The 823893-nt window shown below is 57.7% G+C and carries 744 protein-coding genes, 7 tRNA genes, 23 pseudogenes, 1 riboswitch and 1 other annotated feature (1 of these 776 cut by a window edge); of the genes and pseudogenes, 338 read left to right on the top strand and 436 right to left on the bottom strand.

Annotation, left to right across the window (positions count from 1 at the left end; genetic code table 11):
• From EMQ_RS07280 to EMQ_RS07300, 5 genes are all read left to right on the top strand, one after another.
• Positions 1–108, top strand: partial view of a hypothetical protein gene (locus EMQ_RS07280; protein WP_018307607.1) — the 3' portion only. The gene continues 63 nt to the left of window position 1, outside the view; only the last 108 of its 171 coding nucleotides appear in the window; its start codon lies off the left edge, out of view; it ends in the stop codon at positions 106–108.
• Between the two features lie 13 nt (positions 109–121).
• Entirely contained in the window at positions 122–421 is a 300-nt protein-coding gene (locus EMQ_RS07285) for a hypothetical protein (protein ID WP_010668666.1), read from the top strand.
• Positions 422–558: 137 nt separating this feature from the next.
• Entirely contained in the window at positions 559–957 is a 399-nt protein-coding gene (locus EMQ_RS07290) for a hypothetical protein (protein ID WP_018307608.1), read from the top strand.
• Between the two features lie 63 nt (positions 958–1020).
• Positions 1021–1536 (top strand): hypothetical protein, encoded by a 516-nt coding sequence (locus EMQ_RS07295; protein ID WP_010668774.1) that lies wholly within the window; start codon positions 1021–1023, stop codon positions 1534–1536.
• A gap of 12 nt (positions 1537–1548) precedes the next feature.
• Positions 1549–2097, top strand: a complete 549-nt coding sequence (locus EMQ_RS07300) for a hypothetical protein (protein WP_010668775.1) — start codon at positions 1549–1551, stop codon at positions 2095–2097.
• Positions 2098–2153: 56 nt separating this feature from the next.
• On the opposite strand, the gene EMQ_RS07305 is transcribed toward EMQ_RS07300, so the two are convergent.
• The 3 genes from EMQ_RS07305 to EMQ_RS07315 form a co-directional block, all read right to left on the bottom strand.
• Entirely contained in the window at positions 2154–2927 is a 774-nt protein-coding gene (locus EMQ_RS07305) for a hypothetical protein (protein WP_231367978.1), read from the bottom strand.
• Between the two features lie 90 nt (positions 2928–3017).
• Complete coding sequence (locus tag EMQ_RS07310) at positions 3018–3251, bottom strand: hypothetical protein (RefSeq protein ID WP_010668777.1); 234 nt, start codon at positions 3249–3251, stop codon at positions 3018–3020.
• Between the two features lie 138 nt (positions 3252–3389).
• Complete coding sequence (locus tag EMQ_RS07315; protein ID WP_010668778.1) at positions 3390–4157, bottom strand: hypothetical protein; 768 nt, start codon at positions 4155–4157, stop codon at positions 3390–3392.
• A 612-nt stretch (positions 4158–4769) separates the two neighbouring features.
• Between EMQ_RS07315 and EMQ_RS07320 the strand changes: the two genes are divergently transcribed.
• Positions 4770–5120 carry a hypothetical protein gene (locus EMQ_RS07320; protein WP_018308235.1) on the top strand — a complete coding sequence of 117 codons (351 nt, stop codon included), beginning with the start codon at positions 4770–4772 and terminating at the stop codon, positions 5118–5120.
• 306 nt (positions 5121–5426) lie between these two features.
• Here the strand turns inward: EMQ_RS07320 and EMQ_RS07325 are convergent, their stop codons facing one another.
• A complete protein-coding gene (locus EMQ_RS07325) occupies positions 5427–6362 on the bottom strand; it encodes a hypothetical protein (protein WP_018307613.1) in 936 nt (311 codons plus the stop codon).
• A 529-nt stretch (positions 6363–6891) separates the two neighbouring features.
• A pseudogene (locus EMQ_RS07330) lies at positions 6892–7970 on the bottom strand (IS5 family transposase).
• An 84-nt stretch (positions 7971–8054) separates the two neighbouring features.
• On the opposite strand from EMQ_RS07330, the pseudogene EMQ_RS07335 reads away from it, so the two are divergent.
• Positions 8055–8324 (top strand): annotated as a pseudogene (locus EMQ_RS07335) (transposase); the annotation flags it as partial.
• Positions 8325–8441: 117 nt separating this feature from the next.
• On the opposite strand, the gene EMQ_RS17335 reads toward EMQ_RS07335, so the two are convergent.
• The 7 genes from EMQ_RS17335 to EMQ_RS07365 form a co-directional block, all read right to left on the bottom strand.
• Positions 8442–8957 (bottom strand): ABC transporter ATP-binding protein, encoded by a 516-nt coding sequence (locus EMQ_RS17335; protein ID WP_018308231.1) that lies wholly within the window; start codon positions 8955–8957, stop codon positions 8442–8444.
• Positions 8957–9235, bottom strand: coding sequence for an ATP-binding cassette domain-containing protein (locus EMQ_RS17340; RefSeq protein WP_018308230.1), 279 nt, complete (start codon positions 9233–9235; stop codon positions 8957–8959). Before EMQ_RS17340 ends, EMQ_RS17335 begins: the two co-directional genes overlap by 1 nt.
• Positions 9229–10209, bottom strand: coding sequence for an ABC transporter permease (locus tag EMQ_RS07345; RefSeq protein ID WP_010668224.1), 981 nt, complete (start codon positions 10207–10209; stop codon positions 9229–9231). Before EMQ_RS07345 ends, EMQ_RS17340 begins: the two co-directional genes overlap by 7 nt.
• On the bottom strand, positions 10206–11267 hold the full coding sequence (locus EMQ_RS07350) for an ABC transporter substrate-binding protein (RefSeq protein WP_010668223.1): 1062 nt from the start codon (positions 11265–11267) through the stop codon (positions 10206–10208). The genes EMQ_RS07345 and EMQ_RS07350 overlap by 4 nt, the downstream gene beginning before the upstream one ends.
• Positions 11267–11827 carry a flavin reductase gene (locus tag EMQ_RS07355; RefSeq protein WP_018308229.1) on the bottom strand — a complete coding sequence of 187 codons (561 nt, stop codon included), beginning with the start codon at positions 11825–11827 and terminating at the stop codon, positions 11267–11269. Before EMQ_RS07355 ends, EMQ_RS07350 begins: the two co-directional genes overlap by 1 nt.
• The gene (locus tag EMQ_RS07360) at positions 11817–12515 is read right to left on the bottom strand and encodes a peroxiredoxin-like family protein (RefSeq protein WP_018308079.1); all 699 of its coding nucleotides are present in this window, start codon (positions 12513–12515) and stop codon (positions 11817–11819) included. The genes EMQ_RS07355 and EMQ_RS07360 overlap by 11 nt, the downstream gene beginning before the upstream one ends.
• 96 nt (positions 12516–12611) lie before the next feature.
• Complete coding sequence (locus tag EMQ_RS07365) at positions 12612–13538, bottom strand: LysR substrate-binding domain-containing protein (protein ID WP_010666025.1); 927 nt, start codon at positions 13536–13538, stop codon at positions 12612–12614.
• A 153-nt stretch (positions 13539–13691) separates the two neighbouring features.
• Between EMQ_RS07365 and EMQ_RS07370 the strand changes: the two genes are divergently transcribed.
• The 5 genes from EMQ_RS07370 to EMQ_RS07390 are packed head-to-tail and all read left to right on the top strand — an operon-like array spanning position 13692 to position 18833.
• A complete protein-coding gene (locus tag EMQ_RS07370; protein WP_010666026.1) occupies positions 13692–14783 on the top strand; it encodes an LLM class flavin-dependent oxidoreductase in 1092 nt (363 codons plus the stop codon).
• A gap of 7 nt (positions 14784–14790) precedes the next feature.
• Positions 14791–15777 carry an NAD(P)-dependent oxidoreductase gene (locus EMQ_RS07375; protein ID WP_010666027.1) on the top strand — a complete coding sequence of 329 codons (987 nt, stop codon included), beginning with the start codon at positions 14791–14793 and terminating at the stop codon, positions 15775–15777.
• 26 nt (positions 15778–15803) lie between these two features.
• Entirely contained in the window at positions 15804–16598 is a 795-nt protein-coding gene (locus EMQ_RS07380) for a class II aldolase/adducin family protein (protein ID WP_010666028.1), read from the top strand.
• A 22-nt stretch (positions 16599–16620) separates the two neighbouring features.
• The gene (locus EMQ_RS07385; protein ID WP_010666029.1) at positions 16621–17220 is read left to right on the top strand and encodes a cysteine dioxygenase family protein; all 600 of its coding nucleotides are present in this window, start codon (positions 16621–16623) and stop codon (positions 17218–17220) included.
• Positions 17217–18833 carry a rhodanese-like domain-containing protein gene (locus EMQ_RS07390; protein ID WP_018308228.1) on the top strand — a complete coding sequence of 539 codons (1617 nt, stop codon included), beginning with the start codon at positions 17217–17219 and terminating at the stop codon, positions 18831–18833. Before EMQ_RS07385 ends, EMQ_RS07390 begins: the two co-directional genes overlap by 4 nt.
• A gap of 245 nt (positions 18834–19078) precedes the next feature.
• On the opposite strand, the gene EMQ_RS07395 is transcribed toward EMQ_RS07390, so the two are convergent.
• On the bottom strand, positions 19079–21247 hold the full coding sequence (locus EMQ_RS07395) for a TonB-dependent receptor (protein WP_231367977.1): 2169 nt from the start codon (positions 21245–21247) through the stop codon (positions 19079–19081).
• A 457-nt stretch (positions 21248–21704) separates the two neighbouring features.
• On the opposite strand from EMQ_RS07395, the gene EMQ_RS07400 reads away from it, so the two are divergent.
• Complete coding sequence (locus EMQ_RS07400; protein ID WP_010665822.1) at positions 21705–22697, top strand: ABC transporter substrate-binding protein; 993 nt, start codon at positions 21705–21707, stop codon at positions 22695–22697.
• 215 nt (positions 22698–22912) lie between these two features.
• Here the strand turns inward: EMQ_RS07400 and EMQ_RS07405 are convergent.
• Positions 22913–23308: pseudogene (locus EMQ_RS07405) on the bottom strand (ATP-binding cassette domain-containing protein); the annotation flags it as partial.
• A 74-nt stretch (positions 23309–23382) separates the two neighbouring features.
• Here EMQ_RS07405 and EMQ_RS07410 point away from each other — a divergent pair.
• Positions 23383–24465, top strand: a complete 1083-nt coding sequence (locus tag EMQ_RS07410) for an IS5 family transposase (RefSeq protein ID WP_185230054.1) — start codon at positions 23383–23385, stop codon at positions 24463–24465.
• Between the two features lie 143 nt (positions 24466–24608).
• Positions 24609–25487: a hypothetical protein gene (locus EMQ_RS07415; protein ID WP_132012094.1), complete on the top strand. Its 879-nt coding sequence runs from the start codon at positions 24609–24611 to the stop codon at positions 25485–25487.
• A 454-nt stretch (positions 25488–25941) separates the two neighbouring features.
• Here EMQ_RS07415 and EMQ_RS07420 read toward each other — a convergent pair whose 3' ends face one another.
• The 3 genes and pseudogenes from EMQ_RS07420 to EMQ_RS07430 all read right to left on the bottom strand — a co-directional run.
• Entirely contained in the window at positions 25942–26274 is a 333-nt protein-coding gene (locus EMQ_RS07420) for a type II toxin-antitoxin system HicB family antitoxin (RefSeq protein ID WP_010669505.1), read from the bottom strand.
• Positions 26271–26525, bottom strand: a complete 255-nt coding sequence (locus EMQ_RS07425) for a type II toxin-antitoxin system HicA family toxin (RefSeq protein WP_010669504.1) — start codon at positions 26523–26525, stop codon at positions 26271–26273. The genes EMQ_RS07420 and EMQ_RS07425 overlap by 4 nt, the downstream gene beginning before the upstream one ends.
• A gap of 135 nt (positions 26526–26660) precedes the next feature.
• Positions 26661–26803 (bottom strand): annotated as a pseudogene (locus EMQ_RS07430) (transposase); the annotation flags it as partial.
• Positions 26804–27219: 416 nt separating this feature from the next.
• On the opposite strand from EMQ_RS07430, the gene EMQ_RS07435 reads away from it, so the two are divergent.
• The 4 genes from EMQ_RS07435 to EMQ_RS07450 all read left to right on the top strand — a co-directional run bounded on the left by EMQ_RS07435 (position 27220) and on the right by EMQ_RS07450 (position 32027).
• The gene (locus tag EMQ_RS07435; protein ID WP_010666610.1) at positions 27220–28653 is read left to right on the top strand and encodes a cryptochrome/photolyase family protein; all 1434 of its coding nucleotides are present in this window, start codon (positions 27220–27222) and stop codon (positions 28651–28653) included.
• Between the two features lie 138 nt (positions 28654–28791).
• Complete coding sequence (locus EMQ_RS07440) at positions 28792–29493, top strand: pirin family protein (protein ID WP_010666611.1); 702 nt, start codon at positions 28792–28794, stop codon at positions 29491–29493.
• A 287-nt stretch (positions 29494–29780) separates the two neighbouring features.
• Positions 29781–30401: a hypothetical protein gene (locus tag EMQ_RS07445; protein ID WP_010666612.1), complete on the top strand. Its 621-nt coding sequence runs from the start codon at positions 29781–29783 to the stop codon at positions 30399–30401.
• A gap of 816 nt (positions 30402–31217) precedes the next feature.
• The gene (locus tag EMQ_RS07450) at positions 31218–32027 is read left to right on the top strand and encodes a creatininase family protein (protein ID WP_010667517.1); all 810 of its coding nucleotides are present in this window, start codon (positions 31218–31220) and stop codon (positions 32025–32027) included.
• A gap of 17 nt (positions 32028–32044) precedes the next feature.
• Here EMQ_RS07450 and EMQ_RS07455 read toward each other — a convergent pair whose 3' ends face one another.
• The 6 genes from EMQ_RS07455 to EMQ_RS07480 form a co-directional block, all read right to left on the bottom strand.
• The gene (locus tag EMQ_RS07455; protein ID WP_010667516.1) at positions 32045–32308 is read right to left on the bottom strand and encodes a hypothetical protein; all 264 of its coding nucleotides are present in this window, start codon (positions 32306–32308) and stop codon (positions 32045–32047) included.
• 91 nt (positions 32309–32399) lie between these two features.
• Positions 32400–33893 carry an efflux transporter outer membrane subunit gene (locus EMQ_RS07460; RefSeq protein WP_010667515.1) on the bottom strand — a complete coding sequence of 498 codons (1494 nt, stop codon included), beginning with the start codon at positions 33891–33893 and terminating at the stop codon, positions 32400–32402.
• Positions 33894–33993: 100 nt separating this feature from the next.
• Entirely contained in the window at positions 33994–34905 is a 912-nt protein-coding gene (locus EMQ_RS07465; protein WP_010667514.1) for a biotin/lipoyl-binding protein, read from the bottom strand.
• A gap of 47 nt (positions 34906–34952) precedes the next feature.
• The gene (locus EMQ_RS07470) at positions 34953–35147 is read right to left on the bottom strand and encodes a DUF1656 domain-containing protein (protein ID WP_010667513.1); all 195 of its coding nucleotides are present in this window, start codon (positions 35145–35147) and stop codon (positions 34953–34955) included.
• The gene (locus EMQ_RS07475) at positions 35147–37414 is read right to left on the bottom strand and encodes an FUSC family protein (protein WP_010667512.1); all 2268 of its coding nucleotides are present in this window, start codon (positions 37412–37414) and stop codon (positions 35147–35149) included. Before EMQ_RS07475 ends, EMQ_RS07470 begins: the two co-directional genes overlap by 1 nt.
• Entirely contained in the window at positions 37411–37938 is a 528-nt protein-coding gene (locus EMQ_RS07480) for a MarR family winged helix-turn-helix transcriptional regulator (RefSeq protein WP_010667511.1), read from the bottom strand. The genes EMQ_RS07475 and EMQ_RS07480 overlap by 4 nt, the downstream gene beginning before the upstream one ends.
• Positions 37939–38197: 259 nt before the next feature.
• Here EMQ_RS07480 and EMQ_RS07485 point away from each other — a divergent pair, with 259 nt between their 5' ends.
• Complete coding sequence (locus tag EMQ_RS07485) at positions 38198–38440, top strand: TetR/AcrR family transcriptional regulator (RefSeq protein ID WP_010667510.1); 243 nt, start codon at positions 38198–38200, stop codon at positions 38438–38440.
• Between the two features lie 384 nt (positions 38441–38824).
• Here the strand turns inward: EMQ_RS07485 and EMQ_RS07490 are convergent, their stop codons facing one another.
• From EMQ_RS07490 to EMQ_RS07505, 4 genes are all read right to left on the bottom strand, one after another.
• Entirely contained in the window at positions 38825–39973 is a 1149-nt protein-coding gene (locus tag EMQ_RS07490) for a GNAT family N-acetyltransferase (protein WP_010667508.1), read from the bottom strand.
• Positions 39973–40437 (bottom strand): RidA family protein, encoded by a 465-nt coding sequence (locus EMQ_RS07495; RefSeq protein WP_010667507.1) that lies wholly within the window; start codon positions 40435–40437, stop codon positions 39973–39975. Before EMQ_RS07495 ends, EMQ_RS07490 begins: the two co-directional genes overlap by 1 nt.
• Before the next feature lie 225 nt (positions 40438–40662).
• On the bottom strand, positions 40663–42021 hold the full coding sequence (locus EMQ_RS07500) for a type 1 periplasmic-binding domain-containing protein (protein ID WP_010667506.1): 1359 nt from the start codon (positions 42019–42021) through the stop codon (positions 40663–40665).
• Positions 42022–42355: 334 nt separating this feature from the next.
• Positions 42356–44323: a S9 family peptidase gene (locus EMQ_RS07505; protein WP_018308223.1), complete on the bottom strand. Its 1968-nt coding sequence runs from the start codon at positions 44321–44323 to the stop codon at positions 42356–42358.
• Positions 44324–44400: 77 nt separating this feature from the next.
• Here EMQ_RS07505 and EMQ_RS07510 point away from each other — a divergent pair, with 77 nt between their 5' ends.
• From EMQ_RS07510 to EMQ_RS07520, 3 genes are all read left to right on the top strand, one after another.
• The gene (locus EMQ_RS07510; protein WP_010667322.1) at positions 44401–45120 is read left to right on the top strand and encodes a DedA family protein; all 720 of its coding nucleotides are present in this window, start codon (positions 44401–44403) and stop codon (positions 45118–45120) included.
• Complete coding sequence (locus EMQ_RS07515; RefSeq protein WP_018308222.1) at positions 45110–46075, top strand: SDR family oxidoreductase; 966 nt, start codon at positions 45110–45112, stop codon at positions 46073–46075. Before EMQ_RS07510 ends, EMQ_RS07515 begins: the two co-directional genes overlap by 11 nt.
• A gap of 279 nt (positions 46076–46354) precedes the next feature.
• Entirely contained in the window at positions 46355–47356 is a 1002-nt protein-coding gene (locus EMQ_RS07520; RefSeq protein WP_010669144.1) for an LLM class flavin-dependent oxidoreductase, read from the top strand.
• A gap of 69 nt (positions 47357–47425) precedes the next feature.
• Here the strand turns inward: EMQ_RS07520 and EMQ_RS07525 are convergent, their stop codons facing one another.
• The 9 genes from EMQ_RS07525 to EMQ_RS07565 all read right to left on the bottom strand — a co-directional run bounded on the left by EMQ_RS07525 (position 47426) and on the right by EMQ_RS07565 (position 55291).
• Positions 47426–47803: a histidine triad nucleotide-binding protein gene (locus tag EMQ_RS07525; RefSeq protein WP_010667338.1), complete on the bottom strand. Its 378-nt coding sequence runs from the start codon at positions 47801–47803 to the stop codon at positions 47426–47428.
• Between the two features lie 34 nt (positions 47804–47837).
• A complete protein-coding gene (locus EMQ_RS07530) occupies positions 47838–48353 on the bottom strand; it encodes a phosphoribosyl-ATP diphosphatase (protein ID WP_010667339.1) in 516 nt (171 codons plus the stop codon).
• Positions 48354–48364: 11 nt separating this feature from the next.
• Positions 48365–49147, bottom strand: coding sequence for an imidazole glycerol phosphate synthase subunit HisF (gene hisF / locus EMQ_RS07535; RefSeq protein WP_010667340.1), 783 nt, complete (start codon positions 49145–49147; stop codon positions 48365–48367).
• The gene (gene hisA / locus EMQ_RS07540) at positions 49147–50487 is read right to left on the bottom strand and encodes a 1-(5-phosphoribosyl)-5-[(5-phosphoribosylamino)methylideneamino]imidazole-4-carboxamide isomerase (RefSeq protein WP_010667341.1); all 1341 of its coding nucleotides are present in this window, start codon (positions 50485–50487) and stop codon (positions 49147–49149) included. Before hisA ends, hisF begins: the two co-directional genes overlap by 1 nt.
• Complete coding sequence (gene hisH, locus EMQ_RS07545; protein WP_010667342.1) at positions 50487–51140, bottom strand: imidazole glycerol phosphate synthase subunit HisH; 654 nt, start codon at positions 51138–51140, stop codon at positions 50487–50489. Before hisH ends, hisA begins: the two co-directional genes overlap by 1 nt.
• Positions 51141–51148: 8 nt before the next feature.
• Positions 51149–51592: a hypothetical protein gene (locus EMQ_RS07550; protein WP_010667343.1), complete on the bottom strand. Its 444-nt coding sequence runs from the start codon at positions 51590–51592 to the stop codon at positions 51149–51151.
• Positions 51589–52185 (bottom strand): imidazoleglycerol-phosphate dehydratase HisB, encoded by a 597-nt coding sequence (hisB, locus tag EMQ_RS07555; protein ID WP_010667344.1) that lies wholly within the window; start codon positions 52183–52185, stop codon positions 51589–51591. Before hisB ends, EMQ_RS07550 begins: the two co-directional genes overlap by 4 nt.
• 115 nt (positions 52186–52300) lie before the next feature.
• The gene (locus tag EMQ_RS07560) at positions 52301–54688 is read right to left on the bottom strand and encodes a putative bifunctional diguanylate cyclase/phosphodiesterase (RefSeq protein WP_010667345.1); all 2388 of its coding nucleotides are present in this window, start codon (positions 54686–54688) and stop codon (positions 52301–52303) included.
• 249 nt (positions 54689–54937) lie between these two features.
• On the bottom strand, positions 54938–55291 hold the full coding sequence (locus tag EMQ_RS07565) for a hypothetical protein (RefSeq protein WP_010667346.1): 354 nt from the start codon (positions 55289–55291) through the stop codon (positions 54938–54940).
• Between the two features lie 17 nt (positions 55292–55308).
• On the opposite strand from EMQ_RS07565, the gene EMQ_RS07570 reads away from it, so the two are divergent.
• From EMQ_RS07570 to EMQ_RS07590, 5 genes are all read left to right on the top strand, one after another.
• Positions 55309–56838: a type I restriction-modification system subunit M gene (locus tag EMQ_RS07570; protein ID WP_010667347.1), complete on the top strand. Its 1530-nt coding sequence runs from the start codon at positions 55309–55311 to the stop codon at positions 56836–56838.
• Positions 56825–58078 carry a restriction endonuclease subunit S gene (locus tag EMQ_RS07575; RefSeq protein ID WP_018308221.1) on the top strand — a complete coding sequence of 418 codons (1254 nt, stop codon included), beginning with the start codon at positions 56825–56827 and terminating at the stop codon, positions 58076–58078. The genes EMQ_RS07570 and EMQ_RS07575 overlap by 14 nt, the downstream gene beginning before the upstream one ends.
• Positions 58079–58082: 4 nt before the next feature.
• Complete coding sequence (locus EMQ_RS07580; RefSeq protein ID WP_010666110.1) at positions 58083–61376, top strand: type I restriction endonuclease subunit R; 3294 nt, start codon at positions 58083–58085, stop codon at positions 61374–61376.
• Positions 61377–61378: 2 nt separating this feature from the next.
• Entirely contained in the window at positions 61379–62119 is a 741-nt protein-coding gene (locus EMQ_RS07585; protein ID WP_010666109.1) for a M48 family metallopeptidase, read from the top strand.
• Positions 62120–62622: 503 nt separating this feature from the next.
• Positions 62623–65040: a TonB-dependent siderophore receptor gene (locus EMQ_RS07590; protein ID WP_010666108.1), complete on the top strand. Its 2418-nt coding sequence runs from the start codon at positions 62623–62625 to the stop codon at positions 65038–65040.
• Between the two features lie 134 nt (positions 65041–65174).
• Here the strand turns inward: EMQ_RS07590 and EMQ_RS07595 are convergent, their stop codons facing one another.
• The 3 genes from EMQ_RS07595 to EMQ_RS07605 form a co-directional block, all read right to left on the bottom strand.
• Positions 65175–65453: a hypothetical protein gene (locus tag EMQ_RS07595; RefSeq protein ID WP_010666107.1), complete on the bottom strand. Its 279-nt coding sequence runs from the start codon at positions 65451–65453 to the stop codon at positions 65175–65177.
• A gap of 132 nt (positions 65454–65585) precedes the next feature.
• Entirely contained in the window at positions 65586–67178 is a 1593-nt protein-coding gene (locus tag EMQ_RS07600; RefSeq protein WP_018308220.1) for a bifunctional aspartate transaminase/aspartate 4-decarboxylase, read from the bottom strand.
• A gap of 91 nt (positions 67179–67269) precedes the next feature.
• A complete protein-coding gene (locus tag EMQ_RS07605) occupies positions 67270–70239 on the bottom strand; it encodes an ATP-dependent DNA helicase (RefSeq protein ID WP_010666105.1) in 2970 nt (989 codons plus the stop codon).
• A gap of 216 nt (positions 70240–70455) precedes the next feature.
• Here EMQ_RS07605 and EMQ_RS07610 point away from each other — a divergent pair, with 216 nt between their 5' ends.
• Positions 70456–71490 (top strand): hypothetical protein, encoded by a 1035-nt coding sequence (locus EMQ_RS07610; protein ID WP_231367976.1) that lies wholly within the window; start codon positions 70456–70458, stop codon positions 71488–71490.
• Between the two features lie 66 nt (positions 71491–71556).
• Positions 71557–72399 (top strand): PhzF family phenazine biosynthesis protein, encoded by an 843-nt coding sequence (locus EMQ_RS07615; RefSeq protein ID WP_010666103.1) that lies wholly within the window; start codon positions 71557–71559, stop codon positions 72397–72399.
• A gap of 209 nt (positions 72400–72608) precedes the next feature.
• Here the strand turns inward: EMQ_RS07615 and EMQ_RS07620 are convergent, their stop codons facing one another.
• Complete coding sequence (locus EMQ_RS07620) at positions 72609–73544, bottom strand: LysR family transcriptional regulator (RefSeq protein WP_010666102.1); 936 nt, start codon at positions 73542–73544, stop codon at positions 72609–72611.
• Between the two features lie 172 nt (positions 73545–73716).
• On the opposite strand from EMQ_RS07620, the gene EMQ_RS07625 reads away from it, so the two are divergent.
• The 3 genes from EMQ_RS07625 to EMQ_RS07635 are packed head-to-tail and all read left to right on the top strand — an operon-like array spanning position 73717 to position 77829.
• Complete coding sequence (locus tag EMQ_RS07625; RefSeq protein ID WP_010666100.1) at positions 73717–74877, top strand: iron-containing alcohol dehydrogenase; 1161 nt, start codon at positions 73717–73719, stop codon at positions 74875–74877.
• 30 nt (positions 74878–74907) lie between these two features.
• Complete coding sequence (locus EMQ_RS07630) at positions 74908–76296, top strand: MFS transporter (RefSeq protein WP_018308218.1); 1389 nt, start codon at positions 74908–74910, stop codon at positions 76294–76296.
• A gap of 39 nt (positions 76297–76335) precedes the next feature.
• A complete protein-coding gene (locus EMQ_RS07635) occupies positions 76336–77829 on the top strand; it encodes a CoA-acylating methylmalonate-semialdehyde dehydrogenase (RefSeq protein ID WP_010667483.1) in 1494 nt (497 codons plus the stop codon).
• 101 nt (positions 77830–77930) lie between these two features.
• On the opposite strand, the gene EMQ_RS07640 is transcribed toward EMQ_RS07635, so the two are convergent.
• Both EMQ_RS07640 and EMQ_RS07645 read right to left on the bottom strand, forming a co-directional pair.
• A complete protein-coding gene (locus EMQ_RS07640) occupies positions 77931–79091 on the bottom strand; it encodes a glycosyltransferase (protein WP_010667484.1) in 1161 nt (386 codons plus the stop codon).
• Positions 79088–80302, bottom strand: a complete 1215-nt coding sequence (locus EMQ_RS07645; protein WP_018308217.1) for a glycosyltransferase family 4 protein — start codon at positions 80300–80302, stop codon at positions 79088–79090. Before EMQ_RS07645 ends, EMQ_RS07640 begins: the two co-directional genes overlap by 4 nt.
• A 197-nt stretch (positions 80303–80499) precedes the next feature.
• On the opposite strand from EMQ_RS07645, the gene argE reads away from it, so the two are divergent.
• Positions 80500–81723, top strand: coding sequence for an acetylornithine deacetylase (gene argE, locus EMQ_RS07650; protein WP_010668018.1), 1224 nt, complete (start codon positions 80500–80502; stop codon positions 81721–81723).
• Between the two features lie 19 nt (positions 81724–81742).
• Positions 81743–82759, top strand: coding sequence for a M14 family metallopeptidase (locus EMQ_RS07655; protein WP_231367975.1), 1017 nt, complete (start codon positions 81743–81745; stop codon positions 82757–82759).
• 42 nt (positions 82760–82801) lie between these two features.
• On the opposite strand, the gene EMQ_RS07660 is transcribed toward EMQ_RS07655, so the two are convergent.
• The 4 genes from EMQ_RS07660 to EMQ_RS07675 all read right to left on the bottom strand — a co-directional run bounded on the left by EMQ_RS07660 (position 82802) and on the right by EMQ_RS07675 (position 89564).
• Positions 82802–84394 (bottom strand): efflux transporter outer membrane subunit, encoded by a 1593-nt coding sequence (locus EMQ_RS07660; RefSeq protein ID WP_010668020.1) that lies wholly within the window; start codon positions 84392–84394, stop codon positions 82802–82804.
• On the bottom strand, positions 84391–85575 hold the full coding sequence (locus EMQ_RS07665) for an efflux RND transporter periplasmic adaptor subunit (protein WP_010668021.1): 1185 nt from the start codon (positions 85573–85575) through the stop codon (positions 84391–84393). The genes EMQ_RS07660 and EMQ_RS07665 overlap by 4 nt, the downstream gene beginning before the upstream one ends.
• Positions 85575–88748 carry an efflux RND transporter permease subunit gene (locus EMQ_RS07670; protein ID WP_018308216.1) on the bottom strand — a complete coding sequence of 1058 codons (3174 nt, stop codon included), beginning with the start codon at positions 88746–88748 and terminating at the stop codon, positions 85575–85577. Before EMQ_RS07670 ends, EMQ_RS07665 begins: the two co-directional genes overlap by 1 nt.
• A gap of 228 nt (positions 88749–88976) precedes the next feature.
• Positions 88977–89564 carry a TetR/AcrR family transcriptional regulator gene (locus EMQ_RS07675; protein ID WP_010666000.1) on the bottom strand — a complete coding sequence of 196 codons (588 nt, stop codon included), beginning with the start codon at positions 89562–89564 and terminating at the stop codon, positions 88977–88979.
• A gap of 147 nt (positions 89565–89711) precedes the next feature.
• Here EMQ_RS07675 and EMQ_RS07680 point away from each other — a divergent pair, with 147 nt between their 5' ends.
• Complete coding sequence (locus EMQ_RS07680) at positions 89712–89948, top strand: YiaA/YiaB family inner membrane protein (protein WP_010666001.1); 237 nt, start codon at positions 89712–89714, stop codon at positions 89946–89948.
• A 101-nt stretch (positions 89949–90049) separates the two neighbouring features.
• Positions 90050–90475, top strand: coding sequence for a hypothetical protein (locus tag EMQ_RS07685; protein WP_231367974.1), 426 nt, complete (start codon positions 90050–90052; stop codon positions 90473–90475).
• A 121-nt stretch (positions 90476–90596) separates the two neighbouring features.
• Here the strand turns inward: EMQ_RS07685 and glyA are convergent, their stop codons facing one another.
• Complete coding sequence (gene glyA / locus EMQ_RS07690) at positions 90597–91886, bottom strand: serine hydroxymethyltransferase (RefSeq protein ID WP_018308215.1); 1290 nt, start codon at positions 91884–91886, stop codon at positions 90597–90599.
• A gap of 172 nt (positions 91887–92058) precedes the next feature.
• On the opposite strand from glyA, the gene EMQ_RS07695 reads away from it, so the two are divergent.
• A complete protein-coding gene (locus tag EMQ_RS07695) occupies positions 92059–93516 on the top strand; it encodes an amino acid permease (protein ID WP_010665854.1) in 1458 nt (485 codons plus the stop codon).
• A gap of 283 nt (positions 93517–93799) precedes the next feature.
• Positions 93800–95116 carry a hemolysin family protein gene (locus EMQ_RS07700; protein ID WP_010665855.1) on the top strand — a complete coding sequence of 439 codons (1317 nt, stop codon included), beginning with the start codon at positions 93800–93802 and terminating at the stop codon, positions 95114–95116.
• 13 nt (positions 95117–95129) lie between these two features.
• Here the strand turns inward: EMQ_RS07700 and mutL are convergent, their stop codons facing one another.
• The gene (mutL, locus tag EMQ_RS07705) at positions 95130–96995 is read right to left on the bottom strand and encodes a DNA mismatch repair endonuclease MutL (protein ID WP_010665856.1); all 1866 of its coding nucleotides are present in this window, start codon (positions 96993–96995) and stop codon (positions 95130–95132) included.
• An 80-nt stretch (positions 96996–97075) separates the two neighbouring features.
• Between mutL and EMQ_RS07710 the strand changes: the two genes are divergently transcribed.
• Positions 97076–97549 carry a YaiI/YqxD family protein gene (locus tag EMQ_RS07710; protein WP_010665857.1) on the top strand — a complete coding sequence of 158 codons (474 nt, stop codon included), beginning with the start codon at positions 97076–97078 and terminating at the stop codon, positions 97547–97549.
• Between the two features lie 86 nt (positions 97550–97635).
• Here the strand turns inward: EMQ_RS07710 and EMQ_RS07715 are convergent, their stop codons facing one another.
• Positions 97636–98649, bottom strand: coding sequence for a glycosyltransferase family 4 protein (locus EMQ_RS07715; protein WP_026200147.1), 1014 nt, complete (start codon positions 98647–98649; stop codon positions 97636–97638).
• Between the two features lie 98 nt (positions 98650–98747).
• The gene (locus EMQ_RS07720; RefSeq protein ID WP_010665859.1) at positions 98748–99638 is read right to left on the bottom strand and encodes a UDP-2,3-diacylglucosamine diphosphatase; all 891 of its coding nucleotides are present in this window, start codon (positions 99636–99638) and stop codon (positions 98748–98750) included.
• Between the two features lie 126 nt (positions 99639–99764).
• On the opposite strand from EMQ_RS07720, the gene EMQ_RS07725 reads away from it, so the two are divergent.
• Positions 99765–100670 (top strand): diacylglycerol/lipid kinase family protein, encoded by a 906-nt coding sequence (locus tag EMQ_RS07725; protein ID WP_231367973.1) that lies wholly within the window; start codon positions 99765–99767, stop codon positions 100668–100670.
• 35 nt (positions 100671–100705) lie between these two features.
• Here the strand turns inward: EMQ_RS07725 and EMQ_RS07730 are convergent, their stop codons facing one another.
• From EMQ_RS07730 to EMQ_RS07740, 3 genes are read right to left on the bottom strand one after another with little or no spacing between them, the layout of a single operon-like run.
• Positions 100706–101743, bottom strand: a complete 1038-nt coding sequence (locus EMQ_RS07730; protein ID WP_010665862.1) for an alcohol dehydrogenase catalytic domain-containing protein — start codon at positions 101741–101743, stop codon at positions 100706–100708.
• Positions 101744–101777: 34 nt separating this feature from the next.
• On the bottom strand, positions 101778–102698 hold the full coding sequence (locus EMQ_RS07735) for a polyphosphate kinase 2 family protein (RefSeq protein WP_010665863.1): 921 nt from the start codon (positions 102696–102698) through the stop codon (positions 101778–101780).
• A gap of 16 nt (positions 102699–102714) precedes the next feature.
• Positions 102715–103470: an SDR family NAD(P)-dependent oxidoreductase gene (locus EMQ_RS07740; protein ID WP_010665864.1), complete on the bottom strand. Its 756-nt coding sequence runs from the start codon at positions 103468–103470 to the stop codon at positions 102715–102717.
• 120 nt (positions 103471–103590) lie between these two features.
• Here EMQ_RS07740 and EMQ_RS07745 point away from each other — a divergent pair, with 120 nt between their 5' ends.
• A complete protein-coding gene (locus EMQ_RS07745; RefSeq protein ID WP_010665865.1) occupies positions 103591–104193 on the top strand; it encodes a YqgE/AlgH family protein in 603 nt (200 codons plus the stop codon).
• Positions 104194–104307: 114 nt separating this feature from the next.
• Here EMQ_RS07745 and EMQ_RS07750 read toward each other — a convergent pair whose 3' ends face one another.
• The 3 genes from EMQ_RS07750 to EMQ_RS07760 are packed head-to-tail and all read right to left on the bottom strand — an operon-like array spanning position 104308 to position 106643.
• Positions 104308–104541, bottom strand: a complete 234-nt coding sequence (locus EMQ_RS07750) for a DUF6587 family protein (protein WP_132012110.1) — start codon at positions 104539–104541, stop codon at positions 104308–104310.
• Positions 104538–106400, bottom strand: a complete 1863-nt coding sequence (gene feoB, locus EMQ_RS07755) for a ferrous iron transport protein B (RefSeq protein WP_010667157.1) — start codon at positions 106398–106400, stop codon at positions 104538–104540. Before feoB ends, EMQ_RS07750 begins: the two co-directional genes overlap by 4 nt.
• A 3-nt stretch (positions 106401–106403) precedes the next feature.
• Positions 106404–106643: a FeoA family protein gene (locus EMQ_RS07760; protein WP_010667156.1), complete on the bottom strand. Its 240-nt coding sequence runs from the start codon at positions 106641–106643 to the stop codon at positions 106404–106406.
• A gap of 170 nt (positions 106644–106813) precedes the next feature.
• Between EMQ_RS07760 and EMQ_RS07765 the strand changes: the two genes are divergently transcribed.
• From EMQ_RS07765 to EMQ_RS07790, 6 genes are all read left to right on the top strand, one after another.
• Entirely contained in the window at positions 106814–107737 is a 924-nt protein-coding gene (locus tag EMQ_RS07765; RefSeq protein ID WP_231367972.1) for an SMP-30/gluconolactonase/LRE family protein, read from the top strand.
• Between the two features lie 289 nt (positions 107738–108026).
• The gene (typA, locus tag EMQ_RS07770) at positions 108027–109850 is read left to right on the top strand and encodes a translational GTPase TypA (protein WP_010667084.1); all 1824 of its coding nucleotides are present in this window, start codon (positions 108027–108029) and stop codon (positions 109848–109850) included.
• 293 nt (positions 109851–110143) lie between these two features.
• A complete protein-coding gene (locus EMQ_RS07775; protein WP_010667085.1) occupies positions 110144–111319 on the top strand; it encodes a mechanosensitive ion channel family protein in 1176 nt (391 codons plus the stop codon).
• A gap of 375 nt (positions 111320–111694) precedes the next feature.
• The gene (locus tag EMQ_RS07780) at positions 111695–112024 is read left to right on the top strand and encodes a hypothetical protein (RefSeq protein WP_018308213.1); all 330 of its coding nucleotides are present in this window, start codon (positions 111695–111697) and stop codon (positions 112022–112024) included.
• Positions 112025–112105: 81 nt separating this feature from the next.
• Entirely contained in the window at positions 112106–112990 is an 885-nt protein-coding gene (locus EMQ_RS07785) for a hypothetical protein (protein ID WP_018308212.1), read from the top strand.
• Between the two features lie 246 nt (positions 112991–113236).
• The gene (locus EMQ_RS07790; protein ID WP_010668189.1) at positions 113237–113716 is read left to right on the top strand and encodes a YbaK/EbsC family protein; all 480 of its coding nucleotides are present in this window, start codon (positions 113237–113239) and stop codon (positions 113714–113716) included.
• Positions 113717–113830: 114 nt separating this feature from the next.
• On the opposite strand, the gene EMQ_RS07795 is transcribed toward EMQ_RS07790, so the two are convergent.
• Complete coding sequence (locus EMQ_RS07795) at positions 113831–114430, bottom strand: DNA-3-methyladenine glycosylase I (RefSeq protein WP_010667248.1); 600 nt, start codon at positions 114428–114430, stop codon at positions 113831–113833.
• A gap of 93 nt (positions 114431–114523) precedes the next feature.
• Here EMQ_RS07795 and leuB point away from each other — a divergent pair, with 93 nt between their 5' ends.
• Both leuB and EMQ_RS07805 read left to right on the top strand, forming a co-directional pair.
• Positions 114524–115633, top strand: coding sequence for a 3-isopropylmalate dehydrogenase (gene leuB, locus EMQ_RS07800; RefSeq protein WP_010667247.1), 1110 nt, complete (start codon positions 114524–114526; stop codon positions 115631–115633).
• Between the two features lie 195 nt (positions 115634–115828).
• Entirely contained in the window at positions 115829–116344 is a 516-nt protein-coding gene (locus tag EMQ_RS07805; RefSeq protein WP_010667246.1) for a hypothetical protein, read from the top strand.
• Positions 116345–116392: 48 nt separating this feature from the next.
• Here EMQ_RS07805 and EMQ_RS07810 read toward each other — a convergent pair whose 3' ends face one another.
• From EMQ_RS07810 to EMQ_RS07830, 5 genes are all read right to left on the bottom strand, one after another.
• Positions 116393–117025 carry a M15 family metallopeptidase gene (locus EMQ_RS07810; RefSeq protein ID WP_018308210.1) on the bottom strand — a complete coding sequence of 211 codons (633 nt, stop codon included), beginning with the start codon at positions 117023–117025 and terminating at the stop codon, positions 116393–116395.
• Positions 117026–117320: 295 nt separating this feature from the next.
• A complete protein-coding gene (locus tag EMQ_RS07815; protein WP_231367971.1) occupies positions 117321–119519 on the bottom strand; it encodes an FUSC family protein in 2199 nt (732 codons plus the stop codon).
• 327 nt (positions 119520–119846) lie between these two features.
• Positions 119847–120371 carry an adenine phosphoribosyltransferase gene (locus EMQ_RS07820; RefSeq protein ID WP_026200146.1) on the bottom strand — a complete coding sequence of 175 codons (525 nt, stop codon included), beginning with the start codon at positions 120369–120371 and terminating at the stop codon, positions 119847–119849.
• A 184-nt stretch (positions 120372–120555) separates the two neighbouring features.
• Positions 120556–122793, bottom strand: a complete 2238-nt coding sequence (locus EMQ_RS07825) for an ATP-binding protein (RefSeq protein WP_018308209.1) — start codon at positions 122791–122793, stop codon at positions 120556–120558.
• 223 nt (positions 122794–123016) lie between these two features.
• Positions 123017–124300, bottom strand: a complete 1284-nt coding sequence (locus EMQ_RS07830; protein WP_018308208.1) for a multidrug effflux MFS transporter — start codon at positions 124298–124300, stop codon at positions 123017–123019.
• 56 nt (positions 124301–124356) lie between these two features.
• Between EMQ_RS07830 and EMQ_RS07835 the strand changes: the two genes are divergently transcribed.
• Positions 124357–124509 (top strand): hypothetical protein, encoded by a 153-nt coding sequence (locus EMQ_RS07835; protein WP_010668942.1) that lies wholly within the window; start codon positions 124357–124359, stop codon positions 124507–124509.
• A gap of 96 nt (positions 124510–124605) precedes the next feature.
• Here the strand turns inward: EMQ_RS07835 and EMQ_RS07840 are convergent, their stop codons facing one another.
• Entirely contained in the window at positions 124606–125442 is an 837-nt protein-coding gene (locus EMQ_RS07840) for a TVP38/TMEM64 family protein (RefSeq protein ID WP_010668943.1), read from the bottom strand.
• On the opposite strand from EMQ_RS07840, the gene EMQ_RS07845 reads away from it, so the two are divergent.
• The 4 genes from EMQ_RS07845 (at position 125441) to EMQ_RS07860 (ending at position 130480) form a co-directional block, all read left to right on the top strand.
• Positions 125441–126556 carry a COX15/CtaA family protein gene (locus tag EMQ_RS07845; RefSeq protein ID WP_018308207.1) on the top strand — a complete coding sequence of 372 codons (1116 nt, stop codon included), beginning with the start codon at positions 125441–125443 and terminating at the stop codon, positions 126554–126556. The two genes, EMQ_RS07840 and EMQ_RS07845, sit on opposite strands and share 2 nt — an antisense overlap.
• Before the next feature lie 103 nt (positions 126557–126659).
• Positions 126660–127946: a tetratricopeptide repeat protein gene (locus EMQ_RS07850; RefSeq protein ID WP_010669222.1), complete on the top strand. Its 1287-nt coding sequence runs from the start codon at positions 126660–126662 to the stop codon at positions 127944–127946.
• A 48-nt stretch (positions 127947–127994) separates the two neighbouring features.
• A complete protein-coding gene (locus EMQ_RS07855) occupies positions 127995–129461 on the top strand; it encodes a glycosyltransferase family 2 protein (protein ID WP_018308206.1) in 1467 nt (488 codons plus the stop codon).
• 470 nt (positions 129462–129931) lie between these two features.
• Positions 129932–130480 (top strand): alpha/beta hydrolase, encoded by a 549-nt coding sequence (locus EMQ_RS07860; RefSeq protein WP_018308205.1) that lies wholly within the window; start codon positions 129932–129934, stop codon positions 130478–130480.
• On the opposite strand, the gene EMQ_RS07865 is transcribed toward EMQ_RS07860, so the two are convergent.
• A protein-coding gene (locus EMQ_RS07865) for an IS3 family transposase (RefSeq protein WP_132012128.1) occupies positions 130469–131679 on the bottom strand; the annotation gives its coding sequence in 2 pieces (ribosomal slippage) (positions 130469–131394 and positions 131394–131679; 1212 coding nt in all). The genes EMQ_RS07860 and EMQ_RS07865 overlap by 12 nt on opposite strands.
• Positions 131285–131401: a sequence feature (AL1L pseudoknot), on the bottom strand. Its footprint overlaps the gene before it by 117 nt.
• Positions 131680–131750: 71 nt before the next feature.
• On the opposite strand from EMQ_RS07865, the gene EMQ_RS07870 reads away from it, so the two are divergent.
• Positions 131751–132227: an alpha/beta hydrolase gene (locus EMQ_RS07870; RefSeq protein ID WP_231368054.1), complete on the top strand. Its 477-nt coding sequence runs from the start codon at positions 131751–131753 to the stop codon at positions 132225–132227.
• 51 nt (positions 132228–132278) lie between these two features.
• On the opposite strand, the gene EMQ_RS07875 is transcribed toward EMQ_RS07870, so the two are convergent.
• Together EMQ_RS07875 and EMQ_RS07880 are read right to left on the bottom strand one after the other, a co-directional pair.
• Positions 132279–132782, bottom strand: a complete 504-nt coding sequence (locus tag EMQ_RS07875) for a hypothetical protein (RefSeq protein ID WP_010668516.1) — start codon at positions 132780–132782, stop codon at positions 132279–132281.
• A gap of 205 nt (positions 132783–132987) precedes the next feature.
• Positions 132988–134850: an N-acyl-D-amino-acid deacylase family protein gene (locus tag EMQ_RS07880; protein ID WP_018308203.1), complete on the bottom strand. Its 1863-nt coding sequence runs from the start codon at positions 134848–134850 to the stop codon at positions 132988–132990.
• Positions 134851–135089: 239 nt separating this feature from the next.
• On the opposite strand from EMQ_RS07880, the gene EMQ_RS07885 reads away from it, so the two are divergent.
• Together EMQ_RS07885 and EMQ_RS07890 are read left to right on the top strand one after the other, a co-directional pair.
• The gene (locus EMQ_RS07885) at positions 135090–135980 is read left to right on the top strand and encodes a 4-(cytidine 5'-diphospho)-2-C-methyl-D-erythritol kinase (protein ID WP_018308202.1); all 891 of its coding nucleotides are present in this window, start codon (positions 135090–135092) and stop codon (positions 135978–135980) included.
• A gap of 102 nt (positions 135981–136082) precedes the next feature.
• Positions 136083–136520 (top strand): hypothetical protein, encoded by a 438-nt coding sequence (locus tag EMQ_RS07890; RefSeq protein WP_010668051.1) that lies wholly within the window; start codon positions 136083–136085, stop codon positions 136518–136520.
• A gap of 164 nt (positions 136521–136684) precedes the next feature.
• Here EMQ_RS07890 and EMQ_RS07895 read toward each other — a convergent pair whose 3' ends face one another.
• From EMQ_RS07895 to EMQ_RS07905, 3 genes are all read right to left on the bottom strand, one after another.
• Positions 136685–138697, bottom strand: a complete 2013-nt coding sequence (locus tag EMQ_RS07895; protein WP_132012103.1) for a glycosyltransferase — start codon at positions 138695–138697, stop codon at positions 136685–136687.
• Positions 138694–140625, bottom strand: coding sequence for a Hint domain-containing protein (locus EMQ_RS07900; protein WP_010667604.1), 1932 nt, complete (start codon positions 140623–140625; stop codon positions 138694–138696). The genes EMQ_RS07895 and EMQ_RS07900 overlap by 4 nt, the downstream gene beginning before the upstream one ends.
• 140 nt (positions 140626–140765) lie before the next feature.
• Positions 140766–141881 carry an Mrp/NBP35 family ATP-binding protein gene (locus EMQ_RS07905; protein WP_010667603.1) on the bottom strand — a complete coding sequence of 372 codons (1116 nt, stop codon included), beginning with the start codon at positions 141879–141881 and terminating at the stop codon, positions 140766–140768.
• A gap of 201 nt (positions 141882–142082) precedes the next feature.
• Here EMQ_RS07905 and EMQ_RS17310 point away from each other — a divergent pair, with 201 nt between their 5' ends.
• Genes EMQ_RS17310 through EMQ_RS07915 form a run of 3 tightly spaced genes read left to right on the top strand, consistent with a single transcriptional unit; the run spans position 142083 to position 144100 of the window.
• On the top strand, positions 142083–142214 hold the full coding sequence (locus tag EMQ_RS17310; protein WP_257916376.1) for a hypothetical protein: 132 nt from the start codon (positions 142083–142085) through the stop codon (positions 142212–142214).
• Positions 142211–143419 carry an OpgC family protein gene (locus tag EMQ_RS07910; protein ID WP_018308201.1) on the top strand — a complete coding sequence of 403 codons (1209 nt, stop codon included), beginning with the start codon at positions 142211–142213 and terminating at the stop codon, positions 143417–143419. The genes EMQ_RS17310 and EMQ_RS07910 overlap by 4 nt, the downstream gene beginning before the upstream one ends.
• Positions 143420–143476: 57 nt before the next feature.
• The gene (locus EMQ_RS07915) at positions 143477–144100 is read left to right on the top strand and encodes an SGNH/GDSL hydrolase family protein (RefSeq protein WP_010667520.1); all 624 of its coding nucleotides are present in this window, start codon (positions 143477–143479) and stop codon (positions 144098–144100) included.
• A 206-nt stretch (positions 144101–144306) separates the two neighbouring features.
• Here EMQ_RS07915 and EMQ_RS07920 read toward each other — a convergent pair whose 3' ends face one another.
• Entirely contained in the window at positions 144307–146292 is a 1986-nt protein-coding gene (locus EMQ_RS07920; protein WP_010668297.1) for a transglycosylase SLT domain-containing protein, read from the bottom strand.
• Positions 146293–146486: 194 nt separating this feature from the next.
• The gene (locus EMQ_RS07925) at positions 146487–147329 is read right to left on the bottom strand and encodes a uracil-DNA glycosylase (RefSeq protein ID WP_026200143.1); all 843 of its coding nucleotides are present in this window, start codon (positions 147327–147329) and stop codon (positions 146487–146489) included.
• A gap of 134 nt (positions 147330–147463) precedes the next feature.
• On the opposite strand from EMQ_RS07925, the gene EMQ_RS07930 reads away from it, so the two are divergent.
• The gene (locus EMQ_RS07930) at positions 147464–149479 is read left to right on the top strand and encodes a tetratricopeptide repeat protein (protein ID WP_018308200.1); all 2016 of its coding nucleotides are present in this window, start codon (positions 147464–147466) and stop codon (positions 149477–149479) included.
• Positions 149480–149660: 181 nt separating this feature from the next.
• Here the strand turns inward: EMQ_RS07930 and EMQ_RS07935 are convergent, their stop codons facing one another.
• The gene (locus tag EMQ_RS07935; RefSeq protein WP_018308199.1) at positions 149661–150479 is read right to left on the bottom strand and encodes a glycosyltransferase family 32 protein; all 819 of its coding nucleotides are present in this window, start codon (positions 150477–150479) and stop codon (positions 149661–149663) included.
• Positions 150480–150699: 220 nt separating this feature from the next.
• Here EMQ_RS07935 and EMQ_RS07940 point away from each other — a divergent pair.
• Positions 150700–151413, top strand: a pseudogene (locus EMQ_RS07940) (IS5 family transposase).
• A 206-nt stretch (positions 151414–151619) separates the two neighbouring features.
• Here EMQ_RS07940 and EMQ_RS07945 read toward each other — a convergent pair.
• The 3 genes from EMQ_RS07945 to EMQ_RS07955 form a co-directional block, all read right to left on the bottom strand.
• Entirely contained in the window at positions 151620–152612 is a 993-nt protein-coding gene (locus EMQ_RS07945; protein WP_018308198.1) for a glycosyltransferase family 2 protein, read from the bottom strand.
• A gap of 20 nt (positions 152613–152632) precedes the next feature.
• The gene (locus tag EMQ_RS07950; RefSeq protein ID WP_048874261.1) at positions 152633–154078 is read right to left on the bottom strand and encodes a flippase; all 1446 of its coding nucleotides are present in this window, start codon (positions 154076–154078) and stop codon (positions 152633–152635) included.
• A gap of 688 nt (positions 154079–154766) precedes the next feature.
• Positions 154767–155141, bottom strand: a complete 375-nt coding sequence (locus tag EMQ_RS07955) for a hypothetical protein (protein ID WP_132012102.1) — start codon at positions 155139–155141, stop codon at positions 154767–154769.
• A 339-nt stretch (positions 155142–155480) separates the two neighbouring features.
• Here EMQ_RS07955 and EMQ_RS07960 point away from each other — a divergent pair, with 339 nt between their 5' ends.
• Positions 155481–155933, top strand: coding sequence for a hypothetical protein (locus EMQ_RS07960; RefSeq protein WP_010668331.1), 453 nt, complete (start codon positions 155481–155483; stop codon positions 155931–155933).
• A 103-nt stretch (positions 155934–156036) separates the two neighbouring features.
• Positions 156037–156546, top strand: coding sequence for a hypothetical protein (locus EMQ_RS07965; RefSeq protein ID WP_148232718.1), 510 nt, complete (start codon positions 156037–156039; stop codon positions 156544–156546).
• Positions 156547–156822: 276 nt separating this feature from the next.
• Here the strand turns inward: EMQ_RS07965 and EMQ_RS07970 are convergent.
• A pseudogene (locus EMQ_RS07970) lies at positions 156823–157576 on the bottom strand (IS5 family transposase); the annotation flags it as partial.
• Between the two features lie 160 nt (positions 157577–157736).
• Between EMQ_RS07970 and EMQ_RS07975 the strand changes: the two are divergent.
• The 3 genes from EMQ_RS07975 to leuD all read left to right on the top strand — a co-directional run bounded on the left by EMQ_RS07975 (position 157737) and on the right by leuD (position 160710).
• Complete coding sequence (locus EMQ_RS07975) at positions 157737–158351, top strand: methyltransferase family protein (RefSeq protein ID WP_010666147.1); 615 nt, start codon at positions 157737–157739, stop codon at positions 158349–158351.
• Between the two features lie 306 nt (positions 158352–158657).
• Positions 158658–160064, top strand: a complete 1407-nt coding sequence (gene leuC / locus EMQ_RS07980) for a 3-isopropylmalate dehydratase large subunit (RefSeq protein WP_010666145.1) — start codon at positions 158658–158660, stop codon at positions 160062–160064.
• A 25-nt stretch (positions 160065–160089) separates the two neighbouring features.
• Positions 160090–160710 (top strand): 3-isopropylmalate dehydratase small subunit, encoded by a 621-nt coding sequence (gene leuD, locus EMQ_RS07985; protein ID WP_010666144.1) that lies wholly within the window; start codon positions 160090–160092, stop codon positions 160708–160710.
• 52 nt (positions 160711–160762) lie between these two features.
• On the opposite strand, the gene EMQ_RS07990 is transcribed toward leuD, so the two are convergent.
• The 3 genes from EMQ_RS07990 to EMQ_RS08000 form a co-directional block, all read right to left on the bottom strand.
• The gene (locus tag EMQ_RS07990) at positions 160763–161068 is read right to left on the bottom strand and encodes a hypothetical protein (RefSeq protein WP_010666143.1); all 306 of its coding nucleotides are present in this window, start codon (positions 161066–161068) and stop codon (positions 160763–160765) included.
• 150 nt (positions 161069–161218) lie between these two features.
• Positions 161219–162040 (bottom strand): nitroreductase family protein, encoded by an 822-nt coding sequence (locus EMQ_RS07995; RefSeq protein WP_010666142.1) that lies wholly within the window; start codon positions 162038–162040, stop codon positions 161219–161221.
• Positions 162037–162312 (bottom strand): putative hemolysin, encoded by a 276-nt coding sequence (locus tag EMQ_RS08000; protein ID WP_026200140.1) that lies wholly within the window; start codon positions 162310–162312, stop codon positions 162037–162039. The genes EMQ_RS07995 and EMQ_RS08000 overlap by 4 nt, the downstream gene beginning before the upstream one ends.
• Before the next feature lie 343 nt (positions 162313–162655).
• Here EMQ_RS08000 and pstC point away from each other — a divergent pair, with 343 nt between their 5' ends.
• The 8 genes from pstC to EMQ_RS08040 all read left to right on the top strand — a co-directional run bounded on the left by pstC (position 162656) and on the right by EMQ_RS08040 (position 170757).
• Positions 162656–163597 (top strand): phosphate ABC transporter permease subunit PstC, encoded by a 942-nt coding sequence (gene pstC / locus EMQ_RS08005; RefSeq protein ID WP_231368053.1) that lies wholly within the window; start codon positions 162656–162658, stop codon positions 163595–163597.
• A 1-nt stretch (position 163598) separates the two neighbouring features.
• A complete protein-coding gene (gene pstA, locus EMQ_RS08010; RefSeq protein ID WP_010666139.1) occupies positions 163599–164489 on the top strand; it encodes a phosphate ABC transporter permease PstA in 891 nt (296 codons plus the stop codon).
• A 4-nt stretch (positions 164490–164493) separates the two neighbouring features.
• Positions 164494–165285, top strand: coding sequence for a phosphate ABC transporter ATP-binding protein PstB (gene pstB / locus EMQ_RS08015; protein ID WP_010666138.1), 792 nt, complete (start codon positions 164494–164496; stop codon positions 165283–165285).
• Between the two features lie 13 nt (positions 165286–165298).
• Positions 165299–166000 (top strand): phosphate signaling complex protein PhoU, encoded by a 702-nt coding sequence (phoU, locus tag EMQ_RS08020; protein ID WP_010666137.1) that lies wholly within the window; start codon positions 165299–165301, stop codon positions 165998–166000.
• Between the two features lie 5 nt (positions 166001–166005).
• Complete coding sequence (gene phoB / locus EMQ_RS08025) at positions 166006–166719, top strand: phosphate regulon transcriptional regulator PhoB (protein ID WP_010666136.1); 714 nt, start codon at positions 166006–166008, stop codon at positions 166717–166719.
• A 30-nt stretch (positions 166720–166749) separates the two neighbouring features.
• A complete protein-coding gene (locus EMQ_RS08030) occupies positions 166750–167925 on the top strand; it encodes a sensor histidine kinase (protein WP_010666135.1) in 1176 nt (391 codons plus the stop codon).
• Positions 167926–168111: 186 nt separating this feature from the next.
• Positions 168112–169128, top strand: a complete 1017-nt coding sequence (gene pstS, locus EMQ_RS08035; RefSeq protein ID WP_010666134.1) for a phosphate ABC transporter substrate-binding protein PstS — start codon at positions 168112–168114, stop codon at positions 169126–169128.
• A 318-nt stretch (positions 169129–169446) separates the two neighbouring features.
• Positions 169447–170757 (top strand): DUF763 domain-containing protein, encoded by a 1311-nt coding sequence (locus EMQ_RS08040; protein ID WP_048874250.1) that lies wholly within the window; start codon positions 169447–169449, stop codon positions 170755–170757.
• A 352-nt stretch (positions 170758–171109) separates the two neighbouring features.
• Here the strand turns inward: EMQ_RS08040 and rplS are convergent, their stop codons facing one another.
• The 10 genes and pseudogenes from rplS to EMQ_RS08090 form a co-directional block, all read right to left on the bottom strand.
• Positions 171110–171505, bottom strand: coding sequence for a 50S ribosomal protein L19 (rplS, locus tag EMQ_RS08045; protein WP_010667942.1), 396 nt, complete (start codon positions 171503–171505; stop codon positions 171110–171112).
• Positions 171502–172233: a tRNA (guanosine(37)-N1)-methyltransferase TrmD gene (trmD, locus tag EMQ_RS08050; RefSeq protein WP_010667941.1), complete on the bottom strand. Its 732-nt coding sequence runs from the start codon at positions 172231–172233 to the stop codon at positions 171502–171504. Before trmD ends, rplS begins: the two co-directional genes overlap by 4 nt.
• Positions 172230–172769 carry a ribosome maturation factor RimM gene (gene rimM / locus EMQ_RS08055; RefSeq protein ID WP_010667940.1) on the bottom strand — a complete coding sequence of 180 codons (540 nt, stop codon included), beginning with the start codon at positions 172767–172769 and terminating at the stop codon, positions 172230–172232. Before rimM ends, trmD begins: the two co-directional genes overlap by 4 nt.
• Before the next feature lie 30 nt (positions 172770–172799).
• A complete protein-coding gene (gene rpsP / locus EMQ_RS08060; protein WP_010667939.1) occupies positions 172800–173150 on the bottom strand; it encodes a 30S ribosomal protein S16 in 351 nt (116 codons plus the stop codon).
• A gap of 44 nt (positions 173151–173194) precedes the next feature.
• Positions 173195–174607, bottom strand: coding sequence for a signal recognition particle protein (gene ffh / locus EMQ_RS08065; RefSeq protein ID WP_010667938.1), 1413 nt, complete (start codon positions 174605–174607; stop codon positions 173195–173197).
• Between the two features lie 215 nt (positions 174608–174822).
• Positions 174823–175902: a Hint domain-containing protein gene (locus tag EMQ_RS08070; protein WP_231367970.1), complete on the bottom strand. Its 1080-nt coding sequence runs from the start codon at positions 175900–175902 to the stop codon at positions 174823–174825.
• A gap of 770 nt (positions 175903–176672) precedes the next feature.
• Positions 176673–178133 (bottom strand): NAD-dependent succinate-semialdehyde dehydrogenase, encoded by a 1461-nt coding sequence (locus EMQ_RS08075; protein ID WP_010667936.1) that lies wholly within the window; start codon positions 178131–178133, stop codon positions 176673–176675.
• A gap of 109 nt (positions 178134–178242) precedes the next feature.
• The gene (locus EMQ_RS08080; protein WP_010667935.1) at positions 178243–179013 is read right to left on the bottom strand and encodes an exodeoxyribonuclease III; all 771 of its coding nucleotides are present in this window, start codon (positions 179011–179013) and stop codon (positions 178243–178245) included.
• A gap of 121 nt (positions 179014–179134) precedes the next feature.
• A complete protein-coding gene (erpA, locus tag EMQ_RS08085) occupies positions 179135–179476 on the bottom strand; it encodes an iron-sulfur cluster insertion protein ErpA (RefSeq protein ID WP_010667934.1) in 342 nt (113 codons plus the stop codon).
• 164 nt (positions 179477–179640) lie between these two features.
• Positions 179641–179871: pseudogene (locus EMQ_RS08090) on the bottom strand (P-II family nitrogen regulator); the annotation flags it as partial.
• Positions 179872–179930: 59 nt separating this feature from the next.
• Between EMQ_RS08090 and EMQ_RS08095 the strand changes: the two are divergent.
• Positions 179931–180755 (top strand): IS5-like element IS12528 family transposase, encoded by an 825-nt coding sequence (locus EMQ_RS08095; RefSeq protein WP_081617470.1) that lies wholly within the window; start codon positions 179931–179933, stop codon positions 180753–180755.
• A gap of 15 nt (positions 180756–180770) precedes the next feature.
• Here the strand turns inward: EMQ_RS08095 and EMQ_RS08100 are convergent.
• Positions 180771–180887 (bottom strand): annotated as a pseudogene (locus EMQ_RS08100) (P-II family nitrogen regulator); the annotation flags it as partial.
• A gap of 212 nt (positions 180888–181099) precedes the next feature.
• On the opposite strand from EMQ_RS08100, the gene EMQ_RS08105 reads away from it, so the two are divergent.
• The gene (locus EMQ_RS08105) at positions 181100–182344 is read left to right on the top strand and encodes a UbiH/UbiF/VisC/COQ6 family ubiquinone biosynthesis hydroxylase (protein WP_010665882.1); all 1245 of its coding nucleotides are present in this window, start codon (positions 181100–181102) and stop codon (positions 182342–182344) included.
• 275 nt (positions 182345–182619) lie between these two features.
• Here EMQ_RS08105 and EMQ_RS08110 read toward each other — a convergent pair whose 3' ends face one another.
• From EMQ_RS08110 to EMQ_RS08125, 4 genes are all read right to left on the bottom strand, one after another.
• The gene (locus EMQ_RS08110; protein WP_010665881.1) at positions 182620–182910 is read right to left on the bottom strand and encodes a hypothetical protein; all 291 of its coding nucleotides are present in this window, start codon (positions 182908–182910) and stop codon (positions 182620–182622) included.
• A 196-nt stretch (positions 182911–183106) separates the two neighbouring features.
• Positions 183107–184186, bottom strand: coding sequence for a histidinol-phosphate transaminase (gene hisC / locus EMQ_RS08115; RefSeq protein WP_010665880.1), 1080 nt, complete (start codon positions 184184–184186; stop codon positions 183107–183109).
• Positions 184183–184692 (bottom strand): ankyrin repeat domain-containing protein, encoded by a 510-nt coding sequence (locus EMQ_RS08120; protein WP_010665879.1) that lies wholly within the window; start codon positions 184690–184692, stop codon positions 184183–184185. Before EMQ_RS08120 ends, hisC begins: the two co-directional genes overlap by 4 nt.
• A gap of 90 nt (positions 184693–184782) precedes the next feature.
• The gene (locus EMQ_RS08125) at positions 184783–185652 is read right to left on the bottom strand and encodes an MBL fold metallo-hydrolase (protein WP_231367969.1); all 870 of its coding nucleotides are present in this window, start codon (positions 185650–185652) and stop codon (positions 184783–184785) included.
• 426 nt (positions 185653–186078) lie between these two features.
• On the opposite strand from EMQ_RS08125, the gene EMQ_RS08130 reads away from it, so the two are divergent.
• The gene (locus tag EMQ_RS08130) at positions 186079–187428 is read left to right on the top strand and encodes an aspartate aminotransferase family protein (protein WP_010665877.1); all 1350 of its coding nucleotides are present in this window, start codon (positions 186079–186081) and stop codon (positions 187426–187428) included.
• 34 nt (positions 187429–187462) lie between these two features.
• Entirely contained in the window at positions 187463–187864 is a 402-nt protein-coding gene (locus EMQ_RS08135) for a tautomerase family protein (RefSeq protein ID WP_010665876.1), read from the top strand.
• Between the two features lie 41 nt (positions 187865–187905).
• On the opposite strand, the gene EMQ_RS08140 is transcribed toward EMQ_RS08135, so the two are convergent.
• Positions 187906–188421, bottom strand: coding sequence for a 3'-5' exonuclease (locus tag EMQ_RS08140; protein ID WP_018308189.1), 516 nt, complete (start codon positions 188419–188421; stop codon positions 187906–187908).
• Positions 188422–188886: 465 nt separating this feature from the next.
• Between EMQ_RS08140 and EMQ_RS08145 the strand changes: the two genes are divergently transcribed.
• The 5 genes from EMQ_RS08145 to dgt all read left to right on the top strand — a co-directional run bounded on the left by EMQ_RS08145 (position 188887) and on the right by dgt (position 195310).
• The gene (locus EMQ_RS08145) at positions 188887–190269 is read left to right on the top strand and encodes an ethanolamine ammonia-lyase subunit EutB (RefSeq protein ID WP_010668391.1); all 1383 of its coding nucleotides are present in this window, start codon (positions 188887–188889) and stop codon (positions 190267–190269) included.
• A gap of 1 nt (position 190270) precedes the next feature.
• Positions 190271–191071 carry an ethanolamine ammonia-lyase subunit EutC gene (gene eutC, locus EMQ_RS08150; protein ID WP_010668392.1) on the top strand — a complete coding sequence of 267 codons (801 nt, stop codon included), beginning with the start codon at positions 190271–190273 and terminating at the stop codon, positions 191069–191071.
• The gene (gene eat / locus EMQ_RS08155) at positions 191068–192423 is read left to right on the top strand and encodes an ethanolamine permease (protein WP_018308188.1); all 1356 of its coding nucleotides are present in this window, start codon (positions 191068–191070) and stop codon (positions 192421–192423) included. Before eutC ends, eat begins: the two co-directional genes overlap by 4 nt.
• Before the next feature lie 35 nt (positions 192424–192458).
• The gene (locus EMQ_RS08160; RefSeq protein WP_010667043.1) at positions 192459–193937 is read left to right on the top strand and encodes an outer membrane beta-barrel protein; all 1479 of its coding nucleotides are present in this window, start codon (positions 192459–192461) and stop codon (positions 193935–193937) included.
• A gap of 140 nt (positions 193938–194077) precedes the next feature.
• Positions 194078–195310, top strand: coding sequence for a dGTP triphosphohydrolase (gene dgt, locus EMQ_RS08165; RefSeq protein WP_010667044.1), 1233 nt, complete (start codon positions 194078–194080; stop codon positions 195308–195310).
• A 106-nt stretch (positions 195311–195416) separates the two neighbouring features.
• Here the strand turns inward: dgt and EMQ_RS08170 are convergent, their stop codons facing one another.
• The 5 genes from EMQ_RS08170 to EMQ_RS08190 all read right to left on the bottom strand — a co-directional run bounded on the left by EMQ_RS08170 (position 195417) and on the right by EMQ_RS08190 (position 201866).
• Positions 195417–198431 (bottom strand): glycosyltransferase, encoded by a 3015-nt coding sequence (locus EMQ_RS08170; RefSeq protein ID WP_010667045.1) that lies wholly within the window; start codon positions 198429–198431, stop codon positions 195417–195419.
• A gap of 127 nt (positions 198432–198558) precedes the next feature.
• Positions 198559–199098 carry a protein-export chaperone SecB gene (locus EMQ_RS08175; RefSeq protein ID WP_010667046.1) on the bottom strand — a complete coding sequence of 180 codons (540 nt, stop codon included), beginning with the start codon at positions 199096–199098 and terminating at the stop codon, positions 198559–198561.
• Positions 199099–199194: 96 nt separating this feature from the next.
• Positions 199195–199506, bottom strand: a complete 312-nt coding sequence (locus EMQ_RS08180) for a hypothetical protein (protein WP_018308186.1) — start codon at positions 199504–199506, stop codon at positions 199195–199197.
• A 225-nt stretch (positions 199507–199731) separates the two neighbouring features.
• Positions 199732–200547, bottom strand: coding sequence for an aminotransferase class IV (locus tag EMQ_RS08185; RefSeq protein ID WP_010667048.1), 816 nt, complete (start codon positions 200545–200547; stop codon positions 199732–199734).
• Complete coding sequence (locus tag EMQ_RS08190) at positions 200544–201866, bottom strand: anthranilate synthase component I family protein (RefSeq protein ID WP_018308185.1); 1323 nt, start codon at positions 201864–201866, stop codon at positions 200544–200546. Before EMQ_RS08190 ends, EMQ_RS08185 begins: the two co-directional genes overlap by 4 nt.
• Positions 201867–202175: 309 nt before the next feature.
• Between EMQ_RS08190 and EMQ_RS08195 the strand changes: the two genes are divergently transcribed.
• Positions 202176–203102: a DMT family transporter gene (locus tag EMQ_RS08195; protein WP_010667051.1), complete on the top strand. Its 927-nt coding sequence runs from the start codon at positions 202176–202178 to the stop codon at positions 203100–203102.
• A 156-nt stretch (positions 203103–203258) separates the two neighbouring features.
• Here the strand turns inward: EMQ_RS08195 and EMQ_RS08200 are convergent, their stop codons facing one another.
• The 3 genes from EMQ_RS08200 to EMQ_RS08210 all read right to left on the bottom strand — a co-directional run bounded on the left by EMQ_RS08200 (position 203259) and on the right by EMQ_RS08210 (position 208527).
• Positions 203259–204008, bottom strand: a complete 750-nt coding sequence (locus tag EMQ_RS08200) for a DNA/RNA non-specific endonuclease (RefSeq protein ID WP_010667052.1) — start codon at positions 204006–204008, stop codon at positions 203259–203261.
• 102 nt (positions 204009–204110) lie between these two features.
• Positions 204111–207113, bottom strand: a complete 3003-nt coding sequence (locus EMQ_RS08205; protein ID WP_018308183.1) for an SGNH/GDSL hydrolase family protein — start codon at positions 207111–207113, stop codon at positions 204111–204113.
• Positions 207114–207528: 415 nt separating this feature from the next.
• Positions 207529–208527, bottom strand: a complete 999-nt coding sequence (locus tag EMQ_RS08210) for a mitochondrial fission ELM1 family protein (RefSeq protein WP_010667836.1) — start codon at positions 208525–208527, stop codon at positions 207529–207531.
• A 330-nt stretch (positions 208528–208857) separates the two neighbouring features.
• Between EMQ_RS08210 and eno the strand changes: the two genes are divergently transcribed.
• Together eno and EMQ_RS08220 are read left to right on the top strand one after the other, a co-directional pair.
• Entirely contained in the window at positions 208858–210135 is a 1278-nt protein-coding gene (eno, locus tag EMQ_RS08215; RefSeq protein ID WP_010667837.1) for a phosphopyruvate hydratase, read from the top strand.
• Between the two features lie 180 nt (positions 210136–210315).
• Positions 210316–210645: an FtsB family cell division protein gene (locus EMQ_RS08220; protein WP_018308182.1), complete on the top strand. Its 330-nt coding sequence runs from the start codon at positions 210316–210318 to the stop codon at positions 210643–210645.
• A 215-nt stretch (positions 210646–210860) separates the two neighbouring features.
• Here the strand turns inward: EMQ_RS08220 and rpmG are convergent, their stop codons facing one another.
• A complete protein-coding gene (gene rpmG, locus EMQ_RS08225; protein WP_010668957.1) occupies positions 210861–211028 on the bottom strand; it encodes a 50S ribosomal protein L33 in 168 nt (55 codons plus the stop codon).
• Positions 211029–211185: 157 nt separating this feature from the next.
• On the opposite strand from rpmG, the gene EMQ_RS08230 reads away from it, so the two are divergent.
• Positions 211186–212391: a molybdopterin molybdotransferase MoeA gene (locus EMQ_RS08230; RefSeq protein ID WP_010668956.1), complete on the top strand. Its 1206-nt coding sequence runs from the start codon at positions 211186–211188 to the stop codon at positions 212389–212391.
• A gap of 391 nt (positions 212392–212782) precedes the next feature.
• Positions 212783–214132 carry an 8-oxoguanine deaminase gene (locus tag EMQ_RS08235; RefSeq protein ID WP_010665924.1) on the top strand — a complete coding sequence of 450 codons (1350 nt, stop codon included), beginning with the start codon at positions 212783–212785 and terminating at the stop codon, positions 214130–214132.
• A gap of 97 nt (positions 214133–214229) precedes the next feature.
• On the opposite strand, the gene EMQ_RS08240 is transcribed toward EMQ_RS08235, so the two are convergent.
• Entirely contained in the window at positions 214230–216269 is a 2040-nt protein-coding gene (locus tag EMQ_RS08240) for an NAD(+) synthase (RefSeq protein ID WP_010665923.1), read from the bottom strand.
• A 269-nt stretch (positions 216270–216538) separates the two neighbouring features.
• Here EMQ_RS08240 and accD point away from each other — a divergent pair, with 269 nt between their 5' ends.
• The 4 genes from accD to EMQ_RS08260 all read left to right on the top strand — a co-directional run bounded on the left by accD (position 216539) and on the right by EMQ_RS08260 (position 222746).
• Positions 216539–217462 carry an acetyl-CoA carboxylase, carboxyltransferase subunit beta gene (accD, locus tag EMQ_RS08245; RefSeq protein ID WP_010665922.1) on the top strand — a complete coding sequence of 308 codons (924 nt, stop codon included), beginning with the start codon at positions 216539–216541 and terminating at the stop codon, positions 217460–217462.
• A gap of 107 nt (positions 217463–217569) precedes the next feature.
• On the top strand, positions 217570–218901 hold the full coding sequence (locus EMQ_RS08250) for a bifunctional folylpolyglutamate synthase/dihydrofolate synthase (protein ID WP_010665921.1): 1332 nt from the start codon (positions 217570–217572) through the stop codon (positions 218899–218901).
• Between the two features lie 78 nt (positions 218902–218979).
• Positions 218980–220092, top strand: a complete 1113-nt coding sequence (locus EMQ_RS08255) for a hypothetical protein (RefSeq protein ID WP_010665920.1) — start codon at positions 218980–218982, stop codon at positions 220090–220092.
• Between the two features lie 572 nt (positions 220093–220664).
• The gene (locus EMQ_RS08260; protein WP_018308179.1) at positions 220665–222746 is read left to right on the top strand and encodes a pilus assembly protein; all 2082 of its coding nucleotides are present in this window, start codon (positions 220665–220667) and stop codon (positions 222744–222746) included.
• A gap of 110 nt (positions 222747–222856) precedes the next feature.
• Here EMQ_RS08260 and gabT read toward each other — a convergent pair whose 3' ends face one another.
• The 7 genes from gabT to EMQ_RS08295 all read right to left on the bottom strand — a co-directional run bounded on the left by gabT (position 222857) and on the right by EMQ_RS08295 (position 230617).
• Positions 222857–224137: a 4-aminobutyrate--2-oxoglutarate transaminase gene (gene gabT, locus EMQ_RS08265; protein WP_010667295.1), complete on the bottom strand. Its 1281-nt coding sequence runs from the start codon at positions 224135–224137 to the stop codon at positions 222857–222859.
• Between the two features lie 182 nt (positions 224138–224319).
• A complete protein-coding gene (locus tag EMQ_RS08270; protein WP_010667294.1) occupies positions 224320–225228 on the bottom strand; it encodes a LysR family transcriptional regulator in 909 nt (302 codons plus the stop codon).
• 124 nt (positions 225229–225352) lie between these two features.
• Positions 225353–226141, bottom strand: coding sequence for an ABC transporter permease (locus EMQ_RS08275; RefSeq protein WP_010667293.1), 789 nt, complete (start codon positions 226139–226141; stop codon positions 225353–225355).
• Positions 226138–226989 (bottom strand): ABC transporter permease, encoded by an 852-nt coding sequence (locus EMQ_RS08280; protein ID WP_018308178.1) that lies wholly within the window; start codon positions 226987–226989, stop codon positions 226138–226140. Before EMQ_RS08280 ends, EMQ_RS08275 begins: the two co-directional genes overlap by 4 nt.
• A complete protein-coding gene (locus tag EMQ_RS08285) occupies positions 226989–228119 on the bottom strand; it encodes an ABC transporter substrate-binding protein (protein WP_026200135.1) in 1131 nt (376 codons plus the stop codon). The genes EMQ_RS08280 and EMQ_RS08285 overlap by 1 nt, the downstream gene beginning before the upstream one ends.
• A gap of 48 nt (positions 228120–228167) precedes the next feature.
• Positions 228168–229184: an ABC transporter ATP-binding protein gene (locus EMQ_RS08290; RefSeq protein WP_010668236.1), complete on the bottom strand. Its 1017-nt coding sequence runs from the start codon at positions 229182–229184 to the stop codon at positions 228168–228170.
• A 5-nt stretch (positions 229185–229189) separates the two neighbouring features.
• Positions 229190–230617: a gamma-aminobutyraldehyde dehydrogenase gene (locus tag EMQ_RS08295; RefSeq protein ID WP_026200134.1), complete on the bottom strand. Its 1428-nt coding sequence runs from the start codon at positions 230615–230617 to the stop codon at positions 229190–229192.
• 368 nt (positions 230618–230985) lie between these two features.
• On the opposite strand from EMQ_RS08295, the gene EMQ_RS08300 reads away from it, so the two are divergent.
• The 4 genes from EMQ_RS08300 to EMQ_RS08315 all read left to right on the top strand — a co-directional run bounded on the left by EMQ_RS08300 (position 230986) and on the right by EMQ_RS08315 (position 232747).
• Entirely contained in the window at positions 230986–231270 is a 285-nt protein-coding gene (locus EMQ_RS08300; RefSeq protein ID WP_165878933.1) for a hypothetical protein, read from the top strand.
• A gap of 40 nt (positions 231271–231310) precedes the next feature.
• Positions 231311–231460, top strand: coding sequence for a hypothetical protein (locus EMQ_RS08305; protein WP_010667722.1), 150 nt, complete (start codon positions 231311–231313; stop codon positions 231458–231460).
• A 110-nt stretch (positions 231461–231570) separates the two neighbouring features.
• A complete protein-coding gene (locus EMQ_RS08310; protein WP_010667723.1) occupies positions 231571–231768 on the top strand; it encodes a hypothetical protein in 198 nt (65 codons plus the stop codon).
• A gap of 106 nt (positions 231769–231874) precedes the next feature.
• On the top strand, positions 231875–232747 hold the full coding sequence (locus tag EMQ_RS08315) for an EamA family transporter (RefSeq protein ID WP_010667724.1): 873 nt from the start codon (positions 231875–231877) through the stop codon (positions 232745–232747).
• Between the two features lie 44 nt (positions 232748–232791).
• Here the strand turns inward: EMQ_RS08315 and EMQ_RS08320 are convergent, their stop codons facing one another.
• From EMQ_RS08320 to rplK, 50 genes are all read right to left on the bottom strand, one after another.
• A complete protein-coding gene (locus EMQ_RS08320) occupies positions 232792–233640 on the bottom strand; it encodes an energy transducer TonB (protein ID WP_010667725.1) in 849 nt (282 codons plus the stop codon).
• Positions 233637–234110, bottom strand: a complete 474-nt coding sequence (gene exbD, locus EMQ_RS08325) for a TonB system transport protein ExbD (protein WP_010667726.1) — start codon at positions 234108–234110, stop codon at positions 233637–233639. Before exbD ends, EMQ_RS08320 begins: the two co-directional genes overlap by 4 nt.
• Positions 234111–234116: 6 nt before the next feature.
• Positions 234117–234839 carry a tonB-system energizer ExbB gene (exbB, locus tag EMQ_RS08330; RefSeq protein WP_026200133.1) on the bottom strand — a complete coding sequence of 241 codons (723 nt, stop codon included), beginning with the start codon at positions 234837–234839 and terminating at the stop codon, positions 234117–234119.
• 34 nt (positions 234840–234873) lie between these two features.
• Positions 234874–235587 (bottom strand): tetratricopeptide repeat protein, encoded by a 714-nt coding sequence (locus EMQ_RS08335; RefSeq protein WP_018308175.1) that lies wholly within the window; start codon positions 235585–235587, stop codon positions 234874–234876.
• 13 nt (positions 235588–235600) lie between these two features.
• Positions 235601–237883, bottom strand: a complete 2283-nt coding sequence (locus EMQ_RS08340) for a TonB-dependent receptor (RefSeq protein WP_010667775.1) — start codon at positions 237881–237883, stop codon at positions 235601–235603.
• A gap of 368 nt (positions 237884–238251) precedes the next feature.
• Positions 238252–238935, bottom strand: a complete 684-nt coding sequence (locus EMQ_RS08345; protein ID WP_010665874.1) for a Fe2+-dependent dioxygenase — start codon at positions 238933–238935, stop codon at positions 238252–238254.
• Between the two features lie 225 nt (positions 238936–239160).
• Positions 239161–240051: a TIGR01459 family HAD-type hydrolase gene (locus EMQ_RS08350; protein WP_010665873.1), complete on the bottom strand. Its 891-nt coding sequence runs from the start codon at positions 240049–240051 to the stop codon at positions 239161–239163.
• Positions 240048–241121, bottom strand: a complete 1074-nt coding sequence (locus EMQ_RS08355; protein WP_010665872.1) for a quinone-dependent dihydroorotate dehydrogenase — start codon at positions 241119–241121, stop codon at positions 240048–240050. The genes EMQ_RS08350 and EMQ_RS08355 overlap by 4 nt, the downstream gene beginning before the upstream one ends.
• Before the next feature lie 151 nt (positions 241122–241272).
• The gene (locus EMQ_RS08360) at positions 241273–241449 is read right to left on the bottom strand and encodes a DUF1328 domain-containing protein (RefSeq protein WP_010665871.1); all 177 of its coding nucleotides are present in this window, start codon (positions 241447–241449) and stop codon (positions 241273–241275) included.
• A 124-nt stretch (positions 241450–241573) separates the two neighbouring features.
• A complete protein-coding gene (locus EMQ_RS08365) occupies positions 241574–241801 on the bottom strand; it encodes a hypothetical protein (RefSeq protein ID WP_010665870.1) in 228 nt (75 codons plus the stop codon).
• A gap of 69 nt (positions 241802–241870) precedes the next feature.
• A complete protein-coding gene (locus EMQ_RS08370; RefSeq protein ID WP_010665869.1) occupies positions 241871–242665 on the bottom strand; it encodes an ABC transporter ATP-binding protein in 795 nt (264 codons plus the stop codon).
• On the bottom strand, positions 242662–243429 hold the full coding sequence (locus tag EMQ_RS08375; RefSeq protein WP_010665868.1) for an ABC transporter permease: 768 nt from the start codon (positions 243427–243429) through the stop codon (positions 242662–242664). Before EMQ_RS08375 ends, EMQ_RS08370 begins: the two co-directional genes overlap by 4 nt.
• Before the next feature lie 22 nt (positions 243430–243451).
• Complete coding sequence (locus tag EMQ_RS08380; RefSeq protein WP_010665867.1) at positions 243452–244498, bottom strand: ABC transporter substrate-binding protein; 1047 nt, start codon at positions 244496–244498, stop codon at positions 243452–243454.
• Positions 244499–244824: 326 nt separating this feature from the next.
• Positions 244825–245250: a 50S ribosomal protein L17 gene (gene rplQ / locus EMQ_RS08385; protein ID WP_010669147.1), complete on the bottom strand. Its 426-nt coding sequence runs from the start codon at positions 245248–245250 to the stop codon at positions 244825–244827.
• A 24-nt stretch (positions 245251–245274) separates the two neighbouring features.
• Positions 245275–246294, bottom strand: coding sequence for a DNA-directed RNA polymerase subunit alpha (locus EMQ_RS08390; protein WP_026200130.1), 1020 nt, complete (start codon positions 246292–246294; stop codon positions 245275–245277).
• Positions 246295–246419: 125 nt separating this feature from the next.
• The gene (gene rpsK, locus EMQ_RS08395) at positions 246420–246812 is read right to left on the bottom strand and encodes a 30S ribosomal protein S11 (RefSeq protein ID WP_010666031.1); all 393 of its coding nucleotides are present in this window, start codon (positions 246810–246812) and stop codon (positions 246420–246422) included.
• A 110-nt stretch (positions 246813–246922) separates the two neighbouring features.
• Positions 246923–247300, bottom strand: a complete 378-nt coding sequence (gene rpsM, locus EMQ_RS08400) for a 30S ribosomal protein S13 (protein WP_010666032.1) — start codon at positions 247298–247300, stop codon at positions 246923–246925.
• A gap of 139 nt (positions 247301–247439) precedes the next feature.
• Positions 247440–248108, bottom strand: a complete 669-nt coding sequence (locus EMQ_RS08405) for an adenylate kinase (RefSeq protein WP_010666033.1) — start codon at positions 248106–248108, stop codon at positions 247440–247442.
• Positions 248105–249466: a preprotein translocase subunit SecY gene (gene secY / locus EMQ_RS08410; protein WP_010666034.1), complete on the bottom strand. Its 1362-nt coding sequence runs from the start codon at positions 249464–249466 to the stop codon at positions 248105–248107. The genes EMQ_RS08405 and secY overlap by 4 nt, the downstream gene beginning before the upstream one ends.
• Positions 249467–249591: 125 nt before the next feature.
• A complete protein-coding gene (gene rplO / locus EMQ_RS08415; RefSeq protein ID WP_010666036.1) occupies positions 249592–250083 on the bottom strand; it encodes a 50S ribosomal protein L15 in 492 nt (163 codons plus the stop codon).
• Position 250084: 1 nt separating this feature from the next.
• Positions 250085–250270: a 50S ribosomal protein L30 gene (rpmD, locus tag EMQ_RS08420; protein WP_010666037.1), complete on the bottom strand. Its 186-nt coding sequence runs from the start codon at positions 250268–250270 to the stop codon at positions 250085–250087.
• Positions 250263–250841 carry a 30S ribosomal protein S5 gene (gene rpsE / locus EMQ_RS08425; protein WP_010666038.1) on the bottom strand — a complete coding sequence of 193 codons (579 nt, stop codon included), beginning with the start codon at positions 250839–250841 and terminating at the stop codon, positions 250263–250265. The genes rpmD and rpsE overlap by 8 nt, the downstream gene beginning before the upstream one ends.
• A gap of 13 nt (positions 250842–250854) precedes the next feature.
• Positions 250855–251217 (bottom strand): 50S ribosomal protein L18, encoded by a 363-nt coding sequence (rplR, locus tag EMQ_RS08430; RefSeq protein ID WP_010666039.1) that lies wholly within the window; start codon positions 251215–251217, stop codon positions 250855–250857.
• Entirely contained in the window at positions 251217–251750 is a 534-nt protein-coding gene (gene rplF / locus EMQ_RS08435) for a 50S ribosomal protein L6 (protein ID WP_010666040.1), read from the bottom strand. The genes rplR and rplF overlap by 1 nt, the downstream gene beginning before the upstream one ends.
• A gap of 10 nt (positions 251751–251760) precedes the next feature.
• Complete coding sequence (gene rpsH / locus EMQ_RS08440; protein WP_010666041.1) at positions 251761–252159, bottom strand: 30S ribosomal protein S8; 399 nt, start codon at positions 252157–252159, stop codon at positions 251761–251763.
• 9 nt (positions 252160–252168) lie between these two features.
• Complete coding sequence (rpsN, locus tag EMQ_RS08445; protein WP_010666042.1) at positions 252169–252474, bottom strand: 30S ribosomal protein S14; 306 nt, start codon at positions 252472–252474, stop codon at positions 252169–252171.
• Between the two features lie 144 nt (positions 252475–252618).
• Positions 252619–253185, bottom strand: coding sequence for a 50S ribosomal protein L5 (gene rplE, locus EMQ_RS08450; protein WP_010666043.1), 567 nt, complete (start codon positions 253183–253185; stop codon positions 252619–252621).
• 10 nt (positions 253186–253195) lie between these two features.
• A complete protein-coding gene (gene rplX / locus EMQ_RS08455) occupies positions 253196–253516 on the bottom strand; it encodes a 50S ribosomal protein L24 (RefSeq protein WP_010666044.1) in 321 nt (106 codons plus the stop codon).
• Positions 253516–253884, bottom strand: a complete 369-nt coding sequence (rplN, locus tag EMQ_RS08460) for a 50S ribosomal protein L14 (protein WP_010666045.1) — start codon at positions 253882–253884, stop codon at positions 253516–253518. The genes rplX and rplN overlap by 1 nt, the downstream gene beginning before the upstream one ends.
• 16 nt (positions 253885–253900) lie before the next feature.
• Entirely contained in the window at positions 253901–254173 is a 273-nt protein-coding gene (rpsQ, locus tag EMQ_RS08465) for a 30S ribosomal protein S17 (protein WP_010666046.1), read from the bottom strand.
• 11 nt (positions 254174–254184) lie between these two features.
• Positions 254185–254418, bottom strand: a complete 234-nt coding sequence (rpmC, locus tag EMQ_RS08470; protein WP_010666047.1) for a 50S ribosomal protein L29 — start codon at positions 254416–254418, stop codon at positions 254185–254187.
• Position 254419: 1 nt separating this feature from the next.
• On the bottom strand, positions 254420–254836 hold the full coding sequence (gene rplP / locus EMQ_RS08475; protein ID WP_010666048.1) for a 50S ribosomal protein L16: 417 nt from the start codon (positions 254834–254836) through the stop codon (positions 254420–254422).
• A 13-nt stretch (positions 254837–254849) separates the two neighbouring features.
• A complete protein-coding gene (gene rpsC / locus EMQ_RS08480) occupies positions 254850–255527 on the bottom strand; it encodes a 30S ribosomal protein S3 (protein WP_010666049.1) in 678 nt (225 codons plus the stop codon).
• A 2-nt stretch (positions 255528–255529) separates the two neighbouring features.
• Positions 255530–255937: a 50S ribosomal protein L22 gene (rplV, locus tag EMQ_RS08485; protein ID WP_010666050.1), complete on the bottom strand. Its 408-nt coding sequence runs from the start codon at positions 255935–255937 to the stop codon at positions 255530–255532.
• A 1-nt stretch (position 255938) separates the two neighbouring features.
• The gene (rpsS, locus tag EMQ_RS08490; protein WP_010666051.1) at positions 255939–256217 is read right to left on the bottom strand and encodes a 30S ribosomal protein S19; all 279 of its coding nucleotides are present in this window, start codon (positions 256215–256217) and stop codon (positions 255939–255941) included.
• A gap of 13 nt (positions 256218–256230) precedes the next feature.
• On the bottom strand, positions 256231–257061 hold the full coding sequence (gene rplB, locus EMQ_RS08495; RefSeq protein WP_010666052.1) for a 50S ribosomal protein L2: 831 nt from the start codon (positions 257059–257061) through the stop codon (positions 256231–256233).
• A gap of 16 nt (positions 257062–257077) precedes the next feature.
• The gene (locus EMQ_RS08500) at positions 257078–257374 is read right to left on the bottom strand and encodes a 50S ribosomal protein L23 (RefSeq protein WP_180952759.1); all 297 of its coding nucleotides are present in this window, start codon (positions 257372–257374) and stop codon (positions 257078–257080) included.
• 35 nt (positions 257375–257409) lie between these two features.
• Positions 257410–258024: a 50S ribosomal protein L4 gene (rplD, locus tag EMQ_RS08505; protein WP_010666054.1), complete on the bottom strand. Its 615-nt coding sequence runs from the start codon at positions 258022–258024 to the stop codon at positions 257410–257412.
• 5 nt (positions 258025–258029) lie between these two features.
• Positions 258030–258713, bottom strand: a complete 684-nt coding sequence (gene rplC / locus EMQ_RS08510; protein ID WP_026200129.1) for a 50S ribosomal protein L3 — start codon at positions 258711–258713, stop codon at positions 258030–258032.
• Positions 258714–258723: 10 nt separating this feature from the next.
• Positions 258724–259032 (bottom strand): 30S ribosomal protein S10, encoded by a 309-nt coding sequence (rpsJ, locus tag EMQ_RS08515; protein WP_007282720.1) that lies wholly within the window; start codon positions 259030–259032, stop codon positions 258724–258726.
• Between the two features lie 146 nt (positions 259033–259178).
• Entirely contained in the window at positions 259179–260369 is a 1191-nt protein-coding gene (gene tuf / locus EMQ_RS08520) for an elongation factor Tu (protein ID WP_010666056.1), read from the bottom strand.
• A gap of 101 nt (positions 260370–260470) precedes the next feature.
• Positions 260471–260947: a 30S ribosomal protein S7 gene (rpsG, locus tag EMQ_RS08525; RefSeq protein ID WP_010666057.1), complete on the bottom strand. Its 477-nt coding sequence runs from the start codon at positions 260945–260947 to the stop codon at positions 260471–260473.
• Positions 260948–260961: 14 nt separating this feature from the next.
• On the bottom strand, positions 260962–261333 hold the full coding sequence (rpsL, locus tag EMQ_RS08530; RefSeq protein ID WP_010666058.1) for a 30S ribosomal protein S12: 372 nt from the start codon (positions 261331–261333) through the stop codon (positions 260962–260964).
• A gap of 516 nt (positions 261334–261849) precedes the next feature.
• Positions 261850–266031 (bottom strand): DNA-directed RNA polymerase subunit beta', encoded by a 4182-nt coding sequence (rpoC, locus tag EMQ_RS08535; protein ID WP_010666059.1) that lies wholly within the window; start codon positions 266029–266031, stop codon positions 261850–261852.
• Positions 266028–266174: a hypothetical protein gene (locus EMQ_RS08540; RefSeq protein ID WP_018308169.1), complete on the bottom strand. Its 147-nt coding sequence runs from the start codon at positions 266172–266174 to the stop codon at positions 266028–266030. Before EMQ_RS08540 ends, rpoC begins: the two co-directional genes overlap by 4 nt.
• On the bottom strand, positions 266167–270339 hold the full coding sequence (gene rpoB / locus EMQ_RS08545) for a DNA-directed RNA polymerase subunit beta (protein ID WP_010666061.1): 4173 nt from the start codon (positions 270337–270339) through the stop codon (positions 266167–266169). Before rpoB ends, EMQ_RS08540 begins: the two co-directional genes overlap by 8 nt.
• Positions 270340–270608: 269 nt before the next feature.
• The gene (gene rplL, locus EMQ_RS08550) at positions 270609–270983 is read right to left on the bottom strand and encodes a 50S ribosomal protein L7/L12 (protein ID WP_018308168.1); all 375 of its coding nucleotides are present in this window, start codon (positions 270981–270983) and stop codon (positions 270609–270611) included.
• A gap of 95 nt (positions 270984–271078) precedes the next feature.
• A complete protein-coding gene (rplJ, locus tag EMQ_RS08555; protein WP_010666617.1) occupies positions 271079–271603 on the bottom strand; it encodes a 50S ribosomal protein L10 in 525 nt (174 codons plus the stop codon).
• Positions 271604–271870: 267 nt separating this feature from the next.
• Positions 271871–272563: a 50S ribosomal protein L1 gene (gene rplA, locus EMQ_RS08560; RefSeq protein WP_010666618.1), complete on the bottom strand. Its 693-nt coding sequence runs from the start codon at positions 272561–272563 to the stop codon at positions 271871–271873.
• A 4-nt stretch (positions 272564–272567) separates the two neighbouring features.
• On the bottom strand, positions 272568–273002 hold the full coding sequence (gene rplK / locus EMQ_RS08565; protein WP_010666619.1) for a 50S ribosomal protein L11: 435 nt from the start codon (positions 273000–273002) through the stop codon (positions 272568–272570).
• Positions 273003–273208: 206 nt separating this feature from the next.
• Here rplK and EMQ_RS08570 point away from each other — a divergent pair, with 206 nt between their 5' ends.
• From EMQ_RS08570 to EMQ_RS08610, 9 genes are all read left to right on the top strand, one after another.
• The gene (locus EMQ_RS08570) at positions 273209–273859 is read left to right on the top strand and encodes a regulatory protein RecX (RefSeq protein WP_010666620.1); all 651 of its coding nucleotides are present in this window, start codon (positions 273209–273211) and stop codon (positions 273857–273859) included.
• Positions 273859–274371 carry a CHAP domain-containing protein gene (locus tag EMQ_RS08575; RefSeq protein ID WP_010666621.1) on the top strand — a complete coding sequence of 171 codons (513 nt, stop codon included), beginning with the start codon at positions 273859–273861 and terminating at the stop codon, positions 274369–274371. Before EMQ_RS08570 ends, EMQ_RS08575 begins: the two co-directional genes overlap by 1 nt.
• Positions 274372–274550: 179 nt before the next feature.
• Positions 274551–274811 (top strand): twin-arginine translocase TatA/TatE family subunit, encoded by a 261-nt coding sequence (locus EMQ_RS08580; protein ID WP_010666622.1) that lies wholly within the window; start codon positions 274551–274553, stop codon positions 274809–274811.
• A 47-nt stretch (positions 274812–274858) separates the two neighbouring features.
• Positions 274859–275533 carry a methylthioribulose 1-phosphate dehydratase gene (locus EMQ_RS08585; RefSeq protein ID WP_010666623.1) on the top strand — a complete coding sequence of 225 codons (675 nt, stop codon included), beginning with the start codon at positions 274859–274861 and terminating at the stop codon, positions 275531–275533.
• Between the two features lie 2 nt (positions 275534–275535).
• Positions 275536–276081: a 1,2-dihydroxy-3-keto-5-methylthiopentene dioxygenase gene (locus EMQ_RS08590; RefSeq protein WP_010666624.1), complete on the top strand. Its 546-nt coding sequence runs from the start codon at positions 275536–275538 to the stop codon at positions 276079–276081.
• Between the two features lie 9 nt (positions 276082–276090).
• Positions 276091–276807 (top strand): acireductone synthase, encoded by a 717-nt coding sequence (gene mtnC, locus EMQ_RS08595; protein ID WP_010666625.1) that lies wholly within the window; start codon positions 276091–276093, stop codon positions 276805–276807.
• Positions 276807–277751 (top strand): bifunctional riboflavin kinase/FAD synthetase, encoded by a 945-nt coding sequence (locus EMQ_RS08600; protein WP_010666626.1) that lies wholly within the window; start codon positions 276807–276809, stop codon positions 277749–277751. The genes mtnC and EMQ_RS08600 overlap by 1 nt, the downstream gene beginning before the upstream one ends.
• Before the next feature lie 317 nt (positions 277752–278068).
• Entirely contained in the window at positions 278069–279013 is a 945-nt protein-coding gene (locus EMQ_RS08605; protein ID WP_010668488.1) for an alpha/beta hydrolase, read from the top strand.
• A gap of 403 nt (positions 279014–279416) precedes the next feature.
• Positions 279417–281162 carry an oleate hydratase gene (locus EMQ_RS08610; protein ID WP_018308166.1) on the top strand — a complete coding sequence of 582 codons (1746 nt, stop codon included), beginning with the start codon at positions 279417–279419 and terminating at the stop codon, positions 281160–281162.
• Between the two features lie 154 nt (positions 281163–281316).
• Here EMQ_RS08610 and EMQ_RS08615 read toward each other — a convergent pair whose 3' ends face one another.
• The 6 genes from EMQ_RS08615 to EMQ_RS08640 form a co-directional block, all read right to left on the bottom strand.
• Positions 281317–282219 (bottom strand): dihydrodipicolinate synthase family protein, encoded by a 903-nt coding sequence (locus EMQ_RS08615; protein WP_010665942.1) that lies wholly within the window; start codon positions 282217–282219, stop codon positions 281317–281319.
• Positions 282220–282628: 409 nt separating this feature from the next.
• The gene (locus EMQ_RS08620; RefSeq protein ID WP_010665943.1) at positions 282629–283939 is read right to left on the bottom strand and encodes a c-type cytochrome; all 1311 of its coding nucleotides are present in this window, start codon (positions 283937–283939) and stop codon (positions 282629–282631) included.
• Complete coding sequence (locus EMQ_RS08625) at positions 283936–285714, bottom strand: GMC family oxidoreductase (protein ID WP_010665944.1); 1779 nt, start codon at positions 285712–285714, stop codon at positions 283936–283938. Before EMQ_RS08625 ends, EMQ_RS08620 begins: the two co-directional genes overlap by 4 nt.
• Positions 285715–285779: 65 nt before the next feature.
• Positions 285780–286511 (bottom strand): gluconate 2-dehydrogenase subunit 3 family protein, encoded by a 732-nt coding sequence (locus EMQ_RS08630; RefSeq protein ID WP_010665945.1) that lies wholly within the window; start codon positions 286509–286511, stop codon positions 285780–285782.
• Between the two features lie 74 nt (positions 286512–286585).
• On the bottom strand, positions 286586–288619 hold the full coding sequence (locus EMQ_RS08635) for a lysylphosphatidylglycerol synthase domain-containing protein (protein WP_132012035.1): 2034 nt from the start codon (positions 288617–288619) through the stop codon (positions 286586–286588).
• A 94-nt stretch (positions 288620–288713) separates the two neighbouring features.
• Positions 288714–290369, bottom strand: a complete 1656-nt coding sequence (locus EMQ_RS08640; protein WP_010666292.1) for a lysine--tRNA ligase — start codon at positions 290367–290369, stop codon at positions 288714–288716.
• Between the two features lie 143 nt (positions 290370–290512).
• Here EMQ_RS08640 and EMQ_RS08645 point away from each other — a divergent pair, with 143 nt between their 5' ends.
• The 6 genes and pseudogenes from EMQ_RS08645 (at position 290513) to bfr (ending at position 298493) form a co-directional block, all read left to right on the top strand.
• A complete protein-coding gene (locus EMQ_RS08645; RefSeq protein WP_010666291.1) occupies positions 290513–292066 on the top strand; it encodes a DegQ family serine endoprotease in 1554 nt (517 codons plus the stop codon).
• 152 nt (positions 292067–292218) lie between these two features.
• Complete coding sequence (locus EMQ_RS08650) at positions 292219–292581, top strand: winged helix-turn-helix domain-containing protein (protein WP_180952842.1); 363 nt, start codon at positions 292219–292221, stop codon at positions 292579–292581.
• Between the two features lie 75 nt (positions 292582–292656).
• Positions 292657–294213, top strand: a complete 1557-nt coding sequence (locus EMQ_RS08655) for a glucan biosynthesis protein (RefSeq protein WP_010666289.1) — start codon at positions 292657–292659, stop codon at positions 294211–294213.
• On the top strand, positions 294210–296354 hold the full coding sequence (gene mdoH / locus EMQ_RS08660) for a glucans biosynthesis glucosyltransferase MdoH (protein WP_018308161.1): 2145 nt from the start codon (positions 294210–294212) through the stop codon (positions 296352–296354). The genes EMQ_RS08655 and mdoH overlap by 4 nt, the downstream gene beginning before the upstream one ends.
• Positions 296355–296663: 309 nt before the next feature.
• A pseudogene (locus EMQ_RS08670) lies at positions 296664–297752 on the top strand (acyltransferase family protein).
• A gap of 255 nt (positions 297753–298007) precedes the next feature.
• Positions 298008–298493 (top strand): bacterioferritin, encoded by a 486-nt coding sequence (gene bfr, locus EMQ_RS08675; protein WP_010667055.1) that lies wholly within the window; start codon positions 298008–298010, stop codon positions 298491–298493.
• A gap of 92 nt (positions 298494–298585) precedes the next feature.
• Here the strand turns inward: bfr and EMQ_RS08680 are convergent, their stop codons facing one another.
• The 3 genes from EMQ_RS08680 to EMQ_RS08690 all read right to left on the bottom strand — a co-directional run bounded on the left by EMQ_RS08680 (position 298586) and on the right by EMQ_RS08690 (position 302198).
• Positions 298586–299221, bottom strand: coding sequence for a hypothetical protein (locus EMQ_RS08680; protein WP_010667056.1), 636 nt, complete (start codon positions 299219–299221; stop codon positions 298586–298588).
• A 241-nt stretch (positions 299222–299462) separates the two neighbouring features.
• On the bottom strand, positions 299463–301634 hold the full coding sequence (locus tag EMQ_RS08685) for a ComEC/Rec2 family competence protein (RefSeq protein WP_010667058.1): 2172 nt from the start codon (positions 301632–301634) through the stop codon (positions 299463–299465).
• Between the two features lie 123 nt (positions 301635–301757).
• On the bottom strand, positions 301758–302198 hold the full coding sequence (locus EMQ_RS08690) for a hypothetical protein (protein ID WP_231367968.1): 441 nt from the start codon (positions 302196–302198) through the stop codon (positions 301758–301760).
• A gap of 164 nt (positions 302199–302362) precedes the next feature.
• On the opposite strand from EMQ_RS08690, the gene radA reads away from it, so the two are divergent.
• Complete coding sequence (gene radA, locus EMQ_RS08695; protein ID WP_018308159.1) at positions 302363–303763, top strand: DNA repair protein RadA; 1401 nt, start codon at positions 302363–302365, stop codon at positions 303761–303763.
• A gap of 92 nt (positions 303764–303855) precedes the next feature.
• On the opposite strand, the gene EMQ_RS08700 is transcribed toward radA, so the two are convergent.
• From EMQ_RS08700 to EMQ_RS08745, 10 genes are all read right to left on the bottom strand, one after another.
• Complete coding sequence (locus EMQ_RS08700) at positions 303856–304671, bottom strand: OmpA family protein (protein ID WP_018308158.1); 816 nt, start codon at positions 304669–304671, stop codon at positions 303856–303858.
• 113 nt (positions 304672–304784) lie between these two features.
• Entirely contained in the window at positions 304785–305612 is an 828-nt protein-coding gene (locus tag EMQ_RS08705) for an inositol monophosphatase family protein (RefSeq protein WP_010666200.1), read from the bottom strand.
• A gap of 92 nt (positions 305613–305704) precedes the next feature.
• Positions 305705–306271: an elongation factor P gene (gene efp / locus EMQ_RS08710; RefSeq protein WP_010666201.1), complete on the bottom strand. Its 567-nt coding sequence runs from the start codon at positions 306269–306271 to the stop codon at positions 305705–305707.
• A gap of 396 nt (positions 306272–306667) precedes the next feature.
• A tRNA-Pro gene (locus tag EMQ_RS08715) sits at positions 306668–306741 on the bottom strand.
• Between the two features lie 90 nt (positions 306742–306831).
• Positions 306832–307389, bottom strand: a complete 558-nt coding sequence (locus EMQ_RS08720; RefSeq protein ID WP_010666203.1) for a MerR family transcriptional regulator — start codon at positions 307387–307389, stop codon at positions 306832–306834.
• Positions 307386–307679, bottom strand: a complete 294-nt coding sequence (locus tag EMQ_RS08725) for an integration host factor subunit alpha (RefSeq protein WP_010666204.1) — start codon at positions 307677–307679, stop codon at positions 307386–307388. The genes EMQ_RS08720 and EMQ_RS08725 overlap by 4 nt, the downstream gene beginning before the upstream one ends.
• Before the next feature lie 94 nt (positions 307680–307773).
• Positions 307774–308739 (bottom strand): beta-ketoacyl-ACP synthase III, encoded by a 966-nt coding sequence (locus EMQ_RS08730; protein WP_026200125.1) that lies wholly within the window; start codon positions 308737–308739, stop codon positions 307774–307776.
• Between the two features lie 113 nt (positions 308740–308852).
• On the bottom strand, positions 308853–309953 hold the full coding sequence (plsX, locus tag EMQ_RS08735; RefSeq protein WP_010666206.1) for a phosphate acyltransferase PlsX: 1101 nt from the start codon (positions 309951–309953) through the stop codon (positions 308853–308855).
• A gap of 78 nt (positions 309954–310031) precedes the next feature.
• The gene (gene rpmF, locus EMQ_RS08740; protein ID WP_010666207.1) at positions 310032–310235 is read right to left on the bottom strand and encodes a 50S ribosomal protein L32; all 204 of its coding nucleotides are present in this window, start codon (positions 310233–310235) and stop codon (positions 310032–310034) included.
• 151 nt (positions 310236–310386) lie between these two features.
• A complete protein-coding gene (locus EMQ_RS08745; protein WP_010666208.1) occupies positions 310387–310962 on the bottom strand; it encodes a YceD family protein in 576 nt (191 codons plus the stop codon).
• Positions 310963–311175: 213 nt separating this feature from the next.
• Here EMQ_RS08745 and EMQ_RS08750 point away from each other — a divergent pair, with 213 nt between their 5' ends.
• Positions 311176–311709 (top strand): outer membrane protein assembly factor BamE, encoded by a 534-nt coding sequence (locus EMQ_RS08750; protein WP_010666209.1) that lies wholly within the window; start codon positions 311176–311178, stop codon positions 311707–311709.
• A 43-nt stretch (positions 311710–311752) separates the two neighbouring features.
• On the opposite strand, the gene EMQ_RS08755 is transcribed toward EMQ_RS08750, so the two are convergent.
• From EMQ_RS08755 to def, 5 genes are read right to left on the bottom strand one after another with little or no spacing between them, the layout of a single operon-like run.
• Complete coding sequence (locus tag EMQ_RS08755) at positions 311753–313117, bottom strand: sensor histidine kinase (RefSeq protein WP_010666210.1); 1365 nt, start codon at positions 313115–313117, stop codon at positions 311753–311755.
• Between the two features lie 8 nt (positions 313118–313125).
• Positions 313126–313881: a response regulator gene (locus tag EMQ_RS08760; protein ID WP_010666211.1), complete on the bottom strand. Its 756-nt coding sequence runs from the start codon at positions 313879–313881 to the stop codon at positions 313126–313128.
• On the bottom strand, positions 313871–314428 hold the full coding sequence (locus EMQ_RS08765; RefSeq protein WP_010666212.1) for a MarR family transcriptional regulator: 558 nt from the start codon (positions 314426–314428) through the stop codon (positions 313871–313873). The genes EMQ_RS08760 and EMQ_RS08765 overlap by 11 nt, the downstream gene beginning before the upstream one ends.
• Positions 314425–315087: a ubiquinone biosynthesis protein COQ9 gene (locus EMQ_RS08770; protein ID WP_010666213.1), complete on the bottom strand. Its 663-nt coding sequence runs from the start codon at positions 315085–315087 to the stop codon at positions 314425–314427. Before EMQ_RS08770 ends, EMQ_RS08765 begins: the two co-directional genes overlap by 4 nt.
• On the bottom strand, positions 315084–315638 hold the full coding sequence (def, locus tag EMQ_RS08775) for a peptide deformylase (protein ID WP_010666214.1): 555 nt from the start codon (positions 315636–315638) through the stop codon (positions 315084–315086). The genes EMQ_RS08770 and def overlap by 4 nt, the downstream gene beginning before the upstream one ends.
• A gap of 232 nt (positions 315639–315870) precedes the next feature.
• Between def and rpsU the strand changes: the two genes are divergently transcribed.
• The 3 genes from rpsU to trxA all read left to right on the top strand — a co-directional run bounded on the left by rpsU (position 315871) and on the right by trxA (position 317250).
• Positions 315871–316074 (top strand): 30S ribosomal protein S21, encoded by a 204-nt coding sequence (gene rpsU, locus EMQ_RS08780; protein WP_010666215.1) that lies wholly within the window; start codon positions 315871–315873, stop codon positions 316072–316074.
• A 142-nt stretch (positions 316075–316216) separates the two neighbouring features.
• On the top strand, positions 316217–316411 hold the full coding sequence (locus EMQ_RS08785) for a hypothetical protein (protein ID WP_010667482.1): 195 nt from the start codon (positions 316217–316219) through the stop codon (positions 316409–316411).
• Positions 316412–316923: 512 nt separating this feature from the next.
• Positions 316924–317250, top strand: coding sequence for a thioredoxin TrxA (gene trxA / locus EMQ_RS08790; protein ID WP_010667480.1), 327 nt, complete (start codon positions 316924–316926; stop codon positions 317248–317250).
• 272 nt (positions 317251–317522) lie between these two features.
• Here trxA and EMQ_RS08795 read toward each other — a convergent pair whose 3' ends face one another.
• From EMQ_RS08795 to EMQ_RS08825, 7 genes are all read right to left on the bottom strand, one after another.
• A complete protein-coding gene (locus EMQ_RS08795; RefSeq protein WP_018308155.1) occupies positions 317523–318899 on the bottom strand; it encodes a glycosyltransferase family 4 protein in 1377 nt (458 codons plus the stop codon).
• A 165-nt stretch (positions 318900–319064) separates the two neighbouring features.
• Positions 319065–320186 (bottom strand): hypothetical protein, encoded by a 1122-nt coding sequence (locus EMQ_RS08800; protein ID WP_010668343.1) that lies wholly within the window; start codon positions 320184–320186, stop codon positions 319065–319067.
• A 110-nt stretch (positions 320187–320296) separates the two neighbouring features.
• The gene (locus EMQ_RS08805; RefSeq protein ID WP_010668342.1) at positions 320297–323440 is read right to left on the bottom strand and encodes a glycosyltransferase; all 3144 of its coding nucleotides are present in this window, start codon (positions 323438–323440) and stop codon (positions 320297–320299) included.
• A gap of 60 nt (positions 323441–323500) precedes the next feature.
• Complete coding sequence (locus tag EMQ_RS08810) at positions 323501–325333, bottom strand: tetratricopeptide repeat protein (RefSeq protein WP_010668341.1); 1833 nt, start codon at positions 325331–325333, stop codon at positions 323501–323503.
• 161 nt (positions 325334–325494) lie between these two features.
• On the bottom strand, positions 325495–326943 hold the full coding sequence (locus EMQ_RS08815; RefSeq protein ID WP_010668340.1) for an HlyD family type I secretion periplasmic adaptor subunit: 1449 nt from the start codon (positions 326941–326943) through the stop codon (positions 325495–325497).
• 3 nt (positions 326944–326946) lie between these two features.
• Positions 326947–329070: a peptidase domain-containing ABC transporter gene (locus tag EMQ_RS08820; protein WP_231368051.1), complete on the bottom strand. Its 2124-nt coding sequence runs from the start codon at positions 329068–329070 to the stop codon at positions 326947–326949.
• A 324-nt stretch (positions 329071–329394) separates the two neighbouring features.
• Positions 329395–329841 carry a hypothetical protein gene (locus tag EMQ_RS08825; protein ID WP_010668338.1) on the bottom strand — a complete coding sequence of 149 codons (447 nt, stop codon included), beginning with the start codon at positions 329839–329841 and terminating at the stop codon, positions 329395–329397.
• Positions 329842–330086: 245 nt separating this feature from the next.
• Between EMQ_RS08825 and metH the strand changes: the two genes are divergently transcribed.
• Both metH and EMQ_RS08835 read left to right on the top strand, forming a co-directional pair.
• Positions 330087–333602, top strand: coding sequence for a methionine synthase (gene metH, locus EMQ_RS08830; protein ID WP_031941590.1), 3516 nt, complete (start codon positions 330087–330089; stop codon positions 333600–333602).
• A 263-nt stretch (positions 333603–333865) separates the two neighbouring features.
• A complete protein-coding gene (locus EMQ_RS08835; protein ID WP_231367967.1) occupies positions 333866–336097 on the top strand; it encodes a multicopper oxidase family protein in 2232 nt (743 codons plus the stop codon).
• 192 nt (positions 336098–336289) lie between these two features.
• Here the strand turns inward: EMQ_RS08835 and EMQ_RS08840 are convergent, their stop codons facing one another.
• The 5 genes from EMQ_RS08840 to EMQ_RS08860 all read right to left on the bottom strand — a co-directional run bounded on the left by EMQ_RS08840 (position 336290) and on the right by EMQ_RS08860 (position 343016).
• Positions 336290–337825 (bottom strand): amino acid permease, encoded by a 1536-nt coding sequence (locus tag EMQ_RS08840; RefSeq protein ID WP_010667883.1) that lies wholly within the window; start codon positions 337823–337825, stop codon positions 336290–336292.
• Between the two features lie 99 nt (positions 337826–337924).
• Positions 337925–339364 carry an FGGY family carbohydrate kinase gene (locus tag EMQ_RS08845; RefSeq protein WP_018308154.1) on the bottom strand — a complete coding sequence of 480 codons (1440 nt, stop codon included), beginning with the start codon at positions 339362–339364 and terminating at the stop codon, positions 337925–337927.
• Positions 339361–340560 (bottom strand): NAD(P)/FAD-dependent oxidoreductase, encoded by a 1200-nt coding sequence (locus EMQ_RS08850; protein ID WP_010667075.1) that lies wholly within the window; start codon positions 340558–340560, stop codon positions 339361–339363. Before EMQ_RS08850 ends, EMQ_RS08845 begins: the two co-directional genes overlap by 4 nt.
• Entirely contained in the window at positions 340553–341965 is a 1413-nt protein-coding gene (locus EMQ_RS08855) for an NAD(P)/FAD-dependent oxidoreductase (protein WP_010667074.1), read from the bottom strand. The genes EMQ_RS08850 and EMQ_RS08855 overlap by 8 nt, the downstream gene beginning before the upstream one ends.
• Before the next feature lie 283 nt (positions 341966–342248).
• Positions 342249–343016: a DsbA family protein gene (locus tag EMQ_RS08860; protein ID WP_026200121.1), complete on the bottom strand. Its 768-nt coding sequence runs from the start codon at positions 343014–343016 to the stop codon at positions 342249–342251.
• Positions 343017–343606: 590 nt separating this feature from the next.
• Between EMQ_RS08860 and EMQ_RS08865 the strand changes: the two genes are divergently transcribed.
• Positions 343607–344947, top strand: coding sequence for an MFS transporter (locus tag EMQ_RS08865; RefSeq protein WP_010667798.1), 1341 nt, complete (start codon positions 343607–343609; stop codon positions 344945–344947).
• Positions 344948–345112: 165 nt separating this feature from the next.
• On the opposite strand, the gene EMQ_RS08870 is transcribed toward EMQ_RS08865, so the two are convergent.
• From EMQ_RS08870 to EMQ_RS08900, 7 genes are all read right to left on the bottom strand, one after another.
• On the bottom strand, positions 345113–347479 hold the full coding sequence (locus EMQ_RS08870) for a phosphocholine-specific phospholipase C (RefSeq protein WP_010667133.1): 2367 nt from the start codon (positions 347477–347479) through the stop codon (positions 345113–345115).
• A gap of 740 nt (positions 347480–348219) precedes the next feature.
• Entirely contained in the window at positions 348220–351603 is a 3384-nt protein-coding gene (locus EMQ_RS08875) for an MFS transporter (RefSeq protein ID WP_010667222.1), read from the bottom strand.
• A gap of 349 nt (positions 351604–351952) precedes the next feature.
• Entirely contained in the window at positions 351953–352366 is a 414-nt protein-coding gene (crcB, locus tag EMQ_RS08880) for a fluoride efflux transporter CrcB (protein WP_010667221.1), read from the bottom strand.
• Positions 352367–352399: 33 nt separating this feature from the next.
• Positions 352400–353065, bottom strand: a complete 666-nt coding sequence (locus EMQ_RS08885; RefSeq protein ID WP_132012033.1) for a universal stress protein — start codon at positions 353063–353065, stop codon at positions 352400–352402.
• Between the two features lie 350 nt (positions 353066–353415).
• Positions 353416–353493, bottom strand: a riboswitch (Fluoride riboswitch).
• 202 nt (positions 353494–353695) lie between these two features.
• A complete protein-coding gene (gene rho / locus EMQ_RS08890; RefSeq protein WP_010667848.1) occupies positions 353696–354991 on the bottom strand; it encodes a transcription termination factor Rho in 1296 nt (431 codons plus the stop codon).
• Between the two features lie 183 nt (positions 354992–355174).
• On the bottom strand, positions 355175–355756 hold the full coding sequence (locus EMQ_RS08895; protein ID WP_231367966.1) for a hypothetical protein: 582 nt from the start codon (positions 355754–355756) through the stop codon (positions 355175–355177).
• Entirely contained in the window at positions 355753–356730 is a 978-nt protein-coding gene (locus EMQ_RS08900; protein ID WP_010667846.1) for a magnesium transporter CorA family protein, read from the bottom strand. Before EMQ_RS08900 ends, EMQ_RS08895 begins: the two co-directional genes overlap by 4 nt.
• 12 nt (positions 356731–356742) lie before the next feature.
• On the opposite strand from EMQ_RS08900, the gene EMQ_RS08905 reads away from it, so the two are divergent.
• Positions 356743–356994: a hypothetical protein gene (locus tag EMQ_RS08905; RefSeq protein ID WP_162467795.1), complete on the top strand. Its 252-nt coding sequence runs from the start codon at positions 356743–356745 to the stop codon at positions 356992–356994.
• A gap of 283 nt (positions 356995–357277) precedes the next feature.
• Here the strand turns inward: EMQ_RS08905 and EMQ_RS08910 are convergent, their stop codons facing one another.
• The 5 genes from EMQ_RS08910 to rfbB all read right to left on the bottom strand — a co-directional run bounded on the left by EMQ_RS08910 (position 357278) and on the right by rfbB (position 361857).
• Positions 357278–358195, bottom strand: coding sequence for a glycosyltransferase family 2 protein (locus tag EMQ_RS08910; protein ID WP_010667844.1), 918 nt, complete (start codon positions 358193–358195; stop codon positions 357278–357280).
• Between the two features lie 102 nt (positions 358196–358297).
• Positions 358298–359203, bottom strand: a complete 906-nt coding sequence (rfbD, locus tag EMQ_RS08915) for a dTDP-4-dehydrorhamnose reductase (protein ID WP_010667843.1) — start codon at positions 359201–359203, stop codon at positions 358298–358300.
• Positions 359200–359760, bottom strand: coding sequence for a dTDP-4-dehydrorhamnose 3,5-epimerase (gene rfbC / locus EMQ_RS08920; RefSeq protein WP_010667842.1), 561 nt, complete (start codon positions 359758–359760; stop codon positions 359200–359202). The genes rfbD and rfbC overlap by 4 nt, the downstream gene beginning before the upstream one ends.
• 109 nt (positions 359761–359869) lie before the next feature.
• Positions 359870–360748, bottom strand: coding sequence for a glucose-1-phosphate thymidylyltransferase RfbA (gene rfbA / locus EMQ_RS08925; RefSeq protein ID WP_180952859.1), 879 nt, complete (start codon positions 360746–360748; stop codon positions 359870–359872).
• Positions 360749–360798: 50 nt separating this feature from the next.
• Entirely contained in the window at positions 360799–361857 is a 1059-nt protein-coding gene (rfbB, locus tag EMQ_RS08930) for a dTDP-glucose 4,6-dehydratase (RefSeq protein ID WP_010667840.1), read from the bottom strand.
• 177 nt (positions 361858–362034) lie between these two features.
• Between rfbB and EMQ_RS08935 the strand changes: the two genes are divergently transcribed.
• The 3 genes from EMQ_RS08935 to EMQ_RS08945 all read left to right on the top strand — a co-directional run bounded on the left by EMQ_RS08935 (position 362035) and on the right by EMQ_RS08945 (position 365107).
• Positions 362035–364215, top strand: a complete 2181-nt coding sequence (locus EMQ_RS08935; protein ID WP_010667839.1) for a hypothetical protein — start codon at positions 362035–362037, stop codon at positions 364213–364215.
• Positions 364212–364913, top strand: a complete 702-nt coding sequence (locus tag EMQ_RS08940; RefSeq protein WP_010667838.1) for a histidine phosphatase family protein — start codon at positions 364212–364214, stop codon at positions 364911–364913. Before EMQ_RS08935 ends, EMQ_RS08940 begins: the two co-directional genes overlap by 4 nt.
• A 119-nt stretch (positions 364914–365032) precedes the next feature.
• Positions 365033–365107, top strand: a tRNA-Gly gene (locus tag EMQ_RS08945).
• 211 nt (positions 365108–365318) lie between these two features.
• On the opposite strand, the gene EMQ_RS08950 is transcribed toward EMQ_RS08945, so the two are convergent.
• A complete protein-coding gene (locus tag EMQ_RS08950; protein WP_010668705.1) occupies positions 365319–365690 on the bottom strand; it encodes a hypothetical protein in 372 nt (123 codons plus the stop codon).
• Positions 365691–365807: 117 nt separating this feature from the next.
• On the opposite strand from EMQ_RS08950, the gene EMQ_RS08955 reads away from it, so the two are divergent.
• Positions 365808–366266: a MarR family winged helix-turn-helix transcriptional regulator gene (locus EMQ_RS08955; protein WP_010668704.1), complete on the top strand. Its 459-nt coding sequence runs from the start codon at positions 365808–365810 to the stop codon at positions 366264–366266.
• Between the two features lie 73 nt (positions 366267–366339).
• Here EMQ_RS08955 and EMQ_RS08960 read toward each other — a convergent pair whose 3' ends face one another.
• Genes EMQ_RS08960 through EMQ_RS08970 form a run of 3 tightly spaced genes read right to left on the bottom strand, consistent with a single transcriptional unit; the run spans position 366340 to position 371730 of the window.
• The gene (locus tag EMQ_RS08960; protein ID WP_010668703.1) at positions 366340–369525 is read right to left on the bottom strand and encodes an error-prone DNA polymerase; all 3186 of its coding nucleotides are present in this window, start codon (positions 369523–369525) and stop codon (positions 366340–366342) included.
• Positions 369498–371018 carry a DUF6504 family protein gene (locus tag EMQ_RS08965; protein WP_010668702.1) on the bottom strand — a complete coding sequence of 507 codons (1521 nt, stop codon included), beginning with the start codon at positions 371016–371018 and terminating at the stop codon, positions 369498–369500. Before EMQ_RS08965 ends, EMQ_RS08960 begins: the two co-directional genes overlap by 28 nt.
• The gene (locus EMQ_RS08970; RefSeq protein WP_018308150.1) at positions 370948–371730 is read right to left on the bottom strand and encodes an ImuA family protein; all 783 of its coding nucleotides are present in this window, start codon (positions 371728–371730) and stop codon (positions 370948–370950) included. Before EMQ_RS08970 ends, EMQ_RS08965 begins: the two co-directional genes overlap by 71 nt.
• A gap of 198 nt (positions 371731–371928) precedes the next feature.
• Here EMQ_RS08970 and EMQ_RS08975 point away from each other — a divergent pair, with 198 nt between their 5' ends.
• Both EMQ_RS08975 and EMQ_RS17345 read left to right on the top strand, forming a co-directional pair.
• A complete protein-coding gene (locus EMQ_RS08975; RefSeq protein WP_010669086.1) occupies positions 371929–372576 on the top strand; it encodes an SOS response-associated peptidase in 648 nt (215 codons plus the stop codon).
• A gap of 9 nt (positions 372577–372585) precedes the next feature.
• Positions 372586–372795 (top strand): annotated as a pseudogene (locus tag EMQ_RS17345) (pyridine nucleotide-disulfide oxidoreductase); the annotation flags it as partial.
• A 154-nt stretch (positions 372796–372949) separates the two neighbouring features.
• On the opposite strand, the gene EMQ_RS08985 reads toward EMQ_RS17345, so the two are convergent.
• Entirely contained in the window at positions 372950–375451 is a 2502-nt protein-coding gene (locus tag EMQ_RS08985; protein WP_026200118.1) for a protein-disulfide reductase DsbD family protein, read from the bottom strand.
• Positions 375452–375596: 145 nt separating this feature from the next.
• On the opposite strand from EMQ_RS08985, the pseudogene EMQ_RS08990 reads away from it, so the two are divergent.
• Positions 375597–376064 (top strand): annotated as a pseudogene (locus tag EMQ_RS08990) (IS481 family transposase); the annotation flags it as partial.
• 444 nt (positions 376065–376508) lie between these two features.
• Here EMQ_RS08990 and EMQ_RS08995 read toward each other — a convergent pair.
• Positions 376509–376703, bottom strand: a complete 195-nt coding sequence (locus EMQ_RS08995) for a hypothetical protein (protein ID WP_018308145.1) — start codon at positions 376701–376703, stop codon at positions 376509–376511.
• On the opposite strand from EMQ_RS08995, the pseudogene EMQ_RS09000 reads away from it, so the two are divergent.
• A pseudogene (locus EMQ_RS09000) lies at positions 376703–377220 on the top strand (type II restriction endonuclease); the annotation flags it as partial. The gene EMQ_RS08995 and the pseudogene EMQ_RS09000 overlap by 1 nt on opposite strands.
• A gap of 92 nt (positions 377221–377312) precedes the next feature.
• On the opposite strand, the gene EMQ_RS09005 reads toward EMQ_RS09000, so the two are convergent.
• Entirely contained in the window at positions 377313–379736 is a 2424-nt protein-coding gene (locus tag EMQ_RS09005; protein ID WP_018308144.1) for a heavy metal translocating P-type ATPase, read from the bottom strand.
• A gap of 43 nt (positions 379737–379779) precedes the next feature.
• Between EMQ_RS09005 and EMQ_RS09010 the strand changes: the two genes are divergently transcribed.
• From EMQ_RS09010 to EMQ_RS09090, 17 genes are all read left to right on the top strand, one after another.
• Complete coding sequence (locus EMQ_RS09010; RefSeq protein ID WP_018308143.1) at positions 379780–380052, top strand: metal-sensitive transcriptional regulator; 273 nt, start codon at positions 379780–379782, stop codon at positions 380050–380052.
• A gap of 35 nt (positions 380053–380087) precedes the next feature.
• Positions 380088–380462 (top strand): hypothetical protein, encoded by a 375-nt coding sequence (locus tag EMQ_RS09015; protein ID WP_026200116.1) that lies wholly within the window; start codon positions 380088–380090, stop codon positions 380460–380462.
• Positions 380463–380538: 76 nt separating this feature from the next.
• A complete protein-coding gene (locus EMQ_RS09020; RefSeq protein WP_190653911.1) occupies positions 380539–382371 on the top strand; it encodes a copper resistance system multicopper oxidase in 1833 nt (610 codons plus the stop codon).
• A complete protein-coding gene (locus tag EMQ_RS09025) occupies positions 382368–383174 on the top strand; it encodes a copper resistance protein B (RefSeq protein WP_018308140.1) in 807 nt (268 codons plus the stop codon). Before EMQ_RS09020 ends, EMQ_RS09025 begins: the two co-directional genes overlap by 4 nt.
• Before the next feature lie 203 nt (positions 383175–383377).
• The gene (locus tag EMQ_RS09030) at positions 383378–383647 is read left to right on the top strand and encodes a hypothetical protein (RefSeq protein ID WP_232092246.1); all 270 of its coding nucleotides are present in this window, start codon (positions 383378–383380) and stop codon (positions 383645–383647) included.
• A 65-nt stretch (positions 383648–383712) separates the two neighbouring features.
• On the top strand, positions 383713–384276 hold the full coding sequence (locus EMQ_RS09035) for a c-type cytochrome (RefSeq protein ID WP_018308138.1): 564 nt from the start codon (positions 383713–383715) through the stop codon (positions 384274–384276).
• Between the two features lie 170 nt (positions 384277–384446).
• Positions 384447–385883: an FAD-binding oxidoreductase gene (locus EMQ_RS09040; protein WP_018308137.1), complete on the top strand. Its 1437-nt coding sequence runs from the start codon at positions 384447–384449 to the stop codon at positions 385881–385883.
• Between the two features lie 30 nt (positions 385884–385913).
• Positions 385914–386546: a flavin reductase family protein gene (locus tag EMQ_RS09045; RefSeq protein WP_269208721.1), complete on the top strand. Its 633-nt coding sequence runs from the start codon at positions 385914–385916 to the stop codon at positions 386544–386546.
• Entirely contained in the window at positions 386546–387274 is a 729-nt protein-coding gene (locus EMQ_RS09050; RefSeq protein WP_010668179.1) for a hypothetical protein, read from the top strand. The genes EMQ_RS09045 and EMQ_RS09050 overlap by 1 nt, the downstream gene beginning before the upstream one ends.
• Positions 387271–388053, top strand: a complete 783-nt coding sequence (locus tag EMQ_RS09055) for a hypothetical protein (protein ID WP_010668178.1) — start codon at positions 387271–387273, stop codon at positions 388051–388053. Before EMQ_RS09050 ends, EMQ_RS09055 begins: the two co-directional genes overlap by 4 nt.
• Positions 388054–389050: 997 nt before the next feature.
• Positions 389051–391105, top strand: a complete 2055-nt coding sequence (locus tag EMQ_RS09060) for a ParB/RepB/Spo0J family partition protein (RefSeq protein WP_018308134.1) — start codon at positions 389051–389053, stop codon at positions 391103–391105.
• 84 nt (positions 391106–391189) lie between these two features.
• On the top strand, positions 391190–391687 hold the full coding sequence (locus EMQ_RS09065; RefSeq protein ID WP_010669160.1) for a DUF6878 family protein: 498 nt from the start codon (positions 391190–391192) through the stop codon (positions 391685–391687).
• Positions 391677–392039: a DUF6915 family protein gene (locus tag EMQ_RS09070; protein ID WP_010669161.1), complete on the top strand. Its 363-nt coding sequence runs from the start codon at positions 391677–391679 to the stop codon at positions 392037–392039. Before EMQ_RS09065 ends, EMQ_RS09070 begins: the two co-directional genes overlap by 11 nt.
• Before the next feature lie 127 nt (positions 392040–392166).
• Entirely contained in the window at positions 392167–393351 is a 1185-nt protein-coding gene (locus EMQ_RS09075) for a hypothetical protein (RefSeq protein ID WP_018308133.1), read from the top strand.
• An 83-nt stretch (positions 393352–393434) separates the two neighbouring features.
• Entirely contained in the window at positions 393435–393875 is a 441-nt protein-coding gene (locus EMQ_RS09080; RefSeq protein ID WP_018308132.1) for a hypothetical protein, read from the top strand.
• On the top strand, positions 393862–394908 hold the full coding sequence (locus tag EMQ_RS09085; RefSeq protein WP_010517764.1) for a DUF7146 domain-containing protein: 1047 nt from the start codon (positions 393862–393864) through the stop codon (positions 394906–394908). The genes EMQ_RS09080 and EMQ_RS09085 overlap by 14 nt, the downstream gene beginning before the upstream one ends.
• 320 nt (positions 394909–395228) lie before the next feature.
• Positions 395229–396158 (top strand): DUF2493 domain-containing protein, encoded by a 930-nt coding sequence (locus EMQ_RS09090; RefSeq protein ID WP_010517762.1) that lies wholly within the window; start codon positions 395229–395231, stop codon positions 396156–396158.
• Between the two features lie 30 nt (positions 396159–396188).
• Here EMQ_RS09090 and EMQ_RS09095 read toward each other — a convergent pair whose 3' ends face one another.
• Both EMQ_RS09095 and EMQ_RS09100 read right to left on the bottom strand, forming a co-directional pair.
• On the bottom strand, positions 396189–396518 hold the full coding sequence (locus EMQ_RS09095) for a helix-turn-helix domain-containing protein (protein ID WP_018308131.1): 330 nt from the start codon (positions 396516–396518) through the stop codon (positions 396189–396191).
• A complete protein-coding gene (locus tag EMQ_RS09100; protein WP_010517758.1) occupies positions 396496–396882 on the bottom strand; it encodes a type II toxin-antitoxin system RelE/ParE family toxin in 387 nt (128 codons plus the stop codon). Before EMQ_RS09100 ends, EMQ_RS09095 begins: the two co-directional genes overlap by 23 nt.
• On the opposite strand from EMQ_RS09100, the gene EMQ_RS09105 reads away from it, so the two are divergent.
• The 3 genes from EMQ_RS09105 (at position 396881) to EMQ_RS09115 (ending at position 397956) form a co-directional block, all read left to right on the top strand.
• On the top strand, positions 396881–397033 hold the full coding sequence (locus tag EMQ_RS09105; protein WP_010668868.1) for a hypothetical protein: 153 nt from the start codon (positions 396881–396883) through the stop codon (positions 397031–397033). The two genes, EMQ_RS09100 and EMQ_RS09105, sit on opposite strands and share 2 nt — an antisense overlap.
• A 116-nt stretch (positions 397034–397149) precedes the next feature.
• Positions 397150–397590, top strand: a complete 441-nt coding sequence (locus tag EMQ_RS09110; protein WP_010517753.1) for a hypothetical protein — start codon at positions 397150–397152, stop codon at positions 397588–397590.
• Positions 397591–397764: 174 nt separating this feature from the next.
• Entirely contained in the window at positions 397765–397956 is a 192-nt protein-coding gene (locus tag EMQ_RS09115) for a hypothetical protein (protein ID WP_173574328.1), read from the top strand.
• A gap of 1 nt (position 397957) precedes the next feature.
• Here EMQ_RS09115 and EMQ_RS09120 read toward each other — a convergent pair whose 3' ends face one another.
• Complete coding sequence (locus EMQ_RS09120) at positions 397958–398188, bottom strand: hypothetical protein (protein ID WP_010517748.1); 231 nt, start codon at positions 398186–398188, stop codon at positions 397958–397960.
• On the opposite strand from EMQ_RS09120, the gene EMQ_RS09125 reads away from it, so the two are divergent.
• From EMQ_RS09125 to EMQ_RS09225, 22 genes and pseudogenes are all read left to right on the top strand, one after another.
• On the top strand, positions 398187–398513 hold the full coding sequence (locus EMQ_RS09125; protein WP_018308129.1) for a DUF736 domain-containing protein: 327 nt from the start codon (positions 398187–398189) through the stop codon (positions 398511–398513). The two genes, EMQ_RS09120 and EMQ_RS09125, sit on opposite strands and share 2 nt — an antisense overlap.
• Before the next feature lie 340 nt (positions 398514–398853).
• Positions 398854–399006, top strand: a complete 153-nt coding sequence (locus EMQ_RS09130) for a hypothetical protein (protein WP_010518334.1) — start codon at positions 398854–398856, stop codon at positions 399004–399006.
• Between the two features lie 180 nt (positions 399007–399186).
• Positions 399187–399471: a helix-turn-helix domain-containing protein gene (locus EMQ_RS09135; RefSeq protein WP_018308128.1), complete on the top strand. Its 285-nt coding sequence runs from the start codon at positions 399187–399189 to the stop codon at positions 399469–399471.
• Positions 399472–399601: 130 nt separating this feature from the next.
• Positions 399602–399865 carry a DNA -binding domain-containing protein gene (locus EMQ_RS09140; protein WP_010518332.1) on the top strand — a complete coding sequence of 88 codons (264 nt, stop codon included), beginning with the start codon at positions 399602–399604 and terminating at the stop codon, positions 399863–399865.
• A gap of 138 nt (positions 399866–400003) precedes the next feature.
• Positions 400004–400222, top strand: a complete 219-nt coding sequence (locus tag EMQ_RS09145) for a transcriptional regulator domain-containing protein (protein WP_010518331.1) — start codon at positions 400004–400006, stop codon at positions 400220–400222.
• Between the two features lie 19 nt (positions 400223–400241).
• The gene (locus EMQ_RS09150) at positions 400242–400790 is read left to right on the top strand and encodes a DUF2285 domain-containing protein (protein ID WP_018308127.1); all 549 of its coding nucleotides are present in this window, start codon (positions 400242–400244) and stop codon (positions 400788–400790) included.
• Positions 400791–401012: 222 nt separating this feature from the next.
• On the top strand, positions 401013–401264 hold the full coding sequence (locus EMQ_RS09155; RefSeq protein ID WP_010668883.1) for a helix-turn-helix transcriptional regulator: 252 nt from the start codon (positions 401013–401015) through the stop codon (positions 401262–401264).
• A complete protein-coding gene (locus EMQ_RS09160; protein WP_018308126.1) occupies positions 401261–402352 on the top strand; it encodes a replication initiator protein A in 1092 nt (363 codons plus the stop codon). Before EMQ_RS09155 ends, EMQ_RS09160 begins: the two co-directional genes overlap by 4 nt.
• Entirely contained in the window at positions 402349–402987 is a 639-nt protein-coding gene (parA, locus tag EMQ_RS09165) for a ParA family partition ATPase (RefSeq protein WP_018308125.1), read from the top strand. The genes EMQ_RS09160 and parA overlap by 4 nt, the downstream gene beginning before the upstream one ends.
• A 29-nt stretch (positions 402988–403016) precedes the next feature.
• Positions 403017–403727: a site-specific DNA-methyltransferase gene (locus EMQ_RS09170; protein ID WP_231367965.1), complete on the top strand. Its 711-nt coding sequence runs from the start codon at positions 403017–403019 to the stop codon at positions 403725–403727.
• A complete protein-coding gene (locus tag EMQ_RS09175; protein ID WP_018308123.1) occupies positions 403724–403966 on the top strand; it encodes a ribbon-helix-helix protein in 243 nt (80 codons plus the stop codon). Before EMQ_RS09170 ends, EMQ_RS09175 begins: the two co-directional genes overlap by 4 nt.
• The gene (locus tag EMQ_RS09180) at positions 403963–404463 is read left to right on the top strand and encodes a DUF2840 domain-containing protein (RefSeq protein ID WP_018308122.1); all 501 of its coding nucleotides are present in this window, start codon (positions 403963–403965) and stop codon (positions 404461–404463) included. Before EMQ_RS09175 ends, EMQ_RS09180 begins: the two co-directional genes overlap by 4 nt.
• Positions 404460–405017, top strand: a complete 558-nt coding sequence (locus EMQ_RS09185; RefSeq protein WP_010666222.1) for a S26 family signal peptidase — start codon at positions 404460–404462, stop codon at positions 405015–405017. The genes EMQ_RS09180 and EMQ_RS09185 overlap by 4 nt, the downstream gene beginning before the upstream one ends.
• 1 nt (position 405018) lies before the next feature.
• The gene (locus tag EMQ_RS09190; RefSeq protein WP_010666221.1) at positions 405019–405357 is read left to right on the top strand and encodes a DUF736 domain-containing protein; all 339 of its coding nucleotides are present in this window, start codon (positions 405019–405021) and stop codon (positions 405355–405357) included.
• 4 nt (positions 405358–405361) lie between these two features.
• Complete coding sequence (locus EMQ_RS09195) at positions 405362–406033, top strand: lytic transglycosylase domain-containing protein (protein ID WP_010666220.1); 672 nt, start codon at positions 405362–405364, stop codon at positions 406031–406033.
• A 294-nt stretch (positions 406034–406327) separates the two neighbouring features.
• Positions 406328–408067 carry a relaxase/mobilization nuclease domain-containing protein gene (locus EMQ_RS09200; RefSeq protein WP_010666219.1) on the top strand — a complete coding sequence of 580 codons (1740 nt, stop codon included), beginning with the start codon at positions 406328–406330 and terminating at the stop codon, positions 408065–408067.
• Positions 408068–408309: 242 nt separating this feature from the next.
• Complete coding sequence (locus EMQ_RS09205; protein WP_018308121.1) at positions 408310–408651, top strand: ArsR/SmtB family transcription factor; 342 nt, start codon at positions 408310–408312, stop codon at positions 408649–408651.
• An 8-nt stretch (positions 408652–408659) separates the two neighbouring features.
• Positions 408660–408950 (top strand): annotated as a pseudogene (locus EMQ_RS17460) (arsenate reductase ArsC); the annotation flags it as partial.
• A 189-nt stretch (positions 408951–409139) separates the two neighbouring features.
• Positions 409140–409577 carry an arsenate reductase (glutaredoxin) gene (gene arsC / locus EMQ_RS17160; protein ID WP_029604264.1) on the top strand — a complete coding sequence of 146 codons (438 nt, stop codon included), beginning with the start codon at positions 409140–409142 and terminating at the stop codon, positions 409575–409577.
• Positions 409577–410872, top strand: coding sequence for an arsenic transporter (locus EMQ_RS09215; RefSeq protein ID WP_018308119.1), 1296 nt, complete (start codon positions 409577–409579; stop codon positions 410870–410872). Before arsC (EMQ_RS17160) ends, EMQ_RS09215 begins: the two co-directional genes overlap by 1 nt.
• Positions 410873–410893: 21 nt before the next feature.
• Positions 410894–411592, top strand: coding sequence for an arsenical resistance protein ArsH (arsH, locus tag EMQ_RS09220; protein ID WP_018308118.1), 699 nt, complete (start codon positions 410894–410896; stop codon positions 411590–411592).
• An 8-nt stretch (positions 411593–411600) separates the two neighbouring features.
• Positions 411601–412671, top strand: coding sequence for an ArsO family NAD(P)H-dependent flavin-containing monooxygenase (locus tag EMQ_RS09225; protein WP_018308117.1), 1071 nt, complete (start codon positions 411601–411603; stop codon positions 412669–412671).
• A 91-nt stretch (positions 412672–412762) separates the two neighbouring features.
• On the opposite strand, the gene EMQ_RS09230 is transcribed toward EMQ_RS09225, so the two are convergent.
• From EMQ_RS09230 to EMQ_RS09255, 6 genes are all read right to left on the bottom strand, one after another.
• Positions 412763–415882, bottom strand: a complete 3120-nt coding sequence (locus tag EMQ_RS09230) for an efflux RND transporter permease subunit (RefSeq protein ID WP_018308116.1) — start codon at positions 415880–415882, stop codon at positions 412763–412765.
• The gene (locus tag EMQ_RS09235; protein ID WP_231367964.1) at positions 415879–417249 is read right to left on the bottom strand and encodes an efflux RND transporter periplasmic adaptor subunit; all 1371 of its coding nucleotides are present in this window, start codon (positions 417247–417249) and stop codon (positions 415879–415881) included. The genes EMQ_RS09230 and EMQ_RS09235 overlap by 4 nt, the downstream gene beginning before the upstream one ends.
• A gap of 2 nt (positions 417250–417251) precedes the next feature.
• Positions 417252–418508 carry a TolC family protein gene (locus EMQ_RS09240; RefSeq protein ID WP_010667678.1) on the bottom strand — a complete coding sequence of 419 codons (1257 nt, stop codon included), beginning with the start codon at positions 418506–418508 and terminating at the stop codon, positions 417252–417254.
• Between the two features lies 1 nt (position 418509).
• The gene (locus EMQ_RS09245; RefSeq protein WP_010667677.1) at positions 418510–418920 is read right to left on the bottom strand and encodes a FixH family protein; all 411 of its coding nucleotides are present in this window, start codon (positions 418918–418920) and stop codon (positions 418510–418512) included.
• Between the two features lie 137 nt (positions 418921–419057).
• Positions 419058–419417: a hypothetical protein gene (locus tag EMQ_RS09250; protein ID WP_010667676.1), complete on the bottom strand. Its 360-nt coding sequence runs from the start codon at positions 419415–419417 to the stop codon at positions 419058–419060.
• 123 nt (positions 419418–419540) lie between these two features.
• Complete coding sequence (locus EMQ_RS09255) at positions 419541–419804, bottom strand: SHOCT domain-containing protein (protein ID WP_231367963.1); 264 nt, start codon at positions 419802–419804, stop codon at positions 419541–419543.
• 15 nt (positions 419805–419819) lie between these two features.
• Here EMQ_RS09255 and EMQ_RS09260 point away from each other — a divergent pair, with 15 nt between their 5' ends.
• Positions 419820–419999 carry a MerR family DNA-binding protein gene (locus EMQ_RS09260; protein ID WP_010667674.1) on the top strand — a complete coding sequence of 60 codons (180 nt, stop codon included), beginning with the start codon at positions 419820–419822 and terminating at the stop codon, positions 419997–419999.
• Here EMQ_RS09260 and EMQ_RS09265 read toward each other — a convergent pair.
• The 3 genes from EMQ_RS09265 to EMQ_RS09270 all read right to left on the bottom strand — a co-directional run bounded on the left by EMQ_RS09265 (position 419993) and on the right by EMQ_RS09270 (position 421900).
• Positions 419993–421042, bottom strand: a complete 1050-nt coding sequence (locus tag EMQ_RS09265; protein ID WP_010667673.1) for a DMT family transporter — start codon at positions 421040–421042, stop codon at positions 419993–419995. The two genes, EMQ_RS09260 and EMQ_RS09265, sit on opposite strands and share 7 nt — an antisense overlap.
• A 211-nt stretch (positions 421043–421253) precedes the next feature.
• Positions 421254–421478 (bottom strand): GDCCVxC domain-containing (seleno)protein, encoded by a 225-nt coding sequence (locus tag EMQ_RS17315; protein WP_035979039.1) that lies wholly within the window; start codon positions 421476–421478, stop codon positions 421254–421256.
• Positions 421475–421900: a hypothetical protein gene (locus EMQ_RS09270; RefSeq protein WP_231367962.1), complete on the bottom strand. Its 426-nt coding sequence runs from the start codon at positions 421898–421900 to the stop codon at positions 421475–421477. The genes EMQ_RS17315 and EMQ_RS09270 overlap by 4 nt, the downstream gene beginning before the upstream one ends.
• A 76-nt stretch (positions 421901–421976) precedes the next feature.
• Between EMQ_RS09270 and EMQ_RS09275 the strand changes: the two genes are divergently transcribed.
• A complete protein-coding gene (locus tag EMQ_RS09275; protein ID WP_018308113.1) occupies positions 421977–422399 on the top strand; it encodes a MerR family transcriptional regulator in 423 nt (140 codons plus the stop codon).
• A gap of 67 nt (positions 422400–422466) precedes the next feature.
• On the opposite strand, the gene EMQ_RS09280 is transcribed toward EMQ_RS09275, so the two are convergent.
• Together EMQ_RS09280 and EMQ_RS09285 are read right to left on the bottom strand one after the other, a co-directional pair.
• Complete coding sequence (locus tag EMQ_RS09280; RefSeq protein WP_010667494.1) at positions 422467–422823, bottom strand: hypothetical protein; 357 nt, start codon at positions 422821–422823, stop codon at positions 422467–422469.
• On the bottom strand, positions 422820–423197 hold the full coding sequence (locus EMQ_RS09285; RefSeq protein ID WP_010667495.1) for a hypothetical protein: 378 nt from the start codon (positions 423195–423197) through the stop codon (positions 422820–422822). Before EMQ_RS09285 ends, EMQ_RS09280 begins: the two co-directional genes overlap by 4 nt.
• Before the next feature lie 105 nt (positions 423198–423302).
• Here EMQ_RS09285 and EMQ_RS09290 point away from each other — a divergent pair, with 105 nt between their 5' ends.
• Positions 423303–423752, top strand: a complete 450-nt coding sequence (locus EMQ_RS09290) for a MerR family transcriptional regulator (protein WP_010667496.1) — start codon at positions 423303–423305, stop codon at positions 423750–423752.
• Positions 423753–423813: 61 nt separating this feature from the next.
• Complete coding sequence (locus EMQ_RS09295) at positions 423814–424419, top strand: cation transporter (RefSeq protein WP_010667497.1); 606 nt, start codon at positions 423814–423816, stop codon at positions 424417–424419.
• Between the two features lie 10 nt (positions 424420–424429).
• On the opposite strand, the gene EMQ_RS09300 is transcribed toward EMQ_RS09295, so the two are convergent.
• The 3 genes from EMQ_RS09300 to EMQ_RS09310 all read right to left on the bottom strand — a co-directional run bounded on the left by EMQ_RS09300 (position 424430) and on the right by EMQ_RS09310 (position 426537).
• Entirely contained in the window at positions 424430–424753 is a 324-nt protein-coding gene (locus EMQ_RS09300) for a YnfA family protein (RefSeq protein WP_023979793.1), read from the bottom strand.
• 363 nt (positions 424754–425116) lie between these two features.
• Positions 425117–426043: a cation diffusion facilitator family transporter gene (locus EMQ_RS09305; protein ID WP_018308112.1), complete on the bottom strand. Its 927-nt coding sequence runs from the start codon at positions 426041–426043 to the stop codon at positions 425117–425119.
• 50 nt (positions 426044–426093) lie between these two features.
• On the bottom strand, positions 426094–426537 hold the full coding sequence (locus tag EMQ_RS09310) for a MerR family transcriptional regulator (RefSeq protein WP_010666084.1): 444 nt from the start codon (positions 426535–426537) through the stop codon (positions 426094–426096).
• Positions 426538–426612: 75 nt separating this feature from the next.
• Here EMQ_RS09310 and EMQ_RS09315 point away from each other — a divergent pair, with 75 nt between their 5' ends.
• From EMQ_RS09315 to EMQ_RS09390, 16 genes are all read left to right on the top strand, one after another.
• Positions 426613–428772, top strand: coding sequence for a heavy metal translocating P-type ATPase (locus tag EMQ_RS09315; protein ID WP_010666083.1), 2160 nt, complete (start codon positions 426613–426615; stop codon positions 428770–428772).
• A gap of 78 nt (positions 428773–428850) precedes the next feature.
• A complete protein-coding gene (locus EMQ_RS09320) occupies positions 428851–430065 on the top strand; it encodes a TolC family protein (protein ID WP_010666082.1) in 1215 nt (404 codons plus the stop codon).
• Entirely contained in the window at positions 430062–431225 is a 1164-nt protein-coding gene (locus EMQ_RS09325; protein ID WP_018308111.1) for an efflux RND transporter periplasmic adaptor subunit, read from the top strand. Before EMQ_RS09320 ends, EMQ_RS09325 begins: the two co-directional genes overlap by 4 nt.
• A gap of 2 nt (positions 431226–431227) precedes the next feature.
• Complete coding sequence (locus tag EMQ_RS09330) at positions 431228–434284, top strand: efflux RND transporter permease subunit (RefSeq protein ID WP_018308110.1); 3057 nt, start codon at positions 431228–431230, stop codon at positions 434282–434284.
• A gap of 1270 nt (positions 434285–435554) precedes the next feature.
• On the top strand, positions 435555–437546 hold the full coding sequence (locus EMQ_RS09335) for a conjugal transfer protein TraG (protein WP_010666656.1): 1992 nt from the start codon (positions 435555–435557) through the stop codon (positions 437544–437546).
• A 7-nt stretch (positions 437547–437553) separates the two neighbouring features.
• The gene (locus tag EMQ_RS09340; RefSeq protein WP_026200111.1) at positions 437554–438000 is read left to right on the top strand and encodes a hypothetical protein; all 447 of its coding nucleotides are present in this window, start codon (positions 437554–437556) and stop codon (positions 437998–438000) included.
• Between the two features lie 194 nt (positions 438001–438194).
• Positions 438195–439118, top strand: coding sequence for a P-type conjugative transfer ATPase TrbB (gene trbB / locus EMQ_RS09345; RefSeq protein WP_018308109.1), 924 nt, complete (start codon positions 438195–438197; stop codon positions 439116–439118).
• A gap of 2 nt (positions 439119–439120) precedes the next feature.
• Positions 439121–439453: a TrbC/VirB2 family protein gene (locus EMQ_RS09350; protein WP_018308108.1), complete on the top strand. Its 333-nt coding sequence runs from the start codon at positions 439121–439123 to the stop codon at positions 439451–439453.
• Positions 439453–439728, top strand: coding sequence for a VirB3 family type IV secretion system protein (locus EMQ_RS09355; protein ID WP_010667264.1), 276 nt, complete (start codon positions 439453–439455; stop codon positions 439726–439728). The genes EMQ_RS09350 and EMQ_RS09355 overlap by 1 nt, the downstream gene beginning before the upstream one ends.
• A 13-nt stretch (positions 439729–439741) precedes the next feature.
• The gene (gene trbE / locus EMQ_RS09360; RefSeq protein WP_010667263.1) at positions 439742–442174 is read left to right on the top strand and encodes a conjugal transfer protein TrbE; all 2433 of its coding nucleotides are present in this window, start codon (positions 439742–439744) and stop codon (positions 442172–442174) included.
• Positions 442171–442941, top strand: coding sequence for a P-type conjugative transfer protein TrbJ (gene trbJ / locus EMQ_RS09365; RefSeq protein ID WP_010667262.1), 771 nt, complete (start codon positions 442171–442173; stop codon positions 442939–442941). Before trbE ends, trbJ begins: the two co-directional genes overlap by 4 nt.
• Positions 442942–442944: 3 nt before the next feature.
• Positions 442945–444384 (top strand): P-type conjugative transfer protein TrbL, encoded by a 1440-nt coding sequence (trbL, locus tag EMQ_RS09370; RefSeq protein WP_018308107.1) that lies wholly within the window; start codon positions 442945–442947, stop codon positions 444382–444384.
• On the top strand, positions 444384–445067 hold the full coding sequence (trbF, locus tag EMQ_RS09375) for a conjugal transfer protein TrbF (protein ID WP_018308106.1): 684 nt from the start codon (positions 444384–444386) through the stop codon (positions 445065–445067). Before trbL ends, trbF begins: the two co-directional genes overlap by 1 nt.
• Positions 445064–446065 carry a P-type conjugative transfer protein TrbG gene (gene trbG, locus EMQ_RS09380; RefSeq protein WP_018308105.1) on the top strand — a complete coding sequence of 334 codons (1002 nt, stop codon included), beginning with the start codon at positions 445064–445066 and terminating at the stop codon, positions 446063–446065. The genes trbF and trbG overlap by 4 nt, the downstream gene beginning before the upstream one ends.
• Entirely contained in the window at positions 446062–447264 is a 1203-nt protein-coding gene (locus EMQ_RS09385) for a TrbI/VirB10 family protein (protein ID WP_010667184.1), read from the top strand. Before trbG ends, EMQ_RS09385 begins: the two co-directional genes overlap by 4 nt.
• On the top strand, positions 447261–447521 hold the full coding sequence (locus EMQ_RS09390) for a DUF2274 domain-containing protein (RefSeq protein WP_010667185.1): 261 nt from the start codon (positions 447261–447263) through the stop codon (positions 447519–447521). Before EMQ_RS09385 ends, EMQ_RS09390 begins: the two co-directional genes overlap by 4 nt.
• Here the strand turns inward: EMQ_RS09390 and EMQ_RS09395 are convergent.
• Complete coding sequence (locus EMQ_RS09395; RefSeq protein WP_010667186.1) at positions 447484–448410, bottom strand: LysR family transcriptional regulator; 927 nt, start codon at positions 448408–448410, stop codon at positions 447484–447486. The genes EMQ_RS09390 and EMQ_RS09395 overlap by 38 nt on opposite strands.
• Positions 448411–448624: 214 nt before the next feature.
• Between EMQ_RS09395 and EMQ_RS09400 the strand changes: the two genes are divergently transcribed.
• Entirely contained in the window at positions 448625–449194 is a 570-nt protein-coding gene (locus tag EMQ_RS09400; protein WP_010667187.1) for a hypothetical protein, read from the top strand.
• Between the two features lie 244 nt (positions 449195–449438).
• Here the strand turns inward: EMQ_RS09400 and EMQ_RS09405 are convergent, their stop codons facing one another.
• Both EMQ_RS09405 and EMQ_RS09410 read right to left on the bottom strand, forming a co-directional pair.
• Complete coding sequence (locus EMQ_RS09405; RefSeq protein ID WP_023979804.1) at positions 449439–450857, bottom strand: site-specific integrase; 1419 nt, start codon at positions 450855–450857, stop codon at positions 449439–449441.
• Between the two features lie 398 nt (positions 450858–451255).
• On the bottom strand, positions 451256–452170 hold the full coding sequence (locus EMQ_RS09410; protein WP_010668377.1) for a LysR family transcriptional regulator: 915 nt from the start codon (positions 452168–452170) through the stop codon (positions 451256–451258).
• A gap of 117 nt (positions 452171–452287) precedes the next feature.
• On the opposite strand from EMQ_RS09410, the gene EMQ_RS09415 reads away from it, so the two are divergent.
• Both EMQ_RS09415 and EMQ_RS09420 read left to right on the top strand, forming a co-directional pair.
• A complete protein-coding gene (locus EMQ_RS09415; RefSeq protein WP_026200108.1) occupies positions 452288–453025 on the top strand; it encodes an SDR family oxidoreductase in 738 nt (245 codons plus the stop codon).
• Between the two features lie 24 nt (positions 453026–453049).
• Positions 453050–453952: an SDR family oxidoreductase gene (locus EMQ_RS09420; RefSeq protein ID WP_010667562.1), complete on the top strand. Its 903-nt coding sequence runs from the start codon at positions 453050–453052 to the stop codon at positions 453950–453952.
• A 60-nt stretch (positions 453953–454012) separates the two neighbouring features.
• Here EMQ_RS09420 and EMQ_RS09425 read toward each other — a convergent pair whose 3' ends face one another.
• The 3 genes from EMQ_RS09425 to EMQ_RS09435 form a co-directional block, all read right to left on the bottom strand.
• Entirely contained in the window at positions 454013–455065 is a 1053-nt protein-coding gene (locus EMQ_RS09425) for a WD40 repeat domain-containing protein (protein WP_018308102.1), read from the bottom strand.
• Between the two features lie 38 nt (positions 455066–455103).
• Positions 455104–456084: a CobW family GTP-binding protein gene (locus EMQ_RS09430; protein WP_026200107.1), complete on the bottom strand. Its 981-nt coding sequence runs from the start codon at positions 456082–456084 to the stop codon at positions 455104–455106.
• A 203-nt stretch (positions 456085–456287) separates the two neighbouring features.
• Positions 456288–459722, bottom strand: a complete 3435-nt coding sequence (locus EMQ_RS09435; RefSeq protein WP_158320011.1) for an AsmA-like C-terminal region-containing protein — start codon at positions 459720–459722, stop codon at positions 456288–456290.
• 170 nt (positions 459723–459892) lie between these two features.
• Here EMQ_RS09435 and EMQ_RS09440 point away from each other — a divergent pair, with 170 nt between their 5' ends.
• From EMQ_RS09440 to EMQ_RS09460, 5 genes are all read left to right on the top strand, one after another.
• Complete coding sequence (locus EMQ_RS09440; protein WP_010668247.1) at positions 459893–463015, top strand: bifunctional [glutamine synthetase] adenylyltransferase/[glutamine synthetase]-adenylyl-L-tyrosine phosphorylase; 3123 nt, start codon at positions 459893–459895, stop codon at positions 463013–463015.
• Positions 463016–463073: 58 nt separating this feature from the next.
• Positions 463074–463553, top strand: coding sequence for a thioredoxin-dependent thiol peroxidase (gene bcp / locus EMQ_RS09445; RefSeq protein WP_010668248.1), 480 nt, complete (start codon positions 463074–463076; stop codon positions 463551–463553).
• A gap of 152 nt (positions 463554–463705) precedes the next feature.
• Entirely contained in the window at positions 463706–464095 is a 390-nt protein-coding gene (locus tag EMQ_RS09450) for a hypothetical protein (RefSeq protein ID WP_010668249.1), read from the top strand.
• Positions 464096–464692: 597 nt separating this feature from the next.
• Positions 464693–466150: a sugar porter family MFS transporter gene (locus EMQ_RS09455; protein WP_456303811.1), complete on the top strand. Its 1458-nt coding sequence runs from the start codon at positions 464693–464695 to the stop codon at positions 466148–466150.
• 210 nt (positions 466151–466360) lie between these two features.
• The gene (locus EMQ_RS09460; protein WP_010666716.1) at positions 466361–468613 is read left to right on the top strand and encodes a TonB-dependent receptor; all 2253 of its coding nucleotides are present in this window, start codon (positions 466361–466363) and stop codon (positions 468611–468613) included.
• Positions 468614–468774: 161 nt separating this feature from the next.
• On the opposite strand, the gene lexA is transcribed toward EMQ_RS09460, so the two are convergent.
• From lexA to EMQ_RS09480, 4 genes are all read right to left on the bottom strand, one after another.
• A complete protein-coding gene (gene lexA / locus EMQ_RS09465; protein ID WP_010668036.1) occupies positions 468775–469473 on the bottom strand; it encodes a transcriptional repressor LexA in 699 nt (232 codons plus the stop codon).
• Positions 469474–469571: 98 nt separating this feature from the next.
• A complete protein-coding gene (metC, locus tag EMQ_RS09470; RefSeq protein WP_010668037.1) occupies positions 469572–470786 on the bottom strand; it encodes a cystathionine beta-lyase in 1215 nt (404 codons plus the stop codon).
• Between the two features lie 2 nt (positions 470787–470788).
• Positions 470789–471664, bottom strand: coding sequence for a sulfurtransferase (locus EMQ_RS09475; protein ID WP_010668038.1), 876 nt, complete (start codon positions 471662–471664; stop codon positions 470789–470791).
• On the bottom strand, positions 471594–472580 hold the full coding sequence (locus EMQ_RS09480; protein ID WP_010668039.1) for a helix-turn-helix domain-containing protein: 987 nt from the start codon (positions 472578–472580) through the stop codon (positions 471594–471596). The genes EMQ_RS09475 and EMQ_RS09480 overlap by 71 nt, the downstream gene beginning before the upstream one ends.
• 302 nt (positions 472581–472882) lie before the next feature.
• Between EMQ_RS09480 and EMQ_RS09485 the strand changes: the two genes are divergently transcribed.
• A complete protein-coding gene (locus tag EMQ_RS09485; protein ID WP_010668040.1) occupies positions 472883–473950 on the top strand; it encodes an AI-2E family transporter in 1068 nt (355 codons plus the stop codon).
• Positions 473947–474690 carry an endonuclease/exonuclease/phosphatase family protein gene (locus EMQ_RS09490; RefSeq protein ID WP_010668041.1) on the top strand — a complete coding sequence of 248 codons (744 nt, stop codon included), beginning with the start codon at positions 473947–473949 and terminating at the stop codon, positions 474688–474690. Before EMQ_RS09485 ends, EMQ_RS09490 begins: the two co-directional genes overlap by 4 nt.
• A 73-nt stretch (positions 474691–474763) precedes the next feature.
• Here EMQ_RS09490 and EMQ_RS09495 read toward each other — a convergent pair whose 3' ends face one another.
• Together EMQ_RS09495 and EMQ_RS09500 are read right to left on the bottom strand one after the other, a co-directional pair.
• Positions 474764–474988 carry a hypothetical protein gene (locus EMQ_RS09495; protein ID WP_231367961.1) on the bottom strand — a complete coding sequence of 75 codons (225 nt, stop codon included), beginning with the start codon at positions 474986–474988 and terminating at the stop codon, positions 474764–474766.
• A gap of 52 nt (positions 474989–475040) precedes the next feature.
• Entirely contained in the window at positions 475041–475841 is an 801-nt protein-coding gene (locus EMQ_RS09500) for an OmpW/AlkL family protein (RefSeq protein WP_010668043.1), read from the bottom strand.
• Positions 475842–476529: 688 nt separating this feature from the next.
• Between EMQ_RS09500 and EMQ_RS09505 the strand changes: the two genes are divergently transcribed.
• Positions 476530–477297: a Crp/Fnr family transcriptional regulator gene (locus EMQ_RS09505; protein WP_010668045.1), complete on the top strand. Its 768-nt coding sequence runs from the start codon at positions 476530–476532 to the stop codon at positions 477295–477297.
• 70 nt (positions 477298–477367) lie between these two features.
• On the opposite strand, the gene EMQ_RS09510 is transcribed toward EMQ_RS09505, so the two are convergent.
• The 11 genes and pseudogenes from EMQ_RS09510 to EMQ_RS09560 form a co-directional block, all read right to left on the bottom strand.
• Positions 477368–478120 carry a C1 family peptidase gene (locus tag EMQ_RS09510; protein WP_010668046.1) on the bottom strand — a complete coding sequence of 251 codons (753 nt, stop codon included), beginning with the start codon at positions 478118–478120 and terminating at the stop codon, positions 477368–477370.
• Positions 478121–478299: 179 nt separating this feature from the next.
• Complete coding sequence (locus tag EMQ_RS09515) at positions 478300–479205, bottom strand: S-methyl-5'-thioadenosine phosphorylase (RefSeq protein WP_010669123.1); 906 nt, start codon at positions 479203–479205, stop codon at positions 478300–478302.
• Complete coding sequence (locus EMQ_RS09520; protein WP_231367960.1) at positions 479195–479950, bottom strand: cytochrome c1; 756 nt, start codon at positions 479948–479950, stop codon at positions 479195–479197. The genes EMQ_RS09515 and EMQ_RS09520 overlap by 11 nt, the downstream gene beginning before the upstream one ends.
• Entirely contained in the window at positions 479947–481146 is a 1200-nt protein-coding gene (locus EMQ_RS09525) for a cytochrome b (protein ID WP_018308097.1), read from the bottom strand. The genes EMQ_RS09520 and EMQ_RS09525 overlap by 4 nt, the downstream gene beginning before the upstream one ends.
• 185 nt (positions 481147–481331) lie before the next feature.
• Positions 481332–482085, bottom strand: a pseudogene (locus tag EMQ_RS09530) (IS5 family transposase).
• A gap of 97 nt (positions 482086–482182) precedes the next feature.
• Entirely contained in the window at positions 482183–483226 is a 1044-nt protein-coding gene (locus EMQ_RS09535; RefSeq protein WP_010668278.1) for a heme-dependent oxidative N-demethylase family protein, read from the bottom strand.
• A gap of 11 nt (positions 483227–483237) precedes the next feature.
• On the bottom strand, positions 483238–484188 hold the full coding sequence (locus tag EMQ_RS09540; RefSeq protein WP_010668277.1) for a PDR/VanB family oxidoreductase: 951 nt from the start codon (positions 484186–484188) through the stop codon (positions 483238–483240).
• Positions 484181–484726, bottom strand: a complete 546-nt coding sequence (locus tag EMQ_RS09545) for a dimethylamine monooxygenase subunit DmmA family protein (RefSeq protein ID WP_018308095.1) — start codon at positions 484724–484726, stop codon at positions 484181–484183. Before EMQ_RS09545 ends, EMQ_RS09540 begins: the two co-directional genes overlap by 8 nt.
• 43 nt (positions 484727–484769) lie before the next feature.
• Positions 484770–485903: an aminomethyltransferase family protein gene (locus tag EMQ_RS09550; protein WP_010667170.1), complete on the bottom strand. Its 1134-nt coding sequence runs from the start codon at positions 485901–485903 to the stop codon at positions 484770–484772.
• Positions 485904–486094: 191 nt separating this feature from the next.
• Complete coding sequence (locus tag EMQ_RS09555) at positions 486095–487471, bottom strand: NAD(P)-binding domain-containing protein (protein ID WP_010667171.1); 1377 nt, start codon at positions 487469–487471, stop codon at positions 486095–486097.
• A 57-nt stretch (positions 487472–487528) separates the two neighbouring features.
• On the bottom strand, positions 487529–489763 hold the full coding sequence (locus EMQ_RS09560) for a DUF1989 domain-containing protein (RefSeq protein ID WP_010667172.1): 2235 nt from the start codon (positions 489761–489763) through the stop codon (positions 487529–487531).
• 422 nt (positions 489764–490185) lie between these two features.
• Between EMQ_RS09560 and EMQ_RS09565 the strand changes: the two genes are divergently transcribed.
• The 6 genes from EMQ_RS09565 to EMQ_RS17065 all read left to right on the top strand — a co-directional run bounded on the left by EMQ_RS09565 (position 490186) and on the right by EMQ_RS17065 (position 499148).
• A complete protein-coding gene (locus EMQ_RS09565; protein ID WP_018308093.1) occupies positions 490186–491136 on the top strand; it encodes an ABC transporter substrate-binding protein in 951 nt (316 codons plus the stop codon).
• Between the two features lie 66 nt (positions 491137–491202).
• Positions 491203–492240, top strand: coding sequence for a quaternary amine ABC transporter ATP-binding protein (locus EMQ_RS09570; RefSeq protein WP_010668831.1), 1038 nt, complete (start codon positions 491203–491205; stop codon positions 492238–492240).
• Entirely contained in the window at positions 492237–494225 is a 1989-nt protein-coding gene (locus tag EMQ_RS09575; RefSeq protein ID WP_010668830.1) for an ABC transporter permease, read from the top strand. Before EMQ_RS09570 ends, EMQ_RS09575 begins: the two co-directional genes overlap by 4 nt.
• A gap of 178 nt (positions 494226–494403) precedes the next feature.
• Positions 494404–495831 carry an ethanolamine ammonia-lyase reactivating factor EutA gene (locus tag EMQ_RS09580; protein ID WP_010668829.1) on the top strand — a complete coding sequence of 476 codons (1428 nt, stop codon included), beginning with the start codon at positions 494404–494406 and terminating at the stop codon, positions 495829–495831.
• Between the two features lie 26 nt (positions 495832–495857).
• Entirely contained in the window at positions 495858–498071 is a 2214-nt protein-coding gene (eutB, locus tag EMQ_RS09585) for an ethanolamine ammonia-lyase subunit EutB (protein ID WP_132012104.1), read from the top strand.
• A 48-nt stretch (positions 498072–498119) separates the two neighbouring features.
• Positions 498120–499148, top strand: coding sequence for a helix-turn-helix transcriptional regulator (locus tag EMQ_RS17065; RefSeq protein WP_196800547.1), 1029 nt, complete (start codon positions 498120–498122; stop codon positions 499146–499148).
• Positions 499149–499324: 176 nt separating this feature from the next.
• Here the strand turns inward: EMQ_RS17065 and folD (EMQ_RS09595) are convergent, their stop codons facing one another.
• From folD (EMQ_RS09595) to EMQ_RS09620, 6 genes are read right to left on the bottom strand one after another with little or no spacing between them, the layout of a single operon-like run.
• A complete protein-coding gene (folD, locus tag EMQ_RS09595; RefSeq protein WP_018308090.1) occupies positions 499325–500215 on the bottom strand; it encodes a bifunctional methylenetetrahydrofolate dehydrogenase/methenyltetrahydrofolate cyclohydrolase FolD in 891 nt (296 codons plus the stop codon).
• 22 nt (positions 500216–500237) lie between these two features.
• Entirely contained in the window at positions 500238–501116 is an 879-nt protein-coding gene (gene purU, locus EMQ_RS09600) for a formyltetrahydrofolate deformylase (RefSeq protein WP_018308089.1), read from the bottom strand.
• A complete protein-coding gene (locus EMQ_RS09605) occupies positions 501113–501706 on the bottom strand; it encodes a sarcosine oxidase subunit gamma (RefSeq protein ID WP_010667958.1) in 594 nt (197 codons plus the stop codon). The genes purU and EMQ_RS09605 overlap by 4 nt, the downstream gene beginning before the upstream one ends.
• Positions 501699–504704 (bottom strand): sarcosine oxidase subunit alpha family protein, encoded by a 3006-nt coding sequence (locus tag EMQ_RS09610; protein ID WP_018308088.1) that lies wholly within the window; start codon positions 504702–504704, stop codon positions 501699–501701. The genes EMQ_RS09605 and EMQ_RS09610 overlap by 8 nt, the downstream gene beginning before the upstream one ends.
• Positions 504701–505000, bottom strand: a complete 300-nt coding sequence (locus EMQ_RS09615) for a sarcosine oxidase subunit delta (protein ID WP_010667641.1) — start codon at positions 504998–505000, stop codon at positions 504701–504703. The genes EMQ_RS09610 and EMQ_RS09615 overlap by 4 nt, the downstream gene beginning before the upstream one ends.
• Before the next feature lie 7 nt (positions 505001–505007).
• On the bottom strand, positions 505008–506267 hold the full coding sequence (locus tag EMQ_RS09620; RefSeq protein WP_010667640.1) for a sarcosine oxidase subunit beta family protein: 1260 nt from the start codon (positions 506265–506267) through the stop codon (positions 505008–505010).
• An 80-nt stretch (positions 506268–506347) separates the two neighbouring features.
• On the opposite strand from EMQ_RS09620, the gene EMQ_RS09625 reads away from it, so the two are divergent.
• The 7 genes from EMQ_RS09625 (at position 506348) to EMQ_RS09655 (ending at position 513989) form a co-directional block, all read left to right on the top strand.
• Positions 506348–507316, top strand: coding sequence for a LysR family transcriptional regulator (locus tag EMQ_RS09625; RefSeq protein WP_010667639.1), 969 nt, complete (start codon positions 506348–506350; stop codon positions 507314–507316).
• A gap of 36 nt (positions 507317–507352) precedes the next feature.
• Positions 507353–508018 carry a helix-turn-helix domain-containing protein gene (locus EMQ_RS09630; RefSeq protein WP_010667638.1) on the top strand — a complete coding sequence of 222 codons (666 nt, stop codon included), beginning with the start codon at positions 507353–507355 and terminating at the stop codon, positions 508016–508018.
• Between the two features lie 107 nt (positions 508019–508125).
• Complete coding sequence (locus EMQ_RS09635) at positions 508126–509025, top strand: class II glutamine amidotransferase (RefSeq protein WP_010667637.1); 900 nt, start codon at positions 508126–508128, stop codon at positions 509023–509025.
• Positions 509022–509717: a GltB/FmdC/FwdC-like GXGXG domain-containing protein gene (locus tag EMQ_RS09640; protein WP_010667636.1), complete on the top strand. Its 696-nt coding sequence runs from the start codon at positions 509022–509024 to the stop codon at positions 509715–509717. The genes EMQ_RS09635 and EMQ_RS09640 overlap by 4 nt, the downstream gene beginning before the upstream one ends.
• A 7-nt stretch (positions 509718–509724) precedes the next feature.
• Positions 509725–511062, top strand: a complete 1338-nt coding sequence (locus EMQ_RS09645; protein ID WP_010667635.1) for an FMN-binding glutamate synthase family protein — start codon at positions 509725–509727, stop codon at positions 511060–511062.
• Positions 511063–511129: 67 nt separating this feature from the next.
• Positions 511130–512449: a type III glutamate--ammonia ligase gene (gene glnT, locus EMQ_RS09650; RefSeq protein WP_018308087.1), complete on the top strand. Its 1320-nt coding sequence runs from the start codon at positions 511130–511132 to the stop codon at positions 512447–512449.
• A 283-nt stretch (positions 512450–512732) separates the two neighbouring features.
• Entirely contained in the window at positions 512733–513989 is a 1257-nt protein-coding gene (locus tag EMQ_RS09655) for an ammonium transporter (protein WP_231368050.1), read from the top strand.
• 98 nt (positions 513990–514087) lie between these two features.
• Here the strand turns inward: EMQ_RS09655 and EMQ_RS09660 are convergent, their stop codons facing one another.
• The 9 genes and pseudogenes from EMQ_RS09660 to EMQ_RS09700 form a co-directional block, all read right to left on the bottom strand.
• Positions 514088–515422 carry an NAD(P)/FAD-dependent oxidoreductase gene (locus EMQ_RS09660; protein ID WP_010666945.1) on the bottom strand — a complete coding sequence of 445 codons (1335 nt, stop codon included), beginning with the start codon at positions 515420–515422 and terminating at the stop codon, positions 514088–514090.
• A 324-nt stretch (positions 515423–515746) separates the two neighbouring features.
• A pseudogene (locus EMQ_RS09665) lies at positions 515747–515984 on the bottom strand (DUF2840 domain-containing protein); the annotation flags it as partial.
• Positions 515985–516061: 77 nt separating this feature from the next.
• A complete protein-coding gene (locus EMQ_RS09670) occupies positions 516062–516337 on the bottom strand; it encodes an integrase arm-type DNA-binding domain-containing protein (protein WP_010666947.1) in 276 nt (91 codons plus the stop codon).
• 262 nt (positions 516338–516599) lie between these two features.
• Positions 516600–516690, bottom strand: a tRNA-Ser gene (locus EMQ_RS09675).
• A 57-nt stretch (positions 516691–516747) separates the two neighbouring features.
• Positions 516748–517383 carry a phosphoribosylanthranilate isomerase gene (locus EMQ_RS09680; RefSeq protein WP_010668768.1) on the bottom strand — a complete coding sequence of 212 codons (636 nt, stop codon included), beginning with the start codon at positions 517381–517383 and terminating at the stop codon, positions 516748–516750.
• Positions 517384–517396: 13 nt separating this feature from the next.
• On the bottom strand, positions 517397–518104 hold the full coding sequence (gene pyrF, locus EMQ_RS09685; RefSeq protein WP_010668769.1) for an orotidine-5'-phosphate decarboxylase: 708 nt from the start codon (positions 518102–518104) through the stop codon (positions 517397–517399).
• A gap of 3 nt (positions 518105–518107) precedes the next feature.
• On the bottom strand, positions 518108–518479 hold the full coding sequence (locus tag EMQ_RS09690; protein ID WP_010668770.1) for a lipopolysaccharide assembly protein LapA domain-containing protein: 372 nt from the start codon (positions 518477–518479) through the stop codon (positions 518108–518110).
• 56 nt (positions 518480–518535) lie between these two features.
• Entirely contained in the window at positions 518536–519936 is a 1401-nt protein-coding gene (locus EMQ_RS09695; RefSeq protein ID WP_010668771.1) for a glycosyltransferase, read from the bottom strand.
• A 227-nt stretch (positions 519937–520163) separates the two neighbouring features.
• The gene (locus EMQ_RS09700) at positions 520164–520703 is read right to left on the bottom strand and encodes a hypothetical protein (RefSeq protein ID WP_018308083.1); all 540 of its coding nucleotides are present in this window, start codon (positions 520701–520703) and stop codon (positions 520164–520166) included.
• A 220-nt stretch (positions 520704–520923) separates the two neighbouring features.
• Between EMQ_RS09700 and EMQ_RS09705 the strand changes: the two genes are divergently transcribed.
• The gene (locus EMQ_RS09705; protein WP_010669315.1) at positions 520924–521343 is read left to right on the top strand and encodes a hypothetical protein; all 420 of its coding nucleotides are present in this window, start codon (positions 520924–520926) and stop codon (positions 521341–521343) included.
• 128 nt (positions 521344–521471) lie between these two features.
• Here EMQ_RS09705 and EMQ_RS09710 read toward each other — a convergent pair whose 3' ends face one another.
• Genes EMQ_RS09710 through EMQ_RS09725 form a run of 4 tightly spaced genes read right to left on the bottom strand, consistent with a single transcriptional unit; the run spans position 521472 to position 523742 of the window.
• Positions 521472–521996, bottom strand: a complete 525-nt coding sequence (locus EMQ_RS09710; RefSeq protein ID WP_026200102.1) for a 6-pyruvoyl trahydropterin synthase family protein — start codon at positions 521994–521996, stop codon at positions 521472–521474.
• The gene (gene queC, locus EMQ_RS09715) at positions 521989–522738 is read right to left on the bottom strand and encodes a 7-cyano-7-deazaguanine synthase QueC (RefSeq protein ID WP_010668604.1); all 750 of its coding nucleotides are present in this window, start codon (positions 522736–522738) and stop codon (positions 521989–521991) included. The genes EMQ_RS09710 and queC overlap by 8 nt, the downstream gene beginning before the upstream one ends.
• Before the next feature lie 2 nt (positions 522739–522740).
• Entirely contained in the window at positions 522741–523376 is a 636-nt protein-coding gene (gene queE / locus EMQ_RS09720; RefSeq protein WP_010668603.1) for a 7-carboxy-7-deazaguanine synthase, read from the bottom strand.
• A 42-nt stretch (positions 523377–523418) separates the two neighbouring features.
• Positions 523419–523742: a YnfA family protein gene (locus EMQ_RS09725; protein WP_010668602.1), complete on the bottom strand. Its 324-nt coding sequence runs from the start codon at positions 523740–523742 to the stop codon at positions 523419–523421.
• A gap of 242 nt (positions 523743–523984) precedes the next feature.
• On the opposite strand from EMQ_RS09725, the gene EMQ_RS09730 reads away from it, so the two are divergent.
• On the top strand, positions 523985–524383 hold the full coding sequence (locus EMQ_RS09730; RefSeq protein WP_010668606.1) for a hypothetical protein: 399 nt from the start codon (positions 523985–523987) through the stop codon (positions 524381–524383).
• Between the two features lie 504 nt (positions 524384–524887).
• On the opposite strand, the gene EMQ_RS09735 is transcribed toward EMQ_RS09730, so the two are convergent.
• On the bottom strand, positions 524888–525169 hold the full coding sequence (locus EMQ_RS09735; protein ID WP_010668853.1) for a SelT/SelW/SelH family protein: 282 nt from the start codon (positions 525167–525169) through the stop codon (positions 524888–524890).
• Positions 525170–525293: 124 nt separating this feature from the next.
• Here EMQ_RS09735 and EMQ_RS09740 point away from each other — a divergent pair, with 124 nt between their 5' ends.
• Both EMQ_RS09740 and EMQ_RS09745 read left to right on the top strand, forming a co-directional pair.
• Positions 525294–526082 carry a deaminated glutathione amidase gene (locus EMQ_RS09740; RefSeq protein WP_018308082.1) on the top strand — a complete coding sequence of 263 codons (789 nt, stop codon included), beginning with the start codon at positions 525294–525296 and terminating at the stop codon, positions 526080–526082.
• 188 nt (positions 526083–526270) lie between these two features.
• Positions 526271–528793 carry an excinuclease ABC subunit UvrA gene (locus tag EMQ_RS09745; RefSeq protein WP_010668890.1) on the top strand — a complete coding sequence of 841 codons (2523 nt, stop codon included), beginning with the start codon at positions 526271–526273 and terminating at the stop codon, positions 528791–528793.
• A gap of 322 nt (positions 528794–529115) precedes the next feature.
• On the opposite strand, the gene EMQ_RS09750 is transcribed toward EMQ_RS09745, so the two are convergent.
• Genes EMQ_RS09750 through EMQ_RS09770 form a run of 5 tightly spaced genes read right to left on the bottom strand, consistent with a single transcriptional unit; the run spans position 529116 to position 534257 of the window.
• Positions 529116–530732 (bottom strand): rhodanese-like domain-containing protein, encoded by a 1617-nt coding sequence (locus EMQ_RS09750; RefSeq protein WP_018308080.1) that lies wholly within the window; start codon positions 530730–530732, stop codon positions 529116–529118.
• Entirely contained in the window at positions 530729–531328 is a 600-nt protein-coding gene (locus EMQ_RS09755; RefSeq protein ID WP_010666029.1) for a cysteine dioxygenase family protein, read from the bottom strand. The genes EMQ_RS09750 and EMQ_RS09755 overlap by 4 nt, the downstream gene beginning before the upstream one ends.
• Positions 531329–531350: 22 nt before the next feature.
• Positions 531351–532145, bottom strand: coding sequence for a class II aldolase/adducin family protein (locus EMQ_RS09760; protein WP_010666028.1), 795 nt, complete (start codon positions 532143–532145; stop codon positions 531351–531353).
• Positions 532146–532171: 26 nt separating this feature from the next.
• A complete protein-coding gene (locus EMQ_RS09765) occupies positions 532172–533158 on the bottom strand; it encodes an NAD(P)-dependent oxidoreductase (RefSeq protein WP_010666027.1) in 987 nt (328 codons plus the stop codon).
• 7 nt (positions 533159–533165) lie between these two features.
• A complete protein-coding gene (locus EMQ_RS09770) occupies positions 533166–534257 on the bottom strand; it encodes an LLM class flavin-dependent oxidoreductase (RefSeq protein ID WP_010666026.1) in 1092 nt (363 codons plus the stop codon).
• Between the two features lie 153 nt (positions 534258–534410).
• Between EMQ_RS09770 and EMQ_RS09775 the strand changes: the two genes are divergently transcribed.
• From EMQ_RS09775 to EMQ_RS09785, 3 genes are all read left to right on the top strand, one after another.
• Positions 534411–535337 carry a LysR substrate-binding domain-containing protein gene (locus EMQ_RS09775; protein ID WP_010666025.1) on the top strand — a complete coding sequence of 309 codons (927 nt, stop codon included), beginning with the start codon at positions 534411–534413 and terminating at the stop codon, positions 535335–535337.
• Positions 535338–535433: 96 nt separating this feature from the next.
• The gene (locus EMQ_RS09780) at positions 535434–536132 is read left to right on the top strand and encodes a peroxiredoxin-like family protein (RefSeq protein WP_018308079.1); all 699 of its coding nucleotides are present in this window, start codon (positions 535434–535436) and stop codon (positions 536130–536132) included.
• Positions 536122–536682, top strand: coding sequence for a flavin reductase (locus EMQ_RS09785; RefSeq protein WP_018308078.1), 561 nt, complete (start codon positions 536122–536124; stop codon positions 536680–536682). The genes EMQ_RS09780 and EMQ_RS09785 overlap by 11 nt, the downstream gene beginning before the upstream one ends.
• Positions 536683–536734: 52 nt before the next feature.
• Here the strand turns inward: EMQ_RS09785 and ilvD are convergent, their stop codons facing one another.
• From ilvD to EMQ_RS09845, 12 genes are all read right to left on the bottom strand, one after another.
• On the bottom strand, positions 536735–538597 hold the full coding sequence (ilvD, locus tag EMQ_RS09790) for a dihydroxy-acid dehydratase (protein ID WP_010666166.1): 1863 nt from the start codon (positions 538595–538597) through the stop codon (positions 536735–536737).
• 191 nt (positions 538598–538788) lie between these two features.
• Positions 538789–539949, bottom strand: coding sequence for a glycosyltransferase family 32 protein (locus tag EMQ_RS17170; RefSeq protein ID WP_010666167.1), 1161 nt, complete (start codon positions 539947–539949; stop codon positions 538789–538791).
• 131 nt (positions 539950–540080) lie between these two features.
• Positions 540081–541133, bottom strand: a complete 1053-nt coding sequence (locus EMQ_RS09800; RefSeq protein ID WP_010666168.1) for an NAD(P)H-dependent flavin oxidoreductase — start codon at positions 541131–541133, stop codon at positions 540081–540083.
• A 69-nt stretch (positions 541134–541202) separates the two neighbouring features.
• Positions 541203–542702 carry an amidophosphoribosyltransferase gene (gene purF / locus EMQ_RS09805; RefSeq protein ID WP_010666169.1) on the bottom strand — a complete coding sequence of 500 codons (1500 nt, stop codon included), beginning with the start codon at positions 542700–542702 and terminating at the stop codon, positions 541203–541205.
• A 52-nt stretch (positions 542703–542754) separates the two neighbouring features.
• Positions 542755–543420: a CvpA family protein gene (locus tag EMQ_RS09810; RefSeq protein ID WP_010666170.1), complete on the bottom strand. Its 666-nt coding sequence runs from the start codon at positions 543418–543420 to the stop codon at positions 542755–542757.
• Between the two features lie 213 nt (positions 543421–543633).
• A complete protein-coding gene (locus tag EMQ_RS09815) occupies positions 543634–544005 on the bottom strand; it encodes a nucleoside triphosphate pyrophosphohydrolase family protein (protein ID WP_010666171.1) in 372 nt (123 codons plus the stop codon).
• A 111-nt stretch (positions 544006–544116) separates the two neighbouring features.
• Positions 544117–544836: a glycoside hydrolase family 108 protein gene (locus tag EMQ_RS09820; protein ID WP_010666172.1), complete on the bottom strand. Its 720-nt coding sequence runs from the start codon at positions 544834–544836 to the stop codon at positions 544117–544119.
• Positions 544837–545343: 507 nt separating this feature from the next.
• On the bottom strand, positions 545344–546186 hold the full coding sequence (locus tag EMQ_RS09825; RefSeq protein ID WP_010666513.1) for a hypothetical protein: 843 nt from the start codon (positions 546184–546186) through the stop codon (positions 545344–545346).
• A 54-nt stretch (positions 546187–546240) separates the two neighbouring features.
• Positions 546241–546930, bottom strand: coding sequence for a Fe2+-dependent dioxygenase (locus tag EMQ_RS09830; protein ID WP_010666514.1), 690 nt, complete (start codon positions 546928–546930; stop codon positions 546241–546243).
• Between the two features lie 140 nt (positions 546931–547070).
• Complete coding sequence (locus tag EMQ_RS09835; protein WP_010666515.1) at positions 547071–547430, bottom strand: hypothetical protein; 360 nt, start codon at positions 547428–547430, stop codon at positions 547071–547073.
• Positions 547431–547577: 147 nt separating this feature from the next.
• Positions 547578–548453 carry a metal ABC transporter solute-binding protein, Zn/Mn family gene (locus EMQ_RS09840; protein WP_010666516.1) on the bottom strand — a complete coding sequence of 292 codons (876 nt, stop codon included), beginning with the start codon at positions 548451–548453 and terminating at the stop codon, positions 547578–547580.
• Positions 548454–548549: 96 nt separating this feature from the next.
• Entirely contained in the window at positions 548550–549005 is a 456-nt protein-coding gene (locus tag EMQ_RS09845; protein ID WP_010666517.1) for an Rrf2 family transcriptional regulator, read from the bottom strand.
• 118 nt (positions 549006–549123) lie between these two features.
• On the opposite strand from EMQ_RS09845, the gene hmpA reads away from it, so the two are divergent.
• Positions 549124–550338 carry an NO-inducible flavohemoprotein gene (gene hmpA, locus EMQ_RS09850; protein ID WP_010666518.1) on the top strand — a complete coding sequence of 405 codons (1215 nt, stop codon included), beginning with the start codon at positions 549124–549126 and terminating at the stop codon, positions 550336–550338.
• An 89-nt stretch (positions 550339–550427) separates the two neighbouring features.
• On the opposite strand, the gene EMQ_RS09855 is transcribed toward hmpA, so the two are convergent.
• From EMQ_RS09855 to EMQ_RS09915, 13 genes are all read right to left on the bottom strand, one after another.
• On the bottom strand, positions 550428–550946 hold the full coding sequence (locus tag EMQ_RS09855) for a hypothetical protein (RefSeq protein ID WP_132012064.1): 519 nt from the start codon (positions 550944–550946) through the stop codon (positions 550428–550430).
• Between the two features lie 212 nt (positions 550947–551158).
• Entirely contained in the window at positions 551159–551641 is a 483-nt protein-coding gene (gene ybaK, locus EMQ_RS09860) for a Cys-tRNA(Pro) deacylase (RefSeq protein ID WP_010667370.1), read from the bottom strand.
• Between the two features lie 367 nt (positions 551642–552008).
• Positions 552009–553307 (bottom strand): DEAD/DEAH box helicase, encoded by a 1299-nt coding sequence (locus EMQ_RS09865; RefSeq protein WP_010667369.1) that lies wholly within the window; start codon positions 553305–553307, stop codon positions 552009–552011.
• 368 nt (positions 553308–553675) lie between these two features.
• The gene (locus tag EMQ_RS09870) at positions 553676–554578 is read right to left on the bottom strand and encodes a BadF/BadG/BcrA/BcrD ATPase family protein (RefSeq protein ID WP_231367959.1); all 903 of its coding nucleotides are present in this window, start codon (positions 554576–554578) and stop codon (positions 553676–553678) included.
• Positions 554575–555177, bottom strand: a complete 603-nt coding sequence (gene metW / locus EMQ_RS09875) for a methionine biosynthesis protein MetW (protein WP_010667367.1) — start codon at positions 555175–555177, stop codon at positions 554575–554577. The genes EMQ_RS09870 and metW overlap by 4 nt, the downstream gene beginning before the upstream one ends.
• Before the next feature lies 1 nt (position 555178).
• Complete coding sequence (gene metX / locus EMQ_RS09880) at positions 555179–556390, bottom strand: homoserine O-acetyltransferase MetX (protein ID WP_010667366.1); 1212 nt, start codon at positions 556388–556390, stop codon at positions 555179–555181.
• Between the two features lie 235 nt (positions 556391–556625).
• A complete protein-coding gene (gene ccmI / locus EMQ_RS09885; protein WP_010667365.1) occupies positions 556626–557354 on the bottom strand; it encodes a c-type cytochrome biogenesis protein CcmI in 729 nt (242 codons plus the stop codon).
• Positions 557355–557387: 33 nt separating this feature from the next.
• Positions 557388–557873, bottom strand: a complete 486-nt coding sequence (locus tag EMQ_RS09890; protein WP_010667364.1) for a cytochrome c-type biogenesis protein — start codon at positions 557871–557873, stop codon at positions 557388–557390.
• Positions 557870–558463, bottom strand: a complete 594-nt coding sequence (locus EMQ_RS09895) for a redoxin domain-containing protein (RefSeq protein WP_010667363.1) — start codon at positions 558461–558463, stop codon at positions 557870–557872. Before EMQ_RS09895 ends, EMQ_RS09890 begins: the two co-directional genes overlap by 4 nt.
• The gene (locus EMQ_RS09900; RefSeq protein WP_010667362.1) at positions 558460–560439 is read right to left on the bottom strand and encodes a heme lyase CcmF/NrfE family subunit; all 1980 of its coding nucleotides are present in this window, start codon (positions 560437–560439) and stop codon (positions 558460–558462) included. Before EMQ_RS09900 ends, EMQ_RS09895 begins: the two co-directional genes overlap by 4 nt.
• A 139-nt stretch (positions 560440–560578) precedes the next feature.
• A complete protein-coding gene (gene ccmE / locus EMQ_RS09905) occupies positions 560579–561094 on the bottom strand; it encodes a cytochrome c maturation protein CcmE (RefSeq protein WP_018308075.1) in 516 nt (171 codons plus the stop codon).
• Positions 561091–561261 carry a hypothetical protein gene (locus EMQ_RS09910; protein ID WP_010668632.1) on the bottom strand — a complete coding sequence of 57 codons (171 nt, stop codon included), beginning with the start codon at positions 561259–561261 and terminating at the stop codon, positions 561091–561093. The genes ccmE and EMQ_RS09910 overlap by 4 nt, the downstream gene beginning before the upstream one ends.
• Positions 561258–562040: a heme ABC transporter permease gene (locus EMQ_RS09915; protein WP_018308074.1), complete on the bottom strand. Its 783-nt coding sequence runs from the start codon at positions 562038–562040 to the stop codon at positions 561258–561260. The genes EMQ_RS09910 and EMQ_RS09915 overlap by 4 nt, the downstream gene beginning before the upstream one ends.
• A gap of 216 nt (positions 562041–562256) precedes the next feature.
• Between EMQ_RS09915 and EMQ_RS09920 the strand changes: the two genes are divergently transcribed.
• Together EMQ_RS09920 and EMQ_RS09925 are read left to right on the top strand one after the other, a co-directional pair.
• Entirely contained in the window at positions 562257–562550 is a 294-nt protein-coding gene (locus EMQ_RS09920) for a YciI family protein (protein ID WP_010668634.1), read from the top strand.
• Complete coding sequence (locus tag EMQ_RS09925) at positions 562547–562963, top strand: EVE domain-containing protein (RefSeq protein ID WP_010668635.1); 417 nt, start codon at positions 562547–562549, stop codon at positions 562961–562963. The genes EMQ_RS09920 and EMQ_RS09925 overlap by 4 nt, the downstream gene beginning before the upstream one ends.
• A gap of 188 nt (positions 562964–563151) precedes the next feature.
• Here the strand turns inward: EMQ_RS09925 and EMQ_RS09930 are convergent, their stop codons facing one another.
• Positions 563152–563775 (bottom strand): class I SAM-dependent methyltransferase, encoded by a 624-nt coding sequence (locus tag EMQ_RS09930; protein WP_048874171.1) that lies wholly within the window; start codon positions 563773–563775, stop codon positions 563152–563154.
• 346 nt (positions 563776–564121) lie between these two features.
• On the opposite strand from EMQ_RS09930, the gene EMQ_RS09935 reads away from it, so the two are divergent.
• The gene (locus tag EMQ_RS09935) at positions 564122–565561 is read left to right on the top strand and encodes a glucoamylase family protein (RefSeq protein WP_010667110.1); all 1440 of its coding nucleotides are present in this window, start codon (positions 564122–564124) and stop codon (positions 565559–565561) included.
• Positions 565562–565672: 111 nt separating this feature from the next.
• Here the strand turns inward: EMQ_RS09935 and EMQ_RS09940 are convergent, their stop codons facing one another.
• From EMQ_RS09940 to EMQ_RS09950, 3 genes are all read right to left on the bottom strand, one after another.
• A complete protein-coding gene (locus EMQ_RS09940) occupies positions 565673–566533 on the bottom strand; it encodes a transporter (RefSeq protein ID WP_010667109.1) in 861 nt (286 codons plus the stop codon).
• Between the two features lie 179 nt (positions 566534–566712).
• A complete protein-coding gene (locus tag EMQ_RS09945; RefSeq protein ID WP_026200097.1) occupies positions 566713–569151 on the bottom strand; it encodes a membrane-bound PQQ-dependent dehydrogenase, glucose/quinate/shikimate family in 2439 nt (812 codons plus the stop codon).
• 349 nt (positions 569152–569500) lie between these two features.
• Positions 569501–570538 carry an ion channel gene (locus EMQ_RS09950; protein WP_010668155.1) on the bottom strand — a complete coding sequence of 346 codons (1038 nt, stop codon included), beginning with the start codon at positions 570536–570538 and terminating at the stop codon, positions 569501–569503.
• 203 nt (positions 570539–570741) lie between these two features.
• On the opposite strand from EMQ_RS09950, the gene guaD reads away from it, so the two are divergent.
• Positions 570742–572079 carry a guanine deaminase gene (gene guaD, locus EMQ_RS09955; RefSeq protein ID WP_010668156.1) on the top strand — a complete coding sequence of 446 codons (1338 nt, stop codon included), beginning with the start codon at positions 570742–570744 and terminating at the stop codon, positions 572077–572079.
• 120 nt (positions 572080–572199) lie between these two features.
• Positions 572200–573903, top strand: coding sequence for an OprO/OprP family phosphate-selective porin (locus EMQ_RS09960; protein ID WP_018308070.1), 1704 nt, complete (start codon positions 572200–572202; stop codon positions 573901–573903).
• Between the two features lie 187 nt (positions 573904–574090).
• On the opposite strand, the gene EMQ_RS09965 is transcribed toward EMQ_RS09960, so the two are convergent.
• Positions 574091–574330, bottom strand: coding sequence for a (2Fe-2S)-binding protein (locus tag EMQ_RS09965; protein ID WP_187326321.1), 240 nt, complete (start codon positions 574328–574330; stop codon positions 574091–574093).
• Positions 574331–574594: 264 nt separating this feature from the next.
• On the opposite strand from EMQ_RS09965, the gene EMQ_RS09970 reads away from it, so the two are divergent.
• The 3 genes from EMQ_RS09970 (at position 574595) to EMQ_RS09980 (ending at position 577263) form a co-directional block, all read left to right on the top strand.
• On the top strand, positions 574595–575647 hold the full coding sequence (locus EMQ_RS09970; RefSeq protein ID WP_010668681.1) for a glycosyltransferase: 1053 nt from the start codon (positions 574595–574597) through the stop codon (positions 575645–575647).
• Positions 575648–575806: 159 nt separating this feature from the next.
• A complete protein-coding gene (locus EMQ_RS09975; RefSeq protein WP_010668682.1) occupies positions 575807–576421 on the top strand; it encodes a PadR family transcriptional regulator in 615 nt (204 codons plus the stop codon).
• A 26-nt stretch (positions 576422–576447) separates the two neighbouring features.
• Positions 576448–577263 carry a siderophore-interacting protein gene (locus EMQ_RS09980; protein ID WP_231367957.1) on the top strand — a complete coding sequence of 272 codons (816 nt, stop codon included), beginning with the start codon at positions 576448–576450 and terminating at the stop codon, positions 577261–577263.
• Between the two features lie 8 nt (positions 577264–577271).
• Here EMQ_RS09980 and EMQ_RS09985 read toward each other — a convergent pair whose 3' ends face one another.
• From EMQ_RS09985 to queG, 4 genes are all read right to left on the bottom strand, one after another.
• Complete coding sequence (locus EMQ_RS09985; RefSeq protein WP_010668684.1) at positions 577272–578099, bottom strand: TerB family tellurite resistance protein; 828 nt, start codon at positions 578097–578099, stop codon at positions 577272–577274.
• A gap of 100 nt (positions 578100–578199) precedes the next feature.
• A complete protein-coding gene (locus EMQ_RS09990) occupies positions 578200–578376 on the bottom strand; it encodes a hypothetical protein (RefSeq protein WP_010668685.1) in 177 nt (58 codons plus the stop codon).
• A 207-nt stretch (positions 578377–578583) separates the two neighbouring features.
• Positions 578584–578853, bottom strand: coding sequence for a ribbon-helix-helix domain-containing protein (locus EMQ_RS09995; RefSeq protein ID WP_010668686.1), 270 nt, complete (start codon positions 578851–578853; stop codon positions 578584–578586).
• A complete protein-coding gene (gene queG / locus EMQ_RS10000; RefSeq protein WP_018308068.1) occupies positions 578850–579953 on the bottom strand; it encodes a tRNA epoxyqueuosine(34) reductase QueG in 1104 nt (367 codons plus the stop codon). The genes EMQ_RS09995 and queG overlap by 4 nt, the downstream gene beginning before the upstream one ends.
• A 386-nt stretch (positions 579954–580339) precedes the next feature.
• Between queG and hemF the strand changes: the two genes are divergently transcribed.
• On the top strand, positions 580340–581269 hold the full coding sequence (hemF, locus tag EMQ_RS10005) for an oxygen-dependent coproporphyrinogen oxidase (RefSeq protein ID WP_010667382.1): 930 nt from the start codon (positions 580340–580342) through the stop codon (positions 581267–581269).
• A 98-nt stretch (positions 581270–581367) separates the two neighbouring features.
• Positions 581368–582513, top strand: a complete 1146-nt coding sequence (locus tag EMQ_RS10010) for a hypothetical protein (protein WP_018308067.1) — start codon at positions 581368–581370, stop codon at positions 582511–582513.
• A 27-nt stretch (positions 582514–582540) separates the two neighbouring features.
• Here the strand turns inward: EMQ_RS10010 and ptsP are convergent, their stop codons facing one another.
• The 5 genes from ptsP to EMQ_RS10035 all read right to left on the bottom strand — a co-directional run bounded on the left by ptsP (position 582541) and on the right by EMQ_RS10035 (position 587096).
• On the bottom strand, positions 582541–584382 hold the full coding sequence (ptsP, locus tag EMQ_RS10015) for a phosphoenolpyruvate--protein phosphotransferase (protein WP_010667661.1): 1842 nt from the start codon (positions 584380–584382) through the stop codon (positions 582541–582543).
• 112 nt (positions 584383–584494) lie between these two features.
• Positions 584495–584803 carry an HPr family phosphocarrier protein gene (locus EMQ_RS10020; RefSeq protein ID WP_010667663.1) on the bottom strand — a complete coding sequence of 103 codons (309 nt, stop codon included), beginning with the start codon at positions 584801–584803 and terminating at the stop codon, positions 584495–584497.
• The gene (locus EMQ_RS10025) at positions 584803–585339 is read right to left on the bottom strand and encodes a PTS sugar transporter subunit IIA (RefSeq protein ID WP_010667664.1); all 537 of its coding nucleotides are present in this window, start codon (positions 585337–585339) and stop codon (positions 584803–584805) included. The genes EMQ_RS10020 and EMQ_RS10025 overlap by 1 nt, the downstream gene beginning before the upstream one ends.
• Positions 585336–586418 carry an RNase adapter RapZ gene (gene rapZ / locus EMQ_RS10030; RefSeq protein WP_010667665.1) on the bottom strand — a complete coding sequence of 361 codons (1083 nt, stop codon included), beginning with the start codon at positions 586416–586418 and terminating at the stop codon, positions 585336–585338. The genes EMQ_RS10025 and rapZ overlap by 4 nt, the downstream gene beginning before the upstream one ends.
• Before the next feature lie 210 nt (positions 586419–586628).
• A complete protein-coding gene (locus EMQ_RS10035; protein WP_010667667.1) occupies positions 586629–587096 on the bottom strand; it encodes an HPr kinase/phosphorylase in 468 nt (155 codons plus the stop codon).
• Positions 587097–587242: 146 nt separating this feature from the next.
• On the opposite strand from EMQ_RS10035, the gene EMQ_RS10040 reads away from it, so the two are divergent.
• From EMQ_RS10040 to EMQ_RS10055, 4 genes are all read left to right on the top strand, one after another.
• Positions 587243–587680: a Rid family hydrolase gene (locus EMQ_RS10040; RefSeq protein WP_010667668.1), complete on the top strand. Its 438-nt coding sequence runs from the start codon at positions 587243–587245 to the stop codon at positions 587678–587680.
• A gap of 173 nt (positions 587681–587853) precedes the next feature.
• Entirely contained in the window at positions 587854–590193 is a 2340-nt protein-coding gene (locus tag EMQ_RS10045) for a glycosyltransferase (protein ID WP_010667669.1), read from the top strand.
• Between the two features lie 539 nt (positions 590194–590732).
• Complete coding sequence (locus EMQ_RS10050) at positions 590733–591650, top strand: glucosamine inositolphosphorylceramide transferase family protein (RefSeq protein ID WP_018308066.1); 918 nt, start codon at positions 590733–590735, stop codon at positions 591648–591650.
• Positions 591623–592738: a glycosyltransferase gene (locus tag EMQ_RS10055; RefSeq protein WP_010667899.1), complete on the top strand. Its 1116-nt coding sequence runs from the start codon at positions 591623–591625 to the stop codon at positions 592736–592738. Before EMQ_RS10050 ends, EMQ_RS10055 begins: the two co-directional genes overlap by 28 nt.
• Here EMQ_RS10055 and EMQ_RS10060 read toward each other — a convergent pair.
• Positions 592717–593850: a hypothetical protein gene (locus EMQ_RS10060; RefSeq protein ID WP_010667898.1), complete on the bottom strand. Its 1134-nt coding sequence runs from the start codon at positions 593848–593850 to the stop codon at positions 592717–592719. The two genes, EMQ_RS10055 and EMQ_RS10060, sit on opposite strands and share 22 nt — an antisense overlap.
• 314 nt (positions 593851–594164) lie before the next feature.
• Here EMQ_RS10060 and EMQ_RS10065 point away from each other — a divergent pair, with 314 nt between their 5' ends.
• The 3 genes from EMQ_RS10065 to EMQ_RS10075 all read left to right on the top strand — a co-directional run bounded on the left by EMQ_RS10065 (position 594165) and on the right by EMQ_RS10075 (position 597224).
• Complete coding sequence (locus EMQ_RS10065; protein ID WP_081470993.1) at positions 594165–595133, top strand: metallophosphoesterase family protein; 969 nt, start codon at positions 594165–594167, stop codon at positions 595131–595133.
• 115 nt (positions 595134–595248) lie between these two features.
• Positions 595249–596241 (top strand): ELM1/GtrOC1 family putative glycosyltransferase, encoded by a 993-nt coding sequence (locus tag EMQ_RS10070; RefSeq protein ID WP_231367956.1) that lies wholly within the window; start codon positions 595249–595251, stop codon positions 596239–596241.
• A 5-nt stretch (positions 596242–596246) separates the two neighbouring features.
• On the top strand, positions 596247–597224 hold the full coding sequence (locus EMQ_RS10075; protein WP_158320008.1) for a glycosyltransferase: 978 nt from the start codon (positions 596247–596249) through the stop codon (positions 597222–597224).
• On the opposite strand, the gene EMQ_RS10080 is transcribed toward EMQ_RS10075, so the two are convergent.
• Positions 597159–598523: a lipopolysaccharide biosynthesis protein gene (locus EMQ_RS10080; protein WP_010669142.1), complete on the bottom strand. Its 1365-nt coding sequence runs from the start codon at positions 598521–598523 to the stop codon at positions 597159–597161. The two genes, EMQ_RS10075 and EMQ_RS10080, sit on opposite strands and share 66 nt — an antisense overlap.
• Positions 598524–599377: 854 nt before the next feature.
• On the opposite strand from EMQ_RS10080, the gene tatB reads away from it, so the two are divergent.
• Genes tatB through serS form a run of 3 tightly spaced genes read left to right on the top strand, consistent with a single transcriptional unit; the run spans position 599378 to position 602132 of the window.
• Complete coding sequence (tatB, locus tag EMQ_RS10085; protein ID WP_010668522.1) at positions 599378–600040, top strand: Sec-independent protein translocase protein TatB; 663 nt, start codon at positions 599378–599380, stop codon at positions 600038–600040.
• Positions 600041–600072: 32 nt separating this feature from the next.
• A complete protein-coding gene (tatC, locus tag EMQ_RS10090) occupies positions 600073–600849 on the top strand; it encodes a twin-arginine translocase subunit TatC (RefSeq protein ID WP_048874172.1) in 777 nt (258 codons plus the stop codon).
• Positions 600849–602132, top strand: coding sequence for a serine--tRNA ligase (serS, locus tag EMQ_RS10095; protein ID WP_010668524.1), 1284 nt, complete (start codon positions 600849–600851; stop codon positions 602130–602132). The genes tatC and serS overlap by 1 nt, the downstream gene beginning before the upstream one ends.
• 185 nt (positions 602133–602317) lie before the next feature.
• On the opposite strand, the gene EMQ_RS10100 is transcribed toward serS, so the two are convergent.
• Positions 602318–603238, bottom strand: coding sequence for a helix-turn-helix domain-containing protein (locus tag EMQ_RS10100; RefSeq protein ID WP_018308061.1), 921 nt, complete (start codon positions 603236–603238; stop codon positions 602318–602320).
• A 200-nt stretch (positions 603239–603438) separates the two neighbouring features.
• On the opposite strand from EMQ_RS10100, the gene EMQ_RS10105 reads away from it, so the two are divergent.
• The 5 genes from EMQ_RS10105 to EMQ_RS10125 all read left to right on the top strand — a co-directional run bounded on the left by EMQ_RS10105 (position 603439) and on the right by EMQ_RS10125 (position 609034).
• Positions 603439–604404 (top strand): thiamine pyrophosphate-dependent dehydrogenase E1 component subunit alpha, encoded by a 966-nt coding sequence (locus tag EMQ_RS10105; RefSeq protein WP_010666184.1) that lies wholly within the window; start codon positions 603439–603441, stop codon positions 604402–604404.
• A gap of 29 nt (positions 604405–604433) precedes the next feature.
• Complete coding sequence (locus EMQ_RS10110) at positions 604434–605462, top strand: alpha-ketoacid dehydrogenase subunit beta (protein ID WP_010666185.1); 1029 nt, start codon at positions 604434–604436, stop codon at positions 605460–605462.
• Between the two features lie 3 nt (positions 605463–605465).
• A complete protein-coding gene (locus EMQ_RS10115) occupies positions 605466–606590 on the top strand; it encodes an acetoin dehydrogenase dihydrolipoyllysine-residue acetyltransferase subunit (protein WP_010666186.1) in 1125 nt (374 codons plus the stop codon).
• Between the two features lie 322 nt (positions 606591–606912).
• Positions 606913–607773: a glucose 1-dehydrogenase gene (locus EMQ_RS10120; RefSeq protein ID WP_010668578.1), complete on the top strand. Its 861-nt coding sequence runs from the start codon at positions 606913–606915 to the stop codon at positions 607771–607773.
• Positions 607766–609034 (top strand): AGE family epimerase/isomerase, encoded by a 1269-nt coding sequence (locus EMQ_RS10125; protein ID WP_018308059.1) that lies wholly within the window; start codon positions 607766–607768, stop codon positions 609032–609034. The genes EMQ_RS10120 and EMQ_RS10125 overlap by 8 nt, the downstream gene beginning before the upstream one ends.
• Positions 609035–609183: 149 nt before the next feature.
• Here the strand turns inward: EMQ_RS10125 and folD (EMQ_RS10130) are convergent, their stop codons facing one another.
• A complete protein-coding gene (folD, locus tag EMQ_RS10130) occupies positions 609184–610149 on the bottom strand; it encodes a bifunctional methylenetetrahydrofolate dehydrogenase/methenyltetrahydrofolate cyclohydrolase FolD (protein WP_010669003.1) in 966 nt (321 codons plus the stop codon).
• A 60-nt stretch (positions 610150–610209) separates the two neighbouring features.
• On the opposite strand from folD (EMQ_RS10130), the gene EMQ_RS10135 reads away from it, so the two are divergent.
• Entirely contained in the window at positions 610210–611331 is a 1122-nt protein-coding gene (locus EMQ_RS10135) for a threonine aldolase family protein (protein ID WP_010669004.1), read from the top strand.
• 327 nt (positions 611332–611658) lie between these two features.
• On the opposite strand, the gene EMQ_RS10140 is transcribed toward EMQ_RS10135, so the two are convergent.
• Entirely contained in the window at positions 611659–612588 is a 930-nt protein-coding gene (locus EMQ_RS10140; RefSeq protein ID WP_010669135.1) for a nucleoside hydrolase, read from the bottom strand.
• 212 nt (positions 612589–612800) lie between these two features.
• On the opposite strand from EMQ_RS10140, the gene EMQ_RS10145 reads away from it, so the two are divergent.
• On the top strand, positions 612801–613343 hold the full coding sequence (locus EMQ_RS10145) for a Dabb family protein (protein WP_018308057.1): 543 nt from the start codon (positions 612801–612803) through the stop codon (positions 613341–613343).
• Positions 613344–613472: 129 nt separating this feature from the next.
• Here the strand turns inward: EMQ_RS10145 and tgt are convergent, their stop codons facing one another.
• From tgt to queA, 3 genes are read right to left on the bottom strand one after another with little or no spacing between them, the layout of a single operon-like run.
• The gene (gene tgt, locus EMQ_RS10150) at positions 613473–614636 is read right to left on the bottom strand and encodes a tRNA guanosine(34) transglycosylase Tgt (RefSeq protein WP_018308056.1); all 1164 of its coding nucleotides are present in this window, start codon (positions 614634–614636) and stop codon (positions 613473–613475) included.
• Entirely contained in the window at positions 614633–614839 is a 207-nt protein-coding gene (locus EMQ_RS10155; protein ID WP_018308055.1) for a hypothetical protein, read from the bottom strand. Before EMQ_RS10155 ends, tgt begins: the two co-directional genes overlap by 4 nt.
• Positions 614836–615894: a tRNA preQ1(34) S-adenosylmethionine ribosyltransferase-isomerase QueA gene (gene queA, locus EMQ_RS10160; RefSeq protein WP_026200094.1), complete on the bottom strand. Its 1059-nt coding sequence runs from the start codon at positions 615892–615894 to the stop codon at positions 614836–614838. The genes EMQ_RS10155 and queA overlap by 4 nt, the downstream gene beginning before the upstream one ends.
• A gap of 491 nt (positions 615895–616385) precedes the next feature.
• Here queA and recA point away from each other — a divergent pair, with 491 nt between their 5' ends.
• Positions 616386–617411 carry a recombinase RecA gene (gene recA / locus EMQ_RS10165; RefSeq protein ID WP_026200093.1) on the top strand — a complete coding sequence of 342 codons (1026 nt, stop codon included), beginning with the start codon at positions 616386–616388 and terminating at the stop codon, positions 617409–617411.
• 117 nt (positions 617412–617528) lie between these two features.
• On the opposite strand, the pseudogene EMQ_RS10170 reads toward recA, so the two are convergent.
• Positions 617529–617938 (bottom strand): annotated as a pseudogene (locus EMQ_RS10170) (IS5/IS1182 family transposase); the annotation flags it as partial.
• A 109-nt stretch (positions 617939–618047) separates the two neighbouring features.
• Complete coding sequence (locus EMQ_RS10175; RefSeq protein WP_232091785.1) at positions 618048–618419, bottom strand: winged helix-turn-helix transcriptional regulator; 372 nt, start codon at positions 618417–618419, stop codon at positions 618048–618050.
• A 96-nt stretch (positions 618420–618515) separates the two neighbouring features.
• Here EMQ_RS10175 and EMQ_RS10180 point away from each other — a divergent pair, with 96 nt between their 5' ends.
• Both EMQ_RS10180 and EMQ_RS10185 read left to right on the top strand, forming a co-directional pair.
• Positions 618516–619382: an SDR family oxidoreductase gene (locus EMQ_RS10180; protein WP_010667580.1), complete on the top strand. Its 867-nt coding sequence runs from the start codon at positions 618516–618518 to the stop codon at positions 619380–619382.
• An 82-nt stretch (positions 619383–619464) separates the two neighbouring features.
• Positions 619465–619863, top strand: coding sequence for a nuclear transport factor 2 family protein (locus tag EMQ_RS10185; RefSeq protein ID WP_010667579.1), 399 nt, complete (start codon positions 619465–619467; stop codon positions 619861–619863).
• Between the two features lie 626 nt (positions 619864–620489).
• Here EMQ_RS10185 and EMQ_RS10190 read toward each other — a convergent pair.
• The 7 genes and pseudogenes from EMQ_RS10190 to tldD all read right to left on the bottom strand — a co-directional run bounded on the left by EMQ_RS10190 (position 620490) and on the right by tldD (position 627858).
• Positions 620490–620909, bottom strand: coding sequence for a YeeE/YedE family protein (locus EMQ_RS10190; protein ID WP_010668851.1), 420 nt, complete (start codon positions 620907–620909; stop codon positions 620490–620492).
• Between the two features lie 3 nt (positions 620910–620912).
• The gene (locus EMQ_RS10195) at positions 620913–621329 is read right to left on the bottom strand and encodes a YeeE/YedE family protein (protein ID WP_018308052.1); all 417 of its coding nucleotides are present in this window, start codon (positions 621327–621329) and stop codon (positions 620913–620915) included.
• Between the two features lie 164 nt (positions 621330–621493).
• Positions 621494–623074, bottom strand: coding sequence for a cysteine desulfurase (locus EMQ_RS10200; protein WP_010667752.1), 1581 nt, complete (start codon positions 623072–623074; stop codon positions 621494–621496).
• Complete coding sequence (locus EMQ_RS10205; RefSeq protein WP_010667751.1) at positions 623061–624425, bottom strand: family 2B encapsulin nanocompartment shell protein; 1365 nt, start codon at positions 624423–624425, stop codon at positions 623061–623063. Before EMQ_RS10205 ends, EMQ_RS10200 begins: the two co-directional genes overlap by 14 nt.
• 268 nt (positions 624426–624693) lie before the next feature.
• A complete protein-coding gene (locus tag EMQ_RS10210; protein ID WP_010667749.1) occupies positions 624694–624879 on the bottom strand; it encodes a hypothetical protein in 186 nt (61 codons plus the stop codon).
• Positions 624880–625630: 751 nt separating this feature from the next.
• A pseudogene (locus tag EMQ_RS17175) lies at positions 625631–625936 on the bottom strand (hypothetical protein); the annotation flags it as partial.
• A gap of 407 nt (positions 625937–626343) precedes the next feature.
• A complete protein-coding gene (tldD, locus tag EMQ_RS10215) occupies positions 626344–627858 on the bottom strand; it encodes a metalloprotease TldD (RefSeq protein WP_010666097.1) in 1515 nt (504 codons plus the stop codon).
• 274 nt (positions 627859–628132) lie between these two features.
• On the opposite strand from tldD, the gene treF reads away from it, so the two are divergent.
• Positions 628133–629947: an alpha,alpha-trehalase TreF gene (treF, locus tag EMQ_RS10220; protein WP_010666098.1), complete on the top strand. Its 1815-nt coding sequence runs from the start codon at positions 628133–628135 to the stop codon at positions 629945–629947.
• Positions 629948–630023: 76 nt separating this feature from the next.
• Here the strand turns inward: treF and dnaJ are convergent, their stop codons facing one another.
• From dnaJ to EMQ_RS10235, 3 genes are all read right to left on the bottom strand, one after another.
• A complete protein-coding gene (dnaJ, locus tag EMQ_RS10225; protein WP_010669006.1) occupies positions 630024–631169 on the bottom strand; it encodes a molecular chaperone DnaJ in 1146 nt (381 codons plus the stop codon).
• 168 nt (positions 631170–631337) lie between these two features.
• Complete coding sequence (dnaK, locus tag EMQ_RS10230; protein WP_018308050.1) at positions 631338–633248, bottom strand: molecular chaperone DnaK; 1911 nt, start codon at positions 633246–633248, stop codon at positions 631338–631340.
• Positions 633249–633419: 171 nt separating this feature from the next.
• Positions 633420–634031 carry a nucleotide exchange factor GrpE gene (locus tag EMQ_RS10235; protein ID WP_010666701.1) on the bottom strand — a complete coding sequence of 204 codons (612 nt, stop codon included), beginning with the start codon at positions 634029–634031 and terminating at the stop codon, positions 633420–633422.
• A gap of 257 nt (positions 634032–634288) precedes the next feature.
• Between EMQ_RS10235 and EMQ_RS10240 the strand changes: the two genes are divergently transcribed.
• Both EMQ_RS10240 and EMQ_RS10245 read left to right on the top strand, forming a co-directional pair.
• A complete protein-coding gene (locus tag EMQ_RS10240; RefSeq protein WP_010666700.1) occupies positions 634289–635044 on the top strand; it encodes a response regulator transcription factor in 756 nt (251 codons plus the stop codon).
• A 251-nt stretch (positions 635045–635295) separates the two neighbouring features.
• On the top strand, positions 635296–637035 hold the full coding sequence (locus EMQ_RS10245) for an ATP-binding protein (protein ID WP_373278057.1): 1740 nt from the start codon (positions 635296–635298) through the stop codon (positions 637033–637035).
• Between the two features lie 182 nt (positions 637036–637217).
• On the opposite strand, the gene infC is transcribed toward EMQ_RS10245, so the two are convergent.
• The 3 genes from infC to hrpB form a co-directional block, all read right to left on the bottom strand.
• Complete coding sequence (infC, locus tag EMQ_RS10250; protein WP_026200089.1) at positions 637218–637739, bottom strand: translation initiation factor IF-3; 522 nt, start codon at positions 637737–637739, stop codon at positions 637218–637220.
• Between the two features lie 258 nt (positions 637740–637997).
• Positions 637998–639215, bottom strand: coding sequence for a S1C family serine protease (locus EMQ_RS10255; protein WP_010666697.1), 1218 nt, complete (start codon positions 639213–639215; stop codon positions 637998–638000).
• A gap of 118 nt (positions 639216–639333) precedes the next feature.
• Positions 639334–641874 carry an ATP-dependent helicase HrpB gene (gene hrpB / locus EMQ_RS10260; protein ID WP_010666696.1) on the bottom strand — a complete coding sequence of 847 codons (2541 nt, stop codon included), beginning with the start codon at positions 641872–641874 and terminating at the stop codon, positions 639334–639336.
• Here hrpB and EMQ_RS10265 point away from each other — a divergent pair.
• Together EMQ_RS10265 and EMQ_RS10270 are read left to right on the top strand one after the other, a co-directional pair.
• Entirely contained in the window at positions 641852–644113 is a 2262-nt protein-coding gene (locus EMQ_RS10265) for a protein-disulfide reductase DsbD family protein (RefSeq protein ID WP_231367955.1), read from the top strand. The genes hrpB and EMQ_RS10265 overlap by 23 nt on opposite strands.
• A gap of 277 nt (positions 644114–644390) precedes the next feature.
• Positions 644391–645353: a glycosyltransferase family 8 protein gene (locus EMQ_RS10270; RefSeq protein ID WP_010668276.1), complete on the top strand. Its 963-nt coding sequence runs from the start codon at positions 644391–644393 to the stop codon at positions 645351–645353.
• A 235-nt stretch (positions 645354–645588) separates the two neighbouring features.
• Here EMQ_RS10270 and EMQ_RS10275 read toward each other — a convergent pair whose 3' ends face one another.
• From EMQ_RS10275 to EMQ_RS10290, 4 genes are all read right to left on the bottom strand, one after another.
• Entirely contained in the window at positions 645589–648429 is a 2841-nt protein-coding gene (locus EMQ_RS10275; RefSeq protein WP_010668052.1) for a Hint domain-containing protein, read from the bottom strand.
• 347 nt (positions 648430–648776) lie between these two features.
• Positions 648777–649646, bottom strand: a complete 870-nt coding sequence (locus EMQ_RS10280; RefSeq protein WP_010669242.1) for a glycosyltransferase family 2 protein — start codon at positions 649644–649646, stop codon at positions 648777–648779.
• 36 nt (positions 649647–649682) lie between these two features.
• Positions 649683–650582, bottom strand: a complete 900-nt coding sequence (locus tag EMQ_RS10285; protein ID WP_026200087.1) for a glycosyltransferase family 2 protein — start codon at positions 650580–650582, stop codon at positions 649683–649685.
• 133 nt (positions 650583–650715) lie between these two features.
• Positions 650716–651165, bottom strand: coding sequence for a methylated-DNA--[protein]-cysteine S-methyltransferase (locus tag EMQ_RS10290; protein ID WP_010669018.1), 450 nt, complete (start codon positions 651163–651165; stop codon positions 650716–650718).
• Positions 651166–651282: 117 nt separating this feature from the next.
• Between EMQ_RS10290 and mnmE the strand changes: the two genes are divergently transcribed.
• The 10 genes from mnmE (at position 651283) to socB (ending at position 662060) form a co-directional block, all read left to right on the top strand.
• Complete coding sequence (gene mnmE, locus EMQ_RS10295) at positions 651283–652617, top strand: tRNA uridine-5-carboxymethylaminomethyl(34) synthesis GTPase MnmE (RefSeq protein ID WP_010669017.1); 1335 nt, start codon at positions 651283–651285, stop codon at positions 652615–652617.
• A 12-nt stretch (positions 652618–652629) separates the two neighbouring features.
• The gene (mnmG, locus tag EMQ_RS10300; protein WP_010669016.1) at positions 652630–654492 is read left to right on the top strand and encodes a tRNA uridine-5-carboxymethylaminomethyl(34) synthesis enzyme MnmG; all 1863 of its coding nucleotides are present in this window, start codon (positions 652630–652632) and stop codon (positions 654490–654492) included.
• Positions 654489–655088, top strand: a complete 600-nt coding sequence (gene rsmG / locus EMQ_RS10305; protein WP_010669015.1) for a 16S rRNA (guanine(527)-N(7))-methyltransferase RsmG — start codon at positions 654489–654491, stop codon at positions 655086–655088. The genes mnmG and rsmG overlap by 4 nt, the downstream gene beginning before the upstream one ends.
• 64 nt (positions 655089–655152) lie before the next feature.
• Positions 655153–655923, top strand: coding sequence for a ParA family protein (locus tag EMQ_RS10310; RefSeq protein ID WP_026200085.1), 771 nt, complete (start codon positions 655153–655155; stop codon positions 655921–655923).
• 10 nt (positions 655924–655933) lie between these two features.
• Complete coding sequence (locus EMQ_RS10315) at positions 655934–656854, top strand: ParB/RepB/Spo0J family partition protein (protein WP_018308046.1); 921 nt, start codon at positions 655934–655936, stop codon at positions 656852–656854.
• 85 nt (positions 656855–656939) lie between these two features.
• Positions 656940–657015, top strand: a tRNA-Lys gene (locus EMQ_RS10320).
• 369 nt (positions 657016–657384) lie between these two features.
• On the top strand, positions 657385–657867 hold the full coding sequence (locus EMQ_RS10325; protein WP_373278058.1) for a DUF2501 domain-containing protein: 483 nt from the start codon (positions 657385–657387) through the stop codon (positions 657865–657867).
• A 177-nt stretch (positions 657868–658044) separates the two neighbouring features.
• Positions 658045–660483: a helicase-related protein gene (locus EMQ_RS10330; protein ID WP_010666863.1), complete on the top strand. Its 2439-nt coding sequence runs from the start codon at positions 658045–658047 to the stop codon at positions 660481–660483.
• Positions 660484–660790: 307 nt separating this feature from the next.
• Positions 660791–661402: a type VI toxin-antitoxin system SocA family antitoxin gene (socA, locus tag EMQ_RS10335; protein WP_232092247.1), complete on the top strand. Its 612-nt coding sequence runs from the start codon at positions 660791–660793 to the stop codon at positions 661400–661402.
• On the top strand, positions 661332–662060 hold the full coding sequence (gene socB, locus EMQ_RS10340) for a type VI toxin-antitoxin system SocB family DNA replication inhibitor toxin (RefSeq protein ID WP_132012067.1): 729 nt from the start codon (positions 661332–661334) through the stop codon (positions 662058–662060). The genes socA and socB overlap by 71 nt, the downstream gene beginning before the upstream one ends.
• Before the next feature lie 126 nt (positions 662061–662186).
• Here the strand turns inward: socB and uvrA are convergent, their stop codons facing one another.
• Together uvrA and EMQ_RS10350 are read right to left on the bottom strand one after the other, a co-directional pair.
• The gene (gene uvrA, locus EMQ_RS10345; RefSeq protein WP_010668690.1) at positions 662187–665111 is read right to left on the bottom strand and encodes an excinuclease ABC subunit UvrA; all 2925 of its coding nucleotides are present in this window, start codon (positions 665109–665111) and stop codon (positions 662187–662189) included.
• 114 nt (positions 665112–665225) lie between these two features.
• A complete protein-coding gene (locus EMQ_RS10350; RefSeq protein ID WP_010668689.1) occupies positions 665226–665639 on the bottom strand; it encodes a pentapeptide repeat-containing protein in 414 nt (137 codons plus the stop codon).
• 676 nt (positions 665640–666315) lie between these two features.
• Here EMQ_RS10350 and EMQ_RS10355 point away from each other — a divergent pair.
• The gene (locus tag EMQ_RS10355; RefSeq protein ID WP_018308043.1) at positions 666316–667521 is read left to right on the top strand and encodes a tyrosine-type recombinase/integrase; all 1206 of its coding nucleotides are present in this window, start codon (positions 666316–666318) and stop codon (positions 667519–667521) included.
• Here EMQ_RS10355 and EMQ_RS10360 read toward each other — a convergent pair whose 3' ends face one another.
• From EMQ_RS10360 to EMQ_RS10370, 3 genes are all read right to left on the bottom strand, one after another.
• On the bottom strand, positions 667522–667863 hold the full coding sequence (locus tag EMQ_RS10360; protein ID WP_010665833.1) for an XRE family transcriptional regulator: 342 nt from the start codon (positions 667861–667863) through the stop codon (positions 667522–667524).
• Positions 667860–668219, bottom strand: coding sequence for a type II toxin-antitoxin system RelE/ParE family toxin (locus EMQ_RS10365; RefSeq protein ID WP_010665832.1), 360 nt, complete (start codon positions 668217–668219; stop codon positions 667860–667862). Before EMQ_RS10365 ends, EMQ_RS10360 begins: the two co-directional genes overlap by 4 nt.
• Before the next feature lie 214 nt (positions 668220–668433).
• Positions 668434–668748, bottom strand: a complete 315-nt coding sequence (locus tag EMQ_RS10370) for a hypothetical protein (RefSeq protein WP_081470924.1) — start codon at positions 668746–668748, stop codon at positions 668434–668436.
• Positions 668749–668915: 167 nt separating this feature from the next.
• Here EMQ_RS10370 and EMQ_RS10375 point away from each other — a divergent pair, with 167 nt between their 5' ends.
• From EMQ_RS10375 to EMQ_RS10470, 20 genes are all read left to right on the top strand, one after another.
• Entirely contained in the window at positions 668916–669086 is a 171-nt protein-coding gene (locus EMQ_RS10375) for a hypothetical protein (protein ID WP_018308042.1), read from the top strand.
• Positions 669083–669406: a hypothetical protein gene (locus EMQ_RS10380; protein ID WP_010668983.1), complete on the top strand. Its 324-nt coding sequence runs from the start codon at positions 669083–669085 to the stop codon at positions 669404–669406. Before EMQ_RS10375 ends, EMQ_RS10380 begins: the two co-directional genes overlap by 4 nt.
• The gene (locus EMQ_RS10385; RefSeq protein WP_010668982.1) at positions 669403–669639 is read left to right on the top strand and encodes a hypothetical protein; all 237 of its coding nucleotides are present in this window, start codon (positions 669403–669405) and stop codon (positions 669637–669639) included. The genes EMQ_RS10380 and EMQ_RS10385 overlap by 4 nt, the downstream gene beginning before the upstream one ends.
• A complete protein-coding gene (locus tag EMQ_RS10390) occupies positions 669636–669848 on the top strand; it encodes a hypothetical protein (RefSeq protein WP_010668981.1) in 213 nt (70 codons plus the stop codon). Before EMQ_RS10385 ends, EMQ_RS10390 begins: the two co-directional genes overlap by 4 nt.
• Entirely contained in the window at positions 669845–670108 is a 264-nt protein-coding gene (locus EMQ_RS10395) for a hypothetical protein (RefSeq protein ID WP_010668980.1), read from the top strand. Before EMQ_RS10390 ends, EMQ_RS10395 begins: the two co-directional genes overlap by 4 nt.
• Positions 670105–670413 (top strand): hypothetical protein, encoded by a 309-nt coding sequence (locus EMQ_RS10400; protein WP_018308040.1) that lies wholly within the window; start codon positions 670105–670107, stop codon positions 670411–670413. Before EMQ_RS10395 ends, EMQ_RS10400 begins: the two co-directional genes overlap by 4 nt.
• A gap of 45 nt (positions 670414–670458) precedes the next feature.
• On the top strand, positions 670459–671085 hold the full coding sequence (locus EMQ_RS10405) for a nucleotide exchange factor GrpE (protein ID WP_018308039.1): 627 nt from the start codon (positions 670459–670461) through the stop codon (positions 671083–671085).
• Positions 671086–671169: 84 nt separating this feature from the next.
• Complete coding sequence (locus EMQ_RS10410) at positions 671170–671364, top strand: helix-turn-helix transcriptional regulator (RefSeq protein WP_010668215.1); 195 nt, start codon at positions 671170–671172, stop codon at positions 671362–671364.
• Positions 671365–671503: 139 nt separating this feature from the next.
• Complete coding sequence (locus EMQ_RS10415) at positions 671504–671845, top strand: hypothetical protein (RefSeq protein ID WP_018308038.1); 342 nt, start codon at positions 671504–671506, stop codon at positions 671843–671845.
• Positions 671842–672705: a hypothetical protein gene (locus EMQ_RS10420; protein ID WP_018308037.1), complete on the top strand. Its 864-nt coding sequence runs from the start codon at positions 671842–671844 to the stop codon at positions 672703–672705. The genes EMQ_RS10415 and EMQ_RS10420 overlap by 4 nt, the downstream gene beginning before the upstream one ends.
• Positions 672702–673502 carry a bifunctional DNA primase/polymerase gene (locus tag EMQ_RS10425; RefSeq protein WP_010668193.1) on the top strand — a complete coding sequence of 267 codons (801 nt, stop codon included), beginning with the start codon at positions 672702–672704 and terminating at the stop codon, positions 673500–673502. The genes EMQ_RS10420 and EMQ_RS10425 overlap by 4 nt, the downstream gene beginning before the upstream one ends.
• Positions 673499–674899 (top strand): phage/plasmid primase, P4 family, encoded by a 1401-nt coding sequence (locus EMQ_RS10430; protein ID WP_018308036.1) that lies wholly within the window; start codon positions 673499–673501, stop codon positions 674897–674899. The genes EMQ_RS10425 and EMQ_RS10430 overlap by 4 nt, the downstream gene beginning before the upstream one ends.
• Positions 674900–675626: 727 nt before the next feature.
• On the top strand, positions 675627–675806 hold the full coding sequence (locus EMQ_RS10435) for a helix-turn-helix transcriptional regulator (protein ID WP_010668889.1): 180 nt from the start codon (positions 675627–675629) through the stop codon (positions 675804–675806).
• The gene (locus EMQ_RS10440) at positions 675803–676021 is read left to right on the top strand and encodes a hypothetical protein (protein ID WP_010668888.1); all 219 of its coding nucleotides are present in this window, start codon (positions 675803–675805) and stop codon (positions 676019–676021) included. Before EMQ_RS10435 ends, EMQ_RS10440 begins: the two co-directional genes overlap by 4 nt.
• Positions 676021–676536: a hypothetical protein gene (locus EMQ_RS10445; RefSeq protein ID WP_010668887.1), complete on the top strand. Its 516-nt coding sequence runs from the start codon at positions 676021–676023 to the stop codon at positions 676534–676536. Before EMQ_RS10440 ends, EMQ_RS10445 begins: the two co-directional genes overlap by 1 nt.
• Entirely contained in the window at positions 676500–677129 is a 630-nt protein-coding gene (locus EMQ_RS10450; RefSeq protein ID WP_231367906.1) for a hypothetical protein, read from the top strand. The genes EMQ_RS10445 and EMQ_RS10450 overlap by 37 nt, the downstream gene beginning before the upstream one ends.
• On the top strand, positions 677122–677895 hold the full coding sequence (locus EMQ_RS10455) for a terminase large subunit domain-containing protein (protein WP_018307761.1): 774 nt from the start codon (positions 677122–677124) through the stop codon (positions 677893–677895). The genes EMQ_RS10450 and EMQ_RS10455 overlap by 8 nt, the downstream gene beginning before the upstream one ends.
• A gap of 7 nt (positions 677896–677902) precedes the next feature.
• Complete coding sequence (locus tag EMQ_RS10460) at positions 677903–678223, top strand: hypothetical protein (protein ID WP_010669100.1); 321 nt, start codon at positions 677903–677905, stop codon at positions 678221–678223.
• Positions 678223–678945: a hypothetical protein gene (locus tag EMQ_RS10465; protein ID WP_010669099.1), complete on the top strand. Its 723-nt coding sequence runs from the start codon at positions 678223–678225 to the stop codon at positions 678943–678945. The genes EMQ_RS10460 and EMQ_RS10465 overlap by 1 nt, the downstream gene beginning before the upstream one ends.
• Complete coding sequence (locus tag EMQ_RS10470; protein ID WP_010669098.1) at positions 678942–679415, top strand: RuvC family protein; 474 nt, start codon at positions 678942–678944, stop codon at positions 679413–679415. The genes EMQ_RS10465 and EMQ_RS10470 overlap by 4 nt, the downstream gene beginning before the upstream one ends.
• Positions 679416–679533: 118 nt before the next feature.
• Here EMQ_RS10470 and EMQ_RS10475 read toward each other — a convergent pair.
• Positions 679534–679609, bottom strand: a tRNA-Ala gene (locus tag EMQ_RS10475).
• 156 nt (positions 679610–679765) lie between these two features.
• On the opposite strand from EMQ_RS10475, the gene EMQ_RS10480 reads away from it, so the two are divergent.
• Positions 679766–680062, top strand: coding sequence for a YggT family protein (locus EMQ_RS10480; RefSeq protein WP_010666113.1), 297 nt, complete (start codon positions 679766–679768; stop codon positions 680060–680062).
• Positions 680063–680151: 89 nt separating this feature from the next.
• Here EMQ_RS10480 and EMQ_RS10485 read toward each other — a convergent pair whose 3' ends face one another.
• Positions 680152–680859: a hypothetical protein gene (locus EMQ_RS10485; RefSeq protein WP_010666114.1), complete on the bottom strand. Its 708-nt coding sequence runs from the start codon at positions 680857–680859 to the stop codon at positions 680152–680154.
• A 307-nt stretch (positions 680860–681166) separates the two neighbouring features.
• The gene (locus tag EMQ_RS10490) at positions 681167–683350 is read right to left on the bottom strand and encodes a M1 family metallopeptidase (RefSeq protein ID WP_010666115.1); all 2184 of its coding nucleotides are present in this window, start codon (positions 683348–683350) and stop codon (positions 681167–681169) included.
• Positions 683351–683458: 108 nt separating this feature from the next.
• Between EMQ_RS10490 and EMQ_RS10495 the strand changes: the two genes are divergently transcribed.
• Positions 683459–685030, top strand: coding sequence for an adenosine deaminase family protein (locus tag EMQ_RS10495; RefSeq protein ID WP_010666116.1), 1572 nt, complete (start codon positions 683459–683461; stop codon positions 685028–685030).
• Between the two features lie 66 nt (positions 685031–685096).
• Complete coding sequence (locus EMQ_RS10500) at positions 685097–686140, top strand: purine nucleoside permease (RefSeq protein WP_231368048.1); 1044 nt, start codon at positions 685097–685099, stop codon at positions 686138–686140.
• A gap of 264 nt (positions 686141–686404) precedes the next feature.
• Here the strand turns inward: EMQ_RS10500 and EMQ_RS10505 are convergent, their stop codons facing one another.
• The 11 genes from EMQ_RS10505 to urtA form a co-directional block, all read right to left on the bottom strand.
• Positions 686405–687340: a hypothetical protein gene (locus EMQ_RS10505; RefSeq protein ID WP_051078657.1), complete on the bottom strand. Its 936-nt coding sequence runs from the start codon at positions 687338–687340 to the stop codon at positions 686405–686407.
• A gap of 102 nt (positions 687341–687442) precedes the next feature.
• Positions 687443–688408 carry a hypothetical protein gene (locus EMQ_RS10510; protein ID WP_010668004.1) on the bottom strand — a complete coding sequence of 322 codons (966 nt, stop codon included), beginning with the start codon at positions 688406–688408 and terminating at the stop codon, positions 687443–687445.
• Between the two features lie 74 nt (positions 688409–688482).
• On the bottom strand, positions 688483–689454 hold the full coding sequence (gene hslO / locus EMQ_RS10515; RefSeq protein WP_010668003.1) for an Hsp33 family molecular chaperone HslO: 972 nt from the start codon (positions 689452–689454) through the stop codon (positions 688483–688485).
• An 85-nt stretch (positions 689455–689539) separates the two neighbouring features.
• Positions 689540–689890 carry a hypothetical protein gene (locus tag EMQ_RS10520; RefSeq protein WP_010668002.1) on the bottom strand — a complete coding sequence of 117 codons (351 nt, stop codon included), beginning with the start codon at positions 689888–689890 and terminating at the stop codon, positions 689540–689542.
• The gene (argF, locus tag EMQ_RS10525) at positions 689887–690891 is read right to left on the bottom strand and encodes an ornithine carbamoyltransferase (protein WP_010668001.1); all 1005 of its coding nucleotides are present in this window, start codon (positions 690889–690891) and stop codon (positions 689887–689889) included. Before argF ends, EMQ_RS10520 begins: the two co-directional genes overlap by 4 nt.
• The gene (locus EMQ_RS10530) at positions 690888–692081 is read right to left on the bottom strand and encodes an aspartate aminotransferase family protein (protein WP_031941558.1); all 1194 of its coding nucleotides are present in this window, start codon (positions 692079–692081) and stop codon (positions 690888–690890) included. The genes argF and EMQ_RS10530 overlap by 4 nt, the downstream gene beginning before the upstream one ends.
• A 349-nt stretch (positions 692082–692430) precedes the next feature.
• On the bottom strand, positions 692431–693129 hold the full coding sequence (gene urtE / locus EMQ_RS10535) for an urea ABC transporter ATP-binding subunit UrtE (protein ID WP_081471000.1): 699 nt from the start codon (positions 693127–693129) through the stop codon (positions 692431–692433).
• A gap of 19 nt (positions 693130–693148) precedes the next feature.
• Complete coding sequence (gene urtD / locus EMQ_RS10540; RefSeq protein WP_010667997.1) at positions 693149–693895, bottom strand: urea ABC transporter ATP-binding protein UrtD; 747 nt, start codon at positions 693893–693895, stop codon at positions 693149–693151.
• Between the two features lie 12 nt (positions 693896–693907).
• The gene (gene urtC / locus EMQ_RS10545; RefSeq protein WP_010667996.1) at positions 693908–695023 is read right to left on the bottom strand and encodes an urea ABC transporter permease subunit UrtC; all 1116 of its coding nucleotides are present in this window, start codon (positions 695021–695023) and stop codon (positions 693908–693910) included.
• A 50-nt stretch (positions 695024–695073) separates the two neighbouring features.
• Positions 695074–696000, bottom strand: coding sequence for an urea ABC transporter permease subunit UrtB (urtB, locus tag EMQ_RS10550; protein WP_010667995.1), 927 nt, complete (start codon positions 695998–696000; stop codon positions 695074–695076).
• Positions 696001–696096: 96 nt separating this feature from the next.
• Positions 696097–697359: an urea ABC transporter substrate-binding protein gene (urtA, locus tag EMQ_RS10555; RefSeq protein ID WP_373278074.1), complete on the bottom strand. Its 1263-nt coding sequence runs from the start codon at positions 697357–697359 to the stop codon at positions 696097–696099.
• A 159-nt stretch (positions 697360–697518) separates the two neighbouring features.
• Here urtA and EMQ_RS10560 point away from each other — a divergent pair, with 159 nt between their 5' ends.
• Both EMQ_RS10560 and EMQ_RS10565 read left to right on the top strand, forming a co-directional pair.
• The gene (locus EMQ_RS10560) at positions 697519–700905 is read left to right on the top strand and encodes a hybrid sensor histidine kinase/response regulator (RefSeq protein ID WP_373278075.1); all 3387 of its coding nucleotides are present in this window, start codon (positions 697519–697521) and stop codon (positions 700903–700905) included.
• Entirely contained in the window at positions 700902–701804 is a 903-nt protein-coding gene (locus tag EMQ_RS10565) for a response regulator transcription factor (protein ID WP_018308032.1), read from the top strand. The genes EMQ_RS10560 and EMQ_RS10565 overlap by 4 nt, the downstream gene beginning before the upstream one ends.
• A 3-nt stretch (positions 701805–701807) precedes the next feature.
• On the opposite strand, the gene EMQ_RS10570 is transcribed toward EMQ_RS10565, so the two are convergent.
• A complete protein-coding gene (locus EMQ_RS10570) occupies positions 701808–702815 on the bottom strand; it encodes a formamidase (RefSeq protein WP_026200080.1) in 1008 nt (335 codons plus the stop codon).
• Between the two features lie 360 nt (positions 702816–703175).
• Complete coding sequence (locus tag EMQ_RS10575) at positions 703176–704489, bottom strand: Nramp family divalent metal transporter (RefSeq protein WP_010668660.1); 1314 nt, start codon at positions 704487–704489, stop codon at positions 703176–703178.
• Positions 704490–704654: 165 nt separating this feature from the next.
• Between EMQ_RS10575 and EMQ_RS10580 the strand changes: the two genes are divergently transcribed.
• Complete coding sequence (locus EMQ_RS10580) at positions 704655–705806, top strand: pyridoxal phosphate-dependent aminotransferase (RefSeq protein ID WP_010668659.1); 1152 nt, start codon at positions 704655–704657, stop codon at positions 705804–705806.
• Positions 705807–706009: 203 nt separating this feature from the next.
• Here EMQ_RS10580 and EMQ_RS10585 read toward each other — a convergent pair whose 3' ends face one another.
• The 4 genes from EMQ_RS10585 to EMQ_RS10600 all read right to left on the bottom strand — a co-directional run bounded on the left by EMQ_RS10585 (position 706010) and on the right by EMQ_RS10600 (position 711007).
• Positions 706010–707737, bottom strand: coding sequence for a Hint domain-containing protein (locus tag EMQ_RS10585; protein ID WP_010665801.1), 1728 nt, complete (start codon positions 707735–707737; stop codon positions 706010–706012).
• A 777-nt stretch (positions 707738–708514) separates the two neighbouring features.
• The gene (locus EMQ_RS10590) at positions 708515–709744 is read right to left on the bottom strand and encodes an MFS transporter (RefSeq protein WP_010665800.1); all 1230 of its coding nucleotides are present in this window, start codon (positions 709742–709744) and stop codon (positions 708515–708517) included.
• A 45-nt stretch (positions 709745–709789) separates the two neighbouring features.
• Positions 709790–710191, bottom strand: a complete 402-nt coding sequence (locus tag EMQ_RS10595; RefSeq protein ID WP_010665799.1) for a GlcG/HbpS family heme-binding protein — start codon at positions 710189–710191, stop codon at positions 709790–709792.
• Positions 710192–710278: 87 nt separating this feature from the next.
• Positions 710279–711007 (bottom strand): IclR family transcriptional regulator, encoded by a 729-nt coding sequence (locus tag EMQ_RS10600; protein WP_010665798.1) that lies wholly within the window; start codon positions 711005–711007, stop codon positions 710279–710281.
• A gap of 204 nt (positions 711008–711211) precedes the next feature.
• Between EMQ_RS10600 and EMQ_RS10605 the strand changes: the two genes are divergently transcribed.
• From EMQ_RS10605 to EMQ_RS10615, 3 genes are read left to right on the top strand one after another with little or no spacing between them, the layout of a single operon-like run.
• Complete coding sequence (locus EMQ_RS10605; RefSeq protein ID WP_010665796.1) at positions 711212–711805, top strand: phage tail fiber protein; 594 nt, start codon at positions 711212–711214, stop codon at positions 711803–711805.
• 28 nt (positions 711806–711833) lie between these two features.
• Complete coding sequence (locus EMQ_RS10610; protein WP_018308030.1) at positions 711834–712358, top strand: hypothetical protein; 525 nt, start codon at positions 711834–711836, stop codon at positions 712356–712358.
• Positions 712359–712372: 14 nt separating this feature from the next.
• Positions 712373–712678, top strand: a complete 306-nt coding sequence (locus EMQ_RS10615) for a hypothetical protein (RefSeq protein ID WP_010668346.1) — start codon at positions 712373–712375, stop codon at positions 712676–712678.
• A 126-nt stretch (positions 712679–712804) separates the two neighbouring features.
• On the opposite strand, the gene EMQ_RS10620 is transcribed toward EMQ_RS10615, so the two are convergent.
• The 4 genes from EMQ_RS10620 to hemE form a co-directional block, all read right to left on the bottom strand.
• On the bottom strand, positions 712805–713275 hold the full coding sequence (locus EMQ_RS10620) for a Spy/CpxP family protein refolding chaperone (RefSeq protein ID WP_231367953.1): 471 nt from the start codon (positions 713273–713275) through the stop codon (positions 712805–712807).
• A 144-nt stretch (positions 713276–713419) separates the two neighbouring features.
• Positions 713420–713860 carry a protoporphyrinogen oxidase HemJ gene (hemJ, locus tag EMQ_RS10625; protein ID WP_018308029.1) on the bottom strand — a complete coding sequence of 147 codons (441 nt, stop codon included), beginning with the start codon at positions 713858–713860 and terminating at the stop codon, positions 713420–713422.
• Between the two features lie 5 nt (positions 713861–713865).
• On the bottom strand, positions 713866–714567 hold the full coding sequence (locus tag EMQ_RS10630; protein WP_010669137.1) for an HAD family hydrolase: 702 nt from the start codon (positions 714565–714567) through the stop codon (positions 713866–713868).
• Between the two features lie 2 nt (positions 714568–714569).
• Positions 714570–715577, bottom strand: a complete 1008-nt coding sequence (gene hemE, locus EMQ_RS10635) for a uroporphyrinogen decarboxylase (RefSeq protein WP_018308028.1) — start codon at positions 715575–715577, stop codon at positions 714570–714572.
• 462 nt (positions 715578–716039) lie between these two features.
• On the opposite strand from hemE, the gene EMQ_RS10640 reads away from it, so the two are divergent.
• The 3 genes from EMQ_RS10640 (at position 716040) to EMQ_RS10650 (ending at position 719239) form a co-directional block, all read left to right on the top strand.
• On the top strand, positions 716040–716687 hold the full coding sequence (locus tag EMQ_RS10640) for a Maf family protein (protein ID WP_010666816.1): 648 nt from the start codon (positions 716040–716042) through the stop codon (positions 716685–716687).
• Positions 716688–716780: 93 nt separating this feature from the next.
• Positions 716781–716856: transfer RNA gene (locus EMQ_RS10645), tRNA-Ala, on the top strand.
• A gap of 193 nt (positions 716857–717049) precedes the next feature.
• Positions 717050–719239 carry a prolyl oligopeptidase family serine peptidase gene (locus EMQ_RS10650; RefSeq protein ID WP_018308026.1) on the top strand — a complete coding sequence of 730 codons (2190 nt, stop codon included), beginning with the start codon at positions 717050–717052 and terminating at the stop codon, positions 719237–719239.
• Between the two features lie 160 nt (positions 719240–719399).
• Here the strand turns inward: EMQ_RS10650 and EMQ_RS10655 are convergent, their stop codons facing one another.
• The 7 genes from EMQ_RS10655 to thiC form a co-directional block, all read right to left on the bottom strand.
• Positions 719400–720449, bottom strand: a complete 1050-nt coding sequence (locus EMQ_RS10655) for a CorA family divalent cation transporter (protein ID WP_010668116.1) — start codon at positions 720447–720449, stop codon at positions 719400–719402.
• Positions 720450–720702: 253 nt separating this feature from the next.
• Positions 720703–722061 carry an ATP-binding protein gene (locus EMQ_RS10660; RefSeq protein WP_010668114.1) on the bottom strand — a complete coding sequence of 453 codons (1359 nt, stop codon included), beginning with the start codon at positions 722059–722061 and terminating at the stop codon, positions 720703–720705.
• Between the two features lie 14 nt (positions 722062–722075).
• Positions 722076–722864: a response regulator gene (locus EMQ_RS10665; protein WP_010668113.1), complete on the bottom strand. Its 789-nt coding sequence runs from the start codon at positions 722862–722864 to the stop codon at positions 722076–722078.
• Positions 722865–722947: 83 nt separating this feature from the next.
• A complete protein-coding gene (gene mnmA / locus EMQ_RS10670; RefSeq protein ID WP_010668112.1) occupies positions 722948–724027 on the bottom strand; it encodes a tRNA 2-thiouridine(34) synthase MnmA in 1080 nt (359 codons plus the stop codon).
• Between the two features lie 72 nt (positions 724028–724099).
• Positions 724100–724414, bottom strand: coding sequence for a ferredoxin family 2Fe-2S iron-sulfur cluster binding protein (locus EMQ_RS10675; protein ID WP_026200076.1), 315 nt, complete (start codon positions 724412–724414; stop codon positions 724100–724102).
• Between the two features lie 24 nt (positions 724415–724438).
• A complete protein-coding gene (locus EMQ_RS10680; protein WP_010668110.1) occupies positions 724439–725605 on the bottom strand; it encodes a cysteine desulfurase family protein in 1167 nt (388 codons plus the stop codon).
• Between the two features lie 197 nt (positions 725606–725802).
• On the bottom strand, positions 725803–727641 hold the full coding sequence (thiC, locus tag EMQ_RS10685) for a phosphomethylpyrimidine synthase ThiC (protein WP_018308025.1): 1839 nt from the start codon (positions 727639–727641) through the stop codon (positions 725803–725805).
• A 593-nt stretch (positions 727642–728234) separates the two neighbouring features.
• Here thiC and ung point away from each other — a divergent pair.
• The gene (gene ung, locus EMQ_RS10690; protein ID WP_010668925.1) at positions 728235–728936 is read left to right on the top strand and encodes a uracil-DNA glycosylase; all 702 of its coding nucleotides are present in this window, start codon (positions 728235–728237) and stop codon (positions 728934–728936) included.
• A gap of 14 nt (positions 728937–728950) precedes the next feature.
• Here the strand turns inward: ung and rimI are convergent, their stop codons facing one another.
• From rimI to EMQ_RS10720, 6 genes are all read right to left on the bottom strand, one after another.
• On the bottom strand, positions 728951–729409 hold the full coding sequence (rimI, locus tag EMQ_RS10695; protein ID WP_010668924.1) for a ribosomal protein S18-alanine N-acetyltransferase: 459 nt from the start codon (positions 729407–729409) through the stop codon (positions 728951–728953).
• On the bottom strand, positions 729406–730110 hold the full coding sequence (gene tsaB, locus EMQ_RS10700; protein WP_231367952.1) for a tRNA (adenosine(37)-N6)-threonylcarbamoyltransferase complex dimerization subunit type 1 TsaB: 705 nt from the start codon (positions 730108–730110) through the stop codon (positions 729406–729408). The genes rimI and tsaB overlap by 4 nt, the downstream gene beginning before the upstream one ends.
• Positions 730107–730688, bottom strand: a complete 582-nt coding sequence (locus EMQ_RS10705) for a malonic semialdehyde reductase (RefSeq protein WP_010668922.1) — start codon at positions 730686–730688, stop codon at positions 730107–730109. The genes tsaB and EMQ_RS10705 overlap by 4 nt, the downstream gene beginning before the upstream one ends.
• A 217-nt stretch (positions 730689–730905) precedes the next feature.
• Positions 730906–731616 carry an ABC transporter ATP-binding protein gene (locus EMQ_RS10710; RefSeq protein ID WP_010668188.1) on the bottom strand — a complete coding sequence of 237 codons (711 nt, stop codon included), beginning with the start codon at positions 731614–731616 and terminating at the stop codon, positions 730906–730908.
• Positions 731613–732629 carry a FecCD family ABC transporter permease gene (locus EMQ_RS10715; RefSeq protein WP_010668187.1) on the bottom strand — a complete coding sequence of 339 codons (1017 nt, stop codon included), beginning with the start codon at positions 732627–732629 and terminating at the stop codon, positions 731613–731615. Before EMQ_RS10715 ends, EMQ_RS10710 begins: the two co-directional genes overlap by 4 nt.
• Positions 732626–733558 (bottom strand): ABC transporter substrate-binding protein, encoded by a 933-nt coding sequence (locus tag EMQ_RS10720; RefSeq protein WP_010668186.1) that lies wholly within the window; start codon positions 733556–733558, stop codon positions 732626–732628. The genes EMQ_RS10715 and EMQ_RS10720 overlap by 4 nt, the downstream gene beginning before the upstream one ends.
• A gap of 364 nt (positions 733559–733922) precedes the next feature.
• Here EMQ_RS10720 and EMQ_RS10725 point away from each other — a divergent pair, with 364 nt between their 5' ends.
• Positions 733923–734435 carry an Rrf2 family transcriptional regulator gene (locus tag EMQ_RS10725; RefSeq protein WP_010668185.1) on the top strand — a complete coding sequence of 171 codons (513 nt, stop codon included), beginning with the start codon at positions 733923–733925 and terminating at the stop codon, positions 734433–734435.
• Between the two features lie 93 nt (positions 734436–734528).
• Here EMQ_RS10725 and thrS read toward each other — a convergent pair whose 3' ends face one another.
• From thrS to EMQ_RS10740, 3 genes are all read right to left on the bottom strand, one after another.
• Positions 734529–736457, bottom strand: a complete 1929-nt coding sequence (thrS, locus tag EMQ_RS10730) for a threonine--tRNA ligase (RefSeq protein ID WP_010668184.1) — start codon at positions 736455–736457, stop codon at positions 734529–734531.
• A gap of 77 nt (positions 736458–736534) precedes the next feature.
• A complete protein-coding gene (locus EMQ_RS10735) occupies positions 736535–737452 on the bottom strand; it encodes a glycosyltransferase family 9 protein (protein ID WP_010668183.1) in 918 nt (305 codons plus the stop codon).
• Between the two features lie 49 nt (positions 737453–737501).
• Positions 737502–738476: a tetratricopeptide repeat protein gene (locus tag EMQ_RS10740; RefSeq protein ID WP_231367951.1), complete on the bottom strand. Its 975-nt coding sequence runs from the start codon at positions 738474–738476 to the stop codon at positions 737502–737504.
• 63 nt (positions 738477–738539) lie between these two features.
• On the opposite strand from EMQ_RS10740, the gene EMQ_RS10745 reads away from it, so the two are divergent.
• Positions 738540–739742, top strand: a complete 1203-nt coding sequence (locus EMQ_RS10745) for a glycosyltransferase family 4 protein (RefSeq protein WP_010668181.1) — start codon at positions 738540–738542, stop codon at positions 739740–739742.
• A gap of 7 nt (positions 739743–739749) precedes the next feature.
• Here EMQ_RS10745 and EMQ_RS17180 read toward each other — a convergent pair.
• The 4 genes and pseudogenes from EMQ_RS17180 to ahcY form a co-directional block, all read right to left on the bottom strand.
• Positions 739750–740057: pseudogene (locus tag EMQ_RS17180) on the bottom strand (transposase); the annotation flags it as partial.
• Between the two features lie 22 nt (positions 740058–740079).
• A pseudogene (locus tag EMQ_RS17395) lies at positions 740080–740291 on the bottom strand (transposase); the annotation flags it as partial.
• A gap of 83 nt (positions 740292–740374) precedes the next feature.
• Positions 740375–740773 (bottom strand): DUF3597 domain-containing protein, encoded by a 399-nt coding sequence (locus tag EMQ_RS10755; RefSeq protein ID WP_010668031.1) that lies wholly within the window; start codon positions 740771–740773, stop codon positions 740375–740377.
• A gap of 75 nt (positions 740774–740848) precedes the next feature.
• Positions 740849–742150, bottom strand: a complete 1302-nt coding sequence (gene ahcY / locus EMQ_RS10760; RefSeq protein ID WP_010668032.1) for an adenosylhomocysteinase — start codon at positions 742148–742150, stop codon at positions 740849–740851.
• Positions 742151–742276: 126 nt separating this feature from the next.
• Here ahcY and EMQ_RS10765 point away from each other — a divergent pair, with 126 nt between their 5' ends.
• Positions 742277–742492, top strand: a complete 216-nt coding sequence (locus EMQ_RS10765) for a hypothetical protein (protein ID WP_010668033.1) — start codon at positions 742277–742279, stop codon at positions 742490–742492.
• Positions 742489–743136 carry a helix-turn-helix transcriptional regulator gene (locus tag EMQ_RS10770; protein ID WP_010668034.1) on the top strand — a complete coding sequence of 216 codons (648 nt, stop codon included), beginning with the start codon at positions 742489–742491 and terminating at the stop codon, positions 743134–743136. Before EMQ_RS10765 ends, EMQ_RS10770 begins: the two co-directional genes overlap by 4 nt.
• Positions 743137–743333: 197 nt before the next feature.
• Here the strand turns inward: EMQ_RS10770 and EMQ_RS10775 are convergent, their stop codons facing one another.
• Positions 743334–744593 (bottom strand): 3-phosphoshikimate 1-carboxyvinyltransferase, encoded by a 1260-nt coding sequence (locus tag EMQ_RS10775; RefSeq protein WP_010668348.1) that lies wholly within the window; start codon positions 744591–744593, stop codon positions 743334–743336.
• 233 nt (positions 744594–744826) lie between these two features.
• Here EMQ_RS10775 and EMQ_RS10780 point away from each other — a divergent pair, with 233 nt between their 5' ends.
• Positions 744827–745060 (top strand): transposase, encoded by a 234-nt coding sequence (locus EMQ_RS10780; protein ID WP_132012101.1) that lies wholly within the window; start codon positions 744827–744829, stop codon positions 745058–745060.
• 284 nt (positions 745061–745344) lie between these two features.
• On the opposite strand, the pseudogene EMQ_RS10785 reads toward EMQ_RS10780, so the two are convergent.
• From EMQ_RS10785 to EMQ_RS10805, 5 genes and pseudogenes are all read right to left on the bottom strand, one after another.
• Positions 745345–745512 (bottom strand): annotated as a pseudogene (locus EMQ_RS10785) (NAD(P)-binding protein); the annotation flags it as partial.
• Between the two features lie 8 nt (positions 745513–745520).
• Complete coding sequence (gene arsH / locus EMQ_RS10790; protein WP_026200074.1) at positions 745521–746219, bottom strand: arsenical resistance protein ArsH; 699 nt, start codon at positions 746217–746219, stop codon at positions 745521–745523.
• 23 nt (positions 746220–746242) lie between these two features.
• Positions 746243–747538: an arsenic transporter gene (locus tag EMQ_RS10795; protein ID WP_018308018.1), complete on the bottom strand. Its 1296-nt coding sequence runs from the start codon at positions 747536–747538 to the stop codon at positions 746243–746245.
• Positions 747538–747960 carry an arsenate reductase (glutaredoxin) gene (gene arsC / locus EMQ_RS10800; RefSeq protein ID WP_018308017.1) on the bottom strand — a complete coding sequence of 141 codons (423 nt, stop codon included), beginning with the start codon at positions 747958–747960 and terminating at the stop codon, positions 747538–747540. Before arsC (EMQ_RS10800) ends, EMQ_RS10795 begins: the two co-directional genes overlap by 1 nt.
• A complete protein-coding gene (locus EMQ_RS10805) occupies positions 747957–748310 on the bottom strand; it encodes an ArsR/SmtB family transcription factor (protein ID WP_026200073.1) in 354 nt (117 codons plus the stop codon). Before EMQ_RS10805 ends, arsC (EMQ_RS10800) begins: the two co-directional genes overlap by 4 nt.
• Positions 748311–748803: 493 nt before the next feature.
• Between EMQ_RS10805 and EMQ_RS10810 the strand changes: the two genes are divergently transcribed.
• From EMQ_RS10810 to EMQ_RS10845, 8 genes are all read left to right on the top strand, one after another.
• Positions 748804–749118: a hypothetical protein gene (locus EMQ_RS10810; RefSeq protein WP_231367950.1), complete on the top strand. Its 315-nt coding sequence runs from the start codon at positions 748804–748806 to the stop codon at positions 749116–749118.
• A gap of 950 nt (positions 749119–750068) precedes the next feature.
• A complete protein-coding gene (locus EMQ_RS10815) occupies positions 750069–755237 on the top strand; it encodes a non-ribosomal peptide synthetase (protein ID WP_018308015.1) in 5169 nt (1722 codons plus the stop codon).
• Positions 755234–756013: a thioesterase II family protein gene (locus EMQ_RS10820; RefSeq protein WP_018308014.1), complete on the top strand. Its 780-nt coding sequence runs from the start codon at positions 755234–755236 to the stop codon at positions 756011–756013. The genes EMQ_RS10815 and EMQ_RS10820 overlap by 4 nt, the downstream gene beginning before the upstream one ends.
• Before the next feature lie 92 nt (positions 756014–756105).
• Positions 756106–757236 (top strand): HlyD family secretion protein, encoded by a 1131-nt coding sequence (locus EMQ_RS10825; protein ID WP_010668068.1) that lies wholly within the window; start codon positions 756106–756108, stop codon positions 757234–757236.
• Positions 757233–758813: a DHA2 family efflux MFS transporter permease subunit gene (locus EMQ_RS10830; protein ID WP_010668067.1), complete on the top strand. Its 1581-nt coding sequence runs from the start codon at positions 757233–757235 to the stop codon at positions 758811–758813. The genes EMQ_RS10825 and EMQ_RS10830 overlap by 4 nt, the downstream gene beginning before the upstream one ends.
• A gap of 256 nt (positions 758814–759069) precedes the next feature.
• On the top strand, positions 759070–760452 hold the full coding sequence (locus tag EMQ_RS10835) for an efflux transporter outer membrane subunit (RefSeq protein ID WP_231367949.1): 1383 nt from the start codon (positions 759070–759072) through the stop codon (positions 760450–760452).
• A 203-nt stretch (positions 760453–760655) separates the two neighbouring features.
• A complete protein-coding gene (locus tag EMQ_RS10840; protein WP_158320020.1) occupies positions 760656–761300 on the top strand; it encodes a sterol desaturase family protein in 645 nt (214 codons plus the stop codon).
• A gap of 85 nt (positions 761301–761385) precedes the next feature.
• Positions 761386–762072 carry a 4'-phosphopantetheinyl transferase family protein gene (locus EMQ_RS10845; protein WP_158320019.1) on the top strand — a complete coding sequence of 229 codons (687 nt, stop codon included), beginning with the start codon at positions 761386–761388 and terminating at the stop codon, positions 762070–762072.
• A 153-nt stretch (positions 762073–762225) separates the two neighbouring features.
• Here the strand turns inward: EMQ_RS10845 and EMQ_RS10850 are convergent, their stop codons facing one another.
• The 3 genes from EMQ_RS10850 to EMQ_RS10860 form a co-directional block, all read right to left on the bottom strand.
• Positions 762226–762753 carry a GNAT family N-acetyltransferase gene (locus EMQ_RS10850; protein ID WP_010668968.1) on the bottom strand — a complete coding sequence of 176 codons (528 nt, stop codon included), beginning with the start codon at positions 762751–762753 and terminating at the stop codon, positions 762226–762228.
• A 240-nt stretch (positions 762754–762993) separates the two neighbouring features.
• Complete coding sequence (ettA, locus tag EMQ_RS10855; protein ID WP_010666838.1) at positions 762994–764673, bottom strand: energy-dependent translational throttle protein EttA; 1680 nt, start codon at positions 764671–764673, stop codon at positions 762994–762996.
• 97 nt (positions 764674–764770) lie between these two features.
• Positions 764771–764844: transfer RNA gene (locus EMQ_RS10860), tRNA-Ile, on the bottom strand.
• Between the two features lie 131 nt (positions 764845–764975).
• Between EMQ_RS10860 and ppa the strand changes: the two genes are divergently transcribed.
• Complete coding sequence (gene ppa / locus EMQ_RS10865; RefSeq protein ID WP_010666839.1) at positions 764976–765500, top strand: inorganic diphosphatase; 525 nt, start codon at positions 764976–764978, stop codon at positions 765498–765500.
• A 177-nt stretch (positions 765501–765677) separates the two neighbouring features.
• Here ppa and EMQ_RS10870 read toward each other — a convergent pair whose 3' ends face one another.
• Positions 765678–767615 carry an acyltransferase family protein gene (locus EMQ_RS10870; protein ID WP_010666840.1) on the bottom strand — a complete coding sequence of 646 codons (1938 nt, stop codon included), beginning with the start codon at positions 767613–767615 and terminating at the stop codon, positions 765678–765680.
• A gap of 206 nt (positions 767616–767821) precedes the next feature.
• Between EMQ_RS10870 and EMQ_RS10875 the strand changes: the two genes are divergently transcribed.
• The 3 genes from EMQ_RS10875 (at position 767822) to EMQ_RS10885 (ending at position 773379) form a co-directional block, all read left to right on the top strand.
• Positions 767822–769774, top strand: a complete 1953-nt coding sequence (locus EMQ_RS10875) for an esterase/lipase family protein (protein WP_010666841.1) — start codon at positions 767822–767824, stop codon at positions 769772–769774.
• On the top strand, positions 769774–770763 hold the full coding sequence (locus EMQ_RS10880) for an Lnb N-terminal periplasmic domain-containing protein (RefSeq protein ID WP_010666842.1): 990 nt from the start codon (positions 769774–769776) through the stop codon (positions 770761–770763). Before EMQ_RS10875 ends, EMQ_RS10880 begins: the two co-directional genes overlap by 1 nt.
• Positions 770764–770943: 180 nt before the next feature.
• Positions 770944–773379, top strand: a complete 2436-nt coding sequence (locus EMQ_RS10885; protein WP_018308009.1) for a membrane-bound PQQ-dependent dehydrogenase, glucose/quinate/shikimate family — start codon at positions 770944–770946, stop codon at positions 773377–773379.
• Between the two features lie 131 nt (positions 773380–773510).
• On the opposite strand, the pseudogene EMQ_RS10890 reads toward EMQ_RS10885, so the two are convergent.
• The 7 genes and pseudogenes from EMQ_RS10890 to EMQ_RS10925 all read right to left on the bottom strand — a co-directional run bounded on the left by EMQ_RS10890 (position 773511) and on the right by EMQ_RS10925 (position 781438).
• Positions 773511–774732 (bottom strand): annotated as a pseudogene (locus tag EMQ_RS10890) (aldehyde dehydrogenase family protein).
• 227 nt (positions 774733–774959) lie between these two features.
• The gene (locus tag EMQ_RS10895; protein ID WP_018308008.1) at positions 774960–775310 is read right to left on the bottom strand and encodes an ArsC family reductase; all 351 of its coding nucleotides are present in this window, start codon (positions 775308–775310) and stop codon (positions 774960–774962) included.
• An 81-nt stretch (positions 775311–775391) separates the two neighbouring features.
• The gene (locus tag EMQ_RS10900; RefSeq protein ID WP_010666482.1) at positions 775392–776204 is read right to left on the bottom strand and encodes a sulfotransferase family 2 domain-containing protein; all 813 of its coding nucleotides are present in this window, start codon (positions 776202–776204) and stop codon (positions 775392–775394) included.
• A gap of 44 nt (positions 776205–776248) precedes the next feature.
• Positions 776249–776974, bottom strand: a complete 726-nt coding sequence (locus EMQ_RS10905; RefSeq protein WP_010666483.1) for a glycosyltransferase family 25 protein — start codon at positions 776972–776974, stop codon at positions 776249–776251.
• Between the two features lie 526 nt (positions 776975–777500).
• Positions 777501–778520, bottom strand: coding sequence for a cytochrome d ubiquinol oxidase subunit II (gene cydB / locus EMQ_RS10915; protein ID WP_010666485.1), 1020 nt, complete (start codon positions 778518–778520; stop codon positions 777501–777503).
• 1 nt (position 778521) lies between these two features.
• Entirely contained in the window at positions 778522–779955 is a 1434-nt protein-coding gene (locus EMQ_RS10920) for a cytochrome ubiquinol oxidase subunit I (protein ID WP_018308007.1), read from the bottom strand.
• A 295-nt stretch (positions 779956–780250) separates the two neighbouring features.
• The gene (locus tag EMQ_RS10925) at positions 780251–781438 is read right to left on the bottom strand and encodes an SMP-30/gluconolactonase/LRE family protein (RefSeq protein WP_010668205.1); all 1188 of its coding nucleotides are present in this window, start codon (positions 781436–781438) and stop codon (positions 780251–780253) included.
• 204 nt (positions 781439–781642) lie between these two features.
• Here EMQ_RS10925 and EMQ_RS10930 point away from each other — a divergent pair, with 204 nt between their 5' ends.
• Positions 781643–782389: an ABC transporter substrate-binding protein gene (locus EMQ_RS10930; protein ID WP_010668204.1), complete on the top strand. Its 747-nt coding sequence runs from the start codon at positions 781643–781645 to the stop codon at positions 782387–782389.
• Between the two features lie 11 nt (positions 782390–782400).
• Here the strand turns inward: EMQ_RS10930 and EMQ_RS10935 are convergent, their stop codons facing one another.
• Both EMQ_RS10935 and EMQ_RS10940 read right to left on the bottom strand, forming a co-directional pair.
• Positions 782401–783033 carry a glutathione S-transferase gene (locus EMQ_RS10935; protein WP_010668203.1) on the bottom strand — a complete coding sequence of 211 codons (633 nt, stop codon included), beginning with the start codon at positions 783031–783033 and terminating at the stop codon, positions 782401–782403.
• Positions 783034–783272: 239 nt separating this feature from the next.
• Positions 783273–783479, bottom strand: coding sequence for a cold-shock protein (locus tag EMQ_RS10940; protein WP_010667901.1), 207 nt, complete (start codon positions 783477–783479; stop codon positions 783273–783275).
• Positions 783480–783974: 495 nt separating this feature from the next.
• On the opposite strand from EMQ_RS10940, the gene EMQ_RS10945 reads away from it, so the two are divergent.
• The 6 genes from EMQ_RS10945 to EMQ_RS10970 all read left to right on the top strand — a co-directional run bounded on the left by EMQ_RS10945 (position 783975) and on the right by EMQ_RS10970 (position 789505).
• Complete coding sequence (locus tag EMQ_RS10945; protein WP_010667902.1) at positions 783975–784193, top strand: hypothetical protein; 219 nt, start codon at positions 783975–783977, stop codon at positions 784191–784193.
• A gap of 33 nt (positions 784194–784226) precedes the next feature.
• Positions 784227–784727 (top strand): kinase inhibitor, encoded by a 501-nt coding sequence (locus EMQ_RS10950; RefSeq protein ID WP_010667903.1) that lies wholly within the window; start codon positions 784227–784229, stop codon positions 784725–784727.
• 116 nt (positions 784728–784843) lie between these two features.
• Complete coding sequence (locus tag EMQ_RS10955) at positions 784844–785629, top strand: DUF2076 domain-containing protein (RefSeq protein ID WP_010667904.1); 786 nt, start codon at positions 784844–784846, stop codon at positions 785627–785629.
• 611 nt (positions 785630–786240) lie between these two features.
• The gene (locus EMQ_RS10960; RefSeq protein ID WP_231368047.1) at positions 786241–786978 is read left to right on the top strand and encodes an MlaA family lipoprotein; all 738 of its coding nucleotides are present in this window, start codon (positions 786241–786243) and stop codon (positions 786976–786978) included.
• A gap of 45 nt (positions 786979–787023) precedes the next feature.
• Positions 787024–787650 carry an MlaC/ttg2D family ABC transporter substrate-binding protein gene (locus EMQ_RS10965; protein ID WP_010667906.1) on the top strand — a complete coding sequence of 209 codons (627 nt, stop codon included), beginning with the start codon at positions 787024–787026 and terminating at the stop codon, positions 787648–787650.
• 343 nt (positions 787651–787993) lie between these two features.
• Positions 787994–789505, top strand: coding sequence for a complex I subunit 4 family protein (locus EMQ_RS10970; protein WP_010667907.1), 1512 nt, complete (start codon positions 787994–787996; stop codon positions 789503–789505).
• Positions 789506–789667: 162 nt separating this feature from the next.
• Here the strand turns inward: EMQ_RS10970 and EMQ_RS17185 are convergent.
• From EMQ_RS17185 to EMQ_RS11005, 7 genes and pseudogenes are all read right to left on the bottom strand, one after another.
• Positions 789668–790144, bottom strand: a pseudogene (locus EMQ_RS17185) (integrase core domain-containing protein); the annotation flags it as partial.
• Positions 790145–790194: 50 nt separating this feature from the next.
• Positions 790195–790394 (bottom strand): annotated as a pseudogene (locus EMQ_RS17190) (IS5/IS1182 family transposase); the annotation flags it as partial.
• Positions 790395–790443: 49 nt separating this feature from the next.
• Complete coding sequence (locus tag EMQ_RS10985) at positions 790444–791007, bottom strand: NifU family protein (RefSeq protein ID WP_010666358.1); 564 nt, start codon at positions 791005–791007, stop codon at positions 790444–790446.
• Between the two features lie 283 nt (positions 791008–791290).
• Entirely contained in the window at positions 791291–792493 is a 1203-nt protein-coding gene (locus EMQ_RS10990) for an O-antigen ligase family protein (RefSeq protein WP_018308002.1), read from the bottom strand.
• A complete protein-coding gene (locus EMQ_RS10995; RefSeq protein WP_010666360.1) occupies positions 792490–793536 on the bottom strand; it encodes a glycosyltransferase family protein in 1047 nt (348 codons plus the stop codon). Before EMQ_RS10995 ends, EMQ_RS10990 begins: the two co-directional genes overlap by 4 nt.
• Positions 793537–793706: 170 nt before the next feature.
• Positions 793707–795038 (bottom strand): hypothetical protein, encoded by a 1332-nt coding sequence (locus EMQ_RS11000; protein ID WP_010666361.1) that lies wholly within the window; start codon positions 795036–795038, stop codon positions 793707–793709.
• A 96-nt stretch (positions 795039–795134) separates the two neighbouring features.
• Entirely contained in the window at positions 795135–795473 is a 339-nt protein-coding gene (locus EMQ_RS11005) for a hypothetical protein (RefSeq protein ID WP_232092248.1), read from the bottom strand.
• A 93-nt stretch (positions 795474–795566) separates the two neighbouring features.
• Here EMQ_RS11005 and EMQ_RS11010 point away from each other — a divergent pair, with 93 nt between their 5' ends.
• From EMQ_RS11010 to EMQ_RS11020, 3 genes are all read left to right on the top strand, one after another.
• Entirely contained in the window at positions 795567–797021 is a 1455-nt protein-coding gene (locus EMQ_RS11010; protein WP_010668834.1) for a sodium:solute symporter, read from the top strand.
• 80 nt (positions 797022–797101) lie between these two features.
• On the top strand, positions 797102–797350 hold the full coding sequence (locus tag EMQ_RS11015) for a GNAT family N-acetyltransferase (protein WP_010668833.1): 249 nt from the start codon (positions 797102–797104) through the stop codon (positions 797348–797350).
• A 122-nt stretch (positions 797351–797472) separates the two neighbouring features.
• Positions 797473–798933: a mannitol dehydrogenase family protein gene (locus EMQ_RS11020; protein ID WP_018308001.1), complete on the top strand. Its 1461-nt coding sequence runs from the start codon at positions 797473–797475 to the stop codon at positions 798931–798933.
• 150 nt (positions 798934–799083) lie between these two features.
• Here the strand turns inward: EMQ_RS11020 and EMQ_RS11025 are convergent, their stop codons facing one another.
• The 5 genes from EMQ_RS11025 to EMQ_RS11045 form a co-directional block, all read right to left on the bottom strand.
• Positions 799084–799992: an NAD-dependent epimerase/dehydratase family protein gene (locus EMQ_RS11025; RefSeq protein ID WP_010667870.1), complete on the bottom strand. Its 909-nt coding sequence runs from the start codon at positions 799990–799992 to the stop codon at positions 799084–799086.
• 21 nt (positions 799993–800013) lie between these two features.
• Positions 800014–800403 carry a cupin domain-containing protein gene (locus tag EMQ_RS11030; RefSeq protein ID WP_010667869.1) on the bottom strand — a complete coding sequence of 130 codons (390 nt, stop codon included), beginning with the start codon at positions 800401–800403 and terminating at the stop codon, positions 800014–800016.
• A gap of 35 nt (positions 800404–800438) precedes the next feature.
• On the bottom strand, positions 800439–800981 hold the full coding sequence (locus tag EMQ_RS11035; protein ID WP_010667868.1) for an RrF2 family transcriptional regulator: 543 nt from the start codon (positions 800979–800981) through the stop codon (positions 800439–800441).
• Positions 800982–801131: 150 nt separating this feature from the next.
• Positions 801132–802241: an N-acetylglucosamine-6-phosphate deacetylase gene (gene nagA / locus EMQ_RS11040; RefSeq protein WP_010667867.1), complete on the bottom strand. Its 1110-nt coding sequence runs from the start codon at positions 802239–802241 to the stop codon at positions 801132–801134.
• A 162-nt stretch (positions 802242–802403) separates the two neighbouring features.
• A complete protein-coding gene (locus tag EMQ_RS11045) occupies positions 802404–802838 on the bottom strand; it encodes a hypothetical protein (protein ID WP_010666579.1) in 435 nt (144 codons plus the stop codon).
• Between the two features lie 153 nt (positions 802839–802991).
• On the opposite strand from EMQ_RS11045, the gene guaA reads away from it, so the two are divergent.
• From guaA to EMQ_RS11070, 5 genes are all read left to right on the top strand, one after another.
• Positions 802992–804593 (top strand): glutamine-hydrolyzing GMP synthase, encoded by a 1602-nt coding sequence (gene guaA / locus EMQ_RS11050; protein ID WP_010666580.1) that lies wholly within the window; start codon positions 802992–802994, stop codon positions 804591–804593.
• Between the two features lie 73 nt (positions 804594–804666).
• Positions 804667–804921: a HigA family addiction module antitoxin gene (locus EMQ_RS11055; protein WP_048874269.1), complete on the top strand. Its 255-nt coding sequence runs from the start codon at positions 804667–804669 to the stop codon at positions 804919–804921.
• A gap of 325 nt (positions 804922–805246) precedes the next feature.
• Entirely contained in the window at positions 805247–807184 is a 1938-nt protein-coding gene (locus tag EMQ_RS11060) for a site-specific DNA-methyltransferase (protein WP_018307998.1), read from the top strand.
• A gap of 109 nt (positions 807185–807293) precedes the next feature.
• Entirely contained in the window at positions 807294–807602 is a 309-nt protein-coding gene (locus EMQ_RS11065; protein ID WP_010667166.1) for a hypothetical protein, read from the top strand.
• A gap of 54 nt (positions 807603–807656) precedes the next feature.
• Positions 807657–810278, top strand: a complete 2622-nt coding sequence (locus EMQ_RS11070) for a type III restriction-modification system endonuclease (RefSeq protein ID WP_010667165.1) — start codon at positions 807657–807659, stop codon at positions 810276–810278.
• A gap of 183 nt (positions 810279–810461) precedes the next feature.
• Here EMQ_RS11070 and EMQ_RS11075 read toward each other — a convergent pair whose 3' ends face one another.
• Genes EMQ_RS11075 through EMQ_RS11095 form a run of 5 tightly spaced genes read right to left on the bottom strand, consistent with a single transcriptional unit; the run spans position 810462 to position 815362 of the window.
• Positions 810462–811223 (bottom strand): nucleotidyltransferase family protein, encoded by a 762-nt coding sequence (locus EMQ_RS11075; protein WP_010667164.1) that lies wholly within the window; start codon positions 811221–811223, stop codon positions 810462–810464.
• Complete coding sequence (locus EMQ_RS11080; RefSeq protein WP_010667163.1) at positions 811220–812014, bottom strand: sterol desaturase family protein; 795 nt, start codon at positions 812012–812014, stop codon at positions 811220–811222. The genes EMQ_RS11075 and EMQ_RS11080 overlap by 4 nt, the downstream gene beginning before the upstream one ends.
• Entirely contained in the window at positions 812011–813171 is a 1161-nt protein-coding gene (locus EMQ_RS11085; protein WP_010667162.1) for an LptF/LptG family permease, read from the bottom strand. The genes EMQ_RS11080 and EMQ_RS11085 overlap by 4 nt, the downstream gene beginning before the upstream one ends.
• The gene (locus EMQ_RS11090; RefSeq protein ID WP_010667161.1) at positions 813168–814472 is read right to left on the bottom strand and encodes an LptF/LptG family permease; all 1305 of its coding nucleotides are present in this window, start codon (positions 814470–814472) and stop codon (positions 813168–813170) included. The genes EMQ_RS11085 and EMQ_RS11090 overlap by 4 nt, the downstream gene beginning before the upstream one ends.
• Positions 814469–815362 carry a metallophosphoesterase family protein gene (locus EMQ_RS11095; protein WP_010667160.1) on the bottom strand — a complete coding sequence of 298 codons (894 nt, stop codon included), beginning with the start codon at positions 815360–815362 and terminating at the stop codon, positions 814469–814471. The genes EMQ_RS11090 and EMQ_RS11095 overlap by 4 nt, the downstream gene beginning before the upstream one ends.
• Positions 815363–815726: 364 nt before the next feature.
• Between EMQ_RS11095 and EMQ_RS11100 the strand changes: the two genes are divergently transcribed.
• The 3 genes from EMQ_RS11100 (at position 815727) to EMQ_RS11110 (ending at position 819228) form a co-directional block, all read left to right on the top strand.
• Entirely contained in the window at positions 815727–816701 is a 975-nt protein-coding gene (locus EMQ_RS11100) for a diacylglycerol/lipid kinase family protein (protein WP_010667159.1), read from the top strand.
• Positions 816695–817696, top strand: coding sequence for a hypothetical protein (locus EMQ_RS11105; RefSeq protein WP_010667158.1), 1002 nt, complete (start codon positions 816695–816697; stop codon positions 817694–817696). The genes EMQ_RS11100 and EMQ_RS11105 overlap by 7 nt, the downstream gene beginning before the upstream one ends.
• Before the next feature lie 269 nt (positions 817697–817965).
• Positions 817966–819228, top strand: a complete 1263-nt coding sequence (locus EMQ_RS11110; protein ID WP_010669068.1) for an NAD(P)/FAD-dependent oxidoreductase — start codon at positions 817966–817968, stop codon at positions 819226–819228.
• Positions 819229–819341: 113 nt separating this feature from the next.
• Here the strand turns inward: EMQ_RS11110 and spt are convergent, their stop codons facing one another.
• The 3 genes from spt to EMQ_RS11125 form a co-directional block, all read right to left on the bottom strand.
• The gene (gene spt / locus EMQ_RS11115) at positions 819342–820538 is read right to left on the bottom strand and encodes a serine palmitoyltransferase (RefSeq protein ID WP_010668874.1); all 1197 of its coding nucleotides are present in this window, start codon (positions 820536–820538) and stop codon (positions 819342–819344) included.
• Positions 820539–820544: 6 nt separating this feature from the next.
• A complete protein-coding gene (locus EMQ_RS11120; protein WP_010668875.1) occupies positions 820545–820796 on the bottom strand; it encodes an acyl carrier protein in 252 nt (83 codons plus the stop codon).
• A 188-nt stretch (positions 820797–820984) separates the two neighbouring features.
• Complete coding sequence (locus EMQ_RS11125; RefSeq protein WP_018307997.1) at positions 820985–822775, bottom strand: fatty acyl-AMP ligase; 1791 nt, start codon at positions 822773–822775, stop codon at positions 820985–820987.
• Positions 822776–823893: the final 1118 nt, after the last annotated feature.

The raw sequence follows: 823893 nt of genomic DNA on the forward strand, positions 1-823893 counted from the left end.
CTGAATAAATTCGGCGACTGGCTCGTCACGAGTGATGTCCTCTCTCCGAGCCTCATCATGATCTGCTCCTATCTGGCGTGCATGTTTCTGTTCCACCGTCATGACTGACCGAGAGAGCACGATGCCCCTCAATGACACCATTCTGCAGGCCGGTGAGAGCAGCGTCGATAAAAAGGCTGCCCGCCTTGCCGCCTATGAAGAAGAATATGGCGCGGAAGAAGCCGCAAACCGCAAGGAACTTCGTGACATGACGTTGTTCTGTGCCTGCGTCTGCGTCATCTGCGGGGTTGTCATATCGATCCCCTTTCATCCGGTCATCGTGTTCTGTTTCGGGCTTGCCGCGTGGGTCTATCCCCGCAGGCCGATGCTGGAAAAATGCAGGACCGCAGAAGAACGACGGAAGTTCTACGGGCTCGACTGAACAGGTCCGATTCAGAAACCACTTTTACTGACGAAATCAAATAAATCCGCCTGAATACAGTCGGCGAGACAGACACACATCCAACTGCCTCCAATATCCGATCTTTCCATCATCTCACAAAAAAGGAAAATGCCTCCATGTCCTCACGCTCGCTCAAAATGCTCGGCGGTGCTGTTTCTCTGACAGCCATGATCCTGCTGTCCGGCTGCGCCACGGAAGGCAACGAAAGCCTCAAGAACGAAACAGTGACCTCCATCGACCAGAAGATTCAGGATGGTGTCACGACAAAGGCCCAGATCCGGGCTCAGTTCGGTGATCCCCGTGAAAGCTCGTTTACCGACAGCGGCCATGAACAGTGGCGCTATTCCTTCACCAATGCCTCATCGGACGCGGCGAACTTCATTCCGCTGTATGGCGATCTCCATCAGGGCACACACGGCACCGAGAAAACCCTGACCGTTCTCTTTAACGGTGACGTCGTCTGGCATCACACGATGAATGCCTCGGCGGTCAAAACCGGAAGCGGCGTCTTCTGAGCCCGCATCCGGCATCCCGGATGACGGGTGACATCTGCTTCCTCCATGAAACGGACTCCCTTCATGAAACCTTTCCTGTCTTTACCCCTGTCGGCCATGTTGTCGCTGCTCACTGTTTCTGCTCACGCTCAGGCGGCCAGTCAGAGCGACAGACAGATGATTGCGCACGCCCACTGGCTCAGCGCAGAGCAGGCCCGACCGGCCACATCCTCGGATACCGCCACCCTGAAGGCCGTCCCCGACCTCACGAAAACAGCCGGACAGTATCACGATCTGTGCGGGACACGCGTGACACCCAAAATCCTGCCTCTTGATGTCGGCGGTACTCCCGGCATCCTCACGGCGGTCATCGAAGAAGATCCAGCCTGCTTCGGGGGTGATGGCGCCCGCTACACCCTTCTCGACAGAACGCATCATGTCGTGTGGCAGAACTCTGCTGCCGCCATTGCCATTCTGGAAAGCCGTCATGACGGTGTTCACGATCTGAGTTTCGGAGGACCGGGTCCAAAGACGCCTGTCTGGAGCTGGTCGGCAGCCAGACACGCCTATCAGTTACGCGCCGTCATCGACACAGAATAAAAAGAACCCGCCATGAACAGGAATGACATCGATTTTGAAGGGATCAGGGCCCGGTTGGGTGTGTTCTGGAACACGCCGGATGAACTGACTCTGGCTGCGCTGGGCAGCACCGTTCTGGCGGGGTTTCTGTCCTGTGCGTACCGCCATGTCGAACGCGGCATGAATTCGGTTCAGCACGCCGGCTTCAGCGGGTTTCATATTCTGGGCATCATACTCTGCCTGACCATCGCCTGTTTTGGTGCATCGTGGTTGAGCCGGAAGCGCGCCTCCTTCAATATCCCTCGTCTTTACTGTGATCGCGCGTCATGGAGCATGGCGCTGTTCTGTCTCGTCAGGATCTACGTTTTTCTGCAATCATCGCAGACAGAGACAAGCCGCTTTCTTTTTGCGTTCTCGAGCTTCCATCTCTATTTCACACCCGGTTCCGGCATTCTGTTTCTCCTTGCTGCTCCCGTCCTGCTGTGGCGAGCAGCCCGGATCGAGAAGGCACTGGAGGTGGACAGACAGCAGGACGGGAGAGAGCCTGAACTGCTGCCGCCACATGATGACAAAAACGACTGAACGGCAACCGGCCTTCCATGTGGAAAGCTGGCGCGGTTCATTCCGTCACGCACACATTACTCACGCACACGTCTGTATGGAGAAGAGAGAGAACGTCGCTTCCCATATCGTGCATTACGATCCGGCACCAATGTGCGACGTTCCTCCCCGTTGCAGACAAGCTGAGCGACAGCCGCTTCGATGGCTTCTGAACAGATGGCCTCCAGCCAGTCCGGGTGCGCCATCATGTCGAGCCAGATCACGCGGAGCAGCGGTCGGCCCGGCTGACTGAACCAGTCCTGCTTGTCCTCCAGACGGTCCAGAGAGGCTTCCTCGACATCCGCCCGGCAGATCCGGTCGGAGCCCAGCATGCCCATCACCTCGATGCAGACCAGCGGGGTCTCCTCATCCGGTGCGCAGAGACCGAAATCGCTGCGCAGATAACGCCCTTCTTCCAGCCAGGGATGGCAGCACACGTCCAGTTCATCGGGAACCAGCTGCACGAGGGTTTCCCAGACAATCCGCTCGGGTGCGGAGTCCAGTGTCGTACCGTCGGACGCCTGCTGTCCCGATCGTGGCAGATCCGGATAACGCCGGGCGAGCGCCTCCAGCACCCGCCGCCAGTCACCGAGGCTTTCGCCCAGCTGGTCCAGATGCCGGGCCTCGGGGCCGCAATAGCGCATCATGGTCGAGACCGGCGGTGCGCCCAGCCGTTCGGTGAGTGCTGCCATGAACTGCAGGTCCTCGTCTGTCGCATCCCACGGCGAGAGGCGACGGGTCTGGCGAAGACGGCGACTGGTGCGGGATACGCCATGTGGGCCTGTCTGATGGCGTGAGGTCTGATAACGCATGATGAAAATCCTGTGCAGAGCCATCGGACAGAAGGGTTTCTGTCCGATGGCAGAGTGATGACCAGAGTTGATGGAGAGATGATCCGGCATTCACGCCGAAGCGGGACTGTCCATGACCTCCTGAAGCGTCTCGCCAAAATCTTCGAGGAGATCACCGAGCAGCAGCACATGGCCTTCCAGCGGGCGGCCAAACGGCAGCGTGTCGTCCGGACCGTCATCGCGGGCGACACACAGGGCGGGCAGCAGCACGTCGTGCATCTGCAGCCAGACATCGATCAGCCGGTCGAGGCCAGTGCGGGGCAGAGAGAAATGTTCGGCAGACATAAAGGGGTAATCCTTGTTCCTGCCTGCCCTGCAGACGCAGATCGACACCGGCACGCTCCTGAAGCGTCCGGTGACCGAAAAGCCGTCTGGGGCAGGCCATGAAAAAAGCAGGGGTTGGGAGAGAGAGAAAAAAAGCGTTCAGTGGCCCCGGCAAGACAGATCGACCGGCAGCAGATCATCCTCTTCGGGACATTCGAGCACACCGAGATGTTCCAGGCCGGCCTGCAGGCTGTAGCCGGGCGCGCACGCCGTGCTGAACCAGCGCGGATCAACAGCCAGACCGTTGATGACAGGGGCAGCCTCCACCGCTGTAGAGGCTGACAGGCAGATCAGGTTCGACGGATTGATCTGCCGGCTCAGGGCGTCGAACAGCAACAGATCCCTTTGCGGATCTGTCAGCCCCAGCAGGTCTTCTGGTGCCAGACCCGCCAGCCGCCCGCTGGACGCGGCATGCACGATCAGACTCATCGGCGTATGGAACATCAGATGCGGCCAGAGCTCCCGGGCCGCGCGATGCAGGCACAGGCCCGGCAGGGCCAGTGCGGGGTCGTCCTCCGCGAGAAAGCGCCGCAGGAAATGGTAGTTGAAGACGGCGATGGCGTTCGGAGCCTCCATGCCCTCTTCGGCGAAGACCAGCGATTCATCGAAGCACAGCCGTCCGCTGGCGTCGTGATGCAGCTCCATCGTGCGGACGTAATCCCATACCGTCGAAACGGTGAGAGGGGTCCAGAGGATATTCTGCACCACGACCACGAAGCGGCTGCCCTCGGTAAAGCCGGTCATGGGTCTGGCCGGCCACCAGCTGATCAGACGCAACCGAAGGGACGTGAGCTGTCCCACACCGTCAGAGCGGAACGCACTGACCGGCGAGGCGGGAGAGAAAAAGGAAGACGAAATTCGTATCATGAAACATGTCCTGAAAGGCGAGGAAGGACACGGCGAGGGCACACAGGCCCAGACGCCACGTTCTTCTCTCTGGGAACGAAGGGACCAGTCCCTTCATCGACAGCCCTCAGAACCGAGGATGTCGCCCTGTCCGATCGTCTTCTCACAGACCTTGTCTTCCGGTTTCCCGGATGCAGACTTTGACGGGGTCAAAGTCGCGCCGTCAGGCGCGCATCCGGCGACGTTCGAAGGACCATGCGAAAAATGGCGGATAACCGTCGTTTTTCGGCGTTTTGCGTGCGCCCTGCGCACCAAAATGCGGTATCGTGCCTTAAATCAGGGTCGAAGCAGCCGATTGACGCTTATTTCAGCGAATGACAGGTCACCGAACCTCATTATTTTCGGAGAAAATGACGCCATTCTGAGACGGGACAGGCTGTCATGGCTCTGGTGTGACGGCATATTGGAGAGCGTCATGCTGTCCCGTGATGCCGCTCTTGATGATGTCATCGTATTTCAGCGTGCCTACGCTTGCGGAAATGATATCACGACAGATGACGTCATACGGATAAGGCCAGACGAACCCATGAATATCTGTTGGTTGATGACTGGAAAATCCGATGCAGACGAACTTTGATCACAGAGGATGTCATTCCAATCGCATTGAAATCGGGGCTATCGGGAGACAGCGACATCATCTACCAGGCAAATTCGGATAGCGCGTTCATCATGTCCGGTTTTTGCGAGATGGGTTGCAGCGCAAGGAGGCTGCATGTTTATCTCGATAAAAATGGTGAAATGCAGGCGGTCGCCTTTCAGGGCGTTCAACCGGACAGCAAGATGGACATACAGCATACGCCACCCGCCCCTTGCGTGCTTGCGTTCGTACGTGAACCCTATGCACACGAGCATCTTATCCAGTTTATCCGTGTGATATCCCAGAGAGAAATCGACGACCTGGCGGCGTCAGGAGAAAGGCGGTAATTTGGCCGCATATGGGAGGTCGACGTGGACAGCGCCAATTGTCGACCTCATATGAATGCTCCGGTCGATTACCGACCGGAGCATTCGTCCTACCGTAATTTTGTGCGGGACAGTAATGAGCCTAAGCAGACGAATACTTATCGCGTATCAGCCTGCCACTATCTCTGAAACAAAGGGAGCGGCTTGAGTAGGAATGTTCATGCGCAATGATAGCAAAGCCAATACGTTTTATGAAAAATCCATTGGATCGGTCAGAAATTCAGAAAAATAACTTTCCCACTCATGCCGGCCTCTCAACACACTTCTTTATTGCTTCGTCCACCAGCGCTCCTGTGCATTCCGACATGTTTTCCAGCCAGCCTTTTCTAATTCCATACATAATCGACGCGTTTGCGCAGTTCCAATCGGCCATGGTCGTTCAAAAAACGCTTCAACTATTCGCTTTGAAGTCAGCAATTCCTGACTTGCTGATGCCCATATTTCAAAAATACCTGGATCGAATTGGTCAAGAGCGACATCAAGGGTTGTCTGCTGTTGGTCTTCCTTGAAAAATGCGTCATCTTTACGCCCTTTACCTCCAAAAAGCAGGTCGAAAACTGCCGCTTCAGCTAACAGTGCACCAAATTTATCAACTGGATCTTTCCGAAGAAAAAACGCATTATTTTTAAATTCGATCCCTCCGAAAAATAATCCAACCGAAACCTTCTCCGGGGGTGGCCAGCCGAAGTCGTCCACGGGATTTCTCTGAGCATTGTAAGCAGCTCGAAGTTTAGCCTCTTCTTCGTTGAAGCAACGCTCGAGGCGACTGCGGAGAACGTAGCTCGTAAAGGCTTCAGGAATAAGATAGTACCACTCTTTAGACTCAACCTCGTACCACTGCCGGTTTATGGGATCTCTTCTTTCCAGTTTTCCACTTTCCTGACCTATCCGCTGGTTTTCACGTGCCCAGAGAGAAATTGCCGCTGACGAGTAATACCCTTTGACCGGGTCGAGTTCTTTTCCAGATGAAGACGCTTTCGCAGCCAGCGAGATTTCATTCCATGCCTCCTTGGCACCGACATTGCCTTTTACAAGTGCTGGGTAGTGTTCATCCAGATTTTCTGGCCACACCGCCACCCACTGCTCGCAAGCAATATTCCACATCTCTGCGGCACCTGTTTCAGCATTAAGACGCGTATGACCTTTCAGCCATTCAATGCGCTCGATCGTAGAAAAGTAATCCGGATCGCTGATTTGTATCATTTCAGTCTCCCTGTTTGTCTACGGTGACGCTAACCGCGTGACATCGAGAAAATCCAGAAAAATTAAAGCACAAAATAAAAACACATGCTTTTATGTCGACCGGATTTACAGTGCGAAATAGTCATGGAGCATTACGGATTACTATGGAGCGTTTCCGTATGTGATTTGAAGCCTTAAATCACTTTATCGTGATACTGTTTTGTGAAAGCCCAGCATCGCCGACCGCTCTCTGCCACGACTCTGGATAACGACTCTCACGCTCCAATTACCTGGTGAGCATCCGCGTACGTATGCTGCCATCGGATGACGAACGACATCTATGATAGGGCTGGTGCCCCAATGATTCACGACATCATCTGGAGGCATTGGTTCTGGATGAAAGTGGGGCCGTTGTTCAATGGAGCCAAGAGCTTCGACGTGGAGGGTTCGAAGAACCCTTGATTGATTACTCTTGCGCCTGATTTCTGGTTCCTGGTCCTGATTTTCACTCTGCGTTTTGAGCAGAGAGAGGGTTTCATGCTCTGGATTGCTACGCGGCGGCGTTAATCCGCTCCAGGAGGAGAAAGCGGCGCATATTATAGACGATATTGGCCTGCCCGATCCTCATGGTGCCCGCGTTAAGCCTACGGTTCGGACGAACAGTCCCGTCTGTGATTTCTGATCGGCAAAGACATGCTCGACGCGGGATCGGATCACTGATTTTCCTGCGTTGGATCGCTGGATATGGCGGGGCATGGGTTTGAGGTGCGGCTTTTTCCTGTGAACCTTCGAGACAAAGCCCTGCTTTTCCATGAAGTCCTCATTGGCTTTTGAGCGGTAGGCTGTGTCTGCCCAGACCGTTGAGGCTGTATTGCTTTTATCAAGCAAGCCCTCTCTCAATCGCGCGCCGTCACTGGCAGCGGCATCTGTCGTCTTCCATTTGCGGATCAGCCGAAATTTCCTATCGATGGAGATGTGCGACTTGTAACCAAAAAACGGGATGGCCAGATCCGTTGCGGGCATACTCCCGTCTTCCTGTCGCTTCGCTTTCGTGAATTTCAGGGTCCAGCGCGCATGCCTGTCCTTGTGGGACAGCTTTGCCGGTTTATCCTGCCAGTCCTGTGGGATCCGTCCTTCCCGCAGATCAGTCTTTTCATCGTTGGTATTGCGCTGCTTCGGAGCCGCTACCAGCGTGGCATCCAGGATTTGGCCTGACATCGGCAGATAACCAGCGTTACGCAGGGTCGCATCAAAGCGGTTGAACAAAATATCAATTGCTCCCGCCTGTGTCAGACGCTCCCTGAACAGCCAGATGGTTTTGGCACCAGGCACACGGTCCGACAGCCCCAGATCTAAAAAGCGCATGAAGGAGAGACGGTCATTGATCAGGTATTCCGTTCGTTCATCGGACAGATTGTTCAGCGTCTGGATCACCAGGATTTTGAACATCAGCACCGGATCAAACGGCGGACGACCGCCTTTACTGCCGTCTGCATAGGCCAGCGCTTTATCCAGATCAGGACGAAATGCTTCGAAATTCACAGTCCGGGAAAAGGCTTCGAGCTGATCACCAAGCCCGCTCAAACGAGAAAGCCGCTCTTCAACATCAAAGAAACCGGGCTGTTTCATGTCGCCACTCCTCCAATAAAAACCGGAAAAATGGAATCACAGAGAGGGCCTCAAAACCAATAGGTTTTTCGAACCCTCCAGAACGCCTCTCTTGCCGGCCTGGCGCCCCACGCGCGCGAAAGCGGCACATGGAAGGGTGCACGGCGAATCTGGGGAGGCCGCCGAAAGGTTCGCGAAGCCCTCTATATAGCAGCCCTGTCCGCCTCTCACCGCGTGCCCGCGCTCATCGCCATGCAGGACAGGATGCGCGCCAAGGGCAAGGCGCCAAAGACAATCCTCATCGCCGTCGCACGACAACTGCTCGTCATACTCAATGCCATGATCCAGAAACAACAGCCGCAGCAGATCAATTGATCAACACAGTTGCCCCCAACGGGTGGCCTTTTTGTGCTCGAAATACGCCGCAGGATGCAAATGAGATTCAAAGCAGGAGTGAAAACACATGTGCATGGCGACTGAAGCAAGCTCGTTTTAAAGAGGTGAGGCAGCAGAATATCCCAGCTGTAACAAAATCTCACGTCGCAACTTTAAAAAATAGGGATCATCCCTGTGGCGCTGGAAAGGCGCATCTACACGGATATCGGACAGTACGCGCGAACGGTTCGCGCCGCCCAGAACGATCACGCGCGTCGCCAGAAAGAGGGCTTCATCAACATCGTGAGTGACCATGATCGCGGTGAAATCACGTTCTTTCCACAGTCTGTGTAACTCCGTCTGCATCGTGAGCCGGGTCAGGGCGTCCAGCTTTCCCAGCGGTTCGTCGAGGATAAGCATGCGTGGATGGTTAACCAGCGCGCGTGCGAGCGCCGTACGCTGGGCCATTCCGCCTGAAAGCTGGTGCGGCCACGCTTTTTCAAACCCGTTCAGGCCGACGAGACGGATGGCCTCCTCGACAGCCCGCCTATCCCTCTTTCCGGAAATGTCCTGTGAAAGCGCGACATTCTGGCGTACGGTCCGCCACGGATAGAGCGTCGGGTCCTGAAACATCACGATCCGGTCCGGTCCGGTCCGGGACCGGTGACAGGCTGGCCGTCCACTTCAATCCAGCCAGCAGCCGGTTTCTCTAGCCCTGCGATCAGACGCAGCAGGGTCGATTTGCCACACCCGGACGGTCCGAGAAGGGCGACGAACTCACCCGCCTCCACGTTCAGGTTCATCTCGTGAATGACCGGGCGGTAAGCGCCGTCAATCTGATAGCCGTGTTCGACGCCGCGCACATGCAGGGCCAGTTCCTCGCCCGGCGCTTTCAGTTGAGCTGTCACCATTTGAGGCCGTCCTTCTGCCAGACAAGCAGTTTGTCTCGCACCCGGAAGAGCAGCGTGATCAGACCCGTGCACATGACCGACATCACCACGAGGGCCGCATACATGTTGGGATAGGCGGCCCATCCCTGCGCCCACTGCATGTAGAAGCCAAGGCCCGCCTTCACGCCCAGCATTTCGGCCACCACCAGCATGGCGAACGACGCGCCCAGCCCCATGAACAGACCGACGAAAATCTGCGGTAGGGCGGCAGGCAGCGCCACATGGAAGACAAGAAACCGCTCCTTCGCGCCCATGGTGCGGGCTACGTCATGAAAGGCCGGGTCCACGGCTGAGATGCCGGACCAGGTCAGAACCGCGACAGGAAAGGCGGAGGCCAGCATCATCAGGGCTTCACCGGCGACCCAGCTTGACGGGATCATCACGAAGGCCAGCGGCAGAAGTGCGACCGGGGGAAGAGGGCCGATCATACGCAGGACCGGATGCGCCCAGTAACGGAACCGCAGTGACCGTCCCAGCCCGATCCCCGTGGCAATGCCGATGAGCGAGCCCAGACCGTACCCCACCAGCAGCAGCCCGAGCGAATGCAGCAAAGAATTTCCGAGGCGCGACCAGTCCGTGAGAAAAACATCCAGCAGATCCTGCGGCGTGCCGAAGAAAGGGCGGGGCAGCAGGAGCAGTTTGGCCTGCACCACTTCCCATGCGCCCAGTCCCAGCCCGAGCGCCACCGCCCAGGCGGCCCGTTCTCGGAGCAGTTTCAGCGCGGCGCCAACCAGCAGAGCCACGCCCACCACGGCGAATCCGGCTGCCAGCGCGTCTGTGGCGGGGAAATCATCCGCGTCCGGCCAACGCCATGTCAGCAGGGCGGCCAGAAGCCAGACCGGGCCTGCAAACCATGCTATCGGTGACACCCGCGTCGCAGTCTTCTGGCTGGTAATTGCCGTATCCACCCCGAACGTCGCTTCCGCCCCGCTCATGATGCGAACAGATCCTGTGTGACACGCGCGGCGTAACGTGTGGTGTCGAGCGATGGTCGGAACACGCCGACTCCTTTCAGGGCTTCGGCATAACGCACGATCTCATCACGGAAAGAACCCGCAAGTGTCTGATGATGATGCCCCTGAATGCGGATCATCTCAGCCAGATCTTTCGCAGGAACTTTGGGGGCAAAAGGCTGGAATATTCTACCGGCTTCATCGGGGTTGCAGGCGAGCCACGCTCCCGCATCCATGATCGCACGGGTCACAGCCCGCGCCACATCCGGTTCATCGCGCACAAGACTGCCTCGCAGTCCGATGACGCAGCAGGCGGTATGCGCCCATGTGCCAGTCATGTTGCTGTCGATGTCGCACAGGTTGAACTGCTTCTTCTGCATCCAGCTGACAGGATCGGCATCCGAAATGGCCTGTACTTCGCCGCGCTGGAGAGCCAGCGGCAGCAGGTCCGGAGGAAAGGCACGCCACGAGACGTCCGTTTCCGGGTCTATTCCCACCTCTTTCAGACGAATGGAGAAGAAATTACGATCCGGTCCTCCCATGTCGGTCACACCGACCGTTTTGCCTTTCAGATCGCTCAAAGAGCGGATCGCGCTGTCATGCGCCGCCATCAGATACATGCAGCCCGCGTGAAGACCAGCTACGAGCTTGACGTCGAAGCCCTGCTGTAACGGCTTGAGCCACCGCAGCGCCATGCCGGGCGCTCCGTCAGCCTTACCCGTGGCTAGCGCTTCGAGAAGCTGGTCGGTCGCACCACCGAAATTGACGTAATCCACTTCGATATTGTGGCGGGCGAAAAAGCCTTTTTCCTTCGCCACAGGCACCGCCGCTGTGCAGATCGCCGTCTCGTTCCACGCGATCGTCAGCTTGCGTGGCGTGGCAAGAGGCGTGACTGCACCGGTGATCGCCGCTGTGCACGGCTCCGCATGTCCCATTGCGTCCTGGGCGTGAAGCGGACGGGAAGCGAGGGCGGCTGCTCCCGCACCAGACAGGAGTCCGCCCAGAAGTCGCCTGCGGGAAAAGAAAGCGCTGAATGTCATCAGACCGTATTCTCAACTTTCAGAGAAGCCGCGAGCGGCGCAAAGGGAAGATGGTGAAAAGTGCGACCGCACCAAGCAAGACCGGCGGCAACCGCGTCGCTGATGACGATGTCGCGGACCGCACAGAACAGCACATCATGTGTTCCTGACGTGCGGATATCCTCAATCACGCAGTCCAGCGTCACGGCTGCATCATCGAGAAGCGGCGCACCTGTTTTTCCAACGCGCCAGACACCGGAAGCGAATTTCTCTTCGGGCGTGCGCCGGGAACTGGCGAACACACCTGCCACATCGTCATGACCGCGGCCAAGAATGCTGATTCCAACCACGCCGTTGCGTCGGAATGCTTCGTGAGAACGATTGCTGCGATTGAGGCAGACGAGAACCGTCGGAGGCGTATCACTCACGCTTGTTATGGCGGAGACAGTCAGGCCCTGACGACCGGCCGGACCGTCGGTAGCCACGACCGTCACGGGTGCTCCGAGACGGCTCATGGCTTCCCGAAACAGTTCAGCCGGGACAAAAGTCTGCTCATCGACCACAATGTCGTCAGGCTGCATGGGAGGCTTTTCCTTTCTCCAGTCCCAGTGCCGCCAGAACACGGTCACTTTCCGTGCGGTCCATCCAGTCAGGCGAGACGTCGGCAAAGCGTACGACACGCCCGGGACCGATGACGATCACGGCAGGCTTGGGAAGTTCCCATGTATTTTCGAGACCGTTCAGTGCTTCGCTCTTTCCGCCCTTTGCGAGCGCGCTCTGCCGGGATGGTTCATCGAATGTGTAGGTAAGACCCAATGCGCGTGACAGCTTCAGCCCTGCATCGGTTGCGACCGGGAAAGGCAGGTCATGGCGCGTGGCAATCTCGGAAAGAAGCGCCGTCGGCTGGGGAGAGATCGCCAGAAGGGGAATGCCGGACGCTTTCAGTTCAGGCCACAATGTATCGCGATAATGGGGAAGAGCAATGTTACAGGCCGGACATCCAGCAAAGCGGAAGAACACCAGAACGGCCGGTCCTTTCGCCACCAGATCATCCAGTGACACCGTGCTTCCGTCCACGGCAGACAGCGCGAGCGGCGGCAGCACGTCTCCTGCCTTTACGGCAGATGCGGTCTTGCCGTGATCGCGGATCAGTGTGGCCCGCTGATTGACGTTTACGGCCAGAGCCGCGGGCTCCCACGTGCGCTCGCGCTCTTCTTCCAGTTCCCGGAACTTGGCGCGGAGAGGGGCTACAGATGCGGATGACGTCATGAGAAACCTCGTTGCAGATATCGGTATGATCCGATCCTGCCGCGAAGACTTCCCTGTCTCATAAAGAGTTCTTGTCATCCATTCCTTGAACATTATTCAAGCGCCAGCCGCTGCTGCCAGCAGATCCCCGATATCGTTTGCAGCATCCCCGAGACGGTTGCGGCGGACGAGAATGGTTTCGATCTCTGGGACAGCGGGAAGAGCGTCACTTGTGATTGTGGGCAGCCCTTCAGCCGTGGCGAACCGGCGTGTACGGCAACTCACACCAAGCCCACCACGGACCCCCGCCCGCATGGCTGGCAGATTGGGTGTTTCCAGTACCAGCCGGTAGTCACGTCGCTCCTGTGTCAGAGCACGCAAAGCAGCGTCCCGAAAACGGCAGGGTGGCTCGAGAAGAACAAGCGGCACTTCAGACAACTCGGCGATGGCCGGATCCCCGATCCACGCCATACGGTCATGCCCCACCACTTTCCATGTCGCGCCGGAACGGTCTCCATGCTGTCCAAGGCACAGAACGAGATCGAGTCGGGAGCGGTCGAACAGATCCAGGAGTTCTGCTGATCCACCAATCTGGATCACAAGGCGGGAACGCGGATGCGCCAGACGGAACTGTCCAAGCACGTCCGGAAGGAGTGTGTCGGCAAAATCCTGCACCATACCGACAGTGATCGGTTCCGGCTCCGAGTCCTGACCGAGCTTGCACATGATCCGGTCGTTGAGCGCGAGAAGCTGACGGGCATATCCGACCAGTTCCTCTCCGATGGGCGTCAGAATCAGGCGACGTCCATCACGTCGGAAAAGCTTCTGCTGGAGCACGTCTTCCAGACGTTTCATCTGCAGGCTGAGCGCGGACTGTGTCAGGAAAATCGTCTCGGTTGCCTGCGCCATGGAACCTGCTTCCACGATCGCCACGAATGATCGCAGAAGTTCGCTGGGAACATTGCGGGCCATGCGTTGAGGCAGGGGAGCGTTCAGATAGGGATCAGCGGGAGGGCCAGAAGAAGGCCGGGTAGACTGGGACATGATGGGCTCCGGTCTCGATCTCCGTTTAATGACCGGTTCGGCCATATTACGACAGATGAAGTGTGTATTGAGTATTCCTTGCTTGCTTTTTATCATTTTTCAAGTGTTAATTTTAATATAACTATATTTTATAGTGATTTTGGAGGGATAACCATGTCCGTCGAGTTCATCGGTTACGTCGGCAGCCGCAATCATTCAGAGATCATCCCGCCATCAGGTCCGGTCGTTGATCCAAAACATATCGAAACAGCGGCGAAAATTCATGAGAATGGCGGATTCGACCGCGTTCTGGTCGCCTTCCATTCCAATTCACCCGAAAGCATTCTTATCGCCCAGCACGCGGCGTCTGTCGCGCCGGATCTCGGTCTTCTGATCGCTCATCGTCCCGGTTTCAATGCGCCTACTATCGTCGCGCGTCAGCTTGCCACGCTCGACAACCTCACGCGGGGACGTGTTGCCGTGCATATCATCACGGGCGGTAGTGATTTGGAGCTGCAGGCTGACGGCGATCATACGACTAAAGCCCAGCGTTACGCCCGCACCAGTGAGTATCTCGATATTGTGCGGAAGGAGTGGAGCGAAACCTCGCCATTCGATTACAAGGGCGCGTTCTATGACGTCCGTGGCGCCAATTCGCTGGTCCATCCGTATAATGCAGATGCCATTCCTGTTTACTTCGGCGGTTCTTCGGCGGAAGCGATCGAAGTCGCCGGCAAGCATGCCGATGTCTATGCCCTGTGGGGTGAAACCTACGAGCAGGTGGCCGAAACCGTCTCACGAGTTCGCGCGGCTGCCGCGAAACATGGTCGGTCGCCGCGCTTCTCGCTCTCACTACGGCCTATTCTCGCGGAAACGGAAGAGGCGGCATGGGCGCGCGCCGATCGTATTCTTGAAAAAGCCCGCGTTCTTCAGGAAACGACTGGATTTGTTCGGAATAAAGATGTGCCCAATGAAGGATCGCGTCGCCTTCTGGCTGCGGCCTCGCAGGGAAGGCGGCTCGACAAGCGTCTCTGGACCGGGATTGCGGAACTGACCGGGGCCAAGGGAAACTCCACTTCGCTTGTCGGCACACCCCAGCAGGTTGCTGAAGCGCTCATCGATTATTACCGGCTCGGAATTTCCACATTCCTGATCCGTGGGTTTGATCCGCTGCTTGATGCATATGAATATGGCCGTGATCTGATCCCGCTGGTTCGTGAACTGGTGGCGGAAGAGGATACTCGCCGCCTGACACGCGTGGCCTGAAGCCTTCATGTCCGACACACATGAACGTCCCGTGCTCCTTGATCAGATCGGTGGTCCCATCGCCACCGTTCTGACCGATTATGCGCAGCAGGTGCGTGTGGTCGAGGGCAACCGCGACACCGCAGAGCCCTGGCAGACCGCAGGTGCCGACATTCTGCTGACCGGACCTTCTCCCGCGTGGGCGAAAGCGCCATCGTCACCTCCAGCCTCATGGCAGGATGGTCCACGCTGGGTTCAGATTGCATCTGCCGGAATAGACAGTTTTCCAAAGTGGTTGACGGAAGGCCGGATCGTGACCTGCGGGCGTGGCGACGCCGCTACACCGATTGCGGAATATGTGCTCTCCGCCCTGCTGCATCACGAGCGGCAGGTAGATGTGCTGCATCCTGTCACACCGCAGCAATGGACTGATGTCACCGCACCTTTCCGGCAGAATCCCGTGACCGGCACCCTGTATGGACGCACGCTGGGTCTTGCGGGTTACGGTGCGATAGGGCGGGCTATCGCCTCCCGGGCCCTTGCTTTCGGCATGCGTGTCCGGGTGTTTCGCCGTAGCGCGTGGACAGAAGTAGACGATGGCATCGAACCCGTCTCTTCACTCAGTGAGCTTTTCCATCAGGCCGATCATCTTGTTCTGGCCATGCCGCTTACTTCCGAGACGCGAGGTGTCATCAACGAGGATATCCTGCGTTCTGCAAAGGAAGGATTGCACCTCGTCAATGTCGCACGCGGGGCGCTTGTAGATCAGGATGCGCTTCTGCGTGCTCTGGATTCTGGCCGACCGGCTTTCGCTACACTGGATGTCACCACACCTGAACCTCTTCCCGCCGGACATCCGCTCTATACGCATCCCCGTGTCCGGCTGACGCCTCATATCAGCTGGGTCGGGCCGGACGTTCGCGCCAATCTTGTGCAGCGTATCCGGACCAATCTGTCCCGTTTCCTCAGAAATGAACCCCTTCTCGACGTGATCGATCCAGAACGTGGCTACTGATCACAGCAGATTTAAGGACTGTATCCATGAACGCCATTTCTCCCGTTGCAGCTCCCAAGGCCCGCACTTTCAGGCTTGAGCCCCGTCCACCGGCGGCATCGTATGAAGAAGAGCGGCTGCATCGCAAACAGCGATTGGCAGCCACGTTCCGTCTGTTCGGACGTTATGGTTTCGATCAGGGTCTGGCAGGCCATGTGACGGCGCGTGATCCGGAATTCCCCGATCAGTACTGGATCAATCCTTTGGGTGTGCATTTTTCGCAGATCCGTACATCCAACCTGCAACTCGTTGATCATGACGGGAATATCCTGATTGGAAATCGTCCTATCAATACGGCGGGTTTCACCATTCATTCCGCACTGCACAGGGCGCGCCCGGATGTGATTGCCGCAGCCCATACCCATTCCACTTACGGCAAGGCTTTCTCCGCTCTCGGTGTTCCTTTACTGCCGCTCACTCAGGATTCCTGCGCTTTTTACGAAGATCATGCTGTTTTCGATCCTTTTTCGGGTGTGGTGCTGGAAGACAGCGAGGGGGATCGTCTGGCCGAGACACTGGGCAACCGGAGTGCCCTCATTCTCCAGAATCATGGTCTGCTGACGGTCGGTCATTCCGTGGAAACAGCTGCGTGGCGTTTCATTTCAATGGATAATGCCGCTCATGCCCAGCTTCTCGCGCAGGCTGCGGGACCGCTGAAGCCGATCTCTCATGATATAGCCAGCAAGACTGCCGCACAGGTCGGCACGGAACAGGGTGGCTATTTCTCGTTCCAGCCTCTGTGGGACTGGATTGTCGCGCAGGAACCCGACCTTCTCGACTAATCTCTCACGACAGGAACGGCTTATGACCACAATTTCTTCCCTGCGCGATTTCATCGTTGATTTCACGAAACTTCACGATACGGACAGTGATCCGCAGAAACTTCAGGCGGAAGGAGCAAAACTCCTCCGCAGGCTGGTCTCCCGAGACGACTGGCTGCCTGACGAATTCGCGCAGCCTAGTCCGGAACGTTACAGCCAGTATCTCCTGCATTGCGATCCACTGGAGCGTTTTTCAGTCGTCAGCTTTGTCTGGGGGCCAGGTCAGAAAACTCCCCTGCACGATCATCGTGTATGGGGCCTGATTGGCATGTTGCGTGGTCGTGAGAGCGAAACACAGTATGAGCGTGACGCAACAGGTCATTTTCATGCCAGGGAAACCAGCTTTCTGGAACCGGGTGAAGTCGCAACCCTGGCTCCGGGCGTCAATGATTATCATCTTGTGGCCAATGCGCTGGAGGATGAAACGTCGATCTCCATTCATGTCTATGGCGCCAATATTGGCGGCGTTTCCCGTGCCACCTACGATCCGGAAACCGGCGCGGAGAAAACCTTTATTTCGGGCTATTCCAGCGAAGAGACACCCAATCTGTGGGATCGTTCCCGCGAAAGGCAGGCAGCATGAACGCGCTCTTCCCTTCTGACGCACCGATTGCGGAAACTGCTTCGGAAACCGTCCGTGAACGGCTGCGTGCCGGTAAGGAAATTGCTCTTCTTGATGTGCGTGAAGAAGCTTTTTTTGCAGCAGGGCACCCGCTTTTTGCGGTCAATCTCCCGTTGGGACGTATTGAAGAGCTGGTTACAGCCCTTATTCCCCGCCATACCGTGCAGGTCGTGGTGTATGACAATGGAGAGGGGCTTGTCCGCCCTGCCGTCGAGTTGCTCAGGCAATTGGGTTATGCGGATGTTTCGGCTCTGACGGGTGGCCTGGACGGTTGGCGTGCATCCGGAGGCGAACTGTTCATCGACGTGAATGTGCCGTCCAAGGCGTTCGGCGAACTGGTCGAGCATGTCCGCCATACGCCTTCCCTGCCAGCGGAAGAGGTACATGCCCGCATCGCGCGAGGCGATGATCTTGTCATTCTCGATGCACGGCGTTTCGTGGAATACAACACGATGTCCATTCCCGGCGGTCGCTCCGTGCCCGGGGCAGAACTCGCCCTACGGGTGCGCGATATAGCGCCGTCACCGGATACCACGGTGATCGTGAACTGCGCTGGCCGCACGCGTTCGATCATTGGCACGCAGTCTCTGGTCAATGCAGAAATTCCCAACCCTGTGTTTGCCCTGCGCAATGGCACGATCGGCTGGACGTTGGCCGGGTTCGAACTCGATCATGAGGCCAGTCGCAAAGCTCCGGATTTCACGGAGGCAAATCACGTCAAAGCGCGACAGAGAGCGCAGGAGCTTGCCGAAAAGACGGGTGTTGAGTTCATCACGCCTGTCCAGTTTAAAGAACTTGAAAGCAGGGCAGACCGTTCCCTATACCGGCTCGACGTGCGGTCACCGGAGGAATATGAATCCGAACATCTGGAGGCGTTCCGATCCGCCCCCGGTGGTCAGCTGGTGCAGGCAACGGATGAATGGATCGGTGTTCGTCACGGCACGATCGTTCTGACAGATACGGATGGTGTTCGTTCCCGCATGACAGGCCACTGGCTGCGTCAGCTTGGCTGGAAGCATGTGTATGTTCTGGATGACTGGACAGGGCTGAAGCGGGAAACGGGGCCACAACCTGTTCTCCTGTCGCGTTCTCTTGCTGATATTCCTTCGATCACACCAGCTGATCTTCTGACTCAGAATAAGGGATCCAACCCGCCCTTGATCCTTGACCTTGCTACCAGTCGGATATTCAGAACAGAGCATATTCCCGGAGCTTTTTTTGTCATTCCAACGGATCTGGTGTCCCCTCCCGATGTTCTGAAGAAGAGAGGGGTTGTTCTGACTTCTCCTGATGGCATTGCTGCACAGATTGCCGCTCGGCATCTTGTGGAAAATGGTGTCGCAGTACAAGTGCTGCAAGGCGGAACCGCAGCATGGAAAGCATATGGTCAGGCGCTTGAAGCGGGTCTATTCAAAGAAAATAGTCTTTCAGAACCAGTAGATATCTACAAACGACCTTATGAAGGCACTGACAATGCCCGTGAAGCCATGCAGGCTTATCTGGATTGGGAGTTTGGTCTTGTCGCCCAGCTTGAGCGAGACGGCACCCACGGTTTTTCTGTGCTGGAAACGTAACCTGGTTCTGTTCATGCGAGCAAAAAAGGGAGAAGTGGAAGCCGCTTCTCCCTTTTTTTCTTCTACTTGATGAGACATTGGTTGCGGGAGCAGTAACGAATATTATTATATAAAACCGATCATTATAATGATTGCATTTCTAATGTTTACGGAAAACGAATCAGTATTATAAAAACATTTTGTATTACTATCAGGCTCCAGGAAGGGAACATGATTTCCATGCTCCCGGCCTGTTTATCTTCATCTTACAATGTAAATCGTGCAGTTGCGTAAATCGTGCGAGGATCGGTGTAATATCCTGAATAGTAAATCGGAACACCGCGTCCCTGTGTAAAGGCTGTTCCCTGCAGATAGCGATGATCCAACAGATTGCGTCCTTGTACCTGTAGCTGCCAGCGCTTATCGGGACTGGTCCAACTCATCATGGCGTTGACATAGGTCTGGGCGGGAATCCGGTCCTGCCGGTTGGCCTGAGATGTTGTGTGCAGATTGGTCTGGAAGGAAACGTCTGCACCGATCACGAAGGTTCCCGGAAGAGACACGGGAATATGATAGGTCAGAGAGCCCGCATTCTGAAAGCGGGGCGACCAGGGGAGTGGCGCTCCTGCATAAGGCGTCGTGTTGTAAAGACTGCCGTCAGCCAGAGCTATCCGTGCGGCATTTCCTTTAAACTTGTCCAGAGAGGAATAAAGATAGGAAGCGGTATAGTGAAAATCGAGATCTTTCGTGATCTTGACGAATGTTTCGATCTCGGCACCTACAGAATGACCTTTTCCTGCGTTAAACCGACGGCTCAATCCCGAAGATGGATCAAGCGTTGTCAACTGGATATCATCAAACTGATTCCAGAACAGAGCACCGTTGAAGCGTATGCGCCCGGGTAGAGGATCGGTTTTCATGCCGACTTCGTAGGTCGTGACAATTTCGGGCTTGTAAGGGATGGACGCCTGGAGACTGCCTGTGGCTCCGGGTGATTGCGCACGGAAATCGTATCCTGCTGATTTGCCACCCTGTGAGATGGAAGCATATGTCATCAGATTTGGGCGCGCCTGCCAGCTGATCGCTCCTTTGGGTAGAAGCTGTGTCCAGCTCTTGTTGCCAGAGGCGGTCCAAGCGATGCCACCCTGCGGTGATGAAGACAGGAGTGTCGCAAGCTGGTTGGCCACTGTAGTAATGTGATTACCACCCGCGAGATAGCTCAGCGTTTCAGAGTTTGAGTGATTCTCCCAATTGAACCGTAATCCCGCTGTCAGAGTTACTGTCGGGGTGAGATGATAATGCGCCTCTCCGTAAACAGCCCAGTTGCGATTGAGCTGATCAATGACCGCATTGACCGGCATATAGCGTATATCTGCCGGATTATTCGTCATTGTACCATAAGGATTGTTAGCGTTGCGATTTGTAAACCAGTCTTCGTAAAGGAAATAGGCACCGACATTGAAATCAAGTTTGCCGTAATCACCATGGAGACGGAGCTCTTCTGAATACATTCTATCTTTGTAATAGAGTTGTTGAGATGATCGAGAATAGGCATCGCCAAAATTGTCGTACATCCCTTTATCGTCATATCCCCGGATGCCCGTGATCGAAAACAGGGTCAGATGTGGGGAAATAGTATAGCGGACATTGCCGGTAAAACCGGCCTGTGAGTAATTGTTTTTTGGAAAAGCTGGGTTATAATTACCGTATTTGTAGTAATTCAACATATTCCCGACGCCGCGGTTGGTGCTCCCATCAACGGTTCCATCGAAGGCAAGAGTGATGTCCCAGTCTTCATTCGGCGTAAAGCGGAGTTTCCCGCGTGCCTGTGTGTAGTCGATATTATTGGTGTCTTTATTGACAGCATAGTTATGATCCACGCCGTCACGGGCATGATGATCAAATGCTATACTACCATAGATCTTGTCTTTCAGGATGGCGCCACTTGCGGCCACCCCGACCTGCCATTCATTGTAGGTGCCATAACCGGTCTGGACTACCACGCGCCGTTTGTTGGTCGGCACGATGGTATTGATATGCACCGCACCCCCCTCGGACTGGTGGCCGATAGATGTGACAGGCCCGCGATCGATCTGGATATTCTCCACGTCGAGCAGTTCCTGCATGTTACCCATGTTGCGCGGCAGATAGACCCCATCGATATAGGTGCCGACAGAAGGCTCACCCTGCGGATCAATTTCACCAATGCCACGAATGAAGTAATTTATGACTGAATAGCCTGGCATATTATTGGGGATATAGAGATTGGGTGTCAGACGTGCGAGCTGTTTCGTGCTTTGCACTCCCAGACGATCAAGACGCTCCGCGGACATCAATGTCGCGGAAGATGGTGTTTTCTGAAGGATGGCTTCCTTGCGGGCCGTGCGACTTTTCCCTGTAACGTTTACGGTTTCGGCCTGCGTCGATGCACGCACAGCATGAGGTGTCTTGTTGTGACGCGGAATCTGCCCGGAACCGGAACTCCCTTTTTCTGCAGCCGGGTGCCTGATGCCCGCTGTTGCTGCAAAGACATCCTGTGCTGATCCAAAAAGAATCGTTGCGCAGCATGTTGTCTGGAGCAGGAAAGAGTAAGGGAAACGCCTGTTTCCAAAAGACTCTGCCGAATTGGCGCCACGACGAACATACATTTGTGCCTCGATCTCGTTTGCAACAGAATAAAATGTGAAGAATGACCTGCATTGTCACTTACTTGGCATATTCAACAAAACTTCTGACGCGGTCGATCAATTAATACAAAAGAGATCGTTGACCTTACCTGTTTGTTGCAGATTTAGAATGCTCATTCATATATCAATAATTTTTTATGATCATGCTATGATAATTCATGAAAAGATAGAAACCGGTTGATTCATGGATTTGAGTGGAACGCACATGACATCTTTCACGAGATACCTTTCTCGCCGTCGTTTTGGTCTTGGCGCGCTTTCCTCTCTTTGCAGTGCACCGCTTCTCACATCCGGCAGTCTTCATGCGGAAGAACTTTCATCCGTTACCCTGCGCGTTGCGAGTTTTCGAGGAATGGATTCTACAATCCTGCCTGCAGCCGGTCTTACAGATTTTCCATACAAGGTGGAATTCAGCGAGTTCAATTCCGGAAATCTTATTGCACAGGCAATCAACGCTGATGCAATTGACGTTGGGCAATGGAGCGAAATCCCTCTGGCCTTTATTGCCGCCTCAAACGCACGCGTGAAAGTGGTTGCTGCCATTGATGGAGCGACAACCAATCAGGCGGTTATTGTGCCAGCCAACTCTTCTGCCCGCTCATTCGCCGATCTGAAAAATCGCAAGATTGGGTATATCCGTTCTACAACCGCTCATTATTTCCTGATCCGTATGCTTGCGAAGGCAGGTCTCACTCTTGCTGACATCACGCCTGTGCCTTTGGGCATGAGCCAGGGGCTTACGGCGCTGAAGTCAGGCAGTCTCGACGCCTGGGCAACCTATGGGTATGTGATTCCCATGCTTGTGGGTGATGGCTCTGCACGTATTCTGGAGAGTGCTGAAAATATCCTTTCCGGACATTACTTCATCGGAGCTAATCCTGTTCGGCTTCCCGATCCAGCATTTCGATTGGCTGTTGCAGATTACATCAATCGTTTGGGAAAGGCTTATGCGCTTCTGACGCAGAATAAGGAGAAGTGGGCAAAGGTCATTTCTCCAGTCATTCAGGTTCCGGAAAACATCGTGCTGAGCGATCTCAATGCACAGAACCGCCCGTTTCGTATACGTCCCTGGAACGAAGATGATATTAGAAGCGCACAGAATGTTGTCGATACCTTTATCGAACAACGTCTGATTTCTACACGCCCGGATTTCAAATCTGTTTTTTCAAATGATCTGACACCGCTCCTCAAAGGATAGGCCCGATAATCATGAGTATGGTGGTCGTCAGAAGTCCGCCATCATACCAATGTCAGAGGGCGGTCTTGCAACTGGGTAGTGTCTGTTCAGATTGCTCTGTACGTTATCATGGACACGGTCGGCGATATTTTTCTGGATGATCTGATGAATTCAAATGACGGGATCAATGGCATCGCCAGACCATCAGAATAAAAAAGTTCCGTTTTGAATTCGCTTTATCCGTCAACTCCTAGATGTTTCAGAAGCGTAGCGCGCAACTGCACAAAGGCTGGATCGTAATGTCGTCGTGGGTGCGAAAGCGAAATGGGTAACTCTGCCCGGATGCGTCCTTCTTCAAGCACGACAGCCCGGTCTGCCAGCAGAAGAGCCTCGTCCACATCATGCGTTACGAGCAGGACGGCGCTTTTGTGACGTTGCCAGAGGGCCGATACCAGATCCTGCATGTGCAGGCGCGTCAGAGCGTCCAGTGCAGCAAATGGCTCATCCAGCATCAGAAATTTTGGTTCCCGGATGAGCGCACGCGCCAGCGCTGCACGCTGAGCTTCTCCTCCGGACAAGGTCAGTGGCCATGCGTCCGTACGATGACCAAGCCCCACTTCTTCAAGAACCTGGAGGGTTCGAAAAACCCTCTGGTTTTGGGCCTCTCTGTGTGATTCCATCACTCCTGCATTGATTGGGGGCATGGATCATGAAGCAGCCTGGTTTCTTTGATGTTGAAGAGCGGTTTGCTCGGCTGAGCGGGCTTGGTGATCAACTCGAAGCGTTTTCCCGGACTGTGGATTTTGAAGTGTTCCGCCCTGATCTTGAGAAGGCTCTGGCCTATTCAGACGGCAGCAAAGGCGGACGTCCGCCGTTTGATGCCGTGTTGATGTTCAAAATTCTGGTGATCCAGACGCTGAACAATTTGTCTGATGAGCGGACAGAGTATCTGATCAACGATCGCCTCTCCTTCATGCGTTTCCTTGGTCTGGGGCTGTCGGATCGTGTGCCTGACGCCAAAACGGTCTGGCTGTTCCGCGAACGTCTGACACAGGCGGGTGCGATTGAAAGACTGTTTGACCGCTTTGACGCGACCCTGCGCAACGCCGGGTATTTGCCGATGTCGGGCCAGATCCTGGACGCAACGCTGGTGGCTGCTCCAAAGCAGCGCAATACGAATGCCGAGAAGGCAGATCTCCGGGCAGGGCGTATTCCTGAAGACTGGCAGGACAAGCCGTCCAAACTGTCCCACAAGGATCGCCATGCGCGCTGGACGCTGAAGTTCACGAAAGCAAAGCGGCAGGATGACGGGAGTATGCCTGCAACGGATCTCGCCATCCCGTTCTTTGGCTACAAATCTCACGTCTCTATCGACCGGAAGTTCCGGTTCATCCGGAAATGGAAGACCACAGACGCCGCCGCCAGCGATGGGGCACGATTGAGAGAAGGTCTGCTTGATAAAACCAATACGGCCTCAACCGTTTGGGCAGATACAGCCTATCGCTCAAAAGCCAATGAAGACTTCATGGACAAAGAGGGTTTCGTCTCGAAGGTTCACAGGAAAAAGCCGCACCTCAAACCCATGCCCCGCCATATCCAGCGATCCAACGCAGGAAAATCAGTGATCCGATCCCGCGTTGAGCATGTCTTTGCAGATCAGAAATCACAGACCGGACTATTCATCCGAACTGTTGGCATCATACGGGCCACCATGAGGATCGGTCTGGCCAATATCGTCTACACTATGCGCCGCTTCCTCTTCCTGGAACGGATCAGCACCGCTGCGTAGCAATCCAGCAGAGGATAACTCCTGATCTGCTCAAAGCGCAGATCAGAAACCATCACAGCAACCATCAATCAGTACGACAAAACTCAGAAATCAGGACAAAACTGCATCAAATAACCGTTCTTCGATCCCTCCATGTGATGGGAGTGTATCCGATCGCGGAAGCCGAGGTGCGATTTCTATCGACAGTTCGCCTGTCATTGCTCTCTGGTCCTTATCCTGATTTTTCGGAGGACAATCTTTCCGGAAAGCCGGTCAGCGGCAATCGGAAAACAAGAGGCAGGGCTGGCACAGCTCAGGCTTTGCGGTTGGCTTCGTTTTTGTGGATCAGCTTTTATACGTTCTGGCAATACAGGTCTTATCAACAGTCTGTGTATGGTTTTGGTCTTACACAGATGTATCCAGATAATGCGAACGACAGTTTGAAACGCTATTATCGGAAAGCGGACCCATCGGAGATATTCAGTCAGCTTCTCTTCAAGATTCATGGATCTGATGACATCCGGAAAGATTCTCGAAGGTTCGATCTTTTGGTGGAGAATCTGGTTTCGTCTGTTGGTTTCGATGAGGCTCTGAATATTATGAATCAGATGCTCTCCGATGTTTATGAGATGAAGAAAATTGTCAGGAAGCGGCCGCGGTATAGGCGGTTGCCTGAGAGTGAGAAGGTCAAAGGTTCTTCTGAAGATTTTTTTGAGAAAGATGAATTGCTCTCTTGTCTCGTTCTTTCTGGTTTTGGTTGTCGTGATATTTTCAGTCTGGTCACCCGCTCGGAAGACGTGAAAGGTCTTGTCGGATCTTTAGAGATTGTTTTTGGTTCGTTGATTGTGAGGAAGGACGAAGAGGAGGCGGTACATAGGAGGGATCGGCTTCGCGCGTTTGATCGTCTGGCCGAGTTTGTGATGAAAGCGCGTAATCTGTATAATTATGAGCAGCCTGCTGGTGGTCTTATCGTTGAGAACGAACTGACAGGCGAATTTGGTCCAAGTGACGTGGCTTCGGTTGGAGCGGGTTCATCAAAATGATTCGGCAGGTCAGAACTGACTGCGGAAAACGCTGAATGCCGGGTCGCCAGAAGACGTACTTTTACACACTTGTTTCGCAGAAAACGGCTGTTTTCTGCGAATGTGTAGGGTGATGGCAGATTGGAATCTGTTCCAGCACTACAAGACCAAGTCCGAAAAAACGACTTCTGTAGACTAACAGAGTGATTCTCCGCTGGCTTAATTTTCGCTCTCCTTAATTTTCTATGACGCGCTACAAAGCATCATGAAAAATAGCTGAGATTCAACGGACTCAGCCTAGGGGTATATTATGGGGTATTCCGGAAAATATTTCTTTAGAAAATCGCATTAAAACATGATTCTATGCCTATAATTTGATTGACATCCCCTCCGCCAATTCCAATTTTTATTCAATAAAATTAAGCTCTTACGGACAGACATTCAGAGCGTCGTTCTGAGGTCTGGAGAGACGTTTTCAGCCCGCAGCCTGCTCCAGAACATCCTGAACCAGACGGTTCAGACTGACGCCACGTGCCGCTGCCATCTCGACGGCCCGGGCGTGCGCTTCAGGTGGCAGACGCACCTGGAATTTGCCGGAATAGTGCTTCACAGGCTCGACACCTTTCTCGGCGCACATCTCCAGAAAAACACGCAGGGATGTTTCCCCTTCCTGCCGAAGACCTTCCACGCTGTCGGCGTAAAAGTCGGCCCCGCCATTGAGGCCGACGAACTCGCCCCGGAACAGGCCAATCTCAGGATCAAACTGAATGACGGCCCGATGGCCGCTGATCTCCATCATGTTGTTCATGGCGTCACCTCATTCTGCTCAAGCCATTTTCGTACCGCTGCAACGGCACCCTTGTCAGTGTCCGGTTTGGGGCGCGGGCGATGGAAGACCCGGATTTCTCCAAACAGGAACACGCCAATGCGGGAGCCTTCCCGTTCCGACACCTCACCACCCAGAGCGATGAACAGGGCTTCGATGTCGGCCCATGGCACATTGCCGCAAACGGGGCGCTTGAAGATCAGCTCCAGCGTGCGGCGATGTTTGGCTTTCATGAATGAGTGATACTATTTTTCAGTATCATAAGCAACGTATTTATCGGCTCCGTCGGCAGGCGTAAGCCCCGATCAGCAGCGCAGTCGTCAGTGGACGTTCTTCCAATCACCAAAACGCACAGGCAGGTCACCCTAGGGAATGCCGGCACGATAACGATACAGCACGGCATCGACAAACAGACGGTTATCTGCGCCGTTCCGCCGACATGACCTTCACGACCCGGAAGAAGATCCCTGATACGTTCCCATTGATCGTCGCTCAGACCATAGCACCGCATTCATACTGTCCCTGAAAACAGAGAGAAAACATCGCAGGTCAGAAAGAAACTCTCGTATTCATCATAGGCAGGAAAGAGTTTTTACTGATGATGATCCAACTTTCAGAATTGCTGCACGTTTCCAGATGACCAGCAGTGATCGGTATGAACGTCCAGTCGACGTAAAACGCTTTTTCAAAGAAGACTTATTCGGTTTACAACGAGAATTCAATAAATTGACCCAGATAATGGAAATACAACTCAAAGCGCTATACGATTTACTATTAAAACATTTAAATTTTTCATTTCACTATTTACTAGAAATCAGACAAAATAATTTATCATTCGTCGAACGATTCCATAAAAACCCCTTGTAGTCCAAACAACAACTCCTGAACGCTTTCGACATATACTCTCAGCAATGCTAAACGCACACCATGAGCATCTCCCCCGCCATCCTCTGGTTCCGCGAAGACTTTCGTCTTGCTGACAACGCGGCGCTTTCCGCAGCAGCGCGAGACGGCGCACCAGTCCTCTGCATCACCATTCTCGAACCGGAACCGCAGCAGGGAGCCGCGCATGACTGGTGGCGCGATGGCGCCATCCGTGCTCTGGATGCCGCTCTACAGGAAAAAGACGGCCGGTTGCACGTCCTGCGCGGCAAGGCGGAGGACCTTGTTCCCGCTCTTGCGAAAGCCTGCAACGCCAGCGCCGTGCATTGGAACCGCCGCTACGATCCGACAGGCCGCGCCATCGACACGGCGATCAAGACCCAGCTGAAATCCACGGGAACAGAGGCATACAGTTTCCCCGGTGCGCTGCTTCATGAGCCGTGGACCATCAGGACACAGGCAGACAAACCGTTTCAGGTCTTCACTCCGTTCTGGCGAACCGCCCGCAAACTGGGGGACCCACGCCCTCCCCTATCCGCGCCAGACACATTAAAATTCGCCTCTTTTCCAAAAACAGACCAGTTTCACAGCCTGACCCCAGAAGAATTCAACCTGCTGCCCACATCGCCAGACTGGGCGGCAGGTTTTCGGGAAACATGGGAACCGGGTGAGAAAGCCGCTCACGAGCATCTCGCCCTTTTTGTCGAAGACACCCTCCGTGGCTACAGCGAAGAACGCGATTACCCAGCAGCCGAAGCCTGCTCCCGCCTTTCGCCTTACCTGCGTTTTGGTCATGTCACGCCAGCCCAACTCTGGCACGCCGTCATGCAGGCCGATGCTTCCGCTCAGAACAAGGACAAATTCCTTGCCGAACTGGGATGGCGGGAATTTGCGTGGTCGATCCTGTTCGAGCAGGCAAATGTCGCGACCCGGTCACTCCGACCGGAATTCGATGCGCTGCCCTGGCGCACCGATCCCAAAGGTCTGAAAGCCTGGCAGAGCGGCCGCACCGGGTATCCGCTCGTCGATGCCGGAATGCGTGAGCTCTGGCACACAGGCTGGATGCACAACCGTATCCGCATGGTCGTAGCATCCTTTCTGGTGAAACACCTTCTTATTGACTGGCGGGAAGGCGAACGCTGGTTTGCGGACACGCTGGTGGACCATGACCCGGCCAGCAATCCGATGAACTGGCAGTGGAACGCCGGCACCGGTGTCGATGCTGCACCGTTCTTCCGGATCATGAATCCAATCCTGCAATCCGAAAAATTCGATGCGGAGGGCGAGTATATCCGCCGTTGGGTGCCGGAACTTCAGCGCGTCCCGGCGAGTATGATCCACGCACCATGGGCTGCGGATCAGGAAGCACTGAAAGCGTGCGGTGTGGTTCTGGGCCGCACCTACCCTCACCCCATCATCGAGCACAAACTGGCGCGGGAACGTGCCCTGTCCGTATGGAAAAGCTTTCGCGGCAACTGAACAACAGACAGTCTGCTTTCGGAAACGATCCCTTTCCATCCCTTCTCTTTGAGAAAGCACCATAAAGCGCCATGTCTTGTTGCAGACAGGCGCACCAACGGGTGACGCCTCCCACTCCACGGAAAGGGAGAATTGACCATGATCGAAGTCAGACCATTCGCCGGACTGGGCGCCGCCAACCATGGGTGGCTGGATGCTCACCATCATTTCTCTTTCGCCAGCTATCATGACCCCGAGCGCGTGCACTGGGGTGCGCTACGGGTCTGGAATGATGACACCATCGCCGGGAATACAGGCTTTCCGCCCCATCCGCACCGCGACATGGAAATCATCACCTATGTCCGGACAGGGGCCATCACGCACGAGGACAGTCTCGGCAACAAGGGACGGACCGAAGCCGGCGACGTGCAGGTCATGTCCGCAGGCACCGGTATCACCCACGCGGAATATAACCGCGAGGATGAACCGACCACCCTGTTCCAGATCTGGATCATGCCGACGGCTCGCGGTCACAAGCCGCGCTGGGGCTCCCGTCCATTCCCGAAGGACGACCGGGCTGGTCAGTTCATCACTCTGGCCTCCGGCAAGGAAGGAGACGGCGAGGCGCTCTGGATCGGTGCCGATGCCCGCGTGCTGGGCGCGACTCTGAAGGTGGGTGAAAGCGTCACTTATGAGACCAATAAGGAGCGTTATCTCTATCTGGTCTCGGCAAAGGGCGCGATCACCGTCAACGGTGTGGGCGCCGCTGCCCGCGACGGTGTGGCCATCCATGACGAGGACAGCATCACTGTCCGCGCAGTAGAGGACGCCGAACTGGTTCTGGTGGACAGCGCACCCTGATGATTGACCTGATGGCCTTCTGCTCTGATGCAGAGGGCCATCAGTCTTTCAAGGTAGGGCTCTGCCCTTACCCACAAGAGATCATAGATCCCTTGCTCCTATTTTGATCCAATCTTCGTAATGAAATTTCAAATAAGGGCAAACCAGCTCTACAAAACAATGACTATCGAACAACGCCATTGGTTTAGTGTCATTACAAATAGAAACTACTAATTTTGCAATAACGATTTATTGGTCTATGTATCTCTGTCTTCTTTTCATATATTTTGTACAAAGGTTATTGGTTTATGGTGTGGATAAAGGCTGCTTCTGTTATTCCTTCAGGACATGAAGGCATTTCCGTCACTCATCCAACGCTTCGGAGCGATGATGGCACTCTCATCATGCTCCGCCGAAGCATTCCGGGTGTTTTCAATATCTTGCGCTATACGCGAGATCAATTCAGCCTTGATCTGACCATCACCAAGAAGGTTCAGTCCGTCGGTGCGATGAAAGGTGTTGTGGTCACCTTGTTTCTTCATTCTGATCTGAAAAATTACAGAAGAATTTCACAGCATGACCCGCGTCGCTACGAAATCGGCCAGAACGATATGGTAAAAATCATTACCGATATCCGATTGGCGCTTTCAGGCTGGCCTGGCTTTTTTCACCCGGATGACGGTGTGATGATTGAGCTGGCCCGATCTGACGCTCAACTCACATGGTATGAAGCCGAAGAAATGGCTGAGGATCCGTCCAAACAATATTACTGGATCGGCAGCACCGAACTGGGCATTCAGGTTGAAAAGCAGATCATTGAGCATGTTGTCGCAGGCTGCGCCTTCCGCATAGCGGAAGAAGATAAACTGTGGGCCGTTGCGTCCGCCAGATATGCCGACGAAGCAACAGGAGATGTTGTCATACTATAGAGTCTGATCCGACCCGTCTGGTTCGTATCCTGCAGCCCTGAAATAGCTGGGGCAACCGCTCAGTGTGAAAGGATACCGATAAACCCGAATCTCACTCAGATCGAATTCCGCTCTAAAACCGTCAATCTGGATAAGGAGAGTCAAACGTGAAGTGGCAGTATAAAACAGTGATCTGGTATAGGAACGAGGGCGGAAAGAAAACGGCTACTGAAGTTCCATCCGTTACCGCAGATGATGTCGTAACAGTTATTTGGACAAAAACCGTTCCTGTTCCGGGAATTATAACAATAGTATATCAAAAAAAACAACATAGAAGGACGTTTTTTTATGTCTAAAGAAGTTGTTGGCAACGATGTGTCATTCAGTATGTGTGTTTCAGCACCTAATATGTACTACAGAATACCAGGTTCTGCCGCTCCTGAAATTCCCAGAGACTATGTTAATCCCACTTCTGATGAAATTGAGGATGTAAAAAGACATTTAAGGGAAGCAATCCCTCTTATGAGGTACTCTCCATTCCAACCTCTCACGAATTACATCGCGGGCAGACCGTTTAATGTAAAAGAAATTTCCTTCTAAAATAAAGAAAGATCCATGACTGTTTAGGTTTTATCTTTTCTCATCAGCCAATTTATAGACGAGAAGACACAGCCATATCAAAAGCAGGCGACTTCTTCACCCCAGAATTGCCTGATGAAAAATGGTTTCCAAAGGCGCGCCTTTGGTGGAGCAGGCAGCGCCTCCAGTCTCCCAATAACCACTTGCCGCGCGCCTCTCTCCGCGATACCGCAGAACACCGTCACCCGAGGAGGCTCCATGTTCCGTTCCCGCTTTTGCGCTGTCACTACTGCCGCAGTCCTCCTCGCCCTGACCGGAACCGCCGAGGCTGCACCACAGGTCGAACTGCAACGCCTCACATGGACGGAAATCCGGGATGCGCTGAATACGGGCTACACCACCATCATCGTGCCGGTTGGCGGCACGGAACAGAGCGGCCCCTACATCGCTGTTGGCAAACATAACGTCCGGGCGCAGGCTCTGGCGGATCGGATCGCACATCAGCTTGGGAATACACTGGTCGCGCCAGTCATTGCGTATGTTCCGGAGGGCGGCACCTCCCCCCGCACGTCGCATATGCGCTTTCCCGGCACGATCAGCGTCACACCCGCCGTGTTTGATGGTCTTCTGAAATCAGCCGCCGAGAGTTTTCGGGTCCAGGGATTTCGTCTTGTCGCGTTTATCGGCGATCACGGTGGATACCGGGCTGAAATGTGCAAGACCGTGGAGCAGATCAACCAGAGCTGGTCCGGGACAGGAGCACATGCGGCCTGCATCAACAGCTATTACACCGTCATCGCCGGGGCCTATGACGAGGCTCTCCGTCAGAAGGGGCTGGGGGCTGCGGTTGGCACCCATGCCGATCTGAGCGACACGTCCCTCATGCTGGCTGTCGATCCGTCAATGGTCCGGACCGCAGCCCTTCGCAACGCGCCCAAACCCACGACGGCGGATGGCGTTTATGGCGGCGACCCACGTGGCGCGACAGCAGCACTGGGGGAAATCGGCGTGGACATGCAGGTCAACGCCGCTGTGACGGAGATCAGGGTGCTACAACAGCATCCCTGATACACTGCGGGTAAAGGTCAGGCTCCGTCCATATTTTCGATATCATCGTCCGGTATGCCGGGGTCATTCGCCACCGGTTTGCGGAGCAGAAAAAACCCTCCAGCCACACAAAAGATTCCAATCAGCACCGGCAGACGACGCAGCAGCCACACAGGCCATGAGTCACTATCATCAGGATTGATGATCAAAGCCCACCCATCAACGATGATCAGGGTGAAGCCACCGAGGAAGCCCGCCCCGATCAGGATGAGGCGTCGGAGATAATTAGGTTCGCCTGTCATCGGTCTTGCATGACCTCCGTGATACCAGTCCTGTCAGGACATGCGTTGAACACTGTTACTTCTGCTGCAACGCACGGCAAAAGGCTTCAGTTTACTGCTGGAACGCCCGCGCCCAGACATTCTGCGTCTCCAGAGAGACCGGCAGCGTCGAATTGGTCAGAGCGTTTCCACGCCAGCCGGCACCGATAGCCGTATAGAGATTAACGGCATCCCTCAGACGCTCAAGCCGTGAAAGCGCTTCGGCGTTCTGCGCATTGAGAGTCGTTCTCTCTTCTGTCAGCACATCCAGGAAGCCGATCAGACCTGCTCCATAGAGCTTGCGGGCACGGTCACGGGCAAGAGCGCTATCCTGAGCCGCCTTTTCCAGTTTTTCCTGATATTCAAGGTCATCATGCCAGGCTGCCATGGCGTCCTCGACTTCCTTGAAACCATTGAGCACGGTCTGACGATAATGCAGACGGGCGGCTTCCGCTGCGGCCTGTGTCGCACGGATGGTCGAAGTGTATTTGCCACCATGCATCAACGGCAGACTGGCCATCATCAGGAACTGCCAGCTCATGCCGTTGACCTGAAACGCCTGATACATCGCCGATGCATTCGGATTGAAGGTCAACGGCACAACGAAGTGCGGATAAAGGTCAGCGACAGCGACGCCAATTTCCGCCGTCGCCACCGCATATTCCTTTTCCGCCATGCGGATGTCAGGACGATTGGCAATGACAATCGACGGCAGGGTCGCCGGGAAAGACGGCACGACTGGCAGCGGCCGGACGATCTTGAGTTCTTCCTCCAGTTCGCCCGGCATCTTGCCTGTCAGCACGGAGATGGCGTGCGATACCTGTGACACGCGCGTCTTGAGCGGTTCACGGGCAGCAATTTGGGAATCCAGTTCCGCCTGCGCCTGCGCCGTCTGAAGCGTGTTGCCCACACCTTCCAGATACAGGCGATTGGTCAGATCGACACTTTCCTTGGCGACCTTGATATTGTCGGTGGCGATCTGGATCTGGAGCTGCGTCACGCGCAGCAGCATGTAATCGTTGGCCAGTTCCGACAACAGCACCATCAGGAGCGCGCGACGGCCTTCGACGGTTGCTTCAACCTGACGTTCATGCGCCTCGACACCACGACGGATGCGCCCGAACACGTCGAACTCCCATGTCGCCGAAGCACCATAGGTCAGCATCGATGCTTCCGGATGCTGCGGTGTGGAAGGACGGATCGGCCAGTTATCGATATTGATCGAATACCGAACGTCACCACCACCCATGTTGGCGTCCATCTGGGGATACCACGCAGACGCGGCCTTATCGCGCAGGGCGCGTTCCGCAAGAATCCGCTGTCCGGCTTCCTGCAGATCGTAGTTCCCCTTGACGGCGTCCTCGATCAGCTTCGTCAGGATCGGATCGTTGAACTTGGCCCACCAGTCGGTCATTTCCTTGTTGGTGCGCTCGATCTCTTCCGGCGTCGCCGGCTTTTCCTCGGCCGTTTCCGCAAAACCGGCAGGCAGCTTCATCCGGTCCGGCTGGAAATTCGGACCAACCGTGCAGCCCGCAAGGATGGTCCCGCTGACCAGCATCGTCAGCATCCGTCGCCAGACACCCCGCCTGCCACCGTCTTTCGCGCAACCGGAGGAAACCGGTACGGTTTCAGAAGCTATCATTATCCCCATGATTCCGTCGTATGCCTTACAGGTGGTCTTGCAGCCAGGTGGTCAGCTTGCCGCGACGGCTCTGTGATTCAGGCCCGACGCTGATCGTCGCCGTCATGCCTGCAGCCAGTGTGACGCCTTCAGGCACATAATCGAGATGCACGCGGACCGGGATACGCTGCGCCAGACGCACCCAGGTGAAGATCGGGTTGACGTCCTGAAGGCCGAGCTTGTCCGGGTTGCCGTTGGTGTCGTTGATACCGCGGGCGATCGACACGACATGGCCGGGGATGATCTGCTTGTAACCCATCAGCTTGACGCGGGCGACATCCCCGACATGAACGCCCCACATCTTCGTTTCCTCGAAGTAACCATAGACCCAGTAGGAATCGGAATCGATCACGGCCAGACGGGCCTGCCCCGCAGTGGCGTAGTCACCCACACGCAGGTTCAGGTTGGTGATGAAACCGTTCACCGGAGAATAGAGCACCGAACGCTGAAGATTCAGTTTCGCCACATCAAGCGCCGCACGGGCCGCATCCACCGCCGCGACCTGTGTCGCCACGTTGGAGTTGAAGACCTCCTGCTCTTCAGCCGAGACGATGCCGCCCAGTCCCATACGGCGTCTCGCATCATTCTGCTTGAGCTTCAGGTCTTCGAGAGTGCCGTCCAGACGGGCCTGAGCCTCGCGGATGGCCAGACGGAAACGCACGGGATCGAGCACGTAGAGCGGGTCGCCCTTGTGGACATACTGGTTATCCACCACAGGCACCTGCACAACCGTCCCGGAGACTTCAGGGGCCACATCGACGACATAGACACGCACGCGACCGTCACGGGTCCAGGGAGCGATCATGTAGGTGTTCCACAGGGTCACCCCAAGCACTATGGCCAGCGAGACGACTGCCAGGGTCAGGATCACTCGGATCAGTGTGCGAAGCAGTGGCATGGCTGTGACCTGAAAACCTTATGTTCGTGGAAGTTAAGCGAGTTGAGTCAGACGTAGAGGATGAGCAGACACAGTACACAGGTGTACAGGGCGACTTCGAATAACGCGAAGTGCCAGAACCAGCGCATGATTCCGCTCCACCAGAGGAGAAACCGGATAAACATTGTTACGGGCAGGGCCACCAGTGCGTAAACCACGATCGGCGCCATAAAAACACCGAACAGATTAAACTCGGTCAGCATCAGGCAGTTCTCGAAGCTGGTCGTTTTACACGAGGCATGATCAAGTGGCGTAAATCCGCGTGGGCGAACGGATGATCCGCCGCTTGTTGCATTGGGCCACCCTTATGAAAGAAACCGGGCGCGGCGTCGATAAGCTGTGCAGCCTGTACGAGACAGGCAGCCATGCGTCTGAGAGTGCCCAGCCCTCCCCCCGATGACTGCTTTTCCCGGTTTTCAGCGGAAACAGGGCTTTCACCAGTCACAGGCAGGCCCGGCAAAAGCTGCATGGCGGCGGAGCGGAGCGCTTCGGCTGTTGCCAATGGGTCACGCCTCAGCCCTTTTAACGCCCCCAGCGCATTTTCCACGATTCGCTCCTGTTCCTGCGTGACACTGCCTTCCTCCCGCAGCAGCCAGCGTAACCGCATCACTGTCCGCCCCAGCGCCACAGCTGCCAGAGCCGCATCGGTCACCTGAAACACGCGAGCGCTTCCCTCCACGAAAGACAGCCTCTGGGTCATGCGCAACACGCGCTGCATCTGCCGATATTCCCAACTGGGCCAACTGACCCTGTAGCGCAGGGGAAGCGCCGCGAATCTCTGCACGGAGCGGCAGAGTGCTGAGATCAGACGGGCGACATCCAGCCGCTGGTCCGCAGGCAGCACGACGCGGAAGACCAGCACCAGTCCCACGCACCCAAGCAGCGTGGCGAACCACGCGTTCAACATCGGAATGTCATGATACGGCACAGGGTTATCGACCTGCGTGAAGACGTTGAAAAACACCGCATAGCCGAACCCGCGCACGGCATAGCGCGGATGAAACTGAATCCAGATTCCCGGCAGCAGGCAGAGGAACAGGGAAACCCACAGCAGCGGAAACCCGTCCGTCTGCGGCAACAGAAAGGTGCGAAAGATATAACAGGCCGGAATCGCCATTGCGGTGCCTGAGGCCAGAAGCCATGAGGCTTTTGTCGCCGAAGGAGCGGTCGAGAGCAGGCAGGATGCGCAGATCAGATAGACCAGTGCGCTTGGCCCCGCCGACCAGCGCAGGATATACCAGGTCAGACACCCCATCAGCGTGACCAGCGCGCCCCTTGCGAAATTCCTGAGCGCTGCGGGCCATTCGATCAGCGGCAGCAGGCGGACTCCTTTTTCGTGCCAGGCCACATCAGAGAGATTGTCCACGGCCTGCCCAAGCTGCACGACAATATCGCGTTCCGTATCGACCGCCGCCAGACCGGCCAGATCCGGCGCTTCCCGCGCCAGAGCTTCCAGTTGGCCAATGGCGCGCCTTATCCTGTCGCGAATCAGGGCGGCGTCCCCGTGAAGCAGCGTTTCCATCGGCATATCGGCCAGTTCGCCGATCAGACGCCCGGAGATCCGACGCGCTGCCCGCACAAGCCCCACATCGTCTGGCGGAATGGCGCGCTGGGCGGCATGATGGGCGCTCAGCAGCCCCATCAATCGTCCCACTCCCTCATGCAGTGCGGCGGCCCGACGATTGACCTGATAATCAACGGAAGAAGCGTAATCGATCGCCTCGATGACAGCGCCTGCCTGCGCCAGAAGACGGGCCCGTTCGCTGTAGGCCGACGCTTCCATCTCACGGAACGCGCCGACCTGCCCCACATCGTCAGGCCGCGGCTCGTCGCTCTGCAATTCGGCCCTCGAAAGCCGCACAAACTGCCCCAGCACATCGCGCAGGAACTGCTCGATCCGGTCTGTCGCCGTATTCTGACTTTTCAGGGTGGTGATCTGAAACACGAAAGCCGTGCTGACGATACCGATGACCACAACCGACAGTCGCGACATCGCGCTTTCAAAGATACGGTCCGGATCGACGAACGCGCTCGTCGAGATGATGATGATTGTATAGCCGGTGAGAACGGCGGCGTAGGCTCTATAGAAACGTAGAAGAGTAGCCACGCAGCACGCCATGCCGACCAGCAGGGACAGGCCACCAAAGAAAAGCACCGGCTGTTGCGGAAAAGAGGCCATCAATGCGATGCCAAGCGTCGTCCCGGCCAGTGTTCCGGCGATACGCCAGATACTTTTGGAAATCAGCGCGCCCGGCGTCGGATTGGCCACGATCAGCACAGTGGTCACGGCGGAAATCGGGTTTTCCAGCATCAGGAAACCCGCCAGCCACAGGGCCAGTCCGATCGCGAAGAACACCCGCGTGGCATACAGGACAGTCGGGCTCAGACGGCTCCATTCCTGCCGCCATTCGCGCAGGAAATCACCGGGAACGCTTCTCACGCCATTGATAACAGAAGCGGAAGCGCTCACGGTTCACCCGCCACCGGGTCCGATGACTTCACGCTCTCTCCGGCTGCAGCGCGATCATGCCCCCTGCCCGACCAGACCTGATCGAAAACGGTCTCGCACTCCTTCAGGGCGTCATCCGAAACGCCTTCCAGAAAACGGGCAGCAACACCATCCGCCACGCCAAGAACCGTCTCTCCCATTGCAATACCGGCATCGGTGAGTGACACGAATTTGGAGCGGCGATCATCCGGATCGGTGTCGCGATGGATCAGCCCGCGACGCTCAAGAACGTCCAGGAGTCTGACAAGAGACTGGGCTTCAACCAGCATGGCCCGTGCCAGATCTGTCTGGCGGACAGGCGCGGGCAGAATTCGCAGATAATAAAGCGGCCGCCAGGTTGCGTCGGTCAGATCGAACTGACGGAGATCCAGATCAATCTCCCGACGCCACTGGGTCGCCAGCCGGACCAGCCGGTAACTGAAACGACGCCTCAGCAGCCGTGTGGACTGATCGGTACCCTTGCTCTTCTGCGCCTGCTCGGACACCGACAGCTATCCCTGGCCAATGATCGGAAACACACGAATAGTTCGTATGCTTATCATTTAATGGCAGAAAGAAAATCGGCTGGCAAATGCACGGGCAGCATAGGGGTGTTGCAGACGTGACCAGGGAGACTGCTGCAAGAATTTGCATCTCTCTGCCCATCCCTTTGTAGGATCTTGGCGCCTTATAAACAGACCGGCTTGATTCCGCGCCGCCAGAATTCTGACGGAGCGCGGGATTCAGGCGTTCACGCTTGACCTCATGGCCCGTGATGCTGGTGTCAGCAAAGGCGGCCTCCTCCATCATTTCGCCAACAAGAAGGCTCTTCTTGATGGATTCCACGCGGGAAATGGAAACTTTCAAGCACGACATCCTTGCCTCATGCAGAAAGATCCCGTGGAAACCGGGCGTGCCACTCGCGCCTATATCAGCATGGCCGCGTGGAAAACGGAGAAAAAGGCACGCCCGTGCTTCTGCGTCATCTGCTCGCGGTCACGTTGCTGAAACCACAACCCTGCAGTGAATGGACCCGACATTATTGGGAAACTATCAGATAGACCGGTCTTTTCGACAACATGACGCCTTCTCTGCTGCTATCCTGTCTGGCCGTCGACGGACTGGCCATCTGGGATATTCTTGGAGCGGATATCACCGACAAAAAACAGGGAACATCTTTACGTTCTCATTGAAAAAATGGTCAGTTTTTCGAATACAGCAACCTACGGCGTGTCGTCAGTTAGCACTCGGTTGAATGACGCTTCACCAGTCTTTCATCCTTCGCAATATTTTCCTGATCAGTCAGACTGCATAAAAAGATACAACACAGTCACACAGGATTTGTAACGACGACATTCTCGGATGGTCAGTCAGAAAACACCTGTTCTTTCTTCATGTTTTCTCGACGCGATAGGGTGAAAGCTCACCAAGTGTGACCATTTCGTTCAGCATGCCCGCTCGTTCGATTTCCAGAAATTCGGAGACAGCGTGCCGCAAACCGGTGTGCTGTATATGGTGAACGGAATAGGTCAGGCTGGGCACATAGCCACGCTGAATCTTGTGCTCGCCCTGCGCACCCGCCTCCACGCGAGAAAGACCATTTTCAATCGCAAACTCTATTGCCCTGTAATAACAGAGTTCAAAATGCAGAAAGGGCCACTCCCCGACACAGCCCCAGTTGCGGCCATAGAGCGTGTCAGCACCCAGCAGATTGAGCGCCCCCGCAACAGGCTGCCCCTCATGCTCGGCAATCATCAGCACGACCCGATCACCCAGACGTTCTGACAGAAGAGAGAAAAACGCCCGTGTCAGATAGGCGCTTCCCCATTTTTTATCCACTGTAGACTGATAAAAAACGAAAAAAGCATCCCACAAGGCTTCGGTAATCTCGCTGCCGCGCACTGTGCGGAACACCAGTCCGCACGCATTGGCGTCCCGTCTTTCCCGCCGGATCGCCTTGCGTTTGCGTGATGAAAGCGCTTCGAGGAACCCTTCAAAATCCTGATAACCGCGATTGTGCCAGTGATATTGCAGTCCCAAGCGCTGCAACCAGCCGTCCTGTCCCAGCCGCTCGTATTCTGCTTCCGTGCAGAAGGTGACATGCGCAGAAGAAAGATCCATCTCGCCACAGACCTGAGCCAGCGCCTGCCCCAGCACGGACAGTGTTCCCTCAAGCGCATCTGGCTTTGCGAGAAGTCGCGGTCCCGGCACCGGAGAAAAGGGAACGGCGACCTGTAGCTTGGGATAGTAACTGCCACCAGCCGCCTCGAATGCCCGTGCCCAGCCATGATCAAAGACATACTCGCCATAGGAGTGCGCCTTCAGATAGGCGGGAGCCACGGCAACCAGTCGACCGCTCTCGTCATTCAGCGCGACATGACGCGGCAGCCAGCCGGTAGAGGGCGTGGCCGAACCACTATCCTCCACGGCTGACAGAAAAGCATGACTGACGAACGGATTTCCCTCTCCGGCGCAGGCATCCCATTCCTGAGCAGGAATGTCGGCAATCCGATCATGCAGGGAAACCGTCCATCCAGACATCAGCCGACCTCGAACAGGCCTTCGACTTCAACCGGCGCATCCAGCGGCAAAGATGGCACACCGACTGTCGACCGCGCGTGACGTCCCGCATCTCCGAACACGGCGACTGCCAGATCGGACGCCCCATTCATGACACCTGCGTGCGCTGTAAATTCAGGTGCGCAGGAGATGAAGCCACCCAGACGCACCACACGCTTCACTTTCGACAGGTCGCCGATTTCCGCCTTGAGCTGTGCGAGCACATTGATCAGGCAGTATTTCGCGGCTTCCGTGCCGACTTCCAGCGAAACGGCAGCGCCAAGCTTGCCGGTAGCGAGCAGCTTGCCGTCCTTCAATGGCAACTGACCAGACACGACAACCAGCGAGCCTGTGCGGACAGTGGCCACATAGTTCGCAACCGGTGCGGCAGGTGTAGGCAGTTCGATGCCAAGCGCGGCGAGACGGGATTCCGGAGTGTCACTCATGATGATGTCCCTTGCTTCTGATGACTCATGACGAAACGCAGGGTGCCGCTCATGCGCTCAGGGAGCAAGGCGCTTTTTGTTCTGCATGGCTGCCTGAACGGTTAATGTCCGAAACCTATACCTGTAATCATTTCTGCGACCGACCCAAACAGAAATCGATCCATAGACTGCTTGAGGTGGAAATAGTTTTCTATCTCAAGCAGGAATGTTTAAAATTAAACCGCGTCAGGAGTTGACGGGCAATAACGCCAGACATTCCCACGTACAATTATTTGCGGAAGCAAGCCCGATATCACGTGACGGCAAGGTGACCAGAAAGCCGCGACTGGATGAAATGGCTACAGACAGCCCCGGACAAGACCATTTATTACCGGGACCAACCTTGCTGCCTGAAGAATCAACGACGAAAGCCTCTTCGTCAGGTGCCCCTGTCCCAAGGACGACTGTATCTTCCTTCAAAACCAGCGGCTCCAGTTTACCGTCAATTCGAACATAAACACCGAACCCGTGGCCATGACGTCTGACGATCACCGGTAACAACCCATTGTCCGGCCAGAAAGCCTGAACACCATGAAAATTTCGATGCTGCATATCCCATGCAAGCATATAACCGTGGCAAGTGACGAGTTGAAAATCACCGGTATGGAGCCGAATTGGAGGCGGCATATCTCCTCTGCCAACAGGACAGATTTCCTTGTATTTTAGAAAATTTTTTATTTTTCCAGCAAGATCGACAGCCTCATCATCATATCCATGAATAACCAGCGTGAAATACAGAACGCCATTGATCCCGTAATTGTAATAAATGTGTTCAGCCCGTCTGTTCCTACTGATCCGGGGTGAAACAATCATAAGGTAAGACAGCAATGGATGTCTGCCGACACAGGCATGAAGCCGGAAAATAATATTGACCGGGTGAGCACGTCTGATCCGTGCGATCAGAGAAGTTGTCTCGGCGGGAGTATTGCCTGCTAGTGAATCAATGATCTCTTTCATGAAATCCGCACCGGCGATCGACTCACAAACACCGTGGCGGGCATAGAACATGCGGACCGGAGAAGCGGAGGGCAATGCTGCAAGAATAAGCTGGGCGTGTTCCTCATCCGTACTGTCCATCGGATCCCACGCAACGATAATGCGTTCAGAATCATCCTCCGGCTTAATGCCCATCCCCCGCATATGCGGCTTGAAATTCTTATCCAGATACTGTTGCGGGACGTTGCATTCTTCAGGGTCCAGCGAAAATTTCGGCGACATCGCCAGAACCGCATGGGCTTTCAGTCTGCGCGCCTGCTTGATGGCCGTATGGGCACCCATCGACATCCCGACGACAATAACCTTGCCAAAACGCTCAAGGATGGGCTGGATCACTTCGAAAGCATCATCCATCTCCGGCGTCATGTACCAGTTGTCGACTTTGGCCGCAAAGCCAATTGTTTCGATGCGCTTCTTTTCAGATACGACCTTACCGAAGTAGTCATGCATCGCTGTGTGGCCATAACCGGCAGGTCCGAACACCACAAGCAGATAGGGCGTGTCCCCCGGCGTATGGTGGACGACAAGATCTGCCCCGTTAAACAGCATGATTAATCAGTCCATATACTTATAATCTCACCTTGGAGAATACACTAAACTTGTATAAAAAATACATCTTATGATAATTTTATCAATAAAAAAACATTATATTTATAAAATAAAAAATTAATATGTTATTGATCTGAAAAATTATGCGATTTATTACAATAAATGTCAAATTTACAACAAACCATATCACACCTTAAACAAGCACCTCCATCCCTATTCAAGCTCCAGACAACTGACATGCAGCCGTCAGAAAACGCAGACCGAGAAAAATGCCCAGAGACAGTCCTTTATCGCAATTCAGAAAAAAATCGGCAAAAACCGCAAATTCCTTTCGTCAGGCTCCAAATACCTCATCCAGTGCAACCTTATCCTCTTCCGGTAACTGGACATCCGCTGGTTCAAACCCAAGGACACGTCCATAAAAAGCGAGCTCAATCTGGAAAGCACGACGCAACGTATCTTCGCCGCGGAAACCATGTCCTTCGCCCACAAATTCCACCAGCGGGCAGGCAATGCCGTTTCGCTTCAGCGCAGCGACCATCGAACGGGCCTGCTCAGGCGGCACAACCGCGTCATCCAGACCTTGCAGGAAAAGCACTGGCACCTGAATGCGGTCCGCCATGAACAGCGGAGAACGCGCCCGATAGACCGCTTCAGCCTCCGGCCACGGCCCTACAAGACTGTCGAGATAACGCGCCTCGAACTTGTGCGTCTCTTCTGCCAGCGTACGCAGATCGGTCACACCGTAAAGACTGGCGGCCGCCGCAAAGATATCCGAATTGGCCAGCGCCGACAGCACGGTCAGTCCGCCTGCGCTGGAACCACGCATGACAATCCGCTTCGGGTCAATTCGACCGCTGGCCGCCATATGCGAAGCCGCTGCGATGCAGTCCTCTACGTCCCGCACGCCCCATTGACCGTCCAGCCGCTCGCGATAGGCACGTCCGAAACCCGTCGAACCGCTGTAATTCACATCCAGCACGGCGAAACCACGGCTGGTCCACCACTGCACCTTGAACGAGAAACCTTCGGACGCACGAGCGGTCGGACCACCATGCGCAGTCACAATCATCGGCGGCAGCTCTCCTTCCGGCACGCAGTACTGCGCGCTGGTGGGCGGGTAGAAGAACGCCTGTCCTTCGGCGCCATCAGCGAGCGGAAACCGCACGCTCTCCGGCAACGCGATATCATCTTTTCCGAACGGCAGGATCGTGGCGGTGCGCAGCACATGCGACGTCTGCCCCGGTGCCCCCACGACAACAGATGCGGCCCGATCCGGCGAACCATCCAGCCACGCAAACCGGTCTCCGAACGGGAGCGGACACTGCTCCGGCAGTCCCATCGTGACAGGCGTGACATCGCAACCAGAGGCTGCTCCCGGCGTCAGCATGAGCATCTGCGTCTGCCCGTCGTTCACCGCCAGTGCGAGGATGCGTCCATCCGGCAACAGGCTGTAGCTGCGTTGGCCGAAAACCCAATGAGGCTGACCGATCTCAGCTTCGACCTCACAGACCGACTCAGGCTCATCTCCGGCGAGAGCAAAGCGCCACAGTGTCCACCAGCCGTCCCGATCGGAAATGGCGAACAGGGTCTGCTCATCAGCCCATTGCGGCTCCGTCAGGGACTCCGGCTTCCCGGCTGGAGAGACACCTTCCCCAGCCAGAACCTTTCTGGAATGTGGGTCGTCCAGCCGCATGATGCACAGTCGTGAATTCGTCCAGGGCATTGCCGGATGATCCCACTCGATCCAGGCAAGATGACTGCCATCCGGAGAGGGTGTCGGCGTGGAATAAAAATCCGCTCCCTGCGCGATGATGGTTTCAGTCCCATCGTTCAGGGAAATGGCGACGAGCGCGTCTTGAGGCTCCCCCTCCCCGCGATGATCTTCCCGGACGACGTAAACGCACGTCCCATCCGGAGAGAAAGAGAAACTGGCGTACCGCATGCCCTCGGCGAACGCGAGACGACGCGGCTCCTCTGATCCATCAAGGTCCAGCGTATAGACACCACCGTCGCGGCGATTGCTGAACACGATAGCGCGACCGGCCACGGCAAACGCGCCTCCGCCATATTCATGAACGCTGGTCGCCACATCGACATCCGGTGGGGTCACGTCATGTGGTTGGGCTCCTTCCTGCCAGGCGACCAGAGCGGTGCGTCCCTTCTCCGCAGGCCGCCGCTCAAGCCACAGCACGCTTTCCCCGCTCACGGCGACACCGGACAGGGTCACGGTTTTGCCTGCGGTAAGCGACGCCGTCACAGGCGAACGCCATGTTCCGCACGGGGCCGGCTGACGGTTCATGAAACCTCCATGGAGCAAAGACGTATCGGCTGATACTGATGTGCAGGGTTGACAGGAGCCTGTCCAGACGGTTCCTGATGCGTTTCTGCAAGCTCCCGGGATATTTCGCCCTGTTACATTATCTTGACACGCTGCTATCCCATTACGGCTATGGCGTCATTGGAGTGGTCATCATGCTGGAAAGCATGGGATTGCCCCTTCCTGCTGAAAGCATGCTCATCACGGCGTCCCTGTACAGTGCTGCCACGCACAAGCTCAGTATCTGGGGAATCGTGATCGCCGGAGTGAGCGGGGCGATCATGGGCGACAATCTCGGCTATCTGATCGGCAGGGAGCTTGGCTTCCGTTTCCTGCATCGCTTTGGAAAATATATCGGACTATCCGCGGATCGGCTCCTGCTGGGACGATATATTTTTCGCCAGCATGGCGGCATGGTCGTGTTTTTCGGACGCTTCATCGCGGTGCTGCGGGTTTTCATCGCCCTACTGGCCGGAGCGAACCGGATGCACTGGCGCGCGTTTCTCCTGCATAACGCACTCGGCGGACTGTGCTGGGCGGGAGGATACTCACTCGGAGCGTACTATCTCGGGCATGAGGTCATGAAGGTTTCCGGACCTGTCGCCTGGGGCTTTGCCGGGATAGCCACGCTGGCCGGTGTGAGCGTGTTTCTTTTTCTCAAGAAAAATGAACAGCGTCTGATCGCACAGGCCATGGAAGCCGCCAAAAATGACCGGGAACTCACCTTCGGCATGGAAAAGGAACTATTACGTGACGGTGAGCAGCAGAATGACAAATGACGCGATTGAACGGCATACGGCTTTTCTCAACACACTGAACCGTCTTGACGGACGCACGGCGGTGGTGACGGGTGCGAACAGCGGTCTTGGTCTGGAGACGGCCTGCGGACTGGCGAGCCTTGGAGCGAAGGTCATTCTCGCGTCCCGTTCAGAAGAGCGGAACGCCGCTGCTCTGCGCATCCTGCAACAGCGCGTGCCGGGCGCTGCCGCCGAGACCGCACCGCTGGATCTGGCATCGCTCGCTTCCATCGAGCGGTTTGCCAATACTCTGCGTGACCGACTCACCTCTCTCGATATTCTGGTCAACAATGCCGGCGTCATGGCTCCTCCTGTCAGAAAGGAAACCGCTGACGGATTCGAGATGCAGTTCGGTGTGAACCATCTTGGCCATTTCGCCCTGACCGGTCGCCTGAAACCACTGCTGGAAGCGTCCCGGAAAGAAGGCGGCGTCGTGGTGGCCGTGGCCAGTCTGGCAGCCTGGAAATCCCGCATCCACTTTGACGATCTCCAGTCCCGCCATCGGTATTCACCGTTTGACGCCTACCGCCAGAGCAAGCTGGCGAATCTGCTGTTCGGTCAGGAACTGGCCCGTCGGTCCAGAAGCCTGGGATGGAAGCTTCATGCCCGCATCGCCCATCCCGGCTGGTCCCAGACGCAGCTTGTGGTGAACGGTCCCGGCTCGGGAAAGCAGAACCTGTCCTCGTGGGTCATGGAAACCGGCGCCAAGGTGGCTTTTCACTGGTTTGGACAATCTGCCGCCTGTGGGGCTGAACCGTTCCTGTATGCTGCTGCGTCTCCTCTGGCTCATGACGGATGCTATTACGGTCCGGACGGTGCAGGCGAACGCACAGGCAAGACAGATCTGGCCATCGTTCCGCCGTCAGCGCACGATCCCCGTGTGGCGCGCCGCTTGTGGGAAGTGTCCGAGCGTCTGACGGGTGTGACGTTCGAATAGTCACCCTGACCTCTTGTTATACAGCCTTTATTCTGAAGCGACTTTTGGGAGTCATTTCGAAACAGCATGTAGTCAGCTTGAAGGTTGAGAGATCAGCCCGAAACAATGTGTTGGTAATGATAAAAGCTCTTGGGTTGTCGCCGTTTTTAAATAAGGTGACATTTCCGTGGGCTTTTAAATAGCCTTCACCGAAAACGTCCTTTCTCTTACATAATTTCTCACTGGAAACCTGTCTGCACCAAAGAGTAAGGCGTCGCATCCAAACAGTCAGGAGACACCATGATCCCGTTCTCCGTTCTTGACCTGTCCCTCATCACGCAGGGCGCGACACCGGCCGATGCCTATCGCAACACCATGGACCTTGCGCGACTGGCGGATGCACTGGGATTCAGGCGCTACTGGCTGGCCGAACATCACTCCATGCCCGGAATCGCCTCCGCAGCGACCGCCATTCTCATCGGACAGATCGCCGGGGTGACACAACGGATCCGGGTCGGTTCCGGCGGAATCATGCTGCCCAACCATTCTCCGCTGATTGTGGCGGAACAGTTTGGCACGCTCGAAACGCTGTTTCCCGGTCGGATTGATCTCGGACTGGGGCGTGCGCCCGGTGCCGACCAACGCACAGCCATGGCGCTACGCAGAGATCCGCATGCACCGGATCGTTTTCCCGAAGATGTCGTGGAACTGCTGCATTATTTCGAACCAGCAGACAGCGCTTCCCATGCCGTGCGCGCCATCCCCGGATGCGGACTGCGCGTGCCCGTCTGGATCCTTGGCTCATCGCTGTTTTCAGCCGTTCTCGCGGCGAAATTGGGCCTGCCTTACGCCTTCGCCTCGCATTTCGCGCCCGGCCAGATGGAAGAAGCGATTGCGCTCTACCGGCATCGTTTCGAACCATCGGATCGCTGCGACACACCTCATGTCATGCTGACCGTGAACATGGTGCTGGCCGATGACCCCACTGAGGCCGGAGAGTTGGTCACATCGCTGTATCAGTATTTTCTGGCGTTGCGGCGAGGGCGTCCCTCCACTTTTCCGCCGCCAGACGCAGGGCTGGAGAGCAGGCTGCCACAGCAGGAACTGGCCATGTTACAGCACACATTGTCCTGCACTTTTGCCGGTTCACAGGAGACGGTCCTGCCGCGCTTTACCGAGTTCCTTCAGCGTCATCGTCCCGATGAACTGATGATGGCTTTTCCACTTTACGACCAGACAGCCCGTCGGCACTCTATGGAACTGGCTGCCGGGCTGTCGTCACTTGTGGATGCGGGTGTCTGAAGCTTTTTGAAAAAAGCTTCATCAAAAACTTTCTTTATCTGTCGAAGACTCACGAGGAGCAAAAGCTGATCACTCGGCCAGCATGGGCCCCAGAGGACGACCACCCAGCAGATGCACATGGAAATGCGGCACTTCCTGACCGGCATTTTCACCGACATTGCCAATCAGGCGGTAACCCGGCGCATCCAGATCGAACTTGCGCGCAATATCCCCTACAGCGCGATTGAACGCGACAATTTCCTTGTCACTGGCACGCTGACTGAAATCGGCAAATGAAATGTAAGGGCCTTTCGGAATCACCAGCACATGCACCGGCGCTTTCGGCGCGATGTCATGAAAGGCGAGAACCATATCGTCCTCGAACACCTTCTTGCAGGGAATCTCGCCGCGCAGAATCTTCGCGAAGATATTGTCGGGATCATATTTCCCGATGCCGCTTACCGCCATGTGAATCTCCTTATCCCAGACGGGTCCATGTCCATTACTGACGCGGACGGGATGCCTTTTCCGCAATGCCGCTCGTGCCTTCACGGCGCTGCAACTCCGCCCAGACCTCGGCAGGTGTCACACCCGCATCCACCCACAGGACGATCAGATGATAGAGCACATCAGCACTCTCTCCGATCAGCTCCTGCGTGCGTCCGGCGACAGCTTCGATCAGACACTCAACGGCTTCTTCACCAAACTTCTGCGCCACCTTGCTCGTGCCGCGCGACAGCAGACGGGCGGAATGGCTTGTCGAAGGGTCAGTGCCGCGACGGCTAAGGACCACCTCAAAGAGTCTGTCGAGAACAGACGCATCGATCTGTCCGCTGTCCGGCTTCGGAAACGCCGTTTCCGCCACTTTCTGTGCTCTCGACGACTTCTTCGCCGCACTACCGGTCAACGGAGCAGCTACGCCACTCTCCTTCTGAACCACATCGGACTTGCTTCCTGCCCGCTGTTTCTTTGCGGTCGACTCTTTTGTCACGTTTTTCTTGGTTGGTGTCTTTGCCATGGTCTTCCCGGTCAGTAGCCGAAATCGAGTGTTTCAAGAGGTGGACGGACAGGCAACCCGGCGTCCGCCAGAGCCTGCTTCACCTGTGGAACGGTGAACTGCCCGAAATGAAAGACGCTGGCAGCCAGCAAACCCGTTGCCCCGGCCCGCGCACCTTCCACGAAATGTTCAAGAGCGCCAACGCCTCCGGACGCCACCACCGGCAGCCTGACAGCCGCATTCACGGCCCGCAGCAGATCAAGATCAAAACCGGATCGCGTGCCGTCCCGATCCATCGAGGTCAGCAGGATCTCACCTGCCCCACGCGCCGCAACATCCCTGCACCAGTCCACCACATCAATGCCGGTCGGCGTGCGACCACCATGAGTATAGACTTCCCAACCACCCTTGCCATCCGAGCGCGCATCGACGCCGACGACCACGCACTGGCTGCCAAATTTGTTCGCAGCTTCGTTGATCAGCTCAGGACGTTTCACCGCCGCCGAATTCATCGCGCATTTGTCCGCACCCGCCAGCAGCAGCCGACGCATGTCGCCCGTCGTGCGTACGCCGCCACCCACCGTCAGCGGCAGGAAGATGCGCTCGGCCGTGCGACTGACCACATCCAGAATGGTGTCCCGGTCTTCATGGCTGGCCGTGATGTCGAGAAAGGTCAGTTCGTCCGCACCCGCCGCGTCATAAACAGCGGCCTGCTCGACAGGATCACCGGCATCGCGAAGCGAGACGAAGTTGACGCCCTTCACCACGCGACCGTTTTTCACATCCAGACAGGGGATGACGCGCAGTTTCAGCATCAGGACAGAACTCTCAGCGCATCCGCCGGAGAGATGCGTCCGTCATACAGCGCGCGTCCAACGATCACGCCCTCGATCCCCGGCGCATCAGCCGCAACACGCCGCAGCGCCGCCAGATCATCAAGCGAACCAACACCACCGCTGGCGATCACGGGAACGGAGACAGTCCGCGCCAGATTGGCTGTCTGCTCCAGATCCAGTCCCTGCAACATGCCGTCACGGGTAATCTCGGTGAAAATGATCGCCGCCACGCCCGCATCCTGCATCCGCAGGCCGAGATCGGTCGCCTGCATGTCGGACACCTCGGCCCAGCCTTCCGTCGCGACAAGCCCCATGCGGGCGTCGATGCCCGCCACGATCCGTCCGGGGAACAGACGACAGGCTTCTTTCACCAGCTCCGGGTTCTTCACGGCGACAGAACCGAGGATCACGCGGGAAATCCCGGCCTCCAGCCAGTTTTCGATCCCGGCCAGATCCCGCAGACCACCGCCAAGTTGCACTGGCACCTTCGCGTTCGCCACAATCTGCTTCACGGCTTCACTGTTGGCGGAACGGCCAGCAAAGGCGCCATTCAGATCCACGACATGCAGCCAGTGAAAACCCGCCGCACACCAGGCCCGCGCCTGTGCGCCCGGATCATCCGAATAGACCGTGGCGTCATCCATCTCGCCCCGGCGCAAACGCACGCAGGCACCGTCCTTGAGATCAATCGCAGGATAGAGGGTAAGAGGACGGGCGGTCATGTCGGCAGACTTTCCATGATCGGTTGCAGAAGACGCTCCGTTCTGCAGGAGGCGGCTGTTTTCCTGAAGGCGTTTGACGAAATAATGCCCGCGCAGCATCTGGCCATCATCCAGCGCGTAATAGGGATTTGTTCCCCATTTCTCAAACCCGAGGCTCCGGAAAAGCGCGATGGCCCGGTTCTGGGATTCCCGCACATCCAGATTGAGGAACTGATACCCCATCGCACGGGCGCCGTTGATGATTTCCTCAAGCAGAACACGGCCAAGACCAGTACCCCGGGCGTAGGGCGCAATGTGAAACTGTGTGACGCTGGCGTTCATCGCCTGCGCCTCGCTGCTGCGGGAAGGCCGGACCAGTTGCGCCGATCCCACGATGATGCCGTCCTGCCGCGCCACGAACAGCAGCCGTTCCGGCACCAGCAGAATGCCCCGGAAATAGCGCTCCAGCACGGAACGACCCTGCGGCCTGACCCAGGCGAAGCCGCCCCCCTCAAGGATGGACGCATCGACGCATTCACATAGCGCCTGCAGGTCATCCTCGTTCAGCTCCTGAACGCGTTCGGCCGTCAGTCCGGGTGTGCTGCTACCGCCGCTCATCAGAGCGCTCCATCCGGCGTCCAGTGCAGGAAATTGGCCAGGATACGCAAGCCCACCGTCTGGCTTTTCTCGACATGGAACTGGGTGCCGGCCCTGTTGCCGCGCGCCACAATCGCCGGAACTGCGCCGCCATAATCGGTCGTCGCCAGAAGTTCTTCCGGCTTCGCTCCGGTCAGCGCATAGGAGTGCACGAAATATCCGTGCGGCCGGTCGCCCAGTCCTTCGGTCAGCGGATGCGAACGGGAAAAGGCCAGTTCGTTCCAGCCCATCTGGGGCAGACGCAGACCCGGCGCTTCCATCGGCGCAATCTCGCCGCCGATCCAGCCAAGCCCGTCCGTCACACCATGTTCGAGACCACGCTGCGCCATCAGCTGCATACCCACGCAGATTCCAAGGAACGGCGTTCCCCGGCCCACAGCCATATCCAGAGCAGACCGAAGTCCGTCAACGGCAACCAGTCCTCTGGCGCAATCCGCGAACGCACCCTGCCCCGGCAGGACAATCCGATCGGCCTCCAGAACCTGTGCGGGATCGTTGGTGATCACGACAGATGCCGACACTCCCGAGAGACGGGCGGCTTCTTCAAGAGCACGCGCAGCTGAAGCCAGATTGCCCCCGTCATAATCAATGACGACAACAGACTGATGACCCATCCGCACGATCAGCCCCTCCTTGCGAAAGCGGTCGCAAACGGGTCGGGAATACGATCATCTGCTACCGGAGGCAACGCCGTCTGCCCCACGGCCCGATCCATATAGCGCAGAAGCGCCGTCGCCTGATCCGGTCCGACAACCGTACCGGCTTCCCTGTATCCCTTGAGCCGGAGCTCCCATTCCATCAGTTCCGGACTGAACGCCGCCAGCGCTAAACGGGCGGAAAGCATCAGCGCGGGCACAATCCAGAGCTTTCCCAATAGGGCAGTCAGGATAACAGACGCCGAGAGAAAAAGACTCCCCACAATCCATGCTCCGGACCACATCAGGGCGATGCCCCCCAGAAACAGCACATTCCAGCGAAAGGTCTGCTGCACCAGCACGGGCAGGCCGTCCTTTTTCCGTTTCTCAGGCGCTCCCTCGCCGGGCAGCCAGACTGAAAAAGCCTTCACAGGACCCCCTTGGTGGACGGAATGACGCCCGCCGCCCGCTCGTCAAACTCCACTGCCATGCGCAGCGCCCGCGCCGTCGCCTTGTAGGCGCTCTCAGCGATATGATGACTGTTGCGTCCGGTTTTCTGCGTCACATGCAGCGTGATCATGCTGGCCATGGCGAACGCCCGGAAAAATTCCTCGAACAGCTCCGTGTCCATGACCCCGATCTTTTCCGTCGGGAACACAACCGACCAGGCCAGAAACGGACGACCGGACAGATCCACCACGACTTCCGCCAGCGCCTCATCCAGAGGCACCAGCGCGTGACCGAACCGACGCACGCCGCGCTTGTCCCCAAGCGCCTGCCGCACGGCCTGCCCCAGCGCGATGCCGACATCTTCCACCGTATGATGGAAGTCCACTTCCAGATCACCTTTCGCGGCGATCTCAATGTCCAGCATTCCGTGCCGCGCCAGCGCCGTCAGCATGTGGTCAAAAAAACCGATGCCGGTATTGATCGAGGCTTCACCCTTGCCGTCCAGATTGACGGCGACACGGATGTCGGTTTCGGCGGTCACGCGATGCAGGGAGGCGGTACGGATTTCAGTCATGGGCGCTACTGATACAGGAGGAAGGTCAGAAACGCTATTGGTTCCCTCCGGTTTCTGTCCACTCCGCCGATGCTCCGTTAAGCTTATAGGGACATGCCCGTGGTCTGAAAGAGTTTCAGCTGGCGTCCCGGAGATCGCCAAGAGAGGCAATCAGTCTGGAGGCCTGCATTTCCGGCATGGGACGACCAAGAAGGAAGCCCTGCATTTCATCACAACCGTGCTCTGTCAGCATGGAAAGCTGTGCGCCTGTCTCAATCCCTTCCGCCGTCACCCGCAGCTTGAGCTTATGGCTCATCACGATGATGGATTCCACAATCGTCCAGGCATTGGGATCATTGGTGATCTTGTTGATGAACGACCGGTCCACCTTCACCTTGTCGAAAGGGAAATTGTGCAGATAGGCAAGGCTTGAGTAACCGGTCCCGAAATCATCCAGAGCCACACGGACGCCAAGCGCCCGCAGATCCCTGACCAGCGCCAGAGCCTTGGGCACGTCTTCCATCAGCAGCGTTTCGGTCACCTCAAGCTCAAGACGGGCTGGCTCCAACCCTGTTTCTTCAAGGGTTTTCATCACGACATTGACCAGATCGACACGCTGGAACTGGGTCGGAGAGAGATTGACCGCAATGCTGATGTCCGACTGCCACCCGGCCGCCACCGTGCAGGCCGTCTTCAGCACCCATTCGCCCAGCGGCACGATCAGCCCGGTTTCCTCAGCCAGCGGAATGAAGCGATCCGGAGGGATCATCCCACGAACCGGATGAGGCCAACGCGCCAGCGCCTCAAAACCCGTAATGCCTCCGGAAACATCGAACAGCGGCTGATAATAGATCTGCAACTCATTCCGCCCCAGCGCGGCACGCAGATCAAGCTCAAGATCGTGCCGCTCACGCGCAGCCGTCTCCATGCCCGCCTGAAATTCGTAAACCTGCCCCTTGCCCTTTATCTTCGCCTGATACATGGCGATATCAGCGTTTTTCAAAACCATCTGGGCCGTCTCACCGTCGCGCGGACACAGGGCGACGCCGATACTGACCCCGACATAGACATCGTGCCCGGCCAGCGTGAAAGGCTGCCACAGACAGGCAATCAGCCTTTTCGCCAGCTGAACGGCATCTTCCACATTCGCCACCGAACGCAGGACAATCACGAATTCATCGCCACCCAGACGGGCGAGATAGTCCGTATCCCGCAACTGCGCCTGGAAACGGACCGCGACTTCCTTGAGAAGCATATCGCCCGCATGATGCCCCAGCGAGTCGTTGACAGCCTTGAACCCGTCGAGATCCAGCCCGAGCACGGCAGCCATCAGACCGTGCTTCAGGGCGTGATCAATGACCTGACCCAGCACGTTCTCCAGACCCCGGCGATTGGGGAGAGACGTCAGCGTGTCGTGCATCGCAAGATAGCGGATGTAATCCTCCGCCGCCTTGCGTTCCGTCACGTCGCGAATGGCGACCACCGTGGCCTGCCCATCCACATAAGGCACCTCGCGGGAGAGCACCTCCACAGGAATGCGTCGCCCGGCTGGCCCCAGCAGCTCAAGCTGCTCAGGCGCCGCCACCCGATCCGCCAGCGCGGCGGCCCCATCCTTCTTCGCGCCAAAACCACCCGCAAACAGATCCGGCACCTTCAGAAGCTTGATGTCATTGAGATCCAGCCCGGTCATGTCGAGAATGCTCTGATTGGCATCCATCACCACATTGTCACGACTGATCAGAATGCCTTCGAAGGTGCCATCGGCAAGATGACGCATCCTGTCCCCTTCCCGCTGCTGGGATGTCGCAACGCGGATATCCAGCAGGGATGCGATACAGAGAAGGAACACCATCGCCAGACCACCCGACAGACACATGACGGACAAGGGAGAAAAGAGAGCGCTGTCCGGCGTCTGGATCACCGTGAGCCACTGGTCGAACGGCAGGATGGACCCCATCGAGCCCAGCGGCACCAGAGCCAGGGTGAGCGCCAGAAGGATGCTGGAGGTCAGACGCGGCCGCATCGCCAGCGGATTGCCCAACTCCCAGAACGAAAAGGCGCACAGAGTCGCGCCAACAACCAGCACACTGAGAACGGCGGAAAGATCATAGGCGAGCGTGGCGGGGCTGACTGTCGCCACCAGAATCTCAAAGGCTGAAAAGGCCATGCCAAACGCCAGCAGCGCGCCGGACATGATGGCCGTTTTGATAGACCGTTTGACGTTCAGGTAAAGATAGGCCGCGCCGATGGCGAAGAGGAAGGTCAGAAGCCCCGTGATTTCCGTCGCGGGCTGGGGGAAATTCCAGAGCAGATTGGGGTAGGTCGACCAGAACGTATCAAAAAAGATCGTCAGGTCGGCAATCGAGATCACCAGCGAGAACAGCAGCATCCGAAGCTGCGCCGGCCATGTTTTTCTGGAGAGAAGGAAAATCGCCAGCGCCGCAAAAAGAAACGCCTGCAGAATCACAGTTATATGTGAACGAACGTGCTGCTCACTGAGAAGAAATGTAAACAGCCGTTCCATGCACAATCATTCCACTCAAGGACACATCAATCTGTCCCGGACTGTCGCACGCACTCCTTAATGATCGTATAAGGTCGGGAGACGGTGAGCTTAAAAAAGAGACACTCTCCCGCCAGTTGTTTTTCTGTCCCAAAGCCATTTGTGCAGAAAAATCATTGGCGTCACCTCCACCAGAACATAAAAATCCTGCACGAACGACGTTGGTGCAGAAAAAATGACCCTCAAAAACGCCGTCCGCATTTCACTGGGTCACTCTTTCGCGGCGCCATCCAGCCGGACGGAAAGGCAGACACAGCCGTCGCGCAGATGCGCGGCATCACGCCGGACCAGACAATCGACTGGACCACCTGCACCCGCCATTTCGAGCAGAACGCCCAGAGATCCACCCAACTCCGCAATATCGCCCGCACCGTGCTGGAAACCGCGCCGCTCGTGATCCCGCCGCTGACGCAACAGAAAACCATTGTGGCGCTCGATCACGCCATGCAGCGCGAACAGCATCTCTTTGAACGGATCATCACACAGAACAGGCAGACCATGACCGCCATTGCCGACGGTCTCGCCTCCGCCCATACCAGCCGCATCCACTGATGCCACACCCATTGAACAGGAGTTTTTCAGTGACCGAACAGATTTCACAGGACAGCATCAACCGGGCCTTATGGAGCGCTTGCGACACCTTCCGCGGCACCGTCAGCCCCGACACCTACCGCGATTACCTGCTGACCATGCTGTTCCTGAAATACATCTCCGACGTGTGGCAGGACCATTATGACACCTATCGGAAAGACTACGGCGACAACCCCGAACTGATCGAAGCCATGCTACGGCAGGAGCGCTTCGTCCTGCCCAAAGGCACAGACTTCTATACGCTCTACAAGGAGCGCAACACGCCCGGAAACGGCGAACGCATCGACAAGGCCCTGCACGCCATCGAGGAAGCCAACGGCACCAAGCTGAAGGACGCAGGCAAGAGCGTCTTCCAGGACATCAGCTTCAACTCCGACAAACTGGGCGACGAAAAGCAGAAGAACACCATTCTCCGGCACCTGCTGGAAGACTTCCACAAACCCGCCCTCAACCTTCGCCCCTCCCGCGTCGGCAACAAGGACGTGATCGGCAACAGCTACGAATTCCTGATCAAGAACTTCGCCGCCAGCGGAGGACAGAAAGCCGGAGAGTTCTATACCCCGCCGGAAGTCAGCGAACTGCTGGCCCGCCTGCTCAACCCGCAACCCGGCGAGACCATCTGCGACCCAGCCTGCGGTTCGGCGTCCCTGCTTATGAAATGTGGTCGCCAGATCACCCAGCATCACAAGGGCAGCAAGGATTACGCGCTGTACGGACAGGAAGCCATCGGCTCCACATGGTCCTTCGCCAAGATGAACATGTTCCTGCACGGCGAGGACAATCATCGCATCGAATGGGGCGACACCATCCGCAACCCCAAGCTGCTGGACAGCAAGGGTCACCTGATGCGGTTTGACGTGGTGACGGCTAACCCACCCTTCAGCCTCGATAAATGGGGGCATGACGAAGCCGAACACGACCCGCATCACCGTTTCGCCCGCGGTGTGCCGCCCAAGACCAAAGGGGATTACGCCTTTATCCTGCACATGCTTGCCTCCGTGAAAGAGCGCACCGGCCGTATGGGCGTGGTGGTGCCGCACGGCGTGCTGTTCCGTGGCAGTTCGGAAGGCAAGATCCGCCAGAAGCTGATTGAAGAAAACCTGCTGGACGCCGTGATCGGCCTGCCGGAAAAACTGTTCTTCGGCACGGGGATTCCAGCCGCCATCCTGATCTTCCGCAAGGATCGCAAGACCAAGGACGTGCTGTTCATTGACGCCAGCCGCGACTTCCGGGCGGGCAAGAACCAGAATGTCCTGACCGAAGAAAACATTACCAAGATTGTGGAGACCTACCGCGCTCGCAAGGACGTGGACAAATACGCCCATCTCGCCACGCCGGAAGAGATCAAAGAGAACGACTACAATCTGAACATTCCACGTTATGTCGATACGTTTGAGGAAGAGGAGGAAATAGATCTTGTCGCTGTGCGAAAAGAACGGGTGAAGATCAGGGCGGAACTGGACAGGCTGGAAACGCAGATGGATGCTTATCTGAAGGAGCTTGGTTATGCTTCTCGATGATACCGACTACCCAGAAGACTGGCCCATCATGCATTTAGATAGAATAGCACAAAGAGGAAGTGGACACACGCCCAGTAAGTCACATCCAGAATATTGGAACGGAAATATCAAATGGGTGTCGTTGGCTGATTCTTATCGTCTCGATGCTGGATATATTTTTGATACAGACAAAAAAATTTCTCTAGAAGGCATAAAAAATTCTTCTGCTGTTGTTCATCCTGCTGAAACAGTAATTCTTTCTCGAGATGCTGGAGTAGGTAAAAGCGGCATCACCAAAGAAGCCATGGCTGTAAGCCAACATTTTATAGCTTGGAATTGCAATCAGACTGACAAAATATTACCATGGTTTCTATATTATACTCTACAATTTCATCAGAAAGAATTAGAACGTCAAGCTGTAGGATCAACAATCAAAACCATTGGCCTACCTTTTTTTAAAAATCTAGAAATTGCACTCCCCCCCCTCCCCGAACAGAAGAAGATCGCGGCGATCCTCTCGACGTGGGATCGTGCGATTGAGGGAACGGAGAAGCTTCTAGCCAACAGCCAGCAGCAGAAAAAAGCACTCATGCAGCAGCTCCTCACAGGCAAAAAACGCCTACCGGGGTTCATGGGAGAGTGGAAGATACATCGGCTTTCTGATTTTTTCGTTCGTCTTATGCAACGGAATATATCTGGCAATACAAATGTTGTAACAATTTCCGCCCAAGACGGATTAGTAAAACAGGAAGAGTATTTCAAAAAAATAGTCGCCTCAGATACTCTCGATGGATATTTTCTCTTAGAAAATGGAGATTTCGCTTACAACAAAAGCTATTCTATTGGTTACCCTATGGGAGCAATAAAACGACTCAACCGTTACGACGAAGGTGTCGTAACCCCTCTATATATCTGCTTCCGCTTAAAACCCCATTATATTACTAATGGAGATTTCTTCGAGTTTTATTTTGATTCCGGTCTGATGAATTATAAACTGACACAGATAGCGCATGAAGGAGGTCGCGCACATGGGCTTCTCAATGTAAAACCAGCTGACTTTATGGACCTACAGATTATCGTTCCATCAGTAGATGAACAGAAAGCCATCGCCGCCGTCCTCACCACAGCTGACAAAGAAATCGCCACCATTAAATCCGACCTCTCCCGCCTGCGTGACGAGAAAAAGGCCCTGATGCAGCAACTTCTCACCGGCAAGCGTCGAGTGAAGGTTGATCAAGAAATTTCAGACACAGGATTGTAAAATCATGGCGTCCAGCCCAAAATTTCAGGAAGAATACAGCGCCAAACTCCCCGCTCTGGCGCTGCTTGGCACGCTGGGCTGGCGGTTTCTGCCACCGTCCGAGGCGCTGTCCTTGCGAGGCGGCAAGAAGAGCGCCGTCGTGCTGGACACACTCCTGCGGGCGGAATTGAAAAAGCGCCGTTTCAGCTTTGAAGGATCTGAACACGTCCTGTCCGACAAAGGCATCGACACACTGGTGGCGCGTGTCACGCATCCGGATTTTGTCTCCGGTCTGCGGGACGCTAACGAGAAGATGACGACGCATCTGCTGTTCGGCATCGCCACCACCGAGTTTATCGACGGGCGCAAGGCCAATCCGACAATCGCCCTCATCGACTGGCAGAACCCGCAGAACAACAGTTTTACGTTTACGGAAGAATTCAGTGTCCTACGCACGGATCTGACGCAGACGCGCCGTCCGGATATCGTGTGTTTCGTCAACGGAATTCCGCTGGCGGTAATCGAGGCCAAGCGCCCGGATGGACAGTCGGGAAAAGGCCCGACGGTGGAGGCCGGAATTTCCCAGACCCTTCGTAACCAGCGTAAGGACGAAATTCCGCAGCTTTTCGCCTACAGCCAGCTTCTGCTGTCCATCAACGGCCATGAGGGCCGTTATGGCACCTGCTGCACACCGAAAAAATTCTGGGCCGCGTGGAAGGAGGAAGACATTCCCGAAGAGCGGATGCGCGATCTCAAAAATACGCCGCTCTCCAAAGCGCAGAAAGACCTCCTGTTTGCCGAACGCAAGGCGGAGGCCCGGGTATGGTTTGAGGACTGGGCGTCTCGTCCGCTGCATCTCACGGATCAGGACCGTCTACTGATCGGCCTGCTCTCGCCAGAACGGCTGCTGGACATGGCGCGGTTCTTCACGCTGTTTGACAGAAAGAATGGCAAGATCGTTGCGCGGTATCAGCAGGTATTCAGCATCAAGCGGCTACTGGAACGCATCAAGTCCCGCCGCAGCGATGGCGGGCGCGAGGGCGGTGTAGTGTGGCACACCACGGGATCGGGCAAGTCCTTTACCATGGTGTTCCTCAGCCGGGCGCTGGTTCTGGATGATGAGCTGAAGCAGTGCCGTATTCTTGTTGTGACAGACCGCAAGGATCTGGAACGTCAGTTGAGCGCGACCTTCGCCACCGGCGGCGAACTGGCGGACAAGAAGGACAAGGAGGAGGCGCTGGCCACGTCGGGTCGCCGTCTGGCGCAGCAGATCGGGCATGGACAGGAGCGGATCATCTTTTCGCTCATCAACAAGTTTCACACTGCCACGACCTATCCGGAATGTCACAACGACAGTGCGGACATCATCGTGCTGGTGGATGAGGGGCATCGCAGTCAGGGCGGAGAGAACCATGCCCGCATGAAACACGCGCTGCCCAATGCGGCCTTCATCGCCTTCACTGGCACGCCGCTGCTGAAAGACAGCGAGACGACGGGCCGGTTCGGGAAGATCATTCATTCCTACACCATGCAGCAGGCGGTGGCGGACGGCACGGTGACGCCGCTTCTGTATGAGGAGCGGAAACCGGATCTGGATGTGAATGACCGCGCCATTGACGCCTGGTTCGATCGCATCACGCAGGGACTGACAGAAGACCAGATCACGGATCTCAAGAAACGCTTCGCCCGCGCCAATCAGGTTTACAAGGCGGATGACCGTATCCGGCTGATCGCCATGGATCTAGCGACGCATTTCGACAACAACATCGACAAGGACCTCAAGGGGATGCTGGCCTGTGACAGCAAGCTCTCCGCCATCCGCTACAAGCAGTATCTGGATGAGGTGGGTCTGTTCGAGAGCGCCATTGTCATGAGTCCGCCCGACACCCGGGAAGGACATGAGGAAGTCGATGAACGCAGGCAGCCGGAGATTCAGGAGTGGTGGAAAAAGAATGTCGGCAGTCAGAGCGAGGAAGACTACACGCGGAACGTGATCGAGCGGTTCGGGAATGACCCGGATCTCAAGCTGATCATTGTGGTGGACAAGCTGCTGACCGGGTTTGATGAACCGAAGAACGCGGTTCTGTATATCGACAAGCCGCTGAAGCAGCACAATCTGTTGCAGGCGATTGCCCGTGTGAACCGGCTGCATGACCAGAAGAAACACGGTCTGCTGATCGACTATCGCGGGATTCTGGCGGAGCTGGACACCACTCTGGAGCGCTATGACCTGTTGGCCGCCGAGAATGTCGGCGGATATGACCCGAAGGATATTGCCGGTCTGTATAGCCAGATGAGCACGGAGTATCGGGAACTCCCAGCCCTGCACACTGCGCTCTGGGCGATCTTTGACGGTGTGAAGAACAGGAGTGACATCCAGCAGCTTCGCTCTGTGCTCATACCGCGCATGGTGGAGGAACACGGCCAGATGGTGGACGTGAACCTCAAGCGGCGGGACGATTTCTATGAGGCGCTGACAAAGTTTGCCGCGTGCCTGAAGGTGGCGCTGCAATCGGTTGCGTTCTTTGAGGACAGCAGTTTCACGGAGAAGGACCGCGCTACCTACAAGGAGACTCTGAAACAGCTGACCAACCTGCGTCGGATGGTGATGCAGGACACGGGCGAAACCGTGGACTTCGACCAGTATGCCGAGCAGGTAAAGAAGCTGCTGGATCGACATGTGGCGGGTGTGCAGGTCCATGAGTCAGAGGGACTATATGCTGTCGGCAGCATGGGGCAGCCGCAGGAAGGTGGTCCGGAGAACTGGTCAGAAGAGAAGACCCGCAACGAGACGGACCTGATCCGCACGCGTGTGACAAAGATGATCGATCACGAGATGCAGGACGATCCTTATGCGAAGGAGGCATTCTCGGCGCTGCTGCGTAAGGTGATTGAGCAGGCGGAAAGTCTGTTTGATCATCCCCTCAAGCAGTTTCTGCTGTTTCAGGAGTTTGAGGAACAGGTTGCCGAGCGAAGGCTGGATGGCATTCCCGCCGTATTTGAAGGACATCGCCACGCGCAGGCCTATTATGGCGTGTTTCTGAAAACGCTTGCCGCCATCTTCAACCACAAGCAGACAGAGGAAGAGGTGCAGCGCTGGATTGATCTGGCGTTTGAAATCGACCGGATTGTCGACAAGGCAGTGCGGGAAAATTCGCTCAGTCGTCCGGATATGGAGAAAACGGCTCGCAAGGAACTGCTGCCGTTGCTGTTCAGTGTGGGCCAGAAGGTCGGCTTTGGCGTGGACAAGGCGCAGGAGCTTATTGAGCAGATCATTCAGATCATGCGGGCCGGTCCTGCCGACACACTGCACGGCTGAGCATGCCAACCGGAAAGACACGGGTTCTAACCTATGGCGGGGAGCAGATCCGGGTGACGCTTCTGCTCCGTTCCCGCCCCGGAACGGTGCTGCGGATCAAGGTACATCCGGACCTGACGGTGCAGGCGGTTGTCCCTGACGGCACGTCAGATGCGGATCTGGAGCGGGCGTTGCAGCGGAAGACACGCTGGATCTGGCAGAAGCTGCGCGATTTCCGGGCAGTTCAGGAGCATGCCACACCACGTGAGTATGTCAGCGGGGAGAGTCATTTCTATCTGGGGCGGCGCCATCTCCTGAAGGTTCATCATCGGCCTGATGCACCCGAGACTGTGCGGATGATGCGGGGACGGCTGGAAGTTTCCGTGCAGGAGCGTCATGCCTTACGGATTCAGAAGCTGCTGGAACTCTGGTATTTCGCACGGGCGCAGGATGTTTTCCGCAGTCGACTGGACGCGCTGCTGCCGTCCGCCTTGTGGGTGGCTGAACCCCCGGCCCTGAAGCTTCAGGTGATGCGGACCCAGTGGGGCAACTGTTCACCGGGAGGCGTCGTCACTCTGAACCCGCATCTGGTGAAAGCGCCACGTGACTGCATCGATTACGTCATTCTGCATGAGCTGTGCCACCTGAAGGAGCACAATCACGGTGCGGCGTTCTGGCAACTGCTCGGGCGTGTCATGCCTGACTGGGAACGGCACAAGGCCCGGCTGGACGGGATGGCGGAGCTGGTGTTGCAGGGGGCGTGAGGTGTGTCGGTTTGCGCTGTCAGGATTTCAATACACCAAAACACTACTTAAGTTTCTTATTTATAAATAAAAATTATTATCTATTAAAATTATCTGTAAAAGTAACAGATAAATACATCAGAAATTTTACCACCACATCTCCAGAACATCGTTTTAATTCTGCCAGCCAATATCACTAAAAACCGGCGCTAACCGCTATAGCCTCACACGGGATATCGGATGTTTCGGACTACCATCTTCTCCCCACATTCAAGGCAACAACACTCAGGAAAAAGGGAGGTCATGGATGATGCTGATTTGATCAGGATATTTACAAAGGGAATTTACATCCTGATGACGAGATCATCAGAGATGATTCGAACCTGTATTATTCTGGCAACACTACTTAACAATCGACCGTCAACAGCCTGACTCACTATCTCTGTATATAGACAATACGGGCTCAGGAAGGGAATAAGGGGACGACCGTATTCCTCTGTTCATATTCCGGACGCACCTGCCCCATGTCCTGCCGACTCCCTACTGCTTTCATTGCCGGAACGTTTGCATCTGCTTTGCTGACAACGTCTGCGCTGGCCTCCCCGTCTGTTTCATCACAGACGAGCCAGACTGACGCACAGCCAGCAGCCAAAACAGCCACATCTCAGCCTGTCTCCGGCAAACCGGTGGCGATCAGAGCAGCGGATAACAGGACAAAGACCGGAACAACGCGCGCCAGAGCCACTCCCATCGCCGGCATTCTGGACGGCTCCAACGGCGAAACGGTCACCGTTCACGGCCATCACGCCGCCGACGGCACCGGCGCAAAATACATGAACAAGACTGTCTATCTTGGACCGTTAGGCAATCGGGACACGCTGGACACGCCTTACTCCGTCATGGGCGTTCCTCATGATGTCATCGTCAACCAGCAGATCCGTAACCTCAACGATCTGGCGCAGTATCTGCCGTCCGTGCAGCTGGAAGTTCGCGGCGATCCCAACACGTCCCGCCCCCAGTCACGCGGTTTCGAGGCAGATGTGGTTTCCAACTCTCGTCTGGATGGCTTGAACGTGGTCTCCACCACGCCTTATCCGGCCGAGTGGGTGGACAATCTACAGGTCCTGAACGGTCTGGCGGGCGCGATGTACGGCCCCCAGAATCCGGCTGGTGTCTTTGAATATACCCTGAAGCGCCCGACTGACCGGCGCACCGAACGGCTTTCCGTCGGCGTGGATTCCGTCGGCACACCGACCGTAAACGGCGATATCTCCGGTCGCCTGGGTCATAATGGCTGGTTCGGCTATCGGCTGAACATGCTGCATGCCGACGGCACGGCCTACACGCAGGGCAGTTCGATCCGTCGTGAAATGGTCAGCGGCGATTTTGACTTCCATCTTGACGACAAGACGGTCATTGAAGTCGACGCCAGCCACTATACTTACGATCAGCGCGGAACAGCGCCCGGTTTCGGTATTCTGGCGACCGGTGTTGGCGGCGACAAGCTGCCCGAAGCCCCTGATCTAGGCAAACGCCTTGCTCCCCAATGGAGCGGTTACAACATGGAAACCAACACATTCCTTGCCAAGATCAAGCACCAGATCAACGAGAACTGGAGCTTCACTCTCGGCGGCCTGTATCAGGATGCTGCACGTCAGGCCTTCGGTGTAGCCGATACGCTGTGCGACGGCAGCAAGACCTGCGGTGGGAAGACAGGCAGTGACGGCTGGTACAGCTCGAAGGCGACAGCCACGACCACCGCTGATGATTTCCGTGTCGGCAGTAACATGGCCTATTTCAACGGTCGCGTTTACACCGGCCCGATCCGGCATGATCTGGTCATCGGCACCAACGGCTACATGATGGGCAATTACAACCCTGTCGCCGCCGTGACGAGCGCACAGAATCTCGGTGTCATGAACATGTACGGCGCTTCCCCCAATGGCGGAACGCAGCCCTATTATCGCGGACGCTACAAATCCAGCAGCGTGACAAGCCAGTCCTTCATCATCGGTGACACGCTGAAGATCAACGAGCACTGGTCGATCATGGGAACACTGGCCTGGAGCTGGATCAATCAGGAAGGCGCGCTGAACGCGGCAAGTCCACTGAGAAAAACCTTCAATACCTCGGCGGCGTTCAGTCCGACGACAAGCGTGATGTACAAGCCGACCGAGAACCAGACGATCTACTTCACATATGGTCGATCGGTTGAAGCCGGGCCTGTCACACCGAACAGCGCCAGCTATACCAACACAAACATCGCGCTCCCGATTGCACACTCGGAAGAATACGAAGTCGGCTACAAGCTGCGTTTCCTCAAAAAGATGCAGTTCAACGTCGCCGGTTTCCGGATCACCTCGCCTTACGCGATGTATGTCGCTGCAGCGAACCCTTCACAGGGCTGTGCTGCCGAGACCAACTGCCAGACCTATCAGTATGGCGGAACACAGCGCAATTACGGTGTGGAAGCCCAGATTTCGGGTGAGGTCCTACCCAACCTGTCCGTTCTCGCGGGCATGACCTGGCTGGACGCGGAACTGGTCCATGCGGCCTCGTCCACACTCAACAAGAAGGAAATCGTCGGAGCAGCGCCTCTTCAGGCGAGCCTCCTGCTGGATTACCGCCTGCCGGCGTCACTTGGTTCCTTTGCTTCCGGTTTCGCCTTCAATGCCGGTGTGCATTACATGGGCAACCGTGCGGCCAACGTCACCAACACACTGCACACCGGATCCTATACCACGCTGGAACTCGGCACTCGCTATGCCTTCCATGTCGCCCGGTTTCCTTGGGTCGCCCGGTTTGGCGTCAGCAACGTGACGAACGAACGCTACTGGGCTTCCGTCTATACCGGCGCTCCCAGCGGCACATCAGGCGCAGCGTCGAGCCTGTATGCAGGCCTGCCGCGCGTCTATCACTTCACCCTGTCGGCAGAATTCTGACAGACAGGGTTTTGAAGGGGCATCGTTGAGCGGACGATGCCCGGGAAAGAAGAGAACTGCTCTTTGATGCAGCACTTGTTCAACACGTAAGATCTGATGACTCTCTCGTGCTTTGGCTGGAGAGAGAGTCTCTCTCAGAGAGACACACACCATTCGGCGGGCAGGCTTTGCTTCACAGCAGCCCGGGCCTGCAGGTCCAGGTCCAAGACAAATTTGAGCACCGTTGCGGACAGACGGATCATGTCCTCGGTGGTCTGGTCTTCTTCGGCAAGATTGCTGGCGCACTGCCCTGCCCAGGCAATGATGACCGGATCGGTAGACGCAAAACGGGATACACAGGCCCGGAGTTCCGCCAGTTCCTGTGTCGCGGGTTGCCGGACATCACTGTCCGGGTGGTGATTCTGAAATTCCATGGATTGGTTTAACCCCTGTGGACAACGATTTTTCGTTGCGGCAAGGGTCACAGAGAAGACTTAGCATTGGGTTAAGTCGGACTCTGTCTGCGGGAATCGGACGACTCCCGCAGAAAAAACCGGTTTCCGACCTCAGTTGTGGGTCTTCAGAAACGCCTGATAGTACTCGTCGGCCATTTTCCGCAGTGATCGACCGATAGACACGTACTGGTATTCATCAAGATTGGCCAGAGAAGCACGAGCCGCCGGACGCTGCAGACCGAACCCCTGCCCCGGCAGCAGAATGATGCCCGTTTCATCAGCAATCCGGAACAGGATCTCGCTGGAACTGGACCGTACGGCCATCCACTCAGCAAACTCATCCCCATACAGTGTGCGGCAGATGCTCTTCAGATCGAGCATGGTGTAATAGTTGACCCCGTTGGGATCATTTGGCGGCGCGACACCGAGCGCCTTGTAAAGGGTCGCCTCACGACGGCGCAGAATGTTTTTGACCGTCTGCTTGTAGTGGTCGTGCTCATCCATCAGGCAGAACAGGCAGAACATGACCATCTGCACCTGCTGCGGCGTAGACAGGCCCGCCGTGTGGTTCAGCGCCACCAGACGGCTGTCGGCCACAATGCGATCAAGGAATTTGAGATTGCTAGGGTCCGTGGTCAGGCTGGAATAACGCTCGGCCAGTTCCGCCGTGAGCTTCGGCGGCAGTTTTCGGACAAGCTCGTCAATCGCGTTGTCCTTGTGCATGCCGATGACACCAAGCCGCCAGCCCGTCGCGCCAAAATACTTGGAGAAGGAATAGACAAGAATCGTATTACGCGGGCAGACGGCGAACAGCGAACGGAAGTCGTCGGCAAAGGTCCCATACACATCATCGGTGATGATGATGAGATCAGGACGGTCATTCTGCACGATCTCGGCGATGGCCTGCATGGACGCATCGTCCATCTTCACGGCGGTCGGGTTACCCGGATTGACGCAGAAGAAGATCTTGACTGCCGGATCCTTCAGTTTTTCCAGCTCTTCCTTCGGATACTGCCAGTCGGTCTCCTGCGTGGCATGAATGCCGATTTCCTCAAGCCCGAACTCTTCGAGATGCGGGATCTCGATATAGGGCGAGAAGATCGGCATACCGAGCGCCACCTTGTCGCCCTTTTCAATCAGTCCGTTCTGCTTCAGCGAGTTGAAGATATACGCCATCGCCGACGCACCGCCTTCGACCCCGAAGAAATCCACTTCCTCGCGCGCCAGCGTGCCGCCGGTCATCTCATTCAGAACGTAATGACCCGTAATCTGCTCGCTCAACGGCAGCATGCGCGGCGGCGTGGGATAATGGCAGCCCAGAATCCCCTCCGCCATCTCGTGCAGGAAGGCCGCGGCGGACAGGCCCATCTGATCGCGTACGTAACTGATCGCACGATTGAGAAAACGGATGCCATCGTGACCGCGCTTTTCAGACAGAAAGCGGTCGAAACGGTCCTCGATCCCCTCCATCCGGGCATGTCCGCCAATTCCTGCCGTCAGATAGGAAAAGGACCGCTCGGACTCCGCCAGCGCAAACTGTCCGAAATGAAAGAAGGCGGACCGCGGTAATGTAGCCAGAAAATTCGGATTGCCGCGACCGGCATTGAGCATGATGCGGCCCGATTTTCGGGTCGCCATGCGAATGAGTTTGTCCTTAAGCTCAAAAGGGCTCAGGTTCTTGAAACGCCTGTTGTCGGAAACCATCATTCATTCCTTTCGGCGCAGACTGGCTGAACCGTTTCTGTTGAAACCTAGGGTGCCTCAACTTACGCAGAAACAGAACCTTTGCCGGTATCTAGTTTTCTTCTGTGAAAAAAGTTCTGATCTCCTCCACCGCCGCAGCAATCCCGAGCCGATGCGGAATGACGCCCGAGGGAAAGGCGCTGAGCAGACGGGACGGCGTGCGTCGGTCGAGCAGAACGAACACGCCGCGATCAGTGCGTGTCCGGATCAGGCGACCAAAAGCCTGCCTGAGCCGCAGCCTCGCCAGTCGATCATCATAAAGACGCGGATTACCCTGCGAGAGATGCATCCGCCGCTCACGATGCAGAATATCCGGACGTGGCCATGGCACCCGCTCGAACGCCACCAGACGGAGCGCGTGTCCCGGAACATCCACACCATCACGCATCGCGTCCGTGCCAAGCAGACAGGAATCCGTCTCCGTGCGGAACACGTCCACCAGCGTGGTGTTGTCCATAGCATCGACATGCTGCGCGTAGAGCGGAATACCCTCTTCCTCCAGAGGTGCTGCAATCTTGCGATGCACCGTGCGCAACCGCTCAATCGCCGTAAACAACCCGAGCCCGCCGCCTCCGGAAGCCAGAAAAAGCGCCTGAAAGGCCGCCGCCAGAGTGTCCGGATCATCATGCGCAACATCATTGACGATAAACACGCGGGTCTGACGGGAATAATCGAAGGGACTGGCGAGAGAGGCCCGCAAGGCCGGAGACGGCAGATGGCTGGCTCCGACACGCGCTTCGGCCGCTTCCCATATCTGCTCGGCTTCGGCGGATTGATCCGTGTCCGTCTCGTCACGCAAGGTCGCAGAGGTGATCAGCAGCCCATGTGCGGGCGCGGCCAGCACGGCGGCGAACGGCAGGGTCGGATCGAGCCAGTGCTGGTGCAGGCCGACATCCTGCTCGCCCCGTCGCTGCCCTTCCCGCGCCTCAAGGCGGATGAAGCGGATGAACTGCGGTGGCCCTACTTCGTCGGGCGGGGTGCAGAAGGTGGTAAGCATCGACACCCACCCGTCGAGACGCCCGATAGCGCGACGCTGCAACGACCGGATCATAGCTTCGATGCGGGCACGGGCGGCGGTGTCGAGTGTATCCGTATCCTCGCGCAGCTTGTCTTCCAGCCGGTTGACGAGCGTGCGGAGCGGTTCGGCGATACGGCTCAGCGCCCGGGCGAGCGTGTCGGCGGCCTCGCCAAGCCCGTCGATCATCGGATGCAGGTCGCACTCGCTGCCATTCCGGCGCACCGGGCCGTTGCCGACCGTGCGGGCCAGAACCTGATCGCGCAGGAGACGCAGCACTGTCTCGGTTGGATTGTCGATGACCGGCTCAACAAGCTGAACCGGCGCAGGAACAGGAAAGAGGGACGCCGTCACATCTTCCGGTTCCGGCGGCTCTTCCGGCTTCTCTGTTTGTGGTTCGATCCACAGACGCCCGGACCAGCCCGGTGCGGGCAGCGCTTTCGCGGCTAGCAGGGCAGCATCCAGTGGCGTTTCAAGACGTGGATTGCCTGCGACAAGATCATCAAGACGACGGCGCAATCCCCTCGCCCGCGAGCGGCTGCCCTCAGCACCAAGCAGCCAGCGTCGGAGTTCCGCCGCTTCCAGACCGGACAGTTCAAGCGCGAACGCCCCGTCGGCCGCGTCCGCCAGATGATGTCCCTCGTCGAACACATAGCGCGTGGGGATGCCGTCCTCGTCGGGCACGGCTTCTTCCGGCGCGGCCTCTGGCTGGTCGCCCTGTTCCAGTGCGGGCAAACCCTGCGACTGCGCCCATGCCGCCTGCGCCATGACCAGCGCATGATTGGCGATCACCAGATCCGCGTCCTGCGCCCGACGGATGGAATGTTCCACAAAGCAGCGCTGATAATGCGGACAGGCGCCGTGGATACATTCGCCGCGCCGATCGGCTGTGGCGGACAGGACGCCATGCCCAAGAATATCCCCGAACCAGCCGGGAAGATCACCGCCGAACAGATCGCCTTCCATCGTCGCCATCCCCCATCGGGCCAGCAGAGCGAGGGCAATGACCGGTCCCGGACCCCGCGTGGGGGCGATGTTCACCGCCTCTTCCATGTTGAGCAGGCAGAGATAGTTCTCTCGCCCCTTGCGCACGACCACATGGTTGCGACGCACAGCGGGATCGGGATGCAGGCGCGCCGTTTCCGCTTCGATCTGGCGCTGGAGATGGCGTGTATAGGTGCTGATCCAGACTGCGCCGCCATTGCGTTCGGCCCAGAGGCTGGCGGGAGCGATATAGCCGAGCGTCTTGCCCGTGCCGGTTCCGGCCTCCGCCAACACGACACGCGGGAAACCCATCCCCTCGCGCGGTTCGAAGGCGTGTGTGGCGACATCGGCGAAATCAGCCTGTCCCACCCGGATTTCCGCATCAGGCCCAAGGATCTGACCTAGCCGGGTCCGGGCTTCAGCGGGTGTGACGGGATTGGAGCCGGGCGGCGGACGACGGGCCGTGTCCTCCCATTTGGGGAGTTGATCCCAGATCCGCAGCGCCTCGCCGGGCTGCATCGCTTCACGCGATACTGGACCGGTAATCTCCAGCGCCTCCATGACCGCGCCACTCCAGATCCAGCCTGTCTGAGCGAGACGAGTGGCAAGGGCGGCGAGGAACGGATAAGCGGGCGTGCTCTTCAGGGCGCGCAGGTCCGTCAGCAGACGTGCCGCGAGGTCCGGCAATGTATTCGCCTCGACGCGTCGCCCGTCAAAATCACCAAGTCCGAGCGCGATGGCGAGTCCACGCGGCGTGGGCGCGACAGAGCGGGCGGGATGCACAAAAGCAAACAGTTCGAGCAGATCGAACCACGGCGCTGGTTGTCCGGGTAGCGTCATGCCCAGCATCCGGGCCGTCGCCGGGGCATGCACGACGAGCGGTGCCGGTTCCTCCTGCAGGAACTGCTTCGCCCGCGTCCGATTGAGCGTCAGCAGCTCTCCGTCAACGGTGAGGCAGGAAAAGAAGCCATGACCGGCGACAAGAGCAGGCGCTTCATACGGAGAGGGAAAGGCGGCGGACATCTGGCCCACAGTCTAACGCAGGATGGCAGGGGCGCAATCCGGAAGCTGGATCGTTCTGGTTATGCTGTCTCTTTCGACCACTAAAGAATCCGGACCGGCCTTGAAGACTATTTGCCAGTCGATCTTCATGCCCCTTTAGAGACAGTCTGTTTTGATTCCACGCAGGCAGAAAGTCTAAACTGCATGTCATATTTGTTCTGTGGGAAGCCTGCCGTCATGCCGTTCTACAATTGCCGGAAGATGTTTCTTCTCCCGGCCCTGCTCCTGTCCAGTCTGTTTGTGAACTGTCTCCCCGGCACCGCTGGCGCAACGGATATGGGAATAGAGACTGACGCGTCGGTCACAACAGTCACGAAAGGTCTTACCCGCAAGCCGCTATATCCTTTCCATATTTCGCCGGGTCAGAGTCTTGTGGGGATTGATGGCTATGTGGAGACCGTCTCCCCCTCCGAGAAATTCAGTGAAGCCCTGATCTCACTGCATATGGCGACATCTCCCGCCTGCCCTGCACCTGGCGAGGATATTGGCGACTATGCTGCCATCAACGCGCATTTTCCGAACATCACGCTGGCGGCGCCCATCGTCAAACAGAACGCGCCCGATCACCAGCGCGTCCCTGTCCATATTCGCCTTGCCAGACCTTTTCCGCTGAAGTCCTGCCTGTTTCTCATTCTCGACGGTTCCGATTTTACTGGCAAACCTTACACGATGACGGCGCATCTGCATGTGAAGACCATCCCTACGCAGCAGCCTCCGGAACAGTTTGAACTTACTGGTGTCTTGTCGGATGAGTTTCTCATGTCACCGCAGAAACATGAGACAGCCTACAAGGTTTATCATGTGCCGAAAGACAGGATGATTTTCTCAATTGACGGCAATGTCGCAGCGGTCGCTGGTGAGGGTGTCGTTTTCCGGACCCCGCTTCACTGGTGGGTCGTGTCGCATTCCGTCTTTCTCGAACATGGAGGATGCCCGCAATTTCCGCATGACGGCACCTATTCGGATAATCCCGCTCTGGACGCCTTCATGTTTGAACCGCAGACCACCACGCTGCATACGGCCTATCTCAAGGGAGAAGGCGTTTCGTATCCCAATACGCCTTTTACCCTGCAACCAAAGGACCCTATCCTTGTTCGCAAGGGAGACTGTCTGATTCACGGCGTAAGGGCGATGGGTGCTGACGAACCGGCTGGTCGTCCGGCAGACGGGATCAACACGGAAAGCCAGATTTTCATGGAAATGACACCGTAATAGAGAAAAGTCCAAGCCACAAAATCCGTTTCCTTATTTCGTCCCAATTTTAGCAGGACATCCTTGATGACGAAGTTTGAGTTCCAGCAGGTCGACGTATTTTCAGCGACACCTTTCAAAGGCAATCCGGTCGCTGTTGTTCTCGGAGCAGACGCTCTGACGACTGAACAGATGGCGGCTTTTGCCAGTTGGACCAACCTGAGTGAAACAACATTCCTGCTCAAACCGACTTCACCGGAAGCCGATTATCGGGTCCGTATCTTTACCCCCGAAACAGAATTACCATTTGCTGGCCATCCCACGCTGGGAAGTTGTCATGCATGGTTGACGGCTGGAAACCATGCCCGCGGCAAAACAATCATACAGGAATGTGGCATCGGTCTTGTGCCCATTCGTCGTACGGAAGAACGTCTTGCTTTTGTTGCGCCAGACCTCCTTCGGTCCGGTCCAGTCGATGAAGCGCTTTTAAGTCGTGTTGCGCACGGATTGAAGATTCCGCTTTCATCCATCCAGACATCCGCATGGACAGATAATGGTCCCGGCTGGCTCTCCGTTCTGCTTGGTTCCCGAGAAGAGGTTCTGGCGCTTGAACCGGATTACGGGAGTCTGGCGGATCTGAGCATCGGGGTCATTGGCCCATGGAACCCGGCCACTGACGGAATGGAGGCACAATTTGAAGTGCGTGCTTTCGCCATGAGTTCTGGTGTCAACGAAGATCCTGTTACTGGCAGTCTGAATGCCGGACTGGCTCAGTGGCTGATTGGAAGTGGACAAGCGCCCCAACATTATATCGCCAGTCAGGGCACCCGGCTCGGCCGGAATGGTCTGGTGCATGTTGATTACGAGAATGGCAAAGTCTGGGTCGGTGGTTCCACCATCACAAGAATTACAGGGACGCTTCAGGTCTGAAATCCCCCTGTACAACATAAAGGATCGGCAGTTCTCGTTCAATTCAGCAAGTTAAGCGGAGATCTTACGACAGGCTGGTTCCGATACTAATCAAGGAACACTTCGGTAATCCTGTGCGGCCAGACGCCTCAATCAACCGCTCTGTCGCGCTGGACAAAATGCGCTTCCGATCCCCTACCTCTTTGAGCGCCTGAATGGTCTTTCCCGGATCAGTTAGAGCCAGTTCCACATGCAGCGGCATTCGGGGGTGGAAGGAAAAGCGCCTGCGCAGCACGGGTCTCATTCCGCAAAACCCGACACAGATGGCCAAGCCGTGATGACCCCGCTTCATCGCCGCGTGTGATCAGCCAGTAGGTCCGGAGCAGGCTGATTTCCTCCGGCAGGACACGCACAAGTCCGGGCGTTGATTCCGCGACAAACGCAGGCAGGACGCCAAGACAGAGTCCAGCCTGCACTGCTGCTTTCTGCGCCTGAATACTGGAGTTTTGAATCCGCACCTGCCGGGAGTCGATGCCGACCTCTGCCAGATAGTCCAGAGCCGGTGAGAAAACGAGTTCATCGACATAGCCTGCGAATATATGATCCGCGAGGTCTCCCCGGCTCCTGACCGGCCCATGTCGTCGCAGATAATCGGGGCTGGCATAGATGAACAGGCGATAGTCCGTCAGTTCTTCCGTATGAAACCGGTCTCCGGAAGGACGGGTGAGGCCAATGGCGAGATCAGCCTGACGACGGGAGAGAGAAACGATCTGCTGGATCGTCACCATCTCCACGGTCAGATCCGGATTGGCTTCCAGTAACGCCCCGATCCGTGGGGCAAGGAAAAAATTCCCGAATCCTTCCAGCGCGCTGATCCGCACCGTGCCGGACAGGCCACCTCCGGCACCGAACGCCACCTCCTGTGCCTCACGCTCCATCGCCTCCACACCGGCCAGCAACTGTTCACCTTGTCGTGTAAGCCGGTAGCCGCGCGGGTGCCGCTCAAAGAGCGTGGCGTCCATTGTCTGCTCCAGAGACTGAATTCTCCGGGCAACCGTCGTGTGCTCCACGCCCAGTTCCCGAGCGGCCACGGACAGCGCTCCACCGCGGGAAACAGCCAGAAAATACTGAAGATCACGCCAGTCGAGCCCTCGTCTTCCGTGCATACTTCGCTCCTTCGCAGCCCGCATTTCGAAATATCTGTGCATTTTTGCACATGGGGTGGGCGAAAACGCCAGATTTTCTGTCCGATTGCACCGTGTCAGACATTTTCATCCGCACAAAAGAGATGGAGCAGGACCGAGGTCCGGAACTCCATCCGAAAAAAGGGGAATTCTGATGACTGCACTGGTCCTTCCACCTTTTGTCCGCCTCGGGGGCGGCGCGCTGAACGAACTTCCGGACGCCCTGCAACAGGCCGGTCTCAAAGCGCCTTTCATCATCACCGATCCGTTCATGGCTTCAGGCGGCGTGCTTGAACGGGTCAGGGGCATTCTCGAACAGGCCGGATACACCATGCGAGCCTTTACGGAGACCGTCCCGGACCCGACCGTCGCATGCGTCAACGCCGCCCTCGCCGCGCTGCGTGATGGTCAGCATGACTGCGTGATCGGACTGGGCGGTGGCAGTCCGATCGATACCGCCAAGATGGTCGCTGTGCTCGCACGACACGACACGACACCGTCCGGTCTCAAGGTTCCGCATATCCAGAACACGCCGGGCCTGCCGGTCATCGCCATTCCGACAACCGCCGGAACAGGGTCGGAAGCCACTCGTGTCACCGTCATCACCGATGAGGTGTCCGATGAGAAAATGCTCTGCATGGGACCGGCCTATCAGCCTCACATCGCCATCGTGGATTATGAACTGACGCTGACGATGCCGCGCAGGCTGACGGCTGATACCGGCACCGATGCCCTGACCCATGCGCTGGAAGCCTGGGTTTCGAAAAAGGCTTCTCCCTTCACCGATGCGCTGGCTCTGACCGCGATGCAGCGGATCTGGAAATGGTTGCCCGTTGCCTGCGAGGAACCCGGCAACCGCGAAGCCCGCGCCGCTGTGATGCAGGGCGCCTTCGAAGCCGGTATGGCGTTCTCGAACGCCTCCGTCGCGCTGGTGCATGGCATGAGCCGGCCCATCGGGGCGCATTTCCATGTCCCGCATGGTCTGTCCAACGCCATGCTGCTGCCGGAGATCACGGCGTGGTCCCTGTCCGGCGCACCGGAACGCTATGCAATGGCCGCCCGCGTGATGGGAATTGCCGAGGCTGGAGCATCCGATGCTGCCGCAGGCGAGGCTCTCGTGGAGGGGCTACGCCGCAGAAACCGGGAAATCGGCGTGCCGACGCCGAAAGAACACGGCCTCGATGTCGCCCGCTGGGACAATCTGCTGCCGTTGATGGCCGAGCAGGCGCTGGCTTCCGGATCACCCGCCAACAATCCGCGTGTGCCGACGGCACAGGACATCGTCGCACTCTATCACCGCGTCTGGGCCGCATAATTTGCGCCGCATAACCGGGAGGACCGCAGCATGAGCAGCGCTATAACCTCTTCCAAAACACGTTCGATGCATGGTCTGGTTTTTGCTTCCAGCGTCGGCACCATCATCGAATGGTATGATTTCTTTCTCTATGGCTGCCTCGCCATTTTCTTCGCACAGATGTTCTATCCGCCGGGCAATGGAACAGCCGCCACGCTGATCAGTGTGGCGACATTCGCAACCGGTTTCGCCGTTCGTCCGCTCGGCAGTCTGGTCTTCGGTCATTTCGGAGACCGCTTCGGACGCAAGATCACTTTTCTCACCACCCTGCTGATCATGGGCTGTTCAACAGCCGCCATCGGTGCGCTGCCTGATTTCAAAACAGCCGGCTATGTCGCGCCGGTTCTGCTCATCACGTTGCGCATCATTCAGGGGCTGGCTCTGGGCGGTGAATATGGCGGCGCTGCAACCTATGTGGCCGAACACGCTCCAGCCACGGAACGCGGTAAATGGGCAAGCTATATTCAGGCCATGGCGTCCGGTGGCTTCGTTCTGGCGCTGGGCATCGTCCTCGGGCTGCGTCTGGGCCTTGGCGAGGAGAGCTTCACCGCATGGGGCTGGCGTCTGCCTTTCCTGTTTTCCATCGTGCTGGTCGGCGTTTCTTTCCGCATCCGGCTCCGGCTGCATGAGTCTCCTGTGTTTCTGGAGATGAAGGAAAACCAGCAGGTCTCCTCTTCACCCATCCGGGACGCCTTCACCATTCCCGGCAATGCGCGCCGCATCCTGACCTTTCTGTTCGGTGTCGCCTGCGCTCAGGCCGTGACGTTCTACACAGCCCAGTTCTATGCCCTGTATTTTCTCGAAAGCGTCCTGAAGGTCGCCTTTCTACCTGCAACGCTCGCCGTAGCGGCCGGTGCGCTGTGTGGTCTGCCGTTCTTTGTCATCTTCGGTCGTCTGTCAGACAGTATCGGGCGCAAGCCGCTTGCTTTGACTGGTATGGCCGCTGCCGCCATTCTCTACCTGCCGCTATTCATGGTTCTGAAATCCTGTGTGCATGACGGTGGAATTGACGCACTTCCCATCGCCACCATCGTGTTTGCCCTCGTGGTCATCGCCGCACTGATTTACGGACCTTATGGCGCGTTCATCGTCGAGACCTTCCCGGCAGCGGTCCGATACACCTCGATTTCCATTCCCTACCATATCGGGAACGGCATTTTCGGTGGCTTCCTGCCGCTTATCAGCCTCAGTCTGGTTTCACGCACCGGAAACGTCTTCGCCGGGCTACTCTATCCCGCAGCAATCTGCATCATCGGTTTCTTCGTCACGCTGTTTTTCGTGCCTGAAACACTGCCTTCCGCCGTCAATGGCGAGAAACGCAGGGGCATTTCCCTGTCCCAAGAAACGCTGTCTACCGCGACGGCCCAGACCGCCGAGTAACTCCCGATTTCTCACTCTTTCCTTACAAGGACTAAGAAAATGAAAATCATTCCTCACTTCATTAATGGTCAGAAAACCGAAGGCGCAGGCCAGCGCCGGTCGGATGTCTTCAATCCCGCAACCGGCACGGTGCAAGCTCAGGTCGCACTCGGAGATACGGCGGATCTGGAAGCCGCTATCTCCGCCGCACGGGCAGTCTTTCCGAAATGGGCCGACACGCCTGCCCTGACCCGCTCCCGCATCCTGTTTCGGGTCCGCGATCTGGTGGAAAAGCATGCCGATGAACTCGCCGCTGTGATTTCCGCCGAACATGGCAAGACAATTCCGGATGCAAAGGGTGAAGTCACACGCGGCATGGAGGTCATCGAGTTCGCCACGGCAGCTCCGGAAATTCTCAAGGGTGAATATACCGAGCAGGTCAGTCGGGGCATTGACGCCTGGACGATGCGCCAGCCGCTCGGCATTGCCGCAGGTATCACGCCATTCAATTTTCCCGTCATGGTTCCGCTCTGGATGGCGCCGATGGCGATTGCGACCGGCAACTGTTTCATCATCAAACCTTCAGAGCGCGATCCTTCAGCGTCCGTGATGCTGGCGGAGATTTTCAAGGAAGCCGGCCTGCCTGACGGTGTGTTGCAGGTGGTGCATGGCGACAAGGATATGGTCAACGCCATCCTTGAACATCCCGAAATCAAGGCTGTCAGCTTTGTCGGTTCCACGCCGATCGCAAAGCATGTTTATGCAACGGGCACGGCCCACGGCAAACGCGTGCAGGCTCTGGGCGGAGCGAAGAACCACGCCATTGTCATGCCGGATTGTGATCTGGACAAGGCCGTCGATGCTCTCACCGGTGCGGCGTGGGGTTCAGCTGGCGAGCGCTGCATGGCGATCTCGGTCGCCGTCGCTGTGGGGCCTGTGGCGGACGCACTTGTGAACAAGCTGGCTGAACGGGCCAGAACGCTGAAGATCGGCCCCGGCGAGGATGGCAGCAACGATATGGGGCCTCTGATCACAGCGCAGCATCGCGAGCGTGTATGCAGACTGGTGGATTCCGGCGTCGAACAGGGAGCGACACTGGTTGTGGACGGACGCGAGCATGTCATTTCCGGTCATGAGGAAGGCTTCTTCACCGGAGCATCGCTTTTCGACAATGTCACCTGTGAGATGAAGATTTATCAGGAAGAGATTTTCGGTCCGGTTCTGTGTGTCATGCGCGCTCCGGATTTTGAAACGGCCCTCAAGCTGGTGAATGAAAGCCCGTTCGGAAACGGAACCGCCATATTCACCCGCGATGGCGACACTGCCCGCAATTTCACGCATCGCGTTCAGGCGGGAATGGTTGGCGTCAATGTGCCGATCCCTGTTCCAATGGCGTTCCACTCTTTCGGCGGCTGGAAAGACTCGCTGTTTGGGGACCACCACATGCACGGACCAGAAGGAGTGCGCTTCTTCACACGTCTGAAGGCCGTCACCAGTCGCTGGCCGGAAGGTATCCGCGGCGGTGCTGAATTCTCCATGCCTACACTGGGATAATGCCGGAGACTCTCGTCGGGAATTCCTGAAAAGAAGATTTCGTTGTCATGTCGGTTTAAAACCCGAGATGACAACGAAACGCGAGAACATTTCGTAAAACCTTACGAAAGTGGTGTTACAATAGCTTCCACCTGCGATGCTTCCTGACGGCGTCTGCTCTTCTCAACATCCACAAGCATCGTCGCCGCCATCTTCTCCCACAGAATATCGGTCTGTTTCACCTGCATCGTTGGTGCGACTGGCCCCGCAACAATGAGCGCCTCCAACGCATCCGTCAGGGCAGTCACATCGACATCGCACAGGGTCACACCCGGAAGCCCGGCGAACTGCTCTGCCAACCCGCCCACGCGTGTAGCCAGCACCTGCTTGCCCGCGGCAATGGCGACGGCTCCCACACCGCTCTGGCTGGCTTCCCGATAAGGCAGCACCATTGCGTCGGCCCAGTCCACGAGACTGGCGATTTCCTCTTCCTCCACCCAGCGGTTTTCCACCGCGACATGCGGAAGCGCCGCAAGTTTTCGCAATTCACTGGAGTCAGGACCACTGCCGACGATGCGACACTCATATTCCAGAGTTGGCGACAGACGCTTCAGCGCTTCGAGAAGCAGATCCAATCCCTTGTAGGACAGAAGTCGTCCGAACATGAGTAACCGCACAGGACCGGGTGGACGCTCGACTGGTGGCATGCCCCTGCTCTTTCCGTGCAGGACCGGATAATCGAACGGTGGCAGGCTGGCGACCATGATTTCGCGTTCCTGCATCCCCACCTGTTCCCGCAACTGATGGGCGACATGGTGCGTGAGAGCGACGATCCCCTGCGCCTGCCGGATCAGGATATTCTGCAATGTGTGCTGGAGAGGAAAACCGTCACCGGGATGGGGAAGCGCATCATGGACGACCACCACCAACGGCACGCCAGCACAGCGCAGGGCACACGCCATCAGAAGATCAATTGGCCCCGTCATGGCGCAGATGGCCAGATCAGGTTGCCAGAACCGCAGCTTTCTCAGCAGTCGTGGGATGACGACTGGCGCGCCAAGCACGCGAACCAGCAGCCCGCTCAGGCTCCCATAGGTTTCCACCTGCCACACCGTCATCGCACCATGGGGGAAACCCGGAGCCGTGAGGATTTCGGCGCGACGAGACAGGGACAGCATGACCTCCCGCCCCGGCAGGCGCGCTATCGCCTGAGCGAGATTGAGCCCGAAACGCGGACCGCCACCACGCCGCCCCCACTGCCAGACCAGAACCCGTTTCATCATGCCGACACGCGCTGCATTTGAGCTTGTACCGGCTCCCGACGTGTCAGCGCGTAATGTGCCGCCAGCAGTTCACTTCCTGAAAACCGTTCGGCAGCGACACGCGCGGCCTGTGCGCCCAGCCTCTGACGCAGCGCCGGATTATCAGCGGCACGGGACAGCATCTCGCTTGCGGCTCCGATATCCGCCTTGGCCCAGACGGCACCTTCCGCTTCAAAGACACCACGCGGATCGCGGGCAGGCACCAGACGGTACGGAACGGGCAGGCCGCATCCCTCATTCAGGAATTCCGACGTTGCCGACCAGTCGGTCGCGATTACAGTGCGTCCCAGCCGCATGGCTTCCGCCGGAACCAGTCCGAAACCTTCGCTACGATGCAGGGACAGCACGATGTCGGCGCACCGAATCAATGCCTGCGAGTCCTCTGCCGGAAACAGCCGTTCCTCAATGCGGATATTCCTCGCACCAGCAATGGCGGCTCTCAGGCGTTCCATATCCTCAGGATAATGCCCGGCATGAGAGACTTTCAGCAGCAGGAAGCGATCCGGACGCTCACCGAAAGCCCTGCGAAACGCCTCAATGGCTGCCAGCGGGTTCTTGCGCTCAAAGCTGGAGGCCAGACTGAAGGAGACCAGCACGACAACAGCATCGTCCGGCAGGCCGAAAGCGCTGCGTTCAAGATGCGAGGGGCGAAGCGGGTCAGCGGCCAGTGCATGAGGGACCACTCTCACCCGCCCGGGCATGATCGTTTCAAGCGCACGAGCGGAAAACAGCGACGGCGTCCAGACCTCGTGAACACAGCCCACAGCCGTCTTCCAGAGCGATGGGACGACCGGCAGTTCCCACGCCCAGTATCCGATGATCCGACGATTGCGCAGAAACCCGCGTCCCAGCTTCAGCAGCACAGAAGGCAGAGAGGGGGCGTTGACGTGGATGATCAACGGCGACTGGGGCGACGCGTCCAGAGGGGCTGACGCTCCATCAAGCAGGCTGGCCTGAAAGCCACTCGCCGGAATACCCAGCGCCTTGCAGGCTCGCAGCATGATGCGTGCACCTTCGCCCAGACCTGACGCTCTGTTGATCTCTCCTCCAACGAGCAGATGCGCGCCGGCGATCGGCGCCGGATGCTGCGCTTTCGGCGCCAGCCACGCAGTAAGGCCCGCTGCCCCGCGCCTGCGCGGCTCTGCGGGCAGCTTGCGCCAGAGGCTGTGCAAAGGATGATACTCTTTGTCAGAGAGGGGATTCAAATCCAGAAAATCCGCATATTCTCAAAAATTATTCAAATCTTTCAAAGACTTGAATCGATCCCTACCCGTGCCGCAAAAGCTGCGGCACGTCCAGTCGTCACAGACGGTCATCACTGCATGATACGGGATTGCAGCGGACGCCCAGACATGAATACTCTCCCCCCATGGATGACGCCCGCGCCCCCTTCCCGGCTCCACACCCCGGCTCGACCGACAGCGTCGCCATGCTGGGTCACATCGTGTCGTTCAACACGACCAGCACACACTCCAATCTTCCGCTGATCAACTGGATTGGTGAGTGGATGGATGCTCACGGCGTCTTCTGGAAACTCAGCTATAATCCCGAGGAAACCAAGGCCAATCTGCACGCCATCATCGGGCCTCGGACAGCAGGTGGCCTCGCTTTTGCCGGGCATGTCGACACGGTGCCGGTCACAGGACAGCACTGGTCATCCGATCCGTTTCAGCTCCACGAAAGTGGCACCCGACTGACAGCTCGTGGAGCGGCTGACATGAAGGGCTTCGTCGCCTGCATGCTGGCGGCCGTGCCGGATCTGGCGGCCATGGACCTGAAGCGCCCCATCCATATGCTCTTCACCCATGACGAAGAGATCACCTGCAATGGCGCACGCATCGCCATGCAGCAGGCGCAGGCAGATCATCTCCTGCCGTCATGGTGTGTTGTGGGTGAACCGACTCTCATGCTGCCGGTCATCGGTCACAAGGGGCGTCTGTCGGTACGTCTGACTGCTCGCGGCAAGGCTGGTCATTCGGCTTATCCCGAGGAGGGCGTGAACGCGCTCCATGCGCTTGGTGAGGCCATGGCGTGGGTTGCCGAGGAAGCGAGGCGCTTTGCCTTCGAAGGACGGCAGGTGGACGGATTCCATCCACCTCACTCCACCATCCAGATTGGGCTGGCCAGCGGTGGTGTCGCTCTCAACATCATCCCCGCCCATGCGGAAGCCGAGATCGAATGGCGCACCGTTCCCGGTGATGACGCGCACGCTCTTCTGGACCGCATGAAGCAGGCGCTGACCAGAACTGACCAGTGGATGAAGAAAGCCTCACCCGAATGCGGACTGACTTTCGAGGTCATCAACGACCTGCCTCCCCTCGTCCTTCCGAACAATGACCCGCTCGCCACGGTGGTCAGGCAGTCCGTTGGAACCAATGCGGAGGGATTCATTTCCTACGGAACGGAAGCCGGCATTTACCAGCAGGCCGGGATGAGGAGCATAGTGTGCGGTCCCGGCAGCATCGAGCAGGCGCATCGACCTGATGAATGGATCGAACGCAGTCAGCTGACGGCCTGCGACCGCTTTCTCCGCGACATGACCCGTCGCGTCTGCCTTGCCGGCACAGCGCCTCTCCCCGCAAACACAATGTGACACCGGATAGCCGCATATCATGGAGCCCCCCACCTCAGGTCGAGACTTTTCAGTCCGCACTACTCCTAAAAAGCGGTTATCCGAGCAGTTACCTCCCACATCGCGCACCCTTCCCTCTCTGCCTATTGAATTGCCGCAACCAGACCTCTCTTACTGGTGCGAAGGAAATGTCGGCATTCCCGGCGTGCATCGCCTGACCGCAGCCCTGCCTGGCCCGCATGTCGCCATCACCGCTCTCATGCATGGAAATGAGTATGCGGGAGCCATTGTCCTTGCCGATCTACTCAGGCGAGGCTTCGTGCCCCGGCGCGGCACATTGTCGCTGATCTTTCTGAATCTGGCTGCATTCGCCCGCTTTTCTCCGCAAAACCCGATCATGTCCCGCTTTGTCGATGAAGACATGAACCGGCTATGGGATACGCCCCCTGCCGGGTCGGCATCGCACTCCAGCGAACAGGCTCGCGTGCGCCAGCTTCTGCCCTATATCGAGACAATCGACAGACTTCTTGATCTGCATTCCATGTTATGGCCTGCCGACCCGCTCATGCTGGCGGGTCCGTCCGAAAAAGGTGTGTCTCTGGCGGCGTCCATCGGCATGCCGCCGCTCATCGTGGCGGATGGCGGACATCGCGCCGGACCGAGACTGATCGATATGACACACTTCACCAGTCCTCATTCTGCGGCGCAGGCCTGTCTGCTGGAGGCCGGTCAACACTGGACATGGGCTGCCCTGAAAACAACTCAGGACACTGTCCGTCAGTTTCTTTCTGTTTCGGAAATAGACAAAGCGAGCGAGCATTCTGAAGAACCACTTACGATTGCCGACGTCACGCATCGGATCACCGCCCACACGGGGCATTTTCGATTCATTCATCCCTTTGCAAGCGGCACTGTCATTCCAGCACGAGGCACCCTCATAGCGCAGGATGGCCCGGATGAAATCCGCACCCCTTACGATCACTGTCTGCTGGTAATGCCGAACTTTCGAACCGCCCGTAATCACACGGCTGTAAGGCTTGCCCGTATTCGATCATGACAGTGGCCTGAAAGAACTTCCTTCAGGCCATTCTCTTTTCGATTACTGCATTCTTTCCTGCGCAGACCGACCTGTTACCAGATTCTCGAACTGCTCGGGTGGCTGCGCCGTAATGCCCCCTGCCGGTTTGGGATAGTGCAGGTTGCCATACTGGAAAACATCAAACGTCATTGTCTCGTCAGGAGTTGGCAGCAGCCTGTCATTCCAGCCGCCTCCTGTTGAGCGGATCAGACCGACAACCGCCTGTTCGGCCCGCACCGCGACTTCAACTTCAGCAATACGCGCATCAAGAGCAGCTTCCTGCGCTACGATCGCCTCAAGATAGTTCGAGAGCCCGCCTTTATACAGCGTCATTGTCATGTTCTGCATGTCCATGGCCGTGCCGACGGCCCCTTTGAGACGCATGTCCTCCTGACGCAGCAGGCGAACACGGGACTGTTCGTCTTCCACTTCCCGGAATGCCGAGAGAATGGTGGAACGATAGGAATCTCGCGTCTCACGATAGACCGACCATGAATACTGGAGGGCTGCACGACGCAAACCGCCTTCAAAGATCGGCATGGAAGCCGAGGCTCCATAACTCCACATACTGTTGGCCAGTTTTGCGAGATCAAAACCGTTGGCGTTGAAACCTCCATTCGCACGCAGGGAAATGTGCGGATAGAAGGCCGCTCGTGCGACACCGATGGAGCGATTGGCCTGCGCCATCACACGTTCAGCCGCCGCGATATCCGGACGTCTTTGCAGTAGTTCCGAGGGAACACCCAGAGACACATCCACAGTCCGAAACGAGAAATTATCACGCGGTTCGATATGAAAACTTTCCGGAACCGTATTGGTGAGAACCGCGATCGCATGTTCCGTCACCTCACGCTGTGCCCGCACATCCAGTTCGGCAGCCTGCGCCACGTAAAGTCTGTTCTGTGCACGTGCAAGATCGAGACGGGGTGCCGCCTGATTGTCCAGCTGCGTGCGCGTCATATCCACTGCCTTGCTATAATAGGCAATGGACTGACGATAGATCGCATCCTGCGCGTCATATCCTCTGAGAGCGATGTAATCGGACGCCAGATCGGCAGCCAGACTCAGACGGACACCGGCAAAGTCAGCCGCCTTTTCCTGAGCTGCAAATTTCTGCATCCGCACCTGATTGCGGATTTCCGACCAGAAATCAGGTTCCCACGAAGCAAGACCGCCATAGAATTCATCGGTCGCGGTCGTAGCGCCCTTGTAGCGAAACAGCGCGTCGGCTGACTGTTTGTTGTCGGAGGCACCAAACGCCAGTCCGAAATGCGGCAACAGATCGGCCCGGGCCTTCATGACAAGCGAACGCGCCTGCACAAACCGTTCGGCCGCCGCCTGAAGATCCGCATTCTGCTCAACAGCACGTTGTTCCAGATCATCCAGCACAGGATCACCAAGAAGCGTCCACCAGTTGACCGGAATTTGAAGTTCCGCTGGCGTCGCTTTGGCAAAAGGCGACTGGCCGGTCCAACTGTCTGGCACGACGAAATGCGGAGCCTCGTAACGGGGAGCGAGATCGCATCCGGACAAGGCCACAACTGATCCCAGAGCGCATACTCCCGTCATGATCCGTTTCAGCACAGAGGGAGTTCTGATCGAAAGCTGGTTCATCCTTCGATCTCCTCATCTTCACGCTCATAGCCTTTGGCCGGAACCACAACACGAACTTCCTGATTGTCCAGAAGATCGGCAGGAGGATTACGAATAATCCGATCACCCGGCTGAAGTCCGGAAATCACGTCCGTGCGTGTGTCAGCCATTCTGCCGACCGTGATGGACCGGAAATGCGCGTGGTTGTCATTGGAAACAACGGCCACCTGCATTCCTGCCTCCTGAAACACCAGAGTCGAGGTCGGAATCTGCCAGATGCCGCCTTCTGCGGGTGATGTCAGATGCACGGAAGCAAAAGTGCCCGGCCAGAGCAGATGGTTCGGATTATCAATCGTAAATTCCGTGACTGCTGTGCGTGTATTCGGATCATAACCTTTGGCGATGGTCAGAAATTGCGCTTTGAATGTCCGGTTCGGGAACTGGGGAACGGATACCGTAGCAGTCAGGCCCGGCTTGAGCATATAGGAGAAAACTTCTGGCACAGAAAGAAACAGTCTCATCTTGTGCATATCGGAAACGACGAACATCTGGTTCGCGTCGCCATTGGCGGAATGCTCGCCTCCACCCGCGCTGACATAATCTCCCACATTGATATCACGGGATGTCACCACTCCATCAAAAGGAGCCACTACAGTCTTGAATTTTTCAAGAGCTTCAAAACGATCCAGATTATGTTGTGATGCCTGCATTTCGGCATAACCGGATTTCCGATTGGCATCGGCTACAGAAACAGACTGTCCGGAGACAGCCTGAGACTGTGCCATTGCATGCCAGCGGTTGGCACTGACCACAGTCAGATTATACTTTGCTGACTGAGCATCCAGATCCGCCTTCGCCTGTGCAAACTGAGCATCAAGACTGGGCGCATTGATGTCTGCCAGAACGTCTCCGGCCTTCACATCAGACCCAAAATCCTTATACCACATCTTCACGTAACCGGATGCCTGTGGATAGATCGGCGCCTGATACCAGGCGTCCACCGTCCCCGGCAGTGTCAAGGCTACAGTCTTTGCGCCGGGTTCCGGCGTGACAACCTCCACATCCGGAATGGCGCTGTGCTCAGTTACGCGCGCCACCTCATGATCGGCGTGCATCCGTTCAACAATAACGTACCCCGAAACCACAACGAGAACGCCAGCAACCAGAAGCAATCCGGAATATTTACGGATCGAGCGCGCCATCACACGGCCTCCTTACGAGAAGATTTTCGGCTGTAGAAAATTGCATAGACACAGGGAACAAAGAGAAGTGTCGAAATCGTCGCGACAATCAGCCCACCAATGACCGCCTTGCCCAGTGGGGCATTCTGGGAATTACTGATGGACATCGGCACCATGCCGACAATCATGGCGCTGGCCGTCATGATCACCGGACGTATCCGCCCATAACCGGCTTCCAGAGCGGCCTTCAGAGGCTCCCCATGGACCGCCAGCCTCTCCCTTGCGTAATCAACGACAAGGATGGAGTTAGCCGTCGCCGTTCCCATGCACATGATGGCTCCGGTCAGTGCCGGCACGGAGAGATGCGTGCGTGTCAGGAACAGGCTCCAGGCAATACCGGCCAGCGCCCCCGGCAGAGCCGAGATGATGATGAACGGATCAAGCCAGGACTGAAAATTGACGACAATGAGAAGATAGATCAGCACGACAGACACGATCAGTCCGCCCACCAGCTCCTTGTAAGCCGAACTCATGGTCGTCGCCTGCCCCTCGACATCCACCACGGATCCCTGTGGCACGTCCTTTTTGGTCAGCTCCACTTCACGTTTGACACCATCGAGCACGGAGCCGAGATCTGTGCCTTCTGCCGACACGTAAATATCGAAAGCCGGCATCGAGTTGTAATGAGAAACCTCTCCCGGTGTACCGATTGCCCTGATCCGGCTCATCGCCCCCAGAAGCTGCATGGATTTTCCGGATGGATCACCATCGCCCTTGTCGATGGGAATGGTCAGAAGATCATTATAATGCGTCAGCTGATCCTGAGAGACATACGTATTCAGCGTGAAGGTTACACCCATTTTCGGGTCGAACCAGTACTGCGGATCAACCTGAGAGCTGCCCGATAGGGTCATCAGTTCATTGTCGGCCAGATTTCCTTCGTCAATCCCGGTGGCCTGTTCAAATGTGCGATCGCCTTCCACAAAGAGGGTTGGTGTACGCATGGTCTGCTGAAGAGAAACATCGGCTGCGCCAGAGATCTTTCTGATCCTGTTCGCAAGAACAACAGCATAGTTATAGCTTGCACGCAGATCCGGTCCGCCAATCTTGACATCAATCGGAGACGGTGAACCGAAGTTCAGGATTTTCGCTGTCAGATCCGCAGGCTGGAAGGTGAAGACCGTTCCCGGAAAGCTCGCCGACAGACCACGACGAAGGATGGCGCGATAATCCCAGACGGGAGACGCCTCATCCGTCAACGAAATCGTCAGATCGCAATCCTGAGCACCCAGTGTCGGAGTTGGAATGAATGCCTGATTATGCGCGCCTTCCGGCAATCCGCAGTTGCTAACAACATCTTCCACCTTGTTGGGAAGAAGCTCCCCGATCCTGTCACTGACAAGTGTCGCAATGCGACCAGCCACCTCTATACGCGTACCCAGGGGTGTCCGCATGTGCATCTGCAATTGACCGGATTTGATTTCCGGGAAGAAGTCGCGCCCAGACACAGCGTAAAGACCACAGGACAGAACCGAGATTCCAAGGAAAATACCCACGAAAACCGTTCTGTTCTGAATGAGCTTTCCCAGAAAGATTCCATAGGATTCACGGAATTTGGTGAATTTCCTCTCGAACCCTTTCTGGAACCGTGTGAAGGCATTGTTTCCATGCGGGAGCGCCTCATGCTCCTCACCATGCGCACCCGGATGCACATGCCCGGCGAAAAGATATTTCGCCATCGTCGGAACCAGTGTCCGCGAGAGAATGAAAGAAGCGACCATAGCGAAGATGATGGCTTCTGCCATCGGCATGAACAGCCACCCCGCTACTCCATCCAGTTCGAAAAGAGGTAGCCAGACGATGCAGATGCAGGTTGTGGAAACGAATGTCGGGATGACGATCTGATTGGCCGCATCAATGATCGCTTCTTCCAGCTCTTTTCCCATTTCCAGATGCGTGTCGATATTTTCGATCATGACTGTTGCGTCATCAACAAGAATACCAACAGCCAGAGCCAGACCGCCTAATGTCATGACGTTGATCGTCTGTCCGACCCAGCCAAGGCCGATGATCGAGCAAAGAATAGCCAGAGGAATGGACGTGGCGATAATCACGGTTGACCGCCATGACCCAAGGAACAGCAGTACAACCAACCCCGTCAGCGCGGCGGCCGTGACCATCTCCCGCATCACGTCGTGGATGGAGTCTTTCACGAAGCCTGACGCGTCACTGAGAATGCTGATTTTGACGCTGGAAGGCAGCACCGCCTGAAGGCGCGGCATCATCTTTTTTACGTCATCAACGACATCCAGCGTGGAGGCTTCACCACTTTTCATGACCACCATGATGACGGCCTGCTTGCCCTTGACCAGAACGCTGTTGCTCTGAGGATGGCCGCCTCGATAAACCTGCCCGACGTCACGAATATAGACGACTGCGTTGCCAACACGCTTGATCGGAATATCCGCGATATCATCAAGACTTCTCGGCGTTGCATTTGTCTGCACCATCCAGTCTGTCGGACCGATCTTCTGATCGCCCGCCGGTCTGACGACGTTCTGATGGTCCAGCGCATTCTGCACGTCCATCGCCGACAGGTGATGCGCCTGAAGCTGCTGCTGGCTCAGGGAAATCATGACAAAACTGTCCATGCCGCCATAAGGCTGTGGCACGACGGCTCCCGGCACTGTCACCAGCAAGGAACGAATGCGGATAAAAGCCAGTTTCCACAAATCTGACGGTGTCATCACTTCAGATGTGAGTTTCAGCGTCACCACAGGCACCGAGGAGGCTTCCAGACGCATGATCATCGGAGCCGCAATATGTTGCGGTAACTGCTGGATGACCGTCTGTGAAATCGCGGTGACATCGGCTTCCGCCGCACCGATATCCGTTCCCGGCTGGAAATAGATTTTCACGATTCCACGGCCATAATAGGAATCGGCTTCCATATGCTCGATCCCCTCCACCGTGGAGGTCACACCCTGTTCGAAATTGTACATAATGCGCCCGGAAAACTCCTCGGGCAGCATGCCGGAATAGGACCAGACGACTGCGATGGCCGGGATTCTGATATTTGGAAAAACGTCAGTTGGTGTCTTCTTTATTGAAAGAAAACCGAACATGACGATCAGAATTGAAAGAACAATAAAGGTGTAAGGCCGCCGCAGAGCGGTGACGACGATTGCATTCATCGGACTGCCTTGCGTTAAGAGAGCAGGAGCCTGTCACCGCACCGGAAGTGGCAGCGCAGATGACTGGCTGTCCGGCCACAGGAGCGAGTGGCGTCCAGACATCTTTTGACATATCCATCTTTTCGGAATGGCTGATATAAAATTCTTTTTTAAATATGAGCCAACGCGGCCTTAAACCCTGCTTCTGCTGGCAGGGTCCGCCTTACAAGTGTCGTGTTTTTTATTGTTTTAGCCTGCGCTGCTCATTTTTTTGACCAGTAGCCGGATGCGCTGTTCGACATCCTCGTGACTGCCGCCGAGCCTGCGATCAAGTCCAAGAACGACGATGCCATGCACGGCTTCATACATCGTACGGGCGAGAACAGAGCGTTCCTTTACTGTGACAGGCATATCGCCAGCGAAAAGCGTGGCGATACGGTCCAGCAGGCTGTCGCGCAGAGCAAGATAATCAGACGGCAGTTCTTCCTGAGCGCTCCAGCGCAAGGCAAATAGCGCCTCCCAGCGGTTCAGATGATCACGGGCATAGCGGAAATATCCCAGCGCCAGCGCTTCCAGCTTCTGCGATGAGGAGCCTGACATGTTTTCCGCTTCGGCAAACATGAAGTTTCCCATTTCCAGAAGCGTGCGGGCGTTCACTTCCAGAATCACATTATCCAATCCGCCGAAAAGATAACCGAGAGACCCCAGCGCGCAGCCGGCTTTTCCGGTAACGGCGCGCGCAGAGCAGGCCCGGAACCCATCTTCAATAATGATCTGTTCCGCCGCATCCGTGATGGCGCTTCTGAGTGCTTCCGGATCCTTGCCTTTTCGCGCCATGTTTCTCTCTCCCCCTATTCGTCCGTCTTTATCCCTTATGGCATGAGATATAAAGAAAATGAACACTGTTCATTTTCTGATTGCATTAATGAACATCGTTCATTATGAACAATGTTCAGTGACAACACACCAACACGGAACCCATTCATGAGCACATCTCGCCACACCAGCAGCATCGCCGTTTCCTCAAGCTGGGTCATGTTCACCTGGATAAGCTTTGTGGTAGCCCTGCTCTCCATGGCAGTTGCCGTTATCTATATGCCGATGGAAAGCTGGCTCAGGGCCTATCTGGGGCTTTCGGGACTGTTTCTGGTGCAGTCATCCATTTCCCTCTCACGCACCCTGCGCGATCAGGCAGAATCTGAAGCCGCCAAAAATTCCTAGTGGCAATGGATGTGATCCTGAAGGCATCAGAAAATCGACTCAGGCAAGCCTCTTCGTTATACGGGCACTCTTCTTCAACATCGTTTTCAAGGAAGCAGTCTGTGCAGTGCGAGTGGCGTAGGTCTTACGACAGGCTGGTTCCAATACTGATCAAGGAACACTTCGGTAATCCCGGCGGTATGACCCGGCAGTTTCCTTACATGAAATCGACGTTTCCATGGAAAGACGAAGATTTCATCCTTACAGCCGAAGCGCTCGCCAACCCGAACAACAAATACCACGGCCTTGAACGGCAGGCTCAAAAGTATCATCGGGCTGGATCGTGGCAACTGGCGGGAGAATGTTGGCTGATTGCGGCAGGTTGGCGACGCAACATGATGGATGCTGATAACGAACAGCATGTGGAAGCGTTACAGTTTGTCCTGCGTCATGTCGAATATAACAGGGCGCTGGACGAGTGGAAAAAGAAGAAACTCAGCAGAAACGCCATGCCCTATCCCGAACTGTTCGGGCTTTCTGACAACTGACACTCTAATTTCGTCAAAACTACAGAAACACCTTAAAACACTACATCTTTCACCATCGCCATAAAAAAAGAGAGGCACAAAGGCCTCTCTTTTTCCGTAAACCCTACAGGCGGAAGTCGAATTACCGCTTATAGATCGGGAACTTTGCACACAGCGCCTTGACCCGCTCATGGACAGCGTTCTCGACGGCGGCATCACCCTCGCCACCAGCGGCGGCCAGCGCGGTCAGAACCTCGTCGATCATCTCGCCGACCTGACGGAACTCGGCCTCGCGGAAACCGCGCGCCGTCGCCGCCGGACTGCCCAGACGGATGCCGGATGTGATCGCAGGCTTTTCCGGATCAAACGGCACGGCGTTCTTGTTCGCCGTGATGCCCGCACGCTCCAGAGCCTTTTCCGCGATCTTGCCCGTCACCTTCTTCGGACGCAGATCAACCAGCAGCAGATGGCTGTCCGTGCCGCCGGTCACGAGGTCGAAACCACGCGCCACAAGTGTCTCGCCCAGAACCTTCGCGTTGGCGGCGACGGCTTTCTGATACTCCTTGAACTCCGGCTTCAGCGCCTCGCCGAACGCGACAGCCTTGGCGGCGATCACATGCATCAGCGGGCCGCCTTGCAGGCCGGGGAAGACGGCGGAATTGATCTTCTTCGCCAGCGCCTCGTTGTTTGTCAGGATCAGGCCGCCGCGAGGACCGCGCAGCGTCTTGTGCGTCGTGGTCGTGACGATGTCGGCGTGCGGGATCGGGCTCGGATAGAGACCAGCCGCCACCAGACCGGCGAAGTGCGCCATGTCCACCATCAGGAAAGCGCCGACCTCGTCAGCGATCTTGCGGAAGCGGGCGAAGTCGATGATGCGCGGATAGGCGGAGCTGCCGGCGACGATCAGCTTCGGCTTGTGCTCACGGGCCAGTGATTCCATCTCTTCGTAGTCGAGATAGCCATCTTCCTTGCGCACGCCATACTGCACGGCGTTGAACCACTTGCCGGAATAGTTCGGGGCTGCACCGTGTGTAAGGTGACCACCGGCGGCGAGGCTCATGCCCAGCACCGTATCGCCCGGCGCCACGACCGACATGAACGCCGCCTGGTTGGCGTTCGCGCCCGAATGCGGCTGCACGTTGGCGAAGCCCGCGCCGAACATCTGCTTGGCCCGCTCGATGGCGAGGACCTCGACCTTGTCGACCTCGGAGCAGCCGCCATAGTAGCGACGACCCGGATAGCCCTCGGCATATTTGTTGGTCAGAACGCTGCCCTGAGCCTGCAGGACAGCCTCCGACACCATGTTCTCCGACGCAATCAGCTCGATCCCGTCGCGCTGACGCTCGAACTCGCTCGCAATCGCTGCCGCAACCTCAGCGTCAACCTCCGCCAACGAAGACTGGAAAAAGCGATGCAGATCCGTCTCGCTCATATTGAAACTCCCTGTCCCAGAGCCACTCATCACAAAGCAGGTAGCCCCGAAACCGGACGCCCAACCCGAAACGTACCTTGCTGTTGGCGTGGTTGTAGCCTTTTCATGGACGGAAAACCACACCTCGCGCATAGATGGTCTGCATAGAGACGTTTCAAGGACAGCCTTACCCATGCCTCAGCCGCCCCGGCCCAGCTCATCATCCCTTTTCCGTCGCAAACCCATGGATGCCGCCCCGGAAGACAGTGGTCTGAAACGTGTACTGGGCCCGGCCACTCTGGTCGCACTTGGCGTGGGCGCGACCATTGGTGCCGGGCTGTTCTCGCTGACAGGCATTGCGGCAGGCGACAATGCGGGGCCGGCCGTAACGCTGTCCTATATCATTGCCGCCATCGCCTGCGGATTTGCGGGGCTCTGTTACAGTGAACTGGCGGGCATGATTCCCGTCGCCGGAAGCGCCTACTCCTATGCTTATGTCACGATGGGCGAACTGATCGCGTGGATCATCGGCTGGGATCTGGTGCTGGAATACGCCGTCGGGGCCGCAACGGTCTCAGTAAGCTGGTCGGGCTATGTGACCTCGCTCCTCGCCGGATGGGGCATTCATCTACCGGCACGCTTCACGGCCTCACCGTTCCAGACCGTTCATCTGGCGGACGGCAGCACCGCCAGCGGCATCGCCAACGTACCGGCGGCCTTCATCATCATTCTCGTCTCCCTGCTGCTGATCCGGGGAACCTCCGCCTCAGCGAAGGTGAATGCCGTCATTGTCGCTCTCAAACTGTCGGTCATTGCGGCCTTTATCGGCTTCGGCATCCCTTGGATCGACACGGCCAATTATCACCCGTTCATTCCGCCCAATGAGGGGACGTTCGGCCATTTCGGGTTTTCCGGCGTCATGCGTGCGGCGGGGACGATCTTCTTCGCCTATATCGGCTTCGATGCACTCTCGACGGCAGCTCAGGAGACCAGAAACCCCAAGCGCGACATTCCCATCGGTATTCTCGGCAGTCTGGCCATCTGCGCGCTGGCTTATGTCACCTTTTCCTTTGTGCTGACCGGAATCGTGAACTACGCCGATATGGCCGGAGACCCCGCCCCTGTCGCCACGGCCATCGACCGGACGCACATCACATGGCTTCAGATCGCCATCAAGTTCGGGATTATCGGCGGCTTCACTTCCGTGCTGTTGATGCTGCTGCTCGGACAGAGCCGCGTCTTTTTCGCTATGTCCCGTGACGGCCTGCTGCCTGCTCTGTTCAGTCGGACCCATGCCCGCTTTCACACGCCGTGGCTGTCCAATCTGTTCTTCATGGTACTGACAGGACTGCTGGCCGCCTTCCTGCCGATTGCCGAGCTGGGCCACATGACGTCCATCGGCACGCTGCTCGCCTTCATCATTGTCTGTGTCGGCGTGCTGGTGCTCCGCCGTCAGGCTCCCGACGCCGAGCGAAAATTTCGCGTAGCGGGAGGTCCGATCATTCCCCTCGCCGGGATTCTGTCCTGTCTGGTTGTCATGGTATCTCTGGACGGCCTGACCTGGCTCCGACTCTTCGTGTGGCTCGGGATCGGTCTGGGTGTTTATTTTCTTTACGGACGCCAGAAAAGCAGACTCGCCGGAGCAGACTGATCCAGTGAGACAAATCATGATCCGGTATTGAAACGCTCCTCAACCTGAGAGAACGCCCTTTTTACCGGATCAAACGCCCTGCTTAAGCAAGAAGGGTGTTTCTGCGGGTGGTGTAGTGGCAGGGCTCTTACTATTACCGACAGGTAAACAGCCGTCCGGCATTGCATGAAAACGGCATCTCTTTTGAAAGTATGCTGGAACTTTCCTGCTCTGACGCGATATACACCAGCATCAGGCCGTACTTGACCAAGGCGCGGCTCCCATAAAAACATCGGTTGATCCCGTGCTGCTTCTCCTGATGGGCGTCCTTGCCGTCGTCCTGCTGATTGCCATCAACATCCTCATTTCTCTCTCGGAAATCTCGTTCGCAGCCGCGCGCGATGTCAGACTGCGATCCCGCGCCGAAGCCGGTGACGAACGGGCGACGGCCTTCCTCGCCATGCGTCGCAACAGTGGTCAGGTGATGACCGTGCTTCAAATTCTTCTGAACGCGGTTGGAATCCTCGGCGGTATCGTCAGCTCCGATATGCTGACCCCACCGCTTTCAGACATTTTCAGAAGCTGGGGACTCAGCAACGCCTCCGCTGACAGTCTCGGCGCTACGATCAGCTTCATATTCATCACCGGCACGTTTGTCGTTTTTGCCGATCTGCTCCCCAAGCGCATCGCCATGAACGCGCCAGACCGGATCGGGCTCGCCATCGGATGGTTCCCCTCGACGGCGCTGCATCTGCTCTATCCGTTTGTCTGGGTCTTCTCCAAGATTTCCGACGCGCTGCTCCGCGCCCTGAAAATACCGGCTGCCTCCGCTGTCGAACCCGTCACACCGGAAGACCTGCGCGCCATTCTTGCTGCTGGCACCGCCTCCGGCGTGCTGCTGGAGCAGGAACATCTGATGATCCAGAACGTGCTGGGTCTTCAGGATCGCGCTGTTAGCTCCGCCATGACGCCCCGTGACGAAATCGTCTTTCTCGATGTGCAGGAAACGCCGGACACTTTGCGCAACAAGGTCCGTCACGACTCCTATTCCCGTTATCCGCTCTGCAATGGCGGCCTCGATCACGTTATCGGTTCAGTGCGCATCGAGGATATTTTCGTCGCCTCTGCCGATGAGAAAGGCGCTCTGCCGCTTGGTCGCCTGCGCCGCGATGTGCTGTCCGTCCCGGAGACACTCAATCTGTGGGATACACTCGCCCAGTTCGATGCCCACGGTGCAGGCTTTGCGCTCGTCATCAGTGAATACGGGCTAGTCGTCGGGCTGATTACCTTCAAGGATATCATGGGCGCGCTGATGGACGGGCTGGCGACGCCGTTTGAGGAGCAGCTTATCGTTCAGCGTGACGAGAACTCATGGCTGATCGACGGCGCAGCCCCGATCGGGGATGTCATCCGTGAACTCGGTGTGGCCGACCTGCCGGACAGCAGTTCCTTCGACACGATCGCGGGATTTGTCATGCATCGTCTCCGTCGCATGGCCCGCAAGGCGGATCATACGGACGCTTCCGGTTTCCGCTTTGAGGTGGTCGATGTCGAGGGCTTCCGCATCAACCAGTTGCTGGTGACCCGCCTGCCCCGCACGGAAGAATCCGAGACAGCCTGACGGTTTCTTCGCTTTAACGACGCCGGAACAGCAGTTCCAGGTCATTGCGTGTCAGCCTCACCCATGTCGGGCGTCCGTGCGAACAGGTGCCCGCACGCGGTGTCTCCTCCATGCGACGCAGCAGCGCATTCATTTCCGGAATGGTGAGGTTACGGCCCGCCCGGATGCTGCCGTGACAGGCCATGCGGGCGATCACCGCATCCAGTCGCGCATCCAGAGTGGGTGTTTCCTCAATACTGGCGAGGTCATCCGCGTCCAGTTCCTCCGCCAGATCCCGCAACAGATTCACGGCTGAGGCATTGCCGAGCAGCGCAGGCAGGGAGCGGACCAGCACGGCTCCAGCGCCAAACGGCTCCAGATCGATTCCGAGTTTCGACAGCGCATCGGCACGTGACACCAGCAGATCCGCCTGACTGCGGGACAATTCCACCACATCCGGCACCAGCAGACGTTGGGCGCGGATGGTGCCGGAGAGAAACTGCTCACGCAGAACCTCATGTGTCAGCCGCTCATGCGCGGCATGCTGATCCACCAGAACCATATTGTCATCGGCAGTTACGGCGATGATGTAGGTGCTGAGCACCTGCGCCACCGCCGCACCGAGAGGGTGATCTTTTTCCGGGCCGACTGCTGGAGAAATGGTGCCAGCCTGCGGATCGTCTGGCTGCACAGGTAAAGCAGGTGACTGATTTCCATTTTCCACACCATCCAGCATCACTGAAACAGGCGGATCCGGGGCGAAGATGCGGGCTGCGGGTTGAGCGCCCAGCGCCAGAAACGGCTCGGCAAATCCCTCCGAGCGCGGCACTTCCGGTGGATAGACGATCCGGGCTGGACGTGGTGCGGAAAAGCCCGGCCGCACACCCGCCGTTCCAGCCCCCAGTCCAAGCGCCCGCGTGATCGTGCCGATCACCAGTGATCGCACCCCGGCTTCATCGGCAAAACGGAGTTCTGTCTTGGCGGGATGGACGTTCACATCGACCTGCTCATAAGGCAACGACAGGTTGATGACAGCCACGGGATGACGACCGGACTCAATAACACGGCGATACGCGACGCGGATGGACGTACGCAGCAGCGGATCGACCACGGCGCGACCGTTGACCAGCATGAACTGTCCGGCTGTCGTCGGTCTGTGAACGGATGGGCTGCATGCAAAGCCCGACAGCTTCATGTCGCCGCGCACACCGTCCAGTTTCAGCAGACCATCCGCGTCTTCAATTCCGAGAAGCGCCGCCGCCCGTGCTTCGAGCGTTTCAGAGGGGCGATCAAGGATGGTGCGCCCATCCGCTTCCATGAAGAACGCCACATCGGGAGCCGTCAGCGCCAGACGACGGACCGCCGCTTCAGCGTGTGATCCTTCCACCCGGGCGCTCTTGAGAAACTTCCGACGGGCGGGCGTGGCGAAGAACATATCTTCGACCAGAATCGAGGTACCTTTTTCGCCTGAGCAAGGCTCTGGAGGAGAAATCTCGCCACCCGCGACGTGGATGCGCCACGCGCAGTCACTGTCCGCCTTGCGGGAGGTAATGGTCAGACGCGCCGCAGCCCCCACGGACGGCAGCGCCTCACCCCGGAAACCAAGGGTAGCGATCCGCACCAGTGTCTCATCGGACAGCTTTGACGTGCAGTGACGTTGCACGGCCAGCGCCAGTTCATCAGGCGTCATGCCAATGCCATCGTCCGTGACGACAATACGATCAGCGCCACCATTGACGATGGCGACGCGGACACGTTGCGCCTTTGCATCCAGCGCGTTTTCCACCAGTTCCTTGAGGGCCGCGGCAGGGCGCTCAATCACCTCACCGGCGGCGATACGGTTGATGACGGCATCGGAAAGCCGACGCAGAACGGGCTGGAAAGGAACAGGTTTGGACATGCTGGAGGTAGTTTAGCCCATTCGACGCGGTGACGGAATCACGCTTTACCTCGTGGCCACGATAAGGCACGACGAGGCTCATGACCCGTATCTATATTGATGCCGATGCCTGCCCGGTTAAGGACGAAACCTACCGTGTGGCGGGCCGCTACAAACTGCCCGTCGCGGTTGTCTCGAACCGCATGATCGTGATTCCTGACTCGCCGCTCATTGAGCGCGTCGTGGTGGAAGCAGGACCGGATGTCGCCGACGACTGGATCGCGGAGCATGCGCAGGAAGGCGACATCGTTGTGACTGGCGATATTCCTCTGGCGGCACGCTGTGTGGAAAAAGGCGCGAGCGTGATTGACTCGAAGGGAAAGATTCACGACGCCAACTCCATCGGAATGGCGCTCGCCATGCGCAATCTGATGACTGATCTCCGTTCTGCCGGGATGGAAACGCCCGGTGGCCCCTCGTTCAGCAAGACGGATCGCTCACGCTACCTTTCTGCGCTCGATACGCTGGTGGTGCGTCTGCGGAAACCCCGTTTTCGGATTCCTGTCGCGCCGTAAGATGTATGGGGCGCTTCCTGTCCCGATCTTACGATCTTGAAATCCTGTCTCTGACGAAACTACCGGACGACAGAGTTCAAACAGGCCTAGAATGGTATAAGCGTGTTCTCAAACATGTCTGCACAGGTCTCCCATGTAAACCGTTCCGCATGGGTGCGACAGGCGGCACGATCACCCTTCAACGCCTGCAGACAGGCAGCGCGCAGATCATCATTGACGGCACCGACGCACCCTTCCGCACCGGCCAGAATGTCCTTTGGTCCTGTCACATCATAAGCAGCGACCGGTGTGCCACAAGCCAGAGCTTCCAGAACCACCAGCCCGAACGTATCCGTGAGGCTTGGAAACACGAACACATCGCCGCCGGCATAAGCCGCCGCCAGCGCACCCTCTTCCAGTCGTCCCGTAAAGATCGCCTGCGGAAAATTCTTTTCCAACGCAGCACGATGCGGGCCATCGCCCACAACAACCTTTGTGCCCGGCAGATCAAGAGACAGAAAGGCCTCGATATTTTTCTCGACCGCCAGCCGCCCGACATGAATGAAGACCGGACCTGAAATGCCCAACTCAGCCTTCCAGTCCCTGCGCGGCTCCGGTGTGAAACGTGCGAGATCGACACCCCGTGTCCAGGGCATCACACGAGTGAAGCCACGGGCAGACAAATCTTCACGCAGGCTGGCGGTCGCGGCCAGCGTGCCCTGCGACCGGTTATGGAAGCGTCTCAGCAGCGCATAGGCTGGATCAAGCCCCCAGCCCAGACGGGCCTGAACATATTCCGGAAAACGTGTGTGGTATGAAGTGGTAAATGGAACACTATGTTTACGTGCCCAGCGCCATGCTGCCCAACCGACAGGGCCTTCGGTGACAATGTGCAGAACATTCGGTCTGAAAATCTTGACCAACTCTCTGAAACGCCGACCGGGATTGAGAGCGAGTGGTATTTCCGGATAACTCGGACACGGGATGGTGCGGAAACGATCCGGCCCGATGACCTCCACCTCATGCCCTTTCGCTCTGAGCATGTTGACGATGGTGGTCATGGTACGCACGACGCCATTGACCTGTGGCGTCCATGCGTCCGTCGCTATCAGTATTCGCAAGCCAGACCTCATTCAGACAGAGGATAACTTTGGTTTTCAGAATTCTATAGAGCCGGAATACGGCTATCAGGTCTTGAGATACGATGAAGGAGAACAGTTCAACCAGGCTCCCGGACCGACGTCATGCTCACAGTGCCTTCCTCATTCCGACGGGACATCATGTTCTCTGGCCAGCGAAATCTGCTACCTACCGTTGGCACATCCCGGGCCGGAGCAGGCGTTTTACGGCTCCAGTCAATCAGCGAGAACTGGCCGTGCCTGTCCTCAACAAGGCCGGTACAGCTTTCCACCCAGTCCCCTGTATTCATGTAGCAGACACCATCGATTATCCGGATTTCTGGACTATGGATGTGGCCGCAGATAATACCATCCGCACCCGCCTGTCGTGCCTCCTTGGCCAGCGCTTCTTCAAACCGGTCAATAGCTTTTACTGCTCCTTTGACCTGCCGCTTTGCCCACGCAGAGAAAGAGCGATACGGCAGGCCCAACCGACGCCTTACGCCATTGATCCAGCGGTTCAGCACAAGAGCTGCCGTATAGGCCTGATCACCCAGAAGCGCGAGAACCGGCGCGTAACGCACGACACTGTCAAACTCGTCACCGTGCAGGACCAGATAGCGCTTGCCATCAGCAGTGACATGGTCTGCGCGTGGCAGCAGACGAACGCCCGCCACTTCCAGATTCATCGGAAGCCAGCGACGAAACATCTCGTCATGGTTGCCGGGAATATAGATAACATCCGTCCCATGACGGGCCATGCGCAGGATGACCTGCAACAGTTCATCGTGATGATTGTCCCAGTACCATGACCGGCGCAGCCGCCATCCGTCGATGATGTCACCGACCAGATAAAGCTTTTCGCAGGAAATGGATTTCAGGAAATCGGCTGCGAGCGCCGCCTGACTTCCCCTGGTTCCGAGATGAATATCGGACAGAAACACCGCACGATAGGGTGTTTGCCCGGCGAGGGAAGTATCAACAAAGCTCATGGCGCTCCGTCCCGCAGGAGGTCTGCCTTCGTGTAGAGCATCCCCGTCAGCGGCTACATGACAGTTCCATGATTTCTGGAAAACCACGGTGTCGGATCATGGTGCTCCTGCGTTGATCAGGTGAAATTGAAAGTTCACCGCACGCCAGGAAAGACCGACCGCATGTATGTCATCCACAACCCCACCGCAGGCCGCAGGAATACCGGCCGGTTGTGGAACGTGCTCGATTGCCTCGCCAGTCACGGCATTCCACTGAAGATTCTTGAAACGCAATATGCCGGCCATGCCACGGAACTGGCCCGCACAGCGGTTCGTCAGGGCGCGGATATGGTGGTCGCGGCCGGAGGGGACGGCACGATTGCAGAAGTCGTCGCCGGCATGATGCACTCTGACACGCGTCTCGGGATCATCCCTCTTGGCACGGCGAATGTCCTTGCCCACGAATTCAATCTGCCTTTCGCCCCCAAAGCACTGGCAGCCGTGCTCGGCTCGGATGGCGGGACACCCCTCTGGCCCGGAATCCTGAAATCATCAGATCACTCAAGACTGTTTGTGCAGATGGTTGGCGCTGGTTTCGATGCGCATGTCGTGCATCATATCGACCTTGGCACAAAGCGCCTGCTGGGTCGGGGCGCTTATGTGCTCCAGACTGTTCGGGAACTGCCGCGTTACCAGTTTCCCTCACTGTGCGTTCGGGCCGATGGCAAGGAATATCATGCAGCCAGTGTGATTGTGAGCAAGGGTCGTCTTTATGGCGGCCCTTATCTGCTGTCATCGGACGCCCTGCCCGGTGAACCCGGTTTTTCCGTCACGCTTTTTGAACATGGTGGCGTTTCCTCCGCCCTGATGGCGGGGATTTCCCTGCCGCAAGGCAAGATGGGCAGTCTGCCCGGGGTGCAGACTGTACGTGCCTCGCATATAGAAATCACGACACCTGAAGGATTGCCCGTGCAGGCGGATGGAGATCCGGCAGGCATACTGCCGTTCGAAATTATGGATGCGTCAGGACCGGTGATGCTGGCAGCGGGCTGAGAAAGACTGATACGCTGCGTTGTCTGTGTGGCTTTTCAGGGAGACAGAACAATTCTCCCATCCAGCCCTCCCTGTCGTGTTTTCATCAGGGCTGTATCGAAAGATTCCAGAGGCAGAACCTCCGAGATGGGAGAACGCATGACACCACGGGCCAGAAGTTCAATCGCCTCATAAAGATCATCAAGGGTCGAACCCACCGACCCAAGCAGCGTGATTTCCCGCACAATGAAATCGATGGGATGAGACTGAAAAGCGTCGGTCGTGTAACCAAGCATCACCATTCGTCCACGACGACGCAGCATATTCAGGGCGCTGCTCATCGCCGCCTGCGTGCCGAGCAGTTCGAAAACAGCATCAGCGCCTTCACCGGTCAGTTCCCGCACACGGCTCGCTACATCAGGCGTTTCCAGCACATCAATGATGTGTTCCGCCCCCATCTCCAGTGCAATCTGCGCTCGGGCGCCGCCGCGTCCGACCGCAATGACCCGGCCTCCCGCCTGACGGGCATATTGCAAAAGAGCGAGCCCTACACCGCCAGTTCCATTGATGACTACCCAATCTCCCGGATGGATGGCCGCCATACGTCCCGCATGCACTGCCGTGGAGCCCGCGCACCCCATGGTCGCGGCCTCAGCGAGATCGACATGCTCCGGCACAGGCACGCAGTTTTTCACGGGAACAGTGATGTATTCGGCATAACCACCATCACTTGAGAAACCCGGTTGGGCCTTTGGTTGCGGACACAGATGATCGTCACCCATGCGACAGTAACGACACCTGCCGCAACCGACATAGTAATACACGACGACCTTGCGGCCTTCCCACGTCTGGTCCACGCCCGCACCGCAGGCATCGACCGTTCCGGCAATTTCATGCCCGACCGTAAAATCCCTTTTGCCGAGATCGAGCAATCCATCCTGAATATGCAGGTCCGTGCGGCACACACCACAGGCGGCAATTCTCACACGGACCTCCCCCGCTTCCGGCTCAGGGATTGAGACAGCCCGCAAGGCGAAGGGCCGGTTCGGAGAGACAAGCTGTACAGCTTTCATCGTCATGGATGAAGGAGACATGGGATCACCTGCGGGTTGGTGGACAGGGATGAATTCAGCCAGCCTCTTTGCTGAGTTCATCCTTGTAGGCGTCAAGGCTTTTCATAAGGCCCGGCTCAATCACCGGGGGCTTCTGCTTCAGATCTTCCAGAGCGCTGATAATGGTTTCTATGATCGCCAGCCGGGCATACCATTTATGATTGGCCGGGATCACAAACCATGGTGCATAATCGCGTGCGGTATGGGTGATCGCTTCCTCATAGGCGTTCTGGTACTGATCCCAGAACTGGCGCTCCCTGACATCGGACGAAGAGAATTTCCATCTCTTGTCCTTGACGTCCAGACGACTGAGAAGACGTTTCCTCTGCTCATCCTTCGAGATGTTGAGAAAGAATTTCAGAACAAGGGTACCCTGTCGCGACAGGTAGTGTTCGAAATGCCGGATATCGTCAAAACGCCCCTGCCAGAAGGCAGGCGTGCCGACCTCCCCGGGCAGATGCTCCCGCTCCAGAAGTTCTGGATGAACACGCGTCACCAATACGTCTTCATACTGGCTGCGATTGAAAATCACGATACGCCCGGAGGAAGGTGCTGAAATATGAATCCGCCAGAGGAAACCATGCAGCAGTTCCTGTGGGCCGGGCTGTTTGAAAGAGGTAACCGATACTCCCGCCGGATTCACGCCTGACATCACATGCTTGATCGTGCCATCCTTGCCTGCGGCGTCCATGCCCTGCAGCACGATCAGCAGGGACGCTTCACTGTTGGCGTAAAGCAGTTCCTGAAGATCGGAGAGACGCTTCTTTGCCTGTTTCAGAAGCGCCTTGCCCTCCGGCTTGGTCAGCCCCAGTCCGGCGTCATCGGTCGGATCGTAATCCTTCAGACGAAACGGTTTTGACGGATCGACGCGATAACGCGTGGTCAGGATGGACAGATCTTCCAGAGTAAGTTTTCTTTCAGGAGCAGTCGTCGTCATCGCGATATGTCCTTTTTCAGTCCAGATCCCGGACGACCGACAGACCACCTGACGCCTGACAAACCGGCATCATCTCGATACGGTTGATGTTCACATGCTCCGGCAACCCCAGAACCCACGCAACGGTCTCGGCAATATCCTCGGGCAGAAGAGGTTTCGTGCCGCGATAGACCTCTGCGGCCTTCGCATCGTCGCCCAGACGCACATTGCTGAACTCGCTGCCCCCACAGAGGCCGGGCTCCAGATTGGTGGCGCGCACACGGGTGCCAAGCAGATCGGTTCGCAGGTTTCTCATGAACTGCGAGACAAAGGCCTTGCTGGCGCCATAGACGTTTCCGCCCTTGTAGGGATACGTCCCTGCCGTGCTGCCGATGCACACGACGTGACCATGGTTGCGCTCGACCATGCCGGGCAGCAGCGCATGGGTGATCTCGACCATACCCGAGACATTCGTCCCGATCATGCGCTCCCAGTCATCGATGTTCGTGCTCTGCGCCGGGTCCATGCCAAGCGCCAGACCGGCGTTGTTGATGAGCACATCGACCTCACGCCAGCCCTCCGGCAGTTCGGTGGGCAGTCCCCGCAGCGAATCCTTGTCCAGCATGTCCAGCGCCAGAGGGAGGAAGGCGTCCCCGAGAGAAGCCTGCAACGCATCGAGTCTTTCGACGCGACGACCGGTGCCGATCACCCGGTAGCCATCCTTTACGAGCCGTTCGCTGATGGCCCGACCGAACCCTGCTGTCGCACCTGTCACAAGAACCGTGTCAGTCATCGTTCAGTTCCTTCTCTCTGTTCTGGCTTTCTTTCGGGTGGGGCGCATTAGCCCCCTTCTGCCGCCAGCTTGTCAAATGGCTCGGTTGTCAAATGGCTCCCGTCGCACCATATCTGGAGCATGCAGTTTTTACAGTCTGATACGGTCGCATCCAGCGGCGCCGAAGAGTCACTCGCAGGCCAGCTTCTCATCGCCATGCCGTCCCTAGCGGAATCCGAGTTCGACCGGAGCGTGATCTATCTGTGCGCGCACTCGGCGGACGGCGGCGCAATGGGCATTGTCGTCAACCGCCGTATCTCGCAGCCGGGTTTCGATGATCTGCTACTGCAACTCGACATCGCCCCGACCCCGCCGCGTCGTCGCATCGGCCTGTGCGCGGGAGGTCCCGTTGAGGCAGGCCGCGGACTGGTGCTTCATTCCACCGACTGGGACGGCGACGGCACACTGACCGTCAATAACGATATTTCCCTCAGCGCCAACCTTGAGGTGCTCAAGGACATTGCGGCCGGAGACGGTCCACGCGATGCGCTGCTGGCGCTTGGCCATGCAGGCTGGGAAGCCGGACAACTGGAAGAGGAAATCGCCCGTCACTCGGCGTGGCTGGTGGCTCCGGCTTCAAGGGAGATCGTATTCGGGGCGGATCATGCGGCGAAGTGGCGCAAGGCTCTGGCGGCGATCAATATCGACCCGCTGCGGTTGGCGTCCTTTACCGGGAGCGCGTGACCGTTCTTCAGGGCTTTGCCCCGAACCCCACAAAGGGACGAAGTCCCTTTGATCCCAATTTTTCAAAAGTCTACCGGAAAATCAGCAAAGACGGCGACATCTGACGATCTTCCGTCAGTGGCACCCACCGCCCTTGCTGTCACATCCCTTGCATCCCCCACATCCACCGCGTGGACCGGCGTTGGCCCGTCCGACCACAGCAGTTTGCAGCACGGAAGGCGCATGGACTGTGCGTAGGACTGACCCAGTGCTTTTCCACAATTTCTGCGTCACGGAAGGTGCAAGGCGTCCGAGCCAGTAAAGGGCGCAGACCAGAACCAGCAATCCAACAATCAGGCTTTCAATCATGACGGCCCCCATCCCATCGCCAGCGCAAATCTCCATGTGAGAAATGCTGCCAGATAGGCCAAACCGAACAGATAACCGGCCGTCTGAAAGACGACCTTCCAGCCGCCTGTTTCACGCCGGATGACGGCCAGAGTCGAGAAACACTGCGGCGCGTAGACATACCATGCCATCAGCGACAGCCCGGTCGCAAGACTCCATTGCTGCGACAGGATCGGGATCAACTGCGACGCCGCATCACTTTCACCGCCTCCCACGGCATAGACCGTCGCCAGCGCGCTCACCGCGACCTCGCGGGCCGCAAGTCCGGGAATCAGCGCCACACAGATCTGCCAGGTGAAGCCGAGAGGCGCAAAGACCGGCAGCATGATGTGCCCGATCCAGCCCGCCAGACTGTAATCAATGGCCGGGCCAGTTGCGCCCTCTGGCGGCGCAGGAAAGCTCGATAACGCCCAGAGCAGCACGCTGAGCGTGACGATGATACTGCCGACGCGCGAGAGAAAGATGACGGCCCGCTGCCAGAGCCCCAGCGCCACATTGCGCAGGCTCGGCCAGCGATAGGCGGGCAGTTCCATGAGCAGTGGATGTTCTTCCTGCGAGTCACTCCGTTTCATGACCCAGGCCACACCGAGCGCGCTGAGGATCGCCACCATATAGAGCGCAAACAGCACAAGCCCCTGCTGGTTGATCACGCCGCCGATGGAACGCCGGGGAATGAAGGCAGCGATCAGCAGGGCATAGACCGGCAGACGGGCCGAACAGGTCATCAGCGGCGCCAGCAGGATGGTGACAAGCCGGTCGCGTGGATTCTGGATGGTGCGCGTCGCCATGATGCCCGGAACGGCGCAGGCGAAACTGGACAGCAGCGGGATAAAGGAGCGCCCGGACAGACCGGCGGACGCCATGATCCGGTCCAGCAGGAACGCGGCGCGCGGCAGATAGCCGGACTCTTCCAGAATCAGGATCCACAGGAACAGGATCAGGATCTGCGGCAGGAACACGACCACGGTGCCGGCCCCGGCGATGATCCCATCCACCAGCAGGCTGCGGATCAGCCCGTCCGGCAGAAGCTGGCGGATCATCTCGCCAAAGCTGGAAACACCGGCGTCCACCGCATCCATGACCGGCTGCGCCCATGAAAAGACCGCCTGAAACATGACGAACATCAGGGCCAGCAGGATCACCAGCCCCCAGACGGGATGAAGAATCCAGCGATCAAGCCGGTCTTCCAGCGCCTCGGAGGCGACGGCGGGGCGGGATGTGCATTCCGTGAGAAGTCGCCGCACAGCCGCATGGATCTCGCCTTGAGCTGCGACCGCAGGAACGGGCGGATGTAGGGGAGGATGATCCAAAAGGGCCAGAAGATCATCCGCGCCATTTTTCCTGACTGCCACAACGCCCACGACAGGCGCGCCCAGCTCAGCGGACAGTCGCGGCAGGTCGATTTCCAGCCCTTCCTTCCGGGCGGCGTCGAGCATGTTGAGCACGATGATCGTCGGACGCCCCAGGCGACAGACCTCCAGGGCAAACCGCAGATGCAATCGCAGATTGGTCGCATCCAGAACGCAGATCAGCAGTTCGGGCGCAGGCTCTCCCCTGTAGCGTCCGGCACAGACATCGCGGGTGACGGCTTCGTCCGGGCTGGTGGCTGAAAGGCTGTAGGCACCCGGCAGATCAAGCAGACGGACGGGCCGACCTTCAGGAGTTGTAAATCGCCCTTCCTTGCGTTCGACCGTGACGCCTGCATAATTCGCCACTTTCTGGCGACTGCCGGTCAGCAGATTGAACAGCGAGGTCTTGCCGCAATTGGGGTTACCAACCAGCGCCGCCCGGAGCGGAAGGGTCTCGATCAGCGCATCCATGATTTATGGAGCATCCCGCAGAATGACCCGGGAGGCTTCCAAACGACGAAGGGCAAAGCGGGTGAACCCGATCTTCACAGCCAGCGGATCACCGCCGAAAGGCCCACTGGCGACAATACGCAGCGGCTCACCCGGAACGAAGCCGAGCTCCCCCAGTCGCCGCGCGACGGCGTCCGCCGCACCACGATGGTCGATATGATCGATAACGGCGTCGATTCCGGCCGGAAGCTCGTCCAGGCGCATGCGCAGGTCCTGTCAGCCAGTGCTGTTGTGATGTTGCGAATGATACCTATTTCCTATTCATGCCGCTGTCCACTTCGGTGTCAGAAGGACGGGAGACAGGTAGGCAGACAGCGCATCGCTGCGTGGCAACTTTCCCCGCTTTCGCCCGTTACCAGCCCGGAGGTATGCCGATGACCGCACACATTCCTGTAGACAGAATCTTTCAGCCTACGGAAACACACCTCAACGAAGTCGTCAGTGTCTGGGATCTGAAGGCGAAACTGGGCGAAGGACCGATCTGGAGCGAAACCGAATCCGCCTTCTACTTTGTTGATATTCTCAGTTGCGCCCTGCATCGCTACCGTCCCTCCGATGGTATGCGCTCAACCTGGCATGTGCAGCGTCGGCCGACCTTTCTTGTGCCGACACAGGACGGCGCCCTGATCTGCGGCATGGAAGACGGCCTGTATCTCTTTGATCCGGAAACCGGACGCACCCATCCGTTCATACCCGTCGAACAGCACCATTCCCGCACGCGCCTGAATGATGGCCACGTGGACAGGTCCGGACGACTCTGGTTCGGCACGATGGATGACAAGGAAGAACTCCCAATCGGCTCCCTCTACAGTATGGAGGGAGCCGATGTGGTCCTGCGTCGGCATCATAGCGGCTACACGATCAGCAATGGTCCCGTTATGTCTCCGGATGGCCAGACCCTCTATCACTGCGAGTCGGCACAAGGCGTGATCTATGCCTTTGACGTCACGGCCAGCGGAGATCTGGCTGGACAGAGGGTTTTTGCCGAAGTCAGCAATGGTGCGCCGGACGGGCTGGCAATGGACAGCAGCGGCACATTATGGGTCGGCGTCTGGGGTGGTCACAGGCTGGAACGCTTTACCCCGCACGGGACGCGTCTTGCACCGATTCCTGTTCCTGCCAGCAATGTGACCAAGGCGGCTTTCGGCGGCGATGACCTTCGGACGGTGTTCATCACCACGGCGCGCAAGGGGTTGTCCGCCGCCGAACTTGAAGCGGAGCCACTAAACGGCGCCGTGTTCTGCCTGCGCACCGAAACGCCCGGCATGCCACAGGGCCTCATGATGCTGCCCGGCTAGGACATCCGGGGCGCGGGTCTGCTGCATTGCAGAAGACTGACCGCTCGGAGGCCACCAGCGGAAAACGACCCTCTCTTCGAGTAAAAAACCGGAACGAAAACACAGTGAAACCGGCGTGACCGAGACAACCGGTCACGCCGGTTTCACGTCAAAGACGCGCTTTACCGCGAAGTTTCGCGTGCAATCCGCGCCGCCGCCCTCTATGGACAGCCGTTAACAGGTGTCCGCTGCGCGCTTGAAGCTGTCAGCGGCGGACATGTACGTAAAGAAAGATCAGGTCCGCCTTACGATGGATATTCGCAACATCGCCATTATCGCACACGTCGATCATGGCAAGACCACCCTTGTTGACGAACTGCTCAAGCAGTCCGGCTCGTTCCACGAACATCAGCAGGTTGCTGAGCGTGCGATGGACAGCAACGACCTTGAGCGCGAGCGTGGCATCACCATTCTCGCCAAGTGCACGTCCGTCGTCTGGAAAGACACCCGTATCAACATCATCGATACACCGGGCCATGCCGACTTCGGCGGCGAAGTCGAGCGTATCCTGAGCATGGTGGACGGCGCGATCGTGCTGGTTGACGCCGCAGAAGGCGCACTGCCGCAGACCAAGTTCGTGGTCGGCAAGGCGCTGGCCCGTGGCCTGAAGCCAATCGTCGTCGTGAACAAGATCGACCGTGGCGACGCCCGTCCGGACGAAGTCCACAACGAGATCTTCGATCTGTTCGCCTCTCTCGGCGCGAACGACGAGCAGCTCGACTTCCCGATGCTTTACGCATCTGGCCGTCAGGGCTGGGCGGACACGGAACTGGACGGCCCCCGCAAGGACCTATCCCCGATGTTCGACCTCGTGCTGCGTCATGTCCCGGCACCGAATCTGGACAAGGACAAGCCGTTCGCGATGGTTGCGACCATCCTCGAGTCCGACAATTTCCTTGGCCGCGTGCTGACAGGTCGCGTCGAGCAGGGCCGCGCCCGCGTCAACATGCCGGTCCGCGTGTTGCGTGAAGACGGCAGTGTTGTCGAGACAGGCCGTCTGACCAAGCTGCTCTCCTTCCGTGGCCTCGACCGTGTGCCTGTGGATGAGGTCGAAGCCGGTGACATCGTCGCCGTCGCCGGTCTGTCCGAAGCCACGATCCCGGAAACGATCGCTTCTCCGGAAGTGACCGAAGCCCTGAAGGCCATTCCGGTCGATCCGCCGACCCTGTCCATGACGTTCCGCATCAACGACGGCCCGCTGGGTGGTCGTGAAGGCAAGAAGGTCACGTCGCGTCAGATCCGTGACCGTCTGTTCAAGGAAACAGAAAGCAACATCGCCATCCGCGTGACGGAAAGCCCCGAGAGCGAAGCGTGCGAGGTTGCTGGTCGTGGCGAACTTCAGCTTGGTGTGCTCATCGAGACGATGCGTCGGGAAGGTTTCGAGCTGACCATCGGTCGTCCCCGCGTGCTGTTCCAGACCAACGAAGAGACCGGCGAGCGTGAGGAGCCTTATGAAGAGGTTCTGATCGACGTGGACGAGCCCTACTCGGGCGTCGTGGTCGAGAAGATGTCACTCCGTAAGGGCCAGATGCAGGACATGCGTCCGTCCGGTGGCGACAAGGTGCGTCTGACCTTCCTGATCCCGTCACGTGGCCTGATCGGCTATCACGGCGAGTTCCTGACCGACACGCGCGGCACGGGCATCATGAACCGTCTGTTTGCGGGTTATCAGCCTTATGCAGGCACGATCGAAGGCCGTCGCAACGGCTCGCTGATCTCGTCTGAAGACGGCGCGACCACGCAGTATTCGCTGTTCTCCCTGCAGGACCGCGGCACGCTGTTCGTCGGCGCTGGCGAGAAGGTCTATGTCGGCATGATCATCGGCGAGCATTCCCGTGAGAATGATCTCGAAGTGAACGCCGTTCGTGAAAAGAAGCTGACCAACATCCGCGCCGCCGGCAAGGACGAGGCGCTGCTTCTGGTTCCGCCGCGCAAGATGAGCCTCGAGCAGGCGATTGCCTACATCGAGGACGACGAACTGGTGGAAGTCACACCGTCCGCCGTGCGTCTGCGCAAGCGCTACCTCGACCCGCACGAGCGTAAGAAGAACGAGCGTTCCAAGAAGAACGACTGATAGAACACGACTACAGGAGGCCAGACGTCCATGTGCGTCTGGCCTCTGAAGCGTTCTAAACGCTTCCAGAAGGAGGGGATACCTCCCCTCCCCGTCTGACCTCCGGAGCCGGGCGTGATGCCCCCATTCAGAATCGGGTCGGAACTTTTCGCCTGTTTCTGCGCTCCTGATACGGGCTGCCCACAGTCCATTCGAAACATAATCGACAGATTCTTCGGGCAAAACTGTATGCTGTGCCCTGCTGATGGCGTTTGGCCATCTGTTTTCCTGCGCGAAAGGATGAGGACGAGCCTTTGAAACAGACGTTTTTTTCAACCCTCCTGGACATTCAGGGGTGGTTCGACTGGCTCCCCCCCACCATCGCCTCCCTTTTCATCCTCTTCGCCCTCGGGGCCGCCGCTGCGTGGGTCGCAGGATTTATTCTCAAGCGCGGCTTTGCCCGCGTACCGGGAAAAAAACGTCCGGGCTCCTTTATCCGCACCAGCGCCACCATCCTGCGGCATCCCGTCCAGCTGGCCGCAGCATCGGTCACCATGATTCTGGCGATTCCGGCTCTGGAAATCTCCACCCGGATCGTGGGACCGCTTGCGCATCTGCTGGCGGTCCTGATCGTGTTCGCCGTGGGGCTCAGCCTCATCCGCTCGGCTCGTCTGGCCTGCTCTCTCTACATTGAGCAGCTCGACGCCTCCGGTGAGGAGCACGAGGAAGACATTTTGGGCAGAAAGCATCTGACGCAGGTCAGGCTGCTCCAACGCATTGCGGAAATTCTCATCGGGTTGCTGACCGTCGGTGCGGCGCTCATGACGTTCGAGCCCGTCCGGCAATATGGTCTCAGCCTGCTGGCCTCTGCCGGTGCGGCCTCCATCATCGTCGGTCTTGCCGCCCGGTCCGTGCTGACCAACCTCATCGCTGGTGCGCAGATTGCCGTCACCCAGCCCATTCGCATGGGTGACATGATTTCCTTCGAGGGCGACTGGACATGGGTCGAGGAAATCAACGCGACGTTTGTGGTTCTCCGGGCATGGGACAAGCGCAGGCGGATCGTGCCGCTCTCCTACTTTCTCGATAACCCTTTCGAGAACTGGACCTATAACTCCGCCGAACTGACCGGCGCGGTCTATCTCTATCTCGATTTTCTGGCGCCCGTGGACATCATCCGCACCAGACTTGCTGAAATTGTTGAAGGATGCCGTGAATGGAACGGCAAGGATTTCAGCGTGCAGGTTGCTGATTCAACCGATCGGGTCATCATGCTGCGTATCACTGCCGGAGCTCGGACAGCCGTGCGAAGCTGGGATCTGCGCTGCGCCATCCGGGAGCAGATCATCGTCTGGATCCGCGAAAACTGCCCGGAAGCCTTCCCGCAGACCCGGTTCTCGGCTCATGACTCGTCGCCCGAAAACCAGCCTTCACCATATCGGATGCAGGCCCGCCTGCCGGATAATCCGGGGGGTATGTTTTCTCTGTAATTTGGCGTGTAGGGGTATTTGAAGCTTTTTGGAAAAAGCTTCACCAAAAACTTTTTTATGATTTACGGGCGAGTTGTTTGAGGATGGTTGCTGCCTGTCGATTGCATCGCCATTGAGCTGACAGTCGGTTCTGCGGGGAAAAGCGGAAGGTCTACTTTGCAACAGCTTAAATGACCAACCTGATATTGGTTAGATGACAAGGCGTTCACGCGGAAGCCCTCCTGAAACGCATTTTCAAACACATCAATAAAAATATGTAATTTTTGCGTTTTAAAAAAATATAAACAGGTCGTTTCCGACAGCCTAATTTTTTGGCTTGCATTAAATCCCCAAAACAGGATATACCTTAACCCTTATCAGGTTAAGGAATCTAGAATGCGTACTTACGAACACATTGCTTACTTGCTCATCTACATGCTGAAAGCGTCCGAAAAGGCTCGCTTCCGTCTTAGTCGGAAATCGTTACAGTCGATTTCTGGCCGTAGTGTCATCAAATCTGCCCTCATCAAAAATATTGGCGAATGGATGGAAGGAACCGCTGTAATCCTGCCACTCAATCGTGGTGGTTATGTCATCGTTTCTCAAGAAAGCTTGGAAGGAATTGCTCCCTTAAAAATTGCTGATGTTATTCCGAATTGGCGAAAACTCGATATTGAATTTCTAAAAGATCAGGTCGATGCGATGGAAGATGAAGGCGATGAGTGATGTTTATTTTTGACAAATCCAAATAAATGACGATTTATATTTGTACAAGAACAACCCAAAAATAGTGTGAGGATTTATTTAATGTTTATAGCTGACGCTTCTTTTATTAAAGGAACAAAGTGGAAGATTCTTGAGAATATTGCGCAAAGACAGGATATAGGTGTTTCGCCAATTACCGCAATAGAGTTGGCAAGCCATTTATGTGAATCTCCAAAAGAGCAGTCCTATAATCGCTCGAAGGTAAATTTTCTCAAGTGTAAATTATTCAAAATACTTGACGATCCGTTTTGGATATCAGCCAAGCGAGGCATTATAACAGCACATAATTCTCGGCAACATGAAGCAAGTATGGTTGGTCGCCTCTTCCCTATTGTGGAAAGCTCTGGCACCCTTGGAGATCTTCTTTCGAAGTATATAGAATTTCCAGAAGGATGCAAAGTAAAATGTAACATAATGGAATATTCTTCTACAGTTCTGGCTGAAGAAGAAAATGTGTTTCGAAAGACTGTCTCACAAATTTGGGCCAAAGCTCCATTGGATCCACTATTAAATGGTGGACATACGTTACACCCCGATAATTTTGGGCGGGTAGTAATGAATTCAATAAAAGATAACCATCTATCTAGAAAACATAGCCTAGCTTACATTTTTGGAATATCTATGTATTTTGGATATATAATGGATAGAATGATCGTATACGCCAATAAACGGCCTCGGGGAATAGGCGAGTTTAATTATAACATGATAGACCGAAATGATTGCGAAGACGCTTTTTTGTGTCTAAATCTAAATCTCAATTCAACGGATACTATAGTAACAAACGACAAGGGGACAATAAATGCCATTAACAATACAGTGGAGAGAATTTTGAGCTCATCACTGTTCTCAAGAGCGGCAAAATTCGTGATACGTGAAAAAAAATATGTCATGAACCATGATGAGTTTTTAAGTCATTGTAACGTATGATATTTATAATTTCAAAATTGTTTTGTGGAATTTATTGACTCTTGAAATATTTAGAATACTAATCAAATATTTATGGATTTTTAACATGAATAAAACTTGCTTAATTTCCCTTAATTTCCCAAAATTGGATATCCATTTTGAAGGCGAAAGCGGACAGCCGCGCAAAATCAAACTAAGGTTGGCAAACGCTCTTTAGCCTGTTTTTCTTCCTTCTGCTTGGACCCAACCTTCAGCAGGAGTCAGAACGTGACCAAAGAGACCGCCGCCACCGTATTTCTTGCGAAACAGGATGTACCTTACAGCCTGCATGAATACACCTACGCGCCAGAAGGTGGTCCCATCGGGATGCAGGCGGCGGAAGCGCTCGGGTCTAGCCCCGACAGCGTGTTGAAGGCGCTAGTGGTCGAGATCGACAAGAAACAGCCCGCCTGCGTGGTGGCGCCTGCACATCAGAAGCTCAATCTCAAGAAGGTCGCCGCGCTGTTCGGCGGTCGCAATGCCCGCATGATGAGCCCGGAAAAGGCGCATGATCTGACCGGTTACCAGTCGGGCGGCACTTCTCCGTTTGGGCAGACCACGCAGATTCCCGTTGTCATCTCGCAGGATGCGATGGGGCAGGATCACGTCTATATCAACGCTGGTGATCAGGGTTTTGTCGTCCGTATCACGCCAGCCGATGCGGTAAAGCTGTCCGACGCCAAGGTCGCAGACGTGGCAGCAGAATAAAAAGCCGCATCAATCAAACCCAAGAAAGTTTTTGGTGAAGCTTTTTCCAAAAAGCTTCAGAAGACGTCGCCTTTTTGGAAAAAAGCGACCCCCAAAAACTTCTGCTTTCATGATCTACTCCGGCACCTCGAACACCGCTCGCGCCGCATCCACCTTCTCTCGGGTCACACAGCCCGGCGCGTGATCGTTGACCAGTCCCATGGCTTGCATGAAAGCATATATCGTCGTGGGTCCGACAAACTTCCAGCCGCGCTTTTTCAGATCCTTCGACAGGGCGCGGGAGGCTGCCGTTTCCGTCACTATCTCTGGAGCCGCCAGTCGCTCAGGTTCGAAGCGCCATACATAGGCCGCCAGCGATCCTTCCTGCTCTACAAGCTCCAGCATCCGCTGGGCGTTGTTGATCGCGGCCTCGATCTTCCCGCGATGTCGCACAATTCCGGCATCGGACAGAAGCCGCTGAACATCCGCTTCATCAAACCGAGCGACACGTTCTGGATCGAAACCTGCAAAAGCGGCCCGGAACGCCTCGCGCTTGGTCAGAATGGTCCGCCAGCTCAGACCAGCCTGAAAGCCTTCCAGACAGAGTTTTTCAAACAGCCGACGGTCATCGGAGACGGGAAACCCCCATTCATGATCGTGGTAGGCTTCATACTGTTCCGTCGCCGCGCACCATGCGCAGCGTGGCTGTCCGTCCCGTCCTGCAACGGTCTGCATCCACTTCTCCTGCCCTGTTCGATCCGGCTTACATTGAAACAGGACCGTCCCGCTGATAAGCACGCCTGACATAACAGGACACCGGAGATTGTCATGAGTGCCAGGAAACTGCTGATCCTCCCGGGCGACGGCATCGGCCCCGAAGTCATGCGCGAAGTGGCGCGCGTCACCGCATGGCTCAGCCGCAAGCGCGGCATCACGTTCGACGTCTCCGAAGACCTTGTCGGCGGCGCATCGCTGGCCGAATACGGCACGCCGATCCGCGAGGAAGTCATCCAGAAGGCCCGCGAGGCTGACGCCGTGCTATTCGGCTCCGTGGGCGACCCAAAGTGGAACAATGTCGGCTTCGACAAGCGTCCCGAGCTGGCCATTCTCAAGCTGCGTCAGGAACTCGGCCTGTTCGCCAACCTGCGCCCGGCCAAGGTGTTTGACGCGCTGGTGGACGCCTCCACGCTCAAGCCTGAGGTCGTGAAGGGCCTCGACATCATGATCGTCCGTGAGAGCACGGGCGGCATCTATTTCGGTGATCCTCGTGGTATCGAGACGCTGCCGAACGGCGAGAAGCGCGGCATCAACACCGAAGTCTACACGACGCACGAGATCGAGCGCGTCGGTCGCATCGCCTTCGAGATGGCCCGCAAGCGCAAGAACAGCGTCTGCTCTGTCGAGAAGCACAATGTCATGGAGAGCGGTCTGCTGTGGAAAGAGGTCATCACCGATCTCCACGCCCGCGAATATTCCGACGTGACGCTGTCGCACATGCTGGCCGACAACTGCGCCATGCAGCTGGTTCGTAACCCGCGCCAGTTCGATGTGATCGTCACCGGCAATCTGTTCGGCGACATCCTGTCCGATCTGGCGTCGATGCTGACCGGCAGCCTTGGCATGCTGCCGTCCGCCACGCTGGGCGCGAAGCACTCTGATGGTCGTATGCCTGCGCTCTATGAGCCGATCCACGGCAGCGCGCCGGATATTGCGGGCAAAGGCATTGCCAACCCCATCGCGCAGATCCTCTCGCTGGCGATGCTGCTGCGTTACTCCTTCGATCTCGAAACCGAAGCGACGATGATCGAGAACGCGGTCTCTGCCGTGCTGGCGACAGGTCTGCGGACTGCCGACATCATGAGCGAAGGCAAGGCCCGCGTCGGCACCGACGTCATGGGCGAGGCGATTGTCCGCGAGCTGGACAAGCTGGCTGACTAAAGTCTGGAAACAGGAAAGTTTCAGCGGCACAGAGCTGAAACTTTCCTGAACCCCTGTTCTGCGGCCCACGAACAGGATGATCCGCAGCCGACCCACTGCGCTTCTGAATGGCAGTCATGCTTTAGAGGTGTTCTGCCTCACGTTGGTCCTCGCTAGAAAACATTCCCATCAGACAGACGCTGTGAGGAATGGACGATGACAACGACATGGGGTGATTTTCAGGCAATCATCCAGCTTTCAGCTGGCTTGAATGTCGCCATCCTCAGCTTTGTCGATATCAGTATTCCCGCCATCAAGGAGCGCCGTCACGTCTTCACCAAGGCGCGGCAGGAACTCGATATCTATCGCAAGAATCCTCACAAGATCACCGCCGAAGACAAGGCGGCGCATGCCGACAAGGTGGGAGAGATCGACCGACAGCTGTTCGATCTCTGGCACGAAACCTCTGACTTCGAGCAGGTTGAGGATTCAATGCTCAAGACCACAGGGGTATTCGGCCTGCTCGGAGCGATCCTGAGCATCAGTCTGCTATGGTATTCAGGCGTCCGTTACGACACCACCTTGCCTCCGTTTGGCATGGTGCTGACGCTGGCGTCCTTTCTGTCCCTGTTCGCCGCCTTCTGCGTGAATTTCTTTACGGCCTTTCGCGCCACGCATTACACGAAGCGCTGCAACACCCTGCGACAGAAGATGCGTGAGACGCTGAAGTAAGAACTTCTGACGTCACGGGATAACATCGTCCCGTGACGCAAAAAGCCTTCAGGATACAAACAGACGACCTTCTTCAAACAATTCCCTGATTTCTTTGGCGCTCTTGCCGGTTTTCAACTGATAGTGGGGAGGATCAACGAAAGAGGTCCAGTCGCCACCCCATTCAATTTCGCTGATTTCAGCCTTGGCCACAGCCGCCAGATGTTGATAAGCCCGCTCATCATCTGGCTGATCTCCATTCATATACCGGCCATTTTCATCAAAAATTCCGACATCCCAAGCTATGCCGAAGTTATGATTACTTTCCCCTCCCCGGGCATTGGTTACCTTTCTTTTGTCCCGATCAATGGTTCGGCCGATAGCATATAAGGCATCCTGTTCAGCGTATGTCCTTGTCCCGGAGATGATTTTGGTGACCAGTGGATGCAATTTCCGGGATACGACAAGCATGCGACGGGCAATAATCTGCGCTTCCGGGATCAGTGAGAGAATATTTTTCTCACTACGCGCATCGAATACCCCCTCGTTATTGCGGATATATTCGTACTGTTCTTTCAGGCTATCGCTTGCAGCACGCATGTTCTCATGAAACACGCCGTCAATGGGGCCACCATACAAACCACAAGAAGCACAAAAACGTTGGAAGAAGATGATATCGTCATATTTCTCAAGAGATTCCATGACTCCCTCCAATAAACTTGCATTTTTACTTATTATTTTTATTCTATTAAAAATGAAAACGTGAAATGAATTAAAATTTTATTTGAATGCAATTTGTCATATATGGGACACATCGACGTAATCAAGTGTCCGAACATTCATGAACACACCTCAAAATATCAAGGAGTTTCCGCATATTTTCTTTGGAGAAACGTTTACTCTGGTCATTTTCCTGAAAAAATCTGACATCCAGATTTTTTTACATTCCATCATGCACCGCAAAGGACGACAGACGGAACGGCTCCACCGTTCTTTCTTATGAAAACACCGGGTCCAGATAAGGGCTCGACGCATCGAAAAACAGGCGGTTCTCTTTCAGTTCCGCTGCAATGACACGCAGATCAGCCAGCGCGCGCAGGATCTCCACGCGCTGGGACAGGTTGGTCTCTCCCTGCTCCAGCCGCACCAGCGCCGCGACCGCCGCGTCGGTGGCGTGTTCCGTCCGACCATAATGTCCGCCATAGCGACCCGTGAACTGGGCCATCCGCGCCAGCATGTCCTGCACATTCCGCTTTGCCTGAGCTGGCAGGTTACCACGGGCGATGACTTCCCGCAGACTTAGGATCGCAAGCCCCACGGTCATGCCGGACAGGACGCCCTGCAGATAGGCGTCCACCACGGGGCCGCGCCGCCCGCCAACCGTGTTGAGCAGCCGGACCATCCGTTCAATGCTGACCCCGATCACGTCATGCGGGCGCAGCGGATAGGCGCGTCGGGCCAGCCCCCGCAGCATCTGAAGGATCTGCAGACGCATGTTCCAGCGCACGCCATCCGGATCGAGCGGCAGGAAGACGCGATACATCCACATGCAGAACGCCATGGTCAGGAAAAGCGGCATGGCGGTGTTGAAGAAGGAAATCTCGTCCAGCATCCGCTCGTCGTTGTACGGGCTGACCAGAATGGTGAGGAACAGGTTGTAGGCCACAGCGCCCAGAATGGTGGCAGGGTTCGAGAAAGCCAGACCGCCGACCATCATGACCGGAATGAAGCACATCGCCATCATCTCGTAGGTCGAAATGGCGGGCATGACGAGCATCACCATGAACGTGGCGACCGCTATGACCATCACCGTGCCGTGCAGGAAGGCGCGTGTGGCGACAGCAGGTGTTTCAAGCGTCGAGAAGAGTGAGTTGATGATGCCGACGAACATCAGAAAGAACAGCCCCTGCGGCCATGCCGTGGTGATCCAGATCACGCCCGCCACGAACATGGAGACGCTGGCCCGCAGACTGTTGCCGGTCGCCTGATGCCAGTCTCGCCAGGTCTCGATCGGATAATGGAAATGATCGTGGGCGATCGGATTGCGACTGTCCTCAAACTGTTGCAGCGAGGTCGCCAGTTCGTCCAGCATGTCGCCCAGAACGTGAACCGCCTGCCCTTCCCGCGTCACGATCGTCTCCGCCACCACATCTACGGGAGGATGCGTGACCATGTCCATCTCACGCGCCAGACAGTTGGCCGCCTCCACCCGGCTCGTGGAACGCAGGGTGTCCAGTTCGGCCATGACAGCGCTGAATTCGGCCGGATCGGTCAGACGGTCGGGCAGAGACAGCAGAAAGGAGCGGCTGTCTGAGGCCAGCTTGTCCCAGCTTGCGCCACAGGAAGCCGGATCGGCCATCAGAGCCGCAAGTTCCAGCCCACGGGAAAACAGGGCGGCGACGCCTGACAAAGCAGCACGGGCATGATCGCCTTCGCGCCCGTGCTTGCCCATCTCGATCTCGGCGAATTCGATCTGGTCGCCAAGCCCGGCCAGCGTGGCCATCATTTCGGCTGACGTGCGCAGCGCATTGCGGTCACCACCGAGCAGTGCGCCGAGCGTCTTTGTGGTTGGCCTGATCGCCGCCACATAATTGTCGACCAGCCGGTTTCGGGCGCGCTGGGTCAGTCTGAACTGGAACAGGGAGGAGATGACGGTTTCACAGACGATGCCGAGCGTGATGTAGGTCGCGCGGGCCATGGAGATTTCAAAGATGTGGTTGGGGTCCGTGATGCCGTCGAGCGAGATGATCGAGAGGGTAAAGCCGCTCGCCCTCATTCCGTGCATTCGGTAGTTGGCCATGGAGGCCGGACCGGGAAGCAGGGTGCCGATAAAGCACAGCATCCCGATGGAACCGGACAGAAGGAGGATGAAGAGCAGCGGCTGCTGGGGAGCGGTCGCCACCAGCGTGATGGCGATCAGTGTCCCGACGACCATGCCGAACATGTGCCAGCGGGCCTTGGCAAGAGACTTGCCGCGTGACCCCTGCGCGATCATCCAGACAGTGAGCGGCGCCCATTGCGGACTGCCGAGTTCCCACCACAGGGCGATGCCGAGCGCGATCAGGGAGGCGATGGTGGTGCGGAGCGCATAGCCGAAATTGAGCAGGCTGGGGGCATAGAGCCATTTCTGCCGTCCGACCCATGAGCCGAACCAGCTGGCCTCGAAACTGTTCAGAAAAGAATGAAGCCGGGCCATGAGGGGATGCTGTCCGGGAATCGTCCCATCATTCATGCCCATACCTCACGTTACCACCCGAACCGACAGTCATTGTGACCGCTTACACCAGCATCCTTACAAGCACGTATCAGCGGAATGAATAACTCAATTTCCCGCAAGCAGGCGACGCGGCGCACACATGGCCGCATGAAAACGGCGAATACTGAAGAACCATCCGGTTCCGGGAGAAAAGAAAGGCTTCTGCTGACTGTCAAAATAATCTTTTACCAGATTCGGCCAACGTAGGACTATCCCATGTGTATCTGTTAAGGCGGCGGGAGAGTTTTCTCCTGCCGCCAGAGGTCATCAGTCGTCGTATGACAGCAGGGCATGAACCGGCACGTCGATCTTTTCACGACCGCGCAGCGCCGTCAGTTCCATCATCACCGAAGCGCCGACCACATTCGCACCGGCCTTGCGCAGCAGGGCGATGGAGGCGGCGAGTGTACCGCCTGTCGCCAGCATATCATCGGTCACGACCACGCGCTGACCCGGCTTGATGGCGCCTGCCTGAATATGCAGCGTGTCCGAGCCATATTCGAGATCATAGCTGTGAGAGATGGTCTCACCCGGCAGCTTGCCTGGCTTGCGGAGCATGACGATGCCCGTACCCAGACGTGTGGCGAGTGGCGCTGCCGTCAGAAAGCCGCGGGATTCGATAGCGGCCAGTTGCTCGGGCTGCCACGGACCAACGGCATGCGCCATGCGGGCCGTCGCCAGCTGCCAGGCGTCAGCGTTCCGCATCAGGGAACCAATGTCGTAGAAGAGAATGCCCGGTTTCGGGAAATCAGGAATGCTTGCGATATACTGCTTGAGGTCGATGTCGTTCATGAACCGGGCCGATGCGAGTTGACGGGAGAACGTCTTCAGACAGGGGAACGCCAGAAGCATGACGCGTCTTCGGACAAAGCGGGGCGCACACTACTCTGTGAGGAAAAGGGTCGCAAGGTGACATGGGCTGTTTCCCTCCCCCTACGTTTTTACCGAATAACCGGGAGCCGTCTGATGAGGGGCATTACGCAGAAATGCGTTCCTGCATTGCAGCCGCCACGGTCCTGAGGAATCCCTCCCGCCGGAAAGGCTTTGGCAGAAGCTGAATGACGGGAAGTGCCGCTGCCGGACGGGGGCCATCCAGAGTGAAATCACCAGACATGCAGACAATCCCCAGCTCCGGCAGGCGCTCGCGCAGCAAGCGTGCCAGCCGGAACCCGTCGAGCGGTCCGGGAAGCTGGATGTCCGTCACCAGAAGGTCGTAAGTATTGCCTGCTTCCACCACCAGATCGAACGCGGCTTCTCCATCGGCGGCTTCCGTGACACGGTATCCGTCAAGACCAAGAATGGTCGCAACAATGTCACGAATGGCCGGATCATCCTCCACAACAAGGGCACGGAGGTTGGTTTTTGAGGGTGCTGGTGTGTAATCGGGCGCGGTCCGGGCTGTCTCGGTCAGGGCGCGCGGCAGCCAGAGAGACACGCAGGTGCCGTGACCGGGCGCCGAGGCCACGACGACCCGCCCTCCGGCCTGCCGACAGAAATCGACCACCATGGCCATGCCCAGCCCGGTGCCTTCGCCATCATCCTTCGTGGTGAAGAAGGGTTCAAACAGCTGCTGGAGCACTTCCGGTCCCATACCACAGCCATTGTCAGTGACATCCACCCGCACCCAGGCGCCCGCAGGCAGCGGCGTGGGCTCGGAAGACACACGCAGACCGCGATGGTCCTCGACAGGCAGCGTCAGCAGATCGATGGCGGTGGGATAGGACGCGTTGCTGGCGCAGATATTGATCTGACCGCCGCCCGGCATGGCGTCGCGGGCATTGATGGCGAGATTGAGCAGCGCGCTTTCAAGCTGGGCCGGATTGACCTGCACATGCCATATGTCCCTGGCGCTTCCACACCCGACGGTGATGCGGGGACCGATGACCCGGGCAAGAAGACCGTTGGTCAGGGAGAAGATGTCAGCCAGCGCGACAGTATCCGGAGCCGGTCTGTCCCGTCGGGTAAAGGACAGCAGCTGTCCCGTCAGGGCCTCCGAGCGTCGGGCCGCATGAGCCGCGGCGTCGAGACAGTGCTGCCGTCGTTCGCTGTCGGAAACTTCACTGGCTTCCGTGGCCAGTTCGATATTGCCCAGAATGACGGTCAGGAGATTCTTGAAATCATGGGCGATCCCGGCTGTCAGCTGCCCCACGGCGCGCAGTTTCTGCGATTCACCCAGAGCGCGCTCACTGCGCAAACGAAGGGTGATGTCGTTGGCGGTTAGCACGAACCCGCGGCGGTCTTCCGCATGCAGACCATCGTCCGAGGCAAAGAACAGGGTCCGGCAGAGTTCCAGATCCGCGCCGTTAATCCCCTTGCACTCGACCACCACCGGCGGTGCGGACTGTCCCCGAAGAAAGGCCTGTTCGACATGTGTAAAGGGCTCGAGAAGAGGCTGACCATCAACGACAAGGGCTGCGCTGAGATCTCCATACGGCAGTCCCTGCCGGAGAAACCCTTCGTCAAGCCCGAGGATGGAGCCGAGCCGGTCGTTCCAGTGACGCAGCTGCCCGTCAGTGCCGAAGACGGCGACGCCGATGGCCAGACTGTCCAGCACGGCCCGAAGCTGGAGGGCGAGATTGCGACTCCGCGCCTCGGCGCGTGCAGCCGCCAAGGATGTCCGATCCGGAATCCATCCGGCTGTCACCATGATCAGCACACCGATGATGATCCCGATTGCATCCAGCCGTTTCTGCCAGCTGGTGTTGCGGAGCATATCGGCAAGACGCCCTTCACGACGGGCCGTGTCAACGCTGCTCAGGCTGATGAGCGCTTCGTCGATCCCGGAGAGGGCGGTGTCGGTTGCCGGACGGTTAAGGATGGCGTCATCAGACGTCTGCCAGTTCGCTATCGTGTCCAGAGAGGCTTTCAACTGGTCGAGACTCGCGGGACGGATGCGGTTCAGACGTTCCTGCACCTGCTCCACCGAGGGGAAATCGCCTCTGATGACATTGATCTGAGCGAGCGCGTCATTAAAGCACTGCCGCTGCGTCTCATCATGTGAAGCGAGCCAGGCGAAACGGCAGATGCGGGCCTGCTCCACTTCCCTGTCCAGTGAGCGAAGAATCTGGTCGGCGCTGGCGCTCTGACGGTCCATCTGGCCATGCCGCGCCATTTCATTGCCCAGCTGCATGGCCAGGGTTCCGAACGTCACAATCAGCAGCGCGGCACCCAGAAGCGCAAGAACATGGGCCCGTTTGGCAGGATGGCGAGCCATCTTTTATCCCGTCAGATGTTGGCGCAAATAGCATGGCACCGCCACGCCGCACCGTGCGTCAAGCCTTACTGTATACAGACGATGCAGACGACAGACAGCTTTTTCACGCCATTATTCCGCCTTCAGCATGATCTGCAACCCCGAAAGGGGACCTGTCGCTTCGAAACTGAACGCTGCTTCGCTGCCACTCACAGGGACAGGGACAGAGACCCTGCCTCAGGCCTTACCGGACAGGTGGACGCATGGGGAGGCAGAACAGCATGGCGATCGCCCCCATCACCATCCCGATGGCCATCGGCAGGGGCGTGTCGGAGCCGGAAAACGGCAGTGCCGAAAGCAGTCCGACAAGCACACCAGCAATAGCGCCGAACACATACTGCATCGTGCCCGCCAGCGCGGACGCCGTACCGGCGACACGGGCCTGATCAGCCAGCGCCCCCATTGTAGCATTCGGATAGATCACACCCGTAGGGCTGAGTGTCAGCAGCATTGCCAGAATGACGAGGATCACTGTCAGCGACAGGCCGTGCTGAGGTGTGGGATGGGTATTGAGCCACAACGCAATCGCCGCCAGCAGCAGACTGCCGACAAGAGACATGCAGATGGCGACGGACAGAAGCCTGTGCGGATCGAAACGGCTGACCAGAGCGCCGTTGACCTGTGACGCGCCGATCATGAACACGGCGAACAGACCAAACAGCATCGAGAACTGGAACGGCGTGAAATGGAACCCGTTGATGAAGACGGGTGAGGCCGCCGTCAGATAGCTGAATGACAGAAAGGTCGAAAACCCTGCAATCAGCGCATGCGAAAGAAAGGCGCGATGACGCAGGAGCATGACGTAACGCGTCATGAGCGTGATGGGTGGCAGGCGCAGGCGGAGATCAGGCGCCAGCGTTTCCGGCAGCATGCGCAGAACCAGCAGCACGCACAGGAGACCATAGGCTGCGGACGCCCAGAAGATCACACGCCATGACACGAAGGTCACAACAATGCCGCCAAGCATCGGAGCCAGAATCGGCACTACGCCCATGACCATCACAAGCTTGGACATCATGCGCGCCCCTTCCCGCTGATCCGGCACCAGATCACGGACGCAGGCGGTCGGAATGACCAGACTGGCGGACGCTCCGATCGAGGCGATGAAGCGGGCGATGCTGAATGTCAGAATATCCGGCGCAGCAGCGCAGATAGCGGAGCTGATAGCAAAGATGACATTCCCGACGATCAGCGGCATCCGACGCCCGAAGCGGTCGGACAGTGGGCCGACGGTGAGCTGCCCAATGGCCAGTCCGATGAACCAGATGGACAACGTCATCTGCACCGAAGACAGGCTCGTATGCAGCGAGTGCACCATCGACGGGAAGGCGGGCAGATAGATGTCCGTCGAGATGGGGCCGACAGCCGTCAGAAAGCCGAGCAGAACCGGCAGCCACCAGGGCGTCGTCGGTCGGGCTTCATAAGTGTGTCGCGCTGAAGGCTGCTGAGGCTGGGCGTTAGCGGCCATGCCATTTCCCGGATGTTGTGATCTGGTGATGTAAGGGCGAAAAAGATGAGGATTTCATGACGGCAGCCTTCACGAAGAACATGACGGCGACCTTGATCCTACAAACCACGTCAAAATATTTTTTGGACGTTCTGGTGCTCCTAGCGTCCGGCTTTGCTTCTCCGCAAGAGGGCAATGTGAGTTTTTCTGGCGTCGCCTGCTCATTATGAATCCTGAGCACAACACTCTTGCTGCTGACTGGCTGGGAAACAGTAACGGATTGATCCGGATTTCACGTCCATCATCATCTCATGGCTGATGTGTCGTCAGGAAAGTTCAGTCTGCTGGTTTCTGGTGATGCGTTTGAGCAGCCGATATCCCATAACGCCTGACACACCGAAAAGTACGACGGCGACAAGAGTGCGTCCCCAACCTCCGAACTGTGCGCCTGACCCCAACAGCACAAAGATGATGCTCTGCGGAAGACTGCCGACCAGCGTCGCAGCCGTGAAAGGCAGCAGGGCGACAGCGGAGAGCCCGGCAAACAGGTTGAGAAGAAGGGACGATCCAACAGGCAGAAGACGCAGCGTGACAATGGTCTCGAACGGATGGCGATCAAGCATTCCGGCGACTCGTTCGCCGTAACGCATGAGAACGCCTCCTTTTCCCTGGCGCTTTCTGCGGGCCAGGGTTTCTCTCGCCCAGTGATGCGCCCCCCACCGCGCCCATGCCCAGCACAGCACTGCGCCTGCGACAGTGCTCAATGTGGCGAGGGCCGTTCCTTCAGCCAGACCGTACGCCACACCGGCCGCGAAACACAGGATCTGGCGGGGCAGGCCGAAGAGGCACCAGAGCGTTCCGGCGAGGCAGAACCAGAAACGACCGGCAGCACCCTGACGGAGATGCGCTGTATCGTTGAGAAGATCATGGAGCGCGGGGATTTCCCGCAACGCAATCGCGCCGCCCACAAGAACGATGAGCATGATAGCGGGACGCAGGAGCGAAAGTGCGGATGGGGTGGCCTGATCCCCGGAAACATGCGCCTGTCCCTGCAGGATCTGTCCCTCGTGCTGTTCTGTCGGATCTGACATGGGACTTTCGCTCATGGCGCGCGGTAACACCTCCTTGCTCACGGTTGCAAGAGCGGGGTAAACCGACGCCATGTCCAATACGCCCTCTCCCGCCTCAGCCTCCTCCTCCATCGACGCCACACAGGCCGGTGACGGCATGAGGCTGCGTGATCGCCGCCATGTTTCCAACTGGCTGTTGAGCATCTGCGTCATGCTGCTTGGCATGATCGCCCTCGGTGGCGCGACCCGTCTGACCGGCTCAGGTCTGTCGATCATGGAGTGGCGTCCCCTGACGGGTATCATCCCACCCCTCACCCATGCGCAGTGGGAGCATGAGTTCGCTCTTTATCAGGGCATCCCGCAGTACAAGATCCTGCATGACGGGTTTGGACTGGCCGGATTCCAGCAGATCTTCTGGCTCGAGTGGATCCACCGCTTCTGGGGGCGGCTCATGGGCATCAACCTGCTCGGCGGGCTGGCGTTCTTCGCTTTCCGGAAAGCTCTGACCCGCGGGCTGGTCATCCGTCTTCTGGTTTTCTTCGTGCTGGGTGGACTTCAGGGCGCGATCGGCTGGTTCATGGTGGCGTCCGGTTTCCGCCCTGACAGCACGGCGGTCGAGCCGGTAAGACTTGTTCTGCACCTTGGCATGGCGCTCCTTCTCTATGTCGCCATCCTGTGGACAGCGCTCTCTGTGCGTTTCCCGGAGCCGGAAGTCCTGCCGGATATGGCGGGCGCACGCCGCACCCGTACATTCCTGCACGCAGCCCTCGGTCTGGTTGGCCTGACGATCGTGGCCGGTGGCTTTACTGCCGGCACACATGCGGGATTTGTTTTCAACACGTTTCCACTGATGGACGGTCATCTGATCCCGGAAGGCTACGCGAAGTTGAGCCCGTTCTGGTACAACTGGATCGCCAATATTCCGGCCGTGCAGTTTGATCACCGTCTTCTGGCGACCGTCACGGCGCTGACCATCGGCCTGACGGTTCTGACGGGCATGAAAACGAAGCTGACCACCCGCGCTCATGCTGCTGTGGCGTTACTTGGATGGGCCGTGCTGATCCAGTACGCTCTGGGGGTTACAACATTGCTGCTCGTCGTCCCGGTCTGGGCGGGCACTATTCACCAGACGTTCGCCGCCATTCTTCTGGGTGTTGGCGTTTTCGCGATGCACACACTGCGTGGCGCCAGAAGAGGACGCTCCTGAGATATGAGAGAGAAAGTGTTTCTCCATAGTGTGATGCTGGTTTTGTCTGGACACTAATTTCTATAATGTCGTTTCGAAAGATTTAAACGCAAAGGCCGCAAGAATGAGTGTGAATACTGAGTTAAAAGAGGAAGAAAAACCCGCCGTTTTCAACAAGGCCATGTCGTTCATGGAGGATGGCGATTACGAAGAGGCGTGCGAGGTCTTTGCCATACTGGTCAAGAATTTCCCTGATGATGCCGGATTGTGGTGGCAATATTATTCAGCCCTGAGAAGAGCGCGTATGGATGCTGAAGCAGACCAGTGCGCTGATGATTTTATAAAGCTTTTTCCAAACGACGTCGGTTTCATCCTGCAGTGGGTACGTTGTCCCGACGTCCGCGCTGACTGGAATGAGTCTTTAAGGCGCCGCGAGTTGATGCTCAGGAAACACAATCCTTTCAGTAACATACACTTTCTTCCTCTGGTCACCGAATTTTTGTCTTTGGTGGAAACCAAAAATTTCTCTTACCTGAACAAGATTATCACCCAATATTGGGAACTGTTTTTTGTTGACGGTAAATGCGGCGCAGCTGTTTATTACGCGCTGGAAGCTTTGGGAGATTACAAGCGCCAGATAGAACTCTGTGATCGCCTGCTTTCAACGATCGAGGACGGGTCTTCCGTCATTGAAGGGGTGGATTACAGAAACCTGCGTGCGCTGGCCATGTCAGCGTTGAATTACCATACTCTTCTGAACGCCCAGAAAGAGAAAGTGAGTGTTCTCTCGCTTGGCCAGAACTGCCTGCCTTACACAATCGCCAATCGCTGGGGACTCATTGATTATGCAGGCGATGCTGACATAACGATATTTGATCTCGGCGCCTTTAGCCGCAATTCAGCTGCTGACGCCATCAAAAGCAATTTTTCCAGCTATCTGCAGCCCGAGAATTATTATCAGGGCATTGACCCATCCGGTGTTCCGCAGATGTTCCACAAACCTTCCGGGGTCTATTTCGCTCATGAGCGTGGGCGGACGATCATCGGTGATGACCAGGCTGCGTTTCACAGTCTTATAAAACGCAAGATTGATTCATTTAACAGGCGCTTCAATAAAGGACATGCACTCCTTGTCTTCGGTATGGTTGGAGAATGTGATCTTCCTAAGTTTATGGAAGACATGAATCCGGTTCTGATTGAGAAATCATCCAGACTTCTTGTCCTCAATCTCACACGAGAGCCTGTTGCTCACCCTGATTACTCAAACATAACCTATATTCATATTCCATTCCCGGTTGATTACACTTGGAACGAAATCACTGACTATACAATGGATCGTGGACTGGCATTTGACTCACGCGTTACATCCGCAATACTCCACGAAATAGAACGTATAGCCAGCGAGAAATAGTTTTCAATCCAATGTGTGTTTTATTGTTTCAAAAACAAAGGAATTAATATGAAAGTTGCCTGCGCGCTATTCGTGAAAAATGAAATACACGATATTACCGGATGGATTGCCTGGCATTTTGCTATTGGCATAGACCATTTGTATATATTTGATGATCATTCCGATGATGGCACATGGGAAGTCATCCAGGCAGCTAAACAGATATATTCCATAGATAGTTACAGAACAAATATAAAAGAAGAAAGAGATTTTTATATTCGGCAAGAACAGTCCTTCAGTAGTGCTGTTAAGCAAGCCAAGGGTATTTATGACTGGCTAGGTTTTCTGGACGGAGACGAATATCTGTACATAAATAATTTCCCCAATGTAGTGGATTATTTCTCCCAGAAAAAATTCGAAAAAGCTTATGGAATAGCTATCAGCTGGTGTGTATATGGCAGCAACGACAAAGTTATAGCTAACAATAAACTTACCGTTGATCAATTCACAAAATACAATATTAATCCACCCGATGCTGATGGCTTCGGACTGGTAAAAAGCTTTGTTCGTCCTGAAAAAGTATCCTTGGACTATTCAAACCCACACAAATTAAATGTCAACGAAAATCATTACCTTGATGAAAATGGTAATGTCGTTGAATGGAGAGGCGCCACAAAAAAAGTAAACTGGGAACATGCGAAGGTAATGCATTTTATATGCAGAAGCATGGAGCACTACGTTTCGCGCATAAAAAGACGGGTCAATTCAGATCTGTCAGATTCCATAGGCTACTGGGATCATTTCAACGTTAACGATGCAGATGATTTTGCGCCACTTTCTTTTTCCGAAAGCGCACGAAGCATCATGTATAAGATCAATAGAGCACGATTTTTCAACGCTCTTAAATATGCATGCGTATTTCCTTACAAAAACTATAAGGTGATCTCCCTTTCTGATCATATAGTTTACAGGACTGAACACGCAAAGGATGTGGATGTTTTTGAAATCAGGAATATAAATGGTGATTTCCTGAACTTAAATCAGTCCGGCAGGATTTCGAGCGAACCCGGCGAGAGAATTTATCTTTGCAAACTCAAAGGGAACAATAATTTTTATAGCTTCTTTCAAAAGTCATGTGAGAGCATAATTCTATCAAATGACACAGGCGGTCTGGCATCTTTCTGTGTCGCTGTTGAAGATACGGGTGATGGTCATGTCGCAATACGTAATCCCTACGAATACAATTATCTGACATCTCCTCCCAGTCATTGTGACAACCTGGAAGCAAGCTTCTCTGCAAAAAAAATACTGGATTGGGAGAAGTATACACTGAAGAAGATCGATTATAATGGGAAAGTTCCCTATTCATCTGTCAGCATAAACAACGAAATCAGCATTGATGATTTCATTCATATTCTGCGTAACAACATAGATACAATGTCCGTTTATGATTTTTGTGTATGTCTTGCTTCCGTCATGGATACTGACATATTCACTTTAAAAAGCTGCATGCGTAATCTTATCCCTTATACCTGAGGCAATTCATGCTTCAGGCATCTGGACAGGAAAAAGCTATCTTCTCTGAAGGTGCTCCGACCACGTTTCACTGCAGGCTATTGGCCTTATGGCATCAGTTCAAATCACTTTAACTGATGCTATTTTCTTCCAAAATCGGCAATATTGGCATTGGATGCTATGCTTTTCAGTCTTGTGTAATCGCGTTCTTTAAAGACAGATTTTTTCATATCCAGACATATTCTGGTAAAGTTATTCCAGAGAGATGTCCTTCGGCTTCACGCCATATTATCCCGCAATCCAGCACTCCATTGAAAGCCGCGGATATTGGTTCTCAACAAAACCAGAGCACTGAAATGACAAATAAAATCATTTGATGGCAGCAGTCCGGATTTTCATGTTCTTTACATAGGCGCCACACAATCAACTTATTTGACTGCCAGAAAAACTCCATGAACAACTATCTTCAGAAATGCTAAGGGTCTGAATATATGTTGTTGAAACGCAGGCTTTTCACGCTGAATGCGGCAGCCACGTTGACGGCTCCGTTGTTAAGCCGATGCGCTCCACCTTCCTATGATTTCCACACAGGCAAGACAGCATATCCAGAAGAAGCCCTGCCTGATGGTGATCTGCATATTCCCCTGTGGAACGGAACGCCTCCCGACGGCGGCGGCCCACAGGGAGAGCCCAGACTCTCATCCCACGGGGCGCTGACCAACATCGCAACACCCATACTGAGTATTCATCGTCCAGACCGTCCTAACGGAGCAGCCGTTATCGTGGCTGGAGGCGGAGGTTACCGTTATATTCAGATCGGAAAAGAAGGCATTCTGCCTGCCCGCTGGCTGACCTCTCTCGGCATTATCGCTTTTGTCCTTCTCTACAGACTTCCCGGAGAACACTGGAAAGATGGCCGGATGGCTCCTTTTCAGGACGCCCAGCGTGCAATCCGCCTTGTACGAGGTCATGCAAGGACCTTCGGAATTGAATTGCCCCGGGTTTTGTGGAGACGTTTTTTATCTGATTTAAGCGGCTAATGCATGTGATTTCTGTTGCGCATAAAAACGTGCTTCGGCTTCTGCTGGCGGGATGTTTCCAATGGAGGACAGGAGCCGCCGATTATTGAACCAGTCGACCCATTTCAGTGTTGCTAGCTCAACAGCGTCCCTGTTTTTCCATGGCCCCTGTCGATAGATGAGTTCGGTTTTATAAAGTCCGTTAATGGTCTCCGCCAAAGCGTTATCATAGGAATCCCCAACGCTTCCGACAGAAGCAACAAGGCCCGCTTCAGCCAGTCTTTGCGTGTAGCGAATGGACACATATTGACATCCGCGGTCGGAATGGTGGGTCACTTTTCCCTCAGGCCGCCTCTGGCACAGAGCCTGCTCAAGGGCATCCAGCACGAAGTCGGTATGGGCAGTGGACGAGACGCGCCAGCCCACAATAACCCGGGCAAAGACATCAATGATGAAGGCCACATACACAAAGCCCTGCCAGGTGGAAACGTAAGTAAAATCCGAAACCCAGAGTCTATTGGGGGCTGGTGCATGAAACTGTCGCTGTACCAGATCCTGTGGACAGGGCCGTGCCGGATCGGGCCGTGTGGTTCTGACCCCCTTGCCACGCATGACACCTTTCAGTCCCATCCGGTGCATCAGCCGCTCTACCGTGCAGCGAGCGACATCCAGACCTTCACGTCTGAGCTGATGCCAGACCTTGCGCACTCCGTAGACGCAGAAATTATCGTTCCAGATCCTGCGGATTTCATGACAGAGCTCTTTATCTTTCTGGCTGCGCACACAGGGATTTTTCTGTCTCGCCCGATAAGCGTAATAGGCAGATGGTGCAATCGACAGAACCCTGCAGATTGACCCGACACCATATGTCTGCCGATGCTCCTCAATGAAGCGTGTCATGGTCTGAAGATGCGGTCGAGCTCCGCCTGGGCAAAATATGCTGATGCCTTGCGCAGGATTTCATTGGCCTGCCGCAATTCGCGGTTCTCTCGCTCCAGTTGCCTGATCTTCTCTCGATCAGGCAGGTCACTCACCGCAGGCGCATTGGCCCGCTCATGCAGACGGGTCCATTTTGACAGCGTGTCAGGATGAATATCCAGCTTTGGCGCTATCATCATCACTGCGGACCAACGTGATGGATGGTTCTTCTCTTCCTCCAGAACCATGCGGGCTGCACGCTCGCGAAATTCAGGCGGAAAACGCTTCGATTTGTTGCTCATGAATTCTTCTTACCTCACGGGTCGTTCTGTCTCCACAAAACCCGGGGCAATTCAGAATCGACCAATCAAGGATTGGCGCGCTCGGTTTTTCCGCCGGCGGTCACCTGATGGGAACCTGTGCGATCCGGCCGGAATGGCAAACCTATCGTCCGATGGACCTCTACGACAGTGTGCCCACTACACTCGCTTTCAGCCTGCTGGCCTACCCTGTTGTCACTCTGGAACCACCCTATCAGCAGACGAACACACGACGGATGCTGATCGGCGATCATCCCACCGAACAGGAAAGTATCGACTGGTCAATGCAAACATATGTCAGACCCGGCGATCCACCCTTTTTTCTCGTGCAGGCGGCGGACGACCGCATCGCCAACGCCGAGAACACGGCCATTCTTGAAAAAGCGTGTCAGGACAACAATGTTGACGTGGTCAGATACCTTTTCAGGCATGGAGGACATGGCTTTGGTATGGGGCGTCCCGGCACGGACACCACCGTCTGGCCGGAACTGGCACATGAATGGATGCGGCAGAGAGGTTTTCTTTCCTGATATCAGGCAAGTTTCAGATGTCTGCCGCGTTCCGGCAGACTGAACAGACCATCAGTCCGGTAACTCGACATTCTCAAGCATCTCGTAAACGTGGCCACTCGCGTTCCAGCGCCATACAGAAAAAGTCGGAGCCGTTTCCTGAAAAGCAAGATCACTCACCTTGCCATTCGCAGAAGACAGAACAGCAACACTTGTCGCGTTATCCTGCCAGATCACCCGATCATTGCCATCAAGGATCGTCAGACTGCTCTCACCAGCCCCATAGCAGGCGCTGTCCTGAACAAAAACAGCGCGCACATCCGGCAATGTTTTTCCGAGATCCAGAGGAATACTGCGAGGTGTTACAGGATGATTGCAGTCATCGATGTACTTTCCGTCCTGCAGTTCCAGATTGGCCACACTCCGCAACCTTTCTGAACTGGAGACCGGAACCGGTTTCGCATCCTTGAAAGTCAGAACCTTCGCCTTTCTGACCAGCCGGACGTAATCCTCGGCATGCGCCGGAACAGCGATGCTCATCACAAGAGCGCCCGCCAAAACGCCAAGCCACTTCATCGAATGCCCTTTCAATCCTCTTATCATGTCACCGCAGAACACATCTTCCCGCACAGCATGGCATAAACTGCACATAGCTTACAGACCAAGAAACATCCTGTCAGTATCCACTCTGAAAACAGCCATGCCAAACACGGGAAAACGCTTAAAAAGCCCGATTACAGGCTCCGTTGCCAGAAACACTCCCGATGACACACTGTTCTTGTCAGCGGGCCCGAAGGACTGTGCCGTAAGATGTCCTGCCAAGATCGTCGGCATACTTGCCTTCCATCCAGGCCCGCCGTCCTGACACCATCACCTCTCGCACCACGCCAACCGGACGGTTGACCATAGCCCGACAGCCGAGTTCAGACCGTTCCTGCAATTCACAGGTCTGTTCCGGGTCCCACACCCGGAGAGCTTCCGGATCAACGACACAGAGATCAGCTTTGGCCCCAACACGGATAACTCCCACATCCAGTCCGAAAAACTCAGCCGGAACGGAAGTCAGACGCATGATGCTTTCGGCGACACGGGTTAACCCCTCTTCCTGCGAGATTTTCAGGGTACGCAGGTTACCATCGTAAAAGGCGATATTGGCAAGATGCGCTCCGCTGTCATTGAAACCCGGCAAGGTCATGGGATGGAACAGGAGATATCGAAGGATATCGGGGTCATTATTCGCAATGGCCGTCTCCCAGCGCAGGGCCGTATCCCATTCACGCAGCAGGAACAACAGAAACTGGGCATCGTTTTTTGCAGAGCCCGGCACTTTCCGAAACAACGCTTCCTCGGCAGCGTTCTCTGCTCCGTAGCGCCCTCCGGAAGCCCGCCATAGTTTCAGGCGACGATAGGGTTCTTTCAAGGTCTTGCCACACCAGAGTGGCAGAGGACATTCCACGACATTCATGTCGGCCAGAGAACGGCTCAGAACAATAGGATCAAGACGCAGCCACCGCTGTAGCCGGGCGAAGGAAAATCCTTTTCTGCCCTTCATCCACATCCGGCAAAAAGCCTTTTCCCACTGTGGATCATTCAGAATCCGCAACCGTCCTTCCCGGTCATCCAGCTCCAGTTCATTCAGCGCCCTGAGTTCAGGCAGTTCGTCCGCGACCGGATTGATAGCGCCGTCACTCCATATCCGGAACGGTCCTGACAGAGCCTGAAAATGAAAATGACCGCCAACAATTTTTGAATTGAGAATACGGGCCAGCATCAGACAAAGCCTGTAAGCCAACTGATTGGTGCGCAGATCAAGAGCCGCCAGAACGGATGCTTTCAGCGCACGTCCGTAAAGACGCCGGCTGGTCAGCAGGAATGTCCTGACTGCGTCAACAATATCATCTTTCGGCGGCGTGGCCTGCCATACTCTCCCAAAACGACGGACAACTGACAGCAGGCGCTTCAGTTCGGAAAATTCAGCATACTGAGTTGGGATTCTGTTTTTCTTGTGGGGGGCGTTGGCAAGAAAATGGAAGGGCAACGCATCGGTGGACAGGCCGACATATCCCTCCTGCATGGCCGTTTCCACCAGCTTTTCCATCTGCCGCAATTCTATAGCCGTTGGCTTGCGGGAAACCGAGCCTTTCAGCCCCATCACCTCAATCCGCACCATGGAATGTGGCAGCAGAGGTGCGACATTCACACCAAGCGGCATGGCCTTAAGATGGTCCAGATATGAGCTGGAGCTATCCCAGGTACAGTGTTCCGCCACCTTTTCCAGCACGGCACGGGGGATATTTTCCACCCGGGCGAAGCAGTCCACGATAGGATCCTCGCCATTGCGCCGCTGGTTGCCATAACTCACGCCGATCGAGCAGTTACCAATCACAACCGTGGTCGTACCGTGCCGAACGACCTCCGGCAGGCCCGGCGTCAGTTCCACTTCCAGATCCAGATGAGTGTGAATATCCAGCATACCCGGCAACAGCCAGAGACCGTGGCAATTGATTTCCACAGCCTCTTCCGACACGGGAAGGGTTTTTCCGATAGCAGCGATTATACCATCCCGTATGAGGACATCGGACTGGACAGGCGCACCCCCAAGCCCATCAAACAGGGTGGCGTTTCTATACACGGTCTCAGACAATCCGGCCTCCAGCTCATCGCTCCCCAAGACTGAAACCGGCTGACTCCCATACGTCAATCCCTGCATGTAGCAATACCATTCTACCGAACCAGGATGCTACATAAGGGCGATAATTCCGTTTTCTACACCGTTCCAACCCGAAACCGGTTCATGGCAGCATCAATCCGTTCATACCTCGCACCATTTGCCAAGCTGCGCTAAACCCGTACAGGCCGATCCCACAACAGCCGGATGAACCCGTGAGTCTCACAGAAACAGCCCATGCGAAGATCAATCTCTACCTGCATGTCACGGGCAAACGGCCAGATGGCTACCACCTGCTCGACAGCCTTGTTGTGTTTGCGGGAGCTGCGGACCGCCTCACCCATGAAGCCTCTGAAGCACCGCTATCACTGGAACTGACCGGACCTTTTGGCCAAAAACTCGCATCGGAAGCCTCGGACGACAATCTTGTTATACGGGCGGCCCGCCTGCTGACCCAAGGAATGGACACGCCGCTCACCGGTCGCCTCATCCTTGAGAAAAATCTGCCGGTTGCGTCCGGCATCGGCGGTGGATCAGCTGACGCGGCCGCCACACTCCGCCTTGTGGATCGTCTTCTGGCTCTCGGCACGCCGGAAGCGCGTCTTCTGGCGATCGCGGAGCAACTGGGGGCGGATGTGCCTGTCTGTCTGCTCCAGAAGCCAACCCTGATGCGCGGCATCGGCGAGCAGCTTGATCCCGCGCCCGCTCTCCCACCCTGCGGAATACTGCTTGTAAACTGTGGTGAGGCTGTTTCCACCCCTGCCATTTTCAAGGCACGCAACGCCGCCTTTTCCGAAGACGCCATTCTACCCGCTGCATGGCCGACTGCCGCCGCCATGACGGACGATCTTCAGCGCCTCAGCAATGATCTTGAACCACCAGCCTGCACGCTCTGCCCTTCCATCAGCATTGTTCTGGACGCCATCGGCGCTCTGCCGGGCTGCCTGCTCAACCGGATGAGCGGCTCCGGCGCAACCTGCTTCGGCCTGTTCGATACGGCTGAGGACGCAGAGGCAGCCGCAAGGCGGCTCAGACAGGAACAGCAGAATGACTGGTGGGTCTGGGCCGGGGCAGTTCTGCCTGCTTCCGATCAGTCGCCAGCCTGAAAGAGCATTTCTCTCAGGAAGCGAATGGCTTTATAATGCAGGAGAGACACCTGAAATATCGGTTTCAGGTTGCCTCGATCAGCAGGAAAGCCTGACGGAAGAATGAGCAAGAAACCGACTCTCCCGGACACATCGGCTCCTGCGGAACGCGTCAGGGATCCTCATGTTCATATCTCGGCGTCCGAGGACTTCAAACAGGCGACCCTGACCATCACGTCAGGACGCAAGAAGATCGTGCTGGACCTGAATGCGGCTCAGGTTGCCGATCTGATCACAGGACTGGGCGCTGTGCATCAGGCCATGATCGGCACGGATATTCCCCCCATCGAAGGCGTTTCCTTCACACCTGTCCGTCGCACCAACTGGGCGCTCCAGCTTGATCCGGAGTCACAGGGCTCCATTCTCGCCTTCCAGCACCCTGCCTACGGCCCTATCGGCCTTGCCATGACCCCCACCGATGCGGCCAAGGTTGCGAAAGGGCTATCCTTACATCAGCAGCTCAATGCCGCGACACTGAAAGCATCCGGACCGGCCAACTGACGGGTCATCTCCTCCTTTTGTTCTGAAACATAGACCTTCACAAAGGGACAGAGTCCCTTTGTGAAGGTCGGGCCAAAACCCTGCAAAACACCGCCCCCAAAAGCGCCTTTTGAGAGACGACTGATTTGAAGCTTTTTGCAAAAAGCTTCATCAAAAACGTCTGCTTACAGGCTCTCGCTCTTCATCCCTTTTTCAACAAAAGCGGCTGACAGGGCCTGCGCCATTTCGGCCTCCACCGACTTTTCCAAAAAAGATGTTCTGAGCAGTTTCCGCCCCAGAGCAGACTGCTGTTTCAGCGCCTCTTCATCGGCCCATAAGGCCGCAACACCGGCAACAAACGCCGCTGTTTCCGCGGGCACCACACAGGAACGCTGACCAGCCAGAAGCGGCAGACCTTCTGCTGCCATCGGCGTCATCAGGACCGGCACGCCATGCGACCAGCTTTCCAGAATCTTGCCCTTGATGCCTGCACCAAAACGTAAAGGCGCTACCATCAGGCGCGCCTGCGCAAAAACAGTGCCGATCTCTGGCGCATAGCCCGCAAATGTCAGACCATCACAGGCGAAAGATAGGGTTTCGGCCGTCATGCCCGAGCCGAAAACGGTGATCTCCAGCGCCGGATTCAGGCGTCGCAGGGCGGGCACAATCTCCGTCGCCAGCCAGCGTACGGCGTCCCGATTAGGAGCATGCCCGAAGTGGCCGAGAAAAACGATCCTGTCCCGCTTCGCCGGTCGATACACGGTCTTTCCGACAGGAACCGCCCAGCGCACGGTGACGGCGGCGCAAGACGGCACGCCTTCCCTGATCCGCGCCGTCTCCTCATCTGAATGGGTGATCACCACATTGGAGCGCCAGGTGACCATGCGTTCCCGCGCTTCGCTCTGAGCAGCAAGAATGGTCAACTCGGGCCGCTGTTCGACCTGCGCCTGCCGCCGCAGACGGAGACTGTCGATGTCCGCCACAGACCAGATGATCCGCGCCATCGGGCAGAGACGCCGCGCCATCGGGCAGAGACGCCGCGCCATCGGGCAGAGACGCCGCGCCAGCTCCAGATAGGCCGACGCATTGCCGAGCCGATGCAGATAGATCAGATCAAACGCCTCGCCCGCCTGCCGGAGAATGGCCTCGACTGACTCCCATAGAGGCGGTCTGAGGACTGTAATCCCCTGCTCTGCCAGCGAAGCGAGAACATCTTCACGACAGCCGGAAATAAGACTTGGCGTGAAAAACACTTTCAGACCCGCCGCCTGCAGGGCTTTCATGTGCGACAGCAGCGCGACCGATGCCGCATCGCGCCGCACATCAGGGATCTGGTCGTCAATCACCAGCACCTGACGCTGCACCGTGACGGCACGATTACCCTCCTGACGACGCAGGCGACGGATTTCACGTCGGGACGCCAGCCCCAGCGTGCCTTCCGCATCCTTTTTCCTGAGAGTCTCCAGACAGGACGCCAGAAAGTCGGCAGCCGTGCGGATCTTCTCCACATCGCGCAACCCGCCAATCTCGCGACTGGCAAGGTTCATCATGGCCTGATCGAAAAAACCCTCCGCCGCTGGCAGGACTTTTGCGCCTTCCGGAAAAGGTGCGCCTGTATCAGGGCGGATTTCGACAGTATGCGCCGTGAGCGGGTCCGGCGGAGACGTAAACAGAAACTCGAAACCGTATCGCCCGCTTCCCAGACCCAGATCACGAAGATCACGACGGAAACTGTTGGCTTTCAGAAAGGCGACTTCCTGACCGTCGAGCAGAATAGCCACCCCAACCGCACGCTCTGGCCGGTCTTCATCGCGTATCCATCCGGCGATACGCTCGTGATCGAAAATGTCGATCGCACCCCGCACCCCAAGCGCGGTCTGCTCGTCTGTCGGTGCGGGCACGAAAACAGGGGAGCCGTTGATCTGTTCCCCGTTGGGCAACCTCACTTCGAGTCGTGAAAAATCGTTTTCCGGTAGCGGCGGCAACCAGACATGGCGAAAGGCGCAGTAACCGTCGCTATGGCCGGGCTCCACAAGATCTTCGCGCCAGCTTTCAGCGGCCAGTTCCGCCACCTGCACGCCGTCACGGAAAACGGTGAGCGGGACGGGCGTAAACGGATCCGTCTCATTCCTCGCCCATCCCTCGCTCACATACCGGTCCGCGCGATCGAGGAAGGCGCGATAGAGCGGACCGGTCATGCGGGGCTGGCTCGGGCTGCTGCTTTTACGGACGACATGGCCCACAGCGAGAATGTGCCACTGGCGGTCGTGACGCCACGCGGCAGACCGAACGTGAAGCCATAGGCCGCAGCGCCGTTGCCCACCACGCCGCTCGGACCATCGGCCAGCGTCATGCCAATCACACGTCCGTCCAGCAGCACTTCCAGCGCCACAGGCTCGGACGGCGTCAGCAGATCGACAGCCCAGCCGGTCAGCTGACGCTCCCTGTCGGACGCCAGCAGGCCCATCCGCACAGTGCTGCCGGTATGGGCCGACAGGCGGTCGCGGATATGCTCCAGAACCGTGCCGTCTTCCAGACGCGGCGCGCAATAGACCGCCTCGACCGTCTCGGCCTCCGGATACAGTTCCGCAAACGTGCCTGCGTTGTGGAACATGCCGCGTGAGCCGTCATCGACGAAGCTCTCGGACGGAGCACCCTCGGCCAGCAGCAGATCGTGGCTTTCAAGCTCGATGTGGATGTAGTCCACACGCTCGCCGATGCTGTCGAAATGGATGGAGCCGCCGTTCACGAGACAGTGCGCCGGGATCAGGTAGCCCTCCACGAACATGGCGTGCAGTGGCGAGACCGTCAGCGCCCGTGTCGGCAGGCTGTTGCCCAGAGATCCTGCCTCGAAGGTCACGGGGATCAGGTCCGGATTGCCGCGGGCGAACACGCCGTCATAGGCGCGGCGGCCGATCCAGCGGATGGGACGCAGCGCGCCGGACGCCGTGCGGACCAGATCACCGATTGCCAGCGCCTCGACCGGAGTTTCACCCTGTGCCGTGGCGATCAGCGTGCCGGGGCAGTAGCACGGCGCGGGCGTGCCGTAGTCGATCAGCGTGCTGCCGTCAGTGTCGGTCGTAACCAGAAGTTTCGTGGGGTCATAGACGCCGTCGAACAGGATGGTCTCGCTGACTCCGCCCTGCGTGATGGTCAGCCTGTTGTCACCGCTGAACGTGTAGTCCGGCGTGCCGGTGCCCGTCAGGTCGGTGATGTCGATCGTGCCGCCATTGAACACGAGACGGTCCGTGAACAGCGTGTCTTTCGATACGTCCAGCCTGCCGCCGTTCTCAAGCGTGATGTCCGTCAGCGTCGCGCCGCGGCCAGCACTCAGGACACCGCCGGAGCCAATATCAGCGTCACTCACCGTTCCGCCAGAGGAAACGTTGATCCAAGCACCGTCGTTGACTTTCACATCAACAACAGCGGCTCCGTTAAAAACCTCCACCAGTGCATCACGATTGACAGTCGTATTGTAGGCAACTGCTCCCGCACCAGAGAGCTGCTGGAAAGACAGACCATCCAGCGTCGTGTCACGCGCCACACCACCCGGCTCAACGAGCTGCAAGCCACCGCTGACCGTTGCGCCAATAGCAACGCCTCCGCTGGAAATATTCTGCTCCGCCATGTAGCCCACCAGAGTGTTTCGGGCGAGGCCACCAGAGTCAATTACCTGCTCGGCGGGTGCCACCACCAGCTCGGTGGGTGCTCCAGGAAGATACTGCGTTGTAAAGCTTGCTCCGTAGGCCTCGCCTCCGGCGTAAACATCCTGCTCAACAGAGCACGTAAAGTAATTGCTGTCACCAGCCGCACTGATGTAACCGGAAAATATGCCGTCTGTGCTCAGGCCGTAAACATTCTCCTGCGAACTCTGAAAAAGTGTGGGGGAAGCCCCACCCCACCCCGTCACGTCCACAGCCGATGTAAAATAGGAGGCTCCGCCAGCTTCCACGGTCACCACATCACCCGGCCTGAGCATAGCCGATGTCAGCGTTCCACCGCTGCTGACCACTGTCTCGACAGCGGTTCCTGTGCCGCCGTCCGAATAGACGACCGGCCCACTCGTCACATCCCCGGAACTTGTGGTTGTGCCAGAAACATAACCGCCATTTGTTACGAGCGACATCAGGACATTCCTCAAATCTGTCTGATGCGCCCACAGCCGAACTGTTAACAAAAGGACATGGACGCTAATATTTAGTTACATATTAACACAAAGGCGTCCCATCAAAAATAAATAAGGAATATACCTGTTTGTGGCCGTGATTACTGCCTGTGCGGCAGTTTCCGCACAACGCCCGCCACGCCAGCCGCGAGCGAGCGATAGGCCTTCGCGGCCTCGCTCTGCGGCGCTCTCACCACAATAGGCGCTCCCTCGTCGGCACTGAGGCGGATGTCGGCCAGCAGTGGAATCTCGCCGAGGAACGGCACATCGAGCCGTCGTGCCTCGTCCCGTGCGCCGCCGTGACCGAACAGTTCCGTGCGATGATTGCAGTTCGGGCAGCAGAAATAGGACATGTTCTCCACAAGCCCGAGAACCGGCACGCGGGTCTTTTCGAACATCGCCACGCCACGCCGCGCATCCAGCAGGGCAATGTCCTGTGGTGTCGAGACGATGATCGCGCCGCTCAGGACGGCCTTCTGCGCCAGAGTGAGCTGCGCATCCCCCGTTCCGGGCGGCATGTCGATCACCAGAACGTCCAGTTCGCCCCACGCGACATCGCCGAGCAGCTGACCGATCGCGCCCATCACCATCGGGCCACGCCAGACCATCGCCTGCGTCTCATCCACCAGCATACCGATGGACATGGCTTTCAGCCCCCATGCCTCAACCGGGATCAGCTTGCCGTCACGGACTTCGGGCCTGCCGCTGATGCCAAGCATACGTGGGAGCGAAGGACCGTGGACATCGGCGTCCATTAGTCCGACCGACAATCCTTCCAGCGCCAGTCCGGCCGCCAGATTGACGGCGGTGGTCGATTTGCCGACGCCGCCCTTGCCGGACGAGACGGCGATCACGGTGCGGACCTGTGGCAGAAGCGGTTCGGACGCGTCCTTGTTCCCGACGCCACCCAGAGGCCGGTGACCGCCTCCGGCTTTCGGCTCCGGTCGCGGTGCTGTTGGGCGATGCGCCGTCAGCAGCACGCTGGCGCGCCATTCCGGGAAGGCCCTGTCCAACGCCTGTTCGGCAGCAGAGGCGCTTTTTTCGAGGCGCGCCGCCAGAGCCGGCGCTACGGCCAGTGTCAGACGGATACGTCCGGCCGCGATCTGACAGGCTTCAATCTGTCCGATATCCAGCAGCGACCGACCACTGGTCGGTTCGACGACGCCCCTGATGACTGTCTCGATTTCCTCACGCGAGGGAACGTGCTGCTCGGTCATGACATCGCCTCTTTTCTCTTCTCTGCTGTGAGGGTGTATATGGCGTTTATGAACCGGAACGGCCAGATGGAATGCGCACCAATCTTTCACTGGCCAACCTTTCTCCGGAACGCCTCGTAAAGCATTCCCTGTCATGTTGCGGCATGTGGTTGATTGCCCGGTCGACGCCATAACGACGGTCGTCCCCTGAAAGAATGTTGCATGGATACCAGTGTCTCCGAAAAATGCGCCAGACAGCCCGGTCGTGGCTCTCACCCTTCCGTGATTGATTGCTATAAGGCGCGGGTTTCCGGCGACCACTCCATTGCCGCAGCCATGCAGGACAGGCCATGACCGCCACGACCTCCTCTTTTCCGCTTTCCGGCCATTCTTCTGAAGGTCGGGCCGACAAGGCCTCGGTCGCCCTGAACACGCCACCCGCCACCAAACGGGTCCGGGATCATCGCGTGGACGCCCTGCGCGGGATCGCCCTGCTGATGATGTTCGTGGACCACATGCCACAGAACCTCCTCAACCGGCTGACCATCCGGAACCTTGGCTTTGCGGATGCCGCGGAGATTTTCGTGCTGCTGGCCGGATATGCTTCGTGGCTGGCGTACGGGCGGGGTTTCCCGAAATACGGCGTGGCGGTGACGCTTCGCAAGATCGCCGTCCGCTGTGGAAAGCTCTACATCGCCCAGACGCTGATGATGATCTCCTTTGTCGTCATCATCCGCACCTGGCGCAATTTCACGCCCGTTCCCGTCGACTTTCTTGAGCCCGAACTGGCGCACGGTCTGTCCAATTTCTGGCGTGTCTTTCTGCTGGACGCCCTGCCGTCCAACCTGAACATCCTGCCGCTTTACATGGTGCTGCTGGGGGCCTTTCCCCTGATGTTCTGCGTCATCCGGTTCAATCGCTTTCTCGCGCTGGGACTGAGTTTCGCCCTGTGGCTGCTGATCAACATCGACCCCAGTGTTAATTTCCCCAACTGGCTTGACCCGGATGGCTGGTATTTCGACCCGCTGGCATGGCAGTTCCTGTTCGTGCTTGGCGCTTGCGGGGCTATCGAGGCCGGTCGTCACAACGGAAATCTGCCTTCCTTTTCTTGGCTGAAGATCCTTTGCGCGGGCTATCTGATGTTCTCGCTGCTGGAGGCCTTTCCGTGGACGCAGTGGGGACTGCCGACCATCCGCCCGCTTGCCCTGCCCTCTCCCGACAAGAGCACGCTGGCTCCCCTGCGGCTGCTGGATGTCCTGTCGATTTTCTATCTGGTGCAGTCCTCGCAACTGGCCCGGCAATTCTCGGAAACACGGCTGGGACAGGCGCTGGCGCTATGCGGACGCCATTCGCTGGAAGTCTTTACGGTCGGCACCGTTCTCGACCTGATCGGGCGTCTGATCTTCACCACATTCGGAGAAGGCTGGCTGTTTCAGGTCGTGATCAACATTGCAGGCCTGTGGATTCTCTACTGCGTGACAGTTGTCTACGAGCGTAAACGTAACCGGGCGCGGGAGCTGATGAAGCCGTCGGAGCCAAAGCAGCCTGCCGCCTCCTGAGCCGTCTCGTCCGCCTCTGGCATGATGACGCCGCCCACAGACACAGGAACCGATAGAATGAGCCACTTTCCCCGCCTGACCCGGCTATTGCAGGCCGGTTCTTCCGTGAAGATCTGCCTGTTCGGCTCCTCCACCGTCGAAGGTGTCGGCGCCAGTTCGCCCGAGAATGGCCTGTGCCCGGTCGTGGAGCGGACATTGCAGCCTTTCATGCCGAACGGTGTGACCGTCATCAATCGCGGGATCGGCGGCAATGGAGCCGAGGAAATGCATGACCGGCTTCAGCAGGTGATTGATGATCGCGCCGATCTGGTCGTCTGGCAGGGCGGCACGAATGATGTCTGGAAAGAGAAGTCTGTCTCCAGCTTCATTGATCAGACCCGCGATGATCTCGAGCGTCTGCGCCGTGAGGACGGGTGCGATCTGGGCATGATCGGGCCGCAATGGTGCAAGATGCTGGAAGAGCTGCCGAACTTCCCTGCCTTCCGGGACGCTGTGCCCGCGCTGGCCATTGAGATGAACATCCCGTTCTTCAACCGCTACGCGCTGATGAAGTCGTGGTGCGCCGAGTATGACATGACCCGCGAGCAGCTTTCTCCCGATGGTCTGCATCTGGGTGATTTTGGTTACAAGCTGCTGGGCGAGGCCGTGGCGCGCTGGATTGTCGAGATGACGGGAATTTAGGTTCCCGCATCTGATGGGTTCGCCTTACGTTTCTCGGGGCTTTGCCCCGGACCCTACAAAGGGACACAGTCCCTTTGAACCCATTTTATTAAAACAACAGGGGTGAAGGGGCTGCGATCCCTTCCGGGTGCAGGGCAGAGCCCTGCTTCATCGCTCGTTTATAAAAAGCTGTCGGCGTCTTTTAGAGCCGACCTATCAGCGACAAATCAGTGAATGGTCGGAGAGATATTCGCCGAGGCCAGATGCAGATGAGACGGAGCTGCAAGCTTGAGTTCCGGTCCAAAGCCCGGCCACTCACCGTCCGCCAGCGCTTCCAGAGAGGGCGTCGGCAGATCGAGACGATCGGCATAGGTCCAGAGGTAGGAGAAGGCCTGTGTCACATAGGCCCGCGTCTGTGCGTTCGGCAGACGCTCCATATAGAGCAGCGGATCTTCCGACACGCCCGCGCTCGTCTCCCAATGGGAAATCGAACCCGGTCCCGCATTGTAGCTCGCCAGCAGACGGATAAGGTCACCGCCCTCCGGGGCCGCCTGCCCAGCCCAACTCAGATGCGCCAGATACTTCACATAGCGCTGACCGATTTCAAGGTTTAGGCCGGGATCGTGCAGCACCTGAGGTGAAGACGCGAACCGGTCCGTCTGCCCTGTCACAAACCCTGCCGTGCCGGGCTGGATCTGCATGAGACCATGTGCGCCCGCACCGGAGACGGCGCCCGGATCGAAATTGGATTCCAGACGGGTCAGGGCATAGACCAACGCCGGATCGACGGTGAATCCATGGCGGGGATGCAGCGCAGGCAGAGGCAGATGCTCACCATGCTTGCCGGAAGACTGTTCCATCGCCTGAATGGAATCCGCCATTTCCAGCGCCAGATCGTTCAGTCCGGCCGCAGCGGCCACAAGCTGGAAGGACTGCGCCAGAGCGGTGTCACGCACGATCTGCGGCCAGTAGCGACGCAGCGCCTGCTCCGCCCGCTCCTGCTCGCCCACCTGCAACAGGGCAAACACGCGACGACCGACTGGCGTAGCGCCCACGGCTTCCACATCAATTTCTGTCAGAAGCGGTTCGGAAGGCGCAGCGTCCGCTGACACTTCGAGAGCGGCATCCTGCACAGCGTTGTCACGCATTACATGGTGCGGCACGCGCTCCATCATACGGCGCGCCAGCAGACCATAAAAGCTGGTCGGAGCCGCCTGAGCCCGCTGGAGCCAGGGGCGGAAAGATGTCATCTCTCCAAGCTCCTGATGTCCACGAGCCGCCCAGAACGCCGCCGCCGAGATCAGTTCGGGCGTCACGAGCGGCGCACGGGAGGCTTTCTCGAACAGGGCCACGGCTTCCGCCTTATGTCCCTGCGACCAAGCCGACAGCCCGGCCATATAGGCGGGGAAACCAACCTTTTCGTTTCCACGATGGAAAGCCTCACGGGCGGTCTTTTCCGCAGCCGCAAAAGCTCCCTGACTCAGCAGAACCTGCGCCACCTCGCCACCCAGTTGGGCGGCGTAGGGAGGCGTCATACCCGGCGTGATCGCGATCAGATGCAGGGCGCTATCCGCCCCTTTTGCACCCAGCGCGGCACGTTCCATGACCGTGCGATCCAACAACGCATTGCGTGTGAACGCCCGGTCCATCGATCCGTTGACGCTTCCAGCGCGCGCCCCGCCGAGCATGGCGAGAGACGGTGCAGGTGGAAGCGGCGCGCCACGCTCGGAAAGCGACGCCAGACGGGTGTAGACCGCCGGGGCATCGGCCATGTCCGCGTGATCCCGCAGCCAGCGCCTCATTTCGGCGGGACTGGGATGATAGGACGGGTTGAGAAATCTTTCGGCCAGAATGTCGGCCAATAGGGTCGTGTCGGTCAGACGCGTCGTGCTGGCCAGCGCCTCGCTGAAGGCGCTCTGGCGCTGAAGCCGAAAAATGGCCCGCACGAGGGTCGCCATGTCGGAAGACAACGGACGGGGCAACGAGACACCGGCGTCATCAGGTCCGCCATACGGCAGGCGTGACACGGCCATGGCCACTTCGTCACTGCCATGCCCATCATGAGAAGAGCGCTCCGATGAACGGGACCCTCCCTCATCAGGGGGAACCGGCAGCGGCCGCGCACTGGCGAAGGATGCTCCCGTCAGCAAGGCAGCGCCGGCAAGCAGAAACCTGGCGGCGATCGAGTGGGAAATATGACCTATGGCTCGCATGGTGGCGGGGGTCTATAAGTTTCCATTCCAAAATGCAAGCTTGCTGACAATCACCATATGGCAACAGGCAAGCTTCACTCAGGAATACTCCTTGCAAACGCTTGAATTCCTGTGATTGTCACAAGTGGTAGAGAGATGTCTCTACCTGATTCTATTCCTGCCGGTCTGCCTTCATTATTCCACTATTACGTTACTTAATTCACCGCACCATCGAGTGTTACCGCTAGTAACAACATATCATCCCATATCTGACGGCGAGCGGTCGCGCCTGCCCGCAACTGTGAAGGGTGTCTCATTGTCATGACGGGCCTCTGTGGTCCGCCTTCCGGACCCCATGCGGTCGTGCGCCAGCTGCCTCTCGCCCGGGCGGGATTGATGTCCGGTCCGAGAATCATGCGGGTCGCCAGTCCACCGCACAGGAGCAGTCTTTCAGGTTGATAGAGGGCTATACTCCTGAGAAGCATCGGCAGGCATTGCGCAACCTCGACGGGAGACGGAGGGCGTCCGCCCGGTGGTCGCCAGGGAATCGCCGGAGCCAGAATCATCTCCTCACGGGTCCGGCCGATCGAGGCGAGCATACGCCCCAGCAGATCGCCGGATTCTCCTGAAAAAACGATCCCGCTTCTGTCCTCGTCGGCATCAGGCGCATCCCCGATCACCATCACCCGTGCGCCGACCGGACCACGCGGCAGAACGGTGTGGGTTGCCGTGCCGCGCAGACTGCAAGCCACGAATCCGTCGATGGCTTTTTCCAGCGCCGCAATGGTTGTGATCCCGGCCAATGCCGCTAGTGCGGCGTCAGAACCACCCGGCCCTCCCTCCGCAGGGTGACGCGTTTCTTCACTGATGGCGGGGCGACGTTTCGCTGTATGCCTGACCGCCCCATCAAGAGCCGGGGCCGTCGTCTGGTGCGCCACACGCGCCGCCTGTTCGGCCTCCCACTCGGCAAACCGGTCATGGGGCGCCTCATCGAGAAGGACATCAACGCCCCACTCAATCTGCAACTCCAGCAGCGCCGCAACCGCACCAGCGTCCATGGTCACCAGACTCTCCACATCTTCTGATCACCTACTATAAAGAAAGAGTGGCGGCCCGTCCTCCTCTCGACACAAGATCACTTCCATTCGACTGGACGATCAAAGGAAACAGGACACTGTTTCCAGCAAGAGACGTGGCCATAACGCTCAAGACATCTGCGGTCGAACAGGCTTCCCGCCTTCGTTCCGGTGACTGCAACATCATGAACGCCACCGCGGGAACCTTTTCCACCATCCATCTTTTTTCAAACTTCATCAGCCACATATGCTCGTGGTTGGCCGATCGCGCCTGCCGGGTTAAATCTTTCTCATGGCTGTTACAGCCACGGGATGCCACCATCCCATTCACACATCGTCAGGGGCTCATCGCCATCATGCCAATTCGTCCTGTCCTGTCCGCCCTGCTGCTGGCTTCTCTTCTGTCCAGTAGCGCGATAGCTGCGGAACAGAAGGCGCTGGCCACCCCAACAAAGGCAGAATCCTCACCATTTGCACCGATCGACACGCCAGATTTTCTGGTGGGACTCATCGCCGCACGCGCCAATGATTACGCCACCGCTGCCCAGGCTTACAGCGCGGCACTGGCGAAAGACCCGAATAACATGGACCTGCTCCGGCAGGCCTTCTCCGAAGCCGCTCTGGCCGGAGCACCCAACGCCGTGGATCTGGCCCGCCAGACTCTGGCTAAGGCAGGTGGGCGCAGCATTCTGACCGCCTTTGTCCTCGGCAACGACGCCGTGCTGCATGATCGCTGGAAGGAAGCCTCCGAAGCCTATCAAAGCATGCCCTCCGACGCTCTGACCAACATCCTCTCTCCCCTTCTGCAGGCATGGTGTCTGGCGGGTGAGAAGAAATACACGGACGCCATTGCGCTGCTCACCTCCCCGAAACACAGCACGTCGCCTGCCGCGCCTTTCTATGTCGGCCACGCCGCGCTGATTGCCCTGCTTGCCGGCGACACCGGACAGGCCAAAACGCTGTTCGACAAGGCCAACCAGCTCTTTCCAGCCAGCGACCTTCTAATCAACCGCGCACGCGCCAACCTTCTGTGGCAGACCGGCCATCAGAGTGAAGCCCGCGACCTGCTCCGTGCGGCGACGGGCAGCGACACCGTCCTGTCTCTCGCAGAGCCTGAGCTACAGGCAGCCATCGACAGCCCGCCCGTACCAACTGCGCGTGACGGCGTGGCGCATGCTTATGTACTGGTCGCCTTCATTCTCCGCCAGCAGGCCCTGCATGCACCGGAAGTGGACAGCATGCAGCAGATCAACATCGCCTCGGCCATGATGCTGCGCATGGCGCTGACCCTTGATCCGACGCTCGCCATCGCTCGCCTGATGCTGTCGGAGATCGAAGAAAGTCTGGGACACAAGGATATCGCCATCGCGGTATTGCAGGATCTGCCAGACACCAATCCCCTGATCCGTGTCGCACAGTATCGTGTGGCCATGCTGGAAGATCAGCTTGGCAACCATGCGGACGCGCGCGCCAAGCTGGAGCGTCTGGCTCATGACGCGCCAAACCTTGTGCTGCCCATCCGCTCACTCGGCACGATCCTTTCCGAAAGCAAGGACTGGCCCGCTGCGATCGACGCATTCAACAAGGCTATCACCAACGCCCGCGCCAGCCAGACCCTTGACTGGACCCTGCTGTTTGAACGGGCGGCAGCCTACGAGCGCACCAACAACTGGCCGAAAGCCGAAGCGGATCTGCAGGAAGCCCGCAAGATGGTGCCCGATGAACCACTGCTGCTGAACTTTCTCGGCTATGGCTGGGCGCAGCGTGGTCTCCATCTGACAGAGGCCACCGAACTTCTGAAACGGGCGCTCGCCCTCGACCCGGATGACGCGGCAATCCGCGACAGTCTGGGCTGGGTTCTGCTGCGTTCCGGGGATCTGCCACGCGGTGCGGAAATGATCGAAAAGGCCGCAGAGCAGACACCGCTTGATCCGGAGGTGAATTATCACCTTGGCGTGGCGTACTGGGATCTCGGTCGCAAAAGCGAGGCGATTGATCAGTGGAATGTCGCGCTCGGCCTGAAGCCTGAGCCTGACGACCTACAGCGCATCCAGTCGGCTCTGGATTTTGCCAGAACGGCGGATATCAAGACAAAATTCCCCATTCGGGACATTGCAGCCGCACCGCAATAAGGCTTAAAGTTTAAGCCTTACTAAGTCATAGAAACAACATGTCACTGAATTAATAAAGTCGTATTCAAACAGGTTCGGTTTCATTATTACATTATTCAGTATTTTTACCACAAATAAAAACATTATTTCTTTGTTTTCCGATAAAAAGTATCAACATAAAATATACAACAATATATTTATATTATATTTTAATTATTGATTTTAATTTTCTTGCTACATTCCACAATGCATACGGGATTTGTAACCAAAACGACGGTTTGACAATGGGATTTTGTAGTTTTGAATAATGTAATACAAAAGCGTTCTTGTGTTTATCTTTTCCAAATATGCTATATTCTAAACCAATATCACTTTCTCTCCTAATAAATTTATGTGGGTACAGATCTAGTATTGGATAAATCGTTTTTGTATAAATAATAGGCCCAGTCAGGTTGAGCACTCCAACTTTTCCAGTGCCGTCTTTCCAAGGTCGGTAAGAATTAACTTTTTTTATTATAGATTCAACGACCTCTCGCAGGAAAGGATGTCCTGGAGCTGCAATAATATGCCACTGCTGAAACTCCCCTCCAGGAATAAAGGACAATTCAGATTTAAGCCCAAATCCTTCATACTTTTCACCAACAGCATTACTCCATTGCGAAATAATGAACCCCTCATCTCCTTTTACAAATTGAGAAATTGGACCATAAAACCTGCTTTTTATATCAAGATAAACTCCTCCATACTTATAAAGTATCAAATACCTAAATAAATCAGCGCGCGCTGCCCCGTATGAATCGTCAATTTTTTTGTAAATTTTTAATACATTATTCCCAAATTCTGTTTCTATAAAACTTTCTATATCTTTATCTCTATACAGCCTATAATCCCACTCTGGATTTTCCTTTTTTATTTTTTCTATATTCTCCTTGATAGGCAATGGAATTTCTCCATCACCAATTGTTTGATAAATAATGCGCGGAATTTTTCTTCCCCTCAAATCAAATTCTTTTGCATTCATCAAATTTTTCCTCAAAATTATTTCTTTGTATTTCTTACAAAATACAAATCTTACCAACAAGCTCAGTCTTGAAGTCACAATAACAAATCAAACTTTCATACAAACCTCACAATCCTTAGGGCCTGTTAGGTCTTGAATAACAGAACGGACTGCATAGCTGTTTACGATGAGCATGATGTAGTCTGTCTTTTCCGATACCGCATGGTCCGTCTGGGAGCCTTTGATCAAGGAAGTCCGTCCGAAGGGCAAGAGTCCACCGAAAAACTTTCGACGAACGATTTCCGCGATTTTTGGGCGCCCTCAGAACGGCGCGAAGAGGCGCGCCCTGCCATCTGAGTTTGGTCCCTGGTGGATAGCGCACAGTTGTTCATTCGCTGGTCGAAGCACGGAGTATAGCAGCGCCTCTTTGAAAAGGTCAAAGACAGGAATCAGGCTCTCGGCATGGTCTTTCTCGAAGGCACGACGATCCGTGCCCATCACAAGGCGACCGGGGCCGCCAAAAAGAGGAGGGTACAGATGAATCGTGAGGCTTCTTAGCCGCTCATGTGGGGGCTTTGGCACTAAGGTCTGCGTAGCCACAGATGGCCATGGCAGGGCTCTTTCCTTCATGCTTTCTCCCGGACAGGCGCACGAACTGCCGTGTGCCTATGCCCTGCTTAAGATCTACCACACCTACCGATCTATGTCGTCTACGATCGCGGGTATGCCTCGCATAATTCGGTGAATATCTCTGAAACCACGGGTCCCGTCTGGTCATCCCGCCAAGGAAAAATGATCCAGAAGTCGCCGGGCTTACAGACACCGGCACTTGGTCGAAAGTCTGTGGGAAAGGCTCAAGGAATGGCGGGCTGTCATGACCCGATATGAGAAAACCACCGCATCCTTCCTCTCCGTCACCCTCATCGCTGCTACAACAGACTATATCAAGACCTAACAGGCCCTAATATCCATTAGCATCACATTATTATAAGTAAGAATTGTCATTTTCCACAAAATCTGATCTGACAAAGAGAGTAATCAGTATTTTATATGAAAAATCCATTTTACTCTCTATCCAAACTAAGATTGAGACTGATTTCATCTTCAAATCTCTTCCAGACCCTACCGAAAACGTCTCAATCACACCAAGAGGCATCTGAATTATTTAGAACAAGCTCCAAAAAAAACACCAAAAACTAAATCCTTAATCACCCCAAGCCTTAGTTTTTTTTGATTTTTATAATAATTAACATAATTACAAAATCTTTTCCTTATATCTTTTGGTGTGTACATATTTGTCTTTTGTAATATAATTCTATATTTTTCAAAGTAAATTTTTGATACCACCATACTATCAATTGAAAATTCAAATCTTTCTTTCTTACTTAATAACCGGAACAAACATGAGAGTTTTTCATAAAAATCTCTTCGCTCTTCAAGTTTTTCTATAGATAGAGAAAACCTCATATGAAGTTTATCAAAAACGGTTCTAGATTTTGTCTGAGAAACATTCCCGCCATATTGACGATACAAAATCAAAGGCTTGTTGATTTTTGAAACGCGGCCAAAAGCAGATGCCAATATATAAATCCATGTGTCATGAGATAATGGGCGTTCTTCTTCCGGTTGTTTGGGTCGAATATTAAATGAAATCTCTTTCACAAGATTGGATTTGAATAACATAGAATTACCCCATCCACCTCGATAGGGAAAATATGTCATTTTCTCTGCAATTTCGTCCTTTACTATACCTTGTGTCCAAAGTCCATTTTTATTTAAATTACAATCCACAATCTCTAAAGTATGTATAGATAATATACTATCATCAACCATCATTCTTTCATAAGCAGTCTTTAGCTTTTCTGGCATCCATACATCATCTTGGTCACAAAAAGCGATCAGGTCTTCCTGACATTGAGACGCACAGAATAGAAAATTATCCGCAAATCCAAGATTACCTTGTTTTTCTAAAATCCTTACAGGGAAAGGCGCGCTTTGCGCAAATTCGCGAAGGATCTGGAGCGTATCATCCGTTGACCCATCATCACTTACAACCAATTCAGATGGCAACAGAGTCTGTTGCGCCAAGCTATCAAGTTGCTCACGGAGATACCGACTCCCATTATATGTAGCTAGTGCAACGGAGATTTTCATATTTCTAGTTATTCCAGCTATTATAAACCAAATTTTCTACGCAATATTCCCTTGAAGACAGGATCCAGCAGCAAGGCCGCGAGAAGAAAAGTCAAGAATGCCACGAAAGAAGTTCCTATAGCTATCAGGGGTGCCATAGGCACAAACAAAGCCAACAGAAGAGATCCACTCATCATCACGATCACAGGAATCAGATGAAACATTTTACGAGTAACACAGTGACTAAGACTGAGAAGAACAAAAGCATTTATCGTGACACGTAACGTCCATGCCACAGCTGCACCCGGCAGTCCAAAAAAATGAATAAAAACCCAGAGCACAAATAAAAATGGTAGTATTTCAATCATACCCACAACAGCGGTAACATGCGGACGTCCCTGAGCCTGCAGGAAATTGTAGGGAATAAATGCCACACCGTTCGTCCATGCTCCAAACAACAGGATCTCAGCAACGGCTCCGGATTCAACGGCGAATTTTTCTCCAATCCAGAAATGGAGAAAAGTGGAGGAGAACAGGATAGCCGGTCCGCAGACAACAGCGAAGCCATAAGCCAAAGTGCCAACCGACTTCTGTGTCGTATCAACAGCTTCCTCATGAGTGGCTCGGGAAAGACGAGGAAAGAGAGTGCGGGCAAGAGCGGTCGCAGCCACTTGAGAGCGAATCGCGAGCGTCATGGGAACTGAGTATTTCGCCACAGCCGCAGCATTGAGCATTGCACCGATAACGATCTGATTAAGAGAGTCCAAGATGGGGTTTAGAAAAGCGGAAATGCTGACCCATGATCCATAGCCAAAAAGCTTTCTCAGCCACTCAGTGCTAAAATCCTGAATCCGTAAACCCTTCTCTTTCTGAGCAACCAGAACAAAGCCACTCACAATAAAAACGACCCTTGAAAGAAGAATAGCAGGAATAACTATGGTCAAAGCGGGGGTAATCAACCATGCGCAAACAAGAGGAAGTATCTGGCTGATGATATTACCGACTGTCCCCAACGCGTTAGCCGCGAGAAAGCGTTCACGCGACTCAAGCGCTCCGATTAATACACCTCCAAGCATCCCGAAAGGCAGCATTGCAGCCATCCATGGGTAAGCCTGCTGCGTTTCATGGATTAAATCAGGCTCAATTTTAACAACATGGAGAAGAATAAACCCACCAAGAAAATACATAACAAGACCACCGACAGTACCCATAATCATATTAGAGTAAAGTGTAGTCATGAACACTTTTGATCTATTTCGAGAATCATCTTCAGGCAGGCGCGCCATTGCATTTGCAGAAGCACGGGACATACCAAAATCAAGAAAACCGAAATACCCAAGGAGAACCCAGCTTAATGTCACAACACCATAGCGAGATAGACCCAATAACTTGATGTACAACGGAACCGTTGCCAATGAAATTATTATAGGAACAAGAGACCCCATTGCATTATATATGAAGTTTACTGCACTATTAGACGACTTCATCAAATGCACCCATTTTAATATTATAAAAAAATGTTGGTAAATCACTCTCTTTTTACGATTGTCTATTCAGCATAATGACAACCGCACTGACAAAGATTGGAACCGTTTCCTCTTCCCCCTCACGACCATACGGCTGAGTGATGCAAAATCAATGCATATAGCCATTTTGTTACATAAAAACAATGCATTGCTAATGCGTTGTTATGTCATATCAAGAAAATTGGCTCTTTCCTTATCCCGATACTCCTATGGGTTCGAACACTATCGAAGAACGAGTCGCAAGTCACCTTATTCAACCAACTAAATGCATGAGTAGCTCCATAGCATCCAAAGGACCAATTACGCGAGAACGAAGCAACTGATCTCTCTTGACATTTTATCTGCGCCAGTCTTCTACGACATGCCTGAGCTCAGGACTCATTCCTTGAGCCAGTGTGAGGAACATCTAGGAATGGACAAACTGGGACACCGGGATTTCGTGGGACGAGAGGGGATATAGTGGGACAGAAAACAGCAGGAACCCGCAGTTTCTCACGAAGGAAAAGTTATCCACGGCGTCTCGTCATCAGTTGCCGAACTGGGACGCGATCAGGTCGGAAATGAATGATTGAGACGCTAGGTCTGGAAAATAAAAAAATCCCGCGTCTGCTTAAGAATAGGTATCTTAGAAGCCTATTAAGAAATGTCTTTAATCCTGATCGGCTTCTGTTTCGTCTTTTCCTGATTCCGGGTTGTACTCCATCTCAGGCACCGCGACACGTTTAACGTGTGCGTCCTTTATCAGCGTTCGAATGGCATTGAGACGAGCCGCGGCAGCCTCCAGGTCCATAGGGCGCAGATCCGAGCATTTTATGACCATGGAAGACTGATCGGCCGCCGTTACATATGGCGAACCGCTGGCGGAAATCACTTTTGCCCACGCGCATGCCTGGATCGGATTTGTGACGACAGGACCGCCATATCCGTCGGTAAGAGAAAAGCTGAATGCGACGTCCTGCTGCGCACGATAATCCCCGGCAAGCGCATTCACATACTGACGAACAAACTTGTCCTGCTCAGACATGCAGGAAGACAAGCTTCGCCAGGCAGAGCATCGTCCAAGATAAGACATCGCCTGAGAAACGTATTTTTGTGAACTTCCTGCGGAAACAGATGGTCTTTTATAAATTTCAGATGCTCTACAGTCAGAGAAACCGAAGACAAAAGATAATAAAGATAGAGAAAATACAAAAAATGTTGCTCTCTTAATATCATGACATTGCCTGTATTCTGTAGGCGACACGGCCTATTACTGCGATGCTATCGTTCTCGTCGCGGTTTTCTGAAGCGCGCTGGCACTGCTGCAGCCGCTATCGGGGGTGTTGCTGTTCTGGGTGGCTGTTCGGTTCAGACGACGGGCGGTGTGACGACAATCAGTCTAAAGGTTGATGAGGCTGTCGGGGATATCAAGATCGCTGAAAGTGTGGCGCAAACCGTTCTGTCGTTCACAGCTGTTCCCACCCCTGTCACGACGGTTGTTTCGAAAGCGGTAGCGCTTATCAATGGCGGATTGGATGCTTTTCAGCAATATGCCGGATCGACGGCGACACTGACATTCGACAGCACGAGCGTGCCTGCAGCGCTGACATCGGTTGTTGCCGATATCCGCACAGCAGCGAGTGACATTTCAGGGGCAGCAACTGGCATTGAAGCAACCTTGGCAGCCAAGGTTTCGACGGTTTCTGCGGATGTGGCTGCTGTCGCATCCGTGATTGAGTCGATGTTCAGCGCCGTGACCAGCGCTCGCTTCGGCCTGTCTGAGGTTGAGTGGCGCAAGCAGCGGATTGCAGCTATCCGACTGCGACACGGCGTGTGATGAGCACGCCCCTCCTGACAGTTGTGTGGCTGTCCGGTTGAGGGCCAGGCTGCATTGTGGGGTTCGTGACGGGGGTGGCGTGTATGTCGGGGAAGTGGAGACGGTGAGATTGCGGTTAGGCAAAACTCCCGCGCGTCACGATGCTGCCGCTCCCAAAACCGCGTCGTTGCGCATGATGCGGCGTCGTGCCGCCGAACGTCTCGTTCGGTCGGTTGATCCGTCGCCATTGCTGCTCGCGAATGACCGTTTGGGAAACTGCACGGCGGCCGCGTTGGTTAATGGCGCCAGGGCACAGGCAGCCTTGGGTGGTTTTCAGATCGCAGTGACGGATGACAACGCTATTGATTTCTACTCTGCGTCGACAGGTTATATCCGTGGCGATGAACGCACGGACCTTGGTGGTAATGAGACTGATGTGCTGGCGTATGCGGCGCGTCATGGCTACCGCCTGGACACGCAATGCCTCTATCCGGTGTGGGGTGACATCGATCCGGCAGACCTCAACAGTGTGAGGCTGTCTGTCGAGACCTGCGGCACCGCTTATATAGGTGTGCAGTTCTCTGAATCGGACCTGTGGGTGAATGAGGCCGGGAATCTGGCTGATGTGTGGTAAGGATTGGGATCGCCTGTGCTCGGATAATGCGGCCTATCTGAGGAGAGAGACATGATCGTCACAGTTGGCATAACGGCAATCCTTACGACTGCGGTGAATGTCCTATTAGTGGCTATTTTTGTGCATGTCCGACGGAACAGGTCGCTGTTCAGTCAGTGATAGGTGATGCTGAGAGAGCACTCTAATCGCTCTTTCAGAGTGCTCTTCGAGCAATCTAATGATGATCGTGTGGGGTTCTAAACCAAGCGGCACAGTTGTCCAAACCAACGCGCGTAACAGCCAGAAGATGAAGCTTGCTGCGATATGGATTGCTGACATGAAGGTGTGAGCACAGCGGACATATCTGGTGGCGACGCGCCGCCAGTCTTTGAGCTTTGCGAACATGTTTTCAATCAGGTGACGCTTTTTATAGAGATGCCAGTCGTAAGGTGGCTTTGATTTCCGGTTCTTCTTCGGCGGAATACAGGCGATGATATTCCGGTCTGCGAGAGACAGCCTGATTTTATTGCTGTCGTATCCCCGATCCCCGATGACTTCTTCTGTCTTATCGGGAAGATCGCTCAGAAGAATGTCTGCGCCTTTGAAGTCACTCACCTGGTCCGCTGTCAGATGAAGACGGACCGACCGTCCCAGACCATCACATACAGCATGAGCTTTGAGTTCAGTCCGTCTTTGGTTCGTCCGATATGGCGGGGAAAAGCCCCTTTTTGAGCAAAGACGATGCCATTCTGTGCGCTTTGAGATGTGTCTCATCAATCATCAGACGCTTCGAACGGCCAGTCTGCTCTGTCAGGTCGACAAAGATCCTGTCAAAAACACCCAGGCGGCTCCAGCGGATAAACCGGTTGTATAAAGTCTTGTGCGGACCATACGCTTTCGGGGCATCTTTCCGCTGAAGACCGTTGCGGATCACATACACGATCCCGCTCAGGACACGACGGTCATCCACACGCGGTACATCATGTGCCAATGGGAAATACGGCCTGATCCTCTCCATCTGACGTTCAGACAGCAAAAATATCTCACTCACAGACCATTCTTCTCTAATACCCGTAAACCAAGGAACAATGTTCAATTCAAGAAATCAACAGGTCCTTAACCTAACCTGCCCTACTTAAAGCAATAAAATATTTACCAAATCGTTTCACAATACAAGAAACCTCTTACAGCATTGAAATATATCCTTTTTCATGACGCCTTCCACATCCCTCATTGAACGGAGCGAAAAGCTCCTGCTTCTTGGCGTTGGCTGTTACTTCCTCTTTGCAAATTTCACACCCGTCTTTGTAACGCATAGCTTTGTGGCATGCCTCTATCTGGCGGAAGCTCTGCTCGACATGACCTTTACGGTCACACGGCAACGCGGCCCTCTCAGCCACAACTGGCGTGACTGGCTTGTTGCTGTGCTGGGAACATATGCTGGCCTGTTAGTCGTTGCCACGCCGCATGTTTCGCCTCTTCTCCCCAGTCTGCTGTGCGGCAGTCTGGCCCTGCTCGGCATCCTGCTCAGTCTTTCCGCCAAACTGTCCCTGCGCAGAAGCTTCGGGATCATCGCGGCATCGCGCCAGCTGAAAACAGGCGGGCCTTACAGGGTTATCCGGCATCCCATGTATGCCGGTTACCTTCTGATGCAGGTGGCTTTTCTGCTGCAATATCCAACAGCCCATAACGCCGTGGTTCTTCTCTTCACCTGGTGGATGCAGATCATGAGGATCAACGCCGAGGAAAAGATGCTTGCACCCCGCAGTGAATGGGTCGGCTGGTCGAAAGAGGTCAGGTGGAAGCTCATCCCCTTTATTTTTTGATGACGCAGATGACTGCCCTCATTTCGGAGCTTTGCCCCGAACCCCACAAAGGAACACAGCCTCTTTGATCCCGGTTTGTTAAATTAAAGGGCACAGAGGATACAGTTCTCCTTGATCTTCCGCCCTTCGCACCTCACGTTCCGTGAAAGATCGGAATTGGGATGCCGCTGCTTGCGTGCTACAATATAAGAGAGCTTTCACTGCTTCATCGCCCTGCGCGCATCATCATTGCGCAGGACCGAACTTGACGGTTCGCATGGGCGGGAGGCAAAGGTCTGCTTCATTTCGGGATAATCAGGATTGGCCATGTCACCGCGTACTCTGTTCGACAAAATCTGGGACAACCACGTTGTCGATACCCTCGAGGACGGGACCGCCATCCTGTATATCGACCGCCACCTCGTCCATGAGGTGACCAGCCCGCAGGCGTTCGAAGGGCTGCGTCTGGCTGGACGCAAGCTGCGTCACCCGGAAAACACGATCGCCGTCGTGGACCACAACGTGCCGACCTCCGATCGCACCCAGCCGATCGAGGAACCAGAAAGCCGCAACCAGATCGAGACGCTGGAGCGCAACGTCAAGGAATTCGGCGTTCCGTATTTCCCGCTGCTGTCGGCCAATCAGGGTATCGTGCATGTGGTCGGCCCCGAGCAGGGCATCTCTCTGCCGGGCATGACCATCGTCTGCGGTGACTCCCACACCTCCACGCATGGCGCGATGGGCGCTCTGGCGTTCGGTATTGGCACGTCCGAGGTCGAGCATGTGATGGCGACGCAGACGATCCTGCAGAAGCCCGCCAAGAACATGAAAATCGCCGTCGAGGGTGAGCTTGCTCCTGGTGTGACGGCGAAGGACGTGGTGCTGGCCATCATCGGCAAGATCGGCACCGCTGGCGGCACGGGTCATGTCATCGAGTTCTGCGGTTCCGCCATTCGCGGGCTGGACATGGCGGGCCGCATGACGGTCTGCAATATGGCGATCGAAGCCGGTGCCCGCGCCGGTCTGATCGCACCGGATGAGACCACATTCGAGTATGTGAAGGGGCGTCGCTTCGCCCCGAAGGGTGAAGGCTACGATCAGGCCGTCGCCTACTGGAAGACGCTCGCCTCCGATGAAGGCGCGGTCTACGACACGGAAATCACGCTGCGGGCCGAAGAGATCGAGCCATGCCTGACATGGGGCACAAGCCCTGAGAATGTGCTGCCGATCAATGGCACAGTGCCCGATCCGGCTGATGAACCCGATGAAGCAAAGCGGGCGCAGATGGTCCGCATGCTGGACTATATGGACCTGAAGGCCGGGCAGAAGATTGCCGGAACGCCCGTCGATGTGGTGTTCATCGGTTCCTGTACCAACAGCCGTATCGAGGATCTCCGGGCTGCGGCCTCCATCGCGGCGGGCCGCAAGGTGGCCGATGGCGTCCGTGCCATGATCGTGCCGGGCTCGGGTCTGGTGAAGGCGCAGGCCGAGGAAGAAGGTCTGGACCGCGTATTCCTCGACGCCGGTTTCGAATGGCGCGAGGCTGGCTGCTCCATGTGCCTTGGCATGAACCCGGACAAGCTGACGCCGGGCCAGCGTTGCGCCTCGACCTCAAACCGCAACTTCGAGGGTCGTCAGGGACCGGGTGGTCGCACGCATCTGCTGTCTCCCGCGATGGCGGCAGCGGCGGCGGTGACCGGCGTGCTGACCGACGCTCGCGAGCTTACGAACTGATTTCGGCAGGGAAGGACGAAGACCGATGGAGAAATTCACCACTCTGACGGCCATCGCGGCACCTCTGCCCGAGGCCAATATCGACACGGACAAGATCATTCCGGCCCGCTTCCTCAAGACGACGAAGCGTACCGGCCTTGGCGTGCATGCGTTCGACGGCATGCGTTATCGTCCGGACGGTTCGGAAAATCCGGATTTCGTGTTGAACAAGGAGCCTTACCGCAAGGCGGAGATTCTTGTGACGCACGAGAATTTCGGCTGCGGCTCCTCGCGTGAGCATGCCCCTTGGGCGCTGCTCGATTTCGGCATCCGCTGCGTGATCGCACCGTCTTTTGCCGACATCTTCTTCAATAACAGCTTCAAGAACGGCATCCTGCCGATCCGTCTGCCGCGTGAAGTCTGTGATGAACTGATGAGCGACGCCTCGCAGGGCTCGAACAGCCGGATCACGGTCGATCTGGCGCGTCAGGTCGTCATTCGTCCGGACGGACAGGAAATCAGTTTCGAGATCGATCCGCTGCGCAAGCATCTGCTACTTGAAGGGCTGGATGATATTGGCCAGACGCTGAAGCGCGAAAACGCCATCGAGGCGTTCGAGACGAAGCGGAAGCAGGACGAGCCCTGGTTCCCGAAGATTGCCGTCTGACTGAATAAAAGACGTTCCCCGCTCGAAGGCGGGGAACGATCTGACGGGCGACTTAGCCCAGTTCGATATCGACTTCGCGGATTTCCGCCCGATGCTTCTCCGGCGGGTGACCAACATGGAACGGCACACCGGGTGCAAGCTCCACGTCGGACAGATCGGAGACTGCGATGCAGCTCCATTCTCCCTGTGGCGGCACGCGCTTTTCGTGCGCATCTTCACCACGATACATCAGAACCTTTTCCACATTGTCGCCCTTGCCGAGCGCATGGGGTGAACCGCTCTGTGCCTTGCCGCTCAGGGTGAAGTTGACGGCGCTTTTCTTTTCAATGGCTTCGCGCAGGGTTTTGTAGGCTGACATGTCTGACACTCCTTATGCCGGAGCGGACGTACTCTCCGCCCACGGCTTTTCGGAACAGAACGACCGGTGAGCAGGACCCGCTCACCGTGTTCACCGAAAATGCCTGCGAAGCATCCTGCTCCGGTAGAGATATGTCAAAACATGTCAGGGTTACCGCAGACGAAACCCCTGCTTTTCCAGCACATCCCGCAACTGGTCCCGTCCATGCAGTACCTTGGGTGAAGCAAGGCGGGGCAACGTCGCGTCCGCCCAGCGCTTCTCAGGCAGACCTTCCGCCTTCTGGAAAGCCGCATAGACCTCGTTGTAATGGGCGATGCCTTCCTGCTCTCCGCTTGCGTCATACTGCTCACGGTGCAGCACAACTGACGGAGCAAGGCGTGGCTTGATATGAGCCGGTTTATTTGGGTCAGGGAAACCGACGCTCAGACCGAAGGCAACGGCTGTCAGAGGCGGCAGATTCAGTTCCTTCGCCACGGCCTCGCTGTTGTTACGCATCGCGCCGAGATAAACGATGCCGAGACCGGCAGCTTCGAAAGAAGCGACAGCATTCTGCGCGGCAATGCCCGCATCCACTGCGCCGACCATGAAGGTATCGAGATACTCGAGATTCTCTGTCGGCTTACCCTCGGCCTCACCCAATCGTTTCAGGCGTCCGAAATCGATCAGCCAGACCAGCAGCAGAGGTGCCTGCCGGATATGGGCCTGATTGCCAGCGAGAGCCGCCAGCCGGTCCTTGCGGGCCTGATCCTCGATCGCCACTACGCTCCAGATCTGCATATTGCAGGAAGAAGACGCTGACTGCGCGGCGGCGATGGCCGCTTCCAGCGCTCCTTCCGGCAAGGGGGTGTCGAGATAGGCGCGCACGGTCCGGTGGGCCATCAGGCTTTCCGTGATCGCATCCGGTGTAACGGATGGCACAGACACGTCAGGTCCGTAGCGTTCCTCCCAAAGCGCGCTGAAACGGTCTGTCATCGAGGCTCGTCTCCTTTTGTGGGAGCCGCATGATCACGCCGGAACAGGGCCCATTCGTCCATGCTGGTACCGTCCGGCAGATGGCAGATGCCGCGCACACCGTCCGGTCCCTGCTGCATTTCGAGCCGGCCGCCGATTTTCTGGCAGTAGACCGAGGCTGGATTGGCCATACCGATCCGCCGTTCCCGAGGGTGATGGCTATCCGTGCAGGCAGCCAGTCCGCCGATCAGCAGAGCGGACGCGCCTGCCGTCATGATTTTTCTGGATGTCATGATCTGTCTGTTTTCTGTTGCGTTCATCATCCACCTTAAGGCGTGAGCGGGATAAGGGAAAATCACGGGACAATCTGATCCCATACGAACAGAATCCCGGCTAAAAATAACGCTCCGCAGGAAGGCAATGCATAAGAAAAATACCGGTCAGGCGGGCTTTTCACGTCAGTCGCAATAAAAATGTCATGAACCCGCATGTCATTCCACGGTTGCCCGGTTGATGACCGTTAAGTAATGGTCGGGCCGTATCAGAAAGCGGAGCGTCTGATTCATGAACGGTATAGCGCGGACGGCTGGAACAGTTCCCGGGAAGCCGCCGGAAAGCACAGAAGCGCGAGAGACGATGCTTGAAGCCGGATCCCGTCTGAATGGCGATTCCTTTTTTCGATGGTTGGTGACGGCGGCAGGTGTTGGTGTCCTGCTGCTGCTCGGCGGAATCATTCTCGTCATGATCGGCGGAGGGATGAAGGCTTTCGAGACCTTCGGCCCCTCCTTTTTCACGACCTCCGTCTGGAACCCCGTCACCCAGCATTTCGGTGCGCTGGCCCCCGTCTTCGGTACGATTGTCACAAGTCTGATCGGTCTTGTCGTCGCGGTTCCTCTGGCCTTTGGCGCGTCGTTCTGGCTGACGCAGATGGCTCCTGCGCGCATCTCGTTCGCGGTCGGCATGGCCGTGCAACTCCTTGCGGCGGTGCCTTCCATCATCTTCGGCATGTGGGGCTTCTTTGTCATCGTGCCGCTGATCGCCCGTTATGTGCAGCCCACCCTGCATCACTGGTTCGGTCATGTTCCTGTCATTGAGGCACTGGTAGCTGGCGCACCATTCGGCACGGGCCTGATGACGGGCGGCCTGATCCTCGCCGTCATGATCATGCCGTTCGTCACGGCGGTCATGTGCGACGTGTTCACCTCTATCCCCGCCGTGCTCAAGGAAAGCGGCTTCGGGCTTGGGGCCACGCGCTGGGAAGTCATGCGCAACGTCATCCTGCCCTGGTCCAGAAGCGCTGTTGTCGGCAGTGTCGTGCTCGGCATGGGCCGTGCGATGGGCGAGACGATGGCCGTCACCTTCGTGATCGGTAACGCCAACAAGATCGGCTGGTCGCTGTTCGCGCCGGGCAACACCATCGCCTCCCTGATCGCACTCGAATTTCCCGAGAGTCCGGCTGGCAGCGTCAAGCTGTCGGCGCTGATGGCGCTGGGCGCGATCCTGATGGGACTGTCCTTCATCGCGCTGGCGATTTCCCGTGTTCTGCTGGGCGTGTCCGGCAAGAAGGAGGGACGCTGACATGACGCAGTTGAACGACACGACCCAGCCTGCCGTGACCGATGGCTGGAAGGTCAACAGTTCGCTGGCGATGCGTCGCCGTCTGATGGACCGTCTGGCGACCGTGCTCAGCCTCTGCGCAACGGCTGTAGCGCTGATTGCATTGGGCTCGATCCTGTTCACGCTGATCATACGCGGCGCGGGCGGTCTCTCGCTGATCACCTTCACCCATTCGACGGCATCGCCGGGACTGAATGGCGGACTGGCGAACGCCATTGTCGGCAGTCTTATCCAGACTGCGGCTTCAATCCTGATCGGTGCACCGATCGGCATGATGTGCGGCATCTATCTGGCGGATTATGGACGCGGCTGGATGGCCAGCACCACGCGCTTTGTCTCGGACATGCTGCTGTCCGCGCCGTCGATCCTGATCGGCCTGTTCATCTATGAGTTGGTAGTCGTGCCGACAGGGCATTTCTCCGGTTTCGCCGGCTCTCTGGCGCTGGCGATTCTGGCGCTGCCCATCGTGGTCCGCACAACGGAGGACATGCTGCGTCTGGTGCCTGTGTCCCTTCGGGAGGCAGGCATCGGGCTGGGTGCCTCCAAGTGGCGCGTCATTCTCTTCATCTGCCTGCGTGCGGCCCGCACGGGGGTCCTGACCGGTGTGCTGCTGGCCATCGCCCGCGTGGCGGGTGAAACCGCGCCACTGCTGTTCACCTCTCTGGGCAATCTGGACTGGTCCGTCAGTCTGGCGCGCCCGATGGCCAGCCTTCCGGTCACCATCTACCAGTATGCTGGTTCCGCCTTTGATGACTGGGTCCAGCTTGCATGGACCGGCGCCCTGCTGGTCACGGTAGGCGTCCTGCTCATCAATATTCTTGTCCGTGTCGGCTTTGGCCGTAAGGGAGCGTAAACGAATGACCACCCAGACAGACAACGGACAGGCTGTCGCGGAAAAACCGGCGATTTCCGTGAAATCGCTCGACTTCTATTACGGCGAGCACAAGGCGCTTCGTAACATCTCCATGGATTTCGCCCGCCGCAAGGTGACCGGCATGATCGGACCCTCCGGCTGCGGCAAATCCACGCTGCTCCGCGTGCTCAACCGGATGTATGACCTCTACCCCGGCCAGCGCGCCACCGGCGAGGTGGTGTTTGACGGTCGCAACATCATCGGACCGGGCATTGACCTTAACCGGTTGCGCGCCCGGGTGGGCATGGTCTTCCAGAAACCGACGCCGTTTCCGATGTCGATCTATGACAACATCGCCTTCGGTGTGAAACTGCATGAGAAACTCTCCCGCTCCGAGATGGACGGGCGTGTCGAGGACGTGCTGCGTCGTGTCGCGCTCTGGACTGAAGTGAAGGATCGCCTGAAGGCTTCTGCGACCGCGCTGTCCGGCGGCCAGCAGCAGCGTCTCTGCATCGCCCGCACCATCGCCACCCGTCCGGAAGTCGTGCTGCTGGATGAACCGACAAGTGCTCTCGACCCCGTCTCCACGGCCCGCATCGAAGAACTGCTTGACGAACTCAAGAAAGAATTCACCATCGCCATTGTGACGCACAACATGCAGCAGGCGGCGCGCTGCGCTGACCAGGTCGCATTCTTCTATCTTGGTGAGCTGGTGGAAATGGACAGCACTGACCGCATGTTCACCGCTCCGAAAGAAACCCGGACGCAGGATTACATCACCGGTCGATTTGGCTGAGGAGAACAGGGCGATGACTGAATCCACGCATACCGTCAAAAGTTACGAACAGGAACTCGAGCATCTCGGCAGCCTCATGGCCCGGATGGGCGGACTGGTCGAGCGCCAGACTGCACAGGCCGTGAAAGCCGTGGTGGATGGTGACGAGGAAGCTGCTCTGGAGCCACCCGAGCTTGACCCGGAAGTCGACGAACTGGAGCGGGAAGCCGAGGCTCTGGCCATCCGCATCCTCGCCCTGCGCTCACCGATGGCTGTCGATCTCCGCACCATTGTCGCGGCCCTGAAGATTACCGGTGATCTGGAGCGAATCGGCGACTACGCCTCCTCCATCGCCCGCCGGGCCATGAAGCTCGAGACGGAGGGCAATATCTCCCTCGTGGGCCTGCGGAACATGGGGCATCTGGTGCAGAACAACCTGCGCCGCGCCATCGACGCCCTGACCACCAAGGACCGGGACGGCGCTGTTGCGGTCTGGCAGTCCGACACGGCGGTCGATGAACTCTACACGGCCATGTTCCGTGAACTGATGACCTACATGATGGAAGATCCCCGCAATATCGGGACGTGCATCCATCTGCTGTTCGTGGCCAAGAACCTTGAACGGATCGGCGATCACACCACCAACATCGCCGAGCGTGTCTATTATGCCGTAACGGGCGAAATGCTGCCTGCCGTTCGCCCTCGCGGTGGTCGCGGCCATCACCCTGCATCCTGAGGAATATGATGTCGGAGACATCCGGTAACAGTGGATTGCGTATTCTTGTGGTGGAGGATGATCCTGCCCTGCAGGTCATGCTGCGCTACAATCTGGAAAAGCAGGGATACCGGGTCGAGGTCGCTGGCGAAAGCGAGTCAGCGCAGGCCGCCTTTTCCAGCTTCCGCCCCGCTCTGGTCCTGCTGGACTGGATGCTGCCGGGTGGGGCGAGCGGGCTTGACCTCTGCCGTCGCTTTCGAGCCTCTCCCGGCGGCCACGAACTGCCAATCATCATGCTGACGGCCCGCGCCGAGGAAGCGGATTCGATCCGTGGTCTTGAGACAGGTGCTGATGACTATCTGACCAAGCCTGTCAGCATGGCGACGCTGGAAGCCCGGATCAAGGCGTTGCTGCGCCGGACTCAGGCGCCTGCGGAAACGCTGGCGTTCGAGGACATCGTGCTGGATCTGGTCAAACACCGCGTGGAGCGTGGCGGACGCTCGGTGCAGCTTGGCCCGACGGAATTCCGTCTGCTCGAATTCTTCATGCGTCGTCCGGGGCGGGTCTTTTCACGGGAGGAAATCCTGCGGTCGATCTGGGGCGAGAATATCCATGTCGAAATCCGCACAGTGGATGTGCATATCCGGCGGCTGCGCAAGGAGATCAACGGACCAGACGAGAAGGATCTGATCCGTACCGTGCGTTCGGCGGGCTACGCGCTGGACAGCGAGGGCGAATAACATCCCTGCGCTTCTCGGAAAGAGCGGGACATGACGGCGGCAGATATTGTGGCCTGCCTGCTGCCTGTCTGGCTGACAGGTGGACTGGCCGGATGGATCCTGCGGGGACGCAGCCTGTCCCGCGTGCTGCCGGGCAGCGTGCGAGCCAGGCGGGAAGAAGTCGGCACATCCTCGGTCTCTCTGGAAGAAGTGCTCGATCTTCTTCCGGAAGCAGCCGTCCTTCTGGATGGTCATGGCGCGCTTCGTTTCGCCAACATCGAGGCACGCGAAGCCTTTGGCGATACTCTTGGCACGATCATGCGTTATCCGGACGTGTTTTCAGCCATGCGGCATCTCAATGGCGTCACGGTTCAGGCCAGCGCCGAGTTTGTGCTGACAGTCCCTGTACGCCGGGTCGTACGGGTTGATCTCCGTCTGTTACCGGAGGTGCTGGCAACCGGACCGGCCCATATTCTGGCCATTCTGACGGACTGTTCTGAGCGGGACGCCGTTGAGAGAATGCGTTCCGACTTCGTAGCCTATGCCAGCCACGAACTGCGTACGCCACTGACGGCCCTGATCGGCTTCATCGAGACCCTTCGTGGTCCCGCCGCCGATGACCCGGCCGCCCAGCAACAGTTTCTGGCGATCATGGCGGCTCAGGCGCACCGGATGCAGCGCCTGATCGAGCAGTTGCTGGAACTGTCCCGCGCCGAAATGCTGGAACACCGCAAGCCACGGGGCAGCATGAATGCAAAACAGGTCATCGAACTTGTCCGTGATGAACTGAGCAGTCTGTGCGCGGCAAAGAATGTACAGCTGGAGGCAAAGGCGACGGATATCCCTGTTCCCGGAGATCAGGAGCAGATTATCCGGGTCCTTGTAAATCTTGTCGAAAATGCCGTGAAATATGCAGGCACGGACGGCCGTCCCGTCAGGATTTCCTTGTCTGCGGAGCAAAAGATCCTTCTGGGACGACCGGGGGTGGCGTTTGTCGTGCAGGACAACGGTGTCGGTATCGCCGAGGAGCATCTCCCCCGTCTGACGGAGCGATTCTACAGGGTGGAAGGAAGTCGCAACGCGCCCGCCTCCGGCTATGGACTTGGGCTGGCGATTGTCCGGCATATCGTGGATCGACATGACGGATGTCTGGAAATCACCAGCCGGATCGGACAGGGCACCCGCTGCGAGGTCTGGCTGCCCTGCGGGCGCGAAATCCGCGGCTAGGTCCATCCACCATTTTCCCAATGGTCAGCCTTCTCGTCCCGGTCCTCTGGCAAAGACGCAGGATCAGTGTCAGTTTTCAGGGGATTGTCATCAACTCATCATTTTCCCTCACAGGTTCTGTGAGGTAGAGCGATGCATCGGCGGCCCGGTCCCATCGGCCGCCGCGCTATTTCAATGGAGTTGGGAATGCTCAACAAAACCCGTTTTCTCACCGCTCTTCTGCTGACGGCGGCACCGGTCATGGCCCACGGAGCGCATGCTGCCGATATCACTGGTGCTGGTTCGAGCTTTGCCGCACCGATCTATCAGGCCTGGGGCGACGGTGCGAAGTCGGCGATTGGCGTTTCCCTGAACTATCAGAGCGTTGGCTCCAGTGCTGGCCAGAATCTGGTGACGGCCCGCACAGTCGACTTTGGCGCTTCCGATGCACCGATGGCTGACAGCAAGCTGGCGTCTTCCGCCCTTTATCAGTTTCCGACGGTCATCGGCGGCATCGTGCCGATCGTCAACATTCCGGGTGTTGCATCCAACCAGCTGAAGCTGAACGGCTCCGTGCTGGCCGATATCTATCTCGGCAAGATCTCCAACTGGAATGACCCGAAGATCGTAGCGCTCAACCCGGGCGTCTCTCTGCCGGACACCGCCATTGCACCTGTGCACCGCGCAGATGGCTCCGGCACAACCTTTGTGTTCACCTCCTACCTGACGAAGATGTCTGCTGACTGGAAAGACCAGGTCGGCGCAGCGACATCCGTTCAGTGGGCTGGTGGTGCAGGTGCCCGCGGCAATGACGGCGTCGGTTCCTCCGTGCGTGCGACAGAAGGTGGCATCGGCTACGTCGAGTATGCCTATGCCCGTCGCAACAGCATCCCGACGGTCCAGCTGCAGGACAAGGATGGCGAGTTCGTATCGCCTGACCTCGGCAGCTTCTCCGCCGCTGCGGCTTCGGCTGACTGGGATCATGCCTCACACTTCGCTGTCGACCTGCTGAACGGCGCTGGCAAGAACGTGTGGCCGATCGTGTCCGCGACATTCGTGCTGGTTCCGACCAATCCGAAGGATGCGGCTCGCGCCGATGCGGTTTACAAGTTCTTCGATCACTCTTTCCGCACGGGCGATGCAACGGCTCAGAAGCTCGATTATGTTGCGCTGCCAGAAAGCGTGAAGCAGAAGATCGAAGCCGGTTATCCGGGCAAGAAATAATAGTTTGCCTTATCGCTCCGGGCTGAGGCCCGGAGCACCTCTGAAAACTGTCAGACTTTCTCCGGTAGGATATCCCTGCCCTACGGAAAAATGATCCGGTCATGAAGTTCGGCAGAGAACGGCATGCACTGTATCCCCTGTAAAAATCAAAATGCTTTCTGTCAGTCCGTTCCATCAGGAATGCAGACTGAACACATCCCACCTGTCGTTTTGGAAACGCCCCATCACAGATGGCACCTCGGCTTCCGATACTGCGATACCAAGCATGGCGAATAACTGATAAAACCATTCCTCAAGGCGAAAGCAGGGTGAGTGGACATGACGCGTCGATCCGGAAGTGCCGATATGCCGCTGCACGGCGGTCGCGTGCCGCAATGGCTTGCCGACCGGATGAGCAGTCTGGGGGCCGTGATCACTCAGGCCATTGTCCATCATTACGGACGCGATGAATTTCTGCGACGTCTGGCCCATCCCTTCTGGTTCCAGTCCTTCGGTGCTGTCATGGGCATGGACTGGCATTCGTCAGGCATCACAACCAGTGTGATGGGGGCTCTCAAGCGCGGACTGGCGCCCTTATCCGATGAACTGGGCCTGCATGTCTGTGGCGGTCGCGGCCGACATTCCCGCCATACACCGGATGAACTGACCGCTGTGGCTGACATGACCGGACTGGATGGTGCGGCGCTCGCACGGGCAAGCCGGCTGGTCGCCAAGGTCGACAGTGCTGCGGTTCAGGACGGCTTCAACCTGTATCTGCACAGCTTCGTTCTGGCGGATGATGGCCGCTGGGTGGTCGTGCAGCAGGGTATGAACGGAGAAAGCCGGTATGCCCGCCGTTATCACTGGCTGTCGGAAGGGCTGACGAGCTTCGTTGCCGATCCTCACAGCGCTATCGACGGAAAACCGCAGGGGAATATTGTTAATCTTGCCGATCGCCGTGCGGACAGGAGTCGTATCGCGCAACTGGACCTGTTGCGTGATCTGGGACCGGATAAGGTGGCGCGTGAAGTATCCGCACTGAGAGCCGCAGAACAGGCTCCACCGGCACAGGGGATGTTACCGCACCTCGTCATGCCGGAACATCACGATGTGCGCTCTGATGACGTGATGATCCGACGACTGCATGGCGCTCTTGCCGCAGCGGCGGATCGGGGGCCGGAGGATTTTCAGGATCTGCTGCTAACGCCGGGAGTTGGGGCGAGAACCGTGGAAGCGCTGGCCATGGTGGCGGAAGTTGTGCATGGAACGCCATGCCGTTTCGCCGATCCGGCACGGTTCTCCATGGCGCATGGTGGAAAAGATCGTCACCCCTTCCCTGTGCCGACAGAGGTGTATGATCGCACGATCGCCATGCTGAAAGGCGCTGTCGAACAGGCGAGTCTGGGGAATGAGGAACGACTTGAGGCTATCCGCAGGCTGGACGCTCAGGCGCGACATCTGGAGCAATGGGTCTCAGGTCCGTCACTGGACGAGCATATTGCGTCTGAAAGAACGCGCTCTCATGCCTATGGTGGACGGAGTGTGTTTGGCTGGGAGCCACCATCAAAAGTAAAAGCAGAGCGACCGAAGGCTGGAACCGCTCCGACTGGGAAAAAACGTAGGCCACCCCGGTTTGCTCTTACGTCTTGAGACAGCTCCGCTTCCTGAACCAATCTCGGCAGGCGACTATATAACGCTGTTTGCACTATGACGGAGTCGCAGTTCACACAGATTTTCCATTTAAGGAAAACTGTCGCGAGCCACGGAAAGTCCGTGTCAGATTTTATGAAAATATAAGAGAGCGGCTCAGACTGACAGCGTAGAAGCCGATCTGAAGCATCGCATGATATGTGGATCAAACTGATACGGCATTTATTTCAGCTCGTTCAGTGCATCACCACCATCGCCAGTCAGGACTGACGGAACGCTGTGAAACCAGCGTTGAAAGCCTTTCTGCCCGGAAACCCATTAAGGATTTTCCGGGCAGAACACCTGAATAATATCAGGCGCTGGCTTTTGCCTTGGCAGCCGGCGTCACGTCACGGGGACGCTCGGCGATACGAGCGGACTTACCGCTACGGCCACGCAGATAGTACAGCTTCGCGCGACGCACCTTACCACGACGAACAACCTTGATCTCGGCAAGGGTCGGCGCATAGAGCGGGAATACACGCTCCACGCCTTCACCATTGGAGATCTTACGAACCGTGAAGTTGCTGTTCAGGCCCTTGTTGGAACGGGCGATGACAACGCCTTCGTAAGCCTGAACGCGCTCGCGCTCGCCTTCCTTGACGCGGACGGACACGCGGACGGTGTCGCCAGCCTGGAAAACAGGCACTTCACGGATGGCGGTGAGGCGAGCGATTTCGTCGGCCTCGTACTGCTGGATGATGTTCATAGGGACTGTCCTTCCTGAACGGATGGTCTGGAACTACTGTGCGACAGATGGGCTGCCCACAGGTCGGGCCGACGCTCGCGCGTGACCCGCTCGGATTGTTCGCGCCGCCAACGGGCAATCGCCGCGTGGTTTCCGGACAGAAGGACGTCCGGCACCGTGCGGCCCTGCCATTCGGCGGGGCGGGTATAGTGAGGATATTCAAGAAGACCGTCGGAAAAGCTTTCCTCGACACTGCTTTCCGCAGAGCCCATGACGCCGGGCAGCAGCCGCACGCAGGCATCCAGCAGCACCAGCGCCGCCGTCTCCCCACCCGAAAGCACGTAATCCCCGATCGAGATCTGCTCGATGGAGCGTGCTTCCAGAACGCGCTCGTCCACACCTTCGTAACGCCCGCAGAGCAGGGTCACGCCCGGCCCCGCCACGTAACGACGGATATCGGCCTGCGCCAGCGGACGACCACGCGGGGTCAGATAGACGCACGGAGCGCCATCCTGCCGCGAGACCGAGTCCAGCGCCGTGTCCACCACATCCGCACGCATCACCATGCCCGCACCGCCACCAAAGGGCGTGTCGTCCACGGCGTTGTGACGTCCGAGCCCGAAGGCCCGCAGGTCGCGCACATCGCAGTTCCACGTTCCGTTCTCCAGCGCCCGACCGGCCAGAGACTGGCCAAGCGGTCCCGGAAACATCTCGGGGAACAGGGTGAGGATCGTCGCTGTCCAGCTCATGCCGAAGCACCCTTTGTGACCTTCTCTTTCGGCGCGTGCTCTTCCTCACCGATCACCTCCACCGGACGCACGACGATCATGCGACGGTTGGGAAAATCGATTTCGGGCACACAGGCCTTGGAGAACGGCAGGATCAGGCCGGTATCGAGTTCGAGACTCGTGCCCGCGCCATAATCATGCACCGTGACGACCTTGCCGATCGAAGCTCCCTCTTCCACAGCGTCCAGACCGAGCAGGTCACTGTGATAGAACTCGTCCTCGTCCGGCTCGGGCAGCACGTCGCGGCTGACATAGAGCTTGCGGTTGACCAGCGCCTGCGCCGCCGTCCGGTCGGCAAGCGGCTTTCCCTGCGCATCGCGCAGTTCCGCCACACCGCCCGAACGCCAGTTCAGCGTCCAGCGATCACCACGATCGTCCGTCAGCACACCATAGGAGACCAGAGAGTCCTCATCGGTGGCGTAGCTGTGCACATGCACAAGCCCGCGCACACCGTGCGGCCTCCCTATGACTCCAATCTGGATGCGTTCGTCGGTCATGGCGAGAAAGCGTCTTCCGGTCTCTCAGCCTCAAGCCGCGGCTTCAGCAGCGGCAGCAGCGGCTTTCGCACGCTCCTGCGCCTTCTTCTTCGGCGCGGACTGCTTCGGCTGCTCGTTCCAGGTCGGCTTCGCGATCAGGCCAGCGTTACCAAGGAAACGGGCGACACGGTCGGTCGGCTGAGCGCCCTGCGACAGCCAGTGCGTGATGCGCTCGTTCGTCAGCTTCACGCGATCAGCGTGATCGGACGGCAGCATCGGGTTGTACGCGCCAACCTTCTCGATGAAGCGGCCATCGCGCGGTGAACGGCTGTCTGCGATCACGATGTGATAGTAAGGACGCTTCTTCGCACCAGCGCGTGCAAGGCGGATTTTGAGGCTCATTCAACTACTCCGGTAAAGCCAGAAAAAGATAAAAAGGGGACAGGTCAGCCGAAGGGAGGCCGGCCACCGGGACCACCGGGGAAGCCGCCGGGGCCTCCCGGCATGCCGCCCCCGGACATGAGCGCGGAGGCCTGTCGCATCAGGCCTTTCAGCCCGAGCTTGTTGACCCGCTTCATCATGGTGGACATGTCATCGAACTGCTTGAGCAGCTTGTTGACTTCCTGAACTGTGGTTCCAGACCCGGCGGCGATACGCTTCTTGCGCGACGCCTTGATGATGTCGGGCGTCTTGCGCTCCGCCTTGGTCATGGAGGAAATGATGGCCTGATGCTTCTTGAAGATCGTGGTGTCGAGTTTCTTCTCGTCCACCATGTCCTTCATCTTGCCCATGCCCGGCAGCATCCCGAGGATGCCCGAGATCGAGCCCATCTTCTGGATCTGCTTGATCTGCGACACATAGTCGTCGAGATCGAACTTGCCAGCCATCATCTTCTTGGCCAGCCGCTCTCCCTCTTCCTGATCGAGCGTATCAGCAGCTTTCTCGACCAGTCCGGCGATGTCACCAAGGCCGAGGATACGGCCAGCAACACGCTCCGGATGGAATTCCTCCAGCGCGTCCAGCTTTTCGCCCGAACCGGTCAGCTTGATCGGCGCGCCGGTGATCGCACGCATGGACAGCGCGGCGCCGCCACGGGCGTCACCATCCATACGGGTCATGACAACGCCGGAAACGCCCACGGCCTCGTTAAACAGCTTGGCCGTGTTGACGGCATCCTGACCCGTCATCGCATCGACAACGAGCAGCGTTTCAGCCGGGTGTGTGACGTCGCGGATCTGACGGACTTCATCCATCAGCGCTTCGTCGATGGACAGACGGCCTGCCGTATCGAGAATGACGACGTCATAGCCTTCGCGGCGCGCCGTATCCATCGCACGATTGGCGATCTCGACCGGTGTCTGACCAGCGATGATCGGCAGTGACGCGACTTTCGCACGCTCGGCCAACTGCTGAAGCTGGAGCTGGGCGGCAGGACGCTGCGTATCGAGCGAGGCCAGCAGCACCTTCTTGCGCTCGCGGGTCGCGAGACGCAGGGCGATCTTGCCGGATGTGGTGGTCTTGCCCGAGCCCTGCAGACCGACCATCAGGATCGGCACAGGCGGAGCTGCGTTCAGATTCAGGGGGACAGCGCCAGCACCGCCAAGGGCGTCGATCAGCGCATCATTGACGATCTTGGCGACAGCCTGACCCGGAGAGATGCTTTCCAGCACCTCCGCGCCGACCGAACGCTCCTTGACCTTGTTGACGAAGTCCTTGACGACCGGAAGCGCGACGTCGGCCTCCAGCATCGCCAGCCGAACCTCGCGCATGGCCTCCGCAACGTCGGCCTCGGTCAGCGTGCCGCGCTTGCCGAGATCGCCAATAACGCCGGAAAACTTGTCGGACAGAGATTCGAACAAGAACCGTTTCCCCAAAAGAATACGCGCCACTGCGCGAATACTCGCGGGGTGGCGTGACTTATGTGTGGATCATGCTCCTACGCCCCACGGAGGCAGGAGTCAAACGGAAAGACCCAATTCCCGGACGCCGGATCGCATAAAAAAAACACCGCTGCCCGTCAGTTGGGCAGCGGTGTTGTCGAATACCACTTTAACTCTGTTACGCAGTTCGAAGCTTACGCGCTCTGAACCTCGTCGGCTCCGGCCGCATCGGCAAGCCGATAAGGACCGCCAGCAAGAACCTGCATGGCAAGCTGGGCAAACGCGCCGGTTTCATGCTCTTCGAACGACAAAAACGCGTTGCCGTCCGTCCATCGCGCACCTTCCGCATCGCGACACTGCCAACCAGACAGTTCCGTCTCCGTCAGATGCGAGGTCAGGACATACGGCTTGCCGCTGTCAAACAGCTTGATCTCTCCGATAGCGACACCAAGCGAGCGCCGGTCATCCACAAACACTCCCATGACATCGCTGGGACGGCTGGTGCGGGACACGATCCTGACCGACTTGACGCCGGACGGAAGGCGGAAGGCGGTGTACCCATCCACCTGACGCGATTCCCTGATGATCTGCCCGTTTTCCGTCACAAGATGCAGATCCGCATCCTGCGTCAGAACCGGCTCCACAGCATGCATCGGGACATCGCCATCAATCGCCCGCGCTTCGATACGACGGTAAATGGGCTCAACAAAGGCGCGATCCGTTTTCAGCGGGGCCGCAGCATCCGTTTCCCACTGGAGACCACGGCTACCAATCCGGGCCGCTCCGGCAATCTGCCTGAATGAGTGACGGTCACCTGTATCGAGATAGCTTTCCGTCAGCACACCGTCAGCCATGATGATGGCGTGGCTCTCGGTTTCAATGTGGTAGTAATCGTAGGACAGAATGGACCGGTCATAGAAGATGGATCTGCCATTCACCAGCATCCGGACGGGCACAAATCCGCCATCCAGATACAGGCAGTGTTCGGCTGTCACCAGCATATCCTGAGCAGGCACGGCCGGGGCGATTGCATCCTTCAGCACACGCACCGGATAACCCGCCTCATCTTCATGAGGCAGCGGACGAACCACGGCATGGGATTTTCCAGCCCACACCACCTTGCGCGCGACAGGAGCACCGCTCGCATCCGACCATGTATTCAGGAGATCACCTTCCCGAATATCTTCGACACGCACGTCACCCGAAGCCGTCGAGATCAGCGTTCCTGCAAGAAAGCAGGCGGTAATTTCATAGTAACCGCCAGACTGAGGCACGACATCCGTGAGATTCTTCTGAACGTAGTGCGATCCGGACTCTATGGACGGTCCAAGATTCAGAAGATCACCCGTTATGCGGAAAGAGATACTTCTACCGTCTGTCGTGTCATAATTTATGATCGTTATATTGCTTGCTTTATTATAAACAACCGTCGAATCAGAGGAAATATTTCCTGATCCGATCTCTATATTAAATTCAGCATTGTTCGACTGGTTTATATAGACCTGCGTCCCAGATGAAGAAGCCTGGATTGAATCGAGATATATTGAAGTTCCAGACGCATTGACGTTGATATAGTTCGTTCCATTCTTGCTAAACGAACTACTACTTGTGTGCAGAGAGCTATTTTGTGAATTGAGATTATAGATGGTCATGACGAATGCCTCTCCGCGACGGAGTGAGTTTCGCCTATTTTATTAATGATAGATAAATCATGGAAGCTCATTTTTTCATTTTTAATTAAAAATTTACGGATATGTATATTTTAAAAAACGATTCTTATAATCGATATCAATTTTTCGGTATTACAATAATTTAAGCATAACAGTTACAACGCCATATCGCAGATACAGTTCCCACAGCAGGCACTCAATTCCATCATCAGAAGAAAAATTTCAATAAACCACTATATTCTGTAAATAAAATTCAACAAAAAAATGGAAAACAGGAAAAAATCCGCCCTGATGTTTCTGCTCTCAGCTAATAGAGTCAGAACAGGCTGAATAATCCAGCCAGACCTGTCGTCCGGCTGGATACATGCTTCAGATTACAGCTTCAGACCGGCCATGTGCAGCGCCTTGGTTTCAAGGAATTCCTCGATGCCTTCCGCGCCACCCTCACGACCCAACCCAGACTGCTTCACACCACCAAATGGCGCGCACTCCATCGACACCATGCCGGTATTCACGCCAACCATGCCATATTCCAGCGCCTCACCGACGCGCCATGCCCGACTCATGTCCGTCGTGAAGAAATAGCTGGCCAGTCCGAACGGCGTATCGTTGGCCTTGCGGATCACCTCCGCTTCATCGCTGAACTTGAAGATCGGCATCAGCGGCCCGAATGTTTCTTCGCTGAACACGCGCATCTCGGTCGTCACGCCTTCCAGCACGACAGGCGTGGCGAAGTTGCCGTTCGTCTCCAGCGGTGCGCTGACATAGCTGGCCCCTTTGGACAGAGCGTCCTCGACATGCTCGCGGACTTTCTTCACGGCGTTTTCGTTGATGAGCGGCCCCATCGTGACGCCTTCTTCAAGCCCGTTACCAATCTTGAATTTGGCGACCTCTTCCTTCATGCGGGCGACGAACTGGTCGTGGATGCCGTCCTGAACAAAGATGCGGTTGGCGCAGACACAGGTCTGTCCGGCATTGCGGAATTTGCTGGCCAAAGCACCAGCAACAGCCGTTTCCAGATCGGCGTCATCAAAGATGATGAACGGCGCATTACCGCCAAGCTCAAGGCTCAGGCGCTTGATGGTGTCGGCTGACTGTTTCATCAGCAGCGCGCCAACATGAGTGGAGCCGGTAAAGGACAGCTTGCGCACGACCGGGCTGGAGGTCAGCTCAGGGCCGATTTCCTTCGCATCGCCGGTCACGAGAGAGAACAGACCTTTCGGCAGGCCCGCGCGCTCGGCCAGAACGGCTAGCGTCAGCGCGGAATAAGGTGTCAGTTCGGATGGCTTGAGCACCATGCTACACCCGGCAGCAAAGGCCGGGCCGCACTTGCGGGTGATCATGGCGTTGGGGAAATTCCACGGCGTGATAGCGGCGGTCGTGCCGACCGGCTGCTTCACGGTGAGAACGCGGCGGTCCTTCTGTGGCGGCGTGATGACGGCCCCGTTGATACGGCGGGCTTCCTCCGCGAACCATTTGATGAAGGAAGCGCCGTATTTCACTTCGCCCTTCGACTCGGACAGAGGCTTGCCCTGTTCAACCGTCATGATGAGCGCCAGATCGTCCGCGTTTTTCAGGATCAGATCGTACCACGCCATCAGCAGGTCGGCGCGCTCGTCGGGATTGGTGGTTTTCCACTTGGCCTGCGCCCGGTCAGCGGCTTCGATGGCCCGCTGGGTCTCTGCGGCCGTACAGGCCGGAATCGTTCCGATCACTTCACCCGTCGCCGGATTGGTGACGGACAGCGTCTTGCCGGAAGACGACGTCATCCATTCTCCCGCGATATAGGCCTGTTCACGGAAGAGAGACGGATCGGAAAGATTGGCAATGCCCATGATGGACCTCCGGATGAGCGGCGCTCTGTTGAGATGCCGGCTTGTCAGTCACCGAAAAACAGATGACATTACGCCAGACAGATTAACCTTTCTGACGCTGGAGGGTTTTTCAGTCCAGCGTGATCATGACAGGAACGTGGTCGGACGGCTGGGGCATCGCCCGCTCGGCCTTGTCCGGTTCCGCTTTGACAAGACGCTCAGCCACGGCGGGCGAAAGCAGAAGATGGTCAATGCGGAGCCCCATATCACGGTTGAAAGCCCCGGCCTGATAGTCCCAGAACGTATAAATCGTCTCGTCCGGGTGAAGCGCCCGCACGGCGTCCGTCAGACCAAGCCAGAGCAAGCGCCTGAAAGCGGCGCGGCTTTCAGGGCGGACGAGCGCATCCGTAGCGGGCAATGAGCCGGGCGCAAGATCCCGGTCTGTCGGACAGACGTTGTAGTCGCCAGCGAGAATGAAGTCCGTGTCCGCCCGCAGCATGGTTTCCGCATGACGGGCAAGAGCATCCAGAAATTCGAGCTTGCCAAGAAAACCGGCTTCACCGCCGGAGTTGCCGTTGGGGAGATACAGGTTCCCCACTGTCAGGGAATCAAGCCTGACCTCAATATAGCGGGCCGGTGGTTCCGGATCGCTCAGACCCGGCAGTTTACGGGCCAGCACCTCAACCGGACGGCGGGAAAGAACCGCCACTCCGTTGTAGGATTTCTGTCCGACGCAATGAGAGATGTAACCGGCTTCCTCGAAGACCGAAGCGGGAAACAGATGATCCTCGCACTTGATTTCCTGCAACAGCAGCAGGTCCGGTTCATTATGCTTCAACCAGTCGAGGACAAGAGACTGACGCTGACGGATGGAATTGACATTCCAGGTCGCAATTTTCATGGCGTTGTGGCGGCCTTGTGAACCGGGTGTGCAAAATGGCCTGCATCCGCAGACCCGAGGGAAGGCCGGGCTCTCATTCTGCTACGAAGAAAATCAGGCCACAGCGAAAAGAGCAGCAGCGTCAGGCGAGTGAAAAGCTCGTGCCGCATCCACAGCCAGAGGCCGCATTCGGATTATTGACTGCAAAATGCGCGCCCATAAGCTTGTCGACAAAGTCGAGTTCACCGCCATTCATCAGGTCCAGACTGACAGGATCGACCACGACGCGGATACCTTGACTGGTGACCACGAAGTCATCCGGCGACGTTGCCGGGTCGAGTTTGAACTCGTACTGAAAGCCGTTGCACCCCCCCGCCGAAACGGAAACGCGAAGGGCGGACGTCGATTCGGCGCCCCCTTTACTCGCGATGATCTCAGCGATGCGTCTGGCGGCGGCGTCGGAAACGGTGAAGCTCTGGGTCATGGGGAGATAATGGGTTGTCGAAGCGTCAATGTGAAGAGGGACAATAGCAGAAGGGCTTCACAACAGAAGAACTGGTTAACGCCTGTCTCTGAAGGGGCCGGACAGGTGATCGACACGACCCGCCCGGCACCCTTCATAAGATTTAAGGAACAGTTTGAAGCCGATCAGAGCGCCTCGTCACCACTCTCACGCGTACGGATACGCACGACGCGACTGAGATCACTCACAAAAATCTTTCCGTCACCGATTTTTCCGGTGTGCGCGGACTGGAGAATGGCCTCGACCACCTGATCGACGAGCGCGTCAGAGGTTGCGATTTCGATCCTGATCTTGGGCAGAAAACTGACGTGATACTCCGCGCCGCGATAAATCTCGGTCTGCCCTTTCTGAGAGCCCTTTTGGAAATTCGCTATGATAGGTTTTCAAGAGGTTTTGAGCGTGATTCAAAGGCAGGATGTGGACGCCAGCACAACGAGGCCGCATGGCCGAAATTACACGCAAGACGAAACGCTATCCGTCTGATCTGACAGATGAGGAATGGGAGCGCATAGCGCCTCTGATGCCCCCTGCGAACCGGCGTGGTCGGAAACGGACAACCGATTTCCGTGAGATCATCAATGCTCTGCGCTATCTCGTGCGCTCAGGCTGCGGTTGGGAGATGCTTCCGGTTCATTTTGGCCCATGGCAAACGGTTTACTGGTGGTTCCGCAGGCTGATGCGCCGTTTCCTGTTCCAGACCATTCATGATGTCTGTCTGATGCTTGATCGTGAAGCGGCAGGACGCGAAACCAGTCCATCGGGTGGTGTCATTGATAGCCAGAGTATCAAGGCACCCCACGCAAAGACACGTGGTTATGACGCAGGCAAGAAGATCGTCGGTCGGAAACGTCACATCGCAGTTGATACGGATGGCCGCCTTCTCCTGGTCCAGCTGACAACAGCCGATATTTCGGACAGTGCAGGAGGACAGATGATCCTTGATGCCATTCGTAAACGCTGGCCTTGGGTGAAGCACCTGTTCGCCGATGGAGCCTATGACCGCCTCCAGTTGATGGATAAGGCCACTTTTCTCGACTTCACAGTCGAGATCATCCGGCGGTCAGAGACAGCAAAAGGGTTTGAAATCCTGCCGCGTCGGTGGGTTGTGGAACGGACCTTCGGTTGGATGATCCGCTGGCGTCGCCTTGTGAAGGACTACGAACAGCGGATCGACGTCGCAGAGGCCATGATCCACATCGCCATGGGAAGCCTCATGCTACGCCGAAACGCTCATCCGTGAATTTCCAAAAGGGCTCTGACGACCGAATCCTTTGACTTCAGACACGGTCAGCCCCTGGATCCCCAACGGCGAGAGCGCGTCGCGGACGTCGTCGAGCTTGAAGGGCTTGATAATTGCCGTGACGAGCTTCATCCCATTTCCTCTTTAATCACCAGAAAATTCACAACGATGCCGTAATGGCTTTGCCAAGGAAGCATATTGTTTCCTTCCTGTCACGTCATATGGATGACATCGCCTGGGATGGTTCGAACGCGCAAAGCATGCCATGAGTTTCGCCACAGAGGCCGGGCTGTTTTCTACGCACGCAGGCCCGGCGTAAATTATTGAATTCATGGAGGCTCGGTATGTCCAGCACGACGGAACAGAGCACTGGTGAACAAGGTCGTGGCGAAACAGTCACGGACGTCGCGGTCTGCATCATCGGCGCGGGTCCTGTAGGAGCCACGCTGGCATGCCGCCTTGCCCGTGACGGCGTTCCCGTGACCGTCGTGGACCGGGCAGCGCTTCCGCCGATGGAAAATCCGGAATTCGACGGACGGGCCTACGCCATTGCCGCCGGATCAAAAAACCTTCTGGAAGCCGCCGGTGTCTGGGAACATCTCCCGCAGATCCCCTGCCCCATCGAGGACATTCTTGTCACGGACGGCAGGCCGGGGCAGCCTCCTTCCCCGCTGTCCCTTGAGTTCACCCGTGAGGACTCGACACAGCCGTTCGGATGGATGGCGGAAGCCCGCGCCCTGCGCGTGGCGCTGAACGCAACGCTCCACAATTCCCCTCTGGTGACGGTGCTGGCCCCTGCTGATGTCTCGATCGTGCGGAATGAAAACGGTGTGACCGTAAAAGCTACGGATGGCCGCACGATACGGGCGCAGCTTCTTGTCGCCGCAGACGGTCGCGGAAGCCGGACACGTTCCCAGGCCGGCATTCCCATCACGAAACTCGCCTACGGTCAGAGCGGCATCGTCTGTGCAATCACCCATGAATACCCGCATGACAACGGCGCGCTTGAGCATTTCCTGCCGGGTGGCCCCTTCGCCCAGCTTCCGATGACCGGAACCGCCGAGCATCCCAATCTTTCAGCGATTGTCTGGAGTGAAAAGGATGCGATGGCCCGGCGAATCGCTGCCCTTCCGGAAGAGCAGTTCAAGCGTGAACTGAAGCGCCGCATCGGTGACCGACTGGGAGACGTCACACCTGTCGGACGTCGCTGGGTGTATCCGCTCGCTGCGCAGTATGCCCAGCGTTATACCGCCACACGTCTTGTGCTGGTAGGCGATGCGGCCCACGGCATTCACCCAATCGCCGGACAGGGTCTCAATCTCGGTTTCCGGGATGTGATCGCGCTTTCGGATATCCTGATCACCGCGCACGGCAAGGGAGAGGACCTCGGCAACCCGGCCCTGCTGGCCCGCTATCAGGCGCGGTGCCGCCCTGCAAACATGATGATGTTTGTGGCGACCGACGCGCTGGATCGTCTGTTCAGCAACGACAATCCGGTGCTGCGTCTGGCAAGAGATGTCGGGATTGCGACCGTTCAGCGCCTGCCACGACTGCGCAAGGCGTTCGTCAAACACGCTATGGGTGTCTAGGTCTTCTTTTCTGTGAGAACAGTTACAGGGGCTCTGCCCCACAACCCCGCCAAAAGCTCGCCTTTGGAAACCGTTTAACTGGGATCAAGGGGCCTGCGGTCCCTTGCGGATGCGGACAGCGCTCGCATATGGGTCATTCATTGGGATAATGGCCCCAAACGCAATTTATCGCCCTTAGAAACAGAAAAGGTCCGGGAAAACCGGACCTTTGAATGCCTGCCAGTGTACCCCCGGCAGGTAACGGCACCATCAGGTGCCGCGCTATAGACAGTCGTTCAGCCTGTGAGGTCTGAACGGATACGGCTGCGTGGACGACGGGATGCATCGCCTGCACCCGTCGCGGGACGCTGTGTCCGGTTCTCGGACGTAGACTTCAGAGCCGGAGCAGCAGCCAGTTCGGCCTCAAGCTGGGCAATACGCTTGCGCACGCTGTCCCGCAGGGCGGGAGCCGTGTGCGACTTCATGGATGCCAGCGTTTCCTTGAGGTCACGAAGCTGCTTCTGCTTCTCAGCAAGAGTACGGCGGATCGGCTGATTATCCGAAAGCTGGCCGTGAAAAGCACGCATGTTTCAAAACCCATTCAGGCAGGACAAAAGGTTACCCCCATATCTGGAGGACAGATTCTAACAAAAAGTGAAAAAACAGACTCTCTCACCTGTCCTTTACGACTGACCAGTCCTGCCGACGGGCGAGAACGACAGACGTGAGAGGGCTGTCTGTTTTTCGGAGTGCGGGAAAGTGTTCAGAAAATGGAAGTCGGCGTTAATCCGGCGACTGATCATTTCTGTGCAGGATATCCTGCAACGCCTTCACCAGTGCTGCGCATTGCGCATCGGTTCCGACCGTGATCCTGAGCCAGGATGATGTTCGCGGGCCTTTAAGATGGCGCACGATTATCGCCCTTTCTCTCAACGCGGCCGCCAGCATGGCAGCCTCACGATCCTGATGCCGAGCGTAAACAAAGTTGGCGCTGGAAGGCAAGACCTCAAAACCGAGTTCCGCGAGGGAACCCGACAGGGCCGTCCGGGTCGCCATGACCTTGTTGACGCATTCGGCAAGCCATTCTTCATCTTCATAGGCCGCCAGAGCGCCAGCCTGCGCCAGACGATCAAGCGGATAGGAATTGAAGCTGTCCTTCACGCGGACCAGCCCTTCGATCAGGGCAGGATCGCCGACAGCAAAACCGACACGCAGGCCAGCCAGTCCCCGTGATTTGGAGAATGTCTGGACCACCAGAAGATTCGGATAGCGACTGACGAGTGAAACAGCGGATTCAGCGCCGAAATCCACATAAGCTTCATCGATCAGCACAACCCGGTCCGGATGCGCAGCCAGCAGTTTCTCAATGTCCCCAAGTCCGAGAGCAATCCCTGTCGGAGCATTAGGGTTGGCCAGCACGATACCGCTGTTCGGGCGATTGAAATCCTCAATCCGCACACGCAGCCCAGCATCAAGCGGCACAGTTTCAAAAGGCAGACCGTAAAGGCCGCAATAGACCGGATAGAAACTATAGGTCACATCGGCGAACAGCACAGGCTCGCCGTGGTTGAAGAACGCCTGAAACGCGTGCGCCAGAACTTCGTCCGAACCATTGCCGGTAAAGACATGCTCCGCCGTCAGACTCGACCGCCGCGCGATAGCCTCGCGCAGGGCCAGAGAGGCCGGGTCAGGATAAAGCCGAAGTGTTTCATCGGTCGCCGCCTGCATGGCCGCAATCGCCTTGGGCGACGGACCATATGGACTCTCATTGGTGTTCAGCTTGATGAGATTGGTCAGACGCGGCTGCTCACCGGGAACATAAGGCGTGAGGCGGTGAACAAGCGGGCTCCAGAAACGACTCATGAAGAGATTCCAAAAAGAGTGAGCAGATCAGGGTGGCCCTGCGCAACAGCCATTTCACGGGCGCTCTGGCCTTCGCCGTCCTTCTGGTCCGGATCAGCCCCTGCTTCAAGCAGATAACGCACCATATCCGTGCGCCCGAACATGACGGCAAACATCAGCGGCGTACGGCCTACGCTGTTGACGGCGTCTACAGCCGCGCCATGCGCGATCAGGATTTCGGCAATCGGGCGATCGCCTTTGAACGCGACGCCAGCCAGCGCCGTCGCGCCCTTGGCGTCGGTCTTGTCAACGGACGCACCGGATTCGAGCAGTTGCTTCACCGTGTCCGCACGCCCATTATAGGCGGCCAGAATCAGCGGCGTGTATCCCTTGTCATTCGTGACATCCGGGCTCAGGCCCGCCGCGATAAATTCGCGGACAAGATCCGTCTGACCGTCACGCGCAGCTTCAAGGAACAGGGTTTCGATTTCCGCCTGATCGAATGTCTCGCCTTCATGTTCCGGCATCTGACTCTCCCTTCCCGGTTCCACCGCAGCACCCCACACAAAAGGCGCTGTATATCCTTCTACTTTATTCGGTCGTCTCTGCGAAGGACGCTACTGGCTCAACAGTCTCGTTTCACCAAAGCCGAGCGGCACAAAGGCATCCGGAGCAAGTCCGGCCCACTCCGCCGTCTCCCGAAGACAACGTTCGGGCTCCCCCAATGGCTCCTGCGACAACGGAAAAGTTCCGAAATGCATGGGAATCCCGTGACGCGCCTGCAACTGCCGGAACGCCTCCACCGCTTCCACCGGGTCCGTATGAACCTTGCGAAGCATCGGACGCGGCGCGTACGCCCCGATCGGCAGCAGAGCTATATCAGGCGCACCAAGCCGGATGCCAATCTCCTTCCAGTGAGGTCCGTGCGCAGTATCACCCGCAAAGAAGACCGAGGGAGTCTCAGGCGATTTCGGGAAACGCAGGAAGAACCCGCCCCACAGACGTTTCCCGGCATCCGTCAGCCCCCTCTGCGTAAAGTGACGGGCTGGTGTGCAGACGACCTCAAGGTCACTAATCCGCACACTCTGCCACCAGTCCAGTTCGGACACCCGCAACAGGCCAGCTTTCCGAATCAGGTCTCCCGTCTGCGCCGTTGTCACGACCACGGGATTGTCCCGTTGCGCCAGCGCTCGCAGCGAAGGCAGATCGAGATGATCGTAATGGCAATGTGAAACCAGCACGACGTCGATGGGGGGCAGATCGGCCAGCTGGTAGGCTGGTGGCCGGAAACGCTTCGGCCCGATAAACGGAATGGGAGAACAGCGTGCCGAGAAAATCGGGTCTGTCAGCACAGACAGCGTGCCGCCCTCCGGCAATGGAAATCTGAGAAGGAACGTGCTGTGACCGATAAAGGTGACAGCAGCTTCCCCCTGTTCCGGCACGTCGTGCGGATCGCCCGGCGCGTCCGGTTCCAGGTTTTGCGGCATTTTTTCCAGAATATTCGATATGACCCAGCGCAGAAACGTCAGAGGTCTTATCCCCCGTCGTTTTTTCCCTGCCTGAGCCGCCGACCGTGGGGGAACCGGTTGATCTGGCCATGCCAGGGGCCTTGGAGCCTCCTGCCAGTCTTCCGGGAGAGGTGGATTGATGAAAATCTCGCCGTTGCAATGATCAGAGAGAGGAAGCGCTGCCTTTTTCATGAAGGGAAAATAGCATCGGAAAAGGAAGACGCCATCAGAACTTCTGCTCACTGTATCCAGCAAGCTGTCAGGCGCTTTCTGCACTATGCTCCTTTCTTCTGCCCTCACAGAAAGAGACAGAGAAGTTCCATCGCAAGATGTCTATACGAAGTCGCAATGATCACGTAACACAGACGCGAATATTCCCCGACAGGGGCAAAGCGGGAGCCAAGCATGTCTGAACTGAAAAACGAGTTCGATTGCGCCAGAAGTCTCAAGGAAGGGCGCTACTGGATGCCGTTCACGGCCAATCGCCGGGTGAAGGAACAGGGCATGGCCCGTGTTCTGGAGAGCGCAAGTGGACCGTATTACACGACCGCCGACGGCGTGAAGCTGTTTGATACGCTGTCCGGCCTGTGGTGCTCCCCACTGGGACACGCCGATCCACGGATCTCGGAAACCCTGAAAAAACAGGCAGACACGCTCGACTATGCACCGGGCTTCCAGCTTGCCAACCCCGTCACAGTCCGTCTCGCCGAGCGCATCGCCAATATGGCGCCTGCCGGGCTTGAGCATGTCTTTTTCGCCAACTCCGGATCGGAAGCCGCCGACACGGCTCTGAAGGCCGCCATCGGTTACCACCGGCTGCGTGGCGAAGGTGGTCGCTTCCGTCTGATCGGACGTGAGCGTGGTTATCACGGCGTCGGACTGGGCGGCATGTCGGTCGGCGGCATTGTCCCCAACCGCAAAATGTTCGCCACAATCATGGTGCCGGGCGTGGATCACATCCGTCACCCCTACGACCACGCCAGGGTCGCCTTCTCGAAAGGCCAGCCCGAGTGGGGTGCGGAAATGGCCGAGGATCTGGAGCGCGTCATCGCCCTGCATGACGCCTCCACCATCGCCGCGGTCATGGTGGAACCGGTGCAGGGTTCCACCGGTGTGCTGGTGCCGCCGATCGGCTATCTCGAACGCCTGCGCGAGATCTGCACGAAGCACGGCATCTTGCTGATCTTCGACGAGGTCATCACCGGTTTCGGTCGTATGGGCGAAAACTTCGCCTCGCAGCGCTTTGGCGTGAAGCCGGACATGATCACCTTCGCCAAGGCCGTGACCAACGGCATCGTGCCGATGGGCGGCGTGATCGTGACTGACGAGATCTACAACACCTTCATGACCGGCCCCGAGAACGCCATCGAGTTCGCGCACGGCTATACCTATTCCGGCCATCCGCTGGCGGCCGCCGTGGCGCACACTGTTCTCGACATCATGGAAGAGGAAAGCCTGATCGCCCGCGCCCGCTCGCTTGAGCCGGTGCTGGAAGAAGCCATTCACAGCCTGCGCGACCTGCCGATTGTGCATGACATCCGCAATATCGGCCTTACGGCGGGCGTCGATCTGAAGCCACGTAAAGATGCGCCCGGGGCACGATGTCTTGAACTGTTCGAAAAAGGGCTGAAGAACGGGCTTCTTCTGCGCTGCACGGGCGAGACGATCTCTTTCGGCCCTCCCTTCATTTCGACACCAGAGCAGTTGCGTGACATGGTTGCGACCGTCCGCAAACTGATTACTGAACTGGACTGACACCATTCCGCTTCGGCGGACAACGGAGATTTTCATGCCTCTTCTGCATTTTCACGTCTATGAAGGCCGCAACGAGGCCGAGATCAAGAAGCTCCTCGACACGGCGCACGAAGCCATGCTGGAGGCGTTTCAGGTACCGCGTGGCGATCGCTACCAGATCGTGACCGAGCATAAACCGTCACACATGATTCTTGAGGATACGGGCCTCGATATTCCCCGCACAAAGGACATGGTGCTGCTGCAGGTGTTCAGCCGTCCGCGTGGTGACGGCGGCTTCGCCCTGTTCTACCGTCTGCTCACCGAGCGTCTGGAAGCAGAGTGTGGAATCAAGTCGTCCGACGTCATGATTTCCGTGGTGGAGAACAAGGATGCCCACTGGTCGTTCGGTCTGGGCCGCGCCCAGTTCCTGACAGGCGAGCTTCCGCTCCGGAAGTAATGAAACAGAGGGCAGACCGGAGAAACGTCCGATCTGCCCAGTTACAACACGCCATCCCGGAGGTCTCTCCAGATTCTCCACAATTCCATCGCGTCCGGTAAGGCCCTGTGCTTTCGCGATGTCCGTTTTTCTTCCCGCATGCGAACCTGAGCCAGCAACGTAGCGTCTTCCGCCGCCGACACTCCCCTGTGTGCTGACCGCAACGCCTCCACCCATGCTTCCAACACGGGATGGACGACAGGCCCGCTTTTTCCGACAACGCCACACAGTCTTTTCAGCCAGCCGCGATCAAAGGCCGGCGCATCCGTGACAATCCGGCAGTTTTCCGTGGCCGCCAGAAAGCGCTGAGCCACCATGGCCGCTGGACTGCCTTCGCGCATGAGCGTGTCCCGACTCACCCCATGCAGAGCCTCGGCTTCTTCCGACCAGTCTGTCCAATCCGGTTCCGGACGGATCAGGAAGCTTTCACTTTTCCCATTCTCCCAGACCCAGGCGATTTCGATGGGATAACTATCGACGTTGAGAGAAGAGGCTTCATTATCCAGAAAAATGAACACGTTAGAGCCAGCACTGCCTTTCTGTACCGGATATTCTGCCGGGCCATGAGCGCCGAACAAGACAGAAATAGACGCATTTCAGAAGAATCTTTACATCATTTTATGTCCATTCAATGGCTTAATATATAATTTTTCTTTTATTTTCAATTGATTGAAAATTTTCAGCCTTTCTGACTCTAATTTTTTTGTGTCAAAACATTTCTAATTGTCCTCCTGTTTCATGATTACGTTTTTTAATTTGCTTCATACTCAATCCGAAAAACACTCGGATTCAGAAAAAACCCTTTTTTTGACACAATCCATGGAAAGCCCCTTCACGCCCCGCAATCACGTTACGGATTGAACATCCCTGCTTTGGTGTTTTGACGCATATCCGGTATGTTTCGGGTTCGCATCGTTCTGCGCGTCCGCGACCCATCACACAAGCCGGGCTTGGCCCGAAACTGGATGTCAGGAGCTTTCGGGATGAGCTTCCATCATACACTCGGCGGAGAACGCTACGGATTTGATGACCTCAAGGCGCTGCTCGCAGCCGCATCCTCCCAGAGATCTGGCGATGAGCTGGCAGGCCTTGCCGCCACATCCGACGGTCAGCGCATGGCCGCCCGCTATGCCCTGGCGGAGCTGCCTCTCAGCACTTTCCTGAGCACCGATCTCGTTCCCTACGAAGAAGACGAGGTCACGCGGCTGATCGTGGATACTCACGACAAGGCCGCCTTCGCTCCCATCGCCCATCTGACGGTTGGTGGTTTCCGTGACTGGCTCCTGTCGCACGAGGCTGACACAGCGACCCTCGCCGCCGTAGCGCCGGGCATCACACCTGAAATGGCCGCCGCCGTCAGCAAGATCATGCGCAATCAGGATCTGATGAGCGTTGCGCGCAAGATCAGGGTGATAACCAGGTTCCGCAACACCATCGGACTTGAGGGATGCCTCGCCTCCCGTCTGCAACCCAACCATCCGACGGACGATCTCAAAGGCATCGCCGCCTCCACGCTGGACGGGCTGCTGTATGGCATGGGTGATGCAGTCATCGGGATCAATCCGGCAACGGACAGTGTCGCCAACGGACTGGCGCTGCTCGACATGCTCGACCATGCCCGACAGCATTACGATATTCCCACTCAGACCTGCGTTTTGACGCATGTGACGAACACCATCGAGATCATCAATCGCGGTGGCGCGGTCGATCTGGTGTTCCAGTCCATCGCCGGCACCCAGAAGGCCAATGAAGGGTTTGGCGTCAACCTCGCCATCCTCAAGGAAGCCCATGATGCCGCGCAGGGACTGAAGCGCGGCACGGTCGGCGACAACCTCATGTATTTCGAGACCGGACAGGGTGCAGCGCTTTCCGCTGACGCGCATCACGGCATTGACCAGCAGACCGTCGAGGCGCGGGCCTATGCTGTGGCTCGGGCCTACAGACCGCTGCTGGTCAACACGGTCGTGGGCTTCATTGGTCCGGAATATCTCTATGACGGCAAGCAGATCATCCGCGCCGGTCTTGAGGATCATTTCTGCGCCAAGCTGATGGGCGTGCCGATGGGATGTGACGCCTGTTACACCAATCACGCCGAAGCCGATCAGGACGACATGGACAACCTGATGGTGCTGCTGGGCACAGCGGGCATTTCCTTCCTGATCGGTGTGCCGGGCGCGGATGACATCATGCTCAACTATCAGAGCCTGTCCTTCCACGACATTCTGACATTGCGGACGCTGCTGAACCTGAAACCGGCACCTGAATTCGCGGCATGGCTTGAAAAAATGGGGCTGTATGACAGCGGCAATAACAGAATGCTGCCCCTGTCTCCCAGCCAGACACTTCTTGGCCAGATGATTGCCTGACATGACAGACAAGACACTCCCCACCGCATCAACCAGAGGCGGCAGCCCCGACCCGTGGCAAGGACTGCGTTCCCTCACCCGCGCCCGCATCGGGCTGGGCCGCAGCGGAAATGCCCAGCGCAGCACGGATGTTCTCGCGTTTCAGGCGGCCCACGCACAGGCGCGTGACGCCGTGCATACGCCGCTCGACATCGACACGATGCAGGCGCAGCTGAAGGACGAACCCTGCCTGATCGTTCACAGCCGCGCACCGGATCGCCCGACCTATCTGCGTCGGCCTGATCTGGGACGGCGACTTGATGCCGAAAGCCTCGCCAGTCTGAAAAAAGGCTGCTGGGATGTCGTGTTTGTTGCAGCAGATGGCCTCTCCTCCGTCGCCACAACGGAGGGCGCGGTTGCCCTGTATCACGCGATGAAAGAGCGCCTGAAAGACTGGTCGATTGCGCCTCTTGTCATTGCAAAGGAAGGTCGCGTCGCCATAGGCGATGAGATCGCCGCCGCCATGGGCGCCAGCATGGTCGTCATGATGATCGGCGAACGTCCGGGCCTCAGCGTTGCGAACAGCATGGGCGCCTATCTCACATACGCACCACGCGTGGGCTGCCCGGATTCGGCGCGCAACTGCCTTTCCAACATTCACCCTCATGGCCAGCAAACGGCTGCGGCGGCTGACAAGCTCGCCTGGCTGATGCGCGAGGCCAGACAGCGCAAGCTGACCGGCGTCGATCTGAAAGATGACGCACCGGAAAGCACACTTCTCCAACAGACACCACCCGCTCTTGATAAGGACACACGCGCATGACCACGGGTGCGACAAAACTCAACAAGACACTGAGTGCTTTCCATTTATGGGGTATCGGTGTCGGCCTTGTGATTTCAGGCGAATATTTCGGCTGGAGTTATGGATGGGGCACGGCCGGAACGCTTGGTTTCATGGTCGCCACGATCTTCGTAGCCCTGATGTACACATCCTTTATCTTCAGTTTTACGGAACTGACGACAGCCATTCCCCATGCAGGTGGTCCGTTCACTTACAGCTTCCGCGCACTGGGTCCGCTGGGAGGTCTGATCGCAGGCCTTGCGACTCTCGTTGAATTCATTTTCGCACCTCCTGCAATCGCTCTTGCGATTGGTGCTTATCTGAACGTGCAGTTTCCGGCTTTATCACCCAAAGTTGCGGCCGTGGGTGCTTACATCATCTTCATGGCGCTCAATATAGTCGGCGTTCATATTGCCGCATCCTTTGAACTGTTCGTGACCATAGCGGCCATTATCGAACTTCTTGTCTTCATGGGTGTGGTCGCACCCGCCTTCTCATGGGACAACTTCATTCATGACGGCTGGGGCGTTGCTCCTCATTTCGGTCTTGAAGCTATGGGAGGCATTTTTGCCGCCATTCCTTTTGCCATCTGGTTCTTTCTCGCCATTGAAGGCGTGGCAATGGCGGCAGAAGAAGCAAAAGACCCAAAACGTTCGATTCCTGTGGCCTATATCGCAAGTGTGCTGACGCTCGTTTCCCTTGCTTTCGGCGTCATGATCTTTGCCGGTGGTGTGGGTGACTGGAAAGCGCTGGCTAATCTGAATGATCCGCTTCCCGAGGCCATGAAACGTGTTGTCGGAACAAACAGCGGCTGGCTGCACATGCTGGTATGGCTTGGACTTTTCGGTCTTGTCGCCTCCCTGCACGGCATCATCATGGGCTACGCCCGTCAGATCTTTGCGCTTGCCCGCGCCGGATTTCTTCCTGCGGTTCTGGGAAAGATCCATCCACGCTTCCAGACCCCTTACGTCGCTACCATTGCAGGCGGAATCGTGGGAATCGCTGCTATTTTCTCTGACGATGTTGTTTCGATAGCTGGTCAGTCCCTGACAGCCACACTTGTCACGATGTCCGTTTTCGGTGCTCTGACCATGTATATTCTCAGCATGATCAGCCTGTTCGTGCTGCGTCGCAAGGAGCCGGACATGGAGCGTTCCTACCGTGCGCCACTTTATCCGATCCTTCCGGCACTCGCCTTGAGTTGCGCAATTGTCGCACTGACTGCGGTTATTTTTTACAACACAACAATTTTCTTGATTTATATCGCATTCATAATGATTTTGTCTGTGTTCTTTATGATGCGATCCACGAAGAAGCGCCTGCAGGCTTCCTGAGCCAGTCAGAGTCGATCACGAGAGAGGGAAGTTATATGATCGAGAAATACCGCAGAAAAGGCCTGCTTCTTTCATCAGCACTGATGACAGCAAGCCTGATCCTGCCGTATGCGGCCCACGCACAGACTGTGTCATCGCCAGCTCCGGCAACGGCACCTGTCGTCAACATCAATGCGCCCAAAGCCACGCCGGCTCCTGACGCCCTGGCTGACAACGACAAACTCGTCGATGACGATGTTGCGGAAACCGAAGAAAGCCTGAAAGTCGTACAGGGCAACATTTTCCACCCCAAGGCAGGAAAACCTCTCTCCTACTGGGATGGACTGGTGGGGCATCTCACCGTGGAAGCCGGTATCGCCGGCAACCCCTGGACACGCTCGGCACGCAACTTCGGACAGTTCTATGTTGACCGCGCCAACACCGTTACACTCAACCAGATCATGGGCTCCCTCTCCCATCCTGTCACGAGCATTGGTGATGGTTACGGCTTCGGCTTCAACTTTGAAGTCATGTATGGTTCGGATGCGCGTTTCGATCCGACCGCAGGTATGGGTAGTGGCTCATTAACAGGTCTGTATCAGTGGGTTCCGACACAGGCGCATGTTGACTTCCACATGCCGTGGCTCTTCAAGCGGGGTATCGATGTCCAGCTTGGTCAGATGTATGGTCTGCTCGGTTCCGAAGGCACACCGGCCCTTGCCCGTCCCTTCTATACCTTCAACTATGCCTCGGATTACATCGTACCGTTCCAGGTCATCGGCATCTATACCACGCTACACCTGAACAAGCATGTTGACTGGATTCTGGGTATTGACGCGGGCAACTCAACGTCCTTCGGCAATGCCGGAAACAACAGCCGCCCGAAGGGAACTTTCGGCTTCGCCTTCAACGATCTCATGGATGGCAAGCTGAGCTTCCATCTCCTTGGTCACTTCGGTCCGCAGGGCAACAATGGAGATTCGCGCGCCGCGGCCGGATGGTACAGTGTGGGCGTCGGCAAGATCGCCAACGAAAAGATGCAGTATAACGGCGACATCCTTGCGACCTACAAGCTCAACAAAAAGATGACCATCACTGTTGACGGGACCTATCTGCATGATGATCTGGCGCGTGATGATGTCTATGGTGTCACAAGCTATTTCGCCTACGACATCAATCCGAACCTGACCTTCAACGCCCGTGGTGAAATCCTGCGTGACAACACAGGCGGCACGATCGCTGAATATTCAAGCTTCACATCCTTTACCAAGGCTTTGACAAACCAGCCTTACCCCTACTATGTCGCGGCTCCAACGACCTTTGGTGCGCTGACGGTCGGCGTCACCTATCGTCCGGAATTCATCAACAAACATGTCAGTTTCGGACAGTTCACCTTCCGTCCAGAAGTCCGTCTCGACAAATCGCTCAACGGGACACGCCCCTTCAACCAGGCGGGCACGGTCGCCAATCCGGTCGTCAACAACGGCACCAGCAACATGCTGTGGTTCAACGCCGATGCCATCTGGGCCTTCTGATCCAGATTACGCATAAACAGACTGTCTATACAGGGGAGTGCCAGCACTCCCCTGAACGAAAAGAGATCGCCACAAGCGCCTCTCGCCATGATCCTGTGAACATGATCTTATAGGCCCACCAACCACCATGGATGGGCCTGATGGTCACAGCTCCTTTTGCGGTCAACGCACACGCCTCACGCGGCAGACTCTATGACGAGCCTGCGTCTCCCACACGCTCGCCCTGGCAGCGGGATCGTGACCGGGTCATCCATTCATCAGGCTTCCGGCGGCTTCAGTACAAAACTCAGGTTTTTATCAATCACGAAGGTGATTTCTTCCGAACCCGCCTGACACACTCCCTCGAAGTGGCCCAGATCGCACGATCCATGGCCAGGCATTTCGGAGCAGATGAAGACATCACAGAAGCCATCGCCCTCGCCCATGATCTTGGTCACACTCCTTTCGGCCATGCAGGAGAGGATGCTCTTTCCCTCGCGATGGAGCCTTGGGGCGGGTTCGATCACAATACACAGGCTCTTCGGCAGGTGACTGTACTGGAGCAACGTTATCTCCAGTTCGATGGCCTCAATCTGACATGGGAAACGCTGGAAGGACTGGTGAAACATAACGGCCCGGTCAGTCACGTTTCCGGCTGGCTGCGCGATTATACAGCAGCTCAGGATCTGGAGTTGCACACCTTCGCTTCGCTTGAGGCGCAACTGGCAGCCTTGGCCGACGATATCGCCTATCACGGGCATGATCTGGACGACGGGATCAAATCCGGTCTGCTTACGCTGGACGATCTGGTTGATGTGCCCGTGGTCAGCGACGCCTTGCGGGAAGCGCGTCGGATTGCCGCAACCCTGCCGCCCCGTCCCGTTACATCCTTCGGAGCCGGTAGCCGCACGGGGGATGCACCCACGACCGCCAGCGCATCCATCGCTACACAGGATCAACGCCTCCGCCATGAGATGGTGAGGCGTATCGTCCATGCTCTCGTCTCGGATGTTCTCAAACAAACCGAAAAAAATCTCGTCGCTCTCGAACCGAAATCCGCCAGCGACATCCGTCATGCCACCAAGCCGGTTGTAAGTTTCAGTCCGGCCATGGGCGAGGCCAATGCGCAGATCCGTTCTTTCCTGTTCGCCAACCTTTATCGGCACTGGAAAGTCAAACGGATGACGCACAAGGCGAAGCATGTGGTCGCCGAGCTGTTCGATACGCTGGGCTCATCCCCAGGTCTTCTGCCTGACGGATGGCGTGAACAGGCCGATGCCGCCGCCGATGAAGCAGGGCGCCGCCGTGTCGTCGCCGACTATCTGGCGTCCATGACCGACCGTTTCGCGATGGAAGAGCATCGGCGTCTGACCGATCTGTCCGTGCCGGGGTAATATCAGCGGCGTTACGGATTGACCCTTCTGCGGGCTTTGCTCTTACCCACAGGGAGACAAAGCCAATCCCGAACACCACAATGGTATACAGGAACACCGAAGTTTCCTACCGTCCAGCCTCAAACACATCCTGCAAAATACTGTTCAGTCGAACAGCATAGGCTTTGGCGCTGTTCTCCTGCTCAAGCATCCTCAAGGCACCGGCGCGCACTGTGTTCCACAACTCCTCGTCCGTGTAGAGCGCCACCACACGCTCGGCAAAACGTTCAGCGTCGTTGTCGCCGCCCGACACAATCTCCAGACCATCCCGCCAGCCAAGCTGACGGCAGAGGAGATCAGACGCCACCACCGGCAATCCGTAGGATGCCGCCTCATGCACCTTGAAGGGAATACCGCCCGCATAACGGGTCGGCGCGATAAAAACACGGTGCGTCGCATACAGTTCTGACGGGTCTTTGACCGGTCCAAGCAACTCGACACGCGGATCACGCCCCAGAACACTGAGATCAACTGCGGCCCCACGGAAACCGGCGACAGAGAACCGAACATCCTCAGGCAGACGATCCCGCAGCAGGGGCAGAACCTTCTCCACGAACCAAATCAAGCTGTCATGGTTAGGCGAGTTAGGCTCATGAATAGCTCCGAGAAAGAGCATGTCACGGCGTTCGCCCCAAGCCTTCGGTATCGGTCTGACAGGACACATGTGCCCGAGCTCGGCGACGTTTTCAAAGCCAGCTTCATGCAGAGTGCGCACGTCCAGCGAATTGACGGCGACAATCTTCCGGCAGAACCAGGCCGCTGCAAATTCAGCACCCAGCGCTTCGTCCAGCGTTCGCGTCTGCGGTTCATCAAACAGCTGCGCCTTCAGCAGATCACGAGGAGACGTAACCGCCTCCGTGTCGAGCACAACCGCATCGAGCGGCAGCGCAGGAGCCTGCGCCATCAGGATCGGCAGCAGTCTGCCTATGTTATGCGTCCGGCCAATCCACACACAGTCCCATACCCCGCTGCGTTCCTGCAGGAACGCGTCGAGCGTCTCATAACCGCGGTCATGCAGAACCTCCACCTCCGGTGGAAAATCCGCATAGATCCGGGACAGGGGGTCAACCGACGCATAGATCGGAAAGACCGTGACCTGATGGCCAAGCGCCGCCATGGTGCGCACAATGTCATTGGAGCGCACGAAGCCGGAGCCAAGACTGCGCAAGGGCACGCGATCCTCAATAAAGAGAATACGTTTGACCGACGCACCAGCGTTACTGCGGGCACGCGCCGCAAGCCGGGGAGAGGGCGGGAAAGCCTGCGCAAAAACGGCGGCATGTCGCTGTTTCAGACGGTGACGATCTGCCGTATCAAAGGCGGACGCTTCCTTGTCACTGACATCCTGCGAGGTCAGGAATGCTGGCTCATAGCCAACATGCTGCCCTGCCTCCGCAGCGCGCAGACAAAGGTCAGCCAGTTGCGCTGCCTCAGACTCCAGCCGCCCGTCAAATCCCTCCAGCTTTTCCAGCAAAGTACGGTCGATCAAGAGAGCCGGGACCGTTCCACACGCCACAGGTCGGCGGAAACAGGCGGCAGGGTCTGCCATCGGGGCGTTTTCAAGATAATGGATCAGCGATCCATCTCGCCCGATCAGAGCGCCCGCTTCAAGGATACGGCCGTCAGCCCGCAGGGTCCGACCCGTCACAATGCCGATACGTTCCTCTGTAGAGGCCGCCTGGGTGTCGAGCGCATCAAGTGCGGCCTGCAAGCTGCCGTGAGCCAGACGCATCCCCTGCCCCAGCCATAGCACCGCCGCTCCGCGTACGTGAGGCAGCGCTGCCTTCAGCGCCTCAGCCCGCGTTACCGAACGATCCAGTCTCAGAATCTGCATACCACGGGCAAAATGTTGCAAACGCGTCGTATCGTCGCGTGAGCCGGCATCCACGACGATAACATCCACAGGTCCGGCATAGGTCATGCGCAGGGCCGACAGGGTGGACAAGGTCAGGGACAGACGGTTGCGGACGAGGAGAATAACACTGAGGCGCGATTCCTCCTGCGCAGTAAAATCCAGAGGACGGGCGGCGAGAAGCGGCAAAAGGTTCTCGGCCTTCCGCACCGCAAGCCCTTCGAACACTTTCAGATCCGGACGTTCCAGCCCTGCATCGAGTGGCTGCTGGTGTCGACGGGACAGCCAGTGTTCGAACACATCGCGGACCAGACCGCGCTCGATATCAGCCCGGACCGTTCCGGAGAAAAAGTAGGCGTTAAGATCGACATCCGGATGGGGACGGCGGCGCTCGAACGCGCCATAACGCAGGAAATGGTCGTAGGCGGAACGAAGCTGCCCGGTCGCTATGGCGTCCGCGATATCGGGATACTGCTCCAGATAATAGGCTTCACTGAACCACTCCAGACCACAGAAATCGACCGGCGTCTTATTGGTCAGGAAATGGTGGAGCGGGTTGCGTATCTGCCCCGCCTCCACGGCTTCCGCCACTTCTGGATAGGTTTTCAGATACCATTCAGGATCGAAATACCAACTGACCCTGAGAGTGTTCTGTTCGGCTTCATCAGCCAGAAAAGCCGCAAACGGTCCGGTTTCCGGGATGGAAAGCGCACTAGTCTTTCCTGCCGCCTGTCCGGGGGAGCCGTCGCCCCTGACACGGGCATGGGTGTAATAGAGATGCGGATCAAACAGCAGATGGCCGGAGCGGAATTCACGGTCGCCATATCGAAGATAATGATCGTATCCGTTGAACGCCCCGAGCCGCTCCAGCGTGGCGCGGGTCAGGTCAGGGTAGCGTGCAAGGTAAACCGTTTCTGAGAATAGCCAGTGTGGAGACCGGTTGATGTAACCGTCCGAACAGTAATGAGTGAAGCCGGACTCAAAAGAACCGGCATGCACTGCTGCTGCAACATCAGGATTGGCCTGCAGATACCATTCTTCATCAAAAAAACGATTGGGTGAGAGGTGCAGTTCTCCGGCAGTCTCCGCATAATGTGCGGCAAGCGTTTCCGGGTCCGCATCGACCAGATCGCCCAGTACATCCCGATAACGGGCGCGATACCACTCGGCATCAAAGCGCCTCCAGAGAGGAGCATTATCAGCAGGAAGCGCAGAAACGACAGACGACACCCATGGCCCTTTCAACACCTGGCGAGGACATCTCCCCGAGCATGGCAACGGTTATGCTGCTGGAGACAATGTGTGAAGGCCTTTTCTGTCTGCGGCAACAGTCTCCTTCGGCATGATGCGGCTGGCGTCAGCCTGCAGCTTGCTTGGGACGTCGGGACTGCCAGAGGGCGAAAAAATCGATCTGCTGGATGATGACGGGAATGAAGCCCGCTTCCCGGGTCAGGTCGGCCAGATAGTTCCGGGCCGCAGGGAAGAGCATCTTCGGCGCTTCAACCAGCAGCATCGGCTCGAACGACTCTGCTGTCACGTTGCGCAGGGTGAACATCCCTGAATAGGTGATCTGGGTTTCAAACAGTGTCGGCGCTTCACTGCCATCCACAGGCGCGTCCCCACGTCCCACGCAGTTCATCACTATGTCGACTTCGAAATCAGGCTGATTTTCCGCAACCTGCCGCGCCATGACATCCAGCGTCATGGATGTATTGGGACGAACAGGCGGGCGGGTATGCAGCAGGGCTGAATCGAGCGCCCTGAATGATACGCTGCGGATATACTGTGCACCCATCAGAAGCGTCGGCGTTGCAGGTGCCTTTGATCCGGAGCCGCCCACGCTATCCGTAGGGTTTCCCGCACCTGTTACTGTTTCCATCGTATTCTGATCGGCCATACCTGAGGAGACTTTCTGTTACATATAAATCCTGTGCGCAGAAGGGCTTAGCAAACTCCCTGCAGCACTGCGAGTGTAATCCCAAAGCCATTGCCATTAAATGAAGCGACCATGTAAAATTCCAAGCGCTGGCATCGGCACCCAACCCTTCGGCAGTTCTCCCTTATAAATCAAAGTGATATGATAATCGGGCGCGGGATCACGTGCCTCGGCCAGGAATCGGGCGTACGCCGTAACCTGCTCCCTTCGCCACTGACAGTCGGCCAGAGCGGCATCACGCGATATATGAATACTTGCGACTTTCCGTTTACGTCCGATCATCGCCACCACGGCCCAGATCTTGTCCTTCCCGGACTGTCTGCTTTCCTTTTTCCCTGGGAGCTCGAACGGCAGAACGGTCACCATCATACCGGCCCTTTTTCATCTCTGCCGCTTTGCCCTGCCTGATGACCAGCGTCACAGACTGGGAAACGATAGAAGGGAAGAGAACGATCCCTCACGAAACCACGCGGCCCGGAGGATGGCAAGATGTCTGAGGGTGTCCAACCATTCCTGACACCAGCAGCGCCTTCATCCCGGAACATCCGTGCGCAGTCAGGGAAACACTACGGTCCTTTTCCCAGCCTCAGCGCATCAGGATGCCACGGTTCCAAACAGAAACGCGCGTAAAGCTCTCTCCTGTCCCGCATCTTCTCCCAGTTCATGCGTCTCGACAGACACGATGGATTGCAGGGACAGGGCTGACACCAGCCACCCCGCTCCCACTTCCCTTATACGGGTGAACGGCACGGACTGTTCGACGCAGAGCCCAGCCTCCAGCAGTCTCGCCCGCGACGTTCCCGACAGGGCACCGTCCTCGACTGGCGGTGTGACTAGCCTGCCTTCCAGCATCAGCAGGATATTCGCAGCGCTCGCCTCGGCCACGTTGCCCTGCGCATCAAGCAACAGGGCATCATCGTAACCCGCGGCGACAGCTTCCATCCGCGCCATGACCATTGGCAGGTAATTGAGAGATTTGACCTGAGACAGAGGTGAACTTCCATCCCGCACATAACGGCTGACGCCCAGACGAACGGGGCCGGGTATGGCTTCCGTTGCCGCGGCACAGGTCAGCATGAGTGTCGGTTGCACCTGCTCCGGAGGGCGAAGTCCGCGCGGCCCACAACCTCGTGTGACCGTAAGACGCATACTCCCATCCTCAAGCCCGGATGCCACCAGAAGGTCGCCCACAGCCCTCCGAAGCATGATTCGGTCGGGCGGAGGTAGAAGCAGCGTCACACATCCGGCGGTCAGCCGGTCGAGATGCCGCTCCAGCAAGGGCACGCAACTCGCCGCCACCCGCATGGTCTCGAATAGTCCGTCTCCCAGCAGGAGGCCGCGATCGGTCGGATCGATTCTGGCCTCACTCGCTGGAACAAGCTCGCCGTTCAACCAGAGCAACGAGGTCATGCTCCGAACACCTTCAGCAAAGCCTCGCCTTTCAGCCGCATCTCGTCATATTCGCGTGCGGGATCAGACAACCATGTGATCCCACCGCCAACGCCGATCCTCAGCCTGTCATCGCAACGCTCCACGCTTCGGATCACAACCGAACTGTCCATCGTCCCGTCCCTGCCAATCCGGAAGACGCTGCCACAATAAGCCCCACGCGCCGACAGCTCGACCTGATCGATGATCTCCATGGCGCGTTTCTTGGGCGCGCCTGTTACGGAGCCCGGCGGCAATGTAGCCCGCAGAAGGTCGAATGCATCGAGACCGGATTTCAAACGTCCACGCACGCAGGAAACGAGATGCTGCACATGGGCGAACGGCTCCACTTCACACAGTTGCGGCACCGACACCGAACCGATGTCACAAACACGCCCGATATCATTGCGCATCAAGTCGGTAATCATGAGATTTTCGGCATTTTCCTTTTCGTCCCGTCGCAGCTGTTCGGCCAGACGCAGGGTTTCCGTCGCATTGCCTCCCATTGGAGCGGTCCCTTTGATGGGGCGCGTCTCAACAATACCTTCGCGCGAAAGCGACAAAAACCGCTCCACCGAGGCGCTCAGGAGGGAGAACGGACGGTCTCCGTTCCGTCCGCAACGCCCTCGGAGAAAAGCCCCGAAAGGTGCGGGTGATCCCTGACGCAACAGGTCGTACACGGCCAGATCGTCAAAATTGGAGGGCACAACGGCTTGCCATCGTAGTGTCAGATTGGCCTGAAAAATGTCGCCCTCGCCAATCAGACGGACAACTTCCCTGACCGCTGAAATCCACTGCTCCCGATCCATGTCGGGCTGAAAATGCACGCGCGCAGAGTTGGGTGGCGTCAACACGCTTTTATCCGGCAGCAAAGGCAGATTGACCTTCCCTGCTCTGAAGCAGCGTCGCTCCAGTCGGTCAAAAGCAAAAACAGTCTCATAAGAGGCCGCAAGAATGTCTGGCGTCTCCGCCCGGTGACGCGACATCACCTCTTCCAGCGCCATGCCCGCAGCATAAGACGCCAGACCAACCAGCCCTCCTGCAAAAGGAAGATCTGTATGCTCTACAGGCAGCAACCGGGCGTGCATATCCTGCAGATGGTCCCATGCATTGCCTGTGACAGGGCGACCATTTCTGATCACGCCATCCTGCGACGATACAAGTGTTTCAGATGGTTCCACGCACAGAAAGGACCAGCGCGCCCGCTCGTCACCGGGGAGAGCGGCAGGCGTCCCGCCACTATCGAGGAACGCAACCCATGATGCGGCCTTCCAGGCCTGCAAAGCAGTCCATGGGTCCATCCAGGGGAGTTCAGTGACAGAAAAGAGGCGCATTTCCGCTTTTTACACACAGACAGACTTCAGAGAAACATCGTCTTTAGCCGTCACTGTTTAACTGCATTGGCGGCATGCTTCGCAAACATTCCACACCATGCGACAGGAATCATGAACTTCTCAGACAGACAGTCCATCCCCACCACAAAGAAATGCATGGGAGAGTCTTTGTCCTTCAGAATCAGAAGCATAGCGTCCACATGACACGGAAAATTTCAGTGTCCAATCCTGTCATATTGCCCTAAAAGCACACTCATTGCTGTTCAGGAACAAAAAATGAGCGCCACACCGTCTCGTCGGGAAGTAGATAAAACAGCCATATTGCTCATGATTTTTCTCTGCATGATATGGGGCCTTCAGCAGACGGCCATCAAGGCAATTTCCGCCGACATGGCCCCTGTCCTGCAAATGGGCATCCGGTCGGCGTTAGCCGCGCTGGCCGTTGGTCTGATCATCATATGGCAGAAAGACTATCCGGCTTTTCGCAAAATCCCGATATTCGCAACCCTTTCCGTCGGAATCTTTTTTGCGCTCGAATTCCTCCTGACCAGTGAAGGTCTCTGCTTTACGAGTGCTGCCCATATGTCGATCTTCCTTTATACCGCACCAATCTTTGCGGCACTTGGGCTTCATGTCGGCTTACCGGAAGAGCGTCTTTCTCCGATACAGTGGGGCGGTATCGCATTGGCGTTTCTGGGCGTCGTCGTAGCCTTTGTGGGACCGGGCAGCGGCATGAACGATCCTGCGCTCCGCTATGGCTGGGTGGGCGATATACTGGGAGTTCTGGCGGGAGCCTCGTGGGGCATGACGACCCTTATCATCCGCTTTTCCAACCTTTCGGAGGCTCCGGCCACGGTGACTCTGTTCTGCCAGCTTACTGTTGCCAGTATCATACTCATACCAACAGCATTTCTTTCACATCAGACAGTCTTTCACCCGACAACAATGGTTATCCTCGATTTTATTTTTCAGCTTGTTATTGTTTCCATCATCAGTTTCCTGATCTGGTTTTCTCTTCTCAGAGTCTATCTGGCTTCCCGTCTTGGGGCGCTATCTCTCATGACACCGCTTTTCGGTATCCTGTTTGGGGCTGTGCTTCTTCATGAAACTCTCAGACCAGAATTCCTGTTCGGATCGGCGCTGATCCTCAGCGGCATAAGTCTTGTGAGCAAACAGGCCATTTTCAAAAGAAAGGAGCATTAGACATAATCATTCTTTCCAGAAATACTGCAATAATGGCATCACTGTAGACACACCATCGACAGGAACGGATCATAACTGGAAAATGTTGTTTCCAGTAAGTCGACAACTTTGTATTTTTTCCAGACATTCAGAAACCCATGGCTCAGCACAAGCAGATCAGGGCAAAAGGGCGCGATCCAGGACAACATCCCGATTTTTTTCGGATAATGGAATAGCGGGAAACGGATTAATCCCAGTTACTCGCTCCAAAGACGCCTGACTGACAGCATTACAACGGTATGGCGTGGTATTTTTACAGACAATCACAGAAACAGATTTTTTCGATGGTACATACACCGCTTTCCAGAGCGATGAGGGCACACGAACATGATCAGGACCAATCGTTCCCAATGGGGCGCGAAAGGCGGGGCCGGTCACCACATAGACTTCCCGATACCTTTTCACACTTTTTCTGACATTGGCTTCAAGATGGTCCCATGCGCCGGAATTCAGTCGCGCCGCCTGAGGAACGATATTGGAAAGCAGAAAAGTCTCCGCACGAGCGCTTTTCGTAGCCATATCACCTGAAGGTGTCAGGTGACCACGCGACCATCCCGAGCGTTTGTAATCCATCAGTTCGGATCGATCCTCAAGTGGCAGCCTGAGGTCTTCCTGAAACTCCGCCCTGCCTTCCAGCGCTTCCGCCTGAGTGATACTGGCCGCAGTCAGATGTTCCGCGCTCCATACGGCTTCTTTAGCCTGAGCTGAATACCCTGTCGCAAAGGAAAGTGAGCAGAGCAGCAGCAGCTCCCGAGAGGAAGCTGCTGGCTGGCTTTGCGCGGCAAAATGATCGGAACATGCTGCGCTGGCAGAAATGGGTATCAGAAATGCCAGCAGAGCAAAAAGCCATAACGAGAGATGATTCATGCAGCAAAGTGTGCCGCATAGTCTGCATGCAGATCAACGTCTGGAAAAACATGGCATTTCCTGCACCGAAGATTGGCTATCCAGCACAGGAAACTTACGAAATCAGAAAAATGTGTAGGACTGGTTCCGCTTGCTTTCCAGCGACGTCACAATGGATGCCTGCACAACAGGCGCCACAAGTGCATGTCCCGGAGCCAGCGGATGCACATCATCCGTGTAAATGTACCATCCCGTATTTTTCTCAAGTGTATTTGAGAGATCGGAACCGATATCAATCGTCGCCACTTTGGAATCACCCGGATAAGCAGAACGATAACTGTTCATGGCGTTATTGAAAACCGCCAGCCATGATGAGGCATATTTCGGAGAATAATGGAAACCGAATGGAACAATCTGGAAAAGCCACGCATCCGGTGCTGCCTGACGATGAGCGGCCATCGCCTGCGTCATGGCTGCCTGCGAATCTGACGTGCTGGATTTACTCAGGGCCTCGTTGGTCAGATAATTGACCGCAATGGCGACAGGCTCTGTCCCAATGTCTCCATAGGCAGAAAGATGGTTGTTGCTGTCAAGCGCTGAGACATTTTCATCGATCTTGTTCCAGCGACTTTTACTGTCATCATAGGTTCCACCACTGCCGGAACTGGATCCGGAGACGTAGTAATAGGGCGGAACGTCCGCACCGCTATCTCCACTGATGAGATAACCGGAATAACCACAGGCGGAAACACAGACCTCATATCCCAGCGCTCTTAAACCCTGCAGAACCTGGAATGTGTAACCGTAAACAATATTATCCTTGTTGTTGTTCGCCTTGATACCTTCTGTGATACTGTCACCAATAATCTTGACCCAGCCTTTTGTGCCCGCGGTCGAAACCCCTGCACTCGAGCTGTCATCAAGCGTCATTCCTGACACAACAAGATTGTTCGCACCCTGATTCCAGCGGGCACTCTGCGGTGTATTGCTCATAATGGCAAAAAGGACATTTTCTGAAGACGCCGTAATTCCGGACAGCGTGATATCCCCTGTCACAGCGACTGTCGTGCCGACACCATTGAGATACAGGGTAACATACGCTCCTGTTCCGCTGGGCCCCAGATGAAGGGTTGCCGTCGGGTTGGCGGATGCGGTCCATGTAAAGACAAAATAGGCCCCTACGTTCCATGTACGACGCCATGCAGATCCTGCGCGCCCTTCGTCTCCATACCAGTTGCCGGGAGAGAAGAGGAAAGCAGGCGAATCAACCGTGATAGTACCGCCCGTTACGGGCGCAACCGGCGTTGCCGTCTGTTCTGCCGCCTGTGTCGTGCCAACAGAATTGGTTGCACCAACCGTCACATAGACCGGTGTACCATTTGTCAGGCCGGTAATCGTATAGGAACCGGGTGCAGCCAGCGTAGTAACCGGAGAGCTGCTTTCACCTCCAGCACTTGTGCCCACAAAAATCGGATAGCCTGTAATGGCAGCGCCACCCGTGGAGGTCGGCGCCACAACTGTCACAGTGACCTGACCGGAACCCGGAGCAAGGGTAAAGGAAGGAGCCGACGGGGCTGTCGCCTGTGAAATGACAGTCAGTGACAATGCCGATGGATTGGTAAGATTTCCGCTATTCGTCGTCGATAAGGAACCGGAACCGACCGACGAGGGCGTAAAGGTGAACGTGGCCCCACTTGTGCTCCCCGCCGCGAGCACAACAGTCGCAGGAGAAAATGTGCCCGCAAGTGTACACGTGGGCGTGACAGTAACCGCAGATAATGGAGCAGCATTCGGCGTAACCGTATAGGTTGCTGCTGTATTCACAGCCAGACTGGAAGAGCCGCTCAGCGTATAGGCCGTGGCTGCAGGCGCAACCGGTGTTGCGGTCTGTTCAGCGGCCTTTGTTGTGCCTGCTGAATTGGTTGCGCCAACCGTCACATACACCGGTGTGCCGTTTGTCAGACCGGTGATCGTGTAGGAACCGGCAGCTGTCAGCGTGGTGACAGGAGAACCGCTTTCACCTCCGGCGCTTGTGCCAACAAAAATCGGATAACCCGTAATGGCAGCGCCACCTGTAGAAGTCGACGCCACAACTGTCACAGTGACCTGTCCCGAACCCGCTGTCAGGGTAAAGGAAGGAGCCGAAGGGGCTGTCGCCGGTGCGCTGGCAGTCAGTGACAGTGCTGAAGGATTGGTCAGGCTTCCATTGTTTGTCGTGGACAAGGAGCCTGAACCGACTGCAGATGGCGTGAAAGTAAACGTAACACCACTGGAACTTCCCGCAGGAAGTGTGACAGTCGTTGGAGAAAATGAGCCTGCAAGTGTGCATACGGGTGTGACAACCACCGCCGCAGCAGGCTCTCCGTTCGGTGTGACCGTATAGGTTGTGGCGGTATTCACAGTCAGACTGGAAGAACCGGTGAGAGTATAGGCTGTGGCCGTAGTGGCGACGGCATCACCATTATAAACAGAGATTTCCTTGATGCCAGCAGCATTGCTACTACTAGCGGAATAGGCACAGAGACCGAATGATCCAGCGACATTCTGAAGTGCCGAAGCATTCAGTGTTGCGTTACCAGTAACCGTTGCGCTGCCAAGAGTAGCACCGGCAGAATTGGTCACGGTAACGACCATAGTTGACGTCGTGGATGTGTCCTGCGTCAACTGAACATCAAGAGTAACCAGATCACCACTGGACGGCTGCGTCGAAAGCGTCTGATTCAGAAACTGTGTAAGTTTTCCAGCGACTGACGCAAAGCCATGCAGGTAAAAACCGGATGTATTATGATCAATGCTGATCAGATAACCCTGAAATGCTGTTGACCCTGTAGCCCGGTTTGCCCGAAGCATAAAATAGATTGTCTGATTGGTATCAATATGAACCTGAGCCGTCATGCGACCAGACATCGCGTCTTCCGACTGCGGACGGTATAGAGGTCCACCAGTCCAGGGTGCGCTTTCCTTGATCGACGTCAGATAATCCTGCGTCGTATCGGACACGAGTGTCGTGCTCGACCAGGCATTGCCGACAAGATCAATCCATCCGTCCAGAAGCGTCTGGCCGGCAGCAACCGGGCCTGCTGCTGCCGTAACCGTAGTATCGGCAAGCTGCGTCCATGTGACCATATATAAAATTCCTTGAAATAAATTGGATAAAATCCATTGGTCGTAGAGGTCGTAACAGGAGTAACTGTCCCAGCCTCATTTGTAAGTTTCAAAAAATAGTCAGATAAAAATTCATAATTTTATATATGAAATTTTCAGTCTATCCTGCCAAGCAAGACAAATAAAACTGCCTGCAAAAACAGATGCCTTCATCAAATCCATCCAGATTATCATACTCTATTTATACAGCTCTGGTGTTTTCAGTCAGAATGACGAAAAAACACTCTTTTCCGGAAAAACCATTTTAAAAAAAACAAAACAGGATTTTCAAAAATACGAAAAACATGCAAGTCACAGCCCCAGCCAGGCAATCCGCGACCCGGCCTACTCTGATACTGTTTTATCCTGTCTCAAACAGCAATGAATAATGGACTGATCACTCACTGCCTCTGAACAGGTTTTCCAGCCCGAGACGCTGACACATCTCACCCGCAACAATGGGTGTGTCATCCAGAGGCTGGACCGGCCAGCGTTCAAGCTCGCCTTCAAACATGCGAATCCTTCCGCATGTTTCCAATGTTTCGAGAAACAGTCCAATTCTGCGCGACTTTCCCGGCAAACGCTGCACATAAACCGGAGCCGCACTCGCTACCGCTTCTGAAATCATCGACACACTGTCGGCCGTAACGACCAGCCAGTCCGCACAGGCGATCAGCCCCCGATAGGGATTGTCATCGCCTCCGCTCCATAAGGTGCCACGCACACTCTCAACAGCATCGCGCAACACCGCCGTCGCTTCAGGCGCAGTACGACGGGACGTCGTGATAAAAAGATTGGCGTCGATTCGCCTCGCAACACTCGCCAGTCGATCAGCAAAACTCTCTGCCTCCTGCCGCCCAAACCGGAAGCGCCCATTCGCGCCCCCCACCAGAACAGCGAGCAGTGGACGCCCTGATACGTTCAGCCTGTCCCGCCACCGTGCATGAGCTTCTGTCAGTTTCGCGGCAGTCAGACCATGCAATGCCGTACGGCTGAGCAGGACATTCGGCCCCTCAATCTCATCATGATAATTGGCGATCACCAGATCGAACCGGTCCGACCGGATCCGGGGATTCTGAATCTGCACAACATGTCGTCCGCTGCGATGCATTGCGGCACCAACGGCCCCTCCCTTTCCCGCTACGCTGAACACCAGATCATCGTGCAGTGGGTCCGGTTTTTTCGACAAGGCTCTCAACGGGTGAGGCCAGAGAGAAGAAGGCAGGCACCGATGCAACAATCCCGTAGCCTGAACCGAGTGAAACCGGGTAGGCAGGGCGACATATTCCGCCAGACCGAATGCCTGCGACCGCATGCCTGCGAGATCTTCGGCCACAACAGAAATTCCGGACGGGGCATAAGGCATTGCGGAAAGCATCTCATCACAGGGGAGCATGAGGTGGAGCCTCACTGACGTCGAAAGGAGCGCAGCTTCCTCTCCGCCCTTTTATGGGATTTCCTCCCGTTTACGAAACACAGGAAACGAATACCGTCCTGCTTCCCGGAATAACAAAGGAAGTTTCTTTCCCAACTCGGGGCACGGGATACGCTTCCTGATTTCAGCGCACTCGTCATCTGCTATATACCACCCAGGACGACAAAAGTTCATGTAGCAGTGACCCATTTGGCAGTTGACAACTTTGTCTGAAGCGGTCCTCTAACAGTCCGGCGCCTGCCCGGCAGAGGTGAGCGCCTGCAATAAGAACGCAAGAAGCAGAGGCTAGTCATGAGCGCCATTGTCGACATCATCGCCCGCGAAATTCTGGACAGTCGTGGCAATCCCACCGTTGAAGTTGAGGTCGAACTGGCTTCCGGCGTCACCGGCCGCGCAGCCGTCCCCTCCGGCGCGTCAACAGGGGCGCACGAAGCAGTAGAACTCCGTGACGGCGACAAGTCCCGTTATGGCGGCAAGGGCGTCCTGAAAGCCTGCGAGAATGTCGAAAGCGAGATCTTCCCGACGCTTCAGGGTGCGGAATCCCAGGACCAGATCGACATCGACAATGCGATGATCGAACTCGACGGCACGCCAAACAAGAGCCGGATGGGTGCGAACGCCATTCTCGGCGTGTCCCTCGCCGTCGCCAAGGCTTCAGCCGCCGAACTGGAAATCCCGCTTTACCGTTATGTCGGTGGTCCTTTCGCTCACGTCCTGCCGGTCCCGATGATGAACATCATCAATGGCGGCGAGCACGCGGACAACCCGATCGATATTCAGGAATTCATGATCCAGCCTGTCGGTGCGCCGACAGTGGCAGACGCCATCCGCTGGGGTTCGGAAATCTTTCATCAGTTGAAGAAATCATTGTCCGCTGACGGTTTCGCCACCAACGTGGGCGACGAAGGTGGTTTCGCGCCCAACCTGAAGTCCGCTGACGAGGCGCTGACCTACATTACCCGCGCCGTGGAAGCCGCTGGCTACCGTCCGGGCGAGGATGTGACGTTCGCACTCGATTGCGCCGCTACCGAATATTACAAGGATGGCAAGTATGTCCTCGCCGGCGAAGGCAAGACGCTGGATGCCGGTGGAATGGTCGCTTACCTCGAGGATCTGACCAAGCGCTTCCCCATTGTCTCCATTGAGGACGGTCTGGCCGAGGATGACTGGGAGGGCTGGACCCTACTGACACAGGCGCTCGGCAAGTCCGTGCAGCTGGTCGGTGACGATCTGTTCGTGACCAATCCCCTCCGTCTGGCGCGTGGCATCGAGGACGGCGTGGCGAACGCCCTGCTCGTGAAAGTGAACCAGATCGGCACGTTGACCGAAACGCTGGCCGCCATGGAAATGGCCCACCGCGCCGGTTACAAGTGCGTGATGAGCCATCGTTCCGGCGAGACGGAAGACACCACCATTTCCGATCTCGCAGTGGCCACGAACTGCGGTCAGATCAAGACCGGTTCGCTCTGCCGCTCGGACCGCACGGCGAAATACAATCAGCTGATGCGCATCGAGCAGGAGCTGGCAACGGCCGCAGCCTATGCCGGCCGCACGATCCTGAAGAAGTAAGATCGCACTCATCTGTCCCCGTTCTTCTGTGGTCGGGGGCAGGTCGGTGATCTGAAAACGACTAAAATTTCCCGAAATGTAATTATTCAGCCATTTCGCCTTTTTTAAGCCATATCTTGCAATACGGTAGGGGACAGGCTTGAAACCCTTGGTTCGATTCTCCCGGAGGTCCCGATTCGTATGCAGCTTGGCCGGATAATCCGACGCGCCGTCAACGCGGTTCTCCCTCCCTCCGTCTTTCTCGCTCTTACAGGGTATTTCTGCTGGCAGGCCACACAAGGCGCGCATGGCCTGAAGTCCTATCACGAGCAGCTTCACCTGCTTGATGAGGCGCATGAGTCTCAGGCCAATGCCGTCACGGAACAGGCGGCCTGGCGTCGTCGTGTGGCGGGCCTGAGCGAAGGCGCGCTGAATGCGGACATTCTGGATGAGCGCGCCCGGGCGATGCTCAATCTGGCCAATCCCAATGATATTGTCGTGCCTTACGACAAGCACGCTCAGCTGTTCTGAGGCTGCATCAGGGAACGTCGTCTTTTTGAAAAAGGTGACATCCTGAAGCTTTTGATTTCAATAAGTTATTAGAAAACAAACTGGGTTCAAAGGGACCGCGTCCCTTTGTGGGGCTCGGGGCAAAGCCCTGTAAATCCCTCCAACAGCCCAAAGAAAAAGCGCCGTTCCCGAAGGAATGGCGCTTTTCGTATGGACTGCGTTTTGAAGCGCAGACCTTATTTGATTTTCGCTTCACGGAAGACGACGTGCTTGCGAGCAACCGGGTCGTACTTCTTCAACTCGAGCTTGCCGGTCTGGGCGCGCGCGTTCTTCTTGGTGACGTAGAAATATCCGGTGTCTGCGGAGGAGACGAGCCGGATCTGGATGACGTTGGACTTTGCCATAAGATCCTCGGAATCGTGCCTGACCGCAGGTCCGGATTTGCACCCCTGATCGCGGCCGTGGTTCAAGTTCGGCGCAAATTGCGCATCCGAGGGCCTCAGGTCAAGCATTCATGCACCTCAAACGCTCCGGAAGCCCCAAAAAGTTTGGAAAAAGCCCATGATCGAGGTCTCAGAAGCCCTTCATCGCATCCTTTCCGCCCTCCCGCTCCTCGGCACGGAGACCATATCGCTGACCGAAGCCTGCGGCCGCATCACCGCCGCGCCGGTGACGGCACGCCTGTTCAATCCCCCCGCCGACGTCTCCTCCATGGATGGTTACGCTGTCAGAGCAGCCGACACGGCGGAAGGCGCGAAACTTCATGTCATCGGTGATATTCCCGCCGGACATCCAAGCGACAGGACGGTCACACCCGGCGCCTGTCTGCGGATTTTCACGGGCAGCCTTGTGCCCGAAGGCGCGGACGCCATCCTGATTCAGGAAAACACCACCCGCGATGGCGATCACATCACGGTGACGGAGCCTGTCACCAGCGGACGTTTCATTCGCCGAAAAGGTCTGGATTTCTCCGAAGGCCAGACGGTTGTGCCAACTGGCAAGAGATTGTCGGCCCGCGATATCGGTATCGCAGCGGCTGCAAACTGCCCGTGGATCACGGTTCGCAGGCGGCCTCGGGTCGCCATTCTCAGCACTGGCGATGAAATCGTTCTGCCCGGTGACACTGTACCGCCCGGCTCCATCGTCGGTTCAGCCGCTTTCATGCTCGCAGCTCTGCTGCGCAAGGCAGGAGCAGAGCCGATCATCCTGCCAGTCGCCCGCGACACGGTCGATTCGCTGACAGGCAGCACCCGGCAACTGGACACGGTCGATCTGCTGCTGACCATCGGAGGGGCCAGTGTCGGTGACTATGATCTCGTCAAGAAAGCCCTTGGTGAGACAGGTCTGGTCACGGATTTCTGGAAGATCGCCATGCGTCCCGGCAAACCGCTGATGTTTGGCCAGATGAACGGGACACCGGTGATCGGGCTTCCCGGCAATCCAGTCGCGGCTTTCGTATGCAGCTTCGTGTTCGTGCTCCCTGCCCTCCGCGCCATGTCCGGCGAGGTCCCGAAAGACGACGGCACCGAGCCCGCCCGTCTGGCCACGGACCTATCCGCTAATGACCAGCGCTTCGATTATCTCCGCGCCACACTGAGCCGAGACGAGAACGGCGTTCTCTGGGCGAAACCCTTTTCCCGACAGGACTCCTCCATGATGGCCCCGCTGGCCGACTGTGACGCGCTGCTGCTGCGCGAACGCTTTGCGCCGGAAGCGAAGCAGGGTGAAGTTTGCCGGATTGTACGGCTGCAAGGGTTGGTGGACTAAGGGTTCATTTCGGGGCTTTGCCCCGTCCCCCACCAAAGGCTCGCCTTTGGAAACCGTTTATGATCAATACATTGGGGTGAAGGGGCCAGTGGTCCCTTCCGGATGCGGGCAAAGCCCATATCAATCCACGCAAGAGACAGTCAGTTGTAATGACCCTATTACCTCAGAACACGCGGGTTGTGCTTCACGTTATCGAAGCCACAGAGGAAGGATTTCTGGAAACGGAAATCCTTTCCACAATTGCCTTGACAGAAACTCCGCTGCCTCTCCAGTCTCGTCCTACATGCCCGCTCAACACACGTTGATGACGATCCGGAGTTCGCGCCTCCTGGAACAGGGATCATAGCGAAACTGGCCCACGGCCGGTTCAACTGTGGAAACTGGAGAGCGCATGACAGCCGATCTTCTTGTTCATAATGCATACATCTATGTCGACCGCGACTGGGAAATTCCCTCCGGCTGGATTGCCATTAAGGATGGCTGTGTTCTGGCCGTTGGCGACAGCAGCAACGAACCCGAGGCGAAGCGCCGCATCTCGGCCAACGGCAGACTGGTCACGCCGGGGCTGATCAACTGTCACCATCACATGTACCAGAACCTGACCCGCTCTTTCGGGCCGGTGACAAACGGCACGCTGTTCGAATGGCTGACCGGGCTTTATCCTCTCTGGGCGAAACTGGACGCGGACACTGTCTATCTTTCGACCTATGTCGCCATTGCCGAGCTTTTGCTGGGCGGCTGCACCACCTCCATGGACCACATGTATGTCCATCCCAAGCCCTTCCTGATCGACGCGCAGTTCAAGGCCGCGAACGAGATCGGCTATCGCTTCTATGCCACACGCGGTTCGATGACACGTTCGGTCGAGGATGGCGGACTGCCGCCTGCCTCTGTCGTCCAGAGCGAGGACGTGATTCTGGAAGACTCGGTCCGATTGGTGGAAAAATTTCACGATGCCGCACCCGGCGCGATGAACCGTGTGGCTCTGGCGCCCTGCTCACTGTTTTCCGTCACCGAACGGATCATGATGGAATCCGCCCGGCTGGCCGAGAAACATGACCTGCGCCTGCACACCCACCTCGCCGAAGATCCTGAGGAAGATGTCTATTGTCAGGAGGTCTATGGCTGCACGCCGGTCGAGTATTTCGAACGCGTGGGATGGGCCACGCCGCGCTCCTGGGTCGCGCATTTCATCTATCCCAAGCCCGAAGAAATCAGCCGCCTCGCCCATGCTGGCGTCTGCACGGCGCAATGTCCCTGCTCGAACATGATGATCGGCGGCGGTTCGGCGGACCTGATGGGCCTGCGGGCGCAGGGGATGCCGGTGGGGCTGGGCTGCGATGGCTCGGCCTCGACAGACAGCGCCTCACTCTGGCTTGAGGCACGGACGGCGCTGCTGCTCGGTCGCTACAAGAACGGGCCACATTCCATGTCGGCGCGCGATGCGCTGGACGCTGCGACGCGTGGGGGAGCCGCCTGCCTTGGGTGGGAGGAGATCGGCCATCTGCGGCCCGGGGCCTGCGCCGATCTGGTGATCTGGCAGATGTCCGAGGTTTCTCTGGCGGGAGCGCTGAGTGACCCGGTCGAGGCGCTGCTGCGGTGCGGTCCGGCAACGGCTGGCACCACCATCGTGAACGGCGTGCCGCTGGTCGAAAATGGCCTACCCAACCTTCCCAACCTGAACGACGTGCTGAAAGAGCACATGAAACAGGCTCGGAGGATCCAGCGGTTGAATCCGTAACCTGACAATGCCTTCGAGCTGGTCAGGGAAGGAACGATCAAAGCACCGTATCGTCATCCCCGTCGCCGCCCGATCTCTTTATGGAGAGCAGCTCCCCCTACGGCACGTTCTTCTCGAGTTCCTCCAGCCACACCCGCGCATTCCCATCAGAGGGCGCACGCCAGTCGCCACGCGGAGACAGGGAGCCGCCCGCCACAACCTTGGGACCATTCGGCATGGCGGACCGCTTGAACTGACTGCTCGTAAAGAAGCGTTGGAGGAAGACGTGCAGCCAGTGCTTGATGGTCGGCAGGTCGTAGGCCTTGCGCTCATCCTCAGGAAAACCGGGCGGCCATGCGCCACTATCCACCTCATTCCACGCATGCCATGCAAGGAAGGCAATCTTGGACGGCCGAAAACCGTAGCGCAGGACGTAGAACAGCGAGAAATCGTGTAGCGCATAGGGACCGATGGTGGCCTCCGTGCTTTGCACCGCTCCATCCGCATCGGCGGGAATCAACTCCGGTGAGATTTCCGTCGCAAGGATGGATTTCAGGATCTCCACAGTATCCGGGCTGAACTGACCCGATGACATGAACCAGCGGATCAGATGCTGGATCAGCGTCTTGGGCAGGCCCGCATTGACGTTGTAATGCGCCATCTGATCGCCCACGCCATAGGTGCACCAGCCGAGCGCCAACTCAGAGAGATCCCCCGTGCCCAGCACAATGCCTCCACGCTGGTTGGCCAGACGGAACAGGAAATCGGTCCGAAGACCGGCCTGCACGTTCTCGAATGTGATGTCATAGACCGGCTCGCCGCGCCCGTAGGGATGGTCGATCTGTTTCAGCATCAGTTCCGAGGCGGGACGGATGTCGATTTCATCGGCGGTCACGCCGAGCGCCTGCATCAGGGCATGAGCATTGCTTTTGGTTGCATCACTGGTGCCGAAACCCGGCATGGTGAAGGCGAGCACCGCGTCTCTTTTCAGACCCAGTTCATCCGCGGCCCTGACGGCGATCAATAGAGCCTGCGTGGAGTCCAGCCCTCCCGACACACCGATCACCATCTTCCGTGCCCTCGTGGCGGCAAGGCGCGTCCGGAGAGCGGAGACCTGAATGGTGCAGGCTTCGTAACAGTCCTGCGCCAGTCGCGCCGGGTCCGAGGGAACAAACGGGAAGCGAGGCACATCGCGCATCAGCCCCAGATCAGACGCCGGGGGGCCAAATCTCCTGACGATCCGCCGCCACAGACCACCATCCTCCTCAACCGACGCATTGGTCGCAAAGGAGGTCATCCGCATCCGCTCCTGACGCAGCAGATCGAGGTCTATGTCAGCCAGCACATGGCGTGCCCCGTTCGGGAAGCGGTCACTCGCTTTCAGCAGGTGACCGTTCTCGAAGATGGACACCTGACCGTCCCACGCCACGTCGGTTGTGGATTCCCCTTCCCCCGCAGCGGCATAGAGATAGGCGGCGTGGCATCGATCGGACTGGGAGCGGCAGAGCATATCCCGCACCTCCGCCTTGCCGACCGTAATGTCGCTGGCCGACAGGTTGGCGATCACGCTGGCCCCAGCCAGCGCCGCACGGGTGCTGGGCGGCAGCGGCACCCACAGATCCTCGCAGATCTCCACACCGACACAGAAGCCGGGAATGTCACGCGCCTCGAACAACAGATCAGTGCCAAACGGCACCTCTCTGCCCGCAACATGAATCATGTCCCCCACAATGCCCGCGCCCGGTGTGAACTGCCGGGCTTCATAGAACTCACGATAATTCGGCAGGTAGGATTTGGGGACGATACCGAGGATTTCGCCCCGATGGATGGCTATGGCGCAGTTATAGAGCGCATCATGGTGACGCAGCGGCGCACCGATCAGGATAAGGGGAAGCAGCGTGCTTGTGGCGAGGGCGATCTCCCCGACCGCCTCCTCTACTGCGTCCAGCAGCACATCCTGCTGACGCAGATCGTCAATGGCGTATCCAGAGAGGCCGAGTTCAGGAAAAACGGTCAGCACCGCGCCCTGTTCGGAGCAGGCCGAGACACATTCAATGATGCGCGCAGCGTTCAGGCGTGGATCAGCAAGCCCCACCGGCAGGGTGCAGGCCGCAACACGAGCGAAACCGTGCCGATAAAGGGAATGGAAGTCCCGCATGGGTGCCCTCACGCAATCCGTAATGTATCAGAGGATCATTCTATAGTCGGAGCAACCGGCGCAGGCCAAACAGCTTCTTGTGTAAGCAGAACGTGGTTTCTGCCGCTTTCCTGAATTTTCCCGACAGGAGACCGGCAGCCTCTCTATTCGGAGAAAACGTCTACATACTTGGCAGAGCGCCGCAGGAAAGCTATGCAGTGCCCCCTTGCGTCCATTCCTGCTGTCATGGGATGCGACTGACCGTTTTGTTTTTTGTGCGGAGTTGAGGCATGAGCTGGCTGACCAAATATGTCCGCCCCAAGATTCGGGGACTGCTCAAGCGCGACGTTCCGGACAATCTGTGGACCAACTGCACGTCCTGCCACCAGATGGTTCTGGTGAAGGAATTACAGCGCACCCTCAATGTCTGCCCGCACTGCGGATTCCACATGAAGGTTCCGGTCGCCGAACGCCTGGAATGGACGTTCGACGCAGGCAGCTATACGCGCATCGAACTGCCTAAGGTCGCCGTCGATCCGCTCGGCTTCCGTGACCAGAAGCGTTACACCGACCGTCTGAAAGACGCCCGCGCCAAGACCGGTCTCGATGAGTCGCTGGCTGTCGCGCACGGCAAGATCACCGGCTATCCGGCGGTCGTTGCAGTCATGGCGTATGAATTCATGGCGGGCACAATGGGTTCGGCTCTGGGTGAAGCGTTTGTCGCCGCCGCCCGTCTGGCCATTCTCCAGCGGTCTCCCCTCGTTATCTTCACAGCGTCCGGTGGCGCGCGCATGCAGGAAGGCCTGATCAGCCTGATGCAGATGCCGCGCACGACGGTCGCTGTGCAGATGCTCAAGGATGCCGGACTGCCTTACATTGTCGTGCTGACCAACCCGACGACGGGTGGTGTCTCGGCCTCTTTCGCCATGCTGGGCGATGTGCAGATTGCCGAGCCGAAAGCCCTGATTGGCTTTGCCGGACCACGCGTGATTGAGGACACGGTCCGTGAGAAGCTGCCGGAAGGCTTCCAGCGTTCCGAGTATCTGCTTGAACACGGCATGCTGGACATGGTCGTCGAGCGCAAGAATCTGCGTGAGACCCTTGGCCGCGTGATCGGTCTGCTGACCGCGGCCCCGCCGGGCGACGTGTTCACGGAAACCCTGCCTGACCCGGAAGAGCCGGGCTCCGAGGACAATCCGCTCCCCGTCAACTAAGCGGCAACCGGCTTTTTTACGGGGCAAGATGCATGCGTCTTGTCCTGAGACCTGCTCTGACATGGAGGCCCACGCCCCTCCCGGCGCATGCCCCGGAGTGAAACAGCATGACCGACACTCCCTCGCCCCGCAAACCAGCTCTCGGAGCGGAATTCACGGGCCGGACCGGCACCGTTCTCGAACGGCTCAACCGGCTCTATCCGGCCCTGATCGACCTGTCGCTGGGACGGCTTGAGACCCTGCTGGCCAAACTCGGTCATCCCGAACAGCATCTCCCTTCCGTCATCCACGTTGCCGGAACCAATGGCAAAGGCAGCACCTGCGCCAATCTCCGCGCCATTGGCGAAGCTGCTGGCTGGCGTGTGCATGTCATGTCATCGCCACATCTGGTGGATGTGACGGAACGCTTCCGTGTCGCCGGCAAGCTGGTCAGCGAAGAGGAACTGGTCGCCACACTGGAAGAGATCGAACAGGTGAATGGTGGCGAACCGATCACCGTGTTCGAGGTGCTGACAGCCGCCGGATTCCTGCTGTTCTCACGGCATCCTGCCGAACTGGCCGTCATCGAGGTCGGGCTGGGTGGCCGTTTTGACGCTACAAATGTTCTGGCACGTCCCGCCGCCTGCGCCATCACGGCCATCTCGATGGACCACGAGGCCTTTCTGGGCAGCACCCTCGCCGCCATCGCTGGCGAAAAAGCGGGTATCATCAAGTCGGACGTGCCGGTTGTCACAGGGCGTCAGCCTCAGGCGGTGCAGAACGTTCTGGCAATGGAGGCTGACGTCAAAGGTGCGCCTCTCCTGCTGCGCGACCGTGACTGGGAGCTGACACGTAGCGCGGATGGACTCTCCCTGCTTTACAAGGATGCCAAGGGAGCTCTGACGCTCCCGCTCCCGGCCCTGACCGGCACCCATCAGGATGACAATGCCGGGCTTGCCGTGGCCACCCTGCGCGCCAGCGGGCTTGCCGTGCCCGAGTCGGCATGGGCAGGAATCGCTCACACACGCTGGCCCGCACGGCTTCAGAAACTCGAAGGCGTGCTCGCGGCCCAGCTCCCGACGGGATGGGAACTGTGGCTGGACGGCGGCCATAACCCCGGTGCTGGCGAGGCGCTGGTGCCTGTGCTGGAGCAATGGTCTGATCGGCCACTGCATATTCTGGTGGGTATGAAGCAGACCAAGGACGCTTCAGGTTTTCTCGCGCCTCTTCTCGAGCATGCAACTTCCGTCTATGCAGTCGCGGAACCGGACCAGCATCTGGCGCTGCCTGTGGAAGCCATCGTGGAAGCTTCTCATGGACGAGCGCAGCCCGGCCCTGACATTGCCACAGCACTGGCGAACCTGTCTGGCAAAGAGGAAAAGGCTGCGCGCGTCCTGATCTGCGGCAGTCTTTATCTGGCCGGAGTTGTATTGAAAAAAGACGGATGGCGCGCTGAGTAGGCGGGTTTTGTAAGGAGTCGTTAACCGTCTCGCCTTAGGAGAAACACAGATACTGTTTCTCTTCCGAGCGAGGCGCCCTTGCGCAAGATTCTCCTGTGTCTGGGCCTTTCCATGGTGGCGCTGTCCTCTGCCCGGCAGGCCTATGCCCAGTTCGCTCCCGAGCACAGCGCGTCCTATCTGGACGCACGACGGGATTCCGAGCTACGCCACCAGACGCTCAGCCGGATGCTGATGACCATGAACATGGACCCCGGCGACGAAGGCGTCGTGGATACGTCGCCTCTCACACAGTACCGCATGCCGACACATCGTTTCGAGCCGGAAGAAGGCCAGCAACATCCGCGGCGCCATCGCTCTCTGCCCGATGAGCCATCGTCCTACCGTCCCGGTAGCTCTTACCAGGGGTCTTCCCATATTCCGGCCGTCGTTCAGGTCAATCGGGAAATCGGGCTTTCCATGACGGGTGCGTGGAGCAACTACAAGGAAAAGCTCCCCTGGCAGGGGGCCAGCACCGGATATGACCGGGAAACCGGCTGGGTGCCAGGCTTCCAGCTTGATGTCGCCGACATGTTCGATATGTACGAAATCGATCATGTCTTTCTCGCCGCGCACTTCGCACTTGGCGACGGCAACGTATCCTACAAGGGATCAGCATCTGATGGTCTAGGCGATGTCTGGCCGCTCAACAGCACCTCACACCGGATGACCACAGACAGCCGGATTGAAATCGGCAAGGGTCTGATGGTCAATGATCGCTTCATGATTACCCCGACGATCGTCGGCGGTTACTGGTCATGGAACCGGGATATCCAGTCAGCCGGCGGTGTCCCGAAAAGTTCGGAAGCCTATGGCGGCTTCCTCGCCGGTATTCAGGTGAGGCTCGATTACGCCATTACCGATGCATTCGTCCTCAGGGGACGGCTTGCATGGACGGAACTGCTGGGCTCACGCATGGACGCAGCAAACGCAACGGGCACTTTCCATCTTCGCCCCCGCCCGGAATGGACAGCTGGTCTTGATTTCGATTACCGCATTGCCCGGTCGCTTCATGTGATTGGAGGCGTGCAATACACATATTATTCGTTTGGCCGCAGTCAGCTCATTGATCAGCACAATGGTTTCTATGCGCTCGAACCCAGCAGCTGGACCAATGGTGTCACCCTTCATTCCGGGGTTGCTTACGGCTTCTGATATAAATTCCTTACTGGGTTTCCGGGACAGGACAGACAGAATACTGCCTTGCACTTCTTCCTGTTCAAAATCCGGATCGTAGAAACTGCTGACAGTAAAACGACAAACCTGGAGTTGTCATTTTGAGAAGATAATATTCTTAGGCAACCTTTGAAAATCACCACAATTGAGCTGATGTGTCTTCCCGAATTCTTTCAGATGACGACATCAGGATCAAGACCAGTATTTTTCCATTTTTCTGTAATTTTTCTCATCGTGAGGGTGCGCCCGTTATCAGGGACGGTTAAGCAGCCATAAAAGGCATGCGTGACCAGGGAACACCGCTTCATGGATTGAAAACAGTCTGATCAGACAATTATTTCCTACTTAATAAAACTATATTTCATACATGATTGTATAAAAATATAGGATTACTGATTTCCCATTCTGCAATTTTACCCAGAACGTATCAAAAAAATAGAAAGCTATCTTACTGTTCGGCAGAAATTCATTTCCAAAAGACGCATTTTTAAAAAATAATTTTTTGCAAATACATGAATTACAATACAGACGATAATAAAGAGCACTGATATATGAGCGACACATCCACGGACATTCCCCTGATCTCCCCGGCCTATACGCTAACAGGACCCGCATCCCTGTCCGTGGGTTCCAAAGCCATCTTCAGCGTGACACCCACAGCAGGCACAACACTGTCGGCTCCCTTGATCATCACCCCCACATGCACGTTGTCCGGCACTTTTATCCCGGCAACCGTTACCCTGCCCGCCGGTTCCACCAGCACCGTGACGTTTACATTCACACCGATGGAAGCAGGTTCAGGCACGCTGAGCACAACAAACTCTGCCGGTCTGACCGACCCCATTGCTCTTTCCGTATTCTCGATCGCTCTTTCCAATAGCTTCACAACCTACACACTGACAGGCGCCACCAGCCTAATCGCTGGCGTTGCATCCACCTACACCATCACACCCGGTTCCGGAGCAGCCTCGTCACAGGCCATTGCAATCACGCCTCTCTGCACACTGACAGGCACTTTCTCACCAGCAGTCGTCTCTTTGCCAGCAGGTTCCACCAGCGCTGTCACATTCACTTTCACCCCGACGGCCAGCGGCGTGGGGACACTCAGCACGAGCAGCAATGGATCGCTGACTGATCCGGGAGATCTGTTTATAACAGTTGCTTCCACACAGACGCCTTTTACACAATACTCCCTGACGGGACCACAGGCGCTGACCGTAGGTTCAGCCGCCACCTACACAATCACTCCGGGAATCGGCACAGCCAATACAAAAGCGATTACAATCGTTCCCAATTGCACACTGGCTGGAACATTTTCTCCACAAACCAGCACCATTCCTGCAGGATCGACAGCGCCCTTAACGTTCACATTCACTCCCTCCGTTGCGGGAACAGGCAATTTCACTGTTACCAACTCAGCCGCGCTGAGTAATCCGGCCGCGTTCACCGTCACCGCCATGACGTTCAGTTCCGCCTATACGCTTACAGTCGACTCTTCAGCGTTCCTCTTCTCTCCCGGAAACTGGACCGGTGATGAAGGACGTGACGGCTCACTCTGGCGCAGCACCTGGAATCCGGGAGCATGGTTTCAGATTTCATGGCTGGCTTCAGCAACTCCTACAGCCACACTTCATCTCGGTCCGGAGAATACTGGCGCCTATATCACCTATTTTCTCAATGGAGTTGCAACCAGAGACATTGCAGCGAAAACCGACCTGACGCTTTCCAATATTCTGCCGGGACAGGTCAACAGACTGGAAGTCTTTCTGACACGAACACCAGCTTCAGACCGCTGGAACAAGGGAAACAACTGCCTCACCGTCAGCGGCCTGACGATCGATCCAGCTTCCTCGGCTGCCTATATCGTCGCAGAACGCCCATGGGGCAAGCTGGTGGGCGATGATACGACAGAGGGCACATCCGCTGATGCTGGCAGCGATAATGTGCTTTCATCCTATGCCTATTTCCTGTTGCGCGGCATGGAGACAGCAGGTTACCGGACCTGCATATCGGCCTGTGCCGGTTCAGGCTACATCACTGCTGGTGACAGCACGAAAGATGTTCCGGCATTTTACTCGGTCACAGGATCAAGCAACGGTCTTGGCGGAGCGTATAGCGACACAAAAAGTCGTTGGAATCTCGTTGATTCCGGCATTTCGGCTCTTGATAGCAATGGCCTTCTCAGTTCTTACGGGGATATCGGGACGCCTCCAAGCTGGATTGCCTTCAATCTTCTGTCCCGTGACGCGCTGGCTTATGCCAATCAGTCTGACGCGCAAGCTGCAATGACACAGTGCCTCACCGCTCACAGGGCAGCAGCGCCTGATGCATGGCTGTTCGCCATCATGCCTTTTGGTTTTCGCTATGCCACGACGTACAGCGTCACCTGGCCCCAACTTTTTACAAATGCAGTCACCAACTACAGGCTGTCCAATCCTGACGATGACAAGGTCGTCGTTGTGGACCCTGGAACCGATCTTGCCGTTCTTCTGGGATCCAACCGGGACTGGTACACGACAACCGATGGCAGCCAACTGCTGGAAACCGGGCAGGCAATTTTTGCCTCCGTTGTCTCAAGCACCATCCTCGGTAGTATGACGACTCATAATGACAGAACATACACTTATTACTAAGTAAGATATTTTCATTTATTTTCAGAAATAAGGTCAATCGACCATCATAAAAAAGGGTGTTCCACTCACATGGAACACCCTTTTGAACTTCAGAGAACTGAACGCTGACTTCAGCCAGCAAGAACTTTCTCAAGAAGATCCAGGCCTTCATTCAGCACTTCGTCACTGATGGTCAGAGGCGGCAGCAGACGAACCGTCTCGCCGAGAACGCCACAGGACAGCACGATGAGACCCGCTTCCGCCGCACGCGCGCAGATCTGGCCCGCACCACCGGCTTTCACCTCGTCAGATCCGTGGGCGCTGAGCACATCGAAACCAACCATTGCGCCGAGACCATGAGCCTTGCCAACCGGCGTCAGATCGGTGCGCTCTGCCCAGCCCGCAATGCGCTTGCTGATCGTCGCACCGATATGCTCTGCACGGGCACAGAGCTTTTCCTTTTCGATGACATCCAGAACAGCGAGACCTGCTGCACAGGCGAGCGGAGAGCCACCATAGGTGCCACCCAGACCGCCCGGACGGACAGCATCCATGATCTCTGCACGACCGACGACACCGGACAGCGGGAATCCGCCACCAAGAGCCTTGGCGACCGAGATCAGGTCAGGCTTGACGTCCGAATGCTGGATGCCAAACAGCTTGCCTGTACGGGCAAAACCGGTCTGGACTTCATCCGCAATCAGCAGAATACCGTGCTTCGTGCAACGCTCGCGCAGACCTTCCAGCAGTTCCTTCGGGCTTACCCGGAAGCCGCCCTCACCCTGAATCGGCTCAATGATGATCGCAGCCACGCGGGACGGATCAATGTCCGCAGCAAACATCAGGTCAAGCGCATTGAGGCTGTCCGCAACCGACACGCCACGAGCCGGGAACGGCGCATGGAAAACGTCACCCGGCATGGTGCCGAACTGCGTCTTGTAGGGGTTCACCTTGCCGGTCATGGCAGATGCAAGCAGCGTGCGGCCATGGAAGCCACCGGTAAAAGCGATAACGCCTGAACGGCCTGTGGCGGCGCGAGCGATCTTCACAGCGTTCTCGGTCGCTTCCGCGCCTGTCGTGAAGAAGATGCTTTTCGCCGGGCCATCGAACGGTGCTGCGGCATTCAGACGTTCTGCAAGGGCAATATAGTTTTCATACGGAGCGACCTGAAAGCCCGTATGGCTGAAATGCTCAAGCTGTTCCTGCACAGCCTGAATGACAGCCGGATGACGATGGCCAACGTTGACCACAGCGATGCCTGCTGCAAAGTCAACGTAGCGCCGTCCTTCGACATCCCACAGTTCAGCCCCCTGAGCGCGATCCGCATAAATAGCGGTCGCCGACCCCACACCAACAGGAACGGCGGCTGCACGACGAGCCGACAGATCCTTATTGCTCTTGCCTGTACTCACGTTTCTTTTCCTATCCAAAAACTGTCCGGCTGGCTCGGCCTGACATCAAAATCCAAAGCATCCGGACAAGCGCAGTGACACAACCAAAGTGCACTGCACACACCGCACTCCACATAATCCCACTTCCAATACTCTTCTACCCGTCAAAGAAGAAAAGTATTTGACTGCATACCTCCCATTTATCAGCCGGCGACACGTTCCGTCCGCTGCAACGCCATATCCATGAAATACTGCGCCGGAGCAGCCAGAGGCAGACCGCGCCGCCACATCATCAGAAGATCCGCAGTCGGAAGCTCCTCCTGCACCGGTCGGGACTCAATCTTTTCCCCTTCAAGCGACCACGGCCGATAGATCAGTTGCGGCAGCAGGGCGATACCATGCCCGGCAGCAACCAAACTTCGCACGGCTTCAATGGACGTCGACCGAAAATAGGATACCGGCTGAAAAGAAAACTTCTCACACACCGCTGTCATTCTGCTTTCAAGAATATCAGCGGCAAGTGTGATGAAAGGCTCCTGATTCAGTTGCTTCAGGCTCACCTGCTTTTCTTGCGCGAGAGGATGTCCGTGAGACAACCAGACATGATGAGGTGAAACCCCCATCACATGCGCACCACACGCACTGGGAATCGAGTTGCCCAGACGCAGCGTCACCGCAAGATCCAGCTCTCCACCGACCAGCATGTGATCGAGATAATCAGGCTGTTCCTCTATAAGTCTCACATCGACCTTTGGAAAAGCTCTCCGGAATCGTGTCAGGAGATCGGGCAGGACATACCCCGCCACCACCTGCGTCACACCAAGCGTGAGCGTGCCGACGAGCGCCTCTTCATCCTCGTGCTTCATGCTCTGCGCATCGGCAACGCTATCAAGAATACGCTGCACCCTTTGGAAAAACTGCTGCCCACGACGGGTCAGAACGACACCGCGCGCATGACGGTCAAGGAGCCGGAATCCCATTTCGGCTTCAAGATCGCGCAGCGCTTCCGTCACCGTTGACTGAGACACCAACAAAACCATGGCCGCGCCGGAAATCGAACCGACCTCGGCAACTGACGCAAAATATCGAAGCTGGCGTAATGTCAGCGCCATAACGGACAGTTTTCCTCACGCAAGAAGAACAAGACTTGTGAGGATGCAGCACAAAGACTCATCAGCCCTCCATTGCGCCGTGAGTCCATCATCTTCAACACCAGCATACACCCCCTCATACGGACTATTCTCTGGATGCTGAAGCCGCCAGCTTCTGTCCAAGGATGATCGGCAGCAATGTCACCGCCACAACTGCGAACACCACAACATTTACTTCCGGCATATGCTGCCCCAGACGGATGGCGCCGAAGATCCAAAGAGGCAAGGTTGTTTCAGAGCCTGACGTGAAGGTGGATACAATCACTTCATCGAAGGACAGCGCGAACGCCAGAAGCATCCCCGACACAATTGATCCGCTCAAAAGAGGCAGAGTGACACTGGTGAAACCCCGAAAAGGTGTCGCCCCCATATCCTGCGCCGCCTCAAGCAGCGAACGGGGAAGCCTCCGGAGTCGCGCCATGACATTGCTGTAAATCACCACTGTGCAGAACGTGGTGTGCGCAATCACCAGCGTCACCATCGTGAAGGGAATCTCCAGCGCGGTGAAAAAACTGTTCATCGCAATGCCGGTTAGCACCCCCGGCAACGCAATGGGAAGCGTGAGGAAGAATGATCCCACCTGAACAGCGCGGGAAGAAAGGCCATTCATGCCCACTGCCGCCAGCGTTCCCAGCACGGACGCAAGCAGCGTCGCCAGACCCGCCACTTCCAGTGAGACAAGCAACGCACTTCTCACTTCCTCATCCGCCCACGTGGCGTAAAACCATTTCAGCGAAAAGGAATGGATTGGCCAGACCTGCACTGACGATGCATCGAACGCAAACACCAGCACAATCAGCAACGGCAGAAGCAAAAACGCCAGCACTGCGGACGCCGCGCCCCAGAGAGCAAGATTACGCATCGAACCACTCATGCTCCGTCAAACGCTCCGAACCGGCGGGCCAGCAGCATGTAAGCACCAACCACGACAAGAAGGATCATGGAATAGGCTGCTGCAAACGGAATATTTCCCGATACACCAACATTGGAATAGACCACGTTGCCGATAAATTCGGATCCAGCCCCTCCGACCAGCATCGGCGTGACATATTCACCTAGCGTGACAGCAAATGTGAACACCGACCCTGCCGCCATGCCAGGGATGGCGAGAGGAAAGATCACGGTCCGAAATGTCTGGAACGGTGTGGCGCCCATATCCCCAGCCGCGTCAGGAAGAGAGGCCGGAATACGTTCCAGAGCGGACACAAGTGGCATCAGCATGAAAGGCAGCCACAGATAGGTAAACACGATCCATAAAGCGACGTTCGTGAAAGCGAATGACTGCTCCGGCAATCCTGCCGTTCGTAGAAACCAGTTCAGCACGCCATCATGACCAAGGATCAGCCGCCAGGAATAAATCCGTGCCAGCATGCTCGACCAGAGCGGAAGCGCCACCAGCACAAGCAGAACCAGTTTCATACGCGGACCAACCTTGCGGGCAATGACGTAAGCCAGTGGCCATGCAAGGATGATATCCGTAATCGTGACCAGCACCGCAATGCCGATCGTCCGCTCAGCAATGACACGGTAGGTGCTATCCGTGGCGAGGATACGGAAATTGTCCAGCGTCCACTCGTGAAGTATCTCGCCGGACATTGAATCGACCTGCCAGAAGGCCGAAAGCAACAGGGCAAACAGACTGCCCAGATAAAAAACTGTCAGCCACCCGAACGGGGGTAACAGCAGGGCCACATGCCCCAGAAGCTTCCGGCCGCCTGTCATTACTGTTTGACCTGCTGCCATGCACGCTGCCAGGCGGCATAATCAAGACAGTTATTCTGGCCATTACCGCACTGCCTGACAGGTGTTTTCCAGAACTTGATGGTCGAGAAATAGGCTGCCGATGCATCAGCATGATACTGCTTGCACGAACCGGGCTGCATCGCATCCATCTCCGCACAAGCCTTGGTGTTAGCGGGCGTTTCGCCAAAGGACAGCGCCTGCTGGGCCTGCACCTTCGGTGTCATCACATGATTGATCCACAGATAGGCGCAGTTCGGATGTTCCGCGTGGGTGCTGATCATCCACGTGTCGGCCCAACCGGTGGCCCCTTCAGTCGGGATGGTATCCTGCACAGGCACGTTAGCAGCCCGCAGCGTATTGGCCTGATACGGCCACGCTGCACCAACCTGCGCATCTCCACTCTTGAACAAATCAACTTCGTCTGAAGCCAGCGCCCAGTATTTCTTGACCAGAGGCCGCTGTTCTTTCAGCAGCGCCACCACCGCATCCATCTGCGGCTGCGTCAGCTCATATGGATCCGTGATACCCAGTTCCGGTTTGGTGTGAGACAGATACAACGCAGCATCCGCAATCTGGATCGGGTTGTCCGGCACCGTGATGACGCCCGTATGCGCCTTGTCATAAATGACAGACCAGCTTGTCGGAGCGGTCGTGATCGTTTTCGTGTTCCACATGAGGACATTCGGTCCCCACTCATAGGATACACCGTAATGAACGCCCTTCACCGTGTTGAAGGATGGCTCCTTGAGTTCCGGCATGAGATCGGCATAAGCCGGGATCAGACTCATGTTTACAGGCTGCACATTCTTGCCGAAGATCAACCGAAGCGCTGCATCACCCGACGCAGAAACAACGTCAAACCCCTTGCCGCCGCCCATGCGGGTCAGCGCCACCATCTCATCGGACGAACCGACATATTTACGATGGACCTTGCATCCTGACTGCTGTTCAAACGGTTTCACCCAGGCGTCGTCTGCGTAACCTTCCCACGCAACGACATTCAGATCGCCCTCACCTTTCCCTACGGAAGTCGGAAGATCCGCCGCGTACGCCTGCGCCATCATCGCGGTGCAACAGGTAGCCAGAAGCAGTGCACTGAAACCCTTCATGGTCGTCATCCTTTCTTCCTGAAAACACTAGACATTCCGAAAATCCCCTTACGATGAAAGAGGATAGGCAGACTCTTTCAACCATACAGCCCGGACGGCCATATTCTCGCTCAACCCACGCGCCTGACGTGATGGCACCATGGCGGTGACACCCGTGTCACCGTCGGCCCCTGTTACACGACAACGTGTGACCGGACCGAGATAGGAAATCTCCTGAACAAGACCCGGCAAACCATCTTCATGGGATGCCAGCGCATAATCCTGCTGCTCCAGTCGGATATCTTCCGGACGCAGCAGAATCTCCCGTCCATTTTCATGCAGAATATTGGATGACCCAATAAAGCGGGCGACAAAACCGCTCGCCGGTCGTTCGTACAGCTCTTCAGGCGTCCCAATCTGTTCAATGACACCTTCCGAAAATACGGCGATACGGTCACTCATGCTCAGCGCCTCTTCCTGATCATGCGTGACGTAAACAAAGGTTATGCCTGTCTGTTTCTGAATCTTCTTCAGCTCCACCTGCATCTCGCGACGCAGCTTCAGATCCAGAGCACCCAGCGGTTCGTCCAGCAGGATCAGGGAAGGTTCATTCACCAACGCCCGCGCCAGCGCGACACGCTGCCTCTGTCCACCCGAAAGCTGGGAAGGACGACGATCTCCGACAGCTTCCAGATGCACCATGGCGAGAGCCTTCGTGGCGCGCTCGCTCCGCTCGGCCTTCCCCACGCCCCTGATCTTCATGCCGTAGGCGACATTATCCTGAAGGCTCATATGCGGGAACAGCGCATAGTCCTGAAACATCGTGTTGACATCACGCTTGTACGGAGGAAGGCTTGTAACCTTGTTGCCACCGAGAAAAACCTCTCCGGAGTCCGGCAACTCAAATCCGCCGATCAGCCGCAGCGTGGTGGTCTTTCCGGAGCCTGACGGACCCAGCATGGTAAAGAACTCGCCACGTCGAATGGTCAGATCAATGCCTTTCAGAACAGGCTTGCCGTGACCATAGGATTTGGTCAGTGCTGTCAGGCTGACCGCTGGCGCATGCAGGGAAGACTCATCCGTCATTATTGTCAGTTCCATTTTACCATGACATGCCGGGACACCGTGTAATCCTCGAGAGACCCGAGGCTCATATCCTTGCCGTAGCCGGAATTGCGAAACCCACCATGCGGCATTTCATTGACCAGCATGAAATGTGTATTGACCCACGTGCATCCGTACCGAAGACGCGATGCCGTCTCCATGCCGCGACCGATATTTCCGGTCCAGACGGAAGAAGCCAGTCCATAGGGCGAACTGTTCACATTCTGGATGACTGCATCCATATCCCGACAGCGCGTGACCGAGACAACGGGACCGAAAACTTCCCGCTCCACAATTTCATCTCCGGGAAGCGCGCCCGCGATAACAGTGGGTTTGTAGAAAAATCCACCACCCGCCGCCATATCGCCACCAGTTGTGATTTCGACATGCGGGAGGTCCGCCGCACGCTCGACAAAGGCCGCCACACGGGAGCGCTGACGAGCGGAAATCAGAGGCGGAATCTCATTCTTTTTATCATCTTTTTTTCCAAAAGAGATTTTTTTGACTGAAGCCGTCAGATCGGCAACCAGACGGTCATAGATCTTCTCGTCCGCATAGACCCGACACGCCGCCGTGCAGTCCTGTCCCGCATTGTAATATCCGAAGGTCCGCACGCCCTGCACAACAGCCTCCAGATCAGCATCATCATAGACAATGACTGGCGCTTTCCCGCCCAGCTCCAGATGTGTCCGTTTTACGGAGCGAGCAGCCGCAGCAACGACCTTCCTTCCTGTCGCAATGTCTCCTGTGAGCGACACCATGTCGACACCCGAATGCTCCAGAAGCAGTTGCCCGACTGAGTTCCCTCTGCCCAGAACGACATTGACCACGCCAGCCGGAAATATTTCCGAAAAAATTCTTCCAAGATGCAGAATTGTGAAAGGTGTGTTCTCGGAAGGCTTGATGACACAACTGTTGCCCGCGGCCAGAGCGGGAGCCAGTTTCCACGTCGCCAACAACAGAGGATAGTTCCAGGGCGCAATACACGCCACCACACCCACTGGCGCCCGCCGCAGCATGGACGTGTGCCCCGCCAGATACTCTCCGGCGACAGGACCGCTCAGATTTCTGGCTGCTGAGGCGAAAAAACGGAAACAGTCAACGATGGCCGGAATTTCGTCACTCAATATCAGATGACGTGGCTTACCTGTATTTCTGGCTTCCAGTTCGGCAAATGTTTCTGCTTCCCGCTCAATGGCATCGGCCACCCTCAGCAGACACATGGAACGTTCGGCTGGTGTCGTCATGGACCAGGTCGGAAAAGCTTCAGCAGCCGCCAATACTGCCGCATCAACCTGTTCCGCTGAGGCGCTTGCCATCTCCATGATGACGTCACCCGTCATCGGCGAAAAGAGTGTCTCGTTCTCTCCCTCGCCTTCGACAAAAGCTGAGCCAATCAACATTCTGGTCAGCACCATGCACACCCTTCAAGACAGCAGATCACTGGCAATCCGTCTGAGATCTGAACCGTGACATACGTTACGATATCAAACCAATACATAATGCCAATAAGAAGAATCGGATATACCGATATTTCATCAACGCATTGATATATAAAAGTTATTTTTGTTATTTCTATTTTTCATCGCGGTAATTTTATGTTTTTCCGATGAATGAACCCTTCAAAAACCAAATCCATGAAAATGAGTCGCTTTCAGCACTATAGCGGCGTGCCCTTTCTTCAGGACATCTTTCCGATCCATCGATTATATCGATAATGCGGTATTGGCATTAGAGACTGGTGCATCATCAAAACAATTGTCTAAGCTCCAAGAACAATACCATGATCTTAGAATCCGGTGCTCGTGCATCCGCCTACAGCAACGACTTCACCACACACGAACACTGGGAGATGCTTGCAGATGATCCCATCGTCCTCAGCAAAAAGTCGCCCTGTTTACTTGCCCTTCAAGTTAAGCCCGGATGTGTGGTGTTCATTAATACTGGCTGCCACTCCTCGTTTCGACAGATCCCTGTTTCTGAGCGTGGAGTTGCAGAGCCATTATCCCCTGCCCAGCTTCCATATCATTCTGCTCAACATCCGGACCTGCTTGGCCAGCTTCCGTGATCTGTGCTGGGTACCGAAATAGGGAAGCCACCTCCATCGCATGCTCCGCGAAATCCCTCCGAAGCAGATTATCTACAAAAGACTGATCCGTTTCCTGCCGACAGCTGTGGCTTCCCTCGCCTCTTCCGATGACGCCTCCCGAACCTCGCCGGGTATCCAGTCACTGAATCCACTCATCTGTCCCGCCTGACACCACGCCCCACGCAGCAAAGAATTTTTCATGGACTATCCCACATCAGTTCGCCGGAAGATGACGCCCGACTTGAGGCGCTCGGCGTAAAATCCGATTTCGACCGTTCCATGTCCATGCTTGAGAATTTCGCACTCGGCTTTACCTATCTTTCGCCTGTCGTCGGCGTCTATACGCTGTTCGACAGCAGCCTGCAGACAGACGGAAGCCCGATGTTCTACTCCTTCTCCCGTGATCGCATGATCCCCGGTACAAAGGTGCTTTCCCGCATCTCCCCTCCCCTTTCCCCGAATAAGCCCAGCACCTAACCCAAGTGGCAAAAGCCTGCGATAAATTTATCGCTCTCATGGCTTTTCCTCTCTCCGACATTACTGCAATAGCTTCATGCTTCATCACCACAGCAAGCTATTGACCATGCGCTCCCCACTCTCCCGTCAGACACAGACCGAACTTCTCCCCCCCGGCGCGGTCGTGCTCGCCATGGTGTCCATCACAACCGGCGTTTCCTTTGCCCGAACCCTGTTTCCACTGATTGGGGCGTCCGCAACAACGGTTCTGCGGCTTGGTCTCGCCTCAATCATTCTTGCCATCATCATGCGGATCTGGCGCATCAGGACACCCCTCTGCACATTACCAGCCATTCTCCCTTACGGGATGTCCCTCGGGATCATGAATCTACTGTTCTATATGGCCATTTCACGCATTCCACTCGGCATCGCCCTTGCCGTGGAGTTCATGGGGCCACTGGTCCTTGCCGTTTCCTTTTCCCGTAACAAAAGCGATTTTCTGTGGACGGGTCTGGCTGTGGTCGGCCTATTTCTCTTGCTACCGTTAAGGCACGACCCGCATCCCGTCGATCCAACAGGCATGCTTTTTGCTCTCGGCGCTGGTATCTGCTGGGCGATCTATATTCTGGCAGGCAAGAAGGCCGGCGCCGCTTTTGGGACCTATGCTCCCACGCTGGGGATGATTACAGGCACTCTGACAATTCTGCCTTTTGGAATCACCCAATTTGGGAGCCAGTTGCTGCATCCTCATATTATCTGGGATGCCTTGGCGCTGGCGGCTCTCTCAAGCGCCTTTCCCTACTCGCTGGAAATGTATGCGCTCCGTCGCCTGCCAACAAAAACCTTCAGCGTGCTAACCAGTGGCGAACCGGCTGTCGGCGCCATCATGGGCGTGCTGCTGCTTGGCGAGCATCTCCCACTCCCCGACTGGCTTGGCATCGCCGCCATTGTGACGGCCTCTCTTGGCACGACGCTGATGAATCGGCGAAAAACCGTTTAACCAGTGGTTCTTTTCAGAAAATGGAAACCTACGCTCTCTTCAACTCACTCATGAACATAGAAATCCACCGGAACCGTCAGCATGAGCGGTTCGCCCGGCACGCTGTCCGGTGGTGGCGGCAGAGGTTCCGCCCGTCTGACCAGCGCCAGTGTTTCCTGATCAAGCAGCTCATATCCTGAGCTTTTCCTGAGACGGGCTGACAGGACATGACCTTTTCGATCCATGGAAAAGAACAGAAGTGGCGTTCCTTCCTGTCGTTTGGATTGTGCTTCGGCTGGATAACGCTTGAAGCGCTCCAACTGGGCAAGCAACTGCCCCTGCCATGTCACCTTTTCATGGGATGCGCGCGAGGAAGAGGCAGCGGAAGTCGGTGCAGCCGCGGCCTCTGACGGCGGCGCTGCCGAAGAAGGTGGAGCCGTATTTTCCAGCGCAGGTGGTAGTTTGACCGGTTGCAGCTTCTGGGGAACAATCGGCGTCTTGACCTTTTTCCTTACAGGGTGAGGCTTTTCCATTTTCGGTAAGGGCACCGGCGGATTGGGCGCAGGAGATGGCGGTGCAGTCAGTTCCGGCAGCGGTTCGGGCTCAGGAACAGGTTGCGCCTGTGTCTGTTGCGGGCCGGGCGGCGTATCCGTCTGTGGCGTCGGAGTAGCCGCAGGCAGTGGCGCAAGATCAATCGCGATGGCAGCGGGAGGAGGTGCATCCACAGGCATTTCCACACGCGGCATATGGGTGACGGCCCAGAGCACGCCCAATGACAGTCCCGTCACCACCAGCAGCGATGCGCCCCAGCGTATGTTTTCGCGCCGCTTCTCAAGACGCAGTCGGTATTCTTCCTGCTCTATAAAGGAAAGATCACCCGAACCAGCATGCCGTGTGACAATGAAGGCGCTCATGGCGTGACTGACGTGCTTGCTGCGGAAGACGACGTCGCATCTGGCTGCGCTCCTTCTTCCTGTCCCTGAAGATTTACAAGAGCCACCTTGAGATATCCGGAAGACCGCAGCTTATCCATCACACCCATCAGGGTGCCGTAATCAACGGTCTTGTCCGCTCTCAGGAAAATCCGCTGCTCCTTGTCTCCTTTGGTCGCGGTTTCCAGTGCCGCAGCCAGTCCCTCGGGAGAGATGTCATCCTCTCCCAGCGCCAGACCGTGATCGGCCTTCACAGTAAGAAACACCGGATTTTCCGGTCGTGGCGCAGGCTTTTCCGTCGAGGAAGGCAGGTCAACCGGCACATTCACAGTTGTCAGCGGAGCCGTCACCATGAAGATCACCAGCAGCACCAGCATCACGTCGATAAACGGCGTGACGTTGATCTCGCTGGCCTCATGCGGGGTCTCATCGGCATGGCGGATGCGGATCATGGCCCTTTACTCCGCGACAGCATTGCGGGCGCTCAGGCGTACCACCTGCCCCGTGCCCAGTAGTGACCGCATCCGCGAAAGATCGCGCGACACCAGACGCAGGACGAGAGCAGCCACGTCCGCCACCTGAGCGCGACACGTCACTGTCCGACGGGAAAGCGCGTTGTAAATCACCACGGCAGGAATAGCCGTAACCAGACCGATCGCCGTCGCCAGCAGGGCTTCAGCAATCCCCGGCGCAACCACGGCCAGACTGGTCGCCTTTGTCGCAGCAATACCGGTAAATGACGTCATGATCCCCCACACGGTGCCAAACAGACCGACGAAAGGTGAGATTGCGCCGATGGTGGCGAGAAGACCGGTCCCTTTCATCAACCGCCGGGCCTCTTCTGCTTCGAGCCGCTCAAGCGCGAGAACGACACGTTCCTTGATACCGTCAGCATCGTCCTCAATATCTGAGGATGCCTGCTCCTCTTCCCGGGCTGCACCGATCATGGTAAGCGCCACCCCGGGGCAAGCAGCCTCATCACACTGGTCCAGCGTATTTGCCTGTCGCAGGGCACGTTTTGCGATAGCAAGACGTCGCTGGACATGTGTGAACTCGATTGTCTTGGCCAAAGCGACTGTCCAGGTCAGCACACAGCCTAGCGCCAGAAGCATCATGACGCTCTGGACCACGGGGCCGGCATTGAGGAACATGTCCCACGGGGAAAAAGAGAGAGCACTCATGAAAGACCTCCGATGAGTAAATGACAGCACATTTTCAAAGTCTGATATCAGATGAGACAGCGTGATCTGCCTCTGACCTTCTCTTCCCGGAAACAGGCTGTGCCTGACAGGAAGAGGCGCGAAGAAGTCTTTCAGCTTCCAGCAGGACAGGACAAAGGTCCGGGTGAAGAGAGCCGCTTTCCAGAAGTCCCTTCACCGCCAGAAAGACATCACAGAAACCAAGGGAAAGCGCTTTCCTGAAAGCGAAAACAGCTTCCTTTATCTCATCCTGTGCAAGATGAAGGCGGCCTGTATTGACGAACCCCCAGCAGTCACCCGCCATCGCAGCGGCATGAAAGAAAGTTGCCGCTTCTTCCGGGACCAGTTGTCCCGACAGTCCATCCTCATGCAGAAGGCCCAGCATGTTCAGCGCTTTGGCAACACCTTTCCGGGCAGCTTCAACATAAAGCCAATAGGCCATGACTGGGTTTTTCTCGCCGACTTCTCCTGAGAAACAGAGATCGGCAAGATTGAACAGCGCCCAACCGTTTCCCTTTTCAGCGGCAGCCTGAAAATACGTCGCTGCCACAGCAGGATTGCGGCGAACGCCCCAGCCACGTTCATACGCCCGTCCCAGCATGTTCAGCGCATCTGCCGAACCACTGCGGGCAGCAGTTTCGAACAGGCTGAACGCTCTTTCTCCATCGCCATGATTCAGACAGATCTGTCCCAGCGCCAGAAGCGCTGAGGTGGATCGCTCATTGTCCATTCTGGACTTTTCTTCAGAATGTAAGACCGACATTGCCGATAAAACTCCGTCCGGGTGCCGGAACGACACGGCTGGACGAGAAGGCCGAAGCATAATTCAGATGATCGGTCAGGTTGTTCGCATTGAAGGAAACCCGATAGTGCTTGACCTCCCAGGAAACCATTCCGTTCAGTGAGAAAGTGTAGGGAATACGGGCCGTATTGGTGACATCCGGACCTGCCCAGTATCCCGAAGCATACTGTGCGCCTCCAGCAACTTTCAGCTGCCCCCAGCCCGGATTCAGCACGTAATCCTGTAGATCGAAGGAGCTCCAGACCGAGAAATTGTTATGCGAAACCTGAGGCGCTTCATTTCCCTTGGCCGTGGCGCTGTGTGTGATCTTGCCATCCATGTAGGAATAAGTGCCGTATATATTCCAGTTTTTCGTGATCTTTCCGGTCAGACTGACTTCCACGCCGCGCACACGGCGTCCGCTTCCCTGATCGGCAAATCCGGTGACCATGTCGCCATTCGCATCATAATAGAACGAATTGTTTTCGCTGATCTGGAAGAATGCAAGAGTTGCACCCAGTCGTTTGTGGAAGAAATCCGCCTTGCTGCCGAATTCGAACAGATCACTACGTTGCGGCTTGAAATCCTTGGAGTTGGATGGCGTTTCACCCGTATTTCCAGAAAGCGTGACCATCGAGGACACGTCCGTCCCCACCGGCTTGTAGGAGCGCGAGAAGGTAAAATAGAACGACGCCATCTTCACAGGGGAGTAAACGATACTTCCCGACGGGCTCCAGCGGTCGGCAGACTGCGACTGGCGCTGCTGACCATCACCACCGACATACGTGCTGTTGAAATGATCCCAGCGCGCCGTTCCGAACAGGGTGAGCTGCTTGGTCAGCTGGATACGATCCGAGAAGAATAGACCAACGTCCGTCGCATCGGCATTTCTGTAGCCGGACTTCGGAAAGGTCACATAACCACCACCACTGGAATGCGTCGGATTACGAATGGTCTGGTTGGCAACACGATTATACCATGTACCGTAATAACGGTCGTCATCTTCGTAATTGACGTCAACGCCAGCCTTGATCTCGTGTTTTACGCTACCTGTATGGAAGTGGAAGTTGCCCATCAGGACGTTCTGCGCACCCCAGCCCTTCTGGTTATAGGCCGCACCGCCGCCAGCACCGTAGCTGAGCGCCGGATTGCCTCCCGCCATGAACTGCGAAACACAGGCTGCCGTGGAGCACGCATTCGGTGTCGTCGCGGTGTATTCACGCTCATATTTGGTCAGACGCGTATCGTTTGTCAGCGTGAACCAGGGTGTGATTTCCGACTTCAGGGAAGACGTCAGATTGTGAATGTCGGAGTTGTCACGGTCAAAGGAACGGACATAGCTGGTATTGCGGTTCAGCCCGTGGCTGGTGATCGGACGATAAATGCCATCCCCCATCAGCAACATCGGCACACCATAGTCAGGCACGTTGTCACTGTGCATCCACTGCCAGTTCAGGTGCCATGACGTCTTGCTGCGCAACCCGACACCCAGATCGACCGCTGTGCCATAACGGTTGGATTCAATCAGTTCACGCCCCGGCACGCCCGAGCGGTTATACATCCCGTTGATCCGCAGCGCGATGTCATCATTGATCTGGTAATTGACGTCCGCATTGCCGCGATAGAGAGACGCATTTCCGAAAGCCTGATCATAGCTATAGGAATCTCCGGCATGGGCATGCTTCAGGGACTGGTTGATGATGCCACCGACATTTCCCGCCCCGAAATATTCACCGGACGGCCCCTTGATGACCTGAACGCTCTCGGTATTGAACATATCGCGCGTGTAGGTGCCAAAATCCTTCAGACCATCTGTATACATATCGCCACGCGCCTGCAGGCCGCGGATACGGAACTGGTCACCGTTCAGACCACCATTGCCCTCACCTGTGGAGAGCGTGATACCCGGCACGTTCGCCAGTGCCTGATCCAGCGTGTAGGCGCGCTGTTCCTTGATGATTTCCTGAGGGATGACGGTAATGCTTTGCGGCGTGTCCCGCACGGACGTCGGCATGCGGGAAATTCCCAGAACCGTGCTGTTCGTATTACCTGCCGCTACGCCTTCATCCTGCTGGCCTTTGACCTTGAGGGTCGGCAGCGCAATGGAGGGTTCGGACTCTGTCGTGTCTGTTGTCTGGGCCGTCTGCGCCTTTGCTTCCCCCACGCCAAACCCGGCCGACATACCGACCGCCACAGCCAGACCGACCTTGGGCGTTCGCCCGGCCACCCGCGCAGACTGATTCATTTCCGTGCTCCTGGCGCAGGCCGCAACCGGCTCGGCGCCTTCAGTAAATGTTACCTGATATTGCAATCCCAGTTACCTGCAATCGCGAATGATTCGCAATATCTAAAACAGCCTTTTTCATATCGGAACGTAATCCTTCCATTGCAAACGATTTCCACAAGGCTTCGTAATTCTTCTACATATTCTAATGCACTGTTTTTAATGAACTTTAGAAACACACCTCAAAATCACCGCTATCAAACATGTCATGACCTATTTTCCATCTGTGACAAAAATGCCTCACATCCTGAGCGGCTCTAAAACAGAGATATTTTCAGGTCATGTCATAAAAATCTTATGTTACAGACAAGATATTTATGACTTTAAGCTCATAACTCCGCCCATTCCCGAACAAGATTATGGTAGGTCGCAATCAGTCCAAGAACGGCTGGATGTTCGTCAGACAGATCCTTCCGTACATCAATGATGGATTGATCAAAGTTATAAAGTAGCGTTCGTTTTCCATCATCTTTCACCATTGACTGTGTCCAGAAGAATGACGCCCAGCGACTGCCTCGCGTGACAGGGGCCACGGAATGCAGACTGGTCGCCGGATACAGCACCAGATCCCCCGCCGGGAATTTCACCTTGTGACTGCCATATGTATCTTCGATCACAAGCTCTCCGCCGTCATAGTCTTCCGGGTCACTGAGAAACAGCGTGGAAGAAACGTCTGTCCGGATCCGAAAACCTGTTCCTGGCAAAGGACGGATTGCATTATCAACATGCGCGCGAAACTGCATGCCTTCGTCATAACGGTTGAACAGAGGGGGGAAAACACGCAGCGGCAGCGCCGCAGTCGTGAACAGCGCGCTACGTCCCAGCGCCCTGAGAATGAGCTCTCCCAGCGCAAGAGAGACTTCTGACTCCTGTGGAATCTGCAGGTTATATTTTGCTTTCGCCGACTGTTCGCCCGCAGTCACCTTGCCATCGACCCATTCCGACTCTTCTAGGGATTTACGGCAATGGACCACTTCATCCGGCGTCAAAACCCGGGGGATATGCACGAGCATCAGAACAACTTTCACAGCACAAAAAGGACATTCCCTCGCGCTATATATGAAAGTGATATTCATTCGCAATTTTATTCAGACGCCTCCGATATCCTGCTTCCCTGCAAGACGGCGCAATCTATCCATAAAAAAAGCACGGTTCAAAACGAACCGTGCCTCTACATGAAACTGTTCAAAAGGATGCCTCACAGCGCCCTTGAGGCAGACCCCTCTATTTTCAGCACCCTACAGAACAAATGCCGGCACACTCGCAACCGGAGCAAGCCCGGCTCCATCCGCTTCCTCCTGAGCCTGCGCAGGATCATCCGCCAGCCCTTCACCGTGAATACCCGCAAGCACCCACAATGCATCCACGCCGACATTCGCAGCACCCCGAATATCGGTGGCCAGCGCATCACCTGCCGCCAGAATACGGTTCTTGGGAATATCGCCCAGCAGTTCGAAGACAGGTTCATAAACCGGAGGAAAAGGCTTGCCGATCCACTGCACAACGCCGCCTTTCTGCTCATAGGCCCGGGCCAGAAGTCCGGCACAGATCAGACGGACACCATCGCGCATCACTTCCATGTCCGGATTGGCGCAGATCATCGGCAGATCACGCACGGCGCAGGCCGAAAGGATCTCCAGATACGGCTCCAGTTCCGTCTGGCCACGACGCTCATCCGGTCCTGTGTTCAGCACAAATGTCGCATCGGCAGGATTGCTGACAAGCTCCACACCCAGCCCTTCGAACATCGACAGGTCATGCTGGCCACCAATATGGAACACTCGCTTGCCGAGCGTTTTCACCCACGGCCATGCCTGAGCCACTGACGGATCCGTGCATCCGGCTAGAACGCGCCAGGTGACTTCGCCGCTGGTGATGATGCCGTCATAAAGTGAACCATCCACGCCCATTGTCGCCAGCTGATCACGAATGATCGCAGCCGGACGCGGGGCATTGGACAGCAGGACAATACGTTTGCCCCGTTCTTTCAGAATCCGAAGGCAGTCGAGCACACCCGGAAACGGCCGGACCCCATTATGCACGGTCCCCCAGAGATCGACGATAAAGCCATCATAACGGTCCAGCAGCGGAGCAATCCCCTGAAGCGCCTCAATCTTTCGCTCACTCACAGATCCGCTCCCTTCAGATCACCGATGGATTCAACGCCCTGTTCACGCATGATGCCCAGCACTTCGTGTTTGAGACGCCCCACCAACGCTGGCCCGTCATACGCAAAAGCGGAATATACCTGCACCAAATCCGCACCGGCACGAATACGGTCCACCACGTCCGCGCCGGTTTCGATCCCGCCACATCCGATCAATGCCAGACGTCCATTCACAAGCCGGGCGACTTCTCGCAGCATGGTCAGCGCACGTTCCCGCAACGGACGACCTGACAGGCCACCAGCCTCACCCGCGAAACGGCTTCGCAGCGTCGCTGGACGCGCCAGTGTCGTGTTGCTGATGATCAGACCATCCACTCCACCCGCAACAGCCGCCTCCACAATCGGCCCAATCTCTTCTTCGGCAAGATCGGGTGCCAGCTTGATCAGCAAAGGCGGCCGTTCCTCATGCACAGCAGAAATTGCGGCCAGCAGACCCGTCAGACGCTCCGCTCCCTGAAGCGAGCGCAGTCCCGGCGTGTTGGGTGAGGACAGGTTCAGCACAACGTAATCGACGTAATGCTTCACGCGTCGGATCAGGTCCGGGTAATCCTTTTCAGGGTCAGCACCGACCTTGTTGATACCGAGATTGGCGCCGACCGGCACACCGGGATGATACCCCTTGCCACGCTGCAACTTGGCCAGACGCACGGCGAACCGGTCGATTCCGTCATTGTTAAAGCCCATGCGATTGATGACCGCACGGTCTTCATCCAGCCGGAACAGACGGGGTTTCGGATTGCCTGCCTGCGGGCGCGGCGTCACAGTTCCAGCCTCAACAAAACCGAAGCCGATCCGCGCAAGTGGGCGGATGACACGACCATTCTTGTCGAAACCGGCCGCCATACCAATAGGGTTTGGAAAGCGCATACCCAGCGTCCGGACGGCCAGAGCCGGGTCATCTTTCTGGCGTTTCGCCGGGACGCCAACGCCAAGCGATAGCGCGTCAATAGCAAGCTTGTGGGCCTGCTCAGGATCGAGCTTCCTGACGAGCGGAAGCATGGGGGAAATCAGGATATCAGTCAGGTCTTTCATGAGGCGGATGCTGCCTGAACAGCGACCGTCTGAAAAGGGGAGTGAAACGGAGACAGCTTCCTTTGTGGGGTTTCAGGCAAAGCCTGACGAGCAAAAAAAAGCGGAAACACCTTTTGATGTTTCCGCTTCCTGTATGACTGCTTCCCCAGCCTTATCTGGAGGCTGCCCCCACCCCTATGAGCACCAGCGCAAAAAGCACCACGCAGATAAGCACCGCAATAAAGAACAGAATTTTCGCCATACCTGCAGCAGCGCTGGAGATGCCTCCAAACCCGAACAGGCCCGCGATGATCGAAACAATCAGAAAAAACAGAGCCAGCCTGAGCACGTCATCTTCTCCTATGATGAGAATGTATTACTACCCGTAAACAGCTACTGGAGGGACCGGTTGCATGAAAAACTGGGCCTGACAGGAAAATTCTTGCAAAAACGGACGATTATCCCGCCCCGGCTTACCGGCGCGCCAGCCACATTCCAAAGACACTCCCCAGAAGCAGAGCAATACCCACACTCAGACGGGGTGTATCCACGGTCACATCCCGCAACACATCACACCCATCTTCAAAGACATCGCTCAAGCGTGAGCCTGTAGCCTGCGTTCCACCAGAAATACCGCTCTGCAGAGACTCAATACCACTTTCCAGCGTGTAGTCGTTCTCATCTGAGTGACCGTTAGCCATTACCCTCTCCTCTTTCAGGCTTCAGGAGCCGTACTCTGCTTCCCATTCACAACCCGGGCCAGCGCCATTTCAAATCTCAGCGGCCTGCCAATACGGTGTATCACCCGGATCTTCCTCACCGGCGATCAGACTCCTCAGACGACCAGCCAAGGCTCGCAGCCCCGGAGAAGATGGATCACGTGGACGCTTCCCCACCTTGAGATCGCCTCTTACGGATGCTGGCTTGCCTGCCAATACAATGATACGGTCCGCCAGCAGCAGCGCCTCGTCAATGTCATGGGTCACAAACAACACGGTTTTTCGTGTCTTCTGCCAGATCGCCAGCAGTTCGGTCTGAAGATTTTTACGCGTGATCGCATCCAGCGCACCGAAAGGTTCATCCATGAGCAAGAGGTCCGGATTCACTGTCAACGCCCGCGCGACACCGACACGCTGCCGCTGTCCACCAGAAAGCTGCCGCGGCCAGCGGGACGCTTCGGCAGAAAGTTTTACCAACTCCAGAGAGTCCTCCGCACGCTGGTGCCGTTCACTGCGACTGAGCCCAAGCCCTTCCAGACCAAGCTCCACATTTCCCCGCACCGTCCGCCAAGGCATCAGGCGTGCATCCTGAAACACCAGCGCGGAGCGTCGGCTTCCGGTCTGCTGCTCACGGGCAGTCGATAGTGTCGTTGTGCCTTCTGTCGGCGCGATCAGTCCCATAATCACACGCAGAAGGGTGGATTTTCCCACACCGGACGGACCGAGAACAGCAACAAACTGCCCTTCCTCGATCTCCAGATCCACATGGCGAAAAATGAAATTTTTCCCGCCATCATGAGAAAGACCGGCATCCTGCACACGCACCAGAGAGGTCATATCACTCATCCCTGCCACCTCAGCACCCGATCCCTCACGAGACCGAACAGAAAATCCGTCAATGCGTAGAGGCCCGCCATCGTAATCATATAGACAACCACAATATCGGTCGCGAGAAGGCTGGACGCCTGCATCATGCGGGCTCCCACGCCCGGCACGCCGAACAGTTCAGCAGCCACCACCGACATCCAGCCCTGCCCAAGCCCCGTACGAAGGCCAGCCAGCAGACCCGGCATCGCGGCAGGCAGCGTCACATAATGCAAACGCGCCAAAAATCCGCGATGTCCGAAAGCGGCCGCCACCTCATACAGTTCCTGATCGACCGATTTGACGGCCCCATAGGCGGCGTAGAAATTAATCCAGAAAACCGAAATGGCGATGACGAAGGTCGCGCCCACATTGTTCAGGCCAAACCAGAGAATGGCGAACGGCACCCAGGCCAGTCCGGGTATTGGGCGCAGCAGACGAACAACGCCACCTGTCAGAGCATCGACGATGGGAATGGAAGCGCAGACAAGCCCCGCACCGGCACCCAGAACGGAGCCGATGAGCAACCCGGCGATATAATGGACAAGACTGTCCTTGATGGCCTGAACCCAAAAGCCGCCCGATACTTCTGAAACAAAGGCCGCCCAGAGTTCGGTTGGCGCAGGGAGCAGACCGGGCGGGACGAGATGAAACTGCACTGACGCCTGCCAGATTGCCAGCAGCAGCAGCAGACCCACGGCACCGAGACCGATCCGGCCTCCGGCGCCTATACGCAAACCATTCATCCCAAACCCTCTAATCCTGCCCTTACGGCGCAGGCTGACGCCACATCTTTAGATCGAACAGATCCTCTACCGGTACTGCCGAACGCAGAACACCCTGCTGCACCTCAAAATCCTGAAGCGCTTTTACTCCGGGAATGATTTTCTCAGGGTCAGAGACAAACTGCGCCGCTGAGTTCTTCAGAGCCTGCTCGATCACGGCGGGTTTCATCAGACCACCACCCAGAGCTTTCGCCACAAATGGAGCAGCCTCTTCCGGGTGCGCTGCAATCAGATCCGTTCCCTTGACGAACAGCGAAGTCAACTTGCCGGACCAGGGCGCATGCTCGGGGGAGTTCGGACTGACCACCGCCAGAACCGATCCGGGCTGTCCCGGCAACAGATCGTGACCTGTCGCCAGAATACGGGCTTCCGGCACCCGCATCTGAATGATGGTCAGAGCAGGCTCTCGCAAAATGGCAGCATCAACGGCCTGTGCCAGAAAGGCCTGCTGGGCCGCATCAATATCAATCCCGATAATATCAACACAGGAGAGATCCTGTCCTTCCTGCGCCTTAAGCCAGTAACGCAGCACCGTATCCGGCACCGAACCCGTTGGCTGCGCCGCGATCTTGGGCTTGCGTCCTGCAGCTTTTGTGAAATCCGCAATACGGACCGTAAGCTGCTCTTTTGTCAGGCCACCGGGTTTGCCTGCATCCAGTCCTTCGGCGAGCTTGCCACGCGAAATCACCGACAGTTCCTCGATCGCCCCGCTGGCGACAACCTTGACGTCTACACCGCGTGATCTCACCTGCAGCAACGGCAGGACACCCGCGACATAGGCATCAATACGACCGGCAACGAGCGCCTGAATGGCCTGAGGACCAGAAGTAAATCTGACCAGTTCCAGATCCAGTCCGGCTGTCTTCGCCCATCCTTCTCCGTCCACAACAAACAGTGCTGAAGATCCGAGAACCGGGATATAACCGATGCGAACAGGGGTTGCGGTTGCTGCCTGTGCAACTGCCAATGTCATGCCCGCAGCAGCGATTGCGCCTGTCACCAGCTTTCTAAGTTTATTTCGGAACGCCATAAACGACCCCTGTTCGTGAGTGCATCACCTGAAGATGAAACAAATCTATCACTGAGAACGGCGGACAACAACAATACAAACAAAATATAATCGTTATTTTTATATATTACTATTTTAGTTTGTATTTATTAGAGTGATTTTCCAATTTCAAATTGGGAGAGATGACCAAGGGAAAACCTTGCCCGCCGCTCATCCATTTCAGTCCGCAGAATCAAAGAAGCTGTGTCTCTTTTCCTGATGAGCAGGGCTCTGAAAAATTGGTCGCCTATATTGCAGGCAAAAAAAAACCGGCCCCAGGGACCGGCTTTTTTCTGAAATGAAATGGCTCAAGCAGCCAGATCAGCCTCTTCGTGAGCAACCGGGCGCGGACCGCTGTCCTGACCCTTCGCATTCACGTCACGATCGATCAGCTCGATCACAGCCATATCAGCCGCATCGCCATAACGAACGCCAGCCTTCAGAACGCGCGTGTAACCGCCCGTACGAGCCTTGTAGCGATCGGCGACAGCCGAGAACAGCTTGCTGACGATCGCATCGTCACGCAGCTGGGCATAAGCCTGACGACGGGCATGCAGATCACCGCGCTTGCCGAGCGTGATCAGCTTCTCAACAACCGGGCGAAGTTCTTTCGCCTTCGGCAGGGTCGTCGTGATCTGTTCGTGCTTGATCAGAGCGACCGCCATGTTGCGGAACATCGCTGCACGATGGGTGGAGGTAACGCCGAGCTTCCGACCGGCAACACCATGACGCATTGTTAAGTCTCCTGTTGTCGCGGATCAGAAGGGCTCGTCGAGCCGCTTCGCCAGATCCTCAATATTCTCCGGCGGCCACGCCGGAACATTCATGCCAAGTGAAAGTCCCATGGTGGTGAGGACTTCCTTGATCTCGTTCAGTGATTTACGACCGAAGTTCGGCGTACGGAGCATTTCCTGCTCGGTCTTCTGAACCAGATCGCCAATATAGATGATGTTGTCGTTCTTCAGGCAGTTCGCCGAACGCACCGACAACTCAAGCTCGTCAACCTTGCGCAGCAGGTTGCGGTTGAACGGCAGGTCATCCTGCGGCTCCGTCGTAACGACAGGACGCGGCTCATCGAAGTTGATGAACAGCTGCAGCTGATCCTGAAGAATACGCGCCGCCAGAGCGACAGCATCTTCAGGCGTCACGGCGCCATTCGTCTCAACAGTCAGCAGCAGACGGTCAAAGTCGGTCACCTGACCCACACGGGTCGGCTCAACCTTGTAAGACACGCGCTTCACCGGGGAGTAGATCGCATCGATGGGGATAAGCCCGATCGGCGCGTCTTCCGGACGGTTCGCCGCAGCCGGAACATAGCCTTTGCCGATGTTCACGGTGAATTCCATACCCAGCTTCTCACCCTCATCGAGGGTGCAGATGACCAGATCCGGATTCATGATCTCAATGCCGTGCCCCGTCTGGATCTGACCGGCCTTGACTTCGCCCGGTCCGGTCGCCGTGAGCACCATGCGTTTCGGGCCCTCGCCATGCATGCTGAGAGCGAGCTGCTTGATGTTCAGGACGATATCCGTAACATCTTCACGCACACCCGGCACAGCCGAGAATTCATGCAGAACACCGTCAATCTGGATCGCGGTGATCGCCGCGCCCTGAAGAGAAGAAAGAAGAACGCGACGCAGAGCATTCCCGAGCGTCATACCAAAGCCGCGTTCCAGCGGCTCGGCAACGATCGTCGCCACGCGAGACGGGACGGAGCCGGGTTCGACTTCCAGCTTCTCCGGCTTGATCAGTGATTGCCAGTTTTTCTGGAGCACCAAGGTCTCGGCCTTTCAATAAGGGGGCCGCAACAAGACGGCGGAAACCCCGACCGAAAGCCGGGGCAACTTCAATAAAGACCCCGCTCCGGAAAATGGTGGACCACTTTCCGGAACAGGAACCTCAATCAGACGCGACGACGCTTGCGCGGACGGCAGCCGTTGTGCGGCACAGGCGTCAGATCGCGAATCGAGGCGATCTGGAAGCCAACAGCCTGAAGAGCACGCAGAGCGCTCTCACGTCCCGAACCCGGACCCGAAACTTCGATGTCCAGCGTTTCCATGCCGTGTTCGCGAGCCTTGCGGCCTGCGTCTTCAGCAGCAACCTGTGCTGCATACGGTGTGGATTTACGCGAACCCTTGAAACCCTGCGCACCAGCGGAGGACCATGCGATGGCATTCCCCTGGGCGTCAGAAATCGTGATCATCGTGTTGTTGAACGTGGAGAGCACATGCGCCACGCCCGAGATAATGTTCTTGCGTTCTTTCTTGCGGATACGCGGTGCAGCGGCCTTCGCCATGTCTGTCGCCTTGCCTTTTCACTGTAAGGGCGGATTGAGCCCGCCCGGCAACTGCCGGCACAAAACCGGCAGATACCTGAATTTGTCTGATACGCCCGAAGGCGTATTGATTAACGCGCTACTTTCTTCTTACCAGCGATGGCAACAGCCTTACCCTTACGGGTACGCGCATTGGTATGCGTCCGCTGTCCATGCACAGGCAGGCCACGACGATGGCGAAGGCCACGGTAGCAACCCAGATCCATGAGACGCTTGATGTTCATCGCAACTTCACGACGCAGGTCGCCCTCGACGCGATAGTCGTTATCAATGGTCTCACGGATCTTCATGATCTCGTCGTCGCTCAGTTCGTTGACGCGCTTTGCGTCAGGCAAACCAAGGTTCTTGCAGATCTGCTGAGCTTTTGTCTGACCGATGCCGTAAATATACTGCAGTCCGATCACAACACGTTTGTTCGTTGGGATATTAACGCCGGCAATACGCGCCACGCTACACACTCCTAGTCCGCCCGACTGCGCGTCCGGCGTTGATTCGAATTAATTTGCCGCCCTTTTGATCGCCAGGCGACCATGCGGTCCAGAGCGCGCGCAATAGACCGGGCAGGCATGAAGAGTCAATCCAGATAGATCACTTTTGCGTGAGCTTCTCGACTTCCGTCATCGTTGAGTCGATCTGTCCGCTCACTTCATCGATGGGCGCCATGCCATCAATGAACGCAACCATCACCTTGTCCTCATAATAAGGCAGGAGAGGAAGCGTCTCGTTTCTGTAGGCTGTCAGTCGGGATGTCACCGTCTCACGGTTATCATCCGCCCGTCGCGTGAACTCATGCGAACCGCACAGATCACATGTCTCCGCCACCTGTGTTGGCTTGGACACGTCGTTATAACTCGCGCCACATTTCGCACAGGAGAAGCGACCGGCGATACGATCAGCCAGAGCGTCCTCATCCACTTCCAGCATCAGAACAACGTCAATCTGGCGGGAGAGGCGTGCGAGAACAACGTCCAGCGCCTCAGCCTGCGCCACCGTCCGCGGAAAGCCGTCAAGAATGAAGCCCTTGGCGCAGTCAGGCTGCTGAATGCGGGATTCCAGCATGCTGACGATGATGGTGTCAGGAACAAGCTTTCCCGCATCCATCAGCGATTTTGCTTCACGGCCAATATCGGACCCGGCCTTCACTTCAGCGCGCAGCATATCACCCGTTGAAATCTGGGCGATACCATAGCGCGCCTCAAGCCGCTTGGACTGGGTGCCTTTACCCGCGCCCGGCGGACCAAGAAAAATAATATTCATTTGCGGACGATCCTCCGATTGGAACCGCTCTTTCGATTACGTTGGATCAGCCCCTGATACTGGTGCGCCACCAGATGAGACTGGATCTGGGTAACCGTATCGATTGTCACCGATACGATGATGATCAGGCTTGTACCACCAAAATAGAAAGGCACATTATAGCGACTGATCAGAATCTGAGGCAGCAGACAGACAGCGACAAGGTAAAGCGCACCGATCGTCGTCAGACGGGTCAGGATTCCATCGAAATAAGCCGCTGTTGATGCACCCGGACGAATGCCAGGAATGAATCCACTCTGCTTACGCAGGTTGTCGGCTGTTTCTTCCGGATTGAACGTGACCGCCGCATAAAAATAGGAAAAGAAGACGATCATCAGCGCGTAGAACAGCATGTAGAGCGGCTGTCCCTGACCTAATGATTGTCCGAGGAATGACAACCAGCCCGGCATCCCCTTTCCGTTCATGAAGCCCGCAATGGTGACGGGAATCAGCAGCACGGAAGAAGCAAAGATCGGTGGGATCACTCCAGCCGTATTGACCTTCAACGGCATATGAGTCGATTCGCCGCCGAAAACGCGATTGCCCATCTGACGCTTGGGATACTGGATCACAACACGACGCTGCGCCTGCTCCATGAATACGATAAAGACGATCGTAAGCGCCGCCAGCACCAGAAACACCAGCACGAAGAACGGCGAGAGCGCACCGGTATATCCAAGCTGAAACAGTGTCGCCAAGGCATGCGGCAGATTTGCAACGATGCCGGCGAAGATAATCAGCGAGATACCGTTCCCGACTCCTCGTGACGTGATCTGTTCACCAAGCCACATCAGGAACATGGTTCCACCTACCAGCGTGAAAACGCAGGAGACGAGAAAGAACAGTCCCGGATTGACCACGGCGGACCCGGCCGATGAACTCATTCGCTCAAGCCCGACCGCAATGCCGTATGCCTGAAAGAAGGCGATCGCGACTGTCAGGTAACGCGTATACTGGTTGAGTTTTTTCCGTCCATGCTCGCCCTCTTTCTTGAGAGCTTCCATCGAGGGAATGGCTGTCGACATCAACTGAATGATGATCGAAGCCGAGATGTAGGGCATGATGTTCAGGGCGAACACGGTCATGCGCCCAAGTGCGCCGCCCGTGAACATGTCGAACATGCCCAGAATGCCACCCTGATGCTGGGCCAGAAGCTGCCCCATCACCTTCGCGTCAATGCCCGGGACAGGGATATAGGTGCCCAGACGATAGACGATCAGGGCTCCCAGCGTGAACCAGATCCGCTTCTTGAGTTCCGTCGCCTTGGCGAAGGAGCCCAGATTGAAATTGGCCGCGAGTTGCTCAGCCGCCGAGGCCATACGCCTGTCCTTTCACAAAAAACAGCGCCACCGCAAAGCGGGGCGCTGTCGTGGCAGACACCAACGCCTGCAAATCAAACTTACATAACCTGGAAGGCAGAATTGGTTCTGCCTTCACAGTCATGTCAGGAAGCCGCGTTGGCTTCTTTCCGAGCTGCGACGAGGGTCTTAACAGACCCGCCAGCTTTCTCGACTGCAGCAATAGCCGATGCAGATGCACCAGCAACTTCAACAGTCACTGCCCGGGAAATCTCACCGTCAGCAAGCAGACGGATACCGGCATATTTGCCCGTACCGACCAGCCCAGCCTTACGAAGAGCTTCCTCATTGATCACTGATCCGGCTTCCAGCTTACCGTCAGCAATAGCCTTCTCAAGTGTACCAAGGTTCACCGGAGCATAGACCTTACGGAAGATATTCTTGAATCCCCGCTTCGGCATACGACGATACAGCGGAAGCTGACCACCCTCGAAGCCATTCAGGGAAACACCCTCACGAGCCTTCTGACCTTTTACACCCTTACCCGAGGTCTTGCCCTTACCAGAGCCGATACCACGTCCAAGGCGCTTCTTGCGATAACGAGAACCCTCGTTATCGCGGAGTTCATGAAGTTTCATTTCAATCCTCCACCTTCACCAGGTGGGCTACCTTGTTCAGCATACCCCGAATTGACGGTGTATCCTGCAGCTCGCGCGTGCGACCAATCTTGTTCAGACCCAGACCGACGAGCGTTGCCTGCTGACCTGGCTTACGTCCGTTCCCGGACGCAATCTGTGTGACACGAACAGTTTTAGCCTCAGACATCTGCGCCCTCCGCTACCTGCTCGCGCTTGCCAAGAATGTCAGAGACCTTCTTGCCACGGCGGTTAGCAACCGCACGCGGGCTAGCACAACGCTCCAGCGCCGCGAACGTCGCCTTCACCATGTTATGCGGGTTACGCGTTCCAAGCGACTTGGCGACAACGTCGTTGATGCCAAGGCTTTCGAACACGGCGCGCATCGGGCCACCAGCGATGATCCCCGTTCCAGCTTCCGCCGAACGAAGAACCACCTTACCAGCACCGAAGTGACCGGCAACGTCATGATGCAGCGTACGACCTTCCTTCATGGGAACGCGGATCATGCCGCGCTTCGCCTTTTCAGTAGCCTTACGGATCGCCTCAGGAACTTCACGAGCCTTACCCGCTCCGTATCCAACGCGACCTTTCTGATCACCCACGACAACCAGTGCAGCAAAAGCGAAGCGACGACCGCCCTTAACCACTTTCGCAACACGATTGATCGTCACGAGCTTGTCGATCAGATCATCACCTTCACGGTCCTGACGCTGATCGCGGTCGCGACCACGACCACCTTCTCTCGGTTCACGTGCCATTACGCGCCCCTCCTCAGAACGAGAGACCGCCCTCGCGGGCAGCCTCCGCGAGCGCCTTGATGCGCCCATGATAGATATAGGAGCCGCGATCGAACACAACCTGCGTCACACCGGCGGCAACCGCACGCTGGGCAACAAGCTTGCCGATAGCCGCTGCAGCATCCCGGTTTGCTCCAGTCGCACCGCCCGTACGGAACTCTTTGTCCAGAGAGGATGCGGCGGCCACTGTAAGGCCGGCGGCATCGTCGATCACCTGGGCATAGATGTTCTTGCCTGAACGGAACACCGACAGGCGCGGACGCCCGCCGGCCTTGCGGCGGAGCTGGAAGCGAAGGCGCTTGCGCCGCCGTTCCCGCAATTCCTGCTGAGTGCTCATTACTTCTTCTTGCCTTCCTTGCGACGAATGGTCTCGGTCTCATAACGCACGCCCTTGCCCTTGTAGGGCTCCGGCTTACGGAAGTTGCGAATATCAAGCGCAACCTGACCAACACGCTGCTTGTCAATGCCTTCGACGACCACGGCTGTCGGACGCGGCGTCGTGATTTTGATTCCCTGAGGAATCGGATACACGACGTCATGAGAGTAGCCGAGGTTCATCACAAGATTGGATCCCTGCACAGCAGCACGGAAACCCGTTCCTGTAATTTCAAGCGTCTTCGAATAGCCCTCGGAAACACCCTTGACCATGGAAGCGACGAGAGCACGGGTCGTGCCCCACATCATCCGGGCCTGGGCCAGAGAACCGAGAGGCTTGACCGCAACCTTACCCTCGTCGACCGTCGTCTCAACCAGAGGAGACAATGGAAGCTTAAGCTCGCCGAGTTTACCTTTAGCCGTCAGAATGCCAGCGTTGATGCTGACAGTCACTCCGGCAGGAACCTCAACGGGATATTTGCCTACGCGTGACATCTATCCCTCCTCAGAATACGCGGCAGAGAACTTCGCCGCCAACATTGGCGGCGCGAGCCTCTGCGTCGGAGAGAACACCACGCGGCGTCGACAGGATCGACACACCGAGGCCAGCATAGACACGCGGCAATTCCTTGATCTTGGAATAGACGCGACGTCCCGGACGCGACACACGGTGGATCTCTTTGATCACCGGCTCGCCTTCCGAATATTTCAGCTCGATACGGATCTGGGAAATACCCTTACGGATTTCCTCAACCGCGAAGCCACGAATGTAGCCTTCACGCTTCAGAGCCTCAAGCACGCTGGCGCGCAGCCGTGATGCCGGCGCAACACACGCGGCATGACGAGCGCGCTGTGCGTTACGGATACGGGTGAGCATATCACCCAAGGGATCAGAAAGTGACATTGCCGCCCCTTACCAGCTCGCCTTGACCACGCCCGGGATCTGGCCATTCGAAGCCAGGTCACGCAGCGCAATACGGCACAGCTCAAACTTACGGTAGTTACCGCGCGAACGACCTGTCAGCTTGCAGCGCAGGCGCACACGAACGCGGGAACCATTCCGGGGAAGCTCGGAAAGCTTGAGGGAAGCCTCAAAGCGATCTTCCATGGGAAGGGTGCGATCCATCACGATATTTTTAAGCGCCAGCCGCTTCGCCTTATCGCGCTGAGCCATATAGGCGCGCTTGGCGTTACGGTTGACGGCGGAAATCTTGGCCATGCCTGATTTACCCTCCGGAACCTGCCGGACCATTCCAGCGGTTTTCCAAAACCTTACATACTACCTGACGTCAACAGAGTTTCCATCAGGCTAAAACACCCTGAGGCCCGCAAAGGCCACAGGGAACGATCAAGCCGTGTTGGCTCACCCCATAAAGGGAAGATCAAAAGCTTTCAAGAGCGCCTTTGCCTCGGCATCGGTCTTCGCCGTTGTGACGAAGATGATGTCCATGCCACGAACCTGGTCAACCTTGTCGTATTCGATCTCCGGGAAGATCAGCTGTTCTTTCAGCCCCAGAGCAAAGTTGCCACGTCCGTCAAAGCCCTTGTTCGCAGGCAGACCACGGAAGTCACGAATGCGCGGCATCGCAATCGTCACCAGACGATCAAGAAACTCATACATCCGCGCGCGACGCAGGGTCACCTTGCAGCCGATGGGAAGACCTTCACGGATCTTGAAACCCGCGATTGCTTTTTTCGCCACTGTCTTGACCGGACGCTGACCAGCGATCAGCATCATTTCATTCAGAGCAGCGTCAAGCTTCTTCTGATCACCAGCAGCTTCGCCCACGCCCATATTGAGAACGATCTTCTCAAGACGAGGAACCTGCATCACATTCTTGTAGCCGAACTGCTCACGCAGCTTGCCAGCCAGCTCAGCTTCATATCGTGCCTTAAGGCGAGGGACGACGTGCGTATTTTCGGTAGCCATCAGTCCCTCCTCAGCCTTCGATCACTTCGCCGGTCGCTTTGGCGACTCGAACTTTGCGACCATCATCAAGAACACGGAAACCAACCTTGGTCGGCTTGCCGCTCTTCGGATCGATCAGAGCAAGGTTGGAGAGATTCACCGGCGCTTCGCGCTCGATGATACCACCTTCCTCACCCATGCGCGTTGCGCGCTTGTGGCGCTTTGCAACCGCAACGCCACGGACAACAGCCTTGTTCTCGACCGGCAGAACCGAGAGAACTTCACCGCGAACGCCCTTGGAAGACCCGGTCGTTACGACGACGGTGTCACCCTTTTTGATACGAGCAGCCATTACAGCACCTCCGGCGCCAGCGAGATGATCTTCATGAACTTGCGCGCACGCAGCTCACGGACAACCGGGCCAAAGATACGCGTACCGATCGGCTCCTGCTGCTTGTTGATCAGCACAGCCGCGTTGCGGTCGAAGCGAATCGCACTGCCGTCTGCACGACGCACCGGGTAGGACGTCCGAACGATGACGGCCTGATGGACGTCACCTTTCTTCACCTTGCCACGGGGAATCGCTTCCTTGACGGAAACGACGATCACGTCGCCGACCGAGGCAGACTTCCGCTTGGAGCCGCCCAGCACCTTGATGCACTGCACCTGACGTGCGCCTGAATTATCGGCGACCTCGAGGTTGGTCTCGGGATGGATCATTTACCTTATACCCCTGTTACGCAGCGTTCCCGGACGCAACATCACCAACGACTTCGCCGTTGCGTGAGATGACCGTCCAGGTCTTGCGCTTGGAAATCGGTGTGCATTCTTCGATGCGAACCGCGTCTCCAATCTTGCATACGTTAAGTTCATCATGCGCCGCATACTTCTTAGAGCGACGAATGAACTTCTTATAAAGCGGGTGCATGATACGACGATCGACAAGAACGGTAATCGTCTTGTCCATCTTGTCGCTGGTCACGCGCCCGCTGAGAATGCGCTTAGGCATTAGCCGCTCCCTCAGGAATTGGCCGCAGCACCAGCCGCGGCAGTCTTCTTCGCAGCCTGAGCTACGATCGTCTTGATACGGGCAATGTCACGGCGAACAACACGCACGCGGCTTGCCCCTTCATTCTGACCGGTGGCCTGCTGGAACCGAAGATTGAACTGCTCGCGCTTCAGATCGAGAAGAAGCGCCTGCAACTCATCAACGGATTTCACACGCAGATCAGCCGGCTTGAGTGCCTTGCTCATCTTATGCCTCTCCGATTCGGGTCACGAACTTCGTCTTGATCGGAAGTTTCGCAGCACCAAGAGCGAGCGCCTCACGCGCCACTTCTGGTGGAACCCCCTCGATCTCGAACAGGATACGACCCGGTCTAACACGGGCCACCCAGTATTCCGGAGATCCCTTGCCGGAGCCCATACGCACTTCGGCAGGCTTTGTCGAGACCGGAAGATCCGGAAAGATGCGAATCCACACGCGACCAGCACGTTTCATCGCACGGGTGATCGCACGACGGGACGCCTCGATCTGGCGTGCCGTGATACGCTCCGGCTCAAGAGCCTTGAGACCGAACGCGCCGAAATTCAGCTGCGTGCCGCTCTTGGCCAAGCCATGAATGCGGCCCTTGTGGGCCTTGCGGAATTTAGTCCGCTTTGGAGAAAGCATTGTTCTCTATCCCTCAGCGCTGCGGCGCCTGCTCAGCGGCGCGACGATCCTGGGCCATCGGGTCCTGGGCAAGGATCTCACCTTTGAAGATCCAAACCTTCACACCGCAGGTGCCGTAGGTCGTTTTCGCTGTTGCAGTTCCATAATCAATGTCGGCACGAAGTGTATGCAGCGGCACACGACCTTCACGATACCACTCGATACGAGCGATTTCAGCGCCACCAAGACGACCCGAGCAGTTGATTCGGATACCCTGGGCGCCGAGACGCATGGCCGACTGAACCGCACGCTTCATGGCACGACGGAATGCCACGCGACGTTCCAGCTGCTGGGCGATGTTTTCAGCCACCAGTGTCGCATCGATTTCCGGCTTGCGGATTTCGACAATGTTCAGCGCGACTTCCGTGCCAGCCATCTTCGTCAGCTCCTTGCGGAGTGCGTCGATGTCCTGGCCCTTCTTGCCGATGACAACGCCTGGACGCGCAGCATAGATCGTCACACGCGGCTTCTTTGCCGGACGCTCGATGACCACGCGGGAAACACCCGCACCAGCCAGCTTGCGACGCAGGAAAGCGCGCAGTTTCAGATCTGCATGCAGCAGCCGGGAATAGTCAGCATCTGCATACCAGCGGCTGTCCCAGGTGCGGTTGATACCGAGCCGAAGCCCGATCGGATTGACTTTATGTCCCATCGTCAGGCCGCCTTCTCTTCCGTCTTTGCCTCAGGCTCGGGCGCACGCTCGGCCACGACAATCTTCAGATGACTGAAGAATTTCTCGACGCGAGCGGAACGACCACGACCACGTGCATGGAAGCGACGCATCACGATCGACTTGCCCACATCGGCTGTCTTCACAACCAGCTGGTCAACGTCCAGCTGATGATTGTTCTCGGCGTTCGCAATCGCGCTCTCAAGTGTCTTCTTCACGTCCTGAGCGATACGACGCTTGGAGAACGTGAGAGTCGCCACTGCCTGAGCAGCCGGCTTGTTGCGGATCAGACCAGCAACAAGACCAAGCTTGCGGGGGCTCACGCGGATATTCCGCGTGATTGCCTGTGCTTCGTTCTCAGCCAGAACGCGAGGATGCTTGGATTTGCTCATCTCAGCCTCGCTTCGACTTCTTGTCCGCACCGTGACCATGGAAGGTACGGGTCGGAGAGAATTCGCCAAACTTGTGGCCAACCATGTTTTCAGTCACCTGAACCGGGAGGAACTTGTGACCGTTATAAACACCAAACGTCAGACCAACGAACTGCGGAAGGATCGTGGAACGACGTGACCAGATCTTGATCACCTCGTTACGACCCGACGCGCGTGACGCCTCGGCCTTGTTCAGCAGATACCCGTCTACGAACGGGCCTTTCCAGACGGAACGTGCCATCTCTTATTGCCCCTTACTTGCCGGTCTTCCGGCGACGGATGATCAGACTGTCCGTACGCTTGTTGACCCGTGTCTTGTAACCCTTGGTCGGCTTGCCCCACGGCGTAACCGGATGACGGCCACCCGAGGTCCGGCCTTCACCACCACCATGCGGATGGTCGACCGGGTTCATGACGACACCACGGTTGTGCGGACGGCGACCGAGCCAGCGCATACGGCCAGCCTTGCCCATGTGCTGGTTCATGTTGTCCGGATTGGACACCGCGCCAACCGTTGCGAAGCATTCACCGCGCACAACGCGAAGCTCACCGGACTGCAGGCGGATCTGGGCATAGCCAGAGTCCTTGCCGACCAGCTGGGCGTAGGTGCCTGCCGAACGAGCCATCTTGCCGCCAGCGCCCTGCTTCAGCTCGATGTTATGCACGATCGTTCCGACGGGGATCGAAGCCAGCGGCATAGCATTGCCCGGCTTGATATCAACGCGGGTGCCCGCGATGACCTGATCACCAACCTTCAGGCGCTGCGGAGCCAGAATATAGGCCAGCTCGCCGTCTTCGTACTTGATCAGCGCGATGAACGCCGTACGGTTCGGATCATATTCCAGACGCTCAACGGTGCCCAGCACGTCCAGCTTGCGACGCTTGAAGTCGACATAGCGATAGGACTGCTTGTGACCGCCGCCACGAAAGCGTGACGTCGTGCGACCATGATTGTTACGACCACCGGACTTGTTCTTGCCCTCGGTCAGCTGCTTGACCGGCTTGCCCTTCCACAGGTCAGCTCGGTCCACCAGCACCGTGCCACGAAGGCTCGGCGTGACGGGATTAAAGTGCTTCAATGCCATGTGTAGATACCCCGCGTCACGCCAGCTTGGCGGTCAGGTCAATCGACTGACCCTCCGCCAGCTGTACGAACGCCTTCTTGATATCGGAGCGCTGTCCGGGACGACCCTTGAAACGCTTCGTCTTGCCCTTCTGAACCAGCGTGCAAACGCTGACGACCTTGACGCCGAAAAGAGTCTCAACCGCGACCTTGATCTCAGGCTTGGTGGCCGAGGAGGCGACCTTGAAGGCCACCTGGTTCTTCTCGGACATCGCCGTCGCCTTTTCGGTGATCAGCGGCGCACGAACGATGTCGTAGAGCGCTTCGCGCGACATCTTTTCCGCCTTCTTGCGGATCGCAAGCACATTTGTCATGCCAGTCGCTCCTTGAGGGCTTCAACGCCAGCACGGGTGACCGCAAGGACGTCGTGGTTGAGAATGTCATAGACGTTCGCGCCGATGGTCGGCAGGACGTCAATCTTCGGCAGATTGCGGGCAGCGCGAACGAAACCTTCGTTCACTGTGCCGTCCACGATCAGAGCGGATGTCAGACCCAGAGCCTTCAGCTTTACAGCCAGCTCAGCAGTCTTCGTCACACCATCTGCTGCATCAAGAACGATCAGCTTGCCGTCTTTCGCCTTCTGGGAAAGAGCGGAGATCAGACCGAGACGACGCACCTTCTTGGGAAGGTCATAGCCATGATCGCGAACAACCGGACCATGAACCGCACCACCGGTACGATACTGCGGAGCGCGCAGCGAGCCCTGACGAGCAGAGCCAGTACCTTTCTGGCGGTACGGCTTCTTCGTCGTACCGGAGACCTCGCCCATGCCCTTCACCTTGTGGGTGCCGGCGCGGCGCTTGGCCAGCTGCCAGTGAACCACACGCGCCATGATGTCGGCACGCGGTGCAACAGCGAAAATCTCGTCCGGAAGCGTGGCTGTGCCGGCGCTGCCGTTATCGAGGGTTTTGATATCGAGTTCCATCGTCCTCAGCCCTCCGCCGTCGCAACGGCTGCCGGATACGGCGCCTCTGCATGACGGGCCTTCTTGATCGCGTCACGGACCATGACCAGTCCGTTCTTCGCGCCCGGGATGGAACCACGAATCATGACCAGATTCTTCTCCGGATCGACCGCAGCCACTTCCAGGTTCAATGTCGTCACGCGCTCATCACCAAGGTGACCAGCCATCTTCTTGTTCTTGAAGGTCTTGCCGGGATCCTGACGGTTACCGGTAGAACCATGTGAACGGTGAGAGATGGACACACCGTGAGAAGCTTCGAGACCGGCGAAGTTCCAGCGCTTCATGGCGCCAGCAAATCCCTTACCCTTGCTCGTGCCTGTGACATCCACCTTCTGACCAACCACAAAGTGGGAGGCGAGGATACGGGTGCCTGGCTCGAGAACGGCGTCGGCAGCAACGCGGAATTCGCGCACGGCCTTCTTCGGCTCGACCTTCACGCGGGCATAATGGCCGCGGTTCGGCTTCGTGACATTCTTCACCTTGGCCTTGCCAAGACCGAGCTGCACAGCGGTGTAACCGTCGCGCTCTTCGGTACGGGCATCAACCACCTGCACATCATCGAGATGCAGAACAGTGACGGGCACATGAGTGCCATCTTCCTTAAACAGCCGGGTCATACCCAGCTTTCTTGCGATCAATCCGGTACGCATCGTCTGGACCTTAGAGTTTGATCTCGACATCAACGCCAGCGGCGAGGTCGAGCTTCATGAGGGCGTCCACGGTCTGCGGGGTCGGCTCGACAATGTCGAGCAGCCTGCGGTGAGTCCGAATTTCGAACTGTTCGCGGCTTTTCTTATCCACGTGGGGTGAGCGGTTCACAGTGAACCGTTCGATATGCGTCGGCAGCGGGATAGGACCCCGAACCCGCGCACCCGTACGCTTCGCCGTGTTGACGATCTCTTTCGTGCTGTTATCGAGCACGCGATGATCGTACGCCTTTAGGCGAATGCGGATGTTCTGGTTGTCCATCGTCTTGTTTCAGTCCAACTTTCTAATCCGGTCAGGGTCTGCCCGGGATATCCCACCGCCAAGTAAGACCCCGGCCGGATCACTCCGACCGGGGACACTCAGTTCAGGGCCCACCCAATCAAGGGCTATGGGGCACCTGCCCCGTCTTACTCAGTGATCGAAGCGACCACGCCTGCACCAACCGTGCGGCCACCTTCGCGGATAGCGAAACGGAGACCTTCATCCATGGCGATCGGAGCTATCAGCTCGACGTCCATAGCGATGTTGTCGCCCGGCATGACCATTTCCGTGCCTTCCGGCAGGTGAACAACGCCAGTGACGTCGGTCGTGCGGAAGTAGAACTGCGGACGGTAGTTCGTGAAGAACGGCGTGTGACGACCACCCTCTTCCTTGGTGAGGATGTAAGCCTCAGCCTTGAACTTCTTGTGCGGCGTGATGGAGCCCGGCTTGGCCAGAACCTGACCACGCTCAACGTCCTCACGCTTCGTGCCACGCAGCAGGGCGCCGATGTTGTCGCCAGCCTCACCACGATCAAGCAGCTTGCGGAACATTTCAACGCCGGTCACGGTTGTCTTGGTCGTCGGACGGATGCCAACGATCTCAACTTCGTCACCTGTATTGACAACGCCACGCTCGACACGACCCGTTACAACCGTGCCACGACCAGAGATCGAGAACACGTCTTCGATCGGCATCAGGAACGGACGGTCAACCGGACGCTCCGGCTGCGGGATGTAGGAGTCAACAGCGTCCATCAGATCCTTGACGCGGTTCTCGCCAATTTCCGGATCGCCATCTTCCAGGGTAACAAGAGCGGAACCCTTGATCACCGGAATTTCATCGCCCGGGAACTGATAGGAAGAAAGAAGCTCACGCACTTCCATCTCGACCAGCTCAAGCAGCTCAGGGTCATCAACCTGATCAACCTTGTTCAGGAACACGACCAGAGCCGGAACACCGACCTGACGGGCGAGCAGGATGTGCTCACGGGTCTGCGGCATTGGGCCGTCAGCAGCGGACACAACCAGAATCGCGCCGTCCATCTGGGCAGCACCGGTGATCATGTTCTTCACATAGTCAGCGTGACCCGGGCAGTCGACGTGAGCATAGTGACGCTTTGCCGTCTCATACTCAACGTGAGCCGTGGAGATGGTGATACCACGAGCGCGCTCTTCGGGAGCGGCGTCGATCATGTCGTATGCCTTGAACTCAGCGCCGCCCGTCTTGGCCAGCGTCTTCGTGATCGCAGCGGTGAGCGACGTCTTTCCATGGTCAACGTGACCAATGGTGCCGATATTACAATGCGGCTTATTACGCTCGAATTTAGCCTTTGCCATCGTTTCTCTCCGTTACCCATCTATAGACGGGATGCGGTTGTTAGCAATTTCTGCTGCGGCACCCAACCCGGAACACCGCAACACACATAAAAAAGCGCTCGTTACCAGCGGTAGTGGCTGAAAGCCTTGTTGGCTTCCGCCATACGATGCGTGTCTTCGCGCTTCTTGACCGCGGCGCCACGATTATTCACGGCATCCATCAGCTCGTTGGAAAGACGATCCTGCATCGTGCTTTCACCGCGCTTGCGCGACGCATCGATCAGCCAGCGGATCGCCAGAGCCTGACGACGGTCAGCGCGAACTTCCACAGGCACCTGATACGTTGCACCACCAACACGACGGGAACGAACCTCGACGGCCGGCTTCACGTTATCCAGCGCCGCATGGAACATGGCGACAGGATCAGCGGAAGCACCCCCACGACGATGCAGCACATCCAGAGCACCGTAGACGATGCCTTCAGCCGTGGACTTCTTGCCATCATACATCAGCGCATTCATGAAACGCGTGATGACGATGTCTCCAAATTTCGGATCCGGTAGGATCTCACGCTTTACAGCGCGGTGACGGCGACTCATGCCTCGATATTCCCTTACTTCGGACGCTTAGCGCCATAGAGCGAACGACGCTGACGGCGCTTTGCGATGCCCTGGGTATCAAGCACACCACGGAGGATGTGGTAACGGACACCCGGAAGATCCTTCACACGACCACCACGGATCAGGACGACGCTATGCTCCTGAAGGTTATGACCCTCACCCGGAATATAGCTCACCACCTCATGGCCGTTCGTCAGACGCACCTTCGCGACCTTACGGAGCGCGGAGTTCGGCTTTTTGGGAGTGGTTGTATAAACGCGAGTGCAAACGCCGCGCTTCTGCGGGCAGCCCTGAAGGGCAGGCACCTTGTTGCGCTTTGCCGCAGGCTCGCGCCCCTTGGCGATCAGCTGGTTGATGGTCGGCATGCGCCTTTCCCGATCCTTACACAGTTCGGCCGGCGAACCCTCACTTCGGTTGCCGACTGTCATTCAAAATCACCCTCCGGATACAGCATCCGGAGAGCCTATGTTTACATCCGGCCTTAACGCACCCTCCAAGGAGCACATGGAACCGCATGCTGTAATTGCTTTGACAACAACCTGCCCGGACAGTGAGCCGGAATGCATGAAGCTGAGGCGGCGGACCCTAGGCCCCGGAACCATGCGAGTCAAGAAAACTCCCACGATTCGGGCCAGTTTCCTGACCTTACTGACATTAACATTCCGTTGGGACCGGCTTTTTGGCGTCGTTACGCAACGAATTGTGCGCCTCATAACCCGGAATCGCTGGTTTGACCAGTGAAAACGGGCATCACGATAGGGAAAAGAATCCATCGTGATATGCGTTATCCGCATCCAGCCGTCTGATGCTTGTCACAGGAAAAAAGAAAGGCCGGGACAAAACCCGGCCTTTCCATAATCACAGGATTTGAAGTCTGCTGATTACTCGGCAGCCTCATTTCCATGCTCAAGGCGCTGACGATCCTGACGCGCCGCAACAGCACGCAGCTTGTTCATCACGCTACCTGTTCCCGCAGGGATCAGACGACCAACGATGACGTTTTCCTTCAGACCGTTCAGTGTATCGACCTTGCCCGCCGTAGCAGCCTCGGTGAGCACGCGTGTCGTCTCCTGGAAGGAGGCGGCCGAGATGAAGGACTGCGTCTGCAGCGAGGCCTTTGTGATGCCCTGAAGCACTGGCATGGCCACCGCCGGACGATCTCCAGCATTCATGCGCTTGGTGTTCTCGCCTTCGAACTCGATGCGATCCACCGTCTCACCCACGAGATACGTCGTGTCACCCGGCTCCAGAACCTCGACCTTCTGCAGCATCTGGCGAACGATCACCTCGATGTGCTTGTCGTTGATCTTCACGCCCTGCAGTCGATACACGTCCTGAATCTCGTTCACGAGATAATCGGACAGAGCCTCGACACCCATGACCTTCAGGATGTCATGCGGCACGCGCGGACCGTCGACCAGCGGATCGCCTTTCTGGACAAAGTCACCTTCCTGAACGGAAACGTGCTTGCCTTTCGGCACCAGATATTCGGTCTCTTCACCTGTCTCATCGTTCTTGACGATGACACGGCGCTTCGACTTGTAATCCTTGCCGAACTCAACGCGACCTTCATTCTCTGCGATGATCGCATGATCCTTCGGACGACGTGCCTCGAACAGTTCGGCAACGCGCGGCAGACCACCGGTAATGTCACGCGTCTTGGAACCTTCACGCGGAATACGCGCCAGCACGTCACCCGCATGGACCTGCGCGCCGTTCTCAACGGAAAGCAGCGAGTCAGGCGACAGGAAGTAACGGGCGTCATTGCCGTTATCCAGTTTGATGACGTTGTTGTTGCTGTCCTTCAGCTGCAGACGCGGACGCAGGTCGACACCCTTGGAGGCCTGCTTGTAATCCACGACCACTTTCGAAGTCAGACCCGTCACTTCGTCCATACGCTCGACAAGCGTGATGGAGTCGATCAGGTCGAGATATTCGACCGTGCCTGCCTTCTCGGTGATGATCGGCAGGGTGTACGGATCCCACTCGGCCATCTTCTGGTTACGGGTGACGGCCTGACCGTCTTCCACCAGAAGTCGCGCACCGTAAGGCACACGATAGCGCGCACGCTCCGTACCGTTCTCGTCAGCCAGGATGATTTCACAGTTACGGGCCATGACAATCGGCACGTTCTGCGAGTTCTGCACCACGTTACGGTTGCGGATGGTCACCTTGCCGTCACGGGATGCTTCAACCATCGACTGCTCGGCGCCACGCTGGGCGGCACCACCGATATGGAAGGTACGCATCGTAAGCTGCGTTCCGGGCTCACCGATGGACTGTGCGGCGATAACACCGACAGCTTCACCGATGTTGACCGGCGTGCCGCGGGCAAGGTCACGACCGTAGCAGTGACCGCAAACGCCGACGCGGCTGTCACAGGTCAGAACAGAGCGAATCAGAACTGTCTCGACAGCGGCCTTCTCGATGATTTCGGCGTCAGCCTCCTCAACAAGATGGTTACGCTTGAAGATGACTTCACCCGTGGTCGGGTTCACGACGTCAGCTGCCAGCGTACGACCCAGGATTCGTTCGGAAAGCGAGGAAACAACCTCACCGCCATCCATCACCGCACGAATGGTCAGACCACGCTCGGTACCGCAATCGTTCTCGACGATGATGCAATCCTGAGCCACGTCGACCAGACGACGGGTCAGGTAACCCGAGTTGGCCGTCTTCAGAGCGGTATCGGCAAGTCCCTTACGGGCGCCGTGGGTCGAGGTGAAGTAATCGAGAACCGACAGGCCTTCCTTAAAGTTGGCGATGATCGGCTGTTCGATAATCTCACCCGACGGCTTGGCCATCAGACCACGCATACCGGCAAGCTGCTTCATCTGTGCTGGCGACCCACGCGCACCGGAGTGGCTCATCATCCAGACCGAGTTGATCGGCTTGCCGATCTCGGCCCGTGACAGCTCCTTGGTCATCGCAGCCTGCACTTCGTCCGTGCAGCGCGACCAGGCATCAACTACCTTGTTGTAGCGCTCGCCAGCGGTGATCAGACCGTCCTGATACTGCTGCTCGAATTCCTTGACCTCTGCGGACGTGCGGTCGACCAGCTCTTTCTTCTCGTGCGGGATGATCATGTCATCCTTACCGAAGGAGATACCGGCTTTCGCAGCGTGACGGAAACCAAGCGACATCATGCGGTCACAGAAGATCACCGCTTCCTTCTGACCACAGTGACGGTAGACCGCGTCGATCACGTCGGACACGTTCTTCTTGGTCAGCTGCTTGTTGATCAGGGAGAACGGGACCGAGCTGCTTTTCGGCAGGATCTGGGCGATCAGAACGCGACCCGGTGTCGTGACAACATTCTCGGCGTAAGAACTGCCATCTTCGCGGGTCATCTCAAGACGCATACGAATCTTGTCGTGGAGCTTCAGAGCGCCTGTCGACAGGGCATATTCGACTTCGTTGATCGAGCCGAAAGAGGGCGCGCCCTTTTTAAGAAGCTCACCAGTCTTGTCGTCATATTCATTGCGATCAAGCGTCGCTCCGAACTCAGGTGTCTCAAGGCTGAGATAGTAGAGCCCAAGAACGATATCCTGAGACGGCACGATGATCGGCTTGCCGTTCGCGGGGCTGAGGATGTTGTTGGTCGACATCATCAGCACGCGGGCTTCAAGCTGGGCTTCAAGCGACAGCGGCACGTGAACGGCCATCTGGTCACCGTCGAAGTCCGCGTTGAAGGCGGTGCAGACCAGCGGGTGAAGCTGGATCGCCTTACCTTCGACAAGGATCGGCTCGAACGCCTGAATACCAAGACGATGCAGCGTCGGTGCGCGGTTCAGCATCACGGGATGCTCGCGGATCACCTCTTCGAGAATATCCCAGACTTCCGGACGCTCCTTTTCCACCATGCGCTTTGCAGCCTTGATGGTGGTGGCGTGACCATATTTCTCGAGCTTCGAGTAGATGAACGGCTTGAACAGTTCCAGCGCCATCTTCTTGGGAAGACCGCACTGATGCAGTTTCAGCTCAGGTCCGACCACGATGACCGAACGACCGGAGTAATCGACGCGCTTGCCGAGCAGGTTCTGACGGAAACGTCCCTGCTTGCCTTTCAGCATGTCGGACAGCGACTTCAGCGGGCGCTTGTTGGCGCCTGTGATGGCGCGTCCACGACGACCGTTGTCGAACAGGGCGTCCACGGACTCCTGCAGCATGCGCTTTTCGTTACGAACGATGATGTCCGGCGCACGCAGCTCCATGAGCCGCTTCAGACGGTTGTTACGGTTGATGACGCGACGGTACAGATCGTTCAGATCCGACGTTGCGAAACGACCACCATCCAGCGGAACCAGAGGACGCAGCTCGGGCGGGATCACCGGCACGATGTCCAGAATCATCCATTCCGGCTTGCAGCCACTCTCGGCGAACGCTTCGATCAGCTTCAGACGCTTGACCAGCTTCTTGCGCTTGGCCTCGGATGTCGTCTCCTTCAGTTCCTGACGGAGATTGACCTTCTCGGCGTCGCAGTCGATGCGCTCGAGCAGCTTCTTGATGGCTTCAGCGCCGATACCGACTTCGATGCCGTCTTCGGCATGCTCATCGAGCACGTCGAGATACTGCTCTTCCGTCAGAAGGCTGAACTGCTTCAGAGGAGATGTGCCCGGCTCCAGAACCAGATAGCTCTCGAAGTAGAGAACCTTCTCCAGATCTTTCAGCGTCATGTCGACCATCAGGCCGATACGGCTTGGAAGCGACTTCAGGAACCAGATGTGCGCGACCGGGCTTGCGAGCTGGATGTGACCCATCCGCTCACGACGGACCTTCGCCAGCGTGACTTCAACACCGCACTTCTCGCAGACAATGCCGCGGAATTTCATGCGCTTGTATTTGCCGCACAGGCACTCGTAGTCCTTGATCGGACCAAAGATACGCGCGCAGAACAGACCATCACGTTCCGGCTTGAACGTACGATAGTTGATCGTCTCCGGCTTCTTGATCTCGCCAAACGACCAGGACCGGATCTGCTCGCTGGATGCAAGCTGGATCTTGATCTGATCGAAGGTGGCTGCCTGACCAGTCTGGCCAAGGATTTTCATGAGTTCATTCATGCGCCGAAAACCTCCAGGACGGGTGTCACGCGGCCGCGCTCCGCGTCACGCCGGGCGTTCTGCCCCGCGCTCCGTTTCATTGAAAACAGGTCGGCGTCGAGAGGCCAAGGCCCCTCGACAAGATTAAAGGGAAAATCAGTCACCACTGTTTTCCAGATCCACATTCAGACCAAGCGACTTCAGTTCCTTGATGAGAACGTTGAAGCTCTCAGGGATACCGGCCTCGAAGTCGTCCTGCTCACGAACGATCGATTCGTAAACCTTGGTACGACCGGAGACGTCATCGGACTTGACCGTCAGCATTTCCTGCAGCGTGTAAGCTGCGCCATACGCCTCAAGTGCCCAGACTTCCATCTCACCGAAGCGCTGGCCACCAAACTGCGCCTTACCACCCAGCGGCTGCTGCGTGACAAGCGAGTAAGGACCGATCGAACGGGCATGGATCTTGTCATCGACAAGGTGATGCAGCTTGAGCATGTAGATGTAGCCGACCGTCGTCTTGCGCTCGAACGGCTCGCCTGTGCGACCGTCGATGAGCTGAGACTGACCGGAACGGTCGACACCCGCCTTCTCAAGCATGTTCTCGATATCGGGGATCGAGGCGCCATCGAACACCGGCGTTGCAATCGGCACGCCCTTGCGCAGATTGTTCGACAGTTCAACGAGCTGGTCGTGGGACATTTCAGCGATGTCGGCCTTGAAGACCTCATCCCCATAAACATCCTTCAGTTCATCCAGAAGCACCTGCTTCTTTTCACCGTCCCGCTGATACTCATCGACCATGTTGCCAATGCGGCGGCCGATGTTGGCGCAGGCCCAGCCAAGATGAGTCTCAAGGATCTGTCCGACGTTCATTCGTGATGGCACACCGAGCGGGTTCAGCACGATGTCAACAGACGTTCCATCCTCCAGGAACGGCATGTCTTCAACCGGCACCACACGGGAAACAACACCCTTGTTTCCGTGACGACCAGCCATCTTGTCACCCGGCTGAAGCTTACGCTTCACCGCAACGAAGACCTTGACCATCTTCATCACGCCCGGCGGCAGTTCATCACCACGCTGGAGCTTCTCGACCTTGCTGTCGAAACGAGCCTGAATCTTCTGGATAGCGGCATCGAATTCACGACGCAGGGTTTCCAGCTCAGCCGTGACGGAGTCGGACGCGACGCTTACGTTGCGCCATGCGCCACGCGGAATCTCGGCCAGCACTTCTTCCGTGATCGGTGTGCCGGACTTCAGACCCTTGAAGCCTGTTCCCGCCGTCTCACCGATGAGACGTTCACGCAGACGGTTGTAGAAGGAACGCTCCTGAATGGCGCGCTCGTCATCACGGTCCTTCGCCAGACGCTCGATCTCGGCGCGCTCGATCGCCATCGCACGCTCGTCCTTGTCGACACCGCGACGGGAGAAGACGCGGACGTCAACGATCGTGCCGGTCGTGCCGGGCGGCAGACGCAGCGACGTGTCACGAACGTCGGAAGCCTTTTCACCGAAGATGGCGCGGAGGAGCTTCTCTTCCGGCGTCATCGGGCTTTCGCCCTTCGGTGTGACCTTACCGATCAGGATGTCGCCCGGGTTCACCTCGGCGCCGACATACACGATGCCTGCCTCGTCGAGATTGCGAAGAGCTTCTTCACCGACATTCGGGATGTCGCGGGTGATTTCTTCCTGACCAAGCTTCGTGTCACGCGCCATGACTTCGAATTCCTCGATATGGATCGAGGTGAAAACGTCGTCACGCGCGATACGCTCGGAGATCAGGATGGAATCTTCGAAGTTGTAACCGTTCCAGGGCATAAACGCGACGAGCACGTTACGGCCCAGAGCCAGTTCACCCAGTTCCGTGGACGGACCATCGGCAATGATGTCACCAGCAGCAACCTGATCGCCCACGCGCACCAGCGGACGCTGGTTGATGCAGGTGGACTGGTTGGAACGGGAGTATTTCCGCAGACGATAGGTATCAACACCCTGCGTCGCACCGGTTGAGTCCGTTACGCGCACCACGATGCGGGCGCCGTCGATCTGATCGACCACACCACTGCGGCGGGCAACGATCGTCGCACCCGAGTCATGAGCAACAGCGGCTTCCATGCCCGTTCCAACCAGCGGCGCATCGGAGCGCACCAGCGGAACAGCCTGACGCTGCATGTTCGATCCCATGAGCGCACGGTTGGCGTCATCGTTCTCAAGGAACGGAATCAGCGCCGCGGCGACGGAAACAAGCTGCTTCGGAGAAACGTCACAGGCCGTCACGTCAGTCGGGAGAACCTGACGGAAGTCACCGTTCCGGCGAACCGAAACGAGGTCACCGGTCAGGGTACCGTCCTTGTCCTGCTTGGCGTCAGCCTGAGCAACGACAAGACGCTCTTCTTCCATGGCGGAAAGATACTTCCAGCCGTCCTGAAGCTTGCCATCCTTCACGAGACGATAAGGTGTCTCGATGAAGCCGTACTTGTTCACCTTGGCATAGGTCGCCAGTGAGTTGATCAGACCGATGTTCGGGCCTTCCGGCGTCTCAATCGGGCAGATACGACCGTAATGGGTCGGATGAACGTCACGGACCTCGAAGCCTGCGCGCTCACGGGTCAGACCGCCCGGGCCAAGCGCCGAAAGACGACGCTTGTGCGTGACTTCCGAAAGCGGGTTGGTCTGGTCCATGAACTGTGAAAGCTGCGAGGAACCGAAGAACTCACGCACAGCAGCAGCGGCCGGCTTCGCGTTGATCAGGTCATGCGGCATGACCGTGTCGATATCAACGGAACCCATACGCTCGCGAATGGCGCGCTCCATACGGAGCAGACCGATGCGATACTGGTTTTCCATCAGTTCGCCGACAGAGCGAACACGACGGTTACCGAGGTTATCAATGTCGTCGATCTGGCCGCGACCATCCTTCAGATCGCACATGACCTTCATGGTGCGCAGGATGTCTTCCTTGCGGAGGACACGCACCGTGTCAGGGCATTCAAGACCCAGACGCATGTTCATCTTCACACGACCGACAGACGACAGGTCATAGCGGTCAGGATCGAAGAACAGGCTGCGGAACATCGCTTCCGCCGTCTCAGCGGTCGGCGGCTCACCCGGACGCATGACGCGATAGATGTCGATCAGCGCCTCATCACGGGAGTTGTTCTTGTCCACCGTCATGGTGTTGCGGATCCACGGACCATTGGCCTGGTCAACCGCAAGGGTCGGCAGCTCAGTGATCCCGGCTTCTTCCAGCGCCAGCAAACGGGCTTCTGTCAGTTCTTCGCCGCCCTCACCATAGATCTCACCCGTGTTCGGGTTGACGATATCATGGGCGATGAAACGTCCAAGCAGGTCCGCTTCCGTGACCAGTACTTCCTTCGTGGTCTCGGCGATCTTGCGGACGGCACGAGCGGTCAGCTTTGTATCAGCTTCAGCAACGACCTCGCCGCTATCCGCGTCGATCAGGTCGGAGAGAAGCTTCTGCCCCTTGAAAGCTTCCGGGTCGAAAGCGCGCGCCCAGCCCTTGGCGGTCTTCTGGAAGATGACCTTGCCATAGAAGTAGTCAAGGATCTCATCGGAATCCATGCCACCGATGTCCATGGAAGCGACGTCGCCGCCCTCTTCCGCCTTCTTCTTGCGCGCAGCCTCGGAATTGGCGCCTTCGAGCGCATAAAGCAGCGTTGTGGCCGGCAGCTTACGCTTCCGGTCGATACGGACATAGATCAGGTCCTTGGCGTCGAATTCGAAATCGAGCCATGAACCGCGATACGGGATAACGCGGGCCGAGAAGAGATACTTGCCCGAAGAGTGGGTCTTGCCCTTGTCGTGATCGAAGAAGACGCCCGGCGAACGGTGCATCTGGCTGACGATCACGCGCTCGGTGCCGTTGACGATAAAGGTGCCGTTATCGGTCATCAGGGGCATGTCGCCCATGTAAACCGGCTGCTCCTTGATATCGCGGATCGAGCGGGAGCCCGTATCCTCATCAACGTCCCAGACGATCAGACGGAGAATGACCTTCAGCGGCGCGGCATAGGTCAGGCCACGCTGGATGCACTCTTCAACGTCATATTTCGGGTCTTCGAATTCGTACTGAACGAACTCAAGACGACCGCGGCCTGCGAAATCGTTGATCGGAAAAACGGAACGGAAAACTTCCTGAAGCCCCGTCTGCGTCCGCGCATCAGGTGATACGTTCGCCTGAAGAAATGCCTCATAGGAGGCGCGCTGAACATCGATGAGGTTAGGCATCGGCGCAACTTCGGGAATCCGCCCGAAACTTTTGCGGATCCTTTTACGCCCCGTGAACGATTTGGTGATTGCGTTCATGTCTATCTGCCTCGTCCCTGCCGTCGGACCATCCGGCCACCCCGTTTCCAAAAAGGAAAGGAGAGGGCCAGACGGTCCGGCCTGTAATGCACACTTCACACGACCCACGCCGTAATCCGGTGCAGTCGTCTGGTCCGTGAAACGTTGTAGCATCTACCCTTTACAGGGAGTCACTACAGACGAACAGGCGGAGACCGTAGACAGCCTCCGCCCAGAACCAACTCAAAACAGTGACGGCACACGCAGGTGCCGCCAGAAGATCGAGATAATTATTTAATCTCAACCTTAGCGCCGTTGTCTTCGAGAGTCTTCTTGATCTTCTCGGCTTCGTCCTTGCTGGCACCTTCCTTGATGGTCTTCGGAGCGCCTTCGACAAGGTCCTTGGCTTCCTTCAGACCCAGACCGGTGATCGTGCGGATTTCCTTGATCACGTTGATCTTCTTGTCGCCTGCGCTGGCAAGGATCACGTCAAATTCGGTCTTCTCTTCAGCCGGAGCAGCAGCGCCCGGAGCAGCAGCGGCTGCAACAGCAACCGGAGCAGCGGCGGAAACGCCCCACTTCTCTTCGAGGAGCTTGGACAGCTCAGCAGCTTCGAGAACTGTAAGAGCGGAAAGCTCGTCAACAAGCTTGTTCAGATCGGCCATGATATGGTCTTCCTAATATAGATACTAGTTCAGGATGCACAACCCGAAAGAAACGGGTCATGCGCATTTTCTCTCTCCCCGCAAGGGGAGACGCATCAGGCTGCGTCCGCCTCGCCCGTCTTGGCATAGGCACCAAAGACCCGAGCCAGCTGGCCTGCCGGCGCCTGGAGAACACCCGCGATACGCGTAGCCGGCGTGGAGATGAGCCCCACGAGCTGCGCACGAAGTGCGTCCAGAGACGGCAGCTCGGCAAGCGCCTTGAGCCCGTTGACGTCAAGCGCCTGGGTTCCAAGGGCGCCACCAAGCAGCACCAGTTTCTCATTGGTCTTGGCGAACTCGACGAGCACTTTCGTCACTGCCACAGGATCAGCCGACCACGACAAGGCGGTCGGTCCCTTCAGCAGCGGCGCAATGCCATCGAATCGGGTCCCATCCAGGGCGAGAGTGGCCAGCCGGTTCTTCGCGACCTTGTAAGTCGCTCCCGCTGCACGCACCTTGCGACGCAGGTCAGTCACATCAGCAACTGTCAGCCCGTCATTACGGGTGACAACCACCATGGACGTCTCTGCGAACACGGTAGCGAGCGAGGCGACAAATTCGCGCTTCTCCGTACGGTTCACTTCCCGTCTCCGTGTTAGCCCATCCATTCAGGGAGGATGAGCCGGTTACCCAAGGATCATCAGCGGAGCTGACAATCCGGTTCGCCTGTCCATGTCACGATACGCACGGAGAGCAGATCGAAATCCACAAACCAGCACCCTCGTCTCCCGGTCGCGCCACAAGGGCATTAAGGCAGAGCCACATCCGGTCTTGGACAGGATCAGATGACGCGAAAGCGCCACCCTGGAAAGCCGGGAAGCAGAACCTCCCGGCGATCATTCTTTGTGTCAGCCGCCGAAAGCGGAGACTTCAACACTCACACCCGGACCCATGGTCGAGGAAAGAGCCACCTTCTTCAGGTAGGTTCCCTTCGCACCGGTCGGACGAGCCTTCTGAACAGCATCCACGAATGCGCGGATGTTTTCAGCCAGCTTGTCAGCGTCGAAAGAAGCCTTGCCGATACCGGCATGGATGATACCGGCCTTCTCGGCGCGATACTCAACCTGACCGGACTTCGCAGCCTCGACAGCACCCTTGACATCCATGGTCACGGTGCCGAGCTTCGGGTTCGGCATCAGGCCGCGCGGGCCAAGCACCTTACCGAGACGACCGACGAGGCCCATCATGTCCGGGGTCGCAATGCAGCGGTCGAAGTTGATTTCGCCAGCCTGCACCTTCTCCATCAGGTCTTCCGCACCAACCACGTCGGCACCGGCAGCCAGAGCTTCCTCAGCCTTCGCGCCACGAGCGAACACACCGACACGCAGAGTCTTGCCCGTGCCATTCGGCAGGGAGAGCAGACCGCGGACCATCTGGTCAGCGTGACGCGGGTCAATGCCGAGGTTCAGGGAGATCTCAACCGTCTCGTCGAACTTTGCTTTCGCATTGCTCTTTACGAGGGCAAGGGCTTCATCGAGAGCATACTGCTTCGTGCTGTCAACAGTCGCGCGGGCAGCGGTCAGACGCTTGTTCTTTGCCATGATCTCAGCCCTCCACAACCTGCAGGCCCATCGAACGGGCGGAACCCATGAGCATACGCACGGCGCCGTCGATGTCGTTGGCGTTCATGTCTTTCTGCTTCGTCTCGGCAATCTCGCGCAGCTGCGCAATCGTCACCTTGCCGACGGCTGCAGACTTGCCGACTGTCTGGCTGCCCTTGGAAATCTTGGCAGCTTTCAGCAGGAAGTATGTGTTCGGCGGCGTCTTGGTGATGAAGCTGAACGTGCGATCGGCATACGCGGTGATGACCACTGGAATCGGCATGCCGGGCTCCATGCCCTGCGTCTTGGCGTTGAACGCCTTGCAGAATTCCATGATGTTCAGGCCACGCTGACCAAGAGCGGGACCGACCGGCGGAGACGGATTCGCCTTGCCTGCCGGAATCTGAAGCTTGATGTAGCCAACGATTTTTTTGGCCATATCCGGGACTCCTTTATATTGAACCCGAACCGCGGTTCTGGCGAAATCCTCCGACGCCCAAGGGCGCACGGACAACTCTCCCGCGTTTCGTAAGAGCCGGGGCCATACGCCTGCTTGCCCTTGCCGTCAAGTATGCGTGACAGAGAATCGGGGTCTTGTGGCGCGGCAAGTTACATCCGGCTTACCGTCATGATAGAGTAAGTTTCATGTCACGACGTCCGGACATCGGCGAGCCACGCCCTCTCCCTCCGCCTCCCAACCGGAGCTCCCTTCGGGAAGCTGCTCTCGCTCATCTGGCCCGGTTTGCAGCCACAGAAAGAGGACTCGCCCTCGTTCTGGAACGCCGGATCGCCCGCTGGGGCCGCCGGGCTGTCGAGGATGGACAGGAGTCGTCCACCGTCACGGAAACGGTGAACAGCCTTCTCCCGCTGGCGACAACCATCGCGCAGGACATGGTTGCACTGGGCGCGGTCAATGATCATGGCTTCGCCAAATCCCGCGCAGCCCGCCTCACCCGCAGCGGCCGTTCACGGCGCGCCGTGCAGGCGCAGCTCGCCGCCAAAGGCATCGATTCGTCCACCAGCGAACAGGCGCTTGATGACACGCTTGGACAGGATGAGGCCGCCCGTGACGCAGAGATCGCCGCAGCACTCATTTTTGCCCGCAAACGCAGGGCTGGACCCTTTCAGCGGGAAGAGTCGCCTGATGATGCGAGCGATGATCATGCCGAAAAGAAAGCCCGGCTTTACGGCGCGTTCGCTCGCGCAGGTTTTTCCCGAGATATTGCTGACAGAGCGCTTGGGATGGACCCGGACGAAGCCGAAACCCGCATTCTGACCCTGAAAGCCAGTTTGTGATGCCGCCTGCCACCCGTCCCCCCTCTCCTCGCAAACGTCCCTTGAAAAAGATCCTCTACTGCCTGCCTGCCCTGCTCCTTGCGGGATGTGGTGGCGGTGATACCGGCAGAAGCTGGCAGGGACGCCTCCAGTGCGCTCCCTGGGCGCGGGAACACTCATCCATCGCGCTACGGGGGGCGGCTGCATCATGGTGGCGCAGCGCGGACGGCCAATACGCACGCGGCCCACGTCCAGCACCGGGCGCCGTGCTTGTCTTCCGCTCGTCGTCCCGCCTGCCGGACGGCCATGTTTCCGTAGTGCGTTCCGTGCGGGGCGCCCGCGCTATTCTCGTCGATCAGGCGAACTGGAATCCCGGACGGGTCGACCATGCAGTTCCTATCGTTGATGTCTCTCCGCGCAATGACTGGACACGGGTGCGGGTATGGTGGAGTCCGACAGGGAGCATGGGACGCACAGTCTATCCAACCTATGGCTTCATACTTCCCGCCCGGCCCGGCGGATGGATTTCGTAAGGAAATAGACATGAAACCCCAGTGGCTTTCCGGCTCAGGGGCGTGTAATACTGCTATTAACGCTTCCATACGCGTTTCAGGCGGTTATTCCCCTGAAGTCCATGCAACACCAACTGAAACTTTACCCGTCCGTGCGTCTCTCTTGCCCGGCGGTTTCTTCAGGTTGAGGAGTCGACACAATGGGTAGCTTCAGCATCTGGCACTGGCTGATCGTTCTGGCTGTGGTCCTGATCGTCTTTGGCGGAAGCGGGAAGATCAGCACGCTGATGGGTGATTTCGCCAAGGGCATCAAATCCTTCAAGAAGAATCTTGATGATGACGAGTCCATGGAACATCCTGCATCAACGCAGGACGGTCGTATCTCGCCGCCGCCAGCCAATCCGGCGAATTTCTCCACGGAACAGCGTCCCACGACGTCCAGCGGCCCCAACACTCACTGACATCCGGTCGCCCTGGGCGGCGGCCCGCTTCAGGGATTCGTCACACGATGAGTTTCGTCACTGATACAGAACACGCACGCACACCCTCTGGCACGTCCGACATCGCGTGGGACAAGGCTGTCGAGCAGATCATCCATGCGGGTCGTCGTATGGACCAGCGTGGATGGGTGCCTGCAACAGCCGGCAATCTCAGTGTCCGGCTTGCCGATGGCCGGATCGCCGTCACACGCTCTGGCGGTCATAAGGGCTTTCTGACCAGACAGGGCGTCATCGAAGTCGGGCTGGATGGCACGTCCATCCGACCGAAAGACCGTCCAAGCGCCGAGACGCTTCTGCACTGTCAGATCTATGCGCATTTTCCCGACGCCGGCGCTGTGTTGCATGGGCATTCCGTCGCCTCGACGGTGCTGTCCATGGCGAGCACTGACTCGGAGCTTTATCTGGCCGATTACGAAGTCCTGAAGGTTTTCGAAGGGCAGACCACGCACGAGACGCGCCTTGCCGTGCCCGTCTTTCCGAACGATCAGGATATTGCTCGCCTTTCGCGGAGCGTGGCCCTGTTCCTCAATGACATGAAGGCCGGATATATCATCCGTGGCCATGGTGTGTATGTCTGGGGTCCGGATATGGACACCGCGCTCGCCCGTCTGGAAGGACTGGAATTCCTTCTCGCCTGCGAGCTGGAGCAGGCGAAACTTCGCGCTGCGGTTCAGGAAGCCTGATCATGAGCAGTCTCACGGTCTATGATGACACCCGCCCCGGCCAGCCGGAGTTTTCCAGCCATGACGCGGAAGCGATCGCCGCCCGGTTGAGCCCCATCAACGTACGGTTTGAGCGCTGGACCGATGTTGAGCCTCCCGCACGTGATGCCGATCAGGACACGGTGCTGGGTGTCTATCGTCCCTATCTCGACAGGTTGATGGGCGAAACCGGAGCTGGTTCGGCCGATGTCATCAGTATCGACGTGAACACACCGAACCGCACGGCCCTGCGCGAGAAATTTCTGTCCGAGCATATCCATTCGGAAGACGAAGTACGGTTTTTCGTGCACGGACAGGGTCACTTCGTTCTGCATGTCGACGGCAAGGTCTATGATGTCGGCTGCACTCAGGGCGACCTGATCTCCGTTCCAACAGGGATTCCGCACTGGTTCGACGCTGGGAAAACGCCGGATGTCGTGGCGCTCCGTATCTTCACTCACAAGGAAGGGTGGATCGCGGACTATACCGGCGACGACATCGCTCTCCGCTTTCCGGCCCAGATCGCGTAATAAGATCGTATGAACAGCATTCCGACACCATCCGTCATCCTGCTCGATATTGAAGGCACTACCCTTCCCGTCTCTTTCGTGCACAAGGTTCTGTTTCCCTATGCCCGCAAGGCGCTCCCTGACCTGATCCGGGACAGGGCGAATGATCCCGCTGTTATTGCGGCGCTGGCTGAAACGAAAAGGCTATCGCCGGATCGTGAACCACTCGACCAGCTGATGGCGTGGATGGATGAGGACGCAAAAGTCGGACCTCTCAAGGCTCTGCAAGGTATCGCATGGGCGGATGGCTATGCCTCCGGCGCACTCATCGCTGATCTCTTCCCGGATGTACCGCCTGCCCTGCGGACATGGTCGGATGCAGGACTGACGCTGGCCGTCTACTCCTCCGGCTCGGCCCCCGCCCAGCGCCTGATTTACACCCATACGACCGATGGCGATCTGACATCGCTCTTCAGCGCTTTTCTGGATCTGGAAATGGGCGGCAAGAAGGATGCGGAAAGTTACCGCCGCATTCTCTCGAAGATGAACTGGAAAGCCTCGAACGTTCTGTTCGTATCGGATGTGGTCGCTGAACTGGACGCAGCCACCGCCGCTGGTCTCCGCACCTGTCAGATGGTGCGTCCGGAAGATGGCACCATTGCCGGCACGGTTCATCCGGTCGCCCATTCCATGAAGGAGGTCGCGGACCTGTTCAGCCTTCCGGAACCTGTCGGCAAGGCACAGTAATGCGGGCTCATCTCTACACGGACTGGCGCTCCATTCCTTCTGAGGCACGGGGCGCAGCGGCGGCTCTTGGCAATTTCGACGGCGTGCATCTGGGACACGCCCATCTGGTGCACACTCTGCATCTGAGTCAGCCAGATGTGCCCCTTGCCGTCGTGACGTTCGAGCCGCATCCCCGGGAACTGTTCAGACCAGAAGATCCACCATTCCGTCTGACACTGGCGGATGAGCGGTTCGCAGCACTGGCGGCGCTTGGCGTGCAGCACGTCTTCCAGATTGCGTTCGACGAAGCCTTCTCCCGGATGCCTGCAGAGCGTTTCATCGACGACGTGCTGCATGACGCACTCGGTGTGAAACACATTGCGTGCGGGCATGATTTCGCCTTTGGATACCGTCGCGGCGGCACGACCAGTTTTCTGGCGGAGCGCGCCAGCGAGTTGGGGATCGGCGTCAATCTTGTGCCCGCTCTGGCCGATGCCGACGGCCCTTACTCATCAACCCGCATCCGTCGTCTTCTGCAGGATGGCTATCCTGAGCGGGCGGCAGCGGAACTGGGTCGCCCCTGGTCGATTCGCGGTGAAGTGTGCCATGGCGACAAACGGGGCCGCCTTTTGGGCTTCCCCACCGCCAATGTCCGCCTTGGTCGTCATCTTGAACCGGCGCGTGGCGTTTACACGACAACCGTACGGCTACCGGATGGCCGCACCTGCGACGGGGTGGCCAACATCGGTCGACGCCCGACCATCGCCGACGGCAGCGAAAGCCGGATGGAAGTCCATATTTTCGATTTCTCGGAAGACCTTTACGGCCAGACGATTTCCGTCGCACTCCATGACCTGCTCCGCCCGGAAAAGAAGTTTGAAAGTCTGGACGCCCTGAAGCAGCAGATCGCCAGCGATACGGAGCAGGCCCGACTGCTTCTGCAGAACCGGCGTGACAACCAGTAAATCTCTGCTGCCATAATGCACTGACCATTCTTCAAACGCTCGCAATCCTGAAAGTTATTGGCGGCTTCAGGTTGTTTCCTTTTTCTAAAAAGAGTTTACTTCTTAAGGATTTTTGAAAAAAGCTTTACCAAAAACTTCTTGGGATTTTTCAGATTTAATTCTGATCAAAAGGTTCTCTCGCAACAGCGGGCAGACCGGCACACAGCGTTAAACTTTAAAAAATCCGGACAATTCAACTTGTTGTAGGGGCACTGTTACCCTGCCTTCCAGTTTCTTATGCTCCTGCCAATCTGCAAGAGAAACGGAGAGCTCTCCTGATGACTACTTTGGATCTGGTCGACGCACAGCAACGCGAAACGGTGGCTTCGTTTCCTTCCTTTGATCCTGCGCAGGGTGATCTGAGGGATTTCCGTCGCGATCTGGTCGAAGGAACAACAGCTCTCCTGCAATCCGCATCGGTCGATTTTGAGGAGCGGTCTATTCCCGGTCCCAAAGATGCGCCCGATGTTCGTGTCATCCTGTTTCACCCGCCCAAAACCAGCGGAACAACGGCTGCCATCCTCTATATTCATGGCGGCGGGATGATCGCTGGCACATCCGACATGCAGGCGGGACTGCTGAGCCAGCGGGCATCGGAAACAGGCGCACTGATCGTCTCCGTCGATTACCGACTGGCGCCAGAAACGCCCTTTCCGGGAGGTCTGGAAGATGTCTATGCCGCTCTGGTATGGCTGCATGACCATGCGAACGAACTGGGCGTCGATCCTGATCGCATCATGGTCATGGGAGACAGCGGCGGTGGCTGTCTTGCCGCTGCCACAGCGCTTCTGGCGCGTGACCGGGGCAGGATCAAACTGCGTGCGCAGCTCCTGATCTATCCAATGCTTGATCTGCGCACAGGCAGTCCAGACGCTCCTTCCGATGACCTCAAGACAGGCGAATTCCTCTGGACACGCGCCCAGAACCGCCATGCATGGGCTGCCGTGCGTGGAGATCTGGCGACTGACGATCCGAGGTTTGGCTATCTGTCTCCCGCTTTCATGAATGACCTGTCAGAACTACCCGCAACCTTCATTCTTACTGGCGCGCTCGACCTGTTTCGTGATGAAGACGTGACCTACGCCCATCGCCTGTGGCAGGCGAGCGTCCCGACCGAGCTAGTCGTCTATGCCAATGCCGTGCATGGCTTCGACCTGCTACCGTCCGCTCTTGCCGAGCGGGCCCGTCAGGATATTGTCCGGGCTGTACGCCGGATGCTGTAAGCCGAACTTTTCGGAAAGACTGATTTTATTATTAGGGAAAATACTGAGAATATCGGGATCTTTCCCAAACTCCCAAAACCAAGCCGCTTCACGAGGATGATCAGCAAAAACCGGTCATCCTCATGGAGGATTATCCGTTGATCGCCACCCTCCTCTTGTGATGCACACTCACAGAATTCCAGAACGTGCGACCGAGTCTACAGGCACACATTTCTGGCGTTCGAGAGCACAACGGAAACACCCCGTGAGAAGCACGTCCTTCTGTAATCATCCGTGATCGTATCTGCGTGATATTTGACGCATATCAAAGACATCTATCTTGAGGAAGCAGCGTATAATCACAGGAACACTCTTTTCGCCCTATCGATCGGGCCGCAATCGGCTCTGAAAGGCACAGCACGCCATGAGATACGCCCACAGCAATTTCGAAGCCTTTGCCCGTCCCGTAAAACCCGAAGGCGTGGAAAACCGATCGGCATGGATCATCGGCGGTGGACTGGGCGGCATGGCAGCGGCGGCGTTCCTGATCCGCGATGCACAGATGACGCCTTCAAAGATCACAATTCTTGAAGCATCGGACGCCGACGGTGGAGCACTGGATGGCGCAGGCAATGCGGAAACCGGCTGGCTGATCCGTGGTGGTCGGGAGATGGAGGAACAGTTTCAGTGCCTGTGGGATTTGTATCGTTCGATCCCTTCGCTGGAAGTGCCGGACGCCTCGGTCCTTGATGAATTCTACCATCTCAACCGCGTCGATCCCAGCAGCAGTCCGGTGCGGGCGATGTGCGGAAAGGGCCAGCCTCTGCCGGATCGGGGCAGCCTGACGCTGACCGGCAAGGCGCGACGGGAGATCATCGCGCTCATTCTTGCGGATGAAGAGAAGCTCGCAGGCAAGACCATCACCGACATGCTGTCCGCCGACTTCATGAAATCGAATTTCTGGCTGTTCTGGCGCTCGATGTTCGCCTTCGAGCCTTGGCACAGCGCGATTGAGATGAAGCGCTATCTTGCCCGTTTCGTGCATCAGATTCTCGGACTGAAGGATCTGCACACTCTAAAATTTACCAAATACAATCAGCAGGAATCGCTGAGCAAACCACTGGCGACATGGCTTGCCGATCAAGGTGTGGTGTTTCGCCATGGGGTGCAGGTGACGAATGTCGCTGTTGACACTTCGGGTGGAAAGAAAGTCGCAACCCATATCGACTGGCTGGAAAGCGGCACGGAAGCTGGCGTCGATCTTGGTCCGAATGAGCTGGTTTTTGTCACCAACGGTTCGATGGTGGAGAATTCCCAGTGGGGTGACCACCATACCGTCGCACCGATCGATACGACCATCAAGGATGGCAGCATCTGGCAGTTGTGGCGCAACATCGCGGCGCAGGACCCGGCGTTCGGACGTCCGGATGTATTCTGTGGCGACACCACAAAATCCCGCTGGTTGTCAGCAACTGTCACAACACAGGATGCGCGCATCCCCGACCTCGTGCATACAGTGACAGGTCGTGATCCGTTTTCCGGACGCACGGTCACCGGTGGTCCGATTACCATTCAGGATTCCGCGTGGCTGATGAGTTGGGTCGTTAGCCGTCAACCGCATTTCAAGGGTCAGCCGAAAGGCCAGATGGTAGCTTGGCTCTACGGACTGTTCAGCGATGTGCCCGGTAATTACGTCAGGAAGCCGATGCAGGACTGCACCGGCGAGGAGATCACGCAGGAGTGGTTGTTCCACATGGGCGTGCCCGCCGACCAGATTGAAAACATGGCGGCGAAGGGCGCGATCACGCATCCCTGCATGATGCCCTTCATCACCGCGCAGTTCATGCCGCGCTCACCCGGAGATCGCCCGAAAGTGGTGCCGGATGGCAGCGTCAACCTCGCCTTTCTCGGTCAGTTCGCCGAAACGCCACGCGACACCGTGTTCACCACGGAATACTCCGTCCGCACGGCGATGGAGGCGGTCTATACGCTACTCAATGTCGATCGTGCCGTTCCGGAAGTTTTCAGCAGTGTCTACGATATTCGAATGCTTCTACAGGCGGCGGCAGAATTGCGTGATGGAAAGAAGGTGCCCGCCTCCGGCCTGCTGCGTCATCTGACGGATGGGACGGAGATTGATGATCTGCTGGAGCGTTATGGGCTGATTTGAGAAACGACTGGGAGTGAGGAGGTTTCCCAGCCGGTTTGTTTGCGAGCTGGCTGGCCTTGTGGGAGGGACGCGTTTGCCACACGAGAAGTGTCAGCAATGCGGGGGAAAGCGGACAATCTGCTTTCGATTGGTTTAGTCTAAAATACAGACGTCGTTATTTATACTCGGTTGCTGTACATGCCTTCAGAGCACCAGCGATCCGCTGCTGGTCTTTGGGCGGTAGTGGCAGAAGTGGAGAGGGAGGCTGAGCGTTCGATAGTTCCAGAAGGTTGATGGCAGCATAAGCAACACGCAAGCTTCCAAACTCGCGGAAAAGCGCCCACATCGGCTGCAGAGTCTGCTGATATTGTCTCATAGCAAGAACGTCGCCTTTACAGGCGGCCGTCACCATCGCCTTTGCCAGCTTTGGCAGGAAACCGCCCAGAACACTGAACCAGCCATCACATCCGGCCAGGAGGGCTTCCGCCGCAATCCAGTCTCCACTGTAGCCGATGGCAAGCTTTCCAACAGGACTGGACCGTAGCGCAGCCAGTTCCTGTGCGACCGTGCCTTCTGCTGGAGCTGGCATTTTCACGGCGGCAATATTGGGAACGTCTGCCAGCCGTTCAAGCAGTTCACGGCTGAAGCTGAAATGGGTCGTACTGGGATTGTTGTAGATGCAGAGCGGCAGGGAGGTGACCTCGGCCACAGCTTTGTAATGCTGATAGGCTTCTTCCTGCGTCAGGGGTGTGTAGGACACAGGAGCCATCAGTAGGCCGTCTGCACCCTCGGCTGCCGCATCACGTGCAAGGTTTTGGGCATCGTCGGTGCGTAGCGCACCGATCCCCACGATCAGCGGTGTTTTACCCTCTATTGCTTTGACCGCAGCACGGACGGCACGGCACCGCTCGGTACGGCTCAGATAGGCATAAGTTCCGGTGCTACCTAACAGGCCGATGGAATCCACCCCATTGGCCGACAGATACGCCGTCAGGCGCATGACACCATCCGTATCCACCACGCCATGTTCATTGGCGGGCGTAATGGGAAAAGCCGAGAGACCGTGAAAGAGCGACATGACAGACCTCGTTACCGGATGGAACATTGACGCCTATCGATTTCAGACAGGGTGATGTTGCGGGCTGCATATAGCATATGATGTGTTGCATGCCGCGTGTGACGTAGAGTTCTTTCTCCCCGACCGGCGCGACATAGTGAAGCGCGTTCTCCGCTGCCTAGAGACCTTCAAGACGGGCAATAACCCAAGCTCCGAAATAGTGCGAAGCCTGCACCCACCGGCGGTCGCGATGTTGCCACTGGCACAGAATGGCTTCTCCTGGACCCCTATTCCCGCTTCCCCAACCCAAGGCCTGGTCGTCAGGTCGATGCAGGCCGGTATGCTGTCCAGCCAGACCACGCTTTGTCAGGACTAAACACCTAACTTTTCAAAGCGCTGCCTACATCCTACTTGCAGAACAAATACCCCCTCAATTAAGCGGCATCTTCACCCCACCCGCATCACTTCCTTTCGGCGCCAGCTTCCGCACAGTCCCCACATCCACCGCCGAAGCCTCGTTCCCCCATGCGCCACGAATAAAGCTCAGCACATCCGCCATCTGCTGCTCTGACAACACATGAGCAAAGGGCGGCATCACGAACGCGGAAGGCGCGTTATGTGAAGCAGGAACGATCGCTCCCTTGAAGAGAAGCGTGATCAGGGAGTCCGGCTGCTCGTCCATCACCACCGGATTTCCGGCGAGCGGCGGGAAAACAGCAGGGTAGCCGCGTCCATCATCACGATGACAGGCTGCGCAGTGATCGACATAGACCCGCGCTCCGCGAGCACTGACATCCCCGCGCCGCAGCGCGGTTTCCGTATCCGCGTCATACTTCCATACAGGATCAGGGGCTTTCCGAGCTGGCAATGAACGCAGATAGCGGGCGATGGCGTGCAGATCGTCATCGGTCAGATACTGCGTGCCATGCTGGACGGCATCCGCCATGCCTCCGAAAGCCGATCCCTCCGAAGCTCGGGCACCACGCAGGAAGGCGACGATGTCGTCCTCCGACCAGCGTCCCAGACCGATCCGGTTTTCCTGACGCAGCGAGGGCGGACGCCAGCCATCCACCGAACCACCGCCCGACAGATAGAAGTCGCCATCCGCTGCGGTGAGTGCTTTTTCCTGCAAGCTCAGCGCGCGCGGCGTGTGACATGCGCCACAATGTCCCGCTCCTTCCACGAGATACGCCCCACGGGCAAGAACCGGGTCGGGGAAGGAGCGCTGTGTTGTCTTCGCCGCAGCCTGACGGGGCGTGGGTGCGAACATCCCGCGCCACATGGTCAGCGGCCAGCGCATGGACAGCGGCCAGACAATCGTGCTGGCGGCCGGCGTCGTGGCCACCGGCTTCACGCCATAGCGAAAATAGACGAACAGCGCATGGACATCCGCATCCGTCAGGCGGGCGTAAGACGGAAACGGCATGGCCGGATACATCGACGCCCCATCCTTCCGCACGCCTTCACGAATGGCGCGAGCGAACTGCTCTTCCGTATCACCGCCAATGCCGTGATCCGGATCAGGCGTAATGTTGGGACTGTAGATACGCCCCATCGGCAGGTCGAACGGCACACCGCCCGAAAACGGAGGCTGTCCTCTGACGGAGTGACAGGCCGCACAATCCGCCGCACGAGCGACATATTCACCCTGACGGATCAGGTCATCGGAGGGCGTTGCAGCATGGGCTGTCGCAACGAGCGGAAAGACGGCCAGACAGAGCGCGAAGCGGAGCCTCCTCATACCCGCACCAGCGGGCCGGGCGATTTCAGATAGGTCGTGCGGATATGATGCGCCGACCAGTAGGCGAGTGCTGCGACCATCCCGGTCGGGTTGTAGCCCATTCCCTGCGGGAAGGCGTTGGAGCCAATGACGAACACATTCGGCACGTCCCAGCTCTGTAGATAGCGGTTGATCGCGCTGGTATTGGGATCATCTCCCATCACCGCGCCACCACCCAGGTGGGTCGTCTGATACAGGCGTGTGTCGAACGGCTTGCCGGGTTCCAGCATGCCGAGTTCGTATTTGGTGGCTCCCAGCGCCTTCATGATTGGCTCGATCTGACTGACCACATAACGGTTCATGCGGATATCATTGTCCTGCCAGTCGAACGTCATGCGTAGAAGTGGCTGGCCGTAGGTGTTCTTCCATGTTGGGTCAAGGTCGAGAAACACATCGCGATAGGCCATGTTGCTGCCATGCGCGTCGATCGCCATCGCATGCCGATAGGTCTCGACCAACGCCTTCTTGTAGCCCGCCCCCCAACGTGGCGCGTCCTTGCCGCCACCGATCGTGGACGCGGCAATCGGTTTGACGCCAGCCTGATTGACCCAGACCGGCGAACCACCGACAAAGCCATGCGGCCCGTGATCGAAGTTCATGCTGTTGAAATCGTCGATGGCCACGCCGCCGCCGCCCGTGCCGATGAACTGGTTGGTAAACTGGTTTTCCGGTAGCCAGGCACGGGATGTGGTAATGGTCTGATAGACAAAATTGCGTCCGACCACGCCCTCGTTCTTTTGTGCGTCATAGGGTTTGCCGATGCCCGACAGCAGCATCAGATGCACATTGTGGAACTGAAAAGCCCCGAGTACGACTAGATCCGCCGTGATCGTCACCTCCTTGTTCGAATCAAGATCAAGGTAGGTCACACCCGTCGCCCGCGTCTTCGTGCTGTCGAGATCGACCCGCATGACATGCGCCCGCGTAATCAGCGTGAAATTCGGATCTTTCCTTAGCACGGGAAGAATATTCACGTTCGGCGAGGCCTTGGAATACATGTAGCAGTCATAACCGCTGCAATAACCGCAGAAGTTGCACGGCCCCATCTGCGCGCCATACGGATTGGTATACTGCCGCGAGGCATTGGCGGCAGGCAGCGAATAGGGATGATATCCCGCATCACTGGCCGCCTTGCGAAAAAGGTTGGCCGTATAAACGTCTTTCAGTGGCGGCAGTGGAAAATCGTCGGAGCGTGACGGCGCGAACACGTTGCCGTTGCCGACGACCTTGCCGTTGATCTTGTAAGCCTCACCGGACGTGCCGAAGACCTTTTCGGCTTTGTCGAAAAACGGCTCCAGTTCGTCATAAGTGACGCCGTAATCCTGAAGATTCATGCCTTCCGGAATGAATTTCTGGCCATAGCGGGCAATGACATTGCTGCGCAGCGCAAGGTCATCGGGAGCCGCACGGAAATGCACGCCAGACCAGTGCAGTCCCGCGCCGCCCACACCCTCACCCGGCAGAAATGCCGATAGCTGACGGTACGGCAGCGCCGTCTGACCGATTTTGTTGCGAATGGTGACGGTCGTACGCGACAGATCCTGAAACAGCCTATGACGGATTGCGCCGCGCAGTTCGTCGATGGAGTCCGGATAGGCTCCCTCGACCGCCGTCGCACGGTCCGGGCCGCGTTCCAGCATGACGACTTTCAGTCCCGCTTCCGTCAGCTCCTTGGCCAGAATCGATCCAGCCCACCCCGCGCCGACCACAATGGCGTCAGCGTTCTTCGTAGTCATGCGGTAACGGGCTCCGTTTTGTCAGGCAGGGGACGGGCGAGGAAAAAGGAACGTAGCGGCACGGATCAGGCGGTTTCGCCACTGATCGACACGCTGCCCAGCGGATAGGCCGGACCATACTGGTCCACCCAGTCCATGAAATCCGCACGGGCGCCGGGAAAGCCGAGCATCACCCAGCCGCCCAGATGACGGTTGCCACCATGGATCGGGTCAGAGAACGCGCCTTCCATCGTGTTGGTTCGCAACTGCTCGAAGAAAATACCCGCTGGAAGAGTCTCGTCGAACTGGATCGGCAGCTTCTCGAACGCCGTCAGCGCCTCGATCTGGGTGGGATGATCCAGATCCGCGAAAGCGTGACCATAATGATCGCGACAATACCGGTCCGCTCCTGCAATCCCGATCCGATAGATCTCACGGGGTGCGTAAGGAAGCTGATAACCGAGGTTGGCCGGGCCGCTCTGAAAAGGTCCACTCATGAACCAGAGACCGCCGTGACCGTAGGACGTGTCCATCTGACGGTCGATGAAATCGACGACGCCAAGAGCTTTCGCCCCGGGTCCCGTTTCGTCTTCCGGAAAGAGCTGCTCGGTCGCGGCTTCCAGAAAGCGCCACTCATCAGGGGTGAAATAACGCGGCGTGTAGGTCTGCGCCGCTTCCGCCGCGATGGCCTGCCGCCAGTCAGCAAACTCGTCTGCTGTCCAGAAAGCGGCTGTCCCGGCGAGGGCCATGAGGAAATGCCGCCTGCTCATGCCGGGTGGGACCGGCAGTCTCTTCGGTGTGTCGTTCTGAACACTCATGATGCCGCACACTGTCACATCCCTGACACAGAGTGCAAACCGTCAGTCCGGAAAAGAAACGATCGACCGAAAACTCAGCTGGCCGACCGGACGGCCCTGCCCCCGCCCTTGCGTCCGGTCAGAAGCGCCCTGACCAGCCCGATCTGTTCAGAAGGACAGCTGACATACAGGCCGGGCATGCCCTCAAGCGGCCAGCTGACCAGACCGATATCATCATAGATCGGCAGGAAGACTTCGCCGGTGCCCCAGAAAACGGGCTGAAGCCCTTCCTGCAACGCCAGATCGCGCAGACGCCAGATCACCGATGGCGCATCGGCGTCATCGCCCGCCGGATCACCCAGTCCAATCACGAAATTGCCGCGCCGACGGAACGGGATAGCGGCCGTTCCGGTCTCTCCGGCCACCATGCCGTGCACGACCCCACCGGGCACAGCCGGGATGGCGTGATCCAGACTGTAATACCATTCGGCGTTTTTCTCGTTCCAAGACCGTACGATCACGCGACCCGGACGCGCCAGACTGGCAATGACCAGCAGGGCGAGCGCCCCGGCCACCGTCACGATCCAGCGGGCGTGACTACCCTCCGGCACAAATAGCTGCCACCAGCTGTCCGTCGCCTCGCGGTGCGTGCCGATGAGCAACGCGCAGCCAATCAGCAGGATCAGCGAGAGGATCGTGGTGAAGGACAGAGGCTCGCTCAGCAGTCGGGCATGACGATAATAGCAACGACGGAATGGGGCGACGAGGAATGCCGAGAAGCCAAGCACGATCGAGACCGCAGGCGCATTGCCACGCAGGAACGTCGCCGCCGCGGCCAGCACCAGCACGAAGAGTGTCGCACCCCACGCCAGCGTCACACGTTGCGACAGCCCGACCGCGAGCGCGATCAGGGTCGCCCCCGCCAGTGTCAGGGCATAACCGCCAACCTGCCGCGAGACGAACATGATGATCTTCGAACCGACAGCATGATGCACCGGGTTGATGACCGGCAGGATCATCAGCAACACGCCGCACATGGCGACCACGCCCGTGGCGACTGCCACGGAGAAATCCGCCTCGCTCTCCCGCACGACCTGACTCGGGCGACGGGGCCTTGCCGGAGAATCACTGTCTTCCCGGCCCTTCTTGCGCGCCAGCGCGGCGTCGCCACGCAGGAACAGTTCGTGCGCCGCGAACATGCCGCCCGCCAGAAACAACGGGATGATATAGTAGAACAGCCGGAAGACGAGGATGACCCCGATGATGTCCGGTTTGGACATATACGGACCAAGCGCCAGCAGCATGGAGCTGTCGAACACGCCAAGACCACCCGGCACACTCGCCACCAGACCCGCCGTGTAGGAGGCGATGTAGATGGCCAGAAAGGACGTGTAGTCGATCGTTCCCGGAGGCAGCAGCACCCACGCGATACCGGCGGTCGCCGCCATGTCGGCTGCGGCCACAACCGTCTGGGCGATCGCCATCGGCGTGGATGGCAGATCGATTTCCTTGCCCCGGAAAGTGATCTTCCGCCATTTCAGCCCGGCCAGAATGTAGGCGAGTACGCCCAGCCAGCACAGCACACCGATCCCAGCCGTCACCGGCGCGGGGATACGGCCACCCAGCCCCGGCACGGCGCCCGGTTCCAGCAGCAGCACGCTGCCGATCAGAACGCCTGCGCCCAGCAGGTAGGTGACCGAGCAGAACGCAATGATGTGCGCGATCGCAAACGGCGGCAGACCCCAGTTGCGATAGAGCCGGAAACGGACTGCTGCGCCGGAGACCGCCGAGAAGCCCAGATTGTGGGACAGGACGTAGGAGCAGAACGCGGCGAAGGCGGTTCTGAGGAAGGAGACTTCCCTATGCCCGACCTGAATGACCGCCAGCCGGTCATAGAATGACAGAATGAAGTAAGACAGGAAGGTGCAGCCCACGCCCGCCATCAGCGCGCTGTGCGGAATGCCGCTGAGCGCTGTCCGGATGTCGGCCATGCTCAGCGACTGCACTTCCTTGCGGACCACCAGAATGGCGGCGACCATCAGAAGCAGTCCAAGCAGGTGCGGCAGATGTTTCAGCCAGCGCTTCCAGCTTTTCGGCTTGTCCTGAAGCGCCGGTGTATCCTGCGCCATGGCTTCCACACGGGAGACCATGGCTTCTTCGTCTTCCGGAGAGAGATGAGGCGGTTTCTCTCCGGGATTACGGGTCAGCGGCATGGCGACGCCCTCAGGCTTCCGCGCTCCGCACCAGCGCCGCTTCAATCAGCGCAATGGTGCCCCGAACACCGTAAAGCGCGATGAAACCGCCAAAGCGCGGTCCTTCACTCTGCCCCAGCAGAACCTCGTAGAGGCAGGTGAACCAGCTTCTCAGCGGCTCGAACGCATGACGTTTGCCGACCTCGAACACCAGATTCTGCAACACATCGGCGGATACCTCTTCGCCCTCATAAACCTTGAGAGCCTCCGCCAGATCGGCCAGAGCCGCGTGCTCCTGTTCATTCGGCAGGCGATAGCTCTTAGCCGGTCGGACAAAGTCGGCGTAGAACACGATGGCGCGCTCAACCAGCGTGGCCAGCATCGGATGGGTTTCGGGAGAGACGTTCGCATCGTAACGCTTGATGAAGCCCCACATCACGTCCGGCGTCTCGGCATTCGCCACGCTGGCGAGATTCAGCAACATACCGAAGGACAGCGGACTGCCCGCATGATCCGGAATATGACCGGCATGCAGGAACCAGGCCGGATTGGCGTAGAGCGCCAGACGATCAGCGTCCTGCGTCTCGCTCCCTGAGCCTTCCGCAATGCTTTTCTGGAGAGCCGAGGCTTTATCGACATGCGCAAGATATTCGTCAGCGGCCTTGGGGATCACGTCGAAGAACAGACGCTTCGCCCGCTGCGGCTGGTTGAACATGTACTGCCCGAGGCTCTCCGGCGGTGCGTAACGCAGCCATTCCTCAACGGACAGACCATTGCCCTTCGACTTGGAAATCTTCTGACCGTGCTCGTCAAGGAACAGCTCGTAGGTCAGACCGGCAGGCGGCGCTGATCCGAGAATACGGCAGATGCGACCGGACAGGCGCACGCTGTCGATCAGATCCTTGCCTGACATTTCATAATCGACGCCGAGCGCATACCAGCGCATGGCCCAGTCGGCCTTCCACTGCATCTTCGCCGCACCGCCGGTCACGGGCGTCTCGAACCGCTCTCCGTTCTCGTCGGTCCAGAAGACCGTGCCCGCCGCAGGATCGACCTTGTCGATATGCACCTGCATGACATTGCCGGTCTTCGGGTGGATCGGCAGAACCGGTGAATAGGTGGCGCGGCGTTCCTCGCCCAGCGTCGGCAGGATCACGGCGCAAATCTCGTCATGCACTTCCAGAACGCGCTTCAGCGCGGCGTCGAAGCGGCCGGACGCATAATATTCGGTTGAGGACGCGAATTCGTAATCGAACCCGAACCCGTCGAGAAAGGACCGCAGGCGGGCGTTGTTGTGAGCCGCGAAGGAATCGTGCGTGCCGAAAGGGTCGGGCACGCGGGTCAGCGGCTTGCCGATATATTCGGCCAGCATCTCGCGGTTCGGCACGTTGTCCGGAACCTTGCGCAGCGCGTCCATGTCATCGGAAAACGCAAGCAGGTGGGAAGACTTGCCTGTCAGCGCCGTATAGGCCTGACGCACCCAGCTTGTGCGGGCCACTTCGCCGAACGTGCCGATATGCGGCAGGCCGGAGGGACCGTAGCCCGTCTCGAACAGCGCCGGACGATCGCCGCCTCTGCCCGTGACATGATCGGCGATTTTCTGCGCCTCCTGAAACGGCCAGGCTTTGGGAACAGCCCCGTTCGGCAGGAGGGAATGGCCAGCAGGATTTACGTTTTGGTCAGACATGGTGCGGGAAGCTATGAACAGAGCGGCTTCCGGTCAATTCAAATCACGCAGGCGCGACATCTCGTAACACTGTCACATTGCCTCACGCTGCGTTATGAAAGGAGCCTGTTTCGTTTTTTTTCCAGACAAAGAACGCACCTTTCATGCCCTTTTCCGGTCCCGCCCGTTCCTTTCTGCTCTCCTTCGGCCTGTCTGTTTCGGTCTGCTCAACTGCCCTGTGCTCCTTGAGTGCGCCGGCTCACGCAGACTCCGCGCCCGCTCCCATGCCGCAGGTAACGACCGACGCCCACGGCGTGCCGGGCAGCTTCGCCGATCTCGCGGACCGTCTGCTTCCTGCTGTGGTCAATGTCTCGACCACGCAGACCATGAAAGGCGATTCGGACGACGAGGATGAAGGGGATGAGGAAGGCCCGCAGATTCCCCAGTTCCCCCGAGGCTCACCGTTCGAGAAGTTCTTCCATGACTTCATGAACCGCCAGAACACGCCCAACGGACCACCGCGCAAGATGCAGGCGCTCGGCTCCGGCTTCATCATCGACCCCACAGGCTATGTGGTGACCAACAACCACGTCATCCGCAAGGCCGACCGCATCACCGTCACGCTACAGGACAACACAGTCCTTCAGGCGAAAGTGATCGGCCATGACGACCGCACCGACCTCGCGCTGCTGAAGGTCACGTCGCCACATCCGCTGCCCTTCGTGTCATTTGGCGACAGTGATACCGCCCGCGTGGGCAACTGGGTTCTGGCCATCGGCAATCCCTTCGGTCTGTCCGGCACGGTGACGGCGGGCATCGTCTCCTCCCGTGGCCGCAATATCGAGCAGGGGCCTTACGACAACTTCATCCAGACCGATGCCCCCATCAACAAGGGCAATTCAGGCGGACCGCTCTTTGACATGCACGGCGCTGTCATCGGCGTGAACACCGCCATCTACTCCCCCTCCGGCGGTTCGGTGGGTATCGGTTTCTCCATTCCATCCAACGAGGCGCGCGGTATCATCGAGCAACTTCGCAAGACAGGCCATGTTTCACGCGGCTGGATCGGCGTGCGGATCCAGGATGTGACGCAGGAGATCGCCGACGGTCTCGGACTGAAACCGGCGCGCGGCGCTCTCATCGCGGGCGTGGACGCCAAGGGGCCTGCGGCGAAGGCGAAGCTTGAAACCGGCGACGTCATTCAGGCCCTGAACGGCAAGCCTATCGAGGGCCATGCCCTGCCCCGCCTGATCGCCGATTTGCCCGTCGATTCACAGGCCACTCTCTCGGTCTGGCGTCATGGAAAGATGCAGGACCTTGCCGTCACCATCGGTACCCTGCCCGAGCCGAAAGAGGCCACGCATCCGGATCACCCGGAGAAAGCTGGCAACCACCCGGCTGACAAGTCCGCCGATTTCAGCGGTTTTGGTCTGAAGGTTTCTGGCCTGACGGAAGCGAACCGAAAGAAATACCGTCTTCCCGAAGACCAGAAGGGTGTGGTGATCACCAGCGTCACGGATGGAGGCGCTGCGGCTGATCGGGGTCTCAAGGAAGGCGACGTCATCACCGAGGTCCAGCAGGTCGGGGTGAATTCGGTGGCTGATCTACGCAAGGGGATCGAGACGGCGCAGAAGGAACAGCGCCACTCCGTTCTGTTGCTGGTCCACGACATGGACGGGCTGCGCTGGGTGCCGTTCCCTCTGGACGGCGCTCACTGACCGGGAGCTAGGCCAGCGGATGGAGGACGACAGACCGCATTTCCTCCCTGACAGCCTTCCGGTCAGGGATTTTGGTGCGTATGATCAGTTTTCCGTTATCTGCCCGGCGTTATCCATCCGGCTATTTCTGCAAACCCGACTGAGGATCTGACATTGTGACTGAACTACGCCTGACGCTGAGGGTGGATGTGGATGGTCATCCCGCACTCGGACACGGCAAGATCCGCCTTCTGGAACATCTGGAAGAAACCGGCTCGATTTCGGCGGCAGGACGGGCCATGGGCATGTCCTATCGACGGGCGTGGCTGCTGATCGACGCCCTGAACAACCAGTTCTCTTCCCCGCTGGTGGCCACCAAGCCCGGCGGCGGTGGGGGCGCCCATCTCACGGAAGCAGGGCAGACCGTCGTCCGCTGCTATCGCGCAGCGGAACAGGATGCGGCAGCAGGAGCGAAAGCAGCTCTCGATGAGCTTGCCGGCATGGTCCGCCGCCCTCAAAAAGCCGCACGTTCGTGACAATCGTAACAGACTGGTACAATAGCTGACAGAGCATCAGGTCTGTCTCTAAAAAAAACCGGGAGAACAAGAAGCGTGTCATCCTCCGTCTTCCGCCGCGATCTGCTCCGTGCTGGCAGCGGCGTCGCCTTGGCCGCCCTGACAACAGACTTCCTCGGCAGACCGGCCCACGCCGCTGATGCCCCTCCCGCACCCCCAGCTCCCACGCCGTTTGACAACAGCACTGTTACACAGATCGCCCGTCGTCTGGCCGCCAAGCCTTACAGCGCGCCGGAGCAATCTCTTCCGAAGCCTCTTGCGAACCTGACGTTCGACCAGTTCCGTTCCATCGAGTTCCAGCCTGACCAGGCGCTCTGGCACAATGACAATCTGGCGTTCGACGTTGAATTTTTCCCGCGCGGCTTTCTCTATCCCCAGCTTATCGAGATGCATGAGGTCGTAGACGGAAAATCCGCCCCGGTTCCGTATAGCCCTGACATGTTCCGCTATGGTGACCCGATGCTGCGGGTGACCGACAATCTCGGATTTGCCGGTCTGCGTCTGCGCTACGCCATCAACACGCCCGGCGTGATGGAAGAGTGCGCCGTATTCCTCGGGGCCTCCTATTTCCGCGCCGTCGCCAAAGGCCAGAATTACGGTCTTTCGGCTCGTGGCTTCGCAGACGGCACCGGCGACCCGAAGGGTGAGGAGTTCGCGCTCTTCCGCGCCTTCTGGCTGGAGAAACCGCAGGCAGGTGTGGACTCTGTCGTCATTCACGCCCTGCTCGACAGCCCGTCCGTGACCGGTGCGTTCCGCTTCACCATTCGTCCCGGTGAGACCACCATCTTCGATGTGCAGTCCACCTTCTTCCCGCGTGTGAAGATCGAGCAGTCCGGCATCGCCGCCCTTACCGGCATGTTCTATTTCGACACCAATGATCGCACGCATGTCGATGACTGGCGTCCCGCCGCGCATGACAGCGAGGCGTTGCAGATCTGGACCGGATCGGACCAGCAGCTCTACCGGCCGCTACGCAATCCGCTGGATCTCCAGTTCTCGGCGTTCAGCGACATCTCTCCGCGCGGCTTCGGGCTGATGCAGCGCCGTCGTTCCTTCCACGATTTCGAGGACCTCGCACTCAACTACGAGAAGCGTCCGTCCCTGTGGATCGAACCGATCGGTGACTGGGGCGCGGGTTTTGTCGATCTGGTTGAAATTCCGACCCCCAACGAGGTCAATGACAACATCGTCTCCTTCTGGCGGCCCAAGGAGCCAATGCAGGCGGGGCATGAATATGCCTACACCTACCGCATGTACTGGGGCTGGGACGAGCCGTTCCCGACGGAGCTTGCGCGGATCGGCGCAACCCGTGTCGGCGCTGTGACCGACCACAAGGAAGCCCGGTTCTTCGCCATCGACTTTACCGGCGGCCCCGTTGCGAACACTGCCCCGGACGCGAAATTCCACCTCATTCCGCAAACATCTGCGGGAACGATCAAGAACGTGGTCGTCGAGCCCAATCCCAACACCAATGGCTGGCGCACCACGTTCGAATTCTATCCCGGCGATGCAAAGCTCGCTGAAATGAATGTCGTTCTCGCCAATGATCAGGGGCCTGTCTCAGAACAGTGGGTATATCGTTGGACGCCATGACCGACGCTCCCGGCGTTATCTCCGCCGCCGGGTTCCATGCACTTCCCCCCGAAGCGCCCATGCCCATGGAGACACAGGATCTCCATGCCGCACCCGATCTGCATGGGCGTGAGCCGGTCTCCCCGACCGAGCCTCCGCTTGTCTGGCTCCGGCGACTGGCTGTCATCGGTTCGGCCCTCGCGCTGACGCTCTACGGTGCCTACCAGACCCACCTCGTGCTCGACGCCAACGGGTTCTCGGTGCTCGGCGTCATCATGGAAGTGCTGTTTATCCTGCTCTTCACATGGATTGCGCTGGCCTTCACCTCTTCTGTCGCGGGCTTCTGGTCCCTGCTGACAAAAGGCGGTCTGGGGCTCGGCATTCATGCGGATGGTCCGCTGCCGGAACTGAAGACTCGCGTCGCGCTGCTGATGCCGACCTACAATGAAGACCCGCACCGCGTCATGGCCGGTCTCCGCGCCATTTACGCCAGTCTTCAGGAAACCGGACGTGCGGATGCGTTCGACATCTTCATCCTCTCTGACACCACCAACCCGGATGTGTGGATCACAGAGGAAGCCGCCTTCCTCGCCCTGCGCCGGGATACGGGTGACGACAAACATATTTTCTATCGCCGCCGCGCCAAGAACATCGAGCGCAAGGCAGGCAATGTCGGCGAATGGGTGCGTCGCTTCGGCGGTGCTTATCCTCTGATGGTCACGCTGGACGCGGACTCCGTCATGGACGGGCGCACACTGGTGCAGATCGCCGCCGCGATGGAGCGCAACCCGCAGGTCGGCCTGATCCAGACGCTGCCGATCATCGCAGGTGGCACGACCCTCTTCGCCCGGATGCAGCAGTTCGCCGGGCGCGTCTATGGCCCGCTGATCGCCCACGGCATCGCATGGTGGCACGGTGCGGCCAGCAACTACTGGGGCCACAACGCCATCATCCGGACGGCAGCTTTCGCCGAACAGGCTGGACTGCCGCACCTGCCGGGACGCAAGCCGTTCGGTGGGCACATTCTCAGCCACGACTTCGTGGAAGCCGCTCTCATGCGGCGCGGTGGCTGGGCCATTCACATGGTCCCCGCCCTGCTCGGTTCTTACGAGGAAAGCCCACCGTCGCTAACAGACGTGGCGATCCGTGACCGCCGCTGGTGTCAGGGCAATCTCCAGCATTACAAGGTCATCCCGACCAAAGGGCTGCACTGGCTGAGCCGGATGCACATGCTGGTCGGCATCGGCGCTTACGTCACCTCACCATTGTGGCTGGTCTTCCTGCTCGTCGGCATCCTGATCTCGCTTCAGGCGCGCTTTGTGCGTCCAGAATATTTCGGCGACACCAAGACGCTTTATCCACACTGGCCGCAGGTCGATCCGGTCCGCGCGAAATATGTATTCATCGCGACGATGGCCATTCTTCTTGCGCCGAAACTGTTCGCCTACATCGCCCTGTTCTTCAACAGGACCACGCTGAAAGGCTGTGGCGGCGCAATCCGGACAGCGTGCTCCATTGTGGTGGAGACCCTGATTGGCGGTCTGATCGCCCCGATCGCCATGCTGATCCAGACAGGCGGCGTGATCTCCATTCTCAGCGGGCAGGATTCCGGCTGGAACGCGCAGCGGCGTGACGATGGCGGCGTGCCGTTCAGCGTCATCGTCAAGGGCTACTGGCGTTATACCGTATTCGGTCTGATCCTTGGTGCTGCGGCATGGGCTGTCTCCATCTCCCTGTTCCTGTGGATGACGCCCGTTCTGCTCGGTCTGGTTCTGGCCATTCCGCTTGCAGCACTCACCGCCAGCCGTGACGCCGGACAGGCTTTGCGTCGGGCGGGACTGCTTCTGGTTCCGGAAGAAACGCAGACGCCGGATGTGCTGCTGAAAGCTGCGGACGCCATGCAGATGCCGGCTCCGAACTGTCCGGAAGACGCTCTGGAAGCGCTGTATTCTGATCCGACATTGCTGGCGGCTCATCGCGCCATGCTGCCCCCGCCGCGCAAACCGGGTGATCCGATCGACGCCGACCGGCTTGTCGGACTGCTGAAACTTCAGGAAGCACGGTCGCTGACCGATGCGGAAACGGCGCTGACCCCCAAGGAAAAGGCCGCGGCTCTGGGCGATACGAGTGGGCTGGACCGACTGATGGCTCTGCCCCGCTAAGACGGTTCAGTTTCGTCTCGCAAGCTCAGACGACAAGAACCAGAGTCGACGGCAGACGAGAAAGAATGTCCGCACCGCTTCATGACAGACGGTCCATGAGACCGTCCAGTTCACCAAGGGTCCGCAGTCGCTTTCACCTTGGGTGCAAGGCGTCCACAGCATTCATCCGGAACAACCCAGAGAGCGACGGAAAATGTGGGTTTCCACAGATCAGCGTTGTCTTTCGTGCCACAAATTGCAATGAGCCTTGGGCTAAAGAAAAAATCACTTCCCGTTAAGCAAGGACAATAAAAGGTGTCAGTTTCACCAATGACCGGAAGCCGTGAAAAACTACAGAATCTACAGGCTTTACGGGGAATCGCCGCCTTGTCTGTGTGCTTGATGCATATCGTTATGGGAAAAGGATGGGCTGTAGATCCGACCCATCATCGAAATTTATATAAAGTCGGCCATCTTCTGGGATCAATTGGCGGTGCTGGAGTAGATATTTTCTTCTGCCTCAGTGGGTTTATTATTACCTACGCCACAATGAATAAAAAATATACACCCTCACCCAAACTCTTCTCATAATTTTCTATAAAAAGAATCTTTAGAATTTATCCACTTTACTGGATAACCCTTACATTTGCATTTTTTTCTTCTTATATACTTGGATACAGAGGGAGTGACATTTCAAGAGTTACATCACCTGATGTGATTTTACTTTTGACTGACAAAATACCGTTCTTGGTTCAAGCATGGACACTTGCTTATGAAATCTGGTTTTATGCTGGCATATCATTCATACTTTTATTTATTCCACAGAAATTATTCTATACTGCAATTTCAATATGGGGATTAACTCATTTCTTTATACTCATCGCAAAAGAAACAGGATTTTTTTCATTTCCATATTTTACATTTAATAACTTTCAGATACTTGAGTTTTTCTTGGGATCTCTGGTTGTTTTTTTATTATCAAAAACAAAAAAATACGTTTTTGATAAAATACTTTCACTTGTTTTCGGAATTATAATAATAACATTTGGAATTTCTTTGTGCTACATGAGACTATATACTTTTGGAAGTTTATTTGATTCGGAAAGATTCATGTATTATGGAATTCCAGGAGCTTTGTTTATTTATGGACTTGTGGGACTCGAAAGAAGTCACAACCTCACATTGCCTCGAATATTTTCAGCACTCGGAGATATTTCATACTCCCTTTATTTATGGCACATGCCGGTAGGAGGATTTTTTCTGTATTTATCAGTTAAATGTCCAACTTACTCAAATACAGATGCTTCCATAAAAATTATATGTGAGACTGCTACATCAATATTCATCTCTCACTTCAGTTATAGATATATTGAAAAACCATTTAATTATATTGGACACAAATTAAGTCGATTGTTATAAAAACATTACGCTATATACCGTAATCTGTGGCGAATTGAGGTTTAACGAACTATTGCAACTCAAGAACCTGAATCGATACATTCCATGGAACAAGATTACACTATCGAACTAGTGATCAATCGTAGAGAATGATCAGATGAGAATGCAAGTCACTTCCTATTTTCCCTTGAAAAATAAAGAATTTTTCTTGCCAGCAGGCGAAAATCAGGTGTAAAGCCATCTCCTATTCAACATCCCCACAGATATGAGGCACCCATGGCCATTAAAGACCCGAAGGTTATCGAACACCTGAACATTCAGCTCACCAATGAGCTGACAGCCATCAATCAGTATTTCCTGCACGCCCGCACGCTGAACCACTGGGGCGTGACCCTACTGGGCAAGAAGGAATACGAAGAGTCCATCGAGGAAATGCGCCACGCCGACTGGCTGATCGAGCGCATCCTGTATCTCGGCGGCCTGCCGAACGTACAGCGTTACAACACCATTCTCATCGGCCAGAGCGTCAAGGAAATCCTTGAGTGCGACCTGAAGCTCGAAGAGAAGGCCCTCGGCGATCTGCGTGAAGGCATCGCTTACTGCGAGAGCGTCCGCGACTACGTCTCCCGTGACCTGCTGCTCAAGATCCTCGACAACGAGGAAGAGCATGAAGACTTCATCGATCGCCAGTTCGACCTGATCAAGCAGGTTGGCATCGAGAACTACATCCAGCTCAACTCCGGCCCCGCCAACGAGGGCTGAGAGCAGCACGCAGACTCACGCCATCCTGTTCGCAGGAGCGGGACGATACGCCGACAGGCCGGGGAGAGCTTTCTTCCCGGCCTGTCGTCTTTTCAGGCACCTGCCGGAAGACCGGACTGGCGCTCCATGACCGGCCAGAGCACCTGCCCCACCGCCATGTCATTGTTCCGCCAACGGGACAGCGTCACCAGAGAGGCCGCCGCGACCGGTCTGGCCGCTTCTGCGACTGGCTGCGCCTTCTGCACGACCTTTGCTTTTCCGGGCTGCGCCTGTCCGTCCGACGTCACATCATCCCGCACGCAGACCCTGCTCAGCAGCCAGAAGCCCGCTGACGCCAGACAGGCCCCCAACTGCACTATCGCCGTTGCGAAGGATGTCACGACATGGTGCTGGGGAAATACCTTCCTCAGCACAGCTTTCATGCCGCGCTCATCTCCTTTCTGGGCGAGAGCTGTTGCATCAAGGAGATTCATTTCTGTCAGACTGACCGACCCACATTCCCGCATACGCACATCCAGCGGATTCATGCCAAACCCGGAGCATCGGTCCAGAGCATGTCGAAACGCCGATCCCAGCGCCTCAAGATCCTGGCGGAAGAACATGTCGCCCCAACCGCCAGTTCCAAGGCGGCAGCACGGACGACCGGGGCCTGCGAGATACCGCAGCATCCACACAGCTACCCGTTCGTCACCGGAAAGTTCAGTCAGAGTATCGGAAGTCGCGTTCATGGCACCTTCGGACCCGGAAGGTCCGCCTCCTGTCTTGCTGAACCTTCTTTAATTGAGAACAATTCTTAATTGCAATTAAAAACCGCGTGGTTTTCGGTAAAATCTACATAAGAATGTCCGGCCAGACATTCTGAAAATCCCGCCGGATCTCAACGGAAATTTCTGTTTTCAGGAAAAACCCTGCTGAAACGGTGTGATAGGGCATCATCCGGGTAGAGGGGAGGCTCATAAAGCTGGACGCTTACCGCTCATCCTCTTTGGCCAGAGGCAGATTCGGCACCCCGTGGCGTCCCGGTCGCATGACCCAGAGACGGTCGCCACTCCATTGCCGGTCAGACAACGTCCTTACGCCCGAATCCGTCATCCAGACGGCCACAGCCCCTTCCCGCCAGACCGCAAACCGGTCGATGGTCGGCACACCCCGACAGGACGAGCGCGCCGGAGACACCGCCACAAAGAGATCCATTCCCTGACAGACCTCTGAGGGCAGAATGCTCTGACCATCTGTCGTATCTTCCACACGAAGCAGAACGGAATGTTTCCCACGCGTGAGAACGCACACACCCGCGGCTTCGTCCTCTCCACAGGTAAGGTCTCCGCTCGCCGTCTCGCCATGCAGCGGCAGGCTGACAATCGGACGAGCAAACGCCTGTTCCAGCGCCCTCCGCTCAAACCAGGCGTCACGGGACTGACCGCTCATTAGCAACTGATCGCCCTCACGCACCGCAATGAGTCCACCATCAGGCGTGATAACCACGTCCGGCAGGGAATGGAAAAACGGCGTGAGAAATCCGACAAGCATCGGTGCAATGCCGAGCAGTCGCCATGTCCGGCTCCACAGGCACAGCCAGCAAAGGCCGAAAAGAAACAGCGCCAGTCCCCAGCCGGGCGTCATCGGCACGGCGATCCGGGCTGCGGGCCAATGAGCCACCATATCGGCGAGCCAGATGATGCCATCCACGCCCCACCCCATGACATCCAGCGCCCAGCGTTCGAGGTGGACCGGCATCAGCAGAACAGCGAGCAATCCCGCCGGCATCACCCAGAGCGCCGTCATCGGGACGGCGAGCAGGTTGGCCACCACAAAGAATGGCTGGATCTCGCCAAAATGCGCCATGGAGACCGGAAGTGTCGCCGTGCCCGCCAACAGACTGGTCAAAGCAAGCGTCGTGACATGCACGAGAAAGCGGCGACTGACCGTTCCCTCACCGTGTAGCCGCCGCAGCGGAACCCTGAGCACTTCATAGCCTGCAATCAGCGCCATCACCGCTGCGAAGGACATCTGGAACGGTACGCCCAGAATCACTGCCGGACCGGTCAGCAGCAGGACCGTTGCTGCAACAGCCAGCCCGCGCATGGAGGCGGCATTTCGTCCCGTCACAAGCGCCAGCACGACCAGACAGGCCATGATCAGACTCCGCAGAGCCGGCAGATGCATGCCGGTCATCAACACATAGACCATGCCACCCAGCAGGCCGCAGATCACCGCGATTTCCTTGCACGGCCAGCGAAGCGCCGTCCATTCAATGGAGGCAAGGCCGTAGCGGACAGTCGTAACGACCAGACCCATCACGATCCCCAGATGCAGCCCCGCAACCGCCAGCAGATGCGACAGGCCGGATACCGAAAACGCCTCCCGGTCTTTCGGCGCAATGCCACCCGACAGGCCGACGAGAAGTGTGGAGGCGATCGCGCCGTCCGATCCGGGCAGCACAACAGCGATCCGGGCGGCGATCGTCTCACGCAGACGTTCGAGGGTTGTCGTGGCCGTGACCTTTCCACCATCCTCGACCAGTGTCGCGGCCCCTAGAGCCCGACCGGTTCCCGCTTCCCTGCCAAACCATGCCTCCCGTTGCAGGTCCCTCGCTCCGGGCATAACGGGAAAAGGGGGTGCTTCCAGCAAGGCACGGATGCGCAGATCATTTCCCGGTCCGAAAACCAGCGAATCGTCATCGCGCAGCCGGATACGCAGCGTCCGTTTCAGCGGCGCCATGCCTTCATCAAGCCATGTCTCGAAGCGCACATGAGACAGGGTGACGCGTCGTCCACCCGGCGCACCCTCAACGCGAGCAGGCAGCATATCCACTGCCTGAACATGGCCAGTCAGCATGACGGCACGTCGGGGCAGTTCCGGCATGGGCGGCGCGCGATGATTTTCGCTCCACGCCGCCAGAAAGCCGAGACTCAGGCACAGCAGCACGCAACCGGAAGCACGTCCTTCCAGCCGATGCCAGCCCATTATGAGGAGAGGAATAGCAAGAAGGCAGCCACCCAGAGCCCACCAGACCGCAGGCTCCGTGAGAGGCTGAAAATAGGTGAGAACACCAAGGGCGATGAAAACAGGCAGCCACAGTGGCAGTCTGTGACGTTCCGTGAGAAGCAGAGTCTGCAAGCGGGTCAGTGCGCCCTTCACCGGCTCGCTACTCCTGAAAAACAAAAAGCCCGCACTCTATGTGCAGGCTTTTAAGCTGGTCGCCAAGAGATGCCGACGGACAGCGCTATTCCACCGTCAGCACACTCCGCAGACTTCGTTTGCTCAGGGTTTGATGCGACGTCCTTCGGACGCACCGAAAAAGACGCAATGCGCGAAGAGATCTTCGGAATAGCCTTCAAGGTCGGGATTGGCGGCCAGATAGGCCTTGCCGTCAAACGCCGCGTTGGGATTGCGACCTTCGCGGAAGCCGTTCATCTGATAGTGTGTCGCCGGGTCGATACCTGCGCCCGCCACGTCCGGGTAAGTCTCAAGATACCACTCGGCATCGAAATACAGAGCTTCCGGCACGGGAGCGACCTTGACCGGAACAACGACCTCAACCGGCGTTTCCGCGGCTTCAACTTCAACCTCTGAAAGAAGATCTTCCTTACTGGCCCGGCTTTTTCTCGCTGTAGCTGTTCCACCCGAAGCCGTGGCGGACTTCGTTGCTGCTAACCGTGTTTTTCCTGCTTTCGCTGCCTTCATCACACTGGCTCGTGCCACGAACTCTTCTCCTTGGTTCACCGAAGCCTGTAAATCGGCCTAATAAAGTCGGAAATTTAACAATCTGGTCAGGAATGACAATGCAACAGAACACGAGAATTGCGTTAAAAATAGGACCCGAACGATTTATGTTTCTCCTTCTTTATTTCGGAATGTAATTCTCCTTGGCCAAACAACCTCTTCACCGTTTCGTCTGCCAGTCCTGTGGCGCAGTCTATCCCAAATGGTCCGGAAAGTGCGAAGCCTGTCATGAATGGAACACCATTGTTGAGGAAACGGTCGAACCGACCGCCTCGCGAGCCAGCAAATCCAAGCGACGCCTGACCTTTTCAGGTCTGGAAGGCAGCGCCGAACCGCCGGCGCGGATCGGAACCAGCATTGCCGAACTCGACCGCGTACTGGGAGGGGGGCTCGTTCCTGCATCGGTGGTTCTGGTGGGGGGTGATCCCGGCATCGGCAAATCAACATTGCTGCTCCAGACGGCCTGTCGGCTTTCGGCCACGGGGCAAAAAGTGATCTATATTTCAGGCGAAGAGGCCATCGAGCAGATCAGAATGCGGGCCAGACGGCTTGAACTGCACGCGCCAACACTGGAACTGGCTGCTTCCATCAATGTTTCCGACATCGCCGCGACCCTTGAAACCGACACGCCGCCGGGTCTCGTCATCATCGATTCGATCCAGACCATGTGGCTCGACACGATCGAAAGCGCTCCCGGCTCCGTCGCACAGGTCAGGGCCTGCGCCTTTGAGCTGATCCGTCTGGCAAAAAAACGTGGGTTTGCGCTGATTCTCGTCGGCCATGTGACAAAAGAGGGCGGTCTGGCCGGGCCGCGCGTGATGGAGCACATGGTTGATGCCGTGATGTATTTCGAAGGCGATCGCGGACACCAGTTCCGTATCCTTCGCGCCGCAAAAAACCGTTTCGGGGCGACCGATGAAATCGGCGTCTTCGCCATGACCGACCGCGGTCTTGTTGAAGTGCCGAATCCTTCCGCGCTATTTCTTGCCGAACGACACGGCAATATCGCCGGGTCCGCCGTGTTTGCCGGTCTGGAAGGCACGCGCCCCGTCCTGCTGGAAGTGCAGGCGCTGCTGTCCCCCAAGGCCGGTGACGGCAGTCCACGCCGCGCCGTGGTCGGCTGGGATACCGGACGGCTATCCATGCTGCTGGCCGTGCTTGAGGCCCGATGTGGGCTTAAACTGGCGGGCATGGATGTTTATCTGAATTTTGCCGGTGGTCTGCGCGTCACGGAACCCGCCGCCGATCTGGCCGCCGCCGCCGCCATCATCTCCGCCGCCACAGGCCAGCCCACCAGCGCAGGGTCGGTCTTTTTTGGCGAGATCGGTCTTTCCGGCGAGATCAGACAGGTGCCGCAATCTGATCTGCGTCTGCGAGAAGCCCAGAAACTCGGTTTCACCACCGCCGTTTCGCCACGGCGTGTGGCCCGGGGAGCCGCCCGCACAAAGCCGCCCGCCGGTCTGGAGTTACAGGAACTCGGACATCTTTCCAGTCTGGTGGCCGCGATGGGCGGAAATGGCACGCGGGAACCAGAAGAGGACTGAAGACGGATAAATAAAACACCGGTCTTCAGCGCATTTGCAGGAAGGATCGTTGTTTTCCAAAAAACAGCGATCCTTTCTACCTCTGGATTTTCCTATTTTTCCGCCGGAGCCTCATCGGAGCGGCGGATATCCGCCCGATCTGCAGGCGTCTCGATCCCGGTCTTGTTTGGCAAACCGATCACACGGACATAAATCCGCGTTGACGGAATGCCTGCGTTCATCAGAACGGCACGGATCACCAGCCCACGGCTCAGCGACATACGACGCGGACGAGACAGGTCATTGGGCACGCCACTGGCCGTGACATCGACGAGCGCCCTCACATCCGGATGCTCTTTCAGCATATTGGCGAACGCCAGAATGCCGTTTTTCGTTTCCGGATTGAGCTGGGCCGAATCCGCACCGAACGTCACCCGCAATCCGCCGCCGATGGGCAGCACGTCACCCTTGGCGTCTTTTGACGGCTGAGGATCGGGCGGAATCGGGAAAGGATGCAGTTCAACCGGGATCACGATCGGCGTCAGCACGGGCGGTGGTGGTGGAGCTGCCGGAATCGTTGCTGCCGGTGGCGGCTTGGCGGGTTTCGCTGCGGAAGACGCTGCCCTGGCCGTTGAGGCCGTAGGAGCCGCGTTCTGTGTCTCCGATTTAGTTGGAGCAGGAGATTTTCCGGTTTTCTGAACCGGGGCCGCCTGCCTGTGGACAGGTTTTTTCGCTGGTCCAGCCTCGGTTTTCGGCGTTTCCGGCGCAGCCCCACCCAGCGCACCGAGCGCCGACGTGTCCGTGGTGATCTGCGCGTGCGCCGTATCAGCCCCGCCAGCCGCCGCCAGTCCCGCAATCACCAGCACGCCGGTCATCGCCAGCAGACGACGGCCTTCGGGCTTATGAAAAGACTTTCTCAAACCACTCATGCAAAAAGGCCTCGGGACAACGTGGACCGGATGATCCTGCGGCAAACACTGCATAGCCCGGGATCACGGAAAACCGCCTTCGAGGATTGACTCGAAAAGTGGCAAACGAAAGATCAGGCGGCGGTCAGACCATCCACCACAATTTCCCGCAGCTTGCCGTGCATATGACCGTTGCCAGCCACGATCAGCACGTCATCGGGCAGATCATTCAGGTCGTTGCCATCCGGATCGGTGCAGTGACCACCTGCTTCACGCACCAGCAGGGCACCGGCAGCGCAATCCCACGGCTTGATGCCGAATTCCCAGTATCCTTCGTAACGGCCAGCGGCAACCCATGCCAGATCAAGAGCCGCCGCACCGAAGCGACGGATGCCCGCCACCTGCGGCATCAGCGTGCCCATGACGCGGGCAAATGGCAGGCGACGCTTCGGAGACACCTTGGCGAAAGGAATGCCGGTCGCAAACAGCGATTCCAGCATCTCGCGACGTGCCGAGACGCGGATGCGCCGGTCGTTCAGATAAGCGCCTACGCCCTTTTCCGCCCAGAACATCTCACCTGCTGCCGGGTTGTAGACCACAGCCGCGACCAACTCGATGGAACCGTCCGGAAGGCGACGCTGTAGGCCGATGGAAATCGCCCAGTGAGGAATGCCATGCAGGAAGTTGGTTGTTCCATCGAGCGGATCAACCACCCAGCGCCACGTCCAGTTGTCACCACCCGATTCGCCGCTCTCTTCCATCAGGAAGGCGTAGCCAGGACGTGTCCGCTCCAGCTCTTCCTTGAGAGTGCGCTCGGCGCGCAGATCGGCCTGCGACACGAAGTCACCCGGTCCCTTGATGCTGACCTGAAGCTGCTCGACCTCGTTGAAGTCACGCAGAAGACGCTTCGCTGCCTTTTCGGCGGCGGCCTGCATCACGGTCATTACGGGAGAAAGACGCATCGCCACGACATTTGATCCTGTAGGAAAGCGGAAATTGGAACCGCCGGGATTGGAAAACGCACCCGGCGATGGTCAGTGTCGGACGAAATCCCTCAGGACTTCGCACGCTCCACATAGCTGGCGTCATCCGTGCGGACCACGATGCGCTCGCCCGCCTCGATGAACGGCGGCACCATGGTCTTTACACCATTGGACAGCTTGGCAGGCTTGTAGGACGAGCTGGCCGTCTGGCCTTTCACCACCGGATCGGCCTCGATGATCTCGAGCGTCACCTGCGGCGGCAGCGTCACGGCAACCGGATCGCCTTCGACGAGGTTCAGGTTCAGCACCATGTTGTCCTGCAGGAACGGCGCCTGATCACCCAGCAACTCGACCGGGATCATGAACTGTTCGAATGTTTCCGGGTCCATGAGAACCAGCGTTTCACCATCGGTGTAGGAATAGTTGTATTCCTTGTCCTCGGTGATCAGACGCTCGACCGTATCAGCCGTACGCCAGCGCTCATTGGTCTTGTTGCCCGTCTTCAGGTCACGCATTTCAACCTGAATAAACGCGCCGCCCTTGCCTGGCGTGATGATCTGCTGCTTGAGAACCGTCCAGCGACGGCCGTCATGCTCAATGACCTGGCCCGCGCGGATCAGGTTTGCCTGCTGTTTCATAATTTATCCCTGAAGAAGGAAACACTGGGGATCAAAGGCGGGCTTCTACCCTTCGGACGGCTGAAGAGCAAGGTCAGACCAACGGTATTACCGCCTGACAGCTTTGCCGAATGGAATTGCCGGAACATATCCTGCATCCCTCAAAGGCCTGCCGTTTGAAATCCTGCACTCCGAAAAAAGAAGACAGCGAGTTGCGAACCCTGATGGACGTGCCTCGAAAATCGGGTGGTTCCACAGGTTTCAGTCAAACAGTCTATCAGCAGGCTCGCATCGCCACCTGAACAGGCGGGATGGTTTCCGCACGCGCCGATACCCGGCGGCCAAGACTGATGACCAGATCTCATCATATTGTATGAAAGTGTTTCTCACTGACGATTTACCCAATGCCGGTAAATATCGGGCAGGCGGGATTCGAACCCACGACCCCCAGTCCCCCAGACTGATGCGCTACCAGGCTGCGCTACTGCCCGTCAGTAATGAACGGCCACTCTCTAGCAGGCTTGCCGACCCTCCACAAGAGAGGTTCGACAGCATCCGCACGGCAAATGTAATCTACCGCTTCAATCGACCGTCAGGCTGGCCTTTACCTCAGCCAGCCGATGCAGAATATCTTCAAGACTTTTCCGCATCCGGTCATGCTCACTCTCGAGCTGTTCGTCGCGCACGGTTACCGTAACAATCTGCGGTTCCGGCTGCACGACGGGCGTGACTGGCAGCACTTCATCCTGCGGCGGAGGCACTTCCGGCCCAGACACCGTATCGGACACCGAGGCCTCAGTAGCCTTGCCGCTGACTTCCTCTTCCAGTCCTTCCGGCCCCTTTTCACGGAGAACGCGCTGAACACCCTTGATGGTGTAACCCTTGACGTAGAGCAGTGTCGCAATCTGCCGGAGCAGATCGACATCTTCCGGTCGGTAGTAGCGACGTCCACCACCCCGCTTCAGGGGACGGACCTGTTCAAACCGCGTTTCCCAGAAGCGCAGCACATGCTGCGGCACTTTCAGCTCATCAGCAACTTCACTGATGGTCCTGAAGGCCAGAGGCCCCTTACGTCCACGAATCTCGTCGTCTGCTTCCTGCGTGTCTGGCGCGGTTTCCGGGTTTTCTTCAATACTCATTCAGATGTACCGTTAACGGCTGCCCGCAGGATATGGCTGGGCCGGAAGGAAATTACAGACCGGGGAAGAATGGGAATCTCGACCCCGGTCTTGGGATTCCGACCACTGCGCTGGCCTTTCCGGCGCACCATGAAGGTGCCGAAGCCGCTGATCTTCACCGATTCCCCGGATTCAAGCGCAGTCGCCATTGTTTCAAGGACGGCTTCCAGCAACGCCACGGACTCACTCCGGGACAGGCCGACTTCCGTATAGATGTGTTCCGCCAGACTGGCGCGCGTTACCGTGCTCATGATTGCAGGGTAACATGCTGATACGGGCCGTCAATTATATCGTGCAGGAGAAAAATCGTCCGCCAAGATGAATTGGCGGACAGGACGAACGTCCTCAGATCCGGACCAGCGCCGATCCCCAGGTCAGTCCACCACCCAGCGCTTCCATCAGCACCAGATCGCCCCGTTTGATCCGTCCGTCACGCATCGCTTCATCCAGCGCCAGCGGAATGGACGCCGCCGAAGTGTTGGCATGGCGATCCACCGTGACCACCACCCTTTCCATCGGCATCTTCAGCTTGCGGGCAACGCCTTCGATGATCCGGATATTGGCCTGATGCGGCACCAGCCAGGACACATCGGACGCATCGAGGCCCGCACTTTCGAGCGCTTCATCCACCGAAGACGCCAGCTTCGCCACGGCGTGCCGGAAGACCTCCCGTCCGTTCATGCGCAGATGACCGGTGTGATCAGGCCGCCCAACAGCGCCGTCAACATACAGAATGTCGCCAGTCGAACCATCGGCGTGCAGGTGTGTGGAGAGAACGCCGCGCTCACCGGGATCGTCGCTCGCCTGAAGCACAACGGCTCCGGCGCCATCGCCGAACAGCACAGCCGTCCCACGATCAGACCAGTCGAGAATGCGGGAATAAACTTCACTGCCGATCACGACGACGCACTTCGCGTTACCGGCGCGGATGAACGCATCGGCCGTGGACAGCGCGTAGATGAAGCCACTACACGCAGCGGCGATATCGAATCCGAATCCGTTGGTCACACCAAGATCAGCGAGGACACGCACCGCTGTCGCCGGAAAAACCTGATCGGGTGTTGATGTCGCCACGATGACTGCACCGACATCAATCGAATCGATACCGGCAAAATCTAGCGCCCGCTGAGCTGCACGGGACGCCATGTAAACTGCGTTTTCCTGACCGTTGACGATATGCCGCTGACCAATGCCAGTGCGACCGCGAATCCATTCATCCGACGTATCGAGGCGCTCGGAGAGCTCATCATTAGTAACAATTTTCTCAGGGAGATAACTGCCAACGCCAACCAGCATGGAACGTATCGTCATCCGGCACACCTTCAGGACACGGGGGGCAATAACAACCCTCGCCCGCTGTCTTCAGTCACAGAAACCACGTAAAATTACTGAAAAACTATCAGCACAGACCACTGAGCCAGCCGTCATGCCACAGGCTGACGCTCCGCATCGGCAACAGACCGGCTGGCCGTCAGCGAGGACATGTTCCCCAGACGGACACGAATGCCTTCATTGAAATGATGCGTGACCATGTCCATCGCCACATCAACAGCCGATGCGAAGCCTTCCGCATCCGTGCCGCCATGTGACTTCACAACCACACCGTTCAGCCCGACAAAGACCGCCCCGTTATACCGGCGCGGATCAAGCCAGTCCTTCATGCGCTCCAGAGCCGGGCGGACAAGAAGATAGGCCAGACGACCGGCCAGACTGCTGGTAAACACCTGCCGGAACAGGCCGGACGCCATTTTCATGGTGCCCTCGCCTGTTTTCAGCGCCACATTTCCCGTGAAGCCATCCGTCACGACAATGTCCGTCGTGCCAGCCGTGATGTCATGCCCTTCGACAAAACCATGAAACTGCCCGGCAAGCGGGCTGTCTCTCAGCACGTCAGCGGCCTGACGCAGCTTTTCGTCGCCCTTCAGTTCCTCCGCCCCGACATTCAGCAGACCGATCGTGGGAGCAGGCAGACCAAGCACAGCCTTGGCGAAGGCTTCACCCATCACGGCGAATTCGACCAGATTACGCCAGTCGCATCCCACATTGGCCCCCAGATCCAGCATGACGACATCGCCCTTCATGCTGGGACTGATGGCCGCCATGGCGGGACGGGAAATACCGGGAAGCGTCTTGATGACGATCTTGGCAAGAGCCAGCATCGCACCGCTGTTTCCAGCCGATATGACACCGGCTGCTTCACCACTGGCCACTGCGTTCATAACTACGCGCAGGGATGAATCCTTCAGCCGCAACGCAGCCGTGGGTTTCATGTCCATGCTGACAGCAGCAGACGCATGCCGGATCGTGCAGATGGCGGCGGCTTTAGGATGCCGGGCAAGAAGCGGCTGAAGGCGTTTTTCGTCACCAACAAGCAGCACCCGGGCTCCCGGATGCCGATCCGCTGCGACAGCGAGACCCGCAACGACCATTTCAGGGCCCCCATCGCCTCCCATCGCATCAACAGCGAGGGAAAACGGTTCCGGACTCTGAGCAGTCTCTGCGGCGGAATGCTCGACTTCGTTCATGAATGCGATCCGGCTTTCATGAACGAAGAGCGTCTTGCCTCATCAGGGATACTGCTTGTCACCTTACCAACACCGCAATCAGGCGCGAACTGCAACTTTCAGGGCCTTACCGGCAGCGATCACTTCGCGACCATCATAATGACCACAATGGCTGCAGACGTGGTGCGGGCGCTTCAGCTCGCCGCAGTTGCCGCACTCGGCGTGGGCTTCAACCGTCAGGGCCTGATGGCTGCGACGCATACCACGGCGGGAAGGAGACGTTTTTCTTTTAGGTACAGCCATGGGTCCAAGCCCCTCCGAAATGATGGCATCCCGGAACCGCCGGGAGACGGAACCTGGACATAACTACAATTGAGGGCGGGGCTCTACCAGACCAGCCGCAGTTCCGCAAGGACCGATCGAAAACTGGCAGGCCCGCACGACGCGCAGACGTTCAAGAACCGTCGCGTTTCAGCTTCGCCAATGCAGCGAAGGGATTGGGGCGCTCCTCGACCTCTCCTTCTTCCTCCTGCCGGGAAATATCGTCCTCGGTCAGAATGGCCGCAGGCCGCGCCACGCCCGGCCTCCGGGGATAGGGATCAAGCGTGAGGGACAACTGTTCGACAGCGGCTTCACCCAGATCGATTACGTCACCATCGTAAGGGACATCGTCGATTTCATCCAGTTCACCGTTTTCATCGAACGATCCATCATGCTCGGACGCCGGAACGAATCGGATGACGAAGCGTTCTGCGATCACATCCTCGAACACTTCCAGAGTCAGCACACAGAGCTGGCTGAGCCGCGCCGTCATCGAACCGGTCGCCTGCACCGTATGCCCGGTCTGGGGGAACAGCTCATACCGGCATGTCAGACTCGCAACATCCGGCAGCCCAAGCCGCTGGGCGATCCGCGCGCACTCGGCTTCAGTCGCGGTCACCGAGATTTCACGGGGAGAGTCGGCGGACGCACCGCGCAATGTTCTCACAAGAACGGGGCGGGAAAATTCGGAAACTCCGGAAGCAGTCACTCTATACAGTCCTTTCCCGACACAAAGCCCGATCATAACGCCAACAGTGTGGCAGAAAACACTCTATCGGACACCCGTTCCTTGTGCTTTAACGGCAAGAATATTTACCGGGTCCATTCGTGGAGAGAACAGACTACCGTCATGTCAAAACGCCAGCCCTTCTCCCGGACTGAATCACGGCCAGCAGCAGCTCGGCGTAGCAGACAGGCCCTCATGGCTCTGGGTCTGACGGGCGGGCTGTTCCTCCTGTCGGGCTGTTCGTTCCTCGAAAACTCGCCCATGCCGCGCGGTTCGCTCATCGAGGCCGACGATTACAACCAGCTCAAGCCCGGTGTGAGCAATCGCGCCGACGCGCTCGATCTGCTCGGTTCGCCAACCTCCAAGGCGACCTTCGACGACAACACCTGGATCTATGTGTCGATGATGACGGCGCCGACCCCGGCGAACTTTCCGCACGTCACGAAGCAGCAGGTCGTCGTCCTGAATTTCGATCAGGCCGGGACGCTCCGCTCCCTCCGGACGCTGGGACCGAAGGACGCCAAACATCCGGGCATGGTCGGCGACAAGACCCCGACGCCGGGCACCAAGATCAACATTCTTCAGGAAATCATCGGCAACGTCGGGCGCTACAACCCGATGCAGGGCATGATGAACAACAGCTCCTTCGGCGGCGGCAACGGTGGAAGTGGAATGGGCGGCATGAGCGCTGGCCCGGGTCATGGTGGCGCGGGCAACAGTCTGCCCTGATCCTTACCTAGCCTCTCTGCTGAATGGAACGAACGGCGTCTGTTCAGCGCGGCAGAGTGATATGCACATTCAGTCCGCCCTGTGGACTTTCTCCCAGCTGGATATCGCCACCATGCGCCCGCACGATGTCACGGACAATCGTCAGGCCCAGCCCTGTTCCGCCCTTCTTGCTGCTTGAAAACGCACGGAAAACTTCCTCCCTGCGCTCAGGCGGAATACCCGGCCCATCGTCATCCACATCAATGATGATGCTGCGTCCTTCCTGACGCCCTGAAAGCCATATGGCGGCGTTGAGGCGACGGGCATTCTCCAGAACATTGCTCAACATGCGCCGCATCGCATCCGGACGCGCTTCAATGATCAGCCCCGGTTCGCAGGTCACTGCGTTGACCCGCCCCCCGGCACGCACGATGGCGGCAGCAACGTCCTCCAGCAGCACGGCGACATCCAGCTTTTCCGGTACTTCTGCCCCCTCGCCGCGAGCGAAAGAGAGATAGCTTTCGATCAGTCGCTCCATCTCAGCAACATCACCGATCATGTCATGCACATCATCCCGCAAGTGTCCGGCATCCACCATGCCAGACTGAGGAAACATGGCGAGAGAGAGCCTCAATCGGGTCAGGGGCGTCCGCAAATCATGCGACACACCCGCCAGCACGGCGGTGCGCTGCATGACGAATCGGGAAATCCGTTCCTGCATGCGGTTGAACGCCACGGCAGCCTTCCGGACCTCGCGGGCTCCCTCCGGCCTGATGGGACCAACGTCCCGGCCCAGACCGAACTGCTCGGCAGCCCTTGCCAGACGCCTCACGGCCCGGACCTGATTCTGCATGAAGAGCGCCGCCACAGCGAACAGCAGCAGTGAACTGCCCAGAGCCCAGAATACGAAAAGCCAGATCTGACCGACATCCAGCCGCTTGCGCGGTGCGTCGATCTTCATGACACCGTCCGGGAGCTGGATCAGAATGAACACGTGGCGTTCATCGGTCAGCCAGTCCACAAAAAACGGATAGGAAATGAAGGCCTGAAGCGTGCGGACGAGGTCCTCATCCATCGGCCCGACGACATGCGTCGAACCGAATTTCGTCAGCTTCGCATTCTGATGCCATTCCACAATGAGCTGGGTGCGTGACCGGACCTGTCTGGTCAGCCAGGCCCGGTCGGCGCGCGTCTGATAACGCTCCAGAAAATCCAGCGACAGGCTGATTTCGGAAACCACGCTTTCGGACATGCGCCGCGACATCACGTGCAGGTAGTTGCCGTAAAACAGTTCCAGCGCGATTCCCTGCGTGACCAGCAGAGGGATCAGCACAATCAGCAGGGACCGTCCCAGGAAGGAATTCGGCAGGACACGCCTTACCGACCGGTCGAGCCGGCCGTCACCCCAGAATGAGCGCCATCCGCGCATGACCGGCGTCAGATTCCCGGCTTCAGCATGTAACCCTTGCCACGAAGCGTGTGCAGATAACGCGGCTCACGCGGGTCCACCTCGATCCGACGCCGCAGACGCGTCACCTGCACGTCAACCGCGCGCTCCCCGATTTCGGCCATATCCAGCGCGTTCGCGATATCCTCCCGCGACAGCACCTCGTTGGGATGGCGGGACAGAACCGCCAGCAGGGCCGCCTCGCCGCCCGTCAGATGCACAACGCCTTCGGGGCCGGAGAGAATGCCTCTGTTGGGATCGAATTCGAGCGTCCCCAGCCGAACGATTCGCAGATTATCCGATGGCGGTGGCGGCGCATGTTTGCGCAGATGGGCTTTCAGACGCAGCAGCAGTTCACGCGGCTCGAACGGTTTACCGAGATAATCATCCGCTCCGGCCTCAAGACCGGTAATGCGATCTTCTGCTTCTCCCCGGGCGGTGAGAAGCAGGATGGGAATGTCCAGCCCCTGCCCGCGCAGGGATTTTGTCAGCTCCAGACCGTCTTCGCCGGGCATGGTGACATCCAGAACCAGCGCATCAGGCAGCATGAAGCCCAGCGCCTGCCTTGCCTCGGCGGCAGAGGCCGCGCCGGTGACCCGGAAGCCGTTTTCCTTGAGATAGCGCTGGAGCAGCCGCCGCAGACGGGCGTCATCGTCCACCACCAGCACATGGGTCGTACTGTTGTCCTCCTCAGAAGCCAGGGCAGCATCATCTCTGCCGGCTTTCTGTGTTGCCTCACTGGCCATCCCGTCGTGCTCCCCTCACTGCTTCTTTGGTCTGCCTTTCCCGTCGGGCAAGAAAGGCGCGACTATCCTTGGACAGCATCCCCTGCAGGACCTGCCGGAAACCCTGCACGGCATTGCCTCCCGCTTCCCGATAGGCCGCCACCATACGTTCGCGCTGCACGGCGAAAAGCTGCGCTTCGATTTCTGCGCCATCGTCGGTCAGGAAGAGAAAGCGTTGCCGTCGGTCCTGTCGCCCCTGTTCAATCCGAACAAAGGCGCGATCCTGCAACTCGGTCAATGTGCGTGCGAGGCTCTGCTTCGTGACACCCAGAACGCCCTGCAACTCTCCCACGGTCAGTCCGGGCTGGAACGCCAGCATCTGCAGGGCCCTGTGCTGGGCCACACCAAGACCGAACTGTGTCAGAACGGGTGATACCGCCTGTCCCATATCGAGCCAGACCAGCAGCATCAGTTCCTGCGCGAGTCTGATCTGCTGCTCCCGAAGGAACAGGACGCCATCGCCTGCGACAGTCTCACCACCGGTGCGGGCTTCGACAAATCGTTTCACGCTGGCCGTAGATCTTTGGGGCGGAACAAACGCTGTTTCAACTCACCAAGACGGCGGGTGCGGGCCAGTCCGGCGTCAAGGATCTGCTCCACCTTATGACGATCCGCGCCACCCAGCCACGCCAGAAACGTCGGAACGTAAATGCCGGTGAGGCTGATCCTTTTCGTAGCCCATGTCACGCCGCCGGACATGTCTTCAGACGCATCCCAGATGGCGTTCACTGTGCGCGCCAGAATACGGGCCGATGTTTTTCCGGCACAGGGAGAAAGCAGCATAGTCGCGGCACGGCGTTCCGCCGCCCGGTAAGGTTCCAGAATATCCAGCCGTTCCAGAACAGCCCTGCGGACTTTCTGGCTGAGACGGGGGCATTCGCCTTCATCAATGGCCAGCAGCACACGTTCGGTCATTTCACGATCAACCAGATCGGCCCAGGCTTCCAGAAGCTCGGTGCGGCCATTGGGGAACAGGAGATCGGCATCCGCTCCCGCCACTTCCTTCAGCGCGGCCAGTGTCCAGCCCTTCTCTCCGGCGACTGCCGCCAGCGCTTTCAACGCCTGATCCCGTTCCACAGAATGCTCAATGGATGGCGGCGTCATTCCCTGAAGCAGCCCGTAGCCCGCGCCTGCTGCAAACTGAAGAATCCTGTCCCTGCCACTCATTGCTCATTGCGTCCCAAAATAATGTCCGGCGTCAGAAACCGGTTAGCTTCCGTATCAAAGCCCATCAGACCGAGGTCTGTCATCCGCATCGGGTAAAGAACACCATCCAGATGATCCGTCTCGTGCTGGATCACGTTTGCGTGGAATCCCTGAGCGATCCCGGAAACAGGAGCTCCTGTCCGGTCGATTCCCTGATATCGAACCCGCGCATACCGGGGAACCCAGCCGCGCAGACCCGGAATGGACAGACACCCTTCCATCCTCAGACGGACTTCCTCGTCAAGCGGCTCAATCACCGGATTGACCAGCACCTGTATACCATCAGGCGACTGCTCCCCTTCCTCAAGACGGGTGGGCGGCACATAATAGACGAAAATTCTTTTCGAAACATGCACTTGAGGCGCTGCAAGGCCGACACCACCAGCGTCGCGCATGGTCTCGATCATATCGTCAATCAGGGTCTGCACGACCGGATCGGCAACATTTTCCACCAGTTCGGCTGGCTTCAGCAGGACCGGATGCCCCATGCGTGCGATCTTCAGTAATGTCATGCTCACCCTCTCCTGAATCGTCCGTCAGGATACGCCGCATTGCGATATGACAGAAACGCCGTTCTTTCTGATGCTGCGATCCACGGATTCGTTTGTCTTTTCCTGCGGGCGTGTGTTAAGGACGCGACCAACTCAGAGGCGAGGCTTCCGTGTGGAGTCGCGCTCACCCTATAGAAACTCATGAACCCAGCATGACCGAGGTCAGCAGGTTCTTTCGGGAGACGACCAGCCAGTGCAGGTTCTCGTTCGCGACAACAATGTCGATCAGGCTCTTAAGGCACTCAAGAAGAAGATGCAGCGTGAAGGGCTTTTCCGTGAAATGAAGCTCCGCCGCCACTATGAGAAGCCTTCAGAGCGTCGCGCTCGTGAAGCAGCGGAAGCTGTGCGTCGCGCCCGCAAGATGGAGCGCAAGCGTATCGAGCGCGAAGGCTTCTGATCGAGCTTCGCCTTTACGCAAGGAAAACCGGCTTTCGCAGGAAAGCCGGTTTTTTTATGCCTGAAGTCTGCGGCCTCTTTCACCTTACATTCACTCTTCCCGTTTTGAATGCGGCGCACCACTGCATCCAGACGAGACTCCGATGGCAGACCTGAGTGATGAGGATGAAAGACTTCTGCAACAGGAAGCCGGTCTTACCCCGGAAACCATTCGGACAATCGCGGCCCTCGGCTTTACGCTGACACGCACGGCCTCTCTTTTAAGCTACATCAAGGAACTGGCTGACGAAGCTGAGCAGCGCCGCATCCCGACACATACAGCCAGTGATCCATCTTGAACACTAAACCGCTCGCGTCGTCGTAATTCGCGCCTGCGATGTTATTCTATGACATCTGCCATCTTCACGATCGTTGCTGACATCTTGTCTCAGAGGCAGGACGATGGTGTCAGAAGACTGTTTCAGGCGGCTCTTTGTAAAAAATTAAGCGCTTGAAACTGCGCATTCGCCCTGAGCTCTCTGTGGAGGGTAAAGCATTCATCCGACACGCGGACAGCCTTGATTTCAACCCTCGTGAGGGGCTGGCTTTGCGCTAATGTTTCAGTCGGCATCATTCATCCAGATCTTGGCGACGTGTATCCAGACACATGTTCGATTATTTCCGCTGCGTTCAGGCCAGAAAAGATCCAAAGAACAGGTTCCTCGACCGGTTTTGGAGCAAGGCCGCACGAAACAGCCGTTCCAGCAGAGAATGTACCAGCGAAACCGATCATTCCCCCGAAAGAGGGGGCTTGACCTGACGCCAACTCCCCCCAACTGTTCAGACACACCTATTACCAAGGACAACGTACATGAGCGAAAACACCGTTGCGGTCAGCGACACCACCTTCGAGACCGATGTTCTGAAGGCTTCCGGGCCGGTTCTGGTCGATTTCTGGGCAGAATGGTGTGGTCCCTGCAAGATGATCGCACCGGCACTGGATGAAATCGGAGCAGAGTTCAAAGGTCAGCTGAAGGTGGCCAAGGTCAACATCGACGAGAACCCTCTGACGCCAAACACGTTTGGTGTTCGCGGTATCCCGACCCTGATCCTGTTCAAGGACGGCAAGCCGGTGGAAACAAAAGTCGGCGCGCTCCCCAAGAGCCAGCTGAAAGACTGGGTCAAGGGACTGATCTGACCCTCATATCAGCCGGGGAGTTTCTCTCCGGCTTTTTCAGGAATTTTCATCAAATACAAGGACTTACTTAAATTTCTAGCCCTTGGCTGATCTTTCGGCGCATACACATTCAGCAAAAGATTTTCTGCCGGCGTCTACCCCAGAACCAACCATTTCCAACATGTCGGTTTTAACGAGGCTTTTATTTCCCTGTAAGATTCAGGCCCGCTCCTGAACGCAATCATACCTGTATTTACAGACGATTCCGCACAACAGCCGAGGCAATTACCGCCTCAGGTAGGCAACAACGTCCTGGAACGCGGCTTTACTGACGAAGTCGTTTTTGCGGCAGCGTTACCTGATCTGGTTTTTCTGGAAGCCGCTGCACTCTGTTGGGTCGGCTTGCGTGAGCCACGCTTACGGATAGAGGGCGCAGCTTCGGCAGAGGGTGAAAGTCCACTGACCTGCTCAATCAGATCCTCATAACGCATAAGATAGTCATTAAGACACAGCGTCGCTTCTGCCTGAGCACGCGCGCCTTCCCGCAAAATTTTTGCCTGCTTGCTGTTGTCCAGCAACGTCAGGACAGCATCAGCGATCTTCTGCGGCTGCAGGAATGGGGCAAGCAGACCCGTGCTTCCATCTTCAATGAATTCACGAACGGGATCCGTGTCGCTGCCTACAATCGCGCAGCCCATTGCCATGGCCTCCCGCAAAGACCAGGACGCAACAAACGGATAGGTCAGATAGACGTGCGCGTCAGAGCGTTTCAGCAGAGCACGGAATTCATCATAAGCAACCTTGCCGACAAAGTGGACACGATCGAGATCAATCTGCCCCTGAAGTTCGGAAAGCATGTATTGCCGCCAGGTCGTATGCGCCAGCCGGGCACCGTAACTGACACTGTCGCCACCGACCAGGACGACACGGGCCTTGGGGCATTCCTTCAGAATGCGCGGCAGCGACCGCATGAAAACATGGAAACCACGATAAGGCTCCAGATCTCTGGCGACATAAGTGACCAGACGGTCCTTGGGAGAAATCGTCACGTCCTTGACGTGCAGCGTATGCCGGGCAGCCTTGGGATCAGGGCAGCACAGATCGAGATCGACGCCTTCACGCAAGACGGAAATCTTGTCGAGCGCCCACGACGGGTAGGTACTGCGCTGAAACAGGGTCGGCGTCTGGCCCCAGCCGGGATTGTTCAGTGCCACCAGATTGACGGCATTCTTCGCCCGGATGCGTGGCAGCATGTCTGGTACTGTCGGAAACTCAGGATCGAAGCCCACATCAAACCCATCGGAATGATAGAAAAATTCGAAATATCCGAGAATTGGAGAAGTCGGGAAAATATCCTGCAGGTTGAGAAGCTCACCCCAGCCGTGATGGCCAATGATGATATCGGGAATGAAGCCCAGATCCTTCAATGTCGAGGCTGCCTGCGCCACTGCGTCGGCCCGGCTCAGAGCCAGGGCGAATTCACGGGCGCCGGAATGGGTCGCTTCTGGCGGATCGACCGGCTTCCGATAGATAACGCGGCGCACGCCAGAAATGACGTTCTCGTTGCTCTCACTGATGAAGACGACTTCATGAGCGCCCGACTGGATCAAATGACGGACAATGTGCAGGAACTGTCCGGGAAAATTCTGGTGAATAAAAAGAAATTTCAAGACACATATCCATTTACGAAAAATGTCGGCGATCGGTTCCTGATAGCGGCCGACGTTACCGGAATTTGTGTACAGGAGATCCTGAAATCAAATCTGACCTCATGCCGAAAACCATGGCAAGTGTATGTGAGGAGCAGAAACCCCTCTCCTCACATACAGATAGCATCAACGGCGGCGTGATTTAGGCGACGTTGACGCCTTTGCCGACTTTGACGGAGATTTTGTCGTTTTCGCCTGCTGTGTTTTGGGCGCTTTTCCCGAAGAGACCGCAGCGGACGCAGCTACTTTTACTGCCGGCTTTACTGAAGGCCTGGTAGCAGGACGCCCGAGCTTCGCAGGTTTCCTGACCGGAGCAACTTCTTCCTCTTCCTCAAGAAGGGCAAGATCTTCCTCAAGAACCTCTTCCAGTGCTTCGGCTTCCCGTCGGGCGGCGGCTACAGCCGGGTCACGCGGAATGATCGTGACCCGGAAAGCTTCCAGCGGCGCCAGACTATCAGATTCAGCCGTCTCATCTTCACCGACCGGACCAATTTCAGTGCCGTCCGTGAAGGTAGCCTCCAATTCGCAGAGATACTCCTCTGCAGCATCACCCTTCAGTCTCACGCGCAGGCCAAGAATTGGCAGCGCCATGCCGCGGCTGCCACAGTATTTGCCGCCTTCCGTCCAGGGTGAAAGCCAGCCTTTACCAAGAACGGCCTGATATTCGATGTCTTCGGGCGCAATCAGCTTGCCGGGAGAGATACCGAAACCCTCGATCCAGAAACGGCTGCCGGGCTTGCCCATCCATTCACCAAGCATGACGCCGACATCACCCCGACGCTGGATGTGCGCGCCGACTTCGAACTGCTGCCCCGGAGCCGCCGCGACACCCGTCGGTGCCGGAGAAGGAATATTGGCGACCGCGCCCTGCCCCTGAGGGGCGGCGGCAACCGGCGCCCCCGCAGCATCGCTGAGGCGAACAACCTGAAGACGCGGTGCTTCGTGCGGACTGCCGGCCTCCTGATAAATCGTCACCAGAACCTGCGCCGGCCCCTGCATGACGCGGATCAGGGCAGCATTATTCTGACCGCCGAGCCAGCCTGTATCGTCAAAGGTCGAAATTGTGACGGCGCCGTTCACAAGTGGCGGCTGGGTGAGACGAACACCGGGAAGGCCGCGCGGGCTGGGCGGCTCCTGGGACGGCACATGGAAAACACAGAATAATCCCCGATCAAGGGTCATCAGGTGTCCTGACACCTTCAGGTCGATGACACGATTCTGATTCTGGGACTGACCACTCTGGGACATAAATTCGTTCCGTAGGTTGTTCTGAATAAGGTTTCAGCTATTCCGGGGATATTCTGCCCACTAAAGCAGACAGACAAGGTGGCAATTGATCTGTGTTTGAATAGAACTCTTCACGATGGCCTTTCGACTGAGTGCTGACAGAGAGAAATCAATATCACGTTAAACTGCTCTGCCGATATACCAAGCGGCAGGATGTGGCCTCTTCCTGTTGTCCGTATCCGGTCTGCAACAGCTCCAAGATCGAAAGCCGCAGCATTCAGGCCCGCCCGCCATGTCACGCCCAGAGCGAAACACCATGTTTCAGGCCATATCGACGGAATAAGTCCATAATCCGGCAACTGCGCCCGAATCAGCGCGGTCGCTTCCTCTTCACGATAACTGCCTGTGACGTAGACATGGCCGGTTTCCATAAGGGTCGCGTCGTCAGGCGTATGCCCGACAATCACATATTCTATTGGCCGCCCCTGCTCACGGGCTTCACGGGCCGCAGCCAGCAGGACATCATAGCCTTTTTCCTTCCCGATCGCCCCGACCACGCAGACCCGGAAGCGACCGGGCGTGCGCGGCAGACCCATGATGGAGCACTGAGAGGACGATGAAGGAAGAAGTCGACAGTACTGCGCCAGCGACAGATCAGGACGGTCATCCTCAAGCGGGGCAATAATCGGCTCAAGCGCGGGGAAATGACGACGCATCCGCTGAGCTGTATCGTCGGAGGGAACGATCACGGACCGCGCCGCTGCCAGTTCCCTGGCCGACCGCAAGACATAATCGGCAACCGGCATATCGTCATCCACACTCCGGCCCAGCGTCGCCACGCATGTCTCGCAGGTGGCAACATCCGGTTCGCCACAGTAACGACGCGTCCTGCCTACAAGAGAGATACGGGGGCAGAACCAGATATAGTCATGCACATACACATCATAGGGAACACCAAGCACGGATGCGATTTCCCGCATGGCCATGTGATGGCCACTGGCATGGTGCCATTCGATATGATCGACTAGATCTGCCGTCAGCAGGCGAAGCAGGCGTGGCCATTCGGTCGGCAGACTGAAACGCAGATTCGGAAAGGAAGCGGACAGAATATCGTCTTCGTCCACTCCGCCCTCAATGCGACAGCCCCTTTTGACCGGACGGATCAGCACGGGACGAATCCCGCTTGCTTTCAACATGGCCGCACGCTGACGCACCACACGTTCGACACCGCCGCCATAATCATGCGTCACCATCAGCACGACCGGGCATGTCTCACCGGAAGAATTTTCCCGGGAATACAGACGCGTCGCCCGACGCCAGCGCAGAAGATCAATCTTTCGTCGCGCCTCGAACAACGGATCGGCAGCCACATGCCCGGCGATCTGCGCGTTGTAATCGGGATACATCCGATTGAGCAGGGTCAGATTGCGCCGGAGCAGGCCGGTGCGGGTGGCCCCAAACGAGACCGACCCCACATGCGCAACATACGCTCCGGGAGCCGCGACATTCCGCCATCCCGCCTGAGAGGCGCGCAGGCAGAAATCATTTTCCTCACCATAGCCCTGCGCAAACAGATCGGCTCGCAACAGGCCTATCTGTTCCAGACAGTCGTGACGGATATAAAGGCAGAACCCATGCCCCGTCGGAATATCGATGGCCACGCCCTTGTTGGCGGAGCGGGCCAGCTTCATCAAAATGGCCGTCTGGTCGAGCGTGGGTGTCGGGTTTGTCTCGACCACATTCGGATAGGACAGAATGGTCGCATCGTTCGACAGCGGCGTGACCGTGCCGATCTCAGGCGCACTCCAGGCAACCGTCTGCAACTCTTCAAGCCAGTCACCGGCGACAAGCGTGTCGCTGTTCAGCAGCACGATATCACGAGCGCGAGCCTGACCGGACAGGGCCGCCTCCAGACCCAGATTGGCCGTCGCGACAAACCCAAGATTGATCGCATTGTCTTTCACGGAGACTCGTGAGTCTTTCGCAAAACGACGCAGCATCAGCGCCATCTCCGGCTCCGGCGATGCATCATTGATGACCAGAACACGGGGGCTATTACGGGATGCGACCGGTAGCGACGCCAGCACGCTTTCAAGACAGGCCTTTGTGCCTGCCACGTCGCGATAGACCGGAATGACAATCAGCACAGCGGCACTGGAGCTTCGGTTTTTTGTCGAGACTGGCGTCGAACGCGACTTCTTACGAGAGACCTGTTTTTTGCTTCTGGACGTTGGGGATACACGCCCCGGCTCGAGCGGACTGCCTGTCAGATCCCTTCCTGTTTCATCAACAATTCGAATCGAGCCCGCAGCCAGTTCCTCACCTGACAGAGCAATCTGCCGAAAGCGGGACAAGGGAATATCGGAGTTGGCGTCCGGCGAAAGCTCTTCCGCCGTAAAGCTCATAATCTCACGGTCTGTGGAGGCTTCAAGAACCCGCAGCGAAGGGGCTCGATCCGGATTGGCTGGATGCCATACCCATCCGACCACGCCCTCATCCGCCGCTTCAACCAGTCCTTCGACCCGCATGGCCACGGAAGGATAAAGCGGGCTACCCGGAAGCGGATAACCATCCCACAGAACTTCCAGACGGTCCGTGCTCCAGAAATCATCCGGAGTGTCTGGATGCAGCAGGCCTGTTTCGTCCCGCAGGACAGAACAGACCTCACCATCAACGAGGACAGTCAATCGGTCAGATACCGGAGAGAGCCGCTTTTTACGCCGGGCTGGACGATGATCCGCATCAGCCACAGGCAAACGGCTGATGTCACCGCCTATCCTGATCGCGCCCTGATCATCCAGCCCACACCAGCCGGGACAGCCCGCCGCCGTCATGATCCGATCAGCCAGAAGCGCCATGTCTTCTGTGCAGACATGACGCGAAAGCGCCCGCCTCAATGCACCGACCGCCGCTTCCGTCTGTCCCTGCCTGAGACAGGTGGCCGCGAGCATGCACCAGAGTCGGGCCACGTCATGGCGGGCTGTCAGTGTTTCAAGAAGAGCGATCGCTCCGACGCCATTTCCGCAGGCCTGTCGGACCACGGCGAGAAGCAGCATCACATTCGGACTGTCGGACGTCATCCGGTGAGCACGTTCCAACCACCCGAGTGCGCCGACGGTATCCCCTGCCTTCCAGCAGGCTTCCCCATTATCGAACGAATTCTGGGCCTGCTCACAGGCCCATTTTTCCCAGTTTTCCCGATCCTGCGGCGTTATGAGGCCCGCTATGGCCGAATCGTTGTCATCTGCAATCTCTGCGCTCAGAGCTTCCGCCACTGCCGTTCCGGAAGAGGATCGGGAACGGCCTCGGGCTGTCGAACGTCTGGCCAACGATCCCTAACCAACGGCCGGATGAGAGTCTGCGGGCCGGACCTCATCTGTGGAAGCGGCAGGTTTTTCAACGCTGCTGTCTTCTTCCGGCTTCGCCTCCCGCAAGGGAAATTTCAGCTGCGCCATGTCCGCACTGGCCTGCGCCAGTCCGGCGGCCTCGGCCTTGCGATACCAGACAAGCCCTTCCTCCATGTCGGGCTCTCCGGCAAGGCCACGCGTGAGATAACGGCCCATCATCAGCTGCGCACCAACATGCCCGCGTTCGGCGGCCTGACGGAACCATCCAAAAGCCAGCTGCCGGTCTTCGGGAACATCATGCCCACCGCCCAGCATGGCGCCCAGCGCAAACATGCTGTTGGCATTTCCCTGCTTTGCTGCGCGTTCGAACATGATGAACGCTTCCGCATGATCCGCAGGACCACCCTCTCCCGCGACCAGAAGCTGCGCGTAATGATGTTCGGCGTCCACCATGCCTTCGACAGCCGCCTTGCGAATCCATTCGCGTCCCTCTTCGGGATTGGCTGGCACACCACGTCCGTCGATCAGCATCCGACCGTACCAGTACTGCGCGTTGATGATGCCATCAGCCGCCTTGCGCATCCAGTGCGCCGCCTGCTCTTCATCCCGTTCCGTGCCAACGCCCTCAGCGAGACAGACGCCGAAATTGAAGGCAGCGATCAGATCACCCGAATGCGCCGCTTTTTCATACAGGGCCTTGGTCGCCAGCCTGTCCTCGGCTGTGCCGCCCCCCATCAGAAGCAGATTGCCCAGATCGGCGGAACTGGCGGCGTCTCCCTTTTCGGAAGCGTAGCGGAACCACTTCGTCGCCTCGTCCTCATCACGGGTGACGCCTGCGCCTGTGAGATACAGCATCCCGAGTGCGCGGGCAGAGGCAGCATGACCGCCGTCTGCGGCGCGGCGGTACCAGTTCGCGGCTTCAAGATAATTGGGCGACAGATCGACTCCGCGTGCATGGATGTCACCCAGCAGGGCGCAGGCTTCCGTGTCCCCGGCGAGTGCCGCCTTGCGCAGCCACGTCTCGCCTTTCGAAATATCCTTCTCAATGCCGCGCCCTTCAAGAAGGGCCAGTCCATAACGGGCCTGCGCCGAACGGACATTGTGGGCGGCCGCCTTACCGTAACACTCGGTGGCGGCAACCGGATCGTGAGGCGCGCCCGCACCGCGCTCATAGGCGATACCCATAAGATAGAGAGCCGAACCGACATTGGCGTCGGCCGCAATCTTGAGATGCTCTATCGCCTTGGCCAGCTCCGCATCAGACCGGGCTGAATGCAGTCCTGCCAGGCCGAGGCCGAGATATCCTTGTGGACTGCCGCCCTTGGCCGCCCGCTCGTACCAGACGAGGGATTCCTCAGGATTACGCAGATCCTCCGGTCCTGCGTTCAGCACATAGCCGTAGAGAGCCTGAGCATCCGGATTCTCGGCGTCTGCCGCCAGTTTTGACCAATGCGCAGCCCGATGAAAGTTGGGCTGACCCGTCACATTCTGTGCGACATCCGTCAGATTGAAGGAATCGCTTTCGACGGCTTCCGGCAGACCGACCAGATACAGTGTCGCCAGAACGAACTGCGCCTCGATCCACTCGGCTTCCGCAGCCCTGCGGAGCCACCGGCCACCTTCCACCAGATCACGCGGAATGCCGATACCGTCGAGATAAAGACGGGCGAGACGGAACTGCGCCTCCGGCATACCGGTCTGGGCAGCAGCGCTGATTTCGGCAAAGCCCCCCGCGAAATCCTCAGCTTCAATAAGCTGGAGGCCGTACTGAAGCCGCTTCTCGGGTGAGCGGCGGGTAAACAGGCGTGAAAGCAGACTCAAGAGCAGTCCTCCCCGGGCATGGCTGGATCGGCAGAATACCGCAGGATGATCATCATGTATGACAGCCTGCGCAGACTGTCAGATAAGGCCGCTCCGGATAGACAGGCTCCGGTCGTGAGCGGTGAGACGACCGGAGCAGGGAAACAAAGACATGAAATCCGTTATGGTTCTCGCATACCATCGGTGACCAGAGGCAGGATGCTGTTGAGCAGGAACTGCATCACGGTACGCTTGCCCACCTGAATGTCCGCTGTCACAGGCATACCCGGATGCGGATGGAAGAAGGACGGCACGCCATGAAGTGTATAACGATCCACACGCAGACGCACACGGTAATAGGCCTGCTGTGCAGCACTCGGGTCCGAAGACTGTGAAGCTGACCCACCGCCACCGCCAGCACCGCCGCCCTGCGCACTGAAGGAGTCCGCACTGATTTCGCGCACGGTGGCTTCGGCGCCGCCATACTGGGCGAAGGGGAAGGTCGCGAATTTCAGCAGGGCCTTGTCGCCCAGCTGCACAAAGCCCGCCTCCGAACCATTGAGATGCGCCTCAACTTCCAGACCGCTGCCAACCGGCACCAGAGTCATGAGCTCATTACCGGTGGTAATGACCGAGCCGATCGACAGCCTTGCGATCGTCAGGACAATAGAGTCCTCACCGGCCACCAGCGTCGTCATGCTTTTGCGCAGCTTGGCCTTACGATAATTGCTTTCCGCCTCGGAGAGATGGCGCTGCCCATCGCTGAGATCGTGATAGATCTGGGCTTTCCACGTCTCGATATAGTTCTGCCGCTCGGAAACCAGTGCGCGAATCTTGCTGCGGGCGCTGGCGGCCTGCTGCTGCGCGCCAATCTGCGACCGCTCATTCTCCATCAGTTCGCTCTGCGCGCCCAGTGTGGAGAGACGGCTGCCAACCTGATCCTGCTGCAGACGCAGACGCATGGTGTGAACATCACGGGCGACTTTGGCCTTGGCGCCGTACATGGCGGCATTGGCCAGAAAACCCTGAAGATCACTGGTCTGCGAAGCGATCTGTTCCTGGTAATTATTTACCTTCGCGTCGAACTCGGCCTTGCGGCGCAGGAAGGTCGCCGCCTCCTGCGTTGTCGCCGGGTTGCCCGGATCGGGCACGTAATCACGGCCTTCCGCTTCCGCGCTCAGACGATCCACCTCGGCGGAATAGCTCTGGTTCAGGGCCAGCATGTTCTCGATATCAGCGTCGCTGATGGTCGGGTCGAGATGGGAAAGCACCTGCCCTTTGTGAACAAAGTCCCCCTCATGCACGTCGATGCTGCGGATGATCGATGTTTCCAGCGGCTGGACCACGAGGGTCTGCTGGGTCGAGACGATCTTGCCGGGCGTCGTCACCACGCGATTGAGCGGGAAGACGCTCATGACGACCACACTGGCGAGCGTAAGACCGCCAATCAGCCAGGTGATGTACTGAGCGGTCGCCGTGGGCGGCATGTTGACCAGCGCAGCACTGGGTGAATGAAATTCAAGCAGCGCCGGAGGCAGGTCATTCGGGGCAAAAGGATCTGTCGCTTCCGGAAGGAAGTCCGAAGATTTCTCTTCATCACCGGAGGCGGGCACAACGTCCTGCTGGGTCATCGGTCACTCTCCTTCCGCGATCAGCGGAGCATCGGCGGGGGCACTGGGACCGGATCGCCCTTCCGTGTGGCGGTTCTGCTGCATCCAGAGCGTCCGGTAAATCGTGCAGCGCTCGAGAAGAATCTCATGGGGGGCAATATCAACCACGCGCCCGCGATCCATGACCAGAATCATGTCACAGTTCACCAGCGAGGACAGACGGTGAGAGACGATCACCATCGTACGCCCCTTGCCGATCCGCTCCAGATTGGCGTTCACCAGCGCCTCACTCTCGGGATCGAGCGCCGAGGTCGCCTCGTCGAGAATCATCAGCTTCGGATCGCAGATCACGGCGCGGGCGATGGCTAGGCGCTGACGCTGACCACCGGAAATGTTGGTCGAGCCTTCCTCAATCCAGGTATCATATCCCGCAGGCATACGCTCGATGAACTCTTCCGCGCCAGCAAGGCGGGCGGCGCGCACGACGTCATCAATGGTCAGACCAGGACGACCTGCCGTGATGTTGTCACGGATCGTGCCCCGGAACAGGAAGTTGTCCTGAAGCACCACGCCGAACGATCGCCGGAGATGGGTCAGGTTGATTTCACGCAGATCGACGCCATCCAGCTTCAGGTAACCGGTATAGGTCCGGCTGACGCCCTGAAGAAGACGGGTGATGGTCGATTTACCAGACCCCGAGCGACCGACCAGTCCCAGCATCGTTCCGGCCGGAATCTCGAAGCTGACATCGTTCAGCGCCTTTGCCGTGGAACCCGGATAAACGAAGTTCACATCAATAAAGGACAGCGCCCCCTTGATCCGCGGACGCATGCCGGTGGTCAGGGCCTTGGTCTCTGTCGGCTGGTTCAGCACGGTGCCCGCTTCGCCAAGCGAAGCGGTCACCTCGTTCAGGTCATCGAGCAGCTTGGCGAGGTTCGTCAGCGGGGATGCGACACGACCACCGAGCATCATGAAGGCGACGAGCGCGCCCGCGCCCACGGAAGCCGCGTCTGTCAGCACCAGATAGGCGCCGACAAGGATCACGCCACGGTTGATGAACATTTCCAGCGGCATGCTGAGGCTGGTCGGCCAGTTGGACATACGTCCGACATCCAGCTTGGCCTGCACCACGCCGGCCGTGCACTCATCCCACTCTTCCTTGCGGGACGTCTCAAGGGCGAGGGTCTTGATGGTGCGGATGCCGGCGACGGTTTCATACATCACGCCGGCGCGCTTCATCTCCGCCTTGATGAGCTTGCCGATCTGACGGCCTACCGGCCCCATGAAGACGACAACCAGCAGGCCGATGAGGCCGGAAGCCGCAATGGTCATCCAGGCCAGCGTCGAGCTCAGATAGAACAGGAACGGCAGGATGACGACCAGCGTGAACATGTCGAGGAAGGTCGACATGAGACGGCCGGTCATGAAGTCACGGACCTTGTAGATGGCCATGACGCGACCGATGACATTACCGGCCTGCTCACGCTCGAAGAACTCAAGGGGCAGCGCCAGCAGACGGTTGAACAGATGCAGCGAGATCCGGGTGTCGATACGTGTCGTCAGGACGAGGGTCAGCTCGCGCCGGCCGTAGGACAGCAGGACTTCATAGAATGACAGAACCAGCACGATGGCGGTGATCGAGACCAGCGTCGCCATGGAGCGGTTGTTCACCACGCGGTCAATGACCTGCATGACGATGAGCGGCGGGAATATCTGCAGGATGCTGAGCGTCATCGAGGCGATGGCGATATCACGCAGCGACTTCTTCTCGCGCAGCACCATCTTGGCGAGCCACGCCGCATTGATCGGCGCATCGGCTTCCGACTGGTCCTTCCGGCGCTTGATCAGAAGGATGTCGCCGGTCCAGACCTGATTGAGCCGCATCTCGTCGACCGGCACGGGTGCAACGCCCTCCCCGGCCATCGGGTCACGCAGCCAGACGATTCCGCGGGCGGCATCGGCATTCACCATCAGGGCCGCGGAGCCGTCACGGAACATCAGGACGATCGGTGGCGAGTTGCTCATCTTGACGAGATATCGCCACTTGATGTTCATCCCCTTCGCCACGGCGCCCTGATCGGTCAGCCAGCGGACCAGCGTTGCCGGAGACGGGCTGCTTTCACCCGGTTCACCGGCAAAATCCCGCATATCCAGTTCAAGACCGTGAAAGCGGGCTGCGGCGATGGTGGCTTGCAACCGGATAATGGAAGGCGCCGGTCTGTTGGTCTGGGGATTGGGTGTGCCGTTCGCGTTATCGACTGAAGCCACAGATCGTCCTCTATAAAACGTGCCCGCGTTTCACTGTGCAGGAAACGCTGAACGGCCTCTACCACACAAAACGTGTGACCGCTGCCCTCGATATGCCGTGCGGATGTTGTCCTGTCTCCCGGAAATTTTGCTTCCGGAAATTAAATAGCATTGTTCCACTAAAGTCATTGAAGTCGTGTTACCGCATGAAAGAATGATTTTTGGTTACCGTTCCGCCTCAGGACTGAACATGTTTGCCAGAAACGGGCTGGCTTTCAGTTCTTCGGCGACGGCCTGCCGCTGATCGGGGGAGACAACGAGAGCAATGTGGCGAAAGAATGTACAATGCCCTCGTGCACGTTCCTGAATGAGGGACAACAGTCGGTCAACCAGCACCGGCCGCCCCACGCAACAGACGCATGAGCTGTCATGACGCTGCGTTTCCCCCGATGCAGTCCCTCGCCCCGCTACATCGGCCATCACTGGAGAAAAAGCCGTTTTTTTGACCGGTGCTCCGAAAACCGGAAGAGGTCCGGAAGCAAGCCGCTCAATCTGCGCCCAGCCGTCTTCAGACAGTTTCTCTCCCGTCGTATCGAGAAGAAAAGCCGTGCGACGGCGCTCCGCTGTCCACAACGCAGATTCGGCAGGACTGGTGATGGTCAGGGGAATCAAGAGCGGATCATTCTGTCATAAGATAAAACAGTCGTTCAAAATGTAGGGTATTCCGCTCTCCGTTACAAATGCTCTCCGATTTCGATGCAGACAGGACAATGTCCTGTCCGATTTTTGTCACAGGCGGAAGCGGTCTGTCCCACCGGATGGTCGTTTCTCTGGACAGGACAGGCCCCCTCTGGAATAACCGCCGTCCTCTCCCGTATCACGCGGGTTACTTTCCCCGAATATCCGGTAGTCCATACATGACCTCCTCAAGCTCTTCCCGTCCCCCGCTGCTCGAAGCCCTGCAGGAACAGGTGTTGCTGTGTGACGGCGGCATGGGATCGCGCGTGCAGGCGCTCGACCTCGAAACCGAGCGGGACTACTGGGGGCAGGAGAACTGCACCGAGATTCTCAACCTCTCCCGTCCGGAACTGGTGCGCGAAATCCATCGCGGCTACTTCGAGGCCGGGGCGGACATGGTGGAGACCAACAGCTTTGGCGGCTCGCCCATCACGCTGTCGGAGTTCGATCTTCAGGACCGCGCCCGCGAGATCAACCGTATTGCCGGCACGCTGGCCCGCGAGGCCGCCGACCAGTTCGATGACGGGCGTCATCGCTATGTGCTCGGCTCCATCGGCCCCGGCACCAAGCTGCCGTCACTCGGCAACATTGATTACGACACGCTGGAAGCCGGTCTCGCCGAGCAGGGGCGCGGGCTGATCGAAGGTGGTGTCGACGCCTTCCTGATCGAGACCTGCCAGGACACGCTCCAGATCAAGGCGGCCGTCAACGGCATGAAGATCGCCCGCGCCGAAATGGGCGTGAACACGCCGATCTTCGTGCAGGTCACGGTCGAGACCACCGGCACGCTGCTGGTCGGTCCGGACATTGCCGCCGCCGCGACGGTGGTGGAAAGCCTCGACGTGGATCTGATCGGCCTGAACTGCGCCACAGGTCCGCAGGAGATGGCCGAGCATGTCCGCTGGCTGGCCGAGAACTGGCCGCGCCTGATTTCCGTGCTACCGAACGCTGGCCTGCCGGAACTGGTCAACGGCCAGACGCATTATCCGCTCAGCCCGGAAGAGATGGCGCTGTGGATGGAGCGCTTCATCATTGAAGACGGACTGAACATGATCGGCGGGTGCTGTGGCACATCCACGCCGCATATCGCTGCCCTCGACGCCATGCTGCGGAGCCGCGCGCCGTCCGGAAAGCATCGCCCGGCGCCGACGAAGCGCAATCCGACATGGGTACCGTCTGTCGCCAGCCTCTACAGCCAGACGCCGCTGCGTCAGGAAAACGCCTATTTCTCCATCGGCGAGCGCTGCAACGCCAACGGGTCGAAGAAGTGGCGCGAGCTTCAGGAAGCGCATGACTGGGATGGCTGCGTCGCCGTCGGGCGTGAGCAGGTAGCGGAAGGCTCCAACTCGCTGGACGTCTGCACGGCTTTCGTCGGACGTGACGAGAAGGCGGAGATGGACGAGGTCATCCGCCGCTTCACCTCTTCGGTGAACGCGCCGCTGGTGATCGACTCCACGGAAACGCCGGTCATCGAATCGGCGCTGAAGCTGCATGGCGGCAAGCCTATCATCAACTCGATCAATTTCGAGGATGGCGAGGCGATCGCCCACGACCGCATGAAGCTGGCCCGCAAGTTCGGTGCGGCGGTGGTGGCACTGACCATCGACGAGGTCGGTATGGCGAAAACGGCGGAGGACAAGCTCCGCATCGCCACGCGGCTGGTGGAGTTTGCGTGTGACCAGTACGGCCTGCCGCAGTCGGACCTGCTGATCGACCCGCTGACCTTCACCATCGCGACCGGCGTGGAAGATGACCGCAAGCTGGGTCAGTGGACGCTGGAAGGCATCCGCATGATCCGGGAGAAGTTTCCGGACATTCAGATCATCCTTGGTCTGTCGAACATCTCCTTCGGTCTGAACCCGGCGGCGCGCGCGGTGCTGAACTCAGTGTTCCTCGACCATGCCGTGAAGGCGGGCATGACGGGCGCGATCGTGCATGTGTCCAAGATCCGGCCGCTGCACCTGATTCCCGCCGAGGAAGTGAAGGTCGCGGAAGACCTGATCTTCGACCGTCGCTCGGAGGACTACGATCCGCTCCAGAAGTTCCTGTCGCTCTTCGAAGGGCGGAAGGCGGCGGATGTCGCCAAGAAGGCGAAGGCCGAGACCGCGCCGGAGCGTCTGAAGGACCGCATTGTCGATGGTGACCGCAAGGGGCTTGAGGCCGACCTTGAGGAAGCCATGAAGGAGATGCCGCCGATCGACATCATCAACAACGTGCTGCTGGATGGCATGAAGGTGGTGGGCGAACTGTTCGGCTCCGGCAAGATGCAGCTTCCGTTCGTGCTTCAGTCCGCCGAGACGATGAAGGCGGCGGTCGCGTGGCTTGAGCCGCATATGGAACGTGTCGAAGGACAGGCGCGTGGCACGATCGTGCTGGCGACCGTGAAGGGCGATGTGCACGATATTGGCAAGAATCTCGTGGACATCATCCTGACCAACAACGGCTACCGGGTGGTCAATCTCGGCATCAAGGTGCCGGTGGCGGACATGATCGAATCCGCCCGCGCCGAGAAGGCCGATGCGATCGGCATGTCAGGTCTGCTGGTGAAGTCCACAGTCATTATGCGCGAGAATCTTCAGGAGATCGACCGGCAGGGGATTGATCTCCCGGTCATTCTCGGGGGCGCGGCGCTGACCCGCAACTATGTCGAGGACGACTGCGCCGCCGCCTATGGCACGCATGGTCGTGTGGCCTATGCCCGCGATGCGTTCGACGGGCTCTCGCTGATGGATGTGGTCGCACAGGGCAAGTTCGATGATTACGCTGCCGCCATCGCCAAGCGGCGTGAAGGCAAGGCGAAGCGCGCTACGCCGCGCACTCCGGAAGCCGCTGAGGAGCGCGGGTTCAGGCCGGTGGATGTGGCCGCCGCGCAGGCGCGTCGTCATCGGATCACAAAGGATGAGCCGGTCATCAAGCCACCGTTCTGGGGACCACGCGTGGTCGAGGCCGAGACCAACGCCGTGCTGCCGTTCCTGAATGAGCGTTCACTCTATCAGTTCCAGTGGGGCTTCAAGAAGCAGGGCCGCACGCTGGAGGATTTCCTCACATGGGCGCGTCAGGAACTGCGTCCCGTGCTCCGCCGGATGCTGACGCTGTGCGAAGCGGAGGACATTCTCAAGCCGCGTGCTGCTTACGGTTACTGGAAGGCGGCCGGACAGGGGAACGACCTGATCCTGTTCGCAGAAGACGGGCAGACCGAAGTGGCCCGCTTCACCATGCCACGCCAGCCGCGTGAGGATGGTGAGTGCATCGCCGATTTCGTGCGTGATGTGGATGACGCCGAACGTGACGTGATCGGGTTGCAGGTGGTGACGGTCGGGCAGAAAGCCTCCGACATGGCCCGCGAGTGGTTCGAGGAAAACCGTTATCAGGACTACCTCTATCTGCACGGCCTGTCTGTCGAGGTGGCCGAGGCGATGGCGGAATACACGCACAAGCGTATCCGCGCCGAACTCGGCTTCTCTGGTGAGGATGACCGCGATATGGACAAGCTTCTGTCGCAGGGCTATCGCGGCTCGCGCTATTCGTTCGGCTATCCTGCCTGCCCGCGTCTGGAAGATCAGGAACCGATCCTGAAGCTGCTGGATGCGGAGAAGATCGGTGTGTCGCTGTCGGACGGCTATCAGCTGCACCCGGAGCAATCGACTTCGGCGCTGGTGATTCTGAATCCGCGGGCGAAATACTTCACGGTGTGAGTGTTTCGTCCAGCTTTTTCCTGAAAGCCGCGGATAAATAGTAAAAGTTTTTGGGCGTCGCCTTTTTGAAAAAAGTTTCATCAAAAAGTTTCTGATATTTTTCCCAATGTTTTACGCATGGTCTTTCAATAAACGGCCATGCGGAACAGCCCTGTCATCAGAACATCATCGAACTGTCACTCCGCGTCACAAACGATGGATTTAAACCCGCTTCCGGAAATCACCTTTAACTATCAAGGTGATGAAATCGCTGCGGGTTTCTCATGTCGTTGCAAAAACTCTACTGTGCAGGGGTGCTGACCGGTTCCGTCCTCCTCTGTTTCCCGTCTGCGTCCATTCACGCGCAGACCATGTTTCCTGAAGTAAAAGACCGGGATTTTCCTGCTTTCAACCACGCTTTCAAGGAACCATCACATCCGGGTTTCTGGTCATCGCATCTGCGGGAAATACAGTCGACCTGCGGAGCCAACACGGTCAGGCGTTCCGGCACGACAGTCACGGCTGATCTGACACTGGCCTATTCGCACAATCACATCTGGAATCCACAGGAAAATGAAAACGATCTGGTGAGGTTGCGCTCCTATAACGGCTGCCTCGCCGCACCGACAATCGTGGTTTCCCCCGGCGATGAACTAAAGATCAATCTTCAGAACAATCTTCCTGTTGATCCAGCCTCAGACTGCCCAAAAACGCTGAACACTCCAGCATGTTTCAACCGACAGAACCTGCATCTTCACGGCATGCACGTCTCACCGGAAGGTCATGCGGACAATGTCATGCATACCGTGATGCCCGCTGGTGGCACATGGGATTATCGTTACGCGATCCCTGCGACACATGCAGCCGGCACATTCTGGTATCACGCGCATCAACACGGCGCGACGTCGATCGGTGTGGCGAGCGGTGAAGAAGGCGCGCTGATTGTTCGCGGACGCCGCCGTTATGGTGATCGCGCCCGAAATGACGATGTCGTGGACATCGACACGATCCTTCATGATCGTTCCGGAACACCGATTGCCGAACGTATCATGCTGTTCGAGCAGATTCCGTATGGCTGCTTTAGTGATGCAACACACAGCACCCTGCTTCAGGACAGCACGACAGGAAGCTGGACCTGTCCGAAAGGCACAGAAGGCGGTGTCGAGAACTTCCGCAACCAGTTCATCAGTAGTCGTAAAAATGCAGATGGTACCAGTCGGGATGCGTGGATGCTCTCCGGACGCTACACTCTTGTAAACGGCGAGACGCAGCCTGTCCTGCATGTCAGAGCAGGCGAGGTCGAACGGTGGCGGATGATTGCCGGTGGCGTGCATGACACGCTTAACATCCAGATCGTGAAAGCACTTTCTGGAGACAGCGAGAAACATCTGCGGCTTCCCCGTTATGCCCGACAGTCCAGTTCAGAAATGACCTGCGACGGAGAAACCGTGGGACAGTATGAAATCGCTGCTGACGGTCTGACCCGTCAGAATATCTCTCGCAAGGACATCAATTATCTTTATCCCGGTCAGCGCAGCGATGCGCTGGTGACTTTCCGCCAGCCCGGCCTTTACTGCGTCATCGATCAAGGCGGCGACACTTTGAACACGGTCATCCCTCGCAGATCTCGCCCGCAGGGCAAATCTCCATCCGTGATTGCCGCGGTATCTGTTGAGGATAACGACACGCCCCATGTGGAGCAGCAGAGCGAGACAACGCAGATTCGCCGCCTGCTTCAGGAAGGATCAGAAGGACTGCCTGTTTTTGTGCGGGCTCGCCTCGCCCGTTTCGATCTGTCCGATTTCGCCTATTTTCCGGAAGGCATGATGCCGGGGCAGGATCTTTCCGACCTTTCCATAACCCACCATCCCACGGCCTTCTTTGGCTCCCTGACGATGCCGCTGGTCTCCGGCGCCGTGCTGCCGCCGGGTCAGGCCATGCCGGACACAAGCATCAACGGCATGATCGGCCTTGTCCAGAATGAACTGGTGACGGTCGATGGCACCAGCGCGTTACCATTCAGCATGGACCCAACCCATATTTACCATGTGCATCTTGGGGACGTGGATGAATGGCGGATCGGCGCTCGCACCATGGGAACTGGCACCGCCGCCGGGCAGCACGTCTTCCACATCCACGTCAATCCGGTGGAGATCATGGATATCATCGACGACAATACCGATGAATCGATCTTCATGTCGGGTGGGCGTTGCAAGCTGAAATATCGCCTGAAGAATGACAGCGACGCAGATGACGCGGATTACAGTCCGGAATTCTGTGATCAGTATCACGTCTTTCGGGATTCACTCTTTGTGAAACCCGGTTTCACAACAGTCGTGCGCACGCGCTACGAGGATTTTACCGGTGACGCCATGCTGCATTGCCACATTCTTGATCATGAGGATCAGGGCATGATGACTTATGTGTCGATTGATGGGGATCAGCAGAACCAGATGAGTTCCATGTCTGGAGCAGACATGTCCGCCATGGAGCCAGAACACTCCGGAGCAATGTAAGAACGCCTCGAATCAGGGAGGATCGGTGGCAACCGATCCTCCCATGTTTTACCCGGCAAACCACGACAATGGCGGACTACGCATCAGTGTCTTTCACACCACAGGACCAGACGGTTCTCTGGTCATTCGGTCAGACGAAAAAGACTGACCGAATCCAGAAACCGTCTCCGCAAAAACGGGGAAAAGAAGAACTCAGGTTCTGGCGCTCAGTTCCTCGGTAATCTCTTCCTCCAGCATGCTGTCTGTCGCTGTGGGCGCCAGACCACCCAGCGGGGGCCCTTTGAAACGCTTCTTCTCGACGAGGAACCACCCGGCCAGCAGCACGACAACAATACCCACCACGTAGCTGATCAGAATGTCGTTGGGCGGCTGGATACCGATCCAGACCAGCACCAGCGAGCCCAGAACCGTAACGATCGCAAACGGCGTGGACAGTGCGCCCAGACGGAACGGCCCCGTCATCACATCGCGCTTACGCTGCGCCAGAATTCCCGCTCCGATCGGCATGGCGTAGGAGACATACAGGAAGATGGCGCAACCTGCCGCCAATGCCGCGAAGGCGGAAGAGTAGAGCGTCACAGCGCAGGACAGGAACGCCACCAGCCAGATGGCCGGAACCGGCGTGCGATAGGTCGGGCTGACATAACGCCACAGCTTGGAGCCCGGCAGTCCGCCGTCACGACCAAAAGCGAACACCATGCGGGAGGTGGAGGTCATGCCTGCCAGCGCGCACAGATAGTTGGCGACGACAATCATCACATACATCAGACTGCGCAGCCAGCTCGGCACGGGAAGCTGTGCAAGCAGGTTGAAGAACACATCGCCGCCCTGAGAAGCGGACGCCGTCGGGTCAGGCATGGCGAGCACGAAGGAGCACACCATGATGAAACCGAACAGACCCGAGATCATGACAGCGTTAATCATGCCACGCGGCACGACATTACGTGCGTCGATCGTCTCTTCCGCCACATGAGCCGAGGCGTCAAAGCCTGTGATGGTATAGGCCGGAAGAATCAGCGACAGGCAGAACGCATAGATCAGGCTGTCGGAATGAGGGAAGACGTCGCCACCCGCAGCACCCGTGTTGTTCACGATGGTGAGCAGCCGCTCCCAGTGAAAGCCCGGTGCGCAATAGAGCATCATGATGGTCAGCAGCACGGCTGCGAACAGGATCAGATAACCGGAGAAATCCGTCAGGATTTTCGTGATCCTGATGCCGACATGATTGAACAGCGCCTGTGAGGCCGCAATCAGGGAAACACCCACGATCTGGTGCCCGTAGCCCCAGCCCGAGATATCCACACCGAAAATATTGCCCAAGATCAGCTGCGTGAACAGGGTGTAGGCGCCGACATTCACCGAGGCCAGCACGAAGATCAGGCCGAGCAGGTTTACCCACGCCGTGGCCCATCCCCAGCCACGCCCCCCAAGGATGGATGACCAGTGATACAGACCGCCCGCGGTCGGGTAGGCCGAAGCAATCTGGCCCATGGAACAGGCGACGATGGTGGCGAATATCGTTCCCACAATCCAGCCCACGGCGACACCAAAGCCGCCGAGCGATGAGAAACCGAGCTGGAACGAGGTGATGCCGCCAGCGAGAATACAGATGATGGAAAAGGAAATGGCGAAGTTGGAGAAGCCCTTCATGCTTCGTGAAAGTTCCTGGGCATAACCCATGGAGGCGAGTACGCCAGCGTCCTCGTCACTATGGTTGTTGGTCTCCATTGAGAGATCCTCTGCTGTTCATGTCCCGGCATGCTGGCCGTCGTCGGGGCATGATGACCCTGATTACCGCATTATCATGACGATATCGCAATGATGCAATCAGCTTTTTGCACAGCGCTCGATCGCCTGCCGGGTCATGCAATCAAAGGCATCCTGCCAGCGCCTTTCGGCTCCATTCGGACGGGGTTCGACCACGCGCCAGCCAGCCTCGTTCGCCTGCGCTGGCTGAGTGGCCTCGTCATCCAGCCAGAAACGTCCCAGCCCCACCGCCGTCACATCGACCTGCTCCGGCACATGCACTGTCGCATCCAGACAGTCCGCCAGAAACTGGATGAACCAGCGATTACTGACCAAGCCACCATCAACAGAAATCCGTTTAGCAACCTGACCGGTTGCCGCAGCAAAAGTCTTCACAAGCTGAACGGAACGAAACGCAATGCCTTCCAGAACGGCGCGGGCCATGTCCGCCGGACGTGTATCCAGCCCAAGCCCAACCCAACTGCCACGCGCGTCTCTTTGCCACCATGGGCAGCCAAGCCCCTGCAACGCCGGCAGAAAGAAAACACCCTTCTCTGCCGCTTGCGCAGCTTCCAATGCTCCCTCATCCGCACAGGAGAAATCCGGACCGAGACTTTCCATCCAGTTCACCGCCGCCCCTGCCGTCAGGATGCCACCTTCCAGCGCGTAGACGGTCGGCTGCTCCGCAAACTGCCATGCCACGGTGGGAAGCACACCGCCTTCACCACCTTCGCATGATCCCTCGCCTCCCAGCGCCAGAGCAAAAGCACCCGTGCCGAACGTGATCTTCACATCACCGGGATGCTGGAGCCCGTGCCCATACAGGGCCGCCTGCTGATCCACGGCACTGACCCGGACAGGCACTTTCCGGTCACGCAGCAGCCCGAAATCGCCAACAGTAGGCCGGATGGACGGCAGGCAGTCCATGGGAACGTCAAACAGACGGCAGAGGCTCTCATCCCATTCACACGTCCGCAGATTCATCAGCGACGTGCGCGAGGCTGTGGAGACGTCCGTAGCAAAGACACCGCACAGGCGATCGAGAAAGAAAGCGTCGCTGGTGCCGAAACGCAATCGTCCCTGTTCCCGCAGGCGACGAGCCTGCGGTACATGGTCCAGATACCAGCGCAGCCGGGAGGCCGAGAAATAACAGTCCAGCGGCAGACCTGATCGCGCTTTGATCTCGGGCTCCAGTCCCTCCTCTTTCATGCGCGCCACGACATCGGCGGTGCGGGTGTCCTGCCACACGATGGCGGGACCAATGGGCGCGCCGGTCTCGGCATCCCACGCCACAACGGTCTCACCCTGATTGGCCAGAGCCAGGGCATCAATCGGCCCGGCCTCGGCGATCAGTTCCTCAATGTGACGCAGGATCTCTTCCGCATCATGCTCGACCAGTCCCGGTGCAGGCAGGAACTGCTGGTGCGAGCGTCGCCCCACCAGTTCCATCCGTCCGTCGCTCCAGACCCGATAGGCCTTGGTGCCGGTCGTCCCCTGATCAATGGCGAGGCAGCTTTTCATTGCTCCACCTCCAGCCGGAGTGCGGACACGCCCGTCAGCACAGCAGCGGGAACAGCCAGTTCCACACGACGCTCGGGGAGAACGCTTACACGCCGACGCGCCACCGTGCGGCCGTGCTCATCCGACAGGCGAAGCACACCCCGCTGCGGTGTTTCCATCCGCGCATGCAGAACGATCCTGCCCCGTGGCGCGGCATGGAGACGCTGCGGCCAGACGCTGGCCACTCCTTGTCCACATGCCACCGGCACGGCGGAACCGAGGCTTGGCAGTCTTCCCTCCAGCGCCCGCAGGATCATCCTTGCGGCGGCGCGTCCTTCCAGAGCAGCCTGTCCCGAATGCTCAACGGCCCGCAACACATTGCCCGCTGCGAAGACCTGCGGGTCCTGGGTGCGGAAGGTCGAATCAATCGCCGGGCCACGCGTACCGCCATCCAGCGCAAGGCCGGACGTGCGGGCCAGAATGGCATCCGGCACAAATTTTCCTGTGAACACCACACCATCGCAGGCCAGCGTCCGCCGCTCGCCATCCTGCTCGATTTCCACGCCCTCAACCCTGTCGCCACCAAGGATCGAAACGAGCTTCGTGTTCAGAAGAATGGGCGTGCCGTACACCATCGCCGCCAGAACATCTGCCGGACGCTGGGCGGTGATGCGTACGTTTTCCTCGATCATGGCGACAGGGTTCACCTGCCCGTGCCGCGCCGTCATCAGGGCGGAAAACGACACCAGCTCACTGCCGATGATGACCGGATTCTGGAACGGACGCAGGCCCTTCATCACCATTTCCTGAAACGCGCCGGTTGTGGTCACGCCCCAGGGCCGCGTGCCGGAGACAAGCCGTGGCCCACGCGGGGTCTCCCGCGTGCCGGTCGCCAGCAGAATGGTTCGCGCCTGCCATGTTTCCAGCCCACGCTCCGTGGACAGATGCACGACCCCACCGGGTCCGATACCCGTTACGGTCGTATCGGTGAGGATCGGCACGCCTGCCGCCTCCGTCAGCGCGCGGGCGTAGCGCGGCCCTTTCCACATCCGACCGAAGTCCAGCATGCCGAACCCCAGATGTCCGCAATAACGCGGCAGGCCGCCCGGCTCACGCGTACGCTCCAGCACGGCAATCTTCCCGACCCCCGCCCGCTTCAGGACACGGGCTGCGCTGAGACCTGCAGGTCCAGCCCCGACGATGAGTACATCATACATCGCGATGCCCTTCCCCGATCGGCGTGACCAGTCCCGGCAGATACGCCTCCGCAAATTCCATAACCCGACGTGTGCAGTAAAAACCCTGACAGCGACCCATCATGCAGCGTGTCCGGCGTCGCAGGCCACCCAGTGTTCCGGCCGGAAGCACCTCGTCCTTCAGCGCGGTCTCGATCTCCTTCTCCGTGACACGTTCACAGTGGCAGGCGATTGGCCCGCGCTCCGGCTGCATCCATGGACGCGGCCGTTCCTCCACCAGATTGGGCATCTGCGGCAGAGCCACATTCTTCAGCGGCGCAGGGTCCGCGAAGGTATCGCGATACAGCGTCACAACATGCTCGGCGATCCCCAGCGCGCCAGTCAGGCCGGTCGAACGGATACCGCCTACGGTGATCCAGCCTTCGGTTTTCAGGGCTTCGATCTGATAGTCGCTGAACTGCGTGGCAGGGCGCAGGCCCGCATAGGTGGTCGTAACATCATGCTCGCGCAGGGCCGGGATGATCCGGAAAGCGGCTTTACGAAGCGTTTCAAGATTATCGTGATCGACCGTCGGAAATTCGCGTTCCTGCTGTGGCTCGGCGGTCGGCCCGACAAGAACGTTCCCGAACACCGTACGCGTGACGACCACGCCCTTCGTGAGAGCCGTCGGCACCGGCAGGATGATCGTGCGAAAGAGATCATGAGCCGTCTTGTCGAAGACCACGAACTGACCCTTACGGGGCGTGATCTGGAACGGCGAGGGTCGTGCAATGGCCTCAACCAGATCGCCATAATTCCCGGCGCAGTTGATGACCGTACGGGCCTGAACGGCTGGTTTACCCGCGATATCCAGATGCCAGACGCCATCCTGTCGCATGCCGCCTTCAACCCGTGCCCGCCGCAACAGCGTGCCGCCGTTGAGGATCGCCTGCCGCGCATAGGCCATGGGCGCGGACCATGGATCGATCAGGTGCTCGCCCTCGACCAGCACCGCGCCGCGCACATCGCCTGCCAGTTCGGGTTCCCGCTCCCTCGCCTCTCGTGCATCCAGAAGCCTCACTGTCACGCCGTTGCGTGCCGCCTTGTCGATGATTTTCGGAAACTGCGAGAGATCTTCATCTGTCCAGGCGACAACCATGGCGCCGGTTTGCACCACGGACAGGTTCATGTCGGCACAGATTTCACGATATAGGGCGTATCCTCGCTGCACGCAGGTAGCTTCCAGCGTGTCAGGCGTGGCGTCGAAACCTGTGTGGAGAATGGCGCTGTTGGCCTTACTCGCACCTTCCAGCAGATCGCCTCCCTTTTCCAGTAACACGGTGCGCGCGCCAGCCAGCACGCAGGCGCGGAAGACAGCGCAACCGACAACACCTCCGCCGATGATCGCTATGTCATAAAGGCTGTCACCAGCCATTGTCTCCGTCATACACCTGTCCAGAAAAGCTGTGCGATCGTCATGCGTAGATTATGTTTCTGCACCGCAACAAGATCAAGGCTGGTTGAGCAGTGTCCGGGACAGCTTCCCTCAGCATCTTAATCTGACAGGTGCTGCAAGGCAGAAGAATTTTCAGACTGGGAGACAGTCTACCCTGCTTTCGAGCATCGCTGTCAGAAAGCTGAAATATGACTGGAGCAGTGCGATCCAGCTCTGGAACAGGCCGGCTTTGACTATAGAAATGGGACCGTCATGAAATCCGGTCCCATGTGGATTATTTCGCTTTCCGCGCCGCCGCGATGGCGGCCTTCAGGTCGGCTTCCGAAACCGCGCCCGGGATGACTGTCTTCTCGCCAATGATGAAGGTCGGTGTGCCATCGACACCGACCTTGCGGGCCAGCTCGAGGTTTTCGTTGAGCAGGCTGGTGACCTCTGCCCCCTTCATGTCCTTTTCAAGCGTCGCCACATCAAGACCCACTGATTTGGCGATGGAGCGGATACGGTCGATGGACGGTGGCTGATTGTCCAGCATCAGGGCGTGCTGGAACTTGAGGTAGGCGTTCTGACGGGCCGCAGCCAGCAGAGCCTGCGCTTCAAGCTGACTGTTCGGTCCCAGCACAGGAATCACCTTCTCGACGAAGCGAAGGTCAGGATCTTCGGCCACCAGTCGGTCGATCACCGGCAGCACCTTGCGGCAGTAAGGGCAGCGTGGATCGTAGAACTCAACGACCGTCACGGAGCCCTGTGGGTTGCCCAGTACGACATCCGTGGTAGTGGCGCTGAACTTGCCAGCATTTTCATGCACGGCCTTCAGGCTGGCGGCCTGCTGCGCCGCTTCGCCCTGAGCGCGCATCGCCGCCACGGCATCAGCAAGGATGGAAGGATCCTGTTTCAGGGCTTCGCGCACGATATCGACGATCTCTTTGCGCTGGGTAGGTGTAAAGCCGCTATCCGCATGCGCAGACAGGCTGCTGAACAGAGAGGTGGAGGCCAGCACGGCAAACAATGCGGTGCGAACCCGGGAGCGTTGGTTACGTATCATACGCCAGAGTGTAGCGGAGAGGCGGGATAGTGTGAACGGTCGCCCACAGGATTACTTTTCGATGAGACTGAACAACACTGGATTCTTCTGATTGAATCTGCTTTGCTTATATCAAAGTTTTTCCGGTCCGAATTATGAATTTTCGTTACATTTTAAAAGTTTAAATATATAAACAAGATCTTTTACAATATAATTTTTTGTTTGTCCTGTACATTCAGAAAAATCATGATTTCTTCGGGATTATTTTTACAGGAACCACAGTGGAATTCATGTGTTAAATACAACGAAAATAAAATATAAAATCAAATAGTAATTTAATGAATTATTTTTCAAATTATAAGTATATTTGTAAAAATATCACACATTTAAGTAGATATAACGATCTATATTTGTAAAAAATATATTGAAAATAAGCCTCTGTTTCTTTAAAAGAGGCTTATGGAACGTTGAATGTACTTACAGGAAATATCTCTGGTCCGTACGTTAACATAAATTGCGGCGTCAGTTCATACTCATGCCTGCGCCCAGAGGTTCAATGCGGCTGCGCCCTTTAAACCCTGGCATTGAAAACTTCATAAGGAGAAAGCGTTTTGTCAGGGACAGTCCCTCAGACATCGACGGAACCGCGTGGCATCGCCGCGCGTCTTGGTATCCCCCAACCTCTGCTGTTCGGTTTCATCGGCCTGCTGCTTTTCATGGTCGGTGATGGCGTGGAGGCAGGATATCTTGATACCTACATGCTTCACCACGGCCATACGCAGGGCGATGTGAACCTCATGTTCACCACCTACGGTGTGACCGTCATGATTTCGGCATGGCTGGCAGGTCCTCTTTCAGATCTGTACGGACCGCGCCGCACCATGTGGGCCGGACTTGTCATGTGGGCCGCTCTGGAAGTCGGTTTTCTGTCGCTGGGGCTCGGGCCTGACAACCTGAACATGACGCTGCTGTTCTACACGCTGCGTGGCTTCGCTTACCCGCTGTTCGCTTACGGCTTCCTTGTGTGGATCGCCGCTGCGACACCGGCCCGCATGCTCGGTTCCGCTGCTGGCTGGTTCTGGTTCTCCTTCTCGGCTGGCCTCCCGACGCTTGGTTCCCAGTTCGCGCGTTACACCATCCCTTATATTGGTGAACTAGCGACCTTCTGGTGCTCGCTGGGTCTGGTCATTCTGGGTGGTTTGACCGCTCTGCTGCTCGTGCGTGAACCCACAGGTTCCAAGTCCCTGCTGCCAGCAGGCGCGGACAAGAAGAAAGCCTTCTTCGGCTCGATCAGCATCACATGGCGCGAGCCCAAGACGCTGGCCGCCGGTGTCATCCGTACGATCAACACCTCGTCCGAATATGCGTTTCTGGCCATCATGCCAGCCTTCTTTGTCGATGAACTGCATTTCTCGCAGGCCCAGTGGCTTGATCTGCTGTCCCTGATCTTCCTCGGCAACATCCTGTTCAACCTTGCCGCAGGCATGCTGGCTGACAAGCTCGGCCATCGTTTTGTCGTGGCTGTCGGTGGCTGTGTCGGCTGCTGCCTCACCATTCCGCTCTTCTACTATGTGCCGCTCTGGTTCCCGGGTAACTTCGCGCTCGCCGCTCTCGCCGGCTTCATCTACGGCGGCACTGTCGCAGCCTTCGTGCCGATGTCCGGCCTGATGCCGCTGATCTGCCCGAAAGAGAAGGCCGCTGCCCTGTCCATCCTCGGCCTCGGCGCAGGCGCCAGCACCTGGGTTGGTCCGGCTGTTGTCGGGATTTGTGAATCCTGGTTCGGCATGGGCCTTGAAGGCGTGATCTGGAGCTTCTCCGGCCTGTATCTGGCCGCTGGCGTGCTGACGCTCTGCCTGCGTATTTCGCCGGAAGCCCGTCGTCACACGGAGATGCTGGAAAAGAAGCAGAGCCTTCGTGACCGCGAAGCCTATGCAATGGAACACGCCATCTGAACCGGCATGTTCAACATGACTGACTGATGGCGCCCAATACCATCAGTCAGCGCTGACATGGAAAACGGCATCGATCCCGCGGGATCGATGCCGTTTTTTTGTTCTGCAACACTCTCAAAACACTGACGGATGAAGCGGAAGCACCATCCATCAGAGCCCCTGCAATCAGAATCTGTGGCGACCCATCATGGGGTCTTCTTCCCGGAAATCAGACCCCATGTCCTCATGATGGTGATGGGATGGCTGCGGACGATTGCCTGCATGACCGCCCCCCATCGCCGGGTCGGAAATGGAATCCTCACCGGTTTCAATACGGCCAGCGATGCGGCGCTTGAAGGATGCCGACGCACTGCATGTGATCGTGAAATCATACCAGTTGCCATTGTCCTCAACCGGCCACCGCAGCTCGCTGGAACCGCCCGGTGCAACACGCACGCCATTCGGACCCTCAACCCTGTAGGCTTCCGATTCCGCCATAAAGGAACAGGCGTGACGACCGTGGTTGTGCAGCTTCACAACAATTTCAGCCCTGCCACGGGTTTTGTAGGAAACCTCGATCTCCGGATGACTGCCGTTGCTCAGCTCGGTGATATTGCCGGTGAACTCACGGTGATAGCCATTGGGACCGAGCACCCAGAGATTGTAGCTACCCTTGTCATCTGTCGTAGGCGTCCAGACACCGCTGAGTGACTTCTGGGCTTCCACCACATAACGACGCGGCACCAGATCAAGGTGGTTGCGATCATAGACGTGGAAAACAGCGCCAGTGCCATCACAGCTTGTATTGGTGAATTGCAGCGTGACCGTGCCTCCGCTCACATCAACCTGTGACGCGACATGCAGTTCGTAAGGAAGAGCACGGGACGGACGGGTGCCGGTCGCCTGCTTCGGTAGCGTGGAAGCCGTCGTGGCGGCTGGAACAGCAATCGCCGCTTCTGCCTTCTGTGCAACAGCCAGACTGTCCGCGTCATCCTTGGTGCTGCGACCGGACAATGTCGGAATCGCCCGCTTGTTCGGATTTACGAAGTCAAAGCATGAGGTCAGATCACCACAGATTGCACGACGATAATCGCTGATCTGGGGTTCCGTCACACCGAAACGCTTCTCGAGGAACATCAGTGTCGAGGTATGATCGAAGACCTGCGAATTCACAAAACCGCCGCGGCTCCACGGGGAGATCGCCCACAGGGCGACACGCGGGCCGGGGCCGTAGGGACGACCATCGATCGCAGGCTGGCTGGAGGTGGCAGGCGTGAAGTTGTGATACTCCACCGCCATGGCGTCGTCGCTGAGGGTACTGCCACCAGCGAGGGTGCCGTCAGCATTGTGGGAAGGTGCCGACGGAGGCGGCAGATGATCAAAGAAGCCGTCGTTCTCATCGTAGTTCACGAGCAGAACGGTCTTGCTCCAGACTTCCGGATTGGATGTAAGGGCGTCGAGCACTTCCTGAATATACCAGCCGCCCTGTGTCGGGCTGGAAGGAGACGGATGCTCACTGTAGGCTGATGGCGGGATGATCCATGAGACTTCCGGCAGCGTTCCATTCTGGATATCATCACGGAACGTCTCGAGGAAACCATAAGGCATCGTGTTGCCAAAGCCCTTGGCGAGCGGGCTGAGCGCATCGTCAATGCTGGCATCATAGAACGGACCTGCTGCTGTCACATCCTGAGTGATGTTTTCGGAAGCGACATACAAAGGACGTCTCTCGGCAGGCATTTTTTCGATGGCGGCGCGCCAGTGGCGGAAACCCATCATCTCGTTGCAGCCGAAATTGTCGATCAGGCTCTGGTAAACCTTCCAGCTGATGCCTGCAGATTCCAGACGATCAGCATAGGTGGTCCATGTCCAGCCCGTCGTCGACGCGCCGATATCGTTGCCACCGTTGAACTGATTGTTCAGGCCCGCCACTTCAACGCGGCTGCCATCAATGGGGCTGATGCCGTTCGGACCATTGGTGCCCGTCCAGTAGAACAGACGATTGGCGATTGTTCCCGTGTGCATACCGCAATGATAGGAATCGCAGATCGTGAAGGCGTCGGCCAGCGCACGATGGAACGGCACTTCCGATGTTTCGTAATAGCCCATCGACAGCGGCGTTTTGGCCGTCGGCCAGGAGGTCATGCGTCCATTGTCCCACGCTGCCTGTGCGTCCGACCATGTATGCGGCGTCCCGCCAGCCCGCAGCGCGTTGCCCTTCGTCTCATCGAGATGATACGGAATCAGCGTGCTTGTGACACTGCTTTTCGTATAGTTCTGATAGAAGATGTTGGCGCCATTGGGAGTAGGAATAGGGAAGCGGTCACCATAGCCACGCACACCTTTGAACGTGCCAAAGTAACTGTCGAAGGACCGGTTTTCCAGCATCAGCATCACGACGTGTTTTACGTCCTTGATGGTGCCTGTTCTGTTATGCGCATCAATGGCGAGCGCACGACGAATGGCAGGCGGGAAGGTGGAAAGGGTCGCCATGGCAGCAGCCGAGCCAAGCGAAGAGCGCAGGAAATTCCGCTTTGATATGTTGATTGTCATGATGGAAGAGGAACCTCGAGTCCGGGTAAAGCATCGCTGCTTGTTGAATCGACAGGAGTCACGGAAATAAATCATTCAAAAGAGTGCAATAAAACTGTAAATATTTTGCCATACTTTCCTGAATGACCATTTCCTCAAGCCGTCCTGCGCGCCTTTTAGAAACTATTCCAGACAATACTCAACTTGTTTTTAATGACGTTTTAAGGACAAAGACAGTTAGTCCACGCAGAGTGTGTTTTATTTTATGGACAGCTTTATGATCGATATTCTTTTGCTGAAAACAATTCCATCTTGCGATTTTTGAGCTGCATCACCTGATAGAGCCATTACAGGCGCATCAGCATTCCGGGATGACACAATAGAGACGCGGCCAATACGTTGAGCTTCTCACCGGCAATTTATAGCCCTGTGAGACTGACGCTGCCTTGCTACTACGGAAAATGACAAGATCAGTGATGCGCCCAGATAACCCGGCAGATCATAGGCAAGAAGGAAACCGGGAGAGCCCTTTAATCTGCGCATTCAAAGCCGTTCTATAAAATGCGTGATCCTAAAACACGTCGATAGAAAAATACGATGGTGGACACGCATCCCGGATTGTCTCAATCACTTCGGATGCCTCTCACGAAAACAGCAGAAGGACGTGTCATATCTGCCGTTTTCGCCCATGTGTCCTGAACACTCTTATACTGTCAGCCTATTTTACGTTTCTCATGCCTTTCTGTACGTCCAGTCCGACCTCATTGAGACATTTCCACTTCGGGCGTCATCACCAGAGTCTGCGCGGCAATAAAATCAGGCTTTCCCGAGCCAAGCAGAGGAAGTTTCCGGAAAACCCTGACTTCCGTCGGGATCATGATGTCCGCAGCACCGGTTTCCTTGGCCACTCTCACAAGTGCTGATCGTGCGGCGTCAGGCTGCTCGGTCAGAAGAATGACCCGCTCTCCCTTGCGCGGATCCGGCACAGCAACCGCCACCGATAGCGCCTCTGGCCAGGCCTGCATGGCGAGATCCTCGACCGCCGCAAGAGACACCATCTCGCCACTCAGTTTGGCGATCCGCGAGGCTCGCCCGACAATGGTGATGTGACCATCGGCTCCGACCGAAACAATGTCGCCCGTGTCATACTCACCACCATCAGGCGGCTGAAGGACACCAGGCTGATTGGTCAGAAGGTAGCCCGCCATGACATTCGGTCCCGAGAGGATGAGACGGCCAGCGTCGGGCATACCGTCCACAGTCTCCAGCATCGCCGTCATTCCCGGCACCAGTCGTCCCACCGTACCTGAACGGCTGGATTCCGGCGTATTCAGCGCCACGACCGGCGAACATTCTGTCACGCCATAACCTTCGAAAATGCGCAGTCCGAACTGCTCCATCCAGAGCTCTCGCACAGGCTGCTGCACACGCTCCGCTCCCGCGACCACCAGCCTGAGCGAACGGAAATCTGTCGGAGCGGCCTTGCGTGCATAACCCCTGAGAAAGGTAGAGGTGCCGAACAGGACAGTGGCGTTCCAGAAATAGGCGAGTTTCGGGATGACGGCATAATGCAGCGGCGAAGGATAAAGAAAGGTCGGGATGCCCGACAGAAGCGGCAGGAGGAAGCTGCCGGTCAGTCCGAACGCGTGGAAAAGAGGTAACGTGCAGAGCACACGATCTGCCGGACTGAATCCGATACGCCCAGTCACCTGCGCAATGTTTGCAAGAATATTACGATGCGTCAGCACAACGCCCTTCGGTGTGCCTGATGAACCAGACGTAAAAAGAACCACAGCCGGATCATCCGCTTCACGCCGTACATGAGCCTTTGCTGGAGCAAGTCTGGCCCGCAAGGCGCCGCGCAGTTTCTGCGCCAGCCCGATTGCTCCCCGCAGATCTTCCAGAAACAGAATGTCAGGCATTGGATCGAGCGCATCAAGCACGGACGCAAGCCGGGCTTTTTCAACGAACGTGCGGGATGTGACGATTGTGGTGATCCCGGCTGACAGCAAAGCTGCACGTAAACCCGCCGCACCCGCTGTCGCATTCAGCAGACCCGGCGTGAAACCACGAGACCACAGACCGAACAGACAGACAGCCGTCGCATTGGACGTCGGCAACAACAGCCCAACCGGACGGGCAGGATCAAGACGAGTAGACAGCGCCTTACCGAGAACTTCTGATGCTGTCAGAATCTTTCTCCACGTCATTGCTCCCGAAATCGGATCTTCAATGGCAAGGCGTTTCATGCCGTAGGTTTTGGCTGCACGACCAGCCGCCTGCAGAATTGTCCCGTCGGCTGGTGTCGTCCGATAAACTGCCTCTTCCATCATATCACGCAGAGCAGAAGTCAGGGCATTACGACGAGTCCGACCAAAGAGATCGTCTGCAACAGCAAGTTTACAAGGCGGGAAAAGTGTGATGCGAATTTTGGGAAAACGGGCTTTCGGTGTCTGCGTGCGCGTGAGACGACTGAAACCGGTGCGCTCGGCACCCTGAATACGCACGGCGACTACCGGCGCATCAGCACGATCTGCGATCGAAGCGGCTCCACTCTGAATACCCATCAGAGACCCTGTGACGGTGATACGCCCTTCTGGAAAGATAACCAGCGCAGCACCATGTTCCACAACCTGCGCCATCGTGCGGATTCCAAAAGGATTGCCACTTTCCACAGAAACCGTCGGCACGAAGCGCAGGAGCATCCTGACCCACCACAGTCTGGAAATGCGCACGTCAATTGCAAAAGTCGGTTTGCGGGGCGCTATGGCGACAATCAGCGCCGCATCAAGCCAACTGACATGGTTGGGCGTGATCACAGCCTTCTCGCCGGGAAGAGGGTAATTTTCTTCTCCATGCACCTCCAACCGATAAACGACGCGAAAGAGACACCAGAGAAGCTCACCCGGCAGATTCCGCGTCAGGGTCCGGGCAAAAACAGGCGCGAGCAGAAGCGTGACCGCGCCGATCACAAAAAACGGGATGATTTCGCTGCCATGTGCGACGGATTCACCGTCGAGACGCTGGGTCACGGACAGCATCAGGCTCGCCACGGTCATACCGATGGCGGCCAGCACGTTCATGCCCGCAACCACGCGCGCGCGATGTTGCGGATTGGCCCATGTCTGAACGGCAGTCTGGGTTGGCACGGCGATCAGACCGCCACCCAAAGCGACCAGAAAAAAGCACACCGGCACGATAGCAAAAGGGAGACCGGCCGGGTGGGACAGGAAGAATCCCAACACGATCATCGCCAGTCCCGAGAGAACCGCGCCGAACGAGACCGGCAACAGGATGGCGCGGCCACCGCAAAGAAAGGCCGCAAGAGCAGAGCCGATAGCGATTCCGACAGCAAAAAGCGCCAGAAACACAGCATTCCATGTCGGGGTCAGCTTCAGCACATCGCGTGTCACTGGAGACAGCAGCGACAGCATGGTCACGCCCATGATCCAGAACCACGCGGCGGCCAATGCTGCATACCATGAGCGACGGTCCGCACGCAGTTCACGCAGCAGGGCAGCGCCCGAGGCCAGAATATTCCACTGCACGCGCAGATTTGGAACCGCCGCCGGTGACGCAGGAATGGCCCGCGCACTCAGCCACGACACACAGGCCAGTCCGATGATGCAGAAACCCGCTTCTGTCGCGCCGATCTTTCCGGTCAGCACCGTGCCAACAACGGAACCGATCAGGATGGCGGCGAAAACTGCGCCTTCAACCAGTGCATTGGCGACAGGCAGGCGCTCGGCCTCGATCTGATCCGGAAGGATGCCGTATTTTACAGGTGCAAAAAGAGATGCAACCACGCCGAAAGCTGCCAGAGCACAGAGAACAACGGGAATATTCTCAGTCATCAGTCCCGTCGCCGCCAGAAAAGCTATGGGGATTTCGACCAATTTCAGGATACGGATCAGCCGGGCCTTGTCCATCCGGTCCGCAAGCTCTCCCCCGAGGCCAGACAGAAATGCAGCGGGCAGAACAAACGCAGCGGCCGCAAACGCCACGATCCATGGCGCTCCACCTGCAACCGTCCAGAGAACGAGTGCAGCCAGGGCATTACGCAGAAGCGTATCACCGAGCGACGAGGCAAACAGACTGATGAAAAGCGGAAGAAAGCGGCGTTCGGTCAGAAGAGAAGCGGTCATATACCGGCTCCGGAGAGAGTTGATCTGTTCACGAGTGAGTTAATGAACATTGTTCATTTTTGATACCATCCGCCACAATCACTGACAACATATTTTTGAACAACGTTCATAAAAGACCTCTTCTCTTTCGCTTCAAACGCACCGCAAGCGCATCCGTTCCGCTCAAAAATGGCCCTCAGCCGCAACGGTGAACCTGCACCGTTCAGACACAAACGCTTTGAAGCGATGGCAATGAAAAGAGTATCGAGGCCGAAAGCATCATATCCGCTTGACGACCTATGATGGATTGCACTCCTGTTTCCTCACCACAGAACGCGCCATGCGTGAATGAAACAAGGTGTATTACACCCTATCCGGCAGATGTGTGACCCGCATTGAGAGCCTGCCCAGCGAAATACCCTGCCGAGACTGACATCATACACAGCACCACAGACAATCCGATATTCAGGAGCGCCCGCTCAGGAGCACCATTGCGCAGCAGATCCAGTGTCTGAAGGCTGAATGACGAGAATGTGGTGTATCCTCCGCAGATCCCCACCATGAACACCAGTCGGGCCGTGTCAGAGACCTGAAGACGCCCGCCACCTGCGGTCAGCGCGGCGAAAAAAGCGATAGCGAAGGAACCGGTCACATTGATCAGAATGGTTCCCCAGGGAAGAGCCTGACTCCAGCGCGCCGTAGCAAGTCCGACCCAGTATCGCAGCAGGGTTCCAGCGGCTCCGCCCAGCGCAATCAGGATCGTTGGCAGTATGGTTGTGGGCATATCCTGTTCTGTCTCCTGTCTGGAAAATCTGCTTCAATGATGGGTAAGAATGGGAAGCGTGTCGTGCGCAAGAATATCCCGCGTCGCGCCACCAAAAAGCCATTCGAGAAAATGCGAGTGGGTATAAGCCCCCATGATCAGAAGATCACCTCCTGCGGAGAGCGCCCGTTTCCTGATCTCCTCACCGACACCGGCAGGAGGAATGATAAAACGGTCTACAGAAACGGGAATGTTTGCAGAATGAAGCTCCTGAACGATGTCAGGTATTTTCTCTTCATTCTCCTGCTCTTCACCAATGATAACCGTGATCTGGGACGCCTGCTCCAGCAGAGGACGTGCCTCAGCAATGAGTTGTTCCAGACTGGATGACGGGTGCCACGCAATCACCGGATGACTCGCCAGGGTCTGTCTGCACTGCAGGGGCGTGATGAGAACGGTCGCCCGTGCGTCATAAAGGACGCCGTCGAACGCCTGCCTCACATAATCAGGATCGTCGGCAAGAGGTCGTCCCAGAACTGTCAGATCAGCCTGCCCTGCCTGTTCAGCGGCAATCGTGCGCGGAACGCCGGACATTTCGCACCACTCAGCAGATTTCGGTGGCTGTAAAGAGGCAAGCCATTCTTCAAAAATCCCGTGCAGGGCAACGGAGCGGTCCGTTTCATCGCGCTCGAAACGCTCCCTGTCATCGGCGCTGGGCATACCTTCATCTGGCGATTGAAACCTGGGATCAACCGTCTGCCGTGGATGAAGAACCCTGATGGTAGGATCAGGAACTTTTTCAGACAGAAGCCTTACAGTTGCCAGTATGAAGGGCGCTGTCTCAGGGCAATCAAGAATGACGAGAATGTGCATGGCCACTTTCCCTGTGAATAAGAAGGCCATCCGGAAATACGATCATCTTCTGTATCTGCATTTCAGAATACGGGCCGGGTTTTCTTGAATGGAAGACACAACAACGCGCACCCTGTTCGGGCAGGTCTTGTGCATGACGGTTTCTGAAAGAAAAACGACACATGATTCTGAACAGACTCCTTCCTCGGTGCTTTTTTAGCGAGGTAGGAATCATCAGCCCTGACGGGCGGTTCGACTTCCAGGGAAGTCCGGCAGAATCCATTGCCTGATGGGTCAAGTGTGCGGACATGACCGTATTTCGTCAAGCACGCTGTCTTTACGTGAACGAACGCGCAAAACAGAACAAACGGACAATGTCCCTTTGTAGAGTTCGGGTAAAGCCCTGAAAAGCGAGGCCCTCTTTACCTGCGCACCATAAAAAAACACCGCCTCAGAGAGGCGGTGTTCCCGATATCAGCACATCGAAGCGCTGAAAAATCAGTTATTCATTGCTTCAAAGAAGTCATTGTTCGACTTGCTGTATTTCAGCTTGTCGAGCAGGAACTCCATGGCGTCCATCGTGCCCATCGGCGCGAGGATACGACGCAGCACCCACATCTTGGAGAGCGTGGCGCGATCGACCAGCATCTCTTCCTTACGCGTGCCGCTCTTCGTGATGTCGATAGCCGGGAAGACGCGCTTGTCAGCCAGCTTACGGTCAAGGATGAGTTCGGAGTTACCCGTTCCCTTGAACTCTTCGAAGATGACTTCGTCCATGCGCGAACCGGTGTCGATCAGTGCCGTCGCGATGATCGTCAGCGAGCCACCTTCCTCAATGTTACGCGCAGCACCGAAGAAGCGCTTCGGACGCTGGAGCGCGTTGGCGTCCACACCACCGGTCAGCACCTTGCCCGATGAAGGCACAACGGTGTTGTAGGCGCGGGCCAGACGGGTGATCGAGTCGAGCAGGATGACCACATCGCGCTTGTGTTCGACGAGGCGCTTGGCCTTCTCCAGTACCATCTCCGTAACCTGCACATGACGCTGTGCGGGCTCATCGAAGGTGGACGCCACGACTTCACCCCGTACGGAACGGGCCATGTCGGTGACTTCTTCCGGACGCTCGTCAATCAGCAGAACGATCAGGAAAACTTCCGGATGATTGGCGGAAATCGAACTGGCGATGCTCTGGAGCATCACGGTCTTACCGGTGCGTGGTGGTGCAACGATTAGCGCACGCTGGCCCATACCAATCGGTGCGACAAGATCGATGACGCGGGACGTAAAGTCGCGCTGTGTGCCTTTCTTGCCTTTGGTCGTGGGAGGCTCGACTTCGCCCTGCCCTTCGACTTCCATCTGCAGGCGACGCTCGGGATAAAGCGGCGTGAGATTGTCGAAGTTGATGCGATGACGGACCGCTTCGGGCGGCTCGAAGTTGATCGTGTTGACCTTCAGCAGCGAGAAGTAACGCTCGCCATCACGCGGGGCGCGGATCTGGCCCTCGACCGTGTCGCCTGTACGCAGACCGAAGCGGCGCACCTGAAGGGGGGAAATATAGATGTCGTCCGGACCGGGGAGGTAATTGGCTTCCGGAGAGCGGAGATAGCCAAAACCGTCGGGCAGGATTTCAAGAGTACCCTCGCCGTAAATCGCCTGGTCATTATCAGCCAGCGTCTTGAGAATGGCGAAAAGAAGCTCCTGCTTGCGAAGAGAGGAGGCATTCTCCACACCGAGTTCTTCGGCATAGGAAAGAAGATCGGCCGCAGATTTGGCCTTCAGTTCAGCGAGATGCATACAGAGTGCGCCTTGATGTGGCAGGCATAATACCGGGAAGGTCAAGGTTTTCGCAGACTTACGACCGTTCGGCGTAGCCCCGGAACATCACGACGTTTATCGTGTCCGATGGCGAAATCCTGATTTTGAGGAACGCACCGGCAAGAAACTTACCAGCGGTGGTTTTCGAGTAGACGCGTGTTTTTATTCTGTCAAGGGAATTGTTCTGACTCTCGTCATTTCTGCGGACGGACTGTGCACAGCAGGTTTTAACGCTGCCCGGAAGCCTGTTTTTGTTAACCAATACTGCCCCACCGACACATCAGGGGACAGCGCGTTCAACAACTGCGCATTCAGTGGAATGGGAGTCAGGCGGGTTGTGATACTGCCGGACAGTGTCTCCGGTTCACAGGCACCATTAAACGTCATGGAGCGATCGGGAAAAACAACCCGGAAAGAACAGGAGGCGCTGCGCTCAGGCGTGGCTGGCGAGAGACTCCCATAAAGTGTGCCAACCCTGATCGGACGCAGGGACTCATCAAGCTGACCGAACTCACCCGTGAAGGTGTGGGCGTCCGTGTAATGAAATCCGACCAGAAGACGTTTCGGCTCGCTGCCTGACAGACCACCATACTGCTGCGGTTCGGTTGTCATCCGGTAGAGAAGGACTGACGCCTCTGGCGGCTTTTCCGGCCCGGCGGCCAGGGCTGGTGCGCAGGCAAAAGCGCAGAGGACAAGAGAAGAGAAGCAAAAGGAGCGCAGCATATCGAGGAGCCTCCGGCTCATCTGTTGTCTGTCTTGAGCCAGCCGATCCGCCAGAACCAGAGAAGTGGCAGGATAACGGAAACCAGCATGGCGGCCAGCGAATACCAGTATCCGTAGGCCCATTTTAACTCGGGAATATCCTTGAAGTTCATCCCGTAAATGCCGGCAATCAGTGTCGGCGCGACACCGATGAAACTGACCACGGTCAAAATCTTCATGCCGTCGTTCTGCTCGATACTGATAAAACCCAGTGCCGCATCCAGCAGAAACTGAATCTTGTTGGAAAGCTGTGAGACAAAATCGGTCAGGGACGTAACGTCGCGGCTGACTGTCGCCAGACGCGCGGCAAGCCCGTGCGGGAGCGTGTGCTTGCGGTTCTCGCTGATGAAGATCGAAATCCGGTCAAGACCGAGCAGACTGTCACGGATCAGCGAGCTGAAATCCTCGGCATGTCCCACACGCCGCAGGATGGTGCGCTGCCACGAAGCCAGTCGAATGTTACCTTTGGGGTCATATCCGGCGAACACATCCCGGGAGAGCTGATTCAGGTTCAGACCCACATGCTCAAGCACGTCAGCCAGACGGTCCACAATACATTCGAGAATCATGACCAGAGTATCGTCGCTGCTGAAACCGGTCTTGGATTCCGCGACCTGCCGCGCCGCATTGTCGAAGGAGGCATAGTCCGAAAACCGGACTGTGACGAGCCAGTTGGGAGTCAGCACAAAACCGATGGGGGACGAAGAGAGGTCCGCCTCCGTCCGCTGTACAAGCGGAAGCGACATATAGACGGCGTCATCGTCGGTATGCAGTCTGGATGAGCTTTCAATTTCCTCCAGATCACTCCGCTGCGGAATGATTTTGCCGGTCAGATGAGCCGCCAGATCACGTTCGGTATCTGTTGGATCGACCAGATCGAGCCAGATGGCGCCATGCGTATCCGACTCAGTCACGACGGCGCAGGCAGGTTGGCCGCTCCTGTGAGCCAGAAACATGGACGCGCTCCTATGGTTGATCCGATCCGTCAGCGTTCTCGCAAAAACCGGCGTCCGGAGCAAATATCCGGACCGGCAACAGGATGGACACCGACCGCTACCCTTTCTGTCGAAATGGCAGAAATCCGTCATAACATGTCTGTTCTGGTCACGGCAGAAGAGAGCAGCGACCACGGAAACAAACCTATATCTACATGGTATTATTTAGAAAAATCCTCTCCTTCTCCTTCGTCATTTCTTGTGACGGAAGGACATACGGATTGATCTCGTCATGCTTTGCAAAAAATGTTTCGAGAGCCATCAATACGCAATCTGCGGTGCACTGCCTGTGCGCATAACTGGACTGCGCTCCAAATCCCATAATAGAGCCCCAGTCTCCCTGATCTTGACCGGCTGAATAAATGAGTAAAGGAATGTGTCTTCTTGGTCTTGGCTTGTCCGGAAACAGCAACAGCTTTCTTGAAACATGACCTGTGGAAGTAGATAAAAAAACTTTCACAAAATTCCGTATACACCACGAAGCAAACTATTGACCCACCAACCTGTTTCAGGCGTTCGAAACTCCGCCTGAATATTTACCACCGCGTCCCAGCAGTCCGTTGAAAAGACCTCGCAGCATCAGAGAACATCTGAGACGACGCTGATCGGCAAACAGGGAAAAGCCGAGAAGGAAGAACGGCACGCGCCTGATAAAATAAATTCGCCATGCAACAGCAATATAGCGACGTCTGGCGACGAGTATCGAATTGCGAATGACGTAATAATCTCTCATCGGACTGTGAATGGTGATGTTTTTCCAGAGCATCTTCTGCCGTCCTGACCCGATCGTATGAGTCATGATATTCCGGTTGTGCAGAAAATGCCTGAAGCCCTGCGACTTTGCGCGCAATCCCCATTCAACATCGACCAGATCAATAAAAAGCCCTGCGTCCATCAGACCGGTGTGACGCAGCGTGGAAACAGGAATCAGCGAACCGGAAGCGATGATGAAATCAGCTTCGGCAACAACAGATTTTCCTGCACTGGCTCGTGTCTGCCGCAAACGAAGCCCGTGGCTGCGCCAGACGCTGCCGAGACAATCATCATGCGAATCACGGAAGAAATTTCCGACCGCGCCCACCCGTATGCCGCGTTCTTCAAGACTTTGGCAGAAAGTGACCAGATTCCGGGCGGTCCCATCAGCCAGAATGGTATCCTGATCAAGAAGCAGGATATAGCGGGCATCAGCGTCCATACCACGCCTGATGCCTGCATTCTGGGCAGCGGCCAGTCCGATATTTTCATGAAGAGCAACAAAAGAGAGGCCATGCTGTGCGGCCAGCGCCTGAACAGCATCCGCATTTCCTGAGCCGTTGTCGATGATAACGCCACCGTCGACCTGCCCCGCAAGCGCGGTCAATCCGGCGTCCAGAAGCGGGATATCCGGATTGTACGTGACGATGACCGCCCAGATCTCACAGCTCATGAAAACTTCCGGATCATTTCCAGCTCCGGAGAACCAGACAAAAACCGGTCACTGTCAGGCTTTTCCAGTGACCGGCGTTAAACAACTAAAAAGCAGGATGTTTCAGGCCGGAGTCTGCGAAAACAGCGTATCCACCGTACGTGTAACGCTCTGACGCCAGTCCGGCATCTTCACGCCGAACACGGTGTTCAGCTTGCTGTTGTCCATACGTGAATCTGCAGGACGCTTGGCGGGTGTCGGCCAGTCTTCAGTGCGGATGGCCGCAACTTCCGGCATTTTCTGACCATGCCGCACGGCGTTTTCCAGCGCAGCGACAGCCAGTTCGTGCCATGTCGCTTCGCCCGTTCCGCAGGCGTGATAGATTCCGGCATACTGATCTTTCCAGCCATCACGCTCGATAAGCGCAATGATGGACAGGATCGCTTCAGCCAGATCATCCGAACTGGTCGGATTGCCGCGCTGATCGCCAACCACTTTCAGTGCCGGATTCTTTGCGCCAGCATTGATCATCGTGCGAACGAAGTTCTTGCCGTGGGCGGAATAGACCCATGAGGTGCGCAGGATGATGGCTTTCGGATCAGCCGCCAGAACCTTCTGCTCACCTTCGGCCTTCGTGCGCCCATAGACGGTTTCCGGGGAAACCGGGTCACTCTCCAGATAAGGAGACCCCTTGTCGCCAGAGAACACATAGTCCGTGGACACATGAATGAAGGGGATGTTCCGCTTGGCGCAGGCTGCGGCCAGCAGAGCCGGTCCCGTGCAGTTGGCGGCTTCCGCGCCGGCCACTTCCGTCTCGGCAAGGTCCACAGCCGTCCATGCAGCAGCGTTCACCACAGCAACAGGCTTGTGTGCATCTAGCACGGCTTCGATCGTTTCCGGCTTCGCGAAATCGAACTCGGGACGTCCCACGCGGTCAATACGCGGACCGCCGAGATTGGCCAAAGAGGTCGCGAGCTGTCCGTTACCACCCGTGACGAGGATCGGACCTTTGCTTGAGGTGTCGGTCATTTGTATTCGAACCACCCTTTGGCTGCGGAAAACTCGGGAGCTTCCAGATCCTTGTCGGACAGCACGGCTTCTTCCGGCTTGATGGGCCAGTCGATCGCCAGTTCCTTGCTGTTCCAGATCACCGCACGCTCGGACGCCTTGTCATACAGGCCAGTGCATTTGTACTGCACTTCCGCATTTTCCGTCAGGGTGCAGAAACCGTGCAGGAAGCCTGGCGGAATCCAGAGCTGTGACCAGTTTTCCTCGGACAGTTCGGCGGCAACCCACTTGCCATAGGTCGGGGAGCCTGTGCGGGCGTCGATGGCGACATCCCAGATCGCGCCCTTGGTGCAGCGCACGAGCTTGCCCTGTGCATGCGGGTCGAGCTGGCAGTGCAGGCCACGCACGACGCCTTTCTGGCGCGACAGACTCTGGTTGTCCTGCACGAAGGGAAGCGTGATCCCGGCATCCTTCATGCGATCGATATTATAGGTTTCGGAGAAGAACCCGCGATTGTCAGAGAATCGCGGCGGGGTGACGAGAATGACGTCGGGGATAGCCAGACGCTCGACCTTCATAGACTCTACTCCATAAAAAACGGGCCATGACGGCCCCTTGCAAGAGGTATGGCGCCGCTACGGTGAACTTTCCCCCTGTCCGTCTGTCGGGCAAGGGGGAAACGGGGCCTCAGCCCTGATGACCGTGGTCGGCCAGTTCCTTCAGCACACGACCGAGTTCGGTCTTGCCCATTTTCGCTGCGTGCGTGCGAAGCTGGTCTGCATCGATATAGCCCATACGGAACGCCACTTCGCCCGGCGAACCGACGAGCATTCCCTGACGCGCCTGAATGGTATGGACGAACTGTCCGGCCTGCATGAGGCTTTCCGGCAATCCGGCGTCCAGCCACGCACAGCCGCGCCCAAGACGATCGACCTGCAGCGTGCCTTCCTCAAGGTAGAAACGGTTGAGGTCGGTGATTTCCAGCTCGCCACGGGCGGAAGGCTTCACCTTGCGGGCGAAGTCATACACGCGGTCATCATAGAAATAGAGGCCGGTGATCGCCCAGTTCGACTTTGGCTCGGCGGGCTTTTCCTCAACAGAAAGAGCCTTGCCGGTCGCATCGAAGCTGACCACACCATAACGTTCCGGATCACGGACCTGATAGGCGAAGACAGTCGCGCCCTTTTCGATCTTTCCGGCCTTCTGCAGCAGCGCGGACAGGTGATCGGCGAAGATCAGGTTGTCACCGAGCACGAGAGCGCAGGGGCTGCCTTTCAGCCACTCGCCCGCGATCAGGAAAGCCTGTGCGATGCCATCCGGAGTCGGCTGCTCACGATATTCGAAGCGGACGCCAAACTGCGAACCGTCGCCAAGCAGACGCTTGAACTGCGGCAGGTCGGCAGGTGTGGAAATGATCATGATATCCCGGATACCGGCGAGCATGAGCGTCGTCAGCGGGTAATAGATCATCGGCTTGTCGTAGACCGGCAGCAGCTGCTTGCTGGCGGCGAGTGTCATCGGATACAGGCGCGTGCCTGAACCTCCGGCCAACAGAATACCCTTCATGTTGGTCTCGACGAGTGGTGCTTTACTCATGATTATGCGCTTCCGGAGGGTTATTTCTTGGCCTGACCGAGACGTTCGCCGGTGTAACGACGCGAACGAATCGTTTCCCACCAGTCACGGTTGTCGAGATACCACTGGATGGTGCGACGGATACCGGATTCGAAGTTGTGCTTCGCTTTCCAGCCCAGTTCGGTTTCCGCATGCGTCGGATCGATTTCGTATTTGAAATCATGCCCGGGACGATCGGTGACGAAGCGGATGAGACGCTCGCGCGGTCCTGCCGGATCTGGGACAAGCTCATCCAGAACGGCGCAGATTGTTTTCACGACTTCGAGATTCGTGCGCGGCTGACGGGCGCCGATGGCGTAGGTCTCGCCCGGCTTGCCGACTTCGACGGCCTTGACCAGCGCTTCCGCATGATCTTCCACGAACAGCCAGTCGCGAACGTTCTCGCCCTTGCCGTAAACCGGCAGCTCCTTGCCCTCGATGGCGTTGATCGTCACCAGCGGGATCAGTTTTTCCGGGAAATGCCAGATGCCGTAATTGTTGGTCGTGTTGGTCACGAAGGTCGGCAGACCATAGGTGTGATACCAGGCGCGGACCAGATGATCGGAAGACGCCTTGGAAGCGGAATACGGGCTGCGCGGGTCATAGGGTGTGGTTTCGGTGAACGGAGGATCGTCCAGCTCCAGCGCACCAAAGACTTCGTCAGTGGAAATATGATGGAAACGGAAGGCCTTGCGGGCTGCTTCGTCCAGTGTCTGCCAGTAACCGCGGGCCGCCTCGAGCAGAGTGTAGGTCCCGACCACGTTGGTCTGGATGAACACGCCGGGACCGTCGATGGAGCGGTCCACGTGGCTTTCAGCAGCCAGATGCATGACAGCGTCGGGACGGAACTCCGCGAACAGCTTCGCCAGCGCCGGGCCATCGGTAATGTTGACCTGTGCGAACTGATAACGATCTGACGAAGCAACAGCCGCCACCGTTTCCGGTGACGCGGCGTAAGTCATGCAGTCCACGTTGAGTACCGAATGTTCGGTAGCGCCGATAATATGGCGCACGACAGCGGACCCGATAAAGCCACATCCGCCAGTGAGAAGAATACGCATCAAATCATCCCGTTTCGAGTGCCTTCCAGGGGCAATAGAGCCTATAGCGAAGGCTGACCGGTACCGCCAGCACGATACATCACGCATCTGTTACAACAGGCAATACGCCTGAGTATCGGATTAACCATAGTTATGGCACTCTTGATGTTCATTTAACGGCAACAGGATGCTCTCATATTGGCACACTCGTCCGCCATCGCAGTTTTCCACTTCCTGAAACGGCCTGATCTTCGTTGTGTGGCGGAAGAAACGTGCGTCGCAATTGTGGCAGGAAGATGCGCTGCCTCTTTCGGGATCAGCGGCACTACGCTGGCCCACATGCGCCTTGCCTTTCCGGACAGAACTCTCCGGACGGGACCGGCATGGGTCATCCGACACGGTCTGGAACTGACACTGTTGCTTGAAGGCATCCTGCTCAGGGAAACGACGACACCACCTCCTTTCCTGCTCCTGTTGCGGGCCAGTTTTGCCGCAGCCCGAACGGCTGCCCTGTTCGAGGCGCTTGATGAAGGGACGGGCCAAAACGCACCGTCTCCGGCCTGGGCTGGTCTTATGGGCGCAGATCAGCCACCTTCCCCGACTGTCCTCATGGAAATATGGGAAACGCTGGAAACCCATCTCCCCTCAGAGGCGAGACATGCTGCGACGCCCTCTCTCCCACTTTTTGAATCACTTTTCTCATGGCTGACCAAGACGTGGTCCCTCATCGGACCACTGGAAGCGCTGATGGCAGCCGGAGGAGACGCGCGACTCCAGCTTGATCCTCGCAACGGCCTCAATCATTACGGCTGCTCGCATCGGCCACGTCCCTGGGCCGCGACTTTCGCCTCATCCACCGCCTCCTCCGTTTCAGAACGCGGTTTTGCCGCCGCGGAGCGGGTCCGGATTCGGCTGCAACGGGCGTTGCTATACGATTGTAGCCATTCAATGCTTCTTGAAGCCGCCGGGAACGTGCGCCACAGACTGGCGCAGTATTACGGCCTGCCGGATGGGGAGCGCGTCATCCTCGCGCCATCCGGGACCGACTGCGAACTGGCGGCGCTGGCCATCGCAGAAATGAATCCGGCAAGAAAACCGGTCACCAATATTCTCATCGCGCCGGAAGAAACCGGACGAGGCGTTCCCTTGGCTGCCGCTGGTCGGCATTTTGCAGCCGATACAGCCCGCAGTCCGCATGTTCCCCGTGGTCAGTCCATCGAAGGCTTCGGGCCCATCGCTGAAGATGCCGTCGAGGACGTCCGCCTGCGGACTCCGGACGGGAGCGAAGTGGACGAAGTCATTCTGACGCAAGAATGCCGGGCCCATATGGAGCGGGCGATTCGGGCAGGGCGTCATGTGCTGCTGCATCAACTGGACCTGTCCAAGACCGGACTTCTGGCTCCCAACGAAACGGTGCTGGAGACTTTCTCTCGTGAGTTTGGGCAGGATTGCGACATTGTCGTGGATGCCTGTCAGGCCCGTCTGATGCCGTCACGGATCGGTGGTTGGATTCAGGCCGGACGCGCCGTGATGATCACGGGATCAAAATTTTTTACGGGACCGCCCTTTTGTGGCGCGCTGTTGCTGCCTGAAGAATGGAGAACACGTCTCGATCACGATCCTCTCCCTACGGGGCTGAAAGCCTATGCAGGCTGCGGCGAATGGCCTGAATGCGAGGCCACCCGAGGTCTCTCGGAAGTGGTAAACCATGGCCTTATTCTGCGCTGGGCTGCTGCTCTGGCCGAAATGGAAGCGCTGACCAGTATTCCGTCGCTGGAAGTGCGCTGGCGTCTTGAGCGTTTCCTGTCTGGCGTCCGGGAAGCCATGACGCAGTGCCCCGACGTGCTGCTGCTGGAGACACCGACTCCTGTGCGAGCCTCCCTGCCGAACTCGTGGGATGACATGACCACCATCCTCAGCTTTCTGGTCCGTGCTCCGGGTCAGGGCGCAGCAGATGAGTTCATTCCGCTTGAGCTTGAAAAGGCCCGTCAGCTCTATCATTGGCTGAACGCTGACCTCAGACCGGTTTTCGGTCCTGATGAACCGGAGCGTGAAAGCGAAGTGGCTGGCCTGCTCTGTCACATCGGCCAGCCTGTCGCGGTGCCCAGCACGGCGCTGGGCGGCGAAAAGGCTGGGGCCCTGAGAATATCGGCCGGCGCCCGCCTTGTATCCGGCGAGCCGATTCACGCAAATTTGAGCACGGAAGTCCGACTGGCACGGGAAATCGCCGACGCCCGCATGATTCTCGCAAAAATTTCCCTGATCTGTCATCACTGGGAACGGATTGCACGCTATGACCCGCTGCCGACCTACGCGCCCGCCACCCTGCCCGTTCCGGCTTCGGCGCGCAGCCTGTCACAACAGAATGGAGAAAAATGATGGCTTCAGCCGTCCTGGACGCATGCCCTGAAGAGCAGAAAAATCAGGGCAATTTTCTCGACGCGCCCCGGCTTGAAAAAGGCGTCACCCGCTTCTGGCTGATCCGTCATGCTCTTGTGGAACAGAATGCCCGCGCCATGATGTATGGCACGATGGATGTTCCGCTCTGCCCGGAAAGTCTCGTGGCGCAACAGCCAATGTATGAGGCGCTGGCCCGACGCCTGCCTTCCGACGCGCTCTGGTTTGTCACGCCTCTGTCCCGCACCCAGCGCACGGCGCAAGCCATCCAGAATGCGGGTTATGGCGAACGCCCCCTGACGGTCGAGCCGGGGTTTCTGGAACAGGAACTGGGCGAATGGCAGGGTCTACCACATGCCGAATTCCCGAAAAAACTTGAGCATGAGCCTCACTATTTCTGGCCGCTTTCAGGCGAAGAACGTCCGCCGGGCGGAGAGAACATGGTCGATGTCTGCCAACGGGTCGGACATACGCTGAGCACACTCGCGGCGCATCATGCGAAACGGGACATGGTTGTTGTCAGTCATGGCGGGGCTATCCGCGCAGCACTGGCGCATGCGCTGAAGATTGACGCGGATACGGCGCTGCATTTCTCGATTCAGAATCTTTCGCTGACGATTCTGGAATGTCACGACGGAGTCTGGAGAGTCGTGACAGCCAACGAACTTCCCGGAATCTGAGGATTTTTGCAGGTCTTCCGTTGATAGTGTTTCGGTGCATAAAATTTTGTGAAAAATCTGTGCCGAAGGGCTTGCGCAGTGCGGAAACCTGCTTTAAATCACCGCTCATCGCAGACGAAGCGGGCGTAGCTCAGGGGTAGAGCACAACCTTGCCAAGGTTGGGGTCGTGGGTTCGAATCCCATCGCCCGCTCCAGATTTTCCAAGGAAAATCAGACGGATACGAGGAAGCCGCCGCAAGGCGGCTTTCGTCGTTTTGGGGTGTGGTGTCCACATGGTGTCCACCGCGAGGCTGAATCTGTGATGGCCTTAGCGGAGACACACACTTGTTTTGCGGTCCTGATCGCGCCGTCAATTCGTATCAATCGTTATTGTCGGTGTGCGCGGCTCACATCGGTACTCTGCGCTTATTGCCGTCGAGCAAGGCGCAGACCATCCCTGAAATTCAGGACCAGAAGAGTAAGATTGATAGAGCCGGCCAGAAGTTCGAGCGCCTGTATACTGTAGAATGGCCAACCGAATCGTGATGCCGCCGCGCGGGCGGCCAGAAACAGCGCACACGGTACGAGAACGCAAATCCCGTTGAGGCCGATGATCCGCATACGGCGGAGTTTCACGAGTGCCAGACCACGCGGAGCCCCACTTGTCGCGCGATAGCCCGAAAGCCCCGTTGTGGCGAGACATGGGACCAGGACCAATAATCCCCAGAGGATCGCACGCTTGACTGTGCTGATAATCGAGGCGTCGCCATAGAGTTCTGCGACGACCGAGGCAGTCATGAAACTGCCAATACAAAGGATCGACAGGCTTTCCTGTCACACGATGGAGACGGCGGAGAAGCGTTGGCATGATATGATCCTTGCTTCCTGAAGAGAAGGTCTTTTACATAGCAAGCCATGAAAGAAGATAGCAAGCCATATAAATGGCCGTCCCGAACCGACTCCCTTGGCTATATGGTCAACTGGGCCGCCCGGCTTTTTGCTCGTGAGATGGATGAAGCACTGCGGCCCTTTGGCCTCATGTCCGGTCAGCTACCGGTGATCTTCGCGTTGGCGGACGGCAAGACACGGAGCCAGCGTGAACTGGTGAACCTCGCGGCCGTCGAGCAATCCACGATGGCGAAGACCCTTTCACGAATGGAACGGGACGGGCTGATCGAACGCAAGCCGGATCCGAACGATCGCAGAAGCACGACGATATCGCTATCGCCATTAATGTCTGTCAGGTTGCCGGAGGTTGCGGCAGCCGTGGCGGTCATCAACGCCCGGAGCCATACGCATCTCTCGGAGGAGGAAGGTGAACGACTGCTTGATCTGCTTCACTGGGCGATCAAGGGTCTAGCAGAGAGGCCATGACGCAGATTTCCGATAACCGATGCACGCCTCTTACAATCATGGAAATGCGGCACAACACTCTGGACATCGCACATCAATGGAAATTCCGCGATCGAACTATGATGACGTCATCCGGGTGATGTCTGTCGCTTGGGGTGCCACCATTTGAGCGGTTTCCAACATCGGCGAGTAGTCCCGACTGGTCGATGATCTCCAGAGCGATCAGATGAATCACCTCGCCCTCCTTCTGAAGCCTCCCCTTCACAGCCACCATGCTGGCGGACAGGACCACCGGCCGGAATTTCTCGAAGGTGTCTGCCCAAATGATGACATTCAGCGTCGCCGTCTCGTCCTCCAGCGTCATAAAAACCACGCCTTTTGAAGAACCCGGACGCTGACGCACCAGGACGATTCCGGCTGCCGTCAGCCGCTTGCCATCCCTGGCATTGATTGCGTCCCGGCACGACAGGATGTCATCGCGCCTCAGATCATCCCGCAGAAAGGCAACCGGATGGTCCCGCAGGGTCAGGCCGATACGGTTATAGTCCCGTGCCACCTCGGCGCCGGCCCGCATGGGCTGGAGCAGGACATCCGGTTCCTTTGCTTCCCGGACGATCTCCGCAGCCGCGAACAAGGGCAACGGTTCATCCCGTAGCGCCTTGATCGCCCACAGAGCCTCACGCCGTGCCAGCCCGAACCCCGCACGAAACGCATCCGCCTCGGCCAGGTGGGTCAGGGCAGCGGCCTTCACGCCGGATCGTCGCCACAGATCGTCTATCGACACGAAGGGCCGATTCCCACGGGCCGCCACGATCCGCGCGGCATCCTCATTGGCCAGTCCCTTCACCAGGTTCATCCCGAGCCGCACCGCAAACAGGCCGTTCGCCCGTTCCGGCCCTTCAAGGATGGCCTCCCAGCGTGACCGGTTCACACAGATAGGCCGGACTTCCACCCCATGCGCCTGGGCGTCGCGGACGAGTTGGGCCGGCGCGTAGAAGCCCATCGGCTGGCTGTTCAGCAATGAGGCCAGGAACACGTCCGGATGGCGGCATTTCATCCACGATGACGAATAGGCCAGGATGGCGAATGACGCGGCATGGCTCTCCGGGAAGCCATAGGAGCCGAAGCCCTCAAGCTGCTGGTAGATACGCTCGGCGAATTCCTCCGGATATCCGTTCTCCCTCATGCCTTCGAGCAGGCGGGTCTGGAATTTCGAGACCGTCCCGGTGTTCTTGAAGGTCGCCATCGCACGCCTGAGTTGATCGGCCTCGGCCGCCGTGAACCCGGCACATACCATGGCCACCTGCATGACCTGTTCCTGAAAAAGCGGCACGCCGAGGGTCCGCTTCAGGACTTCCTCCAGTTCCGGGGTCGGGTAATCGGGCTGCTCCAGGCCCTCCCGCCGGCGCAGATACGGATGAACCATATCGCCCTGGATCGGTCCGGGACGGACGATGGCGACCTCGATCACCAGGTCATAATAGGTCCGGGGCTTCAGGCGCGGCAGCATCGACATTTGCGCCCGGCTCTCGATCTGGAACACGCCGATCGTGTCTGCCTTGCGGATCATGGCGTAGGTCCGCGGGTCTTCGGCCGGAATGGTCTGGAGCGTGAAGCGCTGCCCCTTGTGTTCGGCGAGCAGGTCCAGTCCCTTCTTCATGCAGGTCAGCATGCCAAGCGCCAGCACATCAACCTTCATGAATTTCAGCGCGTCGATGTCGTCCTTGTCCCACTCGATGGTCTGGCGATTCTCCATCGCCGCCGGTTCGATCGGCACCAGTTCGTCCAGCCGGTCATGGGTCAGCACGAAGCCGCCCGGATGCTGGGACAGATGACGCGGCACGCCAATCAGGGCACGCGCCAGATCGAGCGTCAGACGGATACGCCGGTCAGTCAGGTCGATTCCGGTCTCGGCGAATTTCTCCGCATCGACCTCGCGCGACCAGCCCCATATCTGTTTCGACAGCAGGGTGATCAGGTCTTCCGGCAGCCCCATCACCTTGCCCACATCACGGAGAGCCCCCTTGGCCCGATACCGGGTGACCACGGCGGTCAGTGCCGCGCGGGTGCGACCGTAATGGTCATAGATCCACTGGATGATTTCCTCGCGACGGGCATGCTCGAAATCCACGTCGATGTCCGGCGGCTCGCCCCGCTCTTCCGAGATGAACCGCTCGAACAGCAATGTCGTCCGCGACGGGTCGATCGCCGTGATGCCCAGCACGAAACAGACAGCGCTATTGGCCGCCGATCCGCGACCCTGGCACAGAATGCCCCGCCGCCTCGACTCGCGAACGATGCTGTTCACCGTCAGGAAGTAGGGCGCGTAGGACATGCGCCCGATCAGCGCCAGTTCATGGCGGAGAATTTCAGCCACGTCCTCGGGGATGCCATCCGTATAGAAGGCTCTCGCACCTTCCCACGTCAGGGCTTCCAGTGCTTCCTGGGGTGTCTGGCCCGGCGTCGTGATTTCATCGGGATATTGATACGCTAGATCGTCGAGGCTGAACCGGCAGCGTTCGACGATCTCCATGCTCCGGTCGATCGCTTCGGGATATCGCGAGAACAGGCGCGCGATTTCCTGGGGCGGCTTGAGATAGCGATCGGCATGACGCTCACGGACGAAGCCAGCCCGGTCTATGGTCGTATTATGCCGAACACAGGTGACGACATCCTGGAGAATGCGGCGGTCATGGATATCGAACAGCACGTCATTGGTGACGACGGTCTTCACCCGGCGCGCATGGGCCATATTCGCCAATTCATAGAGCCGCATCTGATCATTCGGCCGGCGGCGCAGGGTCAGTGCCATATAGGCCCGGTCCCCGAAGGCATCCCGCAGCTTCCGCAGATGCAGGGCGCAGTCCTCGCCGGCGACATCCGGCACCAGCACGGCCTGAAGTCCGTCGCCCCACTCGGCCAGATCGGCCCAGTTCAGCAGGCATTTCCCCTTGCCGGCGCGCGCCTTGCCGATCGACAGCAGCCGACATAAGCGGCCATAGGCGGCGCGGTCCATCGGATAGACCAGGACCGGCGGAAAGTCGGCGAGGTCGAGCCGGCATCCGACCACCAGCCGCATGCCGGTATCTTTCGCGGCGATGTGGGCCTGGACGATGCCGGCCAGTGTGTTGCGGTCGGTGATCCCGATGGCGGAAAGTCCGAGACGTTTGGCCTGGGCAAACAGTTCGGCAGGCGCAGACACGCCCCGCAGGAACGAGAAATAGCTGGTGACCTGAAGCTCGGCATAGCGGGTCATGCGAACAGCCCGTGCATGAACCATCTCTGCGAGCCGGTTTCTCCATGTTCGCCATCACCCTCGCGGAAGACCCAGAATCGGTCGCCGGCCGTGTCCTCGATCCGGAAATAATCCCGCGCGATCGTCAGTTCCGTATCACCCTTCCACCATTCGCCGAAGACGCGCTCAGGCCCGTCGGCGCAGCGCACGCGATGCCGGATACCGCGCCAGATAAAGAAGATCGGCGGCTGGTCCGGCAATTCGGCCATGGCCTGGACAGGTTCCGGCCGGGAAAGCAGCCGGGTCGGTCGTGGCCATCCGACCGGCCAGGTGGCGCCGTCATCCGGAGCCAGTGCCGGCACCCGGCAGACCGACCGCTCGGGAATGTCGCTCTCCACAGGGGCAAACCGGTAGAGCGATTCCCCACCGACGCGATTGGCCAGCGTGTCGATCAGGCCGGAGATGTCGGCTTCTTCCTCTTCGATCAGCGAGGAAACCCGCTGCCTGACCTCCATCGGCTCGGCCAGGACGGCGACCAGTTCCATGCGCTCAATGCCATAGCCCGGATCGATCGTCTCGATCTTCTCGCACAGCAGGCGCGTCAGATGCTTCGCGTCCCTTGCCGGCCGGGCCGTGGCGATCCGGATCGTCTGGGTTTGGCTGTCCAACCGGTGCAACAGGAGGTCGAGCAGCCGTATGCCGTCGCCCCTGGCATCCAGCCCTTCACACAGGACGGGAACCAGCTTGCCGATATAGCGGGCAATGGTCTCGGCCGCGCCGATGGGTTCGGCGAAGTTGCGCGCCACAGAAACCGGATCGACCGGGCGCACGGCCAGGATCGGTTCGGCGATGCGCCCATAAGCCTGGTCCAGACGGCGTTCCAGTTCCGGCCCGAACCGCAAGGTCAGCGGCGCGCGCGGCATGGCGGCCAGCTTGCCGATCCGGGAGATACCCAGCGTCCGCAATCCTTCGATGACGGCAGCCGGAAGCCGCAATGCCTCGATCGGCAGGTTGGAGAGCGTGTCGGGGATGCCTCCGTCGGGCACGATGATGATCCGGCCACGTCCATATCTGGCCAGGGCATGAGCGGCACCCCAGGTTCCGGCGATCGTGACCTTGGCGGTAAAGCCTGAGTCAGCCAGGCGACGGACCACGGCGTCCAGCATCGCCGGCTCGCCACCATGGAGATGATCCGTGCCGGTCGTGTCCATTACGATGCCATCAGGCAGTCCGCCGGATGCGTCCACGGCCACGATCGGCGCGATCCGCCGCTGGAACCAGAGAGCCAGAGCCTCCAGCCCGGCTCGGTCGCCGTCGGGGTCGGCATCCATGATGGTCAGATCGGGATAGAGCGCCTGGGCCTTGGCAACCGGAATGCCGGGCGTCACCCCGATCTTGCGGGCGGCAAGGTCGGCGGACATGACGACGCGACGGCTGCCTTCCCGGCCGGCCAGGGCCAGCGGTGTCTCAGGCGCGGCGTTGCCCAGCTTCTTCCTGATGCGCTCCGTCGGCCACAGAGGCAGGTAGAGCGACACCACACGATTCGATCCTCCCGTTGGCATCGCACCCCTCCACCTCGAAATCCGCGCATTCCCCCGATCGCGCGCGCAGCAATTCCAGCATCCACCGGGGCCGCTCCACGCCGGGCACGGGAAGCGGCGCGGATGGCAGGACAGAGACCCGCCAGCGTGTGGTGCTGGCTGTCGGCTGTCCGAAATCGGCGGCTTCCGTCTGGCGGCGCCATCTCCGGACAGCCAGGCCGATGGTCCCGGTTCCCTCGGCCGCGATCTGCAAGCGCCGCGAGGCCGTCATCGTCAGTCGCCCGACCTCGGCGACCACGGACCCCAGCCCGCCATGTCGCAGACCTTCCTCGAAGCAGGCCAGGGCGTCGTTGTCCGAGGATGCTTCAACGTGGATGACCCGGCGAGCGGCCAGTCCGGCCTGATCGAGAGCCGGCGCGAAGATGTCCTGCCGGGTGACGATCCACAGCACCTTGCCTCTGGTCCGGCCGGCAATCCCTGCGGCGAACAGGGCCGCAGCCGTGGCGTTGAGGGCGTCAGTCCCGCCACCGGCCACCTCATGAAGCGCGCCCAGGACCAGGCCGCCACCCGGTAACCTCGCGTCGATCTCCTTCACGCCGAATGGCAGGACGGCGCGTTTATGGCTTTTGTGTCCTTCGAGCCGGGCAATGGTCGCCTGAAGCGCTTCCAGGGCGGGCTTCTTCCGGGCTGGGCTCCCTTTCGTGGTCATCTCGAATCCGTCCGATGCTGGCGGCGTCAGTAGCTATATGTTCATGGTTTGTTCCTAACGCGCGATAAGAGTCTAAGGCACGATTACCGGAGGTGTGACACAGTGCAGGGAATAGCTGAGGCCCAGCTATGTCTCTGATATCTGTAAAGCTTTGAGTCTCAGGGATTTTTTCTGGCCGACGACGGAAGGACGGCACCGATGTGCAACCTCTACTCCGTAATGACGAACCAGGAGGCGATCAGGATGATCGCCAGGGTCATGATCGATCATATCGGCAACCTGCAACCGTTGCCCGAGGTGTGGCCGAATACAATGGCCCCAATCATCCGCAATGCCGAGGGCGGCAGGGAACTGGTCATGGCCCGCTGGGGAATGCCGACGCCACCCGGCATGCTCAAGGGCAGGAAGGTGGATCGGGGCATAACCAATATCCGGCATATGGAATCGTCCTGGTGGCGGCGATGGGAAGGCGTGGAACATCGCTGCCTGGTGCCGCTGACGGCGTTTGCCGAGCCCGAACATCTGCCCGAAGGTGGAAGTCGTCAGGTCTGGTTCGCCAGAGCGGATGGCGAGCCGCTGGCCTTCTTCGCCGGTCTGTGGTGCCGGTGGACGTCGGTCAGGAAACTGGCTGACGGCGAGACGACAAATAACCTGTATGGATTCCTGACCACTGAAGCCAACCGGGAGGTCGGTGCTATTCATCCTTGGGCCATGCCAGTTATCCTGACGCAGCAGGAAGATATGGATCTGTGGATGACAGCGCCGGCACCTGAGGCCTTGCAGGTGCAGCAGGCATTGCCGGACGGAGCGCTAATAGCGATTGCTCCACCCACGGGGGTTGCTTGATGGCGCCTCTACGAGGCGCGCTATGCGCCGCCGATCCACCGCCCCGTAATGGTCGGACGTGTGGAACGCACTGACCAGAAATTCCTGAATGTCAGCACCAGCGTGGGTGATTTCCTAAGCCGCGCGGTCATCGGCGCCACCGGCACATGGTCTGCGCCCTTCATCCCCGATTATCCGGGCCGCGAATTGTTTGCCAGAACGCAAATCCACTCCTCCCATTCCGACCCGCGCTCTCCGCATTTGCGCCGCTCGACGTGATCGAGCCGGACGGGCTGATCCGCGTTAACGGGCAGCAGGTTGAACTGCCCCGGAGCTTTTGGGGCCGTTTACACCCTGCCCGGGCCGAGCCGGGGCTGGTACAGCCAGCGCCCGGTTATTTGTCGTGGGGCGTTATGGTGCCTATGACCAGTCCGGGCGTCAGTATCTGTGGCAACACCACTGCCGCGCCATGTGCGGGCACAAACAGGTAGAATGGCACGCCATCGCGCCCATGTTTGCGCAAAAACGCGGTTATGGCGGGGTTGCGCTGTGTCCAGTCCCCCCGGAGCGTTATTACGCCATAGCGTGCCATGGCTGCCTGTGTCGCCTGTGTGTTGAGCGCCATGCGCTCATTGACAAGGCAGGTGATGCACCATGCCGCCGTCATGTCCACAAACACGGGTTTGCCCGCATTGTGCAGGGCGCGCAGTCGCTCCTCGGAAAAAGCCTCCGTGCCGGAGGGGAGGGCTGAAAGGCCCGGACCCGAGGCGGAGGGCGGGTTGGCGCCAGCCTGCGGCGCCTGCTCTAGCAGGGCGGGCAGCAGCGCCATGGCCGCCAAAAGCCCCAGCAGGGCCACGCCATACAGGGCCGTGCAGTCCCGGTCATGGCCCGCATGGAGCTGGCGCCTTTGGGTAATGCCGTAAACCCATGCCGCAAAGGCCAGGAACACCATGCCCGATGATACAAGCAAAACCGTTGTGGCCCCACCCTCCACCGCTGCGACCCACAGCAGCCACACGCAGGTGCCCAGTAACGGAAAAGCCAGAAACTGGCGCAGGTAGTCCATCCATGCGCCGGGGCGGGGCAGGCTTTTGGCCAGCGCGGGGCAAAAGGCCAGCAGCACGTAAGGGGCGGCAAGCCCGATGCCAAGTGCTGCGAAAATGACCAGTCCGGTTGCCGGGGGACCGGCCAGCGCCCCGGCAATGGCCACCCCCATGAACGGCGCGGTGCAGGGCGAGGCCACGGCCACGGCCAGCAGCCCGGTCAGCAGGTCATGCACCAGCCCGTGCCGGGGGGAGGAGGATAGGGCGAAGGCGGGCGGCAGGAAGACAAACACCCCCAGCAGGTTAAGCGCCATGGCGAAGATCAGCCATGTGATCATGCCCACGAACATCGTGGACTGGAACTGGAACCCCCAGCCAGTGGCGGCCCCGCCCAGGCGCAGCGCCATGACCAGCGCGCCAAGGGCGGTAAAGCCCAGAATAACCCCTGCGGCATAGCTGATGGCGCTTTGCTTTTGGTGCAGGCGCTCACTCTGGCCCATGCGGGCGACGGCCAGCGCCTTCATGGCCAGAATGGGAAAAACACAGGGCATCAGGTTCAGCACCAGCCCACCCAGGAACCCCAGTACAACAAGGCGGAACAGGCCAGACGCACTTTCCCCCCCGCCATGGGGCGGCCCCGGCACGCCATTGCCGAGCGCTGCCAGATGGCCCGCCATCGGCTGCTCCCCTGCCGGATAGTCCCCTGCCGGGTCTGGGCTGGTCGCCCCCATGGCGGTTCCCGTTGCGGTCCCCGCTGTGGTCCCTCCTGTGGCGGTTCCAGCGGCGGCTTCGGCAGCGGTCCCGGAGGTGGTTCCTGTGTTGGGCTCGGTGGCAGGCCGGGCCGATGGCGCAATGGAGGGCTCACTGGCCATTGGGGGGGGCAGCGGGGTGGCCCGCACGCTCAGCGCGCGCTCCGTCCCATCGGGGGCCTTGAGCACCAGAATACCCGACAACGGCTTTGCAGGCGTAAAGTCAGCCGTGGGGTCAAGGCGCAGGGCAAGGCCCTCGGGGCCAAAGAGCAGGGCTTGCGGTGCGGCTTCCCCAATCCGCCCGCGCTCTTGCGGCATGAACCAGGCTTGCGCGACGGACTGGCGGTTCAACTCCCTGCCCTGAGCGCCAAGTACCCCTGTGGGGCTGATGCTCACCGGGTAGGGCGAGGGCACGGGCGTATGCTGCTCCGCCTGTGTAAACAGCCCCACCTGCGCGGACGGGCGAGGCGCGCCCACGGGCAGGGTAAGCGTGAATGTTCCTTCCTCGGGAATACAGCTCTGTGCGCACACCAGCCAGTTGGCGTGGGCGCTAAGGGTTGTCAGCCCTTGCGCGCCCAGGCCGTCGGGCGTTTGCCCCGGCTGGGCCGCCGGTGGACGTCCCGCTGAAGGTTCCACAGGGCGCACCATTGGGAGCACCACTGGCAGCACCACATCGCCCGTATAGGCATAGGACATCAGGGAGGCGTCCCTGATCCGCTGCGGCGTGGGCCAGACAATGGTTTGCGCCTCGCCCCTTAACGCGCCCGTTGCGGTTATGCGCAGGGTCGCGGGGTCTCCCGCATCACCGGGGTTGAGCCAGTATGTGTGCCAGCCGGGCTTGAGCCGCAGGCGCAGGGCCACATGGAGGGACGAGCCGGGGCTGGCGGTATCGGACGCGCTTATCAGGCTGGCCGTGCTGTGCGCGCTGATGGCGGGCGCGCTTTCCGCCCCCCAGGCGGCAGCAAGGGGAGGGAGCCCCGCGCACGCCAGCAGCCCTGCCAGCCCCTTGCCCAGCGCGCCCTGCCATCTCCTGCCCGCGCGGGCGCGGGTGGGGTGAGCTTTCTGGCTAGGTTGGCGCGAGGGAAAAGGGAGAGGGCCGCTCATGAGCGTCAGGCTTTCAACACGGTAGGGGCGGACACACCCAGCATACGCGCAGCCGACGGATGGGGGAACAGGGCAGGCGGTTTCCTAGATGTTTAGTCCCGGGTTTTGATGGTGCATTATTTTCACGAGAGTGGAAGGATGCGCTATGGGCCAGGTTCACCACGGATGCGCCACGACGACAACGGCAGTCCGTCGAGCGATACAGCATAGTCAAGAGAGCCTGAGAGCTCTGGCGGAACGCCACGGGGTCAACCCGAAGACAGTCGCCAAATCGAAGGGACGGCCCGATACAGCGGATCGACGCACTGGCCCGAAGGCTCCTCTTTCGACGGTCCTGTCGATCGAGGAGGAGGGCATCGTCGTGGCGTTCCGCCGCCATACATTATTGCCCCTGGACGACTGCCTTTACGCGCTACAGGCGACGATCCCGCATCTGACGCGCTCTTCATTGCATCGTTGTCTTCAGCGCCATGGAATCAGCCGTCTGCCCGACACCAAGGGCGACAAGCCCAGGCGCTCGAAGTTCAAGACTTATCCGGTCGGCTATTTTCATATCGACATCGCCGAAGTCCGCACCGCAATGGGGCGTCTCATCATCCTGAAAACAGCCGACTTGTATGGCCAGGCTTCCGAGCACCGCGCCGAAACAGAATTTTAAGCTCCCGGGAGCCTACATCACGCGTCTCGACATTGATTAGATGCTATAATGTGAATACTCTCATTAGGTGAACTAATTAATTGACGCGCGAATTAGACTGTTCGAGAGCTTATCCGCCCAAATAATGAGATTCAGCGTCGCGGTCTGTCGACGGTTACCCTGATTAGGACCGGGAGGTGAAATTCAATAAATGTCATATTGGTCGCGATATGTGCTCGCACGTCGTGGGCTTCGATCATTCACGATGCACTCTGTGCGATCGTCTATCCATCCTGTGACGGCTTCCTGCACGACATCGTATTCATGGCTGTTGCAGATTGCATCGGCTTTGAGTTTACAAGAATAGAAAGCAGACCAGTCATTGAATGGTGATTAGACAGTCTCTCCCGATGTCTTTCTTTACGGGTGGCTCTCCTTGTCGGACGACGCCTTGTCATCCCCAATGAGATTGCACGCGGCCACCGGCCGGCGATGATTCGCGTCCCCGTTAATGCAAAGCTCAAACGTATCGTGGCGCACCTGCTGCCCTGCTTTCGTCTTGAGGAAAAACGGAGCGAGTTGTTCAGCGCAATGGCCGCCGTCGCGAACATCCATATAATGCCCTGACCGGATCAAAGGTGAAGCTGGGGCGATGGGAGGAATATCTTGCCATGCGGCAGGGCATCCTGAAACTGAATGCGACCTATCGTTCGCGGCTTTCCAATGATCTGGGTGGCTGCCTGTCGGTGTTGCCTGGGTTCACGACGGAAACGCAGGGAGCGGAATCCGTGCGTCTGATCGATGTTCTGTGGCTTGATCGGGAAAGCCACAGGGTTGTCGCAGCCTTCGAGGTTGAGCATTCAACGACCATCTATTCCGGCATCGTGCGGATGCTGGATCTTGCTCGCGGGTCAGAGGCGCAGGCTTTGGAGGGACTGCTCCTTGTCGCGCCGGATAAGCGGGAAGCCGATGTACGGGAACAACTGTGGCGGCCGGCTTTCAGTAGGATTGCTGACCTGAAAGTCCGGTATCTGCCTTACGGGCGCTTGAGAAGGATCGTAAGGCCATTGAGCGCTTTGGGCAGGGTATAAAACCAATTCAAGCTATATCCCATCTGGCGACTCCTGCATGAAAATCTATGCTCCTGTAATGAACGGGTCTTCGCTTCGTGTGGGTTCCTGTCGCGGATAGGCATACCTTCCGAACGAAATAGGCAATCTGCTTTCACCGAAGTCTCAGGGCATTGAGCCGCAGTGCGTTTGTCACGACGGCCAGGGAGGACAGGGCCATCGCGCCTCCCGCGAACATGGGCGACAGCGTAAGGCCAAAGACAGGATACAGTACGCCTGCGGCAAGTGGGATGCCGATCCCATTGAACAGGAAAGAAAATGCCAGATTCTGCCGGATGTTGCGCATCGTCGCCTGTGCCAGGCGGCGGGCGCGTACCAATCCGGCGAGGCTGCCTTGTGCCAGTGTCATCCCGGCGCTTTCGATTGCGACATCGGTGCCTGTGCCCATGGCGATTCCGATATCGGCGGTGGCCAGGGCCGGCGCGTCGTTGACTCCGTCGCCCGCCATGGCGACACGGGCTCCCTTCTGTTGCATGTCACGAATGATCGCGGCCTTGTCCTCAGGCTTGAGGTCGGCATGTACCTCGTCGATTCCCGCCTGCCGGGCGACGACTTCCGCAGTCCGGGCATTGTCGCCCGTCAGCATCACGATCCGCATGCCGGCTGCGTGCAGTGCCGCGATGGTCTCCTTCGCGTCGGTCTTCAGCGGATCGGCCACGACCAGCAGCCCAGCGGCCTGTCCGTCGACGCCGACGAACATGACGCCCGCGCCCTCCGCCCGGTGGGAATCCGCGACAGGGATCAATGCCGACGCATCGATGCCCTGCTGCCGCATCTGGGCTTGGTTTCCGACGACGACGGCATGGCCGTCGACGGTGCCGGTCACGCCCAGGCCGGTCTGAGACGCGAAATCCCCGACCGGCGCGGCCTGAAGGCCCTGCGCCGTCATCGCGGCGACCAGTGCCTGGGCCAGCGGATGCTCAGATTGTGTTTCCAGTGATGCCGCCAGCCGCAGGACGACGTTGGAATCCCATGCACCTGATGTTTCGGTCGCGATCAGCCGGGGCTTGCCTTCGGTTACGGTGCCGGTCTTGTCGATCACCAGCGTATCGACCGTATCCAGCGCCTGCAGGGCTTCGGCGTTGCGAACCAGCACGCCGGCCCGCGCCCCGCGCCCCATGCCCACCATGATCGACATCGGAGTGGCCAGGCCCAGCGCGCACGGGCAGGCGATCACCAGGACCGCAATGGCGTTCAGCAGTGCGTGTCCGAAGCGCGGTTGCGGACCGACCAGAAGCCAGACGACGAAGGTCAGAAGGGACACAAGCACGACCAGCGGCACGAACCAGCCGGAGACCCGGTCCGCCACCGCCTGGATCGGTGCGCGCGTACGCTGGGCAGCCGCCACCATGCTGACGATCCGGGCCAGCATCGTGTCCGAGCCAACGGCCTCGGCTGTCATCAGCAGGCTGCCGGTGCCGTTGATGGTTCCACCCGTCACCTTGTCACCCGGTCCCTTGGCGACAGGTGCTGGCTCTCCTGTCAGCATGGCTTCGTCCACGCTGGAGCGCCCGTCCATGACGGTGCCGTCCACCGGGATGCTTTCCCCCGGCCGGATGCGGAGCCGATTGCCGGGCACGATCTGGGCCAGCGGTACGTCGTCCTCCCGATCCAGCGCGCCGACCCGGTGTGCGATTTTCGGTGCGAGATCCAGCAGCGCGCGAATGGCGCGACTGGTACGGGCGCGGGCGCGCAGTTCCAGGACTTGCCCGGCCAACACCAGGGCCACGATAACACCGGCGGCTTCGTAATAGACCGGGACCGACCCGTCATGCATGCGGAAGGCAGCAGGGAACAGGCCAGGGGCCACTGTCGCGGCGATGCTATAGAGAAAGCCTGCGCCGACGCCCAGCATAATCAACGTAAACATGTTCAGATGCCGGGTGCGGAGCGACATCCAGCCGCGTTCGAGGAACGGCCAGCCGGCCCACAGCACGATTGGCGCCGTGAGCGCCAACTGAATCCAGTTCGTCAGGCCGCCATCGAGAAATGCCAGCCCTCCCATATCCGCCGCCATGGCGATGATAACGAGCGGGACCGCCAATATGCTCGCCCCCCACAGGCGCTTGCTGAAATCCACGAGTTCCGGGTTAGGCGTGTCGGCGTCGGATGGCTCCTCCGGTTCCAGCGCCATGCCGCAGATGGGGCAGGAGCCGGGGTGATCCTGTCGGATCTGAGGGTGCATCGGGCAGGTCCAGATCACCCCGACCCGTTTGGGCTGAGACTTGATGGGCGTCGTGTCCGCCTTGTGCAGGTAATGACAGGGGTCGGCTTCGAACTTTGTCTGACAGTGCGCGCTGCAGAAATACCAGGTCTGGCCATCATGGTCGGCATGATGCGTCGCCGTCGCGGGGTCGACTGTCATGCCACACACGGGATCCTTGACCGGGCGCGTCTTAACTCCGGTCGCTGCCGGGGTGGGACCCTCTCCATGGAGATGGGACGCGCAAGCTGCTGTATTGTCGTTCGTCATGAGGTCCCCTTGTTTGTGGCCGCCACGCGGCGCCAGACATGCCATAATCGCTTGCGCTCCATGGTATGCCCCTGTAGGGTATAGTGCAATGAGGCAGTCACGGGTAAAGATTTCGCAGGGCCTGAAACGGGTCGAAGGTCAGGTGCGTGGCATCCAGAAAATGGTGGACGAAGACCGCTATTGCGTGGATGTTCTGCTTCAGCTTCGGGCCGCCAAGGCGGCGTTGCATCGGCTCGAGGGGCTTGTTCTGCGCGAACATATCGCGGGCTGCGTCGTGGAGGCGATCGAATCCGGCGATCCGGTGGAGCGTCAGGAAAAGATCGGAGAACTGATCGAAACGGTCAGCAAGATAACGGGGTAGACGTGCAAGGGATCGGCGCGACACGGTTGGGACGGTTGCTGGCCTGCCTGCTTCTGCAGGTGGGGCTGATGCTGGCGTCCATCATGCCGGGTCATGCCGCCACGGTGTCTTCTACAGTTGCTTTGGTTACCCAGCCGATGGTCGACATGCCAGGGATGCAGATGCCATCTCATGCGGATGCGGCGACCGCACATTGCAATCATGAACCGTGCCACGATCATCACCCATGTCATCATTGCGGCGATTGCTGTGTCCAGGGTTCCTGCGTCGCCAATTGGCTGATGCCACCATCCGTGACCAGGGCGTTTGATTACGTAGGTGTTACCGCGCCTTTCGGCATGTCGCGCTCAGATCGCATGGTCGGCCGTGCGTTCGCGCCCGCCCTGCCGCCGCCCAGACAGATGGCCTGATTCTGTTCTGACAGTCTCAGGGCTGGTCATGGACCTATGACCGGTTCCGCCTTCTCTCTTTTGCGGACTATTATTCATGTCAATACGATCACTTACGGGACGGGGCGCGATCACGCGCCGCCGTTTCGTCATCGGGACGGGCCTGTGGGGGGCGGCGCTGGCCGTCCCGCAGCGCAGCGCGGGCGCCTACGCTCCGGTCTATACACCGGCGTCGGGTCGGCCCGACCCGCTGCCTGGCACCCGTTTCGACCTTACGGTCGGTTCTGTGCCGGTCAATATCACCGGTGCGCGCATGCACGCGGTGGGTGTGAACGGCTCCACGCCCGCGCCGATCCTGCGGTGGCGTCAGGGCGACACAGTCGAACTGAATGTCACCAACCGGCTGGATGAGCCCAGTTCGATCCACTGGCACGGAATCCGGGTGCCGGCCGACATGGACGGCGTGCCCGGTCTGAGCTTTGGCGGGATCGCGCCGGGTGACACGTTCACCTATCGCTTCCCGCTGCATCAGAGCGGCACTTACTGGTATCACAGCCATTCCGGCTTCCAGGAGCAGACGGGCCTGTATGGGGCTCTGATCATCGACCCGAGAGACGGTTACGCGCAGCATTTCGACCGCGATTATGTGATGGTCCTGTCCGACTGGACCGACGTCGATCCTGAGGACATCGTCTCCAACCTCAAATTCCAGAGCGATTACTACAATTTCCGCCAGCGTACGGTGGACACGTTCTTCCGTGACGCACATCGGCAGGGGCTGGGTGCGACGATCCGAGATCGCCTGCAATGGGGTGCCATGAACATGGCGCCGACCGACATTCTGGATGTGTCGGGCATCATCTACACCTACCTGATCAACGGCCAGTCGCCTGCTGCAAACTGGACGGGCCTGTTCCGACCGGGCGAGCGCATACGCCTGCGCTTCATCAATGCATCGGCGATGACGCTGTTCGACGTGCGCATTCCCGGCCTGACGATGACCGTCGTTCAGGCCGACGGTAATGACGTGGAGCCCATCCCTGTCGATGAATTCCGCATCGGACCTGCGGAAACCTACGATGTGATTGTCGAGCCCACCGCCGATGGACCGTACACGGTCTTTGCCCAGGCTGAGGATCGTACCGGATACGCACGCGGCACGCTCGCCACCCGTCCGGGCCTTGCCGGTCCGGTCCCGCCCATGGACCCGCGCCCGCTGCGCACCATGACCGACATGGGCATGGGGAATATGGACATGAAGGGCGGCATGGCGGGCATGGAGATGGGGAGTTCGCCGGGGAAGCCCGGTGAAGCCCCTGCCAGCGGCGGCATGGACATGGATCACATGGACATGAAGGAGGCCAACAGACCCGGAGCCGCTGCGATGGATATGCCGGGCATGGCGGCTGCGTCGCGGCATAAAACAGAGCTGAAGCCCGGCGTCGCGGTGCAGAGTGTCGCCATGATGCCGATCAACCGGCTGGCGGAACCGGGCGACGGGCTGGAGAACAATGGTCGCCGCGTTCTGACATATGCCGATCTGCAGGCGACGATCTCGGGCGCGGACCCGCGCCCGCCATCGCGCGAGATCACCCTGCATCTGACCGGCAACATGGAACGCTTCATCTGGGGGTTTGACGGCAAGAAGTTCTCGGAAGCGGAGCCCATTCGTCTCACCCTGGGCGAGCGGGTGCGCTTCGTCCTGATCAACGACACGATGATGGAGCATCCGATCCACCTGCATGGGTTGTGGAGTGAACTGGAAAATGGGCAGGGCGAGTGCCGACCCTACAAGCACACGATTACCGTCAAGCCGGGTGAGCGGCTGAGTTACCTGGTCACGGCGGACGAACCCGGGCTGTGGGCGTATCACTGCCACCTGCTCTACCACATGGAGGTGGGCATGTTCCGCACGGTGGTGGTGTCGTGATCCGGGGTCTGATAGGTGGCACGGTCCTTGCCGCTGGACTGGCTACCACGGTACCTGGCACGGGACGCGCCCAGTCAGTCCCGGCACGCCAGAGCGAAGGAACCCAGGAAGCGCAGACCGCCTCGGCTCCCGCGCCCGTGGTCTATATCAACGGCATCCAGCCGGTCATGGACCATAACATCTACATGCATGCGCTGCTCGACCAGTTCGAGGCGCGCTTTGGTGCCGATGGCGGGCAGTTCCGTTACGATGGGCAGGCTTGGTTCGGCACCGACTACGACAAGCTCTGGCTGAAATCCGAAGGCACGGTCGGCACAAACGGCAAGTTCGGTGATGGAGACCATGAGGCCCTTTATGATCGTGCTATCTCCCGGTATTTCGATGTCCAGACCGGCGTGCGTCTCGATATTGACAACGGCCCCACACGGGCCTGGGGCGCGATCGGGGTCGAGGGACTGGCTCTATATTTCTTCAATGTGGAGGCCACGGCCTATTTCAGCGACCGGGGTGCGGCGGGGCGTCTGCAGGGCTCATACGATATCCTGCTGACTAATCGCCTGATTCTCCAACCCCAGGTCGAGATGAACTTCTATTCCGCGTCCGATCGTGCGCGCGGCGTCGGAACCGGGCTGTCCGATATCGATACGGGATTGCGGCTTCGCTACGAATGGCATCGGAAATTCGCGCCTTATATCGGCGTGAGTTACTCCGGCACGTTCGGTCAGGCCGCCGACATGGCACGTTCAAGGCATGAGCGTGTCCAGGACCTGAATTTCACCTTCGGGATCAGGACGTGGTTCTGACTATTCCTGCCCGATGTGAAATCGTCGCGGGGCGCATTGTGCGCCTTCGCATCCGATAACCAATGATGAGGAAAAGACCAATGCTGACCATTAATTTCAGATCATCGGCCCTTCTGGTAGCACTCCTGGCCACGGTCTCAGTTGCGCATGCCCAGACACCGGTTCCGGCACCAGCCCAGCCGCAGGGCCAGGATATGTCCGGAATGCAGGGTATGTCAGGCATGTCAGGAATGGACCACGACAAGATGAAAATGGACGGCATGCCCGGATCCGGCATGAAGGGGGCAGAGAAAGGCATGAAAATGAAAGGAAAGATGGGGGGATGTATGAAGATGAAGGGCATGGCCATGCCGAACGGTCAGGCAATGGCACCATCGGATAAAAAGATGAAAATGGGCTGCGGCGACATGGGCGACGGCATGAAAATGCCGATGGGCCCGCAGAGCATGCCCGACGCGGTTCATCAGCGCTGATCGGTTCCTGATGGAGCGGGGCGGCGTCATAAGCGTCGCCCCTGGACATGCCCAGGGAGGCACGCATGAAAAGATTAGCCTGGAGTCTCGCCGGCATTCTGCTGGTCGGGATCGGCGCGGGAACGGCCGTCGTTTTCGGTGGTCTGTATGATGTAGGCGCCACCTCGCCGCATTGGCGGCTGACCTATCGTGTTCTGGAAACGGCACGCTTCCATTCAATCCGGCATCACGCCGAGGGCATTACCACACCTGTCGATCTTGAGACGCAGGCACGGCTCGTCGGCGGTGCATCGCATTTTTCGATGCATTGCGCCTCATGTCATTCGGCGCCGGGCGTCGAGGCCGAGGATATGGCGGAGGGGATGTATCCGAAGCCACCGGTTCTGAATGATGTAGCGCAACGTTATACGCCGGGCGAACTGTTCTGGATTCTCAAGCATGGCATCAAGATGTCGGGCATGCCGTCCTGGGCGGATCATGGTGATGACGATCTCTGGAACATTGTGGCGTTTCTCGAGAAACTTCCGGGAATGAACAGTTCCACCTACCAGGCGCTGGTCGCTCGGGCAGAAGCAGCCGGCGGGCATCATATGCATCACGACATGGATATGCCGATGCCGCGACAGTAGATGCCGCTGGGATAATTGATCGAGATCAAGGAAAATATGCCATACCCCCGTATAGTAATAAGTGGTGTCCTGACGACATCCGGAAAACGGGCCGGTATGAACTTTGCCGAGGATGATGGCGTGTTGGAGAAAGCATGAGGCGCGTCTTTTTGAGCGGGAGTGTCGTGATCATGACACTGCTCATCAGCATGTCAGAGGGATTTGCTCAGGCACCGGGTGAGTCACCTGCCGTTCCGGCCATGTCTAGCGGCACTATGGCGGGGCCTACGGCAGGCAGCCCGCCACCTTCGCTGGCGCTGCGGCGCGATCAGCCGGAAGACGATGGGCCTATGGCAGCGCCCCGGGATGCCGACCGGGGTGCCGAATCGTCCGGCGGAATGAAGACGACCCCCGCTCGACCCGACTCAGGCATGTCCGACATGGGCGGCATGATGTCGATGGGTGGTGACGAGCATGCGAGCCATCACCCTGGCATGGGCGGGATGGGGATCCCCGGTGCGCCATCATCCAGGCCGACTGAGCAGGGCAATATGATGAGCCGCATGCTGCCCCAGGCTGGGCAGGCATTGAGTGCGGTTCCCGGGGCGGACAAGGCCGACGCAGGTTGTTGCGGAGCGCGCGGTCGCACGCCGCTTTATACCTTCATGATGACGCATCCGAAGCTGACGGACGCCGAACGTCAGATGCTGGCCGATATTGCGGCACAGAGGCTTCAAGACGGTCTTCGCGAAGTCGGCACCGCATCGGTCGATGCCGCTCAGTCCCTGTCGTGGGAGACGATGCGTCGATCCAGCCAGCATCTCCATGAAGGCGTTGCGTTGCTCGATAGCGGAATGGCCGCGCGCGCGGCCGCGACCGGCCTCGTGAATCCTCAAATGGTGGCATTCAACTGGTTCACGGCACAGATGGGTCTGCCGACAGTCGCGGCGAGCCAGCAGAACGGCCTGTTTTTCGGATTGACGCCGGCCCACCTGGTGTTCATGACGATCCTGATCCTGGTATCGATCGCTCTGCTGATCTTGCAGGTCCTGCGGTTGCATCGCGTGCAAGAGATTCTCAGGACCACCACGGCATTCGCACCGAAACCAACGGTCCCGCCCACGCCACCATCGTCGACCGGCGGCGGTCCAACACCTCCTGTTCCGCCGCCTCCCCCTGTACCGGGACCAGGCGGTGGAACGGCCACTCCGATCGTCGGCGCACCTCGACACGGCCTCTGGCGTGGCGGTCTGAAAGTGGCCCGGATCATTCGGGAGACACCGGCGATCGTGACGTTCTATCTAGTTCCGGCCGATGGGGGGCGGATTCCCTTTGACTTCAAACCCGGCCAGTTCGTGCAACTCACCATCGAGCCGACGTCTGGCAAGCCCGCGAGCCGGTCCTATACGATCGCATCGTCGCCGGGGCAGGTCGAACATCTCGAACTAACGATCAAACGCGAGGAACATGGGTTGGTCTCGCGCTACCTGCACGACACGGTCAAAGAGGGTGATCTTTTAAAGATCGCGGGTCCATCGGGTATGTTCACCTTTACGGGTGACGAGGCAGACTCGATCGTCCTGCTGTCCGGCGGCGTAGGCATCACACCGATGATGGCGGTCCTGTGATACCTGACCGATATCGTCTGGCCTGGCGAGATCTACTTCGTCTATTCCGCTCATGCCAGCATCGACTATGTGTTTCGCCAGGAAATCGAGTGGCTGGAACGTCGCAATGACAAACTGCACGTTATTGCCACCATGCGGCGGTCGCCGGGGACAGAGTGGTCGGGGCCGGAAGGGCGCATCACGAAGGAACTGCTTCAGCAATCGGTGCCAGATCTCACAAACCGGCGTATCCATGTCTGCGGCCCACCCGGGATGATGGCAAGCATGAGAGCGTTATTGACGGATCTCGCTGTGCCGGAAGCCAATGTTCATAGCGAGGCATTCGGACCAGCCGCGATGAAGGCCGAACCTGCGGTCGGGCCTGTGGCGGCCCCCTCATCCCCGGCCGTTACGCCTGCCGCAACGACCATTACGTTTTCCACTTCAGGGAAATCGGCTCCGTTGCAACTGGATGAAACGGTTCTCGACGCGGCTGATGCGGCAGGTGTCAATATTCCATCCTCCTGTCGATCCGGTATCTGCGGCATGTGTACGACTCACCTGCAGCAAGGTGAGGTGACGATGGCGGTCGAGGATGGGCTCGATCCGGCTGACAAGGCCAAGGGTTTCATCCTGGCCTGTCAGGCGAAGACCACGGGTGGTCCGCTGGTCGTGGAGGCGTGATGCAGGAGCGCAGCGAAATCATTGTCGGCGCCCTGGTCGTCCTGCTGGTGCTGTTCCCGCTGGGCTTTCTGGTGCATGTCGCGCCACGCTTTCCTGGGAGTCTGGCTGGCAGCCTGATTGGCATTTGCGCCGCCATCCTGATGCTGGTGCCGCTGATTTACGTAGCGGGCAAACGCATTCCCGTCGTGCATCGTTATTTCGCGCCGCGTGTCGAGAGCCGAACCCTTCTGTCGGTGCATATCTATGCTGGCGTCCTTGCACCCATTTTGGGCCTGATCCACGCCGCCCATAAATTCGATAGCCCGATGGGGATCTCGCTAACCGGCATCATGCTCGTCCTCGCTATTAGTGGCTATGTCGGGCGCTACATGTTGATCCAGATCGGGCGCGGATTGCGCGGTCGCACCCAGGAACTGGCCCAACTGCGCACGTCTCTGGCAGATGCCGGGGTGGCGCATCTGATGCCCGAGACGCCGGATGTGCCCCATAATATCGTCCAGCGCCTTTTTCTGACCTCGGCCTATCCCGGTACGCGGGGTACATCGGATCGCGAGGCCACGATTGCCTCGGCGCTGGCCGATGTTGAGTATGCGGTCAGGTCGGAGAGGGTGGCGAACGCACTGTTCGGGCGTTGGCGCAAGATTCACGTCATCCTTGTGGTCATCCTCTATTTTCTGCTGATTCTGCATATCTGGTCAGGCCTGTATTACGGGCTGAGGTGGCTATGAAGCCCGCTGTCATACTCTATACGGTCTTTGCGCTTGCGGCTCTGATCGTCGGACTGGTTGTGCCCCTTGCCGTGCATCGTTCCGGCAGTAACGCAGTTCCTGGTTGGGAAGGGTTGGTGAATCCCGGACCGATCTCGAAAGCGCACCAGTTTATCGCGGGCCAGTGCGAGACATGTCACAGGCCTTTCACAGGTGTGGTGACCAATAACTGCGTGACCTGTCATTCTCTGGCGTCGTTCGCCGACAAGCAATCCACCCGGTTTCATGTCGCGGCGACGCAATGTACGTCCTGTCATGTGGAGCACGGTGAGCGGCCACATATGACCGTGATGGATCATAGTGCATTGACGAGGGCGGATTTCTGGTCAGACACCGTTGCGCAACTTCGCTCGGCCGGGCTGGTTGGAGCGTCGCCGATTCCGGGAAGCGCTGCGGCTATTCCGACTGATCATCGACTTGACCGTGATGCCGTTCTCCATCTGAATTGCGCAAGCTGTCACTCCAACGTGGATCCTCATCGCGCCCGCTTTGGTCCTGATTGCGCGAGTTGTCACTCCACCAAGACATGGCTGATCGCCGCGTTCGAACATCCCGCCGATCAGATATCGACGGATTGCAACGCCTGTCACAAGGCGCCGCCCAGCCATTACATGATGCATTTCAAAATGATTTCGCAGCACGTCGCGCATCAGGATGCCCCGGTGGAGCATTGCTATGCCTGCCATACCACCGATGCATGGAACAATATTCGAGGGTATGGATGGTATAAGCACCATTAAATCTTACGAAATTTGCGTCAGAATATCGCCATTTAACGCGCGTGTGTGATGATGAAATCACTAGAAGCGGCGACATTGCCCAAAAAAGATATTGTAAATCAGAAAATATATCGAACGTTACGTATGATTATTTCGCACGTCGTAAACCTTTGAAGAAAGCAGTTGGCTTACTCTGGCCCGAATAGGGTTATTTCCAGGTTACGGCTAGATAGAAAAATTGACATTTCTTCAAAAAAATCTATAATTATTAGGACACTCCTAGAAGGGTTCAGGCTTTACTATATGCTTACCATTGATGATGGCGGAGGAACGTTATGATCGCATACTTGAGGAATTCGTTTAAAATAACGACGTGTATCTCTTTGATCGCTTTGCTTTCTGCATGTGGCACGACGACAGATCGTCGACTCACTGAGGACGAACAAAGTTGCCGGAGCATGGGGCATACTCCGGGAACGGCTGAGTTCAAGAACTGTCTGGCGGATTTAAATGCCAGAAGGTGTGCCACTTCCCGGCAAAAGGGGTGGGGCGAACATCACGATGCATCGCTGGACTGCACAAGATTGCCCTGAATACGCCGTTTATTATGTTGTGAAACATCGTTTGTGTATATCATTATATAATTAATAGGTGTCATGATGTCGCGATCCGGCTTGAGTCAGAAGCGCCGAATGGTGAGGCGTCGTTTTTGTTTGAGACATTCGGTAGCTTTTTCTGTGGATTACGGGTGGTCTAACATATTCTGTCGACGGTGCGGTTCATGTTGGTGTTCTGACTCGGATACAGATCGGACATCGCATCTTTTGTGATGTATACTGCGAGTACACATGTCCAGTTTCGGGGAGCAGATAACACAGGCTGGACGACCGACAAGAGGACGGTTAGCGACTTAATCGGCCTCGGGTTTTTCATGAAAAGTCAGAGGGTGGGAGTGATTTCATGACGGATTCAGGGGTGGGAGAGAGGCTTCCGCCCGTCCGTCACGGAGTGTTCCGCCATGGCGAGCGCCATCCAGAAAATCGCTCTCAATGCGTCCCGTGATATCCCTTTCAACAAACTGGTGCTGTCGCAGTCCAATGTGCGGCGTGTGAAGGCCGGCCTGTCGATCGAGGAACTGGCCCGCGACATCGAACGTCGCGGGCTGCTCCAGAGCCTCAACGTACGCCCTGTTCTGAACGATGATGGGACGGAGACAGGTTCCTACGAGGTGCCGGCTGGCGGCCGTCGCTTCCGCGCGCTCGAACTGCTGGTCAAGCAGAAGAAACTGGCCAAGACTGCCCCGGTGCCCTGTGTCGTGCGCGAGGCCGGATCGGCCATTCTCGCCGAGGATGATTCCCTGGCCGAGAACGTGCAGCGCGTGGCGCTGCATCCGCTGGACCAGTTTCGTGCCTTTCGGGACATGCTGGAGAAGGGCATGTCCGAGGACGAGATCGCCGCCGCGTTCTTCGTCGTGCCCACCGTGGTCAAACAGCGCCTGCGCCTGATGACCGTGTCCGACAAACTGCTCGAGATTTACGAGCAGGACGGCATGAAGCTCGATCAGCTCATGGCGTTTTCCATCAGTGATGACCATGCCCGTCAGGAGCAGGTCTGGGAGATTATCGCCCAGAGCCATAACCGCGAGCCCTATCTGATCCGCCGCATGCTGACGGAAAAAACCGTGCGCGCATCGGATCGCCGCGTGCGCTTCGTCGGGCTGGATGCCTATCTCGCTGCCGGTGGCCATGTCATGCGTGACCTGTTCGAGGCCGATGACGGCGGCTGGCTGCAGGATCCGACCCTCCTCGACCGGCTGGTGATGGACAAATTGGCTGGGGCGGCCGATGACATCCGCGCCGAAGGCTGGAAGTGGGTCGAGACGGCGCTGTCCTTCCCGTGGGGACACACGCGGGGCTTCGCGAGGATTGAAGGCTCGCCGGTTGTGCTCTCGGAAGAAGAAGCCGCCCGTCTAACCGCTCTGCACAGCGAGCAGGAAGCCATCGAGGCGGAATACGCACAGGCCGATGAGTTCCCCGACGACGTCGATACCCGGCTGGGGGAGATCGAACAGGCTATTGAGGCGCTGGAAGAACGCCCTGTGTCCTTCGATCCGGCGGAGGTGGTCCGGGCAGGGGCCTTTATCAGCCTGGATACTGATGCCACGCTGCTGGTCGAACGGGGCTTCGTCCGCCCTGAAGATGTGCCGGCGGAGCCCGAGGACGGCCCGGATACACCCGAGGGTGATGATGACGCGGTCGTCCATCACGGCGCGGGTGATGACGTCGAAGGAACTGGGACGGAAGGCGCCCCCGGCACCGAGCCCGAAGAGGAAGATGGGCTGAAGCCGCTGCCCGACCGCCTGCTGACAGAGTTGACGGCCTGGCGCACGCTGGCCCTGCGTGACGCGTTCGCCGGCAATCCGCACATCGCGTTGACCGAACTGCTCCACACGCTGGTGCGCGATCTCTACTGGCAGGTGTCGGGCGCGGATTGCCTGGAAGCCTATGTCCGGGAAATCCCGCTGCGGGTGCATTCGCCAGACATGCCGGGCAGTGTTCCCGCTCATGAACTTCGCCAGCGCAACGAGGGCTGGAAGCATGATCTTCCCGATGACGAGGATGCACTCTGGCAGTGGCTCGACGGGTTGGATGATACCAGTCGCCTGGCCCTACTGGCGCATTGCCTGTCTTTTGGCGTCAACGCGCTGCATGAATCGTCCCATGGTCCGTCTCTGGCACGTAGCGTCAGGGAGCGCCTGGCGCGAGCCGGCCGGCTGGCGACAGTGCTCCAACTCAATCCGGCCGAAGCGGGATGGCAGCCGACGGTGGAGAACTATCTCGGCCGTGTCACCAAGGCGCGTATCCTCGAAGCCGTACGCGAAGCACGCGGCGATGAGGCAGCGGCCCGCATTGCGCATCTCAAGAAAATGGACATGGCCAGTGAGGCCGAGCAGTTGCTGGACGGCTCCGGCTGGCTGCCCGAAGCATTGCGAACTGCTGGTTTGACCGACGGTCATCAGAAACAGGTCGCTGTTATCCCCATCGAAACCGCCACGAATATCGCGGCCGAATGACGGGCGCCTCGTAATTCATGACTCCGAACCTAACCGGCCCTGGCTTCGGTCAGGGCCGTCCTGCTGATCCAGGAGAAACAGGAGATGACCAATCCAGGAAATACGCCTGAACGGGCCGATACCTTCACCGCCTTTTCCGAGCATTATGAGGCCTATCGGAAACGGCAACAGGAATTTGGAGCAGTCAATCGCAAAGCACTGTTTGATTGCCTTGATGCTGCTGGGATCGAAACAGCGGTGGTCACCTTCGATGGTTGCGGAGATAGCGGCCAGATCGAAGATATGGCGGTCACTCCGGAAACCGATAATACGGTTCTGGAAAACTGCATGCCTTACATCTCTGTCGACTGGCAATGTGCCACGTCGAAAACTGATGATTGCAGCGTCAAGGATGTCATTGAGAACGTCTGCTACGACCTGCTTTCCGAAGCGCACGGTGGTTGGGAAAACAATGATGGTGCGTATGGCGAGTTTACCTTTGACGTCGCGGGACGGTCCATCGCCCTGGAGTATAACGAGCGTTACACCGCCGTCGAAAACTACGGCCATGAATGGACGGAGGAAGGGCACCATGGCGCATAGTTATCATCATGCCCTCTCCTCTGTGCGGAAATGGGGCGGTACGGTAGAGGATTACCTGCCGTTGCATACATGGTTCGATGAATCGAAACTGATCACGGCGGACTTCCGGCACCGGGCGCTGCGACACCATGCGGAAGGCATCTTCCTTGCCGAAAAACTGTTCGGTGTCACACTCACGCTTTCGACCGGGCGGGCAGTGCCGACCCGGCTGATCGGCGAACAGCACGTCCGGGAAGATTTCGGGTTTATCCCGAGCTTTGCGGACTGGGTGAAGGAAATCCGACCCTGTCCATGGATGGGACGCGCCAGGCCTCTCGATGTAGAGCATGAAACACCGCACAGTATGAGCTGATGCGGGATTTCGAGAAAGCGGCTTCCGTTATCCGGAAGCCGCTTTTTTCGTGCCGGTCCGGCCGGGAAGGAGTGAGAGGGCGGCTTCGCCTCTGATGCCGAATATCCGGCAAGAGAGGAGAGTCCCCATGTCCGCTTCCATTCTGTCTTCCGCCCGCACGGGCTTCCGGATTGATCCCTCCCGTGGCGAACGCAGCGCCCGCGTATCGTCCGAATGGTTCTCGCGCCCCGATGACGAACGCTATCTGTCGCTGTCCGACCTGCATGCTGCCACGCTGGCGCGGGCAGACCGGGCCACGGCCCGCACGGTGGAAAGCCGCGCCATCCGCGTCGAGGCCTCGCGCGACAATGTCGAGCGTCTGACCCTGACCGTGCCAGGACAGCATGAGCCGATCGCGCCGACGCATTGGTCCTTCGGCCAGATGTGCAGCCTGGTCAGCGCGCCGTCCTCCTATCTGCGCGACCTGCCGGCACCGCTGGCGGCGATCAATCTCCAGCACGGGCTGCTGTCGCACCGCGCCGAACTGGTGAAAACGCTGGAGACCGAAGACGGACGGGTAGAACTGCGCGCCGTGACCGGTCCGGATTATGGCCGCATCTGGGATCACGAATTGGTCGGGGCGGTGCGCAAGATCGCGGGTGACGGCACAGGCGATACCAACTGGAAGGTGCCGGGCGTCATCGACTGGGCCACCATGACCCATAATCCCTACGTCGATATCACCAAGGAAACTACGACGCTGTATGCGTCAGACAGGGACGTGTTCCTGTTCCTCGTGGATGATACGCATCCCATCGAGGCCGGACGCCTGCCCAATGGCGATCCCGATCTCTATTTCCGGGGTTTCTACGCCTGGAATTCGGAAGTCGGCAGCAAGAGCCTAGGCATTGCGTCATTCTATCTGCGCGGGGTGTGTCAAAACAGGATGTTGTGGGGCGTGGAAAATTTCGAACAGATCACCATCCGGCATAGTAAGTTCGCGGCCTCGCGCTTCGTGCATCAGGCGACACCAGCACTACGGAATTTCGCCACTGCCAGCCCGGCCTCGTTCGTCTCCGGCATTCAGGCCTCGCGTCGGGCGCTGGTCGCGAAAACAGATGAAGACCGCGAAAGTTTCCTGCGTCGTCGCGGGTTCTCGAAACCGGAAACCGCAAAGATCATCGAAACCGTGCTGCACGAGGAAGGCCGCAAGCCCGAGAGTGTGTTCGATTTCGTGCAGGGGATTACGGCGCTGGCGCGGACAAAGGCCAACCAGGACACGCGGCTGGATCTGGAAGAGAAGGCCCGCAGGCTGATGGAGCGTGCTTCCTGAAAGCCGCTTTTCTGTCTTTCCGTAAAGACGTTTTTACGAGCCCGGCCACTGCGCCGGGCTTTTTCGTTTCGGGAGTCATTCCGATGGCTGATTTCTTCACGCATTTCTCGTGCGTTCTCGATGTGGGTACGGTGGAAAACGCTGCCAAGGCGCTCGATCTCTACAATGAATTCATGGACGAACTGGCGGCGGAAGACCCGCCATCTGATGGGTTCCGGCTTTCTGTAGAACCGGAATATGGTGGCACCAAGCTTTGGATGCGCGATGAGGTGACTGGCGATCCGCATCAGGTCGTGGAATTCGTGCTACGCTGTGCGCGGGCCTTCCGGCTTCGGGGCCGATGGGGATTCCAGTGGGCCAATAGCTGTTCACGTCCCCGGATCGGCGCCTTCAGCGGCGGTGCGCATCTGCTTGACCTTGGCAGGCGCAAAACGATTTCATGGATGACCACCGATCGCTGGCTGGCGATCGCCCTGGACGGAGGCAATCCCGACACAGGAGGGCAGGGCGATGACCTTGCATGATGCAGGCGATCTCGCCCGTCGTCTGGCGGAGAACGCGGAGGCGGTGTGCCGGCAGTATCTGTCCGCCGGTCGCCGTCACGGCAATTACTGGCTGGTCGGTGACGTGCGCAATACGCCCGGCCGGTCGCTGTTCGTCCGGCTCCACGACACCGCCAACGGCAGGGCGGGAAAATGGACGGACGCTCAGTCGGGTGAGCATGGCGACCTGCTCGACGTGATCCGCGAAAGCCTCGGCCTGGTGGATTTCCGCGACGTGGCCGACGAGGCACGCGCCTTCCTCAGCCTGCCGCATCCTGACCCAGTGCCGCCGTCACAGGACCGACCTGCCCGTGAGCGTGCTTCCGCCAGTTCTTCCGAAGCGGCACGACGGCTCTGGGCCATGTCCGGGCCGATCATAGGCACATCCGTAGACGCGTATCTCCGTAGACGCGACATTACGCTTTTGCACGGAACCGAAGCCCTGCGCTTCCATCCGCGTTGCTTTTACCGCCCGGACGAGGACGGTCTGACCGAGACCTGGCCCGCCATGATCGCCGCTGTCACCGACCTCGACGGCACTCTGACCGGTGTGCATCGCACCTGGCTGGCGGCGGACGGCCGTGGCAAGGCACCGGTCGACCATCCGCGCCGTGCCTTGGGCGGGCTGCTCGGTCATGCCGTGCGCTTCGGGGTGGCATCCGACGTGCTCGCCGCCGGGGAAGGCATCGAGACGGTGCTTTCGCTGCGGCAGGTTCTGCCCGATCTGCCATTGGCCGCCTGCCTGTCTTCGGCACATCTCGCTGCCCTGATCTTTCCGCCGCTGCTACGCCGTCTCTACGTCCTGCGCGACGACGATCCGGCCGGGGATCAGGCGCTGGCGACGCTGCACGCCCGCGCGGGTGACGCCGGGATCGAACTGATCGGCCTGTCGCCACGGCTGGGCGATTTCAATGATGATCTCCGTGCGCTGGGACGCGGCGCGCTGCGGGCGATCCTGCATCCGCAACTCGCGCCAGCGGACGTGGCACGCTTTCTGGAGGCCGCCGATACCTGAGCGGGCCGGAAAGAGGAGTGGGGGGGCCGTCTTCTGTCGGCGGGCCTGTCCTGCCTCCCGTCCGGCAGGTCCGCGCCCCGGCCTTTCAAGTGGGGAGCGGGCGTCAGCCGGGCCGGGCCTTCAATGGCGTGAGCCGGCTATTTTCCGTCGCGCCCTGTGGGGGCGCTTTACATCGCGAGGCAAAATAGCCGGCCCCCTGCCATCCTTCGCTGTGCTGCGGCCGCGCGCCAGCGCGCGGTTCCGGCCCGTCCCTGGTCTGCCGCTGTCCGCCCCCGGAAAGGCCGCGAAGGGCGCAGCCGGAGACCTGGGAGGACAGCCTCATGACCCGCATGACCGACGATTTCGAACCGCCGCACGCCGCTTCATCCACCGCGCATGTGCTGACCGAACTCCAGATGTATGGCTACCGTCCCTTCGCGGACGAGCCGGACCCCAGGCCGCTACCCGAAGCGCAGCGCATCGGGGGTGCTGTGGCCGACATCTTCGACGCCATCGCTGCGACGCTGACCGACACACGGCTGGAAGCCGATCTCGAAGCATTGCTCTGGTCCACCGTGAACATCTTCCACCGCATGGTCGGCCAGGTTGAGCGTGAGCTTGACCGCAACGAGCAGGCGCAGAAACGGAGCCAGCAGGAACAGGATGGCAGCGAGATCCGCTCGGTGGAACTGGAGCGGCTGATCGCCGAAGGGCTGACCCTGATCGAGCGCCGCAACGCCTACGAGATCTTCCGCGACGAGGCGCAGGAGCAGTTCGAGCGCCTGACCCTGAGCGCGTGGCGTCCGAAGGCCGGCTCGCTGGTGTCACGTCGCACCATGACGGCCTCCATGATCGACAGCCGCGATTTCCTCAACGCCCGACGCCGCGCCGAGGGCGAGTTGCTGGTCCCGCCCGGCCCCAAGGTGGTCGTGACCGGGGGCCTGGACTTCGACGACCATATCCTGATCTGGGACCGGCTGGATAAGGTGCGGGCCAAGCATCCCGACATGGTGCTGCTCCACGGTGGCTCGCCCAAAGGTGCTGAGTTCATTGCCTCACGTTGGGCCGATCACCGCGATATCGTGCAGATCGCCTTCAAGCCGGACTGGACCAGGCATGCCAAGGCCGCGCCCTTCCGTCGTAACGATGCGCTGCTCGACACTATGCCGATCGGCGTCATCGTCTTCCCCGGTTCAGGCATCCAGGAAAATCTGGCCGACAAGGCAAAGCGGCTCGGTATCCCGGTCCTGCGGTTCGGAGGCGGCGCGTGAGCGCTCTCTCCTTCCCCGCAAGCCAGCGTCTCAGGCAAGAACCTCAAGACCGTGCTTCTGAATGACGCTCAACAGCTTGAGCGCCATCCCGCTCGGCCGTTTGGCGCCGCTCTCCCACTTCTCGACCGTGCTTTCGCTCGTGTTCAGATACCGCGCGAAGACCGGCTGGCTGACATTGTTCGCCTCGCGGAGACGCTTGATCTCGATCGGCTCGATCGCAGGGGGCACCACCAGATGGCGCGTGTCAAAATCACGCATCGTCGCCTTGTCGAGCGCGCCGACCTTGTGCAGCATTACCGCCCCGGAATGAATGGCCTCGGAAATGTCGCTCCGGAAGCTATTTTTTCTCTTCATCGCCATGGCATATCTCCGTCAGGTCTCGATCCTTCAAAAGCCGTTCGACCTGTTCCCCGGTCAGCACGGCATAGGCTTTGGCGAGGGTCCGGAAGTCTTCCAGTTCATCGCTATCGATATTGTCCCGGTCCTTCTTCGCGAACAGATAGGCGTAGATCCAGTATCGACCGCCTTTCGCAAGAATAATGCTGCGATGCAGGTTCTTGTTCAGGCGCTTCTTGAAGACACCACCACCCAGATCGACGGCCTGACCCTTCATGACCTCCCGGATCGCTTTGCAGAGTTCATCGTCTTTGATGCGAGCTTTCCGGGCCGCCCTGGCGAACCAGGCGGTCTTGAATGCCCGCTGGGATGGCTCGGCATTGGTCATGACCTCCTATGTAGCACCAGGTGCTATGGATCGCAAGGTTCTTCGCAACGCCACCGGATCACGGGGGAAGGCAATAACGCTCGACCTGATTGACCGCAACGTCCGCATACCAGCGATAGATTTCGATGATATCGTCACCGGCGGGACGTAAGCCGCGCGGATTTTCGTTCCGGTCACCGTATCATCTGCGCTATAATGCGGGTTGCGCCGTGGTGGTGGTGGCAGGCGCGACCGTCCGACATTGTCGGTTGCACGGAGACCGCCGCCATGTTCATCCTTGCTCCCTTCCTGCTCGTCGCCGGCATTGGCTTCCTGTGCTGGTTGTTCTTTACCGTGGCAGTCTTCGCCCTGCCCTGCGCCATGGGTCTGATGGCCGGGTTCTGGGCGTATGGTGCGGGTGCTGGTGTTGTCGGCGGGATCATCGTCGGTTTCGTCGCGGGCGCTGCAACCTTCGTTATTGGCCAGGTCGCCTTCGCCTTGGTGCCGTGGATGTGGCTCAAGCTGCTGATCGTCCTGCTCTATACGGTGCCCGCCATTATCATGGGCTACAGCACGACACATGGGATCGCCCAGATGCTGATGCCGTCTCCGGCGTGGCAGCTCTTTTTCTCCATCATCGGCGCGATCGCGGTGGGCGTCACCGCTTTCATCCGCTTTACAACCGTGGCCCCACCCGGACCGTCCGGCGGCAATATCGCGCGGGTCTGACACCGCTCTGGCAACCGGCGAGGCAGGACAGGATCGGGGGCTTTCGCATCTGGCCGCCTCGCTGTCAGGAGGGTATGGCAGGAGCGATCGATGAGGCCCTGATTGCAGCATATTGGCTGAAGGTGCTCTTTCCCTGGAGCGTGGACGTCCAGCGCTTCCTGTCAGCATCGGCCGGTGGAATCCCGGAAGGCAGGGCGTGTCCGTGCGAAACGCAGTCCCGGAACGGGGCGTGTGCAGGGTCGGAAGCAGGGCATGACGATGCCTTCCCCTTCCTGGCCGACACTTGCGTGGGGCGCGGGTGGCCATAGTCTCCGTGATGTGTGCTCTGTCGGGCCGCGCACGCATGCCGCCTCTCAAGATGGCTGATCTAGCCGAAGGTCGGCTGCGCCTCGATCGGCCATGGCGCAACAGCGGTCCATAATTTTCTTCCCCTGACGGCTGCGCCGTCATTCCTCGCGAAACAAGAAAATTCCGTCCCGCCGTCCTCCGCTGCGCTTCGGTCCCTACGGGATGCGCCGCCGCTCGCCTCCGTCTGTCCGATCGCCATCGAGGCCGCAATGGTGCGGGCTCGGTAACAGAGATCACGGAGCAGTATCATGGCTACCATCGGCACCTTCAAGAAAGTCGGCAACGGATATAACGGCGAGATCGTCACCCTCTCGCTCCAGACCCCCAACGTCCGCATCGCCCCCGAGACCACGCGCCTGAACGAAAATGCCCCCAGCCACCGCGTCTTCGTCGGCCGGGTCGAGATCGGAGCGGCCTGGTCCCGGCGCTCCAACGAGGGGCGCGACTATCTGAGCCTCAAGCTCGACGATCCGAGCTTCAACGCCCCGATCTTCGCCAACCTCTTCGATGACGAGGACGGCGAGGGCTACAGCCTGATCTGGTCCCGCCCCAACGGCCGCCGCAACGGCGACTGAGGTGCCAGCGATCCCCCGCCCGGCCGGTCCGGGTGGGGCCTTCGCATGACCGATCGCGAACCGGCGGGTGGGCGCACCAGTCGCGCCGCGCCCAATCTGCCAATGTGTGGGCAAGAAAGGGGAACAGGGCTTCCCTCAGCCTTCCCATTGTACCATGCCCGGCGTGAACCGCCTCAAGGACGCGCGGTCCCCCCAATTTTGCCCGGCGCACCCTACGGGCACACCAGACAAAATCGGCTCCCCCGCGCGCCGCTGGGGCGGTCGCCTGCGGCGATCCTTGACCCGATTCACGCGCGCATGAGGCGACGGCCTGTCTTCGAAAAACGAAAGGAGCAGGACGATGACCACGCTACACGACCAGATCCAGATGCTGCGCGCCGAACTGACCAGCTTTCACCTCAGCCGTCGTGAGCGGGCCAAAATCGAGCGTGAACTGAACCAGGTATGCGCGCAATTCGCAGCAAAATGCCACGACGGGGAGGCCTCCGCGTAAGCGGGGGTCTTTTCGTCTGGTCGCCCGTACCGACGGCGGACCCCACTGACGGTCCTATCAGAAGCAGGACGCCGGTGTTTCCTCACTATCCAACTGAAAGAACGATATTGAATCTCCATTATACGACTATTATAGTCGTATTTCTGGTGTGCATGCCCTGCATGTCGGATGTGATCATGGATGATCACTGGCCGACAGGTAAGGGCGGCACGGGCACTCCTGAACTGGACACAGGAACGGCTCGCTGAAAAAGCCCTCGTAGCATTGACCGCGCTCAAGCGCCTTGAATCCGAGCGTGGCCTTGGTGTCCATGAGGGCACGATCGACCAGGTCCGCCGCGCGCTGGAAGCAGCGGGCATCCTGTTCATCGAGTCCGGGCAAGGGCGTGGTGTCATGTTTCTTCACGAGACTTCCGATCCACAGACGCGACAGGATGCGGGCCGTCGCAGACGCGCGCCGTCCTGATCGGCCTGGCCGCGCAGCCTTCCCACTCGGCCCCGCGTTGTTTTTTGCGTCAGCGCGGAACCGTCGAACGGTCGTCATTCCACGAATTTGTTATCGAACCGATCCAACAGCGCTATCACGAGGGATCGTCATGACCCACCCATCCTTCCAGGATCACCCGCCTCTGACGGCGCGTGTGAACGCCTATGACGAGCAGCATCTCGACCTTTATCTCCGCCTCCTGATCGCCGACGAGGAAGGTGCCGACTGGCGCGAAGTCGTTGCGGTGCTGTTCAAAATCGATCCTGTCTGTGAACCCGTGCGCGCCAGGGCTGTTTACGACAACCATCTTGCACGGGCGCGCTGGATGACCAAAGCCGGCTACCGGCATTTGCTGGAGCCGCGCCTGCAATAGCCGGGCTTCGCCGGCCCACGCGCTGGTCCCCCACGGCACTCTCCCCAATAGAAAATCAGGGTCTATGCGCTCGCGGTTCCGATCCGGCTAATTGAGGCTGCCCCCTTGCCGTATGAGGGGCCAGACAGGGAGGTCACCATGCCGACATCCTTCTGGCGTTCACAGGAAATACGCGACCGTATCAGCACTCTGGACCGTTCCGGTTTCGCCGTCGAGTTCCTGCGCCGCAACGCGACGTACCGTCGCGAGTATGCCCGCCTGCAACGACGCATCGCCCGCCGGGCAACGGACGCCGCCGCAGAGCGCGCGGCGTTCGCCGAACGCTGGGGGTTGGGCTTTTGTCCATGCTCCCGATGAACCCGCCCGCCGCGGCCGCATGGTCTGGAGGCCCGAGGTCTCCCCGGCCACGCTGATTCTCACGCCGGCACCCTCGGGTTTCGCGACGGTGACCCCGATCGAACCCGCCATGCTGGGGAATATCCTGGCCCGTCACGACGATGCGGATGGCGGGTGGCTTACGATCGGCGACGCGGTTGGCGATCTCTTTCTTCGGCTTCTGGACCCTTCGGCCTTGCAACGCCCCGCCGTGCTGCTGCCGCTGGACGCTGCCGGCGAGCTTCGTCTCGACGTGGCGTTGCGCTTTTTCCGGCATCTGCGTGGCAGCCGCGTTGCCCTGCTTCCACGCGCGCTCCAGCTCACGCCGCTCCAGCGTGCGCGGCAGATTCAGCTTCTGATCGCCTTCGACATTCAGGAAATTGGTGGCGGCCCACGTGAGGTCGCCATAGCCGCCGGCCGTTCATGGCAGGCGATTTTACCTTCCATCGAGTGGAAGAACACTGCGGCGCGGCGCTTTGCGGATCGCCTGATTCAGGACGCAGAGAACCGGGTAAACGGCGGTTACCTGGATTTCTTACACGGCAAATAGCATCAGCCGTTTTTCGCTCTCCTGCGCTGTTTCCCTCCATTTTTTCGACGCTGGCCTGCGCCCGGCTGCGCACGGTAACTCTTGCGCGCGTCATGGTCCGCCGAAGGTGGACACTGAGTCTGAAAAATCTTCGTCCACCCCCAACGCCTGCTTTCTTCGCCACCGTCATCCCGATCCGCCGCGACTTCGCCGCGACGCTTCAAAACCGGACGGAGGCATATCATGCTCAACAGACCCACGCCCTCACCGGCGCGCTATCTGCGCACCCATGAGGCTGCGCAAATTCTCGGACTTTCGCCGCGCACACTGGAAAAATATCGCTGCCACGGTACAGGACCGACGTTCCGCAAGCTTGGTGGTCGCGTCGTCTATCTGATCGATGACCTCGACGTATGGGCAGCCGCCGGTGCGTGCAAATCCACCTCCGACCCGAATTATGACGCGGCGCGTGCCGCCGGGCATGACCCACGATGAATGCCGCGCCGGGTATTCCGCGTTCCAGGCGCGCAAGCGAACGCAACAGGCTCGACCCGTTCGTGGTCTCCGGCGGGGATGCCAGCCCGCGCGATCAGCGCGACCTGATGGAGCGACCGTTCTTCTCGCTCGCGAAGACAAAGCGCACGGTGCCGATCTTCTATGAAGCCGGTGACGTCCGTGTCGAAGTCTTCGGCATGCCCGACCATGGCATGGCGACGATCTGGGACGCCGATGTGCTGATCTGGGCCGCCAGCCAGATCGTCGAGGCGGAAAATCTTGGTCTTACGACATCGCGCTTCCTGCGCTTCACGCCCTATCAGCTTCTGAGCAGTATCGGGCGTCAGACGGGAGCGCGGGATTATGGGCTACTCAAGGCGGCACTGACCCGGCTCCAGTCCACCGTGGTCGCCACTACGATCCGCAACGGCCAGAACTGGCGCCGTCAGCAGTTCTCCTGGATCACCGAATGGGAGATCTGTGCCAGCCAGACGGGCCGCGCCGCTGGTGTCGAGATCGTCATTCCCGAATGGTTCTATCGCGGCGTGATCGACCGCTCGCTCGTGCTTGCCATCGACCCGGCCTATTTCCGCCTCACCGGCGGCATCGAACGCTGGCTCTATCGCATCGCCCGCAAGCATGCTGGCCGCCAGCGTGCGGGCTGGACCTTCGAGATCGCCCATCTGCATGCGAAATCCGGCAGCCTGGTGCGTGTCTCGGATTTCGCCATCCAGATCCGGCATATCGCCGCCCGCCAGTCGTTGCCCGGCTATCGCCTGGGCATCGAGCGCGACGGCGCGCGCGAATTGCTCCGCATCCTGCCGGCCGACTTATCCACAATTCCTGTGGATAACCATGTGAATGGTATCGGGATTTCACACGCAACCCTTATCGGGACATCACACGCAGGACTATCGGGACTTCGCACGCACGAATCGCAGCTAAGTCTTTGGCCTGAAACGGCGATTCCGGCCCTTAACTTATCTAACTTAGAATCTAACTCTTATGTTGATGGGGCGGGCCGCCTTGCGGATAACGGCCCTGGTCCCTCCGTTTCCGGCCCAAAAGCACGCGGAGACGGGCCATGATCGTGGCCCTCCTCAACCAGAAGGGCGGCGTCGGCAAGACGACGCTGGCGCTGCATCTCGCGGGCCAATGGGCTCGGGAAGGCCGGCGCGTGACGGTCATCGATGCCGACCCGCAGGGCTCGGCGCTGGACTGGTCGGCGCAGCGCGCACGGGAGGGACTGCCCCGCCTGTTCGGCGTGATCGGCCTGGCGCGCGACACGCTGCATCACGAGGCGCCGGAACTGGCTCAGGGGGTGGATCACGTCGTCATCGACGGTCCGCCTCGGGTGGCGGCGCTGCTGCGCTCCGCCCTGCTGGCGGCCGATCTGGTGCTGATCCCGGTGCAGCCTTCGCCGTTCGACGGCTGGGCCTCGGCCGAAATGCTGCGGCTGCTGGCGGAAGCGCGGCTCTTCCGTCCCGGTCTGCTGGCCCGTTTCGTGCTGAACCGCTGCGCCGCGCGCACGGTGATCGCCCGCGAAACCCGGCTGGCGCTGGTGGGGCATGAGCCGGCGGCGCTGGCAGCGCGGATCGGCCAGCGGGTCGCGTTCGCCGACATGGCGCGCACCGGCCGCTTGGTCTGCGACTTGCGCCCGCAGGGGATTGCCGCCCGCGAAATCGCCGCACTGACAGCCGAGATTGGGGGGCTGGTGTCATGACCCTGCTGACCGGCGACAGCGCGCTCCTGATGCCCTGGCACGGCCCCTACGACATGATCCTGGTCGATCCCCCCTATGGCGATACGTCGCTCGCATGGGACCGGCGCATAGCGGATTGGCCCGGCAAGGCGCTCGCTGCCCTGAAACCCAGCGGCTCGCTCTGGGTTTTCGGCTCCCTGCGGAGTTTCCTTGCATCCAACGCGGCATTTCGGAATGCGGGCTGGAAATATGCCCAGGAACTGGTCTGGGAGAAGCAGAACGGTTCCAGCTTCCATGCCGATCGGTTCCGGCGCGTGCATGAACTGATCGTCCAGTTCTATCGCGACGATACGCCCTGGCGCGCCGTCTACAACGTGGTTCCGACCACGTCCGACGCACGGGCACGCACGGTACGACGGAAACACCGGCCGCCCCACATGGGTCGGATCGATGCCGGTCGTTACGTCAGCGAGGACGGTGGCCCGCGCCTGATGCGCTCCGTGATTCCGGTCCGTAATACGCATGGCCGGGCCATCCACCCGACCGAGAAGCCGGTGGCGTTGCTGGAGATCCTGATCCGCACGAGCTGCCCACCGGGTGGCCTGGTGGGCGACTGGTTCGCCGGCTCGGGGGCTGCTGGCGTCGCCTGTCGGCTCGCCGGTCGGCGCTATGTCGGCTGCGAGATCGATCCTGTCATGGCGCAGAAAGCGCGCGACCGTATCGCGTCCGTGCTGCCGCTCGGCGAGGGAATATCGCCATGACAGAGCGTCGCACGCTACCCGGCTTCGCGTCGCGCCCCGCCGACCCGGAACGCTGGGTCAAGGCGCCGGACAAGCCTGCGGCTGCCAACCACTTCACCGCCCGGCTGACCATCGACGTCACGCCGGCGCTGCGCGCCCGCATCAAGGTCGCGGCGTTCCAGCGCGGCATGACCGTCGCCGACATGCTGCGCGCGCTGCTCGCCCGTGAGTTCCCTGACAATCCCGGAGACGTGCCATGAACGGACGATTTTCTACGCCGCCGCATCGCCGCGCGGCGTCGCTGACCCATGTCGAACTGACCTGGATCGAGAAGCGTATCGAGCGCTGGTTGCGCTTCGGCCACCGCGTTGACGAACAGATCCTTGATGGTCGCCGCCGCATTTCCAGTTTCGCGCCGGGCAGCATCTTCGCCTTCGTTCGCTGGGCGTCGAACGATCTGGGAGCCACGGTCTCCCGCGTGGACATCGTACGGGCGGTGGAGGCAGGAAGCCCGTTCCAGACCCTCCCGTTTGTGCGTCCCGGTGGCGAAATCCTGCTGCGTGTCGATAGCTGGCCGAGGGTCGAGCGCGTACTCCGGGCGATCGACGTTATTGACGCGCTGGGCATCGACCCGGCGGATGCCGCACCCGAATACTGGCGGCATCTCCACCATCGCATCAGTGCCGGACATGAGCCCCGCAGCTACACGCGTGAGCAGCAGTCAGCATGGCTCAAGCGACGGCAGGTGACGTCATGACCCGGCGTGGCTGGTTCTTCGCCACCTATTTCGCGGTGCTCGGCGTGGGCATTTCACTGGCCGTGCATCCTATGCCCCGGCTGATCTGGAATGAGACGGCGAGCGTGCCAATCGGACTTTATCGGCTGCACACGGACCTTTCGCCGCATGTCGGCGATCTGGTCGCTGTCCGTCTGCCCGAGCGCGCGGCGACGCTGCTGGCGACGCGCGGCTACCTCCCTCTCGGTGTGCCCCTGCTCAAACCTGTAGCGGCCATCGCAGGGCAGTCCGTTTGCCGTACCGGACAACGCATCACCATCGACGGAAAATTCGCTGGCGACGCGCAATCCGTCGATCACCGTGGCCGCCCGCTGCCCGTCTGGCAGGGCTGCCAACACCTCGATCCCGGCCAGGTCTTCGTCATGAACCCGGCCGAACCACGCAGTCTCGACGGTCGATATTTCGGCGTGCTGTCCCTCTCCACCGTCATCGGCCGTGCCACCCCGGTCTGGCGTCCATCCGGGAGCGGCCAGGCCGTCGCCTCATCCTCCAATCCATCCTCGAAAGGACAATAAGATGGCACAGATCGGTCTTTTCACCCGCACCAAAACCGGCTTTGCCGGGCGCATCCGCACCCTCACCGTGACGCAGGATCTTATCCTCATTCCGGCCGATTTTTCTGATGCCGAACATGCTCCGGATTATCGCGTCCATCTCACCGACGCGGACGGCCCGGAGGTCGGCGCAGGCTGGAAACGCACCGGCGAGAGGGCTGGTGAATACATCGCCGTAGCCCTCGACGATCCCGCCTTCACGCAGCCGATCCGGGCCAATCTCTTCCGCACCGCCGACGACCGCGCGGTCTGGGTGCTGAACTGGACGCGCCCGTCAAAGCGCGCCGAACGGGGAGATTGAGACGATGCGACGCGCCTTCTTCCTCGCTGTCGGCATCACCGCGATCGGCGTATTGGCTGCTGCCGACCAGACACGGGCTGCGTCGGTTTCGACACTCGCCGGCACCGATCCTTTTGCTGCCCAGATCGCTGAGGCAGTCCGCCGTTTCGACGTTCCGACCGCCTGGATAAGGGCGGTGATGCGTGCTGAGAGCGGCGGCGACACCAGCGCGATTTCGTCAAAAGGCGCGGTCGGACTCATGCAGATCATGCCCACGACCTGGGCCAACCTGCGTGTCCGTTACGGGCTGGGAAGTGATCCATTCGATGTGCATGACAACATTCTCGCGGGTGCTGCGTACCTGCGCGAGATGCACGATCGCTACGGCTCACCGGGATTTCTCGCAGCCTATAATGCCGGACCGGGACGCTACGAGGACTTCCGCGATCGGCATCGCCCGTTGCCGCCCGAAACACTCGCCTATGTCGCCGGTCTTCTGCCTCTTCTCGGCCAGAACGGTGACACAATACCGCTTCTGGCGGTGCATCCCGATCCCCTGGCATGGAGGCGCGCGCCGATCTTTATCGCACTCGCGAACGATGCGTCTGCCAACATCACCGCACGCGATCTGTCGCCTATTGCACCGCACTCCGCTGGCCTGTTCGTGACGGTTTCTGACAGGGAGCCGGCACCATGACCATGCCGAATCCGCCTCTGCTTACCGCCCATTCGCAGCCGGTCGCAGGTCAGCGCATCATCGTGGTCTGGCGTGGTCCAGCGTTTCTCATGAGGGATCGTAGCAGGGATCAGGGGGCGCACTGGGTCTGGGCAAAGAAGAGGCGAGATAAAAGGGCGCACATTGCGCCTCGGTTGGGGTGTTGGTTTTCCAGCGTTTTTACCTTTCCTACACAATGTTTCTCTCTCTCCTCCAATGTTTTCCGACCCTACTTTTCCTTGTTGCACCGGCCTTTTTCGCACATTCGGGGCGCCAATGGCCCGCGAGAATGATTTCCAGCCCCGTCTGGGCCGCATCCGCTCGCCGCGCGCCCAGCGGCTCAAGCCCTTCGTCGCCCAGGCCCTCGCCTCGGCCCAGCGTGCCGGAGGCGGTGGGTTCCGATCGGGCCGCAGCGGCGGCGGTTCCCGCTCGTCCTTCGGGCGTGGCCGCGTCGCAGCAGCCAGGGCCAATCGTCTGCTGACCAGCCGTGCCCGCCGCGTGACCGTCAAGGCCCGTGTCGTGCGCCACAGCGGGCGCAAGGCGCCACTCGCCGCCCATCTGCGTTACCTGCGCCGGGAAGGGGTCACGAAGGACGGCGAAAAGGCGCGGCTCTTCGGTCCTGGCATCGACGATGCTGACCCGAAGGCGTTCGCCGAGCGCTGCGAGGACGACCGTCACCATTTCCGTTTCATCGTCTCACCCGAGGACGCGCCCGACATGGCCGACCTCAAGGGCTATGCCCGCGAGCTGGTCGGGCAGATGGAGAAAGACCTCGGCACAAAACTGGACTGGGTGGGGGTGGACCACTGGAACACCCAGCACCCCCATGTCCATATCCTCGTGCGCGGCGTGGCCGAAGATGGCAGCGATCTCGTGATCTCCCGCGATTACATCCGCGAGGGCCTGCGCGCCCGCGCCCAGGATCTGGTGACGCAGGAACTCGGGCCGCGCAATGACGTCGAAATTCACCGCGCACTCGAACGCCAGGTCGATGCCGAGCACTGGACCCAGCTTGACCGGCAACTTGCCCGCGACGCGGGCCGCAACGGCATCATCGACATGGCGCCAGCGCCGGATCGGCAGCCTGATCCGTTCGAGGCCCTGAAGGTCGGGCGCCTGCGCAGCCTGGAAGGGCTTGGCCTCGCCCATCAGGTCGGTCAGGGACAATGGATGCTGGATGAATCCGCCGAGGTGACGCTCCGCGAACTCGGGGAGCGCGGCGACATCATCAAGCGTATCCACCGCTCCCTGACCGAGCGCGGCATCGAGCGGAGCGCGTCGAGCTATGTGCTGGGGGGTGAAAGCCTTGATGTTCCCGTCATCGGCAGGCTGGTCGATCGCGGGCTGGACGATGAACTGAAAGGCACTGCCTACGCCGTCATCGACGGGGTGGATGGCCGCACGCATCATATCCGCTTTCCCGATCTCGATGCGACCGGTGATGGCAGCATGGGATCGGTTGTGGAGCTTCGCGCCTTCGATGACAGGAAAGGGCAGCGTCGCGTTGCTCTGGCTGTTCGTTCTGACCTGTCGATTGAGGATCAGGTGACGGCGCGAGGGGCCACCTGGCTCGACCGGCAAGCAGTGGCGCGCGATCCCGCGGCGCTAGGCCAGAGTGGCTTCGGTGCCGAAGTGCGCGAGGCGATGGAGCGGCGGACCGAGCAACTGATTGAGCAGGGTCTTGCCGAACGTCGGACGCAGGGGGTGGTCCTTGCGCGCAACCTGATCGGGAAACTCAGGGACCGCGAGGTCCGGGAAGTCGGAGAGCAGCTCGCCGGCGAGACAGGCCGGGCGTTCAGCCAGTCGGCCTCGGGTGAGTATGTCACCGGCACGTATCGTCAACGCATGACGTTGGCCTCCGGCCGCTATGCGATGATCGATGATGGGCTCCAGTTCCAGCTTGTACCATGGACTCCGTCGCTGGAGAAGCAGCGGGGCCAGCACGTCTCCGGCGTCGCACGCGACGATGGCGGGATCGACTGGAGCTTCACCCGGAACCGGGGGCTCGGGCTATAGTCGTCGTGGCGATAAGGACAGTTAAATTCCCCTGGATTGAAGATAGACCCGCCGAGGGAAAGGAAGTTGCCGACGCTCGGTTCGTCAGTGGATATAGAGAATGATGAACGACCGACACGGCCAATATGTCGGGAAAGCAGCCAATCGGAAATCGGCAATGACACTGCACAATCCGGCGACAGGAACGGCCCATCGGGCGAAAGGGAATTGACAATATTCTATATATCCACGAGTAAGGATATATGGATACCGAATCGACCCTGTTGGCCCTGAGCGCACTGTCGCAATCCACGCGGTTGGAGATATTCCGCCTGCTGGTGCGCCATGAACCGAACGGGCTGCCGGCCGGAGACGTCGCGCGGCATCTCGATGTCCCGCAGAACACGATCTCGGCCCACCTCGCCACTCTGACCCGTGCCGGCCTGCTGACCTCGCAGCGCCATAGCCGTGTGATTGTCTATCGTGCCTGCCTACCGCGCCTGCGGGAACTGATGCTGTTTCTCGTCAAGGACTGCTGCGGGCAAAGCCCTGAACTTTGTGAGCCACTGGTTGCAGAACTGTCGTCCTGCTGCCCATCCGAGTGAACCCCCCAATGACCGATCGCGTCTTCAATGTGTTGTTTCTGTGTACGGGTAATTCCGCACGTTCGATTTTGGCCGAGAGCATCCTTCGCAAGGATGGTGCTGGCCATTTCAGGGTCTTCTCCGCCGGTAGCCATCCCAAGGGGCAGGTCAATCCTCTCGCCTTGAAAGTGCTGGCGAGCTTCGACTACCCGACCGAGGGACTGCGTTCCAAGCCCTGGGATGAGTTTGCTGTTGCGAACGCTCCCGTTATGGATTTCGTTTTTACCGTCTGCGATGACGCTGCTGGAGAAGTCTGTCCGGTATGGCCGGGGAAACCCATCACGGCCCATTGGGGCATTCCCGATCCGAGTAATGTTTCGGGAACCGATGCCGACCGGGAGCGAGCGTTCGTCTCGGCGTTCAAGGGTCTGAAGAATCGTATTTCCCTGCTTGTCGCATTGCCGCTGGCCAAGCTTGAGACTGCCAGTTTGGTGACGAAATTGCGCGACATTGGCACCGAGCCAACTGGCGTCACAATCTATCATAACCCGAATTGCGGCACATCGCGCAATACGCTTGCCCTGATCCGAAATGCGGGGATCGAGCCAACCATCATCGAATATCTCAAAACACCGCCATCGCGCGCCGAACTGGTCAGTCTGATCACGCGCATGGGGATCTCGGTTCGCGATCTCCTGCGGCGCAAGGGCACGCCCTATGATGAGCTTGGCCTCGATAATCCGGCCCTGAGCGATGACGACCTAATCGACGCCATGATGGCGCATCCAATCCTGATCAACCGGCCCATCGTCGTCACCCCGCTGGGTGCGGCACTCTGCCGTCCGTCCGAGGCAGTTCTGGACATCCTGCCCAACCCGCAGCGAGGCGCTTTCGTCAAAGAAGACGGCGAGAAGATCGTCGATGAATCCGGCAAGCGGATCGTCTGATGCTGGCGCTTCTGATTTTCGTTGTCACGCTCGTTTTTGTCATCTGGCAGCCTCGGGGGCTGGGTATCGGCTGGAGCGCAATGGCAGGTGCCGCCGTGGCCCTGGCGGCTGGTGTGATCCACTGGCACGACATTCCTGTCGTGTGGCACATCGTCTGGGACGCGACCTTCACCTTCATCGCGCTGATCGTCATCTCGCTGTTGCTGGATGAGGCCGGATTCTTCCATTGGGCCGCCCTGCACGTCGTGCGCTGGGGCAAAGGGCGAGGCCGTACGCTGTTCCCGCTGATCGTGGTGCTGGGAGCGGCCATTGCGGCTGTGTTCGCCAATGACGGCGCGGCCCTGCTGCTGACGCCCATCGTCATCGCCATCCTCACGCAGCTTCGCCTCAGTCCTGCTGCGGCGCTGGCCTTTATTATCGCCACTGGCTTCGTCGCGGATACCACCAGCCTGCCGCTCGTCATCTCCAACCTGGTGAACATCGTCAGCGCCAATTTCTTTGGCATTGCGTTCGATCGCTATGCCGCGATCATGGTCCCTGTCGATCTGGTAGCACTTGGTGCAACGCTGGCCGTCTTGTGGCTGTGGTACCGGCGGCAGGTGCCTGCGACCTATCCCGTCGCCGAACTGCCCGCACCTGCCACGGCCATTCGTGACCCCCATGTGTTCCGGGCGGCATTTCCGCTACTGGCCCTCGTACTGGCGGCCTATTTCCTGACCGCGCCGTTTCATATCCCGGTCTGTGTCGTAGCCTGCCTGGCCGCCGGAACCCTGTTGCTCGTCGCCGGGTATGGCCGGGTGATCCCTGTTCGCAAGGTGCTGCGGGGTGCCCCGTGGCAGATCGTGATCTTCTCCCTGGGCATGTATCTGGTGGTCTACGGGCTGCGCAATGCCGGGCTGACTGACTACCTTGCGACCGCACTGGTCTGGCTCGGTCATCAAGGGACGTTCACGGCCACCATCGGCACCGGCTTTCTGGCGGCTGTTCTGTCGTCCATCATGAACAATATGCCGAGTGTGCTGGTCGGGGCGCTGGCGATCCAGCAGGCTCACGACATCACGCCGCTGACACGCGACCTGATGATCTATGCCAACGTCATCGGCTGCGACCTCGGGCCAAAATTCACGCCGATTGGTAGTCTCGCAACACTGCTGTGGCTGCATGTGCTGGCATCCAAGAACCATCGGGTCACATGGGGGCAGTATATGAAAGTTGGACTGGCGATTACGCCGCCCGTCCTGCTGGCAACACTCGCGGCGCTGGCCCTGTGGCTGCCCCTGATCAGCCACCCGTAATACAAGAAAGGACCGATATATATGACCGCTCCTGACCTGCCAGCCCTGCACCCCGAATATCTTGAACGGGTCGATCTCGCGCGGCTCGAACCGCAACCGCGTGTGGACCATCCGCCGCGTATCCTGCTGCTCTACGGCTCTTTGCGTCCCCGATCCTTCAGTCGGTTGCTGGTGCTTGAGGCGGAACGCATCCTGAAGGTGCTGGGGGCCGAGACACGGGTGTTCGACCCGACCGGCCTGCCGATAGCGGATTCCGTGCCTGCCACGCATCCGAAAGTGCAGGAACTGCGGGAACTGTCGATCTGGTCGGAAGGCCAGGTCTGGTGCAGCCCCGAACGGCACGGCAACATAACCGCTGTGTTCAAAAACCAGATCGACTGGTTGCCATTGTCCGAAGGCTCGATCCGTCCGACGCAGGGCCGCACGCTGGCGGTCATGCAGGTCTCAGGCGGATCGCAAAGCTTCAATTCCGTCAATGCCCTGCGGGTTCTGGGCCGATGGATGCGGATGTTCACCATCCCCAACCAGTCCAGCGTGCCAATGGCCTATACGCAGTTCGGTGACGATGACCGCATGAAGCCGTCCCCCCTCTATGACCGGATGGTAGATGTCATGGAGGAACTGATGAAGTTCACATGGCTGCTGCGCGACCGGGCCGACTACCTCGTGGACCGCTATAGCGAACGGAAGACGGAATTCCGTCTCCCGGAAAGCCTGTGAGCCGGGCAATGGGCGAGCAGTTCGATGTCGTGATCGTGGGGGGCGGTCAGGCGGCCCTCGCCGCGTCGTATTTTCTACGACGGACCGGACTGCGTTACGTCATTCTCGATAACGGGACCCAGGCAGGTGGTGCATGGGTGCATGGCTGGGACTCCCTGCATCTGTTCTCGCCCGCGTCCTACAGTTCTCTCCCCGGCTGGCCGATGCCCGACACGCCGGATGGCAGCTACCCCACCCGCGACGAGGTGCTTGACTATCTGCACCGCTACGAAGCGCGCTATGCGCCGCCGATCCACCGCCCCGTAATGGTCGGACGTGTGGAACGCACTGACCAGAAATTCCTGAATGTCAGCACCAGCGTGGGTGATTTCCTAAGCCGCGCGGTCATCGGCGCCACCGGCACATGGTCTGCGCCCTTCATCCCCGATTATCCGGGCCAAGGGTTGTTTGCGGGAGCGCAAATCCACTCCTCCCATTACCACAACGCGGTACCCTTTGCCGGTCGCCGTGTGCTCGTGCTGGGCGGGGGCAACTCCGGTGCGCAGATTATGGCGGAACTGTCGCTTGTCGCCCAGGCAACATGGGTCACGCTGCATGATCCCGTCTTCCTGCCCGATGACGTGGACGGACGAGTCCTGTTCGAGCGGGCGACCGCTCGCGTTCTCGGCGGCCCGTCGGCCATGCCCACTGGCGGCTTTGGCGATATCGTCATGGTACCACCCGTGCGCGCCGCCAGGGAGCGAGGCGCGCTCCACGCGGTGCGCCCGTTTGTGCGGATGACGGCTACGGGCGTCGTCTGGCCCGATGGCCAGGAAGAGGCCATTGACGCGATCATCTGGTGTACCGGCTTCCGACCCGCGCTTGGTGCATTTGCGCCGCTCGACGTGATCGAGCCGGACGGGCTGATCCGCGTTGACGGCCAGCAGGCCATCAGGGAGCCACGTCTCTGGCTGCTGGGTTATGGCTCCTGGTGCGGCCCCGCATGCGCCACCCTGCTGGGGGCGGGCCGTGTCGCGAGATCCATGGTCCGGCAACTGGCGGCCTGGCTTGCGTCGCCAACACAGGATGTCCGTTTGTAGAAAACTTGAAGGTCTTCATTCTATGATCAGGATGAGGGCGGAAGACGGCATGGAGATAATGCCCTATTATATGCCGACACGTCTGCCATGTTTACCCACGCGACAGCCGCCATCCCTTCACGAGAGCATAGAGCGCCGGAATAACCAGCAGGGTCAGCACGGTCGACGAGACCATGCCGCCCACCATGGGGGCCGCGATCCGGCGCATGACCTCGGACCCGGTGCCGGCGCTCCACAGGATGGGCACAAGGCCCGCCATGATCGCCGTGACCGTCATCATTTTCGGCCGCACGCGCTCCACCGCGCCGTGCATGATCGCAGCCCTCAAGTCCGCGCGCGTCAGTGCGCGCCCTTCGGCCTGGGCCCTGCCGCTGACGTCTGCCAAGGCATTGTCGAGATAGATCAGCATGATCACGCCCGTCTCGGACGCGACACCCGCGAGGGCGATGAACCCCACCACGACAGCGACACTGACATTGTAGCCCAACCACCAGGTCAGCCAGATCCCACCGACCAGCGCAAACGGCACCGACAGCAGCACGATCAGCGTCTCCGTGATCCGTCCGAAATTGAGATAGAGCAGCACGAAGATCAGAACCAGCGTTGCCGGCACGACCAGCTTCAGCCGCGCCATGGCGTGCTGCATATATTCAAACTGGCCGCTCCACGCGACGCGGTATCCCTGCGGGAGCGTAACCCGCTCGCGCACGGCGCGGGCCGCGTCGTTGACGTAGCCGCCGATATCGCGTCCGTTCAGGTCCACATAGACATAGGCGACAAGCTGGGCATCCTCGGTGCGGATCGAGGGCGGTCCCCCGGTGAGACGGATCACCGCCACCTGCCCCAGCGGGATCATCGCCCCGCCCGGCGTCGGCAGCAGCACCTGTTCGGCGATCGCCTGCGGGTCATCGCGCAGGTCACGCGGGTAGCGGACGCTCACGCCGTAACGCTCGCGCCCTTCCACGGTCGTCGTGACCGTCTGGCCGCCGAGCGCCGTGGCCACCACCTGCATCACATCGTCGACCGACAGGCCATAGCGCGCGATCGCGTTCCGGTCGGGTATAATCTCCAGATAGTGGCCACCCTCCAGGCGCTCGGCAAACGCACTGGTGGTTCCGGGAATGGTGCGCACGACCTGCTCGACCTGTTCCGCAATTCTGGCGAGCTGTCCCAGATCCGGCCCGAACACCTTCACCCCCACCGGGGTACGAATCCCCGTGGCGAGCATGTCGATGCGGGCGCGGATCGGCTGCGTCCACGCGTTGCTCACCCCCGGCAGGTCAAGCGCCCGGTTCATGTCGGCCTTCAGTTGGTCCGGGGTCATGCCGGCCGGCCATTCGCTTTGCGGCTTGAGAGTGATCACCGTCTCGAACATTTCCGTGGGCGCCGGATCGGTGGCCGTCGCCGCGCGCCCGGCCTTGCCGAACACCGACTGGACCTCGGGAAAGCTCTTGATGATGCGGTCCTGACCCTGCAGCAGCTCGACCGCCTTGGTGACCGAGAGACCTGGCGGCGTGACCGGCATGTAGAGCCATGTCCCCTCGTTCAGATCGGGCATGAACTCGCTGCCCAGATGGGCCGCCGGATAGATCGTACCGGCGCCAATCCCGATCGCAAGGAGGACGAGCAGGACCGGTCCCCGCAGCACGACGCGGATTACGGGACGATAGAGCGCGATCAGCACGCGATTGATCGGATTACGCGCTTCGGGAAGGATGCGGCCGCGCACGAAGGCCAGCATCAGGACCGGCACCAGCGTCACCGCGAGCAGCGCGCCGCCCGCCATGGAAAAGGTCTTTGTGTATGCGAGCGGCTTGAACAATCGTCCTTCCTGCCCCTCCAGGGCGAACACCGGCAGGAAGGACACGGTGATGATCAGCAGGCTGAAGAACAGCGACGGCCCGACCTCGTTCGCCGCCGCCAGCAGCGCCGGGCCACGCGCTTCACCGGGCGCCAGCCGCTCCACGTGCTTGTGCGCATTTTCGATCATCACGATCGCCGCATCCACCATCGCCCCGAGCGCGATGGCGATGCCGCCCAGACTCATGATGTTCGACCCGACACCGATCATGTGCATGGCCAGGAAAGCGAACAGGACGCCGACAGGCAGGGTCACGATCGCGACCAGCGCACTGCGGACGTGCAGCAGGAAGACGACGCAGACGAAGGAGACGATGAGACTCTCCTCGATCAGCGTGTGCCGGAGCGTGGCGATGGCACGCAGGATCAGGGCCGAGCGATCATAGACCGGCACAATGGAAACGCCCGGCGGCAGGCTAGGCAGCAGCTCGGCGATCCGCTGCCTGACGCTCCGGATCGTCGTCAAGGCATCCGCTCCGTCGCGCTTGACGACGATGCCGCCGACCGCCTCTCCCACACCGTCCAGTTCCGCGATGCCGCGCCGCTCGTCGGGGCCGAGTTCGACGCGCGCGACGTCTCCCACCGTGACTGGCGTTCCGACGGCGTCGACCTTCAGCACGATCCGCTCCAGATCGCGGACATCGCGCACATAGCCCCGACCGCGCACCATATATTCCGTTTCGGTCAGCTCGATGGTGCGACCGCCGACATCCTGATTGCCCTGCCGCACCGCATCGCCCACGCGCGACAGCGGGATACCGTAGGCCTGGAGCTTCCGGGGATCGACGACGATCTGATATTGCCGTTCGAACCCGCCAATGGCGGCCACCTCGGCGACGCCGGACGCCTTGGTCAATTGAAAGCGGATCACCCAATCCTGCAGGCTGCGCAATTCCGCCAGCGTGCGCTGTTTACCCTGGACGACATATTCGTAGACCCAGCCGACACCGGTTGCATCCGGCCCCAGCGACGGCGTGACACCCGCGGGCAGGCGCTTCTGCGCGAAATTGAGATATTCCAGCACGCGCGAACGCGCCCAGTAGAGATCGGTACCGTCGTCGAAGACGACGTAGACGAACGACGTGCCGAACGTCGAAAAACCGCGCACCACTTTCGAATGCGGCACCGCCAGCAACGCCGTGGTCAAGGGATAGGTGACCTGATCCTCGACGACCTGCGGCGCCTGGCCGGGATAGTCGGTATAGACGATCACCTGCGTGTCCGAGAGATCGGGAATGGCATCGAGCGGCGTGTTCATCACCGCCCAGACACCAGCCCCCACGAGGAACAACGTTCCCAGTATCACCAGCAGCGGGTTACGCGCCGACACCGCAATGATTCTGGCAATCATCGACCGGCACTCCCTGCCCGGGCAGGCTTGCTGTCCGGCACGGTAAAGGCCTGTAGGGCGGCGCGCAGATTACTTTCGGAATCGATCAGAAAGTTGGCGCCGACCACCACGCTTTCCCCCGCCTTCAGGCCATCCAGGATCTGAGCCTCGTCATTGCCACGCGCGCCGACGCGCACCGAACGGGGTGCAAAACGGCCCTCCCCCGTTTCGACCAGCACAACCTGACGGGTGCCGCTGTCGATAACCGACGAGGACGGCACGACCAGCACCGGCCCCGCCATGGACGCAGGGACATCGATCGCGATATCGGCATACATGCCTGCCCGCAGCACACTATCCGCATTCGGCAACACGATCCGGATACGTCCGGTTCGCGTCTCGGTGGAGACGCTCGGATAGAGGAAATCGACGGTTCCGTCGAAGCGACGACCGGGAAAGGCGACAAGGCTGGCGTGCGCCTGCTGACCGACCCGCACCGCGCCCAGATCCTGCTCCTGCACTTCGGCAATCAGCCAGATCGGTGCGGTCGCCGCCGTCCGGTACAGCGGTTGATCCGGCCCGACGCGCGCGCCCTCCACCGCCATCTTTTCGGTCACGACCCCGTCCGCCGGCGCAACGACCGGGATGTGCCGCACGGCATGCCGGGTGCGTCGCAGCCGCGCGATTTCGGTCTCAGGCGCCCCAAGAGAGCGCAGGCGCTCCAGCGCGGCCGTTGCCATAGCCGGGTCCAAACTGGTGGCAATCAGATATTCCTGCTCGGATGCAACCAGATCCGGCGCGTAGATTTCGGCCATGACCTGGCCACGCCAGACAGGATCGCCTGTGGCAGCGATATCGAGATGCTCGACCCAGCCGCCGACCCTGCTTGTCACCAAGGCGATGCGCCGTTCATCGAACTGGGCAATGCCGGTGGCATGCACGCTGCGGTTCAGCACCGGCTGCACTGCGGCAACGGAAGTCCGCACGCCGAGGATCTGCAAACGACCGGGCGGCACAAAAACCGTTCCCGCATCCCGGATCTCGTTCTCATAGACAGGGAGGTACGCCATCCCCATGGCATCTTTCTTCGGCACCGGCGAAGTGTCGGGCAGCCCCATGGGATTGCGATAAAATAGCACCCGGCCACGATCCGCCGACCGGGCCGAGGGACCGGAGGATCGCGAGGACGCGGCACCAGACCCCTGTGACCCGTCAGCATAGACCGGAACATAATCCCGACCCTCCGACGTCTTCTTCGGATTGGCGGAATAGGCGGGCTTGCCGTCCGGATCCTGGTAATAGAGTGGCGTTCGGTCAGTCGCCGTCGCCGGTCCTGGCGTAGCGGTCGAAAGCGGGAGCAACGCCAGGACCAGGGACAGAAGACGCACCTTCACAGATCACCCCCGATCAGGCGCTCGATGGTGGCCAGTTCCGTCTGTTCGTCGGTCTCGGTCCGGAGAAGCTCCAGCTCGGTGTCGTGCATCTGATGTTCCGCCGCGATCGCTGCCGCGAGATCGCCATGCCCCTGGCTGTAGCTGGCCAGCGTCGTCCGCGAGAGCGCGTCCGCCTGCGGCATACGCTGGCGACGGAGGAGGCTCTCCACATCGCGCGCCGCCTTGAGGCGGGCCAAGGCTTCGGCCAAGGCTGCCTGGATGGTCGCCATCGTTCCGTCGCGACGGCGCTCGGCGGCATCAAGGCGCGCGGTCTGCGCGTCTTCGTCGGCGCGCTTGGCACCGAACTGCACGGGGATGCTCAGCGAGACCATGGCGCTGAATCCCGTCGGGGCATTGGTCTGCACGACCGGGCCGCCGCCGACCGTCACATCGGGATACCAGGCCCGCTCGGCCAGCCGTCTCCGGCTTTCCGCCTCGTCGATTGCCGCGCTGTTCGCATGGACGGCGCCATTCCCGCTGCGCGCCCGGTCGAGCAAGCTCTCCACGCGCGGCAGAACCGCTGGGATCGGACGTAGCCGCATGGGCTCGGCCAATGGGGCGCCCGGGGGGCGGGCCAGCAGCGCATTCAGTTGGGCGGCGGCGGACTCTCGCTCGGCCTCCAGCCGGCTCGCCTCGATGACGGTGTTCGTCTCCTCCTCCTGGGCCTGGATCACGCCCGATTGGGCACCGTCGCCCTGGCCGTAGCGCACCATGGTCGCCTGCCGCATCTTGCGGGCGAGCGTCTGGATCTGCCGGTTGACCACCAGCGCGCGGGTAAAAGCGTAATAGCGCGCGAAGGCAATTTTGATCTGCGCGTCGAGTTCGTCCTGGGCGGCCCGCTCCCGGCCGCGCGCCGCGTCCACCTCGGACAGCGCCGCACGATGACGCAGATCCCGCTTTCCCCAGAGCGGGAAAGTTTGCGAGATCGTGATGAAGTTCATGCTGAACAGGCCGCCGGAGTGATAATTCTGGTAATTCTCCGTCAGCACCGGATCGTCCAGCGCACCGGCCGCTTCCGCCTGGGCCGCAGCGGCGGTCGTATCGAGTCCGGCGGCCCGCACCGCGGGGTTCAGGCGCTCGCCGAGCGCGAGCAGGCTCTCTACGGTGGCACCCGGCGGCCCTTCAGCCGCACGAGCAGCCCCGGATGAAACGATAAGAGCAGCCGCAGCCAGGAGCAGGCGCCCCGCCGCGTCACGGTTCCGCCGGGTTGCCATGCTATTTCTCCAGCGTGACAACAACGGAACCGCGCACCGTCTCGGTTTCACCCTGCACCTTGGCCGCGAGCGTGATCGCCCACGGGCCGGGAGCACCGGCATCGAGGTCGATACGATAGAGCCCATCGCCTGACGCCGGCTCGATGGTCGTGGGCGAGGTCATCGTCGCCATGCCCATGGGGCTCATGTCGGCCTTGCTCTCGAAGATGACGGCGTCCATGACCGGCTTGCCGTCGGGCACATGCACAAGCCGCACGATCATGACAGCCTTGTCACCGCTCAGATGTGCCTGCTTGCCGGCAGCCTCGAAACGATAATCCGTCGCTGCCGCGAATGTCGGTGACACAAAGGCACCGGTCACGACGACGCAGGAGGCGAGCGCCAACGCACCCGCGATCAGATATGTACGCATGATAATGGAATCCTTCCCGCCCCGGAAATCCGGGGATAGAGCGCTGATCGACGTCCGGTTGCGGTCAGGACGCGCGAATACGCGCGCTCCTGAACGCAGGACGTGCGGAAACCAACGCCGTCACGGCGCCGGTGGGATCAGGCGGTTCTGGGAGGGAAGGAAAGCGGCTCGGGCGAGCGGCCGACAGGAACACGTTCGGCAAGGCTATAGGCGATCATGCTGTAGCGGACCGGGCTTCCGATCGCCGCGGCCTGCGTTGGGCGATCAGGCACGCCGAGGCACTGCATGGTTTTCAGGCACTCCGGCGTCATGCCCTTGAACGGTGCGGTCGTTCCGGCGGGATGCATCGAGACCGACCCATCACAGCATGGCATGGCCGCATCCAGGCTCGTGGCCTGCTCGGCATTCTGCGGCGGCATAGCCTGCACGGTGGCCGCGCCCATAAAGGCAAGACCAACGATAACGAATACCAGACGTCGGAGAAAGCACCACCGCATACCGGCCATCATCTCGCAAACAGGCAAAGGGGGCAATCTCTTATGCACGGAGCGGAAGTCATGCCGCGCTCTTGGGCCGGTCGTTTGGGCTGGGACATCCCTCGCCACGCGAGGCCGGGCAACTCACTTGAATGTCCGATCTGCGGAAGGGACTCGGCCGATCCGCGTCCTCCATCCCTCCGCGCACCACAGATACTTGACCAGTGCCGCGATCGCGAGCACGAGCACGATCAGCGTGAGCAGGCCGAACAGGCCCATGCCCCATCCCATGCCCTGCATGCAGTTTGTCATCATGACGGCCTCCCATGAGGCAATGATGCGGCCCGCCATGGCGATCCGCACGAACCATGACGACGTTGGCATTGTCCCGACTGTTTTCAATGCCAAGAAGGGCATTCCCGGATGCGTTCCCCGCACGTCGCGAAGAACGACGTCATCGCCCGCACGCATCTGGCGGAGATCGACGGCAAGATGCGTGACTTGCAGGCCCTGCGTCGGGAACTGGTCGCGATGATCGGGCAATGCCACCATGGCACCGTCGCCGACTGCCGTATCATTGAGGCGTTGGCACCGCGTCAGTGAGCGTGGCCGTGCCGATGATGCAGGTCGGGATAATGCGGATGCCGATGGACCATCGGCATGTGCCGGTGCCGATGCGTGTGCGGTTCGCCCGTCGGATCGCCAGGCCCGTGCGCATGCTGATGGTGTTCGTCATGGCGATGCCGGTGCTCATGTTCCATGGCCTCGTGCGCATGCTCGTGATCGTGGCGCTCCGACAGGTGGAGCCACAACCCGAAACCCATCAGGCCGCCGGCGATCAGCAACCTCAGCGACAAGGGATCGTGGAGCACCACAACCGCCAGCAGCGCGCCGACGAACGGCGCAAGCGAGAAATAGGCCCCCGTGCGCGCGGCACCGAGATGGCGCAGGGCCAGCACGAACAGGACAAGGCTCACCCCGTAACCCATGAACCCCACGGCTCCAGCGGCGCCGAGTCCCCCGACAGTCGGCAGGACACCGCCCCTCCCGAACGCCAGCAGAAGATTGACCGTCCCTGCGACCAGCCCCTTGAGCATTGCGATCTGCATCGGATCGGCCGCAGAAAGTTTGCCGGTCAAGTTGTTGTCGATCCCCCAGCACAGGCAGGCCGCTGCGATGAACAGGGCGCCCTGGTCAAGCATCGCATGCCCCTGCCATGATAATAACGCGGCGCCCGAGAGAATGGCGAAGGCGCCCAGCAGAAGCCGCCGGTCCACGTTCTCGCGGAATACGATCCAGGCAATCCCCATCGTCGCCAGCCCTTCGAGATTGAGCAACAGCGACGCGCTGGCCGCGTCGGTGCGCGCCAGCCCCAGCATCAACAGCAATGGGCCGGCAATCCCACCCGCCAGGATCACCAACGCCAACCAGGGCAAGTCCCCACGCCGCAACGGCGCTTCCGCAACGGGGCGTCCACGCATCCAGCGCAACAGATGCACCGCCGCCAGACCGATCCCGGAACCGAGATAGAGCAGCCCGGCCATCATCCACGGATCGACGGAGCCAAGGAGAAGCTTGGCGAACGGTGTGCTGGCTCCAAACAGGATCGCGGACAATAATGCGAAAAGGATGCCAATGCGGTTCATGGCCCGATCCTACCGCACGGTGGCTCAATCGAGAATGGGCCCCGCTGCAAGCGATGAGCAGACTACCGCCCGCGCTCTACGCTTCGATTTTGATGATAACGTGCCGGTTTTCCAAATGGATACACGATGCATGGACCGCACCGTCAAACGGCGATCGTCACATTACTGGCCAGGACGACACCATTACTTCATCGCCGCTGCCGCCCCAGGTCTATGTCGAACCGTCTCCGCAGCATGCCAGTCGCCCATGTTCCTGAACCGGCGGGCAAGGAACGTCGCCATAGGAGCAGAAGACGCAGCAATCCCCCGGCTTCGGTTTCAAGACGACGCCACAATGTGGGCAATCGTAAAAGAACTGGCAGGCATCGGTCGGCATGGTTTCCAGTGATTGCTGGCCACATGCGGGACAGGTCAGAAGCGAGGCAGGCCGAATCATCTTACAGACAGGCTCCTGAGCAGGACGGGTTCCAGGCGTGGCCACACCAATGCCGCCAGCACGATGAGCGCGGTGGCAAAGGATAGCATCTGGATAACCCCGATGCGTCGCCGGATAGACCCACTTTCCACACCCGCACAACAGACCCTGGCCTGCCGCCGATTGAGCGCCCAGGCGCTGACCAGCGCCGCGACCGCCAGCGCAATCAATGGCACGCGCCATGGCGCAAGTCTCGACAGAACACTGAAAACCCCCGCACCGGCGCCCAGAGAAGCGAAGGCGAGCGGAATGAGGCAGCAGGACGACGCGATCAGCGCACCCACACCGGCGGCCATACCGCCCGCGACACACAGGACTCCACCTCTTTCCATGCCCATGCGGCTACGTGATGTTCGTTGAGGCAGGTCCGCCGTCTCATCCATGATCGTCACTTTCCCATTGCGTCGCGCTTCATGCTACACCCCGTAGTGGCTACGGACTCAAGAGCAGGAGTGACGCATGGTCGCCATCACGATCGGCAAGCTGGCATCGGAAACCGGCGTTCATCTGGAGACGGTGCGCTACTATGAGCGCATCGGCCTCATTCCCGCGCCGCGAAGGGCGCGTAATGGCTATCGCCATTATCGGGCCGAGGATGTCAGGCGCCTGTCATTCGTCCGACGCGCGCGGGATCTTGGTTTCGACATCGAGGAAATCAGAACCCTGCTCGCCTTGGCAGAACCCGGCCTACCCTCCTGCGACGAGGTCAGAACACTCGCCATAGCTCATCTGGGCGACATCCAGAGCAAGATCTCCGACCTGCAACGGCTCGCATCGCTCCTGACAACAAGCATCGAACAATGCCGTGAGTCGGAGGCCCTGACTTGCCCGGTGCTCGATATGCTGGGTGCCTCTGCGATCGGAAGCACGCCCAACCCGTGACGTATCGTTCCGGGAGGCGGTTAAGGTCTTGGCGTGGGTCCAATAATGGCGTCCGATCCGCGGCAGGCTACCCGCGCAAGAACCCAATCGCCACCGGCTCGATCCGTGGCCAGAGCCATGCAAGACACCCCATGATCGTGGCGAACCCCATGATGCCGAGCGTCTGCCAGCCAGGCCTGTGTCCTGTCCGGTACGCCTGATAACCCACCCAGAACCAACCGACAGCAACCGCCAGGATCGCGACCGGCGTCAGCCAGCGATAGGCGTTGGCGAACCAGGCGAGAATACCGCCTACTGACCCGAGGATCGCGGCCGGCAGCGCGAGCGGCACGACGCAGCACACGCCGCAGGCCAGCGCCGCACTGGACGCCGTCATGGCAACCGCGCTGGCCGCCTTGTTTCCCGATGCGCTCGCCTCGCTCATGCGCCGCACTCCGCCGCGCACCCGCAGGTCTTTTTCATCGGCGCGGTTGCTGGCTGACTGCGCGACGCAAACTGCTCAAGCAGCGTTTCCGCAGCCTCACGCGCATACTCCGGGGCAGTAATCGTCAGAGTCAGCGCATCCATACGTTCAGCGATGTCAAACGCGAGGAACGCGCAACAGGTTCGTTCGCCTTCGACCATACGCGCGATATCGTCCCGTGCGGCAGGATCATAATCCAGCACGAGATGAAGACCATCTCGGTGCGCTGACCGAAGCGCCCTGGCGTTGAGACTGGCGATCCACTCCAGCCGCCTCGCCAGATCGCTGTTCTCCAGTGTGCAGGCAAGTGGGGCAGGCTCGTTTGGCTTCGTCACGATACTACTTCGATGCCGTTCCGCCCGTTCGCGTGACGGTCTGGCGCTTGTTTACGAGTTCAAGTAACTTGAGGTTCAAGATATTTTTTACGCGAGTTTCCCCCCATGCCCGGATACAAGATCGGCGAGTTGGCCGAGCGCACCCGTACCAATGCCCCCACGATCCGCTATTATGAAGAGATCGGCCTGCTTCCACGTCCGGAACGACAGGAAGGCAATCAGCGGCGTTATGCTGAAGACGATGTTCGACGGCTTACCTTCATTCGGCGCTGCCGGGCGTTTGGCTTTTCGATCGATCAGGTTCGGGCATTGGTCGAATTGGTACAGGACCGTACGCGATCCTGTGCGGAAGCCCGCGACCTCGCGCATACTCACCTGATGGACGTCCGGGCGAAGTTGCGCGAATTGAAGGCGCTCGAGAAAAGCATCGCCGGGTTCGTCGCGACCTGCGACGCACAATGCGCCGGCGGTCCCGGCTCCGAGTGCGTGATTCTTGACGAACTTGCCACCATCGAGCCGGCGGGGAACCGCGCATGCTGCGAAAGTGCGGTCTGATCTTCGCCTATAATCCATCTTCGGATGGGAGAAACCTGATAGAACGAAAGAGATAAAAACGATGAATTCCACACCACCGAACGACATGGCCGGCACCCTGCGACGGGTCATCTCTCTCGTGGGACTTCTGAATCTTGCCTATTTTGGCATCGAATTCACGGTAGCGCTTGCCATCGGCTCGGTCTCCCTGTTCGCGGATAGCGTCGATTTCCTGGAAGACGCCTCCGTCAATTTCCTGATCGTAGCGGCACTCGGCTGGACGGCGCGCAGCCGGGCGCGGGTCGGAATGGCCCTTGCCGCTATCCTGCTGGTTCCGGCGCTCGCGACGCTCTGGACCGCATGGCAAAAATTCAATCTTCCGACACCGCCCCAGCCGCTCGTCCTGTCGGTGACAGGATTGGGGGCGCTTGTGGTAAATTTCTCCTGTGCGCTCATGCTGACCCGCTATCGCTATCATGCAGGCAGTCTGACGCGCGCTGCCTTCCTGTCGGCGCGCAACGACGTGCTGGCCAATATCGCGATCATCGTCGCAGGCCTGGTCACGGCCTTTCTGTGGCACGCCGCATGGCCGGACCTACTTGTCGGGCTCGGTATCGCCGCGATGAACGCCGACGCCGCCCGCGAAGTCTGGCAGGCCGCGCGCAATGAGCACCGCGCGGCAGCATAGCCCCCTCAATTTACGTCCGGGGCGCGAACAGGATCAGGCTGGCCCCGCCGAGGCACACTAGGGCACCAACAATCTCCCACCGGTCCGGGGTGCGCCCCTCGACCAGTCGCATCCACATGAGCGAGGCGGTGATGTAGACGCCGCCATAGGCTGCATAGGCCCGCCCCGCCGTATCCGTATCGATACGGGTCAGCAGAAAGGCGAACAGGACCAGCGACACCATGCCCGGAACGAGAACCAGCGGCGAACGCCCCAGCCGGAGCCAGCTCCAGAAGGCGAAGCATCCGCCGATCTCTGCAAAACCCGCGACGACATAGATGATGAAAGGTAGCACAAACCCCACTGTTACATACTTTCCAGTCAGGATCGTGAAGCAGCCACTCCACGATCACCATATCCCGCCATTTGAATGGCCCCGGGTTTTCGGAGACGTTTTCTATCCGGTTTAAGCGGCCAATGCATGCGATTTCTGTTGTGCATGGAAACGTGCCTCAGCCACTTCTGGCGGGATGTTTCCAATGGATGACAGAAGGCAACGATTATTGATCCAATTGACCCATTTAGAGGTGGCCAGTTCGATGCCGCCACGGGGCAGACACCACAAGGTTTGGCAAACGCGGCTTTGGAGTGGATACGCTGCGGATCACGGAGCGGCTCCGCGCCCGGCGGTTCAGGCCGAGCGAAAGTCCTGCTGCGGCTAAATCAGTTCTTCGCGATTTTTGACGTGTGCGTGTCGGTCCAGAATGATGACGTCGCCATGCTTCGCCTTCTCCTCGGGCTCGATGTGAATGTTGATCACAGCCTGCCCGAGCTGTGTCCTGAGTGCGTGCTCGATGTGGTCGCAGATCTCATGCGCCCTGCCGACGGTCATCCCCGTCGGGACCACGAGATGAAATTCAATGAATGTCGTGTTGCCCGCGACACGCGCCCGCACGTCGTGGGCTTCGATCGCCCCTGATGCATTCCCTGCGATCGTCCGGTCCAGGCGTGAAATCAATTCGGGATCGGAGACTTCATCCATCAGCCCGGCGACGGCTTCCCGCACGACACCATAACCTGCCCAAAGGATATTGACTGCGACCAGGCCGCCGATGGCCGGGTCAAGCCGGAGCCAACCAGTCACCGGGATCAGCGCAAAAGCGATCAGGACCGCAATGGTCGTCCAGACGTCCGTCAGGATGTGCCGGCCGCCCGCGACGAGCGCGGGCGACTTCCACTGCTTGCCATTGCGGATCAGTAGCAGCGCCCAGAACAGGTTTATAACCCCGGCGCTGCCATTCAGGGCCAAGCCCAGAAGCGGCGTGTCCGGTGCTTTCGGGTGCTGCCAGCCGATCCAGGCTTCCTGGAAGATCAGAATTGCCGTTGCGAGCACGAGGCCACCCTCGATGATCGCGCTCAGATATTCCGCTTTCTGGTGGCCATAGGGATGGTTTGCGTCTGCGGGTTGTGCGCTGACCCACAGGGCGATAAGCGCGCCGACGGCGGCCGCTACATTGACGATTGTTTCCAGCGCATCCGAGTAAAGCGCGATGCTGCCCGTCATCCAGTAGGCGGCAAGCTTCAGGGCCAGAACGACCAGACTGACGGCAAGTGTGCCCCATGCGGTCTTTATGGTGCGGTTCATGGGGACTACTCCTGCATGCTGCGACCCGTTTGCGATACTCGATGATTTGTTTACGACGCTTTGCACCCTGCCTCCGTGCCGAGATGTTCTGACGTGCATAAAGAATGATCGCTCAGGACCTGAATGATCCGACAGGTCCCGATTGTGTTGCATGAACACTGATCCAACATGCGTTGCAATTCGCCCTGGAGAGCCGTCAGGCGGGCAATACGGTTCCTGACCTCGATCAATTGGCGTTTTGCTATCTCATATGCGGCCATACAGTTTTGATTGGGATCGTCAGCAAGATCTAGTAATTCACGGATTTCATCTAGTGAAAATCCAAGTTCCCGCGCATGGCGAATAAAACTCAGGCGCTCTTTTGCTTCCTCTCCATAGACACGCTGCCCTCCTTCACTTCGGTCGGGCTCCTCAAGGATGCCGATCTGCTCGTAATAGCGGATGGTCGGCACCTTGACGCCAGTTGACCCGGATAATTTTCCGATACTGAACATAAAAGCCCCCTTGAACCTCTAGCGACTAGAGGAAGTAGATAACGGATTCGCTGCTGGGTGAACAGGAGAATCCGGATGCCGGACAGGCGCGAGTGGGATGTCACGGGCATGGACTGTGCTGCTTGTGTCAGCAAGGTGAAGGGCGCGCTTGGTCAAATCGCAGGCGTCCAGAATGTAGAGATTTCCCTGGTGTCTCAGAAACTGCGACTGACCATGGATGAGAATGCGATTTCCGTGACCAAAGTCGAAGAGATGGTCAGGAGCCTGGGATATGGTATCCGGCGCCTCAATCCTGCCACTGTAGCTGACATTGTATTTGCTCAGGATGCGACGAATGACGCCGGCGCGCCTGATACGCCCTGGTATAAAACCGGAAAGGGACGACTTGTTGTCACGACCGGTATTTTGTTGGTGCTGGCCTGGGGTATCAGCCTGATCGCACCAAACGAGATGAAACCCTGGCCATTTGTCGGGGCCTGCCTGGTAGGGCTTTTTCCGGTTGCCCGCCGCGCCTTAGCCTCGCTCCGGGTTGCTCAGCCGTTTTCCATCGAAGCCCTGATGATGATCGCGGCGATCGGTGCGCTATTTATCGGCGCGGCCCAGGAGGCTGCACTCGTCGTCTTCCTCTTCGCGGTCGGGGAACTCCTTGAGGGCGTTGCCGTCAGTCATGCCCGTGATGGTATCCGCGCGCTCGGAGCGTTGGTACCGAAAATCGCCTTGCGCGAAGACACTGCCGGTATCCGGGAGGTTCCTGCTGTCGAACTCCGACTAGGCGATGTGGTCCTGGTCCGGCCGGGAGACCGCATTCCGGCGGATGGAGAGATTATTTCCGGCGTAAGTGGCATTGATGAAAGTCCGGTCACTGGTGAGAGCGTGCCAGTGTCGCGTGGGCCGACGGATGCCGTCTTCGCCGGCTCGGTCAACACGGAAGCTGCGTTGCGGGTTCGCGTGACCCGCACTGCGGCGGACAACACCATCTCCCGCATCATCCATCTTGTAGAGCAGGCCGAGGAGGCACGCGCACCGACTCAACGGTTCATCGACCGCTTCAGCCGTTGGTACATGCCGACGATCGTCGTGCTTTCGGCGGTCGTCGTATGCCTTCCCCCACTGGCGTTTGCTCAGGCTTGGTCGGTCTGGGTTTATCGCGGGTTGTCCCTTCTGCTGATTGGTTGCCCCTGCGCGCTCGTCATATCGGTTCCCGCAGCCATAGCGTCCGCGCTGGCCCTGGGGGCACATAACGGGCTGCTCATCAAGGGAGGAGCGGTCATCGAGGCCACTGCGCGGGTGAAGACAGTCGCACTCGACAAGACTGGAACCCTCACACTGGGACGGCCTGACGTCACCGACATCATCGTGCTGGACAGCTTGCCCGAAACTCAGGTTCTTGCTGTCGCCGCCGCCGTTGAAGGCGCGTCCAGCCATCCATTGGCCCAGGCTATCCTGCGCCGAGCCCAGAGTAACGGGCCGGGTATCGACATTCCCGTTGCACAGGAGAGCAGGGCAATTCCCGGAAGAGGGGTGACAGGCCGCATTGACGGAATGGATTTCACGATCTCCAGCCCCCTTCAGGCGGTACGCGACGGCGCGTTGTCAGCTACTGACACCGCACGTGCCACCGAACTTGAGGCGGAAGGAAAAACCGTTGCCGTCTTGTATGGTGACAAGGCACTCGCGTTGATTGCCCTCCGTGACGAGCCGCGCGCGGACGCGGCAGAAGCCATGCGCCAGTTACGCAACCTCGGTATTACGCCGGTCATCCTGACGGGCGACAATAGCCGGACAGCCGCCGCGATCGCCTCAATGCTGGGGGCGCATTACAAGGCCGAACTGCTGCCGGAGCAGAAGTTGGCCGAAATACGGGCTCTGGCCGCGCAGGGCGGTGTTATGATGGTCGGAGATGGCATCAACGACGCGCCTGCACTCAAACAGGCAACTGTCGGGGTCGCAATCGGCTCGGGGACCGATGTTGCCCTGGAGGCAGCCGACGCCGCCATCCTGCGGAACAGAGTCTCCGATATTCCAGCGCTGATCCGCCTCGCCCGTTCGACCATGCGAAATGTTCGTCAAAATGTCTCGATCGCTCTTGGGCTGAAAGGAGTGTTCCTGATTGCCACCATCGCGGGGCTGACAGGGCTCTGGATCGCCATTGCGGCCGATACCGGGGCAACCGTTCTCGTCACCCTCAACGCGCTGAGGCTGCTGCGCTCCCGCAGCCTCGATGCAACATCGTAAAATATTATGAGAATTTTCAGTCGAATGTCCGTGTGTTGTGTTCGGTGTCGGTGGAAATCTGTGGCGGCGAGCCTCGCAATGGCTTTGGTGTCGGGTGGCGTGGCCACAGCCGACGATACGACAGCGATTCCCGCCACCTTGCATGATGTCATCGCAGCAGCATGGACGAATGATCCTGCCCAGAATGATCTCGCGACTCAGGAAGCTGGGGCAAAGAAACGCCAGCGTGCCGCGAAATCCTGGTTCGCAGGTGGGCCATCGGTCGATGCTCAATATTATGACGACAGACCCAGCGGCCGTAACTATGCGTACCGCACGACACAGGTGGGTCTCTCCGTTCCTCTCTGGCTGCCAGGACAAGGAACGGCAACTGAGCATGTGGCTGAAGCCGATGCACAGGCCGCTGTAGTACAGAAGGATGTCGCCCATATGGCGGTGGCCATTCGTGCCACGGATGCCATCGGGGCTGTCCTGCTCGCCGAGCGACGGCGATCTGCCATGGATTCCACACTGGCTGCGTTGCGACGCATGGCCAGGGCCGTGCGGGCATCGAGCCATGCAGGAGAGAGCACATCGGCGGAACAGCAGGCGGTGGATGCGCGGATCGCTCTTTCGGAAAGCGATCGCAATGCCATCGACGAGGAAGTCGAGGCCGGCCAGGCCAATCTGGATATTCTGACCGGCCATCCGACGAAAGCCGGTCTGTCGGAAATCGACACGCACTGGCCGCTATTCCTGCGAGCGACCGCGCGGCCATGGAGCGAGGCGAACGACCCGCGCGTGCGTGCGGCTCACCAGAGCGTCACGGTCGCCACGGAACAGGATCATCTTGCCGCTCACAGTTATATGCCCAATCCGGAAATCGGCGTCGGCGTGATCAATCAGGGCCAGTACGGTTCGCCATGGGACACGCAGGTTGGGGTCAGTCTCAGGATGCCGATCCCAAGTGACGTCACATCGGTTCCCGTGAGAACGGCCGCTCAGAGTGCGCTTTCCACCGCCATCCGGCAGGAGATCGCCACCCAGAGGACCGTCAGGGCCGAGATGGCGCGCGTCCAGGCACATCTGAAAAACACATCGGCCTCGATCGTCAGTACGGCTCAGGCCGCGCACGAGATGCTTGTGCGCGCGGACGCCATGGAGCGGTCGTGGCGATCCGGTGAAACATCACTCATAGAGGCGCTTCGTGCCCGCATGGATGCCTATAACGCCCTGCTGACCTTCAGCCAGGCCGAAATCGATCATCGCATTGCGATCGTCAGAACTGTTATCGCCTTGGGGTACATACCATGAGATCGACCTGTATCCTCGTTGTCGCAGCCCTATTCGTGGCTTTACCTCACCTGGCTTTGGCGGAAGAAACAGAGGGGTGGCAGCAGACCGTGACCATGGATGCAGAAGCCCGGCAGGCCGAGGGTCTTGAAACCGTCAAGGTTAAAAAAGGCTCCGTAAGACCCCGAATTCAGGCGATGGCGAGTGTAACGGAGAACATCGCGCGTTCCGTGTCCATACGGCCGGCAGGCGATGGCAAAGTCCGCGCGGTCTCCGTCCTGCCCGGCCAGCAAGTCACCGTCGGCCAGACGCTCGTCTCCTATATTGATCACTCATTGCATGTCGTCGATCTCCAGCTTGCCCAGGCGAAAGCTAGTCTGGCCAGCGCCCAGGCCAACCTCGCTGATACTGCACTGGCGTACCGTCGTGGTAAGTCATTGGCCGGGGCCACAGTCTCCGCGGGCGAAGTGTCGCGTCGCCTTGCCGTGATGCACGAGGCGCAGAACGCTGTCCACTTTCAGGACGCTGCGGTCAAAACCCTGACCCATCGTCTTGAGGAAGAATTCACCTCGCCAACGGAACGGATCGTGGACTTCGAAAATTCGGTCCTGATCGCGCCGGTTGATGGCATGGTCGAACAGGTCGGTACGGCTGTCGATAATGATATTTCGCCCACAGACGTCGTAATCAGGATTACGAGTCTGGAAACCGTATGGGTCGTGGCTAACGTCCGCCCCGAAGATGCATCAGACATTTCAATTGGCACTGAGATGACGTTCATGCCCGTGGGAGCCGATCCCGCGCAAGCCGCGATGGCAAAGGTTCAGACCATTGAAGGTACTGCCGATCCCGAAACTGGGCTGGTGAAGGTTGTCGCGACATTTTCGGATCCGCGTCGGAGATTCCGGCCCGGCACCCAGCTCAATGCCTGGCTTCCTGCGCAGGAGCAGGCCAGCGGTCTGATCGTGCCGTCCGCCGCCCCGCAGAATGTCGACGGGCATATGGTGGTGTACCGGCAGACCGGCGCCGATACGTTTCAACCTGTTCCCGTTCGTGTGCTCCTCGAAGGGCCAGAGCAGAGCGTGGTGTCCGGAGATCTCAAGCCTGATGACACTATCGTCGCAAAGGGGAGCTTTACGCTCAAGGCGATGGCGCTTCTGTCCGGTCTCGATGGAGACTGAAAATGCTCTTTGAATTCTTCCAGAAGCAACGCTTTTTTGTTTTCGGTCTGATTTTTGCCCTCCCGATAACCGGACTGGCCTGTGTCGAAGGGCTTCCTGTCGAGCCTGTTCCCGACATTTCACCCCGCCAGGTCATGGTGACGGTTACTGCTCCCGGGCTTGCGACCGAGGAAGTCGAAAAGTTGATTACCTTTCCGGTCGAGACCAGTCTGACTGCTCTTCCGGGTCTCATTGATTTGCGCTCGGTATCAAGGACGGGTGTATCTGCGGTCTATCTACAATTCGACGATGCGACAGACATCGACTTGGACCGCGCACGTGTCGCCGAACGTCTGCCGGCCGCTCGTGAGAGTGTCGCCGTTCCGGGTGTCAGCGTTCAGATGGGGCCGCGGACGACCGGCATGGGCGAGATCATGCAGTTCCAGATCCGCGGACCTGGCTATTCGCTCATGGACCTCAACCGCATCATGCACTGGACGGTCGCGCCTGAACTGAGACTTCTAGCGGGCGTGGCCGAGGTCAATATCAATGGTGGCGCGGAACAGACCTTTCAGGTCACGCTCGACCCGCTTCGGCTGCGTACCTACGGAGTCACGGTGACAGACGTCTATCAGGCAGTTGACCGTAATAACGCCTCGGCTGGTGGTGGCTGGATTGCCCACCAGGCCGAGCAGCAGGTGATTGTTGGCCGTGCCCTGGTCGGCGACCTGAATGATTTCGGTCTGATCCCGGTCAGAATCGGCCGGAACGGGCATGTCATCCGGGTCCAGGACGTGGGGAGTATCGCACTGGGTCCGCGGACGCGCCTCGGCGCGGCGACCCGGGACGGAAACGGAGAGATCGTCCTGAGCGCGGTAATGATGCAGGACGGAGCAAGCTCGAATGCCGTTCTTGCAAATATCCGCAAAGCACTTCCTGGTATCCAGAAGTTGTTGCCAGCCGGCGTGACGCTTGACCCCTACTATATGCGCTCGACGCTAACGGGAGAAACCATTTCCACCGTCAAGGAAAATCTCCTGATCGGCGCGGCTCTGGTGCTTGTCGTTCTTATCGTGGTTCTGGGTGACTGGCGCGCGTCGCTGGTCATTGCCTCCGCCATCCCCGCCGCGCTGTTGTCAGCCTTCATCGGCATGAGGGTTTTCGGGGTCTCGGCCAACCTGCTGAGCCTCGGCGCAATTGATTTCGGTATGATTGTCGACAGCTCTCTCGTTGTCGTCGAGCACTTCATGACGTTGAGGGAGGCTGAAGGCACAAAGCGTTCCATGCGGGACACAGCTATTGAAGCGGCGAAGTCTGTCGTCAGGCCGGTGACATTTTCGATTTTCGTGATCATTATGGTCTACCTGCCGATCCTCACTCTGGAAGATATCGAGGGCAAGATGTTCCGCCCCATGGCGCAGACCGTCGCCATGGCGTTGCTGGCATCACTGATTTACTGCTTCATTTGCATCCCCGTCCTTGCAGCAGTACTCCTGCGTGATCCGAAGTCTCACCAGGAGACGAGGTTCGTGCAGTTTGTGCGACGCTATTACGAGCCGATGCTGGCCTGGAGCGAAAAGCATAGCAGGACAGTGATCATCGTCACGATCTCTGTGTTCCTCGTTTCGGTTGGCCTGGCCACGCGGTTGGGTGGGGAGTTTGTACCGACGCTGGAAGAAGGCTCCCTGACGACAACGGTCACGCGCTGGCCGAGCGCCTCACTGCCTACCGTCATTGATGAAATCGGGAAACAGGAACGAATCATCCGTTCGTTCCCTGAAGTTCAGACGGTGGTAACAAATATTGGCACACCGGCTGTTCCGACAGATCCTATGGGCCCCAACGAGTCAGACAGTTTCATCATTCTGAAGCCCCTCTCGCAGTGGAAGACCGGGCGGACCCAGGATCAGTTGGTTCAGGCGATGGCCGACACCCTCAAGGCGAAGCTCCCCAGTGCCAATTACGAATGGTCACAGCCGATCCAGATGCGAATGGATGAATTGCTCTCAGGTGTTCGCACTCAAATAGCTATCTCCGTTTATGGCGATGACTTGGAGGAACTGGCGAAACTGGCCGATGAAGTGACCTCAGCCGTGGCGGCGGTTCCGGGGGCTGCGGATGTTGCCCCACAGGGCGACGGAACAGTGCCCTTCATGCATATCGACATCAATCGGGATGCCGCAGCCAGACGTGGGGTGGCCGTGTCCGACGCTCTTGCCCAGATCACGGCTATCGGTGGATTGATCGGAAAACCTGTTGTTGTGGGCAACGCGATCATACCAACTCAGATCCGCCTTGATCCGACTTCGACCCTGTCAGTTTCGATGATCGGAAATCTGCCCGTGCGCAGGTTGGACGGACAAGGGTGGGTCTTGCTGTCGGATATTGCGAAACTACAGGTGATAGACGGCCCTTCCCGGATTGATCGGGACCGTATTCATAGGCGCGTCATTGTTCAGGCCAATGTCCGGGGGCGGGACGTCAGTTCCTTTGTCGCAGCGGCGCAAAAAGCGGTTGCGGAGAAGGTCAGACTCCCGTCAGGCTATCGTCTTGAATGGGCCGGACAGTTCGAGAACCTGAAATCGGCAATGCAACGTCTGGGTCTGGTTCTACCCATCGCTCTCTTGTTGATATTTGCGCTCCTGATTGCAGCATTAGGATCATTCAGGGCGGCCTCCCTGGTATTCATCAATCTCCCTATAGCAGCGACGGGAGGAATTTTCGCACTGACCTTGCGTGGGTTGCCGTTTAGTATTGCTGCCAGCATCGGTTTCATTGCGCTGTTTGGTGTGGCCATTCTCAATGGCGTCGTTCTTGTAAGTCAGATCCGCGCGCTTCAGGAAGCCGGCATTGATGCGGCAACGGCGGCATTCGAGGCAGCACGCGCCCGATTCCGGCCTGTCATCGCGACCGCAAGCGTCGCTAGTCTGGGCTTCTTCCCGATGGCGTTTTCGGGAAGCATGGGCGCGGAGGTCGAGCGGCCGCTTGCGACTGTTGTGATTGGAGGTCTTGTGACATCGACCCTGCTCACTTTGCTTGTTCTACCAACCCTTTATGCTAGCCTGTTTCGGAAGCGCTGAATTCAGAGGACATACGAGCCTTTTGTGACTACTTCATTTCACCGTTGCCGCCAACCATGGCGTTTGCATCCCACACTAACCTTCCTGTGCGGTGGATGTCGGTCGGTTAGGATGCGGCCGATCATCAGGAATTTCAAAGTCTGTACACTCGTTCGATTCACGAAGAAGACCTAGAAGTGCATCAGGAACGGGCTCATTGATAATGCTACCAAACCGCGCACGAAAATGCTGTTTTATCCAGAATTTGACGATCTGGTCCTCAGACTCGATGTCCATCTCCGAATACCTTCCATGACCGATCAGTGAATTAAGTCACGGTCCTGCGGCCCCAACGTCATGAGGTGATCCACGATATTTCGTACATTCATCCAGAATTGCGCGCTGTCGCTCTGACCCGCGTCAACACATCGCAAGACATGCGTATGCGCTTTGTTCCGCGCTCCACTCCATCCGAAGGATCGGATCAAGGCGTCTGCCATGTCTGACGCAGAACACTTATCGGAAGTTTCGTCATCGTTTTCTATCGCCAAATCCGCTCTCCGTCTCGCACGACATGACGACGACGGAAGCGAATTGAGGGCGTGACTCCCCGTACCCGCCTGGCGTCGGGCGGGTCGAAAGGTGTTTTGCACTGGGCGTAGCCACCTCCTGCCTATTCCCCTGCTGAGAACAGCCAAAGCTGTTCACCGCAGGACCGTAGGTCCGGGTGTTCTATTCGGCAGGCCACCCGACATAGGAGGCCGCCCAGTTGCAAAAAAGCGTTTCGACACGCTGATTTCAGGATAGCACATGGGATATCCCCATGTCACCCTTACGTAAGCGCGCGTGCGCGCTGCACCTTCGCGATGCATATCCGTCAACTCGGCAAAAAGTTTGGAGATGAAGCGAGTATTGATTAATGAAGTCGTAGCATTCTCTGCTTTGACCAACACTGTATTCAGAAGTTCCTATACTCTGCCATTCTTCTAAAAAGAAATTCCATGTCTCTATATTTCCAATAATTCCTATTCTTTTTAACATATTTTCCATCCGATGCAGGCTGCGCTGCCGATCGTCCATTCCTCATTGTCATTGCCGTCACCGTAATTTTGAAGCTCAGCCCTATCTCCGAATCGCCTGCTACCGGTGTGTCCCAGGATCGGCTGGGCGGACCTTGTCCGCACAGCGCAAGTATTTTTTCGCTCTGGTTTGCCCGGCTGCGAACAACGCTTAAAAGCACTTGAACGCAGGAATCCGCCGTTCCTTCCTCCTCTAAAAGGGAGGGCTCCCGATGTCGGGCACCAAGATTCTTTGGGGGCAGATCATCGTCGTCTTGGCGATCGTCCTGCTGACCATGTGGACTGCGACCGAATGGATCGCTTGGAAGCTGGCCTTCCAGGCTGAACTCGGGCGACCCTGGTTCGTAATCCTGCGGTTCCCATTCTACTTTCCGCCCGCGTTCTTCTGGTGGTGGTATGCGTATGACGCCTATGCGCCGGAGGTCTTCGCACGGGGTGCCTATATCGCCGCGTCGGGCGGCATCCTGGCTGCGGTCACTGCGATCGGGCTATCGGTCTGGCGCGCGCGCGAGGCGAAGCGGATCGAGACATATGGCTCGGCCCGTTGGGCTGACGCCAAGGAGATCGCCCAGGCCGGCCTACTTGACCCCGACGGCGTGGTACTAGGCCGCTATCGTCAAGAGTACCTGCGGCATGACGGGCCAGAGCACGTCCTGACCTTCGCACCAACGCGCAGCGGCAAGGGTGTCGGCATGGTCATCCCCACGCTCCTGACCTGGCCCGGTTCGGCCATCGTCCACGACATCAAGGGTGAGAACTGGGAGCTGACGGCGGGATTCCGCGCCCGTTTCGGACGTGTCGTGTTGTTCGATCCCACCAACGCAGCCTCGTCCGCCTATAATCCTTTGCTGGAGATTCGGCGCGGGGAGTGGGAAGTCCGTGATGCCCAGAACGTCGCCGATATCCTCGTAGACCCGGAAGGCAGCCTGGAGAAGCGCAACCACTGGGAGAAGACTTCGCACTCCCTTCTCGTCGGCGCCATCCTGCATGTCCTCTATGCCGAGCCCGACAAGACTCTGGCCGGTGTCGCCAATTTCCTGTCGGACCCGAAGCGCCCGATCGCCACCACGCTGTCAGCGATGATGCGGACGAAGCATCTTGGCGATGCCGGCCCGCATCCCGTCGTGGCCTCGGCCGCGCGCGAACTGCTGAACAAGTCCCCCAACGAGCGCTCGGGCGTGTTGTCCACAGCCATGTCCTTCCTCGGCCTCTATCGCGACCCGGTGGTCGCGGAGGTGACGCGGCGCTGCGAATGGCGGATCGCCGACATCGTCGGCGCCGATCGCCCGGTGACGCTCTACCTTACCGTGCCACCGTCTGACATCAGCCGCACCAAGCCGCTGATCCGTCTGGTGCTGAACCAGATCGGCCGGAGGCTGACAGAAGATCTTGATGCTGCGGCGCGGCGGCGGCGTGTGCTGCTGATGCTCGACGAATTCCCGGCCCTCGGGCGTCTGGATTTCTTTGAATCGGCGCTGGCCTTCATGGCGGGCTACCGGATCAAGAGCTTCCTGATCGCCCAGTCCCTCAACCAGATCGAGCGGGCCTACGGGCCGAACAATTCGATCCTCGACAACTGCCATGTCCGCGTGAGCTTCGCCACCAACGACGAACGGACGGCCAAACGTGTCTCCGACGCGCTCGGAACCGCCACCGAGATGAAGGCGATGAAGAACTACGCGGGCCACCGTCTTTCGCCTTGGCTGGGCCATCTGATGGTTTCGCGCTCGGAGACGGCACGCCCGCTGCTGACGGCGGGAGAAGTCATGCAGCTCCCGCCAGCGGACGAGATCGTCATGGTCTCCGGGCTGTATCCGATCCGTGCGAAGAAGGCCCGTTACTTCGAGGATGCGCGCTTCCAGGAACGCATTCTGCCACCGCCAAAGCCTACGCCCCCGAAGGACGGGTGCCCGGACGACTGGAGCCGCCGCCCCCTCCCACCCAGGCCGCCGGCACCCGATGCGGCGGCCGAAACGCGGACAGTGGAGGACGAGGAAGAAGACCCGAAGCAGTCCGCCCGGCGCCATCAGCCCGAACTGGACGAAGGCACTGTCGAGAAAAAGGAGCCGATGGAGAACGAGTTCACGCCCGATCCGGTCGATGAATTCGACGACATCGCGCCCCGCAACAACCGGATGAATGATCTCATGCGCGGTGTCGCCCGGCAGGCGTCGCTCGACCGTGGCGATGAGCTTGAGTTGTGAGGCCGCAATGGCAATGCCGAAAAAGAAGGCCCAGATCTCCGTCTATCTCGATCCCGAGGTGATGAAGACTCTGTCCGCCTATGCCGCGCGACGCGCGCAGCCGATGTCGCTGATCGTCGAGGCCGCTGTCGCCTCCTTCCTTTCGCCCGATGGCGAGGAGCGCCGCGAGGCTGCCACATCGAAGCGTCTCGACCGGCAGGACCGGCGCCTCGCGCGGCTGGAGCGTGATATTGGCATCACGGTGGAGACCCTGGCGCTGTTCATCCGCTTTTGGCTGACCACGACCCCGCCACTTCCCGAACCGGCCGCCAAGGCAGCGCGGGCACAAGCCGGAGCGCGCTACGATAATTTCGTCGCGGCCCTCGGCCGCAGGCTGGCTCAGGGACCACGACTCCAGCAGGAAATTCCGGAGGACGTTTCGGACCCCGCCGCACAGGATGATCCGGAGTCGTAATTTTCGCACCCCGCAAGTATTTTTGCCCTCCGTCTCGCTGCGTTTCTACGACGCCTGAATTCTTGTTGAACCGCCCCGTTTCCTGCCTTTCCTAATGATCCCCGTCGCCGTGCGCCCATCGCGCTCGGCTTATACCGGGGAAGATCATGTCGGTTTCCGCCATCAACCAAGGGGCAAGGGTACGGAGCATTTCCATGCTGCGTACGGCGATGGGGCCTGCGATCGCCGGGCACCTTGCCGATGCGGCTGTGGTCGAGCTGATGCTCAACCCCGATGGGCGGCTGTGGGTCGACCGTCTGTCTGAGGGGCTGGCTGATACGGGTGATGTGATTGCACCAGCCGATGCCGAGCGCATCGTCCGCCTGGTCGCACACCATGTCGGGGCGGAGGTGCATGAGGCAGCCCCGCGCGTATCGGCGGAATTGCCGACTGGCGAACGGTTTGAGGGATTGCTGCCGCCCGTTGTGACCGCCCCAAGTTTCGCGATCCGCAAGCCCGCTGTCGCCGTGTTCACCCTCGACGACTATGTCGAGGCCGCGATCATGACAACGGACGAGGCGGCATTCCTGCGCCGCGCTGTCACGGAACGGAGGAACATTCTGGTCGCGGGCGGCACATCGACGGGCAAGACCACGCTGGTCAATGCCCTCCTGGCCGAGGTTGCGAAAACCGGCGATCGCATCGTGCTGATCGAGGACACGCGCGAACTGCAATGCACGGCGCCCAATCTCATCGCCCTGCGCACCCGTGAGGGCGTCATCACCCTGTCGGATCTCGTCCGGTCCGGTCTCCGCCTGCGTCCCGACCGTATCCCCATCGGTGAGGTACGTGGGGCCGAGGCCCTTGATCTGGTCAAGGCATGGGGTACTGGCCATCCGGGCGGTATCGGCACGCTGCACGCCGGATCGGTGCTGGCTGCCCTGTATCGTCTGGAACAACTGATCCAGGAAGCGGTGGTCACGGTGCCACGCGCCATGATCGCGGAAACCATTGACGTGATCGCTGTCCTGTCTGGACGCGGGACGGCCCGTCGCCTGTCCGAACTCGCCACCGTGGACGGGATTGATCCCGGCACTGGTGCCTATCGCATTCATTCAATCGATACCGATGGAGATTAGAAATGAACCTCACGCTGTTCCGTGTGCGTCGGCACGCGCCTGTCCTCTCCACCATGCTGCTGCTGTCCATCGCATGGTGCTCCTCGGCCCTGGCGTCGGGCTCCGACATGCCGTGGGAGGAGCCGCTCAACCAGATTCTGGAATCCGTGCAGGGACCGGTCGCCAAGATCATCTCGGTGATCATCATCACGGTCACGGGTCTGACCCTGGCGTTCGGGGAAACATCGGGTGGGTTCCGCCGCCTGATCCAGATCGTCTTCGGCCTGTCCATCGCTTTCGCCGCCAGCTCGTTCTTCCTGTCGTTCTTCTCGTTCTCCGGCGGAGCACTGATCTGATGGCGGGATATGACGATGACGCGTTGCCGGGGTTCCATGTCCCGGTGCATCGCTCGCTGACCGATCCCATCCTGCTGGGTGGTGCGCCCCGTGCCGTCGCCATCGCCAATGGCACGCTGGCCGCCGCGATCGCGCTGGGCCTGCGGCTCTGGCTGATCGGAGCCGCATTCTGGATCGTGGGCCACGGGCTCGCGGTCTGGGGGGCGAAGCGTGATCCGCTGTTCATCGAGGTCGGGCGGCGACATCTCCGTTACCCCGCCTGGCTGCGGGCGTAGGGAGGGCAGGGCGATGATGTCCCTTGGCGAATATCGCAATCGCGCCGCCCTCCTGTCGGATTTTCTCCCATGGGCCGCGCTCGTGGAGAAAGGCGTCGTCCTGAACAAGGACGGCAGCTTCCAGCGCACGGCGCGCATCCGTGGTCCCGATATGGATAGCGCCACGCCTGCCGAACTGGTCGGTGTCACCGCACGGCTCAACAGTAATCTCCGCCGTCTGGGCTCCGGATGGGCGGTGTTCGTCGAGGCGCAGCGCGTCCCGGCCACACTCTATCCCGAGAGCGATTTCCCGGATGCCGCCTCGCACATGGTCGATCTGGAACGGCGTGAGCAGTTCGAGGATGAGGGCGCGCATTTCGAGAGCCGGTATTTCCTGACCCTGGTCTGGCTGCCACCGGCGGAATCGTCCGACCGGGCTGCCCGGTTCCTGTTCGAGGGCAGGGAGCGCGAAGGGCCGGACCCACACGGCATACTCCATGCGTTCGTGGATCGCTCCGACCGGATGCTGGCGTTGCTGGACGGTTTCATGCCCGAGGCCACCTGGCTCAATGACGGTGAAACGCTGACCTATTTACATTCGACCATTTCGACGCGGAACCAGCGTGTCCGGGTGCCGGAAATCCCGATGCATCTTGACGCGCTGCTGGTCGATCAGCCGCTTTCGGGCGGGTTGGAGCCGAAACTCGGCGATGCCTTCCTGAAAACGCTGACGATCACCGGTTTCCCGTCGCGGACCTTTCCCGGAATCCTGGATGACCTGAACCGGCTGGCGATGCCCTATCGCTGGTCAACCCGTGCCATCCTGCTCGACAAGACCGACGCCACCAAGGTGCTGACGAAGATCCGCCGGCAGTGGTTTGCAAAGCGTAAGAGCATCGCAGCCATTGTCCGGGAGGTGATGACCAACGAGGCATCCGTTCTCGTGGACAACGACGCTGCCAATAAGGCTGCCGATGCTGACTTGGCCTTGCAGTCCCTCGGTGCCGACGATGTCGGACAGGCGTATCTTACCGCGACCATCACGGTCTGGGACGGTTCCGCCTCCATCGCGGCCGAAAAGCTTCGGCTGGTTGAGAAGATCATCCAGGGCCGCGATTTCACCTGCATGACGGAAAGCCTCAACGCGGTGGAGGCATGGCTGGGTTCGCTGCCCGGCCATGTCTACGCCAATGTTCGTCAGCCCCCGGTCTCGACGCTGAATCTGGCGCATATGATTCCGCTGTCGGCCGTCTGGGCAGGGCCGGAGCAGGACGGGCATTTCAAGGCAGCACCGCTGTTCTACGGCAGGACGGCGGGCGCCACACCATTCCGGTTCAGCCTTCATGTCGGCGATGTTGGCCACACGCTGATCGCAGGACCAACAGGGGCGGGCAAATCCGTGCTGCTGGCGCTGATGGCGCTCCAGTTTCGGCGTTATGCGGGATCGCAGATTTTCGCCTTCGATTTCGGCGGGTCCATGCGTGCGGCGACGATGGCGATGGACGGGGACTGGCACGATCTTGGAGGCGGGCTGACGGACGAGGGCGATGGGCATTCCGCCGTCTCCCTTCAGCCGCTGGCAAGGATTGACGATCCCGACGAGCGCAAATGGGCCACGGAATGGCTGGGGCAGATCCTTGTCGGTGAAGGGGTAACGCTGACCCCCGAGGTGAAGTCTCACCTCTGGTCGGCGCTGAACTCCCTGGCGTCGTCGCCCGTTCAGGAGCGGACCCTGTCAGGTATGGTAGCACTTCTCCAGTCCAACGCCCTGAAGCAGGCAATGGCGGCATATTGCCTGGGTGGTCCCTATGGCCGCCTGCTGGATGCGGACACCGAGCGGCTGGGTGACGCCGATGTCGTGGTGTTTGAAACGGAAGGGCTGATCGGGTCCGGGGCGGCATCGTCCGTGTTGTCCTACCTGTTTCATCGGATCGAAGGACGGCTGGATGGCCGTCCGACCCTGCTGGTCATTGATGAGGGCTGGCTGGTTCTGGATGACGGGGACTTTGCTGGCCAGCTTCGGGAGTGGCTGAAAACCCTGCGCAAGAAGAATGCGTCGGTGATTTTCGCCACCCAGTCCCTGTCGGACATCGCCAATTCCCGCATTGCCCCGGCTGTGGTGGAAAGTTGCCCGACGCGGATCTTCCTGCCCAATGAACGGGCCATTGAGCCGCAGATCGCGGCCATCTACCGCGATTTTGGGCTGAACGACCGACAGATCGCCATTATCGCCCGCGCGGCGTCGAAGCGGGAATATTACTGCCAGACCCAGCGGGGAAATCGCCTCTTCGAACTGGGGCTCGGGCCGGTGGCACTCGCCCTGTGCGCCGCCTCCGGCAAGGACGACCACCGGCTGATCGACGCGATGCTGGTGGAACATGGGCGGGCCGGCTTTCTCCCAGCCTGGTTCGAGGCGCGTGGCGTCATGTGGGCGGCCGATCTTCTTCGGGAAGGAGCGATGCCATGACGGAAGAACCTTTCCGTATTCGGGCAAAAGATTTCCGCCCCGGATGTGCCGTGGTCTTCGGCGCTGCTCTGGCTTTTGTCATGCCAGTCGTGTCAGCCCATGCCCAATGGGCGGTCTATGACGGCGCCAACCACGTCCAGAACGTGCTGATCGCGGCCCGCACGCTCCAGCAGATCGACAACCAGATCACGTCACTGGCCAATCAGGCGCAGATGCTGGTCAACCAAGGTCGCAATCTGGCGAGCCTACCACTTTCGACACTGTCGACGCTGCAATCGACGATTTCCCAAACCACAGCGTTGCTCGCGCAGGCGCAGAATATTGCCTACAGCGTCCAGTCCGTCGAGCAGCAGTACCAGCAGGCGTACACGTCCGTGTCCTCTGGCATGTCCGACGGTGCCCTGTTCAGCCAGGCACAGACACGCTGGCAGAATTCTGTGGGTGGGTTCGAGGACGCCCTGAAGCTTCAGGCGCGGGTGGTAGGAAACATCCCGAGCGACAGTTCGGCCATGACGCAACTGGTTTCGGCCAGCCAGACGTCAACCGGGGCGTTGCAGGCCGCGCAGGCCGGCAACCAGCTTATGGCCCTGCAATCCCGGCAACTGTTCGACATCCAGGCGGAACTGGCCGCCAATGGCCGGGCTGCGGACCTCGAACGGGCGCGACAGGCGGCGAACGAGGCAGGGGCGGAAGCCCAATATCAGCATTTTTCGCAGTATGACGCCTATGTTCCCCAGGCCGTCGCCATCCCAAGTTCTGGATATTGAGCAATGGCGAGCGACAATGTCGGCATCATCGACGGTTTCCTGAATACCTTCGAGACTACGATCGACAGCGGTTTCGGTCTGGTGAAGGGAAGTGTGGTGTCGCTGGCCGGCTCGCTCTCGGTGCTGGACATCGTGCTGGCCGGCCTGTTCTGGGCTTGGGCCGCCGATGAGGACATCATCCAGCGTCTGGTGAAGAGGACGCTGTATATCGGCTTCTTTGCCTTCGTCATTGACCATTTCAGCGGCCTGTCGGGGATCGTTTTCAACAGTTTCGCGGCCCTCGGGCTCAAAGCCGGGGGCGGCACGCTGGCGCTTGGGGATTTCATGCATCCCGGCCGACTGGCGGCGACCGGGCTCGATGCCGCGCAGCCGCTGCTGGATGCGGCGAGTAAACTGGCGTTTTCCTTCGGTGCGCTGGCCAGCATCGTGCAGATCCTCGTCCTGCTCCTGTGCTGGTTCATCGTGCTGGCGGCCTTCTTCATCCTCGCGGTGCAGCTCTTCGTGGCGATCGTCGAGTTCAAGCTGACCTCACTCGCGGGCTTCGTGCTGATCCCGTTTGCCCTGTTCAACCGCACGGCGTTCCTCGCCGAGAAGGTACTGGGCAATGTCGTGTCGTCCGGCGTGAAGATCATGGTGCTGGCGGTTATTTCCGCCATAGCTTCCGTGCTCTTCAGGCAGTTCACGACGTCCTACGGTGATAGTGCGCCCACCATCGGCCAGGCGCTGTCCGTCGTGCTGGCGTCACTCTGCATCGTGGGTCTCGCCATTTTCGGCGGCTCGCTCGCCAATGGGCTGATTTCCGGTGCCCCGCAGCTTGGTGCCGGGGCAGCAGCGGGAACCGCGATGGCGGTGGGCGCGATGGGGGCTGCGGCTGTTGCCGCGCCCGCCGCCGTGGCGTCTGGCGGAGCGGCGGCCCTCGGTGCGACGGCAGCGGCAGCGCGCGGAGGGGCTGCCGTCGCAGGTGCCGCCACGACAGCCTACTCCATGGGGGCGGCCGGACAGACTGGTGCGGCGGGCATGGCATCGGCGGCTGGCAATGTCGGTCGCGCCGCTGGGGGTGCTGCGATGAACGCCGTGAAGAGCAAGGTCGGCGCGGCAACATCCTCGTTGAAGGAAAGCTACTCTGCTGGCGGACGCTGGGCCGCCGGTGCGATGGGCGGCGCCGGAGAAGGCGATAGGCCATCGGGTGACGGTGGGTCTTCAGGCCCGTCCGGCGGCGGAGGTGATCCCGGTACCGGGCCTGCCGGTAGCGGTAACCCTGGTGGCGGCCCCTCGGGAGGCGACCCCGATAGCGGCGACGGCTCCGACGGCAAGCCGCCCCGCTGGGCGCGGAACATGAAGCGCCGCAACGCCGCCACCCATGCCGCCGAGGCCGCCCATATCATCCGCTCCGCCGATGGCGGGGGCGGGTCCACGTCCATCGATCTCTCGGAGAAAGAATGATGTTCCGTCGCTCCACAACACGCTACGGGACCACGCCCGAGCCCGTCACCCCATACCAGAAGGCAGCGCAGATCTGGGATGAGCGCATCGGCTCGGCCCGCGTGCAAGCCCGCAACTGGCGTCTCATGGCCTTTGGCTCCCTGTTCCTGTCCGCCGGTCTCGGGGGCGGGCTGGTCTGGCAGTCCGCGCGCGGCACCATCACGCCGTGGGTCGTGCAGGTGGACCGGCTGGGGCAGGCGCAGGTCGTTGCCCCGGCCACGTCCGGCTACATGCCCGCCGATCCGCAGATCGCCTGGTATCTGGCGCAGTTCGTCCATGACGTGCGGTCCCTGTCTTCGGATGCCGTGGTTGTCCGGCAGAACTGGCTGCGCGCCTATGATTTCACCACCACGTCCGGCGCTGTGGCCCTCAATGATTATGCCCGCCTGAATGATCCGTTTTCGCGGATCGGGCACGAGCAGGTCGAGGTGGACATCGCCTCGGTGATCCGGGCCTCTCCCGGAAGTTTCCGGGTGGCCTGGACGGAGCGCCATTACCGTGACGGCGCGTTCACCGGCACCGAACGCTGGACCGCCATCGTCTCGGTTGTTCTGCGCACCCCGCGCGACGCGGATCATCTGCGGAAAAACCCGCTCGGAATCTACGTCTCCGCCATTAACTGGTCGAAGGAGCTTGGCCAATGATCCGTCGTGCTCTTCGTGCTTTGCCGTTGCTGACCCTGCCCCTGGCGGGTTGCGCGCAACAGTACCATCCACCCGTCATACGATATGACGACGCGGCCCAGGCCATGCTCCTGCCTGATCCGCCGAAGCCTGTGCGGGTGGTGGAAGTCCCGCGGCTGCTTCCCCTGCCGGGTCAACTCAAGCCGCTTCCACCCTTGCGGCGTGCCCATGTCGTGCCCGAGGCGGCTGACCCTACCGTGCGCGTGACCCAGGCCAATCTTGCCGCCCGCATCCAGCCGACGCGGGCCGGTTATGTGAATGCGGTGCAGGTCTATCCCTACAGCGCGGGCGCGCTCTATCAGGTCTATGCCGCGCCCGGCGAGATCACCGACATCATGCTCCAGCAGGGCGAGAAGCTGGTCGGTACTGGCCCGGTCGCGGTGGGGGACACCGTGCGCTGGATTGTCGGCGATACCACCAGTGGCGCGGGTACGACCAGAAGGGTGCATATCCTGGTCAAGCCGACGCGACCGGACCTGACCACCAATCTGATCGTCAATACCGACCGGCGGACCTACCTTGCCGAACTGCGGGCGACACCCGCGACCTATATGGCGTCCGTCTCCTGGGACTATCCCGAGGATGAGCTGATTGCCCTGCATCGGCAGGACAGTAACGCCGACGAAGCGGCGCCCGTGGATGCGGGGCTGAATCTCGACGCGCTGAATTTCCGATACGCGATCGAGAGTGTGAAAGGCGGAACACCGCCCTGGCTGCCCAGCCGGGCGTTCGACGATGGCCACAAAGTCTATCTCGCGTTTCCGTCCGGTATCGGGCAGGGCGAACTGCCGCCGCTGTTCGTGCTGGGGGCCGATGGCGGCCCGGAACTGGTGAACTACCGGGTGAGGCAGAACTGGATGATCGTCGATCGCCTGTTTGCGGCGGCCGAATTGCGGCTTGGGGATAAACATTCCGAGCAGCGAGTACGGATCGTCCGCACGGATGGCAGGAAGTCATGAGCGGCGCGGAAGAGCGCCCGGAAGGGAATACGGGAGCCACCACAAGCGGAAGCGGAACAGGACCATCATCCCCGCCGCCCTCTCCCGATTTGCGGCTGCGCGTGCAGCGTCCGCCGGTGGTCCGGCTCTCGCGCCCCGTCATCTGGACGCTGGGTGGTGCGGGGATGCTCGCGATCGGTCTTGCGCTGGGCTACGCGCTGCAAAATGGTACACAGAAGGGGTCGGTCCAGGGGGCACAGGACACCGACACCCGTCCTTCGGCCGACGGGCTGGCCGCTCTCCCCAGTGATTATACCGCCACTCCAAAACTCGGGCCGCCTTTGCCCGGCGATCTCGGCAAGCCGATCCTCGACGCACAGCGGAACGGTCGCGCGGGACCGGTCTCGGGCATGGGAGACCGCCGTGGCGATCAGGAAATCGAGGCGGCCCGCACCAGCAGGCTCTTCGCCCAGATCGAGGCGCGGGACGGCCAGACTGCGCAGACGATTCCGGTCATGGCCACCGCTCCCGGAGCACAGGCATCACCGACCGGCCCCGACCAGCAGACCGGCAATCGCGCCTTCCTGGCGGGTCAGCCGGACCGCATGACCGTCAGCCCGGATCGGATCGTATCTCCCGCCTCGCCTTATATCCTCCAGGCTGGGACCGTCATTGCCGGCGCACTCAATACGAAGATCAGTTCCGATCTGCCCGGACAGATCGTAGGGCATGTCACCCAGAACGTCTATGACAGCCCGACCGGACGGTCCTTGCTTATCCCGCAGGGAAGCACCCTGTTCGGGGCCTATAACAGCGGCATTTCCTTCGGGCAGCAGCGCACCCAGATCATCTGGACCCGGCTGATCTATCCGAACGGCGAAAGCCTCGTCCTGGAAAAGCTGCCCGGCGGCGACGCCATCGGCCAGTCCGGCCTGTCCGACGAGGTGAACAATCATTGGGGCCAGCTCTTCAGGGCGGCGCTCGTCACGACCCTCCTCAGCGTGGGCTCCGAAGCGGGCACGTCATGGAACGAGAACAACCTGATGCAGGCCATCCGCTCCGGCGCGAGCAACGGGTTTTCCATGGTCGGCAACCGGCTGATTGATCGCAGCCTGAATATTCAGCCGACGCTGACAGACCGGCCGGGCCTGCCGTTCATGCTTATCCTGAATCGCGACCTGATCTTGAACCCCTGGCACCCAAAGGAACCGGCTCCATGACGAAGCTGCGCATCACCGAAATTCCCGACGAAAAGCCGGTCCGCGTCACCGTGGACCTGCCTGCGGACCTTCATCGCGATCTCGTCACTTATGCTGCCCTGGTCAGCCAGAACGGCCAGCCCGTCGAGCCTGCCCGTCTCGTGCCGCACATGATCCGTGGCTTTATCACATCCGACCGCGCGTTCCGAAAGCTCCGGCAGGGGCCACGGCGGGCAGCCGTTAAAACGCAGCCGCCTGCTGCTCCAGAAAACGAATGACTGTTCTCGCGGCCGGTGGGCAGCGCTCACGGTGCCAGGCCGCGCCATACGCGAAGTGGGAAAACCCGTCCCCGTCGATGACTTCCACTACAGCGATCCGCTCCCGGATGGCAGCGGGCAGAAAGCCCAGCCAGGCATCCGGCAATAGGGCAATGCCACTTCCATTTGCTGCCAATGCGACGACCCGCAGGCTTCTGACCGCCTCCTGACGTGTCACAGGAACAAATCCCGCCTGCCGCATCTTGCGCATCAGGAGCGCGAGCAGTTCGTCGCCGGTATCATCCTTCCCGATCAGAAAGATTCCGTCGTGCAACTCGGCCCATGACGCGGTTCCGACCTGTGCGATCGGATGTTCGACCGGCATGATCGCAACGACACGATCGCTCCAGAGCGGGATCGTGGCCGCCATGCTGCCGGGCAAGGGCAGCGTCATTATCGCGAGGTCGATCTCTTCCTGTTCCAGGGCCTGGAGCAGTTCTTTTTTCGCATTATCCCGATAAATGAAGGAGATACCGGGTTGCGCACGGCTGTACGACTCCAGTATCGCCGAGATCCGGCCGGGTGGGATGCTGCCCTGGACGCCCACGGAGATGACGCCGGTCTCGCCCCGGCTCCAACGCCGCGTGCGCTCGTACAGTCCGACAGTTCCATCGAGCAGCTTCTCAGCCTCTCGCAGAAAGGCAACTCCCGCCGGGGTCAGTCTGGCACCGCTCGACGTGCGTCGAAAGAGGGAGACGCCAAGTCGCTCTTCCAGTAATCGCAAAGACCGGCTTACGGCAGATTGTTTGCCTCCCAACGCCCGTGCGGCTCCGTGGATACTTCCCTCCCTCGCGATGACACGCACGAACAGCAATTCCCGCAGATCGAGAGGTGGTCGCCGAACCGACATTTTCTGTCTATCCCGATTTTTTGAAGACCTTCGGCATGACGTGCCAAAATCCAGTCATCGTGCTTTCAAGTCTGCAATCATATTTCGTTCACAATATATTATGGAATTACTGTCTGGCTTCGCCATGAAGCCATCGCAGTATCCGCACTACGGTGCGAAATGCTCTTGTGGCATAGTGCGCTAATGTACCACCTCGCCGGAGAGAAATGGAAGCATGATGAACCTATTGGACGAATTCATCCCGCGCTTCGATTTCAGCGAGCGACACAGTGTCGATATCTCCGCCCCGGCCAGTCGCATCATGAACGCGGTGGCTGCATGGCGGAATCAGGACGATCCGCTGGTTCGTGCCGCCATCTGCCTGCGCGAAATGCCCGCCCGGCTGTTAGGCCATGCGCGGCAACGGCATCTGGACCTCACCGACTTCACGGTGCTGGAACGGCGGGGCGATGCCGCCCTGGTCTATGGCCTCATCGGCGCGTTCTGGCGGACGGATTACGGATTGTGCGACATTCCTACGACCGGCGCTTTTCTCATCCCTCGCCAAGATGACGTCTGCAAGCTCGCTCTGGGCTTCTCCATCCAGCGGGGACCACACGGCACCCAGCGGCTGGTGACGGAAACCCGCGTGTTTTGCGTCACGGACCGGGCCAGGCGTCGCTTCGCCCCCTATTGGTATCTGATCCGCCCGGTCAGCGGCCTGATCCGCCGTCGCATGCTCACGGCTATCCGGGAACAGTCGGAGTCTCCGCCCTCTCACCACCCGCGCCCAGCATTGCCATGAAGCTTTATGATTGTCCGACCGCTCCTAATGTCGCGCGTGTATGCGCCTGCGTTCTGTGCCTTTAATCCAGCCTGCACCGTTCCCGTTCTGGAACTGAACGACCTCGCCGCGATCTGCGAGGCGGCCGTTATCTGGAGGAACTTCATCTTGATCCCAGTCTGACAGACGCGAAGAGAATACGGTGCGGCATCATCGGTATGTGGAACTAGTGTACGGAGATTAAAGAGCAAAATAACTCGGAGATTCATAGAGTACTAGAAATGCTGTCAGCTATAATTCCTAGAAGTCTTGCTGTATCTGCATTTTCTTTTGACAACCTTTTAGATAGCTCTCGGATCAAATCTGCATCCAATTCTTTAGGTTTTATCTCCTGCGCGGAATTTGTTTCCCCAATAACATTTCCCTCTAGTGCCATTGCAAGTAATTTTTCTACACGCTTGGCAGCCTCGAGCGAAGTATCGCGTTGGACATGGGCGTAAATGGCGGTCGATTTGAGGTTGGCGTGTCCTAAAAGAGCACCGGTCAGGGCCAATGCTTCGCCGCTTGACGTCGCAGTAGAGCCAAGAGTGTGCCGAAGGGTGTGAGGCGTTACGCCCGGTAGATCGGCAAGTTTGATAACTTCCGACCAGATATTGCGCGTGCCTTGGTAATGTCCTTCCTCGCCTCTCTCCGCCGGAAAAAGATAGCCTTTCTTGCGGTCCTTCAGGAGATTCTCGAGCATTGCTCTCGCCGTGGGGCCGATGGGGCGAATCGATCTCCCAGTCTTGCTATCCTCGAACTCGAAGAGGTTATCCTCTAGATTGACTTCCTCAACCTTGAGCGCCGCAATTTCGTTTCGACGACATCCGGTAAGCGCCCAAAGCCGGGCGATTGCGACCCCTTTAGGATTTGCCCCTCGTGTCTCGACCTTGTTGAACGCGTCGCCTAGTCGGGCTACTTCCTCCAACGTCAAAAAGCGCATGCGACGATTATCCGTCTTTCTGACGGAAGCCCCTTCGACGGGATTTTGGGCGATAAAGCCGTGCCGCCTGCCGAAACTGAATACGGCCGAAAGATCACGAACGACCTTCCGTGCTGCGCCCTCACCGCCCCGAACGATAAGACGTTTGCGCGGCCCAATCTTTATGTCTTTCGCGGTCTTGCCAGTTGTTACGTCGGCCACAAATCGCTCGACATCGCCCGAAGTGATCTCGCTCGCACGACGTCCCCCTAGAAGTGGTTCAACATGGTGACGAAGCCGTGACATGGTGTATTGCTTGGTGAGAGGTTTCATGGGCTTGCCCTTATGAATACCCCTTTGCACGATGCATCCATGCTCCTCGTAGAAGTCGAGTAAGTCCCGAATCGTTTTTTCGCGCCGCTTCTCCTGCACGTCACCCGCTGGGTCTTCGCCGTGTGCGACCGCGCCCAGCAGGCCCCTAGCCTTCCTTCTCGCCTGTTCGACGGTAAGTGCTCCGAATCGTCCAAGCGCCAGGAATCGCCTTGGTGCCGATCGGCCACCGCCCTCAATGCGATAGCGTATGATGAAAGTTTTCGTGCCGCTTTTCTCGATGCGTAGTCCAAAGCCAGCGAGATCGAGATCCCACAAGTCATATCGACTATCTCGGACCTCGGCCTTGTCGACGACGGGCTTGGTCAAACGTACGCTGGACGATCGTTTCATCGCACGCCTCGTATTGAGTTCTCGGGTGGACACCACCATAAAATGGTGTCCACATGGTGTCCACCGTAGAGAGAAACTCTGGCAAATTGGAGCGAACGCCTTACAAAGCGCCGCCAAATAATACTCTGTTATAAAACGATATTATCGTATGGAAGCGAAAGGTAGAGTGTGGGATGGTAGAGTATATGCAACCTTGCCAAGGTTGGGGTCGTGGGTTCGAATCCCATCGCCCGCTCCAGATTTTCTCAAGAAAATCCAGCGGATACAAAAGGCCACCGCAAGGTGGCCTTTGTCGTTTCGGAATGTGATCTCACACGACAGATTCATCAATCAGCATACTTCATGGATGGCACGCTGATTCTGGGCGATGGGGCGCATATGCTCTCACATCGGAGATATCAACGGTTCGAACGGGAACCGGTGGAGCTTGTTCTGAAAATTTCCGTCACCCAGTCAATAAAAACCCGAACACGAGGCGACATCTGCCGATTGCGCGGATAAAGCAGCGAGACAGGGGATGGAACAGGCGGATACGCCGCCAGAATCTCAACGAGCGTTTTCGTTTTGAGATCGTGCGCCGCGTGATAGCGTGGGATCTGGATGATACCCAGCCCGGCGCGCGCCGCCGAGACGTAGCTTTCGGCCGCGTTGACCGCCATGTGGAGCGGCAGCACCATATCGTGGAGTCTTCCGTCAATCATGAATTCCAGCGGAAGAATCCTGCCCCGCAGGCTCGACTGGAAACCGACCATGAAATGACCGTCGGCCAGCCTGTCCGGGTGTGCCGGAATCCCGTGAGCCTTCAGATAGGCCGGAGCGGCAAGTGTCACCTCCTCCAGCACGCCCAGCTTTTTCACCACCATTTCACTGTCCCGTAATTCCCCCACACGAAGTACGCAGTCCATCCCTTCGCGGACCGGATCGACCAGCCGGTCGCCTTCGCTCATATGCAGTTCGATATCGGGATACATTGCGAAAAACGCTAGCAGGGATGGCAGGATAAAGTGGCGGGCCAGGGTGCCATGCACGTCAACCCGCAGCGTGCCTCTGGGGCGGACGTTTCCGAAGGCGGTCTCGGCGTCCTCAATATCGGCGACGATGTGATGGCAGCGTTGATAATAGGTTTCGCCTTCCGGCGTCGGGCTGACCTGACGGGTCGTGCGATGGAGAAGACGCACACCGAGCCGGGTCTCTAACGCCTTGATGACATCAGTGGCCGTCGAGCGCGGCAGGTTCATGTCTTCGGCAGCCTGCGTGAAACTTTCCCGTTCCACGATGCGCATGAACAGTCGCATGACGTCGAGCCGGTCCATAAATTATTCCTGTTTCCCGGATAATCTGTCCGGATTATGCGGGATTATCAGGCGACCGAAAAGAGGCACTGTCATGTCCGAAGGTCGGAGCGGCCGCAGACAAAAGGAAAAGCGGATATGACACAGGGCAGAAAAGTAGCGATCGTTACGGGATCATCGCGCGGGATCGGCGCCGCTATCGCTACGCGGCTGGCGAAGGACGGACTGGCGGTTGTCGTTAATTACGCCGGTAACGCCGACCAGGCGGAGGATCTCGTCGCAAAAATCCGGCAGACTGGTGGAGAAGCCCTTCCCGTGAAAGCTGATGTCTCGGACGCGATGGCTGTGGCCGCGCTGTTCGATGTGACGGAAAAAGCCTTCGGTGGCGTCGATGTGCTGGTCAACAATGCCGGGATCATGACGCTAGGACGGATCGCCGATGTGGACGATGCCGCTTTCACGCGACAGGTGGATATCAATCTGCGGGGCACCTTCAATACGCTGCGGGAGGGCGGGAAAAGACTTCGGGAAGGCGGACGCATCGTGAATCTCTCGACCAGTGTCGTGGGACTGAAATTCGAAAATTACGGTGTGTATGCAGCGACAAAAGCGGCCGTCGAAACCCTGACGGCGATCATGGCCAAGGAACTGCGCGGCCGGAATACGACGGTGAACGCGGTCGCGCCCGGTCCGACCGGAACGGAGCTGTTTCTCCATGGGAAAAGCCCTGAACTGATCGAAAAACTCTCGAAAATGAATCCGCTGGAACGTCTGGGGACGCCGGACGACATCGCGGCGGCAGTTGCCTTCCTCGTCGGACCGGATGGCGCGTGGATCAACGGCCAGACCCTGCGCGCCAATGGCGGCATGGTCTGAAAAATTGCGATAAGGGAGAAAATCATGGGTAAGCAGGTTATCCTGATTACGGGTGCATCGAGTGGATTCGGCGCCATGACGGCCCGGCGTCTCGCCACTGCCGGACACTGTGTTTACGCCGGCGTGCTGGACCCCGTCGGAAATGGGGCCGCAGCCGTGAAAGATGCTGCTGGTTTCGCAAAAGAGTGGAACGTCGATCTGCTGACGGTCGAACTCGATGTTCTACAGGACACGCAGGTCGAGGCTGCGGTGAGTCGGGTCATGGCGGAACAGGGCCGGATCGACGTGGTGATCCATAATGCAGGTCATATGTGCTTCGGGCCGAGCGAGGCTTTTACGCCGGAGCAACTGGCGGTTCTGTACGATGTGAATGTCCTTTCTACCCAACGCCTCAACCGTGCGGCGCTGCCGCATATGCGGGAAAGAGGACAGGGACTCGTCGTGTGGGTGTCGTCATCCAGCACGCGGGGCGGCACGCCACCTTTCCTCGGGCCGTATTTCGCAGCGAAGGCGGCGATGGACGCGCTGGCGATTTCCTACGCGGGTGAACTGACACGGTGGGGGATCGAGACGACCATTATCGTGCCGGGTGCGTTTACCAAGGGCACCAATCATTTCCATGATGCGGGTGCGCCAGCCGATCAGGCCGTGGCGCATGCCTACACGGACGGGCCATACAAAGGCGTGGAAGAAAAGGCGCTTGCGGGGCTGGCGGCGCTCGAACCGGCTGACGCCGACCCGGAAAGTGTAGCCAGAGCAATCGAGGCTGTCGTGGAGACACCGCGTGGAATGCGACCCTTCCGGGTGCATGTCGATCCGTCGCAGGATGGGGCGGAGATCGTCAACGGTGTTGCGGACAGGGTAAGAGCGGAACTGCTGCGGCGAATTGGTCTTGAGGACCTGCTACATATTGCCCAACCAGCATAATGTTTGTGAGGGACTGCGGGGTCTCCACGTCAGACCCCGCAATCAGACCAAGGCCCGTTCTCACTCCGGGGCTGTCAGATCCACGACTCCAACGCGCCCGTCTTCCGTGCCGTATCCAAGAATGCAGCCATCCGCGCTGAAAGCCAGCGCCGTGACGGAGCCGCCTCCGGCGGAACAGACCGGCAGCACACGCTCGGACATCTGATCCATCATCAGAACCGTGCCGTCAGCGAACCCCGCTACCACAATGTCCTGCTGCGGATGGGTCACCACCCGTGTGCACAGCACGCCTGGAATACCCGGCAGTTCAGACGGTGGCTTGCCCATCGGACCACCATTGAAAAACGGCCACAGGATCACACTGTCCGCCCCGCTGGTGGCCAGCCATTTGCCGTTTCTGGTGAAGGCCAGCGACATCACCTTGGTCGGGTAGCCGCTCATGCGCATGTTGTGCCCATCCGACAGACGCCAGCCATGCAGGTCATTTTCCTGCATGGACGTAATCAGCGCCTCGCCACCGGGATGGATCGCAATGCCGATATGGCTACCTTTCCATTCATAGACTTTCGCGGCGCTGTCTTTCGAATTCACGAACCACAAGGACGCGCCATTATAGTGGGAGGCCGCAATCCGCTTGCCTTTGGCGTCGAACACAATGCCGGAGACCGTCGAAGGGTGTTCCAGCGTGCGCAGAGCGGTCGTGCCATCCGCGTCACGAAGATGGACCTCCTTGCCAGAGACAAACGCGATGGTTCCCTTGCGACCGTCACTCCAGCAGGCGACATGCTCGATCCAACGGCGGCTTTTTGCCAGTTCCTCGGAAACAGCACCAACTGTCCGCTTCAGACGACAGTCTTCACCACCGGACAGAAAACCTGAACCCGTCACATCCGGGGAAAGACCCAGAATCGGCCCGTCATGCGCCTGAACGGTGATCCACGTCGTCGTATCGCGGATTGTTTTACGAGGCGCGATTAGCAGATCACCCTCCCCTGTGGCGAATGCGAAATGACTATTGTCGCGTGACGCGCAGCAGGCTGTAATATGCCCTTCGACAGTCTGTTCCGCTCCCCGTTCTCCAACAATTCCGGGGAGTGTCGTCTTGTCGCTCATCCTGACCTCTTTCATCAATTTCTATATGAAAAGGCCAATCAGGCCCGGCAGCTTTCAAAACCACGACGCAGCCGCGGACGGTTCAGGTTGCGACCGATAAACACCAGTCGGGATTCCTTCTTTTCCCCGTCTTTCCACGGCCCGATGAAATCCCCATCCGCCATCATATGAACGGCCTGAAACGCATAACGGTCGTTATGGCCAGCGAAGTTCAGGATTCCTTTTGAGCGCAGAATGTCCGCGCCCTGCTCCTGCAACAGGGCGCTGATCCAGGCATGGAAGCGGGCCTCGTCAATCGGTTCGCTCACGGAGAAGGACATGCTGGTCACGTCTTCTTCATGGGAGTGCTCAGTATTTTCCAGAAAGTCCGGCTCATATTCCAGCGCACGCTGAAGATCGAACCCGCCCTGATCAAGCACGTCCGTCAGCGGAACATTGCCGCGTACGGCACGATGAATCTTCACATAGGCGTTGATCTGACGGATGTTCGCCTCGATTTCAGCAAGTTTCGCTTCATCCACAAGATCGGTCTTGTTGAGGATAATCACATCCGCAAAAGCGATCTGGTGCACGGCTTCCGGGCTTTCTTCCAGCGTCTGAAGCACGTTGTAGGCATCCACTACGGTCACAACGGCGTCGAGACGGGTCTTGTCCCGCACTTCCTCATCCACAAAGAAGGTCTGCGCGACGGGTGCAGGGTCGGCCAGTCCGGTAGTCTCGACGATGATGCCGTCGAATTTCGTACGACGCTTCATCAGACTGCCAAGAATACGGATCAGATCGCCGCGCACCGTGCAGCAGATGCACCCGTTGTTCATCTCGAACACTTCCTCGTCGGCATCGACGACGAGATCATTGTCAACACCGAGTTCTCCGAACTCATTGATGACGACGGCATATTTCCGGCCATGTTCCGCCGTGAGAATATGGTTGAGCAGCGTGGTCTTTCCCGCGCCGAGAAAGCCCGTCAGCACCGTGACCGGCACCTGATTCTTCGATCTGTCCTGTGTTTCCGACATGATCTGCTCCTTCTCCTGCATGCGAACCGGCGTGTCTGTCCGCACCGTTATCATTCACTGTGGGGACATATAGGCACGCCGACCCGACAGGGCAAAGAGACCCTCTCATGAAGAATGCTCACCGCAAACCGCTTCTCTCAAACGGAGCCTGAAGCTTTTTGGAAAAAGCCTCACCAAAAACTTCTTATTGAAGAAACCACTTTCTAAAACAGATTCCGCAGCACGCCGGGCAGCAGGATGGTCAGCGGACTGACAGAAAAATCCGGCTTGTCGATCTTGCCGTCCAGCGAGAATTTCACCGCCAGCAATCCGCCCCCTTTTTCCGGCGACAGGAGCTTGCCCAGAGCCGGGATCTCTCCGGGAATGGCGTTGATCGCGAAAGCGGGCACGATGGTGCCCGACAGGTCGAGCGTCCCCTTGTCGAGATTGACCGGCCCTTCCAGCGTCGCCCCGAGCGCTCCGTTTCCGGCCCGCCCATCGTGGATATGCATCACGCCATCCGCGAACGTCACCGGCATCTCGAAACGCGTCACCTCAAATCTGGAGGTGTCTTTCGAGTTGAGCCAGCCATAGATCGACAGGCTTCTCGCCACCAGAAGCGCGCCCGGCGCATGCTGGATGGTGAAGGGAGACAGTTTCAGATGTCCCCGGAAGGGAGCCGTCGCCTTTGTATCGTCAAACCGGCCTTCAAACTGCGCGTGTCCACCCACCACCATATCCGTGACGGCGAGACGGCTCAGCAGCGCACCAAAATCAGGCACATTCACCGTCATCCGGCGACTGTCGCCAAGCGGCAGGATTTCCGCCTGTGCAGCCGTAGGCTCCGTAATGGAGACTTTCATCCTGTCCACGCGCACGCCGTTATGGTCGATAAACGCCTTCACGCCTCCAAGCGTGCGGTCATGACGGTAATAGAGCTGATCCGCCGTCACGTCGATTAGCCATGGACGACCCGGAGGTCCCTGGATACGTCCGCTCGCAGCCTCCGGCACATGCAGGGTCGCCCCCTTCGCAGGCGGAGCCGGTCTGTCGGGCGCACCTTCCACAAGCGGGCTGAGATCGAGTGTCTTCGCCCGGACCTTCACGGATACAGGTTTCGCAGGGCGCGTGGGCATCGTCAGCAGGGCCGAGCCGGTTGAGCGCCCGATCTGAAAAGCGGGAATCACCAGCTCGGGCGACTGCCCCGTCGGCAGATGCGCCTCCCCGGTGATATTCAGATCAGGCCCCTTGGCCCGGATATCTGTCGCCGCAACGATATTGCTTCCATCCAGAAGCAGGTCGGCATGCACCGTCGCGGCACGACCCGGCACCTTGTTCCATAATGGAATATGCACGCTGGCATTGAGCAGATCGAGATCAAGAGCCAGCCGGTCATCCGCCTCTTTTATGGCGGCATAATCCGCTTTCATCTCTCCCCGCCCCGTCATGTAGTCCGCGACAGGAATTCCGGCCGCCACCAGATTGTCCGGCGTCAGGTGCAGATTGGTCACGATATGATCGATCACCTGCCCTTTCGACGCCTGATCGAACAGAATCTCTCCCCTGACGTCTGCCGGGATGTGACTGAACGCGCCTTTACCTACGAGCTTCATGCCATGCATGGTCACATCCGTGTCCAGCGTGCCGTCGCTCACCCCGCGTCCCATGGCGACATGCTCAAGGCTGACATGGGTCATGTGCGCGTGGCCATCGAGAGTCATATCGTCCGTCGAAACCTTGGCGACCAGTGGCAGGGTGAGCGTGAAACGCACCACCGCATAGCCCCGGGGATTCGTGAACGGCAGAGGGTGACGCGACAGTACATGCAGGCGGGGTTCGGACAGCAACGCCACATGATCACGCAGATCGCCGGCCAGCCCGACCATGATGGTGCCGGTCTGATCCTTCTGGTCGAGTCCGCTGATGATCATGCCACCGGGCAGTGCGGTCAGACGCCCGCTTCCCGTCATCCCGACACTCTTCACCGTCCGGGTCGTGGGCTGCCAGCCGTTTTTGAAAGACAGCGTCAGCGTGCTCAGGCTGGTTGCGTCCAGATGCGCGTCCACATCATGCAAGGGCGCAATCGGGCGCAACCAGTGAATGTCCATCCCCTCGCCATCGAGGCCACCCGAGATACCGGTCACTGTCGATGAACCGCCCGTATCATCCGGACCGATCTTCAGATGGACCTGCGTGTTCCTGACCGTGCCAGCCGTGATGTTGCGTCCGACCCACCGCCGAGCGCCCTTCGCAGCCAATGCAGGCCAGTATTTGCCGAGTTCCGTGAAGGGCACGGGGGTCATGGCAAGATTGACGCCACCGTTCATGAGACCGGCATTCTCGATATTTCCCCAGTCGATGGCTCCGTTGGCCGTCAGCAGAGGGGGCGGAAGCGGCTCGACAACCTTCGGTGGAGGCGCCTCTCTGACCGTGTCCTTGGCCCTGCTTTTTGAGGAACTCGTTTTTTTAGCCTTGTTTTTTTTCGCAGCGCCTTTTTGAGCGACCGGCACGCTGGCGGGGACAACGGTTTCCGGTGGCGGCGCAGTCACGCTGTCTGCCGGAGCGGGCGGCGCACGCAGCTGCACGGACAGGGCCTGCAAGTCCAGATGCGCCGGCCAGCCTGCCGCGGTCTGTTTCCCGAACGTCATATGCAACGCGGCATCACCTTCGGCGGGATACAGCGTGGAGCCGGCGGCATCGATCTCACCGGTGCCGAGGGTCACATTCACCAGCGCATCGCTCGGCAGCATGTACCATGCCCGCCCAGCCGAGGTCATCGTAATGTCTCCGGCCAGCCCCACGGGCACCCTGACAGCTGCCAGACCGGGCGCGAAGCTGGCGAAACCGGACGGTGTCAGCGGGTCAAGCGCAATATGCCAGCATAACGTCCCTTCCGGCGTTACCGCTCCCTGCGCGACCAGATGCGCCGTGACCGGAGCGCCAGCATCCTCGCTCGCCGCGCCGACCGTGACAGAACCCACCAGCCCATGACGGTGCTTCACCACAACCGGCGTCAGCGCAGCATTCAGAGGATCGACGGTCCATGTTCTGTGGTCATGGTCGTCCGTCAGAACCACATGCGTCCCGGCAAGCGTCAGTCGCCGAAGGTGTCGGACGTCGATATCGGGAAAGGCGCCCTTGCCGCCGGACGATGCACCGGGAAGATCGAGATCGACATCACCCTGGGCGTCCCGTCGCAGGGCGATGTGTGCGCCGGTCACGCGGAAATCAGTGACGGAGAGACTCCCGTGAAACAGCGGGAAGGCGTCCAGCGCAATGGCTCCGGCATCAACCCGATCCGCCACTTTCCCGGTTGCATCGAGAATGGTCACGTCGCGGAGTTCCAGCAGGACCGGCGAACCGAACCCGTCCCGCAGTCCGGTCCAGCGCAAGGAGGCATGGCCTATATCCAGACGCCCTCTGGCAGGCTGTCCCTTGCCGCCGCCGACAATCTTGACCGGCAGGGCGAGCCTGAGCAGCGGGGAGATATTGACCGGCCCCACCATCATAGCCGCCATGAGACCACCCGCAGCCAGCAGCGGCACGCCCACCAGAGCGGTGGCGGTCCACATCGCGCCCTTCAGGCAACGCCTGCCCATAGTGGGCTTTCGGGGCGGCTTGGAAGGCTCTCCCTGATCGGGTAAAGGGCCTTCGCGCATCGTCTCGCCCTGAGCCTTGTCTTGGGCTTTGTCTTGAGCTTCGTCTTGACCGGACCCGTCCATCACCGCCACCCTGTCCGTCCGATCATTCCGTAAAGCTCATGTCGCGACGCACCTCTTCTTCCCAGACCCGTTCCCTGACGGACCGTAAGCCCCCAGAAAAAGGGGCAATGCGTCCAAACGATGGCATGCCGCAAGAGGTTCCGCCCTCCGCTGCCGCCAGATCCGCCGAACGCTCCGGAGGGGCTGGCTGGCGGGGACGCAGACGCACAGCCTCCTGGCCTGATCTTGCCTGGCCGAATCCTGCCGATCCGGATGCGCTGGCGCGGTTTCTGGAAGACCTTGCCGAACGCTGGCAGGAGGCCGGCCTCGACCCTGCCCTGCTGGAAACGCCCGGTGTGCCGGGCCTGCTGGCGACTATAGGCGGCAACAGCCCTTATCTGACCGAACTCGCGCTGCGCAGTCCCGCCGATTTTGCGGCCCTGCTGCTGGAGGGACCGGACCGTTTTGCCGAATCCATCTTCGCCGGAATCGACGCCCTGCCGCCGGAGGTCGATCATGACACGCTGGCCCGCACCATGCGCGACGCCAAGAACCGGATCGCGCTGACCTGTGCGCTGGCGGATATCGGCGATTTCTGGTCGCTGGAAACCGTCACGCAGACGCTGTCGCGTCTTGCCGAAAGCACGCTGGACGCCGCCGTCAGACATCTGCTGCGCTCCGCATATGACAGGGGGCGGCTGTCCCTGAAAGATCCGGCCCGGCCCACGCGCGGCAGTGGTTACGTCGTTCTGGCAATGGGGAAACTCGGAGCGCGGGAACTGAACTTCTCCTCGGACATCGACCTCGTCGTGCTGTTCGACGCGGACCTTCACGCGGACCCCGATACGGCCCGGCAGACATTTATCCGCATGACTAGCGACCTTGTCCGCCTCATGGAAGCGCGTGACGCGAATGGCTACGTTTTCCGCACCGATCTGCGCCTGCGCCCCGATCCCTCCGCAACACCCCTCGCCGTTTCGCTGCCCGCCGCCATCGCCTATTACGAAAGTCTGGGCCAGACATGGGAACGCGCCGCCATGACCAAGGCGCGGCCAGTCGCGGGAAACATCCGGCTTGGACGTGAATTTCTGACGGCCATCCATCCCTTTGTCTGGCGGCGCCATCTCGATTTCGCCCTGATCGACGACATTCACGTCATGAAGGCCAAGATCGACCAGCACCGCAAACCTGGTCGCTCCGGACTGGCGAAGATGGCGGATTCGACACTCACCAACCCGGAGGAAGGCGTTCGCTGGCTGCTGGGCCATAACGTCAAGCTGGGCGAAGGCGGCATCCGCGAGATCGAGTTCGTCGCGCAGGCGATGCAGCTTGTCTGGGGTGGACGTACACCCAGCCTGCGCGACCCGACCACGCTCGGCGCGCTGCGCACACTCACGCGCTCCGGCCATATGCCACGCGAGGAAGCCGAAACCCTCGCCCGCGCCTATCGCCTGCTGCGGATTGTCGAGCATCGGGTGCAGATGCGCGCCGATCAGCAGACGCATCAGCTTCCGGACACGGAAGAGCGTTTCAACGCACTGGCGATCTTTCTCGGCTATGGCAGTGCGGGTGACTTCGCACTGGATCTGCTCCCACAGATGCGCGCGGCGCGGCGGATTTTCGAGAAGCATTTCAGCACGCCGACCCGCGAGATCCGCCCGGAGGAAGCACTGCTCGACCTCGGCTCGGATGAACTGCCTGCCCGTCTTGGGGAGATTGGTTTTCCGCAGGATGACTGTGACGACGCGGCAACGATCCTCAACCACTGGGCCGGCAACAGCCGCCGGGCGCTTCGCTCGGATCGCGCCCATGCGCTGCTGCGGGGCCTGATGTCGGACCTGCTCGCCAGCTTTATCGCCCGGCGTGATCCGCTTGCCTGCCTGCGTCACTTCGATACGCTTCTTTCGCGGCAACGCGCCGGAGTGCAGTTGCTCTCCCTGCTGGAACGCAATCCCGCGCTGATCGACCGGATCGCGGCGATTTTCGATGCCTCGCCTTTCCTCGCCAACCATCTGGCGGACAGCCCTTCCGCGCTGGAAGGTCTGCTGGAGCTTCAGGAGGAAGAAGAGGACAATCTTCCCCCCGCAGCCACCTTCGCGCCGGAGCAGATTCGCCTGCTGGCGGCGGAAAAGCCCGATGCCGAGTTGCTGGTTACCCGTCTGCGCCCTGTCGTTCGCGCCGAGGAGTTCCGTCTATCCGTCGCCCGGCTGGAAGGACGGCTGAACGAGGACACGGCGGCGCAGGAGCGCACAGACGTGGCGGATGCTGTCATGACGGCGCTGCTCGACAGTGTCTTCCGGGCGCATCGGGCGCGTCATGGCAAGGTCGATGGCGGCGGGATTGCGGTCATTGCGCTGGGCAAGGCCGGATCGCGCGAAATGATGGCCGGGTCCGATCTGGATCTGATGATGATCTTCGATCACCCGGAGCATGTGACCGAAAGCACCGCGCTCCCCAAAGGGGGCGGTCGCACCCTGACTGTCTCGCAATATTACCTCCGGCTGGCGCACAGCTTTATCGGCGCTCTGACCGCGCCGGATTCCGAGGGACCGCTTTACCCGGTGGACATGCGCCTGCGTCCGTCAGGTGCGGCGGGGCCGGTGGCTGTGTCGCTCTCCGCTTTCCGTCGCTATCACGCGGAAGAATCATGGACATGGGAGCGCATGGCGCTGACGCGGGCGCGGCTTGTCACCACTACAGGAGAAAGCGGCGTCCGGACCCGTCTGAAAAAATCCCTGCGCGAGGACATTGAAACAGCGCTGTCTCCGGATGTCCGACGCACAGCGGAGAAAGTCAGGGAAGACGCCGCCGCGATGCGGAGTCGTCTCGCCCGCGACCTGCCTCCCTCCAGCCCGTGGGACATCAAGCGACGACCGGGTGGACTGATGGAGGTGGAGTTCATCGCGCAGGCGCTTCAGCTGACATCGGACTCGGCCAAGGTCCGGTCTCCCGTGACCTCACAGGCCTTTGAACGACTGGCTAAAGCGCGGTTGCTGTCGGCGGAACAGGCGGACATTCTGATTGAGGCTGATGAGCGGTGGAGAAGCCTGCAAAGCGTCCTGCGGTTATTGTGCGGACCGAAGCCGCCGGTTGATCCGGCGCAGGAGCTGCCCGCCGCCACGCTGGACCTGCTCTGCCGGACGATGGATGTGCCGGGCGTCTCGACCCTGCGGGAGGAAATCGAAGGGCTGGCGGACATCGTACGCGGGTTGTTCACACAGTTGATCGGCCCTGTGACGGAGCCGAACTGACGCCGCTACTCCAGTGAATCAGGTTGCGACAACAAGCCCTCTGAGGCAGGCTCGCCGCATGAGCACAGATTCCATCAAGGTGGGCGACAAGGCCCCTGATTTCACTCTTGAAGCCAGCAAGGGCCGTACGGTTTCCAGCGCCGATCTTTCGGGCAAGCCGTATCTGCTCTACTTCTACCCGAAAGCGGATACGCCCGGCTGCACCACGCAGGCCTGCGGCATTCAGGAAACGCTTCCTGCGCTTGGAAAGCTGGATCTCACGGTGATTGGCGTCAGTCCGGACCCTGTCGCGAAGATCGACAAGTTCGCGGACAAATATGGTCTGGAATTTCCCTTGGCCAGCGACCCTGAGCACAAGCTGGCCGACCAGTACGGCACATGGGTTGAAAAATCGATGTATGGGCGGACCTATTTCGGCATGGAGCGCAGCTCTTTCCTTGTCGGCGCGGATGGTCGGATCAAGGCCCTTTGGCGCAAGGTGAAACCTGCCGAGCATGTCGCGCTGGTGGAAGCTGCGGCGAAAGATCTGCACAAATAAGGAAGGCCGCGCCATTACACCGTTTTCATGTCAGCGTGTGGCAATGGCAATGAATTCGCCCACAATTCGCCATGAAAACCCGTTTTCATGTGTCTCATAAAAGGACAACGAGCTTGGCTTTCACGCCCCGCTCATGATCCGGGACATATGACATGAACAAGTATCTTCGCTCTCTCGTTGCTATCCCTGCCCTGATCGGCCTTGTCGGCGGATCCGTGGCGCTTCCTGCCTATGCACATGCCCAGCCTTGGGGTGGCGGCCACCGTGGTGGATGGGACGGTGGATGGGGTGGTCGCCGTGGTGGATGGGGCGGTGGTCCCGGTCGCGACTGGCGGCATCACGACAGATGGGGTGGAGGCGCTCTTGCAGGCGGGATCATCGGCGGCATGGCGCTGGGTGCTGTCGCCGGTATGGCGATGGCGAGCTCACCGCCACCTCGCGTGGTTTACGCGCCACCTCCTCCGCCGGTTTATGTGGCTCCGGCCCCGTACGCAGTCGTTCCTGCCGCGCCGGTCTATGGTTCCTATTACGGCGGCTGGTGACAACGCCAACCATCGCACGCAATACGGTTTTCGGCCCGTGGCTTTGCAGCCCGGGCTTTTTTTATGTCTGGATATCAGGGGACTCCAACCCGCGGTCAGCAAGGTCTATTTCATTTCAAATCGATCAGACTGAAAAGGACGGCAGACTTCTTGGCAGCGGCAAGAATCCAGACAGCTTTTTATGAATAAGCAGGCCAACCAATTATTGAGACATCCGAACAGGTAAAAATATATTATAAATAGTCTTTTTATATAAAAGGATTTTTCCCCACTATCCTTCCTGTTGAAAATTAGATGTTCACAAAACCATGAATTTGTCGTAATATTTTGCGGCGCAGATAAAAACATAAAGAGAAAAACAAAAAACTGCATGAAATAAAACAGGATTTCACAATGAAATTCTGTCTTTACAGTCCCATAAGCAGGTGAAGATGCTCTGAAATCCGGTAGCCAGGGTGTTTCCGCCGGATCCGGCTTAAGGGAAGACTTCAGCCACACAGGATTACAAAAGTGGGGCCGAACTGTTCATTCCGGGAAATTATCCTCTCAGATAAGGATTTACCTCTTTCCGGCAACGTCATCATGGAGACCACACGCTTGACCACAACAAACAGCACAGGGCCATCCCTGTCATCTGTCCTGAAATCAATTGAGATTTCACCAAATGCCGACAAGACCCTATGGATCGCAACCATCGTGGCCGCCATCTGCGGCGGCCTCTATGGATACGATACAGGCATCATTTCCGGTGCGCTTCTGCTGATCAAGCAGGATTTTCATCTCACCATCACCCAGCAGGAATGGGTGGCGGCCGCCATTCTCGCCGGCGCAGCCGTCGGGGCCATCGGTTTCGGCTGGTCCTCTGAAAAATTCGGGCGCCGGGCCACCGTCATCTTCGTCACGGCGATCTTTGTCATGGGATCGATCGCCTGTGCGCTCGCACCCAGCATAAACCTGCTGATTACAGCAAGGTTTTTCCTTGGACTGGCTGTCGGCGGCTCAACCCAGGTCGTGCCGACCTATATCTCAGAGCTCGCTCCTCCGAAAAGACGAGGCAATCTCGTCACATTGTTCAACGTGGCGATCGGTATCGGCATTCTTCTCGCCAACATCGCCGGCCTCATGATGCGCGACGAGTGGGGCTGGCGTCCGATGGTGGCGGCCGCGGCAGTCCCGGCGGCCTTTGTTTTCATCGTGATGTTCTTCCTGCCGAAGAGTCCGCGCTGGGCTGCCCGCAATGAGGGTCTGGATGTCGCGGCCGAACAGCTCGGACGCATCCGCACCACACGTGAAAGCGTCCAGAAGGAAGTTCGGGAAATTCACTCGAACATGCAGAAAATCGACACCACGGAGCGTGGCTGGAAAGGCCTGATGCTTCCCTGGGTACGGCCTGCGGTCATCGCGGCTTTGGGTGTCGCCTTCTTCACACAGGCTGGCGGCCTGGAGATGATGATCTACTATACCCCGACCTTTCTGACCGATGCCGGTTTCGGACCGCAATGGTCGCTCTGGGCCAGCCTTGGTGTGGCGATCGTCTACTGCATCATGACCCTGCTGGGCTGCCTGTTCGTGGACCGGATTGGCCGTCGCCGCCTGATGCTGATCATGGGACCGGGCGCGGTGCTCAGCCTTGTTGGACTGGGTATTTGCTTCGCCCTGCATCCGGCTCCCGGCAGCATCGGCAGCTTTGCTGTCCTCGCCTTCCTGCTGCTGTTCATGCTGTTCAACTCCGGCGGCATTCAAGTTGTCGGCTGGCTGACGGGGGCTGAAATGTTCCCACTCCCTATGCGTGGCGCTGCGACCAGCGCTCATGCGGCGGTCCTGTGGGGCAGCAATCTCGTTGTCACGGCCACCACGCTGGAACTGGTGCAGACCCTGACGCTCGGCGGCACCATGTGGTTCTATGCGGCCGTCAATCTTGTCAGCGTGATGTTCGTCTTCCTGCTGGTCCCTGAAACGGCAGGCGCTTCGCTTGAAGATATTGAGACGACTCTTCGTCAGGGCACTTTCCGTCCCCGGATTGGCCACAGCCCGAAGATCATCGACAATCTCTGATCTTTTCTTTCCGGCCTGAACCGAGGAAAAACAGAACCTTAGTTCTTCTCATGACGCTGCTCCGGCCAACCGCTGGAGCAGCGTTTTTTTTGGCTCTGTGGCATCAGCGTAACGCCTTTGACTGTATCGTTCATTTCGGACATTTTAGGTATTGTTATATTATAACATAACATCGTATGGAGGGCTGAAATCAGCCAGTACGGATGCTCAATGAATCGCCCTGTCCATCCCGTTACCTTTCTGCTCGTCGCCAGTCCGTTGCTGTTCTCCCGGCACGTGCTCACGCCTGCCCATGCCGCTGAGACAGGAACGACAACAGCTACGCCAGTAACAGCACACCCTTCAGCCAAAACAGAGCCGGTCAAAGCGGTGACGGCGACCCGTGACGAGCACATCATCGTCACGGCGCATCTGGACAAGCAACGCGCCAGCCTTCAGCCGTCAACGGGTGCGAGCGTCTACCACTTCACACGTGCGGATATCGAAAGAATCCCCGGCGGCGACAACGCGCCTCTGAACGCAGTTCTTCTGCAGGCTCCGGGTGTGGCGCAGGACAGTTATGGGCAGATCCATATTCGTGGTGATCATAACGAGGTGCAGTTCCGCCTTGATGGCATCGCACTTCCGGAAGGTCTAAGCGTCTTCGGGCAGACACTCATGACCCGTTTCGCGCACTCAATGTCCCTGACGACAGGTGCATTGCCCAGCGAATACGGCTTTCTGCAGGCGGGCGTGATCGATATCACAACCAAGAACGGCACGTCTGACAGTGGCGGCAATGCTTCCATTTATGGAGGTGCCCGTGATTATTTCTTCCCATCCCTCCAGTATGGTGGCCACAATGGGAAATGGGATTACTTCGCGACCGCAGACTTTGTGCATAATCGCGTCGGCATCGAAAATCCCACACCGGATTTCAACGCGATCCATGATCTGAGCAATCAGTATCACTTCCTTGGACATCTGCGTTACACGGCTGACGAAAACACACGTATCAGCTTCATCGCCGGTGTATCGAACGCCCAGTATGAGCTTCCGAACAATCCCGGCCAGCAGAGGCAGTTTGCCAATCCATCGTTTCTGAACAGCGCCCTTTCGCAGCAGGTTTACGGCAGCGTGGACAGTGCTTCCCTGCATGAGCAGCAGAAGGAAATCACTGATTTCGGAATGCTGTCCCTTCAGAAGGAAATGGGAAAAGTCAGCCTGCAGACTTCAGCGATCGCCCGGTACAGTTCTCTGGGATACTCGCCAGATCCGCTCGGTGATCTTGTCTATAACGGCATCGCCCAGCACGCCCAGCGCTCTGTCTTTTCGTCCGGCAATCAGACCGATCTTACATGGCGTGCAGCCCCGAAGCACACAGTCAGATTCGGTTTTCAGGCTTATGTAGAAAGAACCATTTCCAAGTCGGATGCCACTGTCTACACGCAGAGCGGCACAGATGAAGACGGCAATGCCGAATTCGATGGCCAGACACAGTCCATTCATGACGGCACAGGCCGCACTGGCTGGATCTACGGATTGTATGCGCAGGATGAATGGCGTCCTTTCAAGAACCTGACCATCAATTACGGTCTACGTTTTGACGGTGTGGATGAATACACACACTCCAAGCAGGTCAGCCCGCGTATCAATATTGTCTGGACGCCGTGGAGAGGCGGCACATTCCACGCCGGTTATTCCCGCTACTTCACGCCACCACCGTTTGAGCTGGTTGGTGGAACACAGCTGGATAAATACGCCAACACATCCGGTGCGCCACCGAATTTCCAGAACACGATGGTCAAGGCTGAGCGCGATCATTATTTCGACGCCGGTTTCGCACAGGAAATCCTGCCGCACTGGCACGCGTCTTTCGATGCCTATGTCAAACTGGCCCGCAACATGATCGATGAGGGACAGTTCGGCTCACCCATCATTCTGTCGGCGTTCAATTATAAGCGAGGTCAGGTCAACGGCTATGAGGTGACCACCGACTACTCACACGGTCCCTTCACTGTTTACGGCAACTTCTCATGGTCACGCGCCATTGGAAAAAACATCGTGTCCGCGCAGTGGAATATGTCGCCTGACGACCTCGCCTATATCAGCAATCACTGGGTCCATGTGGACCATGACCAGCGCTGGACGGCATCCGCCGGGGGGAGCTACACGGCATTCCGCAAGACCGGTCATCCTACACGCCTGTCCGCAACAATGGTTTATGGCAGTGGTCTTCGCGAAGATTCAGTGATCCCCAACGGCGCGTCCCTACCGCAGTATGTCACCTTCAACCTTGGCATTGTTCAGTCGTTCGACAACCTGTTCCATACGCCGTTCCTGAAACGGACCGAACTGCGTCTGGATGTGACCAACCTCTTCGATCGCCGCTACATGCTTCGCAGCGGCTCGGGCATCGGTGTCGGAGCGCCTCAGTACGGACTGAGACGAACGATCCTGACTGGTATTTCGCAGAGGTTCTGAAAAAGAAGAAAACAGGGCTCTGCCCTGCACCCGGAAGGGATCACAGATCCCTTCACCCATTCATTTTAACAAGTCGGGATCAAAGGGACTGTGTCCCTTTGTGGGGTTCGGGGCAAAGCCCTGAAAAGCCTGACACCCAGCGAGAAAGGCTATCTCTTTCTTCAGTGATAAGTGCGCAGCAAGCCAACCAGACGGCCCTGAATTTTCAGACGTTCAGCCGGAACAATCCGTGTTTCATAAGCTGAGTTGGCAGCTTCAAGGGCGACCGTGTTGCCCTTCTTCCGCAGCCGCTTGAGCGTCACTTCCGCATCATCAATGAGCGCGACGACAATCTGACCGTTCTCGGCACTGTCTTCCCGACGGATGATGACCGTGTCACCGTCAAGGATACCAGCCTCGATCATGGAATCACCGGCAACTTCCAGAGCGTAATGTTCGCCCTGCCCCAGAAGCGCCATCGGCACTTCCACCTGTTCGCTGTGATCGTGCAGGGCTTCGATCGGCAGACCGGCGGCAATTCGACCATAGAGCGGCAGGCTCATGGAGGCGGCCGCCTCCCCCGTCTTCACGCCAGCAAGGCGCTGCGAAAAATCACCCTTGATGACATTCAGGGAATTGGGGGATACTGCCGGTGACAATTGAGCGGGTTCTGGCAGACGCAACACTTCCAGCGCACGCGCCCGATTATGTCGGCGCTGGATAAAACCGCGTTCTTCGAGAGCCGAAATCAGACGGTGGATGCCGGACTTGGATTTCAGCCCCAAAGCATCCTTCATTTCATCGAAGGAAGGAGAGAATCCTGTCTGACCAAGATAGGAATCGATGAACAGCAGCAGTTCATGCTGTTTGCGTGTGAGCATCGCGTCCAGTCCTCTGCCAATGTCTCATCTGTATGCGGAATCAGGTTTGTTCTACATTGGTTCCCTTTTCCGGTCAATCCTGCATGCAGCTCCCTCCGTCACAAACGGGAGAAGCCGCTCTCCAGATCGGCAATCAGATCCGTCGCCTCATCCAGTCCGATCGCCAGCCGGAAGGCCGGTCCATCCGGGAGCGCGTTCGGCAGGGAACGCGACACGCCACCCGTGGTGGGCAGCACCAGACTTTCATAGCCTCCCCACGACGCCCCGATTCCGAAATGCCGGAGACCGTTGATCATCCGCTCCATCGCCGCTCTGTCATGACCGGATGTCAGGACAACAGTGAACAGCGGACCCGCTCCAGAGAAATCGCGCTCCCAGAACTCATGTCCCGGGCAGTCGGAAAACGCGGGGAAAAGCACCTGCGCCACTTCGCCCCGATCCCGCAGCCAGCATGCTACCTTCCACGCCGTACGGGCCTGCCGCGCCAGACGCACGCCCATGCTGCGCAGACCACGCAGGGTCAGCCAGCAATCATCCGGTCCGGCAAGCTGCCCAAGCTGGATCGCAGCGTCACGCAGCATGTGCCAGTCTTCTTCGGACCCGACGGTAATGGCGCCGAGAATGGCGTCCGAATGGCCGCCGGGATATTTGGTCAGCGCCTGAATCGACACATCGACACCGTGCGTAAACGGCATGAAAATCCCGAAACCCCAGGTGTTGTCGAGCAGGACACGGGCCCCTCCGTCATGCGCCACGCGGGCCAGCATGGGAACGTCCTGCACTTCGAACGTGTGACTGCCTGGACTTTCCGCGAACACGACCTGCGTATTCGGCTGCATGAGCTGGCGCAGCCCTTCCTCGGAAATCATCGGATCGTAATAGGTGGCCTCCACACCAAACCGCCGCAGCATGGTGTCGGCGAACCGCCGCGTCGGTCCGTAGCAGGAATCTGGCAGCAAGCAGTGACCGCCGGAACTGGTCCATGTCAGCAGCGCCGTCGTACAGGCGGCGAGGCCCGAGGACACGATCTGTGTATCCCGTCCTTCCTCGATCGCCGCGATGGCCCGTTCCAGATCATGCTGAACGGCGGAGCCCATCGCACCGTAGATCGGCGTATGCTCGTACCGTTCCGCGCCGACACGCCGCATGGTGTCGAGATCGGGAAACAGCACGGTCGAGCCGCGGGAAACCGGCGCATTGACCAGTGTGCCGGTCCGGCGAAACGCCTCGTCATACACATCGGGGCGTCCGATTTTTACCAGCCGGGCGTTCAGCCGTTCCCAGCCTGCTGCGACCCTGTCTTCACCTGTCATAATCAATTCCGCTCCCTGCCGGATGTCGCTTCTCCTTTTACGATAGGCGCGTCAGGCGTCGCCGCCCATTCCGCCCATGACCCGTCATAAAGCGAGACAGTCTCATACCCCGCAAGCACAGCGCCGACCACGATGACGGAGGCTGTCATCCCCGATCCGCAGGTGGCGATGAGCGGTGTCTGAAGGTTGGCAGCACCTGCTTTCCCGAAGCGTGCTTTCAGTGCGGCTTTCGGCAGAAAGTGTCTGTTTGCGTCCAGCAGTTCGCCAAAAGGGATATTTCGGGCTCCCGGCATGTGTCCGGAGGAAAGTCCCGCTCGCGGCTCCGGTGCGGCTCCGGTGAAACGACCCGCTGAACGCGCATCGAGAATCACGTCATCCGCGTCAGAAGCGCAGAGTGTGAGCATGTCACCCAGTCCTTTGAGCAGACTGGTTGTCAGCCGGGGGATATACTGTGCGGCAACAATCGGCGAAGGCGCGCCCTGCTCAAGCTCCCCTTCTGCCGCACGCCATGCAGGCATCCCACCATTGAGAATGAACACGCGCTCATGGCCGAACAGACGCAGCAACCACCAGGCGCGGCAGGAAGAGGCGATATTACCCTGGTCGTAAATAACGATCGTGCTGTCACGGGTCAGTCCGAGTTCTCCGGCCAGTCGCGCAAAACGTCCAGCGGCAGGGGCCATATGAGGAAGCGACTGTTCAGGATCGGAAAAAAGCTCGATGTCGAAGCGGCGTGCGCCGGGCAGACGGGACGCCAGAAAATCCGCTTCCGGATCGGTCTGTTCGCCCGGAAGTCTGGCTGTCGCATCAAGAAGGGTGACGTCGCCGGATGCGAGCGCATCCTTTAACGTATCGACATCTATAAGAGGCTGTAACACAGGTTCGACTCCTCTCCGCTGCCTGCGGAGAGGAGGAGTGAATCACTGGATGGCGTGCTGTGCAAGCAGGGAACGGAGACGCTCGGCTGCTCTCTTGCCCTTGCAGGATTCTGCCCAGAGCACTTCGGATCACCCGCTGGTGGGCGTTGACCGCTTCCGGAGCGCTTGTCACCAGCGACACGCCTGTGGTTGCGGCCGGAGACATGTCGCAACGGAACGGGTTGATTGCCAGCATCATCCGCTCGCGTCCCCGCATCAGGATGCAGTTGGTCGTGCTTTCAACATCCGCAAGCAGACTGAACTGAAGACCGATCGGCTCGGCTTCGATCAGTTCGGCAATACGACCGATTTCCATCGCGGCCACCCTGCGGGCCTCAATCCGCAACTCGTCGGACATGGGGATTGCCTCGCCCACGCCACGCTGAAGGAAGCGCTCGATCGACTGTTCGCTCAGCATGGTGATCATCGTCGGACGGCGGAGACGATAGCTCTCTCGCCGTGCAGTGAAGATCTCCTGATACTGTTCAATCAGCTGTTTGTTTTCCACCTGCTCCGCGATTGCACGGTTCAGGATGGAATCATATTCCGGCGAGGTCACCAGATAAGCCACCGGATCACTGATCTGGAGGATCTGGTCAGCTTCCTCCTCAACCTGTCGAACACGTTCGAAGAAGCTGAGGGGGCGGCTGTAATATTCCACGCCGATCCCGAGAAGTGTGAGAGGTGAAACCTTGAGTAGCTCGGCCAGTCTCTGAACCGTGTCGAGTTTGATCACCTCGCCTTTCTCGTACCTGTACAAGGCAGCACGAGAGACGCCGAGGCGAGCGGCGATTTCATCCGCCCTCATACCCGATTCAAGACGAAAAGCACGTAGCTGCTGTCCGATCTCGCTCAGACGCATAGTCACAGCAGCCATTCCGTCATTCCTTGAGACACTGTTTCTGGGGAATATTATTCGTCAATAATACGTTAATCTTGCGGGGTGTAAAGTGTCCACAATTTGCGATAGCATAAAATTATGACGCTCGACGCAAGAATCAGACAATTTTAAGGCGCTTCTGGCGCAATTTTGAGCTCTCGCACGGGAGCCATCTCCTATTCGAGGCGTGACACGCACCGTATAATGTGTTTCCAAAATCCCTGCCTTTTCCCCACAGAAGAGACAGTGCGCGCAGGCGGTCCTGCGAATTCGTGGAATGAAACGCAGGATCGGGCGTCATGAACGCTGAACGACTCATCTCCGGGCTGCTGATACTCGGCGTGGCCTACGGCTGCGTGGTCGTCACAGCGCCCTTTCTGTCCGCCATTCTGTGGGCGGCGATCCTGACCTTTGTGACATGGCCCATCCTGCTCAGACTGAGACGGTATATGGGTCCGATAACCGCCGCCGTCTGCATGGCCCTGCTCAGCACGATCTGCATCGTCGTACCCATAGCAGGCATCACTTCCAAGGTGCTGACTGACGCGCCACAGGTTCTGTCGGACCTGACAGACACGTTTCTGCCCAATCTGCGACTCCCTCCGGTTCCGCCATGGCTCAGCAAACTCCCGCTTGCTGGCGCTGAGGCCACGCACGCATGGGATCAGGCGGGCAAGGATCTCAGCCATATCGGGCAGAGTCTGCGCCCCTATGCCGGCGACATCGCCCAGTCCGTCCTGTCCGTCCTCATGCAGCTGGCAAACGGCGGCCTGCATCTGGCGATGGCGCTGTTCATCGCCTTCTTCTTCTGGCTGAGCGGTGATTCACTGGGACGCACCATCCGCCAGCTGATCAGTCGGGTCGCGGGGCGTCATGCCGACCGCATCCTGCGCATTGTCGGGGGCACCGTCCGGGGCACCGTCTATGGTCTGCTCGGCACGGCGATCGTGCAGGGCGTGCTGACCGGCGTGGGCTTTTTCATCGTCCGTGTGCCCGAACCCGTTCTCTTCGGCACGCTGGCCGCGTTTCTTTCCGTGCTGCCAATCGGCGCGCCGCTGGTCTGGGTACCCGCCGCCGTCTGGCTGGCCGTCTCGGATCATCTCTGGCGAGGTATCTTTCTGGCGCTGTACGGGGTCATCCTGATCTCGGGCGCGGATCATATCATTCGCCCTATCTTCATCGCTCGCGGCGCACAACTTCCTTACCTGCTGACACTCATCGGCGTGATTGGCGGCGTTCTGGAGTTCGGAGGGCTGGGCATCTTTCTCGGCCCGGTCCTGCTTGCGGTCGGATATATCCTGATCGTTGAGTTCGCCGCTGGTCGTGTTGCTGACCTGCCACACGACAGCAAGACATCGGAGACATGATGGCCGCCCCCAAGCTGAAGCCCCTTCTCAAACGGATACGCCGTCGTCCCCGTCTGCGCGGCAGGATTGCAGCGACCACCACCCGCCGGGGCGATGTCGAGATCAGAATCATCAGCTGGAATCTGCTGCACAGTGTCGGAGCCAGTATTCAGGACGTCATGACGCTTCTGGAAAGGGAAAAGCCCGACCTTCTTCTCATGCAGGAAGCGACTCAGGAAATCGACCAGCTTCCCGACCTGATGGGAGGCTACTACGCCCGCTCCCCCCTCCCCGGTCGGATTCATGGTGTCGCCTGCTGGAGTCGTATTCCCTTTTCCCGCGCGCCTCGCACCTGCGTGATACCGTCGGGCATGATTGTGCGCCGCATCGCGCAGATCATCCGCCTGCCGTCCATCACCGTGGCCAATGTCCATCTGTCGCATGGGCAGATCATGAACAGGCGTCAGCTGCGGCGTCTTTCCGCCATCCTCCCGGCTCCCGCCGCCATTCTCGGAGATTTCAATCTGGTCGGGCCCACACTGGTGCCCGGCTTCGCGGATGTCGGGCCAAGGGCGCCGACACACCGGATGGTCGATCTTGTCCCCATCCGCATCGACCGCTGCCTGATCCGGGGTGCGATCTGCGAAAACGCCAGGGTTCTGCCGGTTTTCGCGTCCGATCACAGACCGATCATGGTCACGCTTCGACCGGGTGTTTCAGACTCCCACTCATTTGCCGAGACCGTGACGCTGTCAGAGTAACGCTCTGACGCGCACGCCAAAGGAATGAGGGCTTCTTTTACCCAAAAGATGTCCCCGAAGACATTGTCACGATTTACAGAGACTGAATGAACAGGGCTTTGAAACGGCTCACAGGGCCGTCGCGTCCGCCTGTTTCTTCTTCCAGCGCGTCCAGCGTTCCTGAACGAACGCAGCACTCAAAACCAATAATATAGTCACCGGGACAGGAAACGCCGGGATCAACAGGCTGTGCGCCAGCCGGATTTTCCTGCTGGCGTACAGCCTCGCCCACAATTCTGACGATCCTGAATGACCGCAAATGCGGCTCCATCACGCTGCATGAAACAGCGGAGAGGGAGCCGTATCCGGGATCAGAAACGGTAAGCGATACCAGCCGACACAACGGTCGGGTCGAGAGATTCATGAGCATGGATATGCACGGTTTCGGCAGAGTTTTCTGCCCATGCATGCATACGCATGAAAATCTGCTTCACATCAGCATTGAAGAACCAGTTGCCGACAATCTGGTAGTCAAAGCCGACATTGACGGAAGGGCCACCGGTAAAGCCGGAGTTCAGCTTCAGACCATTCGCGCCGTGCATGTTGTGGAACCAGGTCAGGTTGGCACCCAGACCGACATACGGGTTGAAACGCTTGTGCGGACGGAAATGCCAGGCGACCGTCAGGGTCGGCGGCAGCACCCACGCGGAACCGACATCCGTCTTCGCGCCCAGCGCGCCGCCGTAACCGGCTACTTCATGACGCGTGCTGGTGGCGATCAGATCCAGCGAAAGATTATCGGTGAAGAAGTATTCAAGGGTCAGTTCAGGCATCGCCTGATTGGTCGTGGAGATGTGTGCACCCGGCAGACGCTGGCCGTTCAGGCTGACCTTGCTGTCACGATCCTGCGGCAGGACGCCGACGCCGGACAGACGGACCATGAAGTCGCCTTTGCCAAGACCGATCTTTGTGCTGGCGCAGGTCTCAAAAATGCCGCAACGACCGCTATGATTGACCGGGGCAGCGACCGGGGCAGCAACGGGCGCATTGACATAGGCGGTAGACCCGGCCGGAGGCGGTGGCGGAGCAGCAGCCGTCTGGGCGTGGGCCGTGCTGCAGAGAGCGCTGGCGGCCAGCAGCGTGGCGGCCAGAAAGGATCCGGTCTTCATCATGGGGCGTCACTCTTATCAAACTGTAATGTTCGCCGCTGAAACCATACCCCGAGTGTTAACGGCGTTGATCTGCATCAATTCGTCACAACTTCCGGAAAGGTGAGTTTTTTTTGCAACAGTAAGGCGATCAGTCCGGTCCTGAATGGATCACGCCTCTTTTCGTCTGTCATAGAGAACGGAAAGCCTGGACGACAGCCTTCGGCCACATATCCAGCAGTCGGTTTATACATCAAGGCAAGAGCGGGTGCTTCCGGCGCCTGAAAGACAGCAGGGCATGCCCTGCTGAATATGAGAACGCCGCATACAGAGCTGTCCACCACAAAAAATTCCCTGTAACTTCCTATAAAATAATATTTTTTGTCCCCTTGAGACAGATGGGCGGATCTGTTTCGTAACGGCCGGACCAGGGAAACAACGCATCCGCACAGAATGGCGAACCCCACCTTGCTTCGATCACAAAGAGGCATCCGGGCAATGGCAACAAGGCCGTGCTGCCACACTCTCTCCCCGACGCAGACGGACCCCAATTCTTCACCATCAGATGTCGTGTCGTTGTCACAATGATTTAAATCAAGCCTGTCACCCGTTCTCAGGGGGTGTGATCCGCTTTCATTCGCGCTAGATAACATAGGCTATACCAAGCCTGAGCTCATAGAATGCCGCATCCGGCCGGAAAGAAAGACACATCATGTCAGTATCTGCCCTGACAGCCGGAAACAGTCTGTCAGTCCCCAAACGAATCGTCATCGCTGGAATGGAGGGATGTCGGGCCTGTTCTGTATGTGAAGTACGGGCGCATGGGATCTGTAGCGCGCTGAACGACGATGAACTGTCCCAGCTTGCGCAGGCTGCCGTGCGCGTGACAATTCCACCCGGTCGACAGCTCATAGAAGAGGGCTCTCCTGCCGACGAGTTTTTCAACATCACCGCCGGCACGGTAAAGCTCTTCAAGTCACTCCCCGATGGACGCCGCCAGATTACGGGATTCGTGGGTATTGGCCATTTTCTTGGTCTTGCCGTGTCAGACCGATACGCCTTCGGCGCGGAAGCCATTGATCAGGTCCGTCTCTGCCGTTTCTCGCGCGAGCGGCTTGAAACCGTGATCGACGAATTCCCTCGTCTGGAACGCCGCCTCCGCAATGAAGCCGCTAACGAACTGGTTGCGGCTCAGGATCAGATGCTGCTTCTGGGACGCAAGACCGCCCGCGAAAGAGTCGCCAGCTTCCTTTATGGGCAGATCACTGAACTCTACGGTGATGATATCCCGCAGACCGCCAAACTCCATTTCCCCATGACGCGTGCGGATATCGCCGACTTTCTGGGACTGACCGTGGAAACCGTGAGCCGGACGATCAGTGGCCTGAGACGGGAAGGTCTGATCACGACGGGTGCGAGCCATGAGATCACCGTTCCCGCACCATCCCGCCTGCGGACCATTGCCAGCGGAGAGGAATAACGTCCCGGACAGGATACCGGGCGCGAAACGCCGCCCAGCTGACACTCATGGATGTTTTTGAGACGGAGCCTTAACCCGCCGTTGACTGCAGTTCCTCGACGAGATCATCCAGCGCCTCATCTTCCGGCGACATGCCCTTCAGGTTCGTCCAGTTCTGACGGGAAATCAGACCGTAGGCTTCATCGCACCGTGTGGTGAAGAAGTCATAGGACATGCGACGCGGCCCACCCCATGTGTTGAGATAGAGCCAGTCGGAATCATATCCGTGCAGCCACACGGCATGACCGCCCGCGATGCTATTGTCAGCGGTTGGGTCGATGACCCAGTCATTATTTCCGACACAGGCATACTGGGGAAGAGTCAGGCCAATATACAAGCCACCCAGCATGGCGATGGCGCGATGAACGGACTGCGTATCTTTCGGATTGATATAGCCAAAGGCTGTCAGATAATCGCGTGTTTGGCCCGGTCGCTCGTAACCTTCGCGACACCAGCGGGACAGGACTTCAACCTCGACCGCGCCCTGATCCGTTGACGGATCATTTTCAACGTATCCGGATTCCGCGCTGTAGTTGGTGACAACCTCATCATCACTCAGAACAATCGGTGTGAGGGCTGAGCCGGTCCAAGTCCGGATGGCGGACGCGACGGACACCTGCGTGCAGCAGCCGAGACGATCATTGCACCACATCGGCCAGTCAGCGTCTGCGGCCCAGTTTACCGCAGGCGGCGGCGTGGGAAGACGAAAGCTGAGAGGCGTGGAAAGACGGTAGGTTCGCGGGTCCAGACGAGCGGGCTTCTTGCCCAGTCTGCGCTGAGTCATGCTGTTGGGTTCTCCACTGTTGAGCATGTGGAGAACGATACGTGTCCCAGCCCTGGCGTGGGGCCGGGGTCTTTGTTCATATGACCGGGAAAGAATGAAGAAGTTTCTGGTGAAGCTTTTTCCAGAAAGCTTCAGAGAACATCGCCTTTTTGAAAAAAGGCGATACCCAAAAACTTCTATCAGTTATCGAAACTGCTGAGCACACGCCCGGCAATTACTTCCAGCTTGCTCAGCAGGGCCGGCTCCCGACGCTCCGGCGCGGTGATCAACGCATGTTCGAGCGCCCGGTCACACCCGGCCGGGCAGAGACCACGCGGCTGACCCAGCGCCGGGATCATCTCTTTCACGAGCGAGCGGGCATGGTCGGCGTTCTGCTGCATGACGCGCACGACCGCATCGACCGTGACACTGTCATGATCCTGATGCCAGCAGTCATAATCAGTCACCATCGCAACCGTCGCGTAACAGATCTCGGCTTCGCGGGCGAGCTTGGCTTCCGGCATGTTGGTCATGCCGATCACCGCACAGCCCCAGCTGCGATACAGTTCGCTCTCGGCCCGTGTGGAGAATTGCGGACCTTCCATCACCAGATAGGTGCCGCCACGGGTGAAGGCGATGTTCAGCTCTTTCAGCTTCTCTTCCGCAACATCGCCGATACGCGGGCAGACCGGATCAGCCACGGAAACATGCGCCACACAGCCCGTATCGAAGAAGCTCTTCTCACGGGCAAAACTGCGGTCAATGAACTGATCCACGATCACGAAATGACCCGGCGGCAGATCCTCGCGCAGGGAGCCGACAGCCGAGAGAGAGATGATGTCCGTCACACCGGCAATCTTCATCGCCGCGATGTTGGCGCGATAGTTCAGACGTGACGGCGGGATCGGATGACCGCGACCGTGACGGGGCAGAAACACGCAGCGGACGCCATTCAGTGTTCCAAACAGCAGTTCGTCAGACGGTGCGCCCCAGGGAGTGTCAACACGCCGCCATTCCTTGTTCTCAAGGCCGGCGATGTCATACAGCCCCGATCCACCGATAATGCCGATAACCGGTTTGATCTCAGGCGCGGGACTATTCGACATTGGACCAGATTCTCCGTTTCAAGATAAAAAGCAGGATTGCGAGGCATAGCAGATAGACAAGCACGCGCACACCGGTGCGATGACGGTCGACCAGATGCGGCTGCGCGACCCATGCCAGAAAGGTCGTGACGTCGCGTGCTTCCTGTTCGACCGTCGCGGATGTGCCGTCCGGATAATGAACCTCACCGCCCCGCAACGGTGGCTTCATGGCAATCACCCGTCCCGAAGCAAAACGGTTGTACAACTGACCCGACGGCAACGTCACACCCGCTGGGGCAGGCCCATAGCCGGTGAGCAGTGCATAAATCCTGTCCGGGCCACCGGGATATACGACAGTAAGCCGCGACTGATCCGGAGGCACGACACCCTCTGGAACACCCGCCGGTTTTACGGGTGTCGGGAACGCATCATCCGGCAGACCATGACGATATTTCAGCGCTCCGGACAGATCCCGTCCCTCCTGAATCTGGTAGCCGGACGCAATGGATTTCACAGCTTCAGCATCAAGCCCCATACCTTCGAGGTCTCTGAACTGAACATGCTTCATACCGTGACAGGATGAGCAGACCTGTTCGTAAACCAGATATCCACGCTGTACGGCGGCAAGATCGAAATTACCCAGCGCCCCTTCAAAACTCCAGTGTTGAGGTGCGGCATGATCGTGATCGGGACGTGTCTGCGCGAGCATGGGTGATGCACTGAAAAGCGCTGCTGCAATAACGGGAATAAAAAACGCCACTCTCACGACGCATCCCCCACAACCGCGCGCTCACGTCGGGACACAAATGGCAGAACGACAAGAAAATGGAAGAAGTAAAACACCGTCGCGCATCGGCCGATAATCAGCCAACCGCCCTCCATGTGATGCTGTCCGGCCAGACCCAGCGCCACGAACGCGGCAACGAGCAGGATCATGGACAGGCGGATGAGCGGTCTTTGTCGGGCGGATCTCACAGGGGACGTATCGAGCCAAGGCACAAGGAACAGCACCACCACAGCACCGACCGAAGCCACGAGACCGCCGAACTTGAACGGAATTGCCTGAAGCATTCCGAAAAAGGGCAGGAAATACCATTCCGGTTCGATATTGGTCGGTGTATGCAATGGATTGGCGGGACGATAATTTGCTGATTCTGTCACAAGATCTGGAAACAGAAACATCACCGCAGTCAGCACGATAGCAAAAACCGCCACTCCGAAGGCATCCTTGATCGCGAAATAGGGTGAGAAAGGCAGACTTCCCTTCCGGTCCGGCTCAACCCCGCTCGGATTTCCGGAACCAGCAACATGCACGCCCGCCACATGCAGACCGACCACGGCAACAATCGCAAATGCCAGTGTAAAATGCAGCACGAAAAGATGGTGCAGCGTGCCGTCGCCCGGCTGGCTTCCATCAAGAAACACACGCTCCGTAAACGGCCCGATCACGGGAATGGACGCCAGCGCCTTTCCGGCAATATCCGCGCCCCAGTAGGACATCTGCCCCCATGGCAGGACATATCCGGCAAAGGCGGTGATCATGGTCATCACCAGCAGTAGCAGACCGAGCAGCCACACCAGTTCACGCGGCTTCTTGTAAGAGCCGTAATACAGGCCACGAAACAGATGCAGATAAAGTGCGCCGAGAAACAGGCTCGCGCCCGCCATATGCATTGACCGCAGCAGCCAACCGGATGGCACGCGCCGCTCGATCGCCTCAATGGATGCGAATGCTCCTGCTACTGTCGGCGTGTAATTCATGGCCAGCACGAGACCGGATAGCAGCATTAGCACGAGAACCGCCGACAGCATGGCCCCCACGGTCCAGAGCATGCTGGCCGAACGCGGCATCGGAAAAGAACGGAACTGGGTGGTGAGAAAACGCCTGACAGGCAGACGGCTGTCGAGCCAGTCCTGTTTGCTTCCGTCGTTCTCCCTGTCGCTGGACGACGAACCTGTCATGCGGCGTTCCCCTGCTTCCCTGCGCACACATCTAATTCAGTTGGCGCGACAGGTCCACGGAGAGGGAAGACAGAGTGAGGGTTTTAAGAGAAGATTCTCCGTTGCAGGCGGAGAAGATTTGTCGGCTACTCTCAAGCCATCATCTATCTTTAGATAGCGCAATCAAAAAACATTAGGGCATGTCATCAGTTAATTCCGATGATGGCGGAGACGAGTTGAACGGCAGTGAAGAAGGTTGACTTCAGCTTGTCGTAGCGTGTTGCAATGCCTCTGATCTGCTTCAGTCTGGCGAAGAAGCGTTCAATGATGTTTCTGTTTTTGTAGAGCTGGAAGCTGATTTTCCGTGGATCGCGTCGATTTTTCCTTGAAGGGATAACCGGTACGATCTGCCGTTCTTCGATCTTTTTGATAAGCGGATCAGCATCATAAGCCTTGTCGGCGATAAAAGCTGCAGGATCGACTTCATCCAGCAGGGGGCTGCTTCTGTGATGTCCGCTCTCTGCCCGGGCGTCAGGGAAAGCGCCACCGCCTTTCCTGCGGCGTCGACAATGGCGTAGATTTTCGAAGTCAGTCCGCCACGGGATCGCCCGATAGCCTGATCCATGCCCCTTTTTTAAGCGCCCCCGCACTGTGCTGGTGCGCCCGGACAATCGTGCTGTCGATCATCATGTAGTCGTTGTCGCGATCGGCGGCCAGATGCCGGAAAATCCATTCGATCACGCCGCCTTCGCACCAGCGACTCAACCGTCGGTGGACGTTTTTCCAGTCACCAAAACGGACAGGCGGGTCACGCCGGGGAATGCCGGCACGGTAACGATACAGAACCGCTTCCACTAACAGACGGTTATCGGCAGCCATTCCGCCAACATGGCCTTCGCGCCCCGGGAGGAGATCCTTTATCCGTTCCCACTGGCTGTCACTCAGGCCATATCGACGCATTCATTCTCTCCCTGAAAACAGAGAGAAAACTTCACAGATCAAACGGAAGTACAAGCCTCATAGCGCCAGATACTGACTGACGACATGCTCTAAGCTTTTACACAGGCTGGATACCAGTTGATAACGACGCACCATCGTCATATGGACGCAAAAACTCGACAACGGTGGAACGATAAAGATCCAGCCCCTTATAGGAAGCCAGCGCCGGATCAAGATCACGCAGCACACGATGCAGACGCTTCCGCCACTTCGGCACTGTCATGATGTCCTTTATCGGCAGCAGATAGCAGCGGATCGCAAAGAGGATCGCATTTGAACGCGGCAGACGATAAAGCGTCTGAAGCTCCACACGCAGATGCACTTTTTCCGCCACGTTTTCAGGCGTGACTGATGCGCGGTCCTCTCCCCAGATCATGTAATTTTCCGGCGACGTATCAAGTCTGGGATTGATCGTCATAGTCCAGTTCAGACGCCTGACGGGTCGTCCATACTGAAGCATCAGCAGAAACCTGAGACCACGATCGAAGATTCCCATTTCGGAAGCCTTGGGGACTGGCGCATGCCACTGGCGAAAGGACATGCCCATATCGAATTTCAGAGACCAGTCCGCCTGCGACGTAACCATGCCACCGTCCATCCACAGATCGTTCTCACGCTGGTCATGGAGCGTAAAATCTCCCTGCATCTGTCGCGCCATGTATTCGAAAGGCGCCTGCGGAAGAGTGGCCTCATCGCCGAACACGAAAGACTGGCTGATGTTCAAAAGATGATTTTCCCAGAGCCAGTCATTGCCCTCTTTTTTCAGGGTAAAATGCTCGGGATAGTCTGTTGACAGACTGTCCATTCCCAATTCGAGAAAATCCCATTCCGCATCGCGCATATGCGGCAACACCATGCAGCGTTTGGGATCTTCTGCAAGAATACGCGCTTTCTCGGCGCACTCGCCAACATAATGCTCATCGACATCGAATGTGTGACTCATGGCGTCCACCGGACCACCACGCACATGCGGTTCGACATTCATCGAATACATGTAGCTGTCTTCCGGAAATGGAAAGGGAAACCGGAGAATGGTTTCCGCACTGTTTTCGACATGGAAGGGAGGACGGTAACTATCCCGGACATGCGTCTGGCCGCTCATGACTGGTCTCCTTAAAGATCAAGAGTGAGCGTGTCCGTTTTCGCACGGGACACACAGGTAAGAATGACATTGCCCGAGGCGCGTTCCGCCTCCGTAAGCACGTGGTCACGATGGTCCGGCTGCCCATCGAGCACAGTCACGGCACAGGCGCCACAGGCGCCGCCACGGCACATGCAGGGCGCGTCCACATCTGCCTGCTCCAGAGCTTCCAGCAGCGTCTCATCCGCCTTGACCGCTATCTTGCGGCCACTACGGGCAAGAATGACCTCAAACGGCCTTCCGCCTTCCGGCACGAAGAAATGTTCGGAATGTACTTTCCCCGGAGCGAAACCACACCGATGCGTGGTTTCTTCCACCCATTTCATGAACCCTTCAGGTCCGCAGAAATAGACATGAGTCGCAATCGCCTCATCCTGCAGCCAGTCGGCAAGACCTACTTCGGAGGGCAATGCGGTATGCACGGAAACCCGTGCCTGATCCTGTTCGGCCAGCAATGCTTCAAAAGCCGAACGCTCTTCCGCACGGCAGAAATGATGCAGTGTGTAATCCGCCCCGATGGAACGCAGTTTTCTCAGATAGGAAAGAAAGGGAGTGATTCCAATGCCCGCGGAAAGAAGCAGGTGACGCCGTGCTGTTTTCACAATCGGAAAGAGGTTCGCTACACTTCCGACCCACACGGGCAGTCCAGATCGCCCTTTTTCGTGCAGGAACCGCGAGCCACCCCGTGACTGCGGCGCCAGACGGACAATCACCGTCAGTTCCCGACCGTCCTCCGAACGTTCCACGATGGAATAGGCATTCTTGTAGACCTTTTCACCATCCCCGAATTCAAGGGCGGCATAACTTCCCGGTGAGACAGGTGGAAATATCTGCTTCTCCTTACGGAGCACGAACCGTCGCAATGTCGGCGTCAGACCTTCAACACGCTCAATGAACGCCGGGAAACCCATTCGTTCAGCCATGAGTCGCCGCCTCCATCGCCTCGATCACCACCGCCGGTTCGCCCGCTCCCATGTAAGCGCCAAGAGCACGGGAATAATGATTGCGGACAGACAGTTCCGTGGCGCATCCCTGACACACCAGCGTATCACCACTCACCCCGTCATGAAGCGTATCGCAATGCACGCAGAACACTCGTCGTTCGGAACCAGCAGGCTCACCAAGAAAGATTTCCCCGCTACACAGACCTGCGTCATCCGCGACTTTCGTCACCTGGGCGAGAAAGGTCGGCCGCCCAGCCGCATACAGCCGGAGCCCTACCTTTTCACGAACCAGACGATATGCGAGCCTTTCCAGAAGGTCCGCGGCGGAACGCATCCGCACATCGCATGTGTCTGGCTCAGCTTTTACCAGACTACTATGCTCGATAGTCCAGACCTCGAACACGGCAGGCCGTTCACCTTCCGGAAATGCCAGTGTCGCGTTTTCACGGACAAACAGGTGGCGTCGTCCATCAGGATCAAAGGTCAGAGGCCGGTACGGAAGCTCACTTGTTCCCATAAGACCTTTTTCCTTTCCAACAGAGTCATGGCAGGATGGAACGTCACCCCTTGATCGTCCGCTTCTTTTTTTCGGGATCGTCGAATGGCAGCGTATGGGTCACACCCGGCAGTTCCGTGTCTTCGGAACGCACCACGATACGTTTCCCCGGTGTGGCATAAGGCACGTCCATCCGCGCCAGCGCCATCGATTTTCCCGTCAGTTTCGAGACCATGGCGCAGGTGACAACGCCAACCTTGCGTTCACCATCATAGACAGCCGCCCCCTCCCTGGCCGCGACATCACCATCCAGCAGCAAACCAAAAATCTTGAAACGCTCTTTTCCCTTGAGAGCGAAGTGTGCCGAGGCGCCACGGAAATGCGTCTTGCCGGGGCTGACGGTAAAGTTCAGGCCCAGTTCCCACAACGTGTCACCAGCCAGTTCCTGTTCAAATGGATACATTTCCGAATTGTCATAAGGATAGAACAGAAGATAGCTTTCGACACGCAGCAGGTCGAGCGCGGTAAAGCAAACCGGCACGATACCATCACTCTTTCCGTCTTCCAGAATACTATCCCAGATCAGTGGCGCGTCCACACCCTTACAGAAGATCTCATACCCACGCTCTCCGGTGTAACCGGTGCGGGAGATCATGACCGGCGCACCGAAAAGTGTCGTCTGCATATGGTGAAAGTAGTTAAGCTGCCTGATTCCGGGGACATGACGCTCAAGAAAATCCACCGCCACCGGGCCCTGAAGCGACAGGTCATGCAGATCGTCATCGAACAGCATCGCGGCGTTACGTCCTACAACTGCCTGCGAGAGCATCTCGTGCAACGACCCAGCTCCATGCACCACCATCCAGCTATTAGGCCCTGTACGATAGAGAACACAGTCGTCAATGAACTTGCCGGAATCATTGAGAGCAGTGGCGTAAACAGAACGCCCTGGAGTGACCTTCTGGAGATTTCTGCTTGTTGCATAATCAAGGATTGCTGTCGCATGCGGCCCAACAAGATGGATTTTCTTCAGGCCTGATACATCCATCAGGCCTGCCTTCGTACGAACAGCGACGTGATGATCCCGCACATCAGTGGAATAACTCCAGGCCGTCGCCATGCCGTTCCAGTCTTCAAGACCGGAACCAAGAGCACGGTGACGATCGGCAAGGGTGCTTGAACGCCAGCTTGTGGTCATGTTTGCAGCTTCTCCCGGCTCACCGAGCCTTCACTTCGAATTGATATCGCAACAAATATCATAAGGAAAATCATGCGGTCCGATTGCATTATCGGATATATAAGTTTTCCTTAGAACGAGAACTTCATTGAAACAAAAACGTTCTTTCAAAGATTCTCAGGGCACCAGCCGAGCTGATGTCCTGAATCATGTCAACCCGCGCTGACCTTGCGTTGGGGTTCGGCCACAGGCGCGAGAAAAGCCTCAAGAGAATCGTCAAGAGCCTTCATCCATACCGTATGGTGCGGGGGCGCCATTGTGCCAGTCAGGACGGACGGATAGCTGCGGTCTCTGAAGGTCATGATACCGTCAACCTTGTCGTGCTTCCATTCCTTGAATATCTCCGCCACCTTATCGAGATCAAACGGCGGATAGTCAGTATATTTCATCAGATCGCGTACATAATCCGTCTGAAAATCGATTTCCTGATAGGCGTCTTCAAGCGCCTCTTCACGCTTGCGCCACACATGCGTATCCGCCGTCATGTCCGCCGCCGTGGGCAATGCAATGCGTCCCATAATCACATCACGGGCAAACCAGGCCTGGGCATCAAACATGTTGAATGTGTAGTACTGATCCTGCATCCCGAGATAAAGCAGCTTCGGGTTATCAATCCAGCAGACACCCTTGTACAGATCCAGCGGATACAGACGGTTATTTGTTTTCAGACGCAGGATATCAGGCAGGAAGGGAAAATGATGCTTGTAGCCGGTGCACAGAATGATGGCATCGACCTTGCGGGTTTTTCCATCACTAAAATGCGCTATGTTTCCTTCCATTTTCTCAAGAAGAGGATGCTCCGAAAAATCCTCCGGCCAGTTGAAGCCCAGAGGGCGGGAGCGATAGGAGAAGATGATCGACTTCGCTCCGTATTTGTAACACTGGGAAGCGATATCTTCCGCAGAATACGAACTGCCGATCAGAAGAATGTCCTTGCCTGCAAATTCATTCGCATCCCGGAAATCATGGGCATGCAGAATACGGCCGGGAAACAGATCGAAGCCCGGAAAGCTCGGGACATTGGGGGTGGAGAAGTGACCGGAAGCACAGAGGACGTAATCAAAATATTCCGAATAAACGTGGCCGTTCGCAAGATCCTCGACTGTCACGATGAAGTGTTCCGCATCTGCGTCCCACTCCACATCCCTTACCGGCGTGCTGTAACGCATGTCGCCCTGCAGATCATCACGCTTCATACGACCCAGAATGTAATCCAGAAGCACTGCACGAGGCGGATAGGACGGAATTGGACGGCCAAAATGCTCCTCAAAGGAATAATCAGAGAATTCAAGTCCTTCCTTCGGACCGTTTGACCATAGAAAGCGATACATGCTGCCATGCACGGGCTCTCCATATTCATCGAGTCCAGTACGCCAGGTATAATTCCAGATACCGCCCGCTGATGACTGCTTCTCGAAACAGACGATGTCAGGAACATCATGTCCTTGCCTGCGCGCGGTGCTGAACGCTCTCAACGCTGCAAGTCCGCTTGGACCTGCTCCAATGACTGCTACCCGCTTTTTTGTCATGGTCGTGGATGCTCCCTAATGGACGATCAGGTTTGCAAACTTGTTTCTGGTTATATTTCAGGATCTGACCCGTGTTTTTTTCGGGTCATAAGCCGGAAAAGATGTAACCTTCACCGGTATTCTCTTTTGAAACCCGTCAAGTTTTCCAATTTCCAGTTCCTTTCCGATTTCCGCCACCGATACATCGACACGTGCGAGCGCAATGTTTTTTCCCAGAACGGGAGAGCTGCATGCGCTTGTCACGACACCGACCCTGGCCCGGCCTGAATAGACAGGATCTCCATGATCAAGCCTGTCGTTCATGTGACTTTCCAATCCGACCAAAGACTGCCGCGGATTTTCACGTCTCCGAATCAGAGCCTCACGACCGACATAATCCTCGACCTTGGCTGCAGGCACGGCAAAACCAATGCCTGCCTCGAATGGATCCGTCTCCGGACAGAACTCGTAATTGGCAAAAGCCAGTCCGGCTTCAATGCGCAGCCAGTCGAGAGCCTCCAGCCCGAGAGGCACCATCCCTTTTGGTTTTCCAGCTTTCCAGATCGCATCCCACACGGCAGAAGCTTGCCGAGGGTGACACCAGATTTCATAACCAAGCTCTCCCGTGTAGCCGGTTCGTGAAACCACAACAGGAATGCCTTCCGGCCCACCGATGCGTCCGATGGTGAACCGGAACCATTTCAGGGATTCGATGTCCGGCTGTGTTGGACAGGTCCAGACCAGTGGAGCCAGAATCTTCCGACTTTCCGGCCCTTGCACAGAAAGATTATGCAGCTGGTCCGTAGATGCACGAATACGGACATGCAGTCCTCGCTCATCAGCCAGCTTGCGGAGCCATTCACCGCAATAATCATCGCCACAGACAAGCCGGAACGCCTGCGACGCCAGACGGAACACGGTTGCATCATCCAGCATGCCTCCATGCGGATAACACAACGCCGTATAGACCACCTGCCCTACGGCCAGCTTACGGATATCGCGTGTCACCGCTGTCTGGAGCAGCAGTTCGGCATCCGGACCTGTGATTTCGAACTTACGCAGAGCCGACAGATCCATTACGCAGGCTTTTGTCCGGCAGGCCCAGTATTCGGAAACCGGACCGTAGCCTTCAAAATAGGATGGCAGCCAGAAGCCTTTATATTCGACAAATTTCGCGCCGAGCGCTTCAAGGCGATCGTGGAAACCACTTTGGCGTGTCATGACAGGTGGAGATTCGGGTGTCATGCGATGCGTCACCCCCTTCGGAAAACGGTTGCTCCGGTCGTAAATGCGGATGTGAATGTCGGTGGGCGTCCAGCCATTTGCGGACGTCACATCATCAGCGCACGATGAAGAGGCACAGACGAGATCCCTTTCCGCCCTGAGCAGCACATAGTCGCCGGGCCGGGACCACGGCTCCTCGCCCACGATCGTACCGCATTCGAGAACCTGCGTGTTGAAGAAGAAGTTGATGGCGGGCCACCCACTACGCGGACCAATTCCGTCCACTTCAAGCACCCTGTTGAAGTTTTCAGTGCAGTTGGCATGGCCGGGATAGCCACCATCATCATAATATTTAGCCGTGCAGGCCAGAAGGAATGCATCGTGGCGGCCCACCGTATCCTGCACGATCTCAATCATCGGCTGCATGTGTTCATTCAGAAACTTCGCATGCAGTCCCGGTGTCGGCATGGCGTTTCCCTGTACGGTCCGGGTGGCTGTCGCATCCAGCCCGCACTCCCTGCCCTCTTCCAGAGCCAGTGCATCGAACGCGAGAAAATCGGAACATTGCCGACCATCGACATCGATGATCTGGATGTAGTCACCCTTCCGGACACGGTAACTCACAGCCGAGGCCGCTGGCACGTGGATCTCCTGCAGGACGGGTCCGAGTGAAGCAGGCAGTCGTGACGTGGCAGGGGCCGTATAAATCACTACATCCACACGCCCGGGAGCATCGGAACTTTCAGGCAGCATATCTTCCGCAGGAACATCGACCACAATGTCTCCATCCCGCAGCACCGTGAAACTGACAATCTCTCCGGGCGCTGCTTCAGCGCCCAGCACGACAAAGGAAACTTCGTCTCCATCCAGAAACGCGGACAGTGCCTCGCTGGAAAAGGCAGGCGCGGTTTCTGCTCCCGAAGAGCATTCCAGTATACCCCGTTGAGCAAACACGACAGCTGCCTGCCCCCCATCGACGCCCAGAACTTCGAGACGCTCACCCGCGGTTACCGGAAACTTCCGGGCGCTGTCTCCACCGTTGATCCGATGGGAAGATCTTTTCGGAGCCTTCACAAGAAACGCAGTCATGATCGTCGCCCTCGATACGTTTCTGATCTGAAACAAAAGCAAGCATGCGTCGGGGTTCATAACAATAGTGCCACTTGGCACCATTCACGCTAAACGGCAGAAGTATCCCTCTCTCATGTGAACGCAACCGCCACACTCCATTTTTTCGTTCTGCTGAAAAGAGCTTTTTAATAGAACAAACAAAGATCTTATTCAGGCGAACGACCGAATCCGTTTCGTTAAAAAAACATGCATCACGACTTTCGTGTTTTTTCAATTTTTCCTTACATCATTGCTTTACAAGAGAAAAACACTTCATCACCCTTCGTGACCAGAAGAATTATCTAAGCCCGCATATAAATATATCTTATATATAAGAAATACCTGTTGCTGATTCTGGCTTGTGGTTACTAGGATTTGCCCAATATCGTTATGGAAATGAAATGATGATCAGAAATCTGCTTTACATCTCACTCCTTGGCGGTCTTTGCCTCATGGGCCGCTCCGCCATCGCTGCGCCAGAATCCCACGATCCGATCAAAATCACACTCAACGACTGGACGGGTGAACTGATAACTGCGCACATCATGGGCGATATTCTGAAAAAAGCTGGATACAACATTGACTATGTACCAGCCGATTACCTCGCCCAGTTCAGCGGCATGGAAAATGGTGACCTCACTGTCGCCCCCGAAGTCTGGGCTACGACAGCGCAGGAAGCTCTTCAGGCCGCGGTAAAAACCGGCAAAGTGGAAGATCTGGGTTCCTCCGGAATGCAGGCCCGTGAAGAGTGGTGGTTTCCGGAATACATGAAGGAAAAATGCCCGGGCCTGCCCAACTGGGAAGCCCTCAAAAAGTGTGGCGAGGTTTTCAGCACCCCAGAAACCGATCCCAAGGGGCGCTATCTCGGTGGTCCTTCGACCTGGGGCGGCCATGACGAGGAACGCATTGAGGCGCTCGATCTCCCGTTTGAGGTCGTACATGCGGGTACGGACGCCGCGCTCTTCGCCGAGCTTAAAAGCGCCTATGAACGCAAGGCCCCCATCATTCTGTGGATCTACACACCGCATTGGGTGCCCATCAAATACAAAGGGGAGTTTGTCGAATTCCCCCGTTACGAGCCGGGCTGTTACGAAGACCCCAGCTGGGGAATCAACAAGGACGCCAAGTACGACTGTGGCAAGCCTTATGGTCCCATCTGGAAAGCTGTCTGGTCAGGCATGAAGGACAAGTGGCCGGGTGCCTACGCCATTATCAAGAATTACAAATTCGATAACAAAACCATGGGTGAACTTGATGCCCGCGTGGACCTCAACGGCGAGAAAGTCGAGGACGTGGCTCAGGACTGGGTAAACAAGCACGAAGACGTGTGGAAAGCCTGGCTCAGCAAGTAACGCCTTTCCTCCGGCAGTACCACCGGGACTGCCGGAGGCATCCCTTTTCCGCAGAAGAGAGACCTGATGCAGCATCCCGTACTGGCTTGCCGGAAAGTCAGCCGCCTCTATGGCGCACGTGCATCCGAATTCGTTACAGATGGCCATCTGACCACCGACAATGTGCAGACGCTTCAGGAAGCCGGAATTACACCAGCGATCTTCAATGTCGATCTCGACATTGAACGAGGCAAGACCTTTGTCATCATGGGCCTGTCCGGGTCGGGGAAATCAACCCTCTTACGCTGCCTGGCCGGTCTCACGCCTCCTTCAGCCGGACAGATTCTCTTTGAAAGCAAGAATCTTTTCGAATTTTCTGAAGCTGATCTGATCCAGATCCATCGTCACCAGATGGGGATGGTCTTTCAGCATTTCGCGCTGTTGCCGCATCTTACGGTGCTCGGCAACGTCGCTTTTCCGCTGGAAATTCAGGGACGACCGCGCGCGGAACGTGAGGAAATCGCACAGCGGATGATCCGCTTGGTCGGGCTTGAAGGCCGTGAGCACCGTTTTCCCGCCCAGCTGTCAGGCGGCCAGCAGCAACGTGTCGGCATCGCCCGCTCTCTCGCCGGCGATCCAGACGTGTGGTTCCTTGATGAACCTTTCTCCGCCCTCGATCCGCTGATCCGCCGCGAAATGCAGGCCGAAGTCATGCGTCTTCAGGGCATGCTGAAAAAAACCATTGTCTTCATCACGCATGATTTCGAAGAAGCTGTACGCGTTGCGGATCGTATCGCCATCATGAAAGACGGACAGGTCGAACAGATCGGCACAGCGGAGGAACTGCTTGTCAGCCCCGCCACAGATTACGTGCGGGCCTTCACGCGGGATGCGCCACGCGCCCATATTCTCACTGCCAGATCCATTATGACAACGCCTCCTTCCGCTGGCCCCTTTGGCGGCGAGGTCAACGCGACAGATCGGGTCATCTCCTTTGCACGCGAGCTTGATGCCTCATCCCTTCCGCTGGCTGTCATTGAAAACAATGAAGTCATTGGCGCCATCGACCGGGCCATGCTGCTCGACATCCTCATCGGCCCCGAGGCACAGGCTGTCGGCGCATGAAGAAAGCGTCTGCTCTCCCTGTCGGTGTCGTTTTCGGCAAACCGGTCAATCTGCGCCACCTGCCGTGGCTGATCATCGTCATTCTGAGCTTCATTCTGGCCGAACTGCCGCGCACCATGTTTCCACGCTGGGTGCAGAAATATCCACCCGGATGGCGTCTGCCGCTGGCGGACTGGATTTCCGGCTTCATGCACTGGCTGACAGTGGATGCGCATCTGGGACCACTGACCGTGTCCGGCTTCACCCGCGCACTCTCGTTTCTCCTTGATCTGCCGCTGCAACTGGCCTCCATGGTGCTGGCGACCGGTGTCCTGAAAGGTCAGGGGTCTGAGGCCGTAATGCTGTTTCCCCCCGTGCCGTGGTTCGCCCTGATCATAGCGGTCGCAGCCCTGTCATGGATGCTGCGCGGATGGCGTCTCGCCGTCGGCATGACGATCGGTTTTCTCTATCTCGCAGTCTTCGGGCAATGGACCAGCGCCATGGTCACACTCGCCTCCGTGCTGGTGGCGGCCCTGCTGAGCGCTGCGGGCGGTCTCGCACTCGGGCTTCTGTGCGTCCGTTCGGCCACCTTTGGTCGCATTCTTTCTCCATTGCTCGACGTGGCGCAAACGATGCCCGTCTTCGCTTATCTCCTGCCGATGCTGATCCTCTTCGGTTTCGGTCCCGTCTCCGCCATGATCGCCACCGTGATCTACGCCATCCCGCCGATGGTCCGTGTCACGGTGGTCGCCATTCAGGGCGTGCCTGACGAGTTACGTTCACTTGGCAGCATGACAGGCTGCACCCGTCGCCAGATGACATGGCGTATCCTGCTGCCAACAGCGCTTCCCGGACTGATGGTGGGTGTCAATCAGGTGATCATGCTTTCACTGAACGTCGTGATCATTGCCTCAATGATTGGTGCCGGTGGTCTGGGCTGGGACGTTCTTGGTGCTCTCCGTCGCCTCGATATCGGTGGCGGGCTGGAAGCCGGGCTGGCGATCACGGTTCTGGCCGTCATGCTTGACCGCTTCGCGCAGGCGCTCGTGCCGGACGCACGCCGCAGCGGTCCGAACGGTTCATGGTCTCCTCGACTGGTTGCGGGAGCCCTTGCACTGGCGGGACTGCTGTGGATCGCTGCCGCCATCTGGCCAGCCATCGCCCATTATCCTGACAGCGCACGCCTCTCGACCGGCCCGTTCTGGAATGATCTGGTCTCCTGGATCAATATCCACTTTCACGATCCGCTCGATGTGATCAAGACCTTCATGCTGTTGCACGTCCTCATGCCGGTGAAGCGCTTCATGCTCGCCCTACCCTGGCCATGGGTTGTGGCGGTCGTAACACTGGCCGGACTATGGATGGGGGGCATTCGTCTCGCCCTGACCGTGGGTCTCATGTGCGGTTTCATGGCTGTCGTGGGACTGTGGCAACCGGCGATGATCACACTCTATCTCTGCGGTGTATCGGTCATGATCGCCATGCTGCTCGGGGTGCCGCTGGGAGTCCTTGCCACACAGCGTCCCTGGCTGATGAAAAGCGTGGAGGTGTTCATCGACACGCTCCAGACACTCCCCGCCTTCGTCTATCTCATCCCCATTGTCATGCTGTTTCGTGTCGGCGATTTTACAGCGATGATCGGTATCGTGCTCTACGCCATCGCTCCCGCCATCCGCTACACGGCGCACGGGATCAGTCAGGTGCCGGCTTCCCTTATCGAAGCCGGGATCATGACCGGCTGCACACGCGGGCAGATTCTCCGACGCATCCGCCTGCCCTATGCCCTTCCCGACATGCTTCTGGGCCTGAACCAGACGATCCTTCTGGCGCTTTCGATGCTGGTCATCACAGCGCTTGTCGGCACACGCGATCTCGGACAGGTCACTTACGCCGCCCTTTCCAAGGCGGATGTTGGACAGGGAGTTGTGGCAGGCCTGTGCGTGGCGTTTATCGGCATGATTTCCGACCGTTTCATCAGACAGTCGATCCGACAGCCCGGCTCATAAGACCTTCTGAAAAAATGATCTTTACACCTGCTTTTTCCGCCCCCCGTTACAGGAAGACGAAAAGGCGGAAGAATATTGAATATATTATAATCATCATGAATATCACGATGAATTTTCATTGCAGAACAATAATGATGATTCTATTGTTTCCGCCACTGACAGGTGCAGGGGCCAGAGCATGACCTTGGCCGGAGACACAGTCCTTCTCGCAGGCTTCGATTTCGGTTCGACAACCAGTCGGGCGATGGCCGCGCACGCGCGTCTCTCCCTGAATTGCGTCACCGGTCGCATGGAATTTACCCAACCTGAACTCTGCTACCGTTCGGAAGCCTGTTTCACTCCTTTTCGGGACGATCAACAACTCGACATCGAAGCAATCGGCGCATTGCTCGACAGCTGGCTGGATGCCATCACGCCTGATCGTGACAGCATCTTTTCCGGCGGCGCGATCGTTACAGGACTCGCTGCACGACAGGACAACGCCACCGCCCTGACAGAAGCCGTGGAATCCCGCATTGGCGCAGCCGTTGTCGCCACGGCGCGCGACCCCATGCTGGAATCCTGGCTCGCCTTCATGGGTGGATGCGCCGAACTGTCGCGGCACCACACCAATACCGGCGTGCTCAATCTCGATATCGGCGGCGGCACAACCAATGCAGCGCTTGGCATGAACGGACAGGTTATGGCGGCGGGCTGTCACTCTATCGGCGCCCGCCACTTCCAGTTCGGCGGCGACGGCACCACACTCATCTCACTCTCGCCCTTTGGAAAAGCCCTGTGCGATCACCTCGGTTTATCGCTGGTGCCGGGCGATACTGTTTCCGGGCAGGATATCGAGCGTATCACGCACTGGTATGTCCGGGCGCTGGAAGACATCGCCCAGGGATCACGCGCCAGTTTCAGCAGCGCCTGCGGAGCGCTCCACGAAGACTGTCCGTTCACCCCGTCCCTACCCTCTTCCACCCTGCTGACCTTTTCCGGCGGCGTCGGCGAAATGATTTACGCCACCCTGAACGGACAGGATCTGCCGCCACGCGCCCTTTATGGCGATCTCGGGGTCGATCTGGCGCGGGAGATCATGGCGTCTCCCCTTCTTTCCCGCGATCTGCATCAGGCCGTTCCGGCCAATCAGGGACGGGCCACCGTTTACGGCCTGACCATGCACAGCACCGACATCTCAGGCGCGACGGTCTTTCACTCCGATAAGATTGGCCTGCCACTACGGGATCTCCCGATCCTCGGCACGTTCGACATGCAGACCCCTGTCAGTCGGCTGAACAACCTTCTCACTATCGCCCGCAGACATCCTGCCGGCGTGTGCCTGCGACTGGCCAGCGACACGCCCCCGGATCTCGCAACCATCCGCGCGACAGGAGAGCACATAGCGACCGCGCTGGAAGAAGCCCGCCTGCCGCCCGAACTCCCGCTGATCATCCTGACCGATCACAATATCGGCCACACGCTGGGCAGTTATATCACCCGCTGGGGCACGCTGCCCGTCAACCTGATGGTCCTTGATGAAGTGCCGGTCCGTGACGCCCGTTTCGTACGCATCGGGCTGCCGCACAACATCGTCTTTCCCGTTTCTTTCTACGGCATGAGCTGACCGAACCGATAATGGAGAATGCTCCCATGGCTCATCTGACTTCTCTCGCGGACATTGTGGTGCCAGCACCCCTTCCCGATGAGGACTACGCAATCAGTCTCATGGATCGCGCCTTCACCTTTCATGGACTGAAAGCGCTTCTGGGCGCGGCTGACGTCTCCAAGGCCGGTGATCGCATGGCCGCCCTGACTGCGGCGGATGAAATGACCCGGGAGGCCGCCCGCGCCATCCTCTCCGATCTGACGCTGCAACACATCTATGACCACCCACTCACCACCGCCGATGGACGCATAGATTCCATCATGCGGGTGAATTATGACATTGATCGGGAGGCGTTCGAAACCATCGCCTCGCTGACAGTCGGCGAGCTGAAGGATCTGCTGCTCCGGGCTCCTGCCGCCGAAGTGCGCCGTCTGGGGCGAGGTCTTACCGGAGTGATGGCGGCGGCTCTCGCCAAGCTGATGGATGTGCACGAACTGATTCTCGTGGCGCGCAAGGCCAAGCGTTCGGCGCGGGCCCGCACTCTGGTCGGTGCGCAGGGCACCCTGTCCTCACGGCTTCAGCCCAATCATCCGACCGACGATCTCTCCTGCGTGTCCGCGCTTGTCTACACGGGCCTCTCCATGGGATCGGGTGACGCGCTGCTGGGCATCAATCCCTCCATCGACACCGTCGAGAACGTGACGGCGCTGCTGACCCATCTCGACCGCCTCCGTCGTGAGACCGGAGCGCCGACCCAGATCTGCGTTCTGGCACACATGAAAACCCAGATGGCCAGTCTGCAGGACGGCGCGCCTGTGGAAATCCTGTTCCAGAGTCTGGCAGGCACCGAACGTACCCTGACGGACGAGTTCGATGTAACCGTCGATCTTCTCGATGAGGCCTATCATCTGATGGCCACACAGGGACCGCTTCGTGAAACGGCAAGCCAGTTCATGTATTTCGAAACGGGACAGGGCAGTGAACTGACCTACGCCAAGCATGAAGGCATGGACATGACCACCTGCGAGGCGCTGTGTTACGGCCTCGCCCGCCGGTATGACCCTTTCATGGTCAACAATGTGACCGGCTTCATCGGCCCGGAGACCCATCTCGATAATGTCGAGATGATCCTTTCAAATTTACAGGATCACTTCATGGGCAAACTGATGGGGCTGCCAATGGGTATGGCTCCCTGTTACACCATGCATTCCGACATCACGATCGAAGGCCATCAGATCGCCACCGAACTGTTGGCGGCTGCCGGAGCGAACTACTTCATGGACGTGTTTCTGACAGTCGATCGCATGCTCGCCTATTTCGACACATCCGGTCACGATGACCAGACGCTTCGTGAAATTCACAATGCGCGACCAGCGGCGGAATATCTCGCATGGGCGAAAACGCGCGGCATCTTCACGGAGACGGAAGACGGCACAATCGAGCGTGGACCGAACTGGGGCAATCCCCGTATCTTCTGCGGCTCGAAGCCCGAATTTGACCGTCTCTTGGAGCGAATCCCCGCTGCTTACGGCTTTGAGTCCGCCGGCCCACGACCTGCCAATCATGTCTCCCGCGAGATTCGCGCCAATCTCGCCATAGGGCGGCAGGCCATCGCCGCCGAACTTGACGAGGCGCGCCTGCCTGATCTGACATTCCGGCGACTGAAAACCCGCGCATCCGACAAACAGACCCATCTCGGCAATCCCGATATCGGCGCTTACCTCGATGAAGAATGCATCGCCAGCCTCGCTCCGGAAGGCATGGACGTGCAGGTTGTCGTCTCCGACGGGCTGAGCGCCGAGGCCATTCATCACAACATTCCCGATCTTCTGCCCATATTGCTGGATGGTCTGCGTGCGCACGGTCTGTCTGTCGGACAACCCATTCTTCTGCCTTTCGGCCGGGTCAAGGTCGCGGAAGCCGTTGGTGAACTGCTCCAGCCAAAACTCGTCATCAGCCTGATTGGAGAGCGACCGGGTGGAGACGCCCGGGCCTCCCGCAGCATGTCGGCCTATTTCGCCTACCGGCTTGCCGATGAAGAGTCGCTTGCGAAAGCGCGCGCCTATAGCGGCAACAGTGAGATGGGCTATGAATATTCCGTCATCTCGAACATCTATGATGGTGGTCTTCCGCCTCTGGAGGCCGGAAGTGTAATCGCCGAAAAGGCTGTGCGGATCCTGAAGGCTTGCGCCGCTGGCAATCGTCTGGAAACAATGAAGGCTTCGGCACCACGCGAACCCATCCTGTCTGAAGCGTGATCGATCCTCTGATGGCCGATAAAAGGAGGAGGCGTTATGGAAACACCCTTGGAAAACACTCGAGAATGTGTAGCGCTTCCTGAAAGATGGCTGGCCGCCACTGGTGATGTCGCAGCCCGGATCGGACAACCGGACTTCCATACACAGATGCTCGGCCTGTTGGCTTCGCTTATTCCCAATCAGGCCGCATGGATCATCGCCTATGCGCCAGGCGTCCTGCCGAACGTCCTTCACACCAATGATGTCGCATCCAGCGCGACGACCGATTATAATTCCACTTTCCGGTGCTTTGACCCTTTCTGGCATCTGTGGCGCCGCCAGACACAGGCCTCGGCCGTCACTCTTTCCACCCTTGATTCATCCATAAAGCCTGATGAATACACCAGAATCTTTCAGAAAAAACATGAGTTTTCCGATGAACTCGGACTTCTTCTTCCGGTACAGAACAATGCCTGTGTGATGCTTTTTCTCCAGAAAGGAGAAAATCTTTTCACAAGTGACGAGCTGCACCTCGCCCACCTTGTCCAGCCGCTTTTCAACGGCCTCCACCGCGCTCATGTCGCGCAGACTCTTCGCCACTTCAGCACCAGCGACATTCGTGAAGACAGCAGTTCGACATGTGGTTCACTGGTGCTCGACCGGCACGGTAACCGTCTGTACGGCAATGCCGCCTGGCAGGAAGCCGAGAAACAGCACGGTCCTATCCTGCTCCACGCCATTTACAAACTTCTGGGCACGGTCGGTCAAACCTGTCACATGGAGCCGGAACGATTTATCCTACGCCTTGTGACGCTTCCTGAAGACTGCATGCTTGCGCCGGGAGGCCAACTGCTGGTTTTCAGTCCAGTTCACTCCTCCGCGTCATCCGATAATCTGCCTCACAAGACTCTGAATCTAACCCCGCGCGAGCGTGAACTTCTGCACCTGATCCTACAGGGTCGTTGCACAGGAGAAATCGCGCAGCATCTGGGAATCAGCAAGGGCACCGTCAAAAACCACCGACTCCGCCTTTACCGCAAGGCCGGCGTGACTTCCGAGCGGGCTCTTATCAATCTTTCCCGTTCCCTAAACAGCTGAAGGAAGAGACTGGATCAAAAACCGTTTTATCCAGCAGTATTTTTCCTGGCTTTACAAAATTATAAAAAATATCCCGCCATTGCAGACAGATACCTCAAAAACATATGACATTTTCTGAAATCAATTCACTCATTAAATTCTCCACTGCATGACAGTGTCTTTTGACCGAGTTGATTTCACTCAACCATAATCACTCCCGTCACGAACTGTCTTGCCGCCTGAAGCGTGTTTTGCAAAAGACAGGCAATGGTCATCGGACCAACACCGCCTGGTACTGGCGTAATCGCCGCCGCACGCGGGCTCACTTCATCGAACGCCACATCACCCACCAGCCGTGATCCTGAGACCGTATCCACGCGGTTGATGCCGACATCAATGACAATGGCGCCTTCCTTCACCCAGTCTCCCCGCACAAGCCCCGCGTGACCAGCAGCCACGACAATGATGTCCGCCCGACGCGTTTCCGCGGCGACATCACGCGTTTTCAGATGCGTGACCGTCACGGTGCAACCAGCCTGCTGAAGCAGACGCGCCATGGGACGTCCCACAATGTTCGAACAACCAATGACCACGGCATGTAAACCAGCCAGGTTCGGTACGACGGAACGCAGCAGCATCATGCATCCCATGGGCGTGCATGGAATAAACCCGTCCTGTCGACCGACCGCCAGACGGCCTGCATTGACGATATGAAACCCGTCAACATCCTTCTCAGGATTTATCGCATCCAGAATAGCGTCCCGATCGATCTGCTCAGGAAGCGGAAGCTGCACAAGAAGACCATGTACCGACTGATCGGCGTTCAGTCCTGCAATCAGATCAAGCAGTTCATCCTGTGTCGTGCTTTTTGGTAGATGATGCGACACCGAGCGCATCCCGGCTTCTTCCGTCGCCCGCACCTTGTTGCGAACATACACGGCGCTGGCAGGATCTTCTCCCACCATCACCACTGCCAGTGTGGGCAGCACGCCATGCCGCGCATGTAATCCCTGCGCCTGATCACGAATGTCGTGACGCAATCTGCGAGCGAAGGCCTTGCCATCAATCAACTTGGCATCTGACACCATAACAGGGCTTTCTCCGTATCCGTCAGGAATTGAACACGATGGTTTTATTTCCATTGAGGATCGTCCGCATCTCAATGTGATAGCGCACGGCCCGTGACAGAACCCGACGCTCGATATCACGCCCCTTGCGGATCAGATCTTCCGGGCTGTCAGCGTGCGAGATGCGCTCCACATCCTGCTCAATGATCGGACCTTCATCAAGATCGCTGGTCACGTAATGCGCTGTGGCGCCAATCAGTTTTACGCCCCGGTTCCATGCCTGATGATAGGGCCGCGCGCCCTTGAAGCCCGGCAGGAACGAGTGATGGATGTTGATGCAGCGTCCCGAGAAGGCGGCTGCCATGTCATTGGACAGTATCTGCATATAGCGCGCCAGCACGACGAGTTCCGTCTGACTCTCCTGAACGAGCGAGAAAATACGCGCTTCCTGTTCGGTCTTTGTGTCTTTCGTGATCGGCAGATAATGGAAGGGAATGCCGTAGAAATCGACATCCCGGTAGGTCTCTTCAGGGTGGTTGGCGATGATCCCGACAGGATCGATCTGAAGCTCACCAATGCGCCAGCGATACAGAAGGTCCACAAGGCAGTGATCGAATTTCGACACAAGGATCATGACCTTGGGACGATAGGACTGACAGTTGAGCCGATATTTCATCTGAAACTGGCTCGTCAGCGTCTCGACAATCCCGCGAAGATCGGCCTCCGTGCGGCCACCTTTCACGATATCGAACATGATCCGCATGAAGAAGCTGCCGCTGCCGGTATCATCGAACTGCTGCGCTTCGGTGATATTCGCCCCAGCTTCGAACAGGGTCTGGCTCAGGGCGGCCACGATGCCCGGACGGTTCGGGCAGCTCAACGTCAGGATATAGCCTTTGGCGTCAGGAGAGAGCGTTGTCATACACAGGAATCCGTTTCTGAAGAAGAAAAACCGTTCAGGGCGACAGAGAAATCATGGAACAGGCTTGCAGCGAGGCTCCGGAAGACGAGGAAAAGGTAAGTTGGCTCATCATCTGTCTGCCACATGATGACCGGAATATGCCCGGCCAGCGTGGAGGCGACATGGTCCTTGCCGAACACTCTCGGGTGCAGATCAACCGGCACAAGCCGTGACGCTACGTTCCGGCTGTCCGGACCGGACAGTTTCAGGATGGCGCGACTGTCGCTTTGCGATGTCAGCGCACAGGCATCGCCACAGACTTCACCAAGGTGGGACAGCAAGCCCGTGTCCTCCATCGCGACGGCCAGCCACTGACTGGGCCCGTTCCAGAGAAAGGTGCATCGACCATCCGCCGCAAGCACTGCACGAGGATGTTCAGGAAGAATGACTCCGAACACCTCGTGAATTCTGTTGACGAGTTCATCCCGCCTCGCGCCCGAAAAAGCGCCCAGGCTGACAATCTCGGCGAACGGGGACTGCTCGAGCGTCATGCCGCCCACTTGTAAGGAGCCGTATTTTACAGGCGGAACAGGAAACAATTGATCAGCCATGGAGACGCTCTCCTTTGGGATCGACAAACACCGGATCGACGACGCGGGCTGCAATAACCGTGCCTGCCAGCAGATTATGAACCGACACGATCTCGCCCTTACGGGCAGCACCATTGCTCAGAAAACCCAGACCAATCCACGATCCGACACAGGGTGACCATGCGACCGAAGACAGCCATCCCTGATCCGAGGCCGCCGTGGCGGGTGCTCCCTGTGGCAGGAAATGCGAGCCTGCGACCAGCATGTCCTCAGGGTTGACCGGCTGAACGCCGACCAGTGTGGGACGGGCGGGGTCCGTCAGCGCGGGCCGCTGCGCCATCCGGCTGCCGATAAAATCTTTCTTCGTGGACAGCAGACGTCCCATGCCGAGATCATGCGCCGTGGTCTGACCGTTCAGCTCCGCACCAGCGGGATGTCCTTTCTCGATACGGAGCACGCCAAGCGCTTCCGTGCCATAAGGCGCAATCCCGAACGGCTCACCCGCCTTCATAAGCAGTCTCGCCAGCGCATCGCCATAGCGGGCAGGCACGGCCAGTTCGTAAGCCAGTTCACCCGAGAAGGAGAGGCGAAACAGGCGGGCGGTCACGCCACCGCAGACCGTCAGTTCCGCCGCAGCCATGTAGGGGAAGGCTTCGTTGGAAAGATCGAACGGCGCATCGACAATCTTTTCCAGAACGGCACGCGACTTTGGCCCGGCCACGGCAATCTGCGCCCATTCATCCGTCACCGAGATGAACTGCACATCAAGCTCCGGCCACAACCACTGATGACAGAACTCCAGATGAGCCATGACTGCGCCCGCATTCGCGGTCGTGGTCGTCATCACATAGTGGTTTTCACCCAGACGGGCCGTGGTGCCGTCATCATAGGCGAATCCGTCCTCACGCAGCATCAGCCCATAGCGGACACGTCCGACAGCGAGTTTCAGCCACGCATTGACGTAGATACGATTGAGAAACTCCGCAGCATCCGGTCCCTGAATGTCGATTTTACCCAGCGTGGTGACGTCGCAGAAACCAACGGCCTCACGCACCGTACGCACTTCACGGCTGACCGTTTCCAGCCAGTCCTTTTCACCGGAACGCGGGAACCACTGCGCACGCAGCCACAGACCATTCGCGGTGAACACCGCCCCCTGCTCTTCCGCCCACTGATGCGTCGGCGGCAGACGGGTTGGCTTGAAATGCGTTCCCCGATGTGGACCGGCCAATGCCCCGACGGCGACAGGCTGAACCGGTGGTCGGATCAGGGTCGTTCCCGTCTGCGGAATGGTGCGTTCCGTAATTTCAGCAAGGAGCGCCAGAGCGTTGATATTGGACGTCTTGCCCTGATCCGTCGCCATGCCAAGAGTCGTGTAACGCTTGAGATGCTCGACCGAGACAAACCCTTCCCGTGCCGCCAGCGCGACATCCTTGGCGGTGACATCGTTCTGAAAATCGACGAACGCCTTGGCCTTTTTCGAGGATGACACTCCCTTGAGCGCGTGGAACAGCGCCCGGATGGCGTAGCGTGTCGGCTCGGCCTTCGGCAGCACCGGCAACGTCGCTTCAAAGTCACAGGCTACAGCGGCCCGCTGTCCGGCGACGGCACCGTTATGAAGCGCTTCCGCCATGTCGAACACACCGGCGGCTGCCCCTGCGGCAACCATACCTGGCGGGAAAGTGGAGGGCAGAAACGCACACAGATCGTCATGCCAGACAGGCCGATTTCCCTGATGCGTGGCCAGCGCCACATTCGGCGACCAGCCCCCCGACATGGCGACGAGATCGCACGCAATGGATCGGGTCTTGCCGGACGCATCCCGCACAAGGACGGCCTTTACACCGGAATGTCCGTAACAGTCGGCTATGGCACCACCGGGGAAGAAAGCCGCGCCACATCGGCTGGCCACCTGAGCACCCTCGCCCACGCCCGCAGGACGGGAATCCACAATGGCAGCAATGGCCACGCCTGCCCGGCGGAGATCCAGCGCCGTACGCAGGCCATCATCATTGCAGGTATAGACAACAGCTTTCCGTCCCGGCGTTACGCCGAAGCGGTTGAGATAGGTGCGCACGGCCCCCGCCAGCATGACGCCAGGCCGATCATTGTTCGGGAAAACCACGGGACGTTCGATCGCGCCCGTTGCCATCACGCATTCACGGGCAACGATCCGCCATAGTCGCTGACGCGGCTGTCCTTCTTTCGGGAACGCCACATGATCCGCCACCCGCTCCAACGCGCCATAGGTGCCGCCGTCGTAGGTGCCAAAAACGCATGTTCGCGTCATCACCAGGACTTCCGGTATACCGGCAAGTTCCTGACGAACCTGCTCCGCCCACTGCCAACCGGCCTTACCATCAAGTGTCGCGCTTTCATCTCGCAGACGCCCTCCCAGCAACGCATCCTGCTCACACAGGATCACGCGTGCGCCGGAACGACCCGCAGCCAGCGCCGCCGCAAGTCCGGCGGGACCGGAGCCAACCACAAGCACATCGCAAAATGCCGTGGCTTTTTCATAAAGATCTGGATCAGCCTCGTCTGCAGCCCGCCCCAGTCCGGCCGCCCGGCGGATCATGGGCTCGTACAGTTTTTCCCAGAAGGACGCCGGCCACATGAAGGTCTTGTAGTAGAACCCGGCTCCGAGCACGGATGAGAACAGGCCATTCATACCCAGAGCGTCGAAGGAAAGGCTGGGCCAGCGATTCTGGCTGGAGGCATTCAGACCGTCGAACAGTTCGACGACCGTAGCGCGGCTGTTAGGTTCCCGTCTTACCCCGTCACGAAGTTCGACAAGAGCGTTCGGCTCTTCCGGCCCTGCCGACAGCAGGCCGCGTGGACGGTGATATTTGAAGGAACGACCGAAAAGACGCACCCCATGCGCCAACAGCGCGGAGGCGAGCGTATCGCCGGGATGGCCGGTGTAGGTTTTGCCGTCAAAAGAAAAATGCAGGGTTCGACCGGTATCGACACCGTTGCCGTTTCTGACGCGAAAGGTCTGTACGGGAGCAGCACTCATGCGATCTCTCCCTGACTTGTGTCAGTCTGGCGCTCTGCCAAAGCCACATCACGCGCATTGCGGACATCGAAAATCTCATGGGTGCGCGTATCACGTGTCACCACAAGCCAGGAACGACACCCAGCACCGTGATACCATAACTCCTGATGACGCCCGCAGGGATTGTCACGCAGATAGACATAGTCCACCCAGGCCTGTTCGCTGGCGTCGGCAGCCGGTCGTCGAACAGACGCGTCACCCTTGTAGGTGAATTCTTCAAGGCCACGGGAGCCACAGAAAGGACAGGTCAGACGCATAGGAACCTCAATGCAGGTTGGGCTGCGCGCCCATGCCTTTTTCATCAATCACGGCACCGCGTGCAAAGCGATCCAGACGATATGCCGTTGCGACAGGATGCGGTTCATCCCGCGCCAGAAGGTGAGCGAAGCAGAGCCCAGAGGCGGGCGTGGCCTTGAAGCCGCCGTAACACCATCCAGCATTCAGATAGAGGCCATCAACCGGCGTATGATCAATGATCGGGCTTCCGTCCATCGACATATCCATGAGTCCGCCCCAGTGACGCAGCAGCCTGACGCGACCGATCCGGGGCATCAGAGCCATGCCGCCTTCGCAGACATCCTCGATCACGGGAAGATTGCCGCGCTGGGCGTAGGAGTTGTAGCCGTCAATATCGCCACCAAAGACTAGACCGCCCTTGTCAGACTGGCTGATATAGAAATGCCCGGCGCCAAACGTGACGACACAGTCGATGAAAGGCTTGAGGCCCTCACTGACAAACGCCTGCAACACGTGACTCTCGATCGGCAGCCTCAGTCCCGCCATCGCAGCGACACGCGAAGAATTTCCTGCGCAGGCCAGACCGATCTTTCCTGCGGTAATAAAGCCTTTTGTCGTCTCGATGCCGACAGCCCTGCCCTGCTCGATGCGAAGTCCCGTCATCTCGCAGTTTTCAATGATGTCCACGCCAAGACGATCCGCTGCCCGCGCGTAACCCCATGCCACAGCGTCATGACGCACCGTGCCGCCACGAGGCTGAAGCAGGCCACCCTTGATAGGAAACCGCGCATCGTTGAAGTTCAGGAAAGGAACTTTTTCACGCACGCCTTCCGCATCCAGCAACACGGCGTCCGCGCCATGCAGAATCATGGAATTGCCGCGACGGATATAGGCCGCCCTCTGTGCGTCGTTATGGAAAAGATTCAGCACGCCGCGCTGACTGACCATGGCGTTGTAATTGATGTCCTGCTCCAGACCTTCCCAGAGCTTCATTGAACATTCGTAGAAAGGCTCGTTGCCGTGCAGCAGATAATTGGAACGCACGATTGTGGTGTTGCGACCGACGTTGCCGCCGCCGATCCAGCCTTTCTCCACGACAGCAATCCGTTTACCGTCATAGCGTTTTGCAAGGTAATACGCCGTCGCCAGCCCGTGACCGCCACCGCCGACAATGATGAAATCATACGGACCAGACGGTTCAGCCTTGCGCCATGCGGGCTTCCAGCCTGTGTTCCCACGGCACGCTTCCCACAACAGGGAGAACAGGGAGTAACGGTTGGTCTGCATGATCGTTCCACGCTCTGTGCTTCATATCGTTTAGAAAACGATATGGCTTGTGACAGAATAATTTTTTCTTATAATAGGTCATGGCTCTCAGAGATCTGCCTTTCGATCTTTCCTCGCTGAACGTTTTCCTCGCTGTCTGTGAAAATGGCAGCATGGCAGCGGCCGCCCGGGCATTGTCCGTGACACAGCCAGCCATTTCCCAAACCATTTCAGAACTGGAAACCCGTCTCGGCACCAGACTGTTCGATCGCAATGTGCGCCCGCTCGCCCTGACCGCCACAGGGGCAGTCCTACGTCAGAATGCAACCGGACTTCTTGCCGAAATGCGCCATATCGCGGTTGGCATTCAGGAAATGAAGCATGGTCGCGTCCCTCAGTTGAGGCTTGGCGTGGTGGATTCACTCTCACGGGCCATTTTACCCCATCTTTCGGAATTCATGTATGAACGGGTCGGTCGTCTCGTTGTGCATGCAGGGCTGACCGAATCTCACGGTACGTCTCTTCTCACACGCCAGATCGATCTCGTGATCGGAGTCGATGAAATGGAAGATGTCGCTGGTCTGGAGCGCTGGCCGCTGATCGAGGAGCCCTATCTCCTGCTGTGTCCGGACAATGTGGCCCCACCAAAAACAACGGACGACATGCGTGCGCTCCTGCTCAATCATCCCTTCATCCGTTTTTCACAGCGGTCACGGACCGGTTTGGAAGTGGAGCGCTATCTGCGTCGGCTACGGATAGATGTGCCCTTTCAGCAGGAATACGATCTTCCTTATGGGGTTTTTTCTGCGTGTCGGGCCGGAGGCGTCGCCATCACCACCCCTCTCTGCCTTTATGAAGTCGGCTTCCGCGCCAGTTCCGGCATGGTCTGCCACCCCTTGCCGGTCGGATCTTTCCACCGCCATCTGACGCTTGTCGGACGACGTCGCGAGTTCGGACGCCTTCCGCTTGATCTGATGCTCTATTTACGGGAGCGCCTGCACACGGGAATGATGAGGGATCTTGTTGCTCTCTTCCCTGAATTCAGCGATCAGATACGGATTCTATCCTGAGATCGATAGATCCATGTCGCTGGAGAACAGAGTTTAATGGCAACGCCTCGCCGGACCTCTCAACGGAAGACAGCAGTCACCCAGACCGATGACCTTGCCACAGGGTCTTCCGCCACCCCGGCGCGCGAACTTACGCTTGAGGAATCACTGGGGGCGCAGATCAGGGAAAAACGGCGTAAGGCGGATCTGACAGGCACCGAACTGGCCAATGCGGCAGGCATTTCTCTCGGGATGCTCTCCAAGATCGAGAACGGCCAGATATCTCCATCCCTCGCCACGCTCCAGTCTGTTTCCCATGCCCTGAACATCTCGCTGAGCCAGTTGTTCGCCACGGCGGAGGAACAGCGCGACTGTTCTTTTGTGCGATCCGGCCAAGGCGTGACAATCGAACGACGCGGCACGAAGGCGGGTCATCAGTACAATCTGCTGGGACACCTGCTCAGCGGCCCGGTTGTGGTGGAGCCGTATCTTATCAGCCTGCATGAAGGCGCTGAGCCCTACGTCAGTTTTCGTCACGATGGAATCGAGGTGATCTACATACTGACCGGCCGCCTGATCTATCGACATGGCGACCAGACCTACGAAATGGGTCCGGGCGATACGCTGATGTTCGACAGTCAGGCTCCCCATGGTCCTGAGAAATTTCTCACCGGATCAATAAGCTATCTTTCAATTATTACTTATTCACGACATACCGACTGACATAGGCACACTTTCCTTAGAAGAAAACTTTATTCTTTTAAGTTGACAGTTTCGTACCCGTTCTGTTTAGGATCGCCATCATCAAACACTCTTCGGAGGTTTTCACGATGTGTGGCATCGTCGGTCTATTCATTAAAAATCCGGCTCTTCAGCCCGAACTGGGACGCCTGACGTCCCTCATGCTCAAGACCATGACAGAACGCGGACCGGACAGCGCCGGTTTTGCCGTCTATGGTTCGTCGGCCTCAGGTCAGCGCAAGATGACTGTCCGTGGCATTTCAGCGGACAATATCGGCGACTTCGAAGCCGGTTTTCTCAAAGCTGCTGGAGGCAGCGCCAATGTCGCCAAGCATCAGGATCACGTCGTCCTGACCTATGCTTCCGATCTGGAGCCCGCCATCCGCGCCTTCGTCAACGGATTTGGGCATGGCGTGCATTTTGCTTCAAGCGGTGAAAGCATCGAACTCTACAAAGGCGTCGGCCTTCCGGAAGAGGTGGCGGCCCGCTTCGATCTTGAAAAAATGCAGGGCACGCACGCCATCGGTCATACCCGCATGGCGACGGAATCCGCTGTCACCATCGCGGGAGCGCATCCCTTCTCCACCGGACCGGACCAGTGCCTTGTGCATAATGGCTCGCTCTCCAACCACAATACGCTTCGTCGTCGCCTCGTCAATGAAGGTCTGACCTTCGAGACGGAAAACGACTCTGAGGTTGCCGCAGGCTATCTCTCATGGCGTCTCTCGCAGGGCGACAAGCTCGATCAGGCTCTTGAATCCTCCCTGAAAGAGCTTGACGGTTTCTACACCTTCGTTGTTGGAACCCGTGAAGGTTTTGCGGTCCTGCGTGATCCTGTCGCCTGCAAGCCGGCCGTCATGGCCGAAACGGACGATTACGTGGCTTTTGCCTCGGAATATCGCGCCTTCGCTGATCTGCCCGGCATTGAGAACGCCAAGGTCTTCGAGCCTGAGCCCCAGCGCGTTTATCATTGGGAGCATGCAGCATGAGCGGTGCTCGCAATACCCAAGTCTTTGATCTCAATACATCGACCCTGCGCGAACTCAACAGCACCCTCCAACAGGAAGGTGCCGAAGGCGCATGGGAAATTCATAACCCCGCAGGCCGCCATTCATTGGCGGTCGGACTGACGAATCCCGTTTCCGTCACCATCGACGGCCATGCTGGTTACTACGCAGCTGGCATGAATCAGCGTGCGAACGTCGTGATCAATGGCAACGCCGGACAGGGTGTCGCCGAAAACATGATGAGCGGCAGCGTGCATGTCAAAGGCAACGCCAGCTCCAGCGCAGGCGCCACCGCACATGGTGGTCTTCTGGTGATCGACGGAGACGCCGGTGCGCGCTGTGGCATTTCCATGAAAGGCGCTGACATCATCGTGCGCGGTTCCGTGGGCCACATGAGCGCCTTCATGGCCCAGAGCGGAAATCTGGTCGTGTGCGGCGACGCTGGTGAAGCACTCGGCGACTCTCTGTATGAAACCCGGATCTTTGTCAGAGGAACAGTGAAAGGTCTTGGTGCAGACTGCGAGGAAAAGGAAATGACTCCCGAAGACCTCCAAATCCTCACCGGCCTGCTTTCAAAAGGTGGCATCACCGACATCAAGGCAGATGAATTCCGCCATTATGGTTCGGCTCGCAAACTGTACCATTTCCGCGTTGATAACGCATCCGCATACTGAGGCAGCCATGACCGAAAATCATCATGACGTGACGAAGACTTTCCCAAGGTATTCGGCAACATTCGACGAATTCACCATCTCCCAGATTCAGCGTGCGGCCGCGACCGGCATCTATGACATTCGTGGTGGTGGCACCAAACGCAAGCTGCCTCATTTTGACGATCTGCTGTTTCTTGGCGCGTCCATGTCGCGTTATCCGCTGGAAGGCTATCGCGAGCGTTGTGGAACAGATGTTGTCCTTGGAACGCGTTTTGCAAAGAAACCGATCCACCTCAAGACACCTGTCACCATTGCCGGAATGTCTTTCGGTGCGCTTTCCGCTCAGGCCAAGGAAGCGCTGGGACGGGGCGCCAGTGCTGTCGGCACTTCCACCACGACCGGTGATGGCGGCATGACGCCGGAAGAACGTGGTCACTCCTCGACACTGGTCTACCAATATCTTCCATCCCGTTACGGCATGAACCCTGACGATCTCCGCAAGGCGGACGCGATTGAAATCGTCGTCGGACAGGGCGCGAAACCGGGCGGTGGCGGCATGCTGCTCGGTCAGAAAATCTCGGCGCGTGTTGCAAAGATGCGTGACCTTCCCGAAGGCATTGACCAGCGCTCGGCCTGCCGCCACCCCGACTGGACCGGCCCGGATGATCTTGAGATCAAGATCGAGGAAATCCGGGAAATCACCAACTGGGAAAAGCCGATTTACGTCAAGGTCGGTGCCAGCCGCCCCTATTACGACATTTCCCTTGCCGTGAAATCCGGTGCAGACGTCGTTGTGCTCGATGGCATGCAGGGCGGAACAGCCGCCACGCAGGAAGTCTTCATTGAGCATGTCGGGCTGCCTATTCTGGCCGCCATCCGTCCGGCCGTACAGGCTCTTCAGGATCTGGGGATGCACCGGAAAGTGCAGCTTATCGTCTCGGGCGGCATCCGCACCGGAGCCGACGTAGCCAAGGCGCTCGCACTGGGCGCCGACGCCGTGGCCATCGGCACGGCGGCGCTGATCGCACTGGGAGACCAAAGTCCTGATCTGGCTGCGGAATATGCAAAACTTGGGGCAAAACCTGGAACCTATGATGACTGGCAGGATGGTCGTGATCCGGCAGGAATCACGACACAGGATCCCGAATTGGCCAAACGCCTTGATCCGATCCTCGGCGGCCGTCGTATCGCGAACTATCTGTCCGTGATGACGATGGAGGCCCAGACCATCGCGCGTGCCTGCGGCAAAAGTCATCTGCATAATCTGGAACCGGAAGATCTCGTTGCCCTCAATATGGAAGCTGCCGCCATGACGCAGTTACCGCTCGCAGGAACCAACTGGTATCCCGGCAAAGCGGGTTTCTGAGGAGTTTTCACACATATGCGCCCCGCAGCCGTCAATGTGGGGCCGTCAGAAGAAATGGACTACCCCCATGACCAACAGTCAGCAGAACGCGGATAATCTTGCGGAAATTGCCCGTGAAAAGAATATCCGTTATTTTCTTATTTCGTTTATTGATCTGTTAGGATCACAACGAGCCAAACTCGTTCCGGCTTCAGCTATCACCAGCACACAGAAAAATGGCGCCGGTTTCGCAGGTTTTGCAGCCTCGTTTGATATGTCTCCGGCCGATCCGGATCTTATCGCGATGGCCGATCCCAGTTCCCTGATACAGTTGCCATGGAAACCGGAAGTGGCCTGGCTGGCCTCCGATCTGATGATGCACGGAGAATCCGTTATTCAGGCGCCTCGCAATACGCTCAAGCGTCTTGTCGCCCGTGCCGCAAAACATGGGATTGAAGTAAAAACAGGCGTCGAATGTGAATTCTTCCTGATTACCCCGGACGGGGAGCAGGTAGCGGACGAACACGACGCCTCAAACAAACCCTGTTATGACGCCTCCGCACTCATGCGTCGTTATGACATTATTGCAGAGCTGTGTGACGCCATGCAGCAGTTGGGCTGGGAGCCTTATCAGAACGATCATGAAGACGCCAACGGCCAGTTCGAGATGAACTGGAAGTATGCGGACGCTCTGGTTACTGCGGATCGACATGTCTTCTTCAAATTTATGGCGCGCGCTATCGCCGAAAAGCATGGATTGCGTGCAACCTTCATGCCGAAACCATTCATGCATCTAACCGGAAATGGCTGCCACGCTCATATTTCTCTGTGGAAAGATGGGAAAAATATCTGTTACGATCCGCAGGATCCCCTGGAAATTTCCGAGAGTGGATATAATTTCGTTGGCGGATTGATCCACAACGCCGACGCACTGTGTGCAATTCTCAATCCCGTTGTAAATTCCTACAAGCGTATCAATGCGCCGCGTACCGTTTCCGGAAGCACCTGGTCCCCCAACACCGTCACCTACTCGGGTGATAATCGCACTCACATGATCCGCGTGCCCGGTGGCGGACGTTTCGAAATGCGTCTTCCCGATGGCGCCGCCAATCCTTACCTACTTCAGGCGTCTCTCCTTGCCGCCGGACTGGATGGAATTGAAAACAGGCGTGATCCGGGAAAATCACTCGACATCAACATGTATACGGACGGTCACAAGGTCAAGGACGCCAAACGTCTGCCTTTGAACCTTCTTGACGCTATGAGGGCTCTCGACAAGTCAACAGCACTGCGCGCCATGCTGGATGATGGTCTTGTTGATCCTTATCTCAAGCTGAAAACCGCCGAATGGAATGCTCATTGTGGCCATCTGTCGGAATGGGAACGCATTTCAACTCTCGACTGCTGATCATTCTTTCAAACTCTACCACGAAACATCTCACCTGAAGCTGCACTTTCTTTCCTGTCCTGTATTTTTATTGTTGCAGATAAGGAATGTTCCGTGCACGAATTGAGAAGCCTTTCATGAGTCATGGGGCTTCTCATTTCTCGTGAACAATAATGCAGTTCCCTCAGCTCCTGAGCATTTCATGCATCAGGATGTCACGTCTTATTCCTTCCAGACATAGGACCACAGACGCGCCATGCCCTTACGATCTTTCGTGTTTTTTCTGTCCTGTTCATTCCTTCTCATGCCAGCGGCGTTCGCGGCTGATACGGAACCGGCTTTCAGTGCTGGTGACATGGCCTGGATTCTCAGCTCGACAATTTTTGTTTTTTTCATGCTCTTCCCCGGTATCTGCCTTTTTTATGGCGGCATGATTCGCAAGAAAAACGTACTGAGCATGTGCATGCAGGGTATCACCGCTGGCGCAATCATCAGTCTGATCTGGTTTATCTGCGGCTACAGCCTGATCTTTACCGCAGGCACTCCCTTCATTGGTGGTTTTGACAAAGCGTTCATGCAGGGCGTGACTCTCACATCCTTCCTGCCCGGCATTCCAAATCTGCCGGAAATAGTGTTCGCCATGTTCGAGTTGACCTTCATCGCCATCACGCCTGTCATCGTACTTGGCGCTACGGTCGAACGCTTTAAATTCTCCACTGCCATGGTCTTCATGGCTCTCTGGGCCATCCTGATCTACTGTCCGGTCGGCCATATGGCGTGGGGACCTGATGGTTTCCTTGCTTCCACTGGCGCTCTGGATTTTGCGGGCGGTCTTGTCGTTCATGTCACAAGCGGCTCCTCTGCCCTGATCGCCGCCATCATGCTGGGACGTCGTAAATCCGACGGCATCAACAGCATGGCTCCAAGCAACATGGTTCTTACTGTGCTGGGTGGCTGTCTCCTCTGGGGTGGCTGGTTTGGCTTCAATGGCGGCTCCGCTCTGGGCGCCAACGCAACGGCCGGCATGGCGCTTCTCAACAGCCAGATCGCCGCCTCCGCCGCGCTCGTGGCGTGGGTTCTGGCCGAATGGAAACTGCACGGCAAACCGAGCCTTCTCGGAGCTATTTCGGGAGCCATTGCAGGGCTCGTGATCATCACGCCCGGCTGTGGCTTTGTCACACCCACGGGCGCCATGATCATGGGCGCAATCGGTGGCGTGGTCTGTCTGTGGGCCGTGAACGGACTGAAGCATCGCTTCGGATATGACGACGCACTGGATGTCTGGGGCATTCATGGTGTCGGAGGTGGTCTTGGCGCCATCCTGACCGGAATCTTCGCTTCCTCGGCCATTGGCGGAGAAGGCAAAGACGGCCTGCTTTACGGTAACTGGAAACAGGTCATCGTCCAGAGTCAGGACACCCTGCTTGTGGCTCTGTACACAATGGCGGTAACAGGCGGTCTGCTCTTCATTCTCGACAAGACCATGGGGCTACGTGTTGAACCCGATGTCGAACTTGAAGGGCTTGACCTCGCAGAACACGGGGAAACCCTGCACGTCTGATCTGACAGAGGCAATATGACAAGGGCCACATCCTGTGATGTGGCCTTTTCCGCTTCATTTCCATAAAATAAGTTTCAGATTATCACTGCTTTATCCGATTATTTTTCTAATGCGTCCTTCACCCGATACCACTGTTCGAAAAACGGAACAGCCATCGGTGCAAATGCCTGAAAGGAATGTGATGGAAACCGCAATCCGGTAAATTCTGAAAATCCTTTAGACTTTCCCATGAGTTGCAGAGCGATCTTTCGCCCGAACCACGTGGAGCGAGACACCCCTGTTCCGCAATACCCCATCGCATAATGAATACCATCTGGCGTACGACCAAGATGCGGAAATTCATCAAATGTATAACCGATGCGCCCCGACCAGGCGTGCGTGACACCTACATCCGCAATCTGTGGAAACACCTTGAGCATATCACTCGCAAGATGCGCATAGGCCCCGGGCTCCATTTCCCCCGCGTTTCTTCCCACACGTCCGCCCCAGATGATGCGCGGCTCATCGGGCGCCTTCCGGAAATAAGAAAAAACACGGGCGGAATTACCGTAGACACGTCCCGACGGAAAGAGTGCCTCCAGCCGCTCTCTGTGCATGGGCGCTGTGGCAATCAGGGAGGATGTCACAGGCACGATCCGCTTGCGACAGAACACATTGAAATCCTGACGATATCCGTTGGTCGCAATAATGACATCGCGTGCCCACACTGTTCCCCGATCCGTATGAACGCTGAACCCGTCCGCTTCGGGTTGCACGGCACTTACTGGTGTTTCACCGATGAGCTGCGCACCTGCTTTTACAGTCGCATCCGATAATCCTGCGTGATAGAGACCGGGATGCAATGAAGCATCCTGCGGCAGCACCGCGCCACCAAAGAAATAATCGGTATCGATTTCCCTGTGCTGTTCAGATCTGGGAACCATAAAGGACTCGACCTGCGCATGCCGTCGCAAATCTTCCATATCCCGGGCCATGGCTTCATAATGCGCAGGCTTGACAGCGCCACGAAACCGCCCGCAGCGTACAAAAAAACACTCAATCTTCAGTTCGTGAACAAGCGCATCCATATGATCAAGCATCGCGACGCCCTCACGCAGCATGGCCTCCGCTTTTTGAACGCCCATCATTTCAATGAGCGTCGCCACCCTGAATTTCTGGTTACCTGATCCGACCTGACCGCCATTGCGTGTGGAAGCACCAAAGCCCAGACGCCCTGCCTCGAGAACAGTCACGGAGCGACCTTCGCGCACAAGCGTCAATGCCGCCGACAGTCCCGTGAAACCTGACCCGACAATGGCCACGTCGGTTTTTTCAGGAAGCTGTTCCGGCCCCGCAGTCTCCGTTGACATCAATCGCCACCAGTAAGGCTCCACGACAAGGTCGCTAACATGCCCCTGTGCCAGGTCCGCCAGCGTGGTCACGTTTTTTTGCACTTTACTGATTCCCGCGACAGCAGTGATTCCGTTTTAAGGAAAATATTTTTCCTGATGAGAAAATATACGTATCCCTGACTGTCATATCAATAGTCCTGACACCCCTGTATGCCGCAACATCAGGTTTCTCGCTGACTGTCATGTTCCACTATGTGTTAAGCTCGCTTTTCCATCTTTATCTTGTCGTACCATCACGACTGACGCGCCGAACCATTACTGGAGCCTTACCCTCGTCTTGGATACGCTGAAGAATGGATGGTGGTTCGGGTGCTGGTGGTAGTGGAATACCGCACGCGCGAATGACTGATGCTGATGGTAGATACGTCATTGTAGAGCGAATGCTTCACTTGAGTTCAGCCTGTTGCTGACATGCCGCCGCCAGTGATCGGGCGCAACCGCGCAGGCCGATACCAGCCTCTTCCACTCCGTCGATATGGCGGAGCACCTGCTTGACCTTCGGCTTGCCTGCGACCCGCAGCAGAATTTCACCGCCCGGACGGACAAAGGGCACAGTCTGGCAAGGTTCTCCCGGTGTAACGGCGCGCAGGATGTCGATGCGCGACGGGCTTCAATCTTCTTGATGGTCTCGAGCACCATTGGAGACGTGATGCCATCCAGATCAATATGACCAAGATCTGGTCAGGCAAGACGCTCCAGACTTGTGCTTACATCTTCCACGGGCTGCGTTCGCGTTGTCCAACGTGCGGATTGCGCCTCCAGCCATTTTTCACCGACATGGCGAAGTTGTTTATCGACACGTTTTGCTTCGACCTGACGCTGGCGACGCGTCAACGATGGATCACGCCCAGCCCGAATTTCGGCACGGTCCTGATCACGCGCCTCACGTGCGGCAGCCAGGGTCACTTCTGGATAGGCACCAAAGGCAAAGGCGAGCAGTTTTTTTCTTCCCGCCAAAACAATATTTCATGCGTCATAATCGCGAACCACTGGTCTGCACGAAAATAAACAGCTCACCTGTATTCGAAAGCCTGTATGGTTTCTTGCGTGGCGTGAGGCAACGCAACTGAACATCCGTCAGCATCGATACCCCCATATCTACCCCCACAATGCTTGAGCTTGAAGGAACATCAAAGAGCGTCATAAAGCGCATAAACAGCAGAAAACCGCCAGTGGTTCTGCGAAATAAGCGCTATGGATTGTCATGGGATATATCAAATGGCGGAGAGAGAGGGATTCGAACCCTCGGTACGCTATTAACGCACACACGCTTTCCAAGCGTGCGCCTTAAGCCGCTCGGCCATCTCTCCAGCGCTGGGAGCGTTTCATACCAGCATCTGCCGGAGACTCAAGGGGGAAAATGCGTTTCAGGCGATCCGGGCTGACCGAGCCCGCTCAATGAACAGCTTCACGGCTGTCGGATCCTTGATTCCCGGCGCGCTTTCCACACCGGACGCCACATCCACTGCGGGTGCGTCACTCATGCGAACAGCCTGCCCGACATTCCCTGGCGTCAGTCCACCCGCAAGAATCCACGGTGCTGGTGCGGTCCATCCTGCCGTCACGTCCCACGGCAAGGTCAGACCATTCCCTCCTGGACGGCTGGCGTCCTTGGGCGCGCGGGATTCGATGACCAGACGCTGGACGCCACACTGGACCGGCAGATCCGCACGACTGGACACAGGACAGGACAGCCAGACCTCCTTGCCGAACGTCTGGGCAAGCAAGAGCGCCCTCTCTGGCGAGGTATAAAGCTGGAGCACGTCGAGCGGCACGGCATCGAGCACCTCCGTAACCTCGGCGTCCGTGGGTTCGACAAACAGCCCGACACAGACTGAACCTGTGCCACTGGTCCGCCGTGCAAGCTCAGCGGCCCGCACCGGCGTGACGTAACGGGGTGACTTCGCGAAGAAGTTCAGGCCGATCCAGTCCGCCCCGTATTCCAGACAGGCATCCAGCCCGCGCTCTTCCGTCAGCCCACAGATCTTGACGCCAACACTCATGCGCGGAGGAACCTTATGCCGAGAGTTCTGCCGCAATGGCGGCCGCAGCTGTGGCCGGGTCTACGGCCCCGGTGATCGGACGCCCGACAACAATCCAGTCAGCCCCAGCCGTCCGCGCCTCAGTCGGCGACATCACGCGCTTCTGGTCGCCTGCTGCTGTGCCATGCGGCCGAATGCCAGGTGTCACCAGCACCGGTTTATCGCCGAATTCTGCCCGTAACGCCGCCAGTTCATGCGCGGAACAGACCAGCCCGTCCGCGCCATTGCGAAGCGCCAGTTCGGCCAGACGGAGAACCTGCGCCTTTGCGCCATCCTTTATGCCCATCTCGGCAAGACCGTGATCGTCGAGGCTGGTCAGAACCGTGACCGCCAGCAGGATCGGCTTCTGGTCTTTGGGGAAGCTGTCATCGCAGGCCTTGCGGGCGGCTGCGACCATCACGCTGCCACCACCTGCGTGGATGGTCAGCATGGCTGGTCGGATGCGACTCAGGCTGCCGATAGCAGCTCCCACCGTGTTCGGGATGTCGTGCAGTTTCAGATCAAGAAACAGATCACGCCCCGCTGCGACTCGTTCGACAGCATCGAAACCGGCGGCGTAGGCAAATTCCAGACCCAGCTTGATGGCGTCCGCATGAGGAGAGACGGCAGCAGCCCATGTCTCGGCCTGTGCAGGATCACGCGTATCAAGAGCGGCGATAAGCCGTGTGCGACGCTGTGCCATGCCTCAGACCGCCGAAGGGGATGGAGGTGTAAGCGGTGTGATCGTCGTCGTGGTCGGCGGGACTGCGTTGGCAGTCGCTGCGAGACGCGCCTGCGTCTGCAAACGCTCAAGCTCCGCCGTCTGGCTGGCGACGGTGGCTTCCAGCTCCTTGTTGCGAGCCTCGGCCTTTCTGGCCCGACGGCGCTGCCCCAGTTCACTGACCCATACGCCAAACGCGCCGAGCAGAAGGCCGACAAAAGCAGTCAGAACGGCCAGCACACCCACGGAGGAGGACCAGCTGTAGGTCAGGAACCACATCTGTGAGGGCTCCTGATTGCTCGCGGCAAACAGGATCAGAGCCAGAAGAAAGGGGACAAGAAGGATAAGACGAATCATGAAGCATTCGTAGCCTCAGCCGCTGCCGGGAGCAAGAAAAGCCGTGCTTTTTACTTTTATGACAGAGGCGTCTTTTGTTGTGACGCACTGAAGGTCTGAAGCATGTCCTGCGCTGCGAAGGTCCACGGGGTTTCCCTGAAACCTGCCTCAACCCGCTTTGTCATCTCCGCAAGCGTATTGGCCTCGAACAGAAGTGGTCTGATCTTTTCCAGAGCATCATTGAGATTGTCCGGATCAAAATGCCCGGTCAGCCCCTGCCCTGCTTCCACCAGCGCCCCGCGATCGGAGGCCAGACAGACCTTGCCGCGTATCAGACTTTCCGACACCGGCAGGCCCCAGCCTTCGTAAAAGGACGACACGATCGTAAACAATGCGTTCCGGTAGAGCGTATCGAGTTGCGCATCGGAAGGGCGCAGAATGAGCGTGATGTGCCCGTCCAGAAAATTGCTATTTCTGAGTTGCCCCATCAGGTCTTCCGCCAGCCATCCCGGCGAGCCGACAAGCACCAGATGAGGAATGTCCTCCGGCCTGTGCTCACTCAGCAGCCGTCGCCAGAGGCGGAAGAGAAGCACATGATTCTTGCGGACCTCGAGCGTCCCTACCGACAGAACATAAGGACGGCTCATGACAGGCGGCGCGTCATCTGTTTTCGGTTTGCCGGGTTTGATGGTGCCCATCCGGATCGGACGAGCGATCACAGTGGGAAACTGTTGTTCAATATCATTCCGGGTGGTTTGCGAGACTGAAAACACCTGATCGCACGCCGGCAGGGTGGAGGTCAGCCAGCGTCGGAAAACACGCGGCAGACCAGCGGGACACCACTCGGGATAAAGCAGCGGAATGATGTCATGCACCAGCAGACCGAACTTTACGCCGTAATGGTGGCGATAATGATTGATGAGTGCCCCATAATCGGGATGCGCCCACGGTGCGCCCAGCGCCAGAATGATATCGTGCGCAGCCGGTTGGAAGGGTTGTCGCGCCCGGATGTCGCTCTGCCGTCTGACCTGTCTAAAGATGGAAATCCCTCCCCGGATCAGCGCAGGGAGGTCTCGCACGGCTGCGCTCTGGTGGGCGGCAAACTGTCCCAACGGCACACGCACGGCGACGGGAAGCCGCAAGGCAATCCGCCTGAGGAGGGAAGGAGCCGGATTTTCTCTGGAGCTGCTGTGACGGATCTGTCCGGCACTGTGTCCGGACGATGCGGTAAGGCGTTCGTAAAGCGCCTTCACCTCTTCGTCCGGCACAATGACAAACCGACGCCCATCCAGACTGTGTCTCAGAAAACCGACCCGTTTCCGCCTGTCGGGCAGGCTGCGCATGGCGCGCTGGATTTCGAAAGCAACCCGCTGGATGCCGCTGGGGCGTGTATTGGTGCGGCCATATTCGAACAGATCCTCGACATCGAACCAGACATGTCCGGACAAGGGCTCTGAAGAAAGTGGCGAGACTGGCATCGTCAGGGGTGTTTCCGGCTTCTGGCAGGAAACTGATACTGGACCGATTGCGACGATACCAGAGCCCCTCAACCGGACCCGTCGTTCTGAACCGACAGAAACCGGCGATGACGCAGCAGTTGAAATCTTTTCACCGCCACTGGTTTTTCAGGCTCCCGGTGGCTGTGCACAGGGTTCATCCACCCGTTCAGACGATTTCATCTGAACGGGTAAAACATTGAACCGGCTCAGCTGGCCTGAAGACCACGCGCGATGATGGTCTGGGCTTCTGCCGGAGAAAGAGCCGTCTTCACTGTCGCGGACACACTGCTGATGAGTGCCTCAAGCGCTGGCAGAAGGGTGGCTACAGCCTGAACCATGGTGTTGACCGAAGTCGGAAGCTGCGACTGGAATGCCTGGAGGATGGTTATGGCGGCCGAGGCGGCGCTTTCGGCTGTCGCAATCCAGTTTTTGGCGACAGTCAAGGTCACTGAGGAGGCAGCCGCAGCAGCGACCTCGGCCGTGACAGTGCTGACCTTAGTGATGGCGGCGGTGATTTTCGCTGTGTTGTCCGTCCCGATGACACTGCTGACCGTGGTGGAGTTCACCATCTGGGTCAGACCGGATTCAATACTGCTGATGATGGAGAGAATCTTGGTAACGTTGACACTGTAGGTCGTGTCGCCGCCGGAAGACGTGACCGTGCAGGCGGTCAGAGAGGCCATGGCGCCTGCACCACTGGCGAGGAGCCCTGCACGAAGCAGTGAGCGACGGGAAAGACTGGACATGAAATCTCCTGAAATAAGATGAAGCAGATAAAAATATGGAGGTTGCTTAAAATAACCGGACCATGCGGAGGAAAGCTGGCTGCGGTTGTGCGCCGTACCTTACTTGTCCACAGGATAAAGGCGCAGAAGGATTTGCCTGATCTTCACCCATCAGCGGTAAGTGACCTTTTCTCCGCCGCATCCTGCCGATAAAGTTTGGCACCGCACCCGGTCAGGCCCGATGAAGGGCGCCGATGAAAGGCTTGTTTACGTGAAGACTGCCCTGTCTCTTGTGACTCTGACAGCGTTCTGCCTTGCCACTCCTGCGATGGCGGACGAAACGCTGACGTCTGCGGCGCAAAGCTCGGTCGCAAATGAACAGCTCCGCAAGGAAATGATCGTGCTGCAGTCAGATCCCGAACAGGCCAGTGAAGCATGCATCACCGCCATGAAGGAGCTTCACGACACGCAGGCGAAAATTTCCGCAGCTGAGGAAAGATCCAGCTCAGCCGATCTCACGGTCGCCAAGGACGTGCTCGAATCGGATTATGAAAACGCCATCGAGATGTGCGGACCGGATGCGCGTCGCCTCTGCACGGCTCAGGATCGGCCAGCTAAACTGGCGCAGGCCTGTGCGGCCCTGAAAAGCGAAACGGACTGAAGGGTTCGTCTGGACCGGTTCCGGGTAACTGGTTGAGAATATTTACGAAATCGTCTTTCTGAAGCTTTTCGGAAAAAGCTTCATCAAAAACTTCCCTGCAATTTACGGCGTGCGTTTCGAGGTCGTTTTCAATCCGCGATGCTCATGTCGGCGCGCCGCCACCAGCACTGTTCCGCAGGCCTTGGCTCAGGAAGCATTGGCAGAGGGTCACCGGAAAATTCCACCGTGTTGGTCGGCGTTTCCTGCAACGTGATGGTCGTGCAGCGCAGGACGGCTCCATCGGCAACCAGCATCGCGTCCAGCTTGGCTTTCAGCAGGCAGGCCATCATCTCGGTGGTCGGATCGCCCGGCGTTACAATGATCCGCTCGGCTCTCGCCGGTTCGTTGGCGCGGAACCATCCCAGCAGAGGATCGTCCTCCGCCAGTTGCAGGGCGTGGTCCAGCTTCTCATCGACAAACCTGTGCCAGCCACTTTTGGCCCGCTGGAACGAGACCGGCATATTGGCGACACCATCAAGCGGCCTCAGACTGGTCGGCTCAAGACGCACGGTGACGAATTCATTGTGACCGTGCGGCAGGGCGCAGCTTTCGCTCGCTCCGTGAATCAATCGGTGCCCCATCGAAAAACGCCGGGTGAAGATCAGATCAACCATGACCGTCATTCCCGCAGGTCCTGGCCTCGCGTAGCGCCTCGTACGCCGTCCACCCCGCCTTGCGTAATTCACAGGCAGGACAGACGCCACATCCATGCCCCCAAGCATGCAGCGTACCACGTGTCCCGAGGTAGCAGCTGTGACTCTCATGATTGATCAGCGTCACCAGCGGTTCGCCGCCAAGCGATTCAGCCAGTTGCCACGTCTGCGCCTTGTCGATCCACATGAGCGGCGTGTGCAGCACGAAGCGCGAATCCATCCCCAGATTCAGGGCGACCTGAAGCGCCTTGATCGTATCGTCCCGACAGTCGGGATAACCGGAATAGTCGGTTTCGCAGACACCGGTGACAATATGGCGCAGCCCACGCCGGTAAGCGAGCGCGGCGGCGAAACTCAGGAAAATCAGATTGCGTCCGGGAACAAACGTGCTGGGCAGGCCGCTTTCCGTCATCTGGATTTCAGTATCACGGGTCAGCGCCGTGTCCGACACCTTCCCCAGTGCGTCGAGTTCCAGCGTATGATCCGGACCAAGCCGCTCTTTCCAGTCACCCTGAAGCGCCGCCATGCCATCACGCAGCGTATCGCGGCAGGTCAGCTCGACGGCGTGCCGCTGGCCGTAATCGAATCCCAGTGTTTCCACGCGGGAAAACCGGTCGAGCGCCCAGGCGAGACAGGTCGCCGAATCCTGCCCGCCCGAAAACACCACAAGCGCGCCGTCTGTTGAGGAAGGCTGGAAAGACATGGTCAGGGTATCCCGATGAGCTTGTGGGTCTGGAGGGACAGGCGCCAGCGTGGATGGGCGAGGCAGTATCGGACTACAGCGTTCGTGTTGGCAACGCGATCAGGACCGTCCATCGGCTGGAGCCAGAATTGCCGGAAATCAAGAGCCGTCATATCCGCCGGATCGAGTTCGGGCTGAGGATAGACCAGTTTCAGCTCATGACCACTTTTCTGAACCCACTCGGAGCCAGCTTTCGGACTGATGCAAAGCCAGTCAATACCCTCGGGAGCGGCTATGGTGCCGTTACTTTCCACGGCGATCATGAAGCCTTCCTGATGCACAGCGTCGATGAGCGCCTTATCAAGCTGAAGCAGCGGCTCTCCGCCCGTGAACACCACAAAACGCTGGTCATGCTCCGGAAGCGCCCAGGTTTCTACGATGGCCTTGGCCAATGCCGCTGCATCCGCAAAGCGGCCACCCCCCTCCCCGTCCGTGCCAATAAAGTCGGTATCGCAGAAACGGCAGATTGCTTTCTCCCTGTCCACCTCCCGGCCGGTCCAGAGATTGCAGCCGGAAAAACGACAGAAAACAGCGGGACGACCGGTCTGGCCGCCTTCGCCCTGCAACGTATGGAAAAGTTCCTTAACAGCGTAACTCATGCCGGGTCATGTCGGACAAGATGGCGTGGAAGGCAAGGGGTATCAGGTATTATGCGGCGACAGCAGGATAACGGCAGTCCCAACAAGGCATAAAGCCACGCCGATATAGTCCGCCCTGTCAGGCTGAACTCCCTCCACGCTCCAGAGCCAAAAGAGCGCGACCGCAATATAGATGCCTCCATAAGCAGCATAGGAACGACCGGCGGCATTGGTGTTGATCAGCGTCAGCAGCCACGCGAAAGCGACGAGAGAGGCACATCCGGGAAGCAGCCAGAACGGTGAACGTCCCTCGCGAAGCCACGCCCAGAATGAAAAACATCCTGCAATTTCAACGAATGCTGCGATTGTATAGATAATCAGGGACATAACGCTCTCAGGTTAGCAAAAGGTTAAATATACTATTACGCAAGATATTATAAAGATATTGTTAATGTTTCAAAATTATTCTCCCCATCGCTGTAACGATTTTATGGCGCTTTCTTGATGAACTAATAACACAAAAAACACTGGATTAACGACCTATTATCTGTGTCAAAAACTCACGTTCTGATAGAAAAAATTCAACGAAACGATCACAGAAACATCAGATACTTCAAAGGGAAAAGTAAATGTCCGGCATGCGCGAACTTTCACTGTCTGAACTCAACACGGTTTCTGGTGGTTGCTGCTATCATCCCCAGTACTCCTGCGGCGGAGCAAGCCAGACCTCACTCTCCGGCATGATCGGCGCCTATGCTGGCTACCTGGCTGGAATGTACAATGTTGGCGCTGACTATTTTAACCACGCGTCCTGCTCCACCATCGCCAGCGCCTGGCAGAATGTCGGTAACGACATGAAGATCGGTTACAGCATGGGCGCAAGCATGTCTGTAAGCGGCGCCCTCAACCTGCTGCAGCAGACGATTTCCTCCATCGGCTCCGCTGTCACAGTCAACAAGTGCGGCTGGGTCACAAGCGAAAACCTGATTGCGTTCCCGGTTTCACCTGGCAACTCACTCCTCGGCTGATTGATCCTTTTGCGCTGTTCCTGGCATCTTCCTCCGGAGTGTCGGGAACAGCCTTCTTCAATCTATAAAAACTGAACTGAAATTATTCTCACACACCAATCTCTGCGGTGACAAGTAACGGCACAGAAAACCGTCCACCATTGCGTGTAGAGACAAATTTTTTCCCGTATGCGCGGATATCGGGAAAAACAACACCTTATCCCGTCATGACTGAAAACTGCGATATGATTGAACGGCTAAATCTCCTTGCATATCCATTCTGACAACTGAATCCTTAGTAAGGCACGAGGACGGCGACCCGTCCAAGCTCAACCTACCCTCTCAGTGTAGTTTATAAAAACACTTTAGAAATTCTTACAAAAACGGGATAAAATTTTCCAAAAAGACAATATTCCTCCAAAGTAGAAAGAAGCTTCGGAACTTAAAAAACACTGTCCAATTATCGTGATTTCTGTTATCCAATCATAGTAGTTATTATTACATACGCACAAAAGACGTCACACTCTACCGATCCACATGCCCGAGATCGCGTTCCGGAGCGATCACGTCCCGCACTTTCTTCTTCAGTTCCTTCGGGCCGGGAAAACCGCCATCCCGCACGCGCTCCCAAACCAGAATATCGTTCACCCTGATCTCGAATTTCCCACCCGTATCAGGGCATAGCGTCACTTCCGACAGGTCTGTGCCGAAGGTGGAGAGCAGTTCCTGCGCCATCCATGCCGAACGCAGAAGCCAGTTGCATTGCGTGCAATAGCGGATCGAGACTCGATGAGCCGTTTCGGTCATGCAGACACTTCCTTCTGAACAGGCGAAGCGGAGATTTTGCTCTCCCACAGCAATACAGCGTAGAAAGTCCTGACCGGAGATACCACTCCCCTGATGCTTTCAGGGGCCTGATAGGACCATCTGCATGAAAGTCGCTCTCGGACAGTTCGCCGTCGCTCCGGAATGGAGCACCAATCTCGCCCAATGCGTGTCGCTGATCGACAAGGCTGCGACGGAAGGAGCAAAGCTTCTCATTCTTCCTGAGAGCATCATCGCGGCGGACATGAACGATCCCCGCATCACCGTGCGCACGGCGCAGCCGCTTGACGGCCCCTTCGTCACCGGCCTGATTGATGCACTGACGGGCAAGGATCTCACCGTTATCTGCTGCATCGCAACGCCGGGCGTATCCGGGCTGACCCATAACTGCCAGATCGTGCTCAATGCGTCCGGTCTGGTCACCTGCTATCGCAAGCTGCATCTCTACGACGCCTTCAACATGAAGGAATCGAACGATTATATTCCCGGCACGGAACTGCCTCCCATCGTTCAGGTGGGCGATATCAAGGTCGGATTGATGACCTGTTACGACGTCCGTTTCCCGGAAGTGGCCCGCTCACTCGCCGTGCGCGGTGCCGATCTGCTGACGGTGCCAGCCGCTTGGGTGCGCGGTCCCGGCAAGGAATGGCACTGGGAGGTAATGGTCACGGCGCGGGCGCTGGAAAACACATGTTACGTGGCCGCCGTGGGAGAGTGCGGGCCGCGCAACATCGGGTGCAGCATGATGGTCGATCCGCTGGGTGTGGCGGTCGCCCGTGCGGGTATCGCGCCGGATCTGATTTTCGCGGAGGTGGATCTTGAGCGCATCCGCGCGACTCGTGAGGTGCTGCCAGTGCTTGCAAATCGTCGTTTCAAGGATCCGGAGCTTGGATAGGGTGAAGCGTAGGGGATTCACTTTGTCCGGGATTCAATTGAGATGAGTTCATCTTTTTCTGAAGAAAAAGAAGCAAAAAGACTTTGATTTATAAAAGGCCAGTTTGGTCGGCAGCATTGTTCTCCGACAAGGCAAAGTTTTTCTGATCCTGTCTTTTAGAAACAAACAACTTCCAAACCGGAGTCACCATGGACACGCTGAACGAGACGAAAGACCTGATCCAGAGCCGGGATGATGGCTTCGTCCATGTTCGGGGCGCACGCGAACACAATCTGAAAAACGTCAGTGTTGATCTGCCGCGTGACAGTCTCGTGGTGTTCACCGGTGTTTCCGGGTCCGGCAAGTCCTCGCTTGCATTTGGCACACTCTATGCCGAGGCGCAGCGTCGTTATCTAGAGTCCGTCTCCCCCTATGCGCGTCGTCTGTTCCAGCAGATGCCTGTTCCGGACGTGGACAGTGTAGACGGCCTGCCCCCAGCCATCGCGCTCCAGCAGCAACGCGGCGGCAGTTCCGGACGCTCATCCGTCGGCAGCATCACGACGCTCTCCAACCTTCTGCGCATGCTCTATTCCCGCGCCGGAACCTATCCGGCAGGCATGGCGCGTCTGGAAGCGGAATCCTTCTCGCCCAATACGCCGATGGGGGCCTGCAAACGCTGTCACGGACTGGGCCGCATCCACGATGTGACGGAAGCGAGCATGGTGCCGGATGATTCGCTCAGCATCCGCGATCGGGCTGTCGCATCATGGCCGACGGCGTGGCAGGGACAGAATCTACGGGACATCCTCATCACGAAGGGCGTCGATGTGGATTGTCCGTGGCGTGATCTGCCGAAAAAGACACGCGACTGGATTCTGTTCACCGACGAAACGCCGACCTATCCGGTCTATCCCGGCTTTACGCATGAGCAGGTGCAGCGCGCCATCGCCCGGGGACTGGAGCCCGGCTATCAGGGCACCTTCACCGGCGCGCGCCGCTACATTCTTCAGACGTTCGCCAACTCGCAGAGCGCCATGATGCGCAAACGCGTCGAGGCATTCATAACCTCCACCGATTGCCCGGAATGTCACGGTCAGCGACTGAACGCCGATGCGCTGCGTGTGACGTTTGGCGGCTACAACATCGCAGCCATGACGGCGCTGCCGCTGGAAACCATCGCCGGAACATTGCGGGCGTCTGTCGACGCAAACCCGGCTGAGGATGCAACCGCCATTGCTGCCGGACGCATTGTCGAAGACATGATCGCGCGGATTGGCGTACTGGAAGATCTTGGTTTGGGCTATCTCCAGATGGATCGTGGCGTGCAGACGCTCTCACCCGGAGAATATCAGCGCCTGCGTCTTGGCACACAGATCCACTCCAATCTGTTCGGTGTGGTCTATGTGCTGGACGAGCCTTCCGCCGGACTGCATCCTGCCGATACTCAGGCGCTTCTTGCGGCGCTTGACCGCTTACGTAACGCTGGAAATTCCCTTTTCCTTGTCGAGCATAATCTCGATATCGTCCGTAATGCGGAGTGGGTCGTGGATGTCGGTCCGCAGGCAGGCACACGCGGAGGCGAGGTGCTGTATTCCGGATCGCTCGCGGGGCTGAAAGACGTCGAGGGCTCCCGAACACGGGATTACGTGTTCGCCGCCACTTCGAAAGTGAGCCACACGCCACGCAAGCCATCCGGATGGCTGAAACTGGACGATATCAACTGGAACAATCTGAACGGTCTTTCGGCTTCGTTCCCACTCGGCGTCTTTACGTCCGTTACCGGCGTGTCGGGTTCCGGAAAATCCTCGCTAGTCAGTCAGGTTCTCACAACCATCGTCGCCAAGGCGCTTGGTCAGGCGTTACCGGAAACGGACGAGGAAGAGAACGCACTTGTCTCGTCAGCACATGCCGGTGAGCCAGAAGGGCGTATTGTAGGAGGGCTGGAGACCATCAAACGTCTTGTGGTGATCGACCAGAAACCCATCGGCCGCACGCCACGATCAAATCTTGCGACTTACACTGGGCTTTTCGATACAATCCGCAAACTGTACGCCGGGACGGAACTGGCGCGGAAACGCAAATACGATGCGGGTCATTTTTCATTCAATCTTCCGAAAGGCCGTTGTCCAACCTGCGAAGGTGCCGGCTCGACCATGGTGGAGCTTCTATTCCTGCCGAGCGTCTATGCGCCTTGTCCGGCTTGTCACGGTGCACGCTACAAGCCGGAAATTCTGGAAGTAACCTATCGCGGAAAATCCATCGCCGAGGTTCTCGACATGAATGTCGATGCCGCCTGCGCATTCTTTGCTGAAGATGCCGGTCCGGCGCAGGCTTTAACGACACTTCAGCGCGGCGGGCTTGGACACCTTAAACTCGGTCAGCCCGCAACGGAACTCTCAGGAGGTGAAGCCCAGCGGATCAAGCTGGCGACCGAACTGCAAAAGCAGCGTCGGGGTCATACGCTTTACGTTCTCGATGAACCGACGACTGGCCTGCATCCATCGGACGCGGACCGGCTGATGGATCATCTTCACGAACTGGTGGACGGTGGCAACACCGTGATCGTCGCCGAACACGATATGCGTCTGGTGGCGCGCGGTGACTGGGTGGTCGATCTCGGACCGGGCGCAGGCAACAAGGGCGGTCATATCGTGGTGGAAGGAACACCGCACACGGTTGCGCATGGGAAAGGGAGTGTCACGGCACCATTTTTGATGCGATATACAGGATAGAAACTGATATATCATGAAATAAAATAGAAGCATATTTTCTCCGTAATGCAGGTTTATTGTTTCCGAATGAGGAACATATTCCTGCATCAGAAACTGGAGAAATATCCAGAGTGTCAGAAACAATATTGTGATGATTTTTATCACAATGCATTGCAATCTACGTAATCATCTTCGCAGGCTTCATGCCCAGAAGCAGTGCTGGTCTCCACAGTCAAAACACATAACGTTTTCCAGAACATTCTGGTAAAAACAAAATCTTTTAAAAAAGGGAGAAGCGGTCGCCCACTTCTCCCTTTCTCCTGCCTCCATGAACAAAGCAGGCTTACGTTTCCAGCACTGAAAAGCCATGCGTACCATCGCGCTCAAGCTGGGCGACGAGACCAAACTCCCAATCGAGATAGGCCTGCATGGCTTCACGGGCATTGTCAGTACCCTCATAAGGCCGTTTGTAGATATCGACTGGTTCAGAAAGAGCATTTTCTTTGGACAGGCCCAATTCAAGAGCGTAACCAGCTGCTTTCCATGCCGTAGTCCCTCCATCCAGCACTTTTACTTCGATACCGTTTTCTGCAAGACGCTGAGCCGCAATCTGTGCAGCAACACCATCAGGAGACGTCAGAACGATCTGCCGCGTAGCTGGCACATCAGGATGCGCAAACATATCCGTCGGGATGATAAAGAAAGCACCGGGAACATGCCCTGTTCTGAATATTCGGCTGGTGGCCAGATCAAGGATCAAAGGCGGATTGGACCCAGCACTCTGCGCGAGAAGATTAGCGGGCGTAATTGAAGGAATGGCAGCAAGAGGGCGCGACAGAAGAACGGGCTGCAGGCCAGTTTCCTGCTTCAGCCCTGTCCAGTCATCCAGAACATACACATGCTTCCATCCAAGCTGACGCAGCCAGTGGCCGGTCATGCGGGCGCGCACACCGTCAGTGTCAGTCAGGACGATCGTGCCATGACGCACACCGATCCATTCATCCGTTGCCTGCACCAACTGACCTCCGGGAGCCGAACGAAACCCCGCCAGATGCCCTGCTTCATATTCCGCCGGGGAGCGCACGTCGAGCCGGTACAGCGAACGGTCTGCCCGGCTTTCCAATGCCCCAAGTTGAACCGGTGAAATGAACTCGACGCCGGTTTTTTCAGCGAGTTCCTGCGCTCTGTGTCGGGCTTTCGTGTGATTCGCCTCCGTGAAATCCGGTGCCTTGCGACTGGCCTCATGATCCAATTCGAACCCGGCCAGCGTCCAGCCGATCGTGCCATTACGCAGGGCAAACACAGGGTTGGGAATTTCTGCATTGACCAGAGACTGCGTGCCAATGATCGAACGCGTGCGGCCAGCGCAGTTCACGATCACCGTGGTATCCGGTGACGGCGCTATATCGCGCACCCGTAGGGCGAGTTCTGCCCCGGGCACGGAGCGACCGCCGGGAATGGACATCGTGTTGTATTCCACGAAACGCCGTGCATCGAGAATGACAAGATCATCGCCTCGCGCGATGCGGGCATGTACCTCTTCCGCTGGCAGGGAAGGCGTATGGCGGACATGCTCGACCAGTTCGCCGAACGCCTTGGACGGCACATTCACGTCGATGAACAGTTCGCCTCCGGATGCACGCCAACCGTCCAGGCCACCCGTCAGAGCCGAAACATCCGCATAACCCAATTGCCTGAGCAACTCGACGGCAGGGCGGACAAGCCCCTCTCCATTGTCATACACCACGACCTGCACGGTATGGCGGGGAATAAGGGCTGTAACCAGCTCTTCAATACGTCCCAACGGGAGATTGACCGCAAAAAGCGGGTGCCCTGCTGCAAAAAAAGCTTCTTCACGCACATCAAGAAGAGCAATTTCCTTACCGGCACGCAGCCGTTCACGGACGGTTTCCGAAGCAGTTTCCGCAATCGGTGCGTCAGAAGGGAAGAGCGCGTTCATGCTGCCTGCCTTTCGCGGGAACGATCCCACAGATTGGGTGTCTCTTCGCTGGAATAGCCCGAAATAAAGGTTTTCTCCGCGCCGGTTTCCGGATCGTAGGTGGCACGGGAAACGCCGCCAATATTGGCGCCATAGACATGAATGGAGATCGACGTTTCATCCTCCAGCGCATTGGCCACAAGATGATAATCATTGACGCCCGGAGCCAGGGTTGCGACTTCACCCGGTTCCAGAAAGCTGGTTTCCCTGGCATGAAAATGACCTGTTGCGTCACGCTCATACTGTGTTTCGCTCTCACGACCACGCAACATGCCAATCAGGCCCCATACACGATGATCGTGCAGGGGAGTTTTCTGACCTGGCCCCCAGACAAAGCTGACGACTGAAAAACGCTCCAGTGGATCGCAATGCAGGAGATACTGGCTGTAACGTTCCGGACTAGGCTGCGCGAATTCGTCAGGCAGCCAGTCGTCTCGGGAGACCAGCCTGCGGAGGAGTTTTGCTCCTTCCGCCTGAAGTTTCTGCGGATCACTGTCCGTATCGTGAAGTTTCGTGAAATCAACGATGAAATCGCGCAGGGAAGAAATTGTGGTCATAAGCCGTTCCTGTCGTGAGAGATTAGTCGAGAAGGTCGGGTTCCTGCGCGACAATCCAGTCCCACAGAGGCTGGAACGAGAAATAGCCACCCTGTTCCGTGCCGACCTGTGCGGCAGTCTTGCTGGCTATATCATGAGAGATCGGCTTCAGCGGTCCCGCAGCCTGCGCGAGAAGCTGGGCATGAGCGGCATTATCCATTGAAATGAAACGCCACGCAGCTGTTTCCACGGAATGACCGACCGTCAGCAGACCATGATTCTGGAGAATGAGGGCACTCCGGTTGCCCAGTGTCTCGGCCAGACGATCCCCCTCGCTGTCTTCCAGCACCACACCCGAAAAAGGATCGAAAACAGCATGATCTTCGTAAAAAGCGCAGGAATCCTGAGTGAGCGGCAGTAAAGGAACACCGAGAGCGGAGAAAGCCTTGCCGTAAGTGGAATGGGTATGGGCTGCGGCAATCACATCCGGGCGCGCCCTGTGCAGTGCGGAATGAATGGTGAAACCCGCCGTATTGATAGGACGATTTCCAATCAGGATATTCCCGTCATGATCAACGAGTTGCAGGTTGGATGTACGGATCTGCGAAAAATGCACACCCAAAGGATTGATCCAGTACTGATCGGGGAATTCCGGATCACGCGCCGTCACATGGCCTGCCAGACCCTGATCGAAACCATAACGTCCGAACAGACGGAACGTGGCTGCCAATCGCTGTTTGCGATGCAGCCGCTCTTCTTCATACGATGCCGCCGGTGGACGGGGCTCAAGCCTGAAAGTGCGGGCCTTGGGAGCTGCAACGGGAGAAATGGCGTTCATGGATACAGTCCTTAAATCTGCTGTGATCAGTAGCCACGTTCTGGATCGATCACGTCGAGAAGGGGTTCATTTCTGAGGAAACGGGACAGATTGGTCCGGATACGCTGCACAAGATTGGCGCGAACGTCCGGCCCGACCCAGCTGATATGAGGCGTCAGCCGGACACGGGGATGCGTATAGAGCGGATGTCCGGCGGGAAGAGGTTCAGGTGTGGTGACATCCAGTGTAGCGAAAGCCGGTCGGCCAGAATCCAGAGCACGCAGAAGCGCATCCTGATCTACAAGCGCCCCGCGTGCGACATTGACGAGGTGCAATCCTTCCTTTGCAGAACGCAGGATATCCTCGTTGATGACACCTCGCGTCTCGGAAGTAAGCGGCATGGCCAGAACAAGATGATCGGCCTGATGGAAAAGCTCACTGAGTGAAGAGACGGGTTCGATGCCATCGTCTACTTCTGTCCACGCGCTACGGCGAAACACCCGGACACGCATGCCGAAAGCAAGGGCCCGGGAGGCGATAGCCCGCCCTATCGCACCGTAACCCGCAAGACCCAGCGTGCGTCCATACAGGGTGCCGGTCACGGGATTCTGCCGGAAAGGTGCGGTGACATCAGTCCATTGCTGCGGTGTGACAGGATGCAGCACATCTACCTGCCGCTCGTGATGCAGCAGGGCGGAGAGCACATATTCCGCAATCGGTGTAGCGGCGTCGCCACGCCCGCAGGTCACGATCCGGCCTTCCGTCAACCACTTTGGAAAACTGTCTATTCCGGCAGATGCAATCTGAACCCAGCGTGGACCATCCTGCCATGAGGCTGGAGGTGACGATGGCGCTTTCGCCCACGCGGGAGAAGGTCCGGTCAGCAGAATGTCGGCACCTGCGGTCTGCCAGGGCTCTGCGGTGTCGCGGTTGCCCTCGACCACACGCACCTGCTGCGCATAATCGGTCAGAACGGTGGCGATGGGACCACCGATCTGATCAAGGAGCACGGGACGTTCATGTGTGTCGGACATGAAGGCTTCAGGCCACGCGTGTCAGGCGGCGAGTATCCTCTTCCGCCACCAGTTCACGAACCAGCGGGATCAGATCACGGCCATATTCATATGCATCAAGCAGCGGATCAAACCCACGGATCAGGAATGTGGAAATTCCGAGCCGGTAATAATCGATGAGCGCTTCAGCAACCTGCTGGGGTGTGCCGACAAGCGAAGTGGAGTTTCCCTTGGCCCCGGTCAGTTCCGCAATCCCGGTCCAGAGACGCTTGTCGAGCCGCCTTCCCTGCGAGGCCGCAGCCAGAAGGCGACGCGATCCTTCATTGGGCACATCTTTATTCCGAACAAATCCAGTCGTTTCCTGAAGAACGCGGGCTTTTTCAAGAATACGATCGGCGCGCGCCCATGCCGCCTCTTCCGTTTCCGCGAGAATAGGCCGTAGTGAGAGCGAGAAGCGCGGCGACCGACCATGTTTCGCGGCAGCCGCGCGAACTCGTGAGACGGTTTCGGCCACCTGCTCGTAGGTTTCACCCCACAGGGCATAGACATCGGCATGCTTGCCGGCGACTTCGATCGCTTCCGCCGAAGAACCGCCGAAGTAAACAGGAATGGCATCTGCATTATACGGATGGACCAGCGAATTGGCGCCACGGACGTCATAGAACGCGCCCTTGTAATCGAATGGCGAGGTTTCGCTCCACTCCTTCCGCACAATATCGAGATACTCACTGGTGCGGGCGTAACGCTGGGCTTTAGTCGTATGATCGCCGTCAGCCTGCAGCTCCAAATCACTACCGCCCGTGATGATATGCACGGCAACACGTCCCCGCGTGAGGTTGTCGAGCGTGGCAAGCTGACGCGCGACGATAGTAGGCGCATTGAAACCGGGACGATGAGCGATCAGAAGACCGAGATCCGGCGCGACAGACGCCGCGTGCTGGGCGATAAGAATGCTTTCGGGTGAATTGGAATGGAAGGCGACCAGAACGCGGTCGAATCCGCCATTCTCATGAATTTTCGCCGCTGTTTCGATATGTTTTGGATCAACGACCGGACCTGATGGCGGGATGATCTCTGAATGATTGCGGCTGCCGACGTAACCGATGAACTCGACGGACATGGTTATCCCTCCAAAATCACTATAAAATATAGTTATATTAAAATTAACACTTGAAAAATGATAAAAAGCAAGCAAGGAATACTCAATACACACTTCATCTGTCGTAATATGGCCGAACCGGTCATTAAACGGAGATCGAGACCGGAGCCCATCATGTCCCAGTCTACCCGGCCTTCTTCTGGCCCTCCCGCTGATCCCTATCTGAACGCTCCCCTGCCTCAACGCATGGCCCGCAATGTTCCCAGCGAACTTCTGCGATCATTCGTGGCGATCGTGGAAGCAGGTTCCATGGCGCAGGCAACCGAGACGATTTTCCTGACACAGTCCGCGCTCAGCCTGCAGATGAAACGTCTGGAAGACGTGCTCCAGCAGAAGCTTTTCCGACGTGATGGACGTCGCCTGATTCTGACGCCCATCGGAGAGGAACTGGTCGGATATGCCCGTCAGCTTCTCGCGCTCAACGACCGGATCATGTGCAAGCTCGGTCAGGACTCGGAGCCGGAACCGATCACTGTCGGTATGGTGCAGGATTTTGCCGACACACTCCTTCCGGACGTGCTTGGACAGTTCCGTCTGGCGCATCCGCGTTCCCGCCTTGTGATCCAGATTGGTGGATCAGCAGAACTCCTGGATCTGTTCGACCGCTCCCGACTCGATCTCGTTCTGTGCCTTGGACAGCATGGAGACCGTTCCGGCGCGACATGGAAAGTGGTGGGGCATGACCGTATGGCGTGGATCGGGGATCCGGCCATCGCCGAGTTGTCTGAAGTGCCGCTTGTTCTTCTCGAGCCACCCTGCCGTTTTCGGGACGCTGCTTTGCGTGCTCTGACACAGGAGCGACGTGACTACCGGCTGGTACTGGAAACACCCAATCTGCCAGCCATGCGGGCGGGGGTCCGTGGTGGGCTTGGTGTGAGTTGCCGTACACGCCGGTTCGCCACGGCTGAAGGGCTGCCCACAATCACAAGTGACGCTCTTCCCGCTGTCCCAGAGATCGAAACCATTCTCGTCCGCCGCAACCGTCTCGGGGATGCTGCAAACGATATCGGGGATCTGCTGGCAGCAGCGGCTGGCGCTTGAATAATGTTCAAGGAATGGATGACAAGAACTCTTTATGAGACAGGGAAGTCTTCGCGGCAGGATCGGATCATACCGATATCTGCAACGAGGTTTCTCATGACGTCATCCGCATCTGTAGCCCCTCTCCGCGCCAAGTTCCGGGAACTGGAAGAAGAGCGCGAGCGCACGTGGGAGCCCGCGGCTCTGGCCGTAAACGTCAATCAGCGGGCCACACTGATCCGCGATCACGGCAAGACCGCATCTGCCGTAAAGGCAGGAGACGTGCTGCCGCCGCTCGCGCTGTCTGCCGTGGACGGAAGCACGGTGTCACTGGATGATCTGGTGGCGAAAGGACCGGCCGTTCTGGTGTTCTTCCGCTTTGCTGGATGTCCGGCCTGTAACATTGCTCTTCCCCATTATCGCGATACATTGTGGCCTGAACTGAAAGCGTCCGGCATTCCCCTTCTGGCGATCTCTCCCCAGCCGACGGCGCTTCTTTCCGAGATTGCCACGCGCCATGACCTGCCTTTCCCGGTCGCAACCGATGCAGGGCTGAAGCTGTCACGCGCATTGGGTCTTACCTACACATTCGATGAACCATCCCGGCAGAGCGCGCTCGCAAAGGGCGGAAAGAGCGAAGCACTGAACGGTCTCGAAAATACATGGGAACTTCCCAAGCCTGCCGTGATCGTCATCGGTCCCGGGCGTGTCGTACGCTTTGCCGACGTCTCGCCTGACTGGATGGACCGCACGGAAAGTGACCGTGTTCTGGCGGCACTGGGACTGGAGAAAGGAAAAGCCTCCCATGCAGCCTGACGACATTGTGGTCGATGAGCAGACTTTTGTCCCGGCTGAACTGTTTCGGGAAGCCATGAGCCGTCTCGGAGCACCCGTGACGGTCGTGGCTACCGACGGTCCGGCCGGTCGTCAGGGCCTGACTGTCTCCGCCATAACAAGCGTGAGTGATACGCCTCCGACGGTTCTCGTCTGCCTCAATCGCAGCAATCGTTCTCACGAAGCATTCCGACGCAACGGCGTGGTTGGAATCAGCATTCTTGGCCGCGGTCATGACGATGTGGCAGGTGTGTTCGCCAGTTCCCGGCGCACGCCCGAAGAGAAATTCGCTTCCGGTGTCTGGCGTGTGGGGAAAACCGGCGCGCCGCTTCTGGATGATGCTGCCGTGACACTGGATTGTGTGATTGAAGATATCCGCAGGTCAGGAACACATGACGTTCTGTTCTGCGCGGTCCGCGACATCGTGATCAGTGACACGATTGCCGCGGGTCTTGCGTGGTGCGGCCGCGCCTTCCACCACCTGCCTTTTTCGTCACAGGCGGCATCCCTGAAAGTTCAGGATACAGCCTGATGACAGCAGGCGACTTCAGGGCAGATATCCGCCCGGAAATCGCCCCTCTTTTTTACCGAGAAGAACGACGATCCAGCTGCGCCAGATCACGCACTGCGCCACGCGCCGCACTGGTGGTCAGGGCCGCATAAGCCTTGAGCGCCGTGGAGACCACGCGATTGCGCACAGGCTTCCATGCCTCGACACCCCGGTCGTCCATCTTCTGACGGCGGGTTGAAAGCTCGGGGTCAGTCACGCTCGTTTTCAGCACGCGGTTCGGAATATCGATCTCGATGATGTCGCCATCCTCGATCAGACCGATCGCACCACCTTCCGCCGCTTCCGGGGAAATATGGCCGATGGACAGGCCAGAACTGCCGCCGGAGAAACGACCGTCGGTGATGAGCGCACAGGACTCAGCCAGTCCTTTCGACTTCAGGTAGGAGGTCGGGTAGAGCATTTCCTGCATGCCCGGACCGCCCTTCGGTCCTTCGTAGCGGATCACCACCACGTCACCAGCCTTGATGCGGTCGCCAAGAATGGCGGACACGGCGGCATCCTGGCTCTCGAACACACGGGCCGGACCGGAGAAGGTCAGCAGACCTTCGGCCACACCCGCCGTTTTCACAATGGCGCCGTCTTCCGCGATGTTGCCATACAGCACGGCAAGACCGCCTTCCTTGCTGAACGCATGGTCGCCGGAACGGATCGCACCCTTTTCGCGGTCGAGATCCAATTCCTTGTAACGGCTGGCCTGCGAGAACGCCTGCGTGGTGCGAACACCTCCGGGAGCGGCCTTGTAGAAAGTGCGGACTTCATCGGTCGCCGTCTCGCCACCGATATCCCACTGCGCCAGCGCCTCGGCGACACTTTTGGAATGCACCATCGGGATGTCACGGTGCAGCAGCTTCATGCGGTCGAGTTCGCCCATGATCGCCTGCACGCCACCGGCGCGATGGACGTTTTCCATATGCACATCGGCTTTGGAGGGCGCGACCTTGCAGAGGTTCGATACGCGACGGGACAGCCGGTCGATGTCGGCCATGGTGAACGGCACTTCGCCCTCATGGGCAGCGGCAAGAAGATGCAGCACCGTGTTGGTCGAACCGCCCATGGCGATATCGACGGTCATGGCGTTCTCGAACGCCTCAAACGTGGCGATGGAGCGTGGCAGAACACTGCTGTCGCCCTGCTCGTAATAGCGCTTGGCCAGTTCGACGGCGAGCTTGCCTGCTTTCAGGAACAGTTCGCGGCGATCAGCATGTGTAGCGACGAGGCTGCCATTGCCCGGCAGGGACAGACCCAGCGCTTCCGTCAGGCAGTTCATCGAGTTGGCGGTGAACATGCCGGAGCAGGAACCGCAGGTCGGGCAGGCCGAACGCTCGATGATGTCGGACTCTTCCTGCGTGACACCCGGAGCCGCGGCGGCGACCATGGAGGAGACCAGATCGACGGCCTTGTCGATCTCGCCGTCCTTCACATGACCGGCTTCCATCGGTCCACCGGAGACGAACACCACAGGGATGTTCAGGCGCATGGCGGCCATCAGCATGCCCGGCGTGATCTTGTCGCAATTGCTGATGCAGACCAGCGCGTCGGCGCAGTGCGCGTTGACCATGTATTCCACGGCGTCGGCGATCAGTTCGCGCGAGGGCAGGCTGTAGAGCATGCCGCCGTGACCCATGGCGATGCCGTCATCGACTGCGATGGTGTTGAACTCGCGCCCGATGCCGCCTGCTTCCGCGATGGCCTCACACACAAGCTGACCGAGGTCTTTCAGGTGGACGTGACCGGGGACGAACTGGGTAAAGGAATTGGCGACGGCAATAATCGGCTTACCGAAATCCGCGTCCGTCATGCCCGTGGCGCGCCAGAGGCTGCGAGCGCCGGCCATGTTGCGGCCGTGGGTGGTGGTGCGGGAGCGGTAACCGGCCATACGACTGTTCTTTCCGATCTGAAACAGGGCGGGACACGACGAAAATGGTGTTCCACCTTCAACATGGGGCCGTATAGCGGGAAAAACAGGGTGAGTCAGCCGATGGGTGGGAGATTCATCGGCTTTGCCCTGCTTCGCTCAGCAACGACTCCCGAAAACACGCCTCAGGTGAACGATCAGACGGAAACGCCTCAGGCTGCGTGCCAGTTGCCACCCTTTTTGTAGGCCATATCCATGTCCTGAATAATGCTGTTGAATTCCGGCGCACGCAGGACCATCACACTGGGATCAAACGGTTTTCCGTTCTTGATGGCAATATGCAGACGACGGTTGAGCGCCCGGTTGAACACGCCCGGCCCGGTCTTGTAGGCGATATACAGATCCCGGAAGAGATAGCTGTTGCGATAAAGTGACAGCAGACAGTCCGCAAGGATCGGGCTGTTCCGGCGGCTGCCGAAGAAGTCGTTATGGACGTAATAATTGTCCGTCACGAAGAAGACGTGGGACGGTTTTTTTGCTGCGTAATCTTCCAGTATTTCCGGCGCGACAATGCGGATATCAGCGTCCAGCCACCAGCCGCCCAGTTCCTGAATCACATGCACGCGGAGAAAATCAGCCGCCTCGGCGGGATGACGCGCCTGCAGGAACAGGTCCCGCGCTTCCCGCCCATAGTGGTCATAGAGCCATTCGGCCCCTGACTCGCGATTGAACATCTGGACGTCAAACGCCTCCAGCCCCTCATGATAGGCGAGGTTTTCCGTAATCTCGGCAGGCGGATTCTGATCCCAGTACTGATAGATATGTGCCGGAATGATCTGCTCCGCACCCGGACGCGCCGGGATTTTTGCTTTCGGCAGAACAGACAGCGCTGTCTCCAGATAGAGCACGTCTACTTCTTCGCCCGTGTGAAAAGCTTCGAAACAGTTCCCCATCCGCTCCAGCGCGGCCTTGGGATCATGCTGACGCCAGGCAATCTCGATCCCAAGGATGTAATCATAAATCGGCTGGGACAGCGCTTTCAGCTGCTCCAGTTCGTCTGCGGGAGGGCTCATCCCGGCCTTGAGCAGACACAGCAGGCGAGCCTGCAACAGGGAGGAGGCAAGCGGAAATTCGTTCGGGTGCTTGGAATGCAGATTGAAGGCGAGACCATAGAAATAGGCCGCTTCCTTCACCTGCTTGTGCATGTGCAGAATATTGGCCAGCGCAAAAGCATGCTCGACAGTCGCCGCTCCATGCTTATGGAAATAATTCATCGCCTGATGATTATCGGCGAGATCTTCAAGAGTGAAATCCGAGGTTTTCTCAATGGGCAGGGTCAGGAATGTTTCGTTTTTTTCCGCGTCAGTCGACATAATCAGGTCTTTTCCACCCCTGGCCCGAAACAGGCCCTATTCCCATATAGGCTATTAGTTAATCCGGGATATTCAACATTCTGATAACGGCGTCCAGAGCTGGACAACAGCCTGCGCCATCCTGGACCGGTTCAGCCTGCAACGGAAATCTCCTTCGCAAGCACCTCAACAAGCTGCCGCGCTGGCATCGGACGCACGCCAGCGACGCCCGTCCCGGCCCAGAATGCGCCGTATCCTGCCTCACCCTGAGCCCTGGCCGCAGCATCCAGCTGCTTTGCCGCATCATACGCATAAGGATAAGGCGGCACCGGAGGACAATCCGGACGATCGGCCAGTGCCTGAAATTTCTGCCGCACCCCACGGGCCGGACGTCCCGAGATCGCCGTGATCATTTCGGTTCTCTCCCTGCCCCCATCCATCAGGGCTGCGCGGTAAGCAGGAGAGGCTGCACTTTCATCGCAGGCAACAAACGCCGTTCCCAGTTGTGCAGCCGTTGCGCCCGCATCCAGCATTTCCGCCACGTCACGACCCGTCATAAGACCACCGGCTGCGACAAGAGGCAGCGTAGTCATCGCCTTCAGTGTGGTGAGAAGCGTCCTTGTACCAGCCTGTTCATCAGGAGCCGCTGGATCGAAGATGCCGCGATGCCCTCCTGCCCCATATCCCTGTGCGATCAGGACATCCATCCCCGCTCGCTCCGCCAGTTTGGCTTCCTGCTCATTGGTCACGCTGGCAAGCAGCGTGATCCCTGCATCCTTGAGGGACCGGACAGCAGCCGCTCCGGGCAGACCGAAATGGAAGCTTACGCAGGCAGGCCGTTCTTCAAGCAGCATGTCCAGCATGGCCGAGCCATCCAGAAAGGACGCATAGATCTGCCGCAATGTTTCAGGGGGACGAGCGCCAAAACGCTTGAATTCAGGCTTCAGCCAGTGAAGCCAGTCCGCCGCTTCCTTGGCGGGCAGAGGGACAGACTCGTGACAGAAGACGTTTACGCCGAACGGGCGCAGGGTCAGCTGTCGTGTCTGCCGGATGGCGTCCCGGGCGGCAGAGACCGTCATCGCGCCGATCCCAAGACTCCCGAGCGCTCCAGCCTCGGAAACTGCCGCCGCAAGACGAGGCGTGGAGACCCCGGCCATCGGGGCCTGCAGAACCGGAACCTCCAGACTCAGGCGTTGCATCAGCATGAGGCAATTACGCCTGAAAGCCCGGCTGGTTGCATCTGGCTGTCACCGGCGTGTCAGTAGTAGTCAGCCTCAGGCTGTGCCCGGGCCGAACTCCTGATCGTGGTCCACAAGTGGAATGGGATAGTCGCCCGTGAAGCAGGCGTCACAGTAGCGACGACGCTCTGCATCGCGGCCCTCATGCCCCAGAGCCCGATAAAGACCATCAAGAGAGATAAAGGCGAGGCTATCCACGCCGATCAGTTCCGCCATCGTCGCGATGTCGTGCTGGGCTGCCAGCAGCTTGCTGCGCTCCGGCGTGTCGATGCCGTAGAAGCAGGAATGCTTGGTTGGCGGCGAGGAAATCCGCATATGGACTTCCGTCGCACCGGCAGCCCGCACCATATCGACAATCTTGCGGGAGGTGGTGCCACGCACGATGGAGTCGTCCACGAGGATGACGCGCTTTCCATCCAGCATCGGCTTGTTCGTCGAATGCTTCATGCGGACGCCGAGATTACGGATCTGGTCCGTCGGCTCGATAAAGGTGCGTCCGACATAATGGTTGCGGATGATGCCGAGCTCGAAGGGAATGCCGCTTTCCTGCGCAAAGCCCATCGCCGAAGGCACGCCCGAATCCGGGACAGGCACGACCACGTCAGCCTCGACTCCGCTTTCACGAGCCAATTCGACGCCGATCTGCTTGCGGACGTTGTAGACAGGCATACCGTCCAAAACCGAATCCGGACGGGCAAAATAGATGTATTCGAACACGCAGAAGCCGGAGCGCTGGGCCGCAAACGGCTTGACCGAGCGCACACCGGTCTTGTCGATGATGACCATTTCACCCGGTTCAACATCGCGGACAAATTCTGCACCCACAATATCAAGACCACAGCTTTCCGAGGCGAACACCCAGCCGGACGCATCGTTGGCCGCACCCGGCAGCTTGCCCAGAACCAGCGGCCGCACACCGAGCGGATCACGCACGCCCATCAGCGCATCCTGCGACAGCACAACCAGAGAGTAAGCCCCCTGTACCTGCTTCAGGGCGTCGATCAGGCGATCCTCGACCGTGGCATAGAGCGAGATAGCAATGAGATGGATGAAGACTTCCGTGTCCGTTGTGGACTGGAACAGGCAACCACGGCGGATCAGCGCACGACGCAGGGCGTGAGCATTGGTCAGGTTACCGTTATGAGCGACGGCAAGGCCGCCGAATTCAAACTCGGCGAACAACGGCTGCACATTGCGCAGCAGGGTGTCACCAGTGGTGGAGTAGCGATTGTGTCCCACCGAGAACGCGCCCGGCAGTCCCGCCATGATGCGCGTGTCGTGAAAGACGTCGCCGACCAGACCGAGACCGCGATGGGAGGAAAATTTCTTTCCGTCGTAGCTGACAATGCCCGAGGCTTCCTGCCCGCGATGCTGAAGCGCATGCAGGCCAAGAGCGGTTATGGCCGCCGCATCCGCGACATTCCATGCTCCGAAAACGGCGCATTCCTCGTGGAACTTGTCATCCCCGTCCTGCCGGTCATCAGCCCATGGATGGGTTGTCACCGTCGTCTGCCGGAGAGAAAGCTGTTCGGACATCAGTTTTCATCCTTCCCCGATCACAGTCCACGCAGACCGATCACGTGACGCGTCAGGGGTTCTCTGGGTAAGCCTCACCGGGTGCGTCGTCCGGTCCGCCGAGGTCATGGCCTGAGCCGGGCTCCTGCGCAAGGTCTGAAGGCACAAATCTCGACATGAACGGCGCCATATAGGACAGCGCGGTCGTTATCGCATTCTCCCCGGCTCCATCGCTCCGCTCGCCGGCCACGATCATATTCGTGGCCGTAGCCCAGTGAGTGGCCATATAAAGGGTTACAATGACTGTTCCACCCCGCAGAACCCCAAACATGCCTCCCAGAAGCTTGTCCAGTCCCGCCAAGGGAGAGACCCTAATAAGGTGAGCGAACAGGCTGGACACAAGGGCGCCGACAGCGAGTCCGCCAAAAAATATCACACCAAACCCGACTCCGTCCGCCAGTTCCGCCGGTTCCATCGTCGGCAACACCCATGTGACAAACATATGCCGGTATTTCATCGCCGCCATGCCGGCCACACCCCAGGCAATGATCCCCAGCACCTCCCGCGTGAAACCTTTTCTCAGTCCGCTGACGACGGACAGGGCCACAATCAGTTCCACCAGCAAGGCAGGCGCCGACGTCGGCGCATTGATGACTGTCTGCAAAGCCTCCCGCACCGCCGTCTGCACGGTATCCCATGCCGGAATGTGCTCAGACACAAATGAAAGGGAGGCTGTCATCAGGCGATGTCCTGATCAGAGGGACCCACGCCACAAATCAGTCCCTTTCGGAATAATGGGGTAATTATCCTCACAACACGGCCGCCTCTTCACATCCACGCCCAAGGTCTCGGAGATGCCTAGCCGGAGATTTCTGAAGGCTCTCTTAAAATCGAAACAGATCATTACCCTGCGTTACAGTCACCGCCTGCGTCAGCCAGATGTCGCACAGCATTATGGCAGTTTGCTGGTCGCAACCCGCCACGGTCCCTTACGTCGTCCCTTGTGAGGTCCCGAAGCACGACTCAGGCGCAGACACAACTCTCCCATTTCGATCCGACAGTGCAGTTCTGTCCACACGGCATCAGGATCAAGGCCCTGATCAGCCCATATCGCAATCAGTCCCCGGACAAATCCGGCGCTGGTCCGGATCACCTCTTCCCTGTCGCCTTCAATGACCGCCGCAGTGCATTCAGCCATGACGAGGCCCAGTACGCCAGCGAGATGTCGTGTCTCATTGTCATCCGGCACCATACCCTCCCGCTCCGCCAATGCATCGAGCAAAGGAGCGAGACTTTCGACGGCACCAGAGGAAGGAGTTGTCATGGAACCATCATGAAAAAAAATTGCGCTCCCCGTCAATCAGGCCAGAAGCACAATGCTGGCGTGATATCGTGACCCACGCCAGAAAGTGTCCTGTTTGTGAACGGAGACCGCTCAGAACATGGTCGGACCCGTCTCTCTCGCCCTGGCGGCAGCGACAAGCGCCAGTGCCGTTTCGGTCCGGCGCTTCGTGCGGGCCAGCCATCCACGCCCCCATCGCCGGAAACCGGCCTGCACCCTGTATTCCCGTTCCTGCATGCCCGACAGAACCAGCACGAGCAGCAGTCCCATCGTCTGCTGACTTTCAAGAGCCCGTTTCACTTCGGGGCCGATGCCGCTGCTTGGCGGCAGTCCAAGACGTGCGTGGAGAGTCGCCAGATTATCCGGATCAATTTGAGGCAGAAGATCAGACGCGTTCATCTGCGTTAGAGCCGAAAGGGTCTGTGGCCCGATGCTTCCATCCATCGTGACCCCCACCATCCTCTGCAACAGGCGGGCGGATGTGGACACTCCACAGTTCCATCCAAAATCGAACACCATGAGATCAAGGCCAGCAGGCAGAGCGGAACACACCAGCGGGTTCCAGAATCGCGAACGGGCTATGGCGTCAAAAGTATCGAGATCCAGATTGCGCATATCATCCTGAGAAACAGGCTGCGGCTTCTTCCATGATGCCAGCATGGCTGCGGAGACGCCGTAATGACTGCCGATCAGGACGCCCTTGCGACCGTTTTCATCAGGAAGCCAGTTGCCCAAATCCTTTGGATCCTCACTGTACCCACCTTCAGCCGTACGAACAAAATCCAGGCAGGCATCAAAATTCTGGCCAGTCAAAGTGACTCTCTCCGGTTTTCCTTAATAAAATACCGGCTCAGACCTGAAGACAGACCTCATGCACGGCCTGCAGAAAGTATCCGTCTCCACACAGAAAATGGCGCATCAGGCAGACTCCTTTTATCGGTTATATTTGAGATAAAGCATTGACGAGGACGTCTGGACAGAAACCGGCGAACCTCTTTCAACCCGCCTCTTGAAAATCTCATTGAAATAAAATTCTTCAAAAACGCTGCCAAATCTATCAATTCACGATATTTTCTTCACACAAAAAGAGGAATAATAAATATATTAAAACCAATATATTTTATATATTATTCATATTGTTCAAGAATTTACCAGACAGTTTCCGGACAATTGTGGAAATCAAGCTGACAAACTTTGACTCACGATTTGAAGTGTGAGCGATGAAACCGTCCTGAAGTCAATCAGAACCGTATGACACAGAGGTCATCGCTGCCGTTGGTGCCTGGAAAGTGCAAACAGTCCAACTTTCAACAAAACACTCTACTCTCTTCGCATCGGATACTGGCGCACAAGACCGTTCAGCTTTTCCCGCAACGCGGTATCCAGCGTAAACTGACATTTATGATAATTCTGCTTACCTTGAGCATGTTTCAAAACAAGATCATCATGCATCCGCCCCATACGACCATTCAGATCACTGAGATAACGCGCCATCGCATCTGATCGATCATCTGGAAAAATCGTTCTGTAATCGTCAAAAAATGACACCTGCCGACTGATGATCTTGCGAAGCGCATGAAAGTGATGAGCGGTCATTCTGTCTGCACGCAAACTGTCAGAAAGAGTGTTGATCTGTTTTCGCAGATACTCTTCAAATGCTGCGCCAGTCTCCTGCTTCATACGGGACAACTCCCGTTCCATCATGCGCCAGTAAGGCGAGATGATCATGATGCGCAGGGCCAATGCATAAAGACGCGTCTTCAGGGAGTGACCGTTGCGGAATGCATCCTGCACATGCCCCATCAATGTGGTCATGCTCTTGAACAGGATCGGACTTTGATGCCGCGTTGTGTAAAGCACGCAGGCAAAGCGCATATGTTTGAATTTTGCACGGATATGCTTGAAGCTTACACGTTCTCTGGAATTGAGATCAGCTGACAGAACAAGATGATCGACAAGCACAGCCAGCGCCCGGCGATCCACCTGACGCGCCCAGAGCTCAAGACTGATTTCAAAACAGTCCCTGACGACGTTATCCATGAAAGAGGACGGAATGGTCTCCGGCAGAGAGACATGATCTTCCGACACGTCATTGACCAGAATGGCCTCGAACAGCCTGTTCAACTGCTGGTCTGAAAACCGCGCCGTCGCTTCTGTAACCATCACCTCACTCTCGAAACAGAAGAAACTTCAGAGAAATATGTAGCCCCTAAAAGGCTACATCACATCGCACCATTGCCGCATAAGGTTGTGATACACATTGACCAGACCAAGAATGGCTGGATCATCATCCGCCAGACGGGCGCGCAGATCCATGATCTGCTGATCGAGCGTGAACAGAACTCGTCTCTGGCTTTCATCCCGCACCATGGACTGCGTCCAGAAAAACGAGGCCAGCCGACTGCCTTTTGTCACCGGCTCGACGGAATGCAAAACGGTCGTGTCGTAAACGATCATGTCGCCCGCAGGGAGCTTGACTTCCCGTGTACCGGATTCATCGTAGATGATCAGTTCCCCACCCTCGTACTCCTCCGGATCATTGAGAAACAGGGTCGAGGACACATCCGTGCGGATACGCATGCCGCCCGAACCGGGAATGGGCCTCACGGCATTATCCACATGCGCCCTAAACTCCATACCCGGATCATAGCGATTGAACAGAGGAGGCACGACACGCAGCGGGATGACCGCGCTGTTGAACAGCGGGTTGCGTCCCAGCGCCCGCAACACCAGATCGGCCAGCGTGCGATGTTCAGGATGATCGAGCGGCAGTTGCAGGTTGTTTTTTGCCTTGGCCGACTGCTGCCCCGCCGTCACCTTTCCGTCTTTCCAGTCCGCCGTATCCATGACAGCCCGACACCGCTGCAGTTCCTCAGCAGTCAGGACCTGGGGAATATGCAGAAGCATCAATCATATCCGTTTGATGAGGTCAGGCGCGTGAAAAACACGCTTCAGTTCTGCATCGGGACAATATCGGGTCAGAAACCTGTATTTCAGGCAGTCAATCCACTCTCCGATCCAAAAATCCCGGTCAGTCGGAAACCGGTTCAGTCCCCTTCACCCGGCGCAAGCCGCTGGACACGCACGGCCTGACCACCGGCATTGTAGTAGATTACGCTGTCACCGCGCCTCTGGGCGTAGCCATCCGGCTGGCCCTCCTTGGTCCAGAACATCAACCGATCGATATCGGGCTGTTCAATCACCTTGTCACCGGGCGGGCGGTGAATATAGCTGTAATCCTTCTTGACGCGCGTCGCATTGAAGCGTGAAGCGAGCGCATGCATATCCGGCGCTGCAGACTTGTCATCATCAGGAGCATCCTGCGCCAGAGCGACAGAGGACAACCCGGACAGCATCACACCAACAAGCGCCGTCACGCTCCACATACGCCACAGGGTTCCGCGCATTCGCCGTTCCTTCTGAACAACCCGATCCAACAAGTCGCTTGTCCCAATTTTCCACTACCTGCGCAAGGCGCACGGGCCGAAGAGCTCCATGCATCGCTGCGACAAAAGATTTAAGGCGGGTCCCCAGCTGATCGCCTCTATCCGCAATCAGTGCAGGTCAGGTTTCAGAAGATGGCTTTCAATCCCATCGAGAATCTGCGCCATCCAGTCCTGCCAGTGCAGTCCCGGTGGCAACGTCTCGGTAAGGGGCATGCACGGAACGCCCGCCTCTTTTGCGACTTCCAGCAGATGTGAGACGGAGGATGTTGCTGTCTGAGGATTATAGATCAGCAGCTTGATCTGGCCATTTTTCAGATCGTTCTCGAACTGCGCGACAATGGCAGGCTCCGGCTCGACACCGTTCATGACGGCGAGCAGGAAAGCGCTGTTTTCCGTGACCAGCCCCAGCTCTTCTGTCAGACCGCCCGGCAGGGGATCTGTCACGGCAATCGGAGTCTCGCGTATGCGCTGCCGCAGACGGACGATCCGCGTCTGCAAGCGGGCAAGATCGCTTTCAAAAGACGCCAGACCACCCGACGAATCATCCAGCCGGAGCTGGTGGGCGATGTCTCGCGCCACACGATCGACCACCACCGGATCGAACCAGAAGTGCGGGTTTTCATCGTCCCGCCAGCCTGCAATCGATGCAATCCGGATCGTGGACTTGGAGTGGGCCATACGGTCCATCCACGAATCAAATCCGGCTCCGTTCAGAATGATCAGATCGGCCTGTTTCACCTTCAGCACCATCGCGGGGGAAGGTTCAAACCGGCGTGGATCAAGGTCGGGCGAACTGAGGATGCTGTCCACAACGACCCTCGGACCACCGATCTGAGCGGCGATATCACCCCAGACATTTTCGGCGGCAACGATACGCGTCACATCCGTGCTCTCCGCACTGGCCTGAGAGACGGACAGGACACCAGAAGACAATACGCCGAAACACAGTGCGAAAACGGCGGCAGAAGGCAGGGAGAAGCGCATGGCTCACTCCCCTAACGACAATATTATACTCCATCAATAGCGATTGCGTTGCAGCAGAAGCGGCTGCTTATCGAACGATCTGGAGCCGTCCAGACATCATGAAGCGGTGTATGCCGGGAGTGTGAGTTTCTGTCTCTCGCTCTCCCCGATCATGTCCGCAAGGGTGCGATTATCCAGCACGGCAAAAAACGCTTCAAGCGCTTCGTCGAGCGTATGACGCAGGATGCAGTCCGGCATGAGCAGACAGGGCGTGCCGTTCCGCTCCCCCGGTGGCTGCATGCAGGACACCAGTGCGCAGTCATCTTCAGTAAACCGCACCACGTCACCAATCCGGATAGTGTCAGTCGGTTGCCCCAGCCGCAGGCCGCCGTTGCGGCCTCTGATGGTCTCGACAAAGCCACCCTGTCCAAGACGGTGGATGATCTTGATCATGTAGTTTTCCGAGAGACCGTAGCATTCGGCAATTTCACGGATGGAGGACAGCCGGTCGGGATTGCTGGCCAGAAAGACCAGAGCACGCAGGGCATAGTCGGAATGTTGGGTAAGACGCATCCCTTACGATAAACCAGTCGAACCATCCTTGTCAGCTTTTAAGGTGACCGGCTTTGACACCTTCATGCCGATCTGAATATAAAGGTTACCAACTCAGTCACCTTAACGGATATGTCCCATGGCCGCTCCTCTCGACGACAAGACCCGCTCCATCGTCAAAGCCTGCGTTCCGGCGCTCGAGGCGCATGGGCTGGATATCACGCAGGAAATGTACAAACGGCTGCTGGCTGATCCCGAGGTCCGCGACCTGTTCAACATGTCGCACCAGAAGGATGGTGAGCAGCCCAAGGCGCTGGCCCTCGCCGTGCTGGCCTATGCCCACAACATCGACACGCTTGGCAATCTTGGCGGCATGGTCGAACGCATCACCCAGAAGCATGTCGGACTGAACATTCTGCCCGAGCATTATCCGCTTGTTGGCAAGGCGCTGCTGGGCGCCATCGAGCATGTGCTGGGTGACGCCGCGACACCAGAGATCATGGAGGCGTGGGCCAAGGCGTACTGGTTCCTCGCTGACGTGCTGATTGGTCGTGAAAAACAGATCTACGACGAGCATGAAGCAGCGCCCGGCGGCTGGATCGGCTGGCGCTCTTTCCGTGTCCGCTCCGTGACGCAGGAAAGCAGCATTATCCGCTCGTTCGAACTGGTGCCGACCGATGGCAAGCCGGTGATGAAACATCTGCCGGGCCAGTATCTGAGTTTCAAACTGGACATTCCGGGACACGGCTCGCAGCGTCGCAATTACAGCATTTCCTCCGCACCTTCTTCCGATCACTATCGGATCAGCGTGCGGAAAGAAGAGGGGGGCGTCGTCTCCTCATGGTTCCACGATGTGGTGCATGAAGGAACCGAGTTGCAGGTTTCAGCCCCAGCCGGTGATTTCGTTTATGACTCTGCCAATGAACAGAAAACGGTTTTTCTCAGCGCTGGCATCGGTCTGACGCCATTTATTTCCGCAATCGATGCGCTGTCTGCTGACGAGAAAAAGAAAATCCGCTTCATCCACGGAGCGCATGCGGCTGACACCAATGCTTTTGGTGCTGACATTCGCAAGCTGGCGGATGCCGGGGTTTTGCAGGCAGACATCTTCTTCAGTGCAGGCCTGCCTTCCGACGCCGTTGAGGTTCCCAGCATGCATTATCACGCAGGTCGTATCACGAAGGATTGGCTGACAACGCAGATTGATCCCGGTGCAGTCTATCGTCTCTGCGGTCCGGATGGCTTCATGCGCGATATGGTTGAGACTCTGAAAGCAGCAGGTGTTCCGGTCGCCAATATTCGTTATGAGTTCTTTGGTTCAGCCGCCGACGCAGAGCTTCTTGCCGCCGTTTAAGCCAAAACACATGCTGTTGCTCTGTCAGACGGTACGATTCTTTTTGCGAGATTTCCTTGATAACAAGGAAATTTTCTTGAAATCAGCCTTTAGTGACCCGTTCCTGCGGGAATGGTCGGACTACTGGTATTGAGAAGGCGAGACTGAGCAGCTTCGGGTGATGTGTCTTTTACGGAAGTCGTTGTAGTAGCAGCACTCTTTTGATCGGGCTGAGGCTCGACAAAGGCAGAAATCCAGCCTTTCGGACGTCTGCCTGTTGCAACAGCACGTCTGACGCAGCCACGTACGACGGTCGCGCATACGCCATCCGTGCCGACCAGCATGTCATTGTCACCACTGTAATAAACGTCCTGTATTTTTCCATCTATGACACGAAAATCAGCCACACAGCTTTTTCCATCGCCGCCGCCCATCGCATTGATGATATTCTGCACAGACTGAACCGGAATCAACGTCGAATTCGCTGAGACCCCGATGTTACGTCCACGCTGATATTCATAAATCGTTGTATGATCATCAATTTTCTTGATTTTATCGGGTATGCCAACACACGCCTGCATATCCCTTTCATCCATGCCAATCATGCTTGATTGCGCTTTATGCGCCACGCGGGAAGCATAATAACCGCACCCGGACAGAGGAATGAAAGAAAGCAGAAACACCAAGGAAGATACGCGACAAAAAGCGCCAGACCGAAGCAGCAAAAAACGTCTCGCAGACTATGATGGGAAGAATTTCTGATAGCAATATAGGGTATACGGAAGCATTTCAATATATTTCCATGAGTTGACAAAACCCCTCAAATTACAGAGATATGCAGCTACCCGTGAGAAGCAACAAGATCAGCGAGTTGGCCCTGCATCGCGACAAGCGCATCTTGAACTCTCAATCTGACCTGTAGACCACGTCCTCCACCATTCATCAGGATATACGGCAGCACTGATGCTTCATGCGCAAGAAAAGTCGGTACATTTCGACGTCCACCAAAAGGACTGATCCCACCGACCTTGTAACCGGTAATACGCTCCGCATCCGCAGGCTTCATGATTTTTGCGCTTTTACCACTACAGGCAGTCGCCAGTTTTTTCAGGCTCAGCTCCTGCGCAACAGGAATAACCGCGCAAACCGGCTTTCCATCCACTTCCGCCATCAGCGTCTTGAAAACCCGTTCGGCAGGCTCATTGACCGCCGCCGCTGCATGCACGCCCAGCTTGCTCACGGAAGGATCATATTCATACTGAAGCATCTCAAACGGAATACCGCTGCGCTTGAGGAAGGCGCTCGCCGGAGTTGTCTTACTCATGGCTCTGTTACACTACCTTACAAAATCATAGTCACTATACGGCAGTATTTATCCCTCAGATGACTCTGAGACAAAAACGATGTGACGATTCAAAAGGCGTTTATGTATTTTAACGGCCAAAAGACAGAACAGGCTTCTACTTCTCCACCGATTATTGTGACAAATCGGAATAAAAAGGACTGCCTTCTTTAGGGACTCTAGACCACATTCCCAAAAACCGCAGTGCATCCGCTTATAATCCGGTAGATAACAAAAAGCCCCTAAGTCTTTTCAAACTCAGGGGCTGGGGCAATGTACGTTCGTTATCCCAATCAAACCTCAACAGCCTGTGGCATTGCAGCACAGTTATCAAGGGCCGAAGGTTTTATCAGGCGACTCGACGCGTTCCCCGAGGACGGCGATTGCCGCCCCCTCCGCCACCATTGCCGTTACGGCTACCACCACGGTTCGGTCCGCCACGATTCTGGCCGCCGCCGCGTCCACGACCACCACCCAGAACGGGCGGACGTTGCGTGGAATGCTCGGCTGCATCGGAATGATAAGGGTGATCCCGGACAACAGGCACGCTCTTGCCGATCGTCCGCTCGATATCCTTCAGCCAGGCCCGCTGTTCGGGATCGCAGAATGAAATCGCCCAGCCTTCACGCCCGGCACGCGCCGTGCGTCCGATGCGATGCACATAGCTTTCCGGGATGTTGGGCAGGTCATAATTGAAGACGTGTGAGACTTCATCCACGTCAATGCCACGCGCCGCAATATCCGTCGCCACCAGAACCTTGACTGAGCCGGAGCGGAAACCGCTCATTGCCCGTTCACGAGCACCCTGAGACTTGTTGCCGTGAATGGCCTCAGCCGTAATGCCGTTTTTATTCAGGAATTCCGCAACCTTGTTCGCTTCGTGTTTCATCAGCGTGAAAACGACAGCTCGAACAACTTTCGGAGATTCCAGCAGAAGAAGCAACGCATCCTTTTTCTGGTCGGGATCAACAAACATCACAACCTGACGGATGCGATCCACGGTGCTGGATGGAGGCGTCACCTCAACCTTGGCCGGGTCCCGCAGGAGACTGCCCGCCAGTTCCGTGATGCTGTTCGGCATGGTGGCCGAGAACAGCAGGGTCTGGCGATCGCGCGGCAGAGCAGCGACAATGCGCTTGATATCGCGCACAAAGCCCATATCCAGCATCCGGTCAGCTTCATCCAGAACCAGAATTTCCAGATCACGCAGATCAATGAAACCCTGTCCCATGAGGTCAAGCAGACGCCCCGGCGCCGCCACCAGCACGTCAACACCTCGACGCATCGCCTCAACCTGACGTCCCTGACCCACGCCACCGAAGATCACGGTGTGGGTCAGTTTCATATGGCGAGCGTAAGACTTGAAACTATCATCAATCTGGGAGGCCAGCTCACGCGTGGGCGCCAGCACCAGAACCCGTGCGCCCTTCGGCGGTGCCGCATGACGATGCGTGAGAAGATGCTGGAGAATAGGCAACGCAAAAGCAGCCGTCTTGCCCGTTCCGGTTTGCGCAAGACCCAGGAGATCACGCCCAGCCAGAAGATAGGGAATGGATTGCGCCTGAATCGGCGTCGGCTCCGAATAGCCTTCTTCGGTAAGAGCCCGCAACAGGGGTTCGGCAAGCTGCAGGTCGGCAAACGTGGTCATTGAGCGAAGACACCTCTCGGAATACCACAGGGACAAAAGCTTCACGCAACCTGTGTCGGGTGACACAACCCTGCGCGACGAAGAGTTCCTGCTCCATCAACCGCTGATCCTGTAGCAGCCTTCCCGGGAAGGCTGCAGCCATTATTCCGCTGTTGCTGGAGAGTTAGGCAAACAATTTACATGAGACTGATAGCACAGCTTGTTTTAACAAGTTGTTCACAGAAACTGTACGATCCCTACATCATTTTTCGCTGGAGCTCAAGCCGAACAAACCGGATTCACACTTCGAAACACAACACATTCACAGATTTTATTCGCCCGCAAAGATAAATCCCGGTGACAGTAGAAAATACGTAAACCTCTACCCTTCACGTCAGACAGGCCCGTTGCATCGCAACTTTCATTGCGCCATCAAGAGATGTTCCCTGACACAATACACCTTTATCTCTGACAGCCTGAGGACACCAGGGCAAAATTTCAGTCGCGAGCCCTCCCGTAAAAACGACTTTAATTTCTGAAAATCCGTCTTTTTTCAAAAGAGCATCAAGAAGCCCCGCAATATCCTTCCCAGCGCTTTCAAGAAGTCTTGCCGCCGCTCCACATCCGTTTTTCGCAGTCCGCAAAACAACCGGCGCCAGAGCGGCAAAATCAGTCGCCGACGCCCCGACGCTCCATGTCATGGGATCCGATCCCAGCTCTTGCAGATAATGTCGAACAGCAACGGAAAGATCACTTTCCCTTATCCGGCCATCAGACGCTGCAAGCATGTGACGGACAGCCGCAAGACCGATCCGGGCGCCACCGCCTTCATCACTCTGTGGAAAACCCCACCCACCAACACGATGGTTACGATCTCCACAGATGGCGTAACCAACGCTGCCCGTGCCTATGGCGACAATCGCACCATCCGCACCGCCATGTGCCCCGAGACATGAGGTATAGGCATCAGTCCGAACATCAAAAATCGTTAAATATGGAAAAAATGCTTTCAGTTTTTCCGGACGTCCCCCGACTTCGGCACCTGCTGCACCCGCTGCCGCAATCCATTTCACTTCGCCATTATGCAGCATATCCTCGGTCAGACCCGCCGTCTGTATCGCGCTGCGCAATGCGCCTTCCATGGATTTCGCTGCCTGCTCAACGGACGTTGCAATATTGGCTGGCCCACCACGGCTTTCTGCCAGCACATCCCCGGAAGGCGTCGCGATACGCAGGACTGTTTTGGTCGCTCCCGCATCAATGGCGAGCAGAAGCATTGACCGATCGGTCAACGCCCTTTGCCGAGACGGAAAAGCGCCTGCTCTCCAAAAAGATTTGCAAGACGGATCGACCGCCGCCAGGGCGCGCGATCCCCCTCTTCATCAATGGCCATCCATTCATGCACGCGATAGCCATCCTCATCACACAGCGCGAGAAAATCCCTGATCGTGCAAGGATGGATATTCGGTGTGGCGTACCAGGGCGTATGCCAGACAGCCGTGTTCGGCATCCGACCACCAAACAGCAACTTCACACGCATTTCCCAATGACCGAAATTCGGAAAAGAGACGATAGCATATCGTCCGATCCGAAGCATCTGACGCAGGACTTCTCGTGGCCGCTCGACCGCCTGCAGCGTGCGTTGCAACACGACATAGTCAAAGCTGTTGTCGGGATAATGCGCCAGATCATGATCCGCATCCCCATGCACCACCGGGAGACCGTGCGCCACGGAACGTGTGACCTCACCCATATCAATCTCGATCCCGCGCGCATCACATCCCCGCGTGCGGAAAAGATGGTCGATCAGGGTGCCGTCGCCGCTTCCTATATCCAGAACGCGTGTGCCCGGTGTGATCATCTTTGCAATCAGACGCTGATCAAGGCGCATCTCAGTGTCCTTTCAACGTCCGGGAAGAAAGACCCGCATGTTCCGCAGCTCCACTCAGAAACCCCTCAACCGTACGGTCGAAATCAGGCTCGTCCAGAAGAAATGCGTCATGTCCCTTGTCACTTTCGATCTCGACAAATGAAACATTCGCCGCCGCCCGGGTCAGAGCCCGCACGATCACCCGTGACTGGGAGGTCGGGAACAGCCAGTCTGAAGAGAAACAGACGACGCAGAACCGGGTTCTGGTTTCCCGGAATGGCCCGGCGCAGTCGCCATCATGCTCCATACCCAGATCCATCCAGTCCATTGCCCGGGTGATGGTGAGATAGGAGTTGGCGTCAAAGCGGCGCACGAAGGTCGAGCCCTGATGGCGCAGATAGGATTCGACCTCGAAAATCTCGCCAAATGTGGATAGCGCGCCGGGAGTGGCCCCGCCAGCAACCGGTTCATCACCCCGACGCACACGCCGACCGAACTTTCGGGTCAGGGCTTCCTCGGACAGGTAGGTAATGTGCGCCATCATTCTTGCGACAGCCAGCCCTCGCGCAGGAATGGCGCCCGTTTCCCAGTAGCGGCCTCCATGCCAGTCCGGATCGGCAAAGATCGCCTGCCGGCTGACCTCATTGAACGCAATATTCTGGGCTGAATGGAAAGGTGCTGTTGCGATCGGCATCGCCGCAAAGACCATGTCCGGGTAGGTTGCTGCCCATTCAAGGACCTGCATCCCCCCCATCGAGCCGCCGATCACCGCAAAAAGCCTGTCGATCCCGAGTTGCTTTACGAGCAGTCGTTGCGCCCGGACCATGTCGCGGATCGTGATGGGGGGAAAGTCGGTCCCCCACGGCTCTTCCCTGCTCACGCCATTTTCACCGGTCACCGTACGAAGGGAGCGTGGTCCTGTCGAGCCCATGCAACCGCCGAGCACATTCGAACAGATGACGAAAAACCTGTCCGTATCAATCGGTTTGCCCGGCCCGACCATGCGTTCCCACCAGCCGGGCTTTCCCGTCACCGGCTGGGTCTCGGCCACATACTGGTCGCCCGTCAGGGCGTGACAGATGAGGATCGCATTGTTCCGCTCGGGCGACAGGGTGCCATAGGTCCGGTAGGCAATCTCCACCGGCGCGAGCACTGACCCGCAGTCGAGCGTCAACCCTTCCGGAAATACAGAGCGTGTGTGTTCAACCGTAGAAGGAATGACAGTCTGGTCCATAAACCGGGGCTTCCAAAGATTACCGCCACATAAAGGCCAAAATCATCCGGATCAAGAACGAGACAGAACGCCTCTTTCCAGAAAGGGTGTGCAGACTGCACGCAAAACGACGTTGTCGACAAGCTTACAGGAGTTTACACTCCTGTAACCAAAGCCTTTTTGCCTCTCACAGCCACCTCTCAAAAAAGAATCGGCACTCTTTTGTGACATCACAAGGAAATGGAACAGGTGAGCCTCAGGGCTGTTCCTGCTCATGCTCGCCCTGCGCAATCCGCTGCTCGACAGCCTGCCGCCACGGCGCATCCTTCGGAGCCGCATCCAGCGCCTGTCGATACAGCGCAAGACTGTCCGCGCTGATATGTTTTTCGGCCCGGACCTGTTCTTCCGCCAGTTCGATGGCCAGATCCGGCTCAAAATGCAGTTCCAGCGCCTTGCGCCACGCGTCCATGGCGGCCTGCTCATGTCCCCGGGACGCCTCCGCCTGACCGAGCAAAATGTAGCCCTGCCGCAGTTGCGGATCGCTCATCGACATTTTCGACAGGGCGTCCTTGAGCTGGGCGATGACCTTGTTTGCCCGCATGTCACGCTGGGCCAATGCTTCCAGACGAGGTTGCAGCGGCTGGGCCGGGAAGCCCGGATGGCCACCGGTCCAGTAGAGCGCGACCGCCGCCAGCGGAATCAGCGCCAGAGCCAGAATGATTTTCACACGACCGGACCGGTCCACCATGCTCGCCGGGGCCCGGTCCGCCACCAGAATCCGCCGCTGGATCTCAAGCTGGGCGATGCCGTGTTCCGACGGCGCAATCATGCCGATATCGAGGTCACGATCCAGCTCGACCAGCTGCGCTTCATGCAGCGCCAGCGCCGTGCTGCGTTCGTCCCGGGCGACAGCGCGACGCCACAGGGTGAAGCCCGCAGGCAGCAGGGTTATCGCGCTCAGAAGAGCAATGCTGAGCCAGATCATATGTCACGTCCGGGGCAAAAGGCAGAAGAGAAGTTACCGGTCATCGCCAAGCTCCCTGAGCCGCGCCTGTTCAGCAGCACTCAGCGGTGCGGGCGTTGCCGTGCGACGACGGAAAATCATCACCGCAGACACAATGCCGATCAGCAGGGCCAGAACCGGCATGCCCCAGAGCAGGAGCGTCGCAATCGTCACCGGTGGGCTGAGACGGATGAAGTTGCCATACCGTGCCACCATCCAGTCGATGACCTGCTGGCTGTTCTCGCCCTTGGCGACATGCTCGCGCACCACCTTGCGAAGATCCCGCGCCAGACCGGCGCTGCTGTCTTCAATCGACTCGTTCTGACACACCAGACAACGGAGCTGCGCCCCGATCGCCTCGGCCTGCCGTTCCTGCTTTGGATCAGGCAGCATCTCGGAGGGATCATCGACTGCCCATGCCATGACAGGCGCGGACAGGCAGACCAGCAGCAGAGCCGCTTTCAGCCTGAACACTGTCTTCCCGCGGAACAGAGCCCTCATCTGCCAACAGCCTTCAGCGCATTCTTCAGGCTGTCACGCACCTCCGGGCTGTCGAGACCGGCGGCGCTATGCCAGACGATCATGCCGCCGGGCGCGATCAGAAAGCTTTCCGGTACACCCGAAACACCCCAGTCGATGGCCACGCGTCCGTCACGGTCGCTGCCAATGCGGGCATAAGGATTGCCTGCATGTTTCAGCAGGCCCGCCGCATTCTCCGGCTTATCCTTGTACGCGACACCCCAGATCGGCAGCTGCTTCCCAAGCGTCAGCAGGGCGTCCATTTCCGCGATGCAGGGGATGCACCATGAAGCGAAGAAGTTGATCAGAACCGGTTTTGTCAGCGTCTTCAGATCAACCGTCGCAAACCCCGTGCCGGGCGTCTGATCCGGCAGGGTGAAGTCCGGAACCGGACGGCCGGTCACAGGCGCGTTGATGTCGTGCGGATTGAACGAGCCGGTCTGCATCCCGGCCAGCATTTTCCAGAACGCCACGCCACAGATACCCGCCCCACCCAGCAGTGGAACGCCAAGGAGGAGGCGGCGGCGTGTGACAGTATTCTGACCGTCAGGAGATGTCTGTTCGCTGCTCATTCTGCTGCCACCACATCTGGGGCCGGAGCCCGTCTTGGAGCGCCCACGCGCATGCGACGATCGGACAGGGACAGCGCCCCGCCCATCGCCATGATCAGCGCCCCGAACCACATCCACGGCGCCAGAGGATTATAGTGAAGACGCAACACATAGGTCGGATTGCTGTCCGGCCCATGCTTGTCGCCAATCACACCGTACAGATCGGCCAGTCCATTGGTGTGGATCGACACTTCGGTCGTCGTCTGGTTCTGCGCGTTGAAGCTGCGCTTGGATGGGTGCATGACCGTCACCAGATGACCATTGTGGTGGATCTCGATGGTCGCCACCATAGCCATATAGTTTGGCCCCGGCACTGTCCGGACATCCGTGAGAGTCCATTCGTAGCCCGCCAGTTCTTCCTTCTGGCCGACATGCACCTCGACAATCTTGTGCTGGGCCTGCGACATGACCGCCAGCCCCAGCACGCTCACGCCGACACCGATATGCGCCAGAGCCGCGCCGAACGCGGAGCGTGGCAGGGACTTCGCCCGCTGGATGCTCTGCGAAAACGACACGCGGAACAGCGCCAGACGACCGGCAATGTCTGTCAGGCTGGAACCGATGATCCATACCGCCATCGTCGCACACAGGATTGGCAGCACGCCCGCAAGCCCGATCACCGTCACGACGAACGCGGCCAGCGTGGCCAGCGCCGCGACCCACAGGCGCCTGAGAACCGGCCAGAGCTGCGCCCGCTTCCACGGCAGCATTGGTCCGAACCCCATGAAGGTGAACAGCGGGATGGCCAGAGGAATGGTGGCCGCGTCAAAGAAGGGCTTGCCGACCGAGATCGTCTTGCCGAACAGCAGCGACATGAACGGCGGATACATCGTGCCGGTCAGCACCACGGCGCAGATCGAGCACAGCAGGATGTTGTTCAGCACCAGCGAGCCTTCCCGCGAGACCGGGGCGAACAGGCCGCCGCTGGTCAGAGACGGAGCACGCCATGCGAACAGCGCCAGCGATCCGCCGATGACCAGTCCCAGCAGGGCGAGAATGAAGATGCCGCGCGCCGGGTCCTGCGCGAAGGCGTGAACCGAATTGAGGATACCTGAACGCACGAGGAATGTGCCGGAGAGCGAGAAGGAGAAGGTGCCAATAGCCAGCAGAACGGTCCAGATCTTCAGCGCCTCACGCTTCTCGACCACGATGGCGGAGTGCATCAGCGCCGTGCCGGACAGCCACGGAATCAGCGAGGCGTTCTCCACCGGGTCCCAGAACCAGTAACCGCCCCAGCCGAGCACATAATAGGACCACCATGACCCAAGCGCGATGCCGCAGGTCAGGAAGCACCACGCCGCCACGGCCCACGGACGCACCCAGCGCCCCCATGCCGCATCGACGCGCCCTTCCATCAGCGCGGCAATGGCGAAGGCGAACGGCACGGCGAATCCGACATAGCCGGTGTAGAGAATCGGCGGATGGAACGCGAGGCCGGGGTCCTGCAACAGTGGGTTCATGCCCTGTCCGTCGAGCGGTGCGGGCCAGACCCGGTCGAACGGATCAGAGGTCGTCAGGCAGAACAGTTCGAACCCGGCGGCCACGCCACCCAGCACACCGATCACCCGCGCCCGCAGGGCCGATGGCAGATTACGACCGAACGCCGCCACCGCTGCACCGCAGATGCCGAGAATCAGCGCCCAGAGCAGGATGGACCCTTCATGGTTTCCCCAGACGCCGGTGATCTTGTAGAGCAGCGGCTTGGTCACCGAGCTGTTCTCAAGGATGTTGGCCACCGAGAAGTCGTTGGTCACCGCTGCATTCACAAGGCAGAGGAAGGAGGCGACCAGCGCGATGAGCTGCCCCAGCGCCAGACCGGGGGCGAGCGCCATCAGGCGACGGTCTCGCCTGCGTGCGCCCAGCACCGGCAGGATAGCCTGCGCCAGCGCGAAGACGCAGGCCAGCGCCAGCGCGAAACGACCAAGTTCGGGGCTCATACGGCCTCACTTCTCTTTTTGGATATACCGGGAATAGGGGCTCTGCCCCTTGGCCCCCGCCAAAGGCTCACCTTTGGAAACCGTGCATGAAATTGAATCGGGTAGAGGTTGCTCTTGGAAAGCAGACGGAGGGAAGGCATCAGTTCTTCCCGGCCGCCGCTGTATCCTTGCCGGTCATGGCGTTCCAGCTTGCAGCATCGGGTGGAGGACCGAATTTCGGGTTCCATTTCCCCGATTTCTGCAACGCTTCCGCCACTTCCTTCGGCATGTAGGTCTCATCATGCTTGGCCAGCACTTCCGACGCCACGAAGGTCTTGTCAGGCTCCAGAGAGCCCACGGCCACCACGCTCTGCCCCTCGCGGAACAAGTCCGGCAGGATGCCCTCGAAGCGCACGGTCACAGCGGCCTGACCGTCCGTCACCTGAAACAGGTTGATGGGCGTTTCGCCCTGACGCTCACGCTTCACCGATCCCGCCACGACCATGCCGCCAAGCCGGATCGTGCGATCCGCTGCGGGCGGATGGTCCACCACCTGAGAGGGGGCCATGAAAAGCTGGATATTGGAGGAAAAGGCCGAAAGCGTCAGACCGGCGGCTGTGCCCAGTCCGGCGACACAGGCGATGACAAGCCAGAGACGGCGGGTCTTGCGTTTCATGCGCGTTGTCCTCCCTGTGTCGCACTCTGGGCCCGGCCACGTGCAGCTTCCAGCGAGGCCAGTTTCAACCGGTCACGCTTCAGGCGCAGTGCTGCGCCAACGGACAGGATGACGGCCAGACTGCCCGCCAGCCCGTAGGACGCCAGAATATAAGGCAGGTGGGTCATGCGGATGCTTCCCCGGATGAAGCCCGACGCGGGCTTGAGAGTAGACTGCGAATACGGCTTTCCATCACACCGGCCCGGAGACGCGCAACAACAATCGCCGCAAAGCCCAGCGTGAACCCCAGTGTGGAAATCAGCAGCGGCCAGAGCATGGTCTGGGACATGGTCGGCGCGCCGGTCAGGGTGATGCTGGCGGGCTGATGCAGTGTGTTCCACCACTGCACGCTGAACTTGATGATCGGCAGATCCACGGCTCCGGCCAGCGCCAGAATGGCCGCCGCACGATAGCCACGTTGCTGGTCGTCGAAAGCGTGGATCAAGGCGATGTGCCCGAGATAGAGAAAGAACAGCACCAGCACGGAGGTCAGCCGGGCGTCCCACACCCACCATGTGCCCCACATCGGTTTGCCCCACAGGGAGCCGGTCGCCAGACAGGTCGCCGTCACGCAAGCGCCGACCGGTCCGATCTCGACGGCGGCGAGATCGGCGAGCGGGTGCTTCCAGACCAGAGACAGCACCGAACAGACGGCCAGCGCGAAATAGCCCGAGGACGACAGCCAGGCGCACGGGACATGCACATACATGATGCGCACCGAATCACCCTGCTGCCAGTCGGCAGGAGAGAAGAACAGCCCCCAGCCCAGCCCGATCAGCGTGATGATCACGGCGGACCATGTCAGCCAGGGCTGAATCCTGTCGCCCAGACGCAGGAAGCGGCCGGGGTTGGCATAGCGGTGAAACAGGGCTCCGGCCCGCTCTGTCAGTGTCGGCGTCGCGCTCAAGGTCCGTCCGTTCATTGGCAGGGCGCATCATTACGCCCATGTGGGTAAACCATTCCTTATGGCGCACCGCCCGCGAGCACGGAAGACGGCACGCAATCAGGCCCTGATGATCATGCAGGGGGTCGTGCGGGCTGTCTTCCTACACTATCATGCGGATATTGGCACGGGGTGCCCGCTGCATGGGCGGCACTCCCTCATTTCAACCCGGAGCCTCCTATGCTGTTCGCCATCATCTGCACCGACAAACCCGGCCAGTTCGAAACCCGCTCGGCCACGCGGCCGGATCACCTCGCCTTTCTCAAGACCTATGTCGACCGCATCCAGTTCGCCGGCCCGATGATGGGACCGGACGGCAAGCCCTCAGGCAGCATCGTCATGCTGGAAGCCGCCGACAAGGCCGAGGCCGAAGGCTTCGCCGCCGCTGACCCCTATGCAAAGGTCGGTCTGTTCGAGAGCGTGGTCATCCGTCCGCTGCGCACGGTTTTCCGTGATGGAAAACTGGCGGAATGAGCCGGAGCTACTGGCTGGTCAAATCGGAACCCGACGCCTTCTCCTGGGATGAGCAGGTCGCCAACGGTGTCGAGCCGTGGACCGGCGTGCGCAATCATCAAGCCAAGAAAAACCTCGCCGCCATGAAGAAAGGCGACCGCGCGTTCTTCTATCACTCCAATGTCGGACGTGAGATTGTCGGCGTGGTCGAGATCGTGAAGGAAGCCTATCCGGACCCGTCAGCCGAAAGCGGGTCATGGGTCTGTGTGGATGTGAAGGCCGTCGGCCCCATGCCGCGCCCGGTGACGCTCGCGGAGATCAAGGCCTCCCCCGAACTGGCCGAGCTTGCTCTGGTCCGGCAGTCCCGTCTTTCCGTCGTGCCTGTGTCGGAAGAACACTGGAACATCCTGTGCGGGATGGGCGACTGGACGTGAAGCCCCCTCTTCCTTCGCCTTTCAAGGAACTGACTTTACCCAAGGCAACCGATCAACTCTTTAGTCATACAGGCTCACCAGAAACACTTTGTTGCAGCACCGTATGACAAAGAGCCGAACATATCCCGGAGCGTGGTTAAATGAGACAAATCACTTCAAACCACACTCAAGACCAACCAAAAATATACTTAATCGCTGATTTTTACCGTGTATATCTGAGCCAAAGGGGCCTGCAATATATGCATTTTTTGGGAAAAAATATTCAGAAAAGCATCAATAGCAATTTTGGGAGTTTTCAAAGGATTGGCTTCTTCATTGACTGACTCCCGCCACAAATAATCATCAAATATAAGAACACCGCCAGGTTTCAGCAATTTAAAGCTCATTACAGCATCCATCAGAACATCATGAGCCTGATGCGATCCATCCACGTAAATCATATCAAAGTAATTTTTTCCGACAGATGTGATCAAATGCGCCAGAAGAAAATCACTCGTCCCTTTGGACTTGTGCATGGATACTTTATTTTTTGATTTTTTAATAGAAATATTTACATTAGAATCAAACCTTTCTTCAACGCTTGTCATATTTATATTCTGATTTTTATGCTCGACGCCCCCCTCCCAGGTATCCACACAGTAAACTTCGATGTCTTTATGTTGAGAGGCACAATCAATGGCAAAACAGGTGCTACGCCCTTCATATGATCCGATTTCAAGAATTTTTTCAGGCTTTAAGTTTGTAATGATCTGATTCCACACAGGCTCATTAGAAACAAACCAATCATTAGAATAAACATAATTTTCCGCCACCAAAAATCTCCACTGCAATACTTAAAGGAATCTTTCCTTCTTACATTTTATCCAAAACCATTTAACATTTAGTTTCTCAATATTTATTTCGAAACACACCACGCAAACCGTTTAAATTATATATTCTAAACCAAGCTTCATACCCTACTGTAAATACAAATCCGCTCGCACATTATTTTGTTACATTTTTTAAGCAGGGAGACCTGCACCGCTAAAAAACAAAATATGTCATAAAATGTAACAATATCTACAAATGCTAGTCACGCGCTTCGTTAAAAGCAGAGGCTGGTCTACTGTCTGCCGGTTTGTTCGCTGACCCGGAACAAACGGTCACACAGGAAGCAGAATGACGATCGCTCGTAAATCCCGACTTTGCGCAGTGAGCCTGATACTTGCAGGTCTCTCCTCTCAGGCACAGGCCAACCAGACAGCGGCCCCTCCCTCAGTCGTCAGAATGACCACGAGCGATCGCGCCATGGTTGATGACCTCGAGCACCGCACCTTCCTCTGGTTCTGGGAGGCGGCCGACCCACAGACCGGGCTGATCCCCGATCGCTATCCTTCCCCGCAGACCTTCGACAGCGTCGCGTCCATCGGGTTCGGTCTGACGGCCTACGGCATCGGAGCCGAGCGTCATTACATCACACGGGAGCAGGCGGCTGAACGGACTCTGACTACCCTGCGTTATCTGTCCCGCCTGCCGGAGAATGATTCAAAGGATCAGTCTTCCGGATTTCACGGGTTTTTCTACCACTTTCTCGATCCGAAAACCGGGCTGCGTCTGAATCCGGATATCGAACTATCCAGCATCGATACGGCGCTTCTCATGCAGGGCATTCTGTTTTCGCAGAGTTTCTATGACCGGAACACGCCGCAGGAAACGGAAATCCGCAATCTGGCAGATAGTCTTTACAAAAGGGTCGACTGGCAGTGGATGAAGCGTCCCGATAACCGCCTGAGCATGGGCTGGGGACCGGAGCATCAGTTCATCTCCAACTACTGGGAGGGCTACAGCGAAGGCATGATGGCCTACATTCTCGGGCTTGGTTCGCCCGAGCAGGATTATGCCCTGACCCCGGCCTCATGGAAGGCGTGGCTCAGCACCAATGACAAGCGCTGGGGTGAGTATTACGGCCAGACTTTTTTAAATTTCGCCCCGCTTTTCGGGCACCAGTACAGCCATGCCTGGATCGACTTCCGGGGCATTCAGGATGACTGGGTGCGTGGAAAAAGCGTTGATTATTTCGAGAACAGTCGGCGTGCAGCCTATGCCCAGCGCGCCTACGCCATGGCCAATCCCGGCGGATGGCACGATTACAGTGCGACTGTCTGGGGACTGACCGCCTCCGATGGGCCCGGTGAAATCACGCAGAAGGTGGACGGCAAGGACAAGCGGTTCATGTCATATGTCGCTCGCGGAACAGGCCGTGATTATGTGCAGGATGACGGAACGATCGCACCGACGGCGGCTGTCGGTTCCATTGCCTTTGCGCCTGAAATCGTAATTCCCGCCATACGTGAGATGAAAAGCCGCTATGGAAAACAGGTTTACGGCAAATACGGTTTTGTAGACGCCTTCAATCCCAGCTTTCAGGATGGCAAAACATTCTGGTCCGATCGTGAATATGTTGGAATCGATCAGGGGCCAATCCTGCTCATGATTGAAAACTGGCGGGACGGGTTTGTGTGGAATGTCATGAAGCACAATCCATATATCCGCACGGGTCTGCAGCGCGCCGGATTTTCCGGCGGGTGGCTGGAGACGAAAAACGCGCCGTCAGAATAACAGGCTTGCAGAGCGTCGTCTTTTTTCGGAAAGGCGATGCTCACTGAAGCTTTTTGCAAAAAGCCTTACCAGAGACTTCAGCTTTACTTAAAAGAGGTGTGTGAGCAGGCTTCAGGGCCAGAGGTAGAGCAGCTTGATGTAATAGGCGTTGCTTTCCGATGTGTCCCGCCCTTCCACGGAATGGCTGTACCGGGCTGTCAGACTGAAATCCCTGGCGATATTGAACATGATACCGGTTCCAAGCGCGACCTCCCGGCTGTTCGAATCATCCAGATACCGGTCCGCCGTTCTGTCATAGGTGCCGGTCACATTCTGCCAGTCGAACGCAAGAAACGGCTCGACAAGCTTGGTGGCTTTCCAGCTGAAACGCAGATTGCTGTAAAACACCACACCCGGAGAATAGCTGTGTTCTCCGGTCTTGTGCTTCGTTGCGCCGACAACCGTTCCGGCGTCACCATCGAAACTGAAATGCTTCCATTCATAATCAAAGATAAGGCTGGAAATGTTCGACCAGTACCCCGGTGTCAGCGAATCCCGTGTGCCGGAATTGGTCTGCATGAAGGTCTGGATACCGAACGTGCTGTGTGAATTCGGCTTGAACCACGCAGCCGGTCCCACAATCGTCGGGCCAAGGCCGCCATAGTTGGTGCCGTTGGAAAGATTGTAGCTCTCCGTCTGGATAAGCTCAAAAGCAAAGCCGACATGGGGAATGGCGTCAAACGTGCGGAAATGCACATATTTGGTCATGCCCGCCCAGGTATGGCTCCCTTCTCCCGGCTTACGCTGACCGCCGGAATTATAGTAGCTGCCGGCGGCATTGCCGTCGCCATACTGCACCAGAACATTGAAGGGCTTGAAATCGACCGGCAGGTCATACTCGTGCGGACCAATGATCCCGAGCGTGACATCCGAAGCCTCGGCTGTCCTTGCAGGGACAAAGCTGAGTGTCGATGCAAAGACACACAACACCATACGACGGTGCCATGCGGCCCTTTCTGTGAAGTGCATTGGTTTTATTCCGGAATAGCCGGGACTGCATGAGCCACGCTCTGCGACTCATACAGTCCCTGTTGAAACCAGTTCAGAAAACAGGAGTGAAGAGGGGCAGAAGGCGTCGGCTGAGCCGTTCCTTCTGCCCGTCCCAGCGCTTTTTACTTCGTAGCGCCATCGAGTGTGTAGGCAAGGATGTAATCGCCTGAGCGCGTCCCAAGACCACCATGACCACCGGCGGCGATCAGCACATACTGCTTGCCCTCGACTTCATAGCTCATGGGCGTCGCCTGACCACCAGCCGGGAGACGATCCTTCCAGATCACCTTGCCTGTGGCGACATCGAACGCACGCAGATAGTCGTCCGCTGTCGCGCCCATGAACAGCAGTCCACCCTTGGTCACAATGTTTCCGCCGATATTATACATGCCTGTGGGCAGCGGCAGATTGTTGTGCGTCCGGAAAGGCCCCGTATCACGCGTCGTGCCGACAGGGTGCTGCCATACGATCTTCTTGGTCACGAGGTCGATCGCAGTCAGCGTGCCCCAGATCGGTCCCTTGCAGGGAATCTGCAGCGGGTTCAACCAGGGGTTGGTGTAGGCGACATACGGCGTGCCGTAGTCAGGCGAGATGGCCAGAGCGTTGCCTTTCGGCGTTGGCTCGTTGCCTGCGCCCTGCCATTTCGGCAGCACGCCTTCCTCCTCAAGCTTGTTGCGATGATCGAGCTTGATACGGAACGGCAGGTAGCTGGCGTTGGCGAACATCAGCTTGCGGGCCGGGTCAATGGTGATGCCCTGCCAGTCAACGACACCATAGAACGCCGGATAGACGATCGTGGTCTTGCCGACGTGCGGTGGCGTAAACTGACCCTCATAGGCCGACTCACGATACTCGAGACGGCACAGCATCTGGTCCAGCAGGGTTGCGCCCCACATGTCGGACTCTTTGAGGTTCGCTGGCGTCAGGCTCGGCATTGCCGCCGGATAAGGCTGCGTCGGGCTGACACGATCATCCGGAGCATGACCGGCTGTCGGAACAGGACGCTCCTCGACCGGATAGCCCGGAACCGGCTGACCCGTTCGCCGATCAAGCACGAAGAACTCGCCGCGCTTCGTGCTCTGCACCAGAGCCGGAACAGTCTGACCGTTCGCATCCGGCAGATCGACCATTGTCGGGCCACTCGGAAGATCCATGTCCCACAGATCGTGATGGACCGTCTGGTAGAGCCAGCGACGCTCACCCGTTACGATATCGAGGGCGACAGTCGCACTGGACGTTGCATCATCGAACGGACGACGTGAACCGCCCCAGTTGTCCGGCGGGGCATTACCCGTGCCGAAATAGACCAGACCAAGATCAGGATCGGCCGTGTAGACGCCCCACGCATTCGGTGTGTCACGCGTGAGCATGTCACCCGGACCCGGCGTCCATGTCTCGGGATTGTGGCCCGCATCCCATGCCCAGGCGATCTTGCCTGTGGTGGCGTCGAAGGCGCGCACAGCGCCCGAAGGCTCGAAGTTGGCCTGATTGTCAAAGATCCAGCCGCCCGTGATCAGACGGTTTTTCATGACCATCGGAGGCGAGGTGATGAAGTGGAAGCCCAGCGGCACATTGCCCATGTATTCGCGCATGGAAATGAAGCCATGATCACCGAAGTCATCACAGGGCTGACCGGTCTCGGCATTGACCGCGACGATGCGGGCATCAGCTACCGGTGAGTAGATACGCTCACGGCAGGATGTCTGGATCTCGTCGGGAATGCGATAGTAGGAGACGCCACGGCAGGCGAGATAGACGTTCGTGTCCAGATCGGCCTTGGCAGGCTTCGGATCGTACTTCCATTTGACCTTGCCGGTCTTGGCGTCCAGCGCCATCACCCAGCTATGCGGGGTGCATATATAAAGAGTGTCCTTGACCTTGATGGGGGTCAGTTCGAGATTGAACTCGTGACCGGCATCAGGCCCGGCCACAACTGCTTCACCCGCCTGCTGCGTGTCGCCGGTCCGTGTGACCCATGCCCGTTTCAGATTACTGATATTGGCCGGCGTGATCTGGTCCAGCGGGGTATAACGCTGTCCCTGGGCATTGCGGCCATAATAGTGCCAGTCACCGGCAGGAACGCCGTCATGCATATCCGGTAGGCTCGCAGCCATGCGGTCAGCAGCCACCGTGCCGTTGATGGAGTAGGAAGAGAAGCAGCTTGCAACCAGCGCAAGGCAGGAAACAGCCAGCGCCCCGAGTACTTCCCGCTTGTCGGTCATCCACGTTGAACCGGCGCGCCAGACGCCCGGGATCAGCAGCCAGACGCCAAGGCCAACAAGTGTCAGAAGGCGAACTTCAAGGCCCCAGATATTGAAGCCGACTTCAAACAGCGACCAGACAGTCGCCAGCAGCAGGAATGCCGCATACAGGCGCATTGCCGTCTGTGGCTTGCTCAGCCCCAGAACGGCTGCGGCAAGCATGACGAATCCTGCGAGCGCGTAAAACCACGAACCTCCAAGAAAAAGAAGCTTAATTCCTCCCAATAAAAGAAATAAACCCATAATTCCGAAAATAACAGAGGTTATGACTGACCATAACTTCATGCCACTTTTCTGCATTTCATCTTTCTTTCTTCTGCATACCCTAATCTGTTCCGAAATTTTATTTTTCGAATACGAAACAAAAGGCTGCGCGGACAGATAAGGCATTCACCGCATGAGCCATTTTCAAAACAAGGATTCAGACGCAGGAATCACATAAATTTGTTTTCTGGCACCCAAAACTGTATCGGATATGATACAGTTTTGGTGACGCCATTAAAGCAGGCAGCATCAGAGGCTTGCTCTTGCCCATTGTTTATAAAAGGATAATTTCAGTGCCTTGCGATTTCGGCACTTCATGACAAAGCGATGAATTCTGGTGCATGCCCGTCACGTAGCGCCCAACGCATCAGTCAGGGAACGGCCTTCAGCCTTCTGACGGGACATGCGCCTCGATATCGTGGAACTTCGAATAATCCACAGCCAGACCGCCGCTCGGCCGTGTGTGAATGATGTCCACAAACCGGTGATTGTGCAGAACCTTGTCAAACGCATAGGCCGTCCGGGCGAACACCGTCTGCCCCATGGCCTCATCCGTTCCGGTGACTGTCACGATGATCTCGGCCTCTTCCGCCTGCAACTCCTGCAACGAGCATCTGTGCAGCGGGCTGGTCTCCGTCACGACATGCGCCAGCACGAAGGCAAAGCGCAGAACCGGTACATGCGCCTGCACCAGCGTCAGCGGCTCGAAGCGCCGCTCAAGATGACCGTCATGCGTGACAATCAGCCGTGACAGGGCAACCTCGACATCCACGGACAGGATCAGGCTGCGACGGCAGTTGGCGATCCGGATACACAGGGCGGATACCCCGTTTTCATCCGACACGACCGCCTTGTTACTGAAGATGATCCGGGCGCGGGGACGGGCGATTCGGGCAAAGACGGCACCTGCGGCCAGCGCATTGACCATCATGCCCAGCAGCACTTCGAACGACACGATCACATTGGCGGCGACACCGCTCGGCACCATGCCGCCATAACCGACGGTCGACAGCGTCTGCACGCTGAAAAAGAACAGGTCCAGAAAGGACAGGGGGTGCGGACCCGTCACTTCGCCGGGAACCAGCGCATACAGCACGGCGAACAGCAGGTTCACCACCACATAGGAGACGAACGCCCAGAAAGTGAAGGCAGTCCAGCTGGCTGTCAGGGCATGATGGTACATGTCTGACCAGAGCGCGTCATGCACCCCGACACGCACCACATCGGCATGCTTCTTTTCGTCGAGAGCATGGGCCCGGAAACGGCGGATGGCCTCCTTGGTGGAGATATGCCTTTTCGTCTTCCCGGAATGTTTCCCGGTGGACGGTGAATGAGCTGGAGCGTCCTGACGCTCTCCCTCCTGCGGCTCCTGCGATGCAGAGGAACGTTGTGCATTCAGTCGCTGCCAGATCCGCTTCATCATGTCCTCTTCAAGGATGAAAAGGCACGGAAAACAGGCCGCGCCGCCCCTCTTCTCCCCATACCGGCATGACTGGTTTCCCGCTACCGAGGCTTCTGCATGGAACCCCCGCATTCCCCATTTGGCGAAAAACTTTCTATCCTCGGAAAAACCGGTTCCACACGACTGTCCGGACCGGTCAGCACATCAGACAGGGTAATGCGCGAATGACATCCAGCCGCACTCAATCCGCAGTCCGGGGCCGTATCGTCACCTTCCGGGACAATCCATTCAACGTCCCGCCATCCGAAGCCCTGTTGGTAGAAGAAGATGGGCTGGTCGTCATGGAAGGCGGCCTGATCACTCAGGTCGGCGCCTATACAACACTCCGTGACACGCTGAACGCAGACACCACTGTTGTCTCTTATGGCGATGCCCTGATCTCGGCGGGCTTCATCGACACGCATGTGCATTACCCGCAACTGCCGGTCATCGCATCGTGGGGACAGCAGCTGCTGGAGTGGCTGGACCGGTATGTCTTTCCAGCGGAGGCCGCCTTCTCCGATCCGCTGGTGGCGCGGGACACCGCCCGACGGTTCCTTGGCGAACTGCTGCGTGCCGGCACGACGACCGCCGCCGTTTACTGTACGGTGCACCCACAGTCTGTGGACGCCTTCTTCACCGAAGCTGAGCGGATCGGCGCACGCATGATCGCGGGCAAGGTGCTGATGGATCGCAACGCCCCCGACACCCTGCGGGACTCGGTGAAAACGGGCTATGCCGACTCGGCGGCGCTTATCGGACGCTGGCACGGAAAGAAGCGGCTCTCCTACGCCGTCACACCGCGATTCGCGATCACCAGCACACCGGAACAGCTGGAAGCCGCTGGCCAGCTGCTCCGTGAGCATGACGGGCTCTTCATGCAGACGCATCTTTCCGAAAATCTGCACGAAATCGAAACCGTCGCCCGTCTGTTCCCCGAGCGCTCCTCCTATCTCGATGTCTATGATCATGCCGGACTGGTCGGTCCCCGCAGCATCTTCGGGCATGGCGTGCATATCGGTGAAAAGGAGTTCTGCCGCTGCCATGAGAGTGCTGCGAGTCTGGCGCACTGCCCGACCTCGAATCTGTTTCTTGGCAGCGGACTCTTCAAGCTTTTTGAAGCCCTGTCCCCGGAACGTCCGGTGCGCGTGGGCCTGGGCACCGATGTCGGCGCGGGCACGTCCCTTTCCCAACTCCGGACGCTGGGCGAGGCCTACAAGGTGGCGCAACTGACGGGCCGCTCACTCCATCCCGTTCAGGCCTTCTGGCTGGCGACCGCGGGAAGCGCCCGTTCTCTGCATCTGGAAGACAGAATCGGCACGCTCGCACCGGGCATGGAAGCAGATCTGTGCGTGCTCGATCCACATGCCTTTCCCCTGCTCGATTACAGGGCGTCACGCTGTGAAAGCGTCGAAGAGCTGCTTTTCACCCTGATGACCCTTGGAGACGAGCGTTGCATTTCAGCCACATGGGTGGGAGGGACGTGCGTCCATACACGCGAAAATGGCTCTTTATATGGCTAGAAACGGCAGAAATCCCTCAGTGCAACAAAACTGAAATACCTGTGTCATTCAAGCTTCACGCCGTTTTCCGTGAGCAGAGATTAACAGGGCGTCATCCCACGGCTCCGGATCAAGAGAGAGATGACCCTGTCCTCCCGTTTCCTACTTCTTTCACTGACAGTACTGAGCGGAGCATCAGTCCTGTCGGTTTCCCCTGCACAGGCAGCAACGTCCGACAGCGCAGAAGTTGCCGAACTGCGTCGTGAAATGGCCGAGATGCGCCATGAGATGCTGAGCATGCGCTCCGAGCTGCGTCACCGGAACACGTTCCCGACCAACCATGATGGTCGTCCGGCTTCCGATCGTGGCGAGGCTCACTCATGGAAAAGCGCTCACGCAGCGGCTGCCCATACACCGAACGACTATAACGGCTCTCCGGAAGCCGGCATTGCGTTCAACCAGCCTGCGAAAATCAACTATCACGCCACAGGCGACGGTCGTCCGGCTTCTGATCGCGGCATCACCAGCTCGTGGGAAGATTTCAAGCGCGCTTCCGCCGATACGGAAGTCGTGCAGGTCGGCGGCATGAAGATCGGCTTCCCGAACGGTCGCCCGACGATCCAGTCCGAAGACGGCAAATATGCCTTCTCGATCGGTCTCGCCTTTCATGAAGACTTCGGTGGCTTCATGGGCGTGAGCCCGAAGGCTGGCGAAGCCAAGGGCAAGTTCAATGGTTTCACGTCAAACGCCCGTCGTCTGCGTATTCCGTTCACCTTCCGCTACAAGGACTGGGTCGCCAACGTCACACCTGACTTCGGTGCGGGCAACAACGACGGCACCGTCGGTCTTTACGAAGCGAACCTGAACTACGCCGGTCTGCGCAACACCATCCTGACGGTCGGTTACTTCCAGCCGCGCGTGACGGAAGAAGATTCCGAGAGCTCGAACGAATTCGAGTTCATGGAACGTCCGGGCATCACCGATATCGTGCGTAACATCGCCGCCAGCGATGCGCGCTTCTCGATCGGTGGTCTGCATTATGAAAAGCGTTGGTGGATCGGTGCCTACTTCACCGGTCAGCAGTTCGGTGGACGTAACGCCAGCGGTTACTACGGCGGCGACGGCGCGGTCAGCGACAGCCAGACGGGCGGCACCTTCCGTGTCGCAGGTCGTCCTGTCGCCACCAAGGACTGGGATCTGCATCTCGGTATTTCCGCCATTTCGGCCTTCAAGCCGAACAATGGCACGCACGGTCGTTCCTTCACGCTCAGCCAGCGTCCTGAAGTCAACCTTGGTGAAGACAGCCTGCTCGGTACGGGCGCGATCACCAACGTGTCCCAGGTCTGGGCAGCCGGTCCTGAAGTTGGTCTTCGCTGGAAAAGCCTCGTTATCAAGAGTGAATACTACCACATCGGTGTAAACCGTTCGCACAATGCGTCCGGCCAGTCTCTTGGCAACCTGAACTTTGGCGGCTGGTATGTGGCTGCAAACTACACCCTGTTCGGCACGCCGCGTGCCTACAACTACAAGGAAGGCGCTTTCGCCGCTCCGGGCGTAAAAGAGAACCAGGAATTCAATCCTGCAACCGGTCACTGGGGTGCGCTTGAAATCACCGGCCGTTACAGTGAAACCAATCTCAACAGCCAGCCGAACTCCGCCACAGGCATTCGTGGCGGCAACCAGATCGTCTGGTCGGGTGGTCTGAACTGGTATCCGAACCGCCACTTCCGCGTGATGCTGGACTACAACCACTTCATCGACCAGCGGACCAACAACGACGGTCTCGTCAACATCGCAGGCCGCAACGGAAACTCCGTCGCCGCCCGTGTGCAGGCTGCTTTCTGATCTGCAACGACAGGAAGGAGCGGGATATATCCCGCTCCTTTTTTATAGGTGTGATGCGGCCCGATTCCCTGAGCGTTCTGGCCGTCTGATCACAAACAAACGTTCTGGCCGTCTGATCACAAACAAAAAGGCAGGGAGCTTTCACTCCCTGCCTTTTGTATTTTCATCGACTCAAATGTCGAAGCGATCAGGCGACAGCGCGCGCGCCATCCTGCTGTGCGGCCAGTTCCATGGCTGCCATGGCGGCGGCGGATGCGTTGCGCTGCTTCAACGCCTCACGAAGGATGCAGACAACGCCTTTGACACAGTTGCCACACTGCGCCCGACATTTTCGGGCTGCATAGACTTCTACGGGTCGTGTTGCTCCGGCTTCCACCGCAGCGCTTACATCATGATCGGTCAGCCCGTTACAGGAGCAGATATACATCCACATGCCTCATCGCCTCAACGTAGTAATATGTTAGCAGTCAATGAGAACGCTTCGCAATAACATTTCTGTCAATTCATCCGAAAAAGTGCTTTCAGGACCAGACAGGCATTCGGTCACTCAGCGGATATCCGGGAAAGACCGCAGTTTCTTTCCACCCTTAAAAATATTTCATCTTTGGTTTTTCCTTCCTCAGGCTGATATGTCACCCGCAACAGGTTCGAGGGAGGTGATGTGAGGGACGTTCCACACATTCTACAGGTCATGGCGGCACGCGGTCACGGTGGTGCCGAGTTGTATTCGACCGACGTCATGCTGGGTCTGCACAAGGCTGGCGTCCGGCAGACTGTGGTTCTTCATCCCGACAACCCGCGCCTGAAAGAACTCGAGGACGCAGGTCTTGCGCTCGAAACCGAGGCCCTGAAGTCGCCGCTTGCCCTATGGAGGAAGTGGCGCATGACACAGCTTATCCGTCGCCTTGAGCCTTCCATCATCCATTGCTGGATGCGTCGCGCGGCCACCAGCATCCCGGCCAATGCGAGTCATCTTTCCGGCGACCGTCCCGTCATTGGCTGGTTCGGCAATTACCGTGACCTCAAGCCCTACGCTCACTGCACGCATCTTGTAGGCTGCACGCCGGATATCGCGGAACGGATGCGTGCCGACCCGGACTGGCATCCTGTCGATAATGCTACGGCAAAGGATCGCATCTTTTCCGCTCCCACCTTTTCCTCGGTCACACCCGAGCCACCGCTGCCACGTTCGGAGCTCGACACGCCACAGGATGCCCGCGTTCTGCTGACCCTCTCGCGCCTGCATGAGGCGAAGGGACTCGAAACACTCATCTCGGCAATGCAGCAACTCCCGGATTGTTACCTCTGGATGGCCGGCGAAGGCCCATTGCGTGCCGCACTGGAAGAACAGGCGAAACAGGAAGGCGTGATCAACCGGATTCGCTTCGCCGGATGGCGGACAGATCGCGGCGCTCTTCTGGCTGCGTCCGATATCTGCGTTCTGCCTTCACGCTATGAGCCTTTCGGGACCGTCATTCTGGATGCCTGGTCCACGAAAACGCCTTTAGTGGCCTGTGCCGCCGCTGGTCCCCGCGCCTATATTCGCACCGGCGAAAACGGCATGCTGACTCCCATCGACGATCTTGCGGCGCTTGTCAGCGCCATCCGGTCCGTACTGGATGACAGCACTCTGAGAGACCGGATTGTCGCGGGCGGCCTTGCTGATTACGAGCACGGCTTCACACCGCAGGTCGTGATCAACCGCTGGCGGGCAATCTACGACACCTGTCTGGCTTCTGTCTGAACCTTCCGGAAAGGTGGAACAGGACTGTTTTACGAGAGCGTATCCTGTGAGCGGGATAGTGATCCTGCAAAAGCCATCCGTTACATTCCGCAATTCTTATGAACGCAACGTCACAAAAACAGTCTTGAGTTATATCTTAAAACATATATATCGTAAGATATGTTTAAAGAGCATAAATCCAAACACCGTTCCTCCCGCCATGCAGGCGGCGAACATTCCAAAGGTCGTCGCCAGTTCGGTGGTGGCTCCCGTCACGGTTTCGGCAGAGGCGATTTCCCTGCCGGACGCAAACTCAGCTCCGGCGAACTGCAACTGGTTCTTCTGGCGCTTCTGGAAACCCAGCCCGCGCACGGTTATGAGCTGATCCGTCTTCTTGAAGAAAAATCCGGTGGTTTTTACGCACCAAGTCCGGGCATGGTTTACCCAGCCCTCACTTACCTTGATGAGACCGGCCAGGTCACGGCGTCTCCGGAAGGCAACCGCAAACTCTATACGCTGACCGATGAAGGCAAGGCCCTTCTCGAAGCCAATCGCGAACAGGCTGAGACAATCCTCGAAACCCTGAAGCGGATCGGCAGTCGCATGGGCGAAGTGCGGGAAGCGTTTTCGGGCGTCGACGATGCAGACCCGCGTGCTTCCGACGAATTTCACGAAGCCCGACATGCTTTCAAACAGGCCATGATGCGTCAGCGCGGATGTGGGCCTGAAGAAAAGAAGCGCATCATCGAGATCCTCAAGCGCGCCACAGCAGAGATTCTCAACAAACCTGAGTAATCCAGACTTTTTCAATGGAGACGCGCATGAACTCCCTGTCCCGGACGCCACTGCGCGTCCGCCAACCCGTGCGTCTGCGGATGGTGCATGTCGCACGGATCGAACAACTCTCCCCCCTGATGCGCCGCATCATTTTCACAGGCGATGACCTGCATGATTTCAGTTCGACTGCCGCCGACGATCATGTCAAACTGTTCTTTCCACTCCCCGGACAGGACACTCCTGTCCTGCCGGAGGTGGACACTGGCGGTCGCCCGGTGCGCTCCGCCTCGTCAGCCGTGATCAAGCGTGACTATACACCACGCTTTTTCAATCCAGAGACAAATGAACTCGCCATCGAGTTCGTCCTGCATGGCGACGGCCCTGCGGCAACATGGGCAGCTCAGGCCCAACCCGGCCAGACACTTGGTATCGGTGGCCCGAAAGGCTCTTTCGTGGTTTCCGAAAATTACGCGCATTATCTGCTGATCGGCGATCAGACCGCGCTCCCCGCTATCGCCCGCCGGCTGGAAGAAATGCCGGAAGGCGCCAATGTCACGGCCATGGTCGAGGTTGCCGACGCAAAAGAAGAACGTCCGCTGGCAAGCAAAGCCAATGCCAGCATTGTCTGGCTACCTCGTAATGGCGTGGAAGCAGGAAAATCAACGGTTCTTCAGGAGGCTTTGAAAAGCTATTCCCTTCCGTCAGATGACCTGCATGTCTGGATTGGTGCTGAAATCGAAACAGCCCGCCAGCTTCGTACTCTGCTCATCGAAGAAAAAGGCATGACGCGAGAGCACATTCGCGCAGCAGGTTACTGGCGGTTGGGCGCGACAGACGGCGGCGGGCGTGTGGAGGACTAAATCGGGCTCTACAGACCACGATCCCGCTTGATGACATCCCACGCCGCATTGATGCTGGCGATCCTGACAACGGCAGCATCAATTTCAGACTGAGGAGCATTACGCGCCGAAAGTGCATCCGGGTGATTGGCGCGCACCAGCGTCCGCCAGGTGGCCCGGATTTCGTCGTTCGATGCGTCTATGGAAACGCCCAACACCTGATAGGCGGCATTCTCGGCCATGGCCGGGCGTGAGCGTCCGCCTTCAGCCCGGCTCCAGGCACCAGCGCTTAAGCCAAACGCCTTATGCACGTTTTTCAGAAATCTGATTTCAGCCGGATGCAGGACTTCGTCTTTTGCACAGTCTGCCCGCGCCACGAAAAAGAGAACGCCGAGCAGATCCTCAAGCATGAGCTGGTCATCACGGTAAGCCTGACCGAGCTCCCGGGCGAATCGCTCGTAATCATCCGTCCGCTGCCGGGCGAGATCGAACAGACGACCGACCTCCGGCTCGTTTTCAGGCGGAATTCTCAAACGCGACTTGAAAGCGTTAATTTCCTTGCGATTCACCGGCGCATCACATTTGGCCAGCTTGGCGCAAAGCAGAACGGTGCAGAGCGCGTAAAGCTGATCTTTCTTGCCCGTTACTGCGGCAAGCTTGGCCGCGACAAAGGCCGCCGCGCTGTTCGGATCAGGCGCAGCACGGGCCGCCCAGCGATCACTCCACCCGCCCGTCGGCGGCTCCAGAAGAGACCCACGATCAGCCGCATGTCCGAGAGCCGCGCCCAGCACCGCTCCCATTCGTCCACCAACCGCAAACCCTGCCACGGTTCCGAACAGTTTGCCCCAGATAGCCATGAGAAGAGTCTAGCCTTACTTCAGCGGGGACTAAAGCCCCCTTATGGTCAGGCCAGCCAGCCTCCCGCAACAAGGCCCGAAATTCCGCCAGTTCTCTCGCTTAGGACGTCGTTTCCGAAGGCCGATCAATGGCCGAATGGGCCAGACCGACCAGATCATTCGCAAGCCCCGGCAGACCGGCCTGCCAGACAACATCCGCCAGCTGAAGCAGGGAATGGGAGATCAGCATCGGGCTGGCCTCGGGGCAGTGCGGCAGACGTAGAATATTCCCTGACATGGATGTCTCATCTGAGGTCTTGGGGTTTGAAGCGTTTTCTCTTCTGGCACGCGACGCTAGAAGTGCCGGGGTTTCTGAAGGGTTAATCAGACAAGAAATTGGAGCGTTCTTCATTTTGGTAAACTGCGCATTCCTGATTGGGCAGAGAGCGCCGTCCCAGACAGATTTTACCATTCTTCCTTATGGAATACGGTTTTTCTGCCAGTTTCATAAATCGGGAGACGACTGCGTGACTGTATCCTGTCCCAAAGACGAAACAGCATCAGATCTGGAGGCTTGCAATGCTGCAACACGTAAGGCCGATGCGAGGGGACGATTCGGGGCCCGTTTTCCGTCGATGCTCTCCACGAGTTTGCCAATCGTCTGACCTTGCTGCTGCGCCAATTCATCCAGCACAGCCCAGAATTCCGGTTCCAGCGCCACACTGGTCCCATGCCCGGAAAGGATAAGACTGCGCTTGAGGAGGTGACGCGTCATAAGCCCGGCCTTGCCGGCATCGGAGACGAGACTGTCTGCGCCAGCCGTTTCACAGCCCAGTCCGCAGCCTCCGCCACGACCGGATCAGCATCATCCCGTAACCGTTCCGCAATCGGCCCCATACCTTCATCCCCTGAATTACCGATGGCGATGAGCACATTCCGCACGAAGCGGTTACGCCCGATCCGCTTGATCGGCGAGCCCGAAAACAGGGTGCGGAACCCGGCATCATCCAGCGCCGCCAACTCCGACAGGCGAGGCGCGATCAGATCCTCGCGCGCCTTCAGCTTCATCACCCGTGATTCCTCGGCAAAGCGATTCCATGGACAGGCGGACAGACAGTCATCACAGCCATAGATATGGTTTCCCATCGCCTCTCTGAATTCGTGAGGAATGGGACCTGCATGCTCGATGGTGAGATATGAAATGCAGCGTCGGGCATCCAGCCGATAGGGCGAGGGAAAGGCGCTGGTGGGGCAGACTTCGAGGCAGCGCGAACAACTCCCACACTGTCCCGCCCGGTGAGGTGTCGGCGGCAGTTCGAGCGTCGTGTAGATTTCACCCAGCAGCAGCCAGCTTCCATGATCTCGCGACACGAGGTTGGTGTGTTTCCCCTGCCAGCCAAGTCCGGCCTGTTCAGCCAGAGGCTTTTCGGGCACCGGCGCGGTATCGACAAAGACCTTCACCTCCGCCTCAAGCTGCGCCCGCCGCGTTTCCGCGACCAGATACTGCGCCAGATGCTTGAGCATCCCCTTGATGATGTCATGATAATCCCGGTTGCGGGCATAGATCGAGATATTGCCGCACGCCTTGTCGGCAAGTGTCGCCAGTGGGTCTCCCTCCGGCGCATAGGACAGACCGAGGGAAATCACGCTGCGGGCTTCCGGCCATAACCCGTTGGGATGCGCACGGGATTCCACCCGCTCGGCCATCCACGTCATCGTGCTGTGGTGTCCCTGCGCAATCATGTCCCGCAGGCGGTCTCCCGTCTCCTCACCGATATCGGCAGCACAGATTCCAAAGGCATAAAAACCCAGTTCCCGTGCCTTGGTCTCCAGTCGCTCGACAAGCCTGTGCATCAATGTGGGGGAGGAGGACATCCCGGTTCGCTCTGTAATGGACTGGCTCTCCATAATGGAAATAAAAGTTTGAGGTGTCGTCTTATTTCAAAGAGACGACGCTCCTGAAGCTTTTTGGAAAAAGCTTCACCAAAAACTTCTTTATGACTCATCAGGGACATTGCGGAATACGTCTTTGAAACAGGGCACTCGGCAGGACCTCTGCTCCACAGGCAGGAGCCCTACCCCCATGTTTCCAAGGGCAACAACTGCCCCGAAACACACCCTCTTGCAATCACAGCCCGGATATCGCACCCCATAGGCGCATTCTGCGCGTCCGCCACGGAACCGAGCCCATGCGCGCCAGCCAGTGGACCAGACCGGGGGACCCAACAGGACGCACTGACAGGATCAGGAGATATCCGGCTATGGATGAAACCACCGCCCCTTCCTCTGCCGACGCCCGGCATTACGAACCTCTGAAGCCGGAAGCGCAGCAGTGGTTTGAATCGCTGCGCGACCGGATCTGCGCCGCTTTCGAGAGCATCGAAACGGACGCCGCAGAGATGAACGCCCCCACCCTGCCGGGACGTTCCACAGCCCCTGGACGGTTCGAACGCACGGCATGGACCCGCGAAGCGGGAGACGACGCCCACACTGAAGGTGGCGGCGTGATGAGCGTCATGCGTGGACGCGTGTTCGAGAAGGTAGGCGTCAATGTCTCGGTCGTCTCAGGCGAGTTCAGCCCGGAGTTCCGCAAGTCGATCCCCGGCGCGTCCGAAGACCCGCGTTTCTTCGCCACCGGCATCAGTCTGGTCGCCCATATGTGCAGCCCCGTGGTGCCCGCAGCCCATTTCAACACACGGATGATCGTCACGACCGAAGGATGGTTCGGCGGCGGTGGCGACATCACCCCGATGTTCCCCGAAAGCGAGGAAGCGCAGGACGACGCTGCCATCTTCCACGACAGCTTCCGGATTGCCTGTGAAAAACACGATCCTGAATACTACCCGCGCTTCAAAGCCTGGTGCGACAAGTATTTCTACCTGCCGCATCGCCTCGAGCCACGCGGTCTGGGCGGTATCTTCTACGACCGTCTCCACAGCGGCGACCCGCTCATGGATTTCGCTTTTACAAAAGATGTGGGACTCGCCTTCCTTGAGGCCTTTCCCAACATCGTGCGGTCCCGCATGATGGAGCACTGGACACCCGAACAGCGCGAGCAGCAACTGATCCGGCGTGGACGGTATGTGGAATTCAATCTGTTGCAGGACCGGGGCACACTTTTCGGGCTGAAGACCGGTGGCCACACCGAGGCGATCCTCATGAGCATGCCTCCCGAGGTGAAGTGGCCCTGATCCGTAAGGACGTGATCGCCACAGAACGGCCTTAACTTTATGGTGGTAATATTCCTGAAAATATTACCCGGACCATCTTGCAAGGAGATCTCCGAGTTTTGCCAGAAAAAGACCTGCCACCCGACTCCCGTTTTTCACGAGACCTTCTGCGGCGTCATAGTCGGCGGACCCTCCTGAAGGCGGCGCTCGGCCTCACGACAGGTTCTGGCGCAGGCTCTTTTCTGACAGCCCGCGCCTTCGCCCGCCGCTCCGAGACCGACGGCCTGCTGCAGGCTGCCTCAGCTGCCATTCCGGCTCCGACAATCGGCACACCGGATCTTATCGTCGCCGGCAGTCCCGGCACCGGGCCGGCCCGGTGGGCGCCCGTTCTCGCGCCCTCCCTTGAAACGACGCTGCCGACTGATGGCCCGTTGAATCTGCATAATGTCGCGGGTCAGGATGGCGTTACAGGAGCCAATTTCTTCGATGCGCAGGCCTCCGGAGAAAATGCTCTCCTCGTTCCCGGCACAGCCATCCTTGCCGCGCTGTCCGGTGATTCCCGCGTCCATTTCGATTACCAGCGCTGGCTACCGGTCGCGCTTGTCACCGGCTCTCCACTGGTTGTGGGACATGTCGATTTCCGCCGCTCCCTGCGGACGCTGCTCCAGAACCGGCCCGTACGCGTCGCCGTCACAACGCCTACAGGCGCTGAACTGCCGACGCTTCTCGCGATGGCCATCCTGTCGATGCGCGCTATTCCCGTCAGCGGGCTGGCAACACGAGACACCTCCATCGAGGCGCTGCAACGGGGTGAGGTCGATGTGGCGCAGCTGTCACCCGGTAGCGCCACGCCGGAACTGCTCGACGCCCTGAAAGCAAAGGGGTTTGTACCGCTGTTTTCCCTGACGACGGACACCGGCGGAAGCCTTCCGGATTTTGCGGGCCGGTTTACCAGCCTGCGGGGACATACGCCGGATCATCCACTTTTTCCCGCCTATCGGGCTGCGGCTCATGCAGCGTCCATTGAAGCCGCGCTGGTGCTCCCCATGCTCACACCGCCAGCAAATGCAGCGCTCTGGCGGCATGCAGCTCATCTGACCGCGAGCCTGCCCAGTGTTGATGAAGTCGCCCGGAGCAGCCACACGCGTCTCACGACAGAAGCTGATGTCCTGCCTTTTTATGCCGCGCTTTCTCCGCCACTCGCGAGCGTCCTCGCCTTTCGTCGGTGGTTGTCGGCGTCCTCCGTCTCCTGGCGCACCGGCTGACAAACCGGCTCCAGACTGTAACGCCGATCAGTTGCGCTGAAAGCCGTCCAGAAGACGGCCGATTTCGCCAATATCCGTTTCGGCCAGAACGCGCCGCGCCAGCAGACGACAGTCATTGTAACTGATATGGCGCACGATCTGCTTTACGCGCGGCACCATGGAAGCCGACATGGAAAAGGACCGGCACCCCAGCCCGATCAGAAGAGGGGTCAGCCGAGGATTTCCGGCGATCTCTCCGCAGACAGACACAGGACATCGCTCAAGGAAGGCGGCTGAAAAAACTTCGCCGATCATCCTCAGAACCGCCGGATGCAGCGGGTTGTAGAGCGCCAGCACGTCCGAAGACGCCCGGTCCGCCGCAAGGGTATACATCGTCAGATCGTTTGATCCGATCGCCAGAAAATCGGCATACTGAGCGAGATGTCCCGACGTGAGGGCGGCCGCCGGGGTCTCGATCATTACCCCCAGCGGCGGCAGGGTCTCACCGGTTTCAATGCCCTTGCGCTTCAGCCGACGCGCCACCCGTTCGTAGATCTCACGGGCCGCGACAATTTCCGAAGCAACCGTGACCATCGGCAGCAACACCCGCACCGGCCCTTTCGCCGCAGCCCGCAGAATGGCCGCAAACTGCGTCTCCAGCAGCTCAGGATACTCGAGCAGAAGCCGGATTCCCCGCACGCCCAGAGCCGGATTGATGGAGTCACGCCCGACAATCCCGGCGCGAATAAGCGCCTCGCCCTGCTTCTCACCGCCCCAATCCAGAACCCGAATGGTCGTGGGATCAGATCCCATTGTGGAGACAATCGCGGCATAAATGTCGTACTGCGTCGCTTCATCCGGAAGCGTTTCGGCGTTGATGAACAGGAACTCGGTCCGAAGCAATCCGATCCCGGCGGCGCCCGACTGCGCGATCAGAGGCAGCTCAGCCGGAAGTTCCAGATTGGCCTGCAGACTGATCTTCTCACCACTGGCCATGCGCGACGACAGCCGCCGCATGCGTCCGAGTTCCTGCCGCTCCTGCGCATAGGCCGCGACCTGTTTGCGAGCCTGCCGTGTGGTGCGCGAGGACGGATCGACCGTGACGCTGCCTGAATAGCCGTCCACGACCAGCGTGGTTCCGTCGGTCACATGATCAAACAGCCCTTCGACCGCCAGCACGGCAGGCACACCGAGAGCCCGCAACATGATGGCCGTATGGCCCGTCGAGCCACCATCCTCGGTGACGACCGCCGCAACGCGAGCCGGATCGATCAGCGCAGCATCCGCAGGGCGGAGTGTATGCGCCACCAGAATTGCGCCATTCGGCATATTGGACAGGGAAAGAAAGGATTCCCGCATGAGATTACGGATCACCCGGCGACCGATTTCACGAAACTCGCCAGCCCTACGCTCCGCCGCCGCCGCATCCTCTCCGACGAGTTGCCTCTCGTCTCTGGACGCCAGCATCAGCTCAGCCAGTTCAGCCGTCGCCTCATACACAGCGGCTTCGGCCGTCATGCCATCATCCAGCCGACTGACAACACCATTCTTCAGACGGGAAGGTCCCAGCATCCGCTGGTAGACTTCCAGCATCGGCCCGATCTCGACCTGCGTTTCTTCCGGGAGGCGAGCGATACGGTTCTGAAGTTTTTTCAGCTGGCCAATGGACCGTTCAACCGCCTCACTGAACCGGGCATGTTCCTGCTCCCGTGTCAGATGGCTGATCCGGGCCCCCGGTTCCAGCGAGGGATCTTCGCCGACCACAAAGGCAGGGCCGATGGCGAAACCCGCTCCGATCGGCTCGCCATGAAGAAGATGTTCGCCGCCCGGCTCGTCCGTCCCACTTCTGGCGAGATCTACTCCACAACCGGAACTGCGGTGAGCGTTCATTTCATCCTCATCAAGCCTGATCTGGCCATACGAAAACGTCTGACCGGATCAGGAGATCCGTCAGATCATCGCCCGGCGCAGCACTTATGAACCACAATGAAAGTCAGTTACTCTAGCTGACCGCAGCGTCCGTCTCAGTATCTTCCCCAAACCCGCTGGCGACAAGAGCGTCCAGCGCCTCAAGGGCTTCCCCGGCCTGTACGCCTGTAGCCGACAGGGTGATCGTCGCACCAACCCCCGCCCCCAACAGCATGAGACCCATGATGGAACAGGCGGACACCACTTCGCTGCCGTAAGTGACTGTCACTTCGGCATTCCATTTCTCGGCTTCCGCAACAAACTTCGCCGAGGCGCGGGCATGCAATCCCTTGGCGTTCACGATTGTGACCGCCCGGGTCAGCATCATTTCCGAGGCTTCCATCAGCCGACTGCGACCTTCCGTTCAGAGATCAGGCTGACAGGCAGCAGCGGCTCGGGACAGAGCTTGCCAGAGAGAGACGGCAAGATGCGAATCGGCTCGCCCGCGGCCCCCTCGGAGCATCGTCGCGCTCCATCGAGACATTGCTGTGGGAGATGGGAAGCGCGGCTGATATATTTATGGGCTGCCTGTTCAGCGGCCGTCGCGCACTCTTCCAGCGTATGCACATCGCGCATCTGGGCCAGCTTGACCAGCATCGGGAGATTGGCTCCCCCCAGTACTTCGATCCGGCCTGCTTCCATCATCGCGACGGCAAGATTCGACGGCGTGCTCCCGAACATGTCGGTCACCAGCATCACACCATCACCGTCATCAACGCCGGCGACGCAGGCTTCCAGTTCCAGACGCCGCGCCAGCAGATCATCATCCGGTCCCACGCTGACGGCTGCCAGTCTCTCCTGTGGTCCGACGACATGTTCCAGAGTGTCCCGCAGGGCCACACCCAGAGCACCCTGAGTGACGAGTACAATGCCGATCATGCGTTTCCCCGCACCATGGAATGCGACGTCGACGTTCTGTCGTCCGTATTCACGTTACTGTTGTCCACAACGGCGACGTCCACCAGCCGTTCCGCCAGATCCGTCTGAAGATCGGCCTTGTCATCAGCTGGCTTTCTGGCCCAACGCCAGGCAGCGGAATCCGGTCCGGCGATCCCGAGCCGCGCCAGTTCCCGATGAACGACGGCCACCGGCCCTTCCCCACCCGGACTGTCGGAGATGTCCGCCAGTTTCCGGCCCAGCGCCTCCACCAGCGTGACGGAGCGATGACGCCCGCCCGAGCAGCCCACGGCGATGGTCGCGTATTTCTTGCCTTCCAGCACAAAGCGCGGAATGACCAGATGCAGCATCCCAAGAATCTGGTTCAGAAACGGCTCATAGTCCGGATCAGCCTCGACATAGTCCGCGACCGGCCGATCAAGCCCTGTCTGGGGCGCCAGCACCGGGTCGTAATGCGGGTTTCTGAGGAAACGGGCGTCAAACACCATATCCGCTTCCTGTGGAAGACCGGCCGGAAAGGCGAACGACATCAGCACGACCGTCAGCCCCTCATCCGGGCCGCTGTGCCACGTGCCGTAGCGTGTCTCGATCAGTCGACGCAGCTCCGGGGCCGACAGGTCGGACGTATCAATGACCAGATCGGCTCCGGCCCTGAGCTTTCCGGTCAGATCCCTTTCCGAGTCGATCCCTTCCTTGACGCTGCCATGTGGTGCGAGAGGATGGCGTCGGCGGGTCGCCGTGTAGCGACGCAGAAGCGTGGCTTCGTCAGCAGCAGCGTAGATCAGTTCGGCCCTGAGATGCGGGTTCATCCGCAGACGCGCCAGGGCTTCCAGCACCGTGGACGTGTCAAAATCCCGGGTACGCGAATCCACACCGATTGCGATCGGACGATTTCCTCGCGCCACGATCTCATCCAGCATGCCCAGAGGCGGATTATCGATCACTTCATGCCCAAGATCCTCCAGAATCCGGAGAATCGAGGATTTCCCTGCTCCCGACAGACCCGTGACAAGCAGGATCTGACGGAGAGGAACCTCATCGGCAATCTGAGACGTCACCATTGAAATCCGACAAACACCCTAAATGGAGAACAAAACAACAGAGAATTCGGCCTGCGACCACGCTTCCCGGACAGTGGCTTCATCGGAGACCGCCACCTCAATATCCCAACCGGAACACGCCTGAAGAATGACGGTCAACACATCACCGTTCTCTGGCTCTCAAGAAACCATACCAGAAGCCGACACTTCTCTGACACATTTTTGTCGCCCTCAGTCATCACGGACCAGCATGGCGCTCTGCGACAGGAGAAAGGCTCGCCCCTCCAGACAGTCCAGCGCCATGTCGATCCGCTCCGGCGCGGAGGCCATCATGCCATCCAGTCTCAGGACCGGCAGCCCCGTTTCTCCGTCAGTCAGCCCTTCTTCCGGCAAGCGGGAAAACGCCTCTCCCTGCCGGATCAGCCTTACAGCCAGACAGGGCGTGACCTCTGGCACAAAGGAACGCCGCACGATTCCCCACCCACGAACCTCGACAAGTCCCCGCAACATTGTCGGTGCCCGGACAAGGCCATTTTCCATCTCGATCCGGTCATCCGCCACCAGATCATAACCACGAGCCAGCAGCCGAAGCAGAAGATCAGACTTCCCGGTGCCGGATGCTCCCAGAATCAGCACTCCCTGCCCGCGTCGTGCGACGCATCCGCCGTGAAATCTTCGCACGCCATCACAGACAGTCATGGCGCTCCCGTTCTGAAATCGTTACGATCCAACAGCGTTCCTCCAGAGAAACATCTTTGCTTTGCCGTTCTTTTCGGATTATGACAATTTTGTGTCGCCGACCTGTGTCACACGCAGACGAGACCCGACCATAAAGGACAACCGAAATGGAAGCAGCAACAGCCCTCATGCGGACCCGATATGATCGCCCGGACAACGCTCCCGTAGACTCACTATTGTGCCTCGACACGGTTCAGCCAAGCTATGAGCATTCTCACGAGGGAATGCGCGTGCGCCATTTGCGTGGATTTGACTCCCGGACAGGCGATTTTCCGCCCCGCATCAGCGACCAGTGTCGTCTGGCTTTCTCGGCAGGAGACGCCGCTCTCTCGACCCGCGGCGCGTCACTTCAGGACGTGGTGCGCGTGGTCTACCTCGTCAAGGATGCCAGCAAACTCTCATCCTGTGGCAGTTTCGCCAGCAATGCGTTGGGCGACAACCGCCCAGCAACCACCGTACTCGTGGTTAAGAAGTTCGATCGACCCGAAGTGGAAATCGAGCTGGAACTGATCGCCCGCATTCCCGAAGACGCCCTCGCAAGCTAACTCTCAGCGCCAACAATCAGAAACGATATATTAACGATCCATTTCCTTTGGACGCGCCTCCCTGTATGAGAAGTGACACAGGGCTTGAGCCTCACCGGCCATGGGACGCGCCAGCACTTGCAGCCGGGTGACAGGCGGAAAGCCTCCTTCCGTTTCCGAGGCCAGATCCCGCAGTGTCCTTTTCTCCAGACAATCCTGACATCCCCACTTCGGAAGACAAAAAGACAGGCTCGTCCCAGAGCGGTCTACAGGATGAACTGACACGGCTCCGCCTCCGGGCCACCGCGTTCGAGCAGTCGGAAGCCACGGTCGAGGCACTGCAACGCCAGATACAGGCCTATGAGAACAGCACGTTCTGGCGTCTCACCGGCCCCGCCCGGAAAATCCTTGAACACTCCCCGCGCCTGAAGCACCTGCTGCGTGAATCAGCCCGCTCCTGCCGCGGGCTTGTGAGCGGTCAGCTCCCAGACCGACTGCGTCACTCCTGGCGGACGCGCACGACAAAACCCCTCCGTGAAGAAGAGACAACCCAGCCAGAAGCGCAGACAACCCGCCAGAGCAAACGCACTTTCCGCCCTGTAAAAGAAGATCACACCTCTCTCCGCTTCCCGCGCCACGCTTTCCCGGTGCTGAGCATCGTCATTCCAAGCTACGGACAGGTGCCTGTCACGCTGCAATGTCTGTGCTCCATCATGCGCCATCCGCCGTCCTGCCCTTATGAAGTGATTGTCGCGGAAGATGCTTCCGGCGATCCAGCTGTTGCCGCCCTGCGCGCCATCGAAGGGCTGGTGCTGATCGAACGCAGTGAAAATCTGGGCTTTCTGAAGAACTGCAACGAAGCGGCGAAAGCGGCGTCCGGCACATGGCTTCACCTGCTCAACAACGACACGGAAGTGCTGCCCGGCACGTTCGACGCCCTTCTATCCCGCCTGCAAACCGACGAAAGCATCGGTCTGACCGGCTCGAAGCTGCTCTATCCGGACGGGCGGTTGCAGGAAGCCGGCGGCATCATCTGGAACGATGCTTCAGGCTGGAATTTCGGTCGCAACGATCCACATCCCGACCGGGCCGCCTACAGCTATCCCCGTGATGTGGATTACATTTCCGGCGCGTCAATCATGTTGCGTCGAGACCTGTTCGCCTTCCTCGGCGGCTTCGATGAAGCCTTTGCGCCCGCCTATTACGAGGACACGGACCTCGCCTTCCGCATCCGCGCTTCCGGACTGCGCGTGGTATTTGAACCAGCCTCGGCGGTCATCCACCATGAAGGCGTCTCGCACGGAACGGACGAGACCAGCGGCGTCAAGGCGTATCAGGTCCGCAACCGGCAACTGATGCTGGACCGCTGGCGTGACACGCTGCAAGCGCAACACTTCCCGCCAGCAACACACTTTCTGCGCGCCGCGTCTCATGCCCGGGACCGCAAGACCATTCTCATCATCGACCATTATGTGCCGGAGCCAGACCGCGACGCAGGTTCCCGCACGACCATGGACGTGATCCGCGCCCTGATCCACGCGGGGTGGCTGGTGAAATTCTGGCCGGAAAACCGCCAGCGCAACCACTACTCTCTCGCGCTCGAACGTCTGGGCGTGGAGATCCTCGACGAAACGAATCCCTGTGATTTTCCCTCGTGGATTACGGAAAACGGCCCCGATCTCGACCATGTCATGATCATGCGTCCCACCATCGCCCGCGCCTTCCTGCCGGATGTGGTGCTCAACACCGACGCGCGCCGCTCCTATTACGGTCACGACATTCACTTTCTACGACTGGAACGCGAGGCGGAGGTGACAAAAGACCAGAAGACCCGCGAGGATGCGCTCACCATGCGGCGGCTTGAGACATGGCTGTGGCCACAGTTTCATGCCGTGCTCTATCTGTCGCGATACGAAGCCGACCTTGTGCGCGAACTTGCGCCCAACGCGCAGCCTCATGCCATCGTGCCGTTCTGCTTCACCCCGGACCTCTCGGCACGCCCCGTTACATCGGGCAAAACCATCCTGTTTGTCGGTGGATTCGGTCACCCGCCCAATGTCGATGCCGCTCTCTGGCTTGTGCGAGAAATCATGCCGCTGGTGCGTCAGCGCGTGCCGGATGTACGCCTGATCCTCGCCGGATCGAAACCAGCACCTGAAGTTCGTGCGCTGGCCAGTTCGAATGTCACCGTTACAGGTTTTGTGTCGGATGAAGAACTGGCGCGGCTCTACGCCACCTCACGCGTGGCCGCCGTGCCTCTGCGTTTCGGAGCCGGTGTGAAGCACAAGGTGCTGGAAGCGCTGCATCAGGGACTGCCGCTCGTCACAACGCCAGTGGGCGCGGAAGGTATTGCCGGGCTGGGAGATATGGCGTCCGTGGCAGAGACAGCCCCTCTGTTTGCAGACGCGCTTCTGGCGTTACTGGAGAATGACGCGTTGTGGCGGGAGCGCTCGGATGCGGGAAAAGAACTGATTAGCGCAGGGTATTCGCCGGAACGATTTGGCGAGGAATTACTTGGAGCTCTAAAGAAATAACCGAACCCTGTTTTTATGAATTCTTTTATTAAATCATGTATTTTCATCAGAAATATTCAGGAAAGACTCATCATTGAATCGAAATCAAATCAGAAACATCCGGCATTTTATGCTCACACAAATTTGCCAGAAGATTTTTTGTCGAGGATAACGACTGCAAACATTCCTTTCGCAAAACCTCATTTAATTCAAAATGATACGTTTAAACAACAACCCACAGGACATAATATTTTTAAAAACCATGCAATAAAAATTTCATTTTTATCAAGATATACCTGAAAAATAAGCAATTATCAGGAAGAATTTAATTTTATAGGTTCAGTCATCTGACCTTATGATGTCTATGAAAATCCTCCTCCTTTCCACCGCTCTTGCGTAAAAATCAATTTCTTCGACCCTCAATGCAAATACTGCTGTATGTGTGAAAGACAGTCAGGCGGAAGGTGCGGATATTTTCGCGCAAAAAGAGCATCCTCCTTACAATAAGCAGTGCCGCATCAATGGAGAGAAAAACGGCAAATCGTGCTATCACGTCGGTGATGAGTATCTTCAGAACCGATATCTGGCGCGTCGGCGTCGTGCAGGCCGGATTTTCCGCTATCTGCCGGGCAGGCTCCCTCGACCCGTTTGCCATCCGCTGGCTTCCCAACCCCGGTCCATACCGCTTTCTGGCTGATCCGTTCGGGATATGGCGAGACGACAGGTTGCATATCTTCGTCGAACATTATGACTATCGCACGCGCAAGGGCGAAATCCATCTCCTTCTCCTGAATCAGGAATTGGAAATCATCCAGCAGGGAAAGGTTCTTTCCGAACCATGGCACCTGTCCTATCCTTTCATTCTTGAAGCCGATGGCGAAACATGGATGCTGCCCGAAGCCTGCCGTTCGGGAAAACTGATCCTCTATCGGGCGCGCCGCTTCCCGTGGGAGTGGGAAGCTGTTCCCGAATTTCATTTTCCTCATGCCGCGATCGATGCCTCTCCGATTTTCACCGCAGGCGCATGGTGGATGTTCTACGCCCCCTCCTCTCCACATTCCGATCGCATGACGGCTCTGCGGCTGGCGCGGGCAGATACGCTGCTCGGCAGGTGGACCGACGTTTCCACCCAACCATTAAGACGCGGGGCGGGAAGCAGCCGGATGGGAGGCACACCCCAAATCGTGGATAGACAGCTTATTCTTCCCATGCAGGACTGCACAACAACCTATGGCGGGGCGATCCGCCTTCTGACGACCGCAACTGACCCCGATCAATCCATGACTTTTCAGGAGGGTTTTCGGATAACCCCGCCCAGGAGCGCACATCCGTTTACGGCGGGCCTGCATACACTCTCGGCAGCAGGTGACGTCACGCTCATTGATGCCAAACGCATCCTGCGTAATATGCCAGCACGTGCCGGAATGGATCTCCGCCACCATCTCGGAAAATGGTGGGAACAGAGGACCGCACGGTGAGGATCGCCTATATCATCAACTCGGTGGAAGGCGGCGGAGCGGCCCTGCCAGTGCCCGCCGTGACCCAGGTTATGCGTGAGTGCGGGCACCATGTCGAAATCTTCGCACTCAGCCGTCGGGACGGGCGCGCTATCGCTCCGATGGAACAGGATGGTTTGCGCGTGCACGTCCGGAATGGCGCTCCGGGAGACCATCTGGCCGCCTTTCTCTGGCTGAAGCGCCAGATGCAGGTATTTTCGCCAACGGTGATCTGGACCTCGCTGACCCGCGCGACCCTGATGGGACAACTGCTCGGAGCCTATCGACGCTGCCCGGTCGTCAGCTGGCAACATTCAGCCCGCCTCAAACCGGCCAACGCCCGACTACTGCGCCTCCTGCGGTCCCGCACCTCTCTCTGGATCGCGGACTCCTGCTGTGTGGAGAAAATGACCCGGGAGACGCTGGGAATTCCGGCCAAGCAACTCGCCTGCTGGCCGATTTTTCGTGCAGACGCCGATGTCCCTCTGGCGACACCATGGCAACCGGGCGAACCGGTTCGTATCGGTTCACTCGGACGCCTTCATCCGGTCAAGGGTTACGATATTCTGTGTCAGGCACTGACGCTCCTGCGTCAGCGGAACGATCTGCCATCTTTTGAAGTCCTGATCGCAGGAGAAGGCGAAGAACGCGTCCATCTGGAAGGCCTGATCAAACGGGATAACCTGCCGGTCCGTCTTGCTGGCTATGTCGAGCACCCCAAAAACTTTCTGGCGACCCTGCACGCCTATGTGCAGCCTTCCTTCTGGGAAGGGCTGTGTCTGGCGGCACATGAAGCGATGCTTGCGGGGTTGCCAGTCATCACGTCAGCGGTGGGAGAACTTCCCTTTACCATCACGGGAGAAATGGGAAGCGTGGTGCCCCCCCGTGATCCACAGGCTTTGGCGGGTGCGCTTGAAAAACTGCTCCACTCGCCAGACAAACTGGCGGAATGGGGGCAGGCGGGACGTCAGCGGGTGCTCGAACGGTTCAGCGCCGAGCGCTTCGACGCCACCGGGCGCGACATCGTGGAACGCGTGGAGCAGATCGTTCAGGCACACCGCCTGAGATAATCCACCATGGCGTCGGCCGCTGCCGGAGCCGTGGGCTGGTTGTCGGGCAGTTCGAATGTTTCAGAAAAATAGGCAGTCTGTCTGTCCCTGAACTGCGGATGGATCAGAAACGCATTGTCCAGCGTGTCAGCAAGACGGTCAGGATCATCCAGCACTTCGCCCAGCTGCCAGAAGCTGTAATTATTGTCGTTTTCCCATCGTGCGTTATGAGCGTTGAGAAAGACACAGGGGCGCGGACGGATCATGAATTCCGCCACCTGACTGCTGACATCTCCCAGATAAAGATCCGCCGCCATGGTGTAGGTCATGTCCACGCTGCGCGTACTTCCTGGATCGATCAGCAGATTGTCACAACCGGAAAAACGCTGCCGGAGCGCCTCGCCAGCCTCTCTGTTCCGGTCAAACAGACGGATATGCGGGGCAAAAATCAGATTGTAGCGATCCTGCTGCGCGAAAAAAGCAAGAATCTGGTCGCCAAACTTCTCCCATGAGGACAGCCGGGAGGAAAAATGCGGATTATAGAGCACGACAGGTCTGGCATTGTTGAAAAGCGGACGTGCTGAGTGATTCATGCGCTGGACGATATCGAATTTCGCATAGGTGCCACGATGATAACGCCCCGGTGTGATGGCGCCCTGCTGAAGAAGGCGTTTTTCGATCTTCTTTCCGGACAGAACGATGAAATCGAACAGGCGCGTATCTTTTGCGAAACCGACGGCTCTGTCACCAGCGCCATGCCGGGTCCATGCCAGACGGGGTTTCCGAACACCCATGCGCTTGAGATAGAGAGAGGTCCGCTCTGGCACAACAATGCCACTGAACTGAGAAAAATAGGAACGATTCATCGCAAGGACAGCGATTTTTTCGAGTGGTCCTGGTCCCTTTTCCTCTATCCTGCGTCGCAGACGGTGAGGCATCCGCAGCAACTCATATGAAACCTTGCTTTCCGGATAGAAAGCGGCAAGCGTGCGGGCGTATTCCAGATGACTTTCCGTCATGCAGGCTATCTGCACATCGACATCCGGATTACGCGCCGCCATTTCCATTCCTATGGGAAGGGAATGTAGCGTCTGATGCGGCTGGGCTATGAACGGCAACACAACCTTCAGCATGTCTCACTATATTCCATACGATATTGATTATCTTTTGCTTCTTGTGACAAAACATCCTCATAAACAACCGTGTTTCAGGTCACTTTTTTGAACACTTTATTGCAGTCAATGAGGCGCTCCGGCTTGTTGAATTTTATTTTATTATATTTTTGTTGCACCTCATTCATCTGAAATATTATCGTGTATCAGATGCACTCCAGAAACATCCCTGTGTGTGCTCCGCGGAAGAAGTGCAACCCCATCATGCCTATCCAGTCCGGATGGAAATCGATGGCCGGGTAGGGCGGGGAGAATGAAGCGGGAGCAATGGTGTGATGATCAGTCATATAGGCCAGAGTCAGAGCCTTGCCCATCTGTCTGACGTGCATCTCCCTCCAACGGGTGTCTTGTCGCCCAAGGCCTTCCTCGGGAAACGCGCCCTGAGCGTGCTGTCATGGAAACGTCGGCGGTCCAGACTGCATAGCCTCAAGACGGCAGAAGCGGTGATGAATGACATCACCGCGTTCGCACCGGATGCCATTGCCGATACCGGCGATCTTACTAATTTCGGCCTCCCGCAGGAGTTTTCGCAGGCGGCAGGCTGGCTTGAGCGGATGCCAGCTCCAACAGTCGTGGTGCCGGGCAATCACGACGCCATGACCTCGGGTTCCAGAAAGCAGGCACTTGCCGCATGGGACAGATGGACCGCTCCCCGCGCCGAGGATTTTCCCTTTGTCCGTCGGATCGGGAATATGGCGCTGATCGGCGTGTGCAGCGCCGTCGCCAGCCCGCCTCTCATGGCCTATGGACGTGTGGACATCGATCAGGCAATGCGCCTGCGCAGAATTCTCGAAGCCACCCGCGACGCCTGCCGGATCGTGCTGATCCATCACCCCGTGACACCGGGCCTGGTGCCCTGGCGAAAATCCCTTCTGGGATGGCGACATGTCGCCGGTGCGCTAAAAGAAGCCGGAGCGGAGCTCGTGCTGCATGGCCATTCTCATTGCGCCACGACCAGCTTTATCCCGGACACAGCCATTCCGCTCATCGCCACGCCGTCCGCCTCCCTGATGTCGGACGAACCGGACAGGGCCGCGGGCTGGAACGCTTTCCGGGTCGGCGCCGAGGCCAGCTACTGGCGCATAGAGATGACCCGCAGGCGGATGACCAAAACCGGGGAATTCATCAATTGCGGTCAGCTTACCTGGTTGCGGCCGCGTGCGCCTGCACAGGGCACTCCCGCGAGTCCGGATGCTTTCGGCACTCCCTCAATACCGGTCTATCAGGATGCGATAGGAGCATGACATGAGTCATGTCTACCGCCAGTCCCACAGTACGCTGGTCTGAAACCACACATCGGCGATCAAGAAAATTGTCTGTCTCTAATCAGAATAAAAAAAAATCCGGTTGGCGTCATCCGTGAACAGTGTTTCCGACGCGTCCATCCTTATCGTTGATACCGGTCGAAAAGGTGAAATGCGGCAGTGCGAGGCGCTGGCCAATGCCTGTGGCCTGCCCTGGCAATTCACCAGAAACGACCAGCTTCCCTCCGAAGAGCCGACGCTGATCCTGTCCTTCGGCAGAGCCTTGGGACAGGCATGGCGTCTGAAAGCAGCCTTCGATGGTCGCCCTCGCATCATCCAGCTCGGGCGTCCGCGTCTGAAAGCGCCATCGGAGCTGGATCTGATCCTGCTGATGCCACAGGACGACTACCCGGACGGTCCACAGACGCTGCATCTGAACATGCCGCTGAATGGCGCGGATATTGCACGCTCAACCATTCCTGCCGATACCACACAGGGACCAGTTTCCGTGCTGCTGGGAGGGCCGACACGTCACTTCGACTTCAGCGATCACGACGCACTGGTGCTACTGTCCCGCGCCGAGCGACTGGCCGCAGCGACAGGCACGGAACTGCGCGTCGTGCCGGGTCCGCGCACGCCGGATCACGTCGTGAAAAGTGTTGAGGAACGGTATCGTCAGGCACCTGAGCGCATCGACCGGCGACCGCTTTCGACGGTGCTGGAAGAAAGCGGAAGGCTGGTGGTGACGGCGGACAGCGCCTCCCTGCTCGCCGACGCATGGCGGACCGGCAAACCGACCTGGCTGTATCCGCTTCCGGTCCGGCTCCCGCCAGTCCAGCGCCTGAAAATCATGGCGGACCGCATCACGCCGGAACTCCGCCATATGCTGATCCGGCGTGGCTGGCTCGCAGGCGGCACTGACTTCACCCGGTGGCATCGGGCGCTTGTCCAGCAGGGACTTGTCCGGCCCTTGACGGAACAGGGCCTGAAAGAACCAGACTGGCGCATGCCGTTTCCGGCGCCTGATGAGGAATTACGGGTGTGCCGTGACCGGGTTCTTGCACTGGTCGCCAACAGTGCGCCTGCCTCCGATCGTGTAGAGAGATGATGTTATTGCCGCAGCAAGACCGAACCTGTGTCGTCACCGTCACTTATGGCGAGCGCACGCACCTTCTTGCGGAAGTGTTGCGGGCAGCTTTCCGCTGCGGGGCGACCTGCGCCGTCGTCGTGGACAATGGCACACCCCGCTCAGCACAGGAGGCGCTCGCCTCGCTGCGGGATGAGTTCGGCGCGGATGCCCTGCATGTCGTGCGGCTGGCGGAGAATGAAGGCTCGGCGGGCGGCTTCCATGCCGGACTGGCCCATGCGGCACGTCTTCACGACATGCGTTTCGTCTGGGTGCTGGACGACGACAATGTGCCGGAAGAGAACGCTCTCTCCGTTCTGCTCGACCGCTGGAAACGCCTCGGCGCGGACGAACGCAACGCCATGATGAGCTTTCGCGTGGACAAGCGGCAGTATCGCAAGGTGCTGGATCGCAAAACCCTGCACTGGGTCGAGCCTGACGCGTTCTTCGATTTCAATCTGGCGCATCTGTGGAACGGTGGAAAAAGGAAAGCCGCGATACGGGAAGGCTGTTTCGAACTTGGTGTCGCGGCCTATGGCGGCTTCTGGTTCGCCCGTTCGTGGCTCGACCGGATCGCCCTGCCCCCACAGCATTATCATCTCTATTTTGATGATTACGCCTTCTCACGGCAGATCCCGGCGGCTGGCGGCCATATCTGGCTCTGTCCCGATAGTCGCCTCCATGACATCGACGAATCCTGGCGTGCGAATCGCAAGGCCATTCACCCCTGGCTCGACCCGAAGACCGAGGAACGACGCGTTTTCTGCACAATCCGCAATCGGCTCTGGCTGGAGCGGTCTCTGGCGACCTCGCCGAGCCTGCACCGTCTCAATATGGCGCTGTATCTGCTCGTAAAGGTGATCGCGCCCAATCTGGGGACCGTGCTGACGCGAACCCGTTCAGCGCCCGCCTTCCTGCGCCGGTTCAGGCTGATCTGGCGCGCCTTCCGGGCCGGGCTGTCCTGAGCGACCGAGCCGTCGGGAAAAGATCACCGCGCCAGCAAGGCAGGACAGAAAGACCGCTGCGCTTGAGGCCAGTGTTGCCAGGCAGGCGCCTGTCAGATGGAAGGAGCGGGTCAGCAGGTAGAGCGCCGGAAAATAGAGCAGCGTGACGAGGACACGCGTTCTGACAATAAGCCGCAACTGGCCGGTCACGATCAGCAACGGCTCCAGCGGAACAATCAGCAGGCTGAAAATCGCCGCCAGCAGCATCATCGTGATGTAGAACGATGTGTGCGGCACATGCACATGCAGCAAGGCGCGGAAGATGTGCGATCCCGCCACAGCCGTCAGGAGAATCAGAAACGCCGAGATGGCGATCAGAATTCCGAAAATGGACAGGGTGACTTTCCGGAGCCCCGCCCAATCCTGCCGGTCACGCATCTTCACGAGCTCAGGGTATAGAACTGGCGAAATCAGCTGCGCAGGTGTCACGATTCCGGAAGCAATCTGCCGGCACACCCGGAAGACCGCTGCTTCGGCAGTGCCGATCTGCTTGCCGACAATCAGCGTCGCGACATGGGTTGAGGCGGACGCCAGCGTCTGATTGAGGCTGACGCCGCGTGTGAAGGCCCACAGACCTTCGCCCTTCCAGCGCCAGTGCCGGAAGGCCTCAAAATAGTCGAACGAAGTCCGCTTCCTGAGAATGGACAGGGCGAACGCGGTATAAAGCCCATAATCGAACAGCACGGCCGCAGCCCAGATAAACAGGAACCAGCCCACGCCCAGATGCAGCGCATAGGCCAGCAGCACGCCACACATCTTGCCGAACGCCGTGAAACCGTCCGTGATCGGCACCAGCCGGAACTTCCCGGCCAGACGCAGTACACCGTGACACCAGCCCGTATACATGAAGGGCGCGACACAGGCGTACAGCAGGGCCAGTGTCCGCTCATGATGCGTCCAGCCAACACTCGGGGCATAGAGAATCACGACCACAAGACTGATTGCCAGAGCCACAACAGCCGACAGTCCGTCGAGACGAATGCAGAAGAAAACGACCTGTCTGAAACGCCCCATGTCGTCATCGAAAAACGCATCGCTCCCGAAACGGATCAGCGTCTGCCATGTCTGGAGCCGTGAGAGAGTTGAACCAGTCATGGCGAGGGAGTGAATCAGGATCAGCAGCCCGAAATCAGACAATCCCAGCGCGCGTACGGCAAACGCCATATAGACGAAGCTGCACAGCGCGGTCAGGATCCGCCCAAGTGTCAGCATACTGACGTTGCGGAAGATCGAGTTGAAGGTTGAGCGGCTCCGGGTCATACGGACTTTCTGTTTGGCTGACGGTGGCCGATGCGTGCCGTCCCGGCTTTTGACATATCAGAAGGGATCGAAAAACCTTCTTTCTGCAACATATCCTCAGTGGGAACGCTGTCCCGAGCCCTGAGCGACAGGTGTTACACAGAGTAAGCGCTGTCATTTATCGCTTCCCTGAAGGTGAGAATGACAGAATGAATATCAACGGGCTTACCAGATGAAGTGTCCATATCGTTGGGGGCTCGGGGGCTCCACCCCAGACCCCGCCAAAGGCTTGCCTTTGGAAACCGGTTACTGTCGATAACGGGGAGACCGTGACTTGCGATCTTTGCCAGGAGAGGAAAGTCCGACCGCCAGAGCATGTCCGGCAAAGAATACCGCACAGGGCTAATGGCACTCAGAGTCATTGGAAAGCGGAATAACAGCGCCGCAGTCGTGCGCGCTGCAAGCATAAGGCCGCCAGATCAGTCCACAACACCTTCCCCTCAGTATTTTTTCGCTCTTTTACAGCACGAAGTCCCTGAGCGTGTGTCCACACAACACGGACACGCTTCAGGAACAAAGTCTCATGAAGCTGTCACACCGTCTCCGGCCAAGCCTGATAAACACCCAGTCATCTGTTTTTACAGCTTATCCGTGTTTGCAAACACGACCATGTGAGGCAACTTCAGAGGAGAGTGGCCCCGTGACAGACAGGACTATGAAGATTTTGTGGCTCCATTCCAGATGTCAGGCAGAAAGCAGCATTCTTCTGCATTTGCAAAATATACAGGGACCTGTCTTTTCTGTATGGTCCCGTCCGCCTGCCCCATCCGGCAGTCAGGGCGGATTGAGAATTATGGCGGTTACCGGCGAGAATAATGTTTGATTTTGCCTGGTCGGAATTTGCGCTGATCGGCGTGGTGGCGCTTCTGGTCATCGGACCGAAAGACATGCCCGCCGCCATCCGCTCCGTTGCCAAGGTCGTCAAGAAAGCCCGCCGTCTGGCTGCGGATTTTCAGGGCCATGTGGACGAGATGGTCCGGGAAGCGGATCTGGGCGACGTGCGGGATCAGGTCCGCCAGCTTCGCTCACTTGATGTCCGCAGCCAGATCATGCGGACCATCGACAATGACGGCAGCTTGCGTCGGACACTCGATGATCCCGCACTAAGGGGGCGCCCGTTTGACGACAGGCCGAAAGCCCTCCCCGCTGCTGACACGCCCGACCTGATTCCGCCTCCGGCACGAGAGAATGTCGGCGCCTCACCTCTGGGCATAGAACCGCTCTCCTTTACAGGCAGCACGCCGCAGAGCGAACCGGATCAGGCCCCCGCCGTAGTGCCGCCGGCCATCGCCCGACGCATCGCCTCCGCATGGCCGCGGCTGCGCACGCCCGCCATTCTTCCCCCTTCACGGGTGCTGCATGGCAACAGACGGGTCGCTCCCTTCAGCGTGGCTCTTCCTGATACGTCAGTGAGCGCCTTACAGCCTGCACAAGACCAGACTTCTTCCCCCGACCAGCCGAGGAACGACCTGTCGTGACGACGACTGACAATCCGATTCACGATGAACCCATGCCGCTGCTCGAACATCTGATCGAGCTGCGTCGCCGTCTGATCTGGTCCGCCGTCACCTTCGCCATAGCCTTTGCGGTCTGCTACCATTATGCGCAGGACATCTACCTGTTCCTTGCCCGTCCGCTTGGCGACATCATGCGGCAAAAGGGCGAACAGCCGCACCTGATCTACACGGCGCTGTATGAGGCGTTCTTCACCTATATCCGTGTGGCGGCGTTTGGGGCCGCGTTCATTTCCTTCCCGATGATCTCCACGCAGCTCTGGATGTTCATCGCGCCCGGCCTGTATCGCTCGGAAAAACGCGCCTTCGCGCCGTTTCTGATCGCAACGCCAATCCTGTTCCTGATGGGCGCGGCGCTGGCCTACTATTTCATCTTTCCGATGGCGTGGAAGTTCTTTCTGTCCTTCCAGACCAGCGGCGGTGCGGACGGTCTCCAGATCGAACTTCAGGCCAAGGTGTCCGAGTATCTGACGCTGGTGATGAAACTCATCATGGCGTTCGGCATTGCGTTCGAGCTGCCCGTGGCGCTGACCCTGCTGGCGATGGTCGGCATTGTCACCTCCGACCAGCTCAGAAAATTCCGGCGTTACGCCATCGTCGGCGCGTTTGTCGCCGCCGCCATCCTGACGCCGCCGGACGTGATCACCCAGACAGGCCTCGCAGTGCCGCTGGTTATCCTTTACGAAATTTCCATTATCTCGGCGCGACTTGTTGAGCCGAAAAAGCCCTCCGTAACGGAAGAGGGCGAGACTGAAGAGAAAGAGGTTTCCTGATGCACGACCTTCGCGCCCTGCGCGCCGATCCCGCCGGTTTTGACGCCGATCTGGCCCGTCGCGGTATGGAGCCTGTGTCGGAGAAGGTCATGACGCTCGACGAGGAGCGTCGCGCTGCCCAGACGGCTCTTCAGGAAAAGCAGACACGCCGGAACGCGCTGGCCAAGGAAATCGGCGTCCTCAAACGTAACAAGGGCGACAGTGCTGTGCTTGAAGCAGAAGCCGTGCGTCTGCGTGAAGACATGGAAGCGCTGGAAATGCGCGCCCAGTCACTCGACGCCGAGGTGAAGGCCGTTCTGGAAGTGCTGCCCAACCGTCTGGACGCCTCCGTGCCGCCCGGTCCGGACGAGACGGCCAACGTGCAGGTCAAGCAGTGGGGCGAGCCGAAGACGTTCTCCTTCACGCCGAAGCAGCATTTCGAACTCGGCGAGGCCATGCAGCAGAACGGCCAGCCACAGATGGACTTCGCTACGGCCACCAAACTGTCCGGCGCGCGCTTTGTCCTGCTGCGCGGTGGCGTCGCCCGTCTGGAGCGGGCGCTGGGGCAGTTCATGCTCGATCAGCATGTGAACGAGCACGGCTATACCGAGACCCATGTGCCGGTGCTGGTCAATGAAGCCGCGATGTATGGCACGGACAAGCTGCCGAAATTCGCCGACCAGTCCTTCCACACCGAAGACGATCGCTGGCTGGTGCCGACCGCCGAAGTGCCCCTGACGGCCTCTGTGATGGGCGATATTCTCGACGCAGCGCAGTTGCCGATCCGCATGACAGCGCTTTCGCTCTGCTTCCGTTCGGAGGCCGGGTCTGCCGGACGCGACGTGCGCGGGATGCTCCGCCAGCACCAGTTCGAGAAGGTGGAGATGGTCTCCGTCACCACCCCGGACGAGAGCGAGGCCGAGCATGAGCGCATGACGCTGTGCGCCGAGAAGATCCTTGAGCTTCTGGAAATTCCCTATCGTCGTATGTTGCTCAGCGCCGGTGACACGGGCTTTGGCGCGGCCAAGACCTTCGATCTGGAAGCGTGGATTCCGGGGCAGCAGGCATGGCGCGAGATTTCATCCTGCTCGAACACCAGGGACTTTCAGGCACGTCGCATGAACGCCCGTTACCGTGCGCCGGACCAGAAAGCGCCCGTCTTCGTTCACACGCTGAACGGGTCAGGTCTTGCAGTCGGGCGCACGCTGATCGCAGTCATGGAGAACTGGCAGAATGAAGACGGTAGCATCACCGTGCCGCCAGTTCTGCGGCCTTACATGGGCGGGATTGAACGGCTGGTCTGAATAATTGGAAGTTATCCAGTGGAGTTGTAATCACGACTTTTGTGCCTAATTTTCCTATCCAGTGGGGTTTCAGGGGCTCTGCCCCTAACCCCGCCAAAGGCTCGCCTTTGGAAACCATTAAGTGGGCTCAAGGGGCCTGCGGTCTCTTGCGGGCGCGGGCAGAGCCCGCATAAATCCATTCTTCTCTATCCTTCCATCGCCCTGATCTTGCGATGCAGCGTTGACCGGCTGATTCCCAGCAGCCGTGCCGCCGGGGCTACCTTGCCGCCAGACATGGCCAGAGCGCCTTCAATCACTGCCCGCTCGGCTTCCTGAAAATCCGGCACGCCGCGCCCGCGTGTACCGAGGTCGAAACAGACATTGCTATCAGCATCACCAAGCTTGAGCATCTGACGGGCCGCGAAAGTCGCTCCCACGACAACGCGAGCCTCATCCAGCGCCACCATCGGCAGCGAGATGTCGTTGCTTTCACCCAGCAGCACGACGGTGTGGGAACCGTAGGCGTGCAGAAAGCTCCGACGCTCGATACGCCGGGCCGCATCCACCAGCACCGCTTCCATCATGATGGCGATACGACCTTCCGGGTCAGGACGCGTGGAACTGACGTTCAGGGCTCCGGCCACGCGCCCGTCCGGTCCGTAAAAGGGTACGGCAGAACAGGCCAGATAGCGCAGGCTGAGCAGCCAGTGCTGGTCCATGTGCACCGTGACGGGCCTGTTTTCTACAAGACAGGTGCCGATACCATTGGTTCCCACCTGCTTTTCCGACCAGCTAGCGCCGGGCCACAGATGCCAGCGCCGGTTTCCCTTTTCCTGTAGAGAGTCGCCCCGACGGGTAAGGATGATGCCGTTCGGGTCCGCAAGCAGCACGGTATAATCCAGCGTGGAGACAATGCCGTGCAGCCGGTCGACCTCCGGCTCTGTCGTCTTCATGAGCGGTCCCATACGGGCGCAGGCCTGCCTGAGTTCCGCACCGCAAAGCAGTTCAATGCATCCCTCACCCGTTGGAGGAATGGCGTAATGCGAGGCGCACCGCGTCCAGGAAGCCCGAAGCGCTGCGGGAATCATCGCCAGGCGGTCGGGAGTGACCAGTATGGTTTCGCTCATGGCCTTCACACTCCCTGCGGATGATGCATTCCCGTTGAACTCTGTCGCGATAACGCGACAGTCTCTTTCTAACCTCGTCACGTACGTGTGACCAGCTTCAAAGCCCCCCTTACCCCAGACGCAGCAACACCTCTTTGCTTGCTTCCAGACGGCACGCATGGACACACGCCGCACAAGAATAAATAAAAACGAGGAATATCATGCAGATTTCAAGAGATATCCTGACACGATCCTATCGTGCAATGCGTACGATTCGTGATTTCGAGGAACGGCTGCATGTCGAATTCGCCACCGGGGAAATTCCGGGCTTCGTCCATCTCTACTGTGGAGAGGAAGCCTCCGGTGTAGGCGTCTGCGCCCATCTTTCCGACACGGACACCATCGCCAGCACGCATCGCGGACACGGCCACTGTATTGCAAAAGGCGTTGCCGTAGACGGGATGATGGCCGAAATCTATGGCCGCCAGACAGGTGTCTGTCGCGGCAAGGGTGGCTCCATGCATATCGCAGATCTGTCGCTCGGCATGCTGGGCGCTAACGGCATCGTGGGAGGCGGACCGCCCCTGATCTGCGGCGCGGCGCTCTCTCATAAACTCCTGAAAGATAACGGTGTTGCCGTCGCTTTTTATGGTGATGGGGCCTCCAATGAAGGCAGCACGCTGGAAAGCCTCAACCTCGCCACCGTATGGCAGCTTCCGGCGGTCTTTGTCGTGGAAGACAATGGTTACGGCGAGGCGACAGGTGCTTCCTATGCCTGCGCCGGAACGCAGAAAGACCGGGCGGCAGGCTTCGGCATGCCCTATTTCGAGTGTGACGGCACCGATTTCTTCGCTGTTTACGAAACTGCCGGTGAAGCCATCGCCCATGCACGCTCCGGCAAGGGACCGGCGATGCTGCATGTGCATCTTTCCCGCTGGTATGGCCACTTTGAAGGCGACGCGATGACCTACAGGGCAGAGGGCGAAGTTGCGAGAGAACGGGCCGAGCACGACTGTCTTGTCAATTTCAGAAAGCACGTCACGGAAATCAGCCTGCTTGAAGCCTCGGCGCTGGATGACATTGATGCTGCGGTGAAAAGCGAAATCGACGCAGCCGTTGCCGCCGCCAAGGTCGCCCCTCTTCCGGAAGAAGCTGATCTTATGAGGGATGTTTACGTCTCCTACTGATCTCTCTTGCACAATCAAGGATAATAAAAATGAGCAGGAAAAGCTTTCGTCAGGCCATCAATGAAGCTCTGCGGCAGGAAATGCGTCGCGATCCCCGCGTGATCCTCATGGGTGAGGATGTTGCAGGCGGACGCGGCGGCACATCCGGCGTGAAAGATGCGTGGGGCGGCGTTCTGGGTGTCACCAAGGGCCTGCTGACGGAATTTGGGGAAGACCGCGTTCTGGACACGCCGATCACCGAAGCCTCCTATATCGGAGCGGCGGCAGGAGCCGCGGCGACCGGCCTCCGTCCTGTTGCGGAACTGATGTTTGTTGATTTTATCGGCTGCTGTCTTGATCAGATCATGAATCAGGCTGCCAAGTTCCGCTACATGTTCGGCGGCAAGGCACGCACCCCGCTCGTCATCCGGGCCATGTATGGCGCGGGCTTCAATGCCGCCGCACAGCACAGTCAGGCGCTCTACCCGCTCTTCACCCATATCCCGGGCCTGAAGGTGGTCGTACCATCTTCTCCCTATGAAGCGAAAGGCCTGCTCATCGAAGCCATCCGCGATGATGATCCTGTGATCTTTCTTGAAAACAAGGTCATGTATGACGATGAGGAAGATGTACCTGATGAGCCGTATACCATCCCGTTCGGTGAAGCCAACCTGACACGTGAGGGAGATGACGTCACGATTGTCGCTTTCGGACGCATGGTCAATCTCGCCAATCAGGCTGCTGACCGTCTGGAAAAGGATGGCATTTCCTGCACAGTCATTGATCCACGCACAACTTCACCGCTGGATACAGGAACAATCCTCGACTGCGTGGCTGACACAGGTCGTCTTGTGATTGTTGATGAGTCCAGCCCACGCTGCAATCTGGCGACCGATGTCGCTGCGCTGGTCGCGGAAGAAGCATTTGATGCCCTCAAGGCACCGATCCGGCGCGTTGTGCCTCCGCACACACCGGTTCCTTTCGCTACGGTTCTTGAAAATCTTTATATGCCCAGCGTGGAAAAAATTGAAGCGGCCGTTCGTTCCGTTGCGGCCTATCGCGTGAAAGAGGAGGCCTGATTTATGAGTGGTACCATCACACCGATCACCATGCCGAAATTTGGCCTAGCCATGACCGAAGGCAAACTGGCAAGCTGGAGCCTTCCTGTCGGCAAGGAAGTCAAGGCGGGAGATGAAATCGCTGATATAGAAACAAGCAAGATTACAAACGGCTATGAAAGTCCTGCTGCAGGCATTCTCCGTCGGCAGGTCGCGCCGGAAGGTGAAATGCTGCCTGTCGGTGCACTGATTGGCGTTCTGGCGGATGCCGACGTTTCCGACGCCGAGATCGACGCCTTCATTCAGAATTTCAACGACAATTTCTCTTCAGGAGAAACGGAAGATAAAAACAGCGACGCAACTGCGCGCAAAATAGTGGACGTTGGCGATCTCAAAATTTCCGTACAGGAAAGTGGAAATAGAGAGACAGGAAGTAGCGTTCTTCTCATTCATGGTTTTGGTGGTGATGTCAGCAACTGGATGCTGACACAGTCGGCTCTGGCATCCTCACATCATGTGATCGCTTTCGATCTCCCCGGACATGGTGAGTCCACAAAACAGGTGGGAGATGGCACTCCCACAGGATTTGCAAAAACTGTTGAAGACCTGATCAAGGCATTGGATCTGTCTGAGGCACATGTCGTCGGGCATTCCCTCGGCGGCGCGATAGCGCTGGAACTGGCGAAATCCGCACCCAATCTGGTGAAAAGTCTGATCCTGATTGCACCGGCCGGGCTGGGTCAGGATATCAATATGAACTTTATCAATGGCTTCATTGATGCAGACAGACGAAAAACACTTGAACCTGTCCTGCAATATCTTGTGCATGACAAGAGTCTGATTTCCCGACAGATGGTGGAAGGGATCATTCGTTATAAACGACTGGACGGTGTGGTCAGCGGTTTGAAAACCATTGCCTCCGCCAATTTCCCTGATGGAAAACAGGCTGTTTCACTCAGATCTGTTCTGGAAACATTTGATAAACCCGTCCAGATTCTGTGGGGAGAACAGGACGAGATTTTGTCTACAAAAGATGCTGATGGACTTCCTGCCACCATTGGTGTGACGCGTTTTCCCGAGACCGGTCATATGCCGCAACTCGAGCAGGCTGCCGCAGTGAACAAAAAAATCAGCCAGTTTATCGAATAGCTGATCTTTCGCACGATGCGGTAATAGCTGCATCGTGCGTTTTCACGGTATTTCTCCCAAACCGGTTTTGTGGAGCCTGTCTGTTTTCGAAATTTCTGTAAGTTCATGAAACTCTACAGAACACTCAAAAAATCACTTCTGAAAATCAAAGAAAAGTTTTGGTGAAGCTTTTTCAAAAGCTTCAGAAGCCAGACCTTTCTAAAAACTCATCAAATCATTTTTTGCATATACCACTCACAACAATGCGAGAGAGGTTTATCGCAACCATTCCCGCGAACGCCCGTTCTCCTCATGACCACGTAACATTTCACTGGAGAATTTCATGGCGATAACCATCCCTCCCCAAAGTCAGGATCATCAACCCGGCGTTGAAGGCAAAATGAAGCCTTTAGCCATCCATATCCGTCCTGATTACAAGGGCAGCGGGAAACTGAACGGCAAAAAGGCGCTTATAACGGGCGGTGACAGCGGCATCGGACGAGCGGCGGCGCTGCATTTTGCGCGTGAAGGCGCTGATGTTGCCATTGTTTATCTGGAAGAACATGAAGACGCCAAGGAAACGGCTCGGCTGATCGAGGCAGAAGGACGCAAGGTCGTTCTTATCCCCGGCGATGTCTCCTCCAGCACATTCTGTAATGAAGCCGTCGAGAAAACCGTTTCCCAACTGGGTGGTCTTGATGTCCTCGTCAACAATGCGGGCGTGCAGTATGTCAGCAATGACCTGACCGACATTACCGATGAGGTCTGGCAGCGGCACATGGATGTCAACATCAACGGTTATTTCTATATGACCCGCGCCGCCCTGAAGCACCTGAAAGCAGGCGCGTCGATTATCTCCACATCTTCGATCAATGCCTTTGCCGGCAATAAGTCTCTGGTGGCCTACACCACCACCAAGGCTGCGGAAATGGGCTTCACAAGAGCGCTGGCCCTTCAACTCGCCGAAAAGAAAATCCGCGTGAACGCCGTAGCGCCGGGTCCAATCTGGACGCCATTACAACCTGCAAGTTGGGGGCCTGTCGATCCGCAGGCTGTCGCCGATATGGGCAAGAGCACACCGATGGGACGTATTGGCGAGCCAAGCGAAATGGGGCCTGCCTATGTCTATCTGGCCTCGGAAGATTCCTCTTACGTCACCGGCCAGACGCTCCACGTCAACGGGGGCATGATCATCAATGGTTGAGATGCTGCCATCCCTGATGGTGCCCACGTCAAGCTGGCTCCGTCGCTCCGTGCATCGCCGCTGGCTGGATCATCAAGGATTGCGGCTCCTCGATTTTTCAAAACCCTCCCACATCAAACTCGGTTTCGGCCCGCTCGATGCGAAAGGAAATCTCAGTCCCGATGCTCAGGCGGACACCATTCTCACGGCCCGGATGACACATTCCTATGCGATTGCCGCCATGCGGGGCGTGCCGGGATGCCTGCCTCTGGCCGAGCACGGCGTCGCAGCTCTCCGCGACGGACTGAAGGACAAGCTTCACGGCGGCTGGTTCACCGCCCCTCCGGAAATCCTGAAGACTGCTCAGGAGAAACGGAAAGAAAACTATCTTCACGCCTTTATCGCGCTGGCGGCGTCCTCGGCGCATGTCGCTGGTGTGGCTGGCGCCAGCGCGCTTCTCAAGGATGCTCCGCATATCTGGGAAACCCATTTCTGGAGTGAGGAAGAGGGTGTTTTTCGGGAAAGCTTCGCCGCCGACTGGTCAGATGAAGAAAACTACCGCGGCGCAAACTCCAACATGCACTCGGTGGAAGCCTGCATGGCGCTGGCCGATGTGCTCGACGCCCCTGTCTGGCGAATCCGCGCTCTCCGGAGCGCCGAGCGATTCATCCATCATTTCGCACGTGAAAACGGCTATGCAGTTCCGGAACATTTCGACCGTAACTGGAAACGCCTTGATGACTTTAACCGCGACAAACCAACGGATGACCTGCGTCCTTTCGGCATGACGCCGGGACATTTTGTGGAGTGGTCTCACCTTCTGCTCAAGCTGGAAGCTGCCCTGTTGCGTCAGGATGGACACGCGCCTTACTGGCTGCTGACCGATGCAATCGGCCTGTTCAACGCCGGCATGAAAGCCGGTTGGTCACGCAGCGGGACAGGCGGGCTGCTCTATACTGTTGATTTCCAGCTTGAGCCGGTCGTGCAGAACAAGCCGCACTGGTGTCAGGCTGAAGCGCTCACGGCGGCAGCCGCCCTGCTGAAACGAACGGGTCATGCCCCCTATGAGACGTGGTACCAGAAAATATGGGATTTCATTGATCTGCACATGATCGATCGGAAACTGGGAGGCTGGATTCAGGAGCTGGATGCAGACAATCATCCGTCTGAAGTCGTGTATCCCGGCAAGGCCGATCTCTATCATGCCTGGCAGGCGACATTGAATCCGCTTCTGCCGCTGTCACCCAGTTTCGCAACGGCCATTTCGGAACTGGATGGCTGAGTGTCTCTTTGTTGATGCGATCGTTTAGGGGCTTTGCCCCGTACCCCACAAAGGGACACAGTCCCTTTGATCCCATTTTTTTAAAATAAATAGGGATGAAGGGATCTGTGATCCCTTCCGGATGCAGGGCAGAGCCCAGTTTATACTCTTCAGTAAGGCAGCCAGTTCTTGTCGCCGCTTTCCTTGCACGCCTTGTCACCAACACTCATGCGGGCGGCCTTCAACGTATTCCGCAGCAGGCAGGCGATGGTCATCGGTCCCACGCCACCCGGAACCGGCGTGATGCGCCCGGCAATCGGCGCAACCTCGTCAAAGTCTACATCGCCGACCAGTCTGGTCTTGCCGCCTTCCGTGGGGATGCGGGTGATCCCGACATCGATAACGGTCGCGCCGGGCTTCACCCAACCCTTCTTCACCAGCCCTCTTTTACCTGTCGCGACAACCAGAATATCCGCCGTGCGGGACATCGCCGCAGGATCAACCGTGTCAATGTGGCAGATGGAAACCGTGCAGCCCTCATTGAGCAGCAGCAGCGCCATCGGCTTGCCGACCAGATTGGACGCACCGATGACGGTTGCGTTCAGTCCACGCAGATCACCCAACTCGGATTTCAACAGCATCAGGCAGCCGAGCGGCGTGCACGGAATAATCCCCGGCAAACCGGTCATCAGACGACCCGCATTGACCTCCCCGAGGCCATCGACGTCCTTGTTCGGCGCAATGGCGTTCGTGACGCGGAAGGGGTCGATATGCTTCGGCAGCGGCAACTGCACGAGGATGCCGTGAATTTCCGGATCCTCATTCAGACGCTCGATCAGATGCAGCAGAGATGCTTCCGATGTCGTCTCGGGCAACATGTGCATGAAGGAACGCATGCCCACGCGATGCGTCTCCAGCGCCTTGTTTCGCACATAGACTTCGCTCGCGGGATCATTGCCGACCAGCACCACAGCCAGACCCGGTGTCACACCATGCTTCTCGTGAAAGGCCCGAACCTCCTCCGCCGTCCGCTGGCGCAGGTTTTTCGCGAAAGCCTTGCCGTCGATCAGTCTGGCGCCTGCTCCGACGTTTTCCGGGGAACCGCTGGCTGTTTCTGACGCTGTCTTTTCGGACATTGGGCTTGGCCTTCCATGGGTGCTAGAATGGGCAGGTCGTATCAAAAGGCAGGAGGCGACATGGAACAGGCCGCTCAGACACCGCCGCTCAGTGACACGTTACCGGATGACGACACTGGATCGCAGCGTATACGCACGAACTTCATGAGCGACAATGTGGGACCGGTCTGTCCTGAGATTCTGGCCGCCATCGCGGCTGCGAATACAGGCGATGCGCCTGCTCATGGCGATGACGCCTGGACCGCCCGCCTCGAAGCCAGCGTCTCCGAAGTCTTTGAAGCCGAAGCCCGGGTTTTCCCTGTCGCAACAGGCACGGCAGCCAACGGCCTCGCTCTCGCGGCCCTGACACCGCCCTGGGGCGCGATCCTGTGCGATGAGAGCTCCCATATCTTTCGCAGGGAATGCGGTGCGCCGGAATTCTTCACCAGCGGGGCCAAGCTATGCCCGATTCCGTCGGCTGAAGGACGAATGCACACGGGACTCCTGTCCCGCACCATCGCCGATCTTCAGGCCGGTGGCCGACGACTGAGCCGCCCGACGGCCCTCTCCCTCTCCCTCTCACAGGCCACGGAGTGGGGGACCGTCTATACGATCGAGCAGCTTGTCGAGTTGACGTCGCTTGCTCATGACGCGGGTATGGGCGTGCATATGGATGGTGCCCGTTTCGGCAATGCTCTGGCGCATCTGGGTTGCGCGCCAGCGGATGCGACTTGGCGCGCAGGGGTCGATATTCTCTCGCTCGGCGCGACCAAAAGTGGTGCCCTTGCCGCCGAGATGGTGGTGATCTTCAATACAACGCTGGCTGAAGACATGGAGCGCCGCATCAAGCGCGCCGGTCATCTCTGGTCCAAGCAGCGCTTCATCAGCGCACAGATTCTGGCGTGGCTGGAGAATGATCTGTGGCTGCACAACGCCCGGCAGGCCAACGAAATGGCCGGGCGTCTGGCGCGCGGTCTGCTGCGTCATCCGGGTGCGACTCTGCCGTTCGACACGCAGGCGAACGAGGTCTTCGCCATCATGCCTGAACTTCTGGTGCAGGGGCTTGAGGCGGCCGGCTATATCTTCCTTCGCAGGACTGCGCCTCCAGGTGTGGAAGGCACGCTGGTCCGCTTTGTCATGTCTTACGACACGCAGCCCGCTGATATTGATGCGCTGCTTGAAGCATTGGCGTCGATAGAGTAGGAAATTTGAAGGGCTTCGCTGTTTTTCAGGGCTTTGCCCCGAACCCCACAAAGGGAGGCAGTCCCTTTGAACCCGATTTGTTAAAATAAACTGGGGTGAAGGGGAGAACCCGCTCAGGTTCCTGTTTTAAAAGCCTTGAGCAGAGAAATTTTATCAATCCACGTTTTTTAATAGATGCTTACCTGCTTAAACCAGAACCCTGCACGCTAAATCAGCAATAAAAACAATAAAAATTTTTGGGTGCCGCCTTTTTTTCCAAAAAGACGGTGTTCTTTTAGGCTTAAAAAAACTTCACCAAAAAAATCCTCTTGTAATTTACAGGAGACTTCAGAAACGAGCCAGACGCTCCGCTATGAGATCATAAGCAGCATCAACATCACACGTCCTGAGAAACAGCACGTTTTTCGGTAAATTGCTGATCCCCCACCAGTCTACGACCGTCATGCCCATTGTCAGCTCGCTGCCAGTCTCCACCCGCACATTGACCTGCCGTCCACGATAAAGATCCGGCTTCAGAAGCCAGAGCACAGTATTCGGATCATGCAGCGGCCCACCATCCGTACCGTATTTGTTGGCCTCAAAACGTTTCTCGAACCTTAGCCAGTCGGCAACGACCGGACCAACACGATTGGGAATGGCCGCAAGACGCGCCATACGAGCCGCGCTCGTGTGCAGAGTATGCGTCACATCCAGCGGCAGCATGGTAATGGGAATACCGGATTCCAGCACAATGGCGGCGGCATGGGGATCGACATAAATATTGAATTCTGCGCTGGGCGTAATATTGCCGACCTCCGAAAAGGCACCCGACATCGTGACAATCCGTCCGATCCGCGTCCGCAACGCGGGCTCGCGTGACAGGGCAAGCGCAAGATTGGTCATGGGACCGATCGCGCAGATCGTGATCGCCCCGACCGGGTTTTCCATGACGGAGCGAATGAGGAAATCGACTGCATGCTCGGAAGAAGCCATCGTCACCGGGTCAGGAAGGTCCGCTCCTTCAAAACCCGTCCGGCCATGCACATGCGTGGCGTTGACGGGCGCACGCAGGAGCGGCCGTTCTGCTCCACGACACACCGGAATATCAGGTCGACCGCCGAGTTCCATTGTCTTCAGAGCGTTGATTGTCGCCTGATCAACATCGACATTTCCCGAGACCGTGGTGACGCCAAGCAACTCGATCTCGGGACTGGCGAGGGCGAGGAGAATTGTCAGGGCGTCATCCTGTCCCGGATCTGTGTCGATGATGATTTTCAACGCCTGTTCTCCTCGTATGCCTTGTTCCGACCCCGGCAACGCGCGATCACTCCGGTAACAGAGCAAACAAAGTCTGGTTTCTGCAAGTGATCCCTTCAGCAGACAGCCAGAGGCTTTCCCTGTGAAACGAAGAGTTGTCCTTCTTCCTTACAGTCACATGAAAGGAACAAATAAAACCTTTCAGACACAACATGCTGTAGAACACAGAAATCATGATTACATTCTCACGTTTCCTCTCCCTGTCTTTCATCACCGGTTCCCTCTGGGTCTTTGCAGGGAACCCGGCGCAGGCTGCTCCAGCGCCAACACTTGACGAAGCAGCGCTCTACACCCAATCGGTTCTGGCGAAAGTTGGGGCCGAGCGCTTCACCGCTCCCGATTTTCATCCGGGCATTGTCCGTCATATGGTGATGTTTCGTTTTCGTCCGGAAGTGACTGCAACCTTGCGAAATGAGGTCACAAAAAGATTTCTCGCTCTCGCCAGTCAGTCTCATCGTCCAGACGGAAAGCCTGTGGTGGTTTCTATTGAAGCAGGCCCACAGAATAGCGGTGAAAATGTCGATCTTGGCCTTCAGGAAGGCTATCTGGTGACTTTCCGCTCGGAAGGCGACCGGAATTTCTATGTCGGACGCCCCGTCGTGACGGACAGCAGATATTTCGACCCGGCGCATGACGCGTTCAAAGCCTTTGCCGGACCTTATCTGGAAAAAGTCGTGGTGTTCGACTTTCCGGTCACGGTCACCAGTCAGCCATAAAGAAATTACTGATGAAGCTTTTTCCAAAAAGCTTCTGAGAACATCGCCTTTTTGAAAAAAGGCGATGCCCAAAAACTTTTATCTGTTGTTATGCTCACGCCACGCCCAGACGAATTGTGAGCTTCAGATTCAGGCGACAGGCGGAATGAGTGGCTGCGGCACTTCATCCTCGCTCCAGTCTCCCGCCTGCCATTCAGCCCGCAGATGCTCAGCGTGAGCCGACAGCGTGCCGTCTACAATCGCCGCACGGATGCCGCGCATCAGCCGCTGATAGTAGGCAAGGTTGTGCCATGTCAGCAGCATCGGTCCGAGAATTTCGTCAGCACGGAACAGATGATGCAGGTAGGCGCGGGAATGGCGCGTGCAGGCGAGGCAGTCGCAGTGCGGTGACAGCGGTCGGGCATCAAGCGCAAAACGTGCGTTACGCAGATTGATGTGACCGCGCTCTGTATAAGCGCGAGCAGTCCGCCCGGCACGGGTGGGCATCACGCAGTCGAACATGTCCACGCCACGCATCACGCTGCCCAGCAGGTCATCCGGTGTGCCGACACCCATCAGATAACGTGGCTTGTCATTCGGCATGAGCGGCGTTGTCACGTCGAGCGTGGAGAACATCAGTTCCTGCCCCTCGCCCACCGCAAGGCCGCCGATGGCGTAACCCTCAAAGCCAATATCCGTCAGCGCCTTCACGCTCTCGGCGCGCAGTTCCGGCTCCGTGCCACCCTGCACAATGCCGAACTGGCCGTAACCTTCCCGCTGGATGAACGCCTCACGCGAACGGGCTGCCCAGCGCATCGACATCCGCATGGAAGCGGCGATGGCCTCCGGTGCTGCGGGAAGAGCCGGACACTCGTCGAAGCACATGGTGATGGTCGCATCGAGAGCGTGCTGGATGTCGGTCGAGCGTTGCGGGTCAAGGCGATGTTTCGAGCCGTCGATATGCGACTGGAACGTCACGCCGTCCTGATCGAGCTTGCGCAGTGCGCCAAGCGACATGACCTGAAACCCGCCGGAATCCGTCAGGATCGGGCCGGACCAGTCCATGAATTTGTGCAGCCCACCGAGTTGTTTCACCCGCTCCGCACCGGGGCGCAGCATCAGGTGATAGGTGTTGCCCAGCACGATCCCTGCCCCTGTCGAGCGTACGGCGTCCATGGTCATGGCCTTCACCGTGCCAGCCGTGCCGACGGGCATGAAGGTCGGTGTCTGGACCGGGCCGTGCGCCGTGTGCAGCGTGCCGGCACGGGCCAGTCCGTCAGTGGACTCGCAGATCCAGCGGAAAGTGCTGCTCATGAGGAAAAGCCTTTTGCTGTGAAAGAGATATGGAGCGCTGCCCCATACCCCGGCAGGAAGCCCGGCTTCCTGCACCTCGTTTTGCTAAAAATGGTTTCCAAAGGCGAGCCTTTGGTGGGGTGCGGGGCAAAGCCCCGATAGGGAAAGGTCTCTGCCTTTAACCAGCCAAAGGCGGTGCCTTTGGAAACATCTTGCTGAATCATGATACTTCTGCACGCCTAAGCAGACAGGCATCACCGTAAGAATAGAAACGGTAGCCGTCGCGGACCGCGTGCTCATACGCCGCCTTCATCCGCTCCGTGCCTGCAAAAGCGCAAACCAGCATGAACAGTGTCGAGCGCGGCAAATGGAAGTTGGTCATCAGCATATCGACCGCGCGGAACTTGAAGCCGGGATGAATGAAAATCGAGGTATCGCCATCGAATGGCATCACGCGCCCGTCTTCCGTTACCGAGCTTTCCAGCAGCCGCAAAGTGGTCGTCCCGACCGCAACGATCCGACCGCCCTGTTCCTTCACAGCGTTGATCCGGTCCGCTGTTTTCTGCGTGATGATGCCGCGCTCGGCATGCATGTGATGGCCGGACAATGTCTCGGCACGCACTGGCAGAAACGTGCCTGCACCCACGTGCAGAGTCAGCGTCTCACGTCCAACACCAGCCTCGTCGATACGACGCAATAAGTCGGGCGTGAAATGCAATCCGGCCGTAGGAGCCGCGACCGCGCCACGATGCTCGGCGAAAATGGTGCGGTAATCGCTCTGGTCCTCGGCAGTGGGGCCTTGCGGGCGGGCGATATAGGGAGGCAGCGCCAGCGCCCCGGCGGTTTGAAGGAATGCATCGAATGCGTCGCCTTCCGCACTGAAACGCAGTGTGGCACCGCCCTGCCCGTCGAGCGTGGCCACCTCCGCCGTATCGTCCGTGCCGGGAAAGGTCAGCGTGTCACCGAGCTTGAGGCGCTTGGCGTTGCGGATCAGTGCGCTCCACGTGCCATCTGCCTGATGCTGATCAAGCGTAACGCCGATTTTTGCTTCACCACGGCGGGCATGAAGCTGCGCCGGGATGACCGCTGTGTCGTTCGCCACCAACAGATCGCCTGCCCGCAACAGGCCCGGCAGATCGGTCACATGCCGGTCGATAAACGGTGCCTTAGGATCGGCAGGCACATCCAGCAGGCGGGCGCTCTCACGCGGTCGCGCAGGATGCTGCGCAATCGAACTCTCGGGAAGATGAAAATCGAAATCGGCGGTACGGTCGTCCATAGGGCCAGCGTTTACGGAATTTGGCGGTTCTGTGCCAGTCATCATGAGAAAAATGATGCTGTTCATCGTCCCAGAATGTTCAGGAAGTGGAGTACGTGCATTGGAGCGCAGTCACGAGCTCTTCCAGTAATTTCTGAGAAACAATCACATTTCAATTTTGATCGCACAGACTTCAACTAGCCATCTGGAAAGCTTCGAATCCAAGATTCCTCTTGTGCTTGTTCTTATTTTGTTCCAAATAGGAACAAACGCGAACAAATCCTTAACAAGACGTTTTTGCCAGATCACTACGATTTTCTCGCAGGGACGCCTTGATAAGAACAGATTACGGAACATATGCGGAACAGGGATAATTCCCCATGCCGCACATTGCGGGAAGGGTCAGGCTTGTGACAGACTCGTCAATCAGTGCGGTTTTTACACCTGACGAACCATCATTGTTCGCTCTCATGGGCGGAACAACAGGTGGAAACGGGTTTCGAGGAATGGACATGGACAAGACGAAGGCCCTTGAAGGGGCGCTGAGCCAGATTGAGCGTGCTTTCGGCAAAGGGTCGATCATGCGCCTCGGACAGCGTCCGAAAGAAGAAGCCGATGCGATCTCAACCGGGTCGCTCGGTCTTGATATCGCGCTTGGCATCGGCGGCATGCCGCGCGGTCGTATTGTCGAGATTTATGGGCCGGAAAGCTCGGGCAAGACGACGCTGGCGCTGCACATCATTGCCGAAGCCCAGAAAAAGGGCGGCACCTGCGCCTTTATTGACGCCGAGCACGCGCTTGATCCTGGCTACGCCCGCAAGCTGGGCGTTGATGTGGACAATCTGCTGATCAGTCAGCCGGATGCCGGTGAACAGGCGCTGGAAATCGCGGACACACTCGTCCGTTCCGGCGCTGTTGACGTGCTGGTGGTGGACAGTGTCGCGGCCCTTGTTCCGCGCGCAGAACTGGAAGGCGATATGGGCGACAGCCATGTCGGTCTTCATGCCCGTCTGATGAGTCAGGCGCTGCGTAAGCTGACTGGCACGGTCTCACGTTCCAACACGCTGCTGGTGTTCCTGAACCAGATCCGTCTGAAGATCGGCGTGATGTTCGGCAATCCGGAGACGACGACAGGCGGTAACGCCCTGAAGTTCTACGCCTCCGTGCGTCTGGATATCCGTCGGATCGGGTCCATCAAGGACAAGGATGAGGTTGTCGGTAACCAGACCCGCGTGAAAGTGGTCAAGAACAAGATGGCTCCTCCGTTCCGGCAGGTGGAATTCGACATCATGTATGGCGAAGGCATCAGCAAGATGGGCGAGCTGATCGATCTTGGCGTGAAGGCCGGCGTGGTCGAAAAGTCGGGAGCGTGGTTCTCCTATGACAGCCAGCGGGTTGGTCAGGGCCGTGAAAACGCCAAGAACTTCCTGCGCGAGCATCCGGAGATGGCTCATGCCATCGAGCATCGTATTCGCGAGCAGGCCGGTGTGGTTGCCGAAGCCATGATGGACGGCCCGGACGAGGGCGAAGAGCACTAATCTTGCGAAAGGTTTCTCCCTGATGTCAGAAGAATATTTTGACATCAGGAATATTTTTTACAGCCTGATGCGACTGGTTGGCAAAAAAGCATCAGGGCGTGTCGTCAGTTAAGCCTGAGCATCCAGAAGCGGCTCTCTCTGCCCGGGAGTAAGGGAAAGAGCCACAGCCTTTCCTGTGGCATCGACGGTGACGTTGATCGTCGTGGTCAGTTCGCGTCCTTTTTTTACGGGCACTCGTGCTGTCGAGCATCATGTATTCATTGTCATGATCGGCGATCAGATGCCGGAAAACCTGCCCGATGACACCGTTTACGCACCAGTGGCGTAACCGCCGGTGGATGGATGCTCTTCCAGTCACCGAACAGGCAGGCAGCCGCGTCAGGGAATGCCAGCGCGATGGGGTGATACAGCACAGCCTCTACAAACAGACGGCTGTCCGATGCTGTTCCTCCGACATGATCTTCACGACCAGGGAGAAAGTCCTTTATCCGCTCGCACTGGCTGTCGCTCAGTCCATACCGGCGTATTCCCATCGCTCCCTGAAGACAGGGAGAAAACGTCACAGATCAAATGGAAGTACAAGCGTCTTTCAACCGTGTGCTCACTGACGATGCAATCTGGGTCGTATCTAATATCTCATTGATGAGTGTTGGCGGATTCTGCGCGGTGTTCCGCTCCCCATGCGGCCAGTATGAATACCACTTTTTCCAGCTTTTTCCCTGATGATGTTAATGCATATTTACGGTTTTTGCCGTCTGGCTCTGATTTGTGCCGTGTGATGGTGCCATTAACCTCCAGCTCGCGCAATTCGCGAGAGAGCATGCGAGGCGAAATGGTCGCTAAAAGCCGTTCAATATCCGCGAAGCCCTTGGGTCCGCTCAACAACGTGCAGACAATCGCCAACTTCCACTTGCCGCTGACAACTGCCAGGGCATCACGGATCGCCAGAACGAAGGCCTTTTTGCACAGGTCGTGATTTTCCGGCTCAATTTCCATTTGATGTTTCATTTTGCCCTCTGCCGAACTGGAGTCTGAACTATACAGGTTGATAGTGCTTTAGCGCTTCAATCCCTTTAAGTACTCGCAATGTGATCGGGGGTTGTGATGATACTGATTGGTGGTTCGACTGGCCAACTGGGTAGCGCTGTTGTGGCCCAATTAGCGAAACAGGGAGCAAAAGGTAATTTTGCCGTCCTTGCTCGCAATGCGGAGAAAGCCAAGGAATATTTCAACCAAGGGATCGAGGTCCGTCTGGCGGATTACGACTACCCTGACAGCTTGTCTGCCGCTTTAGACGGAATAGAACGTTTTCTTTTCATTTCCACCATGTCGCAGAATCGTGGCCCCCAACAGAAGGCAGTGGTCGATGCCGCTCATGCCGCGGGCGTCAAGCATATCGTCTATACTGGGCATGCAATCAAAAATATCGACACATCAGCAGTCCGTGAGCTGATGAAGAGCCATTTTGAGACAGAGGACCATATCCGGGCTTCGGGTATGGAATGGACCTTCCTGCGCAACACCATGTATGCGGAAGCCATTCCCGAAATTGTAGGTCGGGATGCGGTAAGCAGTGGAATCTCGGTGCCGGGCGGGACAGGGCGGGTGCCTTACGCTCTACGCTCTGAAATGGGTGAAGCAACAGCGAACCTGCTGCTAAATGATGGTCACACTGGGAAGACTTACAATATCACCGGCAATGACAATCTGAGTTATGACGATCTTGTACAGATATTGTCACGATTGACTGGAAGACAGCTGGAATATCGAAATATTTCAGAACAACAATTCAGTGACGCCTTACAGGCGGCTGGAATGCCTGATTTTCCAATCTGGCTTACGCTAAACACGCTACGAGACATCAAGTCCGGGCAATATGATCTCCGGTCGCGGGATCTTGAAACACTTCTCGGACGCCCTCCAGCATCAGGTGAGAAGATGTTGAACGAGGTGTTCAGTATCGCTCATTAACACCACCAAGAGTGGACGAAGTTAGCAATTTTTGGGCTTGGGATGTCCCCCTGCCCTCCGCAATAGAAAAGAAGAGGTTGTCATGAACACTTCTCCCCGTGCTGTCGTAGAGAGCATGTTTGCCGCTTTCGAAGCCAAAGACCTTGCCGCCGCACTTGTCACCGTTTCGACAGACACACTCTGGATCCATCATGGTACACAGAAGATGCCGTCCGTACGGTTTGAAGGCAAACATGGTGCGGAGCAATTTTTCCAGACCAGCTTCAACACCATGAAGATAGATTATTTCCGTCCGCTGGCTTTTATCGAGCAGGGCGACAAGGTCGTTGTACTCGGTGAGGAAAGTTATACTATGGACGGAATCGATGGCAAGCTCACTAACAAATGGGTTCAGGTCTACACAGTCACCAATGGTTTGATCAGCAAGATGGAGGAGTTCGCCACTTCAGCGGATCCCGCGTCTTACATAATTGTCAAATAACAACGTACATAGCTCTACTTTGTCAGTAAATTTCAAGAGAGATAGAAGGATCTCTTGTTGCCTGATCGCAGCTTCGTGGACGAACAATTACGTTTTTGCGGCTATACGCAACTGATCAAGTAAGCATCATCCTACGGCTGCCGTGTCCACGTTGCGACAGGACAATCAACCTCCTATTGGGCTCTTGGACTTGTCCTGTGAAATACGGGCGCTGTATGCGACAAAAATGGCAGTCAGGAGTGACGTGTTCTCCGAAAACACGGCCACTTTGAATTGGAATTTTCCACTTATGTTCCTGTAGGCGGGATGCAGGCCGTGATGTCCCGTCCTGAGAAAGACTGCCTGATCCGTTCCATCTGGCGCCCAGACAGAAAAAACCCGTCACTCACAGCCTCACCTCCATCGGTAAGTCTGTGAATCACAACAATACGCTCAGTTCTCCGTTCAATGAATTCACCGGTCCTGAGCCAAGAGGTCTCTGCCGCGCCGATATATATTTACCTTATCCCGAAAGAGTGGCTCCCTGCCTTTTCTGACCATGAAGGGACAGGGATCGTCGGACCTCTCTGCAGACCATTACTGGCAGTATGGAGAGATAGGGTAAAACATGATGCTGATTTGCCAGCTTACTGACGACGCGCCCTGATCTCATATACGCTGATGCCAACAATCAAACCAAACAGAAACAGATAGCTTGAGACGTGACCGGGTATGATCGCGGTAAGGGCGGGAGCCGGACAAATCCCGGAAAGCCCCCAACCAACCCCGAACAGAGCGCTGCCAATAACAAGATTCCTGTCGATATGTCTGGCGGTTGGCATATGAAAGCTGACGTCCAGAACAGGTTTTTTCATTTTTCTTTGAAGAAGAACCGCCAGTGCGGCAAGACCTGTCGCACCCATCAGGACAAAACACAACGAAGGATCCCATTGGCCCGTGACGTCCAGAAATCCCTGCACGCGTTGGGGATCAAGCATGCCGCTGAAGCAAAGTCCCAGGCCGAACAGGAGCGCGCTTGCAAAAGTGGCAGCCAGATAAAAAATCATGATCTATTTCCAAAGCGTCAGTCGTAAAATCGCTACGGTTATCATGCCGGAAAGCAGAAAGACCGGAACGGCCACGAAAGAGCGGGGCGAAAGGCGGCCAAGCCCCAGAATACCATGTCCGCTGGTGCAACCGCCTCCCAGACGTGCTCCATATCCGGCGAGTATGCCGGCAGGAAAAAAAACGAACCATGGAACCTGAAAATGCATTTTCGGCCAGTGGTCGGTCAGAAGAGTGTAAACCAGAGGCGCGACGATGAGACCGGCCAGAAAGGCTCCGCACGCGACGCGCCTGTGTCCGACGAGAAAACCAGCCAGAATGCCACTCACCCCGGCGATCCGTCCGTTGAGCAACAGCAAAGCCGATGCTCCGAGGCCAATAAGTATGCCGCCCAAAAAACTCTGGAGATAGGAGCTGGTCATAATTTTCCTTCTTACCAAGAGCATCTTGATGAGACTCTTTTCCATGCAACCTGAAAGGGATATATTTTGAAACTGCCTTATAATGACCGGAAACCAGCTTGTTGATATTCACCGGGTTCCGGCAATCCGGTTATGATTAAATAAGAACAATAACTCGTTTTCTGTCAGGAACGAGGTAACTGATGCAACGCCCTTACAAGCACATCTACATCCTCAAATGTGTTGTAGAGACCGAAAGACGCCCTGACCGTTTCCTCCACTCCAAACCGTCGTAGTGACGGCTGGGCGCAATGATGTCCCGAACGGGCTGCGATGCCTTGCCGGTCGAGATGTCGCGCCACGTCTCCAGCCGTGTGTCCGTCGATCACGAAAGACACGACACTCGCCTTGCGCGCTGCCTGCCCTATGATCCTGAGGCCCCGGATTTCAGCAAGCTGGGGGGTCACGTATTCCAACAGTGCGTGTTCATGCGCGGCAATGGCGGAGAGCCCCAAGGACTGGAGATAGTCCACTGCGGCGCCCAGACCAACAGCTCCTGAGATATCAGGTGTTCCTGCCTCAAATTTTTCTGGAAGCCCCTGAAATTCAGTATGTTCGAACGTTACATCACGGATCATGTGCCCTCCCCCTTGCCAGGGCGGCATCGCGTCGAGTAGCGCCCGCTTGCCATAGAGAATGCCAATGCCGGTCGGACCGTAAATCTTGTGACCCGACAGAACCAGAAAGTCCGCATCCAGAGCTGTCACATCAATCGGCAGATGGGGCGATGACTGCGCTGCATCGACCAGCACGAGGATTCCCCTCGCATGGGCCAGAGCGATGATCTCTTCCACAGGATTGATCGTGCCAAGGGCATTGGCGACGTGTGTCACGGAAACGATCTTTGTTCTGGATGTAAGAAGTTTTTCAAAATCCTCCAAAATGATTTCGCCGCGGTCATTGACTGGCGCAGCCTTCAGTTCCGCACCGGTTTTCCGGGCGAGCAGCTGCCAGGGCACAATATTGGCATGATGTTCGATGGTAGAAACAACGATACGATCGCCTGCCCCGATATTTGCTGCGCCGTAGCTCTGGGCCACGAGGTTGATTGCTTCGGTCGTGCCCCGCAGAAAGACGATCTCGGCGGCTTCCTTCGCTCCGATGAAGCGACGCAGTTTCTCACGGGCTCCCTCGAACGCATCGGTGGCTCTGGCCGCAAGGGTATGGGCCCCTCGATGAATATTGGAATTGTCCCTTTCATAGAAGGATGAAATCGCATTGATGACAGACAAGGGCTTCTGTGTCGTCGCTGCGTTGTCCAGCCACACCAGCTGGTGTCCGTTCACACGCTGGTTCAAGATAGGAAAATCCTGTCGGGCGCTGACCGGATCGTAGCCTTGTGAAAGAGCAGCTGTGAAGCGACCTGGCACGTCGGATGAAAGATGCTCAAGAAAATAGGGACGCCCCCCATAGCCCGACGTTGGGTCGCGGAAAGCGCCTGTCAGCCACTCGGTCCCGCCCGTGTAAGGAGAAGCGCTGCCATACGATGAAATCAGGCGCCCCTCCAGTTTGGACGGGGTCTCAGGAGAAACCGGAGCGTGCGACCAGACAGGCTCGAAGGAAGAAGCGTCATTTCCGGTGGCAAATCCGGTGGGACTTGTCTCAGGGACGGATTTTTCTTCCCGCAATACGTCGCGAAAGGCACGGGAGACAAGGGCGTTTACCGCGCTCTCCTCCTCACCCTCAAAGATATCAGGTGTAGTCATGATAGTTTCCGACCAGCACGTTATCGAGGCGAGCAATTGCGTCTTCGACAAGGATGGCTGCCGAGAAATAACGCGTAATCAGATGTGACGCGACCGAATACTGGTCTGTGCCGCTGTAGCGCACGGACAGACCGGGCTCCACTTCACCGGTAATGCCGGTATTGTGAAGGCCGACCACGCCCTGTTCTTCCGCGCCGGTACGCAGCAGCAGAATGGAAGTTTCGCCCGCGTCGGAAACAGGGATTTTGTCCGATGGTACCAGCGGCAGTCCACGCCAGGTCAGGAACGGTGATCCGAAAAGCGTAATGGTCGCGGGCGGCACACCCCGTCGGGTCGCTTCCCGTCCAAAGGCGGCGATCGCACGGGGATGCGCCACGAAGAAAGCAGGACGTTTCCACACGCGCGAAATCAGTTCGTCCAGATCGTCAGGCGTTGGGGGACCACTGCGGGTCGGAACACGCTGGGCTGGCGAGGTTTCATTGAGCAGGCCGAATTCGGGATTGTTGAGCAATTCCCATTCTTCACGCTCACGGATCACGTCAATGACTATACGCACCTGTTCACGAAGCTGATCAAATTCGTTGCTGTACAAATCAGTGATGCGGGTGTGCGTGCGCAGGACCGTCTGCAACGTGTGTAGGTAATATTCACGCGGATTAGGCTGATAGTCCACGAAAGCTGTCGGAAGACGCTGTTCACCATCCACACTTTCCAGTGCCTCGATCGCGGCTTCGCCATAGGTGTTGATGCGCTGTCCGTTTACCTCTCGCAGAGGCGTGGATAATTTCTTGCCCAGCCACGCAAACCGGCTTTCCGCCGTGCGTGGAAGAACCAGCACCACGCTATCAGTCAGAGCCTTCAGTTTTCCTTCCTTCGTCAGCAGACTATACTGCCCCGCGCCTATCAGAGCACGACGCACAGACTTGCCGCCCGAACCATGAACCAGCTCTTCCACGCCGCCTGACGCTACGACCAGAAATATCGCTTTACCGGGGAGTTCCTCACCCGCTTTCACGACATGCGTTTCGAAAGCGCTTGCCAGATCGACAAGATCCTTGTGTTCGACGTCAGTCAGAGCCGGTACGGCAAAAAAACCTTCAGGTGTCAGCGTTGTTTTCTTGCCCTCACCCGAGAAGATGAATCCGTTGAACTGCGGCGCAAGAATGCGACGACGATTCACACGGAAAACACCGCCGCCAACGTTTACCCACGGCAGCAGACGATGAAGCCAGCGAGGCGTGTGGGCGAGATTCTGGATACGCGTGACATGCGCGGTTGAGAGCTGACGGGCGGACAGATTGCGGTCAAGTGCTGTAGGTCCGTTATAGGAAACTGCAGGGGAAGTGGTCATAATTTTCTCTCTGTCTGATAACTCGAAAAGAGGAGTATCTTTGAATTTTCAATGGGAGTTGAGAAAACTTCAGGATGTGGAAGACAGGACGGAGACATTTCGACATCGCGGATATGTAATACCGGTCTCCAATGGCTCACCTGTTTTTTCTCTCATTGGCTTTCCTCGTTTTTTCTTCAGTTTAGCGCCACCGATGGAAACAAGTTCCGAAGCCATGCCGGAAATTTTTTCGCTTATTCCGATCTGATATGATTCAAAAAGCATTTTCCTAGATCACCCAGTTTAGAGACGGGAGAGTCTGAAGAGACGACAAATCCGCATGAGGTTTTCCAATCGCATGTGCCGGATTGCCGACGACCGTAGTGAACGGAGAAAACAGGTGCAGAATGATTGCATCGGCGTCTGCACCTCTACGCGCCACATTCTGAAGCAGAGCGACATCATCCTCGGTCACGGCAGTTTCTCCCGCAAAAATGCCACCGATGCGCGCACCGGAATGGATATCGACCGCACAAATTTCAGAAGCGTATCCCTGAAGATATCAGGCCAGTGATTTCGACCGCCTGCCCATAGCCAGTGCGTCACTCGATGGTTTTGGCAGGTTCAGAGCGCCAATCAATGACCCAATTGATACCTCAATCCCAATTACGTGCGCCTGCTTCTGGCGCAACGTTCGATCGGACATCGACTCTCACGGATTTTGAAGCGTAACATAGGTTTAGATTACCTCGTTGTTTCCGAACAATATAGAAACAGCTTTATTTATTCAGGGTAGGTAGAGGACCGCAAGGCCGTCAACCTCTATAACAGATACTGTTTGGTAAAATGCATTAATCTTAAACATAACGAATTTTAATATAACACCCTTGTGATGAGCTGATTTAAGGCTTTTTGGCGACGATTTCTGGTTACATGACGACTCTTCGTTTTGTTATTGTTTTGGATCACACATGGGCAGGTAGCCTGCATTCCCCTGAGTGGTGCCGACGCAGAGAGTGCTGACCGCACGATCTTGGGCCTATGCAGAATAAGCAACCCGTCTTTGCGTTCGGGGCGCGATACCGCAAGCTCAGATTTAGAAAAACTGTCGAAAAAATAATCGATCTTTGATAAGATATTCTATCGATCCATTGGAGAGATAGTTCAGCGCCCAGATCATCACTATTCTGAACATCAGCACCGGATCAAACGATGGGTGTTCGCTTTTACGACCATACTCCAATCAGGGTCGACGGACCTTGGATATTTAGTCCCGTGATTTGATGGACTGGATTGATGATGAATTTTTCTGGTTCTGACGACCAAGTCCTGCAGATGTATTCATAAGGTACGAGGCCCCTGAGGGTCTTTGAGCCTTCGTCCGAAATTATAGGCGGCCATGAAATCCTTGAGATGTGTCCCCAACGGGTCATGACTGTCGTAACGGAACAGTTGCTTCCCTGATCGTGCGGTTCATCCGCTCGACCTGCCCATTGGTTCGGAGGATTGGACTTTGTCTGACGATGCCCGATCCCGCGGGCCTCGCAGATCATGTTGAAACGCATGGTGCGTGACCATGCCATGACCCAAACGGTGACCAGTGGTCCTGTCAGCAGAAATCATTCCCGCATTATGTTTTTTCGGATTTCTTCCATGCAATACGGTGCAGCAGGCTGGAATCAACCTCAAAACTGTTAGACTACCAATCCCATTTTCATTTCTGACGATGCGAATGACTTTAAATTATCAATCACCCTGCTATCTGATTACTACCTCGAAGCTGATGATCGACCTGCCTTTCAAAATGCTCTGACATCTTCCCTGCCAAGCATCATCACAAGCGGCGACCTGAGCCTTGTCAAACAGGATCAGGTTTCACTCTATAGTTTTGAAAAAGAGCAGAACCTCGATCGCTCTGCTCCAGATCCTTTTCAACTGATCAGGACGCTGTGCCGCCCACCGTCAGACCTGTCATTTTCAGCGTAGGCTGTCCCACTCCGACAGGAACGCCCTGCCCGGCCTTGCCACAGGTGCCAATCCCCGGATCAAGCGCCACATCAGAGCCGATCATGGAGATTGACGTCATCGCATCAGCACCGTTGCCGATCAGGGTCGCCCCTTTAACGGGTGCCGTCACTTTTCCATCCTCGATCATGTAGGCCTCGGAGGCTGCAAACACGAATTTACCTGACGTGATATCCACCTGCCCGCCACCAAAATTCACGGCGTAGAGTCCGCGCTTCACTGAGCGGATCATGTCGTCCGTGCTCGCCTGTCCCGCCAGCATGAGCGTGTTGGTCATGCGAGGCAGCGGCATATAACCGTAAGACTGGCGACGACCGTTCCCTGTCGGGGCAACGTCCATCAGACGGGCGTTCAGGCGATCCTGAATGAAGCCTGTCAGGATGCCGTCCTCAATCATGACCGTCCGACCCGAAGGCGTGCCCTCGTCATCGACAGTCAGACTGCCACGACGATCAGGCAATGTGCCGTCATCCACCACCGTCACACCGGGACTGGCGACGCGCTTTCCCATCAGGTCCGAGAACATGGACGTCTTCTTGCGGTTGAAGTCACCCTCCAGACCATGACCGACCGCTTCATGCAGGAGAATGCCGGGCCAGCCGGAGCCTAGCACGATTTCCATTTCACCAGCCGGAGCAGGCCGCGCATCCAGATTGATCAGGGCAGTCCGCAGCGCCTCGTTCACACCATGCTGCCAGGCGCTTTCCTCCAGCAGTTTCGTCACACTGTAACGACCACCAAAGCCGTAGGTGCCACTTTCGCGGCGACCATCCTTTTCCACCACGACAGAGATGTTGAGGCGCACCAGCGGGCGGATATCGGCGACTCTCAGCCCATCCGCCCGGATGATCTGCACTGCCTGCCACTCGGACGCGATGGAGGCCATCACCTGCACGACCCGGCTGTCCTTGCCGCGTGCATAAGCGTCGATCTGACCGAGCAAAGCAGCGCGACGGGCAAAATCCGTCTCATGCAGCGGATTGTTGTCGCTGTAGAGGCGCGTGTTGGTCGATCGCGGAGGCGGCGCCATGATGCCGGACCGGCCATTTCTTACGGCTGACACGGTCTCAGCAGCGCGCCTGAGGGACGAGGTGCTGATCTCGTCGGAATGGGCAAAACCGGTTTCCTCACCCAGCACGCTGCGCAGGCCAAAACCGCTGGACGTATCGAAAGAAGCCGAACGAATGACTCCATCATCCAAAGCCAGCCCTTCACTTTCCCGGTATTCCAGAAAGAGCTCCCCGTCCTCCATGCCTTCCAGCGCATGGGCGGTCATGCTCTCAGCTTCATCCCGACTCAGCAGGCCACCGGCGCGTTCGAAGAAAAGATGATCCGTGGCGGCAAGAGGCCCAAGCCCCGCGACCGAGGACTGCACGCTCTTTTCACCGGCAGATACAGCGACATTCCGGGTTGAGGCAGTGGACGACATGGGCAAGACTCCGGGGTAGAAAGTGGGAACGTCCTTATGGGTGTTCACCATCACGATACACCCTTATGTCATAACCGGTTTCTTCCGGCCCGGAAAACCCGCAGAGGGTTATTGCGTCATTATCCTGCAAGGACACGGTCGCACGAAAGGATTTCTCTTGAGGCGTCACCATTTCTCCTTACTCGTATGTTCTCTGGCCTCCAGCCTTTTCGCCTCTTCCCTGCTGTCGTCATGGCCAGCTTCTGCGCAGACCACAGGGACCGGAGACCCGGCAATGACTTCCGATTTTCGTGATAAATCCGCCCCTTTACTGCCGCCCACCATCACCCTGCATCCTGCAATCACACCTCCGCCTCAGGCTCCAAGACTCCCGTCCCAGCAGGACCTGCGTCCTCCCTCAATTGCTCTGGACGGATTATTTTCCGACATCGGAAAGGCCCACATCTTTACGGACGCGAAAGCCGCAGCAGACGCCTATCCGAACCGACCACCGGAAGAGATTCTGGCCACATGGCGGGCGCAGAAGAATGATCCGGGCTTCGATCTGAAAACCTTTGTCGCCACCTATTTCACGATCCCGGCCATCACCTCCGCCGCCTATCAGCGCAAGCCGGGCGAAAACGTGCGGGATTACATCACCGGCATGTGGGATGTGCTGACAAGGCAGCCGGACACTCCTGTTCCCTGGTCATCACTTCTGCCACTGCCGGAAAAATACGTTGTGCCCGGAGGCCGTTTTACGGAACTCTATTACTGGGACACCTATTTCACGATGATCGGCCTGTATGAGGGCGGACGCATTGATCTGATGCGCTCCACCTACAGGGATCTGGCGTCGCTGATCGACCGCTACGGACATATTCCGAACGGCAGCCGGACCTATTATCTCGGCCGTTCCCAGCCTGCTTTCTTCGCGCTGATGACAGATCTTCTGGCAAGCCATGACGGCAACCGGACCTACATCAAGTATCTGCCGGAACTGCAACGCGAATACGAATACTGGACCGATGGAGAGACGAAGCTCGCGCCCGGTCATGCGTGGCGGCATGCTGTCCGGCTGAAGGATGGCACCCTGCTGACCCGCCCGTGGGATGATCTCGATACCCCACGCGACGAGAGCTACCCGCAGGATATCGCCACGGCTGCGTCAACCTCCCGCCCCTCTTCCGAGGTCTGGCGCAATCTGCGAGCCGGATCTGAAACAGGATGGGATTTCTCGTCACGCTGGCTGCAGGACCGTCACACGCTCTCCACCATTCACACGACGGATCTCATCACGATCGAGATGAGCTGCATGGTGGCGCACCTCGCGCAAACTCTTTCCCGCACCTACGAGCTTACAGGAAACAAACAGAAGGCCGCCTTCTACAAGGCAGATGCAGACCGCCGCATTGCCGCTATCCGTCGCGTGTTGTGGGATCCGAAAAGAGGGGCTTTTTACGATTACGACTGGAAAGCCGGGAAGTTGACCGATGTGCTGTCAACGGCGACGGCTGTGCCTCTATTCCTGCATATCGCCACAGACCAGCAGGCGCATATCGTTGCGAAGACCCTGAAGGAAAAACTTCTGAAACCCGGAGGGCTTGTCGCAACGGATGTCACCAGCGGACAGCAATGGGATTCACCAAACGGCTGGGCTCCGCTCCAGTGGATGGCGATCAAGGGGCTCAACCTGTATGGCGAGGATGTTCTGGCACAGGATATCGCAGAGCGTTGGATGAAGCGCGTCATAGGCACTTATGAAAAAAGCGGTGTGCTTCTGGAAAAATATGATGTCGTCAATCCAGAGATCAGTCCGACAGGAGGTGCTGGTGGCGGTGAATATCCGATGCAGATCGGTTTCGGGTGGACCAATGGCACCCTGCTCGGGCTGATGAACCGTTATCCCCAAGTCGCCCAGCATATTCTGGGTCAATATCCTTATGCAGGACAGGCTTCCAAAAACGATTCCTCTCCGGGTAGCGGTCCAGCAGAAAATCCGCAGCCGATTCCTCTGACCACGAAACAGACGCTTTCATCCTCGTCCCATCGTGAAAACCCGGCTTCACATGAGGCTCAAAGAAATGAAAAAGGTCAGGAAAACCATTAGGTTTTCCTGACCTCTCATGCTGCATTCCGCCTGATTTACTTGTCAGAAAATCAGGCGGTCTGAAGAACTGTGGCTGTTAGCTGCGGCCTTCAAAGAAGTCCTTCACACGCGAGAAGAAGCCCGCATGTTCAGGGCTACTCTTCACATGCTCACCCGCTTCCTTTTCAAACTCTTCCAGAAGTTCTTTCTGACGTTTGGAAAGGTTCTGCGGGGTTTCAACGACAACCTGCACATACATGTCGCCCCGCGACGATGACCGCAGCACGGAGAAACCTTTGCCTCTCAAACGGAAATGCTCACCGCTCTGCGTTCCTGCGGGGATCTTCACACTGGCTCGGGTTCCGTCAACGACAGGCACTTCCACTTCAGTGCCCAGAGCCGCCTGCGCCATGCGCAGCGGCACACGGCAGTAAATGTTGGAACCGTCCCGCTGGAACAGCTCACTGGCCTGAACGGCGATATGAACATACAGGTCTCCAGCAGGAGCCCCCTTGCCGCCAGACTGACCTTCACCAGACAATCTGATTCGCGTGCCATCTTCAACGCCAGCCGGGATCGCGATCTCCAGCGTACGCGGCTGTTCGACAGTTCCCACGCCGTGACAGGCCGGGCACGGATCCTTGATGACGCGGCCTGCGCCGTGACAGCTCGGGCAGGGACGCTCGACTACAAAGAACCCCTGCTGGGCGCGGACCTTGCCCGCACCATGACAGCTCGGGCAAACCTCGACGCCAGCTTCCTTGTCCTTTGAGCCCGTGCCATCACAGGACTCGCACATGACGCGTGTCTTGATGGTGATGGATTTCTTCACGCCCGTGAACGCTTCCGCCAGCGTGATCTCGACCTGCGTCTGGATGTCGGCACCGGCGCTGCGTCCACCACCGCCACGGCGACCGCCCATCATGTCGCCGAACATCTGCTCGAAGATGTCGCCCAGACCGCCGCCGCCAAAGCCGCCACCGAAATCGAACCCGCCCGGGCCACCGCCGCCACCTTCAAACGCCGCGTGACCAAAACGGTCATAGGCTGCGCGCTTGTCGGCGTCTTTCAGAACATCATAGGCTTCATTGATCTGCTTGAAGCGCTCTTCCGCAGACGCATCTCCGGCATTGCGATCCGGATGATATTTCATGGCCAGCTTGCGGTACGCTTTTTTCAGTTCGTCAGAGGAGACTTCTCGGGTGACTTCCAGAACAGCGTAATAATCAAGTTTCGTGGCCATTGATTTCCTCGTAAGCGGGCTCCCTCTCACATGCGTCACAAAGGATGCCTGGAGGGTATAAAAAGATAACGCCCGCCCCAATGAATGGAGCGGGCGCCTTGAAGATTCGGCGTCTCTATCTTGCAGGGAAAACCGGTTTATCCGGTCACCCTGTCAGAACAGTTCCGCTCAGGCTTTCTTGTTGTCGTCGATTTCTTCAAAATCGGCATCAACCACCTTGTCGTCAGGCTTTGCGCCACCGGCAGCGGCGCCTTCGGCACCAGCACCACCAGCCTGCTCAGCCTTGTAGACCGCTTCACCAATCTTCATCGCCGCCTGCGTCAGACGCTCGGATGCAGTCTTCACTGCCTCGGCATCTGTTCCTTCAAGAGCCGACTTGACTGCAGCGACAGCGCTTTCCGCTTCGCTACGGTCAGCAGCGGGAACCTTGTCGCCCGCCTCGGACAGGGACTTCTCAACCTGATTGACCAGACCTTCTGCGTTGTTACGGGTTTCAACCGCTTCACGCTTGGCCTTGTCAGCCGTTGCGTTCGCCTCGGCATCCTTGACCATCTTGTCGATGTCAGCATCGGACAGACCACCAGAAGCCTGGATCTTGATCTGCTGCTCCTTGCCGGTCGCCTTGTCCTTGGCGGACACGGAGACGATACCGTTCGCATCAATGTCGAAGGTCACTTCGATCTGCGGCACGCCACGAGGAGCCGGAGCGATACCGGTCAGGTCGAAGTTGCCCAGCAGCTTGTTGTCAGCCGCCATCTCACGCTCGCCCTGATAGACCTTGATGGTCACGGCGTTCTGGTTGTCTTCAGCCGTGGAGAAGGTCTGGCTCTTCTTCGTCGGGATCGTCGTGTTGCGGTCGATCAGACGGGTGAACACGCCACCCAGCGTTTCGATACCAAGCGACAGCGGCGTCACGTCGAGAAGCAGAACGTCCTTCACGTCACCCTTCAGGACCGCGCCCTGAATGGCCGCACCGATCGCCACGACTTCGTCGGGGTTCACGTTACGGGCAGGCTCCTTGCCGAAGAATTCCTTAACTGCCTCGATGACCTTCGGCATACGGGTCATGCCGCCGACGAGGATGACTTCGTCGATCTGGGAACCGTTCAAGCCCGCATCCTTCAGAGCAGCCTTGCAAGGCTCCATCGTCCGGGTGATCAGGTCGTCAACAAGGCTTTCCAGCTTCGCACGGGTCAGCTTCACCACGAGATGCTTCGGACCGGAAGCGTCAGCCGTGATGAACGGCAGGTTGATCTCGGTCTCCTTGGAGGAGGACAGCTCGATCTTCGCCTTTTCAGCAGCTTCCTTCAGACGCTGCAGGGCCAGCTTGTCGGACTTCAGGTCGATGCCCTGATCACGCTTGAACTCGCTGGCGAGGAAATCGATGATCCGGTTGTCGAAGTCTTCACCGCCAAGGAACGTGTCACCGTTGGTGGACTTCACTTCGATCACGCCGTCAGAGATCTCGAGGATCGAGACGTCGAAGGTGCCGCCACCAAGGTCATAAACAGCGACCGTGCCGCCGTTCTTCTTCTCAAGACCATAGGCCAGCGCAGCAGCCGTCGGCTCATTGATGATACGCAGAACTTCAAGACCTGCGATACGGCCGGCGTCTTTCGTTGCCTGACGCTGGGCGTCATTGAAGTAGGCCGGAACCGTGATGACAGCCTGAGTGACTTTCTCACCGAGATAGGACTCGGCGGTCTCCTTCATCTTGCCAAGCACGAACGCAGCGATCTGGGACGGTGCGTAGCTCTTGCCGCGTGCCTCGACCCATGCGTCGCCATTGTCGCCCTTTACGATGGCGTAAGGAACGAGTTCCTTGTCCTTCTGAACGGTCGGATCGTCAAAGCGACGGCCGATCAGACGCTTCACGGCATACAGGGTGTTGGCCGGGTTGGTGACAGCCTGACGCTTGGCGGCCTGTCCGACGAGCATTTCACCACCTTCGGTGAACGCCACCATCGACGGCGTCGTGCGTGCGCCTTCGCTGTTCTCGATAACCTTTGTTTCGTTACCCTCGCGGATGGCTACGCAGGAGTTGGTCGTACCAAGGTCAATACCGATAACTTTGCTCATATAACTCAATCCTCTTTCAGCGGTCGCATACGGCCCGAAGCACCGGATACGCCCCTTATTTCAATAGCCCTGCCATAAATGGTGGCTGACTACATCATCTTTAAATCCGATGTAGGAGCCTCATGTCGGGCTTTCAAGAGTTGTTACTCCCGAAATACGACACAGACGGACTCAATTCTTGGCAACGACAACCATGGCGGGTTTCAGCAGACGGCCATGCAGCGTCCATGTGGGTGTCCAGGCCTGCATGACGGTTCCCGTCTCATGATCGGGGCTTGGCTGCTCGGCCATGGCCTGATGATGATTGGCGTCAAAAGCCTGGCCAGAAGGATCGCTGCACACAACGCCATGACGTTCGAGAATGGACAGGAACGACCGTTCCGTACCTTCAATTCCTTCGCGCATCTTGGTGATGATGCTGTCTTCACCTTCGGTTTTCGGCGGCAGGCTGGCAAGGCCGCGCTTCAGGTTCTCAGCCGCTTCCACGACATCGCGTGCGAATTTCTGCACGGCGTACTGACGTGCATCGTCGATCTCACGCTTGGTCCGCGCCCGAAGATTCTGCATCTCCGCTTCCGAGCGCATCCATTTGTCGTGCTCTTCAGCGAGTTGCGCTTCCAGTTCCTTGATCCGGTTGCTGGCCGCGCTCATCACCTCGTCAGACGAAGACGCCTGATCAGCAGCTGCCGCGTCTCCATGAACGGAGGAATGGTGCTCGTTGAGGTCAGTCGCCGCCTCATCCGCTGGCGATCCGGCCTCGTGTGTGTCTGTCATATTCGTCATACGGTAAGAATTAGGCATCCTCGGAGCAATCGACAAGAAGGCAGACCGGACGAATTTTGTGCTCAGCCCACCGCCGAACGCATTTCTACCGCCTCCCTCCGCTTCAGGGTGCATGCCTAATGGTTAATTTTTGCTTTCATTATTTGCATTTGCCATCAGCATTAATCCCCTGAATCCTCTAAAAATAAAATACCGACCGCCGCTCCCCGGTAGCCCGCCATGTCAGACCCGGCTATTATCCATTCAGTTTGCTCTTGATGAAGCTACAGAACGGGTGCGCCAGCGCCCCGGAGGGAATCAATTTCGTGACAGAAAAACAGACGATTGCGCTGGTTGACGATGATCGCCACATCCTGACCTCCGTCCAGATGACGCTGGAAGCCGAGGGCTACGCCGTTCGTGCCTTCATTGACGGGGAGCAGGCTCTTCAGGATCTGACCAGCCATCCGGTGGATCTGGCCGTTCTTGACATCAAGATGCCCCGCATGGATGGCATGGAACTCCTGCAGCGCCTCCGCGCCCGCTCCAACCTGCCGATCATTTTCCTTTCTTCCAAGGATGAGGAAGTAGACCAGTTGATGGGGCTGCGGCTGGGAGCTGACGACTACATCACGAAACCCTTTTCGCAACGACTTCTGATCGAGCGCATCCGTGCGCTTCTGCGCCGCAATGACGTCAACCGCGCCGAGGCTGCCGGCGAAATCACCAGCAACACTCTGATCCGCGGCGACCTGACCCTCGACGAGGCCCGTCACCGGTGCCAGTGGAAAGGCACTGATGTGCCCCTGACCGTCACCGAGTTCCTGCTGGTCAAGGCGCTGGCCTCCCGTCCCGGTCTGGTCAAATCCCGCGACCAGCTGATCGACGCGGCATACGGCGACAATATCTATGTGGACGACCGGACCATCGACAGCCACATCAAGCGCGTGCGGAAGAAATTCCGGCAGGTCGATGACGCCTTCAACCAGATCGAAACGCTGTACGGTATCGGCTACCGCTACAAGGAAGACTGAACCATGAGGCAGGCAGGGGAAGAGCGGTGACCACTCCACCGGAAGGCGAGCCTCACCGGAAAGTCACTCTTCCCGCAAGCCTGACCCATCTTTCGGGCGAAATCAGAAAACTGGCCCGGTCGAAGCCGGAGCTTCCTGCTCCTGTTGCGCGCGCCCTCGCCGTCTGTCGCCGGGCAATACTGAAGGCGACAACCTTTCTGTCGTCCAGACAGCGTGACGCCGGCACCCCCAAACGGCTGATTTCGCCGCTGATGCGTCGCATCCTGCTGGTCAACATCCTGCCGCTTGCCGTTTTCGGCATGACGCTGCTGTTTCTCAACCAGTTCCGCAATAGTCTGTTGGCGGCCGAAGTCGGGGCGTTGCGGGAACAGGCGCGTATCTATGCGGGCGCTCTCGGTCAGAGCGCCGTCATCCAGAATCCGGTCAGCCATTCACATCGCAATCCGGCGCTTCCCGCCGAAGCCTATACGCTTGAACCGGGGCTGACCCGCCCTCTCCTGCTGCGCCTTACGGAACCAAGTCCCAGAGCGGATGCCCGCGTCTATTCGCCTGACGGACAGCTGATTGCCGACAGTCATCAGGAAAAACTGGCGCATCACCTTGCGAGCAACCCGCCGTTGCCGCCGGATGTGCAGGAAACGCCCCTTCCAGGAGACGCAGTCGAACCCCCGCCCCATCCCGGCATCATGCGATCCGTCATCGATTTTCTTGTCGGCGGGGTGGATGATGGGCCATTGCGGGACGATGGCCATCCACACCCTCCCACCATCAGGGCACCGAACGACCATTCCTTTGATGAGGTGGAAACGCCGCCCTACATCCGTCGGACAGAAAACCACACACTGGTCATCACCATTGCGGAACCCATCGTCCATGACGGACAGACGGTCGGCATTCTACAGCTGACGCGTACCGGCGAGGCGATCGACACATCGCTCTTCAAGATCCGCTCATCCATCCTGTCGCTTTTTCTGCTGGCCATGGCGATCATGGTGCTGCTCTCGTGGTATCTGTCACTCACCATCGCCCGTCCCCTGCTGCGGCTTGCCACCTCCGCACATATCATGCGGGAAAGCTCCGGACGTTCCGGCACCGTGCCCAGCAGCCTGCTGGGTCGTAGTGATGAGATCGGCGATCTCGCCCGCGCTCTACAGGACAGCACGCAGGCCCTGTGGACACGCATGGATGCAATCGAGCGTTTCGCCGCCGATGTATCTCACGAGATCAAGAACCCGCTGACGTCCATCCGCTCCGCCATCGAGACGCTCCTCCGCATTGACGACGTGGAGCGCCAGCGACGTCTTCTGACGATCATCGCAGAGGATGTCCGACGGCTTGATCGGCTGATTACCGATATCTCTGACGCCAGCCGGCTGGATGCTGAACTATCACGTGCACGCGCAACACCTGTAGCCGTGGGACCTCTGCTTTCTGTTCTCGCCGAGATTCATCAGGCCACCCGCAAGCCGGATCAGCCGGAAATCATTGTAAACGTCCATGATGATACGCCTGCGCACCCGCTCCGGGCTCTGGCGGTCGAGGACAGGCTCGTGCAGGTTCTACGCAACCTGATCGGCAACGCCATTTCCTTCTCCCCACCTAACGGTCGTATCTGGCTGGAAGCGCATGCAGCTGGCCCCTTCGTGGAGATGTCTGTTGCCGATGAAGGGCCAGGTATTCCTGCCTCGAAGCTCGATTCCGTCTTTGACCGCTTCTATTCCGAGCGTCCGAAATCAGAGCATTTCGGGCAACATTCCGGTCTTGGCCTGTCCATCAGCCGACAGATCATTCAGGCGCTGAAAGGCACCATCCGGGCGGAAAACCGGATGGATACTTCCGGAAAAGTGCTGGGAGCCCGCTTTATCATCCACCTGCCACAGGCCGAGACCTCGACCGGCCGTGAACACGGTGGAGAGGTGATCGGTCATGCGAAGTCCGATCGCCGACTACCCGGCCCACCGGAGACGGGAACGTCGGACGATGAAGAGTAAAGGTTCTGTTGGCGCTTAACAGCATCCTGCTCGGATGGTTATTGATGGGGCTTTGCCCCATGCCCCACAAAGGGACACGGCCCCTTTGATCCCGATTGTTTTCTACAAACCGTAAAACACAAAAAAGGGGCACTGAACCAATACTGTTCAGTGCCCCTTTCCGTGTCTTCAACCGCCCTGTTTCAGCGCGGTGCGAGGACCATAACCATCTGACGGTTTTCAAGCCTCGGCATCTGCTCGACCTTGGCTTCTTCTTCCATCTCGTTGCGGATACGCTCCAGAACCTTCACACCGAGGTCCTGATGCGCCATCTCACGTCCACGGAAACGGAGCGTGACCTTGACCTTGTCACCATCGCCAATGAACGACTTCATGGAACGCATCTTAACCTGGTAGTCATTTTCGTCGATATTCGGACGAACCTTGACTTCCTTGATCTCGATGACCTTCTGCTTCTTCCGCGCTTCGTTCCGCTTCTTCTGCTGTTCATACTTGTACTTGCCGTAATCAAGTATCTTGCAGACCGGCGGCTCAGCGTTCGGGCTGATTTCCAGAAGATCCAGTCCGACGCCATAAGCACGGGCCAGAGCCTCACGCGTCGTCATCACGCCCTGCATTTCGCCTTCCTCATCAATCAGGCGGACCTGAGGAATGCGAATCTCTTCGTTTACGCGGGGCCCCTCACGATTAGGCGGGGTGGGAATGGGTGGTCTTGGTATGGTAAGCTCCTGTCAACGTGACGGCACAAAGCGCGGCAACCCCTCCGGGCTCCCGAATCCCTGCTAACATATAATCGCATTATGTGCGTACGGGAACCGTCAAGATCAAGTGTTCTCACCTTATTTGATTTATACCCATCCCGATGAGGACTGGTCATCACCGGACGCGACTGCCCGGAACCGGCGCAAGACCGTTCCGGCCTTTCTTTCTCCATTGGGAAATCCGGATTTCTTCTGATGACATCACTGGTCATCACCATCCCGGTCATCCTCAACAGGCCGTGTTCCCACGGATACCTGCATTTGCAGAACAACCGCCTTGCGCCTCACGGTCAACGGGAGAGTCGTTCCGGGCTTTGTGGCGGCAATGATACGAATCAGGGTGCGAGCATTTTCAACATGCTCGGAGCCAACAGTAATGATGAAATCGTTCTTCCTGAGGCCAGCGAGCTGAGCTGCACCGCCCTTGTCAGCATCGACGACTCTCGCCCCATCCTGCCCCTCTTCATCCTCAAGCGTCACACCCAGCCATCCGCGCTCGATATGACCACTGGTGCGCAAGGCTTCGACCACCGGGATCACAATTTCGGAGGGAATGGAGAAGCCGATCCCGACCGAGCCGCCTGTTGGCGAGACGATGGCAGTGTTGATGGCGATCACCTCACCCTGCATGTTAAAGGTCGGGCCGCCGGAATTACCCGGATTGATCGGCGCATCGAGTTGCAGGAAGTCATCGAACGGACTCGCGCCAATGTCGCGTCCACGCGCTGACACGATTCCTGCCGTAATGGATGACCCCAGACCAAACGGGTTACCCGCGGCCATGATCCAGTCACCCACCTGTACCTGCCGACTCTCGCCCCATTTCACATAGGGCAGAGGCGTCAGACTCTCGACCTTGATAACCGCAATATCGGTCAGGTCATCCACACCCATGACCCGCGCCGGGAGTTCATGTCCGTTGGCCAGCGACACCGTGATGTTCGACGCATCGCCAACAACGTGATTGTTGGTAACGATGATGCCCGATGGGTCGATGATGAAGCCGGAACCAGCGCCCAGCATCTCCTCGCCATGCCGCCTCAGACGTTCCCGGAAACGGCGTTCAAGCGGCGTTCCCTTGACGTCCGGCAGGACGTGGAGACGTTTGCTGCTGGAAGGGTTGATGTCCCGTGTCACGGCGATATTGACGACAGCAGGTCCCACCTTCTTGACGAGAGGTGCAAACGTCAGTGGCCGCGCCACCCCGAGGACAGCCGCCATGTCGTTGCTGACAGGGGGAGCAACCGGAGGAGATACACCATCGGCATGAGCCGGAGTCATGACCTCGAACCCCTGCCCGGCCAACAGGCCTGCGGACAGCAGGGAAAGGGCAAAACGGCTTCTGGCGGGCAGAGAAAGCCTGTCCCGACGCCAGCCGAGGCGCAGACGGGAAGGCCGAAAGCAGGATAGTCCGGTCATTATGCGTTCAGCATCTTCATCACACCCTGATGCGTTGAGATAAACGAAACGTGAATACAATCCTAAAGATACAACACGACTGCTAATTTATGTCACACTGTGGCACGGATGCCGCGTCTTAGTGTCTTTTTCGTGGCTCGGGCGGGGTCGCCACCGCCGGGTTCTCCGGCCAGTCATGGCGTGGATACCGTCCCCGCATGTCACGGCGCATATCCAGCCAGCCATTCGTCCAGAACGACGCCAGATCCGCCGTCAAAGCCTGTGGACGTCCGGCGGGAGACAGCAGCGCCAGCCGCAGAGGCACTCGGCCTCCCGCCAGACGTGGCGTCTCCGTCGTGCCGTAGAAGGTCTGCGCCCGTGCCGCCGCGACAGGGACCGGCTCGGTATAATCCACCTTTATGCGCCCTCCTTTCAGGGCGAGTTCGGTTGGCAGCTCCCTGTCCAGAGCGACCAGTTCTGCATGAGGAAGGCGACTGCGCAGGATCGCCAGCAGATCGAGCCCCTTCAGCGCGGTCAGCGTCGTCACACCATTCAGCCACGGCGACAGCCATTCCGCGACAGACGCTGAAAGCGCCTCATTCGATAGATCAGGAAGATCGGTTCGACCGAGTGTTTCCCGTGAAACAATGATACGGGCCTGAAACTGTCTGGCTGCCTCTGTCCATGTCAGAGCCGTATCGAGCGAACCTGCCACCTGCGCCAGCAGAAGCTCCGAGGCATCCTCACACTTCACCGTTTCGGTCCGATCACGCAGGACCAGTGCTCCGACACGTAAACGACGTCGCGCGATGATCGAGCCAGTCGTCGAGTCGAGCGCTGTTTCCACCTGCTCGGTCGCCCGATCCAGCAGCGCCTGCGGGAGGTTGTTCGGATCAAGCGGCGCGGCCAGTCTGATTTCGGCGCTTTTCCGCAGGAACAGGGAGGCTACCGCCAGCAGCTTGCCCTCGCCCAACCTGTCCGCCTTGCTGATGCGGGCGCTGCCTCCGCCTGAGAGGCGATAACTCCCCGGCTCTCCTCGGGCCTGCGCGATGCGATCAGGGAACCCCGCCGCCACGAGCGCCGCAACATCGCCCACAGCAGGCGTCTGCGCACGCAGCCCGAGACGGCGTCTGAACTGTCCCGCCGCCTGTCTGATCCGCGCCAGAGCGCCCCGGTCCGCATCCGGATGATCGCCACCCGCAATGAGATCCAGACGAAGCGACAGATCCGCCGGCGGCACAGGCGGAGGACCGCCGGAACGTCCGCCCCCTCTAGGACGGAGAGGGTCGCGTTCTTCCAGGAGCGCCGCCAGATCAGCGGCCAGCGATGCTTCAGTCGGGTTGCGGGCGGCCACCATCATCGCCGCCAGACGCGGATGCGTGCCAAGCGACGCCATTCTGCGCCCCAGTTCCGTCGGGTGTCCGTCGTCGTTCACAGCGCCCAACTGGACCAGCAGCTCACGCGCCGCCGCGACTCCACCTGCGGGAGGCGGATCGGGAAAACGGAGAGCGCTCTCACCGCCCATAGCATCCCCCCAGAGACTGGTGGCCAGCACGAAATCGGACAGATCGGCATCCAGAATTTCCGGGCGATCATGTGGAGCAAGTCCGCGCCCCGTCGCCTCCGTCCAGAGCCTTAGACTGGAACCGGGCGCTTCACGGCCGGCACGGCCCGACCGCTGAGTGGCCGCCGCACGGGAGATGCGCATCGTTTCTAGCCGCGCCAGTCCGGCCCCGGGATCGAAACGCGGCGCTCGACGAAAACCGCCATCAATCACAATCCGCACGCCGGGCACAGTCAGCGACGTCTCGGCGATGGAGGTGGACAGGATCACACGACGCCGACCATCCGGCTCGGGCGTCAGCACACGGGCCTGTTCGGCGGGAGGCAGTTCACCATGCAGAGGCAGCACCAGCGCAGACGCTCCCTGCAATTCGGTCATGGCGCGTCTGATCTCACCGGTCCCCGGCAGGAACACGAGAATGTCGCCTTCGTGTTCCATCAGCATCTCGCGCACGGCGCGGGCGGCTTCCATCGGCAGGTCACGCGGCGAGGTCAGGTCACGTTTCGCATGACGAATCTCAACGGGGAACTGCCGTCCCTCGCTTTCCACGACTGGAGCCTGCATCAGATCGCACAGCGTCGCCGTATCCGCCGTCGCCGACATGGCGAGCAGGCGGAGATCGGGACGCAGCGTCTGCTGAAGATCGAGGCAGAAAGCGAGCGCCAGATCGGCATCCAGAGAGCGCTCGTGGATTTCATCGAAGATCACGCAGGCCACATCGTCCAGCGTCGGATCGGACAGCAGGCGACGCAGGAACAGTCCTTCCGTCACGACCTCAATACGGGTCGCGTCCGAGACCGCGCTTTCCAGACGTGTGCGAAATCCAACCGTCTCCCCGGCCCGCTCGCCCAGCAGCGACGCCATTCTCTGCGCCGCCGCGCGCGCCGCCAGCCGTCTGGGTTCGAGCATGATGATCCGCTCGCCCTCCCCGCGCCATGACGCCTCAAGCAGAGCCAGTGGAGCGAGCGTGGTCTTGCCTGCTCCCGGCGGGGCCACCAGCACGGCGTTGGGCTGTGCCTCCAGCGTCGCGGTCAGTGCAGGCAGGCAGACTCTGACAGGGAGTTCCTCTCCCGGCGCGTTCAGCAGTGCGGCGATGATGGCGGTTCTGTCGTTCATGCTGCGGTTATGGCGGGAGGCGGAAGGCGGAGCAATCTCCCCAGATGGACTGTCTGTTTCATGGGGCGGTTTTGCGGCGGGTTTTCATTCGACAGAACGCTGCTCCCCGCTATCGCCAGTTTGCTGTAAAGAGGTCCGTCCATCCCGTCACTGTCACAGGAGCGCGACCCTGCGCACTCTCCGCACCCTGTCCACCAGCTTCCTCGCGCTTGCCGGACTGTTCCTGTCCCTTCCTGCCCCTGCGGCTGAAAGTCAGGTAGTCACAAGCGAACGGGACACGGCCAGCCTTGTAACCGACACTGACAGGATCGAAGCGGGGCATCCCTTCAAGGCCGGACTGCTTCTGCATCTGAAACCCGGCTGGCACACCTACTGGAAAAATCCCGGCGACGCGGGCGAACCGGTGAACCTGACCGTTACCCTGTCCGGCAACCTTTCCGGTAAGGCGGACGCCATCGAATGGCCTGCGCCGGAACGTCTGCCGGAAGGCCCGCTGATGTCGTACGGCTATACCGGCGATGCTCTTTTGCCGGTCACAGTCACGCCGCAAACTGCCGACACGCAGAGTCAAACCGTGACCATCAGCGCTCATGCGGACTGGCTTGTGTGTGCGGCTGTCTGTGTTCCGGAGCAAGGTGATTTTCACCTGGATCTGCCGATGGGAGCAGCCACACCTTCTGCGCAGGCTCCGCTCTTCAGACACGCGGCGGAGCAGCAGCCCCGTCCCTCTCCTTTTCAGACAACCATCACACCGGACGGCCTGCTGACCGTGCGGGGCGACGGCCTTTCCTCGCAGGCAGTCAAGCAGGCATGGGTCATCCCGGACGAGGCCGGGCGCATTGATCAGGTCGCGCCACAACCTCTGACGGTCGATCAAGGGCAGATGACGCTTCGCCTCAAGCCGGAGGAAGGATTCAATGGTGGAAAATCCTTTGCTGGTCTTCTGGAGTTGCGGGACGCGGCCAATGAAAAAAGCGTCCTGTCCTTCAGCGCCACCCCTGTTGCAGCAGCCGTGCCCCATGCGCCCGAGACTGGCTGGCTGGCGCTCGTCGCCTTTGCCTTTCTTGGTGGCCTTATCCTGAACCTGATGCCTTGTGTCTTTCCGGTTCTGGCCATGAAGGCGCTGGCAATTTTACGCCTGCATGAAGACCGGAAGCACTTTCAAAGCGGTCTCGCCTATACGGCGGGAGTGCTGGCGATGTTCGGATTGCTTGGGGCTGTGATGCTGGTGGTGCGTCATGCCGGGCTATCGGCCGGATGGGGTTTCCAGTTCCAGTCGCCTGTGTTTGTTGCCGGAATCTGCTGGTTTCTGTTTGCGGTCGGACTGGGTCAGCTTGGCCTATTTGAATTGCCCGTCATCAGCGCCGGCCAGTCCATTCTGACCCGGCATCGCGGTCTTTCGGGGGATTTTCTGACCGGATTGCTCGCCGTTCTTGTGGCGACACCCTGCACGGCGCCCTTCATGGGAGCCGCCATCGCAGGCGCGCTCGCAGCGCCTCCTCTGGCGGCGCTCGGTATTTTTCTGGCCATGGGTCTTGGACTGGCCAGTCCCTATCTGGCGCTTACCCTTGTTCCGAATGCGGGACGGTTTCTTCCCCGCCCCGGTCGCTGGATGGATACCTTCCGACAGATTCTGGCTTTTCCCATCTTTGCAACCTGCGTCTGGCTGATCTGGGTTCTTGCTCAGGAGGGCGGCGGCAACCCGGTGGCGATCGGATGCGCCGGACTTCTGGCCCTGGGTTTTAGCGGCTGGCTCATGACCCTTTCCCGGACGGTTTCTTCCCGCAGAGCCTCTCCCGTTATGTTTGCGGCAGTCCTTATCGCCCTGTCGCCTGCCGCATTACTGCTTCTTCTGCCATCGTCCTCGGAAATGTCGGCACATTCCTTGAGCGCAAATGCTGACACAGCAACAGCGTTCTCACCGGAACGCCTCGCATCTTTAAGAAAAGACGGAAAGCCTGTTTTTGTGGACATGACAGCGGCATGGTGCATCACCTGCCTTGTCAACGACCATGTGGCGCTTGAAAGCTCTGTCGTTCAGAAAGCCTTTGCCCAGAACGGGATTGTTTTCATGAAAGGCGACTGGACCAACCGGGATGCCAGCATCACCACGTTCCTGCATGATCATGGACGCGATGGCGTGCCGCTTTATGTTTATTATCCGGCTCATGCAGAGGGACGCATTTTGCCACAGGTTCTGACACCGGACATGGTTGTGCAAGCGGTTGAAGGAAAGTGACAGGAAACCCTTCTGTCATTTCAGACTATTTTCAAACAGAAGCGACAAAAATACCGCTCACTCCATTTTCACAATAGCAAGAAGCCTTTTCAAAAATATTGAAACCACACTCCCTGATTGAAGAAGAGCTTTCAAAGCCAACGGATCAGTCTGAATAAATTATTGTGAAACAATCCTTTATGTGTTTCATAATCATACTTTCCTGAACATACTTTCAGGACAGAAAACGATATTCAGTAACCAAACAAAGCAGTGCTATCGTTCGTAGGGAGTTTCCATGCCTGAAGTCTGTGTCTGCTACACATCCGACGTCGGCTACCTGTTTCCAAGCTTCGTCAGCGCCCTACAGGCGAGACGCAATTCCAGCAGGGCTCTCACCGATATCCTTCTGATCGGGATCGATATAGATCCAGCCACGCAAAAAATCTTTTCCAGACTGTGTGAGCAGAATGATATTGTCTTTCTCTGTTATGCGGCCAGAGATATCGAACATGCACCCGCCATGCTAGCCCGTCTTTTTCTTGATGACCTTTTGCCCAGCCCTTACGAACGCTTCCTGTATGTAGATGGTGATACCCAGATACGGGGCGACCTGGACCGCCTCCTGCAACAGCCTCTTGCCGAAGGAACATTCGGGGCCGTAACGGACCCCATGAGTTTTGCGGTGGGCGACGATGACCCCGCAGCACGCTCATTTCTCGAGCACTTTTCTGCGTTCGGTTTTTCTGACGATGACGCAAAGCAGTATTTCAATTCCGGCGTTCTTTATGCCGATCGCGCCGGATGGGGACGCATAGGGCGCGAAGCATGGGAAAAGTTCGGCCTATTCCAGTCGAAAACGCGTTATCCCGATCAGGACGTTCTCAATCTTGTCGGACGTGACCATCGTCTTTCGATGTCTTTTTCATGGAACTTTCCGATCTTCTTCAGAAATATCGGTCTTGATCCCATTATTGCGCCCTGCATCTACCACTTCATGTCATCCCCCAAGCCTTGGGATGCCAACCTGCCGCCGTGGGATGTGACAGCTTCCTCGCCTTACGATGAAATCACAGGCACTTTTCCAGAACTCGCATCTTACCGAAAACGTATGTCTGCAGGTAGGTGGTTCCGATATACCCTTCAGCAAAGATACAAGCGCTGGCTGGAGAGGCGAGAATGGTCGGGCGAACGCGTGCAGCGTATTCTCGCTTATGAACAGAATGCCGATATAAAAAGCGGCTTCAAGACTGGCAGCTGATCATCCACTGAATTCTATTGGTTGTTTTTGGAAGTCCTGTTGACCTGAAGCTTTTTTCAAAAAGCTTCACCAAAAACTTTCTTTAAAAATCAACAACCAGACAATTTCTTCAGCGGATCATCAGAAGTCTTTTTCACCACCCCTTCATCTGTGCAGCGTTTTCTTTTTTGCAACTCCACAAAAGGGCCGCAGCAGAAACCCGCTACGGCCCTTTTCAATCAGTCATCAGAGTCCATCAGGCACAAAGACGAAGCATCTTTCCATGCGTCTCAAGACGATACGGTCCAGCTGCTGCAATCTGGATTTTGAGCAGTGCTTTTGTATTCGGCACTCTTTCACCCAGATCAAGAACGGCATCGCCATTGGTCCAGCGAACCGAACCATTTCCTTCAACGCCATGCCAACCAACATGAGACTGACCATCCAGATGGCTGTTGATAGCGCGCCCATAGGAGCGGCCTTCCAGCAGGGTCACGCTCCCCACCAGAACACCCAGCACACGACGGTCATCAACAAACGGACCGATGATATCGGACGGTCTGTCCGCACGCGAGCAGATCCGGATTTCCCTGACATTTTCAGGAATTTCGACAGTCACTACACCGTTCTTTTCGCCAAGACGACGCAGTGTCTGGCCGGAAAGCGTGCGGAACGACAGGTCTGATTTCCGTGTCAGAGATACTTTCGCCGGAGCTGCCAGACCAAGAACGCTCATTGCGCGAGCGGCGATGCTCTGGTGCAGGCCTTCCACTGTCTCACGGCTGGTGATCAGAGGGGCTGCCGCATCCGCCCACGTCAGGTGACGTGAGGTCAGCGAAACCAAAGCTCCCCCGGTGAACGAACGACGGTTACCAGTGTCGAGATAGCTTTCTGTGGCAACATTCTCAGCGAAAATGACGCTGTGACGCTCTGTCTCGACATGGAAGTAGCGATAGGACGTGACGGACCGGTCATAGAAAATGCTCGATCCGTTCACCAGCATCCGCACCGGCACAAAGCCACCTTCGAGATACAGACCGTGTTCAGCTGTAACCAGCAGATCAGCGGACGGAACATTCTCGGCGATGGCATCCTTCAGGATACGGACTGGATAACCCGCGTCCACATCATCCAGTTCCGGACGAATGACGGCGTTCTGGAATCCGACCCAGATGACTGGGCGGCTGCTCTCATCGGCGTCGACGACAATCAGTTCGTCACCGACTGACAGGTCTTCAACAGCAACATCACCGCGTGTCGTGCGGATCAGCGTACCCTCAACGAAGCAGACATCAGTCGCAACCGTGTTGATCAGCCAGTCGCCAGCAGCATCTTTCGAGAATGTGGAAGAACCCGGAACAAAACCGTCAGCCGTTTCGATGTGCGACAGCGTGTAGGTCTGACCGTTATCGAGACTGATGGTCAGCGAGTAGCTGCCGTCATCGTTTTTCGTATAAACAGCGGCCGTAGGTTGCGTGTTCAGATCTGCATCAATAGCGAAATGCGTGTTCGCATTGACTCCGACAAAAGTCGTATCAACCTGCTTCGTGTCGCCAGCCAGAACAAGCGTGTTATCGCTGTTGTCGAAGCTGATTGTGCTCGTGTTGCCATACAGACGTGCATAGAACGTGCTGTCATCAGTCATATTGATGTGCGGCAGATCGACCATCACCGAGTTGGCCTGCGTTCCCAGCGTGGAGTGCGACAGGTTCAGCGTGCCACCACCAGCAAGATGGCTACTGTCGAAAACGACATTTCCATCATTGCCTGTGATGTTCAGCGTGCCGTCCATGGCGCTGACGCCACCAAGCTCGACCTTCGCAGGCGTATCAATGTTCAGCACACCATTACCGCGAACCTCGAAACCCGCCGTCGAGAACACGTAGCTGTTCGGATTCTGGGGGTTATTGGCCGTAATGGTCAGTGTGGCATTCGGATTGACCGAAAGACTGACGAACTGTCCCACATTCTGCTGATCGGCAACGACATAAAGCGGATCAGTGTCTGAACCCGAAAGAGACGCGTGGAAGCAACTATCCGACTGCGGGATATCGCCCTGAGACCAGTTGCTGGTGTCAGACCAGCTTGCCGGATTGGCCGCCGTGCCTGTGCCGGTGAAGGCATCCGTAGCTACAGCTGAGTGGTTTGTGTAACCATTGGTCGTCGCTGCGGTTCCGGAACCCACACTGTCAGCATGCGTGACAACAGCCTGAAGCTGCTCATGCTGGGTTGTCGACGCATAGTCAGGCGTAACGGTGCTGGCATTCTGCTCTGTAAACAGCCAGTCGCCAGCAGCATCCTTGCTGAAAGACACCGAGCCGGGAACGAATCCATCAGCCGGCACGATATCGGACAGCGTCAGGGAGTGCCCGTTCGTGAAGGAGATGGTGTAGCTGTATGAGCCGTCGCCATTCGCCACCACATTGGCGCTGGCAGGCGTAACACCTTCAGTGCCGTTGATCGCAAACTGCGAATTTTCTGAAACGCCGTAAATGGCTGTCGAAATCGTCGAATCATTGGCGTCCAGAACAACCGTATTGGTCGAGGACGGATCAAATGTGATCGAGTTTCCGGTCGTGTTCCAGCCGGTATAAAGCGTGCTACCATTCTGGAGCGTGATGTCCATATCAGGGATATGGATCGGTGCTTCCGCACTGCCCAGCGTGGAGTTGACCAGGTTGAGCGTGCCGGTTCCGTTCAGGCTGTTGCCATCAAGAACAACCTTGCCCGGGTTATCAATGATCGTGATTGTACCACCACGATTCTGTGTATAGAGGCCCAGCTCCACCTGCGACGACGTATCGACGATCAGCTCGCCGGTCGGAGCAATTTCCATACCGTAGGTCGAGAATACGTTTCCGGCATCGGTTGAAGAGGCCTGCGCCGTAATCTTCAGGGTGCCATAATCACCGATGCTGAGGGAATGTATCTGCCCGTAGGAAACTGCATTCGCCACAGCGACAGCACGATCAGCTTCACTGGTGCCGGCAATTGTGGCTGCCTGGCATGTGTGACTTTGGGGGAGGTCGTCATTCGACCAGTTCGCGGGATCGAAAAAATCGTCCGACGTTGACCCATTCCAGTAAGTTGTAGTCATACGGACCTCGTTTGCTGAAAGCCGGCCGGAAACCGGACATCCGTCGCATACCCTTCAAAGAAGAATAGTCTGGATGTACACAGAAGATATTTATTGCAGATGCTTTTCGATAGACGCCTATACCAACTGTTAACTTATATCAAACGAATAACATGTAAAAAAAACGTATGTATAAGTAAGCTATTGTTTTTTTATGATTTTTATTTTAAATATAGAAAAATATTTACATTATATTTATTTGGTGTATTTTTATTTTTTTATTATTAATATAGTTATTTAAACCAAATACTTATAAAATAAACAATGTGTTTTATTTTAGATGATTCCGGACAGGAAAGCCTGGGTGATCAGGCATGGCCATGAATCGTTTTTGCGGCCTGCCTTGCTGCGGATGAATAATATCCCTCCAGGCGTCCCAGCAGTACATACGCATGGTAAAGTACCGCTTTCCGGTCGCCTTTCATGATATTGAAAAGAATTCCCCCGACGGGTCTGATCGCAAACTCAAGAAGCACGGCCCAGGGCGCGGCATTTTTGCGTAGCGCGTAACCCATACCCCTCGCATAACTTCTGGCACGGTTCAGATTGACACCACTGGGCTTATCCGGATGGATCACCTGAATTCGCGTGTCAAAATACCCTTTCACACCGTGCGCCAGCAGTCGCAGTCCCAGATCCTGTCCTTCAGCAGCCACAAATCGGCAACCGGGCCCCATGTTAGCGTCGAATCCGCCCACGGCTTCATAGGCCGTGCGACGAATGAACATGTTGAACTCCACAAGACCCGTCCAGATGTTGCTTTCATTCAGTTTTGCGCTTGCCGTCAGCCATCGTCCCATCTGTGACGGACGCCTATACTGATTCAACACGGCACCAGTCAGCAAACCCAGTGAAGGATGCTTTCGGAAGCCGGCATCGACCTGCTCCAGTGTATCCGGAAGATAAAGGCAGTCATCGTCTGGAAAAGCGATGATGTCGCCTGTCGCGTGGGACGCACCAACAATGCAGGCATAGCGACATTTGCGGACATCGATCCTGATATGTCTGATCGGCCAGATTCCCGAAAAATCTGCGACAACAGAATCGTAAATATCACTGCCACTCTGATCGACGAGAATGACTTCAAGATCACGAAACGTCTGTCGGGTCAGGGCCTCCAGAAACGCCTTCACATCCCGAGGACGATCGAGTGTCGGGATTACAAGGGAGAAACGCATCGACCTACCAGTTTATTCCGTATCTAAAAAAATCACTTATAGATCCAGAATATGCTCTGGTCTAAGCCGTCCGCGCAATACGTCCCTCCAGGCAAGCCAATTCCCTTTCATGCGCCCCTGCCGGTCGACCCATGGTTCCGGACGAAAACTTCTGACGACATTGATCAGGGTATGACGTCCAGCGCTGCGGAAAGCATGTCCCCAGAGATATGACCCCTTACGGGCGAGGTACAATGGGTTGACGATCTGGGAATATCCCAGACGCACGCCAGATGTTTTTCCTTTTTTGCTACCCAGATGAATACCCTGAGCGCCATCTCCCCGGACGATACGGCCGTAAGGCAGAATACGCCTTGAGAAATCAATATCTTCATACCAGGCGTACAGAGGCAGACGCTCATCAAAACGGGCAGCTGTGTGTCTGATCACATCCTGACGGAAAGCCATGTTGCAGCCGTAGGTATTAAAAACATCGACAATCGCATTGTCCTGCGACGATGAGGATCTGGCCAACGCGGCAAGCGCATGTTCCACCGTCAGTCCGGGACCGACTGCGCCATCCTCCAGAACCTTGCCAGTCACTCCGGCGATACGATTGTCACTTCTGAAAACGGCCAGCATTTTCTCGATATAATCGTGCTGCGGAAAGAAATCATCATCAAGAAACAGCACGATATCCTCATCCCGGGCATGGTCCAGAATGACGTTTCTTTGCGCCGGCAGACCACGACTACCCTGAAGCAGGACAAGGTCACATCCCGGTACAAGCGCGGGTGTGACGCCCTCTATATCAGTCGGATCTTTATAGCAGATGACAATCCTGTCGGGTCTTACACTCTGCCTGTTCAGTTCCCTAATGAGCGCGGCCAGAACTGGCGCACGTCCCGAAGTCGCCAAACCGACAATAACTTTCGGCTCACCCGGAAGATCCGTCATGATCTGCTTTCTTTCCAAAATCATCTGAAGGGACAACATACCACCTGACACCTCAGGCGCATCTGATCCAAACCAATAAACCCGCTTCGTACGGTTATTCCCACACAGAATACACGGCTGCGTTCTCTAAAATTCAAGGCAAGGGCGCGCCTTCAAACTCCAGCAGCCACATCTTGTCATCGACACCGCCATCACCGGAATAGCCGCCCAATCCATGCGCAGCCACGACACGATGGCAGGGAATCAGAACCGGCACAGGGTTTCGCCCAACAGCCTGCCCAACGGAACGGGCAGACCCGCCAACCTTTTCCGCGATCTGCTTATAGGTTCTGGTCTCTCCAAGTGGAATCTCACACAGCGCAGCCCAGACCTTTTTCTGGTAATCCGTCCCCCACGGTTTCATCGGATAAGGGAACGAACCTGTCGGCTTATCAAACCACTGATCCAGCCAGTCCCGCGCTTCGCACAGCAGAGGCGTCTCGGTCTGGTCACGTCCCCAGCCCCAATCCAGCGCGATGATCGCGCCGTCTTCTTCCGTTATCGTAAGAGGCCCCAACGGAGAGTGCAGGGATAACTGGGGCATGAAATCACTCCGACAAGATGACCGCACACATGCGGGCAGGACGTGCTACCTCTTGTCCGCGCCAGCCCGCCTCACGTCAATATTCACTTAAGATTTTCGGACGAGATACTGCACATCATGCCGTCAAACGCATCAGCTCATCACCACGCCCTGCCGCCGGTTTTTGCTCTCGCCACCGGATCGGGACGTGGCGCCATCGCCATCATGCGGGTCAGCGGCGCAGGCAGCGACCACATTCTCCGTAATCTCGCCGGACAACTTCCCGCACCACGCCGGGCATCTTTTCGCAAGATCTGGCGCAACGCAGCACAGCAGGAAGACCATCTGGACGACGCCGTTGTCATCTGGTCGCCCGGCCCCAACAGCTATACCGGCGAAGACAGTTTCGAGCTTCATCTTCATGCAGGGCCGGCTATTATCTCAGCTGTTGCCGACGCTCTGGTGGCAGCAGGAGCACGCCCAGCCGAACCCGGAGAATTCACCCGCCGGGCATTCATGCATGGCCGTGTCGACCTGACGGAAGCCGAGGGTATCGCGGATCTGATCGAAGCCGAGACAGAAGCACAGCGCAAGCAGGCTCTGGCTCAGGCTGACGGCGCTCTGGGGGCGCTTTACAAGAACTGGGCGAACAGACTGCGTGGCGTCCTTGCGCAACAGGAAGCCCTGATCGACTTCCCTGACGAAGAGCTTCCTCCGGAAGTGGAAGCCGCCCTTCTGGGTGAAATCGCAGCTCTTAATAACGAGATCCGCCACCACCTCGCCGATGGGGAACGCGGAGAGCGAATCCGGCGCGGGCTGGTCTTTTCCATTGCCGGCCCACCCAATGCCGGAAAGTCCAGCCTTCTGAATCTGCTGGCTGAACGCGATGCTGCAATCGTCTCTCCCATTGCGGGCACCACACGCGATACAATCGAAATCACGACCATTCTGGCCGGAGTGAAAGTTACATTCGTCGACACAGCGGGCCTGCGTGAGACCAGCGATCCGATCGAAGCAGAAGGCGTCCGGCGAGCGATGTTTCACGTGGAACATTCGGACTTCGTCCTGCAACTTTTTCCCTCAGACCAACCTTATCCTGAACCTCTTCCTCATGCGCTTCTCGTCTGCAACAAGACCGATCTGGCTCCTGCACCAGCCACTCTGAGCCTGCAGCCTGTTCTTGGAATCAGCCTGCAAACAGGCGATGGCGTTCCCGAACTGCGAAAAAGGCTTGAAAGTGAAGCGCTCAAACTGACACAAGGAAGCGGACCACCGCCCCTGACACGCGCACGCCATCGGGCCGCTGCGGAAGCTGCTTCGGCCAGTCTGGAAGCGGCTCTCAGTATGGACTGGCCGGAAATGCGCGGCGAAGAATTGCGTCTGGCCATGCGCGCACTCGGCCGACTGACTGGCGAAGTCGGCGTTGAAGATATACTGGATACCATCTTCGGTCAGTTCTGCATCGGGAAGTAAGAGGAAAGCATCATGGAAACGCAGTTCGATGTCATCGTCGTCGGAGGCGGGCACGCGGGCTGCGAGGCGGCCGCAGCGGCTGCCCGGTGCGGGGCGAAAACGGTTCTTCTCACCCATCGCATGGACACGGTCGGCGCCATGTCCTGCAACCCTGCCATCGGCGGCATCGGCAAGGGCCATCTTGTCCGCGAAATCGATGCGCTCGACGGACTGATGGGTCGCGCCGCTGACACCGCAGGAATCCACTTCAAACTTCTGAACCGCTCCAAAGGGCCTGCCGTGCATGGTCCGCGCGCGCAGGCTGATCGCGGTCTCTATCGCAGCGCGATCCATGATCTTCTCCGCGCCACCGACAATCTGACCATTATAGAGGCGGCTGTCGGCGATCTGATTCTGACACCAGAAGAAACTGTGGGCGGGGTCATTTGCGAAGATGGTCGACGTTTTCTGGCACCTTCAGTCGTGATCGCTGCCGGAACCTTTCTCAGAGGCATCATTCATTTTGGTCACGAGACCGAGCCTGCAGGACGCGTCGGCGACCTTCCCGCCAACGCTCTGGGCCTGCGTCTCGAAGCGCTGGGCCTGCCTATGGGCCGTCTCAAGACCGGCACCCCTGCCCGCATCGACCGCGCCAGCATTGACTGGGACTCGCTTCCGGAAGATCAGGGCGATGCCGAGCCAGAACCGTTTTCTTATCTGACGACCACCATCACCAATCCACAGGTGAGTTGCCGCATCACGGCAACCAACGAAAAGACTCACGCCATCATCCGTGAGCACATTCATCTTTCGGCCGTTTATGGAGGCGCCATCGCCGGACGCGGCCCTCGCTACTGCCCCTCCATTGAGGACAAGGTTGTCCGTTTTGCCGAAAAAACGTCCCACCAGATATTTCTGGAGCCGGAAGCGCTTCCCGGCAATCCGGGTGGTGATCTGGTCTACCCCAACGGCATTTCGACCAGCCTGCCGCCCTTTGTGCAGGAGCAGATGATCCGCACCATTCCCGGACTGGAGCAGGTCCGTATCGTCCGCCCCGGTTACGCTGTGGAGTATGATTACATTGACCCGCGGGCCCTCTCGCACTCGTTGGAACTTCGGGCGATCCCCGGCCTGTTTATGGCCGGACAGATCAACGGCACTACCGGTTATGAAGAAGCCGGTGCGCAGGGCCTTCTGGCCGGCATCAATGCCGCACGCCGAGCGGCCGGAAGCGAGGCGCTGACCATCAGCCGGAGCGAAGCCTATCTGGGCGTCATGATCGATGATCTTGTGACGCAGGGCGTCTCGGAACCGTATCGCATGTTCACCTCCCGCGCGGAGTATCGTCTGACTTTGCGGGCTGACAATGCCGATCTTCGCCTTACACCTCTCGGCATTGCCTGCGGATGTGTCGGCACGGAACGCGCCCGCCAGTTTGAGAAAATTAGCGAGGCGCTTCAGGCCGCGACCGAACGTGCCAAGGCAGAAACATGGCTTCCGACAGATATTGCCCACGCCGGCGGCACTGCCTCGCAGGATGGCCGCAGACGGTCGCTCTTCGAAATCATGGCGTCGGGCGGAGACACATCCATCGCCGGACGGCTGGCCCCGTGGTTTGCCGAGCTGCCACACCGCGTGCGTCTGCATGTGGAAACAGAGGCCCGCTACAGCGGTTATCTGATCCGGCAGGAGCGGGAAATCAGACAGCTTCACGCCGAGGCTGCCGTCACCATTCCTGAAAGTTTTGACTTCAGTCAGGTCGGCGGCCTGAGCGCGGAGATGAAAGAACGGTTCGAACGGGTGCGTCCGACCAACTTCGCCGCGGCCCAGAGAATTCCGGGCATCACTCCCTCGGCTCTGGTCGCCCTTCTCGCCCATATCAGGCAGGCCGCATGACCCCTACACCACCCGCCTCCATCCCCGGCGTTTCACGTGAAACGCTGGAACGCCTGATCTGTTTTGCTGATCTTCTGGTCCGGTGGACGGCGAAGATCAATCTGATTTCCCCCGGCGATGTGCCGCATCTATGGGAGCGTCATATCCTCGACAGTCTGCAACTCGTCCCGTTGATCGAGCGAGGTGCCCGCGTGACCGATCTCGGTTCGGGTGGTGGCTTTCCGGGGCTGATCATCGCTATCGCAGCTGACGCGGAAGTAACGCTGGTCGAATCAGATCGACGCAAGGCTGCCTTTCTGCGGGAAGCCAGCCGCGCCACCGGTTGCCGGACAACCGTCGTCAATCAGAGAATCGAAGCGGCCAACGTGCCGCCCGCCCCGGTCGTCACGGCGCGGGCTCTAGCAAATCTGTCCCAGCTTCTCACCTGGACAGAAAAACTTGTCACAGATGAAGGCTATGCGCTGTTTCTGAAGGGGCAGCAGGCCGCCGATGAGTTGACCAATGCCGAGCGCGACTGGCACATGACAGTCACACATATTCCCAGCCGCACTCCGGGCGGCACCATTCTGAAAATAAGCGATATCAGGCGTGTCTGAATCCAGAAAGAATACGAAAACTTCGAAACCAGCCTCGCATCCGGCACGCGGATCGGCCCAGCCCATTACCCTCGCTGTCGCCAACCAGAAAGGAGGCGTCGGCAAGACAACAACAGCCATCAATCTTGCAGCCGCCCTCGCCCAGAGCGGGCAGCGGGTTGTGCTGATCGACCTCGATCCACAGGGCAACGCTTCAACCGGAATCGGTGTGGAATATAACGCCCGCAAACACGGTTCCTACACCCTGCTCATGGGCGAGGCGGATGCCGCCGCGCTGGTGCAGAAGACCGACATCGAAAACCTTGGTGTGATCTCGGCCAGCACGGAGCTTGTCGGGGCAGAGATTGAGCTGATCACCGAAGATGAGCGTGAGCAGCGCCTGAAGTCCGCCATCAAGTCTCTGGCGGATTCCACTGATTATATCATCATCGATTGCCCACCGAGCCTCGGCCTGCTGACTCTCAATGCGCTCGTTGCCGCAGATGGCGTCATCGCTCCACTGCAATGCGAGTTTTTCGCGCTGGAGGGCATCAGCCATCTGACCCGCACCATCGAGAAAGTCAAAAAGCAGTTCAATCCGGCGCTCCAGACCACCGGTATTGTCCTGACAATGTATGATCGCCGCAACAATCTTTCCGAACTCGTCGCAGCCGATGCCCGCAGCTTCTTCGGCGAGGCTGTCATGGAAACCATCATCCCTCGCAACATTCGCATCTCCGAAGCCCAGAGCCATGGCACACCTGTCATGACCTATGACCCACGCTCCAGCGGTGCGACGTCCTACACGGCTCTTGCGCTTGAACTGCGCAAGCGTCTTGAAAACACGAGCAACTGAGGTTCCAAGCGTGAGCACGAAGAAATCCCCCGCCCGTCCACGTCTTGGTCGCGGACTCGCCGCCCTGCTTGGCGAACAGCCGGCTCCGGCGGAACCGACACCCACCACAGACGCAGGCGAAACAGCGGCTCCCCAGACGGTGCGCAACGGCGTTTCTTCATTGCCCGTCGAATCCCTGGAGCCCAGCCCCTTTCAGCCACGGCAGAACTTCGCACCTGAAGCGCTGAGTGAGCTTGCGGAATCCATCCGCGCACGGGGTATTCTTCAGCCTCTTCTGGCCCGTCCGCACCCGGACAAGCCCGGCACCTACCAGATCATCGGCGGTGAGCGGCGGTGGCGTGCGGCACAGCAGGCGGGACTGCATGACGTGCCGGTTCTGGTCCGCGAACTTGACGACACGGACGCCATGGCCGCCGCTCTGGTGGAGAACCTCCAGCGCGCAGATCTCAACCCGATGGAAGAAGCCGAAGGTTTCAGCCGTCTGATCGAGGATTACCGTCTCACGCAGGAGGAGCTGGCACGGGCCATCGGCAAATCCCGCCCGCACATCACAAACACCCTGCGGCTTCTGCGCCTTCCTGCAGCACTCCGCTCGGATGTCGTGGAAGGCCGCCTCTCGGCGGGCCATGCCAGAGCCCTTCTGGCACACCCCAACCCCGTAGCGGCTGCAAAGGATGTCATCGCACGGGATCTATCCGTCCGGCAGACTGAAGCGTTGGCCCAGAAAGCCCTCAAGGACGCCTCCCAGCCCGTGCAGCAGAAGCCGGCGCGGGAACGACGCGACCCCGAGATCGCCATGCTGGAGCGGGATCTCACGGCGAAACTCGGCCTTCCGGTCCAGATTCAGTTTGACGGCAAGGGCGGCACGCTCCGCTTTTCCTACCGTACACTCGACCAGCTTGATGGATTGCTCGCACTTCTTAACAGATAAGTGCGATTCCTCTCTTGCGTGAAAGCGAAACGGCTGTTAAAAGCCCGCCTTATTCCAAGCCTACGGGTCTGGAACTGGAAATCCTGGGCGCATAGCTCAGTTGGTAGAGCAGCTGACTCTTAATCAGCGGGTCCAAGGTTCGAGCCCTTGTGCGCCCACCAGGATTGCCCCCAACATTTCGAGAAATATTTCCCGGAACTGGCAGCGGTAGCCGGGTTCTGAAGCAAACAGCGACGACTGTAGTCGCAGGCAGGCATATATGCCGCTCTCCACAATAACCTCTACAACATATTGTGGTATACCGGGTCTTCAGACCTCGGCAGCAGACCAACACAAAATTGTCAGATGATGATTATTCGATCGCCATGAAACTTTTCATGCGCTGCGATGTTTGGTCATACGACAGCGACCTTCACCGGCAGTTAGAAACAAGAAAATACGCTGATCCGGATAAATAAAGCAGGTCGCATTATCTGTAAGAGGTTTTCATGTTCGCATCACGGCATATCGCCCTTGTCGCATCGTTCGGCATGGCTCTCGCCTCATTCAGCGCAGCTCATGCCCAGACCGCAGCCCAGCAGCTTCCAGCTGGCACGACCCTGTCGACCGCCCCGAATGGCGCTCTCCCTGTGACCAACCCGGCCAACGCTGCTTCCGCACCCACAGAAGGCGTGCAGATAGTGAAGGGCATTACCGGTGCGACTACCGCCGCAACCCCGGGTGCTCTCGGTAAAAACGGCCTGCCATCCATCGACAACGCCACACCCGGCAATGTCGCAGGCCTGCTGTCCTACTGCATTCACAAGAAATATGTGAACGGCACGACATCCCGCAGCGTCGCGCGCAAGCTGGCAAAGCGCGCCGACGTGAAAAACGACCAGAACTACTCGCTCGGTGGGCAGGGTCTGCTGTCGAACGCCACATCCACGCCGTTCGATATCTCCACGCTCGACAAGTCCAAGCGCGTCAGGCTGTGCAGCGACCTCACAAAGAAGGGGCAAGGGCTTCAGTAAGCTCTGCCCCTATAAGGTCGTCATTTACGAAAGCCGGCTGGAGCGATCAAGTCGGCTTTTCTGTGTCTGACAGTGGTGATGGGCCGAACCACCACACAGCGCCTTTTCGGCAAAACGTCACACGTCGCCCGGTGTCCGCTATTGTTCGCGTGCGGCGGATCGCGCACAATCAGCACCATGAATGCGCCCCGCGGCTCCCGCCCGACCAATACGCTCTCCCTCGCCTCTGCACTTCCAGAGACGACCTCGCCTGCCAGAGCCGCTCTCCAGACCGCTCTGACCCGCACGGCGCTCTCCATTGAACCACGGGAAGAACCCGCCCTTCTCAGGCGCATAGGACGCGCCCTGACACCCGGTGCGCAGGAAGTGCCCGACGAGGTCTTCATCAGCGCCCTCTGCGCCGTCAGACGCAAGCGCTGGGCCTCCCGCCTCATGGACCAGACCCGCCGCGACGGACGGATCTGGATTTCGCGCGAGGACATGGAGCAGGCAGCCTCCACCGTCGAGAAGCCCGACGCCACAGACGACGATCTCTTCGCGGCCCTCAAGCCCGTCATGGCGGCGCGTTTCCACGAGCTCGGCGATACGCCCAGAGAAGCGCTCGCAGGCATGCAGGCCGACCTGCTCGATACCGGGCGTGTTCTCTCCGCAGCCCAGACCGCACGGCTGGCGGACGCCATCGCCGATGCCTTCAACGTCTCCGACCGTGACCGCTTTGTCGGACGCGCGCAGGAAGCCGAGGAAGCCCGCGCCCGTCAGGAAGCCTCCATCCAGCAGACGGCCCGCGCCCGCCGCGAGAGCGAGGAGAAGCGCCTCGAAGACTGGGAAAGCAGCCTCGTCCGCTTTCAGGAAGTCCCCGCCATCCTGCGCTGCTCGCACCGCGAGGCCCTGCGCTGGATCGCCGAAAACCGTATCCCCGTCGCCCGCCGCATCCTCCAGAAAGACGGGCAGGAGCTGTGGGAGTTCGACCCCAACGAACTGATCGCCCTGCGCCCTGCCCTGCCCGAATGGCGTCGGATCAATGAAGAGTTCTTCGACCGCAAACAGAAGCGCGGACGTGACCGTGACGGACGACGGGACGCGCCGCTGCCGGAACCGCCCAAGGTCGGCAAGCACGTCGCCAACTCGGTCATCGCCCGCGTGGCGGCCCTCGACCGTTACGCCGCCCATTTCCGCACGGCCCGCGCCCTCGATCGCCGTATCACGCTCGTCACAGGCCCGACCAACAGCGGCAAGTCTCACACGGCGCTCGACGCGCTGGCGAAAGCCGAGAGCGGTCTTGCGCTCGCTCCCCTGCGTCTGCTGGCCCACGAGTTCCGCGAGGCGCTGGCGGCCCGTGGTGTGGAAGCCTCGCTCTCCACCGGTGAAGAGCGGATTGTCGCGCACGGCAGCAAGCATCTCGCCGCTACCGTGGAGATGTGCCCGTTCTTCAACCCCGTCGATGTCGCCATCATTGATGAGGCGCAGATGCTTTTCGACCCCGACCGGGGCGCCGCCTGGACCGCCGCGATCATGGGTGCGCCCGCCCGGCATCTCTACATTCTCGGCGCGCCGGAATGTATCCCGATGGTCCGCCGTATTGCCGAACTCTGCGGCGACCCGATCGACGAAATCTCCCTCCAGCGCAAAAGCCCGCTGAAAGCTGCGTCAGCCCCCGTCCGGCTCAACGAGCTTAAATCAGGCGACGCCCTGATCGCCTTCTCCCGTCGTGAAGTGCTCGACCTGCGCGCCGCCCTGATGGAGCGCGGTCGTCGCGTCGCCGTCGTCTATGGCGCGCTCAGCCCGGAAGTCCGCCGCGCCGAGGCCCAGCGTTTCAACTCGGGAGCCGCCGATATTCTGATCGCCACCGACGCCATCGGCATGGGGCTCAACCTCTCCATCCGTCGCGTGGTGTTCGCGGCCCTCAGAAAGTTCGACGGTCGCCAGACCCGCGATCTGACCATTCAGGAGGTCAAGCAGATCGGAGGCCGCGCAGGCCGTTACGGTAAGCACGAAGAAGGTATTGTCGCCGTGCTGGCCGACGCAGGCAGTCCGCGCTTCATTCGTGATCACCTCAACGCCGATCCGGTCCCACCCGACGAACTGCGTCCACTCGTGCAGCCGGATGCAGACATCGTCCGCGCCATCGCCACGGAAATCGGCTCCGACAGTCTCTACGGCGTGCTGGCCCGCATCCGTCGCGCCGTGCTTCGTCACGACGACCCCAACTATCGCCTGTCGGACATGGAGCAGCCCTTTGCCATTGCGTCGGCTCTGGAAGGCGTGGAAGGGCTCGATCTCACCCAGCGCTGGACCTACGCCATGTGTCCGGTCGATGACCGCGACAACGGCATCAGCCGCCTTGTCGGATGGGCCGCCGACCACGCCGCCGGAGCGCGTATCCCGCCGCCTGGTACCGGTCGTCTCCCTGCGCCCGACCGTGCGGGCCGGGAAGAGCTTGAACGCGCCGAGAAGCGCCACAAGCGCCTCGTCGCATGGCGCTGGCTGGCGCTGCGTTTCCCGGAGACCTATCCAGATCTGGAATCAGCCGAGGACACCACCCGCAAGCTCAACGAGTGGATCGAAAGTGTGCTGCGGCAGCAGAGCCGGACGCGGAAACAGAAAGAACGGCGGTAAGGTCGGGGGGAGTGTTGTGCCGGGAGTGAGGACGGGGCTTTGCCCCGGACCCCACCAAAGGCGGTGCCTTTGGAAACTTGGTGTTTTAGGGTTGATGGGGACAGTGGAAGCTGGCCTCTTGCGTCATTGCACATACTCAAAAAGAACAGAAATCTCTCAAGACAGGCCACTAATCTCCATAGCAATCTGTCAGGGCACCCTATTCTTCTTCATCAGCCTGTACTAAACGTTGCCGCAACCCCGAAATGATAAACCCATTTAGGGGCAGGCAAATTATTTGATCATTCACAACCATAGCAGGAGGGAAATGATGAATGAGCCATACGACCCTCGTGCGGTAGCGAACAAATTGTTAGACATCGCCGATATTCTTGGTGGCGACGCCATGCCGATAACACCTCTGGCCCTGCAAAAGCTGCTCTTCTTTGTCCATGCACGCTACCTTAAAGAAAGCGGTGGCAAGCCGGCAGTCAAAGGAACTTTCGAAGCGTGGCCATATGGTCCCGTTCACCCCGCAGTATACAAAGCATTCAGTGATTATGGGCGTAACCCCATTACAGGCCGCGCTCAAGGCACAAATATAGTCACCGGTGAATCAATTCCTCTTAGGATGCCAAATGATCCCACACTGCAGAAGATCATTGGTCAAGTACTTATTAGCTTCGGCAACTTACCCGCCAATACATTGGTCGGATTATCTCATCGAACTGGAGGGGCATGGGATACAATATGGAAAAAATTTCAACGAGGAGATGTGGTTACCAGACAAATACCAAATAGCGTGACTCTTTCATGTGAATGTTCTATGTTTGTTTTCGACTTTAACGATGAAAACAGCGAATCCACGTATGTCGAAACCCTCCCTCCCGAATATCGAGTTAGCAACTCTAGGCGCACTGGAAAGAGGGGAGAAGCGTGACAAAGCAATACGTAAGTTTTTAAGCGGGTGGCCTCCTTTTACATATGGACCACTTCGTAAATGGCTAAATGATATTCTATGCGCGAAAGGACAACTCCCACTCGAACTACTCTCACCTCCTTGGGCATTAATAGAAAATAAAATCATTAAAGCATGCGGTAAAAATGAAGAAGGAAAAATTTATAATTCAAAAAAAGGGAAATCCCTATACGAATTCAGAGAAAACAACGACATACAATTTCGCAGTCATCAAACCTTATCGTCTTTAATACTACCGAATGGTACACGCACAACATTCTGGAGCAATATAATTGCCGTTAGCAACGGACGTCCTTTATTGCCTTTTTTTGACTTACGTTCGTCAAGTGGTCTCAATTCAAATAAAGCCAAACAGATAGCAATGAGCATCCAGCAACGAGTGGCTATTGAACAGGATGCTGATCTTGATCAAAGTGGTACTACACCAGCTATTATACAAGTGTCTGGTTCATTAAAAGATGGCTTCACAACACAGTTAATTGAAAATAATTTCCATACTCTTCTTTCAATGAGTGAAATAGAGGAGATAGTTCTTGAAGTATGGGATGATATGATTCGCGTTCGTCAGGAAGATCAAGGTCTCGAAAGAAAAACAGGAACCGGGGGTTTATTCGACTAATTTAACTTCTTTATACGACCAAGACCGCACCAGATATTCAGACTTTAATCAAATCAGGATCAAAGGGGCCACGCCCCTTTGCGGGTCAAGGGCAGCGCCCTTGAATCCCCCCAAGCACACTAAACCTCACCCAGCCTTCTTCTTCCGCCCACGCGCAGGCTTCTTCGCCACTGACGACACAGCCTCCTCACCTTCCTGCATCAGAAGAGGCGCGAGGAAGCGCCCTGTGTGGCTGGCCTTGCACTGGACGATCTCTTCCGGCGTGCCTTCGGCCACGACTTCACCGCCGCCGCTACCGCCTTCGGGGCCGATGTCGATAATCCAGTCTGCGGTCTTGATGACTTCCAGATTGTGCTCGATGACCACAACCGTATTGCCCTGATCGACCAGCGCGTGGAGAACTTCCAGCAGCTTGCGGACGTCTTCCGTGTGCAAACCTGTGGTGGGCTCATCAAGAATATACATCGTGCGGCCTGTGGCACGCCGCGCCAGTTCCTTGGAGAGCTTCACACGCTGCGCCTCACCACCTGAGAGGGTAGTGGCCTGCTGACCAAGAGCGACGTAGCCGAGACCGACTTTCTGCAGAATGGCGAGGCGATCGCGGATACGGGTCTGCGCCTCGAAATAGGGCAATGCCTCGTCCACGCTCATCGCCAGCACATCGGCAATCGACTTGCCCTTGAACTTCACTTCCAATGTTTCACGATTATAGCGGGCACCTTTACAGGCATCGCAGGTCACGAACACATCGGGCAGGAAGTGCATCTCGATCTTGATGACGCCGTCGCCCTGACAGGCTTCGCAACGACCGCCTTTCACGTTGAAAGAGAAGCGACCCGGCTTGTAGCCACGCGCCTTGCTTTCCGGAAGTTCCGCAAACCAGTCACGGATTGGCGTAAACAGGTCGGTATAGGTCGCGGGGTTGGAGCGCGGCGTCCGACCGATGGGCGACTGGTTGATGTCGATGATCTTGTCGAGCAGTTCCAGCCCGTCCACCCGCTCGCACGGAGCGGGCGTCTGCGACGAGCCCATCAGACGCCGGGAGAGGGTCTTGTAGAGCGTGTCGATGACCAGCGTGGACTTGCCGCCACCCGACACACCTGTGACACAGGTGAAGGTGCCGAGCGGGAATTTGGCTGTCACGTCCTTGAGATTGTTTCCTGTGGCACCACGCACCGTCACAAATCGCTTCGGATCGATCGGACGACGTTCCTTCGGCACTTCGATGCGCTTGCGCCCAGACAGATACGCACCCGTCAGACTGTCCTTGCAGGCCGCGACTTCGGTTGGCGTGCCGCTGGCGATCACCATACCGCCCTTTACGCCCGCGCCCGGTCCCATGTCGATCAGCCAGTCCGCACTGCGAATGGCGTCCTCGTCATGTTCGACAACGATCAAGGTATTTCCAAGAGCTTTCAGACGTTGCAGCGTCGCCAGAAGCCGCTCGTTATCGCGCTGATGCAGCCCGATGGAAGGCTCATCCAGCACATACAGCACGCCCGTGAGACCAGACCCGATCTGACTGGCCAGACGGATACGCTGGCTTTCACCGCCCGACAGGGTCGCCGAGCCACGGGACAGCGTCAGATAATCCAGCCCGACATCCACAAGGAATTTCAGACGATCATTGATTTCCCGCAGAATACGACGAGCAATTTCCGCACGCTGTGGCGTCAGGGTTGGCAGGACGCTTTCAAACCAGTCATGCGCGTCACGGATCGACAGATCGGACGCCTGCGCGATATTGAATCCTGCAACCTTTACGGACAGCGCTTGAGGTTTCAGACGTGCGCCATTACAGACATGACACGGCTTGTCCGCCTGATAACGGGAAAGTTCCTCTTTCTGCCAGATACTGTCCGTATTCCGTAGGCGGCGCTGGAGACTGGCAACAGCACCCTCGAATGGCTTTGTCAGTGTGTGGGATTTTCCGCCGTCACGATAGACAAAGTGCACATCTTCATCTGTTCCATCGAGAATGACGGAACGGGCTTCCTCCGGCAGATCACACCACGGCGTGTCCATGCTGATATCAAGATGTTTCGCCAGACTCTGGAGTGTCTGCTCATAAAGCGGCGTCTTGTCGTTCCGCCAGGGCGCGACGGCACCCTGCGCCAAAGACAGGCGCTCATCCGGCACAATCAGGCGAGGATCGAAGAAGGTCTCGGTGCCGATACCATCACAGGCCGGGCAGGCTCCCTGCGGCGCGTTGAACGAGAACAGGCGCGGCTCAATCTCTTCCAGCGTAAAACCGCTGACAGGACAGGCAAACCGCGAGGAGAACACCGTGCGTTCCGCAGGCTCCTTGCTGTCCCGCGTCACTTCTTCCGCATAGACAAGGCCGTCCGACAGTGAGAGCGCCGTTTCAAAACTGTCGGCCAGACGGCTTTCAATGCCGGGTTTGACGACAATCCGGTCCACCACCGCCTCGACCGTGTGACGCAGCTTGCGGTTCAGATTGGGAACATCTTCAATATCGTAGAGTTCGCCATCGACTTTCACACGTGCAAAACCCTTGCGCTGAAGTTCGGCCAGTTCCTTGCGATACTCGCCTTTACGGTCACGAATGACCGGGGCCAGCAGCATCAGCCGCGTGCCCTCCGGCATGGTCATGACACGGTCGACCATCTGGCTGACCGTCTGCGCCTCGATCGGCAGACCGGTCGCGGGTGAATATGGCACACCCGCACGCGCCCAGAGCAGACGCATGTAGTCATGGATCTCGGTGACCGTTCCGACCGTCGAACGCGGGTTCTTGGAAGTCGTTTTCTGCTCGATGGAAATGGCCGGAGACAGCCCTTCGATCGAGTCCATGTCCGGCTTGCCCATCAGTTCCAGGAACTGCCGGGCATAGGCGGACAGGCTTTCGACGTAGCGACGCTGGCCTTCCGCATAGATCGTATCAAACGCCAGCGACGATTTGCCGGACCCGGACAGGCCGGTGATGACCGTCATCTGATCACGCGGAATATCCACATCGACGGACTTGAGGTTATGGGCGCGGGCACCCTTCACACGGATGGCGGGGCCTGAAACGGGTTTGGCTGTCATCGTCCGGTCGTATGTCCTTGTGTTCAGACTGAACAATATAGGACGCTTCTCACGGATTTACAGGGGATTGCGCCTCCAAAAAGAACATATCGGGATCATTCTGGCCTGATGGGTTTATCGCCCCATGCCACCCGTATTGCCGTATCCGACGTTTCCCGCTCCAATATTTCCAGCGCCTATGTTTCCGGAACCCACATTCCCCATGCCGGTATTGCCCCACCCGACACCGCCGGAACTGACACCATTGCCGCGTTCTTGTGGCTGAGTAGTCTGCCAGCCATTCTGGTATGTCGTGCCAGCGCCGTTTGTATAACCACTGCCATAGCCTCCGCCCATTCCCGGTGAAATGATGACCTGCGTCGGCGGGGGCGGATAACCTTCATAACTGTCGCCGGGCGATGCGGACTGACTGCCGGTAGAGTAGTCCCACTGACCGCTCTTTGCCGCCGGGCCATTGGAGTAATCCTGAGCCATGACAGGTGACGCCAGCACCATGAAGCCCATGATGAGGCCAGAAAACGTCCGCATTGCACCCGATCCTCTCTGCGAGCCTGAAACAACGCAGAGAAACCGATTATCCTTCACAGGAGGTTGATGCCGGGCATTTCCTTCGGTCACATCCGGGGGAGCAGTTACCGTCCGGACACATGGATTTATGGTGCTTAAATATGGCGGGACTGACTGTTCTTTATGAGACTCACTCTTCTCCGTTGCTTCCCCAGCATACGCGCTCCGCTTGGAAGCAGATTTCCACCACCTCTTGCTCTGCCCTGTCCGCCAGCATGGTTTCTTCGCTCGGGTAGCACATTGCGAAATCGTATTCGTCGAACCCCGTCTCAGCAATGGCGTATGGCGATCTCTTGAACCAAGACGGCCCAGTTGCAGTTCAAGCTGAATGGCTACGATCGTTCGGTAACCAACATTAGTACAGTGCTATCCAGAACGACGCTCGGAATGTCTGTCCGCAAGAAGGACAACATAGAGAGCGAGCTTCTACAACTCACCCGCAAGATTTTTATTTATTGAATAAAAAGGCGATTGGTGGATCTGATGGGGATCGAACCAGACTCTCAGGATGCTTCAGAATGCATCACGAATCGTTATAAAATACAGATGGTTATTAAGGAACCTTTCTCTGTACTTCTCACAGCGACTCTGTTAAATGCATGTTTTAAGAGGGACACGAAAAGGGACATGCAGGGTTATGAGTCGGCTCGCACCACACCGTCTGACAGCTCGCCAAGTCGCTACCCACAAGGAGGGTGATCTTGCAGACGGCGGAAACCTCTGGCTGGTCGTCCGGGGAGCCTCCCGCATCTGGACCTTCCGCTACAAGTCGCCGGTCACGGACAAGCGTCGGGAAATGAGTCTCGGGTCAGCTTATGATGTATCTCTGGCCGAAGCCCGGACGATTGCCGCCGAAAGCCGTCGTCTGGTCAACCAGCGGATAGACCCTCTCGAACAGCGGCGGAGCGACGATGCCGACCGCAAGCACGAAACCACCATCAGCTTGCGAGCAGTGGCACAGAGCTACATCGAGTCGCAGAAACCAGGCTGGCGTGATCCACGAGCAGCATCAGTCTGGACCAGTTCACTCGAACAGTACGTCTACCCAACATGCGGGGAGAAGCCGGTCAAACTGATCGATACGGCAGACATCGAAGCCGTGCTGAAACCAATCTGGACAGAGAAAACCGAGACCGCCACGCGGGTCCGTGGACGGGTCGAGCGGATCCTCGACTATGCCCGTGCTCAGGGCTGGCGGACCGGAGAGAACCCGGCCCGCTGGAAAGGTCATCTGTCAGCCATTCTCGCTCCACCGTCCAAGGTGATGAAGAGTGGTCATTTCGCTGCCGTCGATCGGAAAGACATTAGCCACGTTATGGCCGCTCTGGCTGAATCGCAGGGAGTGGCCGCCAAGGCCGTACGCTTCACCTGTCTGACCGCCGCCCGCTCTGGAGAAGTCCGTAACGCAACATGGTCAGAGATCGACCTGAACGCCCGTGTGTGGACGATCCCGGCGCATCGCATGAAGATGGGGAAAGAGCACCGCGTTCCGCTGTCTGACGGCGCTGTGGCCGTTCTGCAGGAAGTCATGCCTCTGCGCGATGAGCGGGCCGGTGATCTGGTGTTTCCCGGCCAAAAGAGAGGGAAGCCGCTGTCAGACGTGGCTCTGTCCAAGGCGCTTCATATTGCAGCGGGTACGAAGGACGTGACCGTGCATGGCCTGCGCTCCACCTTCCGCGACTGGGCAGCCGAAGGGACGGATTATCCAAGCGAAGTGGCTGAGATGGCGCTGGCGCACGCCATCAGCAACAAGGTGGAAGCCGCTTATCGACGCGGGGATCTGTTTGAGAAGCGCCGAGAGATGATGGCAGGCTGGAATGGATGGTGTCAGGATTTCAGATAATCAGGCCGGACATGCTCCAGCATCTGTTCCAATATCTGCGAAGCTTTTGATCGGAACAGCATGGCCGGGAAACTTCGCTACAATCTGAAGCTCACCTCCCATTGCTTCGATGTAACTGCGCAACGTGCTGATATACATGTCAGTCCGCTTTTCCATCTTGGCGACAGATGCCTGATTGACGCCGAGAAGCTCCGCAATCTGCTTCTGAGACATGACGTGCGCCCGGCGCAGTTCAGCCAAGTCCATCGCATCCGCCATGGCCTGCGCTTTCATTGCGGCGCGCTTACGCGATACAGGTGATAATGTGGCCCCGAGAGAGGCCAGTGTCTTACGACCGGTCATATCAGCTTCTCCCTTCTCAATTCATCAAGATGCGCGTCATAAAGATTATCCGCGACAGGGGTTAACCGGTCATAAAACCGTTCATCCCCCGTCTTGTCGCCGCCAATCAGAAGAATGGCGGCACGACGCGGGTCGAAGGCGTAGAAGACCCTGATCGGCTTGCCTCCGCTCTGTATCCGTAACTCGCGCATGTGATTATGACGCGACCCATTCACTCCTGATGACATTGGAAACCGGAGGCCGGGGCCTCTCTCTTCGAGCAAAAGGCCAGACGCATAAACGTCTTCTTTCTCACTGTCGGACAGAGTAGCAAACCAGCCGCCGAACTCATCAGTGTGTTCAACCAGCCACGTCATAGCTTCATCATATATATGCCTCTGAGTGCATATTCAAGCATCTTGATATCTCCGCCGCAAAAGGGCGGTGTCCTACTCGACCGGCTCCTGCCTCACTCCATTACCGCCGCCATTCTCCGCAATGAACTCGACGCTTGCGGTTTCTAGGGTGTGCGTGTCAATAATCCTAAAAATAATGCAGTATATTCAGAGTTTTTAGGAAGATGCAGATATATTAAACTCCAGAGACATCTTCTTTTTGTTTGTTTTTTAGTCTTTCGCTTTTCAGTCTCTGGTTAACAAGGGTATCTATTTTCTCATATATTTCGCGAAGATCATCAGAAAGATTTTTTCTATCTTCTGGGAGCCGGGCACGAACCCAACTATCTCCAATGAATAATATACCTTTATCTTCATAGGCTGTCTTTAATGCTTGAATCGTAGCGGAATTTGCCGGAGCACCTCCCTCAAGCCTCGTAACAGTCGCGGGTGATACATTCGCTAGTTTGGCAATATCCCGGACACCTAATCGAACTGCCGCACGAGCCATCCTTAATTGTGTCCCTGTTATCATATAATCACCTTGACGCATCGGTTAAACTGTGAAACCTAATGATAACCATGTTATCACTTGATGACGTGGGGCACAACTGACGGTTAAGCCTTCGAGTACCAGTCGAGGCCTAACCTAACCACAACCGAAGGATACTTTCGGCAATGGCTGAGAACGCCCATAGCACGCCTGCGTCAAAGCAGGCAGAGGAAACCTGCGCCAACATTCTGGCAGACCTCGTCGTTTCATTCCTTATCGCTCTGTCTATCTACGGATTGCAATCACCTGATCCCGTCACGACGGGCCACGCTTACGCCGTGGAGGCCGTGCGATGAACCCGCAGGAAACCGCCAAAGGCAATATTGTGCCTCTGGCTGCTGTAGCGCATGACGCCCCGTTGGTTCGTGAAGACCAGCTTCTTCTGGCGCGCATTAAACGGATCGTGGTGATGGGTAACGTGATCCTTCCCGAACAGCTCGCCTGTCTGTTTGGCTCTATTTACTCAGCCAGACCTGAGCATCCTCTGCTCAAGGTGGCGCAGGAAGAGGTATTCCGGCGCTTCCCAGAGCTGAAGGAGAAAGCTGATCGGATTTATGGTCGAGGCTGCTTCGATGAAGCGAGCGTTTCTCTTAACTGCGGGGAGGCATCGGCATGACCCTGACAACAGAGACCCCGATAACAGACGCAGCCCGCAAGGATCAGATCGTCACCGCGTCTCTTGAGATCGCGCACCTTGCCGCTCTTGCCCGATGGGCTGGGTTTGGCCTGACGCAAGCCAGTGATGCGGAGATGAAGAAAAGCACCGTGATGGAGGCCGGAACAATGTTCGCCTTCCTTGGTAGCGAGATCGAGCGCCGTTGCTCCGTGATTGACGAGGCACTGGGATGAAGAAGTCAGCAGTCCAAAAACGCGGGGCGATGAATGACGCGATGACGATGCGCGAGCATATCGGAATGATCGTTGATCTTGTGAAGATGATTCAGGCGCACCCATTGCAGGATCAGAGCCGTCACAGAGAGGCGACATTCTGGCTTCTGGATGAAATCGAAGCAGGCGCGGAGATCATGCGTCTTCAGGTGGAAGGGGCTTTTGCATGACCGCGAAACAGACACACCCGCAGGCGATGGATGCCCTGACGCCAGAGGAAAAAGAAACCGTCATGCAGATGCGTTCGCCGTCCTGTCTTCTGGATGATCTTCAGCAGATGGCGGACCTGTTCGTACAGATCACCCACCCCGACAGCGATGGCTTCCCGCCAGAGATCACCGAAGGCCGCGCCGTTCATTGGCTGGCATGCCGTCTTGCAGATCGGGCGCAATGGATGCGTGAAGCATTGGATAAGGAGAAGGTGGCATGACTCCTGCAGAACGCGCAGCCCGCCGATTGTCCGCACTGGACCGGACGCGGGACCGCCTCGCCAATGAAGCGAACCGAGACATATCGCAGCCAGCCCGCGCCCTTATCTGGAACCAGATCGACCGGGTGACGCGCTGTTTCAAAGCCGAGCGCCGGAGGTTGGTGAAAGCGCCAGCTCGCCGGATGCAGGATGTGCAGTGCAAGGCACGGATCGCGCTTGAGTGGCTGGACCCGAACGGCGGAGACGATGACGCCCTGATGGTCAGCCTATGCCGTGACGTGCTGGCGATGAAAGGTGGGAAGTGATGGGGATGAATCTGTTCCGGTTGACGAGAAAACGGGATCACAAAAATGGAGTTATCTAAATCCGATGAGATCACACAGGTCGCCGTTCTTGTTGAAGGATGGTTTTCAGAAAATGGAATCGTCGTGGACCCATCCTCTGGATGCGTGAGGTCTTTTTCGCATTATCTTCTGATAGCAAGAAGCAACGATGAGCCGAAAAATAAAATCTTTTGTGACATCGAAAGGTCACAGAAAGCGATCTCCGAAATTAGAAAATATTTTCCTATCTTTTTAGATAATGGAGAAAGGGCACTCGCGGCAGCTAGACAGAATCCATTACAAAAAAACATCGTGGATTATTTTCAAGAAATTCAAAAAGCTATGCAAGACGTCTTGGCAGCGATCGACGTCCTTGGGAAGCGCTCAAAACTGTTCTCACCCAATCAAAAGAAAAAAGCCAATCCTCGTGGATATTGGCATTCTTCTGCTTACATGATTTCAGAATTTGTAATTCCAATATTTAATTCATTCGGGAAAAGAAAAAAATATGGCTTCGGAAAGCCAACTTCTCCGGCCGTACAAATCGTTTCAAGTTCATTGTCCTTTATCTACAGCCTTGAAGGCAATGAAATTGAAAACGAAGCAATCGTGAAGGCTATTCGCGCTCAAAAAAGGAAAAACTTATCTGTCTAGTTTGGCAGACTTTTTACGTTTTCCAGGCCGCTAAGAGTAACCACAGACACCACGACGCGCACAGCGAAACGGAGAAGTTTCAAGATGAACATTCCACAGCCAGACAGTCAGGGACGCCGCTTCCTACGCATTGAAGACATCATGCACGAAACATGCCTGAGCCGCGCCACGGTCTATCGGAATACGATGCTGGAACGGGTGAAGGTTGGAAGCCGGACGCTGATCACGGTTGAAAGCTATGAGAAGTGGCTTGCAAGCCTTCGTTCCAATGCTGCCTGAAAACAGAAACGCCGCCTGCGATTAGACAGGACGGCGATCTGAAAACCAGCATCAAGAGGCAACCAACATCCTCCTGATAGCCAGTTTCAGGTCAGTCTGTCCATATAAAAATTGCAGTGCGTGCCATGGAGTACGCAAAATGAACCCTGAAAAACGGGAACGGTCGAACTTTGCCGAAATTCTGGCAGAGGTACCTTTGCTCAAAGCCTATCATCTTCGTCTGGAGCGGGAACGGAATGATCCTGAACCGGACGCAGGCGCGATTGAAGTCCTTGAGAGGGCTATCGCAGATGTCACGAAGTTTCTTCAGATCGGTGATCCGAATGATCTGAGTGACGACGTCTGGTGCGCCGGTCAGATACTGGCCGCCTCAGACATCCCCGGTGGCTGGCAGCGTTGGGACGAAAATGTGCAGGAGCGTGTCGAGCGCGAAAAGGCTGCGAAAAAAGCAGCGCGTGCGGCAAGGAGGGCTCGGGCATGAGCGTAAGCAACCTCTCACTGAAACTGCCAGTTCCCTATCTGCAATCAGGCAAGGATGCTCCTGAAGGTGTCGTCGATGACGCTGTGATCGACTGGAGCCTTGTGCTTCGTCTCTGGGTGCAACCCATGGTCGTCGATCAGAACGAACAGCCCGTCTATGCGCCCTGCGCGGTCTTTCTGGACGATACATGGGTGCGCGTAGGCCCTGTGGGGAGTTTGGGATGTGTCCGGATTGTTTGCCAGAGGATGGCCGCAATCCACGACAAAGGGGTTAGTGATGAAACGCTGCCCGCCATACCGGGGGCGCTCAATCCGAATGACATGATTGTGGATGTATCTCCGTCTGAACTCGGAGATTGCCTGCCGGGTGATCCGTGGTGGTGGGATGAGCGGCATAAGACCTTCAAGCTCAATCTGGCGGCGCTTGGCTTTGATCTCGCTCTTGGTCTGCTTGAAAGAGACCTGACCGAAGCCGGCAAGATCGAACTGCTCGACGTGACGCTGGAATATATCGAAACGCTTTTTCGGACCTGCGACACGATCCAGCCGCATCTGGTCAGAGGCTATCTCGAAAAGACCCGGAAAGCCGCTTTGGTCTGGATCCGTGAGACGTCTTTTCCGGCAGATGAAATGGAGACGCCCGAGGACGATGGCCGGATGCTGGTAGATGAGATCAGGCGGGATGGCGTAACAGCCAGGGAAGCCCTGATCCTTCTGCAGAAGCAGATCGAGGCGCTCTATCAAGACCCGTGCTGGCCGTATGGACGTTTGGTCAAAGGCCAGGAGGACAGGGCGCTCAGGGCTTACAACGCTGGCGCTGACCGCATCATCTATTTCACGCAGAAGGAGCTTTCGAAATGAGCGCTTCTCTGAAACCGCGTGATTACTGCGACGATATCGCTGAGAGGGCTATGAAGCTTGCTCGCGGTGGTCTGACGGTGTTCCCCTGCTGTGAGGACAAGCGCCCGACATGCAAGTGGGGTGACGTCGCCAGCAGTGATCCCGCCGCCGTGGCGATGCTCTGGCGCACCTATCCCGGCCCGCTGATCGGCGTCGTGACAGGGGCTGTCTCTGGCTTCGACGTTCTGGATCTGGACTGGGGCAAGGGTGGTGATGACTGGCACGACGAGCATTGCGCCCGTCTACCCCGAACCCGCGTGCATCAGACACGTTCTGGTGGGCTGCATCTCCTGTTTCGGCATCGTGAAGGTACTCGCAACAGCGCGGGCAAGATCGCTCGCGGCGTCGATGTGCGCGGGGATGGTGGATATATCATCTGGTGGCCTGCGACCGGGCTGGAGATCATGGATCGGTCCCGTGCAAGTGACTGGCCCGCGTGGTTGGCTGAGATGGCGCTTCCGCCACCGGCGTCCATCGCTGATCTGCGGAAGATCGAGAATGGGCTTCGTGACGCTGACCGGTATGTGCAGGGCGCAGTCAGGGCTGCCGTTGCCGCTGTAGCGGGCTGCCGGCAGGGTGGACGCAATCAGACACTGAACGCCGAGACCTACGCGCTGGGCCGGTTTATCGCTGGTGGTCATCTGACTGCCGGACAGATCGCGGAGGCTATGGCCGCTGCCGCCTTGCAGGCCGGGCTCACCAAGTCCGAGATTGAAGCGACCATCAGGTCCGCCCTGCGGGCAAGGATGGGCGGATGAGTGAGGCCGAGGACATCGGCAGCGCCGTTCAGGCGGGGCTGGCCAGAGCTGAGAAGCGGAAAGCGGGCAGCAACGAATACGTGCTTCTGACCGAGCATGGTGTGGCCGAAGCCTTCACCGACCGTTATCGTGATCAGCTTCGTTTCTGCCAGTCCCGAGGAAAGTGGTTTCTCTGGTCCGGGACACACTGGCAGGTCGATAGCCGACACAAGGCTTTCACTTATGCCCGTGAGTTGGTAGCAGAGGCCAATTCGGACAGTGACCTCAAGGCGAAGGCTGTAACCGGAAAAGCATCCTTTGCGGGTGGCGTGGAGCGGTTCGCCCGGTGTGATCCGGCGCATTCAGTCACGTCTGAAGACTGGGACACGGATCCTTTTCTGCTCGCCACACCTGCTGGAACCGTCGATCTGCATACAGGCATCCTGAAAGAATCCTGTCCGAAAGACATGATTTCAAAAGTGACGGCAGTTGGTCCCGACAAGCAGGGCTGTCCGATCTGGCTCGCCTTTTTGCGTGACGCCACGAACAGTGATGATGAGCTGATCGAGTTTCTTCAGCGTTGGTGCGGCTACTGTCTGACCGGCGATACGCGGGAGCATGCGCTGCTGTTTGGATATGGCCCGGGCGGCAACGGGAAATCGGTGTTCCCGAATACCATCTCCAAGATCCTTGGTGATTACGCCATGACCGCAGCCATGGACAGCTTCACCGTCAGCTATGGCGACAAGCACTCGACCGATCTCGCCATGCTTCGTGGAGCGCGACTGGTGACGGCTTCGGAGACCGAGGAAGGACGTGCCTGGGCGGAAGCGAGGATCAAGCAGATGACAGGTGGTGATCCGATAACAGCCCGCTTCATGCGCCAGGATAATTTTACCTTTGTGCCGCAGTTCAAGCTGACCATTGTTGGCAACCACAAGCCGGAGCTGAAGAACGTCGATGATGCCATGCGACGAAGGCTCAATATGGTGCCGTTCATTCACAAGCCAAAGAACCCGGATCGGGAGCTTGAGCTGAAGCTGGTCGATGAATGGTCTGCAATTCTTCAATGGATGATCGAGGGCTGTCTGAAGTGGCAGGAAAGCGGATTGCCGCGTCCGAAGGTCGTGCGTGAGGCGACAGATGAATACTTCGAGGCTCAGGACAGTTTCGGCCAATGGCTTGCTGAACGATGCATCCTTGATCCGGGTCTTGAGACGAAGCCCTCTCTACTGCTGAAGGATTTTCAGGACTGGTCACGGCAGAATGGTGAACTGGAGACCGATAACAAACGGCTCAGGGGACTTCTGGAGCGGACGGACGGGGTTCGTTACCTAACGAGACGCGGCTCCCGATGGGTGCGTGGTGTTGGAATGAAACCGCGTGAAGAAGACGCCCGGCGATGGGATCGAGAATAAGGGTGCAGGCTGGTGCAGGGTTCTATGTATAACTGCCCACACGCGCGCACATGAGCAATAACAGTTTTACCCAGCACCACTCTGCACCCTTATTTTTCGAAGAGTGGGATTTGAGATGGTGGAGATACCCTCAAACTCTCAGAAATCGACTAAACGCGTGCCCGCGCCTGCGCGACAAAAAGGTGCCTGAGATGGTCAGCAGGAAATCCTGCCGACGTGACAGGGATTGGCCTGTGGAAATTCCCACACGTCAAAGCGTTCCTCGCATCTGAGGAATGGGATACCGGAAAGCCGGTAGCTGTCCGTCGGCTTCCTCCATGCTGGAATTAACCCTCCAATGGCCAGCCGAATACTTGCCGGACATTCTCCCCAGATTGGGGAAAATAGAGGTTCGGTTTCTGGGTTATGCTCCGAACTAGACCGGAATATCAGCAGAAAACAGGGAAAGTGTAAGACGGAAAACAGTCTAACCCCTCTTTGTGTCCCTCTTTCTGTCACGCCAAACCACCAATCGAACCTTTGAAGCCCTTTTGCGATCAAATCGCACCTGAAATACAGTTTCGTGTATTATTGCAATAATTTGTGATATTTATCCGAATCGTCTCGACGTATCTCTACGTATCAGCACGTGTCTGTGTAGTAATTTGGTCATTGTTGAAGAATATATCTTTTCGTATTCTTTCATTGTATTCTGTTTTTCATGAATGCGCCCCCAGACACTTCTGCCATGCTGAATACGGAGACTGCAGCGCGCCGGATTGGCGTCAGTGCGATGACCCTTCGTCGAATGCTGAAGGAGGGCAAGGCTCCGCCGTCAATCGTACCGGGAAGGCGTAAGCGCCTCTGGCCTGAAGCGGCGCTGATCGAGTGGGTGCGTTCCCGAACAACAGAGGAGCGTAGCCAGTGAGCACGCTTGAACAACTGGCCACACAGGCCGGACTGAAAGACACAGCCCTCCTGAAATGCGCCCGCACGGACCTGCCGCCGGTGGGACAGATTGCGGATCTGAAACAGCGTTATCCCGCCGCATTTCTGGCCCCTTTCGATGCTCGGACCGCCACCAAGGCCGAATACGAAGCCCGCCTGAGAGAGATGGGATATCGGCGTCGGAGTCCGATGTAATGCAGGCTGCAACTGAGGAAAAGCCAATCAGCATTCTGGTCAGGGAGATGCTCGAGGCCCATTCCGCTGCCCGTAGTCGTAGCGGCGTGCCGTGGCAGAAGCTGGACGGGATGGTCATGCAGGCCCGTCAAGCGGCCAGACGATCCAACGACACCGGAGCCAATCTGAACAGTCCTGAAGATCGTCGTCAGAAGGAGCGCATCCGCCGCGAGGTGGAGCGTGTGACGCGGGAGTGCATCCGCTGGCGGGACATGCCGCATCAGGACATTGGCCGGGAAGCCGCGGCGGCTCTTGCACCCGCTTCGCAGCCTGCCGCCACACCGCAACAGACAGCCCAGCGTCTGCTCAACGACTTCTCCCAGCGCGGTATCCGCCTTGAGGTGGCGTCCAAAAGCCGCCTGAGTGTGCGCCCGGCCCATCTGCTGACCGACAACGACAAGGCCAACCTGAAGGCCCATCAGGAGGCTTTGGCAGCGGCATGGCTGGAGCAGAATCAGGTGTGGATCGTCGAGTGAAATCACCCGTCGAAAACGCCTCCGGAGCGTCGGACGAAATTACCGGCGAAATTGCCGTTTCAGCGACCGGCGCGACGAAAAGATCAGCCGCCAAAAGAGGGCGGCCGTGCAGCATCTGCACCCACCCTCTGGCAAGGGAGATCGACCGGGCGCTTATCAATCCGGATACTTCCTGTGCCTCGGTTGCGGAGGCGTTCCCCGGCGTCACGGCCCGCGCCCTTCAGAGACACTACACCGACCATCTGCTGCCCCGTCTCGAAAAGGCGACCGGACTGGCCTCTGAGGAGATCGAGCCGACCCTTGGCATTGTCGCCCAGCTTGAAGAACTGCGTGGTCGAGCCATGGCGCTCCTCGACCGGGCAGAGAAGGCGGGCAAGCTGAAGGATGCCATTGCCGCCATCCGTGAAGCCCGTGGCGTGCTGGACAGTCAGGCCCGCGTGACCGGCGAAGGCTCCCGTGCTGGTGTACAGATCAACATCGTCAATGCGCCCGGCTGGACGGTCGTGCAGGGGAGTATCCTCACGGCACTGATGCCTTTCCCCGATGCCCGTGCCGCCGTGGTGCAGGCGCTCGGACAGGTGATCGATGACTGATCTGGTGCAGGACATGGCCCGCGATATCCGGCACGGTCTCGACCCTGTGCTGTTCGCCCGTGAACGTCTGGGGTTTGATCCTGACCCATGGCAGGGCAGCGTTCTGAACTCGACCAGCAACCGGATCCTGCTCAACTGCACCCGGCAGTCGGGCAAAACCAGCACAACTGCCGTGCTGGGTCTTCATACGGGCATGTACCAGCCTAATTCCCTGATCCTGCTTTTCTCCAAGGCCCAGCGTCAGAGTTCAGAGCTGCTTGCCAAGATTTACGGCCACATCAACACGATGGAAGGACCGCCCCGGCTGGTGAAGGAAGCGGCGACTGAACTGAAGCTCGCCAATGGCTCCCGCATCGTCAGTCTGCCGGGTGACGGCGACAGCATCCGTGGTTATTCCGCCCCGAACCTGATCGTGGAAGATGAGGCCGCGTTCGTTCATGACAGCCTGTACGAAGCCTTCCTGCCGATGCTGGCGACCAGTAACGGGCGGCTGGTGCTGATGAGCACGCCCAACGGCAAGCGCGGCCATTTCTATCATACCTGGGCCGGTGGAGATCCGAAGTGGCAGCGGGAAAGCGTCACCGCCCTTCAGGTGCCACGAATCAGCGCTGACTACCTCGAAGACATGAAATCCGAATACGGGCCGCACAAGTTTGCTCAGGAGTTCATGTGCCGGTTTGTCGAGGCTGACGACCAGTTCTTTTCCGATGAGGCCATTGAGCGGGCGTTCTCCCGCGATGTGCCTCTGCTCGAACTCAATTTCTGAGGTCTCAATGACAGATATTTCCGACCAGATCGCGTCTGTTTCCGATGATCCCCCATTTCTGACCACGGCGGGCAATCTCATCAAACGCACAACATGGGCGCTGGTCAGGGATAGGGTGACAGTGAAGATGGTCAGGGCCAACGCCAGTAGCAGACCTCCTTTTCTGAGCATCACTGGCCTTGACGCGGTTCTTGTGGAGCCGGGCGAAAAGGTGCCTGAGACCGGATATGCAGTCGTCAATGTGACCGGGCATGAAGCGTTCACCCGTCCGGGTGTGCCGTGCGACCAGTGGGGCAACATGCACCCCAGCCATGGCACACATTTCTGATGGGTGTGATCTCGCCAGCTCACACAGTCGTCGAAGATCGACGCATCATCACCGAGGGTCATCTGGATGGGTATTCCATCGGACTCGATCTCGGAAAGTCACAGGATTTTACAGCAATTTGCGTGGCGGAAGTCTTTCTCTGTGAGCGTCAGCGCTGGCAGAAGCTGCAATTCGAACCGATGGCCCAGATCGTGCAGCGTCGGGTGACGTGGCGCTATCGCATCCGCAATGTGCATCGCTATCCACGCGGCACGTCCTATCCTGATATCGCCAGATCCGTACGCAGTGTCATGGGCCAGCTTCCGGCGGCTCCTGTTCCTCCCGCGCTTTTCGTGGATCGTACGGGTGTTGGCGCTCCGGTGGTCGATACCATGCGCGAAATGGGGCTGGCGCTTGTCGGTGTGTCGATCACTGGTGGCGCGAAGGTGAACAAACCCAACTGCTGGGAGGCGAATGTGCCGAAGTCGGTGCTGGCGTCCGCGCTGGACATTGCCTTTGCCGAGGACCGGCTCGAACTCACATCTCAGGCCACCGCGTCCGAAGCTCTGAAATCAGAGTTGCAGGGGTTCAGGGTGAAGAAGACCACGCACGGGAATGAGACGATGGAAGCGTGGCGTGAAGGTATTCACGATGATCTGGTGCTGGCCACGGCGCTGGCGGTCTGGGGCGGCGAGCAGCGCATTCGTCCCCGTCCGCCCGTTCAGTGGGATTTGGGCCGATGACCATTGCCACGATCGACCCCGGCAACAGCGGCGCAATCGCCATTCTGTCCGATGCGGGCGACCTGATTGAAATCTTCGACATGCCGACCGTGGCCGTCACAGTGGCGAAGAAGCAGCGCAACATCGTGTCTGCTCCGCTACTGGCGACAATGCTGAGGGCGCATGACCCGGCTGAGATATGGCTCGAGAAGGTATCGACCAGACCGGGCGAGGGTGCCGTCGGAGCGTTCGCGTTCGGTCGTGGTGTGGGTGTCATCGAGGGCGTGGCCGCTGCCCTTGGCAAGCCGCTTTCGACCGTGACGCCAGCCGTCTGGAAAAAGGCCACCGGATGTCCTGCCGACAAGGGCGGAGCGAGAGCCAGGGCAATGCAGCTTTTCCCGACAGCAGCCGACCAGTTCAAGCGCGTGAAAGACGATGGGCGAGCGGAGGCGGCGCTGATCGGAGCTTACGCATGTCGGGCTCGGAAATAGTCTCACAACGCCTCATAACAGCGCTGTGAATGTCAGTCCGCAAGAGGGACAACATGCAGGGCGAGGCTGTATCGCACCTCTATAAGCGTTTGATTTTACTGGATAATTGCAAGGCGGTTGGTGGAGCTGAGGGGGATCGAACCCCTGACCTCCTCATTGCGAACGAGGCGCTCTCCCATCTGAGCTACAGCCCCGCCTTTGCCTGAAACTAGATAGCCTGCCTCCGGGAACTGTCAAGCCATATCCTCGGGAGGAGACCGAACCGTATTGGCTCCATTGCGGGTCTCCTGTAGTCTACGCTGCCATGCGCAGAATGCGCCTGACGTTTTTGCAAGAGGATACAGCTTTCCGTGTATGATCTGTGGCGCCTGCTTCTGACGGTGGTAAAGCTCTATGAAGCGGTCATCATCATCTACTGTGTTTTCAGTATGCTGTATTCTTTCGGCGTGCTGGACCCGCGAAACCGGATTGTCGCGCAGATAGGACGGTTTCTCGGCTCTGTGGTGGAGCCGGTTCTGACCCCTCTGCGGAACATTCTTCCAAGCTTCGGGAATGTCGATCTCTCGCCGCTGGTCGTCCTGCTGGTGCTGCAATATCTCGTAGAGCCCTTCATGGCGCGCCAGATGATGAGCAGCCTGATGGGATAATCATCTCCATCCCGTCTGCATGATACAGAGGCCCCCGCCAGATCCTGTCCGGCGGGGGTTTCTGTATCAGCGCTCAGGAGAACAGGCCTTTACCGCCGATCACAGCTTTCGGTCAGCCTGTTAAAATACAATCCGGGAGAGCAGGTGACGACATTGCTGGGCACCTGCGTGGCAGCTGGCGCGGGAGCCTGCTGATATCCACCGTAATAGACGTTTCCGTAAGGCTGGGCGTAGCCTTGGGAATAATCACCGGGTGGCTGCGCATACCCTCCGGACTGCTGGTAATAGTCACCATAATATCCGGGTTCTGCTGTGGCTGCTCCGACGGACATTCCTAGCAGGGTTCCGAAAGCGAACGGTGCGCCCCAGCCCCAGCCCCAACCCCAGCCGCCGTAACCGCCCCAGTAGGGGTAGCCGCCCCAGCCGTAATAAGCGGGATATCCACCCCAGCCCCAGCCCCAACCGGGTCCACCCCAACCACCGCCCCAGCCTCCCCAGCCGCCACGCCAGCCACCGCCCCAGCCGGGACCACGTCCGCCAAAACCGCCACCACGGAAACCACCGGGACCACCGCGAAACCCTCCACCATGGAATCCGCCGCCCGGGCCGCCTCCGAAACCGCCGCCGTGAAATCCTCCACCACCGCCGAAGCCACCTCCACCTCCATGGAATCCGCCACCGCCGCCACCAAAACCTCCCCCACCACCGCCCGGATGAGCGAAGGCCGGCGAGAGAACCGAAACGGATACGGCAACAACAGCAGCCTTCTGCAGCAACTTGAAACGGTTGATGATCACGGCGCTTCTCCAGAAATTTCGATCAGATCTTTCAGCGTGACAGGGCACGGAATCAAAAGACGACATGGGGCCATCCGAGGAAGGCCATACGACCCATATGGGGATCAGCCCGAGGCTATGCCACAGGCCATATCATACGGATGACAACAGAATGTAAGCACAGGCGGCCACAGTTTTGTGACTGAATAACGACCTTGTCCGGGCAGCATGTGCTCTTTTGTAACACGTCCAGTCCATGACCACGCCGCATTTGCGGACAACGCCCTGAAGCACAGGGCGGGCAGTCAGTGCCCGACCGGAAGCATCGTCAATGGCCGGTAGCTGCCGGAAATGCCGTCGGGATCTCCCCGAAACTGTTGTTGCTGCGGTCAATGTCCGGAATAGCCTTGTCAGGATCAAGGATGGCGGTACGGACAAGCTGGGTGCCGGCAACCTGCACATTCAGTTGACTGCGCAGCATCCACGCCTCCGTGGGAATGCGGATACGGGCGGAACTGCCGTCCATCCATGTCACCTGCAGGACCACCGGCAACGGCAGACGTCCCTTGTTGATGACCGGGATGACAGCGCCGTTTTTCGGATCGTTTCCGGCGTAAGACACTGGCCCGACCGCATAATCCGCCGCCCAGTTATTGAAATACCAGCCACGCCAGAACCAGGAGAGGTCCTCACCCGTCTCGCTGTTCATGAAACGGAAGAAATCTGACGGCGTGGGATGATGAAAAGACCACTCCTTTATGTAGGCACGCAAAGCCCGGTCAAAGCGATCCGGTCCGAGGATCTGCTCCCTCAACAACGTCAGTCCGTAAGCCGATTTGAAATAGGTCAGATCATGCCGGTATGTCTCTGAAACCGTGTCCGAAGGCGCCATGAGAACAGGCGCATCCCTGTCCTTGAGCAGCGAGACGATGTCGATGGCGGGTTTACCGCTTTGCGCCGCGTATTCCGCATCCCGCTTCGGGGCAAATTCTCCGCCGTTGAAATGGGTGGATGCCAGCGTGTCGATAAAGGTATCGAACCCTTCATCCATGAAAGCGTGACGTCGTTCATTCGACCCGACCATCATGGGAAACCACTGGTGACCGAGTTCATGGGTCGTCATGGCGAACAGGTCAGGGTCCCGCTTTTTCGCGTCCTCAAAGGCGATGCCGGGATATTCCATGCTCGCGCCATGTCCTGCCGCATTGATGGCGTTCGGCCAAGGATAAGGGGACCATTGCGACGAGAAATACTCAATCGCATGTTTCACATAGGCCGTGGACCGGTCCCATCCATGCGCGCCAATGCCTTCAACCGGATAGAAGGACATGGCCAGACGGGGTGCGGGCTGTTTGTCCTTTTCGTTCCCTGTTGAGAGAGGCGGCAGATCCAGCTTGGCGGCATCCCACAGGAACGCGGCGGAGGCCATGAACGCCACGTCGCGGGTATTGGACATCCGGAAATGCCATGTTCTGGTCGCGGGCTCCGGTGCCTCTGCTTTTTTGTCCGGCTCACTGCCCTTCTTCGAGGATGATGCTTCAGTCTGGGGTTGGGGCTGCGGAAGTGGGGGCGCCTCAACCTCCGCCTGCGTACGGATCATGATCCGCTGTTCGCTTTTCGCCGCCTGCGCCAGACGGTCGCGCTGTTCCTGTGTCAGCACTTCGGAAGGGTTCACCAGCGCACCTGAACCCGCGACGACAAAACGCGACGGTACGGTGACGCTGTAATCGAAATCCCCGTATTCCAGATAAAATTCCTGACCGAGATAGGGCGCAGCGTCCCATCCGCGGATGTCATCATACACCGCCATACGGGGGTAGAACTGCGCTATCTCGTAGATATCGCCGTTCTTGCTGGAAGAAACGGCGGTGCGTCCACCCCACTCTCCCGGCACAGTATAATGCCAGACAATGCGGATCTTCCGCTTCTCTCCCTTCTGCATCGGGTCAGCCAGTTCAAGCTGCATGCGTGTATCGAAGATGGCCGGCACCAGAGGCGTACTGCGCCCCTCATCCTCGATGGACACACTCTCGATGGCGATGCCGTCGGTATGATGCTCATGCCGCTCGGGATTGGCAAAATCCGCTCGCGAACCTTCCCTATAGATGTTCTGGTCGAGTTGCACCCACAGCACGTCCAGCGGGTCAGGGCTGTTATTCGTGTAGGTGATGATCTCGCTGCCGGACAGGGTCCGGTTGGTCGGGTCGATCGTCACCTTGATGTCGTAGTCAGCCCGGTTCTGCCATGCCTGCGGTCCTCTCCGGCCGCTGCCGGAACGATAGCCGTTCGGCGCATCGGGATAGGCCAGAGGCGCGAAGATTCTGCCCGCCTCCTGCACCGGTGTCGCTCCCGTATCCGCCGCGTGAAGAGTCGTCAGGGGGCAAGGTAACGCGAAGGCCGTCAGCAGGAGTACAACGCGCAAACTCCGCCATTTCGGGCAGATCGCGCCGCGTTTCAGCACCACCCGCCCGGTCCGGGAAACGAAATGGGGGGATGACTGTTTCTTCAGCATACGCTGTCTCCTGACATCAGGCGGATTACCGTGCTAACCCTTCAGATAGCATCGTCAAGGTGAACACGGTATTGTCCGCAGTTGTCATCCTAACGTGAAAAGCACACCATGCAGGCCATGATCCGACGCCTTCTGCCGGCTCTGCTGAGCCTCCCGTTTGTCACTGTGGCGTTCGCCGCCTCTCCGGACAGTTCTGAACAGGCGGCTGTTTCCAGCCGTTTCGAGGCCCTTCGCACCAACCCGCAGGAGCTTCCCCTCTTCATGCGGGCCTTCCCGAAGGGCGCGGATCTGCACAACCATCTGGTCGGCGCAATTTATGCGGAGCGTCTGCTGGAGTGGGCGAAACAGGATCAGCTTTGCGTGAACCCGGACACAGGGGCGATCGGTCCGACGCGCTGCGCTTTCGGATTTCACACCTCAAAGGACGCGATCCCCGCCGCCCAGATCATGCAGGATCAGGCTCTCTATACGCAGACGATCGACGCTCTCTCGATGCGGAATTTTGTCCCGTCGCCGCAGGACCGGTCGGGTCATGACCACTTCTTTGCGACATTCGACAAGTTCCTGCCCGCCACAGCCGCTCATGACGCCGACATGCTGGTGGACGCGCTCTCCCAGGCGGCGCGGGATCATGTCACCTACGTGGAACTGATGGTGTCACCACAGCTGAACGCCGTGGCCCGGTTGGGCTCGTCTTACAGGATCAACCGTGAGAGCGACATCGCGCAGGCAGAAATCCGCGTCGTGCCCCATCTCAACCATCTGGTGAAACTGGCGCGGGAAGAGACGGACACCATGGAACGCAAGGCCCGTGCGACCATGAAGTGCGGAACCAGCGAGGCCGTCCCCGGTTGTCATGTTGCCGTCCGCTATCTGTATCAAACAATCAGAACGATGCCTCCGGGCATGGTGCTGGCCCAGATCGCTTTCGGCTACACGCTGGCCACTGCTGACAGCCGCTTTGTCGGCATCAATATTGTCGGACCAGAAGACAATCCGATCGCCATGCAGGATTACACGCTGCATATGCAGATGTTCCACACACTTTCGGAACGCTGGCCAAAAGTAAAACTCTCCCTGCATGCCGGTGAACTGTCTCCGGGTCTGGTTGCTCCGAGCGGGCTCGACAATCATATCCGGCAGGCTGTTGAAATTGCCGGAGCGTCGCGCATCGGACATGGCGTGGACATCATGCAGGAACATGATCCGTATGGTCTGCTCGCGGAAATGGCGCAGCGGAATATCCTCGTCGAGATCAATCTGAGCAGCAATGAACAGATCCTGAACGTCAAGGACAACGCCCATCCGTTCGTGACCTATCGCTCGCACGGAGTGCCTGTCGCGCTGTCCACGGATGACGAAGGCGTTTCACGCATTACCCTGACCGACGAATATCTCCGGGCCGCGAAAACCTATGCCCTGTCCTATACCGATCTGAAGGACCTGTCCCGTATGGGGCTGGAGCACGGATTTGTCGCAGGCAAAAGTCTGTGGGATTCCACAAAACCTTTTCATCGCGTGCCCGCCTGTGCGGATATCGACGCCAGAGAAGCAGAGCCGGAGGGCTTGTGTCGAGAACTGCTCGCACACAGTCAGAAAGCCCGACTGGAATGGGATCTCGAAAATCAGTTCAGCCAGTTTGAACATCAGGTTGTCACCGGACAACCGTTCCAGAACTGAACAGGCTTTTTCCTGAAAGACTTCATGATGCATCTCCTTGCCTCCCTTGCCTGTCTCCCGCTTGCCATGTGGAGTGTTCTGTCTCAGGCCCATGCCGCCAGTCTTGCGAAAATCCCTGTGCGGGTCGTGATTGTGACGACATTTGAACTCGGCAATGACACGGGGGACATGCCCGGAGAGTTCCAGCACTGGGTGGAGAAACTTCCGCTCAGTGAAGAACTGCCGGCGCGAGGCAGCTATCATGAAATCCTGCGCTATAACCCTGACCTGCACGTTCTGGGCATTGTGACGGGAGAGGGGCCATCGCACATGGCCTCGGCCATGACCGGGCTGGTGCTCGATCCGCGCTTCGATCTGCGAAAGGCCTATTTCCTGCTTGCCGGGATCGGCGGGATCAATCCGAATTTCGGGTCTGTCGGCTCGGCAGTCTGGGCGCCACGCGTCATCAATGGTGGCCTGGCCCACATGATCGACGCCCGTGAAATTCCTTCTGACTGGCCGGATGGTTTCGCGCCAGTGCAGGGCGCCAGTCCTACACTGCATCCGGTTCCCGCATTGCATTCCCAGTGGGGCGACATGGGCTATACGCTCAACCCCCGTCTGGTGAACTGGGCCTATACCCTGACGCACTCGGTTACCCTGCCGGATGCGCCCTCGCTTCAGGCCAGCCGAGCCCGTTACAAGGGCTATCCCGCTGCACAGAAACCGCCGCAGGTCATGGTGGGTGACACGCTTTCTTCCGAAACCTTCTGGGTTGGCGCGAAGATGAATGGCTGGGCGGAACGCTGGGTCAAATACTGGACCGATAATCAGGGGCAGTTCGCAACGACGGCGGAAGAGGATATCGGTCTGATGCAGGCGCTCTCCGCGCAGGCAAAAGCCGGACGGGTGGATATCAATCGCGTGCTGATCCTGCGCGCGGCGAGCAATTATGACATGCCACCGCCGGGTGAAAGCGCGGCAGCTCTTCTGAAAGAAGAAGCTGATGAAACCGGTTTTTCAGGGTTCATTCCCTCTCTGGATGCAGCGTGGCTGGTCGGCAGCACGGTTGTGCGCGAACTGGCGCTGCACTGGTCGAGTTATGAGAATGTCACGGCGGGTGGAGACTGAAGGACTACGTCGCCGCATTTCGCAATAGAAGCCGTTTTCAGAAAAACCGTTCCCTGAAAACTCCTGAATAATCATGGATTATTCAAGAACCCTTGGGTTAAGCCTTTTGTAAATCATAAAGAAGTTTTTGGTGAAGCTTTTTTCAAAAAGCTTCAAAAGATGCCAACTTTACTATGAAAAACCGCTATATTTAACAATCTCTCAAACGAAACCACTGAATGTTGAAAGAGCTATCTTTCTGGATAGCTCTTTCGATAACAACAATCAGGGTTTTGAGGGCGCTTTCAGATAACCAGCCGCAGGAGAACGCGCCTTGACTGCCGTGCTGGCAGCGTCCGTTGCGTCATCTGCTACACCACCGGGAAAGATGGCGTTCGGCTCTGAAGTTTCTGCAGAGGGAGCCTGAACAGACGCGGAGGCAGGAGCTGTTGCCGCCGCCGGAGCAGTCGGAGTGGCGGGGGTGGAAGACGCTGGAGCGGCGGACGTTGTCACCACACCACTGCCAGTATCGGCAGTAGATGACGAGGCTGCAGCAGAACCACCCAGAGATTCCGTCTGGATTGCTGCTGCAGTAGGCATGCCGCCCGCATCAACCAGCCAGTCCTTCAGCTTGTTCCTGATCTGGAACTCCAGCTCGACATTCATGTCCTGCATCATCTGACGCGTGATCTCGTAGAGATTGGCGCGACTGTCCGCATCTCCCTTGCTCAGATCAGGCTTCATACTGCGGGTGACATGGGCCTCCACCTCTCCCATCTGCTGACCGGTGGAAGACTGTATGTCGAGATGGGTGTCCATCTTCCCGTTCAGGGTCCCGCCCGGCTCGTGAACGATCGAGGCGCCATCAATCGTGAAGACGGCGGAACCGGACTGTCCGGCAGCCACTAGCCGCTGCTGGGCCATCTGGGTCAGGGCCTGATCTGGCGGAATGGGCGCGTTCGCCGACACATCTCCCGGCACTGAGCCCGGTGCAGCGTGATCGGCCACCTGCAAGGTGGCGACGTTCAGATGGATCTGGTTGAGATAGCCGTACTGATACGGGAGAAAGGCCGTCATCGCATCATCCGATGACGAACAGCCTGCGATCAGGGTTATCGCGGCCAGCGCGCTGAGCATCGTCGTCCGGCGCATGACCTGACGGCTGAAACGAGTCTTACCAGTGAGCCGTTTGCGGATATTGAGCATCCCGCCATTCTCCATTTTGAACTCCCGGCCAGACGATACCATGACCGGATAGGCATTTTCCGAAGAGCACTATCTGCCAGATCGGGGTAAACGGAAAGCGTCTGGAAACTTGGCCGATTACGTCCTGTTCTGTCGGTTGGGCCACGCGCCGGGCAGGGAGGGAACAGAGGTCGGCAAGGACGACGCAGCCCCCAGCGCAAAGGCTCCGGACAGTCCGGCTTTTCCAAAGTCCACCGTCAGCTCCCGTGGAGCCAGCTCGACCGAGTCCGGGTTGCCGATAAAGAGCGACAGCAGCCGCTGGGGAATGAGACGGGCAAGGTCCGTATCCCTCTCCATCAGGATCAGATCCTGCTGGGGACAGTAGATCACGGCGATCTCTGTATCCGGAGACGGCTTCAGGGTGCCGATATACAGCACGATATTGGCTGCCGGATCAGCGAAACGGGTCAGTTCCATGTCCGGCAGTCGCAGAAGCGGAAAGCCACGCAGGATGGCTCCACCGTAGGGAGAGAGAATGACCGGCGATGTCTTGGCCGTCAGACCGCGCGCCACAGACAGCAGTTGCAGGAAGGCTGTCGCTTTCAACGGCGGACTCTCAGCCCGGAACGAAAGTCCGTCCTGTGGCAGCATCTGGGGCGTGAAGCGGCCCGGTGGCGGAAAACGCTCCAGCCAGGCCGCCAGAAGCTCCTCGCACAGGACACGCCCCAGATTGCGCACCTTTTCCGTCAGTTGCAGGGTAGCGGGTCTGAGGGCTTCCAGCGCCGAATTAACAAGCGCCTTGAAATAGGGCGCAAGGGCATCGACGATGGCGTTCTGTTCTTCAGGCGTGAGTGCTGCGAAGCGACTGGCGCGGTAATTGAAGGACGGATCAAGAAACCAGAGCGCCTCCGTCCCCTGCTCGTGGCGCAGCCGCAGAACCGGCAGAGGCAACAGGCTGACATGGAGGGCGAACGGATTCCAGCCGGGATAGAAATTCAGCAGGGGACGATGATTGACAGTCAGCGTATGTGACTGGCCCTGAAAAGTAATCACTATGCTTCCGTCGTCTGCCGGAGCGACCTTGTCCTGCGATGCTTCGGGCATATCGTCTCTGCTGCCTTAATGTCTGGCCGAATACTTTAGCGACATTTCTGTTTTCTGCCCATCAGTCAAAGACGTCAATTCGCAGAGGCCGTTGTGCCGACTTCCTTGCGGTCAAAACAGAAGTCATGGTTGCAGAACTCGCACGTCATCTTGATGACGCCGTCCTCGACCATGTGATCAAGATCGTCATCGGAAAAACGCGAGAGAACATCGGACAGTTTCGCTTTCGAACAGCGGCACCCATAGGCCAGAGCCCGGGACTGTCCAACGACCAGATCCTCTTCATGGAACAGGCGGTACAGCAACTGTTCAGCCGGAAGCGCGTCATCCAGCAGCTCAGCGTCCGTCAGCGTTCCGGCGAGCGCAAGGGCTGTGTTCCACGCATCCTCGCCCTGCTCATCAAGAACATCGGAGTGATCGGCGTCGGCGTCCGAACCACCACCACCGGCAATCCGCTCAAGGATAAGAGCGCCGGACCGCCAGCCTGCCTCGGTCTGCTGCGCCGCCAGCATGGTCCAGCAGGCATGCTGCTCACTGGTCTGGAAATAATGCATCGCCATGTCGGCGAGGCTGTCACCCGTGATTTCAACAATCCCCTGATGCCGGTCCATTTCCGGCCCCTGATCGACCGTCAGGGCGAGGTAGCCGTTTCCTGTCAGGTCCCGGTCGGTGATCTGTTTGCCGGAGGCAAGCAGCGCATCCAGCTGCTCCTGATCCTGTCGGGCATAAAACCGGAGGCCACCGGTATCGGTGCAGTCCGCCAGCAGAAGACTGACAGGTCCGTCCCCCTTGATCTGCAACGAGAAGGAGCCCTGAAATTTCAGGGCGCTGGCCAGTCCGGCGACAAGCGCCAGCGCTTTGCCGCCAAGAGCGGAGATGGCGGGCGCGTGCTTATGGCGCGTGAGGATGGCGTCCGCCAGCTTTCCGGGGCGGACCAGACGTCCGCGCACTGGTCGACCGGCCAGATGGAAAGGCGTCACCCCCCCGGGGACAACGATATCCGGCACATCCGGTCGATCGCGATCAAGAAACGCAGGGGTGTCCAAAATGCCTCTCCTCTTTCCGGTCTTCCTCTGTCGCAGCCGACCGACTGCCGCATAAATCCCTTATATGGTCACGCCATGACCGGATTTACAGGTCAGCCGTAAGCCGGGATTCCAGAGCCTCAAGCGTCTGCCGGAACGCCTGCTGCTTTTCATCATCCAGCGGGAAAGCTGTCTTCAGAGCGGAGAGCAGTCCCTGCCGACAGGCATCGTGGGCGACATCAAGGTCCTGACTGCGAGGCGCCGACGCAAGACAGTCGATATAGGAGTCCCGAAAGGAACGCAGCTTGTCCACAGGCAGGCCAAGCGTGGCGAACGCCTTGTCCACTTCCGGCTCCAGCCAGCCTGGAGCCGCCGGACCGTCTTCCGTGGACGATATCTGTATCGGTCCGTCTTCAGGACCCGTTCCCACAATATTTTCGGCTTTATCGTCGCTCATTTCGCTTCCTCCCCAAACCGTGTCCAGTCCTCGCCTCCGAGCGCCCAGACGAGCAACCCTTTCTGGGCATGCAGCCTGTTTTCAGCTTCATCGAACACCACCGAAGCCGGACTTTCGAACACGTCCTCTGTCACTTCCTCACCAATATGAGCCGGGAGGCAGTGCATGAACAGGGCATCTTTGGCCGCATGTTTCATCAGGGCGCGATCAACGCGGTAAGGCTCCAGCAGCGTGATGCGCTCGGCCGCAGCTTCATCAGACATGCTGACCCATGTGTCGGTCAGAATGCAGTCCGCACCTGCCACGGCTTCCTGAGGATCATTGGTCAAAACCAGCTTCGCACCCTGCTGACGCGCCCAGGCGACAACTTCCGCTTTCGGCATCAGCTGTTTCGGCGTAGCCACGCGCAGGGTGAAATCAAACTGGGCAGCGGCTTCGATCAGGGAGGCAGCGACATTGTTGCCGTCACCCACCCACGCCAGCGTGCGACCTGCGATCGGCCCCTTGTGTTCCTCGAACGTCATGATGTCCGCGAGGATCTGGACCGGGTGAGAGGCCGGCGTCAGGCCGTTGATGACCGGCACGGAGCTCCAGCGGGCAAGTTCATGCAGGGCGGCGGTGCGACCCGTGCGCAGCACGATGGCGTCCACAAAACGCGAGAGAACCCGCGCCGTATCCTGCACTGACTCCCCACGACCAAGCTGCGTGTCGCCAGCCGAAAGAACAACGGCGTCGCCGCCCAGCTGGCGGACGCCGACTTCAAAGGAAACGCGCGTGCGGGTGGAGGGCTTGGACAGCAGAATGCCAAGCGTCCGGCCTTCCAGCGGCTTCGCAGGATGCAAGGGGCGGCTCCTGCCATGCTGCATCCGCTTCATGCCGGCTGCGACATCGATGATCTGTCTGAGAGTGGTCTTGTCCAGATCACGCAGATCAAGAAAGTGGCGGATCGCCTTCCCGGCAGGCTGATGCGTCGGGGAAGCGGCCTTGGCAGAGGTGGTCACGAAATCGTCTCCAGAATAGCGGCCCGGACCGTTGCGGCTGCCTGACGGAGACACTTTACGGCCTCAAGACAATCCTGTTCCGAGATGATGAGAGGCGGCACGAGCCGCAGAACATTGTCTCCGGCGGAGACGGCGAGAAGCCCGGCAGCCTGAGCGGCGGCAAGCACATCGGACACTTTCGGGATGCAGCGAAGCCCGATCATCAGCCCCATGCCCCGACGTTCCGAGAAAATGTCAGGGAAATCTTTGATCAACGTATCCAGATGCCTGTCCAGAAAAGCGGCGCGCTCCCGCACCTGCTCCAGAAAACCGGGAGCCAGAAGAATATCCAGAACGGCATTCGCAGCGGCACAGGCCAGCGGGTTGCCACCGAACGTGGTGCCATGTGAGCCCGGCGTCAGATGCTTCGCCACCTCTTCACGAGCAAGGATCGCGCCGATAGGGAAGCCGCCGCCCAGCCCCTTGGCTGCGGACATGACGTCCGGGGTGACGCCCGACCATTCATGGGCGAACAGTCTGCCGGTACGGCCCACACCGGTCTGCACTTCATCAAAACCGAGGAACAGGCCGAACTCGTCACACATGGCGCGGAGTTCCTGAAGGAAGCGCTTGTCCGCCGCCTTGATGCCGCTTTCACCCTGAATGGGTTCCAGCATCACACCAGCGGTTTCCGGCGTCACGGCGTCACGGACCGCGTTCATGTTGTTAAGCGGCACATGATCGAAGCCCGGAGCGCGCTCACCGAACCCGTCAAGATAGGTCGGGTTACCCGTGGCGGACAGCATGCCAAGCGTGCGACCATGGAACGCGCCTTCAAAGCACAGGATGCGGGTCCGCTCCGGGTGGCCGCTCTTCGCCTGCGCGCGGCGGATGGCCTTCACCATGCCTTCATTGGCTTCCGCACCGGAATTGCAGAAGAACACGCTGTCGGCGAACGTGTTTTCAACCAGACGGGCGGCGAGGCGTTCAGCCTGCGGCACACGGAACAGGTTGGACACGTGCATGACCTTTGCGGCCTGCTCGGTGATGGCTTTTACCAGTTGCGGGTTGGCGTGCCCGACGGAGCAGGTGGCAATGCCAGCCGCAAAATCAAGAAATCGTCGCCCGTCCGTCGTGTACAGCCAGGCGCCTTCGCCCCGCTCGAAGGCGAGGTCAGCGCGGTTGTAGGTCGGCATCAGGGCGGAAATCATGAGGGTCATGTGTCCAGCTAGAATTGAAAGGGCTGAAACAGAAACGGCCCGCTGCCTGTGGGGAGCGGGCGTCCGGTTTCATTGCGTATGATGACTGCGCTTGTGTGTGTAAGTCAAACTTGCTGTGCCGAAATGACCGGGAAACTATATCTCATGATGTGCAGGGAGGGGCAGGGAAGCAAACTTGGCAGAAAATACACTCGGGAGTTTCCTGAGCATCTGATGCTCATTGTGACTGATCAGCTTCTCCTGCTTCTGACAGACAACGGAGTCCAAAGCACTTGGTCCGTAGAAAAAATATTTCTGGCACCCGCGTCATGGTTGTCTCCGTGAATGGAGTTACGGTCAGTCATACGGACAGAAAGCGCGTCAACTGGTCAATATCCGCATCTGCACGCGTTGTTTCATGCACAATATGCCCGCCTTCGATCACGATGATCCGGTCTGCTACGTCCAGCGCGAAACTGAGCACCTGTTCCGACACCATGATGCCAAGTCCGCTTTCGTCACGAATTCTGCGGAGTGTCCTCGCCATCTCCCGGATGATTGACGGCTGGATCCCTTCCGTCGGTTCGTCCAGCAGCAGCAGTTTCGGTTCAGTCGCCAGAGCTCTGGCAATGGCAAGCTGCTGTTGCTGACCGCCGGAAAGATTGCCTCCCCGCCGTGTTCCCATTTCTTTCAGCACAGGAAACAGGGTGTACAGCTTGTCCGGAATGCTTGATTTTCCGCGCACGAACAAACCGGTTTCGATATTTTCCTTCACAGTCATCGCTGGAAAGACCATCCGCCCCTGTGGCACATAGGCCAAACCGGCCTTTACACGATCATAGGCAGCCAGTGCTGCCAACTCTGTTCCTTCCAGACGAATTGTTCCCGACCGGATGCCCATATTGCCAATCAGGGACTTCATGAGTGTGCTTTTGCCCATCCCGTTTCGTCCCATCAGAACCAGAATCTCTCCCTGGGCGATCCGCAGATTGATGCCATGCAGAACTTCGCTGGCTCCGTAAGCGACGTGAAGGTCGTTTACATCCAGCAGTGTGTCCATAGCCGGGGTGATGCCGCTTTCAATGCCCAAGATACACCTCCACAACTTTAGGATCATTTTTCACATGCTCCATGGAGCCATCGGAAATGATGCGTCCCTGGTGCAGAACCGTGACCTGATGGGCAATCTTTTCGACAAAGCCCATGTCGTGTTCAATGACCAGAACCGAACGTGACTGAATGATGCGTTGCAGCAGTTCCGCGGTGCGTACCCGCTCACTGATTGTCATGCCTGCAACCGGTTCATCGAGCATCAACAGCGCCGGGTCCTGTATCAGCAGCATGCCGATTTCCAGCCATTGCTTCTGGCCATGACTCAGCCCACTGGCCTTCTGGTCCAGCTTGCCATCCAGATAGATCATCGCAGCAATTTCGTTGATGCGTTCCAACATGGCGCGGTCCTGTCGAAAAAACAGAGCCTCGAAAACCCCTCGACCGCGAGGGTAGGATATCTCCAGATTTTCAAACACCGTCAGATCTTCATAAACGGAAGGTGTCTGAAATTTCCGCCCTACGCCTGAGCGCACGATGTCGTATTCCTTCATCCGCGTCAGTTCGCGTCCGGCGAAACGGATGGACCCGGAGGTGGCGGCCGTACGACCACAGATCAGATCCAGCACTGTTGTCTTGCCTGCACCATTCGGTCCAATGATGACGCGGATCTCGCCGCGATTGATGCGGAATGACAAATCATCAACAGCCTTGAAGCCGTCAAAAGAAACACTCAGTCCTTCAACTTCCAGAAGTGGTTCGTTTGTCGTTGTCATGCAGGACTCTCCCTACGCCGGTTCGTCGGTGGTGCTGGACGTCCTGTTGCCCAGCACGGTCAGAAAGCGATCCACATATCTGTCGAGGTAAGTCCGGTAGAGGCTGGCCAGACCACCGGGGAGAAACAGCACAATCCCGATGAACAGACCTCCCATGGCAAAGGTCCAGAGTTCAGGCAGTGATTCTGAAAAACTCGTTCTCGCCCAGTTGACGACCAATGTGCCGTACACCGCTCCGAACAAGGAGTTGCGGCCGCCGACTGCGCAGTAAATGACCATCTCGATGGATGGCACGATCCCGACAAAAGTCGGCGACATGAAACCGACTTCCAGCGTGAACAGGGCGCCCCCGATACCAGCCATGGCCGCACAGAACGCAAAGATGAAAATCTTGAAGTTCGCCACGTTGTATCCGGAAAACCGGACGCGGTCTTCCTGATCCCGTATCGCACGCAGGATGCGACCAAGCTTGCTGCGTCGGACAAAGCGCACCATCAGCATGCACACCAGAAGCAGGACCGCACCGACATAATAAAGGACGAGTTTCGCGTGGTCACTCTGGATATCCCAGCCATCCAGCGTGCGCAGATCGGTAATGCCGTTGACGCCGCCCGTATAGCCCTGCTGCCCGATAATCAGAATGGTCAGGATCGACGCGATCGCCTGAGTAATGATCGCAAAATAGGTGCCACCCACACGACGGCGGAACATGGCTATACCAATCACCATGGCCAGAAGTGTGGGGACTGCCAGCACGGCCAGAAGCGTGAAGGAGAAGCTGTGGAATGGCTTCCAGAACCACGGCAAGGCTGTGATCTGGTTCCAATCCATGAAATCGGGAATCCCCGGAGTGGACTGGCTCTTGGTCGCTTCTGGTGTCGAGGCCTGAAGTTTCAGGAACATCGCCATACAATATCCGCCAAGGCCAAAGAATATTCCCTGTCCCAGACTGAGAATTCCCGTGTCACCCCAGCAGGCGACCAACCCGATCGCCACAAAGGCATAGGTCAGATATTTTCCGACCAGCGTCAGGCGAAATGCATCCAGCCCCGCAGGCAGCACGACCAGAAGAACCACGGCGAGGATACTGAAGAACAGAATATCCTTGCGGTTCTGAAGGGAAAGCATGTCTTTCTCCCGAAATATGGAAATTTTGGTCTGAATGTGTGTCGGTCTCTTCAACGCCGGACCTTGATGGCAAACAGGCCCTGAGGACGGATCATCAGAATCCCCACGACCGTCAGCAGGACGATCACCTGCGCCATAGAACCGTTGAAGAAGAACTCGAGGATTGAGCGCACCTGTGAAATGCTGAAAGCCGAGGCGATTGTGCCGCCCAGACTTTCTGTCCCGCCGAAAGCCACTACGAGAAACGTGTCCACGATATACTGCTGTCCCGCCGTAGGACTGGTGGAGCCGATCATGGTGAAGGCTGCGCCAGCGACACCAGCAACCCCACAACCGAGGCCGAATGTTGTGCGATCGACCCATTCAGTATTGATACCAACCGCTCCGGCCATGGTCCGGTTCTGCATAACAGCCCGGACCTGCTTGCCCCAGCCAGAGCGGTAGAGGAGCGCATAGACACCTCCGGTAATCAGCAGTGTCAGGGAGATGACGATCATACCGTTGATCGGGATCTGGATGGTGTCGGTCAGGTCCCACGACCCCATCATCCACGATGGCAGTGTCACACCGACCTCGCGCGCGCCGAACGTGGAGCGCAAAACCTGTTGCAGGATCAGGCTGACACCCCATGTTGCAAGCAGCGTGTCGAGTGGCCGTTTGTAGAGGAAGCGTATCAGAGACCATTCCAGCAACATCCCGATAGCTCCAGCGACGATGAAGGCCAGGATGACAGCGAAGAAGAAGTAAAGACCGAACAGGCCGGGCATCCATCGCTCGAATATCTGCGAACAGACATAGGTCGTGTAGGCACCCAGAATCATGAATTCGCCATGCGCCATGTTGATGACGCCCATCTGGCCGAACACGATCGCCAGCCCCAGCGCCATCAGGAGAAAAACCGAAAACAGAATGAGTCCGGCAAAACTCTGCATGACGAAAATCGAAGCCAGATCGTTGATCGAATATCCCGCGAACATCGCGATCCCCCTGAGGAAGGACACACGGGCGCGACACAGGCAAGGACTGCCCGGACACGACCTATGATATGAAAATGTTTTCTGTAAAAAGCGTTTTTACTGATAGCCAACCGGGAAAGGGTTGGGCTCGATCAGATCCGGTGTCTGGTAGATGACATTGAACTGACCGTCCGTCCGGGCCTGCCCGACCAGCGTGCGGCTCCACAAGTGATGGTTTTTGGCGATACGGACATAACCTTCGGGTGCGTCCTTGAATTCGATCCCCGGCGATGCTTCGATGACCTTGTCGATATCGAATGATCCGGCTTTCTCAACACTCATTTTCCAAAGCCACGGTCCCAGATAGGCGGCCTGGGTCACATCGCCGATCACGCTGTTCTCTCCCCACATTTTCTTGAAAGCAGCAACGAATTTCTGATTTTCAGGTGTTGCGATGCTCTGGAAATATTTCATGCAGGCGTAAGCACCGGCAATATTCTCGCCGCCGATACCAAGGATTTCATCCTCAGTGACCGAAATGGTCATCAGATTATGCTTCGACAGATCCAGTCCCGCAGCTTTCAGCTGCTTGTAGAAGGCGACATTCGAACCACCGACAATGATCGCGTAGATCACATCGGGTTTCATAAGCTTGATCTTGTTGATGACTGAATTGAACTGCGCATCGCCAAGAGGGAAATATTCCTCCCCTACGACGCGTGATCCCTTCAGGTGATTTTCAATATGCTTGCGCGCGATCTTGTTGGCAGTGCGCGGCCAGATATAGTCCGACCCGAGCAGATAATATGTCTTGGCGTTCTTTTCCTTGGAAATCCAGTCCAGACCAGCAAGGATCTGCTGCGTCGCTTCCTGACCCGTGTAAATCACGTTGCGGGACTGCTCCAGTCCTTCGTAGAAAGTCGGATAATACAGCAACCCGTTATAATGCTCGAAAACTGGCAGCACCGCTTTGCGTGAGGCAGAGGTCCAGCAGCCGAAAACGGAAGCGCATTTATCATTTTCAAGTAATTTGCGCGCCTTCTCGGCGAAGGTTGGCCAGTCGCTGGCGCCATCTTCCTGAATATATTTGATCTTGCGGCCCAGAACTCCACCTGCTTCGTTGATCTGCGCGATTGCCAGTTTCTCGGCTTCAACCGATCCGGTCTCGCTCAGCGCCATCGTGCCAGTGATGGAGTGCAGAATGCCAACAGTCACGCTATCGTCAGTGACTGCCAGTCCGGTTTTGTTGACCGATGCGGTTGTTGGCGTATCCGCTCTGGCCAGGCGTGGTATCAGCGCACCAATGGGTAGCGCTGACATGCCCATCAGAACTCTGCGACGGCTGGATTGCATGTTCAACGGATTCTTTCTGTCGGGCATTTATCTGTTCACCTTCGCTGCAAGTGTCCGTGTTCCAGGGACGACATGGCAAGGATTCAGGATCAGACAACGCGTTTTCCATACGTCGATTGACGTAGCATCACGGGGACAAAAGACACTTTTTTGTTTCGGATTCGATATGTAAGCTACGCCGACCGGATGTCTGTCCCGTTCGGCCGCACGGAAAGGCCCATGTTTCCACATCAACGAATCATTATGTCCCGTCGTAGCTACAACCGCTGGGTCGTGGACGAGACAATGGAAGACTACGCCTTGCGTTTCACGCCGGCTTCAGCCCGGCGCTGGTCGGTGCTGCGTGTTGCCAACACCGCTTTTGGCGGCGTGTCGTTCCTGGCGCTGGAAATGATCGGTGGCCTGGTGTTCCTGCAATATGGGTTCACCAACGCAACGCTGGCGCTGCTCATCGGCGTGGTACTGATTTTCCTGCTCAGCCTGCCTATCAGCTATCATTCATCGCGCTACGGCATCGATATCGACCTGCTCACACGTGGCGCAGGCTTCGGCTATATCGGGTCAACGCTGACATCCCTGGTCTATGCATCGTTCACATTCATGTTCTTCGCCATCGAAGGCGCGATCCTGTCCGACATGCTGAAGCTAAGTTTGGGAATTCCACTCTGGCTGGGATACATTCTGTCCACACTGGTCGTCATACCAGTCGTCGCACGCGGTTTCACGCTCATCAGCCGGTTTCAGGCCTGGACTGTCATACCGTGGCTGGCACTTCAGATTTTGCCCTTCGTGGTTATCGCGTGGCGACAGCCCGATGCGGCGACAGGGTGGGCCCATTATACGGGACAGGACCCGTCCATGCCGCGCCTGATGGGCATCGGAGCTGCTTTTTCCATCATCTTCTCTGTTGTGACCCAGATAGGCGAGCAGTCGGATTTTCTGCGTTTCCTCCCGGTCCCGCAGAATGGACAGCAGAAATGGGCCTGGTGGACGGTCACCCTGACCTGCGGGGCGGGGTGGATCTTCATGGGAGGGCTGAAGATTCTGGCAGGCATGTTCCTGGCCTGGGTGACCCTGCGTCACGGAGAGTCCTTCGTCGTCGCGCAGCAACCAACGACAATGTATCTGACGGCGTTCAGAGAGGTGACGACTCACCCCGGCTGGGCACTCGCTCTGACCACAGTCTTCATTGCGTTGTCCCAGATCAAGATCAACGTCAACAACGCCTACGCCGGGTCGATTGCGTGGTCCAATTTCTTCTCGCGCGTCACACACAGCCACCCGGGCCGCGTCGTGTGGCTCGCGTTCAATGTCGGACTTGCGCTGCTGCTGATGGAAATGGACATCTACAGCACCATCATCAATCTGCTGTTCCTGCATTCGATCGTCGCCGCTTCGTGGATCGGCGCATTGACGTCCGATCTGGTCGTCAACAAGCCGCTGGGCCTCAGCCCGCCGGGGATCGAATTTCGTCGTGCCTATCTGTACGATATCAACCCCGTCGGCATCGGTGCCATGACCGGCGGCATTGCGACAGCGGCGGCGTTCTACCTTGGTGCGTTCGGTCCTGCGCTAACGGTCTTCGCGCCGATGGTCGGACTGGTTTGCGCCTTCTGCCTGGCACCGTTCATCGGCTGGGTGACGCGGGGCCGCTATTATCTGGCGCGCCGTCGTTTCGTGCCACCTGTGGCTGGCAACCGGTATGTCTGTGTGGTTTGCCAGAACAGCTTTGAAGGCGAGGATATTGCCCGCTGCCCCGTATATGCGGGCTTCATATGCTCCCTATGCTGCAGTCTGGATTCACGCTGTCGTGACGCCTGCAAGCCAGAAGGCGCACGGCTGAGCGGTCAGATTGCATCCGTGGGACGCTCCCTGCTACCTCAGGCGATCATGACGCCAAATTTTGGGGTCATCTGTCGCTATCTGCTTATCCTTTTCGCGCTGATGGCCTGTACCGGCGGCGTTCTCTCCGGGCTGTATACTGCGATCCTGCCATTCACCGCCGTTAACTCACACGGCCTGTATGCAGTGTTCTGGAAGACATTCTTCCTGCTGTTGCTGCCGCTGGCAGCGCTGGCATGGTTCGTGGTCCTGAAACAGCGGAGCTATCGTGCGGCTGAAGACGAAAACCGCTACCAGACCCGGCTGCTGATGAAAGAGATACGGGCTCACCGCCGGACCGATCAGCAGCTGAAAAAAGCCAAGGAGCGTGCCGAGTCGGCCAATTTATCGAAAAGCCGTTTTATGGTCGGTGTGAATCATGAAATCCGGACTCCACTCAATTCGATAATGGGATATGCCTATCTCCTGGAAAACCGGATGCTGACCCCGGCACGACGGGACGAAGGACTGAAGATCATCCAGCGCAGCGCCGAGCATCTGAGTGGTCTGATTGAGGGTCTGTTCGACATTTCGAAAATTGAAGCCGGCCGGATGGATGTGCTGCACGAAAAAATCAATTTCCCCGACTTCCTGCGTCATCTGACCCAGATGCTTCGTTTTCAGGCAAATCAGAAAAATCTCGATTTTATTGAGGATATTCAGGACACGATTCCGGACTACGTGATCACTGACCAGCGTCGGTTGAGACAGATTCTGATCAACCTGCTGTCAAACGCGATAAAGTTCACCAATCAGGGATCCGTCTCGCTGTCGGTCCGCTGGGGGACAGAGATTGCGACATTCGAAATCCGTGACACCGGGATCGGAATCCCGGAGGAGGATATGGACCGCATCCACGAACCCTTCCAGCGAAGTTCACACCCCAATTCCCATCGTATCCCGGGAACCGGTCTGGGGCTGACCATAACGCGCCTGCTGATCCAGATTCTGGGAGGAGAACTGACGATCTCGAGCAAGGTGGGACAGGGGACAATCTGTCGCGTACGATTGATGTTATCCAGCGCACAGTCTGATGCCGTAATGGTGCCGCCAATTAACCTGCTGACGGAAGCGGGATCAATGGCGATGGGAAAGCGTCGGCCCAGCGTCTTTGTCGTGGATGATGATCCGATTCATAGAGGTATGATCAACGATGCCCTGGAGCCGCTGGGGTTCGTAGTCTATTCCGCCGCAAACGGGCAGGAATGTCTGGATATCGCCGCTCATGCTTCGATCGACCTGTTTCTGCTGGACGTCAATATGCCCGGCATGAACGGATGGCAACTGGCGCGTCGGTTACGTCAGGGAAGCAATCGCGCCTCCATTATCCTGATCATTTCCGCTGACGAGCAGGTAAGGAGCCAGACAAACCGCGACGGATTGTGCGATGGCATCCTGTCCAAACCCATTGCGATCTCGGAGCTTTTGACCCTGATTGACCGTACACTGGTTCCTGCGGCGCTGCTTTCTGAATCCGACTCTCAGGCCGTGACAGGCCGGTTGCTGACACCGTCTGACCTGTCGGAACTCCGACGTCTGGCGCGGCTTGGCCATATCGCTGGCCTGATACGTTTTCTGGATACGATTTCAGACGCAGTGCCGGACGATGTACGGATTATCCGTGATATGGCAACAAATTTTAAGATCGGGGAATTGCGCTCTTTCCTCGACAACTACGAGGAGCGAAGATGACCAGCATTGTACTTGTGGTGGATGATGAACCTGTCAATCTCTCTCTCGCCACCGACATTCTGGAAGCTGGAGGCTTTACGGTTCTTGTGGCGCAATCGGCTGACGACGGTCTGGCCATTCTGGCCGATGTTCTGGTCGATCTGGTGTTGCTGGATGCTGTGATGCCGGGGAAGGATGGGTTCCAGATGTGCCGTATCATGAAAGCCGTTCCGGACTATCGTGATATTCCGGTCGTTTTCATGACTGGATTGTCCGGGCAGGATGACATTGTCCAGGCCTTTGAAGCGGGCAGTGTCGATTATATCGTCAAACCCATCCAGCCTGCCGAACTACTGGCCCGTACACGGACGCATCTGGACAATGCCAGAAAAACAAAAAAACTTTTTCGGGCCATAAATTTTTCCGGCCGTCATTTTCTGGCCACAGACCGGGAGGGCGTCGTGCAGTGGTTCTCTCCCCAGGTTCCCTCCATCATCGGAAGCATTGCGTCACATGACACGACGGTGAGACTGCCTGTGGATACATTGCGCTGGCTGCAGGCCTGTATCAATTCGCCATCATCCGTCGATGCCAGCTACAGGCAGCAGGACACGGATATGGAGTATGGTGTCGAATTCAGTTTCATGGGGCAGCCGGAACCCGATGAATTTCTGGTACGTCTGGCCGTTGTCAGGGATGGACAGGACGTTACGTGTCTACAGATCAAACTGGGTCTGACGGTACGGGAGGCCGAGGTTCTGTACTGGGTCGCGAAAGGCAAGACCAATCGTGATATTGCTGAAATCCTGTCAATCAGTCATCGAACGGTCAATAAACATCTTGAACAGATCTACATAAAAATAGGCGTGGAAAACAGGGCGGCCGCAACCGCCCGTGTTCTCCAGGCTCTTCACGGATAGAAATTATTTGGGCATCGGACCGAGTTTCACGCCGTCCGGATAATATTTCCAGCCATCGCGGATCCGGACCTTGTTATCCCAGGGAAGCTTGTATTCTCCAGCGGCGAGATCGCGTACCCAGGTCAGATAATTGGCCTTCTCGCCACCCGGTTTACCGACATAGGCACGACATCCAAGATTGAAAATATTGTTTTCCAGAGCCCAGTTTTCTCGCGCCTTGTCCACAAGGCGAGGGAACAGTTCAGCCGTAACGATTTCCCAGGGATTGCGATGTCCCTGCTGGATCACATTGCCGTCGTAATTACAGACTGTACCTTCACCAAAATAATAGAACACATTGTCATATCCAGCCAGATTGACGGATATGGTATACATCAAATTATGCCAGGCGTTGGTCCTGTTGGTCCAGATCCACTGATCGTTGACCTGGGTGGAATAACCGGAAATGCGGATGTAGACATTTGCACCCTTGTAGGCTGCCTCGCGTGCCAGTTCAGGGAACATGCCATCATGACAGATGCAGACAGCCAGACGTGATCCCTTGGGACCATCGCAGACCGGCATTCCGAAATTTCCTGGCGACCAGGGCTCGATCGGCACCCAAGGCTGCAATTTGCGGTAATGCAGTGCGATCTCACCATCAGCGTTGATAATGATAGCTGTATTGTACGGAGGCAGCGACGGATCTTCATTTCGCTCCATAAGCGAGAAGACGCCCCACACATCGTTGCGCTTGCAGGCTTCCTTGAAACGGGTGATTTCCGGGCTTTCGACCGTCAGCAGCATTTCGTCGTAAGTCCAGATCGACGTATTCAGGCCCTGTGTCGAATATTCCGGGAACACAATGACGTCCAGGTCCGGGTATCCGGCCTTGGTTGAATCAACTGCGCGGCAGATCTGATCAACCTGTGTCTGGATATCCTCAGGACCTTTGATGACCGGGACCGGATATTGAATTAGTGCGATCAGAAGAGCCTCTTCCCACGCACTTACGCTCCCTGTGCTTCCCATGAACCGCTCCTTTGCAAAAACGACAGCCATATTCGGCCAGTCAGACAGCGGACCGCAGATGTGTCATCTCCGATCCATGGAGCAACCGTCACGCAACATGGGGATTCAGGCCCATACGTCGTTTGACGTAAGGTTAAAAAACATTTCATCATATGAAAGATGAGAATTGGCGTTTTCTCATCACTTGACGCCAGCATGGTTCATACCAAAGCCTACGAACACCTCGAGGTATTAAATAGTCTCTGGTGATGACCTCTGTTTTCTCCGGAAGACATTTTATCCAGATCAGAAATTTCTTTAGTCTGGAGTAAAAAGACAGGAATATCCGTAACGTTCCCTGTGACTGCCGCCTCCACTCCCTCACCCCATCAGCGTATCGTAAAGCAGTTTGAAGTTCAGCGCGAGAATGATCCCCGACACCAGCCAGGCCAGTCCTGCGACAGGCCGGGAGATGGTGAACGGTCCCATCATGTCGCGTCGCGTCACGAACCAGACCAGCGGCACCACGGCGAAAGGAAGCTGCATCGACAGGATCACCTGACTCAACAGTAGCAGGCTATCCACGCTTTTGTCGCCGAACCACACGGAGGCGATCACGACCGGAACAATGGCGAGGGCGCGTGTCACCAGCCGCCGCGCCCAGTCGGGCAGACGCAGATGCAGAAACCCTTCCATCACGATCTGACCAGCCAGCGTGCCAGTGATGGTCGAGTTCATTCCCGCCGCGAGCAGCGCCACGGCGAACAGTGTCGAGGCCAGCGCCGCGCCAAGCACGGGCGAGAGCAGATGATAGGCCACGCTGATCTCGGCCACGTCACTATGACCCGTTGTATGGAAAGCCGCTGCGGCCACAATTAGGATGGCGGCGTTGATAAACAGCGCCAGTGACAGAGCGATGGTGCTGTCGAGTGTCGCGAAGCGGATGGCCTCGCGCTTGCCGTCCGGTGTGCGCTCATAGGCGCGGGTCTGCACGATGGACGAGTGCAGGTAGAGATTGTGCGGCATGACCGTCGCACCGACGATACCAATGGCGATGTAGAGCATCGCATGGTTGGTCAGAATGCTGGTCGTGGGAATGAAACCGTGCAGAACGCCGCCCATCGGAGGGTGGGCCATGACCAGTTGCGCGGCGAAGCACCCGGCGATGATACACAGTAGCCCGATGATGAAGGCTTCCAGATAGCGGAACCCTCGCCCCATCAGCAGCAGCACGATGAACGCATCCAGCGCCGACAGCAGGGAGCCGGTTAGCAGGGAGAACCCGAACAGAAGTTGCAGGGCGATGGCCGTGCCGATCACTTCCGCCAGATCGCAGGCGATGATGGCCAACTCACAGGCAATCCACAGCAGCAGATTGATCCCGCGAGGAAAACGTTCCCGGCAGGCCTGCGCCAGATCCAGCCCCGTCGCGATGCCAAGCCGGGCCGACAGAGCCTGAAGCAGGATCGCCATCAGGTTGGAGAGCAGGATGACACTGAGCAGGGCGTAGCCGAACTGCGCCCCGCCCTGCAGATCCGTCGCCCAGTTGCCGGGGTCCATATAGCCGACCGAGATGAGATAGCCCGGCCCGACAAAAGCAAGGAACCGTTTCAGCGTGGAAGCTCCGGGACCGGGAACGCGGACAGTAGCAAAAACGTCCGGAAGGCTGCGGCGGGGACTGTCTGCGTTCGGCACGGTCGGTCTCTGATTTTATTGGTGAGAGCGGGTTCGTCCCTGCAATATGCACAATGCTATACAGGATTGCATCAGGAAAATATTCATCAATTCCTGCCCAGCATGGCCGGAACAAAAAGTTTGAGGCAGGATGAACGCCCTCCCGCAACCTTCCGGACCGTGTTGATGACTGTTCCCGAGATTGATCCGTTTCACACCGTGACGCTCAGCACGCTGGCGCATCGTCTTGCGGCGGACGGTCGAAGCATCATTCACATGGAATTTGGGCAGCCCTCGACCAGTGCGCCGAAAGCAGCGGTAGCCCGGGCGCATCATGTGCTGGACACCGATCCGATGGGCTACTGGGAGAGCGACCCACTCAAGGAACGGATTGCCCGGCATTATGCCGACAGCTACGGCGTGACGGTAAAGCCCGAGCAGATCACGCTGACTGCGGGAGCTTCGGTTGCGCTCGTGCTGGCCCTGACAAGCTGCTTCGTACCGGGCATGCGGGTGGCGCTGGCAAGGCCGGGTTATGTGGCCTATCGCAACACGCTCCGCGCGCTTCACATGGAAGCCGTCGAGATTCCCTGCGGTGAGTCGGTGCGCTTCCAGTTGACGGCAGAGGCTGTCGCCGCCCTGTCTCCGGCACCGGATGGACTGATCATTGCCAGCCCCGCCAACCCGACCGGCACCATCCTTTCGGCGGAAGAACTGTCCGCGATCGTGGAAGTCTGCCGTGCGCGGGGCATTCGCATCATCTCTGACGAAATCTATCATGGCCTGAGTTTTGGAGAACCAGCGCACAGCGTTCTCGAATATGACGACACTGCACTGGTGGTGAACAGCTTCTCCAAATATTTCAGCATGGCGCCGTGGCGGCTCGGCTGGCTTGTCGCCCCTGAAGACCGGATCGACGCCGTGAAGGCACGGATGGGCAACATGTTTCTTACGCCATCCTCACTAAGCCAGCATGCGGCTCTGGTGGCGTTCGATTGCCATGATGAACTTGACGGTCATCTGGAAACCTATCGACGTAATCGGGATCTATTGCTTGAAGCCCTGCCCGTCTGGGGGCTGCGGCATATCGCCCCACCCGATGGCGCTTTCTACATCTACGCCGATATTGGTCATCTGACGGATGACAGTCTCGCCTTCTGCACCCGACTGCTGGAGGATACCGGCGTGGCGACGGCCCCCGGTATCGACTTCGATCCGGTGGACGGGAAGCATTTCATCCGGTTCAGTTTCGCCGTGTCGACGAACCGGATCAGAGAGGCCATTCGCCGGATGACACCGTGGTTTATTGAGCGGACGGCAGAGGCAAAAACGTCCTGATCTTTTTCAGATCAGGGTGTTTTCTGCTTTTCTCGTTGCATCAGAAGTGAATGAGAAATGGCTTTCTATTCTTTTTGAAAAAAGAACCAAAAACTTTTGTCACTTCTGCGAAGCCGTTTGGTCTGGCAACGTGTTTTTCCTATAGCAAACCGTCTTTTATTTTCTTCTTTCACAACAAGAAGATTTCCGTTCTCTCCATCGCATCAGGCTGTCAGCTTCTCCGAGGGAACAGACGTGCTTTCAATAATATAAGGTCCTGCCGAAAGAATTTCGACCGCCAGAAGTCCTTCCTGTGTCGGGTCAATGTCTTCAAGCGACAATGCGGCCTTTCCGGTAGTCCAACGTGCACCAGAAGATTCAGACGGAAACCAGCCATCCAGAGGATCGCTCTGGTGATGACGTGTAAGAACATGGCTGCTCTTGCCCTGAGACACCACAATGCGTCCAACCTGCACACCGAGCGAGCGTCGGTCATCGACATACGCTCCAACGGCATCATGCGGACGGCTTGAGCGGGAAAGAAGACGGACCGATTTCACACCCGCAGGAATGACAAAGAACGCAAACTGACCAGTCTGTCGCTCAAGAGGAATGAGAGTGCCGTCATCAGTCATCAGACGCAGTTGTGGATCGGTTGTTGTCTCGGAACGAGGCGTGCGATTGACCAATCCATTATGCACGGCGCGCGTTTCAATCTGATGGAACAGGGGCGCGGTAAAAGACGGACTGACTTCCAGAGGAGCGGCGGCGTTATTTTCCCATGACAGGGCACGCGATATCGGTAGAGCTGCCACTGTGCCGGACTGCCGGAAAGAGGAACGGTTGCCGGTATCGAGATAACTTTCTGTCAGCACACCATCAGCCGACAGGATCGAATGCTGCTCTGTCTCCACGTGATAATAATCATAGGACGTGATTGTCCTGTCGTAGAAGATCGAACGACCATTGACGAGAAGACGGACCGGAATGAATCGGCCTTCAAGATAAAGACAATGTTCTGACGTAATCAGCATGTCTTTCCAGGGCACATTCTGGCTGAACGCCCCTTTCAGAATACGCACCGGATAGCCGGCCTCATCATCCGGGAGATCGGCGCTTACGGAAACATGCGTGACACCTGTCCAGACAACCTTCCTGATTTCAGGAAGACCGTTGACCATAGCCACAACCTCATCACCAATCAGGATATCCTGAACAGGCACGTCTCCCTGCGGTGTAAGGATCATGGAATCCGCAAGGAAACAGGCGAATGTGTAGGTGCCATCGTTGTTTTGTGTATAGGTGAAGTCACTCGGCGTTACACCTGCCGCCAGACTGATATTATTGAAAAGCGTCTGAGTCGCTTCCCAGAGCGTGCCCTGCAAACTGTAGGTAACACCATCACTGTTCAGAACGAGATGGACATTATCTGGCTCGTTTCCTGAGATGATGATTTTATCGTAATTGCTGAAATTCTTTATGACAGCGCTGGAGGTATTGCTACTATTATAATAAACGACATTGAGCGTTGAACCGCCGATACTGCCGTCAGAATTGCTTACATCATTGAAGATTACTGTTCCCTTCAGTGTGTTTCCATACTGAAGAGTCAGATCGGCTTCCTTCAGAACGATGGTAGCATTGGCTGGATCACCTGCTATTTCCTTCGTCGTCAGCGTGATATCGCTCAGGGTCAGTACAGCGCCTTGTGAAAGAGAAAGGCTATAATTGCCATTGTTGAGTGATTTCCCATCCGATGAAAGGGTTGCAGCTCCGTTCACAGTAATACCGCCTACAGACGCATCCTGCGACAGAACGACATTCGCCCCTTCATTGAACACCACAGCGTCATAACTCTGGGGGACATTATTCCCATTCCAGCTGCTACCCTGCCAGTTGTCCGAAACGGTCCAGTCGTTGCTTGCTGCGCCAGTCCAGATTACTGTGGCCATTCCATTCCCTTATAGTTTTATGATCGTCCACCAGACGGGGTGACCAGAGGTTTCCCGGCATGGATTTCGTTGCTGTCACGTCGGGGTGACATGCTCCAGTTGATAATTTTCGTTTTATATTATGGCTTTTAAAAGGTCACGTTAAGAATTTGGTAATACGTCGTAATTTTAAAGTGCAAGCACATTGATGTTGAAGGAATTTTCGAATTTGTAATTTAAATTTCGTATTAAATTACAAATTCGAAACAACAAGTCATGAGCGCAGTCACTCGGCCGAATAAAGTCGATCCAAGAGCTGTTCATCGCTGACAAGGATATGACACAGCGCCGTCCGTAATGCTTCGGGAACAGGCAGATGACAGCAGTCATCCCTCTGGGAGAAACCAGCTTTTCGCTGCATTAAAATCAGATGCTTTTGTGCCAGACTGAATTGTTCATCCGCATAGCAACACGCAACATTCAACTCGTCTTAGCTGTCACCCGGATTAACTGACGGCACACCTCAGAAAGCGTACCTCAAGCCATTATTCTCTGTTCCAGTTCTGAAAAAACTGGCAGCGAAAAGCAGATTTTTATCGTATCGGGGGGGAGTAAGGGGCCACAAAAGTTCATAGACGATGCTCTACAGACACAAACCAACGAGCAAAGCGAGAGACCCAAATCCCTACCCTGACAAGAGCAGTTCTTTCACCACTACAGGCGATGATTGAGACCTGCTCACGAAAAAACCCGGAAGCCGATGGCTCCCGGGTCAAACAGGTAAATCATCAATAGCAATCAGGCAGGAACCAAAGATCTCTTGAGTAGGGCAAGCGCCAGAAGGTAGACCACCAGACCTCCGACAGACAGCAGGGCCGCTCCGATCCCGAGAGAGCCATAGCTGTACTGGGCCGCAAGCAGCGCACTCCCCAGCGAGGCCCCCATGGCGTTGGCGACATTGAACGCCGAATGGTTAAGTGAAGCAGCGAGTGTCTGGGCGTCTCCGGCAAAGTCCATGAGCCGGGTCTGAAGAGCCGGACCGAGAGCATTCACAAAGGTCGGGATCAGGAAAACATCGATCATAAGCAATGCCGGGTTATGCAGCACGAACGGAAACATCAGCATCCCGACCGCACTTCCCGAGAGCGCCAGAATAGCGGCCAGCGAGAGGTTGCGGTCAACCAGCCAAGCTCCGACATTCGCCCCCGCAAGCATGCCCGCACCCCAGACGATCATGAACGTCATGATTTCCCATTCAGGCACATGGGTCACATTCTGAAGAACGCTGGTGAGATAGGTATAGATAGTGAACATGCCACCAAACCCCACGGCGGCAGTGAGCAGCGTCAGCAGGACCTGTGTATTGAACAGCGCCGTCACTTCCTTCAGCGGAGAGTTCTTGCGGTTGGGTTTGTCCGCAGGGATGTAACGCCAGACGCCCGCGAAGGTGATCAGACCGCACAGGCCGATGATCAGATAGGACACACGCCAGCCGAAATGGTCGGCGGCAAATGTCGAGAAAGGTGCGCCGACCAGTGTGGCGATGGCGATGCCGGACAGGACCCGGCCTACCGCCCAGCCCCGCCGGGAATGATCGACCATCGACGCCGCAACAAGTGCGGAGATGCCGAACAGCGCACCGTGTGGGAGGCCCGTAATGAATCGTCCGATCTCGATCAGCCCTGCGGTCGGCATGACGATGCTGAGCAGATTGCCGCCGCAGAACAGCACATAAAGCAGCAACAGCAGTTCACGCCGGGACAGTCGCGCCCCCATGATGGTGATCAGCGGTGCGCCGATCACCACGCCTAGGGCATAGGCCGTAATGGCGTAACCCGCGTCAGCGGTCGAAAGTTTCAGCGAGGCCGCAAACTCGGGCAACATCCCCATGATGGCGAACTCACCCGTGCCGACCACAAATGTGCCGAAAGTCAGAACAAGGAAAGCAGCGGCGCGACCATGTGGTGGCGGGACCGGCACGGGGGCAAACTCGGCAGGTGCAGCGGCTGGAGCAGTATCTGTCGTCATGAAAGATCCGGGTATAAGCCTGTCAGGGAAACAGGACGCTTGTGATCAGGCAGGTGTAAGCACACGGGCGGCGATACGGCCAATAGCAATATCATCCTCGGTGCTGGCTCCCGAAACACCAATGGCGCCGGCGATTGTGCCATTCGCAGTTTTCAGGAGCAGACCGCCGCCGAAGCTGGTGAGACCGCCATTCGTGTTTTCGAGTGAATAGGCTTCACCATTAGGGTGAGCGACCTTGGCGAACGCCTCGCTGTCCATGTGGAACAGAACGGCCGTCTTCGCCTTTTTGCTGCTGACATCAATTACCCCGAGTGGCGCGCCATCCATACGGACAAAGGCTACGGGCCATGCGACTGCGTCCACAACAGTGATGCAGACCGCCACTTTCAGCTTTTCAGCCTCGGCAAGGGCAGCCTCGATCATGGCGGAGGCAACAGAAAGTTTCATCGGACATCCTCAATCGTACGGAAAAATCCGCAGGCTAAGGCGGTTAGCCCACAATGGAATATGGCAGAGCGTGAAATACAGATTTATTCAACATGGTTGAACGGAATCCGTTTGAAGCTTCATCATCATCCATGCCATCTGTACCAGCTTCTGTTGCGGCAGCTCGGCAGCGGGGCCGGTGACACATAGGCTAGCCAGCACCTCGCCATTCTCCCGCCAGGGGATGGCGACACCGTGGATGCCGGGGTGATAATTTTCCAGATCCAGCGCATAGCCTCTGGCGCGCACTGCTTCGATCTCCTCGATAGCGGAGGAGGTGGCAGCATCGGTGAGAGAGTGGGTCAGACGTCTGGCCATACCTGGAATGAACGCCAGAAACACCAGTCCCACCGCGGAGCCTTCCAGCTTCTCTCTGAAAGGGGCATGCACGGAGGCCCTGTCCGGATTTCTGAAATCCACGATGTCGAGATAGGCTGCCTCGTCTCCGCTTGGCACGGCGAGCCAGACGGTCTGATCGGTTTTGTGTGCGATGGTTTCCAGAACAGGTCTTAATTTCGTACGTGTGGCACTGTCATTTCCCGCGATACGCGCCAGATTCAGGATGCGACTACCAAGGTAATACCGCATATCCCCGGTGCGTCGCCGGACATAGCCAAGGCTATTTAGCGTTTGCAGAATGTTATGCGCGGTCGTTTTGCGGATACCAGCCAGAGCGGCGATCTGTCTGAGTGGCGCAGCACCGCCCTGCTGCGCGATGATCTCCAGTATGACGGCGGCCCGTTCAACAGACTGGATCAGCTTGGGGTCTCTGGTCATGCTGTTGTTGTAAGCACATGTATGGTGATGCAGCCAATGGCAAAATTATGCTTCTTTCCTGCTCCCGAAATACAGCGACACCTGTAACGGCGTTGACCGACCGTTGGCGCGATCAGGTCGCTTCCTATGCCTATGTGGGGACGTTCATAATCATCTGACAAAAAATCATGAGCATATGCTCCCGAATACATAAAGAGAAAATCATTGGCATTTTTCAAGGGATATCTGGGTCTTCTGGTAACCGGTCCGGCTTCTGTCGCCATGGAGGCCACGGGCGGAGGTTACGCCAGACAGGCCATAGCCTTTACGCCGCTTGGCGACGGACGACGTACACTGTCTGTTTCCCAGTCCTGCAGCTTTGGTTATGCGACCACATCCTGGGGCTATGTAACCGCACTGGCCCTTTACGCTGACAATACATCGACTTCCGAACCTCTTGTCGCCTGGGCAGTTTCCCCCCGCACTGTCAGTGTAGGACAAACTTATTCTGTACCTGCTGAATATTTATCATTACTGATTCAACGGGAAGGATTTTTCTCGACAAATGAACAGATCGGAACGACGGAAAGCGGAACTGGTCTTATCGCCCGTCAACCGGTCTCTGTTTCTGCCGGTGTGATGACTCCTGCCATGGCAGGCAGCACTTCGACATCAGACTCCGGTAGCGCCACACTTACATTATCCCAGCTCAATCAGGTTCTGTCCCAGTTGATGCAGGGATTGCCCACTTCCGATCCCGGAGATGGAACATCTCTCTGGTTGAATGCAAATCTTCTATCAATTTCCGTAAAAAACTAGAATATAAAATCCTGTTTCATGATTAAACATGAACAGGATTTTCTCTGAAATCCTTCAAAAACAAAAGACACTTTCCTTCATGTCCGACAGTTACCATAATGATCAAGTAAACAAGTTTCCGCTCTTTCCTGAAAATGGCATGGATCCCCGCGAGTTCGCCAAAAACAACGCAACAACGCCTACAACAGGATTGATCGTTCAGTCAGGATCAGGCTCTTCTTCAGGCACAACAGACACTACGCCCCCGCCCGTAAAAATCATTACAAACCCAGGTAGTCTCCTGCAGATTAATTTCCCCGCACAGGGTGACATTACCTACGATATCACACCAAATATGCCACTCACCCTATCTCTGACTGGCGGAACAGCAGGTATTCTACAGCGTCTTACCCTGATTGTTCATCAACCTGCCGGGGGTGGAATTGCTGTCTCTTTACCTTCCGCCCATTACAAGGATGGCACAAAGCCTGATGTCAGTCTTGAAGCAGGAGCCACCACCATCATTTCCTATATCACTGATAATGGTGGACAAACTATTTACGGCGGACTCTGAAAAAGAAAAAATTTATGGATATAACAACACTTATCAATAACATATTACAATTCATACCGCCTTCCTACCTCGCCACTACAACCGCAATCATCTCCTTTATCATTGCAACCTGCGCCCTGATCATGCGCTTCTGGAAACCTCCGTCAAAAGAATCCCGCTGGATCAACATTTATCATATTGTCAGCGCCGTGGGGCAGGCACGGGGATGGAACGCCAGCGCCTATCAACCCGACAGAAAAGCAATCATGGTTCCCACCACCAAGGATCGCTCAGAAGTTGCGGAAAACCTTGGCCTTGATGTCAAACAGACCAAACCCTGATTTCAGATCAAAACAAAAAAGTACCTTTCCTTCTTGTCAGGGAAAGGCACTTTTTTAAATCGGCAATCAATCCGTTCAGACAGATTTATAGAAACGGATTAAAACCACTCACAATTCAGGTAACGATTACTCGTCACCCTTGCTGTCAGCATGCTCGATGGCATGAATCTGATCCTGCAGAGCACGGATCCTGTCATGACGATCTTTTGCAGCAGAGATCTGCTCAGCCGTCAGAACGTCATGCACCTTGACGGCTGTCGCCTGTCTTGCCGCATTTTCCTTCGCGTCCAGAGCATTCTGTTCCGTTACCAGCGCATCCAGCTTCGCCTGATCAACCTTACCCGGTGTCAGCATGATGGCTTCGAACTGATCATGAAGGTCATGCTCCTGCTTGTGCAGGGCTTTCATGCCTTCATGGCCTTCCTTGAAGATTTTCTTGACCGAATCTTTCTGTTTCGCCGTCAGGTTCACACCCTCGAGAAAGGGAAGTCCACCGTGGCCACATCCATGTGGTCCCATGGGAGGCTGGGCATGAGCCTGTCCCACAGCCAGTGCGCCAACAGTCATAGCAGCAATCAGAAAAGAACTACGTGACATAATCACCATCCATTCTTCAAACGGCAGAGACCTGCTGCTCTCCGTTTTCCTGAGAGCAAGAAGACCAATCATAAGTGTCAAAAAAATCGCAGGTTTGCTACGAAATGTAAGGCTATTCTATCCATTTAATGAAAGACGCTTTTATTAAAATGGTTTAACAATCACCATGATAACAATAACCATCATGAGAACTGTCGGCACTTCATTCGCTATTCTGTAAAATCGTTCTGAATGTGTATTTCTGTCGCAATCAAATTCTTTACGCCAACGGGCACAGCAACCGTGAAAGATGAACATGCCGACAAGAGCAGCCACTTTCACATCCCACCAACCATAAGACCAGCTTATTACACCCGGAATACTGACAAGAAGCCCCCCAAAAAGCAGGGATGAGATCATCGCCGGGGTCGTAATTGCCCGCAGAAGGCGGCGTTCCATAATCTTGAAACGCTCGCTTTCCTCAGAACCGGCCGTAACCTGACAGTGATAGACAAACAGTCTGGGCAGATAAAAAAGCCCTGCCATCCACGCCATGACCGACATGACGTGAAACGCCTTGATCCACAGATACCAGGGCAGAAGCATTTCACTCACGACGCGCTGGCCTTTTTCTGCTGAGCCAGCGCATCCCCTAACAGGACAGGCAACTCGGACAACGCATTGATCCTGACCAGACCGGGCCATGACGGAATTGGCGCAGGTTCACGTCTCAGAAGAACGCAGGTCATTCCCGCCGCAAGAGCCGCCTTTGCACCCGTATCGCTGTCTTCGATGACAACACAGTTTTCAGGCGGAATACCCTCGGCTTCCGCCGCCTTCAGATAGACGGCAGGATCGGGCTTGGGCGCATTCATGTCGGCTGCTGAATGGATACGACCTTCCAGCAATTCAGCCAGACCACTCGTTCGGAATTTCGCATTCATCTCCAGCATGGATGAATTCGATCCGACCCGAACCGGCAGTCCAAGCGCTGCAACCTTTTCCAGCATATCCCGGGCGCCGTCGATCGTATCGACAGACACGTTGAAGGATTCAACAAAACGATCCCTCATGAGAACAGGCCAGTCCTGCGGAAGAGTGGTGTCGGTCCTCTCCTCGATTTCCGTCTTCAGAAGCGTCAGAGCCTTGCCGCCAAACTGCGTCATGGCTTCTTCGTCGGTGATATCCCACCCGGCCTGACGGGCGTCTTCAGCAATCAGACGACAGCTTGTGCCTTCACTGTCGATCAGCACACCATCGCAATCGAAAATGACAAGCTGTAACCGCCCATCGGGAGCAAGTGCGGATGTCATGATCAGACAGTCCGCAGTGCTGCGATCAGATCACCGACATGCTCGGTCGGCGTCTCGGGCAGAACGCCATGCCCCAGATTGAACACATGCGGACGTCCGCGCCCGGCTTCCCGGATTGCCAGCGCTTCCTGCAACATGGCCTCGCCACCCGCCAGCACGGAAACCGGATCAAGATTACCCTGCAGAACCAGATCGGAGCGGACCTGTGAAGCGACCGTGGTCAGATCAGCACTGGTATCGAGCGCCATCGCGTCCACGCCTGTTTCCCGGGCATATTCCGGAGCCATGACACCGGCGAGCCGTGGGAACCCGATCACCGGCACGTCCGGATAACGCTCTTTCAGAAACTTCACGATCTGGCGCGTGGGCTTGATGACATGCTTGCGGAATTCCCGCGGCGGGAGCAGCCCGGACCAGGAATCAAACAGCATGACCGCCTGCGCACCAGCCTCAATCTGATCCGCCAGCATGGAAGCCGTCGTTTCGGTCAGAAGATCAATCAGACGGTCGTAGAGCGCGGGATCGCTATACGCCATCAGACGGGTCTGGGCGAACTCCTTGGAACTGCCGCCATCGACCATGTAGCAACTCACCGTGAAGGGTGCGCCGGCAAAACCGATCAGCGTGACGGTGTTAGGTTCGGCAATGCCAACCTGACCGCCAAGAGCTTTCCTTACCCGCCGCAGGGTTTCCGCGACAGGAGCCGTACGCTCTGGGATACGCTTTGGGTCCAGTCTGTCCAGATCGGCCCGACTGCGGATTGGGGTGAGAACAGGGCCGCGCTTTTCAATGAATTCCAGAGATTGTCCCATGGCCCACGGCAGCACGAGAATATCCGAGAACAGAATGGCTCCATCCATGGCGAAACGGCGGATGGGTTGCAGCGTGATTTCCGTCGCCAGTTCCGGCGTCATGCACCGTGTCAGAAAATCGGCCTTTTCCCGAAGCGCCCGGAACTCCGGCAGGAAACGCCCGGCCTGACGCATCAGCCAGACTGGCGGTGGCCACATGGCCTCGCCCTTCAGTGTGCGGAGAAGTCGTCGGTTCTCATCGGGTCCGTATGGGGCGTTCACTATCCGTCTACCGTCCGTTTCATCAGTCCCTCATCTCTAACGAATAAAAGAAAATAAAGAAATGATGAGGTTTCTTTAGGGGGTGTGTATGTCGGGGTACCCACCTTTCCGAAAATGTACCCCAGTTTTCCCCGACTGTGTACAGAATGTATCCCTTCGGAAAATAAGGGTTTTCGGGAGTTATCCAGAAAAACCCCCAGAACCCCTGTGTACAACTCACAGTGTCGGGCGAAGACTCACTTGTCCACGGTACTCGGTACGGACTGTGATGATACTCCGTACTATCCCCATGTACCCCAGTACCGCACAAAGTACTCGGTACAGTACTCACTGAAGTACTAACGGACTGAATGATGGGTTATCCTTGCTCATCTCATCGGAATGGAAGGCACAGGAAAAATGATCGACTCGAGTACTGGTGAATCTGAAGTACTGACGCCTTCCTGTTTCTCTCTGATTCTGGCCAGCGGCTCTTCTGCACGACAGACCCTTCTGCGGGACAGTGGTGTTGCTTTCACCGTTCGCACGCAGGCGATTGATGAGTCTCTCTATAAGGAAGCAGGTCGTCAGGCTGGGGAAAGTGCTGCAAGCGTTGCCCTGCGTCTCGCGACGGCAAAGGCGGAGGCAGTCAGTCGTGAGACCGCACAGCGTGACGCCTTTGTCATTGGAGCGGATCAGATGCTGAGCTGTGAAGGGGAGTGGTTCGACAAGCCGGCCTCCCGCCAGTCCGCCAGAGAGCAGTTATGTCGTCTGAGGAATAGGACGCACTTTCTTCATAGTGCGGTCGTGCTGTGCAGCGGCGGTGAAACGGTCTGGTCACATATTGAAGAGCCGAAACTCGTGATGCGCGATTTTTCGGATACGTTCCTTGACGCCTATCTGGAAGCGGAGGGCGAGGCGTGTTTCGCCAGCGTTGGCGCTTACAGGCTTGAAGGGCCGGGTATCCAGCTTTTCAGCCGGATTGAAGGTGAATATTCCGCCATTCTTGGCCTCCCGCTTCTTCCCCTGTTCGCAGCGCTCAGATCGTTCGATGTCCTTGCCAGCTAGGTGAGGGACCGGAATTAAAGGGCTTGTCACGGTCACACCAACAGGATATATGCGCGTCACCCGGACGGTCTGTCACAGACAGGACGTCCTGATGGGGCCATAGCTCAGTTGGGAGAGCGCCTGAATGGCATTCAGGAGGTCGTCGGTTCGATCCCGATTGGCTCCACCAGATTTTCTGGTTCAATATCCATAAAATTAGAAAATTATTGTTGTGAGATCATCAGGTCTCGCCCCGTATGTTGTTGCGTTCCTGTCGCACCCTGAATGGTCACCCATAAATTACAGAGCGGCTGCCTTTAACATGTCAGACGGCTCCCTGTGATACGGTTGGTATATTATCGAACAGAACATTCAGGTTTCTGATGACAGCCAGACTTTTTCCCCGTGAAAAATCCTATTTCCGGTCTTCGGACTGGGGAATTGGTCTGGCCATGACGCTGTCGGTTCTGCTGACAGTTTCTGCTCTGGCCCAGCAGCCTGAAGCGCTCCCCTCTGGCGTTCCCACCTATCTCGACGAGATTCACGGTGCTCAGGCTCAGGACTGGGTCGAGCGTCAGAACCGCAAGACAGTTTCCGTGCTGGAAGTGGACCCACGGTATCGGGATTTTTACGATCAGATCCTTTCCGCTGAACAGAGTAAGGACCGTCTTGATGAGCCCGCGTTTCTGGGCGGAAATATCTGGAATTTCTGGCAGGACGGGCATCATCCGCGCGGTATCTGGAGACGCACGACGCTGGCGTCCTACCGCCAGATTCTGACAGGTTGGCAAACAAAACTGGATATCGACGCTCTTGCTTCCAGAGAGCACGAAAACTGGGTATTTGAAGGCGCTGACTGTCTTAAACCGAAAGAGCGCTATTGTCTGGTCGCACTCTCGTCTGGCGGAGAAGATGCCCGGACGTTGAGGGAATATGACACGCAGGCAGGTCTGTTCGTTCTGAACGGTTTTACATTGCCCCGCGCCAAGCAGAGCGCTGCCTGGGTGGATCGGGACACACTTCTGGTGACGCGTGACTGGGATGGAACCGGAGCCATGCTGACCTCATCCGGCTATCCGTTCGTGATCAGGCGTGTTGTCAGAAATGAACCTTTTGATCAGGCGCTCGAGATTTACAGGGGTGAGAAGGATGATGTCGCTGTCGATCCACTGGTTGTGACAGATGGTGATGGAAACAGGATCTTTCTTGTCAGGCGCTCTCCGGAATTCTTTTCCAGCCGGTTTGCCGTTCTTGAAGGGATGGAAACAGCTTTTCAGGGCAGGCAGAAAGGAACGTTGCGCTGGCTGACACTGCCTGATCGGGTTGATCTGAAGGGCATGATTCACGGCACACTTGTCTTCAGCCTTGAAGAAGACTGGACCCCAACTGATGAGAACAAAATTCCTGCCGGTAGTCTGGTTGCACTGGATCCACATGATCCGCAGGCCAAACCGGAGATTCTGTTTACTCCTGAATCCGGAAAAGTTCTTGAAGACGCAGCTGTTACCAGAAATACGATTATCGTGACCTATCTGGAGCATGTTCAGGGACGGGTCATGGTTCTGCATGCTTCACCTGACGTCAATGAGCACTGGCATCAGGTGGTATTACCTCTTCCGGACATGTCATCCGTTCATATTGTCGATATAGATCAATCTAGCGACGCAGCTTTTCTGAAAGTGGAAAGTTTTCTGTCACCCCCGGAACTCTGGCTGGTCGGCGCCAGTCAGGCGGGAGTGGAAAAAATCCGGCAGACAAAGCCACTGTTCAATGCGAATGATCTTGCCGTTGAGCAGCTTCAGGCTCGTTCATCCGATGGAGCTGAAATTCCCTATTTCCTTATCCGGCCAAGGAATATGACGCGGGATGGCACGCATCCCACCCTTCTGACGGCTTATGGTGGTTTTCTTGCTTCTGTGACGCCTCGTTATGATCCGGTTATCGGTCGCGCCTGGCTGACTCATGGCGGCGTTTACGCTGTCGCCAATATTCGTGGTGGCGGAGAGTTTGGACCTGCGTGGCATGAGGCAGGAAAAACGATCCATCGCCAAAGGATCTTTGACGATTTTACTGCCGTCGGGCGTGATCTGGTGAAAAGAAAGATCACATCGCGTGACAGGCTGGGTATTCGCGGTCGGTCCAATGGCGGACTGCTCATGGGCGTCGCCTTCACACAGCATCCCGAACTCTGGAAAGCAGTGATCATGGGGGTGCCGCTTCTCGACATGATCAATTATGAAAGCCTCGCTGCAGGAGCTTCGTGGGTAGACGAATATGGATCAATGAAAAATCCTGACGAAGCGCATTTTCTTGAGTCGATCTCACCTCTGCAGCACCTGAAAGCTGACGTGCAGTATCCCACGCCTTTTATCTTCACTTCGACATCCGATGATCGCGTCGGTCCGGTGCATGCGCGACGATTTGCTGCGCGACTGGAAGCGCTGAAAAAGCCATTTTTCTATTATGAAGATGTGGAAGGCGGTCACTCAGGGACTGTAAATGCGGAGGAAATCGCACACGAACGGGCGCTTGAGGCAGTCTATCTGGCCCAGCAGCTTATGTCGGGTCAGTAAATGCCCAACTGCTCCTTGGAAACAATATTCCTATCTCTCAACGTTTCTGGAGTCATAAGAATTTTTGGTAAAGCTTTTTTCAAAAAGCTTCAGAGAATGCTACCTTTTTGAAAAAAGGCAGCGTCCAAAAACTTTTGACTGAATGAAAGCCAATTAGACTTCACAGCAGGCGGGTCACTTTCAGGACCAGCCATGTTCCCAGCATGATCAGGAAGCACAGCCCTCCGGCGATGACGGTTCCCCATTCACCGCTCGTCAGAAACATGCCGGCCGTGTTCATGCCGAAGAAGCCGGTCACAAACGTTGCGGGCAGCATCAGGGTCGTTCCAACGGAAACGATGTAAAGCCGTCTGTTCGTTTCTTCCGCCTGCCCCGATGTCAGTTCGTCCTGCAAGGAACGGGCGCGATCCTGAAGCGCCAGAAGGTCATCCAGCGCGCCGTGAATCTGCCGCTCCGAACGATCTTTCAGATCGTCTTCGGCCCATTCAGGAATTTCCAGTTCTTCATCATGAAGGATACGATTGACCGGTGAGATGACACGACGCAGTTCGGTTGAACGACGACGCACCTGACCAAGCATACCGCCCATTCGTCCAAGATCCGTATCGCGGTCGAGCAGCAGCAGCACATCTTCGGCGCGATCAAGCTGATCATCCAGACGGGAAAGCGTGCGCCGGGCCGTATCGGCAAATTCCAGCAAGGCCATGTCCACAAGACCCGCCGGGTTATCCGGTATCTTCTTGCGATGCAGTTCCCGATACACCACCCCAAGCGCTGGAACGGGATGACGACGCGTGGTGATCAGCAGATTGGGACGCATGGCAAAGCGCCAGACACAGACATCGCGGTCATCGTCTGAGGCTGCGTCGTCGAAAGCCGGAAGAGCGCCGTAAACGAGGTCATCGTCTCCTTCGAGCCGGGGCCCGACATCCGTGCTGGTCAGGGTCTGTATGGCATCTTCGGTCAGTGTGGGAATGGCCTCGACTTGCGCCCGTGAGAGGGTGTGCACAATGTCGAAATGCAGCCATGCCCAGCCATCTGCCGGGAAAGACATATCCTCCAGACAGCGGGTCGCGTCTTCGGGTGACAGTTTGGCGGGTGTGTTTTCCGACGCATTCTCGGGCTGGCAATGGATAGCCCACACCAGACCATCGGCCAGCGCATTGTTGACCTCGGAAGGAAGCGGAATGGCTGTTTTTGCTGTCGGCATTACGTCTCCCTCCTTTCATTCGTGTGTCAGGAAAAACGGGGCAGATAAGAGACTGTATGTCTCAATATCAATATGGTCAGTGATCTTGCACAGGATAGATTGACTGACAATGCATCGTCTCCGTCAGGAGGCTGACATTTTTCTGTGGGAACACCGTGCGTTGCGGAAGGATTTCCGCAGAACGCTGACAAATACTGACATAAAACGGTCAACAAACTTGGTAGCGTAACCCGACGCGACTGTTCTGATCTGATCAGGGGATGGACGTGCGGTGGAGAGACAGCATGACCTGCGCCCGCAGGCCGCCGCCCGGACGATTGCACAGGGAGAACGTCCCGCCCGCCCGTTCCACTTCACGCGTGACGATGGCGAGACCCAGACCAAGTCCGCCGGTTCGACGGGATCGTGAAGATTCCACGCGATAGAATGGGGTCGTGACGCGGCTTATTTCAGATTCCGGAATACCCGGTCCATCGTCATCGATATTCACGATCACATGGTCTGTCGTCAGATGCACGGAGATGGCGGCCGACCCGGCATAGTGCAGGGCATTTTCAACGAGATTGGTGAAAACTCTCTTTATGGCCAGAGATGGCAGCACGAGCGGCAGCCGGTCCGGGCCTTCATAGGTCACGGTATCACCCCGATCCGTGGCGTTGTCCATGATGGTCATCAGGATAGCCGCCAGGTCCGTCGAACGGATGGCCTCCCTTTCCTTCTCCCCTGAGAGATAGGCCAGCACACCGTCCACCATCGCTTCCATCTCGTCGATATCGGCTTCGATGGCGTCCTGCGCCTCCGCATCGCCGATAAAACCGGCGCGCAGACGCAGGCGCGCCAGCGGAGTCCGGAGATCATGCGACACCGCCGCAAGAGCCTCGGTGCGGTCTTCGATCAGATGCGTGATACGGGTCTGCATCGCATTGATCGCGTGCGCCAGACGCCGGACCTCTTTCGGACCCTTCTCGGCAATCGGCTCCCAGTCTCCGGCGCCTATCGTGTCGGCGACCGTGGCGAGCGCCCGTAGAGGCAGGCTGAGCGCATGCACCAGCATGGCTGCGACAAACAGGACCGCCAGCGTGACGATGGCGGCTGTCGCCAGTCCCTGCGTGACGACATGACTGCGAAGAATGTCAGGTGCGGTGAAGGAGATCTGGCTCCTGTCGTTGAGTTCGACCGTGCCGCCGATATCCGTCCAGCGTCCGGCCCCGCCAGTGTAGAGCTGTAATGCGGAATGGCCGAGAATGGGATTGGCCTTTACCAGCCGTGCATGCAGCTGATTCATGCCCTTGGGTTCCTGATGAACCTCATGCACAGCCGTTGCAGGCCGCCAGTTGATGCGCAGGTCGTCCGTGGACAGCATGGTGGACAGCATCGCACGGGTATTGGCGGGCGCGCCGTTGATCACGCGGACATCGGTGGCCAGCCGTTCCCCGATCAGGTCGAAACGGTCGCTGTCCTCGATATAGGCTTCCGCGTGCTCGTAGAGCGTCCAGCTGGCGACGAAGACGATGCCGATCGACGCCAGAAGCACGAACAGCACGCGCCCCATAAGGCCCCGTGGCCAGAGACGGATCAGTCTTTCACGCGGAGCAGCGCTGTCCTGCTGCACGGAAATGTCCGCTGTCAGACCCGTTCAACCGGAGCGGTGAAGATATAGCCCTGTCCCCGGACCGTGCGGATCAGGTTGTCGGCTTCCGTGCCCAGCTTGCGGCGCAGACGGCTGACCAGCACGTCGATGGATCGGTCGGACACATCGCCCAGCCGGGTGCGGGAGAGTTCGAGCAGCCGGTCGCGTCCGATGACACGCTGCGGATTATCGAGGAAACTGACCAGCAGATCATGCTCGGCACCGGAAATTTCGACCACGGCGCCAGTGGGGTCATACAGTTCGCGGCGGCGCAGATCGAGCGACCAGCCGGCGAAGTTGATGACTTCCCTGCGCTGACGCCCGGCGGCGACGGCTGGGGCCGCACTGTTCTGGCCACGCCGGAGGACAGCGCGCACTCGGGCTAGCAGTTCCTTCTGCCCGAACGGCTTAGCGACGTAATCATCAGCCCCGAGTTCGAGCCCCAGAACACGGTCAAGTTCCTCGCCACGCGCGGAGACCATGATGATGGGGATATGAGCGAAGGACGCGTCCTCCACGCCGCCCTTGATCCCGCCCTGCCGGAGGCTGCGGCACAGGTCGAGACCGTTCATGCCGGGCATCATCACGTCAAGAATGATGAGATCGGCTGTCTCGGTTTCAAGTGCTTCCCACATGGAACGGGCGTCAGGAACCGCACGGATGCGATAACCGTCCGCCTGAAGCGTCCGGCTCAGGAGGGTTCGCATGCCGGCGTCGTCCTCAACCACGAGAATACGGGTCGGGAGATCCTGCAAATCGGCGTCGTGCGAGGCTTGTTGATTCATTTTTTTCGCATGGTTCGGTTCGTGAAACAGACTGAAACTCTAGTCGCTTTGTTGCTGGCAGTCGAGAACGAGACGCAATTCAGCTATGCAGCCTGTTCAGTCGTGCGGCAGATCAGGCCGCCTCCCAGCACGCGGGTGCCGTCGTAAAGCACACAGGCCTGCCCCGGAGCGGGAAGCGCAGGCTCATCCAGAACGACTTCTGCGCCAGTGCCGACAGGCCGGACCGTGGCGGCGCGGGGCTTCTCGCGGGCGCGAAGCTGCACCATGCAGCGCACACCTTCCTCTGGAGGTGTGATGAGCCAGTTCATGTCCCGTAGCTGGCAGACCGTCACCATGGAGCTTTCACGCGGGGCCACGACAATACGTCGCTTGCCGGGCTCGATCGCCACGACCATCTGCCGCTCACCAGCGATCTGGGCGGCATCACCGAGGCGCTTGGTCTGACCGACGGTAAAGCGCGTCACGCCTTCATGGTGGCCGAGGATGTTACCCTGACGGTCCACGATCTCGCCTTCACCGCGCGTGTCGGGGCGAAGTGTCTCAACCAGATCGGAGTAGTTGCCCTTGGGGATGAAGCACAGGTCCTGACTGTCCGGCTTGTCGGCGACCAGCAGACCGAACCGCTCGGCTTCCTGCCGCACGGCGTCCTTGTCGGGCATCTCGCCCAGTGGAAAACGCAGATAGTCGAGCTGGTCACGGGTGGTGGCGAACAGGAACCAGCTCTGGTCGCGGTCAGCGTCCACGGGGCGGTGCATTTCGGCTCCGCTGGAACCTTCGACACGACGGACATAGTGGCCGGTCGCCATGGCGTCCGCGCCGATATCTTTCGCAAGGCCGAGCAGATCGGTGAACTTCACGCCCTGATTGCAGGAGACGCAGGGAACAGGCGTTTCACCCTGAGCATAGGAACTGGCGAAGCGCTCGATCACGCTCTCACGGAAGCGCTCTTCAGCGTCGATGACGTAATGCGGGATGCCCAGCCGTTCCGCGACTTCGCGGGCGTCCTGAATGTCACGACCCGCACAGCATGCGCCCTTCTTGGCTTCTCCACGGGTGTCGTAGAGTTGCAGCGTGGCGCCAATGACCTCATGCCCCTGTTCGACCAGACGCGCGGCGACAACGGAACTGTCAACGCCTCCGGACATGGCAACGAGAATACGCATGATGGTCAGACCCCTTTCACGGGAAGAACGTCCGGCCTCCGCCGTCGTTCTTCCGACGGGACCGGGATGGACTCAGCTTTTGCGCGGCAGACGAACGGTCAGGCCGTCCAGCGCATCGCTCATGATGATCTGGCAGCCGAGACGCGATGTTGCCTCAAGTCCGAAGGCGAGGTCCAGCATATCCTCTTCGTCTTCGGTCGCAGGCGTCAGTTTCGGAGCCCAGGAGGGATCGACAATGACGTGGCATGTCGCGCAGGCCAGCGATCCTTCGCAGGCGCCTTCCAGATCGACGCCGTGCTTGTGGGCAATCTCCAGAACGGAAAGACCAACAGGCGCATCGACCTTGCGCTCGGTACCATCGGGCTCGACGAAAATCATGTGAGGCATTTCGGAGTTCTCGCTCAGTCTATCCTATTGGGTGGAGCGTTCTGCCCGCACCCTCTGTGCTGCGTCGGCAAGCAACTCTGCCACACGCACGATATCGGCGGGCGTGGTAAAGCGTCCGGGCGAGAGACGCAAGCTTTCCGCCGCTTCCGTAGGGTTCAGACCCATGGCGGTCAGCACGTAGGATGGGGCCAGATCCGCCGAAGAACAGGCCGATCCGACCGACAGAGCCATCTCGGGAAGCGCTTCCATGATCCGTGTGGCCGGAGCGCCGGGCAGCCGGAGGCTGATGATGCCCGGCAGACGGCGGGCTTCCTGCGCATTGATGACAAAAGGTGTCTGCCGCTCTCTCAGGCCATGAAACAGCTGTTGAGCAAGTGCGGTGAGGCGATGGTCATCGGCCTGCCACTCAGCGCGGGCAATGCGGGCGGCTTCGCCAAATCCTGCGATCAGGGTGGAGGGCAGGGTACCGGACCTTAATCCCCGCTCCTGTCCGCCACCGGAGAACAGAGGCTCCAGCCGGACGCGGGGACGTCTGCGGACAAAGAGCGCTCCCACACCCTTGGGGCCATACATCTTGTGAGCGGAAACGGAGGCAAGATCGAGATCCAGCGCCCGGACATCGATCGCCATCTTGCCCGCCGCCTGTGCAAGGTCCGAGTGCAGGAGAGCGCCCGCTTCCTTCACGATGCGTCCGAGACTGGACAGATCCTGCATCACGCCCGTCTCGTTATTGGCGGCCATGATGCTGACCAGTGCCGTGGGGACGGCCAGTGCGTCCCGGAGGGCGGCGGGATCGACCCGTCCGTTGTGGTCCACGCCGAGAATGACGGGTTCGAACCCCTCCTGCGCCAGATCCCGCACGCTTTCCAGAACACATTTGTGCTCCGTCGCCACGGCGATGATGCGTTTACGTCCGTCCCCCTGCTTCATCCGGAAGCGTGCCGCTCCCTTGATGGCAAGATTGTTCGCTTCCGTCGCGCCGGAGGTGAAGATGATCTCTCTCGGATCGGCTCCGATCAGCTCAGCGACGTGCCCACGCGCCTGCTCGACGGCCTCGGCAGCGCGTTTGCCCGGCGCATGCGTGTCACTGTGCGGGTTGGCGAATTCCTCAGCGAAAAGAGGAGCCATGACCGCCATGACGCGCGCATCGCATGGCGTGCTGGCGGCATTGTCGAGATAAATCTCCTGCATGGGCTCTTTCAGTGTGTGTGAGGCGTTCGTGAAACAAAAATGGTTAGAAGCAGAAGAGCGTGCAAGGGGGCTACGTTGTGGCGTACGAAACACCTGTAAATCACTAGAAAGTTTTTGGTAAAGCTTTTTTCGAAAAGCTTTGGAGAATGTCGCCTTTTTCAAAAGGCGACACCCCGAAACATTAAAGATACTTCTTTTTACTCAGCAGGCACGTAAACCTTCCCGCCAGCCTCACGGAATTCTCGGCTCTTTTCTTCCATTCCGGCAATACGCTGGGCATCGTCCCGGATATCCTGCGAGATCCGCATCGAGCAGAACTTCGGACCACACATTGAGCAGAAATGCGCTGTCTTGTGCGCGTCTTTCGGTAGTGTCTCATCATGATAGGCGCGGGCTGTATCCGGATCGAGCGACAGCTTGAACTGGTCTTCCCAACGGAATGAGAAACGCGCCCGGCTCAGAGCATCGTCACGCAGTTTTGCGGATGGATGACCCTTGGCAAGATCGGCTGCATGGGCTGCAAGTCGATAGGTAATCACACCAACTTTCACATCATCACGGTTGGGCAGTCCGAGATGCTCTTTTGGCGTGACGTAGCAAAGCATTGCCGTGCCGAACCAGCCGATCATCGCGGCGCCAATGGCGGACGTGATGTGATCGTAACCCGGCGCGATATCTGTCGTTAACGGGCCAAGCGTGTAAAAGGGAGCCTCGTGGCATTCCTTCAGCTGCTTGTCCATGTTGGCCTTGATCTTGTGCATCGGCACATGGCCGGGACCTTCGATCATTACCTGACAGCCTTTTGCCCAGGCGATCTTGGTCAGTTCACCCAGCGTTTCCAGTTCGGCGAATTGCGCGGCGTCATTGGCGTCGGAAATGGAACCGGGGCGCAAGCCATCTCCGAGCGAGAACGAGACGTCATACTTGCGCATGATGTCGCAGATGTCCTCGAAATGCTCGTAGAGGAAGCTCTCGCGGTGTTCCATCAGGCACCAGCTCGCCATGATCGAGCCGCCACGTGAAACGATGCCGGTGACACGCTCGGCGGTCAGCGGAATATGGGCAAGCCGCACGCCTGCATGGATGGTGAAGTAATCGACGCCCTGCTCTGCCTGCTCGATCAGCGTATCGCGGAACACTTCCCATGAAAGCTTGCTGACATCACCGCCGACTTTCTCAAGCGCCTGATAGAGTGGGACGGTACCGATTGGCGTGGGGGCGTTGCGCAGGATCCAGTCACGGATGTTGTGGATATTCCGACCCGTCGAAAGATCCATCACCGTGTCCGCACCCCAGCGGATCGACCAGACCAGCTTTTCCACTTCTTCGGCGGCGGAAGATGTGACAGCGGAATTGCCGATATTGGCGTTCACCTTCACAAGGAAGTTGCGACCGATGATGACCGGCTCAAGCTCAGGATGGTTGATGTTGGCCGGGATGATGGCGCGCCCACGGGCGATCTCGTCACGCACGAACTCTGGAGTGACAAACTCGGGAATGGCGGCATCGAAATCCTCGCCATCGGCCCGTCGTGCAGCCGCGCCTTCAGCAGCCTTCAGGCGGCCGAGATTTTCGCGGTGTGCAACATAGATCATCTCCTCGGTGATGATCCCGGCGCGGGCGAACTCATATTGCGTGACGTGCTGGGCATCGCCTGCTTCGAGAACCGTATGCGGCGCAGGGCATGGATCGACGAGGTTATCGCCGGTCGCTCCGCCATTATCCTCCGGCTTTACCGTGCGGGGAGTCGCCTTGCTGAAGCCGCGCTTCGCCAGCCATTCCGAACGGACTTTTGGGAGTCCCTTGGCCACATCGATGCTGATGTCGGTGTCTGTATAAGGGCCGGAGGTATCGTAAAGCTGTAACGGTGCTTCGTTCGCTGACGGATCGAGAGCGATTTCCCGGAAGGGAACGCGGATTTCAGGATGATTTTCCGGGCTTGAATAGATTTTTCTTGAGCCCCAGACGGGGCCTGTTGTGACATGCCCCGGTGCTGGAGCCTTGGTGTCTGCGCCTTTGGGCGTAATGTGGTTCATGACGACGTCCTCGCGTGTTTGCGAAGAACGGGTCGAGCCGGATGGGTCTACCGTGGGTATGGGGCGCACGGCGCTGCTCGCGACCAGACCAGTCCCTCCGCCGGTACTAACCGGATCAGGTTCCCCAACGCTGATATAAGCGCTGGCAGGGTCGCTACGCCGTCCTTTATGGGACATGCAGCCTCTCAGTTCCTTGAGCGGAACCCCCCTTGGTAAGCGCTATGAGGCAACAAACGTGACTCACTGTCAATCAGTGGTTTGATTGGCCACGGTGAATGTCAGAAACGTGATGTGTCTGTCTTGAGTGCAATACTTGGTTTATGCATACACGCTGTCTTTCACGGTCAGCGAAATGGATAACAGCGCCAGAATCCCGCTTTGACTATCTTCGAAGGCAGCGCCGCCTCTCAGGCATCACGCAGCTCTTTCCCAATCAGGACAGCACGGAAGATACGTGCGGAAGCCGGGACATGCTTCTGCATCAACAACGGATGAAGCAGGGCATTGATTGGGAGAGCCTGTAAATTCTCCTGATTGTCTGGCACCCTGACGCGAAGAGAGCTCTTGCCGATCAGAGAAAGGAAGCGCGGTTCATGGCACAGGCAGGTATCAAACTGGACGAAAGCTGGCGTGTCGCGCTGCAGAAAGAGTTTGATTCTCCTTACATGAAGGATCTCAAGGCGTTTCTTCAGGAAGAAAAGAAGGCCGGAAAGATGATCTTTCCGCGCGGTCCGGAGTGGTTCCGTGCGCTTAATCTGACGCCTTTAGGCTCTGTCAAGGTCGTCATTCTTGGTCAGGACCCATATCACGGCGCGGGGCAGGCGCACGGTTTGTGCTTCAGCGTGCGGAAAGGCGTTCGGATTCCACCGTCTTTGAACAACATCTATAAGGAAATGCTGAGTGATCTGGGTATCCCCCCGGCTCATCATGGCAATCTGACATCCTGGGCCAAACAGGGTGTCCTGCTTCTCAACAGTGTGCTGACGGTGGAGCAGGGGCGTGCAGCGTCTCATCAGCGGCATGGTTGGGAGCGGTTTACCGATGCGGTTATTGCCTGCGTCAATGAGCAGAAAACACCAGTCGTTTTTATATTATGGGGTAGTTATGCACAGAAAAAAGCGGCATTTGTCGATAGTTCACGCCATCTGGTACTGAAGGCATCCCATCCATCACCGCTTTCGGCACATACAGGATTTTTCGGAAATCGTTATTTTTCAAAAGCCAATGCTTTTCTGGAAGAGCATGGATTGAAACCGATTGACTGGCGTCTGCCTGATGAACCTGAAGACGATTGAGGGTTTTGTCTTGATCAGGACATATCGCGCACCATGACGACGGCGTCCGAGCCGTCCTCATAATAGCGTTTGCGCGTGCCAGCTTTGACAAAGCCAGCTTTTGTATACAGCGCTTCTGCTGATGTGTTTTTTGTAGAAACTTCCAGAAACAGCTTTGTAATCTGCTTCTTTTTTAATTCGTGCTCAACCCTTTCAAGCAGTTTTCTGGCGATGCCACGCCGTCTCCATTCTGGAGAGACTGCCAGAGTCAGGATTTCGGCTTCATCCAGAACAGCTCTGATCAGGATAAAGCCAACGGGAGCTTCCTGTATGGATGCGAGAAACGCTCGTGTGCCGGGCGTAGCAAACAACTCTGTAAACGCACTTTCCGACCAGCGTGCGGCTCCTTCAAACGCACTTGCATGAAGTGCTGCTAGAACAGGCGAAAAAGCTGTGCCACTTTCAGAAATAACTGGATCAGACACCGAAGTCATTGAGGCCTTGCGCGTAGGCCTGCTGCGGGCAGCTTGGCTTCCGGTGGATCGACATACAGGGGAAGCGCCGGGCGTGGCGCGATATGTCCCTGTAACCGGTTCAGACCCGCTCTTGCGATTTCCTGCATGCCCGCCTCTCCCGGGATTGGAAACGCTTTGAGAGAGCCTGGAGCTTTCAGGAGCACGTCATCAACAACATCTCCTGCAATCAGCCAATGTCCTGATGGAGCGTCCCAGTCGGCCTGTCTGACAGCAACGACCGAACCTGAGGTCAGACTGTCCGGAGCAGCGCTTTCGACAAACCAGCGACCGCTTCTTGCCGCCGTCACACAGAGCCAGCCATCAAGATTGTGCTGTGTGACATAAGCGGAAAGCGCGTCGGCCAGCGCCTCGCCCCGTGTCACACCGACGACCGGGCAATCATATCCAAACGCCAGACCGGCAGCGAGAGAGCAGGACGTCCTCAAACCGGTGAACGAGCCGGGACCAATCACGACGACGACAAGGTCGGGCCGATCCCATTGTGCCTCTTTCAGAATCTCGTCCAGAAGGCAGGCCATGTTGCCGATGCCATCATGTCCGGCTTGGGTGCGGGCGGAAAGGACGTGAAACCCGCTCGCATCCTGCAACACGCAGGCCACACGTGCCTGCACAGTCGCTGGAGCGGCATCAAGCACGACAATGCGGTGAATGGCGGTCACAGGATGCGGCACGCTTCGTCGAAAGGCAGGCGTGGCGCACGCGGCGTCTCAACTGGCTCGCCATAACCAAGGCAGACGAGGAAGTTTGCCCGCCAACCTTCTCCGGCCAGAAACGTGTCTTCGACGATCGACGCGTCGAAGCCGGACATGGGGAGAGCATCCAGACCCAGAGAGCGTGCCGCCATGATCAGATAGGCGCCTTCCAGCGAACTGTTCCTAAAGGCGGTTTCTTCCGAGAGTCCTACATCGGACGCAAACCATGTGCGCAGATCAGGGTCACAGCCGAGGCGGGAGAAATATTCGAAGAAAAGGGGATCGTATCCCACAATCGCTACCACAGGAGCCGTCATGGCCTTCTCGATATTGCCCTGTGAGAGCGCCTGTTTCAGCCGTTCTTTTGCGTCCTGACTGGTGAGAAAGACAAAACGCGCAGGAGAACTGTTGCCGGACGTCGGACCCGTCTTCACAAGGTCATACAGCGCCCGGAGCGTGTCTTCCGGAATGGGCTGGTCGGTCCATTTCTCCGGTGTCCGCGCCGTGCGAAACAGATGGTCCAGAGCACTCTCATCAAGCGACATAACGGCTTTCCTCACCACTTTCTGCCTGTGTGAATACCGTTGTGTGGAGTGTGTTTCCAGTGACGAGTTTCTTTCGGAGAGTTTTCACAGCGGTCATTCAGTAACGGCATCCAGAAAACCCGGATGAAAATCAAAGTTTTTGGGCGTCGCCTTTTTCCAAAAAGGTGACATCAACCGAAGCTTTTTGGAAAAAGCTTCACCAAAAACTTTCATCTGATCAGGACGCGTAAAGCGCCTCGATCTTTTCATCCGTCAGCACGTCCAACAGTGATCCACACTCCATCAGCCTGCCACTGCGCATCAGCAGCGCCTCGTCAAAAATATCACGAGCCCTGATCGGATCATGCGTGGTGCACAGAATGGTGTAGCCGGTTCCAGCCAGTTCACGCAGCTGGGTCCAGAGCCGTTTCTGCTGCCCGAAATCGAGGGCAGATGCCGGTTCATCGAGTAATAGCGTCCGCCCACCCTGCGCCAGAGCCCGGGCAATCAGCACCGCCTGCTGCTCTCCCCCCGAAAGCTGCGCGTAGGCCCGGTCAGCAAGATGGGCGATGTTCATGAGATGCAGGGCGTGTGTGACCACTTCCTGATCATCCTTGCCGGAAAGAAGGCCGAAGCGGGCGTGAGACAGACGTCCCATGGCGACCATCTCCTCGACCGAGTAGGCAAAGGCGACGGAATGGGTCTGTGGCACATAGGCGATGCGACGAGCCGTTTCGCGGGGCGACAGGGTGGATAGGTCTTCCCCGTTCAGAAGCACCTTCCCTTTCACTTTCTCCAGGCCAAGGACGGCGCGCAGCAGGGTTGTCTTCCCTGCCCCGTTCGGACCGAGCAGGCAGGCAAGGACGCCATCTCCGATCGTGAAAGACACATCGTCCAGCACCAGACGATGATCCCGCCTGCATGTAAGATGCTGCGCCTCCAAGGTCATCGCCAGTTACCCCGCAGACTGGTTTTTACACGCGGAAGCAACAGCAGAAACAGGATCACGCCGGACAGTTCGGTCATGATGCCCACCGGGATTTCCGCCGCGGACAGGTTGCGGGCAAGGTCATCGGAAAAGGTCAGGAAGATCGCGCCGGTCAGGGCGCTCATCGGCAGCACGAGGCGGTTGCCGGGACCAACCAGCAACCGGGCGATATGCGGGATGACCAGCCCGACCCAGCCGATGATGCCGGTCATGGAGACGGTCAGCGCACAGAGTAGCGTCGCCAGCGTCACAACCAGATTTCGCACGAGACGTACAGGCACGCCGAGACTGCGAGCTTCGTCATCGCCCATGCTGAGTGCATCCAGATACCGTCCCATGATGCACAGGACAGCCATTGCGCAGATCATGGGAATTGTGACGAGAGACAGGGTTTCCGGCGTAACACGGGACAGTGTTCCCAGAAGCCAGAACACGATATCGGGAAGCTGGCTGTCCGGATCAGCGAGATATTTGAGGATCGACAGCAGGGCCGTGAAAAGAGCGTTACTGACGAGGCCGCCGAAAATCAGCATCAGGACCGAACTGTCGCCTGACAGACGGGCGATACCGGTTCCCAGCACGACAGCCAGTGTTGAGCCGGCAAAGGCGGACGCACCGATCATCCATTGCGGGACATTCAGGATGATGCCCAGAGCCGCTCCAAACCCTGCGCCGCTAAGCGCGCCAAGAATGCCCGGAGAGACAAGAGGATTGCGGAAAACGGCCTGATAGGAAGCGCCCGAGACCGAGAGCGCCGCTCCAGTCAGGAGAGCGGCACCCAGTCGCGGCAGGCGAATATGCGCCAGAATGGAGCAGGCGACACTGTGGCAGGTGGCGTCTGCGGTGTTGAAAGACGACAGAAAGAAATCTGAAAGCTCATGAAACGGTATGGGGTAACGACCGATACAGAGCGAAGCTGTGGCAACGACCAGAAGAAGGACGAATGTCGTTGCGAGGGTGGCTGCTCCCTTCATGCCGGTGGCTGGGTCGCCAGAATGCGTCGGGCTTCATCCTGTGTCAGATCATATGAGAAGAAGCGACGATAGAAAGCCCGCGTAATCTCCACCATGTCCGTGTCGTGAAACAGTTCCGGGTGAATAACGGTCGCCGCCCACTGGATCTGAAGCGCGAATTCGGTTCCGTAACGATCCCACGGAAAGGCACCAACGGGATTGCGATAAACCTTTCCATTTTTTACAGCTTTTAGTTCCTTCCAAACCGGTCCATCGGTTTTGGGCTCGGCATCTCCGCTCATTCCACCCAGAATAATGATATCAGGATTCCAGGCCGCAATCTGTTCCAGAGAAATGGGACGTTTTGATCCCTTGATCTCCTCCGCCGCATTCCGGCCGCCGGCCAGACGGATCCATTCGTCAATCATCGTGCCTGCGCCATCAACCTTCATGGGTGATACGGAAAGGATGTGCAGCACACGGGGGCGGGATGCCTCGGGGATGTCCGCCAGTCGGGTTGCCAGAGTTTTCTCTGTTTCTTCAAGATAGGTGCGGTAATCCCGCGTAACCTCCTGTGCATGATCTGTACCGAGAATGGTGGCGGTCAGATCAAGGCAGCGCAGCAATCCCGCCGTGTCGTGGAACTCCACACCGACCGTGGGGATGCCGGTTTTCCGATAACTGTCCACGCCCGAAAGGGATGGTGTGGCAAACACCAGATCTACGTGACCTGCCAACAGGGTTTCAGCAGTCGGTGTGGTTGCGGGGAGCTGGGTTGCGGCACGGAGGGCTGGCGCCAGACGATACATCCAGGGAGACATGCTCTCCCGTTCTACCGTCATGGTAATGGCAGATGCGCCGCCGAGCATGACAAGCAGTTCGTTATGCGCATACCAGAGATCTGCAATATGAGTGGGTCTGACGGGTAATTCGCTGACCACACCAGTCATATCCTGCAATGTTTTTGTATCGGCCAAGGCGGAAACAGGCAGTGTACAGACAGTTGCGACCAGAGCACATATCTTTATTTTCCTTAGAAAATATCTGGACACACTTGATTTCCTCATCTGTCGGATTCTGGAACCCGTGCCGGGTCTCGTTTCATTCGGATATAGACAGGAAACGCATGAACGTCGAGGAGCGGTGTGGCTCCATGAATCGTTAATTTTTAGATACTAGCAAGGACTGGTTACAATTCAGCAATTTCAGTGCCCTTTTCCGTGGAACCCTTTTGTTTCTTTTTCGTTAGATTAGCCTGACGGGCTTTTGAGGCTCGGAGTGTAATACCAGCTTCTGAAACGGATCTGTGGCGGCATGCGTCTGACTTTGCATACGGACTATGCGCTGAGAGCGCTTATTTTTCTTACCTGGACAACGGATCGTCTTGCTTCCATTCGGGAAATTGCAACGACTTACGGAATCTCTGAAAATCATCTGGTCAAGATCGTTCACAAACTTGGCCAACAAGGTTTCATTGAAACGGTTCGGGGTCGTAACGGTGGTATCCGGCTGGCTCGTGATGCAAGCCAGATCTGTGTAGGCGATGTTGTTCGCGTCACAGAAGAGGGACTGGATAATGTTCCGAGTTCCAAAAAGGGACGGCTTTCGGAAGAACCCGGTCGCCTTCTGCCACAAAGCCGCTTTCGGGATGTGGTTAATGCTGCCCTGAAGGCTTTCATGGCGGTTCTTGATGACACTCGGCTTTCTGATCTGATTTTCGATGAGCAGAAACAGATGCTCGGTATCGCCAACAGTCCCCGGTCACGGCTTTTGAAACAGGATGAGAGCAGGGAAGTCAGTCATAGTGTGCCAACTGTAGCATCGTGAGACCTGCTTTTCTCACCATGCTGTTGTGGTCATAAAGATCAGGAAAAAGGCTCCGGGGATTTCTCTCCGGAGCCTTTTTCAATGGAACAGATTTCAGCCCCGACGAATGTCCGGAGCCTTCGCTTCTTCGGACAGGCGCGTGACGGCCTCATCCAGCGTCAGCATTTCCTGATCCGCACCGCCGAGACGACGCATCGCCACCGTTCCGGCTTCAGCTTCCTTGCGTCCCACTACCAGAATGACCGGCACACGAGCGACGCTGTGCTCGCGGATCTTGGCGTTGATCTTGTCCGCACGGGTGTCAGACTCGACCGTGAGACCGGCCTTGCGCAGGCGGGCGACAACCTCTTCGGCGTAAGGTGCTGCGTCACTGACAATGCTGGCCACGACAACCTGCATCGGCGCGAGCCACAGCGGGAACTTGCCCGCATGCTGCTCGATCAGAATACCGATGAAGCGCTCGAACGAACCAAGAATGGCGCGGTGCAGCATGACCGGACGGTGGCGGGCACTGTCCTCGCCGATGTAGTTCGCATCCAAACGCTCTGGCAGGACGAGATCGACCTGAAGCGTGCCACACTGCCAGTCACGACCGATGGCGTCACGCAGCACAAACTCCAGCTTCGGACCGTAGAACGCGCCCTCACCCGGATTGTATTCATACTCGACGCCAGCAATTTCACAGGCTCGCTTGAGCGCGGCTTCGGACTTGTCCCAGACTTCGTCGGAACCGGAGCGCTGCTCCGGACGGTCCGAGAACTTGATGCGGAAATGCTCGAAGCCGAGATCCTTGTAGACCTCCGTCAACATCGCCACGAAACGTACGGTCTCATCCGCAATCTGGTCTTCGGTGCAGAAGATGTGAGCATCGTCCTGAGTGAAGCCACGCACGCGCATGATGCCATGGAGCGAGCCGGACGGTTCATAACGGTGGCATGCGCCGAACTCGGCCATACGCAGCGGCAGTTCACGATAGGACCGGAGGCCGTGACGGAAGATCTGCACATGGCAGGGGCAGTTCATCGGCTTGAGCGCGAGGGTCTTGTCCTCATCCTCGACGGTGGCGATGAACATGTGGTGGCGATATTTGTCCCAGTGGCCTGAGGCTTCCCACAGGGCGCGATCCACGAGCTGTGGCGTGCGCACTTCCTCGTATCCGGCGCGGGTCTGGGCACGGCGCATGTAATCCTGAAGCGCCGTGTAGAGACGCCAGCCCTTGGCGTGCCAGAAGACCTGACCGACCGCCTCTTCCTGAATGTGGAAGAGGTCCATCTCCTTGCCGATGCGACGATGGTCACGACGTTCCGCTTCCTCAAGCTGGTGCAGATGCGCTTCCAGCTCTTTCTTGTCGCGCCATGCGGTGCCGTAGATACGGGTCAGCATCGGGTTGCGATGATCGCCACGCCAGTAGGCTCCGGCCACCTTCATCAGCTTGAAGGCGTTGCCGACATCGCCGGTGCTGCGCAGATGCGGACCACGGCAGAGGTCGAGCCACTCGCCCTGACGGTAGATCGAGATTTCCTCGTCGCCCGGCAGGTCGCGGATCAGTTCGGCCTTGAAGCGCTCGCCACGATCCTCGAAGAACTTGATCGCTTCATCACGCGGCCATGTCTCGCGGGTGAAAGACGCGTTGGCCTTGATGATCTCGTGCATCCGCTGCTCGATGGCCGGGAAATCCTCCGGCTTGAACGGCTCGTTGCGGTAGAAATCATAATAAAAGCCGTTCTCGATCGACGGGCCGATGGTGACCTGCGTGCCGGGAAACAGCGACTGCACCGCTTCCGCCAGCACATGCGCGGCGTCATGGCGGATCATTTCCAGCGCTTCCGTATCCTTGCGGGTGACGAAGCGGATGGAAGCGTCCTGTTCGACGGGGCGACCCATGTCGCGGAGCTGACCGTCCACTTCGATGGCGATCGCCGCTTTGGCGAGACCGGGACCGATGGACGCGGCAATGTCCGTGCCCGTCACCGTTCCGTCAAACTGGCGAACGGAACCGTCTGGCAGGGTGATGGCAGGCATGGATGGATGCTCCAGGCATTGAATGGGACGGACGACCGGGATGGACGTCCTTATGGGAAAGGCCGACTTTAATGGCGTCAGCCGAGGGCGGAGACAACCCTATCCACGGAAAGAGTTGCCATATCGTGCACCCGAAGCACATGAACCTGCTCGGCGAACCGCCCGATGGGGGCTGTGAGGCCGGGATCACTCTCCGCTGAAAACAGCACCAGACACCGACAGCCAACGGCGGCGGCAAGATGCATCGGACCGGTATCATTGCCGATGGCGATGGTGGCTCCGGCACAGATGCCGCCCAGATCAAGGATGGAGGTCTTTCCTGTCAGGTCAACGGCCTCGGGGCAGACTGACTGAATGACGGCCGCCAGAGGCGTGTCCGCACCGCTGCCGATGACAACTGGCGTCAGTCCCGTGGCCGCAAGATGAGCGGCAAGCGCGCCATAGTGCTCCGCCGCCCATCTCTTGCCCGGACGATGGGGTGCCGCCCCGGGCACGATGACGGCATAGGGCGTGCGGAGTTGTTCGGTGAACCGGGAGCCCTGTGAGGTAAGCCAGCCAAGGTTAGCCACCTCCGGCACCTCTGCCATTCCAGCCACCCGGAGCTGGTCGCGCTGACGGGTGCGGGTGTGCATGAGGGTGCGGCTGGGATTGGTGTGCGAAAGAGAGCCACTGCCTCTGATGCCGGACCAGTCAGCCTTTCCGGCCAGACGGCGATATCCGCTCGACCGGCCCGAGGTCTGAAGATCATAGATCCGGTCATACCCACTCAACTGCTGCCGGAGCCGTTTCATACCCCGTAAGTCAGTGATTTTCGGACGTGTATCGATCTCGATCTGATCGAACCACGGGCTGGCTTCGGCCAGCGCGCAGAACGGCGCTGTTGTCAGCAGGGTGATGGAGGCATCCGGGTGATGGGCGCGGATGGCGGCGAAGGCAGGAAAACTCTGCACGAAATCGCCAAGGGCGCTGAGGCGGATGACAAGAATGCGCGTCATGGGCGGCAGATTGCCCTGCCCTGCCCTTTCGCGCCAGTAGCGAGGCGTATCAGTGTGTCCTTGGAACGGGAGAGGCTACAGCGGCGTGTACGGTCACGTCACTCGGCGGAAGCGCATCGGGGTCGGAGGCGAGCACTGTCAGGTCCTGACGCGCCAGATCGGCCTCGTGGGAGTCCGGCTCAAGCGACACGACTTTTTCCCAGTCGGCGCGCGCACCCTCCGGGTCGTTCAGGCGCTGGCGGATGATGCCGCGCTCAAGCAGGGAGGTTGTGTCGTCAGGCTCCAGCGTCAGAGACTGCTCAATGTCGGTTTTCGCCTGCGTGAGAGCTCCGGTCTGGAGTTCCGCCATGGCTTTCAGCCTGTGCGTTTCCGCCGCAAGGATCGGGTTGTTGGCGAGCGGCGTCAGATCCCGGATGACGGTCTGCGGTTGATCCATCTGGAGAAGCGCCTTGTCTTTCAGCAGGCGCAGAGCGATGGACTCCGGTGTCAGTGTCAGTCCGTATCCTGCGGCTTCGGCCGCTTTGCCGGGCATGGCGGCGGCAAACCAGGCACGGGCGGCATCGGCCGCGACATTGGCCCGTTCCTCCGTGGAATCATCATCCGCACCCACCTCGTGCCTGGCTGTTTCATGCGCCAGCTGATCAAGCCGTTCCGCTCCGGCGAGGGCGTCTCCGGTCATGACGTCCGCAATCGCCCGGCAATGTCCGATCGCCCGTTCATTGCCTGTAACCGTGTGGCTGGACACATAGTCATTCACATCCGAGGGATCATCATCCAGCAGCGCGAGGCAGTCGGACAAAACAAATGGAGGGAGTGGGGCGGAGGCTGCGTGGAGAGTACAGGGGCCGGTTGTCAGGGAGGCAAGCAGCATGAGGGTTGTTGCCGCAGGACTGCCCGGAAGCAGGGCGGTTTTTCGCTGTCCCGTCTCCATGTGAAGCGAAGGGGAAAGTTCGGAAACCCGAGATGGGGAAGGGGCCGGACCAGTCATGGCGACCATTGAGGGCAGGGAGGGCGCTGTGGTCAAGACTGAACGAAAAAAGAGACAACAAGGTGCGGGATCGGCTGGTCCGTGCTATCCGCGAAAATTATGAATGCGTTAACTCGTAGGCCAGTCATTCTCCAGGTTCTGCCTGCTCTTGATGCGGGCGGTGTGGAACGTGGCACCGTGGAGATGGTGCAGGCCATCGCGCAGGCTGGCGGGATACCGCTCGTCGCCAGTGCGGAAGGGCGGCTGGCCCCGATGATCGCTTACTATGGTGGTCGCCATATTCCGCTGGAACTCGGTAGGAAGTCGCCCTTCGCCATTCTGCGGAATGCACGGAAACTCAAGGCGATTATCAGGAAGGAAAAGGTCAGCCTGGTCCATGCCCGCTCGCGCGCGCCTGCGTGGGCGGCGAAGCTGGCCTGCCGGTCGCGCAAGGTTCCTTTCATCACCACATGGCACGGGGTTCATAACGCAAGCTTCCGGGGCAAGAAGGCCTATAACGCCGTGCTGGCGGCAGGCGACCGTGTCATTGCCATCAGCCAGTTCATCGCGGACCGTCTGAGGCGGGAATATGAGGTCGGAGAAGATCGTCTTCGCATCATCCCTCGGGGGGCGGATACGGTGCAGTTCGATCCGGAAAACGTGCGCGGGGATCGTGTCAGTGCTGTTCTGAATTCATGGAACATCGAGGATGATGGGGCTGCGATCATTCTCATGCCAGCCCGGCTGACGGAGTGGAAAGGGCAGGGGCTGCTTCTGGAGGCACTTTCCATCATGATCCGGGAACGGTGGACGACGCGTCCGTGGGTCTGCGTTTTCGCGGGAGAGACTCCGGAGAAATCGGGTTTTCCGGCTCAGCTCAAATCACGTGTTGTCGAACTCGGTCTGACACCGCATGTGCGGTTCGGAGGGCATTGCACGGACATGCCGGCAGCTCTCGCCCTGTCGGAAATGGTGGTCGTGCCGTCCCTGCGGCCAGAGCCGTTCGGGCGTGTGGTGGTTGAGGCGCAGGCGATGGCGCGGCCGGTCATTGTCGCGGCGCATGGTGCGGCTGTGGAGACGGTCCGGCATGGTGAAACCGGCCTGCTGTTTCCACCCGGAGATGCGCGTGTTCTTGCGGAAATGATCGCCGCCACGCTGGAAGCGACGGATGAAGAGCGTATGGCGTTGGGTCATGCTGCCCGGCGCAACGTGCTGGAGCACTATACGACGCGGTCCATGCAGCAGGCGACGCTGGCGGTTTACGATGAAGTACTGGGTGGAGAGCTGGCCGGTCGTTTTGTGGAACGGGGCGTCGGAGAGTAGCGGACTTCAGAGCTTTGCCTTCTGCCCGCTCAATAGCCTTTTGTGCCGCCTGGCGCTTATGAGCCGGAAGCTTGTCCATCACGACAATATCGCCCGGTTTCTGTGTCGTTACGGGAACCTGTTCGACGGAGACCTGAAAGACCATGCTGTTTCATTGGACCATCATGCACGAAGGACGCGGTCATGCCTGTCTGGCGCAGGCCCCCGGTAAACGTCGTAGCCTTCCAGTGGTTGTGTGGCTGGCACACCGACCTGACAGCGTTCCCCGCGTAAGGCGCGACCACGCAGGCAGGCGGAGTGACCGGTTTTGTCGATTCAAAGAACCGAGGTGGCTTCACCGGATAAACCGGTTGTACAAGGTCTTGTGAGGGGTATCGGCTTTCGGTGCGTCTTTCCACGGAAGACTGTTACGGATCACGTAAACAATCCCGCTCAGAATACGACAGTCATCCACACGGGGAACCCCGTGAGCCAGAGGGAAAACGGCCTGATCCGTTCCTTCTGACGCCCGGACAGTAAAAACGCGTCACTCACAGACCCACTCTCCATCGGCAGGCCTGTGAATCACGACGTCTCGCTCAGTTCAATGAATTAACAGGTTCTGAGCCTAACTTGCCGCATTTCTGAAAAAATCAGAGACCAGCAGGCACTTTGCCACCGTTTTCCGCCAGTTTCTGGCGGACTTCCTTGATCAGCCACACATTCATGGTGGCCGAGTCGTTCTGGTCGCCTGTATATTTCAGCTCTGTCGCCAGTTGCTTGCGGGCGTCAAGGGAGCTGTCCAGACCGAGCAGCTTGAGCAGATCAACGATCGACTCTTTCCAGTTCAGCTGCTGGCTGGACTTCGCCGCCAGAGCTGTCAGGACCGCATCGACATCAACAGGCGCAGCAGGAGCTGCTGACGCCGGAGCGCTGGCGCTGGCAGTCCCAGCTGCAGGAGTAGCGGCTGTGGCCGTCTGTGCAGTTGCGGAAGGCGTTGCAGCCTCGGCATGGCCGAAAATGGCGGAGACGATCTTACCGAAAATGCTCATGAGAGAACTCCCTCTCTGGGTTGCGTATGACGTAGTGAGTGATCCCGTCCGGCTGGAAGGGACCACTCAGGCCAATCAGTAACGGTATTCTTCGTGCTTGAAGGGACCGTTGACCGGCACACCGATATAATCGGCCTGCGCCTGACTCAGTTTCGAAAGATGCGCGCCAACTTTGGCCAGATGAAGGGCAGCGACCTTTTCATCCAGCTGCTTTGGCAGCGTGTAGACCTTCGCTTCATACTGACCCGGCTTCGCCGTCCACAGCTCGATCTGGGCGAGCGTCTGGTTGGTGAAGGACGCCGACATCACGAAGGACGGATGACCTGTGGCGTTACCAAGGTTCACCAGACGGCCTTCGGACAGCAGGATCACACTCTTGCCGTTGGAGAAGATGACTTCGTCCACCTGCGGCTTGATGTTGTCCCATTTGAAGTTGCGCAGCGCACCGACTTCGATTTCGGAGTCAAAGTGACCGATGTTGCAGACGATGGCGCGGTGCTTCATCTCGCGCATGTGCTCGAGACGGATCACGCCTTCGTTGCCCGTCGCCGTCACGAAGATGTCGCCACGCGGAGCGGCGTCTTCCATCGTCACGACCTCGTAGCCTTCCATCGCCGCCTGCAGGGCGCAGATCGGGTCGATTTCAGTCACGAGCACGCGGCAGCCGGCGTTGCGGAGGGACGCAGCGGAACCCTTGCCCACATCGCCATAACCGGCAACGACGGCAACCTTGCCGGCCATCATCACGTCGGTGCCACGACGGATCGCGTCGACGAGGCTCTCACGGCAGCCATACAGGTTGTCGAATTTGGACTTGGTCACGCTGTCGTTGACGTTGATCGCCGGAACCTTGAGCGTGCCTTCCTTCTGCATCTTCCACAGACGGTGAACACCCGTGGTCGTCTCTTCGGACAGGCCGCGCACGTCTTTCAGCAGCTCAGGGAACTTGTCGTGCATCATGACGGTGAGATCGCCGCCATCGTCGAGGATCATGTTCGGCGTCCAGCCGTCCGGTCCCTTGATGGTCTGCTCGATGCACCAGTCGAACTCTTCGTCGTTCAGGCCTTTCCAGGCGAAGACCGGAATACCAGCGGCTGCGATGGCGGCTGCGGCGTGATCCTGAGTCGAGAAGATGTTGCAGGACGACCAGCGGACAGTCGCGCCGAGAGCAGTCAGCGTCTCGATCAGCACGGCGGTCTGGATCGTCATGTGCAGGCAGCCGGCGATACGCGCGCCCTTGAGCGGCTGGCTTGCGCCATATTCCTTGCGAAGCGCCATCAGGCCGGGCATTTCGTCCTCGGCAAGAGAGATTTCCTTGCGGCCCCACTCTGCGAGGGAAATGTCCTTGACCTTGTAGTCGGTGAATTCTGCGCTCATGTGACGTCCTGTTCTAAGAAAAGCAGGCCCCCTATACAGGCTGAACGGCTGTCATGCCAACAGAAGCGTGCAAGAGAGGGTGGATTGGCGGTTGCGCAATCCGGGCGGATTACGGACAGTCGCCTTATGTGGAATGAACCCTACCTTGAAACCTGCTGCCGGTCGGCGCTGCATCGCCTCAGTCTTTCCGGCAGTCATGGACGGTCGCACGGGCTGAAAGATGAGCCCTGTCTTGAACGGCTGACACGCAAGGGACTGGCCTGCGTCGGAGAAGACGACCGCTTTCACATCACGCAGGATGGTGAGGCGCGCCATCGCGTCGAGGTTCTGAAGCAGACATGAGGGCAGACCGGCCAGAGCAGATATGGGACGCCATCGACCGGCTTGCCTTTGAAAAAGGCCTCACGCCTTCCGGACTGGCGCGTGCTGCCGGACTGGATCCTACGGCGCTCAATCCGTCGAAACGTCATATGGCCGATGGGCGGGTTCGTCTGCCCCGCATGGAGACCATGCTGGCGTTGCTGCGGGCCGCCAGCATGTCGTGGCATGATTTCGCCGATTATCTGGCCGGAGAGACGAAGCGCGGACAGGAGGGGCCGGAACGCAGGTCGCTGACCGGACGGATAAAGGTTGTCGAATTTTCCCGGCTTGGGACAGCTGAACTGTTTGATCGCGCCCATCTGCCTGTCCCGCATCTATGGGCAGAGGCAAATTCCCCGTTTGCAGACGCCGGACCGCATGACTACGCCATCCGGTTGGATAGCGCCGTCTATGAGCCGTCTTTCCGACAGGGCAGTCTGCTGCTGGTCACTCCGGCGAGCGTGATTCACACAGGTGATCGGGTGATTTTCTGCGCGCCCTCTCCCGTCATTGCCATTGCGGATCAGGGTACGGAGAACGGATGGAGGGTGACCACACTCAGTGGAGAAGATCTCACCATTCCGACGGCTTCTCCGGCTCACAGGGTGACAGCAGCCACATTGTGAAAGATGTTTTGGCGGAGCGACCCGGTTTCCTTGATCATGATCTGTTAAAGCAGATGGGTGCTGGACTCTTCCCTATACTTGAAGAGTCCCCAACCTTTATTCCAACAGGTCGGGATCAAAGGAACTGCGTCCCTTTGTGGGGTTCGGGGCAAAGCTCTGGAGTGTGCTGACAACGGAGAACTGAAGATCAGTCGGTGTCACTCATTGATCAGAGAGACACCAAGGCTGCTCAACGCATCCCAGTATCCGGGATAGGTCTTGCCCACGCAGGCAGGATCCAGAATGGTGATGCCGTCGATCTTCAGGCCTGCCAGTGCGAACGCCATGGCGATACGGTGATCGGAATAGGTTTCGATCCGTGCTGGAAGCAATTGTCCTGTCAGGGCGGGATCACTGTTTACAATCAGGTCGTCTCCGTCTTCCCGTGCCAGACCAGCTTTAATCCGGTTGAGTTCGGTGGAAAGCGCTGAGATGCGGTCGCATTCCTTGACCCGCAGATTGCGGATACCGACGAAGCGCACAGGTGTGGCGTTGAACGCTGCAAGCACGGCCAGAGTGGGGATGGCGTCCTGCATCTGTGACCCATCGATTTCCGCAGGCATGTGCGGAAAAAGCGAGATCATGTTGAAAGCTTTTGCGTCCGGCTGAGAAAAGGATTCTGGCGCGAGCCCCACATCAATCTTTCCGCCGGTCAGGGCAGCGGCAGCCCAGAGATAGGTGGCGGCGGAGGCGTCCGGTTCAATCCGGAAATCCGTTGCCTTGTAAGGCGACGGCGTGACATGCCAGCTCATTTCTCCTTGCGGCTCAACCTTGCCACCAAAAGCTTTCATCGCCGCGACAGTAAGATCAACATAGCCACGGGCGTCGAGGCTGCTTCCTTCCAGCACGACATCGGTTGGCGCATCGGCGCGGCCGGCAGCCATCAGGATGGCCGAGATATACTGGCTGGAAAGACCAGCATCGATTGTAACCTTTCCGCCGGAAAGATGTCCCGTGCCTTCTACTGTCACCGGAGGGCAGCCGGTCGGGGCAGAAATGGTGACGCCCAGAGAGGACAGGGCTGTGATCAGCGGCGCAATCGGACGCTTCTGCATATGGGCGTTGCCGTCCAGAACGACTGTGCCTTTTACATAGGGCGCGGCAGCAGTCAGAAAACGGACTGCGGTTCCGGCGTTGCCGAGAAACAGCGGTTCGGAAGGTGCGGCGAATGTGCCGTTTCCCTTCACAACAAAGCTGGTGTCTGTCGGCTCTTCGACACTGACACCCATCAGGCGCAGTGCTGCTGCCATATACAGCGTATCGTCGCTTTTGAGCGCGCCGGTCAGATGGCTTTGTCCGTTAGCCAGAGCCGCAAGCAGAAGCGCACGGTTGGTGATGGATTTTGATCCCGGCAACTCGATCTGGCCATTCAATGGGCCTGCGGGTGGAACGATGCGGAGTGCGGAAACGGCGACCATGAGACCTCTGCCCTGTAGCTGACAGGGGTGTTTAACACACAAGGAGCGTTCTGTCTGATGGGGGGCTCAAATGCACCGCAGCAGGAGAGAGGCACTGTCAGAACGCAGTCTGACTCAGAGTGATCTAGACTCAGGCCCTGTTAATTCATTGAGCTGAGCGAGTTGTTGTGATTCACAGGCTGATCGAGGAGGAGAAGTCTGCGAGTGACGCGTTTTTGCTTTCTGAGCGTCAGATGGATCTGATCAGGCTATTTTTCCCACTGGCGCATGGAGTTCCGTGCGTGGATGACCGCCGTGTTCTGGGCGGGATTGTTTACGTCATCCGTAACGGTCTTCAGTGGAAAGACGCCCCGAAAGCGTATGGTACGCACAAGACTTTATACAATCGTTTCATTTGCTGGAGCCGTCTCGGTGTCTTTGACAGGATTTTCGTCGCCCAGACAAAGCAGGCAGATCACACCGCCTAATAGATTGATGCGACACATCTCAAAGCGCACAGAACGGCAGCGTCTTTGCTCAAAAAGGGGCTTTTCCCCGCGATATCGGACGGACAAAAAGGTGATCTGACCACCAGAATCCACTCCATAATCGATGTCACGGGAAAGGCTATGGCTCTTTCCCTGCTCCCCGGGCAGAGAGTCATATCAATGAAGCAGAGCCGCTTCTGGATGGAGTCGATCCCAAGGCCCTCATCGCCGGCAGGGTTTGTACAGAAACATTATTGGAATTAACTGACGACACGTCCTACGAACGCGGGCGAGGGCAGATGCAGGGAGTCCCAGCCATGCACCCATGCACCACCCGCCTGCGTCCCGTTATCAAGAATGACGTAACGCAGTCCGGTCCGTCGTAGAAAATACGACGCGGCGAGGGCCGCCTGACCGCCTCCCACGATCACAACATCGAACTGTTCCGCCATTGCCCGGCTCACAGACTTTCCGGGAGACGGAATTCCGCCTTGCGTTCGCTGTAGCGATCAACGAGGTAGTCGGCCCGGTCGCGCAGCAGCCATGTGAACTTCATAAGCTCTTCCATGACATCTACCATCCGGTCATAGAGGGGGGATGGCTTCATCCGGTCATCGTCACCGAACTGGGTATAGGCCATCGGCACGCTGGACTGATTGGGGACGGTGAACATCCGCATCCACCGGCCCAGCACCCGTAGGGCATTGACGGAATTGAAGCTCTGCGATCCGCCTGATACCTGCATGACAGCCAGCGTGCGGCCCTGTGTCGGGCGGACCGCCCCTTCGGAGAGCGGCAGCCAGTCGATCTGGTTCTTGAATACGGCGGTAATGTTGCCGTGCCGTTCGGGGCTGCACCAGACCTGGCCTTCAGACCAGATCGAGAGTTCCCGCAGTTCCCGCACCTTCGAATGACTTGCGGGCACGGAATCCGCTACCGGCAGGCCGGTCGGGTCGAACACCCGTGTCTCGGCCCCCAGCACCTTCAGGATGCGTTCTGCCTCAAGCACCAGCAACCGGCTGAAGGATCGGGGGCGTAAAGAGCCATAGAGCAGAAGGATACGCGGCGGATGGTCCACACGCGGTTGCGGTTCCAGCCGCGCGAGATCGACCGGTTCAAGATATTCGGGGTGGAGGGCCGGCAAGTCAGGTTCGGTCATTGTGATATCGGTCCATTCATGCATTACGGGTGGCTGATTAGAGGCAGCCACAGGGCCAGTGCCAGGAGTGTGACCAGCAGGACGGGAGGTGTGATCACCAGACCCACCTTCATATATTGCCCCCACGTGACCCGATGGTTCTTGGACGCCAGCACATGCAGCCAGAGCAGTGTCGCGAGACTGCCGATCGGCGTGAATTTCGGCCCGAGGTCGCAGCCGATGATGTTGGCATAGATCATCAGGTCATGGGTCAGCGGGGTGAGGTCGTGAGCCTGTTGGATCGCCAGCGCCCCGACCAGCACACTCGGCATATTGTTCATGATGGACGACAGAACAGCCGCTAGAAAGCCGGTGCCGATGGTGGCCGTGAACGTCCCTTGATGACCGAGCCAGACCAGTGCGGTCGCAAGGTAGTCAGTCAGCCCAGCATTGCGCAGCCCGTAGACCACCAGATACATGCCCAGGGAGAAGATCACGATCTGCCACGGGGCGCCCCGCAGCACCTTGCGAACAGGGATGACCCGACCATATCCGGCGACGAGCAACAGGATTCCGGCGGCCAGGCAGGCCACGACACAGACCGGGATATGAAACGGCGCCGTCAGGAAATAGGCCGCCAGAACCAGGGCCAGCAGTGGAAATGCCGCCCGGAATACATGAGGGTCACGAATGGCCGTGGCAGGTGCGGGCAGTTCGGCGACGGGATAGGTCGCAGGCACCTGCCGCCGATACCACAGCCACAGGACCGCCAGCGTTGCACCAAGTGCGACCAGATCGACCGGCACCATGACCGCAGCATAGCGATCGAACGCAATACCAAAGAAATTGGCGCTGACGATGTTCACCAGATTGGAGATGACCAGCGGCAGGCTGGTGGTATCCGCGACGAAGCCAGTGGCGATAATAAAGGCCAGCGCCGCAGCAGGACTGAGGCGAAGCTGCGTGAGGATGGCGATGACGATGGGCGTCAGCAGCAGGGCCGCGCCGTCATTGGCGAACACAGCCGCAATGGCTGCTCCCAAGACCACGATCAGCGGGAATAGCGTCCGGCCTCGCCCTTTGCCCCAGCGCACAACGTGCAGGGCGGCCCAATGGAAGAATCCGGCCTCATCCAGCAACAGCGAGATGACGATCAGCGCGATAAAGGTAAAGGTTGCGTCCCAGACGATGTGCCAGACGACAGGAATGTCGTGCCAGTGGATCACGCCAGCCGCCAGGGCCACGGCGGCGCCTGCCATGGCACTCCAGCCGATACCCAGCCCCCGAGGCTGCCAGATGACAAAAACCAGCGTGACAACGAAAATCAGAAGCGCCAGCATCAGACGATCCGCTTTCCGGATTCATCGACGATCTTCTCGCCGTCCTCTTTGACGAAAGCGCCTCTCTGCGGGTTGGGCAGGATGTCCAGAACCGCCTCAGACGGACGGCAGAGTGCCGCACCCAGCGGGGTGACGACGATCGGGCGGTTCATCAGGATCGGATGTGCGATCATGGCGTCGATCAGTGCGTCATCGCTCAGGACCGGATCATCGAGGCCAAGTTCGTGAAAGGGCGTGCCCTTTTCCCGCAGGACCGAGCGCACCGGAACGCCCATACGGGCAATCAGATCGACCAGTTCCGCACGGCTGGGAGGCGTTTTCAGATACTCGATAATGCGAGGCTCCTCGCCGCTGTTGCGGATTAGTGCCAGCACGTTGCGCGACGTGCCGCAGGTCGGATTGTGGTAGATCGTGATGGTCATGAGCAGGATTCCGGAGACGGGCAGCAGGAGGACAGGTTCGCGATCAGGGGCGCGCAGAGCTCGGGGCTGCCCTCACAGCAGTCCCTGACGAGGAAGAGCATCAGGTCGCGCAGGCGTGGAAGACAGGCGCGATAGACAATCAGCCGGCTGTGGCGCTGCGAGGTCAGCAGACCGGCGCGGGTCAGGGTGGCGAGATGGGTCGAGATCGTGTTCTGCGGCATATCCAGATGGCGTGCGACGTCTCCTGCGGGTAGTCCGTCCGGCTCATGACGCACTAGCAGGCGGAAGATATCCAGTCGTGTGGACTGGGACAGGGCACTCAAAGTGGCGAGGGCGGATTGTGTATCCATAAATCGACGATCATGGATATATGAAATGATGTCAACCCTCTCGGTTTCGGCTTGGTCAGGCTTCATCCTTTGAGCCAGAAGGTGAAGGGGTGCTGCGATATGGATTGCTGACATGAAGGTATGAGCGCATCAGTCGTATTTGGTGCTCGGACAGTAAAAACACGTCACACAGTCTTGCCTCCATCGGTAAGTCTGTGAATCGCTATGTCTCGCTCACTTCAATAAATTAACTGGTCCTGAGCCTGGGCAAGCTCGGAAAACATGCATGCTTTGGTTGTGGATAGTGCGTTTGTAATAAATATATCTCGATAATCCAATAAAGATGCATAATAATTGCGTGTTTATGTGGGTGTGTGTGTTAAAAACACAATAATTATATCTATTTAATTGAATATAGTTGACCAGATAGCAAGTTGATGCTAAATATATTTTCTGTAGAAGAAGTGTATCTTTTCTACAATTCTTCCTGAGGTAACTGTTGAGGCAATCTGTCATGAGAACACTAAGCGCTGAAGAAATGAATGAAATTTCTGGTGGCGGCCTTCTGGGTGGTCTGGGTAACGCGTTGATTTCTGTTGCTAACGGCATCAACACGTTGCAGGACCAGACTAATGTTTTCGGTTCGCTTCTTCATAATGTTGGCTTGGGCCCGGTTACAGGCGTTGTTGATAGCATCATTCAGGATGGTACGGACGCTATTTCTTCAGCTGGTTACCTGCTTGGTGGAACGGAATCCCGCGTATCTCATCTGAGCAACACGGCGGCAACTGGCCAGTATGGCCTCAGCTTCCTGGGCTTCAGCCTCTAAAACGTCTGCCTGCTCAAGTCAGAAGAGTAATGATGTGAATTTTGATCCTCTATGATGGCGTCAGAGTTGATTGTGCTCTTTCTGGGATGACGGGTTTTGTTTTTAATGCGATTGCGGCATTTTGAGTGCTGTAATCGCATTTTTAATATTCTGAGCTTTTTTTCTAATAGAAAATGTATTTCAAACGGATGTATTGACAGTATCCGTGTGACGATAAGAGTAGTTTAATTTCAGTATTGAAATTGAAAATGTGTTTTTAAAATAATTAATTTTCTGAATTGAGTGTGGTGTCTATGGTTTCAGTGTTTTTCTGTGAGAGTGAGTTTTTGGAAATATTTATAATATAAATGAAAAGTATAGTATTTATGGAGAAAAATACTCAAAATTATAAAGAATTTTTATATATTTTAGTATTTAATAATTAATATTTAAGAGATGTTATTCTTGTTTTTTATTTATGATATGTTCAGGATTATCTGAATTTTTAGTGTAATTTGATTTTCTGTAGCAATGTGGTTTGCTTTTGATAGATTGCATGTCAATCTTGGTTTTCTATACAGATAAATTGTTTGTTTGGCGCTGGGCGCTCCCGGTTTATGGTATTATATTTTTTTTGCACACAATAAACATATATATATTTTGTATATTTATAAATATATAACCGGGTTGTGATAAAATCAATGGGAATTTTTTGAAAGCATAAGTCGGAAAATCAGATTTTCTTTTGATTGTAGTCTCTTATCGTTAAAACAGTGCAAATAATTATTATCTCAGTTGCAAAATAACCTATGATCGCATATCGCATTTTTTAGAGATTTGTTCGCTGATCGTCAAAATAGGTGAAAAATATACATGATAAAAGCAACAAATAGAGAACATTATGCTTGGGATGAGCATAATTTCTGGTCTTAATTCTTGCAGTATACTGGGCGTCGAAAAGGTAAATTAAAGTGGGAAAAAGTGCGGATTTCATTGATGTCCTGTCAAGAAGAGCCTCTGCGCAATCTGCCTCCATCGCTTTTTCAGAGCTTGATGCAATGCTGGATGTGCAGGCATCTCTCACATACGCCGAACTGGATACCCAAGCCCGTAAGGTTGCGGTATCCCTGCTGAAAAGATCATCCCGCGGCGCCCGTTGCCTTTTACTGTATCCTCCTGGCATTGATGCTGTCGTCGCGTTCTTTGGTTGCCTCTATGCTGGCATCCTTCCCGTTCCGGTTCTGCCCTATGCTTCCAACAGGCATCTTGATCGTATAGTGCGCGTTGCTGAAAACGCTGGCGCCCTGATTGGATTGGCAACCGATACAGTCGTAGCTGTTCTTGGGCATCACCTTTCTCTCTCCAATGGAGATGCTCTTGAGTGGTTGCAGCTTTCCGAGTTGCAGAATGAGGGAGATGCATCGGAATGGGATGGCTGCCAGCGCACCCCAGAAAGTATCGCATTTCTTCAATATACATCCGGATCGACCGGCACCCCTCGAGGCGTGTGCGTCTCGCATGCCAATCTCGTCAATAACGCACAAGCCATTGCATCCGGCTTCCGGCTTGATGATAATGGCGTGCTTGTCTCCTGGCTTCCCGCCCATCATGACATGGGCTTGATAGGATGCCTTTTGCAGCCGGTTTTCAGTGGTGTTTCGACTTATCTTCTGTCGCCATTGCACTTTACAAGGCAGCCGCTTGACTGGCTCCGCGCAATCAGTCGCTACAAGGGCAATTACAGTGGCGCTTCCGATTTTGCTTACCGTATGTGCATCGAAGCCGCACAGAACGGATTGCCTGACGATCTCGATCTGAGCAGCTGGAATACGGCTTTTTCGGGCGCCGAAGTTGTCAGGGCGCCCACACTGAAAAAATTTCACGAAACGTTCTCCCCTGTGGGGTTCAGGGCTTCTTCTGTGACGGCATGCTACGGCATGGCGGAAACAACATTGTGGGTTTCCGGCGCGCATAATTCCATGGCGCATATCCTCGATGTGGATCGTCAGGCTCTTGCTGCAGGTGAGGCCGTCCATTCCTCGAATTCGGTTGAGACTGTCCAGCTTGTCGGCTGTGGTAATATCTACAACGATGCTGATCTGCGTATTGTTGATCCGGACACTCTTGCAGAGTGCAAGCCTTCCCGGATAGGGGAAATCTGGTATTCAGGCGAAAATGTCGCACAGGGATACTGGGAAAACCCTGAGGCAACAGAAGAAAAATTCAATTTTTCTCTTGAAAGCGCTGAGGGTAAAAAATATCTACGTACAGGTGATATGGGCTTTGTCAGAAATGGACAGGTTTATATTACAGGCCGACTAAAAGATATTATTATCATTAACGGCAAGAACTACTATCCGGATGATATCGAAAATATCGTGATGGAAAGTCATCCGGCCATGAAGGGCGCGGCATGCGTGGCTTTCTCGGTCGATAATGATCATCGTAACGAGCGGCTGGTCATTATTGTTGAGCCGCATGACTGGCACCTCAGTCAGCAGCAGCAGGAAGAAGCCACAACCGCTCTGCGTTCGATGATTTCACGTGATGCGGGTTTGCGTGTGGACGAAGTGCTTTTTGTCCGCAGAGGACAGGTTCCCAGAACATCGAGCGGCAAATTGCAGCGACGTGCGGCATTGCAGCGCTATCAGGCTCAGGAGTTCAAGCAGATCAAGAACAGGGTCTGTCAGGATGAACCGGAAAAAGCCGGAGTTGCTGAAGAAAGCAAACGTTCCCGGCCATCGCTTCGTGTTTTTGTGGAAGAAGCACTCCGTTTGTCTCCGGGTTCCCTGCGGACCGATATTCCCCTGACCTCCCTTGGGCTGGACTCTCTGACAGCCATGCGGATTTCTGGTGCGATCGAAAATCAGTTCGGAGTTGAAGTTCCGCTGGATATTCTGTTCGACGGCGCCAGTTTTGATGATCTGCAGGAGCGTATTGCATCTCCGGACGGCGTTTCTTCTCCCAGATCAAAGTTCGTCAAAAGCGATGTGCCTGTAGAAGGAGAATTCCCTCTCCGCCCCATTCAGCGCGCCTATGTGGTTGGGAGAGATGAAAACGTTTCGTTCGGTGGATTCTCCACATACGTTTATATTGAGATCGATGGAGAATGGCATCCCAAACAGCTCGAAAATGCCTGGAACAAGCTCATTGCGCGGCATGCTTCCTTGCGAACTGTTGTGCTGTCTCAGGGCGTACAGAAAATTCTTGAGGCTCCCGGAAAATACACCATTCCGGTTGCCGATTTCTCTGGATTGTCTGAAGAAGAAAGGCGGGAGGCTCTTCTTGCCTGCACGCGTGACAATGAGAACCGGGTCTTGCCGCTTGGTGTGTGGCCTCTTTTCGACCTGAAAATCAGCAAAACAGGATATGGGAAAAACAGACTGCATTTTGGCATTGATATGCTTATTGCAGATCTTTCCACGATTATTCTTCTTCTGTCTGAAATGAACCAGCTTCTTCAGGGAGAGGATCTGCCGGCACTTCCGGAAACCGGTTTCCAGAGTTATGTCGCATATGAACAGGCAGCGCAGTCCGGCAAGACGCGAGAGAACGCCTTGCGTTACTGGCAGGACAGAATAGCCGACATCCCGCCGCCGCCTCTCTCCATCGCGTCGCTTCAGGGGCAGCGGCCTCGCCTTGGCCGTAGAAAATACGTGCTGTCCGAAGATCTGTGGGCTGGCCTTGTCCAAAATGGAGAGCGTTTTGGTCTGACCAAGTCGACCGTGATGTGTGCGATCTATGCTGAAGTCCTTGGGCGCTGGAGCGGTAACGCTCATTTCCATTTGAGTCTGCCATTGAACGACAGACTGCCGGTCGATCTGAATATTGACAGGGTTGCTGGCGACTTTACCCGAATAGAAATTCTGGAGATCGACAACCGGAACGGTAAGAGTTTCGCCGACAGATCTTCGGACATTCAGAAGCGTCTACGTGCGGACCTGGCGCACCGTATGGTCGATGGTGTGGATGTTCTGCAGCTTATGTCACGAGCGGCTCCAGAGACAACGGAATGCGGTCGTGTCGTGTTTACCAGCGGAATTGGTCTGCCGGGTCTGACGACAGATCCTGATCTGTGGATACTCGGCGAGGAAGTGGGTGGCATCAGTCAGACGCCACAGGTTGTGCTGGACAACCATGTGTTCGAGATGCACGGCGGTCTGGTTGTTAACTGGGACGCCATGGAAAATGCCTTCCCCGAAGGTTTCCTTGATAGCATGTTTGAGTCCTATGTCGCGCTGATCACTGATCTGGCAAGCAGCCCGGATGCCTGGTTCAAAACGTCACCTCTTCTGCTGACGTGTGAGCAGAGACTGACCCGTGATCATGTGAATGCAACAGAAACAGTTCTGCCTCAGGGTAACCTTGATGATCTGTTCGGTAAGCAGGTCGCACTGACCCCGGATGCACCGGCTCTTTTGGGGCAGGGTAGTGATACGGCACTGAGTTATATCGAACTGCGAAAGTTGGCTGATGGAATTGCCCATGCGCTTGGACAGGCTCCTCTCAGTGGCCTGACCGGTGTCGCCATTGGAAAGAGCTTTTCGGGTCTGGCAGCCATTCTTGGCGTTCTTCAGTCAGGTTCCGGGTACATACCGATAGATCCGGAATTGCCGCTTCTGCGTCGGGAGCAGATTCTGGCCAAGTCCGGGATCAGTCGCGTGGTGGTATCAGAAGAGAACGCGGACGATCCGGCGTGGTCCGGACTTGAAAAAATTATCGTCGATACCAACGGCGCAGTAGTTCGCACGATCCCGGCTTCCGGTATGGTTGATGAAAAGAAAAGCGGGTTTGAAGACCTCGCCTATGTCATCTTCACCTCCGGATCGACTGGTGAGCCAAAAGGTGTAGCGCTCAACCATCGTGGTCCATTGAATACAATTACGGACCTGATCCGTTGTTACGATATCAATGAGAACGACAGGTTTCTTGCTTTCTCAAATCTGAACTTCGACCTGTCTGTCTTTGATATTTTTGGCCCGCTTTCAAGTGGCGGAGCAGTCGTGCTTCCAACTGCGGAGCAACTGCGCAATCCGGGACAGATTCTGCAATTGATGGCAGAAACCGGGGTGACCATATGGAACAGCGTTCCTGCCCTGATGGACACTCTGATCGATCATATCGAGAATGCCGAGGAACCGATCCCGGCCCTGAAACTGCGTCTTGTCATGCTCAGTGGTGACTGGATTCCTCCTATACTTCCGGCAAGAATATCGGCCATCTGGCCGGATGCCAGAGTTCTGAGCCTTGGTGGTGCGACGGAAGCCTCCATCTGGTCGATTTCACATCCAATTATGGGCAGTGAAGAAGGCTGGACAAGTGTGCCGTATGGCAAGCCGCTAGGGAACCAGACATTCGATATCTTCAATGACCGGCAGGAGAGTTGTCCAGACTGGGTTGAAGGCGAAATCTGTATCGGTGGTATGGGACTGGCGCAGGGATATCTGCATGATCCTGTCAGGACAGCGGAACACTTTGTGACAGATCCCCGTTCTGGAAGACGTTTTTACCGGACGGGTGATCTGGGACGTTATCGTCCAAATGGCGTTATCGAATTCCTTGGGCGACGTGATGATCAGGTCAAAATCAACGGATACAGAATAGAACTCGGTGACATAGAAAAAGTCCTCGTGTCACATGAACAGGTGAGCAAGGCCATCATTCTGCGTCATGGTGACCGTTATATGGGGCGTCTCGTTGCCTATATCGTTCTTTCAGACAGCAATGAATTCTCACTGCATGAATTGAAAGAGACGGCGCGTGATGCCTTGCCGCATTACATGATTCCAGAACGCATTGTTGTTCTCGACGAGCTGCCACTGACCGCGAATGGCAAGATCGACCGTAAGGCTCTCAAAGCGAAGGAAATGTCCTTTGGAGAGACTTGCGCCGGGAGTATCGGCAATGAAACGATCGAGAAGCTGCGCAAGATCGTTTCCGACGTAATGGGGATTGGTGAAATTCCTTCTCATATAAGCGCATTTGATTTGGGTGCGACGTCCATGCATCTGATTCGTATTCGTCGACGGATAGAAAGCGAGTTTGGTTGCAAGATTGGTTTGGCCAATCTCTTCCAGAATCCCACGGTGGAATCTTTGTCAGAATATCTGCATGAAAATGTGGAAAAGGTTCAGGCATGACATCCGTGCAGACACAGGTCACGTTGAAACGGTTTTCTGGAAAAGGGCCTGCCGATCTTAAGCTGATATGCTTTCCATATGCGGGGGGAAGCGCCGGTGTTTTTCGGAGTTGGGCAGGATTTTTTCCTGAATCGGTCTCTGTTTACGGAGTGAACCTGCCTGGACGTGATGAAAATATCGGATCAGAATGTCTTGATAATCTCCTCGAAATAGCAAGAGGTGTTGCTGATTGTCTGGAAAATGAGTGCGCTGGCCCCTCAGTGTTCTTTGGGCACAGCATGGGGGCACTGGTTGCCTGGGTCACAGCGCGTGAATTGCGGAAAAGGGAACTACCTCTTCCATTGCAGCTCTTTCTTTCCGGTATGAACGCTCCATCTGTTCCACGAGATGAGTTCTCCCATCTGGATGATGATGCCTTCATTCAAAAATTGCTGGATATGAGCGAGGGCAGTCCGGCAATCTTTGACAAGATCAGTATGATTCGGGAAGAACCGGAACTGATCGAGCTGATGCTGCCGGTTGTCAGGGCTGATGTCCGTTCCGTAGATAGTTACAGCTATACACATGAGACACCCCTTGCCTGTCCGATTTTTTCTTTTTACGGAAGCATGGACAGGCAGACAGCACCAGAGGCGATAGCTGCCTGGAAAGATGAAACTGAAGGTTCTTTTGGGATGCACGAATTTGATGGAAGTCATTTCTTTCTGCATGACCGGGAACCGGAAGTTCTTGATAAAATAAAGGCTGTTCTCTCTGAAAGAGATATCAAGATATAAAGGCTTGTTCTGTTTTTCTTGCGCCTTGACACCTTTGCTTCCCTTCCTGGCGATGGGTTGAGGCAGGCCAGGAACAGTGTGAAAGAGACGGTATGGCGCAGGATGATCACATACAGGAGGATAAGGTTTCTGATAATCTGGAGGAGCCTGTTGCCAGCAGCGGGACGGAGGATGTTCCTCGGAAGAAAGGCCGGAGACGCAATGTCGTAGCGTTCGTTCTTTTGATTGTTCTAGTTATAGTTCTCTGCTGTTATTATTTTTATAAGACACGCAATGACGTAAAGACCGAAGATGCCTATACGGCGGGCCGGAAGCATGCGATCGCATCACAGGTCAGCGGATATGTGACGCAGTTGCTTGTTGACGATAATCAGTTTGTTTATCGCGGCGATCTTCTGCTTTCGATTGATCACAGCGACTATGTGGTCGCCTTTAACAAAGCTCGGGCTGCTGTTCTTAAGGCAGAGGCCAATATCAGGGCATTCCGTATGATTGCGGAGATTTCGCACAAGACCTTTCCAGGAAGGCTCCGGGCTGCAGAAGGAAGTCTGCAGATTGCGGAAGCCCAGCTTATGCGGGCCAAGGCCGATTATCACCGCCAGCTTACAGTGATGCGGGAAGGCACATCCCAGCAGGATATTGATCATGCCAGAGCAGCTCTGGAAGAAGCCCAGGCTAAGGTTGCTTCTGCACAGGGCGATGTGACGCAGGCGGAACCGGTCGAATCAAATCTGCAAAATGCTGCAGCTCACGTGTCGCAGGAAGAAGCTGCTTTGGTTGAAGCGAAGGCCGATCTTGAGCAGGCCGAAATCAATCTGATCCGCACCCACATTCGTGCGCCGTGTGATGGATGGGTCTCCCAGCGTAATGTGGAACTGGGGAATTTCGTGAAGCCTGGACAGCAGATGATGTCTATTGTCCCTGCTGACGTCTGGATCGTTGCGAACTACAAGGAAACCCAGATACAGGGGATGAAGCCGGGTCAGAAGGTAGACATTTCCATCAATGCCTTTCCCCAGCTTCGTCTTCAGGGGCATGTTGATTCCATTCAATTGGGATCGGGTGAGTCCTTCAGTACTTTTCCGCCTGAAAATGCTACCGGAAATTTTGTGAAAATCGTGCAAAGAATTCCGGTAAAAATCCGTATTGACGGTGGTCTTCCGCGGAATGGTCCACCGTTGCCTCTGGGCCTGTCCGTCGAACCGGTGGTCCATATAGAATGAACGCAAATGAGACTTCGCCACAGGATGTCTGGAAGCCGAAGCACAATCCCTGGCTAGTTGCCATTGTTGTGACATTGGCTGCGTTCATGGAAATCCTTGATACGACAGTCGTCAATGTGGCGATGCCTCATATCGCAGGGGCTCTGGGCAGTTCTTATGACGACGCAACATGGGCCTTGACTTCCTACCTTGTCGCCAATGGCATTGTTCTGACGATTTCAGGTTGGCTTTCGCGTGTTTTCGGGCGTAAACGCTATTTCCTGATCTGTATTGGCATATTCACCGTTGCGTCTCTTCTTTGTGGACTTGCGACGTCCCTATCCTCGCTTGTTATATTTCGTATTCTTCAAGGTTTCTTTGGGGGAGGTCTCCAGCCAAGCCAGCAGTCGATTATTCTTGATACGTTTCCGCCGGAGAAGCGCGGAGCAGCCTTCAGTCTGACAGCCGTAGCGACAGTAGTGGCTCCTGTGACCGGCCCTCTGATTGGGGGCTATCTTACCGACGAGTTGTCGTGGCGCTGGATCTTTTTTGTCAATGTACCCTTTGGAATTCTGACAATTCTTGCTGTCATGATTCTGGTCGAGGATCCGCCATGGGAAAAGGCCAGAAAGGAACGGATCGATGTTGTCGGGATCGGATTGATCTCGCTCGGTCTGGGCTGTCTCGAAGTTATGGCCGATCGTGGCGAGGATGAAGACTGGTTCAGCTCATCCTTTATCGTTTTGATGGCTTTAACTGGTGTTTTCTGTATTCTGGGCGCGATCGTATGGCTATGTCGCGTGAAAGATCCGCTGGTAAGACTGTCAGTCCTGAAAGATCGGAATTTCGCGATTGGCACACTTCTGATTTCTGTCATGGGTGGGATACTTTACGCATCTGCTATCATCATACCGCAGTTTTCACAGCAGATGCTTGGATATACCGCCACGATTTCCGGTTTTGTTCTGGCTCCCGGTGGAATAGCCGTTGTCTGCCTGATCCCTTTCGTGAACTGGCTCATGAAGAAAATCCATGTGCGCTATGTAATCGCATGCGGATTTTTTCTTCTGGCAATGGCGATGTTTCAGGCAACGTCACTTTATGCAGAACTCGATTTGAGGCATCTTATCTTTTACCGTGTCTGTCAGACTGCGACGATGGCTTTTCTGTTTGTGCCGATTTCCACCGTTGCCTATTCAACATTGCCTCGTGAACTCAATGCTGATGCTTCGGCGCTGTTCAGTATGGCGCGCAATTATATTGGCTCTCTCGCAATTTCACTGGGGACAGCGACTATTATTGAAACACGGCAAAGACATCAGGTCTATATTGCAGATAATATGACTGTCGGCCGAGCCGAATATTCAGCATATCTCGACCGGGTTCAGGATATTGCAGAAGCTTATGGGTTTTCGAGCGATATGGCGGAGACTTATAGCCGGCATCGGTTGTTCGGCGAGTTTACGCGACAGGTAGCATTGCTGGCTTACAATGACGTGTTTTTTCTTATCGGCATTCTATCTCTTGCGACCATTCCGTTCTGCTTCTTCCTCCCCACCAGCAGAAAATCTATGCAACTGGGCACAAAAGCAAAATGATTATGTGGACTTCTTTTCTATCGTTGATTCTGTCCACAGCAGAAAGACCAAAGAGGTCTTTGCATGTGATGTCCGCGTGGAAATATTTGGACGCAGGAGACTTCAGATGTGCGTAACCCCGTTCATCCGCGTTGCATTTTCATCCTGCGTTCTTCTGGCATTGCCGGGCTGTTTGCATGTTGGCCCCAAATATCATGCGCCGAAACCGTGGTCGCCAGCACATTTCGAGAATCTGCATTCGGGAAATGCATTTAGCATGACCGAAGAGACACAAATCTCTGTGCAATGGTGGAAGACTTTCAATGATCCGGAACTCACGTCTCTTGAAGAACGTGTGGCCACTAAAAACCTGTCATTTCTTCTTGCTCTGGCAAACCTGTCTGAAAGCCGGGCGCAGCTCATGCTTGCGGGAGCGGAGCGCTTCCCTGCCCTGAGTGCCACAGGTTCCTACAGACGGGTGCAGCGTAGTGAAAAGCTGATGCAGGAAACGCTACATCGTATCGGTGGTGGTATTGTCCATGGAACTCACGGTCAGATGGGTGAGTTGGCCAGTGGATTTATTGAAGAGGCTGGAAATACAGCGACGGTTCCATTGCTCAATCAATGGAGCTCCAGTGTAGACGCCACATATGAAATTGATCTCTGGGGACGTGTTGCGCATCAATATCAGGCTGCAAAGGCGGGATTGCAGGCAACGGAGGAAGAACGCCATGCAGTTCTGATTGCTGAAGAGGCTGACATGGCACGCGGTTATCTGACTCTTCGTGGTGATCAGCGGCGGTTGCTTGTCATGAAAGAGGGGGTGAAAGTTATTCAGAAGATCTCTGATATAGCTCAGGGCCGGTACAAGGGAGGGCTCGTATCAGCAGTGGATTATGAGTCTGCTCAGGCGCGTCTGAACGATACCCAAGCCCAGATCGCAGAAATGAATATCAAGATAGCGCAGGAAGAGAATGCTCTTGCCCTTCTTCTGGGAGAAATGCCGGGAAGTCTCAATGAGGAACTGGAAAAGAATGTAATTACGCCAGTTGTTCCACCTGTTGTTCCCGTAGGTCTGCCGTCCGAACTGGCTCACAGACGTCCAGATATCAGGGAAGCAGAAGCGAAATTGAGGTTTGCTGTTGAAGAGACAGGTGAAGCGGTTGCGGATTTCTATCCAAGAGTAACCATCAATGCTGATTTTGGATTCCAGACTCTTTCTTTCCGGGACCTGGGCTTTTGGAATGCAAAGGCATGGAACGTTGGTCCGTCAATTTCCCTGCCTATTTTTCAGGGTGGAAGACTGAGTGGTCAGCTTGCATTGAAAAAAGGTGCACAGAAAGCAGCTGCTATTTCATACAAGCAAACGGTTCTGCAGGCATGGCATGATGTCGATAATGCTCTGACTGCGTATCATGATGAACAGACACGCATGCAAAAATTACGTGATGAAATCGCCAATGATAATCATGCGCTCAAGCTGGCGGAAAGTCAGTATCGAAGTGGTTTGACCAATTACCTCACTGTTTTGAGCACTGAGGATCAGCTTTTAACCGCTGAACTTGCATTGGCCGAGAACGAGGCGACTGTCGCGACAAGTCTTGCTCGACTTTACAATGCTCTTGGTGGTGGATGGGAAAATGAAGCTCAATCTGAATAAAGTATTATAAATATATCTTTATAAATATGCGCGATTTTGTTGAAAATAAAATAATAACTCTTGCGTTAATTTAAGAAATTTTGTCTGATGCGCGTGTCTGGCTGTAGACTATACTTTCATCAGACAGAGCGTTAAGGAAGCCACTGTAAAGCATCCTTGTTCATTCAAGCGGATCTTCCTGTGGGCTGAGTATGAGGAATAAAATGGCACACAGCGTACAACCCTTTCGGGCATCGTATAGAAGTAAAATATCAAAATATTATAACGTATATCTTCATGGTGCCTTTGTCTTTTTTTTCGGGGTTTGTGCCATAATATTTTTTGCTTCAAAAATACATAATTTCAAATTGGTTGATGGTCTGGCTTTTGTCTTTGGTATTCTGTTCTTTAATGTCTGTGAATATTATATTCACAAAAGTTTTGGGCATAGAAAAAACCCTGCCGCCCTTCTTTTTTATAAAAGACATACGGGTGACCATCACAGTTTTTTCTCTGATGATGAGATGTATTTTGATCAGGCTCAGGACTGGCGTGTTATTCTGTTTCCGCCCTGGCTCGTTGTTCTCATATCCATACTGCTGTTTGGTATCTGGTCTGGTGTCTCCATCCTGAATCAGAATATGGCCTCTTTGTTTTCCATGGCGGTGATGGGAAGTTTCTTGTGCTATGAGATCTTTCACGTCTGTGCCCATGTTCCGCCTGGATACTGGTTTACAGAGCTTCCCTGGATCAGGATGGTGCGCCGTCTGCATACCATCCACCATAGACGCCATCTTATGGCCGATCGTAATTTCAACATTCTGTTCCCAATGATGGACAGGATTTTGAAAACAATTGTTCAAAAATAACAGTATTTAAAAAGTAAATTTCTCTGGTTTTTGTCTTCCATTCAAGCCTCACAAGAGGCTTGAATTTGAATAAAGAATGATACTATTGCTTCAAGTAAATATAAAAACGAACAAATTAATTTTTTCGTTCGAAAAAGAAATTGAAATATTTCATGTAAACCATGAAGAAAATGATGATCAGTTTTTAAAATCGCTTGATTTTATGGATGCAGATGAGTCCGAGAGAATCAAGTCTCTGGTCTGTTATAAAGATAAGCGGTCATTCGCTATAACAAGATATGCGTTGAAAAAAATTCTTGCTGATAAAAGCAGTCTGAATTTGGAATCCATCTCTATTCAATCATTGAAAGGACAGAAGCCTTCTGCCTGCAATGATTACGGAGCACACTTCAATGTCAGTCATTCTGATACGGATAGCGTTATTTGCGTATCCCAAAACTACGATGTTGGTATAGATCTCGAACCTGTTTCCTCATCTGTGTTCTGCTCGGAATTGTCTGATTGTGTTTTGACTGCGAGAGAAAAAGAGATTTTTCATTCTCTTTTGCCAGAAGAAAAGAAACAGTTTTTTTTGAAGTGTTGGACCGCAAAAGAGGCTTATTGCAAACTTCTTGGGTGTGGAATTACCGAAAATTTTAAAAATCTTGAGATAACGTTGGGTCAGGAATCAATGATAAAGAAAGTCGATCAATCAGAAATTCATTTCTTCTGGTCTGGTACTGTTAAAAATCATTGTATATGTGTTGCTTTCAGACACAGGCTTGGAAAATAAAAGTATGTAATAATTGTCTCGTTTCTGGAAAATGCAGCAGTGAAGTTGTTTGTTATTATGCGAAAACTTTAGAAAGTAAAACGAGATTTTTATTTTTCTTATCATGGAAAACGCCTGTCAGCCGTTCTTCCGCAAATATCTCAGTTCCATAGTCTATAGGGCGGGTGTTTCCTTCTCTGCTCCCTTGTGCGCCACGCTTTCGAATACCAGCATGTTGTGTCCGCCGCGCATGAAATGCTCACACACTCTCATGCCGATGCCTCCCAATACCTTGCGGGAGGCGATATTGCTGTCACGGGCGACGGCCATCACGCGAGAAAAACCTGCTGCATGAGCATGACGAAGCGCCGCTGCTGCTGCTTCCCGTGCAAGTCCCCGTCCGGCTGCCCAAGGGTAGATCGCAAACCTGAGCGCAACACCGCGTCCATCCGGTCGCTCATGCACGCCCGTGATGCCGATCAGCTGTCCGTTTTCGCGGATAGCGAACATGCCGGTACCGTATTTTGCCCAGAAGGTGATGTCGGACACCATCTCCGCCTCCGCCTGCTGACGGTTGCGTACACCACCGAGCATCATGGCGAACGCGCCCCCATCCGCCTTGAGGCGTGCAATATCCTCCATGTCGCGCCAGGAAACGGGCGTCAGTGTGAGGCGGGCGGTGCGGAGGATATGCAGGCTCATGGATGATCTATCAGAAACATCCTGAAGTGAATTTGTAAAATGGAAGCCGGCAGAATGTCTGGTGTCTGTTTTCGAAAACAGGCCATCTGAAGCTTTTTGAAAAAAGCTTCACCAAAAACATTCTGGTGTTTTACAGGAACATTTCCTGCAATTGCCGAGAAACAGGCCGGGATCAAAGTGACTGCGTCCCTTTGTGGGGACGGGGCAACGCCCCGTAAAACCACCCCGCCCGAAACCGGCTTATCGCGCCAGCGGACGATACTTGATCCGGCTCGGCTCGACCGCAGCATCGCCCAGACGACGCTTCTTGTCTTCCTCATACGCCTGGAAGTTACCCTCGAACCACTCGACATGGCTGTCACCCTCAAAGGCGAGGATATGCGTGGCGAGACGGTCGAGGAACCAGCGATCATGGGAGATGATCACGGCGCAGCCCGGATACTCGGCCAGCGCGTCTTCCAGTGCGCGGAGCGTATCGACATCGAGATCGTTGGTCGGCTCATCGAGCAGGATGACGTTACTTTCCTTGCGAAGCATCTTCGCAAGGTGAACGCGGTTACGCTCACCACCGGACAGCACGCCGACCTTCTTCTGCTGGTCAGCGCCCTTGAAGTTGAATGCGCCGACATAGGCACGCGACGGAACCGCGCGCTTGCCAAGATAGATCACGTCCGTGCCGCCCGAAATTTCTTCCCAGACAGTCTTATTGTCGTCGAGACTGTCGCGTGACTGGTCGACGTAACCGAGTTCAACCGTGTCACCGATGGTCAGCTTGCCGCTGTCCGGCTGCTCCTGCCCGGTGATCATCTTGAACAGCGTGGACTTACCCGCGCCGTTCGGTCCGATCACACCGACAATGCCACCTGGCGGCAGTTTGAAGTTCAGCTTGTCGATCAGCAGATGGTCGCCGAAGCCCTTCGTCAGGTCTTCCGCCTCGATCACCACATTGCCCAGACGCGGGCCGGGGGTGATGACGATTTCCGCCGTGCCAGCAGCCTTCTCGTTGCTCTTGGCCAGCAACTCTTCGTATTTGGTGATACGGGCCTTGCTCTTCGCCTGACGGGCCTTCGGACTGGAGGCAATCCACTCCTGCTCGGCGGCAAGGGCGCGCTGGCGGCCGCTCTCTTCCTTCTCTTCCTGCGCCAGACGCTTGCGCTTCTGTTCCAGCCACGAAGAGTAGTTGCCTTCGAACGGATAGCCGCGACCGCGCTCGATCTCGAGAATCCAGTTGGTCACATTGTCGAGGAAGTAACGGTCATGGGTGATGACCATGACGGTGCCTTCGTAGTCACGCAGGGTCTTTTCGAGCCATGCCACGCTCTCGGCGTCGAGATGGTTGGTCGGTTCGTCAAGCAGCAGCAGATCAGGCTTTTCCAGCAGCAGACGGCACAGCGCGACGCGACGGCGCTCACCACCGGAAAGCTTATCGACGGGGCTGTCGGCAGGCGGGCAGCGCAGTGCGTCGAGCGCGATTTCCAGCTTGCGGTCGAGTTCCCAGCCATCGCCCGCATCGATCTTCTCCTGAAGATCAGCCTGCTCGGCGAGGAGCGCGGTCATTTCGTCCTCGTCCATCGGCTCGGCGAACTTGGCGGAGATCTCGTTGAAGCGGTCGACCGCCTTCTTCAGGTCGCCGAAACCCTGTGCGGCGTTTTCACCGACCGTCAGGTTCGGGTCGAGCTTCGGCTCCTGTTCGAGATAGCCGACCTTCACGCCTTCAGCGGCCCAGGCCTCGCCACCATATTCCTTGTCGATCCCGGCCATGATCTTGAGCAGGGTCGATTTACCGGCGCCGTTGACGCCGAGAACGCCGATCTTGGCGCCGGGCATGAAGGACAGGGTGATGCCCTTGAAGACTTCGCGACCGCCCGGATAGGACTTGGTCAGGTCCTTCATCACATAGACATATTGATATGGCGCCATGAGACGAAACTCCGTGACAGTAATGGAAGGACCGGCCCTGAGATGGCCAGAGAGGGCGAACATCGGGCGGGCTTTGGACCCGGCCGATGGAGACGCCTGCGCCCGGCAGGACTTGAACCCGCAACCAAGCCGTTATGAGCGGCCCGCTCTAACCAATTGAGCTACGGGCGCGCAGGCGGCTCATCAATTCGCGCAACCCAACCCATTTTGCAAGCGTCCAGTGCAAGGAAATATGTCTGTCTTGGCAAGAAAGCGGCACAGGGCTACGCTTCGCCCGCAATTTATCCATATGGAGCAGGACGATGGACGTCTCGAAACTTTCCCCCGGCAAGGACGTGCCGAACGACATCAACGTCGTGATCGAGATCCCGCAGGGGTCTTCCGTCAAATATGAGATCGACAAGGAAAGCGGTGCGCTGTTCGTCGATCGTTTCCTGTTTACGCCGATGGTCTATCCGGCGGCCTATGGCTTCATCCCGAACACGCTGGCTGCTGATGGCGACCCGGCAGACGCCATGGTCCTCACACCGCGCAACGTTGTTCCGGGCTGCGTGATCCGCGCCCGTCCGATTGGCGTCCTGCTGATGGAAGACGAGGCCGGTCAGGACGAGAAGATCCTGTGCGTGCCGCACGACAAGATCCACCCGCAGTTCTCCAAGGTCGAGAAGATCGAGGACCTGCCCGAGATCCTGATTCAGGAAATCGAGCATTTCTTCACGCGCTACAAGGATCTGGAGAAGGGCAAGTGGGTGAAGGTCACGGGTTGGGGCGACAAGGCCCGCGCCGGTGAGATCATCAAGGCGTCCCTTGAGGCTGCGAAGAAGTAATTTTTCTTGCGCGTTCAGTGATGGAAACACCCTGCTTTCGGTTTGAAAGCAGGGTGTTTTTTATTCAGGAGGAGGGGGACTTTATTTGCTCCTAAATCAAGCTTGATCAGGAGTATTCAGTAAATTGACAGGAGAACTCTCATCTGCAGGAGTTGTGCATATTCAGGCATCTGTCCATTAGGGCAATGTGAATACACGAGGGGCGATATGGCTGAGAAGATAGCGTGATGCCGGAGCGCTGAGATGTCCGAAGTCTACTGCCGTCAGATCAGTAGCGCGATCGGACAGCCGAGTGAGACATTGTCCGTCCGGGCATAATATGGCCTGCGAGGAAATGTATTCGGCGTGAGAGTTGTGAAAGGTTGCAAGAAAGCGCTTTTCAAACATTACGTTTAACTCATCCAGACCGTAAGTCATTCTTGGCGGCGGCAGGATGTGATAGGTATCATAATACCGTAAAATCTGATCTTTCAGAAAAGACTGCCATCTAGGGAAGGTGCCAACAATCACGATGCGGCTGTGGGGAGAAACAGCAAAAATATCGTCTATCGTCCCGCTCATCAGGGGGGCGGTCTCGACCGGGTCACTGTCGGCGTTGGATCCGAAGACATACCATGACAGCACCACGATATCGGGCTGGTAGCGTTTGATCATGTTCAGATGAGTCGCATTGACGCTGGCGAGAGGAAGTCCGATGTCGGACCGTCCTGAAGAAGGTTTTGTGAAAGGTGGCGCGTTGCCATCCGTAAGCTGGGTCAGCCCGTAATTGGGGTAATACAGATCACGCTGATGACTCAGGCCGGGATAAAGAGCGGCGGCGTAGGAGTCGCCGATCAGAAAGATATTATGCTGTCGCAGATCCAGACATTTGTGGGCCCACCACTCTTTTTCTGTAACGAAATGGCAGACACCCACGCGAAGGTTGGCGGGATAACCATAAAATTTATAGGGATTCTCCATGGCGCGCAGTGATGTAATGAGAGAAGGGGCCTGAGGGCGTAAGGAACAGAAGCCGCCTGCACGCCATGTGCCATAGCCGGCTGCGGCAATGAACAGCAGCACCATGACAATAAAGCGTGTCTTTATACGACTGGAGCCACCATACCGTGTCGGTCGTTCCACATATCGCCATGTCAGGGTCGCCAGCAGAAAAGCCAGAAGGAGATCGCCGGTTCTGACCCAGGCATCTGCCTGTCCATTGGTGAGAATGAGCGAGAAGACCAGAAGCGGCCAGTGCCACAGATAGAAGGAATAACTGATTTTTCCGATCAGGCGCAGACCGGAGATTTTCAGGATGTACCGATTGGCCAGACCATTTTCGCCAGAGCCGATCATCATGGCGGCGCCAAGAACAGGCAGCAAGGCTGCATATCCGGGAAAGTGCATCCGGGAGTTGAAGCCAAAGAAACTGGTCGCCAGAAACAGGATGCCGGGGAGAGACACATCAGGAATGCTGCCTGGACGAACCATCATGACGAAAGCCAGCAAGATACCGACACCCATTTCCCACAGGCGTGTCAGCGGCGAGTAGAAGACCAGATCACTATGGGTGGCGCTCAGAAAAACATTCGCTCCGAACGACAGCGCGGTCAGGAAGAGCAGGACGGTACAGCCTGTTTTCTGGTTTTTGCGGAACAGCAGAAACAGAAGAGGACAGAGAATGTAGAACTGTTCTTCAACACCCAGACTCCACAAATGAAGCAGGGGTTTGGTTTCGGAGAGTGTGTCGAAATATCCGGCTTCATTGAGGAGAACCAGATTGTCGGAAAAGAGCGCTCCTGCGGCAATATGACGCGCTGTAAGCGCGAGATCGCCGCATTCCATCAGCAGAGCGCTGCCTCCAAAGACTGCCAGCAGCACACAGACAAGAGGGGGAACAAGACGACGGATACGTTTTTCATAAAAGAGACAGGTATTGAAGCCATTCTGATGCAGTTCTGTCAGGCTGATCCGGCCAATCAGAAAGCCTGAAATGACGAAGAAAACATCGACCCCGCAAAAACCACCTGGAACAATTTCTGGAAACGCATGAAAGATCAGCACGGCAAGCACGGCGAGAGCCCGTAGCCCGTCAATATCCTGACGATAGGCAAAAGCCTGTCGTATCTGTGTCATTGCAGTCTTTCGTGGGATTGGTTAGCTGGCCAGCCTGAGTAGAAGACTTCATTCGGATATGCGGGAGTGATGGCTGAAATTCCAGGCGGTTTCAAGGGAGGTGAGGCAGGACATGGGCGTCTTGCTGCCCCCTGCTGGGAGCGTAACGACATCTCATGGAACAACGGGTAGTCTGTCATGGAAACCACTGGGAGCAGGTCTGACTGATGCAGGTGATGAGAAGGAAGGGGCAGGGGAGCCTGATACAGGCACTGGCCTGTCTCTCTGTTCTGGTAACGCTTTCAGCCTGCTCGCCGGTCTCCATCCACCGCCTTAGTCTGATCGACGCTTACAAGGAGCGCACCCGTAGCGCGCTGGAGACGGATCAGTTCAGCGCCTCGACCCACACGGTTCTGCAACGGCAGAACCTGCTTGCGGTCTGGAAAACGAAGCCGGAAAAAGCGCTTGCTTCTCTGAGGTTGGCCACACAGGAGGGGTTCTATTCCAAGGATGTGTCGTCCCAGATATTTGCTCTGGCGGAGCTGAACTATCTTCTGGCGCGTCGCCACCATGACCCGGCCCTGTTCATGATGGCGGCCCTGTATGCCTATGCCTATCTGTCGCCCGATGCGCCGGAGAAGGAACGCCCGAGCCCGTATGACGAGCATTTCCGTCAGGCGTGCGATCTCTACATGCTGGCTCTGACGGAGGCGCTCGGCTCCCCGGCTCGAGTGGGCTCGCAGGTCTGGACGCTGCCCGTCGGCCAACTGGAATTGCAGGCCAATCCGAACGATCTGAACTGGCACGGTCACACCCTGACGGATTTCCGCCCGACAGCCCGTTTTGCAGTCAGCGGATTGAACAACATCTATTCCGAACCCGGACTGGGTGAGCCGCTCGCCGCCATTCCACAGATGAACGCGGGGGAGACGCACTCCTTCCAGATTTCGGACAAGATGCGTGTGCCTGTCAGTCTTTTCATGGAGATTGACCATTCAAGGGAACAGGTTCTGTCCGATCATATGGTGGGTCGCATGGTGCTGACCGCCAGTGATAACGCCACGGAACGCCGCGAGGACAGCCATCAGGTCCCGTTACAGTATGATCCCACCACAGCCCGCGCCGTCAGCCTGAGTGAATCCGTCGACTGGTCTGCGGAGTATATCGGTTTTCTCAATGGCCGTTATTTTGACAACCACAAGAGACTTCAGCTTGCCGCAATCGAACCCCACAGAAAGGGGCGCATGCCGGTTGTGCTGGTTTATGGGACGGCGTCCAGCGCAGGGCGCTGGGCCAACATGATCAATGATCTGCTGGCGGACCCTGAAATCCGCAAGCATTTCGAATTCTGGGTTTTCTCCTACGGCACGGGAAATCCCATTCCGTATTCCGCTGTCCAGCTCAGGCAATCCTTGCAGGAAGCCATCCAGAATCTGGGGGGCATGCAGGCCGACCCGGCGCTTGGCCATATCACCCTGATCGGGCACAGCCAGGGCGGTCTTCTCTCCAAGATGCTGGTCATCAATGCAGAAAACCGTCTCTGGGACGGGCTCATTTCCGTGCCGCTCGATCAGTTGAATCTGACGTCGAGAACCAGGGATATGCTGAGAGAGGCCCTGTTCCCATCGGCAATGCCGGAAGTGAAGAATGTGGTGTTCATCTCGACCCCGCAGCACGGCAGTTATCTGGCGACGCTTTCCGTGTCACGCATTCTGGGAAGAATGATAACATTTCCTTTGACTGTCACGCATGTCCTGAACCAGCTTGTGCAGGCGGATGATGCGTTGCGGCTGGATATGAGCCCCTGGCGTGTCGCCAGTGTTTACGGCATGTCGCCGCAGAGCAGTTTCATCCAGTCCCTGTCAGCCATTGAGGTGTCGCCTGATGTCGAGGCGCATTCCATCATTCCGGTAACGGGAGATGGTCCCTCTCCGACCGCCAGCGACGGTGTCGTGAATTATGAAAGCGCGCATGTTCCCTATGTGAATTCCGAACTGGTTGTGAAACATTCGGAACATTCCACCCAGTCGAACCCGGTGACGATTGCGGAAGTCCGACGCATCCTGTTCGAGCAGATTCTGGAAACCTCCAGCGATCAGCCGCCTTCGGGTGATATGGCGAAAAGGAACATCATGCGTATCGGTGGCGAATATGTGCCGACCGGGAGAAGCTGGAAGTAATGCTCGGGAAAGTCGGACGATGGTGCCTGTATCTGGCCTGCGGCGTGATGCTGCTGTTTGGTATGGCGGCGTTCTGGTATTCGACCATTCTGCCTGGCTGGCTGCGTGTCGGCCTAGCCTTGCTTTTTCCTGTTCTTTTCGTCGTGTGCCTGCGGTGGAAAGGAAAAATCCGTCTGGCTGGCTGTGCCGTTCTCCTGACCAGTTTCTGGGGGTGGTATCTGACTGACCCGCCCCGTAATGATCGCATCTGGGCGGGTGAATACGCCATTCCGGCTGATACGCGGATTGACGGACATATCGTACATGTCAGTCATGTCCGGAATTTTACTTACAAAACCGAGAGTGATTACAAACCGTCTTACTATGATGCTGATTATGACCTCGACAAACTGTCCGGGGTAGATCTTGTCACGTCCTACTGGGCGGGTGACGCCATAGCCCATGTTTTCCTGTCATTTGGCTTCAGTAACGGACAGCATCTCGCCATATCGATCGAAACCAGAAGACAGAAGCGCTTTTCCTATTCGACGATTGCCGGTTTCTTTCATCATTACGAACTGTTTTACGTGACGGCCGATGAGCGTGATCTGATCGGCGTCAGAACCGATATCCGTAAGGAGCGTGTCTATCTTTATCCGTTGCAACTGGCTCCACAGACGGAACGGCGTCTGTTTCTCAGTTACCTCACCGAGATTCATACTCTGAAGACGCATCCCCAGTGGTACAACACGCTGACGGATAATTGTACGACCGGCATCCTGCAACGCGCCGATGCGCACTGGCGCTATCGTCTGGACTGGCGCGTGCTGCTCAGCGGCTATACTGCTTCTCTGGCGTATGATCTCGGGTTTCTGGATCACAGATATGATTTTCCGACCCTGAAAAGGATGAGTCTTATCCGCAGACCGAAGGACGCCCGTCCGGATTCAGATTATTCTCAGGAAATCCGGGAGAACAGGCCGCTGCGTGAAAGCGTGGATGCTCCGTGATGCAGGTGATCTCCGGTGTGGACGGCGCATCGGAGTTCATCTTTTCCAGCCAGTCTTCTGATCCCTGACACTCCCTGCACAAAGTTTTTTTACTATGCGACCCCCGTTTTTTCAGCCAGAGGAAGTGGACAAATTTTCAAAACATCCCAGCCTCTGCAGGGATGTGTTCTGGAGAGTCCTATGGGTGATTTTCAGCCCACTTACCGGAAGCTCGGCCTGCTTGATGGCTGGCGTGTTCTGGTCGCGTTGCTCTGCCTGCTCATTGGCGCAGGTCTTGCCGCGGGTGGTTTCAATCTCGTCATGCTTGGCGGCTCGCTTTACTATCTGTTCGCGGGCCTCGGTTACATCGTCCTCGCCATTCTTCTGGTACTGAAACAGCGCATCGCGTTGCCTTTCTCGATCGGCGTCTTTGTCGCGACTGTCCTGTGGGCTTTCTTTGATACGCCGGAGTTCGGCTACTGGGCGCTTCTGCCACGCCTCGTCGTCCCGACCATCCTGTTCGTCCTCAGTCTGTGGGCTACGGCCACGCTGCAGTCTTTCGCGCCGAAGACACGCAAGCAGAGCGTACTGGGTGGTCTGGCGCTGACATGCTGCCTGCTGCTTACCCTGTTCGAGGCGTTCTCGCCTCATGGCGCGATCCACAATGATACAGGCTTCAGCAAGCTGCCGCCTCTCACTGTCGCAAAAGAGGATGTCCCCGAGGACTGGCAGTATTTCGCCCGTAATGAGCACGGCACGCGCTATGTGCCCTACAGCCAGATCACACCCGAGAATGTTGGTCGTCTTCAGGTGGCGTGGGTCTATCACACAGGCCGTCGTCTGACTGGCGCGGGCACAGGGGTCGATGAAAACACGCCGCAGCAGATCGGCAATGTGCTGTATTCCTGCACGCCGGAAAATCTGATCACGGCTATCGACGGTGATACCGGCAAGGCGCTCTGGAAGTTTGATCCGCAGGCGCACTCGGCCGAGCATGTCACCTGTCGCGGCGTCGGCTATTATGACACCGATAGGGACCAGACGCTGTCCGCTGAAGACAAGGCGGTCGATCCGGATGCTCCCTGTCGTCAGAGCATCATTGTCAACACGGTCGATGCCCGTCTGATCGGGCTGGATGCCCACACCGGCAAGCTGTGCCCGAAATTCGGGAACAATGGCGTTGTCGATCTGAAGCCACGTATGGGACCAGTGGAGAACGGCAAGCGCTATCATCCGACGGGTATTCCTGTGGTGATGGGCCATACGGCCGTCATCGGCGGCTGGGTGCGTGACATCGTCCATGGCGAACCGTCCGGTGTGGTCCGCGCCTATGACGTGCGCACTGGCGCACTCGCATGGGCCTGGGATGTCGGTGATCCGGACAACGCCAATGCGGCAGACCCAAGCAAGACCTACACGCTGGAAACACCCAACGTGTGGACCATCCCGACCTATGACCGCGCTCTGAACTTTGTTTATCTGCCGACCGGCAACGGTCCACCAGATTACTGGGGCGGTGACCGTGATGCCGTGAAGGAGAAATTCGGCGCGGCCATCGTCGCCGTCGATGCCTCGACCGGCCAGACGAAGTGGGTTTTCCAGACCGTGCATCACGATGTCTGGGACTATGACCTTCCTTCCCAGCCGGTTCTGTTTGATGTGACCAACAAGCAGGGCGAGACCGTTCCCGCCCTGATCCAGACGACCAAGACTGGTAACATCTTCGTCGTTGACCGTCGCACGGGCCAGCCGGTGACAGATGTGGTGGAAAAGAAAGTCGCCACACAGCCGGTGGCGGAGGGGGAGCATCTTTCTCAAACGCAGCCTTTCTCGGTGGGGATGCCTGAAATCGGCGCCAAGCCGCTGACGGAAAGCTCCATGTGGGGTGTCAGCACGTTCGACCAACTCTACTGCCGCATCATGTTCCGCAACTCGGTCTATGAAGGGGCGTTCACGCCGCCCGGCGAGAAACCCTACATTGAATATCCGAGCCTGCTTGGTGGCATGAACTGGGGTGGCGTCTCCATCGACGAGGCGCGCGGCCTGATGTTCGTCAACGACATGCGCATGCCATTGCGCATGATGCTGGTGAACAAAAAGAACGCCTCGCGCTACAAGATTTCGATGGACGAGGTTCCGGGCTTCATGGGCACGCTGCGTCCGCAGGTGGCTGGCCCCTATCAGGGCGTCCGCATCGACATCTTGCAATCGCCGCTTGCCGTGCCCTGCAACACACCGCCTTTCGGCACGATGAGCGCCATTGATCTGCGCAGCAAGAAGCTGCTGTGGCAGGTGCCGCTGGGCACGGTGAAGGACACCGGTCCAATGGGTCTGAAGACACACATGGACGTGCCGCTTGGTCTGCCGACGCTTGGTGGTCCGACAGCAACGGCGTCCGGTCTGGTGTTCTTTGCTGGTACGCAGGACTATTATCTGCGTGCGCTGAACTCGCTCACGGGTGAGGAAGTATGGAAGGCGCGCCTGCCTGCCGGTGCTCCAGCGGCTCCGCTGGTGTTTCGCTCTCCGAAAACGGGCAAGGAATATGTGGTGATTTCAGCTGGCGGCATGAGCCATTCGCCGGATGTGAGCGACGAGATTATCGCTTACACATTGCCGGATGATGCGACGGCGCATTGATTAACCAAAGTTTTTGGTGAAGCTTTTTGAAAAAAGCTTCAGGGAACGTCGCCTTTTTGAAAAAGGCGACCCCCAAAAACTTCCTCTTGTTTCAGGGCGGATATCCCACCGGGATATCCGCCCTTTCCATATCAGGCGTTCAGATAGATGGTTTTTGTATCCACATAGGCTTCAAGCCCGTGCTGACCATCTTCGCCGCCGAGACCGCTTTCGCCATAGCCGTTGTCACACCCGTCAGCAGGGTTGGCGCATAAAAACAGCCCTTGTCATAAATACCACCTGTCAGACGCTTGCCGCCAATTTCCAGCTTCGCCCCCTGAGAGACCGCTTTTTCAACGATCTCATGCACCTTCTTCAGTTCATCCTCGCTGACCTTCGACCCCATGTCCGTTGCTGGGTCCATCGGATCACCGACTTTCAGCGCCTTGATTTTCTCACGCAGTTTCTCGGCAAACTGGTCGTAGATGGCCTCATGCACATAGGTGCGTTCATTGCTGGTGCAGATCTGTCCCGCATTGCCAAAGCGCGCCACGACAGCGGCTTCGACCGCCTTGTCGAGGTCGGCGTCATTCATGACAATGAACGGCGCCTTGCCGCCCAGTTCCAGCCGCACTTCTTTCAGGTGTTCGGCGGCAGCGGTCATGATCTTCTTACCGGCAGGTGTCGAACCGGTCATGGTGATCAGTCTCGTGTCCGGGTGTGCGACAATCGGCACACCCACTTCCGGTCCATCGCCGGTCACGATATTGACCGCGCCCGCCGGAATGCCCGCTTCCTCCACCAGCTTCGCCAGCGCCAGCGCGGAAAGCGGTGTCAGTTCATGCGGCTTGAGAACGATGGTGTTGCCTGCCGCAATCACCGGAGCGATTTTCCGGGCACAGAGCGCCAGCGGGAAATTCCACGCAGCAATGGCGCCGACGACGCCATGTGGCACTCGGTCAATCAGGATCTTTTCGCCCGGACGCTCTCCGGGGATGATCTCGCCTTCAAGACGACGGGTGTTTTCCGCGGCGAAACGCAGCAGGGCGATGGCGAAATCAACCTCTCCTGTGCCTCCTTCAGCGTTTTTCCCATTTCGGAGGTGATGGTTCTGGCAAGCGTTTCTTTGTCGCGTGCAACCAGATCACGCAATTTATACAGCGCATCGGCACGTTTGGATGCGGGGGTATCACGCCAGGCCGGAAACGCTTTTCTGGCAGCCTCTACCGCAATCTTGACGTCCTGCTCCTGCCCTCGCGCAGCCTCTCCGACAACATCACCGGTCGCCGGATTGCGGATTTGCGTCCATTCGCCGCTGGCGGGTTTTGTCCAGGAACCATCAATAAAAAGGTTATATCGTGTCTGGGAAGGCATGCGTAAATCTCTGCTTCTGAAATCTTGTAAAATGCGATTTCGGCTCAGGGTCATTTTACCGACAGCATGGTGTCGAAGACCGGAACCAGCCCGTCAGGAAACGGGAAACCGCCTTGCGTCCGCCATGACGACGGACGCACATATTTTTTCTAACTTTGCAAAACAGGGATCGTTCCCTGACGTGCATGCATGACTGCTTGAAACAGCCTGCAAGGTAGGGAAATCATTCAGATCCTGAAAAAATCAGCATATTTTTCAGGCTTGAAACCGATGACCAGTGTTGAGGCTTCCAGAACTGGACGGCGGATCATCGAGGGATTGTCGATCATGAGCTGAATGGCTTTTTCTTCAGTCAGGTCTGCCTTGTCTGCATCAGGCAGCTTCCGGAATGTCGTGCCGGAGCGATTGATCAGTTCTTCCCATCCCACTTTTTTGACCCAGTCGAGCAGACGGGCGCGATCCACGCCTTCCTTCTTGTAGTCATGAAACGTGTAAGCAATGTCGTGTGCATCCAGCCACGCCATCGCTTTTTTCATGGTGTCACATGATCTGATTCCATAAATCGCAACGGTCATCATTCAGAATCCTTGAAATGGAGCTTGAAATTTAAGGTCTAAAAAGAATTTGTAAATTATTGGCAGGATCAATGTGACCTTGCATCAGGAGGCGCGAAGACGCTGCCGCAACGCCTGCACTTCCGCCGTAAGATGAGAAATCAGAAAATCTTTTGTGCTGTGACGAACAAACCGTTCATAGGCAGGAGCTGCGGCCGTATAACCATTCCATTCTCCTCCACACAAGGGGTCCATGAGCAGGGCATCAAAACCTATTGGAACGGCTTCCTCGTCTGACGGCGGGGTATAACCGAAGAGAGCGTAGTCCCGCCGATAAAACCTCATGAGAAGCGCCTTCATCTTCTGCTCAATGTCTGCTGAAAGGCTCTCTGTCATCGATACAGGCATGGGTGGCAGAGTATCGACTGCCTTGAAAAAATCGTCACTCATGCCGCAGATCATTCCGACGGCCCTCAGGTCCTCAGGCAGGGATTCAGTGCGTACGATAAAATCGGCATATCTCTTGTTGCCAAGGTGTGTGAAACGAAATTGCGGAATGAAATGAACATAGCGGGGATCATATGAAATCCGCACTTCATCGAGTTCTTCCAGAACCTGAAGCGCATCCTGCTTCCTGTGCTGCTTCATATGCTCTTTCAAAGAGCTCACGAAACGGCTCCATGGATCACGAACAACAGCGATAACCGTGCAGGAGCGGATCTGATCCCACTCTTCTGTCTGACACAGGATATGGAGCGGTATATGGGCCTGATCGACCCATTCTCCCGTCGTGCGGAGCCATGTCCAGTCCCACCATGGTCCTGTGGCGGCGAGTGATGAAAATGCTTTCCGGAGTGCTTTTCCACCACATTTTGGCGTGTGGAGAATCAGCGTTCTGTCATTTTCGAGCAGGATCATCGTACATTCCTACAGCCCGGTCGGCACATTACGGTTCCAGCCTGTCACGAGTTGATGATTGTCGATTTCGCATGCTCGTTTCTGGAGATGCAGAGAGAGGGAAAGCAGCAGAAAGCATCTATCTTCTCATAGTGATGGCACATCACATGATCGAGCGATGTGTTGCGCAGCGTCTCGTTGGTCCTGCGATGCCAGTATTCTGCATTCTGAAGCGGCAGGCAGAGATCGAGAAGACGCCGCGCTCCTTTGGGGGATATGGCATACCCACAGATACCCAGCGCCTTGAACAGTTTGAAGGGAGACGCGTTGACAGGCCGACTGCGATAACGCTCCACGCCAAGACGCATCAGCGTCTGGTTGAAGTTTGCGACGCAATAGGTGACGCCCGGCAGCAGATCAAAGACAAGATTGACGTCGTAATTATAGCCCCAGAGGATGATATCCCACTCATTTTCAAGGGATTCTATGATTCTTTTGGATTCTTCCTGAAAGTTGCTACTCAGAATGGCGTCGTCTTCAAAAATGGAGACTGCCTGCTCATTTTCCACGACAGCATTCCACAGCAGAATGTGGGAAAGCGCCGAGCCAACAGCGCCACGACTGTAGCAGAGGTCGGGTGCAATAAGGCCCGCCGACTGTAATTCCTGCATGTCGAGTGTCTGACCGTCGATCGCACTGAAACGCCCGATGTCTGCAATAGAACCGTTCATCTGACAGAAGCTGTCATAACGTTCTACGTCACAGTCGCGATTGATCACCATCAGTTTCATATGCACGGCACCCGAATTTTTTTTCGGATTTGATCTTGGCCCTGAATATTAAAGGTAATTCTAAGGATCAGGCGAACATTACATTTCGTTTCAAAATATTATAGATTGATGTTTTTCTGCTGCCGCCCTCAACTCTAAAAGATTTACACAGCGGCTTTATGTGATCTCTGGTGCGGATGACGCCGAGCGATCTGTCGCTGCGAGCCGTGTTTACCTCTGGAAAAAATGAGATCCGGCCCGCTTCTGATCCTGCATGTCTCGTCGTATTCAGAGAGGAGAGCAGCCTCATGAACGAACACAGCATCTCACTTCCGCTCCCTCACCTGTGTATGATTTATGCACAGAAATGCCGCTGACCTACTCAGTCAAAGTGCATTTCACCCTAACTTAATGCGGCACAAAAAACTTCAAGACAGAAGCGGCTGCGATAAATCCGACGGTGCTCATGGCCCATATGGCGACGAACCACCCGAACCGGCGCAGCGGACTGCGGGGGGCTTTCTCCCCCCGACCGGAAACGATGGCGTCAGTGATACGCATCGGCTTCTGTGACCTTTCCGCGGAAAACACGATAGGAATAGATTGTATAGGTCAGGATGATGGGCAGCAGAATAGCTGTGCCAACCAGCTGGAACGCCTGACTCGAAGGCGGCGAGGACACATCCCACAGGGTCAGGGACGGCGGCACCATATAGGGGAAAATGGAAATCCCCAGACCGGTGAAGCAGAGAAAGAACCAGCCCAGCGCGCAGAGAAATGGCGTAACTGGGTGTTCCCTCTGCAATCCGCGGACAAACAGGAACCCCAGCAGCATGACCAACAGAGGCACGGGCGCGACAAACACGATGTTCGGCCAGTCTGTCCACCGCACGAGATACGGCTCATGGAGCATGGGCGTCCAGAGACTGACGGCGATGATGCCGAGGAACAGACCGATAGCCAGACGCCGCGCCCAGAAGCGACAGCTTGCTTCCAGCACACCTGTGGTGCGCCAGACCAGCCAGCAAGCGCCAAGCAGGGCGTAACCGCACATCACGGACAATCCGCAAAGAATGCTGAAAGGCGTCAGCCAGTCGAGCGGACCGCCGTTGAAAGCGCCTTTTGTTACGGACACGCCCTGAATGATACCGCCCAGAATGGCGCCCTGACAGAAAGCAGCGATAGCAGATCCTCCAAAGAAGGCCAGATCCCAGAGAGCAGAACGCCCGCTATCGCGTGTCATGATACGGAATTCGAAAGCGACTCCGCGAAAGATCAGCGCCAGAACCATCAGAAGAATTGGAAGATACAATGCCGGCAGCAGTGTGGAGTAAGCTCCGGGGAAGACGCCATAAAGCGTAGCGCCCCCGAGAATCATCCAGGTTTCGTTGCCGTCCCATACGGGGGCGACAGTATTGACCATGACATCCCGTCGGCCCCGATCTCGCTCGACGGCGAACAACATGCCGATCCCGAGGTCGAAGCCATCCAGAATGACATAGATAAGGATTGCGGCGGCCAGGATCACCGTCCAGATGACCGGTAGCCAGTAAGCTGCACCACTCATTTTATCGCGCTCCGTGGTCTGGAGAGGAAAGAACGGTTTCTGGATGAGACCGTGTGCCGAGAACCGAAGCCGTGCCCTGTTCGCTCAGATCATGCTCGCCTTCTTCCGGCTGACGGCTCAGCATGCGCAGAAGAATGCCGATCCCGGTGCCAAAGACGATGACGTAAACCACGACAAATGCCGTCATGGAGATGGCCATGCTGGGCAGCATGATGGGGGAAACGCTGTCAGCCGTTCTGAGCAGGCCATACACGGTCCATGGCTGACGTCCGACTTCGGTCGTGACCCAACCGCAGAGCAGGGCGAGAAAACCTGAAGGCGCCATGACCAGTGCCATTCTGTGCAGAAGCGGGCTTGTAAACAGCCTGCCACGCCAGCGCATATAGAGAGACAGGAAGCCCGTCGCCGCCATCAGCATTCCGAGCGCGATCATGATACGGAAGGTAAAGAAGATGATCGGCGACGGAGGCCGTTGATCTGCTGGAAAGTCCTTCATGCCCGGCACTTTGCCGTCAAGACTGTGCGTCAGGATCAGGGAACCTGCGAAGGGCAGCTTGATGGCGTAATCGGTGTGCTCGGTTTTCATGTTTGGGATGCCGAACAGGATTTCCGGAGCACGACTTTCCGTTTCCCAGTCGCCTTCGAGTGCGGCAATTTTCACCGGTTGATGTTTCAGCGTGTTCAGACCGTGTGCATCCCCGGCAAGAATCTGGAGCGGAGCCACGATGGTCGCCATCCACATGGCCATGGAGAACATGACTTTCACGGGCTGGCTGATGGGCTGCCCTTTCCGCTTGTCCCGCATCATGTGCCATGCGGCTGTGCCACCGATGATGAACGCGACAGACAGGAAGGCCGCCATGCCCATATGCACAAGGCGATAGGGGAAAGAGGGATTAAAGATGATCGCCAGCCAGCTTTCCGGCATGAAGCGTCCGGTTGCGGGGTCAATGCTGTAACCAGCGGGAGTCTGCATCCATGAATTGGAGGCCAGAATCCAGGTCATGGAGATCAGGGTTCCGACCGAGACGCAGCAGGTGGCGGCGAAATGCAGTCCGCGTCCGACCTTGTTCATCCCGAAAAGCATGACGCCCAGAAAGCCAGCTTCTAGAAAGAACGCCGTCATCACTTCATAGGACAGCAGAACTCCCGTAATCGGTCCGGCCTTCTGGGAAAAGACGGACCAGTTGGTGCCGAATTCGTAGGACATCACCAGTCCGGAGACGACGCCCATTCCGAACACCACGGAAAAGATCTTGATCCAGTAACGGTAGAGATCAAGATAGACCTGCTTGTCTGTCTTGAGCCAGAGCCCTTCCAGCACAGCTAGATAGGCAGCAAGTCCGATTGAAAAAGCCGGGAAAACGATATGAACGCCTACGGTAAAGGCGAACTGAAAGCGGGCCAGAAGCAGTGCTGATGCCGCGGAGACCATTCGGGCGCTCCTTAGAATTGTCGCATGAAGGTAATTCGCTTTATAACGTCTGACCGTTCGGACAAGTTGCATTGGAATTTTTATTTATATCAGATTAGTTTCTGCAAATAATAATCCATATCAGCAAAGAATCTTTTTGGTCGACTGATCTTCATGAGCTTGGGTAGCTTCGGCAGCGCCTTTATCTGCAGGGCAGAAAGTTTTTGGTGAAGCTTTTTTCAAAAAGCTTCATAGGTATTTCCATTTTGAAAAAAGGAAATACCCAGAAATCTCTTTTGATTCAGGCAGGCCCCCGTCAGGAAAGTCCGGCTCCCTGTGTTTCAAGCAGCAGGCGGAACATCTGAGAGCCGCAGCACATATAAAGTTCGTTCCGTTTTGGACCACCAAAGGTGAGGTTGGAGCATCCGAACGGCAGGCGGATCCACCCGATCAGTTTTCCGGCAGGGTTGTAACAGAGCACACCCGCCAATCCGAAGGGACCGGAGGCCCCGCACCATAGATTCCCGAAGACGTCTGCCCGGATACCGTCTGGAATCATATTGTGATTTTCAAGCATGAAAGAGCAGAAGACGCGGCGATTCCGGGGAAGGCCGTCCACCATATCGAACGCATAGATCACGCGTTGAGTGCCGCTTTGGGAAGAACCTGAAACCGTACCGGTGGCGTAGAAAATCTTCTGGTCCGGTGAAAAGCACAGACCATTCGGGGAGGGGACATCTTCCGGGGAAAGAACGGCTTTGATCTGGCCGTTCTGGCCATCGACCCGGAAAATATGAACGGCCTGCCGTGCATGACCAGCGAACTGAACGGGGACTTCGGTCCCAAGAGTCCAGCGTAACTTGCCAGTCGGATTGGCTCCATTGCCGGGAGAGTCCGGATGTCCTTCGATCAGAGTGTCGCCATAGGCCGGATCAGTAAACCATATGCTGTTGTCGAGTGGATTGACGATCACGTCGTTGGGGGAATTGAGCGGTTTTCCGTTGAACGAGTCCGCGATGACACTGCAACTTCCATCATGTTCCCAACGGATGACGCGCCGCATGTCATGTTCGCAGGTGATGATGCGACCCTGTGTGTCGAGGGTATTCCCATTGCTGTGGTAGCTTTCCTGCCGAAACACGGACAGAGACCCTTCACCTGATTCAGCAGGTGGAATCAGACGATATTGCTGACTGCGGATCGTATCGCTGAGCAGCAGGATACGGGCTTCTCCAAGCCAGGTCGGTCCTTCGAGCCAGCCGCCGCCTGTCAGAACACGCTGTATGGGCGTGTTGGGAAACAGCAGATCCTTGAAGGAGGGATCAAGACTGATGACATCCGGGTCTGGAAGGAAAGCCGTTGGAGCCCGTCCACTCCATGAACGGGGAGGCGATGACACGGTTGACGGCGGCTCGGGTGGTGCGGACGCCGCTTTCACGGTTGATGCGGCCACCATGCTGAGACCAGTAGCAAGAAATGTCCGTCGTCCGGTCAGTGTCGGCATGAATACAGTCTCCCGATTGGCTTCTCTGTTCGATGATCCGGACTGACGCGAGAGGCCCGGTTCTCTGGTCTCGGTGGAGTATGGTTTAAAACATCGAGAATTTACAGATCAATACATCTTGCGTTTTCAGCCTTTACAGTCCCAGCCTCTCATAATGGATCAAATACGCCATATCGGGGCGTGGTAAATCAGAGATGGGATCGCATGAAAACGGATGAGATTCTTCGTGAACTGGCGCCGCAGGGTGTCATCAGGACGGCGATCAATCTGGGTAATCCCGTTCTGGCATGTCGCGATGCGACAACAGGAGAGCTGGCTGGAGTCTCGGTCGATCTGGCGCAGGAGGTGGGTCGACGGCTGGGCGTAGGCATTGAACTCAGGCCATTTGATGCAGCAGGCAAGGTGACGCAGGCTGTTTCATCCGGCGAACTGGATATGATGTTTCTGGCGGTAGACCCGGTCCGGGCCACTGAAATCCTTTTTACCGCGCCTTATGTCGTGATTGAGGGAACCTATCTTGTCCGTGACGATGCGCCTTATCAGACCGTGGAGGATCTGGACCGCACCGGAGTTCGCATCGCTGTTGGAAAAGGAGCGGCTTATGACCTGTTTCTGACACGCCATCTGGAACAGGCTTCTCTAGAACGGGCCTCGACTTCGCCCGACGCCATTGCTCTTTTCGTGGAACAGAAACTGGATGCCGCCGCAGGGGTGCGCCAGCCTTTGACGGCTTATGCTGAGGAAAATCCCGGCTATCGAGTGCTTCCCGGACGTTTCACGGCGATCGAACAAGGGATGGGTGTGCCGAAAGGGCGCGAAATCGCGAGAGCCTGGTTGCAGGATTTTGTTGAGGACGTGAAAGGGAGTGGGCTGGTTAGAAAGTTACTTGATAAGCACGGACAGAATACGGCCAGTGTGGCACCGCCCGCCGGAGGGTGGCCGACTTTCTGATTGACGAGGTCTTACGTATCCGCCCTGAGAAAAACAGGTTCGTCAGTCGGCTGCCATGGACTGAAACGATGCATAACCTGCTCAAAACGACCCGAAGACGTAAATTCTCTGAGCCATGCTTGCAGACGGGGAATGTTTTGCGCTTCGAACCAGATTGAATCCGTTGCAGCAAACTGACGGACAAAGGGCGCAATGGCTGCATCCGTAAGGCCAAAATATGCTCCGCTCAGGAAATGCGCGGTTTCCAGCATCTGCTCCAGATCAAGAAGGCTCTGCAACGCTTCCTGACGGTGATAATGCGGATCGCTATTGTGACGGGTTGCATATTTGTAAAGATCGAGATGATGCTTGAAAGATGTGTCATTCCGTTCGATCAGATCGTAACGGGGTTTTGCCAGCCAGTTTTCAGGATCGGATTGGGAAAGCGCCCATTTCATGATGTCCAGGCTTTGATCAATGACGTGGTCCTTAGATAAAACGAGGACCGGAACAGTGCCTTTGGGCGATGCAGTCAGCATGGCCTCCGGTTTCGCCGCCAGTTTGATTTCCCGACATTCACAGTCAGTCCCACTGGACAGAAGGGCAAGACGCGCCCGCATTGCGTAGGGACAGCGTCGAAAAGTGTAGAGAACAGGAAATGTCATTTTTACACGTGGATCAGGTCTGAATGAGGTTTCGCGACTAGAGGCTTTCTTCAAGCGAAATACAGGAAAAACGTTTCAGATCGCACCTGAATTTCCCGCAAATTGACCCCAACAGAGATCTTGTAAATCCATCATACGTTTTTGGTGAGGTAGATCAGGAGTATATCCCAGAGAGCAGACACAAAAAAAGCCGCCCTGACGGACGGCTTTTCCAGACGGCATTGCTGCCAATCTTTAAATCACGCAGCCTTGAGATTGACTGCGGACTTCTTGCCATTACGGCCAGCTTCGATCTCGTATGAAATCTGCTGCCCTTCATTAAGCGAAGCCATGCCGGCGCGCTCAAGGGCTGTAATGTGGACGAACACATCCGGGGAGCCATCCTCCGGCTGAATGAATCCAAAACCTTTTGTAGAATTAAACCACTTTACGGTGCCTGTTGTCATAACGAGGCTCCTTTTTAACATGGTGGTCGCGCACAGAACACGTGCACAATCGTAACTTCCAACGGGACAAACTGACACAACGTGCATCAGCGACCCTCATATAGAGCATCCACCGAGGATGTTATTCACATAAAGGCGAGTGGAAAGCAAGAAAAATAATCACATTTTATCAGTCTGATAAAATAATAAATGTTACAGAGTGTGTTTATCCTTCGAAATGAGGCTTTTATTTTTTAGGTAATATTTTTCACTAGAGTGCAGCATATACTAACGAGTAAAAACAGGAGGAAGACATCCTCCGCCAAAATGATCTGAAGCAGGCACTTTCTGACAACGCCACGCCAAGTCTGCGAGGCCTGTCTCTGCGAAAAAAGCAATGCAGAACTTCATGGCGCTATTGCCGTCTGGAACCCCATCGCCCTTGAACAGAAAGCTTTGAAAGCCCATTTTCTTCCGCAGATCATTTGATCCGAATTGTTTGCAGGAGAATTATCCATGTCCTACGCGCTGCTTGATGCCGCCCGTGTCGCCAAGGCTGCCAAGACGTCCCTCGACGTGCTCAAGGCCGCCAATGAGTCCTCGGAAGCGCATCAGCGTAAAACAATCATGGTCGAGCGTATTGCAGCCCTTGCTCACGCGGCCTCAGAGTCACCAAAGAATGATGGCGTGACACTGACATCGGAAGAGTTCTGGCTGATCAGCCTCAACTGGTAACTGAAAGAGACCATACGAGAAGGAGCCCCTCCCATGGCGTTCACATTGACAAGCCCGGCTTTCAGCAATGGTGCCGTAATGCCTCAGGCGCAGGTCTATTCCGGCATGGGACAGACGGGGAAAAATCTGTCTCCTCCGCTGCAATGGGAAGGGGCACCTGCAGGAACAAAGAGCTTTGTTGTCACGCTCTATGATCCTGATGCTCCCACCGGTTCAGGCTGGTGGCATTGGGTGGTCGCCAACATTCCGGCCGATGTGACGTCGCTGCCGGAAGGTGCGGGTTCGGGCAAGGGCGGGCTGCCGCAGGGCGCGCTTGAGGTGCGGACCGACTTTGGCGTTCCTGGCTATGGCGGCGCGGCGCCGCCTCCCGGGCATGTGCATCGCTATGTGTTCACCGTGACCGCGCTGGATGTTCCAAAGCTTGAAGTGACTGCGGATTCCAGTCCGGCTCTTGCCGGTTTCATGGCGCATCATCACCGTCTGGCGTCGGCCCAACTGACCGTTCTTTACGGTTCTGGCGCAAAAAGCCCATAATTCCGTGATTATGATAAGGTGAGATGAAGTCTTTGGAGCGGGGTTGCTGTTCTTGCGCCCTGTTCCCACCTTAAACACAAGGTAGTCCGGTCGAGTGACCATGAGGGATCAAGCAGATGAATAGCCAGGAACGCGATCTGATATCTAACTTCATTGCGCGTGTCGGCGGAGCGCCGCAGGCCAGTGCCGGGAGTGTGCCATCCACCAACCCATCCCTGCCGCCGATTGATCCTGAAGCGGATGCCTTCATCGCCCAGAACTTCCAGAAATATCCGGAAGCCCGTTATCGCATCACCCAGATGGCGGTGGTGCAGGAAGCAGCGCTCGTCGAGGCCCAGAACCGTATCCGCGAGCTGCAGTTCCAGCTTCAGCAGGCGCAGCAGGCCCTGCAACAGGCCCAGCAGTCGAAAGGCAGCTCGGGCGGGTTCCTTGGCGGACTGTTCGGTGGCGGTCAGCAGCGTCCGCAGCAGGCTCCTCCTCCGGGTTGGGGTGGTCAGCCGGGTTATGCCCAGCAGCCACAGCCTCAGATGCAGCCCATGCCGCCCGGATTCCAGCCGGGTATGTTCCGGCAGGGTGGATCGGGCTTTCTGGGTTCAGCCCTGACAACCGCCGCCGGTGTTGCTGGCGGCATGATGGCGGCGAACGCGCTGGAAGGCCTGTTCAGCGGCCATCACGATGCCGGGGCCGCCGCCGGTGGCTGGGGCGCTCCCGATCAGACAGTCGTCAATAACTACTACGGTGATTCATCAGGATCCGGTGCGGCCGGCGCACCGGATCCGTTTGCTGGCGCAGGCACCACGGCTGATCAGGGCTTCGACGCTGGAGGCGATAGCGGCAGCAATGATGGTTGGGGTGGCGATGGCGGCGGCGACTGGGGTGGCGGAGATGATCAGTCGTTCTGATTGATCCTGCCGATTCTTCGGATCTGTCGCCTACACAAACATTACTGAAATGTGTTTTCTACGACCCGGTTCTCTGTGATGAGGATCGGGTTTTTCATTGGAGAAGCAGGGCTTGACTCCCTTTGCCGGGTTCGGAGCAATGCCCTGAAAAGAGTATCGGCAAACTCCACAGGCCCTTTCCAGTTTGTGAATCCATCAATCCTCCCAACCTGTCGTTCATCAGCTGCGCATCTGTGACTTCATCGCAACAGGCGGCGAAAAGGACCCGAGAAAGACAGCAGAGCCTCAACCTCCCGCGACGTTTCACGTTCACAACCGAGAAGACCAGCCGGATCGAAGCATGGAAGCGTGTTGATGCGGGTCATTCATACAATGGCAACTGATTGCATCCGGACAGCGACGTGTTAGACAGGACAATAGAAAGACGCTCAGAGAAGCATAATATGTTCGTCCTGCTGGCTGGCCTTGCGGTCCCGGAGAGGGATGACGGGGTAACGGAGAGACTGACGGGCATGGGCTCAGTGAAGGAAGACCTGCATCTGGAATCTTTTTCCGGTGTTTCGGGCCGTTCGGTGAAAACCCGCATTCGCGCTTTCCGTAACGGGACCCTGATGCTTGGGACGCTGGCTCTGGCTGGCTGTTCCTCCTGGGTGGCGCCCAAGCCGACCGACCCTGATGCGCTGGCTGAATATCAGGAAGCCAACGACAAGTATGAGCCGCTCAACCGGAAGATGTACAATCTTTCTGTGACATTGGATAAATATTCCATGCGGCCTGTCGCCAAGGCCTATGTCTGGGCCGTGCCGATTCCTGTGCGCAAGTCGCTCGGTAACATGGTCCAGACCATGAACGAGCCGGTTGTGTTCTTCAACGACGTCGGCGCAGGCAAGCCGCGCCGTGCGGGCGATGCCTTTGTCCGCTGGTGCATCAACATGGTCGCCGGTGTCGGAGGCTTCATCGATGTGGCGAAATATGCCGGCTATCCGCACCACGACAATGATGGCGGCCTGACCCTCGCCACATGGGGGATTGCGTCCGGACCGTATCTCTTCCTGCCCATGATGGGTCCTTCCACATTCCGAGACGGTATCGGCTACGGGCTGGATCAGGGACTGTCTCCGTGGAACTATGTTCCGCGCGGCTATGGCCTGCTGACGTTCAACTGGGCCTATAATATCATGGGTGTCATCAATACCCGGGCCAATCATCTTGATGATCTGGATCAGGTGCAGCGGGATGCGCTTGATCCGTATGCGACCATCAGGAGCGCGTATCAGCAGCAACGCAAGGCCATGGCGGAGGCTATCAAGAACGACCATCGGGCGACTGTTCCCGACTGGTACAATTGATCCGCCTTGAGAAAAATCCAGAAGAAGACCAGGGGCAGAGTTACCATGCAGATCAGTTTTACCCGTCGCTTCCTGCTCGGAACGCTTGTCGCAGCCGGTCTGGCATCAGGTGTTGCGCGCCCGGCTTCGGCTGAGCAATCGGCCACAGCTTTTGTTCACAGCCTCGGCGACCGTCTGGTTACTATCGTGAACAGTGACCTGTCGGGACCGCAGAAGAAGGAAAAGGTTCTTCCCATTCTGCAGAGCGACGTGGATGTCGATGCGATCGGCCGCTTCTGCCTTGGACGGTACTGGCGTACGGCGACCCCGGAGCAGCAGACCGAGTATCTGAATCTGTTCCGGCAGATCATGCTCAACAAGATTATCGACAACCTGGGTGACTATCGCGGCGTCAGCTTCACGATGGGAGGCACTGTACCCAAGGGTGAGGATCAGTCCGTTAACACAGTCCTGCACCGTCCGCATCAGGCGGATGCCAATCTTGAGTGGGTCGTCAGCAACAGCAGCGGCTCACCCAAGATTATCGATCTTCTTATCGAAGCCGCAAGCCTTCGCCTGACGCAGCGTCAGGATTATGCTTCCTTCATCCAGCAGCATGGCGGTCAGGTTTCCGCCATCCTAAATGCGCTGAAGATTCAGGTCGAGCGTCATAAAGCGCCCAAGGCCGACTGATCCGCTTTCACAATGCGGTGACGCAATGAGACGGCATCCTGTTCAGGGATGCCGTTTTTCTATGTCTGATTCTTCAGTCTCTTTCCGGGCCGGCGTTGTTTTCGGAACATGGAGCGACATCTGTAAAATGGGCTGAATCGGCGGAATTGTGCCCGTGACTCCGGATGCCACATCCAGATATCGGCTGATTGACCCCATCCAACACTGACGCAGCAGCAAAGGATCAGGCAGCAAGAAGAACAGGCGTCTATAGAGACGTCCTACTCGACTCATGACTGGTCGCAGGAAGTTCGGGGCGCTAAGGTTCCCGCAGAATTATCGTACCGAACCCTGTGAGTACGCCGTGCACCCGATCCTTCTTACCCTTGTCACCTATCTCCCGCTTCTGGGCGGTCTGGCCATTCTGCTCGCCAAGGGCGCGCCGGAAACGGCGGATCGGACTGGTCGCTGGATCGCATTGTGGACGAGCCTCGCCGTGCTCGCGCTGTCGGTTGTCATGTGGACCGGTTTCGATCCACAGATTCCCGGCGCACAGTATGAGACCCAACTGGCATGGATGCCGAATTTCGGCATTTCGTACCACACAGGTGTCGATGGCGTCAGTCTGGTCTTCGTTCTGCTGACGGCCTTTCTCACGCCGCTCTCGATCGGAGCCGGGTGGCGCAGCGTGCAGGGACGGGCCTGTGACTTCATGGCCGCCGTCATGTTCCTTGAAACAGCGCTGATGGGCCTGTTCTCGGCGCTCGATCTGGTCGTGTTCTACATGTTCTATGAGGCGACCCTGATCCCGGCCAGCCTGATGATTGGTGTATGGGGCGGACCGAAGCGCATTTGGGCGTCGCTTCAGTTCTTCCTGTTCACGTTCGGCGGTTCACTGTTCATGCTCGTAGCACTTGTGGCAATGTGGAACATGGCGGGCACGACGGATATCCCGGCGCTGATGCAGGGGCACTTCTCGCTCTCCGTGCAGTGCTGGCTGCTGATGGCCTTCGTCATCGCCTTCGGTGTGAAGCTGCCGCTGTTCCCGCTGCATGCGTGGCTGCCGGATGCCTACACGGAAGCTCCCACACCGACGACGGCGCTGCTTTCCGGCGTTCTCTCCAAAACGGGTGCCTACGGTCTGCTGCGCTTTGGCGTGCTGATGTTTCCTGATGCGGTGCATCAGTTCGCACCATGGATCCTGCCGCTCGGCGTGATCGCCATCATCTATGCCGCCTTCATCGCCTTCGCCCAGAAGGACATGAAGAAGGTCATCGCCTATTCCTCCTTCTCCCATATGGGAATGATTGCGGTCGGTCTGTTCACCCTCAACGCCGAGGGTGTGGATGGCGCGATTTACCAGATGCTGTCGCATGGCGTGGTCATTGCAGCGCTATTTTTCTGTGTCGCCGCCATCGCATGGCGTGCCGAAACCCGCGACATTTCCGCTCTTGGTGGTGTGGCGTTCCGCATGCCTGCTCTGGCTTCACTGGCCATGCTGTTCACGATGGCCAATGTTGGCCTGCCGGGAACGGGCTCCTTCGTGGGTGAACTGCTGGTCCTGATGGGTGCGATCCATGTCTCCTTCTGGCTGGCGCTTCTGGCTGGCACGACGATGATCATGGGTGCGGTCTATATGCTGGCGCTCTACCGGGATGTGATCTTCGGGTCCGTGAAGGGCACCGTCAGTCTGCTGCGTGACCTGACGCCCGCCGAGATGATGGTGCTCGTGCCGCTGGCAGTGGTCACTCTGTGGATGGGTGTTCACCCGGCTTCCTTCACCAGCCTGTTTGACCCCGTGATCGTGCATGCTCTCGGCGCTCCCAATCAGGAAGCTCTGGCGCACACGGCACACCAGCTGGTTGCCGCCCGGTAAAGCAACGACACATCGTCCGTTTTTGATTGAGACGCTGAACGTCTCCGGGGAAAACAGACTTCTGCCTATCATGACCCCTTGCGGCTTCTGGATTGTTTCGTCCCGGAAGCTGTGAGGGGTTCTTTTTTGTGGGTGTATCTAGTTCTGACGACATGGCCTGCAGACGTATTCATAGGGTGTGAGGCCCCTGAGGGGCTTTGAGCCTTTGCCCGAAATTATAGGCGGCCATGAAAATCATTGAGGTGCGTCCCCAACGGGTCATGACTGTACGTAATGGAAGCGTTTGGCAGTTGCTTCCCTGATCGTGCGGTTCATCTGCTCGATCAGGCCATTGGTCCGGGGGATTGGGTTTTGTCAGGTGATGCTTGATCCCGCAGGCCTTGCAGGTCATGTTGAAACGCATGGAGCGTGGCCATGCCTCCCCGCTTACGGGGCTGTTGGGCGAACGGGATGCCTTTGTCGGTCAGGCGGTCTGTATCCGGCAGGGCACGACACGCATAAGAACTCTCAGGCCGTCCTTCTGTTGACGTTGTCCGTGAGCTGCGTCACCGTAAATTTGCCTGTCCGGTTTATGACAACGAAAAGGTAAAGCTTTCCTTCGGCTGTCTGGACTTCGGCAATATCAATATGGAAAGATCCTGCGGGATAACGCCTGATCCGGTTGCTGTCGTATCCCCTGTCTCACCGGAAAGGTCAGCCAGCATAACATCGGCCCCTCTGAAGCCACTGACCTGACCGGCTGCCAGATGAAGCCGGTCAGGGCGTCCCTCGCCATTACATACGGCATGGAGTTTTGAATTCAGGCCGCCCTTTGTGCGTCCGATATGGCGAGGAAAAGCTCTTTTTCAAGCAGGGAGGCTGCTGTCCGGTGTGCTTTGAGATGTGTCGCGACGGTTCAATAAATTAACGGGTCCTGAATCTAATCCTGTTGGAATATTTCAGTCGACAACCTGTTCCACGGAAACGATTTCCGGAACGTAATGCCGGAGCATGTTCTCGACGCCGTGCTTGAGCGTTGCACCTGAAGACGGACAGCCTGAGCAGGCGCCCTGCATGCTCAGACGGACAATGCCTTCCCGGTATCCGCGGAAAACAATGTCGCCGCCATCACTGGCAACGGCCGGACGTACGCGGGTCTCAAGAAGCTCCTTGATCTGCTGGACGATTTCTTCATCGCCCGGCATGACGGGATCTTCAACTGAGGCAGCACCGACCTCGACAGTCGGACGACCGGAGACAAAGTGGTCCACCAGAGCGGAAAGCACCAGCGGCTTGAGCTCGGCCCAATCTTCGGAGTCCGCCTTGGTCACGGAGACAAAGTCCGATCCCATGAATACCCGCGAGACGCCCGGCAATTCAAAGAGAGCTTCAGCCAACAAAGACCGCCCCGCGACTGCGTCCGCATCGATGAAGTCAATGGTGCCGGCCTCGCCGGTCACGTCACGGCCGGGAAGGAATTTCAGCGTGTTGGGGTTGGGTGTACCCTCGGTTTCGATAAACATGACAAACTCTCCTTCAGGCGCATCACCGGCGCTGATTCTGCCAGTCAAAGCGTCCCGGCCATAAAAGAGGACTTCTTGAGTCCTGTATCTCTTTCAGGAGATGAGCCAGCCGCTCCGGAAACGCAAGCCCTCCCCGGTAATATCAGCTCCCTGTTGTACGGAAAGCGAGAACGCCTCCTCCTAAGTCAAGGTTCTGAGCGACATCAGCCCTCAAGAGCAGTTCAGCCGTTATAATCATATAGGCCCCTGTCAGAACCGTCTGAACAGAAGGACATAAAGACATTCATCCCGCCGATGCTTTCGACCGCGGGGCGATCTGTGCGGCGAAGATCGTGGCCAGCCAGAACATGTACCACATGGGTGCTGGTCCTTTCACAACCTGCGCGAAATCCGTCATCGAACTGACCAGTGTGTGAATCAGGATGGCGATGCTCAACGGGCGGGAAGCCTTGTCAAAAGATGAAAACAGGCTCCTACATACGGTGCCCAGATAGAACAGAAGAGCGAAACCCCCGACAGTGCCGGCATACAGCCAGGTGGAAAGAATCAGATTGTGGGGAAACGGCTCACCCGGCGTGTTGAATTTCGCGGCAGGACCGTGTCCGACTACGGGCATCTGGCAAATATCATTCCACGCAAGAGACCACAGCATGAAACGATGGGAGTCTCCGCGACCGATCTGCTCCTGCACAAGATGGAAAACGCCGACATCCGCACGCAACCCGATCGCTGTGATGACCGCAAGGACGGGCAGGGCGGTCAGGATGGTTTTTGGGTATTTCATGCCGGCCAGAACCGGCACAGCCAGAAGAATGCCGATCAACGGCCCCCGGCTGCCCGTCAGAAGGACAAAAACCAGTGCGGCCAGCGTTGCCGCCCAGTCACGCCAGTGATGCCGGGAAAAAGCGCGGGACAGGGCCATCAGCAGGACACCGCCCATGATGACAGCACCCAGAATCGGATGCCGTGTCAGTCCCCATCCCTGCATTCTCAGAATGTCGCCTTCCCAGGGAAGAGGCTGAAACCCGAGGCGCAGGGGCAGGGCGATTGCGATATTGATCATGCCCGCCCCGATCATCAGTGTGATGAGACGCTCCCGGTAATCAGCCTGTTTTGTGAAGGCGTCCGTCAGGATAAAGACGAAAATGGATGTGCAGATGATATTCCACATCCAGAAAGCGGCCGGACCTATCTGTGAGGGAGTGGCCACATTCAGCACTATGCTGAAACAGAAAGCGACCATGACGCCGCCTGCAGCAAGAAGCGGAGCCGGACAGGATTTCAGGTGAAGATCAAAGTCTTTTTTACAGACTGCGTAAATGAAAAGCGGAATGATCCCGATGTAGAAAACATCCGACCAGACGGGCTCGTTGGGCAGAATGAAGCCCGAGCCAATAAAGAAAAGCATCAGCTCATGCAGGAGCGTCCGACGGTCCGTGCGCCACAGCTGTGCCAGAAGACGGGGAGAAGCGAGCACGGTCTTCACCAGGGCATCGCTTCCGGCGCGCACTCATCCATGATCACATCGATCATGAACTGGGCGACTGCCTGCTCATTGAAACGCTCGGCATAGCGGGCGCGACCGGCTGTGCCTGCCCGCATGCGCAATTCAGGTTCGGCGGAAAGACGGGCAAGTTTTTCAATCAGTTCGTCAAGATCGGAAAAGAACAGCATTTCCTCGTCTGAGAAGTAATCCGTGTAACCTGTCGCCCGTTCAATCGCCACGACACACCCGTTTCCCGCCAGATGCGCGATACGGTCAGACGTATAGAGGTAATAATCAGCGCGTCTGGAAATATTCAGTCCTATGGCGCTGGTTTCCAGAACCTGCTGATATCGTGCGCCTGAAAAATGGGGTCGTCCCTCAATTCCACCCAGCGCCATGCGGAGAGACGGCAGGCGTGCGCCGATCAATCCAATAAAATCATCCATATTCCACTCCCGACCGCAGATCTCACGGAGGGGACGGGACGGATGGCCGCAGGCATAAAACAGGTCATGGGGCAGGGAGCGAACCAGATCCGCACGTCCGCTTTCAACGGAAAAATCGACCGGATTGGGGAGAAAGCTCATGGCATGACCACCGTCACGCATCCGTTCGAGCGGTTCGCCCGCTGTTGAAATGAAGGTTTTATCGACCACTCCGAGCTTGCCACGGATGCGTCGCACATTGTCCGGCTCAAACAGTGGGTCCACGTTCCACTGTGCAATCCGTACACCCGGCACGATATCGCGCACAGCAGCGACCGTTTCGGCGTCGATCATGTCGGCATGACCCATCAGCAGGATATCGGGGCGATGCTGACGGCAGAAGGCTAAGAGCGCCTTGTTGACCGCACGTCGTCCGAACTTGCGACTGCCGAAGAGTGACGCGGCTCTTGCGACATCCCGGTCGGCAAAATTGAGCACAAGATGACCCTGTCTGATGAGGCCGTTGGACAGTTTGATCTGGACGGAATGTTTCGGCCCCACCCGCAGGCCGGTCATAAATGGACCGACATGGACAATGGTAAGCGAAGACTTGCGCATGCCTTGAAATACTGCCTTGTCTGTCGGGATCTTTCGACCCGTAATAACGTACAGATTATGGCAGGCTTTTGGCAGACGCCATACAGCCGGGCAGATCTTTTGCCTTGGGATGGTTTGCAACCATGAATGTCATGACAGGGCAACAGCCCTGCCCGTGCAGAATGCTCCGGCTAAAGCATGACCCAGGAAAATGTCTCATAACTCAGACATTCCTGAACCCATCCGGATACGAAGTCCTCCACGATCGAAAGAAAGGTTCCGTCTTCGGCGCGAATACAGCCGCGTTTGCCCTGTTTCATCACCGACAGGTTCCCCGGCATTGTTCCCAGAGAAATCCACCCTTCCTGTTTTGAAAGAAAAAAGCTTTTTCCAAAATAGGAAACCGTCGGATAGACGGCACCATCATATTCAGTGGAACTGACAGGCACCGCATCGCCTTCCATCCAGACGATGTTCGAACTGGTGAACTGCCGGCGTTTGAGTGAGTATCCAAGCGTCCGGCCGCGGTGATCCAGAAAGACGGAGCGGCCTTCAATAAACGGATCATCTTTCAGGGCGTACAGAAGAAAATCCACAGTCGCGTGATAACAGATCATCGCCCTGAGTAGGGTCCGCGCCTGATGGGTGTATCCCCGATTATTCAGAATGGCGGCCAGTCTGTAAAAGACCGTTTCATCGTTGAGAATATCGCCGACTTTTTTCACTTCCGAAAAACGCCTGCTGGCAAGGAGCTGCCAGGTCAGAAGTGGGTGTCTTTCAAAGCCCGCCCGAATACGGTTGTACACATTGACGGCGTTCTGACGGCGGAAAGCGCGCGTCTGCCGCGCCAGCGCTGCCTGACGCTCCCGTGGCGGGAGGCTGGATCTGACCGTCTCGACCAGCGCCATCAGGTTTTTGCTGCCCTTGAGGCTCTCATAGACAATATGACCGGCACTCGGGACATTGATGAGACCGACCACAACATCTGAACGACCCAGCGTATAGCCGAGAATGGTTTCAGCCGCATGCCGGTCATCCCTGTGATGTCGGTCATAGAGGATAAAGATATCGCCGCTGATATCTTCTTTCTTGATCCCCATGCCACGCATGGCGGGCGTACACAGCGCAGCCCATTCCGGGATGACATTCGCCTCCCTGTCATCAATGGAGAGCTGCGGCGCAAGAGCTATCGTGACGTCGGTCCTGAGCACCATGGAGTATTTTATGGCGGCATAAGCTCCGGCAGACAGACCGATCGCGATCGTTTTCCTGTATCCTGCGGAGTAGCGCCAGATGACCTCCAGCGCCTTGAGCATGTTGGGAGAATAATACCAGTTGCGCTGTTTTGTCGTAATGCCGATGCATGAAACATCGTATTTCTGGAAAACAGGCTTGCCGAAGTAAAGAGTGTAGGCGCTTTCCTCGTGACCGATGCCGATAAACGTAATGACAAGGAAATCCGGGTTTCCCTTGTGAAAATGAACAACAATATCATCACTGTCGAAAATAATCTGGTCGGTCATTCACGCACCTGGAAACAGTAGCCCCATTCCTCCAGTATAGATAAAATTATAATATAGATAAAAATATAAAAAATATAACTTTAAGAAAAAACCGGATCAGTGTCTGTTCCTGTGGATATTTCTCGTTTTCGGCAGATGTGGGGGAGGGATCTGCACCACGGGCGGCTGTTCAAGAACCGGCGGGGGGAGCGGCACGTTCGGAATCACCATGCGCCAGGGCAGAATCCTGATGGAAATATGCTTCTCGACCGGCGGCACCATGATCTTTCCGGGGCGCGTCATGTAGAACAGACCCGCAGCGTAAATAACCAGCAGACACAGCAATACCCCGACTTTCCCGCCCCGTTGTCGGGGGCGTTGCGGCATGCCGGGGACAGGGACGGACAGGAGGGCGCGCTTCATCCTTTCAGCCGCTAGCCCATCAATCCTCTCCATGCAATCAGTTTGCTTTCGTTTCGATCCCGCTTCACAGTGCCCTGACAGCCATTCAGAGACAGCCGTGCCCTTTCAGCCTACTTCAGTCTTCCCATGACCAGCCTGCTCGACCCGGTCGTCATCATCCTCTGGCTTGTCGCTCTCACCGCCGGATCGCTCGCCCTGTCCGGAGCCCTGCCGTGGGGGCGGAAGAAAGCCCGCTCGCCGGAAGATCTGCTGGACGCGCACCGAAGCCTGCCCGCATGGGCCATCTGTCTGTCCATCGTCGCCACCGAAACCTCGACGCTGACGGTCATCAGCGTGCCCGGCATCGCCTACACGCAGGGAATGGTGTTTGTGGGGCTGGGCGGGGGCTATCTGCTGGGCCGCATCGTCGTCGCCCGCACTCTGCTGCCGCTCTACATGCGCGGCGACCTTGCCAGCGCTTACCAGTATCTGGCCCTGCGTTTTGGGCGACGGATGCAGCGACTCGCTGCCGTCACGTTTCTTGTTACGCGCCTGCTGGCGGAGGCAGTGCGGCTGTTTGCCTCCACACTGCCCATCTGCGCCCTGCTTGCCGCTCGTGGCATGTCGTTGTCGCCACTCTCGGTTCTGCTCGGCCTGACCGGGCTGACCGCGCTTTATACTGCGATCGGAGGGCTACGGGCTGTCGTATGGTCCGATGCGGCGCAGTTTCTGCTCTACAGTTTCGGGGCGGCACTCTGCGCCTTCCTGCTCTGGCAGCATCTCACGCCGGAGCAGACGGCTCTTCTCCCCGGCTCCGGTCATCTCCTGCCTTTCGCGTTTCATGCGCCTGTTTTGACAAGCCCGTATGCACCGCTGACCGCGCTTGTTGGCGGGGCGGTCCTTGCCATGGCCTCACACGGAACGGACCAGCTGATGGTGCAGCGCGCACTCGCCGCCCGTTCGCTGCGTGACGCGCAACGGGCCATGATCGGCAGCGCCTTTGTAGTGACGATCCTGTTCGCCCTGCTGTCTCTGGTTGGCATATTCCTGTGGGCACGCAACGGTGGGCTGCCGCTCGCGGCGCTGGGGTTCACCTCTCCGGACGAACTCTTCCCCCGCTTCATCGTCAATGACCTGCCCGCCGGTCTGTCCGGTCTGCTGGTCGCGGCGATCATCAGCGCCACGATGGGATCCCTGTCTTCGGCGCTGAACGCCATGACCGGCTCGACCTTCGCCGATCTGATCGGAACGGCACGTCCCACCAACCGCGCCGTGACATGGAGCGTCACCGGTTTCTGGGCGCTGGCGCTTATCGCCACGGCCTGCGCGTTTTCCGCCTCGGCCCAGTCGGTGCTGCTGTTCGGTTTCCAGATCGCGGGCTATTCCTACGGCGCGCTTCTCGGAGCATTTCTGCTCGGGCTTCTGTTCCGTCGGGTGACGGAAAACGGCGCGATGATCGCCTTTCTCGTCACGATCCTTGTGATGGCGCTGCTCATCGGCTTTGTGCATCCGGGAGGGCATGCCATCGCCTTTCCGTGGCTGGTGCCGTTTGGTGTGGGGATCACTCTGCTGGTCGGCGTGCCTCTCGGACGAAAGGGATAATCCCGACTGACCGACCTGAACCCGGATGGGTGTCAGGTGTTTAGAATGTCAGGGCAAAAGAGGCAGGACAGGAGGGACGCATGCAGATTCATGACAACCAGAATGCTCATCGTCTTGAGGTCGAGATTGACGGTCACAAGGCATGGCTCGACTACGCGCTGGAGGGGAAAAACCTGATCATCCGGCATACCGATGTGCCCGATGAAGTCGGTGGTCGCGGTGTCGGCTCGGCGCTGGTGCGGCATGCGCGTGATATGGCCCGAGAAGCAGGGCTGAATGTTGTGTCACACTGCTCATTTGCAACCACATGGCTTCAGAAATATCCTTAAAAGAATTGCTTCTTTGTTGTTAGGCATCGATCGGTCCTTATGTCCTTTTTGAAATCCTTCTGCTTTTCCTGTAAGAATCAAGGGGAGAAAAGCATTTCAATAGCGATGAAAAGGAAACTGATATGATTACAGAAAAGATTCTGAACGATCTTCCCAAGGCGGTTAAGGGACCTTCCTATAATCGCGACCGTATAAAGAACGGCATCCTGCATTTCGGTGTCGGAAACTTCTTTCGTGCCCATGAGGCTTTCTATGTCGATCAGATCCTTGAGCACGCGCCGGAATGGGGCATCATCGGCGTCGGTCTGACGCACAGCGAGCGTTCAAAGAAGAAAGCCGATGAATTCATCAAGCAGGATTGTCTTTACTCCCTGACGGAAACCGCACCATCCGGCGAACGGTCCGTGCGGGTCATCGGCTGTCTGCGCGATTATCTTCTGGCTCCGGCAGACCCGGAAGCCGTGCTGAAACATCTTGCCGATCCCGCCATTCGGATCGTCTCGATGACGATCACCGAAGGCGGTTACAACATTGATGAAAAAACCGGTGAATTCGATCTTTCAGACGCCGATGTGCAGGCCGACCTGAAGACGCCAGAAAAGCCTTCCACTGTGTTCGGCTATGTCGTGGAAGGTCTGCGTCGCCGTCGGGAAGCCGGTCTTCCCGCCTTCACCGTCATGTCCTGCGACAATCTGCGTCACAACGGCAATGTCGCCCGTAAGGCGTTTCTTGGCTATGCCCACGCACGCGATGCCGATCTTGCCAAGTGGATCGAGGACAACGCCACGTTCCCCAACAGCATGGTGGACCGCATCACCCCCACGGTCACGCCTGATATCCATGACAAGCTGAACACGGAAAGCGGTCTGGATGATGATCTTCCCGTTATGGCCGAAGATTTTCATCAGTGGGTTATGGAAGACCGGTTTGCGAACGGACGGCCACCACTGGAAAAGGCTGGCGTGCAGTTTGTCGAGGACGTGACGCCTTACGAGCAGGTGAAAATCCGCATGCTCAACGCCTCGCACATTATGCTGTGCTTCCCCGGTATTCTCGTGGGCTATGAGTATGTCGCGCAGGCCGTAGGAGATGCTGATCTACGCGGCAATGTCGAGGCTTTCCTGAACGAGGATGTCATTCCCACGCTCAAGGCGCCGGAAGGTCTGAGCCTTGAAGAGTATCGTGACAGTGTGTTGCACCGCTTTTCCAATGCGGCGATGGGCGATCAGACGCTTCGGATTGCGGGGGATGGCTGCTCGAAGATTCAGGTCTTCTGGACAGACACTGTTAGAAAGGCGCTTGAAGGCAAGCGTGACATTGCCCGCATTGCGTTCGGCATGGCGGCCTATCTCGAAATGCTGCGTGGCGTGAACGAGAAAGGCGACCACTACACACCCAACGAACCGACGTTCAAGGACGCCCAGTGGAAGCTCGCAAAGTCTGACGACTTCACCACGGCGTTGGAACTGCCCGCTTTCGATGCATGGCGGGATCTGGATACCGCAGCTCTTGATCAGAAAGTGGTCGAAATCCGCAAGATCATTCGGGAAAAAGGGGTGAAGGCGGCGTTGCCTGCACGGTGATGGCGGGGGCTTTGCCCCCTACCCCACAAGCGGCGCGCCCCTTTGATCCCGATGTGTCGGGGTTTGCCTGCGTAGAGGCTGGATGAGACGCAAGAGGCTTATTCCATGAGTGGATATCAAACTCTTCATCTGAAGAGAACATGCCTCGATTTAACTGTTCAGCCACGGAAGTCGCTGCGGATTGAAACCTAGCGTATTCAGGGCTTTCCGGTTGCACGCGCCTGTCAGACTGTTCTGGTAATAGATGCTTTCCTTGCCCATGAGGTGTAGGGCCTCCTGTTCGTCCAGAGTGGACGGAACATCTGCCCCGATCCAGTCTGCATAGGCCGGCAGCCATTCGGACATCTTCGTCGGTTGACTATCAACAACGTTATAGATTCCCGCTTCTGCTGTCAGAGCTGCCACAGTTGCCTGAGCTGCATCGTCTACATGAATGAAGGAAAATACGCTGCTGCCTGCGCCGATCAGGGAAACTTCACCCTGTTCAAGATGACGGCTGAAAGCACCATCCGGCCAGTACCATGTGCCGGGGCCGTAGAAGAACCCGTAACGGAGCCCAACACCTTCCATCGTCTCAGCACTCACAAGTCGCTTTTCCAGCGCTGCATACATGCGGGCGCTTTCGCCGATCGTGCCCGGAGCATTGATCCTTAGAGGTGAAGCCTCTGTCGCCAGATCCTCGCCGCCGTCCAGATAAAACCCGGACAACTGCTGGAGATAGCGCTGTACTCCCGAGTGCCGGGCAGCGTCGAACAGATGACCGCCTCCCTCCAGACGCAACCTGCAGTCGGAAGCGATACGTGTGGGAAGATCGAAAGGGCTGGCAGGAAGGGAGGTCAGCTGGTCGATAACCACATCAGGATGGACTTGCTCCATAAGTGTGAAAATACCAGCCCGATCAAGCGCGTCGGCTTTCATGGGACATGCGCCGAGCCTTTTGATCGCTTCAAGGCTGTCAGGGCGATGGGCCAGTCCCCAGACTTCATGTCCGGCATCCAGCAGGCGCGTGATCAATGGTCGCCCCAGTGCGCCGCTGGCGCCAGCAACAAGAACTTTCATGATGCTTCGATATCCTTCAGTTCAATTTGCGGGAGACACAAAAGGCGCCGTCTTGTTCTTGACGAAAAACGCAAGAAAGCGGGCGGGCTCCGTCTGGCTGGCATTGCGTCCGACAAGATGGATATCGTCCGGTCCCTCGAAGAAGGTCTGTCCTTCTTTCAGCGTAACGGGCACCCCGCCTTTGACCTGCATGATGACGCTTCCTTTCAGCACATACACAAATACCGAGGCATTGTGCTTGTGGATCGGATCGGAATCGCCCGGCCCGTAGTCAACTGTCAGCATGGCACCCTCTTTGCCGGGAATGCCTTGCAGATCATGCGCTGTCAGAGGCGTGACTCTGGTCGCCGCATGAAGGGAATGGGTCGAGAAGCCTGCTGCTATGACACCCAGAGCAATAAACTTACGCATATCCGATGCTCCTGTTGCGGAAAGCTGGTGGTGATTCACGGTTGACCGGATTTTCTCCGTTGCCTGACTTTGCTGGTCCGACGGGTCTGGACACGTTCGTCGAACCATGACCGAGCCTCTCCGAAGAACGGAGGAGGGGCCTTGTTTCGAACTGATCTGGCCAGATCGGCCAGCGATGTCTCCGCCAGTTCCCGACGCATGGCCTGCTCCGCCCGCAGCATGACGCCGTGAATTCCGCAGACACCCTGCGTCGCCCATTCGGGTGGTCGTTGATCAAAAAGAACGCAGCGCCCACGGATCTCCTGACAGTTGAAAAGGCTCTTTTTGCCTTCAACCGTATCCACAACGGCCAGTACGCTTATTTCCTCGGCTGGCCGGGCGAGTCTGTAACCGCCCTTCAGGCCTTCAGATGCGGCGAGAAACCCTGCCTTCTCCAGTCTGGGAAGCAACTTGGCGACAAACGCCGCCGGGATGTCCTGCAGCTCTGCGAGATCAAGACTGCTGGCAGGTTCAGGATTGTCGACCAGCCATAGCAGGCTGTGGAGGACGTATTCGGTGCTTGCGCCATAAAGTGACATACGCGGACAATATTAGTCTGCGTTATGATTCGCAAGTCTTCATCGCGGGAGCGCTGTCGACGCAGCGATAGGGGGATAAGTGTTTGAAGGGCTCCTCTTGAGAAAAAAGCTTCTAAAGCCGGTCTTCTGTTTCCACGGATTGAAAACGCCTCAAACCACTCTCTCCCCACCCACAAACACCTCCGTCACATCAAACCCCTCATCCATCACCACTAGATCGGCCCGCAGTCCCAGTGCGATGCGTCCGCGATCATGCAGGCCGAGATAGGCGGCGGGGCTGGTCGAAGTAAGGCGGCTTGCGGCGGGAAGCGACACGCCTCCCACCGTCACAGCGTTACGCAACGCGACATCAAGCGTCAGCACGCTGCCGGCAAGCGTGCCGTCGGGAAGCCGCACAGCGCCGTCGCGGATGACAACATCCTGCCCACCAAGCTGGCTCGGCCCTTCCGCCTGTCCGGCTCCGCGCATCGCGTCGGTCACGAACAGCAGCCGCTCGCCCATGACACGGGACGCTAGACGGAACGTGGCCGGGTGGACGTGGTGGGTGTCGAAGATCATCTCGGCATATCCGGCGTCGCTGCACATCAGCGCAGTGGCAGGGCCAGGATTGCGGCTCTGGATCGGGGCCATGGCGTTGAACAGATGGGTCGCGCCGATGGTGCCTCCGGCGGCGCAGACACGACAGATCGCCTGTTCCGTTGCTTCATAACCGGCGACGGTATGACCGAGGCTGACGCGCACACCGGCTTGTGCAAAACGACGCATGGCGGTGTCGGCGTGGTCGAGTTCCGGCGCGAGCGTGACAACGCGCACAATGCCGGTCTCCAGCGCTTCCTCCACGCGGTCGGGCGCCGGCGGAATGGCGAACGGGGGCTGTGCGCCCAGCTTGTGCGGGCTGACGAACGGCCCTTCCAGATGCGCGCCGTGGATGACCGGACCGTTTCCCGGTGGCGCGTTTCGGGCCTCCGCAACAGCCCGCAGCGCGTCCATCACCTCTGGCCAGGGACTGGTGATGGTGGTGGGCAGGATGGTCGTGGTGCCGTGCGTCAGATGGAAGCGCGACAGACGGTGAATGGCTGCGACTCCATCCATGGTGTCGGCCCCGTCGCCGCCGTGAACGTGTCCATCGATAAAGCCCGGCAGGATGAAGCGCCGCCCCGCATCGGGACGCGGCGTGACCGACTGGATGCCGGTTTCGTCGAAAACCACCTCACCGGAAACAACGCGATCAGGAAGAACGATCTGGCCGGTCAGTTTCATGGTGGATGGTCTTTCAGTTGCCGGAAGGAACCTTTGGGATATGGCGCAGACTTCCAGCCGGCAACCGGAAGTCAATCAACATGAAAAAGTTTTTGGTGAAGCTTTTTCCAAAAAGCTTCAAAGCCCATCGCCTTTTTAAAAAAAGGCGGCACCCAAAAACTTTTACTGATCCCCCATGAAGTTCTTCCACGCACTCCCCTGCGGACGCGTCAGCACGACATGAGCCCGGCAGTTCGGCGTGCCGTAGACGCCAACAATGGTGTCGCCGTCAGGGTGTCCTTCGAACACCATCGGCAGGGGACGGTCTTTCATGTCCTTGAGCAGGAGCTGGGCATGAAAGCGCTTGTGATCCTTGTCCGGCACACCGCGCAGCACCAGCGTGCCGGTGCCGGGCGCAAAGAACAGCCTTTCAGACCGGACCTGCAATACGGATTGCGCCTTGTCAGGGCAGGAGCCCTTGTCGGTTACCAGCGTCCCGATCCAGTCGCCGAGCGGATCATCCTGTGCGGAGGCAAGGGCGGGCGAAGTCGCACCACCGAACAGCAGTCCCCCGACCAGCAGATGGGCGCGAAGCGTGTGTGAAACGGAAAAGCGCATGAACGAGACCTCTGGCTGATACGGGTTGCAGATGTCATCCTAACCCAAATATGCGGGAAACGGGTGACGTCGGCGCACGCTCGTCCTATACCGCGCCAAAAGCATGCTGCAATGTAGCACGTCACCCCGCTGCCGTGCCTTAAGGAGCCCTTCATGTCCGCCAAAGATCAGGACGCCGCCACACCCGCCCTCGACGCCTCCCTGCACGCCGATCGGATCCTGATCCTTGATTTCGGCTCACAGGTGACGCAGCTCATCGCCCGCCGCGTGCGCGAAAGCGGTGTTTACTGCGAAATCTGGCCGTTTACGGCGAGCGAGGAGCGCATCCGCAAGTTTGCTCCGCGTGGCATCATCCTGTCGGGTGGCCCGGCCAGCGTGCATGACGAGGGTGCACCGACCATCCCGGACGTGGTGTTCGCGCTGAACGTGCCGGTGCTCGGCATCTGCTACGGCCAGCAGGCCATGTGCAACCAGCTTGGCGGCAAGGTCGAAGGTTCGGACCACCGCGAGTTCGGTCGCGCCTTTGTTGACATCACCGAGGACTGCGCCCTGTTCCGTGGCGCATGGGCGCGTGGTGGCCGCGAGCAAGTCTGGATGAGCCACGGTGACCGCGTGACGAAGCTGCCACCGGGCTTCCGCGCCGTGGCGACGTCCGAGGGCGCGCCGTTTGCCGTAATCGCCGATGAAGGCCGTCGTATGTATGGCGTGCAGTTCCACCCGGAAGTGGTTCACACGCCGCACGGCGCAGCACTGCTGAAGAACTTCACGCACAACGTCGCGGGCTGCACCGGCACATGGACGATGGCGCGTTTCCGCGATGTCGAGATCGAGAAGATCCGTCAGCAGGTAGGCGACAAGCGGGTGATCTGCGGCCTGTCCGGTGGCGTGGATTCCTCTGTCGCCGCCGTGCTGATCCATCAGGCGATCGGCGACCAGCTCACCTGCATCTTCGTCGATCACGGCATGCTCCGTGCGGGTGAAGCCGAGGAAGTGGTCAAGACGTTCCGTGGTCAGTTCAACATCAAGCTGATTCATCGCGACGCATCCGACATGTTCCTCAAGGCGCTGGAAGGCGTCACGGACCCGGAGATCAAGCGCAAGACCATCGGACGTCTGTTTATCGAGGTGTTCGAGGAAGAGGCCGCCAAGATCGGTGGCGCGGACTTCCTTGCGCAGGGCACGCTCTATCCGGATGTGATCGAGAGCGTCAGCTTCACGGGCGGTCCGTCCGTCACCATCAAGTCGCACCACAATGTTGGTGGTCTGCCCGAGCGCATGAACATGAAGCTCGTCGAGCCGCTGCGTGAGCTGTTCAAGGACGAGGTCCGCGATCTTGGCCGCGAACTTGATATTCCGGAAAGTATCGTTGGTCGTCACCCGTTCCCCGGACCGGGTCTGGCCATCCGTATCCCGAGCGACAGCATCACCCGCGAGAAGCTGGACCTGCTGCGCAAGGCGGATTCCATCTATCTGGAAGAGATCCGCAACGCAGGTCTTTATGACGCCATCTGGCAGGCCTTCGCCGTGTTGCTCCCGGTCCGCACCGTCGGCGTGATGGGCGATGGGCGCACTTACGATCAGGCTGTGGCGTTGCGTGCCGTCACCAGCACGGACGGCATGACGGCGGATGTGTATCCGTTCGACATGGGCTTCCTGAACCGCGTGGCGAGCCGCATCGTCAACGAGGTGCGTGGCATTAACCGCGTGACATATGACATCACGTCCAAGCCGCCGGGCACGATTGAGTGGGAGTGATCCCGCGTCTGGCATAGGGTGGTATCAGCCGACATGAAAGTACCTTCAAGCCCGCAGAGATGCGGGCTTTTTTGTGAGGATGAAGGTGATAGAGCCTCTGGGGCATTCGGTTACGGCGGCTGCCAATGCACCGGGCGTGACACGTGCGGACCTGTCAGCGCTTTTAAATGGACGCGCAGACCTGTCACCGGACATGGCGATCCGCCTCGAGAAAGCTTTTGGCGTCTCGATCGAAACTCTCATGCAGGTGCAGAACAGCTTCGATATTTCCGCGGCGCGCAAACGAGCCGGAGACATCAAGGTCGTTCGCTGCAGGGGCGTAGAATGAGGCTTTTACGGAATAGGGGCCATGAGCGTGTGATTGACCCGTGGCATAACTGGCTTCGACAGATTGTCCACGAAAAACCGATGATTTCTCAAAAATACGTACCCTCCTGCTCGTTGTCAGTGGATCACAGCACGGCAAGAAACCTCGGTGACTTTGTGACACATCGGGCACACGATGAGGGACCGTTCAGGACACCAACCTGGCATGCCAGCTTACCGAAAACATCTTGTGGAAAACAAAAACCTTTTTTCATAACCAGAGGAAATATGAAACGGATACTTCCTCCGGTCGCTGGATATGTAAAGTTGAAGGGTGGAGCCAGTTGATGAGTGAGGGTCTCAACAAGATGAAAAAAATCAGGAAGGGTAATGCACTCACGCAGAGCAGGAATCTGATCGAAGAGAACATCGTCCGTCTGATGGAGATTTTTCCAGACCTGCTCGTGGAAGATGGTGATGGCGGCTATGCTGTTGATGTCGAGCGTCTCAAGCAACTCGTTGGTGATGCGACACTCTCGTCTGCTGACGAAAAATACGGGCTATCCTGGCACGGAAAGCGCCGGGCCCGACAGATTGCGTTGACTCCCTCGACCGGAACGCTTTTGCCGTGTCCCGATGAGAGCGTCGATTGGCAAGACACGCGCAATCTTCTGATCGAAGGCGATAACCTCGAAGTCCTCAAGCTTTTGCAGAAGAGCTATAATCGTAAAATCAAAGCTATATACATAGATCCGCCTTACAACACGGGACGGAACCTGATCTATCCGAATGATTATCAGGATGGTGTCCGGACCTATCTGGAAGTGACGGGTCAGGTTGACGGCGTCAACAAACTTCAAAGCAATCCGGAGTCAGGCGGGCGATTTCATACCAACTGGCTTTCCATGATCTATCCGCGCCTGCAACTGGCACGGAATCTGCTGGCTCCGGATGGCGTCCTCATCGTGACCATTGACGATAATGAGGTCAGCCAGCTTGGCGTTATCCTGCGGGAAGTTTTTGAAGAAGGGAATTTCGATCACGTCTGTGTTCCTGTCATTCACAATCCGCGAGGAGTGCAGGGCAAGAATTTCTCTTACGTTCATGAATATGCCTATTTTGTTTATCCTGCGGGAACCAAGGCGATCTGTGATCGCAGGATTGATGACGCGGACGTTGACTGGTCTCACTTCCGGAACTGGGGCTCCGAGTCAGAGCGGACCGACGCGAAGAACTGTTTTTATCCTGTCATGGTCAAGGATGATGTCATCGTTGGTTTCGGGGATGTGTGCCCGGATGATTTCCATCCAAAACAAACCGAGGTGATCGACGGTATTTCCTACGTTTATCCCATCGACAAGGCTGGAGTGGAACGTAAATGGCGCTATGCCCGTCAGTCGGTCGAGACTATTGCGTCAATGCTTCGCGCCAGAAAAACAAAATATGGATATGAAATCGAGCTTGGCAAAACCTTTGGCCTCTATCGGACCCTCTGGAATGACAAGCGCTACGACGCGAATGAATACGGGACTGGTCTGGTCGGTGATCTGGTACCGGACTCCCCATTCACTTTCCCGAAAAGCATGTGGGCTGTCTACGACAGTCTGCTGGCAGCGACAGGAAATGACCCGAACGCTGTGATTCTGGACTTTTTCGCGGGGAGTGGCACCACTGGCCAGGCCGTGATGGAATTAAACAAGGAGACAGGTGGAAATCGCCGGTTCATCCTCGTTCAATTGCCGGAACCTGTTGATGGAAACAAAAAGTTTCCGACGATCTTTGAAGTCACAAAGGCGCGCGTCAAGGCGGCAGGAGAACAGATCAAGGCCGGATCTCCGATGTTCAAAGGCGATGTGGGTTTTCGTGTTTTCAAGCTTGCCTCCTCCAATATTCGTGCGTGGGAGCCTGAACCGAACGATCTCGAGGGTACTTTGCTCGCCAATACCGAACATCTTGTGCCGGGCCGCACTGATCTGGACGTGCTCTATGAGCTGCTGCTCAAGCTGGGTCTCGATCTGTGCGTTCCCATTGAGAAGAAGAATATTGCCGGAAAGACCGTCTATTTCATCGGCGGGGGGACGTTGATCGTCTGCCTTGCTGACGGCCTCACCAGAGACACTGTTGAAGCCGTTGCTACCGGCATTGTTGCATGGAAGAAAAAGCTGGCTCCCACTGATGCTACCCGTATTGTATTCAAGGATTCCGGTTTCGCTGATGACGTAGCCAAGACCAACATGGCGGCAATTCTCAATCAGAGCGGTATTCGCGATGTGAGGAGCCTGTAATGAACGCGGAGAGTTTCACCGTTTTTGTCTGCAGCTCCAGTGTGGCCGCAACGCGCCTACGCATGCAGTGTCTATCCGTGTGCGTTCTGCCCATCACGGAAGCGCAGGCATGAAACTGCATTTCGAGCCGGATCTCGATTACCAGCATGACGCTATCGAAGCTGTCTGTGACCTGTTTCGCGGACAGGAGATCAATCGCACTGCGTTTACCGTCACCCGGCAAACCGCGGATAACGTGCAACAGGAACTGGGCCTCGTTGAAAATGCGATGGGCATCGGCAACCGCCTGACCCTGCGGGACGACGAGATCCTTGCCAATCTCAACGAGATTCAGCTTCGCAACGGGCTGCCGCCTGCCACCAGCCTTGCGTCCAGTGATTTCACTGTCGAGATGGAGACGGGCACCGGCAAAACCTAAGTCTATCTGCGCACGATCTTTGAACTGAACAAACGCTTCGGCTTTACCAAATTCGTGATTGTGGTGCCGTCTATCGCCATCAAGGAAGGCGTCTATAAAACCCTTCAGATTACCGAAGAACATTTTAAAGGCCTCTATTCCGGACAGTCCTTCGATTATTTTCTCTACGATTCATCAAGGCTGGGTCAGGTAAGCACCTTCGCCAACAGTCCGACCATTCAGATCATGGTCGTGACCGTCGGAGCAATCAACAAGAAGGATGTGAACAACCTCTACAAGGACAGCGAGAAAACCGGTGGTGAAACACCCATTGATCTGATCCGCGCCACGCGCCCCGTCATCATCGTGGATGAACCGCAAACCGTGGACGGTGGCCTGAAAGGACAGGGCAAGCAGGCGCTGGAGGCCATGAATCCACTCTGCACGCTGCGATATTCAGCCACCCATGTGGATAAACACCACATGGTGTACCGTCTGGATGCGGTGGATGCCTATGAGCGCAAGCTAGTCAAACAGATCGAGGTTGCCTCGCTCGAAGTCGAGGGCGGCCACAACAAGGCCTATCTCCGTTTTCTCTCTGCCAGCACTGTGCGCGGTGCTGTGACCACCAGGGTCGAAATCGATGTAAAGCAGAAGAATGGGAAAGTTCGCCGCCAGCAGGTCACCATACAGGACGGAGACGATCTGGAGGACAAGACGGGCCGCGCTATCTACAAGGATTGCCGCATTGGAGAAATCCGCGTGGCTGGTGGCGACAGCCTTCTGGAAGTGAAAACCCCCGGCTTTCAAACCGTTCTCTCCGTTGGGCAGGCGATCGGTGACGTGGACGCCGATGATATCAGTCGGCTGATGATCCGCCGCACCATCATCGAACATCTTGAAAAGGAGCGCCGTCTTGCTCCGCTGGGCATTAAGGTGCTCAGCCTGTTCTTTATCGATGCAGTGGAATACTACCGTTTTTACGACGAGAACGGAAACGCTGTGAAAGGCAAATATGCGACGATCTTCGAGGACGAATATCGCCGCGCCGCTAGGCGTCCAGAGTTCGCCAGTCTGTTCAGGGAAGTTGATCTCTCCACTGATGCGGAGGATGTCCATGATGGCTATTTCTCCATCGACAAGAACAGGCGCTGGACCGACACGGCCGAGAACAATCAGGCCAACCGTGACAGTGCCGAACGCGCCTACAGCCTCATCATGAAGGATAAGGAGAAGCTGCTCAGCTTTGATACGAATCTCAAATTCATCTTCTCCCACTCCGCGTTGAAAGAAGGCTGGGATAACCCCAATGTTTTCCAGATTTGTGCGTTGCGAGAAATCGGGACCGAACGCGAGCGCCGCCAGACCATCGGTCGCGGTCTGCGTCTGTGTGTCAATCAGCAGGGCGAAAGGCTACGCGGGTCCGAGGTCAATATTCTTACCGTTATCGCCACGGAGAATTATGAAGCTTTCGCTGAAAATCTTCAGAAGGAAATCGAGGCGGAGACCGGCATCCGTTTCGGCATTGTCGAAAAGCACCAGTTCGCGGCCATTCCCATCCGGCAGGAGGACGGCAGCCTCGTCAGGTTGGGATTTGAGGAATCCGCAGCGATCTACGCCTATCTCAAGAACGCTGGCTTTATCGATTCCAGAGGCAAGGTACAGGACAAGCTGCGTAACGCGCTGAAAGACGGGACACTGACGCTCCCTGACACGCACGCCGCCTATCTTGACCAGGTCAGGGAAGTCCTACGCAAGATCGCTGGCAGGCTCGACATCAGGAACGCCGGTGATCGCAGTCCGGTAACTGTGCGCAAGAGAATCCTGCACAGCGCCGAGTTTCAGGCACTATGGGATCGTATCAAATACCGAACGACCTATCGCGTTCACTTTGACAACGCAAAACTGATTGAGGATTGCATCAGAGCCATTGCCAGCGCTCCGCCGCTCATCAAGGCAAAGGCGGTCGTTCGCAAGGCCGACATTGCGATCGGTCAGGGCGGCGTGACTGCCACTGAAACGTCGATTTCCGGCCCCTCGGCCATTGAGGAGGGAGATATTGTTCTCCCTGATCTGCTGACCGATTTGCAGGATCGCACACAACTGACGCGCCGAAGCCTTGTCAGTATCCTGACCGGATGTGGCAGACTTGGTGATTTCAGGAGAAATCCCCAGACCTTTATTGAAATGGTGGCGGAAATCATCAATCGTAACAAGCGTCTCACGCTTGTGGACGGGATCAGATACCAGCGGATCGGAGACGATTATTTCTACGCGCAGGAACTGTTCGAGACGGAGACGCTGACCGGCTACCTTAAAAACATGCTTCGGGACGCACAGAAATCCGTGTTTGAGCATGTCATCTACGATTCCAGCGGCATTGAGCGAAGCTTCGTTGAACAGCTCGAAAAGAATGAGGCTGTGAAGGTTTACGCCAAACTGCCCGGCTGGTTCAAAGTCCCTACGCCGCTCGGCCCATACACTCCCGATTGGGCGGTGCTGGTACAGTCGGATGGCGCGGAACATCTCTATTTTGTTGTCGAGACAAAAGGCAGTCTGTTCGCCGACGATCTGCGCGATAAGGAAGCCGCTAAAATTACCTGTGGAGCGGCACATTTCAAGGCGCTCGCAACTGACACGAACCCGGCCCGCTATGTTCAGGCAACGGAATTTGATGATGTACTGAAGCACGTTTAGATCATGCCGGAAGGAAGAATCCTCTCGGTGAAAACGTGATGTTCATCATGAGATCGGGAGAGTGTTTCTGTGTTCCAGCTCTTCCATGACTTGAAAGAAGTTTCTGGTAAAGCTTTTTTCAAAAAGCTTTAGAAAGAGGCGCTTTATTTAAAGAAGATAATATCCCTGAAAAGAAACGGCAGTCTATGCCGTTTCCATCAGCTTTCGCACTAGGGCCAGATCAGCAGGTTTGTCCACATCCACAGCCGCACGACCGTCCGGCATGAAGACAAACTTCCCCTGTGCGCCAGTAAGTTTCAGAATGCGCGCCAGAAGGTTTTTCGTTCCCAGACGCTTCAGCAGGAACCGGAGCAGAATGCAGGGACCAAGCAGCCAGCCCATCCGGAGCGGGTGTTTGCGTTCCTTTTCGATTTTTCGCCAGAGCATAGCAACTCTTGCAGAAGCCGGTGTACGGAAAAGGAAAAGATTGCAGCCTGAAAAGGCAATATCGGAAAGGCGAATGAACGTCCGGCGTGTTCCGGGAACATCCCGCGTCACAGCGGCTTCGCTGGCGACACCCACGGCAATGTCGGCGTCTTCGGCGCCATCGAGGAAAAACTGCACCCATTCGGGGCGCAGAAGCGGATTGTCCGCCGTGGTGACCAGAAGTGGTGTGCCGCAGTCACGAATGGCGGCAAGAACGCTGGCGCTCGGCCCTTGCGCGGCGTCCATCGTCTGAACGCCATCCGGAAGAATCCCGTCCAGAACAGCAGGGTTTTCGATACAGACAAGAATGCGCCCGATGCTCGGCACGGCGCGGAGCGTATCGAGCACATGCGTGATCATCGGTTTTCCGGCAATCGGGATGAGCGCCTTGTGCGAAAGTCCGGCGGTGACCGCCATCGGGTCAGCCGCTCCTGCGCGTGACCCGGCCAGAACGATCGCTGTCAGTCCGGCTTCGGTCACGCCGCATCCCGGCTGGCTGAACGGGTGGAAGGGCGAGCGCCGTCGGGACGGTCGCGTGGCGGGGAGCCGGTCAGCTTCATAACCCACGGATAACGCTTCGCCTGCTCCAGATTGTAGCCGAGGTTGAACACGCTCGGGCTGCGGGGACGGGCACGGGCTTCTTCATAGAAAGAGCCGAATGCACGATCCACGACATAGCTGGTGATGCCGAAGTTGCCGTCCTCATCATGGAAGTGATGCAGGACGTGCCACGCCTTCATCCGCTGGATCCATGCCGCCTTCGGCTTGTAGTTCAGGTGCTGGATGCAGTGAAAGAATTCGTAAATACAAGTGATCGTCACACCGGCGCCAAAAGCCGTCGCAGCGGCTCCCCAACCACCGATCAGCCAGCCGACGGGAATCGTCACAGCGCCGATCGTGGGCAGGGTCGTGGCGGGCGCACCGAACAGAACGTCCAGCAGATGCGGGTCCTGATGGTGGTCAAAGTGGATGCGCTTCCACAGGGAGGCGGTCCAGCGGGATTTGTAGAGCCACTGTCCGTGCAGAATCCAGCGGTGCAGGGAATACCAGACGACCGGATAGACCAGCATGACAGCGAGGATGGACGTGAGCGTCGCACCCCAGCCCGCGAAGAAATGCGCGCTGAGAATGACGCTGACCACAATGAGGGTGAAATACAGCAGAATCGTCGGATAGGTCAGGTAGGCGATCCACAGCTGACGCAGATTCATCTTGCCGAGATCAAAGCTCCGCCCGGACCGGATGGTCGGATTCCGCAGGGTGCCACTCATTTGTCTTCGTTCCTTAATAACGCGGTGCCGGCGGCCAGTGCAAAGATGATCAGGCCGGGGACAGTCGCGACGGGAGCCGGTAGGAGACCTGCGTTGCCCATCGCACGGAACATGCCCTGCACAATGATGAACAACAGACCGGCACCGAGGCACCAGACCGGCAGCCAGCTCCTCAGCCCTGTTCTGGGGGGTATATAGATCACCGGCATCGCCAATAAAAGCATGACGATCAGTGCGAGTGGTCTGAGAAAGCGTTCGAACAGGGCTGCGCGGAGGTAACCGGGCGTCTGGTTGGTGGCGATTTTGCCATGCAGCGCGTCCAGAATCATGCCCGAAGACAGGGGAGCGGCGTCCATCGAAAGCCGCAGCATGTCGTTCGGTCCAAACGGATTTTTCCACAGGGCGTCAAGAACCGTGCTCTCGTTCGCCGTGGTGTCCAGCTCGGCGAATGAAACCGTCACACAGTGAATGTCGGACAGGTGCCAGCCGCTATAGCTGTAGACGGCATGATCCGCGTGCAGCGTGCGCAGAATCCGGCCATCCCCGCTGCGATCATACAGATCGACATTGAACGCTTCCCGACCCGAACGGGCGATATAACCCACATGCGCGAGTTCACTGTCGGTGGGGGGCAGGCCGGTGGCCGGCCCCATGCAGGCCTGAGCTACACCACCGGGAACATGGAACCAGAACGCCTTGCCGTTGGCCGGAGTCGGATTGGTGCGGTTCCACCAGGAGGCGAGCGCCAGCTCGGAGCGCGGCGTGATCTGATCCTCCAGCACGCACCCGAACAGCCCGATCAGAATCGCGGACGGCAGCAGTTTCCTCAGAAAACCCCATGGTGAAAGACCCGCCGCCCGGAGGATGGCGATTTCACTGGAGATGGTCATCTGCGTGAACATCAGCAGCCCGGCGATCAGCACGCTGAGGGGCAGGGCGGTCTGGAGCATCGCGGGCAGATGCAGCCCCATGTAGGTCAGCACGCCCTTGATGCCGAGATGACGCTTGAGGATTGGCGTCATCTGTTCAAGGAGCGCGAGAATCTCCATCAGGGCGATGAGGATGCCGCAGCACATCACCGTGCGGGAAATGAGCGTGCGGGAAAGATAGCGCAGAAGAACGTGACGGGGACCTTTTGCGATCCGTTCTTCGGTCATCGGGCTCCCTCCACCACATTCCCGGCGGCACCTGTTGGGGGAAGCGCAGGACGGCTGCGCCGGATCGGCAGGATGCTGGCCCGGAACAGCAGCAGCAGGGTGCAGGCGGTGCAGAACACGACGGTCGGCAGCCAGATGACCAGCAGCGGCGAGGATTTGCCGCTGGCGATCAGGCTCTCTCCAAGCTGGAGGATATGGTCATAGGTCACCAGCAGCAGGACCGCGACCGCGAGTCCGGCGCTGCCCCGTCTCCGTTTGCCGATCACGGCCAGAGCCGTGGCGAGAACGGGAATGAAAGGAATCGACAGACTGCGCGCCAGCCGGAAATTCAGTTCGGCCCGCATGTTTGTCAGGGGAATGTCGTTGCTGGTCGAGGCCTCGGGAGCCGGTATCAGGTCTGTATCCGTATCCTGTGACGTGTCCCCCTTTTCCGCCTTCGCTGCATGGCGGACAGCGTCGATCTTGCGGGCAAGCTCGCGCGAAGTGAGTTCACGCTCATCATCGCCACGATTACGGAACGTCGCCTTGTTGGTGCGGCTGATCAGACGTTGTGCGTGGTCGAAGGTGGTGACCGTGGGTTGCACACCGGGTCGGATGGTCAGGATCGAGCCGTTGAACAGCTCGATCTGGACTTCTCCCTTGGCCGCATCCGTGCGGAGGGAGCCGGTCTGGGCCGTGATATCGCGTTCCTTGCCTTCCCCCAGATCCCGGATGAACACGCCCTTGAGCTGTGACCCGGCGTGGCTGACATGATCGGCTGTCAGCATCAGCCGGGGAGAAGGGGACGCGAACATGCCGGACTGAAGGACGGGTGCCCATCCGGCGTGGCTGGCGAAATAGAAGCCTTCCCGGAACTGGTAGCGGGCATGGGGCTGGATATAGCCGTAAAGCAGGATCGACAGCAGCCCGATCGCAGCGCCAGTCAGGGCGAAGGGGCGACAGATGCGCGCCAGAGAGACCCCGCTGCTCATCAGGGCGTCGATCTCGTCGCCTTCGCTCATGCGACGGATGACCGTGAAGACGGACACGCACAGCGCGGCAGGCATGGCCAGCCCCAGATAGTGAGGCATCAGGTCGGCCAGAAGCCGCAACAGGGTAAAAAACGGACTGGCTTCGGACGCCAGCACGTTCAGAAGCACCAGAAGCCGCTCAAGCAGGAGCGCGATCAGCACCACAGAGACGGCGATGACAAACGGCGGAATGGTCTGGCCGAGCAGATAGGTGTCCAGCGTTCCCGGACGGATCCAGGAGGGCAGCTTCGCCAGAGGCGGCCTGTAGCGGTCATTCCCCTGCGTCGTCACAGCACGGACTCTTTCGTGGGCCGGGTGAAGCGGGTCGTCCGGAAGTCGTGAAGCTGCCCGTCCGGTGCCAGACGACGGGAATTCACGGTGATCTGCCAGGACGGGGCTTCCTTGTGGATGCTGATCCTGTTCCAGCCTGCCGCCCGCTTCAGGCTGTGGCCGGGCCGGTGCGACGCGGAGGTGACGCCGATGACCGGGATGTCACTGCCGGGGATCGTGCTGAACGTCCCCTGATGGGAGTGGCCGTGCAGGACCATCTCCGCACCGGCGGAGCGAAGGGCGTCCGTGAAACGATCCAGTCCGCGCAGCGCCTTGCTCCAGAGGACCATTCCCTTGCGGGGCGGATGATGGATCATGACGACGCGACACAGTCCCTGCTCGCCCGTAAGCCGGAGCAGTTCGACCATCCTGTCGATCTGGATGTCGCTGACCCGACCGGACGCGAAAAAGGGTGGGGAAGGGACAGCGGAACTGACGCCGATCAGGGCGACGTCTCCCACGCGCAGGAAAACGGGCGTTGCCTCATTGGGCATTCCGCCGACGTCGCGCCACAGTCCCGGACCATCTGACCATGCGGCCCGGATCATGGTGTCATGATTGCCGGGGATGACGGCGCGGGGTTGCGTCATGCGATCAAGCCAGCGCGTGGCGGCAAGACATTCCTCGTGCGTGCCCAGATTGGTGAGATCGCCTGTGATGGCCAGCGCATCGGCGCCGCAGGCCTCGATATCGCGCATGACGGCGGCGAGCGCACCGGTTCTGTGAATATGACGCCTGTTGAAGCGCCATGAAATCATGCTGATGATACGCTTGATCGCCCATTCCCGGCGGGACGGCACGATTTCGAGCGGAAGATGTGGATCGGACAGATGTGCCAGAACGGCTGACAAGATGCGGCTTCCTGACCTGCCTGTGCAGATCCCTTGAGGGTCACGGTTCCTGAAAGGGGCCTTGCTCCCAATCTGCTGCATCGATCCCCCAAACCGCCCGGTCAATCAAGAGTGCTGCGGGTGAAATTATAGGCAGCATTCTTCCCTACACCACAACGCATGCTTTCCTGAAACCTGCATCCGACCATCAATTAAACGCCATGAGCCACAGGGATGGCCTGTGTGCGGCCATGACCACGGCTGGCGTGCGGAAAGGGACCACCTGACCGGAAATGTGACAAGTCTGCGATGCGCGTCTATATGACGCCGCGTATTTGCGAAATAAGCCGTCCGGGACGGTGGTCTGAAAAGAGCGGATTGCCGAATGCCTGAACGCGTCGCCCTGATTCATAATCCGCGTAGTCGTCGTAACATAAGGAGCGGAGGGCGGTTCGCCGAGCAGGCCCGTGCGGCGCTTGGCCCGCTCTTTATCTGCCCTGAAGGCCGGAACGGGCTGGTCGAGGCGATCGCAGAGATGGCGCGGCAGGATATCCGGGTGATTGCGGTGGATGGCGGTGACGGAACCGTCAGCCATGTGATCAGTGCTGTCCTGAACGCCTATCCCCATGAGCGACTCCCGGCTCTCTCCATCCTGCCATCCGGCAACACCAATCTGATCGCCAGTGATGTCGGGTGCAGCCTGCGGGAAATGGCCGCCCTGTCGCGCCTGCTGGAGAAAGCGGAGCAGGCCACCCTCATGGATGATGTGTCATGGCGTCAGCCGGTCATTGTCTCATGGACCGATCCGGATCGCCTGCCCGTGGCTGGCATGTTCTGTGGACTGGCGGCCTTTACCCGCGCCATCGAACTTGCGCACAATCCGGCCATTCTCAACCGCTATGCCCATGATACGGCCATCTTCGCGACAGTCCTGTGGGGACTGCGGCTTTTTCTCAGGAAAGAGGTGCGGAGCCAGTGGCTCGGTGGCTCGCCGATGACCGTTACCGTGGATGGAGGGAGACCGGACGCTCACCCCCGTTTTCTGTTCCTGTGCACAGGGCTGCACAAGCTGTCCCGCGGCGTCTGGCCTTTCTGGCTTGATTCCAGCCCGACTGGTGGTTTGATCTATCTCGATATTCTGGGACACCCCCCGCGTCTGGCGCGGAATCTTTTCTCTGTTCTGAAAGGCCGCATCTCGGCCCGGTTGCGTAATTCCAAGGCCTATCGCAGCGGCATGGCGGCGACCATCAGCATCAGCACGCAGGATCGTCTGGTGATGGACGGGGAAGAACTTGAGGCCGGAGCGGATGGCCTGCTGCATCTGACAGAGGGGCCGCGTATGGCCTTTGTAAGATGCTGAGCTCTGATCGGACACTGGCCTCGGCGCGTGCGGCGGGTGTGGTGGCCCGGACAGTGGTCGCTGAACTGACGGAACCTGTTCCACCCATCATCACCCGCTTTGTGGAGCGACTTGTCGGCTCGACCCGTCCCGTCGGTGTGCTGTTTTATGGCTCGCTGGTGAGAACCCTGACGAAGGGTGACACGACACCGGAGGCTCTGTCGGAGGGTGTTCTCGATTTCTATGTGATCGTGGATCGACAGGGGGATTGGCCGCGCGGTCGGCTGGCGCGTCTGGCGAACGCCGTGCTGCCGCCGAATGTCGAATATCACGAGCATGAAGTCGACGGTGTGCCACTCCGCGCCAAGGTGGCGATCCTGACGCTTGCCCAGTTTCGGCGTCTGACGCGTCCTCAAAGCCGGGACACCACCATCTGGTCGCGCTTTTCCCAGCCCGTGCGTCTGGTCTGGGTCCGCGATTCCGAGGCCGCGGATTCCCTTCTGCGCTGCGTTGTCCGCGCTGTCGGCACCGCCGCCCGCTGGGCTGCCGAGCTGGGTCCGGAGCACGGTCGACCGGAACAGTATTGGGAAGCGCTTTTCCGCAGGACCTACGCCGCAGAACTGCGGGTCGAGAAAACTGGTCGCTCCCGCAGCCTGATCGAAGGCGAGGAGGCTCGGTTCAGCCAGCTTCTGACGGCGTCCTGGGTGGCCGGGGGGCTGGAAGCGTCGGTTCTGTCCGATGGCGAGATTGCTCCGGACATTGCGCCTGCCGAACATAGAACCGCCCTGCGCCGCTGGTCAGCCCGTGCACGGCTGGGGCGACCGCTGAACATCGCGCGTCTGGTCAAGGCGGCGTTCACCTTCACCGGTGGGGCGCGGTACCTTGTGTGGAAAATCCAGCGTCACAGCGGTGTCGCCATAGCGCTCACGCCGTTTGCCGAGCGTCACCCGATCCTGTGCGCCCCGGCTGTGCTGTTGCGGCTTGTCCGGGCCGGGGTTTTCTCGCGGTCGTCCTGAAGGGGCTGTTCTTTTTCTGAAAGAAAAAGAAGCAGAAAGACTACTGTTTGTCTGGAAGTCGGTTTACCGAACGATAGTGTCTCCTAACAGGACAAAGTTTTTTGGTTCTTTTTTTCAAAAAAGAACAAGATTTCTTTCCCGTCCCGAGAAAATCGATCGACCAATTTCCTGCCCATGTATGGGAAAGCTGCGCGCTTTACTGTAGGAAAAATCAGGCAAAACAATCATCGGGAGCAGCAGGCTCCCAGTCCGGACGGGAGTGTCTTTGCATGGCGCGGTCAGCACTTGTTCTCGGTGGAGGCATGGTCGGTGTCAGCACCGCATGGCACCTTCAGCAGCGTGGTTACGATGTCGTTCTGGTTGAACGCGGCGAACCGGGACGCGAGACGTCCTATGGCAATGCCGGGCTGATCCAGCGCGAGGCCGTCGAGCCGTACGCGTTTCCGCAGGATTTCCAGAAACTGGTGCAGGTCGCGCTCAAGCAGGGAAATGATGTCAATTACCGGCTGTCCGATCTGGCGGCCATCGCGCCCCGACTGGCGGAATACTGGTGGAATTCCAGGCCAAAGCGTTACGAGACGATCACACGCGGTTTCGAAGCGCTGATCCGTCACTGTCTGACCGAGCATGATCGCATGATCGACGCGGCGGGTGCCGGAGATCTGGTCAGACACGGCGGCTGGACCCAGATTTTCCGCACGGAGAAGGGATTCGCCGACGGAGCCGCCAGAGCCCGGCATCTCGCCCGTGAGTTCGGGGTTGAAGGCCGGATTCTCGATAGCGCGACGCTGGCCCATGCGGAGCCTGCCCTGTATCGCAAAATGACGGGCGGCGTTTACTGGCCCTCTCCTTATAGTGTGAACGACCCCGGCGCGCTGGTGCAGCGTTACGCGGACCTGTTTGTCGCCGGAGGTGGGAAGATCGTGCATGGTGACGCCCGAACACTGGCGCATCTCGCCTCGGGCTGGACGGTGCGGACGGCTGACGGCCCGGTGTCCGCCGAGCAGGCGGTTATCGCGCTGGGACCGTGGTCTTCCGACCTGACGCGGTCCATGGGGTATAAATTCCCGCTCTTCGTGAAGCGCGGCTATCACCGCCACTTCAAGTGGGATGGGCACCTCAACGCGCCAATGATCGACACGGACGCCGGTGTGGCGCTGCTACCGATGGCGCAGGGGCTTCGTGTCACCACAGGGGCGGAGTTTGCCTTGCGGGACGCACCGCCTTCATGGAAGCAGATCCTGAAAAGCGAGAAGCTGGCGCGGGAGATGCTGGATCTCGGCGAGGCCGTGGAAACGACGCCGTGGATTGGAAGTCGCCCCTGTGTGGCTGACATGCTGCCGATCATTGGCGAGGCTCCGGCCCACACCGGACTGTGGTTCCACTTCGGCCATGCGCATCAGGGCTTCACGCTTGGTCCGGCGACAGGCCGCCTCTGCGCCGAGATGATGAATGGTGAAACACCTTACATCGATCCGCTGCCATATCGTCCGACGCGATTCCGGTGCGGACGTCGCGCTTTTCCTGTTTAAATCTGAGAATAAACAACAGAAGTTTTTGGGTGCCGCCTTTTTTCAAAAAGGCGGTGTTCCCTGAAGCTTTTTGAAAAAAGCTTCACCAAAAACTTTTGTATGTATTGTAGTCTTCAGGCTGAAGCAGGCAGTCGCGTCATTGCTTCGCCGAAGATCTCCACGGCACGGTCGATCTGCCCGCTTGTATGCGTCGCCATGACCGAGCAGCGCAGCAGCGGGTGATGATCCGGCGTTGCGGGCGGCAGGCTCAGATTGACATAGAGGCCAAGGCTGAGAAGCGTGTTCCACAGCATGATGGCTTCCGGAATCGTCTCCAGAACCACACCGACAACGGGACTGACCGTCTTGCCGGTCGTCAGACCGAGCTTGTTCAGGCCGGTATGGAAACGCTCAGCGTTCTCCATCAGGCGCGTGCGAAGTTCCGGCTGCGCTTCCATGTCGTCCAGCGCCGCCATGGTCGCCGCAATGACTTCCGGCGGCAGTGAGGCCGTGAACATGTAGGGACGGCAGTGCAGGCGCACCAGTTCCAGCTCAGGATGACGGGAAACGCAGTAGCCGCCCACAGTGCCGAGACTTTTGGAGAAGGTGCCGACAATGAAATCAACATCGTCTTCCACGCCAGCAGCTTCCGCCACACCGCGCCCATTCGGACCGAGCACACCGAAAGAGTGGGCCTCGTCCACCAGCAGGGTCGAGCCGGTCTCACGCTTCACAGCGGCCATTTCAGCCATTGGGACGACGTTGCCGGTCATCGAGTAGATGCCCTCGACCACGACCAGCTTTGCGCCTGGCTCGTCCTTGATCCGGTTCAGGCGCTTGTGCAGGTCGTCCGGGTCGTTGTGACGGAAACGGATGACCTGTGCGTGCCCGAGACGGCTAGCGTCATAGATGCTGGCATGGCTGTCGGCGTCCAGCAGCAGATAGTCGCCCTTGCCGGCCAGCGTGGAGATCATGCCGAGATTGGCCTGATAACCGGTCGAGAAGACCATGCAATGCTTCTGTTGGAAGAAGCCAGCGATACGCTGCTCAAGCTGCTCGTGCAGGCTCTGCGTACCGTTGGCGATGCGTGAGCCGGTCGTACCGACGCCGCGGGCCTTCACCGCTTCCACGGCGGCTTCGATGGCGCGAGGAGACTGGCTCAGGCCGAGATAGTTGTTGGTGCCGAACAGAAGGGTCTCGCGGCCTTCGATAATTCCGACGGTCGATGACAGCGGACGCTCGATGACGACGGAGAACGGGTTGCGTCCTCCTTCGGCCTGAAGCTCGGCAAGGCGCTGCTCGACGCCACGGAATTTGTCGAAGATGCTCATGACCGATCAGCCGCCCTTCTTCAGGGAGACGATGCATGCCGCCAGATCGTCAATCGTGCGAATCTCGGCCAGACGGTCGAGAGGCACGGACACGTCCAGCTCATCCTCGATCTCCATGACGAAGTTCATGACCGCGAGCGAGTCGAACGCGAGGTCTTCGACAATCTTGCTGGATCCGCTGATGTCACGGGGCACCTTGGGATTGGCAAGGAGCTTGTTGATGATCAGAGCCGAGACGTCCTGAACCGTTTCACTCATTCGGGCACCTTAAAACAGTCATTGCGGAGAGAGCCATGAAGGCATGTCTCCGCTCAACTGCGGGGTTATGGCGGAAAAGCCGGTCATTCGCCAGAGGTAATGTCACGCCCCTGACTCCGCCCGGGTGTGACGGGAGGACATCGGGGCGGAACAAGCCCTGTGAACCGGGCCTTATGCCGCCCCCGACATCAGGCGGCGGACGGTGTGTTTTCGTCCAGACGGTTGAAGGCGCCAGCCAGAAGCATTGTCTTTGCCTTTGCCCGGGTGAGCTTGCCTGAAGACGTCTGGGGCAGGGAGTGCGGCGGCAGCAGAATCACGGTCGCATCCACGCCGTGACGCCGGAAGACCGAGCTGACGCGCTCGCTGAGAGTCGTGCGGGCCTCGGGAGTTGTGGCGCGGCAATGAACCAGCGCCACGATCTTTTCCTCGTGGTTCTCTTCCACGGAAAAGACCGCCACGTCATGGTTGCGGAGACCTTCGATCTCGTTCTCGGCGCTCCACTCAAGATCCTGCGGCCAGATATTACGGCCGTTGATGATGATCAGGTCCTTGGCCCGGCCGGTTACGACAATCTGTCCATCCAGCATGTAGCCAAGATCGCCCGTATTGAGCCATCCGTCCGTGCTGAGAGCTTCGGCGCTTTCTTTCGGCAGGCGGAAATAGCCGCTCATCAGGCTGGGGCCACGGGCATAGATCGTGCCGACATGGCGCTCCGGCTGAACGGAACCGTTGGCTGCGCGAACCTCGATTTCATGTCCAGGCAGAACTTCACCGCACAGCACGAAGGTCCGCAGCAGGTGGGATGGATCATTGCACGGATGCGCCACGCCTTCCGTTTCCAGACGACGCAGATCGATCGTGTCGGTCCGCAGTCCGACATTCAACGGAGCAAAGCTGATGGCGAGCGTGGCTTCGGCCATCCCGTAGCTGGCGACGAATGCACGGGCATCGAAACCCTGCGAAGCGAAACGCTCGGCGAAGTTTTCAAGGATATGCGGGCGAATCATGTCGCCGCCGATTCCAGCGACACGCCATGTTGAAAGGTCGATGTCGGCAGCGCCGGAGCGACGTGAGCAGAGATCGTAGCCAAAGGACGGGCTGTAGGACAGCGTGCCCTTGTTGCGCGAGATCAGGTCCAGCCAGACATGCGGACGGCGCGCGAATTCACGGGTCGGCAGCAGGTCTACGGTCAACTGACAGGCCATAGGCGTCAGGAAGAATCCGACGAGTCCCATGTCATGATAGAGCGGCAGCCAGGAGACGCAGCGATCGCCTGTCTCACGGACCTGAAGGCCGTCGTGGCTGATGGAGTGAGCGTTGGCCATGCCGGAGCGCTGTGTCACGCACACGCCCTTCGGGAAGCGTGTGCTGCCCGAGGAAAACTGGAGATAGGACAGATCGTCCGGCTTGATGGTCGGCAGCAGACGGTCGGCGGCAGGCAGCTCCATCAACTGGGCTGGTGAGCCACCGAATTTCAGGTCGAAGCCAGCGATGATGTCATCGGTCCAGCCAGCGATGATCTCCGGCACGACAATGGCCGAGACATCGGCGGTTTCGATCATGCCCCGGATCGTGCCGACATATGTCTCACGTCCACCGAATGCGACTGGCAGTGGCATGGGGGTGGCGACAAGGCCGGCATACTGACAGCCAAAGAAGATACGGGCGAAATCACCGTCGCTCTCGGCGATAAGACCGACGCGATCTCCAGCCTGAAGTCCGAGTGTCAGCAGTCGGCGCGCCATTTCACGGGCCTGCTCACGCAGCAGGCTGTAAGGCAGCGCTTCGAGCAGGACGCCACGTCCGGAATAGATGTTGTATCCCGCAGTGCCCTCGGCAGCGTAGTCCAGCGCTTCCGTGAAGGTCGCAAAATCACCATAGCGACGTTTCTGGTTGGAAGCGGTGGGAACGGGAGTGGGAGTCGTGTCCTGAAAGCCAGTGATGGTAGGCATGCTTTCGATACGGGATATGACAGTCATTCAGCTGGCCATTCTCAGGTAATATGACAACCGCTTTGCGGGTAGGCGAAGGTGTAAAGACTTATCGCCGTTTCTGTCGGATTTGAGGCCTATATAATATTTTTGCCGTTTTATGAAAGGTTGGGCCGTGATCGGCGGCTTCGGACGCCGATATTGCCCCCTGTTTCTGTGCTGGCACGCGGGCGGCAATCTGTCGCTGTTTTCATGTGATTCGTTCCTAATCTGCTGTTTTTAAACAATATATTTGACGTCCGTGTTTGCGGGGTGGCGTCAGCCATCAGGAGTGAAATGGGCATGGAAGATATGATGCCGCAGCATTCCGGGAGATTGCCTGCCTAAAGGTTTGCGAAAAATTAAAAAAGGAAACTTGTGAATAAAGACAAACAAATTTGTAAAAATTACTGCTCCATGAGGTTGCTCTCATGAAACGGAGGGAAATAATTTTTGTTGCCTGATTGTGTCTCTGGCTGGACCGAAAAATAACGGTTTATGGCGCGGCTGACCGGTGATTTTGCTGTTTGCGCTCGGCGGCCTTGTTATCCGAGGACTTATGGTCAGGCGAGCGTAGAAATAACTGTCTCCGTTTGTTTCGGACTCGGTTGTGCGGCTGATGCTTTGGGGAGGCTGTCCTTCTCGAATGGTTTCAGGTGCTTCCCGTGTGACGTGTCAGTCCGCAAGGGATGTATTGGCACTGCCGTGTTGGTTCTTCACATATAAGAAGGCTGCAAAGACGCGTCCGCTCCGTGGTTAGGGCGTGTCAGCCTGATATCTCGGCAAATATCGGCTGCATTATATGAGAGGCACCTGAGCGTTTCTTAGAAGGTGCACCATCTTTGCGTGTTCTGAGCAGAAATGCCTCTCCAATGGATTGCTCTCATCGTTTGATTTCAGTCTCCAGAAGCTGACTGCGCTCGGACAACTTAAGGCGCCTAATCGAGCCTGTAGATCTTATCCACCCTATTGGGTCGTCATTCAAAGCTGGGGTAGGTGGTCACGTCTGAGTCGGGATGTCATCTCCTTTCCAACGATAAGCTGTTCTCGGATTTGACGGCGAGCACCACGCTCCTGATGGCTCAGATGAACCAAGGGTGGGTGCGTTGGGGCGTGTATTAGATTCG

It is taken from the genome of Acetobacter aceti NBRC 14818 (assembly GCF_000193495.2).
Taxonomy (GTDB): Bacteria; Pseudomonadota; Alphaproteobacteria; order Acetobacterales; family Acetobacteraceae; genus Acetobacter; species Acetobacter aceti.

Bases quoted from the DNA above. Each gene is read 5' to 3' on its own strand.
- EMQ_RS09120 (WP_010517748.1), bottom strand. From the start codon at position 398,188: ATGATACTGCTCCGTGATCTCTGTTACCGAGCCCGCACCATTGCGGCC.
- EMQ_RS08345 (WP_010665874.1), bottom strand. From the start codon at position 238,935: ATGCTCGTGCATATCCCCCGGGTTTTGACGCCGGATGAAGTGGTCCAT.
- EMQ_RS08270 (WP_010667294.1), bottom strand. From the start codon at position 225,228: ATGGCGCTGACATTACGCCAGCTTCGATATTTTGCGTCAGTTGCCGAG.
- EMQ_RS09565 (WP_018308093.1), top strand. From the start codon at position 490,186: ATGATGATCAGAAATCTGCTTTACATCTCACTCCTTGGCGGTCTTTGC.
- EMQ_RS09280 (WP_010667494.1), bottom strand. From the start codon at position 422,823: ATGAGCGAGGCGAGCGCATCGGGAAACAAGGCGGCCAGCGCGGTTGCC.
- exbB (WP_026200133.1), bottom strand. From the start codon at position 234,839: ATGAGTGCTCTCTCTTTTTCCCCGTGGGACATGTTCCTCAATGCCGGC.
- EMQ_RS07605 (WP_010666105.1), bottom strand. From the start codon at position 70,239: ATGTCCGCCGCCTTTCCCTCTCCGTATGAAGCGCCTGCTCTTGTCGCC.
- rpsC (WP_010666049.1), bottom strand. From the start codon at position 255,527: ATGGGACATAAAGTCAATCCGATCGGGCTTCGGCTCGGTATCAACCGC.
- rplC (WP_026200129.1), bottom strand. From the start codon at position 258,713: ATGCGTACCGGATTGATCGCAAGAAAGCTGGGTATGACCCGGCTGTTT.
- hisF (WP_010667340.1), bottom strand. From the start codon at position 49,147: ATGCTGAAACTGCGCGTCATCCCCTGTCTGGATGTGAAAAACGGTCGC.
- EMQ_RS09030 (WP_232092246.1), top strand. From the start codon at position 383,378: ATGCAGGGTATGTCAGGCATGTCAGGAATGGACCACGACAAGATGAAA.
- EMQ_RS09985 (WP_010668684.1), bottom strand. From the start codon at position 578,099: ATGGCTATCTGGGGCAAACTGTTCGGAACCGTGGCAGGGTTTGCGGTT.
- hisA (WP_010667341.1), bottom strand. From the start codon at position 50,487: ATGAGCGGCGGTAGCAGCACACCCGGACTGACGGCCGAACGCGTTCAG.
- EMQ_RS08160 (WP_010667043.1), top strand. From the start codon at position 192,459: ATGATCGAGAAATACCGCAGAAAAGGCCTGCTTCTTTCATCAGCACTG.
- EMQ_RS07910 (WP_018308201.1), top strand. From the start codon at position 142,211: ATGACCGCCACGACCTCCTCTTTTCCGCTTTCCGGCCATTCTTCTGAA.
- rimI (WP_010668924.1), bottom strand. From the start codon at position 729,409: ATGACTTCGGTGTCTGATCCAGTTATTTCTGAAAGTGGCACAGCTTTT.
- EMQ_RS10745 (WP_010668181.1), top strand. From the start codon at position 738,540: ATGAATGCGTTAACTCGTAGGCCAGTCATTCTCCAGGTTCTGCCTGCT.
- EMQ_RS10880 (WP_010666842.1), top strand. From the start codon at position 769,774: ATGCTCGGGAAAGTCGGACGATGGTGCCTGTATCTGGCCTGCGGCGTG.
- EMQ_RS09085 (WP_010517764.1), top strand. From the start codon at position 393,862: ATGACCTTGCATGATGCAGGCGATCTCGCCCGTCGTCTGGCGGAGAAC.
- EMQ_RS07920 (WP_010668297.1), bottom strand. From the start codon at position 146,292: ATGCGAGCCATAGGTCATATTTCCCACTCGATCGCCGCCAGGTTTCTG.
- EMQ_RS10065 (WP_081470993.1), top strand. From the start codon at position 594,165: ATGATCAGTCATATAGGCCAGAGTCAGAGCCTTGCCCATCTGTCTGAC.
- EMQ_RS09070 (WP_010669161.1), top strand. From the start codon at position 391,677: ATGGCGCATAGTTATCATCATGCCCTCTCCTCTGTGCGGAAATGGGGC.
- EMQ_RS09060 (WP_018308134.1), top strand. From the start codon at position 389,051: ATGGCGAGCGCCATCCAGAAAATCGCTCTCAATGCGTCCCGTGATATC.
- EMQ_RS09775 (WP_010666025.1), top strand. From the start codon at position 534,411: ATGTCCCAGTCTACCCGGCCTTCTTCTGGCCCTCCCGCTGATCCCTAT.
- EMQ_RS10835 (WP_231367949.1), top strand. From the start codon at position 759,070: ATGACCGAAGAGACACAAATCTCTGTGCAATGGTGGAAGACTTTCAAT.
- EMQ_RS09605 (WP_010667958.1), bottom strand. From the start codon at position 501,706: ATGGCTGATCAATTGTTTCCTGTTCCGCCTGTAAAATACGGCTCCTTA.
- EMQ_RS09250 (WP_010667676.1), bottom strand. From the start codon at position 419,417: ATGCGGTGGTGCTTTCTCCGACGTCTGGTATTCGTTATCGTTGGTCTT.
- rpsS (WP_010666051.1), bottom strand. From the start codon at position 256,217: ATGGCACGTTCCGTCTGGAAAGGCCCGTTCGTAGACGGGTATCTGCTG.
- EMQ_RS08185 (WP_010667048.1), bottom strand. From the start codon at position 200,547: ATGACCTCGTTGCTCTGGTTGAACGGCGAGCTTGTTCCAGCGAGTGAG.
- ccmI (WP_010667365.1), bottom strand. From the start codon at position 557,354: ATGATCTGGCTCAGCATTGCTCTTCTGAGCGCGATAACCCTGCTGCCT.
- EMQ_RS09435 (WP_158320011.1), bottom strand. From the start codon at position 459,722: ATGCGCGAAGGCCCTTTACCCGATCAGGGAGAGCCTTCCAAGCCGCCC.
- EMQ_RS09320 (WP_010666082.1), top strand. From the start codon at position 428,851: ATGGCTTTGGTGTCGGGTGGCGTGGCCACAGCCGACGATACGACAGCG.
- EMQ_RS09010 (WP_018308143.1), top strand. From the start codon at position 379,780: ATGAGGCAGTCACGGGTAAAGATTTCGCAGGGCCTGAAACGGGTCGAA.
- EMQ_RS10840 (WP_158320020.1), top strand. From the start codon at position 760,656: ATGGCACACAGCGTACAACCCTTTCGGGCATCGTATAGAAGTAAAATA.
- EMQ_RS10945 (WP_010667902.1), top strand. From the start codon at position 783,975: ATGTCCTACGCGCTGCTTGATGCCGCCCGTGTCGCCAAGGCTGCCAAG.
- EMQ_RS08635 (WP_132012035.1), bottom strand. From the start codon at position 288,619: ATGGCGCAGGATACACCGGCGCTTCAGGACAAGCCGAAAAGCTGGAAG.
- socB (WP_132012067.1), top strand. From the start codon at position 661,332: ATGTCGAAACCCTCCCTCCCGAATATCGAGTTAGCAACTCTAGGCGCA.
- EMQ_RS08950 (WP_010668705.1), bottom strand. From the start codon at position 365,690: ATGACTGCCTCGGTCGTCGCAGAACTCTATGGCGACGCCTCGATTATC.
- EMQ_RS09440 (WP_010668247.1), top strand. From the start codon at position 459,893: ATGCGTCCAAACGATGGCATGCCGCAAGAGGTTCCGCCCTCCGCTGCC.
- EMQ_RS10415 (WP_018308038.1), top strand. From the start codon at position 671,504: ATGAACCCTGAAAAACGGGAACGGTCGAACTTTGCCGAAATTCTGGCA.
- treF (WP_010666098.1), top strand. From the start codon at position 628,133: ATGACTTCCGATTTTCGTGATAAATCCGCCCCTTTACTGCCGCCCACC.
- EMQ_RS08235 (WP_010665924.1), top strand. From the start codon at position 212,783: ATGACAGCCGATCTTCTTGTTCATAATGCATACATCTATGTCGACCGC.
- EMQ_RS09170 (WP_231367965.1), top strand. From the start codon at position 403,017: ATGCCCTGGCACGGCCCCTACGACATGATCCTGGTCGATCCCCCCTAT.
- EMQ_RS08145 (WP_010668391.1), top strand. From the start codon at position 188,887: ATGAGCTTCCATCATACACTCGGCGGAGAACGCTACGGATTTGATGAC.
- EMQ_RS09825 (WP_010666513.1), bottom strand. From the start codon at position 546,186: ATGGTTACAGAAGCGACGGCGCGGTTTTCAGACCAGCAGTTGAACAGG.
- EMQ_RS10875 (WP_010666841.1), top strand. From the start codon at position 767,822: ATGCAGGTGATGAGAAGGAAGGGGCAGGGGAGCCTGATACAGGCACTG.
- EMQ_RS09420 (WP_010667562.1), top strand. From the start codon at position 453,050: ATGGGTAAGCAGGTTATCCTGATTACGGGTGCATCGAGTGGATTCGGC.
- EMQ_RS10330 (WP_010666863.1), top strand. From the start codon at position 658,045: ATGAATGCGCCCCGCGGCTCCCGCCCGACCAATACGCTCTCCCTCGCC.
- EMQ_RS07610 (WP_231367976.1), top strand. From the start codon at position 70,456: ATGCCGTTCTACAATTGCCGGAAGATGTTTCTTCTCCCGGCCCTGCTC.
- EMQ_RS10765 (WP_010668033.1), top strand. From the start codon at position 742,277: ATGTGGAATGAACCCTACCTTGAAACCTGCTGCCGGTCGGCGCTGCAT.
- trxA (WP_010667480.1), top strand. From the start codon at position 316,924: ATGAGCGAAAACACCGTTGCGGTCAGCGACACCACCTTCGAGACCGAT.
- pstA (WP_010666139.1), top strand. From the start codon at position 163,599: ATGACGCAGTTGAACGACACGACCCAGCCTGCCGTGACCGATGGCTGG.
- EMQ_RS08940 (WP_010667838.1), top strand. From the start codon at position 364,212: ATGATGGCTTCAGCCGTCCTGGACGCATGCCCTGAAGAGCAGAAAAAT.
- rsmG (WP_010669015.1), top strand. From the start codon at position 654,489: ATGACCCCTACACCACCCGCCTCCATCCCCGGCGTTTCACGTGAAACG.
- EMQ_RS09135 (WP_018308128.1), top strand. From the start codon at position 399,187: ATGATCACTGGCCGACAGGTAAGGGCGGCACGGGCACTCCTGAACTGG.
- EMQ_RS10495 (WP_010666116.1), top strand. From the start codon at position 683,459: ATGCAGGCCATGATCCGACGCCTTCTGCCGGCTCTGCTGAGCCTCCCG.
- EMQ_RS09800 (WP_010666168.1), bottom strand. From the start codon at position 541,133: ATGCTGATGCAACGCCTGAGTCTGGAGGTTCCGGTTCTGCAGGCCCCG.
- EMQ_RS07665 (WP_010668021.1), bottom strand. From the start codon at position 85,575: ATGGCGCGCTCGATCCGTAAATATTCCGGATTGCTTCTGGTTGCTGGC.
- EMQ_RS10290 (WP_010669018.1), bottom strand. From the start codon at position 651,165: ATGCCCCAGTTATCCCTGCACTCTCCGTTGGGGCCTCTTACGATAACG.
- thiC (WP_018308025.1), bottom strand. From the start codon at position 727,641: ATGAACCACATTACGCCCAAAGGCGCAGACACCAAGGCTCCAGCACCG.
- nagA (WP_010667867.1), bottom strand. From the start codon at position 802,241: ATGAAACTGACCGGCCAGATCGTTCTTCCTGATCGCGTTGTTTCCGGT.
- EMQ_RS10470 (WP_010669098.1), top strand. From the start codon at position 678,942: ATGACCATTGCCACGATCGACCCCGGCAACAGCGGCGCAATCGCCATT.
- EMQ_RS08600 (WP_010666626.1), top strand. From the start codon at position 276,807: ATGCGGGCTCATCTCTACACGGACTGGCGCTCCATTCCTTCTGAGGCA.
- EMQ_RS07520 (WP_010669144.1), top strand. From the start codon at position 46,355: ATGATCCCGTTCTCCGTTCTTGACCTGTCCCTCATCACGCAGGGCGCG.
- purF (WP_010666169.1), bottom strand. From the start codon at position 542,702: ATGTCCGAACAGCTTTCTCTCCGGCAGACGACGGTGACAACCCATCCA.
- EMQ_RS09510 (WP_010668046.1), bottom strand. From the start codon at position 478,120: ATGACTCAGCGCAGACTGGGCAAGAAGCCCGCTCGTCTGGACCCGCGA.
- folD (WP_018308090.1), bottom strand. From the start codon at position 500,215: ATGGTGTCAGATGCCAAGTTGATTGATGGCAAGGCCTTCGCTCGCAGA.
- EMQ_RS09315 (WP_010666083.1), top strand. From the start codon at position 426,613: ATGCCGGACAGGCGCGAGTGGGATGTCACGGGCATGGACTGTGCTGCT.
- EMQ_RS07630 (WP_018308218.1), top strand. From the start codon at position 74,908: ATGAGCAGCGCTATAACCTCTTCCAAAACACGTTCGATGCATGGTCTG.
- EMQ_RS10040 (WP_010667668.1), top strand. From the start codon at position 587,243: ATGGAAGCAGCAACAGCCCTCATGCGGACCCGATATGATCGCCCGGAC.
- EMQ_RS10710 (WP_010668188.1), bottom strand. From the start codon at position 731,616: ATGACCTTGGAGGCGCAGCATCTTACATGCAGGCGGGATCATCGTCTG.
- EMQ_RS07530 (WP_010667339.1), bottom strand. From the start codon at position 48,353: ATGGCAAAGACACCAACCAAGAAAAACGTGACAAAAGAGTCGACCGCA.
- EMQ_RS10780 (WP_132012101.1), top strand. From the start codon at position 744,827: ATGGATCTGATCAGGCTATTTTTCCCACTGGCGCATGGAGTTCCGTGC.
- tldD (WP_010666097.1), bottom strand. From the start codon at position 627,858: ATGTCGTCCACTGCCTCAACCCGGAATGTCGCTGTATCTGCCGGTGAA.
- EMQ_RS07500 (WP_010667506.1), bottom strand. From the start codon at position 42,021: ATGCTGTTTAACGGGGCAGATCTTGTCGTCCACCATACGCCGGGGGAC.
- rpmC (WP_010666047.1), bottom strand. From the start codon at position 254,418: ATGAGCAAGGCACTCAAGCCGGCTGATCTGCGTGTGAAATCCGTTGAT.
- EMQ_RS07815 (WP_231367971.1), bottom strand. From the start codon at position 119,519: ATGGCCCGGCTTCATTCTTTTCTGAACAGTTTCGAGGCCAGCTGGTTC.
- EMQ_RS17170 (WP_010666167.1), bottom strand. From the start codon at position 539,949: ATGTCGACTGACGCGGAAAAAAACGAAACATTCCTGACCCTGCCCATT.
- rplD (WP_010666054.1), bottom strand. From the start codon at position 258,024: ATGGAACTCGATATCAAAACCCTCGATAACGGCAGCGCCGGCACAGCC.
- crcB (WP_010667221.1), bottom strand. From the start codon at position 352,366: ATGCCCACAACCATACTGCCAACGATCCTGATTGCGCTGGGCGGAGCC.
- EMQ_RS07640 (WP_010667484.1), bottom strand. From the start codon at position 79,091: ATGATGAAACGGGTTCTGGTCTGGCAGTGGGGGCGGCGTGGTGGCGGT.
- EMQ_RS09125 (WP_018308129.1), top strand. From the start codon at position 398,187: ATGGCTACCATCGGCACCTTCAAGAAAGTCGGCAACGGATATAACGGC.
- EMQ_RS10755 (WP_010668031.1), bottom strand. From the start codon at position 740,773: ATGAGCATTTTCGGTAAGATCGTCTCCGCCATTTTCGGCCATGCCGAG.
- EMQ_RS09865 (WP_010667369.1), bottom strand. From the start codon at position 553,307: ATGACCACGTTTGCCGACCTGCAGCTTGCCGAACCCCTGTTGCGGGCT.
- EMQ_RS07300 (WP_010668775.1), top strand. From the start codon at position 1,549: ATGAACAGGAATGACATCGATTTTGAAGGGATCAGGGCCCGGTTGGGT.
- EMQ_RS10810 (WP_231367950.1), top strand. From the start codon at position 748,804: ATGAGAACACTAAGCGCTGAAGAAATGAATGAAATTTCTGGTGGCGGC.
- rplX (WP_010666044.1), bottom strand. From the start codon at position 253,516: ATGGCTGCTCGTATCAAAAAGGGTGACACCGTCGTCGTAACGACCGGG.
- rplB (WP_010666052.1), bottom strand. From the start codon at position 257,061: ATGGCATTGAAGCACTTTAATCCCGTCACGCCGAGCCTTCGTGGCACG.
- EMQ_RS07515 (WP_018308222.1), top strand. From the start codon at position 45,110: ATGACAAATGACGCGATTGAACGGCATACGGCTTTTCTCAACACACTG.
- EMQ_RS10100 (WP_018308061.1), bottom strand. From the start codon at position 603,238: ATGAGCGAAACCATACTGGTCACTCCCGACCGCCTGGCGATGATTCCC.
- EMQ_RS09750 (WP_018308080.1), bottom strand. From the start codon at position 530,732: ATGAACGCGCTCTTCCCTTCTGACGCACCGATTGCGGAAACTGCTTCG.
- EMQ_RS08995 (WP_018308145.1), bottom strand. From the start codon at position 376,703: ATGGATGTTCGCGACGGCGGCCATTGCGCTGAACAACTCGCTCCGTTT.
- EMQ_RS09900 (WP_010667362.1), bottom strand. From the start codon at position 560,439: ATGAGCCCCGAACTTGGTCGTTTCGCGCTGGCGCTGGCCTGCGTCTTC.
- EMQ_RS07460 (WP_010667515.1), bottom strand. From the start codon at position 33,893: ATGCTGACGATGCTGGTCAGCGGGACCATCCTTGCGGGCTGCACGGTT.
- EMQ_RS07380 (WP_010666028.1), top strand. From the start codon at position 15,804: ATGAACGCCATTTCTCCCGTTGCAGCTCCCAAGGCCCGCACTTTCAGG.
- EMQ_RS07925 (WP_026200143.1), bottom strand. From the start codon at position 147,329: ATGGACGCTGGTGCGGTTGCGGCGCTGCTGGAGTTGCAGATTGAGTGG.
- plsX (WP_010666206.1), bottom strand. From the start codon at position 309,953: ATGAACGAAGTCGAGCATTCCGCCGCAGAGACTGCTCAGAGTCCGGAA.
- EMQ_RS07505 (WP_018308223.1), bottom strand. From the start codon at position 44,323: ATGAACCGTCAGCCGGCCCCGTGCGGAACATGGCGTTCGCCTGTGACG.
- EMQ_RS08320 (WP_010667725.1), bottom strand. From the start codon at position 233,640: ATGAGCGCCTTCATTGTCACACGGCATGCTGGTTCGGGTGATCTTTCC.
- EMQ_RS09095 (WP_018308131.1), bottom strand. From the start codon at position 396,518: ATGGCGATGAAGAGAAAAAATAGCTTCCGGAGCGACATTTCCGAGGCC.
- EMQ_RS09485 (WP_010668040.1), top strand. From the start codon at position 472,883: ATGAACGCTGAACGACTCATCTCCGGGCTGCTGATACTCGGCGTGGCC.
- EMQ_RS07490 (WP_010667508.1), bottom strand. From the start codon at position 39,973: ATGTCTGGATGGACGGTTTCCCTGCATGATCGGATTGCCGACATTCCT.
- spt (WP_010668874.1), bottom strand. From the start codon at position 820,538: ATGAGCATCTTCGACAAATTCCGTGGCGTCGAGCAGCGCCTTGCCGAG.
- EMQ_RS10620 (WP_231367953.1), bottom strand. From the start codon at position 713,275: ATGTCACGTAGTTCTTTTCTGATTGCTGCTATGACTGTTGGCGCACTG.
- pstS (WP_010666134.1), top strand. From the start codon at position 168,112: ATGCTCAACAAAACCCGTTTTCTCACCGCTCTTCTGCTGACGGCGGCA.
- EMQ_RS07435 (WP_010666610.1), top strand. From the start codon at position 27,220: ATGAGCATCTCCCCCGCCATCCTCTGGTTCCGCGAAGACTTTCGTCTT.
- tatC (WP_048874172.1), top strand. From the start codon at position 600,073: ATGCCGCTGCTCGAACATCTGATCGAGCTGCGTCGCCGTCTGATCTGG.
- EMQ_RS07795 (WP_010667248.1), bottom strand. From the start codon at position 114,430: ATGCAGACCGTTGCAGGACGGGACGGACAGCCACGCTGCGCATGGTGC.
- EMQ_RS10370 (WP_081470924.1), bottom strand. From the start codon at position 668,748: ATGGCTCGTGCGGCAGTTCGATTAGGTGTCCGGGATATTGCCAAACTA.
- EMQ_RS07935 (WP_018308199.1), bottom strand. From the start codon at position 150,479: ATGAATGCAAAAGAATTTGATTTGAGGGGAAGAAAAATTCCGCGCATT.
- EMQ_RS09890 (WP_010667364.1), bottom strand. From the start codon at position 557,873: ATGAGGGCTCTGTTCCGCGGGAAGACAGTGTTCAGGCTGAAAGCGGCT.
- EMQ_RS08625 (WP_010665944.1), bottom strand. From the start codon at position 285,714: ATGACTACGAAGAACGCTGACGCCATTGTGGTCGGCGCGGGGTGGGCT.
- EMQ_RS08630 (WP_010665945.1), bottom strand. From the start codon at position 286,511: ATGAGTGTTCAGAACGACACACCGAAGAGACTGCCGGTCCCACCCGGC.
- EMQ_RS09655 (WP_231368050.1), top strand. From the start codon at position 512,733: ATGCCAGCGGCGTTCGCGGCTGATACGGAACCGGCTTTCAGTGCTGGT.
- rplV (WP_010666050.1), bottom strand. From the start codon at position 255,937: ATGAGCAAATCCAAGCATCCTCGCGTTCTGGCTGAGAACGAAGCACAG.
- EMQ_RS09835 (WP_010666515.1), bottom strand. From the start codon at position 547,430: ATGCGCGGAACCCTGTGGCGTATGTGGAGCGTGACGGCGCTTGTTGGT.
- EMQ_RS09290 (WP_010667496.1), top strand. From the start codon at position 423,303: ATGCCCGGATACAAGATCGGCGAGTTGGCCGAGCGCACCCGTACCAAT.
- EMQ_RS09265 (WP_010667673.1), bottom strand. From the start codon at position 421,042: ATGAACCGCATTGGCATCCTTTTCGCATTATTGTCCGCGATCCTGTTT.
- EMQ_RS10720 (WP_010668186.1), bottom strand. From the start codon at position 733,558: ATGACTGGTGTGGTCAGCGAATTACCCGTCAGACCCACTCATATTGCA.
- EMQ_RS08200 (WP_010667052.1), bottom strand. From the start codon at position 204,008: ATGAATCATCTCTCGTTATGGCTTTTTGCTCTGCTGGCATTTCTGATA.
- urtB (WP_010667995.1), bottom strand. From the start codon at position 696,000: ATGTTCGCGGGATATTCGATCAACGATCTGGCTTCGATTTTCGTCATG.
- parA (WP_018308125.1), top strand. From the start codon at position 402,349: ATGATCGTGGCCCTCCTCAACCAGAAGGGCGGCGTCGGCAAGACGACG.
- EMQ_RS09740 (WP_018308082.1), top strand. From the start codon at position 525,294: ATGAAAGTCGCTCTCGGACAGTTCGCCGTCGCTCCGGAATGGAGCACC.
- EMQ_RS09540 (WP_010668277.1), bottom strand. From the start codon at position 484,188: ATGGCTGAACGAATGGGTTTCCCGGCGTTCATTGAGCGTGTTGAAGGT.
- EMQ_RS07895 (WP_132012103.1), bottom strand. From the start codon at position 138,697: ATGACCGGTCCGCTCTATCGCGCCTTCCTCGATCGCGCGGACCGGTAT.
- EMQ_RS09700 (WP_018308083.1), bottom strand. From the start codon at position 520,703: ATGTCCAGTCTTTCCCGTCGCTCACTGCTTCGTGCAGGGCTCCTCGCC.
- EMQ_RS09635 (WP_010667637.1), top strand. From the start codon at position 508,126: ATGTGTGGCATCGTCGGTCTATTCATTAAAAATCCGGCTCTTCAGCCC.
- EMQ_RS10655 (WP_010668116.1), bottom strand. From the start codon at position 720,449: ATGCCGACAGCAAAAACAGCCATTCCGCTTCCTTCCGAGGTCAACAAT.
- rpmD (WP_010666037.1), bottom strand. From the start codon at position 250,270: ATGTCTGAGGCTAAAACTGTTCGTGTCACACAGATTGCGTCCGGGAAC.
- EMQ_RS10465 (WP_010669099.1), top strand. From the start codon at position 678,223: ATGGGTGTGATCTCGCCAGCTCACACAGTCGTCGAAGATCGACGCATC.
- EMQ_RS08315 (WP_010667724.1), top strand. From the start codon at position 231,875: ATGCGCTCCCCACTCTCCCGTCAGACACAGACCGAACTTCTCCCCCCC.
- EMQ_RS09735 (WP_010668853.1), bottom strand. From the start codon at position 525,169: ATGACCGAAACGGCTCATCGAGTCTCGATCCGCTATTGCACGCAATGC.
- EMQ_RS10565 (WP_018308032.1), top strand. From the start codon at position 700,902: ATGACCAGCATTGTACTTGTGGTGGATGATGAACCTGTCAATCTCTCT.
- EMQ_RS11045 (WP_010666579.1), bottom strand. From the start codon at position 802,838: ATGCGCTTTTCCGTTTCACACACGCTTCGCGCCCATCTGCTGGTCGGG.
- EMQ_RS10110 (WP_010666185.1), top strand. From the start codon at position 604,434: ATGAGCAGGAAAAGCTTTCGTCAGGCCATCAATGAAGCTCTGCGGCAG.
- EMQ_RS09350 (WP_018308108.1), top strand. From the start codon at position 439,121: ATGAACCTCACGCTGTTCCGTGTGCGTCGGCACGCGCCTGTCCTCTCC.
- EMQ_RS08725 (WP_010666204.1), bottom strand. From the start codon at position 307,679: ATGAGCACGGTAACGCGCGCCAGTCTGGCGGAACACATCTATACGGAA.
- EMQ_RS10155 (WP_018308055.1), bottom strand. From the start codon at position 614,839: ATGATTCAGCAAGATGTTTCCAAAGGCACCGCCTTTGGCTGGTTAAAG.
- EMQ_RS09535 (WP_010668278.1), bottom strand. From the start codon at position 483,226: ATGAGCGGCCAGACGCATGTCCGGGATAGTTACCGTCCTCCCTTCCAT.
- EMQ_RS08700 (WP_018308158.1), bottom strand. From the start codon at position 304,671: ATGAGTGGTTTGAGAAAGTCTTTTCATAAGCCCGAAGGCCGTCGTCTG.
- EMQ_RS07425 (WP_010669504.1), bottom strand. From the start codon at position 26,525: ATGAAAGCCAAACATCGCCGCACGCTGGAGCTGATCTTCAAGCGCCCC.
- EMQ_RS07470 (WP_010667513.1), bottom strand. From the start codon at position 35,147: ATGCTGACCGAGTTTAATCTGTTCGGTGTTTTTATGGCGCCGATCGTG.
- EMQ_RS08985 (WP_026200118.1), bottom strand. From the start codon at position 375,451: ATGAGCGGCCCTCTCCCTTTTCCCTCGCGCCAACCTAGCCAGAAAGCT.
- EMQ_RS08130 (WP_010665877.1), top strand. From the start codon at position 186,079: ATGTCTGAACTGAAAAACGAGTTCGATTGCGCCAGAAGTCTCAAGGAA.
- EMQ_RS09625 (WP_010667639.1), top strand. From the start codon at position 506,348: ATGGCTCTCAGAGATCTGCCTTTCGATCTTTCCTCGCTGAACGTTTTC.
- EMQ_RS08620 (WP_010665943.1), bottom strand. From the start codon at position 283,939: ATGAGGAGGCTCCGCTTCGCGCTCTGTCTGGCCGTCTTTCCGCTCGTT.
- EMQ_RS09245 (WP_010667677.1), bottom strand. From the start codon at position 418,920: ATGCGTACATATCTGATCGCGGGTGCGTTGGCGCTCGCCTCCTGCGTC.
- hemF (WP_010667382.1), top strand. From the start codon at position 580,340: ATGGATGAAACCACCGCCCCTTCCTCTGCCGACGCCCGGCATTACGAA.
- EMQ_RS10200 (WP_010667752.1), bottom strand. From the start codon at position 623,074: ATGACTACACCTGATATCTTTGAGGGTGAGGAGGAGAGCGCGGTAAAC.
- EMQ_RS08680 (WP_010667056.1), bottom strand. From the start codon at position 299,221: ATGAACGCGACTTCCGATACTCTGACTGAACTTTCCGGTGACGAACGG.
- mdoH (WP_018308161.1), top strand. From the start codon at position 294,210: ATGACCGACGCTCCCGGCGTTATCTCCGCCGCCGGGTTCCATGCACTT.
- rpsK (WP_010666031.1), bottom strand. From the start codon at position 246,812: ATGGCGAAGGCCGCTGCACCGCGTATCCGCAAGAAAGAACGCAAGAAC.
- EMQ_RS10795 (WP_018308018.1), bottom strand. From the start codon at position 747,538: ATGCTGGCGCTTCTGATTTTCGTTGTCACGCTGGTTTTTGTCATCTGG.
- EMQ_RS10205 (WP_010667751.1), bottom strand. From the start codon at position 624,425: ATGACCACTTCCCCTGCAGTTTCCTATAACGGACCTACAGCACTTGAC.
- EMQ_RS08615 (WP_010665942.1), bottom strand. From the start codon at position 282,219: ATGTCGCTCTTTCACGGTCTCTCGGCTTTTCCCATTACGCCCGCCAAT.
- arsH (WP_018308118.1), top strand. From the start codon at position 410,894: ATGACCGCTCCTGACCTGCCAGCCCTGCACCCCGAATATCTTGAACGG.
- arsH (WP_026200074.1), bottom strand. From the start codon at position 746,219: ATGACCGAACCTGACTTGCCGGCCCTCCACCCCGAATATCTTGAACCG.
- EMQ_RS10940 (WP_010667901.1), bottom strand. From the start codon at position 783,479: ATGACAACAGGCACCGTAAAGTGGTTTAATTCTACAAAAGGTTTTGGA.
- EMQ_RS09680 (WP_010668768.1), bottom strand. From the start codon at position 517,383: ATGAGTGTTGGCGTCAAGATCTGTGGGCTGACGGAAGAGCGCGGGCTG.
- EMQ_RS09425 (WP_018308102.1), bottom strand. From the start codon at position 455,065: ATGAGCGACAAGACGACACTCCCCGGAATTGTTGGAGAACGGGGAGCG.
- typA (WP_010667084.1), top strand. From the start codon at position 108,027: ATGGATATTCGCAACATCGCCATTATCGCACACGTCGATCATGGCAAG.
- EMQ_RS10450 (WP_231367906.1), top strand. From the start codon at position 676,500: ATGGCTGGAGCAGAATCAGGTGTGGATCGTCGAGTGAAATCACCCGTC.
- EMQ_RS08875 (WP_010667222.1), bottom strand. From the start codon at position 351,603: ATGACCGCTTCTCTTCTGACCGAACGCCGCTTTCTTCCGCTTTTCATC.
- EMQ_RS10490 (WP_010666115.1), bottom strand. From the start codon at position 683,350: ATGCTGAAGAAACAGTCATCCCCCCATTTCGTTTCCCGGACCGGGCGG.
- urtD (WP_010667997.1), bottom strand. From the start codon at position 693,895: ATGACAACGACAAACGAACCACTTCTGGAAGTTGAAGGACTGAGTGTT.
- EMQ_RS09760 (WP_010666028.1), bottom strand. From the start codon at position 532,145: ATGAACGCCATTTCTCCCGTTGCAGCTCCCAAGGCCCGCACTTTCAGG.
- EMQ_RS09205 (WP_018308121.1), top strand. From the start codon at position 408,310: ATGGATACCGAATCGACCCTGTTGGCCCTGAGCGCACTGTCGCAATCC.
- EMQ_RS11080 (WP_010667163.1), bottom strand. From the start codon at position 812,014: ATGAGTGGCACCCTGCGGAATCCGACCATCCGGTCCGGGCGGAGCTTT.
- EMQ_RS10955 (WP_010667904.1), top strand. From the start codon at position 784,844: ATGAATAGCCAGGAACGCGATCTGATATCTAACTTCATTGCGCGTGTC.
- EMQ_RS08285 (WP_026200135.1), bottom strand. From the start codon at position 228,119: ATGAAGGGTTTCAGTGCACTGCTTCTGGCTACCTGTTGCACCGCGATG.
- glnT (WP_018308087.1), top strand. From the start codon at position 511,130: ATGACCAACAGTCAGCAGAACGCGGATAATCTTGCGGAAATTGCCCGT.
- EMQ_RS10325 (WP_373278058.1), top strand. From the start codon at position 657,385: ATGGCTCTCGCCTCATTCAGCGCAGCTCATGCCCAGACCGCAGCCCAG.
- eutC (WP_010668392.1), top strand. From the start codon at position 190,271: ATGACAGACAAGACACTCCCCACCGCATCAACCAGAGGCGGCAGCCCC.
- ybaK (WP_010667370.1), bottom strand. From the start codon at position 551,641: ATGAGTAAGACAACTCCGGCGAGCGCCTTCCTCAAGCGCAGCGGTATT.
- EMQ_RS09050 (WP_010668179.1), top strand. From the start codon at position 386,546: ATGCAGGAGCGCAGCGAAATCATTGTCGGCGCCCTGGTCGTCCTGCTG.
- EMQ_RS08230 (WP_010668956.1), top strand. From the start codon at position 211,186: ATGATCGAGGTCTCAGAAGCCCTTCATCGCATCCTTTCCGCCCTCCCG.
- EMQ_RS07990 (WP_010666143.1), bottom strand. From the start codon at position 161,068: ATGTCAGCCTACAAAACCCTGCGCGAAGCCATTGAAAAGAAAAGCGCC.
- EMQ_RS07780 (WP_018308213.1), top strand. From the start codon at position 111,695: ATGCGTACTTACGAACACATTGCTTACTTGCTCATCTACATGCTGAAA.
- EMQ_RS09975 (WP_010668682.1), top strand. From the start codon at position 575,807: ATGTTTAAAGAGCATAAATCCAAACACCGTTCCTCCCGCCATGCAGGC.
- purU (WP_018308089.1), bottom strand. From the start codon at position 501,116: ATGACAACGCTCTCTCCTGACGCCAAAGGCTATATCCTGACGTTGAGC.
- hrpB (WP_010666696.1), bottom strand. From the start codon at position 641,874: ATGAACGACAGAACCGCCATCATCGCCGCACTGCTGAACGCGCCGGGA.
- EMQ_RS07620 (WP_010666102.1), bottom strand. From the start codon at position 73,544: ATGCACGGAAGACGAGGGCTCGACTGGCGTGATCTTCAGTATTTTCTG.
- EMQ_RS10265 (WP_231367955.1), top strand. From the start codon at position 641,852: ATGATGGCGGTTCTGTCGTTCATGCTGCGGTTATGGCGGGAGGCGGAA.
- EMQ_RS10995 (WP_010666360.1), bottom strand. From the start codon at position 793,536: ATGCGCAAGTCTTCGCTTACCATTGTCCATGTCGGTCCATTTATGACC.
- EMQ_RS07450 (WP_010667517.1), top strand. From the start codon at position 31,218: ATGTTCCGTTCCCGCTTTTGCGCTGTCACTACTGCCGCAGTCCTCCTC.
- EMQ_RS10020 (WP_010667663.1), bottom strand. From the start codon at position 584,803: ATGGAAGCCTCGGAAATGATGCTGACCCGGGCGGTCACAATCGTGAAC.
- EMQ_RS07295 (WP_010668774.1), top strand. From the start codon at position 1,021: ATGAAACCTTTCCTGTCTTTACCCCTGTCGGCCATGTTGTCGCTGCTC.
- EMQ_RS10850 (WP_010668968.1), bottom strand. From the start codon at position 762,753: ATGAGCCTGCATATCCTCCGCACCGCCCGCCTCACACTGACGCCCGTT.
- EMQ_RS10935 (WP_010668203.1), bottom strand. From the start codon at position 783,033: ATGACATTTCCTGTTCTCTACACTTTTCGACGCTGTCCCTACGCAATG.
- EMQ_RS10585 (WP_010665801.1), bottom strand. From the start codon at position 707,737: ATGGCCACAGTAATCTGGACTGGCGCAGCAAGCAACGACTGGACCGTT.
- guaA (WP_010666580.1), top strand. From the start codon at position 802,992: ATGTCCGCCAAAGATCAGGACGCCGCCACACCCGCCCTCGACGCCTCC.
- EMQ_RS09225 (WP_018308117.1), top strand. From the start codon at position 411,601: ATGGGCGAGCAGTTCGATGTCGTGATCGTGGGGGGCGGTCAGGCGGCC.
- EMQ_RS07850 (WP_010669222.1), top strand. From the start codon at position 126,660: ATGAGTGTGAATACTGAGTTAAAAGAGGAAGAAAAACCCGCCGTTTTC.
- EMQ_RS09570 (WP_010668831.1), top strand. From the start codon at position 491,203: ATGCAGCATCCCGTACTGGCTTGCCGGAAAGTCAGCCGCCTCTATGGC.
- EMQ_RS08720 (WP_010666203.1), bottom strand. From the start codon at position 307,389: ATGAGTATTGAAGAAAACCCGGAAACCGCGCCAGACACGCAGGAAGCA.
- mnmE (WP_010669017.1), top strand. From the start codon at position 651,283: ATGCCGTCAAACGCATCAGCTCATCACCACGCCCTGCCGCCGGTTTTT.
- EMQ_RS10965 (WP_010667906.1), top strand. From the start codon at position 787,024: ATGCAGATCAGTTTTACCCGTCGCTTCCTGCTCGGAACGCTTGTCGCA.
- folD (WP_010669003.1), bottom strand. From the start codon at position 610,149: ATGTCCGAAAAGACAGCGTCAGAAACAGCCAGCGGTTCCCCGGAAAAC.
- EMQ_RS11020 (WP_018308001.1), top strand. From the start codon at position 797,473: ATGATTACAGAAAAGATTCTGAACGATCTTCCCAAGGCGGTTAAGGGA.
- EMQ_RS10905 (WP_010666483.1), bottom strand. From the start codon at position 776,974: ATGAAACTGATGGTGATCAATCGCGACTGTGACGTAGAACGTTATGAC.
- EMQ_RS10390 (WP_010668981.1), top strand. From the start codon at position 669,636: ATGAAGAAGTCAGCAGTCCAAAAACGCGGGGCGATGAATGACGCGATG.
- EMQ_RS07835 (WP_010668942.1), top strand. From the start codon at position 124,357: ATGACGGCAGCCTTCACGAAGAACATGACGGCGACCTTGATCCTACAA.
- EMQ_RS09980 (WP_231367957.1), top strand. From the start codon at position 576,448: ATGAACTCCCTGTCCCGGACGCCACTGCGCGTCCGCCAACCCGTGCGT.
- EMQ_RS09990 (WP_010668685.1), bottom strand. From the start codon at position 578,376: ATGTCAGGGAATATTCTACGTCTGCCGCACTGCCCCGAGGCCAGCCCG.
- EMQ_RS08975 (WP_010669086.1), top strand. From the start codon at position 371,929: ATGTGCAACCTCTACTCCGTAATGACGAACCAGGAGGCGATCAGGATG.
- EMQ_RS09395 (WP_010667186.1), bottom strand. From the start codon at position 448,410: ATGTCGGTTCGGCGACCACCTCTCGATCTGCGGGAATTGCTGTTCGTG.
- EMQ_RS07890 (WP_010668051.1), top strand. From the start codon at position 136,083: ATGAGCAAGAAACCGACTCTCCCGGACACATCGGCTCCTGCGGAACGC.
- EMQ_RS09920 (WP_010668634.1), top strand. From the start codon at position 562,257: ATGCTGTTCGCCATCATCTGCACCGACAAACCCGGCCAGTTCGAAACC.
- EMQ_RS08590 (WP_010666624.1), top strand. From the start codon at position 275,536: ATGAGCAGTCTCACGGTCTATGATGACACCCGCCCCGGCCAGCCGGAG.
- feoB (WP_010667157.1), bottom strand. From the start codon at position 106,400: ATGGATGCGCTGATCGAGACCCTTCCGCTCCGGGCGGCGCTGGTTGGT.
- EMQ_RS10240 (WP_010666700.1), top strand. From the start codon at position 634,289: ATGAAGCTACAGAACGGGTGCGCCAGCGCCCCGGAGGGAATCAATTTC.
- EMQ_RS07740 (WP_010665864.1), bottom strand. From the start codon at position 103,470: ATGACTGACACGGTTCTTGTGACAGGTGCGACAGCAGGGTTCGGTCGG.
- EMQ_RS10420 (WP_018308037.1), top strand. From the start codon at position 671,842: ATGAGCGTAAGCAACCTCTCACTGAAACTGCCAGTTCCCTATCTGCAA.
- mnmG (WP_010669016.1), top strand. From the start codon at position 652,630: ATGGAAACGCAGTTCGATGTCATCGTCGTCGGAGGCGGGCACGCGGGC.
- EMQ_RS10105 (WP_010666184.1), top strand. From the start codon at position 603,439: ATGCAGATTTCAAGAGATATCCTGACACGATCCTATCGTGCAATGCGT.
- EMQ_RS07730 (WP_010665862.1), bottom strand. From the start codon at position 101,743: ATGTCTCCTTCATCCATGACGATGAAAGCTGTACAGCTTGTCTCTCCG.
- EMQ_RS09195 (WP_010666220.1), top strand. From the start codon at position 405,362: ATGCGACGCGCCTTCTTCCTCGCTGTCGGCATCACCGCGATCGGCGTA.
- EMQ_RS08900 (WP_010667846.1), bottom strand. From the start codon at position 356,730: ATGTTTCTGGCTCACAGGAGCGGCCAACCTGCCTGCGCCGTCGTGACT.
- EMQ_RS09710 (WP_026200102.1), bottom strand. From the start codon at position 521,996: ATGGTTGATCTGATCTTCACCCGGCGTTTTTCGATGGGGCACCGATTG.
- EMQ_RS07720 (WP_010665859.1), bottom strand. From the start codon at position 99,638: ATGAGCTTTGTTGATACTTCCCTCGCCGGGCAAACACCCTATCGTGCG.
- EMQ_RS07975 (WP_010666147.1), top strand. From the start codon at position 157,737: ATGACGCCTTCCACATCCCTCATTGAACGGAGCGAAAAGCTCCTGCTT.
- EMQ_RS10805 (WP_026200073.1), bottom strand. From the start codon at position 748,310: ATGGATACACAATCCGCCCTCGCCACTTTGAGTGCCCTGTCCCAGTCC.
- EMQ_RS10275 (WP_010668052.1), bottom strand. From the start codon at position 648,429: ATGACTACAACTTACTGGAATGGGTCAACGTCGGACGATTTTTTCGAT.
- EMQ_RS10725 (WP_010668185.1), top strand. From the start codon at position 733,923: ATGCGTCTGACTTTGCATACGGACTATGCGCTGAGAGCGCTTATTTTT.
- rpoB (WP_010666061.1), bottom strand. From the start codon at position 270,339: ATGAACGCAATCACCAAATCGTTCACGGGGCGTAAAAGGATCCGCAAA.
- EMQ_RS09745 (WP_010668890.1), top strand. From the start codon at position 526,271: ATGGACACGCTGAACGAGACGAAAGACCTGATCCAGAGCCGGGATGAT.
- EMQ_RS10680 (WP_010668110.1), bottom strand. From the start codon at position 725,605: ATGCAGGAGATTTATCTCGACAATGCCGCCAGCACGCCATGCGATGCG.
- EMQ_RS08250 (WP_010665921.1), top strand. From the start codon at position 217,570: ATGACCGACACTCCCTCGCCCCGCAAACCAGCTCTCGGAGCGGAATTC.
- EMQ_RS07825 (WP_018308209.1), bottom strand. From the start codon at position 122,793: ATGGCTCGCCATCCTGCCAAACGGGCCCATGTTCTTGCGCTTCTGGGT.
- EMQ_RS08260 (WP_018308179.1), top strand. From the start codon at position 220,665: ATGAGCGACACATCCACGGACATTCCCCTGATCTCCCCGGCCTATACG.
- EMQ_RS10530 (WP_031941558.1), bottom strand. From the start codon at position 692,081: ATGATTTCCGCCCTGATGCCGACCTACAACCGCGCTGACCTCGCCTTC.
- EMQ_RS09110 (WP_010517753.1), top strand. From the start codon at position 397,150: ATGTTCATCCTTGCTCCCTTCCTGCTCGTCGCCGGCATTGGCTTCCTG.
- EMQ_RS10410 (WP_010668215.1), top strand. From the start codon at position 671,170: ATGAACATTCCACAGCCAGACAGTCAGGGACGCCGCTTCCTACGCATT.
- EMQ_RS09480 (WP_010668039.1), bottom strand. From the start codon at position 472,580: ATGGCTGCTGTGACTATGCGTCTGAGCGAGATCGGACAGCAGCTACGT.
- EMQ_RS08220 (WP_018308182.1), top strand. From the start codon at position 210,316: ATGCAGCTTGGCCGGATAATCCGACGCGCCGTCAACGCGGTTCTCCCT.
- EMQ_RS10510 (WP_010668004.1), bottom strand. From the start codon at position 688,408: ATGCCCGAAGCATCGCAGGACAAGGTCGCTCCGGCAGACGACGGAAGC.
- EMQ_RS10270 (WP_010668276.1), top strand. From the start codon at position 644,391: ATGCCTGAAGTCTGTGTCTGCTACACATCCGACGTCGGCTACCTGTTT.
- EMQ_RS10885 (WP_018308009.1), top strand. From the start codon at position 770,944: ATGGGTGATTTTCAGCCCACTTACCGGAAGCTCGGCCTGCTTGATGGC.
- EMQ_RS08850 (WP_010667075.1), bottom strand. From the start codon at position 340,560: ATGTATGATGTACTCATCGTCGGGGCTGGACCTGCAGGTCTCAGCGCA.
- EMQ_RS10135 (WP_010669004.1), top strand. From the start codon at position 610,210: ATGGAACAGGCCGCTCAGACACCGCCGCTCAGTGACACGTTACCGGAT.
- eat (WP_018308188.1), top strand. From the start codon at position 191,068: ATGACCACGGGTGCGACAAAACTCAACAAGACACTGAGTGCTTTCCAT.
- rplL (WP_018308168.1), bottom strand. From the start codon at position 270,983: ATGGCCGATCTGAACAAGCTTGTTGACGAGCTTTCCGCTCTTACAGTT.
- EMQ_RS09335 (WP_010666656.1), top strand. From the start codon at position 435,555: ATGTCGGGCACCAAGATTCTTTGGGGGCAGATCATCGTCGTCTTGGCG.
- hisC (WP_010665880.1), bottom strand. From the start codon at position 184,186: ATGAGTCGTTTCTGGAGCCCGCTTGTTCACCGCCTCACGCCTTATGTT.
- EMQ_RS08645 (WP_010666291.1), top strand. From the start codon at position 290,513: ATGCCCTTTTCCGGTCCCGCCCGTTCCTTTCTGCTCTCCTTCGGCCTG.
- EMQ_RS10185 (WP_010667579.1), top strand. From the start codon at position 619,465: ATGAACACTTCTCCCCGTGCTGTCGTAGAGAGCATGTTTGCCGCTTTC.
- EMQ_RS09140 (WP_010518332.1), top strand. From the start codon at position 399,602: ATGACCCACCCATCCTTCCAGGATCACCCGCCTCTGACGGCGCGTGTG.
- EMQ_RS09020 (WP_190653911.1), top strand. From the start codon at position 380,539: ATGTCAATACGATCACTTACGGGACGGGGCGCGATCACGCGCCGCCGT.
- EMQ_RS10500 (WP_231368048.1), top strand. From the start codon at position 685,097: ATGTGGAGTGTTCTGTCTCAGGCCCATGCCGCCAGTCTTGCGAAAATC.
- EMQ_RS07290 (WP_018307608.1), top strand. From the start codon at position 559: ATGTCCTCACGCTCGCTCAAAATGCTCGGCGGTGCTGTTTCTCTGACA.
- EMQ_RS10820 (WP_018308014.1), top strand. From the start codon at position 755,234: ATGACATCCGTGCAGACACAGGTCACGTTGAAACGGTTTTCTGGAAAA.
- EMQ_RS10900 (WP_010666482.1), bottom strand. From the start codon at position 776,204: ATGATCCTGCTCGAAAATGACAGAACGCTGATTCTCCACACGCCAAAA.
- EMQ_RS11010 (WP_010668834.1), top strand. From the start codon at position 795,567: ATGACCAGCCTGCTCGACCCGGTCGTCATCATCCTCTGGCTTGTCGCT.
- EMQ_RS10870 (WP_010666840.1), bottom strand. From the start codon at position 767,615: ATGACACAGATACGACAGGCTTTTGCCTATCGTCAGGATATTGACGGG.
- glyA (WP_018308215.1), bottom strand. From the start codon at position 91,886: ATGAGCGAGACGGATCTGCATCGCTTTTTCCAGTCTTCGTTGGCGGAG.
- EMQ_RS07615 (WP_010666103.1), top strand. From the start codon at position 71,557: ATGACGAAGTTTGAGTTCCAGCAGGTCGACGTATTTTCAGCGACACCT.
- EMQ_RS09260 (WP_010667674.1), top strand. From the start codon at position 419,820: ATGCGTTCCCCGCACGTCGCGAAGAACGACGTCATCGCCCGCACGCAT.
- EMQ_RS09515 (WP_010669123.1), bottom strand. From the start codon at position 479,205: ATGTCGAATAGTCCCGCGCCTGAGATCAAACCGGTTATCGGCATTATC.
- EMQ_RS07495 (WP_010667507.1), bottom strand. From the start codon at position 40,437: ATGAGTGACACTCCGGAATCCCGTCTCGCCGCGCTTGGCATCGAACTG.
- EMQ_RS10025 (WP_010667664.1), bottom strand. From the start codon at position 585,339: ATGATCGGCATTGTACTCGTCACTCAGGGTGCTCTGGGTGTGGCCCTG.
- EMQ_RS09490 (WP_010668041.1), top strand. From the start codon at position 473,947: ATGATGGCCGCCCCCAAGCTGAAGCCCCTTCTCAAACGGATACGCCGT.
- EMQ_RS09925 (WP_010668635.1), top strand. From the start codon at position 562,547: ATGAGCCGGAGCTACTGGCTGGTCAAATCGGAACCCGACGCCTTCTCC.
- EMQ_RS07820 (WP_026200146.1), bottom strand. From the start codon at position 120,371: ATGAACGACATCGACCTCAAGCAGTATATCGCAAGCATTCCTGATTTC.
- ppa (WP_010666839.1), top strand. From the start codon at position 764,976: ATGGACGTCTCGAAACTTTCCCCCGGCAAGGACGTGCCGAACGACATC.
- EMQ_RS10950 (WP_010667903.1), top strand. From the start codon at position 784,227: ATGGCGTTCACATTGACAAGCCCGGCTTTCAGCAATGGTGCCGTAATG.
- EMQ_RS08885 (WP_132012033.1), bottom strand. From the start codon at position 353,065: ATGCCCAGCGCCGATGACAGGGAGCGTTTCGAGCGCGATGAAACGGAC.
- EMQ_RS10830 (WP_010668067.1), top strand. From the start codon at position 757,233: ATGAACGCAAATGAGACTTCGCCACAGGATGTCTGGAAGCCGAAGCAC.
- hisB (WP_010667344.1), bottom strand. From the start codon at position 52,185: ATGACTGAAATCCGTACCGCCTCCCTGCATCGCGTGACCGCCGAAACC.
- EMQ_RS08835 (WP_231367967.1), top strand. From the start codon at position 333,866: ATGTCGTTGCAAAAACTCTACTGTGCAGGGGTGCTGACCGGTTCCGTC.
- efp (WP_010666201.1), bottom strand. From the start codon at position 306,271: ATGAAACAGCAGGCAAACCTGATCCGCGCGGGCCAGGTCATTGAGCAT.
- uvrA (WP_010668690.1), bottom strand. From the start codon at position 665,111: ATGACAGCCAAACCCGTTTCAGGCCCCGCCATCCGTGTGAAGGGTGCC.
- EMQ_RS07760 (WP_010667156.1), bottom strand. From the start codon at position 106,643: ATGCGCCTGGACGAGCTTCCGGCCGGAATCGACGCCGTTATCGATCAT.
- EMQ_RS09500 (WP_010668043.1), bottom strand. From the start codon at position 475,841: ATGATGAAGACCGGATCCTTTCTGGCCGCCACGCTGCTGGCCGCCAGC.
- trbL (WP_018308107.1), top strand. From the start codon at position 442,945: ATGGCGAGCGACAATGTCGGCATCATCGACGGTTTCCTGAATACCTTC.
- EMQ_RS07560 (WP_010667345.1), bottom strand. From the start codon at position 54,688: ATGGAACGGCTGTTTACATTTCTTCTCAGTGAGCAGCACGTTCGTTCA.
- EMQ_RS10395 (WP_010668980.1), top strand. From the start codon at position 669,845: ATGACCGCGAAACAGACACACCCGCAGGCGATGGATGCCCTGACGCCA.
- queA (WP_026200094.1), bottom strand. From the start codon at position 615,894: ATGGACGACCGTACCGCCGATTTCGATTTTCATCTTCCCGAGAGTTCG.
- EMQ_RS10280 (WP_010669242.1), bottom strand. From the start codon at position 649,646: ATGCGTTTCTCCCTTGTAATCCCGACACTCGATCGTCCTCGGGATGTG.
- EMQ_RS09400 (WP_010667187.1), top strand. From the start codon at position 448,625: ATGATGAACCTATTGGACGAATTCATCCCGCGCTTCGATTTCAGCGAG.
- EMQ_RS07580 (WP_010666110.1), top strand. From the start codon at position 58,083: ATGGCGTCCAGCCCAAAATTTCAGGAAGAATACAGCGCCAAACTCCCC.
- EMQ_RS09155 (WP_010668883.1), top strand. From the start codon at position 401,013: ATGCTCAACAGACCCACGCCCTCACCGGCGCGCTATCTGCGCACCCAT.
- guaD (WP_010668156.1), top strand. From the start codon at position 570,742: ATGACATCCAGCCGCACTCAATCCGCAGTCCGGGGCCGTATCGTCACC.
- EMQ_RS09330 (WP_018308110.1), top strand. From the start codon at position 431,228: ATGCTCTTTGAATTCTTCCAGAAGCAACGCTTTTTTGTTTTCGGTCTG.
- EMQ_RS07355 (WP_018308229.1), bottom strand. From the start codon at position 11,827: ATGCAGCCTGACGACATTGTGGTCGATGAGCAGACTTTTGTCCCGGCT.
- lexA (WP_010668036.1), bottom strand. From the start codon at position 469,473: ATGCTCACACGCAAACAGCATGAACTGCTGCTGTTCATCGATTCCTAT.
- metH (WP_031941590.1), top strand. From the start codon at position 330,087: ATGACCTCCTCAAGCTCTTCCCGTCCCCCGCTGCTCGAAGCCCTGCAG.
- metW (WP_010667367.1), bottom strand. From the start codon at position 555,177: ATGCGCCTTGATCAGCGTCTGATTGCAAAGATGATCACACCGGGCACA.
- EMQ_RS09560 (WP_010667172.1), bottom strand. From the start codon at position 489,763: ATGACTGCGTTTCTTGTGAAGGCTCCGAAAAGATCTTCCCATCGGATC.
- EMQ_RS08075 (WP_010667936.1), bottom strand. From the start codon at position 178,133: ATGGGCATTGCCAATCTTTCCGATCCGTCTCTCTTCCGTGAACAGGCC.
- EMQ_RS09065 (WP_010669160.1), top strand. From the start codon at position 391,190: ATGACCAATCCAGGAAATACGCCTGAACGGGCCGATACCTTCACCGCC.
- EMQ_RS09275 (WP_018308113.1), top strand. From the start codon at position 421,977: ATGGTCGCCATCACGATCGGCAAGCTGGCATCGGAAACCGGCGTTCAT.
- socA (WP_232092247.1), top strand. From the start codon at position 660,791: ATGATGAATGAGCCATACGACCCTCGTGCGGTAGCGAACAAATTGTTA.
- EMQ_RS17340 (WP_018308230.1), bottom strand. From the start codon at position 9,235: ATGGTGACAGCTCAACTGAAAGCGCCGGGCGAGGAACTGGCCCTGCAT.
- EMQ_RS07840 (WP_010668943.1), bottom strand. From the start codon at position 125,442: ATGGCGTCGGTTTACCCCGCTCTTGCAACCGTGAGCAAGGAGGTGTTA.
- EMQ_RS07365 (WP_010666025.1), bottom strand. From the start codon at position 13,538: ATGTCCCAGTCTACCCGGCCTTCTTCTGGCCCTCCCGCTGATCCCTAT.
- EMQ_RS10930 (WP_010668204.1), top strand. From the start codon at position 781,643: ATGAAAACGGATGAGATTCTTCGTGAACTGGCGCCGCAGGGTGTCATC.
- EMQ_RS09965 (WP_187326321.1), bottom strand. From the start codon at position 574,330: ATGTATATCTGCTCCTGTAACGGGCTGACCGATCATGATGTAAGCGCT.
- dgt (WP_010667044.1), top strand. From the start codon at position 194,078: ATGGTCACAGCTCCTTTTGCGGTCAACGCACACGCCTCACGCGGCAGA.
- EMQ_RS10050 (WP_018308066.1), top strand. From the start codon at position 590,733: ATGAGTATCTTCAGAACCGATATCTGGCGCGTCGGCGTCGTGCAGGCC.
- rpsE (WP_010666038.1), bottom strand. From the start codon at position 250,841: ATGGCACGTGAACCGAGAGAAGGTGGTCGTGGTCGCGACCGCGATCAG.
- EMQ_RS08335 (WP_018308175.1), bottom strand. From the start codon at position 235,587: ATGGACAATGAGCGATCCACCTCAGCGCTTCTGGCGCTGGGACAGATC.
- EMQ_RS07875 (WP_010668516.1), bottom strand. From the start codon at position 132,782: ATGAAGTGGCTTGGCGTTTTGGCGGGCGCTCTTGTGATGAGCATCGCT.
- EMQ_RS07360 (WP_018308079.1), bottom strand. From the start codon at position 12,515: ATGACGTCATCCGCATCTGTAGCCCCTCTCCGCGCCAAGTTCCGGGAA.
- urtE (WP_081471000.1), bottom strand. From the start codon at position 693,129: ATGGACACACTGCTGGATGTAAACGACCTTCACGTCGCTTACGGAGCC.
- EMQ_RS08120 (WP_010665879.1), bottom strand. From the start codon at position 184,692: ATGCCGGAACATGAAGGCGAGACATTCGATCAGGCGGAAATCGAAACC.
- EMQ_RS10180 (WP_010667580.1), top strand. From the start codon at position 618,516: ATGATACTGATTGGTGGTTCGACTGGCCAACTGGGTAGCGCTGTTGTG.
- EMQ_RS07390 (WP_018308228.1), top strand. From the start codon at position 17,217: ATGAACGCGCTCTTCCCTTCTGACGCACCGATTGCGGAAACTGCTTCG.
- EMQ_RS09040 (WP_018308137.1), top strand. From the start codon at position 384,447: ATGACACTGCTCATCAGCATGTCAGAGGGATTTGCTCAGGCACCGGGT.
- EMQ_RS10080 (WP_010669142.1), bottom strand. From the start codon at position 598,523: ATGACCCGGAGCCGCTCAACCTTCAACTCGATCTTCCGCAACGTCAGT.
- eno (WP_010667837.1), top strand. From the start codon at position 208,858: ATGAGCGCCATTGTCGACATCATCGCCCGCGAAATTCTGGACAGTCGT.
- EMQ_RS07750 (WP_132012110.1), bottom strand. From the start codon at position 104,541: ATGATTGAAAGCCTGATTGTTGGATTGCTGGTTCTGGTCTGCGCCCTT.
- EMQ_RS09080 (WP_018308132.1), top strand. From the start codon at position 393,435: ATGGCTGATTTCTTCACGCATTTCTCGTGCGTTCTCGATGTGGGTACG.
- rpsG (WP_010666057.1), bottom strand. From the start codon at position 260,947: ATGAGTCGCCGTCACCGCGCTGTAAAGCGTGAGATCCTACCGGATCCG.
- EMQ_RS07420 (WP_010669505.1), bottom strand. From the start codon at position 26,274: ATGAACAACATGATGGAGATCAGCGGCCATCGGGCCGTCATTCAGTTT.
- EMQ_RS08275 (WP_010667293.1), bottom strand. From the start codon at position 226,141: ATGAGTGGTTCGATGCGTAATCTTGCTCTCTGGGGCGCGGCGTCCGCA.
- EMQ_RS08355 (WP_010665872.1), bottom strand. From the start codon at position 241,121: ATGAAAGACCTGACTGATATCCTGATTTCCCCCATGCTTCCGCTCGTC.
- EMQ_RS10985 (WP_010666358.1), bottom strand. From the start codon at position 791,007: ATGTTTATCGAAACCGAGGGTACACCCAACCCCAACACGCTGAAATTC.
- EMQ_RS08770 (WP_010666213.1), bottom strand. From the start codon at position 315,087: ATGAGTGGCAGGGACAGGATTCTTCAGTTTGCAGCAGGCGCGGGCTAC.
- rplO (WP_010666036.1), bottom strand. From the start codon at position 250,083: ATGAAACTTCATGAACTCCGCGATAACGAGGGTTCTCGTTATCGCAAG.
- metX (WP_010667366.1), bottom strand. From the start codon at position 556,390: ATGGACCAGACTGTCATTCCTTCTACGGTTGAACACACACGCTCTGTA.
- EMQ_RS07485 (WP_010667510.1), top strand. From the start codon at position 38,198: ATGGCCCGTGATGCTGGTGTCAGCAAAGGCGGCCTCCTCCATCATTTC.
- EMQ_RS07855 (WP_018308206.1), top strand. From the start codon at position 127,995: ATGAAAGTTGCCTGCGCGCTATTCGTGAAAAATGAAATACACGATATT.
- EMQ_RS09935 (WP_010667110.1), top strand. From the start codon at position 564,122: ATGACGATCGCTCGTAAATCCCGACTTTGCGCAGTGAGCCTGATACTT.
- EMQ_RS07735 (WP_010665863.1), bottom strand. From the start codon at position 102,698: ATGACGACGACTGCTCCTGAAAGAAAACTTACTCTGGAAGATCTGTCC.
- EMQ_RS10580 (WP_010668659.1), top strand. From the start codon at position 704,655: ATGACTGTTCCCGAGATTGATCCGTTTCACACCGTGACGCTCAGCACG.
- rpsJ (WP_007282720.1), bottom strand. From the start codon at position 259,032: ATGGACAACCAGAACATCCGCATTCGCCTAAAGGCGTACGATCATCGC.
- EMQ_RS08815 (WP_010668340.1), bottom strand. From the start codon at position 326,943: ATGACCCAGCAGGACGTTGTGCCCGCCTCCGGTGATGAAGAGAAATCT.
- EMQ_RS07590 (WP_010666108.1), top strand. From the start codon at position 62,623: ATGTCCTGCCGACTCCCTACTGCTTTCATTGCCGGAACGTTTGCATCT.
- EMQ_RS09145 (WP_010518331.1), top strand. From the start codon at position 400,004: ATGCCGACATCCTTCTGGCGTTCACAGGAAATACGCGACCGTATCAGC.
- EMQ_RS07310 (WP_010668777.1), bottom strand. From the start codon at position 3,251: ATGTCTGCCGAACATTTCTCTCTGCCCCGCACTGGCCTCGACCGGCTG.
- EMQ_RS08755 (WP_010666210.1), bottom strand. From the start codon at position 313,117: ATGCGCGGATGGCGCTCATTCTGGGGTGACGGCCGGCTCGACCGGTCG.
- EMQ_RS09690 (WP_010668770.1), bottom strand. From the start codon at position 518,479: ATGATTCGTCTTATCCTTCTTGTCCCCTTTCTTCTGGCTCTGATCCTG.
- EMQ_RS08340 (WP_010667775.1), bottom strand. From the start codon at position 237,883: ATGAATCAGTCTGCGCGGGTGGCCGGGCGAACGCCCAAGGTCGGTCTG.
- EMQ_RS09960 (WP_018308070.1), top strand. From the start codon at position 572,200: ATGACCCTGTCCTCCCGTTTCCTACTTCTTTCACTGACAGTACTGAGC.
- rpmF (WP_010666207.1), bottom strand. From the start codon at position 310,235: ATGGCTGTACCTAAAAGAAAAACGTCTCCTTCCCGCCGTGGTATGCGT.
- rplR (WP_010666039.1), bottom strand. From the start codon at position 251,217: ATGAGCACTCAGCAGGAATTGCGGGAACGGCGGCGCAAGCGCCTTCGC.
- EMQ_RS08105 (WP_010665882.1), top strand. From the start codon at position 181,100: ATGTCCAGCACGACGGAACAGAGCACTGGTGAACAAGGTCGTGGCGAA.
- EMQ_RS07710 (WP_010665857.1), top strand. From the start codon at position 97,076: ATGACCCGTATCTATATTGATGCCGATGCCTGCCCGGTTAAGGACGAA.
- EMQ_RS10055 (WP_010667899.1), top strand. From the start codon at position 591,623: ATGGTGGGAACAGAGGACCGCACGGTGAGGATCGCCTATATCATCAAC.
- secY (WP_010666034.1), bottom strand. From the start codon at position 249,466: ATGGCCTCGGCGGCTGAGCAACTCGCGGCCAATTTCAATCTGGGCTCC.
- EMQ_RS11030 (WP_010667869.1), bottom strand. From the start codon at position 800,403: ATGCGTAAGTTTATTGCTCTGGGTGTCATAGCAGCAGGCTTCTCGACC.
- EMQ_RS08300 (WP_165878933.1), top strand. From the start codon at position 230,986: ATGATCTTAGAATCCGGTGCTCGTGCATCCGCCTACAGCAACGACTTC.
- EMQ_RS10925 (WP_010668205.1), bottom strand. From the start codon at position 781,438: ATGCCGACACTGACCGGACGACGGACATTTCTTGCTACTGGTCTCAGC.
- erpA (WP_010667934.1), bottom strand. From the start codon at position 179,476: ATGACCCAGAGCTTCACCGTTTCCGACGCCGCCGCCAGACGCATCGCT.
- EMQ_RS07845 (WP_018308207.1), top strand. From the start codon at position 125,441: ATGTCCAATACGCCCTCTCCCGCCTCAGCCTCCTCCTCCATCGACGCC.
- EMQ_RS09895 (WP_010667363.1), bottom strand. From the start codon at position 558,463: ATGAGCAGCGAACAGACATCTCCTGACGGTCAGAATACTGTCACACGC.
- EMQ_RS09945 (WP_026200097.1), bottom strand. From the start codon at position 569,151: ATGCAGAAAAGTGGCATGAAGTTATGGTCAGTCATAACCTCTGTTATT.
- pyrF (WP_010668769.1), bottom strand. From the start codon at position 518,104: ATGGCACAGCGTCGCACACGGCTTATCGCCGCTCTTGATACGCGTGAT.
- EMQ_RS09340 (WP_026200111.1), top strand. From the start codon at position 437,554: ATGGCAATGCCGAAAAAGAAGGCCCAGATCTCCGTCTATCTCGATCCC.
- urtA (WP_373278074.1), bottom strand. From the start codon at position 697,359: ATGCCCGACAGAAAGAATCCGTTGAACATGCAATCCAGCCGTCGCAGA.
- EMQ_RS08365 (WP_010665870.1), bottom strand. From the start codon at position 241,801: ATGGCTAACGGTCACTCAGATGAGAACGACTACACGCTGGAAAGTGGT.
- EMQ_RS11105 (WP_010667158.1), top strand. From the start codon at position 816,695: ATGCTGAGCTCTGATCGGACACTGGCCTCGGCGCGTGCGGCGGGTGTG.
- EMQ_RS08205 (WP_018308183.1), bottom strand. From the start codon at position 207,113: ATGGTCACATGGACGCAGCTTGCCGATACTACGGTTACGGCAGCAGCA.
- EMQ_RS09450 (WP_010668249.1), top strand. From the start codon at position 463,706: ATGAACAAGTATCTTCGCTCTCTCGTTGCTATCCCTGCCCTGATCGGC.
- pstB (WP_010666138.1), top strand. From the start codon at position 164,494: ATGACCACCCAGACAGACAACGGACAGGCTGTCGCGGAAAAACCGGCG.
- EMQ_RS07325 (WP_018307613.1), bottom strand. From the start codon at position 6,362: ATGATACAAATCAGCGATCCGGATTACTTTTCTACGATCGAGCGCATT.
- EMQ_RS07955 (WP_132012102.1), bottom strand. From the start codon at position 155,141: ATGTCTGAGCAGGACAAGTTTGTTCGTCAGTATGTGAATGCGCTTGCC.
- EMQ_RS10400 (WP_018308040.1), top strand. From the start codon at position 670,105: ATGACTCCTGCAGAACGCGCAGCCCGCCGATTGTCCGCACTGGACCGG.
- mtnC (WP_010666625.1), top strand. From the start codon at position 276,091: ATGAACAGCATTCCGACACCATCCGTCATCCTGCTCGATATTGAAGGC.
- EMQ_RS09215 (WP_018308119.1), top strand. From the start codon at position 409,577: ATGCTGGCGCTTCTGATTTTCGTTGTCACGCTCGTTTTTGTCATCTGG.
- EMQ_RS10675 (WP_026200076.1), bottom strand. From the start codon at position 724,414: ATGCCTCACATGATTTTCGTCGAGCCCGATGGTACCGAGCGCAAGGTC.
- EMQ_RS17335 (WP_018308231.1), bottom strand. From the start codon at position 8,957: ATGTTTCAGGACCCGACGCTCTATCCGTGGCGGACCGTACGCCAGAAT.
- EMQ_RS09580 (WP_010668829.1), top strand. From the start codon at position 494,404: ATGACCTTGGCCGGAGACACAGTCCTTCTCGCAGGCTTCGATTTCGGT.
- EMQ_RS08000 (WP_026200140.1), bottom strand. From the start codon at position 162,312: ATGACATCCAGAAAAATCATGACGGCAGGCGCGTCCGCTCTGCTGATC.
- EMQ_RS10665 (WP_010668113.1), bottom strand. From the start codon at position 722,864: ATGAATCAACAAGCCTCGCACGACGCCGATTTGCAGGATCTCCCGACC.
- EMQ_RS09815 (WP_010666171.1), bottom strand. From the start codon at position 544,005: ATGACAACTCCTTCCTCTGGTGCCGTCGAAAGTCTCGCTCCTTTGCTC.
- EMQ_RS07765 (WP_231367972.1), top strand. From the start codon at position 106,814: ATGACCGCACACATTCCTGTAGACAGAATCTTTCAGCCTACGGAAACA.
- EMQ_RS09190 (WP_010666221.1), top strand. From the start codon at position 405,019: ATGGCACAGATCGGTCTTTTCACCCGCACCAAAACCGGCTTTGCCGGG.
- EMQ_RS09100 (WP_010517758.1), bottom strand. From the start codon at position 396,882: ATGACCAATGCCGAGCCATCCCAGCGGGCATTCAAGACCGCCTGGTTC.
- serS (WP_010668524.1), top strand. From the start codon at position 600,849: ATGCACGACCTTCGCGCCCTGCGCGCCGATCCCGCCGGTTTTGACGCC.
- EMQ_RS08910 (WP_010667844.1), bottom strand. From the start codon at position 358,195: ATGAGCTGTGAGATCTGGGCGGTCATCGTCACGTACAATCCGGATATC.
- EMQ_RS10350 (WP_010668689.1), bottom strand. From the start codon at position 665,639: ATGCGGACGTTTTCTGGCCTCATCATGGGCTTCATGGTGCTGGCGTCA.
- metC (WP_010668037.1), bottom strand. From the start codon at position 470,786: ATGACAGGTGAAGACAGGGTCGCAGCAGGCTGGGAACGGCTGAACGCC.
- EMQ_RS09950 (WP_010668155.1), bottom strand. From the start codon at position 570,538: ATGATGAAGCGGATCTGGCAGCGACTGAATGCACAACGTTCCTCTGCA.
- rpsH (WP_010666041.1), bottom strand. From the start codon at position 252,159: ATGTCACTTTCTGATCCCTTGGGTGATATGCTCACCCGTATCCGTAAC.
- rplN (WP_010666045.1), bottom strand. From the start codon at position 253,884: ATGATCCATCCCGAGACCAACCTCGAGGTCGCCGATAATTCAGGCGCA.
- EMQ_RS08305 (WP_010667722.1), top strand. From the start codon at position 231,311: ATGCTCCGCGAAATCCCTCCGAAGCAGATTATCTACAAAAGACTGATC.
- EMQ_RS10460 (WP_010669100.1), top strand. From the start codon at position 677,903: ATGACAGATATTTCCGACCAGATCGCGTCTGTTTCCGATGATCCCCCA.
- ilvD (WP_010666166.1), bottom strand. From the start codon at position 538,597: ATGGCCGGTTACCGCTCCCGCACCACCACCCACGGCCGCAACATGGCC.
- EMQ_RS10245 (WP_373278057.1), top strand. From the start codon at position 635,296: ATGCGTCGCATCCTGCTGGTCAACATCCTGCCGCTTGCCGTTTTCGGC.
- urtC (WP_010667996.1), bottom strand. From the start codon at position 695,023: ATGCTTTCCCTTCAGAACCGCAAGGATATTCTGTTCTTCAGTATCCTC.
- EMQ_RS07350 (WP_010668223.1), bottom strand. From the start codon at position 11,267: ATGACATTCAGCGCTTTCTTTTCCCGCAGGCGACTTCTGGGCGGACTC.
- EMQ_RS07455 (WP_010667516.1), bottom strand. From the start codon at position 32,308: ATGACAGGCGAACCTAATTATCTCCGACGCCTCATCCTGATCGGGGCG.
- EMQ_RS10195 (WP_018308052.1), bottom strand. From the start codon at position 621,329: ATGACCAGCTCCTATCTCCAGAGTTTTTTGGGCGGCATACTTATTGGC.
- EMQ_RS09550 (WP_010667170.1), bottom strand. From the start codon at position 485,903: ATGACCACAAGCTGGCGTTCAAGCACCCTTGCCGATCGTCACCGTGCT.
- EMQ_RS10630 (WP_010669137.1), bottom strand. From the start codon at position 714,567: ATGACATCCGCACTTGCTCCCGATGGGCGGTTACAGCTTGTCATTTTC.
- pstC (WP_231368053.1), top strand. From the start codon at position 162,656: ATGCTTGAAGCCGGATCCCGTCTGAATGGCGATTCCTTTTTTCGATGG.
- hemJ (WP_018308029.1), bottom strand. From the start codon at position 713,860: ATGCTTCTGCCCTGGTATCTGTGGATCAAGGCGTTTCACGTCATGTCG.
- EMQ_RS10775 (WP_010668348.1), bottom strand. From the start codon at position 744,593: ATGGTCGCCGTTTCCGCACTCCGCATCGTTCCACCCGCAGGCCCATTG.
- ptsP (WP_010667661.1), bottom strand. From the start codon at position 584,382: ATGAACGCTCACCGCAGTTCCGGTTGTGGAGTAGATCTCGCCAGAAGT.
- EMQ_RS07440 (WP_010666611.1), top strand. From the start codon at position 28,792: ATGATCGAAGTCAGACCATTCGCCGGACTGGGCGCCGCCAACCATGGG.
- EMQ_RS08750 (WP_010666209.1), top strand. From the start codon at position 311,176: ATGGCTCTGGGTCTGACGGGCGGGCTGTTCCTCCTGTCGGGCTGTTCG.
- trbG (WP_018308105.1), top strand. From the start codon at position 445,064: ATGATCCGTCGTGCTCTTCGTGCTTTGCCGTTGCTGACCCTGCCCCTG.
- leuD (WP_010666144.1), top strand. From the start codon at position 160,090: ATGGAGAAATTCACCACTCTGACGGCCATCGCGGCACCTCTGCCCGAG.
- EMQ_RS07805 (WP_010667246.1), top strand. From the start codon at position 115,829: ATGACAACGACATGGGGTGATTTTCAGGCAATCATCCAGCTTTCAGCT.
- EMQ_RS10355 (WP_018308043.1), top strand. From the start codon at position 666,316: ATGAGTCGGCTCGCACCACACCGTCTGACAGCTCGCCAAGTCGCTACC.
- EMQ_RS09555 (WP_010667171.1), bottom strand. From the start codon at position 487,471: ATGACAAAAAAGCGGGTAGCAGTCATTGGAGCAGGTCCAAGCGGACTT.
- EMQ_RS09150 (WP_018308127.1), top strand. From the start codon at position 400,242: ATGGTCTGGAGGCCCGAGGTCTCCCCGGCCACGCTGATTCTCACGCCG.
- EMQ_RS08040 (WP_048874250.1), top strand. From the start codon at position 169,447: ATGACGCGTCGATCCGGAAGTGCCGATATGCCGCTGCACGGCGGTCGC.
- EMQ_RS08180 (WP_018308186.1), bottom strand. From the start codon at position 199,506: ATGATGGTGACCGTTCTGCCGTTCGAGCTCCCAGGGAAAAAGGAAAGC.
- EMQ_RS09705 (WP_010669315.1), top strand. From the start codon at position 520,924: ATGAAGGGCGCCGATGAAAGGCTTGTTTACGTGAAGACTGCCCTGTCT.
- ccmE (WP_018308075.1), bottom strand. From the start codon at position 561,094: ATGAAACGCAAGACCCGCCGTCTCTGGCTTGTCATCGCCTGTGTCGCC.
- EMQ_RS09390 (WP_010667185.1), top strand. From the start codon at position 447,261: ATGACGAAGCTGCGCATCACCGAAATTCCCGACGAAAAGCCGGTCCGC.
- EMQ_RS09910 (WP_010668632.1), bottom strand. From the start codon at position 561,261: ATGACCCACCTGCCTTATATTCTGGCGTCCTACGGGCTGGCGGGCAGT.
- EMQ_RS11125 (WP_018307997.1), bottom strand. From the start codon at position 822,775: ATGACTGTCATATCCCGTATCGAAAGCATGCCTACCATCACTGGCTTT.
- EMQ_RS09755 (WP_010666029.1), bottom strand. From the start codon at position 531,328: ATGACCACAATTTCTTCCCTGCGCGATTTCATCGTTGATTTCACGAAA.
- EMQ_RS10120 (WP_010668578.1), top strand. From the start codon at position 606,913: ATGGCGATAACCATCCCTCCCCAAAGTCAGGATCATCAACCCGGCGTT.
- EMQ_RS07655 (WP_231367975.1), top strand. From the start codon at position 81,743: ATGGAGCCCCCCACCTCAGGTCGAGACTTTTCAGTCCGCACTACTCCT.
- EMQ_RS07810 (WP_018308210.1), bottom strand. From the start codon at position 117,025: ATGGAATCTCTTGAGAAATATGACGATATCATCTTCTTCCAACGTTTT.
- EMQ_RS09325 (WP_018308111.1), top strand. From the start codon at position 430,062: ATGAGATCGACCTGTATCCTCGTTGTCGCAGCCCTATTCGTGGCTTTA.
- EMQ_RS10715 (WP_010668187.1), bottom strand. From the start codon at position 732,629: ATGAAGGGAGCAGCCACCCTCGCAACGACATTCGTCCTTCTTCTGGTC.
- EMQ_RS07585 (WP_010666109.1), top strand. From the start codon at position 61,379: ATGCCAACCGGAAAGACACGGGTTCTAACCTATGGCGGGGAGCAGATC.
- EMQ_RS07860 (WP_018308205.1), top strand. From the start codon at position 129,932: ATGTTGTTGAAACGCAGGCTTTTCACGCTGAATGCGGCAGCCACGTTG.
- EMQ_RS09130 (WP_010518334.1), top strand. From the start codon at position 398,854: ATGACCACGCTACACGACCAGATCCAGATGCTGCGCGCCGAACTGACC.
- EMQ_RS09525 (WP_018308097.1), bottom strand. From the start codon at position 481,146: ATGACAGGTTCGTCGTCCAGCGACAGGGAGAACGACGGAAGCAAACAG.
- EMQ_RS11110 (WP_010669068.1), top strand. From the start codon at position 817,966: ATGGCGCGGTCAGCACTTGTTCTCGGTGGAGGCATGGTCGGTGTCAGC.
- EMQ_RS07445 (WP_010666612.1), top strand. From the start codon at position 29,781: ATGGTGTGGATAAAGGCTGCTTCTGTTATTCCTTCAGGACATGAAGGC.
- EMQ_RS10735 (WP_010668183.1), bottom strand. From the start codon at position 737,452: ATGACGCGCATTCTTGTCATCCGCCTCAGCGCCCTTGGCGATTTCGTG.
- ettA (WP_010666838.1), bottom strand. From the start codon at position 764,673: ATGGCGCCATATCAATATGTCTATGTGATGAAGGACCTGACCAAGTCC.
- EMQ_RS07370 (WP_010666026.1), top strand. From the start codon at position 13,692: ATGTCCGTCGAGTTCATCGGTTACGTCGGCAGCCGCAATCATTCAGAG.
- EMQ_RS10920 (WP_018308007.1), bottom strand. From the start codon at position 779,955: ATGGTCTCCGCGGCATCAGCACTGCTTCTGGCCCGCTTTCAGTTCGCC.
- EMQ_RS17310 (WP_257916376.1), top strand. From the start codon at position 142,083: ATGGATACCAGTGTCTCCGAAAAATGCGCCAGACAGCCCGGTCGTGGC.
- EMQ_RS09695 (WP_010668771.1), bottom strand. From the start codon at position 519,936: ATGCCAGTCTCGCCACTTTCTTCAGAGCCCTTGTCCGGACATGTCTGG.
- def (WP_010666214.1), bottom strand. From the start codon at position 315,638: ATGACATTACTGAAGATCGCACGCATGGGGCATCCGGTCCTGCTGAAG.
- EMQ_RS10430 (WP_018308036.1), top strand. From the start codon at position 673,499: ATGAGTGAGGCCGAGGACATCGGCAGCGCCGTTCAGGCGGGGCTGGCC.
- EMQ_RS08210 (WP_010667836.1), bottom strand. From the start codon at position 208,527: ATGCTCCCCTGTGATGAGATGCTTTCCGCAATGCCTTATGCCCCGTCC.
- EMQ_RS08905 (WP_162467795.1), top strand. From the start codon at position 356,743: ATGGTTGATCCGATCCGTCAGCGTTCTCGCAAAAACCGGCGTCCGGAG.
- rpsP (WP_010667939.1), bottom strand. From the start codon at position 173,150: ATGAGCCTCAAAATCCGCCTTGCACGCGCTGGTGCGAAGAAGCGTCCT.
- EMQ_RS09575 (WP_010668830.1), top strand. From the start codon at position 492,237: ATGAAGAAAGCGTCTGCTCTCCCTGTCGGTGTCGTTTTCGGCAAACCG.
- EMQ_RS09075 (WP_018308133.1), top strand. From the start codon at position 392,167: ATGTCCGCTTCCATTCTGTCTTCCGCCCGCACGGGCTTCCGGATTGAT.
- EMQ_RS08785 (WP_010667482.1), top strand. From the start codon at position 316,217: ATGGCAGACCTGAGTGATGAGGATGAAAGACTTCTGCAACAGGAAGCC.
- EMQ_RS07345 (WP_010668224.1), bottom strand. From the start codon at position 10,209: ATGAGCGGGGCGGAAGCGACGTTCGGGGTGGATACGGCAATTACCAGC.
- EMQ_RS08310 (WP_010667723.1), top strand. From the start codon at position 231,571: ATGTCCATGCTTGAGAATTTCGCACTCGGCTTTACCTATCTTTCGCCT.
- EMQ_RS10285 (WP_026200087.1), bottom strand. From the start codon at position 650,582: ATGACGGATCTTCCGGGTGAGCCGAAAGTTATTGTCGGTTTGGCGACT.
- EMQ_RS09730 (WP_010668606.1), top strand. From the start codon at position 523,985: ATGTCCGGCATGCGCGAACTTTCACTGTCTGAACTCAACACGGTTTCT.
- EMQ_RS09415 (WP_026200108.1), top strand. From the start codon at position 452,288: ATGACACAGGGCAGAAAAGTAGCGATCGTTACGGGATCATCGCGCGGG.
- EMQ_RS09385 (WP_010667184.1), top strand. From the start codon at position 446,062: ATGAGCGGCGCGGAAGAGCGCCCGGAAGGGAATACGGGAGCCACCACA.
- EMQ_RS08605 (WP_010668488.1), top strand. From the start codon at position 278,069: ATGACTACTTTGGATCTGGTCGACGCACAGCAACGCGAAACGGTGGCT.
- EMQ_RS09770 (WP_010666026.1), bottom strand. From the start codon at position 534,257: ATGTCCGTCGAGTTCATCGGTTACGTCGGCAGCCGCAATCATTCAGAG.
- EMQ_RS17315 (WP_035979039.1), bottom strand. From the start codon at position 421,478: ATGATTCGGCCTGCCTCGCTTCTGACCTGTCCCGCATGTGGCCAGCAA.
- EMQ_RS09995 (WP_010668686.1), bottom strand. From the start codon at position 578,853: ATGACGCGTCACCTCCTCAAGCGCAGTCTTATCCTTTCCGGGCATGGG.
- EMQ_RS10570 (WP_026200080.1), bottom strand. From the start codon at position 702,815: ATGGGAAGCACAGGGAGCGTAAGTGCGTGGGAAGAGGCTCTTCTGATC.
- EMQ_RS10060 (WP_010667898.1), bottom strand. From the start codon at position 593,850: ATGCTGAAGGTTGTGTTGCCGTTCATAGCCCAGCCGCATCAGACGCTA.
- EMQ_RS10190 (WP_010668851.1), bottom strand. From the start codon at position 620,909: ATGATTTTTTATCTGGCTGCCACTTTTGCAAGCGCGCTCCTGTTCGGC.
- EMQ_RS10600 (WP_010665798.1), bottom strand. From the start codon at position 711,007: ATGACCAGAGACCCCAAGCTGATCCAGTCTGTTGAACGGGCCGCCGTC.
- rplS (WP_010667942.1), bottom strand. From the start codon at position 171,505: ATGAACATCATCCAGCAGTACGAGGCCGACGAAATCGCTCGCCTCACC.
- rfbD (WP_010667843.1), bottom strand. From the start codon at position 359,203: ATGACCGACACCTCAAGCAAAGGTCCGATCCTCGTCACGGGTGGTAAC.
- rfbB (WP_010667840.1), bottom strand. From the start codon at position 361,857: ATGCGTATTCTTCTCACTGGCGGATGTGGCTTTATCGGGTCCGCTGTC.
- EMQ_RS07465 (WP_010667514.1), bottom strand. From the start codon at position 34,905: ATGCCACTGCTTCGCACACTGATCCGAGTGATCCTGACCCTGGCAGTC.
- EMQ_RS07400 (WP_010665822.1), top strand. From the start codon at position 21,705: ATGACATCTTTCACGAGATACCTTTCTCGCCGTCGTTTTGGTCTTGGC.
- rplF (WP_010666040.1), bottom strand. From the start codon at position 251,750: ATGTCACGCGTAGGCAAATATCCCGTTGAGGTTCCTGCCGGAGTGACT.
- EMQ_RS09295 (WP_010667497.1), top strand. From the start codon at position 423,814: ATGAATTCCACACCACCGAACGACATGGCCGGCACCCTGCGACGGGTC.
- EMQ_RS10035 (WP_010667667.1), bottom strand. From the start codon at position 587,096: ATGACTGTCTGTGATGGCGTGCGAAGATTTCACGGCGGATGCGTCGCA.
- tatB (WP_010668522.1), top strand. From the start codon at position 599,378: ATGTTTGATTTTGCCTGGTCGGAATTTGCGCTGATCGGCGTGGTGGCG.
- EMQ_RS08110 (WP_010665881.1), bottom strand. From the start codon at position 182,910: ATGCGTGCTTTTCACGGCCAGCTTTCGGATAATCAGCCGATCCGCCGT.
- rplA (WP_010666618.1), bottom strand. From the start codon at position 272,563: ATGGCAAAGAACAAGCGTCTGACCGCTGCCCGCGCGACTGTTGACAGC.
- EMQ_RS08610 (WP_018308166.1), top strand. From the start codon at position 279,417: ATGAGATACGCCCACAGCAATTTCGAAGCCTTTGCCCGTCCCGTAAAA.
- EMQ_RS08575 (WP_010666621.1), top strand. From the start codon at position 273,859: ATGCCGCCTGCCACCCGTCCCCCCTCTCCTCGCAAACGTCCCTTGAAA.
- EMQ_RS10255 (WP_010666697.1), bottom strand. From the start codon at position 639,215: ATGACCGGACTATCCTGCTTTCGGCCTTCCCGTCTGCGCCTCGGCTGG.
- EMQ_RS07600 (WP_018308220.1), bottom strand. From the start codon at position 67,178: ATGGTTTCCGACAACAGGCGTTTCAAGAACCTGAGCCCTTTTGAGCTT.
- rplK (WP_010666619.1), bottom strand. From the start codon at position 273,002: ATGGCCAAAAAAATCGTTGGCTACATCAAGCTTCAGATTCCGGCAGGC.
- EMQ_RS08730 (WP_026200125.1), bottom strand. From the start codon at position 308,739: ATGACGATACGTTCCATGCTGGTTGGCGTTGGCAGTTATCTCCCTGAG.
- rpsQ (WP_010666046.1), bottom strand. From the start codon at position 254,173: ATGCCTAAGCGCATTCTCAGCGGGCGCGTGACCAGCGACAAGATGGAC.
- EMQ_RS10640 (WP_010666816.1), top strand. From the start codon at position 716,040: ATGATCGACTCGAGTACTGGTGAATCTGAAGTACTGACGCCTTCCTGT.
- EMQ_RS07385 (WP_010666029.1), top strand. From the start codon at position 16,621: ATGACCACAATTTCTTCCCTGCGCGATTTCATCGTTGATTTCACGAAA.
- trbJ (WP_010667262.1), top strand. From the start codon at position 442,171: ATGACGGAAGAACCTTTCCGTATTCGGGCAAAAGATTTCCGCCCCGGA.
- EMQ_RS10770 (WP_010668034.1), top strand. From the start codon at position 742,489: ATGAGGGCAGACCGGCCAGAGCAGATATGGGACGCCATCGACCGGCTT.
- EMQ_RS07830 (WP_018308208.1), bottom strand. From the start codon at position 124,300: ATGGCCGCTAACGCCCAGCCTCAGCAGCCTTCAGCGCGACACACTTAT.
- EMQ_RS09640 (WP_010667636.1), top strand. From the start codon at position 509,022: ATGAGCGGTGCTCGCAATACCCAAGTCTTTGATCTCAATACATCGACC.
- EMQ_RS07285 (WP_010668666.1), top strand. From the start codon at position 122: ATGCCCCTCAATGACACCATTCTGCAGGCCGGTGAGAGCAGCGTCGAT.
- EMQ_RS09630 (WP_010667638.1), top strand. From the start codon at position 507,353: ATGGCAACGCCTCGCCGGACCTCTCAACGGAAGACAGCAGTCACCCAG.
- EMQ_RS10405 (WP_018308039.1), top strand. From the start codon at position 670,459: ATGGAGTTATCTAAATCCGATGAGATCACACAGGTCGCCGTTCTTGTT.
- accD (WP_010665922.1), top strand. From the start codon at position 216,539: ATGAGCTGGCTGACCAAATATGTCCGCCCCAAGATTCGGGGACTGCTC.
- EMQ_RS11035 (WP_010667868.1), bottom strand. From the start codon at position 800,981: ATGTCACTTTATGGCGCAAGCACCGAATACGTCCTCCACAGCCTGCTA.
- rfbA (WP_180952859.1), bottom strand. From the start codon at position 360,748: ATGAAGGGTATTCTGTTGGCCGGAGGTTCAGGCACGCGCCTGTATCCG.
- EMQ_RS09545 (WP_018308095.1), bottom strand. From the start codon at position 484,726: ATGGGAACAAGTGAGCTTCCGTACCGGCCTCTGACCTTTGATCCTGAT.
- EMQ_RS08970 (WP_018308150.1), bottom strand. From the start codon at position 371,730: ATGACCACGAAAGGGAGCCCAGCCCGGAAGAAGCCCGCCCTGGAAGCG.
- mutL (WP_010665856.1), bottom strand. From the start codon at position 96,995: ATGTCCAAACCTGTTCCTTTCCAGCCCGTTCTGCGTCGGCTTTCCGAT.
- EMQ_RS08500 (WP_180952759.1), bottom strand. From the start codon at position 257,374: ATGTCGCGCGAAGCGCTCTACGACATCGTTCGTGCGCCGCTGATCACC.
- EMQ_RS07565 (WP_010667346.1), bottom strand. From the start codon at position 55,291: ATGGGTGTGGCATCAGTGGATGCGGCTGGTATGGGCGGAGGCGAGACC.
- EMQ_RS10520 (WP_010668002.1), bottom strand. From the start codon at position 689,890: ATGAGCGACGATAAAGCCGAAAATATTGTGGGAACGGGTCCTGAAGAC.
- EMQ_RS10445 (WP_010668887.1), top strand. From the start codon at position 676,021: ATGCAGGCTGCAACTGAGGAAAAGCCAATCAGCATTCTGGTCAGGGAG.
- EMQ_RS10455 (WP_018307761.1), top strand. From the start codon at position 677,122: ATGACTGATCTGGTGCAGGACATGGCCCGCGATATCCGGCACGGTCTC.
- eutB (WP_132012104.1), top strand. From the start codon at position 495,858: ATGGCTCATCTGACTTCTCTCGCGGACATTGTGGTGCCAGCACCCCTT.
- exbD (WP_010667726.1), bottom strand. From the start codon at position 234,110: ATGATCCGCATCCGCCATGCCGATGAGACCCCGCATGAGGCCAGCGAG.
- EMQ_RS07695 (WP_010665854.1), top strand. From the start codon at position 92,059: ATGCCTCAGCCGCCCCGGCCCAGCTCATCATCCCTTTTCCGTCGCAAA.
- EMQ_RS09810 (WP_010666170.1), bottom strand. From the start codon at position 543,420: ATGACAGCCTCCCTTTCATTTGTGTCTGAGCACATTCCGGCATGGGAT.
- rho (WP_010667848.1), bottom strand. From the start codon at position 354,991: ATGCATCTCGCTGAACTGAAGGCCAAATCTGCGGCCGATCTTCTTTCC.
- ung (WP_010668925.1), top strand. From the start codon at position 728,235: ATGGCACAGGCAGGTATCAAACTGGACGAAAGCTGGCGTGTCGCGCTG.
- phoU (WP_010666137.1), top strand. From the start codon at position 165,299: ATGACTGAATCCACGCATACCGTCAAAAGTTACGAACAGGAACTCGAG.
- EMQ_RS07635 (WP_010667483.1), top strand. From the start codon at position 76,336: ATGAAAATCATTCCTCACTTCATTAATGGTCAGAAAACCGAAGGCGCA.
- EMQ_RS09160 (WP_018308126.1), top strand. From the start codon at position 401,261: ATGAATGCCGCGCCGGGTATTCCGCGTTCCAGGCGCGCAAGCGAACGC.
- argE (WP_010668018.1), top strand. From the start codon at position 80,500: ATGGATGACGCCCGCGCCCCCTTCCCGGCTCCACACCCCGGCTCGACC.
- ahcY (WP_010668032.1), bottom strand. From the start codon at position 742,150: ATGAGCGCAGAATTCACCGACTACAAGGTCAAGGACATTTCCCTCGCA.
- arsC (WP_018308017.1), bottom strand. From the start codon at position 747,960: ATGACCATCACGATCTACCACAATCCGACCTGCGGCACGTCGCGCAAC.
- cydB (WP_010666485.1), bottom strand. From the start codon at position 778,520: ATGAGTGGTGCAGCTTACTGGCTACCGGTCATCTGGACGGTGATCCTG.
- EMQ_RS07660 (WP_010668020.1), bottom strand. From the start codon at position 84,394: ATGAACCAGCTTTCGATCAGAACTCCCTCTGTGCTGAAACGGATCATG.
- EMQ_RS09840 (WP_010666516.1), bottom strand. From the start codon at position 548,453: ATGCGCTTCTCCCTGCCTTCTGCCGCCGTTTTCGCACTGTGTTTCGGC.
- EMQ_RS09055 (WP_010668178.1), top strand. From the start codon at position 387,271: ATGAAGCCCGCTGTCATACTCTATACGGTCTTTGCGCTTGCGGCTCTG.
- EMQ_RS10615 (WP_010668346.1), top strand. From the start codon at position 712,373: ATGGATATAACAACACTTATCAATAACATATTACAATTCATACCGCCT.
- EMQ_RS07680 (WP_010666001.1), top strand. From the start codon at position 89,712: ATGAGCACATCTCGCCACACCAGCAGCATCGCCGTTTCCTCAAGCTGG.
- EMQ_RS07510 (WP_010667322.1), top strand. From the start codon at position 44,401: ATGCGTTTCTGCAAGCTCCCGGGATATTTCGCCCTGTTACATTATCTT.
- EMQ_RS09090 (WP_010517762.1), top strand. From the start codon at position 395,229: ATGACCCGCATGACCGACGATTTCGAACCGCCGCACGCCGCTTCATCC.
- hemE (WP_018308028.1), bottom strand. From the start codon at position 715,577: ATGTGGCCACCGCCAGTCTGGCTGATGCGTCAGGCCGGGCGTTTCCTG.
- EMQ_RS08870 (WP_010667133.1), bottom strand. From the start codon at position 347,479: ATGACAATCAACATATCAAAGCGGAATTTCCTGCGCTCTTCGCTTGGC.
- EMQ_RS10365 (WP_010665832.1), bottom strand. From the start codon at position 668,219: ATGACGTGGCTGGTTGAACACACTGATGAGTTCGGCGGCTGGTTTGCT.
- EMQ_RS08380 (WP_010665867.1), bottom strand. From the start codon at position 244,498: ATGGCGTTCCGAAATAAACTTAGAAAGCTGGTGACAGGCGCAATCGCT.
- EMQ_RS10175 (WP_232091785.1), bottom strand. From the start codon at position 618,419: ATGAAACATCAAATGGAAATTGAGCCGGAAAATCACGACCTGTGCAAA.
- EMQ_RS07625 (WP_010666100.1), top strand. From the start codon at position 73,717: ATGACTGCACTGGTCCTTCCACCTTTTGTCCGCCTCGGGGGCGGCGCG.
- EMQ_RS08760 (WP_010666211.1), bottom strand. From the start codon at position 313,881: ATGGCCAGTGAGGCAACACAGAAAGCCGGCAGAGATGATGCTGCCCTG.
- EMQ_RS10145 (WP_018308057.1), top strand. From the start codon at position 612,801: ATGATTACATTCTCACGTTTCCTCTCCCTGTCTTTCATCACCGGTTCC.
- EMQ_RS08845 (WP_018308154.1), bottom strand. From the start codon at position 339,364: ATGAAAAGCTGCCTCGCCATTGATCAGGGGACGACCGGCACCAAGGCC.
- EMQ_RS09270 (WP_231367962.1), bottom strand. From the start codon at position 421,900: ATGGATGAGACGGCGGACCTGCCTCAACGAACATCACGTAGCCGCATG.
- queE (WP_010668603.1), bottom strand. From the start codon at position 523,376: ATGAGTTACGCTGTTAAGGAACTTTTCCATACGTTGCAGGGCGAAGGC.
- dnaJ (WP_010669006.1), bottom strand. From the start codon at position 631,169: ATGGCCACGAAACTTGATTATTACGCTGTTCTGGAAGTCACCCGAGAA.
- recA (WP_026200093.1), top strand. From the start codon at position 616,386: ATGGACAAGACGAAGGCCCTTGAAGGGGCGCTGAGCCAGATTGAGCGT.
- EMQ_RS07945 (WP_018308198.1), bottom strand. From the start codon at position 152,612: ATGAAAATCTCCGTTGCACTAGCTACATATAATGGGAGTCGGTATCTC.
- EMQ_RS09180 (WP_018308122.1), top strand. From the start codon at position 403,963: ATGAACGGACGATTTTCTACGCCGCCGCATCGCCGCGCGGCGTCGCTG.
- rplE (WP_010666043.1), bottom strand. From the start codon at position 253,185: ATGGCTACCGAAAATACGCACGTCGTCCCTCGCCTTAAGGCACGATAT.
- EMQ_RS10825 (WP_010668068.1), top strand. From the start codon at position 756,106: ATGGCGCAGGATGATCACATACAGGAGGATAAGGTTTCTGATAATCTG.
- EMQ_RS08640 (WP_010666292.1), bottom strand. From the start codon at position 290,369: ATGTCTGACCAAAACGTAAATCCTGCTGGCCATTCCCTCCTGCCGAAC.
- EMQ_RS09175 (WP_018308123.1), top strand. From the start codon at position 403,724: ATGACAGAGCGTCGCACGCTACCCGGCTTCGCGTCGCGCCCCGCCGAC.
- EMQ_RS09970 (WP_010668681.1), top strand. From the start codon at position 574,595: ATGGCGGCACGCGGTCACGGTGGTGCCGAGTTGTATTCGACCGACGTC.
- EMQ_RS08800 (WP_010668343.1), bottom strand. From the start codon at position 320,186: ATGTCCCAGAGTGGTCAGTCCCAGAATCAGAATCGTGTCATCGACCTG.
- EMQ_RS07915 (WP_010667520.1), top strand. From the start codon at position 143,477: ATGAGCCACTTTCCCCGCCTGACCCGGCTATTGCAGGCCGGTTCTTCC.
- EMQ_RS08280 (WP_018308178.1), bottom strand. From the start codon at position 226,989: ATGACAGGCGGCCGGAAGCTTCTGGGGCATGTGGCCCTGCTGTTACCC.
- EMQ_RS10705 (WP_010668922.1), bottom strand. From the start codon at position 730,688: ATGTCGCTTGATGAGAGTGCTCTGGACCATCTGTTTCGCACGGCGCGG.
- EMQ_RS08175 (WP_010667046.1), bottom strand. From the start codon at position 199,098: ATGGCCGATCAGAATACGATGGAAACAGTAACAGGTGCGGGAAACCCT.
- EMQ_RS09460 (WP_010666716.1), top strand. From the start codon at position 466,361: ATGAATCGCCCTGTCCATCCCGTTACCTTTCTGCTCGTCGCCAGTCCG.
- EMQ_RS08705 (WP_010666200.1), bottom strand. From the start codon at position 305,612: ATGCGTCTTTCTCCCGTAATGACCGTGATGCAGGCCGCCGCCGAAAAG.
- hmpA (WP_010666518.1), top strand. From the start codon at position 549,124: ATGGCCGCTCCTCTCGACGACAAGACCCGCTCCATCGTCAAAGCCTGC.
- EMQ_RS08290 (WP_010668236.1), bottom strand. From the start codon at position 229,184: ATGACGGATGAGTCTTCCCTGCATGCGCCAGCGGTCAGCCTGACAGCA.
- EMQ_RS07375 (WP_010666027.1), top strand. From the start codon at position 14,791: ATGTCCGACACACATGAACGTCCCGTGCTCCTTGATCAGATCGGTGGT.
- EMQ_RS07950 (WP_048874261.1), bottom strand. From the start codon at position 154,078: ATGAAGTCGTCTAATAGTGCAGTAAACTTCATATATAATGCAATGGGG.
- rpoC (WP_010666059.1), bottom strand. From the start codon at position 266,031: ATGAATGAACTCATGAAAATCCTTGGCCAGACTGGTCAGGCAGCCACC.
- EMQ_RS11000 (WP_010666361.1), bottom strand. From the start codon at position 795,038: ATGACCGACCAGATTATTTTCGACAGTGATGATATTGTTGTTCATTTT.
- EMQ_RS08855 (WP_010667074.1), bottom strand. From the start codon at position 341,965: ATGACGGAGACAATGGCTGGTGACAGCCTTTATGACATAGCGATCATC.
- EMQ_RS09405 (WP_023979804.1), bottom strand. From the start codon at position 450,857: ATGAAACGATCGTCCAGCGTACGTTTGACCAAGCCCGTCGTCGACAAG.
- leuB (WP_010667247.1), top strand. From the start codon at position 114,524: ATGAGTGCCAGGAAACTGCTGATCCTCCCGGGCGACGGCATCGGCCCC.
- EMQ_RS09780 (WP_018308079.1), top strand. From the start codon at position 535,434: ATGACGTCATCCGCATCTGTAGCCCCTCTCCGCGCCAAGTTCCGGGAA.
- EMQ_RS09645 (WP_010667635.1), top strand. From the start codon at position 509,725: ATGACCGAAAATCATCATGACGTGACGAAGACTTTCCCAAGGTATTCG.
- EMQ_RS10375 (WP_018308042.1), top strand. From the start codon at position 668,916: ATGGCTGAGAACGCCCATAGCACGCCTGCGTCAAAGCAGGCAGAGGAA.
- EMQ_RS11100 (WP_010667159.1), top strand. From the start codon at position 815,727: ATGCCTGAACGCGTCGCCCTGATTCATAATCCGCGTAGTCGTCGTAAC.
- trmD (WP_010667941.1), bottom strand. From the start codon at position 172,233: ATGAGCTGGACAGCGACGATCCTCACCCTGTTCCCCGAGATGTTTCCG.
- EMQ_RS08240 (WP_010665923.1), bottom strand. From the start codon at position 216,269: ATGCGGGACTTCCATTCCCTTTATCGGCACGGTTTCGCTCGTGTTGCG.
- mnmA (WP_010668112.1), bottom strand. From the start codon at position 724,027: ATGCGTATTCTCGTTGCCATGTCCGGAGGCGTTGACAGTTCCGTTGTC.
- EMQ_RS09200 (WP_010666219.1), top strand. From the start codon at position 406,328: ATGGCCCGCGAGAATGATTTCCAGCCCCGTCTGGGCCGCATCCGCTCG.
- EMQ_RS07905 (WP_010667603.1), bottom strand. From the start codon at position 141,881: ATGACCGAGCAGCACGTTCCCTCGCGTGAGGAAATCGAGACAGTCATC.
- EMQ_RS09620 (WP_010667640.1), bottom strand. From the start codon at position 506,267: ATGCAGACCAACCGTTACTCCCTGTTCTCCCTGTTGTGGGAAGCGTGC.
- EMQ_RS10235 (WP_010666701.1), bottom strand. From the start codon at position 634,031: ATGACGAATATGACAGACACACACGAGGCCGGATCGCCAGCGGATGAG.
- EMQ_RS09505 (WP_010668045.1), top strand. From the start codon at position 476,530: ATGTCAGTATCTGCCCTGACAGCCGGAAACAGTCTGTCAGTCCCCAAA.
- queG (WP_018308068.1), bottom strand. From the start codon at position 579,953: ATGTCCTCCTCCCCCACATTGATGCACAGGCTTGTCGAGCGACTGGAG.
- rpsN (WP_010666042.1), bottom strand. From the start codon at position 252,474: ATGGCCAAGATTTCCGCCGTCAACCGTAACGCCAAGCGCGCCTATATG.
- EMQ_RS10115 (WP_010666186.1), top strand. From the start codon at position 605,466: ATGAGTGGTACCATCACACCGATCACCATGCCGAAATTTGGCCTAGCC.
- EMQ_RS09240 (WP_010667678.1), bottom strand. From the start codon at position 418,508: ATGGCAACCCGGCGGAACCGTGACGCGGCGGGGCGCCTGCTCCTGGCT.
- EMQ_RS08125 (WP_231367969.1), bottom strand. From the start codon at position 185,652: ATGCCGCAAAACCTGGAACCGGACGCGCCGGGCGATCCGCACGACGTG.
- thrS (WP_010668184.1), bottom strand. From the start codon at position 736,457: ATGCCTGCCATCACCCTGCCAGACGGTTCCGTTCGCCAGTTTGACGGA.
- EMQ_RS09230 (WP_018308116.1), bottom strand. From the start codon at position 415,882: ATGATTGCCAGAATCATTGCGGTGTCGGCGCGTAACCCGCTGCTGGTG.
- rfbC (WP_010667842.1), bottom strand. From the start codon at position 359,760: ATGAAGGTCGAGCGTCTGGCTATCCCCGACGTCATTCTCGTCACCCCG.
- EMQ_RS08960 (WP_010668703.1), bottom strand. From the start codon at position 369,525: ATGGTTCATGCACGGGCTGTTCGCATGACCCGCTATGCCGAGCTTCAG.
- rimM (WP_010667940.1), bottom strand. From the start codon at position 172,769: ATGACCGACGAACGCATCCAGATTGGAGTCATAGGGAGGCCGCACGGT.
- hisH (WP_010667342.1), bottom strand. From the start codon at position 51,140: ATGGGTCATCAGTCTGTTGTCGTCATTGATTATGACGGGGGCAATCTG.
- EMQ_RS08570 (WP_010666620.1), top strand. From the start codon at position 273,209: ATGTCACGACGTCCGGACATCGGCGAGCCACGCCCTCTCCCTCCGCCT.
- EMQ_RS11120 (WP_010668875.1), bottom strand. From the start codon at position 820,796: ATGAGTGAAACGGTTCAGGACGTCTCGGCTCTGATCATCAACAAGCTC.
- EMQ_RS07595 (WP_010666107.1), bottom strand. From the start codon at position 65,453: ATGGAATTTCAGAATCACCACCCGGACAGTGATGTCCGGCAACCCGCG.
- EMQ_RS10435 (WP_010668889.1), top strand. From the start codon at position 675,627: ATGCTGAATACGGAGACTGCAGCGCGCCGGATTGGCGTCAGTGCGATG.
- EMQ_RS10610 (WP_018308030.1), top strand. From the start codon at position 711,834: ATGAACAGGATTTTCTCTGAAATCCTTCAAAAACAAAAGACACTTTCC.
- EMQ_RS09305 (WP_018308112.1), bottom strand. From the start codon at position 426,043: ATGAACCGCACCATAAAGACCGCATGGGGCACACTTGCCGTCAGTCTG.
- EMQ_RS09035 (WP_018308138.1), top strand. From the start codon at position 383,713: ATGAAAAGATTAGCCTGGAGTCTCGCCGGCATTCTGCTGGTCGGGATC.
- phoB (WP_010666136.1), top strand. From the start codon at position 166,006: ATGATGTCGGAGACATCCGGTAACAGTGGATTGCGTATTCTTGTGGTG.
- EMQ_RS10425 (WP_010668193.1), top strand. From the start codon at position 672,702: ATGAGCGCTTCTCTGAAACCGCGTGATTACTGCGACGATATCGCTGAG.
- EMQ_RS10385 (WP_010668982.1), top strand. From the start codon at position 669,403: ATGACCCTGACAACAGAGACCCCGATAACAGACGCAGCCCGCAAGGAT.
- EMQ_RS08135 (WP_010665876.1), top strand. From the start codon at position 187,463: ATGCCTCTTCTGCATTTTCACGTCTATGAAGGCCGCAACGAGGCCGAG.
- EMQ_RS08190 (WP_018308185.1), bottom strand. From the start codon at position 201,866: ATGGACCCATGGACTGCTTTGCAGGCCTGGAAGGCCGCATCATGGGTT.
- EMQ_RS07575 (WP_018308221.1), top strand. From the start codon at position 56,825: ATGCTTCTCGATGATACCGACTACCCAGAAGACTGGCCCATCATGCAT.
- EMQ_RS08195 (WP_010667051.1), top strand. From the start codon at position 202,176: ATGAGCGCCACACCGTCTCGTCGGGAAGTAGATAAAACAGCCATATTG.
- EMQ_RS09765 (WP_010666027.1), bottom strand. From the start codon at position 533,158: ATGTCCGACACACATGAACGTCCCGTGCTCCTTGATCAGATCGGTGGT.
- rplP (WP_010666048.1), bottom strand. From the start codon at position 254,836: ATGCTTTCTCCAAAGCGGACTAAATTCCGCAAGGCCCACAAGGGCCGC.
- EMQ_RS07675 (WP_010666000.1), bottom strand. From the start codon at position 89,564: ATGGCGCGAAAAGGCAAGGATCCGGAAGCACTCAGAAGCGCCATCACG.
- EMQ_RS10960 (WP_231368047.1), top strand. From the start codon at position 786,241: ATGCTTGGGACGCTGGCTCTGGCTGGCTGTTCCTCCTGGGTGGCGCCC.
- EMQ_RS11025 (WP_010667870.1), bottom strand. From the start codon at position 799,992: ATGAAAGTTCTTGTTGCTGGCGCCAGCGGCGCACTGGGGCGACCATTG.
- EMQ_RS07900 (WP_010667604.1), bottom strand. From the start codon at position 140,625: ATGTCGCTCGTAACAAATGGCGGTTATGTTTCTGGCACAACCACAAGT.
- rapZ (WP_010667665.1), bottom strand. From the start codon at position 586,418: ATGGTGACGTCTCAGATTGCCGATGAGGTTCCTCTCCGTCAGATCCTG.
- EMQ_RS07525 (WP_010667338.1), bottom strand. From the start codon at position 47,803: ATGGCGGTAAGCGGCATCGGGAAATATGATCCCGACAATATCTTCGCG.
- EMQ_RS08955 (WP_010668704.1), top strand. From the start codon at position 365,808: ATGAAAGAAGATAGCAAGCCATATAAATGGCCGTCCCGAACCGACTCC.
- EMQ_RS08840 (WP_010667883.1), bottom strand. From the start codon at position 337,825: ATGGAGACCAACAACCATAGTGACGAGGACGCTGGCGTACTCGCCTCC.
- EMQ_RS07995 (WP_010666142.1), bottom strand. From the start codon at position 162,040: ATGACAGACCGTTTCAGCGCGCTTTGGGAGGAACGCTACGGACCTGAC.
- EMQ_RS11060 (WP_018307998.1), top strand. From the start codon at position 805,247: ATGAGTGAGGGTCTCAACAAGATGAAAAAAATCAGGAAGGGTAATGCA.
- EMQ_RS10505 (WP_051078657.1), bottom strand. From the start codon at position 687,340: ATGGAGAATGGCGGGATGCTCAATATCCGCAAACGGCTCACTGGTAAG.
- queC (WP_010668604.1), bottom strand. From the start codon at position 522,738: ATGTCTTTCCAGCCTTCCTCAACAGACGGCGCGCTTGTGGTGTTTTCG.
- EMQ_RS07305 (WP_231367978.1), bottom strand. From the start codon at position 2,927: ATGCGTTATCAGACCTCACGCCATCAGACAGGCCCACATGGCGTATCC.
- EMQ_RS10560 (WP_373278075.1), top strand. From the start codon at position 697,519: ATGTCTGTCCCGTTCGGCCGCACGGAAAGGCCCATGTTTCCACATCAA.
- EMQ_RS11085 (WP_010667162.1), bottom strand. From the start codon at position 813,171: ATGACCGAAGAACGGATCGCAAAAGGTCCCCGTCACGTTCTTCTGCGC.
- leuC (WP_010666145.1), top strand. From the start codon at position 158,658: ATGTCACCGCGTACTCTGTTCGACAAAATCTGGGACAACCACGTTGTC.
- EMQ_RS09185 (WP_010666222.1), top strand. From the start codon at position 404,460: ATGACCCGGCGTGGCTGGTTCTTCGCCACCTATTTCGCGGTGCTCGGC.
- EMQ_RS09005 (WP_018308144.1), bottom strand. From the start codon at position 379,736: ATGGCATGTCTGGCGCCGCGTGGCGGCCACAAACAAGGGGACCTCATG.
- EMQ_RS07745 (WP_010665865.1), top strand. From the start codon at position 103,591: ATGCAGTTTTTACAGTCTGATACGGTCGCATCCAGCGGCGCCGAAGAG.
- EMQ_RS09615 (WP_010667641.1), bottom strand. From the start codon at position 505,000: ATGCGTCTGACCTGTCCTTTCTGTGGCTCCCGTGGCCTTGAAGAATTC.
- EMQ_RS08820 (WP_231368051.1), bottom strand. From the start codon at position 329,070: ATGCGGGATTTTGCCGGTGAACCGGGTGAAAGCAGCCCGTCTCCGGCA.
- EMQ_RS07670 (WP_018308216.1), bottom strand. From the start codon at position 88,748: ATGAATGCAATCGTCGTCACCGCTCTGCGGCGGCCTTACACCTTTATT.
- EMQ_RS11065 (WP_010667166.1), top strand. From the start codon at position 807,294: ATGAAACTGCATTTCGAGCCGGATCTCGATTACCAGCATGACGCTATC.
- EMQ_RS09845 (WP_010666517.1), bottom strand. From the start codon at position 549,005: ATGCGTCTTACCCAACATTCCGACTATGCCCTGCGTGCTCTGGTCTTT.
- EMQ_RS10590 (WP_010665800.1), bottom strand. From the start codon at position 709,744: ATGACGACAGATACTGCTCCAGCCGCTGCACCTGCCGAGTTTGCCCCC.
- EMQ_RS08080 (WP_010667935.1), bottom strand. From the start codon at position 179,013: ATGAAAATTGCGACCTGGAATGTCAATTCCATCCGTCAGCGTCAGTCT.
- EMQ_RS09940 (WP_010667109.1), bottom strand. From the start codon at position 566,533: ATGGTGTTGTGTGTCTTTGCATCGACACTCAGCTTTGTCCCTGCAAGG.
- EMQ_RS08860 (WP_026200121.1), bottom strand. From the start codon at position 343,016: ATGATACGTAACCAACGCTCCCGGGTTCGCACCGCATTGTTTGCCGTG.
- EMQ_RS10650 (WP_018308026.1), top strand. From the start codon at position 717,050: ATGACAGCCAGACTTTTTCCCCGTGAAAAATCCTATTTCCGGTCTTCG.
- EMQ_RS07315 (WP_010668778.1), bottom strand. From the start codon at position 4,157: ATGATACGAATTTCGTCTTCCTTTTTCTCTCCCGCCTCGCCGGTCAGT.
- EMQ_RS11015 (WP_010668833.1), top strand. From the start codon at position 797,102: ATGCAGATTCATGACAACCAGAATGCTCATCGTCTTGAGGTCGAGATT.
- EMQ_RS10380 (WP_010668983.1), top strand. From the start codon at position 669,083: ATGAACCCGCAGGAAACCGCCAAAGGCAATATTGTGCCTCTGGCTGCT.
- tuf (WP_010666056.1), bottom strand. From the start codon at position 260,369: ATGGCAAAGGCTAAATTCGAGCGTAATAAGCCGCATTGTAATATCGGC.
- tgt (WP_018308056.1), bottom strand. From the start codon at position 614,636: ATGAGCAGCACTTTCCGCTGGATCTGCGAGTCCACTGACGGACTGGCC.
- EMQ_RS08580 (WP_010666622.1), top strand. From the start codon at position 274,551: ATGGGTAGCTTCAGCATCTGGCACTGGCTGATCGTTCTGGCTGTGGTC.
- dnaK (WP_018308050.1), bottom strand. From the start codon at position 633,248: ATGAGCAAAGTTATCGGTATTGACCTTGGTACGACCAACTCCTGCGTA.
- EMQ_RS10360 (WP_010665833.1), bottom strand. From the start codon at position 667,863: ATGACCGGTCGTAAGACACTGGCCTCTCTCGGGGCCACATTATCACCT.
- EMQ_RS08095 (WP_081617470.1), top strand. From the start codon at position 179,931: ATGTGGACGCCAGCACAACGAGGCCGCATGGCCGAAATTACACGCAAG.
- EMQ_RS09830 (WP_010666514.1), bottom strand. From the start codon at position 546,930: ATGCTTCTGCATATTCCCCAGGTCCTGACTGCTGAGGAACTGCAGCGG.
- EMQ_RS09785 (WP_018308078.1), top strand. From the start codon at position 536,122: ATGCAGCCTGACGACATTGTGGTCGATGAGCAGACTTTTGTCCCGGCT.
- bfr (WP_010667055.1), top strand. From the start codon at position 298,008: ATGGCCATTAAAGACCCGAAGGTTATCGAACACCTGAACATTCAGCTC.
- EMQ_RS08585 (WP_010666623.1), top strand. From the start codon at position 274,859: ATGAGTTTCGTCACTGATACAGAACACGCACGCACACCCTCTGGCACG.
- trbE (WP_010667263.1), top strand. From the start codon at position 439,742: ATGATGTCCCTTGGCGAATATCGCAATCGCGCCGCCCTCCTGTCGGAT.
- EMQ_RS09610 (WP_018308088.1), bottom strand. From the start codon at position 504,704: ATGAGTGCTGCTCCCGTACAGACCTTTCGCGTCAGAAACGGCAACGGT.
- EMQ_RS11005 (WP_232092248.1), bottom strand. From the start codon at position 795,473: ATGGAGAGGATTGATGGGCTAGCGGCTGAAAGGATGAAGCGCGCCCTC.
- EMQ_RS08370 (WP_010665869.1), bottom strand. From the start codon at position 242,665: ATGAGTGATATGACCTCTCTGGTGCGTGTGCAGGATGCCGGTCTTTCT.
- EMQ_RS10895 (WP_018308008.1), bottom strand. From the start codon at position 775,310: ATGATGACCGTTGCGATTTATGGAATCAGATCATGTGACACCATGAAA.
- EMQ_RS10125 (WP_018308059.1), top strand. From the start codon at position 607,766: ATGGTTGAGATGCTGCCATCCCTGATGGTGCCCACGTCAAGCTGGCTC.
- EMQ_RS09725 (WP_010668602.1), bottom strand. From the start codon at position 523,742: ATGTCCCTGATTATCTATACAATCGCAGCATTCGTTGAAATTGCAGGA.
- EMQ_RS08405 (WP_010666033.1), bottom strand. From the start codon at position 248,108: ATGAATATTATTTTTCTTGGTCCGCCGGGCGCGGGTAAAGGCACCCAG.
- trbB (WP_018308109.1), top strand. From the start codon at position 438,195: ATGCTGCGTACGGCGATGGGGCCTGCGATCGCCGGGCACCTTGCCGAT.
- bcp (WP_010668248.1), top strand. From the start codon at position 463,074: ATGAGCACAGATTCCATCAAGGTGGGCGACAAGGCCCCTGATTTCACT.
- rpsL (WP_010666058.1), bottom strand. From the start codon at position 261,333: ATGCCGACCATCAACCAGCTGATCGCCAAGGGGCGCGAGCCTGCGGCA.
- EMQ_RS08895 (WP_231367966.1), bottom strand. From the start codon at position 355,756: ATGAGCCGGAGGCTCCTCGATATGCTGCGCTCCTTTTGCTTCTCTTCT.
- EMQ_RS08030 (WP_010666135.1), top strand. From the start codon at position 166,750: ATGACGGCGGCAGATATTGTGGCCTGCCTGCTGCCTGTCTGGCTGACA.
- EMQ_RS07785 (WP_018308212.1), top strand. From the start codon at position 112,106: ATGTTTATAGCTGACGCTTCTTTTATTAAAGGAACAAAGTGGAAGATT.
- trbF (WP_018308106.1), top strand. From the start codon at position 444,384: ATGTTCCGTCGCTCCACAACACGCTACGGGACCACGCCCGAGCCCGTC.
- rpmG (WP_010668957.1), bottom strand. From the start codon at position 211,028: ATGGCAAAGTCCAACGTCATCCAGATCCGGCTCGTCTCCTCCGCAGAC.
- EMQ_RS09355 (WP_010667264.1), top strand. From the start codon at position 439,453: ATGGCGGGATATGACGATGACGCGTTGCCGGGGTTCCATGTCCCGGTG.
- EMQ_RS09105 (WP_010668868.1), top strand. From the start codon at position 396,881: ATGACCTCCTATGTAGCACCAGGTGCTATGGATCGCAAGGTTCTTCGC.
- EMQ_RS08375 (WP_010665868.1), bottom strand. From the start codon at position 243,429: ATGAATGGTTTGCGTATAGGCGCCGGAGGCCGGATCGGTCTCGGTGCC.
- EMQ_RS10595 (WP_010665799.1), bottom strand. From the start codon at position 710,191: ATGAAACTTTCTGTTGCCTCCGCCATGATCGAGGCTGCCCTTGCCGAG.
- EMQ_RS09430 (WP_026200107.1), bottom strand. From the start codon at position 456,084: ATGTCGGAAACACAGGACAGATCGAAGAATCAGGTGCCGGTCACGGTG.
- EMQ_RS09310 (WP_010666084.1), bottom strand. From the start codon at position 426,537: ATGTTCAGTATCGGAAAATTATCCGGGTCAACTGGCGTCAAGGTGCCG.
- EMQ_RS09410 (WP_010668377.1), bottom strand. From the start codon at position 452,170: ATGGACCGGCTCGACGTCATGCGACTGTTCATGCGCATCGTGGAACGG.
- rplQ (WP_010669147.1), bottom strand. From the start codon at position 245,250: ATGCGTCATGGTGTTGCCGGTCGGAAGCTCGGCGTTACCTCCACCCAT.